Origin of the sequence: Cupriavidus necator A5-1 (genome assembly GCF_000744095.1) — a bacterium.
Classification (GTDB): domain Bacteria; phylum Pseudomonadota; class Gammaproteobacteria; order Burkholderiales; family Burkholderiaceae; genus Cupriavidus; species Cupriavidus necator_A.
On record NZ_JQLI01000001.1, the window covers coordinates 3716699 to 4639444 of the forward strand.

The window sequence follows — 922746 nt, forward strand, 5'->3', positions numbered from 1 at the left end:
CCAGCAGCGGGGCCAGGAGGTGGCGAGCCGACTGGACAAGTTCGAGCAGCAGTACGAAACCTCGATCCTGCGCGACGAGGACCGCGCCGCCTTCAAGACCTATCGCGACCTGCGCGCGCAATACGAACAGGCCGCGCAGGTCCTGGTCCGCCCCGGGGCATGGGACGCGGCCACCGCCCTGGCGGCAATGCGCGGCGACATCCACACACGCTGGAACGCCGCGCGCAATGCCGCGCAACACCTGGTGGACGACAACAGCGCCATCAGTACGCGCGCGGCGCATGGCATCGAGAAGGCCGTCGAAGCCGCCAAGATCGGCATCGAAGCCGCGTTGATCGCAGCCGTAATCGTCGCCGTGATCGCCGGCTACCTGCTGCTGCGCGCGATCACGGTGCCGATGCGGTCCATCGTCGACCTGCTGGCCGGCCTCCGAGGCGGCGACCTGCGCCTGCGCATGGCCTTGCGCCGCAAGGACGAGTTCCTCGAGGTCGAGGAAGGCTTCAACCAGATGAGCAGCGAGCTGACCTCGCTGGTGGGCCAGGCGCAGCGCACCGCGATCCAGGTCACCACCTCGGTCAACGAGATCGCCGCCACCGCGCGCGACCTGGTGCGCACCATCCACGAGGTCTCCAGCGCCGCCGAACAGACCGCGGGCCTGGCCGGCACCGGGCAGGTCGGCCTGTCGCGCATGGAAGGCACCATGCAGCATGTGATGGACGCCGCCGGCTCGGTCAACGCCAAGCTCGCCACGCTCAATGAAAGGGCCGGCAATATCAACCAGGTGGTGACCACCATCGCCAAGGTCGCCGACCAGACCAACCTGCTGTCGCTGAACGCCGCGATCGAGGCCGAGAAGGCCGGCGAGTACGGCCGCGGCTTCTCGGTGGTGGCCACTGAGATCCGCCGCCTGGCCGACCAGACCGCGGTCGCCACCTACGACATCGAGCAGATGGTGCGCGAGATCCAGTCGGCGGTGTCGGCCGGCGTGATGGGCATGGACAAGTTCTCTGAGGAAGTGCGCCGCGGCATGTCCGATGTCACCCAGGTTGGTGATCAGCTGTCGCAGATCATCGCGCAGGTGCAGTCGCTGGCGCCGCGCGTGCAGATGGTCAGCGAAGGCATGCAGGCGCAGGCGGGCGGTGCCGAGCAGATCAACCAGGCGCTGATGCAGCTGTCCGAGGCCGCGCAGCAGACCGTGGATTCGCTGCGGCAGTCGAGCCAGGCGATCGACGAACTGACGCTGGTGGCCAACGACCTGCGCAGCGGCGTGTCGCGCTTCAAGGTCTAGGCTGCCCCGCCACCGCGCCCCTGCGCGCCGCCGCCATGAAACTGTTCCTGCTGTTCCGCCTCGGCAATGACCACTATGCGCTCGATGCCGCCGAGATCGCCGAGGTGCTGCCGCTCACGCGCGTGAAGCAGATCCCCGGCGCGCCGGCGTGGGTGGCGGGCATGATGGAACGCCGCGGCCAGCCGGTACCCGTGATCGACCTGCCGGCGCTGGCCACCGGCGTGCCGGCGGCGCTGCGCACCAGCACGCGCACGGTGCTGGTCCACTACCGCCGCCACCAGGACGAGGCGCGGCGGCTGCTGGGCCTGCGGCTGGAATCCGCCACGCAGACGCTGCGCTGCCCGCCGGAATCGTTTGTCGATGGCGGCCTGGCCGGCGCCAGCCCGCGCTACCTCGGGCCGGTGCGCCAGGACGCGCGCGGCCTGGTGCAGTGGGTGCGCGTCGGGGCCCTGCTGCCAGACGAAATCCATGCCATGCTGTTCGCCGACACGTCACCGGAGGCCGCATCATGAGCACTGCCACGCACGTCGAGGCCCTGCTCAAGGCACGCATCGGCCTGGATGCCGGTTCCATCGGCATCGGCGCGGTGGAGCGCGCCGTGCGCGAGCGCAGCCAGGCGCTGCAGGCCGCCGACACCCAGGCCTACTGGAACCTGCTGCACGGCACCGCCGACGAAATGCAGGCGCTGATCGAGGCCGTGGTGGTGCCTGAGACCTGGTTCTTCCGGCATCGCGAAGCCCTGCTGGCGCTGGGCCGCTTTGCCGCCGAGCGCGCCTTCGCCGACACCGCGCACACGCTGCGGGTGCTGAGCCTGCCCTGCTCCACCGGCGAGGAACCCTACTCGATCGCCATGGCCATGCTCGATGCCGGCGTGCCGCCGGCGCGCTTTCGCATCGACGCGGTGGACATCAGCGCCCGCGCGCTGGCCCGCGCGCGCGCGGGCGAATACGGGCCCAACGCCTTCCGCGGCGCGCCGCTGGATTTCCGCGCGCGCTATTTCACCGCCACCGCGACCGGCTACATGCTGGACCCGCGCGTGCGGGCGCAGGTGCGACTGCTGCAGGGCAACCTGGTCGATCCCGGCCTGCTGGCGGGCGAGCCGCCCTATGATTTCGTCTTCTGCCGCAACCTGCTGATCTACTTCGATGCGCCGGGGCAGCGGCGCGCGGTGCAAACGCTGGCGCGCCTGACCATGGCCGACGGGATGCTGTTCGTGGGGCCGGCCGAGGCCAGCCTGCTGAGCGCGCAGGGGCTGGAGTCGGTGGGCGTGCCGCTCACTTTTGCGTTCCGCAAGCCGGACCCAGCGCGCGCCGCGGCAGCGCCAGTCTCCGCACCCGTCCACGCCAAGCCGCCGCCACGGATGGCCGCGCCGCCCAGGCTGCCGCGCGCGCCGGTCCCGATGCGGCCAGCCCCCGTGCGTCCCGCGCCGGCTCCGTCGGCGACGGCGGCGGCCAGCGACCGCTCCGCCGCGCTGGCCCGCATTGCCGGCATAGCCGACCGCGGCGAACTCGAAGCCGCCACCTCGGCGTGCCTGGCCCTGCTCGACGGCCCGGGGCCGGATGCCGATGCCGACGCCTATTGCATGCTGGGCGTGCTGCACGACGCCGCCGGCCGCACCGCGCAGGCGCACGCCGCCTACCGCAAGGCGCTCTACCTGGACCCCGCGCACCAGGAAAGCCTGTGCCACCTGGCCGCGCTGCTCGACACCCTGGGCGACCACGACGGCGCCATGCGCCTGCGCCAGCGCGCGCAGCGCCACACCCGCAAGCACCATGGCTGAGCCACAAGGCATTCTCCTGCGCACCGACGCCGTCGACGACTGCTGGCGGCGCATCGGCGTAAGCGGCGACGGTTCCTGCCCCGCGCTGGCCGAACACGGACACTGCCGCAACTGCCCCACCTACGCCCAGGCCGCGGCGACGCTGCTGGACGCGCAACGGCTGGATGCGCTGCCGGACGAACTGCCCGATGCCGCCACCCTCGCCGAGGACCATCCGGACACGTCCACCGGGCGCGGCGCCACGCAGTCCTGCCTGGTGTTCCGCATCGGCGATGAATGGCTGGCCCTGCCGACCGCGGCGCTGGGCGAGGTCACGGCCCCCGCCCCGGTCCATTCGCTGCCGCACCGGCGCGATGCCGCGATGCTGGGGCTGGCCGCGGTGCGCGGCAACCTCCTGGCCTGCCTGTCGCTGGCGCGGCTGTTCGACGCGGGCGCCGCGCCGGCCGACAGCCACGGTAACGGCACCCGCTTCCTGATCCTCGGCCAGGGCCGCGGCGCCATCGCGCTGCCGGTGGCCGAGGTGTCCGGCATCGCCCGCGTACCGCAGCACGCGCTGCAGCCGTTGCCCGCCACGCTCGCGCGTGCGTCGGCGCGCTATACGCAGGCGCTGTTCGCCGACCAGGGCCGCACCGTCGGGCTGCTCGACGCGGCCCTGGTGCGCCAGGCGCTGGCACGGAGCCTGGCATGAATCCCGAGCAATTGCGCGACGCCTCGCTGCTGGAGCTGTTCGCGCTCGAAGCCGAATCCCAGGCCGACGTGCTCAATGCCGGGCTGCTGGCGCTGGAGCGCAACCCGGCCGCGGCCGACCAGCTCGAAGCCTGCATGCGCGCCGCGCATTCGCTCAAAGGCGCGGCACGCATTGTCGGGCTGGACGGCGGCGTGCGCGTCGCGCATGCGATGGAAGACTGCCTGGTGGCCGCGCAGGGCGGCATGCCGCTGACCGCCGCGCATATCGATGCGCTGCTGCAAGGCACCGACCTGCTGCTGCACATCGGCCATCCGCCCGGCGGCGACCTGGGCTGGGCCGACGGCGCCGGCCGCGCGCAGATCGATGCGGTGGTGCAGCGGCTGGGCACGCTGGACGGCGGCGCGGCGGCGCCGTTCGCCACGGCCCCGGCGCCGCTGCCGGAGCCATCGCAAACCGTGGCAGCCGAACCGGAACCCGCCGCTTCCGCGGCGCCTCCTGCGGATAGCGCCGAGCCGCTGGCCGCGCCACCACCGCAAACGCCGTCCCCTGCGACTGGGGCCGACGGGCACGAACGCATGCTGCGCGTCAGCGCCGACACGCTCGACCAGTTGCTGGCGTTGTCCGGCGAGGCCATGGTCGAGTCGCACTGGCTGCGCCCCTTCGGCAAGTCGCTGCAGAAGGCCAGGCGCCAGCAGGCGCGCGCGCTGCATGCCGCCGATACGCTGAAGGAGGCGCTGCAGCAAGTGCTGGACGGCAACGCCGGCGCGGCCGGCAGCGCGCGCGCGCGGCGCTGACGACATTGCGCGAGCTGCTGGATGACGGCCACAGCCAGCTCGCCGAGCGACTGGAAGAGTTCGACCAGTACGACCATCGCGCCACGCGGCTGGCGCGCCGGCTCTATGACAGCGCGCTGGCCTCGCGCATGCGGCCGCTGGCGGACGGCCTGACCGGCTACGCCCGCATGGTGCGCGACCTCGGCCGCAGCCTCGACAAGTCCGTGCACCTGGAGCTGATCGGCGCGGGCACGCAGGTGGACCGCGACATCCTGGAAGCGCTGGACGCGCCGCTGGCGCACTTGTTGCGCAACGCCGTCGACCACGGCATCGAGCCGCCCGAGGTACGCGCCGCGCAGGGCAAGCCCGCCGAGGGCCGCATCACGCTGCAGGCGCGCCACAATGCGGGCCGGCTGGTGATCGAGATCTTCGACGACGGCGCGGGCGTCGACCTGGAGGCCTTGCGTCGCGCCATCGTGCGCCGGCGCCTGGCCTCGGAAGATACCGCCACGCGGCTGTCGCAGGCCGAGCTGCTCGACTTCCTGCTGCTGCCCGGCTTCAGCATGCGCGACACCGTGTCCGAGGTCTCGGGCCGCGGCGTGGGCCTGGACGCGGTGCAGGAAATGGTGCGGCGCGTGCGCGGCAGCCTGCGCCTGACGCAGCAGCCGGGGCTCGGCCTGCATTTCCAACTGGAGTTGCCGCTGACGCTGTCGGTGGTGCGCACGCTGCTGGTGGAGGTCGCGGGCGAGGCCTATGCCTTTCCGCTGGGCCGCGTGCTGCGCGCGGCCGCGGTGGCGCGCAGCGAGATCGAGCAGACCGAAGGCCACCAGCATTTCCGCCACGAAGGCCGCGCGGTGGGCCTGGTCAGCGCCGCGCAGGTGCTGCAGCGGCCCGAGAGCGCGCAGGAACAAGACGATGTGCCGGTGGTGATCGTGGGCGAGGCGGAGCGGACCTACGGCATCGCCGTCGACCGCATGCTGGGCGAGCGGCTGCTGGTGGTGCAGCCGCTGCCGGCGGCGCTGGGCAAGGTCAAGGACATTGCCGCCGGCAGCCTGACCGACGACGGCACGCCGGTGCTGATCTTCGACGTGGAGGACGTGATCCGCTCGGTCGAGAAGCTGGTATCCGAGGGCCGCATCGCCGGCGTGCGCCAGGCGGCCGCGGCCAGCGTGCAGGTGCGCGCGCGGCGCGTGCTGGTGATCGATGACTCGCTCACCGTGCGCGAACTGCAGCGCAAGCTGCTGGCCGGGCGTGGCTACGACGTGGCGGTGGCGGTCGATGGCATGGACGGCTGGAACGTGCTGCGCGCCGAGCCCTTCGACCTGGTCATCACCGATATCGACATGCCGCGCATGGACGGCATCGAGCTGGTGCGCCGCATCCGGCAGGACGCCGCACTGCGCCAGCTGCCGGTGATGGTGGTGTCGTACAAGGACCGCGAACAGGACCGCCAGCGCGGCCTGGAGGCGGGCGCGGATTACTATCTGGCCAAGGGCAGTTTCCACGACGCCGCGCTGCTGGACGCGGTAAATGATCTGATCGGCGAGGCACGTACATGAAAATCGGCATCGTCAACGACTCGCCGCTCGCGGTGGCCGCGCTGCGCCGGGCGCTTGCGCTCGACCCGTCCTTCGAGATCGCCTGGGTCGCCGGCGACGGCGCGCAGGCCGTGCAGATGGCCGCCAGCCACACGCCGGACCTGATCCTGATGGACCTGCTGATGCCGGTGATGGACGGCGTCGAGGCCACGCGCCGCATCATGGCCGAAACGCCCTGTGCGATCGTGGTGGTCACCATGGACCTGGGCCGCAATGCCTCGCAGGTGTTCGACGCGATGGGCCATGGCGCCATCGATGCGGTCGACACCCCAACGTTGGCCGAAGCCGATGCGCAGCTCGCCGCCGGGCCGCTGTTGCGCAAGCTGCGCAATATCGGCCGGCTGCTGGCCGGCCGCGTCGCACCGCAGCACACGCTGGCGGCGCCGCCACGCGCGGTGGCCGCGCCGCGGCTGGTGGCTATCGGCGCCTCGGCCGGCGGGCCCGCCGCGCTGGCCACGCTGCTGGGCGCGCTGCCGGCCGATTTCGGCGCGGCGGTGGTCACGGTGCAGCATGTGGACGAGGCCTTTGCCGCGGGCATGGCCGACTGGCTCGACGGCCAGTGCGCGCTGCCGGTGCGCCTGGCGCGCGCCGGCGACACGCCGCGGGCGGGCACGGTGTTGCTGGCAGGCACCAACGACCACCTGCGCCTGACCAGCCCCACGCGCATGGCCTACACTGAGCAACCGTGCGACTACCTGTACCGGCCTTCCATCGACGTCTTCTTTGAAAGCGTGGTGGAGCACTGGCGCGGCGACGTGGTCGGCGTGCTGCTGACCGGCATGGGGCGCGACGGCGCGCTCGGACTGAAGGCGATGCGCGAGCGCGGCTTCCTCACCATCGCCCAGGACCGCGCCACCAGCGCCGTGTACGGCATGCCCAAGGCCGCCGCGGCCATGGGCGCCGCCGCCGAGATCCTGCCGCTGCCGCGCATCGCGCCGCGCCTGGTGCAGGTTTGCGGCAGCCGTACCGTACTACCCTGACGAGGCGCTTTCCAGGCAGATAGCGAAAAACTGTCATACGTCCCGGGCGGCACCGGGACAGCACACCCAGGACCCCGAAACAATGCAACCCGAACACCCAGCCCCTACCAGACCCGCCAGCCCAGGCGCGGCCACGCAAGAGAACGTGGCAATGGTGCTGCTGGTGGACGACCAGGCCATGGTCGGCGAGGCCGTGCGCCGCGCCCTGTCGACCGAGCCGGACATCGACTTCCACTACTGCGCCAACCCCGACGAGGCGGTCGCCGTGGCCGCGCGCACCAAGCCCACCGTGATCCTGCAGGACCTGGTGATGCCGGGCGTTGACGGCCTGACGCTGGTCAGGCGCTACCGCGACAACCCCGCCACGCGCGATATTCCGATCATCGTGCTGTCGACCAAGGAAGAAGCCGCGATGAAGAGCGCGGCGTTCGCGGCCGGGGCCAACGATTACCTGGTCAAGCTGCCCGACAGCATCGAGCTGATCGCGCGCATCCGCTACCACTCACGCTCCTACCTCAACTTGCTGCAGCGCGACGAGGCTTATCGCGCGCTGCGGCAAAGCCAGCAGCAGCTGCTCGAGACCAACCTGGAGCTGCAGCGGCTGACCAATTCAGACGGCCTGACCGGGCTGTCCAACCGCCGCTACTTCGACGAATACCTCGGCGCCGAATGGCGCCGCGCGCAGCGCGAGCAGACGCAGGTGGCGTTGCTGATGCTCGATGTCGACAGTTTCAAGGCGTACAACGACACTTACGGGCACGTTGCCGGCGACGAGGTGCTGCGCCGCGTCGCCACGGTGCTTCGCAACAACTGCACGCGCGCGGCCGACCTGCCGGCGCGCTTTGGCGGCGAAGAATTCTCGATGGTGCTGCCGGGTACCTCGCCGGGCGGCGTGCGGCTGCTGGCCGAAAAGGTGCGGCGCTCGGTCGAGGCGCTGCGCATCGTCCACAGCGGTTCGCCCACCAGCGACTGCGTCACCGTCAGCATCGGCGGTGCCGTGCTGGTGCCACAGCCTGAGGAGCCGGCAAGCCGGCTGGTGGAAGTGGCGGACGCCGGGCTCTATCAGGCCAAGCGCAATGGCCGCAACCAGGTGATGATGTCATTGCCGTGAACAGAAGCAGACTGCGGAACCGCACCACGGAACTCTCGGTCTGAGCACAAACACGGGGCGGCAACAACCGGTTACACACTCGCACCTTTTGCGCAGCCGCCCCCCTTCCGCCCGCGCGGCCATGCGCTGACTGGCTTTGCCCCCACACCGCCTCCTGTCCGAATCACTTCTTGTCGGAATCGTCCGACATGGAATTCGGAACCGCGCGCCTGCCTTGTATCAGCGCTGCTACCTATCGTTGCATCACGGCAAGCGCAATCGCCGCGCCTGCAGCAGATAGCAAACTGGCCACGCGACCGTCGCGCCCAGCGCGGATACGGGCCAGCTCGTCTCTGATTCCAACGGTAAGAGGTGACCCATGTTCCGATCCAAAACCAGTCTTATCCTCGGTCTCGCCCTGGCCGCAACGGCAGTCCTGTCGGCCTGCGGTGGCGGCGACGATGGCATCGATGACCGCGTCGGGCTGAGCAAGCCCTCGATCCGCGCGATCCACGCAGTGACCGGCGGCCCGAACGTCGACGTGCTGCAGAACGGTGTCAAGACCAGCTTCCTGAACAAGCCCTACAAGTTCGTCTCGACCTACTTCAATGTGGAGACGGGCAACCAGCTGATCTCCTTCAACGTCGCCGGCACGCAGACTGAACTGGCGCGGGCCACGCTCGTCGCGGCCACCGGCCATAAATACACCGTGGTGGCGCTGCCGGGTGCAACCGTTGCCGAAGCGCTGACTATCGACGATCCGTTCGGGAAGGGCCTGCTGTCGAACAAGGCGCGCGTGCGCAGCCTGAACGCCTCGTTCAATGCGCAGAACGTTGATATCTACGTGACCATGCCTGCGATCGACCTGAACTCGGTAGGACCGACCTTCGGCGCCGTGGCGTACAAGCAGGCCTCGCCGGCTTCGGGCCAGGACTCGATTGAGCTGGATGGCGGCACCTATCGCCTGCGCATCACGCCGGCAGGCAGCAAGACGGTGATCTTTGACTCGGGTGCGCTCACGCTGGCCAACAATGCCGACTGGCTGATCACGACCATCCCGGTCGACGGCATCGGCGCGACCGTGCCGAACAAGATCAAGGTGCTGGTGGCGCGCGGCGATGACGAGGCGCAAGCCGGCCTGGAACTGGTGACGCAGTAAGCGCCCGCAGCCCGTTTCGCGCCTGCCCGCACTCCGTGTGCGGGTCAGGCAGGCAGGAGGCCGATCCGAGAGGGTCGGCCTTTTTTCTATGGAGTGGCGCCGCCCTGATGGATGTCGTCGCCGTCGCCCGGCGCGAGGTCCGCCTTCAGCACGGCGAGATGCGCTATGTACTGCTCCAGCTCGGCGCGCCCGCGTTCGGTAATGCAGTAGACGCGGCCGCTGCCTTCGACCAGTTCGGCGGTGATGGCACGCGCCATCATCAGGCTGCGCAGCACCGGCCGCAGCGAGCGGATGTTCTTGTCGATGCCGCGCTCGCGCAGGCGGTCGACCAGGTTCATGACCGTGGACGGGCTTGACTGGACGAGCTTGAGAACGTAGACGCGGGAAAAAAACCGGTCAAGGGTAGGCGGTTTCATGGGCGCTGTCGGCGCACCCGATGGTGCGGGAATCCTGATCATCATGCGCAGCCCATGACTGCTGCCGCAGTCGGGCACTCTCTTGTCGAAAATGACGGGCCGGCACGGGGCACGGCGGTCCGCGAAAAAAAAGAGGGGTGCGCGAAGGCACCCCGAATGCTTGCATTGTGTGCGCCGCCTTTCATGAACCGTCTGGGCGGCGCAGTCCCGGGGCGCGCGCGGCGCTATTCTTCCTGGAACGCTTCTTCGCGCTTGGCCTTGATCGACGGCAGGGCCACCACCGCCACCAGCGCCGCGGCGGCGATCAGCAGGCCGACCGACAGCGGGCGCGTCACGAACACGGTGAAGTCGCCACGCGACAGCAGCAGCGACCGGCGGAAGTTCTCTTCCATCATCGGCCCCAGCACGAAGCCCAGCAGCAGCGGCGCCGGCTCGCACTTGAGCTTCAGGAACAGATAGCCGATCACGCCGAAGCCGGCCGCCATGAACACGTCGAAGGTCTGGTTGTTGACCGAGTACACGCCGATGCCGCAGAACACCAGGATCGCCGGGTAGAGGAAGCGGTAAGGCACGGTCAGCAGCTTCACCCAGATGCCGATCATCGGCAGGTTCAGGATGATGAGCATCAGGTTGCCGATCCACATCGAGGCGATCAGGCCCCAGAACAGCGCCGGGTTGCTGGTCATCACCTGCGGGCCGGGCTGGATGTTGTGGATGGTCATCGCCCCCACCATCAGCGCCATCACCGCGTTGGGCGGAATGCCCAGCGTCAGCAGCGGAATGAACGAAGTCTGCGCCGCGGCGTTGTTGGCCGATTCCGGACCTGCCACGCCTTCGATCGCGCCCTTGCCGAATTCATGCGCGAACTTGGAGGTCTTCTTCTCCAGCGAATACGCTGCAAACGAAGCCAGTGCCGCACCGCCGCCCGGCAGGATGCCCAATGCCGAACCCAGCGCGGTGCCGCGCAGCACCGCCGGGATCATGCGCCTGAAGTCTTCCTTGTTCGGGAACAGGTTAGTCACGCGGTCAGTGAAGGTCTCGCGAGCCTCCTTCTGTTCCAGGTTCGCGATGATTTCCGCGAAGCCGAACATGCCCATGGCCAATGCAACGAAGTCGATGCCGTCGGTCAGCTCGGGAACGTCGAACGAGAAGCGCGCGGCGCCCGAGTTCACGTCAGTACCGATCAGGCCCAGCAGCAGGCCCAGCACGATCATGGCAACCGCCTTGGGCAGCGAGCCCGAAGCCAGCACGACGGCGCCGATCAGGCCCAGCACCATCAGCGAGAAGTACTCGGCGGGGCCGAACTTGAACGCCAGCTCCGACAGCGGCGTGGCAAACGCAGCCAGGATCAGCGTGGCGACGCAGCCGGCAAAGAACGAGCCCAGGCCCGCCGTTGCCAGCGCCACCCCCGCTCGCCCTCGCCTGGCCATCTGGTAGCCGTCGATCGTGGTCACCACTGACGACGATTCGCCCGGCAGGTTCACCAGGATGGCGGTGGTCGAGCCACCGTACTGCGCGCCGTAGTAAATACCGGCCAGCATGATCAGCGCTGCCACCGGCGGCAGCGTGTAGGTGACCGGCAACAGCATGGCGATGGTAGCCAGCGGCCCCAGGCCCGGCAGCACCCCGATCAGCGTCCCCAGCACGCAGCCGAGGAAGGCGTAGGCCAGGTTCTGCAGCGACAGCGCCGTGGAGAAACCCAGCGCAAGGTGATCAAACAATTCCATGGTCGGCGTCTCCTTAACCGGTGATGAAGGCCGGCCACACCGGCATCTGCAGGTTGATGCCGTAGACGAAGGCGCCCAGGCTGATCAGCACCAGCACCACGGCGTTGAGCAGCGCACCCTTCCAGCTGAACTCATGGCTGGCCATCGACGACACCATGACCAGCACGAACACCGACAGCACCATGCCCAGCGGCTTGAGCAGCAGGCCGAACAGCACCACCGAGCCCAGGATCCACAACAGCGTCTTCACGTCCCAGCGCGCGAGATGGTCTTCCTCGCCCCTGGACGACAGCGAAGACAACAGCACCACCGCGCCGAGCACGGCAAGCACCAGTCCCAGCAGGAAGGGGAAATATCCGGGTCCCATCTTTGCGGCCGTTCCCATGGAATAGCCGCGAGCGACCCAGGAAAAGCCCAGACCGACCAGAACGAACATCAGGCCGGAGGCAAAGTCCTTTTGGCTGCGTATGCGCAAAATGATTCTCCTCAAAGTTCACGAAATTCCGTGCCGGGTCGTGCGCTGGCTCTGGCGCAACGAGACATGCGCAAGGCATGCTCCCCGACGGTTGAACCGAACCTTAGAGACGCGATCTTTCAGGCGCCTTTCATTTGTCTTGGCTTAGGGGTATTTACCGATGCGCCAGAAAAACAGGGCTAAAGCCTGCGAGGCGAGCGAGGATCAATACATCATGTTGTGATGTATTTTCGCTTCCAAAAATGGGGAGGAATATCGGCTGAGAAGAGCGCCGAACAAGACGGCACGCGCGCTTGCGTCAACGCAAGGCGCGGCCGGAAAGACGCGCGATCACAGCCTTGGGGACATGGCGCGCGTGCGCTGGGAGGGAGTGCCAGCGGTGACAAGATGACACGCCGATCTTTCGAATGGCTTTCAAGGCGCGAATATTTTCCGCTGGAAAACGCTGCGTCAGCTCACGCCTTCCGCCTCGGGCGTTGCGGCCTCGGCCTCGTCCGCAACGGGACCCGCGTCTTCGCACGGCGTACCCATGCTGGTATCCGGCGCCTGCCCCACCGCCTCGGCCGGATGCGGCCCCGCTGGCAGGATATGGCTGCTGCGCCAGTTGCCGAAGCGGTAGTAGCCGACCGCCAGCGCCAGCGACACCATCGAGCCCACGGGGAAGCTCCACCAGATCGCATCCGCGCCGAGGCGCGGCCCCAGCGCCCACGCGAACGGCAGCCGGATCACCCACATCGACAGGAACAGAATCACCAGCGGCGCCATCACCGCGCCGGTGGCACGCACCGTGCCGAAGATGACGATGGTGAAGCCGAACAGGATGAACGACCACAGCACCACCACGTTGATATGCTGGGCGATGCCGATGGCCACGCCGTCGGTGCCGAGGAAGAGCCCGAGCGAATGCCGGTTGAACAGGTAGATCAGACCCACCAGCGCGCCGGTCATCGCCACGTTGAACACCAGCCCGACGCGCGTAATGCGCGACACGCGCTGCCACAGCCCCGCGCCGACGTTCTGCGCCACCATCGACGACACGCTTGCGCCGACGGCCAGCGCCGGCATCTGCACGTAGGTCCAGAGCTGCGAGGCGACACCATAGGCGGCGGTGGTCTGCGAGCCATAGGCGTTGACCAGCGCCATCATCACGATGGCGGACGACGAGATCACCACCATCTGCAGCCCCATCGGCAGGCCCTTGACCACCAGCGCGCGCAGGATCGCCGGATCGGGCCGCAGCAGCCCGAGCTGTCCGCGATGCAGCAGCAGGAAATGGCGGCGCCGGTACAGCAGCACCATCATTGCCGCCAGGCTCACCAGCTGGGCGATCAGCGTAGCCAGCGCCGAGCCGCCGATGCCCAGCGGCGGGATCGGCCCCACGCCGAAGATCAGCACCGGGTTGAGCGCCACATCCAGCACCACCGACAGCAGCATGAACCAGAACGGCGTGCGCGAATCCCCCGCGCCGCGCAGCGTCATCATCACGAAGTTGTAGAAGTACATGAACGGCAGCGCCAGGAAAATGATGCGCAGGTAGGTCACCGCCAGCGGCGCGGCATCTTGCGGCGTGTTCATGGCGGCCAGGATGGCGGGCGTGTAGATAAAGCCCAGCACCGACGCCAGCACCGACATCGCGACGAAGAAGGTGGTGCTGGTGCCGACCACGCGGCGCGCCTCGTCCAGGTCGCGCGCGCCTACCGCGTGGCCGATCATGATGGTGTTGGCCATGCTGATGCCGAACACCACGCCCAGCAGGAAGAACAGGATGATGTTGGCGTTGGAGGTCGCCGTCAGCGCGGCTTCGCCGAGGAAGCGCCCGACCCAGACCGAATTGATCGAGGCGTTCAGCGACTGCAGGATATTGCTGCCGAGCACCGGCAGCGAGAACAGCAGCAGGGTGCGGCCGATCGGGCCGGTGGTCAGTCTGGCGTCTGGCTTCATGGGGCGTAGCGCTGTGCGCGGCACCGGGGGCGCGACGCATGGGCGCTTCGGGGGGATGGGGAGGGATCGGGAAACCCGCCCAGTCTATCCCTGCGCCGGAGGCGCCACAAGCGAGGCCCCCGCCCTGCCGCACGGCGCGCTTTCTACCTGAATGAGTTATTCCGCCGCGTTGGCCGCGCGCGGCATACTCGGCACGGGGCCTGCGCGCCCCAGGCGCACTGCCGGACGGGACACCCGCCGCGCAGAGGTGCCGCCCGCAAGCCCGGCAGCAAACGCCGCGTACCCGCGTACGCGAGCAACCTTCAGACGCAGTCCAAACGCGCAGTCACGACGAGGAGGTGGGGTCATGTTTGTCGGTTTCCAGCCTGTTCCCGGCGCCCTGGTGCCGTTCGCCTATGACTGGCCGATGGTGGGCCTGTCGTTCCTGATCTCTGTCTGCGGCGCCTATGTAGGCCTGCGCTGGTCGCGGCGCGTGCGCCTGCCCGACGGCCGGCTGGACGTGGACCACCTGCTGTGCGCCAGCGTGGCGCTGGGCGGCGGCGCGGTCTGGTCGATGCACTTTATCGGCATGGTGGCCTACCAGACACCGACGCACCGCGAGTTCGGCCTGTTCCTGACGCTGGCTTCGCTGCTGGTGGTGATGGTGCTCGCGGGCGCCGGGCTGGCGATCGCCTCGCGCCCGCGCGGCAGCCGCACCGACAACGTGGTCCGGGGCGGGGTGCTGACCGGGCTGGGCGTGGTGGCCATGCACTACACCGGCATGGCCGCGATCCGCTCCAATACACGCTTTGACTGGGACCTGGGCGTGATCGCGCTGTCCGCCGTGATCGCTGTCGTGGTTTCGGGGGTTGCACTGTGGCTGGCCACCACGGTCAAGACCCGCGGCAAGCAGCTCGCCGCGGCGGTGGTGATGGGCGTGGCGGTCTGCGGCATGCACTACACCGGCATGTCGGCGGGCACCATGGTCTGCACCAGCCCGACCTATGCGCCGAGCCTGTTCGCGATTGAGGGCGACAGCATCGGCTATGCCGTGTTCGGCCTGACGCTGATCACGCTGCTGGTGATCCTGGTGGTGGAAGCCACCCGCGCCGGCGCCGAGTCCGCGGCGCAGCGGCGCGATCCCGCCTGAGTACCCCGCCCTCCCGGCGGGGAGGCTGCGGCACATTCCTCCTGGCGCCAGGCCTGCCCGGGCACCTGGCCCACTGCATGATCGCCGCAGTCGGGGTAAGCTTGCGGTTTCACTGACGGCCGCGGCCAGGGTCCGCCCCTTCTGCACCCCCTTTGCCGCGGCTGCCGCCACGCACAACGCCCACCAGGAGAACACGCATGTACCAGGATCTCGCGCTCTATATCGACGGGGAATTCATCAAGGGAGGCGACAGGCGCGAACAGGACGTCATCAACCCGGCCACGCAGGAGGTGCTGGGCAAGCTGCCGCACGCCACCCGCGCCGACCTGGACCGCGCCCTGGCCGCCGCCCAGCGCGCCTTCGAAAGCTGGAAGAAGACCTCGCCGCTGGAGCGCTCCAGGATCCTGCGCCGCGTGGGCGAACTGACCCGCGAGCGCGCCAGGGAGATCGGCCGCAATATCACGCTGGACCAGGGCAAGCCGCTGGCCGAGGCCGTGGGCGAAGTCATGATCTGCGCCGAGCACGCCGACTGGCACGCCGAGGAATGCCGCCGCATCTATGGCCGCGTGATCCCGCCGCGCCAGCCTAACGTGCGCCAGATCGTGGTGCGTGAGCCGATCGGCGTGTGCGCAGCCTTCACGCCGTGGAACTTCCCGTTCAACCAGGCCATCCGCAAGATCGTGTCGGCGCTGGGCGCCGGCTGCACGCTGATCCTGAAGGGGCCGGAGGATTCGCCCAGCGCGGTGGTGGCGCTGGCGCAGCTGTTCCATGACGCGGGCCTGCCGCCGGGCGTGCTGAACATCGTCTGGGGCGTGCCGGGCGAGATCTCGACCTACCTGATCGAATCGCCGATCGTGCGCAAGATCTCGTTCACCGGCTCGGTGCCGGTGGGCAAGCAACTGGCGGCACTGGCCGGTGCGCATATGAAGCGCATGACCATGGAGCTGGGCGGCCACTCGCCGGTGCTGGTGTTCGACGATGCCGATATCGAGCCGGCGGCCGAGATGCTGGCGCGCTTCAAGCTGCGCAACGCCGGCCAGGTATGCGTGTCGCCGACGCGCTTCTACGTCCAGGAAAAGGCGTATGACAAGTTCCTGGCGCGCTTTACCGAGGTGATCGGCTCGATCAAGGTCGGCAATGGCCTGGAAGATGGCACGCAGATGGGCCCGCTGGCGCACGAGCGCCGCGTGCTGTCGATGGAGCAGTTCCTGGACGACGCCAGCCAGCGCGGCGGCAAGGTGGTGGCCGGCGGTGCGCGCCTGGGCGACAAGGGCTACTTCTTCGCGCCGACCGTGGTAACCGACCTGCCCGACGATTCGCGCCTGATGACCGACGAGCCCTTCGGCCCGGTGGCGCCGGTGACGCGCTTCAAGGACACCGCCGAGGTGCTGCGCCGCGCCAACAGCCTGCCCTATGGGCTGGCGTCGTATGTGTTCACCAACTCGCTGAAGACCGCGACGGAAGTGTCCAACGGCCTGGAAGCGGGCATGGTCAATATCAACCACTTCGGCATGGCGCTGGCCGAGACGCCGTTCGGCGGCATCAAGGACTCGGGCATCGGCAGCGAAGGCGGCCAGGAGACCTTCGACGGCTACCTGGTAACCAAGTTCATCACGCAGGTCTGAGCGCCCTGCCGCTTGCGCCGTTCACGCATGCGTGAACGGCGCTTCCCCGCCCTGACGCCTCTTACTCGCCCCTCGCCTTCCGGTAGTCCTCCACATACGCCTTCCACTGCCCAACCGACACCGCGCAGCCGTGCCGCGCCAGCCGCAGCACGCCACTGCGCCAGCGAGTGCCCGCGGCAAACGCCTGCAACTGCTCGATCCGGTCGGCGGCATGGTGCCCGCAGCCGCGCAGATGCGCCCACGCTGCGGCATGCGCCATGGTGACCAGCACCTCGCGCAGCGACGCAAACCCGTTGCAGTGGGCCAGGTCGACCCGGTCAGCGGTCGGCTGCAGGCTTTTCACCAGGTAGGAAGCCTTGCCCATGTCGACTGGGGACAGCAGCGCCGGCGACGCCGCCTGCATGATCTGCTGCGCGGCCGCCACGCGTTTGGCATCGCTGCCCCAGCGTGGCTGCGAACGGTTGGGCAGGTCTTGCCATGCACTGGGCGCTGCGCGCTTGATGTCGATCAGGCGCTGCATGCCGCCGAGCTCGTCGCGGGCAAGCACCACGTAGCGCTCCAGCCCGAGGCTGCCGATGCCCGCGATGCGTAGCGCGGCATCGTCGGCGGCAAAGCGGTGGCCGTGGTGGCTCTGCCGCGAATAGGCGGCGAGGATTGCGCGGGCGTGCTCGCGGGCAGGCTTGTCCGCCGGCAATGCGTGGCGGCCATCGCAGAGCAGGCGCCGCTTGCCCTTACGCAATGTGGTCCGCTCCGACAGCAGATCGCCCCGCTTGCGGCGCTTGACCCGGCGCAGCAGCGTGGCCACGATGCCGATCGCCGTGGCGCGCTCAACCCAGCGCGGCTTGCCCGTCTGCAGCACGGCGGCGTAGGTGGAAAGCATTTCTTCGCAGGCCCGCATGGCATTCGCCTCGGACAGTCCCAGATGGCCCGCGGCAACCAGCACGCTTGACAAAAGCCGGACCATATCCACGGTAAGCGGCGCGACCAGTGCATCGTCAAAATCGTTCAGGTCGAAATAGACCAGCCCGTTGTCGCCCTTGAAACTGCCGAAGTTCTCCAGGTGGAGATCGCCGCAGACGTAAGTGGTCGGCGCATCGAGCAGCGTCGCCTCATTGCGCAGCGACTCGACATAGAGATGATTGGTGCCGCGGAAGAACGCAAAGGGGTCGGCGGCAATGGCTGCCAGCTTGCGGGTGAGGCGCTCGGGATCGCGGTTGTGGTTGAAGGTCAGGATTGCCTGGGTGGCTGCGTGCATGAACTCTGCTTTCGTTCAGACTTGGAATGCGGCAGCCACGCTGCCGGTCTGCGCGCGCGCCGGAATCCGGGATGTGGTTCAGCGGAAAAACAGGCCGCGCGTGATGAACGTGTGGTTCGCTTCTTCCGCCATCAGCCAGACCAGCACCAGCAGGCACATCGGCGGTACCAGGATGGCGCAGATCAACGCCATGCGCTCCCATGCCATATGCATGAACACCGCCACGATCAGCCCCGCCTTCAGGGCCATGAACACCAGGATCAGCGTCCAGCGCAGGTAGCCGGTGACATGGAAATAGTCGACCAGGTAGGACAGTGTCGAAAGCACGAACAGCAGCGCCCAGATCTTCAGGTACAGCCCGATCGGATGCTGCTGGCCGTGGTGCGCCGCGGCATGGCCGGCATCGTGGCCGGTCACATCGCCGGCCTCATGCGGGGCCGGCTGTGCAGGAGTCGCGGGAGTTGCGGAAGTGGAAGCCATGGCCGCCCTCACCAGAGATAGAACAACGCAAAGATAAACACCCATACGAGGTCAACGAAGTGCCAGTACAGGCCGGCGATCTCGACGATCTGGTAATTGCCGGTGGCCTCGTACCGTCCGCGCAGCACGCGCGTGGCGACCACCAGCAGGTAGATCACGCCGCACGACACGTGCAGGCCGTGGAAGCCCGTGATCATGAAGAAGGTCGAGCCGAACTGCGCCGCGCCCATCGGGTTGGTCCACGGGCGTACGCCCTCGTCGACGATCAGCTTGGTCCATTCGAAGGCCTGCATGCCGACGAACAGCATGCCGAACAGCGCGGTCACCAGCATCAGCATCGCGCACTCCCGGCGCGCGCGCCGGTAGGCGAAATTGACCGCCATCGCCATGGTGCCGCTGCTGGAAATCAGCACGAAGGTCATGATGGCGATCAGCAGCAGCGGGATGTCGGCGCCGCCCACGTGCAGCGCGAACACCTCGCTGGGGTTCGGCCATGGCACCGTGGTCGACATCCGCACCGTCATGTAGCCGGTCAGGAAGCAGCTGAAGATAAAGGTGTCGGACAGCAGGAAGATCCACATCATGGCCTTGCCCCACGACACCTTGAAGGCTTGCTGGTCCGACGACCAGTCCGCCAGCAGGCCGCGCAGGCCGCCGACCGCGGGCGGCGGCGTAGCCGCGACAGGCGTAGCCGATGGTGAAGACAGTTGCGTTGACATGCCGGTCCCCCTTGTTGCCCGTCGTGCTGGCGTCGCCCGCTAGGCCGTGCCGCAGATGTAGCGCACCAGCTCAGGCGTGAGCCAGCCCAGCGCCGCCAGCAACACCACCCACACCCCCAGCAGGAAGTGCCAGTAGCGCGCGCACAGTGTCATGCGCAGCACCGTCGCGTCGCCACTGCCGCGCGACGATACGGCGAAGGCCCAGCCGGCCAGGCCGCCCAGCACGTGCAGGCCGTGCATCGCCGTCAGCAGGTAGAAGAAGCTGCCCGCTGGATTGCCGGCAGGCACCACCTGCATCGCCGCCAGCGCCTGCCATGCCCACAGCTGCGAGACCACGAAACCGGCCGCGCCCAGCCCGCCCAGGCGCAGCGCGAGCCGGGCAGCGGCCATGCTGCCTTTGTGCGCGGCGTGCGACGCCACCCCCATCGCAAGGCTTCCCGCCGCCAGCAGCGCGGTGGACAGCCACACCTGCCACGGCAGCGCGATGCGGTGCCAGTCCGGACTGTCCATGCGCAGCGCATAGGCCGTCAGGAACAGCGCGAACAGCGAGCTGACCACGCCCATGAATACCCACAGGCCGATACTCGCGGGCGCGCGCCCGCGCGGGCGGTGGTTGGCGGCGTTCTCGCCGGACGGGTTGCCGCCGAAGTCGTCTCGGCTGACCTTGTAGAGGGCTTCGGCATTCATGCGACGGCTCCGCGGCTGGCATGCGGTTCGGGCTCGGACCCGCCTTCTTCAGGCGGAGCGTTTTGCGCGATAAAGTCCTCGCGCGCGCCCGGCACGCTGTAGGCATAGGCCCAGCGGTACACCACCGGCAGGTGTGGGCCCCAGTTGCCGTGCACCGGCGGCGTCTGCGGCGTCTGCCATTCCAGCGAGGCGGCGCGCCACGGGTTGCCGTCGGCCTTGCGCCCGTAGCGCAGGCTCCAGACCAGGTTGAAGACAAAGAGCAGCTGCGCCGCGGCCACGACAAAGGCCGCCACCGAGATGTACATATTCATCACGTGCGCCGACTCCGGGATAAAGGCGTAGTTCTCGTAGGCGTAGTAGCGGCGCGGCATGCCCAGCACGCCGAGGTAGTGCATCGGGAAGAAGATCGCGTAGGTGCCGATGAAGGTGATCCAGAAATGCACGCGGCCCATGGTGTCGTCGAGCATGCGCCCGCTGACCTTGGGATACCAGTGGTAGATGCCGCCGAACACCACCAGGATCGGCGACACGCCCATCACCATATGGAAGTGCGCCACCACGAAATAGGTGTTGGACAGCGGGATATCCACGCTGACATTGCCCAGGAACAGCCCGGTCAGCCCGCCGATCACGAAGGTGCTGATAAAAGCGATGGCAAACAGCATCGGCACCGAGAAATGGATATCCCCGCGCCACAGCGTGATGACCCAGTTGTAGACCTTGATCGCGGTGGGAATGGCGATGATCAGCGTGGTGGTGGCAAAGAAGAAGCCGAAGTACGGGTTCATGCCGCTGACGAACATATGGTGCGCCCACACCACCACCGAGAGCACGCCGATCGCCAGGATCGCCCACACCATGGTGCGGTAGCCGAAGATGCTCTTGCGCGAATGCACGCTGACCAGGTCCGAGACGATGCCGAAGGCCGGCAGCGCCACGATATACACCTCGGGATGGCCGAAGAACCAGAACAGGTGCTGGAACAGCAGCGGGCTGCCGCCCTTGTACTGCAGCTGCTGCCCCATCGACACCATCGCCGGCATGAAGAAGCTGGTGCCGAGCGTCTTGTCCAGCAGCATCATCACCGCGGAGACGAACAGCGCCGGGAAGGCCAGCAGCGCCAGGATGGTCGCCATGAAGATGCCCCACACCGCCAGTGGCATGCGCAGCAGCGTCATGCCCTCGGTGCGCGCCTGCAGCACAGTGGTGACATAGTTCAGGCCGCCCATCGTTGCCGCGACGATAAAGATTGCCAGCGACACCAGCATCAGGATGATGCCCCACTCGTAACCCGGCGTGCCGGGCAGGATGGCCTGTGGCGGGTACAGTGTCCAGCCTGCGCCGGTGGGCCCGCCCGGCACGAAGAAGCTCGCCAGCAGCACGATCACCGACAGCAGGTAGACCCAGAAGCTGAGCATGTTGAGGAAGGGGAACACCATGTCGCGCGCCCCAACCATCAGCGGGATCAGGTAATTACCGAAGCCGCCCAGGAACAGCGCGGTCAGCAGGTAGATCACCATGATCATGCCGTGCATGGTGACGAACTGGTAGTAGTGGTTGGCGTCGATGAATGCGAAGCGCCCCGGGAAGCCCAGCTGCATCCGCATCAGGTTGGACAGCGCCACGCCCACCAGCCCGACCACGATCGCCACGATCGTGTACTGCACGGCGATCACCTTGTGGTCCTGGCTCCAGACGTACCTGGTCCAGAAGCTCTGCGGTGCGTGATGGGCGGCATCGTCGGCGTAAGCCATGCGGGTCTCCTCACTTCGTGGCGGGCGTGGCCACCGCCGAGGGCGGCACGGCCACGGCCGTCGAAGTCGTATAGGTGCCGGACGCCGCGCCTGGTGTGGGCGCTGGCGCTGCGGAGCCGGCTGCTGCGGTTGTGGCGGCGCTGGTCGCGGCGGCGGGGCCGGGGGTACGGCCTCCGGTGCCACCGGCGCAACGGTGCCTGCCGCGCCCTCACCACTGCCGGCAGACTTGATGTACGCGGTCAGCGCCGCGACCTCGTCCTCGCTCATCGGCAACTTCGGCATCACCGGGCCGAAGCCCTTCACCAGCCGCGCGTGCGGATCGGTGATCTCCTTATGCAGGAAGGCATCGTCGACCTTGGCGCTGCTGCCGTCGGCAAAGGTCTCGGTCTTGCCGTACAGGCCCTTCCAGGTCGGCCCCACGCCCGGGTTGCCGTCGATGCTGTGGCAGCCGGTGCAGCCCTTGCTCTGCGCCAGCGCGCGGCCCTTCTCGACGGTGCCAGCGTCGCCCGCGGCGCCCGGCGCGGCGGCGGCCAGCGCGGCCGGCGGCGCGGCCGCCTTGGCCAGCGTCATGGCGAAGGTCTGCTGCTTCGCCAGCCAGGCCTCATACGCGGCCGGCTCTTCCACCACCACCGTGCCGCGCATGTTGTAGTGCCCCACGCCGCAAAGCTGCGCGCACAGGATATCGAAGCGCCCCGGCTGGGTCGGCGTGAACCAGAACGACGTGACCATGCCCGGCACCATGTTCATGCGCGCGCGGAACGGCGGCACATAGAAGTCGTGCAGCACGTCCTTGGAGCGCAACAGCACCTTGACCGGCCGGTTCAGCGGCAGGTGGACTTCCGGGCCGACGATCACGATATTGTCCAGCCCGCGCGGATCGTCTGGGTCCAGCCCGAGCGGGTTGGTGCCGGTGACGAACCGCGGGTCGGACGCCCCCAGCGCGCCGCTCTTGCCGGGAAAGCGGAAGGCCCATTGCCACTGCTGCCCCACCACTTCCATCACCATCGCGTCACGCGGCGGACGCACATAGTCCGCGTAGACGAACAGCCCCGGCGCCAGCAGCGCAATCACGCCCAGCGTGGTGCCGGCGATCAGCCACAGCTCGAGTTTGCTGTTTTCAGGCTGGTACGCCGCGCGGTGCCCAATGCCGCCTTTGGGATGCGGCGCGTCGTGCCGGTAGCGCCAGACGATATAGCCGACGAACAGGTTGATGACGACGAAGAAAATCCCGGTGATGACCAGGGTAATGGTGAGCGTGTCGTCCATCTGCTTCCAGTTGGACGCCAGCGGGGTCGCCCACCACGGGCTCATGAAATGGAAGAGCACCGAAGCGACGACGATGACGACGATCGCGATGGCCAACGCCATATCCACCCTCCCTCCTCGCACGCAGCGAGGGATGCGTAAGGCACGCAGGTAGAGTAAGACTAGTGCATCCCGTCAGGTCACTGCAAGGCACACGGCAGGCGTCGCATGCGGCGCCGCACAAGCCGTTTCTGCAGCCGCGGTATTCGCGCGCGCCCAGGAAAAAGCGGCGGAAGGAACGCAAGTTCCCTCCGCCGCAGACGTCGCGCGCGGGCCCGTGTAGTGGCAACCGCGTGCGGCTAAACCGCGATGCTCCCGAATCGGTCAAGCCGTCAATGCGATACGTCCTTGCTTTCCAGCTTCCAGTAGCACGCCGCCGCGGTCATGCCGAAGATCAGATGCCCGACGAAGGTGTGCCAGCCGCGCACTTCCGTGAACCACGGGAAGGCCCGCGTCATCACAAAGAAGTTGAAGCCGTAGACCACCAGGCCGAACACCGCGCCGGCCAGCAGCGCCATGCCCAGGCTGGAATCGAGCGTGAACGGCGCGATGATGGCAGCCAGGATCATGCCCAGCACGGCTCCCAGCACGAAGTGGATCAGAAGGGCCGCGGCAACGGTGCCGACACTGAACAGCGCCGTCTGCAACACATCGGGCCCCATCACGATCGCGGCGATCATGCGCGTGGCGACCCACGGGTTGACGCCTGACACCATCGACGACCAGAACAGTTCCAGCACCAGCAGCAGGGCCCCGGCCACCAGCCCGGAAACCGCTGCCGCTTTCCAGTCCGGCTGCCGCCGCACGTAATGGTGCGATTGCATGTGTAGTTCCATAACCACCTCCGTCTCTCTCAAATGGCGGGGCATGGATTGAGTGGGAATGGGGCCCCGCGTATCTGATCAGCATAGGACACGCATTCGATACAACGGGCGGAAAACGGGCGGAAACCGCATGTAAACGTACGCGATGCGTGCGTGGCGCAACGGCTTGTGGCGCGGATGTGCCGGTGCAGATACCTGCCCTGCCGCCCCGTGCGCACTACGGGACAATCCCGATGCGCGCCGCCTTGTATCGGGCACACACTGCCTATACTGGAATCACAAAAGAGAGAGACAGGAGACCGCCATGCTGCACATCACTGCGCATGATCTTGTATTCCTGATTCCGATGGCGCTGGTAGGCGTGATCGCCATGGGTTCGATCCCGGTGACCGCCAAATACCTGCGCATCAGTTGCCGGACCATGGGTGCGCTGATCGGCGCGCTGGTCGCGGTGCTGGTGCTGGAAGCATTACCGATGCTGATCTGACTCCCGCGAGGGAGTCGTTGGCAGTTTCCGCAGAGGGAGGGCCGCCATGTCGATCGGCCTGCTTGCCGCCGTCATGGCGGCCTTGCTGTGCCTGACCATATTGCGGGCCATCTGGCGCTGCAGCCATCCGTACCGGATGCGCTACCGGCGCTGCGCCGCGCAAAAGCGCCGCATGGGCCTGGGCCGGCAGGCACCGCCCCGGCACTACGGCTAGGCTGCGAAGCCGTCCCAACCACTTCTACAGTCGCTGAATAAGCGCCTGTCGCGTTACAGCTCGATCATTGCGAACTCGGCCTTGCCGACGTCGCATTCCGGGCAACGCCAGTCTTCCGGGATATCTTCCCAGCGCGTGCCGGGCGCGATACCGTCTTCCGGCCAGCCTTGTTCCTCGTCGTAGACCCAACCGCAGATGACGCACACCCAGGTCTTGTAGGCGACGGCGGCTTCCATTTGCTCCTGCTGCAAAACACACTCCTGAATCGGCTATGAAGGGATTGTCCGGGCGGAATCATACCGGTTTTCGCGGCCGGGCTTGATCGGGTGCTGAAATCCGCTTCTCGAGGGTGGACTGGCGTTGCGCGCGCAGCAGGCAAAAGTCCGTCAAGCGACTCCAATCGTGGAGATGTCGCGAAGCCACCGCTTTTTTTCTCAGTCGTTTTGCCGCCTTGCCGGCAAATGTATGGTCGCTGTTTTGCACCGAAGCCTGTTTCTCCCCCGCCGCCGGAATCATATTGCGGCGCTTCGCCAATCAACAGGTAGCGAACCCTCCACTAATTACGCCTTATGACTTTGACTTCATACATTGATCCTCTTCCAAAGTTGTCTGTGTCGGCAACGCAACGCAAATTGCAACAACAATCATTCGCATTTATATTCCGGCTCGCCCAGGTGAAGACCGCTTTTTGACCCCTTTTCTTTGCAACACCGGCCCAGGCGCATTCGTGCATGGCGGCGTCGGACGGTTGGGCCCGGACCGGAGGGGATGACACCAAGACCGTAACCATGATTCGCCGCACCCCCATTGCCACGGCGCTGCTCGCGCTGTGCGCCACGCCCGCCGCCACCCTCGCCCAGCAAGCCCCCGCCTCTTTCGCCACCACCACGCAGGCAACGCCGGCAGCCGCCACGCTGCCGGCGGTGGTAGTCAACGGCGCGACGTCGCGCGAAGACTTCAACACCGGCAAGGCGTCGCTGAGCAAGCTGCCCGCCGAGCTGCGCGATGTGCCGCAATCGGTCACCGTGGTCAGCAAGGCGCTGATGGAATCACAGGGTGTCAGCTCGCTGGCCGACGCACTCCGGAACGTACCCGGCATCACCATCGGCGGTGCCGAAGGCGGCCAGATCGGCAACAACATCAACCTGAACGGCTTCTCGGCGCGGACCGACATCTACCTGGACGGCTTCCGCGACCGCGGCCAGTACTACCGCGACACCTTCGCGCTCGAGCAGGTCGAGGTGCTGATGGGGCCCTCGTCAATGCTGTTCGGCCGCGGCTCCACCGGGGGCGTGATCAACCAGGTCAGCAAGAAGCCGACGCTGAAGGCCGCCACCGAGGTGACCGGCTCGGTCACCACCAACGGCCTGGTGCGCGCCACCGCCGACTACAACACGCCCACGGGCGACACCTCGGCGTTCCGCATCTCGGCGATGGCGCAGGACGGCAAGCCGAGCACGCGCGACGAGATGACGGTGCGGGACTTCGGCATCGCACCGTCGTGGCGCACCGGCATCGGCACCTCGACCGAGATCACGCTGTCGGCGCTGCTGCAGCATAACCGTGACATGCCGGACTATGGCTTCTCGAACCTGAACGGCCATCCGACCAATGTCGACCGCAATACCTTCTACGGCTTCACCGACGACCGCACCATCCAGGACATCGCCGCGCTGAACGCCGGCATCACGCACAAGTTCTCGCCCAACCTGCGGCTGCGCAACCAGACGCAGTTCAACTACGTTGAGACCGATGCGCGGGAGACCGCGCCCAACTCGGTCGGCACGGTCAGCGCAAGGGGATTCACGCCGCTCACCACCAGCACGCTGCCACTGGACCAGCTCTTCGTACGCCTGCAGAGCCATGACCGCAAGATCCGCGACTATTCGATCTTCAACCAGACCGAACTGACCGCCAATTTCGACACGGGCCCGGTCAAGCACACGCTGCTGGTTGGGGCCGAAGTGGGCCACGACGGCTACAACAACCAGAACTACTACCGCAATGGCAGCTGCAACGGCGTGCCGCTGAACCCGGCTGCCACCGCGACCGCCGCGGCTGGCACCTCCGGATTCGTGGCCTGCGAGCCGCTGGTCAATCCCGGCTACACTGCCTCGCCGGCCAACGTGCCCACCAGCACCGGCAACCTGCAGGGCGGCTCGGCCAATACGCTGGCGGCCTACCTGAACGACTCAATCGAGTTCAGCAAGCAATGGAAGGCGGTGGCGGGCGTGCGCTACGACCGCTACATCGCCAGCATCACCAACTCGGTCAACTCGACCAACACCCGGGGCAACACCGCACTGGCCAATGCCGAGCAGACGGTCAACTTCACCAGCGTGCGCCTGGGTGGCATCTGGCAGCCTACCGAGGCGCAGTCCTACTACGTGTCGTATGGCACCTCGTTCAACCCGTCGCTGGAGCAGCTGACCGGCACCGTGGGCCAGCAGAGTCTGGACCCGGAAAAGAACAAGTCGTATGAAGTGGGCGGCAAGTGGGACCTGATGGGCGGCGACCTGTCGCTGACGTCGGCGCTCTTCCAGATCACCAAGGACAACGCCCGCAGCCAGATCGACGCCACCACCTATGCGCTGAGCGGCAAGATCCGCGTCAACGGCTTCCGCGCGGGCGCCACCGGGCGCATCACCAACCGCTGGCAGGTGTTTGCCGGCTACACCTACCTGGATGCCGAGATCGTCAACGGCATTGCCGCCAACACCACCGGCAAGGTGCCAACCAACACGCCCAAGCACACCGCCACCGCCTGGACCAGCTACGCCTTCCTGCCCAACTGGGAAATCGGCGGCGGTGCCTTCTATATGTCGGAACGCTTTGCCAACAACACCAACACCGTCCAGGTGGGCAGCTTCGTGCGCTGGGACGGCATGCTGGCCTACCACCAGCCGAAGTACGATGTGCGGCTGAATCTGTTCAACATCTTCGACAAGAAGTATTACGATGCGCTGATTCAGTCCGACGGCGGACGGTCCGTACCCGGTACCGGCCGCACGGCGATGCTTTCGTTCACCTACCGGATGTAACCCGCGGCTGGCGGCCAACTGGCGCCGCCGGTCGTGGCGCCAGGAGCCCCATGCTAGTCGTCATCCCCAAAGTTCTCAGCGCCGAACAGGTCGGCGCCCTGCGCCAGCGCCTTGAGCAGGCCGGCGACGCCTGGGTGGACGGCCGCGTCACCGCCGGCTACTCGGGCGCGCCGGTCAAGTTCAACCAGCAGATCGACGAACGCTCGGAAGTGGCACGGGAGTGCCAGCAGCTGATCCTGTCGGTGCTGGAGCGCAATCCGCTGTTTATCAGCGCGGCGCTACCCAACATCGTTTATCCGCCGATGTTCAACCGCTACAGCGAAGGGATGACCTTCGGCGCCCATGTGGACGGCAGCATGCGCATCCATCCGTACGACGGCCGCAAGCTACGCACCGACATCTCGGCCACGCTGTTCCTGTCGGAACTTGGTAGCTACGACGGCGGCGAGTTGCAGGTGCAGGACACCTACGGTGCCCATTCGGTCAGGCTGGAGGCTGGCGACATGGTGGTCTATCCCGCCACCAGCCTGCACCAGGTCACCCCGATCACGCGCGGCGTGCGGCTGGCCAGTTTCTTCTGGATCCAGAGCCTCGTGCGTGACGATGCCCGGCGAGCGATGCTGTTCGACATGGACAATGCGATCCAGACCCTGAACCGGACCGGCGCCGACGAGGGGGCCCGGAGGACGCTGGTGGGGTGTTATCACAATCTGCTGAGGCAATGGGGCGAAACGTGACGGCGCAGGGCGTTTGAGCCGTGTGTTCGCGGTACGGGAAGACCAGGCGCGCACACCCTGGCTTCAGACGGCCACGGGAACGGTAATGGCGGCGGCGTACCCGCTGGTTGCATCGCCCGAAAGCGTCAGCATTTCCGTCGATGTGCCGTCGCTGAAGACCTGGTCGCTTGCATTGGTGACCGATCCCCGACGCGTGGCATTGCCGGCGCTGGCATAGGCACTGGTGGCATACACCGCCGTCGACACGGCATCCGGAAACGCGAACTGCGAGGTGGCCACCTTGTTGGCGCTGGACGTAATGGCACTGGCGTTCGGATATACCTCCACATGGATATGCGGCGCGCGCGGGACGTAACAGCCCGGATAAATCGTGGTGAAGCTCACCTGGCCCGCGCTGTCCGTCACTTGCACGCCGCGCAAATAGCTCTCGCCACTGTGGCTGCCATTGTTGCTCACGCTGTAGGCTGAATATTCGCCGTTGATGTCGCAGTGCCAGATGTAGATGGCATAGCCGGCCAGGGCGGCACAGCCGTTGCGGCTGCCCACCAGGCTGATCGTCAGCGTCAGCGGCAGTCCGGACCTGGTATTGCTGCCGTCGATATTGGCCCGGATATCGGACCGCACGATACCTGTGCTTGTCAGGACATTGACGGTGCTGCCTGAATTGGTATTCGATCCGTCTGCCGGATAAGGCCCCGCGGTCTCTTCCGAGATCGTCGTACAGGTCCCTGAGGTTGTGGTGGTGGTCGTCGTGCCACTGCCCGTGCTTGTATCGCTGCCGGACGCGGTACTGGTTGCAGACGCTGCTTCCTCCTCGCCACCACCGCAGCCGAGCAGTGCGGCGGGCCCCAGGGCGCCGAGCACACCGAGCGCGCCCAGCGTAGCCCTGCGGGCGCGATCGGGGCCGGCAATCTCCCCGGCGCGATGCGTTTCAGCGTTCTCCATGTCATGCCCTCCCGGATTCAGTCATCGATCCGGGGGACACTATCATCGCCGCTTATCCGCAGTATTTCCGCCCTGATACAAAGCGGAAACACTGGCTTCGCAAGCGGATGCCTTGCTCACAGGCCCGTCCTCAGCAAGCGCATCGCTTCAGCGACTGCAAGGCACGTGAGCCTGTAGTCGCCGAAGCGCTGACGGACGGCACGACGGCAGCATGTGTGGCGTGACCCCGTCTACTGCCGGATAGCAAAATCCACCCGATTGGGCGCGCCCTTGTCCTTGATGCCTTCGGCGCTCAGCTTGGGCGCGGTCAAGAACAGCCGGCTTTCGGGCACCTTGCCCTCGCGCTCCAGCGCCTGCTTGACTACCAGCGCACGCTGCTCGGCAAGGCGCCTCAGGTCAGCCTCGGTAACGGTAGCGTTGGCCATCAGCAGTCGTTCCATTTCCTCGGGCGGCAAGGACTTGGTAAAGCCGATGAAGTTGCGCGGCTTCTTCATCGAAGCGCGCTTGTAGACCTCTTCCAGGTACTTCGGATATTCCTGCTTCGACACCTTGATCTCGGCGCCCTGCTCGCCCGCCTCGCCGTCGCCCGCTTCATCGCCGGCCTGGGCGCTGGCGCGCAGGTCGCGCCGCTTCTGCTCGGCCACGCGCGCGTCCAGCCAGGCGCGGCGCGCGCCGGTTTCGTCGGTGGCCGGATCGATGCGGCCGCTGATCTCCAGCCGCAGCGCGGGGCGGTCGTTCAGTGCCTGGCCGAGCTTGCCGATCTTCTCCCTGGCCGCGGGCGTCAGGGTCGAAGTGCCGGGTGCGAACTCGACATAGCCGAGTTCTTCACTGCCACCGCCGCCGAATGCCGACGCGATCAGCGCGAACGGCGAGGTGATCGCCTTGGTCAGCAGGTTGACGATCACGCGCGCGATCACGCCGCCGATGCTGAACTCCGGGTCCGACAGCGAACCCGACACCGGGAGGTTCACATCGATCACGCCGTTGCGGTCCTTGAGCAGCGACACCGCCAGCAGCACCGGCAGCTTGGTCGCATCCGGGCTGTCGACGCGATCGCCGAAGGTGAGCTGGTCCAGGAACAGGTGGTTGCTGGCATCGAGCTTGCCGTTCTCGATCTTGTAGGCCACGTCCACGGTCAGCTTGCCTTTGGTGATCGGGTAGCCGGCGTACTTGGCCGCGTAGGGCGTGAGCCGCGTCAGCTCCACGCCCGAGGCCTTGGCGGCGATGTCCAGGAACAACTGCTCGCCGAGCGGGTTGATCTTGCCGCTGATATTGACCGGGGCATCGTCGTCGATGCGGCCGTCCAGCAACAGGTCGGCCGGCGTGGGATCGCCCGACGACACCTTGGACACCGAACCCTTCATGCCGGTCAGGTTGGCGGTGTAGTTGGGCTTGACGAAGAAGTCCGAGAAATTGATGTTGCCCTGGCTGACCGACACCCCGCCGATGCGGACCTGCGGCTTGGGTCCGCCCGGCTTCTGCTCGACCTGGGCGGTGCGCGTGCCGCCGGCCTGCACCGGCGGCGTCGCCGGCGCGGACGCCGGGTTGGCCTGCGTCAGGCTGGTGGACGGCGCCGCCTCGCCCTTTGCCGCGCCACCGGCCATCACGTCCTGCAGGTTCAGGCGGCCGTTGGCGTTCAGGATCACCCGCGCATAGAAGTCAGACAGCGCGACATTGCCCAGGCTCACGCGCATCGGGCCCTTGCTCTCGTCCATCGCGAAGTCGATGCCCGACACCGCCAGCGAACGCCAGCGCAGGAAGTCGTCGCCGCTGATGCGGTCGACCGTGCGCACGTTGCCGGACAGCACGTTGCCGGCGAATTGCGCCGCGATGGGCTTGCCGGTGGGCGCGTCAACGTTGAGCTTGCCCTTGACCGTCAGCGTGCCGCTGCGCAGCGCGGCGTTGAAGCGGTCGGCCAAATAGGGCTGCAGCGGGCGCATTTCCACCTCGCGCAGGTCCAGCTGCAGGCGGCTGGCCGGGACGGTCGGCAGCACCGAGCCGTCCACGCCGATCACGCCGCGCCGGCCTGACTCCGCATGCAGCTTGACCGGCACCGCCGCCGGCGTCAGCGGCCAGGCGATGGCGCCGGTGGCGAGCGCGATATTGCGGAACTCGTGGATCACCGGGCGGCCGCGGTTGGCCTCGGCCGGCTGGTAGTCCGCCAGGCGCGCGCTGCCGCCGTCGACGGTGACCTTGCCGATATTGGCTTTCCAGACGCCGGCGGCCGGCGCGCCGTTGGCGGTGGCTGCGGCCGGTGCGGCCTGGCGCGGCGTGGCGCGCGCCTGCTGCGCCGATTCCGTGGCCCAGAGCCGCGCCATCTCGATCAGCTGGCCGCGGTGGTCGCGCGTGGCGGCGATCTGCGGCTGTGCCAGCGTGACCTGACTGGTGGCGAAAGTCTGCTTGGCGAGGTCGAACTGGATATCTTCCAGCACCAGCTTTTCGGCGCGCAGCAGCGGCAGGTTGGCGCCCTCGCGGTCGGCGGCGGCGCGCTCGCGCGCGCGGCGGCTGGCGCGCGGGGTGGCGTCGCCGTTGGCGGCGGGCTGCGCCTGCGTGTCGCCGCCGGTGCGCGCTGCCGCCGGGACCGGCATCGTCACCGGCTCGCGCGTGGCGACATAGAGCGGCGCCAGCTCCAGCCGCGACTTTTCCAGCACGAACTGGAATTGCGGCGTGGCCCAGGCCATGCGGTAGTGCAGCTCGGCATTGACCGCGGTCTCGCCGAACTGGCTGCGCAGCTCGCGCGGCCACCACGCGGCAAAGCCCTGCGGGCGCAGGCCGGTGGTTTCGAGCGTGCCAGCCAGCGTGCCGTCGCGCAGCAGCAGGTCGCCGGTATGGTGCAGGGTCTGGCCGTCGGCCACGGTGAGCGTGGCTTCAATGTGGGCGGGCTTGTCGCCATCGCCGGCAAAGCCCTTGACCTCGGCATCGAGCGGGCCCAGCGCCAGCTTGCCAGGGCCGGACGGCGCCAGCGCGTCTTCAAACCCCAGCTTCGCCTGCTTCACGACGATACGGTCGACCGCATAGCGCCACGGCTCGTCTTTCTTTGCCGTCGCGGCCGGTGTGCCGGGCTGCGCTTGCACGCCCGACGCCGCGGCGGGCGCTGATGCCGGGGCCGGTGCCGGCGCCACGCCATCGGTCGACTTGCTCACCGCCTGCGGCAGGAACGCGGTCGCCAGGTTCAGCGTGCCATCCGCGCGCCGCGCGGCCTCCACGCCCAGCCCTTCGATTTCCACGCTGCGCAGTTGCGCGCGGTGCGCCAGCGGCTCGAGCTTGCCGATGTCGACCGCCAGGCGGCTGGTCTTGATCAGCGGCCGGCCGGCGCGCGTGCGGATATCCGCATCGCGCAGCGCGGCCGTGCCCATCAGCAGCATTTCCTGCGTGTCCTTCTGCTGGCGGAACGTCACCGCCAGGCGCGTATCGAGCTTGCCGGCCTTGACCTCGGCATCGCGCAGCGGCGGCGCGAACGCCATGAAGCGCGTCAGGTCGAGCCCGTCCAGGTTGACGTTCAGCCGCGTCTGGCGCGAATCGGCAAAGGGCAGCACCTCGCCGTCGAGCGCCAGCGGCGTGCCGTTGACCTGCGCACTCAGCGTGGGCCGGGTGACGATCTCCACGTCGTGCGGCAGGTTGGACAGGAACGGCAGCGTCAGCGTCAGGTGGTCGACGCGCAGGCTGGTATCGAGCAGCTTGTCGTCATAGCTGAAGCTGCTGCCGGTCACGGCAATGTTGTTGACCGAGAAGCGCGCGGGCTTGGCATCGGCCGGCTTGGGCGGCTGGGCCGCGAACTTGTCCTGGACATCGGCAAAGCTCACGCGGCCGTCGGCGCCGCGCGCCACGCGCACGGCCAGGCGGTCGATATGCAGGTTGTCGACCACCGGCGCCAGGTGCCACACCGACGCCAGCGAGGTATTGGCCTCGGCCTCGCCCAACGTCAGCGCGGGGGTCTTGCCGTCGCGCTCGTAGATGGTCAGGTCTGTGAGCGTGGCCGCCAGCTCGAACGGGCGCACATGCGCCTTGCCCAGCGTGACCTTACGCCCGAGCGCCTCGGTGGCGTTCTTTTCGATCAGGTACTTGAGCAGCGGCGGCCCGCCGAAATAGCCGGCCAGCCCGAATACCGCGAGCGCGGCCACCACGCCGCTGGCGACACGGGTAGCCAGACGGCCACGGGGCGTCGCCGCCACTGCCTGGATGGATTGCTTGAAAGCCATGACGTTCCAGAAGATCTGACCCCGCTTACCGGTGCTGCACGATAGTTTGTGCCCCGGATTTCACTTTTTTGCCGACATTATCGCAACGGATTCATACAAAGCAAAGAAAGCAAAATTGTCTGTTCAACCACTCAGACAATGAGGGACGGGCCGATCTGGTATCTTTACGGGCTTTGCGAAGCGTTTCGTCGCAAGCCTGCGGCTTACCCGCCACACCGTGCCTGCCTCACCTGCGCTGTACCCTCCGGCCACACCCTCCACGTACTCCGTGTTGCGCGCTTCGCATGCGATCTCTTCCATGCGAGTCCATTCATGTCCACCACCAGCAGTAGCGCCGCAGGTGTCGGCGCGCCGGCCCATTCCAGTGCCAGCGCGCGCCCGCTGACCGGCCAGGATTACAAGACGCTTTCCCTCGCCGCCCTGGGCGGCGCGCTCGAGTTCTACGACTTCATCATCTTCGTCTTTTTTGCGACGGTCATCGGGCAATTATTCTTCCCGCCGTCGGTGCCGGACTGGCTCCGCCAGCTGCAGACCTTCGGCATTTTCGCCGCGGGCTACCTAGCCCGGCCGCTGGGCGGCATCATCATGGCCCACTTCGGCGACCTGCTCGGCCGCAAGAAGATGTTCACGCTGTCCATCCTGCTGATGTCGGTACCGACGCTGCTGATGGGCCTGATGCCGACCTATCAGTCTATCGGACTGGCCGCGCCGGTGCTGCTGCTGGTATTACGCATCCTGCAAGGCGCGGCCGTCGGCGGCGAGGTACCAGGCGCCTGGGTATTCGTGTCCGAGCACGTGCCGGCACGGCATGTCGGCTACGCCTGTGGCACGCTGACCGCCGGGCTGACCGCGGGCATCCTGCTGGGCTCGCTGGTGGCCACCGGCATCAACAGCGTGTTCACCCCGGCGGAGCTGGCCGACTACGGCTGGCGCGTGCCCTTCCTGATCGGCGGCGTGTTCGGCATTGCCTCGATGTACCTGCGCCGCTGGCTGCACGAGACGCCGGTGTTTGCCGAACTGAAGCAGCGCAAGGCGCTGGCGGCCGAGATGCCGCTGAAGTCGGTGGTGCGCGACCATGGCCGCGGCGTGGCGGTGTCGATGCTGCTGACGTGGATGCTGTCGGCTGGCATCGTGGTGGTGATCCTGATGACGCCGACCTTCCTGCAGAAGCTGTACGGCTTTGACGCGCGCACCGCGCTGGTGGCCAACAGCGTCGCCACGCTGTGCCTGACCGTCGGCTGCATCGTCTCCGGCGCGCTGGCCGACCGCATCGGCCCGCGCCGCACCCTGTTCTTCGGCGGCCTGCTGCTGGCGATCTGCGCGTACGCCTTCTACACCACGATCTTCACCCGGCCGGACCTGCTGCTGCCGCTCTATGCGCTGGCAGGCTTCCTGGTCGGCACCATCGGCGCGGTGCCGTTCGTGCTGGTCAATGCGTTCCCGGCGCAGGTGCGCTTCTCGGGGCTGTCGTTCTCGTACAACGTGTCGTACGCGATCTTCGGCGGCCTGACGCCGATGGTGGTCACGCTGATGCTCAAGCACGACCGGCTGGCGCCGGCGCACTATGTCGTGGCGCTGTGCATGCTCGGCATGGTGACGGCGCTGTTCGTCAAGGACCGCTCGCGCGACTGACGGCCGCATCGGCCTGAAAGACAAGGGAGGGCCCGGTGCCCTCCCTTTTTCATGCGCGCTGCTTGTGTGTGAGCTTGTGCGTGATCACGCCTGCGCTCAGCGCCGGTGCTGGCGGAAGAACCGCCACATCATCGCGCTGGCATCGGGGCCGATCTCGCTGTGGTAGCCATAGCTGGCATCGCCGCCGCTCCAAGCATGGCCCAGGCCTTCCACTTCCACCAGCGTCACCAGGTCGCGGCTCCAGCGGCCGAAGCGGTATTCATGCGAGCGGCCCGGGCGCTCGCCCGCGCCCTCCTGTGGCTTGGCCGGCACACCGGCGAGCCGGTCCTCCAGCCCGTTGTAGGCCAGGAACTGGCGCGCGAGCAGGCGGCCGTTGACCGGATGCACCGCGTCGTCGGCCAGGCCGTGCAGCACCAGGGCCGGCATCTCGGGGCCGCCAGGCGTCACCCCGGCGGCATCCAGCAGCCATGACGGGTCGGCGGCCGAGCCCTGCTGCATCGCCCTGAGGCCCGCGCGCGGATTATCGGCCGCGCCGATGACCACGCCGGAGTGCAGCGCCGCGGCGGCGACCTTGCCCGGATAGCGCAGCGCCACCACGGCGGCCATGGCCGCGCCGGCCGACATGCCGGCCAGGTAGATCTCGCGCTCGCGCACATCGTGGCGGGCCGCCAGCGCGTCGAGCAGCGCCGCCACTGCCTGGGCTTCGCGTCCGCCTTCGGCCGCGCCCAGGTCGAACCATTGCCAGCAGCGCTGCACCTGGCGGCGCAACGGCTGTTGCGGATAGGCAACGATAAAGCCCTCGCGCTCTGCCAGTGCATTCATGCGGGTGCCGGCGGACAGGTCGTCCGGCGTCTGGCGACAGCCGTGCAGCACCACCACCACGGGCAACGGGCCGCGATGCGCCTTGGACGGGATATAGAGGTGGTAAGCGAGCTGCGGCACCAGTTCGCCCGGCAGCGGCGCCAGGCGCAGGCGGTGCGCCTGCCAGGTGCCGGGCAGCTGGCCGGGCTCGGGCGCTGGCCTGGCAGGCCGGCGCTTGGCGGGCTTGCCAGCCGGGCGCGCCGGCGTCAGCGGATTCAGCGAATCCATGCGTTCCAGCCAGGACTTCACCTGGGCTTCCGTGCGGGCCTGCACCCGGCTCAGTCGCCGGATTCGCGCATGCCAGTCATCGGCGAGGCTTTTGGTCATGAGGACTCCTGGTCGTATGACGGAATCTCCCCCTTACTGCCTTTGTTGTTGCGTTGCAGCATACCACAGGCGCAAGGCGGTCAAGGCGCACTTCGCGCATATACGGTATGGGTCACACCGGACTGATCTATCACCGCTACGTTGCGCGGCACCCGCCTTTGTCAGAAATGGCGGAAACGTTAAGTAGCAGATATGAAAGAACGGAGATCGCAGCCAGATAGCGTGCGTTGTTGGCGTTTTGTTTCGCCTTTGTCACCGATCTCGCTGCCGGCCCCGCCCCAGGCGGCGCCACGGCGGCCCAATTTCCCTGTGCTTGCGGCATCGAACCGCCGCTGGCCCGAACCGGCCAGCCGGGGTCATTGGGCCTCAAGGGCTCATTGGTCCGCCACGCGCCCCCAGCCGTCGGGGGCAAAGCTGCGGATGGACCTGGCGCGCGCCGCGGTACCTGGCCCCAGGTCGCGCTGATAGAAAACACCGTCGCTGCCAAGCTTGAAGGTATGCACGCCGGTTTCGCCGTAGCCGGCAGGCCAGGCGATAAAACCAAACTTGGCATCGCTGCCCCGGGCTGGCGGCAGCAGGCGGTAGTGATAACCGTAGAAGGCATCCTCGACAGGCGCCTCCGGGACCATCGCCAGCGCATCGGGGCCGATCGGGCTGGCGTCCTGCTCGCTGGCAGCGGGCCAATACAGGCCGTTGGTCTTGCCCGGCGTGCTGACTAGCTGGGTGGCGTAGCGGCCCTGGCCCACCTGCTGCGCGTAGCGCTCCTGTTCATCGGCCAGCACCTGCAGGGCTTCCAGGGTGACCAGTTCATTGCGCCCCAGCCGGCGGCGGCGCACTTCCTGCTGGCCGGCGCGCAGGTCGAAGGCCCAGCCGTCCTTGTGCCGCGCCAGCGGCACAAGGAAGGTCCAGCCGCTCTCCCCGACCTCCAGATGCGCCCGGCGCTCGCCTTCTGGCTTCACCGCATGGTGGCGCGCCCAGGCGCCAAGGAACTCATAGACGTCATCCCGATCGATCCCGCTGGGCGGCAGCAGCGAGCCGTACTGCTGGCCCAGCACGCGCCGCAGCGCGTCGTCGTCGCTGCGCGCGACCGCATCGCCCAGCGCCTCGGCCGCCGCGTCGGGGCTGGGGAAGGCCTGCTGCGCCAGCGCCGGCAGGCCGGCGCAGAGGCCGGCGGACAGTGCTACGGCGGCGGCGAGCGCGCGCCATCCGGCTGCAGGAAAGGGATTGCCCGTCATGCGCGTCATGATTTACCTCCGACCATGGCCGAAATGTTCGCCGCCATCGCCGCCGTGCAGCCGGCCGCCGCCTCCCCCTTCCATCGCCCGGCCCTGGTTGAACCCGGCGGGACGCGCTTGTGGCGCCTCTCGCTGCGAAAGCGAGGTGCGCTGCGTCTGCTGGCGTACGCGCTCGCCGTTGCCGGCATCGTGCAGGGCGCTGTCACGGTTGGCATTGCGCGCGCGGTCGCGGGCCTGGGCCTGGTCCGCGCGCTGGCGCTCGGCGCCAGCCGGCCGCGGGTTCTGCACACCGCCGCCGGCCGCACCCGACTTCGAACGCTCGGCCAGCCCGCCGGCGTGGCCGGCATGGCCGGGAATTGCCTGCCCGGTGCGGCCCTCGAACGACTGTGCCGCGCGTTCGCGCGTGGTCGCGGGAGGAAGGCTCGCGATGCACGCCACCACTGCCGGTTGGCCAGCCCCGTCTGGCGCTGCTGGTCGTAGCGCCCGCGCACCGCGGCATTGTTGTACGGCACGTTGCCACGGTTGGCGGCATTGTGCTGCCAGTTCACGTTGGCACGGTTGACGTCCAGGCGCTGGTTGACGTTGATATTGTTGTACCGGTTCACGTTGATGTTGACGTCGTGATGGCCCCAGTCGAACCCGCCCCACAACGAGTTGACGGCCGCCACGCCCAGCCCGAAGCCGATGTTCGACACCACCGCGGTGGCAAACGCGGAACCCGGCGGCGGCGGATAGTAGGCCGGCGGATAGGCCGGGTGCGGCCAGGCGCCGTAGACCACCGTCGGGTTGTACAAGGGCACGTACACCACCTGCGGCTTGGCCGGTTCGATCTGCACGATCGGTAGTGCCGCCGGTGGTCTGCGTGACGACCTGCTGCTGCTCGGTCGTCTTCAGCGTGCCCGCCTTTTGCGCGTGCGTGCGCAGGCGCTGGACCGAATCCATCACATCGTTGGGCTGGGCCAGGAAGGCGTCACCGATCGACTGCACCCACTGCGGCTGCCGCCCCATCATGTCGAGCACCGAGGGGAACGCCGCCAATGACTGCACGCTCGGATCCCACGACTCGTTGCTGACCGCATTGGTCGCGGCATCGCCCGACAGGCTGGGGTTAGACTTGGATCATTGCGCCGCGGCCGCGACGTCGGCCGGATAGGTGGCCGCCATCAGCACCTGCGACAGCAGCGCATCCGGATACAGTGCGACCGGTGCGGTCAGCTGGTCGAGCTGGGCTTGCTCAGCCCGGACTGCGCCTGCGCGGTGCCCGGCGGCGCCAGCAGCATCAGCGCGAGGCACCATGCGAAGAGGTGTCTGAAACGTTGCATGTTCGCTCTCCACAATCTGCGCAGGTAGTCACGGCCTGCGGCCCGGGTTGCGCACTCAGCGACGTTGCTGCGTGCACTCGTGCCGATAGGCTTCTTCCAGGCGCTTGCGGTCGGCCTGGCGCTCCAGCGCAGGGTAGTTGCGCCCGTCGGCGGTGGTCACCGACGATTTGCCCTCGGACCACTGCGGCCCCGCGGGCAGGGCATTGATCTTGTCCAGCAATGACTGGCAGTGCTGGCGCTGCGATGCGGACAACGTGCCGTCGGTGCCTTCCACCAGGGCGTTGGCTTCATCCAGCATCCGTGGCGGGGGCGGTGCCACCATCGGCGTGCCGGCGGCAGCGGCACTACCCGCAGCGCCGGTTGCCGCACCCGATTTCGTATCACTTGCACTTGCGGCCAACACCGGAACAGCCACGATCGCGGCGCATGCCAGCATGCCCGCCTTGAACAGAAACTTCGTCAAACCAGCACTCCTGAGCCGTGCGCGGTGCGTAGAGGATGCACGGGTCGCGGCACGGTGCGTTGCGAGAAACCGTCCGCCGCTAGCGATCCTTGCTGTTGCCGTTGCGGCGGCCGGTACGGTTGCGCAGCAGCTCGAGCTTGAGCAGCGCGTCCGCAAGCATACTCTTGAGCCGGGCATTCTCTTCCTGCAGCTCGCGCAGCTTGCGCCCGTCGCGCGCATCGCCCTGGCTTGGCTGGCCGTAGCGCGCGCGCCATCCGTAGAACGAGGCATCGCTGAAGCCGTAGCGCGCGCACAACTCGCGCACCGGCACGCCGCTGGCCGCCTCGGCCAGGTAGCTGCGGATCTGTTCTTCTGAATACCGTCTGTTCACGAATTTCTCCGCTTCACACGGCGCCATGCGCGGCGCCACGCGCGCCACCAGCCGCGCCACCAACCGTGCCGACTCTGGCGGTACGTTAGCCCACGCGCGCGGCAAAAGGCAATTCAGTGTCTTCGCGATCCGAGTTAAGAAAATTTTCTCGGCCGGGGATGCCGGCATCGGTGCCAGTCAGGGATCCGGCTGATTCCCACAATGGGTTGACCTGGCGCAGGCGAGAGATTCCAGCTGGTCATTCAATCCGTCGCCAGGCCTGCAGGCCTGCGCCATTGCGCTGGCATTGCGGCATCTTTCCCGCGCATATTTTGTTATGCCAAATTGGAGCTCACTTTGTTTCACCGGTGTTACTCCCGGCAAGGCCGGCTGCGCGGCAGCGCGCGAGAGCCTATTCCATCCACTTGTTTCCGCATTTCCCGCCATGTCCGGATGTTCAGACAAAGCCGAAAAAACGAAATTAGAAGACTGTCATCAAATCAAGTTTCTATGACTTTTGCCATGCGTGTATTAAGATTCCTCGGCATCAACTAAATTTGGCACGCCAATCGCGATGCGCGCAGCGCATGCAGAGATGGCGGCCCGGCAGCCCGCACCAGGCCTTACCCCGCCCAGGTGCGCGTCCTCACGCTGCCGGCAAGCACCAGGCCTGAAGGATCGAAGAGTCACTGCGCCATTTGTCGACACGCAAGTCAGACATCTAGGAGTCGTGTCATGCTTTTGCATCGCATCCTGCCTGGACCGCGCTCACCCGGCGACATTGCCGCACCGGCACTTCATGCCAGCCGCGCACACCAGGAGCCGGACAGTCGCCCCTGCGCGTGTCCGGGCTTCGGCCGCTACTGCGCTTCTTAGTCGCGCAGCACCGTACGCATCAGACAAACTAAAAACCAAAACAAAGTCATGAATCGGGAGAAGTCGGAATGCGTCACGTCAGTACGAAGTTGTTGCACGTCTTTGTCCTTGTCATGGAGTACCGCGACCTCAACGCCGTCGCGGCCTGCACGCAGGGGCGCGTCCCCACTGTCGCCTATAGCCTCGCGCGCCTGCGCGAAATCACCGGCGATCCCTTGTTCGTCAAGCGCAACGGCATGCTCGAGCCCACCCCGCATGCGCTGCGCCTGGAGCAGACCGCGCGCCAGATCCTGGCCAAATGGAACCAGCTGGTGCGGCCCGGCGCGTCGGGCCTGAGCAGGCGGCAGGAAGGCGGCAGGCGGGTTTCCATCGGGTTTTCGTCATCGATCGGAGACCCCGTCATCACCGAGATCCTGACCGCGCTATGCGAGCAGTTCCCGCATGACAGCTTTATCACCCGCCCGGTGATTGCCGATGCTGCGCTCGCCAGCCATCTCGATGCCGGCGAACTGGACTGCGCCTTCGTCGTCGACGGCGGGCACGCCCCCGAACATGTGCGGCAACAGAACATCATGGCGACGCCGCGCCGGCTGGTCAGCGCCACGCGCGAAGGCAGCTATGACGACAGTGAAAGCGACTGGATCCTGCTGCAGGAGGATTGCGAGGCCGGCAGCCCGCTGCGCGCCTTCCTGAGCCGGCAGGCCAGCACGCCCGGGCACCGCGAGACCGTGGTGCCATCCTGGCATACGCAGATCACGCTGCTGCATGCGGCCGGCGGCATCTGCCCGGTGCTGGACTTCAACGTGCCGCTGGTCACGCGCGAGCGCAAGACGCGCCTGCTGGCGCCGCCGAGCAGCTTCCCGGAATGGGCCGCGCTGCATTTCTGGTCGCCCGAACGAGCCCGCGACAAAGGCGTGCTGCGCGACATCATGGACGTGGGCAGCGCCGTGCTGCGCGATCCGCTCAAGGCCATCGACGGCCGCCGCAAGGGCCGCCCGGCCGCGCAGACCGAGCCGGTGCTGGCCTGACATCGAGCGGCCGGACGCGCCTGCGGGCCGGCCGTTTATTGCAGTCCTGAGACATTTTTCCGAACCCCGGGCCTGCACTACACTCGCGCGAGTTTGTCCGGCGCCGCATGCCCCGCGCCCCCCGCCCTGGCGCGGTTTGCGAATCATCCTAGTTTCGCCCGCAAGCGCGGCCGGTATCCTGCCCTGGCATTGGCGCACGCCGGCCGTCTCCCGTTTGGCCCGGTCCTGCGGCAATGCACGCAGCTGTCAGGCGCCGTTTTGTCTGGCGTCGATCTTGCGCCGCACGTCTGCCGACGTGCGGCGTTTTCTTGAGGCCGGCGCGGTCGCAGGCGCCGCCGCAAACAAGAACCGAGGAGCAAGGTAAGCGCGGCCGTTGCCGACCGCTTGCGTACCCAGACCGGCTGGGAAGTCTGCGGCAGCGTGACCAGCGCGACAGCGCTGCTGAACAGTGTCGAGGTGCTGCGTCCCGATGTCGTGATCACCGACTACCACATGCCCGCGCAGGAAGAGGGCAACAGCGACGGGCTGCGCCTGCTGGCCAGCCTGCGGCGGCGCCATCCGTCGCTCGCGGTGATCGTGCTGACCATGATCACCAACCCGCTGGTGCTGCGCGCCATCCTCGACACCCATGTGCATGGCCTGCTGCTGAAGGATTCACCGCTGTCGGAACTTGGTCACCGTGGTGTACCGCATCCAGCGCGGCTTCCACTACATCGGCAAGTCGGCCATGGAGCGATCCGGGCAACCCGGTCGCGCCAGGCCAGGCAAGCGCCGACCGCCTCTCCGCGCGCGAGATGGAAGTGTTGCGGCTGTACCTGGCCGGCCGTTCGGTCAGCGAGATCGCCAACCTGCTGTGCCGCAGCGTCAAGACCATCAGCCGGCAGAAGAATTGCGCCATGCACAAGCTCGGCGTCACCAATGACCGCGAGCTGTTCGAGTTCGCGGCGCTCAAGGGCATGCTGCTGACGGCTTCCTGAATCTGCGCGGCGCCGTCGGCGAGGCTTCAGGCCGCGTCGGCCGCTTCCGCCGCGCGTGCCTGCGCGTGCGCGATGCCGGCTTCCAGTTGCGCCAGGCCGTGCGACAGCTCCTGCACGGTGGCAGGCGTGACCTCGCCCAGCACGTCTTCGAGGAAGGCCGAGCGCACGGGCATCATCTGCGACACCATCCGCTGCCCTTCCCGTGACAACGTGACATGCGTCACGCGGTTATCGCGCTCGGAGGTGGAGCGCTCCACCCAGCCGAGTTCCTGCATGGCCTTGAGCTGGCGCGTCAGTGCGCCCGGGTCCATGCCGACGCGGTCGGCCAGCGCCTTCTGCGCGATCGCATCGTCCTGCAGGTGCAGGGCATGCAAGATGCGCCAGCGCGCCAGCGGCAGGCCCATGCGCTGCTCGAACGCCGCCGCGTAGGCGCGGTAGGTGCGCCCGAACTGCTGCAGTACGGCCACGCTTTGTCGCTCCAGTTCCATCCGTTCTCCTAAGGGGGTGCGTTGCAGGCCCGTATCTTAGTCTGCCGCCATCGCCGGAGCAGGTGTGCGCATCAGTTTCACCGGCGGCACCTGGCGCGCGCGCCAGACCCCGAACGCCGCCGCGGCCGCGGCGGCAAGCAGGCCCAGGTGGATGGCGCTGACCAGCGACACGCGCGCCTGCTCCAGCAGCAGCGCGCCATTGTGCCCGGCCTGGCCGAGCTGGCCCAGCAGCACCGCCTGCGAGGCCTTGTCGATCAGCACCTGCGGGTCGGCCATGCGCGCCGCCCACTGGCTCGCGTTGGCCGCCGCCAGCACATGGTCGACGCCACCGGTGTAGCTGCGCGTGACCAGCGTGCCGACGATCGCCGTGCCCACCATGCCGCCCACCATGCGCAGGGACTGCAGCATGGCGGTGGCGATGCCGAGGTGCTCGCGCCCCGCGGTCTGCTGCGCAAACACGGTCAGGTTCGGCATGATGAAACCCAGCCCCAGCCCGCCCACCAGCATGATCACCATCAGCAGCCCGTGCGGCATGCCGCGCGTGGCCTGCGACAGCCCCAGGCACGCTACGGCCAGCATGCCAAAGCCGGCATAGAGCATGGCATTGGGGTGGCGGATACGCGTGACGATGCGGCCGTTGACGATGCTGCCGATGGTGATGCAGACCACCAGCGGCGTAATCAGCAGGCCCGCCTCCTTGGGCGAATGGCCGAAGCCACCCTGGAACAGCAACGGCGCATAGAGCAGCAGCGCGAACATGGTGAACCCGGCGAACACCGACAACTGGAACAGCGGCGCCAGCCCCGGGTTGCGGAACATCTCCACCGGCAGGATCGGGTTGGCGCAGCGCTTCTCCCAGTGCCACAGCGCCACCAGCGCGGCCGCGGCCAGTACCAGCAGGCCGCCGGTATAGGCATCGAAGCCGCGCTCCGGCAGCAGCTCCACGCTCAACTGCATGCAGCCCAGCCCCGCCGCAATCAGCAAGGCGCCCAGCCAGTCCACCCGGATCGGCCCGCTGTGCGCCTGCTGGCGCAGGTGCGGCAGGTAGCGCCACGCGAACCACAACCCCAGCACGCCCACCGGCAGGTTGACGTAGAACACCGCGCGCCAGCCGTAGCCCTCCGTCAGCACCCCGCCCAGCGAAGGACCGACGGCATTGGCAATGCCGAACGCCGCGCTCAGCATCACCTGCCAGCGCAGCCGCACATGCGAATCCGGGAACAGGTCGGCGATGCAGGCAAAGGCCGTGCCGACCAGCATGCCGCCACCGATGCCCTGCAGCGCGCGCGCCAGGACCAGGAACGGCATGCTCGGCGCCATGCCGCACAGCGCCGAGGCCACCGAGAACACCACGATCGAGGCCAGCACGAACGGCTTGCGCCCGTAGTAGTCCCCCAGCCGTCCGAAGATCGGCACGGTGATCACCGAAGTCAGCAGGTAGGCCGTGGCCACCCACGCGTAGTACTCGAAGCCCTGCAACTCGGCCACCACCGTCGGCAGCGCCGTGCCGACCACGGTCTGGTCCAGCGCCACCAGCATCACCACGAAGGCGACGCCCAGCATGGCCAGCAAAGACTCGCGGAATGGGAGGACTTGGCCGTTGGCGTGGTCGCTTTGTAGCTGCGGCGTCATTTGATTGCTCGATCAATCGTTGTGTTGTCAATGATTATAGGACAGGAAACCGGGTGGTGCCGGACGATCTGATGAGCTCTAGCGTACCACTGCGCGCCGCCTTGACAGACAGATCTGTATTCATTACAAATGAGACAGGTCTGTATCAAAATAAAGGAAGGCATGGCGAAATGAGCACGACAACCTTCGAAGCGGCAGCCGTCGCGCAGCATCCGGAGCAGAAAGGCCACACTGCACCGCCTTCGCGGTGCGGCACGCCGGCCACCGCACCGCTGGCCGCGTGGCGCCTGCGCAAGGCGACGGAATACATCGAGGCAAACCTGGCCGACGCCGTCAGGCTGGCGAACCTGGCCGAAGCCGCCGGCCTCACGCGTATGCATTTTGCCGCGCAGTTCAAGGCCGCGACCGGCCAGCGTCCGCACGACTACCTGCTGCGCCGGCGCATCGAACGCGCGCAGGACCTGCTGGCCTCAACCGACCATCCGATCGTGCACGTCGCCATGGACGTGGGCTTCCAGACGCAGGCGCATTTCGCCAGCGTGTTCAAGCGCTTCGCGGGCGATACGCCGTCGCGCTGGCGGCATCGCCACAGAAAGCGCTCGGCGGCCTGAGCCGGGCGGCGCGGAAGCGCGTGCTAGGACAGCCAGCAGCGCAGGTCGTAATACGGCAAGAGATCGTAGGCGGCGATATCCGCCTGCGGTGACACGCGGATAAAGCCACCGGCATCGCCCAGTGCGGAAACCGACGCCGCACCCTGCTGGCTGTGGACCTGCGCCCGGTCGTAGCCGACCTGGCGCGCGATCCTGGTAGCCCGCCAGAACTCATCGCGCTGGGTCTTCTCCCGCTTGCCGAGATCGACACGGACCTGGCTGACCGCAGGATAGATGTGCGCCCGCCCCTGGAGCTTGCGCAGCATCGGCGTCACCAGCAGCGCAAAGGTGGTGTAGGCCGCGGCCGGATTGCCCGGCAGGCAGACCACCGGCTTTGCGCGCAGCCGCCCCACCGAGACCGGCTTGCCCGGCTTCATGTTGACCTGGTGGAACAGCAGCTCGCCGCCCGCCGACACCAGCGCCGGCGCCGCCAGGTCCCTGACGCCGCCCGAGGCCCCACCGGTCAGCAGCACCATGTCGGCGTCGTCCACCAGTTCGAGCAGCGCCTGGTGGACCGCCCGCTCCTCGTCCCTGACGTACTTGCGCTTGACCACGATGGCGCCAAGCGACTCCACCAGCGATTCAAGCATGGGCCCGTTGATATTGTGGACCTGGTGGCGGCCCTGCGGCTCGGCATGCGCCGCGACTTCGTCGCCCGAGATCAGCAGCGCGACCTCGACCAGCCTCACCGCCGGGATGGTGGTCACGCCCTGGGACGCAAGCGCGGCAATATGCCCGGGGCCGAGCAGCGTGCCTGCGCTGAGCAACGGGCTGCCGGCCTGTGCATCCTCGCCCTGGCGGCGGATGTTGCGCCCCGCTACCGGCGCGCGAAGGAATGACACCGTGTCCTCGGACAGTACGGCATGCTCGTCGGCAATCACCGTGTCCGCGCATTGCGGAACCAGCGATCCGGTGAAGAGGCGGATGGCATGTCCGGCTGCCAGTGATTCCGGGCAGTTGCCCGCGTAGCAGACTTGCTGGACCGGGAAGCTTTGTCCCCGACGCCAGTCGGCCATGCGGATGGCATAGCCGTCCATGGCGCTCTTGTCCGCGGCGGGGACGTCGAGTCGTGCCGGCACATCGCGCGCCAGCACCCGGCCCGATGCCAGGCCCAGCCAGACCGGCTCGGTGTCGACGACAGGGTCGACGCTGTCGGCAAACAGGCTTTGCGCTGCATCGAAGCTCAGCATGCCGTGGCCCCCTGCCGGAATGCAGTGGCGAAGTTGCACGGGCGCGTGCGGCTATCCAGTTGCGGCCGGATCAGGTGTTCCCAGCCAAGGTTGCAGGAATCCTCGGATCCCGGCAGGCAGAAAATGATCCGGCCGTTGGCGAGGCCGGCCACGGCGCGGGACTGCAGGGCGGCACTGCCGATTTCCCGGTAGGAAACCATGCGGAACAGCTCGCCGAAGCCGTCGATCTCCCGATCGAGCAGCGGCACTACCGCATCGGGCACCGAATTGCCCGGCTTGAAGCCAGTGCCGCCATTGGTCAGGATCACCTGCACGTCGCCGGCCACGATCCAGTCGCTCAGGATGCGGCGAATGACGTAGACGTTGTCCACCGATATGTCGCGGCGGACGCAGCGGTGTCCCGCTGCTTCGAGGTGGCGGACGAGCAGGTCGCCGGAGGTGTCGGTCGCGGGCGTGCGATGGTCGCTTACCGTCAGTACGGCGCAGGAAAGGGAAAGCAATCGGTCGAGGGGGGCGACCTGGCCTTTTTCGGGCGTGGGCGAACGCATGGCGGTTTCCTCTGGTAGGCGCATGGGCTGCCCGGCGGTGATCGGGCCGGCCCTCGATGCAACCAGGCCAGATTAGGCGCGGCCAGAGGTAACCGAGGCGCACAAAGAGGCTGCAGATTCCGGAGTACAGTTCATCGCCGGAATGCGGCACAACCAGGCCGGCGACACGGAGGCGGCAGACTGTGTCCCGGCGCAGCCGAGAGGACTGTGCTCTGTCACCGCGGCCCGACGCGCCTATATTTCCCCTGTCGCGGCGCACCTGCCCGTGCAGGCCACCTCAGCTTGCTGCCCTACCGGGACGCTCCTCCACTACCCGGGCATTCCCACGACACCTGCGCCCAGGGACGCGTCACCGCACCCTCCGCGCATGGCGATACCACGCCGGGCGCCGGCCGGGTCCGTCTCCCCTGGCACAGCATCGGCGCGCGGGCGCCATGCGTTGCGGTCACGCCCCTGGGCGTCATTTTTTGTTGATCGAGGAACGGGGGAAAGCCGCATTGCTCATGATGTCCTGCGCCGAGGCCGGGGCGGCGACAGGAACTCGCCGCTTCAGCTGCCCCGATACGTCCCGAAGCTCCACGGCGAGCACAGCAGCGGCACGTGGTAGTGCTGCGCGGCATCCGCGACGGTAAAGCGCACGGGAACGATGTCGGCGAACACGTCCGGTGTGCTGAAATAATCCGCGACCCAGAAGCGCAGCTCGAAGTCGCCGGTACGCGCCTGCGCCGCGGGCAGCATCTGCGCGTCGGTGCGTCCGTCCTGGTTGGTGCGGGTGCGGGCGATCAGCCGCGGCGGCTGCGTGCCCAAGTCGAACAACTCGACCTGCATGCCGGCGATGGGCTTGCCCAGCGATACGTCGAGCACATGCGTGCTGATGCCTGCCATGATGCGATGCCTCCGGATAGGTGCGCGGCTTCAGCTGCCGCGATAGTAGTTGTAGCTCCACGGCCCGACCAGCACGGGCAGGTGGATGCGCTGGCTGGCATCGGTCACGCGCAGGCGCAGCGGGATCTTCGACAGGAACGGCGGTTGCGGCAGGCTGGCCTTGCGCGCGGCGAAGTATTCGTCCACGTGCAGCAGCAGCTCGTACGTGCCGGTGCGGTAGCTGTCGCCGATCAGCAGCGGCGGTTCGCTGCGGCCGTTGGCGGCGAGCGTGACGGTCTGCATCAGGCGCGGCTGGCCGTTGTCGATGCGGAACAGGTCTACGCGCATGCCGGCGGCGGGCGTGCCGTGCCAGGTGTCGAGCGCGTGCATGGTCAGGCGCGGGCTCAGGCCGCCTTGCTGCACGGGGCCGGTGGCCTGGTTGGGCACGGCCGGCGATGTCGCTTCAGGCGTCGCGCCCCAGCTCGCTCCGGCGAGCAGCGCGCCGCCGCCAAGCGTCATCGATTGCAGCGCGAAGCGCCGGCGGCTTGCGTCGACGTTGTCGTGGTTGTCCTGGCTCATGTCAGGCCTCGCGCTTGTTGCCCAGCTTGCGGATGCCGATCAGCACCAGCAGCGCGGCCAGCACTTCGATAACGGCGACGAGATACAGGCCGGTGGTGAGCTTGCCAGTGGTGTTCTTGATCAGGCCCATCACATACGGCGCGCCAAAGCCAGCCAGGTTCGCCACGGAGTTGATCAGCGCCACGCCCACCGCGGCGGCACTGCCGGCCAGGTAACGGTTGGGCAGCTGCCAGAACACCGGGATGGCGCTCATGGTGCCGACCAGCGCGGCCGTCATCGCAAACAGTGCCACCATCGGCGACATCACCTGCGCGCCGAGCAGCACGGCCAGCACCGCCATTGCACCGCCACCCACCAGCGCCGCGCCGCTGAAGTGCCAGCGCACTTCGTTGCGGCGGTCCGAATGCGCGCCGTTGGCGATCATGCCGGCCGCGCCGCACAGGTACGCCACCGCCGCGATCCAGCCCACCGCCATCGGGCCGCTGAAGCCCACGTCCTTGATCACGGTCGGGATCCAGAACGTCAGCGTCGAGTTGGCGCACAGCAGGCAGAAGTAGATCGCGATCAGCAGCCAGACCTTGCCGTTGGTGAACAGCTTGCGCCAGTCGTGGCCGCGCTCGCCCATGGCGGCGTTGTCGTGCTTCAGCGTTTCAAGGACGACGCGCTTCTCGCTGTCGCTCAGCCAGCGCGCCTGCTCCGGCTTGTCGGTCATGTAGAACCAGGCAAAGATGCCGGCCAGCACGGACGGAATGCCTTCCAGGATAAACAGCCACTGCCAGCCGTGCATGCCCTGCACGCCGCCCATCGAGGTCATGATCCAGCCGGCGAGGGGGCCGCCCAGCACGCCGGCGATGGCCGATGCCGACATGAAGGTGCCGAATGCCCTGGCACGCCGCTGGGTCGGGTACCAGTAGGTCAGGTAAAGGATCACGCCCGGATAGAAGCCCGCCTCAAAGGCGCCGAGCAGGAAGCGCAGGACGTAGAACTGCGTGGGCGTGGTGACAAAGGTCTGCAGCATGCAGATCACGCCCCAGCAGATCGTGATGCGCATGATGGTCTTCTTGGCGCCGATCTTCTGCAGCAGCATGTTCGACGGCACTTCGAAGAAGAAGTAGCCGAGGAAGAAGATGCCCGCGCCCAGCCCGTACACCGCTTCGCTGAACTGCAGCGCGTCGAGCATCTGCAGCTTGGCGAAGCCGATGTTCACGCGGTCGAGCCACGCCAGCACCCACAGCACGCCGAGAAACGGCAGCAGGCGCCACGAGACCTTGCGGTAGACGCTGTCTTCCGTGTCGTCGGCCGCGCCGGCGTAGATCGGAAGCCCTTGTTTTGTGATTGACATGGTGTCTCCTGTCTTATCGTGTCGTTACGTCTTGCTTGTCCTGGGCGGCTTGCCGCCGGGGCGCCCGGCCGGGCGCGGGGCATGGCATCCGCTTGGTTGGGTGCAAGTATAGAAACGGCCCGGCAATGGGGAACGGGGGTGCTGGTATAGGCCCTATAGCAGCCGCGATATGGGCCGCAAAGCCTTGTGTGGAGCGGCTTTCCGGGGATCTGGCAGGGTCCGGCGCAGACCTATGGATTACCCCTAGACGGGCCTTTGCACCCCCGTGGGGCGCGGATCGGGTGCTCGCCGCGCAGGCGGCGTCCCCTGTGTCCGGGTTCCACCGCGTTGCCGCGCGGTGCGCGACACGCTACAAAGTCGCCATTGGCGGCCGCGGCGTGCCAGGATTTGCGGCGTCCCGCGCACCAGCCTCCCACTTGCCACCGGATACACCATGATTCGCGCCGACGATCCGTTCGATACCTACCTGCTGCGGGTGCTGTGCATCCTGATCGCTGAGCGCAGCGTGTCGCGCACCGCGATCCGCCTGAACCAGTCGCAGCCGGCAATCAGCGCGGCGCTCAAGCGGCTGCGCGCCATCTTCAACGACCCGCTGCTCACGCGCGAGAAGAACGTGATGGTGCCCACCGAGCGCGCGCTGCAGCTGGCGCGCAACGCACAGGCGGCGCTCAGCGCGCTTGACAACCTGCTGGTGTCCGACGAGCGTTTCGACCCGGCCACCACCGAGCAAAGCTTTGTCGTGGCGATGCCCGACTACCTGGCGCCGCCCTTCTTTGCCCACGTGGTGCGCGAGTTCCGCCGTGCTGCGCCGCACGCGCGGCTGGTGGCCATGCCGCTCGGCTCCAGCTTCGACTACGAGCAGGCGCTGTCCGAAGGCTCGGCCGATATCGTGATCGGCAACTGGCCGAATCCGCCGGAGCACCTGCACCTGTCGGTCCTGCTGGAAGACGAAGTGGTGTGCGTGGTGGCGCAGGACAGCGCGCACACGCAGCCCGGCAAGTTCACCGCGCAGGCCTACCTGGGCGCGTCGCATATCGTGCCCACGCCGTACTCGCGCGACCAGCGTGGCCTGGTCGATTCCGGGCTCAGCACGATGCGCGTGCATCGCGACAACCGCGTGAGCTGCCCGTACTTCAACCTTGCGCCCAGCCTGATCCCCGGCACCGACCTGATCCTGACCACGGGGCGCCACTTTGCCAACTACCACGCGCAGCATGTGCCGCTGGCGGTGCTCGAACCGCCCATCGACTTCCCGTTCATGCGCTTCTACCAGCTGTGGCATCCGTCGCGCCACCGCTCGGCCGCGCATATCTGGCTGCGCGGCATGCTGACTGCTGCCTCGCAGGAACTGCGCGAGCTGCGCGACATGCAACGGTAGGCGGTATCGGATTCTGTTATGCGACCTATAGGACAGGGCCTCTCGCCGCGGCGATGGGCCCTTCCTATACTCGGCCCGTATTCACCGAGTCTTCGGGATCTTTACGGGAGAGCAGTCCATGTCACAGCCACTCGATCTGGCTTCGGTCAACGCGCTGGACCACGCGGGCTTTGCCAGCGCCTTTGGCAGCGTGTTCGAGCATTTTCCGCAGGCGGCGCAGGGCGCGTGGGCGCGCCGACCGTTTGCTTCGGTTTCGGCGCTGCATGAAGCCATGATGGACGTGGTGCGCAAGCTGGACGAACAGGGCCAGCGCGATTTCCTCAACCTGCACCCGCAGCTGTCGGCGCGCAATATCCGTGCGGGGACGATGACGGCGGATTCCAATGCCGAGCAGAAGAGCGCGGGGCTCGACGCGATGTCGCAACAGCAGGAAGGCGAGCTTGACCGGCTCAACGCCGACTACCTCGGGCGCCACGGCTTTCCGTTCATCATCTGCGTGCGGCACTACACGCGCGAAGGCATCTTCGCCGCGTTCGAACGCCGCATCGGCCGCAGCACGCCGCAGGAACTGGACGAAGCGCTGGCGCAGATCGCCGCGATCACGCGCGGTCGCCTCAACGCGCGCCTGCGCGGCTGAGCTTGAAATGGCGAGCGCCGCAGCGCTTGCCTAACTGGCGGCCGCTTCGCTGCGCTTGCGGAACGACGCCACCTTGTGGCGGTTGCCGCAGAGCGCCATGCTGCACCAGCGGCGCCGGTGCGAACGGGTCCGGTCGTAGAACCACAGCGAGCAATCGTCGCTCTCGCATTTGCGGATCAGCGCGAAGTCGCCGGACGCGAGCAGTTCGGCGGCCGCCTCGGCCAGTGGTGCGAGCCAGCCTGCGGCACGGGTGCGGTCATGGCACCGGTGCACCTTGACCGCGCCGTCCCGGTCCCGCCGCAATTCCAGGTGGCTTGTGCCTTGCGCCAGGATCCGATTCAGCGCCGCCAGGTCCACCGCTTCCCCATGCTTGCGCCTGAGCACCGCACCGCGCACGACCTCGCGTAGCGCCCTGGCCGCCGCCAGCAGGTCGTCGGGCAGCTTCTTCGGCCGCTCCGCCTGTGCCACCAGGCCGGTCGCGACCAGCCAGTCCATCACATCCGCATTGCCCTGCCAGCGATCCGTCGGGACGCCCTCGACCTGCTCGACCGTATTGATCAGGTCGAGGGCGACGTGGTCGGCAAGCAGCCTCGGGGCCATATGGGCATCGGGTTCGTGAGTGTGGCGGGTCATGGCGCTCATGGCAGGTATGTCCTGCGAACAATTGTAACCATCAAAAATAGCCTTGACAAGTTACAAGCGGCGATTATCCTGTAACCGTTGTTGTTAACTTTTAACGGTTTCAAAGGTTCTCAGCGAGGAGTCGCCATGCCCAACGCCACCCACACCATCCCGGGCGTCACCGTCCACACCGTGGAAGCGGACGGAGTCCAGGTCTTCTACCGCCAGGCCGGCCCCGCCGACGCGCCCGTGCTCCTGCTGCTGCACGGGTTTCCGTCGTCGTCGCATATGTTTCGCCATCTGATCCCGATCCTGGCGCAGCGCTACCGCGTGATTGCGCCCGACCTGCCGAGCTTCGGCTTCACGGTGGTGCCGCAAGCGCGCGACTACCGCTACACCTTCGACAACCTGGTCAGGACCACGCTGGCCTTTGTCGATGCGCTCGGCCTGACCCGCTATGGCATCTATGTCTTCGACTATGGCGCGCCCGTGGGCCTGCGCCTCGCGCTAGCGCACCCGGAGCGCATCTCCGCGATCATTTCGCAGAACGGCAATGCCTACCTGGAAGGGCTGGGCGATGCGTGGGACCCGATTCGACGATACTGGCAGGAGCCCACCCAGGCCAACCGGGAAGCGTTGCATGACGTGCTGACGCTGGCAGGTACGCGCTGGCAATATGAGCATGGCGTGGCCAACCCGGCGGTGATCGAGCCCGAGGCCTATGTCCTCGACGCCGCGCTGCTGGAACGCCCCGGCAACAAGGAGATCCAGCTCGACCTGTTCCTGGACTACGCCAACAACCTCAAGCTCTACCCGGCATTCCAGGCGTTCTTCCGCGAATACCAGCCGCCCACGCTGGCGATCTGGGGCAAGCACGACGCTTTCTTTATCCCCGCGGGTGCGCAGGCCTACCGGCGCGACAACCCGAATGCGCGCGTGCAGATGCTGGACACCGGACACTTCGCACTGGAAACCCATCTGGACGAGATCGCCGGCGCGATCCTGTCCCTGATGGAAACGGCGGCGTGAGCCGGGTAGGCTGATGCAGGCCGGACCGGGCGGGAAGCGCCAAGACGCTTCCCGCTTTCGCATTGGCCCGATGCAATGCCGCTGGGACCTGCTTCAGCCGACGACTTCAAGCGCGGTAGCCACGAACGCCCGTGCCGCCGCGCTACGGTAAGCGCGCTTGCGCTGGAGCAGCGCCGCCGGGGCGGCGTGCCGACCGACCAGACCATCTATCACTTCTACGAGATCGTGCAGATCTACGGCTCCACGCTGAAGGCGCTGGTGCACGAGAAGTTCGGCGACGGCATCATCAGCGCGATCAACTTCCGGCTGGACATCAAGAAGGTGGAAGACCCGGACGGCGGCCATCGCGCGGTGATCACGCTCGACGGCAAGTACCTGCCGACCAAGCCGTTCTGAGGCACGGTCCTGTGCCCAGCCCGCGACGCCGTGCCAATTGAGTGGAAACCGTGCGATCTCGATATAGCCTCCGCGAGTTTTCTTCCACACTGCATCTCACGACCTGGCCTCGCCGGGAAGTCTGGACAAAGGTGGAGCAAGGCATGCGCCAGCGCTGCAAGCCCACCAATGCGCCAGTCGGTAGATCGCCTGCCATGTCCGTCAGCAACGTGCCATCCATCTTGTTAGGAGAATGCCATGTCCACCAATGAAGTCCGCCCGCCGGTCCCCCCGTTCACCCTCGAAACCGCAATCGAAAAGGTTCGCCTTGCCGAAGACGGCTGGAACAGCCGCAACCCGGAAAAGGTTGCGCTGGCCTATACGCCGGACAGCGCGTGGCGCAACCGCGCCGAGTTCGTCAACGGCCGCGCAGCCATCATTGAGTTCCTGACCCGCAAGTGGAACAAGGAACTGGAGTACCGGCTGATCAAGGAATTGTGGGCGTTCGAAGGCAATCGCATCGCCGTGCGCTTTGCGTACGAGTGGCGCGACGACGCCAACAACTGGTACCGCTCGTTCGGCAACGAGAACTGGGAGTTCAACGAGCAAGGGGTGATGCAGCGCCGCTTTGCCTGCATCAACGACATGCCGATCAAGGAATCCGAGCGCAAGTTCTTCTGGCCGCTGGGCCGCCGTCCCGACGATCACCCGGGCCTGTCCTCGTTCGGGTTCTGAGCCGGACGCTGCGGCAACGTCAGCAAGAGGAATCTGCCGCGTTGCCACAGTCGTGTGCTGCCGGTTTGCTCCCCTCTCCCACTGCGCGGGAGAGGGGAGCGTTCACCATCGGTGGTGGCTTGCGTTCAGCGCACTGGTCCACCGACACTGCGCTACTGCGCCGACAGGCGCAAGCTTTGTCAGCAACGTGACGCCACAATCTGGAGACTGTGTCGCGCGTGCGCGAAGGCTATGCAGCCCGCGCTGTCTTCTTCGCCGGGCGCGCCGCGGCCTCGATATGGCCAAGTACCCGCTTGCCCGATTCCACGATGGCCGGGCCGTGCGTCATCTGGTACCGCACGATCATGCCCTCGACACACACCATGGCATCCGCCGCGACGGTCACAACATCTTCCAGGCCAATGCGCCGGGCCAGCGTCTCGATATAGGTCTCCAGCGATTTCTTGTGCGCCATGGCTTGCTGCAAATGCGTGGCGTCGCCCGTCGAACCGGCCTCGGCGACCATGTTGATAAACGCGCAGCCGCGGAAGTCCGCCTGCGCGAACCACACGCCCAGCGCTTCGGCGATCACCGCAAGGCCGGGCCGCTCGGCAAATCCCGCCTCCACTTCCTCGGTGAACCACTGCATCCAGAAGTCGTGCCGTCGCTCAAGGAAGGCCGTAATCAGGTCATTCTTGGAAGCGAAGTGCCGGTAGAGCGACATCTTGGCCACCCCCGACTCCGCAATGATCTTGTCGATGCCGGTCGCCCGAAATCCGTCCTGGTAGAACAGGCGCGCCGCGGTCTCAAGGATCCGGTCACGCGCAGAAGCCTGTGCCATGTCGACCACCTTTTGCTCAAGTTGATGACCGAAGTATTGCAGACAGACCTGTCTCTGTAAAGGCGGAGCCTCTGCGCTCGAATGCGTCTTACAGACAGACCTTTCAAACGAATCAGTCCGTCTCCTGCTTGCCCGCGCCAAGCTGCCGGTACCGGTTGTAATGACGAATGGCACGTTGCGTGTCCCCCAGTTCGTCATGCAGCCGCGCAGCGTTATAGTGGGCGTCGGCAAAATCCGGCGCCAGGCTGATGCTCTCGTGGTAGTTGGCGAGCGCCTCGCGATAGGCGCCCGCATCCTCCATGGCCACCGCCAGGTTGTAGTAGACCAGGGGCGCATCCGGAAAGCGCGCCAGCGCCTCCCGGTACAGCTCGATCGCCTCCGCGAAGCGCGACTGGTCGCACAGCAGGCAACCCAGGTTCAGCCAGGCGTCAAGCAGGCCGGCATCCTCGGTGAGCGCCCGGCGGTACGCCGATTCGGCCGCCGCCGGGTCGACCGGCTCCAGCTCCAGCGCCATCTCGAACAGTTCGGTACCACTGAAGCTGCCGGAGACATCATGCCCTGCCCGCCGCGCAAACTCGACCACGGTGCCGGGCCTGCCTTCCGGCTCGAAATCGATGATGCGCTGCCCGGTATCGACCTGCCAGGCACCGTACTCGTCCCTGACCGCAACCTCGCCGCCGACGGCGCGCACGCGCATGCCCGTCGCGGGGCGCCCCGCGCCCACGGCATCGAGTCGCTGCAACGCGCGCACGATGTGGCGCGTGGGGACATGCGACGCCCTCAGTGACTGCGCGGTACGCAGCAACAGCACGTCCTGGAAGGCAAACTGCAGCTGTCCGCGCGCGCCCCGGCGCGGCGCGATCACGCCCGCGGCGACCAGGGCATTGACCACCGAGCGCGGAACGCCAAGCAGGGCCTGTACGTCGCGCAGCGTATAGAACTCCATTGCCGGCTATTTCCTCGCCGCCCGCTTCGGCAGGGTCGTCACGGTTTCGGCGCGCTTTGCGCTCTTGCGCGGCGCCGGCTCGCGCGCGGTCTTGGCGGCCGCAGGCCGCTTCTTAGCGGTGCTGAGGCTGTTGCGCAGCGCTTCCATCAGGTCGATCACCTCGCCGCCGGCGGACTCCGGCGCTTCCGCCGCGACGGTAATCTTCTTGCCGGCGATCTTCTTGTCGATCTGTTCCAGGATGCGCTGCTTCTCCTCGTCGGTATAGGCCGAGGGGTCGTAGCCCTCCACCGTGTTCTGTGCGATCAGCTGCTCGGCAAGCGCCAGTTCCGCGGGCTGCACGTCGGTGTGCTCGACATGCAGGTCCGCCATCGAGCGCACCTCGTCGGCGTACAGCAATTGCTGCAGGATCAGGCCATCGTCGCCGACGCGGATCTGGACCATGTACTGCTTGCCCTTCCATACCCACTTGGCCAGCGCGCAGGTGTCGGTCTTGCGCATCGCTTCAGAGAGCAGCGTGTAAGGCTTGGCGCCCCGCTTGTCGGGCCCGAGGTAGTAGGCCTTGTCGTAGTAGATCGGATCGACGGCCTTGACCGGCATGAAGGCGATGATGTCGATGGTGTGCTGTGCCGCATCTTCCAGCGCCTTCAGCTCTTCCGCCGTGAAGGTGACGTAGCGGTCCTTCTCGAACTCATACCCTTTGACCATGTCGGCGCGGTCGACGACCACGTCCTCGCGCAGGCAGATGTACTGCTGGCGCAGGCGCGAGCCGCAGCCCTTGTGCAGCAGGTTGAAGGTGACGGACGATTTGCTTTCGGTAGCGGAGTAGACCTTGACCGGTATCGAGACCAGGCCAAAGCTGACGGACAGGGAAGCGATGGAGCGTGCGACCATGGAGGGCTCCCGCGAGACAGGTTTCCTGAAAGGCTATACCGTGAGCGCGATGTCGGCAAAGTCGCCTGCTTCCAGTGGCGCCGACGGCACGCTCTACGATCCCGTTGCCCGCAACCTCGCTGAAGGGGCGGCAGCCCCCCTGCAAGAACCCGTGGTCAGGGCGCCGTTCCACCTTCAGCCCGGCACCTCGCGGGTACCTCGCCATACAGGGCCATCAGCGCGCTGGCGATGGCATTGGTCCAGCCGAATCCGTCCTGTAGCGGATATTCGCCGCCGCCCCCGCCCTTGGCATGCGCTTCGCACTCCTCGATGCGGTACTTCTCCACCATCTTGCATTCGTGGGTGTAGAGGCTGGCCACCGTGGCCAGCCAGCGCTGCGCGATCTCGCGCGCCAGCGAGTCATGGCCGTAGCGCGCCAGTCCGCGCACGGCCAGCCATTGCAGCGGCGCCCAGCCGTTGGGATGGTCCCACTGCTGGCCGGACGTGAGTTCGGTGGTCGCGAGGCCGCCCTGGTCCAGCAGTCGCGCGAAAATCGCCTGCGCCACGGCCTGCGCCTGCGCGGGTGTTGCTAGGCCAAGGTAGAGCGGCATCACCGTCGCCGCGGTCAGGCAGCGGCGCGGCTCGCCGCGGCACCAGTCATAGTCGACGAAGGCGCCTGCGGCCTCGTCCCACATGGTCTGCATGATGGCCGCTTCGCGTTGCTGCGCGGCGGCGCGATATTCCGCCGCATCCGCGTCGCCGGCCTGCCCGGCGAGCCCGGCAAGGCGCGTCTCCAGGTGCCACAGCAAGGCGTTCAGGTCCACCGGCAACATCGCCGTGGTGCGGATGGTAGCGAGGTTCGCGGGCTGCGCGGCGGCGGGCGTGTCGAGCCAGCGCGAACTGAAGTCCCAGCCCGATTCGGCGGCGGCGCGCAGGTCGCGGAACACCGCATGGTGCGGCCGGCCGCTGCACAGCGCGGTCTGCATGTCTTCCAGGAAGGCTTCCTCGCGCGGGCAGCAACGGTCATCCCAGTAGCGGTTGAGCACCACGCCGTCGGGCAGTCGGATCGCGCGCCGGTGCGCATGGCCGGGCCGCAGCGCGTGCGCGCCATCCATCCAGAAGGCATATTCGCGCCGCAGCTGCGGCAGGAAGTCGATGACGCGGGCGACCTGCTCGTGCTCCAGCAAGTCGACCATCAGCACGAACACCGGCGGTTGCGAGCGGCTCAGGTAGTAGTTGCGCGTGCCGTTGGGCACCAGCCCGTAGTTGTCGATCAGGTAGGCAAAGTTCTGCACCATCTCCAGCAGCAGGTCGCCGCGGCCGCTGGCCGCCAGCCCCAGCATCGTGAAGTACGAATCCCAGTAGTACAGCTCGCCGAAGCGCCCGCCAGGCACCACGTAGCGATGCGGCAGCGGCAGCAGCGACGAGCGCGGCGGGTGCGCCACCGGCATCCGCGTCAGCACCGGCCACAGGCCGTCGATATGCTCGCGCAGCGTGCAGGCGGGATCGGAGACATAGTGGCTGTCCGGCACGGTGGCGCGGGTGAAATGCGCCTGCACGAAGTCGGCCAGCAGGAAGCCCGGCGTATTGCGCTGTTCGCGGTAGCGCGCCACGATCAGCTCGGGATCGCAATTGGGGATGCAGTCCGGGAAGGTCTTGCTGTCGGCAAACAGGCCGCTGTGCTGCACGTCGACAAAGAGCTCGCCATAGCGCGACGCTGGTGACTGCGCATCGGCCTGCGCGCAGCTTGGCAGCACATGCGGCGCGGGGCATTCGCGGTGCGTGACCAGCGGCGGGCTTGCCACCGCATGGACCTTGGCGGGCGCGGCCGACGGCCCCGCGACCGCGCCGGCGCCATCCGGCGTGGCCGGGTCCGTGCGCGGCACCGTGTGGCCGCCCCTGGCCGCGATTGCGCCGGGCGCGGGAGCAGGGTCACTGGTCCGCATAGTTCCACAGCAGGCCGCCATCGGCCAGCATGGTGACGCCGGTGATGTAGTCCGCTTCGCTGCTGGCCAGGAACGCCGCCAGCACGACGTCGGCGCCGTCCTGCGCCAGCCGGCGCGCGACGGCGCGGCCGATGCCGCTGGCACTGCCGGTGACGAACGCCGTCTTGCCTGTCAGCCTCATGGGGGCGTCTCCGTGCGTGAGCGCGCGGCGGGGGCGTCGCGGGCCCATGACCATTAGGAGCCGTGGCCGGCCGGGAAGTTCTCGGGCAGCCGCTATCCGCGCGGCGAAGTGCAATCCGTCTTGTGGCGAGTACAAGGCTTCAGGCGCCGCGAATGCCGGTCAGGCAGGCAAACCCTCCGTGACCGCGCCGGCAACAGCCAGCGCCCGCCGCGGCAGCCACACCCGCACCGCCAGTCCGCGCGGCGCGGCATTGCGCGCCACCACCATGCCGCCATGCGCGGCGATCGCCGCCTGCGCGATGCTCAGCCCCAGTCCCGCACCCGCGGGCTGGCCGGGGCCGCTGCGCACGCGGTAGAAGGGCTCGAACAGGCTGGCCAGCGCGTCTTCCGGCACGCCCGGGCCACCGTCGACGATATCGAGCCGGATCGATTCGTCATTGGCGCAAAGCGCCACTGTCACCGGCACGGCGGGATCGGTGTATCGCACCGCATTGCGCAGGATGTTCTCGATGGCGCTGCCCAGCGCGGCCGCGTCGGCGTCGACCAGCAGCTCGTGCGGCGGCGCCCAGCGGATCGCCACGCCGCGGGCCGCGGCCTCGAAGCGCGCGTCGGCGACGACGGCGTCGACCAGTCCGGCCAGGTCGATGGCGCTGCGCACCGGCGCGACCGCATGCAGCCGCGCGAGCTGCAGCGTGCGCTCGACCAGCGCGTCGAGCCGTTCGGTCTCGCGCTCGATGCGCTCGAACTGCAGTTCGAGCGTGGCATCGCGGCGGCGCGCCAGTTCCAGCGACAGGCGCAGGCGGCCCAGCGGCGAGCGCAGTTCGTGCGCGATATTGCGCAGCAGCTGCTCGCGCCAGTCCATCCGGTGCTGCACGCGGTCGGCCATGACATCGAAGTCCCGCGCCAGCTGGCCCAGTTCGTCGGCGCGCCGCGCCAGCGCTGGCGGCGTGCGTGCGCTCAGCTCACCGGCGGCAAGCGCCTGCGTGGCCTCGCGCAGCCGGCGCGTGGGGCCGGTCACCATCGCCCACAGCCAGCGCCGCAGCCCCGGCCGCCCCTGCGCCGACGCCACCTCGACCGCTTCCTCGGTCAGCGCGGCCGGGCCCAGGCCGTCCAGCGCATCGAAGCGGTACCAGGCCACCGCCGCGGTCAGCGCCATGCCGATGCCGACAATCGCCGCCGCGCACAGCCAGAAGGTGAGGAAGTTGCGCCAGAACAGCGGCAGCGGAAACAGCGCACGCACGCGGCGCCAAGGCGTCATGGCGCCTGCACCAGCATATAACCCTGCGCGCGCAGGTTACGGATCAGCAGCGGCGAGATCTCTCCGTCGAGGGCCAGCTTGCGCCGCAGCACGCTGATATGGGTATCGATGCTGCGGTCATAGCGTTCGGGCGCGCGGCCCAGCGCGAACCGGCCGATCTCCGCGCGCGCCACCACGCGCCCCGGCGAGCGCAGCAGGATCTCGAGCACGCGCTGTTCCGCGCCGGTCAGCACCGCCTGCGCATCGCCGTGCGAGGCCACGCCCGAAGCCAGGTCGAGCCGCAGCGCGCCGGCCTGCAGCCACTGGCATTGCGCCGGCTGCGCCGGGGCGCCGCCGGTGTGGAAGCGGCGCAGCACCGCATGCATGCGCGCCTTCAGCTCGCGCGGGCTGAAGGGCTTGCTCAGATAGTCGTCGGCGCCGAGTTCGAGCCCCAGCACGCGGTCGGTTTCATCGCCGTGCGCGGTGAACATGATCACTGGGCGCTGCGAGCGCGCGCGGTGCTGCCGGAGCAGTTCCAGCCCGTTGCCGTCGGGCAGCATCAGGTCGAGCAGGGCGACGTCGTAGTCGTTGAGCGCCAGCAGGGTCTCGCCCTGCTCGCGGGTGTGGGCCAGCGTGACCGTGCAGTGATCGGGCTCCAGGTACTCGCGCAGCATCTGCGCCAGCTCCAGGTCGTCGTCGATCAGCAGCACGCGCGCGGGCGCGGTGTTGGTGGACTGCTGCATGAAGCCTGTGCGGGGGGGCTGGCCGGCGTGGCCGGTATGCCGCGCCCCGGTTCCGTCAAGAAACGTCAAGAAAACAAAAGCTTTCCAAAGTGACCGGCAAGCAATTTGTAACCGGAATTCTAATATGAGAATGATTGTTATTTACATAAAACGAGGAAAATAATGAAGGACAGGCAAGCCGCCAACGGGTACGGGTCGGCAGCAGGGGCGGCAATACAGGCCGGGCAATGGAGCCGGATCGTGGCGGCGCTTTGCGCTGTTACCGCCGCCACCGGCGCAACGGGCGCGTGGGCCCAGGCGGCGGAGTCCGGGGCGGATTCCAAGACAGAAACCACCCTCGCCACCGTGGTGGTCACCGCCGCCGGCAGCGCGCAGGACATCCGCGACGCGCCCGCGTCGATCAGCGTGGTCCCGCGCGAAGACCTGGAGAACAAGGCATATCGGGACATCAACGACGCGCTGGCAGAAGTGCCGGGCGTGGTCCTCAGCGGCGGCGGCGACCGGCAGGACATCAGCCTGCGCGGCATGGGCGCCAAGTACACGCAGATCCTGATCGACGGCAAGCGCCAGAGCTCGCGCGAGACCCGCACCAACTCCGACTCGTCCGGCGTGGAAAGCGGCTGGACGCCACCGCTGTCGGCGATCGAGCGCATCGAGGTGGTGCGTGGGCCGATGTCCTCGCTGTATGGCTCCGACGCGATGGGCGGCGTGATCAACATCATCACGCGCAAGGTGCCGAAGCAATGGACCGGCGAGCTGCGCGGCGACGCCACGCTGCAGGAGAACCGCGACTCGGGAGATATCTACCAGGGCAATTTCTACCTGGCCGGACCGCTGAAGACCGATCTGCTGGGCCTGCAGCTGTACGGCCAGAGCACCCACCGGATCGAGGACGATATCGAAAACGGCTTCCGCGGCCGCCGCGCCGAGAACCTGACTGCCAAGCTCGCGTTGACGCCCAGCCGCCACCACGACATCGTGTTCGAGGCCACCGCCATGCGCCAGCTGCGCAGCGAGACCGTCGGCAAGACCGTGGCGCCGCTGCCGCCCGGCACCGCCTGCCCGCGCACCGGCTGCCCGGCCTCATCCGAGACCGACTATCGCAGCGAGAAATACGCGCTGTCACATACCGGCCGCTGGGGCTTCGGCGTCTCCGACAGCTACATCCAGCAGGAGGAATTCGACAACCGCAGCCGCCAGATGAAGATCAAGAACCTGGACCTGCGCACCAGCTGGGCGCTGCCGCTGGGCAACCACATGCTGTCGGTCGGCGGCGAGTACCTGGACCAGCGCCTCGCCGACCAGACCGGCAACCAGATCGCCGGCGGCCCGAGCCGGGTCGAGCGCTACCAGTGGGCGCTCTTTGCCGAGGACGAATGGCGGCTGGCGCAGAGCTTTGCCGTGACCGGCGGCGTGCGCATGGACCACGACAAGACCTTCGGCCAGCACTACAGCCCGCGGCTGTACGGCGTCTGGCACGCGGCCGAGCGCTGGACGGTCAAGGGCGGCGTGTCGACGGGCTTCCGTGCGCCGGACCTGCGCCAGACCGTGGCCGGCTGGGGCCAGACCAGCCGCGGCGGCAATATGTATGGCAACCCCGGCCTGAAGCCGGAGACCATGCTGACGCAGGAACTGGGGCTGCTGTATGACCGGGGCAATGGCCTGCAGGCCGGCGTGACGCTGTTCAACAATGACTTCAAGGACAAGATCACGCGCGTGGCCTGCCCCATCACGCAGTGCACCGACGGCCCCAACCAGTTCGGCGCCGCGCCGACCACGTACATGAACGTGGACCGCGCCTGGTCGCGCGGCGTGGAGGCGAGCCTGCGCTGGCCCATCGCCCGGGCCTGGTCGCTGACCGGCAGCTACACCTACACCAGGTCGGAACAGAAGACCGGGCAGTACCAGGGCCAGCCGCTGAACCAGTTGCCGATGCCTTCTCCATCGGCCGCCAGTTCAGCGTGGCCACCAGCAGGTGCTCGAGCGGCTGGTGCCGATGTGGCGCGCGGGCCTGATCGGCAAGGCGGCGCCTGCCCAAGCGCCCAGGCCGGGCGCGCGCGTGTCGTGGTGGGACCCGCAGCCGATCGTGGCAAGGAGAGCCAGCCGATCACCGGGCCGTCGTCCAGCACGGTAGTGGCGCCGTCGTACACCTTTGTCGACCTGGGTGCGACCTGTGCGGTGACGAAGAACGTGTCGGTGTTTGCCGGCATCTACAACCTGTTCGACAAGCAGGTCAACTACACCGACTACGGCTATGTCGAGGACGGCCGGCGCTACTGGCTCAGTATGTCGGTGAAGTTCTGAGCTGCACGCTACAACGCGCCGGCGGCGCTGAGCCGGCGGGGTGGGCCTGTGACATGAGCGGCCCGGTACCGCAGCTCACACCTCCGGCTCACACCTCCTTCTCGCCGGCCTGCACCGCCAATGCCGGCGCCGCCTCCTGCGCGCCGAGCTGCATGAAGATCCACGCCGACGCGCAGGTGATCAGCCCCATGCAGATGAAGGTGGCGTGGAATGCCGGCAGCACCGCGGCCGCCTCGCCGCCGAACCGGTGCTGGAAGGTCGCCAGCAGCGCCCCCGCGGTCGTCACCGCCAGGCTCATCGACAGCATCTGTACCATCGACAGCATGCTGTTGCCGCTGCTCGCGCCCGCGCCGCTCAGGTCCTTCAGCGTGACCGTGTTCATCGCCGTGAACTGAATCGAATTGACCATGCCGAACATCGCCAGCAACGGGATCAGCAGCCACAGCGGCAGTTGCGGCGTGATCAGCGCGAACGCCGCCATCACCACCCCGACCGCAAAGGTATTGGTCATCAGCACGCGCCGATAGCCATGGCGCTGAATCAGCCGCGTGGCGAGCCGCTTGGAGGCCATGCCGGCGGCGGTCACGGGCAGCATCATCAGCCCGGCGTTGAACGGCGAATACCCCAGGCTCACCTGCAGCGTCAGCGGGATCAGGAACGGCATCGAGCCGTTGCCGATGCGCGCGAACAGGTTGCCCAGCAGCCCCACGCTGAAGCTGTGGATGCGAAACAGCCGCAGCGCGAACAACGGCTGCTTGCGGCGGTTGGCGTGAAGACCGTACGCGGTCAGCGCGGCCATGCTGGCGATCAGCAGCATCAGCACGGTGGCGTGCTGGAAGCCGAGCCCGGCCAGCCCGTCGAGCGAGAACGACAGCGCCAGCATGGCGACCGCCAGCAGCAGGTAGCCCGCGATGTCGAAGGGCCCGATGCCGGCCAGCCGCGCATTGGGCATGTAGCGCACCGTGGCCAGCGCCCCCAGCACGCCGACCGGTACGTTGATCAGGAAAATCCAGTGCCACGACAGCGCCTGCGTCAGCCACCCGCCCAGCGTCGGCCCGATCAGCGGCCCGATCATGCCGGGGATGGCAACGAAACTCAGCGCCTGCAGGTACTGGTCGCGCGGGAAGGTGCGCAGCACCGACAACCGCCCCACCGGCAGCAGCATCGCCCCGCCCACGCCCTGCACCACGCGCGCGCCCACCAGGAAGTTCAGCGTCGGCGCATACGCGCACAGCAGCGAGCCGGCCACGAACAGCGCGATCGCGGTCTGGAAGATGGTGCGCGTGCCAAAGCGGTCGGCCAGCCAGCCCGACGCCGGGATGATCACCGCCATGGTCAGCGAGTAGGCGATCACCACCGACTGCATCCGCAGCGGGCTCTCGCCCAGGCTGCGTGCCATCGACGGCAGCGCGGTGTTGACGATGGTCGAATCCAGCGTCTGCATGAAGAAGCCGACCGCCACCACCCACAACATGATGCGGCGGGTGCGGTCGTCGGGCTGGGGCGTGGTCATGTTGCGGGCTCCGGTCCGGCCGGGCCCGGTACTCCGGTGCGCGCCGGCCAAAGCCGACACATTAAAGGCCTATCGCGGAACAGGCAAATCCATGCGTCGGCAATCGCAGCGCTGCCGGTGGCGCCATCCTAATCGAGGGGCTGGCGCTGGTCGCGGCTGAAGTAAGCAAGCCGGTGCAGCCGCCATGATGCCTGCGCACTGTCGCGGCAATAGCCATAGCGGAAGATGTCTTCTACCGCGGGCAGGTCATAGCGCAAGTCGGTGAACCAGACGCAGGCGGCCGTTTCACCGATTGGCAGGGACGGCATGGCCGTTATGCCGGACAAGGCCGGATAGACCGCAAATTGCCTGAAATCCGCAAAGTCAGGCCGCAGCCAGAGCTGCGATGCCAGGGCCCGCTCGTCCGGCGCCTCTGGCAGCCGCGACCGCGCCGTCCAGGCCATGCGCCCGGGCGGCACATAGGCCCTGGCCATGGCAGGCAGGCGCCCCAGCGCCTGCCATTGCGGTACCCACGCCGGATGCCCGGCCAGGTTGACGTGGGCGACGCGGTAATCCATGTCCACGCGGGCGATCAGTTTCCAGTTGAACGGAGAATACGGCTGGGGCAGCGCGTCCACTCCCTGCGCCTGGATGCCGGCGGCGCGCAACGATTCGTTGCCCAGTTCCAGCGCCCGTTGCTTGAGCACTGCCTGGACGCCGACATAGGCGCAGAGCAGCGCCATGCCCGCCAGTGCTGCCCGGCTGCGCCACTGCGGCGCCAGGAACAGTGCCAGGGCCAGGCCGGACACGACGATGCCGCTCAGCAGCGGATCGACTAGGAAGCTGGTGCCAAGGTTGAAGCGCCGTTCGGAGCCGGGATAGAAGATGCGGGTGCCATAAACCGTGATCAGGTCCAGCGCGATATGGCTGGCCACCCCAAGGCAACTGATGGCCAGCGCCTCTCGCCAGGCCTCGCGCCGGCGCGCCACCAGGCAGAACAGGCCGGCAAGCAACGCTCCCCAGGCAGGAAGCAGCAGCAGCGAATGGGTCGGCCCCTGGTGCCACTGCGCCAGGAAGCGCAGCGGATGGACCAGGAAGCCCAGGAAGTCGATATCCGGAAAGGCCCCGGCGACAGCGCCCAGCAGCAGGCGTTCGCGTGTGCTTAGCCGCTTGCCCGGGACCTCGGCCGTGGGGATGGCGAGCGCGGCCTGCGCCCCCATCAAGGCATGGGTGATCGTGTCCATCCGGACCGGGCCGGTGCCTTGTCGACCGGGCGGCGCAAGGCGAGGCGCTCGGCGCAGCGCAGTTGCCGTTCGAGCCAGGCTTGCGTGCGGCCGGCATCCGGCGAACCGTCGCGCAGCCAGAAGCCGAAGGTGGAGAGAAAGATGCCGGTCAGCACGACCTCTTCCATTTCACGGCGCCAGCCGGATTCGGGCAGGCGGGCGGATTCCCGGATCCACTGCACGGTGCTGCTGATATGCAGCAGGCCCTGCACCTGCAGATGCAGGTGCTCCGGCTGCAGCTTGTAGCGCAGCATCTGGGCGGTGAGCTGCCGGTGCGGGGCCAGCGCTTCGAGCCAGGCGAGGATGGCCTGCTCCAGGCGCTCGCGGCAGGACAGGGCGGCCCAGCCTTCGCGCGCGGCGATGCGCACGAGCGCACGATCGGCCCGTTCGAACCAGGCCTCGGCCAGGTCGTCCTTGGTCCGGTAGTGCCGATGGATCTCGTCCAGGCCGATTCCCATGTCGTCGGCGATGTCGTAAAGGTGCAGCGCGTCCCAGCCGCTGCGCTCGCCGAGCATCAGGGCGACCTCCAGGATCCGTCCGGCCAGGGCTGCATCGTCGTTCATGGCGTTGCCATCCTCGGGAATGCGTCTGCGCTCTCCCTTCCAGCATAGAAAGGCAGCCCGGGCGCGAGCGCCGATTTCTGCGCCAGGTGCACGATGCAGCAACTTCGGATCGGTGTGCAGTGCGGGGCTTGCCGGCCTGTGCCCGGCTCGGCACCTGCCTCGACAATTTCCGCACGCCGCCTATCTTAAGGGTGTCAGTCCAGGCGCCATCCGGACAGGCCGCCGTGCCAGCCAGCACCCGGCGGCGGCCGCCGTTTCGCGTGGACAGAGGCCATACGCGCATGAAAGAGGATTCCTCCCCGAGGCAGAACTACGAGGATGCCCTGCTCGGCATCGTGAGGGAGATGTCTTCGGCAATGCGCCCGCCATCCGAGGCCGAGGTAGCGGTTTCGCTGGACAGCACCCTCGAAGGCGAACTGGGATTCGACAGCCTGACGCGTGCCGAGCTGCTGACCCGACTCGAGCAGCGCTTCAGCGTCAGCCTGCCGGAGCAGGTGCTGGCCCAGGCCGACACCCCGCGCGCCCTGCTGCGTGCCTTGCTCGCCGCCAAGGACCTGCCGCCAGGCGCGAGCGGCGCACACCTGCGGCAAGCCCGCCCTGCCCCGGCGGCACAGGCGCCCGACGCCGCCGCCACTTTGCCGGACGTGCTGCGCTGGCACTTGCGCAGCCACCCGGACCGCACCCACATCATCCTGCAGGACGGCAACGGCGAAGACACGCAGATCAGCTTTGCGCAGCTGCACCGCGGCGCCGCGGCCATTGCCGCCGGGCTGGTCGCCCGCGGCGTGCGGGCGGGCACGACCGTGGCCATCATGCTGCCCACCAGCCCCGAGTACTTCTACAGCTTCTGCGGCATCCTGCTGGCGGGCGGGATTCCGGTGCCCCTCTACCCGCCGGCGCGGCTGGCGCAGATCGGCGACCACCTGCAACGCCACGCCGGCATCCTGGCCAACGCGCAGGCACCGATCCTGATCACGGTAGCCCAGGCCCGGCCGCTGGCCGCCCTGCTCAAGGCCGGCACGGGAACGCTGCAAAGCGTGCTGACGCCGCAGGAGCTGGAGGACAGCGCCGGCGCCCCGGTCCATCCGATGCTGCGCCCGCACGACATCGCCCTGCTGCAATACACCTCGGGCAGCACCGGCTCGCCCAAGGGGGTCGTGCTCAGCCATGCCAACCTGCTGGTCAACCTTCGCGCCATGGGCAAGACCCTGGCCGTGGGCGCGCAGGACGTCTTCGTCAGCTGGCTGCCGCTCTATCACGACATGGGCCTGATCGGCGCCTGGCTGGGCAGCCTGTACTACGCATACCCGCTGGTGGTGATGTCGCCGCTTGCCTTCCTGGCGCGGCCCGAGCGCTGGCTCTGGGCGATCCACAAGTACCGCGGCACGCTCTCGGGCGGGCCCAACTTTGCCTACGAGCTGTGCCTGCGCAAGCTGGCCAATACGGACCTGGCCGGGCTGGACCTTTCCAGCTGGCGCTTCGCCTTCAATGGCGCGGAGCCGGTGAGCCTGCAGACCATGCGCGCCTTCATGGAGCGCTTTGCCCGCTACGGCTTGCGCCCGCAGGCCGCCGCGCCGGTGTACGGCCTGGCTGAGGCTTCGCTGGGCCTGACCTTTCCGCCGCTGGGCCGCGGGCTGGCGGCCGACCGCATCGACCGCGCCGAATTCACGCGCACTGCCGTGGCCGTGCCCGCAGGCGAGCGCGAAACCCCTGGCGAGCGCGAGACCCTGGAATTCCCGTCCTGCGGCCGGCCGCTGTCCGGCCACGAAATCCGCATCGTCGACGCCACCGGGCGCGAACTGGCCGAGCGGCATGAGGGATTGCTGCAGTTCCGCGGCCCTTCGGCCACCAGCGGCTATTTCCGCAATCCCGTGCAGACCCGCCAGTTGTTCGACCGCGGCTGGCTGAACACCGGGGACTATGCCTATATCGCCGCCGATGAGGTCTTTATCACCGGGCGTGCCAAGGAAACGATCGTGCGCGGCGGCCGCAATATCTATCCGTACGAACTGGAGCAGGCCGTCGGCGCCATCCCGGGCATACGCAAGGGCTGCGTGGCCGTGTTCGGCAGTCCCGATCCGGATAGCGGCACCGAACGCATCGTGGTGATGGCAGAAACCGCCGAGAAGGATGTGCAGGCACGCCGCGCGCTGCACCGGCAGGCGCTGAAGACCGCCCTCGACGTGCTGGGCATGCCGCCCGACCATATCGCCCTGGTGCCGCCGCACAGCATCCTGAAGACGTCGAGCGGCAAGATCCGGCGCGCCGCCTGCCGCGAGCGCTTCGAGCACGGACGCCCCGGCCGCGGCATGGAAGCGCCCTGGCTGCAGATCGCGCGCTTTGGCTGGCGGGCGCTGCGGCCGGAACTGCGGCGCGGCCGGCAGACCGCCGCGGGCCTGTCATACGCCCTCTACACCTGGCTCCTGTTCGCAGCGCTGGCGCCGGCGACCTGGCTGGCATCGGTTGCGCTGCACCGGCCGACTCTGGGCTGGGCGCTCAGCCACCACGCCGCCCGGCTTTTTCTCAGGCTGGGCGCGGTACCCTGGTTCGTGCAAGGGCTTGAGCACCTGCCGCGCGACCGGCCCTGCATCCTGGTCTCGAACCACGCCAGCTACCTGGACGGCATCGTGCTGGTGGCGGCGCTGCCCACGCCGGTCTGCATGGTCGCCAAGCGCGAGCTGCAGAGCCAGCGTATTCCCGGCGCCTACCTAGCCAGCATCGGCGCCGATTTCATCGATCGCTTCGACACCGTGCGCGAGCACGAGGACGTCGAGCGCGTGGTGGCGGCGGTGCGTGCCGGGCATTCGGCGCTGTTCTTCCCCGAAGGCACCTTCGGGCGCGCACCGGGGCTGCAGGCCTTCCGCTCGGGCGCTTTCCTGGCGGCAGCGCGGGCCGGCGCGCCGGTGGTGCCCATCGCCATCCGCGGCACCCGCTCGGTGCTGCGCGACGGCCAGTGGCTGCCGCGCCGGGGGCCGATCGGCGTGGTCATCGGCAGCCCGCTCTGGCCGGACGGTGAAGACTGGCCGGCCGCCATGCGCCTGCGCAACACCGCTCGCGCCGAAATCCTGCATTACTGCGGCGAACCGGATGCGCGGCGCATGACGCACCGGGATGCGAGGCGGGCCTAGGGTCCCGCGCCGCGAGGAACTTGCCATGACATCTGCTGACGGAGCAGGACACTAGCGGCATGGATACCTTTGCCACCGCGCCGATGTGGGCCGGCTTCCTGATCCTGGTGCTGGGGACGCTGCTCGTGGACGTGTTCGTCCTGGGTGGCCGGCACGCGCACCGTGTGTCGACGCGCGAAGCGCTGGGCTGGACCCTGACCTGGTCGACCCTGGCCGTGCTCTTCGGCATCGCACTGTGGTGGCTGCTGGCCGAGAGCGCCGGACGCGAGACCGCGGACCGCAAGGTGCTGGAGTTCTATACCGGCTACCTGATCGAGCTGTCGCTGTCGGTCGACAATATGTTCGTGTTCGCGATGATCTTCGGCTATTTCGCGGTGCCGCCGGAGTTGCAGCGCAGGGTGCTGCTGTTCGGCGTGGTCGGCGCGATCGTGATGCGCGCTGTCATGATCCTGGTCGGCGTGTGGCTGATCAGCGAGTTCTCGTGGATCCTCTATGTGTTCGGCATGTTCCTGCTGTTCACGGGCATCAAGATGCTGTTCGTCTCCAGGCGTGCCCCGGATCTCTCGCGCAATCCCATCGTTCGCTTCCTGTGCGCGCATATGCGGATCACGCCGGATTATCACGGCGAGCGCTTCTTCTTGCGCATGGACGGCCTGCGCTACGCGACGCCGATGTTCCTGGTGGTGCTGCTGGTCGAGGCGACCGACCTGGTGTTCGCCGTCGACAGTATCCCGGCCATCTTCGCCGTCACCACCGACCCCTTCATCGTCTTTACCTCGAACATTTTCGCCATCATGGGGCTGCGGGCCCTGTATTTCCTGCTGGCCAATCTGGCGCAGCATTTCCACTACCTGAAGTACGGCGTGGCAATCGTGCTCGCCTTCATCGGCGCCAAGATGCTGGCTGAGCCGTGGTTCCATGTGCCGGTGCACTGGTCTCTCGGCGCCGTCGCCATGACGTTGCTCGTGTCCGTCCTGATCAGCCGGGCCAAGGCCAGGCGGACGCTTGCGCACGCCGGGGACGAGTTGGGCGGCCACTGCGCGTCGCGCGAGCGCAGGGCCGGGAACCGGCGCACATAAGGAGCGATTCCATGAACAAGATCCTGCTTGCGACCGACGGGTCGGCCTTTAGCGATGCGGCCGCCCGCTACCTGATCCAGAGTCCCCTGCTCACCCGCGATTTCGTGGTGCACGTGGTGCACTGCGAACCGGATGTGCCTGGCGACATCAAGGCCTTCATCGACCGGGCTAACCTTGAGGCCTGGCATCGCGAACAGAACGACAAGGCGATGAAGTCTGTGGCCGGCATCCTGGGCGAAGCCGGTATCGCCTTCGAGTGCCACGGCTTCACAGGCTTCGCGCCGACCCGCATCGTCGAGTATGCGGGCACCATCGGCGCCAACCTGATCGTGATGGGTTCGCACGGCCGCGGCGGTTTCCTGGATGCCATCGTCGGCTCGGTGGCCAGGCGAGTCCTTGCCCACGCGCACTGCCCGGTGCTGCTGGTCAAGAGCTAGGCGCGGCTCAGAGGGCGGCGCGCAGGCCCACAAAGAAGCGCCGCCCGGGCGCGGGCTCGAAATACCGCCCGTTGGCCTCGTTGACGATCACCGAGCCGATGTAGCGCCGGTCGGTGATGTTGTCGATGCGGCCGAAGACGTAAAGCCGCGTTGGCCCGATGCGGAGTTCATAGCCCGCGCGCAGGTTGAACACGGCGTAGCCGGGCGCGGCCTGCGTGTTGAGGTCGTCGGCATAGACACGGCTGTCGACACGCATCTCTGCGCCCAGCGTCAGCGGCGCCAGCGGCCGCCATGACAGGTCTGCGCTCAGGCTGTGGCGCGCGGTGCCGGGCAGGCGGTTGCCGGCAGCCACGGTCTGGCCCTGCGCGTTGACGAAGCTGTCGCCGAAGTAGGCGTCGAGCCAGGTATAGGCGAGACCCGCCTCGATGCGGCTGCCCCCGCCCTGCCCCGGTGTCCCCACCTGCCCGAGAAAGCCGCCGCGCCAGCCCAGTTCGAATCCGCGCCGCTGCACGCCGCTGACGTTCTGGTAGACGGTGCGGCCGGCATTGTTGGAAAGTGGCACGACTTCGTCATGGCTGCTGGCATCGAAAAACGCCGCCTCCAGCCGTTGCCCCGCCGCCTGCCACTTGATGCCGATCTCGCCCTGGCGGCTGGTGGAGGCCTGCAGGCCGAGGTTGCTGCCGACACCGCTGGGGCCATAGGCGACCTCGGTCAGCGTCGGCGTTTCGAAGCCGCGCCCGAGGTTGGCGTAGACATTGAGCGAGTCCAGCGCGTGCCACACCAGTCCGAGCACCGGGCTGACGTTGCTGTAGGTCGAACTGCCGCTGTCGTTGGGGCTGGCCGCGGTGATGAAATGGTCGTCGATGCCCAGCCGCACCCGGCTGGCGCGCACGCCGCCCACCAGTTGCCACGCCGGATGGAAGGTCCAGTCGAATTGCGCGAAGGCGCCGAGGTCGGTCGCGGTATTGGTTTCATCGCGGCGCAACGCGCCCTGCGTGCCGTCCTGGTTGACGTAGCCGTTGCGGCCGTCGCGCATGCCGTTGGCTTCCAGGCCCGCGCTCCACAGCAGCGGCAGGCCATTGGCGGTGGTGCGACGGCTCCATGACAGCGCGGCGCCGCCGTAGGTGCGGTCGAGGTCGACGATGCCGCCGGCCGAGTTCGGCGCTGCGCCGCTGAAGCCCAGCCGCTGGTACAGGTTGCGCGTGCCGCCGTAGAGGCGCGCGGACAGGCTGTCGGCCTCGGTGAGCTGGTGGTCTACCACCACGCCGGCCTGGGCCTGCTCGACGTTCTTGCCGCTGTCGAACTGGGTCGCGGCGGGCACCGCCTGGCGCGGGTTGGCATCGGCTTGCGCGCGCGTCAGGCCGAGCGGGTCCTGCGCCAGCGGCTGGTTGAAGTAGTTGAACTGGCCGGTCACGCGCGTGCCGCTGGCCGGCTGCGCCACGACCTTGGCGTTGAGTTGGTACCGGCGCGCCGCGCTGTGGTCGCGGTAGCCGTCGGTCTGGTAAGTCCAGGCATCGAGCGTGCCGCCGAGCCGCTCATTGCCGCCGGCGAGCGCCACGCCGGCCTGCCACTGGCCGTCGGAGCCAAAGCCCGTTGACGCGCGGCCGGTGAAGCCATCCTTGGGAGGATCGGGCGTGAACACATGCACCACGCCGCCCGAGGCATTGCCGTACATCTGCGCGAACGGACCGCGCAGCACCTCCACCCGGCTGGCGTTGGCGAGATCCGCCGTGGAAGCCTGGCCCTGCCCGTCGGGCATGGTGGCGGGAATGCCGTCGACATACAGCCGTACGCCACGCACCCCAAAGGTCGAGCGCGTGCCGAAGCCGCGCACCGCCAGCTGCAGGTCCTGCGAGTAGTTCTGCCGGTTGCGCACCGCCACACCTGGCACGCCGGCCAGCACCTCGGACAGGTTGACCAGCGGCGTGGCGCTGCGCAGCGGATCGACTGGCACGCTGTCGACCGCGGCCGGCGCATCGAAACGGCGTTGCTCGCTGCGGGTGGCGCTGACCACCACATCGGGCAGGGTCTCGGCGGTGGCGACGGCCGCTTCCGTACCAGGCGCATCCGCGGCATGCGCGCCCGCGCCGGCCAGCGCCAGCACGGCGAGTGCCAGCGCGTGCCGGGCAGGGATCGGAATAAGGAGACGGTGGCCCTGCCTGACCGCCAATCGCTGCGTGCCGCCTGGTCTCATGGGTGTCGGAAGCGGTTGCGGGGCATCTTTGGGGTGCCGGCCACAGGTGGATGTGTCGCAACTTTATCGTGTCCGGACTGCCATTGCCACGTGCGGCGTTGCGGGAAAACCCGCGGGCGGGGCGATGCCATCACCGGGCTCCGCGATGTTCAAAAAAATTCAATAAATGGTTGCAGGAATGTCCACGCAACAGCGCCATCCGCTCCCTACACTGCTTTCACCACCCGCTGCAACCGCACCACTCCATCACGCAGCTGCAGCATAAGCGTATTCAGATTTTCGAAACCATCAGGGACCCGACACCATGACCACCACCCAACTCACCCGCGTCGCCATCGTCTACCACAGCGGCTATGGCCATACCGCCAAACAAGCCCAGGCGGTCTCGCGCGGCGCCGGAAGCGTCGCAGGCGCCGAAAGCCTGCTGATCCCGGTGGAAGACATCGACCAGCACTGGGATACACTGGAACAGGTCGACGCCATCATCTTCGGCGCACCGACCTACATGGGCAGCGCCTCGGCGCAGTTCAAGGGATTCATGGACGCCACCTCGCGCAATGTCTTTGCCAAGGGTGGCAAGTGGGCCAACAAGGTGGCAGCGGGTTTCACCAACGCGGCCTCGCGTTCGGGCGACAAGCTGGCCACGCTGCAGCAGATGGCGATCTTCGCCGCGCAGCACGGCATGCACTGGGTCAACCTGGGCCTGCCCCCGGGCCACAACAACTCCAAGTCGACCGAAGACACGCTGAACCGCCATGGCTTCTTCCTGGGCGCCGCCGCGCAATCCAACGCGGATGAAAGCGCCGAGGTGGTGCCGCCGCTGGCCGACCTGCGTACCGCCGAGCACCTCGGCGCACGCGTGGCGGAAGTCGCGCAGCAACTGGCCGCCGGCCGCCGCGCGCTGGCGACGCTGAAGCAAGCCGCCTGAGCGCCGGCAGCGTTGTTTGAAGCGATCGGCCCCCATCGGGGGCCGATTGTCATTCCGGGGCCCGCCCCATCCAACGTTCCCCGGCTGCCGGCATGGATTTGCCCGCGCGCAAGTCCGGCCCTCGCGCAAACCCTCCCGCCACGCCCGCTTGACGGCCATCAAGCGGCAGGCAAACCCCGGACGCCGATCGCTCACCACCACTATATCTAGTGCTAACCTGCCACGCACACACTAGATAGAGGTAACCATGAGCGATCTTCAGCAGCCCGGCAAGGGCGACCAGGTAGACGTCGGCAACGCCATGGAGGAATACCTGGCCCGGCGCGACTGGCGCGTGCGCGCCAATGCCAACCAGGGCTACAGCCTGGGCGGGCTGATCCTGAACGTCGCGGGCAAGGTCACGGCCAATTACTGGCTCTCGCATATCTTCAGCCCGGAGGCGGCGTGTGCGCATCGCGACGGCGACCTGCATATCCACGACCTCGACATGCTGTCCGGCTACTGCGCCGGCTGGTCGCTGCGCCAGTTGCTGACGGAGGGCTTCAACGGCGTGCCGGGCAAGGTCGAGGCCAACCCGCCGAAGCATATGTCGGCCGCGGTCGGCCAGATTGTCAACTTCCTCGGCACGCTGCAGAACGAATGGGCGGGCGCGCAGGCCTTCTCCAGCTTCGATACCTATATGGCGCCGTTCGTGCGCCGCGACCGCATGGACTATCGCGCGGTGCGGCAGGCCATGCAGGAGCTGGTTTTCAACCTGAACGTGCCGAGCCGCTGGGGCACGCAGACGCCGTTCACCAATCTCACCTTCGACTGGACCTGCCCGCAGGACCTGGCCGGCCAGGTGCCGTATATCGCCGGCGAAGAGATGCCGTTCACCTATGGCGACCTCCAGCCCGAGATAGACATGATCAACCGCGCCTACATCGAAGTGATGATGCAAGGCGACGCGCGCGGCCGGGCCTTCACCTTCCCGATTCCGACCTACAACATCACGCCGCACTTCGACTGGGACCATCCCAACGCCGAACCGCTGTTCGAGATGACTGCGCGCTACGGGCTCCCCTACTTCCAGAACTTCATCAATTCCGACCTGGAGCCGCATATGGTCCGCTCCATGTGCTGCCGCCTGCAACTGGACCTGCGCGAGCTGCTCAAGCGCGGCAACGGCCTGTTCGGCTCGGCCGAGCAGACCGGCTCGGTGGGCGTGGTCACCGTCAATTGCGCGCGGCTGGGCTACCTGCACGCCGGCGACGAGGCCGGGCTGCTGCAAGCGCTCGACCGCCTGCTCGCACTGGGCCGCGACGTGCTCGAGGAAAAGCGCCGCGTGGTGCAGCACTACATCGACGAGGGGCTCTACCCCTACACGCGGCGCTACCTGGGCACGCTGCGCAATCACTTCAGCACGCTGGGCGTGAACGGCATCAACGAGATGATCCGCAACTTCTCCGGCGACGCGGACGACATCACCTCGCCGCGCGGCCATGCGATGGCGATCCGGCTGCTGGACCACGTGCGCGCGCGCATCACCGCCTTCCAGGAAGACACCGGCCACCTCTACAACCTGGAAGCGACACCGGCGGAAGGCACCACCTACCGCTTCGCGCGCGAGGACCGCAAGCGCTGGCCCGACATCCTGCAGGCCGGCACGCCGGAGCAGCCGTACTACACCAATTCCAGCCAGTTGCCGGTGGGCTATACGGACGACCCGTTCACCGCGCTGGCGATGCAGGAACCGCTGCAGGGCAAGTACACCGGCGGCACCGTGCTGCACCTGTACATGAACGAGGCCATCTCCAGCGCGCAGGCCTGCAAGGCACTGGTGCAGCGGTCGCTGTCGCGCTTTCGCGTGCCGTATATCACCGTCACGCCGACCTTCTCGATCTGCCCGACGCACGGTTACCTGAGCGGGCACCACGAGTTCTGTCCCAAATGCGATGCCGACCTGCTGGCACGCAATCATGCCGCGGCCGGCGCGCCGCAAACCCATCTTGAAAAGGAGCTCACATGAACACAGACCTGCACCAACCGGCTGCTACGCCCGTCCTCGATCCCGCATTGCGCACGCGCTGCGAAGTCTGGACCCGGGTGATGGGCTACCACCGGCCGGTCTCCTCCTTCAACACCGGCAAGCAGGGCGAGTTCCATGAGCGGCGCTTCTTTACCGAATCCCCGACCCATTGACGGACCGCACGCCTGCGCCGCCCCGCCTGCGGCGGCGCAGGCGCTGCGCGGCGGGCCGGCGCTGGCGGGGCTGGTACCGTTTTCCAGCGTCGACTGGCCGGGCAAGCTGGCGGCGGTGCTGTTTATCGCCGGCTGCCCGTGGCGCTGTGGCTATTGCCACAACACCCACCTGCAGCGGCGCCATGCGGCCTACGCCTGGCCGGCCGTGACCGACTGGCTTGCGACCCGCGCCGGGCTGCTGGACGGCGTGGTGTTCTCCGGCGGCGAGCCGCTCAGTGAAGCGCAACTGCCGGCGCTCGTGAACACCGTGAAAGCGCTCGGCTTCAAGGTCGCCTTGCACACCGCGGGCATCTACCCGGACCGGCTGGCGGCAGTCTTGCCTGCGCTGGACTGGGTCGGGCTCGACATCAAGGCCGACGCCGACACCCATGACGCGCTGGTGGGCCGGCCCGGCGGCTACCAAAGCGTGCAGGCAAGCCTTGCGCTGCTGCTACGCGCGTCCTGTCCGTTTGAATGCCGCACGACCTGGGATCCGGCCTGCCTCAGCGAAGCCCGCCTGATGACGCTGGCGCGCACGCTTGCGGAGCAAGGCGTGCGGCACTATGCCGTGCAGGCTTGCCGCTTGGGCACGGTGGCAGTGCCGGGCGCGAATCTCAGCGCACCAGCAAGGGACGCGCTGGCGTCGTGGTTCGAGACGTTTGACTATCGCGAAGGCTGAAGCGCGGCCAGCGCCGCCGTCCGCTCCGCGACGAAATCCCGCAGCGCGCGCAGCAGCGGCGTCAGCTGGCGCCGCCCCGGCACCACCATGTACAGCGGCGAGGCCTCGGTGCCCCAGTCCGCGCACAACGCCCGCAGCCGCCCTTCGGCCAGGTCCTCGGCCACGTCGAAGTAAGCCTTGTAGGCAATGCCCTTGCCAAGCAGCGCCCATCGGCGCACCACATCGCCGTCGTTGGAGACATTGAAGGGCCTGACGCGCACCGTCACCGGCTCGGCCCCGTCGCGCGAGAAGCGCCAGCGGTCGTGGACTTCGTCGCCGAACATGTAGCACAGGCAGTTGTGCTCCGACAGCGCCTGCGGGGTCTCGGGGATGCCGTGCTGCGCCAGATAGCTCGGGGCTACGCACAGCACGCGGCAATTGTCCGGCGCCACCGGCAGCGCCACCAGGTTGGAGTCGGGCGGCTTGCCGTAGCGGAAGGCGACGTCGACCGGCTCGCTGTAGATATTGGCCAGGCGGTCCGACAGGTGCAGCCGGATTTCCACCTGGGGGTGCAGCGCCTGGAAGGCATCGAGCCACGGCAGCAGCAGGTTGCGGCCAAAGTCCGAGGTTGCCGACAGCTTCAGCGCGCCGCGAAATTCCTGCACGCCCGTGGCCAGTTGCTGGCCGACCTGTTGCAGCGCTTCCAGCGCCGGGCGGCCCTGCGCCAGCAGCAGTTCGCCCTGCTGGGTGAGCCGCATGGTGCGCGTGGAGCGCACAAACAGCGGCACGCCCAGCTCTGCCTCCAGCCGCTTGAGCGCGGCGCTGGCGGCGGCGGGGGTCAGGTCCAGCGCGCGCGCCGCAGCCGACAGGCTGCCGCTGTCGGCGGTGCGCACGAAGATATCCAGGTCTTGCAGGGCCTTCATTGGTCGAACCTCGGGGTCGGCTTGGATTTTCAAATATTAATTGATACCGGCCGCAAACAGGGCGGGGTTTTTCAAATGGATGGCAGCTGCGACGATGGCGCATCGTCACACAACGCCTGCACGCCATGAACATCGCAACGCCTGTCGCCGAAGCCGACGCACCTGCCTGGCGCTTTGACCACGTCAATGTCTCGGCCGGCGACCGCCATGCGCTGCGCCTGCTATTCGAAGGCGTGATGGACCTGCGCCCGGGCTACCGCCTGCCCTTCCCGTTTCCCGGCCTGTGGCTGTACGCCGGCGAGCAGGCGGCGGTACATGCGGTCGATGACCCCGCCCTGTCGGCACAGGACGGCGCAGTCCGCTTCGGCCATATCGCCTTCCGCAGCGACACGCCGGCGGCGGAAGTGATCGCCCGGCTGCGCGCCAGCGGCCTGCCCTTCCGCATCGCCCGGGTGCCGGCCGACGACACCACGCAGTTCTTCGTCGGGCTGCCCGGCGGCTTCGTGGTCGAGCTGGACGTGCCCCTGGACGCGCACGCCGCTGCCAGCCATCACTACGACAGCACCCAAGCCGCGCCATCCGGCGACGACTTCTGAGTCTTTCCCGGGCAAACCATCCTCCAACCACCAGGAACCGCCACCATGACTTCACGCCTCCTGTTCAACCCCCTTACCCTCGGGCCGCTGGCCCTGCCCAACCGCATGGTGATGGCACCGATGACCCGCTGCCGCACCAGCCAGCCCGGCGACGTGCCCAACGCGCTGATGGCGGCGTACTACGCGCAGCGCGCCAGCGCCGGCCTGATCGTCAGCGAGGCCACCCAGGTCTCGCGCCAGGGCCAGGGCTACAGCTTTACGCCCGGCATCTACAGCGAGGCTCAGGTGCAGGGCTGGCGCGGCGTGACCGACGCCGTGCACCGCGCCGGCGGGCGCATCGTGCTGCAGCTCTGGCACGTGGGCCGCATGTCGCATGGCAGCTTCCACCCTGATGGACTGCCGGTGGCGCCGTCGGCGCTGTCGCCCGATGCGCAGGTCTGGGTCGCCGGCGCGGACGGCGTCGGCCGCATGGTCGATTGCCCCGTGCCGCGCGCGATGACCGAAGCCGATATCCGCGGCGTGATCGAGGACTTCCGCCGCGGCGCCGCCAACGCGATGCGGGCCGGCTTTGACGGCGTGGAAATCCACGGCGCCAATGGCTACCTGGTCGACCAGTTCCTGCGCACCACCTCCAACCACCGCACCGATGCCTACGGCGGCTCGATCGGGAATCGCATCCGCTTTGCCGAGGAAGTGGCCGCCGCGGTGGCGGGCGAAGCCGGCGCGGATCGCACCGGCATGCGCCTGGCGCCCTTTATCACCCAGCGCAACATGAACTGCCCGGAGATCATTCCGACCATCCTGCAACTCGCGCAACGGCTCGACCGGCTGGGCCTGACCTATATCCACCTGTCCGAGGCGGACTGGGATGACGCGCCCCAGATTCCGGAGGACTTCCGCCATGCGCTGCGCCGCGCCTACGGCGGCCGCGTGATCGTGGCCGGCAAGTACGACCAGGCGCGCGGCGAGCGCATCCTGGGCGAGGGCTTGGCTGACCTCGTCGCGTTCGGGCGTCCGTTTATCGCCAACCCTGACCTGCCGGCCCGCTATGCGGCCAACCTGCCGCTGGCGGCGTTCGACAGCCAGAGCCTGTTCGGCGGCAACGAGCGCGGCTACACCGACTACGCGGCGGCCGCCTGACCCGGTGGCACCCCCTCCCAAGGCAGGGTAAGCAAACCCTAAAGGCTTCGCCCGCCGCCGACGTTAAGCAAACGTTGACCAGCGAAAAATCGCGAGACAGGCAGATGGCGCGGGTTAGCGGGAAACGCCGGCGCGGGCGCGCCGGCGCCTGCACTTTAAGGGGGGACGGTAGCAACATGCAGAATTTGGGGATTCGCATACGCCTGGGCGCGGCATTTGGCGCCATGTGGTCGCTGATGGCGATTGGGATTGCGGTGGCATTGCCGCACATGCAGGGCGCCACCGACGCGCGCAACCTGCTGATCTCGCTGGGCGCCGTCGGGCTGGGCCTGGCCGTGGTCGCCACCTGGGGCCTTGCGCGCAGCATCGAGGCGCCGCTGTCCGAGGCGGTCTATATCGCCGAGACCGTGGCCGCCGGCGACCTGAGCCAGGAATTCGAGAGCGAGCGTGGCGGCGAATTCGGCCGGCTGCTGGGCGGGCTGGGCGAGATGGAAGACATGCTCACCGGCCTGGTGACGCGCATCAAGGCCGCCACCGATTCGATCGGCGCGGCCTCGCACCAGATCGCCGCCGGCAACACCGACCTGTCGCAGCGCACCGAGGAACAGGCCGCGTCGCTGCAGCAGACTGCGTCGAGCATGAGCGAGCTGACCGCGATGGTGCGCCAGAACACCGAACGCGCGCGCGCCGCCAACGGCCTGGCCGAGGCCGCATCCGGTATCGCGGCACGCGGCGGCGAGGTGGTCGGCAACGTGGTGCAGACCATGTCGGCGATCAGCGCCAGCTCGCGCAAGGTCACCGACATCATCGAGGTGATCGAGGGCATTGCCTTCCAGACCAATATCCTGGCGCTGAATGCGGCGGTGGAAGCCGCCCGCGCTGGCGAGCAGGGCCGCGGCTTCGCCGTGGTGGCGGGCGAGGTGCGCACGCTGGCGCAACGCAGCGCCGCGGCGGCCAAGGAGATCAAGCAACTGATCGACGCTTCGGTGCAGCAGGTGGACAGCGGTTCGGCGCTGGTGGGCCAGGCGGGCGAGACCATGCACGAGATCGTCCAGTCGGTGGGCCGCGTGACCACGCTGCTGGGCGAGATCACCGCGGCGTCGGAGCAGCAGAGCGCCGGCATCGCGCAGGTCAATGAAGCGGTGGCGCAGATGGACGCCGTGACGCAGCAGAACGCCGCGCTGGTCGAGCAGGCCGCCAGCGCCTCGAGCGCGCTGGCTGGACAGGCCACCGAGCTGCAGCAGGTGGTCGGCGAGTTCAAGCTGGACGCCTGAACGTCGCTGAGCTGAACGGTAAGGGCTGACAACGCCACAACTGAGAGTGTTGTCTCCCCTCTCCCGCAGGCGGGTGAGGGGAGCACACCGACGGCATGGACGCGTTCTCAGCATCCTGAGGACGACGCTTGCCGCCCCTTTGGCCCTACGCCGTAGCAGTCGCCGCCGCCGGCAGCACCGCGTGCACTGCCGCAGCAAAGCGCTCCACGATAGTGTCGATATCCTGCGGCGTGCAGATAAACGGCGGCGCGAACAGCACGTGGTCGCCGTGCACGCCATCCACCGTGCCGCCCATCGGATAGACCAGCAGCCCGTTCTGCATCGCGGCCGACTTCAGCCGCGCATGCGTCTTCAGCGCGGGATCGAGGGTGGCCTTGCTGTCGCGGTCGGCTACGAACTCCACACCGACGAACAAGCCCCGCCCGCGCATATCGCCCAGGTTGGGGTGCTCGCCCAACGCTTCGCGCAGCCGCGCACGCAGTTGTTCGCCACGTGCCTGCACATTGGCCAGCAAGTTGTCTTCAGCAATCGTGCGCTGCACCGCCAGTGCCGCGGCGCATGCCGTGGCATGGCCGATATAGGTATGGCCGTGCTGGAAAAAGCCGCTGCCGCCGACGATGGTGTCGTAGATGCGACGCGTCGACAGCATCGCGCCGATCGGCTGGTAGCCCGCGCCCAGGCCCTTGGCAATGGTGACGATGTCGGGCACCACGCCATCCTCTTCGCATGCGAACAGGTGGCCGGTGCGGCCCATGCCTGACATCACCTCGTCCAGGATCAGCAGCACGCCGTATTTTTCGCAGACGGCGCGGATGCGCTTCAGGTAGTCGCCCACCGGCGGCACCGCGCCGGCGGTCGCGCCCACCACGGTTTCGGCGACGAAGGCGGCCACGGTATCGGGGCCCAGTTCGAGGATCTTCGCTTCCAGCTCATCCGCCAGCCGCTGCGCGTATTGCGCATCGGTCTCGCCGGATTGCTGGTCGCGATAGGCGTAGCACGGCGATACGTGATGCGCCGGCACCAGCAGCGGCAGGAACGGCTCGCGCCGCCACGCATTGCCGCCGATCGCCAGCGCGCCCAGCGTATTGCCGTGATAACTCTGCCGGCGCGCGATAAAGTGGCGGCGGCTGGGCTGCCCCAGCTCGACAAAGTACTGGCGCGCCAACTTCAGCGCCGATTCCACGGCCTCGGAGCCGCCCGAGACGAAGTAGACATGGTCGAGGTCGCCCGGCGCGGCCTGCGCGAGCGTGTCGGCCAGCGTCTCCGACACTTCGGTGGTGAAGAACGAGGTATGCGCGTAGGCGATGGTGTCGAGCTGCGCCTTGATCGCCGCGATCACGCGCGGATGGGCGTGGCCCAGGCACGAGACGGCTGCGCCGCCCGAGGCGTCGAGATAGCGCCGGCCTTCGCTGTCGATCAGTTCGATTCCCTGCCCGGCGACGGCAACGGGCAGCTTCTGGCGCGGATTGCGATGGAATACGTGGGTCATGGTGGCTTGGAGGGCGGTGTCCTCGCAGTATAAGTATGAGTCCGCCAGATGCGCAACGATTGTTTCATGCCCATCTTTCCGCACGCATAGCGCAGTTCACTTAGTGCAATACCTCGCAACCCGGCTCATATTGAACTACGAGAAACGATTGTTTCATCGGCAACCGACCGGCGAGGACTCCGCTTCACACCGCCTGGCGCGACTTGTCCGCCGCCCGCCGCCGCGGCGCGCGCGTTGAGCCGGATCCCGCCTCACCCTGCGCGCCGTCGTCCAGCGCCTCCACAATCGCAATCAGGTACCCCGGCTCGCCATCCCCGGGCCGCCGGCTCAGCGACGTCGTCACCTTGGTCCACACCGTCGAGCCATCGGGCCGGATAAAGCGCTTCTTCAGCGTATAGGTCTCCACCTCGCCGTCCAGCAGGCGCTGGACCAGCACCAGGTTCTCATCCAGGTCTTCGGCGACCGTCAGTTCCTGGAACGTGCGCTGCTGCAACGCGGCGTTGTCATAGCCGAGGATCTCGCACAGCTTGCGGTTGGCGCGCAGCCAGTGGCCGTTCAGGTCGACGTGCGCAATGCCCACCGCCGCCTGCTCGAAGGTGGCGCGGAAGCGCTCCTCGCTGTCACGGTGCGCGGCCTCGACGCGCTTCTGGTCGGTGACGTCCTGCGAGGCGCCCACCATGGTCAGCGCATTGCCGTGCTCGTCCAGCGTGACCTCGCCTTCCTCGTGGATATCGCGGTGGCTGCCGTCGGGCAGCGTGATGCGGTAGTCGACGCGGTACGGCGCCTTGTCGACGATGGCCGCGCGGATGGCCGCCTGCACGCGCGCGCGGTCTGCCTCGACGATCGACGACAGGTAGCGGTCCATGGTCACCTTGAACGCCTGCGGCGCCCAGCCGAAAATGCGGTAGGCCTCGTCGGTCCAGGCGCAGTCGTCGTTCTGGATGTTCCAGTACCAGCCGCCCAGGTGCGCGATCTCCTGCGCCTTGGCCAGCAGCGCCTCGTTCTGGCGCAGCGCGGCCTCGGCACGGCGGCGCTCGGTGATGTCGAGGCTGACGCCAATCATCTTGACCGGGCGCTGCTCGAAGTCGCGCACCAGCGTGGCCCGCGACGAGATCCAGCGTGTGGTGTCCGCGTGCACCACGCGGAACTCCCACTCGTGCATCTCCTGCGCGCCCAGCGTGCGCTCGAGCACTTCGCGCAGGCGTGCGACGTCGGCCGGATGCACGCAGGCCCAGAAGTCGTCCATGTTGCGGATATGGCGGCCGAACAGCGTGACGTCGTTGGACGAGTACATGAGGCCGTCGGTCAGCACGTTCCATTCCCACGTGACGATGCCCGAGACCTCCTGCGCGAACTTCATGCGCGCCTCGCTTTCCATGATCTCGGCCAGGTGCTTCTGGCGCAGTTCCTTGATGTGCGGGTCGGATGCCGTGCTCGTCTCAAGGTCGGCGATGGCCTGCTCGCCATAGCGCAGCCACAGCCAGTTGACGCCCAGGAAGCGCGCCAGCGCCAGCAGGCGCTCGTACTCGATCTCGCCGCCGCGAGTCCACTTGTGCACCGCCGACGGCGATACCGACAGGGCCTCGGCCACCTGGACGTATTGCCGGGCACGCTGCAGCCCGCCCAGCTCCACCTCTATGAGAGCGATACCGGCACCATGCTCGACATCGCCGCGCTGATCGCCACGCAGCCGGGCGATACGCATGTCTATGTGTGCGGGCCATCGGTGCTGAACGACGCGGTGGTCAACGCTGCGCGCGCCGCCGGCTGGGATGCGGGCCGGATCCACTTCGAGCAGTTCCGCAATGAGGTGGATGCCACCGGCGGCGCATTCGAGGCCGTGCTGCAGAAGAGCGGGCTGACGCTGCAGGTCGGGGCGGATGAGTCGCTGCTGCGCGCCATCGAAAAGGCCGGCGTCAAGGTGGATTGCATGTGCCGCGAGGGCATCTGCGGGTCGTGCGAGACCGCCATCCTCGACGGCGAGGCCGACCATCGCGACCAGTACCTGTCGGATGCGGAGAAGGCGGCGCAAAAGACCATGATGCTGTGCGTGTCGCGCTGCAAGGGGCAGAGGCTGGTGCTGGATCTCTGAGCGCGCGCGTAATCCACATTTGCAACCTTTTGGTTGCGCATCGCCTTCCGGTCTCCTAACATGCAACCACGAAGTTGCACATTCACCCCTGAACAGGAGACCGGACATGCCCTCCCCGACCGACCGTATCGAACGCAGCGTATTGATAGCAGCCCCCGTGGCGCGCGTCTGGCACGCGCTGACAGATGCCGACACCTTCGGCAGCTGGTTCGGCGTCAAATTCGACGGCGTCACCTTCGAACCCGGCAAGCGCGCCGTCGGCAGCGTGACTTACCCGGGCTACGAATACCTGAAGTTCGATGCGCAGATCGAACGCATGGAGCCGCAGAAGCTGCTGTCCTGGCGCTGGCATCCGGCGCCGATGGAGCGCGATCGCGACTACTCGGCCGAGCCGACCACGTTAGTCGAGTTCGAGCTGAAGGAATTCGAAGGCGGCACGCTTCTGACCGTGGTCGAATCCGGTTTCGACCAGATCCCGCCGGAACGCCGCGAGGAGGCCTTCCGCATGAACAGCGGCGGTTGGGACGAGCAGGTGGAAAATATCCGCAAGCATGTCACCGGCGCGGCCTGACGCCCCTTCTCCCACCACGCTGGATACTGCCGGCCTGCGCGATTCGGCGGCGGTGTTCGCCGCGCTGGGCGACGAGACCCGCCTGCGGCTGGTGGCGGCGCTGTGCGCGGGCGGCGCGATGTCGATCGCGCAGCTGACCGCGGGCAGCGCCATGACGCGGCAGGCGGTCACCAAGCACCTGGAGGTGCTGTCGCAGGCCGGGCTGGTGCGCGACAGCAAGGCCGGGCGCGAACGCCTGTGGCAGTTCGAGCCGGCGCAGCTGGACGCCGCGCGGCGCTCGCTGGAGGCGATCGGGCGGCAGTGGGATCATGCGCTGATGAAGCTGAAGCTGGCGGTGGAGCAAGAGCACTAGCCCACGCTCCGCCTTGCGCGCGGGCAATGGACACTGGATCACACGCCGCTATACTGGGAGTCCGCCCATCACAGCAACTCGCAGGCAGGCGCAGTCAGGGCCGCGCCGTCCTGCCGGAGGAAGCGCGCAGTGGCTGACCAAGACCTGGCAAGGCTGAAAATCGACCGGAGCGCCACCGCTGCGCCCGGCGCACGCATCCGTCCCCGGCGAAGATGGGTGCGCTATGCAGTGATCGCGCTGGTCCTGCTTGCCGTCATCGGCATCGCCATCCGGCTGGCCGGCCCGCAGGCGGTGCAGACCACCACCGTCACCTCCGCCTACCCTACACAGAACTTCACGCTGCTCAACGCCACCGGCTACGTCGTGCCGCAGCGCAAGGCGGCGGTCGCCTCCAAGGCACAGGGCCGGCTGGAATGGCTGGGCGTACTGGAAGGCTCGCGCGTCAAGAAGGACGAGATCATCGCCCGGCTGGAGAGCAAGGACGTGGAAGCCACGTTCGCGCAGGCCCAGGCGCAGGTGAAGGTGGCGCAGGCCAACCTGGAGCTGCAGCAGGCCGAACTCCGCGACGCTGAAGTCAACCTGCGCCGCTCCGAGATCCTGATCGTGCCCAACGCGATCTCGCGCAACCAGTACGACGCCGACGTTGCGCGGTACCACAAGGCGCGCGCGTCGATCAACAGCTCGCGCGCGTCGATCGCCTCGGCACAGGCAAATGCGCGCGCCGCCGAAGTGGCGGTGGGACAGACCGTGGTCCGCGCGCCGTTCGACGGCGTGGTGCTGGTCAAGCATGCCAACGTGGGCGACAACATCACGCCGTTCTCGGCCGCCGCCGACACCAAGGGTGCGATCGTGACCATCGCCGACATGGAAACGCTGGAGGTGGAAGCCGACGTCGCCGAATCCAATATCGGCAAGATCCGCGTCGACCAGCCGTGCGAGTTGTTGCTGGATGCACTGCCCGGGCTGCGGCTGGCCGGGCAGGTATCGCGCATCGTGCCGACGGTGGATCGTTCCAAGGCCACCGTGCTGGTCAAGGTGCGCTTTGTCGACCGCGATGCACGTGTGCTGCCGGACATGAGCGCCAAGATCGCCTTCCTGTCGCGCACGGCCACGGCGCAGGACCGCCAGCCGGTGGTGGCGGTGCAGCCGGCCGCCGTGGTCATGCGGGAGGGCCGGCAGGTAGCCTATGTGGTGAAGGACGGCAAGGCCCACGAGGTGCAGGTGAAGACCGGCGACAAGCTTGGCGAGCTGGTCGCGGTGCAGGGCGTCAAGCCCGGCGACGTCCTGGTGCTGTCGCCCGGCGACAAGATCGGCGACGGCGACCGCGTGGCGCCGGCCAAGCCATGACGGTGGCGGCATGAACGCCCCCTCGCCTCCTCCTGCCGTCACGCCGCTGGTGCAGATCAGCCACGTCGCCAAGTCCTATCGCCGCGGTGTGCAGACCGTGCCGGTGCTGACCGATATCTCGCTCGAAATCGGCGAAGGCGATTTCGTCGCGCTGATGGGGCCGTCGGGCTCGGGCAAGAGCACGCTGCTGAACCTGATTGCCGGCATCGACCGGCCCGACAGCGGCACGCTGCGCGTGGCGGGGCTCGACATCACCCAGTTGCCGGAAGCCACGCTGGCCGAATGGCGCGCCGCCAACGTCGGCTTTATCTTCCAGTTCTATAACCTGATGCCGGTGCTGACCGCGTTCGAGAACGTGGAACTGCCGCTGATGCTGACCGGCCTGCCGCGTGCGGAACGGCGCGCGCGCGTGGAGCTGGTGCTAAGCATGGTGAACCTGTCCGACCGCATGAGCCACTATCCGTCGGAGCTGTCCGGCGGCCAGCAGCAGCGCGTGGCGATCGCGCGCGCGCTGATCACCGACCCGACGCTGATCGTCGCCGACGAGCCCACCGGCGACCTGGACCGCACCTCCGCCGCGGAGATCCTGGCGATGATGCAGCGGCTCAATGCGGAGGTCGGCAAGACCATCATCATGGTCACGCACGATGCGCATGCCGCAGCCGCCGCGGGCTCGCTGGTGCACCTGGAGAAGGGAGAGTTGATCCGTGGCGAGGTTGCCTGACTGCCCATGTACGCGCTCAAGCTGATCTCCCGCAACGCGCTGCGGCACAAGCTGCGCACCGCGCTGACGGTGTTCGGGCTGGTGATCGCGGTGCTGGCGTTCGGGCTGCTGCAGACCGTGATCGACGCCTGGTATGCGGGCGCCTCGGCCGCGTCCAGCGCACGGCTGGTGACGCGCAATGCGATCTCGCTGGTGTTCCCGCTGCCGCTCAGCTACGAGAACCGCATCAAGGGCGTCGAGGGCGTGACCATGGTGGCGCGCTCCAACTGGTTCGGCGGCGTCTACCGCGATCCCAAGAACTTCTTCGCGCAGTTTGCGGTTTCGGACAACTACCTCGACCTGTACCCCGAATTCATCGTGTCCGAGCAGCAGCGCGCGGACTACCGGCGCGACCGCAAGGGCGCGCTGGTCGGGCGCCAGCTGGCGGACCAGTTCGGCTTCAAGATCGGCGACGTGATCCCCATCAAGGGCACCATCTACCCCGGCACCTGGGAGTTCGTGGTGCGCGGCATCATGGACGGGCGCGACGAGAGCATCATCACACGCCAGATGGTGTTCCACTGGGAGTACCTGAACGAGACCATCCGCAAGCGCACGGCGCGCCAGGCCGACCAGGTCGGCGTCTTCGTGCTGGGCGTGGACAACCCTGACAATACGGCGTCGATCTCGCGCAACGTCGACGCCGTGTTCCGCAATTCGCTTGCCGAGACCCTGACCGAAACCGAGCAGGCCTTCCAGCTCGGCTTTGTCGCCATGTCCAACCAGATCATCGCCGCGATCCGGGTGGTCTCCTACGTGGTGATCCTGATCATCATGGCGGTGATGGCCAACGCCATGGCGATGAGCGCGCGCGAGCGCACCGTGGAGTACGCCACGCTCAAGGCGCTGGGCTTCGGGCCGGGCTTCCTGGCGGTGCTGGTGTTTGGCGAATCGCTGGCGATCTGCGTGGTCGGCGGCGCGCTCGGCATGCTGGCCACGCCGCCGATGGCGACGGCCTTCAAGCAGGCGGTGGGCGGCGTGTTCCCGGTGTTCACGGTGTCGCCGCAAACCATGCAGCTGCAGGCGGCATGCGCGCTGGCGGTGGGGGTCTTTGCCGGCATCGTGCCCGCGGTGCAGGCCGCGCGCGTGCGCATCGTCGAAGGCCTGCGGGCCATCGGCTAGCGGAGGCTGCCGTGGCGATCCCGCTGACCTATATCGCGCGCAACCTGTGGGCCCGCCGCCTGACCACGGCGCTGACCGCGGGCGGGCTGGCGCTGGTGGTCTTTGTCTTCGCCACCATGCTGATGCTGGACGCGGGGCTGAAGAAGACGCTGGTCACCACCGGCGAGCAGAACAACGTGGTGGTGATCCGCAAGGGCGCCGAGACCGAGATCCAGAGCGCGGTCAACCGCGACCAGGCCAGCATCATGGAGATGCATCCCGCGGTGGCCATGAGCGGCACCGGCCGGCCGCTGGCCTCGCGCGAGGCGGTGGTGCTGATCTCGTTGACCAAGGCCAGCACCGGGCAACCCTCCAACGTGGTGATCCGCGGCATCTCGCCGCTGGGCATGGACCTGCGCCCGCAGGTGAAGCTGGTGGTGGGGCGCATGTTCCGGCCGGGCTCGGCCGAGATCATCGTCGGCAGCAGCATTGCCGGCGGCTTCGCCGGCGTGCAGATCGGCGAACACCTGCGCTTTGCCCAGCGCGACTGGACCGTGGTCGGCCACTTCGACGCCGGCGGCAGCGGCTTCGATTCCGAGATCTGGGGCGACGTGGACCAGCTGATGCAGTCGTTCCGGCGCAACGCGTATTCGTCGATGGTGGTGCGGCTGGCCGACACCGCGAAGTTCGAGCGCTTTCGCGCCGATATCGACGTCGACCCGCGCCTGGCGGACGAGGCCAAGCGCGAGCAGACCTTCTACAGCGACCAGTCCAAGGCGCTGTCCAGCTTTATCAATATCCTGGGCTTCACGCTGTCCACCATCTTCTCGATCGCCGCGATGATCGGCGCGATGATCACCATGTACGCCTCGGTGGCCAACCGCGTGGCGGAAATCGGCACGCTGCGCGCGCTCGGCTTCAAGCGCGCCAATGTGCTGGTGGCCTTCCTGATCGAGGCCGCGCTGCTGGGGCTGGTGGGCGGCGTGGCGGGGCTGGCGTGCGCGGCGCTGATGCAGTTCGCGTCGTTCTCGACCACCAACTTCCAGACCTTCGCCGACCTGTCTTTCCGCTTTATCCTGACGCCGGGGATTGCGCTGCAGACACTGGCGTTCTCGATGACGATGGGGCTGGTGGGCGGCTTCCTTCCGGCGGTGCGGGCGGCGAGGATGAATATCGTGGATGCGTTGCGGGCGCGGTAAGAGGCTTGGTTGCTGCCGGTTTGCTCCCCTCTCCCGCTTGCGTGAGAGTGGCCAGGGGAGAGGGCGGGCGCTTCAAAGAAAGTTATGCTCGGAAAAACCGAAGGCTTCGCTTGACGTGGTTCCTTGCTAGCCCACCCTCTCCCCCTGAAGGGCCCTGAAGGGAGAGGGAGAACACCTTGCTCAGGCTAGCTCGGGCGGCTTGGGAGCACCCAAGACCGTTGGCTTGGCCTTGCATTGTGGGTCTAGTGGCCGCCCATCCTTTCCTTGCCTTCTTCCCCCCGCCCGACTACAACCCCTAGTGATGCATGCTTCCCGTCAGGCATCGCTGGCGGCCATTGCGCACCCGGCACGGCCAGCGGCGCTTCACCGCAGCACTCTCCGCCAGGACGCCCCCGATGAATCTCGACCTGCTGGCCTCATTGCTGACCGCCGTCGTGGTGCTGCTGATCGGTACGCTGGTCAACCGCAGCGTCGGCGTGCTGTCGCGCTACAACATTCCCGACCCTGTCACCGGCGGCCTGCTGTTCGCGATCGTGGCGTCTTTGGCACTGGCGACAACAGGTTTCCGCGTGGTCATCGACCCCGGCATGAAGCCGGTGCTGCTGCTGATGTTCTTCGGCGGCGTCGGGCTGGGCGCCGACCTGCGCATGCTCAAGCGCGGCGGCAAGGCGCTGGTGATCTTCCTGATCATCCTGCTGCCTTATATCCTGGTGCAGAACGTGGTGGGCGTGGCCATGGCAAAGACGCTGGACCTGCACCCGATCTTCGGGCTGGTGAGCGGCTCCATCACGCTGGTCGGCGGGCACGGCACCGGCGCCGCGTATGCCGAGCGCTTTGCCGAGGTCAACAACCTGCAGGCGGTGATGGACCTGTCGATGACCGTGGCCACCATCGGCCTGATCGTTGGCGGCATTATCGGCGGCCCGGTGGCGCAATACCTGATCTCGCGCTACAAGCTGCGCTCGACCGCACGCGAGGCCGGCGACACCGAGGAAGAAGCCGCCGCCATCTCGCCCATCACCACCGTCGGCGCACTGGCTGCGCTGGCCGGCATGCTGGCCGCGGTGATCGGCGGGCGCTGGATCGCCGCGCAGATGCCCGCCGGCCCCATCACCATCCCGGGCTTCCTGTGGTGCATGATGCTCGGCATCGCCATCCGCAACCTGCTGCCCTTTATCGGCCTGCGCTTTGACGACCGCGCCACCGACCTGATCACCAATGTCTGCCTGTCGCTGTTCCTGGTCATGACCATGATGGCGCTGGACCTGGCCGAGGTGGCGCTGTCGGCCGGGCCCTTCCTGCTGATCATCGCGATGCAGGTGGTATTCATCATCCTGTATGTGGTGCTGGTGTGCTTCCGCTTCATGGGGGCCGACTACGAGGCCGCGGTCACCTCCGCCGCCTTCATCGGCTTCAACATGGGCTCGACCGCCACCGCCATGGCCAATATGCGCGCCCTCACGTCCCGCTACGGGCCGGCGCCTACCAGCTACCTGATCACGCCGCTGGCGGGCGCGTTCTTCGTCGACCTGATGAACGCGTTCGTGCTGACCATGATGCTGGCGTTGCCGCTGATCGGAGGCTGACATGCGCCGCGCCTTCTTCGCCATCCTGTTCGCGATGCTGGCGTCGGCCTGGCTGGCCGGCTGCGGCGGCGGGCCGCCCGCCGAAGGCATCCGCACCAACCTGAACGAGCGGCTCGCACAGGCGCTGCCGCCGGGCACCGTGCAGCTGGTCGGCATCGACCGGCGCGGCTCGCAGTCCGATACCAAGGCGCCGGCCGCCGAAACGCGCCGCGTGGTGTATTTCGATGCCGAACTGAAGCTGCTGCGCGATTACGACTTCGGCGCCTGGGATTCGCCCGGCGTGGCCGGGCTGGTGTCGGCGCTGGGCGCGGGGCCGCGCGGCATCACCGGCATCACCAGCGGCGGCAACAAGGCGGGCGACATCATCCGCGCGCACGGCACCGCGCTGTACAAGCGCGAAGGCGAGCGCTGGGTCAGCGTGCTGTCGGCGGGCTACCGCCCGGCCGAAGCCCCCGCCGTCGCCACCAATGCGCCGAGCGGTCCCGCGGCCATCCTTGAGGCAATGCGCAAGGTGATCGAATCCGTGCAGAAAGACGCCTCGCCGGCACAGCGCGCGATCATCGAGCAGGAGCTGACCACCGCGCACGCCAATATCCGCGCCCGGCTGGCACGCGCCAACGAAGGCTATGCCATCGCCGCCGGCGCCGAGCACGGCCAGTACCTGCGCTTTGCGCAGGCGCTGGTGGACGGTGTCAAGGTGCGGGCGATCCCGCTGGTGACGCGCGGCGGCGAGGAAAACCTGCGGCTCCTGCGTGCCGGCAAGGTCTCGGTGGCACTGGCGCAGGCCGATGCCGCGCTGGAGGCCTACGAGGGCAAGGGCGTGTTCGCCGGCGACGGTCCCCATGCGTCGCTGCGCGCCGTGGGCAGCCTCTACCCGGAACCGGTGCATGTCATGGTGCGCGGCGCCGACCCCGCCCGCTCGGTATCCGATCTTCGCGGCAAGCGCATTGCCGTCGGCGAGCGCGGCTCGGCCTCGCGCGTGACGGTGCTGCGCGTGCTGGCCGCGCATGGCCTGACGGGCAATGACTTCAAGGCCGAGGAGGTCGGCCTGGGCCCGGCACTGGTGGCGCTGCGCCAGAACCAGGTCGACGCCGTGATGCAGGTGATCGGCGTGCCGTCCGACAGCATCCGCGAGGCCATCGGCGAAATGCCGCTGCGGCTGCTGCCGCTGGATGAGCGCGCGATCGCCGCGATGGTAGCGCAGAAGGCGGGGTATTTCCGTGCCACCATCGCGCCAGGCGCCTATCCCGGGCTGCATGAGCCGGTGCGCACGCTGGCCACGGCCGCCATCCTGGTGACCGGGCCGGACCTGTCGGACACCGAGGTGGCCGAACTCACCCGGCTGGTCTATGCGCACGGCCGCGACTTTGTCGCGCGCGGCAGTGCCCAGGGCGGGCAGATCAGCGTGGCCACCTCGCGCGAGGGGCTGGTGATCCCGCAGCATCTGGCGGCGGCAAAGGTGCTGGATGGGATGGCCCGCGGCGGTGCGGCTGCGCCCGCCACGCCGCCTGCCCCACCGCCGGCCTCGGGTGTGCGGGCGCGGTGACCCGCGGCACGCTCAGGCCGCCACCGGCAGTTCCTGCGCCAACCGGCAGCGCCGGTCCAGGAAATCGCTCGCATGCCCGTTGCTGCCGGCTGCCTTGTCGACCGGCTGGTCGACCACGACAAACCCCGCGCGGCCCTGCTGGTCCCGCACATAGGTGACAAAGATGCCGCGGTCGGGCGGCAGCGCCGCGGCGCCGTCATTGGCCCCGTGGCGCACCAGCAGGAACGGATCGACCGTCAGCACAGGCGTGCTGGCCGGTACAAACTTCGCGCGTACCGGCTTGCCGTCGTGGCGCAGCGCGGTCCAGCCCGTGCCGATCGCGCCGCTGCCGCCATTGACGAGCGCCCGCGCGGCCGCGCTGATGCAATCGAGGTGGATATGCAGCTGGTCCTGGCTGCGCGAGCTGCGGGAATTGACCGCCAGGCCCAGCATGTCGTCAGGCACCGCCTTGCCGAGCGCCTGGCCGACGATGCCGCGCGCCTCCCAGCCGAAGGCCCACGGGTTGGCGCCGGCGCCGTCCCACGCCTTGCCATCTTCCACGCCGGTCACCGGGTGTGCCGGGATCACCAGGTAGTGCGACACGCCGATGGCGTCCTTGTACAGCACCAGCCCGCGCGACTGGTCCACCTGGGCGCAGTCCGGATGCGATGCCGGGGCGCTGGCCAGGCAACGCTGCTGCACGTTGCGCCACAAGCCGTCGCGCCCGCCCGACAGCGTGCCGAGCACGCCCTCGGCGGTACAGCCCGGCAAGGCCAGGGCCGCCGCGAGCCACCACCACAACCGCATGCCGCGCAGCCTCAACGCCGGCATGTCACTCCGTAGAAGGTGCCCGCGCGCGGGTTGGATACCACATAGGCGTTGCGCTGCGCCCAGAACTGCGCGGTGCGGAAGGCCTCGGCCTCACGCTCGCTCCATGCCGTCGCCAGCAACGGTGCGGCTTCGGCGTCGGTGGTCGGGTAGACGCGCGCCTGGTAGCGGGCGGTTTGCAGCTCGCCGGTGCGGATGGTGCGGATCGTGACGTGGAGCGGCATAGGCATCGTCTCGTCGTGGAGATTCTGGAATCTTATCCACAGTCGTGTGTTGGTTTGATGACCGACTGTACAGGTTCGCGGGCGCGGGCGCGGCCGCCCGCCCATCATCCCACCATTCCCTCGGGACGAGGCTGCCCGGCAACAATGAATTGACGGACAATCTGCTGCAATCTTGAACGCCGGGAGACAGCGATGCGGGCGCCAACCTATCGAAAGGTACTGATTCTCGTGTTTTCGCACTTGGCCGCACTGGCGGCCGGCTTCGCGGCCGGCATCTACGTGCTGCCGATCCTGACGGAACAGGCCGGCGCCAGCACCGAACAAGTGCAGGCGGTGTCACAAAAGGCCAGCTATTCTGGCACGTTTCGCAAGGACCTGGCCGGCAGCGACGCCTTCCATTGGGCCAGCGGGCGCCTCCATGTCTCGCCGCAGGCCCTCGCCTTCGAAGGCGAGGTGGCACCCGGGCCGGACTACCGCATCTACCTGGTGCCGGAATTCGTCGACACCGAGGCCGCCTTCCTCAGCCTCAAGAGCCGCGCGCTGCAGGTGGCAGAACTCAAGACCTTCGGCAACTTTACCGCACCGCTCCCCGCAGGCGTGGACCCGTCGCAGTACCAGGCGGTGGTGATCTGGTGCGAGCGCTTCGGGCAATTCATCAGCGCGGCGGCGTACCGGTAAGCGGGGCGCGGCATCGCGAGACAATGCTCCCCCGCCAGGGCGGCGAGGAAAGAGAAAAAGGGGCCGATCGAGGAACCGGCCCAACGAATCCCGCAAGCAAGCCGCAGGCGTCGATATGAACATCACGCGCCCGCCCGTGCGCGTCTCTAGACAGTGCCGGGCGGGCGTCAGGCGGCTGCGATCAGAAGCGGTGGCGCAGGCCGATAGTGGCGCCAGTCTGGTTCTCGCCGGCGACCACGGTGCCAACACCGTTCAGGCCCAGCGCGGAGCCGGACTTGTTCTTGGCATAGCCTACGTTCAGGTACACGTCGGTGCGCTTGGACAGCGAGTAGTCGGCCGACAGCACGAACATCCACGGATCTGCATCGCTGTTGCGCGTGTCAGTGTAGTACGCGGCGCCGGTCAGCTGGAACGCGGGCGTGAAGCGGTACTGCGCGCCGGCCCAGTAGACGTTGCTGCGGGTGCTGGCGGCGGTGGCGCTGGAAACGCCGTTGTCGAGCAGCCAGCGGTAGCCGGCGAACACCTTGGCGTCGCCGAAGGCATAGGCGGTGCCCACCGCGGCGCGCTTGGCGGCGCGGTCCTGCAGCGCCACGGTGGCGCCCTGGAACTGGTCGTAGGCGGCGCCGACCGAGAAGCCGCCGGCGGCGTACGACAGCCCGCCGCCGTAGCTCTTCGCGACCTTGAATTCGCCCGGCACTTCGCCGTTGTTGTCGCGGCCGAAGCTGTAGAAGGCGGTGGCGGTCAGGCCGCCGAACTTGCCGGTGTACTTGACGGCGTTGTCGACGCGGCCGTTGAAGGCCGAGTCGACGCTGTTGAGCGAGTAGCGCGGGCCCACGCCCATCGGGTCGAAGGCGCCGAACAGGTCGTACAGCGCGTTCTGCTGGCGGCCCAGCGTAACGGCGCCGAAGCCGTTCTGCAGGCCGACGTAGGCCTGGCGGCCGAACAGGCGGTTGCCCTGGCCGGAGGTGCCGGTGTCGATATCGAAGCCGCTCTCCAGCACGAAGATACCCTTCAGGCCGCCGCCCAGGTCTTCGGTGCCACGCAGGCCCCAGCGCGAACCGGACAGGTTGCCCGAGTTCAGGCGCGCCACCGTGCCCTCGGCGCCATTGCTGCCCGGCATGTTGTTGATCACTTCGACGCCGGCGTCAACGATGCCGTAGAGCGTCACGTTGGAGGCGGTCTGGGCCGACGCCACCCCGGATGCCGCCGAAGCGGCCACTGCTGCCGTCATTGCAAGGAGAGCTTTCTTCACTGTGTTTCTCCGTATTCTGTTTGATTCATGACACTGCGCCGGACCCGTTCGGAGCCAGACCCGGCCAACCTGCTTAATCCGCTTATTCCGCTTATTCCGCTTACTCTGCTCAACTTGCTTAAAGCGACTAACCCGATCAACCCGGCAACGGCGCATCGTCCGCACGAGTGGCGGCCTGCGCATTGTGCAGGTGCAATATGAAAGCCTTGTGACGCATGCTTGGCAGCAAGATGTGCCGCATAGCTATCGGATGGGGGTTTTCCCTGTGAGCAATGGGAACGATTTGGTAGGATGCAGGCTTTTCCGACGACGGTAATGCCAGTGCCCCGTGCCGCCATGTGCCTTTGCCTCGACAGCTTCGCGTCATGAGGCTGGCCGAGATCAAGACCCGGCTTGCCCCGCTGCTCGCTTCAACGCAGGCCAAGTTGCAGGCTTCGCTGCCTGACTCCCTGAAGGAACGCATGTCGGCCCTGCCGGCGCGCACCGCGCGCCTGGGACTGACGCGGCCCGGCTCGCTGCGCCCCACGCGCCGCGGCTTGCTGGTGGGGCTGGCCGCCTTGCCCACCGCCTTCCTGCTTTACGTGCTGGTCCTGGTGCCGTTCACGCCCGGCATCAGCGACATCCGCAAGGCCAAGTCCGAGCAGCCCGCGCAGGTCCTGTCCGCCGACGGCAAGGAGCTGGCCGTCTTCAAGTGGGCCAACCGCGACTGGGTGCCGCTGGCGCAGATCTCGCCCAATGTGGTGGCCGCGCTGATCTCCACCGAAGACCATCGTTTCTACCAGCACCACGGGCTCGACTGGCGCCGCATGGCCTCGGCCGCGGTACATACCTTTACCGGCGACCGCCAGGGCGGCTCGACCATCACGCAGCAGCTCGCGCGCAACCTCTATCCCGATGAGATCGGGCGCGCCCCCACGCTGACGCGCAAGCTCAAGGAAGCGATCACCGCGCTGAAGATCGAGGCGCTCTATACCAAGGACGAGATCCTCGAGACCTATCTGAATACGGTACCGTTCCTGTACAACGCGTTCGGCATCGAGATGGCCGCGCGCACGTACTTCGACAAGCCGGCCCGGTCGCTCGACGTGCTGCAGAGCGCCACCCTGATCGGCATGCTCAAGGGCAACAGCTACTACAACCCGGTGCTCAACCCCGAGCGCGCGCTGGACCGGCGCAATACCGTGCTGGGCCAGATGGTCAAGCGCGGCAAGCTCGATGCGGCCCGCTATGAACAGTTGAAGAAGCGCCCGCTGCGCATCGACTTCGAACGCCAGACCGAGCCGCCCGGCCCCGCGCCGCATTTCGCGCAGCAGCTGCGCAAGTGGCTGATCGGCTGGGCCGACCGCAACGGCTACGACATCTACGCCGACGGGCTGGTGGTGCGCACCACCATCGACGCACGGCTGCAGGCCATGGCCACCCAGGCCGTGGTGCAGCAGGGCAACCGGCTGCAGGCGGTCGCCAACGCGGCGTGGGCCCCGCGCGCGGGCTGGGCCGCCGACAAGGCGCTGGTGCAGGCCTTCGTGCGCGAGACGCCGGAATACCGCGCCGCCACCGCCGCCGGCACCCCGCCTGACGAGGCGCTCAAACACCTGCTGGCCGATGGCGCCTTCATGCGCGCACTGCACCAGCAGAAGACGCGCATCCAGGCCGGCTTTATCGCCATCGACCCGCGCAACGGCGAGATTCGCGCCTGGGTCGGCAGCCGCGACTACACCCAGGACGCGTTCGACCACGTGCAGCAGGCGCGCCGCCAGCCGGGCTCGACCTTCAAGCCCTTTGTCTACGGCGCGGCCTTCGAGGACGGCAAGTCGCCCGACGACACGCTGATGGACCAGGCGGTCGAGATCGAGCTGGCCGGCGGCGAGATCTGGCGCCCCACCGACGAGGGCCGCCCCACCGGCCGCGCCATGTCGCTGCGCGATGGCCTGGTCTATTCGCGCAACACCATCACCGCGCAGCTGATGCAACAGGTCGGGCCGGACCGCGTGGCACGGCTCGCGCGCGAGATGGGCGTGCGCGAAAGCCGGCTCGACGTGGTGCCGTCGCTGGCGCTGGGCACCAGCCCGGTCACGCTCAAGGAGATGGTGGCGGCCTACGGCACCATCGCCAACGCCGGCGACTACATCGCACCGACCATGGTGACGCGCATCGAAGACCGTAACGGCAACGTGCTGCAGACCTTCCGCCAGGCGCGCGCCGAACACGCGCTGCCCGCGGCCACCACGCAGACCCTGCTCGACGTGATGCGCGACGTGATCGACCGCGGCACCGGCGCCAGCATCCGCTCGCGCTTCGGCATCCGCGCCGACGTCGCCGGCAAGACCGGCACCACGCAGGACAACGCCGACGGCTGGTTCATCCTGATGCATCCGGAGCTGGTGGCAGGCGCCTGGGTCGGCTTCAACGACAGCCGCGTCACGCTGCGCAGCGACTACTGGGGCCAGGGCGCGCACAGCGCGCTGCCGATGGTGGGCGACTTCTACCAGCGCGCGCTGCGCGCCCGCATCGTCGACGGCCGCGCGCGCTTTGCCGAGCACGAGGAAACCAGCCTGTTCGCATCGCTGGGCACGCAGGTGCGCGGCTGGTTCAGCCAGCTGTTCAGCCGCGACAAGCCGGCCGAAGCGCCGGCACCGCGCCCCGCGCCACGCCGGCAGGCGCTGCCGGCGCCGGAGGCTGAGGTTGCGCCGCCGGCGAGCGCGCCGGCGACTGCTGCGGCCCCAGGCGTGGAGATGAGCCAGGATGAGTCCAGCCTGGCGCTGGACCGGGGGGAATCGGTGATTGCGGTGCCGCCGGGCATGAGCGCGGGCAGTGCGCCGGCTGCGCCGATGCCGGCGGAACAACCGGCTCCTTCCGCGCCCGCCTATCCGGCTGCTCCGGTCAATGCGCCCGCTCCGGCCGCGCCGCCTGCGCCCGCCCCGCAGCCATCGGCACCCTCATCTGCCGCGCCCGTCTACCCTGTCGCGCCGGCAACCATCACCTCCGGGAACGGCAGCTACTGAGCGCCGCGCAAGGCCAACCGCGCTGGCCGCTGCGCCAGCACGCTACACCAGCCCGATATCCCGTGCCCGCACGCCGGGAAACACCTGCGCCAGCCTCGCGTCATCCAGCCCGTAGAGCCTGCGGAAGACGCCGCCCAGCAAGGCGCGATATTCATTGCGCACCGGCCAGTCCCGGTTCTGGTTCAGCGTAGCCTGCTCCACCGCCACCTGCTCGCCCGCAATACGCCCGCCGCGCACGGCACCGCCCGCCACCCAATACACCGTTCCGTGGCCATGATCCGTGCCGCGCGTGCCGTTCTCGCGGAAGGTGCGGCCGAACTCGGACAGCACGACCACGGTAGTCTGGTTCCACGCCGGCCCCATCTCCGCCGCAAAGGCCGACAAGCCGCGGCCAAGGTTGTCGAGCAGGCTGGCAAGCTGCCCCTGCGCGCCGCCCTGGTTGACATGGGTATCCCAACCGCCCACGTCGATAAAGCCCAGGTTGAAGCGCTCGCGCATCAGCCCGGCCATGCGGCGCGCTTCGACCTCGAAGCCGCGCGCGCTGAGCGAACGGCGGTTGGCGGCCTGCATTTCCTGCTGGCGCGACGCCATCGTGCCGGTGTCGCCGCCTGACATGGCGGGTTGCGCAGACTGCGCCTGGCGCGCGACCGTCTCGCGCAGCTCGAACCCCTCATCGATCAGCGACTCGAAACGCGTGCCGCGGTACATCTGTGCCAGCAGCTTCGACTGGCGCGCGTCGAACGGCGTGCGGCCGCTGCCCTTGAGCGAGACATTGGGCACATCGCGCGGGCCGGACAGCACCACCGGCAGGCCATCGGTAAACGCCACCGGTGCGGCCTGGCCGCCCATCGCCTGTGTCAGCCGGTTGAGGAAGCCGCTGCCGCGCAGGGACGCCACGTCCTTGCGATCCTCGCCCTCGCCCGGCAGTCCTGCCTCGATGCCGTCCTGGGTCTCGAAGTGGCTGCGCGACAGGTCGTGCGTCCCGGCGAACGGCACGAAGGCGAGCTGGCCGCGCTGCCACAGCGGCAGCATGGTCGGGGCCAGCGCCGGGTGCAGCGCCCAGTCGCCGATGCCGCGCGCGGTGCTGTCGGCGGCAAAGGCTGGCGCCAGCGCCACCGCCGCATTGGGGTCCGCGTCGGCACCGGCCATGGGTGGGCGCCGGATGGCGATGTTGGGCCGGGAGGCGTAGTAGAACTCGCTACCGGCGGGCACCAGCACGCTGGCGGCATCATAGCCGCCGCGCAGGAATACCAGCAGGAAGCGCGCATCGGCCTGCGCCGGCAGCGCATAGACGCGCGAGGCGATGGCGGGCAGCGCCAGCCCGAGCGTGGCGCCGCCCATCGTCTTCAGCCATTGTCGGCGATGCATGGTTCGCTCCTTTGTCCGTCAGCGCTGCATCCACTCCGGCGAGGCGAGCAGCACGGTGTTCCACTCGGCCTGCGATTCGGCCTGCGCCAGCGCGGCGCGCGTGGCGGGGCCGAGCGTGGCCTCGATGGTGTCGTAGTACAGCTTGTTGCCGATCATCGGGAAGCGCGCGCCGCGCGGCTTGCCCGCATCGCCGGCGAAGAGACCAGCCGGCCCCGAGCCGATCGCGCGCGCGATCTCGAAGCGCCGCACCATCTGCCCCGAACTGGCCCACGCGCTCTCCGCCGACGGATAGCCGTCGGGCGTGACGTGGCCGTACAGCGGCTCGCCGAGCTGGTTCAGCCAGTTCAGCACCGGGCGCAGGTTGGTCACGGGGCGGCCGTCATAGGCGAGGCGCATCGATGACACCACGTAGACCATCGGGTCCTTGAACTTGCGTGCGGGCGAGGCCAGCAGCCGGTCCAGCTCGGGCGCCAGGAACAGCGTGCGCAGCACCTGCGCGATATCGCCGTCGGTACGCGTGAAGGTCTGCGCCATGCGCTCGACCAGCGCCGGCGGCGGGTTGTCGGCGACAAAGTACGCGGCCAGCCTGGCGCTGATAAAGCGCGCAGTGGCCGGCTCGCGCGCCAGGATCGACACGGCGCGCTCCACCTCGGCGAAGCCGGCCGGCTCGATGCGCTGGCCCAGCAGCGTCTTCACGCCGAAGTCATGCCGGCCGGGATGGAATTCGAACACGCCTTCGCTGCGATACAGCGCCGCGCGCGCCGGGGGCAGTCGCGGCGGCGGCGTGCCGCGCAGGTTGACGCCCACGCCGGTCAGCACGCGCGCCAGCTCCTGCACGTCCTGCTGGGTGTAGCGCGAGCCGCTGGGGCCGCCCGATACGCCCAGCGTATGCAGCTCCATCAGCTCGCGCGCGTAGTTCTCGTTGATGCGGTTGGCGCTGCTCTGGGCGTTGTCCAGGTAGAGCAGCATCGCCGGCGCGGTGACGGTGGCCATCAGGAGGTCGCGAAAGCGGCCAAGCGCATGCGGGCGGATCGCGCGTTCCTCGTAGTCAGGCAGCAGCAGCCGCACCTGGCCCTTGCCCGAGTAGACGTTGAAATGGTTCATCCAGAACCACGTCATCTGCTCGCGCAGCTGCGCCGGCGAATACAGCGCGCGCAGCAGGTGACGCCGCGCGGTTTCGGCCACCAGCTCGCGGCCCTGCGCGTTCAGTGCCTGGCGGGCTTGTTGTTTGCTGTCGTCATCGGGCAGCATGTCGATCCGCTCGCGGGCCTCGCGCGCGGCCTTGAGTTGGGCGGCGGCATCGGCCTGCAGGCCGGGTAGTGCGGCAATGGCCGTTGCCAGTTCCGGCGGATCGACCAGCGGCATTGCCAGTTGCCGGTCGAGATAAGCCTTGCGGCCGAGTTGGCGCAGTTCGGCCAGGCTGGCCTGGTCGGCGCCGTAGGTGACGGTGTTGAGCCAGTGCAGGTCGGCGGTGCTGTCGTTGGCACCGGCCGGGAACTGCGCGCAGGCGCCCAGGCACGCAGCCAGGGCCAGCGCCGCGGCGGCGCGCCAGGCGGCGTACCTCGCATCCAGCCAACGCGCCGTGCCGGGTTGTTTCGCATGCTGCACCGCATCCATGCCCGCTCCTTCGCTGGATCCTTTATGACGATGTTACGTGGCATGCGCGTTTCCGTTGACCCGTAAGTGTGGGGGGAGTGTTACCAATGCTTTCAGCGAGCGATTGCCGGAATTGCCAAGACAGCGGCGGCGCGGCTGGCTAGCCTTGCGCTTTGCCATCCCGATCCCGCCCCCCTTGGGCGGAAATGCCTGCCGTCATGTCGCGCTCCCTCCCCGCCACCGCCTGGCTGCCCAGCCTCGCCTTCGTGCTGGTCTGGTCCACCGGCTTTATCGTCGGCAAGGCCATCGTGCCGCTGGCCGATACCAGCCTGTTCCTGCTGGCGCGCTTTGCCGTGGCGGGGCTGATGTTCGTCGGCTGGTCGCTGGCCGCGGGCACGGCGTGGCCGCCGCTGCGCGAGGCGCCGCGCCACCTGCTGGCTGGTGCGTTGATGCAGGGTATCTACCTGTGCGCCGGCTACGGCGCCGTGGCGCAGGGGCTGCCGCCGGCGATCATGGCGCTACTGGGCGCGCTGCAGCCACTGCTGACCGCGCTACTTGCCATCCCCCTGCTCAAGGAGCTACCTTCCAGGCGGACGTGGCAAGGCCTGGCGCTCGGTGCGCTGGGCGTCGCGCTGGTGGTCGCTCCGGCGATGCAGGTCGGTTCTCAGCCGGTCTCGCCGTGGATCGTGCTGCTGGGCGTGCTGGCCATCGTCTCGATCACCATGGGAACCCTCTTGCAGAAATCCGCCATCGCCGCCTGTGACTTGCGCGCCAGTTCGGCGTGGCAGAACCTTGGCGCCATGCTGGTCGCCGGCATCATGGTGGCGATCCAGGCCGCCGATGCGCCGCTGCACTGGCATGGCGGGCCGACGCTGTGGGCCACGCTCGCGTGGGCCGCCGTCGGCCTCTCAGGCGCCGGCACCTGGCTGCTGGTCAGCCTGGTGCGGCGCGGCCAGGCCGCCAACGCCGCCGCGCTGATGTTCCTGGCGCCGCCGCTGGCCGCGCTGCAGGCGTGGCTGCTGTTCGGCGAGCGGCTCGACGCGGTGCAGGGGCTCGGCATGGTGGTGGCCGGGGCAGGCGTCTGGCTGTGCCAGACCCGGGGCAGGTTGCGGCATGCCGAAGCGCGCTGAAACCGCCTCCCCGCTGGTCGAACACCGGCGCTATCGCCGCCAACCGGACGGCCACCAGCACGGCTACCATCAGTTGCTGTTCGGGCTGGCCGGCGCCACCGAGCTGGAGATCGACGGCCACGTCGACCGCGTGGACGACCGCACCGGCCTGATCGTGCCCGCCGGCAGCCATCATGAGTTCCTGGGCTTCGACGGCAACCTGCAGCTGGTGGCGGACTTCCCCGCGCGCTCGGTGGCGCTGCCGGCGCGGCTGATGGCGCGCCCGCGCACGTTCTCGCTGGACGGCGCCTTCGGCAGCCGGGTGCGCGCGCTGGCGGCATGGCGCGCCGCGGCCGCTGCGCGCGGCCCGCAGGCCGACTGGCAACTCGCCGCCACGCTTGCGGCGGCGCTGGCCGATTGCCTGGGCATGCCGGGCGACCAGGACGTGTTCCCGCTGATGGCGGTGGATGCCTACCTGCGCGCCAACCCGACCTCCACACTGCGCGTGGCGGAAGTGGCCGGGCATTTCGGCTGGAGTGTGCGGCGCTTCCACACGCTCTTTGCCGAGGCCTTCGGCGATACGCCGCATCGCTACCAGACCCGACTGCGGCTGGACCGCGCGGTGCAACTGTTGTCGCAGACCACGCTGCCGCTGGCGGAGATCGCGCTGGCCTCGGGCTATCCGGACCAGACCACCTTCACGCGCAGCTTTACGCGGCGCTTCGGGCAACCGCCCGGCGCATGGCGCGAGGCAGCGTCACGGGATCGGCGGGGCATCCGCGATGCCTTCTACACGGATACGGACGCGTGGAAGCAGTCGACCGTGGCACAAGGCATGGACGCCGCCTACATGGCCGTCGACGGGCTGGGCGGGACCGTCCGTTGACGGCGGACCGGTGCGGCCGGGCAGGCGCCCGGCTCGACCCACGCAGCAATATTTCCTGTAATTTTGGACCAATTCAGCAACAAATTCCCCCGGAATCTTATTAATCTGCCCGCTATTTTCCGTTTGCGGCACTCGGTCTATCAGCAATGTCCGATCAGGCGAAGCTATGCCTGTGCCTGTCGATTGCGCAATGTGACGGTTATCAGGCTCGCGGCAGCTGCCCCCGCAAACGCGAAAATGACCTGCTCCCGCCGACCCCACAAGGGCCGGCGCGGCCATTCTGATCACACGGAGACAACGAGACATGAGTGCAAGCGCAGACAATCTGCAACGCGGCCTGGGCGAACGGCATATCCGGCTGATGGCGCTGGGTTCGGCCATCGGCGTGGGCCTGTTCCTTGGCGCGGGCAACGCCATCAAGATGGCCGGCCCCGCCATCATGCTGGGCTACCTGATCGGCGGCGCGGTGATCTTCCTGATCATGCGCGCGCTGGGCGAGATGGCCGTGCAGAACCCGGTGGCCGGCTCCTTCTGCCGCTACGCGCAGGACCACATGGGCCCGCTGGCGGGCTACCTGACCGGCTGGAACTACTGGTTCCTGTGGCTGGTGACCTGCGTGGCGGAAATCACCGCCGTGGCCATCTACATGGGCATGTGGTTCCCCGACGTGCCGCGCTGGATCTGGGCGCTGGCCGCGCTGGCCGCGATGGGCTCGGTCAACCTGATGGCGGTCAAGGCCTACGGCGAGTTCGAGTTCTGGTTCGCCATGATCAAGATCGTCACCATCGTGCTGATGCTGATCGGCGGCGGCGCGATGATCGTGTTCGGCTTCGGCAACGGCGGTGTCGCCACCGGCATCGCCAACCTGTGGCAGCACGGCGGCTTCATGCCCAACGGCGCCTCGGGCGTGCTGATGTCGCTGCAGATGGTGATGTTCGCCTACCTCGGCGTGGAGATGATCGGCCTGACCGCCGGCGAGGCGCGCAACCCGAAGAAATCGATCCCGGACGCGATCAACTCGGTGTTCTGGCGCATCCTGATCTTCTACGTGGGCGCGCTGTTCGTGATCCTGTCGCTGTACCCGTGGAACGAGATCGGCGCCCAGGGCAGCCCCTTCGTGCTGACCTTCGAGCGGCTGGGCATCAAGACCGCCGCCGGCATCATCAACTTCGTGGTGCTGACCGCGGCGCTGTCGTCGTGCAACGGCGGCATCTTCAGCACCGGGCGCATGCTGTACAACCTGGCGCAGCAGGGCCAGGCGCCGAAGGCCTTTGCCAAGGTCGACCGCAATGGCGTGCCGCGCTTGGCGCTGCTGGTGTCGATCGCCGCGCTGCTGTGCGGCGTGCTGCTCAACTACCTGGTGCCGGAGAAGGTCTTTGTCTGGGTGACGGCGATCTCCACCTTCGGCGCGGTCTGGACCTGGGCCATCATCCTGGTCACGCAGATCAACTTCCGCCGCAGCCTGTCGGCAGCCGAGCGCAAGGCGCTGGCCTTCCGCATGCCGTTCTGGCCGTATGGCTCTTACATCGCACTGGCCTTCCTGGCGCTGGTGGTGGCGCTGATGGCCTACTTTCCGGACACCCGCGTGGCGCTGTACGTGGGCCCGGGCTGGCTGGTCCTGCTGACGGTGTGCTACTACGCGCTGGACATGCGTTCGCGCGGTCCGGTCAGCTACCGCGCCTGACCTGGCTCTAGCCTGCGGGGTGCGCCGGCTGGCGCGCCTCGCTACAATGGCCCCCGGGCAATCCAACGCCAGGGGGGCCGAATGGCCGAGACTACCGAGATTGCGAGCAGCGCGGCCACCGCGCCGCTGTGCAACAGCGCCGCCGATGCTGAGGCCCGCGCCATCGCGGTTGCCGATACGGTCGCGCGCACTGCCGTCGAGCAGGCCGACCATGCCATGCGCCACTGGACCGACCCCACCCCGGGGCCGGTGCGCATCGGCTCCGCGCAGCACCTGCAGATGTTCTGCAATATGCTGCTGCAGACCCACAACCCCTACAAGCCCGCCGTGATCGACTGGCCGAAGCTGGCGCCGGAGGCCCTGCATCGCGTCACCTCGCTGCCGATCTGGGACATCGCCGTGCAGACCGAGGGCCGCGCCTCGATCCGCGTCAAGACCTTTGCCCAGACCGTCAGCGACCCGCTGCTGCGCTGCGCGCTGGAGATGGACGGCGGCGAGGAGGCGCGCGACAAGGTGGTGCTGTCGAAGCTGGTCGAGGCCTACGGCATCGCGCTCGCACCCGAGCCTGACTACCCGCCCCCGGACGACCCCGAATGGGGCTGGCTGGTCACCGGCTACAGCGAGTGCATCGACAGCTTCTTTGCCTTCGGCCTCTTTGCCGCGGCCAGGCGGTCCGGCTTTTTCCCTCTCGAGCTGGTCGAGACCTTCGAGCCGGTGATCCAGGAGGAAGGCCGCCATATTCTGTTCTTCGTCAACTGGGCCACCTGGTACCGGCGCAACCTGCCGTGGTGGCGCCGCCCGCTGTTCGCGCTGAAGGTGGCGCGGGTGTGGGCCTTCCTGATCTGGGAGCGCATCGGCATCGCGCGCGGCATCGATGCCGACGGTGCGGCGCAGGACGCCAATTTCACCATGAACGGCTCGGCGGCGCTGGGCGAGGCGCTGACGCCGGGCGCGATGATCGACCTGTGCCTGGCGGAGAATAAGCGGCGCATGGCCGGCTACGACGCGCGCCTGCTGCGGCCGGAAACCGTGCCACGGCTGGCCCGCCTGGCGCGGCGCTTCGTCAAGTAAGCGCGAACCATGCGCATGGCCTTTGCGTTGTCGCTGCTGTCGCTGGCGGTCTGGCTGGGATTGCTCTGTGCCCGCGCGGGCTTCTGGCGGGTGCGCAAGCCGCCTGCCGCGCCGGACCCGCCACACTGGCCTGAAGTCGTCGCCATCATTCCCGCGCGCAACGAGGCCGAGGTGATCGGCCGCGCCGTGGCCGGCGTGCTGGGCCAGCGCTACCCGGGCCGGATCTCGCTGGTAGTGGTGGACGACCACAGCCACGACGGCACCGCCGCTATGGCGCGAGCCGTCGCCGCGTCCACGGCTCGCCCGCAGGCCCTGGCAGTCATCGGCGCGAGCGAGCTGCCGGCCGGCTGGAGCGGCAAGGTGTGGGCCCAGTCCGAGGGGCTGGCCCAGGCCGACCGCATCGCGCCGCAGGCGCGCTACGTCTGGCTCACCGATGCCGATATCTGGCACGGCCCCGGCGTGCTGGCCGCGCTGGTCGCGCGCGCGGAACACGAGCGGCGCGACCTGGTTTCGCTGATGGTGCGGCTGCGCTGCGAATCGGCCTGGGAACGGCTGATCGTGCCGGCCTTCGTGTTCTTCTTTGCCAAGCTCTACCCGTTTGCCCGCGTGCGCGACCCACGCAGCCGCGTGGCCGCCGCGGCCGGCGGCTGCATGCTGGCCAGCCGCGCGGCGCTGGCACGCATCGGCGGCTTTGCCGCGATCCGCGGCGAACTGATCGATGACTGCAGCCTCGCCGCGCGCATCAAGCCCGGCGGCGCGATCCGGCTGGATCTGGCGAACGACAGCGTGTCGCTGCGGCCCTACGACGACTGGCGCAGCTTGTGGGACATGATCGCGCGCAGTGCCTATACACAGTTGCGCTACTCGCCGCTACTTCTGGCGGGGGCTGTGGCGGGGATGGTGATTACCTACTTGCTGCCGCCCGTGCTGGCGCTGGCCGGGGGCTGGCGGTTGTGGCCGGCATGGCTGGCGTGGGGTGCGATGGCGTGCGCCTACCTGCCGATGCTGCGCGAATACCGGCAGCCGGCGTGGCTGGCACCGCTGCTGCCGGTGACGGCGCTGTTCTATCTCGGGGCGACGATCGACTCGGCGCGGCGCTACTGGTTGCGGCGGGGCGGGCAGTGGAAAGGGCGGGCGCAGGCGCCGGTGCGGCCCTGAGGTTTGTCGTCAGGCTCGCCCCGTTACTTGCCAAGATACCCCTGCGCCCGGAACCACTCCAACGCATCCCGCAACCCATCCCGATACGGCCGCGGCGCATACCCCAACTCCCGCCGCGCCTTGTCCGACGTAAAAAACATCCGGTACTTCGACATATTCAGCCCGTCCACCGTGATAAACGGCTCCTTGCCGGTAAGCCGCGCCGCCGCCTCCGCCGCGTGTGCCAGCGGATACAGCGGCCAGCGCGGCAGCTGCATGGTCGGCGCCCGGCGCCCGCACAACCCCGCGATATCGCGCAGCATCTGCTGCAGCATCACGTCCTCGCCGCCCAGGATGTAGCGTTCGCCGGTGCGCCCGCGCTCCAGCGCCAGGAAATGGCCCTCGGCCACGTCGTCCACATGCGCCAGGTTCAGCCCGGTATCGACAAAGGCCGGGATCTTGCCGCTGGCCGCCTCGACGATGATGCGTCCGGTCGGCGTGGGCCGCACGTCGCGCGGGCCGATGGGGGTGGACGGGTTGACGATCACCGCCGGCAGGCCACGCTCGGCCACGAGCTTCTCCACCACGCGCTCGGCCAGCACCTTGCTGCGCTTGTACGCGCCGATGGCCTCGTGCGGGGTCAGCGGCGCGGTTTCGTCCACGGGCCCCTGGGCGCCGGCCACCCGCAAGGTGGCCACGCTGCTGGTGTAGACCACGCGCTCCACGCCGGCCTGCTGCGCAGCCTCCATCACGGCCAGCGTGCCGTCGACGTTGGTGCGCACGATGGCCTCGGGGTCCGGGGCCCATAGCCGATAATCGGCCGCCACATGGAACAGGTAGCGCACGCCACGCAGCGCGGCGGCCACCGCGGCCGGGTCGCGCATGTCGCCTTCCGCCACCTCTACCGGCAACCCAGCCAGGTTGGTGCGCGGGCTTTGCGGGCGCACCAGCACCCGCACCCGAAACCCGCGCGCCAGCGCCTGGCGCATCACAGCCGAGCCAAGAAAACCCGAGGCTCCTGTCACCAGCACGTCATCGTTTATCGCCATTAAGCCGTTTTCCCGGTGAGATGGACGCGCCGCAATCCTGCCCGGGGATCATCATCGAATCGCCCGGAAGCCGCCCGCAGGGCCGCAGCGCTGCCAGACAAAGCCGGCGTGTCGGGTATATAGTAACCACCGTGCGATGGAAATGTGATCTGCGATGGATCTACGTGCATCTCCATCCCGCCATTCCATACATGAAACTCGTTGCAAAGAGTTGGGGGTCTTCTCTATGCAGGTGATTCTTGCTCAGCCCCGGGGCTTTTGTGCCGGCGTGGTGCGCGCAATCGAAATCGTCGACCGCGCCCTCGTCAAGCACGGCGCCCCAGTGTTCGTGCGGCATGAGATTGTGCACAACAAGCATGTGGTAGAGGGGTTGAAGGAAAAAGGCGCGCGCTTTGTCGAAGAACTGGACGAGGTGCCCGCCGGCGCGGTGACGATCTTCAGCGCGCACGGCGTGTCGCGCCAGGTGGTCGCCGAAGCCAGCCAGCGCGAGTTGCATGCGATCGACGCGACCTGCCCGCTGGTGATCAAGGTCCACACCCAGGGCCGCCAGTACGCCGCCAGTGGCCGCACGGTGATCCTGATCGGCCATGCCGGCCACCCGGAGGTGGAAGGCACCATGGGCCAGATCCCCGGTAAGGTGATCCTGGTGCAGAACGAGGCCGAGGTCGAGCAGCTCGACCTGCCCGCCGACGCGCCGGTGGCCTACGTCACCCAGACCACGCTGAGCGTGGACGACACCCGCAATATCATCGCCGCGCTCGGGCGCCGCTTCAGCGACCTGGTCGGCCCGGACACACGCGATATCTGCTACGCCACGCAGAACCGGCAGAGCGCGGTGCGCGACCTGTGCAAGCTGGCCGACGTGATCCTGGTGATCGGCGCGACCAACAGCTCCAACTCCAACCGCCTGCGCGAGATCGGCACCGAAAGCGGCGTGCCCAGCTACCTGATCGCCGACGGCAGCGAACTCGATCCCGCCTGGGTGCGCGACGCCAACGTGGTCGGCATCACCGCTGGTGCCTCCGCGCCCGAAGAGATGGTCGAGGACGTGATTGCCGCGCTGCGCCGGCTGGGCCCGGTGGACGTCACCACCATGGCCGGGCGCGAAGAACACGCCGAATTCCGGCTGCCGGCCGAGCTGGTCGACGTCAAGCCGTCATCGGCCCCGCGCAAACCCGGCAAGGGCGCTGCCACGGCAGAGACCGCCGCCACGCCCGCGCCCGCCAACGAGAACATCGCCGGCTGAACCCAAACTGAGGAAGCTGCCTTGGCCATCCCGCTCCTGCAGGTCGCCCGCGTGGGCGCCTACATCGTCAGCAAGCATCTGTCGCGGCAGAAACGCTACCCGCTCGCGCTGATGCTCGAACCGCTGTTCCGCTGCAACCTGGCGTGCTCGGGCTGCGGCAAGATCGACTATCCCGACCCCATCCTGAACCAGCGCCTGTCGGTGCAGGAATGCCTGGACGCGGTCGACGAATGCGGCGCGCCGGTGGTGTCGATCGCCGGCGGCGAACCGCTGCTGCACAAGGACATGCCGGAGATCGTGCGGGGCATCATGGCGCGGCGCAAGTTCGTCTACCTGTGCACCAATGCCCTGCTGATGGAAAAGAAGCTGGACCAGTACGAGCCCAGCCCCTATTTCGTCTGGTCGGTACACCTGGACGGCGACCGCGAGATGCATGACCGCTCGGTCTGCCAGGAAGGCGTGTACGACCGCTGCGTCGAAGCGATCCGGCTGGCCAAGGAACGGGGTTTCCGCGTCAATATCAACTGCACGCTGTTCAACGATGCCCAGCCCGAGCGCGTGGCGAAGTTCTTCGACTCGGTCAAGGCGCTGGGCGTGGACGGCATCACGGTGTCGCCGGGCTATGCCTATGAGCGCGCGCCGGACCAGCAGCACTTCCTGAACCGCGGCAAGACCCGCCAGCTGTTCCGCGACATCCTCAGCCGCGGCCGCAGCGGCAAGAACTGGGCCTTCAGCCAGTCCACGCTGTTCCTGGACTTCCTGGCCGGCAACCAGACCTACCACTGCACGCCGTGGGGCAACCCGGCGCGCACGGTGTTCGGCTGGCAGCGCCCCTGCTACCTGGTGGGCGAAGGCTATGCCGCCACCTTCCGCGAACTGATGGAAGACACCGACTGGGACGCCTACGGCACCGGCAACTACGAGAAGTGCGCCGACTGCATGGTGCACAGCGGCTACGAGGCCACCGCCGTCGCCGACACCTTCGCCCATCCGCTCAAGGCGCTGGGCGTGAGCCTGCGCGGCGTGCGCACCAGCGGGCCGATGGCGCCGGATATTGCGCTGGACAAGCAGCGGCCGGCGGAATACGTGTTCTCGCGCCACGTCGAGATCAAGCTGGAGCAGATCCAGCGCGCGAAGCCGCCCGCGAGCCAGGCCCGGGGGGCCAAGGCCGCCGTCACCCACTGAAGGCAACTGCCGATGGCCGCGGAACCGGCAATCCTCGCCGCCACCCTGACGGGTGCTGCGCTGACCTGCGTGTCGGCGGGGTATGCGCTGGGCGCAGCGTGGGTATCGCTGCGCGCGCCCATGGCAAGCGCCGGCACGGCCGCGGCACCGGTCAGCGTGCTCAAGCCGCTGTGCGGGACGGAACCCCGGCTGTACGAGAACCTGGCAACGCTGTGCCGGCAGCGGCATCCGGCATTCCAGCTGGTGTTCGGCGTACGCGCGGCGGACGATCCCGCGATTGCCGTAGTGGAGCGGCTGCGCCGCGACTATCCCGGCTGCGATATCGCGCTGGTGGTCAATCCGCGCATCCATGGCAGCAACCGCAAGGTCAGCAACCTGATCAACCTCGGCGCGCAAGCGAAGCACGACTGGCTGGTCATTGCCGACAGCGACATCGCCGTGCCGCCCGACTACCTCGCGCGCGTGACCGCGCCGCTGGCCGATGCCGGCGTGGGCGTGGTCACCTGCCTCTATCGCGGCAACCCGACCGGCGGGCTGTGGTCGCGGCTCGGCGCGCAGTTTATCGATGACTGGTTTGCGCCGTCGGTGCGCATCGCGCATGCGGGCGGCTCGCGCCGCTTTGCCTTTGGCGCGACCATTGCGCTGCGGCGCGATATGCTGGCGGCCATTGGCGGATTCGAGGCCTTGTCGGACCGGCTCGCTGATGACTACTGGCTGGGCGAGCTGACGCGGCAGCAAGGGTTGCGCACGGTGCTGTCTGACGTCGTGGTCACCACCGATGTCACCGAGGAGCGCTTTGCCGACCTGTGGCGGCATGAGTTGCGCTGGCTGCGCACGATCCGGTCGCTCAATCCGCTGGGCTTTGCCTTTACGTTTATCACCTTCACCTGGCCGATGCTGGCACTGGGCGTGTGGCTGGCGCCGCTGCCGGCGGTTCTTGCGGTGGCGTTTGCCGGCGTGATGGCGCGCAGCGTGCTGGCAGGCAACATCGCCTCAGCCTTGCGTGCGCCTTTGCGCGATGCGCTGCTGCTGGCCGGCTGGGCTCTCGCGCTGACGGGCAAGCGTGTGCAGTGGCGCGAGCAAATGCTTTCGGTTCGTGACGGGCAGCACTCCGGACAAGCGCCTGCCCTCTCCCCCGCCCCTCTCCCGCAAGCGGGAGAGGGGCGAAAACCGGCGGACGTTGAGCCGCCATCGATGCATTCCGCAGGCCGCAATGCTGCAACGTTCGTCGATGTGACGACGTTCGACGCACAAGCGGTTCGCTCCCCTCTCCCGCTCGCGGGAGAGGGGCCGGGGGAGAGGGCCGGCGTATCCACGAAGTCCCTCCCCCAACCCCGACCCTTCACCGGCATCCATACCAAGAGGCCGCTATGAAAAAAACCCTGTTCCTCCAGGCACCTTCCTTCGACGGCTTCGACGGCGGCGCCGGTTCGCGCTACCAGGCCAAGCGCGAGATCAAGTCGTTCTGGTACCCGACCTGGCTGGCCCAGCCCGCCGCGCTGGTGCCCGACAGCCGCGTACTCGACGCCCCCGCTGACGGCCTGACCGTGCAGCAGACGCTGGATATCGCGGCGGAATATGAGCTCGTCATCATCCACACCAGCACACCCTCCTTCCCGACCGACGCAAAGTTTGCCGAGGAACTGAAGAAGCGCAAGCCCGAGGTGATGATCGGCATGGTCGGCGCCAAGCCGGCAGTCGATCCCGGCGGCACGCTGGGCGCCAGCGACGCCATCGACTTCGTCTGCCGCGAGGAGTTCGACTACACCTGCCAGGACGTCGCCGCGGGCAAGCCGCTCAACGACATCCTGGGCCTGAGCTACCGCCAGCCGGACGGCTCGCTCGAACACAACGGCCAGCGGCCGATGATCGAGAACATGGACGAGCTGCCCTTCGTGGCGCCCGTCTACAAGCGCGACCTGAAGATCGAGAACTACTTCATCGGCTACCTGAAGCACCCGTACGTATCGATCTACACCGGCCGCGGCTGCCGCTCGCGCTGCACCTTCTGCCTGTGGCCGCAGACCGTGGGCGGCCACCGCTACCGCACGCGCTCGGCCGAAAGCGTGCTGGCCGAGGTCAAATGGATCAAGGAGAACATGCCCGAGGTCAAGGAGATCATGTTCGACGACGACACCTTCACCGACTTCAAGCCGCGCGTGGAAGAGATCGCGCGCGGTCTGGGCAAGCTGGGCGTCACCTGGTCCTGCAATGCCAAGGCCAACGTGCCATACAGCACGCTGAAGATCATGAAGGAAAACGGCCTGCGCCTGCTGCTGGTGGGCTACGAGTCGGGCGACGACCAGATCCTGCTGAATATCAAGAAGGGCCTGCGCACCGACATCGCGCGCCGCTTCACCGAAGACTGCCGCAAGCTGGGCATCACCATCCACGGCACGTTCATCCTGGGCCTGCCTGGCGAGACCCGCGAGACCATCGAGAAGACCATCGCTTACGCCAAGGAAATCAACCCGCACACCATCCAGGTGTCGCTGGCCGCGCCCTACCCCGGCACCACGCTGTACCGGCAGGCGGTGGACAACGGCTGGCTGGAAGAGAACAAGGTGATCAACCTGGTCAACGACCAGGGCGTGCAGCTGGCCGCGATCAGCTACCCGCACCTGTCCAAGGAAGACATCTACCACGGCGTCGAGACCTTCTATAAGCGCTTCTATTTCCGCCCGAGCAAGATCTGGGAAATCGTGCGGGAAATGCTGGGAAGCTGGGACATGATGAAGCGGCGCCTGCGCGAAGGCGTGGAGTTCTTCCGCTTCCTGCGCTCGCACGAGGCCTGATCTGCCCCCAGCCGACCACCGCGCCCGCGCCCGCGCCGATCGTGCGCTGATCATCACCGCCGACGACTTCGGCCTGCATCCGGCCGTCAACGAGGCGGTCGAGCTGGCCCACCGCGACGGCGTGCTCAATGCCGCCAGCCTGATGGTGGGCGCGCCCGCTGCCGCCGATGCGGTGGCGCGCGCGCGGCGCCTGCCTTCGCTGCGCGTCGGCCTGCATGTGGTGCTGGCGGACGGCCCCGCGGTCTTGCCGCCTGCGCAGATTCCCGACCTGGTCGATGCGCAGGGCCGCTTCGGCTCGGCCATGGCGCGCGACGGCTGCCGCTTCTTCTTCCTGCCGCACGTGCGGCGCCAGCTTGCGGCCGAGATCCGCGCACAGTTCGCAGCCTTCGCCGCCACCGGGCTGCCGCTCGATCACGTCAACACGCACAAGCACTTCCACCTGCACCCGACCGTGCTTTCGCTGATCCTGTCGATCGGCCGCGAGTACGGCCTGCGCGCGATGCGCCTGCCGCGCGAAGCCGGTGCGCCGCTGTTGCTGCGCCCCTGGCTGGCGCTGCTGCGCCGCCGGCTGCAACGCGCCGGCATCGCCCACAACGACTACGTGGTCGGCATCGCGCACAGCGGCGGCATGGACGAATCCGTGCTGCTGGCAACGCTGGCGCGGCTGCCGGCCGGCGTCGGCGAAATCTACCTGCATCCCGCGGTGGTCTCGGGCGCGCGCATTGCGCCCAGCATGGATGGCTACCGCCATGCCGACGAACTGGCTGCGCTGCTGTCGCCGCGCGTGCGCGCCGCGCTCGACCATGTGACTGCGCGCCGCGGCGGCTTTGCCGATGTGCTGGCGGCCACCTGACTCCCTACGATGAAACGCATTGCTTACCTGACCGGCCTGATCGGGCTATTGGCGCTGACTGCGCTGGTGATCCATCAGGGCATCGGCGATATCGCCGCCATCATGGCGCAGGGCGGCTGGCTGCTGCTGTTGCTGGTGCCCCTTCACGCGCTGCCGCTGCTGCTCGACGCGCAAGGCTGGCGCGTACTGCTGACCTCGGCCGATCCCGAGGAGAAGGCGGGGCTGGGCTTCCTGTGGTGGGTCGCCACCGTGCGGGAGGCGGTGAACCGCTTGCTGCCGACCGTTGGCGTCGGCGGCGAACTGGTCGGCATCCGCCTGACACGGCTGCGCCTTCACGACACCACCGCGGTCACCGCCAGCATCGTGGTCGAAGTGATGACCACGCTGTTCGCGCAATACCTGTTTTCGGCCATGGGCGTGCTGATCCTGGTGGCCGCGCTGCAAGACAGCGGCGGGGCCTGGGTCATCCTGTCCGGGCTGCTGCTGTCATTGCCGGTGCCGGTGCTATTCGCGCTGTCGCTGCGGCACACCGCCGTGTTCGAAAAACTCGAGGGCGCGGCGCGCAAGCTGTTCGGGGAGGATCACCGCCTCGTCGCGATGATCGACGGCGCCCGGCTCGATGCCCAGATCCGCGCGCTCAACCGGCGCCGGCGCGAGCTGCTGGCGGCACTGGGCTGGCAGCTCGCGGGGCTCCTCAGCGGCACGCTGGAAATCTGGCTGGCGCTAATGCTGCTGGGCCATCCGGTGCCGATCTGGCAGGCGCTGGCGATCGAATCGCTGACGCAGGCCGCGCGCCACGTGGCCTTCTTCGTGCCAGCCGGGCTGGGCGTCCAGGAAGCCGTGGTGATGCTGCTGGGGCAGGTGCTGGGGATAGACGCGCAGGTCTCGCTGGCGCTGGCGCTGGTCAAGCGCGCGCGGGAAATCCTGTTCGGCGTGCCCGCGCTGCTGTCCTGGCAATGGGTGGAGCTGCGCCACTGGCGGCGCAGCCGTGACCGGGCACGCGGCGCCATGAGGTGATACCAGCAGCGCCCCCGCGCTCAGGCGTCAGGCGGCTGAACGCGCATTGTGGGTGGTCAGGTACTTGACCAGGCCGTCCACCCCGCTACGCGCGACGATATCCGCAAACTGCTTCCGGTACACCTCGATCAGCCACGCCCCCATCATATTGATGTCATAGATCTTCCAGCCGTTGGCGGTGCGCTGCAGCCGGTAGTCGATCTGCATCTCGTCAACGTTGTTGATCACGCGCGTCTGTACCACCACGTCGGTCGCGCCGCTGCCGGCCTTGACCGGCTGGTAGCGGAACTTGACGTTCTGCTCGCGCAGTTGCGCCAGCGACACCGCGTAGCTGCGCACCAGCAGCACCTCGAACTGCTCGTAGAGCTGCTTCTGCTGTTCCGGCGTGGCCGTGCGCCAGGCGCTGCCCACCGCCAGCCGCGTGGTGCGCTGGAAATCCGTATAGGGCAGGAACTGCTTCTGCACGACGGCGGTGATCTTGCCGAGATCGCCGGCGCGGGTGTCGGGGTTGGTCTGGATGGTGCCGATCACGCCCTCCACCGCGGCCTGGACCAACCGTTCGGGGCTGGCGCGCAGGTCGCCGGGCTGGACTGCCTGGGCGTGCACCGTGCAAACCATGGCCACCGCCGCGAGCGGTGCCAGGGGAAACAATGCGTGAATCTTCATGGACGTGAGTGCCGGGAAAGACAGTGGGGCAGCGTCGTCGCTGCATGACGGCGCATGCCTGACAGTTTATAGCGGATCGGCGCGGTTCTGACCCGGCATGCCGCATGCGCCACGCCGCCCTCCCGGGCGCCAGCCGATATACTCCGGGTTCGTGCTCCTTCCGGATCCGTCCATGCTGACTTCGCTGCTGACACGCATCGTCCGGCTTGCCACTGCCTGGCCGTGGCGGGTCATCATCCTGTCGGCATTGCTCACCGCTGTCAGCGGCGTCTACGTGGCCCGCAATTTTGCGATCAACACCGATATCGGCCGCCTGCTGGACTCGGATGCGCCGTGGGCCGTCCGCGACGCCGCCATCGGCGACGCCTTCCCGCAGCGCAACCAGCTGATCCTGGCGGTGGTGCAGGCGCCGGCGACGGAGCTGGCCGATGCCGCCGCCAACGCGCTGGCCGAGGCGCTGCGCCGGCAGCCGGCACGTTTCAACGCCGTCAGCCAGCCCGGCAGCGGGCCGTTCTTCGAACGCAACGGACTGCTGTTCGCCAGCACGGACGAGGTCCGCCAGCTCACGCAGCAGCTCGCGCAGGCGCGCTCGCTGGTCGGTGCGCTGGCGCACGACCCCACCCTGCGCGGCCTGGCCGATACGCTCACCACTACGCTGACGCTGCCGCTGCAGATGGGCCAGGTCAGGCTGGGCGACATGGCAAAACTGCTCGGCAGCAGCGCCGATACGCTCGACCAGGTGCTGACCGGCAAGCCCGCGGCGCTGTCGTGGGCCGGCATGCTCGACGACAGCCTCAAGCCCGGGCCCGATGGACAGGTCTTCAGCTTTGTCGCGGCCAGCCCGGTACTGGACTACAGCGACCTGCAGGCCGGCGCCGCGGCCTCGCGCGCGATCCGGCAGGCCGCCGCGGACCTGCAACTGGCGCAGCGCTACCAGGCCACGGTACGGCTGACCGGCCCGCAGGCGCTGGCTGACGATGAGTTCGCCTCGGTCAGCGAGGGCACGCTGCTCAACGGCGCGCTGACGGTGCTGGTGGTCGTGCTGATCCTGTGGATGGCGCTGCGCTCGGTGCGGCTGATCGTGGCAGTGCTGGCGAGCCTGTTCGCGGGGTTGCTGATCACCGCCGCGCTGGGGCTGGCGATGGTCGGAGCGCTGAACATGATCTCGGTAGCATTCGCGGTGCTGTTTGTCGGGCTGGGGGTGGACTTCGGCATCCAGTTCGGGGTGCGCTACCGCGCCGAGCGCCATGACCTCGACCACGTGATCGAGGCGCTCGGGCTGGCCGCACGCGCGGTGGGTACGCCACTGGCGCTGGCCGCGGCGGCCACGGCGGCGGCGTTCTTCTGTTTCCTGCCGACCGACTATCGCGGGGTGGCCGAGCTGGGCCTGATCGCCGGCGTCGGCATGATGGTGGCCTTTGCCACCACCTTTACGCTGCTGCCGGCGCTGATCACCCTGCTGCACCCCGGCGGCGAGGCCGAGGCACCGGGCTTTGCCTGGCTGGCGCCGTTGGACCTGTTTTTCGACCGCTACCGCAAGCCAGTGCTGCTGGTCACGCTGCTGGCGATCCTGGCGGGCGCGCCGCTGCTGCCGCACCTGCGCTTCGACTTCGACCCGCTGCACCTGAAGGACCCGAAATCGGAGTCGATGGCGACGCTGCTGGCGCTGAAGGACGCGCCGCAAGCCGGCACCGACGATGTCAGCGTGCTGGCGCCGTCGCTGGCGGCCGCGAGCGGGATAGCCGGCAAACTGGCCGCGCTGCCCGAGGTGGCCCGCGTGGTCACGCTGCAGACCTTTATTCCCGATGACCAGCCCCTCAAGCTGCAGGCCATCGGCCAGGCATCGGCGGCGCTGATGCCGGCCCTCACGCAACCCACCGCCACGCCGGCAAGCGATCTGGTGCGCGTGAACGCGCTGCGCAATGCTTCGCGCCAGCTGGCCATCGCCGCCGAGGAGCATCCCGGCCCCGGCGCCGCCGAGGCCGCGCACCTGTCCGCCACACTCAAGACGCTCGCCGCCGCCGACGCGGCCATGCGCGACCGCGCCGAACAGGCCATCGCGCTGCCGCTGCAGCTGGCGCTGGCCAAGCTGAAGCTGGCGCTGAGCCCGCAGCCGGTCAGCCAGCAGACGCTGCCGCCCGAGCTGGTGCGCGACTGGCTCACGCCGGATGGCCGCGCACTGGTCAGCATCAGCCCCAGGGTGCCGCCGGCCGGCAGCGCGCAGCGCGAAGCCGCGCTGGACCGCTTTATCGCCGCCGTGCAGCGCGTGGAACCCACCGCCACCGGCGGGCCCATCGCCATTCGCGGCTCGGCCGACACCATCATGACTGCCTTCGCACAGGCCGGTGCCTGGGCGGTGGTGTCGATCACCATCCTGCTGTGGATCACGCTGCGCCGCTTTGCTGATGTGCTGCGCACGCTGGTGCCGCTGCTGGTATCGGCCATCGTCACGCTGGAGCTGTGCGTGTTGTTCGGCATTGCGCTGAACTTTGCCAACGTGATCGCGCTGCCGCTGCTGCTGGGCATCGGCGTGGCGTTCAAGATCTACTACGTGATCGCCTGGCGGCACGGCAAGACCAAGCTGCTGCAGTCGAGCCTGACGCATGCGGTGCTCTACAGCGCCGCCACCACCGCCACCGCGTTTGGCAGCCTGTGGCTGTCGCAGCATCCCGGCACCGCCAGCATGGGCAAGCTGCTGGCACTGGCGCTGGCCTGCACGCTGATCGGCGCGGTGTTCTTCCAGCCGATCCTGATGGGCCGGCCGCGCGAAGATGCGCACCTCGGCCATGACAAACCCGTCCGGCCATAACGGCCATCCGTCACAACAACAGTAATCATCCCGCTGCGCCGCCCGATGCCTTCCGCTACACGCCTTCCGCGCGCGCATGCCGCGCGCCTCGCCCTCGCCGCCGTCGCCGTCGCCACCGCCATGCTTGCCGGCTGCGCGACCGGCCCGAATGCCAATCCGGACGATCCGCTTGAGCCGATGAACCGCGCGGTGTACACCGTCAACGACAAGCTCGACGAGTATGTGGCTACCCCCGTCGCCAAGGGCTACAAGGCGGTCACGCCGGAGCCGGCGCGCACCGCCGTCACAAACTTCTTCTCGAACCTCGCGGACGTGGGCAACTTTGCCAACAACCTGCTGCAGGGCAAGGGCGTGGACGCGGCGGAGACTTTTATGCGGGTGGCGATGAATTCGGTGCTTGGCATTGGCGGGCTGATCGATATCGCCACACCGGCCGGGCTGCAGAAGCATTCGCAGGACTTCGGCCTGACGCTGGGCACGTGGGGCGTGCCATCGGGACCCTACTTGGTGCTGCCGCTGTTCGGTCCCAGCTCGTTCCGTGACGGCGTGGGCCTGTACGTGAATTTCCAGTTCGATCCGATCACGTATGCCGAGCCGGCAGTGCGCAATTCCCTGTTCGCGATGAACGTGGTGGATGTGCGCACCAACCTGCTGGGCGCGACCGACCTGCTCAAGCTGGCAGCGCTGGACAGGTACGCCTTCGTGCGCGACGGCTACCTGCAGCGGCGCCGCAACCTGCTGGGAGAGAGCACGGCGCTGCCGGACTACGGCGACGACGAGGACAGCGGCGAAGCTGCTGCCCCGGCCGCCGCGCCAGCCACGCCAGCCGCACCAGCCGCACCGGCCGCACCAGCGGGCACGCCGGCGCCGGCGCAGCCAGCGGCGCCGAACTGACGCAGCCTTAGCTGCCGATCCCCAGCAGCACCACCTCGAACGTCAGCGTGGCATTCGGCGGGATCGTGCCCGGCACGCCGCGCGCGCCGTAGGCGGTGGATGCCGGGCAGGTCAGCTTGGCCTTTCCGCCCACCTGCATCGCCTGCACGCCTTCGGTCCAGCACGGGATCACCCGGTTGAGCGGGAACGAGATCGGCTGGCCGCGCTTGTACGAGCTGTCAAACTCCGTGCCGTCGGCCAGCGTGCCGCGGTAATGGACCTGCACCGTGTCGGTGGCCTTGGGCGAGGCGCCGTTGCCCTTGACCAGGTGCTGGATGGTCATGCCCGACGCCAGCGTCTGCGGTGCCGCGGCCGGGGTCGCGGGGGCCGGGGTCGCGGGCGCCGATGCTGCCGGGGCAGCCGCGGAAGCGGCGCAGGCGAAGGTCAGGGAGCCGAGGAAAAGCGCGAGTTTTTTCATGAGGAGCCCGTTGTGATGTCGTGATGGGGATGTGGCAGTTTAACCGAGGCCGGAAGCCGGCCCCGGCGGGAAGAGCAGCGACCGCCCCTTGGCTGCGGCGGCACATAGCGCACAACATGCGTGCGCCAGTCCCATTGGGCCGGTTTAGACGCCCCCGCCCGTTGCACATACCGTTTTGCGGTCTACGATGGTTGTTGACAGCCCGGCACCTGTCGGGCACACGGAGGGTGCCATGGCACAGACGGATTCCAGGGACCTCGCGGTCTCGACACAGAGCCCCCGGTCGGTCGAGCGGTTCGAGACGGCCCTGCGCTTGCTGAACGGCTATTATGGCGACCCGCTCGCCATCATCGATGCGGCCCTGGCGGAGAACCCGGACTTCGTCATGGGCCACGCGCTGCGCGCGGCGCTGATGGTGACCTCGGGCGACGGCACGGCAGAACCCATGCTGCGCCAGAGCGTGGAAGCCGGCGAAGCCCTGCACCACCTTGCCAACGAGCGCGAGCGCCGCCATATTGGCGCCGCGCGCGCCTGGCTCGACGGCAATTTCAGCCGCTCCAACCAGCTGTACGGCGAAATCGTGATCGACTATCCACGCGACCTGCTGGCGCTCCAGGTCGCCCACCTCGGCGACTTCCTGCTCGGGCAGTCGACGATGCTGCGCGACCGCGTCGCCCAGGCGCTGCCGCACTGGGATGCCGGCATGCCCGGCTATGGCTTCCTGCTCGGCATGCACGCCTTCGGGCTGGAAGAAACCCAGCTCTACGAGCGTGCCGAGGAACGCGGGCGCCGCGCACTGGAACTGAATCCGCGCGACCCGTGGGCCGTGCATGCCGTCGCGCACGTGATGGAGATGCAGGGCCGGCTGGCGGACGGCATCGCCTGGCTGGACGCGCGCCGCGACGACTGGGCCGACGACAACATGCTGGCGGTGCACAACTGGTGGCACCTGGCGCTGTTCCAGCTGGAGGACGGCCGGATCGAAGACGTGCTGGCGCTCTACGACCGCTATATCAGCCGCCCGGCGCCCGCCATCGCGCTGGACCTGGTGGACGCCACCGCGCTGCTGTGGCGCCTGCGCCTGCGCGGTGTCGACACTGGCAAGCGCTGGCAGCCCGTGGCGGACGACTGGCTGGGCCGCGGCGCGGCCGGCTACTACGCCTTCAACGACGTCCATGCCGTGATGGCCAGCCTTGGCGCGGGCCGGCGCGAGGCCGCTGCCGCGGTGCGTGCCGCATTGCAGCGCGCGGAACTCGGCGACGGCACCAATGCGATGATGGCGCATGACGTGGGCCTGCCGGTGGCCGACGCCCTGATCGCGTTCGAGCAGGGCGACTACGAGACCGCCATCGAGCTGCTGGCGCCGGTGCGCCTGGTCGCGCACCGCTTCGGCGGCAGCCATGCGCAGCGCGACGTCATCAGCCTGACCCTGATCGAGGCCGCCTTGCGAGCCGGCCGCTCGAACCTGGCCAATGCGCTCACCGCCGAACGCGCCGCGCTCAAGCCGATGAGCCCCAGCCTGTACCGGCTGGTGCAGCGCGCCGATGCGTGCCGCGTGTAGCGCGACCCGGTGCCCCGGCCAACGCATCGCCGCTTATACTGCACAAGCCCTGAACGGAGCCCTGCCCCATGCCCAAGCTAGTCCGCAACCTGCTGCGCCCCGCCCTGGTTACCGCAGCGCTGGCGCTGGCCGCCCTGCCCGCCGTGGCGCACCACGGCTGGTCCACCTACGACGAAACCAAGCCGCTGACGCTGACCGGCAAGATCGTCGAAAGCCACTACGAGAACCCCCACGCGCATATCCGCATCGAGGCCGGCGGCAAGCGCTGGCTGGCCATCCTGGCCCCGGTCTCGCGGATGGAGGCGCGCGGCGCCACCGCCGACAAGATCGCCGTGGGCCGCGAGGTCACGCTGGTCGGCTACGCCAGCAAGGAAAAGGCGGACGAATTGCGGGCCGAGCGCATCACCGTGGACGGCAAGACCGTCGAGCTGCGCTGACCCGCCACGCGCGGCATGCAGGCATTGCTGGCGCAATGGACTGAGTGGGGCGCCGAGCTGGCGCGCCTGCCGTTCTCGGCCGCACTGCGTGGCTCGGCCTGGGCCTACCCCGCGGTGGAGATCGTCCACCTGGCGGGCATGGCGCTGCTGTTCGGTTCCATCGTGGTGGTGGACATGCGCCTGGCGGGGCTCGGCCGGCAGTTGCCGGTGACCTTGCTGCTGCGCCACGCGCTGCCGTTTTCCGTCGCGGCCTTTGTCGCGGTGGTGGGCAGCGGTGCGCTGCTGTTCCTGGCCCATGCGGATGAGCTGGCCGGCAATCGCGCCTTTCTCGTCAAGCTGTGCCTGATCGCGCTGGCACTGGCGAACGTGGTGTGGTTCCACACCGGGCCTTATCGCAGCCTGCGCGACGCGCAACGGGGATGGGACGTGGGCACCGCGCCGCCGGCGGGCGCGCGCATCAGCGCGATCGTGTCGTTGGTGGTGTGGTCGCTGGTGATCTGTGCGGGACGCCTGATTGCCTATGTCTGAGACGCGAGGCACACTGGCGTGCCTTGCCGTCCCTTGCCTGCGCCGCAGGACCCTGGCACTGCCAGACAACGCTCATGGAAAATTCGACAAGAACACGCTGGCTCGTGGGCGGCCTGCTCGCGCTGGGCGCGGTCGCGGCCACGGCCATTGCGCTGAAGACAAAATCCTATCTCGATTCGTCGGCGCCAGGCGCCGGCGGCTTGCGCATCGACGCATCGGACATCGCGCGCGTGAGCCGCGGCAAACTGATCTACGCACAGCAATGCGCCGCGTGCCACGGCGCCAAACTGGAAGGCCAGCCGAACTGGCGCGAACGCCTGCCCAGCGGCCGCATGCCGGCTCCGCCGCATGACGCGTCCGGCCACACCTGGCACCACCCGGATGCCGTGCTGTTTGGGATCACGAAGAACGGCCTGGTGCCCGGCATCACGGCGCCACAGGGCTATATAAGCGATATGCCGGCGTTCGGTGCGATCCTATCTGACGACGAGATCATTGCCGTGCTCGCCTATATCAAGAGCACCTGGCCGGCGAAGATGGCGGCAGCGCAGCGCGACATGACGGAGCAGTCCAGGGCGGGGCACTAGCGTCCTCACGCCGCGCAACTTGCCTGGCGCGCTAAACGGGCGCCGGCGACAGCATGCCCAGCACGGCCACCAGCGCCAGGACCAGCGTGGCGGCGCCTGACTCCAGCATCAGGCTGCGCCGCAGCGCGCGAATCGCCACGCCCTGATCCCCGGCCTGCAGCGCCTGTGCCAAGCGGGGACTCAGCCGGTAGCGGTTGGCCGCGGCCAGGCCCAGCATCGCCACGAACAGCGCCAGCTTGCCGGCCAGCAGTCCGCCGTAGGACATCGGCGCCAGGTCTGGCAGGACCGGGCCCACGATGAACCAGTAGTTGACGGCGCCAGTCAGCACCAGCGTCGCGACAATGATGGTGCCGATGCGGGCAAACCCGTTCGACGTGCGACTCAGCAATTTCATGGCCTGCGGGCCCGATGCCGGCTGTGCCAGCGACAGCAGCACAAAGGCCGCCAGCGCGCCGGCCCAGGCCCCCGCGGCCAGCAGGTGCGCCGCGTCGGCACCAAGGTGCAGGTAGCGCCCGACCCCGTCATTCATCGCGCCGTGCCCGCCCCACGCCAGCGTGGCAAGCGCGATCCCGGCAAACGCTGCCAGCGCCGCCAGCCGCGTACCGGGCCGCGCGCGCCCCGACAGGGCGGCAAGCAGGCAGAGCACCAGGGCAACCAGGCGCACCGACCAGGCCACGCCGAAATCGGTCCCGGTGACGATCGTCCCGAAGACATGGCTTTGCAAGACCGCATACTCGTCAGCCCCGCTCATCGCCTTGGCCATCACCGCGATGCTGCCCAGCGAAAGCAGGATGCCGGCTATCGCACCTGTCCGTGCCATGACCTGGCATCGGGCCGCGATCCACGAAGCGCGTTCATGGCCGTGCAGCGCGTACAGGCAGAACAGCGGCAGCCCGAACAGCAAGGCCAGGTCGACATACAGCGCGAAGCGCAGCCCGACAGCCACCCAGTCCATCGGCGTTCACTTGACGGTGAAAGCGATATTCCCGGTGATGGGATGGGTATCCGGCGACACGGCGCGCCAGTCCACGCGATAGCTGCCGGGCGACAGCGCACGCGCGGGCGTGATCACCATCGCCTTCGGGTCGTCGCTGCCGGAGACCTTCGCGGCGACCTTCATTGGCGCATGGTCGGCCATGCCCGGCATGCCGGTCATCACCAGGTTGGCGCCGGAGAACTGCGTGAGGAGGTTCTCCGAGAACAGCAGTTCGATCTTCTGCGGGGCGGCCACCTCGGCTTTGTCCGCCGGTGCGGAAGACACCAGCTTCGGATGTGCGAAGGCAACACTGCTGGCCAGCGCGAGGGTCGCAGCGAGCATCGATCGGATCAGGGGGCGCTTGGCATGCATTGTTTTTCTCCGGGAATGGATGATGAGGGGTTCGGGTCAGAACCAGAGCCGGACACCGGCGACGAAGCGGGTTTCGCCCGCGCGGCCGCCGGATGCCCGGATCATGTCGGCCGTGTTGCCGAAGGCCTGGTAGCGCTCGACGCCGATATAAGGCGCGAACTGGCGGCTGAACTCATAGCGCAGGCGCAGGCCCACGGTGCCGCTGGACAAGCCGCTGCCGATGCCGACCTCCGGGTCGTTCTTGCCATAGAGGTTGGCCTCGATGCGCGGCTGCAGGATCAGGCGCTGCGTCAGCAGCAGTTCGTACTCCGCGGAAAACCGCATCGCCGTGCGGCCGCTGGTGCCGACATAGGCGGTGGCATCGACCTCGAACCAGTACGGCGCCAGCCCCTGCACGCCGAACGCCAGCCAGTTGCGCGCCGGGCGCCGGCTGCCGGCGTCGTTGCGGATACCCAGCTGGGTATCCCAGTAGCTGGCGATGGCGTGTCCCCACAGCAGTTCGGTGCGGGCCTCGTGCAGCTTGCCCTTCGATGCCTCGCCCTCGGCCTTGAGCACCAGCTTGTTGTACGAGGTGCCGAACCACGCCTGCGCCTCGTAGGCGGCGGCGTTGCTGCCGCTGGCGTGGGCCCATTCCAGCCGGTCGACCAGCACCGAGGCGAACAGGTGCTCGTCGGCCATCACCAGCTGGCGCTTTTCGCCCAGTGCGTACTTGCCGACGCCCAGCTGGTAGCCGCCGGAATAGGCATGCGGATCGCGGGCATCGGGCGGCGCGCTGCCGCCCTGCATCTTCATATCGCCGTGGTCCATGGCCGGGGCGGACGCGCCGCTGCCCTGCTCCATGGTGTCCATGCCTCGCATGTCCGTCATCGGTGCGCTGGCTGCCTCCATCCCTTGCATCTGGCTGTGATCCATTTCCGGCATCGGGACCACAGCGTTGGCGGCGGGCGCGGCGTGGTGGTGGGCGTGGCCGGCGTGCGGGTCCTGCGCCGAGGCGGCACCCGTGGCGGCCATTGCCAGCACCGCGGCAAGGATCCTGGTGGCTTGCAACATGGGGATTGCGGATTGAAGTGCAGACATCAGGCCACCACCACTTCGCGGAACATGCCCGCATCCATATGCAGCATCAGGTGGCAATGCCAGGCCCAGCGACCCAGCGCATCGGCGGTGACCAGGAAGCTGATGCGCTGCGCCGGCTGCACGGGGATGGTGTGGCGCCGCGCCAGGAAGCTGCCGTCGGGCGCTTCCAGTTCGCTCCACATGCCGTGCAGATGCATGGGGTGCGTCATCATGGTGTCGTTGTGCAGGATCACGCGCAGCCGCTCGCCGTACTTGAAATACACCGGCGTCGAATTGCCGAACTCCACGCCGTCAAACGACCACGTGTAGCGTTCCATATTGCCGGTCAGGTGCAGCTCGACCTCGCGCCCGGGGCCGCGCGGGTCCATCGCGCCGCCGATGGTGTGCTGGTCGGCCAGCGTCAGCACCCGCCTGCCGTTGTTACGCAGGCCGATGCCGGGGTCATCCAGGTTGGTGCGGGCCATGTCGACGCGCATGTCGGTGCTGGCACCGTATTCGGTGCGGGCATGGCGGGCGGTCTTGCTGGGGACTTTGAGCGGATTGCCGGCCATGCTCGCCATGGCATGCTGGCTGTGGTCCATCGCCATCGCACCATGATCCATGCCCTGCATGGCGCCGTGGCTCATGCCGGGCATCGCCATACCGCCGTGATCCATGCCCTCCATGCCACCCATCTCGCCCATCATGTCGGTCATGGTCAGCCAATCCGCCTTGTCCAACGCGGGCACCGGCGCGCTCAGCCCTTGCGTCACGGCCAGCGTGCCGCGCGCATAGCCGGTGCGGTCCATCGCCTGCGAGAAGATGGTGTAGGCGTCGTCGCGCGGCTCGACGATGACGTCGCAGGTCTCGCCGGGGCCGAAGCGGAATTCATCCACCGTGACCGGTTCGATGTCCTGCCCGTCGACCTCCACCACCCGCAGCTTCAGCCCGGGGATGCGCACGTCGTAGAAGGTGTTGCCCGAGCCGTTGATAAAGCGCAGCCGCACTTTCTCGCCGCGGCGGAACAGCCCGGTCCAGTTGCCGGCCGGCGGGACGCCGTTGGTCAGGTAGGTCAACGTGGCGCCGGACAGGTCCGCCAGGTCGGTCGGGCTCATCCGCATCTGGTTCCACATGCGGCGCTTGTCCAGCGCCTGCTTCAGCCCATCGCGCGAAGCATCGCGAAAGAAATCGACCACGGTCGGCTGGTTGTAGTTGTAGTAATCGCCCTGCACCTTGAGCTTGGTCAGCACCCGCATCGGGTCTTCATCGGTCCAGTCGGACAGCAGCACGGTGTGGTCGCGGTCGGCCTGCATGCCTGCCTGACCCGCGGGCGGATCGATGACGATGCCGCCGTACACGCCGGTCATCTCCTGGAAGCCCGAGTGCGAGTGGTACCAGTAGCTGCCGCGCTGCGCGACCTTGAAGCGATAGGTGAAGGTTTCGCCGGGAGGGATGCCGGCAAAGCTGATGCCCGGCACGCCGTCCATCTCGAACGGCAGGATGATGCCGTGCCAGTGGATCGAAGTGGCCTCGCGCAGGCGGTTGGTGACGCGGATGGTGACGGTGTCGCCTTCACGCCAGCGCAGCGTGGGGCCGGGCAGCATGCCGTTGATGGTGGTGGCGACCCTCGGCTTGCCGGTGAAGTTGACCAGCGACTCGCCCACCACCAGGTCGAATTCCGTGCCGCGCAGCACCGGCGCCGTCCCCGCGGCGGCCTGCGCCGGCCGCCCCGCCGGTTGCGCCCAGGCACCGCCGCCAAGGCCGGACAGGCCGGCCACCACGCCGCCGGCAACCAGCCCCTGAACGAAGCGGCGGCGGGGAAGATCGGGCAGGAGAATGCCGGTGGCTGGGTGGCGTTGCATGAATCGGATCCGTTGTCTGAGGCAGACCAAGCGTAGCCGGGGCCACCCTACCCGCGCCTGACCTGGACATGACAATCCGGTAATCTTGGCGTCATGTTGACGCTCGCGCCGCTGGCGTAGAGTTGCCGGACCCTGCCAGCGCGGCGGGCCGGATCGATCGGAAGGAAGGGCGCTGATGAAACTGCTTGTGGTGGAAGACGAGTCCAAGACCGGCGAATACCTGCGCCAGGGCCTGACCGAGGCGGGCTTTGTCGTCGACCTGGTGGCAAACGGACTGGACGGCCAGCATCTGGCGATGACCGAGCCGTATGACCTGGTGATCCTCGACGTGATGCTGCCGGACGTCGACGGGTGGCGCATCGTGCAGGCGTTGCGCGCGGCGCAGAACGCCGTGCCGGTGCTGTTCCTGACCGCGCGCGACAGTGTGGCCGACCGCGTCAAGGGCCTGGAGCTGGGCGCGGACGACTACCTGGTCAAGCCGTTCGCGTTCTCCGAGCTGCTGGCGCGCGTGCGCACGCTGCTGCGCCGCGGCACGGCGCAGGTGGCGCTGGACCGCATCCAGGTCGCCGACCTGGTGCTGGACCTGGCCCGCCGCCGCGCCACGCGCGGGGGCCGGCGCATCACGCTGACCAGCAAGGAGTTCGCCCTGCTCGAACTGCTGGCACGCCGCCGCGGCGAAGTGCTGCCGCGCTCGCTGATCGCCTCGCAGGTGTGGGACATGAACTTCGACAGCGACAGCAATGTGATCGACGTCGCCATCCGCCGCCTGCGCGCCAAGATCGACGACGACTTCGAGCCCAAGCTGATCCAGACCGTGCGCGGCATGGGGTATGTGCTGGAGGAGCCGGAACAGGCGGAGCCGGCGGGGGATGGCGAATGAACGCCCGCCTGTCGCTGACGGCGCGGCTGACCATCCTGTTCTCGCTGTCGTCGGCGTCGGTGCTGCTGGGGCTGGGTGTGCTGATCTGGCTGGCGATGGACCGGCATTTTGCCGACGAGGACTACGCCGTGCTGGGCGACAACGTCCGGCTGATCCAGAAGATCGCGACCGAAGGCCCGGCGAGCGCCGTGCCGCAGCGCCTGGCGCAGACGCTGGAGCACCATCCGGGATTCGTCGCCGAGGTGCGCACCGCCGACGGCAACAGCGTGTATGCCACGCAGGCGTTCGACTTCGGCATCGCGCGGTCCGCCGCTGCGAAGCTGCCGGCGGACCGCGATATCTTCGCCTGGGAGCAGCAGGGACAGACTTACCGCGGCATGCGCGCGGTGGCACCGGTGCCGGGCGCCCAGCCGGAACGGCTGCAGATCGTGGTCGGCATGGACACCGCGCTGCACGCCCATTTCATGCATGCGTTCCGGCAATCGCTGGCCTTCTACACGGCGCTGGCCGCGCTGGCCAGCGGCCTGCTCGGCTGGTGGGCGGCCCGGCGCGGGCTGGCGCCGCTGCGCACCATGGCCTCGCGCGCGCGCACGGTCACCGCGCACAAGCTCGATGAGCGCATGCCGGTCGAGGCCGTGCCGGTGGAAATGGCGGACCTGGCCGCGACGCTTAATGCCATGCTCGAACGCCTGCAGAGCGATTTCAACCGGCTCTCGGAGTTCTCGTCGGACCTGGCGCATGAACTGCGCACGCCGCTGACCAACCTGATGACGCAGACCCACGTGGTGCTGTCGCAGCCGCGCAATGCGGCCAGGTACCGCGACGTGCTGACGTCGAACGCAGAGGAGCTGCAACGGCTGGCGCGCATGGTGTCGGACATGCTCTACCTGGCCAAGATGGAGCACGGCATCACGTTGCCGAACGCGGAGCGCATCGAGGTCGCGGAGGAAGTCGCCGCGTTGTTCGAGTTCTACGATGCGCTGGCGGAGGACAAGGGCGTGCGACTGCAGCAGCGTGGCAGCGCGCGCATCACCGGCGACCGGCTGATGCTGCGGCGCGCGCTCAGCAATCTGCTTTCGAATGCGCTGCGGCATACGCCCGCGGGCAAAGGCATCGTGGTGGAGATCGCGCCGCGCGCCGATGCGGTGGCGGTGGTTGTCGAGAATGAAGGCGAGACCATTCGGGCTGAGCTGCTGCCGTCGCTGTTCGATCGCTTTTTCCGCGCGGACAAGTCGCGGGCGCGGCCGGATTCGGATGGGGCGGGGTTGGGGTTGGCGATTACGCAGGCGATTATGGCTGCGCATGGCGGGAGTGTTGCGGTGGAGTCGGTGGGCGGGAGGACGCGGTTTGTGTTGATGTTTCGGGTGTAGGGTCACCGTCGCAACCTGTGGACGGTCCTGCTTTCCTTCTCTGCGAGCCCGGCCTGCCATCAGGCAGGCCTGACCGGGACGTAGTCGCGGTCATAAGCCCGGTCATGCGCCAGGAGGGCCCAGACCGTGCGTGCCATCTTGTTGGCCATGGCGACGGCCACGACGTTGATGGGGCGTCGCTGCGCGAGCGTCAGAGGCCAGCCGGGCTGATTCTTTCTGCGCAGATGGCTCAGCACGACCCGAGCGCCGTGAATGAGCAAGGTGCGCAGGTAGGGGTCGCCGCGTTTGCTGATGCCACCGAGCCAGACCTTGCCGCCGGTGCCGGTTTGTTTAGGCACCAGGCCAAGATAGGTCGCCAGTTGCCGTCCGGACTTGAAGGTGTGGACGTCGCCAATTGTGGCAACCATGGCCGTGGCGGTGTGCATGCCGATACCCGGGATGGCGAGAATGGTCTGGCAAGCCCGGTTCTGCCGGCCCCAGGCGTTGATACGCTGGTCGAGGCGGGCAATCTCCTCATCGAGCCGTTCGATGCTTTGCAATTGTTCGTGCACGAACTCGAACAGCATGGGCGGCACGCTCTGCTCGATGTCGGCCATGTGTTGCACGATTTCCTGCAGGCCGGTACGCAGTCCGCGGGGGAAGTGGACGCCGAATTCGAACAACATGCCGCGCAACTGGTTGACCAGCATGGTGCGCATCTTCACGCGCAGCTGGCGCAGTGCGTGCAGGCTGAGCAGGGACTGCTGCGGCTCGGTCTTGGGGGCAACGACGGGCATGCCGGGCTGCTGCGCCGCGGTCCAGATAGCCTTGGCGTCGGTGGCCTCGGTCTTGTTGGTCTGGACAAACGGACGCACGTAGTTGGGGTGCAGCAGCACCGGTTCGTGGCCGAGGCTGCGCAGCTGGCGGGCCCACCAGTGAGCGCTGCCGCACGCTTCGAGCGCCACCCGTCCAGGCTCACGCTTGGCGAGGAACTCAATCAGTTTCTGCCGGCTGAAGCGACGATTGAAACACTTGCCGTTGGATTCGACCCAATAGAGTTGGAAAGTAGTCTTTGCAATGTCCAGACCGTAGATCGTAGTATTCATTTCGGGTCCCTCCATCCTGTGTGGACTGTGTGAACTTCCACTCTGGCACATCGATGCCGTTTCGCGATGGGGGACCCGCCCCTTCCTGTGATACATCCCCACCATGGCTTGCCGAGCTCCGCGCCGAGGCCGGGGCGCGTTCATTCCATCTTTTGTCCGAGCAACAAAAGAAACCCAAAGCGCGTCGCCTGAGCGGCTGGCTATCAAGGAGACGGCGCTGGTGGTTCGGGCGGCGGTGATTTCCGTTCTATGGGGTCAGCCGTTCGACCCTGCTACGCGCGGTGAGTCAGTGACAGTGCCTGGCGAAGGCCCACTTTTGAACGCATGCAGGGTGGTGGCCGCCTTCTAACAAGGGCATCGCGTGAACGCCTACGGCTGCGCTGCTCGCAGGCGCATCAGATTCCCGCCCTGGTAGGCCGGTACAGTTCACCGACACAGGTGACAAAACAGTTCAAGCACATAGGTAACAGGTTTCTACCTTAGCTATCCGGGCCTCAGAGTGTTACCCATGTGATTGAACTCGTTTGTCACCCATGAGGTTGCCACAGGCAGGCGCATCCCAACCATTAGGACCCGGACGCCGCGCGAAGCGCAGCCGCAGGCGTTGATGCGATACGGTGGTTAGAAGGCGGCCACCACCCTGCATGGGGATCGTTCAAAAGTCGGTCTTCGCAAGGCACCGCCACTGACTCACCTGGCGTAGCGGGCTGGAATCGCGACCTCGCCAAAACGGAAATCACCGCCGCCCGCCCCCATGCCGCCTCCTTGATAAAGGCCAGCCGCAGGCGACGCGTTTTTTTGGTTACTTTTTGTCGCTCGGACAAAAAGTAACCCGCCCAGGAGGGCGGAACCAAGCGGTTCAAACAACGACAACATGTCACCAGCGGCGAGAGCCATCGAGCAGCTACCAGATGCAACCCGCAGGCAAAGCCCCCGCTATCCAGCGAAGAGCCCCAAAAAAAACCACCCACGCCAGGTACTGCCATTGGGGGAGCTGGCGTGGGCGTGAACACCACCGGATGCGGCTCCAGCAGCGATTCGATCCTACGCAAATCCGCCATTAGCGAATGGCAACAATTGTGTCTGCGGGCGCTATTGAGGCTAAGCGCAGCCACTCAGGCCAAGGGCAGCACGACCCGGAACACGGCCCCCGCGCCAGCCGCGCTCTGCACCTCAACCTTGCCCCCATGCCGCTCGGCCACAGCGCGCACCAGCACCAGCCCCAGGCCAGCGCCATTGGGCGCCTCCTGCTGACCTTCGTGCAGCCGCGCAAAAGGCTCGAACAACCGCGCCTGCTCGGCCGGCGCGATGCCGGGGCCATGGTCCCGCACGGCGATGACGAAATGCCGCGGCTCACACGCCAGCGATACCGTCACGGGCCGGCCTCGCGGACTGAACTTGATAGCGTTGCTGACCAGGTTGGCGATAGCGCGCACCAGCAGCGCAGGCTCGCCCTGCATCACCGCGGGCTCATCCGGCAGGTCGATCTGCAGCAGCACATCGCGCGCGTTGGCCAGCGCCCATAGCTGATCGGTGGCATCGAGCACCAGGCTGCCCAGCTCCACCTCCATAAACGCCAGCGACTTCGATTCGGCACGCGCCACGCTGATGAAATCATCGGCCAGCATCATGGTGCGGCGCGCGTGGGCGGCGATGCGGGACAGCACGCTGGCGTCAGCGGCCGTGGCAGCGCCATCATCGCGGTTGCGCCGCCCGTGCAATTCGATCAGCGCCAGAATCGAGGCCTGCGGCGAGCGCATGTCGTGCGACAGGAAGCGCAGCATCTGCTCGCGCTGGCGCTCGGCGACTCGGATCGCCGTGATGTCGGTGACGCTGACGATCAGGCCGGCCACGGCGCCCGAATCACCGTGCAGCGGCGCACCATGGAGCAGGTAACGGCGGTCGCCGCGGCCGGCGACCTCGATGCCGCCTTCGGGGACCTGTGCGGGGGCCGTGCTGGCGCGCGCGTGGCGCTCGTGCAGCGCCTGCCAGTACGCCAGCGCCGGCGCCGGTGCGGGGAACAGCGCCTCGATCACGGCGCGGATGGCGGGGCGCGGCGGGCCGGCATCGCCTGCGGCGGGTCCAGGCTCGCCGCCCAGCGCCGTGGGCGCCAGCGCCACGCAGCGGCGGTTGGCCAGCATCACGCCACCGTCCAGGTCGCAGATCGCGGTGGCATCAGGCAGGCTTTCCAGGCCGTCGGAGAGGAAGCGGCGCACGCCGCGCAGCCGTGCGCTGATGCCGTAGACCGCGCGCATGCGGCTGTCGAGCGTGGCGCCGGTGTGGCGCGGCACGGGCATCAGGCCGGGTTCGCGCTCCAGCCGCGCCAGTTCGTCGGACAGGAAGCGCAGCGCCGCTTCCTGCCGGCGCCAGCTCCACAGCGGGTAGAACAGCAGGCAGCCCAGCACCGCCGCCGCCGGCGCGAACCACAGCCGCGCCAGCGCCAGCAGCACCAGCGAGCCGCCCAGCAGGCCCGCCAGCAGCAGCCCGGTGGCCACCAGCGCGCCGTGCGGGGGCAGCCGCAGTGCCGCCAGCGCCGCCAGCAGCACCGCCAGCAAGCTGCCGGCGAGCTGCCAGCCGCGCGGCACGGCCACGATGGCGTCGCCATCGGTCAGCGCCTGCAGCGTGTTGGCCAGGATCTCGACGCCGCTCATGCCGCGGCCGTCGCGCGAGACCGGCGTGGGCAGCACGTCGCCCATGCCGGTGGCCATGGCGCCGATCAGCACGGCCTTGCCGGCAAAGCGTGCCGGATCGGCGCGGCCTTCCAGCACGTCGCGCGCGGACACGCGCGCAAAGGTGCCTGGCGGGCCCGCATAAGGGATGCGCAAGCGGCCGCGGCGTTCCCAGCCGTTGCCTTCGGTGGTCTGCGCGCGCTCCTGGCGGTAGCTGTCGAGCGGGCGCGGCGCGCGCCCGAACTCCGCCATCACCGCGGCCAGGTGCGGCACGCCAGCGGCCTGCACCGGGTGCGGCCCTTCGCGCAGGTAGACCTGGCGCGCCACGCCGTCGGTATCGACCACCATGTTGATATGGCCCACCGTCGCGCCCAGGCCCGCCAGCGGGTAGCGCACCAGCATGCCGGCGCCGGCATGCTCGGCCACCACCGGCAGCACCACGTTGCCGGCCTGCGCCAGCCTGCGCGCCAGCACCGCGTCGTCCTGCGGGTAGCGGCTGTCGCGCTCGGACAGGATCACGTCGACGCCGATCACGCGCGGGCCGCCGGCGGCAATGCGCTCGACCAGTTGCGCCAGCACCGCGCGGCGCCACGGCCAGCGGCCGATGGCCGTGATGCTGGCGTCGTCGATGGCAACGATGACGATATCGTCGCGGGCGGGATGGTGCTGTGCGCCGATGGCGATGTCGTAGGCGGCCAGGTCGGCGCGCTCGGTCCAGCCCTCGCGCGCGGCCAGCGCCACCAGTGCCAGCACGGCCGCGGCCAGCAGGCACCATTCGATCAGCGTGCGGCGCCCAAAGGCGCGGCCCGGCGCGGGCGCACCCGTGCCCGCGGCGTCAGCGGAGCCGGATGCGGTCACCGCCGTCGACCCGGTCGCCCGCGCCCATGCCACCGATCGCAGCGCCCTGGCCATCGCGCAGGTAGGCGAAGATTTCGATGCGCTGCGGCGCGGAGAATGCCGCGGGGTCCGGGGCCGTGCCCGGTGCCGCGCGCGCGATCCGCACGTAGTAGACGCCCGCCTCCGGGCGTGGCAGGTCGATAGCGTTGGCGGCGGTGTGCTCGTCGGCCAGCAGCTTGGCGAAGCCGGCGTCCGCCGACACCTGCACGCGGTAACCGGTGCTGCTATCCCCGCGCCAGCCGATATGCAGCGTGCTGCCGTCGTCCTGCAGGGTCGGCACCGGCGGCGCCGGCTCAACGGTGAAGGCGACCGGCGCCGACCACGGACCCGGGCGGCCAGCGCCGTCCACGCTGCGCACGCGCCACCACCAGCGGCCCGACGCCAGCGGCAGCGCGGCGGCGGGTTGTGCGGCCGGGTGCAGCGCGGCCTGCCGCGTGAAGCCGGCATCGGCGGCAAGCGCCAGTTCGTAGCGCGCCACGCCCGGCACCGCGGCCCATTCGAAGGCCACCGCCTCGGCATACCGCACCGCATCGGCGGCGGGCTGCAGCGTGAACGGGGCCGGCGGATTCAGGCGCACGGACACCGGCGCCTGCGCGCCGTGGCCGGTCAGCTGGTGCGCATCCACGGCGCTGACGCTGAGGTAGAGGGTGCCTTCGGGCAGGCCCTCGACCCGGGCGGTGGTAGCGGTGGAGATGCCGGTCCAGACCAGTTCGCTCAGCGCCGCGTCGCGCGCCACCGCCACGCGGTAGGCCGTGGCGCCCGCCACCGGCTGCCAGCTTGCGTCGAAGGCGGGGCCGAGCACGGTATCGTCCGGCGGCAGCAAGGCCGGCGCCGGCAGCAGCGCCACCGGATGCGACAGCCGGCCATTGACCGTCACGCCAATGCCGTAGCCGGCGCCGACCGATGCTGCCGCCGTCATGGCGCGATCCGCCGCCGCGCGGGCGCCGCGCGCCGCGCTGGCGCCGACACGGCCTTCCAGCACCTCGCTGCGGCTGCCTTCGGCGTCGGCCGAGACACGATAGCGGGTGCCGCGCACGCCGGTCACCATCATCGGCGTATGCAGCTCGAAGCGGCCGACACCGCCGCCTTCGGGCGCTACGCGCGTATCGGCGGCACCCTTCTCGATGCGGATCACGGTATCGGTCAGCCCGCTGCGCGCGAACGTGCGCAGGCGCCGCACCACCACCGCGGTGGCCGGCGGCAGCGTGACGCGGGTGCGGTCCGGCAGCTCGAGCGTGACCGAGCCACCCGCGGGCGTCTCGATGCGCGCCGCCTCGTCCAGCGTCATGCCCACCTGCACCGGCCGGCCGTTGGCCCGGACCTCGCCCTGCACATAGACCACGCGTGCCGAGGCCGCCTGTTCCGGAATCTGGCTCAGCGGGATGCGCAGCCGCGAGCCGGGCACCAGCCGGTATGGGTCGGCCACGCCGTTCAGGCGCTGCAGCGTGCGCCAGCCGTCGGCCGAGGCCATATAGCGCTCGGCCAGCGCGATCAGCGTATCGCCCGGCTCCACCAGGTAGAGAAAATCGGCACCTTCCGCGCCCGCCGGGCCGGCCTGGGCCTGCTGGACCGAAATCCCCGCGCCGAACAGCCAGGCCAGCACAGCCACCTTCATCCGCCTACCCATCCACTCACCCATCCACTTACGCATCCGCCCCGGCCTCAGCGTCGGCCGCGGAGATTTCTTCAAACCGGTAGCCGTGCGAATACACGGATGTCAGCCGCACGCCGTTGTCGGCGCGCAGCGCCAACTTCAGGCGCAGCCGCGAGATATGCGTGTCGAGCGTGCGCGAGCCCGCGCCCATGGCGCGGCCCCAGACGGCCTGCTCCACCACCTCGCGCGCCAGCAGGCGGCCGGTATTGCGGAACAGGAACAGCGCCAGCTCGTACTCGCGCGGTGACAGCAGGGCCGGCTGGCCGCCGATGGAGATGGTGCGCGTGCGTGGATCGACGGTGTAGTTGCCGCGCCGGATCAGCTCGACTTCCTGTGCAGCCTCGGGATAGGCGCGGCGCAGCAGCGAGCGCACGCGGGCGATCAGTTCGCCGGCGCGGATGGGCTTGAGCATGTAGTCGTCGGCGCCGACGGTGAGGCCCGCGACGATGTCGGCCTCGTCGGTACGGCTGGTGACGAACAGGATCGGCGGCATGTTGCCGGACTTCTGCCGCACCCAGCTGACCAGTTCGTAGCCGCTGGTGCCGGGCAGCTGCCAGTCGACCATGAGCAGGTCGTAGGCGCGCTCGCGCAGCGCGCGCAGCAGGTCGGCGCCGTTGGCGAAGGACTCGCACTCGAAGCCGGCCTCGCCCAATATCTCCCGGATCAGTTCGGCCTGATCCGGATCATCCTCCACGGAGGCAATACGCATACCTCTACATCCTTCTGCCAGCTTCCGACTGCAACTGCGGTCTCTGCCACGGCATGTCGACGGCTCGGCCGGCAAGTCCATTCCTTGTTTCATCCCCGCGAGGGGGCGCGGCCGTCGATCTGATCCGACGGGCCAGGCCGAAGCCCGCCGGCTGCCGCAATGTTACCCAATCGCAGCCCCCGCCGTCGAGACTTCCGTTGGGGTAGGCGCGCCAACTGCGCCGATCCGCCAGCGATCGCCCCGGGATCTGCGCGGTCCATGCTGCGATCGCGCTTCGGCATGGCTGCTACTGCAGCATGTAGGTTTCGTACTCCAGACGGTCCAGCTTGCGGTCCAGCAGGTACAGCGCCAGCGCCACCACGACCAGCAGCGATACCGCAAACCCGTAGCCATACCAGGCCGGCCCCAGCCGCAGCGTCAGCGCCGACAGCGCGCAGTTCAGCACCACGAAGCTGGCCGTCAGCAGCAGCACCTCGCGGCGCCGGTCCAGGTAGAAATAGATGTTGAGCACCCCCAGCAGCACCACCTGCAGGCTGGCGCCGATCACGTCCACGTACAGCAGCGGCATGTACAGCTCGGAAATGCCCAGCAGCCGCAGCACCCACGCGCCCACCACGAACAGCAGCAGCGCGGCGATGGCCTGCACCTTGACGATCTCGTACAGCCCCAGCCGGATGGTCTGGACCATGGTGTTGCGCATGTCCTCGATATGCTCGAGCGAGCTGCCGCCGCGCACCGCGTTGTAGAACGCATCGTAGTACTCGACGAAATCGGTCTCGATGCGCACCAGGAACACCGCCATGCCCGGGATGATCGCCAGGTAGGCCAGGAACACCGGGATGTCGTAGATGATCGACGCATGCAGCGGCCCGATCACCTGTTGCCCGGTGGACGGCGCGTACCAGAACATGAACTTGTCGATCCAGATGCCGAGGTTGTACAGCAGGCCGATCGCCACCAGGCTGGGGTAGGCGTAGCGACGCTCGAACACCTCGAACGTCATGAACTGGCGGCTGGTGTAGTTGCGGTAGATCAGCGTCACCATGCCGGTCAGCAGGCACAGCTGCCCGGCGACGAAGCCGCCCAGCAGCCCCTCCAGCCCGCGGCCGCGCAGCGCCAGCGCGGCGCCCACCGAGATCGCGTAGCCGAGCAGGAAGGTCCAGACGATGGCCTTGTACTGCTTCATGCCGGACAGGAAGATCGCGGCGATCCAGATATTGCTCAGCACCACGAAGCCGGCCACCATCAGCAGCCGGTACAGCACCGACTGCTCGCCGAAGCTGAGCACCGCGCAGGCCAGGCCGATGCCGCCCGACAGCACCGTCACCAGCAGCGCCACCGCGTGGTAGTTGCTCAACACCAGGTGGTCGCGCTTCTCGAACAGCCGGTCCGAGGTAAAGCGCGTGAACGACAGCTGCATCGGCCCGGTCAGGATCAGGCTGCCCGCGATCAGGTAGGTCACCGACACCTGGAACTGCGTGATCAGCGTGCCCGGCACCACGAAGGGCAGGCTCAGCATGCCGATCAGCAGGATGCCGACGATCGACAGGATCCACGGCCCGGAGCTGATGATGCCCGCGTACGCATAGGCGCCCAGCATGCCGTAGAGGTTGTCCCGGCGCAGCATCTTGCGCAGCTCGAATCCAATGCCCGCCATGCTCAGGCTCCTCCGTGGACCGGGCAGCGCGCGGGCTTGCCGCCGCCGTGCCGGTCATGCCCGGCGCCGTCGGGTTGCGCCATCAGCCGTTGATACAGGTCGCGGTAGCTGCCCACCATGCGTTGCTGGGTGTAGTAGCGCTCCACGCGGGCAACGCCCGCCGCCTGCGCCGCCTGCCAGCGCGCCGGGTCTTTCAGCAGCGCCAGGGCCTCGCCGGCCAGCGCCGCGGGGTCGGCAATGCGGACCACGCCACCGGCGGCGCCCAGCGCGGCATCCTCGCCGGGCAGGCCGAACAGCAGCTCGCGGCAGGAGCCCACGTCGGTGGTCACGCACGGCACGCCGGCGGCAAAGCCTTCGAGCACCACCAGCGGCAGCGCCTCGCTGATCGAGCTGAGCACCAGCACGCCCACCTGCGGCAGCAGCGCGTCGATGCGCTGGAAGCCCAGGAACCTGACCTTGTCGCCCAGTCCCAGGCTCTGCGCCAGGCTGCGGCATTCGCGCGCGTATTCCGGATCCTCGTCCTCCGGGCCGGCGATCCAGCCTTCGGCCTCCGGGTACTCGCGCACCACGGTCAACATCGCGCGGATGAAGGTCTTGACGTCCTTGATCGGCACCACCCGGCCGATCAGGCACAGCACCGGCGGCACGCCCGGCTTGCGCAGGTCGCGCAGTTTGGACAAGCGCGGCAGGTCGATGCCGTTGGGGATGCTGCGCGTGCGCGCCTCGGGCGCGCCGTCGAGCACCTGGCGGCGCCGGTTGCCTTCGTACAGCGCGACGATATCGTCGCCGGCGTCATAGCAAACCCGCCCCAGCGTCTCGAAAAAGCGCACCCACAGCTCGCGGAAGTAGCTGATCTGGGAGATGTCGCGCTCGAACACATTGCGGTTGTCGCGGATCCACTGGCTCTGGAACAGGTCGATCTTGCGTTCCTTGGTGTAGATGCCGTGCTCCGACACCAGCAGCGGGCGCTGGTTGCGGTGGCGCAGCAGCGCGCCGAGAAAGCCCGCGTAGCCGGTGGAAACGGTGTGGTAGACCCGCGCCGGGATCAGGCCGTCGGCAATGCGCATCAGCTGCCACAGCGGCTTGTGCATGATGCGCACGGTCCAGAAATAGTCCGTGAACGACGGGTCGGTGCAGAAGCGCCGGTACTGGTCGGTGATGGTCTGCCAGGCGCGGCGGCTGTACAGGAAGGCGTCTTCGCCCAGCGCCCCGCCCTCCCGCAGCGCCGGCATCAGCGCGCGGATCATGGCGCCGGCCTCGGCTTCGTGGCCGGGCTGGCGCAGCAGGTCGTGCAGCCGGTCCGAGGCGTCGAACGCGGCGGGATCGCCGGAACTGCCGTGGATCATCGGCGGCGGCGGGAAGTCGTACAGGAAATGGGTTTCCAGGTGGACCACGTTGGGCGGCAGCTGGTAGGCCATGTCGCGATAGTCCTGGCGCCGGCTGCCAATAAAGACGATGCCGAAGCGCACGTCAGGGAACGCGCGGATCATCTGGTTGACCCAGCTCGACACGCCGCCGCTCACATAAGGGAAGGTGCCTTCGAGCAGCAGCATGACGTCGGCCAACGTCCCTCTCAGCAGGATCTCGCTCATGATTGCCAGTAACGCAGCAGGGGCCGCACCAGCGGGAGCGGCGAGGGACTGTCGAACGATGCCATCAGCTGGCGCACCGCGGCGTAGTCGCGTTCCAGGTAGGCGGCTTCGGCCAGCAGCGGCAGCACGCGTTCGCGCGCAAAGCCGAGGGATTCGGCGCGCTGCAGCCATTCGCGCGCCTCGCGCGGGGCGTTGCGCGCCAGCGCCAACCGGCCGCGCATGTACCACAGCGAGGCGTTGCTGTCGTCGTGCTCCAGCGCCGCGCCGGCATAGCGCTCGACCTGGCTGGCCGTGTAGCGGTACACGTCGCCCTGCACCAGGTTCTGGTAGATCAGCTCCCAGTAGAGATCGGCCAGGCGCTTGTTGATCTCGGCGCGCTCGGCGGCACTGGCGGCGCTTTCCAGCCGCGGCAGCTCGGCCAGGATCTGCTGGGTCAGCTGCTTCTCGGCGCCGTCCAGCATGCCGTAGGCGAGCAGGCGGATATCGTCGGCGCTGTCGGCCAGCAGCTCGCGCAGCACGGGGCTGGCGGTGCGCGCCGGCATCGACTGCATCGCCACCAGCGCGGTCAGGCGTTCAGGCAGCGGCGCGCGCGCGTTGCCCAGCTGCGCGCGCAGCCGCGCGCCGCCGCCGTGCGTGACGCGCGCCATCAGGTGCGTGACGAACTCGGGCAGGCCCACGGTGCCGATGCCGCTGGCGTCCGTGCGTCGTGGGAACAATTTCGAGAACAGATAGCTGCCAAACCACACCAGCACGCCGCCCAGCGGCACGAAAAAGCAGAACAGCGCGAGAAAGCCGTAGCTCCACGCGAATGGCACGCGCATGCGCCGCGGCAGCAGGCGCCACAGCACCAGCGCGGTCAGCGCGGCCGCCACCGCCTGCATGCCGACAAAGGCCAGCAGCAGCGCGGTACTGGTGCCGGCGCGGGCCAGCAAGGCCAGCGCGGCGAGTTGGGCGGCCAGGCCGCCGGCGCCGAGCTTAAACATGGGGGACTTCCCCGGCCGGCAGCTTCGTCTGTGCCATCTCGCCGTCCACTTGGGCGCGGTGCAGCAGCTTGAGCAGCGCATCTTCCGAGCCGCTGCCAGGCACGGCCAGCGTATAGACGCCGATGCCCGCGCTGGTGAAATCGGTGCCGAACTGCGCGCGCAGCATGTCTTCGATACGCACCAGATACGCGGAAACCGCCTGCGCATCGGACAGCGGCATCAGCGTCAGCATGGCGCGGTGATGGCTGTTGACCACCGGCCACGCCACATCCAGCGCGCGCCGGCTGCGCACTACCTGATCGAACAGCGCATCGCGCTCGGGGTCCAGGTCGAACACCAGCGCCACCACCGAGCTGTCGATGCCGGTCTCGCGCCGCAGCCGCGACAGCCGCGCGTAATCGAGCGCGAACGCGTACGGGCAGCCCGGCGCCGCTGCCTGGATCGCGCGGGTGGCGCCGGCATGCTCGACGCCATCGGCGTAGAAGCCCAGCAGCACCATCAGCATCTGCAGGTTTTCATAGGTCAGCGACAGGAACGGCATGCGCTCGACCACCAGCACGCCGATCAGGTGGTCGGAGCCCGCCAGCACCGGCGCCACCGCCACGTAGCGGGTCTGTGCATCATGCTGCAGGCCTTCGGCGCGCAGGTGCGCGAGCTGGCGCGTCTCCAGGCAGTGGCGCACCAGCGGGTCGGCGGTGTCGAGCGCGAAGAGCGGGCCGACGCTCGCCGCGGGCGCGGGGTCGATCTTGTCGCCATCGCACGCGTAGAGCGCGGCGGCTTCGAGCTGGCACGCCTGCGCCACCACCTGCAGCATCGGCTGCGCGCCGGCCAGGGGCTGGCCGGTGCGCACCGCCTCGTCCTGCGCCACGCCGCGCAGCTGCGACAGCGTGTCGCGCAGCGTGGTCGGCCGCGCCAGCAGGTCGTTCTCCAGCCGCGCGTGCGAGATGCGCAGCAGGTAGTGGTTCTTGGTCAGCGCCGCCAGGCGCTCGTCCAGGTAGCGGTTGACCGCGCGGGCGCGCGCCAGGCGCGTGCCCCAGATATCGCCGAACTGCCCGGCCACCAGCACCAGCAGCAGCCCGCCCAGGAAGAACATGCGCGGGAACGGGTCGCTGATCGCGCCGGCCTGCTGGAAGAAGAACCACCCGCCCAGCAGCATCAGCACGCTGCCCACGCCGATCAGCGTGCCATAGCGCAGCGCCAGGATCACCGGCAGCAGCCAGGCCCATGGAAAGCCCAGGCCCAGCAGCAGCGGGTTCTGCGGCAGCACCAGCCAGGCCAGCCCCATCGCCAGCAGCATCGCCACCACCAGTTCGACCACGGCCGCGCGCCCGTTGACCGCGGGCGCCAGCAGGCGCGCATAGCGCCCGCCCATGCCGATGCCCTGCCCTTGCCGCGCGCGATATGTGTTGTCAGCCGTGTTGGCCACGCTTATCCCCTTGCTTCAACCGGATTGCCGCGTGCCCGCGGCATTGTCGTGCTTCGCGCTGGCACCTCAGCCTTGCATCAGCGGCGCCAGCAGGCGGCGCAGCAGCTTCTGCGCGGTGCCCGACAGCGAGGCGCGGCTCCAGCCGCTGTCGCTGCCGGTGGCCGACCAGACCACCTCGCCGCTGGCCACGTCCAGCAGCTGCAGCGAGATGCCCACCGCCGGCTCGCCGTCGACGCCGACCTTGTAGCGCCATTCCTGCACCGCCCCGGTCAGCGCATAGCGCGCCTTCTCGGCACGCGCCCATTCCAGCGCCTTGCCCACGGCCTCGCGCTCGGCAGGCTCGAACAGCGTTTCCGGGTTGAGGCTGGCCGGATAGCGCTTGAGGCTGGCCACGCCGCCGGTCTTGAGCAGGCTCTCGGCAATCGCCTCGGCACGCAGGCCGGCCTGCGGCGTCTCGGTGTAGTTGACGATCGGCAGCACGGCGATGGTTTCGCCACGCGCGAGCTGCGGCGCGCGGCCCACGTCCGTCACCGCGCAGCCCGCCAGCCACAGCGCCGCGCCTAGCGCGCCGCACCATGCGGCCAGCCGCCTCATTGCCTTGCCCGCCGATTCCCTGGTCTCGTTGCTCATCGTTTTCCCCTTTTTCCCTTGATCCATATCCTGTTGTCAGCCGATCCCCGCATGCCCGCGCCAGCTCAGTACAGCCAGCGGTAGCGCATTCCCAGTTCCGTCAGCGGCACGCCGCCGTTGCGCGCCGCGGTCTCGTGCGAGACGAACAGCGACAGGTGGTCGTTGCCGAACACCGAGCCGGCCAGCCCCAGCTGCACGCGGAAGTTCTGGCGTGCGCGCGTGTCGCGCAGCAACCCGACTTCGCCGAACGGGCGCCACTTGCGCGTGTAGTCGTCCAGCAGTTCGGTGCCGAAGCCGAACAGCACGCCCGCCTGGGTGAAGCCCTGCGGCATGTAGAAGCCGGGCGTGGCCGCGTCCCCGGCCGGCACCAGCGAGGCCATGCGCGGCGTCAGGCTGCCGCCGTTGGCGCTGTAGCTGGCATGCGTGCCAACCACGCGCACGGTGTAGTCAGGATACGCGGTGCGGATCTTGTAGCCGGCCTCGACGTCATAGACGATGCCATGCCCCAGCGCGCTGCGGTCCTGCCCGCGGAAGCTGCTGTACTCGATGCGGCCGCCGACAAACTCGCGCAGCCCGGTGCGGTAAATCGCGCCCAGTGCGGCCACGTCCTTGGCCCCGCCCACGCGCAGCGCGGCGGATTCGTCCGCGGGCTGGTTCAGCCCTGCCAGCGTGCTGAACTGCAGGCGGCCCTGCCGGTTCCACTCGCCGAAGAAGCGCGCGGTGGCCATGGTGTCCAGGCCTTCGCGGTAGCCCGCCGTGGCACGCCAGCGCTTGCCGTTGTCTTGATAGCCCAGCGACAGGTCAGCGCGCCGGTCGGACGACGGCACGTTCACCAGCTGCGTGGGGTCCGTGCTGCGCTGGTCGCGCCAACTGCCGCGCAGGTTCAGGTCATAGCCATCCCACAGGCGCACGCCGCCGGCCAAGCTGCCTTCGGTGTATTCCAGCGGCTTCTGGTGCGTAAAGCTGACGCGCGGCTCGATCGCCTGGGCGTTGTAGAGCAGCGCGTCCTGCAGGGTTTCCTGCAGCGCGTCGTCGGTGCGCGCCACCTCCTGGGTGTCGAACGCCAGCGTCTGCGCGGCGCCGAGGCGGTCCAGGCGCAGGTTGGCCTCGATCTGGTTCGTCACCGGCACGCGGCCGGCCTGGCGTTCCAGCACGCGATCCAGCGCCTCCATGTCGTTGCTGTCGAGCGCCAGCGCGATCTCGGCATAGGCCGGGCGCGTCAGCGTGCGCGCGTAGTGCCTGGCGAGCCAGGCGCGCGCCAGCGGGTTGGCCTCGGACGACAGGGCCCAGGCCAGCGCCACGTCGCGGCCGGCGGCGGACAAGGCCGCTTCGCGCGCGGCCTCGCGTTGCACCACGGCCGCGGGCGGCGCCACGTCCAGCGGCGGCAGGCCGGCGATATCGCCCAGCTTCGACTTCGCACCGGCGGGTCGCGGCGCGTTGCGCGCCTGCGCCGTGGCAGCCCGGTCATCGCGCAGCATCTGGATCACCAGCGCACGCGACACGTCGCCCGAGGCGAACACCTGCCCCAGCGCCACGGTCTGGCGGCGCAGTTCGGCGCGCGAGGGCAGGCCCGGCTCGTCGCCCTCGGCCACGGCATCGTCTTCGTCATCGGCGCGCAGCCGCGCATGCATGCGGCCGCCTTCGGCCCAGCCATGATGCAACGCCACCCACGCCTGGCGGCGGATGCGCCAGGCGGTGTCGGTTTGTCCGATGGCCTCGTACGCATCCGCGGTCAGGCCCAGCCAGAGCGGATCGGCCTGCTTGCCGTCGTTGAGCTTGCGCAGGTAGTGCAGCGCCGACCGGCCGTCCTGGAAGCGCATATGGCCGGCGGCGAACGCGCCCCACAGGTCGGGGCTGTCTTCGGCCTCGCTTTTCAGGCGGCGCATCAGTGCGCGCACTTCGCTATCGGTACCGATGTCGACCTGCGCCCACAGCAGCGCGCCCAGCGCCTGGCTGCTGGCTTCCGGCAGGTTGGCGGCACGGCGCAGGTCGGCCATCGAGCGCTCGCGCTGGCCGATGGCGCGCAGGTATTCGGCGCGGTAGGTCAGGAAGCGGCCCGATTGCTCGGACGCCTGCAACTGCGCCGGCGTCAGGCTGGCCAGCAAGCGCTCGACACGCGGCCAGGCGCGCGCCTGGGTGTAGTAGTACACCGTCAGCTCCAGCGCCTCCTGGCTGCCGTGCTTGCGCCAGTAGGCTTCCGCGATGCGGCCGGCATCGATCGGGCTGCGGTCGTAGTACGCCAGCAGGTTGGCCAGGTCGCGTTCCTGCACGTTGGTTTGCGCGTCCTCGCAGTCGCTGCGCAGGCCGCCTTCGGGCAGGCGCCGGCACTGGTCCTCCTGCGGGCCGGAGATCGATGCCGTCAGCTTGCGATAGCCCTCGTCGAGCAGGTCGTCGCGCTGGTTCAGCCTGGCCAGTTCGGTGAAGGTGCGCCAGTAGAGCGCGTCGCCCTGGGCTGTGCCGGCGGCAGCGCGTGCAACCAGCATGGCATCCAGCGCCTGCCTCAGGCGCCCATGCACATAGTTGAAATTGGCGAGCTTGAGCGCATACGCGGGGCGCTGGCCGAAGCGCTCCTGCAGCTCGGTGTAAAGCGCAAAGGCACGCCCGTCCTTGCCGGCGCGCTCGGCCAGTGCCGCGTTGCGTTCCATGATCTCGCGCGCATTGGGGCCGCGGCTGAGGCCGTCCAGAAAGGCCATGGCCTGTTCCGGCTCGCCCAGGCGCTCGTAGGCGGCGACCACCGCATCCACGGTGCGTGGGTCGCCGGCACGCGCGCGGTGGCGCAGCGCGAGCAGGTGAGCGGCGTCGTCCGACAGGCCCGGCGCCAGGCGCAGCACATGGTCCCAGGCCCGCTCGTCGTTGCTGGCCTGCGCGTACGCCAGCCAGTGTTGCAGTGCCACGGCGGGGTGGCGGTTCCATTCGGCCACCTGCGCCAGGCGCTCGCGCCAGAGCAGGTCGCCGGGCAGCCTGCGCACGGCGGTCTCGGCCACGCGCTGGGCCTGGTCGAGCTTGCCGGCGGCGAGGAAGACACGATAGGCGAGGTCATGGTCTTCGGCGTTGAAGGGCTTCTCCGCAGCGGCGCCTTCGGCCTTGTCCGTGGCACTGGCGGCCGCCTTGCGGGTGTCCAGCATGCCGGCGGCCTGCAGCGCATCGCGCAGCGCCAGCCCGCGCGGGCCGTCGAGGAAGACCACGCCTTGCGCGGCCCAGGGCTGCGCCGCGGCGAGCGCACGCGCCGCCTGCGCGGCAGGACTGTGCGGCAATGAAGACATCTTCAGCAACCGCTCCACGTAGCGCGCGGCCTGCTCCGGACGGTTGGCCGCCAGCGCCAGCTTCGTTAGGTAGCGCAGCACCTCGGGATCGTCGAGCAGGCGCCCGGCATGGCGCTCGGCTTCGGCCAGCGCCTCGTCCAGCAGGTTGCCGGACTGCAGCGTCTGCACGGCTTTCAGGAACAGCGCGCGCTGCTCGGCCAGCGTGCCGGCGCGGGCCTGGGCCGCGAACAGCGCGCGCGCGGCGTCGCGGTAGTTGCCGCCGGAGACCGCGATCTCGGCGAGCTGCCGGTTCCAGAAATCGGCATTGGCGCGGTCGGTGCGCGCCAGTTCGCGGTAGAAGCGCGCCTGCGCATCGGTCGCGCCGAGCTCGCGTGCCTGCGTGGCCAGCCGCTGCAGCTCCGCATTGGTCCAGCGCCGCGTCGTCGCTTCCTTGAGCAAGGCCTGCGCCTGTGCCAGGTACTGCGCGCGCTCAGCCGTATCGGGCTGCGCCGCCCAGGTACGCTGCTGCGCGATGTCGATGCGCGTGCGCAGGATCGTGCCGGACAGGTCGGCGCGCTGCAGCGACTGCATTCGCGCCAGCATGGCCTCGGCCTCGTCCAGCCGGCCGCTGCGCGCGTATTGCTCGGCCAGCACCGCCATGAACCCCGGATCGTCGGGCGCGGCCTTGGACCACGCTTCCAGGTACGCCACGGTCAGGCCGTCCATGCTGCGCCCCTGCCCCAGCAAGCGCTCACGCAGCGTCTCACGCGGGAACATCAGTGCCAGGCCGACCCCCACCATCGCGGTGAAGGTCAGTACCAGCGCCGGCGGCAGCAGCCGCTCGCGCTCAGCCGGCGCAGCGGACTTCGACGGCTTGGCTGGCATGGTTCAGGTCGGTAAGGGGCGCGGTATCGATGCGCAGGGTATCGCGCTCGCGCACACCCTGGACGGTCTTGCCGTCGACGCTCACGCGGCAATTGGCTGCGCCGGCGAGCCGGAAGAAAGGCTTGTAGTAGCCGCCGAAGGCAAAGCGCGTGACGCTGCCATCGCGCTGCCAGTTGCGCACGATGCCGTTGGCTTCGGCCAGCTGCGGAGCGCTCGCCACGGCAGGCGCGTCGCGCGTGACGAAGCGAACGTCGCCGCCGTCCAGGTGCAGGTAGACGCCGCCGCCCGGCGCCGCCGAGGTACCGGTGACCCCGCGCGCCGAGGCCAGCTCCGGCACGCCGGGGCCGGTCCAGCGCAGGTTGCGCAGGTTGCCGTCGCCGCGCACGATCCAGGCGCCCGGCTGCATACCGTCGCCCGGATCGCCCAGCTCGCGCGCCACCGCCATGTCCTGCCAGTCCAGCACCTTGCGCACGTAGTCGGTCGAATGCAGCGGCAGCAGCGGCTGCGCCAGCACGTAATCGTAGACCTTGCGCAGCGCCTTGAGCGATGCCACCTTGGTGCCGGAATAGCTGTGGTAGTAGATATTGACCGGCTTGAAGCGGTACGGCTTGTCGGTCAGCTCGAAGGTCTCGATCACGCGCTCGAAGCCGTAGTACGGGCCGTGCCACAGGTTGGTGTAGACGTTCTCGTTCTGGTTCGGCGCGAATACCTGGAAGGTGCCGTCGGGCTTGTTGATGCCCAGCGGCGCGATCGCGGTCCAGCTCGGGTTGCTGCGCGTGATCACGGTGTCGCCGCCGTTCATGTTGAGCACGCGCGCCTGCGCCGCGAGCTTGAGCGCCTGCGCGGGCGGCTGGCAGTCGCCCGACCACAGCAGCAGCGTGACCGGCTTGCTGGCGGGTGCGAGCTTGCGGTTGATGTACTCGATGGAGCCGCCGATCTCGCGGTTCAGGTCCATCGTGTAGCCGGGCACCGGCAGGTGGTAGGCCTCTTCTGCCGGTTTGGCGTCCTTGCCCGCGCCGTGGTCGTGGCCGGGGCTGCTGGCAGCCTGCACCGATTGCCGGCCTTCGGGCACGGTCAGCGCCCAGGTGAACGGGTGCGAGAAGGTATGGCTGGCCACCTCCACGTACGGCTGTGCGAAGATCTTGCGCGCGATCGGCTCGAGCTCGGCGCTGAGCTTCGGGTACATGCCGTCGGCGCTGAGTTCGGCCTGGATCACCGACATGGTCATCGGCAGCCGGTAGCGGTCGAAGACCTCGCGGAACAGCACCTCGCCCGAGAAGCCGCCGCCCGGCATCTCCGCGCGCGAGGCAAAGCCGTCACCGTCGATATGGATGGTCAGCAGGCGGCGGCCGTTCTCGGCAGTGACGTCGGGCACCGGCATCGCCGGCAGCCGCAGCGCCTCGCGCAGGAACTGCAGCGGCTGCACCACCCAGCGGTCCTGGTCGGTGTTCTGGATATCGGGCAGCACCGCGTACGGGCCCATTGCATAGCCGCCCCACGGCGTGATCGCGGCGGCGTCATAGGTGAGCGTGCCCGAGCGCAGCCGCAGCAGCGAGCGCGAATCCGCGCCGACCTGCACCGGCACCGCGCGCGAGCGGTCTGGCGATACCGGCACCTCGAAACCCATCATCGGGTCTTTCGAGACCACCTGCACCGGCCCGCCCACGCGCCCCTTGGCCAGGCTCAGCCCGAGGCTGTGCGCCATCGTCCCAGTCATGCGCAGCCCGAAGTCGTTGAGGAAGACCACCGGGATGCCCTTCTCCACCTGCTTCCCGAGCCACTGCCGCAGGCGCCCCGCGGCTGCGTCATCGACTGGCCCTTCCAGCCAGGTCACCACGCCGGCGTAGCGGTCGGGGCCGAGGTCCGGCAGCGGATCGCCGACCTCGGCGAACTCCACGCGATAGCCAAGGTAGTTCAGCGGCATCGAAACAAAGCGCACGCCCTTGGAAGCGTCGATCGACACGCCGGGGCGGCGCTCCTGCACCACCAGCACCCGGCGCGGCAGCACTTCCACGCTGCCCACGCCAACGGTCTGCAAGGCCGGATCGGCAACGTACGGCGTGATCCCCAGCGCCCGGATGCGCTGCGCCGTCTCGCGCGCGCAGCGGCGGTCCGCCGGCGGACAATAGTCGATGGAGATCACCGGCAGCCGGTATTGCTCGCGGATGGTGCGGGCCTGCGCCAGCAGCCAGTCGCGGTCCGCCTGCGGCACCTCGACATAGCGGCCCTTGCCCTGGTCCCAGCCACGGAACAGCGATTCGAAGGCCACGGCATAGGCCAGCCCATGGACCTGCGGCAGGATCTCGAAGCCGCGGTTGAAGACCAGGCGCGCCTCGGGATAGCGCGCCTTGATGGCCTGGATCACGCGCACCATGCCCGCTTCCTGGCGCGCGCGCTCGGCGTCGGTCTTTGCCACCAGCTGGTAGGAGTCGAGCGTATCGAGGAAGAAGCCGCGGAAGCCGCGCTGCCACAGCGGCGCGATCACCTTGTCGACGTAGAAAGCGGGCCAGCCTTCGGCGGCCTGGTCGACCACGTGCGCACTCCAGGCGTCGTTGCGCCCGGCGAGCCAGGCCTGCGGGATGTCCTTGTAGTAGCGGCGGCTTTCCAGCACCTCGCCCACGCTGACGTAGGCGAACCAGGCGGTGGCGGGCGTGCCGGCCTGGCGCGGATCGAAGCCGCTGTCGGGTTCGACCACGGCGATATCGAAGGCCTGCAGCGCATCGACCGGCGGCTTCGCGCCATAGTGGAAGGCGATCGACGGCATCGGCGCCCCCCGCGCCGGTGTGGCCGCCGTCGCCGCGTTAACCGATACCAGCGAAAGCAGCACCGCCGTGCCTTGCACCAACCGTCGCATCGCCACCGCCATCACCCCGTGCAAGCGGGACCGCCTTCGCGCGCTCCGGCTCCCTGCTTCCTCCGACTGCTCCACAGCTAGCTTCCTCTTTGTCTGCGCGCCGCGCTTTATGTGCGCCCGGCGCAACATTTTTGGACGGTCGCCGCCGCCTTTGCCCGACTTTGGCGGTCGAGCTCGAAAAATTCCGATGTTATTTGACCTGCGGATGCTATGACAGACGCCCGAGTCGCACTGTCAACAATTGTTCCGAAATTGAGACATTGTCCCTGCCGACGCGTTAGCGCCCCACCCACGGCTGGCTTGAGCCCCTGTACAGAGGGAGCATGTCCATGGGCGCACAGCGGCCTCGCGGCAACCACCAAGCACCGTGGGCACAAACGAATCAATGGTGAACCGACCAGGTCCCGTGCGCGACGTGTCGCGACACTGTCCGCAATGACAATTCCGAACAGCTAGGTTTGAAACGCCAACATGTTTTTCCCGTTCCTGTCTTATATGTATGGCCTCGCATACAGTCGGCGCGCTCATGTATGTTCATGCATAGGCGATGACAACACCGGCCCGTTTTGGCTTTATTTTCATAATGATATATCCGGAGCCACGGGCTTCCCCCGATTGCGGTAAGTTGCCGCCGTCGTAAGAATTTGTAAAAAAGATGGCCCCATCATGCACCGGACGGCAGCCATTATGCACGAGGTCACGGCATGGTGCCCGCTGGCGGTGCATCTGCCCAAGTTAAGCGCGTAAAAGAATCAGGGAATTCACTGAATCGAATGCGAAGTAGAAAACGCTAATATCTCCTATCGGAACCTCTCATCATGATTAGGCGGTTCGCCTGATTGACACATCGGGAAAATTCGGCAGAATGATTCCCACTGTGCAGTGTGTCGTTCCGTGACGTTTCGGCCATGCCGTTTTCGGTTGTCACGACAGCGACATATCGAGGTCATATGGATGCAGTGGCGCGTAACCAATTGAGACACGCTACATGCGTTGCACACGGTGTATAACGAGCGTTTTCGCTCATTTTGAAATTCAAGGTTGAGATAGATATGGAAACCGGTACCGTTAAGTGGTTCAACGACGCCAAGGGCTTCGGCTTCATCACGCCGGACGCAGGCGGCAATGACCTGTTCGCGCACTTCTCCGCAATCGAAGGCTCGGGCTTCAAGTCGTTGAAGGAAGGCCAGAAGGTGCGCTACGTCAAGGCCATGGGCCAGAAGGGCGAGCAGGCCACCAAGATCCAGGCCCTCTGATACCGGTTTGAGTACCGGGCCGGTCCCCAGGGACCGGCCGGAGCAGGCAAGGCCCCGCAGCTTCGGCGCGGGGCTTTTTCATTTGTCTTTGCCTTTTGTCCCGGGGCGCATGTCCCATTGCATGGCCCCGCGCTTCATTGGCCCCGCCACCGAGGAGTCCTGCGATGCCTGCCCACCGCCTGCCGCCACTGGCGCTGCTGGTCGCCGGCGCCCTGGCGCTGGCTGCCATGCCCGCGCCCGCCGCCGACGCCGGGGCCGGGGCCGATGCCCTGCTCAACCGCGGCAACGATCCCTTCCTGCAGGTGTCCGCGCGCATCCCGGCATGCCCCGAGCCGGCTGGCCCGCGCGTCACCGAGGCGCAATGGCGGCGCGAGGCGCACCACCGCATCGAACAGGGCAACCATTGCTGGACCGAGGGGCGCTGCCGCCTGTCCAACGCCTTCCAGTACGACCGCGAGATTGCCGACAGCCTGCGGCGCCGCCTCGATACGCTATCGGCCACGCTGCCGGGCTGGCACGACAGCTCGCTGTGGATCACCGTCAGCGGGCGCTGGCTGGTGGTGCAGGGCTGCGTCCGGCCGGGATTCTCCGTCGCGCCCTTCCTCGCCGCGCTGGGCGAGGTGGCCGACGTGGAGCGCGTGGTCGACCAGACCACCGCCACGCCGGCGCGGGGCGTGCCGTATGCGCGCTTTGCCGCGACGGCGGGCGGAACGCCGGATGCGCCCCGGCCTGCGCCTCAGAAAACGCCTGGGAACACGCCCCAGAAGGGGTCCTGACGGCCGAAATGTTACGGCGACGTTTCGGACGATGTTGCTATAATCGGCCGACCCACAACCACCCTCCCGCCAGTGGCCGCGCATGGCGCCATACGGTTCGCCGTAGCGCGTTCAGTACAGCTGCCAATACAGTTGGCAATACAGCCATCAGCGGGACGGTTTGCAGCGTGTCGAGGAGTTACGTGGCCGGTACTCAAATCGCAACGCCATACGCCCCTGCCGCCGCGGCAGCCATGCACGGCACCCATGCCGGAGCCGCGGCCTCGGCGGGCAGCTCCTTCCATGCCGCGCTGCGCATCCTGCCGGCAGCGCAGCGCCAGGCCATGTTCGAGATCTATGCGTTCTGCCGCGCCGTCGACGATATCGCCGACGGCGACGCGCCGCATGCCCAACGCCTGGCCGCGCTGGAGGCCTGGCGGGACGACATCGCCGCCTGCTACGCCGGCACCCCGCCGCCAGCCCTGCAGCCGCTGTGCGCGCAGATCCGCGCCTTCCACCTGCAGCAGCAGGACTTCCTCGCCGTGATCGATGGCATGACCATGGACGTCGTCGAGCAGGACATCCGCGCCCCCGATGCCGCCACCCTGGACCTGTATTGCGACCGCGTCGCCAGTGCCGTGGGCCGGCTTGCGGTGCGCGTGTTCGGGCTGGAAGAAACCTGCGGCATCGCGCTGGCACACCACCTGGGGCGCGCGCTGCAGCTGACCAATATCCTGCGCGATATCGACGAGGACGCCGCCATCGGCCGGCTCTACCTGCCGGCGCAGGCACTGGCCGCCGCCGGCATCCCCGTCGGGCTCGCGGCAGACGGGCCACAGGCGGTGGCGGCGCATCCCGCGCTCGGGCAGGCCTGCGCCTTGCTTGCGCATGAAGCGCAGGGGCACTACGACCAGGCCTACGCGATCATGGCGCGCTGCCCTGCCCGGCAGGTACGCTCGCCGCGGATCATGGCCGAGGTCTACCACCGCATCCTGGCGCGCCTGCGCACGCAGGGCTGGCGCGCACCGCGCCAGCGCGTGCGCCTGCCGCGCGCGCAACTGCTCTGGATCGTGCTGCGCCACGCCATTGGCTGAGCGCGGCCACCCGATGCATGCCGTGCACGGCGCCGCCGTGCGCCGGCACAAGGAGTCTGCATGTCGTTGAATGAGACCGCCTTCGCCACGGCCGCGCCGCGTGCGGAGCCAGCTGCCGATCCGGTGACAGCCGCGCCGCGCCACGCCGCGCCGGCGCTCAAACAGGGCATCGGCCGCGCCATCGACGCGCTGCTGCACCAGCAGCGTCCCGACGGCCACTGGGTCTACGAACTGGAGGCCGACGCCACCATCCCCGCCGAATACGTGCTGATGGTGCACTACCTCGGCGAGACCCCGGACCTGGCGCTCGAGGCCCGCATCGCGCGCTACCTGCGCCGCATCCAGAACGCCGACGGCGGCTGGCCGCTGTTCCATGAAGGCCGCTCTGACGTGAGCGCCAGCGTGAAGGCGTATTTCGCGCTGAAGATGGCCGGCGATGATCCGCAGGCCGCGCATATGCAGCGCGCGCGCCAGGCCATCCATGCGCTGGGCGGGGCCGAGGCCAGCAACGTCTTCACGCGTACGCTGCTGGCGCTGTACGGCGCGATGCCGTGGTCGGCGGTGCCGATGATGCCGGTGGAAATCATGCTGCTGCCGCAGTGGTTCCCGTTCCACCTGTCCAAGGTCTCGTACTGGGCGCGCACGGTGATCGTGCCCCTGCTGGTGCTCAACAGCCTGCGCCCGCTGGCGCGCAACCCGCGCGCGGTCGGCATCAACGAACTGTTCGTGGGCCCGTGCCACAACGTGCGGCTGCCGCGCCGCGCGGCGCACCAGCACGCCGGCTGGTACACGGTGTTCCGCGGCCTGGATGCGCTGATGCGCGTGGCCGAGCCGATCTTTCCGCGCCCGCTGCGCCGGCGCGCCATCGACGCCGCGCAGACCTTCGTGCGCGAGCGGCTCAACGGCGAGGACGGCCTGGGCGCGATCTTCCCGGCGATGGCCAACAGCGTGATGATGTTCGACGTGCTGGGCGTGCCGCCCGACGATCCCGCGCGCGCGGTGGCGCGGCGTTCGGTCGAGCGGCTGCTGGTCGAGCACGGCGACGAAGCCTACTGCCAGCCTTGCCTGTCACCGGTGTGGGACACCGCGCTGGCCGCGCACGCGCTGCTCGAAACCGGCGAGGCACGCGCGGCCGCGGCGGTCGGGCGTGGCCTCGACTGGCTCAAGCCGCTGCAGGTGCTGGACGTGCGCGGCGACTGGATGGTGCGCCGCCCGCTGGTACGCCCCGGCGGCTGGGCCTTCCAGTACGCCAACGACTATTACCCGGACGTGGACGACACCGCCGTGGTCGCGGCCGCGATGGACCGCTACATGCGCGCGCATGGCGCGCCGGGGCGCTACGACGAAGCGGTGGCGCGGGCCAGCGAGTGGATCGTCGGCATGCAGAGCGGCAACGGCGGCTGGGGTGCGTTCGAGCCGGAGAACACCCACCTCTACCTGAACAACATCCCCTTCGCCGACCACGGCGCGCTGCTCGACCCGCCCACCGCCGATGTGTCGGCGCGCTGCCTGTCGATGCTGTGCCAGACCGGCGCCACGCCCGACAAGAGCGAGCCCGCCGCACGCGCGCTGCACTACCTGCTGCGCGAACAGATGCCCGACGGCAGCTGGTTCGGCCGCTGGGGCACGAACTATATCTACGGCACCTGGAGCGCGCTGTGCGCGCTGAATGCCGCCGGCCTGCCGCCGGAGGCGCCGGAGATGCGCCGCGCGGTGGCGTGGCTTGTGCAGATCCAGAACGCGGACGGCGGCTGGGGCGAGGACGGCAGCAGCTACCGGCTCGACTACCGCGGCTATGAACCCGCGCCCAGCGTGGCCTCGCAGACCGCATGGGCGCTGCTGGCGCTGATGGCGGCCGGCGCCGCCCAGCACCCCGCGGTGGCGCGCGGCATCGACTACTTGCTGCGCACGCAGCAGCCCGGCGGGCTGTGGCATGAACCGCGCTTTACCGCGGTGGGCTTTCCGCGGGTGTTCTACCTGCGCTACCACGGTTATGCGCGCTACTTTCCGTTGTGGGCGCTGGCGCGCTACCGCAACCTGCAGCGCGGCGGCGCCGAGCACGAGTCGTGGGGCCTGTGACAGCGCCATTCGTGCTGGTCGTTACCGGCATGGAATTCGAGGCGCGCATCGCTGCCGGGCCGCATTGCCGCGTGGTGCACGGGTTGCGCGGCATTGCGCTGGAACAGGGCGTGTCGGCGCTGGCCAGCCGCGACTGCGCGGGCATCGTCAGCTTCGGCGTGGCCGGCGGGCTCGATCCGGCGCTGGCGCCGGGGGATATCGTGATTGCCGAGCGGGTCTGCGCCGATGGCGAGCGCTACGACGCTGATGTGTCATGGACGCGGGCGATGCATGCGGTGATGGCACATGCCAGGGTCGGCACGATCGCGGGGGCTGACCAGCCGGTGCTGACGGTTGCCGGCAAGCAGTTGCTGCGGCAGGCGTGCGGGGCGCTCTGCGTCGATATGGAATCGCATATCGCCGCGCGCATGGCGGCGGCATGCCAGCTGCCGTTCGCGGCTTGCCGCGTGGTGATCGATCCGGCCGGGCGGGCGGTGCCCGCGGCGGCCGCTGCCGGCATGGGCGAAGGTGGCAAGACCGATGTGGGGGCGGTGCTGGGCGGGCTGCTGCGGGCGCCATGGGAACTGCCGGGGCTGTTCAGGCTGGCCGGCGATGCGGCGGCGGCGCGCGGGGCGCTGCGGGCGGCGAGGTTGGCGCTGGGGGATGAATTCGGGTTGCGGGAAGTGCTGGCGCATTGAGACTGGCGCCGGCATTCAGCGCAAGCCATTGGGAATCGCCCGCCCGCTAACCAAACTTCCGCACCGCATCCAGCGCCAGCCCGCTGCCGATGCTCCCGAACCTGTCCCCTTCCACGCAACGCGCCTCCGGCAACAACGCCGCCAGCCGCTGCCGCAGCAACGGCACGCTGCTGGACCCGCCGGTAAAGAAGACGGTGTCGACCGCCGCCCCATCCACGCCAGCATCCGCCAGCATCTGCAGCACCGTCTTTTCGGTCTTCGCCACCAGCTTGTCGATCGACTCGTCGAACTCCTCGCGCGTGATCGCCAGCGTCAGCCCCTGCTCCAGCCGATGCAGGTCCACCTCGGTGCTGCCGGCATCCGACAGCGCGATCTTGGCCGCCTCCATCTGGATCGCCAGCCAGTGCCCGGCGCGCTCGCGGATCAGCCGGACCAGGCGGTCGAGCTTGATGGTATCGGCCGCGTCGCGGTAGTTGTCCATCACCAGCGACCACGCCTTGCGCGTATAGACCAGGTTGATGGTGTGCCAGCTGGCCAGGTCGAAATATTGGCTCGACGGCATGGCCTTGCCGTTGCGCAGCTGGCTGCCCAGCCCCAGCAGCGGCATCGCGCGCGCCAAGCTGAGCGCGCGGTCGAAGTCGGTGCCGCCGATATGCACGCCGCCGTTGGCCAGGATGTCTTCGCGCCGGTCGCTGCGGCGGGCGCGCTCGGGCGACAGCCGCACCAGCGAGAAGTCCGAGGTGCCGCCGCCGATATCGACCACCAGCACCAGCTCCTCGCGCGAAATCCCGGCCTCGTAGTCAAACGCCGCGGCGATCGGCTCGTACTGGAAGGCGATCTCGCGAAAGCCCGCATCGCGTGCGATCCCGGCCAGCGTATCTTCCGCCAGCTGGTCGGCGGCGGGATCCTCGTCGATAAAGAACACCGGCCGGCCCAGCACCGCGCGCGAGAACTCGGTGCCGGCGGCCTGCTCGGCACGGGTCTTCAGTTCGCCGATGAAATGCGCCAGCAGCTTGCGGAACGGCATCGCCTGGCCCATCACCTCGGTGCTGTCGTCCATCATCGAGGTGCCGAGCAGGCTCTTGAGCGAGCGCATCAGCCGCCCTTCATAGCCGGCCAGGTAGTCGCCCAGCGCGGCGCGGCCGTAGCTGACCAGCGGGTCTTCGGCGTGGAAGAAGATCACCGAGGGCAGCGTCGCCTTGCCGTCTTCCAGCGGCAGCAGCGCCGCCGGCCGGTCGGGGCGGCTCCAGCCCACCGTTGAGTTGGACGTGCCGAAGTCCAGGCCGCATGCGTTTGACATCATCGAATTCCGTTTTCCTGCAAGACACCGCTGAAAGTGGCCCGTGCGGCGCAAGGCCGGCGCGGGCGGGGGCGTCATTGTAGGGCAGTCGCGGGGGAAGCGCGATCAGCCGGCCAGATCAGGCGTCGGCTCGAGCAGGGGCGGGGCCAGCGCGCGCGCGGTCGCCGGGGCCGCCATCGACGACGCCAGCACATAGCGGTCGCGCCCGTGCTCCTTGGCGTGGTAGAGCGCGCGGTCCGCGTCGGTGAACAGCGTGCGCCACAGCCCTTCCTTGCTGCCGGGGCCGCCGCGCAGCTGCGCCACGCCGATGCTGACGCTGGCATGGCCCTGTCCGGCCGGCAGCGCGATCGCGCGCACCTTGCGCAGGATCCGGTTGGCCAGCGCCGAGGCCTGTTGCTCGTCGGTATGCGGGCACAGGATGCAGAACTCCTCGCCGCCGTAGCGCCCGGCCACGTCTGAGGCGCGGCGCGAGTTGTCGAGCGCGTGCGCCACCTCGCGCAGCACCGCGTCGCCGGCATGGTGGCCGAAGGTGTCGTTGACCTGCTTGAAGTAGTCGATGTCGATAACCAGGCAGGCCAGCGGTGCGCCGTCACGCTGCCAGCGCGCCACCAGCCCGAGTGCCGACATCTCCAGCGCGCCGCGGTTGAGCAACCCGGTCAGCGCATCAACGCGCGCGCCGCTTTCGTTGTGCGCGACGATCTGCTCCATCGCCATCACGGTAAAGCCGAACAGGCCCAGCAGCGTGGCGATCAGCGGCGCCAGCACCCAGCCCGAGCCGGCCGGGTTGGCGAAGAACAGCGTCACGGAGGCGGCGCCCAGCGCAGGCAGGCTCATGGCATGGCTGAAGCCGGCCAGCTGCACCAGGCTCGCCACCAGCACCAGCGGCGCGCCGATGCTGCGACGCCCGCGCCCGGCACGCGCCAGCGTGGCGAAGGTCGCCAGCGACACCAGCGCCAGCACGCCGTAGACGACGCGCAGCGCGATCTGCGGCCCGTCGGGCAGGCCGGTGGTGCCCACCATCAGCCCCATCACGATCACGCCCGCGCCCGCCAGCGCGGCGGGGTGTGCCAGCACGCCGTAGTACACCCGCACGCCGCGGTAGATCACCAGCCAGCCGGCGACGAACGCTGCCGCGCCGACCGTGCCCAGATGGCCCGAGCCGCCGGCGGCGCCGGCCGCGCTGAGCGCCAGCGCCAGCCCCGCGGCAGACACCAGCACATGCCCGAAGGCCCACAGCCGCCCCGCCTCGCTCGCGCGCAGCGCGAACACCAGCCCCGCCGCAATGACCAGCGTGCTGCAGAAAAACACCATCATGACGACCGCAATGGTCTGCTGGTCCAGATGCACGGGGATTCCTCAAGGAGGCCGTCCGCCCTGCCGTCAATATCGATCGGCGGGCATCGGGTCACAGGGGCTGTCGTAAAGCGCGGGTTGCGCGCGACAACGCGCATGATAGCCCGCGGGCATAGCCCGGTGGCACCCCCGACAAGCCGGGTCGGGTATACGCCTCATGGCTTGCCGTGCTCTGTGAAAGCCGTGGAGGACGCCGCCCCATATCGCATATGTCACATGCATCACATCACCGCGAGTCGTTTCGTCGCAGCGCGCCTCACAGGCGATCTGCACGTAGATTGCACGTTGGCGTTTTTCTGCAACACCTTGGCGGGCTGCGATGCGGCAGCAAGCGCCTTCGCCTTCCCACGCTGGAACCGATGCGCCACATTGCGCGCGCGTATTCGCCACTCTGCCGCGTGTTGGCCGAACTGGCGCGGAATTAGAGGGTAAGTACCCCGCTTTTGGTTAAGCAGCCACTGCACGGCGTGGATAGAATCATGCGTTGCCTATCATCGCAATGTTTTGAAGCCGTGCTATCCCAACCTGGTATGACCGTTCCCCTTCTCTCGCTTGGCGCCATCCTGGATGACTTGCGCAGCGCTCCGCGCCCGCTGACTTCCGCCGAGTATGCGTACCTTGCCCACCTGCGGCAACGTATCGTCACGGGCGACGCCGACCTGTGGACCACGCTCGAGACCGCGGGCGTGCCCTGCAGCGAGCGCCGCCTGTCACCCGAGGTGGTGCAGGCGCTGACGGCCATCGGACAGCTGCCGATGCACTGACCGCATCGGCGCCCGGCAACGGCGCGCCTGAATGCGGACAATTCACCAGACCAACTCAGAAACAGACCGCTACAAGACACCTGGTGTCACCGCTACGATCGCTTCACTTCGATCCGCCGGGTGACGTTCCAGCGTGGCCAGCGCGCATGCGCATGGTGCCGCCGCCCGCCCGGCAACGGCAAAGGCATGGCTTTCCATCTCAACAACAGGCGCGTCAGCTTCCTGTCGTTGCGCGCATTCATCGCACTGATGCAGCACCGTGACACCACCCGCGCCGCGCGCGCGCTGGGCATCCAATCACAAAGGCTCCTTTACCAGATCCGTAGCCTGGAGGCCGCGCTCGGCACGCCGCTGTTCCGCGTGGGCAGCCCGGCCTGGCTGCCCACGCCCATCGGCGTGAACGCGCTGCCCAAGGTGATCGCCATGCTCGCCATCTGGGAGCAGCTGGAACCGGGGACATGCGCCCGCCAGCACGACACCGGGGCGGCGCCGGCGGTGGACGACAGCGGGCGCGACGGCCTGGCGTTCTGGGTGCGCCAGTCGACCATGTAGCGGCTCAGGCCAGCCGTTCGCAGCTGTACGCTTCAGTCCGGTAGGGAAAGGCAATCTCCGCGCGGCCGGCCAGCGCCGCATGGTCGTCGATGACCGCCTGCAGCCGTGCCCGCACCCGTGCCTGTTCTGCCGCCGGCAGCGAGGCGATGAAGCTGACCGACATCACCCGGTCCACGATGACCTGCCGCGGCGGGCCTGCATGGGCATAGGGCAGGCTCGCCAACGCCAGCGGCCCGAAGCCCGCGGCAGGAAAGACGCGCTTCCAGTCGCCCTTGTAGAAGCGCGGCGCGTCCCCCTCATACGGCGTCATGATCGCCGTCAGCTGCGCGACCCAGTCCACGCTTTCATCGCGCACGTTCCACACCAGCCCGAGCCGGCCGCCGGGGCGCAGCACGCGGCGGATCTCGGCCATCGCGCCGGCATTGGCAAACCAGTGGAAGGCCTGCGCGCAGGCCACGGCATCGACGCTGGCGTCGGGCAGCGGGATCGATTCGGCGCCGCCTTCCAGCGCCTGCACTGCAGGCAGCGCGCTGGCAAGTTGTGCGCGCATCTGCGCGACCGGTTCCACCGCGATCACGGTGGCGCCGGTCCCGGCCAGCCGGCGCGTGAACTTGCCAGTGCCCGCGCCCAGGTCGAGCACGGTGCGGCCGGCGCGCAGGCCGAGCATGTCGCGCAGCCAGGTATCGATTTCAGCGGGATAGTCGGGGCGTCCCCGCGCGTAGGTATCGGCCTGGCTGGCGAATCCCTGTGCGGCGGCTTGGTGGATGGCGGTCATGCGGGGCTCCGGTTGCGTACCGGTGCGGTAGCCTACTCCGCATGACCGCGCGGGGCAAGGCTACTGCTGCATGCCCCAGCGGCGCACCGTCAGCCGTTCGAGCGTGCTGAACACCAGCCCCTCGACCAGCAGCCCGATCAGGATCACCGCGGCCAGGCCGGCGAAGACGCGGTCGGTATAGAGCTCGTTGCGGTTCTGGAAGATAAACCAGCCCAGCCCGCCCTGCCCCGACGACGCGCCGAACACCAGCTCGGCCGCGATCAGCGTGCGCCAGGCGAAGGCCCAGCCGATCTTGAGCCCGGACAGGATCGCCGGCAATGCCGCCGGCACCAGCACCAACGCGACATAGCGCAGCCCGCGCAGGCCGTAGTTGCGCCCGGCCATGCGCAGCGTCTGCGGCACCCCCCGGAAGCCCGCGTACATGTTCAGCGCCAGCGGCCACAGCACCGAATGGACCAGCACGAACACCAGGCTCCTGGTGCCGAGCCCGAACCACAGCAGCGCCAGCGGCAGCAGCGCGATCGCGGGCAGCGGGTTGAACATGGCGGTGAGCGTGTCCAGCACATCGCGGCCGAAGCGCGTGGACACCGCCAGCGAAGTCAGCGCGAACGCCAGCACGATGCCCAGCGCATAGCCGCGCAGCAGCACGGAGATCGACAGCGCCGCCTTGCCGGGCAGCTCGCCACTGGCCACCGCGTCGGCAAAGGCGCGCAGCGTGGCCAGGCACGAAGGCAGCAGCAGGTCGTTGTCCTGCACGCGCGCCACCACTTCCCACACCAGCGCGAGCGCCAGCAGGATCACCGCCTTGCGCAGCCAGCCATGCTGCCACAGCTGTTGGTGCCATGGCAGCGCGCGTGCCAGCGGCGCTTCGGTAAAGGGTTCGGGCTCGCGTTCGTATTCGGGGCGAAGCACGTCGGCGAGCGCCACGGTCGGTTGCGTCATGATGCGATTCCTTCAGGGTAATCGGCCAAATTCAGCGGCCCGCGACGCTGCGTGCGCGCTGTGGCTGCGCCTCGGCGGCGGGGGCGCCGAACAGCAAGGTGTGGATGCGTTGCGCGGCGGCCTGGAACTCGGCGCCGCCCTGGCTGGCCAGGGTGAACTGCTGGCTGTTGAGCTCGGCGCGCACGCGGCCCGGATGCGGCGACAACAGCAGTATGCGGCTGCCCACCACCAGCGCCTCTTGGATCGAATGCGTGACGAACAGCAGCGTAAAGCCCGCGTCGTCCCACAGCGCCAGCAGCTCTTCCTGCATGCGCCGGCGCGTCAGTGCGTCGAGCGCGGCGAAGGGCTCGTCCATCAGCAGCACCTTGGGGCGCATCGCCAGCGCGCGCGCAATCGCCACGCGCTGCTTCATGCCGCCCGACAGCGTGTGCGGATAGGCATCGGCAAAGTCGGCCAGCCTCACCTTCTCCAGGCTGTCCATGGCACGCTCGCGCGCCTCGGCCCGCGACAGCCCGCGCGCCTGCCGCAGCGGGAACATCACGTTCTGCACCACGGTCTTCCACGGCGGCAGCTGGTCGAACTCCTGGAACACCACGATGCGGTCCGGGCCGGGCTGCTGCACCCCCCTGCCTTCCAGACGGATCTCGCCTTCGCAGGGTGGCACGAAGCCCGCCACCGCTTTAAGCAGCGTGGACTTGCCGCAGCCGGACGGGCCCAGCAGCACGAAGCGGTCGCCCGCCTGCACGTCGAAGCTGACGCGATGGGTGGCGCGCACGATGCGGTCGGGGGTGCGGTACTCCAGCGACACCCCATCGACCTGCAGCAGCGGGGCGGCGCGGTCGGACACCACGCGCAGGTTGTGCATCGCCATGATCAGCTCCCCTGCGCGGTGACGGGGTCCTGGAAGAAGTAGTCCTGCCAGGACTTGGGCTGGTTGCGGATCGCGCCCACGCGGTGCATGAACGCGGCCAGCGCAAAGGTGTTCTGCGGCGCCACGCGGAACTGCACCTGCGGGTTCTTCAGCACGCGCAGCAGCAGTGCGCGGTCGGTCTTCGCCTTGCTCTGGCGCAGGTAGATGTCCGCCGCCGCTTCAGGATTGGCGGTGGTAAAGGCCGCGGCTTCGGCCAGCGCATCGACGAAGGCGCGATAGGTCTTGGGGTTGTCGTTGCGGAACTTCTCGGTCGCGTACAGCACAGTGGATGAGCTGGGGCCACCCAGCACGTCATATGAATTCAGCACGATGCGCGCGTTCGGGTTGCCGGCCAGCTCCTGCTCCTGGAACGGCGGGTTGCCGAAGTGGCCGGTGATCTCGGTGCCGCCGGCGATGATCGCGGCCGCCGCATCGGGATGCGGTACCGCGACGGTCCACTTGTCGAGGCGGTTGTATTCCTTGTCGCCCCATTGCTTCGCGGCGGCGAGCTGCAGCACGCGCGACTGCACCGACACACCCACTGCCGGCAGCGCGATGCGGTCCTTCTCGGTGAAGTCGGCAATCGACTTGACCTTGGGGTTGTTGCTGACCAGGTAGTACGGGAAGTTGCCCAGCGATGCCACGCCACGCACGTTCTGCTTGCCGTGGGTACGGTCCCACAGCGTCAGCAGCGGGCCGACGCCGGCGCCGGCGATATCGATGGCGCCCGACAGCAGCGCGTCATTGACCGCGGCGCCGCCGGACAGCTGCGTCCATTCGACCTTGATGTCGACGCCCTGCTGCTTGCCGTGCTTTTCGATCAGCTGCTGGTCGCGTGCCACGTTGAGCAGCAGGTAGACCACGCCGAACTGCTCGGCGATGCGCAGCTTGCCTTCGGCATGTGCCGCGCCGGAAGCAGCCAGCCCTGCGCTCAGTACGAGCAGGCCGATCTTGCGGGAAAAACGAGAGAACATTGTCAAAACTCCGGGGAATACGTTGGACCGGCGCTCGCCGATGCAGGCGCCTTGTGGATGGCTTGCATGACTTGCGATAGCGTTGCCGCTTCAGCGCGGCACGTCACCTTCGATGGTGGTGCGGTACATCACGCGCCGCAGCCCGGGCGGACAACCCGCAGCCAGGTGCAGCAGTGAACGGTTGTCCCAGAACACCAGGTCGTGCGCTTGCCACTGGTGGCGATAGATATGCGCAGGCCTAGTGCTGTGCGCGAACAACTGGTCGAGCAGATCGCGGCTTTCATCCTCGGGCAGGCCGACGATGCGGGTGGTGAAGTGCTCGCTGACGAAGATCGCCTTGCGGCCCGTTTCCGGATGGGTGCGGACCACCGGTTGCAGCACCGGCTTGACCTGCGCGATCTGTTCGGGTGTCAGGTTCGGCCGCCACGGGCTGCGCTGCTGCAGCTCCGCATAACGCGCCAGGTAGGTGTGCTCAGCCCGCAGGCCGTCCACCGCATTCTGCAGCGCTGGTGGCAGCGTGTCCCATGCGAGGTGCATGTTGGCGAACAACGTATCGCCGCCTTTGGCGGGCAGTTCGCGCGCATGCAGCAGCGAACCGAGGCTCGGTTTCTCTTTGTACGACAGGTCCGAATGCCAGAAGTGGCCGGCATCGCCCAGCCCGATCGGCTTGCCGTTCTCGACCACGTTGGACACCACCAGCACTTCCGGGTGGCCGGGCAACTGGAACTGGTGCAGCACGTGGATCTGCAGCGGCCCGAAGCGGCGGCTGAAGGCGATCTGCTGCGCGGGCGTGATCTGCTGGTCGCGGAACACCACCACGTGATAGTCCAGGTGCGCGCGATGGATACGGGCGAAGTCCGCATTGGACAGCGATTGCGACAGGTCCAGCCCGATCACCTCGGCGCCCAGCGGGGCATCGAGCGGGCGGATTTCGAAAGTCTCGGCGAAGGTCGTGGAAAGCGGTGCGCTCTGGTGGCGCGAAACAATGGCGTTGGCAGTTGCGGTCGTCATGGCAAGCTCTGGCATACGGGGGAGGCCGGTGCGGCATTCCTTGACAACTGTCCCGGATTGCCGCGTACAAGCTTGCACTGTAGGGAGGGGGCCATTGCAGGGTCAACGAATCAAATCGCTGGCCCTTATCCGCTTATCGCATATCCATGTCTCGACATTGCCCCAGGTGCGCTCACGGCTTGCCCTTGCAGCCGCTGCGGCACGGCACGTTGGCCGTGTCCGGGCGCGCATCAGCGACGAAGCCGTCGCGGTTCGGCATCTTCACCAGCGGCAGCGTGCGCGCGTCCAGCACCGTGTCGGCAGGCACGATGCCGTTCTTGTGCAGCAGCCAGGCGGTGACCGCGTAGACCTCGTCCGGCGCCAGGCTCTGCGGCGCGTTATAGGGCATGGCGCGGTTGATGAAGTCGAACACCGTCGTCGCATGGGGCCAGAAGCTGCCAATGGTCTTCACCGGATCGCTGCCCTTGAGCGTGCCCTGCCCGCCCACCAGCGCATCGGCGGGCTTGCCTTCGCCATTGGCGCCGTGACAGGCGGCACAGTGCTGCGCATAGACCTGCTGGCCCCGCGCGACCGAGCCGCTGCCGGGCGGCAGGCCGGTGCCGTCCGGCGTCACGTCGATATTCCACGGCGCCAGGTCGCGCTCGCTGGCCGCGCGGCCCAGGCCATAGGTCTGTGCCACGGCCGGCATTGCAGCGGCCAGGCATGTCAGCGCGAGCATGCCTGCACCGAATCTCTTAAGCGCGCGCATTGGCAATGCTCCCGTCCGCGGCCACGCGCCAGCGCTGGATCGCGTTGTAGTGATAGGTCGAGGCGACGCCGCGCGCCGCCACCAGCTGGTCGGGCGTGGGTTGCACATTGCCCGCTTCGTCGATGGCGCGACTTTCCATCGACGCCGGCCCGCCGTCCCAGCGCCATGGCAGCCGGAAGCGCACCAAGGCGCGGTCCAGCACCGGCTCCTGCAACTGCGCCTCGCGCCAGCTGCGACCGCCGTCGACCGACACGTCGACACGACGTATCCGTCCGTGCCCCGACCACGCCAGCCCCGAGATTTCGTAGAAGCCGCGCTCGCGCAGCTTGTGGTCCGGTGCCGGGAAGGTGATGACGGACTTCACGTCCATCAGGAAGGTGAACTGCCGCGCGCTGCCATCGGGCAGGGAGTCGGTGTACTTGGCAGTCTCTTCGCGCGACATGAACGGTTCGCGTCCGAGCTTCAGACGCCGCAGCCATTTAATGCTCATGTTGCCCTCATAGCCGGGCAAGAACAGCCGCAGCGGATAGCCATGCTCGGGCCGCAGCATTTCGCCGTTTTGCGCATAGACCAGCAACGCATCTTCCATCGCCTTGGCCAGCGGCACGCTGCGCGACATGGCCGCGCCGTCGGCGCCTTCAGCCAGCACCCACGCCGCATCGGGCGCGACGCCGGCCTCGTCCAGCACGACCGACAACGGCACCCCGGTCCACTCGCAACACGACAGCAGGCCATGGCTGATCTGCACGGACTTCGCGCCCGGCGCTTTCCATTCACGTCCGGTGTTGCCCGAGCATTCCAGGAAGTGGATGCGCGAGACCGCGGGCAGACGCACGAGATCGCACATCGTGAAGATGCGCGGACGCGCTACCAGCCCATGTATCGCGAGCCGGTGCTGCATCGGGTCGATCTGCGGAATGCCCGCGTGGTGGCGCTCGAATACCAGCCCGGTCGGCGTGATGATGCCGTGCAGGTCCTGCAGCGGCGTCATCGATGAGTTGGCACCCGGCAGCGGCGCTGCGCTGCGGCTGCGGCGGACCACGTCTTTCTCGAACGGAGATGGCTGGCCATACGGATGCCACAGCACGGGCTCGCCCGGCATGCGCGTCCACGGCGGTACGGTCAGCGGTTCGGCACGCGCCACGGTGGCGGCGCCGGCCGCGGCGGCGCCCAGTACCGCACCACGCTGCAGGAAGCGCCGGCGGTTGGAAGGAAGGTCCTTGCTCATCGTCGAGGGCGGTGTGACCCGGAGGGAATCAAAATGCGCAGACTGTAGGTCAGCCCGTGCCCGCGTCCAACGAAGAAGATCGCATGCTGTTATGCCGGTGCTGCATCGTGCGCCATATGCGTAAAGCCGATAACCAATGCCGCAATCATTCGTTCAGGTACGGCTGCAGCGCCGCTTATCGTGGAGCCGTCCTCCACTCCGACAAGGCCTGCACGATGAAGCCCCGGCGCCCCGCTGCCCCTGCCCCGCACACGCTGAACCGCCGCGACATGCTGCGCTGCGTGGCCTGGTCCGGGCTCGGCCTGGCCGCGTCGCTGTCGCCGCTGTCGGTGTTCAGCGCCGGTGCCTCGGCCCGCCCTGACGTGATCCGCATCGGCGTGGCGCAGCCGGCCACCGGTACGCCGCCGAGCTTCGCCGGCAGCTCGCTGGCGATCACCCATGCGCGCGGCTGGCTGGAGGAATCGTTCAAGCCCAGCGGTACGCGCGTCGAGTGGTTCTTCTTCAAGGGCGCAGGTCCGGCCGTCAACGAGGCGCTGGCCAACCGCCAGCTCGACTTCGCGTTGCAGGGCGACCTGCCTTCCATCGTGGCGCGTGCCGCGGGCCTGAAGACGTGGCTGGTGCTGGCCACCGGCGTGCGCGCCAATATCTACGTGGGCGTGCCGCCCGACTCGCCGCTGAAGACGGTTGCGGACCTGCGCGGCAAGCGCGCGTCGCTGTTCAAAGGCACCAACATGCATCTGCCCGCGCTGCGCCTGCTTGAAGCCAACGGGCTGGCCGACAAGGATCTGCGCCTGCTGAACCTGGATACGGCCGGCTACCTCGCGGCATTGTCCACGCGCGATATCGACGCAGCCATCGGCGCGATGGACATCCTGCGCCTGCGCGACAAGGGCGCGGTGCGCATCCTGTATTCGAGCAAGAACCAGTCGCCGATCTACACGCGGCAAAGCCATGTGCTGGTGACCGATGACTTCGCCACGCGCTATCCGGAAGCCACGCAGCAGCTGGTCAAGGCCGCGGTCGAGGCCGCGCGCTGGGCCTCCGACGAAAGCCATCGCGAAGACGTGCTGCGCACCTGGGCGCGCGCCGGCACGCCCTACGACCACTGGAAGGAAGACTTCGACGGCGAGCCGCTGCGCGTGCGCCTGAACCCGAACTTCGATCCCTTCCTGGTCAGCCGCTACAAGGATGCGGCAGAGCAGGCCTATCGCTTCCGGCTGAGCCGTGCGCGCTTCGACGTCGACCAGTGGATCGACCAGCGCTTCCTGAAGGCTGCGCTCAGCGAGCTGAGCCTGCAAAGCTACTGGCCGATCTACCAGCCCAACGGCAAGATTCTCGGAGCCTGACACCATGTCCGCCGCCGACTCGCTCTCACTCCCCGCCGCCGCAGCACCGCGCACGGCGTCTCCCCGCAAGACACCAGGCTGGCAACACGCCACCCGCTGGCTGCTGGCCTGGCCGGTACCCCTCACGCTGCTGCTGGTCTGGTACGTCGCGGCCCGCAACGCGTGGATCCCGCCGCAGGTGCTCCCCGCGCCCGAAGACGTGGCCCGCACGCTGGCCGACCTGTGGCAAAGCGGCGAGCTGCAGGCCAACCTCGCGATCAGCGCGCTGCGCGTGGCCGGCGGTTTTGCCGTCGGCCTGGCCGGCGGGCTGGCGCTGGGCGCGGCGATGGGACTGTCGCCGACCCTGCGCGACTACGTCTACCCGACCTTCAAGGTCTTCAGCCAGGTACCGGTGCTGGGCTGGCTGCCGCTGCTGATGCTGCTGGTCGGCATCGATGAAGCGCTCAAGGTGATCCTGATCGCCAAGGCCGCCTTCGTTCCCATTGCGCTGAACACGTACAAGGGCATCGGCAGCGTTCCCGTGCGCTACCTCGAAGTGGCGCGCGTGCTGCGGCTCACGCGCTGGCAAACGCTGTCGCGCGTGGTGCTGCCCGCGGCGGCCGCGCCAGTGTGGAACGGCGTGCGCTACGGGCTCACGCATGCGTGGCTGGCGCTGGTGGTGGTGGAACTGCTGGCCTCGTCCGAGGGGCTGGGCTACATGATCGTCTACGGCCGTCAGCTGTTCCAGCTCGATATGGTGATCGCCGCGGTGGTGGTGGTGGGCGTGGTCGGCTTTACGCTCGACAAGGCGCTCGCGCTGGCCGAAGGCGCGGTGTTGCGCTGGCGCAAGCCGGGCTTCTGAGGCGAGGCAGCGATGACGACATCCGCAAACTCCGTGCGCCGACTCTCTGTGCCCCGCGCCTTGCGCGGCTGGATCCTGCCCCTCGCGCTGCTCGCGTTGTGGTGGGCCGCCGTGCGCTTCAACTGGACCAGCTCGCCGCTGCTGGTGCCGGTCTCCAGCGTCTGGGACACCGCCGTGCGCCAGGTGCAGAGCGGCGCGCTGTTGGTATCGCTGTCCGCCAGCCTGTGGCGCGACTTGGCCGGCTTTGCCATCGGCGCCACCATGGGGCTGGTGTTCGGCGCGGCGCTGGGGCTGTCGCGGCTGTTCGAACGGCTGGTGGGCCCGAGCTTCCATACCGTCAAGCAGATCTCGCTGTTCGCATGGATTCCGCTGATCTCGGTCTGGTTCGGGCTGGGCGATGCCGCCAAGGTGGTGTTCCTGTCGCTGGCGGCATTCTTCCCGGTGGTGCTCAACACCTTCGAAGGCATGCGCGCGGTGCCCACCGACCTGCTGGAAGTGGCGCGCGTGCTGCGCTTCACCCGAGCACAAATGCTGTGGCGCGTGGTGCTGCCATCGGCGGCGCCGTCGATCTTCGCCGGCATCCACCTGGGGCTGATCTATGCATGGCTGGCGACGCTGGGCGCGGAGTACCTACTGGTCTCGGGCAAGGGCATCGGCAACACCATGGTCGACGGGCGCGAGAACTTCTGGATGGACCTGGTGATCTTCGGCGTGATCGTGGTCGGCCTGGTCGGCTTCACGCTGAACTGGATCGCGAGCCGTATCGAACGACGGTTGCTGGCCTGGCGCGGACGCTCGGTGGCGGCCGGCTGACCTAACCTGACCGACGGAGAACCCCATGCCACATGCCGGCACGCTCAGCATCGCGCACCTGCACAAGCAATACGAAGTCAAGGGCCGGGCCCTGCCCGTGCTCGAGGACATCACGCTGACCATCGCTCCCGGCGAGTTCGTCAGCATCGTCGGCGCTAGCGGCTGCGGCAAGTCGACCTTGCTGCGGCTGGTGGTGGGGCTGGAGGAAGACTACCGCGGCGAGATCCTGCTCGACGGCAAGCGCGTGGCCGGCACCAGCCTGCAGCGCGGCATCGTGTTCCAGGAGCACCGGCTGTTCCCATGGCTGACAGTCGAGCAGAACATCCGGCTGGCGCTGCTCAACCTGCCGGGCAGCACCGCCGAAAAGGAGCGCAGCGTCGCCGAGCATATCGCGCTGGTCGGCCTGCGCGGCTTCGAGCAGGCGTATCCGCACCAGCTCTCCGGCGGCATGTCGCAGCGCGTGGCGATTGCACGCGCGCTGGTGACGCGCCCGGAGATCCTGCTGCTCGACGAGCCCTTCGGCGCGCTCGATGCGATGACCCGCGCCTACCTGCAGCAGGAGCTGCACCGCATCTGGCAGGCCGAAGGCATCACCATGATTTTGGTCACGCACGACGTGGAGGAAGCCGTCTTCCTCGGTGACCGCGTGGTCGTGATGGAGCCGCGCCCCGGCCGCATCCGCCGCGTCGTGCCGGTCGACCTGGCGCATCCGCGCGAGCGCGCGGGGCTGCCCTTCGCGGGCGTGCGCGATGCCGTGCTGCGCGAGTTCGCCGGGCAGGTGCCGACGGCGCAGCCCGAGCTCGCACCCGCCTGACCCAACCCTCTTCCCTCCCCGGAGCCTCGTGATGACCCAAGCCAATATCCCGCAAGTCCAGCCGGCCCAGCTCGACATCCACCCGGTCGCCGGCCGCATCGGCGCCGAAGTGCGCGGCGTCGCGCTGCACGGCGACCTGCACCCCGCCACCTTCGCGGCGATCCGCGCCGCGCTGCTCAGGCACAAGGTGCTGTTCTTCCGCTACCAGGTGCACCTGGACGACGCGGCGCAGCAGCGCTTTGCCAGCCTGTTCGGCGACACCGTACCGCACCCGACCGTGCCGTCGCGCGACGGTACGCAGCTGCTCGAACTCGATTCCGAGCACGGCGGGCGCGCCAACTCCTGGCATACGGACGTGACCTTCGACCTGGCCTATCCGGCCGTGTCGGTGCTGCGCGCGGTGACCATCCCCGCCGCCGGCGGCGACACGGTGTGGGCCAACACCGCGGCGGCCTACCAGGACCTGCCCGAGCCGCTGCGCGAACTCGCGGACAAGCTGTGGGCGCTGCATACCAACGACTACGACTACGCCGCCAGCCACGTCAATGCCAACAGCGCCAGCCTCAAGCGCTACCGTGAACTGTTCACCTCGGCGCTCTACGAGACCGAGCACCCGGTGGTGCGCGTGCATCCCGAAACCGGCGAACGCACGCTGGTGCTGGGGCATTTCGTCAGGAAGCTGCTGGGCTACTCCGCGACGGATTCCGCGCACCTGGTCTCGGTACTGCAAGGCCATGTGCACCGGCTCGAGAACACCGTGCGCTGGCGCTGGCGCTCCGGCGACGTTACCATCTGGGACAACCGCGCCACCCAGCACTACGCCATCAACGACTACGGCAATGCGCACCGCGTGGTGCGCCGTGCGACGGTTGCCGGTGACGTGCCGGTCAGCGTGGACGGCCGCCGCAGCGTGGCGGTCAAGGCGGGCGTGCGCCGCGACGGCACCGCGCCGGCCAACCAGTCCGCCGACGCCGCGCAGCAGCGCGCCGCCTGACCCGGCCAGCCACGGAGGGCGATCCATGTCACAGCACAAGCCGCCGCGCCAGCTGCATCTCGGCGCCTTCGTCCAGGCCACCGGGCATCACGTAGCCGGCTGGCGCCATCCCGGCGCGCAGGCCGACGCGGGCCGGAACCTGGCGCACTACGTGGCGCTGGCGCAGCGCGCCGAGGCCGCGGGCTTCGACGCACTGTTCCTCGCCGACGGCGTCGCGATCCGCGGCATGGACGAGGCCACGCTGCCGCGCATGGCGCGCGCCGCCACCTTCGAGCCGCTGACGTTGCTGTCGGCGTTGGCGGCGGTGACGCATCGCATCGGCCTGGTGGCGACCGTCTCCACCACCTACAACGAGCCCTATCACGTGGCGCGCAAGTTCGCCTCGCTCGACCACCTCAGCGGCGGCCGCGCGGGCTGGAACGTGGTGACGTCATGGTCCGACGCCGAGGCGCGCAATTTCAGCCTGGAGCGCCATCCCCCGCACGCGGACCGCTATGCGCGCGCCGAAGAATTCGTCGATGTGGTCACCGGGCTATGGGACACCTGGGAGGACGACGCCTTTCTCTACGACAAGGACAGCGGCCTGCATTTCGATGCGGACAAGCTGCACGCGCTCGGCCATCGCGGCGCGCACTTCCAGGTGCGCGGACCGCTCAACGTCGCACGCCCGCCGCAGGGCCATCCCGTGATCGTGCAGGCGGGTTCGTCCGAGGCCGGCCAGGAACTGGCCGCGCGCACCGCCGAAGTCATCTTTACCGCGCAGCAGTCGCTGGCCGAGGCGCAGGCCTTCTACCGCGGCCTGAAGGGCCGGCTGGCGCGCTACGGGCGCTCGCCGCACCAGCTCAAGATCTTTCCGGGCGTGTTCCCGGTGGTCGGACGCAGCGAGACCGAGGCGCAGGAGAAATTCGAAGCGCTGCAAAGCCTGATCCATCCGAGCGTGGGACTGGCGCTGCTGTCGCAGCATCTGGGCGGGATCGACCTGAGCGGTTATCCGCTGGACGGCCCGCTGCCTGCCAACCTGGTGGAACCCAACGGTGCCAAGAGCCGCTTCCAGCTGGTCACCGGACTGGCGCGGCGCGAAGGGCTGACCATCCGCCAGCTATGCCTGCGCGTGGCCACCGCGCGCGGCCACTGGTCGATCCACGGCACGCCAAAGTCCATCGCCGATCAGCTGCAGGCGTGGTTCGAAGGCGAAGCGGCCGATGGCTTCAACGTGATGCCGCCATGGCTGCCGGGCGGGCTCGATGACTTTATCGAGCTGGTGGTGCCGGAGCTGCAACGGCGCGGCCTGTTCCGTGAGCGCTATACGGGCGCCACGCTGCGCGAACACCTTGGCCTGCGCCGCCCGGAAAACCTGCGCTGGCGCCAGCCGGTGGCGGTCGGGGCCTGATAGCATGGGCAGGCGAGTCAGCGCGAACCGCTTGTTTGCTCCCCTCTCCCGCCTGCGGGAGAGGGGCCGGGGGAGAGGGCAGGAGGCTCAAAGGCTGAGGGCGGTGGGTTAAAACCGTTGGCCCCGCTTGAAGTGGTTCCTTGCTAGCCCACCCCTCTCCCCAACCCTCTCCCCTGAGGCCCCTGAGGGGAGAGGGGGGAACACCTTGCTTAGGCTAGTTCGGGCGGCTTTGGAGCACCCAAAACCATTGGCTTCGTTCAGTGTGTTTCCTCGTTGGCACCCTCCCGCTTCCCCCGCGCCTCCAGCAAGAAATACCCCACCGTCCCCACCGCCAGCGGCATCAGGTAATACAACGCCCGGTACGCAATCAGCGCCGCCACCAACAGCGCATGCGGCACCTGGTCCCCCAGCATCGCAAAGAACACCGTCTCGATCACGCCAAGCCCGCCCGGCACGCGGACCACTACGCCCGCGAGGCCTGATGCCAGCAGCACCCCGAGCACCGTGAAGTAGTCGGCATGCGTATGCAGCAGCGCATGCATGATCCCGGCCACGGCCATCCAGTTGCCGGCCGACACCAGGATCTGCAGCGCGGCAAAGCCGACCGACGGCACATAGATGTCATGGTCGCGCACGGTGCGATGCCGGCCGTGCCATACCGCACAGGCGGCCAGGTAGCCCGCGGGCGCGGCCAGCATCAGCGCACCCAGCAGGCGCGTCGCCACTGGCGGAATGCCCCACTCCGGCGGCAGCACCACCAGCTGCCCGGCCAGTATGGTCCCCGCCAGCAGCGCATAGCCCAGCCAGTTGCTGGTCACCGCCACCGCGAACACGCTCCAGACCTGCGGCGCGCTCAGACCCGCGCGCGAATACAGGCGATAGCGCACGCCCGCGCCCCCGAGCGTCGCCCCAAGGTTCAGGCTGAGCGTGTAGCTGACATAGGCGATCGCCATCGTGCGCCGCACAGGCAACGGATGCCCGGCATAATGCACGCCGAGCACGTCGAACTGGCTGTACAGCAGCCCGGTCAGCACAACGCAGCCGAAGGCCGGCAGCAGCGTACGGCGATCGAAGCCGCGCAGCGCGGTGATCACCGCATCCCAGTCGATAGTGCCGAGCTTGCGCGCGATCAGCGCCACCACCGCGGCAATGAACAGGATGCCGATGGCGCGCCGCCACATCGGCCAGCGTGCATGCTGCCGGATTGCGGAGATGGTTTGCGCGACCACTATTCGGCCTCCCCTTCCAGCACGATCACGCGGCCACGGCGGCGCGGATCGCCCGCGCGCGGTGCCACCAGCCGCGGCGTATGCGCGGGCAGCCAGCCGGCCCATGCCGGGAAGCGGCGCAGGAAGTGGAACATCAGCGTGGATCCGGCTGCGTCGAGCAGGGTGCGGTCGTGCTTGCGCGCCGGGACTTCCCGGCAGCGCTCGGCGATCAGGGCCTGCAGCCGTGCGCGCAGCATGCGCGAAAAGCCGGGCTCGCGGATTACCAGGTTGGCCTCCAGGTTCAGCGACAGGCTGAGCGGGTCGAGATTGCTCGAGCCCACGGTGGCCCAGGCGTCGTCGACCACGGCCACCTTGCCGTGGAAGGGACGCTCCACGTATTCCAGGATCTGCACGCCGGCGTCCTGCAGGTGGCTGTACAGCAGGCCGCCCGCGCGCGCCACCCACGGCATGTCGGGCTTGCCCTGCAGCAGCAGGCGCACCTGCACGCCGCGCTCCGCGGCTTCGCACAGGGCGTGCAGCAGCCGGTAGCCCGGCAGGAAGTAGGCATTGGCGATCACCACCTCGCGCCGCGCGGCGCGGATTGCGTCGAGGTAGGCGAGCTCGATATCGTTGCGGTGGTGGTGGTTATCGCGCGTGACCAGGCGTACCGTGGTCGGCGCGCCCGGGGCAGCGCGGTTGTGTACGCGCGGCGGCGGGCCGGGGCAGGCTTCGGGCATCGCGCGCAGCAGGAAGTCCTGCACCTGCCGGGCCGCGGGGCCGCGGATCTCCACCGCATAGTCCTGCTTGGCCCGCGGCCCGTAGTCATACAGGTGCTGGGCCGAGAAGTTGATGCCGCCGACGAAGGCCACCTCGCCGTCGATGGCGACCAGCTTGCGGTGCATGCGCCGGAAGATATGCGTACGCACGCCGAACAACCGCCGCCGCGGCGAGAAAGTGCAGAAATGCACGCCCGCCTTGACCAGCTCGGCGACGAAGCCGGGCGGCAGGTCGTGCGAGCCGAAGCCGTCCACCGTGACCGCGACGGGCACGCCGCGGCGTGCGGCATCGAGCAGCGCCGCTTGCAATTTCTTTCCTACCTCGTCGTCGAAGAGGATAAAAGTTTCCAATAGCACGCTTTCATGCGCGTGCGAAATCGCGTCGAATACGCGCGGAAAGTACTCTTCGCCGTTCTCTAGCAGGCGAATGCTGGCGAAGGCGGACGGCAGCAGTGTCATGGCCGGAGTGGATCCGCAAATACCGTGCCAGCGCCGGCGTGACGCCGGGGGCTCCCCCGGCAAGCGCGGCTATTGACGCCACCGGCCGTGGCGCCAGCGCGCCAGCAATGCCGCCAGCAGCACCCCGGCCAGCAGTCCGGCCACTGCCGCCGCCACCACCGCCATTGACGGCGCATCGGCCTGCCGTGCTCCTGCCAGCGGGCCCAGCGCCTGCCAGTCCGCGTGCGTGATCTGCGTCATCGCGGCGGCGCTGTCGAGGCCGTAGACGCAGATCTCGCCGCCGGGCAGCTGGCAGAAGCGCTCGCGCGGGCAGGTCTTCAGGATCTGCTGGGGCGCGCCCTCGCCACAGCGGGCGCCGGCGCTGCGCAAGACCTGGATCGTGACTTCCGGATGCCGGGTGAGTTGCTCGGGCATGTCGGCCTCGCATCGGGGTGGCGATGAGATCCAGCGTAGTGCAACGGTACCGCGCGCGGCAGGGCGCCCGGCCGGCGCCCGCAGGCGCTTGTGCGTAGCACGACAATCGCCGCCGCCAACCCGCGGCAAATGCCCTACACTCGACTACACACCCGGGCAAGCCCACAAGGCACGCCCGGGACCACAACACGACACGCGCATCGAGAGACCTGCCATGTCCACGGTTGCGAGCTTCGAGATCGGCTACACCCGTTATCTCGCCCCGCCAGGCGACACCTCTTCCCCCACTTCCCCTCCCCCACCCCTTGCCCGCGATCCTGACGCGCTGGTGACGCTGTACCAGGCGATGGTGCTGACGCGCCAGTTCGACCTGAAGGCGGTCGCGCTGCAGCGCACCGGCAAGATCGGCACCTTTGCCTCGGCGCTTGGCCAGGAAGCCATCGGCGTGGGCGTGGCCTATGCGATGCGGCCAGAGGACGTGCTGGTGCCGTCGTACCGCGACCACGCCGCGCAGTTTGTGCGGGGCGTCACAATGACGGAGAGCCTGCTGTATTGGGGCGGCGATGAGCGCGGCAGCGGCTTTGCGGCGGCGCCGCATGACTTTGCCAACTGCGTGCCGATCGGCACCCAGGTATGCCACGCGGCCGGCGCCGCGTACGCGTTCCAGCTACGCGGCGAACCGCGCGTGGCGGTCTGCCTGCTGGGCGACGGCGGCACCTCCAAGGGTGACTTCTATGAAGGCATGAACATGGCCGGCGCGTGGCACGCGCCGCTGGTGATCGTGGTGAACAACAACCAGTGGGCGATCTCGATGCCGCGCAGCAAGCAGACCGCGGCGCAGACGCTGGCGCAGAAGGCCATCGCGGCGGGCATCCCGGGCGAGCAGATCGACGGCAACGACATCGTCGCGGTGCGCCACCGCGTCGGCGAGGCGATCGAACGCGCCCGCGCAGGCGGCGGGCCCGCACTGATCGAGGCCATCACCTACCGGCTCGGCGACCACACCACGGCCGACGATGCCTCGCGCTACCGCGACGAGGCCACCGTCAAGGCGCACTGGGAGGAAGAACCGCTGCTGCGGTTGCGCACCCACCTGCTGGCGCTGCACGCGTGGGACGCCGCACGCGAAGAGGCGCTGGTCAAGGCGTGCTCGCTGAAGGTCGCGCAGGCGGTGGAAGCCTACCTGGCGCTGCCGCCGCCGGACCCTGCCGCGATGTTCGACTGCCTGTACGCCGCCATGCCGGCCGAACTGCAGGCGCAGCTGGAGACGGCACGGCGCTTCGCGGCGCCGCACGGATAGCGAGGCACTGCAGCGTACGGCCCGAACGATCCTCACCCGACATAGCGAGCGAACCATGGCGGAAGTCAATCTGGTCGAAGCGGTCAACCTGGCGCTGGCCCACGCGCTGGCCAACGATCCCGACGTGCTGCTGCTGGGCGAGGACATCGGCGTCAACGGCGGCGTGTTCCGCGCCACCGTGGGCCTGCAGGCGCGCTTCGGCGCGGCGCGGGTCATGGACACGCCGCTGGCTGAAGGCGGCATCGTCGGCGCAGCCATCGGCATGGCGGCGATGGGGCTGAAGCCCGTGGCCGAGATCCAGTTCACCGGCTTTATCTATCCGGCGATCGACCACATCATCAATCATGCCGGGCGCATGCGGCACCGCACGCGCGGGCGGCTGTCCTGTCCGATGGTGGTGCGCTCGCCGTTCGGCGCCGGCATCCATGCGCCCGAGCATCATTCGGAGAGCCCGGAGGCGATGTTCGCGCATATGCCCGGCGTGCGCGTCGTGGTGCCGTCGTCCCCGGCGCGCGCTTACGGCCTGCTGCTGGCCTCCATCTCCGATCCCGACCCCGTCATCTTCCTGGAGCCCACGCGGCTGTACCGGCTGTTCCGCCAGGAAGTGGCCGACGACGGCGCGGCGCTGCCGCTGGACACCTGCTTCACGCTGCGCGAAGGCAGTGACATCACGCTGGTGAGCTGGGGCGCGATGATGCAGGAAACGCTGGCCGCGGCGGACGAGCTCGCCGCCGAAGGCGTGACCGCCACGGTGATCGACGTGGCCACGCTCAAGCCGCTCGACATGCAGACCATCCTGGATTCGGTGGCCAGCACCGGCCGCTGCGTGATCGTGCACGAGGCCCCGCGCACCGCGGGCTTCGGCGCCGAAATCGCGGCGGGGCTGGCCGACGCGGGGCTCTATTCGCTGGCCGCGCCGGTGCAGCGCGTGGCAGGCTTCGATACCGTGGTGCCGCTGGCGCGGCTGGAATATACCTACCTTCCCAGCGTCGCGCGCATCCTCGACGCGGCGCGCAAGGCCATGGCGGCATGAGCTGAATGAATGACAAGGGTGGGCAAGGAGTGACGATGAGAGTCTTCAAGCTGCCCGACCTGGGCGAAGGCCTGCAAGAGGCCGAGATCGTGACCTGGCATGTCAAGGCAGGCGATACCGTGGCCGCCGACCAGCCGCTGCTGTCGGTGGAGACGGCCAAGGCCATCGTCGAGATCCCGTCGCCCTATGCGGGCACCATCGCCAAATTGCATGCGCAGCCGGGCGATATCGTGCACCTGGGCGCGCCGCTGGTGGCCTTCGAGGGCGCGGGCGAGGATGCCGATGCGGGCACGGTGGTGGGTTCGGTCCAGGTGGGCACGCGCGTGGTCAATGAAGCCGCGCCGCCGGGCGCTGCGCCTGCGGCTGGCATGGCGTCGCGCGTCAAGGCCACGCCGGCGGTGCGCGCGCTGGCACGGCGCCTCGGCGTGGATCTGGCGATGGCGACCGCCTCCGGTCCCGATGGCGTGATCACCGCCGACGACGTGGAGCGCGTGGCAGCCACGCTGGCGGAACTCGGCGCACCGGAAGTATTGCGCGGCGTGCGCCGCGCAATGGCGCAGAACATGGCGCGCGCGCAGAATGAGGTGGCCGCGGCCACGGTGATGGACGATGCCGATATCCACGCCTGGCAGGCCGGCGCCGATGTCACCATCCGGCTAGTGCGCGCGCTGGTGGCCGGCTGCCGCGCGGAGCCCGGACTCAATGCCTGGTACGAAGGCCAGACCGGGCGCCGCCATGTGCTGAAGAAGATCGACGTCGGCATCGCCGCCGACCTGCCCGAAGGCCTGTTCGTGCCGGTGCTGCGCGACGTGGGCAACCGCGACCCGGCCGACCTGCGCAAGGGCCTGGACCGCATGCGCACCGATATCCGCGCGCGCACCATCGCGCCGGAGGAGATGCGCGGCAATACCATCACGCTGTCCAACTTCGGCATGATCGCGGGCCGCTATGCCGCGCCGATCGTGGTGCCGCCCACAGTGGCGATCCTGGGGGCGGGACGCGTGCGCGATGAAGTGGTGGCGGCGGGCGGCGTGCCGGCCGTGCATCGGGTGATGCCGCTGAGCCTGACCTTTGACCATCGGGTGGTGACCGGTGGCGAGGCGGCGCGGTTCCTGGCGGCAGTGATTGCGGATCTGGAGTTGGCGGCGTAGCAAGGCTCACGTTCCGGTAGCGTCTGGAAACGCTTCCGCCCGTCGCGGACGCACCCCTCTCCCGCGCGCGGGAGAGGGGTGCAAACCGTCGCCTGCGGTCCTCGTTGGCGCTTGCTTGCCCTGTATATAATGCGGTTCGACTCCCCCGCCGTCCTCACACGCTGGACCGCCGCACACCCCTCATGGAATCCAAAACCGCCCGCCTCACCATCCTGATCGATCCGGTCAAGAAGAAGGCCTTCGGAACCCTGTGCGCCTCGCAGGACCTGACGCCCTCGCAGGTGGTGCGCCAGCTGATCCGCGACTACCTCGCGCAGCATGGCGTGGAATACGCCACCAAGGCGCGGCCGGCGGGCAATACCCGGCCGAAGAAGTAAGCCAGCGCAAGGCCTCGCCCACTAGATTCCTGCATCCCCCGCCAGCACGCTGCAGCGCCTTGCCGCATCCGCCAGCGAATCCGCGTAGTTCTCCTCCCCCAGCACCGCCAGCACGCCCGCGCGCGCCAGTTTCGGCCTGACGCGCCCGTTGGCTTCGGCCAGCACCACCGCCACCCCACGCTTGCGCAGCGTGCCGATCACCGCTTCCAGCGTCTGCATGCCGGTCATGTCCATAAAGGGCACGCGCCCCAGCCGGATCAGCAGCACGCGTGGATCGGTATGCGTCTGCACCAGCGCGCGCTCGCAGGTCTCCACTGCGCCAAAGAAGAACGGTCCCTCGATCGAGTAGACCATCACGCCCGGCGGCATGCGCATGGGCAGGCCGCCCTGGTCGCCACCGGCCGTGCCCAGTTCGCGCTCGATCTCCAGCGCATCCTGGTGCGCCACTTCCACCGAGGCCGACATGCGCCGCAGGAACTGCAGCATGGCGAGTATCACGCCGATATTGACCGCCACCACCAGGTCGGTCAGCACGGTCAGCGTGACGGTGATCAGCAGGATCGCCACGTCGGCGCGCGGCGCACGGCGCACCATGCGCGCGAAGTGGCGCACCTCGCTCATGTTGTACGCCACCACGAACAGGATCGCCGCGAGCGTGGCCAGCGGCACGCTCGCCGCCAGCGGCGCCAGGAACAGCAGCACCATCACCAGTGTCAGCGCATGGACCACGCCAGCCAGCGGGCCGTTGCCGCCGTTGCGCACATTGGTGGCCGTGCGCGCGATCGCGCCGGTGGCGGCAAACCCGCCAAAGAGCGGCGCCAGGATATTGGCGATGCCCTGGCCCACCAGCTCCTGGTTGGAATCGTGCCGCGTGCCGGCCATGCCGTCGGCCACCACCGCCGACAGCAGCGATTCGATCGCGCCCAGCATGGCGATGGTGAACGCGGGCCCGGCCAGCTCGATCACGCGCGCCAGCGTGACCTCCGGCAGGGTTGGCGCCGGCAGCCCGCGCGGCAGCCCGCCAAAGGCACTGCCGATGGTGGCCACGCCGTCGAAGCCGCACAGCGCCTGCACCGTGGTCGCCACCACCAGCGCCACCAGCGGGCCGGGGATGCGGTGCAGCCAGCGCACCCGCGGCGCGCCCACCACCACGAGCAGGCTGCCGAGCGCCAGCGCGGTGGTGGCCGGATGCCATTGCGGCAGGGCCTGCAGCAGGTGCCAGAATTTTTCGTGGAAATGCTCGAGGCCGAAGAAATCCCGCCACTGCCCGACGAAGATGATGACGCCGATGCCCGCGGTAAAGCCGACGATCACCGGCGCCGGGATAAACCGGATCACACTGCCCAGCCGCGTCAGGCCCATCGCCAGCAGGATCAGCCCGGCCATCAGCGTGGCGATCTGCAGGCCGTCGATGCCGTAGCGCGCGGTGATCGCGGACAGACCCACGATGAAGGCGCCCGTGGGGCCTGCAATCTGCAGCCGGCTGCCGCCGAACAGGGACACCGCCAGCCCGGCGACGATGGCCGTGTACAGCCCCTGCTCCGGCTTGGCCCCGGAGGCAATCGCGAACGCCATCGCCAGCGGCAGCGCCACCACCCCGACGATCACGCCCGACACGAGGTTCGGCAGCCAGTTGCCGCGCCGGAACAGCCCGGCCAGCCATGCTTCGCGCAGCGCGATCATGCGTAGATCCCTTTCAGTCGTGGGGTGGGCGTGAAGGAGTGCAGGTGCATCGGATGATAACAGTATGTTAATACTCATAACATGCCCGCCCGGCACTTGCGGCTTGCGCCGCGGGGCGCAAGGACCTGGCATGAAGGCTTGCAAAAAGCGCGCCGGCACGCCCGCGTCACCCTGTCGTTATCACCGCCCAATTCCTATACTGGATGGGCTCGCCCGGCAGTCCGGGGGACGGGCCAGGCGGAGGCGGTAAATTTTTTCGCAATCGGAGGCCCACCATGTTCAAGCACCTCCTTGTCCCGACCGACGGTTCGCCGCGCGCCGAAGCCATGGCGGCCCGCGCCATGACGTTCGCCAGCCGCATCGGGGCCCGCGTGACCGGCCTGCATGTGATTCCCGAGTACCACATCCTGACCTACCGGCTGACCAGCCTGCAGGACACCAAGGACACCTTCGCCGCCGAAGCCGCGCGCCACGCGGACACCTTTCTCGCCGCGCTCAGCCGCGCCGCGGGACAGGCCGGCGTGCCCTGTGAAACCGTCACCGCCACCGACGACCATCCCTGGCAGGCCATCATCCAGTGCGCGGAGCAGCGCGGCTGCGACCTGATCGTGATGTCCTCGCACGGCCGGCGCGGGCTGCAGGCGCTGCTGATCGGCAGCGAGACGCAAAAGGTTCTGACACACAGCGCAATACCGGTGCTGGTATTCCGCTAGGCGCCAAGGCAACAGCGAGCGTCGCCGGTCGGCGACGCGCTTTTCCACCCCAATGCCAACTTGCAAGGAGCGCAACCATGGCGATTCGACTGGGCGAACAAGCCCCCGACTTCACCGCCGACACCACCGAGGGAAAGATCAAGTTCCATGAGTGGATCGGCGACAGCTGGGCCATCCTGTTCTCGCATCCCAAGGACTTCACGCCGGTATGCACCACCGAACTGGGCTATATGGCCGGGCTCAAGCCCGAGTTCGACAAGCGCAATACCAAGATCATCGGCCTGAGCGTCGACCCGGTCAGCGACCACCAGCGCTGGGCCAAGGACATCGAGGAAACGCAGGGCCATGCCGTCAACTACCCGATGATCGGCGACGCCGACCTGACCGTGGCCAAGCTCTACGACATGATCCACCCCGAGGCCAGCGGCAGCGGCCCGCGCACGGCGGTCGACAACGCGACCATCCGCTCGGTGTTCATCATCGGTCCGGACAAGAAGGTCAAGGCCATGCTGGTGTACCCGATGAGCGCCGGGCGCAATTTCGATGAAGTGCTGCGGCTGCTGGATTCGCTGCAGGTCAACGCCAAGCACACCGTGGCCACGCCGGTGAACTGGAAACCGGGCGAGGACGTCATCATTCCGACATCGGTTTCGGACGAAGATGCGAAGAAGAAATACCCGCAAGGCTTCAAGACCCTGAAGCCCTACCTGCGCACGGTGGAACAGCCCAAGTAGCGGGGGAGCAAGCGGGGAGCCAGGACAGGGAGAGGAGGCGAGCGACAGGGAGCGCAGCAAGAGCGTGCAGGTCACGCAAGCCGCAGGCAGGGGGTCCCGGCGCAGTACCGGCCGGGACCCCCTGACTTGTCCACAGGAACTATCCACAGGTTCGGTGGATATCCCCCCTCTTGACAACCGCAAAGGGCGCGCCGGCGCTGGAACGCACTGGAGTGCCCGTTTTATAGGCAGCCCGTATACGTACGGGAATGCTTGCGGCCGTCTGGATTTTGTGCCTGTTGCTGCCTGCCGTCTCGGCAGCAAAGGCAGCAATAAAAATGGCGGCACGATGGCCGCCGTTCGATGATTTTGTGACGATTCCAAGACAGGGCCGCAATGGCCCTCGGGAAACCGTCACCAAGTACTCAACGCGTCAGCACATCGCGGATGGTATCGGCCAGTTCCTTGGCAACGAACTTCGCCACATAGGCGTCCGCCCCCACTTTGCGCACCTGCTCCTCGCTGGCCTCGCCCGATAGTGACGAGTGAATCACCACCGGCAACTGCTTCAGCCGGCTGTCCGCCTTGATCTTGCGCGTCAGCGTAAAGCCGTCCATCTCCGGCATTTCCAGGTCAGTCAGCACCAGCGCCACCTCGTCGTGCACCGACTTGCCATGGCTGGCGGCCTCGGCGGCAATCTTGTCGAGCAGGTCCCAGGCCTCCTTGCCGGACTTGGTCATCACCACCGGCGCGCCCAGCGCCTTCAGCCCCTGCTCGATCAGCCCGCGCGCCAGCGCCGAATCGTCGGCGGCAATCACCCTGGCCCCGGGGCGCAGGTTCAGCTGCGGCCCGAGCGCGCCCGGGTCGACGTCCGGCTGGCGCGCCGGCAGCACGTCGCGCAGGATCTGCTCCACGTCCAGCACCTGCACCAGCCGCGCGTTGTCCGTGCCCGCATCCAGCTTGGCGATGCTGGTCACATGGCCGGTGCGCACGCTCGCCTCGGCCGAATGCACCTGGTTCCATTCCAGCCGCACGATTTCCTCGACCGCCTCCACCGCAAAGCCCTGCGTCGAGCGCGCGTACTCCGTCACCAGCAGGATGCCCAGCCCGCTGCGCGGCTTGCAGCCCACCAGCCTGGGCAGGTCGATCACCGGGATCACCTGGCCGCGGATATCGGACATGCCAAGGATCGACGGATCGGCACCGACCACCGTCGTCACCGGCGGCATCACCAGGATCTCGCGCACCTTGAACACGTTGATGCCGAACAGCTCCGACTGCCCGGTGTGCTCCGCGTCGCCGAGCCGGAACAGCAGCAGCTCGAACTGGTTGTTGTTGGTGAGGTTAGTCCGTTCGTCGATGTCCCTCATGGAACTGCTCATGCGTCGCTCCCGTGCCTGCGTTTGGATGGTGTTTGCCGCCGTCGTTGTCCTGTGCCTGCGGCCGCGGCGGATGGCGGGCGGCAGGGGTCATGACTGGATATCGGCCTGGGGAGCTGGTGGATTTAGCGCGAGACCCGGGACGTGGCGGCTTTATCTGCGCAAGCAACAACAAACAACGCCACGCTGGTGCGCAGCGTGGCGTTGTGGTTGAAACAGCAGTGAGACGCGATGCGGGGCGTGCTTATCCGCCGGCCAATGCCTGCAATATATGCACCTCGTCCGTCTCCTTCAGCGCCGCATCCAGCCGCATCAGCTGCGTACGGTTCACGAACACGCGGATATACGGCCGCAGCTTGCCCTGCTCGTCGACGATGCGAAAGCGCATGCCCGGAAACTGCCGGTCAAGGTCTTCGAGCAGTTCGCCGATGCAGGCACCATGGGCTTCGACGTACTCCCGCTGCCCGGTGTAGGAGAAGAGCGGCGTCGCGATGCGGACCTGCATGGATGTTCTCCGGATCGACTGTTGCGTCGTTACGCGGGCCGCGCCACGGTGACGGCGTAAACCTGCGGCAGATGGCTGGCGAGGCATTGCCATGAATCGCCCTCGTCGCCGCTGGCCCAGATCTCGCCGCCCGTGGTACCGAAGTACACGCCTACCGGCGCGTGGCCGTCGGCGGCCAGGGCCTGCCGCTTGACGGTAAACCAGCCCTGCTCCGGCGGCAGGCCGCGGTCCTGGCGCTGCCAGCTTTCGCCGCCGTCGCGCGTGACGTAGGCCGCCGGGCGGCCGCCGGGGCTGACGCGGGGCCAGACCTCGCTGCCGTCCATCGGGAAGACCCAGACGGTGCGGGCATCGCGCGGGTGGGCGACGATGGGGAAGCCGATGTCGCCGACCTCGGCCGGCATGGCTTCGCCGATGCGTTTCCATACGCCTTCGCTGCGGTTCATGCGGTAGATGCCGCAGTGGTTCTGCTGGTACAGGATGTCGGGCGCGGCGGGGTGTTGCAGCACGCAGTGCGGATCCTGGCCGTACTCCGGGTTGGGATCGGGCAGGAAGGTGGCGAGGCTGCCGCGGTTCAGCGGCTGCCAGTCGGCGCCGCCGTCGGTGCTCTCGAACACGCCACCGCTGGACATGCCGATATAGAGATGCCGCGCATCGCGCGGATCGACCAGCACGGAATGCATCTTGGGGCCGTCGGGCGTGCCGTCCTGCTCGCCGCCGGTCCATTCGCGCCGTTTCGGGTGGTCGTTGAAGCCGGACACCGGTTCCCAGGTCGCGCCGTGGTCGGTGCTGCGGAACAGGCCTTGCGGCGAGGTGCCGGCGTACCAGGTGCCGGGCTCGCTGGCGTGGCCGGGCGTAAGCCAGAACACGTGGTCGACGACGCGGCCGGTTTCGCCTTCCGGCACTTTGTCGAAGGCGGGAGGGCGCGTGGCTTCGGTCCAGTTGCGGCCGCCGTCGGTGGAGCGGAACACGGTCGGGCCAAGGTGGCCGGTGCGCGCGGCCATCAGCATGCGCGACGGTTCGCGCGGGTCCTGCACGATGTGGTGGATGGTGTGGCCGAGGAACGTCGGGCCCTGGATCTGCCAGTTGCGCCGCGCGGCGTCGCTGGTCAGGAACCAGGCGCCCTTGGTCGTGGCGACCAGCAACATCACGGGGCCGGTGTCGGGGGCAGTGGAAGTCGTCATCTTGGCTCCTGCAAGAAGGCCGTCGAATGATGCTTCCGAGTCTAGTACATGTAGACAGTGTTCACAATTGACGCTTGAGCCAATCTGCGCGAACGGCCGCAAGCTCCGGCGAATCGGCCGCGAAATAGCACGGAGTTAAAAGAGGATATCCGCAGGTTGGCTAGACATTGCCGCGTATGTATGGCATAAGCAATGTTCCTCCGACATCGCCGCCCCGACGCCCATGCTCCGCCCCGTTCGCTTCGCCGCACTGCACCGCCCGGCCCTGCCGGCGGCAGGCGTGCGCGCGGGCGCCGCACAGCGTCCGGGCGTTGCCATTGACCAGGCCGGTATCGGCCAGGTCCGCCGCGCCGTGCTTTTCCTGGCCGTGCGGGCAGCTCGGGGCACCACCCTCCAACCCTGAGCTTTCCCGCACGGCCCATGTCGCGGATGCCATCCGGTATCCGCCCGAACATGCAGCCAGGAGAAAGCCAGTCATGCCACCCCTCTACCGCCATACCGTTTGCGCCATGGTGGCGCTTGCCGCCCTCTACCTGATCCTCAATCCCTGAGCCGGGTGGAGTGCCGCCATGCCCTGCGCCTGCCGGCGCAGGCCCTCATGCCGCACATGCCGCTCATGCCGCTCGCGCGCTCGAACTGCGCATCGACGTAGACCTCGCGCCAGCTGACATCGAGCGCGAGCTCGGCGCCCTGCACGACCGCATCGGCCGGCCCGGCGACCGGCTTCACGCGATGCCGTCCTTGCCGGCGGGCGCGCCAGGCCTGCGCCTGCTCTACCGCGAGGCGGACGGCGAGTATTACGTGTATGTGGAAGACGTGATGCAGCGCCGGCTGGCGGGATATACCGTCTTCAACCGGCTGATCGAGGTCGGCCGCCGGGCCGATCCCTGGGTGCGCGCGCCGCATACGAAGTTTGCACCCGCTTACCAGCGCCGCGGCCTGGCCACGGCGCTGTACCGCTGGGCGCTGGATGGCGGGCTGTCCCTGCTGAGCGGCGCGCGGCAGTCCGCCGGCGCCAATGCGCTATGGCAGGCGCTGGGCAGCGACTATGCCGCCGGCTATGTGGACTTGCGCCACAAGACGCTGACGTGGCTTGGCGAGACAGTCAGCGCCGGGGTCCGGGATGGGCTGCACACGCGGATGCTGCTGCTCGGGCAGGGCTGGACGCTGCAGGCGTTCATGGACCGCACCGGCATGTACTGACGGTGACAGGACAGCGTTCAGAGATGCGTGATGGGCGCGGCGTCGCGGGCATTGCCCAGGTACAGCGTCCAGCCGCGGGCGAACCAGTCGCGCACGCGCGCCGAGAGCGAGCGGCCGGAACCCATGCGGGCGTAGCAAGCGACGTCGCGGGACGGCTCGACCGCCTGCCGGGACTTGGACTGGGTGGGCTGGCGATAGCGCGTGTCGGCGAGTACTTGCATGGCGGTTTTCCTTTCCGGATGGGAGGGAGATAGGCGAGATAGGCAGACGCCTCATGCTGCACATAAAACCATCGTGTGGTCGGCCAAATGAGGCGATTCAGGGTTATCCCTAGTATAGAGAAGTTACGCCCGAATCATCCGGGTCTGTCCCTATAGGCCCTATATCAGTCGCGTGATAACGCCAGGCCATCCCAAGCGCACTTGGGAGCGATCTCCCGTCCTAAGAGGCTGATTGCTCACATTCGATATTTCCCCCTGCACATGCCGCGCATTTTCCGGCCGTTATGACGGAATCCACGCGGTCACCTAGCCTTCAGCCTTGCCCAGATCACGCCCGCACAGAAGGCACCGACAAGCCGGCACACCGATAAAAGAGGGTCGGCCAGGTTCCGGCCCGATACCCAGAACCAAGTGAGACAAAGCCTGACGACGGTCCGTACGACGGACGTTGCAGCGCCCGCAAGGAGACAGATCATCATGATCGAACAGCCCTATCCGTCGTCGGTGACGGAAGCCGATGCCGCACGCCCCCAAGTCCCCCAAGTCCCAGAAGTCAGGAACCGGCTCGATGCCTATTTCCAGATCACCGCGCGCGGCAGCACCCAGCGGCGCGAAGTGGTGGCCGGCGTCACCACCTTCATGGCGATGGTCTACGCGGTGTTCGTCGTACCCGGCATGCTGGGCAAGGCGGGCTTTGACACCAGCGCGGTGTTCGTCGCCGTGTGCCTGACCACCGCGTTCGGTTCGCTGCTGATGGGCCTGTGGGCCAAGTTGCCGATTGCGATCGGCTGCGCGATTTCGCTGACCGCGTTCATGGCCTTCGGGCTGGTGCTGGGGCAGGGCCTGTCGCCGGCCGTCGCGCTGGGTGCGGTATTCCTGATGGGCGTGATCTTCACCGCGATCTCGGTCACCGGCGTGCGCTCCTGGATCCTGCGCAACCTGCCGGCCGGCGTAGCGCACGGCACCGGCATCGGCATCGGCCTGTTCCTGCTGCTGATCGCCTCGAACGAGGTCGGCCTGGTGGTCAAGAACGCCCACGCCGGCCTGCCGGTGTCACTGGGCAAGATCACCTCGTTCCCGGTGGTGATGTCGGTGCTGGGCCTGGCCGCAATCTTTGGCCTGGAGCGCCGCAAGGTGCCGGGCGGCATCCTGCTGGTGATCATCGCGATCTCGGCGCTGGGCCTGGCCTTCGATCCGGCGGTGAAGTTCGCCGGCGTGTTCGCGCTGCCGTCGTTGAGCGCGCCGGGCCATCAGTCGCTGATCGGCGCCATGGACGTGCGCGGCGCGCTGTCGGCGGCGGTGCTGCCGAGCGTGCTGGCGCTGGTGATGACCGCGGTGTTTGACGCTACCGGCACCATCCGTGCCGTCGCCGGACAAGCCGGGCAGCTCAACGCCGCCGGCCATATCCACAACGGCGGGCGCGCACTGACCGCGGACTCGGTCAGCTCGATCTTCTCGGCGATGTTCGGCGGCGCCCCGGCCGCGGCCTATATCGAATCGACCGTGGGCGTGGCCGCCGGTGCCAAGACCGGCCTGACCGCGGTGGTGGTGGGCCTGCTGTTCGTGACGGTGATGTTCTGCTCGCCGCTGGCCGCGCTGGTGCCGTCGTACGCTACCGCGCCGGCGCTGATGTACGTGGGCCTGCTGATGCTGTCCAGCGTCAGCCGCCTGCATATGGACGACCTGGTCGATGCGCTCGCGGGCCTGGTTTGCGCCGTCTTTATCGTGCTCACCTGCAATATTGTCACCGGCATCATGCTGGGCTTCTGCACCCTGGTGGTGGGCCGCGTGGTCGCCGGCGAATGGCGCAAGCTCAATCTGGGCACGGTTGCCATCGCCGTCGTGCTGGCCGCGTTCTATGCCAGTGGCTGGGCCATCTGACCGATGCCTGCCGCGTCCCGGGCGCCGTGCCCGGGACGCTGACAACGAGTTGTCTCCTCCACCGTGATCCAGGTGGATTTCAAGCCCGGGCTTCCTGCTTTCCCGGGCTTTTTTTTGGCCTGTCGGTTTATTCAGCCACTGCCGAAATAACGTTTCGCCAAATCCCGCCTCACTGCGCCGGGCTCACTGCGCGTCCGCGCTCGCGCTCTGCATCGCGGCCATATCCATGTACACCAGTTCCCAGACGTGCCCATCCAGGTCCTGGAAGCCGTGGCCGTACATGAATCCCAAATCCATCGGCGGCTTGTAAGTATTGCCGCCCGCCGCGACCGCATCGCTCACCATTTGGTCGACGCGCGCACGGGTTTCCATCGACAGGCAAACCAGCACCTCGGTGAATTTGCGCGCATCGCAGATGTCGTTGGGCGAGAAGCTGCGGAACTTCGCTTCGGTCAGCAGCATGACGAAAATGTTCTCGCCCACGATCATGCAGGTGGCGGTCTCATCGGTGAATTGCGGATTGAACGAAAAGCCGAGCCGGGTAAAGAAGGCGATCGACTTTTGCAGGTCGCGGACGGGCAAATTGACAAAGATCTGCTGGCTCATCGGGGGCTCCGGTAGTCGTGTCGGGCGCTGCGCGGGGCGCAGACAAACAGTCTAGGCGCTAAACCCCCGGTTGCGCGATTATGATTGCCCTTAAAGCGAGGGGAAACCCGGGCATTGAACTACGCAATTCGGACCGCATTGTGTGGTGTGAAACGGTCGATTCGGCCGGCAATCAATCTGTCCGTGCATTCTCCGTTATTTTTTGTAAAATTTTTTATGTCAACCGCCAACGCAATTTCTAGTACCATGCACCGGCCTATTTGCAGAAAGGGGATATAAATGGCGACATACAAGCAACTCCTGGCTGAGAAGGAAGCGCTGGAAGCCAAGCTGAATGAAGTGCGCGCATCGGAAGTGGCTGGCGTGATCGACAAAATCCGCGAGCTGATGACCGAATATGGCCTGACCGCCGAAGACATCCTGCCCCGGCGCAAGCGTGGCCGCCCGGCCGGCACGGCCAGCAAGAAGGCGGCCTCGGGCCTGCCTCCCAAGTACATGGATCCCAAGACCGGCAAGACCTGGTCTGGGCGCGGCCGTGCCCCGGCCTGGCTGGGCAAGCGCCCGGAACGCTTCCTGATCGAGCAATAAGCCAGGCGCTGGCGATTAAGCGGACGTGCGCTGAAACGCCCGTATTAATCGCCGTGCCCCGATCGCCAGCGCGCTGTCACAGCGCCTGGCAGACATACTCCTTGCGCAGCGCCCTGAAGCCCTGCTGGGTCGGCTCGGTGGTGAGGCGCGCGCCCCCCTCCGCGAGCGGCTGCATGCGCAATACCTGCGCCGAGCACTGGCTCGCCGTCTCGTCCCGCCGATAGCGGATCTCATACTGGGCACCGGCCTGCGGCACGAACGACACGCCCGCGGCACAGCGCATCTCCGGCAACGGGAGCGCCGCGGCCGACGTCACCGCCAGGTAGATGCGCCGCCCGGCCTCGACCAGCCGCTCACGCGTGCGCGCGGGCGGCTCAGGCGGGCGCCCTGGCATGTCCAGGCCACGGTCCCGTCCCATCGCCGACAACTGCTTGCCCATCCCCGCCAGCACCAGCGGCCGGGCCGGCACCGGGCATTTGGCCGGATCGACCACGGTGAACGAGGTGTTGTCGTCGGTGCTGGTCAGCAGACGCACGCTCGCGGTGGGGGCGCCGGACGGCACGCGGTACTGAGCCACGCAGCCGGGCAGTGCCACGGCGGCGGCGAGCAGCGGCAACAGGACAAGGCGGGGCGGGACTGCGGACGACCGGTCATGGCGCATGGCGGCAGGCAGGTGGAGTCGCGGTTAGGCCAACCAGGTTGGCCGCAGTATGGCGGCAGAAGCCGCCCGGATGACGCACGATGGCGGCACGGCGTCGGCCCATCGCAGGTACGGGCGACGCCGGCATGCACCAGAGCCCGCCAAGCTTAACGGTTTACGCCGCGTCGCGGCAGCCGCACAAACCCATGTTGAAAACCCCGACGTGATATCCACAGAATCTGTGGATATCCTCCCCCATGCCTCCCCGGAAAGCCCAGTCTGTGCGCCACCGCACCGGACCGCCCAAATTTTAGGCAACGAGTTGCATCCCCCTTCCCGGCCCGGTTCTGCGCGGCCTCGCACTTATTCACGCCTTTGCTTAGCCGGCTAGGCCACACTCCGGCACGTCCTGTGCCCTTGAAGGCGCGCCTGGCACCGCGTAATCTTTTTGTTACCGGGGGCTGCACTGGCGCTTGCGCCGACCAGCCAGACAATGACAATGACAATACAAGAGCCCTACCAAGCCGGGCCGTTGCCTCGTGACCTGCTGCACGCGCTGCGTGAAGGCGGTTACGACGTATCGGCACTCGCGCCCGCCCCGGAATCCGATACCGACCTCCCGTCCGCCGCGCCGGTGGCCGGGCCGCAGCAGGCCAGCCATCTGCTGTGCGCCGTCTACCAGGCCACCGGCGACCCGGCCATCGGCCTGTGGCTGGGCAGCCGGATGCAGCCCGACCTGCTCGGCCTGGCCGGCTTGCCCGCCATGGCCGGCCCATCGCTGGGCACCGCGTTGCGGCGCATCGCGCGCTACCAGCGACTGATGTCGGGCGACCGCATCGAGCTGCGCCGCCAGGGCGACGAGGCCTGGGTCTGCATCTGCCCGAGCGAGCCCGAAGCGCCCGACGCCCGCCCGCGCATCGACATGGAACTGTGTTCGCTGCTGGCCTTCGGACGCCAGTTCACGAGCAAGCCGCTGCATCCGCTGCGCGTGTCGCTGCGCATCGGCCAGCCGGACTGGCACCGGCGTTATACCGAGGCGTTCGATTGCCCGGTGCGCTTCGGCGAGCCGGAAGACGCGATCGTGTTCGGCCGCCGCGACTTGGCGCTGCGGCTGATGGCGCGCGCCCGCTCGGGCCCGTCGACACCGTCGGCCACGCACGAGCCGCGGCCGTCGGCGGCGTCGCTGGACGACGTCCGCGCCGCCCTGCAACAGCTCGCGGGCGAACGCGCGCTGAGCCTGGCCGCGGTGGCGCGCCACCTCGACGTCAGCGAGCGCACGCTGCAGCGCCGGCTGATGGCCGCGGGCACGGGCTTCCGGGCGCTGTGCGAGGAGGCGCGCCGCGACCTGGCCGGCCGCTACCTGACGGAGGGCGCGATGTCGCTGGGAGAGATCGCGTTCCGGCTCGGCTTTGACGATGCCAACTCTTTCTTCCGCGCCTTCCGCCGCTGGACCGGCATGACGCCGGGCGACTACCGGCGCGCAGCAGCGCACCCGCCCGCCTAGCGCAGGGAGCGGGGCCGGCGCCTTACGCGCCGGCCGCCTGCCCCCACGGCGGGTTGTCGCCGAAGCGCTCGGCCAGGAAATCGACAAAGGCGCGCACCCGCGGCGGCACCAGCCGGCGCTGCGGCATCACCGCGTGGATGCCGGTGTCTGCCACCGGGTAGTCCTCCAGCACCTGTACCAGCCGGCCGGCGCGCAGGTCGGCGCAGACATGCCAGGTGGAATGCAGCGCGATGCCGAAGCCGGCCAGCGCCGCATCGGGCGTGAGGTTGGAAAACGGCAGCCGCGCCACCGTGCCCGTGGCGCAAGCCTGCCCATGATCCCGCACTTCAGCCCGGCTTGCCGTCCACCCGCGGGCGCGCAAGCCGCGGCGCATAGGTCAGCGCGTAGAGAGCGAACCCCGCCACCCAGCACGCGCCCGCACCCCAGATCCAATGCAAATACCCGGCCGGCCACAGCATCGGCCCGAACACCCGCAGCACCGCGGCGGCAGCCACCAGCCAGTAGGCCACGGTTTCCGCGCGGCCCGCCGCCAGCATGCGTCCGGTGTGGCCCAACGCCGTGCGCGTGATCATGGCGATGATCGCCACGCCGAGCACGCCGACGGTGAAGGCATGCGTCGCCAGCCCGGCCATCACCAGCCCGAGCGCGCCCAGCGCCTGCAATGCCAGCGCCACCGGCAGCCACGCATAGGCCAGGTGCAGCACCCACAGCAGCGGCCGGTTGCCCACCGCGTAGCCGCGCCATCCGGCTACGCGCACGGCAAGCACCGCGGCGGCCAGCAACGACAGCGCCGCCGCCAGCCAGCCCGGCAACGGCAGCAGCCCTGACGCCAGCCCCAGCACCGCCGCAGGCACCACCATGCGATCCACCTGCCGGAATTGCCGCAGGCGGAATCCCGGGATCGCATTGGTCGTGAACATCGGGATGACGCGACCGCCGATCACCACCACGAACAGCGTCACCAGCGCCACGCCGGCGCGACACGCCTGCATCGCGGCACCATCCTGGCCGCGCGCCTGCAGCCACAGGCTGGCGATGTCGGCCACGGCAAGCAGCCACAGCGCCAGCGCGAGCGGATAGTTGCGGCGGTTGCCGGCCTTTGCCAGCGTGCGCGTGAAGGCCAGCGCCGCCAGCGGCAGGAACGCGCCCTCGATCACGAAGGCCGCGGTGCCCGGCGCCACCCACATGCCCACGCGCCCCGCCAGCCACAGCAGGAACAGCACCGCCAGGGCGGCGCCAGTCGGTGTGGGCTGCCCCGTCCATGCGCGCCCCGCGGTGAACAGGAAGCCGACCACGATGGCAGCGGCAAATCCAAACACCATCTCGTGCGCATGCCAGAACATCGCCGGGATCGCGGCTGCCGGACCGACCGCAGTCACACCCGCCAGCATCGCCGACCACGCCCCGATCGCCAGCGCGGCGAACACCGCCCCGCCCAGGTAGAACGGCCGGAACCCCAGCGCAAACAGGGCAAAGCCGCGCGGCGGCGGCCCGGCGGGCGTCTTGCCGGATGGCGACGGGCGCCGGGCGGGAAGGATCGGGATGGTTTCCATGGCGGAGTAAAGAAGTCAGGTAGACCGGCAGCGCCGGTGCGGTATGCGCCGGATTCTTGATCCAGCGCAGGATTGCCGCATGCACGCGAACGGATGCGTCGGTGCTGCAAGCACGATAGCACCGCCGCCGTGCCGATGGCCTCCGTCGGTAGAACTACCTCCAAAGGCAGATCGCTCCCTCGCCTGCGCTGTGCTGCCGGCGAATAGGCAGCGCAAGTGGCCGCCCCTACTCTGGCATCACCCCCGCCAAAGTTGACACAGGAGCATGGCCATGGCCACCCAACCACGCGCGCCGGAGCCCGTACCGCCCGGTGCCGCAATCACGCTGGCGTCGAGCACTTTCGCCTTTACCATCTGCTTTGCCGTCTGGATGCTGTTCGCCGTCCTCGGCATTCCGCTCAAGCAGGAACTCGGTCTCAACGACACGGAATTCGGGCTGCTGGCGGCCACGCCCGTGCTGAGCGGCTCACTGATTCGCGTGCCGCTGGGCATCTGGACCGACCGCTTCGGCGGCCGCAAGGTCTTCTTCGCGCTAATGCTGGCCACAGTGATCCCGATCTGGCTGATCTCGTACGCGCACACGCTGTGGCAGCTGCTGGTGCTGGGCCTGTTCGTCGGGCTGGCCGGCGGTTCGTTCTCGGTCGGCACGCCGTACGTGGCGCGCTGGTTCCCGCGCTCGCGCCAGGGCCTGGCGATGGGCATCTTCGGCGCCGGCAACTCGGGCGCGGCGCTGACCAAGTTCGTTGCGCCGGCGATGATCCTGGCCGCCGGCACCTGGACCGTAGTACCGCGCGTGTATTCGGTGGCGATGCTCATCACCGCCGTGCTGTTCTGGGTGTTCTCGCGCAGCAACCCGGCGCACCTGGTGAAGTCCAGCGTCGGCTGGCGCGAGCAGCTCGCCGTGATGCGCGACCCGCGCGTGTGGCGCTACTCGCAGTACTACTCGGTGGTGTTCGGCGGCTATGTCGGCCTGTCGCTGTGGATGACGAAGTACTACATCGGCGAATACGGCTTCGATATCAAGACCGCCGCCTTCCTGGCCGCGTGCTTCTCGCTGCCCGGCGGCGTGCTGCGCGCCATCGGCGGCTGGATCTCCGACCGCTACGGTGCGCACCGCACCACCTGGTGGGTGATGTGGGTGTGCTGGGTCGGCTTCTTCCTGCTGAGCTATCCGCAGACGGACTTCATCATCCAGACCACCAGCGGCCCGCAGGGCTTCCGCATCGCGCTGACGCCCACCGTCTTCACCTTCCTGCTGTTCGTGGTGGGCATCGCCTTTGCCATCGGCAAGGCCTCGGTCTTCAAGTTCATCTCCAACGACTTCACGCACAACATTGGCGCGGTCTCGGGCGTGGTCGGCCTGGCCGGCGGGCTGGGCGGCTTCGTGCTGCCGATCCTGTTCGGCATGCTGGCCGACCTGACCGGCGTACGCAGCAGCTGCTTCATGCTGATGTACGGCACCGTGTGCGTGAGCCTGGTGTGGATGCACTACAGCCAGCGCGGCGAGCGCCGGCGCAAGGAACAGGCCGTCGGCCTCACGCAGGCCGCCTGACGGCTCCACTGAACGCTCACCCTTCAAGCGCGCCTCCGCGCTCTCAACCAAGGCACACCTATCATGACCTCATCCGTACTCACCCGCTGGGAGCCCGAGAACGCGGCGTTCTGGCAAAGCGAAGGCGAGCGCATTGCCTACCGCAACCTGTGGATCTCGATCCCGGCGCTGATGCTGGCCTTCGTGGTCTGGATGCTGTGGAGCGTGGTCGCGGTCAACCTCGACCGCGCCGGCTTCCAGTTCACCAAGAACCAGCTGTTCTGGCTCACCGCGCTGCCGGCGCTGTCCGGGGCCACGCTGCGCATCTTCTATTCCTTCCTGGTGCCGGTCTTTGGCGGACGCCGCTTTACCGCGATCTCCACCGCGCTGCTGCTGATCCCGGCGCTGGGCATGGGCGTCGCGCTGCGCGACCCGTCCACCGGCTATCCGACGCTGCTGGTGCTGGCGCTGCTGTGCGGGCTGGGCGGCGCCAACTTCAGTTCATCGATGGCCAATATCAGCTTCTTCTTCCCGAAGGCGAAGAAGGGGCTGGCCACCGGCCTGAACGCCGGCATCGGCAATCTCGGCGTGTCGGTGGTGCAGTTCGTCACGCCGCTTGTCGTGTCGGTAGCGGTGTTCGGCGCGCTCGGCGGCGAGCCGCAGCAGTACCAGGCCAACGGCGCCACGCACGACCTGTGGCTGCAGAACGCCGGCTTCATCTGGGTACCGTTCATCATCGTCTCGGCGCTGGCGGCGTGGTTCGGCATGCATGACATCGCGGATGCCAAGGCATCGTTTGCCGAGCAGGCCGTGATCTTCAAGCGTAAGCACAACTGGCTGATGTGCTGGCTGTACGTGGGCACCTTCGGCTCGTTCATCGGCTTCTCGGCGGGGCTGGCGCTGCTGACCAAGTCACAGTTCCCCGGTGTGAACCCGACCGCCTACGCGTTCCTGGGGCCGCTGGTAGGCGCGCTGACGCGGCCGGTAGGTGGCTGGATCTCCGACAAGCTCGGCGGCGCGCGCGTCACGCTGTGGACCTTCGTCGGCATGATCGCGGCAGTGTTCGCGGTACTGGCGACGCTGCCACATGACGGCGCCGGCGGCAACTTCACATTCTTCCTGGCCGCCTTCATCGCGTTGTTCGCGCTTACCGGCATCGGCAATGGCTCGACCTTCCGCATGATCCCCGTGATCTTCCTGACCGAGCGCCAGCGCGCCGCCAGGGGCAAGGGCGATGCCGCGCAGCGGCAGGCGCTGCAGGAAGCCGGCAAGGAATCCGCAGCGGTGCTGGGCTTCTCCGGCGCAATCGGCGCGTACGGGGGCTTCTTCATTCCCAAGAGCTTCGGCACCTCGCTGGAGCTGACCGGCGCACCCGATGCCGCGCTGTACTGCTTTATCGCCTTCTACGTCAGCTGCGTGCTGGTGACGTGGTGGTGCTACGCGCGCCGCAACGCCCCCATGCCCTGCTGACCGTCTTGCCGGCCGGACTAGTTCTGTCGAACTAGTCCCGCGCGCGGCACCTAGCCCGATCGCCACGCGGCGGCTGTTCCACCAGCGAATTGGCTGCCGCCCGCCTCCCCCATAAGCTGAGGGTGTCCCTGCAAGCGCTCCCGCAACAGCCGGAGCACCCGCAGAAAAGCCCTCGCGGAGAACAAAGCAATGAGTCATTTCCTGGATCGACTGAAGTTCATGTCGCGCGTCAAGTCCACCTATGCGGATGGCCACGGCGCGGTGGTGAACGAAGACCGCAAGTGGGAAGACGGCTATCGCAGCCGCTGGCAGCACGACAAGATCGTGCGCTCGACCCACGGCGTGAACTGCACCGGCTCCTGCTCCTGGAAGGTCTACGTGAAGAACGGCCTGATCACGTGGGAAACCCAGCAGACCGACTACCCGCGCACGCGCCCGGACCTGCCCAACCATGAGCCGCGCGGCTGCCCGCGCGGCGCCTCGTACAGCTGGTACGTCTACTCCGCGCAGCGCGTCAAGTACCCGATGATCCGCGGCCGCCTGATGGAGATGTGGCGCGAGGCCCGCAAGACCATGGACCCGGTCGCCGCGTGGGAATCGATCAGCCAGGACCCGGTCAAGGCCGCGCGCTACAAGAGCGTGCGCGGCCAGGGCGGCTTCGTGCGTGCCGACTGGAACACCGCCACCGAGATCATCGCCGCGGCCAATGCCTTTACCGTGAAGAAGTTCGGCCCGGACCGCGTGATCGGCTTCTCGCCGATCCCGGCCATGTCGATGGTGTCGTATGCCGCCGGCGCGCGCTACCTGAGCCTGCTCGGTGGCGCCTGCCTGTCGTTCTACGACTGGTACTGCGACCTGCCGCCGGCCAGCCCGCAGGTCTGGGGCGAACAGACCGACGTGCCGGAATCGGCCGACTGGTACAACTCCACCTACCTGATGGTGTGGGGCTCCAACGTGCCGCAGACCCGCACGCCCGACGCGCACTTCTACACCGAGGTCCGTTACAAGGGCACCAAGACCGTGGCGGTGTCGTCCGACTTCGGCGAGATGGTCAAGTTCGGCGACATCTGGCTCGCGCCGAAGCAAGGCACCGACGCCGCGCTGGCGATGGCCATGGGCCACGTGGTGCTGAAGGAATTCCACGCCAGCGGCAAGTCCGCCTACTTCCGCGACTACGTGAAGCAGTACACCGACATGCCGATGCTTGTGCTGCTGCGTGACAACCAGGGCACGCTGGTGCCCGACCACTTCCTGCGCGCCTCGCACCTGGCCGATAACCTCGGCGAAGCCAACCATCCCGAGTGGAAGACCCTATTGGTCGACGACGCCACCGGCGAGATCGTCGCGCCCAATGGCTCGATCGGCTTCCGCTGGGGCGAAGGCGCTCACAACGGCGGCGAGAAGGTCGGGCGCTGGAACCTGGAGATGAAGGACGGCGGCAGCGGCCGCGCGGTCGAGCCGCGTCTGTCGCTGCTCGGCAAGGAAGACGAGGTGGTGGAAGTGGGCTTCCCCTACTTCGGCGGCGAACACGACGAACTGCTGCGCCGCCGCGTGCCGGCGCGCCGGCTGACGCTGCCTGACGGCAGCACCGCGCTGGTGGCCACCGTGTACGACCTGCAGATGGCCAACTACGGCGTGGATCAGGGACTCGGCGGCCCGAACGTTGCCGCTTCGTACGACGATGACGTGCCCTACACCCCCGCCTGGCAGGAAAAGCACACCTCCGTCCCGGCCCGGCTGGTGACGCAGGTAGCGCGCGAGTTCGCCGACAATGCCGACCGCACCCAGGGCAAGAGCATGGTGATCGTCGGTGCCGCGCTCAATCACTGGTACCACAACGACATGATCTACCGCGGCATCATCAACCTGCTGATGATGTGCGGCTGCATCGGCAAGAGCGGCGGCGGCTGGGCCCACTACGTCGGGCAGGAAAAGCTGCGGCCGCAGTTCGGCTGGGCGCCGCTGGCCTTCGGCCTGGACTGGTCGCGCCCGCCGCGCCAGATGAACGGCACCTCGTTCTTCTACAACCACACCAGCCAGTGGCGCCACGAGAAGCTGGGCGTCGACGAGATCCTGTCGCCGACCGCCGACCGCAAGCGCTATGACGGACTGTCGCTGCTGGACCTGAACGCACGCTCGGAACGCATGGGCTGGCTGCCGTCGGCACCGCAGCTCGGCACCAATCCGCTCGACGTGGTCGATGCGGCCGAGCGCGCCGGCAAGGACCCGGTGGCCTACACCGTCGAACAGCTGAAGTCCGGCGAGCTGCAGTTCGCCTGCGACGATCCCGACAACCCGGCCAACTTCCCGCGCAATATGTTCGTGTGGCGCTCCAACATCCTGGGCAGCTCGGGCAAGGGGCACGAGTACTTCCTGAAGTACCTGCTGGGCACGCAGAACGCCGTGTTCGGCGACGAGGATGACGCGATCAAGCCGAGCGAAGTCAACGTGCGCCCGGCCGCCGAAGGCAAGCTGGACCTGCTGACCGTGCTGGATTTCCGCATGAGCACCACCTGCCTGTACGGCGACATCGTGCTGCCCACCGCCACCTGGTACGAGAAGGACGACCTCAACACGTCCGACATGCACCCCTTTATCCACCCGCTGTCCGAAGCCGTGCAACCGCTGTGGGAAAGCAAGACCGACTGGGAGATCTACAAGGCCATCGCGAAGAAGTTCAGCGAGATCGCCGGGCCCTATCTTGGCACGCGCAAGGACCTGGTGTGCACGCCGCTTCTGCACGACACCCCGGGCGAACTGGGCCAGCCGTTCGAGCCGAAGGACTGGAAGGCCGGCGAGTGCGACCTGATCCCCGGCAAGACCGCGCCGTCGATGACCGTGGTGGAGCGCAACTACGCGGACATCTACAAGAAGTTCACCTCGATCGGGCCGCTGCTGGACAAGCTTGGCAATGGCGGCAAGGGCATCAACTGGAACACCCAGCATGAAGTGAAGGAGATCGGCCAGCTCAGCCACACTGTGAAGGAACCCGGCGTCAGCCAGGGCCGCCCGCGGCTGGAGAGCGCGATCGACGCCGCAGAGATGATCCTGACCTTCGCGCCCGAGACCAACGGCCATGTCGCCGTCAAGGCGTGGGAAGCGCTGTCGAAGATCACCGGCCGCGACCACACCCACCTGGCCGAAGGCCGCGAGCACGACAAGATCCGCTTCCGCGACGTGCAGGCGCAGCCGCGCAAGATCATCTCCGCGCCGACCTGGTCGGGCCTGGAATCGGAAGAGGTCAGCTACAACGCCGGCTACACCAACGTGCATGAGCTGATCCCCTGGCGCACGCTGACCGGCCGCCAGCAGTTCTGGCAGGACCACCGCTGGATGCTGGACTTCGGCGAAGGCGCGTGTGTGTACAAGCCGGCCATCGACACCAAGACCGTGGCGCCGATGCTGGGCAAGAAGCCCAACGGCAACCCGGAGCTGGTGCTGAACTGGATCACGCCACACCAGAAGTGGGGCATCCACTCCACCTACTCGGACAACCTGCGCATGCTGACGCTGTCGCGCGGCGGCCCGCACGTGTGGATCTCCGAGACCGAGGCCAAGGCCAACGGCATCCGCGACAACGACTGGGTCGAGGTGTTCAACGTCAACGGCACGCTGACCGCCCGCGTAGTGGTGTCGCAGCGTGTGCCCAAGGGCATGTGTTTGATGTACCACGCCCAGGAAAAGATCGTGAACGTGCCCGGCGCCGAGACCAGCGGCATGCGCGGCGGCATCCATAACTCGGTCACGCGCGCTGTGACCAAGCCCACCCACATGATCGGCGGCTATGCGCAGCTGGCTTACGGCTTCAACTACTACGGGACCGTGGGCAGCAACCGCGATGAGTTCGTGATCCTGCGCAAGATGAAGAAGGTCGACTGGCTGGAAGGGCCGCTCGTGGAAAAGACAGTGAAGGAAGGAGCCTCGCAATGAAGATCCGTGCCCAGGTGGCCATGGTGCTGAACCTCGACAAGTGCATCGGCTGCCATACCTGCTCCGTGACCTGCAAGAACGTCTGGACCAGCCGCGACGGCGTCGAGTACGCCTGGTTCAACAACGTCGAGACCAAGCCCGGCATCGGCTACCCGAAGGAATGGGAGAACCAGGACAAGTGGCAGGGCGGCTGGAAGCGCAACGCCGACGGCACGCTGGAGCCGCGCCAGGGCGGCAAGCTGAAGATCCTGGCGAACCTGTTCGCCAACCCCAACCTGCCGCAGATCGACGAGTACTACGAGCCCTTCACCTACGACTACGAGCACCTGCAGAAGGCGCCGCTGGTGCAGACGCCGCCCACCGCGCGCCCGGTGTCGGTGCTGACCGGCCGCAAGATGGAAAAGATCGAGTGGGGCCCGAACTGGGAAGACGACCTCGGCGGCGAGTTCAGCTCGCGCGGCCGCGACAAGCTTTTCGACGACGTGCAGAAGGAGATGTACTCGACCTTCGAGAACACCTTCATGATGTACCTGCCGCGCCTGTGCGAGCACTGCCTGAACCCGGCCTGCGTCGCTTCGTGCCCGTCCGGCTCGATCTACAAGCGCGAGGACGACGGCATCGTGCTGGTCGACCAGGACAAGTGCCGCGGCTGGCGCATGTGCATCTCGGGCTGCCCGTACAAGAAGATCTACTTCAACTGGCAGAGCGGCAAGGCCGAGAAGTGCCTGTTCTGCTATCCGCGCATCGAGGCCGGCCAGCCCACGGTCTGCTCCGAGACCTGCGTCGGCCGCATCCGCTACCTCGGCGTGATGCTGTACGACGCCGATCGCATCGAGCAGGCGGCATCGGTGGCCGATGAGCGCGACCTGTACCAGTCGCAGCTCGACGTCTTCCTCGATCCGCACGACCCGGCGGTGCAGGCCGAGGCGCTGCGCCAGGGCATCCCCCAAACCTGGCTGGACGCCGCGCGCAAGTCGCCGGTCTACAAGATGGCGTGCGAGTGGAAGATCGCCTTCCCGCTGCACCCGGAGTACCGCACCCTGCCGATGGTCTGGTACGTCCCGCCGCTGTCGCCGATCCAGTCGGCGGCCGAGGCCGGCCACATGGGCATGAACGGCGTGATCCCGGACGTCAAGAGCCTGCGCATCCCGGTGAAGTACTTGGCGAACCTGCTGACGGCGGGCGACGTGATGCCGGTACTGTCCGCGCTGGACCGCATGCTGGCAATGCGCGCCTACAAGCGCTCGCAGGTGGTGGACGGCGTGCAGGACCTGAATGTGCTGGAGCAGGTGGGCCTGACGCCCGCGCAGGTCGAGGACATGTACCAGACCATGGCCATCGCCAACTATGAGGACCGTTTCGTGATCCCGTCCTCGCACAAGGAGATGGTCGAGGACAGCTTCAACGACAAGGCCAGCTGCGGCTTCACCTTCGGCAACGGCTGCTCGGGCGGCACCTCGGACGGCTCGCTGTTCGGCAAGAAGCCGCAAGGCAGCGTCCACTTTGTCGACATGCCCAAGTCGCGCAAGAAAGCCGTGATGAGCTGAGCGCGCATCCACGAATCGCCCGGAGAACATCATGCCCCTCTATCCCATCCTCAGCGCCCTGCTCGGCTACCCCGAGCAGGATCTGCTGGACGCTCTGTCCGAGATCGATGCCGCGCTGGCCGAATGGCCGCAGGCGCGCGAGCTGCTGGCGCCCATCACCGGCCTGCTGCGCAGCGCGTCGCTGATCGCACTGCAGGAGAACTACGTCGCCACCTTCGACCGCAACCCGGCGCACTCGCTGCACCTGTTCGAGCACGTACATGGCGAAAGCCGCGACCGCGGCCAGGCCATGGTCGACCTGATCGACGAGTACCGACGCGACGGCTTTGAACCCGCCGCGTCGGAACTGCCCGACTACGTGCCGCTGTTCCTGGAGTTCCTCGGCGCGCTGGTGGCCGACGATAAGGAAGCGCGCGCCGAGCAATTGCTGGGCGACGCGATCCATGTGCTGGCCGCAATCGGCGACCGGCTGGCGCGCAACGAAAGCCCGTACGCGGGCGTGTTCGCGGTGCTGCCCACGCTGACCGACGTGCAGCCGCAACCGCAGCAGGAGCCGCCGGTGCGGGATATGGACGAGGCGCTGGAGACCTTCGGGCCGGGGGCCGACGGCGTGGAACCGCTGCTGGCGCCGCAAATGGGGCCGCAGGCGGTGAAGTTCTATCCGCGCGGCACGGCGCCAGTGCCGGTGCCAGCGGCTTGCTGAAATGCTTGCACGAACCGACTGTTTGCTCCCCTCTCCCGCTTGCGGGAGAGGGGCGGGGGTGAGGCCGGGAGCTTCGACGAGCGCCGGTGCTTAAACCACCCCTCACCCTACCCTCTCCCCTGAGGGGAGAGGGAACACAATCGGCAATGGCAAAGACACAGGCAAGCCAACCACTCAATCAACCCTGCCCCAGCAACGGCAGCTACTGAGCTAATACCATGGCAACGCTCCACCAATTCCTCTACGGCATCTACCCGTACATCGCTGCCGCCATCTTCCTGTTCGGCAGCCTGGCCCGCTTCGAGCGCGAGCAATACACCTGGAAGACCGACAGCTCGCAGGTGCTGTACCGCGGCAATCTGCGCACGGGCAACATCCTGTTCCACGTGGGCATCCTCGGCCTGTTCTTCGGCCACCTGGTCGGCCTGCTGACACCGGTGGCGGTATGGGACGCGCTCGGCGTCTCGCACGGCTTCAAGCAAGGTGTGGCAATGGCCGCCGGCGGCGTGATGGGCACCATGTGCCTGGCCGGCCTGCTGATCCTGCTGCACCGCCGCCTGAGCAACGCCCGCGTGTCCGCTGTGACCCGCACCGGCGACAAGGTGCTGCTGCTGTGGCTGCTGGTGACACTGCTGCTCGGCCTGTCCACCATCTTCGAATCCGCCGGTCATATGGACGGCCACATGATGGTGCAGCTGATGACCTGGGCGCAGCACATCGTCACGCTGCGCGGCGACGCGGCCAGCTATATCGCCGATGCGCCGCTGCTGTTCAAGGCGCACCTGTTCATGGGCATCACGCTGTTCGCGATCTTCCCGTTCACGCGGCTGGTGCACGTGTGGAGCGGCTTTGCCTCGGTCGGCTACCTCGGCCGTGCCTGGCAGCTCGTGCGTAGCCGCTGAGCGCCGCAACCCGACAAGGAGAACAGCATGCCTGTCACCGTCAACGGCGTGGAACTGCGCGACGCCGATATCGAACGCGAACTGGACCACCATCACGATGCGGCCAACCCGGCGCGGCTGGCCACCATCTCGGCCATCCTGCGCCAGCTGGTGCGCACCGAAGCCGACCGCATCGGCCTCGCCACCGAAGGCCTGGACGACGACGCCCTGGCGCTGGCGCTGCTGGAACGCGAGGCCGGCATCCCCGAGCCCGACGAAGCCAGCTGCCGCCGTCACTACGACAGCCGCCCGGAGCGCTTTCGCGACGGCGGATGGGTCGAGGCCGACCATATCCTGTTCCAGGTCACGCCGCGCGTGCCGTTGGACGCGCTGCGCGAGATCGCCGCGCAGACGCTGGCGCTGGTGCGCGGCGACCCCTCGACCTTTCCCGAGCATGCCCGGGCGCTGTCAAACTGCCCCAGCGGCGTCAACGGCGGCCGCCTCGGCCGCGTATTCCGCGGCGAGACCGCACCGGAGTTCGAGCGCGCGCTGTTCGCGGCGCAGCAGGACGGCGTCCTGCCGCAACTGGTCGAGTCGCGTTTTGGCCTGCATATCGTGCGCATCCTCGAGCGCTGCCCCGGCACGCGCCTGCCCTTCGACGCGGTGCGCGGCGATATCGCCCGCGCCCTCGCAGCCGCCGCGCGCGACCGCGCCTGGAAGCAGTACGCGAGCTTGCTGATCGGCCGCGCGCGGATCGAAGGCATCGAACTGGAAGGTGCCGAGAGCCCGCTGGTGCAGTAGCCACCGTTCTCTTACCAACGCCACCGGAAACCGCCATGCATCAGATCGAACATCTGCTCAAAGGCTTCGAGCGGTTCCAGCAACGCTACTTCGACGACGAGCCGCGGCTGTTCGACACGCTACGCACCGGCCAGCAGCCGCCGACGCTGCTGATCGGCTGCTGCGATTCGCGGGTCGACCCGGCCCTGCTGCTCGGCTGCGACCCTGGCGAGCTCTTCACCGTGCGCAATATCGGCAACCTGGTGCCGCCCTGCACCGGTCGCCATGAAGGCAGCCTGCACGGCGTCTCCGCCGCGATCCAGTTCGCCGTGCAGCAATTGCGGGTTGCCCGCATCATCGTGATGGGCCACGGCGGCTGCGGCGGCATCCGCGCCTTGCTGGCGCAGCCGTGCGACGCGGGCGATCATCCGCCCGACGAAGATGAAGAAGCCGACTACCTCGGCGCCTGGGTGCGCATCGCCGCGCCGGCGCGCCGGCAGGTAGAACAGACGCTCGCGCACGCCAGCCCGGCGCAGCGCCAGCGCGCCTGCGAGCAGGCGGCGATCCTGGTATCGCTGCGCAACCTGCAGACCTTCCCGTTCGTGCGGCGCGCGCTCACTGCAGGCGACCTGACGCTGCACGGCTGGTACTTCGACTTGCAGGCCGGTGCGCTGCTGGCCTACTCACAGCGCGCCGACGCGTTCCTGCCGCTGGTATGCCCGCTGCCAGCCCAATCAGAATCCTGACATCATGAGTCCTTTTATCCTTGGCATCACCGGCACGTCCGGCAGCGGCAAGACCACATTGATTACTGCCCTGCTGCCCTGGTTTCGTGCCCGCGGCCTGACCGTCAACGTGGTCAAGCACAGTCATCACCCGCTGGAACTTGAGCCGCCCGGCAAGGACAGCGCACGCTTTCGCGCCGCCGGCGCGGCGGAGGTGATGGTGGCCTCGCCCTATCGCTATGCCATCGTGCGCGAGCTGGTGGATGAAGCCGAGCCGACGCTGGCCGAGCAGGTGGCGCGACTGCGGGGTGCGGATATCACATTGGTAGAGGGCTTTCGGCGCGAGGCCATTCCTCGGATTGAGGTCTATCGGCCGGCGCATGGGCGTGCACCCTACTATCCTAGTGATTCTTCCATTGTTGCGTTGGCTACTGATGCGTGGATGGATACGACGTTGCCATGTCTGCGGCTGGATGATGTGGCGCAGGTGGGGGCGTTCATTCTCGCGATGAAGGATCAAGGGGCCGATGCTCGACCGCCCGCGTTGCTGGTGACATGGTGTCGCTGTTGAACCGCTCGGTTCCGCCCTCCTGGGCGGGTCACTTTTTGTCCGAGCGACAAAAAGATGGAATGAACGCGCCCCGGCCTCGGCGCGGAGCTCGGCAAGCCATGGTGGGGATGTATCACAGGAAGGGGCGGGTCCCCCATCGCGAAACGGCATCGATGTGCCAGAGTGGAAGTTCACACAGTCCACACAGGATGGAGGGACCCGAAATGAATACTACGATCTACGGTCTGGACATTGCAAAGACTACTTTCCAACTCTATTGGGTCGAATCCAACGGCAAGTGTTTCAATCGTCGCTTCAGCCGGCAGAAACTGATTGAGTTCCTCGCCAAGCGTGAGCCTGGACGGGTGGCGCTCGAAGCGTGCGGCAGCGCTCACTGGTGGGCCCGCCAGCTGCGCAGCCTCGGCCACGAACCGGTGCTGCTGCACCCCAACTACGTGCGTCCGTTTGTCCAGACCAACAAGACCGAGGCCACCGACGCCAAGGCTATCTGGACCGCGGCGCAGCAGCCCGGCATGCCCGTCGTTGCCCCCAAGACCGAGCCGCAGCAGTCCCTGCTCAGCCTGCACGCACTGCGCCAGCTGCGCGTGAAGATGCGCACCATGCTGGTCAACCAGTTGCGCGGCATGTTGTTCGAATTCGGCGTCCACTTCCCCCGCGGACTGCGTACCGGCCTGCAGGAAATCGTGCAACACATGGCCGACATCGAGCAGAGCGTGCCGCCCATGCTGTTCGAGTTCGTGCACGAACAATTGCAAAGCATCGAACGGCTCGATGAGGAGATTGCCCGCCTCGACCAGCGTATCAACGCCTGGGGCCGGCAGAACCGGGCTTGCCAGACCATTCTCGCCATCCCGGGTATCGGCATGCACACCGCCACGGCCGGCCCGCAGGCTCGCCTGCACCACAAGGCCGGATATAAGTCTGCAACCAGTCCTGCTCGAGCCAGCATGTTCGTCTTACCTTGCAAACCGGGGCGCGTTCATATAAGTGACCCGCCCAGGAGGGCGGAACCAAGCGGTTCAAACAACGACAACATGTCACCGGCAGCGGGAGCCGTCGAGCATCGACCAGATGCCTGCAACAGGCACACCCCATAACCACCCCTGCCCACGATCAACACTCTCAAACACAGCCCTCCAACCCGGCTCGCAGTTTGACCCCAGTCAATCCCACACCGCCAGTGTTTCACCATGATGGCCCCAGACGCCAGGTGCCCAACAAACAACCTAAGCACCGCGAGACCGAGCTTTCCTCAACCCGCTGACCCACAGCACCATGAAAGCAAAAAACCGGCTGTACCCCGCAATCGCGGCAATACCGCTCTCACTCTGTCTGGGACTACCACAGGCAGCCACCACCGCGGCAAAGGCCACACCCAAGGCCGAACAGAAAACAGCAATCCCCACCCTCACCGCCGCCGAATTCGACCACGCCAGGCAGATCTACTTCGAGCGCTGCGCCGGCTGCCACGGCGTGCTGCGCAAAGGCGCCACCGGCAAGCCGCTGATCCCTGACATCACCCGCGCACGCGGCACCGAATACCTCAAGACCTTCATCAAGTATGGCAGCCCCGCCGGCATGCCGAACTGGGGCACCTCCGGCGACCTCTCCGACAAGGAAGTCGACCTGATGGCCCGCTACATCCAGCTCGACCCGCCGACACCGCCCGAGTTCTCGCTGGCCGACATGGAGAAAAGCCGCAAGGACATCATGCCAGTGGCCCAGCGCCCGACGAAGAAGTTAAACCAGTACAACCTGGACAACCTCTTCTCGGTCACGCTGCGCGATGCCGGCGAGGTGGCGCTGATTGACGGCGACAGCAAGCAGATCATCAATATCGTCAAGACCGGCTATGCCGTGCATATCTCGCGCATGTCCGCATCCGGGCGCTACCTGTACGTGATCGGCCGCGACGCGCGGCTGGATCTGATCGACCTGTGGCTGCCCAAGCCTGACATCGTCGCCGAGGTCAAGATCGGCATGGAGGCGCGTTCGGTCGAGACCTCCAAGTACAAGGGCTATGAAGACAAGTACGCGGTGGCAGGCTCGTACTGGCCACCGCAATACGTGATCATGGAAGGCGACACTCTCAAGCCGCTCAAGGTCGTCTCCACCCGCGGCATGACAGTTGACAACGAGTATCACCCCGAACCACGCGTGGCCTCGATCGTGGCCAGCCATTTCCATCCGGAGTTCGTGATCAACGCCAAGGAGACCGGCAAGATCCTGATGGTCAACTACTCGGACCTGTCCAACCTGAAGACCACCACCATCGATTCCGCCAAGTTCCTGCATGACGGCGGCTTCGATTCCACCGGCCGCTACTTCCTGGTCGCGGCCAATGCGTCGGACAAGATCGCCGTGGTCGATACCAAGGAAGACAAGCTGGCAGCGCTGATCGAGGTAGGCAAGACCCCGCACCCGGGGCGCGGCGCCAACTTCTCGCACCCGACGTTCGGCCCGGTCTGGGCCACCAGCCACCTCGGCGACGAGACCATCAGCCTGATCGGCACCGACCCCGCCGGCCATCCGGCGCAGGCGTGGAAGGTGGTGCAGACGCTCAAGGGCCAGGGCGGTGGCTCGCTCTTCATCAAGACGCACCCAAAGTCGTCCAACCTCTGGGTGGATACGCCGCTGAACCCGGACGCCAAGCTCAACCAGTCGGTGGCGGTGTTCGATACGCGTAACCTGGAAGGCGGCTTCAAGGTGCTGCCGATCGCCGACTGGGCCGAGCTGAAGGGCGCGGGTGCCAAGCGCGTGGTGCAGGCCGAGTACAACAAGGCCGGCGATGAAGTCTGGTTCTCCGTCTGGGGCACCAAGGACGGCGAATCCGCGCTGGTGGTGGTCGATGACAAGACCCGCACGCTCAAGACTGTGATCAAGGACAAGCGCCTGGTCACGCCGACCGGCAAGTTCAACGCCTACAACACACAGCACGACGTCTATTAAGCCAGCGGGCTCGCACCGCCTCCGCGGTGCGAGCCCGAACGCCATTCCTACAACGGAAAACACCATGCGAAAACAACAAGTCTTGCCTTCCCTGCTGGCGGCCGTCGGCTGCGCCCTGTCGCTCGGCGTCGCCATCCCCGACGTTGCCCACGCCAGCCAGCAACTCGCGTCCGGCAAGGCCTGCCTGTCGTGCCACGGCATCGACAAGAAAATGATCGGACCCGCCTTCAAGGACATCAAGGGCAAGTACTCCGCCAGGAAGGACGGCGAGGCACGTATGGTCCAGTCCATCATGAAGGGGAGCAGCGGCCAGTGGGGCCCGGTGCCGATGCCGGCCAACGCAGTCAGCGACGCCGAGGCCAATACGCTGGCCAAATGGATCCTTTCGCTCTGAGCCGGCATACCGTGCTGGCGACGCTGGCCGCGGCCATGCTGGGCGCCGCGCCCGCTGCCTTCGGCCAGCCCACGCCCGCGCGGCAGGCGCAGCTCGCGCACTGGGTGCGCGATGACTGCGGCGCCTGCCACGGCATGACGCTGCGCGGCGGGCTGGGTCCGCCGCTGACGCGCGAGGCGCTGGCCGGCAAGCCGCGCGAGAGCCTCGTCGCCACCGTGCTTTATGGCCGGCCCGGCACCGCGATGCCGCCCTGGCAACCCTTCATGACGCAGGATGAAGCCCAATGGCTGATCGATCGACTCCAGGCCGGCAAGCCGCCGACCGTGGCGCCACCGGCAAACTGATCCGAGGCATTGCGGCAGCCCTCGGCGTAATGCTCGCTGCCACGCTGCTGGCCGCCTGCGCCACCGCCGTGCGCGGCACCGGCGATCTCGGCGTGGTGGTGGAGCGCGCTGCCGGCCGCCTGCAGATCGTCGAAACCACCGGCATGACGCGGCTGGCCACGGTGGATGGTCTGGGCGACCTGTCGCACGCCAGCGTGGTGTTCTCGCGCGATGCGCGCTATGCCTATGTGTTCGGCCGCGATGGGGGGCTCACGCGCGTGGACCTGCTCGGCGCGCGCATCACCCACCGCGTGCTGCAGGCCGGCAACAGCATCGGCGGCGCGATCTCGCAGGACGGTCGCGTGGTGGCCGCGCAGAACTACGCGCCGGGCGGCATCCGCCTGTTCGACGCACAGACGCTTGAGCCGCTGGCGGACCTGCCGGCCATCGGCAACGACGGGCGCCGCGCCAAGGTGGTGGGCCTGGCCGACCTGCCCGGCCGCCGCTTTGCCGCGAGCCTGTTCGAGTCCGGCGAGATCTGGATCATCGACGCTGCCGACCCGCGCCATCCGCAGGTGACGCGCCTGCCCGCCGGCCGCGAGCCATACGACGGGCTGGTCACGCCCGACGGCCGCTGGTACCTGGCGGGCCTGTTCGGCGAAGACGGGGTGGGGCTGGTCGACCTGTGGCAGACGCCGCCGCAGGCACGCCGCATCCTGTCCGGCTATGGCCGCGGCAGCGCGCCGCTGCCGGTCTACAAGATGCCGCACTTGCGCGGCTGGGCCATGGCGCAGGGCCTGGCATGGCTGCCGGCGATCGGCCGGCATGAAGTGCTGGTCGCCGATCCCGCGCGCGGCTGGCAGCAGAGCGCCCGCGTGGCGCTGGCCGGCCAGCCGGTGTTCGTGATGGCGCGGCCCGACGGGCGCCAGGTCTGGGTCAACTTTGCCTTCCCGCACAACGATACCGTTCAGGTGATCGACACCGCCACGCGCGAGGTGGTGCGCACGCTGCGCCCGTGCCGCGGCGTGCTGCACATGGAATTCACGCCCAAGGGCGAGGCGCTGTGGCTGTCCTGCCGCGACGACAACCGCGTCGAGGTCTACGACACCGCCAGCCTCGCGCGCATCGCCACGCTGCCGGCGGACAACCCCAGCGGGATCTTCTTCACCGCGCGGGCGCAACGGCTCGGCATGTGAGACGCCATCATGTACGACGAGCGAAATCTCTATGACTGCCTGCAGCGCGACTTCCCGCTGCAGCCCCGCCCCTACCAGGCGCTGGCCGAACGGCTCGGCCTGTGCGAGCACACGCTGCTGACGCTGCTGGCGCGCGACTTCGGCGCCGGGCGCATCAGCCGCGTGGGCGCAGTGTTCGCGCCCAATGTGATCGGCGTCAGCACGCTGGCCGCGCTGTCGGTGCCGCCGGCGCAACTGGACCGCGTGGCGGCGCGCGTCAACGCCTGCGCCGCGGTCAGCCACAACTACGCGCGCGGCGGGCACCCGTACAACCTGTGGTTCGTCGCGGGCGCGCGCGACCGGCGCTTGCTCGATGGCGCGCTGGCGAGCATCGCCAGCGCTACCGGACAGGCACCGCTGGACCTGCCGATGGCGCGCGAGTACCACATCGACCTCGGCTTCACCCTCACGCACCGCCCTGCCGGCGGTAACGCGCCGGCACACCGGCGCACGCGCGGTGCCGCGCCATCAACGCCACCCGTGACGCTGGACGACGACGACTGGCGCCTGGTGGCCGCGCTGGAAGCCGGCCTGCCGCTGACGCCACGCCCGTTCCATGACCTGGCGCTGCGCACGCGCATGCCGCTGCCGCGCATCCTGGAGCGGCTGGCGCAGTGGTCCGCGCAAGGCGTGATCCGGCGCCTGGGCGTGGTGCTGCACCACGGCCGCTTCGGCTATCGCCACAACGCCATGTGCGTGTGGGATGTGCCGGACGCCCGCGTCGACGCCGTCGGCCTGCGGCTGGCCCGGCTGCCGCGCGTGACGCTGTGCTACCGCCGCGCGCGCCGGCTGCCCGACTGGCCCTACAACCTGTTCGCGATGATCCATGCTCGCGACCCGCACGACCTGAAGCCCGCGCTGGAACATATCCGCGCGACCGCGGGCCTGGACCAGACCCCGGGCGCGGTGCTGGTGGGCACGCGCTGCTACCGGCAGCGCGGCATGCGCTACGCCACGCAGGTGGCGGCATGACTGCCCTCTGCGATCTGCTCGATCCGCCCGACCCGCTCGATGCGCTGGACCGCCGCATCGTCAACGCGCTGCAGCGCGGCCTGCCGCTGGTGCCGCGCCCGTATGCCGAAGCCGCCGCCGCGCTCGGCATTGCCGAGGCTGAGCTGCTGGTGCGGCTGCGCGCGCTGCTCGAGCGGGGCGTGCTGACCCGCTTCGGCCCGCTGTACCAGATCGAGCGCGCGGGCGGCCGCTTCGTGCTGTGCGCCTGCCATGCACCGGCCGACCGGCTCGAAGCGGTGATCGCGGCCATCAATGCCCATCCTGAAGTCGCGCATCACTATGCCCGCACGCATCACCTGAACCTGTGGTTCGTGCTGGCCGTGGCACGGCTCGACGACGTGGCGCCCGCGCTGGCGCGTATTGCCGCCGCGGCCGGCGTCGAGATCCTGCCGTTCCCCAAGGAACGCGAGTTCTTCGTCAACCTCTACCTGCCCGCCTGATGCCCGATCCCGATGCCCCCGCCGGCCCGCCCGATGCGATCGACCTTGCCCTGATCCACGCCACCCAGGCCGGCCTGCCGCTGGTGCCGGCCCCCTATGCCGCGATCGCCACTGCTCTTGGCCTGAGCGAACGGGAAGTCATCGCAAGGCTTGCCGCTATGCAGGCACGCGGCATGCTGCGGCGTATCGGCGCGGTGCCCAACCACTACCGGCTGGGCTGGCGCGCCAACGGCATGACCGTGTGGGACGTCGACGATGCCTGCGTCGACGCGCTGGGCGAGCGCATCGGCGCCTTGCCCTTTGTCAGCCACTGCTACCGGCGTCCGCGCCACCTGCCGCACTGGCCCTACAACCTGTTTGCGATGGTCCATGCGCGCACGCATGCAGACGCCGCGCCGCAGATCACCCGCATCGCCACGCTGCTGGGCGACGCCTGCCGGGCGCACGACGTGCTGTGGTCCACCCGCATCCTGAAGAAAACCGGCCTGCGCCTGCCGCCCGCCGGGCAAGCCAACCAGGAGACCCGCTGATGTTTCGCCTGTCCCGCTTCATGGAAGCCCTGCGCGATGCCGGGCCCGTACCGCCGCCGCGCAAGCCGGCCGGCCCGGTAGTGATCTGGAACCTGATCCGCCGCTGCAACCTGAACTGCCGACATTGCTATGCCACCTCCGCCGACACCAATTTCAAGGGCGAGCTCGATACCCCCGAGGCACTGCGTGTGCTGGGCCAGCTGCGTGACGCACGCGTGCCCGCGCTGATCCTCTCCGGCGGCGAGCCGCTGCTGCGCCCGGACCTGTACGAGATTGCCGCGCGTGCGCGCGAACTGGGCTTCCACCTGTCCTTGTCCTCCAACGGCACGCTGCTCGATGCAGGCCATGCCGCGCGGCTGGCCGCGGCCGGGTTCGATTACGTCGGCGTCAGCCTGGACGGCCTGCCCGCCACGCACGACCGCTTCCGGCGCAGCGACGGCGCTTTCGGGCAGGCCCTCGCCGGGCTGCGCGCTGCGCGTGCGGCCGGCCTGCGCGTGGGCGTGCGCATGACGCTGACCGAAGCCAACGCCGCGCAGTTGCCGGAACTGGTGGCGCTGACCGAGCGCGAAGGCATCGACAAGTTCTACCTGTCGCACTTCAACTACGCCGGCCGCGCACGCAGCCACCGCGCCGAAGACGCGCGCCATGCCCGCACCCGCACCGCGCTCGACTGGCTGTTCGAGCACGTCTGGCAGCGCGCGGGGCAAGGCCACGCCGGCGACTTCGTCACCGGCAACAACGACGCAGACGGGGTCTACCTGCTCTACTGGATCGCGCGTCGCTTCCCACAGCGCGTGGCCGACATGCGGCAGCGGCTGGAGCATTGGGGCGGAAATGCCACCGGTGTCGGCGTGGCCAATATCGACAATCTCGGCAATGTGCATCCCGATACGATGTGGTGGCACGTGACGCTCGGCAACGTGCGAGAACGGCCCTTCGGCGAGATCTGGGCCAGCCGCGCCGATCCACTGATGGCGGGCCTGGCCAGCGCGCCTCGCCCGCTGCAAGGGCGCTGCGCCACCTGCGCGCATCGCGCGATCTGCAACGGCAATACGCGCGTGCGTGCGTTTGCGCTCACCGGCAACGCGTGGGCCGAGGACCCGGGCTGCTACCTCAGCGACGCGGAAATCGGCTTGGAGGTCACGGCATGAAGACCGTGCTTCGATGGCTGGCTGCGGTGGCACTGGCCTGTGCTGTCCAAGCCGTGCATGCCGCCGACCCCGCCACGCTCTACAGCCAGCACTGCGCCGCCTGCCACGGCGCCGACCGGCTCGGCGGCATGGGCCCGGCGCTGCTGCCGGAAAGCGTGGAGCGGCTGCGCGCCAGCGAACTCGACAGCGTGCTGCGCGATGGCCGCGCCGCCACGCAGATGGCCGGCTTCAGCGGCACGCTGGCCGAGCCAGCGTTGCAGGCCCTGGCGCGCTGGCTGCGCACGGCGCCCTCGGCGGCCCCGCAGTGGAACGAGGCGGCCATCCGCGCCAGCCACATCGTCCACCATTCGCCCGGCAGCCTGCCGGCGCGGCCCGTATTCAGCGCCGATCCGCAGAACCTGTTCGTGGTGGTCGAGGCCGGCAGCCACCATATGACGGTGCTCGACGGCGACCGGCTCGCGCCGGTCCATCGCTTTGCCACCCGCTTCGCGCTGCACGGCGGCCCCAAGTTCAGCCGCGACGGCCGCTATGTCTACATGGCCAGCCGCGACGGCTGGCTCAGCAAGTACGACCTGTGGAACCTGGCCTATGTGGCGGAAATCCGCGTCGGCCTGAACACGCGCAACGTTGCCGTCAGCGACGACGGGCGCTGGGTGCTGGCCGGCAACACGCTGCCGCGCACGCTGGTGCTGCTTAATGCGGACGACCTGTCGCTGGTGCGGGTCATCGACGTGAAGGGCCAGGGCGGCGAGAAGTCGCGTGTCTCCGCCGTCTATGACGCGGCGCCGCGCCACAGCTTTATCGCCGCGCTCAAGGACATCGCCGAGGTCTGGGAGATTCCCTATGCCGATCCGGCGGGCAAACCGCTGCCCGTACTCACGCCGCGCATGCTTGCGCTGGACGACGTGCTCGACGACTTCTTCTTCGACCAGCCCTACCGTCATATCCTGGGCGCATCGCGCGGCGGCACTGGGCAGGTGATCGACCTGGATGCGGGGCGCAAGGTGGCGACGCTGGCGCTCGGCGGCATGCCGCACCTGGGCAGCGGCATCACGTGGCAGCGCAACGGGCGCGAGGTGATGGCATCGCCCGACCTCGGGCAGGGGCGCCTCAGCGTGATCGACATGCAGGACTGGCACACCATCGCCACGGTGCCGACCAACGGCCCGGGCTTCTTCCTGCGCAGCCATGAGAACACGCCATACGCCTGGGCCGACGCGATGATGAGTCCGAGGCGCGACACGCTGCAGGTGATCGACAAGCAGACCCTGCAGGTGGTGGGCATCGTCACGCCCGCGCCGGGACGCACCGCGGCGCATGTGGAATTCACGCGCGACGGGCGCTATGCGCTGGTTAGCCTGATGGAGCGCGACGGCGCCATCGTGGTCTATGACGCCGCCACGCTGCAGGAAGTGAAGCGCATCCCGATGGACAAGCCCATCGGCAAGTACAACGTGTTCAACAAGACCACGCGCTCAGCCGGCACCAGCCACTGAAGCAGTGTGCCCCACGATCGCAGGAGTCCGAAGATGAACCCTCCCCTGAAGCGCGGCAAGGTCTGGCTGGTCGGCGTCGGGCCCCGCAGCCCGGACCTGGTCACGGTACGCGCAATGCGCGCGCTGGCCGCCGCCGAAGTGTGGCTGGTCGATGACCTGGTGTCGCCGGAGATGTCGTGCTACGCCAGCCCCGGCACCCATGTCGAATGGGTCGGCAAGCGCGGCGGGTGCTGCTCGGTCAGCCAGGCGCGTATCCAGCAGCTGACGCTCGAACACGCACTGGCCGGCCGCACCGTCGCGCGCGTCAAGGGCGGCGATCCGCTGCTGTTCGGCCGCGGCGGCGAAGAGGCGGCCTTCCTGAGCGCGCATGGCGTGCCGGTAGAGGTCGTCAACGGCATCAGCAGCGGCATGGCCGCGGCGCAGGCGCTGGGCATTGCGCTGACGCACCGCGCGCACTGCCATGGCGTAAGCTTCGTCACCGGCCATACCAGCGAGCACGGCTCGCCCGACTGGCAGGCACTGGTGCGCGGCGGCACCACGCTGGTCATCTACATGGGCATGAGCCGGCTGGCGGCAATCCGCGACGGCTTGCTGGCGGCAGGCATGCGGGCGGACATGCCCGCGGCGGTGGTAATGCACGCCGGCAGCAGCCAGGCGCGTAGCTGGACCGGCACGATCGCTAAGCTGGCCAGTGCGGTGGTCGCCGGACTGTCCAGTCCGGCGGTGGTGCTGGTTGGCGAGGTTGTGGGGGACGCGGCACAGGCAGTGCAGGCGACGGGTCCCGAGCCCGGCTCGCTGGCCGCGTAGCCTGCCACGCGGGCCGCGCGCCGGCAGGTCCCACTTCAGATCGCCGCCGCGGCGGTCAGCCAGCCCTCTTCGGTGCTCGCCGCCGCGACCTGGCTCGCGATCGTGTCGCCCAGGCGCGTGGCATCGGCATAGACTGAGTCATGCTTCACTTCCGAGACGCCGTGCACGCCCGCGCCGCCTGCAGCGGCCATCGCCAGGTGGCCGGCGGCCGCGCCGATGCCGGCGGTTTCCGCCACGCCCGGGATATGGCCGCTGTCGGCATCGGCGACGAAGCTCTGCAGCGGCACCGCGACGCCGTTGGCCGGCTTGTACGAGATCCGCACTTCGGCGCCGACTTCGCTCTTGCCCGCACCCAGCCCGATCAGCAGGCGGCGGCGGCCGCTGCCTTCATCGATCTGGCGGAAGTCGCCCGCGACGATCAGCGCATTGGCGCCGGCCGGCACCGGCGCGTCCGAGTGCACCGCATGCAGTCCCCTGGCCTGCAGCTGGCGCACGATCTCGTCGGCGACCTGCTCGCGCGCTTCCGCCGCGGCCTGCGACTGCGCGCCGGCGGACGAGCCGCCCGTCGCCATCATCTTCACCTTCTGCGCGAGGCCGCCGTCCAGCTGCACGTGGCCGGCGTCGGCGTCGAACGCGCGGACCACGATGACGTCCGCGTGCACTGGCTGCAGCAGGCCCGTCTGGCTGATGCCGGTGACACCGGCGCTGGCGCAGCCCGCGCTCAGCAGAGCGGTGGCGGCAAGCGCGGCGATGGTCAGGCGTTTGGTCTGGGTGGCGATGGTCTGGATGGGGTTGCGCATGGCGGATCCTTCATTGGCACGTCGGTGCCGTCGGTGATGGGGGAAAGCTGTCACCGACAATCGTTCGACCACAAGATCGCAAACCATCGGAGAGCCTGTCATCGCGCTGCGCGCTTCGGTTTTTCCGGGCGCCGCATCGCGGTGACCGAAGTATCGGAAAAACCAGGGGGATGTGCCATGTGGGAATTATTTCGCGCGATGTCACGGCGCGATGCCTGGCGCGCGATCCACCGCGCTAGGCTGAGGAGGCCTGCAACGGCAGCGCCACCACGGCCTCGAGGCCGCCGCCGTCGCGCGCGCGGAACTGCAGCGAGCCGCCATGCAGGCGCGCGATGCGCTCGACGATGGCCAGCCCCAAGCCGGTGCCGCCGGCGTGGCCGCGCGCGTTCGCGCCGCGGCTGAACGGCGCCTTGAGCTGCTCCAGCTCCTGCGCGGCGATACCGGTGCCGCGGTCGCCCACGGCCACGTAGGCGCAAGCGGCGTCGCGCCAGGTGCGCACGCTGAAGCCGGACTTGCCGTACACGACAGCGTTCTGCATCAGGTTCATCAGCAGCCGCATCAGGCTGACCGGCCGGAACGAAACCGGCGGCAGCTCGCCCAGCGACAGCTCGAACGCGTGGCCGAGGCCAGCGAAGTCTGAAGCGAGTTGCCCGACCAGCGCATTGAGGTCGCCCGGCTGCGGCAGTTCCTTCTCGCCACTGCCGGCGTAGTCCATGAACTGCTGCAGGATGGTCTCGATATGGTCGAGATAGCCTTCTGCCGACGCCACGAAGGCGTCGTCGGCGCCGCGCGGGATTGCCATGGCCATCGCCAGCCGCAGCTTGGTCAGTGGCGTGCGGATATCGTGCGACACCCCGGCCAGCATCAGCGCGCGCGTCTGCTCGGCCTGACGCAACGCCTGCGTCATCTGGTTGAAGGCGCTGCCGACCTGCGCGATCTCGGTGGGGCCGTCGGTGGGCAGCGGTGGCGGCGTTTCGCCCGCGCAGATCTGGCGCGCCGCGTGTGCGAGGTCCTGCAGCGGGCGGTTCAGGTGCCGCTGGATCAGGTAGCCGGTAAGTGCCGCCAGCAGTGCCAGCGCCACGGATAAAACCATCGCGGTGACGATGCCGCCGGCGCGTGCATCCTCGGTCATCGGCAGTGCGATCCAGCGCGGCGCACCGGCCACATGCAAGCGGATCCACAGGCGTTCGCCGTCGCCGCTCTGCCAGCGCACCGGCATGTCGGGTGGCAGCTGGCGGCGCAAGGCCTCGAGGAAGACATCGCGCTGCCAGGTGCGCATCAGGTGCACCAGGTCCGGCGCGGGCGCCGGCGCGGCGTGGGCGGGGTCCTGCAGCTGCGCGCCCAGCCGCGCGGCAGCGGCGCTGCCGGCCTCGGGCGGCAGCGTGGCCAGCACGCCGTCGAGCGTCTTCACGTAGTCGGCAAAGATGATGGCGGCGCGCTCGATGCGCGGGCGCTGCACGAAATGCAGCAGCACGGTGAGCGAACACGCCTGGGTGATCGCCACCAGCGCCACCAGCAGCGCGATATTGCGCGCCAGCAGCGAGCGCGGAAGCAGGCGCATCACGATTCGATGCCGGCCACCAGCATGTAGCCGACGCCCCACACGGTCTTGATAAAGCGCGGCTTGGACGGATCCGCCTCCACGATCTGGCGCAGCCGCAGGATCTGCACGTCGATGCTGCGGTCAAGCGCATCGTGGTCACGCCCGCGCGCGCGGGCGAGCAGGTTCTCGCGGCTGACGGCCCGGTTCGGCGACGACCCCAGCGCGTGCAGCAACAGCATCTGCGCGGAATGCACCTCGACCAGCTCGCCGGCGCGCATCAGCGTCTGCTTGCCGACATCGAAGGTGAACTCGCCGAAGCGCAGCGTCTGCGCGGTGACGGTCGGATCGCCGGCCGCCATCTTCTGCCGGCGCAGCAGCGCGCGGATGCGCGCCACCAGCTCGTCGGGCACGAAGGGCTTGGCCAGGTAGTCGTCGGCGCCGGTCTCCAGCCCCGCGACGCGGTCGACCGGATCGCCCTTGGCGGTCAGCATCAGGATGGGCAGCGTGTGGCCCTCGGCACGCAGGCGCTGGCAGATGGTGAGGCCATCTTCCGGCTCCATCATCAGGTCCAGCACCAGCAGGTCGTAGGGCTCGCGCTGCAGGTACCTGTCGAGCTGCTTGCCGTCGGCCACCGCGCGCACGCGGAAGCCGTGCCCGGTCAGGAACCGTTGCAGCATGTTGCGCAGCTCGGCTTCATCGTCGAGCACGACAATCCTGTTCACCTGTTCCATGGCGGGTCTCCGGCGATGCCGGCCTCCGGTGCCAGCCTTCAGCGCGACATCATCTTCTGCCTCATGAACGCTTCGATCTGCGGCAGCGTCACGTAACCGGCGCGCTGCGTGTCGATCTGGTCGAAGTGGCTGGCGACCATCGGCATGCCTGCCGCGGCCTGCTCGCGGGTCAGCTTGCCGTCGCGCTTGGTATTGGCACTGGCAAAGCGCGCCTGCAATTGCTGCAGCGCACGCTCCACGCGCGGGCCGCCGGCTGCCGGCATCTCGACACTTTGCGCGGATGCGCCTGCTGAAACAATACACAACATAAGCACTGCAATCATCTTCTTCACGATGGACTCCGTGGGGTAGGCGGCCGTGCCGGCGGGTGGATGGAAACCTGATGGCCCTCAGGCCAGGTGGGCGGGCACCCAGACGGCGCCGGCCCAGTGGCCGGGCACCAGCACCGCCGCCCTGGCAGGACGGGCGACGTAGATGGTGCGCGGCGCGACATAGCCGGCACGCGGCAGCGGCGCAGCCCGCACCACCACGGTCGGCAGCGGCGCGGTGGCGACCACGACCTTCGGCGGCGGGGGCGGCGCCACGACGACCCCGGCCGGCGGCGCGGCGACCACCACCTTGGCGAGCGGCGGCGCGTAAACCGTGGCCAGCGCGGGCGGCGGCACATACACCGTCGCCGGCGGCGGGGGCGGTGGCGTCACCACCACAGGCGGCGTGCTGACGGCCACCGTCGCGCCGGCTGCGGTCACGCTGGCGCCGGTGGTCACCGTGGTGCCGTGGACCACGGTGGCACCGCTGCCGGTGGTGACGACGCCCGGCGCGACCTGGGTAGCACTGCCCGAATGGGTGACGGTGCGGCCTTGCGCACCGGTCACGGTGCCGTAGCGGTTGCAGGTCGACCCGGGGCAGCTCGTCGAGGCGGCGTGGCTTGCGATATTGCCATTTGCGCCAGTGACGGTGCCCGACGACGAGTACTGGCCGACGCCTTCACGCGTCACGCTGCCCGCGGTGGTGGCGGTCTGGCCGTTGGACCCGGTCAGGTCGCCGCTGTGCGAGCAGGTGCCGCCGGCGCAACTGGTGCTGCCGTCGTGCTGCACCGAGCGGCCGTTCGGACCGGTCGCGGTGCCGGCGTTGCTGAACTGGCCCGGCGCGGTGCGGGTCACGGTGCCGGTGTTGGTGGCCAGGCCGCCATAGGGACCGACGACGCCGCCGGTATGCGAGCAGCTGCCGCCACCGCAGGCACCAACGTGCGCGCCGTTGTAGACGCCACGTGAGGTGTAGGCCGTGCCGTGGCCGGACCAGGCGGCGAATGCCGGGGTGCTGGCAAGAATCACCAGCGCACCGGACGCGATACCGAGCAGGCGCGGCACTCGGTGGAAGCGGGAGGATTTGGAGGAGCGGAATGTCATCGCAGGTCCTTCAGGTTCGGTTCATGCCGCGCACCGTGGCGCGGCGACGGGACGAACTATAGGAAAGGGAACTGCGTTTTTCGCGGTCGAAAAAATGTCGCGGTGTTACACCGCGCGGCTCGGCCTGAAATCGCCGGAAACCGCCACCCGGCATGGCTTTTCATGGCCTCCCCCCACGCCGCCGGCCATGACATACGGCGAAATATTTCCTGCATGGCGCAGCCCGGGCCCACCCACTACATTTGCCTCACCGACGCGGCGACGGCCCCCTCCGCCAAGCAAGCGTCCCACCTCACTGCACAGGACCCATCATGCACAACCTCGGAAAACTCACCCTCTACGTCACGGCGTTCGTCGTGGCGGTCTCGCTGCTCGAAGCCTTCGTGCTGGCACGCAAGGCCCGCCAGCAAGGCAAGGCCTACCCCTGGCATGAACTCGGGATGTCGCTGGCCGACCTCGTCGGGCGCAAGCTGTTCGCGCTGCTGCCGCTGTCGCTGGCCACGCCGATCTTCTCGTTCGCCTGGGAACACCGCATCTTCACGGTCGAGATCAACAGCGCGCTGGCCGTGCTGCTGCTCTTCCTCGGACAAGAGTTCTGCTACTACTGGTACCACCGCGCCTCGCACCGCATCCGCTTCTTCTGGGCGACGCACGCCGTCCATCACTCGCCGAACGAGCTGACGCTGGGTACGGCCTATCGCCTGGGCTGGACCGGCAAGATCACCGGCACCGCGATGTTCTTCGCCCCGCTGGTCTGGCTCGGCGTGCGTCCTGAAGTCGTTCTGGCCGCCCTGAGCCTGAACCTGCTGTACCAGTTCTGGCTGCACACCACCTGCATCCCCAAGCTGGGCTGGTTCGAATACGTCTTCAACACCCCGTCGGCGCACCGCGTGCACCATGCCTCGAATGTCGATTACCTGGATGCCAACTACGGCGGCGTGCTGATCCTCTTCGACCGCCTGTTCGGCACCTATATGGAAGAGCGCGCCGAGGAGCCTTGCCGCTACGGCCTGGTCAAGCCGACCACCACGCACAACCCGCTGGTCAACCAGTTCGAGCACTGGGTCAGCCTGTTCCGCGACATGGCCAATGCAGGCAGCGTGACCAAGGCAGTCGGTTACCTGGTCATGCCTCCGGGCTGGGCGCCCGACGGTGGCGGCGAGACCACGGAGAGCCTGCGGCGTCAGGCGCAGGCAGAGCGGGTGGGGGTGTAAGAAGCACCCCTTTCCAGGTGACGAAGAATAGGGCACGCTCCGTGTTCTCGAACCGAAAACGAAGTCAGTGGCGTGGTACTGGACGCAGTGGTGGAACGCTTTATCGAACACAGCCCGATCAGCGTGATGGCGCGCCTGGGGTTGCAACGCGCCCTCGATCCGGCCTGGATCGACGAGTTGTTCGATCAGGAGCGTGAAAGTCAGTACACGCGGGAGCTATTGTTCTCGACGACGGTGGAAATCATGTCGCTGGTCGCCGTGGGGCTGCGCCCGTCAGTGCACGCGGCGGCCAAGGCCAGTCCGGCGCTGCCGGTTTCCATCACCGCGCTGTACGACAAGATCAGCCGGACCGAGCCGGGACTGGTTCGTGCCCTGGTGCAAGGCAGCGCGCGGCGGCTGGGGCCGGTCGTGCAACCGATGTTGCGCAAGCAGCCGCCCTCGGTGGACGGCTATCGCCTGCGCATCGTGGATGGTAGCCACTTGCCGGCGAGCGAAAAGCGCCTGAAACCATTGCGTGGGTTTCGGGGCGCGGCCTTGCCAGGGCAGTCATTGGTGGTTTATGACCCGGATACGGCGATGATCGTCGATCTGGTGCCCTGTGAAGATGCGCATGCGCAGGAGCGGGCCATCATGGAAACCCTGCTCGAGTCGAGCCGAGCCGGCCCAGTTGTGGATCGCCGATCGCAACTTCAGCACCCGGGCGATCCTTGCCGGCTGGCAGCATCGCGGCAGCGCCTTCATCGTGCGCGAGCACGGCCGCAATCCGTGCCCCAGCGAGCTGGAGCCGGTACGCGAAATGGGCCGGGTCGAAACCGGTATCGTGTACGAGCAGGCGGTCAGCATCCCGGATGAATCGAACGCGCCGCTGGTGCTGCGGCGCATCGAGCTGCATCTGGATGGCGCCACCGAGGATGGTGACACCGTCATCCGCCTGTTGACCAATGTCCCTGCCACACACCTGACGGCCGAGGCAGTCGCCCGGTTATATCGGCGACGCTGGAGCATAGAGAATCTGTTTCAGCGACTCGAATCGGTGCTCAACAGCGAGATTCGTTCGTTGAGTCAGCCGCGTGCGGCGCTGCTGGCCTTTGGTGTGGCGGCGCTGGCGTATAACGTGCTAAGCGTGATTGCGACTGCGGTGAGAATCCGCCATGAACTGGATACCAGTGATATCGAGCTCTCACCGTATTACCTCGCCAGCGAAATCCGGGCGACATATGCCGGCATGATGATCGCAGTGCCGCCCGAGGTGTGGCAGGCCTATGACCTCCTCACCTCAGCTCAGCTCGGTCACAAATTGATCAAGATCGCGACGCACGTTGATCCCCGCGCGATGCGCAAACATACGCGGGGACCGAAAGCGCCGAAGAAGAAAGGCTATGCGGCCGGATGCGTAGCACGGCGGCATGTTTCTACCGCCCGTGTCATCAAGGCTGGACGTGTCGTTTAATCACCTTGAAAGGGGTGGGTGTAAGAAGTCAAAAGCGCGGCGATGCCGCGCTTTTTTATCGCCAGGCGGCCATGGTGCCGCCTCCTGGCATTTCTACGTTCCCGTGGCCGCGCCCCGGCGTCAGTTTCCAGGGCTGGCATCCACCTCCGCAAACACTTCCGCGGCCAGATGGAAAGCGGAGTTCGCTGCGGGCACGCCGCAATAGATCGCGGTTTGCAGCAGCACTTCCTTGATCTCGTCACGCGTCACGCCATTGTTGGCGGCGGCGCGCAGGTGCAACGCCAGTTCTTCCGAGCGGTTCAGCGCCACCATCATGGCGATGGTCAGCAGGCTGCGCGTATGCCGCGGCAGGCCTTCGCGCGTCCAGATCTCGCCCCAGGCGTAGCGTGTGATCAGGTTCTGGAACTCCTCGTTGAGCGGCGTCAGCCGCGCGAGCGAGCGATCGACATGCGCATTGCCGAGCACGTCGCGCCGCACCGAGAGGCCGGCGTCGTAGCGCGCGTGGTCGTCGGCCACGGGCTGGCGGCCGTGCACGAAATCGATCAGCGCGGCGGTGAAGCGCCCGGGCTGCTCGAAGCTGGAGATATGCGCGGCAGGCAGTTCGACGAAGCGCGCGCCGGGAATCGCATCGGCCAGCGCGCGGCCCTCCTGGGCACTCGTCGACGGATCCTGGCTGCCGGCGATGACCAGCACGGGCACCGGGATCGACGACACCGTCTGGCGGAAGTCGGCGTCCCGCACGGCCGCGCAACTGGCCGCATAGCCGCGCGGATCGAGCCCCGCGAGCACGCTGCGCAGGCCATCCAGCGCGCGGTCCGCCGTGGCGGCAAACCCCGGCGTGAACCAGCGCTCGACGGAAGGCGCGACCATCACGGCCATGCCATCGCGCAGCACGGTGTCGATGCGCGTATTCCATCCGTCCGCATTGCCGATCTTCGCGGCGGTATTGGCCAGCACGATGCGGGAGAAGCGCTCAGGCGCATGGATGCCGAGCCACATCCCCGTGAGACCGCCCATCGACAGGCCGCAGAACACCGCCTGCCCGATTCCCAATGCGTCCAGGAGGGCGATCACATCGTGCCCGAGTAGCTCGACGGTGAAGGCATCGCCGGGCGCGGTCGAGCGGCCGTGGCCGCGCGTGTCGTAGCGCACGACACGGAAGCGCCCGGCCAACGCGGCCGCCTGCGGGTCCCACATGGTGTGGTCGGTGCCGAGCGAGTTGGAGAAGAGGATGGCCGGGGCAGACTCGGGGCCGTCGACGGTGTAGAAAAGCCGGGCGCCGGCGTGATCGAGATAGGGCAAGGGAATCTCCTTGGATGTTGGTGTGTTGTGTTCAGTCGGCGGTCATTGGTGGATGTGGAAGAGTGGGCCGGTTTATGTGCATGCGTCGGAACTGGCTGCTACCCGCCGTGGACGCAATCCTCTCCCGCGCAGTGGGAGAGGGGTGGGGGTGAGGGCCCGGCGGTGGCATGCTCCTGCGCCCGACTTCGTCGACATGCCTGCCCTCACCCCGGCCCTCTCCCGCAAGCGGGAGTGGGAGTACACCGACCTGGCGCCGATGCAGCAGCCATCGCAAACGTCGCCACATTCCAGCAGTCCGGGCCGCGGATTCAAACCCCGGCACCCGCCACCGCCTCCCGCCACGCCGCCACCGCTGCATCCGCAAAACGCGCCGATTGCCCGGCATAGTTGCCCGGATCCGCCAGCCGGTCCAGCGCCGCGTCATCCAGCAGCCCGGCATGCGCCGGATCCTCGCGCAGCATCGCCGCCAGCGCGTCGCGCAGGCTGGTGCCCTGCACCACCGCGCGTCGCGAGGCGTGCTCCACCAGTGTGTGCGCCTGCAAGCGGCCGATGCGATCGCCCAGCGCCAGCATCGCTGCCTCGCCCAGGATCAGGCCGTGCGTCAGGTCGAGGTTGGCGCGCATGCGCGCCGCGTCCACCTGCAACCCGCCGATCACCTCGCCGGCCTGCCGCAACGACCCCGCGGCGAGCGCCACGATCTGCGGCAGCGTGTCCCATTCGGCCTGCCAGCCGCCTAACGCGCGTTCGTGTTCCTGCACCATGCCCGCCAGCATCGTCGCCACCAGCGGCGGCACGCGCACCGACGCGGTCAGCATGGCGGCGCAGCCGACCGGGTTACGCTTGTGCGGCATGGTGCTGGAACCTCCCCGACCCGGCCCGGCGGGCTCGGCCACCTCGGCGATTTCAGTCTGCATCATCAGCGAGATATCGCGCGCGATCTTGCCCAGCGTGCCCGTCAGCATGCCCAGCGCAGCGGCCACCGCCACCAGCCGGTCGCGATGGCTGTGCCAGGGCAGCAAGGGCAAGTCCAGCGACAACTCGCGCGCCAGTTCGCGCGCCACCACGGGCGCCTGGTCGCCCAGGCTCGCCAGCGTGCCGGCGGCGCCGCCAAACTGTAGTGTGCGGGCCTGCGCGCGCACCTCGGCCAGCCGTGGCAGGTCGCGCCGCAGCGCGTCGATCCAGCCGGCGACCTTGCAGCCAAAGGTGGTCGGCAGCGCATGCTGCAGCCAGGTGCGCGCGACCATGGGCGTGTCGCGATGGCGCTGCGCCAGCGTGGCGCAGGCATCGCCGAGCGCAACCAGCTCGCGCTCGATGGCGGGCAGCGCGTCACCTAGCTGGAGCACCAGCGCGGTATCGATGATGTCCTGGCTGGTGGCGCCCCAGTGGACGTAGCGCGCCGCTTCGGCATCGCGCGCGGCCACGGCGGCGGTCAGTTGCCTGACGAAGGGAATGGCGAGATTGCCGGCGGCGACCGCTGCCTGTGCGAGGGCGTCCAGATCGATGACACTGACGTCGCCGCAGACTTCAGAGATGACCGCCGCGGCAGCGGCCGGAATCACGCCGCATTCCGCTTCCGCTCGCGCGAGCGCGGCCTCCACGGCGAGCATGCGTTGCACGGTGCCGGCATCGGAGAAGATGTCCAGCACAGGCGGGCTGCCGAACATGGGGTCGGTGAGACGCGTAACTGTTGGCATGGGGGCGGGAGATAGGTGGCGTGCGTGGCCGTGACGTTGACGACCACCTGATTATGCGTCTGTCGCCGGTGCCGGGGCAGATCCCCCGGCTGCCGGCGTGGCCGGGTGCGCGGCCCTCAGATATCGAAGAACACCGTCTCGTCCGGCCCTTGCAGCACGATATTCCAGCGCAGCGTGCCGTTGCCGGCATCGCTGGCAACCAGCGTGCCGCGCCGCTCGGCCGGCACCAGCGCCAGGACCGCGTCGGCCGCATTGGCCGCGGCCTCGTCCGGGAAGTACATGCGCGTGGCGACATGCTTGACCAGCCCGCGCATGAACACCGACACCATGATGTGCGGCGCCTGCGGCATGCCATCCGGACCGGGCACGGTGCCCGGCTTGACGGTGACAAAGCGGAACGAGCCGTCGGCCTCGGTCGGCACGCGGCCGAAGCCGGTAAAGCCGGGCACCAGCGGCAGCTCGCGCGCATCGTCCGGGTGGCGGTAGCGGCCTGCGGGGTTGGCCTGCCAGATCTCGACCATGCCGTCCGGCACGGGCTCGCCGTTGCCGTCGGTCACGCGGCCTTCGATCACGATGCGCTGGCCGGCCAGTTCCGGTGCGCTGACGGTCAGGTCGGCGCAGTTCAGGCCGCTCAGGCCGATATGGAGATAAGGACCGACGGTCTGGGATGCGGTGGCGTAAAGCATGGTCTTACTCCATCGGCGTGGCATCGCGGCCACGCAGCACGATATCGAAACGGTAGCCGAGCGCGTATTCGGGCTGGGTCGTCTCCCAGTCGAGGGCGGCCACAAGCCGGTCGCGCGCCTTTTCGTCCGGCACGCAGTTGAAGATTGGATCGAACGGCAACAGCGGATCGCCGGGGAAATACATCTGCGTCACTAGCCGCGTGGCGTAGGCGTTGCCGAACAGCGAGAAGTGGATATGCTGCGGCCGCCAGGCATTGTGGTGGTTGCGCCAGGGATAGGCGCCCGGCTTGATGGTCTTAAACTGGTAGCGCCCGCTGGCATCGGTGACGGTGCGGCCCTCGCCCGAGAAATGCGGGTCGAGCGGCGCGTCATGCTGGTCGCGCTTGTGCACGTAGCGGCCGGCCGCATTGGCCTGCCAGACCTCGATCAGCGCGTTCCGCACCGGCCTGCCATTCTCGTCCAGCACGCGGCCGGTCACGAGGATGCGCTCGCCGATGGGCTCGCCGCCGTTGCCGACAGTGAGGTCGTTATCGCCCTCACGGACGAACTCGGCGCCGAAGGTGGCCCCGGTCACTTCAGACAACGACTGCGGCAGCGCAATCAGCGGCTGGCCCGGCGAACGCTTCTGCGTCGAGGCATAGGGATCGAAGCGGTACTCGGGCTGGGTGTCCCAGTAGGGACGGCGGTACTGGGCAAGACGGGTCATCGCGCAGTCTCCTTGTCATTGGAATGGTTTGACTTTAAACAATACATAAAGTCATGTAAATTAAGATTCATGCGAAATACGATAACTTTTAGGCATGAAACCCCGAGCCCCTCCGGCACTCGAAATTTTCCGCAATCGCGTGCGGCTGCGGCACCTCTATTGTTTCGTGGCGGTGTCCCAGACCCAGCACCTGGGCCGCGCCGCCGAACGCCTGGGGCTGACGCAGCCAGCCGTCTCCAAGACACTGAGCGAGCTGGAGGAACTGGCCGGCACCCGCCTGCTGGTCCGGCAGCGGGCCGGCACCGAACTGACCACTGCCGGCACGCGCTTCCTGCGCCACGCCCTGCGCATCCTCGCGGATATCGATGCGGCGGCGGACAGCATGGCCGGCGCGGATGCGCTGCCGCAGGAGCGCATCAGGCTGGGTGCGCTGCCGAGCGTGGTGCCGGCGGTGCTGACTGACGCCCTGCTGCGTTTCCGCGCCGCGCATCCCGAGGTCGGCCTGGCCGTGCAGACCGGCATGAATCGCAACCTCATCGACCAGCTCAAGGCGGATGTGCTCGACCTCGTCATTGGCCGGATGGATGACCCGGTGGCCATGGAAAGCCTGTGGTTCGAGTCCCTGGGCCCGGACTCGCTGGCACTGGCGGTTCGTCCCGGGCATCCCCTCACCGCCGTCTCGCGGCCAACGCTGGTTGACGCGCTGGCGTGGCCGCTGGTGATTCCTGCCGCGGGCTCGATTCCCCGCCACAACACGGAAAGCCTGCTCGCCCGGCACGGCCTGCCCCTGCCGGGCGGCTGCGTGGAAACCTCGGATGCCTATCTCGGACGGCTGCTGGCCCGGCAGAGCGACAGCGTGTGGGCAGCGCCGCTCTCTGCAACCAGGCGCGCGGTATCCGAGGGGGATCTGGTACTGCTGCCGATCGATACGCAGGGCACCGAGGAACCGATCGGCCTGCTGCGGCACGGTGACCGCACGCTCACGCCGATGGCCGAGGCGCTGGCGAACTGCATTCGCGCCGCGGCCCAGCCTGCTTCCGCTCAGTGACTTGCGATGCTTGCGCCGCCCTTGACCGGGTCGCCGGCAACCGCCGTGGGGCGGCTGCCGAAATGCTTCACCAGCAGTGCACCGGCGGCAAGGAATGCCGGCACGGTGAGCAGCGTAAAGATCGTGTCGAAGCCCAGGTGCAGGCGCAGCAGTTCAGCACCGAGCAGCGCGCCGGTGATGCCGCCGAAGCGACCGATGCCAAGCATCCACGCGACGCCGGTGGCGCGGCCCTGCGTCGGGTAAAAGGCCGCGGCCAGGGAAGGCATCGAAGACTGGGCGCCGTTCATGGCCGTACCGGCGACGAAGATCAGCACGCCCAGCAGCACCTGGCTGCCGGTGCCGTGGCCCACGGCGTAGATCAGCACGCCGGTTGCGGCGTACGTGATGGCGATGACCTTGTTCGGATTGAAGCGGTCCATGAACCAGCCGGCCGCGATGGTGCCGATGCCGCCGCCGAGCGGAAAGAGCGCCGTCAGGAATGACGCGTGCTGGATCGAGAAGCCGGCGTCCTTCATCAGCGTCGGCATCCAGCTCGTCAGCAGGTAAAAGATGACGAGGCCCATGAAGTAAGTGGACCACAGCATCGCCGAGCCCAGGCGATAGCCGGGAGCCAGCACGGTGCCGATGGCGGATCGGGTCGCAGGAGCCTGCTCGCTGATGATGAAGGTGTTGGCCTCGGGCAGGTCAGCGCCGGTCACGCGCCGCAGCACCTTGCGGATCTGGTCGGCCGGATACTTGCGCAGGACCATGTAGCGCACGGACTCCGGCAGCAGCACCACCAGCAACAGCGCGAGCGCAAGCGGTACGATGCCGCCAAGCAGCAGCACGCTGTGCCAGCCGAGGTGCGGAATCATCGCGGCGGCGACAAAGCCGCCGGCCGCGGAACCCAGCGGAAAACCGCAGAACATGGTGTTCACCAGCACGGCACGGCGGCGTTGCGGCGCGAACTCCGATGTCAGCGTCACGGCATTGGGCATGGCGGCGCCCAGGCCCAGGCCGGTCAGGAAGCGCCAGACCGTGAGCCAGCCCAGCGTGGGCGCAAACGCGGTGGCGAGGCTGCAGGCGCCAAAGAAGAAGACGGACAGCACCAGCACCTTCTTGCGGCCGACCCGATCGGCCAGCGGACCGGCGAAGATCGCACCGAAGGCAAGACCGAACAGGGCTGCACTCATGACGGGGCCGAGGGCTGCTTTCTCGATCCCCCAGTCCTGCACCAGCGCCGGCGCGATATAGCCCATTGCCGCGGTATCGAAGCCGTCAACGGCCACGATCAGGAAGCACAGGCCAAGAATGAGCCACTGGTAACCTGTGAATCGCTGGCCATCGATCAGGGCCTGGACGTCTGCGACGCCCCCTTTTGTTCGGGTGGGATGTTGCACTGCTGTCTCCGTTTGCCTGGAAATCGCACTGGCCGCCCTCTAGGCTGGACCGCGATTTTGTTCTAATAGCGAACTAATGTTCCCTAATTGAACGAATATTAGGCAACGGGCATTGGGACTCAGAATTGGCGTAAACCCGGTAGGAAATGGGCCGTCCAGCGTGTGGATTTCACCAGAATGCGCCACCTTTGTGGAACCAGGCTGACTATTTCGCCTCAGCGAGCGATGCTTTTTATCAAGAAAGAGGCTGGTCGTGAAATTTACTATCAGTCAGCCCTTGCGGCAATTCGATCGAATAACAAAATTTCATGTAAAGAGCGCTAACTCTCAATTTACATTCCGAAACCCGCAACCTATAGTCCCTGGCCCCCGGTGTGCCAAGCCGATGCAATCCTGCGGCGACGTGCCTGTCCAACGTGTCAGGACACCGGGGCGCCACAAGCGCTGCCGGCCGAACCGAATCCATCCGATCATGCAACGCCTGCTTCTCATCCTTGGCTGCCTGCTGATCGCAGCCGCCGCTGCCTGGCCCTGGCTGTCGAAGCTGCCGCTCGGGCGGCTGCCCGGCGATATCCATATCGTCCGGGACGGGTTCAGCTTCTACTTTCCGATCACGACCTGCATCCTGGTGTCGGTGCTGGTGTCGGTCGTGATCTGGATCTTCCGGCGCTGAGCACTGCGAGGCGGACTAGGCTTCCGTCTCCATGCGGAACACCGCCATCGCCCGCTGCATATGCAGCGCCTGCTCCTGCAGCGACTGCGCCGCGGCCGCTGCCTCTTCCACCAGTGCGGCGTTCTGCTGCGTGACCTGGTCCATCTGCGCGATCGCCTGGTTGACCTGGACGATGCCGGTGCTCTGCTCGCGCGAAGCGTGGCTGATCTCGTCCATCATCGCGGTGACGCGCGCGATCGCGCTGACGGTGTTCTCCATGGTCGCGGCCGCATCCAGTGCCAGCGTGTTGCCGGCTGCCACGCGCTCGGCCGACTGCGAGATCAGCGCGCGGATCTCCTTGGCCGAGCTGCCCGCGCGCTGCGCCAGCCCGCGCACCTCGGTCGCCACCACGGCAAAGCCGCGCCCGGCCTCGCCGGCGCGCGCCGCTTCCACCGCGGCGTTCAGCGCCAGGATATTGGTCTGGAACGCAATGCTGTCGATCACCGCGATGATGTCGACGATGCGGCGCGAATCAGCCTCAATCTGCTGCATGGTCTGCTGCATCCGTCCCACCGCTTCGCCACCGGCCAGCGCAATGCCCGAGGCCTCGCGCGCCAGTTCGCTGGCCTGCCCGGCGCTGCCGGCGTTCTGCTGCACGGTGGCGGTGAGCTGCTCCATGCTGGCCGCGGTCTGCTCCAGCGACGAGGCCTGCTCCTCGGTGCGCTGCGACAGGTCGATATTGCCCTGCGCGATATCGACCGCCGCCGCCAGCACGTTGTGGGCACCGGCCTTGGTATCGCCGATCAGCGCGCGCCAGCTGTCCACCAGCGACAGCAGGTGCCGCTTGACGTCGCTGAACTCGTCGCGCCCGTGCACCGCCATGCGCAGGCCAAGGTCGCCGGCATTGATGCGCTCGACTATCCCGGCCACCTCGCGCACGTCGCTGCGCATGCCACGGCTGAAGCCGATAAACAGGTAGAACGCGATCGACACCGTGACCAGCGCAACGCCTGCCAGCAGCGCGAATTGCCGCTCTTGCGCAGCGATGCGCTCTGCCAGCATCGCGCCGGCGATGGCGGAGAACGCCTTGTTGGCCGCCAGCACGCCGTTGATCGCCGCACTCGCCTCATCGAAATACGCCTTGGCCTCGATGTCGATGCCGCTCGCGCCCAGCATGCGCACCTTGAGCGTGCGATAGAAGTTGTCCATCGCCGCCAGTTTTGCCAGGGCCGCATCCACCTGCGCCTGGTGGTCGGGCGCGCTGTGGCGCACGCGTGCAATATCGCGCCGCACCGCTTCCAGCCCTTCGTGGATCTGCTCGGCCAGCGCACCAAGATCGGCCTGTTGCGCCGCATCAGCATAACCGCCGCGCGCAATGATGCCGGCGCCGCGGCCGCGCGCCAGCGCGCTCTGCTCGGCCAGGCGGGGCATGGGGCCCACCAGCAGGCTGATCAGGTAGTACGAGGCGGCTTTGCCGTCCAGCGCCAGCTCGGAGCGGTCGGCTACGTCGCCGATAAACAGCTGCGTCTGCCTGACCACCGCGCTGTGCCGCGCGAACAGCGGCCCGGCTGCGGTGTTCAGGCCCAGGCCGCGCATCTGCTGCCAGTCCTGCTCCAGCTTGCGCGCGCCGGCATCGAGGCCGAAGGCGGGATTCTCCGCGGTCGTGCGGATCAGCTGGGCGAGATTGGCGGCGGCGTTGTTGTCCGCGCCATCGAAGGTCGGGCGGAAACTCGCATTGCCCGACAGCACCGCATTGGCGGCGCCGCGACGCACCTGGGTCTCGCGCATGAAATCGAGCGCGTGCCCGACGATGGCAAGCCCGCGCATCTTGCTATCGGTGGCGCGGATCGCATGCGCGGAAGCGCTCAGCACGACATACATCGCGCCGCAAAGTGGCACCAGAAAGAGCACCGCGATCAGCGTGAGCTTCTGGTTGATATTGAGGCGCGCCATCAGGCGCTCGGCGGGGCGTAGGAAGGGGGTCATGGGGCTCGATGGAACGGGGTAGTTACCGTCCTATCGGCCGTGTTTCCGGGGGCTAAAGGGCGTTTGGCAAAGACTTTGATGACGCTCAAAGGGGGTGCAGAAAATGCCCCAGGGTGGGGCGAAACGCACGGCATGGGGGCGGAAACCCAGCGTGTTTCTTCCGCCCCGTGCACGCCTCAGTCTGCGCGCGGATGCGCCAGGAAAAACCGCAGCATCTCCGCGCTGGCATCGGGCCCCTTCGGATCGGTGTAGCTGCCGCGACTGCTGCCGCCCGACCACGCGTGTCCGGCGCCGTGGATCACCCAGTACTCGGCGTCGACGCCGGCGGGCGTCGTGATCTTGCGCAGCGTGTAGTCGTGACCCGAGCGCGCGGTCTGGTGTTGCTGGCCCTTGCGCGCCTCGCCTTGCTCGAATGGCGCCACCAGCCGGCTGCCATTGGACGGGTGTACGGTCTTGTCGGCATCGCCATGGAACACGATCATCGGCCTGGTGGGCGGCAGCGGCCGCGTGTTGTCGCCCTTTCTTGCGCCAATGCCCTTGCCTCCCCGCATGGCGCCCAGCGCGGACGGCAGGTCGTGCGCGCTGCCCGCGGGCAAGCCCGAGTGAATGCCCGCCGCCGCGAACAGGCCGGGATAGCGCTGGATCAGCACGGCCGCCATCGCGCCGCCGGCGGACAGTCCCGCTACATAGACGCGCCTGGCATCGATGCCGTGGGCGGCGATGACCTCGCGGGTCATGCCGGCAATCAACGAGGGCTCGCCGCGGTCGGCTTGCTGGTCGCCCGGCCGGAACCAGTTCCAGCATTTCGATGGATTGGCGTCGGTGGGCTGGATCGGGTACAGCACGGCGAAGCCGAGCCGCTCGGCAAGTTCGTTCATGCGGGTGCCGGCGGCAAAGTCGTCGGCGTCCTGCGTGCATCCGTGCAGCATCACGACCAGCGGCATCGGCTCGGCATGTCTGCCGCCCGGGATGTAGAGCTTGTACGCGCGGGTGCCGGCCGGGTTGGCGTAGGTGCGCTGGGTGAAGTGCCCGGGTTCGGCGCGGGCAGCGGTGTGCGCGGGCTGAGAAGCCGGCGCAGCAGGCGCGCGCGCCGCGGTGCGCTCCGGGCCCACGCCATCGGTGCCGCGGGTCCGAACCGCAGCCCCGTCATGGGTCAGCAGGCGTTCGACCACTTGTGCCGGCATCGGCGCCGCCGGAGCGGGCTGCACAACCGCGGAAGCGTGCTGGCGCAGTGCCCGCTGGATGACCTCGGTGGCCTCCATCGGGCCAGCCGTCTGCAGCAGCTGCATGGCCTCGTACATCGAAGCGAGGAACGCGTCATTCATTTTCATCATTGTTTCCAGGCAACCTGGCGAACCAGGGGCGGCGAAATTGCCGCGAACTACCGTATGCGCCCGGCCAGCGCAGCCTTGACTGCGGCCGGCGCGTGGAAGGCGCCCAGCACCACGATGGATTCGATGGTCGCCAGCGCAAGCTCCGGACTGACATCCGAGGCAATGCTGGCCAGGCCCAGCACATGGATATCGAGTCTTTCATTGGCCGCGCGCACGGCTTCCAGGTCCTTCTTCGTAAAGTGCTGCAGCCCGAGTACCAGCGCCCGACGGCTCACCGTTTCCTGGATGACCACCGCATGCACGGCCAGCTGGTTCCGGATGGCGGTCCGGATCAGGTCCGAGCGGTTCGAGTAAAAGCCCTCTTCGACCAGCAGGTCGATCTGCCCCAGGTCTACCGGTCCGAGGTTGATGGTGATTTTTTCCGTATCACCGACCTTCGGTTTGTTCGTCAGTGGTGCGATTTCGGTTTTCTGAGGGGTCATCTCTTTTATTTGGGATTGGGGCAGACGGTGCAGGAAAGCGCACAATCATCCGTAATCCATCCTCGCGCCATCCATATACCATCCATATACCATCCATATACCATCCATATGGATGGTCAATTTATAGGGGACGGACAATACCAGGTCAAGTTAAGAATCATGATGTACCCTATAGGACGCTTTAAGAAGCGCGTGAAGTGCACAACCCGCCGGTTATCCGGCATGGCCGGCCAGCGAGGCATGCGAGCGCATCGGGAGACGCAAGGGGGAGTGCCGGCCGATGTCGGCCCGGACTCAACGGGCGGAGTGCGGGCGGGGACGGGCACCGGATCGCGGCGCGACCCGGCATGTGCCGTCAGAGTTGTGCGCCGATCAGCGAAGCCATCCGGTCGCGCAGCTTTTCGGTCCAGGGGCGGTTGGCCCACTGTGTGTACGTCATCGGGCGCGACAGCTTCAGATCTTCCTCGAAGATCCGGGTCTGTTCGGCGGCAAAGGCGGCATCCAGGATATTGAGCGTGGCTTCGTCGTTGAGGCGGAAGGACCGGTTGTCGAAATTGGTCGACCCGACCGACACCAGCACGCCATCGACGATCAGCACCTTGCAGTGATACATCGTCGGCGCGTACTCGGCGATCAGCGCACCCGCCTTGAGCAGCGCGCCCCAGCGTCCACGCGAGGCCGAGCGTACGGTCTCTGAATCGATATGGTCGCCCGGCACGATCACCCGCAGCCTGATGCCTCTTGCCAAAGCCGCCAGCAAGGCTTTTTCTGTCAGTTCATCCGGCACGAAGTAGGCCGCGGACAGGTCGATGGTCCGGGCCGCTGCCGTGATGGCGAGGTGGTACATCAGCGCCATGCTCTCGCTGCCGCCGGTGGGGGAACTGCTGAACATCTGGGCGCGGCCATTGCCGACCGGCGGCAGTTCAGGGAAGTAGTCCGGGCCATGCGGCACCGCGCCGCTGACCTTGATCCAGTTGTCCAGGAACACGGACTGCATCTGGCCCACCACGGGGCCTTCCACCTGGAAATGCGTGTCGCGCCAGTGGTCGGGATCCTGGGCGTTGCCGGTCCATTCCGGCGCGATGCCGACGCCGCCGGTAAAGCCGACCGTGCCGTCGACCACCAGCACCTTGCGGTGCGTGCGGTTGTTGAGCTTGCCGACGGTGTACCAGCGCACCGGGTGATAGCGGCGCACGTCCACGCCGGCACGGGTCATGATGTCCAGCGCGGACTCGTCGATCTTGGAACTGCCGACCGCGTCCAGCAGCACCTGCACCCTGACGCCTGCCTGCGCGCGCTCGGCAAGGGCCTGCGCGAACTCCTTGCCGATATCGCCCGACCAGTAGATGTAGGACTCGAAATTGATGGTCTTCTTCGCGCCGCGGATCGCGCCCAGCATCGCCGGGAAGATCTCGTCGCCGTTCCTGAGCACGCGGTAGCGGTTGCCATCGACGACCGGCGGCCCCAGCAGCACGCCCAGCTCGCGGACGAACTGGGGGTCGTCCAGGCCGTAGAGCCGGTCGAGGCGGCGCTCGATGCGTTTTTCGCCGCCGATCAGGTTGTACGCAACGATGCCGCCGAGGGCAAGCACGAGAACGACGGCAACCAATGCGAGCATTCGGCCCCTTCTACGCAAGCTTGGAAAGACGCGGCGGCGGATCACGCAAGCACCATGATGTCTGGCCCCAGGGGTTCACCGGCAAACTGGCGACCGCTACAGGATACGTCATTACCGGATTTCCGCTCGCCTCCGCGGCGTTTCAACGACGCTTCGATACAGTCGACGCGCGCTTCATCCGGCCGCGCCTGGCGTCTGGCAACTCCACCACCCCCAGTCCCGGTATCGCCTGCCGCACCGCGTCGATAAAGAACCTGAGCTTGGCCGGGTAGAAGCGCGCGTAGGGATAGACCAGGTACATTGGCAACGGATCCGCCTGCCAGTCCGGCAACAGGTGCAGCAGTTCGCCACGGGCGATGTCGTCGCCAAAGATCCAGGCCGAGCCCACGCCGACACCCAGCCCCAGCCGGGTGGCGGCGCGCAGCGCGTACAGGCTGTCAGTGCTGACGCGCGGGCGGAAGCCGATACGGCGGCGGTCGCCGCTCACCTGGTGCGACAGCACGATCTCGTTACGATAGAAGGTGCGCAGCGCGAGCCAGGGAAGGTCTTCCAGGTCCTCGGGCCGGCTCGGCAGCGGCCTGCCCTCGAACAGCGACGGCGCGGCGATGACCAGGCGCGGCACCTCGGCCAGCCGCACCGCGACCACGCCCGGCTCATGCACCTCGCCCACATGGATGGCGCAATCGATGGCCTCGGCAATGAAGTCCGGGGTGCGGTCGTGCAGCAGCCATTCCACCGAGACCTTGCGATACTGCTGCAGGTAGCCGGCCAGCGGGCCGACCAGCAACTCCTGGCCGAAGGCATGGGGCACCAGCACGCGCAGCGTGCCCTCGGGCTCGTAGCCGACGCCGCGCAGGTCGGCCTCCAGCGTGGCCCAGTCGGTGACCAGCTCCTTGGCCCGCTCGTAGCAGCGCTCGCCGTCCTCGGTCAGGTTCATCGCATGCGTGGAGCGCTGCAGCAGCCGCACGCCCAGCAGCCGCTCCAGCGTCTGCAGGCGGCGGCTGATGGTCGGCTGCGTGGTGTGCATCTGCGCCGCGGCCATCGACAGGCTGCCTGACTCGACGATGCGCACGAAGGTCTGCATCAGTTCGATGCGGTCGGCCGTGGTAGCGCCGGGGCCGGAGGCCTGCTTGCGCGGCGCCTGCCGCGGCGTCGATGGCGTGGGGACCGCCTGGCGCTTCATACGTGCCTCGTATAGCCATTGTTCACGGCACACGTCTACCAGAACGCGGCGGGCTGGACAACACTTCCGTCCATTCCAGACACGCAAGTCCCAGGGAAACACACCATGTCCTCGCTCGAAGCCATCCCCGCAGCCGCCGCCGTTGCAAGACCGGCCCTGCCCGGCAGCCTGGTGCTGCTGCTCGCCGTCGGCGCCGGCGCGTCGGTCGCCTCGCTGTACTACAGCCAGCCCATGCTCGGCATCATGACGCCGGACCTGCGCACATCCGATACGGTGGTCGGCGCCATCCCGACCCTGACGCAGCTCGGCTATGCGCTGGGCATCCTGCTGCTGGCCCCGCTCGGCGACCGCTTCGACCGCCGGCGCATCATCCTGGCCAAGTCCGTGGTGCTGGTGGCCGCCTTGCTGCTGGCGGGCTTCGCGCCCGGCATCGGCATGCTGCTGGCCGCCAGCCTGGCGATCGGCCTGTCTGCCACGCTGGCCCAGGACATCGTGCCCGCGGCCGCGACGCTGGCGCCCGACGCCGAACGCGGCAAGGTGGTGGGCACGGTGATGACCGGCCTGCTGCTGGGCATCCTGCTGTCGCGCGTGGTCAGCGGCTTTGTCGGCGAGCATTTCGGCTGGCGCGCGATGTTCCTGGCGGCGGCGGCGAGCATCGCCGCGATCGCGCTGGTGGCACGGCGCCACCTGCCGCGCTTCACGCCGAGCGCGGTGCTGCCGTACCGGGCGCTGCTCGGCTCGCTGGCAACGCTGTGGCGCGCGCATCCGGCCCTGCGCCGCGCCGCGCTGGCGCAGGCCCTGCTGTCGGTGGGCTTCAGCGCGTTCTGGTCGACGCTGGCGGTGATGCTGCATGGCGCGCCCTTTCATCTCGGCAGCGACGCCGCGGGAGCGTTCGGCCTGGCCGGCGCGGCCGGCGCGCTCGGCGCCCCCATCGCCGGCCGCATTGCCGACCGCCGCGGGCCTGAGATGGTGACCCGGCTTGGGGCCGCGCTGACGGCGCTGTCGTTCGCCGCCATGCTGCTGTCGCCGCTGCTGTCGCCCCAGGGCCAGCTGTGGCTGATCGGCGCCAGCGCGATTGGCTTCGACCTGGGCGTGCAGGTCACGCTGGTGGCGCACCAAACCGTCGTCTACGGCATCGACCGCGGCGCCCGCAGCCGCCTGAACGCGGTGCTGTTCGTCTGCATGTTCACCGGCATGGCCGCGGGCGCCGCGCTCGGCAGCGTGGCCCTGGCGCACTACGGTTGGGCCGGCGTGACTGCACTAGCGAGCGCTGCGGCGCTGGCGGCGCTCGCCGTGCGGATGCTGCCGCAGGCGCGCCTGCCTTGACCGTCGTCGGCCGACGGGGCTGACTGTCGAAGATCGAGCTGGCGTCGAACACCGCGGTGCCGGTCAATGGCTCGGCCACTGCCACCAAGTCCGCCACGACGAGCAAGTCGACCAACACCAGCAAGAAGAAGTAAGCGCGAAAGGACCATGCTGTGCTGCAGAACGCTGGCAGCAAGGCAAGTGGCACGGCATCCCGGCTTGTGGATGCCGCGCCATTTTTCTTGAAGGAACAAGCCTGCAACCCTTACAAGCTCTGCAAGGGTTGCACGCATCAACCGGCCGAAGCGCCCCGCCAGGCGGCCCCGCCGCACGGTACGAATCTTGCCGTTTCCTGATTACCCGCCCGCGGGCCGCACGTACTAGTCGCGTCGGCATCCGCACATGGCGCCAAACTTACATTTCAGGAAATCAGCATGAGCTACTACTACGACGAACGCCAACGCGACGAACGCCAGCGCCGCCATGCGTGGGACGACGACGACTGGCAGCCTGAATCCGAGCGCGACCGCTGGCAGGCACAGCGGCGGCGCCAGCAGATGGCACCGGGGCAGACCAGCTACGGCGGCCCGGCGCGCCCGGCGGGCGACTACAGCGAGCAGTACGGCGCAGGCCGATATCCGGATCGACCCGGCGGCCGGGAATATGAAAGCCGCTACGGAAGTGGAAGCGGCTACGGCAGCCGCGACGAACGCTATGGCGGCCGGGACGAACGCTATGGCAGCCGCGCTGATGAACGGTACGGCCGCCGCGCCGAAGGCCGCTACAGCAGCGGCAGCAACCTGCGCTACGGCCTGAACGGCGGCTACGGCTGGGAACGTGCCGGCGAATGGCGCGATCCGCAAGCCTGGCAGCGCGATGACGACTACGCCGAACGCCAGTGGCGCGAAAGCGCCGAGCGCGCGCGCGAACCCCGCGAATCGGCGCGCAGCGGCGAGCACGATCCGTCCTACAGCGAGCTGCGCAGCGACACCCGCTACTGGACCGAACCCGGCGGCGACTGGGACGAGGACCAACGCTACGGCCGCCACTACAGCCGTGAAGGCGCACGCCGCCGCGGCTGGGAAGTCGACGATCGCGACGACCGCGATGACGAACGCGGAGACCATGGCGTGCTCTACAACCTCGGCCGTCGTATCGGCGAGGCTGTCGGCGACCTGTTCGGCACCTCCGATGACGAGCGCGAGCTCGAACGGGCGCGCGAACGCGAACGCGGCTACGGGCACTACCATGAGCCCTACCATGAACGCGAACGCCACGCCGGTCCGCGCGGCTACCAGCGCAGCGACGACCGCATCCGCGACCAGATCTGCGAGCGCCTCAGCTATGCGCGCGGCGTGGACGTCAGCGACGTGAGCGTCGAGGTCAGCAGCGGCGTGGTGACGCTGGCGGGCACAGTGCCTAGCCGCAGCCAGAAGTACTACATCGAAGACCTGGCCGACAGCACCTACGGCGTCACGGAGGTCAACAACGACATTCGCGTGCGCCGCGAGGGCACGGGCATGACCGGCGGCACCGCCGCCACAGGCTCCCCGGGCAGCACCGACGTGTCGGGCAGTACATGGCGCGCCTGATGCTGACGCGCTGACGCAGCAAACCGGCCGGCACACGCCGGCCGGCCTTGTTCGCCAACTCGAAAGGCGGCATGCCCACGCTCAAGATCGCCACCTTCAATATCAACGGCATCCGCAGCCGGCTGCCGGCGCTGCTCCACTGGCTGGAGCATGAGGCGCCGGACATCGCCTGCCTGCAGGAACTGAAGACCGCCGACGAGAGCTTCCCCGCGCGCGAGATCCGGGAAGCGGGCTATGGCGTGATCTGGCACGGCCAGAAGTCATGGAACGGGGTCGCGATCCTGGCGCGCGGCACCGAGCCGGTGGAAGTGCGCCGCGGCCTGCCCGGCGACCCGGACGACAGCCACAGCCGCTACCTGGAAGCCGCAGTGCAGGGCATGGTGGTCGGCTGCCTCTACCTGCCCAACGGCAACCCGCAACCGGGACCCAAGTTCGACTACAAGCTGGCCTGGTTCGAGCGCCTGATCGAACACGCGCAGACGCTGTTCGACAGCGGCCATCCGGTGGTGCTGGCGGGCGACTACAACGTTGTGCCCACCGACGAAGACATCTACAACCCGCGCTCGTGGCTCAAGGACGCGCTGCTGCAGCCGGAAAGCCGCGACGCCTACGCGCGCCTGCTGGCACAGGGCTGGACCGACGCGCTGCGGGCGCGCTATCCCGACGAACGCATCTACACCTTCTGGGACTACTTCCGCCAGCACTGGCAGACCGACTCCGGCCTGCGTATCGACCACTTGTTGCTGAGCGCCGACTTGGCGCCGCGCCTGCGCGATGCCGGCGTGGACCGCTGGGTGCGCGCCGAGGACCATCCGAGCGACCATGCGCCGGCGTGGGTGGTGCTGGAGCGCCCGGCTGCCACGCGACGCAAGCGGACGACTTAGGCCAGGGGTGGCGCTTATGCCACGCTCCCCTCCGCCGCCAGCCTTTCCCGGCTAAACCCCAGGAACGCGCGCACGCCCTCCGGCAGCGTGCGTCCCGCCAGCGTCTGCAACTCGATCGCGCGACTTTTCATGCCGCGCTCGCGGATCGCCGCGGCGTGCAGCTCGCCGCGGCGCAGCCGGTCGCCCACGGTCACCGCACCGGAAATCGACAGGCCGCCGCCATGCAGCACGAAGTTGGTCAGCGTCTCGAAATGGTTGGTCACCAGCACCGGCTCGAACACCACGCCGCGCTCGCCGCAGGCGATGTCGAACAGCTGGCGCACGGTGTTGTCGCCCTCGGGCAGGGCCAGCGGATACGGCTGCATCTGCACCAGCGTGACGCTGCGAAAACGCGCCAGCGGATGGTCCGGGCGCATGATCGCGATCACCGGCGCCGGCTGCCGGTGCTCCACGCGGATGCCCTGCTCCGCGGCACGGCTGTAGGTGATGCCGATATCCGCGTCGCCATGCAGCACGATGCCGGTGACCTCGGCCGGCGGCGCCACGCGCACGTGGAAGTGCAGCCCCGGGTAGCGCTCGCGGAACTCAGCAATGATGCGCGGCAGGAACTCGATGGCAAACCCGGCCGAACTGGCCACGCGCACCCGGCCCCGGCGCAGGCCCTGCAGCGCCGCGATCTCCGACACCACGCGATCGGCCTCGAGTGCGCCGCGCAACGCATAGGCGGCCAGCAGCTCGCCCGCGGCGCTGGCGACCATGCCGCGTGGGCGGCGGTCGAATAGCGGCACGCCCAGCAGCGCCTCGAGCGCACCCACTTGGCGGCTGACCGCCGAGACCGTGACGTTCAGCCGCTGCGCCGCCTCGGTCAGCGAGCCGCTGCGCACCACTTCCAGGAAATAGCGCAGCGAGGTGTCTTGCAGGCGATGCGACAGCATGGGGCGGGCTCCGGCTCGGTGGGTGTGGCGGTTTGCGTTTTACGCAAGGATATTTGAAAAATTCATCGATTGTGGGAAACCCCGCGGCACCCGTATGCTTTCTCACAAACCACAGGAGACGCCGCCAGCCATGTCGCCCGAACCACTCCCCACCGATCCCATCGTCGAACTCGACGCCGTCGCGCTGTCGCGCGCCATCCATGCGCGCGAGCTCTCATGCGTGGAAGTGCTCGATGCCTTCCTCGGCCAGATCGACCGCCACAATCCGCGCGTCAACGCCATCGTCGCCCCGATGGACCGCGACACGCTGCGCAAGCAGGCCGCCGGGCTTGACGCCGAACTCGCGCGCGGCGCCAGCCGCGGCCCGCTGCACGGCTTTCCGCAAGCGCCCAAGGACATCAGCCCGGCCGCGGGCATGGTCACCACCAAGGGCTCGCCGATCTTCGCCGGCCAGGTCAGCCAGGCCGACGCCGCGGTGTTCGAGCGCATGCGCGCCGGTGGCGCGCTCTTTGTCGGGCGCACTAATTCGCCGGAGTTCGGCCTCGGAGGCCATACCTACAACCCGGTCTACGGCACCACGCGCAATGCCTTCGACCCGGCGCGCTCGGCCGGCGGCAGCAGCGGCGGCGCGGGCGTGGCCGTGGCGCTGCGCATGCTGCCGGTGGCCGACGGCTCGGACATGATGGGCTCGCTGCGCACGCCGGCCGCATTCAACCATGTGTATGGCCTGCGCACTTCGTTCGGCTGCGTGCCGCACGGGCCGGCCGACGAGGTCTTCTTCCAACAGTTCAGCGTGGCCGGCCCGATGGCGCGCAACGTGCCGGACCTGGCACTGCTGCTGTCGGTGCAGGCCGGCTTCGACGCGCGGCTGCCGCTGACGCGCCGCGCCGAGGCGCCGGGCACGTTCGTGCTGCCGCCCGAGCGCGACTGGACCGGCGTTCGCATCGGCTGGCTTGGCGACCTTGGCGGCCGCCTGCCGACCGAACCCGGACTGCTCGACACCTGCGAGCAGGCGCTCACGCACCTGCGCACGCTCGGCTGCAGCATCGATGCCGCACTGCCGGCGTTCGACCTGGAGCGCCTGTGGCGGGCGTGGATCGACCTGCGCAGCTTCTCGGTGGCGGGCGCCAATGCCGCGCTCTACCACGACCCGGCCACGCGCATGCTGCTCAAGCCCGAGGCGGTATGGGAGATCGAGCACGGGCTCGCCCTGTCCGGCAACCGCGTCTATGAAGCGATGTGCGAGCGCAGCGCGTGGTACCAGGCGCTGCGCGCCTTGTTCGAGCGCTTCGACTACCTCGTGCTGCCGGCCGCCCAGGTGTTTCCGTTCGATGCGAACTGGGACTGGCCGCATGCGGTCGACGGCCGCGACATGGACACCTATCACCGCTGGATGCAGGCGGTGGTGCCGGCGACGATGGCGGGGCTGCCGGCGCTGGCCGCGCCCGCGGGCTTCGGCCCGCAGGGCCTGCCCGCGGGCCTGCAGATCATCGGCCCGGCGCAGGCCGACGCCGCGGTGCTCCAGCTTGGCCATGCCTATGACCAGGTCGGCGGCTTCTCGCGCGTGCGCAGCCCCTGGCTGGGCTGAGCGCCCACGCCACCGGGCGGCCATCCATGGCGGCCGCCCCTCGTGGCCATCGCTTGCTTCGAATTCCCCCAACTGCCGGCAGGAGTAGTTCCGATGACCGCAACGCCCCCGAAGCTCTTACTCGCATGCGCCAGCCTGATGGCGCTGGCCGCGGCCCCGGCCGCGGCACAGACCTGGCCCGACCGTCCGCTGCGGCTGGTGGTGCCGTTCGCCGCCGGCGGCGCCACCGATGTGCTGGGCCGCCTGCTGGCGGTCGGCCTCGGCGAAAAGCTGGGCCAGTCCGTGGTGGTCGAGAACAAGCCGGGCGCCAGCACGGTGATCGGCGCGACCCAGGTGGCCAAGGCCGCGCCCGACGGCTACACGCTGCTGCTCGGCGCCAGCACCACGCTGACGCTGAACCCGGCGATCCGCCCCAACCTGGCCTACGACCCCATCAAGAGCTTTACGCCGCTGGGGCTGGTCGCCGACATGAGCCTGGTGCTGGTGGCCAATCCGGACACCGCCATCCACTCGCTCAAGGACCTGGTGACGCAGGCCAAGGCCAGTCCCGACAAGTTCTCCTACGGCTCCTTCGGCACCGGTTCGTCGGTGCATTTTGGCGGCGAGATGCTCAAGTCGGCCACCGGCATCCGCATGGTCCACGTGCCCTTCAACGGCAGCGCGCCCAGCCTGACGGCACTGGCCGGCGGCCAGGTGCAGGTGGCCGTCGATACCATCGTGGCCACCCAGCCGCTGATCAAGGGCGGCAGGATCCGGCCGGTTGCAGTGCTGTCGCCGCAGCGCCTGCCCGCGCTGCCGCAGGTGCCCACGGTGGCCGAGAGCGGCTATCCGGGCTTCCAGATGGGCACGTGGTTCGCGCTGCTGGCACCCGCCGGCCTGCCGGCGCCAGTGCAGCAGAAGCTGGAGAAGGCGCTGGCCGAGGTCGCCAACGCACCGGCGACCAGGGCCCGCATGGTCGAACTCGGGCTGACGCCGGCGTGGGGCAATGGCGCGGCGGTCAGGGCGCGGGTCGAGAAGGAACTGCCGGAGATGCGGGCGGTGGCGGCGCGGGCGGATATCCGCGGCGAGTGAGCCAGCGGGGGAGCGCAATGGCGGCGGCTGGCCGCACTCCCCCGGCCCTACGCCACCATATGCGCGGCGAAACCCGCCTGGCCCGCCGCGATCTCCTCGCGCAAGGTCAGTTGCGGGATGTGATAGTCCCCCGCGTTCTGCGGCCTGAAGGGAATCGGCGCCGTCGTCCCGAGTGTGTCCAGCCGCTGGCCGAGCTCGTCGCGGATGGCGGCAAAGCGCGCGTCATCCACCCTGCTGGTCCGGTACACCACGTACGGCGGCAGCACCTCGAAGCCGGGGTAGTACAGGATGCCGTGATGGATCGGGAACAGGATGTCGTCGATCGGGCCGTTGATGCCGCGCGGGCTGTAGTGCGACTCCCAGCCGCCGGTGGTGACGACCAGCATGGCGCGCTTGCCGGCGAGCATGCCTTCGCCATAGCGGTCGCCCCAGCGTTCGTCGGAGTGCTCGCCCACACCGTAGGCGAAGCCGTAGGCATAGACGCGCTCGACCCAGCCCTTCAGGATCGCCGGCATCGAGAACCACCACAGCGGGAACTGCAGGATCACCGCATCGGCCCAGCGCAGCTTGTCCTGCTCACGAGCGATATCGTCGCTCTGCAGGCCGTTCTCGAAGGCGTGCTTGGAATCCAGCGAAGGATGAAATGGCGCGGTCCCGGGCCGCGCCTTGCTGTCGGCCGCGTCAAGCTGGGCTTTCCATTGCATCGCGTAGAGGTCGGAGACCTGCACGGTGTGGCCGGCATCGCGCAGGCGCTGCACGGCGAAGTCGCGGATGGCGCCGTTCAGCGAGGTGGGTTCCGGATGGGCGTAGACGAGAAGTACGTTCATGATGGCTGCTTCCAGGGATTGCGAAAGTGAGGCCAGCATAGGGCGCGCTCCGGTATATTGGAAATGAATATCCAATATCACAGCTATTGCCATGACTAATCTCAGGCGCCTGGACCTGAACCTGCTGGTCACGCTGGACGTGCTGCTGTCCGAGCAGAATGTGACCCGCGCCGCGCAGCGGTTGAACTACTCGCAACCCTCGGTCAGCGTCCACCTTGCCCGGCTGCGCGACTACTTCGGCGACCCGTTGCTGCTGCCAGGCCCGCGTGGCATGCGCCCCACGGCCCGGGCCGAGGCGCTGCGCGAACCGCTGCGCGAGGCGCTGGCCGCGCTCGAGCAGACCGTGTCGCCTGACACGCCCTTCGACCCCGCCGCCGCCATGCAGACCTGGCGCGTCGCCGCGACCGACTATGGGGAATCGACCATCGTGCTGCCCGCGCTGCAGGCGCTGCGCGCCGCCGCGCCGGGTGCGCGGCTGGCCGTGGTGGAAATGGTCCCCTCGCGCATTGCCAGGCAGGCAGAGCAGGCCGGGCTCGATCTCGCCTTCCACACCAGTGATGGCGCACCGCCGGCGATGCACCGGCGCGCGCTCTTTACCGAGCGTTATGTGCTGGTGGGCCGCGCCGGCCATCCACGGCTCAGGCGCCGGCCTACGCTGGCGCAGTTCTGCGCGCTGGACCATGTGATCGTTTCGCCGGACGGTGGCGGCTTTTACGGGGTCACTGACGAGGCGCTGGCCAGCGTCGGCATGCAACGGCGCGTGGTGTTGTCCGTGCCGCACTTTCTATTCGTCACGTCCGCAGTGGCCAGCACCGACCTGGTGGCGATGCTGCCGGCCCGGCTGGTGCGCGGTGCGCCGGCGCTGCAGGTGGTGGAACCGCCGGTGGAGGTGCCTGGCTATGAGATGTCGATGCTGTGGCACGAGCGCGTGCATCGCGACCCGGCACACCAGTGGTTGCGCGAGCTGATCGCTGCGTCGGTTTGAGCCACCGCGTATCCGTCGTGTTTTTGCATACAAAACTAGAATACAATCAGGACTTTCAACGCTGCGGCAGGCACCTGCGCACTGCCGCTTCCAGTTTTGGAGGAGACCCATGACGTTCAGTGAAACCGGCCTGACTTCCCGCCATGTAGCAGCACTCGCGCCGATCGAGGACTACCTGCAAGGTCATATCACCGGCAAGGCGGAGTACATGTACAAGGCCTTTGCCCCCGACGCCCGCATCGTCTCGTTCCGCGACGGCGCACTGCACTCGCTGTCCGTCGAGGAATTCGTCTCGGCGCGCTGCCCCGGCCACCCCGCGCCGGACGAAGCGCAGCGCACGCGCTTCATCACGCAGTTCGACGTGGTGGGTAATGCCGGCGTCGCCAAGGTCGTGCTGGACTATCCGGAGGTCGTCTTCACCGACTACATGACGCTGCTGCAGATCGACGGCGCCTGGAAGATCGTCAACAAGACCTTCAGCGCGGCGCCGCGCGGGCAAGGCAAGTAAGCATCGGGGCCGGCCGGCGGACCCAAGCCGGCTCACCCCGGCAGGACGGCCGTCGCTTCGATCTCGAACAGCATATTGTCCAGCGCCAGCCGCGGCACCGGGATCAGCGTGCAGGCGGGCACCGGCTTGCCGGCCCACATCTCGCGCAGTGCGGCACCGAAGGTGCGCAGGCGGTCGTGCGAGTGATCGACCACCAGCACCGTGAGCTTGGCCACATCGCCCACATCGGCACCCGCGGCCTGCAGCGCGATGCGCAGGTTCTGCATGGCGCGCGCAACCTGGCGCGGGAAGTCCGGCGCCAGGCCGCCGGCGGCATCCTCGCCGCCCTGCCCGGCCACATACACGATGCGGGCAGGCCCGCGCACCACGGCCACGTGCGAATAGCCATTGGGCCGCGGGTCATACAAGTCGGCAGGATTGAGAAAGCTCAGCGAATCATTGGGGCGGGCATGCGGCGACATGGTCATCAACTCTGTATCGAGGAATGGCGAACAATGGAGCCGTAGTATCAAACCTCAACTTAGCTTGAGGTCAAGCAGAGCCATGGTGGTAGCATGGGCATTCCTCCAGCCCAACTTCTGGCCCGACTTCTGCTCCCTAGCCATGCCACCCGCGAACAAGCCCGCCACACCGCGCCGGCGCCGCCCGGCGCCCTCAGAAGAACTGCTCTCCGTCGGCGAAGTCGCCGCGCGCACCGGCATCGCGGTGTCCACCCTGCATTTCTATGAATCGCGCGGCCTGATCGCCAGCACCCGCAGCGGCGGCAACCAGCGCCGCTATGCGCGCGCCGTGCTGCGCCGCCTGGCCGTGATCCGCGTGGCGCAGCGCATGGGCCTGCCACTGACGGTGATCGCCGCGGCCATGCAGAAGCTGCCCGATGGACGCGCGCCCACCGTGGCCGACTGGCGCCGGCTGTCCGCCAGCTGGCGCGACGACCTCGATGAACGCATCCGCACGCTGACGCAGCTGCGCGACCAGCTCGACGGCTGCATCGGCTGCGGTTGCCTGTCGCTCAAGGCGTGCCCGCTGCGCAATCCGCAGGACACGCTGGCGGGCGAAGGCCCGGGGCCGCATTTCCCGGGCGCGGCGCCGTGATAGCCGCAGTGGCGCTTATTTGAAAGTCTGCAGGTAGGCCAGCAGATCTTCGATCTGCTTGTCGTTGCCGATGCCCCAGAAGCGCATCTTGGTGCCGGGCACGACCTTGCCCGGCGAACGGATAAAGGCGTCCAGCGTGTCGCGCGACCAGACCAGCTTCGATGCGCGCATGGCGTCCGAGTACTGGAAGTCGCTGGTGCCGCCCGCCTGGCGGCCGAAGATGCCATTCAGGTGCGGGCCAAACGCGGCACGCGCGTTGCGGCCGACGTAGTGGCACGAGGCGCAGCGCGCGGCGAACAGGGCTTTGCCTGCCTGGATGTCCGGCTCGGCCCGGGCGGGGGCTACGGTGAGGCCGGTCAGGGCAAGGGCGAGAAATACGGTACGGCGCATGAGGCGAGAGCTGCAGGTAAGGCTTTGGCGCGGGACTGAATGATACAGGGCATGGCCCCGACGAGCGGCGGCGACCACGGCGCAGCGCAGCTTACACCCCGTCACATTTGCAACAATTCGCGCGGCCTATATTACGAGCCCGCCCTCTACAGTGAGCCCATGTCCAACGCCCCCTGGGAGGCAACCATGAAACGAATCGTCGCCATGGCAGTAGTCGGTGGTGCAATGCTTGCGGCCAGCGCCGGCGCCTATGCCGGTGTGAATATCGACATCGGCATCGGCGTGCCGGGCGTGGTGGTGGCCGAGCCAGCGCCGGTCTATCACCCCGCCCCGGTCTATCGGGCGGCTCCGGTCTATGCACCGGCACCGGTGTACGCACCGGCGCCGGTGGCCTATGCGCCGCGCCCAGTGGTGGTGGCGCCCGTCCCGGTGGGCTATGACCGCTACGACGGCCGCGACTATCATCGCGCCTATCATCGGGAATACCGCCGCGAATGGCGCGAGCGCGAATGGGCCCGCCACCACGGCTATGACGGCCCGGGCCGCCGCTGGGACTGACGGGACCGGGCATGCCTGGCTTGCCTTCCTGCACGGATTCGCGAGTCAGGCTAACCTGTCGGCACTGTCACAACGTGCCGGGGGCTGCGACGCAGCAGCCCCCCCAGGAAAAGCCAATGACCCAACCCCTGAGAATCGACTTCGTCTCCGACATCGCCTGCCCCTGGTGTGCCGTCGGCCTGTCCTCGCTGCGGCAGGCGCTCCAGCGCCTGGGCGATGCCGTGGACGCCGAGATCGTCCTGCATCCCTTTGAACTGAACCCGGACATGCGGCCCGAAGGCGAGGCCATCGTCGACTACATCGGCAGGAAATACGGACGCACGCCGGCACAGATCGCTGAGTCCCAGGCCATGATCCGCGAGCGCGGCGCCGGCGTGGGCTTTACCTTCGGCGAACGTACGCGTGTCTACAACACCTTCGATGCGCATCGGCTGCTGCATTGGGCAGGCATCGTAGGCAAGCAGCTGCCGCTCAAGCTGGCGCTGCTGCGCGCCTACCATACGGATGGCAAGGATCCGAGCAATCGCGACGTGCTGGTCGAGGCCGCGCAATCAGTTGGCCTTGATGCGGCGCAGGCACGCACGGTGCTGGAGAGCGGCGCCTATGCCGACGAGGTTCGTGCCGAGGAACGCGAGTACCAGGGCATGGGCATCCAGTCGGTGCCGTCGATCATCTTCAACAACCGCTACCTGGTGACTGGCGGGCAGCCGGTGGAGGCTTTAGAGCAGGCGATCCGGCAGATCGTGGCCGAGGCGCAGCAGCCTGTGCAGGGCTGAGCAGGCCTGGCCACAATCGGCATAGGGGGCAGCCATCCGGGCTGCGCCCCTGCCACATACATGGACGCCCCCGTTTTGTCAGGCCTTCATTGGCGATGGGGTCGATGATTGAGATTGCGGCCATACATCCGGACTGTTGAGAAGGCGACTATGGCGCCTTTGTCCCTGATGGAATCTGCTGATCGGGCTCTAATCACCACCTCGCGCTCGAAGCGCCTGTGACAGGGCAGAGTATTCCGATCCCGGTCCAACCTATCTTGCCATCACGTCGTGAGTGCCCGAGCAACCTCCTGGGGGGAACGTTCTTTTACTAGACCGATCGGATTACGCGACCTCCTCTAACAGGCCGCTGAAATACCTCCGGCAGACGTCAGCGCGGCGACTGGCTGAAGCGTTGATCTGAGGACTCCATCCAACCCAACATTTCATGCGCGGCGCTGACACCTTCACCGAGAGTTTGTTCACCATGCGGCGGCTGGATGAATTCGTGCCGAAGGCCCATCCGCTGCGCTCGATCCGCACCATGGCCAATCAGGCGCTGGCAAAGATGGACCGGTTGTTCGCGCAGATGTATGAGGCCGATATCAACGGCGGTCGGCCCAGCATCGCGCCGGAGAAGTTGCTGCGGGCCATGCTGCTGCAGGTGCTTCACAGCATTCGTTCGGAGCGTCAGCTCATGGAGCAGACGCAGTACAACCTGCTGTTTCGCTGGTTCATTGGCTTGGCCATGGATGATGTGGTCTGGGTGCCCACCGTGTTCAGCAAGAACCGCGAACGGCTTATCAAGCACGATGCGGTGATCGAGTTCTTCAACGAGGTGCTGGCCATCGCGCAGAAGAAGAACTGGCTGTCGGGCGAGCACTTCAGCGTCGACGGCACGCTGATTCAGGCGTGGGCAGGCCACAAGAGCTTCGTGCGCAAGGACGGCGACGACGAGGACGACAGCGGCGGCGCCAACTTCAAGGGCCGCAAGCGCAGCAACGAGACGCATGCGTCCAAGACCGATCCCGATGCCAAGCTGTACCGCAAGGGCAAAACCGCCAGTGAGCTGCGCTACATGGGCCATACCCTGAGCGACAACCGACACGGACTGGTGGTGAGCGCCATGGTGACTAATGCGGACGGACACGCCGAGCGCGAAGCCGCGAAGGTCATGCTCAACGATGCCAGGCAGGTAACTGAAGACCTAAATGTGGAAGTCACCGTTGGTGCGGACAAAGGCTACGATGCGCAGGAATTCATTCAAGCCTGCCTGGAAATGAAGGTAACGCCCCACGTGGCACAGAACACCTCGGGGCGGCGCTCGGCCGTTCCTGATGCCATTGCTTGCAGCGCCGGTTATGCCGTCTCGCAGCAGAAGCGCAAGCTGATCGAACAAGGCTTTGGCTGGGCCAAGACTGTGGGGCGCATGCGCCAGGTAATGGTGCGCGGACTAAAGAAGGTTGACCAGATGTTTGTGCTGAGCATGGCCGCCTATAACCTCGTGCGCATGCGCTCGCTGGGACAAATCCGTCCGCAGTGGCAGTAATCGCATTAATGAGGCCGGCAATGGGCGCCAAATCGCCGAAAACGTCGATGCAGTGACGCCCAGCTCCCGGATTGTGAAAAAAGCGAACCCATCAGCGCCTCTTTGGGGAAGCTCTGGCTCTTGCGCGATGAGTACTTCAGCAGCCTGCTAAGACGATGCGTAATCCGATCGGAACGTACGGTCTTGTGTGAGCAGTGCCCAGGCGATTCGCGCATTCCTGTTGGCCACCGCCACCACGGCGATGTTCTTGTGGCGTCTTACCAACAGCCGACGGAGCCAGCCAGAGAACGCGTCGTTTTTGTTTGTGGCGTAACGAACGACGGCTCGTGCTCCGTGGACCATTAGCGTGCGCAAGTACGTGTCACCGCGCTTGGTAATGCCGAGCAGCAGCGGCTTACCTCCGCTCGAATGCTGCCTCGGCACCAAGCCTAGCCACGCAGCCAATTGCCGAGCGTTGCTGAAGCACTTGCCATCCCCGATCGAAGCAACAAGTGCACTGGCCGTGATCGGGCCGATCCCGGGAATCTCTGCCAGCCTCCGGCTGGCGTCATTGGCGCGATGCCAAGCTTTGATCTGGGTCTCGAGCTCTTCTACCTGTCGATCGAGTTCCTTTAGATGATCGATCAAGCGCTGGACCAACAAGCGGAACGAGCCCGGCAGTTCGTTGCTGGCATCTTCGATGAGCGCCGGCACGTGCTGGGCGATGTTTGTGATCCCCCGCGGGATTACGAGACCGAATTCCCCGAGCAGCCCGCGGATCTGGTTGGCCTGCGCAGTACGAGCGCGGACGAACCCTTGACGGGCACGATGTAGTGCAAGAACCGCCTGTTGGTCGATGTTTTTGACGGGCACAAATCGCATGTTCGGCCGTGCCACCGCCTCACAAATAGCCTCCGCATCGGCAACGTCGTTCTTGTTCGTCTTCACATAGGGCTTGACGAATTGAGGTGCCATGAGCCGTACCGTATGTCCGAACCCCTGCAGCTTGCGTGCCCAGAAGTGGGCGCTGGCGCAGGCTTCCATGCCGATCACGCAGGGCGGAAGTTTTGCAAAGAATGTGGGCATCTGGTGACGTCTTAGTTGCTTCGTCAATACTGGCTTGCCATGCTCGTTCACACCGTGGACCTGGTCGGGTAGCAGCGACGCATTACTGCGCCGCCGCCCCCTCAGAACCGGACGTGCAGGTCGCCCCGCATCCGGCTCAAGCCATTCCTTCAGCGCCACTGGGTGGCACCGGACAGCCCGGCGGAACGTTTCGCGGTTCGACGGCGGGCAAGGTAGATGTCCCATGCCGGATCAAACGGATTAGCCAGTCCCCGGATTTTGATGTGGCGCTGGATGGCGGCCGTCGCTGCGCGGAAGAGTTGCAGGCCGCAGGTGTCATCCTCGGTCGAACCCTTCGTTGCAAAATCCCAGGACCGATGTCCGTCACACCGGAAGTAACGTTTCCTGACCCACCGGGCTCCTTTCGTGGGGTGCCTACGTCTTGCCCACTTCCAGAGCAGGTGCCAGATGTGCGAGTCGATCGTTGAGAAGGTCGCTTTTGCCACGACGTGGCGATGATACATAGTCCAACCCCGAATGATCGGGTTCAGCCTACGGATCAACGCCTCTTGGGTGACACTCGCGTTGCCCTTGATGACTTCCCTGACCTTGTCGAGCAGCGATTTGATACTTTTCTTCGCTGGCTTGATCAGCAGTTTGCCGCCGTACTTGCGCACGTTTTGGCCAAGGAAATCGAAACCCTCCGCTATGTTGGTGATCCTGGTCTTCTCTTCCGAGAGTTCCAGACCTCGGGCGGCCATAAACTGCCTGACCGCGGGAAGCACCCGGGATTCCAGCACATCTCTCGACACGCCAGTCACCACAAAGTCATCGGCATAACGGACGACGTTGAGCTGAGCCTTGCTGCGAGCAAGTTTGGATGTTCCCACACTTGCATGGACTGCCGCTTCAAGCCCATCCAGCGCCATATTCGCGATTACGGGCGAGATAACTCCCCCTTGGGGTGTACCCGCCCGCGACTCGAACAGAGTTCCCTCATCGATATATCCGGCCTGAAGCCACTTTCGCAGAACCCCCTTATCCATCGGTACGTTCTCCAGGAACCAGGAATGACTGAAGTTGTCGAAACAGCCTCGAATGTCACCCTCCAGAACCCATTCTGGCGAGGCACGCTTAGCCAGAACGTTGAAGCACTGCTCGATGGCATCGGCGGTCGAGCGTCCGGACCGAAAGCCGTAGGAATTGGCATCCGCCAGAGTCTCCGCGACGGGTTCCAGAGCGAGCTTCCATAAAGCCTGCATCGCCCGGCACCGCATACAAGGAATTCCTAACGGACGCTTCTTGCCGTTACTCTTGGGAATGTAAACCCGCCGCAGCGGCATCGCCCGATAGCCGCGATGACGTAGCGACACCATTCCGTTCCATCTGGCCGCCGGGGACGACCATATCCTGCCATCCACCCCCGGCGTCCTCTTACCGCGATTTTCCGTCACACGCTTCACGGCCAACATCTTGCCGCTATGCGAGCGGGTCAGCAGACGTTGCAAGGCTTTCACCTTGCTCCATCGGCCTTCCCGGACCACCTTGGCGATACGCACCTGAAGCCGTTTCACCTCTGCCTCAATGTGCGGCCAGTTCGCCTGATCCCACATCTGTGCAGCGTGCGAGGACGCACCAGCTCCCGACACTTTCGCATCGTACGCCGTCATCTGCTTTCCCTCGTATAACGGTTGGTCAAAGTTCTCTCGCCATGAATGACCCTGCGGAAGTCTGCCCACTTTCGTGTCGGGCAATGTTGCAGCCCGTATCCCGGCCATTACAGCCGGGCGTTCGCTTTCTCCGCATTCCTTTACCCACCGTGCCAACAGCGTTCCTTACGGTTCGCCTGCCGTCACCGGCAGCATGATGGGCTTACCCTGTTCCGCATGAATCTCCGAGCGGGGCGGACCCTTCCTCTTCGCCGGCGGCTGGTTGTCCATGGTGGTCCAGTCTTCGAAGACCACTCCTCACCGCATACCGTTTTGGTTCAAGCCTGTCAGCACGTTTGGCTTGTCAAAGATCACGACGTTTATCAGAAGTTCACATATGTTGGTCGTACCCACTCATCCCTTGCTCCTCTCCGCCTTCGTGCTGGCAGATTCCGCTTCGCCTCGCGGCTGGGCGTACCGGTTATCCGGCGGCTACGTTGTCCCCAGAGCTTCACACCGAGCTGTTACCGGCTCCGCATGTCTGGGTAGGGAACGGTTGATGGAACAACCGGTTTCGTCAGGCCATACGTTCTCCTGTGAAACAGAAATTCAGGCGACTTGCAGGTCGCACGAAGATGTTCTTGGCCAAGTCAATGCCGACTGTAGTAACGTTCATGATGACGCCTCCTTCGATGAAGGTTGAGCTTCGAAGCACTTACCACTTTGGCACATCGATGCCGTTTCGGACGGGGGCGTCCATACCATTACCACCCGGCATGCGGGTCCGCACCGGGCGGTTCGAGAGGTTGAGGTTAAGCAAGGCGAGGCATCCCCAGTAGGTCGAAGAAGGCGATAGTCAGCACGCGGTTTAGCTCGCCATCGCTATTGCGCCACCAGCGGCGGCTGTTGGCCGCCACCCGCTGGGCTGTCGCATGCGCGGCCCCCAGCGCCCGCAATTCCCGGTAGATCGTAGTGCCGTGGCGCCAATGCTTGATTTGGATCGCTCGCAACCGGTGACGCATCCACTCGTCCAGCTTTCGCCAGACCTGGGGTGTTTGCGCCAGCCGGAAGTAGGCCGTCCAACCCTGTACATATGGCTTCAGCCGCTCCACGACCGCCCGTAGACTCCGGCCGCCTGAGCGACCGGTCAGTTCGCGGATGCGTTGCTTGAACGTCAGCAGCGGCTTGACTGCCACTTTGCGCTTGACCACACCACCTGCGGCCACCCAGAAGCTGTAGCCGAGGAACTTGCGGCCAAACACGCTCGCCACCGCGCTCTTTGCCTCGTTGACCTTCAGACGCAGTCTGCCGTACAGCCGCCGCAACAGGGCCATCACCCGCTCGCCCGCCCGCTGACTGCGCACATACACGTTCGCGTCATCGGCGTAACGCACGAAGCAATGGCCTCGGCACTCCAACTCCTTGTCCACCTCATCGAGCAGCACATTAGCCAGCAACGGCGACAGAACCCCGGCAACAACATGGCAAACTCGCGGGTAAGATGTGGCCTTCGCATATCAAGGGAGTGCCTGGCGCCATGGTCCAGAGAATGTCTTGCCGTTGATGCGGTTCTCGTGCTTGAGGCCGTTGCTCCCACTGACTGGGAGTCGCATCGATGACACGGGGACGACGCAAGCACTGGCGAGTGCGTCTCGCTTTTGAGCCGAACCGATATTCCGGCGAACAATTGCAGAAGGCCTACGAACGGCTCAGTCCAGTGGACGCGCGCAGCACTGCGCGGCCATCGGATGCCGAGCCCGAAGTGGCGGCACAACGGGCTATGAAGCGAGGGAAGCGATGAGCAACGCTGCCATGGTCGCGCTTTACGCGCGCGTGTCGTCTGAGCAACAAAGCAAACGCGGAACGTGATACCGAGCTCGCGCTCGCCTCCTCCGACCGGCTTCGGGATCGTTACCCGCCGTACCGGACTGGGCCGGTACGTCCCCTTGAGCAGTTGCTCGCGAATCACCGGCCACGTCGTCACCAGATGGCGAGCGGTCTGATCAATATCCAGACCATCCACGCCAGCGGCACCCTTGTTGCGTCTGACCCGCCTGAACGCCTGCTTCAGGTTCTCTCGCGTCAGCGCCGCTGCCAGCAGCGCCGACCCTGTGTTCTCCGGTTCGCGTCGCGGGCCGCAGGCTTCGTCGCAAACGAGTTCCCGGGCGGCTTCACCGTCCGTTTCCCTCGCTCGCCCCGCTCGCGCGGGCTTCTGACGCAATGCCTGTTGCATCGACACGGCTTCGAACACTCCCTCTCGTTCGGTCCTTCGTCGGCGGTCTTGAGCCTTCCCGGCGCTACCCCCGACTACTATGACGTCTGCTGAGACCCCGCTCCGGCTCGACGCCGTCGCCCTTTCAGGCGCAAGGCGGGGCGTCCCCAGGTAAGAACGCACTCCTTCGCTGCACAACCGCCGGATTTACGCCGCCTCCCCTTGATCACAAGAACTTCGCGGTTTCCTGCCCGCTCGTCCTGGTCGGCACCGCCTTCTATCCGGTTCGTATCCCTCGGCTCGCAGCTTCGCTCCACGCTTCCTCCCCACGATCGGTCACCCTCTCGCAGTTGCGCTTCGCTTCGTTCGCTGTGATCAACTTACGGTGGGACTTGCACCCACAAGAGTGCGCCCATGCTGGGCGCACAGAAAAAAGGCCCGCCCCGGACATGGGGCGGGCCAGCACTGCCGCTACTTCCTTTCCGTCGTTCAGCGCACCGCCGTCTTCATCCGCGCCGGCACCGCATCCGCCGCCATCGGCGTGCGGTTCGCCAGCCCCAGCACCACCTGCCAGGCAAACGACACCGCACCGACGATAAACACCACGTCGCCAAAGGTGCGCACCCAGCGCAGCGTCTGCAGGATCGGCTGCTGCATGAATTCCTCACTGCGCGCATACCAGGTGCCATGCTCGACGCTGGCCAGGAACTGGATGATGCCGACCGGCAGCAGGCTCGTGCCGATCATCAGCACCAGGCCGGCGTTCAGGCCCCAGAACGCGGTCTTCATCAGAGCGGGGCTCAACCGGTAAGCCGGCCGCACGTAGCGCAGCACCAGCAGCGTGAAGCCCAGTGCCAGGAAACCATACACCCCGAACAGCGCCGCATGCGCGTGGACCGGAGTGGTGTTCTGCCCCTGGATGTAGTACAGCGCGATCGGCGGGTTGATCATGAAGCCGAACACCCCGGCGCCCAGCATGTTCCAGAACGCCACCGCGACAAAGCACATCAGCGGCCACTTCAGGTCTGCCATCCACGGCGCGCGCTGCTTCAGGCTCCAGTTCTCCCAGGCCTCATGGCCCAGCACGATCAGCGGCACGACTTCCAGCGCGCTGAAGGCGGCGCCCACTGCCATCACCGGCGTGGTGGTGCCGGCAAAGTAGAGGTGGTGGAACGTACCGGGGATGCCGCCGAGCATGAACAGCGAGGCCGATGCCAGGCTGGCCGCGGTCGCCATCGGGCGCGACACCAGGCCGAGCGTGGAGAAGATGAAGGCCAGCGCCGTGGTGGCGAAGACCTCGAAGAAGCCTTCCACCCACAGGTGCACCACCCACCAGCGCCAGTACTCCATCACTGTCAGGCTGGTGCGCTCGCCGTAGGCCAGGCCCGCGCCGTAGAACAGGCCGATCGCCACCACCGACGAGGTCAGCAGCGCCAGCAGGTTGCGGTCGGTGCCGCGCGCGCGCAGCGCCGGCAGGATGCCGCGCATCATCAGCACCAGCCAGATCAGGATGCCGGCGAACTTGCCGATCTGCCACAGGCGGCCCAGGTCGACATACTCATAGCCCTGGTGGCCCAACCAGAAGTTCAGGTGCGCGGGCAGCTTCTGCGCGATCGCCAGGTAGTTGCCGGTGAACGAGCCCACCACCACGACCACCAGTGCCCAGAACAGGATGTCTACGCCCAGGCGCTGGTACTTCGGGTCCTTGCCGCCGTTGATCAGCGGCGCGAGGAACAGGCCCGCGGCCAGGAAGCCGGTGGCGATCCAGAACAGCGCGCTCTGGATATGCCAGGTGCGCACCAGTGCGTACGGAAACCACTGCGATACATCGATGCCGTAGAACTTCTGGCCTTCGACGGTGTAGTGCGCGGTAAAGCCGCCCAGCAACACCTGGAACACGAACAGCGCGACCACCAGGAACAGGTACTTGCCGAGTGCACGCTGCGACGGCGTCAGCGCCACGGACAGCAGCGGATCGCGCGCCGGTGCCTGCGGCGGCGCTTCTTCCTTGCCGCGCAGGAAGGCCCACGCCCACACCAGGAAGCCGACACCAGCCAGCAGCACCACCACGCTGATCACCGACCACACCACGTTCTCGCTGGTGGGCTGGTTGCCGATCAGCGGCTCGTGCGGCCAGTTGTTGGTGTAGGTGGCCTCATGCCCCGGGCGCGCGGTCGATGCCGCCCACGCCGTCCAGAAGAAGAACTGCGTCAGTTGCTCGCGCCGTTCGGCGCTGGGCAGCGTGTTCTCCTTCATCGCATAGTGCTCGCGCGTGGTGTGCAGCGCCGGCGCGTCGGAGAACAGCTTGTCGTAGTAGGCCGCGGTATTGGCGATGGCCTGCGCGCGGCGCTTCGACACGGTCAGCACGTTGGTGTCCGGATCGGTGGCATTGCCGCGGTATTCGGTGCGCAGCTGTTCGCGCAGCGCACCTTGTTCGGGCGCGATGAGCTTCGCGTAAGGACGGCCGTAGGCGTCCTGTGCGGCCAGGTCCAGCCACGCGGTCAGCTCGCGGTGCAGCCAGTCGGCGGTCCAGTCCGGCGCCTGGTAGGCGCCATGGCCCCAGATCGAGCCGAGCTGCATGCCGCCCACGGACTGCCATGCGGTCTGGCCGTCGAGGATGTCGTCGCCGGTAAAGAGCGTGCGCCCGTCGGCCACGACAACCTTGGCCGGAATTGGCGGGGCCTGCCGGTACACCTCGACGCCGTAGTAGCCGAGCAGGGAGAACGTGACCGCCAGCACGGCGATCAACAGGAACCAGAGTCTGCGGTAAGAGCCCATGATGCTAAGTCGTTGGTTGTGGTTGCGTGCGGGCCGGCTCAGGCGTGTGTCGAGCAGGAGCAGCCGGGGGCCGCGGCGGCCTCGGCGGACGTTATGGCAGTCTCGAACAGCACGTTGTTTTCCAGGTGGATGTGTTCCATCAGGTCTTCGCGCAGCGTGCGCAGCCCGAGGTAGAGCGCGCGCCAGGTATTGCAGGCCGCGCGCGGCAGCGTGATGTCGTTGGTCAGTGCCGCCAGCCGCTGCAGCGCCTGGCCGTGGTCGTCATGCTCCAGCCGCATCACGGCGATGGGGCGACCCGCGGCGGCATGCATGCCGCGCGACAGCATCGGGAACAGCACCTGCTCTTCCTTCTGCATATGGGTTTCCAGCTCGCCGAGCATCCCGGTCAGGTGATCCGCCAGACCGAGCGGACAATCGGGCCGGTCGCCATGGACCTGCTCGACGCGTCGCGCCAGGCGGATCAGCTCGGGCAGTTGCTCGCGGTGGCGCGCGTGGAAGCGCGTGAGGATATGCCCGATCAGCGCGGCGGGCGCCGCGGCACTCCAGTCGTGGGCCGCGGGCTCGCCTTCGTCCTGCAGCACGCGCAGCTGCGCTTCGATGGCGGCGGCGTTGAGGCCCTTTTCCTGCGCGGCAGCGCGCAGCGTCTGCTTGCCTCCGCAGCAGAAGTCCAGCGCGTAGTCATGGAAGATCCGCGTGGCACCCGGAATGCGACGGGCGAGCTGGCCGAGGGATTGGTCCTGCAAAGTCATGATGTTCTCCGGTGGGAAAGTTACGCCTGCATGACTTACGCGAGGAGCGTGCCTGAAACAAAACCTTCCGGATCAATGACTTGAAACACAGAAGGTCATAAATACCCTATACTTCGAGCGGTACTTATGACCCGACGGGTATTTTTCACCATGCTACCGAGCGCGATGTATCCCGACCTGCTGGCCGACCTCGTCACCGACCTGCCGCAAGCGGTTCGCCTGCAGCGCCTGGTCAGCGTCCTGCGCACGCATTTCCGTTGCGGCGCGGTGGCGCTGCTGCGGCTCGAGGAAGACCATCTGCGCCCCGTTGCCGTCGACGGCCTGGTGCGCGATGCGCTGGGCCGGCGCTTTGCCGTGGGCCTGCATCCGCGCCTGGCGGCGATCCTGGCGCGGCGCGGCGTGACCTGCTTCCACCACGACAGCATGCTGCCCGACCCGTACGACGGCCTGATCGACGAACACGTGGGCGAGCCGCTGCCGGTGCACGACTGCATGGGCACCAGCCTGGAAGTGGACGGCCAGCCGTGGGGCGCGCTGACGCTGGATGCGCTGACGGTCGGCACCTTCGATACCGCCGCGCAGGCCGAGCTGCAGCGGCTGACGGTGATCGTCGAAGCTGCGATCCGCACCACGCGACTGGAGGCCGAGATCCGCGCGCTGCAACTCGCGCGCGGCACCCAGGCCACCGATGAGGTCGCCGGCGGCAATGGCGAAGTCACCGGCGAGATCGTCGGCCAGAGCGAAGCCATCGCCAACCTGCTGCATGAGCTCGAAGTGGTGGCCGATACCGAACTGCCGGTGCTGCTGCTGGGCGAGACCGGCGTCGGCAAGGAGCTGTTCGCGCACCGGCTGCACCGTCAGTCGCGCCGGCGCGCGCAGCCGCTGGTGCATGTCAACTGCGCGGCACTGCCCGAGTCCCTGGCCGAAAGCGAGCTCTTCGGCCACGCCCGCGGCGCGTTCTCCGGCGCCACCGGCGAACGCCCCGGCCGCTTCGAAGCTGCCGACGGCGGCACCCTGTTCCTCGATGAAGTGGGCGAGCTGCCGCTGGCGATCCAGGCCAAGCTGCTGCGCACGCTGCAGAACGGCGAAATCCAGCGCCTGGGCTCCGACCGCCCGCGCCGCGTCAACGTGCGCGTGATCGCCGCCACCAACCGCAACCTGCGCGAACACGTGCGCGACGGCTCCTTCCGTGCCGACCTCTATCACCGCCTGTCGGTCTACCCGATCCCCATCCCGCCGCTGCGCGAGCGCGGCAACGACGTGCTGCTGCTGGCCGGGCGCTTCCTCGAGCTGAACCGCGCGCGCCTGGGCCTGCGCAGCCTGCGGCTCTCAGCCGCCGCGCAGGATGCGCTGCGGCGCTACCGCTGGCCCGGCAACGTGCGCGAGCTGGAGCACGTGATCAGCCGCGCCGCGCTGCGCGCGGTCAGCCGTGGCGCGGACCGCAATGACATCGTGACGCTGGAGGCGGAATTGCTGGACCTGGACGGACTGGAATCGCCCGCGCCGGCGCTCCAGCCCGGTGCGAGCATGTCGCGCGCCTTTGCTCCACCGACATTGGGCACGACGCTGCGCGACGCGGTGGAGCAAACCCAGCGAGCCTGTATCGAGCAAGCGCTGCAGGTCCATCATGGGAACTGGGCGCAGGCGGCGCGGCAATTGGGCGTGGATGCCAGCAATCTGCACAAGCTGGCGAAACGGTTGGGGTGTAAGTGAAGGCACGGATCATGCGTGCCTGCGCCATTTGTGTGTCACCAGCATGTCGTCGCGCGGATTTCCGTCCGGCGCGTCACCTGAAAGCCGCTGGCACCCATCCGTCATGGCGACAGGCCGGCTTACCGCTTAAGCTAGTCAGCATGCCGTCCGCGCGGGCGGCGCGCAGGTGTGCCGCCGCCATGGCCACCGCCATCGGACGACTCCGCCCTGCCCCCTGCCGGCATTGCGGACCCACTGGAGAGTTCCGTGATGATGACCGCAACCCACGTCTTCTGGCCCCAGCCCTTCTGGCCGTTCCCTTACTTTGCCGGCATGCACCAGTTTGAGTCCATGCAGTCCGACCTGGCGGACAACCTGCGCCGGATGGCCGAGCTGAACCTGGAGTTCGCCCGTTCCATGTTCGACGAGCTGCGGCTCGATGCCCTGGGCCTGATCATCGTGCAGGACCCGGAAGAGCTGTACGCGCGCGAGATCGCCAGCGAGCTGCCCCTGCTCGGCGGGCCCCTGCACTACGCCTCCGCCATGCTGGAGTTGATGGCGCGCGCGCACCAGCGGTGGATCGATGCCTGGGGCCACCTGCTCATGCGCGGCGTCTTGCCCGACTGGCCGGCCGGTCGGGAAGGCGTGACCGATGTACCGTCCTGGGCGATCCGCGAAATGCCGCGGCCGCAGCGCGCCGCGGAGTGAACCCGGCGCAGGCCGATCACACCGTCACGACAAGCTTCCCGAACTGCGCATTCGATTCCAGGTACCGGTGCGCCTCGACGATCTGGTCGAAGGCGAAGGTCCTGTCGATGACCGGCCGCAGCGCCCCTGACGCGAGTCCGTCCAGGATAAAGGCCTTGGCCGCTGCCAGCTTCCCGGGGTCGCCCAGGATCTCGTGAACGAGATAGCCGCGCAGCGTCAGCGACTTGCCCAGCGCGGCAAACAGCGGGAACGGGGTCGGCTCCGGGCTCAGGCCGCCATATTCGAGCAGGATGCCGCCGCGGGACATCGCCGCCGCCAGCGGTTCGAAGATCGGGCCGCCGATCGGGTCCAGCACCACCCTGACCCCTTGCGGCCCGGCGATCTCCTGTAGCCGCACGGCCAAGTCTTCCTGCGCCGATGCCACCACGTGCGCCGCGCCGTGCGCCAGCAAGGCCTGCGCTTGGTGTCCGTGCGCGTGACCGCGATCGGGACGGCGCCGGCCAGGTTGGCGATCTGGATCGCGGCCAGGCCGACGCTGCTGGATGCCGCCGTCACCACCACGAATTCGCCCTTTCTAAGCCTGGCGATGTCGATCAGCGCCCCATAGGCGGTCAGGTACGGCATCCACAGCGCCGCGGCAGCTTCCCAGCTCAGCGACGGCGGGTGCCTGACGACCAGCGCTGCGGGGAACGTGACCAGCTCGCCGTAGGCGGGCCAGCGCACCATCGACACCGGCGGCACCACGCTCACCGCATCGCCCGGCGCAAACCCGTCGACGCCCGCGCCGACCGCGTCCACGATGCCGGCGGCCTCCAGCCCAAGGCCGGACGGCAGCGCCGGGGGCTCGATATAGGTTCCGGCGCGCAGCAGCGCATCGGCCCGGTTCAGGCCCAGCGCGCGGAGGCGGATGCGGACCTCTCCCGGTGCCGGCGGCGGCACCTCAACCTCCTCGATGCGCAATACCTCCGGCCCCCCATGCTGGTGAATGCGAACGACGCGTGCCATGGCCCGACTCCAAATTGACTGAACGGAATACACTATGCCAACGCACTGCAAGCGGATAAATTGCCGCTCGGCAAGAACACTTAAAACCAACAGTTTCCAATACGGACCGTCTGACCAGCATGGCGGTGTTCGTCAAAGCCGTCGACCTGGGCTCCTTCTCCGCTGCCGCGGATGCCCTCGCCTTGTCCGGGCCCATGGTCGGCAAGCACGTGCGCTTCGTGGAGGAGCGGCTGGGCGTGCGCCTTATCACCCGCACCACGCGCCGGCAGAGCCTGACGGAGTTCGGGCGCGCCTACTACGAGCGCTGCCGCGTCACCCTGGCCGAGACCGACGCGGCCGACGCGCTCGCCGCCGACCAGCTGGCCGAGCCGCGCGGCAGGCTGCGGGTCACCATGCCAGTGCATTTCGGGCGGCGCTGCGTGGCGCCCGTGCTGCTGGCGCTGGCGCGGCAACATCCGGCGCTGGAACTTGACCTGTCCTTCAGCGACCGCTTCTCCGACCTGGTCGAGGATGGCTACGACCTGGCCATCCGCACCGGCGAGCCGGCGGACAAGGCCGGCGTGGTGGCGCGCCGCGTTGCGCGCCAGCGCATGGTGGTCTGCGCCGCACCCGACTACCTGGCGCGGCACGGGCAACCGGCGCACCCGGACCAGCTGGCTGGCCACCATGGGATCCTCTACCGCAGGTCGGGACAGCTCCGCCCATGGCTGTTCCCCCGCCCCGACCAGCCGCCGCTGGCGCTCACGCCGCCGAACCGGCTGCGGCTGGACGACCTCGACGCGATCGCCGACGCCGCGGCCATGGGCATGGGGCTGGCCTGGCTGCCCTACTGGCTGGTGCGCGAACGGGTGCAGGCCGGCGCGCTGGTGCCGCTGTTCCCGGACCAGCCGGGCTTTCTCTACGACGCCTATGCGTTTTGGCTGCAGACTCCGCATCTGCCGCGCAAGGTCCGCCTTGCCGTCGATGCGCTGGCCGAGGCATTGCCCGGCTACATGTCATAAGCCGCCGTTCTCGTGGCGCAATTGGCCAGCGCAGCCCGGTATCATTCATGTCGATGAGAACGCGAACCCCCTATGCCGGCGCCCGAGCCAGGCGCCGAACCGGAACGGCACCCCACCATGCGGGCCGCAACGTCCCCGCCGGGATGCTCCCCGGCGCCAACGCATAGGCCAATCGCTCCAAGACGCGCCCCGCCTCCATGTCTTCCTACCCCCTGGTCCTCCTCCTCACCATCGCTGTGATATGCAGCATCGGCATGACCATTGCCACCTGGACGCGGCGCGACGATCCCACCATCCGGGCCTTCCTGGTGCTGGCCGGCGGCGTGGTGATCTGGAGCGGCGGCCGCCTGCTGGAAATCAGCTCGACCGACCTGCCAGGCCGGATCCTGTGGGCCAAGGCGCAGTACCTGGGGATCGTGGCGGTGCCGATCGGCTGGCTGGTGGCGATGGTGCACCTGAGCCGCCCGCGCTACGTGGTGCCGTGGTCCAGGCTGTGGCTGCCGGTGCTGGCCGCCGTGGTGACGGTGGTGCTGGTGTTCACCAACGAACGCCACCACCTGATCTGGCAGCGCATCACGCTGATGCCGCCCGGGGTTGCGCCCGGCGCCGTGTTCGAGCATGGCCCGGGCTATGTGGTGGTGGCGGCGTGGTCGTATGCGCTGCTCGGGCTGAGCCTGTATTTCCTGGTCACGGCGGAAGTGCCCAACGACGCCCTGTCGCGCCGGGGCCGCGCCATCCTGGCCGCGGGCCTGGCGTTGCCGCTGCTCACGCATGTCGCTTACCTGAAGCGCTGGACCGGCCCGCTCGGCGGTGACCTGACGCCGGCGACGTTTTCGCTGATGGCGGTGCTGGTGTGGTTCTGTGCGCTGCGCACCCACCTCGACGATATCGGCCACTATGCGCGGCTGCGCGTGTTCGATGCGCTGCGCGAAGGCTGCGTGATCGTCGACAGCCGGGGCGCGGTGGTCGAATTCAACCCGGCCGCCGCGCAGTTGTGGCCCGCGCTGCATCGCGGCAGCTCCGTGCCGGCCGGCTGGCAAGGCGCGCTGGAGCGCTCGCTTGCCGCCGCGGATAACACCGCCGCCCAGCCCTTCGTGCCCCCGGGCGCGCCCTTCGAACTGACGGTGGAAAGCGTTGCCAGGCTGGACGGCCGGCAGATCGGCAGCCTGGTGTTCATGCGCGATATCAGCCGGTTCCAGTCGCGCGAGCTGGCCCTGACCGCGCGGCTCGGGCAGACCGAGGAACAGTTGTCGCAGGTGCAGGCCGACCTCGATATCGACGCGCTCACCGGCATCCCCAACCGGCGCTACTTCCAGCGCGAGTCGCTCGCCGCGGTGACGCGCGCGTTCGAGCGCAACCAGGCGCTGGGCTTGCTGATTCTCGACGTGGACCTGTTCAAGCAGTACAACGACCTGCACGGCCATCTGGCCGGCGACGACTGCCTGCGCCAGATCGCCACGGCCCTGACCCAGACGCTGACGCGCCCGCAGTTCTGCGCCCGGCTCGGCGGCGAGGAATTCGCGGTGGCGCTGCCCGACGTCTCGCGCGAGGAAACCCGGGCCGTCGCCCGCCGCATGGTGGCGGCGGTGCGCGGCCTCGGCATCGCGCACAACGGCACGCCGGTCCAGCCGGTGGTCACCATCAGCGTCGGCGCGGTGTGCGCGGTGCCCGAAGCGCCGCGCCTGGAGCCGCTGCTGCACCGCGCCGACAGCGCGATGTATCAGGCCAAGCGCGCGGGCCGCAACCGCTTCATGCTGGACGGCGACGCATAGCGCGCCGCTACGCGCCGCCTGCCGCCAGCGCCCCCTGCAACGCCACCAGGCGCGCCGCCGCCCGGCTCACCCACGCCGGCCGCGGCGCGGCATCGAGCCAGTACTTGACCTCCAGTCCCAGCGCCGTATCGCCGCTGATCACCAGCTTGCGCTGGAAAAACAGAGTATCGGTATCCGCCTCGCCGCCCAGCAGCCGCAGGTAGTCCACCGCACAGGCACGCAGTGTCAGCGCGGGCGCCGGTCCGTCGGCCGCGGCCGTATGGAAGCGTCCGCCCTCGCAACGGAACGGCACCTCCAGGCCAAGGTCCTGCACCGTCAGCAGGAAGGCATGCCCGTCCAGCGCCGCGGGCGGCTCCAGCCAGCCGGCGCGGCGCGTCAGTTCCAGCGCCGCCACCAGCGGCAGCGCGCGCGCCCGCGACGGCATGCGCCGATGCACGCGGGCCATCACCTTGTGCAATGCGTTCATGCCCGCGCCTCCCAGGCGATGCCGGCGCTGCCATGCCAGTAACCATTGCAGGGCTGCGCGCCGGCCGGGACGATACCGCTGGGGGCAGGCGCCTGCACGCCGGCGCGGATCGCGGCAAGCTGCCGCACCACCTCCAGCGTGCCGGTCGAATGCGGACTGACGCGCAGCATCTGCACGCCCATCGCGGCCATGGCCAGTGCCTCGCCGCACAGGTCCAGGCAGGTGGCGCTCTGCGTCTGCACGCCGTTGAGCGTAAAGAATGCCTGCCCTTCGCCGGTGGCGGCCACCAGGCCGTCGGGGTAGTCCATGCAGCGGAATTCGCAGCTGTCCTTGCGCAGCCGATGGTGGCGCGCGGTGAAACAGCGCGCCGAGAAGGCCAGCGGCATGCGGCCCCAGACCAGGGCCTCTATATGCATGCCCGCGGGCCGGGCCGCGGCCAGCGCGCCGAGCGTCCGGCCGTCCATCTCCACCGGCGCGACGCAGCCCACCGCGCCCAGGCTTGCCAGCCACGCCAGCGTATCGGCGTGATAGGCGTTCAGGTGCGGGCCGCCGACAAAGGGCCGCCCGCCCATGCAGCGCACCGCGCCCAGGTCGTTGGCCTCGACCAGGTAGTCGTGCTGCGCGCAGGCGCGGCGCATCCAGGCGATATCGGTATCGGACTCCACCAGCACCGGGGTGGACAGCACCACCTCCTTGCCGGCATCGCGCAGCATCTGCGCGAGCTCCAGCCAGTCGGCATGGCGCAGTTCGTGGCGGCGGCTGCAGACCGTTTCGCCGAGATAGACGCGCTCTACCGGCGCATCGGCGACGGCGACGTAGAACTGCATCACTTTCTCGCGCGGCCAGTAGTACAGCAGCGGACCCAGGGCGATGCCGAAGCTCGGCAACGCGGTGTCCGTGTCGGTGTCGGGCATGGGAAACTCCATCGTGGCCGGCATGGCCATATCAAGGCAAATCGATTCCATCGGCATCACCGCCACGGCCGGTCGTAGGCGCCCTGCGTCACCTGGTCGCCCTCGGCATGGCGGCCGAGCGTGCTCTGCCATTCCTGGCGCGGCGCAAAGCGCGCCGGGTCGGCGCAGGCGGCATCGATGGCCGCGCGCAGCACGCCGACCACGTCGCCCACATAGCGCGGGCTGCGCTGGCGGCCTTCGATCTTGATCGCGGCAATGCCCATGTCGACCAGCGACGGCAGCAGCGACAGCGCGTTGAGGCTGGTCGGCTCTTCCAGCACGTAGCCGCGCTCGCCCTCGACGTCGAAGCGCCCCTTGCACAGCGTCGGATAGCCGGCGGGCTCGCCCGGCGCGTAGCTGTCGATCAGGATGCCCGACAGCCGCGCGTGCATGGTACCGTCCTGCTCGGTCCAGCGCACCGCGTGCGGGGGCGAGCAGACGCCCTTGTTGTTGGGCGAATCGCCGGTGGCGTAGGACGACAGCAGGCAGCGCCCCTCCGCCATCACGCACAGGCTGCCAAAGCCGAATACCTCCAGCTCCACGCTGGTCTGGCGCGCCAGCTTGCCGATTTGCGCCAGCGACAGCACCCGCGGCAGCACCACGCGGCGGATATTGAAGCGCTCGCGCATCAGCTCGATGGCATCGGCGTGCGTGGCCGAACCCTGCACCGACAGGTGCAGGCGCAGCCCGGGATGGCGCTCGCAGGCATAACCCATCAGGCCGGCGTCGGCCATGATGACCGCGTCGGCGCCAAGATCCGCGGCCGCGTCCACGGCGCGATGCCACTGCGGCACCGCGCCCATCTGCGCAAAGGTGTTGATGGCGAACAGCACTTCGGCGCCGTGCGCATGGGCTTCGGCAACGCCGGTGCGGATGTCGGCCTCGGTGAAGTTCAGGCCGCCGAAATTGCGCGCATTGGTGGCGTCGCGCAGGCCCAGGTAGACCGCGTCGGCGCCGTGCTGCAGCGCCATGCGCAGCGCAGCGAGCGAACCGGCGGGCGCGACCAGCTGGGGACGGCGTGGCGCGGTGGCGCCGTCGGGCAAGGCTGGGGAAGCAGGTGTCATGGGTGATGGCGCCGACGATGGCGCAGGAGGCAGGACAGCGGCCGATGCTAGCCAAGCGTTCGCGGCAGGGGCTTGATCGCGCGCAAACCGGCACCAACGCGCACATGGCGCACGCGGACCTATGCCGGTTGGCGTAGGCCGATGGCAGGGCACGCCCGCGCGCTTGACCTGCGGCAAACGCGGACCCCCGGCGCTGTGCCACGCTTCGGCAATCACCCCCCTCGCGCCAGGCCGCATGCCGGCCCCGCGCGCACCACCTTTCCGGAGAGCGTAATGAATGAACACTGGCTCAAGCTGGCCGGCCGCCGCCTGTTGCCCATCGTGCAGGGCGGCATGGGCATCGGCATCTCGGCGCACCGGCTGGCCGGCACGGTCGCGCGCGAAAACGGCGTTGGCACCATTGCCAGCATCGACCTGCGCCACCACCACCCCGACCTGGTCGAACGCACCAGCGGCCCGCGCTGCACCCGCGACAAGGCCAGCATCGAGGCTGCCAACCTGGAGGCGCTCGACCGCGAGATCCGCGCCGCGCGCAGGCTGTCCGAAGGCCGTGGCCTGATCGCGGTCAACGTGATGAAGGCGGTGGGCTCGCATGCCGCACTGGTGCGCCAGTCGTGCGAAAGCGGCGCCAATGCCATCGTCATGGGCGCCGGCCTGCCGCTGGACCTGCCCGAGCTGACCGCCGACCACCCCAAGGTGGCGCTGATCCCGATCCTGTCGGAGTCGCGCGGCATCGGCCTGGTGCTGCGCCGCTGGATGAAGAAGGGCCGCCTGCCCGATGCCATCGTGGTCGAACACCCGGCGCATGCCGGTGGCCACCTCGGTGCCGCCACCATCCAGGACCTGTCCGAGCCACGCTTCTCGTTCTCGCGCGTGCTGGCCGAGTGCCGCGAGTTGTTCCAGACGCTCGGGCTGGCGTGGGACAGCATTCCGCTGATCCTGGCCGGCGGCATCGACAGCCACGCCAAGGTGCGCCACTGGCTGAACGAAGGCGCGGCCGCGGTCCAGCTTGGCACCGCCTTTGCCGTCACCGAGGAATGCGATGCGCATCCGGCCTTCAAGCAGGTGCTGGCCACCGCGCGGCCGGAGACGCTGCGCGAGTTCACCAGCGTGGCCGGCCTGCCCGCGCGCGCAGTGCTGACGCCGTGGCTGTCGCGCTACCTGTCGAGCGAGGCACGGCTGCAGCGCCGCGCCAAGGTACGCGAATGCCTGGAGGGCTTCGACTGCCTGCAGAGCTGCGGGCTGCGCGACGGCATCGCCCGCATCGGCCAGTTCTGCATCGACCTGAAGCTGGCGCAGGCAGTGCGGGGCGATGTGGAACGGGGGCTGTTCTTCCGCGGGCGCGGTGCGCTGCCATTTGGGGAGGCGATCCGGCCGGTTGCCGAGCTTATGCATTACCTGCTGACCGGGGAAAAGCCGGCGGCGCTGGCGCCGGGCGCGCAGGCCTGACGCACGCTACCCCGCGTGCCTCGCCTTGCGGCGTGGCACGCATCACCGGTTCTTCCTCGTGCTTTTCTGCGCTCAGGCCGCGGCCAGTTCCGGCCCGCCCGCCTGCCGCGCCAGCCCCTCCGGATCGAGCAGGTAGATCTTGCCGCGCTCGATGCGCACCAGCCGCTCGGCGCAGAAGCGATGCATCACGCGCGACAGCGTTTCCGGCGTGATGCCGAGCTTTGAGGCGATCACGCGTTGCGTGCACGCCAGCCAGGTGCGGCGCGTGGCAAAGGCCTGCTCGCGCAGGAAACCCGCCACGCGCGGCAGCGCGCTCTGCAGGCTGACGGCTTCGATATCGCGCATCAGTCCGTGCAGCCGCCCGGACAGGTTGCGCAGCAGCTGTGCGGCAAGCAGCGGCTCATCCATCAGCGCGTGCCACAGCGCCGCCTTGCCGATATGCAGCACCACCGTGCGCGCCTGCGCCTGGCAGGCCATGCGGCGCGGCACCTCGAGAAACAACAGGTCCTCGCCGAACACCGAGCCGGGACCGAAGACTTCGATGGCCCGCTCGCCGGTCGGCTCTTCGCCGGAGGGCGGCAGCAGGGCCAGCTTGACCAGTCCCTCCATCACGACAAACAGGCCTTCGCACGGTTCGCCGCAGCGGAACAGGTATTCGCCCTTGCGCAGGCAGCGCAGCGTGGCGGCGGTGCGCAGCTGCGCCAGCACCGCTTCATCGACGCCGCGGAACAGCGGCAACACGTCCAGGCTCACGGCTTCAACCATGGTGATGACCTCCTTCGGCATCCACGCCCGCATGGCGCGGCGGCAGGCCGCCGCGCTTGCGCATCTGGCGCATGCAGCGCAACGCGCCCAGCAGCTGCCAGCCCAGCCACGCATTGGCGGCCGCCAGCAACACGCCGCCGGCGCGCGCCAGCCATGCCGGCGCCAGCGGCACCGCCAGCAGCAACAAGTAAGCCGCCAGCAACAGCCAGGCCTGGCGCTGTTGCCGCGCCGGCGCAATGATGGCTTGCATGGCCGGCACGCGCGCGCGCGGCGGCAGCAGCCGGCGCAGGTGCAGCCAGGCCAGGAACGGCACGATCTTGCCGAGCATGGCCGTGACCGGCAGCACGCCCGCGCCGACCAGCGCCATGGTGCCGGACCACCATGCCAGTGGCAGGTCGACGCCGGGCATGGCGACGGCGACCCCCGCCAGCAGAGCCGCGCCCAGCATGCTCGCGCATGCCAACGGCCACAGCAGCCAGAGCGGATCGTGGCGCCGCCGCGCGCGCAGCGTACCGGCCAGCCCGCAGGCGGCCAGCGCGGCGACAAAGGCCAGCCACAACAACAGCACGCCGTGCGCCAGCGCAGATACCTCAGTCCATACCAGCGCCGCGGCGCTGAACACCGCCAGCGGCAGCCAATGTCCCAGCGGCAGCCACCGCTCCAGCGCGGCGGGCAGGCGCCGCGTCTGCCAGAACATCGGCACGACGGTGGTGGCCACGCCCGTCACCAGCGCCGCCAGCCAGCCACCCAGCGCCCAGGCCACGTGCAGGTCCAGCACCTGTGCCACCGGCACGCGCCACCAGCCGCCCAGCGTGCCCGCCAGCGCCATGCCACACAGCACCGCGAGCGCCAGCGGCGCGCCGATGCCGGCAAGCGTACGGGTGGTGGCATCGACCGCGACCACGAGCCGCCCCGCCGCCAGCAACAGCACGGCGGCCAGCAGCGGCACCGCGGCGGCAATCGCCGCCGCGCGCAGGAGCATGGGCTCGCCGCCCAGCAGGCCGACTCCGAGCCCGGCGGCCATGCCCGCGCCCGCAGCCGCCACGAACGGCGCCAGCGCGCGCATGCCCGGCACGGACACGCCGGCCACCACCGGCATCATCTGGAACAGCGCGCCCACCATCACCGGCAGCAGCATGCCCAGCGCCAGCATGTGCACGGCCGCCAGCGCCAGCGGAGCGAAGCGGTCCGGCAGGCCATCGGCCGGGCCCGCCGCGAGCAGCACGCCGGCCGCCGCGCCCAGCCACGGCGCCGGCATCAGGCAGCCGAACACCACCGCCGGGCGCGGGGCGCGTTCGTAGTCCAGGTTTGCGGTTTTCATGCGGCGCGTGTCGTGCATTGAGGATCCATCGGCCAGCCCTACGCGAGGCCGGCGAGCACGGCGTCCAGGTCGGACACCTGCGCGCGGCACATCGGGAACAGCACGTTCTCTTCCTTGACGTTGTGCTGCTGCAGCAGCACCACCAGCGTGTCGAGCTCGGCCGCCAGCGCATTGCCATCATGCAGCGCCAGCCATTCGCGCGCGTTGTCCACCAGCGCGCGCACCGCGTCGTGCTCGCGGTGCATCACGGCGGTGGGGCCGCCGGCCATGCCGGTGGCCTGCTCGAAGGCCGGGAACAGGCGCGCTTCCTCGGCGTTGAAATTGGCCTCCAGCGCGGCTTCCAGCACCGCGAACGCGCCGGCGGCCCTGGCCCAGTTGGCTTCGCGCGCAGCGGCTTCGAGCCGTGCCAGCGCGTCATCGCAGTCGCGGTGCTGGCGCACCAGCAAGTCGGTTTCCGTGGACATGGTTTGCGGTCTCCCGGATCGGTATTGACCGGATGCTAGGGCGCGCCTTGCCCGCGGGATTTGATCCGGGATAAGTCCGCCGGTAAAAGCCCGTGCCATGTGCATGGGTGCGACGAAATATCACACCGTGATATATCCGGTGTGATGTGGGCCTCACAGTCCTGGTTGCAATCGACGCGCCAGGCCCCTGGCCCCGATGCGCCGCCGCGCGCACATCCTCGTACCGAACCGGGGTTTAGTTGATCTGGCGCAGGAAGCCGCCCTGGCCAGCCGCCGACAATGGCTAACGAAACGCGCGCCCGAGCGGCGCATCCCCCAGGTAGCCCCCGATACCGAACATGCCCCAAACCGCCCCCCCTGCCGCTTCCGGCCTGCCGGCGCTGCGCCACCGCCTGTCCACGCGCATCATCTCGCTGTCGCTGGCGGTGCTGCTGGTCGTGTTGGGCATGATCGCCGGCACGCTGTGGCTGTCCTGGAAGCTCGAAGGCGCCGGCGCCGCCATCAACGACGCTGGCAGCCTGCGCATGCGCGCCAACCGCGTGGCGATCGAGCTGACGCTGGCGCAGGCGCGCCAGTCCGACGCGCTCGCGATGCAGGTGCAGGCGCTGGACGCCACGCTGGCCCAGCTGAAGAAGGGCAACCCGGCGCGACCGCTGTTCCTCCCCGACGAGCCCGCCATCCACGCGCAGATGGCGCGCGTCACGCAGGACTGGCAGCAGCAGCTGCGGCCGCTGGCGCTGCCGGGCGCGGGCCGCGCTGCCGCGCCGGACCAGTACATTGCCGCGCTGCCCGGCTTTGTCGCGCAGGCCGACCGCCTGGTCGGCATGATCGAGCACGACAGCGCGCGCAAGACCGACCTGCTGCGGCTGTCGCAGGCAGCGCTGGCCGCGATGGCGTGCGTGGGCACGGTGGCGGTGATCTACCTGCTCTACCTGTGGATCATCCTGCCGGTGCTGCGCCTGCAGGACGGCCTGCAGCGAATGGCCGCGCGCGAGTTCTCGCTGCGCCTGCCGGTGGAGAGCCGCGACGAGTTCGGCACGCTCAGCGAGGGCTTCAACCGCATGGCGGGCGAGCTGCAGGGCCTCTACCAGGACCTGGAGGCGCGCGTGGCGCAAAAGACCGCGGAGCTGGAGCGCCAGAACCGCGACCTGGAAACCCTGTACGACATGGCCGCCTTCCTGAACCAGGCCAGCGACGCCGAAGCCATGGCGCGCGGCTTCCTGGAACGCGTGATGCGCCAGTTCGACGCCGAGGGCGGCAGCGTGCGCGTGCTCGACAGCCGCCACGGCAGGATGCATCTGCTGGCGGCCACCGGGCTGCCGGCGTCGCTGGCCGATGCCGAAGCCTGCGCCGCGGCCGACGCCTGCCATTGCGGCGACGCCACGCGCGCGGCGGTGGTGGCCATCGCCGACCTGCGCACGGCGCTGCGCGGCGGCATCGCCGCCGGGGATGCAACGCCCTGCGCGCGCAGCGGCTTCCAGGCGCTGGCGGCGTTCCGCATCGAAAGCCAGCGCGGCGCCACCGGCGTGTTCGCGCTGCATTTCCGCGCGCCGCGCACGCTGCCGCCGTCAGACCGCCAGCTGCTGGAAACGCTGGGCCAGCACCTGGGCACCGCGCTGGAGCACCTGCGGCTGTCGGCCACAGCGCGCCAGCTCGCGGTGGTGGAAGAGCGCAACCTGGTCGCGCAGGGGCTGCACGACAGCATCGCGCAGGGCCTCAACTATCTGAACCTGCAGGTGCAGCTGCTCGACGCCGCGGTCACGCGCAACGACCTGGCCGAGACCCGCGAGATCGTGCCGATGCTGCGCCACGGCGTGGAAGAGAGCTACCAGGACGTGCGCGAGCTGCTGAACAACTTCCGCTCGCGCCTGGGCACCGGCGAACTGCGCCCGGCGGTGGAGGACACCGTGGGGCGGTTCCGCCGCCAGTGCCGCACCGAAGCCGCGCTCAGCATCGACGACGATGGCGCGGGCCGCCCGCTCTCGCCCGAGCAGCAGCTGCAGGTGCTGTTTATCCTGCAGGAGGCGCTGTCGAATGTACGCAAGCACGCCATGGCCGCGCACGTGACGGTGGCGCTCAGCCACGGTCGCGAGTTCCGCCTGGTGGTGCAGGACGACGGCGAAGGCTTCGATCCCGACGAGCTGGCCACGCGCGCCGATGCGCATATCGGCCTGAACATCATGCGCGAGCGCGCCGCGCGCCTTGGCGCGCAGCTGCACGTGCAGGCCGGCCCGGGGCGCGGCGTGCGCATTGAACTGATCCTGCCTGCCACGGCGCAAGCCGGCACCCGCCTCGATACCAAGACTCCCCAGACCACCGGAATCCAGCCATGACCATCCGCATCCTGCTGATCGACGACCACACGCTGTTCCGCTCCGGCATCCGCGCGCTGCTGCAACGGCAGACCGATTTCGAGATCGTCGACGAAGCCGCCGACGGCGTGGAAGGCATCAAGCGCGCCAAGCAGCACCGCCCCGACGTGATCCTGCTGGACCTGAACATGCCGGGACTGTCGGGACTGGAAGCGCTGCAGCTGCTGGTGGAAGACCTGCCGCAGACCGCGGTGATCGTGCTGACCGTGTCCGAGGAAGCCGAGGAACTGGCCGCGGCGCTGCGCAGCGGCGCACGCGGCTACCTCATTAAGAACATCGAGACTGAGGCGCTGATCGCAGGCATCCGCCGCGCCGCCGCCGGCGAACCGGTGATCTCCGACAGCATGACCGCCAAGCTGGTGGCGCAGTTCCGCGCGCCGGCACCGCTGGCCGTGCCGCGCCAGGACGAAGCCCCGCGCCTGACCGCGCGCGAGCGCGAGATCGTGCAGGGCCTGGCGCGCGGCGAAAGCAACAAAGAGATCGCGCGCGATCTCGGCGTGGCCGAAAGCACGGTAAAGATCCACGTGCAGAACATCCTGAAGAAGCTGAACCTGGCCAGCCGCGTGCAGGTGGCGGTCTATGCGGTCGAGCACGGGCTCACCGAAGCCGGCTGAGGCGCATTGCGCACTGCGCCGCCGTTGCGCCGCCATGTGCGGGACCTGCGAGCGCCACACCCGTTGTGCGCCGCGCCACGCGCCAGCCGTGGGGCCCCGGCGTCGTCCGATTCCTACACCGATTTCAGCCCTTGTCCGGAGGGACGTCCGCGTGCCTTGATCTACGCTGGATTCTGAGTAGTGGCCTTTTGTGCAAATCCCTGCGGGTCACTTCGGAACGGAAGCCGCGGCTTCCCCGATCCACGAACAAGGAGCACGCCATGGGCATCGGCACCATCCTTCTGATCATTCTTATCCTGCTGCTGGTCGGCGCGCTGCCGGCATGGCCGTACAGTTCCGGCTGGGGCTACTGGCCAAGCGGCGGCCTGGGCCTGATCGTCCTGATCGTGGTGCTGCTCGTGGTGCTCGGCAGGATATAGCGTCCTGGCTGGCCAGCGGGCGATGGGCCGGCACACACCCGCGCGTATGGCTGCGCAGCGGTGCCTGCTTGCAGGCTCCGCCCGCGCGGCCTATAACGAAGCGCGGGCATGTGCCGGCGCATCGCCTTCTTCTTCTCCACCGGTTTTTTCCACCCTTCGCAAGGAGACTGACATGCCAGCAAAATCCAAGGCGCAACAGCAGGCCGCGGGAGCGGCGCTCTCCGCAAAGCGCGGCGAAAAGAAGGCCGGATCGCTCAAAGGGCCTTCACGCTCGATGGTCAAGTCGATGAGCGAGAAGGAACTCGAGAAGTTGGCATCGACCAAGACCAAGGGCATGCCGAAGCACAAGTCGGAAAGCTGATCCGCGCAGGCCCGTTGCGTGGGCCGGCACGACAGGGGGCAGGCCATCGCGCCTGTCCCTTTGCATTTGTGGTGTGTCGCTCCGCGCAGGTTTTTCCCGCTTTTCTCCTCGTTATTATCCCTTCCGGCCGTCCGCGCGCCCCGCCTTTCCGTTGCCCGCGTCCTTCTCCTTGCCGGCGGCCGTGCCGTTGCGGCGTTTGCCCGCAGCCGCGCCGCAGTATCCCGGCAAGCGCCGGGCCTTGGCGCTACGCGCCAGCCGGATCGCCTCGGCCAGCGCCAGGCCGAAGCCGGCAATGCTGTGCATGTCCTGTTCCACCCGCTCGCGCAGGAAGCCGGCCCAGCAGAAGTCGCCGTAGGCATTGCCCGGCTTGCGGTAGGCCCCCGCCTCGCGTGTAAAGGCGGCGAGGCTGCGATAGGGGTCGTCGCGCATGCCCATCACGGTTGGCGGCAGCGCTTTCGGGCCCAGCAGCTTGCCGTGCTCGTCATAGGGGTGGACATGACCGAGCCGGCGCATGCGCTTCCAGAACGCCGACGCGCTCATGTGGCTGAGATCGCGCAGGATCTGCACCGGCGCCCACTCATACCCCAGTTCCACCCAGGCGCGCGCCCAGTGGTGGTGATCGACGATATAGAGGTCGCCGCCCGGCCCGGCGATGGTCTTCAGGCGATGGCGGCGCAGGAAGCGCCGCAGCGCGTCCAGGTCCTCGGGATCGGCGTGGCGCCGGGTCACCTCGATCTTGTGGTTGACATGGACGTAGCCCAGCGTCAGCTGGGTCGGGCGCAGGCGCGCCAGTTCGGCAATGGCCTTGCCGCGCAGCCGGCGCGGCGCCGCGGCGCGCTCCGTGCCGCTGCGCCTGGCTTCGCCGTCGTCTGCCGCGCCCGCGCGGCGCTCAGTCGTGCTCGACACGCTTGCGTTCGACGTAGTGCTCCAGCTCGCTGCCGGGGTCCTCGTTGCCGGTGCTCTGCTCGGCGACCGCTTCCCGGGCGAGCGGACGCGGCCAGAACTCGCCCTCGCCGTCCTGCACGGGCTCACCGTGCGTGGCAGGGTCGAAATCGGTCCACTGGCCGCATTCCCAGCTGCCCTGGGCACGCTCCACGTCGCTGGCGCCGGCTTCGCGCAGAACGTCGACCACGACCGAATCCAGGCCGTTGCTGACGCACGCGGCCAGCATGACGCCAGCCGCCGGCGCGGCGCCGTTGGCGCCCTGCCGCATCGACATGATCGATACGTCCCACACGGAGAACCCGCGCGTGAACAACGTGCGCGCCGCGTCTTCCGCGCTGGCGAGCGATTCAAAACGTCCGGCTACGATCGGTGACATGATGGCTCCCTGATATCGGCGAAGGTCGTGACTGGCCCCAGTCGCATTGCAAGAGCCACGCCCGCGCCGTGATGCAGCAACCCTGGCAACGCTTGCGGCGCGGTGCGGAGCATGGCGCACGCCGCCCGTGCAATATTTGCAAGCTCGGCCCCCGAACTACATGGGCGGGGCGCGGCGCCCGCGCGCCGGCCTCAACCGTTGACGACTTCCCCGCCGTTGATGTGCAGGATCTGCCCGGTGATGTAGCTGGCGGCGTCCGACGCCAGGAACACATAACCTCCCGCCACTTCGAACGGCTGCCCCGGGCGGCCCATCGGCGTCTTCTTGCCGAACTCGGCGACTTCCTCGGGGGTGAAGGTCGAGGGGATCAGCGGCGTCCAGATCGGGCCGGGCGCCACGCCGTTGACGCGGATGCCGCGCTCCACCACCTGCAGCGCCAGCGAACGCGTGAACGACACAATCGCGCCCTTGGTTGCAGAGTAGTCCAGCAAATGCTTGCTGCCACGATACGCGGTCACCGAAGTCGTGTTCAGGATCGACGAGCCGGACTTCATGTGCGGCAGCAACGCGCGGGTCAGATGGAATATCGCGAACACGTTGGTGCGGAAGGTCGCCTCGACCTGGTCGGCATCGACGTCTTCCAGCGATTCCTTGGGGTGCTGCTCGGCGGCGTTGTTGACCAAGATGTCGAGCTTGCCGTACTGCTGCAGCGTCTGCCGGGCTACGGCCTCGGCATGCGCAGGGTCGGCCAGGTCCCCGGCGATCGCCAGGCACTTGCGGCCGGCGGCCTCGACCAGTTCGACGGTCGCGCGCGCGTCGGTATGTTCATTGAGGTAGGCGATGGCGACGTCGGCGCCTTCGCGCGCGAACGCCACCGCGATGGCGCGGCCGATGCCGCTGTCGCCGCCGGTGACCAGTGCCACGCGGTCTTTCAGCCGGCCGCTGCCGACATAGTCATCCGCGCCGCTGTCCGGCTGCGGGCGCATGGGGGCTTCCAGCCCCGGCTGGCGGTCCTGGTGCTGGGGTGGAACGCGCTTGGGTGTGGAGGGTGTGGACATGGTTCTCTCCTGTCTGCGGGGGCATGCGCGGATACGCCAGCGCTACCCGCGAGGGCCTTTGCACGTGCTGCGCAAGTTCCATGCCGCGAACGGCAAGCCGCGGCCGTTCTGCCCGGCGGCGCGCACGCGCCAGCGCCGCCGCGCCTCGGCTGCGGCGGCGCCCGTAACCGTTACATGGCCCGGCAATCCTTACAGCGCGCCGCCGCCGCGCGCGGCCCGCGGCCAGCGGCGCAGCGGGGCACGGATTTTGCGGCCATTGCAGGCATGAACGTTCAGGCCCGCTTGCCGCAGCGCCGCACCTGCGATGCGGCGGCCGGCACGGGCCGCCACAGCCAGGAGGCACATATGTTCAACTTCCGCAATGACCGCGGCGGCCGCAGCCGCGGCAGCCACGAAGCGCAGCGCCGCGAAGGCGGCCAGCCGGAACGCCGGCGCGACGAGCGCCTGGGCAGCGGCTCGGAAGACTGGGGCCAGGAATGGGGCGAGGACTGGCGCGGCGAAGACATCGGTCAGGGCGCCCAGGGCAGCGCGGGGCGCGGCAGCCAGGCGTCGCAACGCGGCGGCGCGTGGTACCAGCAGGACACGCCGGCGGGCCAGCGCCGCGGCGGCTGGGGCGAACAGGGCTACGGCGCCGCGGATACCGGCGGCACCGGCCACCCGTACAGCAGCGGCTATGGCGGCTATCGCCCGAACCCGCAGGACAGCGGCTATCGCAGCCAGGAGCGCGAATCCGGCTATGGCTACCGCGACGAGGACCGCTTCGGTCCGCGCGGCCGCAGCAGCGACCTGGGCCCGCGCGATGAAGGCTATGGACGCGCACGCCAGGGCGCCGGCGAAGGCCGCGGCTGGCGCGGCGAGGACGAGCGGCGCGAACGCAGCGATTGGGGCGAACGCGGCGGCCGCGCGATGCACTGGCGTGAAGGTATGGAGCGCGATCGCGAGCAGCGCGCCGGCCAGCCCAGCTATGGCGGCGGCTACTTCGGCGATGCCGGCCGCGGCGGCCAGTCGTACAGCGGCGGCCAGCGCGTATATCCGGACGATCCCGGCTACCACCGGCGCACGCCCTATGCCGAGCAGGCCGGACAGGGCGGCCGCCACGCCGGGCGCCGCGCGGTCGGTCCCAAGGGCTACCACCGCCCGGACGAGCGCGTGCGCGAAGACGTCTGCGAACGCCTGGCGATGAACCCGTATATCGATGTCGGCGAGGTCACGGTGGAGGTCGCCAACGGCGTGGTGACGCTCGGCGGCACGGTGCGCGAGCGCCGCGAGAAATACGTGATCGAGGAGATCGCCGATGCGGTGTTCGGCGTCACCGAAGTGGATAACCGCCTGCGCGTGCAGCGCCAGTCCGGCAGCGCGTGGGCAGCGGGATCCGAAGTCGGCGGCGATGAAACCATGGGCGGCCGCAGCGGCAGCCTGGGGACATCAGGCACCGGCGGCACCGGTGGCAGCCCGAGCGGCACCGCCTCAGGCACCAGTCCCGCCGGTACCTCGCCGGACCGCACGCTGAACAAGAGCTGACCGTCAACCATGACGACGGGCGCGGCCCTGCCGCGCCCCCGCCCCCATGCCTCGCTCTCCACGCAAGCTCAGGCCCGGCAGCAAGCTGATGGTGCCGCTGGACGCCCTGCATCCCACCCAGATCACGGTCGGCGGCTACCACGTCGCGCAGAAGGTCCACACCACCCGGCGCGTGCCGCCGGAGGATCGCGCCGCCTTCCTGGACCGGCACCGGGTACACCTGGTGATCGGCCCGGAGCAGGCGCTGTACGTAGTCGATCACCACCACTGGGTGCGCGCCTGGCACGACCTGGGGCTGACCCACGTGCCCGGCCTCGTGCGCACCGATCTGAGCGACATGGACGTGCGCGCATTCTGGCGCCATATGGTGGCCAACCACATGGTCCACCCGTATGACGAGCACGGCCGGCGCCGGCCGCTCACAGAGCTGCCGGACGCGATCCACGACATGCGCGACGATCCGTACCGCAGCCTGGAGGCATTCGTGCAGCTGGCCGACGGCTACCGCAAGGTGAAGACGGCCTACCCGGATTTTCGCTGGGCGGACTACTTCCGGCGCACCTTGCCGGGGCCGTTCGACACGCAGCACCATTTCGCCATTGCCCTGGCGCAGGCGTTCCGGCTCGCGCATGCGGCGGCCGCGCGCGAACTGCCGGGCTATATCGGCCCGCTGCGCTGCTGAATCCGCATGCTGCGGGCGCTCACTTGCTGGCCCCGGAGGTTGTTTTCGCCAGCAGCTGCAGCAGCCGCGCCTCGTCCGCGCGCAGCCGCGTCGCCGACGGCGCCTTGCCGCGCGCCTGCAGCGCGCCGGCAAGGTAGGCGTCGATCACGTTCGGATGCACATAGCACTTGCGGCACACCGCCATGGTGTTGCGCAGCTGGTGCGCCACCTGGCGGATCGCATCCGCGACGGCCTTCTTGCGGGCCGTATCGCCGGCCGCTTCGGGCAGCTTGCGCAGGATCGCGAGCGCATGCACGCTGCCGGCCCAGGTGCGGAAATCCTTCGCCGTAAAGTCGCCACCCGTGACTTCCTGCAGGTAGGCGTTGACGTCGGCCGAGCCGATCTCGCGGATCTCGCCGTCGCTGTCGCGGTACTTGAACAGGCACTGGCCAGGCAGGTCGGCACAATTGCGCACGATGCGCGCCAGGCGCGGGTCATTGACCGAGACGTCGTGCGTGATGCCGCTTTTGCCGTTGAACTGGAAGCGCAGCCGGCTGCCGCGCACGGTCACATGGCGGCGCCGCAGCGTGGTCAGCCCATACGTGCGGTTCTGCCGTGCGTAGCGCGGCGAGCCGACCCGCACCAGCGTGGCGTCGAGCAGGACCACCACCGCGGCCACCACCTTCTCGCGTGGCATGCCGTTGCGCCTGAGGTCGCGCGCCGTGCGCGCCCGCAGCCGCGGCAGCGCGGCGCCGAAGGCCAGCAGCCTGCCGTACTTGTCGCTATCGCGCAGTGCCGCCCATCCGGCGTGGTAGACGTACTGCTTGCGCCCGCGCGCATCGCGCCCGGTGGCCTGCAGGTGCCCGCGCGGGTCCGGGCAGATCCACACCGATTCATAGGCCGGCGGGATCGCCATTGCGGCGATGCGCGCCAGCGTAGCGGCATCGCGCACGCGCTCGCCATCGGAGCCGATATAGCTGAAGCCGCTGCCCTGGCGGCGGCGCGTGATACCCGGCGCGCTGTCGTCAACATAGCGCAGCCCTGCATCGCGCAGCACGGTTTCGAGCGTGGCGGCAGCCTCGGTGGCCGGCAGCGTGCTGTCCATGCCCGTCTGCGCCTGGGCCCTGTGCTATTCCGCGCCGGCCGGCGGGGCACTCGCGCCCTCGATGGCGCCCGCCATGCCCAGCTCCTCGTCGGACTCCGGCGGCGCGGGCCGCGGCGTGGGTGGCACCGCGCGCTCGGCGCTGACCGGGCCGGCGCGCGCGCCGGTGATCATCTCGCGAAGCCAGTTGACCAGCAGGCTGGTGTAGGCGCGCTGGCTTTCCTCGTCAGTCAGGCCGTGGTCGGCGCCCTTGATCATGCGGTAGGTCATCGAATTGGCATGCAGGCAGGCGTCGACATAGCTCATTACCGCGGCGTGCGGCACCACCTGATCGCTCTCGGATTCGATCACCAGCACGTCGCCGGCGAAGGCGCAGCAGGCACGCAGCGCGCGGTTGCTTTGCGGGGGCACCACGCTGCGGCGATAGCTGACCAGGTCCTGTTCGCGATGCAGTTGGCGCTTGGGCAGGTCCCAGCCGGAATCCATGTACAGCGCCGGCGCGCGGAAGCCCATCCAGCGCACCGGGCGCAGGGTGGTCAGCAGTGCGGCCAGGTAGCCGCCGTAGCTGCTGCCCACCACCGCGATCGCGTTGCGGTCCACTTCGGGCTGGCGCACCAGCACATCGTAGGCCGCCACCACGTCGGCCAGGTTGCGCATGCGGGTGACGGTTTCGTATTCCGCGCGCGTACCGGCATGGCCGGTCAGGTCGAACGTCAGGCAGACACAACCCAGCCCCGCCACCTTGCGCGCGCGCGCCAGGTACTGCTGCTGGCTGCCGCCCCAGCCATGGACGAACAGCACCCCGGGCAGCTTGGTTTCAGGACTGATCAGGGTGCCGGCAATGGTGCCGCCCTCGGACTGTATCTGCAGGAGTTCTTCATGCGTTGCCATCGGATTCAGGCTCCAGTCGTGCGTATTTGGTCAGCGGACCGACATGGCGGTCCTCTCCCTGGAAATAGATCTCGGCATCGTCGGGCACCTGCACGCCGTTGCCGTACATCTCGCGCGTGGAGGCCACCACGCGCGTGCGCCGCGGGTCGTCGCGCAGCGCCGCCAGCGCCGCCAGTTCAGCGCCGGTCGCGCCGCCCACGCGCCAGGACTGCTCCAGCACGCCGCCCAGCACGCGCTCGCGGTCGGCGCTGCCGGCCGCAGGGCCGAAGGCCACGTCATAGTTGCAGCGCGACAGCACCATGTCGTCATAGCAGGCCAGCGCGGCGTCGTGGTACACCATCGCCGCGCGTACCGCGGCCTGCGTACGCGCATCGAACGGTTGCTGCAGCAGCGCGTCAAAGCCGCCGCGCACCACCGTCAGGGTCGAGCCGCCGTAGACCTGCTGGCCACGGTTGTTGGCCGTCAGCCCCTGCGTGCCGCAGTAGGCGGCGCGCAGGCCGGCCAGTTCCACCTGCCCCACGCTGTAAGTCTGGGGTGCGTCCAGGTCGCGCTCCAGCACCAGCCCGTGGGTTTCGACGATATCGGCCTGCATCGCGTCCAGCGCCTCGTCCAGCGCGCGCTCGCTGTCGACCACCCGCTGGCCCAGCCCACCGATGCCGCAGGGCTCCTTGAGCCGCACCGGTCCCAGCGCCAGCAGGCGCTTGCCGGCCAAGCGCGCATCGGCCACGGTGAACACGGTAAAGCCCGGCAGGGTCGCGCCAACCACGCGCTGCACGAAGCCCTCGCACCAGCCCTGTGGTGCCGCCGCGCCCGGTTCCACCAGGCCGTGCGTGATCGCCTTGGTAGCCACGAACGCATACGGCACCACGCCGCCAAAGAGGTCGCTCTCGCCCTGCACGCCGAGGCTGGCGGCGAGATCGGCGCCCACCAGCGTCTGCGCGGGCACCAGGTAGGGCGGGGGTTGCCCCGCGCCCGGCGCTGCGTAGGCGCCGGCGAAGGCGTAGCCCGCGATATCGGCCACCTTGCGCGCTATATTGGCAAGGGTCGTGCCAAGGTGGCTGTCGGCATCGCCCAGCGGCTCGCAGCCGTAGACCATGACGGTGCGGCCCGACGGCGATGCCGCGGCGGCCGTGCCCGAGCGTTTGCGCTTCGTTGCCTGGTTGGGATCGGACACGGCTGGCTCCTTGCTGGGTTGTGCGCAACGGCACGGGGTCGACGGCATGGCGAGCCCGGCGCGGGCCCGGCTAGGGACTGGCCACGGCGGTAGAACCGGCATCCGCCTGTACTGGCTCATCCTGCGCAGGCCTGCGGCGCGACGCGCGCGCCTGCAGCTTGGCGGCGTGGTTCTCGCGCGCTTCGTCCAGCGAATGGCTGCACTTTATGCCGTCCTCCTTGTCGGCCAGCTCGGCCAGGTGGCGGTAGAAATTGACCAGCTGGCGCAGTTCCTCTTCGTCCAGGTCTTCGATCGACACCAGCATGTTGCTGGCTTCGCGATGCGAGGCCAGCAGTTCGTTGAGCTTCAGATGAACCGCGACCGCGTCCTTGTTCTGGCTCTGCTGGATCAGGAACACCATCAGGAAGGTGACGATGGTGGTGCCGGTATTGATGACGAGTTGCCAGGTTTCGGAATAGCCGAAAATCGGCCCGGTAATGCCCCAGGCCACCACCACGCCGACAGCCAGCACGAACGCGGTGGGCGAGCCCGCCTGGCGCGTGGCGGCGCCGGCGAAGCGGTCGAACACATGCAGCAAGCGGGCATGTTTTCCGGACCCGGGCTGATGGCTGACGCCCGGCAGGTTTGGACTGTTCTTGCTCATCGTTGCGCTCCCGACATTGGACCGCCACGCGGCGGCATGCTGATTTCATTGTATGGAGCGCGGTGCCAAAGTGCAGCGGGCGCAGTCCTACAACGCGCGCTGCACTTGTACCGCCTTTGGCTTTCTCGGGGCTGCGGCACGGCTTTCCTTTCTACATCGGGTGATAAATCTTGCCGACGCCACCGGTGTACGGCGTGCAGCGCTCGCGTGCGCGGCGGCGCGTTGGCGTGAACTTGGCGGGAATGCTTCTTGCGCCGGTCACAGGCTACGCAGCGAAGGCGAGGTACGCCTCCCGTGTCCGATTCCAGCAAAGGAGCCCTGATGAACCGCAACGCCTCCTCAGCCGCCGATGACGAAGCCCTGCGCGTGGCGGTACGCGCCGAGATTGCCGCGGCCTTCGATGGCCGCTTTCCTGAAGGCGTCACGCTCGACGTGGTGGATCGCCGCGTGACCGTGCGCGGCTGCGTGGACGACATCGAGGTCTCGCAGCGCATCGAGAAGGCCGCTGCCGTCAGCGCGGGCCTGCTCGGCGTGCATAACGAACTGTCGCTGCGCTGGCAGCCCGCGCCTGAACCGCAGGGGCAGCCGCAGGACAGCGGCATGCATGCGGATCCCGCGCGCAAGCCTGCAGGACAGGTCAACCATAAGGTCTGAATGGAAGGGCTGAACGAAAAGGCCAGGCGCCGGATCCATGCCCGGCGCCTGGCCTCCCCCGGATGACCGCATCACCTACTTGCGGTCTTCCCACGGATCGTAGCGATCCGCTTCCCAATATGGCGAAATCCCGTAGTACTGGTGGATGCTGGTGGCCCACTGCGAGTCGGCCATGCTCGGCCAGTGGTCCTTGTCGAACCCCGGCGCGGCCTTGAGCCGGTCCTTCTCGACGCCAAGCACGAAACACTTGCGCCGCGTGTCGAGCGTCAGAGCCGACCACGGCAGGGCGAACAGCTTCTCGCCGATGCCCAGGAAGCCGCCCATGGCCATCACTGCGTAGGCCACGCGTCCGCCCAGCACGTCGATCATGATGTGGTCGATGGTGCCGATATCGTCGCCCGCGGGGTCAACCACCTTGTTGCCCTCGAGCGTATCGGCGGCCATCACGAATGGGCCGGGGCCCGGGGAATTGCGGTCGATGCCGCCGACGATCGATGCGCCGCGCGGCTGTTCGCCCGGGGATTCAGGTTGGACTGGATTCATGGACACCTCCGTTTTTGCCTTGGGATGGAAGGACGCCGGCGCTGGCATTGCCCGCGCCCGCACTGCGCTAGCTGTACTCGCGCGTTCTCGGGTTTTCCGCCGGCACCGGCGGCACGGTCGGATCGAAGTCGGCCCAGCGGCCGTCGACCCAGCGGCCATCGGCGCGCTCCACATCCTTGGCGCCGCCCTGGCGCAGCAGATCCGCCACCGCCGCCGGGCTCCCGCTGGCCACATGCGCGGCCAGCACCACGCCGGCGTTGCGCACCGGCGGCTGCCCGGTCAGCGGGTCGCGCCGCACGTTGCGCGCTAGCGCCAGTGCGCCGGCCAGCGACCCCAGATAGGCACCCAGGCCGACGGCAAACACCATCACCAGGATGGACAGCGGCGGCGCGGCCGACACCGCGGAAATCAACGCTGCGCCCACGGCCGCGCCCACCGCGGCGCCGATCAGCACCCCGGCCATGGCACCGATGCCGGACTTGCGCGCGCCGGCATCGGCAGCGTGGTCGCCGCCCAGCGGGTAGGCGGCGTGTTGTCCGGGCGGGTTGACGTAGAACAGGTTGAGGTCCTTGTCCGCAAATCCCTGCGCCTTCAGCCGGCTGGCCATGGTTTCTGCGGTGGAAAAGCTGTCGAAGCGGCCTGCAATGATGGCGGACATGCTGGCTCCTTTTCGTTCATCCGATGGATTCGGGCAACAGCGCGGCGCCGTGGCGCCGCGCTGCCGCGCATGGACTAAAGGTGGCTGACGTGCGCGCCTTCAGCGGCGGCCGGTCGAGCCCTTGCGCTGGCCGGCGGGCTTGGCCCCTGCGGGCTGCTGTTCGCTGCCGCGCTTGAGCTTCCAGTCGACGTCGTCGCGCGCGGTCTGCGTCCTCTTCTCGGCATGCATGGCCGCGCTTGGCGAGATCGGGTCGCTGGCGGGGAAAGTCATCTCCAGGGAGTCGTCGACCGCAGCCTGGTAGGTCTTCTTGCCTTCCTTGCGCTGCTTGTCCCCGGCCTTGGCGGTCATGCCGGTTTCGGCACGGCCGGCGCCTGCGCCAGGACTGGCCATGGCGGACTTGCCGGTCTTCGCGGCCGGCTTGGCAGCAGGCTTCGCGGATGGCTTGGCACTTGCCTTCGCGGCTGGCTTGGCGGCTGGCTTGGCGGCTGACTTCGCCGCGGGTTTCGCGGCCGGCTTTGCCACGGCCTTTGTAGCGGCCTTGGCAGCGGGCTTTGCGGCAGGCTTTGCGGCCTTCATCGCCGCGCCGCTCTTGCCGGCCTTGCCTGCGGAAGCAGCCGAAGCGCGCGAGCTGCGGGCGGCCTGCGCCTTGTCGGATTTCATGTCGGACTTCGCGCCGGACGACTTGCGGGCAACCTGCGCGGCCTTGTCGGATGGGCGGCTGGCTTTGGGCATGGTTGGGCCCTCCTTGGTTGAGTAACTTACCCATGCAAGGCGCGGGCCAGATGCCAGGCGGATGGCACATGCAGGCGGGAGCGGGTGCAGCGCCTGCCGTGGGGGCCGCCATGCTGCCGTGGGGCTGCGGTCAGGCTGCGGGGGGCGCGCCGCGCGCTGGCAAGCGGTACGCGTAGCGCGCACCGCACGCCTGTAAAAACTACATCGACATGGAAGCGTTATGAACGCACATTGAGCCCGTCATCGCGCCACGCGCAATCGCTCACCCGCCGCGCACTTGCCGCGGGAACCGGACCGCGATGCAGACGCTGATCCTGTCGCTCTCGCAGTTATCGCTTTCCGCGCTCAGCACGGCACCGTGCAGTTCCACCATGCGGCGGGTCAGCAGCAGCGCGGTGCTTTGCCGCGCCGGTGGGGCGCCATCCGCCGCCGGGGGCCGGCGGCCGAAGAAGTCGGTCAGTGCGGTCAGGCGGCTGGTGCTGCGCTGCTGGTCCAGCGGCGGGCTTTCGGTGATGCGCAGCTTGACGTGGTCGGGCTCGCCGGCAATCTTTACGGCGACCGTGCCGCCGGCCGGGGCGCGCCAGATGCAGTGCACCAGCAGGTGCCGCAGCAGCGGCGCCAGGCGCGCCGCGTCGGCGTCGACGACATAGGCCGAATTACCGGCGCCGTCGGTGGTCACCGGCGACAGCAGCACCCCGCGCGCCTCCGCCGCCGGGCGGCGATCGGCAATGGCCTGGGCCACGGCATCGAGCAGGTCGACCTGCTGCCAGCGCGGCACCGCCTCGTCGGCGAGCAGCCGCACCCCTTCTTCCATTTCCTCTATCAGCGCGAGCTGCTGCTGCATGCCGGCGCGAATGCCGTCCAGTGCGCGCTGGGCCGGCGCGGGTGCGGTATCGAAGGCGCGGTCCAGCACGTAGGCCCAGCTCTGGATGGCATTCAGGGAAGAACGCAGGTCGTGTGCTGACTGCTCGATCAGCGCGCTCACTTCCTGCACGCTTTGCACAGCCTGCCCGTCCAGCGAGGCGATAGCATCGCTGCCCGCGCCTGCAGGGCCAACGCCACGCAGGGAAGGATGGTCAGGGGCGTCCGGCATGCCGGATTGCAGCGGTTGCTCAGGCATCATCGTGTCGGCCAGGTTGGCTGCATTGGCTGAAGCAAGAAGCGTGCGGCACGGGGGCACCGTAGGCCACCGCGGCACGCGAACCGCCGCCACCGTTTGCCGGCACGCACGCCGTCACCCGGTGGCGGACGAACCGGTGTCGTTGCGCGAGGCACGCAACCACTCCGGCAATTCGCCACGGGCGGCATAATCTTCCAGCCGGTTGTACAAAGTCTTCAGGCTGATGCCCAGGATCTCGGCCGCATGCTTCTTCACGCCGGCGCACTGCTCCAGCGTGGCGAAGATCAGCTGCCGGTCGGCGTCGGCCAGCGACATGCCCACCGGCACCGATACCACCGCCGCGCCCGGCGCCTGCGTGGCCGCGACCTGCAGCGGCACCTGCACTTCGGTGATCAGGTCTTCGTCGGCCATGATGAAGGCGCGCTGCACAAAGTTGCGCAGCTCGCGCACGTTGCCCGGCCAGGCGTGCAGGCGCAGGCTCTCCAGCACATTGGGCGCGAAGCGGCGTTGCGTGCCCTGCTCGGCATTGAGCTGGTCCAGCATCAGGTTGGCGATCTGGATCACGTCGTCGCCGCGCGCGCGCAGCGGCGGCAGCTCCACCGGGAACACGTTCAGGCGGTGGAACAGGTCGGCGCGCAGCTTGCCGTCGGCCACCGCTTCTTCGGGGTTGCGGTTGGTGGCGGCCAGCACGCGCACGTCGGCATGGCATTCGCGGTTGGTGCCCACGCGCATGAAGGTGCCGGTTTCCAGCACACGCAGCAGCTTGACCTGCAGCTCGGCCGGCATTTCGGTGATTTCATCGAGGAACAGCGTGCCGCCGTCGGCGCGCTCGAAATAGCCCTTGTGCTGGCGATCCGCGCCGGTAAAGCTGCCGCGCTCGTGGCCGAACATCTCGCTTTCGATCAGCGTGGGCGAGATCGCGCCGCAGTTGACCGCCAGGAACGGCTGGCGCCGGCGCGACGAGAGCTCGTGCACGGTCTGTGCGGCCAGCTCCTTGCCGGTACCGCTTTCGCCGATCAGCAGCACGGTGGCCTCGGTGGGCGCCACGCGCGCGAGCTGATCATAGACCACCTGCATCACTTCGGAGCTGCCCATCAGCCGGCCGAAGCGGCCGTAGCGGCGCAGTTCGCCGCGCAGCGAATGGATCTCGGCGCGCAACTCGCCGGTGGTGGCCAGGCGCTTGAGCACGGTCTGCAATCGCGCCACGTTGATGGGCTTGACGAGGTAGTCGGTGGCGCCGGCGCGCAGCGCTTCCACGGCGCTTTCCACGCTGGCGTAGCCGGTGGTGAGGATCACCTCGACGCCGGAAGCGCCGACCTCGTCGAACAGTTCCATGCCGTTGCCGTCCGGCAGGCGCAGGTCCGCGACGATCGCGTCGGGCATGCGCCAGCCGATCTGCAGCCGGGCTTCACGCAGGGTGCCTGCGGTGGCGGAACTGAAGCCTTCCATGGCCACGATCTCGGCCAGCGCGGCGCAGGCGTTTTCATCGTCATCGACAATCAGGATGTGGGGCATACGATCCGTCAGTGAGACCTAATAGAGTCCTGAGCGCAACCCTGCGCGCGCCTGGCTCTCCGTGCACTGCGGTGGGAGTCTGGGGGCGGCTCCGGCCGGAGACAACGGGAACAAACCGCCGGCACGCTCCATGCGAGGCGTGGCTCGGCGGCAGGTACAGGCGACGGCACTGGCGCTGCACCGGGGGTTCTGCACTGCGTACTGCAAGTCTAAGCGCGGGCAGGCAGGGTCGTTGCCGGTGTCCGTCTGACACGGCTGTCGGAGCTTTCCGCGCCTGCCAACGCACGTCTGGCAAGGCCCCTTGGCAAAGGCTAGCATAGGAACTTCTCACCTTCCCGATGACTTCACTCGCCTCGCTGCGAGGCCTCCGAGGTGCCAGTGACCGTGACAGTGACTGCCAGCACACCGCGGCGCAGCAACGCCGCCCCCCATTCCAGCCACCCGGCCAGCGCGTCCGGGGGCGAGCCCGCGCCGCGTCGGGCGGTGCCGTCGCAGGTGACGCTGCTGTGGGAGAGCACCGCGCCCGCGATGCGGCGCCTGATTGCGCAAATCGAGCGCGTGGCGCCCACCGACGTCACCATGCTGGCGGTAGGGGAAAGCGGCTCGGGCAAGGAAGTGGTGGCGCGGGCCGTGCACGAGCGCAGCGCGCGCCGCAAGGGTCCCTTTATCGCCGTCAATTGCGGCGCGATCCAGCCCACGCTGATTGAATCTGAACTGTTCGGACATGAAAAAGGCGGCTTCACCGGCGCGATCGAACAGAAGGCCGGCTACTTCGAGCAGGCCCAGGGCGGCACGCTGTTTCTCGATGAAGTCACCGAGATGCCGCTGGAGATGCAGATCAAGCTGCTCCGGGTGCTCGAGGGCCGCACCTTTCACCGCGTCGGCGGCGACACGCTGATCGTCACCGATGTGCGCATCCTGGCGGCCACCAACCGCGATCCGGTCGAGGCCGTGCGCTCAGGCCACCTGCGCGAGGACCTGCTGTACCGGCTGGCAGTGTTCCCCTTGCATATTCCGCCGCTGCGCGAGCGCCCGGACGATATCGTGCCGCTGGCGCGCCATTTCCTGGCCGAATACAACGCCATGGAGCGCACCGACAAGGCGTTCTCGGCCGCGTCGCTGGACCGGCTGGTGCGCTACGACTGGCCGGGCAATGTGCGCGAGCTGAAGAACTCGGTCTACCGCGCCTTTATCCTGGCCGACAAGGTGGTGGAGATCGGCAACCCCAACCTGGCCACGCAGCCGCCGCGCCCGACCACCGTCGACGGCGTGGTCAATGTGCGCGTGGGCACCACGCTGGCGGACACCCAGCGCGAGATCATCATGGCCACGCTGGCGCGCTTTGGCGGCGACAAGCGCCAGGCCGCGCGCGCGCTCGGCATCAGCCTGAAGACGCTGTACAACCGGCTGGACGCTTACCGGTCGCTCTAGGACTGCTCGGGCGGCTGGCCCTTGCCCGCTGGCTGCGCCAGTGCCCGCGACAACGCATCGATCGCCAGCGGCTTGGTCAGGTGCGCATGAAAGCCCGCCAGCTGGCTGCGCCGCTGGTCCTCGGCGGTGCCGCGCCCGGTCAGCGCCAGGAACTGAACGCCGCGGTCCGCGCCCGCCTGGCGCATCGCCTGCAGGACTTCATAGCCCGACATGTCGGGCATCTCCAGGTCGAGCAGCACGCAGTCGGGGCGGAATTCGCCTGCCACCGCCAGCGCCTGCTGGCCGCCATGGGCCGCGCGGGCCTCGTGGCCGAGCAGGGATAGCAACTCCGCCATGCTGTCGGCCGAATCCGCGTTGTCGTCCACCACCAGCACGCGCCTGCGCGGCACCGTTCCCGGCGGCCGCGCGTCCGCCTGGGGCACGCGGCCGGTGACGCGCGGCAGGATCACGGTAAAGGTGCTGCCCTTGCCGGCGCCGGCGCTGTCGGCCTGGATCGCGCCGCCATGCGCTTCCACCACCGCCTTGGCCAAGGCCAGCCCGATGCCCAGCCCGCTGCCGCTGCCGGCCTCGGCTTCCTGCGCGAACAGGTTGAAGATGCGGTCCATTGCCGCGAGCGGCAGGCCCCGCCCGGTGTCCGACACGGCCGTGACCACGCGCGCCGGCTCCACGCTCACGCGCACGCTGACGGTGCCGCCGCGCGGCGTGTACTTGGTGGCGTTGCTGAGCAGGTTGAGCAGCACCTGTCCCAGCCGCGCCGCGTCGGCGCGCACATAGGGCGAGGTGACCGGCAGATCCACGACCAGTTGCTGGCCGGCGGCGTCCAGCATGGGCCGGATCGCGTCGATGCTGGCGGTCACAACATCGTTGTACGAAGTCGGCGTCAGCTCCATCCTCATCTTGCCCGCGGTCACGCGGCCGACGTCGAGCAGGTCGTTGACCAACCGCTCGAGCTGGTGCAGCTGCCGGTCGATGATCTCGGCGCAGTGGCGGATGCGGGTATCGGCGGTGGGCGTCAACGCAATCACCTCCACCGCGTTGCGCACCGGCGCGAGCGGGTTGCGCAGTTCATGCGCGAGGATGGCCAGGAACGCCTGCAGCCGGCGGTTGCCGGTTTCGAGCACCTCCAGCCGCAGCGTGTCGCTGAGGTCGCGCGCGGTCCACAGCAGGCCGTTGGGACAGCCACCGGCGTCGCGCACCAGCACCATGCGCGTCTGGCAGCGCACGATGGTGCTGTCCTTGCGTGCCACGCGCTCGTCGCCCGCCCACTGCCCGCAAGCGCGGGCAGCCTCCAGTGCCACCCGGTGGCACCCCGCGGCAGCGTCCTGGCTGGTGTAGAGCAGCGCCAGCGGCTGGCCCACGGCGTCGGCCTCGGCATAGCCAGAGAGTGCCTGCGCACCGACATTCCAGCTGCGGATAGTGCCGTCGAGGTCCAGTTCGCAGATCGCGGTGCCGGGCAGGCTATCGGCCAGCAGGCGCACGCGCGACTCGGCCAGCGCCGCGTGCTCGGCGGCCGCCTGCTGCACGGTGATGTCGCGGCAGGACATCACGAAACCGGTGGGCGCGCCCGTGGTCGCATCGCCGTTCGGCGACAGCGTGCCCGGCAGCTCCGCCGCGCCGATCGCCTGCATGACGCAGTCCGCCTGCAACAGGCTGCCGTCGCGGCGCACGCGCCAGCCCTGGTCGCGCGCACTGCCGGTTTGCGCGGCTGTGCGCTGCCATTGCTGCGGCAGGCCGGCGGCAATGTCATCGGGGCGGTGCAGGCAGGAAAAGTGGCGGCCGAGGATCTCGTCGGCGCTGTAGCCGAACACCTTGCGCGCGGTCTCGGGCCACAGCGCGATGCGGCCATCCGCATCGGTCTCGAACACGGCGCAGTCTTGCACGGCATCGAGCAGGCGCCGGTATTGGATGGCCTGCTGCGGAGCGGGATGGTCCGCCATGGTGTCCCCCGGTTCGCCAACGGGTGACGTGCGGACGACTTTTGCCGTTTGCGGCTCGGCCATGAGCGCACCTTCTGCGTATGTGGAGGTGGAAATCGGCAAGTCCCGGCCGGAACCGCGCGGCGCAGGGCCAAATGCCCGCCATTTGGCGGGCATCCGAGTCAATGATAGGCGCTCGCGGCCCATGCGCCACCCGTTCTGTGTCACAAGGCCACACCGCACCCGCGTTCAGGGGAGGGGCAGGAATCAAAAGAGGGAAAGCCCCGCGCGGGGAGGCTCCGCACGCGGGGCAGCGCGGCACCTAGCGCGAGCGCCGCAACTGGACCAGCGCGGCCACCGCGGCCGAGGCGCCGACCACCAGCGCGGTCGTGAGCATCGGGTAGCGCGCCGTGGTGGTGTACGGGCACGACTGCAGCGCGCCTTGCGTGCCGCCGCGCTCCTGCAGCCCGGTGCCGCTGCCGTAGAGCGCGTTGTCCTCGAGCGGCCCGGCCGGGTGGCGGGTCTGCTGCGCGCGGCCGATAAAGCGGCGCATAAAGCGGTCGAAGGTGTGCGGCGCGTGGTAAGCCGCCGCCGAGAAGGCCTTGGCGGCGGCGCCGACGAACAAATCGCGGCGCGGGTTCTCGGCCGCGAACAGGATCGCCTCGGCCGCCAGCGCCGGGTCATACAGCGGCGGCGGCAGGCGTGGCTCGACATCGAGGAAATTCTTGGCATGCCGCGCGAGCGGCGTTTCCAGGCCGGCGGGCTTGATCAGCGTCACGCTGACCGGTGCCTGCTCCTGTTCCAGTTCCACCCGCAGCGAATCGGTAAAGCCCTTGATCGCATGCTGCGAGGCCGCGTAGGCGCTTTGCAGCGGCAACGGGCCGTCCGACGCCTCGCTGCCCATGTTGATGATGGCGCCGCCGCACTCGCGCAGATGCGCCGCCGCGGCCAGCGAGCCGTGCACGGTGCCCCAGTAGTTGGTGTCGAACAGCCGGCGCTGGTCTTCCAGCGGCACGTCGCAGTGGCGCCCGAAGATGGTCACGCCGGCGTTGTTGATCCAGGTATCGAAGCCGCCGAACCGCTCGATGGCCGTCTGCGCCACCCGCGCGACATCTTCATGCTTGCCCACGTCGGCCGCCACGGTAATGACTTCGGTGCCATGCTCGCGCAGTTCTTCCGCGAGCTGGTGCAGCGAATCCTCGCTGCGCGCCACCAGCACCAGGCGCGCGCCCTGCTGCGCTGCCTTGCGCGCGGTGACCAGGCCCACGCCGCTGCTGGCGCCGGTCAGCACGATGACCTGTGAGCCGATCTTTTTCAGGGTTGGTTTCATCTGCCGCTTCCTCCTCGGATGGCCCCGGCACGACGCCGGGCATGCCTCTCGCTAGTCGCAAGGAGTGTTCCCGTCCAGTGCGCCACGGCGCACCGGTACAGGCGCAGCGAACGTCGCGCGACCGGCGCCGCAGAATTACAACGCCCGGTAAGAACCACATACCGCATCCCCGGCGCTCTGCACCTGTAGGACGGGCGCCGATTTCGGCCAAGCCATGTGCTGCCTAAGCTGGATGCATTCCCATGCAACCGGCAACAGCGATGGCCAAGACAACGCGGCAGGATCCGGGCGAAGGCCGCACCCCGGCAAAGCGCACCGGCAAGCGCGCCGGCACTGCCGCCGCCAAGGCGCCGCGTGCGGCTGCGCGCAAGGCGGCAGCCAAGTCCCCAACCAAGACCCCAATAAAAACCCCGACCAAGTCCGCCACCAAGGCAGCGGCCCCCGCGCGCAAGCGCACTGCCGGTGCGGCGCCCGCCGCGCTCGACAAATACCGCCGCATGCGCGACTTCGGCGCCACGCCCGAGCCCAGCGGCGCCGCGGCGCGCGCCCGGCCCGCGCCCCGCAAGCGCGCCGGCGAGCTGTCCTTCGTGATCCAGAAGCACGCCGCGCGGCGGCTGCACTATGACTTCCGCCTTGAGCTGGGTGGCACGCTGAAGAGCTGGGCGGTGCCCAAGGGCCCCAGCCTGGACCCGGCCGACAAGCGCATGGCCGTCCATGTCGAAGACCATCCGATGGACTACGCCGGCTTCGAGGGCGTGATCCCCGCCGGCCACTATGGCGCCGGCACGGTGATCGTCTGGGACCGCGGCACCTGGGTGCCGGTGGGCGACGCCGAAGCCGGGTATCGCGCCGGCAAGCTGAAGTTCGAGCTGCGCGGCGAGAAGCTGCATGGGCACTGGACGCTGGTGCGCATGCACGGCAGCCGGCAGAAGGCGCAGGGCGAACAGGATGCGTGGCTGCTGATCAAGGAACGCGACGAGGCCGCGGTGCCGGCGTCGGAGTTCGATGTGGTCGAGGCCATGCCTGACAGCGTGCTGGGTGGCACCGAACGCAAGGCCGCGGCAAAGCGCTCCACCACCGGCAAGGCAAAGCGCGCGCGGGAACCTGACGACGCGGAAGCCGCACCGACAGGCACCGCCTTGAAGGCCCTGAAGCCTCCGCACGGCGCCACACGCGCGGCGCTGCCGCTGGCGCTGGCGCCGCAGCTCGCCACGCTGGTGGAAAAACCGCCGTCCGATTCCCAGGCCTGGCACTACGAGATCAAGTTCGATGGCTACCGGCTGCTGGCGCTCATCGACGGCAAGGATGTGCGCCTGTTCACGCGCCAAGGCCATGACTGGACCACTAAGTTGCGCGCGCTGGCGCGCGACGTCGGCGCGCTTGGGCTGCCCGACGGCTGGCTCGATGGCGAGATCGTGGTGATCGGCAAGCATGGCGAGACCGACTTCCAGGCGCTGCAGAACGCCTTCGACACCTCGCGGGTGGAAGCGATCCAGTACTTCGTGTTCGACCTGCCGTACTTTGCCGGCCATGACCTGCGCAAGGTGCCGCTGGTGGAGCGGCGCGCGCTGCTGCGGCGGATCTTCGAGCACAACACCTCGGCGCGGCTGCAGTTCAGCGAGGACTTTGAAGCGGGCCCCGACGAGATGCTCGAGGCCGCCTGCCGCATGAAGCTGGAAGGTGTGATCGGCAAGCGCGCGGATTCGACTTATGTCAGCGCGCGCAGCAATACGTGGATCAAGCTCAAATGCACGCTGCGCCAGGAGTTCGTGGTGGCGGGCTTCACCGACCCCAGGGGCAGCCGCGAAGGCATCGGCTCGCTGCTGCTCGGCGTCCACGACAGCGGCGGGCGGCTGCGCTACGCCGGCAACGTCGGCACCGGCTTCGACACGCGCATGCTGGGCGAGCTGCGCAAGCAGCTCGACGCGCTGCGCGCCGATGACCCCCCGTTCGAAACGGTACCCGCCGGCGTCAAGGGCCACTGGGTGCGGCCAAAACTGGTGGCCGAGGTGTCGTTCGGCAACTGGACGCGTGAAGGCCGTGTGCGCCATGCCGTCTTCCATGGCCTGCGCAGCGACAAACCCGCGAGCGCGGTGTCGGTGGAACGCCCCGCCGAGCCTGCCGCGAAGGGCAAGGCCGCGGCAAAGATCACCAAGGAGACTGCCAAAGCCGTCAGCGAGAAGCCAGGGACCGGGGCAAAGACGAAAGCGGGCGCCGCGGGCAAGCGCCCCACCGCCGCCGGCGGCAAGGTCGCCATCAGCAATGCCGGGCGCGTGATCGACACCGACTCGGGCCTGACCAAAGGCGACCTGGTGCGCTACTACGAGCGCGCCGCGGCGCTGATGCTGCCGCACCTGCGCGGGCGCCCGATCGCGATGGTGCGCGCGCCCTCGGGCGTGGCCGGCGAGCAGTTCTTCCAGCGGCATGGCGACACGCTGCGCGTGGACGGCATCAACGTGCTCGATCCCGGGCTGTGGCCGGGGCATCCCGCGCTGCTGGAGATCGTCTCGGAACAGGCGCTGGTCGCGGCCGCGCAACTCAACGTGGTGGAGTTCCATACCTGGAACGCCAGCAAGCGCAGCATCGACCGGCCCAACCGCATCATCTTCGACCTGGACCCGGGTGAAGGCGTGCCGTGGTCGCAAATGCAGGAGGCCGCGGCGCTGATGAAGGCGCTGCTCGACGAAGTGGGCCTGGCCAGCTTCCTGAAGACGAGCGGCGGCAAGGGCCTGCACGTGGTGGTGCCGGTCACGCCGCGCGCGGGCTGGGACGAGCTCAAGGACTTTGCGCAGGACGTGGTGCGCCACGTCGCCGCCACCATCCCGCAGCGCTTCGTTGCCAAGAGCGGCGCGCGTAACCGCGTAGGCAAGATTTTCATCGATTACCTGCGCAATGGCCTCGGCGCCACGACGGTGGCGGCGTTTTCCGCACGCGCGCGGCCCGGGCTGGGAGTGTCGATCCCGGTCTCGTGGGAAGAACTCGACATGCTGGAAAGCGCGGCGCAATGGACCGTGGCCAACGTCGAGCCAAGACTGGAAGCGCTGGAGAAGGACGACCCCTGGGCGGACTACGCGGGCACACGCCAGGCGATCACGCGGGCAGCGGCAAGGCTCGGCCAGGCGCGTTAGCGATGCCGGGCAAGCCCCGGCTCGTGGCGCAACAGGTGGCTTCAACATCGAGCGGCACATTTCTTGCCATCTTCCGCTCCGTGAACACACCCGAAACGGGTGCATCCCGCGGCACTGCCAGTAGTGCCGACGACACGGAATACAGGAGGACGCTGCCATGGGCCGACTTGCCATTCCCCGGACGATACGTGCCGCCCGCGCGGCGGATGCCTCCCCGCCGCGTAGCAGCCGCGCACTGCGCCGGTTGCTGGTGTCCTGCGCGATGCTGTCATTCGCGGCCTGCCCGGTGCAGGCGCGCCTGCCCGCGCCTACGCCTGAGCAGCAAGCCGCTGCGGAGAGCAAGAAGACCAAGGAGGCCGAAGCGGCCAAGCTGCAGGCCGACGCGCTCGCGCGCGTCCAGGACCAGCTGGCCGCTCGCTTCGGCAAGGGCAGCAGCGGGGGCGGCACCACCGAAGCCGGCAAGATGCCGCAGAAGGCGGCCGAGGCGCCGGGCACCGCTGGCCCGCATGGCGGCACCGCGCCAAGCGCGGAAGCCCATAGCGGCGAAGCCGCGCGCAAGTGAGCAAGCCAGGCACCGGAGGGCTTCGTGACAAGGAATGATGACCGCAAGCGGCCCACGCGCCGCCTGCCGGCACGCCTCTTGCCAGTGCCACGCAATGACGGCCTCAGTGAAGACCGCGGCCATGCGGACGCCAAAGGGGGAATGAAGATGGATCACTTCTGTACGTATGTAATTGCTACAACCAGCAGGCGCGCCAGCGGTGCAACAATTACAAATGACCAGACCCGGCCGGTGCGGTTTTACACGTCAACCTGGTGTGGGGCGTCCCCGGCGCCCACGTTGGGTTATCGACCGGCGCGCCAGCGCGCGGTTGCGTGACGCCATGAATGCGCACACCCCTACCCCCGCACCCCTTATCCTCAACGTCGACGACCGCGAGGGGCCGCGCTACGTCAAGAGCCGCATCCTGCATCGCGGCGAGTTCTCCGTGATCGAAGCCTCCACCGGTCATTCGGCGCTGTCGCTGGTGCGCCAGCACGCGCCGGCGCTGGTGTTGCTGTCGGCGCGCCTGCCCGATATCAGCGGGCTGGAAGTATGCCGGCTGCTCAAGGACGATCCGCAGACCGCGCGCACGCTGGTGCTGCTGACCTCGCCCGGCCTGGCGCAGTCGCGCCAGCGGGTCGAGGCGCTGAACTGCGGCGCCGACGGCTACCTGGTCGAACCCGCCGAGCCCGAGGAAGTGCTGTCGAGCATCCATGCGCTGCTGCGGCTGCGCGGCGCCGAGGACGCCTACCACCGCACCTCGCAGGCGCTGCACGAGAATGAAGACATGTTCCGCCAGCTGGCCGAATCGATGGCGGACGTGGTCTGGATCCTGGATCCCGCGGCAAAGCGCCTGCTGTTCGTCAGCAGTTCGTTCGCGGTGCTGTGGGGCCATTCCGCCGAACAGTTGATGGAAGATCCGCGCCGCTGCCTCGACCGCCTGGTGCCCGCCGACCGCGCGCGCGTCGAAGCCGCGTTCGAACGCATGTTGAGCGACGGCCGCATGGATATCGAGTTCCAGATGACACGCCCGAACGGCGAACTGCGCGAAATCCGCGCGCGTGCTTTCCCCGTGCGCGGCGCGAGCAAGGACGCGGAACCCGCAGGCGCCGAAAACAGCCCGCCGCTGCGCATCGCCGGCACTTGCCAGGACGTGACGCAGCACAACCGTGCCGAGCGCGCGCTGCGCGACGAGGAACGGCGCAAGGACCGCTTCCTGGCGATGCTCGCGCATGAGCTGCGCAACCCGCTGGCGCCGCTGCGCAGCGCCGCGGACCTGCTGCAGCAGCTGTCGCCGTCGCGCGAGGACATGTTCCGCGCGCGCGACGTCATCGGCCGCCAGCTGCACCACCTGACGCGGCTGGTGGACGAACTGCTCGATATCTCGCGCTTCAACCAAGGCCGCATCACTCTGCGCCAGGACCTGGTGGAACTACGCACGGCGCTCAATACGGCGGTGGAGGCGGTGCGCCCGGTGCTGGACGCCTACCGCCACACGCTGCGCCTGTCGCTGCCCGAGCAGCCGCTGCCGGTGCGCGGCGACCTGGTGCGGCTTACGCAGATCTTCAGCAACCTGCTGCACAATGCCGCGGCCTACACGCCCGCGGGCGGACAGATCACGGTGGATGCCACGCTCGACGACGCGGGCCACGTGATCGTCAATGTGCGCGACAACGGCACCGGCCTGTCCGAGGCGCTGCAGCGGCAGCTGTTCGATCCGCTGGCGCCGCCTGAAGACGGCGCGCCTCCCGAGCCTGCGCACGGCGCCTTCCCCCATGAGGGGCCCGGCATCGGGCTGACGCTGGTGCAGAAACTGGTGCGCCTGCATGGCGGCGTGATCCGCGCCCATAGCCCCGGCCCCGGACAGGGCAGCACCTTCACGGTGACGCTGCCGGTGGAGCCCTGGCAGAAGTGGCATCCCGGCACCGGCAAGGCCGCGCCGCGCAGCGGCGTGCCGCGCCGGATCATGGTGGTCGACGACAACGTCGATGCGCTCGAGGCCATGACCATGACGCTGCAGACCCTCGGCCATACCGTGGTGACCGCCCCCGACGGGCCCAGCGCACTGGCGCGCGCGCCCGCTGCACGGCCGGAGGTGGTGCTGCTCGATCTGGGCATGCCCGCCATGGACGGCTTCGAGACCGCGCGCCGGCTGCGCGCGCTGCCCGAAATGCGCGGCGCCACGCTGGTCGCGCTGACCGGCTTCGGGCAGCCCGAAGACCGCCGCCGCGCGCTGGAAGCGGGCTTCGACCAGCACCTGGTCAAGCCGGCCGACCTCGACGCGCTGATGCGGCTGCTGGATGCGCTTGACACCGAACGCGCGTAGCAGCCGCAACCGAACCACCCTGCAACAAGGAGCCTCCGTGCATACCACGCCTGAACCCGACATCCCGACGCGCAAGCCTGAAAGCCCGCCGCCGGAGCAGCCTCCGGGCACGCCCGAACCCGAACCCGTGTCCGACCCGCCTCCCGGCGATACGCCGCCTGCGCCGCCGCAACGTGCAAGCCGTGCCAGCGCGCGCCCGCGCGCTTAGCGCAAAGGAGCCGTGAAGTGTCCCGCATCATCTGGAAAGGCGCCATCACCTTTGGCCTCGTCAACATTCCTGTCGTGCTGCGGCCCGCGTCGCGCAACCAGACGCTCGACCTGGACCTGCTGGACGTGCGCGACATGGCGCCGGTGGGTTACCAGCGCATCAACAAGAGCACCGGCAAGCCGGTCGACAAGGAACATATCGTCAAGGGCTACCAGTACGCCAAGGACGAGTACGTGCTGCTCAACGACGAGGATTTCCGCCAGGCCAATGTCGAGGCGACGCAGACGGTGGATATCGTTAGCTTTGTCGAGGCGGGAAACATTCCGCCCTACTACTTCGACACACCGTACTACCTTGAGCCCGACAAGCGCGGCGAGCGCGGCTACGCACTGCTGCACGAAACCATGCGCCGCACCGGCCGCGCCGCGCTGGCGCTGGTGGTATTGCGTGCGCGCCAGCACCTCGCCGCGGTGCTGGTGCACGACGATGCGCTGGTGCTCAACACCATGCGCTTCGCCGACGAAGTGCTGCCGATCTCCGAACTGCGCCTGCCCAAGGCGGCCAGGAGCAAGGCCACCGGCGCGCACGCGCGCGAGGTCGAGATGGCGACCAAGCTGGTCAAGGACATGAGCGAAGACTGGGAGCCCGAGCAATACCGCGACACTTACCGCGACGACCTGATGGCGCGCATCGAGGCAAAGATCGAATCCGGCAAGACCCACCAGCTGACACAGCCCGCAGCAGAGGAAGAGACCCCGCGCCAGGGGGCCAAGGTCATCGACATGGTGGCGCTGCTGCGCAAGAGCCTGGATCACCGCGGCAAGGGCGGCAAGGCGGAGGAAGAGCCGGCGCGCGGCAAGGGACGGGCAAAGGCCGAAGCCGAGGACGCCGAAGAGGAGATCGAGAGCGAAGGCCGCACGCGCCGCAAGGCGCCTGCGCGCCATGCGGCGGCCAAGAAACAAACGACGGCCAAACGGGCTGCGGCGCCGGCAAAGCGTGCCGGCACGGCCACCAAGCATGCGCCGGCGAAACGCGCGCCGGCGGCGCGCAAGAGCACCGGCACTGCGCGGAGGAAGCAGGCGGCGTAGCGCCAACGAACTCCGACGCGGAAGAGGAGATCGGTTTTGAGTGCGCCAACGCCGCCCGAGCTTGCCTAAGCAAGGTGTTCTCCCTCTCCCCTCATGGCCTCAGGGGGAGAGGGACCGGGGTGGTCTAGCTAGGAACCACATCAAGCGGGGCGTTCGGTTTTATCCAGCTCGACGCGCTTGAAGCGCCCCCTGCCCTCTCCCCCTGCCCCCCCTCACCGCGCCGACACCTTCAAGTTGTCATTCACCGACGACACGCCCTCCACACCACGGATCGCATCCAGCGCCATGTCGTGCTGCTGCTTGCTGGGCACCGTGCCGGTCACATCGACCTTGCCATTGGTTGTCTTCACATGGATGTCGGTGGACTTCAGATCCTTGGTCGCCAGCAGCTTGGTCTTAATCTTGGTGGTGATGGCACCGTCCTCGACCGCCTGCTTGGCCTTGTCGACGCTCTCGTCCTGACCGGCACCGCGATCGGGGTCGGCGCGTCCGGGCATGCCCGGTGCGGAATTGACAGGCGCCGCGGGCGCATTGTCCGCCGCAACGAAGATCAGGCCGCTCTTGTCGAGTGCCAGCGCGCTGCCGGCAGCCGCCGCCAGCGCTGCGGATACACAGGCCATCCGCCAAGTGCGCGCGGAGGTTCGGGGAATTCGCATGGCTTTCTCCTGTACGGGTTCCCAGTGCGTTTGCCGCTACGCCTGACTCGCACGCCGCGCGAACCACTGGTAAGGCATTTTTGTGCAAGCTCCGTACCCGCGTGACCTTGGGCCGTCACGCATGCCTTACGACGCTCCGCGTGTGTAAATCGGGCCACCTGTTGTAAAACCGGACTACCTGCCGCAGTGCCTTATCCGATCCATGCGACCCGGGACGGGCGGCGCGCGGGTGCTGTCGTGCTTGGCATGGCGATTGCGAAACAGGCTATGCGGCAGTTCGCCGCGCCAAGGAGACTAGCAATGGGACAGCAGCAACAGCCGGGTCAATCGCAGTCGGGCCAGAAGCAACAGGAACAGTCGCAGACGGGCCAACGCGGCAGCCAACAACAGCCAGATAAACAACAAGGCGGCGGTCAGATGGGTAACCAGGATCGCAAGCAGGATCAACAGCAACAGCAGGATCGCGGCAGCTCGCAACCGGGCCAGCAAGGCGGTCAACGCAGCGGTCAGCAAAGCGGCCAGGGTGGCCAGCAAGGTGGCCAGCAAGGTGGCCAGCAAAGCGGTCAGGGCGGACAACGCCAGCCGTAAGCCAGTCAACCAACCCCAGTAGCTGACGACAACAGCAGCTATCCGGGTATGTGCGGCAGCAACATGCGGTGTTGCCGCAGGGGCATACGCCGGAAATTGACAGGCCGGAACTCCCGCAAGGGGGCCCCGGCCCTTTTTGTGTAGCCGCGACGGCGGCACGGCCTGGGCACGCCGGTCGCATCCCGTGTATGCTGGCCGTGACATCCTCCTTGCAGCGCCACCGCTCTTGTCCAGCTTTACCGACCCCGCCGCCGGCCGCCCTCCGCAGCGCAAGCGCGGTCCGCTAGACCATCTCTCCAGAAAGCTGCGCGAGCGTGCCGGCGCGCACGTGCGCGCGCTCACGCGCAGCAACTCCGGCCTGAGCCTCGACTACGACAACCCGCCCGGCGACCCCGGCCTGTTCGGCCCGGACGCGGTCTGCTGGCGCGTGCACGCGGACTTCCCTTCGATGCTCGCCGGCGGCGTCAGCGCGCTGCTGCTGCAGACGCTGCATCCGCTGGCGCTGGCCGGCGTGTGGGACCACTCGAGCTTTCGCACCGACATGCAGGGGCGCCTGGGGCGCACCGCGCAGTTCATTGCCGGCACCACCTACGGCAGCCGTGCCGATGCCATGGCGTTGATCCAGCGCGTGCGGCGCATCCATGCCGGCGTGGTGGGCGTGGCGCCGGACGGGCGGCACTATGCAGCCTCGGACCCGGCGCTGCTGACATGGGTGCACGTGGCCGAGGTGTCGAGCTTTATGGCGGGTTACCTGCGCTATGTCGGACCGCTCGGCGAGGCCGAACAGGACCGCTACTACGACGAGGTCGCGCGCATCGCGCTGATGCTGGGCGCCACCGGTGTGCCGCGCTCGCGTGCCGCCGTGCAGGCCTACCTGGAAGCGATGCGGCAACAGCTGCAGGCCAGCGAGCGCACCCGCGAGGTAGTGCGGCTGGTGCGCAGGATGCCGGTCGCCAACCCGCTGCTGCAGCCGGCGGTGCGCATCATGGCCGATGCGGGCATTGCACTGCTGCCGCAGTGGGCGCAGCACGAGCTCGACCTGGACGGGCCGTCGGTACGGCGCCCCGCCGCGCTGGCCGGCATGCGCGTGCTGGCGCCGGCGCTGCGCTGGGTGCTGGGAGCCGGCCTGGCGGCACGCGCGCGGCGACGCGTGGCCCGCGGCGAAGGGGCCCCTGCCGGCTGAGCGCGCGACTGCGCTGCGCTATTCCGCGGCAGCCGCTGCGCTGGCGGTGCTGCCAGGGCTGCCCCGCAGCACCTTCTCCGGCAGCCGCGCCACCAGGAAGGGCGCCAGCAGCGATACCCCCGCACTCATCAGGAACAACAGCCGGAAGGCGTGCTCCGCGGCCTGGCGCACCGCGGCGGTATCGCCATCGGCCTGGCCGCCCGCCATCACGCGGTGGAACATCTGCATCAGGATGTCCTCGCCGCCGCCCAGGTCCGTCATCGCCACGCCGCCGTGCCGCAGCAGCGCGATTAGCACCGTGGTCAGCACCGCCACGCCGACCGCGCCGCCCAGCATGCGCGAGAATCCGGTCAGCGCGGTGGCCACGCCCACGTGTTGCAGCGGCACGGCGTTCTGCGTTGCCACCAGGCCGCTGGGCAGCTGCAGGCCGATCGCGAAGCCCAGCGCCACCATCACCAGCGCGCTCAGCCATACCGAGCGCGGGTCGACAAAGGCGAGCGCCACGATCGCCAGCGGTGCCACCAGCGAACCCGCCATCTGCAGCGGCTTGTAGCGCCCGCTCCAGGACATCAGCCGCCCGGCCGCGAACGCGCCGAACGGGATCGCCAGCGTCAGCGGCACCAGCCGCAGCGCCGCGGCATCGGCCTGCGCGCCGCCCACCACCTGGAAGCGCAGCGGCAGCAGCACCGACATGGCGATCAGCTGGAAGAAGCACAGGAACAGCGTGATGCAGCAGATCGCCACGGTCGGCACGCGCAGCATGGCCAGCGGGATCACCGGGTCGGCCGCGCGGCGCTCCTGCCAGACGAAGAGCACCAGCGCGGCAAGCCCCGCGACCAGCATCGCCAGCGTGTCGGGCCGCCACGGCGACTGCCCCTGCCCGAGCCGCGTCAGGAACACCAGCACGCCGCTCAGGCCCGCGCCGAACAGCAGCGCGCCGATATAGTCGATGCGGTGCCGGCGCCCGCCCGCGGGCAGGTGGCGCAGCGCACGACGCACGGTCACGAGCGCGAGCAGCGCCAGCGGCAGGTTGATCCAGAAAATCCAGCGCCACGACAGGAAGTGCGCAAGATAGCCGCCGATCACCGGCCCCGCCATGCTGGCCACGGCCCACACGCCGCTGACATAGCCCTGGTAGCGCCCGCGCTCGCGCAGCGGCACCACGTCGGCAATGGTCGCCTGCGATACGGACAGCAGGCCGCCGCCGCCCAGGCCCTGCAGGATGCGCGCGAGGATCAGCTGCGGCATGGTCTGCGCCAGCGCGCACGCGACCGAAGCCAGCAGGAACAGCACAATGGCAAAGGACAGGACCGAGCGCCGGCCCAGCACGTCGGAGAGCTTGCCGTAGATCGGCGTGGTCACCGTGGACGCCACCAGGTAGGCGGAGATCACCCACGCCATGTTGTCGAATCCGTTGAGCTGCAATGCGATATCGGGCAGCACCACGGCGACGATGGACTGCTCCAGCGCCCCCAGCAGGATCGCCAGCATCAGCCCGAAGATCACCTGCATGACCGGTACCGGCGGAAGCGAGGCGGTAGTGGAAGCGGAAGCGGAAGCGCTGGCGGCCGCAGGCTGCGGCGGCTGGGGGGAGACGGCGGTCATGGGCACCTGCGGACGGCGGGATCGCGGCCGGGCGCAACGGTACCTGGGGTACGGGGGCGCTGCGTGGTGGCCGGGCCTGCTCTTGTTGCGTAGTCAAGGAGAGCGCCTATTGTAGGCGCTTCGGGCAGCCGTTGCTGGCGGGGGTGCCGGTGCCGATGCTGCTACCCAGTCAGAAGGTTTCCCATTCGCCCGCGTCGGCCATGGCGGGCTGTCCCGCGTGCCGGCGCGGCGCCGCTTGCAGCACCGGCTCCTGGCGGCGGTGGGTGACGGGCGGGCGCTGGCGGGTCGGGGTGGCCGGCGCCCGCGCAGGCAGCACGGATTTTTGCGGCTTGCGTTCGACCGGCGGACGGGTCGCGGCGGGGACTGCCGGCGCGCGCCCGGCGGCTGGCCTGGATTGCGGTGCGGGCGGTCTGGATTGCGCAGCGGCCGGTGCAGGCCGGCGTGCGGGCGCGGCGGCGGTTGTTGCCCGGGCGGCGGGCTGCGCCCGTACCGGCGCGGGCCGCGCGGTGCGCGGGGCAACCGGTGCCGGCTCGGCCGGCATGGCCGGGGCCGCGGCCCTGGCCGGCGGGGCGGTGCGGGGGTTCATGCGCGGCGGGGGACGCGGGGTGGGACGCGGGGCGGCCACGGGAACGGCTGCAGCCATCGCGGCAGCCGCCTCGTGCGGCGCCTGCGACGCCTCCGCTTCCACCTCGAAACGCCCGACCTCGGTCACCAGCCCGTCGGCCTGGTGCAGCAGGCTGTGCGCGGCCGCGGCGGCCTGCTCCACCAGCGCGGCGTTCTGCTGGGTCACGCCTTCCATCTGCGTGACCGCCAGGCTGACCTGTTCGATGCCGGCGGTCTGCTCGGTGCTGGCCGCCGAGATTTCGCCGATGATATGCGTCACGCGCCCGACGGCGCCGACGATGTCGTCCATGGTGCGGCCGGCCTGCTCGGCCTGGCGCGCGCCTTCCTGCACCTGGCGCACCGAGCCGCCAATCAGCTCGGCAATCTCCTTGGCCGCCGCCGAGGAACGTTGCGCCAGGCTGCGCACCTCGGTCGCCACCACGGCAAAGCCGCGCCCCTGCTCGCCTGCGCGCGCGGCTTCCACCGCGGCGTTGAGCGCCAGGATATTGGTCTGGAAGGCGATGCTCTCGATCACGCCGGTGATTTCCGCCACCTGCGACGAAGACTTCGAGATGCTGTCCATGGTCTGCACCATCTCGCGCACGGCGCGGCCGCCTTCGGAAGCGACCTCCGAGGCGTTGACCGCCAGCTGGCTGGCCTGGCGCGCGTTGTCGGCGTTCTGGCGCACGGTCGAGGTGAGCTGCTCCATCGACGCCGCGGTCTGCTGCAGCGACGCGGCCTGCTGCTCGGTACGCTGCGACAGGTCGGCATTGCCGCGCGAGATCTCGCGCGTGGCGCCCTCGATCGAGCCCGAGGCGCGCTGTATCCCCTGCACCAGCCCCGACAGGTGGCCGAAGGCACGCTCCAGCGCGGCGAGCATGCGCCCGGTCTCGTCGCGGCTGCGCACCGCGACGCGGTAGCGCAGGTTGCCGGTGGCGAGCGCCTCGGCCGCTCTCAGCGCCTGGCGCACGGGCCGCGTGACCGAGCGGGTGATGGCGATGCCCAGCACCACGGCCAGTGCCACCGCGGCCGCCGCCATGCCCAGCAGCAGGTTGCGGGTCCAGGCATAGCTGGCGCCGGATTCCTTCACCGCCTCGACCGCGCCGGCACGGCCCATCGCCGCGATGCCGTCGAGCTGCTCAAAATATGGCCCCTGCGCGGCCGGCATCGTCACCACCAGCGCGGCGCGCGCGCCGGCGAACGCACCGGCGCCCAGCTGGCGCAACACCATGTCGAGCTGGCCGTCGTAGGCCTGGCGCGCCGCGTCCAGGTCGGCAAAGCGCTTCTGCAGGTCGGCGCGGCCGGTCGCGGCCATCGCCTTGACCATCGCCTCCAGCGCCTGGTGCATGTCCTTGCGCAGCGCCTGGATGCGCGCTGCGTTCTGCGCGGCCATGGCGGGATCTTCGGTCAGGGTGGCGTCGCGCACCATGATGCCGATCTCCTGCGCGTCTTCCTTGACCCGGTTCAGGTCGAGCACCTTCAGCAGGCGCCCCTCCACGGTCATGCGCATCGCGTCGTTCATGCCGCCCAGGGCAGCCACGCCCGCCACGGCGATGCCCACCAGCAGCACCACCACCAGGAAAAAGGCCAGGGACATGCGAACCCCTACGCCAAGGTTTCGGAACCATGCCATCACAACGCTCCCTCCTGAACTGGATATGTTTTGTCCGTATGAGCGCGGTCCTGCCAGCCAAGCGGCAGCGCTGGCGGTCTATCGGCGTCCAGCGGACACTTCTTGAAGGGAAATGAGAATTGATGGCAAAAACCCCCGCTATTCGGACCCGCTATTCGGAGGTTTGCGCAAAGCCGCGGCGGCTTCTAATCTCGGTGGGCATTCCGAACGGTCGGTTAATTCTGACCGCAGCGCCATAGAGCGCGGCCCGAACGACGTGGCCCCCCCCCAAAAAAAAAGCCCACGCGCGGGGTGCTCGTGGGCTTTCCAGGACTGCTTGAGCCAAATGGCTCTGGTGATGAATATAAACGCGCTTACATGAGGTGTAAATCCTGTTTCTTTCAGGGGATTCCCTTATGACAGTAAGGGCCTGTTTGCGCACTTTTAGTATTTTGCACCCCGATGCCACATCGGGCATATAGCAGGGGTTGGCGATTTTCCTCAGATTCCATGGCACGACTGGGCTCGCGCCCGCTCGCCCACCGCAAGATTGTGCGGACGCGAAGTCTGTTACAATACCCCGCACGAGATAGCAAGGTTTTTTGTAGAGCGGCGCCTCTAGTTGCACAACGATGCTCCGCCCGTCAAGGTTTGTAAAACTTTGTTACCCTCGAACCTGAAGTACTCCCCTTCTCTTCTGGCAGCGCCAACCGCCGGCACCTGCGTGACGTCCCGGGGTCCGAGCGCCGGGCCCGGCGACACCGTGGCCCCGACGGCCAGCCCCACAGCCGGTACCGAGAGCGGATGTTTCTCCTGCCGCCTTGGCCGTGCCGCTCCCCATGCCGCCGGCCAACGGACCGTTATCAGCCGCCAGAACCCTTGTGGGCTCTTCCGGAGTCGTTGTGAAGAAGAAGGAAAGCGGGCCCAAGCGAACTCGCCGCAAACAGACGCAGTTCCAGCAACTCGCGGCACATTCCAACAGCCGCGCCCCGGTGGTCGTGCACCTGTCCAATGGCACGCGGCTGCAGGGCATCGTCCTGGCCACGGACGACTACATGCTGCTGCTCGGCCGGCAACTGGACGACAGCCAGCCCACCCTGGTCTACAAGCAAGCCATTGCGCTGATCACGCCGGCCGCCGCTCCCGGCACCCCGGGCGCCGACGTGCCCGAACTGCCCGCGCCGGTGACCCGGCCGGACTTCGTGCCTATCTATATACCGCGCACCCGCAAGCGGCGCTGAGGCTGGCGCCGCCGGCGCGCCTGCCACGCCCCTGCCACGCCCCTGCCACGCCCCTGCCACGCCCCTGCCACGCCCCTGCAACGCCCCTGCCACGCACTTCCACCCGTCCCGCGCCACCCGGCGGGACCCCTTCGTTCGCCCGTCGACACCCCTCGAACTATCGCAGAGATCACTCTAAACCTTTGCCGAGCCCGGTCGATAACCCAAGCAACGGAGGCACTCTACGCCCTGCAAAGCAGGCAGCCAACGTTACGGCACTAGCCGGAATGCCCAAAACTTTGCATATAGGAGTCGTACCATGGCGCAAGTCATTAACACCAACTCGTTGTCTCTGATGACTCAGAACAACATGAACGCTTCGCAATCGTCGCTGAACACGGCGATCCAGCGCCTGTCGTCGGGCCTGCGCATCAACAGCGCCAAGGACGACGCCGCCGGCCAGGCCATTGCGAACCGCTTCACCTCGAACATCAACGGCCTGACGCAAGCCCAGCGCAACGCCAACGACGGTATCTCGCTGGCTCAGACGACCGAAGGCGCGCTGACCGAAGTCACCAACAACCTGCAGCGTATCCGTCAACTGTCGGTTCAGGCTGCCACCGGCTCGAACTCGGCTTCCGACCTGAAGTCGATCCAGGATGAAATCGGCCAGCGCATGTCGGAAATCGACCGCCTGTCGGCACAAACCGACTTCAACGGCGTGAAGGTGCTGTCGTCGACCGCCAAGGCCATCAACGTCCAGGTCGGCGCTCAAGACGGCCAGACCATCGCGATCAACCTGCAGGAAATCAGCACCAAGACCCTGGGCCTGCAGAGCTTCAACGTGAACGGCCCGCAAGCCAAGACCGGCGCCACGTTCAGCGGCACGGCAACGATGGTCGGCACCACGGCCGACGCCGCCGTCGCCGACTTCCAGAAGGCCTACGGCTCGACCACCAACGTCTCGACCAGCACGGTTTCGGAAAAGACCGCTGGCACGCTGGCCACCACGCTGGGCATCGCAGCCGGCAGCATCTCGATCGGCGCCAACGCCCTGGTCGACAAGAACGGCAACTGGTTCGCTGAAGTCCAGATCACCCCGGCATCGGCTGCCGAAGCCCAGGCCCTGAAGAACCAAGGCATGTCGGGCGCCGTCAGCGGCACCACGATGTTCACCTACGTGGCTCTGGACCCGGCAGCCGCCGACACCTCCACCACCGCGGGCACCGCCGCCTTCAGCCTCGACACCAGCAAGCTGACCGCCGCCAACCTGACGGCCGGCGCTTCGGCAACCCCGATGGCCACGCTGGATGCCGCCCTGCAAAAGGTGGACGACCTGCGCAGCTCGCTGGGTGCAGTCCAGAACCGCCTGGATTCGACCATCTCGAACCTGGGCACGACGGTTACCAACCTGTCGTCGTCGCGTTCGCGCATCCAGGATGCTGACTACGCAACGGAAGTGTCGAACATGACCCGCGCCAACATCCTGCAACAAGCTGGTACCTCGGTCCTGGCCCAGGCCAACCAGACCACGCAAGGCGTGCTGTCGCTGCTGCGTTAATCGACACGTTAGTCGACTGAAGCACAGCGCCGGAGCCGGGCCTCGCGCCCGGCTCCGGCATGGAATGTTTCCCCAGGGCTCCGGCCCTGGGAAAGCATTCCAAGAACCTGACGAGTCCAGACGATCATGGCTACTGCCGCTACCCCTTCGTCCGTACTGCCGCCCGCGCTGGCCAACCAGCCTGCCGGGCGCCAGGACCGCCGCGTCCCCGGCATGCCTGCCGGCGAGGCCGCGCAGGCCGCGCCGGAAACTTCGGCCGCGAACGGCAAGCCGCCGTTGCCATCGCTGGACGCCGCGCTGGAACGTCTCACTGAAGCCTTGCGCACCGCGTCGGTCAGCGTCCAGTTCGAGATCGAGAGCAGCAGCCACCGCGTCATCACCAAGGTGATGGACAAGGCCAGCGGCGAAGTGATCCGCCAGATCCCGACCGAAGAGCTGCTGCGCATCTCCGATGCCATGACGCAGCTGCAAGGCCTGTTCGTGAACCAGACTGCCTGAGCCCTGGTAGCAGAACATCGGCCTCAGAATTGAAGTAGCACCCTGGAGCAAGAAGACATGACAACAATCTCTAACCTTGGCGTCGGTTCCGGCCTTGACCTCAGCACCCTGCTCGACAATCTCACCGCCGCCGAACAGGCACCGCTGACGGCGCTCAAGCAGAAGCAGACCAGCTACCAGACCAAGCTGTCGGCGTACGGCCAGCTGCAAAGCATGCTGGCAGCGTTCCAGGGCACGGCCAACCAGCTCAGCAAGCCGAGCTTCTTCAATGCGTCCACCGCGACCTCCAGCAATACCGCCGTCCTGACCGCCACCGGCAGCAATACCGCCGCGGCCGGCAACTATGCGATCAATGTCACCGCGCTGGCGCAGGCCCAGTCGCTGGTGAGCGGCGGCCAGGCCAAGCAGGACGTCGCCATCGGCACCGGCACCATCCATATTGACTTCGGCGCCATCAGCGGCGGCACGCTGGACATCGATCCGGCCAGCCCTACCTATGGCAAGTACAGCGGCGCCAGCTTTACCGCCAACGCGGGCTCGACCGGCTTCGACATCAAGATCGACAGCAGCAACAACACGCTGCAAGGCGTGCGCGACGCCATCAACAAGGCCAACGCGGGCGTGACCGCCAGCATCATCAATGACGGCTCGGGCACGCCCTACCGCCTGGTGCTGACCTCGAACGCCACCGGCGCGACCAACAGCATGAAGATCTCGGTGACGTCGAGCGACGGCACCAACGCGCTCTCCAACCTGGTCGCCAACGATCCGGCGGCCGCGCAGAACATGCAGCAGACGGTGGCCGCGCAGAACGCCAAGCTGACCGTCAACAACATCGCCATACAGAGCGCGAGCAACCAGGTCAGCGGCGCCGTGCAGGGCGTGACGTTGTCGCTGGTGCAGACCGGCACCAGCAACGTCGGGGTCCAGCGCGACAACACGGCGATCCAGAACGGCGTGCAGGCCTTCGTCACCGCCTACAACAACCTGCAGAAGGCAGCCGCCAGCCTGTCGGCCTACGATCCAAGCTCGCAGACCGGTTCGGCGCTGACGGGCGACACCGTGCTGCGCGTGGTCCAGTCGCAGCTGCGCGGCGTGCTCAACACGCCCCAGCCGGGCAGCGGCAGCAGCGCCATTACCACGCTCGGGCAGGTTGGCGTGACCTTCCAGCTCGACGGCACGCTGTCGCTGGACACGGCCAAGCTGACCAAGACCATGAACGAGAACCCCAGCGGGGTCGCGGCGCTGTTCGGCAATGAAGACGGCAAGAGCGGCTACGGCAATCAGCTCAGCACCACCATCACCGCGCTGACCAGCAGCAAGGGCGCGCTCACGGCAGCCACGGACGGCATCAACCGCAGCCTCAAGGACCTGAGCGACCAGTACGCCGCGACCGAGATCCGCGTCAACGCCACCATCGAGAACTACCGCAAGCAGTTCACGCAGCTGGACATGGTCATGGCCCAGATGAAGAACACCAGCAGCTACCTGACGCAGCAGTTCAATGCCCTGAACAACTCGTCGAGCAGCAAGTAAGTCTTAACCGGAGCCGATCGTCATGTACGCGCGCAACGCCATCAACGCCTATTCCCAGGTCGGGGTCCAGACCGGGGCCATGAGCGCCAGCCCGCACCGGCTGATTGTCATGCTGTTCGACGGAGCGCGCGCGGCCATCGCCAGCGCCCGTTTCCACATGGATGGCGGCGATATCCCGGCCAAGGGCAATGCCATTTCCAAGGCCATCGACATCATCGTCAACGGCCTCAATGCGGTACTGGACCATGAGGCCGGAGGCGACATCGCCGCCGATCTCGCCGCCCTGTACGACTATATGTCGCGCCGGCTGATGCAGGCCAACCTGCGCAACGATCCCGCACTGCTGACCGAGGTCGACGGCCTGCTCGCCAACCTCGCTTCGGCGTGGGCGCAGATCGGCGACCAGCCTCCGGCGCAGACACAAGCCCCGACGCCCCTGCTGCTGATGGAGAACTGAGATGCCGTTCAAACTGGAAGCGTCGAGCCCGGTCACCCGCGGCTACGAAGAGCTGCTGCTGCTCTCCGAGCAGATGCTGGAGGCGGCGCGCGCCGGCAACTGGGACGCGATGAGCGAGCTGCAGCAGGTCTACGTGGCGGAGGTCAACCAGCTGCGCGCCCTCGGCCCCCATCCCGTGCCCTCCGCGCAGGAGCGCACCCGCCGCTATCAACTGCTCGAACGCATCCTTGCGCACGACGCGGCCATTCGCCAGATCGTGATGCCGCAGATGTCGCGGCTGGAAGCCCTGCTGGGCAGCTCGCGCCGCAAGCAGGAGCTCGGCCAGGCCTACGGCGTGGCCATCTGAGCCGCATCGCGGGAGCCAATCCCAGCCCCCCGGGGTGCTGACTGCCGGCCACGCGATCGCGACTTCTCGTCTTACTGGCATACATCATGACCGGCCTGCTCCTGCCTCCCGACGCCGCACTGACTCCGCGTCCCGATACGCAGACACTACGGCCACCCCTGTCGGTCAACAAGCTTGCCGCGCTGCTGCCCACGCCGGATGTCACCGAGGCCAATACGCGCAACGCCGGGCAAGCCGGCAATGCCGCCATCCAGGGCCGGCAGGCGCAGACAGCCGGCAGTGCCGTCCCTGGCAGCGGTCCGCTCGGCACCACCTCGACACGTGAAACCCTGAGCTTTGCCGCCCGTACCATCCTGGACCTGTTCGGCAGGGTTGAGGAAGGCGCGCCGCGTGCCAATGCGACGCTGATGCCGGCGCCGCCTACCGCTGCAAGGGCCGCCGCGTTGCCCACGGCCCTCGCGGCGCTGGTGGGCAACAGTGGCCTCTTCTATGAATCGCACCTGGCCGAGTGGGTCAACGGCGCGCGCACGCTGACGGCAGTCAGGCAGGAGCCGCAGGCGTCGCTGGCGAAGCAGGATGCCGCGCCGGATCAATCACCGGGACGGCCGGTCGCGCTGCTGCCGGCTCCGGCGGCCAGGCCGGACGCTGCGATCAGTCCTGGTTCTGGTGCGGACCCGGGTGCGGCCGCGAGCGGGACCACCGGCAGCCCCGCCGATACGCTCGCCCGTGCGCTCGCCATGCGCGCGGCACTGCCGGAGACGCAGGCAGAGGCAATACGTGGCCGTCCGGCGGAAGCCCACACAACCTCATCACTACGGGATGCGAGCCCGGCCGACCAGGGCGCGCTGGCCCCGCGCAGCCTGGCCCATGGCCCGCAAACCGGCATCGGGCCTTCGGCCACGCCGCAACAGGGTGCGCAGTTCTACCAGGCCATGGCCCGCGCCGGCGAAACACCGCCGGCTCCGGTTCGCACGGCAGAACACCAGGACAACGTCCTGAACAGCGCTCCGCCCGGCACCGCGCCCGCCGGTCCCGCTGTGCATCCGGGCGCCGAGGGACTGGTACGCCAGCAACTCGAACTGCTCGCCTCGCAGCAGTTTCGCTGGATCGGTGAAGCCTGGCCGGGCACGCATATGGCGTGGGCGATCACCCGCGAGTCGGTCGAAGACGAAGACGCGCGCGCAGGCCAAGCGATCCAGACCTGGTCGACGCGCCTGCTGCTGGAACTGCCCGAACTGGGCACGGTGGAAGCGCGGCTCAGTCTGACGCCTGGTGGCCTCGGGGCGCGCCTGGTTGCAGGCGCCTCCGGCGTTGCCGCGCGCTTTGACGATGCCCGCGGCAAGCTGCAGGAACGCCTTGCCGCCAATGGCATCGAGCTCGTTCAGTTCGTCGCAGGCACCGGCGCGCCGAAGGCATCGCCATGAGCAACGCCGAACTCCCGCGCGGCGCGGCGGTCGCGCTCAAGTATGACCATGTCGACAGCGCACCGCGCGTGGTCGCCAAAGGCTACGGCGTCGCCGCCGAATCCATCGTTGCGCGGGCAAAGGAGGCCGGCGTCTACGTGCATGACTCGCCGGCGCTGGTGAACCTGCTGATGCAGGTGGATATGGACTCCCACATCCCGCCGCAGCTCTATGTCGCGGTGGCCGAGCTGCTGGCCTGGCTGTACCAGCTCGAGCAGGACAAGGCGGCAGACCCCGCTTTCCGGCCCGCAGGCTGAGCAGGACCGGCGTGCCGGCGCCGCCCTCGTGGCGTCAGGCCGCGTCCTGCATGGCCGGGGCGGCAAGCAGGCCCCGCACTGCCGCGGCGACGCGCGCCACGTCCTCACGCCCAAGATTGAGCCCCGACGGCAGGTTCACGCCATGCTCTGACAAGGCATAAGCCACCCTGTTGCGCGCACGCGCCGCCTGCGCCATCGGCGTGGCGGCATAGGCCTCGAGGCTGCTGAGCGGGCTGAATAACGGCCGGCAGTCGATCCCCTGCTCACCCAGACGGCGGATCACCGCGGCCTTGCCGCCCAGCCGGGCTGGCAGGATCGCAGTCACCATCCAGTAGGTATTGCGCACGTCCTGCGCTTCGCTGTTGAGCACCAGCTCGCCGCAGTCCGCCAGCGCCTCGCGGTACCAGCCGAAGATCTCGCGCTTGCGCGCCACCAGCTCCTCGGCGCGCTCTATCTGCGCCAGGCCCAGCGCCGCCTGCATGCTGCTCATCTTGTACTTGTAGCCGACCTCATGGTTCTCGAACATGGTGTCGCCGGGGCGGCGGCCGTGATCGCGCAGCACCAGCACACGCCGGTAGACCGCTTCGTCATCGGTGATCAGCATGCCGCCCTCGCCGGTGGTCAGCGTCTTCGAGCCGTGGAAGCTGAAGGTGCCGGTCACTCCGAACGTGCCGGCGGCGCGCCCGCGAAAGCGCGTGCCTGCGGCCTCCGCTGCATCCTCGATGATGGCAATGCCGTGCCGCTGCGCCACTTCACCCAGGGCCGCGTAATCGGGCACGTTGCCATACAGGTCGACCGGGATCACCGCCCGGGTACGCGGCGTGATGCAGGCGGCGAAGGAATTGGCGGACAGGCACCAGCTTGCCGGATCGATGTCGGCGAACACAGGCGTCGCGCCCACGTAGCTGACCGGCGCCGCGCTGGCGATCCAGGTGCAGTCCGGCACGATCACCTCGTCGCCCGGCCCGATCCCCAACGCCAGCAGGGACAGGTGCAATGCCGAGGTGCACGACGGCAGCGACACCGCGTAGCGCACGCCGTGATACTCGGCAAAGGCGCGCTCGAATCGCTCGTTGTACACGTTGGCGTTGGCGTACCAGGCGTTGGTCACCGCATCGGTGACGTAGGCGATCTCTTTCTCAGTGATCGACGGGCCGGAGACAGGGATGCGCTTCATGTTAATCAGAGATAGAAGATTTCCAGCTGGCGATCCTGCCACTCGGAAATCGATCCGATGGCATCGCGAGAAATACGCGGATTCAGCCCGACGTAAACGTGCCCGACATGTGCCGGAAGCGCGGCCGGTGCCACCACCTCGCGTTCCAGGCACTGGCGGCCCTGCAGGTGGGCGTTGCGGTCGATAAAGCATTTGACGTGGGACATCGACGTCAGCGTGGCGGCGATGAAGTTGCCGAAGAAGCCGGCGCCATAGATCGCGCTGGCCGCCGTGGCGGGCTGGCTGCGCTCGAAGGCCTGGATGCGCGCGGCCACCCCGGACCAGTATTCCGACATCTCGCTGGCCGCGCGCTCCAGCTGCGCGATCGCGCCGGGCGCCGGCATGACAGGCTTGCCGGCACCGGCAGCGCCAAGGCGAGCGGTGACGACGTAGGCGGCGTCGTGCGCGCGGGCATCGACTTCCACCCGGTCGAAGCCTTGTGCGCCCAGCAGGTAGCGCAGCGACTCTTCCGTGAAGTGGTTGACATGATCCGCCACCACGAAGTCGGACAGGCTCTGCTGCACGTTCGGCACGATGAAGTAAAAGATGCCACCGGGCTTGAGCAGCGCCTTGATGTTGGCGACGGCATCCTGCAGCGAGGAAATATGCTCGAGCGCGTAGAACGACAGCACCACGTCCATCGTGCCGGCCCAGGCCGGATCGGTCTGGTGCGAGGCCCAGCCGGCCAATCCGGGGAATTTCTGCCAGAACGCCTGGTACTTGTCGGTGACGTCGAACAAGAACGGGCGGATCTGCGGGGCGCGCCCCACCACCTTCTTCAGCGTGGGCGCCTTGGCGCAGCCGTAGTCGAGAATGCGGCAGCCGTCGAAGAGATCGAGCTTGGACAGCAGCACTTCGGCCTGCTGGTCCGCGCGGTACACCGGCCGGCCGTCGACGATCTTGTAGAGCTGGTCTTCATCGTCGGAGGTCAGGTTGATGGCGTAGACGTTGGCATAGTAGTCGGCGGCGTCCTGCAGTTCGGCCGTCTGCAGGTGACCGCAATGCCCGCACAGGAACACGCGCGTACGGCCCGGCACCAGGATGTTCATGGTGGTGATCGAACTATCTTCCGCCGATTCGTAGATCGGCGTCTCAAGCGCGTTCCCGCAGACGTTGCAAGAACAGGTCATGGTGACTCCTCGGAGAAATATTCTGGAAACAGCGCCTGCACCTCCGTGCCCGCGGTGATCGAGGCCTTCCATCCCAGCCGCATGCCATAGGCATCGCGGAAATTGAACAGGCGCGATTGCATGGACCAGCGCGGCCGGTCCGAGACGTTGTAGCCGGACTGGTGGATGGTCAGGTAGTCCATCAGGATCAGGTCGCCGGGTTGCGTGAGCGGCGCGATCTGCCGGTAGCCCGCTGCCACTACCTCGTCGTCGACAATGCCGATCTTGTAGGCGCCGGACTTGGCGGCGCCGGTGCCGGTGCGGTTGACCTTGCGGATGCCGTCGCGATGCGAGCCGACGCAGGCCACCACCGGCCCCAACTCCGGCGTGACCACCGCCAACGGGCTCCAGAACACGATGCCGTCCACGCTTTGCGGCTGGAAGATGAATTCCTGGTGCCAATGGCTGCGGAAGCGCTCCTCATGCGGGCGGTCGATGCGGATGCCATAGCTGGCGGTGCCGATCCCGGCGAAATCCGTGCCGCGCATGGCGCGGAACAGTGCCTCGGATTTCTCGGCACAGACCAGCCGAACGAAGGCGGGGATCTGCTTGACGAGATCATAGACCTCGCCGCCGAAGGCGCGGTCCACAGAAGTCAGCTGGTTGTATCCGGCATCGAAATGCGTGGGCGAGAAGGCCTTGCGCTGCAGCACCACGCCGTGCCGGTCCGCCACCAACCCGATGATTTCGTAGACCGCGCGCTGGATCGGCAGGATCTCGCGCTCGGCATCGTAGAAGCCCTGCAGCACCAGCACCCCGTCGCGCGCAAACTGCTCGCGCATGGCATCGGTCACGATCGCGCTCATTGGCCCACCTCCGCGTCGCTGCTGCGTTCAATCGTCACCTTGTCGATGCGCCCGCCGATCTGGGCGCCGAGGTACAGGCACTCCGCATAATGCGGCGGGAATCCCGCGGCCCGCATGGCAGCGGCCGTGGCGTCGATGTCGTAGGCCACGCGGTGCAGCGTCACCGCGTCGTCGGCAAGCACGGCAAACGCCGCGCGCGGATCGCCGTCGCGCGGTTGCCCGACCGAGCCCGGATTGCAGTACTGGCGCCCGCCGAAGTCCGCCAGCACCTGCACGTGCGTATGGCCGGAGAAGAGGCGGCGCGCCTGCGCGGGGATGGTTGCCTCGCAGACGCGGTAGAGGTACTGGTCCAGCGGATCCTCGCAGCCGCCGTGCACGAAGTGGTTACCGTCCTCCTCCAGCATCGGCAACGAACCCGCCAGCCATTCGACCTGCTCCGGCGTCACCACGCAGCGCTGGTACGTCATGATCTCCGACACCACGCGCGAGCGCGGACAGCCCAGGCCCTCAACCATGTAGTGATCGTGGTTGCCCATCAGGTTGACCACGCCGTGTTCGCGCAGCAGGTCGATGCATTCGCCGGGCTGGGCGTAGTAGCCGACCACGTCGCCCAGCGAAATCAAGCGGCGGCAGCCCAGTTCGGTCGCCGCCGCCAGCACGGCCTTGAGCGCCGGCAGGTTGCCATGTACGTCAGAGAGGATGCCGATCATGACTGACAAAGTCCTCGGAATAGCGCCAGGCCCGCCCCGGTGCCAGCACGGCGTCGGCGGGACGCCGGCCATGCAGGTAGAACGCCAGGCTCATGGCGGCTTCGTTGTAGCCGAAAGCGGTGCGCAGGGAGGTGCTGCTGGAGAAGCGTGGATTGATCTCCAGCAGGAAGAGCCTGTCGCCCTCTTTGCGAAACTGGTAGTTGGTGGGCCCAAGCGGCTTGAAGTGCGCGCACAGGGCGCGCGTGGCGCGGTCGATGGCGGCATCGCTGGCGACCTCGGCATAGCCCGTGTTGCCCGCCGGCGACAGGCGCCGGCGCAGCACCACGGGCGCCGGCATGTCCCCGTCACCCAGGCCGAACGCGCCAACGGTGTACTCCTCGTCGTCGCTGCCGACGATGCGCTGGATCATGAAGCCCGGCCCCGCCTTGTGTCGCCAGTAGCGGAGATCCACGTCGTCGTGCAGGCGGACGATGCCGCGGCCGGCATTGCCGTGCCGGGGTTTCAACAGCAGCGGCGGCGGGCCGAGCCGCGCGGTGCACGAGGCCCAGTCGCTGTCGAGCATGCCAGGGATCGCCAGCGCTGCCAGCTCGCCGCCGGCGCGCTCCAGTGCCTGTGCCAGCGCCCATTTGTCCTGGCCCAGTGCGATCAGCGCATCCGTGTTCAGGCACAACGTGACGCCCATCGCCGCGAATCCGGCGCGATGGCCGGCCAGGTACTCGACATCGATCTCGATGCCCGGGATCACCAACTGTGCGCCTTCCGTCGCCACCAGGTCGCGCCAGTAGGCGAGATAGCTTTCGTCCTGCTCGTTACAAGCCGGCTTCGGGTAAAACGCATCGCACAGGAACGCGCCCATCGATTCGGCATTGCGGTCCACGCCGATCACGCGCACCGGCATGCCGCACGCACGCAGACTGCGGACGATGCCTTGCCCGATGATCGCGCCGACACCGGTGACCACCACCGTGACCGGCGCCGCGGCAAATGCTGTGGTCATGCCGGCTTTACCTCCATCAGCAAGCCCACGCACAGGTCCGGAAAGTCGATCCCGACCTTCAACATGGCCTGCAGGTTGGCTTCCATGTCCGGCAGTGTCTTCAGCACCGCCAGCGGCAGTGGCTTAAGGTAGATGCCCTCCTCGTGCACCACGGCGTAGCCGTGCTCCTGCAGCAGCGCGCGCAGCGTGTCGCGGCAGAACTGGCGCTGGTGTCCCAGCACGATATCGTTTGCGTTCAGGCTGTAGATATCGTCGATCAGGCCAAGCTCCAGGCCCAGCCTGCGATTCATCGACTTGGCATTGGGCACCGCCACGAACATGCGCGCGCCCGGCTTGAGGAAGCGGCGGAAGCGCGCCAGCAGCAGCCCCGGATCGTCAACGTGCTCGAGGATAAAGCCCATCACGATCACGTCGAAGCGCTCGTCGGTGTCGAACTCCTCGAAATACCCTTCGACCACCTCGGCCGGGCTGTCGGAATGGTTGCGGCGGAACTGCTCGATCACCGCGGGAGAGCCCTCGACGATCACATGGCGGTCGGTATGGGCGCCGAAGGTTTCGGTGGTGAAGCCGTGGCCAATGCCCAGTTCAAGCAGGCTCTGGCAATGGCCGAAGCGCGCGGTGATGCGCTTGGGGTACCAGTGGAGGACCAGGTCGTTCTCGACCGAGGTGGCCCCGTTGGGGAAGTACTCCGAAGAAACGGCGTCAAGCCTGTTCATGTTCGATTCCGGTGGGAACGCTGGCCGGCACGCGGCCGGCACACACGGTGCGCCAGGGCTCGGTGCCGGAGCAGATATGGCGCACGCCCTCGCGGCCGCGGTTGGCGACGAGGTCGAGCCCGGTGACGTAGGGCGTGAAATCGCCGTGGCGCTGGGGATACGGGCTGAGCCGGTAGGCCATGTAATCGACGTCGACGCCGGCCTGCTCGAACAGGCTGTGATCCAGATAGTCCCTTGCGCCGTGCCCGGTCAGGTAGCGCGTCGCGCCCAGTTGCCTGCACAGCGCGAAGACACGTTCGCTGCTATGCCCGGGCACGCCCAGTGCAGACGAGTCCAGGAAAGTCCGGCCGGCTTCCAGTCCGAAGTAGCGCACCAGCGCCATGGTGGAGGCGCGGGACAGCTCGGACAGGTAGCGCACGGGCGCCGAGAACACTTCGTCGACCAGCGCCAGCATGTCGCGCAGGTATGGTGCGCCACGGTAGGACTGGCGCAGCAGGTCGCGATGGCTGCTGCGCCAGTCGGTGCGGTCGTCCAGCTCCAGTTCGCCGATCAGGCTGCCCAGGTGCCTGCCGCGCAGGGGCACCGTCATCCAGCGCATGCCGTTGGCGGTCTTGACCTGCACGCGGCTGACCCGATTGGCCGGGCCGCTCGAGAACTGCACGTCGTCGTAGAAGACATAGGTGTCGCTCAGCCGGATCTGCTCCAGCATGCCGACCCATGGGAAATACATCGGCTGCGAGATCACCAGGCTATGGCCGGCCTGCGCCATGTCAGGCCCCGCCATGGTCGAGGAGCCGGACCGCCGGCACGGCCACCGCAAAGCGCCCGCCCCACTCGCGCACATAGCCGTGCTGGGCCTGGACCTCGGTGGCGATATTCCACGGCAGGATCAGTATGACGTCCGGGCGCGACTCGCGCAGACGCGCAGGGCTGACCACGGGGATGCGGCTGCCAGGCAGGTAGCGTCCTTGCTTGGACGGCGCGGCATCGCAGACGAATGGCAGCAGGTCGGGCCGGATGCCGGCATAGTTGAGCAAGGTATTGCCCTTGGCCGCGGCGCCATAGGCCGCGACCTTGTGGCCGGCGCGCTTCTGTTCGATCAGGAACGTGACCAGTCCGTCCTTGACAGCATCGGCGCGCGCCTGGAAGTCCAGGTAAGTCGCCAGCTTGCGCAGCCCGAACGCCGCTTCGTCATCGAGCAGCGCCGTGACCACCGCGGTGGAGGCACGCGCATCATCGGCATGGCAGCCATAGACGCGCAGGCTGCCACCATGCGTCGGCATTTCTTCGACATCCAGCACCCGCAGCCCCGCGCCGGCGAAGATCCGCTGCACGGTGTACAACGACAGGTACGAGAAATGCTCGTGGTAGGCGGTATCGAACTGTGTCTGCTCGATCAGCCGCATCAGGTGCGGGAACTCCAGCGTGATGGTCCCGCCCGGCTTCAGCACGGCCTTCATGCCGCGCGTGAAGTCATTGATGTCGGGCACATGGGCGAAGACGTTGTTGCCGGCGATCAGGTCCGCCTGGCGGCCTTCGGCCGCCAGGCGCTCGCCCAGTGCCTGTCCGAAGAACTCTCGCAGCGTGGGCACGCCGATGGCTTGCGCCGCCTGCGCCGTGCTGGCCGTCGGCTCGATGCCCAGGCAGGGAATGCCGGCGGCAACGAAGTTCTTCAGCAGGTAGCCGTCGTTGGACGCCACTTCGATGACATAGCTCTGCGGCCCGAGTTCAAGGCGGCGCGAAATGCTGCCGGCGTAGGCGGCCGCATGCGCCAGCCACGTCTGCGAGGTCGACGAGAAGTACGCGTAATCGCGGCTGAAAAGTTCGTCGGCGCGCGCATAGTCTTCGGTCTGGACCAGCCAGCAGCTGGTGCATACATGCAGCCTGAGCGGGAAGGTGGCTTCCGGCGCGCGCAGGTCGGCGGCGCCCAGGTAGGCATTGGAAGGCGGCGCCGACCCGAGGTCGAGGAAGACGTGGTCGAGCGGCGCGTGGCAGTGGCGGCAGTTCATGCGTGGAGACCGGCAAAGCCGGCACTGAGAAGCGGATGGGAGCGGTCGCGTGCCGAGAGGTCGGCCACCGGCAGCGGCCAGCGGATCTCAAGCGCGGGATCGTCGTGGCGCACGCCGCTTTCGGACTGCGGCATGTAGGGCGCGGTGTGCAGGTACAACAGTTCGCTATCGGCCTCCAGCGCCTGGAAGCCGTGGGCGCAGCCTTCCGGGATCACCATCATGCGGGCGTTGCCGGGGCTGAGTTCTTCGGCATGCCATTGCAGCAAGGTCGGCGACCCGGCGCGCAGGTCCACCACCACATCCCAGACCCGGCCGCGCAGGCAGCGCACCAGCTTCATCTCGGCATGCGGGGCGTGCTGAAAATGCAGGCCGCGCAGCGCCCCTGCCGCGCTCGTGCGCGAATGGTTGATCTGGACGAGGCGGCGTTGGCCAAAGACTTCGGCCAGCGTCTCGGTACAGAAGAGCCGGGCGAATGCGCCACGACGGTCGGCAAAGGGCTCCGACTGAACCAGCGCGGCGCCGTGGATTGCGAGCGACGTCAGCTTCATGCGGCCACCCAGTTCATGCGGGCCGCGGCAGCCGCAGCGACGAAAGCATCGATCTGGCGACGCGTGGGCGCAGCACCGGCGGCCTGTTCGCGATACCAGTCGGCCGTGGCTTCCAGCGCCTGGGCGAGGTTCCAGACCGGTTGCCAGCCGAGCCTTGCCCTGGCGAGCGAGCTGTCCAGGTAGAGCAGGCTGGCTTCGTGCGGCTGCACTGCGTCGGACACATGCCAGGCCATTTGCGGCCAGTGCGCCTGCATCAGCCGTAGCACGGATTCGACGGTGCGGTTGTCCTCGGCCGCAGGCCCGAAGTTCCAGGCTGTAGCGCATGCCTCGTCGCCTTGCAGCAAGCACTGGCCAAGCAACAGGTAGCCGGACAGGCAGTCGAGCACGTGCTGCCACGGCCGCGTGGCGCGGGGCGAGCGGATTTCCAGCGATTCGCCGCGGGTAGTGGCGCGCACCAGGTCGGGAATCAGGCGGTCTTCGGACCAGTCGCCGCCGCCTATCACGTTGCCCGCGCGGGCGGTCGCCAGCAGCGGTGCGCCATCGTGGCCGAAGAAACCCTGCCGGTAGCTTGCCGCGACCAGTTCGGCGGCCGCCTTGGAGGCGCTGTAGGGGTCATGGCCGCCCAGGCGGTCGTTCTCCCGATAGCCCCGGGCCCATTCCTGGTTGGCATAGACCTTGTCGGTGGTGACCACCACCACGGCCCGCACGCAGCGGTGACGGCGGCAGGCTTCCAGCACGTTGGCGGTGCCCATGACATTGGTCGACCAGCTTTCCAGCGGATCGCGATAAGAGCGGCGCACCAGCGGCTGCGCCGCCAGGTGGAAGACGATCTCCGGCTGGGCCTGCGCCAGTGCCGCATCCAGCGCCGACAGGTCGCGCACGTCGCCGCGCACGTCACCAGCGGGCACGTCCAGTATTTGCCAGTGGCTGGGCGTGGTCGCGGGCGGCAGCGCAAAGCCGGTCAGCGTGGCGCCAAGCTGAGTGAGCCACTGGGCCAGCCAGCTGCCCTTGAAGCCGGTGTGGCCAGTCAGCAGCACACGCCGGCCGGCGTAGACATCGTCGAACAGCTTCACGCCCAGACCTTCCAGGGCGGCGTGCCGCCGGCCCACAGGTTTTCCAGATGGTTCTTGTCGCGCAGGGTATCCATGGCCTGCCAGAAGCCGTGGTGCAGATAGGCCTGCAGCTGCCCCTGCGCGGCCAGCCGCGTCATCGGGTCGCCTTCCCAGATGGTAGTGTCGTCGCCAACCAGGTCGATCACCGAAGGATCGAGCACGAAGAAGCCGCCGTTGATCCAGGCGCCGTCGCCTGCCGGCTTCTCCTGGAAGCTGTCGACCGACGTGCCTTCGACATTCAGCGCCCCATAGCGTCCAGGTGGCTGGATGGCCGTGACAGTCGCCGGCTTGCCGTGCGCAAGATGGAAATCCAGCAGCGCACGGATATTGATGTCCGAGACCCCGTCGCCGTAGGTGAAGCAGAACGGCTCGTTGTCCAGGTAGTCGCGCACGCGCCGCATGCGGCCGCCGGTCATGGTGTGTTCGCCGGTCTCGACCAGCGTGACGCGCCACGGCTCGACGTGGCGCTGGTGCACCTCCATGCGGTTGTGCTTCATGTCGAAGGTCACGTCCGACATGTGCAGGAAATAGTTGGCGAAGTATTCCTTGATGACGTAGCCCTTGTAGCCCAGGCAGATCACGAAGTCGCTGATCCCATAGTGGGAATACGTCTTCATGATGTGCCACAGGATCGGCTTGCCGCCGATCTCGATCATGGGCTTGGGCCGCAGGTGCGACTCCTCCGAGATGCGCGTGCCGAGTCCGCCGGCAAGAATCACCGCTTTCATGCCGCCGCTGCCTCTGGCTGTGCCGGGATGCCGGCAATCTCGTGCATCGACGGCAGCGGCTGCGCTTCCAGGAAGGCGAGGTCCAGCCCGAAAGCTTGCTGCAGGAAGTCGGCCAGGACAGTCTTGTCCTGCCCGCATTCGTCCAGGCGCGCCAGCAGCAGGCGATACAGCGGCAGGGAATACTTGCGCAGCGTGGCGCTTTCGATCAGCAGCTCCAGCGCCGTGCCCGCGTCGCCCTGGCGGTACGCGCCCTCGGACAGCGCGTAGGCGACCAGCCAGTGCTTGCTCCACTTGGCGGAGATGTTCTCCAGCACGTTGGCCAGCCCGTCGGTATCGCCCGCTTGCAGGGTGGCGATCACTGCGACGATGATCTCCTCGACCCGGTGCCAGCGGCCGCCAAAGAACACGCCGTCGCCTGCCGGGCGCTCAACTTGTCCGGGTTGACGGTAGCTGCCGGCCCAATCCGCGATTTCGCCTTCGAACCAGCGGCAGAAGGTAGCCGCATCGAACAGCGGGCTCGCCTCGAACATCTGGCGCACGGACAGGCGCAGCGCGTTGAGCTGCGCCACGTCGGCGGCCAGGCTGACGGCCGTGTCCACGTACTGCGCTTCGGTCGTGCAGCCCAGACCGGCCAGGCCGACCGACGCGACGATCGAGGCCGCGATGCGCTCATGGCTCGCCTGCCCGGCAAAGGTCACCACCGGCACGCCCATCCACAGCGCGTCGCAGGCATTGGTGCCGCCGGTCACCGGCGAGGTATCGAGCACGATATCGATGCTGTGGTAGATCAGGTACTGGTTTTCGCCGCGCCGCGGAATGCAGATCACGCGCTCGCTGTCGATGCCGGCCTGCGCCATGCGTGCGAGCAGCGGCTCGCGCACCGGGTCCCTGTCGAGCCCGGCGCATTCCAGCAACAGCTTGCTGCCCGGACAGCGCGCCAGCACCTGGTTCCACATGCGCAGCGTGCGCCCGCTGATCTTGGCAAGATTCACGCTGCAGCCGAAGGTGATATGGCCGTTCTCCAGGGCCGGCGTCGGACGCGGGCGGTAGGCCATGGCGTAGGCATCCAGTGGACGGCCGACCAGTGGGAAGTAAGCCGCGGACACCACCGGGGCGCGCAGCAGCTTTTCGGTGTGATAGGCCTCGTGCCCGTCGGGATCGGTCACGTTGTCGACCAGGCGGTAGTCGATCCCGTCCAAGCCGGTCGAACCGGGGTAGCCGATCCACGTCAGCTGCCGCGGTGCCAGCCGGTGCGCCATGTACTGCAGCGGCGAGTTGCGCGAGTAGCCGCCCATGTCGATCAGCACATCCAGCTGCGCCTCACGGATCAGGTCCGGAATCCGGTCGGCAGGCGTGGCGGAGATGTCGATAAAGTGCTCGGCGTAGCCCTGGATCTTCTGCGTGATATTGTCCTTGCGCCCGTTCAGCGCATAGACGAACACCTCGACCCGCGTGTGGTCGAGGTTGGCTAGGAACGGGATGATGAAATACGCGCACGCGTGCGCATAGAGATCATTCGAGAGCATGCCCAGGCGGATGCGGCCGGTATCGGCCGGCGCCTGCAACGGTCTGGCGCGGCTGCCGGGAGGCAGCATCAGCGCCGCGCAGGCCTGCGCTTCGCGCAGCAGGTCCTGGGGCGTGGTGGCCTCGTCGAACATCATCGTGTAGAGCAGATTGCTGCGGACCGGCAGTTCGGTGGGCGCGGCCGCGACGGCCTGGCGCTGTACCGCCAGCGACTCGGCGATGGCACCGGTCTCCTTCAGCGTGTTGGCGTAGTTCGACAGCAGCCCGGGGTCGGCGGGCTCGATCTCTAGCGCCCGGCGGATCGCATCCTTGGCGCCTTGGTAGTCCTGCAGCGTGTACAGCACCGTGGAGTAGTTGGCCCACGCCATCCAGATCGACGGATCCAGCGTGAGCGCGGCCTCCAGCACGGCCCTGGCGGCTTCATAGTGGCCCAGGTCCATCAGCACCTTGCCCGCCAGCACCCGCACGCGCGCGTTGTCCGGGAACAGCGCCTGCGCCTGCGCCAGGATCTGGTGCGCTTCGGCCGGCGAGCCGAGGGACATATGCGACAGGGCGCGCCAGCAGAAGGTATTGGGGTTCCGTTTCTCGAACCGCTCGGCCTGCTCGGCCTGCCGGATGCAGTCGCGATACCGCTGGGCGGCGAAGCTCGCCTCGGCCTGGCGCAGGTAGCGGGAGATCCGGGGAGCGTAGTAGCTGTTTTGCATGGGTTGACAACCAGGAATCAGGAATGTGCCAGCGGACCGGTTCCGGCCGGTCCGGCCCGCACGGGCGCCGCTGCGCCGGGGCTTGCCTCTTGCTGCAGGCCTTACACCGCCATGTTCATCATTTCCTGATACGCCGCCACCAGCCGGTTCCTCACCTGCACGCCGGTCTGGAACGACACATTGGCCTTCTGCAGGTCGATCATCACATCATTCAGCGCCACCCCCGGCTTGCCCAGCTCGAACGCCTCGGCCTGGCCATAGGCGCGTTCCTGGGCGGCGTTGATGCGGCCCAGCGAGCGCTGCAGCTCGCCGGCGAAGCCGCCGCCGGCGACGGGCGCGGCCGACTGGCTGGCATTGTTGCCCGAGGCAACCTGGGACAGGCCGCGCAGTTGCTGCAGCATGGCCTCGATGGAAGAGATAGTGGTCATTGGCGTCGTCATGTGCCGGCCGCCGGCGCGGGCGCCGGGTCCGGACTGGCTCGGTTCAGTCAATGGCGCGGCCCTTTGATCACATGCCTGCAGGAAAGGGACAGGCGGTCCGCACCGAGTTTCAGCCCGAGCAGAGTACCCGCCGCCCCGTTCCCGCCATGGACCGAAATCGGACAGAAAACCCGGTCTATTCGCCCGATTGTCGGCCTCAAGTCTGGCCGATCATTGCCACCGTGCCGGAGAAGCGCGGGCTGTCGCCTTGCGCCGGGTTCCGGGACATCGCCAGACAACCATCCATTCGGGAGTACGCGTGTTTTCTCTGCAGCGTAATGTGAGCCGTGCCGACGACCATGGCGGTCATCATCGCCCCCGCCGTGGCGACCATCGCGGCACCGGAGCACGCGCATGACCGCGGCAGTGGCGCTGCCCGGGCGCTCGGCCGAGGTGATCGAGCGCCTGAAGGCCAACCCGAAGCTGCCCCTGATGCTGGGCGGCGCCGCGCTGGCCGCGGCCATCGCCGTGGGCGTGCTGTGGTCGCGCAGCCCGGACTACAAGGTGCTGTACAGCAACCTGTCCGAGCGCGACGGCGGCGCGGTGCTGCAGTCGCTGCAGCAGATGAACGTGCCGTACAAGTTCGCCGAAGGCGGCGGGGCGGTGATGGTGCCGGCCGAGAAAGTGCACGAGACGCGCCTGCGGCTGGCGTCGCAGGGCCTGCCCAAGAGCGGCACGGCTGGCATGGAGCTGATGGACAACCAGAAGTTCGGCATCAGCCAGTTTGCCGAACAGGTCAACTACCAGCGCGGGCTCGAAGGCGAGCTGGCGCGCTCGATCGAATCCATCGCCGCGGTGCAGTCTGCCCGCGTGCACCTGGCCATCCCCAAGCCGACGCTGTTCGTGCGCGAGCGCCAGAAGCCGACCGCGTCGATCGTGCTGCAGCTGCACCCGGGCCGCGCCATCGATGAAGGCCAGGTCGCGGCGATCAGCCACCTGGTGTCGTCGAGCGTGCCGGAACTCACGCCCAAGTCGATCTCGATCGTCGACCAGCACGGCAACCTGCTGTCGAATACCGGCAACGAGCGCATGCTCGACGCCACCCAGCTCAAGTACGTCAACGCGCTGGAACAGAACTACCTGAAGCGCATCGAAGCGATCCTGACGCCGATCGTCGGCAAGGACAATGTGCGCGCGCAGGTGACCGCCGACGTGGACTTCTCCATCGTCGAGCACACCGACGAAAGCTACAAGCCCAACCAGGACCCGACCCGCACGGCGATCCGCAGCCAGCAGACCAGCGAGTCGACCCAGCAGGGCGCCACGCCGCCGGGTGGCGTGCCCGGCGCGCTGTCGAACCAGCCGCCCGCTGCCGCCGTCGCGCCGGTGACCACGCCGCAGACGCCACGTGCGGGCCAGGCGCCCGGACAGGCGGGCGCGCCGGCCGCCGGCCAGCTGGGCCAGCCAGGGCAAGGCCAGGCCGCGCAAGGTGCGACCGCGACCGCATCGAGCGGCCCGAGCAGCAACCGCCGCGACTCCACCGTCAACTACGAGCTGGACCGCAGCGTGCGCCACGTGCAGCAGGCACCGGGCGGCGTGCGCCGCCTGTCGGTGGCGGTAGTGGTGAACTACCGCCAGGCGGCCGACGCCAAGGGCAAGCTCGTGTCCCAGCCGCTGCCGCCGGCACTGCTGGCGCAGATTCAGGACCTGACGAAGGAAGCGATGGGGTTCTCGGGGGACCGCGGCGACTCCATCAACGTGGTCAACAGCCCGTTCACCGTGGACCGCGAGGTCACGCCGGAAGTGCCGCTGTGGAAGCAACCTGAAATGATCGACCTGGCCAAGACCGGCGCGGGCTACGTGCTGCTGGCACTGCTGGCGCTGTTCGCGTGGTTCAAGGTGGCGCGCCCGATCCTGCGCCGCTACACCGCGCCGCCGCTGCCGGCACCGGAAGCCAGGGACGAAACCGAGGCGGTGCTGCTGCCGCCGGAAGAGCCGGCCAATCCGGAAGTCCTGCGACTCGCCGCCAAGTACGAAAGCGACCTCGCGCTGGTGCGCGACGCCGCGCAGCGCGACCCGCGCCTGGTCGCCAGCGTGATCAAGAACTGGATTTCCAATGACAACCGCTAAAGCCATCTCCGAATCGGGCCTGCAGAAGAGCGCCATCCTGATGATGGCGATCGGCGAGGACGCCGCGGCCGAGGTGTTCAAGCACCTGTCGCAACGCGAGGTGCAGGAGCTGGGCTCGGCCATGGCCACGCTCAGCTCGGTCACCCGCGAGGAAATGGCCGAGGTGCTGGGCGAGTTCCGCTCGGAGACCGAGCAGTACCTGGCGCTGAACGTCGATTCCAGCGCCTTTATCCGCAGCGTGCTGAACAAGGCGCTGGGCGAGGAACGTGCGCAGTCGGTGATCGAAGACATCCTGGAATCGCGCGATCCGGGCGGCGGCATCGATTCGCTGAACTGGATGGACTCGACCGCGATCGCCGAGCTGATCCGCGACGAACACCCGCAGATCATCGCCACCATCCTGATCCACCTGGACCGCCAGAAGTCGTCCGAGGTGCTGGCGCTGTTCACCGACCGCCTGCGCAACGACGTGATCCTGCGTATCGCCACCTTCGGCGGCGTGCAGCCAGGCGCGCTGCAGGAACTGACCGACGTGCTGACCAAGCTGCTGGCAGGCCAGAGCCTGAAGCGCAGCCGCATGGGCGGCGTGCGCACCGCGGCCGAGATCATCAACCTGATGAGCACCGCGCACGAAGAAGCCGTGATCGACGGCGTGCGCCTGCACGACGGCGACCTGGCGCAGAAGATCATCGATGAGATGTTCCTGTTCGAGAACCTGCTGGAAGTCGACGACCGCGGCATCCAGCGCGTGCTCAAGGAAATCGCCACCGAGTCGCTGATCGTTGCGCTCAAGGGCGCGCCGCAGGAGCTGCGCGACAAGTTCATCCGCAATATGTCGACCCGTGCCGGCGAGATGCTGCGCGAGGACCTGGAAGCGCTGGGTCCGGTGCGCGTGTCGCAGGTCGAGGCCGAGCAGAAGGCCATCCTGCAGGTGGTAAGACGCCTGGCGGATGCGGGCGAAGTGCAGATCGGCGGAGGCGACGATGCCTATGTCTGAGCGCGGCCTGGCCGCACGCCGCGCGCTGCGCGGCGATGCCCTTGCCGGCGGGGCCGGCGGGGCCGGTGCCGCCGATCCCGGCGGCTTTGCGCCGTTCGAGCCCCCGCGCCACGCGCGTGGTGGCGCGGCCGGCTGGCAGCGCTGGCAGATGGGCTCGCTCGATCCGCGCGAGGCCGAGCCGCCCGAGCTGATGCCGCTGGTACCGGCCGAGCCCGCACCGCCGCCGATCGACTTCGAGGCCCTCGATGCGATGCGCGAAGGCGCGCGCAAGGAAGGCTATGCCCAGGGCTACACGCAGGGCCAGACGCAAGGGTATGGCGACGGCCACCGCGAGGGCTATGCCCGCGGGCTGGAAGCCGCCCGCAACGAGGCGGCGCAGCTGCAGGCGCTGGCCGCGAACTTCCGCGGCGCGCTCAACGGCGTGGACGAGCAGGTCTCGCGCGCGCTGGTGTCGCTGGCGCTGGACGTGGCGCGCCAGCTGGTGCGCAGCGCCGTGGCGGAGAACCCTGACCTGCTGCTGCCGGCGGTGCGCGAGCTGCTGACCAGCGAGCCGGCGCTGTGCGGCTCGCCCAGCCTGCTGCTCAATCCCGACGACGTGGCGCTGGTGGACACCCACCTGCGCGGCGAACTGCAAGCCGCCGGCTGGACCGTGCGCGCCGATCCGACGGTGGCGCGTGGCGGCTGCATCGCCAGCGCCGCCAGCGGCGAGCGCGACGCCACGCTGCCGACGCGCTGGACGCGCGTGGTCAAGGCGCTGGGCCGCGACGACCCGTGGGAGCCGCCGCATGCCTGACGCCGCCGCGCACGACACCGCCGCGCCGGATAGCGCCGCCATCCCGCATACGCAACGCTGGATCGGCGCCCTGAACACGGCATCCGCCGGCATCGCCGGGCTCGACAGCAAGCGCAGCTGCGGCCGCCTGACCCGCGCCGCGGGCCTGGTGCTCGAAGCCGTGGGCCTGCGCATGCCAGTGGGCAGCGACTGCCTGATCGAACTGCCTGCAGGGCAATTCACTACTGACAGCAACGCCCCGCGTACCGCGGAAGCGGAAGTGGTCGGCTTTGGCGCGGATCGTCTCTACCTGATGCCGCAATCCGATGTGGTCGGTTTGCTGCCGGGCGCGCGCGTCTATCCGCTGGAACCGTCGCCGCAACCGGCCGGCGCTGCCACGCCGCGCGAACCGGGCTCCAAGCGCCTGCCGGTCGGCAAGGGGCTGTTGGGCCGCGTGCTCGATGCGGCGGGCCGCCCGCTCGACGGCCTCGGCCCGATCACCGCGGCGATGGAAGTGCCGCTGGCCGGCGAACAGATCAACCCGCTGATGCGTGCCCCGATCGAGACCGTGCTCGATACCGGCGTGCGTGCCATCAACGGCATGCTGACGGTAGGGCGCGGCCAGCGCATGGGGCTGTTTGCGGGCTCCGGCGTGGGCAAGAGCGTGCTGCTGGGCATGATGGCGCGCTACACCAGCGCCGACGTGATCGTGGTCGGCCTGATCGGCGAGCGCGGCCGCGAAGTGAAGGAATTCATCGAGAACATCCTCGGCCCCGAGGGCCGCGCGCGTTCGGTGGTGGTGGCCGCGCCGGCGGATACCTCGCCGCTGCTGCGCATGCAGGGCGCTGCCTACGCCACGCGCCTGGCCGAGTATTTCCGCGACCAGGGCCAGCATGTGCTGCTGATCATGGATTCGCTCACGCGCTACGCCATGGCGCAGCGCGAGATCGCGCTGGCCATCGGCGAGCCGCCGGCGACCAAGGGCTATCCGCCCTCGGTCTTTGCCAAGCTGCCGACGCTGGTCGAGCGCACCGGCAACGGCCCCGAAGGCGGTGGCTCGATCACCGCGTTCTACACCGTGCTGACCGAAGGCGACGACCAGCAGGATCCGATCGCCGATTCCGCGCGTGCCATCCTGGATGGCCACATTGTGCTGTCGCGCAGCCTGGCCGAGGCCGGCCATTACCCGGCCATCGACGTGGAAGCGTCGATCAGCCGCGCCATGACCGCGCTGATCCCGAACGAGCAGTTCGGCTGGGTGCGCCGCTTCAAGCAGCTGATGTCGCGCTACCAACGCAACCGCGACCTGATCAGCGTGGGTGCCTACGTGCCGGGCAACGACCCGGAGCTGGACCTGGCGATCCGCCTGCACCCGCGCATGGAAGCCTTCCTGCAGCAGGACATCCACGAACGCGCCGGCTACGGCGACGCCATTGCCCACCTGCACAGCCTCTTCGACAGGAGTGAACATGGTCAAGCATTCACCGCTTAATACCCTGGCGGACCTCGCCCAGAACGACACCGACGTCGCGGCGCGGGAACTGGGCCGGCTGCAGGGCCTGCGCACGCAAGCCGAGCAACAGCTCAACCAGCTCACGCAATACCGGCAGGAATACCGCGCGCGCATGCAGGTGGTGGCCGCCGAAGGCATGACCTCCAGCCGCTGGCAGGATTTCTCGCGCTTTCTGGATTCGCTCGACCACGCCATCCGCCAGCAGACCGCGGCGCTGGCCAAGGCCGAGGCCGACCTGCTGGCCGGGCGCAACCACTGGCAGCACCAGAAGCGCCGCCTGAACTCCTTCGACACGCTGATCGCGCGCGCCGAAGCCAAGGAAGAACAGGTCGCCGCGCGCCGCGAGCAGCGCGCCACCGACGAATACGCCGCCCGCCTGGCCCGCACCGCAGCCAGCCGGCTCAGCTAAGCCCGGACCGCTTTACAGACCATATGATCGATATCAGCCAGATTGTCAACAGCGCCGCCAATGCCGCCGATGCGAACAGACGCGCCGCGGCAGATACCGCCGCCGGCGGTTTCGGCGACGCGCTCACGCGCGCACGCGAGACCAGCAAGCCGCAAGCGCCGGCGCCGGCGCCGGCGGCAAAGGACAACGCTGCGGAGGACAAGGCCGCCGCCAGCGACAGCAAGCCGGCCGCCGCCCAGCCGGCGCCTGCCGACACCGGCAAGTCCCAGCAGGCGGCCTCGACCGCCAAACACCACACGCCCGGGCGCGAGGACAAGGACGAAGACGACACCACCGCCGCAGCGCCCACCGACGCAGCCGCTGCCGCCGCACTGGCTTTACTGCTGCCGGCCACGCCGGCTCCGTCGACCGCAGGCGCCGCGGCGGGCGCCGTCGGCGGTGTTGGCGACGCGGGCAGCAGCGCCGCGCTGCAGGCGGCACTGGCTGGCGCCGCGCAGCCGAGTGCCGCGGCAACCCCGGACACGCAATCCGACGCCTTGCAGCCTGCCGTCACGAAGCTGCCGGACACGCTGCAGGTGGTCACCGCCGAAGCCAGGCCCGCCCAGCCGTCCGTCGCCGACACGCTGGCCACTATCGCCTCGCAGCGCACGGCGATGCAGGGCAGCGCACCGGCAGGCACCGACGGCAAGACGCCGGCCGCAGCGCCGCAGGCCGTGCCGGGCGCCGGCCTGGCCGCGCAGCAAGACACTGGCGGGCAGTCTGCCGGCCAGCGCCCGGACAGCGGTATCGGCCAGCACCGCGCCGATCCGCTCGCCGCCACGCAGGACACAAAGCCCGCCGCGGCACCGTTTGCCGCCGCGCAGGCCGCCACCCGCACCGGCGAGACCACGGCTACTACGGCCAGCGCCGACAACACGTCCGCGCTGGCGGCCACGCTGGCCGGCCAGCAGACCCCGTCGGCTTCCGCCGCCGCGGTCGCAGCCGCCAGCCGCCCCGTGGTCGCCCCGCCGCTGTACGACAGCCAGTGGCCCCAGGCCCTCGGCCAGCAGATGATCCGGTTGAGCACGCAAGGCCAGCAAAGCGCCGAGCTGCAACTGAACCCGCCCGACTTCGGGCCGCTGAAGGTGGTGCTCAACGTGGTCAACGACCAGGCGCAGGCGCAGTTCGTCTCGCCGCACCAGGCCGTGCGTGCCGCGGTGGAAGCGGCGCTGCCGCATCTGCGCACCGCGCTGTCTGAGAACGGGATCCAGCTTGGCCAGACCTCGGTGGGGTCCGACGGCTTTGCCAGCCAGGCGGGGAATGGGCAGCAACAGCAGTCGCCGGGGAATGGGCGGGGGCAAGCGGGCTTTGGTGCCGGGGTGTTGGCCGCCGCCGAGCCGGCGGCGGCTCCGGCTACCGCACCCGTGCGGCCGGCACGGACGCTTGGGCGTGGGGAGATTGATACGTTCGCCTGAGGACACCTCCCGGTACGGCGCATGGTTTTGCCGTACAGGAGATGCAACAAGGCCGCCATGCAGGCGGCCTTTTCTTATGGCGTTTCCGATCGATCAGGGACGCAGCAGGTCAAACCCTCCCAGGGCGACCACGCCGCTCAGCGCAATCATGGCCGGCGAATCGCCACCAAGGATCAGGACGGCGGCAGCAAGCCAGGTGACGAGGCAGTAGGCGAGGAGGCGTTTCATGATGCAGGGGACCGGGCGGCTGGGCCGCAGCCGGCGAAATTCGACAATTCAGGCACATAAGTATAAACCCTGATAACCCTGTTCGCAGCGCCGGGCTTCGTCTGCGCCGGACGGCCAACCAATCAGACCAGCGTCACAAATGGCGACGATTTCGGCAGCAGGGAACGTGGCGGCGGTAAGCCTTTGTGTTCACCATAACCGCGCCCCAACCCTGTCCGAGCACTATGGAGCCCGCCATGTTGCGTTTCCCCGCAGATATTTCCCCTGACGGACGCGGCTTTGCCGTTTCGTTCCCGGATATTCCTGAAGCCCTGACTTGCGGCTACACCCTGGAGTCGGCTTGCGAAATGGCTGCCGATGCACTTGCCACGGCGATGTCGTTCTCTGGGCAAGCGGCTGGAAATAACCGTCAGCTGACATGCCTGCAGCTTGGGCAGGCAAGGAGGACAATGCAAGGCATTGCCGCTGCCAGCGCCTCCGGCCCCTGCCTCATGACCTTCGACCTCTTCGACAACCTCGACGACGCCACCCCCGCCACACCGCCCTCCGAGCCCCTCGCCGACGGCGCCGTCGTCCTGCGCGGCATTGCCCGTCCCGACGCCGAAGCACTGCTCGCGGACGTGCATGCCATCACCATCGCCGCCCCCTGGCGCCACATGATCACGCCCGGCGGCCTGAAAATGTCTGTAGCCATGACCAACTGCGGCCACGCGGGCTGGGTCACGGACGCCGGCGGCTATCGCTATGACCCGATCGACCCGCTCAGCGGACAGCTGTGGCCGGCGATGCCGGCAAGCTTCCGCCATCTGGCCACCACCGCAGCCGCGCAGGCCGGCTTTGCCGGCTTCGAACCAGACGCCTGCCTGATCAACCGCTACGAGCCCGGCACCCGCCTGTCGCTGCACCAGGACCGCGACGAGCGCGATTTCAACGCGCCCATCGTCTCGGTCTCGCTGGGGCTGCCTGCCATCTTCCTGTTCGGCGGCATGCGCCGCGCCGACCCTCCACAACGCGTGCGGCTGGCGCATGGTGACGTGGTGGTGTGGGGCGGGCCGTCGCGGCTGGCGTTTCACGGCGTGGCGCCGCTGGCCGATGGCGACCATCCGCTGCTGGGACGGCTGCGCATCAACCTGACGTTTCGCAAGGCGTTGTAGCGGTCGTCTCCATCGCTTTGCACTTTGCGCACGGTTTTCTACAGTCAAGGGACTGTCCAGACCGCCACCGCGCAAAGGCCCACACCATGCATCTCGACGGCTCCTGCCATTGCGGCGCCATCCACTTCTCGCTTGAATCCGATTCCCCCTACCCGTACATGCATTGCTATTGCTCGATCTGCCGCAAGACGGCCGGGGGTGGCGGCTATGCGATCAACCTCGGCGGCGACGCAGCCACGCTGCGCGTGCGCGGCCGCAAGCATCTGGGCGTCTACCAGGCGGTGATGCGCGAGCCGGGCAAGCGCGCGCGGCGTTCGCCGGCGCAGCGGCATTTCTGCGTGAAGTGCGGCAGCGCGCTGTGGCTGTGGGACCCGCGCTGGCCGGACCTCGTGTATCCGCACGCGTCGGCCATCGACACGCCGCTGCCGCGCCCGCCGGAGGTGATGGAGGCGGGGCTGGATTCCGCGGCGCCGTGGGTCGATGTGCCCAAGGGCAAGGGGCACGTGCATTGCGCGACCTGGCCCGATGAATCGCTGGTCGACTGGCACAAGCGGCACAAATTGCTGTCGCGCTGAATCGAGGGCCAGGCGCTCGCGCGCTTACGCCGGCAGGAAGCCCTCCACCGTCAGGTAGCGCTCGCCGGTATCGTAGTTGAAGCCCAGCACGCGGGCATTGGCCGGCAGCTCGGGCAGCTTCTGCGCGATCGCAGCCAGCGTGGCGCCGGAGGAGATGCCGACCAGGATGCCTTCTTCGCGGGCGCAGCGGCGCGCCATCTCGCGCGCGGGCTCGGCATCGACCTGGATCACGCCGTCGAGCAGCGAAGTATCGAGGTTCTTCGGGATAAAGCCCGCACCGATGCCCTGGATCGGATGCGGCGCCGGCGCGCCGCCGGAGATCACGGGCGAGGCCACCGGCTCGACGCCATAGACCTTGAGCTGTGGCCACTTGTCCTTCAGCACCCTGGCGCAGCCGGTCAGGTGGCCGCCGGTGCCGACCCCCGTGATCAGCACATCGAGCCCCTCCGGGAAGTCGTTCAGGATTTCCTGCGCAGTGGTGCGCGCGTGCACGTCGACGTTGGCCGGGTTTTCGAACTGCTGCGGCATCCATGCGCCCGGCGTGGCGGCGACCAGTTCTTCGGCGCGCGCGATCGAGCCCTTCATGCCCTTCTCGCGCGGCGTCAGGTCGAAGGTGGCGCCGTAGGCCAGCATCAGGCGGCGGCGCTCCACCGACATGCTGTCCGGCATCACCAGCACCAGCTTGTAGCCCTTGACGGCCGCGACCATCGCCAGGCCGATGCCGGTGTTGCCCGAGGTCGGCTCGATGATGGTCCCGCCCGGTTTCAGCACGCCGCGGCGCTCCGCGTCTTCGACCATCGACAGCGCGATGCGGTCCTTGATCGAAGCGCCCGGATTGCTGCGCTCGGACTTGATCCAGACCTCATGGCTGTTGCCGAACAGGCGGTTGATACGGATATGCGGCGTATTGCCGATGGTCTGCAGGATGTTCTCTACCTTCATCGTCTTCTTCTCCGTGAGAGGTGCGGCGGCACGGCTGTGTCACTGCGTGGCTCGAATGATCGGACGATTCTAGTGCAATACGCCGTGTGGCCTGCTCGCGTATGATTGAGCCCGCCCGCGCGTCCTCGCCCCGCGTTCGCTTCTCCCCTCTTCCCCTCGCATCACCGCCGTCCCCCCCCCAATGTCTGCACATTTCCTGCTGTCTTCCCTGCTGATCTTCGGACTTGGTGGTTTGCTGGGCGCGGTGGGCGGGCTGTTCGGCATCGGCGGTGGCCTGATCGCGATTCCCGCGCTGGGGCTGCTCTACGGCATGGACCAGCAGCTGGCGCAGGGGACCGCGCTGGTGATGATCGCGCCCAATGTGGTGATCGGCTTCTGCCAATACCGCAAGCGCGCGGACATCGCCTTGCGTACCGCGGTGGTGCTGGGGTTGTCGGCGGTGCTGGCGACCTGGCTGTCGGCGCGTGCCGCCACCGCGATGGATGCGCAGCTGCTGCGGCGCGTCTTTGCCGTGTTCATGATCGGGCTGGCGCTGTACTTCCTGTGGCGCCTGCTGCCGGGGCGCGCCATCACGGCGCAGCAGGCGCGCGTATCGCCGCGCTGGATCCCGCTGGTGGGCGTGGTCGGCGGCGCGTTCTCGGGGTTCTTCAGCGTGGGCGGCGGCGTGGTGGCCGCGCCGGCGCTGGTGGGCCTGTTCGGGCTGCGCCAGGCGGCGGCGCAAGGGCTGGCGCTGGCACTGGTGACGCCGGGGGCAGTGGTGGCGCTGGCCACCTATGCGTACGCCGGCCACGTCGACTGGGCCAGCGGCATCCCGCTGTCGCTGGGCGGCATGCTGACGATCTCGTGGGGCGTGGCGCTGGCGCACCGGTTGCCGGAGCGGCGCCTGCGCGCCGCGTTCGCCGTGTGCCTGATCGCGACGGCGATCGTGATGCTGGTGCGCGGCTGATGCCTGCGCGGCTTGGCTTATTTGCGGAACACCGGGCTGAGGGCGCTAGCGCTGCGCTGCTGGCGCGGTCTTCCTCCGTTACCGGCCGGGCGGCGGTATCGTAGATTCATCACTTTTGCTGGCCGTATGTTGCACGGCAGGTGGTCATCCGGCTTGCCCTATCACATCAACCATCTGGTGTATGGCCTGCGCTACGACTATTGGGGTACGCCTTGCTCCAGATATCAGATGCGCGCTGCTGCCGGCGAGGGAGTCTGCCTCGATCGCCTCCGCTCAATTGTCCCCAGTCCGGAAGTTCATCGCGCGTATCAAACGCACCAGCCCGAAGTGGACAAGGGTTACACGCTGGCCCTGCATGACCCACCGCGTCGAGTTCCGTCTGGCGGCGGTTCATAGGACTCATTCTTCTGGCGGATATGAAGGCAAGAGTTCACGGGCCTACCCTTTGCGGAGCAACGACGGGGAGGGAGCCATGAAAAGATCAATTTTGGCGATCGGCATTTGTCTGATTGCTGCGCAAGGCTGCGCGACGAAGCATTATGGGCGTCAGGGGACGGTGACGGATTTCGAACGACAGACTCTGAGCTGCCGCGAGATCGCGCTCGAGCAAGCCAAGGTCAACGGCTTCATACAGCATGTGGACAGGGAAAGCCAGTTCGACGGCCGGTCGGTCCTCGCCTTCCTGGGCGACTTTGGGATCGGCAATGTGATGGAACACAGCGCGGCCACAGAGAGCGCCACGGCGCGTATGCACGACCTGCAGGCATTAAGTGTGCAGCGCGGCTGCGGCGTGGAAACGCGAGCCGCTGCCGCTCAAGCACCAGCCCTGCCGAATCCCGTACTCCCTACGCCCCGCCCCGGCCCGCACTCACGCAGTGTGGAGGCTCTTGCCAATCGGGACATGTGCATGCCGGTCGGTGCCGCGCTGCTGGTCGCAAGCAGTGAAGCCGGCGACATGTATCGCGTGAACTGCATGGGAGGCATGATTCGCGAATATGCTTGCGCTGGTGCGAGTTGCAGCCCGGCTCGGTAAGTTCCCACGTCACGCAGGACTCGAACCGCCACTGCAAGAAATACGGTACCTATCTGATTCTATTGACGTAGAACACCAGGCTGAAGTTGTTGGCCGGCATCGGCACCGGCTCGTCGCAGCGCATGCCCTGCGCCGCGCCCAGCGCGATCACGTCCTCCATGTCGCGCACGCCCCAGTCGGGATCGGTGGCGCGCAGCTGCGCGTCGAACGCCGCGTTGCTCGGCGCGGTATGCGCGCCGCCACGGCGGTAGGGGCCATACAGGTACAGCACGCCGCCCGGTCCCAGCAGCTTGCCGGCGCCGGCAAAGAGCGCCTCGGCTGCCGCCCATGGCGAGATATGGATCATGTTGATGCAGACCACCGCGGCGGCGGCGTCGATGCCCCACGGCTGCCGGCACACGTCCAGCGCCAGCGGCGCGCGCACGTTGGCCAGGCCCGCATGCGCGGTCCACGCGGCGATCGACGCGCGCGCGGCGGCGTCGGGGTCGCTCGGCTGCCAGGTCAGGCCGGGGAACGCCGCCGCGAAGTGAATCGCGTGCTGGCCGGTGCCGCTGGCGATTTCCAGTACGGTGCCGCTGGCGGGCAGCACCTTGCGCAGCACCGCGAGGATAGGCTCGCGGTTGCGCTCGGTGGCGGGCGCCATGCGGCGGGCATCGGGGTCGTGGGTCTGGTCGGTCATGGGCGACGAAGGCAATGCGGGGGAATGACTAGCGTAGCAGAGTCGGGCCACAAAAACGCCAACCGCTGCGGCGCGCCGCTACCGCATCAATGACGTGCCGGGATGCGGTAGATCACGCGTTCGTACTTGGGCGACGAAGAGCTGCCCACCACCTCGCCGCCGAGCGCTTCGGCAATCCGGCGGCTGGCCCAGTTCTGCTCGGCTACGGGATAGACCAGGTGTGAGAGCGTGAGGTTGGCCCAGGCCCATTCCACGATCGCGATCACGGCCTCCAGGCCATATCCGTGGCCGTGGCAGTCCTCGCGGATCCAGATGCCGGGTTCAGGCGCCGGCGTGTCGGCGTGATGCAGTCCGGCAAGGCCGATGAAGAGGCCGTCATCCGCACGCCGGATGGTGAAGACGAAGTCCGAGCCGCGCTCCATGGCCGGCAGCCAGCCGCGCCAGACGGCTGCAAAGGCGGCGGGCGACGGTGACGGCTCCCATTCCATGAAACGGGCAAGCGTGGGTGTGATGCAGGGGAACACTTCGGCCGCATCGTCGCCGCGAAACGGCGACAACACGAGGCGCGCGGAGCGGATAGCATCGCAATGGCGGCTGATGGCCTGCTGAGGATCGGAAAAACCGCTCTTCCAAATCTAAGCAAGCCTACGCATCGCTGATGGCGACGTCTTTGCAGATTTGGACGCGCGGTCACCAACCCGAGCGCGCGGTAACGCGCGCATTCGCTGCCGGTACTCCGGCAGGCGCATTGAATTCACATTGGCGCCCCCTCTCGGGACTCCCGTCCATCCTTGCGGATGGAATCGCCAATCACACCGCCCGATAATCTGAACGGGGCCCGAGCAGGGCAGATGGGAGCAGTCCACAGCCTCGCCGACTTGCGTCAGCAGCCGCCGCAGACCGTTTTGACAGGCATTCTCGTCGCGCAGGTGGCAGGTGCCGCAGCCCGGGCAATCCCACTCCCGAATTGCGGGCGCTATCCCGCCCTCGACAACGTGACCACACGCATGGCATGTTCGCGTGGTGCCGGTTTCATCCAGCACCAGCGCATGCTTTCTGGAGCGCGTCGCGACCCACGAGAGAATGTCCTTGAATGCACCGTGCATCGTTCTGTTTCTTACCGCGCGGTTGTATTTGCGGCCCTTGCCGTGGTTGGTGTTCTCCGGCACGTAGTTGCCGATCCCAATCACGTCGTAGTGCCTGCAGAGCTGGTTCGCCAGCGAATACATGAAGTGCTTTTTCTGTTCTCGCACTTTGGTTTGCATTCGCTCCACAGCGTCGTCCAAACCCTTCCAGCGGCGACTGGGACGCCAATGCGTCGACACCGTGCCATCGCCGTGGACGGTATCTACCCACAGCGACTTTGCTATGCACCGGTCACGCAGACTCGTTAGCCGATCGAGAATGCGCTCCGACTCCTTCAACTTCTCAAGATTGGACAATTCGAAGGCGCGCCCCTCAGTATCCAGAGCGTAGCCAAAGTTCTTCAGGTTCGGATCGATGTAGACCACGCGCGTGCCGCGTTGCCTGGCCTTCTTCTGCCCCTTGAACGTGAACACAGCGAAATAGCGGTCGCGGCCCTCGCGGACGATCCGGCAAGTGCGAGCGCTCGCGAGCTCCTTGGGTGTCTTCTCCATCTTCAGGCGCAGCGACAGCCGCTGTCCTTGCGCGTTCGCGCCGAACGACAGGTTGAGCCAACCGAACTGGGAAACATTCCAGCCTTTGCCTGGCTCGTCGTATTCCAGGCTCATCCAGTGCTTGGCCCATGCCTTGTACTTGACCCAGCCCACGTCTGGGCCGCAGCGCTGTCCATTCTTCGACTTTCGATGCGAGGCAATGGCCTTGGCCATGCGCAGCGCGACATTCTTCAGCGGTGAAGAAAACACGCAGCGCAAGAACGGATGACGCTCCTTGAGCGGCGGCACGAGGTTGCGAAGCCCGATCTCGGAATAGACCTCCGACAGGAGCTTCTTGGTTCGCGCCTCATCAAGATAGCCATAGCCGCCGACGATGGACAACTCCGCCATGCGCGTCTCGACTTCGTCCTTGAGTCGATTCCATAGCCAGTTGCAGATTTTGGATTGCCCGTCGAGCTTGCCCGCAGCATCAGCGTCCACCACCAGACGGACCTTCCTCGCGAACTGGATAGTGGTGGGATCAGCCCTCTTGAATGGCATCTGCAGCCTCTTTCAGGGCTTTCATGGCGTGACGATTCTCGTGGGAACGGCTGCCATAGAGGCGCGCCGAAAAGACGCTAATGATCTCAAGCACGTCGCAGGCAAGATCCTCCTCATACGTCGAATCGCCTTTGGCATTGATGATGACGACTTCCGTTCCGAATTGCTCGCACAGAGCAAAAACGAGCTCTGCACCAAATCGCAAGAGCCGGTCCTTGTGTGTGATGACAAGCCGATCAACGCCTCCGGCACAGATACGTTTGAGCAGTTGCTTGAGGCCCTTCATCTCATAGTTCATGCCGGAGCCGAGATCCCGGATGAGTTCGAAGGGCCATCCCTTCGCAGCGCAGAACGACTCCAGCACCTGGCACTGACGCTCCAGATCGGCCTTCTGGTCGTGGCTGGAAACGCGCGCATAGGCGAGCGTAGTACGCCCGCGCTCTGCTTCCTCGACCTTCTTGCCGGCCAACTCCATTAGAGCGGTCAAATTATAGCGACGATGACCACCCGGAGTCCGATCGGCGGAGATCTTCCCGTCGAACTCCCATCGGCGAAGCGTGCCAGGGTGGATGCCCAGCATCGCGCACGCCTCCTTCATCGTAACTTTAGCAAGTATGCTCATGGGTGATAATAATTGCACACCTATAAGCAGTTTACAAGGGGCTGCTCACTTGCCCCAGCGGGCGGCATAGCGCTGGTTGATCCAGACCACGCGCGCGTCGGCGTCGACGATGACCGTGCCTTCGCTGAGCGCGTCGAATTCACTGAACAGGGATTGCATCGCCCGGCGCAGTACGCCCTGGTGGTCGGCAAGGGGCGGGGGCGGCGGGGTGGCGAAGGCTGGTGGCATCGGGTGGGCAAGGCAAGGGCGCGGCCATGCAGCGCAGGCGCCGGGATCAAGACCGGCAAGGAACTGCTGGCCCACGCCATCCATGGCGCCTCGGCGCGCGCCAGCCAGCCGCTGGTGTCGGTCAACGTCGCGGCCATCCCCGAGACGCTGCTGGAAGTGGAATTCTTCGGCGCCGCCCCGGGCGCCTATACCGGCGTGGACCGCAAGGGCCGTGTCGGCAAGTTCCAGCTCGCCGATGGCGGCACGCTCTTCCTCGACGAGATCGGCGACATGCCGCTGCCGCTGCAGAGCAAGCTGCTGCGCGTGCTGCAGGACCAGGAGATCGAGCCGCTCGGCTCCAACCAGCTGGTGCGCACGGATGTGCGCATCATCGCGGCGACCTCGACGGACCTGCCGGCGCTGGTGGCGGCAGGGCGCTTTCGCGCGGACCTGAGGTACCGGCTCAACGTGCTGGCGATCCATGTGCCGCCCTTGCGCGCACGGCTGGACGACCTGGGTGCGCTGGCGCACGCGATCATCGACGAGATCGCCGGCGAGCACGCGGGGCGGCCGCTGGAGCTGACCGAGGACGCGGTGCGCTTGCTGCACCACTATCACTGGCCGGGCAATGTGCGCGAGTTGCGCAATGTACTGGAGCGTGCGGTGATGCTGTCGGGGACGTGCCGGCTGGATGCCGCGGCGTTGCGGAGCTTTCTGCCGTTCGATGTCGATGAAGACTTGCCGGCGATGAACGCGGCGCCGGCGCCTGCGGCCGCTGCAAGCGGTCCGGCCCGCTATGACGAGGCGCTCGCTGCGTTCGAGCGGCAGTTCTTCGCGCAGGCGCTGGAAGTCGCCGGCGGGCAAGTGGCGCAGGCAGCGAAGCGGATCGGCATGAGCCGGGCGACGCTGTACCGCAAGCTCGCCGCATTGGGCATGCGGATCGATGCGACGGAAGCGGGCTGACCGCCTCCGAATAAGAAGCGGCAGGCAAATGCCCGCCGCTTTCACCTCCGAACTACGTTCCGCCCTCAGGCCTTCGCCAGCTTCACCCCGGTCGGATCCCCTGTCAGGTACCCCACCGCCGAGCCGAACCTATCCTTGTAGTTGGCCCGCACCAGCGGATCCAGCGTCGGCTTGACGATGTCATGCAGCGGCGACTCCCAGTCGCCGACGTGCTGGAAGTTGCTCATGATGTAGGTCCAGCCGTTGATCTCGTCGACCGCATGCAGGCCGGTGGACTCGGCGCCGGCCGGGCACGACAGCACGCGGCTGAGCGTCCTGGTATCGACGTTGTAGGCCCACAGGAAGTTGTTGACGTGCGTGTTGCTGTCCTCGCCGACAAACAGCGTGCGCAGCTTTTCCGAGAACTTCAGGTTGTCGGGCGTGGCAACCTTGTCCGGATTGGCGAAGTTGCCGAGCGCATCCTGCTGCTTCATCTTGCCGCCGCCGAGGTCTTCGGAGACCAGCGCGGGCACGGCGGCCATGTCGACCGGCACCCATTCGCTGTTGATCGCCGCGCCGTTCTTGTCGGCCTGGCCGCCCTTCAGGTTCAGCTCATAGACGGCGCCCGAGTACGGGCCTTGGACCTGGATATCGCCGGCGTTGGCGGCATTGCCCATGAGCATGCTCGCCTCGATGCGCGACATCGCCGAGTAGGCCTTCTTGTCCTTGATGTTGACCGTGGTGCCTTCCATCTTGGTAAAGCCCAGGCTGCCGCCGACCAGCGCGGCGTAGCGGTGGGTTTCCAGGTAGGCCGCGGCCTTTTCCATGCCCGGCACGAGCTTCACCCAGTTGGGCTTGCCGTTGTACAGGATGCGGGTGTAGCTGGTATCGGACGGATCGGCGGTCTTGACGTCCATGATGTCGGCCAGCTTGATGCCGCCGTCGACCAGCGCGCGGATCTCGGCGCTGGTGGCGCTGCCCAGCTTGATCCACGACAGCGTGGCGCTGCCCGGACCCACGCCCGAGGTCTGGTGCCACTTGGCCACGTACAGCGAGCCGCTGGACAGGTCGCGCGCCTTGTCGGCGATAAACAGGAACAGGCCGCCGTTGGTGGCGTCGTCGCCCATCAGCACGGTGCGCTCGTCGGGCATCACCTGTACCAGTTCGTGCGAGATCCGGCCCAGGCAATAGTGCTTCTTGATGGTGCCGGTGCCGTCCGGGTTGACCGTGACTTCCGGCAGGTGGCCGTAGTTGTAGGCGTTGGCGCGGGCCGGGTCGCCGTACAGGTTCTGGCTGTAGCCCTGCAGCTGCTTGACGGCGTTGGCGTCCATCAGGTCGGTCTCGTACTCCTCGCTCGACAGATGGGTGTTCCACGGCGACAGGCTGGCGCCGCAGGTAATCCACAGGCCGTTGACGCCCGAGGTGTCGACGTTGTGGTACTTCACCGGGGTCAGTTTGCCGGTGGCGGGGTCCTGGTCCAGCGTCACGATGGCGATCGGCGACGGCAGCAGGCCGTACATGCTGACGTTGTTCTGGTTGCGCGTGGTGTACTCGAACTGCACAACGGCGAACACGGTGTTGCCCTTGACCCCGGCCACGGTCGGGTTGGCCACGGTCAGAAGCGAGCTGCCGTCCGGCGCGTCGGAGAAGAACTGGCGTTCCTTGCCGGCCACGGAGGTGTCCATGATCGGCTTGTTGTTGATGTCGTAGTAGCCGCCGGCGACGATGGTGCTGCCCTTGCCGTCGGACAGCGTGTCGCCCGTGACGAAGAACGGCTGGTAGGCGAGCTTGTAGGTCTGGCTGCTGCCGTCGCTGAACGACACCTTCAGGCTCGAACCCACGGTGGTGGTCGCCATGGCTGCCGGGTTGGCCAGCGTGGGGGCGCTCATCGGGACGAACTCTGCCGTGGTGAAGGTGGCGGACGACGCCGGGGCGGGAGCGGGTGCCGCAATGGCGTCGTTGCCACCACCGCAGCCTGCCAGCAGCCCGGCCGAAACGAAGCCAAGCGGCAGCATCGGCGCGCCGGCCAGGAGTTTCAGCGCCTTGCGGCGGCCAACATCAGGTTGTTCATGCATGTTCTTGATCCGGGGAAAGAATGGATTTGGTTTTGACTGCGTGATCGCTCCGGCCAGACGCGAAGGCGGCCGGGCACCTGTTGGCACAGGCGGGCGGCGGGCGGCATTGCGCTCGTCCGCTGCGGATCGTATGGCGCGCATGTGACAACAAGTTGACGATGCAACACAAAATCGCCGGGCGCCTGCGATAGCCTGGCGGCCGCTGCGGTACACTCCGAGTTTGCCTTCCGCGGCCCCACAGGCGCGGAAACCGAACGCCGGCCGCCGCCGTTTCTCCTGCCTTCCATTCCCTCCGCTTGCCAACCTACACGCTAGCCAACCCCGTCCAGGCCGAGATCGAAATCCGCAAGAGCCGCTTCCTGGCGCTGGCACTGCCGGTGGCCGACAGGGAGGCCGCGATGGCCGCGCTGCAGGCACTGCGCGCCGAGCATCCGACCGCCACGCACGTGTGCTGGGCGCTGCTTGCCGGCGGGGCGTCAGGCATGTCCGATGACGGCGAACCCTCCGGCACTGCGGGACGGCCGATCCTGGAGGTGCTGCGCCACCATGATCTCGACGGCGTGCTGGCTGCGGTGGTGCGCTACTACGGCGGCGTCAAGCTGGGGGCTGGCGGGTTGGTGCGCGCTTACACCGATGCCATCGCGGCGGCGCTGAAGTCGGCCGAACGTGTCGAGCGCATCGCTTATGGCACGCTGGCGGTGGCGGTGGACTATGCCGACGAGCCGCGCGTGCGGCGCTGGATCGAGCAGGAAGCGCAGCACGGCTGTACGCTGGCCGATACCGCATATGGCGCAATGGCCACCCTGGTCATTCGGCTACCTGCCACCCAGGTCGACGCGGCGCGCGACGCGCTGCGCGACGCGACGCACGGGCGTGCCCAGTTTCCGCAAGCGGAGGACGGGGCGCATGGCTGAGCGAGAGCCGGTAGCGTGGGACGAGGGCGCGGAATTCACAGCACGGCTTCTGCCGGGTGACGTGAGCTTCACGGCGCCCGCGGCGCTCAGCTTGCTGGAAGCCGCACTGCTCGAAGGCGTGGCCTTGCCCAACTCCTGCCGCAACGGGACCTGTCGTGCCTGTGCCAGCCGGTTGCATGCGGGGAAGATCCGCTACCGGATCGAATGGCCGGGCTTAAGCCTGGATGAGAAGGAGGAGGGCTTGATCCTGCCGTGCGTGGCCTGTGCGGAGAGTGATGTGGTGATTGAGCCGGTGACGTTGGGTTAGCGCGAAACGTCAGCCCGGCGTGCGCCAGATTTCGTACCCCATCTGATCGAAGTCGTCGGGCACCTGGCCGAGGCCGGCCATGAATCCGAGGCGTTTCCTTTGCCGGCCCTCATTCGCATTCAACGCAACCACCTTCACAAGCGGCTTGCCGGCTTTTGTAATGATGAACGGCTCGCCTTAAGCGGCGGCATCGCTCAGGTGGAAAAGATGCCTTTGGGCCTCATCAATATCGATGTTCTGCATGGTTTGGATGCACTGGGCAAAGTGCCGTTGGTTAGACGCAAGTGAGATGACAATGCGATACCACTAAGGCGTCAAGTCAGCCACGGGCGGCTGCAACACGCAAACCACACCCCTCACCCCCCAGCCGCCAGAAAAAACCGCAACGCCATCTTCAACCCATCCGGCCCCGCCGGATCCGAAAACGCATGCCCGCCAGCCCCGCCGCTCCAGGCGTGCCCCAGCCCCTCGATCCGCACTAGGCGCACGTAAGGCCACTTGCTTGCCGTCCAGTCGAACACATCCACCGCGCGCCGCATGCCGCGCTGGATGCGCCGCACCGGCACGCCCGTCAGCGGGTGCGCGCCTTCCGGCTGCAGGTGCATCCACATTGCCGCGGTGGCGGTGGCGTTGCTGAAATCGACCACGCCATCGGCATCGCCGTGCAGCAGCAAAAGCGGCGGCGGGCGGCGCCCGGCCAGCCCCACGCGCATGGCCTGCATGGCCTGCGCATCGGGCCCGCGCTGTCCGCGCATTGCGCGCGTCGCCTGCGCGGCATTGGCTGCGCTCCAGGGCACCGCGCCGGAATGCGAACCCACCGCGGCAAAGCGCTCCGGGTAGCGCAGCCCGAGCATCAGGGCCATCGCACCGCCCGCGGACAGGCCCAGCACGCTGATGCGGTCGGGCGCGACCGGATGCCGGCGGCAGGCGTTGTCGATCAATCCCATCAGCAGCCCCGCCTCGGCAGCGCCCTGCACCGACGGGCGGAACCAGTTCCAGCAACGCTGCGCGTTGGCCTGCGAGCTTTGTTCCGGCAGCAGCACCACCCAGCCGGATTCGCGCGCCACCGCGGCGGCACGCGTGACCGCGGCAAAGCTCGCAGCGTCCTGGCCGCAGCCGTGCAGCAGCACAAGCATGGGGGCGCGGTGCGAGGCGGTGGCGCCGGCCGGCACGAAGATGCGGTAGCGCCGCGGCGCCAGCGGCCCGGCGCCCCATGCGCCCTCCTCCCAGCGCCCGCTGCCGCGGCTCTCCGGGGCCTCCACGGGCGAGACCACGCCGGTCAGCGCGCGCTGGGTGGCAGCCGTGACCACAGCGGATTGCTTCACCGCGTTGCGCACGATGGCCTCGGTCATCGGCTTGGTGAAGTTCTTGTTGACCGCACGCTGCATGCGGCGGGCGTTGCGGGTAGCGGTCTTGTTCAGCGTGGACCAGAGTCTCGTGCCGGAAGAGCGGGGCATGCGGCGTCCTGTCGGCATGGATAACCCGTGCATCATATGCCGAGTCCCGAAGGGTGCGAGTCAAACGAGGCGTTTGAGGCGGGAATGCGGAAAAGTCTCCGGGTTGCATGCAACGCGCGCCGGATGACTGCCTACAATGCAATGGCCGTGTCACCCCGAGGCACGGACAGGAGGCAAGCATGATCGATGCAACGAGCCAGTTCAGGCCTTTGGATCCGGGCCGCGTCAACCTGATGGATCCGCTTGAAGTGCAGTACTGGTGCCACGAGCTGGGCTGCAGCCAGGACGATCTGGAACACGCCGTCGATGCCGCCGGCGACCATATCGCCGCGGTGCGTGCGCAGCTGGAAGAAAACCCGGCCTACCAGGCCAGAATGCGGCCCCATTAAGTCCCCCTCAACCCCTGCCAATCCCCCAACCCTGCTATCCGTCGTTCCCGCGCGAGCGGGAACGACGGCGAAGGTCTTTGTCCGACGCCAGGGCCGCAACCCTCAGCGCGCGAGGTTGAGTGCCTTCGGCAAGCGGATCTGGACAAACTCGCTGTCGTCCGGCGCCTTGCTGCCCACATGGCGGCCGACGCTGAACGGGAAGTTGTTGTCGTCGATCACCAGCAGCGTGGTGGCGTCCAGCACCAGCACGTCCTCGATGGTGTTGAAGGGCATGCCGAACGGATCGCCCAACGCCACGTCGCCGGCCGCGCCGCCCGCGCTGATGCCGGACGGATCGCGCAGCTTCATCAGGTTGGCCAGCTCGGTCTTGGCCACGTACTCGCCGGCCTTGCCCAGCGTCACCTGGAACAGCTTCTTGAAGCCGTTCAGGTCGCCCTGCGAGCCATCGCGCTCGATGATAATGCCTTCGGTCGCGTTGAAGAGGATGAAGTCGCCGATATTGGTGCCCTTGTCGTCAAGCCGGTACTTGAATTGCACGCCGGTGTACTTGCGGCTGGCGATATCGAACTCTGAGATCAGCAGCGTCTTGCCGTCGTGACCCGTCAGCGGCAGTTCCAGCAGCGGGTACAGCTTCTTGCCATCCGGGCTGATCGCCATGCCCTCGAAGCCGCCCGAACGCTTTGCCCGGAACGGATTGGAGGTGATCGTGGCGCGGTACGGCCAGTACAGCCCCGCCATCCACGGCGTGTTGGCGCCGGCCTCGTCCTGCATATTGGTGCCGTCGTCGCTGTTGGCGGGATCGCCGTAGATCGGGAAGTCGCCGAACAGGTAGACCGTGCGGATCGCCGGGAATTTCTCCTGCACGCGCAGCAGCGTGCGGAAGTCGAAGCTCTGGATATCGGCGCGCTGGGCCATGCCGGCGGCGGTGATCACGCCGGCCAGCGTGTCGGCCATCTGCCCGGCGCCGACGGTGCGGTCCTTGTAGGCGTTGCCCTTGGCGTCCTTGTCGCTGCGCGGGTTGATCTTGGTCTCGATGTTGAAGCGCACGGCCTGTGCGTTCTTCACGCGCTTTGCCGCCTGCGGATGGCTGCTGCCAGCGCCGGTGCTGTAGTAGGCGATATAGGCGTTGACCAGGTCGAAGATATCCTGCGCGCGCGGCACCACGTACGGGCTGACGTAGCCCTTGCCGGTAGCAAGCGCCACCGATACCGGCGACAGCGCCGTATCGTTGGTCTGGCTCGGGCCGCGGAACAGCTTGTCGCAGATATAGGTGGACTGGATCTGCGCCACCGTGAGGTTCTTGATCAACACTTCGTCGGCGGTGCCATACGGTGCGCCGTCGGCGCGGCGGCACTTGACCGACTCGATATACGGGTCGTGCTTGAGCACGGCCACGCCATCGGACGTGATACCGGCGTCGGTCTCCAGCGTCGTCATCAGGTTGTCGAGCGCGGCCTCCATCGCCGGCAGGGTGTTCTCCGGGCGCAGGTCGCGCCCGCCGCGGTGGCCCTGCGCGTCGAACTTCGCTGCATCGATCAGGCCGTCCGCGGTCAGGTAGTCGCCCGCCTTGCCGTCACCGTTGGCGTCATAGGCGGCTACGGCAGCGTAAAGCAGGTCCGGGCGGTCGGAGATGATGCCGTTGACACCAGCCTTCAGCAGCTGCGTCATCGACGCGCTGTCATTGACGGTCCAGGTAACCACGCTGTAGCCGGCCGACTTCAGCGAAGCCACATCGAGCGTATCGGATGCCGCCGGCGTCAGCCCCGGCTGCGGGTTGCTGCCGCGCGCGTAGTGGGCGTCGGGGCTCGACTTGACGCCATTGGTGTCGTACTTGAGCTGCACGTAGTACGGCGAAAACACCGGCGTACGCGTGCCGCCATGCGCGAACGCATGCGCGCGCACCGCGTTCATGATGCGCACCGGCGTGGCTTCCTCGTTGAACGGATTCTGCGGCGAGCGGATTTCCTTGCCCGCGTTCTCGAAGTCAGGCAGCGGGATCGGCGGCTCCAGCAGCACGCCGTTGGCATCCGTATGCAGCAGGAACGGGCCGAACTCGTCGCCGAACCACAGCGTGCCGTCGCTGCTGCGTTGCATGCTCTCGATATCGAAGTCGGCGCCGGTCAGCACGCGGTCGGTGGTGAACTGGTTGGCGATCGCGAACTTCACGTGCTTGTTCGGATCCTTCAGCTCGATAAAGCTGCGCACCGCCACGGTGCCCGCGCCGCCCGCCACAGTCTTGAATGTCGGTGCGACGGTGTAGACGCGCAGGTTGAAGTCGGCGGAGTTCTCCAGCGAACCATAGCCATTGTCGGCCATCACCATGAAGCTGCCATCCGGGTTGCGCAGCACTGCCGAGAATCCCTGCACCGGCTGCGACGCAAACGGCGCGACCTGGCCATTCAGTTCGCCGGTCACGTAGCGGCCCGACTGCGGACCGCTAGCGAAGGTGGCGGCGGGCAGTACGGCGCGGCCCACCAGCGTGGGCTCGGTGACCAGCGCGGGGGTGTCGTCATCGTCGCCGCCGCATGCCACGAGCAACGATGCGGCCACCACGGCGCTGGCCAACGCTGCACGGATGCGGCGCGAGGGGATGGAGCTTGGGCGCATTGCAAGGTTCCTGGAGTTGGGCAAAACGCCATGTTGGTGTGGCGATATGTCGGCTCCGTGTCGGATCGATGACAGCATGAGCACCACGCATCAATCGCCGGCACCCAGTCGGCATGTACCAGAGATAAGCGCAATGCAGACCGGAATTCAGCAATGTCATGTTCGCCTGGCGCTGGTTTTGCTGCATGATTTCGGGCCCGGGTGACGACGCGGCATGAAGACCGGACCGCCGGGGCATCGGAAATCATGGGGTCACCTACACGAGGACGCATCGACATGACCATCAAGCTGCCGACCATCACCATTTGTGCAGCCCTGCTCGCCCCTGCCGCGTGGGCAGGCAACGAACCACACTGGAGCTACACCGGGCCCACCGGCGCACCGCACTGGGCCGAACTCGACGCGGGCTACAAGACCTGCGCGCTGGGCAAGCACCAGTCCCCGATCGATATCCGCACCGACAAGGCCAAACGCGTGGACCTGAAGCCGATCGCCTTTGCCTATGCCGCGGCGCCTGCCACCGTGGTCAACAACGGCCATACCATCCAGGTCAACCTGCCCGCCGCGGGACAGATCGAATTCGACGGCGTGCCCTACAAGCTGCTGCAGTTCCACTTCCACACGCCCAGCGAAGAGAAGATCAACGGCAAGGCCTACCCGCTGGTGGCGCACCTGGTGCACCAGAACGCCGAAGGCAAGCTCGCAGTGGTGGCAGTGCTGTTCAAGTCCGGCCGCGAGAACGCCGCGCTCAAGCCGGTCTTTGCCAGCCTGCCGGGCAAGGCCGGCGAGTCGCGCGAGCTGGCCGCGCCGCTGGATGTGGCGGCGCTGCTGCCGGCGCAGCAGTCTTACTGGGCCTTCACCGGCTCGCTGACCACGCCGCCGTGCAGCGAGGATGTGCGCTGGCAGGTGCTGAAGACGCCGGTGGAAATCTCGCCGGCGCAGCTGGCGGCATTCCACCAGCTATACCGGATGAATGCGCGGCCGGTGCAGCCGCTGAACGGGCGCGTGGTGCAGGCGGGGCAGTAAGTGGCCGCCTGATACTGACCCGATGGGTTAAATCACCACCTGGGTGCTCCCTCTCCCACTCGGGGAGAGGGCCGGAGCGTCCAGTGCTGATACGCCTCGTCGCGAGGCACAGGCCTGCCCTCTCCCCCTGCCCCTCTCCCGCAAGCGGGAGAGGGGAGTGTAGTGGTCAAGCCTTAACGGCCGCCTGATGCGCCGGTCGAACAGCCGCGCTTACGACAGCCCGCGCATCGCCAGCTCGCCGCCCAGCACCAGCAAGCCGCAGAAGAACAGCTTGCGGAAGCGCTCCGCGCTGATCCGGTGGCGCAGCCACTGGCCCAGGAACATGCCGCCCAGCGCGGGCGCCAGCGCCAGCACCGAGGCGCCCAGCACCGGCATATGCAGCAGCGAACCGCCCAGCGCCAGGCTGACCGCCAGCGCGATGGTCGACACGGTGAACGACAGACCCAGCGCCTGCACCAGGCTTTCCTTGTCGAGCCCGAGGCCCTGCAGGTAAGGCACGGCCGGGATCACGAACACGCTCGTCACCGCCGTGATCGCGCCGGTGACCAGCCCGACCAGCGGGCCCATCCAGCGTTCCGCGTGCGCCGGCACCACCAGCTTCACTGCGGCGAGCCCCACCACCGCATACAGCACCAGTGCCACGCCGAGCGCCGGGGTCGCATGGGTCATCATGCCGGCCGGCACCAGCGCCGCGCACAGCCAGGTACCAGCACAGATCGCCACCAGCATCGGCCACAGCCGCAGCACCAGCAGGCCAAAGCGCGGGCCGCTGAACAGCTGCACCACGTTGGTCACCATCGATGGCGCCACCAGCAGCGCGGCGGCCTGCGCGGGCGGCATCACCAGGCCCAGCATGCCGACTGCGACGGTCGGCAAACCCAGGCCCACCACCCCTTTGACAAAGCCGGCCAGCAGGAAGGTCAGGCCGATAAAGGCGGCTTGCGTGCCGATTGCTTCGATCGTCATCGCCGGCCCCTTCAGCCTGCCTTGCGGTCATGCACGGCGCGGCTGTCGGCGGGCGCCTCGTCGCGCTCGGTCATGCCGTAGTCGCGCAGCACCTGCGCCACGCGCAGCCGGTAGCCGGCGAACACGCCGCCGCGCCCGGCGGCCTGCGCCTGGCGGTGCGCCAGCGTATTGCGCCAGGCAATCACCGCGGCCTCGTCGCGGAAGAACGACAACGACAGCATCTTGCCGGGGTTGGTCAGGCTCTGGAAGCGCTCGACCGAGATAAAGCCGTCGATGGCCTCGAGTTCGGGGCGCAGGTGCGCGGCGATGTCCAGGTAGGTGTCCTTGCGGCCCGGGGCGGGCTCGACTTCGAAGATGATGGCGATCATGGGGTCTCCTGTGTGTTAAGGCTCTGGGGCTCAGAGGAAATGCGGAATGCGCGCGTTCAGCGACGGACGATAGCGGAAGGCGCGCGCCAGCGCAGCGGGATCTGCGCCGCGCGCCAGCAGCGCCGCGACCGTGGCGGCCGCCAGCGCCTGCGCCAGCCGCTCGCCGGGGCAGGCGTGGCGCCCATGGCCGAAGGTCCAGGTGCGTTCGCCGTCGGCCAGACCTGCGCACGATGCCGCGGCCAGCAGCACTAGCACGGCATCGCCCGCCTTGACGGCGTGGCCGCATAGCTGCGCATCGGCGGCGAGGAAGCGGCGCGTATTCTGCACCGGCGGATCGTCTTGCGCGACCCGGGTGACCACGGCTTGCAGCGCGACGTCCGGCGTGCCGCGGCCCAGCCGCAGCAGGGTATTGCCGGCCAGCGCGGCGGTGGCTTCGCAGGCCTGCACCAGCAGGCCGATGGTATTGGCGGCGACAGCTTGCGCATCGATGCCGACGGCGTGCGCGGCTTGATGTAGCGCCGGCAGCGGGCCGTCTGTCGGCGTGGCGCCGGCGAGCCATGTGCCCAGCCATTGCGCGGCCTCTGCGCCTGCGCGCACGGTGTGCGCATCGGCCAGAGGCGACTGCGCGGCGGCAAAGGCCGCAACGCGCTGCGCAATTTCCGCCGCCTTGTCGCCTTCGGCAACGGGCATGCCGAGCAGGTCAGCCACGGTCACCACAGGCAAGGTGAAGAGCCAGCGGTTGGCGCGCTCGCCCGGCGTGCCGGAGGCAGCGCCGGCATCGATCACGGTTGCCATTGCCCCTGCGCGCCCGGCTGCGGCGGCTGGATCGATGGCTGCCAGCATCGGCATCAGGATCTGCTTCAGCGGCGCATGGGCAGCGCCATCATTCATCCGGATCAGGCGGCCGAACAGGTCGCCGGCAGCGGTGCCGGCCAGCGCGGGCGGCACCGGCTGCGCGGGCGGGCGTACGCGGCAGTCGGGATGGGCCAGCACTGCCGCCACTTCACGCGGGCCGGCGGCGACCCACAGGCCGAGGCGCTCGTCGCGGAAGAACGGCCGGCGGGTGGCCAACTCCCGGTAATACGGGTAGGGGTCGGGATGGATGACGGCGCTGAGCGGGTCGAGCTCGGTTTCGGGCAGGGTAGCTGTCAGCATGGCGGCACATTGGGGGCTGAATGTGCTGCCAGTTTGCCGCGTGCGCGGGGCAAACGCTTCACGGTGTCGTGAAAGATCGATTGCGCCGCCAAAAGTCGCTGGGTACCCGGGTGCGCGGGGTACGACGTGTCATGGATGCGGCTTCACGCGCCGCCTACGTCTCCACCCGCACGAACTCCCCCTCCCCTTGCGCCGCCTCCGCCGCCGCCTCGTCGTTCCTGTGCGCCAGCCGATACAACACCGGCAACACCAGTAACGTCAGCGCCGTCGACGACAAAATCCCGCCGATCACCACGGTGGCCAGCGGCCGCTGCACTTCGGCCCCCGTGCCGGTCGCCAGCGCCATCGGCACAAAGCCAAGCGAAGCCACCAGCGCCGTCATCAGCACCGGCCGCAGCCGCGTCAGCGCGCCCTCGCGGATGGCATCATCGAGCCCCTGGCCGCCCTCGCGCAGCGAGCGGATAAACGACAGCATCACCAGCCCGTTGAGCACCGCCACGCCGCACAGCGCGATAAACCCCACCGCCGCCGAGATCGACAGCGGGATGCCGCGCAGCCACAGCGCCAGGATGCCGCCGGTCAGCGCGAACGGGATGCCGGTGAATACCAGCAGGCCGTCCTTCACATTGCCGAACATGGCGAACAGCAGCACGAACACCAACCCCAGCGCCAGCGGCACCACCACGCGCAGGCGCTCGGTGGCGGACTGCAGCTGCTCGAAGGTGCCGCCCCAGCTGGTCCAGTAGCCCGCCGGGATCTGCACGCGCTCGCGGATGGCGGCCTCGGCCTCGGGCACGAAGCTGCCGATATCGCGCCCGCGCACATTGGCGCTGACGACGATGCGGCGCTTGCCATTCTCGCGCGAGACCTGGTTGGGGCCGGGGGCGAGTTCCACCGTGGCCACCTCGCTGAGGGGGATATAGCTGGTGCGCGCGGCACTGTCCTTTGGCAGCGCCATCGGCAGGCGCCGCAGCGCATCCACGTCCTCGCGCACCGCATCAGGCAGGCGTACCACGATATCGAAGCGCCGGTCGCCGCTGAAGAACGTGCCCGACGTCTTGCCGCCGATCCCGATCGCCACCGCGTCCTGGATATCGCTCATGTTCAGGCCATAGCGCGCCGCCTTGTTGCGGTCGATATTGACGGTCAGCATCGGCAGGCCGGTAGTCTGCTCGACCTTGACTTCGGCAGCGCCCGGGATGCCTTGCAGCACAGCGGCGATGCGTTTGGCGGTCTGTTCCAGCACCGCGTTGTCGTCGCCGAACACCTTGACCGCCACGTCCGAGCGCACGCCCGAGATCAGCTCGTTGAAGCGCAGCTGGATCGGCTGCGAGAACTCATAGTTGTTGCCCGGCAGCTTGCCGACCTCCTCGCGGATCGCGGCGATCAGCTCGTCGCGGGTGCGCCGTGGCTCGGGCCATTGCGACATCGGCTTGAGCATGATGTAGCCGTCGGAGATATTCGGCGGCATCGGGTCTGAGGCGATCTCCGCGGTGCCGGTGCGTGCGAAGATGCGTTCGATCTCCGGGAACTTCGCCTTCAGCGTGGTCTCCACTTGCTGCTGCATCGCCACCGATTGCGTCAGGCTGGTGCCGGGGATGCGCAGCGCCTGGATGGCAAGGTCGCCCTCGTTGAGGCTGGGCACGAACTCGCTGCCCAGCCGCGTGGCGATCGCCAGGCACAGCGCCACCGCGACGCCGGCAAGGGTCAGCACCACCGGCGTGGCCGCCAGCGAGCGCTCCAGCAGCACCGCATAGCGCTGGCGCGCCCACGCCATCAGCCGGTTCTCACGCTCGGCCACGCGGTTGCCGATGGCCAGCGCCACCGCCGCCGGCACGAAGGTCACCGACAGCACCATCGCACCCAGCAGCGCCAGCACCACGGTGATCGCCATCGGGTGGAACATCTTGCCCTCGACCCCGGTCAGCGCGAAGATCGGCAGGTACACCACCATGATGATCAGCTGCCCATACAGCAGCGGCCGGCGCGCCTCGCGCGCGGCGGCAAAGACTTCGTGCAGGCGTTCCGTGCGTGTCAGCGCGCGGCCGTGGCGTTCCTGCGCATGCGCCAGCCGGCGCACGCAGTTCTCGACAATCACCACCGCGCCGTCGACGATGATGCCGAAATCCAGCGCGCCCAGGCTCATCAGGTTGGCGCTGACGCGGTAGTGCACCATGCCCGTGAAGGTGAACAGCATCGACAGCGGGATCACCAGCGCGGTGATCAGCGCCGCGCGCAGGTTGCCGAGGAACAGGAACAGGATGGCAATCACCAGCACCGCGCCTTCGAGCAGATTCTTCTTGACCGTGGCGATGGCCTTGTCGACCAGCGTGGTGCGGTCGTAGACCGTGATCGCCTTCACGCCGGCGGGCAAGGTGCGGTTGATTTCCGCCATCTTGCGGTCCACCGCCTGCGACACCGTGCGGCTGTTCTCGCCGATCAGCATGAACACCGTGCCGAGCGCCACCTCGCGGCCGTTCTCGGTGGCGGCACCGGTGCGAAGCTCGCCGCCGGTCTGCACGGTGGCCACGTCGCGCACGCGGATCGGCTGGCCCTGTGCGGTGCCGACGATCACCTCGCGGATATCGTCGAGCGAGCGCACCTGGCCCGGCACGCGCACCAGGTATTGCTCGCCGCGCCGCTCGATATAGCCGGCGCCGACGTTGTCGTTGTTCTTCTCCAGCGCGGCCACCACGTCGGCCAGCGACAGCCCGTACGACGCCATGCGCTCCAGGCTGGGTGCGACCACGTAGGCCCGAGTGTGCCCGCCGATCGCGTTGACTTCGGTCACGCCCGGCACGTTGCGCAATTGCGGGCGGATCACCCAGTCCTGGATCTCGCGCAAGTCCGACAACGTGTAGGGCGTGTCGTCGGGCTTGCGCGCGCCGGGGTCAGCCTCGACCGTCCACAGGTAGATCTCGCCCAGCCCGGTCGAGATCGGGCCCATCGCGGGCGTGATGCCGGCGGGCAGCTTGTCGCGTGCTTCCTGGATGCGCTGGTTGACGAGCTGGCGCGCGAAATGGATATCGGTGCCGTCGCGGAAGATCACCGTCACCTGCGACAACCCGTAGCGCGACAGCGAGCGCGTCTGCTCCAGCCCCGGCAGACCCGCCATCACGGTCTCGACCGGATACGTGATGCGCTGCTCGGTCTCCAGCGGCGAATAGCCCGGCGCGGCGGTGTTGATCTGCACCTGGACGTTGGTGATATCCGGCACCGCGTCGATCGGCAGCCGGGTGTAGCTGTACAGGCCGAGCGCGGCCATGCCCAGCACGGCCAGCAGCACCAGCCAGCGCTGCTCGATGGCAAAGCGGATCAGGCGTTCGAACATGGCTGCCTCCCGCTCAGTGCGCGTGCCCGGCGCTGGACTTGCCCAGCTCGGACTTGAGGATGAAGCTGTTGGCCGCGGCATGACGCGCGCCGGGCTGCAGGCCTTCGGTAATCTCCACCAGCTTGCCGCCGGTGCGGCCCGTCTTGACCGGCTGCACCGCAAACCCGCCCGGCACCGCGACGAACACCACGCTCTGGCCATCGACTTGCTGCACGGCGTCCGCGGCCACGGTCACCGGCACCTGCGCCGGCGCGCCCAGCACGCTGACAGTGACGAACAACCCCGGGCGCCACGCCATGCCCGGGTTGGCCAGCGTCACGCGCGCCTTGGCGGTTCGCGTCTGTTCGCCCAGAAGCGCGCCGACGTAGGACACCTTGCCTTCGGCCTGAGTGTCGGAGGCGCTCGAGCGCACCGTCACCGACCCGCCCACGCGCACCTGGTCCAGGTCGCGCGCGGACACCACGAACTCGGCCCATACCGAGCTGAGGTCGGAGATGGTGAAAACGCTGGCGTCTTCCTTTACCGCCTCGCCCAGCGACAGGTGCTTTTCCACCACGATGCCGTCGAACGGGGCGCGCAGCGCGAACTGGTTCAGGCTGCCGCCCTTGCCGGCGGGGGCCTCGGTGGCGCCGATCGCAGTCAGCTTCTGGCGCGCGTTCTGCACCGCGATCTGTGCTTCTTCCAGTGCCGTGCGCGCCTGCTGGTAGTCCTGTTCGGCGGAGATCTTCTCCTGCCACAAGGTCTTCTCGCGCGCGTAGGTGGCGCGCGCCAGCGCCTCGCGCCGCTGCGCCGCCAGCAGTTCGCTGCGCTGCTCGGCGAGCGCGGTGCTGGCGATCACCGCCAGCACCTGGCCCCTGGCGACCTGCTCGCCCAGGTTGGCGGGCACCGCCTGCGCCACGCCGGCCACACGCGGCACCACGTGCGCGGTGCGGTCGTCGTTGAAGCGGATCTCGCCGGGGAAATCGACGCTGCTGCGCAAGGGCGCGGGCCCGGCGGTGGCGAGGCCGATACCGGCCTGCTCGATCTGCGCGGGCGTCAGCGCGACCAGGTGCGGCTTGCTCTCGGCTTGCGGCGGCGCGGCAGGCGCGCTGGCGCTGCCGTGGCCGGCCGCTTTCTCGTCGGCCTTGCCGTGCGCCTGCTCATCGCCATGTTCGGCGTGTCCATGTCCGGCCTCCTCCCCGCCGCCGCCCTTGCCGGTAAAGAGGATCGCCGCGCCGCCCAGCAGCCCGGCGACCAGGATGGCCACCACCGCAGCCCGTTGTTGCTTGCTCATTGCCATGCTTGAGGCCTTCCGTATCAGTGTCCGAGGATGCGGTCGATGCTGGCCGCGGCGTCATAGGTGCGGGCCAGCACGTCCAGGTAGCGGATGCGCGCCTGGAACAGCGTGCGCTGGGCGTCCAGCACGTCGAGGAAATTGAACTTGCCGGCCTCGAAGCCGCGCGTGGCCGCGGCGTAGGCCTGCTCGGCCGCGGGCAGCACCGAGGACTGCAGCGTCTGCGCCGCGGCGCGCGCTACCGAGAGCTCGGTCGAGGCCTGCTGCAGTTCGTTCGCCAGCCGGATGCGATTGGCGGCGTGCACGTCCTGCGCCTTGTCGGCGCGGCGCAGCGCCGCGTACAGGTTGCCCTGGTTGCGGTCAAAGATCGGCAGCGGGATGGCCACGCCCAGCACGGCCATATTGCGGTTGGCCTCGTTGTCGCGCTTGGCGCCGAGGCTCACGGTGACGTCCGGGTACTGGCGACTGCGCGCCACCGCCACTTCGGCGCGGCTGCGCTCGGCCGACAGGCGGCTCGCCGCCAGCAGCGGCGCGTCTTCCAGCGCGGCCTGCAGGGCGGCGGGCGCGGGCCGCGACGGCAGCGCATCGAGATCGCCGCGCGCCTGCGCAAAGCGGGGCGCGGTATTGCCCCACAGCGCGGCCAGCGACTGCCGCGCCGATTGCAGGGCGCCGGTGGCTTCGGCCAACTCCAGTTCGGCATTGGCCTGCTCGACCCGGGCGCGCGTTTCCTCCAGCGGCGCCACCTTGCCCGCAGCGACGCGCCGTCCTGCGGCAGCGGCGGCCTTGCTGGCGATGCCGACCGAGCCCTCGGCCAGCGTCACGCGCTCCTGCGCCACCAGCACGCCGAAGAATCGCGCGATCACCGCCGCGCGCAGCTCGGCACGCACTCTGCCCAGCTCGGCCTGCGCCAGTTCGCGCCCGCGCTCGGCCACGCCGATGCGCGCGGCGCGCTTGCCGCCCAGCTCGATCGGCAGGTTGAACTGGCCGGTGGTGTTGCGCGTGGCGCGGCGCGTGTCTTCCATCGACACTGCCAGCTCCGGATTGGGCAGCACGCGCGCCTGCGTGACGTCGCCCTCGGTGGCGTCGAGTTCCTTGCCGGCGGCCGACAGCGCGAAGCTGCCGGCTTCGGCCAGCGCCAGCGCGGCGTCAAGCGTCAGCATGCCGGACGGCTCCTGCACGGCGGGGGATGCCAATGGCTTGCCATCCTCGGGCGCCATGGCCGGAGGCGGCGTCTGGGCGACGCCGGAGAACGGGCTGAATAGGGCGGCCGCCAGCCCAAGCGGCAGCAAAAGTCTTCGCATCGAATTGCACCAGGAAAGAAACCGGGGAATTCGGCGAGACGCCTGACGTCAGGGCATCAGGGAGAGCGGGGGAAGCGCGTCGTCTCGCCGGCTAGGCGAGACGCAGCCACTGCGGACGGTCGGGCGCCCGCGCGCTGTGGGAAGAGAAGCCTGACTGTGGTGCCGGGGGCGCCAGTTCGACGCGGCGCATGGCCGGCACCTCAGGCGCATCGGCGCGCGCGAACGGCAGCGAGGCGATATGGCAGACGCTGCAATCGGGATCGGCCAGGCCGAGCTTGTCGGCGTCAGCGGCCTTGTCGGCGGCTTTGCTGTGCGCACCACTGTCGGCATTGTGCTGATGCTCGTGGTGGCCCAGATGGGCCTTGGCCGATGCCGCCGCCTCATGCCGGCAGTACGCCGCCGCTCCCGCCCAGGCGAACTGGAGCGGCAGGATGAGCGCAAGGAGGATGAGAAGGAGGCGTTGCATGGTCGGGAAGCTTGCGCTGGCATCCGACGTGGCGGAGACAGCGAGCCGCAAGTTTAACCGAGTGGTGCCGGCCATTATTGCGACGGGGTCATTACATTTGCGTCATCGCTTCGATACCTGGCGGTCTGCTCCCCTCTCCCGCAAGCGGGCGAGGGGAGCGTCCACGAGGGCCGGTGGTCGCATCTAACGCGCTCACATACACGAGCGCGGACACGCAGTCGTTATTCATTTTTTTTGAATAACTTATCCAGCACAAGCCCGCTTTCCAGGCCGCTACCCCTCCTATAGTTCATTACATGAACGCGACGCACACCACGCAAACGTTCTGAAAAATTCAACGAACAAGACCTGGAGAAATCTCATGACCAAGACCACCCGCCTCGTTTCAGCCCTGCTCCTGTCGCTGGCCGCCCTCGGCGCCGCGCAAGCCGCCACCGCCGCCGAACAACTGCCCGGCGACAAGTACGGCTACAACTTCCGCGCGCAAGACGTCTTCACTGACGGTGCCCGCGCCAGCAAGGCCGACCCGTATGTGGACGGCGCCCGCACGGTGGCCGGACTGGACCGCGGCAGCGTGTCGACATCGCCCGCACGCAGCTTCGACACCTTCACCGAAGGCAGCCGTACCGGCAGCCTCGACCCGTATTCGGAAGGCGCCCGCACGGTAGCGGGCCTGGGCCGCAGCAGCGTCTCCACCGCGCCGGCGCGCAGCTTCGACCCGTACGCGGACGGCGCGCATGCCTGATTCCCCGGTGGCAGCCTGGCAGCCCCGCCTGCCAGGCGCCCCGTCAGCGCGCATCACCCGATGCCGCGAAACTGCGCGCACAGCCTGAACACCTCCTCCGACGGCGCAATCTCCTTCGCCTTGCAATAGCGCGTGGCGAGCTTCAGCAACTCCTTGATATCGCGCCCGCTTGCCTTCGGGTAGGCCCGCGTCAGCGCCTCGATCAGCCCCTCCCCCAGTTCCGCTCCGAACTGCGCGGCCTGCAGCCGCCACAGGCGCCGTGCATCGTCCTTGCCGGGCGTCTCATAGTGGATGGTGGCGATGCAGCGCGACAGGATGGCATCGTCGACATCGCCGATGCGGTTGGTGGTCATGAACAGCAGGCCATCGAAATATTCCAGCGTGCGCAGGAATTCCGCGACGATGGCGTTATGTTCCAGGTCGTTGTCGCGGCAGCGGATATAGACGTCCGCTTCATCGAGCAGCAGGATCGCGTTCCAGCGCATCGCACGGCGCAGGATCCCGGTCAGCGTGGCGCCGACCGACGCAGCGGTGGTGCCGAGCTGCCCGGAATGCACCCGATACAGCGGCTTGCCGACGACTTCCGCATAGACCTCCGCGGTCAGCGTCTTGCCCAGCCCCGGCGCGCCCTGGCACAGGATGGTGGTGCCGCCGGACTTGCCCGGCACGAAATCCGGCACCAGCACGTCCATGTGCGAGGTCAGGATATCGATCAGGTCGCGGTGATGGGCGGGCAGCACCAGCTTGTCGCGCAGTTCGGGCCGGTAGCGGTATTCGGACAGGTGCTGCACATGGACCCAGATATTGCGGTGCCATTCCAGGTGGAACAGGTGCACATAGCAGTGCAGCGGCACCTGCTCGAAGCCCTCGGCCACGCCGGCATCGCGCCAGAACGCCGGGTCGCAGCTCATTTCAAAGCGGCGCTCCAGCCGTTCTTCGTCGTTCACGCAGCGAGCCGCCGCGCCCTCGGCGATGCGCGTCAGCTCGACAGTGCCCTTGGCATCGATGGTCAGGGCCGCGCGCACGGCAACGAACTGCGCGCCGAAACGGCGCTGGTAGCGCACGAAGCGCCGCGCGTGCTGCTCGTATTCCTGCCGGAACTCCGCGCATTCCTTGTAGAAACCGAACTCCGCCAGCAACTCCGGGATGGTGCGGTTGGCGATATCGTCGCGCGTGATCACCATCGAGGTGGTCATGCCGGCTCGGCGCCTGGCGTAATCGGTCAGCTCCGAGTTGGCGGACTGCATGGTATTGGCCAGCATGTCGACCACCACGTAAGGCATGCCCTGGTCGGGCGCGACATGGCGCATCCGGCGCACCAGCCAGGGCAGCAGCACGCCGTCGCGGTTGCGCTGGTAGAGCCAGCCATCGATGGCATCGCGCGCCAGGTAGGCCACCAGGCCCGGGATCAGCTGGTCGAGCCCCGGGATCGTGCGCGCCTGAGGAGCGTTGTGGATGTTGTCCAGCGCCAGCATCTGGAACATCAGCGCACGCTGGTTCCGCGACTTGCTCAGCGTGTACAGCGAGTTCAGCGCCTGCGCATCGAGCAGCTTGCTCGACACCAGCATATCGCCGTGGCACACGCCATGCTCCTGCAGCTGCTTCGCCAGCGGCGATCCGGTTTCGATCAGCGCCAGCAGGGGATCGACCAGCGCCTGCGGAATTTCAAAGTCCATGGACCACACTCCAGTTGATTGGCTTGCCGCGCCCTTTCACTGCAGGAAGAACTCGATCGCCTCCTCGACGACCGGCGGATGGATGACGTGCAGGCCATCGAACTCGACGTAGCGCACGTCGTAGCCGGCGGCCTTCAGCTTGGCCGCGTTGGCGCGGCCGCTGGTGGCGATTGGCAGTTGCTCGTCGGCCAGCCCGTGCGCCACGAACACCCGGGGCGTGCCCTCCTGCATGAACACCGACATGAAGCCGCCGGAGAACGCCATCACATGGCTGGCGATATCGCCGTTGGTGATGCCAAGCGAGAGCGCGTAGCTCGCGCCGTCGGAGAAGCCGGCAAAGCCCAGCCGCCGCGGGTCGATCCGGTAGCGCGAGGTCACCTCCGTCAGCGCCTGGTGCAGCCGCTCCAGGTCGGGGCCGCAGCCGCCGATCACGATGTCCCAGGTCGGGAACAGCGAATGCGGCGCCAGCACCAGGAAGCCGTGGCGCTGCGCATGTGGCTCCAGGTGGGGCAGGACCTTTTCCGGGAAGCCGCCGGCGCCATGGAACATCACCAGCAGCGGCACTGGCGCGGCGGGGTCGAGGCCATCCGGGACGAACAGCACGGCATCGCGCGCGCCGGCCACGCCCAGGGGGTGGCGCCCGGGTGGCAGCGGCGCTTGGCGCGGTTCGGCAGGGGTAAAGGACAGGCGACCAAACAGCGAGGGATCGAGCATGGCTGGTGTCAGTGCATTTTGATATTTTGTATATTACATACAAAACCACGCCACAGCCACATCATGTCGTGATAGACCCTCTCAGGCGCCGATTGCGTAACACGTAGGAAGCTTTTGCAATCGGCCGGCCAGTTCCGTAGGGCCAGGCCCTGGCCATTGGATAGCCGCGCAGGCGGGGACTTACATGGCGGTCTTGCCACCGTTGACGCCGAGAATCTGACCCGAGATATACCTGGACCGATCAGACGCCAGGAAGACAATGGCGTCGGCGACCTCTTCCGCGGTGCCGATGCGACCGGCGGGGATGGTCGCGGCAACAGCCGCGATCCGCTCGGCGCCTCCCGCAATGCGCTCCAGCATGCCCGTGTCGATGGGGCCGGGTGCGACAGCATTCACTCGTACGTTGGACTTGCTTGCCTCAAGGGCCGCCGCCTTGGTCAGGCCCTCGATCGCGTGCTTGCTCGCGACATACATCGGATTCTGCGCATTGCCGCGGCTTCCCATGGTGGAGGAAAGGTTCACGACAACACCCTGCTCCTGCGCCAGCATCACGCGCAACTCGTGCTTCATGCTGAGGAACGTCCCCAGGACGTTGGCGTCGAAGGTCGCCGAATAGGATTCAACAGTCTGGTCGACAATCGACCCGCCCGTTCCTTCCGTGCCGGCACTGTTCACTGCAACATCGAGCCGTCCAAAGCGCGAAACGGTACGCTCGACGAGTTCGCGGACTTGCTCCTCGTTACTTACGTCGGCTGCCACAAACTCGGCCTCGGCGCCCATTTCGCGGAGTTCCGCAACGAGCGCGGCGCCGGCAGTAACATTACGGCCGGAGCAGACCATCTGGGCGCCCTCGCGACCGAATGCGAGCGCGGTTGCGCGGCCAATCCCGGAGGTAGCTCCGGTAACAAGAACGACGGTGCGAGTCATCATGTATTCCTCATTTATCTCAAGACAGAACTAGGGGATCGGATTGATTCAACCTGGGGTCCGTCAAGGGTGAGTCCCTGGCTCCCCGCTTGCGCCAGTCCGTGACACTGCAACCAAACGCGGCGTGGAACCAATGGCAGAAACTGCTCTGCGCCGAAAAACCCAGCAGCCCGGCGACCTCGCCCACCGGCAGGTCGCTCTCTTGCAGGTGACGCATCGCCAGTTCCGAGCGCACCTGGTTGAGCAGGGCTGAGAATGTCAGCCCTTCGGCGCTGAGGTAGCGGTGCAGCGTGCGGCGATCGACGCGCAGGAGATGCGCCACCTGCTGGGTCGTGCAGCGCCCGCCTGGGAGCAAGGCCAGGATCAGTTCCCGGCACGATTCGCGCACGCCTTCGTCACGGTGCCGCAGCGCAGCCTCCAGGTAGTCCCTCGCAAAGCGCGCCGCGCCCGGATTGTCGGGCGTACGCGCAATCTGCAGGTCCGCCGCCGCGCAGACCAGGCCGTTGAATGGCTGGTTGAACGTCGGGCTGCGGCCGAAGAAGGCGCGATGCGCCGACGCGTCGCCCGGCGGGCGGTGCGAAAAGCAAACCTGCTGCGGCCGCCACTGGGGACCGATCAGTTCGCGCAGGATGCGGAACTTCACACCGACCGCCAGTTCCATTGCCTGCCGCATGGCCACGCCGGGACTGGGTAGAAGCTCTTCGCGGATGATCACGGCCGGCCCGGTGTCCTCGATGCGAGTAATCAGCGTGGCGCTAAGCAGTTTCAGGTAGCGGCACAAGGTATCCAGCGCCTGCCGTGGGGTAGGCTCTTCCTTCAGCACCAGGCTGATGGGACCCAGGTCAGAGAAGCTGCGCCGCGCAGCCAGCCGCAGGGCAAGATCTTCCACGCCGGTGGCGCGCGCGGTGACTTCAAGCAGTTCACGCACCGCATGGCTTGGAATGAGTGTTTCAGGGTTTTCGAGCAGCCGCGCCGAAAGCCCCACGCCTCGCAGGAAGGCGTAGGGATCGCGCCCAAGCGACTCCACCAGTTCGATGTAGCCGTTCAGGCTGGCGCTACGGATAAGCTTACCGACGTGCTGCATAGCTTCCGCGCCTGCCTCGGAGCCCCATGACGACTGGCCGCGAATGCGAGGAACGGTGCGCGGTCACGCACACCAGCAGGTCAGAACGCGACCGCATGCTTTCCTTTCAGTTGCAGCATGTCGCGCGTTTCGTCGGGCGTTGCCACTTCCAGGTTCAGCGATCTCAGGATCGAGACAATGCGCTGCACTTGCCCGGCGTTGCTCGTTGCGAGCCGGCCCGGCCCATCCCAGAGGGAATCCTCGAGCCCCACCCGGACATTTCCGCCCATCGACGCGGCCATGGTGGCAAGCGGAAACTGGCTGCGGCCGGCGCCGAGCACGGACCAGTAGTAGTCCTTGCCGAAGAGCCGTTCCGCCGTCCTGCGCATATGCATGACGTCGTCGGGGTGGGAGCCGATTCCGCCCAGCAGGCCAAAGACCGACTGAATGAAGAATGGTGGCTTGAGGATGCCGCGGTCGACGAAATGCGCCGCCGTGTAGAGATGGCTGGTGTCATAGCACTCGATTTCGAACCGGGTGCCATTGTCTGCGCAGGATTCAAGGATGTAGCGGATTTCCTTGAAGGTATTGCGGAACACCCGGTCTTCCGAACCTTCCAGGTAAGGGCGCTCCCAGTCGTACTTGAATTCCTTGTGCCGGCCAAGCATCGGATACAGGCCGAAGTTCATCGAACCCATATTCAGCGAAGCCACTTCTGGCTTGAGCTGCAACGCGGGCTGCAGCCGCTCTTCCACCAGCATGTTTGGCGCGCCGCCGGTGGTGAGATTGATCACCACATCGGAGCGCTCGGCAATGGTCGGAAGAAAGGCCCGGAACAGTGCCGGGTCCTGCGACGGCTGGCCGTTCTCAGGCTTGCGCGCATGCAGATGGACGATCGAGGCGCCTGCTTCGGCGGCCGCGATCGCCTCCCGGGCGATCTCATCCGCGGTAATCGGGAGGTAAGGCGACATGGTCGGCGTGTGAATGCCGCCGGTCACGGCGCAGGTCACGATGACCTTGCTTTGGGGTGCTGCCATGACTGATGTCTCCGTTTCATTCAGGCTTGAAGTTGATCGAGCGCAGTAGCTTGCCCTGGCGTTCGTGGGATTCACGCACGTCCGCGGCAAGCTCTTCGCTGGTAGCCGGCGAACCGACCTCCATACCCAGCTCTTCGACCTTCTTCCGCACCTCGGGCGATTGCGTCGCCTTGAGCGCGGCGTCGCGCATCTTCGCCACCACGGCTGGCGGCACGCCTTGCGCTGACCAGAGCCCCATCCAGCTGACTTCCTTCAGGTCGGGGAATCCCAGTTCGGCGAAGGTCGGCACATCAGGGAGCGCGGGGACCCGCTTGGGGTAGGCAATGGCAAAGGCCCGGAGCTTCCCCGACTTGATGAACGGAAGCGAAGTTGCCGGGCCGTCGAACATCAGCGGAACGTGCCCGCCCATGACGTCTTGCAACGCAGGCGGCGACCCCTTGTAGCTCACGTTCCCCGCCGTCAGTCCGGCAAGGCGATTGAACTGCACGGCGATGGTCTGGCTACGCATGCCAGGACCGAAATTCGCATAGTCGACCTTGCCAGGGTTCGCCTTGACATAGGTGATCAGTTCGCCGAGGTTCTTCGCGGGCAGGCCGGGATTGCCGACCAGTACCAGGCCCTGCCGGCTAAGCTGTGCAATCGGAACGATTTCCTTGAACGGGTCGTAGGACACCTGCATGGTGTGGGGCACTTCCGCGGCAATGCCCTTTTGAATCAGCAGGAATGTGTAGCCGTCCCGCGGCGCGGACAGCAGGCCATGAACGCCAATCGTTCCCGCTGCGCCGGCCTTGTTCTCCACGATCACAGGCTGTCCGAGCGGGCGTTGCAGCTCATGCGCAAAGAGGCGCGCCAGGATATCGGCCGTTCCACCCGGCGGGGCGCCAACGATGATCCGCACGGGCTTGGTCGGCCACTCGGCGGCATTCGCCGCTGGCGTGGCCGACAGCAGTGGAGCAAAGGCAATCGTGAGCGCCAGGGTCTGGCGCGCAATCGAGGGGGCGCGTTTCATCGAAATTCCTTTCGTGGTGCCAACTGCGTGGCGACTGAGTACCGATTCTGTGGGGTCGCTCCGCCAGGCGCTTTGCATTGCACGACAGAGTCTTTGCAGATCGCGCCACCGAACGCGCCGCCCGGCAGCTGTCCCAAATAAGCAAATTAATGTCCCCGATAAGCAAGCGGGGGTTGAGGGTGCCCGGGATACTCGGGGGACCGGATCGAAGCCGGATGACTCCTGCTGAACCGACCTCAACCTCTCTCCCGGAGACCCAACATGAACTTTCTCGACGGCCACCTCTTCCCCGAAAACCAGCCGCCCCTGATCATCACGGCCGCGCCCTATGCGCCTGGCTGGTTGCCTGGCGACTTTCCCGATGACATCCCGGTCACGATGGAAGACCAGATCCAGAAGGCGGTGGACTGCTACAACGCCGGTGCCACGGTGCTGCACCTGCATGTGCGCGAACTCGATGGCCGGGGCAGCAAGCGCCTGTCCAAGTTCAATGAACTGGTTGCCGGCGTGCGCAAGGCGGTGCCTGAGATGATCATCCAGGTCGGCGGTTCGATCTCCTTCGCCCCTGAGAACGAAGGCCAGGCCGCCAAGTGGCTGTCTGACGATACCCGCCACATGCTGGCCGATCTCGAACCCACGCCGGACCAGGTCACGGTGACCGTCAACACCTCGCAGATGAACGTCACCGATCAGGCCGAAGATGCGGATTTCAGGGGCACGTCGCGCGCCAACCCAGCGATCTTCGACGCCTACAAGGAAATGACGGTGCCTGCACAGCCGGGCTGGGTGGAGGAGCACGTCCGCCGCCTGACTGCCAAGGGCATCCAGAGTGCATTCCAGTGCTACAACCTCAACAGCTTCGAGTCGGTGGAGCGGCTGATGCGCCGCGGCTTCTACAAGGGCCCGCTGGTGATGAACTGGGTGGCCATCGCCGGCGGCATGGATACCCCCAGTGTCTACAGCCTCGCCAACTTCATTCGCGCCGTGCCTGACGGCGCCGTGGTCACGGTGGAAAGCAACGTACGCAACGTGCTGCCGGTCAACATGATGGGCATTGCCGCGGGCCTGCACGTGCGCTGCGGCATCGAGGACTGCCTGTGGAACCAGTCGCGCACCGAGAAGATGAGCACGGTGAAACAGATCGAACAACTGGTGCGGATCTCGCACGAGTTCGGCCGCGAGATCGCCACCGCGAAACAGGCGCGCGAGATCTCGAAGATCGGCGTGTTCTATGACACGGTGGAGGAATCCCTGCAGGCGAACGGTTTCGCCCCCAATCGCAACGGGGGCAACCAAGGCTTCCTGCACAAGACGTTCTGAGCGCGGATCAGCGGCAACTGACGTCGTCGGCTTGCCGGGGGAGAGGCCGGACGGTGGCGCATGTGTGCAGTGGGCGGCGGGCGGCGGGCGGCGGGCGGCGGGCGGCGGGCGGCGGGCGGCGGGCGGCGGGCGGCGGCGGCGGGCTGAGTGTGGGCGCCTCCGGCCGCACCTTGCGATAGGTGTTTACTCCAACTTCTATATAGGAGTCTTGACACAGCGTGGTGCTGAAAATACCTTCATCGTCAGCAACGCCGCGTCGCCGACCGGCGACGATTCGCCTGAGATCCCATGAGCACCCTGATTCGCAGCGCCCTCCTGGTCAAGTTCTCCGAGATTGCCCGGACCCTGGGTGTCGACCCGGAGCGCATGATCCACCACGTCGGGGCCGACCGGTCCTGTATACGTTCGCCGGACTTGCATGTCCCGGAAGCCTGGCTGGCCAAGGTGCTGGATTCCACCGAGCAGGCCTCCAGTTGCGCTTCAGTGGGCCTGCTGATGGCAGAAGCGTGGCGGCTGTCTGACTTCGGCCCCGTCAGCCTGCTGCTACAGCACCAGCCGACGCTGCGTCATGCGCTGGGGCAGGTGGAGACCTATCGTCACCTGCTGAGCGAGTCCGTTTCCATCCACGTCGAGGAAGCCGACGATATCGCCATCGTCCATCAGCAGTTGATTACGGAGAGACCCGAGCCGGGAAGGCAGCCTGTTGAGCTTTCGGTCGGCGCGCTGCTGTGCCTGATGAAATCGATGCTTGGAGGACGGTGGAAGCCGCGCAGCGTACATTTCTCGCATGCCGCGCCCGCAAGCCTTCATATCCATCATCGGCTGTTCGGCACCAGGGTCGACTTTGGCTGCGACTTTGACGGCATCATATTGGACCGGCAGGACCTTGATCGGCCCAATCCGCTGGGCGACGTGAACCTGTCCCGCTACGCCAAGGAGTTCCTTGACCAGAATTCGCGTGGCAGGCAGGCTTCCGTGGCGTCCAACGTCCGTCGCGCGGTCCACATGCTGTTGCCGCGCGGCCGAAGCGGCATCGACCAGGTGGGCGACAAGCTCGGCATGAGCGCCCGCACGCTGCAACGACGGCTCGAGCAGGAAGGCGAAGAGTTTTCCTCCCTGGTGAATGAGGTCCGACGCGGCCTGGCCAGCCGCTACCTTGGCGACCGTCGATATCCCGTGTCCCAGGTCGCGATACTGGTCGGGTTCTCCGAGGTAAGCACCTTCTCTCGCTGGTTCAGCGCGCAATTCGGCAAGTCGCCGACGCGCTGGCGCGGCGAACTGCTTATGTGAGCAGGCTGGCCATGCCACTACCGTGGACCGCCTGACAACCGGTCCGCATCGATACCCTCGGCCCGACATCACTCCTGATTACGCGTGCCTGGCGCAATTGGCCAAGTCATCATGGCCGCCACAGACAAGCGTGGTGTCGACGTCATCATGGACACCATCGGCGGCACGGCATTCGAGGACCACATCAAGAGCCTCGCGGTAAAGGGGCGCCTGGTCAATCTCGCGCGACTGGGCGGGGCAAGCACCGCGCTGGTCGATATCAACCTGTTGTGGCTGAATCGCCTGAAGCTGATCGGGGCGAGGTTCCGCACGCGCCGCGAGCAGGAACGCCTCGATTGCATCCAGGCGTGCGCACGCGACCTGCTTCCATTCTTCCGCGAAGGCAAGCTTCGGCTCCCGATCGACCGCACCTTCCCGATGGATGCGATCGCCGACGCCTACGCGTACATCGCGAGCAGCCAGCACATGGGCAAGATCGTGCTCGTTGCCGACTAAGTGCTGGGCTCGCTCAGCTGAAGCGTTGCCATTTTCAGTGGTCTTGGCGCGACTCGCCAAATTGTGGCGCGATGGGTCAAGCGCGCGGTGACGCGAGTGCCGACAATCGAATCCAGGCTATCTGCTACCGGCCGGCGGGCCTGTCAACCTCACACGCCAAAGGAAGAGTCGTTATGCAAGTCAATCCCCTTACATGCTCGATTGGTGCCGAACTGTCGGGCGTGAATCTCGCCGACGTGGCGCGGGACGATACGCTGTATGCGGAAATCAAGGCACTGCTGTTGAAGCACCGGGTGCTGTTCTTCCGCGACCAGGACATCACGCGCGCCGACCATGTTGCATTCGCCAGGCGCTTCGGTGAGTTGGAAGACCACCCTGTCAACAATACGGTGCCGGGGTACCCGGGACTGATCGAGATCTACAAGAGCGACAAGCGGGATCACTTCGAGAATACCTACCACACCGATGCGTCGTGGCGCGCGAGCCCGCCCAAGGGCGCGGTGCTGCGCTGCATTTCGTGCCCGGACGTGGGTGGCGACACCATCTGGGTGAACATGGTCGAGGCATACAAGAACCTGCCGGAAGAGATCAAGCAGAAGATTGCAGGCCTGCGTGCCAAGCATGGGATCGAGCATTCGTTCGGCGCGATCATGACCACGGAGGAGCGTGAGGAACTGGTGCGCAAGAATCCCCTGGTCGACCACCCGGTGGTCAGGATGCACCCGGAGACAGGAGAAAAGATCCTGTATGTGGGACCGTTCTCGACGCACTTCATCAACTACCACACCCCGGAGAACGTGCGCGTCGGCCAGGACAAGACGCCGGGCGCGAGCCTGCTGCTGAACTACCTGATCAGCCAAGCGGCGATTCCGGAGTACCAGGTGCGCTTCCGCTGGAAGCCGAACAGCGTGGCGATCTGGGACAACGTGGCGACACAGCACTACGCGGTGAGCGACTACTGGCCGGCGCCGCGCAGGATGGAGCGCGCCACGATCAAGGGCGATCGCCCGTTCTGAGGACGGTGCGCGCCCGGCATTGCATGGGCGCGACCGCATGACCACGAGACGCTGGCAACGTTATGCATCCCGCCGTCGCGCGGGGACGTCCACGTCTAACCTATGAGAGTTCGAACACCATGACCTCCAACAAGCTGCCGACGGTTGTGATCGTCCCGGGCCTGCGCGATCACATGCCCGATCACTGGCAAACGCTGCTGGCCGAGCATTTGCAGAAGCAAGGCAGGGCCGTACACATCGTGCCCCAGATCGACCAGGACCCGAGGCTGCGCAGCGCGCGGGTGGCCAACCTGGATCGCGTCGTTAGCAGCATCGAAGGCCCGGTCATCCTGGTGGCCCACAGCGTCGGCGTTCTGATCACCGTGCACTGGGCGCAACAAGCCAGCCGCGAAATCAAGGGTGCGCTGCTGGCCGCACCTCCTGATTACGAGACGCCCTTGCCCGCCGGCTACTCCGACCCACAGACGCTGACGAGGAATGGCTGGACGCCGGTGCCGCGCGAGCGCCTGCCGTTTCCCAGCATCGTCGTCGCCAGCCGCAATGACCCGATCGGCAAATTCGAGCGAATCCGCGATCTTGCAGAGAACTGGGGCAGCCGCTTCGTCGACGCCGGCCACGTCGGTCATCTTTCGCCGGCCGATGGATATGGCACGTGGCCGATGGCGGAGGAACTGATTCAGGAGTTGTAAGCAGCAGCAAGGGCTTCAGCTGTCAGGTGAAGCCCGCGTGGGACCGTTCCATGGCGGCAACGGCAAGGCAAGGCCCGGCCTGCCCGCGGTAACCCGGCAGCCAGGTCATTGCGAATCAACCAAAATCACAGACGGGGGAGGCAAGGTTGCAGATGAGGAAGGACAAGAACAAGCATTGGGTCATGCAACGGGAAGCGCTGAAGTCAGACGGACGGGCTCGATGGGCAGGGTCGCTCATCGCCCTGGCGGCACTGGGCACGTTCGCCGGCGTGGCCTCGGCACAATCGAGCGTCACCCTCTACGGCGTGGCTGACGTGGCCATCGAGTACGTCAATCATGTCGGCGTGGTGCCGTCCGCCGCCAACGGATTCAATCCGGGGCCGGGCAACCGGGTCTACCGCATGGACTCCGGCGGCCTGGCAGGTTCCCGCTGGGGTCTGCGCGGCGTGGAGGACCTGGGCAGCGGCACCAAGGCAATCTTCGTGCTGGAATCGGGCTTCAACCTGGATACCGGCACGCTGCAGCAAGGTGGCCGCATCTTCGGCCGTAATGCGTATGTTGGGCTGCAGAGCGATCGCTACGGGCAGATCACCTTTGGTCGCCAGTACACGTCGCTGTTCGATGTGATGGCAAATTTCGTCCCGGCTGCCTACGGAACGCTGTATGAGCCGTCGGCAGTGCTGCTCGGCCCGAACTTCCGCGAAGACAACACCGCGAAGTACAAGGGTGTCTTTGGTCCGCTGAGCGCCTCGGCGCACTGGTCTTTCGGTGCCGGACTGTCCTTGCCGCAAACGGCACCCGGGGGCGTTGCATCGGGTGGAAGTGGCGAGGTACCCGGGCAGTTCCGTCGGGACACCGCCTACGGCGCAGGACTGAGCTACAACGGCGGGCCGTTCGGTGTGGCCGCTGGCTACGATCAGCTGAATCCGACCATTGGCACCGGCACCGGCACCTTCAAGAGTGCTGCCGTGGCGGCCAGCTACACGTTCGGCACCACCGCCAAGATCATGGCCGGCTACCGCTGGAACATGAACAAGGATCAGAGAGATGTCCTGATCAAGCGGGATGACTTCTACTGGATCGGCGCCAGCTACAAGGTCATTCCCGCGTTGGACCTCACGGTCGAGTACAACTACGACAACATCAAGAACCTGTTCGGCAGTACGTCCGTTGCCAACCCCTGGCAGGTTGCGTTCATTGCCACCTACGGCTTCTCGAAGCGCACTGACGTTTACCTGACCACGGCGTTTTCCAAGAACGCTGGCCTGACGCTCGATTCGGCGGCGAATGGCTATGCCAGCAGCCTCGCGCTTGGCAACAGCTATGCCCTGGGCAGGGGCGAGAGCACCATGCTGGGTGCCGCGATTGGCGTTCGGCACAAGTTCTGATGGGCAGATGGTCTGCAAGACGCGCATGTCGCTGAGTCAGCCGTGCGCGGTCTAGCCAACCGCTCATGCTGACCTGGCGTTGCGCTTCATTAGCAGAGGTTGTCTCCGCCTGAATGCCGACCATCCGCTAAGCGACATTTTCCACGGCATTCCGGGCTTCAGAGGATCCACGGGCATAGGCCTGTGGATCCTCTTTTTGATTTGGTGCAGGCGTAGTCCATTCCAAATTCGGACCCGCGCATCCGGCCATGGCATGCGTGCAGGCCGACCGTCTGGTCTTCGACAACGCGCCATGAACCACGCCCTGCCGCGCTCCGAGGCCTCGGTCGCCATCTCGGTCTGGCTCTGGATCGCATCGCCGCGCAAGTCCCTGCGCATATCGATATGGCCTTTCCTTCGTTCCCCCGCCGGCCCCCGTTCCCTATCCTGAGCCCCTACGCATCCGTCAGAGAGGGAATCACTCATGAACGCACCGTTGGACTTCGATGCCCGGCACGCGCTGCGTGCCGCGCTGGAACAGGTGCCGGCGCTGGCGCAGAAGATCGGCGTCGACGCCGCCGCGCGCGAGGCGCGGCGTGTGCTGCCCCATGAGGGCTTCACGCTGTTCCGCAAGTCCGGCCTCGGGCTGCTTCGGCTGCCGGTGGAATGGGGCGGACTGAGCGCATCGCTGGTCGACCTGTTCGAGGTCATCGCCACCATCGCGGCCGAGGAATCGAATGTCGCGCATGCGCTGCGCATCCACTTCGACCAGACCGAATCGCTGCGCCTGGCGCCGCGCTCGGCGTTCAACGACCTGCAGGTACGGCGCATCGTCGAGGGCGCGGTCTTCGGTGGTGCATCGACCGAGCGCGGCACGTCGCGCCCAGGGGAAATCACCACCGCGCTGCGCCGCGACGGCGACCACTATCGCCTGAGCGGCAAGAAGTACTACGCCACCGGCACCGCCTTTGCCGACTACGCGCGCATCAACGTGCGCGACGCCGATGGCGCCGACGTCTTCATCATCATCCCGACCGACCGTCCCGGCTTCAGCGTGGTCGACGACTGGGACGGCATGGGGCAACGGATGACGGCCAGCGGCAGCCTGGTGTTCGATGACGTGCAGGTGTTCGCCGACGAAGTGGCGCGGCGCGGCAACAGCACGCTGGTCGGGCGCCATTGCGGCGCGCTGCGCCAGCTGCACCTGGTCGCAGTGGCCGCGGGCATCGTGCGCAATGCCTCGGCCGATGCCCGGCGCTATGTGCTCGAACATGGCCGCCCCGTGCTGCACAGCCCGGCGCCTACTGCGCGCGAGGACCATTTCATCCAGCAGGTGATCGGCGACCTGTCCGCGCACAGCCATGCCATCGACGCGCTGGTGCGCGAGAACGCGCGCGTGCTGGACCGTTCGGCCGATGCGCTGCTGGCGCGCGCGGACGACGCCGAGGCACTGGTGCTGCAAGGCGCGCTGGCCACGGCGCAGACGCAACTGGTGGTCAGCAAGCTGGCGTTGCACGTGGCGGAGCGCTTGTTCGAAGCCGGCGGCGCATCGGCGACTGCACGGCGGCACAACTTCGACCGTCACTGGCGGAACCTGCGCACGATCTTCAGCCACAACCCGCTGCTGCACAAGGCGCGGGTGGTGGGCGCGTACCACCTCAACGGCGACACCACGCACCTGGCCGAAGGCCGCGTGTTCTGAGGGCGGCGCCCCGGAGAGTCCCAATGACAGCAAGCAACCCGCGGCGACAGCTGCACCTCAATATCAACGCGCTCCATGCCGGCTTCGTGCCGTCGGCGTGGCGGCTGCCCGCCAGCGATCCGCGCGCGTTCTTCGACGTCGGCCACTACGTGCGCGTGGCGCGCATCGCCGAAGCGGGCAAGTTCGACGCGATCTTCCTGGCGGACAATGCCTCGATCGCCGACCAGATCCACTTCCGGCCGATCACGGCGCTGGAACCGACCCTGCTGCTGGCCACCGTCGCGGCGGCCACCACGCATATCGGCCTGGTGGCGACGGCATCGACCAGCTACAACGAGCCCTACAACATCGCCCGCCGGTTCGCTACGCTCGACCATGTCAGCGGCGGCCGTGCCGGCTGGAACGTGGTGACCACGGCCGATGCCGGCTCGGCGCGCAACTTCGGCCGCGCCGCGCCGCCCGAGCACGGCCAGCGCTATGCGCGCGCCGACGAGTTCACCCGCATCGTCAAGGCGCTGTGGGACAGCTGGGAAGACGACGCCTTTGTCGGCGACAAGAACAGCGGCCGCTTTGTCGATACCGGCAAGCTGCAGCCGATTGCCCACCACGGCACCTTCTTCGACGTGCAGGGTCCGCTGAACCTGCCACGTTCGCCGCAAGGCCGTCCTGTCGTGTTCCAGGCCGGCGGCTCCGCCGATGGCCGCGAGCTGGCAGCGCTGCATGCCGAAGCGGTGTTCTCCGCCTCGCAGTCGCTCGAAGAGTCGCTCGCCTACAAGCGGGAGATCAACGCGCGCGCCGAAGCCCTCGGGCGCGGACCCGACGCGGTGAAGGTGCTGCCGGGCCTGACCACGATCATCGGCGCCACCGAGGCGCAGGCGCGGCAACGCCGCGACGAGCTGGTCGACCTGATTCCGTGGGACTACAGCCTCACGCGCGTGGCGGGAACGCTTGGCATCCCGGCGGAGCGTCTCAGCCTGGACGCGCCGCTGCCGGACAACCTGCCGCTGCCCGCCAACGGCAACCATACGTTCTTTCGCGCCACCGTGGCGCTGGCGCAGCGCCAGAACCTGACGGTGCGTGCGCTGATCCGCGAGCTCGCCGGCGGCGGCGGGCATCGCGTGATCGTCGGGACGCCGGAGCAGATCGCCGACGACATCGAACACTGGTTCCGCCACGGCGCCGCCGACGGCTTCAACCTGATGCCCGATGTGCTGCCGGATGGCCTGCAGGACTTTGTCGACGGCGTGGTGCCGATCCTGCAGCGGCGCGGCATCTTCCGTACGGAGTACGAGAGCACCACGCTGCGCGCGCATCTGGGCCTGGAAAGACCGGCAGGACGCGTGCTGGCCCAAGCTGCGGCGTAAGCGGAAGTCCGCATTTGCTATCGCGGATTCCTTCGTGGACCGGGCGCGGCGCGCTTCGTAGACTGGTGCTTCATTAACTCGTCCCAGCCTGCCATGAAACGACGCCACGTCCTTGCTTCGATTGCCCTCGCGCTCACCGCCCTTTCCATGGGCAATGCCCACGCGCAACGCAGCGACCGCCCGCTCAAGGTCGGGGTGCGCGGCGGCGTCGACGAAGAGATCTGGGAGGTCGTCACGCGCGTCGCCGACAAGCAGGGCCTGAGGGTCCAGACCATTGTCATCACCGGCACCGCCAGCCCGAACGAGGCACTCAACAACGGCGACCTCGACGCCAATTCGTTTCAGCACATCCCCTTCCTGCGCGACCAGATCCGGCAGCGGGGATACAAGATCGTTAACGTCGGCGACACGCTGATCTCGCCGATCGCGTTCTACTCGCGCAAAGTCAAGTCGCTGGAAGCGCTGCCCAACGGCGCGAAGATCGGCATCCCCAATGACCCGAGCAACCAGACCCGCGCCCTCGTGATCCTGCGCGACCATGGGCTGGTCAAGCTCAGAGACGGCTTCGACCCCTTTACCGGCACCGCCTCGCTGTCGGATATCACGGCCAACCCGAAGAAGCTCGAGTTTGTCGAAAGCGCCTCGGTGGTGCTGCCGCGCGCGCTGCCCGATGTCGACGCGGCCGCGATCGTCAATACCTTTGCCTACCAGGCCGGCCTGATCGCCACACGCGACGGCATCGCCGTGGAGAAGAAGGAACACAACCCCTATGTGAACGTGATTGCCGTGCGCGAGAAGGACAGGAACGCAGCGTGGGTGGCGCCGCTGGTCAAGGCCTACCAGTCCGACGAAGTGCGCAAGTTCATCCAGACCCGGTACCAGGGATCGGTGATCCCTGCCTTCTGACGAGCCAGGCATGCACACCGGCCTGCCCTTGCGGGAACCCGACCCGCATATCGTCTTCACCGGGATCGGCAAGACCTACGACGGCGCGAGCGCGCCCGCGCTGGCCGAGATCTCCTTCACCATCGGACGCGGCGAGCGCTTCGGCATCATCGGCCGCAGCGGTGCCGGCAAGTCGACGCTGCTGCGCACGATCAATATGCTGGAGCGGCCCGACACCGGCGAGGTCCGCATCGACGGCGCCGATATCGGCAAGCTCGACGAAGCCGGCCTGGTCGCGCTGCGCCGCCGCATCGGCATGATCTTCCAGCATTTCAACCTGCTGTCGGCCAAGACCGTGTTCGAGAACGTGGCGCTGCCGCTGCGCGTCGCCGGTGTGCCGCGGCAGGAGATCACCACGCGCGTCACCGGGCTGCTCGACCTGGTCGGCCTGGCCGCCAAGGCGCAGGCGTACCCGGCGATGCTGTCGGGCGGCCAGAAGCAGCGCGTCGGCATCGCCCGCGCGCTGGTGCACCGGCCCGAGATCCTGCTATGTGACGAAGCGACCTCTGCCCTTGACCCCGAGACCACCGAACAGATCCTGGCGCTGCTGCGCGATATCAACCGGCAGCTCGGGCTGACCGTGGTGCTGATCACGCACGACATGGCGGTGATCCGCGAGGCGTGCGAGCGCGTGCTGGTACTCGATCACGGCCGCGTCATCGAGCATGGCCCGGTCTGGCAAGTCTTTGCCCGTCCGCAAGCCGAAGCGACCATCGCACTGCTGCGGCCGCTGCGGCAGCGCCTGCCGGACGCACCGGAGAACCCCGCACAGGAGATTCCAAACCGTGTTGCTGCCATTGGCTGACAAGTACCTCAAGGCACTCGGCGAAACGCTGCTGATGACGGCCAGCGCCTGCGCCGTGGTGTTCGTCGCCGGCATGGCGCTGGCCATCGTACTGACGGTGACCGCGCCCGGCGGCCTGGCGCCGCGTCCGCGCCTGCATCGCACGCTGTCGGTGCTGGTGAACATGTTCCGCTCGATCCCGTTCATCATCCTGCTGGTGGCGATGCTGCCGGTCACGCGCATGATCGTCGGCACCACTATGGGCACCTGGGCGGCGGTCGTGCCGCTGAGCGCCCACCTGATCCCGTTCTTCGCGCGCATCTCGCAGGTGGCGCTCAACGAGATCGACGCCGGGCTGATCGAAGCGGCGCGGGCGATGGGGTGCCGGCGCTGGCATATCGTGCGCCATGTGCAGCTGCCGGAAGCCATGCCGGCGCTCATCGGCGGCGCCACGGTGACAGTGATCGCAATGATCGGCTCGTCGGCGATGGCCGGCGCGGTCGGTGCCGGCGGCCTGGGCGACCTGGCGATCCGCTACGGCTACGAGCGCTACGAAACGGCGGTGATGTTCAACGTGATCGTCATCCTGGTGGCGCTGGTCACGCTGGTGCAGTTTGCCGGCGAGCGGCTGGCGCGCCGCTTCGACCACCGGCACTGACTGCTCAGGACGCGCCCGCCAGCGACGGCAGTCCCTCGCACACCGGCAGGCGGAACATAAACTCGCTGCCGCCGCCGCGCCGGGCCCGGACCTGCAGCGTGCCGCCATGCGCCTCGATAATGGAACGGCAGATGGCGAGGCCCATACCCATGCCGTCTTCCTTGGTCGTGAAGAACGGCTCGAACACCTGGCCCAGCACCTCGTCCGGAATGCCCGCGCCCCGGTCCTGCACGCTGACGACGACGGAGTCCTGCTCCCGGTACGAGGTCACGACCAGTTCGCGCTGCTCGGCCGGCGTTTGCGCCATCGCATCGAGCGCATTGGTGACCAGGTTCAGCACCACCTGCTGCAGCTGGACGCGATCGGCTTCCACCATGGCCGATCCCGCCGCCAGGCGCGTGACGACCTTGACGTTGTGCTCGTCGGTATCCACGCGCACCATGCCCAGCACTTCGCGCAGCACATCGTCGGGCTGCAGCGGCGTGAGCACCGCGGGGGCCTGCTTGGCCAGCGCGCGCAGCGCGCGGATGATCCCGGCGGCGCGCATGGCGTCCTGCTTGATATCGGTGAACCCCTCCAGCGCCTCGGCGATCTCTGGCCTGGGCCGGTTCAGCCAGCGCAGGCTGGCGTCCACGCTGGCCACGATGGCCGTCAACGGCTGGTTCACTTCATGGGCGATCGACGCCGCCAGGCTGCCCATCACGGTCAGATGCGAGGTGCGGGCCAGTTCCGAGCGCGCCGTGCGCAGGTTCATCTCTGCGGCGACGCGGCGGTTGTTCTCGTCGATCAGTTGCTCGTACAGGCGTGCCGTCTCCAGCGAGATCGCGACCTGCGGTGCCAGCACTTCCAGCTCAGCGATCCGGGTGGCATCGAAGACGCCCGGGGCCAGGTTGTTCTCCAGGTAGAACACGCCGATCAGGCTGCCGCCCCGCAGCAGCGGCAGGCACAGCACCGAGCGCAAGCCGTTGGGGATGGCGCCCTTGGTGCGGATCGACGGCGCGTCGACCATGGCGTCGTCCAGCGCCAGCGTCTGCCGGGTTCGCAGCACGCTGTTGAGCACCGCCAGCGGCAAGGCCTGCTCGGTCGGCACCGCCGCGCCGAGCGCAACCGCCACGTTGCCATCGACCACGCGGCCGGAGGCTTCGATCATCGGCTGCTCGCCGCGCATCAGCAGCAACAGGCCGTACTGCGCGCCGGCATGGATCACGACATGGGTCATCAGGGTTTCGATCAGCCGGTCCATGACGATCTCCGTGGACATCGCCCTGGCAGCCTTCATGCCCAGTTCCCAGCGCGCCGCGGTGCGCTTGCTGTCGGCGACATCGGCGGCGGTCTCGCCGGGCCCTGCCTCGTCCAGTTGCGGATAGCCCATGGTCAGCAGCATGGCCTTGTGATCCGCGCCCCAGCGGCGATAGCCGGCGCGGGCCGCGCGCAGATGCTGCGCCGCCGCCGTCGGCAGGCCGCTGGCTTCGCACAGCATGCCGGCAAGCTCGTGCGCCAGCGCCTGCTCGTGGACGAATCCCGCGGCGGCGGCGGCGATGGCCGACTGCTCATAGCATGCCAGCGCCTGCAGCGCATCGCCGCGCAGGCGCGCTATCTCCGCGTCGACCAGCAGCAGCTTGCCGTGGAAGGTCAGCGGGTTCAGTGCAGCCCATCGCGCGAAGCAATCACGATGCGCTGCCAGGGCATCCATGACCTGATCGCGATCGGATGAAGCCGCGGCCGAGCGCGCCAGCCCGATGGCAAGGTACAGCCGGCAATCGGACACGTTGAAATGGGCCGGCGCCGACCAGATCAGTGCCTTGGCTTGCGTCAGGCTGCGCACTGCGTTGTCCCATTCCTGCCGGAACACCGACGCCATGCCGTCATAGAGCCAGATCCAGAACCTGGTCGGCAGCGAGATGCTGCGCGCGACCCGCTGTGCCATGGTCATCTGGCGACTGGCCTCGCCATGTAGCGCGGCCTCGTCGCCAACGCGCAGCCGATGCAGGAAATGATGCTGCGAATACAGGATCAGCTCGATATCCCGGTACTGGACCAGCCGCGTCAGCACCAGGCCGCGGCCGATCTCTTCCTCCACCAGCCGCAGGTGCTCGCCCATGGCGAGCAGGTCGGAGGCGATATGGTTGCAGGCATAGCAGGCCATGCCGATATCGCCCGAGGCCCGGCCCAGCGTGACCGCGCGCTGCGCATGGCCCAGCGCGTAGGACAGCGGCCGGGTCCAGGCGCTCACCTGGTCGACCGCCACCAGCGTGGCGATGCGCTCGGCCTCGTAGCCATGGCGGTCGATCAGGTCCATCGCCGCCTGTCCCCAGGCGAGCCCGTCCTCGTATTCCTCGTACAGGCTGGCGATGAAGACGCCGAACCAGGACAGGCCATACGGCGATTCAGGCGTGGCGCCGTGCTCCAGCGTCAGCTCCACCATCTTGGCCACGTGCAGGAAGCTGATGCCGTCACGCACGAACAGCGAGGAGATCAGCGTGGACAGCAGGCCCATGACGGTCTGGGTGCGACTGTCGTCTGTCGCCGGCAACATGCCCAGGCTGTCGATCGTCCGTGTGCCCAGCGCCGTCCGGACCGCGTCATAGGCCTCGCGCATGCGCGCCGGCGTTGGGCCCCGCTCCAGGTGGATACCGAGCAGCGCCAGGCCGGACAGCGCGGCGTTGATCGCGCCCTCGTAGTCCGAGCGCACGGTCTGCAGGCTGGCCTTCAGGCGATGCACGGCGGCCTTGTCCGGCGCCGGCATGTCGCGCGTGAGCAGCGCATCGATCTGGCGCGATGCATGCTCAAGCTTGGCCTGTGCCAGCAGGCATTCGCAGTGCAGCAGGCTGGCGGCGTAGGCGAGCGCGTAGTGTGTCGACCACCACGACGGCTGCATCAGCGCGAAGGCCGTGTCCGTGTAGCGCGTGGCCTGCGCGAACGCCGCGCTGCGCTTGGCGCGCTTGCCGGCCAGCAGCAGCACCGGCACGAAGGTGACGCGCTCCGCTTCCGACAAGGCGTGGCCGGCCGCGCGCTCGATCTGGTTGCAGATCTCGAAGGCATACCCGGCGAGCTGGTCCTGCCAGTGCTCGATCATGATGCCGGCGATGCGGGCATGCGCGGCCGGGCGGTCCTGTGGATCGGTCATGGCATACGCGGATTCCAGCACACGGTCATGCTGGAAGGCGTAGCCGTCCGCCACGCGCACCACCAGCCCCGCGTCCATGAACGGGCGCAGCCGCTCGCTGACCTGCAGCGGGCTGAGCTGCGCCACGCACGCCAGCAGGCCTTCCTCGCAACGCATGCCCACGCACGCCAGTTGCTGCAGCAGCGCCGTGCCCGCGCCGGGCAGCCTGGCGAAGCGCCGCGTCATCAGGTCGACCACGCTGTCGGTATACCGGTGCTGCGCCGCGTCGGCCTCGCTCCATTCCCAGCCGGCGCCATCATCGCCGCGGTCGCCGCGGTCGCCGCGGTCGGTGCGGTCGGTGCGGTCGGTGCGGTCGGTGCGGTAAGTCAGCACGCCATCGTCGACCAGTGCGCGCAACAGCTGGTACGAGAAGAACGGGTTGCCCGCGGTCTTGGCATGCACGGCGTGCGCCAGCGCCTCCACGCGCGCTGGCAGCTCGTTGAGGGCCGCCGCCACCAGTTCGGTCAGGTCCGGCTCGGCCAGCGGCCTGACGGCGATGCGCGTGACCGGCAGCGCGCCGGAGCGGTTGGCATGCAGCAGCCAGGAGAAGCGCTGCTCGACGTCATGGCCGTGATCGCGATAGGCGGCGATCAGCAGCAAATTGGCCGGCCGTTGCGCGGTGAAGGCCTCGAGCAGGGCGATGGTCGACGCATCCGCCCATTGCAGGTCGTCGGCGAACAGCACCAGCGGCGCGCCCTTGTCGGCGAAGGCAGAGAACGTGGCCAGGATGGCGGTCTCCGCGCGGGCCTGCGCCTGCTGCGCCGGCACGTCAGACAGCGGCGCGGTGCGGCCCAGTACGTGCCCGGCCTCGGGCACCAGTTCGGCGATGGCGCTGCCCTGCCCCGCCAGCGCGCCGAGCCAGCGCTCCCTCAGCGACGCCAGCGCGGCGTCCGGCGCACCCAGCAGGGACAGCATCAGCGCGCGGATCATCTGCACGACCGGCGCGTAGGGAATATCGAGCTGCAGCTGGTCGCTCTTGCCGTTGGCGAAGCGCACGCCCTGCTGTCCCGCCTGGCACGACAGCCAGGCCGCCAGCGCGGACTTGCCGGTGCCGGCGGCGCCGGCGATCAGCACAAGTTCCGACTTGCCGCTCTGGCTGACGCGCGCCAGCGCATCGGCGAGCAGCGCGGTTTCGCGCTCGCGGCCGAAGAGCTCGCCTGACACGTTCAGCGTGGAGGTCGCCCCCGCCATATCGAGTGCGAACGGCGTGATCTCGCCGTGTTCGCGCCAGTCCGCCTGGCAACGCAGCAGGTCGGCCAGCAGCAAGGTGGCGCCGGCGTAGCGGTCCGCCGGGTCCTTGGCCATCAGCCTGAGCACGAGCGCACCCAGCACGGGCGGAATATCTGGCTGGCGTGCCTGCGGCGGCACCGGCTCGATGGCGAGATGGGCGTGCTGCCAGGCCGTGGGCGAGTCGGCCAGGAACGGCAGCGCGCCGGTCAGCATCTGGTAGAAAGTGACGCCGAGCGAATAGAGGTCCGACCTCGCGCTGGTGCGCGCCTGGTCGTGGCGGGCGACTTCGGGCGAGAGATACGGCAGTGCAGCCGGACCGGGATGCGGGACGACGGGCGGCATCACGTCCAGCGCCGTGGCATGGTCAAAGCCGGTCAGGCGCACGCCGGCGCTGCCGTCGACCAGCAGGTTGTGCGGCCGGATGTCACCGTGCAGCAGGCCGTGCGCGTGCGCGGCCGCCACGGCACGCGCGCTGCCGATGGCAAGTTCGAGAAAGCGCGCGAAGGGCATGGGTTGCCCGGTCAATGCAGCGCCCAGGGTCGAAGACGCCCCGGCCCCGTACACCACCACCATGCGGTCAGCCGTACGCAGTGTCGCCACCGGCACGGCCGCCCATTCCGGCCGCAGGCGCCCGGCCCAGCGCGCTTCGTCCTGCAACGGCTCGCACGCCGGCAGCGGCGCGCTGCGGGCGAACCAGCGGGCCTGCGTGTGTGGGTCGGGGTGCGGGTCGGACAGTTCGAGAGAGCTGATGCCGTCCGACACATGGAGCACGGTCTGCGCCACCCGCATCAGCCAGGCGTGGTCGAAGGTCAGCTCGGATGCCCGCTGCGGGCTGTTGCCAGACGTCATGTATGCAAGGATGGTCGGAAGGCCCGCGGGCAAGCTCACGCAGATCCCGGCAGGAAACCCGCATCGCCCTGCCGTGCCATTCTAACCGCCGCACCCGGCAACATTCCCCGCTCCCGCGGCCGCCTCATGCCCGCCTGTAAAGCTCAGCCGCCGACCTTGCAAAGGCCGAGCTGCTGCGCCATCAGCACCAGTTCCGCAAAGGTGCGCGCCTTCATCTTGCGCATGGCCTGGCCACGGTGGATCTTCACCGTCACCTCGCTGATGCCGATCTCGGCGGCGATCTGCTTGTTCAGCAGGCCCGCCACCGCCAGGCCCATGACCTCGGCTTCGCGTGGCGTCAGTGCCTGGTAGCAGGCGCGCAGCGCTTCAACCTGGCGCAGGCCCTCGCGGCGCAGGCGGTCTTTCTCCAGCGCCGCCGCCACCGCATCGAGCAGGTCCTGGTCGCGGAACGGCTTGGGCATGAAGTCTTCGGCACCCGCCTTCATTGCCGCGACGGTCATGGCGATATCGCCGTAGCCCGTCATGAAGATGATCGGGACGGGGATGCCCATCCGGCCGAGGCGGGATTGCAGGTCGAGCCCGCTCGGGCCGCGCAGCCTGACGTCGAGCACCAGGCAGCAGGGCGCGTCAGGCAAGGGGAACGCCAGCAGCTCGGCGGCCGAGGCGAACAATGCGACGTTCAGGCCGACCGAGCGAAACAGGTTGCCCAGCGCGCGGCGCAGCGCGGCATCGTCATCCACCACCAGCACCGTCGCGTCATCGCTCGCACTGGCGTCGGCTGGCTCCAGGCTTTGGGATGTCACGGTCAGTTCTCCAGTGCGCTCGAAAGGGAGACGCCGATTATATACGGCAAGTAAGGCACCGCAACGACCGCGAGTTGGGCGCGCAGTGGCGCACTAGCCACTCATACCAACGTGTTAGTCGGATGCTCGCCAGCCACCCGCATTCCCCGCTGCGCTGCGGCCGCCGCGCACCAGGCCGGCACATCCGAGGCGGCGCCGACTAATACGAACATACAACTGGCCGCGGGCGCGCGCGCCGACTAGTCTTCCATTCGGGCTGCGCTGCGGTCCTCCGCGGATCCAGCGATGCCGCTAATGCGCCCCTGCACTCAACCCTGTCCCAAGGAACGACACCATGTCCAATCCGAAGCTCGAAGTCCTCACCCCGCAAAACAGCCAGCTGATCATCATCGACCACCAGCCGCAGATGGCGTTCGGCGTGCAGTCGATGGACCGCCAGGCGATGAAGAACAATGTCGTCGGCCTGGCCAAGGCGGCAAAGATCTTCAATATCCCGACGACCATCACCACCGTCGAGAGCGAGTCGTTCTCGGGCTTCACCTACCCGGAACTGCTCGACGTGTTCCCGGACCAGAAGACGCTGGAGCGCACCTCGATGAACTCGTGGGACGACCAGAAGGTGCGCGACGCGCTCAAGGCCAATGGCCGCAACAAGGTCATCGTCGCCGGCCTGTGGACCGAGGTGTGCAACACCACCTTCGCGCTGTGCGCGATGCTCGAAGGCAACTACGAGATCTACATGGTGGCCGATGCCTCCGGCGGCACCAGCAAGGAAGCGCACGACTACGCGATGCAGCGCATGGTGCAGGCCGGCGCGGTGCCCGTGACCTGGCAGCAGGTGCTGCTCGAATGGCAGCGCGACTGGGCCCACCGCGACACCTATGACGCCGTGATGAAGCTGGTCAAGGAGCATTCCGGCGCCTATGGCATGGGCGTCGACTATGCCTACACCATGGTCCACAAGGCCCCGCAACGCACCGCGACGCCGCACGAGTCGGTCGCGCCGGTGCCGGCCCGCTGATCTCGCTGAGCTTGCCAAGCGAGCGTTCGACATAAGCGAGCGTTCGACAGCGTCGTCCCACTCTCCCTGGAAAGGATATCCCATGAGCTTCGTCACCACCAAAGACGGCACCCGCATCTTCTACAAGGACTGGGGCTCGGGCCGCCCGGTCGTGTTCTCGCACGGCTGGCCGCTCAATGCCGATGCCTGGGATGCGCAGATGCTGTTCCTCGCGCAGCAGGGTTTCCGCGTGATCGCCCATGACCGGCGCGGCCACGGCCGCTCGGACCAGCCCGCGCAGGGCAACGACATGGACACCTACGCCGACGACCTGGCGGCGCTGCTCGATGCGCTCGACCTGAAGGACGCAACACTGGTCGGCCACTCCACCGGCGGCGGCGAAGTCGCGCACTACATCGGCCGCCATGGCACGAAGCGTGTGGCCAAGGCCGTGCTGATCGGCGCCGTGCCGCCGATCATGCTCAAGACCGACGCCAACCCCGGCGGGCTGCCGCGCGATGTGTTCGACGGCATCCGCAAGGGCGTGGCCGACAACCGCTCGCAGTTCTACCAGGATCTGGCGGTGCCGTTCTTCGGCTTCAACCGTCCGGACGCCAAGCTCTCGCAGGGCACCATCGACGCGTTCTGGGCGCAGGGCATGGCCGGCGGCATCGTTGGCCAGTACGCCTGCATCCGGGAGTTCTCGGAGGTGGACTACGCCGAGGACCTGAAGAAGATCGACGTGCCCACGCTGATCCTGCATGGCGATGACGACCAGATCGTGCCGATCGACAACTCGGCGCGTCTGTCCGCCAAGATCGTCAGGCAGGCCACGCTCAAGGTCTACCCGGGCGCCTCGCACGGCATGTGCGTCGTCAATGCCGAACAGGTCAATGCCGACTTGCTGGCCTTCCTGAACGCATAAGCCTTATGTCAGTCACCCGCCGGCAATTCATCGCCTCCGCCGCCGCCATGGGCGCGGCGGCTTCTTCGGAGATCTTCGCCATGCAGGCAAGCACCCCACCCGACCTCATCCTCGTCAACGGCAAGTTCGCCACGCTCGACAAGTCCAATCCGCAGGCGGATGCCGTCGCCATCCGCGACGGACGCTTTGTCGGCGTCGGCACGCGCCAGGACATCATGAAGCTGGCCGGGGCGCAGACGAAGGTCGTCGACCTGAAGGGCCGGCGGGCCATTCCCGGGCTGATCGACAGCCATATGCATATCATCCGTGGCGGCCTGAACTACAACATGGAGCTGCGCTGGGACGGGGTGCGCTCGCTGGCCGATGCGATGCGCATGCTGAAGGACCAGGTCGCGCGTACCCCCGCGCCGCAGTGGGTGCGCGTGGTGGGGGGCTTCACCGAGCACCAGTTCGCCGAGAAGCGCCTGCCTACCGTGGAGGAGCTGAATGCCGTCGCGCCGGACACGCCCGTGTTCATCCTCCACCTGTACGACCGCGCGATCCTCAACGGCGCCGCGTTGCGCGCGGTGGGCTACACCAAGGACACCCCCAACCCGCCCGGCGGCGAGATCCTGCGCGATGCGCGCGGCAACCCGACCGGCCTGCTGCTGGCCAAGCCCAACGCCACCATCCTCTACGCGACGCTGGCGAAGGGCCCGAAGCTGCCGCCCGAATACCAGAAGAACTCCACGCGCCATTTCATGCGCGAGGTCAACCGGCTGGGCGTCACCGGCGTGATCGACGCCGGCGGCGGCTACCAGAACTATCCCGAGGACTACAGCATCATCGAGGAGCTGCACAAGGAAGGGCAGCTCACGGTGCGGCTCGCGTACAACCTCTTTACGCAGAAGCCCAAGGAAGAACTCAGCGACTTCAAGACCTGGACGTCGAAGGTAAAGCCCGGCCAGGGCGATGACCTCTACCGCCACAACGGCGCCGGCGAGATGCTGGTCTACACCGCGGCGGACTTCGAGGACTTCCGCGTCGAGCGTCCCGACATGCCGCCGTCGATGGAGACGGACCTCGAACCCGTGATCCGCCTGCTCGCCGAGAAGCGCTGGCCGTGGCGCCTGCATGCGACTTACGACCAGACCATCACGCGCGCGCTCGACGTCTACGAGAAGGTCGCCAAGGACATTCCGTTCGACGGGCTGAACTGGTTCTTCGACCACGCCGAGACCATCTCCGACCGCAATATCGACCGCATCGCCGCGCTTGGCGGCGGCATCGCGGTGCAGCACCGCATGGCCTACCAGGGCGAGTATTTCGTCGAACGCTATGGCGCGCGCGCCGCCGAAGCGACCCCGCCAGTAAAGAAGATGCTGGAGAAGGGCGTCAAGGTCGGCGCCGGCACCGACGCCACGCGCGTGGCCTCGTACAACCCGTGGGTATCGCTGTACTGGCTGACCACCGGCAAGACCGTGGGCGGCATGCCGATGTACCCGCAGGCCAACCTGCTCGATCGCGAGACCGCGCTGCGGCTGTGGACCGAGGCCAATACCTGGTTCTCGTCGGAAGTCGGCAAGAAGGGCCAGATCAAGGTCGGCCAGCTTGCCGACCTGGCGGTGCTGTCCGCCGACTACTTCAGCGTGCCGGGCGACGAGATCCAGGACATCACCTCGGTGATGACCATTCTCGGCGGCAAGGTGGTCTATGGCGATGGCGACTTCGGCAAGCTGTCTCCCGAGATCACGCCGGCGATGCCGGACTGGTCACCGGTGCGGCACGTCGGCGGCTACCAGCCGCGGCCGCAGGCGCACAAGCTGGCGCTGAACACCGCTTGCGGTTGCGCCAGCTCGTGCGGCGTACACGGCCATGCGCATGCCAAAGCCTGGACCTCCGGCGTGCCGACCTCTGACGAGAGTTCGTTCTGGGGCGCGCTTGGCTGCTCCTGCTGGGCGTTCTGAGCCTCAACCTGATGCGGAGAACCGGCCATGCCTGAACCGACTACCTCGCTGACGCCGGCCTCCGCCGGTGGCGCCGCCCATCTGCTGCCTGGCTGGTTGTGCTGGCTCGCGCTGCTGCTGCTCTGTGCGGCCTACCTGCAGGGCGGGCTGGTCAAGCTGGCCGACTTCCCCGGCGCGATCGCGGAGATGCAGCACTTCGGCCTGTCACCGGCCGTGCCGATGGCGATAGCGACCATCGCGCTGGAGCTCGGCGCCTGCGCCATGATCCTGCTCGGCTGGCGCCGCTGGCTCGGTGCACTGGCGCTGGCAGCCTTCACGCTGGCGGCCACGTTCGTCGCCAACCGCTTCTGGCAGGCGCCGCCCGATGCGCGGTTCATGATGGCCAACGCCTTCTTCGAGCATCTTGGACTGGTCGGCGGCTTCCTGCTGGTGGCGTGGCATGACCTGCGCGAACGCGCCGAGCGCAAGGGACGCACCGAAAAGGACAGGTGACCGGCATGGCAGAGCAAGCAATCCGCCCTTCGCCCGCGCCCGCCGGCGGCGGCACCTTCGCGCCGCTGGCGCAGGCCACCTTCGCGGTGCTGTGGGCCGCCACGATCCTCGGCAATATCGGCAGCTTCATGCGCGACGTGGCCAGCGCCTGGCTGGCCACCGACCTTTCCACTTCACCGGCCGCAGTCGCCACGATCCAGGCCGCTGCGACACTGCCGGTCTTCCTGCTTGCAATTCCCGCCGGCGTGCTGTCCGACATCCTGGACCGGCGCCGCTTCCTGATCGCGGTGCAGGTCGGGCTGGCCATGGTCAGCGGCACGCTGATGGTGCTGGCCTGGCGCCAGGCGCTGACCATCGAGATCCTGATCGGCATGGCCTTCCTCGGCGGCATCGGCGCGGCGATGATGGGCCCGACCTGGCAATCGATCGTGCCGGAACTGGTGCCGCAGCAGGAGCTCAAGCGCGCCGTCGCGCTCAATGCGCTCGGCGTCAATATCGCCCGTGCCATCGGCCCGGCCGCCGGCGGCCTGCTGCTGGCGGCGTTCGGCGCGGCCACCACGTATGGCGTGGATCTTGTCAGCTATGTCTTCGTGATCGCCGCGCTGCTGTGGTGGAAGCGTCCGGCGCGTGAGGCGGACCCGCTGCGCGAACACTTCTTCGGCGCGTTCCGCGCCGGGGTGCGCTTTACCCGCGCGCACAGCAAGCTGCATGTCGTGCTGGCGCGCGCGGCCGTGCACTTTGCCTTCGGCAGCAGCATCTGGGCGCTGTTGCCGCTGGTGGCTAAACAACTGCTGCATGGCGGCGCCAGCCTCTACGGCGTGCTGCTGGGCGCGGTTGGCCTCGGCGCGATCCTCGGCGCGCTGGTGATGCCGCGGCTGCAGCGCAAGCTCGATGCCGACGGACTGGTGCTGCTCTCGGCCATCGTCACCGCGGTGGTGATGGCCGTGCTCTGCATCGCGCCGCCGGTGTGGGTCGCGCTGCCGCTGCTGCTGTTCCTCGGCGCAGCCTGGATCACCGCGCTGACCACGCTCGGCGGCGTGGCGCAGGCGATCCTGCCCAACTGGGTGCGCGGGCGTGCGCTGGCGGTCTACCAGATGGTGTTCAACGGCGCGATGGCGGCGGGCAGCCTGGTGTGGGGCTTTGTCGCCCAGGCGCTGGGCATTTCCGGTGGCCTGCTGGTGGCCGCGGGCGGCCTGGTTGTTGCGGCGCTGCTGCTGCATCGCCTGCGGCTGCCGCGCGGCGAAGAAGACCTTGGGCCCGCGCAGCACTGGCCCGAGCCGCTAGGCGCTGACGAGATCGCCCATGACCGCGGCCCGGTAATGATCCTGATTGAGTATTGCGTTCGTGCGGATGACCGCGACGCCTTCCTGCGCGCGGTGCACCAGCTCTCGGAAGAACGCCTGCGCGACGGCGCGTTCAACTGGGGCGTGATGGAAGACCCGGCCGATCCGGAACTGCTGACCGAGTGGTTCCTGGTCGAATCGTGGGCCGAACACCTGCGCCAGCACCGCCGCGTGCCGCATGCCGATGCCGACCTGCAGCGCGAGGTCACGCGCTTCCATACCGGCGCGACGCCACCGCGCGTGCGCCACCTGCTCGGCGTCGGCCTGCCTGCGGCGCCGTCCCGCCACTGACTTTTTCCAGGAGCCCCTTCCGATGAAGCTCTACCTCGTCTCCCTGGCCGCCGGCATCCTGGTTGGCATCATCTACGCCCTGATGCAGGTCCGCTCGCCGGCGCCGCCGGTGGTGGCGCTGATCGGCCTGCTCGGCATGCTGATCGGCGAACAGGTGGTGCCGCCGATCAAGCGCATGCTGGCGGGCGAACCGGTCACGGCCGCGTGGTTCCATGCGGAGTGCATGCCGAAGATCACCGGTACGCCCGGCCCCACGCTGAGCGCTGCCAGCAAGAAGCCCGCCGCAGACGATGCCGCACACTAACGCGGCTTCGCTCGCGCTGCTCGGCGCCGGCCTGGCGCTGCTGTGCGCACCGGCACTCGCGGCGAGCAGCGTGACGGTCTATGGCCGCCTGAACACCGCCATCGAATACAGCCGCGCCAGCACCGCCACCGACGGCACCGACCTCGGCAGCGTCGTGCGCCAGACCAACAACCGCTCGGTATTCGGCCTGCGCGGCGAAGAGGAACTGGGCGGTTCGCTGAAGGCCGTCTGGCAGATCGAAAGCAACCTGTCGCTCGATACCGGCGAGGGCCAGATCGCCAGCCGCAACTCGCGCATCGGGCTGCAGGGCAGCTACGGCCTGCTGTTCATGGGGCACTGGCACACGCCTTACACGGAAGCGACGATGGGGTACGACCCGTACTACCCCACCACGGCCGGCTACATGGCGCTGATCGGCAATGGCTCGGCGTCGAGCACCGACAACGTCGAGAACACCAGCTCGTTCGACCGGCGGCAGAAGAACATCCTGCAATACCGCACGCCCCAATGGCGCGGCGTGAGCCTGTGGCTGGGCGAGGGGCTGCCCGAGGAGAAGGCCACCGTCCCGCGCAATCCCGCGCTGTACTCGGTCGCCGCGGTCTATGAGCGCGGACCGCTCAACGCGACGCTGGCCTGGGAGCGCCACCAGCACTACCAGGCCGCCGGCCGCAACGACGATGCGCTCAAGGCCGGCATGGCGTGGCAGGTGCTTGCCGGCACGCGCATCGCCGCGGTGGTCGAGCACCTGCACTACCGCACCGATAGCGGCGACCTGCAACGCAACGCGTACTACGTCTCGCTGGTGCAGCAGGCGGGAACCGGCAGCGTTCGCGTCGGGCTGGCCTATGCGGCCAACGGCACGGGCTCGTCCACGGATACCATCGGCTTCTTCCGCAGCGGCGCGCAGACCCACGCCACGCAGTTCACCGTGGGCTATGACTATCCGCTGTCGCGGCGCACCGCGCTGTATGCGTACTACAGCCGCATCGACAATGCGCGCAACGCGATCTACGACTTCGCCATCAATGACCTCGGCATCCGCGCGGGCGCCGACCCGCAGACCTTTGCGCTGGGGTTGCGGCACAATTTTTAATGCAGTGCACTACGACGATGGCGCCGCACCGCCTGCCGGTATGCTGTTGACCAAACATCGGAGCCTGCGTGACGTCAGACATCGCGCGCTGCCAAAGGACATCATGTGACCGCCACCCCCGTGATCGCCATCGTCGACGACGACGCACCCGTCCGACACGCCATGGGCAGGCTGGTGCGATCCTTCGACCTGGCGGTGGAGCTCTACCCGGGCGGGCAGGAACTGCTGCAGTCGCCGTCGCTCGGCGGCATCGCCTGTGTGATCGCGGATGTGCAGATGGCGGGCATGAGCGGCTTTGCCCTGTGCGAAGCGCTGCGGGCGCGGGGCTTGCGAATGCCGGTCATTTTCATGACGGCGTTCGCGAGGGAGGGGTATGAGGCGCGCGCCCGCGCGGCAGGCGCGGCATGCTTTATCAGCAAGCCGTTCGAGGACACGGAGATCATCCGGTGTATCGAGCAGGCGCTGGGTGCGCCGCGGCAGGAACCATAGAACCTGTGACGAGGATGCCGGGAGTGCGCCGCAGTCTTCGGCGGCTCAAGGCATGCCGCGAGGCTCCTGTTCCAGGGCATCCAGCAAAGCCTTGGCCTGCTGCCAGTCGTCCGAGTCGAAACCTTCCGTGAAGGCCTCATGAACGCCCGCCAGTATCTGCCGTGCCGCTTCGGTCTTGCCCTGCTGCTGCCATAGCCTGGCCAGGCTCAGCGCCGCGCGCAGCTCCAGGGACTTCGCGCCTTGCCGGCGGGCGATCTCGATGGCCTGGTGAAAGCAGGCTTGCGCCGCTTCCTGTTCCGTGCCCGAGGTCGCGCATTGCAGCAGGAGCTCGCCCTTGAGCCGATGCACCTCCGCTTCATAGTAGCGCTCGCCTGTTTTCGCGACAGCGGCCAGGGCGTCGGCAAGCACATCCAGTCCCAATCGTGCCTGTCCCGCGGACCCATACGCCGTAGCCAGCAGGGCGAGAAAATGCGGCCGTGCCAATTCGGCGCCCAGAGCCTGGTATGCGGCCAGGCCCTCGCGAATCTGGGCGATTCCCGCCTCATCGCGCCCCTGCTCTGCCAGCGCCCAGCCTCTGATGACGGTTGCCCACGCCAGCCAGTACGGGAACCCTTGTTCGGTCGAGAGCGCGATGGCGGCATCGGCGCATTCCTGCACCAGCTGCACCTCATGCCGGCACTGATACGCTTCGGCAGCATGGACCAGGGCGAGCGCCAGGTTGAACGGGTGAGGGAGATGACGGGCCAACGCCAGCGCCTCCTGGCTCTTGTCGCGGGCCTGGTCCGGATACCCCAGATGCCACAGCACCTGTGCCAGGAAGCTGAGGCCACGGACCCCGGCATCCTGCCCGTAAAGACCGACGAGAGGGTGCTGCTGTTCGGGCTGATAGTGGGCAAGCCCCTGCTCCAGGTGAGTCCGGGCGGTGCGGAATTCGCCCTGAAGGTAAGAGGTGATTCCCAGCGCGACCTCGGCGTGCCCCATCAACAACGGATCCTGTGCGTTCTCAGCCAGGCTGAGCATCGCCTCTCCGAGTTCATGCGCCGTTTGATGCTGCGCACGAATGGAATAGAACGTGCGCAAGCCAAACTTCACCTGGAACAGCTGCGAGGTCTCGCCTTCCATCTCGCACAAGCTCAGCGCCCGCTTGTAGTTGGCCTCCACCTCGTTCGAGGAAAAGCTCCTCGCGGCGATCAGCGCCGGGCCAAGTGCAAGGCGCAATGCAATTTCCTGGCGGTTGCGTTCGGGCGTCTGGGGCAGCCGTGCCACCAGTTCCAGCGCAGTGCCCAGATGCCGGATGGTATCGAGATGTGCCGAACGCTCAAGCGCCTGCCGCCCGGCGCAGAGCAGGTACTCGACCGCCTTCGGCGTATTTCCGCTGAGGCTGTAATGGTGGGCCAGTTCGCTGCAGTGGTCTTTCAGCTGATGACGGAAGAGCGATTCGATGGCCCGCCCCGTGCGTTCATGCAGCGTGCCGCGCTGTTCCGACAGCAGCGAGTTGCCTGCGACTTCCTGGGTGAGCGCATGCTTGAACGCGTACTCGACCTCGGGAAAGCCAGGCCGCCCGTAGATGAACTCTCCGGCCTGCAGGCTGGCCAGCAGTGAGTACAGCGGGTCTTCCTCCAGTCCGGTGACCTTGCGGATCAGGCTCAGCGGGAACTCCTTGCCGATCACGGCCAGGGTCTGCAGCAGTTCCTTCTCCGCGAGGGGCAGCCGATCCATGCGCGCTGCGAGCACGCCCTGTACGGTGGTCGGAATATGCAGCGCGGCAGGCGTCTTTTCGATGCGGTAATGGCAAGGTTCGCCGAGCAGCGCATTCTCCTCGGCAAGGGTCTGGACCACCTCCTCCATGAAGAAGGGATTGCCCTCGGTCTTCTCCAGGATCAGCTGCCTGAGCGGCCCGAGGCCGGGGTCATCGCCGAGCAAGGCGCTGAGCAAGCTTTGCGCCTCGTCCGGCCCCAGCGGAGCGAGCCGCAATTCGGTGTAATTGCCCTTGCCACCCCAGGCGCACCGGTACTCGTGCCGGTAGTTCACCAGCAAGAGAATGCGCGCATCCGTCGCGCGCTCGATGATGTAGGCGAGGAATGCTTCGGTTTCGCTGTCCAGCCATTGCAGGTCCTCGAACACCAGCTGGACGGGCTGGTTCTGGCTCTCGCGCACCAGCAGGCGAGTGATGGCCTCGAAGGCGCACTCGCGCCGGAGATTGGCGCCCATGTCAGCCACCGCCGAGCCAGGCTCGCCCAGGCCCAGCAGGTAGAGCAGATAGGGCATCTGGCCCTCCAGGCTTCGCTCCAGCGTCAGCACCTTGCCCGTGAGCTTCTCGCGGCAGCGCCGGTCATCGTCCTGCGCGGTGATCTGGAAATAGTTCCTCATCAGTTCGATCAGCGGCAAATAGGCAAAGGCCTTGCCGTGCGACACCGAGAAGGTCTCCAGCACCAGGCACCCGCGCTGCGAGCGCGCCTTGAACTCGTGGAACAGCCGCGACTTGCCGACCCCGGCCTCGCCCACCACGGCAACGATCTGCCCGTTGCCGGCCGTGGACTGTTCCAGCGCCCGGTGCAGCGCCGCCAGTTCCGCCTCGCGGCCCACGAAGCGCGCCAGCCCGCGATGCGCCGCCACTTGCAGGCGCGTGCGCAGCGCGCCCAGGCCAAGCACCTCGTAAACCTCCAGCGGCTTGGGCACGCCTTTGACCTGGGCTGCGCCCAGGGCCTTGAAGTCGAAATACCCCTCCGCGAGCTTATGGGTGGAGTCGCTCACCAGGATCGAGGACAGCGCCGCCATCGTCTCCATCCGCGAGGCGATGTGGATGGTGGGCCCCACCGGCTCATAGTCGGTCCGCAGGTCGTCCTTGCGGATCGAGCGCACCACCACCTCGCCCGTGTGGATGCCCACGCGGATCTGCAGCGAGATGCCTTGCTCCAGCCGGATCCGGTCGCTGTGCCGGCGCATCGCCTCCTGCATGCGCAGCGCGGCATACAGCGCGCGCTGTGGGTGGTCCTCGTGCGCAATCGGCGCGCCGAACAGCGCCAGGATGCCGTCGCCCAGGGACTTGGCCACATAGCCTTCGTAGTAGTGCACGGCCTCCATCATCAGTTCGACGACGGGGGTGATCAGGCGCAGGGCCGCTTCCGGGTCGCGGTCGTGGATCAGGGCGGTCGAACCCGCCATGTCGGCGAACAGGACGGTGATAGTCTTGCGTTCGCCGCTGGTCATGCCGCGGGCCTCCAGCGCGGCTTGCTCGGCACGGATGCGCTCGGCCAGGTGGGGCGGGGTGTAGTGAACGGGAGCAGCGGAAGACGCTTGCGGCAGGTCGCCGACCGGCGCGCCGCACGCGTTGCAGAAACGCGCGGTCGGATTCAGTTCGTGGCCGCAGCTTGGGCACAGCCGTGCCAGCCTCGCGCCGCACTGCTCGCAAAAATTGGCGCCCTCGGCATTGTCAAATCCGCAGATTGTGCAGCGCGCCATGGAGCCTCCGACTTCCGCTCAGCCAATTAAACGCCCCATTTCCCCGACCAGCAAGCCTACGCCCGATCCTATGCTGACACCGTCACTTGCGGGGTTGGGGTTCAGAGGCAGGCGTGAAGTTCATCTGAGCGGATGGAATGCCATCGAATTCAGTCTGGCCACTGCGGGCGACGCTTTTCCACAAACGCTGCAATCCCTTCTCGCGCACCGCTGGTCGCGGCCACCTGACAAAACGTCTCGACCGCATAAGACACACCGCGCCGATAGTCGCTGTCCACGGCCCGGTGAAACGCCGCCCGCCCAATGGTCATTGCACTACGGGACTTGGGGCTGCCAACGCCTGCGCCAGCGCCCGGGCCTCCGTCAGCACCTGAGGCTCGCGTATCACGCGGTTGACGAGGTGCAACGTCATGGCTTCCGCGGCACCGAAGGCACGTCCTGTGAACAGCAGGTCGAATGCGACGTGCCGGCCAACGATGCGCGGCAGATGCGTGAAGTGAATGGCCGACAGCATGCCAACATCGATCTCAGGGTAGCCAAACGTGGCATTCTCCGCTGCAACGACGAGATCGCACGAAATGGCCAGCGTCATGCCGCCTCCACGGGCCGCCCCGGTAACGGCCGCGATCGACGGTTTGCCAAGCTGGAATTGCGCGTCGCACAGGCGGACGTAAAGTTTTTCCAGCAGCGCGTGGATGTTCTCCGGCGACGCGCCTTGCAGCGCCGCGATGTCGAGACCGGCGCAAAAGCGGCCCGGCACGGCGCTGGCAATGATGACCGCGCGCGCCGAATCGTCGTCGGCAGCCCGGTTCAGCGCCTGAATGAGCGCATCTACCATCGGGATGGTCAGCGCATTGACCGGTGCGTTGTCGAGCAGGATTTCCGCGACGTGATCGCGGACAGTATAGGTAACGAGTGACATCAGTAAGTGCGAAGGAAAAGGTTCAGGGCGCCTCGACGCGTGGCGCGCCATTGGCAACGATGCCGTCCCGGGCCAGCCGGGCAATCTGGGCGGCCGGGAATCCCGCCTCTTGCAGGATCTCCTCGGTGTGCTCCCCGAGCAGCGGGGCGGGCCGCTGCGCCGCACGCGCGCCCTGGCGGAACCGCACGGGCAGACCGATGTTATTGACCGTGCCAAGCACCGGATGCTCGGACTCGACGATCAGCTGCCGCGCCTGCACCTGCGGGTGGGCCAGCGCCTGATCAAGCGTCTGGATCGGAGAACACGGCACGGCGGCCTTGCGCAGGCCTTCCAGGCTGGACGGCCCCATCGGGCCGCACCGTACCGAGCAAAAGCAGGCCAAGCCGCATTTCAACCCGTTCGACCTGTCCGGCAACTTCGTCATCGTCCCGGACAAGGGGCTCGACCGCACCTTCTCGTTCCGCTTCGACAACGGCAAGCTGACACCTGCGTCGCCTGCCTTTGTCGAGTCACGGGAGTCGGCGGGGCCGCGCCACGTTGCCTTCCATCCCAACGGCCGCCATGCCTACGTCGTCAACGAGCTGGACTCGACGGTCACGACGTATGCGTACAACCGCGCGAGCGCGCAGCTCACGCCCTTGCAGATCCTGCCAACCTTGCCTGAAACCTTCACCGGCAACAGCCGCGCGGCCGAGATCGAGGTGGATCGCAGCGGCCGCTTCGTCTTTGCGTCCAACCGCGGCCACGACAGTATCGCGGTGTTTGCCGTCGACCCCGGAACGGGCCTGCTGCGCTTTGCCGGCGCGGACCTGTCGCAAGGGCGCACGCCGCGCTTCTTCGCGACCCACCCCAACGGGCGCCTGCTCTACGCGCTCAATGAAGACAGCGACACCATCGTCGCCTTTCATATCCATCCGTCGTCGGGCCGGCTGTCGCCCACAGGGTTCAGCGCGCAGACCGGCAGCCCGGTGTGCATGGTGTTTTCGCCGGGCCAGGCCTGAATCGCATTCCCTCGATTCGCGTGCGTCAGCGCTGGCCCGCTTCAGAGAACCAGCGCAGCAGCATCGGATTGACTTCCTGCCAGCGCTCGAACTGGACCCAGTGTCCGGCCGCCGGAATCACGCACCAGTCGCGGTGGCTCGCGCCGCATGCCAGCTGTTGCGCCACGTCGACTGGCACTGCGGTGACGTCGTGCTCGCCCCACATCAGCAAGGCCGGACCCCCGTATGCCGCGAGCGCGTCGCCGAGGCTTGCCTGGCGCGAGATCGCGCGGCTGCGGAAGCGGGTTGCCTTGCATGCCTGCTCATGGACAGCCATGGCGAGCCCGTCGGCGAGTCCCTCGTCGTGCAGCATCAGTGCCAGCAGGTTGTGGCGCAACCTGCGGCGCATTTCGTCCTCGTCGTCGACGCGCCAGTCCTGCATGGGCTGGCCCTGGCGCCGCGCGCCACCATGGCCGGCCGGGCCCAGCAGCGCGAGGCGCGTGATCCGCGGCCGCCGGGCCGCAACGTGAGCGGCGACCAGCGCACCAAAGGAGAAGCCGGCGATGGCCACCTCGCTGTCTTCGCCCACGAGCTGGTCGAGCGTTGCCATCAGCGCCTGCACGAGTCGGTCGAGCCGGTCGGGGGCATGGTCGTCGCCGCCCAGCGTATCGGAGTCGCCGAAGCCTGGCATGTCCGGAATCCACAGCGCATGCCGCGTGGCCAGTGCCTCGATATTGCGCAGCCAGTGCATCCAGTTGCCGTGGCCGCCGTGGAGCAGCACCAGCGGCGTGCCTTCGCCAAACCGGCGCCAGACCACGGTGCGCCCCAGGTGCGCCACGTCGTGGCGAATGGCCATGCGCTCCAGCCGGGCCAGCAAACCCGCATCGCCTGTCGCACGGAGGTCGGCTGCACGCGTGGTCATGATCTCAGCACCAGCGCATCGACGGCGAGCACACCCTGCCCTTCCGGCAGGACCATCATGGGATTCACCTCCGCCTCGGCAATGCGCAGCTGCGGCTTGCATGCGAGCTGCGACAGCGCGCTGACGGCATGCGCGAGCGCATCGAGGTCGCCGCGCTGCCTGCCGCGCAGGCCCGATACGGTTTGCAGCGCCTTCACCTCGGCGATCATCCCGCGCGCGACCTCGACGCTGACGGGGGCGAGCCGGATGCCGCGGTCACGCGCGACTTCGGCCCAGATGCCGCCGGCGGCGAGCATGATGACGGGACCGGCTTCGGGGTCGACGCGATAGCCCACCAGGACTTCGGCGAGCCCGCGGGTCATGGGCTGCACCAGCACTTCGTCGCACGGCGTGCCGGGCGCGCGCTCGGCCAGGTTCTGCCGCAGCGTGGCCAGCGCGGCGTCGAGGCCGGCCTGGTCCTGGATGCCCAGCATCACGCCGCCGACTTCGGTCTTGTGCGGGATCTGCGCGGAGCACACCTTCGCCACCACCGGGAAGCCAAAGGGCAGCTTGCCTGCGGGGCCTGCGAGCAGCATGGTGACGGCGGGGGCGTGCGGCACGCCCAGTTCGTCGAGGATCGCATACGCCTGCGCTTCGCTCAGCGACGCGGCGGTCGCAGCGCTCGCGCCCTGCACCGTCGGCTGCACGCCGGGCGTCCTGCGCGCAAGCAGCGCGGCGATGGCGTCCGCGCAGGCCTCGGGCGAGCGGAAGCAAGGCAAGTCTGCCGCGGTCAGCGCGGCGAGTGCTTCCGGCGCGTCGGGCACCAGCATCGCCGCCAGCGGCTTGGCCCTGGCCGCGCTGTCGATGATCGGCTTGACCGCAAGCTGGGGCTGGAAGCGTGCGGACGAGCCGACCACCGCCAGCACGATGTCGAATTCCGGCGCATCGAACATGATGTCGAGCGCGCCCTTCATCACGTTGTAGTTGGTGCCGGCCAGGGTCAGGTCGAGCACGCGGCCCGCCGACACGGCGATGCCCGCTGCCGCGAACTTCTCCAGCGTGGCCGGGGAGGCCGGCTCGACCACCACGTCGCGGATACCGAGCTGGTCCACCACCATCGCCGCGCCGCCGCCCGTGGTAGTCACCACGCCAACACGGCGCAGCGGCGCGCCGGCGCCGTGCAGCGGGATACGCCTGGCCAGCGGGAAGGCCTCGAGCAGCGCTTCCAGCACGCCGACGCGGGCGATGCCGAGGTCCTTGAGGAAGGCATCGGCGATGTCATCCTCACCGGCCAGCGCCCCGGTGTGGGTGGCCGCCATCTCGGCCGCGGCGGCCGAACGCCCGAGCTTGTAGGCGATCACGGGCTTGCCGCGCCTTGCCGCCTCCAGCGCGAAGGCGCGCAGCTTGTCGCCGTGGCGCAGGCTCTCCAGGAACAGCAGGTAGCCGTCGATGGCGGGATCGTCCAGCGTGGCCATGCAGATCTCGCCAACGCACAGGTCCGATTCGCTGCCCACCGACACCAGCCCGGCAAAGCCGACGCCGCGGGCCTTGCCGCGCGAGACCAGTGCGCCGAGCATGCTGCCGCTGTGCGAGGCCACGAACACCCGCCCCTGCGGCAATTCCGGCTCCGCGAAGGCCGCGTTGGCGGTCATCACCAGGCCCGCGCGGGGATTGACGACGCCAAGGCTGCTGGGGCCGAGCACGCGGGTCTCGCTTTGCTCGCACAGCGCGCGCAGCGCGGCTTCGCGCGCCACGCCTTCGGCGCCGGATTCCGAGAAGCCGCTCGCCAGGATGGTGACCACCTTCACGCCGAGCCGTGCACATTCGCGCACCGCATCCGGCACCGTGTCGGTCGGCGTCAGGATGAACACATGCTCGGGGACTTCGGGCAATGCGGCCAGGCTCGCATAGGCCGCTTCACCCTGCACCGTGCTGCGGTTGGGGTTGATCGGGTAGATGTTGCCCTCATACCCTGCCGCACGCAGGAACTTCAGTGGCCGCCCGGCAGTCTTGCCCGCGTCGTCCGAGGCGCCGAACAGCGCCACGCTGCGCGGGGCCAGCAGCGCCTGGGCCAGTGCGGGGTCCGTGTGGAAGGGAGCGGTGGTTGTGGTGTTCATCCTGGGATACCTGCCTTTAATGCCTGCCTGTCTTGTCTTTGTATATCCGCTAGCCGCCTGGGGCGACAGCGCCGGGTCAGCCCGCCTTCGGCGCGCGCTGCGGGAACGTGCGCTCGAAGACGCCTTCCGCGATGCGGTTCTTCAGGATCTCGATGGAGCCCCCCGCGATCATCCAGCCACGTATCCGACGCAGGCAGTATTCCACGATCGATTCCTGGCTGTAGCCCATGCCGCCCATGACCTGCAGCGCCTCGTTGGCAACATCCCAGCCAGCCTGGTTGCAGGCCAGCTTGGCCATGGCGGTGCTGTGGGCCGAGGGCAGGCCGTGCTCGCCTTCCATCGCGGCACGATACAGCAGCAGCTGCGCCGATTCGAGCTTGAGCGCCATCTCCGCGAATTTCCACTGCACGCCCTGGAATTCGCACAGTTCGCGCCCGAACTGCTTGCGGATGCGCGCATGCTCGCGCGCCACGTTGAAGCAATGGCGGCCGAGCGCCAGCGAGCGCGACGAATTGCCCAGCCGCTCGACGTTGAAACCGGAAATCTGGCGCTTGAAGCCACCCTCGCCGAGCAGCAGGTTGGCGGCGGGAATGCGGCAGTCCTCGAAGTAAAGCTGGCACCATTCCTCGCCGCTCATGAACTTCGACGGCTCGCCGACCTGGAAGCCCGGGGTGCCGCGCTCCACCAGCACCGAGCCGATGCCGCCCACGCCCGGGCCGAAGCGCACATAGACCAGGAACAGCTCGGCCTCCGGGCTATGGGTCGAGAAGATTTTGCTGCCGTTGATCACATAGTGGTCGCCGTCGCGGCGCGCGGAAGTCTTCAGCTCGGTCACGGCCGAGCCGGCATCCGGCTCCGTCATGCCCAGCGCGATCAGCTTCCTGCCGGCCAGCAGGTCCGGCAGGAAGCGCGCTTTCTGTTCGGCGCTGGCGTATTCGACGAAAGTGCGGATGGGGCCGAAGTTGCCCGCCTGCACGATGTCGGCGCTCTTCGGGCAGACCAGTGCGATCTCCTGGATCGCAATCACCGCATGCATCAGCGTGCCGCCCTGGCCGCCGTCGTCTTCGGCAAAAGCGATGCCGAGCAGGCCTTGCTCGGCCAGCATGCGGGCCACGTCCCATGGGTACTGGGCGGAATGGGCGCGCTCCAGCGCCCCGGCGGCGAGCCGGTCCTGCGCGAACCGGCGCACCGATTCGGCAAATGCCTGATGTTCTTCGCTGAGTTCAAAGTTCATGTGTGTTCTCTTGGATTCGGATCGGTGACAGGGTCAGGATCGGTGAAATCGAGAACGTTGTGAACTTCGCGTTTGGCGGCCAGCCAGAACAAAAACTCATGCCAGCGGCGCCATGCGGCCCTTGGGGCCGATCTGGACTTATGTTTCGGTGGCGCCAGCCTGCTCGCGGGCCACGGTCTCCAGCAACCAGTCGCGGAACATCGCTACCTTGCGCGATTCGCGCTGCACGGCGGGGCGCACCAGGTAATGGCCCTTGTCGCGCGTCAGGGGCAGCGCGAACGGCCGCACCAGCCGGCCGTCGTCGAACTCGGCTTTCAGCATCGCGGTCTGCCCGATGGCAATGCCGAGTCCGTCCAGCGCGGCCTGCCACGTCAGAACTGAACTGCCGAAACTCATGCGCTCGGTGCCCTGCGCGATGCTGGTCAGGCCGGCAAAGGCGAGCCAGTCGTCCCAGTCGGTGCGCCGGTAGTGCGACACCAGCAGGCGGTGGCGCAGCAGCGGCTCCAGCTTGCCCCGCGGCGCACGGTGCGCGCGCAGGTAAGCCGGCGTGCAGACGGGCTCGATCTCGTCATGGAACAGCAGTTCGGCACTGACCCGCGGCCAGCGTCCGTCACCGTACTGGATCGCGACATCGGCGGGGTCGCGGTCGAAATCCACGTCCGGGATGGCGTTGTCGATGCGGACCTCGATGCTCGGATACTGGGCCTGGAAATCGGGCAGCCGCGGAATCAGCCACTTGGCGGCGAAGGTGGTGTAGGTGCGGACCCGCAACGCGCCCTGCGACGTGCTGCGCAGCAGGCGCGCGGTGGCATTGGCGATCGCGTCGAAGGCGGGCACGACCTCTTCGGCGTAGGCCTGGCCCGCCCGTGTCAGCGTGACGCCATGCCGTTCGCGGCGGAACAGTTCCACGCCGAGATAACCTTCAATGACCGCAATCTGCCGGCTGACGGCCGATTGCGAGACATGCAGCTCCTGCGCAGCCAGCGTGAGGTTCTGGGTGCGGGCAACGACTTCGAAAACCCGCAACGGGTTCATGGGAGGAATACGCCGCGCCATCCGTTTTTGCATGCCTGAAAGTGGGTGTTCATTATATCGGCCAGGCAGCGCGGGGCCCGGCGGCACTACCCGCCGCCCCCTGTCACGGCAGCGACGGTGCGGATTCGAGCTGCCACAGGCGCTGCAGCAAATCCGTTGCTGCCGGCGTGCCCAGCACCGGTCCGGCAAGTTCGAGGAACTTGTCGTTGAGGTCCGCGTCGCTGAGCGGCTCCTCCGGATCGCCCTTGCGGTTCGGCTGCAGATACTCGAACGCCCTGCCATCGCGGGTGCGCACCGTGACGCGCGCGGCGCGCTGGCCGGGGAATGCCGCATCGAGCCGGGGCTCGACCTGCAGCTCGATGCGGCCCATCAAGGCGCGGATGGCGGGATCGGCAAGATGTTGCGGGGTAAAGGCCGCGAGCCGCACGCTGCCATGGATCAGCGCGCTTGCCACGACATAGGGCAGGCTGAAGCGAGCCTCGGCGGCCGTACGCGGATTGCGGTTGCCGGCCACCTCCAGCGCCGGCCCGTAGGTGGCCACGCGCACGTTCTCGATCTCGTCCACGGTGAACCGGTGCTCGCGCTGCAGCGCCTGCGCGCCGTCGATGGCGGCAAAGGTGTGGCCACAGCAGGCGTGGTTCTTGAAGGTCATCTGCGTGATGTTGTACTCGCGGCCCAGCGTCGCGGCAGCGGCCGGCCAGTCCGGGCCATCGCTCATGGCAACCCCAAGGCCGGCTTCGCCATCGATCACGTCGAGGGAGCCAGTCACACCGGCCTCGGCCGCCAGTGCTGCCAGCAGCCCGCCTTCGGCGGCGCGGCCGGAATGCAGCGGCTTGGACATGGAGTCCATGCGGAACGCCTGCTGCAGGCCGGCGGCAAAGGTCGCGCACGTTGCCAGCGCATGCGCAGTCCGGGTGGCGTCCAGCTTCAGGATGGCGGCGGCCGCTGCCGCCGCACCAAAGGTCCCGACTGTGCCGGTGTTATGCCAGTAGCGGTAGTGGGTGCGGCCCATGGCGGCGCCGATGCGGGTCGACACCTCGTAGCCTGTGACCACGGCACGCAGGAAGGCCATGCCGCTGGCCTGGCGTTGCTGCCCCGCGGCGAGGGCGGCGGCAATGGTCGGCGCGCCGGGATGATAGATGGCGTGCTTGTAGATATCGTCGACCTCGACCGTGTGCGCGGCGGTGCCGTTGATCAGCGCGGCCGTCCGGGCGGTGGCGCTGCGTCCCAGCGCCAGCCGTGCGGTGCCCCGGTGGAGATCGTCCGCGAGCGCCTGTTCCAGCAGCGTCGCCGGCGCCTCAACCGCGCCCGGGATCAGCGCGGCGTACCAGTCGACCACCGCACGCTTGGCGTGATGGATCACTTCAGGGGTGTCGGCGCCTGCGCCGGGATCGGCGGCGTAGGCCGCAAAGGTCTCGATGATCGTCATGGTGTTCATCTTCGCGCGCACGGGCGCAGCGTGGCTGGACCCTGATCGTCGCCGACCCGGGGCCGGATGAGAACTTCCAATTGCGGGGCCAGCCATGACTTTTTGGAAGAGCACGGCGTGCGCGCACAGTCTTCCTTTCAGGGTTGAGTTTTTATCATTCCACACAGCGGAATCGGAATTTCTCCCGCGCGGAGGATTCGCCCACTATTGCGCAGGAACGGACCGTCCGCGCCAGTGCTGCAACGCGGCACAACGCGAGCGGTAGAAGCGCCCGGTTTTCACCGAAGGCGCCCGCATCCCCGATCACACATGGAGACAACCACATGCAACAACCTCGCGCGTCCAGAGGCGCGGTGGCCGGCATCCTGCTGGCGCTCGGCACCGCCCTCGCCCCGACCGCAGCCATGGCTGCCGGCGCTTACCCATCCGAGCCGATCCGCATCATCGTCGGCTACCAGGCAGGTGGCCCGACCGACGTCACGGCCCGGCTGCTGGCCAGCAAGCTGCAGGCGTCATTGGGCCAGCCCGTGGTCGTGGAGAACAAGGTCGGCGCCGGCTCGAACATTGCCTCGGAGTATGTCGCGTCGGCGGCGCCGGACGGCTATACGCTGTTGCTGGCCGCAGCGCCCATCACCATGACCAAGTACCTCTACAAGGGACTGAAGTTCGACGTGCAGAAGAGCTTCGAGCCGGTCGCCAATGTCATGAACGCGCCGGCCGTGCTGGCGGTATCGACCAAGCTGCCGGTACGCGACCTGCGCTCGCTGATCGCTCTCGCCAGGCAGCGACCGGGAAGCCTGACGTTCGGCTCCAGCGGCGCGGGCGGGTCGCAGCACCTGGCCGGCGAACTGCTCAAGCAGAAGGCGGGCATCGACATGCTCCATATCCCTTACAAGGGTGCCTCCGGCGCCCTGACCGACCTGATGGCCGGGACCGTGGACATGGTCTTCATGACGTCGATGTCGGCATTGCCGGCGCTGAAGTCCGGCAACCCGCGCGCGCTGGCGGTGGCGTCGAAAAAGCGGCTGCCGCAGATGCCGCAGCTTCCCACCATGGATGAATCGGGGCTGCCCGGCTTCGAAGCCGACTCCTGGAACGGGCTGCTGGCCCCGGCCGGGACACCCAAGCCGATCCTCGACCGCCTCAATGCGGAAGTGAACAAGGCGCTGGCGTCGCCGGACCTGCGCGAGAAGCTGGAGTCGCAGGGCGCGATCGTGGTCGGCGGCTCGCGCGAAGAGTTCAGGCAGTACTTGAAGCAGGAAGTTGACCGCTGGGGAACGGTGTTCAAGACCGTGAAGATCGCGCTGTAGGGGGGGACGCGCCGGCAACCGCCGCGTCACCGGCTGCCACATCGGTTGCCACGACCCGGTTGCGGCCCATCGCCTTGGCCTGATACAGCCGCCGGTCGGCCACCCCGACGAGCTGCTCGAGCTCCTCGACGCGGTCCGCACCCGTCTCTGCCACCCCAAATGAAGCGGTGAACGAGATGAACCGGTGGGCATCGTCGCCTGGCCACGTCTTGTCCTCGCCGACGGCGGGCACCGCCAGCGCGGCTACCGTTGCGCGAAGGCGCTCGGCCACGCGGCGGGCCTCTTCAAGGCTGGTAGCGGGGAGCAGGATGACAAATTCCTCCCCGCCGAAGCGCGCCGGCAAATCGACGGTACGCAAGCCGTCCCTGCAGGCGTCGGCCAGCGCGACCAGCGCGCGATCGCCGTTGGCGTGGCCCCAGGTGTCGTTGATACGCTTGAAATAGTCGACGTCCACCAGCACCAGCGACAGTGGCTCAGGGTTGCGTTGCCGGCGATCGCGTTCGAGCCGGAAGCGGTGCTCGAACGCGCGCCGATTGGCCAACCCTGTCAGCGCATCGTGTTCGGCCAGCGCGCGCAACGCTTCGCCACGCTCGATAAAGCGAGCGAACAGCCGCGAAATCACCACCAGCGACACCCACAGCAAGAGGCCTATGGCCAGCACCACGCCCACCAGCGGCCAGCGCAAGCCCTGGAAAAAGGCGGCGGCAAGCTGTGTGTCTGAGACTTCCTCCACCAACAACAGGTCGGTGCTGCCGACCCGGCGAAACAGCAGATGCTGACCCGCCCCCCGCAGCGTACCCTCCCCGCGCGCCCACAAATCAGCGGCAGATTCATTGCGCCACGGCCCCTCAAAATCCCTCGGCCATTGCTGGCCCGGCGCCATGCCTGGCTCGCTGATGGCGATGACCTCGCCGTTGCGCGCCGCCAGTATCCGCTTGCCCGGCCCCGGCACGGCCTCGCCCAGCGCGCGCCTGAGCATGCGCTGGCTGATTTCCAGCACGACGGCGCCGCGAAAGTCATTGCCGAGGTAGACCGGCGCGCTGATCGCGAAGCGCAGCTCCGGCCTGGACAGTGCAACGTAGACAGGCGTGCGCACCACGCGCCGCTGCGGGTTGCGGTCTGGCATGGTGTCGCGATAGAGGGGCATGCTGGAAAAACGCTCCAGCCCGCGATGGGGCGCGATGGTGTCTTGCGGCACCCCGATATAGAAGCCGTTGCGGGACACGAAGCGACCGGCTGCCTCGAACTCGAGATTGCCGACCGTGATCTGCAGCAAGCGTCCTACCGTACGCCCCACGGCCAGGTCCGCGAGCAGGGTCTCGTCATTGCGGACATACCCGGGCAGCCGCGCAAGTTCAGCGGGTCCGAAGCCAAAAGCGGTAGGGCCGCCGGCGGATAGCGGCAGCTGCCAGGTCGGCTGGTTGCGGGCGGCATAGGCGGCTTGCAACTGGGAATCCGGCGCCGTCGCATCGCTGCCCTGCCGGGATTGCAACGACTCCTCGGCGACCTGGCGCAGCGTCTGCACCCGGCGCAGCTCCTGCTCCATGAATACCGCGACGGCGATCCTGGTATGGTCCAGCTCATGCTGGACTTGTGCCAGGTGGCGCTCATTGAGGATGCCAGCCGCGCGCCAGCACAGGATCGCAATCAGGGCGAGCGAAAGCATCGCACAAAACAAGACGACGTGGTGCGGTCGATTCTCCACATATCTCCAGAGCTTTGCCCTCGGCCCTAGCACTCGCATAGACGCCTTATTCTCAGCATCAAACCGCTCGCTCGCGGAAATCCTGCCTTGCAGCGAACACCGCCATCAGCACTCCCACTGCGCTGCGAGGGGCGCGGCAAGGTGGACGATTTGATCGGCCTCGCCCCGTACTGAGCCAGGTCCGGGAAAGCAAGGGGTACTGGCCGACCCGCCCACTCTACGCTCAGCCCGGTGGGGCGGGCAAGCAACGCACAATGCCATGACCGGCCGCTCCGGTGCGCGCATGTCCTGTTCCGGTAGCCCACGCGCAGCCGTGGCAGGCCTTCCCAGGAGTTGGCGTCCAACCAGGTTGGGCACGTCGAAGCAATGCTTGATCCGCTCGACATGTCTGACCTAAGACCTGGTGTCGAACAAAAGACAACTTACGGAGCCGTACGTAGGACATTGAATCGCTTTCCCACCATGTGGAAAAAGCGATGCTCGACGGATTTGCTTTGGAGGGTTGGTAGCCGAGCCACACCAGCGCCCGCAATGGCCCGACAGCGTCCATCGAGCCGATTGGCCGATGGCTGCTATGGTCGAGGAGCGTGGATCGATGCGCTCTCCTCAGCCGGAGGTAACCGGCCATTTGTGGCCATTCGCGGGTGTCAACGTCAACCACCGAAATTCAGCCGGTAACGGCCATCGCCGCCACGTGCAGCTATTCGAGTACGACCGGACTTCCTTCTGTCACTCAGCCCTGCACGCGACCGCTAATGCGCCGCGATGGGTAGCAACTGCCCCCAATCAAGTACCGTGCCGCGGCACCTCGCTCTGCGCTTCTTGCAGTTCGCGCCACTGGATCTTTCCGGTGGCCGACTTTGGCAGCGCCTCGACGAACTCGATCACGCGGGGGACCTTGTAGGCGGCCAAGCGCTCGCGGCACCACTGGATGATCTGTTCGGTGCTGGCCTCCTCGCTCGCGTGCATGCCCGGCTTGAGGACGATGACAGCTTTCACGGTCTCGCCGCGCCGCGCGTCGCGCGCGGCGATCACGCAGGCCTCATGGATGGCCGGATGGCCGTAGAGCAGGTTCTCCACCTCGGCCGGCCAGATTTTGAAGCCGGACGCGTTGATCATGCGCTTGAGGCGGTCGCGCATGAAGAAATAGCCGTCCTTGTCGACGAAGCCAAGGTCGCCTGTGCGCAGGAAGCGCTTGCCGTCGATATCGATAAAGCTCTCGGCATCGGCCTCGGGATTGCGCCAGTAACCGCGCACCACCTGGGCGCCGCTGACGATGATCTCTCCTAGTTCGCCCTGCGGCATCTCCACGCTGCTCTGCGGGTCAATCACGCGCGCGTCGACCCCGAATGTAGCAATGCCGAGACACTCGCGCTTGGGCCGGTGACGCGGGTTGGACAACAGGAAGGCGGCGGTCTCAGTCATGCCATAAGCCTCGATATAGCCCAGGCCAAAGCGCTGCTGCAGCATATTGGCCACGGCATCGGGCATGGCCGCGCCACCGCCGCCCAGGAAGGCCAGGCAGGAGAGGTCGCGCTCAAGGATGCCCGGCTGGAAAAAGAAATCCACCAGCATGGCCGGCGCCGCGCCCCAGTTCGAGACCCGGTAGCGCTCGATCAGGTCGGCCGCCAGCACGCGGTCCCATCTGGGCAGCAATACGATGGTCGCGCCCAGATAGAGCGGTGCATGGATGCCGTTCTGCATGCCCAGCAAGTGGAACATCGGCGCTACCGACAGGAACACCGCATCGGGCGTGTTGGCGCGCCAGATCTGCGAGCCTACGGCGGCGCTCATCAGCGTGCCGTGGGTATGCATGCAGCCCTTGGGATGGCCCGTCGTGCCGGAGGTGTAGGCCAGCATGCACAGCGTGTCGGAACCGGCTGCGTGGGGCAGCGGCATCAAGCCGGCCGCATCCGCGTCCTGCCAGCGCACCAGGGTACCGCCCGCCGGTGCCTGCCCCGCGAGGGGGGTGCGCGCGCGCAGCCAGGCCGGCACGGCCGGGCCGCCATTGGATTCCGCCTCGCCGGGCAGCATGTCGGCGTAGTCGTGGACGACCACGTGCGGCAGCGCGTCGCCACGCAGCGGCGCCAGTCGCTCGTAGAGCTCGGCCGCCGCGAAGGCCACGTGCGCGCCGCTGTCGGCCGCCACATGCTCCAGCTCGGCGGTCAGCCACATCGGGTTAGCCGGCACCACCACGGCCTCTGCCCGCAAGATGGCGTAGTAGGCGATGATGAACTGCGGGCAATTCTGGCTGTACAGCAGCACGCGGTCGCCGGGCGCAACACCGCACTCGCGCTGCAGGTAGCCGGCCATGCGCTCGATCTGCCCGAGCAGCGCGGCATAGGAGATCGCGCTGCCGAAGTACTGGATCGCGGTCTTGTCCGGGTAGCGGTGCGCGGCGACCTCGACGTTATAGACCAGGCTGGTGCGGGGTATGCTGGCCTCGGCAGGCAGGCCCGGCGGCCAGAACGGGGAGCGACGGATGGGGGCGGGCGCACGCGATGGCGATGCGCCAGAGGTTGGAGACTGCGTCATGTTGTCGTTCTGCAAGTCCTTCTCTTATTGCGATCGCTTCAGCGAAACCGTTCGGGGCACCGTATATTCCAGCAGCCCCTCGACGCCGTTCTCGATGCCGACGCCCGATTGCTTGTGGCCGGCCATGGGCTTGTGGGGCCCAAGGGTGTGAATCTGGTTGACCCAGACGGTACCGGTGTTGAGCCGCAACGCGACTTGCATGGCGGCCTCCGCGTCGCGGCCCCAGACCGAACCTCCCAGTCCGTATTCGCTGTCATTCGCGCGCGCGATGGCGTCGTCCACGTCGCGGAACTTGAGCAAGGGAAGGATCGGGCCGAATGGTTCTTCGCGGACCACGCGTGCGCTGTCCGGCGGGTTGTCCACCAGCGTGACAGGAAAGAAATAGCCGCTTCCCTCCGCCACTTCGCCGCCGGCAAGGATGCGATACCCGGCGCTGCGTGTATCCTCCAGCAGCGCCTTCAGCCGCTCGAACTGGCGGCGGTTCTGCACCGGGCCAAGCTGGACGCCTCCCATGTCACCCGGGCCAACGCGCGTCTCCTGCGCCAGCCTGACCAGCGCCCGCGCCAGCCGGTCGTAGATGTCTTCGTGGATATACAGCCGCTTGATCGCCAGGCAGTACTGCGCGTTGTTGGCAAACGCGCCCCAGAAGATCGCAGGCGCGATGGCCTCGACATCGGCATCGGGCAGGACAATGGCGGCGTCATTGCCACCCAGCTCCAGCGTCAGCCGTTTCAGGTTGACCGCCGCTGAGGCCATCACTGCGCGGCCGGTCTGGGTAGAGCCGGTAAAGCTCAGCTTGTCGATGCCCGGGTGGGCCGACATCAACGGCCCAAGGGCATCGCCGCCACTGATGACATTGAGCACGCCAGCCGGCAGGACATCGCGCAGCAGTTCGCCCAGCTTAAGCGTCGTCAGCGGCGTGAATGGCGATGGCTTGAGCACCATCGTATTGCCGGTAAGCAGGGCCGGCGCCACCTTCCACATGGCGAGTGCCAGCGGGAAGTTCCAGGGCACGATGCCGCCCACGACGCCTAGCGGCACGCGCAGGACACGAACCTGCTCGGTGGCAGACTCGCTGACCGTCTCCACCGGGAGTTCGAGCCTGGCCATCTCGGTGCACCAGAGCGCCGCTTTTTGCACCTCCTGCCGCGCCTGGGCAAGGGGCTTGCCCTGCTCACGCGTCAACAGTTGCGCCAGTTCCTCCAGGTTGGCGGTGATGGTCTCACCGATCCTGACGACATATTGCTGGCGCGCCTGCAGCGGCAAGCCGGCCCAGGCCGGCGCGGCGCGCCGCGCGCTGGCAACGACCTCATCCAACTGCGCCGGGGTCGCATCGGGTGCTGCGGCAATGACGCGTTCCGTTGCGGGGTTGAGTACATCAAAGCCGGCCAGCGTGGGCGCGGCTTTGCCATCGATGGTCATGCTGAATCCAGCGGTGTCACCCATGATGATTGGGACCTCTTTTTAACCAAAAGGATTTCGACAGGCCACACCGACGACACGCGGCTGTCCGAAGCCGGGCCTGCCTCGCCGGGTAGCGGATTGGCGCTTCAAAGATCGAGGACAAGCAACGAAGATTTCGCGCGCGAGCAACAGGGCGTGAACTGGTTGCCGCAAGCGTGTTCTTCATCAGTCAGGAACACGTCCCGATGATCGGCCTCGCCCTCCAGCAGGCGCGTCACGCACGTCCCGCACGTGCCCTCCTCGCACGAGGTGTAGATGTCGACGCCGGCTTCGAGGAGCACCGAAGTGATCGAGCGGTCCGCGGGAATATGGAAGACCTGGCCGGTGCTGGCGATCCTGACGTCGAAGGTGCTGTCATGCGAGGTATCGACGGGCTTGGCACTGAAGTACTCGTATCGCACCCGCTGCTTCGGGATTCCCGCTTGCTCGGCCGCGCGGCAAACCCATTCGATAAAACCGGAGGGTCCGCAGACGTAGATCTCGTCATCGCTTCCCGCCTGGGCGAACAGCATGACGGGATCCAGCTTCTGCACATCGCCCTGATCGTCGTAGTGGAAGGCGACTTGCTGCCTGTAGGCGGATTGCTCGATACGGCTGCGGAACGCTGCCTTGTCCTGGCTGCGCGCGCAGTAATGCAGGGCGAAGCCGGTTGCCGACGCATGCAAGGCCTCGGCCATGCATAGCATCGGCGTGACACCGATCCCGCCTGCGATCAGGATGCTGCGGGTGCCCGCCTTCAGCGGAAAATGGTTCCGGGGCGCGCTGATCTCGATGACAGCGCCCGCCTCCAGCCGCTCGTGGATGGCGACCGAACCGCCGCACGAGGCGGGATCCCGAAGCACGCCAATCAGGTAACGGTAGCGTTCGGACGGCGCATTGCAAAGCGAATACTGCCGCACGACTCCGGGTGCGACGTGGACATCGATATGGGCGCCGGCCTCGAACGGTGGCAGCTCGCCCCCCTTCGGGTCGCGCAGCTCCAGGCTGATGATGTCGTCAGTTTCGCGGTTGCGTTGCGCAATGCGTACGAAGAGTGTGTCTTGGGAATTCATGGCGCGATGCCTTGCTGCAGACTGCGATGGGATGGCTACTGCATGACGCAGCGAACGGGAAGATGCTTGGGTCCGCCGACGAAGCAGGAGGCGATCATCTCCATCTCGCCCGCCGCTTCCACGCATCGCAGGCGCGGAATAATTTCCTCGAACAGGACTCGCATTTCCATCTTCGCCAGGTGCTGGCCCAGGCAGACATGGGCACCGAAGCCGAATGCCAGGTGGCGGTTGGGCTTGCGATCGATGTTGAAGTCAAAGGGCTGGTCGAAGACCTCTTCATCCCGATTGGCCGAGCCGTAGCACAGCATCAGCCAGTCGCCCTTGCAAATCGTGCGTCCGCGGATCTCGGTGTCTGCCGTCGCGGTCCGCATGAAATGCCGGACCGGCGAGGCGATGCGCACCGCTTCGTCAATGAACTGCGGAATCAGCGAAGGGTCGGCCTGGAGCCGGGGCAGCAGTTCCGGATACTGGCTCAGCGCCCACATCGCGACCGCGGACGAGGACGATGTGGTGTCGTGGCCTGCCGTGGCAATGATGACGTAATACCCCAGCCGGCTGACCTCGCTGATCGGCTCGCCGTTGACGACGGCGTTGGCGAGCAGCGTTGCCACATCATTGCGCGGATTGACCCGCCGCTCGGCGGTGACTTTCTCGAAGTAGTCCCTGAAGTCCGCCACTACCGCCATCAGGCTCTTTGCCAGGGCGCCGTCATTCGCGCTTTTCTCCTGCTTGGCGCGCTTGAGTTCAGGATCCTCGCTACCAAAAAGCTCCTGGGTCAGCAGCAGCATCCGGGGCTCATCCTCAGGCGGCACGCCGAGGATGTCCATGATGACGTGCAGCGGATAATGCAAGGCAATGTCCTTGGCGAAATCGATGGTGTTGCCATCGCTTTGCTGCAGCTTGTCAACGATCTGCCGTGCCAGCCCGCGGATGCGCTCATCCAGCTTCAGGATGCTGTTAGGCATGAACCACGACTGTGTCAGCGCACGCAGGCCCTTGTGCTCGTCGCCATCCACGTGGACCAGCGCCTTGACGATGTTCGGGCGGCCGGTGGTCGCGATCACATGGTCGATCGAAGCCTTGGGCCGGCAGACGACGGAGTAGTCCCCGTTGTGGAAGAGATTGTGGTCGCGCGAGATGGCGGTCACGTCGGCGTGCTTGGTCACGACCCAGAACGGATCGAAACCGTCATTGACGGCGCGCCCCAGCGGATTGTTCTCGCGCGCCCACGTATAGGCTGCGTGCAGCCGGGCGGGATCGGCATAGGCGCTGGGATCGACCAGGACTTGCGCCACGTCGCCGGGAAGATCGAAATCGGTGTGGTTCATGGTATCGAACTTGATGGTGGGGTTGGGGCTCAGGGCAGCAGCACGGGCTTGACACACAGCCCCTGCTTTTGCTCCGCGACGGCACGGTTGATGTCGGCAAGGGGATAGGTCTTGACCAGCCTGTCGAAGGGGAAGCGTCCCTCGAGGTACAGGGCCATCAACTGCGGGATGAACACATCGGGATCGCTGTCGCCTTCGATGATCCCGCGATAGGTGAAGCCGCCGCGCATGACCTCGCGCAGCGTGCCCGGCAGGCCCAGGCTCGTCGCATGCGCGGGCGGCACGCCGACGAAGCCGAAGGTGCCGCGCGGCGCCAGTAGCTTCGGCACCGCTGCGATGACCGCGGGGATGCCGCTGGTATCCAGCGCAAAGTCGACCCCATGGGGCGCAATGGCGCGCACCGCGGCAGCCAGGTCGGGGCTCTGGCCCGGATCGATTGCATGCGTGGCGCCAAGCGACAAGGCCAGGTCGCGCCGGTTGGCGTCGGGCTCGACCACGATGACCGTCCCGCATTGCTGCAGCACGGCCCCCATCACGGCACTGAGCCCGACCGCGCCTGCGCCCAGCACCACCAGCGATGCGCCTTCATGACACGCCATCGAGCGCATGACCGCGCCCGCGCCGGTCTGGATGCCGCAGCCAAGGGTGCCGGCGATCTCGAGCGGAACGCCGTCCGGCACCTTGACCACGTTGCGTTCGGTCGTCACTGCATGCGTCGCGAATGAGGACTGGCCGAAGAAGTTGCCGGAGATCTCGCCACTGCCGTCACGCATCGATTTGGAGCCATCGGCGCGCTGGCCGACGAAATTCAGTGCTGCCATCGCATGGCAATAGGCCGGCGCATGGCGATCGCACTGCGGACAATGGCCACAGGAGGAGAACGTGATGGCGACGTTGTCCCCGGGCTTCACCTTGGTTACGCCGGCGCCGACCATCTCGACAACGCCGGCGCCTTCGTGCCCGAACACGGCCGGCATGGCGACGGGGAGCAAGCCTTCGGCAGCGACAAGATCGGTATGGCAAAGCCCGGCGCCGACAATCCTGACCAGGATTTCCCCTGCCTCCGGAGGGTCTAGTTCGACCTCTTCGAGGACGAACGGCGCGCACGGCGCCCGTGTCACTGCAGCAGTGATTTTCATGGTGTCTCCGCTTGGTTTTATTGGCTGGGCGGCACGGCGCGCCCGCTTTTTTTCAGAATCAGAACTCTGATTCTATTATTGGAAGGCAACGAACCCGCTTCAATGCGGGCTTTCCCCTACGGCAGAAATCGAGGTGGGCGCGACCAGCCGTGAAGCGCCAGCGGATACGGCTCCCGGGCGAGGTGGGGCCGGTGCTGCATAATGCTTACCTGTTCCAGAATCAGGATTGCCGTCTCCATGGCCGCCACCCTCAAGCGCCAAGAAGAGCACAAGAGGCGCCCTACCCGCGCCGTGCACACCGCCAGCCAGGCTGCAGAAGCGGCGCCGGCGCTGCGCCCTCCTCGCCAGCTACGCAGTGAGGAAACCCTTGCCAAAATGATCCTGGCCGGACGGGACCTGATCCAGCAGCACGCGAATTTCGATCTGGTCCTGATCAGCGATGTCATCCGCACCGCAGGCACCTCTACCGGAGCGTTCTATGGCCGCTTCAAGGACAAGGACGCCTTCATTGCGTCGGTCCTCGAGGCCGCCTTTGTGGAAATGGAGGCCGAGGCGGACAAGACCATCCGGGACGACGAGGCCTGGGCGCAAGGCACGGCATCGGAGTTCGCCGCCCTCATCGTCCGGTACTACGTCGACATGTGCCGACGGAACCAGGGCATGTTCAAGGCCGTGCTGCGCCACTTCGGCGCGCTCGACCCGGACGCCAACCCGATGCGCCGGCTGAATCGCAACATCCAGAGCGTGGTCGCGCCGGCCCTCGCGCAGAAGATGAAGTCCCAGGGCCAGGACGCTTCCGAGACAGAAGTCCGGATCGCCATGCAGATGGTGGTGGGCACGCTTACCCTGACCCTGCTGACCGACCCGGGGCCTTTACGTTTTGACGGGGATCTGATCGAGGCCAAGCTCACGGCGATGATGCAGCGGTTTTTGCTGTTGCCTTGATTTCCGCTCGGGACGCGTCGACAAAGCGAAAACGTCGCGTATTTCCTTAGCTACCGGCGTGGATCATCGGCGACCACTTTGTTTCTTCAACCATGCCACTGCCACCTCGACCATTGGGTGGTAACGGTTGGCATTCCACGCCAGCGCTGCTGCCACCACCATGATGCGCTCTTTCAACGGGCGAACGACGACGCTCTCCGGAGCCAACTTGCGCATTGACGAGGGCACTAAGGCCACGCCTTGGCCACATCCGACATAAGCGATTTGAGAAGTGATTGTGCGGACCTCATGCAAGACTCGTGGAATGAACCCGTGGGAACGGCAGACTGACGTCAACAGATCGAAGTAGACAGGGCTCCGCTCTCGGGACGACATCACTAGCGATTCGGTCGCCAGCGACCGAAGACTCACCCTGGGAAGCGCAGCAAGTGCGTGATCTTTAGGTAGTGCCACGGCGAGCCGGTCTTCCGCCAGCGGCATCGTGGCGATGCCATTCCCTACCTCGCCATCGAGGCGAACGAAAGCCAGGTCAAGCTCCCCTGCCTCCAGGGCCGGAATTGCTTCCACGCTGTCGATTTCTTTGACGAACACGGTCAGGTGCGGGTGCGCTTGCTTGAGCGCTTCAAGCAAAGGGGGCAGCGTTTCGAGCATAGCCGAGGTCACGGCTCCGATATGCAGGACGCCGGACTGGCCGGAGGCGACCTCGCGGACGACGCGCTCCAATCGCTCGACCTGACCGGCGAACTGACGCACGGCCGGCAGGATCGCCGCCCCCGCAGGACTAAGCTGGGTGCCGCGCCGGGATCGCTCGAACAATTGCAGCTTGAGCGCCTGCTCCAGCACCTTGATTTGCTCGGTGAGTGGGGGCTGCGACATGTTTAGTCGCTGAGCTGCGCGCCCGAAGTGCTGCTCTTCGGCAACTGCCAGGAACATCCACAGTTGCCGTATCAGCCGAAAGTCGATCGTATTGTTCATTTGTGTTACGCAACAGTCTTGCGCAGGCTCCAGGCTCGGTATCTGAAAGAGGCGATGCCTCCGGCGCGCGCCAACCTCATCTGTCCTGTTCCGAAAATCGTATCACAGAGATATTTAGTTCAGAATTTACATATTAGCAAGTCGATCCGATTATGCCTGGGTACCTTCATGAGACCCAGTGCAATGACCCAGCTCTCGCTACTCGACCGCCTTGCATCGCTCGACACGAACACCGTCTCCGATGCGCTTGATTTTCTTGGAATCTCTGGCGCGACTTATGGGCTTCGTCCTCTTTGGGACTGCCCAAAGATCGTCGGACGCGCCAGCACTATCCAGCTCGGCCCGAAGGCCGATGCGAATCCCACGGTACATCTCATCTCGCCGGTTATCGACGCGGTAACCACGGATGACCGCGTGCTGGTGATCGCCGGAGGCGTGGATGGCATCTCCTGTTGGGGCGACATCCTGGCCAACGCAGCGCGGGTCAAGCAGGTGCGCGGCTCCGTCATTGACGGCTTGAGCCGGGACATCGAGGGCAGCGAGACCATTGGCTACCCGGTCTATGGGCGCGGCGTGACCATGATCAGCGCACGCAACCGGGTGATTCAGATTGACTCGGGCAAGCCTGTTCAGATGGCTGGTGTGACCGTCCATGAAGACGATTACGTGATCGCGGACCGCTGCGGCACGGTGTTCGTTCCCGCTTCGCGCATCGAAGAAGTGCTTGACCTGAGCGAGCGCATCGCCAAGCGACAAGACGGCATGGTGGCTGCTGTCTGCGCTGGCCGCTCGGTGGCTGAGGTCATGCACGACAAGGAATTCGAGGCCATCCGCGCCGAGTAACCATTTTTTCCTGGAACTCCCATGACGAATCCCCTCAAAGCCGGTGCCGAAGACCGGGAACTGGTCGCGCTCTTCGCCAGCCTGGACACGCCTGGCGTCTCGGACGCCATGGACAAGCTGGGCCTGCACGGTCAAGCCCTCGGCATCATGCCGCTGGCCGACTACACCAAGGTTGTCGTAGGCCCGGCGTTCACCGTCAAGTACGTGCCGGCCAGCGTGCCGCCAGGCACCGTCGGAGACTTTATCGACGACGTAGCGGAAGGCGATGTAGTCGTGATCGACAACGACGGCCGCACAGATTGCACCGTCTGGGGCGACATCATGACCCAGTACGCAGGGCTGCGCGGCATTGCGGGCACGGTAATCGACGGCGTCTGCCGTGATGTGAGCAAGGCGCTGGGCGACAACTACCCGCTGTTCACGGCAGGCCGCTTCATGCGTACCGGCAAGGACCGCGTGCAGGTCGAATCGGTAAACACCACGGTGGGAATTGGCACCGTGCGTGTGGCTTCGCGCGACATCGTAGTGGCGGACGCCAATGGCGTCGTCATCGTGCCGCGCGGCCGTGCACGCGACGTAGCCGAGACGGCCCGCAAGATTGAAGACACCGAATCACGCATTCGTGAACAACTGGCACAGGGCAAGACGTTGGGCGAGGCCCGAGCGGCGCTGGGCTACCACACACTGCAAAGGAAAGCCTGATGTCTACGATCAAGAGCTATGAAGCAGCAACGCTGGAGCAGGCACGCCAGTTAGGCACCTCCACGCTGTACGAGGCCTCTGGCCTGACCACCAGTTCGGTCGATCCGGCCATCCGCACGGTATGGCCAGGCGCTTCGATCGCCGGCCCTGCCTATCCGCTGGAGTGCTCTCCCGGCGACAACCTGTCCATCCACATCGCCATGGAAAAGGTGCCGCGCGGCAGCGTGCTCGTTGTCTCGACCGGCGGCTTCGTTTCGGGCTACTGGGGCGAGGTGCTGACCGTGGCCGCCGAAGCGGCCGGAGTGATCGGTCTGGTCATCGACGGCGGCGTGCGGGACATTGCAGCCCTTACGGCGCGACACTTTCCCGTGTTCACCCGCGGCATCTCCATGCGCGGCACAATCAAGGCCAACTCGCCCTCGGTCGGGCAGCCGATCAGCTTTACGGGTACACCCGTGGCGGCCGGCGATCTCGTGGTGGCAGATGATGATGGCGTGCTGGTAATTCCAGCGGCCCATGTCGAACACACGCTGACTCAAGGGCAGTCCCGCGCCGATAAGGAAGCAAAGATGATGGACGCCTTGCGCGAAGGCCGCAGCACGCTGGAGCTGATGGGTCTTGCGAGCTGGAGGGACGGGCAATGACCGCACCGGCCTGCGGGTTGAACCGTTTCCTGTCAGCGACCCGCCCCTCGGCTACCTGCAAGATCATGGACCGCGTGGTATCGGCCTCGCAATTGACGAGGCGGATATGAGTGAGTTCAACATCAACTCCATCAGGCAAGCCGCGTCTCGCTTGCAGGGGCGAGTGGTGCGCACGCCCCTGCTGGAGTCCCCAATGCTCAGCGAGCGCGCAAGCTGCCGTCTGTTCGTCAAGGCGGAAGCGCTGCAACTGACGGGCTCCTTCAAGATCCGCGGCGCGCTCAACATGATCCTGTCGATGGACCAGACCGCGAGACGCGCAGGCATCGTTGCATTCTCGGCGGGCAACCACGGCCAGGGTGTTGCCGCCGCTGCTCGCGCAGTCAACTGTCCGGCTGTGATTGTGATGCCCAACACAGCCCCGCGCATCAAAGTGGACAACTGCCGTTGGTGGGGTGCGGAAGTGGTCGCCTACGACCCCCAAACGGAAGACCGTGTCGAAGTCGCGCAGCGTGTCGCCCGGTTACGTGGAATGACCGTTGTTCCTCCATTCGATGACTACGACATCATGGCCGGGCAGGGCACGTGTGGGCTGGAGATCGTCGAACAATTGAACGATCTGCATGTCACGCCCGACGCGATCGTTATCAACTGCAGCGGCGGCGGGCTGGCCTCCGGCGTTTCCGAAGCCGTCAAGGATACTTTCCCTGACGCCAGAATCTTGATCGCGGAAGTGCTCGGCTACGAGAAGGTCGCGCGCTCGCTGGCCACTGGCACACCGCAGAGCAATCCTTCGGTTCCGAAGACGATTCTCGATGGCATCGCCGGTCCGGCGGCCGGGGCGAAAACTGTCGCGGTGCTGCGTCGACATGAGGCCAAGGGATTGGGCGTTAGCGATGACGACGGACTGGCTGGCGTTGCCGCCGCATTCAGGATGCTCAAGCTCGTAGTCGAACCGGGCGGTGCCGCTGCACTAGGCGCCGTACTAGCCGGGAAGGCCGATGTCGCGGGAAAGGACGTGGTGGTCATCGCCTCCGGCGGAAATGTCGATCCCTCGGTCTTCTCGCTGGCACTGGAACGGTGCTGAAACACCCAGTCGCAACGTTCGATGCAGACATTCTCAAACTACTCACACCATCATGAATCCTGAACAACGACTCCAGGTCGCCGGCCTGTCGCTGCCTGCTGCGTATTCACCGTCAGGCAACTACCTTCCCTTCCGGCGCGCCGGGCAGCTTCTCTTCGTTTCCGGGCATGGGCCGCGGCTCGATGACGGCAGCTACGTAGCCGGGCAGCTCACCACGCCTGACGATGTCCAGGCTGGCTACGCCGCTGCCCGACTCGCGACGCTCAACATGCTGGCCGCCGTCAAGCTGGCGGTGGGCGACCTTGCCAAGGTGGACGCCGTGTTGAAAGTCCTTGGTCTTGTCAACTCCAACGCGGATTTCAAGCAGCATCCGAAGGTGATCGATGGCTGTTCGGACACGCTCGTCGCGGCATTTGGAGACGCCGGTCAACACGCCCGCTCCGCCGTGGGGATGGCCTCCCTCCCACACGGAATGATGGTGGAGGTTGAGGCGGTATTTCTCGTACGGGATTAAAAGGAGGAACGCCTGAACCACCACGAGCCTGCTCACCCACTGCAGGGGGTGTCTGAGGAGGACACCTCCACCGAATCGAGGCGCGACCGATCTCTCCGTCGCAGCCGGATAGATGCATTCAACGGATACATTTTCTCGGAGACATTCGGAAATGACGAAACATATCCTTGCTCTCTCGGTGGCTTTGCTGGCCACGGGAGTCGCCTGCGCGCAGAGCAACGACACGCTTGCCAGGATCAAGGCAGCGGGCAGCATTACCCAAGGCGTGCGTGAGGCTTCGGGTGCCCTGGCCTATACCCTGGGTAACGGTGTCTATACCGGCTTTCACTACGACGTCTGCACCAACATCATCCGCGATATCCAGAAGCAGCTTGGTCTGGCGCGCCTGGAAACCAATTACGTTCCCGTGACTTCGGCCAACCGGATACCTCTTGTGAAGAACGGTACCGTCGACATCGAGTGCGGTTCCACCTCCAACACCCAGGCCCGTCAGAAAGAAGTGGCTTTCGCCAATACCCTCTATGTCGAGGAGGTGCGTATGGCCGTCAAAGCCGACTCTGGTATCAACTCACTGGCTGACCTGAACGGCAAGACCGTCACCACCACCACCGGTACAACGGCGCTGCAGGTGGTGCGCCAGAACAAGCGCGCGAAGAACATCGACTTTCGTGAAATCAGCGGCAAGGATCACTCCGATAGCTTCCTGCTGCTCGAAACCGGCCGCGCCGATGCCTTTGTATTGGACAGTCAGGTTCTGGCCGGCAGTATTGCCATGGCGAGAAGCCCCAAGAGCTTCAAGATCGTCGGCGAGCCCCTGTCGGTGGAACCGATTGCCATCATGATCCGCAAGGACGATCCCGCCTTCAGGAAGGCGGTCAACGACAGCATCGCCCGCCAGGTCAAGGACGGCACGGTGGCCAAGCTCTATGACAGGTGGTTCATGCGGGCCATCCCTCCGTCCAACACCGCGCTCAATCTACCGGCCTCCGCCGCCACCCGGGCCGCCTGGGAAAACCTCAACGACAAGCCCGCCGAGGCCTACAAGGCCGACTGACCAGGCTCGCGGTGCCAATGCGCATCCGGCTGGCCTGAATTCTTGTACGAAGGAAGCCCCGCACACCCGCTTGTCCAGGCTGGTGTGGTTGTGCACGCGTTGCCGCGACACCGTGCCCCCTCGCGGGCACGCCACATACACAAAGAGATTAGGAGCGTCCTATGGGAATCGATTGGGACTGGCAAGTCTTTCTTCAGGATCCCGGCACCTTTCCCTCGTACTGGCAATGGATGATGTCAGCCTGGGGATGGTCGGCGTCCGTCGCTGTGCTGGCGTTGATCATCGCCTTCATCCTGGGGTCGGTCATCGGCATCTTGCGCACACTGCCCGACAGCCCCGTGCTGTCAACCTTCGGTGCCGGCTGGGTGGAACTTTTTCGCAACATTCCTCTGCTGGTGCAGGTCTTCCTCTGGTACCACGTCATTCCGGTAATCGTGCCCGCGATGAAGGGTTTCGACAACTTCGTGCTGGTGGTCATCGCCCTGGGCGTGTACACCTCGGTGCGGATCGCCGAGCAGGTGCGCTCAGGCATCCAGTCGCTGCCGCGCGGCCAGCGCTACGCGGGCATGGCACTGGGCTTCACCACGCTGCAGTACTACCGCTACGTGCTGCTGCCGATGGCCTACCGCATCGTCATTCCACCGCTGACCAGCGAAGCCATGAACGTATTCAAGAACTCGTCGGTGGCTTTCGCTGTGTCGGTAACGGAGTTGACCTGGTTTGCCATGCAGGCGGGCGAGGAAACATCGCGCCCCATCGAAATCTATGCGGCGGTGACGGTGCTCTACATCATCTCCGCCTTGACCATCAACCGGATCATGGCCTTTATCGAAAAGCGTTCGCGCGTTCCAGGCCTTATTGCCCTGGCAGGCAGTGGGGGGCATTAAGCGATGGAACTCGATCTTTCCTTCTACAACTGGGGGATCATCAGCAACTACATCCTCAAGGGGTTGTTCTTCAGTGTGATCCTGACGGTAGTCGCCACGGCCGGCGGCATTCTGTTCGGCACCGTGCTGGCCCTCATGCGCCTGTCGGGTTGGAACGTCATGACGATCCCAGCGACCTTCTATGTCAACGGCATGCGTAGTATCCCGCTGGTCATGGTGCTGCTCTGGTTCTTCCTGCTGGTGCCCCTGCTGATTGGCCGGCCCATTGGCGCAGAAGTGGCGGCGGTCATCACCTTCGTCGCCTTCGAGGCCGCGTACTTCAGCGAGATCATGCGCGCGGGCATTCAATCCATCCCGCGCGGCCAGGTATCCGCCGGGCACGCGCTAGGCATGACCTACGCCCAAAACATGCGCCTGGTAATCCTGCCGCAGGCCGTCCGCAACATGCTGCCGGTGCTGCTCACCCAGACCATCATCCTGTTTCAGGACACCTCGCTTGTCTACGCCATCGGTGCCAACGACCTGCTCAAGGGCTTTGTGGTCGCAGGCACCAACAAGGGCCGTCCGGTGGAAAGCTACCTGCTGGCGACCGTTACCTATTTCGTCGTTTGCTTTGCGCTCTCCTATCTGGTCAAGCGCCTGCATCGGAAAATTGCCATTATCCGCTGAGCGGACATTGAGGACACAGCCATGTCTCAATCCATGATCGAAATCAAGAGCGTCTCCAAGTGGTACGGCTCCGCGCAGGTCTTGCATGATTGCTCAGTGAGCGTCAGCAAGGGCGATGTGGTGGTGGTCTGCGGCCCTTCTGGCTCGGGCAAGTCCACCCTCATCAAGACAGTCAACGCACTCGAGCCCTTCCAGAAGGGCGAAATTACCGTCAACGGCATCGCGCTGCACGATCCCAAGACCAACCTGCCGAAGCTCCGTAGCAAGGTCGGCATGGTGTTCCAGCACTTCGAACTTTTTCCGCACCTGTCGGTCACAGAGAACTTGACGATTGCGCAGGTCAAGGTGCTGGGACGCAGCCCGGAAGAGGCCAAGGCACGTGGCCTGAAGATGCTCGACCGCGTAGGCCTGATGGCACACAAGGACAAGTTTCCCGGCCAACTCTCGGGGGGCCAACAGCAGCGTGTGGCCATCGCGCGCGCGTTGTCCATGGACCCGGTGGTCATGCTGTTCGACGAGCCGACCTCGGCGCTCGATCCGGAGATGGTGGGCGAGGTGCTTGACGCGATGGTGAAACTGGCCAACGAGGGCATGACCATGATGGTCGTCACCCACGAGATGGGCTTCGCCCGCAAGGTTAGCAACCGCGTGGTTTTCATCGACGTTGGCGGCCACATCCTGGAGGACTGCAGCAAAGAAGAGTTCTTCGGCGACCCCGGGTCGCGCAAGCCGAGGACCAAGGATTTCCTGGACAAGATCCTGCAGCACTAATACACGTGTCGGTTGGGGCAGAGTCTCAACTATGACTGGACTGGCCTTGGTGCTTCTCGTCAGCATTTCCTCCATGCGTCCGGTCGCGTGCCAGCGTCCCAAAACACTCCCGCGCGCACGCCCGGCGGGTTCAGAGGGCAGCCGCCTATTTGGCCGAGATGGGTCGACTACCGCCGGACCAGGCGTTAACCGAATAGCAAACGAACAAGCGCACAGGGCTGGCGAACGGGCAGTCTGCGTTGGTACGGAACCGTTGCCGGCGCACGCATCGGTAATCGATCCCCCTGCCGACGTTCGTTCCCATCGAGACACGTGCAGGCAGTAATATGAGCGTTCCCTCCCTCAATTGGAAGTACCGCGATGCAAGTACTGGTTGACGCAGACGCCTGCCCGGTTGTCGTCAAGGAAATGTTGTATCGGGCCGCACAACGTGTCGAAGTGTGCGTCACGCTGGTTGCCAACCAGTATATGCGCACGCCGCCTTCCCGCTTTATCAAGGCACTGCAAGTGCCTGCGGGCTTCGACGTCGCCGATGACCGTATCGTCGAGCTGGTCAGCAGCGGGGACCTCGTAATTACGGCGGACATAGTTCTTGCCGCCGCTGCCCTCGACAAGGGCGCCTATGTGCTCGACCCACGGGGAAGCTGGCTTAGCCGTGAGAATATCCAGGAGCGCCTAACGATGCGCGAGGTGATGGACCAACTCCGCGGCTCGGGCGTCGATACCGGCGGACCGGCACCGTACGCCCCACAGGATAGCAAGGCGTTCGCTGGCCAATTGGACCGTTTCCTGGCACGCCATGCGCCGCCAGGTGCCGCCGCCTGAGGCGTGCTAGCCACAGCAACGCAATAGTGGGCCAGCCTTGGGGTTCAAGGTGGCAACATTGGGCTACGGCTGGCTGTGGCTGCTCTATATATGGCCAGTGTTTGCAGCTCTTCTAGTCGCCAATTCGGCGCACCCCCCTGGCATAGCGCTCGAGCAGTTCGCAGGTAACTCTGGCGAGGCTGCGGCCGTCTCGTTGCTCTCTGCAAGCCGCCATCGACGTCGGCATTCTGCAATGGATCGGTCAGAGCCGACCGCAGTTTCGCGGCGGGCATCCGACCGGGATCGGCCATCGGTCAGTCGACCAATGGTAGACCAATGACCGAATTGGCCGAACAGCGGCGGTCCAACTCGCAAATCCGGATTTCCGTTCCCGAACAGAAGAGCGGTCCTTTAGCCTTGCGCCGCGAAGGACTGCTATGCAGCGCATTCAGCCCGCGCTGCCGACCCGTTGGAGTCCTTCGCGGTTGAGCGAAGCAGACGGTTGAGTCACTGCCCCTGCACTTGACGCAAGGCTTCAACAATGAGGGCCACTGCAGGAGACGAATTGCGGCTGGCGTAGTACAGGTGGTATCCGGGGAAGGTCTGCGACCAATCATCAAGAACCGCGACGAGGTGCCCTGCGGCGATGTGCTCGCCGACGGCATCGTCGGGAACCCACGCCAACCCGTGCCCGGCCAACGCCGCCGCGACGACCATGTCTCTCGAATTGAACACCAGCCGCCCCGTGACGTGCGCATGGATGCTCTTGCCGCGCCGCTTGAACTCCCACGGCAGCAGCCCGCCGTGGGAAGGCAGGCGCAGGCCGAGGCAATCGTGCTCGGTGAGATCCTGCGGAGTAAGGGGTCGAGGATGGCGCACGAAGTAGTCGGGGCTTCCGACCACAACCATGCGCATGTCCGGCGCAATGCGCATCGCGATCATGTCTTTGGCCACATCGCCGCCCAGACGCACACCGATGTCGAAGCGCTCCGCCACGATGTCGATGAAGCGGTTGTCGCTGCTGATCTCGACCTTGATGTCGGGGTACTGCGGCAGCCACGGCTGCAGCCTGGGCCAGAGCAGCGTCCGCACCGCATGCTCGGTCGCAGTGATGCGGACGGTGCCGGCCGGCTTCCCGCGCAGCTCGCCCAGCGCAGCCAGCTCGGCTTCGATGTCCGCGAAGCGCGGCCCGACAGTCAAGTAGAGCCGCTCCCCCGCCTCGGTGGGCGACACGCTGCGCGTGGTTCGGTTGAGCAACTTCAGGTCAAGCCTGCGCTCCAGCGCGCGAACGGTCTGACTCAGTGCGGACTGCGTCACGCCCATCTGCGCAGCAGCGCGCGTGAAGCTGCCAACGCGCACGACGGCTGCGAACGCCGCCAAGTCGTCGTATCGTGCCATTGATTAGCAGGCCTTATGACTTAATGTCTTTCCAGCAGTATAGTTATTCAATGCCCCTCTGCCTAGAGTTGAACCGGTCGTGACCGTGCTCGCACTGATCATTCCGCAACCTCTGCCCGGCAGCCCGCGCCGGTCGCGTCGTCCTGACAACTCTCGAAGGAAATTGACATGAAGCAACGCACACTCGGCCGCACCGGCCTGTTTGTCTCCGAACTCTGCCTGGGCACCATGACCTTCGGTGGCAGCGGCGTCATCGGGAGCCAGATCGGTGACCTGCAGCAGTCCGACGCCGAACGCCTTGTGGGCCAGGCGATCGACGCCGGCATCAACTTCATCGACACCGCCGACGTCTACGCGGGCGGTGTGTCGGAGCAAATCACCGGCCAGGCGCTGAAGAACCTGAAGGTGCCACGCGAGAACGTGGTCGTCGCGACCAAGGTCTTCAACGAAACCGGGCCCGGACCGAACTCACGCGGCGCGTCGCGCGGCCACATCCTCGACGGCGTCAAGGCCAGCCTGAAGCGGCTGCAGCTCGACCACATCGACCTGTACCAGATCCACGGCTTCGACCCGGCTACGCCGATCGACGAAACCGTGCGCGCGCTCGACCAGTTGGTGCGCCACGGCCATGTGCGCTACGTCGGCGTGTCGAACTGGGCGGCCTGGCAGATCGCCAAGGCGCTGGGCATCGCCGAACGGCTGGGCCTGTCGCGCTTCGACTCGCTGCAGGCGTACTACACCGTTGCCGGGCGCGACCTCGAACGCGAACTGATCCCGATGCTGAAGAGCGAAGGTGTCGGCCTGATGGTGTGGAGCCCGCTGGCCGGCGGCCTGCTCAGCGGCAAGTACGGGCGCGAGCAGCGAGGCGAGGAAGGCAGCCGCCGCACCACGTTCGATTTCCCGCCGGTGAACCGCGATCGGGCCTACAACTGCATCGACGCGATGCGGCCGATCGCGCAGGCGCATAGCGTCTCGGTGGCCCAAGTGGCGCTGGCCTGGCTGCTGCACCAACCGCAGGTCACCAGCGTGATCGTCGGTGCCAGGCGGCCCGAACAGCTCGCCGACAACCTGGCGGCCACAAACGTAACGCTGAGCGCCGACGAGCTTGCGGCCCTGGACGAAGTGAGCCGCCTGCCGGCCGAGTACCCCGGCTGGATGTTCGAGCGTCAAGGCGAGGTTCGGCGCAAGCAGTTGCTGGAGGCGCGCGTGCACCCGCGACGCTCGACGCCGCCGCAGCAAGCACGCTGTCCGGCGCGGGCTTGACTGCGTGGTTTGCGCTCGTTGAACTCGCAAGGGCATGGCGGAAATATTCGTCAATCTGGTGAAGTCCGGCAACCTGCCTCAGCGGCTCATCATGGGCGCCGACAGTTGGACTGCCATCATGGCGAAGCTGGATGCGCTGCGGACAGAGTATGAGAAGTGGAGGGACGTGGCCTACAGCACGTACTTCTCGTGACGGAGAGAGGGCGTTGGAACGCAGACGTGGCGTGGCCTTTGTCGTCGACGTGACCGAGCAGAAGCGCGCAGAGGAGGCGCGCGAGGAACACCTATGGTTCCTCGAGTGCATGGACCGCATCAACCGCGCCATGCGGCGAACGAACGAGGTCGAGGGCATAACGCGCGGCGTGGTCGAGGAGGCGCTGGCGATCTTCAATTGCGATAGGGCCTGGCTGGTATATCCCTGTGATCGCGATGCGCCGGCGTGTCGCGCGGTGATGGAGCACACGCATCCTGACTATCCGGGCGCCTTCGCACTCGACGAGGAGGTGCCGGTGGACGCCCGAGGAGCCGAAATCCTGCGTGACATCTTGCGTGCCCCACGGGCGGTCGTGGATCCAGACATGCCACCGGAGATTTGCGACCGATTCAACATCCTGTCGACGATCGCGATCGCGGTTCGGCCCAAGGGCGACCGGCCGTACCTGTTCGGGTTGCACCAGTGCTCGCGCCTGCGCGCCTGGACCACCGTGGAACGGCAGCTGTTCGAGGAGATTGCCGGACGCCTGGAAGATGCGTTGACGAGCGCGCTCGCGCACCGCAACCTGCTCGTGAGCGAGGATGCGCTGCGCACAAGCGAAGAACGCTTCCAAACCCTGGTCGACCACGCGACGGATGCCATTTTCCTGTACGACGAGGACGGCATCGTGCTCGACGTGAACCGGCGGGCGGGCGACACGCTGGGTTATACACGCGACGAGCTTATCGGCATGCACGCCTGCCATTTCGACCGCGACATCACGCCGGAAAGGATCCAGTGGGCCAAGCAGCGGCTGCGGGAAGATGGAAGTGTGACCCTCATCGGCCGCCGCCAGCGAAAAGACGGAAGTCTCTTTCCCGTCGAGGTGCGTGCAAGTGCGTTCAACCGCAGTGGCCGCCTTTTCGCCATCGCGCACGCCAGTGACATCACCGATCGCAGGCGCCGCGAACAGCGCCTGCTCGCGGAATTCAGCGTCGCGAGCACGCTGTCGGAAGTCGGCACGCTCGATGAGGCGGTACCCCGTATTCTGCGCGACACATGCAAGGCGTTCGAGTGGGATTGTGGCGCGTTCTGGCGCGTCGATCCGGAAGCGGACGTGCTGGTGTGCGTGCAGGCATGGCCTTCGGCCGCCTTCGCGCGGGCCGGTTCCGAGCTATCGGGGACGGCCGGCCTCGGCATGGGGCTCCCCGGGCGAGCATGGTCGAGCGGCGCACCAGTCTGCATACCCGACATGGTGCTCAATCCTGAGTTCCAGTGGCCGGAATCTGCCGCGAACGCAGGGTTCCACGCCGCCTTCGCCTTCCCGGTCACGCTCAAGAGCGGCGTAGTGGGCGTGTTCGAATTTTTCAGCCGCGAGGTCCGCGACGCCGATCCCGAGCTCTTGCAGATGATGACCACCGTCGGCTACCAGGTCGGGCAATTCATCGAGCGCACGCGAGCGGAAGACGCGCTGCGACATGCGCGGGAAGAGCTTGCGCAGGCATCACGGATTGCCACAGTAGCCGAATTGTCCGCGTCCATCGCGCACGAAATCAATCAGCCGCTACAGGCCGTGTTGGCCAATGGCGGGGCGTGCCGGCGCTGGCTCGCTGCCACGCCGCCCGACATCGATAAAGCCCGACTCAGCGCAGAGGCCGTCGTCCGTGACGGTAAAGCCACGGCGGACGTGGTATGCCGCATTCGCGCGCTGTTCAAGCGCACGGCTCCCGCAGATGTCCAACTTGACATGAACAAGCTGATTGTTCAGGTCTGCACGCTGATGGCTGACGACATTCACGGGAACGTGATCTCGCTGGAAACGCAGCTAGCCCGGGACGTACCGATGATCAGAGCCGACGCGGCGCAGATTCAGCAGGTGATCGTCAACCTTGTGCGCAACGCCATCGAGGCATTGGCAGCGACGGCGGTACTACCGAAGTCGCTATTGATCCGCTCTCGGTGCGACGGGGACAACGTGGTGGTCGACGTTCAGGATGAAGGTATGGGGCTAGCGAATCTGGAGCCGGTCTTCGAGCCATTTGTCACCACAAAGGAAACGGGCATGGGCATGGGGCTGGCGATCTGTCGCTCGATCGTCGAAGCACACGCCGGGCGTATTTGGGTCGTGCGCAATGAGGTCCGTGGCGTGACCTTCAGCTTCAGCCTTCCGATTAAGACTTCGGATGCAAAATGAAGCCATGGGGTCCGACTACCGCCGGCCGAGGATGAGGCAGCGGAGGTCCTTTCCCGGCCAGGAGCTGCCACTGCCCACCTTCAAGACCGGACGCTCAACGTTTGACATGAGGGGCGGCCGCAAGTGGGCGAAGCCCGCTTGTGGACGTCCCCTCGATGGAAGGGTTAGGATCCTCGCGCAGGCCCACACTCTTCAGGAGAACTCATGTTTGACCACGTCAAATTCGGAGTCAGCGACTATGCAGCGAGCAAAGCGTTCTTCCTCAAGGCACTCGAACCGCTCGGCGTAGGTGTTGTCTCGGAGGGGCCGCCGACGTACGGTGTCGAGCTTAGCCCAAAGGGTAAGGCTTCATTGTGCCTGTTCCAAACCGAGGAGAAGCCGGCGCATCTTCACTTGGCGTTCACGGCCGAGAATCGCCAGCAGGTCGAAGCTTTCTATCGCGCGGCTCTGGAGGCGGGTGGCAAAGACAATGGTGCGCCTGGTCTGCGCCCGCACTACCACGCGAACTACTATGCAGCTTTCGTCATTGGTCCGGACGGGCACAACATCGAAGTGGTTTGCCACGAACCCGAGGCCCTAACGTAATGTATCCCGCAGAAACTGCGGGATAAGTTGGACTGCGATGGGGCAGAAGCACCCCAATGTTGGCAGCCCATGGGGGTGGTTCTGGTTGTTTCCATCGCTCACTTTCTCCATAGACCCGCACTCGGGAACCGAGCGCCGCCACCACTTGTTTGAGGAAAGACTGCAACGGGCTGTCAAGAAAGCGGTGGCCCAGGCGGCATTTGCAAGCAGGTTTCTGGCACACCCTGCGCCACAGCTTTGCCACGTACTTGCTGCAATCGGGCTCCGATATTCGCACGGTGTAGGAGCTTCTGGGCCACAGTGATGTGTCGACTACCATGATCTACACCCATGTGCTGAAGGTGGCAGCGGGCGGAGCCGTTTCCGTAGAGCGTCATTTTCTCCCGACGAGCTACTTCCGCCATTCCGGGCCATATCGCTTTGAGTGCCGGAAATTTGGAGCCACCGCGCGAGTCCATTATCGCCGCCCGCGCCGATCCAGGCGCCCCTGGAATGCCGAGGCACTCGGCTTCCGGTACGACGGATCGGTGGATGAACTAGTCGAACGTGTCGTCAACGAAAGCTAGTTGCCCAAAACAGAAGGTGTCGTGCTTGCGACGCCCTTGACGTGCCCGACTGCTAACGCTGCGCTAACCAGCAGTTCATCCTTGCATTGGCACTGATATTGGCGCCATCACGCGGGCCGACGACCGAAGGGTAGCCGGCTCTCGTGTTTGTCGCGTCAGGATAGCGCCTCGCTGCGCACGTAGTCCGCTTCGTTCTTCCGCGATGCCGCGCCCATGGCCAAAATCGAGACCGCTGCAATCATGGCAGGGATAGCCAGCATGCCAAGAATCGTGGGCAGCGACAGCCCAAACTGAAATAGGGTCCCGCCGAGGAAAGCACCCAAAATTCCGCCGAAGCGTCCGATACCCAGCATCCATGCGACACCAGACGCGCGCCCGGCCGTGGGATAGTGTGAAGCGGCGAGAACCGGCATCGAGACCTGTCCCCCACCCATGAAAAGACCAGCCGTGAACGTCAGGGCGATAAGTAGCCCCGTATCTCCGAGAGATTGGCCAACCGCCCATACGAAAACGCCTGTCGACAGATATGCGAACCCTACTATCCGGAAGGGGTTAAGACGGTCCATCAGCCAACCGCAGATGATTGCACCAACGGTGCTGCCAAGAGGAAACAGTGCGGTAACTAGCGAGGCGTCCCTAATGGACATGCCCGCTTCCCGAATGAGGGTGGGCATCCAGCTACTCAAGAGGTAGTAGACCAGCAGGCCCATAAAATACGTCACCCACAGCATGAACGTGCCGAACCGAAGCCGAGGCGATAGAACGATGGAGAGGGGTGAGGCCTCTTGATTGCTATCGTGTTCAGGCAGGACAAACCGGGTAGCCATGGCTGAGCCTTTGCCGCCTATACGCTCCAGGACTGCGCGGATTTCAGCGGGTGATTTCCCGCTGACCACCATATAGCGTACGGAATCGGGAAGCCAGAGCAGCGCAACGGCAAGAATCAGCGGAATGATCCCACCAACTATAAAGACGCTTCGCCAGCCGAACTCTGGAATGAGCGTCGCCGCTGCAAATCCACCGCCGGCTGCGCCCAGCGTGAAACCACAGAACATGACGTTGACAAGGAAGCCCCGGCGATTAGCAGGTGCGTACTCGGAGAGAAGAGTCGTCGCGTTGGGCATGGCCGCGCCCAACCCCACGCCAGTAAGGAAGCGTAGCGCCAGAAGCTGATTCAAGGACGACGCATACGCGGACAACAAGCTGAGAACGCCGAAGATGATCACGGACGCGAGCAGCACCCGCTTGCGGCCATAGCGGTCCGCCGCAGGTCCCGCGACGAGGGCGCCGACTGCGAGGCCAAGCAGCGCAGCACTCAGGACGGGCCCCAAGTCGACCTTGGACACCGACCACTCCTTGATGAGCGCAGGAGCGACAAAGCCAATTGCGGCAGTGTCGAAGCCGTCGGCGGCGACGATAAGAAAGCAAAGAATGAGAATGCCCCATTGAAATGGGGAAAAGCGTCTTGAGTCGATGAACTCCTGGACATCAATGACGCCGTGTCGGTCTGCTGCCATATCGTGCTCCTGCCCAGAATTAGGACGAGTTAGGATTGCGGCCAGGAATGCTGGCCGGGAAGTTGAACGAAGCACGGGCCACACAAGTCCGCGAGGTGCGCCTATGCGTCGTTCCGGAGTTGGCGATGAATTCGGAATCGCTGCGCGGTTTGAGCTGCGCGCCACCATCCTCTTGGGACGGAGATGTCGACCCTGCGAGCTAGCGAGGTGGTCGGTGAAGGCTTGGGGGCATGTTCGTCTCCTGTATTGACTCCCCGGTCAGGCCCGCGGCCATTGATCTGTGCCAGTGGTCTCGCAGGACGGGAGTTGAAGCGAAGTGTCCTCAAGGTTCGATGATCCGGCAAGCTAATGGAGCTTATAACCCTTATCGAATCCCTTTATATGCAACCGTTACGTCGCCCGTTCTCCGAAGAGTTCCAACACGATCCCCCTTAGCCAGCGGTTGCCCGGATCATCATGTTGAGATCGGTGCCAGTGTTGTTTGAGATCAAACGTCGGCATCCTGTAAGGTGGCTCGAGCACCGCAACATCAGCGATTTGAGCGAATACCTCTCCCACTGCGGCGGGAACGGTCACTACCAAGTCGGTGGCAGCGATGACCATGGGGATGCTTAAAAAGTGCGGTGAATGAAGCAGTTCCCGCCGTTGCACACCTTGCTCTTTCAGGTACTGCTCGACTATCTCCTGGCTTCTACCTTCAGCCTGCACCACGGCGTGCGGAAGCTCAGTGAAAGACTTCTTAGTCATTTTTCCTTGCACGGCCGGATGACCTCGTCTTACGAGGCATACAAAACTGTGCCGGAACAAGCGCTGCTGAAAAACGTCTACGCCGTCCAGATCAGGGAAGTAACCAACAGCAAGATCTACCTCGCTGCGCTGCAGCGCAGACATTAGCGCCTTCGGGTGAGTTGACACCGTCGTGATGTTTAAACCTGGCGCAAGCGTTGCCAGCCGATGCAGCAATCGCGGCAAGAAGACCATTTCGCCGACATCGGACATCGCAATGGTGAACGTCCGTTGGACTTGAGCTGGGTCGAAGCCAGGCGACCTCAACACGCTTTCCCGGATCTGGGCGAGTACCGACTGGATCACCGGCGCAAGTTGGGTGGCCCGCGGAGTCGGCTCCATCCCTTGCCGCGTTTTGACAAAGAGCGCATCCCCCAGCTCCTCCCTCAGGCGACGGAGCGAATAGGAGATCGCCGGTTGGCTCAATCCAAGTTCTTGGGCTGCCCTGCCAACGTGGCCGTGCCGGTGCAGTGCGTCGAAGATTCTGAGCAGGTTCAGGTCGAAGTTATCCATCTCGCTTATGAATGTTATCAGGACGATCTACTTGATAAATCGTATGCGAATGACGAGACTTCATCCAGCAGCACGTTGCACCTTTCGCAACGTGTGACGATCAGCATCAGAAACCAGGAGACATTCCATGTTCCCCAAGAACACTTGGTACGTCGCGGCGTGGGCCGACGAAATCACCACTACTCCCATTGCACGAACCCTTTTGAATGAGCCGGTGGTCTTCTACCGTGGCGTCAGCGGAAAGGTCTCTGCTCTTGAAGACCGGTGCTGTCACCGAGCACTGCCTCTACACCACGGCGACGTTGTCGGTGATTGCTTACGCTGCGCATACCATGGCCTCGAGTACAACGCTGAGGGCCAATGTGTGCGGGTTCCAGGGCAGGGCAAGATCCCGACTAAAGCGAAGGTGAGGCGCTACCCGGTGGTCGAGAAGGACGACCTGATCTGGATCTGGATGGGAGACGAATCCCAGACGAAAGAGGCCGCTGTTCCCTCATACCCTTGGCACGGTGATAAGGGGTGGAGGTATCGGAAGAACACGTACCTCATCAAGTCGAATCACCTGCTCATCTACGATAACCTGCTCGACCTGACCCATCTTGGCTACGTACACAAGCGCACCATTGGCGGCGACGCAGAGACCCACTTCGCAGCCAAAACCACCACCGGCCGGACCGAAAAAGGCGTGCGAGTCGAGCGATGGATGTTGGACAGCTTGCCGCCGCCTACCTACACAGCGGCCTATACCTTTGGGACGGAACGCGTCGACCGGTGGCAGGAGATCGAATTCGAGCCCGGACTCGTCCGAATTTTCACCGGCGCGAAGGAAGTCGGCGGCGGTGCGCCAGAAGGAAACCGTGATGACGCCTACGGCTTCCGCGGCCTGAACGCGATGACCCCGGAAACCGAACACACGACGCATTACTTTTGGTCTGCCGCCCACAATTTCCGCATCGACGAACCTGCTGTGACCGATGCCATTTACGACAACATCGTGATCACGTTCAATGAAGATAAGGAGATCATCGAATCTCAATATCAAAACATGCAACGCGATCCCGGCCGCGCAATGGTTGACATTTCCTTCGACATTGCGCCGGTGCAGGCCCGCAGGTACTGGGATGCCCTGAACAAGGCAGAGGCCGCTGATGCAGGTATCGAGCCGACCGCCAAGGCTGCGTAAGCAAAGATGTGGGGTGTTTCAGCATGTTAAATGTACGCGTTGAATGTAAGCGTCAGGTGGCTGATGGCATCAGTGCCTTTCACCTGGTTTCGACCACCGGCGAGCCGTTGCCAGCTTTCTCAGCGGGCGCACATGTGGATGTGCACTTACCTGGTGGACTGGTCCGCCAGTATTCTCTCTGTGGTGACCCCAGTAATTCCCGTAGCTATGTCCTTGGCGTCCTGAAGGACCCCGCTTCTCGCGGCGGCTCCGTTGCGATGCATGCCATCGGTGAAGGAAGCGAGATCCAGATCAGTGCCCCTCGAAATCACTTCTCTCTGGAGGTTGACGCGAGTCATACGGTGCTTCTCGCCGGTGGAATCGGGGTTACCCCAATCATGGCCATGGCTCAGTCGCTGCAGGCACAAGGTCAGTCGTTCGAAATGCACTATTGCACACGAGCATTGGCGAAAACCGCTTTCAGAGAGGAGCTCCTGCAAGGGCCCATTAGCGAGCACGTGCATCTGCACCTTGATGACGGTTCGACAGATCGCTTCGATGCAAAGGATGCCCTGCAAAGCGCCTACCGTCCAGATACCCATATCTATGTGTGTGGTCCAGCGGGGTTCATCGACGCCATGCTCGAAGCCGCGCGGCAAGTTGGGTATGCCGATTCCCAATTGCACCGGGAGTACTTTGCAGCTCCGGCGACGACCTCCCCGGAGCAAGCCGACATCGCTTTCGCGGTGAAGATCGGCAGCACGGGGCAAGTCCTGCAAGTAACCGCCGACAAGTCCGTTGTAGAAGTCCTTGCACAGCACGGGATTGAAATCGAAACATCTTGCGAGCAAGGGGTCTGCGGGACATGTGTGACCCGCATTCTTGATGGGATTCCGCTCCATCGAGATGTCTACCTGACGGACGCGGAGCGTGCTGAGAACAAGGTCTTCACCCCCTGCTGTTCTCGCTCTTATTCGTCGATGCTTGTCCTCGACATTTAAATGGCCGGGCAGCGCCAGAATTCATATCTTTAGCGAAAGACTCCTGCGTCAGAATTACGCAGGGTGGAGAACTATTGTGCGTACACAAGTTGGAATCATTGGAGCGGGCCCTGCCGGATTGATGCTGTCGCATCTGCTGCACATGCAGGGTATCGATTCGGTAGTAATCGAATCGCGTACTCGTGAGCAGATCGAGTCCACCATCCGGGCAGGCGTCCTGGAGCAGGGAACAATGGACCTGTTGCATGAAGTTGGACTCGGCCAGAGAATGGCCGCAGAAGGCGCCTTGCACACCGGGTTCGACCTTTCGTTCAATGGTGGCCGCCATCGCATCGATCTGAAGGCGCTAACCGGCCACTCCATCACCGTCTACGCGCAGCACGAGGTAATTAAGGACCTTGTCGGCGCCCGGGTTTCGGCCAACGCTCAACTTGAGTTTGGCGTGTCCGACACGTCGCTCCACGGCCTTGACACCGAATCGCCTTCTATCCGCTACGTCAAAAATGGAGAGGTGCGCGAGATCGTTTGCGATTTCGTGGTAGGGTGCGATGGCTCGCAAGGAATCTCACGCTCGGCAATCCCCGAGTCCGTCCGCATGGACTATCAAAGACTCTACCCTTTCGGATGGTTCGGCATCCTTGTGGAGGCACCTCCCTCCAGCGATGAACTCATCTACGCTCGCCACGAACGGGGATTTGCCCTCATCAGCACCCGTTCACCGAACGTGCAGCGGATGTACTTTCAGTGCGACCCCAAGGATTCCGTAGAGAACTGGTCGGACGATCGAATCTGGAGCGAACTGCACGCCCGCGTTGACCAAGCCGATGGCTGGAAGGTGACGGAAGGAAAGATCTTCCAGAAGAACATCGTCGGCATGCGCAGCTTCGTGTCCAGTGTCATGCAGCACGGAAGACTTTACCTCGCTGGCGACGCCGCTCACATCGTGCCGCCTACTGGCGCAAAGGGCATAAATCTCGCGATTAACGATGTGCTAATCCTGGCGGAAGGCTTCAAGCAGTTCTATCGGGAAGGTAAGAACGAGTCTTTGGATCGTTACTCCGAGACGGCCCTGAAACGGATCTGGCGTGCCGAACACTTCTCGTGGTGGATGACGAGCATGCTTCACCAGTTCGACGATGCCAGTCCGTTCCAGCAGCAGATGCAACTGTCGGAACTGGCCTATGTGACAGCCTCTCGCGCGGCAGCCACCGCACTGGCCGAGAACTACGTCGGGAAGGCTGCGGTTCACTAATGTAGTGACGCGATGCCGGAGAAAGTTGCCCGGCATCGTTAAGTACAGGCGGTCTCAATATCGGACCGCCCTGTCGAACTTCCGCCAGATCACCCGCGGATCCGCAACAGATCAGCGTAAGAGACCAGCTTGCGTTTCTCATTAGCAAGCGTCTTACGTTTGGACGCCGAGCGGGTTGGTTGGCCGCGCTCGAACTTGGCGGCGGCGCGTGCGTCCTCCCGCGTGTAGGTCCGCGCAGCCTTGGCTTCCGCCTTCAGGCGTTCAGCTTCTAGCCGCGCAGCAGTGCGTTCCTCTCGGGCAACATCTTGCACGGCCGACATGATTTCGGCTCTTAGTAGATCGCGCCTTTGCTTGGCAGCGGCACGGGCAGCCTGCAATTGCTCTTTCCTCTGCCGCAGCCAGTCTTTCCCGTTGACCGGCGCAGGCCTGGCCTCTGGCGGCACGCTCAGGCGCAAAGCCCTGCTGATTGAAACTCTCTCAGTCCGCAGCGTGCGCCGCGTTTCCTGCTTCGCATCACTCACGCTGCATCGCTCTCCCAGCACCACATCGGTACGGCCCATGCATCACCAGTTTGAAGTCCATGAACTCATCCCACCAACCTTACCATAGGACTCCATCTCGGGCTTCGCTTGAACAGCAGCCCTCAATTCAACGAAGCGTATTTTTCACCCGATTCGATTCGTGGCTCCGGGCATTGACTCTGATGTCGGGCGATTATGTTCATATCGACCAGACATTTTGGTCGATATGGACCGGCTTGTGTCTGATTGGAAAGGAATCATAGTGGATGACGCAACAGCGACCAGGGAGCAGCGGAAGCTACACCCGTCGCTCCAGCGCTCTCGCCTCTGACCGGGGAATACATTTGGGAAGGACTTTATTTCCCGAGGTTAGGACACTCATCTCGGCTTTATACTCCGCATTACACATTTCACCCGGAGCCAAACCATGGATTACGCACCCGGCATCAGCCAGCTGGCGGGCTTGCTCGCCGATCCCGGCCGCGCGGCCATGCTGTGGGCGCTGATGGACGGCAGCGCGCGCCCCGCGGGAGAGCTGGCGCTGATCGCAGGGCTGTCGGCGTCGTCGACCAGCGGCCACCTCGCGCGGTTGTCCGAAGGCGGCCTGCTGGTGGTGGAAACGCGCGGGCGCAACCGCTACTACCGGCTGGCCGCGCCGGAGATCGGCGTGGCGATCGAGGCGCTGGCGTCGGCCTCGCTGGCCAGCAAGCCGCCGCGGCTGCGCGACGTGCCGGTTTCGCGCACGGCGCCGCCGGCGCTGCGCCAGGCGCGCACCTGCTATGACCACCTGGCGGGCGAGCTGGCGGTGGGCCTGTTCGAGCGAATGACCCATTCCGGCTGGCTGGTGCTGGAAGCGCAGCGCGTGGAACTGAGCGGCGACGGTGCGCAGGCGCTGGCCGGGCTGGGCATCGACGTGGAAGCGGCGCGGCGCAAGCGGCGGCAGTTCGCCTGCGCCTGCCCGGACTGGAGCGAGCGCAAGCCGCACCTGGGCGGCGCGCTGGGCGAGGCGCTGCTGGGCAGCCTGATCACGCGCGGTTGGGTCGAAACCACGCGCACCTCGCGTGCGCTGCGCGTGACACCGGCCGGCCAACGCGAGATCATGCGCATCGCGGCATAGCAGACCGCGCAGCCTCAGGAGACGATCATGGCCACATCACTGGACGACGACACGCAGGACGCCATCGCGCGTTTCTTCGCCCTTATCAATCTTGGCGACAGCGCCCAGACCTCGGCGCAGCTGGCGATGTTCGAGGATGCATTGCTCGACGCCGAGGACGATGACACCGACGGCCAGGAACTGCTCTGGGTGATCCGCGAGGTCATCGACTGGCAATCGGGCTTCTTTGTCGACTGGAAGGACTGCCAGTCCTTTATCGGCTGCCTCAACCAGCTGTGCGAGCGGATGGACCTGGAGCTCGACTGGGGCACTGACGATCCCGAGGACGAGGCCTTCCTGGAGAGCACCAGCGTGCCGGAGCTGATGGAGCTGGCGCACAACCAGCTGCGCGTGGCCGGCTATACGCTGTGGCAATGGGACACCGACGGCGACGCCTACGGCGGGTGGATCACGCGCAGCGAGGATGATGAGGAGATGCTGGATATCGCGGAGACGCTGCGCTTCGAGGTCCGGCCGGCGGACCAGCCTTACTGACGCGCGCTGGCAAGCCTGTCAGCCGCCGAACTCCGCCAGCAACCGCTCCCGATCCTGGTCCAGCGCAGGCGGGTTCCGTACCCCTGAAAGCGCCTCGACCGTCCCGATCTTGACCGGGTTGCCGGCCACCCTTAGCCCCTTGCCGTCGCCAATACCGATATCGAGGATCATCCCGCGCGCCTGGACATGCGGATTCCTGACCAGTTGCGGAACGCTGTTCATCGGGCCATGCGGCACCCCGGCGGCCTCTAGAATCGCCTCCCACTCGGCAGTGGTTGCGTCGGCGAGCCGCGCCTCCAGGCAGGCCTTGAGCGTGACATGGTGCTCGTTGCGCGCCGGCACGGTAGCGAAGCGTTCCTCCAGAGCCCATTCGCCGCGCCCGAGCGCGTCGCACAGCTTGGCGAACAAGGCATCGTTGCCGACCGCGATGACGATAAAGCCATCGCTGGTGGCGAACATGTCGAACGGGGTAATCGACGGGTGGCGGGTGCCGAGCGGCTTCGGCACGCCGCCGGTAGCGGAATAGCGGGCGATCGGGTTCTCCAGCAGCGCGACCTGACAGTCCAGCATGGAGATGTCGACGCGCTCGCCCAGGCCGGTATGCACCCGCTTGAGCAACGCCGACTGGATGCCGATGGTCGCGTACAGCCCCGCCCCGATGTCGCCAATGGAAACGCCCACCCGCGCGGGATTGCCGCCCGCCTCGCCGGTGACGCTCATCAGCCCGCCCATGGCCTGCACCACCATGTCGTAGGCCGGGCGGGCGCGATACGGGCCGGTCTGCCCGAAGCCGGAGATCGAGGCATAGACCAGCCGCGGGAAGCGGGCGTGCAGGTCTTCCCACGTGTAGCCCAGCTTCTCCATGACGCCGGCGCGGAAGTTCTCCACCAGCACGTCCGCCGTGGCGAGCATGCGGTCGAGCACCTTGCGGTCCTCGGGGTTCTTGAGGTCGAGCGCGATCGATTCCTTGTTCCGGTTGATCGACGCGAAGTAGGCCGACTCGCCGTCGACGAACGGGCCGACCTGCCGCGAATCGTCGCCGCCGTCCGGGTTCTCGATCTTGATCACGCGCGCGCCCAGGTCGGCAAGCATCATCGTGCAGTAAGGGCCGGCGAGCACCCGTGTCAGGTCCACCACGGTCAGTCCCGCCAGGGGGAGTTGGCCACTTGCTGTTGTCATTACGCTCTCCGCATGGTTCAGTCGATCTTTGCGCCGCTCGAGACCGCCAGGTCGACACCGAGCTTGCCTTCGCGCGCTGCATACTCGCGGAACTCCGCCACCGAGCCCGACACCGAGACCTCATCGCCTTGCGCCAGGAACCTCTTTTTCAGTTCGGGATCGGCCATGACCTTCGTGGTCGCCGCGAACAGCTTGTCGATAATCTCCGGCGGCGTCTTTGCCGGGGCAAACAGTCCGTACCAGGCGGACAGGTCGTAGCCCTTGACCCCGCCTTCGGCGATGGTCGGCAACTGCGGGTTGGCCGGCGAGCGCTGGCCGGAGGTCACCGCGATGGCGACGACCTTGCCCGTGTCGATCATCGGCTTGACCGACGGCGCGGTGCCAAAGGTCAGCTGCACGTCGCCGGCAGCGACCGCCTGCGCCGACGGCGCCCCGCCCTTGAAGGGCACGTGCGTCATCTGCACGCCGGCCAGCCTGGTGAACTGGACGCCGGCCAGGTGGGTGATCACGCCGTTGCCGGACGAGGAGTAGTTAAGCGCCCCCGGTTGCGCCTTGGCCCGCGCCACCAACTCGGCCACATTCCTGATGCCGGTGTCCTTGTTGACCGCGAGGATCATCGGCGCCGCCACCAGCCGGGTGATCGGGATGAAGTCCGAGGGCTGGTACCTGATGTTCTTGTAGAGGACCTTGTCGCCGCCCATCAGGCTTGCGGTCGCGATATAGAGCGTATAGCCGTCCGGCGGCGCCTTGGCCACGAACTCCGCGGCAATGGTGGTGCCGGCGCCGGGCTTGTTGTCCACGATCACCGGCTGGCCCAGTTCGCGGCTGAGCGCATCGCCGTACAGGCGGGCGGTGTTGTCGGCGCCGCCACCAGCCGGGAAGCCGATCACCAGGCGGATGGGCTTGGTCGGGTAGTCGACTGGCTGGGCGGCGTGCGCCGAGACTGCCAGTACCGATGCGGCCAGCGCCGCCAGTGGGATTGCGGTCTTTTTCATGGGGTGTCTCCTCCGTAGCTGTATCGCTACCTTCCGTTGAATACCGGCCTGCGCTTTTCCTTGAACGCCGCCGCGCCCTCCCGGAGATCCGCGGAACTCTCCGAGCGATGCATGTCCCGCCGCAGCGCCTCGGCATCGAGCGCGCCGCGGGCGATGGCGTTCAGGTGTGTCTTCATCCCCAGCAACGCAATCGGCGCCATGCCAGCAAGCTGCTCCGAGAGCGCGTCCACGCGCGCCTGCAGCAGCGGGCCATCGACGATCTCGGTCAGGAAGCCGATGCGCAGCATCTGCTGCGCGTCGATCTTGTCCGCCGTCAGGAACAGGCGCTTGGCGGCGTTCAGGCCCAGTCGGGAGACATAGCGCTCCATGCCGCCGCGATAGAAGTGCAGGCCCAGCCGGACTGCCGGCATGAACATGTCGCACTCCGGCACGCCGATGCGGAAGTCGCAGGCCAGGCAGAGATCGGTGGCGCCCCCGTACACGCCGCCGTTGACGGCGGCGATGGTGACGGGCCGGGCCGCCTCGATGGCATCCATCACTTCGCCGAAGTTCAGCGCGCCCTCGTCCGACTTGCCCGCAAGCGAGCCGATGTCATAGCCGCTGCAGAAATACTTGCCCGAGCCGGTAAAGCGCAGCACCAGCACCCGTTCCATCTCGTTGACGGCGTCGATGTGGTTGCGCAGCGCCACCAGGTCGCCGGGACTGAGGCGGTTGGCGACTTCCGGGCGGCGCAGGCGGATGGTTGCGACGGGTCCGTCCAGCGTGAGCATTGGTGCGTTATCATCCATCCCGCAATATCTCCTTAGGCCTTCTGATATATTCGTTGAGCCTACAGATATTTTTGTACCGGGACAAACAGGGGTATACCCGTGCAATCACTACAAGATCAGATCAGAGAAAGCGTCGTTTCCGCCATCCAGGCCGGCACCTTGCGCCCTGGTGCGCAGATCGACGAAAAGGCGCTGGCCGACAAATTCGACAGCTCGCGCACGCCGGTCCGCGAAGCGCTGCTGATGCTGGCCGCCCAGGGCCTCATCACCATCGTTCCGCGCGCCGGCATGTTCGTGCACAAGCCCACGGCGGCCGAGCTGGTAGCCATGTTCGAAACCCTCGCGGAAATGGAGGGGGTGGTCGCCCGGCTGGCGACGCAGCGGATTTCGCCGGCGGGCAAGAAGGTCCTGGTGCAGGCGCACGAGGCCGCCGGCGTGCATGTCGAGAACGGCGATACCGCGGGCTACATCGAGGCCAACCGCAAGTTCCACGACGTGCTGTACCAGGCCGCGGCCAACCCGTTCCTGTCGGAACAGATCGTGCTGCTGCGCCGGCGACTGGCGATCTACTGGCAGCAGAAGGGGCTGATCAACGACGCGCGCGTGCCGAGCTCATATCGGGAGCACGGTTATGTGGTCGAGGCGGTGGTCGCCGGCAATCCGGATGCCGCGGCTGAGGCCATGCGTACCCATATCTCGGCCGGGGGCAAGGCGATCGCGGACCTGGTGCTGCTTGCAGGCGTTGAAGCGGCCTAGGCAGAACCACTAAGGCGCCGCCGTCTCCCGCTTGCGCGCCGGTGGCCGGCGCGTCTCCGGCACTCCCAGGGTCTGCTCCAGCACATCCAGGAACACCCGCACGCTCGCAGGCATCAGCTTGCGCGCCGGCATCAGCACATAGACCTTGAGTGGCGACGAGGTATAGGCCGGCAGCACCCGCACCAGCTGCCCCTCCCCGACCTCGTCCTGCACCAGGCGCGGCGACAGCCGCACCACGCCCAGGCCGTCGATGGCCGACTTCATCCGCAACTCGGCGTTGTGCGTGCAGAGGCGGGGTTCGACATCCACGCGCGCGATCTCCACGCCGTCGCGCAGGAATTCCCAATACTTGTCCTCGGGATGGCCCAGCGAGGGCCAGCCTTGCAGGTCCTGCGGCGTACGTGGCAGCCCGCGCGCGCGGATCAGCGCCGGCGCGGCAAAGAAGCCGCGGTCGATGAGCACCACGCGCTTGCTGGCGAACGAGGTGTCGTGCAGGCCGGTGTTGGTCATCACGAACGCAAGGTCATAGCCATGGCGGATCAGGTCGGGCTGGTCCCAGCTGACGTCGACCTGCACGCGCAGGCCGGGGTGGGCGCGCAGCACGCGCGTCAGGCTTTCCGACAGGTGCTGCGAGCCGACTTCATACGGGGTGGAGATGCGCAACAGGCCGCTGACTTCGGCGCTGACCGAGGCGGCCTCGGCGCTGATATCGTGCAGTTCGGCAAACAGCGGCGCGACGCGCTCGTACAGGCGCTGGCCGCGCTCGGTCACGCGCACGCGGCGCGTGGTGCGTTCGAACAGGCGGATGCCGAGTTGGCTTTCCAGCCGCGCCACCGCGGCGCTGGCGGACGACTTGGGAACCTCAGCCAGTTCGGCGCCCTGGGTGAAGCCACCGCCCTCTACCACGCGGCAGAAAATTTCCCAGTCCTTCCATTCGATTGTCTTCATGCGGCGCCTCGTCGTTGCGGCGCGCCGGTCCCGCGCCGGCGTGGGCGTCAGGATGGGGGCGCTTGCGTCGCGATTGTCCCACAGGGTGAACAATGGCGCAGGCGGCCGGCAGCGTGTCACAGGCTGATTTCCAGGAATTCCCTCCTGAAGACCTACATCGGACCGGCGCCTACCGACTAATCTTCGACAAGTGTCGCCGGAGACCCGCCCCATGACCCAGCCCTTCCCGCCCCTCGCCTGCCTGTCCGGCAATTTTGCGCCGATCCTGATGGAGTGCGACGCACACGACCTGCCCGTCAGCGGCGAACTGCCGCGCGCGCTGCGCGGCACGCTCTACCGCAACGGCCCGAACCCGCAGCATGCGCCGCGGGACGACCAGTATCACTGGTTTATCGGCGACGGCATGGTCCATGCCTTCCATCTCGGAGACGGGCGCGTGCGCTACAACAACCGCTGGGTGCGCACCAACAAGTTCGAGCGCGAACGCGCCGCCGGGCACGCGCTGTTCGGCAGCTGGGGCAACCCGGCCACCACCGATCCATCGATGCAGGGGCAGGAAGACGGCGTCGCCAACACCCATATCGTCTGGCACGCGGGCAAGCTGCTGGCGCTGGAAGAAGCCGACCTGCCGGTCGAGATGGATCCGCACACGCTGGCCACGCGTGGCAACTGCAGCTACGGCGGCAAGCTGCCCGGCGCCATGACCGCGCACCCCAAGATCGACCCGGTCACCGGCGAGATGGTGTTCTTCGCCTATGCCGCCACCGGGCCGTTCACGAAAACCATGCGCTACGGCGTGGTCGACGGCGACGGGCGGCTGGCGCGGCTGGAACACTTCGAGGCCCCGTACGCCAGCATGGTCCACGACTTCATGGTCACGCAGCGCCATGTGCTGTTCCCGGTCATGCCACTGACCGGCAGCATGGAACGAGCCGTGCGCGGCGAGCCCGCCTATGCGTGGGAGCCGCACCTGGGCACGCATATCGGCATCATGCCGCGCGGCGGCAGCCCGGCGCAGCTGCGCTGGTTCCGCGGCGAGCCCTGCTATGTGTTCCACGTAATGAATGCGTGGGAGGAAGGCGAGCGCATCGTTGCCGACGTGATGCAGTACGAGAGCGCGCCGCTGTTCAACGCCGGCACGGAGGGCGCCGACAACCGCGCGCGCCTGTGCCGCTGGACCTTCGACCTGGCCGGCAACACCGACAGCTTCACGCGCGCATGGATCGACGACATGCCCGGCGAATTCCCCCGCATCGACGAGCGCTTTTCAACCCTGTCCTACCGCCATGGCTATTTCGCATCGCGCCAGCACGAAGGCACCGGGCGCGGCACCTATGACACGCTGGTACACCTGGACCTGCGCACCAACACGCGCCGCACGCACCAGCTGCCGGCGGGCGATGCGGTGTCTGAACCCGTGTTCGTGCCGCGCGCGCCGGACAGCGCGGAAGGCGACGGCTGGCTGCTGGCCACGGTGTACCGCGGCGCCGAGCATCGCAGCGACCTCGCCGTCTACGACGCCAGTGCCATCGAGGCCGGTCCGGTCGCGCTGGCCCACCTGTCGCACCGCGTGCCGTTCGGCTTCCACGGCGGCTGGCGTCCGGCCACCTGAGCCGCCCCCGGCTTACCCGAACATGATGACCGAGCGCGCCAGCTCGCCGCGGCGCAGTTCGTCGAAGGCTTCGTTGATGCGTTCCAGCGGCAGGCGCTGCGCGATCAGCTCGTCCAGGTGCAGCTTGCCGGCCATGTAGAAGTCCACCATGCGCGGCATGTCCACCGGGAAGCGGTTGGAGCCCATCAGCGAGCCCTGGATGCGCTTCTCGCCAAGGAAGTCGCTGCCCTTCAGTTCGATCTTGACGCCCGGCGCGATCATGCCGATCACCGTGGCCGTGCCGCCGCGCCGCAGCATGGCAAAGGCTTGCTCGGTGGTCTGCTTCAGGCCGATGGCCTCGAAGGCGTGGTGCACGCCGCCGCCGGTGAGCGTGCGCACGGCGTCAAGTACATCGGCGTTGCCGGCATCGATCACGTCGGTGGCGCCGAACTTGCGCGCCAGCTCCAGCTTGGCCGGCACGCGGTCGATGGCGATGATGCGCCCGGCACCGGCAATCGCGGCGCTGTTGACGGTGGCCAGCCCAATGCCGCCGCAGCCGATCACGGCCACGGTCTCGCCCGGCTGCACCTTGGCGGTATGGATCACCGCGCCCATGCCGGTGGTCACCGCGCAGCCGATCAGCGCGGCGCGGTCCAGCGGCATGTCGCGGCGGATCGCCACCAGCGCGTGTTCGTGGATCAGCATCTGCTCGGCGAACGCTGACAGGTTCACGAACTGGTTGATCGGTCCGCCCTGGCGCGCCATCAGACGCGGCTCCTCGCCCTCGCGCCGGCGCGTATCGGGCTCGGTGCACAGCGACAGGTGGCCGGTCAGGCAATGCTCGCAATGGCCGCAGTAGGCCGACAGGCAGGTGATGACGTGATCGCCGGGCCTGACCGTGCGCACTTCCGAGCCAACCTGCTCGACCACACCCGCGGCCTCGTGGCCGAGGATGGCCGGCATCGCGTACGGGTAGGCGCCATCGAGGAAATGCAGGTCCGAATGGCACACGCCCACGGCGGCGGTGCGCACCAGCACTTCGCGAGGGCCCGGCTTGCCGATGGCAACGTCTTCGATCACCAGCGGGGTCTTGGGTTGATGCAGGACAGCGGCTCTCATCAGACTTGCTCCGAAAAACCCCGACTTTCCGGGCGGGGAGTGAAAGGGGTGCTGCCGGCAGCAAGCAATCCCAAATTAGAATGACCGGCATGCTTCTCGTCTATCGCTACCGGGTGAAGTCGCTGAACGGCCTGCTCAATCAGCAGAGCCGCGTAGTGAACTACGTCTGGAACTTCTGCAATGACACGCAGAAGCACGCGCTCAAATGGGGCAAGAAGTGGCCCACGGGTTTCGATCTGAACGTGTTGACGACCGGCGGCAGCAAGGAGCTCCGTATCCATTCCGGCATCGTCAACGCGATTTGCGAGCAGTACGCCAAGTCGCGTAGCCAGCATCGCCGGCCGTACCTGCGCTATCGCGGCCGCAGATCCCTCGGCTGGGTGCCGCTCAAGGGGCGAGATCTCGAGCGCTCGGGCGACGCATTCCGCTTTGCCGGCAACACGTTTCGCGTGTTCAACTCCAGGCCCCTTCCCGAAGGCAAGATCAAGGACGGCACGAATTTCTCGCGCGACGCCCGGGGCAACTGGTTCCTGAACATCGTGATTGAAGTTGCCGACACTCAGGCCCGCGCCCCGCAACACGGCGTCGGCATCGATTGGCGAGAAGATCACGAATCCGCGCCACCTTGGCCAACTCGAGCAAGCCCTTGCCAGAGCACAGCGTGCGCGCAAGAAACGACTGGCAATGAACATCCACGCGCGCATCGCCAATGCGAGACGTGACTTCCTGCACAAGCTCTCGCATCGCATCGTGCAGGACTTCGACTACATTGCGGTGGGGAATGTGAATGCCGCCGGCCTCGCCAGAACCAGCATGGCGAAGTCCGTCCTCGATGCAGGCTGGTCGTCCTTCCGAACAATGCTCGCGTACAAGGCGATTGCGCATGGCGCGTGGTACGAGGAAGTCGACGAACGTTTCACCACCCAGGTCTGCTCTTCGTGCGGCACGATGCCGCCGGAGAGGCCGAAAGGTATCGCAGACCTCGGAATAAGGCAGTGGGTATGCAGTCGATGCGGTGCTGTACATGATCGCGATGTGAACGCTGCGCTAAATATCCTTGCCCGATCGGGACATCGATCGCCTGCAGAGGGAATCCCCTCCCTTTAGGGAGGGCAGGATGTCAAACCCCCAAACCCCGGTTCAGGAAAGGCGCCGGGCAGCGCCACAGGCCGGCTTATAACTCTTCCTTGATCGGGAGCACACGCAGCACGCCGATGCCCAGATGCTGCAGCGGACCCATGTCGGGTTCGCTGTCGTAGACGGTGGGCTGGCCTTTCTCGCGCGTGGTCCAGGTCAGGCGCGGGTTGCCGCCGTCGCCATCGGTCTGCAGCCCGACGCGGTAGGCCATGTCGAGCAGCCCGTCGTCGGTGGACTTGATCATGCGCTCGGCCAGCGCCGGGCTGTCCAGCACGATGCCCATCTCGGTATTGAGCTTGGCCGAGCGCGGGTCCATGTTGAGCGAGCCGATAAATACCAGGCGCCGGTCGACGATGTAGTTCTTGGCGTGCAGGCTGGCGCGGCTGGAAGACAGCCACGACCGCGAGCGCGAACCGCGCGCGGACTTGCCGCTAGCCGCAAGCTCCGCGTAGGCACTCGGCTTGAGTTCGTACAGTTCGACGCCGGCGGCCACCAGCGCCTGGCGGTGCGGCGCATAGCCCGCGTGCACCGCGCTCACGTCGGTGGCGGCAAACGAGTTGGTCAGGATGCGCACGCGGATCCCGCTTTTGGCCAGCGCGATCAGCCACGCCTCGCCGTCGTAGTCGGGCACGAAGTACGGCGAGATCAGCAATACCTCCTTCTGCGCGCTGCTGATCATTTTCTCGAGCCGGGCGGTGGCATGGCCCGGTTCGTCGTCGGTCTGGTGCGTGATCTTAGCGGCCTTGTCGGAGACCACGGTGGCCTTGCCGGTGTAGCCGGGCATATGGCCGCTCTCGATGCCCTTGGCCAGGCCCGAATCCAGCAGTTCCTGCACATAGGGGCTGGTTTTCGCAAGGTCGCCGCGCGCCTCCAGCCGCTTGCGCAGGTTGCGCATCTCGACCGGTGCCTCCTTGCCGGCGGGGATCAGCGCCACGACCGGGTACGAGGACTCATCATTCCAGTACTCGTCGAACACGGCCGACACCTGCGGCACCGCGGGCCCGGCGATCAGCACGTCCAGGTCGCTGAAGTCCATGTCGGGGCGGGCGGAGAAGTAGGCGTCGCCGATATTGCGCCCGCCCACCAGCGACATCTGGTTGTCCACCGTCATCGACTTGTTGTGCATGCGGCGGTCCAGCCGCTTGAAGCCAACCAGCATTTCCAGCCAGCGCACGCTGCGGTTGGCGAACGGGTTGAACAAGCGCACTTCGATATTGGGGTGAGAATCGATCGCCGACAGGATCTCGTCCAGTCCGCCGGTTTGCAGGTCGTCCAGCAGCAGCCGCACGCGCACGCCGCGGTCGGCGGCGTTGATGACGTCGCCCAGTACCGCGGCGCCGGTGCCGGTGGGCTCGAAGATATAGGTCTGCAGGTCCAGGCTGCGCTCGGCCGCGCGGGCCATCGCCAGCCGCGCGGCCAGCGCATCGGGGCCGGAGGAGAGGGGATAGAACAGCGACTCGCCGGGATGCTGCGCCAGGCGCCGCGTGAGCGCCTTGCCCAGCGACGTGTCGGCCGTGTTGGCGGGCGCGCTCGAGGGGGTGCGCTGTGCCGAGGCCGGCAGGCTGGCGCAGCCACCAATCGCCGCGGCCGCAAGCGTGAAGGCCAGCGCGAGGGCAGCGAACCGGCGCAGGCGCGTGGGCCAGCCCGCGGTGCCTGGCCGCCTGGCATCGAACGGGAAATGGCAGAGCGTCTGGAACATCCGTAAAGGTCTCCCTGCGCCGGGGATGGGCGGGCTGCACACGCCGGCCGGCGTGCAGCGCCCGCTACCTCCCAACATATACCGCGGTCCGTGGCCGCGGCAGCAGTGCCATTCCTTTCCGCGCCGGGTGTTTGTCCTACACCGCACGCTTCCGCACACGGGGAGCGGCGCCGGGCGCACATCACCAGCTGGGCCTGGGACACAGGCCAGCCATCATGGGCAACTGTTCACAATGTGCACAGTCCACGCCCGTGCTCTTGCCGCGGCCCGGTGCAATCGGCTTGAATCGGCTCACCTTCCGGTACGGGAAGGATGGAGACAACGAATGAGCCTTTCCCCTTCCGCCGCGGCCAGGTACACCAGCCGCACCGCGCTATCCCTGTTGCTCGAGCCCGCTTCGATCGCCATCGTGGGCGCCTCGCGCGACACCAGCCGCATCGGCGGCGTGGCGCTGGACCACCTGCAGCGCCTTGGCTACCGCGGCACGGTCTACCCGGTCAACCCGCGCTATGCCGAAATCGCCGGGCTGGCCTGCTATCCCGACATCGAAGCGCTGCCGCACACGCCCGACTTGGCGGTGCTGGCGCTGGGCGCCGACGAGGTGCTGCCGCAGTTGCGGCGCTGCCATGCGCGCGGCATCCGCGCCGCCATCCTGTACGCGTCTGGCTTTGCCGAGGCGGGCGAAGCCGGCGCCGCGCGCCAGGCCGAACTGACCGCCTTCGCACGCGAGACCGGCATGGCCATCGCCGGCCCCAACTGCATGGGCTTGGCCAACCTGACCACGCGCGCCATCACTGCCTTTGCCACCACCTTCCGCGCCTTTCCGCCGCAGGAGGGCCCCGGCCATGTCAGCCTGCTGACGCAGAGCGGCAATGTCTGCGCCATCGTCTACGCCAGCGGGCGCCAGATGGACGTGGGCTTCCACCAGTTCATCAACACCGGCAACGAAGCCTGCCTGGACTACGCCGACTACCTCGACTACCTGGCAGCCGATGCGCACACCGGCGCGGTGGTCGGCTACCTGGAAGGGCTGCGCAACGGGCCGCGCTTTGTCGATGCCGCCGCCCGGCTGCGCGCCGCGGACAAGCCGCTGATCGTGCTCAAGGCGGGCGAGAGCGAGGCCGGTTCGTCCGCCACGCAGTCGCACACCGCGGTGCTGGCGGGTAACCAGGCGATCTATCGCGCCGCGTTTGCGCAGCTGGGCGCGATGCAGGCGAGCGATCCGACGCACCTGACCGACCTCGCCTATCTAGCGGGCTTCCACCAGCGCCGCGCCGGGCGCCGCGTGGTGGTGGCATCGGTCTCCGGCGCGATGGGCGCGCTCTCCGCCGACCTGCTCAGCGCCGCCGGGCTGGACGTGCCGCGCCTGGATGAAGGGGTGCAACAGCGCCTGCAGGCGGCGGTGCCGGAGATCGGCGCCACCGCCAACCCGGTCGACATGACGGGGCAACTGTTCAACCGCGAGGGCCTGGCCCATGCGGTGCTGAACGAGCTGGCCGCCGCAGACGGCATCGACGCGATCTTCCTCTACGCCACTGCCTACCTGCTCGACCGCGTGGCCGACGAGCTGGTCGCCGTGGCTGGCCAGACCAACCGCCTGATCGTGGTCGCCACCACCGGCGAGCCCGCCAGCCGCGCAAAGCTGGCCGCTGCCGGCGTTGCGCTGTTCCCCGACTGCGCACGTGCGGCGAAGGCGCTGGGCACCTATGTCCGCTGGCTCGGCACGGCGGCGCCGACCGCGCGCTGGATGGCGCTGCGCCAGCAGGCCGCCACCGGCGCGGCCGGCTATCTGCCCGCCGAAACGCTGGACGAGCACCAGGCCAAGCAGTGGCTGTCAGGTTTCGGCGTACCGGTTGGCGCCGAAGCCGCTGCCGCCACGCCGCAGGAAGCCGCGGCTGCCGCGGATGCCATCGGTTACCCGGTGGCGGTCAAGGTGCTGAGCCCGGACATCGCCCACAAGACCGAGGTAGGCGGCGTGCGGCTGGGCCTGGCCGATGCCGCACAGGTACAGGCCGCCGCGACCGAGGTGGTGGCCGCCGCCGCGCGCGCGCTGCCGCAGGCGCGCCAGCGCGGCGTGCTGGTGCAGAAGATGGCCGGCGGCGTGTGCGAGCTGATCGTCGGCGTGACGCGCGACCCGGTGTTCGGGCCGGCGATGACGGTAGGCCTGGGCGGCATCTTCACCGAGATCTTCCACGACGTGGCGCACCGCCTGCTGCCGGTGGACCGCGACATGGCGCGCGAGATGCTGGCCAGCCTGCGCGGCTACCGCCTGATGACAGGCTTCCGCGGCAAGCCGCCGGCCGATATCGACGCCGCGGCCGCGGCCATTGCCGCGCTGTCCGACGCCGCCATGGCGCTGGGTGCCGGGCTGGCCGAGATGGAAGTGAATCCCCTGCTGGTGCGCGAGGCCGGGCAAGGTGCCGTGGCGCTCGACGCGCTGGTGCTGATGGCCGCATCCCAGCACGACGGAGGTGTCCAGTGACAACGACAGACAAAACCATCATCGACCGCCGCCGCCGCGGCACGCTCGCCCTCCTTGGCCTCGGCGCCCTCGGGCCGCTGCCGCACTGGCACCGCGCCGCGCGCACGCCAGCGGCTTCCCGGCGCAGCCGGTCACCAGGCGGCGCCCGGCACGGCAGCCAGGGCGCCGCGCCGGCCCGCAACGAAAGCCCCGGCCAGGGCCGCAAGCAAGGCCAACACCAATGCCGCACCGGACGAAGTCGCGGGCACCGAGCCCAGCGAAGCCTCCGCCACCGAGGCCATCTACCTCGGCCTGCTGACCGCCATCATGGAGCACCGCCTGCTGGCCGGCCCCAAGCTGGTGGAAGAACGCCTGTGCGAAGTCACCGGCGCCAGCCGCGCCCGCATCCGCCAGGTGTTCGCGCGCCTGGCGCATGAGAAGCTGGTGACGCTGGTACCCAACCGCGGCGCCTTTGTCTCCAGCCCTACTGTCGACGAAGCGCGCGAGGTGTTCCAGGCACGCCGCGTGGTCGAGCCCGGGTTGGCCGCCGAGCTTGCACAACGCGCCACGCCGGCCAAGGCGCGCAGCCTGCGCCGCCATGCCATGGAAGAGGACAACGCACGCGGCCGCGGCGACCGTGCCGCGATGATCCGCCTGTCCGGCGAATTCCATATCCTGCTGGCCGAGATGGCCGGCAATGCGATCCTGGAAAAGCTGATCCGCGAGATGGTCTCGCTGACCTGCCTGATCATCACGCTGTACGACCGCCCCGGCGCCCCCGCCTGTGCCGAGCATGAGCACCGCCAGCTGATCGACGCCATCGAGCAGCGAGATGCCGCCCGCGCCAGCGCGCTGATGGCCGAGCACCTGGAACACATCGAAGCCTCGCTCGACCTGAGCATGCCCGACAGCGGCGCGCCGGATTTCTACAGCATCTTCAGCAAGGGCTGACGATCGGCCACGACGGCGCGCCGTTGCACTCCTCGCGCAGGCGCCTAGACTGCATACACCATGCGCCGAAGGGAGGTGTGCCATGGCCGCCATTGCAGATCCCGCCGCAACCCAGCGCCCGCCGCTGGCCTTCGAACGGCTCTATGCCGACGCAGCCGGCGAGTCCCACTTCGGCCCGGTCGCGATAGGCATCACAGAGCGGCTGTTCGCGCCGCCCGCACGCCCATTCTGGGTGTCACCGCTGGCAGAAGCGGCGCGACAGGGCTTCCTGCTGGTTCCCGCCGGCTGGGTAGGCGAGTTGCACCCGTCGCCGCTGCGCATGTGGATCTTCCTGCTGGGCGGTGCGATGGAATTCGCAGCCAGCGACGGAGAGCGCCGCCACTTGTCGGCGGGCAGTGCGCTGCTGCTGGAAGACACCACCGGGAAAGGCCACTGCAGCAAAGTCGTCGGCGCAGGCAACGCCACGCTGGCGGTGGTGCAGCTGCCGGATATTTCCGCCTGAGCCACAACATCATCAGCAAGGGCTGGTCCGGACTAGCCTGCAACCCAGGCGACCGCCAACCGGAGACGAGCCATGGATCCTGCCGACCCTGTCGCCCCGCTCGCCACCCCGGCGCCGCAGGTGGTGCCCAGCGGCTATCGCCAGGGCATCATCACGGCCATCACCGTGCTGCTGGGTTTCTCGCTGGCGTTCTGGCGCTTCTGGGGCTTCGAGAGCCCCGGCCACTGGAACCTGCGCGCGCTGTTCGCCGCGGTCTCGCTGCTGGCAGCGGTGTCGCTGCAGATCGTCGCGCTGTTCCGCGCACTGCGCATCGAGGACGATGCCGTCGACGAATACCGCAAGACGGTGCGATGGTTTATCGCTTCGGCCGTGGCGCTGCTGGTCGGGCTGGGCGTGGCGATGATCGATGCGGCGCTCGGCCCGTAGCGCATTCAGGCGATGTGTCCGGGGAAAGTCCTCATGCCAGCCTCCGGCTGCCGTTGCAGGTAGCGGACCTGCAACACGGCGCCCACCAGGAACAGCACGAACAGCACGCCGACGATCGCCTTGAGTTCGGGTGCGTCGGCATTGGCGAACACCGGGTTGCCCACCGGCAGCCGCGTGCCGGTCTCGGTCAGCGCCGGGATGAAGTGGAAGAACACCGTCAGCGACAGCGCCACCACTTCGATATAGCGGCCCGGGCGCCCGAACGAGCCGCGCGCCGCATACGCCGCAACGTCCAGCATAAACAGCGTGATGACACCGAGCACATGCAGCTTGCCGACACCGTCATGCTGGAAGATGCCGAAGGCGGTCAGGCAACTGACCGTGGTGCCGATCACGTAGCTGAAGCCCAGCGCGCTGCCCACGCGGATCACCCCGGTGCGCCACAAGGACACCAGGCCACACGCCAGTGCGGCGATGCTGATCAGGGTATGGACGATGCCAAGCTGCGTGAGTCCGAGCATGATGGTGCCTCCCGGGCGGTTGGCGCTGCGATGCAGGACAGGTGTGGCGGCTCGCGGCGTGAACGGTATGCGCCGGGGGATGGCGCGCCGCTGCGGGAAAGCTTCATGTAAGGCCATGCCTCGCGGAAATGCAAGAATGGCAACGGCGTGCATGCTGCGTGTGCTTCAACGGTGCCAATACGTGCTTGCACATGACGCCCGGGGTCCGCTGCGGGTCCCAATATCTGCATCCGCCCACCGCGGCTTGCAGGATGCACCAACGCGTCGCGTGCACCGGATGCGGCCGCGGAGACGATAGCGGTGCACTGTGCGACTCAGGGAACGAATGGTAGCGCAGATGGATATGCCGTCCTGCGTGGCGGCACCCCGCGTGTTAGCGCTGCAGGATCTCGATGCTGTCGACCCGGTCCGGATAGAAGGCCAGGTGCGATGCGATCGCGGCCACCGCGTCGTAAGGGGCTTCGTAGCTCCACACCGCATTGCGCGAGCGTTCGCCGCCGGCGGGGATCGAGAAATAGCTGCAGTCGCCCTTGTATGGGCAGTAGGTCGCGTGCGTGGTGCGTTCCAGCTGCGCCATGTCGACATGCTCGCGCGGGAGGTACTGCACCGGCGCATAGTCGGCCTCGCGCAGCGTCAGCGCGGCGTCGCTGTCGACCACGGTAATGCCGCCGACCTTGACCACGACCCGGCCGGAGGTGGGCGTGACAGTGATGGGATGGTCGGGGCCTGGGATCCTGACTGGCTTGTCTGGCATCGTCGCTCTCCTGTGTGGCGTCGCAGTGATCCGGCGGATGCCGCGACGGGTGGATGCAGAACGATTCTAGGCGCCGCGCGCGTTGGCTGCGCGGCAGCGCCCCGCTGCGTCAAAAGATATGCCGGATGCCCATCAGCCGATCTTCTCGAGCGACACCCGGTACTGCGCGGCACGGCGGACATAGTCCTCGGCATTTGCGCGCAGGTTCTTCACTTCGTCGTTGGTCAGTTCGCGCACGGCCTTGGCGGGCGAGCCCAGGATCAGCGAGCGCGGCGGGAACTGCTTGCCCTCGGTCACCAGTGCGCCGGCGGCCACCAGGGACTCGGCGCCAATCGACGCATTGTTCAGGATCACCGCCTGGATGCCGATCAGCGCGCCGTCACCGACGGTGCAGCCGTGCAGCATGGCCTGGTGCCCCACGGTCACGCCGGCGCCGAGCGCCAGCGGGCAACCGGGGTCGGTATGCAGCACCGCGCCTTCCTGCACGTTGCTGCCGGCGCCGATGGTCACCGGCTCGTTGTCGGCGCGGATCACGACGCCGGGCCAGACCGAGACGTTATCGGCCAGTTCGACGCGGCCGATGATGGTGGCTTCGGCAGCGACAAAAGCGCTGCCGGCGACGGCGGGCGCGAGCTCGCCAAGCTTGTAGAGAGTCATATCGTGGATGGTGTGGATGAATGTGCGGTGCGCTATTCGACCTTGACGTTGGCCTTCTTCACCAATGCGGCGTAGCGCGTGGCCTCGCTGCGGAAGAAGCTTGCCGCGGCTTCCGGCGTGCCGGGTTCGATGACGGTACCTTGCTTCTTCATCGCCTCGAGCACTTCAGGCGAGGTGAAGGCCTTGGCAAAGGCATCGTGCACGCGCTTCACTTCCGCGGGCGGCATGCCGGCCGGGCCGACCACGGCGAACCAGCCCGCGACGTTGTATTTCGGCAGCCCTTGCTCGGCGATGGTCGCGATCTCGGGCGCGGCCGCGGTGCGCTTGTCACCGCACAGGCCGATGGCGCGCAGCGTGCCCGCCTTTAGGTGCGGCGCCACGGCATTAAGCGCAACCACGCCCATCTCCACCTGCCCGGCGATCAGGTCGTTCAGCATCGGCCCGGTGCCCTTGTACGGCACGTGGCGCGCGCTCACGCCCGCCTCATCGAGGAACATCTCGCCGGCCAGGTGGATGATGGTGCCGTTGCCCGACGAGCCGTAGTTGTAGCCGTCGGGCTTGGCCTTGAGCAGCGCCACCAGTTCCTTCACGTTCTTTGCCGGCACTTTCGGATTGACCACCAGCACCAGCGGCGTGGCGCCGATCACGCTGATTGGCGTGATGTCGCGGATCGCATCGAAGGGCATCGAGCGGAACACGCTGGGATTGATCACGTGGTTATTCGAAACCAGCCCGAGCGTGCTGCCGTCCGGCTGCGCTTTGACCACCGCCGCGGCGCCGGTGATGCCGCCGGCGCCGGGCAGGTTCTCGATCACCACCGGCTGGCCAAAGGCCTTGCCCAGTGCCGGGCCGGCCGCACGGGCGATGGTGTCGACGCCGGAGCCAGCGCTGATCGGCAGGATCAGGCGCACCGGCTTGCCGGCGCCGCCCTGGGCCAGGGCGGCGAAGCCAGGCACGACCAGCGCAGTGGCGAGCACGGCGGCCAGCGCCACTCCAGACTTGAGAAGGGTACGGCGTTGCATGATGTTGTCTCCGTATCGTTATCGTGATGTCGTTTTGCGGGATGCCGCTGTGGCGCGGCATGCCCGCCGTCGTGCCATTCAGCCAGCGCGGCCCTTGCCGAGCTGCGACAGGATCTCTTCGTTGTGCTCGCCGGCCCTGGGCAGCGGCCGGCGCACGCCGGGGCGGCGCCCGCCCATCAGCAGCGGCAGCAGCACCGTGGGCGTGGTCGAACCATCGTCGGCCTGCATCGGCACCAGTCCGCCGCTGGCGAGCAGGTGCGGGTCGTCGAGCAACTGGTCCGGGCGCACGATCGGCGCGTAGGGGATGCCGGCGGCTTCGAGCTTCGGTGCCAGTTCGTCGGAGCGATGGTGGCGCAGGATCGCGCCCAGTTCGTCGAGCAGTTGCGGGCGCACGGCTACGCGCGAGGTATTGGTGGCGTACTCGGGCTTGTCGAGCAGCTCTGGGTGTTCGAGCACCTGGCACAGCGTGACGAACTGCTTGTCGCTGACCGCGCCGATAAACAGCTGCTCGTCCCCGGCCAGCGTGAACACGTCATACACGCTCCACGCCGAGACGCGCGACGGCATCGGCGGCGGCGCCTCGCCGGTCATCGCGAACTGCTGCATATGCTGAGAGGCGAGGAACACGCAGTTCTCGAACAGCGCGCTCTGGATCTCCTGGCCGCGGCCGGTGCGGTCGCGTTCGCGCAGCGCGGCCAGCACGCCGATGGCGCCGAACATGCCGCCCATGATGTCGTTGACCGAGGTGCCGGCGCGCAGCGGCCGGCCGCTGGGGCCGGTCATGTAGGACAGGCCGCCCATCATCTGCACGACTTCGTCCAGCGCCAGCCGGTTCTCGTACGGGCCGGGCAGGAAGCCCTTGTGTGACACATAGATCAGGTGCGGGTAGTCGCGCGACAGCGTGGCGTAGTCGAGCCCCAGCTTCTGCATCAGGCCGGGACGGAAGTTCTCCAGCAGCACGTCGCTCTGGCCGGCCAGCTCGGCGGCGGCGGCGCGCCCCTCCTCGGTCGTGATATCGAGCACCACGCTCTTCTTGTTGCGGTTGAAGGCGCGGAAGAACCCGATGCCCAGGCCTGGCAGGTTGCGGGTCTTGTCGCCGCCGGGCGGCTCGACCTTGATCACCTCGGCACCCAGGTCGGCCAGGATCATGCCGCAAGTGGGGCCCATCACCATATGCGTGAATTCGACCACGCGGATGCCGGCGAGCGGCAGGGAGTTGCTGTTGCTGTCTTGGGTCATCTTGCGTCTCAGGCAGCGGCGCCAGCAGGCTGGGCCGGGAAAGTCTTGGGCAGGCCGGCACGCCACAGCGTGCCGTGCAGGGTTTCATCCTTGAGCCAGGCGGCGACGTCTTCGCGCAACGCCAGCAGGCGGCCGATATCGACACCGGTGTCGATGCCCATGCTGCCAAGCATGTAGGCCAGGTCTTCGGTGGCGACATTGCCGCTCGCGCCAGGCGCATGCGGGCAGCCGCCGATGCCGGCCAGGCAGGCATCGAAGCGGGTCACGCCCGCGTCCAGCGCGGCATTGACATTGGCCAGCCCGAGCCCGCGCGTGTCGTGGAAATGGCCGCACCAGAAGCGCTCGCCGGCGATCTCGACGGCGCGCGCGAACAGCTCGCGCACCATGCGCGGATCGGCATAGCCGACGGTATCGGCCAGGCTGACGCGGTCGGCGCCGGCGTCGAGCAGCGCCTGCATCAGCCGCAGCACCTCGTCGGGATCGACGTGGCCTTGCAGCGTGCAGCCGAAAGCGGTGCCGACACCGCCTTCGATCAGCGTCTTCGCGCCGCTGGCATCGCGCGCCGCGCGGATGCGCGCCACTTCGGCCACCACCTCGTCGGGCGTCTTGCGCAGGTTGGCCAGGCTGTGCGCATGGCTGGCCGACAGCGGCACGATCATCAGGTCGGCGCCGCTGGCGAGCGCATCCTGCGCGCCGCGCAGGTTGGGCACCAGCACCGAGACGAACAGGCCGGGCAGCGTGCGCGCGAAGGCCACCAGCTCGGCGGTATCGGCCAGTTGCGGCAGCAGGCGCGCGGGCACGAACGAGCCCACTTCCAACTCGCGCAGGCCGGCGGCGTGGGCGCCGCGGATCCATGCCTGCTTGCTTGCGGTAGGCAGGATGGTGCAGATGCTTTGCAGGCCGTCGCGCAAGCCGACTTCGCGGATCACGGCATGGCGGGGGATAGGGGCGGTCATGTCTTGAGGCGTCAGGTAAGCGCCCCGCGGTGGAGGCGACGGGACAACTCTATGAGTTTCTGGCGGCAAGCTGAAGCGGTGATTTGCGCACGCTAACGTTCCGGATCGGAAAGTCTTGGAAGCGCCACTGGCAGAACTGCGGGAATTCCCGAATGAACAGGTAGAGCTCGTATATCGCGGCTACCATTCCATTCTGGAAACACCGACGCCCCTAATGCGCCCCTAATGCGAGACCTCGACCTCACCACGCTACGCCTGTTCGTCGCCGTCTGCGAAACCCGCAATATGGCACGCGCGGGCGAGCAGGAACATATTGTCGCTTCCGCCATCAGCAAGCGCCTGGCGCAGCTGGAAGAGACCGTCGGCGCCACGCTGGTGGAACGCCGCCGCCGCGGCGTGATCCCCACGCCCGCCGGCGAGTTGGTGCTGGCGCATGCGCGCGCGATGCTCGCGGCTGCGGATCGCGTGGCGCGGGACATGGCGGACTACGGCGCCGGCATCCGCGGGCAGGTGCGGCTGCTGGCGACGGTGTCGTCGATGGCGGAATCGCTGCCCGACGACATCGCCGCCTTCCTGCAGCAGCCGGAACACCGCGACGTGCGCGTCACCGTGGAAGAAAGCCTGAGCAGCGACCTGGTGCGCGCCTTGCGCGAGGGCTCGGCGCCGCTGGGCATTTGCTGGGATGCGGCGGACCTGGAGGGCTTCGAGACCCGGCCGTACCGCGCCGACCGCCTCGCGGCGGTGGTGCACGCCGTGCATCCGCTGGCCGGGGCCGACGATTGCCTGTTCGAAGACACGCTCGGCTACGACCATATCGGCATGCCCGCCCAGACCGCGGTGCAGACCATGCTGACGCGCTATGCCGCGATCCTCGGCCGGCGCATCGCCTACCGCGCGGTGGTATCGACCTTCGACGCGGCGCTGCGCTGCGTGCGCGCGGAACTCGGCATCACCATCATCCCGGCCGAGATCGCCGCGCCGATCGCCGCCGCCTTCGGCTTGCGCGTGATCCCGCTGCGCAATGACTGGGCACGGCGGCGCTTTGCGATCTGCTTTCGCGACCTTGAACTGCTCTCGCCGGCGGCGCGGCTGCTGGTGGCGTTTCTCGAACGGACGGCGGCGGCGCCGGTGGCCGCGGGCGCTGCGCCGGAAGCACCGCGGCGCAAGCCGCCACGGCGGCGCAAGCCATAATCACGCAACTTCCTCGCGCGCAACTTCCTGCGCGTTTCGAGGGTTAGCCCGGGGCAATTTCGCAAGCATATGTTGGGCGCCGTTGCGTAGACTGGCTTGCGTCTTTTCTGATCCGACCATGCGCGCCGCCACGGCGCAGGAGCCCCCAAATGAACTTCAACGGCAAGAACGTATTGATCACCGGTGCGCGCGGCAACCTTGGCCGCGCGGTGGCCCAGGCTTTCGCCCAGGCGGGCGCCCGGGTGGTGCTGCTGGACCGGCATGCGGCGCCGCTGCCCGAGGCCGGCAACGGCCACCTGGCGTTGCAGGCGGACCTGCTTGATGCGGCGCAACTCGCGCAAGCTGTACAGCAGGCGATCCAGGCATGCGGGCGCATCGACGTGGTCTGCAACCTGGCCGGCGGCTTCGCCATGGGCCCGGCGGTGCATGAAACCGACGCCGCTGCCTGGGACCACCTGTTCGACATGAACGTGCGCACCGTGCTGAACCTGGCGCGCGTGGTGGTGCCGCATCTGCTCGAAGCCGGCGGCGGCAGCATCGTCAACGTCGGCGCCAACTCCGCCGCGCGCGGGCTCGCGCAGATGGGCGCCTACTGCGCCTCCAAGGACGCGCTGGTGCGCGTGACCGAATCGATGTCGGCCGAGTTGCGCGACCGCAGCATCCGCGTCAACGCCGTGCTGCCCAGCATCCTTGACACGCCGGAGAACCGCCAGGCCATGCCGGATGCCGAGCACACGCGCTGGGTCGGCCTGGATGCGCTGGCCGACGTGATCCTGTTCCTTGCCTCCGATGCCGCGCGTGCGGTGCAAGGCGCGCTGGTGCCGGTGGTCAACCGCGCCTGACGCGCGGTTTGCGCGCAGCGGCGGGCAGCGCGTCCGGCGGCTGCGCGCTGGCCACTTCCTGGATCTGCTGGCGCAGCCAGCGCCGGAATAGAAGTTTTCGAAACATAGCCTGCTGCCTAACATGGTGCCAGTGCCGCGGCGTTTCGCGCCCGGCTGCCTGTGAACCGTATGGAGCAGAACTATGAAAATCCTGATGGTGCTGACCTCGCACGACCAGCTGGGCAATACCGGCCAGAAGACCGGCTTCTGGCTGGAAGAATTCGCCGCGCCCTACTACGTCTTCAAGGACGCCGGCGCCGACATCACGCTGGCCTCGCCCAAGGGCGGCCAGCCGCCGATCGACCCCAAGAGCGACGATCCGGACGCACAGACCGACGCCACCTGGCGCTTCCAGGGTGACGCCACCGCCAAGGCCGTGCTGGCCAGCACGCTGACGCTGGACCAGGTAAAGGCGGACGACTTCGACGCGATCTTCTATCCGGGCGGCCACGGCCCGCTGTGGGACCTGGCCGAGGACAAGCGCTCGGTGGCGCTGATCGAGCAGTTCGACCGGGCCGGCAAGCCGGTGGCCGCGGTGTGCCACGCGCCGGCGGTGTTCCGCCATGCCAGGGGCGCGGACGGGCAGCCGCTGGTCAAGGGCAAGGAAGTGACCGGCTTTACCAACAGCGAGGAAGAGGCGGTGCAGTTGACCAAGGTGGTGCCCTTCCTGGTGGAGGACATGCTCAAGGCCAATGGCGGGCGCTTCACGCGTGGCGATGACTGGGCCAGCCATGTGGTGGTGGCGGGGCGGCTGGTGACGGGGCAGAATCCGGCGTCGTCGGAGGCGGCGGCGGAGGCGTTGATGAAGTTGTTGAAGTGAAGGTGGCGGGCGTCGCCCGCTGCCGGTTTGCTCCCCTCTTCCGCCTGCGGGAGAGGGGCCGGGGGAGAGGGCAGGCGGTGGCATACCGCAGCGGCCCGACTTCGTGGACGCTCCGGCCCTCTCCCCCACCCCTCGCGCGCGCGGGAGAGGGGAGCGTATGCCTGGCGTAGTGGCTCTACTTGAATCGCGTGAGCCTGCGATACACCAGCATATAGAGACTCACTGCGGCACCAACTCCAACCTCTCCCGACTAACCTTCTCCACCGCCTTGCGCGTATAAACCAGCGGGAAATACTCCCCCTTGGCCCACAACGGCGCCAGGTCGCGGTAATGCGGGCTGGCCGGATTCCCCGACTGCCCCGGAGTATTCACCACGCGCGACGCATCCCAGTTGCCCACATCCAGCACCATGCGGAACGACGCCCCGGCGGTCAGCCGGAAATCGGTATTGCGATAGCTGGTGTTCATCGGCGTGAACGCCGAGCCGCCGATCGGTCCCGCATTCACGTTGTACTGCTGGCGCTCGGCATCCGTCAGGATTGGGTCCATCGGATGCGAGAACACCGCCGTGTGCAGCTTGCCCCATTGCCACGCGCGCGGATCCGGACCGAGCTTGCCTTCGACCTCGGCCATCGCCGCCTTGAGCGATTCGAGCATCACCGCATTGCGCCGCTCCACCGGCATCCACGGCCCCGGCTGCTCCAGCACCGCGAGCACGCGCGCGGCATCGCCCGCGCCAACCAGCCGGGCGGCTTCGGGCGACAGCGACGCGCGCACCACCGCGGACCGCAGGTGCTTGCTGAACCAGACCTCGAACAGCGCGGCCGCGGCGCTGTCGGCGCGCTCGTTGCCGTCCCAGCCGCGCAGCAGGCCGAGGCCGCGCGCCAGTTGCGCATCGTCGCTGCGCAGCTCCTTCACCAGCGCCACCACCCGCTGCGCCGGTATCGACACGGTGTCGTTCTGCCACGCCATCGAGTCCTGCACCGAGCTGCGCGGATTGGCGCCCACTACCGCCTTGAGCCGGCGCGCGCGCGAGCTGTCGCTCCACTCGTAGCCCACGCCCAGCCTGGCGGCCGGGTGCTCGGGCGGGATGTTGTTCTCGTTGGCGGTGACGATATAGCCCGGCGTGGGGTTATAGGCCCACGGCAGCTCGTCCATATTGCGATAGCCGGCCCATTCGTAGCGGCCGTCGCCCGGCACCGGCGTCAGGCCGTCCCAGTTGGGCCGGTTCACGGTCAGCCCGCCCGGGATCCAGCCGATATTGCCGCCGATGTCGGCATAGACCTGGTTCTCGCCCGGCGCGCCCCAGCGGTTCATGGCGCCGCGGAACTGGTCCCAGTTGCGCGCGCGCATATAGTCCATCGAGCCGAAATATGGCGCCATGCCGTAGTCGAGCCACGCGGCGCGCAGCGCCCACGCCCGCGCCGCATCGGCGTGGAGTACCGGGCCGTGGCGCGTGAAGTCGATGGCGACCTTGCGCGGCGCGGACTCGCCCTTGACCGCGATCTCTTGGGTGATGGTCTCCATCGGTTCCCAGCGGCCCTTGTACTTGTATTCGTGCGGGTTGGCCGGATTGAGCTCGTAGCCGTAGAGGTCTTCCTGGTCCATATAGAAGCGCGTCAGGCCGAAGGCGATGGTGCCGTTGTGCCCGATCGAGATGCCCGGCAGGAAGGGCTCGCCCGCGCCGATCACCGACATCCCCGGCGCATTCAAGTGGCTGATATAGCGCAGGCTGGGCGCGCCGTGCGAGCGGTGCGGGTCGTTGGCCAGGATCGGGCGGCCGCTGGTCGTGCGCTTGCCGCCGATGACCCAGTTGTTGGAGCCGAGGCTGCGGCCGGTGTCGCTGTTGGGATCGACCAGCGCGTAGAGCTGGTCGAGCGGGATGGCGCCGGCCTGTTCGGTGGTCCACGCCTCTTTCGGGAAGCGCGCGGCGGCGGTGGCCAGTTCATAGGCGTGGCGCAGTTCGGCCGCGGGCACCGTGCAGGGGTCCAGGCCCGGGCTCGGTTTTGGCTCGATCGGCGGATCGAGTTCGCGGCGCAGCCAGTCGGCGCGCGCGGCCTCGTTCTTTGCCCGGCAATAGAGCTGCGCGCGCTCGACTTCGCCGGTGAAGTTCAGCGTCAGGCCGTGGTGGCGGATGCGCACGATATCTTCAGCGCGCCAGCGCGCGGGCTTGTAGTTGAGCTTGCGGAATTCCGGCGGCAGCAGTTCGGGCTTCTGCTCAGTCAGCGCCACATAGGCATTGACGCCGGCGACGAAGGCCTCGGCCACGCGCTTGGCGTCGGAGCCGTAGGCCAGCCATTCGCGATACATGTCGCCGCGGAACAGCACCGCGCGCGACATGCGGTCGCCGTCGGCATAGGCCGGACCGAAGTCTTTTGCCATTTCGCCGAGGCCGCGTTTGCGCCACAGGTCGATCTGCCACAGGCGGTCGCGCGCGGCCATGAAGCCTTGCACGTAGAAGGCGTCGTAGAGCGTGCCGGCATAGATATGCGGCACGCCCCAGCGGTCGACCAGCACGCTGGCGGGTTTTTCCAGGCCGGGTACGGCCAGGCGTTCGGTGCGGGGTGCCTGGGCCATGGCGGCCGATGTGGTGACGAGCAGGGCCAGGGCGGCCGCGACGCGGCGGGGGGGGCTTAACATCAATCAGGTCTCCTCGGTATTGTTGTTGGCTGCAGATGCTTTGCAGACCACACCGAAGATAGTGCATGCCCGGCCCGGGCGCGAGCCGCGCGGCCGATCTCCGCACGGCAGTTGCTTGCAGCTACGAGGTTTAATAGACGTCGCGCCGGTAGCGGCCGCAGTCGGCGAGTTGGCGCAGTGCGTCCTCGCCGAGGATCTCCGCCAGCGCGTCGTTGACGCCGCCGGCCATGCCCTGCAGGCTGCCGCAGACATAGATCGCCGCGCCGTCGGCGACCCACTGGCGCACCGCGCCGGCATGCGCGCGCAGCGCGTCCTGGACGTGGCGCAGCGCGCCGCCGTCGCGCGACCACACCAGGTCCGCGCGCTGCAGCGTGCTGTCGGCCTGCCACGCGGCCAGCTCATCGGCAAAGAAACCATCGTGCTGCGCCGAACGCTCGCCGAACAACAGCCAGTTGCGCCGCCGTCCCGCCGCAGCGCGAGCCTTGAGATGCGCGCGCAGCCCGGCCAGGCCCGTGCCGTTGCCGACCAGGATCAGCGGCCGGTCGTCGGCCGGCGGATGGAAGCTGCGGTTGGTGCGAATGCGCAATGCGATGCGCGCATCCGCTTGCGCATGCGCCGTCAGCCAGGCGGAGGCCAGCCCCAGGCGGCCATCGTCATGGCGGGTCTGCCGCACCAGCAGTTCGAGCGTGCCGTCCTGCGGCAGCGATGCAATCGAATACTCGCGGTGCGGCAGCGGCGACAGCACGTCCACCAGCTGCTGCGGCGGCAGGCCCTGCATCGCGGCGAAGTGCGGCTCGGGCAGCGGCATGCGCGTGGCGAGCCCCTCGGCCAGCGTCATGTCGTGGCCATCGCAGCGCACCGGTGTGGCGCCGTCCAGCGCCAGGCGCGCCAGCAGGCGCTCGACTTCGGCCGGTGCATGGCAGGGGCCAATCTCGGCGATGTCGCCGGGCTGCCAGTCCAATGCGGCGCCGTCCTGCGGCGCCAGCACAATATGGAAAGCCGGCGCGCCCTGGCTGCCCGGGTTCAGGTGCTGGCGCTGCGCCAGCCGCCAGCTGCCATAGCGCGGGCGTTCCCAGTCGGCGATCTCGGCGCCGCCGCCCAGCGCCGACAGGTGGTTCTGCCAGTGGCGCAGCGCACCGGCATCGCCGTTGTCGACTTCGATCAGGTCGAACAGCGGCTGCGCGCGATGGCGCTGCAGCCACCCGTCGAGCGCGTGGCCGAAGGCGCAGAAGCGTGCGTAGCTGCTATCGCCCAGCGCCAGGATGCCGTAGCGCAGTTCGCGCAGGCCCTCCGCGCTGGCCAGCAAGCGGCGGGCAAAGCCGGAAGCGCTGTCGGGCGCATCGCCCTCGCCCGTGGTGCTGACCACGAACAGCGCCTGCCGGCATGCGGCCAGGCGTTTTGCATCGACCTCGGCCAGCGACAGCAGCTGCACCGGCATGCCGGCGCCCTGCAGCGCGGTGGCGGTCTGCAGCGCCAGTTGCTCGGCAAACCCGGTCTGGCTGGCATAGGCGACCAACGTGGCGTCGTCCACGGTACTTGCCAACGCCGCCACGCTGGCACGGCGCCGGCGATGGTGGGCGATCACGGCGCTGCAAAAGCCCGCATAGGCCACCACCACGCCGGCTGCCGAGACGGCGCGCGACGGGCCCAGCAGGGACAGCGCCACGCCGCCGGCCGCGGCGAGCCAGCTCGCGCCGGCGAAGGCGGAAGGCCGGCTCATGCCAGCATCGCGGCGAACGCCGGGGAAAGGTGTTCCTCGAAACTGTCCGGCGTGCGCACCAGGAAGCGCGCGGCGATACCGTGGCGGCGCGCGTGCACCATGCCGGCCTCGGGGCCGAGCACGGTCAGCGCGGTAGAGAGCGCATCGGCCAGCATGCACCGCGCATGCAGCACCGTGACCGAAGCCAGCGCGTGGCTGGCCGGATAGCCGCTGCGCGGATCGATGGTATGGGCGTAGCGCTGGCCGTCGCTGTCGAGGTAGCGGCGATAGTCGCCGGAGGTGGCGACCGACAAGCCGTGCAGCGCGATCAACGTCTGCCCTTCTGCGTCGCTGGCGAGCCCCGGCGGCGTTTCCAGCGCGACCCACCACGGCATGCCGTCGGGCTTGACGCCGTGGCCACGCAGTTCACCGCCGATCTCGGTCAGGTGGTGGTCCAGGCCTTGCTTGCACAGGTAGCGCGCCACCGCGTCGACGGCAAAGCCCTTGGCGATGGCGCAGAAATCCAGCGAGACACCGCCGGGCTGCAGCGCGCGCTTGCCTGCCCCATCGACTTCGATACGCCCCCAGCCGCAGCGGCCGCGTGCCGCCTGCACCGCGTCGGGCGACGGCGGCGCGCTGCGCTTCGGCGCCGGGCCGAAGCCCCACAGGTCGACCAGCGGGCCGGCGCTCGGGTCATAGGCGCCGCCGCTGTCGCGTGCCACCTGCAGCGCGCATTGCAGCACCGCGAAGCAGTCGTCCGGCAGCGTGTGCCAGCTGCCTGGCGCGGCGCGATTGAAGCGGCTCAGGTCCGAATCCGCTTCCCAGTTGCTCATCTGCGCGACCACGCCATCGAGCACGGCCTGGATCCCTGTGGCGATGCCATCGGCATCAACCGCGGGCAGCAGCAACGCCTCCACCGACCAGGTCGTGCCCATGCTCTCACCGCACCAGCGGTGCAGCCGCGCCTGCGCAGCGGGCGGCGCCGGTGGCGCGGACAGCGCAACGGGAACGAGGACGCGGTTCAAACCGTCAGCCTCTTATTGCGGCAGCACTTCCATCGTCACCGCATAAACGGCGCGGCGCAACCTGGCCTGCTTGAAGGTGGCCTTGTCGTCGCGCACCTCGGCTTCCATCCAGTACATGCCAGGCGCAGGCCACTTGACGCTGAACTTGCCGTCGGCGTCGGTGGTGGCGCTGAACTCCTGCAGCTGGTCGCGGTAGCGGATGCCGCCCGGCACCACCGACACCTTCAGGTTGGCGGCGGGCTTGCCGTCGAGCAGCAGGCGGAAGCTGGCGGTTTCGCCCGCGACCAGGTCGTTCGGGTGCGTGATCGGCGCCAGCTCCAGGCCGCGGCCGGCGATGCGCAGGCCCTTGTCGCTGGGCTTGCCGGCGGTGACGAAGGACTCGATGCGACCCTCGGCCTGCGTAACCTGCAGCTCCTGCGCGTTGGCCGGCACTTCCCTGGCGAAGTTCTCGGCCGAGCCGCGCCAGCGTTTGGTCTGGCCGTCGAGCTTGTAGCTGGCGAAGAGGCCGTTGTTGACCACCGCCACGCGGTACGTGCCCGGCTGGGTCAGGTGCAGGTCGAAGGTGCTGCGGTACTTGCCGGTGGCCGCGTTCTCGGCCTTGACGGCGCTGCCGTCGGGGGCGGTCACCTGCAGGTTGTCGAGCCGCATCGGCACGTGCTCGAAATAGAACAGGTCGTTGGAGACGGCGGCGTCCACCGTCACCCACGGATCGCTGCCGGACAGCACGGTGGCCGATGGCAGCAGCCACTGGCGGTGCGCGTGTGCGGACAGCGGCGCCAGCGCGGCGAGGGCGAGTACGGCCACGCGGGTGGCCAGGCGGGAAGGAACGGCGGACAGGATCGCGGAAGGTTTCATCGTCGGGCTCCGGAAGATTTACGGCTTCAGCTCGACGGTCACGCCACCGAGTTCGTGTTCGCCCTTGGCGCGGGCGGTCTGCGCGGATTGCGGCGGCCAGGGGAACGGCACGCGCAACAGCTCGCGCCCGCCCACTTCACGCGCGGCCTCCACCACCAGCTGGTAGTTGCCCGCCGGCACCTTGCCCAGCGGCGTCTTGCCGTCGCTGAAGCTGGCCGCGTGCTCGCCCGGCGCGCGCGTGGCGCCGGAGATGCCGTCGGCCGGCATATGCAGGTCACGGCCGGCCTTGCGCCACCACTGGCGCATGTCCTTGAGCCACTTGGTGCCTTCGCCGTCCTTGAGCTTGCCGTCGTACCAGACCGCCAGCGTCTGCACCGGGCTCTGGTCGGCGCGCTCGACCCACATCGACACATAGGGGCGGTGGTATTCGGCCACATTCAGGCGCGGGATTTCCACCTTGACGTTGAGGTCGGCGGCCAGCGCGGTCCCCGCCAGGGGAACCGCGGCCATGCCGGTCAGGGTGACGGTGAGCAGTCGGCGCATATCGAAGGAACCTCGTCAGTGAAATGCAGGAAGAAGAATGAGTCGATCAGTGGATGAACAGGATGGCGAGCAGCAACGGCACCACCAGCCCCAGCCCCACCAGCGGCCACGTCGCCACGCGTCCGCCCGCATGCAGCTTGAGCAGGAACAGGCCGGTCACGCTGAAGATCACGCACGCCAGCGCGAACACATCCAGGAACAGGCTCCACGCGGCCCCGGTATTGCGGCCCTTGTGCAGGTCGTTCAGGTAGGAGATTGCGCCGCGCGTGGTTTTTTCATACTGGGCCTCGCCGCTGTCGAGCTCGACGCTGACCCAGGCATCCCCGCCCGGGCGCGGCAGGGCCACGTAGATCTCGTCGGTCGACCATTCGGCCTCGCGCCCGCTGGCGTCGACGTCCAGCGCCTGCGCCAGCCAGTCGGCCAGCACCGTGGGTACCAGTGTCTTGTGCTCGCGCGCCTGGGCGTCAGCGACGGGCGCTTCGGCGCGCACCTTGTCGAGCAAGCGCGTAGGCATGGTGGCGTGCCGCGTCTCGACCCCAGGCCTTGCCTCGATCTGCGCCGCGTGGTTGAGCGTGAAGCCGGTGACAGCGAACAGCAGCATCCCGATCAGGCAGATCGCGGAGCTGATCCAGTGCCACTGGTGGAGATGCTTGAGCCAGAAGGCGCGGCGCTGCTGGCCGGAAGCCGGCTGGGATTCGGTCATTGCGGTGGGTCGGCGGGCACGGTGCTGGCGCGGCCTGCGGCCAGTTACTGCCTTGATGTCCTGGAAGCTTGGGCGCCGCCTTGCACGCCTGTGGCAGCAAGGGCTGTGTCATTGCCATCACAATGACCGACGCAGGAGAGAAGGATAATCGTTCGCATTTGAACGCGCAAACGAATGGCGACTGCTCAACATTACAGCGCGTTACAGGCCTTGCCGCGCCGCCGCCGCCGCAAACCCAGCGGTCGACGTCACAGCCACGCTCCAGCCGCCCACCCCACCACGCCACTCGCTACCACCACCAGCCACGGCGGCAGCTTCCACACCATCAGCGCAAGCAGTGCCAGCGCGACCAGAACGATATCGAGCGGCCCCCGCACCGCGCTGGTCCACACCGGATCCCACAGCGCCGCCAGCAACAGGCCGACCACGCCCGCATTGACGCCCGCCAGTGCCGCCTGCGCACGCCGGTTGCGGCGCAGGCTTTCCCAGAACGGCAGCGCCCCTACCACCAGCAACGCGCCGGGCAGGAAAATCGCCAGCGTGCACAGCAGCCCGCCGGCAAAGCCGGTCGGTGGCATCTGCATGGACGCGCCGAGGAAGGCGGCAAAGCTGAACAGCGGCCCCGGCATGGCCTGTGCCGCGCCATAGCCGGCCAGGAAGGTTTCCTTGCCGACCCACCCCGGTGCCACTACCGCGGCATCGAGCAGCGGCAGCACCACGTGCCCGCCGCCGAAGACCAGCGCGCCGGCGCGGTAGAAGGCATCGAACATGCGCATGGCGGGGTCGGCGACGACTTGCGCCAGCAACGGGAGCCCGGCCAGCAGCACGGCAAAAAGCGCCAGCGCCACCGCGCCGGCGCGGTGGGTGACCGGCAGGCCCAGCGGCTCATGAGCGCCGGCCAGCGTCAGCCGTACCAGCGCAACACCGGCAATTGCCGCTGCGGCCATCACGGCGAACTGGGTCCATGGGCCAGACAGCGCCAGCACGATGCCCGCGGCCACGATCATGATGACGATGCGCACAGGCCCGGTACACAGGCTGCGCGCCATGCCCCACACCGCCTGCGCGACCACCGCCACCGCCACCAGCTTCAGTCCGTGCAGCACGCCAGGCACTGCGGTCATGCCGTAGTGCGACACGGCCTGCGCAAACAGGATCATGACGAGCGCCGACGGCAGCGTGAAGCCGATCCACGCGGCGAGCGCGCCCGCATAACCGGCGCGCGCCAGCCCCAGCGCGATACCGGTCTGGCTGCTGGCCGGGCCCGGCAGGCACTGGCACAGCGCGATCACGTCGGCGTAGGCGGCTTCGCTGATCCAGCGCCGCCGGCGCACCAGTTCCTCGCGGAAGTACGCCAGGTGCGCCACCGGCCCGCCGAACGAGGTCAGCCCCAGCCGCAGGAAGACCAGGAACACGGCAAGCGGTCCGTCCTGTTGGCGGGTGTGATCGGAGGGGCTGGGCAGCGTAGCCATATCGCCTTTTGGAAGGATGCTCAGTCAATGGGAACAACGCCCGATTCTGACCGATCGCGGCACGGGCGCGAAGCGCACATCACCCGAGCGGCGCATGAAGTGATGCATACAGCACTTTGATGGCAAATGTATTAAAGGCAATCAACCACACCACGCCATGGGCGGTTTTACCCCATTTAAGTTAGTTTGCGCCCCCGCCGTTATGCCGCAGACGCACACCCATATGCCCGCTGGCCCCCGCCATACCAGCCAGTGTCGCCGACAGCTGTCACCAATGAGTGACGGCGCGATGCGTGTCGCCGTGGTCACCGATAAGCAATGCGCAGAGCGCGGAAGAAGGAGGAGTAAACACAAATGCTGGACAACCTGAGCCTGAGAAAGAAACTGCTGTTGCCGCTGGTGCTGAGCTGGATATGCCTGCTCGGCATCACGCTGTGGAACGCCTGGCATATACGCGAGCTGCGCATGGAAGAACGGCGCCTGGACCTGGCCCACGTGACCGACACCGCGTACTCCGTAGTGGCCGAGTACGAGGCGCTGGCCAAGGCCGGCAAGCTGTCGCAGGACGAGGCCAGGCAGCAGGCCATCGAGCGCGTGCGCGCGATGCGCTTCGGCGCAGACGGTTATTTCACGTTGATGCGCTCCGACACCGTGGTGGTGATGCACCCGTTCAAGACCGAGATGAACGGCAAGAACATGTCGGACATGAAAGATCCCAACGGCGTCTACCTGTTCCGCGATATCGCCGAGATCGGCAAGGGCGCCGGCAAGGGCTTCGTCCATTACCTGTGGCCCAAGCCGGGCGCCGAGGCGCCGCAGCCCAAGCTCAGCTACGTGGCCAACTTCCGCCCGTGGGACTGGAACTTTATCGCCGGACTGTACCTGGATGACATCGACGCGGCGTTCCACGCCGAGCTATTGAAGGCCCTCGGCCTGCTGCTCGCGGTCGGCGCACTGATGACGCTGGTAATGATGCGCGTCTCCGCCAGCCTGCAGAAGCAGCTCGGCGGCGAGCCGGCCACCACCGCGCATATCGCCGGGCGCATTGCCGAGGGGGACCTCGCCAGCCAGGTGGAGGTGCGCCCCGGCGACCAGCACAGCATCCTCTTTGCGATGCAGCGCATGCAGTCGCGCCTGACCGGTGCGATCGGCAGCATCCACGGCTCGGCCGATTCGATCGCGGGCGCGGCCAAGCAGATTGCCGCGGGCAACGCCGACCTGTCGCGCCGCAGCGAGGAGCAGGCCGCCTCGCTGCAGGAAACCGCCGCCAGCATGGAGCAGCTGACCAGCACCGTGCGCCAGAGCGCCGAGAACGCGCGCCAGGCCAGCCGGCTTGCAGAAGGCGCCTCCGACATCGCCGTGCGCGGCGGCACCATCGTCAGCCAGGTGGTGGATACCATGGGCGAGATCAAGGACGCCTCGGGCAAGGTGGTCGACATCATCGCCGTGATCGAAGGCATCGCCTTCCAGACCAATATCCTGGCGCTAAACGCCGCAGTGGAAGCCGCCCGCGCCGGCGAGCAAGGGCGCGGCTTTGCCGTGGTGGCCGGCGAGGTGCGCACGCTGGCGCAGCGCAGCGCCACCGCCGCCAAGGAGATCAAGGCGCTGATCGGCAACTCGGCGCAGCGCGTGGAAGACGGCGCGGTGCTGGTGGAAAGCGCCGGCAAGGCGATGGACGAGATTGTCGAGGCGGTCAAGCGCGTGACCGACCTGATGGGCGAGATGCGCGCCGCCACCGAGGAGCAGACCGGCGGCATCGAGCAGGTCAACCAGGCAGTGTCGCAGATGGACCAGATGGCGCAGCAGAACGCCGCACTGGTGGAAGAGGCCGCGGCCGCGGCGGCATCGCTGGAAGACCAGGCCGATGCGCTGCACCGCGCGGTCGGACAGTTCCGGCTGGCGGGGGCCTGAGCGCCGCCAGCGCGGCCCTATGGACTTTGTTACATGCCCGTCATACGCGCCGCGCCGCGGCGTGTATCATGAAGCGCAACCGGCCGCGTCATGTGCGGCGGGCACCGATCCAGACCACCACCGGGAGCGCACCATGATGGCATTCATTGGCACCGTGTTCGTTGGCCTCATCGTCGGACTGATCGCGCGCGCGATCAAACCCGGCGACGACAAGATGGGCTGGATCATGACCATCATCCTCGGCGTGCTGGGCTCGGTGGTAGCCGGCTATGTCGGCCGCGCCATGGGCTGGTACCAGCCGGGCGAACCCGCTGGCTGGATCGCATCGGTGATCGGTGCGATCGTGTTGCTGGTGATCTACGGCATGGTGCGCCGCAGGGGCTGACTGGCCTTGCGCACCACGGCGTCGTTGGCGTCGGCCAGGCTGGGCGTGTCGGGCTTGGAAGGCGCCGGAGGTGGCGGCGCAGGTTCGGCCGCCGATGGCCGCGCCTCCGGCCCTTGCGCCAGCGGAGAACCGGGCACGGCTTCGCCAGGCGCGGCCATGGTCGGCTGACGCGGCATGCGCAGCCCCGGCGCGGCATCGCGGCAACGCAGCAGTGCGCGGTCGCCGCCCGGCGCCATCGCCGATACCTGCGGCGCGATCGCGCGCAGCACCCTGACCGCCAGCGCGCTGGTAAAGCTGTAGCGCGCCGCGTAAGGTTCCCTGACGGTGACCACCACGGTCCCGAAGAAGCGCTCGCCCAGCGTGAACACGAACGTCGCCGAGCGGGTCACCGAACGCGACGAGATCAGGCGCCCGCCCGGCCCGTACACCTGGAAGCGCTGGTCGCCGGTGCCGGTCTTGCCCGCCACCTCCAGCGTGGTGCCATTCTGGCCCGGCACCGTGAACGCACCGCGGATCGACTTGGCGGTACCGCGTTCCACCACATCCAGCATCGAGCGCCGCGCCAGTTCGGCCACTTCGGCAGGCAGCAACCGCTTGCCCGCACCCGGCTGCAGCACGAAGCGCGTGGCGTACGGCGTCCCGTCCGCAAAGGCCAGGCTGTGCACCGCGGCGCTCTGCGTGACCACGCCGCCGGCCAGCAGGATGCCGGCGAGCTCGGCCAGCGCAGCCGGGCGGTCGCCGGCGGCGCCGATGGCACTGGCATACGACGGCGTCAGCGAATCGAACGGATAGCCCAGCCGCTGCCAGCGCCGCGCGATATGGGTGAAGGCGTCCTGCTCGAGCAGTGTGCGGATGCGGTTGTCCTGGCCGGCCTTGCTGCGCGTCTTGAACAGCCACTTGTAGACTTCCTGGCGCTCGGCGGTGCTGGCGCGCAGGATTTCCGCGAGCGTAGCGTCGGGGTGCTGGTCCAGGTACTCTACCATCCACAGTTCCAACGGGTGCACGCGTGACAGGTAGCCGCGGTCGTTCAGGTTGAACTTGTCCTTGCCGTACTTGCGGTACAGCGCCGGCAGGTCTTCCTTGGCCAGTTGCTTGTCGCCCAGGCGCGCGCGCATGATGTGGATATAGCTGGCCTCGTCCAAGTACGGCCGTGCGCTCAGCAGCGTCACCGTCATACGCACCGCGTTCAGGTGCGGAATGGTCATGCGCACCCGGCCCAGCAGCGTGTCCAGGCGCTGCGCCGAATCCTTGCCACGGTAGCGCTGGTAGAAGCTGGTCATGTAGGCGCTGCCTTCCTGGTCGGCAAAGCGCTCCAGGTATTCGCGCCGGCCGGGGGCGTAGCGGTCCTCGAACAGGTCGCCCATGTCCGGCTTGGCATGGAACATCTCGTAGCGCACGATGTCGCGCATCATGCGGATGAACACCAGGTTGACCGAGTGCTGGAAGCCGACGCGCACGGTCATGATGCGCTCGCCTTCCCAGCGCTCGAAGTTGGTGAAGCTCTGCAGGCCGCCGCCGGTGTAGAAGCCTTCACCGGCGCTGCCGGAATACTTGCGCTCCATGGCGGCCTCGAGCATCGCCATCAGCTCGCGCTCGGCGGGCTTTTGCGCCTTGGACAGGTAGTCCACCGCCCAGCGGCTGAGCGCGTCCTGGCGCGCCAGGTGCACGGCGGCCAGCTCGGCGCGGCTCATGCCGCCATAGCGGGAGTGCAGCTCGCTGATGATTTCCAGGTAGGTCACCAGCGTGCGCAGCTTGGCGGTCGAACCCAGGTTCAGGCGCGCGCCGCTGTTGATGTCGAAGGGCTGGTCGATATTGTCGGCCTGCACCCGCAACACGCTGGCGTTGCCCACGCGCTCGAACAGCGTGAAGCTCGTCGTCAGCTTCGACGGGTCGTCGTTGTCGCGCAGCAGGTTGTGGCCATACAGGCCCATGGCGCGCGCATCGGCCTTGTTGTTCACGCGCTGCAGCGTCTCGGTGACGATGCGCTGCGCCTCGCGGTTGATCGTGCTGTCCACGGTCAGGTCGAGCCGGTCCATGTCGTAGCGGCTCCCCACGCCGGTCAGCCGGGTGATATCCGCGCGCACGCGGTTGACGGCCTTGCGCGTGACGAAGGGTTCGCCCGGCAGCGCCTGGGGCGGCGCGGCCTTGGCCAGCGGTTGCGCCAGTGCCGCGTCACGCAGCTCGGCGGTAATGACGTTGTTGGCCGCCAGCAGACGCAGGTAGCTGCCGGTTAGCGCATCGAGGTTGGTATCGTCGCGGCGCAGATGGTAGGACGGGCGGCGCTGCGAGATGATCAGCGACAGCGCGCGCTTGAAGGCCTGCGCCTGGCGCGGCTCGGGCGCGCGCTGGTCCATCTCTTTCAGCAGCCGGTTGATCTGGCTGAAGTCCTCGCCGTACCAGACCCACAGCGCGTCGCCGATGCCGTTGATCTCGCCGAAGCCTTCGCGCGCCGACAGCGGCACGGTGTTCAGGTAGTCGACCACGATGCGCTCGCGCGCGCGCTGCGTGTCGGGCCCATCCAGGTAGGCGCGCAATGACGCCGACGCCATCTGGCGAAATTTTTCGGGGATCGACGCGGTGCGGCCTTCGGGCGAATGCCGGTATTTCTCGATCTGCGTGGCCAGCGTGCTGCCGCCGGGCGCGTCATGCGACTTGTCGGCCAGCCGGATCACCTGGTCGAGCACCGCGCGCGAGAGCCGGCGAAAGTCCAGCGCCGGGTTCATATTGGGATATTCCGGGTTGAGCAGGCCCTGGTTCTCGACGTACAGCAGCGAACTCACCAGCAGCGGCGGGATCGCGTTGAAATCCGCATACTGCCGCTGCGGATAGCGCTCGAACGCCAGCGTCAGTCCGTTGCAGTCGCGCAGCAAAAGGCCCGCCTGGTTCTTCTCGCGGTAGGGCGCGAACAGCCCCTGGTCCATCAGCCGCACCATGTCTGGCGACATGCGCGCCTGTTCGGCCGGCACGTAGCCGCGCTGCTCCAGCCGCTGCGCGAAACGCGGCAACAGGCCGTAGCCCATGCGCGCGTCATAGGGTCCGGAATGCGGAAAACGGATGCTGTCGCTGGCGCCCGGCTGGATCTCGAACGTCAGCTTTTGGCCGAGGCTGCCGATCAGCCGCGCCTGCCAGTGCGAATTACGCACTTCGCTTGCGACAAAGCTATACACAACATAGGCGCCTCCCGTTAGGGCGACCGCCAAGCCAGCGAAGATCCAGCCACGACGCGACACGTTTGGGCTTCCCTGTTGGGCCGGTGCAGCGCGAAGAGGTGTCTTCGCACCGGCTCGAAGCGCGATTTTCTCGCGACGCACGCACCGCGCGCGCCGCCTGTATTGATATTAGTAGGAGTAAAGCCAGCATGCAGCAACCGCGCGCAAGGTCATCGCGCCGTTGCGAACATGCCGCAACCGAGGCAGCGCTTGCGCCACATCCCAGCCCCCATGCAGCGCTGCCACCTTGCGCGATCGGGGACTATCTGGCGATCTGCGCGCGTGCCACCGGGCGCCCGCCGAACGGGTAGCCCGGGTCATTGTAGCCGTGGGTCGAGGCATGTCCCGGCGACACCAGCGCGTCGACCATCGCCTCTTCCTCGGGCGTGATGGCAACGTTCAGCGCGCCGAAATAATCCTCGAACTGCGCCAGCGTGCGCGGCCCCGCGATCACCGACGAAATGATCGGGTTGGCCAGCACCCATGCGGTGGCGAACTGCCCCGGCGTGAGCCCGCGGCCGTCGGCATGGGTCTTGAGTTGCTGCGCGATCACCAGCGATTCCTCGCGGAACTCGGTCTCCATCATGCGGCGGTCGGCGCGCCCCGCGCGCGTGCCCTGTCCCGGTGTCTGGCCGGGCGCGTACTTGCCGGTCAGCACGCCGCGCGCCACCGGGCTGTAGGGCACCACGCCCAGCCCGTAGTATTCGCACGCGGGCAGGATCTCCACCTCCGGCATCCGGTTCAGCAGGTTGTAGTACGGCTGGCATGCCACCGGCCGCGGCACGCCCAGCTCGCCGCACAGCCGTGCGATTTCCGCGATGCGCCAGCCGCGGAAGTTCGACACCGCCCAGTAGCGGATCTTGCCGCTGCGCACCAGGTCGCCCATCGCGCGCACCGCCTCTTCCAGGTTCTCGCCGGGGTAGTCGCGGTGCAGGTAGAGGATGTCGATATAGTCGGTCGCCAGCCGGTGCAGGCTGTCCTCCACCGCGCGCGCGATCCACACCCGCGAATAGTGCGAGTGGTTGGGCGCGGACTGCATCGGGTTGCCCAGCTTGGTCGCCAGCACCCAGTCGTGGCGGTTGGCGGTCAGCAGCCGCCCGACCATCTGCTCCGACGCGCCCTTGCTGTACACGTCGGCGGTATCGATGAAGTTCACGCCGTGGTCGCGCGCGCTGGCGACGATGCGGGCGGCCTCGGCCTCGTCGGTCTGGTCGGCAAACATCATGGTGCCCAGGCACAGCGGCGAAACGCGCAGGTTGCTGGCGCCGAGGCGGCGGTAGGGCATGGTGGTATCTGGCATGGCGGTTCCTTCGGTGGGCGCGGCAAGGCGCGCCGGACTATGACAAAGCGATGAAAAACCGTGGCGGGGTCGGCTGTGACCACGATCCGACATTTTGCCGGGACTTGGCCAGGCGTGCCGGCGCCGGCGCCGAACAGCGGGGCAAAATCACCGGTACTCGGGGTTTTATTACCGGCCATTCGGCGAAAGAATCCACAGAACTGGCAGGATTATGTTGCTCTCAGGGCAATTGCCAGCCCGCATGCGCGCTTCGCGCCGGTGTCAATCAGACAATGTAGCCAATTTGCTCGGAATATTCCGATTACGCCAGGCGGGACGCCCCTCGATAGTAGGGTGAAGCCAATGCTGGCAAGGCCGTGCGGGTTGCAGGCCTTGAGATAAATCTCCGCTGTCCGATAAGCATTTTCGCCACAGCAGCGATATTTTTGACATTCGGCCGGGGTCGATTTGAGTAAAATGACGCCCGCCAAAATCCCACCCCTCCGCCGTCCATTTTTCCCGCCAGCATCATGAATCGCCATGCCCTCCCTTTCGCTTCCGGCAGCCAGTGCGGCGCGCCGTTGGCCCGCGGGTGTCCGGCGTGCGCGGAAGGCGGGTGGGCATGAGCGGCAGCAACGGCGCAACGGCGCAAGGCGTGGCGGTGACCTTCGGCATCCGGGCCTGGTCGGCCTGGGCGGGCGGCCTGCACGCCGCCGACGACTGGCGCGCGTGGAGCGCCGCCCCGCACCTGCCAGCGCCGCCGTCGCAGCCCCCGGCCCTGCCGGAGATCGCGGCGATGCTGCGCCGGCGCCTGCCCGTGCTGGGGCGCGTGGCGCTGGCAGCGGCCTATGGCTGCGCGCCGGGCGATAGCGCGGCCGCAGTGCCGGCGGTGTTTGCCTCGCGCCACGGCGATACCGGGCGGCTGGTGACGATGCTCAGCGAACTGGCGGCCGGCGAACCACTGTCGCCGGCCGCGTTCGGGCTGTCGGTGCACAACGCCATCGGCGCGCTGCGCTCGATCGACCTGGCCGATACCGGCAACCTGCTGGCCGTGTCCGCCGGGCGCGATACCGTGGAGACGGCGCTGCTCGAAGCCTGCAGCCTGCTCGCGGACGGCGCGCCCGAAGTGATGCTGGTCCACTATGACGAACCCGTGGCCGCGCCCTACGCCGCATTCGCGGACGAACCTGCCTGCCTGTACGGCTGGTGCTGGCGCCTCGGCGCGCCGCGCGCGGGCGAACCCTGCTACACGCTGACGCTCGCGGATGCACCCGCGGCGGCAGTGCCGGCGCCGCAACTGCCGCACGGGTTGGACGTACTGCGCTTCATGCTGGCCGGCGACGCGCAGTTGTGGCATCGGGGCGAGCATGCCGGCTGGCAGTGGCAGCGCCATGGTTGAGCGCGATGGTTGAGAGAATGGAACGCGCCTGGCGCGTCTGCGCCACCGGGCTGTGCTTTTCCGGCTTCGGGCTGGGCGGGCTGGTGCTGCGAGTGCTGGTGTTCCCGGCGCTCGCGCTGGCGCCATGGAGCGCGGCGCGGCGCCAGCGCATCTGCAAGAACGTGATCCACCACGCGTTCCGGCTGTTCCTGTGGCTGATGTGCACGGTGGGCGTGATCCGCTATGAGGTGCGCAATGCGCAGCGCCTGCAGCGCGAAGGGCTGCTGATCGTGGCCAACCACCCGTCGCTGATCGACGTGGTGTTCCTGATCGCGCTGACGCGCCGTGCCGACTGCGTGGTCAAGGCGGGGCTGGCGCGCAACCCGTTCACGCGCGGGCCGGTGCTGGCCACCGGCTATGTGCAGAACGATTCGGGCGCGCAGATGGTGCAGGACTGCATTGCCTCGCTGCGCGCGGGCAACAACCTCGTGATCTTTCCGGAGGGCACGCGCACCCCGGCCGACGGCAGCCTGCGGCTGCAGCGCGGCGCCGCCAATATCGCGGTGCGCGGCGGCTTTGCGCTGACGCCGGTGGTGATCCGCTGCGAGCCGCCCACGCTGCGCAAGGGCGAGAAGTGGTACCGCGTGCCGGTACGCAGGCCGCGCTACGTCATCGACGTGCGCGAAGACATAGACACCCGGCAGCTGGCGAAAGCCGGCGCCGACGACGCCATGGCCGTACGCGAGGTCACGCTGGCGCTGACCGATTATTTTTCCAGGGAGATTTGCCGTGCAGGCGCTTGAACAAGAAATCAAAGAACTGATCGTCTCGTCGCTGTCGCTGGAGGAAGTGGCACCCGCAGACATCGACACCGATGCGCCGCTGTTCGTCGAAGGACTGGGCCTGGATTCGATCGATGCGCTCGAACTCGGCCTGGCGCTGCAGAAGCGCTTTGGCGTCTCGATGAGCGGCGACAAGGAAGCGGTGCGCGCCCGTTTTGCCAGCGTTGCCACGCTGGCGGCGTTCGTCACCGCGCATCGCGCCGAACAGGCTTCGGCCTGAGTACGCCCCTGGTATCCGATTCTTTCAAGCTGGTAGGCATGGCCATGACCCACGACGAAATCTTTGCGCGCGTTTCGGCAGTCCTGCAGGACTCCTTTGAAATCGACGCCGACCGCATCCGGCCGGAAGCCCGGCTCTATGAAGACCTGGACATCGACAGCATCGACGCCGTCGACCTGCTGGTCAAGCTCAAGCCGATGCTGGACAAGCCGCTCAAGCCCGAGCAATTCAAATCCGTGCGCACCATCCAGGACGTGGTGCAGGCGCTGGCGCTGCTGATCGACTCCGATTCCGCTGCGACGGCCTGATGTCGTGGCGCAACTGGGCTCTGGGTGCGCTGACGCTGTGCTACCCGGTGGCGGTCTATGTCGGGCTGCAATACTGGCCGCCGCGCATGGTGGCATTGCTGCTGGTCGCGCTGATGCTGCTGCGCCTGGCCGCGGTGCGGCACGCCGGCTGGCGCCCGCTGGCGCTGGTCGCGGGTGCGATCGCGCTGGCGGTGCTCGCCTCCGGCGAGGCGATGCCGCTCAAGCTCTACCCGGCGCTGGTCAATGCGGTGCTGCTGGCCGTGTTCGGCTGGAGCCTGTGGCGCCCGCCCAGCGTGGTGGAGCGCCTGGCCCGGCTGCGCGAGCCTGACCTGCCGCAGACGGGCGTGGCCTACACGCGCAAGGTCACCGCGGCGTGGTGCCTGTTCTTCTGCTGGAACGGGGCGATCGCGCTGGCGACCGCGTGGTTTGCCAGCGATCGCGTGTGGGCGCTCTATAACGGCGTCATCGCCTATGTGCTGATCGGCACGATGTTCGCTGGCGAGTGGCTGGTGCGTCGGCAGGTCATGGCAGGGAGCCGTCATGACTGAGTGGACGGGTATCCGCGGCGCGATGGCCGCCCTTGCCCGCCGCGTCGCGCAGCCCGGCGCGGATGCCGACGCCGCCCGCCTGCTGGCGCGCGCGGGTGCGTGGCGCGCGGCCTTTGCCGCGGCGCCGGGCGAGCGCTGGGCCATCCATATCGACTCCACGCAGGAATTCGCCGCCGCCCTGTTCGGTGCCTGGCACGCGGGCAAGCACGTGGTGCTGCCCGGCGACATGCGCCCGGACACGCTGCTGGCGCTGCGCGTGCACACCGACGGCTGGGCCGGCGAACTGCCCCAGGGGTTGCAGCCGCGGGACCTCGACGGCGATGCCGGCGCTTGGCCGCCGCTGTTGCCCGACGATACCAGCGTCACGCTGTTCACGTCCGGCTCCACCGGGGCACCCGAAGCCATCCATAAGCGGCTGGCGCAGCTCGATGCGGAAACCGCCGCGCTGCAAGCCGCCTTCGGCGCACAACTGCCGCGTGACGTCCGCCTGCTGGCCACGGTTTCGCACCAGCATATCTACGGCCTGCTGTTCTGCGTGCTGTGGCCGCTGGCGGCCGGCCGCGCGCTGCCGCAGGTGCGCCTCGCCTTCCATGAAGAAGTCGTCGCCGCGTGCGGCGACGCGCCGGTAGTGCTGGTCAGCAGCCCCGCGCACCTGCGCCGCATGCCTGAATCGTTGGACTGGTCGGCGGCCCGCGCGGCGGTGTGCGCCGTGTTCTCCTCGGGTGGGCCGTTGCCGCCCACGGCGGCGGACGACGCGCTGCGCCACCTCGGCCAGTCACCCATCGAAGTCTTCGGCAGTTCCGAAACCGGCGGCATCGCCTGGCGCCAGCGCGCACGCCAGCAGGACCGCTGGACAGCCCTGCCCGGCGTGGCATGGCGCCTGCAGGACGGCTTCCTGGCGGTGCGCTCGGCACACCTGCCCAATGACGACTGGCATGTTTGCGCGGACCGTGCGCTGGCCGACGGCGAACAGGGCTTCGTGCTGGCCGGGCGCGCCGACCGCGTCGCCAAAATCGAAGAGAAGCGCGTGTCGCTGACCCGCATCGAGCAGGCGCTGGCGGCCTCGCCGCTGGTGCAGGACGCGCGCGCGGTATTGGTGGACCTCGATGTCGGCACGCGCGTGGCCGCGGCCGTGGTGCTGGCAGAAGCCGGCGCCGCCATGCTCGCTGATGCCGGCCGGCCCGCGGTAATCGCCGCGCTGAAAGCGGCATTGGCCGACGGCGTCGATCCGCTCGCGCTGCCGCGGCGCTGGCACCTGGCCATCGAGGCGCTGCCCTGCAACGCGCAGGGCAAGACCACCGAGGCGATGCTGCGCGACCTGTTCCACCAGACCCTGCCGCGCGCGGTCTGGATCGAGGGCAGCGACAACACCGCCGTGGCCACGCTGGACGTCGGCGAACACCTGGCGATCTTCGACGGGCATTTCCCCGGCACCCCGATCGTGCCCGGCGTGGCGCAGATCGACTGGGTCATGACGCTGGCGCCGCAGCGCCTGCCGGTGCCGGCGCGCGAGCGTTTCCTGCGGCTGGACGTGCTCAAGTTCCAGGGTGTGATCCGCCCCGGCAGCCAGGTGCGGCTGGACCTGGAATGGCTGCCGGCCAAGGCCGCGCTGGCGTTCCGGCTGACCTCCGCGGCAGGCCCGCACGCCAGCGGCCGCATCATCTTCAGGAGCGAGCATGGCTGACGCCGACTTCCGTCCGGTGGTACTGGTGCCGGTCTACAACCACGAGCGCGCCATCGGCGCCATGGTGGATGCGATCCTGGCGCACCCGGTGCCCTGCCTGCTGGTCGACGATGGCAGCAATGCCGAATGCGCCGCCGTGCTGCGCGAGCTCGCCGCGCGCCCGGACGGCCGCGTCACGCTGGTCAGGCTCGGACAGAACCAGGGCAAGGGCGGGGCCGTGATGGCCGGCTTCGAGGCCGCCTGGCGCGCGGGCTACACCCACGCGCTGCAGATCGACGCGGACGGCCAGCACGATGCCGGCTGCATCCCCGCCTTTCTCGATATGGCGCAGCGCAATCCGGCGGCAATGGTGTGCGGCAACCCCATCTACGACGCCTCGGTGCCGCGCGCGCGGCTGATCGGGCGCTACCTGACGCACGTGTGGGTCTGGGTCCATACGCTGTCGTTCACGGTGCGCGATTCGATGTGCGGGCTGCGCGTCTATCCGCTCGCCGACGTGGTGCCGCTGACGCGCGCCGCGCGCATCGGGCCGCGCATGGAGTTCGATATCGAGATCCTGGTACGGCTGGTCTGGCGCGGCGTGCGCATCATCAATATCCCGACGCCAGTGACCTATCCCAGCGACGGCGTCTCGCACTTCCGCGTCTGGCGCGACAACCTGCGTATTTCGTGGATGCATACGCGACTGTTCTTCGGCATGCTGTGGCGCCTCCCCGTACTGATGGGACGCAAGCTGGCATGAGCACGACCGCACCCGGCGCGGCTTCGCCCGCAAGCACTCCCGCGCGCCACTGGAGCCGCATCGGCGAGGCCACCTGCGTGTGGGGCGTGTGGTGCCTGTACACCATCCACCGGCTGTTCGGGCGGCTGGCGTTCCGCGCGGTGCTGTACCCGGTGGTCACCTACTACTGGCTCGCGCATGGCGCGGCGCGCCGCGCCTCGCTCGACTACCTGCGGCGCATGCATCGCGCCACCGGCGCGCAAGGCCCGCTGCCAGGTGCGCGCCATACGCTGCGCCACCTGTACGCGTTCGCCGACACGCTGCTCGACAAGCTGCTGGCAATCGGCGGCCGCTATGCCTTCGGCAACGTCACGCGCGAAGGCGCCGAGGTGATGCTGCGCCAGATCGAGAGCGGCCAGGGCGGCATCATCGTCACCGCGCATATGGGCTGCCTGGAGCTGTGCCGCGTGCTGGCCCGCCATCGCGCCGGCCTGCGCCTGACGGTGCTGGTGCATACCGCGCATGCGCAGCGTTTCAACCGTATCCTGGCCCGGCTCGATCCGGGCTCGACGCTGCAGCTGTACCAGGTCGACGAGATCTCGCCGGCCACCGCGCAGGAACTGGCCGACAAGGTCCGCGCCGGCGAATTCGTCGCCATTGCCGGCGACCGCGCGCCGGCCCACGGCGGGCGCGCCGTCAGCGTCCCGTTCCTGGGTGCGCCGGCGCGCTTCCCGGTGGGCCCCTATGTGCTGGCCGCGCTGATGGACTGCCCGCTGTTCGCGATGGGCTGCATCCGCCACGGCGACGGCCACCTGCTGCGTTTTACCGAACTGGCACGCGCAGTGCGCCTGCCGCGCGCCGGCCGCGCCGAAGCGCTGACCGGCTATGCCACCGCCTATGCCGACTGGCTCGCGCAACTGCTGGTGCTGTCGCCGTACGACTGGTTCAACTTCTACGATTTCTGGGCCGCCCCGGACAACACGCCCGGGCGCACGCGCTGAGCCCGCGATCGACCCTCACAGTGCCATGACCCCAGACCTCAGCCACGAGATCACCCTCAGCCCGGCCTTCCACGACCTCGACCCGATGGACGTGGTGTGGCACGGCAACTATGTGCGCTACCTGGAGCAAGCGCGCTGCGCGCTGCTGGCGCGGTTCCAGTACGACTACCCCGCGATGCGCGATTCCGGCTATGCGTGGCCGTTGGTGGATCTGCGCCTGCGCTATGTGCGCCCGCTGGTCTACGGCCAGGCCGTGATCGTGCGCGCCACCATTGTCGAGTGGGAGAACCGGCTCAAGATCGACTACGTGCTGCGCGATGCCGCCACCGGCGAGCGCCTGACCAAGGGCTATTCGGTGCAGGTGGCAGTGGACATGCGCACCGGCGAGATGTGCTACGAGTGCCCGCCGGTGCTGTGGGAGCGCCTGGGGGTCAAGCCATGAAGCGCCGCACCTTGCTGGCCGCCCTCGCGGCGCTTGCCTGCCTGCCGGCGTTGCCGGTACAGGCTGCCGATACGCTCGGCGCCATCGCCGCGCGGCTGGCCGATGCGCCGGTGATCCGCGGCCGCTTCGAGCAGAAGCGTCAGCTTGCGGGCTTTACCAATCCGCTGGTCTCGCGCGGCGACTTCGTGCTGGCACGCGAACGCGGGCTGGCCTGGACCACGCGCGAGCCGATCGTGTCGAGCCTGCTGGTGACACCAAAGGAACTGGTGGTGCGCGGCGCCGACGGCCAGGTGCAGCAGCGGCTGGCCGCCGACGAGCAGCCGGCGATGCGTCTGGTCGGCGAATCGATGATCGCGGTGCTGCGCGGCGACCTGTCGGCGTTGTCGAAGCGCTTTGCACTGGATGCGAAGCTCGCTGGCAAGGACGGCTGGGCGCTGACGCTGACACCGACCGACAGCGGCATCCGGCGCGCCTTTGCCCGCATCGAGCTGAGCGGCGACCGCTTCGTGCGCAGCATCCGACTGGAGGAAGCGGGCGGCGATGCCACCCAGATCCGTTTGATCGAGCCGGTGGCGGCGCCAAAGCTCTCCGCCGCGGAGGCCCAGCGCTTTGAGTGATTCCGCCAACCGCGTTCCCGTCCGTGCCCGCGCCGGCCTGGCGGGCATGGCGCCGCTGGCCCGTGTGCTGGCGTTCGCCTGGCTGCTGGCCGTGCTGGCGCTGGCCTTGCACCAGGCCAGCTTCTGGCGCAGCGCGCGCATCGATACCGACGTGATGGTGCTGCTGCCCGGCAGCGAGCGCGCCGCCACCGCCGACCGCGTGCTGCGCCAGCTGGCCGACGGCGTCTCGCGCGAGATCATCGTGCTGGTCGGCGCGCCCGACTGGCAGCAGGCAAAGACGGCCGCGCAGCGCTTCGGCCAGGCCACCGGCGCGCATCCCGAGCTGCTGCGCCCGGTCGACAAGATCGCCGCCTTTGACTTCGACGCTGCGCTGTCCTTCTACCGCCCCTGGCGCGACCACCTGCTGACCGACGCGCAGCGCACCATGCTCGGCCGCACCGATGCCGACACGCTGGCGCAGCAGGCGCTGGCGCGGCTGTACCAGTTCTCGGCCGGCACCAGCCTGTCGGGCTGGTCGGCCGATCCGCTGGGGCTGTGGCAGGGCTGGTGGCTGTCGCGCGCGGACCTGACCCGCGTGCGCGAGCACGACGGGCTGGCGGCATTCTCCGCCGAAGGCATGCACTGGGTGCTGCTGACCTATCGCATCAGCAAACCCGCGTTCTCGGTCAGCGGCGATACCGACTACGGCGACCTGCTGGCAAGCGCCAATGCCAGCGCGCGCCAGGGACAAGACGCGGTGCGCGTGGTGATGGCCGGCATCCCGCTGCACGCCGAGGCGGCGGCGGCGCAGGCCAGCTTCGAGATGAACGTGATCGGCCTGGGCTCGCTGGCGGCGGTGCTGCTGCTGGTGTGGCTGGCCTTTCGCTCGCTGCGCCCGATCGTGCTGGTGGCGCTGTCACTGTTGATCGGCACCGCGGCGGCGATCTCCATGACCGCCGCCGTGTTCGACCGCGTCCACCTGATCACGCTGGTGTTCGGGGCCAGCCTGGTCGGCGTGGCCGAGGACTACGGCATCCATTACTTCGTGACGCGGCAGGCTGATGGCCGGCGCGCGCCGGCGGGCGTGATGCGCCGGTTGCTGCCGGGCATGACGTTGGCGCTGTCGACCAGCGTGGTCGCCTACCTTGCGCTGGGCATCGCACCGTTCCCGGGGCTGCGGCAGATGGCGCTGTTCTCCGCCGTGGGCCTGGTCGCGGCGTTCCTGACGGTGGTGCTGTGGTTCCCGCTGCTCGATCGTGGCAGCCTGCGACCGACGCGGCTGTCGGCGTGGCTGGCCGACAGCCTGGCGCGCTGGCCGCGCGCACTTGCGGATCGCCGCACGCTAATTCTGGCTGCGGGGCTCGCCGCCTTTATCATTCCGGGCCTGCTGCAAGTGAAGGTGGTGGACGACGTGCGCCAGCTGCAAAGCTCGCCCCCAGCGCTGATCGAAGCCCAGCGCACCGCCGGCCGCCTGCTCGGCAGCCCCAGCCCGGCGCAGTTCCTGCTGGTGCGCGGCGCTTCCGCCGATGAGGTGCTGCAGCGCGAGGAGGCCGCCAAGGCGGCGCTGGCTGGCATCATGGCGGACGGCGGCATCGACGGCTTTGTCGCGCTGTCCGACTGGGTGCCCTCGGCGGCACGCCAGCGCGCGGACGCGGCACTGGTGTCGACGCTGGAGGCGCAGGTGCGCGAGCGCGTCGCACACGTCACCGGCACTTCGCCCGGCCTGGTCGCCGGCGCGGAGATGGCCGGCCCCGATGAAGTGCTGACCTTGCCCACGTGGCAGGCCCAGCCGGTCTCGGAGGCCCTGCGCCACCTGTGGGTGGGCCGCGAAGGCAAGGACGGCAATTACGCCAGCGTGATGTTGCTGCGCGGCCTGGACGACCCGAAGACCATGCCCAGGGTGCAGGCCGCCGTGGCCGGCGTGGCGGGAGTCGAATGGGTTGACCGGGTGGCGGACCTGTCCGGCTTGCTGCACCATTACCGCGTGCTGATGACCTGGCTGCTGCTGGCCGGCGCCGCCGCGGTCTCGGTGCTGCTGGCGTGGCGTTACGGCCGCGCCGCCTGGCGCGCGCTGGTGCCGACCCTGCTGGCGGCGCTGTTCAGCGTGGCGCTGCTAGGCTGGCTGCACGTGCCGCTGCAGCTGTTCCCGGTGCTGGCGCTGGCACTGCTGCTGGGCGTCGGCGTCGACTACGGCATCTTCCTGCTGGAGCACCCCGGTGATGGCGTATCGTGGACGGCGATCGTGCTGGGCGCGGCGAGTACGCTGCTCGCTTTCGGCCTGCTGGCGCTGTCGTCCACGCCGGCGCTGCATGCCTTCGGCGTCACCATGCTGGCCGGCGTCGGCGCGGTCTGGGTGCTATCGCCCTGGTTCCGGCCGCTGGCGCAGGAAGGAAATTCGCATGGCGGGCACTGAGCCACGAGCCTGGCGCCGTCATCTCGCAGTCCCTGAGTATTGAGAGTCGAAGCTTATGAAAACGGAAACCACGGATGTCGTCATCATCGGCGCGGGCCCTGCGGGCTCGGTCGCGGCCGGCTTGCTGCGCAAGCACGGGATCCCGGTGCTGGTGATCGAGAAGGAGACGTTCCCACGCTTTTCGATCGGCGAAAGCCTGCTGCCGCAGAGCATGGCCTATATCGAAGAGGCCGGCATGCTGCGCGCGGTGGTGGAAGCGGGCTTCCAGTACAAGAACGGCGCCGCCTTCTCGCGCGGCGCGCAGCAGACCGCGTTCGACTTCCGCGAGAAGTTCTCGCCCGGCTGGGGCACCACCTACCAGGTGCAGCGCGCGCGCTTTGACGACGTGCTGATCCGCGAGGCCGCGCACCAGGGCGCCGAGGTGCGCTTCTCCCACCTGGTCGAGGACGTCGACGTCAGTGGCGCGCAGCCCGAGGTCACCGTGCGCGCGCCGGATGGCAGCCAGTACACGGTGCGCGCCAAGTTCCTGCTCGATGCCTCCGGCTTCGGCCGCATCCTGCCGCGCCTGCTGAAGCTGGAATCGCCGTCGGGCTTCCCGGTGCGCAGCGCGATCTTCACCCACGTGGAAGACCGGATCGCGCCGGGCGAGTTCGATCGCAACAAGATCCTGATCAGCGTGCATCCGGAGCACCAGGACGTCTGGTACTGGACCATCCCGTTCTCCGACGGCCGCTGCTCGCAGGGTGTGGTCGCCGAGAAGGCCTTCCTGGACCGCTACACCGGCACCGAGACCGAGCGCCTGCAAGCGCTGGTGAACGAGGAGCCGGGCCTGGCCAAGTTGCTCGCCAACGCGCAGTGGGACACTCCCGCGCGCCAGATCGCGGGCTACTCGGCCAATGTGAAATCGCTGTGGGGCAACGGCTATGCGCTGCTCGGCAACGCCGGCGAGTTTCTCGACCCGGTGTTCTCCTCCGGCGTCACCATCGCCTTCAAGTCGGCCAGCCTCGCCGCGCAATGCTTGGTGCGCCAGCTCGCTGGCGAGACCGTGGACTGGGAGAAGGAGTTCGCGCAGCCGCTCAAGGCCGGTGTGGACTGCTTCCGCGTCTTTGTCGAAGCCTGGTACGAAGGCCGCTTCCAGAAGCTGATCTTCCATCCCAATGCCACCCCGGAAATCCGCGGCATGATTTCCGCGATCCTGGCGGGCTACGCATGGGACCGCAGCAACCCCTTCGTGGCCGAGCCGCGCCGCCGGCTGGCGGTGCTGGAAGAGTTCTGCAAAGTCTGATGCGCCGCCTTACCTTGTCCGCGCTGGCGTTGGCCGCTGCCCTGGCAGCGGGCTGCGCCGCGCCGGGTGCCGCCCCCGGGCACGCTGCGCCGCAAGCCAGTGCCACGGTGCTGCTGCGCCTGCCGCCGGCATCGCTGCAGCGCGAACTGACGCTGCAGCAGCACATCACCGTCGAATTCCAGATGCAGGGCCGCACCGAGCGCCGCGAGCTGATGGCCCTGCTGGAAGCCGATGCCGCGCACACGCGGCTCGCTGCCGTGGCCGGCGGGCAGGTATTGGCGCGGCTGAGCTGGGACGGGACCAACCTGCAGGTCTCGCGCTCGCCATGGGCGCCCGCGGAACTGCAGCCGGAGCTCATCCTGAGCGACCTGCAGCTGTCGCTGTGGCCGGCTGACGCGATCCGGGCCGCGTTGCCAGCCGGATGGAGCTTCGACGCGACACCCGCCTTGCGCCAGCTGCGCCAGGGCACCGAAACCGTTGCCGAGATCCGCTTTCCGGATGCGGCCACCACGCTGTTCGTGCAATACCGCGACGGCTATCGGCTGACGATCCGCAATCTGCCAGCGCAAGGCGGTGCAGCATGACGGCGTTCCTGAACACCGTCGGCATCCGCTGTGCGCTCGGCCGCGGGCAGGATGCCGTGCGCGAGGCCATGTGGCAGGCGGATGCCCCCATGGCCGGTGAAGTCACCGACCGCTACAGCCCCGGCCGCCAGCTGCTGCTCGGCACGGTGAACGACCTTGCCGACGATGCTGCGCCGGCGCACACCGACCCGCGCCATCGCAGCCGCAACAACGCCATGTTGCTCGACGCGCTGGCGCAAGTGCGGCCGGCGGTGGACGACGCGATCGCCCGCGTCGGTCCCGCGCGCGTGGCGGTGGTGATGGGCACCAGCACCTCCGGTATCCGCGAAGGCGAGCTGGCGGTGCAGGCGCTGGTGCGCAGCGATGCCTTTCCGCAGCGCTATCACTACGGCCAGCAGGAACTGGGTTCGCCAGCGAGCTTCCTCGCGGGAATGCTGGGAACGAAGGGACCGGCGTACACCATTTCGACCGCATGCTCGTCGAGCGCCAAGGCGCTTGCCGCCGGCGCACGGCTGCTGCGCCACGGGCTGGCTGACGTGGTCATTGCCGGTGGTGTCGATACACTGTGCGCCTTTACCGTAGCCGGCTTTTCCGCGCTCGAATCGGTCAGCGCGGCGCGCTGCAATCCGCTATCGGCCAACCGCAATGGCATCAACCTTGGCGAAGGCGCGGCGCTGTTCCTGATGTCGCGCGAGCCGGGCCCGGTGCGCCTGGCCGGCTGGGGTGAATCGTCGGATGCGTACCACGTCTCCGCCCCCGATCCGCAAGGCAAGGGCGCGCGCCTGGCGATGCAGCAGGCGCTGGCGCGCGCGGGCATCGGCGCGGATGCCATCGACTACGTGAACCTGCACGGCACCGCCACGCCCGCCAACGACGTGATGGAAGCGCATGCCGTCGCCGACGTGCTCGGCCGCGAGGTGCCGGTCAGTTCCACCAAGCCATTGACCGGCCATACGCTCGGCGCCGCCGGCGCCATCGAAGCGGCCCTGATGTGGCTCACGCTGATCGGCAATCCGCACGGCCGGCTGCCGCCGCACTGGTGGGACGGCGCGGCCGATGCCGCGCTGCCGGCGCTGCATGTCGCCGGTCCGGGCGGCACGCTCGGGCGCGCGCCGCGCAATGTGATGAGCCATTCGTTCGCCTTTGGTGGCAGCAACTGCGTGCTGGTGCTGGGGGAGGGATAACGCATGCAAGATTTACCAACCCTGCCGCCCGTCGCCGAAGTGGTGCCCCACGGCGGCGCCATGCTGCTGCTCGATGCGCTGGTGCAGGCCGACGACAACGGCTGCACCGCACGTGCGACGGTGCAGCCCGGACAGCTCTTCGTCGATCCGGCCGGCATGCCCGGCTGGGTCGGCATCGAATACATGGCGCAGGCCATCGCCGCGTGGGCGGGCGTGCGCGACCGGCGCGCGGGACGCCCGCCGGGCATCGGCTTCCTGCTGGGTTCGCGCCGCTATGAATGCGATGTGCCAGCATTCCCGGTTGGCAGCGAACTCACCATCAGCGTGCAGGCGGCGCTGACCGGCGACAACGGCCTGGGCCAGTTCGCCTGCCGGCTGGCGCTGGATGGCCGCGAGGTCGCCCGCGCCAACGTCTCCGTCTTCCAGCCTGCGGATGCGCAGGCCTTTCTGCAAGGACAACACGTATGACCAATCCGACCGTGCTGGTCACGGGCTCGTCCCGCGGCATCGGCCGCGCCATCGCCCTGCGGCTGGCCCGCGACGGCTATGACGTGGTGGTGCACTGCCGCGCCAGCCGCGACGAGGCCGACTCCGTCGCCGACTCGGTGCGCGCCTGCGGCCGCAAGTCCCGTGTGCTGTGCTTCGACGTGGCCCGGCGCGATGAAGCCGCCGCCGTGCTGCTGGCCGATATTGCCGCGCATGGCTGCTACTACGGCGTGGTGTGCAACGCGGGCCTGGCCCGCGACGCGGCCTTCCCGGCGATGAGCGGCGCCGAGTGGGACGAGGTGATCCACACCAACCTCGACGCCTTCTACAACGTGCTGAATCCGGTGGTGATGCCGATGGTGCAGCGGCGCCAGCCGGGCCGCATCGTCACGCTGTCGTCGGTGTCGGGGCTGGTGGGCAACCGCGGCCAGGCCAACTACAGCGCGGCCAAGGCCGGCATCATCGGCGCCACCAAGGCGCTGGCGATCGAGCTGGCCAAACGCGCGATCACCGTCAACTGCGTTGCGCCGGGGCTGATCGATACCGACATGGTCGAGCAGCACGTGCGCGACGAAGCGCTGCGCATGATCCCGGCGCGCCGCCTGGGCACGCCCGATGAGGTTGCCGCGACCGTGGCCTTCCTGATGTCGCCCGACGCGGGCTATATCACGCGCCAGGTGATCTCGGTCAATGGGGGGATGTTCGGGTGAAGCGCGTCGTCGTTACGGGAGCCGGTGCGATCTGCGCGCTGGGCAATGACTGGGCCACGGTGCGCAGCTTCCTGTCGTCGGGACGCAACGCGGTCGTGCGCATGCCAGACTGGGAGGGCATCAAGGGCCTGAACACGCTGCTGGGTGCGCCCGTGCCGCCGCTGGCGCTGCCGGCGCACTACACGCGCAAGCTGACGCGCTCGATGGGCAAGGTGGCGTTGATGTCGGTGCTGGCAAGCGAAGCGGCGCTGAAGGACGCAGGCCTCGCGGGCGACCCGCTGCTGGCCAGCGGCAAGCTCGGCATCGCCTACGGCTCGTCCACCGGCACGCCCGAGGCGGTCGCCGACTTCGGCCGCATGCGCAGCGAGCGCACCACCGAGGACATCAGCGCGACCACCTATATCCGCATGATGCCGCACACCACGGCGGTCAATATCGGCGTGTTCTTCGGCATCACCGGCCGCATCGTGACCACGTCCAGCGCCTGCACCTCAGGCAGCCAGGGCATCGGCTACGCCTACGAGGCGATCCGCTCCGGCCGCCAGATGGCGATGCTCGCGGGCGGCGCGGAAGAACTCGACGCCACCGAGGCGGCGGTGTTCGACACGCTCTTTGCCACCAGCACCTGCAACGACACCCCGCAGGCCACGCCGCGCCCGTTCGACAGTGCGCGCGACGGCCTCGTGCTGGGCGAAGGCGCGGGCACGCTGGTACTTGAAGAACTCGAGCACGCGCAGGCGCGCGGCGCGCGCATCGTGGCGGAGATCGTCGGCTTCGGCACCAACAGCGACGGCGCGCACGTGACCCAGCCCAAGGCCGAGACCATGGGCGTGGCAATGCGCCTGGCGCTGGAAGATGCCGGGCTCGAACCGTCCCGCATCGGCTATGTCAATGCGCATGGCACCGCCACCGACCACGGCGACATCGCCGAATCGCATGCCACGCACGCCGTGTTCGGCCCCGGCATGCCGATCAGCTCGCTCAAGAGCTACATGGGCCATACACTGGGTGCCTGCGGCGCGCTGGAAGCGTGGATGACCATTGAGATGATGCGCGACGGCTGGTTCGCGCCCACGCTGAACCTGAGCGCGCCCGACCCGCGCTGCGCAGCCCTCGACTACATCATGGAAGCGCCGCGCCAGCTGCACACGGACTACGTGATGAGCAACAACTTCGCTTTTGGCGGGATCAACACCTCGCTGGTGTTCCGCCGTTGGGAAGACTGAAGTCCTTTCTAGATTGCCAACCAAGAACAAGGAAGATCTATGAAATCCGCTCTCTCTGTCGTTGCCATGACCCTGTGCGCCAGCGCCCTGCTGTCCGCACCCGCGCACGCGCGCGACACCAAGTACATGCTGCCGCTGCAGCAAGTGCTCGACATGCCCGAAGCCAAGGAGAAGCTCGACGATTCCTTCCGCTTCTACCTCTCCGGCCAGAAGACCCCCAAGGTGCTGCAGCGCATGGATTCGGGCGTCTCCAACCGCAAGACCAACGGCGTGGGCAAGAGCGATGAAGACGGCTGCCGCTGGGCCGCGCTGTCGGCGCTGATCGCGCTGCAGGACACGGCCAAGTCGCAGGGCGCCAATGCGGTGATCGACATCGTCAGCTACTACAAGAAGAACGAGGTCGCCAGCCCGACCGAGTATGAATGCCACGCCGGCGCCGTCGTGGTGGGCGTTGCGCTCAAGGGCACCTACGCCAGGATCGCGCAGTAATGACCACCTGGCTGCGCCTTGGGGGCGTGACGGAACTTGCCGCGCAGGCGCCCGATGCGCAGTCATGGATGTCGGAAGGAGAACTGGCACGCCTGGCTGCGATGCAGTCGGCGCGGCGGCGCAGCCAGTTCGTCGCCGGCCGCTGGCTGGCGCGTGCGCTGCTGGCCGAAGCGTTCGGCGGCGCGTGGCAGGACTGGATGCTGACGGGCGGCGCCGAGTCGCCGCCCGTGGTATCCGGCGGCGTGCCCGCGAAACTGTCGATTTCCCATAGCGGCGACCTGGTTGCCTGCGCAGTGAGTGGCGCTGCGCTCGGACTCGATCTAGAACCGTGCCGGTTGCGCAAGGGACTGGATGCGCTGTATGGCGCAATCACCACGGACGTCGAGCGGGCCACGCTCGCCGACCACACCGTCGCGCCGGCGGATACCGTGCACCGGTTTGCGCATGCGTGGACGCTGAAGGAAGCGGGACTCAAGCGCCACGGCGGTGGCTTGTTTGCCACCATGCTGGGCCATGGGCTCACGATCGAGGCGGCGTCGGGCGCGCGGGACGCCAATGCCTGTACGTGGCTGCACGAGAACCACGTGCTTGCACTCTGCTCTGACGACCTGCGTGCAATGACCGCGCCGGGAATGCCCGTTCCCCGCTACTGGCGGCTCGTGCTATCCGGCACCGCTCCGCTGCAATGATGAATGCCTGAACCGATGTCTGAACACTTTGCCTACGATGCCGCCCATATCGCCACGCCGGTGGTCTTTGACGGCACGCCCCTGACTATCGAAGCGGTGACCACTCTGGCGCACCGCCGCGCTGGCGCCCTACTGTCCGATGCGCCGGCCTTCCGCGCCCGCATCACGCGCGGCATGGCTTTCCTGGACCGGCTGCTGCAGGAGGACGGCCGCGTCTACGGCGTCACCACCGGCTACGGCGATTCGTGCGAGACCACGGTCCCGGTCGCACGCGCCTACGAGCTGCCGGTGCACCTGTACACCTTCCACGGCTGTGGGCTGGGCCGGCTGCTCGATGCCGACGAGACCCGCGCCGTGCTCGCCGCCCGGCTGGCGTCGCTGTGCCAGGGCTATTCGGCGGTGAGCCCCGCGCTGCTGGAGCAGCTCGCCGCATTTCTCGCCCATGACGTGCTTCCGTGCATTCCCGCCGAGGGATCGGTAGGCGCCAGTGGCGACCTGACGCCGCTGTCGTATGTCGCCGCGGCGCTGTGCGGCGAGCGCGAGGTGGTGTACCAGGGCCGGCGCCAGCCCGCCGCCGAAGCGCTGGCCGCGATCGGACGCGAGCCGCTGCGGCTGCGCCCCAAGGAAGCGCTGGCGATCATGAACGGCACCGCGGTGATGACCGGCCTGGCCTGCCTCGCGTGGCAGCGCGCCGCCAACCTGGCGAAGCTGGCCGCCACGCTGACTGCCGCCGCGGTGGCGGCGGTGGACGGCAACCCCTACCACTACGACGCGGCATTGTTCGACGCCAAGCCGCATCCCGGCCAAAAGCGCGCCGCGCAGCGCATCCGCCAACTGCTGGGCGACACGCGCGCGCCACGGCACGCCAACCGCTTGCAGGACCGCTACTCGCTGCGCTGCGCGCCGCACGTGATCGGCGTGCTGGAAGACGCGCTCGACTGGTCGCGGCGCTGGATCGAGACCGAGCTGAACAGCGCCAACGACAACCCGCTGGTCGAGCCCGACGAAGAGCGCCTGCTGCACGGCGGCCACTTCTACGGCGGGCATATCGCCTTCGCCATGGACGCGCTCAAGACCGCCGTCGCCAGCGTCGCCGACCTGACGGACCGCCAGCTCGCCACGCTGGTCGATCCGCGCTACAACAACGGGCTGCCGGCCAACCTGTCCGGTGCCACCGGTGCCGACGCGCCGCTGAACCACGGCCTGAAGGCGGTGCAGATCGGCGCCTCGGCATGGACCGCCGAGGCACTCAAGCACACCATGCCGGCCACCGCGTTCTCGCGCTCGACCGAATGCCACAACCAGGACAAGGTCAGCATGGGCACCATCGCCAGCCGCGATTGCCTGCGCGTGCTGGACCTCAGCGAACAAGTGGCGGCCGCGATGCTGGTCGCCGTGCGCCAGGGCATCGCGCTGCGGCTGCGCACGGGCTACACGCTGCCGCAACGGCTACGACCGCTGGCCGAGCGGCTGGAAGCGGAGATCCCGCTGATCGTGCAGGACCGCGCGCTCGAACCCGAACTGCGCCGGCTGCTGCAGGAAGTGCGGGAAGCCAAGTGGTAAGCATCAGGAGAATCGCGCAATGAACGCCGTCAGCATCTTCTTCCTGCAGGCGATGCTGGTGGTCGCACTGCCCTACCTGCTGTGGCGCGGCGCCGGCCTGCAGTCGGTGTTCCCGCTGGTCGGCGTGCAGGTGCTGGCCGGCATCCTGCTCGGCCCGTCGGTGTTCGGGCAGCTCGCGCCACAGGGCTGGACCGCGCTGTTCGGGCCCGATCACCTGCCGATGCTGTCCGGCCTGCAGTGGCTGGCGGTGACGCTGTTCTGCTTCCTGACCGGCCTGCATCTGCGCGAGGGCAGCGTGCCCGCGCACTGGCGCGCGACCGTGCAGATCTCGCTCGGCAGCATCGCCGTGCCGTTCGCGCTCGGCGCCGCGGCGGGGTGGTGGATGATCGGGGCCGGCTGGCCCGTGGGCGGCGAGCGCACCGATCCTTACTGGTTCGCCTGCGCCATGGGCATCTGTACTGCCGTCACGGCACTGCCGGTGCTGGGGGCGGTGCTGCGCGAGATGCGGCTGACGGGGACGCCGCTAGGCCAGTTGGCCTTACGCTGCGCGGCGGTCAACGATGCCTGGGTGTGGCTGTTCCTGACGGTGGTGCTGCTGCAGCACGGCGGCAATGACGGCGCCGCCGCCGTGGCTACTCGAGCCGGGGCCTACCTGGCGTTCATGTTTCTCGCGGTGCGGCCAACGCTGGCATGGCTGCTGCGCCGGCGCCCGCCGGAAACGGAGATGCTGCTGGCGATGGCACTGTTCCTGGTGCTGGCCTCGGCCTTCCTCGGCGAACTCGCCGGACTGCATCACGTGATGGGCGGCTTCGTCGCCGGGCTGGTCTGGCCCGCGCGCGAAGCGCAGCGCGTGCGCCAGCAGCTGGAGCCGACCACGGTGGTCATGCTGCTGCCCTTCTTCTTCCTCGCCGCCGGGCTGCGCACCGAGATCTCGTTGGATAACTGGATGACGTTGCTGATCGCCGCGGTGTCGCTGGCGATCGCCATCGCCGGCAAGATGGCCGGCGTAGCGCTCCCTGCGCGCCGCGCGGGCCTGGGCTGGGGCGACGCGCTTGCGCTGGGTGCGCTGCTGCAGACCAAGGGACTGGTCGAGGTAGTGGTGCTGACCGTGCTGCTGGACGCGCGCATCATCAGCACCACGGCGTTTTCCGGATTGCTGCTGATGGCGCTGGCCAGCACGCTGCTGGCGCGACCATTGACGGTGCTGGTGGCGCGCGGAAGGCTGCGCTAAGGGCGCTGCAGCTTACACCGGCGTGAAGCCAGGCAGTCGCGCGATCTCCGCCCCCAGGTAGTCGAGCAACACCCACACCCGCGCCGGCTGGTAGCGCCGCGACGGATACACCAGGAAGGCCTCCTGCGCGGGGCCGCTCCAGCGCGGCAGCACGCGCTGCAGCGCGCCGCGGTGGAGCAGGTCCTGCACCAGCCAGGCCGGCGTCAGGCCGAAGCCGGCGCCTGCCAGGAAGCTCTCGCGCATTGCCAGCGAGTGGTTGATGCGATAGCGGCATGGCGCACTGACCAGCGCCTGACCGCCAGGACCGTCGAGCACGATGTCATCGCCTGCGGCCAACCAGCTGAAGCGCAGGATCTGGTGGCGGGCCAGATCCGCTGGCTGGCGGATGCGCGGATGACGTGCCAGGTAGTTGGGCGAGGCCACCAGCATCCGCTGCGACACCGCGACCCGGCGGGCGATCACATTGGGCGGCAGCGTCGCGCCGAGCCGCACCGCGACGTCGACGCCCTCCTCCACCAGGTCGACGAAGCGGTCGTCGAACAGCAACTCCACTCCACGTTGGGGTAGCGCTGCTGGAATGCCAGCACCAGCGCATTGAGCCGCAGCACGCCGAGGCTGGCCGGCGCGCTGATGCGCACGCGGCCGGCGGCTCGCTCGGACAGGCCGCGTGCGTCGCTGACCGCTTCACCGTATTCGTCCAGCACGCGGCGCGCGCGTTCGTAGAAGCGACGGCCGGCTTCGGTCGGCGACAGGCTGGTGGTGCTGCGCTCCAGCAGCCTGACGCCCATCTCCTTCTCCAGTGCGGCCACGATCTTGCTGATGGTCGGCTGCGTCGAGTGCTGCTCGCGCGCCACCGCTGACAGGCTGCCCAGCTCGACGGCGCGCACGAAGGCCTGCCACGCCCGACACCAACCGCCGCTGGCCCGACGTGCTGGCGCAGCGCCTGGCCGGCGACGGCGTCGCCGTGCTCAACGCCGGCATCTCCGGCGGTCGGCTGCTGCGCGACGGCATGGGCGTATCCGCGCTGGCACGGCTCGATCGCGATGTGCTGAGCCAACCGCATGTGCGGGCGGTAATCGCCGCAATCGGCATCAACGATATCGCCTGGCCGGGCTCGACCTTTGCGCCGGGTGATGCCGTCCCGCAAGCTGCCGAGCTGATCGACGGCTACCGCCGCCTGATCGCCCGCGCCCATGCGCGCGGCGTGCGCGTGATCGGCGCCACCATCACACCGTTTGCCGGCGCGCTACGGGATACGCCGATCCGCGGGTATGACAGCCCCGGCAAGGACGCGGTGCGGCTGGCGGTCAACGACTGGGTCCGCCATGGCGGCGAGTTCGATGCGGTGGTGGCCTTCGATGCAGCGGTGCGCGATCCCGCGCGGCCCGAGGCCATGCTGCTTGTGTTCGACAGCGGCGATCACCTGCATCCGGGCGATGCCGGCTACCGCGCCATGGCCTCGCGGATGGATGCGGCGCTGCTAAGCAAGCTGGTGCGCAGCGCGGCCCTGGCGCATTGAATCACGGCGCCTGGCGCGCCTGCAGGATGCGGTCGGCCTAAGCGCGCCAGCCGTCGGCTTCCGACAGTCCGCCGAAGATCGCGTCCTTCGCCATATCCGCCATCCACTGGTGCTTGGCAGCAATGGCCGATGCCATCAGCGGCGCGATGCCAGCCTCGGCGACCGTGCGCGCCGCTTCAGCCATTTCCTCCGCGCGCCGCTTGCCGTGCTGCGCGACGCGGCAGAACAGGTAGCCGCCCAGCGCCTGCCAGTCGATGCCGGGGAAGGTCTCGGCCAGCGTCGGCAGCATATGGTCCTCGACGCCGTAGTGGCGGGCATTGGTGTACCTCTCCACCACCAGCGCTTCCAGCCCATTGATGATGATGCTGCGGCTCATCTTGATTGCCGACGCCGTGCCAACACGGTCCGACACCGCCTTTGCATCCATGCCGAGCGCGCACAGCAGCGGCGCCGATTGCGCGGCATCGGGGCCGCTCAGCGGCATCGCAGTCGCCATGTACGAGAACGAGGCCTGTACCGATCCGCAGCGGCAGGCCGCACGTGCGGCGCGCCAGCGCGAGCATATCGGGCACCAGTTGCGCGGCATCGAGGCACTCGAAGGCACCTACCCGTTCACGCTGGAAACCAGCGTGCGCGCGTATCGCATCAACCGCTACCAGCACCAGCTGGTGCTGCCGGAGTTCCGCGAGCGCTTCCTGGCCGATCCGCAGGCCACCTACGATGAAGCCGGCCTGACCGCGCAGGAACAGGACCTGATCACGCGGCGCGACTGGCGCGGCATGATCCACTACGGCGTGATCTTCTTCCTGCTGGAGAAGCTCGGCGCGGTCAGCGGCGTGTCGAACCTGCATATCTATGCCGCGATGCGCGGGCAGTCACTCGAAGACTTCCAGAAGACGCGCAATGCGCCCGGCGCGCTGTATTCGGTGGCCGGCAGCGCGGGCAGCGGCACGACGTGGAACAGCACGTCCGGCAAGCCTGGCTAAAGCCCGACCACACGAATCCCCTAACTAATCGCTCCCGCCGTGCGCCCGCGTACGGCGTGGGCCTCTGCGCGCCGAAAATCCCGATCCTGGAGAATCCCATGAAACGCATCATCACGCTGGCCGCACTGGTCGCGGCTTCCCTGACCTTCAGCAGCCCTGCGCTGCATGCCGAGACCTATCCCGCGCGCCCGGTGCGCATGGTGGTGCCGTATGCCGCGGGCGGCGGCGTCGATATCGTCGCGCGCGCCGTGGGGCAGAAGATGGCAACGGTGCTGGGCCAGCCGGTGATCGTCGACAACAAGCCCGGTGCCAGCACCAATATCGGCATGGAAGCCGTGGCGCACGCGCAGCCGGACGGCTACACCATCATGATGGCGTCCAACAGCCTGGCCACCAACGCCAGCCTGTTCCCCAAGCTCGGCTTCAACCCGGCGAAGGATTTCGCGCCGCTGGCGCGCGTAGGTTAGGCGCCGCTGGTGCTGGTGGTGCCGGCCAGGCGCGGCCCGGCTTCGCTGCGCGCGCTGATGAGCCAGGCCAAGAGCGCACCGGGCACGCTGTCGTATGGCTCGGCCGGCAATGGCAGCTCCGGCCATCTTGCCTCCGAACTGTTCAAGGACGCCGCCGCCATCAACGTGCTGCACGTGCCGTATAAGGGCGGCGCGCCGGCCATCACCGACCTGCTCGGCGAACGCCTGTCGTTCATGAACATCAATCCGCTGGAGGTGTTGTCGCACCTGCGCGCCGGCACGCTCAAGGCGCTGGCGGTGGCCAGCGAGCATCGCACGCCGCTGCTGCCTGACGTACCCACCATGCGCGAGCAGGGCCTGCCCGGCTTTACCGCTACAGTCTGGTGGGGCCTGGTAGCGCCGGCGGGCACGCCGCCGGCGGTGGTCGAGCGCCTGAACCAGGCGGCCAACAAGGCGCTTGCCGATCCGGCGGTGCGCCAGCAACTGTCGCAGGTCGGCGTGACGATCTCGGCAGGTACCCCGGCGGCGTTTGGCGACTTTATCCGCTCGGAGACGGCCACCTGGGCCGCGGTGATCCGCAAGGCGAACGTGCGCGCCGACTGAAGGCGCCGGCACGCTGACGTGATGGGCCCATGCCCGGCAGGAATGGCAGCTATGCCGGCCGGCCGTCTACCGGGCAGGCCGGGGTTTTCCGATCATTGGGTCATGGCAAGCCAAGCAGGGCACGCCACGCGGCAGAGGCAGATGCCAGCCGCCCACCCCAGATCGAACACCGGAGAACCACCATGTCGCTGCAAGACAAGCTCGATGCCTTCAAGGCGGACTTCAAGGCCGGCAAGCCGCCCTACAACGCGCCGCCGGAAATCCACCCGATCATGGAGCGCGCCACCGCCGAGCTGATCGCTTCCGGCCAGGCAGGCCGTGCGATCAAGGCCGGCGAGCGCGCGCCCGCCTTCGTGCTGCGCGACCAGGACAACAACGAAGTCTCTTCCGCCGCGCTGCTGCAGCAAGGACCGCTGGTAGTGACGTTCTATCGCGGCGTCTGGTGCCCGTACTGCAACCTGGAACTGCAGGCGCTGAACGAGGCGTTGCCACAGATCGAAGCGCTGGGCGCGCGCGTAGTCGCGATCTCGCCGCAGACCGCGGTCAACAGCCGCAAGTCTGTGCGCACGGGGCAGCTGGGCTTTCCGGTGCTGAGCGATGTGGGCAATGAAACCGCTGCCGCGTTCGGGTTGCGCTTCGCGCTGCCGGATTACCTGGTGGACCTGTACAAGGCGCTGAAGAACGACCTGCCCGCTTTCAACGGCGATCCGAGCTGGACCCTGCCGATGCCGGCGCGCTATGTAATCGGCACCGACGGCATCGTGCTGTATTCGGAAGTCAATCCCGACTACACGCAACGGCCCGATCCGTCGGAGATGCTGCCGGTGCTGCAGCGGGCAGCGGCGACTGCCTGAGCGGCATGTGGGGCCGTGTCAGGGCTGCGCGGCCCCGGCATGGCCCGCATCGGCAAGGATTTCCTCGACGAAGGCCACGAACGCGCGCGCCTTCGATGTGGCCAACCGGCCGGACGGAAACACTGCCCACAGGTCGACCGGCGGCAGCGTCCAGTCGGTCAGTACCGCGCGCACGCGACCGCCGGCCAGCTCCGGGGCGAACATCCAGGCGGAGGCCACGGCCAGGCCCATGTCGCTCAGCACTGCGGCGCGCATGCCCTCGGCGGCGCTGACGCGCAGGCGGCCTGACACCATCACCGCCACTTCCGCCCCGTCGCGCGTGAACGACCAGGATTCGCCGCCGCCACGCACGGTGTAGACGATGGCTTCGTGCCGGCTCAGCTCGGCAGGCGTGGCAGGCTCGCCGGCTTCGGCAAGGTAGGCGGCCGTGGCGACCACCAGCCGCGGGCTGCGGCCGATGCGTCGCGCGGTCATGGTGGAGTCGTCGAGCACCCCCATGCGCAGCGCGACGTCGGTGCCGTCTTCAAGCAGGTCGATATTGCGGTCGTCGAGCGCGATATCGATCTCCAGCTGCGGGTGGCGCGCCATGAAGGTCTTCAGCGCAGGCAATACATGGAGCCGGGCAAAGGTCACCGCCGCCGATACCCGCAGGCGCCCGGACAGGGCTTGCGACGCGGTGCGCACCGCATCCTCGGCCTCGTCCACCTGCTCGATGGCGCGCCGCGCGTACTCGTAATAGCGCTGCCCCGCATCGGTCGGCGTCAGCCCGCGCGTGGAGCGCAGCAGCAGGCGCGTGCCCAGTCGCGCTTCAAGCTGCGCGATGGTCTTCGAGATCGCGGGCTGGCCGAGATTGAGCCGGCGCGCCGCGCCCGAGAACGAGCCGGCCTCGACCACGCTGACATAGGTTTCCATCGCGGCAAGGCGGTCCATCGGCTCGAATCTCCGGGTGCCTGCGCTCAGTCCCGATCCGGTGCGCCGGGCGGGAAGAACCCGCGGTACGGACGCGCGTCCTCCACTGCACGCGCAAACGACGGCCGCGCCAGCAGCCGGCTGCGGTAGGCGCGCAAGTTGGCGCAGTCCGCGGGGATCGGATGTACCCAGTCCGCATAGAACAGCGAGGGCGCCGCCGCGCAATCGGCCAGCGTGAAGTCACTGCCCGCGGCCCATTCGCGGCCGGGCAGCGTTTGCTCCAGCCATGCGTAGGCCGTCTCGAGCTGTTTGTGCGCTTCGGCCACGCCAAAGGCATCGCGATGCGCCTCCGCGCGGATGAAATCGAACACGATGCGCTGCATCGGCGTCATCACGTACTGGTCGAAGAAACGGTCGAGCAGGCGGACATCGAGCGCCGCATCGGGCGATTCAGGCAGCCATCGCACCGTGCCGGGGTAATGGATGTCCAGGTACTCGATGATGATGCTGGATTCGAGCACCGTGCGATCGCCATCGACCAGCACCGGCATGCGCTTGAGCGGCCACAGTTCGGCGTGCTCAACCATGTTCTGCTCATGGTCGGGCGACAGCATGCGGAACTCGAACGGGATCGCGTTCTCGTACAGCGCGATCAGGACTTTCTGGCAGTAGGAAGAGAACGGGTGGGCGAACAGTTGCATGCGTTGTCTCCTGGTCTTGTGGTTGTACGCGGCCAGTCGGTCATCCCGCTGCCGCAAAACGGTCGGTCGCGGCGATCAGCTGGTCGAGAATGCCTGGCTCCGTCCATGCATGGCCGGCGCCTTCGATCAGATGGAAATCGGCCTTGGGCCACGCCTGGTGCAGCGCATAGGCATAGCGCACCGGGCACGGCATATCGTAGCGGCCGTGCACGATCACACCGGGGATCTCGGCCAGCCTTTTTGCATCGCGCAGCAGTTGCCCGTCTTCCAGCCAGCAGCGGTGGGTGAAGTAATGATTCTCCAGCCGCGCAAAGGCCAGCGCGAAATGGCCGTCGGCGTGCTTGGCGCTGTTGTCGGCATCTGGAAGCAGTGTGATCGTCCCCCCTTCCCAGACGCTCCACGCGCGCGCGGCTTCCACTTGCTTGTCCTGATCGTCGCCGGTTAGCAGCTTGCGGTAGGCGGCCATCATGTTGCCGCGCTCGGCCTCGGGCACCGGCGCCTGGAAGCGCTCCCACTTCTCGGGGAACATCTCCGACACGCCGTACTGGTAGTACCAGTCCAGCTCCGCCTGCGACACCGTGTAGATGCCGCGCAGTACCAGCTCGCTGACACGCTCGGGATGCTTCTGCGCATATGCCAGCGCCAGCGTCGAGCCCCATGAGCCCCCGAACACCAGCCAGCGCTCCACGTCCACCAGCGCGCGCAGGCGCTCGATATCGTCCACCAGATGCCAGGTGGTGTTGGCCTCCAGCCCGGCATGCGGCGTCGAGTTTCCGCAGCCGCGCTGGTCGAACAGCAGCACGTCATAGCGCGCCGGATCGAACAGCCGCCGATGGTCCGCCGAAATCCCGCCACCCGGGCCGCCGTGCAGGAACACCGCCGGCTTGGCGCCCGGCGTGCCAACGCGCTCGTAGTAGATGACATGCCCGTCACCGACGTCCAGCGTGCCGTTCTGATAGGGCTCGATTTCGGGATAGAGGGTGCGCAGGGCGGACATGGGTGCGGGTCTCCGGAAGTCGGGATGCAACAGTGTACGCCGGTGGGGATGGCCTTGCGGTGGCCCTCGTCAGACGCGCTCCAGGACGCGATGTGGCGGCGGCGGCAGCCTGACGGCGATTGCATCGCCAGCACGCACCACGCCGCCCGCGATTACAATGCCCATGACGCCGGCCTTGCGAATCAGTGTGCCGTCGTCAGCCCGCCCGAGTACCTGTGCGAGCAAACCCGGCTGGAAGGCTTCGATCTGTGCGCAGGGATTGCGCAGGCCGGTCAGTTCGATAATGGCGCTTTCGCCCAGCGTTAGCTGCGTGCCAACTGGCAGCGCGTACAGGTCGAGGCCTTGCGTGGTGATGTTCTCGCCGAGATCGGCAGGCCCGACGTCGAAGCCGGCACGTGCCAGTTCGGCGTGAAGCTCGGTGCCGATCAGGTGGACCTGGCGCAGGTTGGGTTGCGTCGGGTCGACGCGTACACGCGAGCGGTGCTTGACGGTCTGGCCGGCGTGGGCGTCGCCTTCTACGCCGAGGCCTGCCAGCAACTGGATTTCGTCGCGCAGTTGCTTGGAGAAGTCATGCGTCGCGGCGCTGGCAACGGCGAGGATGGTGGCAGGAAGGATTAGACCGGGCGACATGAATACAAGCCTTGCTCAGTGTTCCGTAACTCTACACAGCAACAAGCGAGGCCGTCCGTCCACAGTCCGAAGCACGGAGCTGGGTGCACAAAAAAACCGGCACCCAAAGGTGCCGGTCCTCTTACTGCCAGCGTTGCGCCCTTCAGCGCCCCGCTCAGTCTTCCAGCTTCGGCAACGAAGCACTCACCTTCGTCGACAGCAGCCCGGACTTGGCATACGTCTGCAGCTTCTCGCGCGTATCGACGATATCCAGCGTACGCATCGTCAGCTGGCCGATCCGGTCCAGCGGCGTGAACATCGACTCGCCCTTCTCCATGGTCAGGCGTTCCGGCTTGTAGGTCAGGTTCGGCGAGGTGGTGTTCAGGATCGAGTAGTCATTGCCGCGGCGCAGTTCGATGGTGACTTCGCCGGTGATGGCGCCGGCCACCCAGCGCTGGGCGGTTTCGCGCAGCATGATGGCTTGCGGGTCGAACCAGCGGCCCTGGTACAGCAGGCGGCCCAGGCGGCGGCCGTTGTCGCGGTACTGCTCGATGGTGTCTTCGTTGTGGATGCCGGTGATCAGGCGCTCGTAGGCGATGAACAGCAGCGCCAGTCCCGGGGCTTCGTAGATGCCGCGGCTCTTGGCTTCGATGATGCGGTTCTCGATCTGGTCGCTCATGCCCAGGCCATGGCGGCCGCCGATGCGGTTGGCTTCCATGAACAGGTCGACGCTGTTGGCGAAGGTCTGGCCGTTCAGCGCGACCGGCTGGCCTTCCTCGAAGCGCACGGTCACTTCTTCGCGCTTCACTTCGATGTCATCGCGCCAGAACTGCACACCCATGATCGGCTGGACGATGCGGATGCCCGAATCCAGGTGCTCCAGGTCCTTGGCCTCGTGGGTGGCGCCCAGCATGTTGGAGTCGGTCGAGTACGCCTTTTCGGCCGACATCTTGTAGTCGAAGCCGTTCTGGCGCATGAACTCGGACATCTCGGCGCGGCCGCCCAGTTCGTCGATGAACTGCTGGTCCAGCCACGGCTTGTAGATCTGCAGGCCGGGGTTGGTCAGGAGGCCATAGCGGTAGAAGCGCTCGATGTCATTGCCCTTGAACGTGCTGCCATCGCCCCAGATATTGACGCCATCTTCCTTCATCGCGGCGACCAGCATGGTGCCGGTGACGGCGCGGCCGATCGGGGTGGTGTTGAAGTAGGTGATGCCGGCGGTGGAGATGTGGAACGCACCGCACTGCATGGCGGCGATGCCTTCGGCCACCAGTTGCGTGCGGCAGTCGACCAGGCGGGCTTCCTCGGCGCCGTAGGCCTTGGCGCGGCGCGGGATGTCGTCGTAGTCGGGCTCGTCCGGCTGGCCCAGGTTGGCGGTGTAGGCGTAGGGGACGGCGCCCTTCTGGCGCATCCAGAGGAGTGCCGCGCTGGTGTCAAGGCCGCCGGAGAAGGCGATTCCGACGCGCTGGCCGGAAGGAATGTGCTGAAGGATGGTAGTCATCGCCAGAAAATCTAAGTGAATTTGTCGGCTCTTGGGCGGGCTTCCACTGCACGCGCCAGGGCGGCGGGAAGCACGGCGACGCGGCCGGCCGAGTCACGTGCCGAGTCAGTGCCAAACGCGAATTGTGACACGGCAGCGCCCACGCGCCAAACGGCGGGGCAGGCCGGGGCGGCGGCGCCACCCGTACTGCAGCGTCCCTGAGCGTTGAAATCCCGCGAACGCGCCTTTCAAAACTCTCGACTGGTTCGCCTGGAAGCCCCTCCCTATACTCCGCCGCATAGTCGTTCGAAAGCGGAGTCATCATGCTGCATCGCGCCCTGGCAGGGGTCCGTGTCCTGGACCTGTCGCGCATCCTGGCCGGTCCCTGGTGTACCCAGAACCTGGCCGACCTGGGCGCCGAGGTGACCAAGGTCGAGCACCCGCAGCGGGGCGACGATACCCGTGGTTGGGGTCCGCCCTACCTGGAGTCGCCCGGCACCGAGGGCGATGCCCGCCTGTCCGGCTACTTCATCTGCTGCAACCGCGGCAAGCGCTCGGTCGCGATCGACTACGGCACGCCCGAGGGTGCGGCGCAGGTACGCGAACTGGCGCGCGAGGCTGACGTGCTGGTGGAGAACTACAAGGTCGGCACGCTGCGCCGCTACGGGCTGGACTACGACACGCTCAAGGCGATCAATCCGCGGCTGATCTACCTGTCGATCACCGGCTTCGGCCAGAGCGGGCCGATGGCCGACAAGCCCGGCTATGACTACGTGTTCCAGGGCATGGGCGGGCTGATGAGCTATACCGGCCAGCCTGACGGCGCGCCGGGCGCCGGGCCGCTGCGCACCGGCGTGGCGGTGGTGGACCTGAGCACCGGCATGTATGCGACCTCGGCCGTGCTGGCCGCGCTGTACCAGCGCCAGGCCACCGGCATGGGCACGCAACTCGATATCGCGCTGCTGGACGTGGCGGTGGCGATGAACGCCAACCAGGCCGCCAACTACCTGGTGTCCGGCCAGAACCCGCAGCGCAGCGGCAACGCGCATCCGAACTGCGCGCCGTATGAAGTGTTCCGCTGCGCCGACGGCCACCTGATTCTGGCGATCGGCAATGACGGCCAGTTCGCCCGCTTCTGCATCGTGGCTGGCCTGGCTGAACTGGCGCAGGACCCGCGCTATGCCACCAACTCGGCGCGCATCGAACACCTGCCGGCGCTGCGCGCGCTGCTGACGGAAGTCTTCGCCACGCGCACCCGTGCTGCATGGACCGAGGCCTTCGATGCCAACGGCGTGCCCTGGGGGCCGATCCACACCATGGATGAGGTCTTCGCCCATCCGCAGGTGCAGCACCGCGGCCTGATGCAGGTGGCCGAGCACCCCGTAATGGGCCGCGTGCCGATGGTGCGCAACCCGATGCTGGCGGGGCACGACGGCCCGCTGCCACCGCCGCCGCTGCTCGGCGAGCACAGTCCGGCGAGCTGACCAACACCACAAGACCGATAACCCTGACACGGAGACCACCTAATGAAGCCAACTCTTATCGCCATTGCCCTGCTCGGCATAGCAGGTACCGCGCAGGCCGCCGTCTACCCAGACCGGCCGATCAAGCTGATCGTGCCCTACGCCGCCGGCGGCACCACCGACATCATTGCCCGCATCGTCGGCACGCGCCTGGGGCCGGTGCTGGGGCAGCCGGTGGTGGTCGAGAACCGACCCGGCGCCGGCGGCGCGGTCGGCAGCGCCTATGCGGCCAAGCAGCCGGCTGACGGCTACACGCTGGTGATGGAGGTGGAGAGCTCGCACGCGGTCAATCCCAACGTCTACCTGATGACCGCTTACGACCCGGTCAAGGACTTCGCACCGATCAGCAACCTGGCCGACGTGCCCAACGTGCTGGTGGTCAACCCGTCGTTCCCGGCCACGGACCTGCCGGCGTTCATCAAGCTGCTGAAGGCTAATCCGGGCAAGTACTCGTTTGGCTCGTCCGGCAACGGTGGGCTGAGCCATATGAATGGCGAGCTGTTCATGAACGCCACCGGCACGCGACTGCTGCACGTGCCGTACAAGGGCCTGGGCCCGGCGCTCAATGATGCGGTCGCGGGCCAGATCCAGGTGGTGTTCGACAATATCCCGTCGTCGTCGGGCCTGATCCAGGGCGGTCGGCTGAAGCCGCTGGCGGTGGCGGCAAAGCAGCGCCTGAAGGTGCTGCCCAATGTGCCGACCTACGCCGAAGCCGGGCTGCCGGCGATGAACAACCCCTCGTGGTTCGGCCTTGGCGCTCCCGCCGGCACGCCCGCGCCGATCCTCGACAAGCTCAACGAAGCCGTGCGCAAGGTGCTCGCCGAGCCGGAAGTGGTCGCCGCCATCGAGACACAGGGCGCGATCCCGGCGCCGACCTCGCGCCAGGCCTTCTCCGAGCTGGTGCGCGGCCAGAACGCGCACTGGAAGAAGGTGGTCGAGGACATCCACTTCACCAAGCTGCAGTAAGCAAGGACCGACATGAGCGAACAACAGCACGAACAACACGCCGGCGTCGAGATCGACGCGCGCGGCATTGCCACCGTCACCATCCGCGACGCGGGTTCCCTCAACATCTTGAGCACGCCGGTGATCGCCTCGCTGACGCGCGCCGTCGAAGCACTGGCCGCCAATGACGCCGTGCGCGTACTGGTGCTGCGCGGCGCGGGCGAGAAGGGATTTGTGGGCGGCGCCGATATCAAGGAGATGGCGGCGCTGGACCGCGAGAGCGCCGAAGCGTTTATCAGCGGCCTGCGCCTCTTGTGCGACGCGGTGCGCCACTTGCCGGTGCCGGTGATCGCGCGCATGCCGGGCTGGTGCCTCGGCGGCGGGCTGGAGCTGGCGCTGGCGTGCGATATCCGCATCGCCGCCGACAATGCGCAGCTCGGCATGCCGGAAGTGAAGGTCGGCATCCCCTCGGTGATCCACGCCGCGCTGATGCCGCGCCTGATCGGCAATGCGCGCACGGCGTGGATGCTGCTGACCGGCGAGATCACTGACGCCGCCGAGGCGCTGCAGTGGGGCCTGGTCAGCCGGGTGGTGCCGCTGGCGGAACTGGACCTGGAAGTCGAGCGCGTGGCCGCGCTGCTGGCCGGCTTCGGCCCCGTGGCATTGCGTCAGCAGAAGCGCCTGCTGCGCGAGTGGGAAGATGCGCCGCTGGATGTGTCGATCAACAACAGTGTGGCCGAGTTCGGCAGCGCCTTCGACACCGGCGAGCCGCAGCAGCACATGGCGACCTTCCTGAATCGCAAGCGCTGAGGCGTTGCTACGGCGCCGTGCTGGCCACGGCGCCGCCTTCGCGCGTGGCGACCACGCGTGGATCGTTCAGCAGGAACTGCGCGAACGCCTCGGCAAATGCCGGCAGCTTGCCGTCGGCGCGCACGATCAGGTTCAGTTCGCGCAGCGCCCACGGCTCGGCCAGCCGCACGCCGACCACGCGTGCCTCGCGCAGCGCCTGGGCCGCCACGCTGCGCGGCACCAGCGCCACCCCGACCCCGGCTTCCGCCAGCGACAGCACCGCATCGAAGCTGTGCGCATGCAGCCGCACGTTGGGGCTCTTGCCCGCGCGCTGCGCCATGTCGCGCAGGAACAGGAAGTTGCTGCTGGTGCGGCTCATGCAGACAAAGTCGAACGCCAGCGCCGCGCCGAAGCGCACCTCCGGCTCGCGTGCGAGCGGGTGGTCCGCGGCCACCGCCAGGATCAGCTCGTCGCGCGCATAGCGCACGGAACGCACGCCGCTGGTCTCGAAATCGCCGGCAAGGATGCCGACGTCCGCTTCGTGCGCCGCGACCGCCGTCAGGATCGCCTGGCTGGCGCGTTCCTCCAGATCGATGTTCACGTCGGGATTGGCCAGCAGGAAACGGCTCACGCTCGGGATGATGAAGCCGTTGAGCGAACTGCTGTTGGCCAGCAACCGGATATTGCCCTTCAACCCCGCCGAGAAGCGTCCGACTTCGCCATGCATGCGCTCGACGCCAAGCAGCAGTTCGCGCACGTGGACCAGCAGCGTCTCGCCAGCCGGTGTCAACTCCATGCCGCGCGCATTGCGCACGAACAGTGACGTGCCCATCGCATGCTCCAGGTTCTTCAGGCGATAGCTCGCCGCTGAGGCAGTGATATGCGTGGCCAATGCGCCGCCGGAGAGACTTTGTGCGTCGGCAATGGCCTGGAACAGGCGCAGGTCGGTCAGTTCGTAACGCAAGGCAACTCCGTTTGTCCCGGCAAGGTCGAAGGATTGGCGATGTGGCGGCCATTCTAGTGCAGCGCCGCATGGTGCCCGCCTCGGGCACCAGAAATGCTGACGCCAATTGATGTGGACGCCTTCCATTTTGTTTGCTAAGGTGTTGTGGACGGCGTACACAAATGCGTGCGCCAGTTGCCAGCGCGCCGGTTCTCACGCGCCATGCCGATATCCAGGGCGCCTTTCGCGGCGGCCTACCTACAGGAGTTGTCATGCAAGTCCAGCCCTATCTGTTTTTCGAAGGCCGTTGCGATGAAGCCGTCGAGTTCTACAAGCAGACCCTCGGCGCCAAGGTCAACATGCGGATGACGTTCAAGGAAAACCCGGATGCCGACAAGGCCAGCCCGGGCTGCCAGCCCGCGGCCGGCACGGAAGACAAGGTCATGCACATGGAGTTCCAGATCGGCGACAGCGTGATCATGGCCTCCGATGGCCGCTGCTCGAACCAGCCAAACTTCCAGGGCTTCGGCCTGTCGATCAACTACCCTGACAAGGCCGCGGTCGAGAAGGCCTTCAATGGCCTGAAGGAAGGCGGCCAGGTGGTGATGCCGCTGGACAAGACCTTCTTTGCCGATCAGTTCGGCATGGTCACCGACCGTTTCGGCATCATGTGGCTGCTGCTGACCGCGCCGAAGTAGGCGGCGAGTGGTGAGGTTTCGTGCGGGTTTCCCGGCAGGGACGCGCCCCGGGCTTACAATGCGCCGCCTGCCGGAGAAACCCACGAGACCACGCCATGGACGACCGCATCACCGAACTCGAAATCAAGCTCGCCTTCCAGGAAGACCTGCTTGAAACCCTGAACGCCACCGTGGCCCGCCAGCAGCAGCAGATGGACCTGCTGCAGGAGCAGTTCCGCGCGCTGTACCAGCAGGTGCGCAGCGCCGCCACCACGGCCGCCGAGGCCGATCCCCAGCAGGAAATTCCGCCGCACTACTGATCTCCGCGGCCCGCTCCGGCACGGACCCATTGGCCATGTGACGGAACGCCATCCCGCGCGCGCGGTCTGACTGGCTGACTCCATCCCTCGACGCGCCTGCCAGGCGCGCACCATTCGCCACATGCGCCTGCGCCCTTCCCTGTTCCTCGCCGCGGCCACCATCGCCACCGCCACCTCCGCACTGGCCGGCTACAACGTCTGGACCGGCGAATACACGCTGAGCCGCCAGGAACTGCAGACCGCCCTCGAAAAGCGCTTTCCGGCCACGCTGCGCTATGCCGAAGTGGTCAGCGTGCAGCTGAGCCATCCGCGCCTGGTGCTCGATGAGGCCAACAACCGCGTGACCACCCAGGTCGACGCGCGCCTGACCAACGCCCTGCTGCCTTCGCCGCCGGTGGACGGCAAGCTCTCGCTGAACAGCGGCGTGCGCTACGACCCGGCCAAACGCGCGGTGCTGCTCGACAACCCGACCGTGCAGCAGGTGGAAGTGGCCGGCATGGCCCAGTATCGCGAGCAGCTCAATGCGATCGGTGCGGTGGTTGCGCAGCAGTTGCTGAAGGACTATCCGGTGTACACCTTCAAGCCCGAGGAGTTGCGCTTCGGCGGCCAGGAGGTGGAGCCGGGCGCGATCACGGTGGGCAAGGACGAGGTGCGGGTGGAGGTGAAGCAGCGGTAGGCTACACCGGCGTGCGGCCAGCGTCCGTCCTCGCATGCTCACCCCGGCCTCACCCCCGCCCACCGCGGAACCCCAGCGCCAGTCCAGCCAGCACCGCGAACATTCCCGCAATCGCCAGCGGCGCCATCCGGTTGCCGAGCAGCAGGTAGTCCAGCAACGCCGTGCCCGCGGGCACCAGGTAGAACAGGCTGGTCACATTGACCAGGTTGCCCGCGCGGATCAGCCGATAGAACAGCAGCGTCGCGCCGATCGAGATCCCAAGCGTCAGCCACAGCAGCGGCAGCGCAAACGCCAGCGCTGGTTCGAACGCAAAAGGCTGGAACGGCAGGCACAGCAGGCATGCCGCAAGGCTCGCGCCGTACTGCAGCGGCAGCACTTCGGCAGGCGCGCGCGTGATGCGCTTCTGCAGGATCGCGCCCACCGTCATGCTGGCGAGCGAGGCCAGCGCGCACAGCACGCCCCCCAGCGACAGCCGCGCCAGCAACAAGCTTTCGGCCACCACCAGCGCCAGCCCTGCAAGCGCCAGCGCCAGTCCGGCCAGGCGTAGCGCGGAGAAGCGCCGCTCGGTCAGCAGCAGCGTCAGCATCGGCTGCGCGCCGAGCACGGTGGCCAGCACGCCAGGCGTCATGCCGTGGTCGAGGGCGAGGAAGTAGAACACGGAATAGCCGCCGATCAGCAGCAGCCCGGTCAGCGCCGCGTGCAGCCGTTCTCCGCGTGGCGGCAGCATCTGGTGCCGCGCCAGGCCGATGGCGCCAAGCACGGCAAGCACCAGCGCAAAGCGCAGCGTCAGCAGGGCGAACGGCGTGGCGTGGTCGAGCGCCAGCCGGGCGGCAATCGCGCCGCTGCTCCACAGCAGCACGAACAGCGGCGTGGCCCAGTCGGAGGCCTGGTTACGTGTGTCGGTCGCGGCGCCCAATTGCGCCGCGCAGTCTTTTTCGATCGTCATGGAGGTCATCTGTCGTCAGCATGGCAGGCTCCGGCGCAGGCGTGCGCACGGGCGAACGACAGGCGCGCACAGGCGTGCGGCTGCCGTGCGCGCAGGCACACGGATGCGGAATTACCGGAGACGAGGGAGGCTGCGGTGCGTGCCCGTCAGCCGCGCGGCGGCGGGGGCGGGTGCGCGCCGCCGGAGAACGGCGGCGGCGGTGCGACAGAAGCGAACGCAGGCTGGCGACGCGCGCACGGCAACGCGTCGCACGGGGGCGCGGCGTTGACGGGGCGTTGGCGGTCTGCGGTCATGGCGGGATTAGAGAAAAAACTTCGAACAGAAGGTCTGCCGATGCTATGCCTGTGCGGGGGCCGCGTCAATGGCACCTAAACGCACCTAAACGGCGTGTTTCGACGTGGATGAGCGTTGCGGCCAGTACTCAGCCCGCCGCGCCCTGCTCCAGTTGCTTCACCAGCGCCTGCAGCGCCGGCGCGCAACCCGCCTCGACCTTCAGCGCGAGCATCGCATCCGCGCGCGTGGTGCCGAGATTGAGCGCCGCCACCGGCTTGCCCATCTGGCCGGCCCACACGCAGAAGCGGTAGCCGGAATAGACCATCAGCGACGAGCCCACCACCAGCATCGCGTCCGCGGCTTCCAGCGCCGCCCGCGCGGCATCGACGCGTGCTCGCGGCACGGACTCGCCAAAGAAGACCACGTCGGGCTTGAGCACGCCACCGCAGCGCCCGCACTCGGGCACGCAGAACTGCGCGAACAGCGGCGATTCGAAATGCACGTCGCCATCGGCGGCAGGCTCGGCGATCACGTCGCGCAGCGCGGCGTTTTGCGCAAGCAGCCAGTCCTGCAGCCCGGCGCGGTCATGGCGCGCGCCGCAGTCCAGGCAGATGGCGCTGGCCAGGCTGCCGTGCAGCTCGATCACGCCCTGGCTGCCGGCGCGCTGGTGCAGGCCGTCGACATTCTGCGTGACCAGTGCGGTCAGCCGCCCTTGCTCGCCGAGCCGCGACAACGCATGGTGCGCATCATTGGGCCGCGCCTGCCACGCCACCGGCCAGCCCAGCATGCTGCGCGCCCAGTAACGCTGGCGTCCGGCGTGCGAGCCGAGGAAGGCCTGCAGCGTAATCGGCGGCGAGCGCTGCCACTGGCCGCGCGCATCGCGGTAGCCGGGGATGCCGGAGTCGGTGCTGATGCCGGCGCCGGTCAGCACGAAGAGGCGCGGATGGCGCTGCACGAAGTCGAGCAGCGCGGACTCGGCGGCTTCAGCGGTCTGGGGGAAATGCAGCGGAGCGTTCAACTGGCCGGGTCCTCGGCATGGCGCGCGGCCTGGCGCGCCTCCCAGGCGCGCAGTTCCTCGCGGTAGCGGTCCAGCTCCTGGTAGTAGTAATCGAAGATGCAGGGATCGCAGCCGGAGCCGCAGCAATCGTCATCGCCCGGGCGCTCTGGCGGCACCGGGCGGGGGTCGTCGGGGGGCACTTGGGACACGTACAGCTCGCGAATACAGGCCAATGGCGGAATCAGCCGCCAGTATATTCCCGCCGGCCACACCCCGCCCGCGCCCCTCACCGCGCCGCTCAGTGGCCGAGCAACACCTCGCCCACCGGGATCACCAGCGCCGTGCCGGCCAGGCAGGCGATGTCGTCATCGGCAAGCCAGCGCGACACCAGCCGCGCCAGCCTGGCGCCGATGCGGTCGAGTTCGATGGGGTCGGCCAGGTAGACGGCGTCGATCACGCTCTGGTCGAACTGCAGCGCGGCACTCATGCGGCAACGTCCGGGCGAGCCCGCCGGCTCGGCCTGCCAGCTGACCTGCACCTGGCTGCCGCCGCCGGGGCTGTATTCGGCCGACATCGGAAAGAGCCGGCAGGTATGCTCGCGGGTCCACTCGACAAGGGCAGTCATGGCGATTCCCCTCTGGCAGGCCAGCATGCCCGCCGGTGCGCCGCCTCAGCGGCTCAGTACGTGGTAGAACCAGTCGTGCGCCCGCGCCGGCACGCCCAGCGCGCTGGCATCGATGCGCCGGCCCTGCACTTGCAGTGCGCCGCCGTGCAGGGCATCCACCGCTGCCTGGGCATCCGGGAACCTCCCCATCACGCCATTGCCCAGCATCAGCATCCAGTCCTTCTCGCGTGGGATCAGCGTGAGCTGGCCCGCGGCGGTCTGGCAAAAGAAGTAACCGTACACACACCCCCCAGTAGCCTTGCCTGCGTCCATCTTAGTCGCTGCGCGGGCCATGCGCGACGCACGGCTGGCGTGGCGGCGATCTGCACGCTTCCGAGCGGGGTGATGAATTGTTTTTGCACAGTGTGCCGAACACGGCCCCGAATGGGGCGTTTTGCCCGAAGATAGTCCAAGGCCCGACCCGGCCGCGGACAGGCAGGGAAACTGGCGCCGCACGCGAGCGCCGACTGCGGACATGACAACGCCATGAAGGCAGCCACACTCCAATGGTTGCGCACCCTGCTGCCCGCGGCCATCGCCCTGGCGGCCGGCGCAGCCATGGCCGCCGGCGCGCCTTCTGCGGCCGCCGTGCCGGAGAACAGTGTCGCCGACCCTTCCGCGACGCTCGCCACGCCACTGCCCGCCGGTCGCACGCGCCCGCGCATCTGCCTGGTGCTTTCCGGCGGCGGCGCGCGCGGCGCCGCGCATATCGGCGTGCTGAAGGTGCTGGAAGAACTGCGCGTCCCGGTCGACTGCATCGCCGGCACCAGCATGGGTTCGCTGGTGGGCGGCGCCTATGCCACCGGCATGTCGCCCGCCGAGATGGAACGGCTGGTCGGCGGCCTGAGCACCGACAAGATCTTCAAGGAACGCCCGCCGCGCAAGGACCTGACCATCCGCCGCAAGCAGGATGACTTCACCAACCTGGTCACGCCTGAGATCGGCGTGCAGGCCAGGGGCCTGCTGCTGCCCAAGGGCGCGGTCTCGGGCGTGCAGCTGGAAACCGTGCTGCGCCAGCTGGCGCGCGCGCCCGGCTACCGCGATTTCGACAAGCTGGCCATTCCCTACCGCGCCGTCGCCACCGACCTGGTGGCGGGCACGCCGGTGGTATTCAGCCAGGGCGAACTGGCCAACGTGATGCGTGCCAGCATGTCGGTGCCGGGCGCGGTGGCGCCGGCCGAGTATGAGGGCCGGCTGCTGGTTGACGGCGGGCTCACTGACAACCTCCCGGTCGGCGTCGCGCGCAGCATGGGCGCCGATATCGTGATCGCCGTGAACCTGGGCACGCCGCTGATGAAGCGCGAGGAACTGAACTCGATCATCGGCGTGACCGGCCAGATGCTCAATATCCTGACCGAGCAGAACGTGCGCGCGTCGCTGGCATCGCTGCGCCCGACAGACGTGCTGATCGAGCCCGCGCTGGGCGAGTTCTCCGCGACTGACTTCGACCACCTGCTCGAGCCCGTGCCCATCGGCGAGGCCGCCGCGCGCAAGGTGGCCGACCGGCTGGCCCCACTGGCACTGCCGCCGCCGCAGTACGCGCAGCTGCGCGCGATGCAGCAGGCGGTGCCAGCGCCCGACACCCGGCCGGTGGACGAGATCCGCATGGCGCCGCTGCATCGGGTCAACCCAGAGTACGCCACCGCGGTGATGGAGACCAAGCCCGGCGAGCCGGTCGACCAGGCCACGCTCGACCAGGACATGCGCCGCCTGTTCGGCACCGGCGACTTCGAGCACGTCAACTACGGCATCCTGGAAGAGCCCGGCAAGCGCGTGCTGGTGGTCAACGCAGTGGAGAAGTCGTACGGCCCCGACTACCTGCGCTTCGGGCTCGGGCTCAGCTCGGATTTCCGCGGCGATGCGTTCTTCAACCTGGTGGGAAGCTACCGCCGCACCTGGCTGAACTCGCTAGGCGCGGAATGGCGCACCGACCTGCAGGCGGGCCAGACCTCGGCGCTGATCAGCGAGTTCTACCAGCCGCTGAACACGCGCCAGTACTTCTTTATCGCACCGCGCATCGAGCTGGAGCGGCGCCCGGTCAATATCTTCCAGGGCAGCACGCGCATCGCCACCTACGACCTGCGCCGCTTCGACGTGGCGCTCGACGTGGGCAGCCAGTTCACCAAGTACGGCGAGCTGCGCGTGGGCGTGCAGACCGGTACCCTGGACGCCACGCTGAGCACCGGGCCGGCGGTGCTATCTCCCGGGCCGGGCGATATACGGCGCGGCGCCATCACCGGGCGGCTGTTCTTCGACCAGCTCGACAGCGTGGACTTCCCGCGTTTCGGCTATGCGGCCTCGGTCCGGGTGTATGCCTCGCAGCCGGGGCTCGGCGCCGACGACACCTATGTCAAGGCGCAGGCCGATGGCGTCTATGCGCACTCATGGGGCAACCATACGGTTTCGCTCGGCTTCAAGGTCGGCAGCAATATCGGCGGCAATCCGCTGCCACGCTATGACTTGTTCCAGTGGGGCGGCTTCCTGCAGCAGTCGGGGTACGCCACCGGGCAACTGCTGGGCGGCAACCTGCAGTTCGCGAGGCTGATGTACTACAACAAGCTGGCACAGCAGACCCTGCTGCAAGGGGTCTATGCCGGCTTTTCACTGGAAGCCGGCCGCATGGGCGCGCCGCTGGTGCCGGGCAGCCCGACGGGGCTGCTCAAGTCCGGCTCGGTCTTCCTGGCGCTGGACAGCCCGCTCGGGCCGCTCTACCTGGCCTACGGCCGCGCAGCGGCGCGCACGTACAGTTTTTACCTGTACCTGGGCAAGCCGTACTGAAGCGGCGACCGGCTGTCTGTACGCCAGCCAACCCCCACCAAAGTTGTATGTAATGTCTTAATCCATATGTCTATACTTTTCCTGTCACCAAGACCCCCTCTTGAATGACGACCCTTCCCCGGTCGCCGCTCCCCAGCGGCGACTTTTTTTTGGGCGCTCGCCACGCATGCGGCGCAGACTGCCCTTGGAAGACGGGCCCTGCGCGCGACCCCGCGACGCCTATAATCCCCGCCTCGGGCCGCGCTGGCGGCCGTTCCGGCTGACATCTTCCATGCAGATCGATTTCACCCATTTCACGCCCTGGCTGTCGCTGGCCGGCGGGCTGGTCATCGGACTGGCCGCGGCGCTGATGATCCTGGGCCTGGGCCGTATTGCCGGCATCAGCGGCATCGTCGGCGGGCTGCTGACGCTGCCGCACGGCGACACCCGCTGGCGCGTCGCCTTCGTGGCGGGGCTCCTGCTCGCACCGTGGCTGGCCTACGCACTTGGCGCGATGCCGCAGGCGCATATCGATGCGAGCTGGGGCCAGGTGCTGGCGGCGGGCCTGCTGGTCGGCATCGGTACCCGCTACGCGGGCGGCTGCACCAGCGGGCACGGCGTGTGCGGCCTGTCGCGCGGCTCGGTGCGCTCGCTGGTGGCCACGCTGACCTTCATGGCGGCGGGCTTCCTGACGGTGCTGGTGCAGCGCCACCTGCTGGGAGGCTGACATGGGCGCGCTCCTCCCGACACTGTTTGCACTGCTGGCCGGCCTGGTGTTCGGCATCGGCCTGATTGTGTCCGGCATGGCCAACCCCGCCAAGGTGCTGGGCTTCCTGGACCTGGCGGGCCCCTGGGACCCGTCGCTGGCCTTTGTGATGGCCGGCGCGGTGCTGATCGGCGTGGTGGCGTTCGCGCTCGCGCGCCGGCGCGCTCGCTCCTGGCTGGGCCAGCCGATGCACTGGCCGGCCGCCTCCGCGGTGACGCTGCGGCTGGTGCTGGGCAGTGCCGCGTTCGGCGTGGGCTGGGGGCTGGCCGGGTTTTGCCCGGGCCCGGCGCTGGTGGCGCTCGGGGCGGGCTATGCCAAGGCGTGGGGCTTTGTCGGGGCGATGCTGACGGGCATGGCGGTCTACGAGATCGCCGAGCGCTGGCGCGGCTGAGACACCACAGCGGGACGAAGCGGGCAGCGGGCGGCGCACAAACCCAGTCGGGAACGCATGCGGGGCTGGCCCCCGCCGCCAAGCCGGTTTAAGATTGCGCGATTATCGAACAACTATCCGAGACGCCACCCCGCCCATGGAAGTCCTCCGCCCCATCGGTCTTGGCCATGCCCAGGCCGACACCGTCCGCGTTGCCCGCCCCCAGGCCGACCTGCTGAGCAGCTTTGCCGGCGATCCCAACTTCATGCTGTCGCTGGCGCGCGGGCTGACCGTGCTGGAAGCCTTCTCGGAGCGCAAGCGCCCGCTGACGATCTCGCAGGTGGCGCAGCGCACGCAGCTCTCGCGCGCCTCGGTGCGGCGCTGCCTTTATACGCTGGAGCAGCTGGGCTACGTCAGCCAGCAGGACGGCCAGTTCGCGCTGCGCCCGCGCGTGCTGCACCTGGGGCATGCGTATTTCTCGTCGACCTCGCTGGTCTCGCTGGCGCAGCCGATCCTGGACAACCTGAGCGCGCGCATCCATGAAACCTGCACGCTGGCGATCCTGGACGGCACAGACATCCTGTACCTGGTGCGCTCCGAAGTGCAGCGGGTCCTCAACTACTCACTCGGCATGGGCAGCCGCCTGCCCGCCTACTGCACCTCAAACGGCCGGCTGCTGCTGGCGCACCAGCCCGCCACGGTGCTGGACGGCTTCTTCGAGCATGCCGAACTGCGCCCGCGCACGCTGCAGACCAAGGTCTCGCGCCAGGAACTGGAAGCGTGCTTCGAGCGCGCGCGCGAGGTGGACTATGTGATCGTCGACGAAGAGCTGGAGCCGGGCCTGCGTGCGATGGCCGTGCCGGTGCGCTCGGCCTCGGGCATCGTGCTGGCAGGGCTGAGCGTGAGCGTGCGCGCCGCACGCGTGTCGGAGGCGGAGATGATCACGCGGCTGCTGCCGCCGATGCGTGAAGCCGCCGCGGCGATCGGCCGGATGGTCGGCTCCTGATCCCTTTCCTGCCTTTCTTGCCTTTCTTACGATTGCGAGCTGCGGCTCGAGCGTCGGCCCGCGCAAGCGGTCCGCTTCAGCCGGCTCAGCCGCGATGCGCGAGTTCCAGCGAGAACACCAGCCGCTGCAGGAAGTTTTCCATGCGCCCGTCCGGATTGACGAAGGCGCAGCCGAAATGGTGGATGGCGTTGTCGTCGTGGCCCACCAGCCAGTGGCCGACCACTTGCAGGTCCAGCTCGAGCTTGCCCAGTTCGCGGAAATCCAGTCGGCATTTGCCGATGGTGGTGCCCACCGGCAACTGCTCATCCGTTACCGTCTTCGAGCGCAGGCCCACGCCTGACAGCGACAGGTCGGCGATATCGAGGCGGAGCACCGTGTTGTCCGGCTTGCGGATCTCGCAGTGATAGCCCTTGGTCACCAGCGTGCGCGCGCGGAAATGCCGCCGGCGCTGGAAGTGGTAGAGCTTCTCCGGGAATCTGGCGACAAAGGCCGGGCCCTGCTCGAAGCGCGTGGCGGCTGGCTGGCCCACCACGAAGTTGACCGGCACGCCACGCAGCAGCCCCGAGAACGCGTTCTCTTCCGAGGTCATCAGCGACTGCCGCTCGGCATCCGCATTGCACCAGTCGAAGACGAAGGTCCGGTCGACCGGATCGACGTGCAGGATCGACGTGACGAACTGGTGCCCGGTACGCGTGCGCACGCTCAGCATGCACTTCTGCCACGACAGGTCGCGCAGCACGGTGCCGATCTGCGAGTTGTGCGTCAGGCGGTAGCGGTCATCGGGCGGCGCGCCGGCCTCAATGTCGGATTCGGCGCCAGCTTCATCGCCGGATTCGGCGTCGGAGCGCCCGGAGGCATCGTGCAGGTTCATGGATTCACGCAACGTCTGGAATGGCGGGAAGATGCCGCCGGGTGGCGCGGCAGCAAGGTCTGCCTGCCGGCCGCGCGCCGCATGTTAAGCGCGTGCCCCCGCGTCCGGCAAGACTCATGGCGACACCTTCGGCAAATCTGTGGCAGAACTTGAGCACAGACTTACGGGGGGTAGCGCCCCCGCCGCTTTCAGGCCTTCGCCAGCCCTGGTGGCGGGGCGCCAAGTGTTGCCTGCGCCTCTTCGCGCAGCCAGCCCAGCAGCGCCAGCCGGCGCGTGTCGTGCTCGAACGGCGCGGGCGATAACAAATGGTAGGTCGATCCGTCGGCAACGAAGCCGAATGGCGCTGCCAGCCGGCCATCGGCGATCTCGTCGGCGGCCATCAGCTGCGAGGCCACGGCCCAGCCCAGTCCTGCCGCGGCGGCCTGCAGGCTCAGGTAGAAATGCTCGTACCAGGCGTCGCCATCCAGCATCAGCGCGGCCGCCGCATCGCTGCTGGCGGCCTGCCAGCGCTGCCACGCATCGGGCCGCGTGCGCGTATGCAACCGCACGGGAACCGCCAGGGGGGCATCCGGGCCGGCTACCGGCCTGCATACCGGCCCCACCCGCTCCTGCGCCACCTCGCGCGCATGCCAGCGCGTATCGAAAGCAAAGTCATTGCGCCGCAACGCCAGGTCGGCGCCGCTGCGGCCGAAGTCGATCGGCCCGCCGGCGGCCATCAGGTGCAGCGGGATATCGGGGTGGCGCGTGGCAAAGCGCGGCAGCCGCGGGATCAGCCAGCGCATGGCGACGGTGGGCTCGCACGACAGCACCAGCGCGCGCCCCGGCGGCTGCGTGCGGATGCGCGCGGCGGCGCCGGCCAGCACCTCCATTGACTGCGTGGCGGCGGCAAACAGCGTGCTCCCGGCCTCGGTCAGGAAAACGCCGCGGTTGCGCCGCTCGAACAGCGCCACGCCCAGCGTCTCTTCCAGCTGCCGGATCTGCCGGCTGACCGCGCCATGGGTCAGGTGCAACTCCTGCGCGGCGCGGACAAAGCTCTCGTGGCGCGCCGCCGCCTCGAAGAATCGGATCCAGCCCAGCCAATGCATCGTTCAGTTTTTCTCACGAATTTGCGCGAGTATATATCGGTTGTGGTGGCATGGATCGATTACGCAGAATTGGGTACGCTTGGATCGGCCGATGTGCCGATCTGCGGATAACTGCAACGAAACCTGACAGAAAATGATCCCAATCGCTGAATTGCTGGCGGTCGCTGCCGTGACCGTGCTCGCTGTCGTCAGTCCCGGACCGGACTTCGCCATGGTCACCCGCAACAGCTATCTGTACGGCCGGCGCGCGGGCCTGCTTAGCGCCTTGGGCATCGCACTCGGGGTACAAGTGCATGTGCTCTATACGATGTTCGGGGTGGCGGTACTGATGGCGCACGCGCACAGCATGCTGACGGTGGTGAAGTCGCTGGGTGCGGCCTACCTGGTGTGGATCGGGATCCAGACGCTGCGTAACCGCCAGGCATTGGCGGTGGACCTGCAGAGCGCGCGCACGCGGGCGCCGCTGGCAGCGCTGCGCATGGGCTTCCTGACCAATGCGCTGAATCCGAAATGCACGCTGTTCGTGGTCAGCACCTATACGCAGGTGGTCGATGTGCACACGCCGGTGCCGGTGCAGTTTGGCTATGGCGCGTCGGTGGCGCACTGGGCCTGGTTCAGCCTGGTGGCGTGCGTCTTCACCGCGCCGGCGCTGCGCGCAGCGATGCGGCGGCAGCAGCGGCTGCTGGACCGCACCATCGGCTCGGCGCTGTGTGGGCTGGGAGTGGCGCTGGGATTCAGTAACCTGGCGTAGGCGTTGCCGGCATCAGCGGCCACGCTGCCAGCACCAGGTGCTGGGGGCCCTGCGGGCTGAGCCGGCTTTCGAACAGCACCACGCGCTGCACCGCCCACGGCTCGCTCGCCAGCACGCGCTGCGCATCGAGCCAGCCGCGCAGCACGCTTTCCGGCACCGTTGGCCGGCAGCGGGCCAGCGTCAGGTGCGGATGGAAGCGCCGGCGCTCCGGCACGATGCCCGTGCCATCGGCCAGCGCTTGCCCGACCGATGCGTGGAGCGCGCGCAGTGCGTCCAGGCCTGGCCCGGGCGCGAGGCCGGCCCAGAGCACGGCACCCTGTCCGCTGCGAAAGCGCCCCGTACCGAATGCCTGCAGGGAGAACTCGGGCGCGCGGATCCGCTCGAGTGCAGCTTCGACAGGCCCGGCAAGCGTTTCGGACTCGCCCAGGAAGTGCAAGGTCAGGTGGACCTGCGCCGCCGGTACCGGCCGTATGCCGTTGGCCGCCGGCAGGGTCGACAGCAGCCGTGCCGCCCGGGCGGGCGGGACGTCCACGGCGATGAACAGACGCGGCATGGCAAGCGCTCGACGGATGGCTGGGCGCTCAGTCCGGGACCAGCGCGAAGTCAGGCGGCACGAGCGCCGCCGCCGCGCGTATCACCGGCAGCTGCTGCGCGGCGCCGATGCCTTCGCCTTGCAGCAAGGCGCGCTTGCGCTCGACGCCGCCGGCATAGCCGGTCAGCGCGCCGGCGCTGCCCAGCACCCGGTGGCAGGGCACGATCACCGACAGCGGATTGCGCCCCACCGCGCCGCCGACGGCGCGCGCATGCGTCGGCGGCAGCCCCAGCGTGCGCGCGAGCTCGCCATACGATGCGGTCGCGCCGCACGGGATCGCCTGCAGTGCCTGCCATACGCGTTGCTGGAAGGCGCTGCCGGCAAAGCGTACCGGCACGGTAAAGCGGTCGCGGCGGCCGGCGAAGTACTCCGCCAGCTCAAGCGCCGCGCGGTCGAGTATCGCGGCTTCGGCGGGCGGCGCGGCGCGGCTGTCGGCGATGCCCTTGGGGTGGTATTTCTGCCCGGCAAAGAAGACACCGGTCAGGTAAGTGCCCTCGGCGCGAAGCAACATGGTGCCTAGCGGGCTGTCGATATGGCGATAGCTGGTCATGGGATGGTCTCCGGTTCGTTCGCGGCGGTCTCTGCCGGCGGCGCGGCCGCAGCGGCCGCGTTGTCCTTCATCGCCTCATAGCGATGCCACAGGTGAATGGCCGCGTACGCGCGCCACGGCGCCCATTGCGCGGTGCGTTCGTGCATCGCGCGCACGGTGCTGACGCCCAGCACCTTGCGCAGCGCATAGTCGGTGCCAGGGAACGCATCCGGCCAGCCCAGCGCGCGCATCGCGACATACTGCGCGGTCCAGTCGCCGATGCCGTCGATGGCGCGCAGCGCGGCCACGGTCTGCTCCGGCGGCGCGTGGGCATCGAGCGCCAGGGTGCCATCGGCCACGCGCTGCGCCAGCGCCTGCAGCGTGCGTGCCTTGCCGGCCGGCACGCCGGCGTCGCGCAGCGTCTGCGGCGCCATCGCGGCAAGGGCCGCGGCGCTGGGAAATGCAAAGCGCAGTCCGGCCGGTGCGGTGTCCGGCAGCGCCTGCCCCGCGCGTTCGGAAAGCGCGGCAAGAATGCGCCGCGCATGGACCACCGAGATCACCTGCCCCACCACCGCGCGCACCGCGATCTCGAAACCGTCGACGCTGCCCGGCAGCCGCATGCCCGGCACCGCCTGCGCCAGCTCGCCCAGGTGGCGGTCGACCACATCGGGGCGGCAGCCCAGGTCGCACAGCCGGCGCACCTTGCCCAGCGCCTGCGGAATCACGCGCGCCAGCGACGCCGACAGCGTCACGCGCAGCACCAGCCGGCGCGGCACATGGTCGATGCGCACCCAGCCGACATGTGTGCCGCCGCCGGCTTCTACCTGCAGCGTACGCGCGTAGGCGCCGTCACGGACCTGTTCGATGCCGTCGACCGCACGCGTGGCCAGGAAGCCCAGCCAGGCGTCCCACGCCAGTGGCGGCCGGTAGCCCAGCTCGAACACCAGCCGATCGGCCACGCCTTCGGCGGCGCGGCGGCGCAGCGCCACCGGGGTCAGCCCATAGCGGGTCTTCAGCACATCGTTGAAACGGCGCACGCTGCCGAAGCCCGCCGCCAGCGCCACCTCCGTCACCGGCAGTGCGGTATCGGCCAGCAGCCGCTTGGCCAGCAGCAGGCGCTGCGTCTGCGCGTACTCCAGCACCGACACGCCGAACTGCGCATCGAACAGGCGCCGCAGGTGACGCTCGGTGACGCCGATGCGCGCGGCCAGCGCAGCCACGCTGCCTTCAGCCATGAAGCCTTCGTCGATCAGCGTGGCCGCGGCCTGCGCCAGCCGGCCCGAGATATCGGCCAGCCCGTGCCCGGGCGCCAGCTCCGGACGGCAGCGCAGGCAGGGGCGGAAGCCGTGCTTCTCGGCCGCCGCGGCGCTTTCATAGAAGCTGCAGTTCTCGCGCTTGGGGGTACGTACGGCGCACACCGGCCGGCAGTACACGCCGGTCGACGACACGCCCACGAAGAAGCGCCCGTCGAAGCGGCGGTCATGCGACGCCACGGCCTTGTAGCAGGTATCGGGATCGAGGTTCATGATGGCATGCTACCGCTTCAGGCGGGCACATACCCGCTGGATTCGGACATTTCCCTCTGGCGTGCGGGCGTGGGCTGCGGCACAGTTGGAGACATGGGCGGCGGCTAGAATTGCACTTCACGCCAACGCCCGCGCCGGCCCGCTGACTTCCCTTGCGGCCCGGCCTGCGGCCTCACCGGAGACACCATGCGCCGTTTTGCCCTGCACTTGTCCGTGATCGCCTCGCTGGCCAGCGTGCCCGCGCTGGCGCAGCCTGTGCAGACGTCGGCCGCCACCGTGCCGGCGCGGGCGCAGCAGGTCGCATCGGTCGAAGGCATCACCGAATACCGCCTGCCCAACGGGCTGCGCATCCTGCTGGCGCCGGACGCGGCCAAGGCCACCACCACGGTCAACACCACCTACCTGGTCGGCAGCCGCCACGAGAACTACGGCGAGACCGGCATGGCCCACCTGCTCGAGCACCTGCTGTTCAAGGGCACGCCGTCGCTACCAGGCAAGACCATCCCCACCGAGTTCGCGCGCCGCGGCATGAGCGTGAACGGCACCACCGCGCAGGACCGTACCAACTACTTCGGCACCTTCAGTGCCAACGACGAGAACCTCGACTGGGCGCTGCGCATGGAGGCCGACCGCATGGTCAACAGCGTGATCTCGCGCGCCGACCTGGACAGCGAGATGACCGTGGTGCGCAATGAGATGGAAATGGGCGAGAACAGCCCGGGGCGTATGCTGATGCAGCAGACCATGGCCGCCGCCTATCGCTGGCACAACTACGGCAAGGCCCCGATCGGCGCGCGCAGCGATGTCGAGCAGGTCAGCATCGACAGCCTGCGTGCCTTCTACCGCCGCTACTACCAGCCCGACAACGCGGTGCTGGTGGTGGCCGGCAAGTTCGATCCCGCGGCCACGCTGACACGCATCGAGCGCTACTTCGGGCCGATCCCGCGCCCGACGCGCGTGCTGCCGCCCGAGCATACGGTCGAGCCCGCGCAGGAAGGCGCGCGCGAGCTGGTAGTGATGCGCCCCGGCGACAACAGCCTGGTCACCGCGCAATACCACGTCAGCCCGGGTGCGCATCCGGACAGCACGGCGCTCTCGCTGCTGACCATCATCCTCGGCGACACCCCGGGCGGGCGGCTGTACAAGGCGCTGGTCGAGCGTGGCCAGGCCGTGTCGGTCGGCACCGCGCTCTATGCGATGAAGGACCCCGGCGCGCTGCTGCTCATGGTCGAGACGTCCAAAGACCAGCCGCTCGCGGCCGCGCGCGCCGGGCTGATCACGCAGGCCGAGGGCTTTGCCGAGGCGCCCGTGACCGAGGCCGAACTGGAACGCGCGCGCGTGCGCATGCGCAATGCGTACGAGTACTACCTCAACGATCCCGGCGCGCTCGGCGTGGCGCTGTCCGAGGCCATCGCCAAGGGCGACTGGCGCCTGTTCTTCGTGGCACGCGACCGCATCGAGACCACCACGCTGGCTGACGTGCAGCGCGTGGCGCTGAACTACCTGCAGGCCTCGAACCGCACCGTGGGCCTGTTCGTGCCCGCCGAGCAGCCCAAGCGCGCGCAGGTGCCGGCCGCGCCCGACGTCGCGGCGATGGTCAGCAACTACCAGGGCAAGCCGGCAATGGCCGCGGTGGCACCGTTCGACCCCAGCCCCGCCAATATCGAGGCCCTCACCACGCGCCAGACGCTCGCCAACGGCATGCAGCTGGCGCTGCTGCCCAAGCCCGCCCGCGGCGACGTGGTGCACGGCGTGCTGGTGCTGCACATGGGCGACGTGCAGAGCCTGCAGGGGCTGACCACGGTCGGTGCGCTGACGGCATCGATGCTCCGGCGCGGCGCGGCCGGCATGGACCGCCAGCAGATCTCGGACCGCATCGAGGCACTGCGAGCGCGCGCGGGCATCTTCGGCGGTTCGGAACGCGTGACTGTCAGCTTCGAGACGCGCCGCGCGCAACTGCCGGAAGTGCTGGCGCTGCTGCGCGACATCCTGCGCGCACCGACCTTCCCCGAAGCCGAATTCGAAACGCTGCGCAAGACCAGCATCGCCGAGATCGAAAGCACCCAGCGCCAGCCGGGCGTGCTGGCGTCCAACGCGCTGGGCCGCCACGGCGATCCCTATCCCGCGGGCGACCCGCGCCACACACGCACCTTTGCCGAGAGCATCGCCGACCTGCAGGCCGCCACGCTGGCGCAGGTGCGCGACTTCCACGGCCGCTTCTACGGGGCCGGCAACGCCCAGCTGAGCCTGGTGGGCGACTTCGATGCTCAGGCCGCCGCGACGCAGGCCGCGCAGCTGTTCGGCGACTGGAACGCACCGCAGCCCTATGCGCGCGTGGACCGCCCCTTCGTGCCGATCACGCCGGCCGAGTTCACGCTGTCCACGCCGGGCAAGCCCAACGCCGTGTACCTCGCCTCCACGCCGGTCGACCTGACCAACGACTCGCCGGACTATGCGCTGATGATGATCGCCAACCGCGTGCTCGGCGGCGCCAGCCTGCGCGGCCGGCTGGCCGACCGGCTGCGCCAGCAGGAAGGGCTGAGCTATGGCGCGAGCAGTTGGGTGCAGGTGGGCGCGCTCGACCGTGCTGGGCGCTTCGGCCTGCAGGCGCAGTACGCGCCGCAAAACCTGCCGCGCGTGCAGCGCGCGGTGACGGAAGAGCTGGAGCGCTTCGTGCGCGACGGCATCACTGCGCAGGAACTGGCCGAAGCCGTCAGCGGCCTGCTACAGCAAGGCATGGTCAGCCGCAGCAGCGATGCGGCGCTGGCCGGCACGCTGGCCAACCAGCTCTACCTGGGCCGCACCATGGCCTTCACTGCCGAACTTGAAGAACGGTTGCGCAACGCCACGCCGGAAGCGGTCAACGCCGCCATCCGCCGCTATATGCAGCCCGGCGGGCTGTCACGCGTATATGCAGGCGACTTCAGCGGCGGGGCGGCGCAGGTCGGCGCCAGCGGCGACGCCGCGGGCGGGAATGCAAGCACCGCAACAGGGGCAAACCCGGGCAACGAAGCCACGGGTGCCACACCAGCTGCGCGCCCGTGACATACGTTGGAAACAATATTCGGCTGCACTGTCAGGTGTCGCGAGCGTGGTAAGCGCGATAAGCGCAAGGCCGACCGGGCGCGGCGCGAAACAATGTGCGATTGCCAGCGCCGCTGCGGCGCAAGGCCCTTGCCGCGACCCCGGGTTGACTGTATATTCGTACAGTATAAGTCGATATAAGAGGTGTGGATGTCAATCGTGCGAGCTGGCAGCAAGGCAGAAGCGCTCAGGCTTCTGTCCTCGGAAGACGTGCTGGCGCTTGAGCTGGACTACGAGACCGGATGGCAGGACGCCGTCGAACTCGGCAGGCTCGGAGAAAAGCGCGGTATCAAAGTGCAGTATCGCGGACAAGAAAGCATCGCCGTTCGTTCCCGCGAAGCCCTGATCGAAGGGCTGGCCAAACCCAAGACCACGTTCCGTCAACGCAACCTGTATTGCCAGTTCGATCTAGGCACGCTGGCGGACCATGAACTGCTCGACCTCGAAGCCAAGGCTACGCGGCTCGGGGACTATATCCTCGCCGGCCACCTGCTGCGCGATGTCGATGGCGTGTGGCCGCAATAGGCTAGGCGGCATTCGTACACGCCTGCTTTCCGCAAAAAGAAAAGCCGCCAATGCAGGCGGCTTCGCTTCGTCTTACCCGTAACATCTTAGCTCGCGCTGATCACCGGCGCGGCTCGCATTGCCCTGACGGCACGATCAGTGCCACACGCGCGTGGCATTGGCCCAGCGCGCCGCACAGGACTGCGCCACCGCGGGCTCAAGCGTCTCGCTGCTCACGTCCGCCACCGGCGTGGCCGCGGCGTAGTCCAGCGCGCTGCGCCACAGCACCGCTGACACCAGCGTCTTGCATTGGCGCCGCTCGCCATGCGCGAGTGCCAGCAGGCGCTCGTAGCCTTCCATCACAATCAACTGGTCACCGTGCCGCGGATGCAGTTCGAGCGTGTACAGGTGGTCGCACTCGCACTGCAGGCGCCCGCCGCTGACCGCAACCACGATGGCACCGGGCAGCGCGATGCCGCTGGCCTGCACCTCGCCGCGCAGGCGCGCCAGGTGCGCATGCGCGCGCGGGTCACGTGCCGCCGCAAGCTCCGCCGGCATGGCGCTGAGTGTCATCAGCGCGGCGGGCGACACCGCCAGCGTGTAGGCCTGCAGCGTCGGGCGATAGGTCGCCACCACGGCGCGCAGCCGGTGCGGCGCGTCGCCGTCATGCCCTGCCAGCAGCGGGCCGGCCGGCTCGCGGATCTGCAAATCGTTCATGTCGACTCCTGCGGCAGCGGGCCGCTGCATACTCAGTCGCGCAGCAGTTGCTTGGCGATTATCACTTGCTGGATCTGCGTGGTGCCTTCGTACAGGCGCAGCAGGCGCACATCGCGGTAGAAGCGTTCGGCCTTGTACTCGGCGATATAGCCGGCGCCGCCGTGGATCTGCACCGCGCGGTCGGCCACGCGGCCGACCATCTCGGTACAGAACATCTTGGTGCACGAGGCCAGCATGCTCACTTCGGGGTCGCTCTTGCCGGCGGGCTTGGTGTCATAGCGCTGGGCGCAGTCGCGCACCATCGACAGGCCGGCGTAGAGCTCGGCCTGGCTGTCAGCCAGCATCGCCTGGATCAGCTGGAAGTCGCCGATGGGCTTGCCGAACTGCTTGCGCTCCTTGGCATAGGCCACCGCATCGGTGATCAGGCGATGGGCCATGCCGCAGGCCAGCGCGGAGATGTGCAGGCGGCCGCGGTCGAGCACCTTCATCGCGGTCTTGAAGCCCACGCCCGGCACGCCGCCGATGATGTTGGCCGCCGGCACGCGCACGTTCTCGAGCACCACGTCGCAGGTCTTGGTGCCGCGCTGGCCCATCTTCTTGTCCGGCTTGCCCAGCGAAATTCCCGGGGTGTCGGCCGGCACGATAAAGGCCGAGATGCCCGAGGCGCCCGGGCCGCCGGTGCGCGCCATCAGTGTGAAGGCGCCGGCGCGCGGCGCGTTGGTGATAAAGCGCTTGGTGCCGTTGATGACGTAGTGGTCGCCGTCCAGCTCGGCCTTGGTCTGCAGCGAGGCCGCATCCGAGCCGGCATTGGGTTCGGTCAGCGCGAACGAGATGATCAGGTCACCACTGGCAATGCGCGGCAGGTAGTCCTGCTTCTGCGCTTCGGTGCCGTCCATCAGGATGCCCTGCGAGCCGATGCCGACATTGGTGCCGAACACCGAGCGGAAGGCAAAGGCGGTATGGCCCAGGTCATAGGCCACATCGCATTCCTGCGCCATCGACAGGCCGATGCCGCCGTAGTTCTCGGGGATGGAGATGCCGAACAGCCCCATCTCCTTCATGTCCGCGACGATCTCGGCGGGCACGTCGTCGGTTTCTTCCAGCGTGTCCTCGGCGGGCTTCAGGCGTTCGTCGATGAAGCGCTGCACCGAGGCGCGCAGCAGGGCAAAGGATTCTTGGTCAAGGGCCATGGTGATTCTCCGGGTCAAGCCAGTACGTCAGTCTGGCCGTCAATGGTACGCCTGCCCCGGGATTTGACAATCCACGCCAGCTTGGACAGAAGCGTCAATATAATTTGACAATCCTGCTAGTTCAGCCCCATGTGACCGATAGCAGACCGGCCATGCCGATCGCCAGAGCCGCCAACGCGTCGCCAGCGATCAGGCCGCCGCCGACCAGCGACGTGGTGCTCATATCCGGCGGCAACCCTTGGCCCTGTCTTGCCGGTCTTGCCACTGCAGCGGCCACACTTGCCACCACGCCGCCCGCGGCCATCCAGCCGGCCGCCGCCAGGTTGACGAAACCGCCGAACGAAGACGCATAGGGCGACGGCAGGATCACCGCATCGAGCAGGAAATCCGCCGCCCGCCCCCCGCGGCCGGACTGCGCGAAGCGCTGCCATGCCGGGCGCCCCAGGATGGCCTTGCGCAACACCGCGGTGACAAGCCCGATGGCCAGCCCGATCGCCACCGCAAGATGCTGGTCGGTGCGGGACTGCGCCAGCCCGTGCAGCACGCCCACGATCTTGTAGGTCATCGCCGAGGTCCAGCGCGCCGGCTGCTGGTCGGCCGGCAGGCTGGTCTGGTCCAGCGCCAGCACCGGGTACGCGTGCATGAACAGCCGCGCCATCGCCACCGCCACCAGGGCGCCCACGACAATGCCCGCCACCTGGTAGCCAAACTGCACCATGCGGTCGCTGCCCAGGCGCCAGCCGGTGGAGCGGTCCTGCTGCATGTCGCTGGCCTCGGCGGTAGCCACCAGCAGCACGGTCGCCGCGATCAGCCCGACATGCGGCGCGCGCAGCCCGGCGGCGGCCATCAGGATCACGGTCAGCACGAAGGCGGACGAGATCGGGTTCTGGTCGACCATGCCGACCGAGATCCCGTTGACCAGCGCGAATACCAGTACCAGCAGCACCGCCATCAGCTGGAATCCCAGCGGCTGCCCGAACCAGGCGACGCCCGCCGCCACGGTCGCCCCACCCCAGAGCAGCGCCCACGCCGCCACCCAGCCCATGTCCGGCCCGCGCCGCGCCGCCTGACGCTGCCCGGCACGTCCCACCCGCGCCAGGCGCCATTGCCGGCTCGCCTGCGCCAGCAGCAGCGATACATCCAGCATGGCCGCGCCCATGATCATGCCGAGCGCCACCAGGAAAGTAGCCTTGCGGTATGGCTCGCCCGGCGCCAGCCAGCCCGCGGCGATGAACCAGGGTGTCATGGCCCAGCCCACCAGCCCGCCCACCAGTGCGGCAATGCCGATGCGCGCCCCCACGATCATGCCCGCGCCAAAGGTCGCCGCCGACAGGTCCAGCGCCGCCAGCCACGGCACGCGTCCGCCGCCAAGCCCGCCGAGCAGGCCCAGCGCCATGCCGCCCGCCAGCCGCGCCACCGAGCGCCGCAGCAGCACCGGGTCGGTCAGCGCGCGCAGGATATTGGCCACTGCCAGGCCGGACGGAAAGGTCAGCTGCATCCTGTCCACCAGCAGCGGCGTATACAGCATGCCCACGCCCACGCCGTACATGCCGATGCACAGCATGTACAGCACCAGCTGCCACAGCGGCGGCTGCGCCATGCCCAGCCACGCCATCGCCTGCAGAACCACCGCCATGCCACCCATGCCCGCCACGGACGCCGCCGCGGTCTGGATGTAGTTGGCGCCGTGGCGCCCGGGTGCGCCATAGCCCGCCGTCACCACCGAGCCGAGGATGCCGGCCAGAACCTGCCCGCCCACAAAGAAGCCGAGCGAGAAATTCATGTACGCCGCCGCCACGCCGCCCAGCGGCCCCAGCACCAGCATGCCAGCCGCGCCAAGCAGCGCGTGGTACTGCCAGCTGCCGGGACGGGGCAGCCAGGCAGCGCGGGGCGCAGCTTCGGTCGGAAGCGTAGGCATGGAAAAAAGGCGTGTTGTGCTCCTTGCGAAGCATAGGCGAAGGCCAACCCTCCCCGATGTGGGACTAGTCTCGTATTGCGCCCGCCCCGGCCGCATCGATCCCGGCCCGACCGGGTAAACACTAGTTTCGTGCGCAACTATCTCGCCGATATAGTTGCGTACACAACCACATTGCAGAGACCAACCGGATCCCGCCATGCCAGATTCCAACGCACCCCACGCGTCCGTGCCATCGGCACCGCCCCCAACGCCATCGCGCCCCTGGCCCGCGCGCGTGCCGGTGCTGATCGCCGGCGGCGGCCCGGTCGGCCTGACGCTCGCCGCGCTGCTGGCGCGCCAGGGCATCGCATCGCTGGTGGTGGAAGCCGACGAAGGCTACTGTGCCGGCAGCCGCGCCATCTGCATGTCGCGCCGTTCGCTGGAAATCCTCGGCTGGGTCGGCGCGGACCAGCGCACCGTCGATACCGGCCTGCCCTGGGTAGGCGGGCGCAGCTACTACCGCGATGCCGAGGTGCTGCACTTCCGCATGCCAAGCGAACCGGGCGAGCGCTTCACGCCGATGGTCAATATCCAGCAGTACTACCTGGAAGCCTTCGCCCATGAGGCCGCGCTGAACAGCGCCGAACCGGCCGACGTGCGTTTTGGCGCTCGGGTGCAGGCGGTGCGCCAGCACGCCGATGGCGTGGTGGCCGAAGTCGAGACCGGCAACGGCGTGGTGCAGGTCGACGCGCAATGGCTTGTCGCCTGCGACGGCGGCCGCAGCACCGTGCGCGAGCAACTCGGCCTGCGCATGGAAGGCACCCAGTACGAAGGCCGCTACGTCATCGTCGATATCGTGCAGAAGACAAAGCGCGAGGTGGAGCGGCTGGCCTGGTTCGATCCGCCCTCCAACCCCGGCTCGACCATCCTGATGCACCGCCAACCTGACGACGTCTGGCGCATCGACTACCAGATCCGCGACGACGAAGACCCGGACGAAGCGGTCAAACCCGAGAACGTGCTGCCGCGGGTGCAGAGCCACCTCGACATGATCGGCGAGACCGAGCCGTGGCACCCGCTGTGGATCTCGATCTACAACGCCAAGTGCCTGACGCTGCAGGACTACCGCCACGGCCGCGTACTGTTCGCCGGCGACGCCGCGCACCTGGTGCCGATCTTCGGCGTGCGCGGGCTCAATTCGGGGCTGGACGACGCCGGCAACCTGGCCTGGAAGCTGGCGTGGGTGCTGCGCGGCGAGGCGCCGGACAGCCTGCTCGATTCCTATTCCGCCGAACGCGTGCATGCCACCCGGCAGAACATCGCCTACGGTGCCAAGAGCACGGAATTCATGGCCCCGCCCGACTTTGCCTTCCGGCTGATGCGAGAGGCCACGCTGCGGCTGGCGCCGCAGGAGAGCGCGGTGCGTTCGCTGATCAACCCGCGGCAGTCGGCGCCGATCGCCTATGACGGTTCGCCGCTGAACGGGCCGTCCGACTTCGGTGACGACTGTCCCGCTGCGGCGCCCGGCATGCCCGCGCCGGAGGCGCGCGTCGCCGGCGCAAACGGCATCGGCCACCTGACGCAATGCTTCGGCCAGGCGTTCACGCTGCTGTATTTCGGCGAGGGGCCGACGCTGCCCGAACCGCTGGCCGCGCTGGTGCAGGCGCATCCCGATACGCTGCAAGCGCGTGTGATTGTCGCAAGCACCAGCGTGCCGGGCGATGCTGCGCTAACCGACATCTCGGGCCAGGCCTGCACCCGCTACGGCGCGCAGCCCGGCACGCTCTACGCGATCCGCCCCGACGGTTATGTACTGGCGCGCTGGCGCGAACCCGCATGGGACGCCGTGTGCGCCACCCTCGCCCCCCTGATGCAAACCGGAGCCCGCCATGCAAGCTGAAGACCTCGATCTCGCCTACACCCGCCTGTGCGAAGCCATGGGCCGCACCGGCGAAGCGCGCGCCCCGCTGCTGCTGGCGATGGTGTGCCTGGGCCTGATGAGCCGGCAGGACACGCTGGCGCCGGTGCTCGCGCTGATCGACGAGGCCGAGGTGCGCAGCAGGGCGTAGGGCTCTACAATGCCGACGCCTGACACGACAACGCCATGAAGCCACTGCCACGCCTCGACCAGTTCCTGACCTACCGCCTGCACCAGGTCAACAAGCTCAGCGACAAGGACAGCGCCGCCGCCTACCTGGCGCAATGTGGCCTGTTGCTGAGCGAAGGCCGCTGCCTGGCGGCGATCGGCGCGTTTGCGCCGCTCTCGGTCAACGAGCTGGCGCACCGCGCCAACCTCACCAAGGGGCAGGCCAGCCGCTCCGCGCAGGCGCTGGTGGAGCGCGGCCTGGTCAGCAAGGAGGCCAGCGAAGCCGATGGCCGCGGCGTGGTGTTGTCACTGACCGCGCAGGGCAAGCCGCTGTACCGGCAGGCGATCGCGATGATCGCCAAACGCAATGAAGAGATCTTCGGCTGGCTGACCGAAGCGGAACAGGCACTGCTGGGCAGCCTGCTCGACCGGCTGGTGGCGCACGCCGGCCGGCAGGAAGAGGAAGATACCGGGGACGGCGCCGCCTAGCGGCGCAGGTTGTCCACCTGGGTGCGCGCGCCATCGCGGCGCGCGGCTTCGGCCACCTCGTTGCTGACCACGGTCTGGCCGATCGGCGCCAGCGCGATGCCGGCGAGCTTCAGGTGCTGGATCGCGAACGGGATGCCGATGATGGTGACGAAGTTGGCGATCGCCGACATCACGTGCCCGATCGCCAGCCACACGCCAGCAAACACGAACCACAGCACATTGCCCACCAGCCCCATCGCGCCGGTGCCGAGATCGTCCCGGCCGGTCAGCTCGCGCCGGCTGATGGCCTGCTTGCCGAACGGGAAGAAGGTGAAGGTGCCGATCACGAAGCAGGCCTTGCCCCAGGGAATCCCGATGATCGAGAGAAAGCAGAGCAGCCCGGCCAGCCACCAGGCCAGGCCCATCACCACGCCGCCAAGGATGAACCAGAGGAAGTTGCCGATTGCGCGCATGCCAGTCTTTCGGGAGTGAGGAAGGGAACACGCATGATACGCAATGGTGGTGCGGGGGCGGCTCCGCACGGCGGTTGCGGAGCGAAAGCGTACCCGTTTCTGCGTGCCTTGCCGCGACCTGCTGGACGGCGCCGAAAGTACCAAATGCGCCGTCAGGGATCCGCCCCATTCGCCTAGTCGGCCTCGGTAATCACGTCGCAAACCCGATCCCCAGCGCCGCCGAAAACCAGTTCGCGAAGGCAAAGCGTACCCGTTTCTGCGTGAGACGTAACGGCATGCGGCATCGCATAGCGCAAGTAGCAAGCGATGCAGCCGAGGCTTTTGCCGAAGCTGTCGACCTACCGCATCGGCCGCTGACGCCTCCGGCAAGCCCGGCTCGGCGGCGCTAGAATGTGACGCCCGCCAGCCATCGTCATGCGGACCGCCGCGCCGGCGCCACGCCGTCACCCTACGCAGACTCCACCGCCACACACACCGCTGTTCCCGCCATGAAGCCCACGCTGCTGATCCTGACCCAGGTCGCTCCCCACCACCTTGATGCCATCGCCGAACGCTTTGAGATCCACTACGCCCCCGACGCCGAAGGCCGCGCCGCGCAGATCGCCACGCAAGGCGGGCGCGTCCGCGCGGTGCTGACCATCGGCTCGACCGGCCTCACCGCCGCGGAGATCGACGCCATGCCGGAACTGGAACTGGTCTGCGCGCTCGGCGCGGGCTTCGAGAACATCGCCGTGGCCCATGCCCGCGCGCGCGGCATCGCGGTGGCCAACGGCGCCGGCACCAACGACAGCTGCGTGGCCGACCACGCCTTCGCGCTGCTGCTGGCCACGGTACGCGCCGTACCGCAACTGGACGCGGCCACCCGCGCCGGCACCTGGCGCACCGCGCTGCCGCTAAGGCCAAACGTGTCAGGCAAGCGGCTGGGCATCGTGGGTTTGGGCACCATCGGCCGGCGCATCGCGCGGCGTGGCGAAGGCTTCGACCTGGAGATCGGCTACCACAACCGCAAGCCACGCGAGGACGTGGACTACCGCTATTTCGACAGCGTGGGCGCGCTGGTCACGTGGGCGGACTACCTGGTGATCGCCACGCCGGGCGGGGCCGATACCCGCCACCTGGTCGATGCGGGTGTGCTGGCGGCGTTGGGGCCGGCGGGCTTCCTGGTCAATATCGCGCGCGGCAGCGTGGTGGATACGGAGGCGCTGGCGCACGCGCTGCGCGCCGGCAAGCTGGGTGGTGCGGGGCTGGACGTTTACGAGAGTGAGCCGGCGCCGCCGGCGGTGTTGTTCGGCTGCCCTAACGTCGTGCTGACGCCGCATGTAGCCGGCTGGTCGCCGGAGGCCATTACGGCGTCGGTGATGCAGTTCCTGGAGAACGCGCGGCGGCATTTTGCTGGTGAGGTGCTGCTGACGCCGGTGGGATGAGGGGATTGGGCCGGGGGCGTTCTTGGCAGGCGTGGGTTGTATCGTTGTTCTTGAAGGTTGGCCTGCGGAATTTGCATCTGGTAGGTGCTCGACGGCTGCTGGTCGCTGCTGGTGACATGTTGCCGTTGTTGAACCGCTCTGTTCCGCCCTCCCAAAAAAGCGCGTCGCCTGCGGCTGGCCTTTATCAAGGGGGCGGCGTGGGTGGTTCGGGCGGTGGTGATTTCCGTTTTAGCGTGGTCGCGGTTCGAGCCTGCTACGCCAGGTGAGTGAGTGACAGTGCCTTGCGAAGGGCCACTTTTGAACGATCCCCATGCAGGGCGTGGGCCCCTGCTAACAAGGGCATCGCGTCAACGCCTTCGGCTGCGCTGCGCGCAGGCGCATCAGATTCCCGCCCTCGTAGGCCGGTACAGTTCACCGACGCAGGTGACAAAACAGTTCAAGCACATAGGTAACAGGTTTCTACCTTGGCTATCCGGGCCTCACGGTGTTACCCATGTGCTTGAACCCGTTTGTCACCCATGAGGTTGCCACAAGCGGGCGCATCCCAACCATTAGGACCCGGAGCGCCGCGCGCAGCGCAGCCGAAGGCGTTGATGCGATACGGTGATTAGAAGGCGGCCTGCACCCTGCATGGGGATCGTTCAAAAGCGGGTCCACGCCAGGCACCGCCCCACACTCACCTGGCGTAGCAGGCTCGAACCGCGACCAGGCCAAAAACGGAAATCACCGTCACCCGAACCACCCACGCCGCCTCCTTGATAAAGGCCAGCCGCAGGCGACGCGTTTTTTGGTTACTTTTTGTCGCTCGCGGACGAAAAGTGACCCGCCCAGCAGGGCGGAACCAAGCGGTTCAAACAACGACAACATGTCACCAGCAGCAAAGCCCGCCGAGCATCGACCAGATGCCAACCCCAGGGCAGGACGTAGAGCAGCTACCAGTACAAACCGTAGGGCCAGACGCACACCAACAACGAACCACCCCTCACCCCCCTTCAAACAAAACCCTGACCCTCAACCCCGGCCCCGCATCCTCCAGCGCCAGCCACGCCCCGTGCGATTGCACGATCTCAGCCACGATAGCCAGCCCCAGCCCGCTGCCGCCGGTCGGCGCATCCGCCAGCCGATAGAAACGATCAAACACACGCCCCCGTTCCTCGGCAGGAATACCCGGTCCATTATCGCTGACCACCAGTTCAACTGAGCGCCCATCGGCACTACGCCCCACCTGCACATCGATACGGCTGCCGGAAGGGATATAAGCCAACGCGTTATCGAGCAAGTTGGTCAGCAGGATCCGCAACGCATCCGCATCGCCCCGCACGATCGCCGGCGATAGATCCTCGCCACCATTAATCCCAAGGTCGATATTGCGATCCAGCGCGGCCTGCGTCATCTCCCCGACCACGTCGGCGGCAAGCTCGCGCAGGTCCACCGGAGCGCGCGGCGTGGTGGCCGCGCCGGGTTCCTGCCGCGCCAGCGTCAGCAACTGCGTCACCAGGTGGGTCAGCCGTTCCAGCCCCTGGCGCAGCTTGCCGATGGCCTCGTCGCGCGCCGGGCCGCTGTCGGCGCGCTCGACCAGTTGCGCCTGCAGTTGCAGCGCGGCCAGCGGCGTGCGCAGCGCGTGCGCGGCGTCGGCGACAAAGGCGCGCTGCGTGTCGATGGCGTGCGACAGGCGCTCGAGCAGCTGGTTCAGCGCGGCGCTCAGCGGAGCGATCTCGTCCGGCATCTGGCGCACCGTCAGCGGCGCCAGCGTGGTGGCGTCGCGCGAGCGCACCTCGTCTGCGATTTCGCGCAGCGGGCGCAGGCCGCGCCCCACCGCCATCCACACCAGCCAGCCCAGCAGTGGCAGCAGCAGGAAGAGCGGCGCCACGGTGCGCAGCGCCATGCGCGCGGCCAGTGTGCGGCGCGCGCTCATCGGCTGCGCAATCTGCACCACGGCAGGCCCGAGCTGCACGCTGTAGAGGCGCCATTCGCCCTGCTCGGTGGTGACGTTGGTAAAGCCCAGCTCGGCGCGCGGCGGCAGGGCCGCGTGCGAATGCGACAGGTACAGGCTGCGGCCCGAACCGTCCCAGATATGGATGACGACGTCCTCGTCGGCATGTGCGAGGTCGCCGGGCGCGCCGAGGAATGGCGGCGCCACCGGGTTGGCGAACTGGCTGGGCAGCGCCGCGGCCATCTGCTTCATCTGGTAGTCGAACAGCGCGTTGGCTTCCTGCCGTGCCTGCCCATAGATCAATGCGGTTGCGATGGCGATGCCCGCGAGCAGCCCGGCGGCCAGCCACCACAGCAGGGTTCGCTGGATGGAGCGCATCAGCGGCTGTCTCCTTCGCCGGCCGGCTTGTCCGCCGCTGCATCGCCGTCAAGGCGCGGCACCACATAGCCCACGCCGCGGATATTGCGGATCAGTGCGGCACCGAACTTCTTGCGCAGCGCATGGATATAGACCTCGACGGTATTGCTGCCCACTTCATCGTCCCAGCCATACAAACGCTCCTGCAGCTGCGGCACCGACCACACCTTGCCGGGCCGGGCCATCAGCGCGGACAGCAGCGCAAACTCGCGCGCCGACAGCCGCACCGGCTCGCCGCGGTGGGTGGCTTCGCGCGTGGCGGGGTTGAGCACGACATCGCCGTAGGCGATCAGCGGCTCGGCCCGGCCGGCTGCGCGGCGCGCCAGCGCGTGCATGCGCGCGGCCAGTTCCTGCAGGTCGAAGGGCTTGACCAGGTAGTCGTCGGCGCCGGCGTTCAGGCCGGCCACGCGGTCGGCCACCGCATCGCGCGCGGTCAGGATCAGCACCGGCGTGGGCACGCCGCGTGCACGCAGCGTGCGCAGCACGTCGAGGCCGGAGCGGCGCGGCAGGCCGAGGTCGAGCAGCACCAGGTCGTAGCAGCCTTCGCCGTCGTGAGCGGTGGTCGCCGCGGCCAGTCCCGCGTCGCCGTCGCGCACCCAGTCGACGGTAAAGCCTTCCTGGCGCAGCGCCACCCTGACGCTGTCGCCGATCATGGCGTCGTCTTCCACCAGCAATACGCGCATGGCTAGCTTGTCCCGGCGCTGAGCCGCTCGTCCAGCGCGCGCGAAAGGCCGGCCAGCGCAGGATGGCGCGCGGTGATGACGTGGACCGGCACGGCTTCCAGCCACCCGCGCATGCGCCCCTTGGCGACAAAGCGCTCGGCAAACGAGGAGGCCTGCAGCGCCGGCACGAAGCGCGGCAGGATGCCGCCGCCGAGGTAGACGCCGCCGCGCGCGCCCAGCACCAGCGCAATATCGGCCGCGACCGAGCCGAGCAGCCCGAAGAACACGGCCATGGTGCGCTGGCACAGCGGGTCATTGCGCTCGAAAGCGCCGGCGGTGACCTGGTCCGGCTGCAGCGGTGCAAGCAAAAGCGTACCCGTTTCTGCGGCCAGTGCGGCATGGATATGCGACAGTCCGCTGCCCGATAAAAGCCGCTCCGCCGAGACGCGGCCCACGCTGCGGTGGACCGCGCGCCAGGCCACCCATTCGTCGTCGGTGTCCGGCATCAGTTCGATGTGGCCACCCTCGCCAGCCAGCGCCACCGCCTGCCCGCCCGGCGCGGGCACGAGTCCCGACACGCCCAGCCCGGTGCCCGGCCCCAGCAACGCCAGCGGCGTGGTGGGCGCCGCCGTGCCGGCGCGCACCTGCGCCAGCCCGTCGGCGGGAAGATGCGGCAGGGCCAGCGCCAGCGCGGTGAAGTCGTTGATCGCCACCAGCGTCTGCAGCCCCAGCGCGCGCCGCATGCCGTCGATCGAGAAGGCCCAGTTGTGGTTGGTCAGCCGGACCTGGTCGCCGGTCACCGGATTGGCCAGGCCGATCGCCGCGTGCTGCGGCACCGGCTGGCCGGTCGCGGCGAGCCCGTCGAGATACTGGCGCAGTGCCGCTTGCAGCGAAGTGAAGTCGGCCACCTTCAGCGCGGTGACGGGGCCGATCTGCATCGACGCCGTTTCCAGCGCGAAGCGCACGTTGGTACCGCCAATATCGCCAAGCAGGCGCGGGAAGGTAGCGGAAGACGGGGTGGAAGCAGTAGCGGCCATTGGCGTCACCTCGGATCAGGCCTTGAACACGTCAAACCCGTGCCGGTGCCGCGACACCACCAGGCTGACCGGCAACTCGGGTGTCGGACCCTGCAGCGCGCGTTCGAGCACCTCGGCCTTGGTGGCGCCGCTGACCGCCAGGAACGCGCGCTCCGCCGCCAGCAGCGCGGCCAGGTTCAGCGTGATGCGCGCGTGCGGCGCGGCCGCCGGATGGGTGATCACATAGCCCGGCGTGGGATCGCTCAACGCGCTCTCCAGTTCGGGCGCATCCGGGAACAGCGAGGCGGTGTGGCCGTCCTCGCCCATGCCCAACACGACCACGTCGGGCTGGCGGAAGGCGCGGTTGGCGCGCGCGACTGCCTGCCCGGGCTCGGCGGCATCCTGCGCATCGGCAATCAGCGGCACGAAGGCGGCGCTGGCGGCGGCTTCGCGCAGCAGGTGCGCGCGCACCAGCGCGGCGTTGCTGTCGGGATGGTCCGGCGGCACCACGCGCTCGTCGACCAGCGTGACCGTCACCGCTTCCCAGCGCACCGGCCGGTAGCGCAGGCGCTCGAACATCGCCACCGGCGAGCGTCCGCCCGAGACCGCCAGCACCGCCCACCCGTTCACGCGGATGGCAAGTTCCAGCGCATTGCTGATTGAGATGGCCAGCGCCTCGGCCTGGTCCATTGGCGTGGGATGTTCAAACAGGCGCATGATGGTTTCCTTTGCAAATCTGGCGGGCGCTACGGCGTGGCATCGCTCACGCCTCCTCGTGCCACAGCCCGCCGTCGCGCGACATCAGCGCCGACGACGCCGCCGGGCCCCAGGTGCCGGCCGTATAGGGCTTAGGCGGGACGGTGCTCGCTTCCCAGGTGTCGATGATGGGCTCGACCCAGCGCCATGCCTGCACCTGCTCGTCGCGGCGCACGAACAGACCCAGCCGGCCGCGGATCACGTCCAGCAGCAGGCGTTCGTAGGCGCCGGCGCGCCGCACCTTGAACGAGTTGGCAAAGTCCAGGTCGAGCGAGGTCGGCGTCAGCTCCAGCGTGTCCCCGGGCTGCTTGACCAGACAGTACAGGCGGATGCTTTCCTCGGGCTGCAGCTGGATCACCAGCCGGTTCTGCGGCGACAGCGTCAGTGGCCGCGGAAATATCGCGTGCGGCACGTCGCGGAAATGGATCACGATCTCGGCCACGCGCGCCTGCATGCGCTTGCCGGTGCGCAGGTAGAACGGCACGCCTTCCCAGCGCCAGTTGGCGATCTCGGCCTTGATCGCGACAAAGGTCTCGGTGCGGCTGTCGGGCGCGATGCCCTCTTCTTCCACGTAGCCCGGCACCGGCTTGCCGCCGATGGCGCCCGCGCGGTACTGGCCACGCACGGTCTTCTCGGCCACGTCTTGCGGCGTGATCGGCCTGAGCGCCTTCAGGATCTTGATCTTCTCGTCGCGGATGGCATCTTCTGAGAGGCTCGCGGGCGGCTCCATCGCCACCATGCACAGCAGCTGCAGCAGGTGGTTCTGCACCATGTCGCGCAGCGCGCCGGTGCGGTCATAGAAATCGCCGCGCGTTTCCACGCCGAGTTCTTCGGCGATGGTGATCTGCACGTCCTGCACCCACTCGCGCCGCCACAGCGGCTCGAACAGCGCATTGCCGAAGCGAATCGCCATCAGGTTCTGCACCGATTCCTTGCCGAGGTAGTGGTCGATGCGGTAGATCTGCTCTTCGGCGAAGAACTTCGCCACCGCCGAGTTGATCGCCTCGTTCGATTCGAGGTCGTGGCCCAGCGGCTTTTCCAGCACGATGCGTACGTTGGGCGCTTGCAGGGTATTGAGGCCGGTGCGCGCCAGCTGCTCGCAGATCGGCACGAACAGGTGCGGCGCGGTGGCGAGATAGCACACCACCACTTCGGGCTTGCGCGACAGCACCTGCTCCGCCAGCGCCTCGAAATGCCCGGGCACGCGTGCGTCGGCCTGCACGTAGACGATGCGCGCGCAGAACTTGTCCCATGACTCAGGCGGCGCATGCGCCAGCGCGGGCCGCACGGTCTCTTCCAGCGAGGCGAGGTAGTCCGCGGTCGACTGCGGCTGGCTGCCGGTGGCGAGGATGCGCGCGGCCGGATGCAGCAGGCCCGCGTGGTGCGCATCGAACAGGGAAGGCAGCAGCTTGCGCCGCGCCAGGTCGCCGGTGCCGCCGAACAGCACCATGTCGAAGTCAGGCATGCTCACGCTGAGCTCCTTGATTCATTGTTACAGCCATTGAGGCCATGGCAGGCCCATCGAGGCCATGCAAGGCCGTGTTGCGGCCAGTTTACGTGAGTCGCCCCGGCTTGGCGAGGAAGCGTACCCATTTCTGCGTGCCCCGTGCAGTGCGCGGCAAAGTGAGCTAGGCTGAAGGCTCCCCCGCAGGAGAACCCCATGCCACGTCATCCAGTGCTCGAGCGGGTCACCGCCCGCATCGTCTCCCGCAGCGCCGCCTCGCGCCAGGCTTATCTCGACCGCACCCGCGCCATGGCCGGGCAGAAGGTCGAACGCGCGCAGCTCTCTTGTACCAACCTTGCCCATGCGGTGGCCGCGATGCCGGACGCCGCCAAGATCCGCCTGAAGGCCGACGAGCGGCCCAACCTGGCGATCGTCTCGGCCTATAACGACATGCTGTCGGCGCACCAGCCGCTGGCGGCCTACCCGCAATGGATCAAGGAAGCCGCGCTCGAAGCCGGCGGCACCGCGCAGTTCGCGGGCGGCACGCCGGCGATGTGCGACGGCGTCACGCAGGGCCAGGACGGCATGGACCTGTCGCTGTTCTCGCGCGATGTGATCGCGCTGGCGGCGGCGGTGGCGTTGTCGCACCAGATGTTCGATGCCGCGCTGTACCTGGGCGTCTGCGACAAGATCGTGCCCGGGCTGGTGATGGGCGCGCTGTCGTTCGGCCACCTGCCGGCGGTGTTCGTGCCGGGCGGGCCGATGACCACCGGCATCGGCAACGACGAGAAAGCGCGCATCCGCCAGCTCTACGCGGAAGGCAAGATCGGCCGCCAGGAACTGCTCGAGGCCGAGACCCGCTCCTATCACGGCCCCGGCACCTGCACCTTCTACGGCACCGCCAATTCCAACCAGATGCTGATGGAAATGATGGGGCTGCACCTGCCGGGCACGGCCTTCGTCAATCCCAACACGCCGCTGCGCGAGGCGCTCACGCGCGAGGCCGCGCGCCAGGCGCTGAAGCTGGTGCATGGCGGCGAGCGCTACACGCCGGTGGCTGACGTGCTGGACGAGCGCGCCTTCGTCAACGGCATTGTCGGGCTGCTGGCGACCGGTGGCTCGACCAACCACACGCTGCACCTGATCGCGATGGCGCGCGTGGCTGGCATCGTGCTGAGCTGGGACGACTTCGACGAGCTTTCCGCCGTGGTCCCATTGCTGGCGCGCGTGTACCCGAACGGCAAGGCCGACGTGAACCAGTTCCAGGCCGCGGGCGGGTTGCCGGTGGTGATCCGCGGGCTGCTGTCGCTGGGCCTGCTGCACGATGACGTGACCACCATCTTCGGCCACGGGCTGCAGGACTACACGCGCGAGCCGGTGCTGCGCGACGGCACGCTCACGTGGATCGACGGCCCGGCGGCGCCGCTCGACGACAGCATCGTATCCACCGCCGACAAGCCCTTTGCGCCGGACGGCGGCATCAAGGTGCTGGACGGCAAGCTGGGCCGCGCGGTGATCAAGACCTCGGCGGTCAAGCCAGAACACCAGGTGGTGCAGGCGCCGGCGATCGTGTTCGAGCACCAGGACGACGTGCTGCACGCGTTCAAGCGCGGCGAGCTTGAGCGCGACTTCGTTGCGGTGCTGCCGTGGCAGGGCCCGGCCTCGTGCGGCATGCCGGAGCTGCACAAGCTCACCCCGACGCTGACGGTGCTGCAGGACCGCGGCTTCCATGTGGCGCTGGTCACCGACGGGCGCATGTCGGGCGCGTCGGGCAAGGTACCGGCGGCGATCCACGTCTGCCCCGAGGCGTTGCGCGGCGGCGCCATCGGGCGCGTGCGCACCGGCGACGTGGTGCGCGTGGATGCGCCTGCGGGCGTGCTCGAGGTGCTGGTGCCCGCCGACGAATGGCAGGCACGCGAAGCGGCCCGTCCCGATCTCAGCGCCAACCGGCACGGTGTGGGGCGCGACCTGTTCGCGACCTTCCGCTGCCATGTCAGCACCGCGGAGAGCGGGGCCTGCACGCTGTTTTCGGATGAAGGGGGGGAAAGCCACGAGGGCGACCAGACCCGGCATGGCCATGCGGGCGCGCGCGGCCGCGCAACGCACGCGGCCTGAACGCCCGCGCTCAACCCAGGTTGTGCGCCGGCTGCCGCTGGCCACCGGCCGGCCGCGGCGCGGCGGGGGCGGGCGCGCCCTCGCTCACCTTCACCGCGCCGGGCACGGCTGACGCGCCCGGCACGTGCAGTTCCTGGATCGGCACGGCCAGCTTGCAGCCGGCGCCTTCCAGCACTTGCTTGATGCGCTCGTAGAAGGCGAAGCGCACGTCCCAGTAATCATCGTTCGAAGTCCAGTAGCGCACGTTCAGCGTAATGCCCTGCTGCGTGTAGTTGACCACCATGGTCTCCGGCACGGGCTCGTCCAGCAGGCGCGCCTCACGCGCCAGCATCTCGCGCAAGGCTTCCAGGCCGCGCTGCACGTCGCTGTCGAAGTTCACGGTGGCCTCGATGTCGGCGCGGCGCGTGGCGTTCTCGCTGTAGTTGGTGATCGCGCTACCCCACAGCTTGCCGTTGGGCACGCGCAGGCAGACGCCGTCGAAGGTGGTCAGCTCGGTCATGAAGAGGCCGGTCTCGCGCACGGTGCCGGCCACGCCCTGCGCATCGATGTACTGCCCCACGCGAAACGGCCGCAGCAGCACCAGCATGATGCCCGCGGCGATGTTTTGCAGCGTGCCCTGCAGCGCCAGCCCGATGGCAAGGCCCGCGGCGCCCAGCATGGCGATGATGCTGGCGGTCTGCACGCCGAACTGCGACAGCACCAGCACGATGGTCAGCACGCGCACCATCCACTGCAGCGCATTGGCCAGCAGCGGGCGCATCGTCGCATCCACGTGGGTGCCGCTGAGGGCGCGCCGCGTGGCCCCCGCCACGCGGCCTGACAACCACCAGCCGGCGATCAGGATCAGGAGGGCTGCCAGGCAGTTCATGCCCTGGTTGATGGCGAAGTGGACAAAGTAGGTCCAGCCCGCCTCCAGCTTGTCGGCGTCGATGAAGTTGAGGTCCATGGGAGCGGCTCCGTTGTAGTCCAGGTTGTGATCGGATCTGGTGGCGTTGCCGCAGTCTGCGCGGCGTACCCGTTTCTGCGTGCTGCGACGGGATTCGGTGTCGCGTCCGGCCAAATAGCGATCGGCGTCTGATTTGACAAATTGATGTACGTTGAATACATGTTGTCAGACGATCATCGACAAAGACGGGGCGCGCACCACAGAGTAGGTGACAAGCAAAGCGGGTATTGGTTTCCGGCCGAAGCGAGGCCGCGCCAATGCCGGACCCGCCAGGCCTTACTGGGTAAGGGCTGGGCCGGATCAGCGAGTTGCGTCAAACGTTGCGAGGAAGCACTGGGTACGGTGTGTCCGGTCGCTGTGATGGCGATGGACCGCCAGGATGTGTGGGGGACAGCGTGCTGCTGGCCAGCCAGCGGGCGACGCGAGCAACTTTCAGCGACGAAAGTTGGCGGGCGGACCTCGGATTACCGGGCCGGCGGCACCTCGGACCCGCACGCAGAAACGGGTACGCTTGGCGTCCGCCGCGCTCGACAACGGGCTTCAGGCCGGATGGTCGTGCAGCTTGTCGCGCGAGGCCAGCGCCGGGAACAGCCGCATCCACGCCGCCACCACCAGCAGCGTGCCGACACCGCCCAGGATCACCGCGCCCACCGGGCCGAACAGTGCCGCGGTGACGCCGGACTCGAACTCGCCCAGCTGGTTTGACGCGCCGATGAACACCGAATTGACGGCGCCGACGCGTCCGCGCATGTCGTCCGGGGTATCGAGCTGGACCAGCGTGGAGCGCACCACCACGCTGATCATGTCGGAGGCACCCAGCACCACCAGCGCCGCCATCGACAACGGCAGCCAGGTCGACACACCGAACACCACGGTGGCCACGCCAAACACCGCCACCGCGCCAAACATGGTGCGTCCGGCGCGCCGGTTCAGCGGATGTCGCGCCAGCCACAACGCCATCGCCAGCGCGCCGATCGCGGGTGAGGAGCGCAGCAGGCCCAGGCCCCACGGGCCGGTGTGCAGGATGTCGCGCGCATAGATCGGCAGCAGCGCCGCGGCGCCGCCCAGCAGCACGGCGAACAGGTCCAGCGAGATCGCGCCGAGCAGCACCGGCCGGCTGCGGATATAGGCAAAACCGGCAAAGACCGTGCGCACGCTGACCGGTGCGGTCAGGCGCTGCGCCGCCTGGCGCAGCCGGATACCGCTGACCAGCACGGCGGCGATGGTGAACAGCGTCGCGCTCAGCGCGTAGACCACGCCCGGCCCCGCCACATAGGCAAAGCCGCCGATGGCCGGGCCGATGATGATGGCGGTCTGTCCGGCCGAACTCGCCAGCGCCACCGCGCGCGGCAACTGGCGCGGCGTCACCACGCTGGGCAGCAGCGCCTGCAGCGTTGGGTTCTCGAACGCGCGCGTGGCGCCGATCAGCGCGACAAAGAGAAAGATATGGTGGCTGTCGATCCAGCCGGTCAGGCTCGCCACCGCCATGCCCGCGGCCAGCAGCGCCTCGATCGACTGGCAGGTACGCACGATGCGGCGCCGGTCGAAGCGGTCGGCCACGTGGCCCGACATCAGGATCAGCACCACCGAGGGCAGGAACTGCACTAGGCCAACCATGCCGAGCATCAGCGGGTCGCGCGTCAGGTCATACATCTGCCAGCCCACCGCCACCGTAAAGATCTGGTAGCCGATGGTGGTACACAGGCGTGCGAACCAGTAGCGGCGAAAAACGGCGTCGCCGAAGACGCTGTCCGGCTCGGCGGCCGGGACGGTGGCAGGGGAAGACATGGAGGCAGGAGCGAGGTGCGGGGAGATTGCTGTGCGTCACGATCCGCCGGGACACCGGCCGGGCCGTCGGGGCCAGCGGCTGGGTGCGTGCGGCGCACAAAGGCAAGATTCTAAAGCGCCTGCTGAATTGCTGCATACAGATGCCGACAATCGCACACCTTGATTGGGCAAATGCCGACCGTAGATGTCGGCATTACGCCTCTCCTCTGGCAAAACGGCCCGCAATTGCGAGCCGTTTTGCCTTTCAGATGCTGTGCGCGATTACACGATCTCGCGCGTCTCCAAGAACTGCAGGTTCGGGAAACGCTCCTGCGTCAGCCGCAGGTTGACCATGCTGGGCGCCAGGTAGACGTGGTCGCCCGCGCCATCCAGCGCAACGTTGTGCCCGGCCTTGGCAATCAGCTTCTCGATCTCCGCCGCATCGCCCTTGAGCCAGCGCGCGGTGGCGCATTCATGCGATTCGAAGATGGCATCGACGCCGTACTCATGCTCCAGCCGGTGCGCCACCACATCGAACTGCAGGATGCCGACCGCGCCCAGCACCAGGTCGTTCGAGGCGAGCGGGCGGAACATCTGCGTGGCGCCTTCTTCCGCCAGCTGCTGCAAACCCTTCTGCAGCTGCTTGACCTTGAGCGGGTTGTTCAGGCGCGCGCGGCGGAAGAATTCGGGTGCGAACGAGGGGATGCCGGTGAACTTGAGCGGCTCGCCCTCGCTGAAGACATCGCCCAGGCGGATGGTGCCGTGGTTGGGCACGCCGATGATGTCGCCGGCGTACGCTTCCTCGGTGGTGTTGCGGTCCTGCGCCATGAAGGTGATGGCGTTGTTGATCGCCACGGTCTTGCCGGCCGACACGTGCAGCAGCTTCATGCCGCGCTCGAAGCGGCCCGAGCATACCCGCACGAAGGCGATGCGGTCGCGGTGGCGCGGGTCCATGTTGGCCTGGATCTTGAAGACGAAGCCGGTGAACTTGTTTTCCTGCGGCTCGACCACGCGCGATTCAGTGTCGCGTGCCAGCGGCGGCGGCGACAGCTCGCACAGCGCGTCAAGCAGCGACTGCACGCCGAAGTTGTTGATCGCCGAGCCGAAGTACACCGGCGTCTGCCTGCCGTTGAGGAACGCTTCCTTGTCGAACGTGTGCGAGGCGCCGCGCACCAGCTCGATCTCGATGCGCAGCTCTTCGGCCTGGCTGCCCAGGATGCGGTCGAGCTCGGGATTGTCCAGGCCGTCCAGGATCGCCGCAGTGCCCTTGTCGCCGTGCGGGTCGAACAGCTGTACCTTGTCGTCGATCAGGTGGTACACGCCGCGGAAGGCCTTGCCCATGCCGATCGGCCAGGTCATCGGCGCGCACTGGATCTGCAGCACGTCCTCGATTTCATCGAGCAGCTCGATCGGCGAGCGGCCCTCGCGGTCGAGCTTGTTGATAAAGGTGAGGATGGGCGTGTCACGCAGGCGGCAGACGTTGAGCAGCTTGATGGTCTGCGCTTCCACGCCGTTGACCGAGTCGATCACCATCACCGCGGAGTCGACCGCGGTCAGCGTGCGGTAGGTGTCTTCGGAGAAGTCCTCGTGGCCCGGGGTGTCGAGCAGGTTGACGATGTTCTCCTGCGCGTTGCCCGCCTTGGTCTCGCGACGGTACGGAAACTGCATCACCGACGACGTGACCGAGATGCCGCGCTGCTTTTCCAGTTCCATCCAGTCGGAGGTGGCGTGGCGGTCGGCCTTGCGCGCGCGCACTTCGCCCGCGACCTGGATGGCGCCGCCGAACCACAGCAGCTTTTCGGTCAGGGTCGTCTTGCCCGCGTCGGGGTGGGAGATGATGGCAAAGGTGCGACGACGCGCAATTTCAGAAACGAGCGAGCTCACGGCAGCGGAGTTTGACTGGGAAATATTGGATGGGGCCCGGCGGGTGGCCGGAACCAGGTCCGGCAGCGCCAACGGGGGGCGGTGGGCCGGGCCCTGCGGGCACGCGAGGGAATGAATGGGGCGCTATTTTACCGGTTCGCGCGGTGGCGCGGGCTGAATCGGCCGGCGATGCTTCTGATTCAGCCGCTTACTTCTCCGCTTACCTCTCCGATCACTCCGCCAGCTTTTCCGCCGGCTTGCCGCGCAGGCTGCCGAACTGCAGCGCGTACTGGCGCGTCAGCTCGGCGCCAAAGAAGAAGATCTGCGCCGAGTAATACACCCACAGCATCAGCGCCACCAACGAGCCCGCGGCCCCGTAGGAAGAGGCCACGGCGCTGTTGCCCAGGTAGATGCCGATCAGACGCTTGCCCATCGAGAACAGCAGCGCGGTGATGACCGCGCCCATGGTGACGTCGCGCCAGGCGATGCGCGCGTTGGGCAGCATCTTGAAAATCACCGCGAACAGCGTCGTCACCACGGCAAAGGAAAAGGCGGTCGAGATCACGTCCGCGACCGGCGCGAACCACGACTGGGTCCATAGCTGGCCCCAGATGCGCTCGACCACGGCCAGCGCCGCATTGACGATCAGCGACACCAACAGCATGAAGGCCAGCACCAGCACCAGGCTGAACGACAGCAGCCGCGCGCGCAGCAGTTGGCGCCAGCCGGCGGTCTTGGGCACCGGTACATGCCAGATGTCGTCCAGGCTGCTCTTGAGCTCCACAAAGGCGCTGGTGGCGCCAACGATCAGGATGCCCATCGCGATCAGCGCGGCCGCGCCGCTGCCGCCGGCGCGGTGCGTGGCCGCCAGGATCTCCTGGATCGCGGCGGCGCCCTGCTCGCCCACCAGGCCCTGGATCTGCGAAAAGATCTCGCCGCGCGCGGCTTCCGCGCCGAAGAACAGGCCAGCGATGGAAATCACCAGCACCAGGATGGGCGCCAGCGAGAACAGCATGTAGAACGAGAGCGCCGCGCCCTTGCTGGCCGCGCGATGGTCGAACCATGAGCTGACGGCCGCGATGACCACGCGCAGGGTGCGCGCGCCGGTATGGCGGTCCGGCAGCCAGAGCGGGCGGTTGGGCCGGGGCTGCGGGGTCCCGCTGCCGGCGGAAGGAGGGGACGGGTGCTCGGTCTTGTCGGTCACGGCCTGTGCGCTTGCCCGCGGCCGCATGCCAGGGGCGTCTGCCGCCGCATGTCGGGGGGCGTCTGCGTTCATGATACTGCGCATTGCGGGCTTTGCCCAACCGGCGCGCCGGGGGCGACCTGCTACAGTAAGACCAGGCACACCTGCCGGCGCATCCGTTGCCCGCGCGCCGGCGCATGGAGGCACACGTGACCCCGATTCTCTCCGCCCGCCCGGTGGCCGCACTCCTGATCATCGGCGTGCTGGGCTGCGCCGGCTGCGAACGCAGCCAGCCGGGCCCCAAGCCCATTTCCGGGACGGCGTCCGACCGCCCTGCCGCGGGCACAGCCGCCACGCCCGCCAACCCGAACTCGTCCAGCTTGCCCCCGGCATCGGGTCCGGCCCGCTGAACGCGCCCGCGCGGGCGTACCCGTTTCTGCGTGGCTCGCGGGCCGGCACGCACGCGCTGATCCGGGCTCACTGAAGCCCGTGAGTTGGAGGAAAGCCTTGCCGTTGCCGACGCCGTCATGCGGGCGCGCGGGGGCGGGCGCCGTTGCCGACGTGTGGCCAGCGCCTTTGCCCGCGCCCGCCGTTGTCCACGCCGTTACGCAAGTGCAAGGCTGATGTAACGCAAGTTTCAAACGTGCAACGGGGTGCAATGTCGCCCCGGCGCGGATGCCGGGGCGCGCTATCCCGCACCCGGCGCGCGCCACGGGCAGCATGCGCTGCACGGTTGCGGCCACCGCGCGCTGGGGCGCTTTGCGCACGCGTTACAGCGGCGAAACCGATTGGTCCGCCAGCGGGCGAGCGTGCCCCGCAGCGATTCGGCCAGCTCCCGCAAAGCCGCGTGGCACAAGGCTCTGCGGCCATTGGCACACTTGTCGCTCAGTATCCGCAAGGGACGCGGTAACGCGTCAGTGACCATCGTCCGGACTTTGTACGCAGGAGACAAACCAGCCATGCGTCATCCGCCATCACGCATGACGGCGCGCCGGCGCTCATACCGGCTGGCGGGCCCGCCGCCATCGGTGACGGACCTGCTTTCGCCGCCGCTGCTGCCCTATCCGCGCGTGCACGCGCCGCCAGCCACGCCCGCCGTGCCGTGCGCGGCGCTCAGCGTTGGCAAGGGCATCGGCACGGCGAAGCGCGCGGGGTTCGCACGCGCCGCCTGCCGGCGCCATGCGGGCAAGCGGCGCGCCTGACGGCACCCGCGCAACCGCGTGTTCGGGCGCCACAGGGCGCGGGCGTATGGCGGTGCGTCACGGCCTCAGTGCCCCGGTGCCGCAAACAGGATCATTGCAGGCTCGCGAGCCAGCGTACCTGCACGGATTTGTGCTCCGTCCCCCGGCGGGCACTTTTTTTCCACAGGGAGGCGCAGTCCATGAAAGCCGGAATCCTTGCCGCCGCGCTGGCCGTCTGCTCGGGCAGCGCAGTCGCCGCGAGCTACGCCTGGTTCGATCGACCCGACGAAGCCAGCGCCAACAGCCATGCCGCGGTCAGCAACGATATCTATGTGCGCGGCTGGGGCTGGGCATGGGGCGAGTTGCTCATGCGTCCCGATGCCCCGGCCGCGCCGGCGCCGCAGGACGGCCGCCAGGCGCGCGACATCCTGGACCGCCGCGACGCGGTGCCGTGGCGCCAGCAAGACGAAAACGAAGCGCCGCGCCATCCGCGCGGCAAGATCAGCATGAACCTCGCTGCCGCCCCCGCGGATGCGGACGGCGCCGCCGGGGCCGGGCGGCCCCACAAGACTGTGCGCTGACAGGCTGTGCGCTGACGTGCCAGCGGGCACGGGGAAAGGTGGAACTGGCGAGCGGACGTCGCCCGTTCCCCTTTCCTCTGGCGCCTGAAGCTGGCGCGCCGCTTTTGCCGCCGCTTTTGCCGCTGCTGTTACCCCTATTCACCTGCCGGGGCCTGGCTCTCCACGCGGATATTGTGCTTGTGCATGAGCCGGTACAGCGTCACGCGCGACACGTTGAGCTCGCGCGCGGCCGGCACCACGTGAAAGCCGTGGCTGGCCATCACGGTACGAATCGCCTCGCGCTCGGCCTCTTCGCGAATCGCGTCGAGGGTCTTGCGCGGCAGGTCCGTGCCACCATGCAGCTGCAGGTCCTCGGCGGTGATCTTGCGGTTGTCGGTCATCACGATGGCGCGCCGCACGCGGTTGATCAGCTCGCGCACGTTTCCCGGCCAGGCGTACTGCATCATTGCCTGCGTCGCGCACGCCGAGAAACCGCGGATGCGCCGGTGCGCCTCGTGGCCGTGCTCGGTCAGCACCGCGTTGGCCAGCAGCAGGATGTCCTCGCCGCGCTCGCGCAGAGGGGGGATGCCCAGCGTCAGCACGCACAACCGGTGGAACAGATCGGAGCGGAAGCGCCCGTCGCCTTGCGCCGCCACCAGGTCCACGTGCGTGGCCGAGATAATGCGCAGGTTCAGCGGGATCGACTGGTGCCCGCCCAGCCGCGTGATGGTGCCTTGCTGCAGGAAGCGCAGCAGCGCCACCTGGCTTTCCAGCGGCAGGTCGCCGATCTCGTCCAGGAACAGCGTGCCGCCCTGCGCCTGCTCGATCCAGCCGACCTTGCGCTGGTTCGCGCCGGTAAACGCGCCCTTCTCGTAGCCGAACAGCTCGGACTGCACCAGGTGCGAGGGAATGGCGCCGCAGTTGATGGCGATAAACGGTCCCTTGCGCCGGCTCGACGCATCGTGGATCGCCTGCGCGGCCAGTTCCTTGCCGGTGCCGGACTCGCCGGAGATGAAGACCGGCGCCTCGTTGTGCGCCACCTTGGCCAGCGAGCGGAACATCGCCCGTATGGCCGCGCAGTCGCCGATCATCGTGCCGCGCGAGGCGGGCTCCTGCACGCGCGCGCCGTGCAACGAAGCCATGCCGTGCGCATGCTTGAGCGTGTAGAGCAGTTCCTCCACCGAAAACGGCACGCGCACGTAGTCGATGCAATAGTCGCGGATCAGCCGGCGCACGCGCTCCTCGGCGAGCATGGCATCGGAGGTGATGGCGACCCACGCGACATGCAGGTACTGCAACGCCTGCTCGAGCTGCACGAGTTCGGCATCGCTGTAGTCGGACTGCAGGTCGATCACGCCGGCCATGGGCGGACTGGCGCGCACCACGCGTTCGAGGTCGCGGACCTGCTGCACGCGGCGGACTTCCCATCCCGCGCCGAAGCTGGACGGGTCAAAACCAAAATCTTCATGACGCGACACGACCACGATCTGTGCAGTGCGTGACGCCTTGCACAGTCGGTCCATCACGATCTCCCGGACGTTAGGCTTGTTCTTGGTTCCGGCACCCGTGGCCACCGCCGCGGCCTGCGGCCGTGGCGGGCGGTGGGGCTGAACTGGCTGCGGGCCTGCGCCCGCGCGCGACGTCGGTATCACGAGCTGGACAGACTGCGGGACTGCTCGTCAGGCGCGGCAAGGTAATCCGCGCCCCCCTGGAGCTGCTCGCGGATGCGCCGTCGCACCGCCTCCTTCTCACGCATCAGCTCCAGGCTCGGCGCCTGGGGCGATTGGCCGGAGTACTGATAGTAGAGCGTCTTGTAGGTCAGCTGGCTCAGGATCCATTCCTGCAGCAGCACGCGCTGGCGCGCCAGCTCGCCTTCGAGCAGGCGATGGCGGCGCAGCAGGTTCTGCACGGCGGCGCGCGCGGTGTCGCTGAGTTCGCTGTCTTCGGCAAGCAGGGCCGCGACGTCGGCGGTAGCGCCGTCATGAGGTGCCTTGCTGAGGTGTGCTTCGCCTGCAGCTTCCCCCCGTGCAGCCCAGGCGCGATGATGAATGGATCGATTGACGGACTCCCTGACGGGCCCGATGGCGGGTCGCCGGATCTCTCCTGCGGTCATGATTATCCCCGTTGAACAACATCCCCCGGCACTACACGTCTGCGGTTACCACTTGTCAGTCTTGGAATATTTGTCCGCGTGGCGCGCGTGTTCCCCGCACGCTCCCGGCTGGTGGCTTTGCCGTCTTCTTGTCTGACGGTCTGTCCGGCGCTGTCCCCACACTGGCGGACGGCGCCGAAGGCTCTCGGTAATCTCCGGCATCCTGCCGCATGCACCGGAGTCAAGAAGGGGCGCCTTGCCGCGCCCCTCTTTGCCACGCCTATAGTTCAGTGCATTTGGGGCGGTTTGTCCAGCCCTGAGTGGGTGACTTACGCCCAATCTCATACTTTGGTATGAGCCCACGCGCACACGCCCGCAAGCCCATCCGAGCCGTCTTCGCCACCGTGCCATGGGACCGGTAAATGTCTGCTTACATGGTACGCAGAAACGGGTACGCTTTCGCACCCCGAACGGGTGATCGCGGCAGTCTCGCCAAGGAATTTCGGACGGTCGTGCGGAGCTTCCCGGGCGCTGCCTGTCGCATTCAGTGAGCGCGACTTCGGCGCGCTGGGAGCAGGCAAGCGGCACGCAGAAACGGGTACGCACCGCGTGCCGTGCGCGGGGGGATGACGGGTACGCAGAAACGGGTACGGAATGAGGTTTCGGACAGCCCCCTGCAATGCGCGGCCAAGCGCTATCCATCGGTACTGCATTGGGATGACGTCATCAAGACATAGAAAAAGAGACGGGTTTCGCCGTCCCTTCTTTGTCCTGCACTACCTATAATGCCCCGGCCTTTGTCTCATCCGTCTGGGGCCGTATTTAGTGACCCGGCAGGTAATAGAACTTGAAGACAAAGACCGCCGCGATGACCCACACCATCACGGGCACACCGCGCGCGCGGCCGGTCAGCAGCTTGAGCGCCGCGTAGCTGATGAAGCCGAACGCGACACCGTTGGCGACCGAGTACGTGAACGGCATGCCGAGCGCGGTCATCACCGCGGGCACGACTTCGGTCACGTCGTTCCAGTCGATCTCGAGCAGCTCGCGCAGCATCAGGCACGACACATAGAGCAGCGCCGGTGCGGTGGCATAGGCAGGCACGGTGCCCGCCAGCGGTGCGATGAACAGCGCCGCCAGGAACAGCACCGCCACGGTCACCGCGGTCAGGCCGGTACGCCCGCCCGCCTGCACGCCCGAGGCGCTTTCGATATACGCGGTGGTGGACGACGTGCCGAGGAACGAGCCCGCCATGATCGCCGTGCTGTCAGCCATCAGTGCCTTGTTCAGCCGGCCCATGCGCCCGGCCTTGAGCAGGCCCGCGCGGTTGGCCACGCCCATCAGCGTCCCGGTGGCGTCGAACAGCTCCACCAGGAAAAACACCAGTACCACGTTGATGATGCCGATCGACAAGGCCGCGCTGATATCGAGCTTGAACAGCGTGGGACTGAGCGACGGCGGCGCGGAGAACACGCCGTGGAAGGTGTTGCCGGCAAAGACGAAGCTCAGCAGCGTGGTGAGCAGGATGCCGATCAGGATCGCGCCCTTCACGCGCAGGTGGTCCAGCGCCACGATCACGAAGAAGCCGACGATGGCAAGCACCGCCGGGGGCTGGTGCAGGTCGCCGATGGTCACCAGCGTTGCCGGGCTCGCGGTGACGATGCCGGCATTCTTCAGCGCGACGATCGCCAGGAACAGGCCGATGCCCGCGGTGATCGCCACGCGGATCGAATGCGGGATGCCGTTGACGATCATCTCGCGCACGCGGAACAGCGTCACCAGCAGGAACAGGCAGCCGGAGATAAAGACCGCGCCGAGCGCGGCCTCCCACGCAAAGCCCATGCCCTTGACCACGGTGTAGGCGAAGTAGGCGTTCAGGCCCATCCCGGGCGCCAGCGCGATCGGGTAGTTGGCGTAGAAGCCCATGATCAGCGTGCCGATCGCCGCGGCCACGCAGGTGGCGACGAACACCGCGTCCTTGGGCATGCCCGCGTCGCCCAGGATCGACGGGTTGACGAAGATGATGTACGCCATCGTCAGGAACGTGGTGATGCCGGCGAGGATCTCGGTGCGGACATTGGTCTGGTGCTCGCGCAGCTTGAACACACGCTCGACCAGCGAAGGCGCGGCGTGCGGCTGGGGCGGATTGGCGGAAGACGTGCCCGGCTTGGAGGCGGGTTCCGGCATCGACATGAAGGTCTCCTGATATCGTTATCGTGTCCGCGACGCCTGGTGCGGAGGCCGCACCGCTTGCTGGCGACGCATGACCGGCCCCCCCTACGCGGCAAGCGTACTCTGGTCCAGGCCGACCCCGCTGCGCGCTGGCGCGGCGAATAAGCGATATGCAAAAGGCGTGATGATCCCACAGCGCGCGCGGGTGCTGCCGGCGCCAGCCTGGTGCGCCCGTTCATGGGCGGCCCCGTGCGCCCTTGGGGCCGCCCCCAGCTTGACGCTGGCGGCAATCCCCCGTATAAACCCGGCTAGATTCAAGTGACGAGGCAACAGTTCATTCGTTAGCCACCGTCTGGTACTTCGGTTGTCCATGGTGTCCTTTCCTTGAGTTCCCCGTGTCGGATGACGTGTTCGTCATGCGATCTTTTATGTCCTTTTTCTGGAAAGCAAATCATGCAAACCGGTATCGTCAAGTGGTTCAACGACGCCAAGGGCTTCGGCTTCATCAAGCCGGACGCGGGTGGTGACGACCTCTTCGCCCATTTCTCCGAAATCCGCGCCGACGGCTTCAAGTCGCTGCAGGAAAACCAGCGCGTGCAGTTCGAAGTCAAGAACGGCCCGAAGGGCCTGCAGGCCGCGAACATCACCCCGCTGTAAGCGTTGACCGCCGGCGCGCTCCGTGCGCGCCGCACAGCGTGAAAACCCCGCCCCCGTGGCTAATGCCGTTCAGTTAAGTCTGAACGGCATTTTTCATTGCAGGGGTTGTAAACAAGGTGTCGAGCTGTTAACTTGCCGTTTCGATGCTATCGGAACAAGTCCACGCCACCCTTGAGCTTAGTGAACCGGCCAGTTTTGCCCGGCTCAGCGAGCATCTGCCGATAGCTTGGATTGAGCAGGCGTTGGCAGCCTCGGGGACCGCGTCCATTCGTCGGCGTCGACTGCCCGCAGAACAGGTGGTCTGGCTGGTCATTGCACTGGCGCTCTATCGGCACCAATCGATTCCCGATGTGCTGGAGACGCTGGACCTGGCACTGCCCAACGATGCCAACGCCTGTGTCAGCAAGAGCGGGATCGCCCAAGCCCGCGAGCGGCTTGGAGACAAGCCTCTGTTGTGGCTGTTCGAGCAGACCGCACGCGCGTGGGTGGCTCAGGATGCTGCGCACTACAAATGGAAGGGCTTGGCGCTTTACGCCATGGATGGGACCACCTTCCGCACCGCGGATAGTCCTGAGAATCGCCTGCACTTTGGCGCCCAGAGCTATGCCAGCGGCAAGGTCGCCAGCTATCCACAAGTCCGCGGTGTCTCGCTCACGGCCGTGCCCACCCATCTTGTTGCCGATATCGCCTTTGGCCGTTATGGGTGCAATGAGATGCTCTATGCCAAGACGCTCATTGAGCGGGTCCCGGATGATTCGCTGACGATCTTTGACAAGGGCTTTCTGGCCGCAGAGATCCTGTGGGGCTTGCGCATGGGCGGCAGCGAGCGCCACTTCCTGATCCCAGCGAAAAAGAATCTGCAGTGGGAGCTGCTCTCAGGCAGTGCGGATGATGGCATCGTTCAGATGAAGGTCTCACCTCAGGCTCGCCGCAAGAATCCAGCCTTGCCAGAGACCTGGACCGCGCGCGCGATCCGGAACAAGGACTCAGATCGCATCCTGTTGACCTCGTTGACGGACCGTCGGCGCTTCAAGGCAGCCGACATCATTGCGTGCTACCAGCGCCGTTGGGAAATCGAAACCAGCTATCGGGAACTGAAGCAGACGATGCTCGGGGCCGAACTGACCTTGCGCAGCCGCCAGCCTGAGGGCGTGCATCAGGAAATCTGGGGGGCACTGATTGCGTACAACCTGGTACGTCTGGAGATGGCCAAGGCTGCGCTCGAGGCCCGCGTCGAGCCCACCGACCTGAGCTTTGTGCTGGCCTTGCGCCTGATACAGGGCGAACTGACCTGGGCAGCCGGCATGGCCCCAGGCAAGCTGCCGGCCCATCTGCAGCGCATGCGGGCCAAACTTCAGTTGGCGATCGTCCAAAAACGACGGGGGCGTAAGTGCCCCCGTGTGGTCAAAGCCCTGCCTAAGCGCTACACCGTCCGGTTCCTCAGAAAGGACCTTAACTGAACGGCATTACGCCCCCGTGGCGGGGTTTTTTGTTTTTGGCGTCCGTTTTTGCGTGCGGCTGTGGGCGTTCGTCCTGTGTCGCGCTTCCCCCCTTTCCTTTCCACCGGCACCTGTTCTTGGGTGCTTCGAGGTGGCCTTTCCGTACCACGCATCGTTGCCCCGATGAGGGGCGCCCGCATCGAGCTTGCCAATGCACGCTGCTGCGCCCTGTCACGCCACGCCTGGCGCCGCATCTCCCATCGACTTGGGTCTCCAGACCCTAAGCCCCGTCCCCTTCTGCTGACGCAGAAACGGGTACGCATTGTTGCAGCGCAGGGGTCATGCCCTGGTCTCGTCTGCTCGCAGAAACAGGTACGCCCTCTCCGCGTTGGCCGCTCTGGCTTCCGCCCTCTGCACGCAGAAACGGGTACGCAAGGCTACCGCGCTAGCGCCCCCGCCGCTTTTTGTCCCGCAGAAACGGGTACGCACCGCAAGGGCTGGGCGAATGCACCAACGCCGAAGAGACCCTCCACGCTGCCCGGCCAGTAGCGACATATCCACACCTGGACTGCCGCAGAAACGGGTACAGCTGCCGCTGGACCCACGCAGCGCACGGCGCCAAGGGCAGATATCGAAAGGCTTCGCAGAAACGGGTACGCACGCAAAGGGACTTGGCCGGACCGCGAGACGCAGAAATGAGTACGGTCGCCCGTCGCGGCATGCGTCGAACCGGTGCAGGTCCGACGCGCAGCTTCCTGGTACACGCAGAAACGGGTACGCCCGGAGCTTTGGCCTGTCGATCACGTATACGCTGAGTGTGAGCGCTAGCTTTTTATGCAAGCTCTATGTATCATAGAAACTTGGGCGACCTTCCTGCTCTACTCGCCGAGATTCCCCCGCAGAAACGGGTACGGTTGGGTGAGACGAACGTCTCGACAGATACGCAGAAACGGGTACGCTGTAGCTGCCAACGCTGCACCGCACCGATTTCGCAGAAATGGGTACGCCGCAGAAACAGGTACGCGAGTGCGATTCGAGGGGCTGATTCAGAGGCCGCGCAGAAACGGGTACGGTTTCGGGGCCGGGTCCGCAGAAACAGGTACGCTTGGGCGGCAAAGGCGCCGGCCGCGGGCAGGAAGACGAACCAATTTCTGCGGGGATAACCGGGTTCTGGCGCAGATATCCACTGGAATCGGCCGGGCAATCGCAGGTAAACCGCGTATACCGGGCCAGGGCACGCAGAAACGGGTACGCTTTCACCCCTCGCCACTGTGGACAAGCCTGTGGGACGGCCCGGTTATCCCCGCAGAAACCAGTACGCGCCAGGCGCAGATACGGGTTCGGCCTGCCGCAGATACAGGTTCGCCCCTTCGCAGAATCGAGTACGTTCGTCCGCAGATTCGGGTTCGCGGGGGTTGTTTTTTCCCTTACGAATCAAGGCGCTGAACTTCACGTATACGGTTTACAAGTAGTTAACCCGTATCGGTATCGTTTACTGGTAGTGGATGGCTGGCGAACCGTGGACAACCCTGCCGGGTTGCCCACCGTCCGCCACCATGCGACCAGCCATTGGATCCTCCGGCTTGCAAAAACAGGGCGAACGACGCCAAGGCCTTGCGTACCTGTTTCTGCGTGACAAGCCTTGCGGCTTCGAGTACAAAGGCGGGTAATCCGAAGCACGCAAATATGCCCATCAAACGCTCCCCGGCCGCCACGGGAGACCGAAGCGTCCTCGACCTGGACGCCGAGCCCTCCCGCATCATTGTTCCCGGCAACGAGAACAGCCTGATTCCGTCCGAGAAATTCCAGCGTCTGTTCGACGAGGCCCAGGCCATGGAGCGTGAAGACGCCTGGCAAAGTGGCGAGGTGGGCTTCCTGAGCCGCGCCAGTGTCCAGGTCACGCTGCCGTACCGCGCGCCAAAGGGCGCGCCGCCGGTGTGGACGCGCACCAGCGGCAATATCTCGCTGATGATCCAGCCGGGCTATTTCACGCAACAGCGCTCGGAGCGCGCCGCCAACGGCCGCCAGAAGCTGGTGTCGGAAACTGTTTCGCTCGGGTATCCCTACGGCTCCTATCCGCGGCTGATGCTGGCCTGGATCGGCAAGGAGATCATGGCGAAGAAAAAACGCGGCGAATTCACCGGCACGGTGGAGGACCGGCGCATTTCGCTGGGCAATTCGCTGTCCGAGTTCATGTACAACCTCGGCATCCCGATGGCCACCGGCGGCAAGCGCGGCACCATGACCCTGGTGCGCCAGCAGATGATCCGGCTGTTCTCGGCGACCATTGCCATCGTGCAGAACAAGTCGACGCCGAGCCAGAACCAGAATCCCAACCATGAGCCGCTGTCGATCGACCGCGTGGGCTACCTGCTCGCAGACCAGCTGTCGACCTGGTGGGACCCGATGCAGCCCGGTCAGGGCTCGATGTTCGAAAGCTTCGTGGTGCTGTCCGAGCCGTTCTTCAACGAGCTGGTCAACCGGCCGGTGCCGGTCGACATGCGCGCGCTGAAGGCGCTCAAGCAGTCGCCGTTTGCGCTGGACGTGTACTCGTGGCTGACGTATCGCTTCTTCACCATCCAGCGCCGCACCGAAATCCCCTGGGAAGCGCTGCAGATGCAGTTCGGCACCGAAACTGAAAGCGAGCGCAAGTTCCGCGCACTGTTCCGCAAGGCACTGAAAGACGTGCTGGTGGTGTACCCGGGCGCGAAGGTGGATGCGGACTCGTCCAAGGCGCTGATCCTGCAGCCGTCGCGTACCAGCGTACGCAAGCTGGGCTGAGCAGCCGGGCGACCGCTCGCGCGGTTGCTGCAAGGCGAAAGGGTCCGGCTGATATCGGCCGGACCTGTGTGGCAATCCTGCCCGAGCTGGCGATCACCCCGTGATCGGCCAATGTGAATAGCGGCCGCGCATAGCAAAAAAGGCAAGCGATGAACGCTTGCCTTTTTTGATTGCCCCCCGCGGACAAGTCCACGACGGGCGGGGGTCAGCCGAGGCTGGATCAGGCCGGCTTGATTGCCGAAGCCTGCAGGCCCTTAGGACCTTGCTTGACTTCAAACGTCACGCGCTGCCCATCCTTCAGGGTCTTGAAGCCCGCGCCCTGGATTTCCGAGAAGTGCGCGAACAGGTCTGCACCACCGTCGTCCGGGGTAATGAAGCCAAAGCCCTTGGTCTCGTTGAACCACTTGACCGTACCGGTTGCCATAGGAATTTCCTTTCGAAGCAAGTTCTTGTACACAACGCAAACAACCGTTCAAGCACGTTGAATTCTCGTAGATACCGAACGGAAGCCGACGAGGTTGACACGACTTGACTCGACTGTAGCGCGCATCATAACCACTTTGCATTGCGGTGTCATGTGCGGCGTAATGCGCACTATAGATACTTTAGGCACATTCACGCCGGCATTTCAAGCATTTTTATGGGGCTTCGCCTGACGCGATACATTGCCGCACAGATTCGCCGATTTTCGATATAGCAACATTTATTTTGTTGATTTGGAAAACGGTTGAAGCGTCACTTGGTTTTGGCTAAAGTTGCGCCTTAGGTCAAAACCGCGCTTTCAGCGCTGAAAGAGAGGTCGCAGTGGCAGCCAAAATCATCACGGTCTTCAACCAGAAAGGCGGTTGCGGCAAGACCACGGTCAGCATGCACCTGGCCGGCACCCTTGGGCTGCGCGGCGCACGCTCGATGCTGGTGGACATGGACGAACAAGGTACGGCCACGCGCTGGGCAGCCCAGGCCAGCGATGAACGGCCATTCCCTGCGTCGGTAATCGGGCTGGCCCCCTCGGGCGGCGCCATGCACCGCGAGGTTCGCAAATTCGTCCAGGATTACGACTACATCGTGGTGGATTGCCCGCCGGCGGTGCATTCGGCCGCGCCGTCCAGTGCGCTGTTGATTTCGGACCTGGCAATCATTCCCGTCGTGCCTTCACCGCCGGATCTGTGGGCAGCGGTGGCAGCCAAGACGCTGGCGCAGCATGCGCAGGTACAAAATGAATCGCTGCTTATTCGCGTGATGGCCAATATGGTCCAGCGCCGCGTTTCGATCGCGCGGCAGGCCCTTGAGATCCTTGGCGACGATGGCGAAGTTCCCTTGATGAACTCGATGATCGGATCGCGCTCGGCATTCCGCGAATGCCAGGCGATCGGCTGCACCGTGCACGGCGTCGTCGGCGCGCGCGAGTCGGTGCAGGAGGTCGACATGATGGTCGACGAAGTGTTGTCTTTGATAGAGCAATAGGCATGGCTACAAAACTGAAAAGCCTCAAGGCCGGCATGCTCGCCGGCATGGCGGCCGAAAAGAGCCGCAGTGATACGCTTGACCGCTTCGCGCGCGCCGAAGCGGCTATTTCCCAGCACCCGAATGGTTTGCTGCAGGGTAGGGCGGCCGACGGCTCGTCCGCTTTCAGCGCTGAAAGTTTCAGCGATGCCGCCGCCCCGGGCCGCCAGCTCATCCGGATTCCGCTGGCCCAGCTGCATGACAACCCGCTCAATGCGCGGCGCATCTACGACCCCGCCGTGGTACAGGAGCGCGCGGCATCGATCGCCACGCACGGCCAGAAGACCCCGGGCCTGGCCGCGCCCGACCCGGCGCATCCCGGCCACTACATCCTGATCGACGGCCATTACCGCAAGCGAGCCCTGGCATCCGCCGGCAAGCTCGAGATGGAATGTTTTGTCGAAGATGATCTGAGCGACCTGGATTTCTACCGGCTGTCGTTCATGCTCAACGAGCAGCGCTCGGACCAGTCGGCACTCGACAATGCAATCGCGTGGCGCCAGTTGCTGGACGAAGGCAAGGTCCAGAAGGAAGAGGAAATCTGTGAGCTGACCGGCATGTCGGCCGGCACTGTGAACAAGACGCTGGCCCTGTTGCGCCTGCCGGACTCCGTGCTGGGCGTGATGCGCGAACGCCCGAGCGCCATCGGCATTGCGGCCGGCTATGAGCTGACGCTGTACTGCAAGCTGGTCGGCGAGGAACGTACACGCGACCTGGCGGCGCGGATCATCAATGACGGCCTCTCGAGCCGCGAAGTCGAAGCAATTCGCAAGCACGCGCAGGAAGGCAAGGCGCGCAAGGTCAAGGAAATCAGCCGGCAATACAAGATCCGGACTGACAGCGGGCAGTTGCTCGGGACCATCAAGGAATGGGACTCGGGCCGCGTGATGCTCGACGTGCAGCTGTCCGACCGCAGCGCGCGAGAGGCGCTGGTGGAGGCATTGAAAGCCCGCTTCGGGCTGGATAAGACCTTGCTTTGAATCGTCGGGGATGACCCGTGTGTGTGGCCGGCAGCGGCGCACCGCACCCGAATGAAAAACGCCGGCCTCCATAGCCGGCGTTTTTCATTCGGGGCGATGCCGCGGATTTACCGCGAGCCTGACAACAACCTACCGGCCGGGCCGAGTGCCAGCCCTGAGCGCCGCGCCTCACCTACAGCGCCCAACGGCGGAAGTCACCCGTAGTCTTCAGCGGCAACCCTCACCGGCAGCCCTATCATCGGTGGCCCCACCGGCGACCGCCCACTGCAGCCAGATCACCGGCATCAACCAATCAGATCCCGCGGCGAACGCACGGGAAAGGCCCCGTCCTGTTGCTCGCGGTAATGCGCAATCGCGGCCGCCAGCAGGGCGTGCATGCCGCGCACCGAATACGGCGGTTGCTTGTCCGATTCGCGCTTGCGCTGGGCGCGCCGGGTAGGGGGCGTGCGGGGTGGGCCCAGCAGCGGCACGTCCCCCAGCCCGGAGTCCGGGGCAAGCGCCGCATCCAGATCCAGATGCCGGTCGTGCCAGTGCCGGCGCAGCGTAGCAAGGGCGCCATCGCTGACGCGTAAGGCGGCGTTGTGCGGCGGGGAGGAAAGCGGGCCGGGATCGTGCAGCAATTGCATCGCACGCAGGCCAACCAGTTCCGCCAGTCTTGGCCGCAGTTCACGCATCAGCGCCAGCGCCGCAGCGGCTGCCCGGTAGCGCATGCCGTCCGGATGCAGAGATTGCGCGTCGAGCCATGCGACGAACCGGCCAAGCGCGGCATCGTCAGCGCGGCGGTAGCCCGGGACGGCGTTGGGTTCGAGCAGACCGGCGGGCACGGTCGGAGCAGCGGGATCCAGCTCCGCCGCGGCATCGACCGGTCCAGCCGAACCAACCAACCCCGCAGCATCGAGGCGCGGCGGGGCGCCTTCTCCCGGTTCACCGGAACCGGCGATCCTTGGCAAGGTGCCCCCATCCCCGACGACAACCGCGCGCGCCGCCGGTGGCTGCCACCGCGCTGCCACGTCATAGCCACTGCGCTCCATCCAACTCCACAACGCGGCCAGGACCCGCAGGCTGTGCCGGATACTGGCCTCGCCAAGCGGACCCGTAAAGGGCCGCCAGGCCGCGAGCTGACGCGACGCACGCGGGCCGCACCAGCGCGACGCCGGCTCAGGCGAGGCCAGGAACGCCTGGTACGCCAGGCGATCGTCCCCATCCAATGCGACCAGGCCTTTGCGGCGCTCGATCGCGGCCCATAGCAGCAGGCGTTCCGCTTCCTTGCGATACGCGGCATAAGTGGCGCTGCCGGCCTCGCCGGTGGCTTGCAGCCAGTGCCGTACCATGCCGACGCCCGACGCAAACGGGCAGTCCGGCGCCGCGTCGCTTGCAGCCGCCATCAGTTCGAGCGGCAGCAACCGGGCCATGGCCGGGGAGAGCGGGCCGCGCGCAAGGGGCTCGCGGTTGCCCACATGCTGCGCCAGCAAAGGCTGCCCGTTGTCGTCCCGGATGGCCTGCCGATGCTCGGCCAGCCAGCGATTGATGGCGTGGCCGGCCAGGGCCCCAATCCGCGGCACACTGCGCCACCAGGCGGTGCCGCGCCGGTTCACCAGCCCAATAAGTGATTCAAGAGTAACAATCAGGCCATCGCGCAGACGGCGCGCCAGCGCCGGGCCAAACCACAGTTCCACGCCATGCGCCGGGCGCGGCGCCGCGGTGCCCAGCCGCTCGAGTTCGGCCAGTGCGTCCACGCGCCGGTCCATGCCGCGGTTGGAACGGCCGGGGCCGGCCACGAGCAGTTCAGCCAGATCCTGGCGCCCATGCAGGTGAGCGAGCTGCACCATGCGGTCGCGCAGGCCGAGCAGAACCCGCAGCGCGGATTCGCCGCCATCGTCGTCGTCGCCGTCGTCGGACAGGTAGCGGCCCACCACCATCGGCGCGGGCATGCCCTGGACGTAGGCACGCACGGCCGCAAACTCGGAACGGGTCAGGCTGATCGGCTCGATGCGAGGCAACATGGGCGTTGGAATGAAGTGGTAGGGCAGTGAATCGGGCAAATCTGGCTGAGTTCGGGATGGCAGGTGCTGGGCGCGGTACCCGCGGTAACTTATTGATTTATAAGGCACCTGAAATTGCCGCAAATCCGTCCGACCCGAAATGCACAGCAAAGCGCAATGCCGATAATTTTATGCGACTTTACGTGCAGTCGGGGCACTCGCAGCAGCACCAAACGCCTCTTTGCCTGCGTATGCTCAGTCCAATGGGCCGGCTCATGGGTCGACCGGCCCCGGGTCGGGGAAAACCCGTTGCGATGCAACAGCGCCTTGCTTTTGCAGGGCCTGTTTCATAAGCTGAACACCAGAATTAGATTTACTTAAATCTGACTTGAATAGTTTCTAAAGCGTCAGTCAACGATAAGCGCCAGGGTGAATCGTCGCCCAGGCGGGGACGTCCGAACGGGCGCAAACGGGGCGATCCGGCACCTCCATGGGAAGGGGCTGCAGCGGCAACCGACGGGAAGCTGCGACCGGCCAGGAGCCAGGCGGGATCGTATGGAAAGGCCAATCGCAGGATAGCGGCAGCCGTTCCAACAGCAAGCGCAGGTCTTCGCAGAGCCTGTGCTTGCCGCAAATTAATAAGAAGGAGAGCGGCCATGGCCAGCATCCTCTTGATCGAACACCATCCCTTACTGCGCCTGGGGCTTCGTCACCTCCTCGCGCAAGCACACCTGCCAGGCGACCTCATCGATGTCGATCCGCTCGCGCCGATCGAACCCGACCTGTGGCTACTCGAAGCGGATCTGCTCGTCTACGGACTGCCAGCCGACACGGCCGCCGGCTGGGCGGAGCTCGATTCGTTGTGCCAGCAGCTGCGGCCGCGGCGCGTGCTACTGCTGACCGACCAGCCCAACGCGGCGCTGTCCGGCCCGGCGCTGCCCGAGGCGGTACGCGGCTGCGTGCACAAGAGCGCCAGTGCCGAGGCGCTCGATGCCGCGGTACGGCTGGTGCTGGCCGGCGGCGAGTGCTTTCCGTCCCACCTGCAGTGCGAGACCGCCCCCGGCCGTGCCAGCGGCGATGGCGCACCCCCGACGCTGATGGCTGATGCCACGGCCCAGGCGCCGGTGGTGATCCCGCTGCATGCTGTCCGCGGCGAGGGCAGGCCAGCGGCACCCCCCGCGCCGGCGCTGCACGCGAGCGAGACGCCTTCGGCAGGCGCGCACCTGCTCAATATCACCGAGCGCCAGTACGAAGTGCTGGCACTGCTGGCGCGCGGCTATCCGATCAAGACCGTCAGCCGGATGCTCAATATCTCGATAGCCACGGCCAAGACGCACGCCTGCACGCTCTACCAGCGGCTGCATGTGCGCAACAAGGGCGAAGCCGTCTACGTGGCGCTGCAGCGCGGTGCCACGCTCGACTGGGCCGGCCCGCCGGCCGCCGCCAGGCCCGCCGGGACCTGCCAGGCTGCCTGAAGGGTCGGATGCGGCGAAGGAGCGGCGGCGCGGCGGCACGGGAAGCATCGGGGCGCCCCACCGCCGGCCTTCGGGCCGGCCGTCCTCATCCCCCGACGCCGCAGCGCTGCGCACGGATGGGGGGCACCAGCCTGTCTGGCCGCCGCGGTGTCATCCGTTTGATGAGCACGCCTCATCCAAAAGCATGAGGCGCTGCCCGTCCCCTCTTGCTACGTTGACAGGGAGACACTCGTTGCGCCTGGCCATGCCCGGTGCCGCGGATGTCGCCGGGTCCCCGTCGGGGCCCGGATCGACCTGGCCGCCGTCTGAACCTCCGTTCTTCCGACCATCCGACCTCTCGACCATCCGGCGCCCACGCTCGCCCTGCGCGCAACGGCAGCCGGATGCCACGCCGAATCGATGCCGACCTACCTCATCGCCAGCAATGAAATGATGTGCCGCACCCTGGTGCGGCGCCTGGAAGCGCTCGGCCTGCCGCGGCCGATCCGGTGGCGCGCACCGCAATGGCTGCACGAGTCCGCGCCGTTGACAGCCGCGGCCCGTCCGACCCCGCTGCACGGGGGCGAAGACACCGACCCCGCCGACGTCGCGCTGATCGATTGCAGCGGGCTGGAGGACGATCCGCGCAAGCTGCTCGACCAACTACAGGCACGCTTGGCGCCACGCCGCTGGCTGGTGCTGTCAGACCGCCTCGATGCCTCGCTGATCTTGCATGCCGCGCTGCTGGGCGCGAGCGGCTGCCTGGCCGTGCCCGCCCCCGCGGAACTGGTCTGCGCCGCGACCGCGCTGGTATGGGCCGGCGGACAGTGCTTCCCGCGCATGGCGCTGTCGCTGCTGCCGGCCTCGCCATCGGGCAGCATCGCCGCGACCAGCACCTAGCGTCCTGTTGCGCAATGCCATGACATGGCCGGGATGCCTGCCATGCGTCCCGGTTCGTCGTTGCCATCGCTTCGACGATGACGCCGCCACGCGCGTGCCCTGAGTTCGACAGCCTCTTGCAGAGGCGGGCACTGGTTGTCTGCACCAACAGGATTACGGCCAGCGGATGAGGGCGCCCACGCCGCGCGCGAGCTATGCTGGAAACCGCCAGGCACGCAAGCGGCCCCATCGTAAGAGGCCCACCGTGCCGGGATGCAAGGGGGTCGTATGAAAGGCGGTATGGAATGCCTGGTCGTGCATGGCTTCGCCGTGCGCGAGGGCCGTGGCAAGTGGGCCTGCTGCTTCGAGATCCGGCTGGCGGGCGTGGGCGACCAGCCGCTGCTGTATCGGGGCGAGCTGCATGGACGGCGATTCGATTGCGAGGATGCCGCCACCGAAGCCGCGCGCGAGGCGGGCGAACGTGAAGCCGAGCTGCGCGTGGAAAGCCTGCGGGCACTGATCATTGCGCAGCATCGCCTGCGCTTGCCGGGCGCGGCCCTTCCCTGATTGTCCTGAGCATTGCGAACGCCGCGTACATGGCGTACGCGGCCTGCGTGCTCTCCTGAGGGGGCTACGCAACGCGACACGCGCAAGGCGTGCCGCGGCGCTTGCGCTGGTGGTGGCTTGCGCGAGCCCACGGCGCGTGCGTACCTGGACGCTGCTCACCCTGGCCAGCCGCGCGATGAAGACCGGCAAGGGAGCAGCAACCACAGCGGCAGGCGCAACGCCCGCACGACGCTCGCGCACCCCACGCCCCACAGATCGCGAAGCCCCAAAAAAGAAGCCCGCCGACCGGGGGACCATGCGGGCTTTGAAGACGTGCGGGCGATACTGCCGGCCTACACGTCCCCTTGACGATATCCAATCGGCACGCGCGCCTCCATCAACCAGAAGCACCATGCGTCCCACGCATGCGGCTGAGTGCATCTGAACCGGCTGAACCATCTGAACTTCGCGCGGCGATGCATGGCATCCCGCTGCACGTCTGCATGGCCACTGCATGCGCCGCGGCTGCCCCGCAACGCTGCGATGCCTGACTCGCGGGGTTTTCATGAGTGTGTGCGCCGTCTAACAGACTGCGCTGAACCGTGCGCGCCAAGATCGCCAACACGACCGATGGCGCAAGTATCTGGCTCGGTGTTTGGGGGAGTGGCGGGCATGACAGCAGTCAGTGCACGGGCTGCCGTATCGCAAGCGCAAGGGCAGCAGCCCGGCGCCTGTTGTGCGCACCCGCAAATGGAACGGCAGGGCAGGCGCGGAGGTCACTAGTGTACGGCGACACCAAGATGCGTGGACGTGGCGGACCCGGTTTGCGCGGCGGCAACCCGGTGTGGGCACACGTCAACTGCCATGTCGACTTGTGGATCGAGTTGCTGCACGGACTCGACATGCCACCGGTCGCCGCACTGCCTTGCGCGGTGCGCCAGGATTTCGAGGCCGACCACTTCACGCAGTGCCGCTTTCCGGCGGCTGACCTGGAGCGGCTGTATGGCCTGACCATGCATGCACTCACGCTATACGACTCGCTCGAGTCGCACGTGGCGGCGCAGACCGCGCGCGGCCATATTGTCGTGCTGGAGCTCGACAGCAGCCAGCTGCCGCCGCCGGCCGGCGCGGGCTATCAGCGCCATCGCACGCCGACCTGCATCGCCGTCGATGTGCTGATTCCCGAAGCCGGCGCGGTCGGCTACTACCATACCGACGGCTATCACACTGCCAGCGGCGAAGATTACGCCGCGATCTTTCGCCTTGCCCCCGGGGCGCGCAGCGGCGAGACGCTGCCCTTCACGCATGCCGAGATGGTCCGCCGCAGCGTGCGCGCGCGCCCCGACGAGACCGTGCTCGAGGCGTCGCTGGCGCTGCTGCGCCTGCACCTGTGCAACCGTCCGCTGGACAACCCCCTGACCCTGTTCCGCGCGGCCTTTCCCGAACAGCTAGAGCGGCTGATGGCGCGTGGCGAACCGGGCTTCCACCATTACGCATCCGGCGTGCTGCGCCAGCTCGGCGCCAACTTCGAGCTGCTGGCGCGCTACCTGCGCTGGCTGATGATGCAGGGGCAGGAGGTGCCCGACAAGGCGGCCGAAGCCTGCTACACGATGGCCTCGGAAGCGATGGTGATGCAGTTTCGGCTGATGCGCGCGGTGATCAGCCGCAAGCCCGACCGCTGCGAAGACTGCCTGGACCAGCTCGAAGCCTCATACTTGGCCAGCGTGCCGGTGCTGGCCGCGCATTTCGGCGAGCAAGCACGGTGAACCAGCCGGGCGCGGCCGCTCCCTTTCCGGTGCCGCGCGCCGCGCCCGCGTTGCCTCAGCCAGCGGGCGAGCCGGCGCCGCTGTGCGGCCCGTGGCGCTGGCTGCAGACGTTGCCGGGCGCCGCCGACTCCCCCGCCGTGCTGGACGACACGGCCGGCTGGCTGCCTGCGCCGGTGCCCGGCAGCGTGGCCACGGCGATGCGCGCCGCGGGCCGCTGGGACGAGGGCGCGCCCAGTCCGCTGCACCGGCACGACTACTGGTACCGCCTGCGCTTTGCGGGCCACGGCCGGCGCCTGTTGCGCCTGCGCGGGCTGGATGGCGCTGCCGAGGCCTGGATCAACGGCCGGCTGGTGATCGGTGCGGGCCACGCCCCGGACATCTGCGACGCGGAGATCGAACTGTGCGGCGCCAATACGCTCGACCTGTGCTTTCGCGCGCCGCGTCCGCGGATGCATGCCGGGCGCGCCGCGCTGGTCTGGCGCGGCGGCACGCCGGCGCCATCGATGCCGTCGACACAGGTCATCGGCTACGTCGCGCGCGCGTTGCCGCTGTATGCGGTGGGACCGCGCCAGCCGGTCGAGCTGCTGGCACTCGCGCCGCCCGGCGATGCCCTGTGCGCCGGCACGGCCATCGCCGCCGTGGCGACATCGAACACCATCGCGATCACCACATCGATTGCCACCACTCTGGACGGCGATACCGGTTCGCTCACGCTGACCGTGCGCGTGTCCGCTGACGTCGTCGCGCAGGGACGCTTTGAAGTCATTGGCGGCGCGCGCCCCGTGTCCGGGCAGCTCACGCCAGCGGGCCCCGGCGCGCTGGCCGGCACCGTGCGCGTGAGTAACCCGCAGCCATGGTGGCCGCATACGCATGGTGAAGCGTTCCTGTACCGGGTACGCGCCCATGTGGCAGGACAAACCGTCGAGTGCGGGCTTGCCGGCTTTCGCGCGGTGACCTTTCCCAAGGTCGCGCCGCGGCACGCGGGTTGGTGCGACCACGTCGCTCCCTCACGCGCAAGGCCCGCGCAGGGCGTGCGCGTCAACGGCGTGCCGGTGTTCTGCCGTGGCGTGCTGCTCGATGTGCAGGACCTGCCGCAGGTGGCGGACATGCAGGCCGCCGGGCGCTGGCTCGCGCACGCGCGCGATGCGGGCCTGAACCTGGTGGTGGTCGATGACGATCCGGCCTGCCGTCCGGGCGAGGGCTTCTACCGCGCCTGCGACGCGCTCGGCATGCTGGTCTGGCGCGCGCCCGCGGCGCTGGCCGACGTTGCTTCGACGGTCGCGTCGGCCGCCGCGTCGACTGCCTCGCCAACCGTCGCGTCGACCCTCGCACCGATCGCCGCGGTGCCATGCCCGCGCACACTTGCCGAGGCGGGTCCGGCGACCTCGCCGCGCGACCCGCGCTGGAAGGCCGGCATCCCGCGCCAGGCAGGCCATGCCTGGGATGCGGAAGACCTGCGCGACCGTTACCTGCGCGCGCGCTATGGCGTCGATCCACCGCAGCTGCGCCGCGAGGCGCCGCAACGCTACCTGATGCTGTCGCGCGCACTCGCCGCCGACATGCTCGCCGATGCCGCTGCGGCCGCCGTCCGGTCCGCTGCCCGACTGCTGTTGCTGCCGCGCCTGCGCGATCCGCTGCCGGGCTGCGGCACCGGGCTGGTGGATGCCTGCGGGCGCCCCAAGTCTGGCTGGCATGCGGTGCGCCAGCATTGCGGACCGGTGCAGGCCGTGTTCGTGACCGATGCAGCCGGCATGCCCGTGCTGGCATTGCGCAATGAAACCGGCTCGGCCCTCGCCGTGGTGCTTGACCTGTGCAGCGTGGGCAACGGCCAGGCCGTGACGGCACGCCGCGCGCTGCGCCTGTCGCTGCGGGGGCGCAGCGTGCGACGCGTGGCGATGGTGGCGCTGGCATTGCCTGCGGCGGCCGGCACGATCCTGCTCGCCACACTTGCCGATGCCGCGAGCGGCGAGCGCCTGGCCGAGGCCACGTGGTTGCCGCCCGGCAGCGTGCCCACGCTGCCCGCGGCAGGCCTGCACGCAGTATTGCGCGGCGGTCCGCAGGCGTGGTCGCTGGAAGTCTCCGCCACCTGCTTCGCGCACCGCGTGCATATCGATGACCGCGCCTGGCGCGCAGCGCATGACTGGTTCGACCTCGCGCCGGGCGCCACACGCCATATCCGCCTTATGCATGATGGCCCGGCCCGCGCCGGCGCCGGGCTCATGCCGATAGGGGAGGTTCAGGCCATGAATCAACCCTCGCCGGTGCGCTACGGCTGAGCGCTCGCCGCCCGCTCTTGTCCGCTGCAGCCATGCCCGCGCTGTTGCCGGCCCATGGCCACTGCGTGCACGCGCGCGGTGCTCGCCTTCCGGCCAACCTCCCGATGGATGAGCGCTTCCCAACCGTTCGCCTACTGTCGAACTGCTTTGCCATGGCGCTAAATAGAGTCACTGGCTTGCACTCAGCGCCGCACCCAGGGTCGGCGGCGCCGCAGGCGGTAGTAGTCGGACAGGAGACATGCCGGCCCATGCCGGCGCTGTGCGGCAAGACAGCGAGGCCCCGGCGCCATCCGTGGCGGTGCGCCGTGCCGGCAGTAGGTTGTTTCCGAACACGGGGCTTGGACAGGGGGTACGAAAATGATTACGCATCGATCGGATCTGCATGTCAATTACCTGCTCAGCGCATTGCCGCGCGGCGAGTGGGAAACGCTGGCACAACACTTCGAGCTGGTCCGACTGCGCGCCGGCGAGTTGCTCACCGACTCCGGCCAGCGCATCGTCCACGTCTACTTCCCGACCACGGCGGTGGTCTCGCTGCTGTCGCTGCTGGAAGACGGCGCGACGGTAGAGATCGCCGCAGTCGGCAACGAGGGCCTGGTCGGCATCCCGGTGGTCACCGGCGGCGACACCATGCCCAGCCGCGTGGAAGTGCGCAGCCCGGGCCTGGCCTACCGCATCCCGGCGCGCATGCTGCGCAACGAGCTGCCGCGCCTGCCCACGCTGCAGCGCGTGACGCTGCTGTACGTGCAGGCCATGCTCACGCAGATCGCGCAGACCGCGGCCTGCAACCGCCACCATTCGCTCAACAAGCAGCTGTGCCGCTGGCTGCTGCTGGCCATCGACCGGCTCTCCTCCAACGAGCTGGTGATCACCCAGCAGGTCATTGCCAACATGCTGGGCGTGCGCCGCGAAGGCGTGACCGAAGCTGCCGGCAAGCTTGAAGACCTGGGCCTGATCCACCACAGCCGCGGCCATATCACCGTGCTGGACCGTTGCGGGCTGGAGAAGCACTCATGCGAGTGCTACAAGCTGGTCAAGCGCGAATATGACCGCCTGCTGCCGGCACTGGCCACCGCCTGAGCGGCACCTGCCGGACCAGCCGGCCCGGCCGGCGAGGGCCGGCAAGGCACGGCTGATGACGCGCGGCGCGATAAACGCCGCGCTGATCCCATTTGAGGAGCAGTACCCGTGAGCAGACTGTCATATGCCGGTGCACCGGCCGAAGGTGCCGCCCCCCGCCGCGAAGCCCAGCAGGCCGGGACGCGCCAGGCGCGCGTACTGATGGACCACATGGGCTGGATCGCTGCCGTGGGCGTGGCCGGCGCGGCCGTGGGCGCGCTGGTGGCGCTGTCGGCGCCGCCGCAGTACCGCGCGCAAGCGCTGGTGCAGGTGGAGAGCCGTGACGGCGGCGCGCGCAGCGTCGCGCAGACACAGGGCGCCGCCGGCTTCGATGCGGGCCTGCTCAAGAGCCGCGCCGTGGTCGGGCCGGTGGTGGAGCGGCTGCGGCTGGACATCACCGCGCAGCCGCTGCGCCCGCCGCTGGTGGGCGCGCTGCTCGACCGTTTTTCCACGCCCGGGCATCTGGGCGGCACCTGGCCCGCGAGCCTGGGCTACGCCTGGGGCGGCGAGCGCCTTGTCATCGAGAGCATGACCGTGCCCGAGCCGCTGGTGGACCAGCCGCTCACGTTCGAAGTGCGCCGTGAGGGCCGCTATCGCGTCTTCCAGCAGGACGCGCTGCTGCTCGAAGGCAGCGTAGGTGAGACCGCCAGCGGCAATGGCATTACGCTGCGCGTGGACAAGATCGAGGCCGGCCCCGGCACGCGCTTCACGCTCACGCGGCATGACCTGGCGCAAACCGCCGAAGCCGTGCGCCGCGGGCTCACGGTGGAGAGCGAAGCTGCAGAGATCCCGGCCAGCCTCGGCGGCGCTGCCGCGGCAACCGGACTGCCCAGCGGCACCGTGCGCGTAAGCTGGACGTATCCCGACCGGCAGCTCGCCGCCCACCTCGTCAACGGCGTCACGCGCGCCTATATCGACGGCCAGACCACCAAGCGGCGCGAGGACGCGGCCGGCACGCTGGCGTTCCTGTCGAGCGAACTGCCGCGCGTGCAGACCGAACTCACCCGCGCCGAGGAAGCGCTCGCGCGCTACCGCGCCCGCACCGGCTCGCTGCAGCCCAGCCGCGACGCGCAGTCCTTCCTGAACAACAGCATGGAGTACCAGCGCCAGATCGCCGCGCTGCGCATCGAGCGCACGCGCCTGCTGCAGCGCTTCATGCCCGAGGCCAACGAGGTGCGCACCATCGACAGCCAGATCCAGCAGATGATCCGCGAACGTGCCGAGATCGATGCGCGCATGCAGAGCCTGTCGGCTTCCGAGCGCGAATCGGTGGCGCTCACGCGCGACGTCAAGGTGGCCGAGGACATGTACATGGCCCTGCGCAACAAGGTCGAGCAGCTCTCGCTGATGCTCTCGGACAGCTCCAGCCAGTTGCGCGTGGTCGATGCCGCGATTGCACCGGTCGCCCCTAGCGGGATTGGCACCTGGCCGTTCGCGACCGCGGGCGCGTTGCTCGGCCTGTGCCTGGGCGTGGCCGGCATCAACCTGCGCCAGCGCCTGCGCCCCTCGGTGGCCAGCGCCGCCGACGCGGAGGAGCGCCTGGGCATGGCCATGCTGGGCGATATCGCCTTCAGCAACGAGCAGACCGACCTGGAACGCCAGATCGAGGGCAAGCGCCGCCTGGGCATCGCCGCGGGCTTCGCCTTGCCGCCGAACGCGCGACTGGGCTGGCCCGAGCCCACCACCAGCGTGATCGACGCGGCCACCGCCGCGGAGCCGGAAAGCGAGCGCGCGCGCGCCGAACGGTTGCTGCGCCACGGCCTGCACGACCATTACCTGTTGGCGCGCCGCGCGCCGCATTCGCTGGCGGTGGAGGGGCTGCGCACGTTGCGCGCGGCACTGCATTTCACGCTGCGCGATGCGCCCAACTGCGTGGTGGCGGTCACCAGTCCTGCTGCCGGAGCCGGCAAGACCTTTGCCGCGGTCAACCTGGCGGTGCTGTTTGCCGAAGCCGGCCAGCGCGTGCTGCTGGTCGACGCCGACCTGCGGCGCGGGCGCGTGGCCGACTGGTTCGACCAGCCTGTCGAACCGGGACTGGCAGAGGTGCTGGCGGGGCGCACGGCGATCGCCGACGCGGTCAAGCCCAGCGTGGTCAACGGGCTGTTCCTGCTGAATCGCGGCGTGGTGCCTGCCAATCCGTCCGAACTGCTGATGCTGCCGACGCTGGCGGAAACGCTGCGGTTGTGCGCGGGGCGGTTTGACCTGGTGCTGGTCGATACGCCGCCGGTGATGGCGGTGGCCGATGCCACGCTGGTGGCCAACCTGGCGGGATCCACGCTGGTGGTGGTGCGGGCGGATGTCACGGCTACGGCGCAGGTTGATGAGACGCTCAAGCGGCTGGCGCATGCCAATGCGCGGCTCGCGGGCGGCATTCTCAATGGGGTCATGCCACGGCGCAGCAACCGGACGGATTTCAATACGATCAATCCTTACCTGGGGATGCCGTTGCCGCGGCCGCAGGACAAGCACCTGGCGCTGGAAAAGGCAGAAGCGCCCCGCCAATCCTGAATCTCGCTACGCGTCGCGTACCCATTTCTGCGTGCCGTCCGTCGGTATCGCCGCAGGAATGGGTCGCGCCCCTTCTCCTGCGTCATTCCCCCATACAGGCATCGGACGTCGCGACGGCATTCGCGAAGGATTGGTCAAACGCGACTGCGGTCTGACCTGTGTGAGCATCTTGCTGCGTGCGAAGCAGTCCGCTTTGAACCGTACCCTAAGCAGGCTTGCAGTTCGGAAAGGGGCCCGGAAAGGGAACGAAAAGGGGCCGCGCTGGTCGCTATTGCGCGAACAGTATGTGTGCGCCAACGTCGTTGTTCGCAGCATCGGCGCCTACGCCTACCTTGATCGTGTAGTTGCCACCGGTAAGGTCTGTCGTAATCGAGTTGTTCTTGAACGTGGATGCCTTGATGATGCCGACGATCGATTTGGTGCCGAAGTTTTGCTGTGGATAGGAGATCTTGTTGCCGGAGAAGCTGGCAACCCCGGCTCTGATATTGGGAAAATCGTCACGGTAGTCCGGCCCGTGCGTGCTGATGAGCACGTTGTTCTCGATAACGACTCTTGCCCCCGCATCGAGCGCCTGAAGTCCGACGCCACTGCTCTTGATGGTGTTGCCCCTGACGATCGTGTTCACTGTCTTCATGTCGCCGACTCCCTCTGAAAACGCGGGGTAAACACCGCCATCGATCGTATCGATCACGTTGTTTTCAATGACCGATCCGGGCGCTGAGAGGATGATCACGTATGGATGCTTGTTCCCGGCGCGGCCCACGATTTCCGAATTTCTGATGGTGACGTTCTCGGTGTTCCTGCCATTGTCGCCACCGACGAACTGTGAGCCCTTGTTGTTCACGAAACGGCAGGCGTCGAAGACGATATCGCCTGTTCTCGCTGTAACGCCCTCGGCCGGCGTTCCGTCGGGCTCGATATCCACCCCCGCGGCGGGAGCGTGGGTGGGGTAGGACCCGCCGGTTATACCCGTGTTACGGAAGGAGGACCTGGTGATCCGGAAGGTCCTTGCCTGCATGATGCTCATTCCCTGACGGGCATTGTTGTATGAATCGACATCGTGGATGGTGCCATTGCGATCGGCGTTGAACTCCCCGCCGATGAACAGGCCATCGCAGGCAAAGTGATGGATCTTCAGGTGGCTGAGTTCATAGTTGGAACTCGCGTGCGTCTGGATGCCGTGTGAAGACGTTTCACTCAGCGGCTTGCCATCCGGCGAAGGCGGCCGCGACATCTTGTCGACGTTGCCGTAGAGCTCCAGGCCCGAGATCCTGAAGTTGGTGGAATGCCTGAGCTCGAACCCGAGCTGGTGCCTGTAGGAATACCAGGATTGACCACTGCTCTTATCGTTGGTGATGGTGAAGTCCCCTTTAAAGGAAACAACGGAGCCGGTGCAGCCGATCAGGCTGAAGTTGCTGGCTTTCGCGAGCCGGATATTCTGGTTCCCGTTCGCCCCGGGCCCGCCGGCGCTGGCGTAGCGATTGATGTGGTAAGTGCCTCTGGGGAAATATACGATCTTGCGCTTGATATACCTGTAATTGGAAATCTCTGCCGCCATCCTCTGGAAGGCATCATAGTCATCCGTAACGCCATCACCCCTGGCCCCGTAGGCAGTGATGGCCTTCACGATGGCGCCGGGATAAGCCCGTTTCTCGGCGCTCAGGAGCGGGCAAGGATCCGAAGCGCCGGGGGCGCTCCTGGTGCTCGCTGTCGGGCGAGGGGCGGAGTCTGCCGGGCCGGGACCGGCTTCATTCAGGCTCCTGGCGGCAGCCTGGAATCCTGTCTGCGGATAGCTCGAAAGAGGCAGAAATGCACAACAGACGGCTGCAGCGACGGAAGTCCGGAACAGTTTCGGCTTCGTTCGCGTCTTCGAAGCAGACATAGCGTCCCCCTGAATGATGCTGGCTATGGTTGGAAAAGCTTCGGCCCGAAGCCAGCATCGCTGTTGCGGATCAGGCTACGCACGCGGTCTCCCTGACCCGGCTGCCGTTGTCGCTGGCTGCCGCGAGTTCGAATGGCAAGCCCTCCGGTCCGGCAGCGGACGGAGGGCAGCCATGCCAGCAATGATCGGGAGACCGGCGACAGTTCTGCTTATCCTTCGGGCGCGGTCGATGTTGTCGTCCCTCAGGCGCGCTTGGCGGGCTTCGCGCCGTATTCGCCGAGGTAACGGTACTTGCCGAAGTAGTAATGCGCCCGGTACCAGCGGCCCTCGATGCGCAGGCCATTGAGCAGTACGCCCTTGACGTCTGCCCCGCTCTGCTGGAGCACCCGCTGGGATGCCTGCAGCTCGCTCACGGTGGTCTTATCGGCGAGCGCCACGAGGAAGACAGCGGCTGCCTTGCTGGCCAGGATGCCGGCGTCGGTTGCTGCCAGGATGGGCGGGGTGTCGATCATGACCAGGTCGTAGCGCATCGTGAGCGTGTTGATCAGGCTCTCCATCGCCGGGCTGAGCAGGACGTCCGCCGCATGCGGCGGCTCGCTGCCGGTCGAAATGAAGTCCAGGCCGGGCGCAACTTCCCTTTGCACGACCTGCTCGAACGGCGCCCCCAGCAGCAGTTCGGTGAGCCCAGGCGTGCGCCGGGCGTCAAAGCGGCGATGCAGTGATCCGCGCCGCAGGTCGGCGTCGATCAGCACCACACGCTTGCCGCTGGCGGCGATCGCCGAGAAGTTCGCGCAGATAAAGGACTTGCCGACGCCGGGCGCAGGCCCTGTGATGACCACGGTCCGGTTCTTGTTGCCGGCCAGTGCGAATTGCAGGGCGGTGCGGAAGCTGCGCAGCGTTTCCACGGCGGGATCGTCCGGCTGCTGGCGTACCAGCAGCCCGCCCCCGTTGGCCGCCTCCTGCGTTTGTGCCTCCTGCGGGGTGAAGGGGATCGTGGTGTAGACCACCATGCCCGTGCGTCGCTCGATCTCATCGGCGTCCGCCACGCCGCCGTTGAAGGCATGGCGCAAGATGACCGCCGCCAGGCCGGCGAACAGACCGAGCACGACCGCCAGCGTGGCAATCACCTCGCGGTTCGGGCGGACCGGGCTGATCGGTACTTCCGCCGCGTCGACCAGGCGCGAGGTGCCTACCTTGCTGGCCTTCATCAGCTTGAGTTGCTGCGTGTCGTTCAGCAGCGACTGCAGCATCTCGGTGCTGACCTTCACGTCGCGCATCAGGCGCAGTACGTTCTGCTCGACGTCAGGCAGCTTCTGGATGCGGCCCGCCAGGCTATTGATCTGGGCGTTGACGCTGGCGATCTGGCCGTCGATCAGCGAGATGATCGGATGGTTGGGCGTGAAGCGTGCGTCCAGCTCCTGCCGCTTCTGGCGAAGCTCCTGCAGCTTGGTCTGGAGCTGCACCGACTGGTTCAGCATCAGCTTGGATTCCTCGGGCAGGTCGACGGTGCCGCGCTGGTTGCGCATGGCGTTGTAACGGTTCTCCGAGGTTTCGACCTGCTGCTTGAGCTGCGGCAGCTGTTGCTCCAGGAAGGCCAGCGACTTCTCCGCTTCGGCGGCCTTGCGCAGCACGTTCTGCTCGACATAGGCGTTGCCGATTTCGTTGAGCGTGGCAGCCACCATCGGCGGGTCGTTGCCTTCCAGCGAGATGCCGATCACGCCGCTTTGCCTGCCGCGCTCGCTGATCACCAGCCTGCTCTGCAAGCTCGCAATTGCCGTGCTGCGCGGCACCCGGCGCAGGTCGAACCTGGCGCCGCCGCGCGCGTCGAGTTCTTTGACCAGCAGGCGCACGGGACCAGCCGGCGTGGCGATAGAGAGGGGCTCGCCGACCTTGCCGTTGCCCTTGACGTCGTCGCCATTGAACGCCACCGAGTAGCCTCCGTTGCCGGTTGCCGTCAGCACGATCCTGCGGTCTTCCATCGACGCCGGCACGTCCAGCTCCTGCACGGCAATCGATTCGCGCCCCCAGGCGTAGCCACCCCATCCGAACAGGCCCGGCTTGGACAATTCCCGGTTGAAGTGCGCGATGCTCGATCCGATCAGCGGAAAGTAGCGCGGCTGTGCCTCGATATCGAGATGCAGGGTTGCGATGGCCTTGCCGACCACCATCCGCGAGCGCAGCAGCTCTATTTCCGCCGAAGCCGCCGGCTTGATGTCCAGCCCCGGCGATATCGACGTGGACAGCTTGCTTGCACTGCCGCCGAGCGGGCTATTGCTCTCTTCCACCTGGACCACGATGTCGGTGCGGTAGACCGGCGAGGCGACCACCGCGTAGAGCAAGCCCAGCGCGACAATGACGACGGCGGTGCTCAGGAACGTCCAGCGGTAGCGGACCAGAATGTCCAGATACGAGGTCAGGTCGACGGACTTTTCGCGCTCGACGGCTTCCTCGATCGCGTCATCTCGCTTGCTTATCGTTCTCATGTCGCCTCCCTGTAGCTGTCTGTCGCGGCAACCGCGTACTCCTGTTCCAGTTGCAACGACCACGACGAGATTCCCTGCTTGATCAATTCCAGGACGATGCTGAACATCTGCTGCGAGCAGCCGTACGGGTCGGGTACGTCGAGATCCATGCCTTCGCAAAGCCTGAACGTCTTGCCGCGCGACTGTGGGAAGCGCTGCTCCAGCGTTTCGCGCTGGAGGCTTTCCATGACCAATACCAGGTCGGCGGATTCCACCAGGGCATTGTCCACGGCGCGGGCGCGGTGTCCGGCCAGGTTGCAGCCCTCGTGGGCCAGCAAGCGCACCACGCGCGGATCGGCCGCGGCGCCGACCGGTGGCGCGAGCCCGGCCGATGTCACCCGGCAATCGGGCAGGGCGCGGTTGAGCAGCACGGCCGCCATCGGGCTGCGGCAAACATTGCCGAGGCAGACGACGAGGATGGTTCTGGGCATACCGGTATCACTCACTTATTTGATCCCTGTCGCCGTGCCGATCAGCGACGTGGACGGCAGCAGCAGGTTCATCACGCGACTCCAGCGAACCAGGTCGCGGGCGTCGACATAGACCACGTCCTTCGGCTCCAGCTCAAAGCCTTCGGCAATGGCCAGCGCGGCCGGCGAAGTGCCATCCAGATGGAACACCTTGGGTTCGCCGTTCGGCTCCTTGCGGATGACGAAGATCTGCTCCGCGTTGGCCGTGCCCGGGTTGACGCCGCCAGCGTCACCCAGCGCCTCGTTCAGTGTCATGCGGCCGTTGCGCATCAGCAGCGACGACGGCTTTGCCACTTCGCCAGTCACGAATATCTTGTTGTCCTCGCGCTGCTCCACGCGCACGATGTCGCCGGAGCGCAGCATGATGCGCGCCGGATCGACGCCCTTGGCCAGCAGGGCCGGGATATTGACGTACCAGCTGCGTTCGCCGCGAGTCACCCGTATGCGGCTGTTGTCGCCGGTCAGGTTCAGCACGCCGCCGGCACGGTTGAGCGCTTCAACCAGCGTCATCGGCGCATCGTCGATGGCGAGCATGCCGGGCGTGCGCACTTCGCCGTCGACGTAGACGCGCTGGCTGCGGAAGCCCAGCACGCGCACGGTCATCTGCGGGTCACGCACCACCCGGGAGAGGATGCGGGCCATCTCGTTGCGTACCTGGTTGGCGGTCCTGCCGGCAACCTTCATGACGCCGGCATAGGGAAACTGGATGTCTCCCTGCGGGCTCACCACGTAGCCGGGCAGGTTGGAGCCGCCACTTGACTGCGGGATTTCGAGGCTGGCGGCGGGGCTGTAGGTCTGGGTCGGGAAGACGAGTTCCGGGTGGTCCCAGACCACCACGGAAATAATGTCGCCCGGGCCGATCCGGTACGGCTCGGCCTTGGCAAACAGCTCTTCGACGCGCTCGTTAGCGGGCTTGCTCTTGTTGCGCAGCGCGCGCACGAGATCGAGCGTGATCGGCGTCACGCTGGGCATCGCGTCGGGCCCGACCGCCTTGACCGGTGACTTGCTGTCGAAAACCATGCCGGGAGAGGCGGCGCATGCCGACAGCAGCGCGGCGCTCAAGAGAGACAGTACCAAGGCCGCAGGGCCGCGGCGCTTGGCCTGGTTGGGACGCTGGATGTTACAACTGCAGATTGATCTCACGGCGATCTCCTCGCGAAGCGGGCAGGCACCCAAGCCGATACTGCACCCACGATGCACTGATCGTAGGAACGCCGGCTGAAAAGCTCGGTGCGCTGACACACATTGCTTTCGAGCGGAGATGCTCCAACACTGCCGGAGCGAGGCAGTACGGCGCGGACCGCGGCCCATCTCCTCCATCAGAAGGAGATGGGCCATCTGGACGATGCCGCTGCCAGGGCAAGGCTGTAATCTGCGGAAACACACCGCCGGCACGGCAACATGTCTGGTCAGCGAGTCGAGCATAGGCAATGGCTCGGGAGACCGAAATGGCAGGATGCCCGGCAGTGTGCGGGGGACAACAGTGAGCGCGGCGGTGGCGCTGCCAGAATGCTTAGAATCGGGGCAGGCAATCGGGCGATGGCGCAATGCGCAACCGGGGGGCTGGGCTTTCAGAACCAGGGGCGCTATCAAGGCGCCTCCTGCAAGGCAGGTGGCCAAGGACAACGAGATTTGTACTGCAGGGCCGCGCAACGACGCCTGATTGATTACTTATATAAGGGGTTCCAACGAAGACCGGCAGGACCGGCAGGCCGGACGTTACACCCAGGCCATGCCGGCGACGACTTTACCGATCTTCTTTTCGGAGAAACCTGGCATGCGTATGCAGATCGCCCGCAATGTGCTCTGGCTGGTCCTGGAGCGAGGCCTTCAGGTGGTGTTCGGCATCGTGAGCGTGGCCCTGATCGCACGCGCTGTCGGCCCCGAAGGCTTCGCGGAGTTCCAGTACGCACAGTCACTGGTGCTGATTGCATCAGCGTTCGCACTTATCTGCGGCAACGAAGTGGTCATCCCGCGCCTTGTCGCCGACCAGGCGCCGGCCGCGCAGCACAGGCTGCTGGCCCATGTGTTCGGCTTGCGCGAGCTTGCCGCGGTGCTGGGCTATGTGCTGCTCGTGATGGTCGTGGCGATGACGGAAGACGACCAGGTCATTGTCGTGATCGTCATCATCGTGGGCATCCCCATGCTGTTCCGCGAACCGTTCGGCGCGGTCCGCTCATGGCTGCAGGCGCGTACTGACAGCCGCCCAGGCGTGATTTTCAGCATGGTCGGCCTTGCCTTCCGGATGGTTGCGGTTGGGGCGCTTTACCTGGCAGGCACGGACTCCGCCCCGGACTATGCCTGGGTGGTCGCCGTGGAGTCCCTGCTGTTTGCCGTGCTGCTTGCCCGCTACTACCGCAAGCGCAGCCCCCGCGTTGCGGTGCAGTTTGACTGGTCGCTCGCCCGGACACTGCTGCGTGATGGCACGGTGTTCTGGATGAGCATGATGCTCATGCTCTGCGCGAAGCGCATCGATCAACTGCTGCTCAAGCCGCACATTTCCCTCTTCGAGCTGGGCGGCTATGCAGCCTGCATGCAGGTTCTGGACAACTTCATGATGCTCAGCGCGATCGTCGCGAGCTCGCTGGCACCGCTGATGATCTACGCGCAACCGAGCCTGGCACTGGTACGGCGCAACGTGATGTACGTTGCCGCCGGCATGGTCGCGATGGGGGTGTTGGGAGGCGCGCTGCTGGCCTACTGCGCGCCGTGGATCATCGCCCTGATTTACGGCGATCACTATGACGCTGCGGCAAGCCTGCTGCGGCTTTCCGCGATGGCATCCGGGCTGGTGTTCGCCGATGCGGCACTGTCGCTGCTGGTGATCTATCTGCGCAAGCCGAACTGGCTGGTGGAGAAATGGCTCCTGGTGCTTCTCACCATGGTCGTGGTGGACCTCATCGCGATTCCGAACTACGGTGCCCGGGGCGCGGTTTATGGCTATATCGCTGGCAATGCGGTGGCCGTGATTGCCGGCATCGGGTTCTTCCTCCGGTCCCGCGAGCCGGACGCGGTGGAGCAGGCGGCGTGACCGCGGCGCGCCTGCAGTGGCCAACTCTTGCTTAGGGCTTTGACCATGGAATACGCATCTTCCGCGTGGCATGTACTCAGCGCGACACTCGTGCTGCTGATCGGCGCGCAAGTGACGGTGAGCATGGGCCGCAAGTTCGGCACCCGGCCGAAATGGGGGCTCTTGCTCTATGCCTGGCACACTATCTTCTGCATCTTCTACGCGAAGCTGGTGATGGAGACCGGGGGAGACGCAGCGGACTACTTCGAGGCTTCGCTGTTGCCGTCACCGGAGTTCTCCATCGGCACGCGCGCCGTGAGCTACTTCACGCATATCTTCTCGAGCTACCTCGGCTTCTCATACCTGGGCGTGTTTTTTGTCTTCAACATCTTCGGGACGATCGGCCTGCTGGCATTCGACGCGGTGCTGCGGACGGTGACCCGCGGCAGGAGCCGGTTTCTGCGGGGCCTGGCCATGGTGATGGTGTTGTTGCCCTCGATCAGCTTCTGGAGCGCCGCCATCGGCAAGGATTCGGTTGCCTTCATGGCGACCAGCCTTGCGCTGTGGGCAAGCTTGTCCATGCCGCGCCGCAGCTGGCTCATGATCATCGCCATCACCTGCATGTTCCTGGTGCGGCCGCACATCGCGGCGGTGATGATCCTGTCGCTCGCGGCCGCGATGGTGATCTCGGCAAAGATGCCCTGGAAGTGGCGGGTCGCGCTGGTCAGCGTGGCAATGGCCGCAACCGCGGCCATCGTGCCGTTCACCATGCAGTACGCAGGCTTGGGCGAGGCGCAGGACGCTGCCACCATCGAGGCCTACGTCGAAACGCGCCAGGGCTACAACCAGCAGGGCGGGGGCGGAATCGACATCGCCAGCATGTCGCTGCCGATGCAGCTCTTCACTTATGTCTTCCGGCCTTTGCCGCACGAGGCGAACGGCATCTTCGGCTTGGCGGCGTCGCTGGACAACGTGCTGCTGTTGCTGCTCGCCGTGCGTGGTGTCTGGGGCATGATCCACCGGCGGGGCAGCCGCGTGGTGCTGAAGAGCGCGGCGTTTCTCTGGATCTACTGTCTCGGCACCTGGCTGATCCTGGCGCCGATGACGGCGAACCTGGGCATCTCCGTGCGGCAGAAGTGGATGTTCGTGCCGATGCTGGTCTGCCTGCTGATCTGCAGCATCAGGGAGAGGCAGGTCAGGCGCCGCGCTCCGGCGGCAGAGTACCGGCCGCGGAGTTCCAGCTGCTGAATACCAGCCGCTGAATACCAGCCGCTGAATACCAGCCGCTGAATACCAGCCGCTGAATACCAGCCGCCAGGTCCGCCGGCGGCGACACCAGCGGGCCCTCCCTGACCAGCGCCGCCGTCCACGGCCCTGCGCCGCAATTCTCGCCGATTGGCGGGACCCGTTTTCCCACGCCTGGTTCCGTGCCCGTGGAGCGTTCCCGCTTCTGCGCGTAGCCGCCTGCGTACCGCCTGGCCCGCGAGTATCGCTCCAGGCCTGGCCGCACGTGGCGAACGGATGTTCGTGCCGATGTTGGACTGTCTGCTGATCTGCCTGGGCCTGCGTACCCGCCGCCAGTCACCGGATCGGCGCTGCGCCCGGCGACTGGCATGCTCCCTTTGCTCGTCCCGCTCCGGACTGGAGGCGGCTGCGCACGCTCCGTCCCGCAAGTCAGGTGCTGGCCAACTTCTTGGCGCGCAGCGCCTTCCCACCAATCCGGCGATTGATATAGGCGCGCATCGGCTTCTCGATGGCGAGATGAAGCAGGATGGCGATGCTGACAGTCAGCGCCAACAGCAACGCTGCCTGCACTACCCCTGGCAGGGTGGCCACGATCGCCAACCGGCCCCGCGCGAATTCGAACAGGTATTGGGGAATGCGCTGCACGATGTAGATGCAGTAGGAGACTTCACCGAGGAACACCAGGCTGCGCAGCGAAAACAAGCGGGTCAGTACATCCTTCTCGTAGGAGAGGAAGAACACCAGCCCGGCCGCGCCGGCCACGAACAGGACATCCAGGCCCAATCCGACGCCGAGCACGCAGACGCATAGCGCCAGTATGCCGCCGGCGGCGAAACCCTCATGGCCCGGCATCGCTTCCCGGAGCCGGCAGAGCAGGACCCCCAACAGGAATTCGGGGACCAGCCGCGCCACGCCGCCGCTCAGCGACAGGTGATCGGGCGAGGTGGCTTCCACTACCGCCAGCGCCGCCAGGGCCATGCCGCCGGCCAGCAGGATGCGGGTCCTGTTCAGCCGCGGCGCTACCAGAAGGAAGAGAGGGAAGAATACATAGGCGAACCACTCGGCGCTGACTGACCAGCCGACGTCATTCCATCCGCTCGCGCCCGCGTAGCGCCACGCGCTCAGCATCAGCATTTCCCGCAGGAAGCTGACCGCGGTATAGCCGCCAGTGCCTACGTTGTGCGTGTGCAGGAGCAGATCGCGTGCGATCACGGCGAGCCCGAAGGCGAGCAGGCAGACGAGGTAGACCGGGTAGATGCGGGCGATTCGAGCCACGATGAACCTCTGCCACCGTATCTCCTTGCCCGGTGCCGGATCGTAGTTGTAGGCGAGGATGAAGCCGCTGAGGATAAAGAAGCCGTCGACGCCCAGGTAGCCGTGGTCGAACAAGGTGCTGGTGAAGCCGATGTTGAAGAACGCGCCTTCCGGTCCGTAGACATGGAACCAGTGCCTGCACAGCACCCATAAGGCCAGGAACAGCCGCAGGCTCGTAAGAGGTTTGAATTGTCTCATTGCAGGGCTCCTGTGCTCTCGATGCCAAGACCGCGAGTACCCGGTCGAGGGTGCCATGGAACGGGCCATGGCAGGGTTGTGCGGGACCAGCCTGTCCTATTCGGCCGGGAGTTTCGCTTCCTGGAAAGCCGCCGGCGGGTGCGTCAACGCGCCGGGGCTGCCTTCGGCACGGGTCTGTGGCACGCCAAGCGGCTCGACGAGGCGGCTGCCATCCTCCCCGGCATGGCAACGGCTGACATGTTGCGCAATGCGCGGCGCGGCATACTTGGCTCCGTAGACGAAGCGCAGTACCGGGCCGAAGCTCATCGCAGCCGCGGGTCCGGTGACGTAGAGGCCCGGCACATGGGATTCGAAGTTGCGCGACACGTCGGGCCAGCCATCGACGAGCGAGAGCCCGGCGACGATCTCCGGCGACAGGAAGGGATGCCTTGCCAAATCGACCCTGAAGCCGGTGGCGACGACAACGTGGTCGCCGGTGACGGTTGGCGGGCCGCTCTCACCGCTCACCTCCAGCACCACCTCGCCGTTGCGGACCGTGCCATGCCGGACGGAGGTCTGCATCCGGATGTCGACCTTGCCGACCACGCGGTCGCGCAGCCACCACGCGCCTGAGGGGCCGAACGAAGTCTCGGCGATACGTTTGCGCAGCCGCTGCCCGACCGCCCGGAACAGATACGGGAATTCCGACAGGACGTATGGATACCAGCCCTGGGCCAGCCCGCCCTCGGGACTGAGCACCCGCGAGATCAGGCTGCGGTCGATCTCCGGATCCTTGTTCCAGGAAATGATGTTGTCGCGGACCAGCACACGGACATGTGCGCCCAGCTCGTTGAACAGCGCCGCCAGGCCGAGGGCCGACTGCCCCCCGCCGATGATCACGACGCGCTTGCCTCGCGCCCACATCAGGTTGCCGATCTCCCCGGAGTGCAGGACATGCGGCCTGGGCAGCCCTTGCAGGGAGGGCGGCATGTGCTCGAACCCCTTGAGCCCGAGGGCAATTACCGCACGCCGCGCGAGCAGCGCGCCCCCGTCGCTCAGGGACAGGCGGAAGCCGCCGTCCTGGCGGCGCAGCTCCGTGACTCCCACCGGGCGCACGTGGCTGACCAGCTGCGACTGGAACCAGAGCCCGTACTCGACAAACCTTTCCAGCGGCAAGCGCATGCCGATCGGGGCATACGGCAGGTGCATGCGGCGGCTGTAATCCTCCAGCCTGTAGCCGGCGTGGGGCGCATACAGGTCCGAGGCGAAGGCCTCGGAGCGCATCAGCATCCCGGGCGGCATGAAATTGCGCCAGGCAAGCATCGGCTCGCCGAGCACCTGGTGGGGCACGCCAAGATGGCTGAGGTGGGCCGAGATCGACAGTCCATACGGGCCGGCCCCGATAATCGCGGTATCCGTGGTCGAGATCATTGCTGTTCCTGTTGGACCTGCTCGCGACGATTGGAGGAAAACCAGCCGTTCCACCGCTGACGCAAGCGTGTGAGGGGCGGGTTCAGGCAGTACTGATGGATGGCCGGAAGCGGGTCATCCCAGCGGAAATAGCCGTCGAAGGTTCGTGCGCCGGGCGCCATCAGCCCGGCCGGCGCCCCGCGGATGAACGTGGCGCGCCAGACTGCGCCAGGATTGGCGGGGGCCCCCGGCAAGTCGGGCAGCTCAAGTTCATGGCGATACGCCGCCAGCGGGATGTTGACCCCGCACAGTGTGGCGATTTCTTCCTGCCAGTCGATCCGCCCGACGGTCGGCTCGATCATCACGAAGCGCTGGTGGTTGTCGTCCCACTTGTACTCCATGCTGCCCATGCCGTCGAAGCCGGCACACCTGGCGAAGTCGAGCGTGATCCGCCCGAGTTCCGAGTGGGCTTCCGGCGCGCCGACGCAGACGGCGGTGCTGCCGATGTCAGGCGGCCAGCAGGCCAGCTTCCTGCCCGTAAACACCGCTGCCGCCTTGCCATCCTTGCCGCGGTAGAAGAGGGTGAAATAGATATTGCTCTGCGGGCCATTGATCCACTCCTGCGCCACGATGCCGCCGGGGGTGCGCAGCATGGCGCGGGCGTGGTCCTGCCCCTCGGCCAGCGATTCCACGCGGATGGCGCGCTCCTTGTCCCCGCTCAGGGCCTGGCGCTTGTCGTCAGGTTTGATCACGCAGGGGAAGTGCAGGGAAGACAGCTGGGGCACGTCGAACTGGCCGTTCAGGATGACCGTGCGGGGTACCGGGAAGTCATGGTCCTGCGCAAAGCGGTGGAAGGCGGCCTTGCTGCTGAGCATCCGCACGCCCTGCGCGGACGGCAGGCGGAACCGGTACCACAACGACAATTCCTCCCGCGCTTCCGAGACACTGTGGACGGCATCCTCGTCAGTGAGGTACAACACTGGCCGGTGCCCCAGCTGGCGCGCCAGCGCAACCATGTCGTCGATGAAGTTGCGCCCCACGAAGCTGCGAATGCCATGCCGGCGGGCATGGCGAGACCAAAGCGCTGGCGCGGCGTGCTTCGTTTCTGCCACGATGACGGGAATCCCCTGTCCTGACAGTGACCGCACCAGTCCAAGCCCGCCGAGTTCACCGCCGACGACTACCGCCGCGGGCATCTCTGCCGCATCGAGCCTGCTTTTCATCATGATCTCCAGGAGGGGATAAGCGCTGTACCGTACAGCGGGTGCGGAGAGGTTTAGCGGATTTTGGTCCGCGCGCTCATCGGCCAGCACACGCAAGGCGTTGGGCACCGGGTCGACAGTGCAAATCTAGTTCGACGCAAACGGGGCATCCGTACGGGGGCACACACACGCCGGCTTCGCCACTGCATCGCGCCGCGATTTGCCTGCCGGCGGCCTCCTGCCTACTACCTACCGAAGCATGAAGGCAGCTACACCCTAAGGCTACTGTCGGCGCCGTGCATGATGGTGCTAAATACAGGGCAGAGGCGTTGCGCCCAATCGCCAAGGGGGAGACATGTCCTGTCAGTTTCCAGAGGCCGCTGCGCCGCAGAGCCTGGTCATCGTGATCGTGGTGACTTCGCAAGAGCCCGCGGGATGGGAGGAATCCGTGGTACAGCGCCTGCAGGCCTCGGGCGCCAGTCGGATCATCGTGCGTGCGCCGGATGCAATGCGTATGCCTGGCAATTTCCGCGGTGCCTCCGACGGCGCGCATGCGCAGCAGGTGCCCGGGCCGGTGACGGCGATCGTCGACCTCACCGGCGAGCTCGATACGGGCTGGCGCGGCCACGCCGTCGAGGGCGTGTGGCGCCTGTGTGACGGGCGCGGGCTGCCACTGGGAGATCCGCACCACGGCCTGGAGACGCGCGCCAACGGCGCCGGCATCGTGCTGGAACTCGTGGCCTTGAAGGACTCGGCTGTGTTCCTGGTCGACACGGCCCGCGGCTATGCCGAGCCCTGCGAGAAAGTTCCGGTCGAACGCCTTGCCATCATGGGCGCATCGCTGCTAGACGGCGCGCTGCGCGAGATCCGTGCCCTTGGCGGCCTGGCAGGGCGCGCGGCATGGCAGGGTCGCCGCGTGCGCCCCACCGCAGGGCAGCGCCTGCTCTGGCGCACGCGTGCGCTCGCCAGTCATGCTGCAATCCAGCTCAAGGGGTTCCTGCTGGTCGAGCAATGGATGGTCGGGCTCGTCGATATGACGTTCACCGAGGCCGTGCGTGCGCAGCGGCTGCCGGTGCGCTGGCTCGGCACGCGCATGTCTTCGCATTGCTGGGCCGATCCCTTTGGCGTGCCGGGCAGGCCAGACGAGATCTATTGCGAGGAACTCGACCTGCGGCAGGGCCTCGGCCGCATCGTCAGGCTGAAGCTGGACGCGCACGACGTGCCGTCCTGCGCCGGGCCGGTCGATCTGGGTCTGCCCGGGCATCTGTCGTTTCCGTACCTGTTCCGCCACGACGGCGCGCTGTATTGCGTGGCCGAGTCTTCGCAGAGCCGGCGCTGCGTGCTGAACCGCCAGGACGAGGCTGGAGGCTGGCAGCAGGTCGCCGTGCTGCTGGAAGACGTCGCGGCGGTCGACCCGACCATCTTCGAGCATGACGGCCGCTTCTGGCTGCTCTACACGGATGTCGCGATGGGGCAGTTCGACAACGTCTGCCTGTGCTATGCCGACAACCTGCTCGGGCCATGGCAGCCGCACGCGCAGAACCCGGTCAGGTTCGACAACGGATCGGCGCGCGCAGCCGGCTCGGTCGTGCGCGATGCCGGCCAGCTGCTGCGGGTGGCGCAGGTATGCAAGAGCGGCTACGGGCAGGCCATCGCGGTCAACCGCATCGTGCATTGCACGCCGGAGTTCTATCGGGAAGAGACGGTGGGGGGCGTCAGCCCGACGGGCGATCGCCTCAACCCCGATGGCCTGCATACCATGTCAGACTGGGGCGACCGCATCGTGGTCGATGGCAAGCGCCACCTGTTCCACGCAGGGTTGCTCTGGCACAGGATCGTGACGCGTGCCGCCCGTGCCTTGCGCCTGCCGGCGCCTACTCGAACCCCATCTCGCGCAGCATCACGGCGTTGACCTTGTGCACGTCATACTTGGCCTCGGCGATCTGGCGGGAGCGCCGGCCCATGCGCACGACCCGTTCCCAGTCCTCGATCAGCTGCATCATCGCCTGCTCCAGCGCGCCGACGGACTTGACCGGCACCAGCACGCCGTTGTCGCCGTTGACCACGGTCTCGCGGCAGCCGGGGGCATCCGTGGTAATGACCGGGCGGCCCATTGCCATGGCTTCGAGCACGGAGCGCGGCGTGCCCTCGCCATACGAGGGCAGCACATAGACGTTGCAGCCTGCTATGGCGGGGCGGACGTCCGAAAGGCGCCCGAGGTAGTCGACAGTTCCGTCCGCGATCCACGCGTCCAGCTCATGCTGGGCGATGGCGTCGGGACTGGTGTCGATGAAGCCTGCCAGGCTGAAGCGGGCGCTGGCGCGACGCGTCCGGACCCGCCGCGCGGCCTCGGCATACTCGCGCACGCCCTTGTCCCCAAGCAGGCGGGCGATCAGCAGGAAGCGCGGACCGTCGTCGGGCAGGGGCGCGACCTGGAAGCTCGCGACGTCCACGCCAGAGCCATTGACGATGCACGAACGCTTGCCGGCCGGCAGGATCTCCAGCCGGCGGAACAGCGCCTCGTCGTCGGGGTTCTGGAAAAAGGTCGTATGCGCGCGGGTGAGCGCCAGCGCATAGAGCCGCTGTACCACTGCACGCAGCCTGCTTCTGCCGCTGTCCTCGCGGAACGCGTAGCCAAGCCCGGTGATCAGCGCGAAGCGGCGCGGCACGCGCGCCAGCCAGGCGGCCAGCAAGCCATAGATCACCGGCTTGATGGTGTAGCACATCACGCTGTCGGGACGGATCCGCCGCATCAGGCGATGCAGCGCGAGCAGCGAGCGCGCATCGGCCAGCGGGTTCATGCCGGTACGTTCGAGGGGGACGTCATGCACGATCACGCCGCGCGACTCCAGCGCGGTGCGCACGGGGGCTCCCGCGGGCAGGCCTGGCGCCGCCACATGCATTTCCACCCCCTTTTCCTGCAAGGCGGCGATGAGCGGGCCGCGAAACGTGAGCAGCGACTCGCCGAAGCTGGCGATCATCAGGAAGCGCATGCCGGTCTCCTGCTAAGCAACGGCCTCGCAGGCCTGTCTGGGGGAGGTTTGCTGCGGTGCGCGCTCGTGCGCCAGCCAGGCCTGGAACATGAGCACGCACCACAGCGGATGCTGCCAGTTGCGGCGCCCGGAAAGATGCTCGGCCCAACGGCTGCGGATCGGCTCCGGATTCAGGTAGCCCTCCTGGCGCAGACGCCGCTCGTCAAGGAGATCCTCGGCCCAGTCGCGCAACGGACCGCGCAGCCACGCGTCGATCGGGATGCCGAAGCCCATTTTCGGACGCTCGATCAGCGCTCTGGGCACATGGCGGTCGAGTACCTTGCGCAGCACCCATTTGGTTGTGTATCCGCTGGCTTCCTTGCGCAGCTTGTAGGCCAGCGGCAGGCGCCAGGCGAATTCGACCACGCGGTGATCCAGGAACGGTATGCGCGTCTCCAGGCTGTGACGCATCGCCGCGCGGTCTACCTTGGTCAGGATGTCGTCGGGCAGGTAGCCCAGCATGTCCAGCGCCATCATGCGCTCCACGTCGGTCAGTGCGCCGAGGGGCTGCGCGGCGCTGTCCAGCACCGTGGCCGGCTCCGTGCCGCCGATGACAAGCGCCTCGGGGTGGGGCCAGTGGGACACCATGCCGCGATACAGCTCGGCTGACGAGCGCGCGGCCATGACGCCCGCTCCTTTGTGGATCTTCTCGCCCAGATTGTTCCAGCGTGAAACGATGGGGAATGTGGCTGCGAGCCGGTTGATGCTGTGCGGGGAGAAGCGCGTCAGTCCCCATGCCGCGGCGGCGCGCATCGGGCAGGGGATGCGCGACAGCCGTTGCCACAGCTCGGCAGTGATCTGGTAACGGTTGTAGCCGCCGAACAGCTCATCGCCGGCGTCGCCCGACAGCGACACGGTGACGTGCCGCCGCGCCAGCTGGCTGACCAGCAGCGTCGGGATCTGCGAGGAGTCGGAGAACGGCTCGTCGTAGATCCTGGGCAATTCGGGGATGACCGCCATCGCATGTTCCGGCGTGACGTATAGCTCCGTATGGCTGGTGCCGAGATGCTGCGCGACTGCCTTGGCGTACGCGGCCTCGCTGTAGTCCGAGTTGTGGAAGCCGATGGAGAATGTGCGGATCGGCTGCGACGACTGGGCCTGCATCAGCGCCACCACCGTCGAGGAATCGACGCCACCTGACAGGAAGGCACCCAGCGGCACGTCCGCCATCATCTGGCGGCCCACCGCCTCGCGCAGTATCGTCTCCAGGCTGTCCACGGCCTCCTCGGGGGTGCCGGTGAACGGATGGCGCACACCATCGAGCGCCGCTGCGGCGCCCGACCAATAGGGGCGCAGCACGGGTTCAGGTGCCCCCAGCGAGACCGTCAGCAGATGCGCCGGCGGCAGCTTGGCGACGTTCTGGTAGATCGAATGGCTGCCGGCCACATTGTTGTGGCGCATATACAGGCACAGCGCGTCGCGGTTGATGCGGCCCTCGAACGCCGGGTGTGGCCGCAGCGCCTTGAGTTCCGACCCGAACAGGAAGGTACGGGCCTGGCCTGTCGCCTGCCAGCCGTAGTAGAGTGGCTTCTCCCCGAGCCGGTCCCGCGCCAGTGTCAGCGTGCCCGTCTGCCGGTCCCACAACGCGAACGCGAACATGCCCTGCGCACTCCGGACCGTGGCATCGGCGCCCCAGGCGTCGATGCCGGCAAGCAGCGTTTCGGTGTCGGAGTGGCCCCGCCATCGCGGCGCGGCCCCCGCACGCTCCAGCTCGGCGCGGATATCAAGGTGGTTGTAGATCTCGCCGTTGAACGCAATGACGTAGCGGCCGCTGGCTGCCGTCATCGGCTGATGCCCGGCCGCAGAAAGATCGACGATCGCCAGGCGGCGGTGGGCCAGGCCGAACGGCTGGTCCGGATCGCACCAGGTGTCGCCGTGGTCCGGTCCGCGATGGCGTATCTGGCTGGCCATCCTGGACAGCATGGCCGCCCGGTCCGCCAAAGGGGCGGGTAAGCCGCCGAGAAATCCTGCGAGTCCGCACATTGTCGTTTCCGGTTGCGCTCAGGCCTGCAGCGCCTGTTGCATCTGTACGTACCAACGTATCGCCTCGGCCAGCCCCTCGCGGATGCGGTGCGTGGGCTGGTATCCCAGCAGGCGCTGCGCCTTGCTGATGTCGGCCTGGCTGTGGCGCACGTCGCCCGCCCGGAAGGCGCGATAGACCGGCTCGGTATCGGCGGCAACGCCGTAGGTCAGCAGCCCGTCCCGAAGCAGCTCGAACAGCGTTGTCAGCGTGGTGCGGTCGCCGACCGCGACGTTGTAGACCTGCTTGTCCGCCTCGCGGTTTTCGCTGGTTGCGGCGAGCAGGTTGACCTGTACGGCGTTCGCGACGTAGCAGAAGTCGCGGCTGGTCTCACCGTCGCCGTTGATGCAGACGGCATCGCCCCGCAGCAGGGCAGCGATCCATTTCGGAATCACAGCCGCGTAGGCACCGTTCGGATCCTGGCGCGGCCCGAACACGTTGAAATAACGCAGCCCGACGGCATGCAAACCGTAGCACCGGTGGAAGACGTCGGCATACAGCTCGTTAGCGTACTTGGTGACCGCATAGGGGCTCAACGGCTTGCCGATCAGGTCTTCCACCTTCGGCAGGCCCGGATGGTCGCCGTAGGTGCTGCTGCTGGCCGCATAGACGAAAGTCTTGACCTGTGCGTCGCGGGCGGCCACCAGCATGTTCAGGAATCCGCTGATATTCACGCTGTGGGTCGAGACGGGATCCTCCAGGCTGCGAGGCACGGAACCGAGCGCAGCCTGGTGCAGCACGAGGTCCACCGGATGCAGGCCGGCGGCTGTGCCCTCGCGCGCGGGAGCACGAAACAGCATGGCGTCGCGGCATTGCTCGGGGTTGCGGATGTCCCCCTCGATGAACTGGAAGTTGGCCCACTGCCTGGGCGGCACCAGCGCCTCGACCTCGCAGAGATTGCGGCGGTGCCCGGTGGAGAAATTGTCCAGGCCGACCACGCGCTGGTCGAGCCGCAACAAGGTTTCAAGCAGGTTGCTGCCGATGAATCCGGCGACGCCGGTGATGAGCCACGTGCGCGGCGTGGCGGCCAGTCGGGCCTTGAGGTGCGCGTAGGCGTTGTCGTGCATGGGCTGTTGTTCCGTGGCGCGGGTTCGGGTGGGTTTCCGTGCATGACTACAGGCGTCCGTCAACCTCGCTCCTCGGCAGGATGCCCTTCACGTCGAACAGCACCGCGTGCGCCTTGCCAAAGGCCTTGATCGCCCGCACGCCCATGGTGACGAACTGATGGTGCGCGACGGCCAGCACGATGGCATCGTAGTGGTCGTGCCGCGGGAGCTCGCGCAGGCATGCCAGCCCGTACTCCTCCTCCGCGTCCTCGACATTGATCCAGGGATCGTAGACGTCGATCTCGACGTTGTAGCCGCGCAGCGTCGTCACGATGTCCACGGCCTTGGTGTTGCGCACGTCCGGGCAGTTCTCCTTGAACGTCAGGCCAAGCACCAGGACGCGGCTGCGGAGCACCGGAATGCCCCGGCGCAGCATCAGCTTCACCACTTCGTCGGCGACATGGATCGCCATGCGGTCGTTGATGCGCCGCCCGGCGAGAATGACCTGCGGATGGTAGCCGACCTCCTGCGCCTTGTGCGTGAGATAGTAGGGGTCGACCCCGATGCAGTGCCCGCCGACCAGGCCCGGACGGAACGGCAGGAAGTTCCACTTGGTGCCGGCGGCCTTGAGCACTTCGAGCGTGTCGATTTCCAGCTTGTGGAACAGCAGGCTGAGTTCGTTCATCAGCGCGATGTTCACGTCGCGCTGGGTGTTCTCGATGACTTTCGCGGCTTCCGCCACGCGGATGCTGCTCGCCCGGTGCGTGCCGGCAACGATGATCTTGCGATAGAGCGCGTCGATGGCCTCGCTGACCTCGGGTGTGCTGCCGCTGGTGATCTTGCGGATATCCGGCAGCCGGTGCTCCTTGTCGCCGGGGTTGATGCGTTCCGGGCTGTATCCGCAGAAGAAGTCGACATTGAATTTCAGGCCGCTGTGCCGTTCCAGGACCGGCACGCAGATTTCCTCGGTAGCGCCCGGGTACACGGTCGATTCGTAGATCACCACGGCGCCCGGCGCCATCGCCTTGGCCACGGTCTCGCTCGCCAGGATCAGCGGTGTCAGGTCGGGGCGCTTGGCCCGGTCCACCGGCGTGGGCACGGTCACGATAAAGACCTGGCAATCCTTCAGCGCGTCGGGATCGCTGCTGTAGCGCAGGTGGCGTGCGCTGCGCAACTCGTCCGCGCGGACCTCCAGCGTCGCGTCATGGCCGGAGCGCAGTTCTTCGATGCGCGCGGCATTGATATCGAAGCCCACGACCGGCTGCTGCTTGCCGAACTCCACCGCGAGCGGCAGGCCGACATAGCCCAGCCCAATGATGGCGACTTGTGCGTGACTGAAGTCCATGACAGTGATCTTCCGAGTTTTACGAGCCTGTCGGAGGGGGCATGGAAGGCCAGGCTCGTGAAAATTATCATGCGCAGGCAGCACGCCGTGCGTGGGGGTTCGTGTCTTGGCGTACACAAGCCCACACGCGTGCGGCAGTTGCAGCCCGCGTCATGCCACGCCGATTTCGTTTGTGCCGGTTTCCTTTGATATGCGGGACAGCAGGCGTTCCCAGCGCATGGCGATCTCGCCCGGCGCGAACTTGTGTACGTTCCGGCGGCCGGCGTCGGCCAGGCGGGCGGCAAGCTCGGGGCTGGCGATGACCGCCGCGATCTCGCGCGCCAGCGCGGCGGGATCGTCGACCGGACTGAGCCGGGCGTTTTCGCCGTGGGTGAGCAAGGCCCTCACGCCCGTCTCGCAGTTGGTGGCGACGATCGGCAGGCCATACGCCATTGCCTCCACCAGTACCAGCGAGAAGCCTTCATACCGGGAGCTGAGGCACAACATGGCAGCGTCCCGGTACACCGATTCGATATCGCTGCGCGCCGGTTCGAGGCGCACGCATTCCTGCAGGCCAAGCCGATCGCGCAACTGTGTCAGCGAGGCAAGCAATTCGCCGTTGCCCACGATCCGCAGCCGCCAGTCAGGAAAGGCATTGGCGATGGGCACCCACGCCTGCAGCAGCACATCGAAACCCTTGACGTCGGTCAGGCGCCCCACGGCGACGGCCGTACGGGACGTGCGTGCAGCGGGCTCGGGGGGGAGGGGGAACGTCAGCGAATTGGGGATGACTTCGACATTGCTGCAGCGCAGGTTGCGTACCCATTTCTCGCGGTCCAGCTCGGTCAGGACCACGATCCGCTGGCAAGTGCGTGCGCTCAGGCGGCGCGCAAGGCGGCGCACCGGCAGGCCCAGGTCCTGGTCGAGGTTGCAGTGCTCCCAGGCAATGCGGCGCACGCCGAGCCCCAAGCATGCCGGCAGCGTGAACAGCGTCAGCAGCGGGTCGACTTCCACCAGCAAGGTAATCCCATGCTGCCTGAGGTAGCGGCGAATGCCGGCGACGGTGTGCAGGAAGTGCGTGCGGAAGGAGGGGCGCTGGTCGAACAGCGCCGCATGCCGGACGGCGGGGTCGAGCGGGAAGCAGCTGCGTGAATCGCACAAGCTGAGGATGTGGATGCGGTGCCCGCGCATGGCCAGTTCGTTCGCCACCGTGGCGGTCATGCGCTCGGCGCCGCCGAATACGTTCAGCGTTCCGGTGAGAAAGCAGATCGCCGGCCCTTGCGCGGTGCCGGTTTCCCGCTGCCCGCCCGCATTAGTGGCAGCGCGCGGGCGCATCGGTGGCCTCCACTAGTGCCGGCGCGCTGGCGCTTGCGTACCTGCCATACAGACGCAGCCATTCGCGCGCGATGACCTCGATGTTGAACGCAGTCGCGATGTGCTGGTGCCGCGCTGCCTCGTCGGCAGCCTCTCCTCGCCCTTGCGAGACAGCGTCGCGAATTGCACGTGCCAGCGCCGGCGTATCTCCCCGCCGGACCAGCGTGCCGACACCGCGGATCATGGCGGGGACACCCGAGGCATCCGTGGCGACGACCGGGCAGCCGCTCGCCAGCGCCTCTCCCACGACCAGCGGCATCCCTTCGATCACCGATGACAGCACGAACAGGTCCGCCGCATTCAGCAGCGCTGGCACGTCCATTCGTTTGCCCAGCAGGAGCACGCGTCCGGTCAGCCCGTGCTGCTCGATGCGCCGCGCCAGTGCATCGCGCTGTGGGCCTTCGCCGGCGATCATCAGTAGGGTGTCGTCCCCGAGGGATGCCTGCGCGAAGGCATCGATCAGGTCGGTCTGCGCCTTGTCAGGTACCAGCCGGCCCACGTTGAGGATGAACCGGTCGTCCGGGCGCAGGCCGAGCTCGGCACGGGTGGTGGCGCGCCGATCGGCGCTGGGCCGGTAGCGCTTCATATCGAAGCCGTTGGGCACGTAGATGATGCGCGACGCGGGGGCCGCGCGCACGTCGATCATGCGCTGCCGGCCTTCGTCGCTGACCTGGGTGGTGAGATCGGCCCAGCGGTCGGTGATGCGATACGCCAGCATGCGCAACGCGCCACCCTCGAAGTAGTTGTGTGCCGTGCAGATCGTGGCGGGGACCGGGCACACGCGCGTCAGCAAGCGTGCAACCAGGTTGGCGTGAATCATGTGGGAATGGACGATGTCCGGGCGCCAGCGCAGCACGAACCGCCGGATTTGCATGAGCGCGGCCAGCAACGCCACCGGCGTCTTGCGTATATTCAGCATCAGGGTTTCGACGCCTTCCGGGAGCGGCAGCTCACAGCCCGGCATCAGGCTCACCACAGAGACCGCGTGTCCTCGCGACCGGTACTGCCGCGCGAGCGCGGCCACCTGCTGCTCCGCGCCGCCCAGTTGCAGGCAGGTGATGAGCAGCATGATTCGCATCGGTCGGATGTGTTTTCCGTGTTGGCTCTGATCCATCTTGGCTCCGGTGCCTGGTTCGTGCGGTCCCAGGTACGCTATCGCACCCGCAGGGCGGTATCCGTTCGGCGTCGAACGCAAGCCCGGAGCCGGCGCCAGGACGTCCGGCGAGGTTCTGTGGGAACAGGCACGTTTCGTAAGCATCAGGCGCTTGCGCCAGAGGATCTGGGTGCGGAGCGGTGCCTGGCCAGTCCGTTTGCCATGGTGGCGGTGGTGCAGCCAGCCGCGGCGGACAGGTTCAGCGTGGCGGCCAGGATGCAGGCCGCCGCCCGCTGTGCAGGCCCGCCGAACCTGCCGGATCACCGCCAGTGCGCGGTGGCATCGGGGACGCCAGGTTGGGTGCTGCGCCGGTGCGGGTGCAGGTCGCATACAGTTGCAACCAGGTGTTGGCGATGGCCTCGATGCTGAAAACGGAATCGATGTGCCGATGTCGTGCCGCTTCGTCCGCGGAGGCGCCACGTCCGCGCGAGAGCGCGTCGCGCATGGCCCGGGCCAGTGCGGCCGGATCCCCGCGCGGCACGACGGTGCCGGCGCCGCCCACCATCGCCGCTACGCCAGAGGCGTCCGTGGCCACGAGCGGGCAGCCGCACGCCAGCGCTTCGCCCACCACCAGCGGCATCCCTTCGATCCGTGACGACAGCACGAACAGATCCGCTGCGTTCAGCAGGGCCGGCACGTCCTGCCGCCTGCCCAGCAACCGCACCCGGCCGCCCAGGCCATGTCCGGCAATGCACTGCGCCAGCGTGTCGCGCAGCGGGCCGTCGCCGGCGATCATCAGCACCGTGCCGGGCGCGGGGGACAATTGCGCAAAAGCATCGATCAGGTCCATCTGCGCCTTTTCCCATACGAGCCGGCCCACGTTGAGGACGAGTTGCTCGTCGCCGCGCAGGCCGAGCGCGGCCCGCGCGACGGACCGCGCCTGCGCGTCCGGGCGGTAGCGGGCCGTATCGATGCCGTTGGGGACGACGATGATCCGCTGTTCGGGCGCCGCGCGGGACTCGATCATGACGTGGCGGCCTTCGGCGCTGACGTGGGTGGTGAGATCGGTCCAGCGATCGGTGAGGCGGTAGGCCAGCATGCGCAGCGCACCGCCCTCGAAGAAGCTGTGCGCCGTGCAGATCGTGGCCGGGACCGGGCACAGGCGCGTCAGCATGCGGGCGAACAGGTTGGCGTGAATCATGTGGGCGTGGACGACGTCCGGGCGCCACTGCAGCACGAACCGGCGCACCCGGGTGAGCGCGGCCAGTAGTGACACTGGCGTCTTGCGCATCGCCAGCATCACGGTTTGGACGCCTTCCGGCAGCGCCACGTCGCTGCCAGGCAGCAGGCTGACCACCGATACCTGGTGTCCCAGCGCCACGTACTGGCGCGCGAGCGCAGCCACTTGCTGTTCCGCGCCGCCCAGCTGCAGGCAGGTGACGAGCAGCAGGATCCGCATCGGCCCGCTGTGCTTCCCGTGTTGGCGCTGATCCATCTTGTCTCCGGTGGCATGACGTGGCGCCACGCACCCTATCGCACCGGCAGGCCGGCATCTGTTCGGTGCCGAACGCAGGCGGATGACCGGCGGAGCATTGTGGTGCAAGCCACGTTCCGACGGTCCTGGGTGCTTCACAGGGGCGGACGAATCCGATTAGATAACTCCTCGAAACAGTTCAGAAGGTGGGAAAGGATCATGAAGCGTGTTCTTGATGTCGTCCTCGCGTCTCTGGCGCTGTTGGTGCTGGCGCTCCCTCTTCTGATCGTGATGGGCCTGGTTCGCTGGAAGCTTGGCAGCCCCGTCTTCTTCCGGCAGACGCGGGCCGGTCTCGATGGCAAGCCCTTCGAAGTCATCAAGTTCCGCACCATGACGGACGAGCGCGGAGCCGATGGCGAGCTGCTGCCTGACGCGGAACGCATCACGCCGTTCGGCTGGGTGATCCGGCGCACCAGCATCGACGAGCTGCCTGAGCTCTGGTGCGTGCTGAAGGGAGAGATGAGCCTGGTCGGGCCGCGCCCGCTGCCTACGTTCTACCTGCCGCTCTACTCGGCGGAACAGGCGCGGCGGCTGGCTGTCAAGCCGGGCATCACGGGTTGGGCCCAGGTCAACGGGCGCAATTCACTGAGTTGGGAGGAGAAGTTCCGTCTGGACGTCTGGTACGTGGATCACCAGTCGTTCTGGCTGGATCTCAGAATCCTGTGGCACACGATCGGCACGGTGCTTGCCAAGGAGGACATCAGCGCTGAAGGCGAAGTCTCGGCGACCCGCTTCTGCGGGAGCGAGAAGACGCCATAGGCACCGTGGCCCGCACCGCAAACCTTGGAAACTGGCAATGCTCAATACCGGATTCTCACCCTGGCCGAGCTTCAGCCAGGAAGAGGCGCATGCAGTGCAGCGCGTGCTGCTCTCGAACCGTGTCAACTACTGGACCGGCACCGAGTGCCGCGACTTCGAAAAGGAGTTCGCGGCCTGGTGCGGCGCCGGGCACGCCATCACCCTGGCAAATGGCACGCTGGCGCTTGATGTGGCGCTGCGCGCGCTGGATATCGGGCCGGGCGACGAGGTGGTTGTCGCGCCCCGGACCTTCCTGGCCAGCGTTTCCTGCGTGGTCAACGCGGGGGCGACGCCGGTGTTCGCGGACGTCGATGCTTACAGCGGCAACCTCAGCGCCCGAACCATTGCCGCCGTGCTGACCCCGCGCACGCGCGCCGTCATCTGCGTGCACCTGGCGGGCTTGCCATGTGACATGGATCCCATCATGGCGCTGGCACGCGAGCACGGGCTCAAGGTGATAGAAGATTGCGCACAGGCGCACGGGGCCGTCTACAAGGGACGCATGGTTGGCACCATCGGCCATGTCGGGGCCTGGTCCTTCTGCCAGGACAAGATCATGACCACGGGGGGCGAGGGAGGCATGGTCACCACCAACGATCCCGTGCTGTGGTCGCGCATGTGGTCGTACAAGGATCACGGCAAGAGCTGGGAGGCCATGTATGACCGCGTGCATCCGCCGGGCTTCCGCTGGGTGCACGACTCCTTCGGCACGAACTGGCGCATGACCGAGATGCAGGCCGCGATCGGGCGGATCCAGCTGCGGCGCATGGCGGACTGGCACGCCCGGCGTACCGCCAACGCGATGGCACTGGCAGACACGCTCGGAGGCTGCGACGCCCTGCACGTGCCGTTGCCGCCTGCCGGCGTGCAGCATGCCTGGTACAAGCTCCATGCATTCGTGCAGCCGAAGCGCCTCGCCGAGGGCTGGAGCCGCGACAGCATCATGGCTGCCATCAACGCAGCAGGGGTGCCCTGCTATACGGGCGGCTGTGCCGAGGTTTACCTGGAAAAGGCCTTCGACGGAACCGGATTGCGCCCGGCCGCACGCTTGCCGGTTGCGCGGGCGCTGGGCGAGACCAGCCTGATGTTCCTCGTGCATCCCACGCTGACGCACGAGGAGGTGCACAAGACCGGGGAGGTGGTGCTTGGCGTGATGGAGCAGGCGACGCGCGCGGCGGCTTGATGACGAATTTCCTGTGGAACCACTACCTCTATTTTGGCGAGAGCCGTGTGGCATTGCCGCTGGCGGTCTGGATCGCAGTCTGCTTGATCGTGGCCGGCCAGGGGTGGCGCGCGTTGCGCTGGACGGTATCGTTCGGCCTCGGCGCCGCGCTGCTGATGGCGGCCAAGTCCGCGTTCAGCTACACCGGCTGGTCCCTCCCGTCGATCGGCGTCTACAGCCTCAGCGGGCATGCGATGCTGACAGCCGCGGTGTATCCCGTGCTGCTGATTTTGCTGGGCTCCGTGCTGGGCAGGTACACGGCATGGCTCGGGCTGGCGACGGGGGTGGGGCTGGCGCTGTTCATGCCGGTGGTGCTGGTGACGGATTTCCACCATACGGTCGGCGAGTCGCTGATCGGGCTGTGTGTCGGCTTTGCGGTGGCCGGCATGACGCTGTGGCGCTGGCAGCCGGTCGGGCTCGTCCACGTTGGCGCGACCGTGGCAATGCTGCTGCCCCTGGCGCTGCTGTTCGATCCGCGCGACGCCGTCGAAGACATGCAGGACGCGTTGCACAGCCGCGCCATGAAGTGGACCGGTGCGACCGGCGAATACTGGCGCAGTATCGACCCGGATCCTGCAACGGGGAGGCGGGTCGTTTCCGTGGGGTTTTTCAGGGGGGAGGCGTATGAGGCCGGCTCTGCCATGGGCGTCGGCCCTCCCGGTACCGTCCGCGACAGGCGGGATAGCCATGTCCTCAGACCGGGATCGCGCGGGCCCGCGTCACTGCGCATGCGGCACGTAACCAGGTCATGCGCTGCGTGCTGAGGGGCACATCGGGTAGCCACATGGCCTTCGCACGGAATTCTCATCGAGCACGCGGGATGACACCCATGAAACCTGCCTCGGAATTCGGCTCATTCTTTCATCTCGATCCTGCGGCCCCCTTGGGCGGAGAGCCCTGGTTGCGCCCGGGCGACCTTTTGACCGGCACCGGGCGCGATGCGCTGCGCGCGATTGTGGCGCAGGGGCGCTCACGCGGCTGGCGGCGGCTCTGCGCGCCCAGCTACTACTGTCATGCGGTACTGGACGACCTCGCCAGCGACATCGACGTCCGCCTGTATCCGCACGCTCCGTTCGGCGGCCCCACGCCGCTGTTCCTGGCGCCGGACGAAGCGGCCATCGTTCCCGAATACTTCGGCCTGCGGGCCGAAGTTGAAGTGCAGGGCGGCAGCGTCCTGCTCGACCGCTCGCACGATCTGCTCGCCGACTGGTCATATGCCCGAGCGCCGGATTATGTGTTCGCGTCGCTGCGCAAGACATTGCCCGTGCCCGACGGGGGACTGGTGCGGCCGCCGGCCGGGCAGCCGTTCACCCACGCCCTTGCGCCTACCCCGGGGCATGTGCGCGCCGCCGCCAGCGTGGCCGCCGCCATGTCGATGAAGGCAGCCTACCTGGCAGGCGCGCAAGTCGCCAAGGCGGCCTTCCTGGCACTTGCCGGCGAAGGAGAGGCCAACCTGCGCAGCGATGCCGAGATCTCCGGGCCATCGGCGCTCACGCGCGTGCTGGCACCGGCGCTTGATCTCGGCCGGATGCGGCAGCGGCGACGCGATAACCTGGCGCTGCTGGGCGGCTGCATGGCCGGCCTGCCCGCCGGCATGCAATGGCAGGAAACGCCGGCCTACGGCATCCTGCTGTGCGCCGACGCGCCACAGCGCGACCGCATCCGGCAGCGGCTGATCGGGACCAATGTCTACCCGGCGGTCCTGTGGCCCATGACCTGGCCCGGCGCCCCCGATGACAACCGCCGGCTGTCCGAGCGCATCCTGGCCGTGCATGCCGACTATCGCTATGGCCCGCGCGACATCGAGCGCCTTGGCGAGATCATCCTGCGCATTGCCGCCAATCCCGATACTTCTGACGAGGATCGATGATGATGAAGACCAATCTGCTGGAGACTTCCAGCGCCGAATGGCTCGCGGTGCTCCAGCGTTGCCAGCATGACAGCCATCACATGCCGGGATGGCTGCGTGCGGCGCAGCATGAAGGCGGCGGCAAGCCGTTTGCCGTTCACGTCACGGACGGTAGCCACGAGCTGTTCGTGCCGCTGTTGAACCGGGACATCAACGGCAAGGACTGGGATGCGAGCTCACCCTATGGGTTTGCCGGCCCGCTCGTCAGCGACGACGCTCCGGGGTCGTTCGTTGACGACGCAATGACGGCGGCCATGGAGCTGCTGCGCGGGCAGGGCTGTGTCTCGTGCTTCATCCGGCTGAATCCGATCGTCAATGCGCAATGGAGCAGTTCCATCGGCACGCTGATCGAGCATGGCCTGACGATCTCGATCGACCTGTCCAAGAGCGAGGCCGAGCACTGGCGGGACACCTCGCACGGGCACAGGCTGGAGATTTCCAAGGCAATGCGGGCTGGGGTCACGGTCCGGATGGACGAGACGTTGGAAACGCTGCCGCATTTCATCCGTCTGTACAATGCGTCGATGGACAGGCTGCGTGCCTCCGATTACTACTTTTTCGACGACGCCTACCACTACAGCCTGGCTCGGGAACTCGGCGACCGGCTGCGGCTGTTTGTGGCAGAGGAGGAGGGAGTGATCATCGGCGGCGCGACGGTCACGGTGTCCGGGGCCGGCGGCATCCTGCAGGGCCACCTGATGGGCATTGACGCTCGATACCGGCACCGGCAGCCAAGCAAGATCATGCTGCACGCCATCCGGCAGTGGGGACGGGAGCAGGGGCACCGGTACTACCACCTCGGTGGAGGCCTCGGCGGATCGGCAGAGGATTCGCTGTTCCGCTTCAAGCGCGGGTTTTCGCCGGACACCCATGTATTCTGCACGCAGCGCGTGGTGGTGGATCCCGACAGGTACCAGGCACTGTGCGGCGGCACCCCCTCGGTGCTGGAGGACTTGAGCGGGTTCTTCCCGGCTTATCGCCGGTAAGCGTGCAGGTGTGAGAAGCGAAGGCCGCCCTTTGACGCGGCCTTTTTCTTGTGGTGCGCCCGGCAGGGCGCACTCACTTGGGGGTAAAGTCGCGCAGAACCCGGTGGCCTGATTGCGAGCTTGCCCGAGCCCAGGAGCCGCGCCGGTTCTACTTCGCTGCTGGTTCGGGCTGGCTGCCCGCCGGATACGCGACCCGGCGCAGCGCGACCGGCCGCGGCCCGAGCTGCCGCGGCGCCCTGGTGTCGTCCTGCACATCGTGGCTCCCCTGGCTCCCCTGGCTGCCCTGACTGCTGTCCGAAGGCGCGGCCTGTTCCGGCTTGTGGGAGGATTCGCCAAGCGAGGTGTACGGAGCGTATTCCGGCACGATCGACTGCACCATCGTCTGGATCCTCAGCTCGTCGCGGGAGTCGCAGGCCGCGTAGAGATGGGTCAGCTTTTCCCGCAGTTCCGCTTCCTCCAGGCGCGGCTCCTGCGAGCACATGATGCGTTCATGCTCGCTCGGCGTGACATTCCCGCCGATCAGCAGCTCTTCGTAAAGCTTTTCTCCCGGGCGCAGGCCGACGAACGAGATCTCGATGTCCCCGTTCGGGTTCTTGCGGCTGCGTTCCACCAGCCCCGCCATCTCGATCATCGTCCGGGCCAGGTCCACGATTCGCACCGGCTGCCCCATGTCCAGAACAAACACCTCGCCGCCGCGCGCCATTGCGCCGGCCTGGATCACCAGTTGCGAGGCCTCGGGAATCAGCATGAAGAAGCGGATGACATCCGGGTGGGTGATCGTGATCGGCCCGCCCGCTTCGATCTGGCTGCGGAACAGCGGAACCACCGAGCCGGAAGACCCGAGCACGTTGCCGAAGCGGACCATCGAGTAGACCGTGCGGGTACCGGGCCTGGCCGCGGCGGCCTGGAAGATCAGCTCCGCGATGCGCTTGCTCGCGCCCATCACGTTGGTGGGCCGAACGGCCTTGTCGGTCGAGATCAGGACGCAGGTCTGCACGCCGAAGCGATCGGCCATGTTGGCGATGGTGAGCGAGCCCAGCACGTTGTTGCGAATGCCTTCGGGCATGTTGTCCTCGACCAGCGGAACGTGCTTGTACGCCGCGGCGTGGTAGATCGTATCGACCTGCTGGCCCTGCATCGCTGCGGCCACCGCGTTGGCGTCGCACACCGAGCCGATGCGGGCCATCAGCGGCACCCCGGGGAAGGTCCGGCGCAGGTCCTGCTCGATCATGTACAGCGCCCACTCGGAATGGTCGAGCAGGATGAGCTTGCGCGGCTGCTGCGAGGCGACCTGGCGGCACAGCTCACTGCCGATGGAACCGCCTGCGCCAGTCACCATGACGACCTTGCACTGCGTGCACTTGGCGAACAGCGCCTCACGCGGCGGCACGGGAGGCCGCCCGAGCAGGTCCTCGAGCTTGACTTCACGGATCGACTGCATGGTGATCTTGCGGTCTACCAGTTCCAGCAGCGTAGGCAGGGTGCGCACGCTCACCGCGCACCGGTGCAGCTTGTCCAGGATCCGCTTGCGCTGATCTGGCGACAGGGATGGCACCGCCAGCACGACTTCGTCGATGCCCAGCCGCTGCAGCTCCGTCCTCAGGCGCGAGGTATGGAGCACCGGCAAATCGGCGAACGTGTGGTTGTCGAGCGAGCGGTCGTCGTCGAAGAAGCAGACGGCCTCGTGGTCGACGCTGGCGCGCATGGCATTGGCAAGCTGGAAACCGGCCTCGCCTGCGCCGTAGATGCCCACGCGCCGGGTTGGTCGGCTGCGCGCGTTGCGCCACAACGCAGTGCGCCGCAGCATGGCACGGATCAGGAAGCGCGAGATCACAACGTAGGCGAACGCGATGAACCAGTAGATCAGAAGGCCGGCGCGCGGCAGCCGGCTGTCGTTCATCAGCCAGGACACGCCGTAGGTCAGCCCGACCAGGGCGGCCATGCTGAGGCCGGCGACCCACAGCACCTTCAGGTCGATGTACCGGAGCACGGTCCGGTACAGGCCGCTGAACGAGAACACGGGGATCGTGCACGCCGCGATGAACAACGGCGGCAGCACGCCATACTGCACGATCAGCTCCTGGTTGCCGGAGCGCAGCAGCAGGGCCAGCATGAAGCACAGCGGCAGGGCCAGCAGATCGACTGTCATCATCATCAGGATCTTCTGCCGACGCGACAGGGATACCGGGCTCAGGGAGCGCAGGCTTGTCATGTGCGGGCTCCCTGCATCGTCGTCCTGGCCTGTCCGGCCCGCGGGGACGGCTTCGCTGCCGCCATCGTCATTGCTGCCCGCACGCCCCACAGCCTGCAGGGGGCGGGAACCTCTTGATGCTTCCATATCGGTGTGTCCATGGCACGGCTCATCTGCTGTCCGGCAGGCGTGGCGGCAACGGGCGACGCCCAACCATGCCGCGGGTTGCCGCCGCGGCATGCGGCACTTTGTGCCGGTGTGATTTCCTTTCCTCGAAAGCTATCGTGTCTGCACGGGGTGCCGCAATTAGGCTACGTGCGCTGCCGAACGTGGTTTAGGCGAAGGCCAGATGGCGAGGCCGGTTGCGCAGAAACGGGTACGCACGCCGGGCTCCGGGGCGCCGGTTTCGTGGCGCTGCAGGCAAGGCAATGCGGGAACATCGGGCGCCAGGAGGGCGCAGATGGCGGGTCGGGTACGGGCGCTTGAGGCCCGCAGAAACGGGTACGCCCGGGGGCGCCCCCGGGCGCGCGGATCTCAGTCGCGCGGCAGCGGCGCGCCGAGACCGGAGGCGCCCGCTGCGCCCTCGCGCACGTCGGCGCGCGAGCCACGCAACAGCTGCCACAAGCAACCTGCGGTGGCATAGAAGGCGCCGGCGCCGCGCGGGCCGGCCGCACGCAGATCGCGCCCGAGCGCATGCGGGAGCGCCAGCATGAGGAACAACGCCTTCTTCACCGGCCGCCGGTGGCCACGGTCGTAGCGCCGGCACGCCACATACAGGCGAGCGGCTTCGCTGGCCGGGCAGGGCCGTTCGGCGCGCGCGGACGGCGAGCGCTGGTTGACGGCGCTCGGGACCAACTCGATGCGGTAGCCGAGTTCCTGCACGGCCTGGCCGGCCAGCTCCAGCTCGTCGTAGCCGCCGGCAAGCTGCTCATCGAATGCCACGTGCGCGAACAGCTCGCGCGGGAATACCGCGCTGTGCAGCAGCACCGAACGCAGGCGCTCGCCGCGGCGGTAGTCCAGTGTCGGGTGCCCCAGGAACGCCGGCTTGCGCGGCTGGCCGCGCTGGCCCTGGCAGACCTCGGTGCCGGTCAGGATCAGCGGCGTCGCGCAGCCGGCGGTGGCGCGGCGGATATGGTCGTCGGCGATGCACTCGGCCATCTGCTGCAGGAACGTTGCCCCCAGCAGGGTCTGGTCATCCAGGAACAGCACGTGCGAACCGGTAGCCGCGCGCAAGGCACGGTTGCGGTTGGCCGCGCGGCAGCGGCGCGGGCCTTCCAGGTACGTGATGTCCGGATAGTCACGGCGCATCATCTCGCGCGTGGCGTAGCCGCTGCTGTCGTCCGTGACAATCAGCTGGTGCGGCGGCATGGTGGATTCGGCGACCGCCTGCAGCGCGCGCTGCAGGCCCTCGGGATGGTCGCACGTGAGGATGCACACCGAAAAGGTGGGCAGGAAAGTGCTTGCCGGCATGGTTGACCCCCTCGGCAGAAACCTGGCACGCACGCCGGCCCGTCTGGCGCGGGCACGGCGCTGTGCCAAGGGACTACAGCGTCTGGCCAGTGGCCCGATAGGCGGCCTCGGTGCACGGCGAGCCGACCAGAGTGCGCGCATTGCTGTCGCGCGTGAACGGTTCGTCGCCGCTGACCCATTCCAGCGTGGCGCCGCGTTGCAGGGCCGCGTAGACCGCTTCACCCTTGTTGCGCACCTTCAGGCGCTGGTACAGCGTGCATGCATGGCTCTTCACCGTCGCCACGGAGATATTCAGCATGCGGCTGACGGTCTTGATCGGGTAGCCGCGCGCCAGCAGCACCAGCACCTCATACTGGCGCGGCGTAATCTTCAGCATCTCGGCTTCGTCGTAGCTGGGCTCCTCCTCGACCAGCGGCGCGGCGTTGGCAGCGGGTGCTGGCGCTGCGGCCGGTGCCGACAGTGGCTGGCCCGGGCGCAGGCCGGTCAGGTCGCGCACCGCGACCGCAGCGCGGGCCGCGCCGCGCGGCGTGCCGGCGCAGGCCACCAGCGACAGCTGCTCGGCCTGCAGGGCCGTGGGGAGCGATGCGCTGAGCGGCAGCGGCGCGGCCGACGCCAGCGACTGCACCGCCGGCATGGCCGAGCGCGAGGCCGAGGGCATGGCGCCGGTCTCGGCTGAGAACAGCAGTCCCTGCACGCCCGACACCGCCAGCCGGATGGCGGCTTCGATCACCGCCAGCGAGGCGGACTTGGGCAGGCAACCGCAGACGCCGCGCGCGCTGTCAGGATTGGGCACGTGCAAGGGCAGCACGTCAGCCAGGATCAGGATGCGCTGCGGCGACAGCGCTGCACGGGCGCGTTCCAGCTGCTCCCAGCCGGGCGCCGTGTCGGCGGGCATGCCGAACACAAGCAGGTCTGCATTGTGGTGCCGGGCCTCCAGCCTGGCGATGTCCGCGGGCGCAATTGCCGCAACCTGGGCGGATTCCTGGATGTTCTCGAGCATCTGCAACAGCCCGAGCCGGAGCAATGGATGCTCTTCGATCAGCAACGCGTTCATGTGACTTCACTCCCCGTTTACTCGGGGGCGGACGCGGGGTGCTTTTTGCGTATGGAGAGCAGTACCGGACAGCAGCCACCAGTGGTGTCTGCGTGTGATGACCCCCATGCTTCCATGCTCCGGCAGTCCCGTTCTTCTGGATGGAACTTGTCGGCGGCTGGAAGGTTGACCCGAACCCGAACCCGAAAGATTCTCGCTCCCAAATCGGCTTAAATTCATCTTATGGGTTGGTTGAATGGAATGCAAGCGAGCGGATTTGGGACGAGACAGGGTTGAAATGACAGGACGGTCATAATCCTTTAAGAAATCACCCGAATGTGCCATCCAAAGTTCCGCAAACGACGCCCTGAGGCGGTGTTGCGGTGGTTTCACTGATGTGACACATTGATTTTGAATGGTTGCAGCATTGAAACAGATCGCATTATCCGACCCCCACGGTTAGCAGGGTTTCTAACCCCATCGTGGGGTGTACGTAATATATCTGGCATGCGGGGTGCTGCAATTATGAAACTCGGCCCCTATACAAGGTTTCGAAATGAATCTGCCTGATTTTGCGGCAGCTCGGGCGCATGGCCTAGTGCTTCTGGATGAGAGGCCTCTCCAACCTCGGGATGAGCCTTGCGGCGCCGACCGCACTGGCCGGCGCGGGCTTGCCACCAACTGCCGGCGGGCAGGGATGGCAAGCCCGGCCCTGTCCCTGTGGCGCTTCCGGCGCGCGAGCGGGCAAGCCTGGCTGGGCCGCTTCAGCGGGCCCAGTAGCCCGGGCGCATGACCCATCCACGCGGGCCGCGCACCCAGTGCTCGGGCACATAGCGGTAGCCGGGGCGCTGCGCCTGCCAGTAGCCGCGGCGCCAGTCATAGCGGCCGCCGCTGCCAACCCAGTGGCCGGGCACCCAGGCCTGGCCGCGGCGCGCGGCCGGGTGCGGCTCGTAGCGCGGCGGCGGGGGCGGCGGGCCGTAGCCGTGCGCGACCATCACCGGTTGCGCATCGGCGGGGGCGATCAGTCCGAAGGCGCCGCCCGTGGCGAGGACGGCTGCGGCAAGCAGGAGCTGGCGTTTCATTTGGGTTCTCCTTGGGGGGCGTGGTTCGGGTCTGCGCTCGGCAGGATCCAATCCGTAGTGGTTCAGTAGCGGTCGTAGTGGTGGTAGCGGGGCGGCGGGCCGCCGCGCGGCGGCACCACGATGCAGGCGGAAAGCAGTGCGGCCGTGGTGGACAGCAGCACTACCAGGGAGAGGGTTCGTTTCATTCGGACTCCTGGCGGGTTGGCGTTGGACACGGCTTCAATGTAGCGAGCGGGCCCGACACCGGGGGCTTGCACTTGTAAGGCTGTCTCACATGGCCCCAGCGTGCCCGCGAGCGCGGGCGCGGCTTGCCGCATCGGCCGGAAACCCTTGTGCGGCAAGGCTTGGCGGGCAGGGCGGTGGCGCCGTGGCGCGGCCGCCGCGCGCCGGGCGGGAGGTAATGTGACGTTACATCGGAAATAGTTCTCGCAAGGCAGCGCCACCTCGGCGGACCGCCTGCGCCGCGTTGCACCCTTCGTTGCACCCTTTGCGGGCGCCTCCAAATGGCACGCAGAAACGGGTACGCTATGACGGTGCGGCTTGCATCAGCATGGCCCGCGCCGCCCTGGCAACGGTGCCATTGCGGTGCGCTTGCGGTGCGGTTGCGAGCGCTGGAACACCCGCGTCAATGGCATGAAGCTTGCGCTGTCGGCTGTGCCAATCGGGAAGTTGCCACGTGTGCTTGAAGGAGGCGCCATGCCGGTCATGCTCATCGTGCTTGCCTTGCAGTTTTTGCAGGGCCTGTCGCCGCCAGCCGCGGCATTGTTCGCGCTGCCGCAGGAGATGCCGCCCGCGGACGCCGCGGCCATCGTCGAGACAGCGCTGACACGCTGAAAGGTTCGCGCCGCGCGCCGCCGCGGCTATCCGAGTGGCTCCACCCAACCACCCATTGTCATGGAGGCAGCATGAACCGCAGCGACGTCACCGACCTCATCATCGAAGCCAAGGTCACACGCGGTATTACCTGGACCCAGGTGGCCGAACGCGTCGGCCGCAGCAAGGAATGGACGACGGCCGCGTGCCTGGGCCAGATGGCATTCGATGAAGCGGGGGCACGCGCGGTGATGGAAGTGTTCGGGCTGCCGCCCGAGGCCGAGCCATGGCTGCGCGAGGTCCCGTATAAGGGCTCGCTGCCAACGCAGGTGCCCACGGACCCGCTGATCTACCGTTTCTACGAACTCATCAGCGTCTACGGCACCACCTTCAAGGCGCTGATCCACGAGGAGTTCGGCGACGGCATCATGAGCGCGATCGACTTCCGCATGGACCTGCAGCGCGAGGCCGATCCCAACGGGGACCGGGTGCGCATCGAGATGTCGGGCAAGTTCCTGCCCTACAAGACCTACTGAAGCCGGGGCGGGCGCGGCTTATCCGGCGGCCCGCGGCATCGCGTAGGCGGTGCCGTAGCGCGCCGGATCCAGACGCAGCGTCAGCACGCCCACCAGCGCGGCGCAGCCCAGGTGATACCACCAGCCGGCGGCAAAGCCGCCGGTGCGTGCCTGCAGCATGGCGGTGATCCACGGCGCCAGCGAAGCGAGCAGGAAGCCGCCGCCCTGCATCAGCGCGCTCAGCGCGCCGGCGCTGTCCGGATCCGGCAAATGGTCCAGCGCCACCACCAGGTACAGCGCAAAGCAGCCGCCCAGGCCCGCGCCGCCGATCACGGCCCAGGCGTGCGGCGCGGCATCGGGCCACAGCGCCAGCCCGCCGAAGCCGGCCACCTGCATCGCCAGCGCCAGCGCCATCCATGCGCGGCGGTCGGTGCGGCGCGCCGCCAGCGCCGGCAGCAGCAACGCCGCGGCGGCCTGCGCCAGCGCCATCAGCGCCACCAGCGCGCCGCTGGCCGGTGCACTCCAGCCGTGGCCCTGGTAAAAGGGCGCCAGCCACGCCACCAGCGAGGCATAGCCGCCGTTCATCACGCCGAAGCACAGCATCAGCAGCCAGGTGCGCGGACGGCGCAGCAACGCGCGCGCCGCGCCTGCCGGGCGCAATGCAGTCCGGGCCGGCAGCGCGCGCGGCAGTGCCACCCACGCCAGCGCCAGCGCCGCGAGCACCGGAACGGCCCACAAGGCCAGCGCCTCGCGCCAGCTCCCGGCCTGCGCGCTCACCCAGGGCGAGAGCTGCGCGCCCAGCGCGCCGCCGCCCATCAGCGCCGCCGAGTACAGCCCCATCACCGGCGCCACGCGCCCCGGGAATTCCTGCTTGACCAGCCCCGGGCACGCCGCCTGCACCACCGCCACGCCCAGCCCGCACAGCGCCGCCGAGGCGATCAGCAGCGTGCCGTCGGCCACGCCCAGGCGCAGCGCGCAGCCCGCGCCCAGCAGCGCCAGCGCGCCGAGTACCGCAGCACGCGCACCCAGCCGTGCACGGATCGCGGGCCCGAAGAACGCGCCCACCCCCATCAGCAGCATCGGCAGCAGCGTCAGCCAGGCCATGCCCTGGTAACTGAGCCCGGTACCGGCGCGGATCGCGGGCGCAAGCGGGCCCACGGCGGTCAGGAACGGCCGCAGGTTCAGGCCGATGCCGGCCACCGCGGCCAGCACCAGCCAGCGCGGCGTGGCCCGGGCCGCCGCCGCGTCTGCCATGGCATCAGCCACGGTGGGTGCGCGTGCCGTAGAGCTGCGCGGCGGAAAGATCGACCGGCACGCGCGTGAGCGGCAGCGGGGGCGGGTCGAGCGGCAGCCGCAGCGCCTGGTAGGCGGCCTCGCTGGACATGCCATAGGGCGCGGCGTCGTCGTTGTCGAAGGCGTAGTAGACCGCCTGCACACCGGCCATGGTCATCGCCGCCAGGCACATCGGGCACGGATGGCCGCTCGCATAGACCACGCTGCCGCGCAGGTCCGGGCGGCCGAGCTTGCGCGCGGCGGCGCGCACGGCTTCCAGCTCGGCATGGGTGGTCGGGTCGTGGCTGTGGACGATGTCATTGACGCCGGTGGCGACGGCATCGCCGTCGAGCGCCAGCACGGCGCCGAAGGGGCGGCCGCCACGGTCACGGTTGGCTTCGGCAAGGCGGACCGCCTCGCACATGAATTCCTGGTGAGTGCTCATGATCCGGGCAAAAGTGAGTGCATGCTCGCAGCGCGTGGCGCGGCATGGCTTTGGCAGGTAGGTCCAGCGGGGGGCGAACGCCGCGCCCGAGGGCTGCCCACTGTACGCCGGGGCTTGGTAATTGGGAAATTAAATGATGAAATCGCCGGCAGTGGAAAACCCAATGGACCGCCGATGCAGGACCCTCTTCTCGATCCCGTGCTGCTGCAGAGCTTTGCCGCCGTGGCGGAAAGCGGCAGCTTCACCCGCGCCGCGCAGCGCGTGCACCTGACGCAGTCGACCGTCAGCCAGCAGGTGCGCCGGCTGGAAGAGCAGCTCGGCTGCGTGCTGCTGGACCGCGGGGGGCGCTATGTCACGACCACGCCGGAGGGCGAGCGCCTGCTTGGTTACGCGCGCCGCCTGCAGCAGCTGATGGCCGAGGCGGTCGGGCAGCTGCGCCAGAGCGCGGGCCAGGGCGAGATCCGCATCGGCGTGCCTGAGGACTTTGCCGCGCGGCCGCTGACGCCGGTGCTGGCAGGGTTTGCCGACGACTGGCCGGGGGTGCGGCTGGGGGTGACCAGCGGCATGAGCCACGAGCTGTGGCAGCGCTTCCAGGACCGCGAGCTGGACCTGGTGCTGGTCAAGCAGCGCGTCGGGCATGCCACCGGCCTGGCCAGCTGGCCGGAGCCGCTGTGCTGGATCGACAGCCGCCAGCGCCCGGCGGTGGCGCGCGACCCGGTGCCGCTGGTGGCGTTTCCGGTGGGCGGGCTCTACCGCGGCGAGATGACGCACGCGCTCGACGCCGGCGGGCGGCGCTGGCGCGTGGCCTTCGTCAGTGCGAGCCTGGCCAGCATCCTGGCGGCGGTGGCCGACGGGCTCGGTATCACGCTGCTGCCACGGCGCCTGGCCAGCGCCCATCACCGGGTGCTGGAGGACGGCGGTTGGCCGGCCGCGGTGCCGGATATCGAGCTGAGCCTGCACGCGCAACCGGACCTGCCGGCCCCGGCGCGCGACATGGCGGCGCGGCTGGCCGCGCTATGCGAGCGCGTGATGGCGCCCGCGGGCGAATCAGCGCATGAGATCCCGCACCGGGTCCGGCGCGAGGATCAGCCGAAGAACTCGTTGTAGTAGCGGGTGCAGGTGCCGGCCGGGCGGAAGGTATACGGCAGCTCGGCCATCGCGGCGGCCTCGAGCGAGCCGAACGGGATGTCGGGCGTGGCCAGGGCGCCGGGGTTGCCTTCCGTGGCGGTGTCGTGATCGGGGTGCGCCAGTTGCGCGCGTGCGTAGGCTTGCGAAGTCATGTCGGGCTCATTCAGGAGCCGGGCGTCATGCCCGGCGAACAGCGGATGGGCGGCGTTCCCGGGGGAATCGCCTGGGACAATCTTAATGCTGCAGCGCAGGAAGATCAGCCGGCCCCGGCAAAACACACTGTTGCGAAATCGCGTTCAATCGAAGTGACTTGCGCGCTATTGCACGCGGATACGGCACGGCGCCGGGTTGCTCCTACGCCTTCCCCGGCAAGGTCTATATTGGCAAAGGGCCGCCTGCGCCGCGCCGCCGCCGTGGCGGTGCGGGCCTCGACAGCCACTTTCCGGCGTCACGACGCCGGACTTCTGGGAGCGCGCCATGTTGACATTGCCACCGTGCTTTGCCGATCGCCGCGAGGCTGGCCGCTACCTGGGCCGCCGGCTGGCCGAACTGGGCTTCGGCGCCGCGCAGCTCGGGCAGCCCGCGCTGGTGCTGGCGCTGCCGCGCGGCGGCGTGCCGGTGGCCTTTGAAGTCACGCGTGCGATCGATGCCCAGCTGGACGTGCTGCTGGTGCGCAAGATCGGCGCGGCGGGCTACCCGGAACTGGCACTCGGCGCGGTGGTGGAGGGCGATGCCGCGGGCGGCGGCCCGCATACCGTGGTCAACGACGACCCCTGGGCGCGCCGCGCGTTGGAAAGCGGCAGCTTCGATGCCGAACGCGGCCGCCAGCTCGATGAGATCGCGCGGCGCCAGCAGCGCTACCGCGGCGGGGCACCGGTGCCGGCGCGCGCCGGGCGTACCGTGATCGTGGTCGATGATGGCGTGGCCACCGGCGCCACCATGCGCGCCGCTCTCGAGGGCGTGCGCATGGCGGGGGCCGCGCGCGTGGTAGCGGCCACGCCGGTGGGTTCGCTGGACGGGCTGGCCAGCCTGCAGCCGGCCGCCGACGAGATCATCTGCCTGAATACGCCGCCGAACTTCGGCGCGGTCGGCGCCTTCTACCTGGATTTCTCCCAGACCAGCGACGACGAGGCGCTCAGCCTGTTGCGCCAGGCCGCCATGCCGCGCACCGGCTGAGGCGCGCGCCTGCGGGCGAGGTGCTCAGGCATGCGCTCAGGCCTTGCCCAGGCGCCGCTTGAGGTGCGGCACCAGCCCGCCCGCGGCCAGGATCTCGCGCAGGAAGGCGGGGATGGGCTCGCAGGCAACTTCGGTGCCGTCGTCCAGGCGCAGCCGGGCCGCGTCCAGGTCCAGCACGACGTGCGCGCCGTCGGCCAGCCGGCCGGTGTCGGCGCACACCAGCACCGGCAGGCCCAGGTTGATGGCATTGCGATAGAACAGCCCGCCGAAGGACTGCGCCACCACCGCGCCCACACCCAGTTCGCGCAGCGCCTGCGGCGCCTGCTCGCGCGACGAGCCGATGCCGAAGTTGGCGCCCGCTACCAGCACATCCCCGGCGCGCACGTCCCCTGGGAATTCCGGGCGCAGCGAGGCCAGGCAATGCCGGGCCAGCACGGCCAGCGGCGATTTCATCAGCACGGCGGGGGCCATGGCATCGGTGTCGACATTGTTGCCGAAACGCCAGATGCGGCCGGCTGCGATGGGGGCGGGGGCGATGGGGGAGGTCATGCAAAAAAGGTCTGGCCCGCGCATGGCGGGCACGAATTCAGGCCCGTGGCGTTACTCCAGCAGGGTGCGCGGGTCGGTGATGCGGCCGGTGATGGCGCTGGCGGCCACCGTCATCGGCGAGCCCAGCCAGACGGCGCTGCCCGCGTCGCCCATGCGGCCGGAGAAGTTGCGCGCCGTTGAGGCGATGGCGCGGCTGCCCGCGGGAAAGCGCGACGCGCCATAGCCGGCGCAGGCGCCGCAGGCGTTGGGCAGCAGCATGGCGCCGGCCTGGGTGAGGATGCCGAGCGTGCCTTCGTGCTCGGCCTGTAACTGGTCGCGGCGCGACGCCGGTGCCACCTGCAGCGTCACGCCTGGCGCCACGCGGCGCCCGCGCAGCACGCGCGCGGCCATGCGCAGGTCTTCCAGCTTGGCGCCGGTGCAGGCGCCCAGGTAGGCGATCTGCACGGGCTCGCCAGCGGCCTCATCCACCGGCGCGCTGTTGGCGGGCGAGTGGGGCGCGGCGACCTGCGGCGCCAGCGCGCCGGCGTCGAAACGGTGGGTGGCGAGCACCGGCGCATCCATGTCGCTGCGCCAGTGCGCGAGATCGATGTCCGCCAGCGTCTGCGCCGGCACGCCGGCCTGCGCCAGCCAGTCGAGCGTCACGGCGTCGGGCGCTATCAGCCCGGTCTGCGCGCCCAGCTCGGCGCTCATGTTGGTGAGCGTCATGCGCTCCTGCATCGGCATTGCGGCCACGGCGCTGCCGGTGTATTCGAGCGCTTCGTAGCGCCCGCCGCCCAGGCCCAGCCTGGCGCACAGGAACAGCATGATGTCCTTGGCGCAGACGCCGGGCGCGAGCTGGCCGTCCCACTGAAGCCGGATGGTATCCGGCACGCGCAGCCAGATCTCGCCGGTGGCCAACACGCCCGCCATCTCCGTCGCGCCCACGCCGAACATGTAGGCGCCGAAGGCGCCGCCGGTCGGGCTGTGGCTGTCGCCGCCGACGATCAGGCGGCCCGGCAGCACATGCCCGCGCTCGGGCAGCACCACATGGCAGATGCCTTCGGCGTCGATAAAGTGCGCGCCCGACTGGCGCGTCCAGTCGCGCGTGAAGCGCAGGATCGATTCGGCCTGGGCATCGCCGCCGGGCACGAAGTGGTCGGTCACCACCACGTAGCGCGACGGGTCCCAGACGCCGACATCCAGCTCCTGCAGCAGCGGCGCCACGCGGCGCGGGCCGCTGGAGTCGTGCGACATCGCCAGGTCGACGCGGCAGATCACCACGGTGCCGACCTGCGCGTAAGGCAGGCCGGCGGCGCGCGCCACCAGTTTCTGCGCGAGCGTGGCCGGCGCCGTGGCCTCGGGTGTGGCCGCAAGGGTACGACTCATTCCGGCGACGCCCCCGAGTACTTGACCACGGCCGCCCAGCGCTTGACGTCCTGCTTCACGAACGCGCCGAAGGCCTCGGGCGGCATGCCGATCGGCTGCGCGCCGTCATTCTCCAGGCGCTTGCGCACCGCGGGCGTTTCCAGCCCCTTGCGCGCGGCCTGGTACAGCGCCTGCGTGACCTCGGCCGGCATGCCGGCGGGCCCGAACAGGCCGAACCACGCGCTCGACTCGAAGCCCTTGACGGTGGCGCCGATCGGCGCCGCGCCCGGGAACTGCGGCAGCGGCGCGGGGCTGGTCACGCCCAGCACCTTGAGCTTGCCGGCGCGCACATGCGGCAGCACGTTGATGGTGCTGGCGAACATCAGGTCGCACTGGCCGGCCAGCACGTCGGTGAGTGCGGGCGACGTGCCCTTGTATGGGATGTTGACGATATAGGTGCCGGTCATCATCTTGAACATGTCGCCGGCCATGTGCAGCGACGAGCCGACCGAGCCGATGGCGAAGTTCAGCTTGCCCGGCTGCGAGCGCGCCAGGCGGATCAGCTCGGGCACGTTGCTGGCGGCCAGCCGCGGCGTGGCCACCAGCACGCTGGGCACGGTGGCCACCAGCGTGACCGGGGTGAAGTCCTGCACCGGGTCGAACGGCAGCTTCTTGTACAGCGTGGCGTTGATGGTATGGCTGGTGAAGCTCATCAGCAGCGTGCTGCCATCCGGCGCGCTCTTGGCGACCAGGTCGGCGGCGATATTGCCGCCGGCGCCGGGACGGTTCTCCACCACCACCGGTTGGCCGAGTTCCTGGGTCATTTCCTGGGCGATGGTGCGCGCCAGCGTGTCGGTGGTGCCGCCGGCCGGCGCGCCCACCAGGATCCGGATCGGCTTGCCGCCGGCAATCTGCGTGCCTTGTGCCCCGGCCGACAAGGGCAGCGCCAGCGCGCACAGGGCAGCGCCGGCCATGCCGGCAAGGCGGCGCACCGCGGCGCGGCGGCGGCTCGATGACAACCCGGTCGGGTCGGGGGTCGAGTTGGACAGGACCAGGCGGAACACTGGCATGACGGCGGCTCCTCGCTTGATGTGATCAGGAATGCGCAGTATCGCCGGGATCAGCGAGGTGTGGCGCACATCCGGCGCGGCACTGCCCGGGGCGGGCATGTCAGTCGCGCAGGCCGGGGCGGGTTTCGCTCTCCACCCAGACGTTGGCGCTGTCCACGCCGGCTGGCGACAGTTCCATGCGGTACTCGTAGCGGTCGGGGCGGTACTGGCCCAGCAGCAACTGCACCGGGCGGCCGGCCTGGTCCTTGACCACGCGGCGCACCGCCAGCAGCGCGCCGCCGACCGGCACGTCCAGCAGCGGCGCCACCACCACGTCGGCCAGGCGCGCCGACAGCACCTGGCTGGCGCGGCCCAGCTTGACGCCGCCGGCTTCCAGCAGGCGCAGCACCGGCGTCTCTTCCAGCGCCTTGCGCGTGATCGGGCGGCCCAGCTCAGCCGGCAGGTAGACCGTGATATGCGAGAGCGGCCGGTTGCGGTAGTGCCGCACGCGCACGATCTTGACCACCGGGTCGCCAGCTTCGATCTGCAGCGACTCGGCGACGTCCGGCGTGGCATGGACTTCGTCGATCGAGATCACCTTCACCGACGTCTTCTGGCCCATGTCGATGATGTTGTCGAGCAGGCTGGTGCCGCGTTCCTCGCTCGCTGCCGCGGGCCGCACCGGGTGCGGGTTGACGAAGGTTCCAAGCCCGCGATGGCGGCGCACCAGGCCCTCCTGCACCAGGCGGTCGAACACGCGCCGCATGGTCACGCGCGACGCGTGGAACTGCTTGGCCAGGTCGATCTCGCCCGGCAAGGGACCCTGGCCGAAGCGGCCCTCTACGATCTGCTGGCGCAGTACCACGTAAATCTGGTGATACAGGGGAACGACGGCTTCACTCATGGTTTCCCTTGTGGAGAGATGACAAGTCTGTAATGCCTCTAATGTACTTTAAATCAGACATAGAGCCTAGCATGGATAGACGCTGAGGCCCTTCCGGCACAACGCGAGGGTCGCTGTGTTGCAGCGGCGCATCCCTGCGTACGTGGGTTAACGGACAGACAGCCCGGGCACGGGCCAGGTAAGGCTTTAGCTACCGCGCCGCCCCCGGAGGTGGGTTTGGCGGGGCGCCACAAGGGCTGGGTGTCGGGCGGCGCAAAACGGACATGCCGGCAATGTGGGGCGGCTCACATGGGCGGCGGTGACGGCACCCGGCGGCGATGTTTCAGCGTCGATACGTGGCCGCGGGGCTCGGGCAAGTCCCGAGTAATGCTGTAAGGCACTGAAATCTAAGGCCTTTTTCAGGTGATCCGGGCGTACCCCCGATGGGGCGGGGGAGGCCGTGTCACAGCGGTGTGACATGTCGTCTGCCGTGCACAGCAGCGCGGGCGGGAGAGATCGTGCAAAGCGCCCGAAAGTTCCCGGCGGGTCGCCGGGGAGGCCTTGTAATACAAGGGATTGCCACTCCAGGTGGCGAAGCTGGCACTGATTATGCGCAAGGGCAGGCTGGTTTGGCAGGGTGCCGGACCTAACCTCCAGCCGTCGTTCGGCACGAGCGCCGGCCGGAGGCTGAGCCGCTGTGTGACATCTTCCTGGGAGCTTCGTATGAATAAGACCTTACTGGCATCGGCGATTGCGCTGGCGTTTGGCACTGGCCAAGCCTTGGCGAACCCGACCAACAACGCCGACGATAGCGGGACCACCAATACCCAAACCGCGACCGCGACTTCCACGCAGACCGGCGGTGGTGCGGCAGCGAACGAAGGCTCGTGGGCTGTCCAGCGGAACAACAGCAGCACGAACACAAGAACCAGTACCTCGACCAAGACCACCACCAATACCAACTCCAAGAACCGCACGGATCAGGATATGCGCGGTTATGGCAATGCGGCCGCGGCCAATGGCAGCTCGGCCACCGCCAACTTCTCCAACGCGTTCAATTCGAGCAAGGCGCTGGCGATCAGCAAGCTGGAGGGCTATGTATCCGGTAACACCATCGGAACGATGGGCAACTATGCCAGCAATACGGGTCGCGCCAACGGCGGCGCCGGAGGCACCGGCGGCAACGGCACTGGTGGCGTCGGCAACGGCGGCCGCGGCGGCGATGGCGGCAATGGCGGCAATGGCGGTAACGGCGGCAGCGCCACCAACGGCAGCGCCACCAACGGTGCAGCCACCAACTATGGCGCGCAGGCGGGTGACGGCGGCAAGGGCGGCAAGGCGATTGGCTGGGCCGGCGATGGCGGCAACGCCAAGTCCGCTGGTGGCAGCGCGCTCAGCGCGGCGGCCACCCGGGGCGGCAGCGGCGGCGACGCTTATGGCACGGGCGGACGCGCTCTGAGCGCTTCGCTTGGCGCCGGCGGTCGCGGCGGCAGTGCACTCGGTGCCAGCCTTGGCCTGGGCGGCGCTGCGGGCTCGGCAGGCGGGTCCAGCGGCAACGGTGGCGCCGGTAACGACACGGTCGGCGCGGGCGGGGCAGCCGGTGCGGCGACTGCCGCCGGTTCTGCTGGCGCGGGCACGGGGACTGGCGGTGCGGGCGGCGCCGGAACGTCGTCGGCTAGCGCAACCGGCGGTGCCGGCAGCGGTACCGGCGGTGCGGGTGGCGCAGGCGGCACGGCGACCTCGGCGGCCACGGCTGGCGCGTCCACCAGCACGGGCGGCGCTGGCGGCACGCAAGCGAGCATTGGGGGTGCGGGCGGCGCAGGTGGTGCGGCCACAAACGGCAGCGCTTCAAGCTCGGCGACCAACGGTAGCGCCACGGCTGGCAATGGTGCGACGGGTGCTGTCGGTGCTACCGGTGGCGCTGGCGGCGTTGGCAACGGCGGCACTGGCAACGGTGCAGTCGGCGGCGCTGGCGGCGCAGGCGGAACCGTCGCAGTTTCTGCCGGCTCGTTCAGCCTGTCCAACGTGATGACCAGCGTCGGCCAGACCGCCGCGGGCATCATGGTCGCCAACCAGAACCTTGGCGCAGCTTCGCTGGTTCAGCAAAGCGTCAACGTGCAGGCCAACCTGAGCGTCGGCCGCTAAGACGTGAACCGGGCCGGTCGGCCAGCCATCGCCAGCTTCTGGCGGATGGCGGGCCGGCCGGTGCCGGGGCAGAGTCTTCAAGCCGACGGGGGCATCCCGGCGAGCGATTCGCGCAGGAATGCCTGCCTGGCACAACCTGTAAGTTCCGCCGCGGCTGGCCGGATGGGGCCGGGCGCGGCGGGCGTGGAGGAGACGCATCATGCAACCGATTCACACTGCTGTCACAGCGCTGACGGCAGCATTTCTAGCCTGGCCGTTCATGCAGGCTCAGGCGGGACCGCTGGCGGGCGATGTCGCCGTGGCAGCGCCTGCCGCTGCGGTGACCCCGGCGGCGAGCAATCCTTTTGGCTCGGCCGCGGTAGCTGTCGCGAGCGACAAGCTTGATGGCGTGCGCGGTGGTGCGGAAGTGGTGGTCAACGACATGCGGCTGCATGGCACGGTGGCGGACAACGCCGCGGTCCATACGCTGTCCGGCACCAACATGATCACGGAAGGCGCCTTCGCGAATTCGGCGGGCATACCGACGGCCATCCAGAACTCGGGCAACAACGTGTTGATCCAGAACGCCACCATCGTCAACGTCCAGTTCAAGTGATGAAGATGCTTCGAGGACTGCTGCGGGCGCTGCCCTTTGTCCTGGCCCTGGGCGGTACCCAGCCCGCACTGGCTGACCGGGTCAGCATCTACGGGCCTGTCGGCGAGTACTACAGCGTGCCGGTGACCAGCCTGCGCGAAGCACGCTTCAAGACCACGATCCGTCAGCAATACGATTTCAGCTGCGGCTCGGCCGCGGTGGCTACCCTGCTGACCTACCAGTACGGGCAACCGGTCAGCGAGGAACTGGTCTTTGCCAACATGTTCGTCAATGGCGACCAGGCCAAGATCCGGCAGGAGGGTTTCTCCCTGCTGGATATGAAGCGCTATCTGGCGTCGCAGGGGTTCCTGGCGGACGGGTATGAACTGCCGCTGTCGAAGCTCGAGGAAACAAAGATACCCGCGATCGTGCTGATCGTCGAGAACGGCTACCACCATTTCGTGGTGGTGAAAGGAGTCCGCGGCGATCGCGTGCTGATCGGCGATCCGGCGCGCGGCACGCGCTCCATCTCGCGCGAACACTTCGAGAGCATCTGGGAAAGCCAGTTGCTGTTCGTGATCCATAACCGGACCGAGCAGGCCCGGTTCAACCTGGCGGCCGACTGGCGCGTAGCGCCATCGGGCCCTTACTGGATGGGAGTCAACCGGGACAGCCTGTTCTTCACCGTCATGCCAAAGCATGGCGCCAGCGATTTCTGAGGAACACATCATGTTCGAGACATCCGCCCCGAATTCCACCGCCTGCCGCAGCAGGGGAGCCGGTACGGCGACTGCAGCGGTCCTGTTCGGCGCCGGCATGGCATGTGTCACCGCCGCGCAGGCGAGCGAGCAGCCGCTGCCGGACGCCCTTGACGCGGCCGCGGTTCCTGCACAGACTGTATTGGACACGCAAGAGAACAAGCAAGACCAAGCACTGGCTGCCGCTACCCAGGGCAGCATGGCCGGCTGGAAACCGGTCTCCGAAGACAAGCTGGATGAAATGCGCGGCGGCTTCGACGCCGGCGGACTGCAGGTTTCGTTCGGAATCGAACGCGCGGTGTACGTCAATGGCGCCTTGGTGGTGGCCACCAGCATTAACATACCGGACATTGCGCGCATCACCAGCGACCAGGCCGCGAAGCTGGCTTCTGCGCTCGGACCGGCCATTGTGAGCAATACGTATGCTGACGTGAACAGCGCGATGGCGGGCAACCCGGCCACGGCGGGCGTTCAGCTAGGCAGCAATGGCGGCAGCAGCGCAGGTGCCGCGGGAACGGCCACGGGGGTGGCATCGAACGGAGCATCGGCAAGCAGCGCCGGTGCGGCCGGCCTGCCGTCAACCGCGGTGACAACGCCAACCGGCCAGGTCGTTACCAACGGGCTGCTGGCGGTAATCCAGAACGGCGCGGGCAATTCCGCGGCGGTGGCCAATGGGGCGTCGCCGATGACCGTAATCCAGAACACCTTGAACAACCAGAGTATCCGGAGCCTGATGACAATCGACGCGAGTGTGAATACGCTCCAGGCATTCCGGTCACAGGTCGCCAACGCAACGCTGAACAACGTGCTGCTGCGAGCCGCCAGCATGAGGTAGGAGTAGCCGTAACCGTAGCTTTGATGCGCAGGAGGTAGCGCGCGCCTGCAAGATCCAGTCTGCCGTCCCGGGGGAGGAAGACGTCATGAAGAAGCGGTCGATGCAGGGCATCCGCAGCGCCGGGTGCTCGACGTTGCTGTTGCTTGGAGGCCTGGCGCACGCCCAGACCACACTCGACGCGGGGCCACCCGCCGCCGGGCTGGAATCCTTGCAGAACCAGTTGGCAGAGCAGGCCAGCCAGCTCGACGCCATGAAGCGCGCGCTCGCTGAGCAGGAAGCGTTGATCCGTGAGCTGCGCAGCGTGATCGGGCCGGAGGTGCTGTCCCGCAAGCGCGGCGGCGCCGGCCCCGGCGTCACGCCGATGGATAACGCCACCAACGCCGCGGCCGCCGCGGCCGGCTCCAGCGCAACGCAGGGCGTGCCCAACGCGGTCACGTCGCCGCAGGCGACCCAGGGCGACCAGCCGCCGCAGGTGGTGGTGCAGCCGGGGCAGCCGCAGCAGGGCGAGTCGACGTACCAGCAGGTGGTCGCGGACGAGCCCGTGGGCAAGCCGCCCGAGCGCGATACGCGCCCGCCCGAAATCGCGCCGATCACGGAACAGCCGGGCGTGCTGACGGCTCAGGGCAAGCTTGTGATCGAACCCGGCTTCCAGTACGGCTATTCGTCGAACAACCGCGTGGCGCTGGTCGGCTATTCGATCATCCCGGCCATCATCATTGGCCTGATCGACGTGCGCGAGGTGAAGACCTCGACCTACATCCCATCGGTTGCATTCCGCTACGGCATCACCAAGCGGCTGGAGATCGAAGCCAAAGTACCCTATGTGCATAGCTCCGGTTCCACCGTCAGCCGCGAAGTATTCACCGGTACCGCAGTTGACCGCGTGTTCAATGCCAGCGGCAGCGGCATTGGCGATGTCGAGGCGACGGTGCGCTACCAGCTCAACTATGGCAGCGAGAAGCTCCCGTACTTCATCGGCTGGCTGCGCTACAAGTCGAATACCGGCAAGGACCCGTTCGAAGTCGTCACCGACTGCGTGACGCGCTGCGTGGGCAATGCCACCGGCACCGGGTTGCCGCTCGGGCTGCCGACAGGCACCGGCTTCCAGGCCATCCAGCCTGGCATCACCTGGCTGCTGCCGACCGATCCAGCGGTGTTCTTTGGCACCTTCAGCTACCTGCACAACTTTGCGCGCGACAACGTGAGCCGCACCGTGCTCAACGGCGAAAAGGAACCGCTGGGCAAGATCGCGCCGGGAGACATCTTCGAGTTCAGCTTCGGCATGGGCCTGGCGCTTAATGAAAAGGCGTCGTTCAGTATCGGCTACGACCAGAGCATCATCTGGCCGACCAAGCAGAACGGACAAACCGTGCCGGGTTCGGTGCGGGTGACGCAGGGCACGCTGCTGGTGGGTTATTCGTACCGCTTCAACAACCGCTACACGCTGAACCTGTCGGTGGGCGCGGGCCTCACCCGCGATACGCCCGACCTGCAGGTCAATGTTCGCCTGCCGATCACTTTCTGAGGCGCTGGCGCCGCAATTCTCTTCCCTGGCTGGACGACGTGACGTGTGCCGCGCACGCGCGGGGCATACGCGCACATCACATCCGCGCGCGGCGTGCGCGTACGCCAAGAGTCGCCTTGCGCTTGCCCCATGAACGGCGTACAACGAAATAACCCCGCGCCGCCAGCGGTACATTCCGGACCCAGGTTCACCCACACCAGCGACGCGGCCTGAAAAAGGAGAGAGACATGCGCAAACGCATCTTCTGGTTGTTGCCCGACCTGGCGAGCGCCCGCCGCACCATGGACGACCTGTTGCTTGCCCGCATCGAAAACCGCCGCATACACTTCGTGGCGCGTGACGGTGCCGACATGACGGGCCTGCACGAAGCCAACCTGTTCCAGACCTCCGACATCGTGCATGCCGCCGAGATGGGTTTGGTGGTGGGTGGGGGCGTCGGCGTCGTGGCAGGGGCCGTGGTAGCGATGTTCCCGATCGTCAGCGACACCCCGCAGTGGGGCCTGGTCGGCGTGCTGGCGGTGCTCGGCGCGGTGTTCGGCGCATGGGCCGCGAGCATGATCGGCAGCTCGGCGCCCAACAGCCGGCTGCGCGCGTTCGAGAAGGACATCGAGGAAGGCAAGATCCTGCTGATGGTGGACGTGCCGCGCAGCCGTGTCGAGGAGGTCGAGACGCTGCTGCAGAACGCCCATCCGGAAGCACGCTTTGCCGGGCTGGATCCGGCAGTGCCGGCCTTCCCCTGATCCGCGCTGGTATGGCTTGTCTTTGCTGTCCTGCATGTCCTTTCGCGCGCCCGTGCGGCGCGTTCTGACGCGCATCCTATAGCGCGCCCGTGCTCACGCCGGAACCGTCACGCGGTTCCGGTGTGATGCTGCTGCAACAGTCCCCCTTGCTCCGGTTTGCCCCAGCGTTGCGCATGCGGTAATTTGCGTGACGGCGCATGCTTGCATGCGCCATGCGCCGCGACAGAACTATGAGATCAGCCCACAAGGGCGGAGGGGTCGAGACAATGAAGGCGAAATGGATCGCGTGCGGCATCGCCGCCACGCTGGGATGGGCTGCGCAGACGGCCCAGGCAGAACCGGGCGTGACACGCTCCACCATCCGCATCGGACAGTCCGCGGGCGTCACCGGTCCGGTGGCCGGTTCGGTCAAGGAGCAGATCGCCGGCGCGCAGGTTTACCTGCGCACCGTCAACGCCAGCGGCGGCGTGGCGGGCCGGCGCATCGAACTGGTGACCTACGACGACGGCTTCGATGCCAAGCGCACCCCCGACAACGTGCGCAAGCTGATCGACGAGGACAAAGTGTTCGCCCTCTTCATGGTGCGCGGCACGCCGCAGAACGAAAGCATCCTGCCCATCATCGCCGAGCACAAGGTGCCGCTGGTGGCGCCGCTCACCGGCGCCATCACGCTGCACCGGCCGGTGAACCGCTACGTCTTCAATGTGCGCGCCAAGTACCAGGACGAGGTCGCGCGCGCGATCAACCACCTGGCCACGTCGGGCATGAGCCGCATCGGCATCTTCTACGCCAGCGACGGCTTCGGCAAGGACGTGCTCGAAGGCTTCAACGGCGCGCTGCAGGCGCGCGGCGTGCAGCCGGCGGCCACCGCAAACTTCGCGCGGCCGATGGGCGACATCAGCCAGAGCGTGGCCGCCATGCACAAGGCCAACCCGCAGGCGGTGCTGGTGATCGGCTCGGGCTCCGAGGCGGCGCGCATCATCCGCGAGCTGCGCGCTGCCGGCAGCGAGGCGCAGTTCGTCACGCTGTCCAACAATGCCGCCGATGCGTTTATCCGCGAACTGGGCGCGGATGCGCGCGGGCTGATCATCACGCAGGTGGTGCCGGGCACCAACTCCAGCCAGATGACGCTGGCCAGCGAATACCGCAGCCTGGCCAAGCAGCAGGGCGTGGAGCCGTCCAACGCCGGCATGGAGGGCTTCATGTCGGCCAAGGTGCTGGTCGAAGGGCTGCGCCGCGCCGGTCCCGACCTGACGCGCGAGCGGCTGGTCAATGCGCTCGAAGGCATGCGCGACTACGACCTCGGCGGCATTCTGATCAGCTACAGCCCGATGCGGCACACCGGTTCGTCGTTTGTCGAGATGTCGATCGTCTCGTCCACCGGGAAGCTGATCCGCTGAACCTGCGGGGCAATGGCAGGCAGGCAGTCCGGGCGGCGCTGCGCTGCCCGGACTGCTGCGGTATATTCGCCGCATGGCTACTCCTACCCCATCTCCCGATGCAGGCGTGCCCGACCGCGCCGGGCGTACCCAATTCTCGCTGCATGGGCGCGTCGCGCTGGTGACCGGCGGCGCGCAGGGCCTCGGCCTGGCGATTGCCGCCGGGCTGGCCGATGCCGGCGCGCATGTGCTGGTCGTGGCGCGCAATGCTGAGCGCGTGCAGGATGCCGTCGCCATGCTGGCCGCGCGCGGCGGCAGCGCCGAGGCGCTGGTGCTTGACATTAACGACGAGGCCGCGGTCGCGGCCGCGTTCGAGCGCATCGACACCACCCACGGCCGGCTCGACATCCTGGTCAACAACGCCGGCGCGCGCAACCGCAGCACCATGGCCGACCTGGATGCCGGCGACCTGCGCGCGATGCTCGAGACCAACCTGGTCGCACCCTATACGCTGTGCCGCCTGGCCGCGCAGCGCATGCGCCGCGGGCAGTACGGCCGCATCGTCAACGTCAGCTCGATCGCGGGCCAGGTCGCGCGCGCCGGCGATGTGCTCTATCCCGCCACCAAGGGCGGCCTGGACGCACTGACACGCGCGATGGCCGCCGACCTCGGCCGCTACGGCGTGACCGTCAACGCGATCGCGCCGGGCTACTTCGCCACCGAGCCCAACCAGCCGATGGTCGAGGACGAGAGCGTGGCCGAATGGCTGCGCCAGCGCACTTCGCTGGGCCGCTGGGGCCAGCCCGATGAAGTGGCGGGTGCGGCGGTGTTCCTGGCTTCGCCGGCGGCGTCCTACATCACCGGCCATGTGCTGGCCGTCGATGGCGGCTACCTCGGGCACTTCTGAAGGCAAAGCGTACCCAATTCTGCGTGCCGTTCGTGCTGTGTTTCAGCGCCGCGCCGATGCCTTGCCGCCGCTGTAGAACGCCTGCAGGCACTCGATCATCGCAGCCGCGGCGGCAGAGTCGCCGCGGTCCTTCATCCGCACCAGGCAGATATCGCGCACCAGCGACGGCAGCTGCAGCGGCCGGATCGCCAGGCCTTCGCGCCGGAACTGGAACAGCGCCAGCGAGGGCACGGCGCTGACGCCCAGGCCGGCCTGCACCAGCGCCGCCACGGTCGCCAGGTGCTCCACCTCCATCACGCTGTTCAACCGCAACGGATGCAGCGCCGCGTCCAGGTGCTGGCGCACGCTGGTTGTGCGCGACAGCTGGATAAACGGCACGCCCGCCAGCGCCTGGAGCTCGATGCGCCGCTTGCGCGCCAGCGGATGGTCAGCCGGGCATACCAGGTGGAAGGTGTCGCGCACCAGCGGTTCCACGCGCAGGTCATCGTCCTGTGCCGGCGCGGGGGTCAGCGCAAAGTCGGCGCGGCCCTGTCGGACCAGCTCGATGCAGTCGTCGGCCAGCTGGTCGAACAGCTCCAGCACGATGCCCGGATACTGCGCGTGGAACTGCGCCAGCAGCGGCGGCAGGTCGCCGCCCGCCAGCGACGGCAGTGCCGCGATCGACACGCGGCCCTTGCGGCGCTCGGCGTGCGCACGCAAGTCTTCAAACGCGGTCTCGAAGTCGGCCAGCAACCGGCGCGCTGTTTGCTCGAAGCGCACCCCGTCGCTGCTCAGCTCCACGTGCCGCGTGGTGCGCTCGAACAGCCGGCTGCCGGCCTGCTCCTCCAGGGTCTGCACCAGCGCGCTGAACGCCGACTGCGACAGGTGGCACGCGCGTGCCGCACGGGTGAAGTTGCGGTAGGTAGCCAGCGCTACAAAGGCGCGCAGGTGCTTGACCGACAGGTTCATGGCGAAAATGCACTTATCTAGCAAGTCGATAGATTAATCCAAATAATCCGTTTTTTGGTTGGACGTCGCCGCCCTAGAATGACTTCTACCCCCGCCACCAACCTGCCATCCGACCATGACTGCTCCCTTGCTGATCGGCTCCGGCGCCGGCTTCTCCGGCGACCGCACCGACGCCGCGCTGCCGGTGGTGCGCACGCTGATCGCCGCCGGCCAGCCCGCTGCGCTGATCTTCGAGACGCTGGCCGAACGCACGCTGGCGCTGGCGCAGCTGGCGCGGCGCAACGACCCCGCGCAGGGCTACGAGCCGCTGCTCGACGCGCTGCTGACGCCGGTGCTGGCTTTGTGCGTGCAACACGGCATTCCCATCATCGGCAATTTCGGCGCGGCCAATCCGCGCGCGGCGGCGCGGCGCGTGCTGCAGCTGGCCGGCGAACTGGGCCTGCCGGCGCCGCGCGTGGCGGTGGTGGAGGGCGATGATCTCTCGCACGAGGCCGGGCGCACGCTGCTGCAAGGCATCCTTGGCGCGGCCTTCGACGCCGACCGCTTCGTCTGCGCCAACGCCTATATCGGCGCACAAGGCATCGCCGCGGCACTGGCGGACGGCGCGCAGGTGGTGGTGTGCGGCCGCGTGGCCGACCCGGCGCTGGCCGTGGGGCCGGCGATGGAGCACTTCGGCTGGTCCTGGGACGACTGGGACCGGCTGGCCGCCGCGACCATGGCCGGCCACCTGCTCGAATGCGGGGCGCAGGTCAGCGGCGGCTACTTTGCCGATCCCGGCATGAAGGACGTACCCGATGTGCATGCGGTGGGCTTCCCGATTGCGCAGCTGGCCGACGACGGCGGCATCGAGATCTTCAAGGCCGCCGGCACCGGCGGCTGCGTCGACCTGCGCACGGTCAAGGAGCAGCTGCTGTACGAGGTCCACGATCCGGCCGCGTACCTGACGCCCGACGTGGTCGCAGATATTGGTACGGTCACGGTCACGCAACTGGCCCCCGACCGCGTGGCGGTGCGCAATGTGCGCGGCCACCCGCGCCCGGCGCAGCTCAAGGCCAATGTGTTCAGCCACGGCGGCTGGCTCGCCGAGGGCGAGATCTCCTACGCCGGCCCCAACGCCGCCGCCCGCGCGCGCCTGGCCGCCGACATCCTGCGCAAGCGCATGCGCCTGCTAGGCCATGACGTGCCGATCCGCTTCGACCTGATCGGGGTCGTCAGCGTGCTGGCCGACGACGCCGGTACGATGGTGGCGCAGCCCCAGCCGCACGAGGCCGAAGCGCAGGACGTGCGCCTGCGCGCGGCGCTGGCGCATGACGAGCTTGCGGTGGCGCAGGCGCTGCTGCGCGAGGTCAATGCGCTCTACACCTGCGGACCGGCCGGCGGCGGCGGCGTGCGCACCGCGCAGCGCGCACGCCTGAATGCCGTGTCTTGCCTGGTACCGCGCGAGGCCGTGGCCGCCGCACACAGCTTCATCGCATAAGGAGGACGACGAGATGACCGCTACCGCCGCGCTCTATCAGTTCGCCCACGGCCGCACCGGCGACAAGGGCGACCGTTCCAACATCAGCGTGATCGCCTACGACGCGCGCGACTTTGACCACCTGGTCGCCCATGTCACCGAAGATGCCGTGCGCGCGCTGTTCCGTGAACGTCAGCCCACTGCCGTCACACGCTACCTGGTGCCGTCGCTGCAGGCGATGAACTTCGTCCTCGACGGCGTGCTCGATGGCGGCGTCAACGACGCGCTAAACCTCGACACGCACGGGAAGGCGCTGTCGTTCCGCCTGCTGCAATTGCAGATACCGCTGCCGCCGCGGCTCGCCGGCGGCGCCTGACATACCGTTCGTACCGACAACGATTTCAACAGGAGACAACGATGTACCGATTCCTCAAGCCACTGGCCGCCGCCGCGCTGTGCGCGCTGATCCTGCCCGCGGGGCAGGCCTGGGCCGAGTACCCGGACAAGCCCATCCGCTTCGTGGTGCCGTTCGCCGCGGGCAGCGCCACCGACCAGCTTGCGCGCGCTATCGGCCAGGCCATCACCGTGGATAGCAAGGCCACCGTGGTGGTCGACAACAAGCCCGGCGCCAACGGCTTTATCGCCGCGTCCGACGTGGCCAAGGCCGCGCCCGATGGCTACACCGTGCTGATCAGCACCAACACCACCCACGCCGCCAACGAGCACCTGTTCAAGAAGCTGCCGTACGATCCGGTCAAGGACTTCACGCCGGTCACCGCGCTCGGCCGCGGTGGCCAGATCATGGTGGTGAACCCGCAGGTGCCAGCCAAGACCGTGGGCGAGTTCATCGCGCTGGCCAAGAAGCAGCCAGGCAAGCTCAGCTTCGGCAGCGGCAGCTCGTCGTCGCGCATCGCTGGCGAGCTGTTCCAGCAGATGGCGCACGTGGAGTTGCTGCACGTGCCGTACAAGAGCAATCCGCTGGCGATCACCGACCTGCTCGGCAACCAGATCCAGATGATGATCACCGACACCGCCACCGGCCTGCCGCAGGTCAAGAGCGGCAAGCTGCGCGCGCTGGGCGTGTCGGGCAAGTCGCGCTCGCCGCTGGCACCGGACGTGCCGACCATCGACGAAGCCGGGGTCAAGGGCTACGAGATGAGCTACTGGTTCGCGGCGTACGCGCCGGCCGGCACGCCGCAGCCGGTCGTGGCCAAGCTCAACGCGATGATGGTCAAGGCCGCGCGCAGCGATACCGCGGCCAATTTCTACCAGTCGACGGGTACCGAGGTGTTTACCAGCACGCCTACCGAGCTGGCGAAATTCCAGCAGCAGGAGTCGGGCAAGTGGGGCCGCATCATCAAGGCGGCGAATATCCAGCCGGAGTGAACGCGGGCCAACGCAAGCTCGCATGCATGGGAAACGGGGCCGCGTGGCCCCGTTTTTTACGCAGAAGTAGGTACGCTTTGGCTCTCCGACCCTGTTCGCGCGGCCCGGATAAGATACGTCCTGGCCGTGCGCATGGCATCGCAGCACCGCGCGCCTTGTGGCATCGGCCGTCTCCTCGACAACACCAACCAGAACAGGAACAGGATATGAAGCTGCAGTCTGTCGTGCGCCACGCAACCTCCCGGGCGGCGAAGCGCCGGCTGCCGGCGGTGGCCGTACTGGGCGCCGCAATCGCTGCTGCAGTGGGTGCCACCGTGCTGCCTGCCGGCGCGGCCAGGGCCCAGGCGACGCCTCCCGCGCAGCAGAAGACCCAGGTGCCCGGCTACTACCGCATGATGGTCGGCCAGCTCGAAGTCACCGCGCTCTACGACGGCTACATCGACCTGGACCCGAAGATCCTCAAGTACACCAGCGCGCGCGAGGTACAGAGCCTGCTGGCGCGGATGTTCGTGGAATCGACGCCGGGCATGCAGACCGCGGTCAATGCGTACCTGATCAACACCGGCCGCAACCTGGTGCTGGTCGACACCGGCGCGGCCGGCTGCTTCGGGCCGACACTGGGCCGCATCGGCGAGAACCTGCGCGCTGCAGGCTACGCGCCGGAGCAGGTCGACACCGTGCTGCTGACCCACCTGCACGGCGACCACGCCTGCGGCCTGGCCGCCAACGGCCAGCCGGCGTTCCCCAATGCCACGGTCTATGTCGACAAGGCCGATGCCGATTACTGGCTGAACGAGACCACCGCGGCGGCCGCGCCGAAAGACGCGCAGGGCCTGTTTGCAATGGCGCGTGCGGCGGTCGCCCCGTACCAGGCGGCGAACCGTTTCCGCACCTTCAACGGCGGTGCGGGCGCCGAGCCGATCCCGGGCGTGCGCGCGGTGCCGGCCTACGGCCATACGCCCGGCCACAGCGGCTACGTGTTCACCTCGGGCAAGGACAGCCTGCTGCTGTGGGGCGACATCATCCACAGCCATGCGGTGCAGTTCCGGCGCCCGCAGGTGGCCATCGAGTTCGACACAGACAGCCACGCGGCGGTGATCACCCGCAAGCGCATCCTCGCCGATGCGGCCAAGGGCCAGCTATGGGTGGGTGGCGCGCACCTACCGTTCCCGGGGCTGGGCCATGTACGTCGCGACACGGCCGGCTATAGCTGGGTGCCTGCCGAGTACGGGCCGATCCGCACTGACCGCTAGCCACTGGCTACAGCGCTCGCGTGCCAGCAGCCGCCCTCCGGGGCGGTTTTTTGCTTGCGGTCGGGTCGCGCGCAGGCCAGGCGCTTTTCGCCTAGAGTCATCCCAGCGGCCCCGTATGACGCACGCGTCCGGGTTCCCTTGTCACTGCCGGAGGAGGCTTCTGATGAACGCCAACGCATCCCGCTTCGATCCCCGGCGCCGCCGCTGGCTCGGTGCCGCGCTCCTGGTCCTGGCCGTGCCCCTGCCGCGCGCCGTGCGCGCCCAGGGCCGCCAGGCTGCCGCGGCGCAGCGCATTGGCGTGATCGGTTCGGGCCGCATCGGCGGCACCATCGGGGGGCTGTGGGTCAAGGCCGGGCACCCGGTGTTGTTCTCGTCGCGGCACCCGGAGGCGCTCAAGCCGCTGGTGGAAGAACTGGGTCCGCTCGCGCGCGCGGGCACCGTGGCCGAGGCCATCGCGTTTTCCGACGTGCTGTTCCTGGCCACGCCCTACGGCGCGCTGCCGCAGCTCAGCCGCGACCATGCCGATGCCTGGAAAGGCAAGATCGTGCTCGATGCCACCAACGCCTACGAGCACCGCGATGGCCCGATCACCGAGGAGGCGAAGCGCGACGGCATCGGTCTCACCACCGCGCGCTACCTGCGCGGCGCGCGCGTGGTGCGGGCCTTCAATTTTATGGGGGCGGCGCAGTTCGCCAGCGAGCACCACCGCCCCGGCGGGCTGGTGGCAGTGCCGATTGCCGGCGACGACAAGGCCGCGCTCGACGTGGCCGCGCAATTGGTGCGCGATGCGGGATTCGAGCCGGTGGTGGTGGGGCCGCTGTCGAGCGCGGATCGTTTCGCGCCGGGCGGGCCGCTGTTCCGGCAGGTTGGGACGGCCGAGGAATTCCGGCGCAAGATGGGCGGACGTTGACGGTCCGCCGGGGGCCGCTCAGGGGCGATTCAGGGCCGGCGCCGCTCCATCGCGACCATCGATGGCGTGAAGCCGAGCTGGCCGAAGAACGCGGCTTCGGAGGAGCGAGCGGCGCGCAGCATCCAGGTGATGTCGGGGTCGTTGCCCATGATGTGCCGCACGAGGGCGCGGCCGATGCCGCGCCGGCGATGGCTGGGCGCCACCGCGACCATCGACAGGAAGCCGTCGGAGACCTCGTCGCACAGTGCGCGGGCGAAGCCGACGACCTCGCCGTCCTCCACCGCAACGGCTACGCGCTGGGAATTGGCGACCAGCCGCGCGAATTTTTCCGGGCCGCCCACCCGTTGAGCCCAGCCGTTGGCGATCAGTAGTTGTCTGGCTGCCTCGATGTCCTCGGGCAACAGGTTACGGATTTCCATTGGCGGCTCTCCCAGTCAAGCATGTACGGCCCCTCGCCGCCCCTTGCCACCAGGGGCGCCGCGAGTCGAGAACGGCACGGGAACCCGCGCCGCACAATTGGCGGAGTGTAGCGAGCGGGCGCGGGCGCGTCAATTTGGCCTGTGGCGGGGTGGGACGCTCCTCCCTCCCGCGCTGCGGCGCGGTATCATGGTCTCCATGAACGCCCCCGTCTTTTCCTCCGCCCATCCGGCCGATCAGTTGGCCGAGTTCGCTGACGCCGACGCCGCGCTGGCGCGCATCCGCGAGATCTACGAGGCCTCGGTCGGGGCCGTACGCGCGCGCTTCGACGCGTTCGCCAGCGGCAAGCCGCTGCCCTCGGCCGCGCACGCGTGCTATCCGTACCTCGGCATCTCGGTCAATATCGAAACCATGGTCACCGACAGCCGCCCGTCATGGGGCACGGTGGCCTACCCCGGGGTATACGGCACCACGGTCACGCGCCCCGACCTGCTGGCGGACTACTACCGCGACCAGATCGAGCGGCTGATGCGCTACCACCGCGTGCCGGTGGTGGTGGGGCTGAGCCGGCGGCCGATCCCGCTGCCGTTCGTGATCGAGGCCTCGACCACCGACATCAGCTACACCCAGGCGCGCGAGCTGGAGGCGTCGTTCGTTCTGCCCGAGCTGAGCCGCATCGACGATGCCATCGCCAACGGCACCTATGAGCCGATCCCGGGCGAGGCCTGGCCGCTGTCGCTGTTTCCCGCCGAGCGCGTGGACCTGGCGCTGCAGCGGCTGTACCACTACACCGGCACGGCGCCGCAGCATTTCCAGCGCTTCGTGCTGTTCACCAACTACCAGCGCTATGTCGACGAGTTCGTCGCGCTCGGGCGCGGGCTGATGGCCAGCAGCGACGGCGGCGGCTACACCCGCTTTGTCGAGCCCGGCGACGTGGTGCAGGAGCTGGGCGGCGTGGAGCCTGAGGACGCCACGCGCCCGCGCGCGCTGCCGCAGATGCCGGCCTACCACCTGGTGCGCGAGGACAAGCTGGGCGTGACGCTGGTCAATATCGGCGTGGGTCCGTCCAACGCCAAGACCATGACCGACCACCTGGCGGTGCTGCGCCCGCATTGCTGGCTGATGGTGGGCCACTGCGGCGGCCTGCGCCGCTCACAGCAGCTGGGCGACTACGTGCTGGCGCACGCCTATGTGCGCGACGACCACGTGCTCGACCACGATCTGCCGCCATGGGTGCCGGTGCCGCCGATCGCCGAGATCCAGGTGGCGCTGCAGGAAGCGGTGGCGCGCGTGACCGGGCTGTCAGGCAACGAGATGAAGACCCGCATGCGCACCGGCACCGTGGTCTCCACCGACGACCGCAACTGGGAACTCAAGTCCAAGTCGCTGTACGCGCGCTTCAACCAGTCGCGCGCGATCGCCATCGACATGGAAAGCGCGGCGGTGGCCGCCAACGGCTTCCGGCTGCGCGTGCCCTACGGCACGCTGCTGTGCGTCTCGGACAAGCCCCTGCACGGCGAGCTGAAGCTGCGCGGCATGGCCAATGCCTTCTACCGCCAGCGCGTCAGCCAGCATATGACCATCGGCCTGGAAGCGATCCGCATCCTGCGCGAGAACGGTGTCGAGCAGCTGCACTCTCGCAAGCTGCGCAGCTTTGACGAGCCGGCGTTCCGTTAGGCCCGTGCAGTTCTGCGTCCCGGCAAAAAGCAAAAGGCCGGCGCCCGATTTGGCGCCGGCCTTTTGCATGGGACTTCAGGATCAGAAGCGGTAGCCCACGCCCATGCTGAACAGCCACGGGTCCAGGTTCACCTTGGACACCTTGACGTCGCCAGCCTTGACGTCGCTCGACAGCCAGATCTTCTTGATGTCGGCGTTCAGGAACCAGTTCTTGGTCAGCTTGTAGTCCATGCCGATCTGCAGCGCCGGGCCCACGCTCCAGCTGTCCAGCTGCAGCGCGTTGTTGGCGATGTTCTCGCCCCAGATGCGGGTGAAGTTCAGGCCGGCGCCGATGTACGGCCGGAAGGTGCCGTTGGGGATGAAGTGGTACTGCACCAGCAGCGTCGGCGGCAGGTGCTTGAAGGTGCCGACCTTGTTCCCGTCGAGGTAGACGTTCTGCTTCTGCGGCACGGTCAGCACCAGCTCGGCGGCGATGTTGGGGGTGAAGAAGTAGGTGACGTCGAACTCGGGAATCCACTTGTTGTTAACCGTGATGCGGTCCGACGCGCCCACGCCGCCCACGGGATCGGAGCTGTTGGCCATGTCGAGGTAGGTGCCGCGCAGACGCACCATCCAATTGCCCTGGGCTTCGTCGCCGGCGGCGCTGGCCGGCGTGGCGAAGGCGCCCAGCAAGGCGCAGGCGGCGATGGCGGAACAGGTGACCCGGGTGCGGAGAGAGAGGTTCTTCATGATGTTTCTGACTTGGGCTGGTAAGGAATCCGGGCCCAGTTTGGCCGAGGGGCCTTGGGCCGGTCTTGATGCAGAACAAGTCGCACGGAAGGGGCTGCGTGGCGTCCCGATGACGCCACGGTGGGCGCGCAGCGCATGGCAGCGCTGCCGTGGCGCTTCTAAACACATGCGGATTTATTCGTGGCGCGGCGCGGCGCGGGCCCTTACGCTGTGCAGGAGATCGGCGCCCGCGTGCACGCAGCAAGCGGCGGGCGCCCTGGCACCGGGCATGTCGTGGGCGTCCGCAAGGGCGTCTTTCCGGGTGTGCCCCGTGGGGGCGGGGCACACCGGCTTTCTTGCGTCGTCCTTGCGCTCTTCCTTGCGGCGCTTCGGTGCGTCAGGCCTCGATCGCGTGCGCGGACTGCCGTGCCGGCGCGACGCCGAAGCCAGCCTGCAGATGGCGGTTCAAGCCTGAGAGCACCGCGCGCAGCGACGCCGTGACCAGGTTGGCATCGATGCCCGCGCCGAAGCCTGTCGGCGACTCGCCCACACGTACCTCCACATAGCAGGCCGCGCGCGCATCGGCGCCCGCGGTCATCGCGTGCTCGTGGTAGTCCATCACGCGTACCCGCAGGTCCAGTGCGCCCTTGCCGCGCACGCTGCATGGCTTGCCCTCGCGCAGCATCTGCACTTCGATCTCGACCGCGCCGCTGTCCGACACCAGCTGGTGCGACACATAGCGCAGCGGAGATTCACGTTCCAGGTATTCGCGCCGGAACAACGCATGCAGATCGTCCGCGCTCGCTTCCAGCCCGGTATTGTCGGTCATCGCCTGGACCGCGCGGCTGAACGGCAACGGCGAGCGCACCGGCAATGTCGACCTGGTGACGCTGGCGCTGAACCTGTACACGCAGGGTGTCGCGCCGGGCCTGGATTTCTCCGATATCGACAAGGTGCGACAGTGCGTGGAGCACTGCAACCAGCTGCCGGTGCGGGGAGCTGCGGTGAATGCGGTAGGCGCGCCTGCGCCAAACGATGGTGACGCGCCTCCAGTGCGGCCGCGCCGGGGGCGGGAGTCTCGCCCGTATGGCGGTGGCCCCTGCGCTGAAAGGATGAGAGCGCCACACCGTCCGTGCGCCGCCGCTCAGTCGTCTGGCCGGTACAGCGCTGGCGCCATTGCGCCTAGGCTGGTAGCGCGGGAAAAACACATGACTGGGGGGAACATCATGAGACTGAGAACGTGGGCATCCTGGCTGGCAGGCACAGCCATGACATTCCTGTTAGCGGCATGCGGCGGTGGCGGCGGTGGGTCGAGCGCGCCCACCACGCCTAACGCAGGCGGTACCACGCCGCTGACCTATACCATGAAGATGAGCGTGACCTCCGGCGAGGTTGGCGTCGGCCGCACGCTCACCATCAGCGCGCTCGCTGTCGACAGCAATGGCGTCGACGTGACCGGCAACACCACCTTCACCTGGACCAGCACCGACAACGCGGTTGCCACCGTCGAGACAAGCGCCGCCACGCCGGGCAGCGCCGTGATCCGGGGCGTTACCATCGGCACGACCAGCGTGCAGGTGGCAGCAACCGTCAGGAACGCAGACAACACCACCGTGCAGGTGCCCGCGCAATCGGCCACCATCACCGTGGTGCCGGCGTCGGCGCTGAGCTACAGCCTGTCGATCCCGAATACGAACCTGTCGATGAGCGACGGGCAGGTGTTGCCGGTCAAGGTATCGCTGATCGACAGCAACGGTGCCGACGTGTCGGCCAGTGTCAACAGCTGGGCATGGACCAGCAGCAGCACCGCGGTCCAGGTGTCGGCCAGCCAGAACAGCGCCACGCTGCGCGCGAGCAACAGCTCGACCACCGCCGCGGCCACGGCCAACGTCACGGTGTCGGTCACGGCGCCCGACGGCCGCGCGCTCGGCGGGCTGATCGCGGTGACGGTGCAGAAGAACGGTGCAGCCACCTATCGCGTGGTGACCACGCAGTATGGCCAGCCCGTGGATGCGCTGCAGGTATTCAACGACCGCCCGGCGACCTTTACCTCGCGCGTGCTGCGCAACGATGGCCAGGACGTGACGGCGGACTTCGACGGCACCTGGACCTACACCGCCACGTCGCCCACGCTGTCGGCTACGGAAACGGCCGGCACGCATGACGCCACCGTTCGCACCAGCCTGTCCAAGGACACCGGCCCGGTGCAGAGCACGCTGACGGTGACCGCGGTGAGCACCAAGCTGGACGCCCGCCCGAGCGCCGGCCTGTCGGTGACCGAGCATCCCAAGTGGGCGCTGGTCGGTGACAACCAGCAACCGATGACGCTGCTGCTGATGCCGCCGATGAGCATCCCGGTGACGGCACGCATGAAGAACCTGGGCAACGACGTGCAGTACGCCGCGTGCGCCAACTGGGCGTGGGCCAGCACCGGTCCCGTGCAGCTGACGCCGGGCTTTACGCCGAACCAGAACTACGTCTCTGGCACGGCGCCCGGCGATTTCACCATCACCGTGACCTGTAACGCGGTGGCGGACAATACGGCGCTGAAGCTGGTTTATTTCGGCACCGTCAAGTAAGCATCAGGTCTCCCGCACCATGGCAAACGCCCTCCGGATGGAGGGCGTTTGCGTTTGGGGCCGGGCTCTCACTGCGCGGCGTTGCTCCCGCTTCTCTCGCTTGCGGGAGAGGAATGAGCGCAAAGCGTACCCATTTCTGCGTGACGCTACGAAGCGCATTTCCGATGCGGGCGCAGCCCGATACAAGCCGACAAGACAGCCATGCGCCGACCTTTGCCGGCCACTGCCATCCCACGACTCCACACGCCCGACATGCCATGCGTACCCATTTCTGCGTGCATCGGCACAAGCCTTCGCAAGCGTATCCGGGCGACGCCAGACAGCCACCATCGCTTGGACAAGCGAGCGCAAACGGCCGCTTCCGCGCCGGGCGGAAGCAGCGGGCGTACCCGTTTCTGCGTGAATGCGTGAGGGAAGAAAAGCGCGCGAATCAGCGCTTGCGCACGAAGCGCACCACCTGCTCGGCAGGCTTGCCCTGCTGCCTGTCGGTGGTGTTGGTGGTGTTCGCGGTATTGGAGCCGCAGGTATTGCAGCCGCCATCATCGCAGCCGCTGGCGCAGCCCGCGGCCGCCTGCGGCGCCAGCCTGCGCACCAGCCGGCCACGCAGGCCGGTGGCGGCAGCCCCGCCCAGGCGCGCCGCCAGTGCCGCCTTGACCCGCTCGCGCGTGCGCGGCGCGTAGCGCGCGAGCACCGACAGCGCGCACGCCAGCACGATCAGCGGGACCAGCAGCGTTTCGATGGCGTGGTAGAGGGTCATGGCAGCAGATGCAGACGTAGCAGCTTCAGCTGAATAGCAGCGCGATGCGGTAGGTCAGGAACGACGCCAGGTAGGCCAGCCCGGTCAGGTAGGCGGCCGACGCCGCCATCACCTTCCACGAGTTTGTCTCGCGCCGGATCACCGCCAGCGTGGAGATGCATTGCGGCGCGAACACGTACCACGCCAGCAGCGACAGCGCGGTGGCCAGCGACCACTGCGCCGTGATCATCGGCGCCAGCTGCGTGGCCACGGTGTCCTCGCTGCCCGACAGCGCATAGACGGTCGCCAGCGCACCCACCGCCACCTCGCGCGCGGCCAGGCCCGGCACCAGCGCAATGCAGATCTGCCAGTTGAAGCCAACCGGCGCGAACACCTTTTGCAGCGCATGGCCGATCATGCCGGCAAAGCTGTAGTCAATCGCGGGGCCGGTCGCGCCTGCGGGCGGCGCCGGGAAGGTCGACAGGAACCACAGCAGCACCGTCAGCGCCAGGATCACCTTGCCCACGCGCGACAGGAAGATGCGGGCACGCTCCCACAGGCCGATCGCCACATCGCGCGGATTGGGGATCCGGTACGACGGCAGCTCCATCAGCAGCGGATGGTCGGTGCGGTCGCGGCGGAAGAACTTGAGCGCGTACGCCACCACCAGCGCGCTGACGATGCCCGCCACGTACAGCGCGAACAGCACCAGCCCCTGCAGGTTGAACAGGCCCAGCACGGTGCGCTGGGGGATGAAGGCGCCGATCAGCAGCGCATAGACCGGCAGCCGCGCCGAGCACGTCATCAGCGGCGCCACCAGGATGGTGGTGAGCCGGTCGCGCGGATCCTGGATCGTGCGCGTGGCCATGATGCCGGGGATGGCGCAGGCAAAGCTCGACAGCAGCGGGATGAACGAGCGCCCCGACAGCCCCGCGCCCATCATCAGCCGGTCCAGCAGGAAGGCCGCGCGCGGCAGGTAGCCGGATTCTTCCAGCGTCAGGATGAACAGGAACAGGATCAGGATCTGCGGCAGGAACACCACCACGCTGCCCAGCCCCGCCACCAGGCCGTCGACCAGCAGGCTCTTGAGCATGCCGTCGGGCAGGTAGGTGCCCAGCAGTTCGCCGGCCCAGTGCACGCCGCCTTCGATGCCGTCCATCAGCGGCTGGGCCCAGGAGAACACTGCCTGGAACATCAGGAACAGCAGCACGGCCAGCAACAGCAGGCCGAACACCGGGTGCAGCACGATGCGGTCGAGCCGGTCATCCAGCGCGGCGGTGCGCGCCGGCATGCTGACCGCGGCGGCGAGCAGGCGGTTGACCTCGGCGTGCACGTCGATGTCGCTGGCCGGCTCCGGTCCGGCCGACGGGGCCGGCGGCAGCGTGTCGTCGAGCAACTGGATCAGCGCCGCGGCGCCGTCGCGCTTGACAGCCACGGTACTCACCACTGGTACGCCCAGCGCCGCCGACAGCTTGTCGCGGTCGATCTGGATGCCGCGCCGTGCGGCCGCGTCGCTCATATTGAGCACCACCACCATCGGCAGGCCCAGGCGGCGCAACTCCAGCACGAAGCGCAGGTGCAGGCGCAGGTTGGTCGCATCGACCACCGAGACCAGCAGGTCGGGGCGCTGCTCGCCCGCGCGCACGCCCAGGCAGACGTCGCGCGTGATGGCTTCATCGAGGCTGGCCGCGTGCAGGCTGTAGGCGCCGGGCAGGTCCAGGATGCGTACCTGGCGCCCGGCCGGCGACACGAAATAGCCTTCCTTGCGCTCGACGGTCACGCCGGCGTAGTTGGCCACCTTCTGGCGGCTGCCGGTCAGGCGGTTGAACAGCGCGGTCTTGCCGCAATTGGGATTGCCGACCAGCGCGATGCGCAGGGCAGAAGTGGAGGGAGCTGCTGCAGACATATTCCGGGGAGGGTCAGGCGGTCCGTTTGGCCGTCGTGGTGCCGGGCTGGTCGTCCGCCTGCGTGGCAGGGGCAATGCTGGTGACCGAGGCGCTGGCGATCTCGACGCCGATGCGCGCCGCTTCCGAGCGGCGCAGCGCAAAGCGCGTGAAGCCCACCTGCGCCACCAGCGGATCCATGCCAAAGGGGCCGTAGGCGATGATCTGCACCGCTTCACCGGGCACGAAGCCCAGCTCCCGCAGGCGGCGCGCGACCGGATCCCCCGGCGTTGCGTCGTCCACCGATTGCACAACGGCGGGCGTGCGCCGTGGAAGTTCAGACAACCGCATCATGCTTCCAGTCCGTTGGCGCGGCCTGCCGCCAGGGAGTCGCCATGCGGCCGGCAGGACCCCGCCGGGGTACGTAAATGAAAATCGTTTTCATTGTATCGTAAATGAGGCGCGGCGATGCCCACAGGTGGCGGGCACGCCGGGAGGCGAATAATAACCGCTCCGGATGGAGGCGTTAGTACGGTGCAGCACGGAAGCAGGCACCGCTGACTTCAGAAACTGGCAGCGAATTTCGGCCGTAGCGGAATGCAACCAGCATCATGTAAATACGTTCAATTACTACATTTGCGTTATTGGATCCCATAAGCCTGCGGCGTTAAGCTGCACGCACGCTGAACACCCCGTTCCACGCGTACTTCACAAGCCATCGGCCGTTGAGCCGGTGGCTTTTTCTTGTGCGCCCAGCATGGGCGCACTCTTGTGGGTGCAAGTCCCACCGTAAGTTGATCACAGCGAACGAAGCGAAGCGCAACTGCGAGAGGGTGACCGATCGTGGGGAGGAAGCGTGGAGCGAAGCTGCGAGCCGAGGGATACGAACCGGATAGAAGGCGGTGCCGACCAGGACGAGCGGGCAGGAAACCGCGAAGTTCTTGTGATCAAGGGGAGGCGGCGTAAATCCGGCGGTTGTGCAGCGAAGGAGTGCGTTCTTACCTGGGGACGCCCCGCCTTGCGCCTGAAAGGGCGACGGCGTCGAGCCGGAGCGGGGTCTCAGCAGACGTCATAGTAGTCGGGGGTAGCGCCGGGAAGGCTCAAGACCGCCGACGAAGGACCGAACGAGAGGGAGTGTTCGAAGCCGTGTCGATGCAACAGGCATTGCGTCAGAAGCCCGCGCGAGCGGGGCGAGCGAGGGAAACGGACGGTGAAGCCGCCCGGGAACTCGTTTGCGACGAAGCCTGCGGCCCGCGACGCGAACCGGAGAACACAGGGTCGGCGCTGCTGGCAGCGGCGCTGACGCGAGAGAACCTGAAGCAGGCGTTCAGGCGGGTCAGACGCAACAAGGGTGCCGCTGGCGTGGATGGTCTGGATATTGATCAGACCGCTCGCCATCTGGTGACGACGTGGCCGGTGATTCGCGCTTCTGGGTGGCCGCAGGTGGTGTGGTCAAGCGCAAAGTGGCAGTCAAGCCGCTGCTGACGTTCAAGCAACGCATCCGCGAACTGACCGGTCGCTCAGGCGGCCGGAGTCTACGGGCGGTCGTGGAGCGGCTGAAGCCATATGTACAGGGTTGGACGGCCTACTTCCGGCTGGCGCAAACACCCCAGGTCTGGCGAAAGCTGGACGAGTGGATGCGTCACCGGTTGCGAGCGATCCAAATCAAGCATTGGCGCCACGGCACTACGATCTACCGGGAATTGCGGGCGCTGGGGGCCGCGCATGCGACAGCCCAGCGGGTGGCGGCCAACAGCCGCCGCTGGTGGCGCAATAGCGATGGCGAGCTAAACCGCGTGCTGACTATCGCCTTCTTCGACCTACTGGGGATGCCTCGCCTTGCTTAACCTCAACCTCTCGAACCGCCCGGTGCGGACCCGCATGCCGGGTGGTAATGGTATGGACGCCCCCGTCCGAAACGGCATCGATGTGCCAAAGTGGTAAGTGCTTCGAAGCTCAACCTTCATCGAAGGAGGCGTCATCATGAACGTTACTACAGTCGGCATTGACTTGGCCAAGAACATCTTCGTGCGACCTGCAAGTCGCCTGAATTTCTGTTTCACAGGAGAACGTATGGCCTGACGAAACCGGTTGTTCCATCAACCGTTCCCTACCCAGACATGCGGAGCCGGTAACAGCTCGGTGTGAAGCTCTGGGGACAACGTAGCCGCCGGATAACCGGTACGCCCAGCCGCGAGGCGAAGCGGAATCTGCCAGCACGAAGGCGGAGAGGAGCAAGGGATGAGTGGGTACGACCAACATATGTGAACTTCTGATAAACGTCGTGATCTTTGACAAGCCAAACGTGCTGACAGGCTTGAACCAAAACGGTATGCGGTGAGGAGTGGTCTTCGAAGACTGGACCACCATGGACAACCAGCCGCCGGCGAAGAGGAAGGGTCCGCCCCGCTCGGAGATTCATGCGGAACAGGGTAAGCCCATCATGCTGCCGGTGACGGCAGGCGAACCGTAAGGAACGCTGTTGGCACGGTGGGTAAAGGAATGCGGAGAAAGCGAACGCCCGGCTGTAATGGCCGGGATACGGGCTGCAACATTGCCCGACACGAAAGTGGGCAGACTTCCGCAGGGTCATTCATGGCGAGAGAACTTTGACCAACCGTTATACGAGGGAAAGCAGATGACGGCGTACGATGCGAAAGTGTCGGGAGCTGGTGCGTCCTCGCACGCTGCACAGATGTGGGATCAGGCGAACTGGCCGCACATTGAGGCAGAGGTGAAACGGCTTCAGGTGCGTATCGCCAAGGTGGTCCGGGAAGGCCGATGGAGCAAGGTGAAAGCCTTGCAACGTCTGCTGACCCGCTCGCATAGCGGCAAGATGTTGGCCGTGAAGCGTGTGACGGAAAATCGCGGTAAGAGGACGCCGGGGGTGGATGGCAGGATATGGTCGTCCCCGGCGGCCAGATGGAACGGAATGGTGTCGCTACGTCATCGCGGCTATCGGGCGATGCCGCTGCGGCGGGTTTACATTCCCAAGAGTAACGGCAAGAAGCGTCCGTTAGGAATTCCTTGTATGCGGTGCCGGGCGATGCAGGCTTTATGGAAGCTCGCTCTGGAACCCGTCGCGGAGACTCTGGCGGATGCCAATTCCTACGGCTTTCGGTCCGGACGCTCGACCGCCGATGCCATCGAGCAGTGCTTCAACGTTCTGGCTAAGCGTGCCTCGCCAGAATGGGTTCTGGAGGGTGACATTCGAGGCTGTTTCGACAACTTCAGTCATTCCTGGTTCCTGGAGAACGTACCGATGGATAAGGGGGTTCTGCGAAAGTGGCTTCAGGCCGGATATATCGATGAGGGAACTCTGTTCGAGTCGCGGGCGGGTACACCCCAAGGGGGAGTTATCTCGCCCGTAATCGCGAATATGGCGCTGGATGGGCTTGAAGCGGCAGTCCATGCAAGTGTGGGAACATCCAAACTTGCTCGCAGCAAGGCTCAGCTCAACGTCGTCCGTTATGCCGATGACTTTGTGGTGACTGGCGTGTCGAGAGATGTGCTGGAATCCCGGGTGCTTCCCGCGGTCAGGCAGTTTATGGCCGCCCGAGGTCTGGAACTCTCGGAAGAGAAGACCAGGATCACCAACATAGCGGAGGGTTTCGATTTCCTTGGCCAAAACGTGCGCAAGTACGGCGGCAAACTGCTGATCAAGCCAGCGAAGAAAAGTATCAAATCGCTGCTCGACAAGGTCAGGGAAGTCATCAAGGGCAACGCGAGTGTCACCCAAGAGGCGTTGATCCGTAGGCTGAACCCGATCATTCGGGGTTGGACTATGTATCATCGCCACGTCGTGGCAAAAGCGACCTTCTCAACGATCGACTCGCACATCTGGCACCTGCTCTGGAAGTGGGCAAGACGTAGGCACCCCACGAAAGGAGCCCGGTGGGTCAGGAAACGTTACTTCCGGTGTGACGGACATCGGTCCTGGGATTTTGCAACGAAGGGTTCGACCGAGGATGACACCTGCGGCCTGCAACTCTTCCGCGCAGCGACGGCCGCCATCCAGCGCCACATCAAAATCCGGGGACTGGCTAATCCGTTTGATCCGGCATGGGACATCTACCTTGCCCGCCGTCGAACCGCGAAACGTTCCGCCGGGCTGTCCGGTGCCACCCAGTGGCGCTGAAGGAATGGCTTGAGCCGGATGCGGGGCGACCTGCACGTCCGGTTCTGAGGGGGCGGCGGCGCAGTAATGCGTCGCTGCTACCCGACCAGGTCCACGGTGTGAACGAGCATGGCAAGCCAGTATTGACGAAGCAACTAAGACGTCACCAGATGCCCACATTCTTTGCAAAACTTCCGCCCTGCGTGATCGGCATGGAAGCCTGCGCCAGCGCCCACTTCTGGGCACGCAAGCTGCAGGGGTTCGGACATACGGTACGGCTCATGGCACCTCAATTCGTCAAGCCCTATGTGAAGACGAACAAGAACGACGTTGCCGATGCGGAGGCTATTTGTGAGGCGGTGGCACGGCCGAACATGCGATTTGTGCCCGTCAAAAACATCGACCAACAGGCGGTTCTTGCACTACATCGTGCCCGTCAAGGGTTCGTCCGCGCTCGTACTGCGCAGGCCAACCAGATCCGCGGGCTGCTCGGGGAATTCGGTCTCGTAATCCCGCGGGGGATCACAAACATCGCCCAGCACGTGCCGGCGCTCATCGAAGATGCCAGCAACGAACTGCCGGGCTCGTTCCGCTTGTTGGTCCAGCGCTTGATCGATCATCTAAAGGAACTCGATCGACAGGTAGAAGAGCTCGAGACCCAGATCAAAGCTTGGCATCGCGCCAATGACGCCAGCCGGAGGCTGGCAGAGATTCCCGGGATCGGCCCGATCACGGCCAGTGCACTTGTTGCTTCGATCGGGGATGGCAAGTGCTTCAGCAACGCTCGGCAATTGGCTGCGTGGCTAGGCTTGGTGCCGAGGCAGCATTCGAGCGGAGGTAAGCCGCTGCTGCTCGGCATTACCAAGCGCGGTGACACGTACTTGCGCACGCTAATGGTCCACGGAGCACGAGCCGTCGTTCGTTACGCCACAAACAAAAACGACGCGTTCTCTGGCTGGCTCCGTCGGCTGTTGGTAAGACGCCACAAGAACATCGCCGTGGTGGCGGTGGCCAACAGGAATGCGCGAATCGCCTGGGCACTGCTCACACAAGACCGTACGTTCCGATCGGATTACGCATCGTCTTAGAGGAGGTCGCGTAATCCGATCGGTCTAGTAAAAGAACGTTCCCCCCAGGAGGTTGCTCGGGCACTCACGACGTGATGGCAAGATAGGTTGGACCGGGATCGGAATACTCTGCCCTGTCACAGGCCGCTTCGAGCGCGAGGTGGTGATTAGAGCCCGATCAGCAGATTCCATCAGGGACAAAGGCGCCATAGTCGCCTTCTCAACAGTCCGGATGTATGGCCGCAATCTCAATCATCGACCCCATCGCCAATGAAGGCCTGACAAAACGGGGGCGTCCATGTATGTGGCAGGGGCGCAGCCCGGATGGCTGCCCCCTATGCCGATTAGGTCTGCCCCTGGCTGCCGGCCTGGATTGCATGGCCTGCCAAAGCACGGACCATGGCGACGAAGTTATCGCGCGCAGGATGGTCCGGGGCCGCCTTCCACACGCAATAGACCTCGGAGCGCACCCCCGTGCCCGCCAGCGGCCGGAATGCCGCGCCGGCCATGCCTGAGCGCGCCAGCGCCGCCGGCACCACCGCCACCCCCATCCCCTGCGACACCAGCGATACCACCGATAGCCAGTGGCGCACCTCATGCCGGATCTGCGGATAAAAGCCTTGCGAGGCGCACATGTCGAAGATGCGGCTGTAGTAATCCGGCGACGCCTTGCGCGAGAACAGCACGAACGCCTCGCCGCGCAACACCGCCAGCGGCAGCTCGGTGCGCACGGCCAGCGCATGGTCGGCCGGCAGGCAGCAGACGAAGGGTTCGCTGTGAACCAGCGTCGCCTGCAGCGGGTCCGGCACGCGTCCGGTGTGAATAAAGGCGGCGTCAAGCTCGTCGTGCAGCAGGGCGTCGATCTGTTCCTGCGAGTTGAGCTCGGTCAGCGCCACCTGGATGCCCGGATAGGCCGCCTCGAAGTCGCGCAGGTACTGTGGCAGCCCCCGGTAAAGCATCGACCCGACAAAGCCCACCCGCAGCCGCCCGACGGCGCCGGCTTCGATCTCCCGCGCCAGTACACGCGCGGCTTCGGCCTGTGCCAGCAGTGCCGTGGCCGACTCGCGGAACGCCCGTCCGGCCGCGGTCAGCCGCACGCCGCGGCTGTCGCGGTCGAACAGCCGCGCCCCGACCGATGCCTCCAGCTGCTGGATATTGAGCGACAGCGGCGGCTGTGAAATGGCCAGCCGGCGCGCGGCCCGGCCGAAATGCAGTTCCTCGGCCAGCACGAGGAAGTAGCGCAGGTGGCGGAATTCCATGGTAGCGATACAAAAATTATATGGATCAAGCCAATTTTAGAATTAGACGCAAATCCTTGGGGTTCCAATAATGGAGGCCAAAGGGTCGGCCGCAGCGACCCGCCCCCTCAAGGAGCCCCAGCCAATGCCAACCAGCGCCGTGCGCGATACCGCACCCCAAGCTCATGCCGGAACCCCGGCCGTCGCCCATCCGGTACCCGATCGCCACGGCGGCAGCCTGTTCAGCGCCGATCCCGAGCTGCCCGCGCTGCTACCGCTGTACCTGCCGGCAGACCTGTTCAACCACCTGCTGCCGCACCTGGAGCGCATGGGCGCGCTGGCCGGCGGCGTGCTCGACGAGCTGGCCGGCGTGGCCGACCACAACGCGCCCACGCTGAGCTACCGCACCCGCGCGGGCGTCGATGCGCAGCACATCGACAAGCATCCGGCCTATGTCGAGCTGGAGCGCGTGGCCTTTGCCGAGTTCGGGCTGGCAGCGGCCTCGCATCGCGGCGGCGTGCTTGGCTGGGACAAGCCCATGCCGCCAGCGGCGAAGTATGCACTCACCTATCTGTTCGTGCAGGCCGAGTTCGGCCTGTGCTGCCCGCTGTCGATGACCGATTCGCTGACGCGCACGCTGCGCAAGTTCGGCGACCCGGCGCTGGTCGAACGCTTCCTGCCCAACCTGACCACGCAGGTGTTCGAAGACCTGCACCAGGGCGCGATGTTCATGACCGAGCAGGGCGCCGGCTCCGACGTGGCCGCCACCGCCACCCGCGCGGTGCGCGACGTGGGTGCCGAGGGTGGCTGGCGCCTGTCCGGCGACAAGTGGTTCTGCTCCAACCCCGACGCCGCGCTGGCGATGGTGCTGGCGCGCGTCGAGGATGAAGCCGGCAACGCCATGCCCGGCATCAAGGGCGTGTCGCTGTTCCTGCTGCCGCGCAAGCTGGCCGACGGCAGCGACAACCACTACCGCATCATTCGCCTCAAGGACAAGCTCGGCACGCGTTCGATGGCCAGCGGCGAGATCCGGCTCGAAGGCGCGCATGCGCACCTGGTCGGCGAGCTTGGCCGTGGCTTCGTGCAGATGGCCGACATGATCAACAACTCGCGCCTGTCCAACGGCGTGCGCGCCGCCGGCCTGATGCGCCGCGCGCTGACCGAGGGGCTGTTTATCGCGCACGAGCGCCAGGCCTTCGGCAAGCGGCTGCAGGACATGCCGCTGATGCGCCGCCAGTTGCTCAAGCTGACGCTGCCCACCGAGCAGGCGCGCACCATGGTGTTCCAGACCGCCGAGGCACTGCGCCGCGCCGACGCCGGCGAGGCCGATGCCTACCCGCTGATGCGCATCCTGACCCCGCTGGTCAAGTTCCGCGCCTGCCGCGACGCGCGCAAGGTCACCGGAGATGCCATGGAGATCCGCGGCGGCTGCGGCTATATCGAGGAGTGGAGCGATCCGCGCCTGGTGCGCGACGCCCACCTCGGCTCGATCTGGGAAGGCACCAGCAATATCGTGGCGCTGGACGTACTGCGGGCGATTCGCCGTGAAGGCGCGTTGCCGGTGCTGCAGGCGCACTTGGCACGGCTGCTGGCGGATACGCCGATGCATGCGCAGGCGCGCGCGGTGTTCGAAGGCGCCATCGCCGCCGCCGCGAAGCTCGCCGCGCAAGCCGCCGAGGCCGGTGCCGACGGCGACCTGCTGGCACGCCAGGCGGCCTCCGCGCTGTACCACGTGACCAGCGCCGTGGCGATGGCGTGGGAAGCCGGCCGCATCGGCTCGGTGCGCCGCATGCGGCTGGCGCAGCTGGTGCTGCGGCATCGCGTGTTGCCGCAAGACCCGCTCGCCGCGCAGGCGGAGCCCGAATGGCTGGCCGACACCGTGGCACCGCCCGCCGATGGCGTGGTGCGCGCCGCCGGCGCGGTCGACGAGGTCAACGTGTTCTGACAACAAATCCTCCACCGCTTGTTTGCTCCCCTCTCCCGCCTGCTGGAGAGGGGCCGGGGAGAGGGCAGGCGCCTCCAGTTGCGTGGCCCTTTGCTAAACCATCCCTCTCTCCAGATCCCCCGCACCACCATCCCGCCCCGCGGGAGACGTCCAACACCAGGAGACAACGCTATGAAACTCTGGCACCGCGTAGCGGGCCTCGCCGCCTGCGCCCTCTGCATCGCCCCCGCCTTCGCGCAGAAGGACTTCCCGACCAAGCCGATCATGATGGTCGTCACCTACCCACCCGGCGGCCCCACGGACGCCATGGCGCGCACGCTCGCCGCCGCGCTCAAGACCAGCCTGGGCCAGCCCGTGGTGGTGGAGAACCGCGCCGGCGCCGGCGGCAATATCGGCGCCGAAGTGGTCGCGCGCGCCGAGCCGGATGGCTACACGCTGATGTTCGGCACCTCCGCGCCGCTGGCGATCAACGTCAGCCTCTACCGCAAGATCAACTACGACCCGGTCAAGAGCTTCGCCCCGGTGATCCAGATCGGCCAGCTGCCCAACGTGCTCGTGGTCAACCCGTCCGTGCCGGCGAAGAACGTCACCGAACTGATCGCCTACGGCAAGGCGCATCCGGGCAAGCTGACCTACGCCTCGTCCGGCAACGGCGCCTCGTCGCACCTCGCGGGCGTGCTGTTCAACAACGTCACCGGCACCGACTTCCAGCACATCCCGTACAAGGGCACCGGCCCCGCGCTGAACGACCTGCTGGGCGGCCAGGTCAGCATGACCTTCACCGACGTGCTGACCGCGATGCCCTTTATCAAGAGCGGCAAGGTGCGTGCGCTGGGCGTTACCACCAAGGCGCGCTCGCAGGCGCTGCCGGATGTGCCGACCGTTGCGGAGCAGGGCGTGCCCGGGTTTGATGTGTCGGTGTTCTTCGGCGTGGTCGCGCCCGCGGGCACGCCGCCGGAAGTGATCGGCAAGCTCAACCGCGCCTTTGCCGATGCGCTCAAGCAGCCCGAGGTGCGCAAGACCCTGCAGGCGCAGGGCCTGGAGTTTGCACCTTCGACCACGCCGGAACAGCTCGGCGGCTTCGTCAAGGCCGAGGTCGGCAAGTGGCGCGCCGTGGTGCAGAAGTCGGGCGCGCAGCTCGACTAAGTCAAGAGGAATCCGCCATGACCCAATCCAGCCCCGGCGCGCTCGCCGGCATCCGCGTGGTCGACCTGTCGCGCATCCTGGGCGGCCCGTATTGCGGCCAGATCCTCGGCGACCACGGCGCCGACGTGCTCAAGATCGAACCGCCGCAGGGCGACGACACCCGCACCTGGGGTCCTCCGTTCAAGGACGGCGTGGCCTCGTACTACTTCGGCCTGAACCGCAACAAGCGCGTGATGCGGCTCGACCTGGCCACGGAGTCGGATCGCGAGGTGCTGCTGGCCTTGCTCGCCGACGCCGACGTGCTGGTCGAGAACTTCAAGACCGGCACCATGGAGAAGTGGGGGCTCGGCTACGACACGCTGTCGGCGCGCTTTCCGCGGCTGGTGCATTGCCGCGTCTCCGGCTTCGGGGCCGACGGCCCGCTCGGCGGCCTGCCCGGCTACGACGCCGCGATCCAGGCCATGTCCGGCATCATGAGCATCAACGGTGAAGCCGATGGAGATCCGCTGCGCGTGGGTTTGCCGGTGGTCGACATGGTGACGGGCCTCAACGCGGCGATCGGCGTGTTGCTCGCGCTGCAGGAACGCACGCGCAGCGGCCGCGGCCAGTTCGTCGAAGCGGCGCTCTATGACTCCGGCCTGTCGCTGCTGCATCCGCATGCGGCCAACTGGTTCATGAGCGGCAAGACGCCGCAGCGCACCGGCAATGCGCACCCGAACATCTATCCCTACGACACCGTTGCCACGGCCACGGACCCGATCTTCCTCGCGGTCGGCAATGACCGGCAGTTCCGCATTCTGTGCGAGCACCTGCAGCTACCCGAGCTGGCCGATGACGAGCGCTATGCCACCGCCGGCGCGCGCTCGGTGAATCGCGTGGCGCTGAAGGCGGAGCTGGAAGCGCGCATGCGTACGCTCGACGGCAAGGCACTCGCCGACACGCTGGTGGGAATGGGCGTGCCATGTGCGCCGGTATTGTCGGTTGCCGACGCGCTCCAGCATGCGCATACGATGCACCGCGAGATGGTGGTGGAGATGGAAGGTGGCTACAAGGGGCTGGGTGCACCGGTCAAGCTGAGCCGGACGCCGGCGACGTACCGTTATGCGCCGCTGAGCGAGGGGGAGGGATTCCTCGATTAACAAGGCGGCCACCAAGGCGCCCAAGGATTTGAATCACGATCTGGGTGCTCCCTCTCCCGCTTGCGGGAGAGGGGAGCAAACCGGCAGCGTGCGAAGTCTTGCAGCGCGCTACGCCATCACCCCGGAATCATCCCCGGCAGCAGGTACGCCTGCACCATCGTGATAATGCCGATGATCACCGCGAACAGCAGGCTGTGCTTCACGGTAAAGCGGAACAGCTCCGACTCCTTGCCCACCAGTCCGGTCGCAGCACAGGCCACCGCGATCGACTGCGGCGAGATCATCTTCGCGGTCACGCCGCCGGTGGTGTTGGCCGCCACCATCAGCGTATCGGACACGCCGATCTGGTGCGCTGTGGTGTTCTGCAGCGAGCAGAACAACGCATTGGACGACGTATCCGAACCGGTCAGGAACACGCCCAGCCAGCCCAGGAACGGCGAGAAGAACGGGAACGCCGCACCCGTGCCGGCGAGCAGCAGCGCCAGCGTCGACGACATCCCCGAGTAGTTGGCGACAAAGGCAAAGCCCAGCACCAGGCCGATCGACAGCACCGGGCGCGCCAGTTCCACCAGCGTCTCGCCAAACGTCGCCACTAGCTCGCGCGGCTTCATCCGCAGCAGCACCGCGGAAATCAGCGCGGTCAGCAGGATCGCAGTGCCCACGGCGGACAGCAGGTCGAGCTTCAGCACCGCGTCATAGGCCTTGGGCGTGGCGACGATCGGCGCGGCCTTGATCACCATCTGGTCCAGGCCCGGAACCTTGAACTTCAGCACAGTGCCGGCCAGCGCACCGTTGGCGGCAAACAGCGCCTTGAACGGCTGCAGGCTCCACACCGTGACGATCGCGGTCAGGATCCCGAACGGCGCCCACGCACGCAGCGTTTGCGCCATGGTGTAGGGCGAGGGCTTGCGGCTCACCGGCGCACCGCCAAAGCCACCGCCGAAGCCCGACAGCGCCATGGTGCCGCCACCGACGGCGCCGCCCGCGCGTTGCGACGCGCTGCGCGGCTGCCACACCTTCAGGAACGCCGCCAGCGACACCAGGCTGACCAGCGCCGAGGTGATGTCCGGCAGCTCAGGCCCGATATGGTTCGAGGTGAAGTACTGCGTCACGGCAAAGCTGCCGCCGCAGACCAGCGCCGCCGGCCACGTTTCGCGCACGCCCTTGGCGCCGTCCATCATGAATACCAGCCAGAACGGCACCATCAGCGACAGCAGCGGCAGCTGGCGGCCGGCCATGGCACCGATATGGAAGGGGTCCAGCCCCGTGACCTGTCCGGCCACGATGATGGGGATGCCCATCGCGCCGAAGGCAACCGGCGCGGTATTGGCGATCAGGCACAGGCCCGCGGCATACAGCGGGTTGAAGCCCAGCCCGACCAGTAGCGCCGCGGTGATCGCCACCGGCGCGCCGAAGCCCGCCGCGCCTTCCAGGAAGGCGCCGAAGGCAAAGCCGATCAGCAGCATCTGCAGCCGCTGGTCGTCGGTGATCGACAGTACCGAGGCGCGGATGATGTCGAACTGGCCGGTCTTGACCACGATCTTGTAGAGGAACACCGCGGTCACGATGATCCAGGCGATCGGCCACAGCCCATAGGCAAAGCCGAAGCCTGCCGCCGCAAACGCCTGCTGCGCGGGCATGCCGTAGGCGAAGATCGCCACGCCAAGCGCCAGCAGCAGCGTCAGCGCCGCGGCCACATGGCCTTTCATGCGCCAGAACGCCAGCGCCATGAAGAAGAACAGGATGGGGATGGCCGCCGCCAGCGCCGACAGCCACAGGCTGCCCAGCGGCGTATAGAGTTGGGTCCAGGGTTGCACTGCTCAGTCTCCTACTTCAGTGGTGTTTCAGAAAATCTTGTAGTTATGGCCAGGGCAGCGGGCGTCGGAACGCCAACTCGACTACTCCGGCTGTCCTCGTTCCTTCAGCAAATCCGCCAGGCTCCGCGCCGCCGGCTGCAGCGGCGTACGGTGCTGCGTCCACCCCATCTGCCTGGTCGGTGCCAGCGCACGCAGCCGCGTAGCCGCCCAGCGGAACAGACGGTAGGTGGTGGGATGCGAATAAGCCCCACTCCAGAAGCGCCACACCAGGTGCTCGCCGCGGCTGTACTTGGCACCCTGGCCGCGCAACGGATTGGCAACCTGCTCTTCCGGGTCGCGATTGGATTCGGTGCGCAGTCGCACCAGCAATTGCGGAATAGGGATGCGCACCGGGCACACCTCGCCGCAGGCACCGCACAGGCTCGACGCCGTCGCCAGGTCGGCGGTGGCCTCCAGCCCCAGCAGGTGCGGCGAGATGATCTTGCCGATCGGGCCCGGATAAGTCGTGCCGTAGGCGTGCCCGCCGATGCGGGTATAGACCGGGCAGTGGTTCATGCACGCGCCGCAGCGGATGCATTGCAGCGTCGCGCGCAGCTGCGCGTCGGCATAGGCCTGGGTGCGGCCATTGTCGAGCAGCACCAGGTGCACCTCGCGCGGGCCGTCGCGCTCGCCCTCGCGGCGCGGGCCGGAGATCAGGTTGAAATACGTGGTGATGGCCTGCCCGGTTGCTGAGCGCGTCAGCAGGCTGGACAGCGGCACGATGTGCTCGAGCTTCGCCACCACCTTTTCCATGCCCATGATGGCGATATGCACGTCAGGCACGGTGGTGGAGAGCCGGCCATTGCCTTCGTTTTCCACCAGCCACAGCGTGCCGGTATCCGCCGCGGCGAAGTTCACGCCAGACAGGCCGATGTCGGCTTCGACAAATGCCTGCCGCAACGCGCGCCGGCCGGTCTGGATCAGCGTGTCGACGTCCTCGGTATAGGGCGTGTCGGGGATGTGCTGCTCGAACAAGGTCGCGATATCGCCCTTGGTCTTGTGGATCGCCGGCATCACGATATGCGAAGGCTTCTCGCCCGCGAGCTGCACGATGTACTCGCCCATATCGGATTCGATGCAGTCCACGCCGCGCTCGGCCAGGTAATGGTTCAGCTCGATCTCCTCGCTGGCCATCGACTTGCCCTTGATCACGCGCTTCGCGTGCTTCGCGGCTGCGATGCCGTGGATGATCCGGTTCGCTTCGTCGGCGGTCTCGGCCCAGTGCACCTGCACGCCGGCGGCGGTGAGCCTGGCCTCGAGTTCCGTCAGCAGGTCGGGCAGGTTGGCCAGCGCGTGCTGGCGCACGGCTTCGCCAAGGTCGCGCAGGCGTTCCAGTTCGTCGGCATCGGGGAATTGCGCCAGGCGCTTGCCCTGCAGGAAATCCATCGCCCCGCGAAAGCTCTGGCGCAGCTTGGGATCGTCCAGCGCCTCGCGCGCGCGCGCCTTGAAGTCCTGCGCGGGAATGAAATGCAGCGTGCTCTGACTCATGCCCGGCCCTCCGTCGCTTCGGTGTCCATCACGATGACGACCCACAGGCGGCGCGGCCCGTGGGCGCCGTAGGCCAGCGTTTGCTGGATGTCGGAGGTCTTGGACGGGCCTGAGATCATCACCAGGTTGGTCGGCATGCCGTCGCGCCAGCGTTCGGCGCGCGAGGCCATGTGCAGGCCTTGATGCAGCGTGGAAGCCCGCACCAGTGCGATATGCAGCGGCGGCACCAGCGACACCGTGCGCGGCGAGCCCGCATCGGGCGCGACGATCAGCGTGCCGGTCGCGGCGATGCCGGAACGGGCCACGGTAAAGCCGGCGTCGACGGTGTCGAATAGCTCGGCTTTCCACTGCTCGATGGGACGGTCGTAGCCGATGGCCTCGATCTGCGCGGGTAACGCGCCTGCGAGCGCCGCGCCGGCAGGGCTGGATGGATCCAGCAGTACGCGGCGGACGCCGGCGTTGGAAAGCCCGGCAGCCAGCAGCGCCGGCCACGCATCGTCCCCGGCGCACCAGACTTCTGCGTGCGAGGCTTCGAGCGCCAGGCGCATCGCGCTCACCCGGGCATCGATGTCCGCGGGGCCCCGGCGGCGCGCCTCGAAATGGCTGTCGATGCGGCGGTCGAGTTCCGCGGTGGAGGGCGACGGGGCGGGCGCAGCGGCGCGCAGCCGGCCGAGCATGCGCTCGCGGGCGCTGAGCGGGTTCATGCTTCACCTCCGGTACGGCGCCACAGGAAGCTCGCCAGGTGTTCCACCTGCAGCGGCGCGCCGTCATGCGTGGCGGTGTGGCCGATATTGAGCAGGCAGCCGCAGTCCGCCGATACCAGTCGGTCGCAGCCGGTGGCGCAGGCGGAGGCGACCTTGTCGCGCACCATCGCGCCGGAGATATCGGGATGCTTGAGGGAGAAGGTGCCACCAAAGCCGCAGCACTCCGACTCGCGTTCATGCTCCACGCGCGTCACGCCGGGCAGCGCATCGACCAGCGCCACGCCATGGCCGCGCGTACCCATTTCTCGACGGGCGCCGCACGAGGTATGCAGCACGATGCGCTCCTGCGCCTGGCCCGCGGGCAGTGCGTCGCCGAAGTCCACCTTCAGCACGTTCAGCAGGAACTCGCCCAGTTCGTAGATACGCTCGGCCAGCGCGCGCGCCTTGGGCCCGGCCACCGGATCATCGGCGAACAGTTGCGGCCAGTGGTGGCGCATCATCCCCGCGCACGAACCGGACGGCACGATCACCGGCCACGGCTGGCTGAACAGGTCGAGCTGCGCGCGCGCCACGGCACGGGCCGCGTCGGGATTACCGCTGCTGTAGGCCGGCTGGCCGCAGCAGCTCTGCGCGCGTGGAAAGTGTACGGTGAGGCCTTCGCGCTCGAGCAGCCGCACGGCGTCGAGCCCGGCCTGGGGGACGAACAGGTCGACCAGGCAAGTGGCAAACAGGTAGCACTGCGTGGGCGCAGGGCCGGTGGGGTACTGACGATCCTTCATGTCTCGCTCCGGACGTGCTGGGGTCGCACGTTTCGGCGCATAATTCCCGCTTCCGGGCGGCAGTTCAAATTGGTTGGACCAGTCCGCGGGGAGGCACAGGAGCGAGGGCGACGGCATGACGGCAGCGGCACAGAGGCACGGCGCAACGCGCGGGCGCGTGGAGTCGGTCATGCGCCGGATGGAAACCGCGCTGCTCGACGGCACCTGGCCGCCCGGCACGCGGCTGCCGGCGGAGCGCGTGCTCGCCGAGCAATATGACGTCGCCCGCAATACCGTGCGCGAGGCCATCCAGCGCCTGGCCGCGCGCGGCCTGCTGCAGAGCCGGCGCGGCGCCGGCGTCTATGCCACCGACCAGCTGCGTGCCGGGATCGCCTCGCCCTGGGGGCAACTGGTGGCCGACCACCCTGCGCTGCGCGATGACATCCTGGAATTCCGCCGGGTGCTGGAAGGTGCCACCGCCTACTTCGCCGCGCTGCGCGCCGACGCCGCCGACGTCAAGCGCATCCGCGCGCTGATGGAGGAACTCGAACGCGCGCGCGCCGAGGACGACAAGGAAGCCGAGGCCGATGCCGACGCGCGCCTGCACGACGCCATCGCGCTGGCCTCGCACAACACCATGTTCCTGCACCTGCATACCAGCGTCATCGGCATGCTGCGCGAACACATCACCATCAACGGCACCGGCCTGCGCGAACAGGACGACAGCGCGTCGGACCTGCTGCTATTGCAGCACCGCACCCTGTGCGATGCCATCTGCGCGCGGCGGCCGGAAGAGGCGCGCACGGCGATGCAGACCCATATCGATTTCGTACGCAGCCGGGTTGAGCAGGACGGCTGAACCGGCGCTATTGGTCCAACCAGCGCAGCACTCAGGGCGCCGGGATCGAAAACGTCTCGATACCGAGCAGCGGCTGCAACGCGTACCCCCATTCCTGCTCGATATAGCCGCGCAGCTTGCCGCCGGTCAGGTAGTTCGCCAGCGCACCCAGTGATAATCCCTGATCCAGCAGCAGCATGCAGCGGCTGACCGTACCCGCCTGGACATCGACGCTGTCCATGAAACCGTACTGCGGATGCTGCAGGGTTGGAAAACGCCTGACCAGCCGCTTGATGTTGTCGATGACCGCTTGCGGCTCATATTCGATCATCAGGAACGCAGAGTAAGGCGAGACCACCGGGCCGGCGCGCCGGGCCACGTCTTCGCCGAGCGGTGAATAACCGGTTGCCACGGCCATGGGTGGGGCGCCGTACTCGGTATAGCCGCCATCGGCGGGAATGCTGGCCGGCGAGAAGCCCCAGTAGCCACCCCAGTTGGCCAGGCCATACTGGATCTGTGCCTTGGCCTGGTTCGGATGCGAGCGCGCCCAGCTGCCCGTGCCCCATTTCGCTTCGGGAATCAGCACGGGGACAGAAAAGGCTTCGAACACCGAACCACCCCCGGTCGGCACGAAGACATAGTTGGCGTACTTGCGGATGCCTTCGTAGACCGGGACGCCCTCGTAGGTGCGATAGAGCGAGCCATCGATTGCCGGCTCGGACCACTCTGGCACACGCGTGAGATGGAAATACTGGGTGCGCGGGACCTGGCCCAGCCCGATCGCGACATAGGAAATCAGCCGCGACTCGCTCATCACGCCATACGTGCCGGCGGAGAACGTGGCCGTGCCCAGATCGAAGGTGTTGCGGAACTGCTGGCTGACGGGATCGAGCATGCTGTCGAAACGCATCGCCGCAAGGATGCCGCCGGCCCGCGCAGCCAGGGGCGGGTAAGCCTGCTTCGCCAACGCCAGGGCGGCAGCGAGCCATGCATTGTCGACCGAGGACACGGTGTTGCCGTCCGGTGCCCCGTCGAGCTTTGCCGCCCAGGTCAGCATGCCGCCCGGCGCGCCGCGAAGCCGGGCCTGCTCTTGTGCCGACGCGATGGCATCAAGCAGCCGGCCGATCTTTGCCTGTGCCTGATCGGGCGCAACGAAGCCGAGATCGCGCGCGGCGGTGATGCTCCAGATGTAGGCGGCGACATTGGCGATAAACGTGTAGGAGGTGGTCTGGAGCACGCCGTTGCCGTCGATGCAGGCCTTGTCCGCCGGAAACGCGCTGCCGCGATCGAACAGCATGATCGAATCCCACATGACTTTGGCGTACTGGCGTGCCGCCGTCATCGCCGGGTCGGAGCGCGGACCCACTGGCTTGCCCGCAGGCAAGTAGGCCGGACTGCCCGGCGCAGCCGTCCCGGCCGGCCCCTGCTCGGTGCTCCCGCACGCCGCCAGCACCAGCGCGCTCGCCGCCACGCAGAGCATCGCGCGCACGGCCGGCCACGACGCCGGCTGGCCCTGCCGGCGCGCACGCACGCGGGCAGGGCGATTGGAATCCATGGACATCAACAATCCCTCAAATGTTGCCCGCGTGGCCGGATGAAATCGGATGGCTTCATGCGGGACCGGCGGTAAGCCGCGTATCGATACGTGTATGGCACGCCCTGCATCCAAGGGCGACAGGGCAACTCGTGCCAGTCAAAAATGCGCGGCCAATCCTATAGAAGAAGCGGGCAATGAAGGAGAGGGAATAACCGGAGGTGTGGTGCTTTTGCTGTCCCGTTGATTTGTCCTGTCGGCAAATGCTAGGCGGCGGGAGAGACAGCCCGGATCGCTGGCGCTGGCGCGCATGAGCGGTGGCCCGCAGTGCTTGCGGGCAGGTGTGGCGCCAACGTCAGCGTCGGAGAGCGCTAGCGCCGTGGCAGGACGGCGGGTATGCCGACATTGCCCGCCCGCCGGCATTTGCGCTCACACCAGCCCGGCACCTGCCAGCTCCCGCTTCAGGTAGGCATAGAAGATCGGCCCCGCAATCACGCCCGGGATGCCGAACAGCGTCTCCATCAGCAGCATCACCATCAGCAGCTCCCACGCCGCCGCCTGGATGCGTGCGCCGATGATGCGCGCGTTGAGGAAGTACTCCAGCTTGTGGATCACCACCAGGAACACCAGCGACGCCACCGCGATCGGCAGCGACACCGACAGCGACGCCACCACGATGGCGGTATTCGAGATCAGGTTCCCCAGCACCGGCAGCAGGCCGGCAATAAAGGTGATCACCACCAGCGTCTTCGACAGCGGCAGGTGCACGTCAAACAGCGGCAGCACCAGCAGCAGGTAGATCGCGGTCAGCACCGTATTGATCGTCGAGATCTGGATCTGCGCAAAAATAAACTGCGAGAACGCCACCTGCAGCGTACGCGCCCGCGCCACCAGCGCCGTCGCCAGCGGCCTGCGGTTGGGACGCGCCACCGCGCGGTACAACGCGACCATCGCGCCGATCACGAGCCCGATCAGGATATGCACCAGGGTGCGCAGCACCTCGGCCCCGAGCTTCTGGGCCATGGCGGCATGCGCACGCAGCGTCTCGATCAGCGTGTTGGCCAGCTCGTCCACCCCATTGGGCAACGCATCGCTCACCCAGGGCGGCAAGCGGCCGCGCGACTGGTCGATGATATCGGCCACATGGTTCAGCAGCCCGTCCAGCGTATTGCCTTCGCCGCTGACAAAGCGCACCAGCAGCCAGCCCGCCAACGACAGCCCCAGCAGGATCAGCGCCGACAATATCGCCACCGCGAGCGCGTCGTGCCGCTGGTGCAACCGCATCAGCCGCGGCGCCAGCACGTCGACCAGCGAATACAGCAGCAGGCCGGAAAGCAGGGCGGCCACCAGGTTGGCTTGGAGCACGGTCCAGAGCGCCAGGGCGGTCAGCAGGTAGGCGACGGCGCCGACGCTGTACCACGCGGCCGGGAGCAGGCGCGGGACGTTGGTCGGGTCGGGGTCTTTCATTTAGCGTCTCCGGCTGGGTGTTTAAGTTGCGTCGCTGCGTGTAGCGGTTATGGCTGGCGGGCTATGGTTGAGCCCGACGCTTATTATGAGGGCTGTCAGGCGCTCCATTGCCGGTGGGAAGCTTATCGCTGGAAGTGGCCATCATTGAAGTGCTTCGAACAGAAGCAACATCAGCGATGCCCGCTGCACGACATAGCATAGAAATGCGACCGCAGTTCGCTCGACGCCGTCTGACTTGCGCCACAGCCGGTACAGGATTTGCTGTGTTTTAAGCGTCGCTCCTGGCGCTCCGCCGCCCCCAAACGGGCCACGTGCGCAAAGAGTGACTATATTGGGAAGACCGGCACCCGCAAGGCCCGGCTCCACCAAGCCCCCTCCAGTCGCAGTCCCAGCACGGAACCCGACGCATGGCCTATACCCACACCATCGGCACGCATCGCCATGTCTTTGCCGACCTGCGCACGCTGCTGGCCAAGGCCAGCCCGGCCCGTTCCGGCGACGCGCTGGCCGGTATCGCCGCGGCGAACGAACAGGAGCGCATGGCCGCCCGGCTGGCGCTGGCCGAGGTGCCGCTGGCGCAGTTCCTCAATGAGGCGCTGGTGCCGTATGAGCAAGACGAGATCACGCGGCTGATCATGGACCGCCACGATGCCACGGCCTTTACGGCGATTGGCGCCAGCACCGTGGGCGACCTGCGCAACTGGCTGCTGCTGCACGAGACCGACAGCGCCACGCTGGCGCGCGTGGCGCCGGGCATCACCCCGGAGATGGCCGCGGCGGTCAGCAAGCTGATGCGCAACCAGGACCTGGTGGCGGTGGCGCGCAAGTGTCAGGTGGTGACGCGCTTTCGCAGTACCGTCGGCTTGCCTGGCCGATTGTCGGTGCGGCTGCAGCCCAACCACCCGACCGACGATCCCAAGGGCATCGCCGCGTCGATCATCGACGGGCTGCTGTATGGCTGCGGCGATGCCACCATCGGCGTCAATCCGGCCTCGGACAACCTGGGCGCCATCGTCTCGCTGTTGCGCATGATCGACGAACTGCGCAGCCGCTATGACATCCCCACGCAGTCCTGCGTGCTGACCCACGTCACCAACACGCTGCGCGCGATGGACCAGGGCGCGCCGGTGGACCTGGTGTTCCAGTCGGTGGCCGGCAGCGAGCGCGCCAATGCGGCCTTCGGCATCAGCCTGTCGCTGCTGGCGCAGGCGCACGATGCTGCGCAGGCGCTGGCGCGCGGCACCGTGGGCGACAACCTGATGTATTTCGAGACCGGGCAGGGCAGTGCGCTGTCGGCCAACGCGCACCATGGCGTCGACCAGCAGACCATGGAGGCGCGCGCCTACGCGGTGGCGCGCGCGTTCTCGCCGCTGCTGGTCAACACCGTGGTGGGCTTCATCGGCCCCGAGTACCTGTACGACGGCAAGCAGATCATCCGCGCCGGACTGGAGGACCACTTTTGCGGCAAGCTGATGGGCGTGCCGATGGGCTGCGACGTCTGCTACACCAACCATGCCGAGGCCGACCAGGACGACATGGATACGCTGCTGACGCTGTTCGGCGTGGCCGGCATCAACTTCATCATGGGGGTACCAGGTGCGGACGACATTATGCTGAACTACCAGAGCACCTCGTTCCACGATGCGCTGTACCTGCGCGAGGTGTTGGGGCTGCGCCCCGCGCCGGAGTTCGAGGCGTGGCTGCAGCGCATGGGCATTGCCGATGCCACCGGCCGGCTGCTCGAGCCCGCCGCGCGCCAGCCGCTGCTGCAGATGGCGCACAGTCTCTGAATATCCGCGCCATGCCGGCCAAACGCCATCCTCCTTCCCGCGACGCCATGTCCGGGCACACGCCCGCCACCACCGCCACCTCGGATACCGATCCATGGCAACGCCTGCGCCAGTTCACGCGCGCGCGCGTCGCGCTGGGCCGCACCGGCCACAGCCAGACCACCGATGCGGTGCTGGCCTTCGGCCTGGCGCATGCGCAGGCGCGCGATGCGGTGCACCTGCCGCTGGACGTGGGCGCGGTCACCGCGGCGCTTGACACCGCAGGGCTGCAGCATGTCGCCGTGCACAGCGCGGCGCCGGACCGCACGCACTACCTGCGGCGGCCGGACCTGGGCCGGCGCCTTGACGATGCCAGCCGGGACCGGCTGAAAGCGATGCAGCCCACAGAGGCCCCTGACGTAGTGTTCGTCATCGCCGACGGCCTCTCCGCGCTTGCCACGCAGACGCACGCGCTGCCGCTGCTCGACGCCACGCGCCAGCGCCTGCCGCCGTCGTGGCGCATCGGACCGGTGGTGGTGGCCGAGCAGTCGCGCGTGGCACTGGGCGACGAGATCGGCGAGTTGCTCGGCGCGCGCCAGATGGTGATGCTGATCGGCGAACGGCCGGGGCTAAGTTCGCCGGACAGCCTCGGCATCTACCTGACCTATGCGCCGCGCGTGGGCCGCACCGATGCCGAGCGCAACTGCATTTCCAATGTGCGGCCGGAAGGCCTTGCGTACGCGCAGGCGGCCGAACGGCTCGCCTTCCTGCTGCGCGGCGCGGCGGCGCTGGGGCGTTCGGGCGTGGACCTGAAGGACGACAGCGCGCCGGCGCTGCCGGACCGCTGACGAGGCAAGGGAGCAACCATGCAAGCCGACATGAACCTGCAGGTATGGCTGGATATCCAGTCGGCCAACGGCACGGCGCTGGTCGTGCCTTATGTCGCTTCCGCGCAGGAAGCGGACCTGCAGTTCGAGCTGAAGCTGCGCGCGCGCAGCGGCAATGCGGCGTCATCGCTGGCGCAGGCCGGCACGCTGCACGTGGTGCCCGGGCATCCCACGCGCGTGTCGTCGCTGACGGTCTCGCAGCCGCCCGGCGGCGAGTGTGAAGTCGGGCTGGTGCTGCGGCAGGGCATGGCCGTGCTGGGCCGGTACAAGCTGGATTGCAGCGGCCGCAAATAGCAAGTCCCCCGACACAACGTAAAACGGCCACCACGCGGGCGCCGAGCCCGCCATGGTGGCCGTGTGTCGCACGCGGAGGTCCGCGGCGACAGTGCGCCGCTATCGCTACATCATGCGGCGCGAGAACTGCCCGTGACTGGCATCCGACATCAGCTGCGAGAACTGTTCCCCGCTCATGTGGACCAGTTCCTGGTGGTCGCCGCCCTCGAAATAGACTTCGGGCTGCTTCATCAGGCTGTCGTCCACATAGGTCTGCATGCCGTAGGCCATCGCCACCGGCGGGATTGCGCCGAGGTCGCAGTCCTTGAAGATCTCGCGGATCTCGTCCTCGTGTGCCAGTACCAGGTTGCGTCCGGTCTGTTCGCAGATGGCGGCCATCTGCAGGTGGTGGCTCGAAGGGATCACGGCGGCAACATAGCCGCGGTCGTCCTCGAGCAACAGTGTCTTGGCCAGTCGGTCTCCGGGAACGTGCGCAGCCTCGGCAGTGGCCATGCTGCTGAGGGTGTAGGGATGGCGGATGATGTCGTACTGGGTATTCTTGCTGCTCAGGCAGTTTGCGAGCGTGCTAGCCAGGGCCATGGTAGCTCCTCAGATTCAGTCGGATGCGCCTACGATTATCCTTGTGCTCTTAATATAGTGCCTGTCAGCGCGCTCAACGTGGCGACACGGCAACGCCCTGGCTACCGGTGCAGCCGCGGCCACACTGCCTGCAACTCGGTCTTCAGGAAGTTGAGCAGGTAACGCGTGGCCAGCGTCTGGTATCGGTTGGGCATGGTCAGCATATAGAGCCGGCTGCCGAACACGCTGATGCGGTAGTCGGACAGCAGCGGCACCAGTGCGCCGCTTTCCAGTTCGGCGCCGATCGCATAGATCGGGAGAATGCCGATCCCCAGGCCTGCCAGCACCGATTCCTTCAGGAAGGCAAAGTTTTCCGAGGTGAGCGTCGGTTCGAGCACCACCTGCTCGCGGGTTTCTTTCGCGTCATGGCCTTCATCGCCATCCAGCCGCGTGCCCGATGCCTTGAGCTTCTGGCCCACCGGTGACGCGCAGACCATCGCATGTCCTTGCAGCCCGGTGAGGGCCTTCGGCGCGGGATGCGCGGCGAGATACCCCGGCGACGCGCACACGATCCAGTCGACTTCGCCAATCTCCGTGGCCACCACCGAATCGGGCGGGGTGGAGATAATGCGCAGCGCCACGTCCACGTCCTCGGACACCAGGTTGTGCACGCGGTTGTCGAACATGACGTCAAGCGTGATGTCGGGATAGCGCTGCTTGAACAGCACCAGCAGCGGCGACAGCAGCGTATGCCCCAGCCCTGTGGGCACCGAGAGCCGCACATGGCCCTGCAGACTCTTGCCCATATTGCTGATCAGCGCATTGGCCGCCGCCACTTCACCCAGGATATTGCGGCCGTGCTCGTACAGCCCGGCGCCGACCGGGGTCGGCTCGACATGGCGGGTGGTCCGCCGCAGCAGCTGCACGCCAAGCTCTTCTTCGAGCGCCTTCAGCCGGTAGCTGACATTGGCGCGCGTCATCTTGAGCTTGCGTGCGGCCGCGCTCAGGTTGCCCGCGTCAACGATGTCGACGAACAGGCGCAGGGCGTTGAGGTCCATGGCTTGGGTGTTTGTATACGGTGGGGGCGGGCGGCGCCGGTGCGGCTGCCGCCCCGTATATTGCCATGCCGGCGCAGGGTGTCCCGCGCGGCGTTGCACGGCATTGCGCCGCGCCTGGCTCAGTGCTCGTGGTGCAGGTACTTCGCCTGGCGCGGCAGGCGCAGGCTGACGAAGAAGGCGATTACCATCATCGCGGTCACGTACCAGTAGAACGCGGTCTCGTGGCCGAGCGTCTTCATGCCCAGCGCCACATACTCGGCCGAGCCGCCGAAGATCGCGTTGGCGATCGCGTAGGCCAGGCCCACGCCCAGCGCGCGTACCTCGGGCGGGAACATCTCGGCCTTCACGATGCCGCTGATCGAGGTGTAGAAGCTGACGATGGCCAGCGCCACGGCGATCAGCACGAAGGCGAGTTCAGGGCTGCCGACCTGGCCCAGCGCGGTCAGGATCGGCACCGTGAACAGCGCGCCCAGCGCGCCGAACATCAGCATGTTGTTGCGCCGGCCGATACGGTCGGACAGCGCGCCGAACACCGGCTGCATGCACATGTACAGGAACAGGCACCCCGTCATCACATAGCTGGCGGTCTTGATCGACATGCCGGCGGTGTTGACCAGGTACTTCTGCATGTACGTGGTGAAGGTGTAGAAGATCAGCGAACCCCCCGCGGTATAGCCCAGCACCGTGAAGAAGGCCGCCTTGTGGTTGCGGAACAGCTCGGCCACGCTGCCGGCCTCCTTGCTGCTGCGGCTGGCAGCCGACGAGGTCTCGTGCAGTGTGCGGCGCAGGAACAGCGCCACCACCGCGGTGATCGCGCCGACCACAAACGGGATGCGCCAGCCCCACGCCTTGAGTTCGGACTCGTCCAGCAGCTGCTGCAGGATCACCACCACCAGCACCGCCAGCAACTGGCCACCGATCAGCGTCACATACTGGAACGACGAGAAGAAGCCGCACCGGCCGCGCAGCGCCACCTCGCTCATATAGGTGGCGGTGGTGCCGTATTCACCCCCGACCGAGAGGCCCTGGATCAGGCGCGCGAGCAGCAGTAGCGCCGGCGCCCAGTTGCCGATGCTGTCATAGGTGGGCAGGCACGCGATCAGCAGCGAACCCGCGCACATCATGACCACCGAGATCAGCATCGAGTTTTTGCGCCCGTGGCGGTCGGCGATGGTGCCGAACAGCCAGCCGCCGATGGGCCGCATCAGGAAGCCGGCGGCAAACACGCCCGCGGTGTTCAGCAGTTGCGCGGTGGGATCGGACTTGGGGAAGAACGACGGCGCGAAATAGATCGCGCAGAAGGCATAGACGTAGAAGTCGAACCATTCGACCAGGTTGCCCGAGGAGGCGGCGACGATGGCGTAGATGCGCTTGCGCACTTCATCGCGGCTCGGGCCGGCCGTCTGGGCGGGGTTAGCGGTGAGATCGGTCATGTTGTTGTCTTGCAGTCAGGGCGGTGCGGGGCAACCGCGGGTCAGGTCCCGCTTCGCAGTGCTGGCGGCGCACGCCGGAAGGATAGCCATTGGACAGGCCGCCGCATGGCCACCTGAGCGGTGGGGCGGCAAGGGGAACACGGGGAAGGCCGGGCGGGAGCCCGTCGGTCTGGGGCGTGAACTGGCGCGCACTGCGGCGCATTTGCCGGCAAAGCGTAGCCTGATCGGAGAGGCCTGCCCACCCCTTGGATGTGCTGCGATGCAGCAAGGCCGGACCCGTGCCACGGTGGCATCAGGGCTGGCGGGCGATTGTCCATCTGGCTGGAAACTGTATCCGGCCTGCGGCCCGCGCGCCGGGCCGAGCCGAGGCCGCAACGGGGGATGCAACGAGTGATGCAACTGGTTATTGCACGCACTGTGGCTTGCACTGTGCGCGGGTCTGGGCAATGATGCGATCCGTACCCTCAACTGGCCTACCGCGCCCCCCGTTTGCCATGCACCGCTTGTTGCGCCGATGGCTGTGCCTGCCATTGCTCTTTGCCGGCGCCAGCGCCCTTGCCCAGGACCTGGTCGAATGCAAGCGGATCGAACACGACCAACTGGTCGCCGCCACGCAGGAAACGCTGCTGTTCCTGCGCTGCCGCGCGCGCCAGATTGCCTACGAGGCGCCGCGCCTGAAGGGCGTTTCGCAGCGTGTGAAGGACGATCTGGTGTTCGCCTGCCTGGACCAGGCCGATGCTGTGGAACACCAGCTGCGCGTGCGCCATGGCTATTCGCGGGAGTCGCTTGCGCGCCAGCGCTGCGAATTCTTCGCGCCGCCCCGCTGAACCGCCGCTGTGGCGAACCCTGTCTTCAGGCAAAGCCGCCATTGGCGCGCAGCACCTGTGCATTGACCCACGCGCCGTCCGGCCCGGCCAGGAACGACACCGCTGCGGCAATATCATCGGGCGTGCCCAGGCGTTCCAGCGGCGCCACTTTCGACAGCTGCGCAATCTGCTCCCCGGACTTGCCATCGAGGAACAGTTCCGTTGCCACCGGCCCCGGCGCCACCGCGTTGACGGTGATGCCGCGCCCGCGCAGTTCATTGGCCAGCACCCGCACCAGCCCCTCCACGCCGGCCTTGGCGGCGATGTACGGCCCGTAGCCGGGGAACGAGCGCGCGATCACGCTGGTCGACAGCGCGACAATGCGCCCGCCCTGACCCAGCCGCACGGCCGCCTCGCCCAGCACCAGGAAGGTGCCGCGCAGGTTGGTGGCGATGGTCTGGTCGAAGGCGTCAAGGCTGGCGGGCGCGACCGGCGCCATCGGCATGATGCCGGCGCTGTTGACCACCACGTCGAGCCGGCCGAAGGCCTGCTGCGCGGCGTCGAACAGGCGTGCCACGTCGGGCGCCTGCGATACGTCGCCCTGGACGGCGATGGCATTGACGCCGGCCTCGCGCGCCGCGGCCACGGTCTCTTCGGCCCGGGCGGCGCTGCCGGCATAGCCGATGGCGACGTCGAAGCCGTCGGCGGCCAGCCTCAGCGCGATGGCGCGGCCGATGCCGCGCGAGGCGCCGGTCACCAGGGCGGCGCGGCGTTGGGTGGAAGCTTGTGCTTGGGATTGGGTGGCGGCCATGTCAGGCTCCTTGTCAGTAGGTATGGCCTTATCATGGACGTTGGTTGTCCCTGGATAAATGGGTGGAGATTGAACGGATTAGCCAGAATCCTTTAACAATAGCCACCCATGCATGCCGCAATCTACACTTCTCGCGTCATCCCCTTCAGGTCGATCCACTGCTCGAACTGCTCCTCGGTCACATGCCCTGAGGCGATCGCGGCCTCGCGCAGCGACAGGTTGCGCTTGACCGCCAGCTTGGCGATCTCTGCGGCCTTGTCGTAGCCGATATGCGGATTGAGCGCGGTCACCGGCATCAGCGAGCGTTCCAGCAGTTCGGCGATGCGCTCGCGGTCGGCCTCCACGCCTCCCACCATATGCTCGGCAAAGCTTGAGGCCGCGCCGGCCAGCAGCGACACCGACTGCAGCAGGCTGTAGATGATCACCGGCTTGTAGGCATTCAGTTCCAGCGTGCCCAGCCCGTTGGCCAGCGTCACCGTGGTGTGGTTGCCGATCACGCGGCAGCACACCATCGCCAGCGCTTCGGCCTGGGTCGGGTTGACCTTGCCCGGCATGATCGACGAGCCCGGCTCGTTGGCGGGCAGCACCAGCTCGGCAAAGCCCGCGCGCGGACCCGAGCCCAGCAGCATGAAGTCGCGTGCGATCTTCAGGAACGACGAGGCCGTGGTGTTGAGCGCGCCCGACAGGTCGGCGAGCGCGTCATGCGAAGCCTGCAGGGCATAGCGGTTGGGCGCGGGCTCGAACGGCAGGCCGGTGTAGTCGGCCAGCGCGCGCGCGAACCCTGCGGCAAAGCCGTGCGGCGCGTTCAGGCCGGTGCCGACCGCGGTGCCACCCTGTGCCACCGGCATCGCGCGCAGCATGGCCTGCTGCAGGCGCGACTGCGCATCGGCCACCTGTGTCATGTAACCGGAGAATTCCTGCCCCAGCGTCAGCGGCACCGCGTCCTGCAGGTGGGTGCGGCCGACCTTGACGATATCGGCAAAGGCTTCCACCTTGCGCGCGAAGGTCTGCTGCAGCTGCTCCAGCGCCGGCAGCAGCAGCTGCTGGATCGCGCGCGTGGCGGCGATGTGCATCGCGGTCGGGAAGCTGTCGTTGGAGGACTGGCTGGCGTTGACGTGGTCATTGGGGTGCACCGGCTTCTTGCTGCCGACCTCGCCGCCCAGCAATTGAATGGCGCGATTCGCGATGACCTCGTTCAGGTTCATGTTGGTCTGCGTGCCGGAGCCCGTCTGCCAGACCGACAGCGGGAACTCCTGCGGCCAGCGGCCTTCGATGACCTCGGCGGCGGCCTGTTCGATCGCCTGCGCCAGCTCGGGCTTGAGCACGCCCAGCTCGCGGTTGGCGCGCGCCGCGCACAGCTTGAGGATGGCAAAGGCCTCGATCAGCGCCGGCGGCATCTTTTCATCGCCGATGCGGAAGTTCTGGCGCGAGCGCTCGGTCTGCGCGCCCCACAGGTGGTCAGCGGGCACCGGCACATCGCCGAGGCTGTCTTTCTCGATGCGGGTGTTGGAGGTGGACGGGTCGGACATGGACAGACTCCTTGGCAAGCAAGCGCGGCGGCTTGTGCGACGTCGATGCAGGAACCGGCGCCAGGGCCGGCCCGTGCGGGCAGTCCATTAGCATACTGCTTCACCGCGGCCGGCGCGCGGGCACCGGCCGGATCCTCCGCCTTGCCTTCGAACCACAGGCCCCGGCCTGAGCCGCGGCGCTACGCGGTCGCCTTCAGGCACTGCTCCATGCAGACCGCGCAGGCGCGCGCGCATTCCTGGCAATGCTCGGCGTCATGGCGCTCGCATTCCTCCTTGCACCACTTGCAGACCTCTGCGCAATCCTCGCAGACCAGCGGCGCGAATTCGCTGTTGCGCAGCATGTAGGACGCGGCCAGCTGGGCGATGCCGGCGCAATCCATGTCCAGCGCGATGCAGCGCGCCATCTTGCGCATGTCCTGTTCTTCCAGGCAGGCAGCCGCGCACTTGAGCGCGGCGGCGGCGGCGGCATTGCAGGCGGCGATGCAGTCGCCGTAGCGGGCGGCGTTTTCCTGCACGGTGGGTCGGATCATGAAGCGTCCTCCTTGGGGGTAGGTGGCTGGAACCGTGAAAACCGGCACCGGCGGCGGCATGCCCGCGCCGGGACGGCGCAGGCACGGGCGGTGCGGCATGGCATGCCCGCGGTGCCGGGCGCGGCGCTTCCGCGCCCGCTCGGGGCATCGTTATCCACAATAGCAGGCGAGAAAGGATCCTGTCGGCCCGGTAATTGCAGCGCCGCGCTGGTTACAATGCGGCCAGCGCGAAGCGTTCGGGAAGGCGGGCCGCGTGCCTCGCGGACGTCACCCGACGCGATGGCCGGGCACCACCCCCACGCCATCGCATCTAACAAGCATCCGCACGGCGCGGCCACGCAGGCCGGGCCGATGCATACACAAACACCGGCAGCAACGGGGAAGGAAGGCAATCATGGGCGAGGCGAAACGACGGGGTACTCCCGAGGAGCGTGCGGCACAGGCACGCGCAAAGATCGAGGCCTTGCGCCCCGCCCAGCTGGTCTGCGGGCACTGCAAGACCGCGTTCGGCACCTTCGACGCGCTCGACGTGCCGGGCTTGCCCGGCATCGATGCCGTGTTCGGCGGCGAATGCCCCAACTGCGGCAATGACGTGGTGGTGTTCAAGGGCGCGCCCGACGCGGTGGCCCAGGCCATGATCGCGTGGGAGAAGATGCTGGGCGCGGATGCGCAGCTCGGCTACCAGTCCAGCGACGGACGCCACGTGCCATTCGAGCCGGAGGGGGCGGGCGAGGCAAGTTCAGGCCCGGAGCCGGGAAAGCCGGGCGGCACCATCCACTGAGGGCTGACTGGGCCTGCTTAGTGCAGCTGCCTAGTGCAGGTTGAGCTCGCCGGCCAGTTCCGGCGGGCCGATCTCGTAGCGGCCCCGGCCCGCGCCCTTGGCGCGGTACAGCAGCACGTCCGCCAGGCGCATCAGTTCGCGGTCCTGCACCGGCCCGCCGTTGTAGAAGGCTACGCCGATGCTCACGTCGACGTCGGCTGTCGCACCGTCGAAGCGGAACGGCTCGTCCATCGTCTGCAGGATCGCTTCGGCCACGCGGCGGGCGACGGCAGGCTGCCCGATCCCTTCCAGGACCACCGCGAACTCGTCGCCCCCCAGCCGGGCGACGGTGTCGGCCTCGCGCACGCAGGCGCGCACGCGCTGCGCAAACGCCTGCAGCAGCAGGTCGCCCGCGGCATGCCCGTGGATGTCGTTGACCGCCTTGAAGCGGTCCATGTCCAGGTACAGCAGCGCCATCAGCGATCCGTGCTCGCGGCTGCGCGTCATGGCCGCCTGCAGCTGGCCTTCGAACGCGCTGCGGTTCATCAGCTGCGTCAGGTGATCGGTGCGGGACATGCGCGCCAGCCGTTGCGTCTCCAGCTTGCGCTGGGTGATGTCCTGCACATGGATATGCACGCCCACCACCTCGCTGCCGTCGGCGCTCCATTCCGGCCGGAAGCTGGTTTCCATGCAGTGGTATTCGGGATCGTTGTCCTCGGACTCGAAGGTCACCGCCGCGCCCGCCAGCGCACGCTGCAGGAACGGCTGCGCGCGCGCGTAGCGGGCCTCGCCCAGCACCTCGCGCATCGGCTTGCCGCGCAGCTCCTCGAGCTTCAGGCCGAAGACATGCTCGTAGGCCACGTTGTTGAAGATATAGCGCTCCTCGGTATCGATAAAGGCCAGCAGCGACGGCAGCGTGTCGGTCACCGCGCGCAGGCGTCTCTCGCTGCGGTCCAGCGCCTGGCGGCGGTCGCGTACGTCGCGCATCAGCTTGATGAAGGCGCGCGACAGGTCGCCGATCTCGTCGCGCTGCTGGCGCGTGGGCAGCCGCTCGAACGCGGACAGGTCGTTGGCGCTGGCCAGCACCACCTTGTGCAGCCGCGTGAGCGGCGCCAGTTGGCGGCGTACCGCCAGCCAGATCAGCACGGCCACCGCGGCCATGGCCAGCCCGGCCAGGCCCAGGAAGCGCTGCTGCATCTGGTGCAGCGGCGCGTAGGCTTCGCGCGCGGGCAGCAGCGCCACCAGTTCCCAGCCCGTGGTCGACATCAGGTAGCGCGCGATCACCGGCCGCGCCGGCGTGAGGAATTCCAGCGGCGCGGGGCTGTCGTCCTCGCCGCAGGTGTCGTTCACGGGCAGCGCCGGCTGGCGCGCCTGCGCCGGGTCGGGGTGGCGGATATAGACCGGCTCGCGCCCCGCCGACACCAGGCAGTAGTAGCCGGTGGTGCCCAGGCGGTTGTGCAGGATCTCGACCAGGAAATTGCTGCTGGACATGTCCAGCCACCCGCCCACCAGGCCGGCGAAGGTCTTCTGCGGCGACAGCACCGGCACGGTCACAATCACGCCGAGCCGGCCGGTGGTGCGCGAGCGGATCGGCGCGGAGACCACCGGCGCCAGCGTGCGCGCGGCCTCGCGGAAGTAGCCGCGGTCGCTCACCTCGGCGGGCGGGCCAGTGGTGCTGACGATGTTGCCTTGCGTGTCGGCGACCAGCAGCGCGTTGAACGCGGCCGGCACCGGGATCGCCGCCGCCAGCGTATCCAGGGCGCGCTGCCGTACCGCGGCGGCCTGGGCCCCGTGCGCCTGCGCAAGGATGCGGCCGAGCTGGTCGGCCTGGTGCGACAGCAGCATGATGCGGTCGTCCATGGCGGTGTCGAGCTGGTCGGCGGTCAGCTTGACGACGGAATCCTGCTGCGCCTGCAGTGCAGCATGCAGGTCGCGGTGCGCATCGTACAGGGAGGCCAGGATGATGCCGGTGCCGAACACCGCGGCCAGCACAGTGGTAATGATCGCAATGCGCGCTTTCAGCGTGGGCGTGTAGACGGGCATGTGGGCGCGAGGGTGGGCGCAGGTTGGGCACAAACCGGTGTGGCGTGGCCCGGGCGGGGGCGGTGGGGCCGGTGCGGTGCAGCGGCCAGCCGGTGACTGCAGACGCGCATCTCGGGGGGGCGCCTCCGATGCAACCCTACCATACCGTGCCGCGACGGGGCAGGCGGGCAACCGGGGTTTTGACAAGGCGGGTTTGACAGTAGCCCCTGTGCTGCGTTCCCCTGAGCGGTGTCAAGGGCGTGCAAGGCCGGTGTCCAGCTAGGCGGGCGGGGGGTGTGCTGGCAAGGCGCCGCACGGTATAGTGCCGCGTGAATACGGGGCATGCGGCGCAGGCACGTGGCGATGCGCGGCTCAGGCATGCGCGCGGCGGCGCGCGCTACCCGGCCCGCACCATCGAGCCCCAGGCCCGCGTGCAAACTCGCGGCAGGCGCGACCTCCGCACACGCCGTAACCAATCGACCATGAGACTGACTGCGCTTTCCCCTGCCTTGCTGTCGCTGCTGGTCGCGGCCGGCGGCGCGTTGCTGACGGCGGGGGCGTGGCGCCAGGCGCAGCGGCTCGAGCACCAGCTGGCGCAGCAGCATTTCGACGTGCTGCTGGGACAGGCCAGCAGCGCGCTGCGCGAGCGCATGCTGGAGAACGAACGCCTGCTGCGCGGCGCTGCCGGCCTGATCACGGCCAACCCCGCCACCTCGCGCACCCAGTGGCGCAACTACCTCTACACCGCCCAGCTCGACGAACTGCCCGCCGGTACCCAGGCAATCGGCTACGCTCCGCTGACGACGCCGCAGCATGCCGCGCGGCTGGTGCAGGGCGCGCGCGCCGACGGGCTGGTCAGCTACGAGATCTATCCCCCCGGTCCGCGCGACCTGTATGCGCCGATCCTCTATATCGAACCGCTGGCAGGCAGGAACGCCCGAGCCGTGGGCTTCGACATGCTGTCCGAGCCGATCCGGCGCGCCGCGCTGGAGGCGGCCCGAGACAGCGGCGAACCGCGACTCACGCGCCGGCTCGAACTGATCCGCGAATCCGAAGCCTCGGTACCGCAGCATGGCGCGCTGGTAATCCTGCCCGTCTATGGCGGCGGGGTGGCGGTCAGCACGGTGGCGCAGCGGCGCCAGGCGGTGGTGGGCTATGCCTACGTGTCGCTGCGCCTGGGCGACCTGATGCGCGCGGTCAGTGGGCCGGCAGCGGCCGAGCTGGAGCTGTCGCTGCATGAAGGCAGCCCCGGCGTGCCCGGTGCGCTGCTGTCCGGCGAGCCGACCGAGGGCGAGCGGCGCGACGACGGCAGCGCCCCGTGGCTGCGCGGCGAACGCTTGATCCAGTACGGCGGCGGCACCTGGACGCTGCGCGGCGCCACCCGCCCCGCCTTCGAAGCCGCGTACGGCCCGCAGCAGGCCCGCCTGGCGCTTGCCGCAGGCTCGCTGGTCACCGTGCTGCTGGCCTGGCTCACCTACGCGCTGGCCCGCCAGCGCCGCACCGCACGGCAACGCGAAGCGCAGGCCGTGCATGCCTGGGAAGACGACAGCGCGATGCTGCGGGCCTGCATGGCGCAAGCCGCGGACGGTTTTATCGTGACCGATGCGCAGGGCGTGGTGGTGAGCGCCAGCGAGCGCGCCGGGCAGCTGTTTGGCGCCGCTCCCGGTGCGCTTGCCGGGCGCAGCCTGGACACCCTCGTACCCGGCGCGACCGGCGTGGTTCCCGGCGGCGCGGCGGCACTGCCCGCGGCACACCGCGAGCTGACCGGGGTGCGCGACGACGGCAGCCGCTTCGCGCTGAGCGCCGGCGCGGCCCGCTTGCCCGGCGTCGACGGCGGCTCCGCGCACTGGCAGTGGGCGATCACCGACCTGCAGCCCGTGCGGGAGGCGCAGCAAGACCGCGCGTTGCAGGCAGCGCGCTACGCGGGGCTGCTCGAGCATGCCGCGTTCTGCGTGATCACCTTCGATGACGACGGCCGCATCACCGGCATCAACCCCGCAGGCGAGCGCATGCTCTGGTACACCGCGGCCGAACTGGTTGGCCGCATGCGCATGACGGGGCTGCATGTCGCCGACGAACTGGCGTCCCATGCGCGGGCCCTCTCGCAAGAGCTGGGCGAGCCGGTCCCCGGTGGCCTGCCCGCGTTGGTGGCCAAGGCGCGGCTGGGCCTGAGCGATGAACGCGAATGGACCTGGGTGCGCAAGGGCGGCTCGCGCATGCCGGTGCAGATGGCGGTGGCCGCGTTGCCGGCGCCTGCGGATCCGGCCGCGTTGCCCGCGGACGCGACCGTGCCGCCCGCGCCGTCGGCGGGCTACCAGGCCATCGCCTACGACCTGACCGAACGCCGCCGCGTGGACGAGTATATCCGCCACCTCGCGCTGCACGACCCGCTCACCGGCCTGCCCAACCGCGCCGAACTGAACGAGCGCGCACAGCCGCTGCTGCTGCACGCGCGCCGCCACGGCGAGCGCGTGGCGCTGCTGCTGCTCGACCTGGACCACTTCAAGCACATCAACGATTCGCTGGGGCACCCGGTCGGCGACGACGTGCTGCGCACCATGGCCGACCGCCTCAAGGGCGCGGTGCGCCAGGGCGACCTGGTGGCGCGCATGGGCGGCGATGAATTCGGCGTGGTGCTGGGCGGCCTGCGCCATGACAGCGAAGCCGAGCTGATCGCCGCCAAGATCCAGGCGCGCATCAATGAAGAACTGCAGGTCGGCGGCCAGCGCCTGCGCGTGACGGCGTCGATCGGCATGGCAGTGTTCCCGCACGACGGCGATACCCTGACCGAGCTGCTCAAGTGCGCCGACGCGGCCGTCTACGCCGCCAAGCAGGGCGGGCGCGCGCAGCTGCGCCGCTTTGCCAGCGAAATGGCCGAGGCCTCGCTGGCGCGTTTCACCATCGAAGGGCTGCTGCGCCGCGCGCTGGCCGGCAACGAGTTCCGCCTGCGCTACCAGCCCATCGTCGATACCGCCACGCTTGCGATCACCGGCGTGGAAGCACTGATCGCCTGGGACACCCCGGAACGCGGCCCGATGCAGCCGTCAGAGTTCATCCCCATCGCCGAGCAGAGCGGCCTGGTCGCGCCACTTGGTGAATGGACCCTGGCCACCGCCTGCCGCGAGATCCAGGGCCTGCGCCAGGCGCTCGGCCGCGAGATCGAGGTGGCGGTCAATATCTCGCCGCTGCAGCTGCGCCAGGCCAACTTCCCCGACACCGTGGCGCGCTGCCTGCGGGAGGCCGGCCTGCCGCCGCAGGGGCTGGTGATCGAGGTCACCGAAGGCATCCTGGTCGACGGCGGCGAGACCACCATCGAGACCTTCCGCCGCCTGCGCGAGCTGGGCGTGGGGCTGTCGATCGACGACTTCGGCACCGGCTACTCCGGGCTGAACTACCTGACGCGGTTGCCGATCAGCCGGCTGAAGATCGACAAGTCCTTTGTCGACGACGTCGACGCGCCCGGCCACGACCAGGCGGTGGCCGCGGCGATCATCGCGCTGGGCCACCAGCTGCACCTCAAGGTGATCGCCGAAGGTGTGGAAACGGCGGCGCAGTTTGCCTTCCTGCGGGAGCAGGGGTGCGATGGGGCGCAGGGGTTCCTGTTCTGCCAGGCGGTGCCACCGGAGGCGCTGAGGGAACTGCTGGAAGCCCGGTTTGAGGAGCGGATCCCTGCGCCGGTGAACGGCGACGACTTGCGCGAGCCGTAAGCCCCCGGGCGATATCAGCAACTTGCCGACGACGAGAAGCGCCTGATCAGGAACGACTTCGGCTGGGCCAACGCCATCCGCGACCGCCTTCTGGCCGAATCGAGCATGCGCTGCGAAGGGCAGGCGGAGACGAAGCAAGCGGGGCGAATCCGCGCAACGGATGGCGCGGGCGGGCTCCGCAGAAACGGGTACGGTTGCGCGTTGTCATTGCCGTCATTGTCTTTGCCGCCTGGGCGGGTTCAGGCCTCACGTGGCGCTTCGCCGGTCTCCGGCGCGCCAGCGTGCAGGCGTCGGTACAGGTCGTCGATGCGCTGGCGGCTGGCCTGCAGTTCTTCGCGGCCGCGCTCGGTCAGCAGGTAGACCCGGCCGATGCCGTCTCGCAGCACGCTTTCCAGGTAACCTTCCATCTGCAGCGCGCGCAGCAACGGGCGCACTGTGCCGATATCGACCTGGAAGCCGTACTCCAGCAGCATGTCGGCTAGCATCGCCACCGTGGCCGGGACTTCGAGGGCGAATTGGAGGACGTAGACGCGGGCAAGCAGGCCAAGGAACTGTCGTTTCATGTGGCTGGGAACGCAGCAGCTGCGGCAGCGGTTGACGCGGGTGGCGTTCGGATGTTCGGGATTGCAGACGTTGTGCTACTGGGAGCACCTGGGGGCGCGAGGATCGCCACGGCCGAGCGGTGACAGACCGGCGCCTGGAAGCTGCGCATTTTACCGTCGGCACAAAAAAAGAAGCCGCCAGAATCCTGGCGGCTTGTCGGGAATGCGTCGGAGGGGTCAATTAACTCTGGCGCAGACCAGAGTTTAATTTAATCGAATGCGGATTGTCACGTATCCGTTTCGGCCTCCCCTCCTGCGGGGGGTATGAGAGCAAGCACTTCGCAAAAATCGAGTTGTTTTTGTGTGACATTGTGCTGAAAACGTCGCCTAACAGCGTTGTAGATCAGTCAATGGCCCATTAAAAACCTGCTTGGCTGGCGGTGGCGGTGCAATGACCGACCGAGGCATAGGTCCGAAACCAGCTTGCGGCACGCCCCGGACAGGCGTCAAATCGCGCCAACCCCTTCACCGCCCTGGCCTGCCCAGCGCTTCTTCCCCGCCATGAAACCCGCCGACCTCGCCCGACTGCTTGCCCTGGCTGCCATCTGGGGCGCCAGTTTCCTGTTTATCCGCATCGGCGCGCCGGTGCTGGGACCGATGCCGACGGCCTTCATACGGGTCCTGATCGGCGCCGTCACGCTGGCCGCCTGCCTGCCGCTGCCGCGCCTGCGTTGGGACATGCGCGGCAAATGGCGCGCGGTGCTGGTGCTGGGGGTGGTCAATTCCGGCATCCCGTTCGTGATGTACGCGATCGCGGCGCTGTGGCTGCCAGCGGGCTATTCGGCGGTGTTCAACGCCATGACACCGCTGATGGGCGTGTTGATCGGCGCGGTCGCCTTCTCCGAACGGCTCACGCGCGCCAAGGCGCTGGGCGTCCTGCTGGGCGTGGGCGGGGTTGCGGTGCTGACGCGCACCGGGCCGGTGGCATTCTCGACGGACGTTATGCTGGGCGCCCTGGCGTGCCTGGTGGCCACCGCCTGCTACGGCCTGGCCGGCTTCCTGGCGCGGCGCTGGATCACCGAGCGCGGCGGGCTCGACAGCCGCCTGGTGGCCGCCGGCAGCATGGTGGGTGCGACGCTGTTCCTGCTGCCGTTCTGCGTTGCGGCGCTGTGGCGCCATAACACGCTCCCCGCTGCCGGCGCCGGCGTATGGGGGGCCATGCTCGGGCTGGGCGTCGTGTGCACGGCGCTTGCCTACATCCTCTACTTTCGGCTGATTGCCGACCTCGGTCCGGTGCGCTCGCTGACCGTCACCTTCCTGATTCCGCCGTTCGGCATCGTCTGGGGCGCGCTGTTCCTGGGCGAGGCGCTGTCATGGGCGCATGCGGTGGGCGGTGTGCTGATCGGGGTGGCCGTGTGGCTGGTGTTGCGGCCGGTGGCGGGGGCTAAGGCCGCGGCGCAAGGACAGGCGGTGCCTGGTCGTTGACGTCGTAACGAACCGAAATCATGGCTTGGCGTTCACGTCCCTGGCGTCTGAGGATCCGGGTGGCGATATAGTCGGGTCATGAAGATCCAGACCATCATCGGCCACGACGGCAAGCCTGCGTTCGTAGTGATTCCTTACGCCAACTATGTCGAGCAATACGCGCGCGCAGGCGACCTGATTCCGCATGGAGTGGTGCGTCGTGTGCTCGCTGACGATGTGCCGCCCGTGCGCGCCTGGCGCGAGCATCTCGGGCTCACGCAGGCGGACGTCGCGGCGCGGCTCGATATCTCGCAGCCGGCCTATGCGCAGCAGGAGAACAGTATCCGCCTGTGCAAGTCTTCGCGTGAGCGCATCGCCGCCGCACTCGGCATCGCTGTGGCACAGCTCGACATCTGACCGGGAACTCCGCGACCGTCGCGGCGCGTAGGGCTTTCAGCCGTGCGCCGCCCGCGACCCCATGGCCGTCCCGGCGGCCACGTTGTACTGCTCGCGCACCATCATCACCACGCGCCGCGCCTGGCGCAGGTGACGCACGGCATCGGCCTCCGTGCGCTCGGGGAAATCGACTTCGGCGCTCCAGTTGCAGCCGGTATGGTCCGGCCGGTGCACGCATACGGCGCGCAGCTGGCAGTCGTGGCAGCCGGGTTCCTGCCGCAGGCACAGGCTGAGCAGGCGTTTGAGTTCGGACAGCGGCTTGGTCAGGCGCTCCATGGATGGCTCCTCAGGTGCGCGGCATGCGGTGGCGAGGGCGGTCTCGCCGGATCGCTGGCGCAGGGCGATCAGGCCCCGGCAGGCAAGGCCGGCATGCGTTCGCCGTCGGTGGCGCTGGCACGGCATGCAGGGCAAATGCCGTACAGTACCAGCATGTGCTCGCGCAAGACAAAGGCGTTGTCGGCGGCCACCTGGCGCTGGCGCTGCTCGATGCTTTCGTCGCGGAATTCTTCCACGCGGCCGCAGGCAACGCAGATCAGGTGGTCATGGTGGCCGCCTTCATTGAGTTCGAACACGGCGTGGTCGGACTCGAAGCTGTGGCGCAGCAGGATGTCGGCCTGTACCAGCTGGTTGAGCACGCGGTACACCGTGGACAGCCCCGCGTCCTCGTCCTGCGTCAGCAGGATGCGATAGACGTCTTCCGCGCTCAGGTGGCGTCGGGCGCTGGTACGGAACACTTCAAGGATCCGCATCCGCGGCGAGGTGGCCTTCAGGCCGGCGCGCTTGAGGTGGATCGGGTCGGGCCTCTCGAATGACATGGCGGATGACATGGGCTTGCTGCGGCTGGTGCCCCGCCGGGGCAGGGCGGCGCCCGGCCTGGCGCCGCGCGCGGGCGGCGTCGATGGCTTGGCGGGATTTCAGGCTGGAAGCGCCGGGGCCGGCCAAGCGCCTGCGCTTGTCGTCCCCGGCGGCGCGCCGTGCCTGCACGGCGCGCGGAATAAAAAGGCGGCTTGGCTTGCCTGCGGAAGACGCGATCGGGAAAGCGGGGTCTGGGTGCTTTCCCGATCTTCCGAAGACTGGCTACTGCCAAACGCTCCGCGTGACGGAGCGGTCCCCACAAAAGTCGGTGTCGAACGCCGCGCTGCGGCCTCCGGAAATTCTCTTGTCCCTGCCAGCGCCCGGGCGGTGCCGCGTACCGCGGCGGCCCTGGATCTGGCCGGACTGCCTGGCTGGTGAAGCACCGTGCGGCAGTGGTCGAATAGTAAATGGGAATCGATCTCATTACAAGCGAAATTTTCTACCAGAACCGTCATGCCGATTGTCGAGCCGAGGCGAACATCGACATGCGCCGCGAGATATGTTCAAGCACCTCCAGCGCCGCGGCAGGCAACGGCCGTCCCGCCTTCACCAGCAAGCGCGCCTGCGTGCCCCGGAACAGCGGATGCCGGATCGGCACGGCCGCCAGGCTGCCGGCGCTGATTTCGCGATACGCCGCGAATTCGCCGACCAGCGTGATGAAGTTTTCGTAAGCGACCAGCTGCTTCAGCGCCGACAGCGAGTTAGTGACCAGCGTGGGCCGGATCGTGATGTTCTCGGCGAACTCCAGCATCTTGGCCGCATGGCCGATGCCATACGACTCCGGCATCAGCGCGAGCGGATAGGCGAGCAGGTCCTCGATGCCGGCCTCGCCGCCGCGCAACGCGAGCGGATGATCGTGCCGCGCTAGCAGCACGATTGGCTGCGGGGAGCTGGCCCGGTATTCGATGCGCGGGTGCAGCGGCGGGTTGAACGCCAGGCCGATATGGGCGCGGCTTTCGGCCACTTCATTCAACACGTCGTCAACCGGCAGGATTTCAAGGCGGATATCGACCAGCGGGAACTGCGTGCAGAACGGTGCGATGACCTCGTTGACCAGCGCATCGACATATCCCTCGCTCAGGACCAGCCGGACGTTGCCTTGCTGCAATCCCTTGAGCGCGTGCAACTGGTCTTCGAGCTTTTCCTGGTGTGACCGGTAGCCACGCCAGAACTCCAGCAGATGGCCGGCCGCTTCGGTCGGCCTGACGCCGCGCGCCTGGCGTTCGAACAGCGTTGTGCCCAGCTCTTCCTCCAGCAGCCGGACCTGCCGGGTGATCACCGAGGGTGAGGTATTGAGGCTTTCCGCCGCCCCGCGGATGGTCCCGTGCGCCATCACCTCACGGAAGTAGCGCAACCGCTGCTGATTGATCTCACGCATGCCTGGAATCTGCCTGAAACGCTGTGTCGAATAGAGCACAACCGTACCCGACCCGCATGGCCGCGGCTGTGTTGCTCACAGAGCAACGAAGTGTGAGCTTAGTTGCTGTTGGTTGCAAGCTCACGCACTGCCAATATCCCTGCAGCTCGCTGAAAAAAGATCACAGAACGCTTTTGGAGACAGGCATGTTAGTCATTTCGAATGCAGGCGCCGTCGACGACACTTCGGCCCTTTACAACAAGATCAACCTGCGGCTGCTGCCGTTCCTCCTGGTCTGCTATCTCTTTGCCTACCTGGACCGGGTCAACATCGGCTTTGCCAAGCTGCAGATGCAAAGCGACCTCGGCTTCTCCGACGCGGCCTACGGCGTCGGCGCGGGGATCTTCTTTATCGGCTATGTGCTGTTCGAGATACCGAGCAACCTGATGCTCCCGCGCGTCGGCGCGCGCAAGACCTTCAGCCGCATCATGGTGCTGTGGGGCATCACCTCGGCCTGCATGCTGTTCGTGCGCGATGTGCCGACCTTTTACGCCATGCGCTTCCTGCTCGGCGTCTTCGAGGCGGGCTTCGCGCCGGGGATGATCTACTACCTGTCGTGCTGGTACGGGCCACAGCGCATGGCGCGCGCCATTGCCATCGTCTTCCTGGCGGGCCCGATCGGCGGCATCGTCGGCGCTCCCGCCTCGGCGTGGCTGATGACGCAACTGGCCGGCACCGCCGGCATGGCGGGCTGGCGATGGATGTTCCTGGTCGAAGGGCTGCCCTGCATACTGCTCGGCCTCCTCGCGCTGTCGCTGGTGCCGGACCGCCCGGCCGATGCGAAGTGGCTGACCGACCAGGAGCGGCGCATGCTCGAAGCCGAACTCGGCGTCGGCGCGGCGCACAAGCACTCGTTCAAGGCCGTGGCAAAGGATACCAAGGTCTATGGGCTGGCGCTGGCCTACTTCTGCGTCATCGCCGCCATCTACGCCATGAGCTTCTGGCTGCCGAGCCTGATCAAGGCGCAAGGTGTCACCGATACCGTGCAGCTCGGCTGGTACGCCGCCGTGCCCTATATCGGCGCCGCCTTCGGCATGTACTACATGGGCCGCCGCTCGGACCGCAAGGGCGAACGCCGCTACCACGCCTCGGTCCCAGCGCTGTGCGGCGCCCTGTTGCTGGCCGGCTCGACCCTTGCCGATGGCCATCTGGGCCTGACGCTGGTGCTGCTCACGCTCGGCACGACGTCGCTGTGGATGACTTACACGGTGTTCTGGGCCATGCCCGCCGAGTACATCAAGGGCCCGGCCGCCGCCGGCGGCATTGCGCTGATCAACACCATCGGCCTGTCCGGTGGCTTCTGGGGACCCGCCATCATCGGCTGGGCCAAGACGGCCACGGGCACCCTGCATGCCGGCGTGCTGGTCCTGGCCGCGTTGCCGCTGATCGCCGCGCTGATCATTCTCACCAACAAGCTGCCTGCGCGCCGCTAGTTGCGCCGCGAGATCCAAGCAAGACCTAAGGAGTCCCTCATGCATTTACACCTGTCCACCTGGGCTGAAGTCGAACAGTTCCTGCAACGCAGCCGCGTCATCGTCGTGCCGATCGGCTCCAACGAGCAGCACGGGCCCACGGGCCTGCTCGGCACCGACTGGCTGTGTCCGGAGATCATCGCCCGCGAGGCGGAGAAGCGCGCGGAGATCCTGGTGGCGCCGACCTTCAATATCGGCATGGCCCAGCATCACCTGGCCTTTGCCGGCACCATCTCACTGCGCCCGTCGACCTTTATCGCCGCCATCTCCGACTGGGTCCGTTCGCTGGCCGGGCACGGCTTCGAGAAGATCCTGTTCCTCAATGGCCATGGCGGCAATGTCGCGTCGATCGAGGCGGCGTTCTCCGAGATCTACGCCGAATCGAGCTTCGCCGCGCGCCGGGCCGGCGTTGCGCTGAAGCTCTGCAACTGGTGGGACCTGGAAGGCGTGGGCGAACTGGCGCGCGACCTGTTCCCCACCGGCCATGGCGCGCACGCCACGCCGTCCGAAATCGCGATCACGCAGTGGGCGTTTCCTGATGCCATCAAGTTGGCCGACTATGCGCCCCTGATCGCACCGAGTGGCCCGATCCGCGAGGCGCTCGACTTCCGTGCGCGCTATCCGGACGGACGCATCGGCTCGAATCCGGGCCTGGCCACGCCAGAGAAAGGTCGCGCGCTGGTCGAACTTGCCGCGCAAAGCCTGGTGCGAGAGCTGGAGGCATTTGGCAGCGAGACGCAGCCCGACTGAGTTCACCACTGTCGCGCCGCATGGCCGTGCGACGGCGTCGTCGCACGGCCATGCGGCGCTTTTACCTTGATGTAATAACTCTTGTTCCAGCCGCACACGGCGGCTGCTGCGGTACACACTGACTTGTTCCCCGCGCGTACAAGAGTTTGTGCGCGACCCATATTTTTCTGGCCACGCGCATGCCCTAGATTTGGATCCATCGGTCCCGTCGATCCGATTGGCCAACAAGCCAGATCCAACTACATAGAGGTGTGAAATGAGTGCTTCCCAGAAAGTCGCCGTGATTACCGGCGCATCCCAAGGCATCGGTGCAGAACTGGTCAAGGCCTATCGCGAACGCGGCTACCGCGTCGTGGCAACGGCCCGCAACGTCAAGCCGTCCGATGATCGCGATATCGTGACGGTGCAGGGCGACATCGCCGAGCCGGAGACCGCGCAGCGCGTGATCAGCGCGGCGCTGGAAAACTTCGGCCGCATCGACACGCTGGTCAACAACGCCGGCATTTTCGTGGCCAAGCCCTTTACCACCTATACCGCCGCCGACTACGCCGCGGTCACCGGTGTGAACCTGTCGGGCTTCTACTTCATCACGCAGCTCGCCATCGCCGAGATGGAAAAGCAGCGCAGCGGCCATGTGGTCAGCATCACCACCAGCCTGGTCGACCATGCGATCAGCGGCGTGCCGTCGGTGCTGGCGTCGCTGACCAAGGGCGGCTTGAACGCCGCGACCAAGTCGCTGGCGATCGAGTACGCCAAGACAGGTATCCGCGTGAACGCGGTCTCGCCCGGCGTGATCAAGTCGCCGATGCATCCGCCCGAAACCCATGCAGCACTCGGCGCCCTGCATCCGGTGGGCCATATGGGTGAAATGCGCGACATCGCCGACGCGGTGCTGTACCTCGAATCGGCATCGTTCGTGACCGGGGAAATCCTGCACGTGGACGGCGGCCAGAGCGCCGGCCACTAGGCAGGGGAAAGGGGGCGGCGTACTCCGTGCGCTGCCTCAGGCTGCCTCCATCAGCGCGCCGAAGCGGGCCCGCGCCGCGGTCACGAACGCCAGCACGGCGCTCGACACGTAAGCGTCGCGGCGCCTGATGAACAGCGTCTCGACATGCGCCTGCTCCGGCGCGATCTCATGGATCGAAACCATGCCCTGCTGTGCCGCGGCAGCCACCACGCTGCGCGGCAGCAGCGTAATGCCGATACCGCCGGCCACGCACGCGACGATGGTGTCGAGCGAGCCGAACTCAAGCGGTGTGGCAGTCCGAATGCCCATCTCGCCCAGCAGCGTCTCCAGGCGCTGCCGGTACGAGCAGCCCAGGCGGAACACGATGGTCTTCAGGTACTCGGCAGAGTTCAACGCTTCAAGCGAGCGCATGGTCCGCGGCGTCACCAGCACCAGTTCTTCATGGAAAATCGCTTCGGCATCGAGATCTGGGTGATCGAGCGGACCGGCCACGAACGCCGCATCGAGCCGCCCTTCGACCACATCGGCGGTCAGGCTGCAGCTGGTTCCCGTGACCAGCGACAACCGGACCTGCGGATACTGGCGGGCAAAGCCGCTGAGCAGCGGTGCCAGGCGCATGGCAGCCGTGGTTTCCAGCGTGCCCAGCACCACCGGGCCGCTCGGCGGGCCGTCATCGAGCGCGGCCTGGCGCGCGTCCGACACCAGCTTGGCGATGCGCGCGGCGTAGGGCAGCATGCGCTCCCCGGCCGGGGTCAGGCTGACCCCGCGCGCATGGCGCTGGAACAGCGGCACGCCGATCTCCTGCTCGAGCGCCCGGATGCGCGCCGTCACATTGGACTGCACCGTATGCAGTGACGTCGCCGCCTTGTTCATGCTGCCCAGGCGCGCCACGGCTTCAAAGAACTTCAGGTCCGCTACATCCATGTCCGGCTCCTTGACTGCCGATCTCTTTGCCTGCACGGAGTGTACGCCACGGCCACATGTCCTGCACACGCCCCGGCACACGCGAAAACAGGCAGCAATCTGCTGCGCTGATACCGCTATCTCGATAAACCGCGTATGCTCCGTCGCCTGCGTTGCTAGCATTCCGATCACCCGTCTGTTGTCCCCGAGTGGTATGCCATGAGCAAGTGCCCAACCGTTCTCCCGATGCCGTCGACGCCCGCTACGGACGACAGTTATGCGGTCCGCAATGCCTCGTACTGGCGTCGCAATCTCGTCATCTGCGTGTTCGGTTCGTTCACCACGCTGGTAAGCCTGAGCATGTTGCTGCCGTTCCTGCCGCTCTACGTCGAGCAGCTTGGCGTCACGTCCTCTGCCGAGATCGTGCAATGGTCCGGCGTGGCCTTTGGCGTGACCTTCCTCGGCACCGCATTGACCGCACCGCTGTGGGGCCGCATGGCCGACCGCTTCGGCCGCAAGCCAATGCTGATCCGCGCCGCCATCGGCATGGCCGTGGTGATGTCGATGATCGGCATGGCCCACAACGTGTACGAGCTGGTGGCACTGCGTTTCGCCGCCGGGCTGATCGGCGGCTATGCGTCGGCCTCGATGGTGATGATCGGCACGCAGGCACCGCCCGAGCGATCGGGATGGGCGCTCGGCGTGCTCTCCACCGGCGCCCTGGCCGGCAACCTGATCGGCCCGCTTGTCGGCGGCCTGCTGCCCAACCTGATCGGCATCCGCGGCGCCTTCGCGGCAGCGGCCGGGATGATTGCCATAGCGGCCATCCTGACCATCGCCTTCGTCCGGGAAGACTTCTCCGACCTGGCCAGGCAACCGCTGTCGCGCCCGCAGCCCGGCGCGGCCGGCACCCACCGCAAGATGCCGCGCGTGGCCATCGCGGCCCTGCTGGTGACGGCCACCATGGTGCTACTGGCCAATATGTCGATCGAACCGATCATCACCGTGTACATCGCGCAGCTCGGCGTGCCGCACGAGCGCCTGGCGACGGTCGCCGGCATCGTCATGGCCGGTTCGGCCTTCGGCAGCATGCTGACGGCGGCGCGCCTGGGCGCGCTGGCCGACCGGATCGGCGCATGGCAAGTCATCATCGGCTGCCTGGTTGCCACCGCGCTGGTGATGATTCCGCAGGCCTTCGTCACCAACTGGTGGACGCTGGCCATCCTGCGCGGCCTGATGGGCATGACGCTCGCCGGCTTGCTACCCGCCATCGCCAAGCTTGTACGCCAGGCCGTGGCCGAGCATGAGTCGGGCAAGATGCTGGGCTACCTGCAGTCCGCGCAGTACGCTGGGCAGGTGGTCGGGCCGCTGATCGGCGCGCAGATCGGCGTGCATGTCGGTATGCGTTCGGTGTTCTTTGTGACCAGCGCCCTGTTGCTGGGGTGTGCCGCGCTGGACCGCTGGGCCAAGGGACGCTGAAGGTCCAAACCGTGTCAACAGTCCCCGTGCGACGGACGTTCGCGTCGCGGCTCCACCCGGCAAGATGATGACGGAACCCAGCGGCACACGGTGGCGGCGCGGAGTTCTCCGGCAATGCCGGCAATGAGCATGCCGGCAACAATCAGGATGCGTGTCATGGAACAACCTCAATAGTGGGGGGCGCGGTGCATGCGGGTCTCGCGCGCCAGGTACCGCCACACCTGGCCCGTGACGTGTGGGCTTAACCGAGCGTGACGCAGGCCACCAGCCCGCCGCCGTGGCGATTGCGCAGTTTCAGCGAGCCGCCGATGGCCATCGCCAGCTGGTTGGCAATCGCCAGGCCCAGGCCCGTACCGCCGGTCTCGCGGCTGCGGGAGTGTTCCAGGCGCACGAACGGCTCCAGCACGGCATCGAGCATCGCGTCGGGAATGCCACTACCGCGATCGAGGACCTCGATCAGCACGGCGCCACGCTCGCGGCGCAGTTTCAGTTCCGCCGCGCCGCCGAACTTGATGGCGTTGTCGATCAGGTTGGTCAGGATCCGGCGCAGCGCATGCGGGCGCGTCTCGATGGCCCCGCCGGCGTTCTCGAGGATGCTGACTGTCCTGCCGGTGTCCTGGTAGTCGTAGACGAGGCTTTCGACGAACGAGCCGAGATCGATCCGCGACGCCTTCTCGCCGCCGCCATGCGCGCTGCGCGCATACGCCAGGCCTTCGTGCACCAGCCGTTCGATCTCGCCGAGGTCATGCGCCAGCTTGCGCTTTTCCTCTGAGTCCTCGGCCATCTCGGCGCGCAGCTTCATGCGCGTGATCGGCGTCTGCAAGTCGTGCGAGATGGCCGCCAGGATCTGCACGCGTTCTTCGACGAAGCGGGCGATGCGTTGCTGCATGGCATTGAACGCGCGCGCAGCACGGGCGAGCTCGGTGGGGCCTTTCTCGTCGAGCGGCGGAGTCTTTGCGTTCGGGTCGAGCGCATCGGCCGCATCGGCCAGTGCCACCAGCGGACGGATCGACAGCCTGACCGCGAACCAGCAGCACAGGATCAGCAGCAGCAACTGGATCCCCAGCACATACGGCAACCATTGCGCGATCGGCGTCATGCGCGGATGTACGTCGATGGTCAGCGGGCTGCCGTCGGTCAGCGTCAGATGCGCCTGTAGCCGCTTGCTGTCGCCGGGAATCGACTCCACCCTGACCGGAAAGCGGCCACCGCTCGCCTCGGCGATGCGCGCGGCGATGTCCTGGCCTTGCTGAGCCATCTCTGGCACGCCAGGTGCGCCGGAACCGAGGAGGTACTGGTAGTTGCTGCGGTTCAGGCGCGACAGCCACTGCGGGCGTTCAGCAGCCGGCAGGCGGTCCAGGATGGCAATCGACGTGGCCACGTCGGTTTCCAGCGTTCCTAGCATCACCCGGTTCGCGCTCTCGTAGCGTTCGGAAAACAGCACGCCGAACGACAGACCATGCGCGATGGTCAGGCCGGCAAGCAGGATCAGGAACAGGCGTGCCCCCATGGTGCGGGACCAGCGCCATCCGTGCTTATTCATTCGTCGCTCTCTTTGCATTTGACGGAGCAGTACCGGCGCAAATACGCCGATGCAGTCCGCGCTGCCTGGGTAGGTGAGAGGGATTCTAGGAGGGGGTGGGAGGGGGGATGTGTCGGTGGCTGGCGGTTTTGTATCTGGAGCAGCGGGCTAGGGTGGGGTCTTGTATTGCCGTGTATCTGGATGTGCTGGGCATACATGGTGGTACAAAGATGAAGGTGAATGCGGGGGCTGCGGTGTAGCCGCTCACGCCTGCACTTCCGGAACCCCGAGCGAACGCAAGACCGGTGGGAGTGCTGTCGCGCGGAATGGAAAAAATTGCTAGGCAGAGCGCGCAAACTCTGCCGGGCCAAACTGTCTCTAAACTGTCTCCAAGGCCAGAACGCCATCCGGCCGATGCTCGACGGCTCGCGTTGCTGGTGACATGTTGTCGCTGTTGAACCGCTTGGTTCTGCCCTCCTGGGCGGGTCACTTTTTGTCCGAGCGACAAAAAGTGACCAAAAAACGCGTCGCCTGAGCGGCTGGCTATCAAGGAGGCGGTGTTGGTGGTTCGGGCGGTGGTGATTTCCGTTTTGGCCCGGTCGCGGATCCACCCTGCTACGCCAGGTGAGTGAGTGACAGTGCCTTGCGAAGGGCCACTTTTGAACGATCCCCATGCAGGGCGTGGGCCCCTGCTAACAAGGGCATCGCGTCAACGCCTTCGGCTGCGCTGCGCGCAGGCGCATCAGATTCCCGCTCTCGTAGGCCGGTACAGTTCACCGACGCAGGTGACAAAACAGTTCAAGCACATAGGTAACAGGTTTCTACCTTGGCTATCCGGGCCTCAGGGTGTTACCCATGTGCTTGAACTCGTTTGTCACCCATGAGGTTGCCACAAGCGGGCGCATCGCAACCATTAGGACCCGGAACGCCGCGCGCAGCGCGGCCGAAGGCGTTGATGCGATACGGTGGTTTAGAAGGCGGCCTACACCCTGCATGGGGATCGTTCAAAAGCGGGTTAACGCCAGGCACCGCCCCGCCTAGCGTAGCAGGCTCGAACCGCGACCTCGCCAAAACGGAAATCACCGCCGCCCGCCCCCATGCCGCCTCCTTGATAAAGGCCAGCCGCAGGCGACGCGCTTTTTGGTTACTTTTTGTCGGTCGGACAAAAAGTGACCCGCCCAGCAGGGCGGAACCGAGCGGTTCAACAACGACAACATGTCACCAACCGCGAGAGCCGTCGAACAACAACAACATGTTCATCAAGCCTGACCCCCCTTCCCATAATTCCATACAGTGGAATTGCGGGGCTGTGGGATCCCCACGCAAGCATTAATCTGTCTTCAACAATCAAACGCGCCCGGAACAGGCAGCCTGATAGCCGCAGCGCACAGAGTCGTCACTGGAGACAACAGCATGCACCTGATCCGCATGGGATTCCTTCGCCGCCTGGCGAAGGCGACAATCCCCTTCGTTCTCGCCGCCACAGCACCGCTGACCGCGCTGGCGGCCTTCCCGGAAAAACCGATCCGCCTGGTCGTGCCCTTCGCCCCCGGCGGCGGCACCGACCTCCTGTCGCGCGCCATGGGCCTCACCATGGGCGAAGACCTCGGTCAGCCGGTCATCGTCGACAACAAGCCGGGCGGCAGCACCATCATCGGCACCGATGCAGTCGCCAAGAGCGCGCCAGACGGCTACACGCTGGTGATGGCGACGATGGCCCATGCCGTCAATCCGAGCCTGCACAAGAAGCTGCCCTTCGACACGGACAAGGCTTTTGCGCCGGTGATGCTGGTCGGCCGCTCGCCCAACGTGCTGGTGGTGCGCCCCGACAGCCCCATCAAGACCGTGCAGGACCTGATCGCCACGGCCAAGGCCAAGCCGGGCAAGCTCAACTACGCCTCGCAAGGCGCCGGCACCTCGGCGCACCTGGCGGGAGAACTGTTCAAGAAGATGGCCAAGGTCGACATCAACCACATCCCCTATCGCGGCGCCGGCCCGGCAATCACCGACCTGCTCGGCGGACAGGTCGACGTGATGTTCGCGACGGCCGCCGCCGTGGCCCCGCACCTGGAAAGCGGCAAGCTGCGTGCCGTCGCGGTCACGACCGCGCAGCGCTCGCAGGCACCTGCCTTGAGCAAGGTCCCGACCATCGCCGAGAGCGGCGTGCCGAACTACGCCGCCGACAGCTGGTATGGCCTGTTCGTACCCACCGGCACACCTCCACCCGTGATCGCGCGCCTGAACGCCGCGGCAAAGAAGGCCGTGCAGACCGAAGCATTCCGCAAGCGAGCCGAGCAGGAGGGGCTGGCCATCAGCGCTGGGTCTCCCGATGAGTTTGGCCGCTACGTCAAAGGCGAAAGCCAGCGCTGGAGCAAGGTCATCAAGGAAGCCAACATCACCGCCGACTGAGCGCGGCCACCGCAACAGGCAGACTGGGTACGAACCATGAACAGCTATTCACTGATTGAACTGAACGTCGTATCGGGCATCGCACTGCTCGCTTTCAACCGCCCGGACAAGCGCAATGCGATGAGCGACGACATGCGCTCGGAGTTCATCTACGCGCTGGAACACGTGGCTGCCGACAAGGCCATTCGCGCGCTGGTGCTCACCGGCAACGGCAAGGGCTTTTGCGCCGGCGGCGACGTCGCAGGCATGCAGCGCCGCACGGAGGCGCCCCCGGGCGAAGTGGGCTTCAACGGCTGGAGCCGCCAGCAACGGGTCCACCACACCGTGAAGCTGCTCCACACCATGCCCAAGCCCACCATCGCCGCGGTCAACGGCGCTGCGGCCGGGCTCGGTGCCGATACCGCGCTGTGCTGCGACTTCGTGATCGCCTCGGAATCGGCATCGTTCTCCTGGTCCTACATCAACCGGGGCCTGATCCCTGACGGTGGCGGCATGTATTTCCTGCCGCGTCGCGTAGGCTTGTCCGCCGCGAAGGAACTCGTCTTCACCGGCCGCAAGGTGGAGGCGCAGGAAGCCAGGGCACTCGGCATCGCCGATCGCCTGAGCAAGCCCGAAGCGCTGATCGACGACGCGCTGGCCTGGGCCGCCGAACTGAGCCAGGGCTCGGCCACCGCCATCGCGCTGGGCAAGAGCATCATGAACCAGTCCTTCGAACTGCCCGCCGACCAGGTGTTCGCGCAGGGCAGCCAAGCCCAGGGCATCTGCTACACCAGCACCGAGCATCGCGAATCCGTGCTGGCTTTCCTGAACAAGACTGCCAGCAAGGCCTGAGATCATGAACGCCATCCAACGTCTAGTTACGCCGCGCAGCGTCGCCGTGATCGGTGCCTCCGCCGATCCTGCCAAGACCGCCGGCCGTCCGGTCTCGTACCTGCGCAAGCATGGCTTCAGCGGTGCGATCTATCCCGTCAACCCAAAGGTCGACTCGATCGACGGATTGCGCTGCTATCCCGACATCGCCTCGCTGCCCGAAGTGCCGGATGTCGGCATCGTGCTGCTCGGTGCCGAGCGCGCGCACCTTGCCGTGCGCGACCTTGCCGCCCGCGGCGCGGGCGCGGCCATTGTGCTGGCCAGCGGCTACACCGAGACGGGCGCAGAAGGCGCGCGGCGCCAGGCGGAGCTGATCGAGGCCGCAGGCAGCATGCGCCTGCTGGGCCCCAATACCATCGGGCTGGTGAACCTGACCGACAACATCCCGCTGTCGGCCAGCGGCGCGCTGGAGATGGACGAGTTCCCGGCCGGCAATATCGGGGTCGTGTCGCAGAGCGGCGGCATCCTCGGCGCCTTGCTGTCGCGTGCCGCGGCGCGTGGCATCGGCCTGTCCAAGCTGATCTCCACCAGCAATGAAGTCGACCTGGACCTGGCCGACTTTATCGACTACCTGGCCGACGACGAGGCCACCCGCGTGATCGCACTCTACGTCGAAAGCGTGCGCAACCCCGAGACCTTCCGCCGCGCGGCGCTGAAGGCCGCGCGGGCGGGCAAGCCTGTCATCGCCTTCAAGATCGGCCGCTCGGAGAGCGGGGCGCGTGCCGCGGTCTCGCATACCGGCGCACTCGCCGGTGCCGACCGCATGTATGACGCCCTGTTCGAGCAGGTCGGTGTGATCCGCGCCCAGAGCTTCTCGGACTTGCTCGACATGCCGGCGGCACTGGCCACCGGGCGCACGCTGCGCGGCAACCGCATCGCGATCCTGACCTCGACCGGCGGCGCTGGCACGCTCGTCTCCGACAGCCTCGGCATGTCTGGCTTCGAAACGCCCGCGCCGGACGACGCGACCGCAGAAAAACTGCGCGCGCTCCAGAAGGGCGACCATGCGGCGCTGGACCGCAACCCGATCGACGTCACCCTCGCCGGGCTGCAACCCGACCTGCTGCGCTCTGCGATCCGCATCCTGCTCGACAGCCCCAGCTATGACGCCGTGGCGGTGATCGTCGGTTCGTCGGGCCTGGCCATGCCCGACCTGATGGCCAATGCGATCCGTGACTGCCTGCCTGGCAGCGACAAGCCGGTGGTCGCCTATGTCAGCCCGCATGCGCCGGAGGTGGCATCGCTGCTCAATCGCCGCGGCGTGCCGGCCTTCTCCGCGCCGGAGGCTTGCACGGTGGCCTTTGACGCGATGCTGCGCGCGGCCAGGGCCGGCATTGGCGATGGCGCAGGCACACCGCCGCTGCCCGTGCCCGACCTCAGCGGGTTTGGCACCGGCTCGCTGGACGAAGCCGCGGCCAAGACGCTATTTGGCGGCTTCGGCATACCGGTTGCGCGGGAAATCGTGGTCGGCAATGCCGGGGAGGCGACGGCCGCAGCGCAGCAGTTCGGCAGCAACGTGGTACTGAAGATCCTGTCCGCCGAGATCACGCACAAGAGCGATGTCGGTGGCGTCGCGGTCAACATCGCGCCGTCGGAGGTTGCAGCCAGGCTGGCGAAGATGGTGTCGGACGTCCAGTCCGCCACGGGCATCGCGCCGGGCCGCTACCTCGTGCAGGAGATGGTCAAGGGCGGGGTTGAAGTGATTCTCGGCATGCACCGCGACGCGCTGGGCACGGCGATCCTGCTTGGCATGGGCGGCGTTACGGCTGAATTGTTCGAAGACACGACGCTGCGCTTGCTGCCCCCTGACGGCGGCCTGACACGCGAGGCCGCGCTGCAGATGATCGGTGCGCTGAAGACGGCCCCGCTGCTGACCGGCTTCCGTGGCCGCCCCAAAGCCGATGTGGATGCGCTGGCCGACACCATTGTGGCGTTCTCGCGCATGGTCGCCGCGCTGGACGGCACGATGGTGGAGGCCGAGATCAATCCTGTCTTCGTGTTGCCCGCAGGGCAGGGTGTGGTCGCGGCCGACGGCGTGGCGATCCTCGCGGCGCACGGCTGAGGAGAACATCGTGTAGGCAACCGAGCCCTACGGATCTGGCAATTCGAGCGCGATCCGGGTGTCGACTTCTCTGCCTTAACAGAGGCAATGGAGCGAGGAAGGACAAGGACATTCGCATCGAGTAGCATTGCCTGCGATGGCATCAAGCCTCTCTGTCATGCCCAACAGCATTCCCAAGACCGACCGGATCAAGCCAGGACAAGGCAAGGCAACGCCCAACCGCTCGCTGGAGCGCGGCATCGCCGTGCTGCGCGCGTTCCGTGCCGGTTCCGCGATGCTTGGCAACAGCGAGATCGCCGAGCGCACCGGCCTGTCCCGATCGACGGTCAGCCGCCTGACGCAGTCGCTGATCGAGACCGGCATGCTCGAGTACATCCTCCAGTTCCGCGCCTACCGGCTGGGCGTGCCGGTGCTGAGCATGGCACACGCCATGCGCGACAGCTCGCAGGTGCTGAAGGTCGCGACGCCGCTGATGGTCGAGCTGGCGATGCGGCACAAGATCAATGTCGGGCTGGCGGTGGCCGACGGTGACGAGATGGTCTACCTGGAGTCGTTCCGCTACAACCGGCGCCAGTCGCTGCGTACGGTGGTGAGCGGACAGCGTATTCCGATGGCATTGACGTCGCTGGGACGCGCCTATCTCGCCACGCTGACACCCGAGGAACTCGGCCGGATGCTGGCCGCCCTTGCCGGCAAGAGCAAGGGGAGCGGCTGGCGCGACCTGCGCAAGGAAATCGAGACTGCCGTCCTGTCAGTGCACGACAAAGGGTATTGCGTCGCCTGCTGGCAACCGCAGGTCGTGGCGATGGCGACGCCGATGCGGTTCGACGGCTACGGCGTCCATGTGCTGAACGTCAGCGTGTCGACCCAGCAAGACCCGCAGACGGTGGAGGCTGCGCTGGCCAGGCCGCTGATGGCGCTGGCCGAGGCGATCCGGGCGGGGGTGCGGAGTCTGGAGTGAAGGGCATCGATACCTTGCGGCCGCCGATGTGATCGACTACAGCATCGCGGAATGCAAGTGATGCGGGTTGTCGAGCGTTTCCGCGATGATCCGCAGCGACTCCTCGATCTCATCACGCTCGCCCGGGCCGCCCAGGCAGACACGAATCGCATCGGGCGGGTTGCCGTCGGTCGAGAAGGCGGCGGCCGACACCGCGCCGATGCCGCGCGAGCGCAGGTGCAGCGCCAGTTCCGACGGGCTCCACGCTGAAGCTGCCGGGATTGGCAGCCACAGGTGAAAGCCTTCCGGGTCCGCGTCATAGGCCAGGCCCTCGAGCACATGGCGCGCGATCAACTGCCGTGCCGCGCTTTCGGCGCGGATGGCCTTGAGCATGTCGTCTACCGTTCCGTCCTTGATCCACGATGTAGCGAGCAGTGTGTTGATGGGGCTCGCCATCACCGTCGTTGCCCGCAGGGTTCCCGCCAAGCGCTGCGCCTGCCGGGCGGTGGGGGCGTGCAGGAATGCGATCCGCAGTCCGGCACCCAGGCATTTGGACAAGCCGGTGACGTAATACGTGAGTTCCGGAGCGAGCGCGGCAAACGTCTGCGGTGCCCGCAGCGGCAGCATGCCATAGGCATCGTCCTCAATGATCGGCACGCTGTAGCGTAGCGCGACTTCGGCGAGCTGCTCGCGGCGTGCCTGCGGCATGGTGCGCGTGCTCGGGTTCTGGATGGTCGGGTTGCAATAGAGCGCCGCTGGCTTCTGTGCCTTGCACATGGCTTCGAAGGCGTGGGCGAACGGGCCATCCTCGTCGCCGGGCAGCGCCTGTAGCTGGATGTTGAGCTGCGCGGCGATGGCCTTGATGCCGGGGTAGGCCAGCGCGTCGGCACAGATCGTCTGGGCCGGGCGCGCGAGCTGCGACAGCAGTGCGACCAGCGCGCTGTGGATGCCGGGCGTGACCAGCACGGTGTCCGCGCTGCATGCCGGCACCCAGCGGCGCAGCCATTTCGCGGCGACGGAGCGATCGGCCGGGGTTCCGCCGAAGTCCTGGTAGCGCAGCAGCGTGTAGGGATCGGCAGCCTCCAGCAGCTGCGCCATGGCGGAACGAAGCCGGGCTGTCATCGCGGGCGGCTCCGGCGGCATGTTCATGGTCATCTCCGCACCCGTGCCGCCACGCAGCGGCAACGCCGGCGCGCGCCCGCGCACGTAGGTGCCGCTGCCTGCCCTGGTGTCGATCAATCCCCGCTTCCTCGCTTCACTGTAGCCGCGCGCCACGGTGGTGTAGTTCAGTTGCAGCGCTTCGGCCAGGTCGCGCAGCGGCGGCAGCCGGTCGCGCGCGCGCAGCTGGCCGTCGGCCAGTGCCTCCTCGATCAGGTCCGGAATCAGCAGATAGGCAGGCTTGGCACTGCCGGCGATACGTTTTACCCAATGGCTGGTCAGGTTGGACACCGTGGTCTCCCGCTGCGCGATGCGATGGAATTCAGTGCCTGAGGGTAGCACCCGAATGATCGCTCACCAAGCCGCGCAGGTGATTGCATCCGAAGTTCTCAATGATGGTGCGATATCAGCGTTCGTGCACCATGCGCGCGCAGCCGCCCGGCTGGTTCCTGCCCAACAACGTGCATTGTGATGAAGTCGGCATGACGGCCACTGTGCGCCTAAGGTGGCATGCAACGGCGAAGTCGTTGCGATCATTGGGACGATCATTTTGTCGCCTTCAACTTGATTGGAGCTTGATCGCATGACTGCAGGCATTGAGTGGCACATCGGTTGCTGATATTGGCGCGTCGGCCTGGCGCCGACGGTCGATCGGCATGGGATCGATCGACCGCACTGCCCCATCAACGCAACGGAGAGAAACATGCCTGCTGTCAGCAAACCAGCCCACAAGAAGGGCGATTTCCTGGTCGACTATGAAGAGAAGGTATTCGAGGACGTAAAGGCCGAAGCCGGCGAGAAGGCGCTGGTGACGTTCCACACCGTCGCCTTCGAAGGCTCGATCGGCTTCGTCAACATGCTGCAGGCCACGCGGCTGCTGCGCAAGGGCTTCGAGACTTCGATCCTGCTGTACGGCCCCGGCGTCAACCTTGGCGTTCAGCGCGGCTTCCCGACGCTCGGCGACGAGGCGTTTCCGGGCCACATGAACTTCAACAAGCAGCTCACCAAGTTCATGGAAGAGGGCGGCAAGGTCTACGCCTGCCGCTTCGCTCTGCAGGCCCTGTACGGCCACGGCGAGGCCTCGCTGATCGAGGGCATCCGCCCGATCAATCCGCTCGACGTGCTCGACCTCAAGCTGCTGCATCGCAAGGAGAACGCGCTGATCATCGACACCTGGACGGTCTGAGCAAAAGGGCAGGTGCCACCATGTCACAGAAACGCATTGTGCGCGCGGCCGCGGTCCAGATCGCGCCCGACCTCGAGAGCGGCGAAGGCACGCTGGCCAAGGTCTGCGAGGCGATCGACGAGGCCGCCGGGAAAGGCGTGCAGCTGATCGTCTTCCCGGAGACCTTCGTGCCGTACTACCCGTACTTCTCCTTCGTACGGCCGCCGGTGCACTCCGGCAGCGACCACATGCGGCTGTACGAGCAAGCCGTGGTGGTGCCCGGCCCGGTCACCGATGCCGTCGCCGGGCGCGCACGCCGGCACGGCATGGTCGTGGTGCTCGGCGTGAACGAGCGCGACCACGGCAGCCTGTACAACACGCAGCTTATCTTCGACACCGAGGGCAACCTCGCGGTCAAGCGCCGGAAGATCACGCCCACCTTCCACGAACGGATGATCTGGGGGCAGGGCGATGCGGCCGGCCTGAAGGTCGCGGACACCGCGATCGGCCGCGTCGGCGCGCTGGCGTGCTGGGAGCACTACAACCCGCTCGCCCGCTATGCGCTGATGACGCAGCACGAGGAAATCCACTGCAGCCAGTTCCCGGGCTCGCTGGTCGGGCCGATCTTTGCCGAGCAGATCGAAGTCACGATCCGGCATCACGCGCTGGAATCCGGCTGCTTCGTCGTCAACGCCACCGGCTGGCTGACCGAAGCGCAGATCGCCTCCGTGACGACCGATCCCGCGCTGCAGAAGGCGCTGCGCGGCGGCTGCAACACCGCAATCATCTCGCCGGAGGGCCAGCACCTGGTGCCGCCGTTGCGCGAGGGCGAGGGCATGGTCATCGCCGACCTCGACATGTCGCTCATCACCAAGCGCAAGCGAATGATGGATTCGGTGGGCCACTACGCGCGCCCGGAACTGCTAAGCCTGGCCATCAATGAGCGGCCGGCGGTGACGGCAGTGCCGATGGCAGGCGCCTTCTCCAACTTCCATGGGAGTATCCGCGATGACATCCAGCGCGACCGTGCCGGCTTCGAGCCGCCAATTGATGACTGAGCTGCAGTCCGTCGGGCTGCGCCTGCAAGACCCGACTGCCGGCGCGGCCAGCCGGCGCGGCGGGGCGGGTCCGTCCGACCACAAGGCGGTCACCATCGACGGCGTGACCATCATGGTGCCGGTGCATACCAGCACCGCGTGGCACTCGCCGTTCGTGGCGCAGGCGCCCGACGGAACGGGGCGCAGCGCGCTGATGCGCGGCACCATCCCGATCGCGAGCATCAGCTTTCCGAAGGCGCCGCGCTTCTATGCGCTGCAGACCCTGGAGGGCATCCCGTACTCGCATATCGCCACGCTGCATGGCGCCGACGTGCTGGCCACGACCGTCCTGCAGACCTGCATCCGGTACGAGAGCCGCAAGAAGACCTGCAAGTTCTGCTCGATCGGCCAGTCGCTGGCGGCAGGCCGTACGGTGGCGCGCAAGACGCCCGAGCAACTGGCCGAAGTGGCGCGCGCCGCGGTGCTGCTTGATGGCGTCAGGCACATGGTGCTGACCACCGGTACGCCGCCCACGCCAGATCGAGGTGCCGCCATCCTTTGCGAGAGCGCCTTCGCCATCCGGGCCGCGGTCGACCTGCCGATCCAGGCGCAATGCGAGCCGCCTGACGACGACCGCTGGTTCGAACGCATGAAGGCCGCCGGCATCGACACGCTCGGCATGCACCTCGAGGTCGTCACGCCGGCGGTGCGCGAGCGCATCATGCCGGGCAAGGCGTCAGTGCCGCTGAGCCGTTACATGGAGTCCTTCAAGGCCGCTGTCGCAGTGTTCGGCAGGGGGCAGGTCAGCACTTACATCCTCGCGGGACTCGGCGACACCGCAGAAGCCATCCTGTCGATCTCGCGCGAGCTGATCGAACTCGGGGTGTATCCGTTCGTGGTGCCTTTCGTGCCGATCTCCGGCACGCCGCTGGAGGATCACCCGGCTCCCTCGCCGGCCTTCATGCAGTCGATCCTGCAGCCGCTCGGCGCCATGTTGAACGCCGCCGGCATGCGCTCGTCCGACATCAAGGCAGGTTGCGGCAAGTGCGGCGCGTGCTCGTCACTGGCCACCTACGAGCGCGAGGCGGCACTGGCGGCCGACGGAGCGACATCATGAAAAGCGATCTCTGCGTCGAGGTGCCGGGCATCCCGATGTTCCGCATCCGCTGGGCGGAGCACGCCTGGGAGGCGGAGCAGGCCTATCGCCTGCGCCAGGCCGTGTTCTGCCAGGAGCAGGGCATCTTCGCGGGCGACGACCGGGACGCGGTGGACGACGTGGCACAACTGCTGGTGGCGGTGCGGTTCGAGCCGGAGTTGCCGGGCCGTCCCGGCACCGTGGTCGGCACCGTTCGCATCCATGAAAGCGAGCCGGGCGTGTGGTTCGGCTCGCGCCTGGCGGTGGATGCGGCATACCGCAGCCAGGGCAAGATCGGCGCGACGCTGATCCGCCTGGCGGTGAGCAGCGCCCACGCGATCGGCTGCCGGCGCTTCCTCGCGCACGTGCAGAGCCAGAACGTGCCCCTGTTCAGGCGCTTGCATTGGAACGTCCTGGCAGAGGAGACGCTGCTCGGGCGGCCTCACCACCTGATGCAGGCAGACCTGAACCATTACCCGCCTTGCCATACCCCGCACGCGGGCCTGATTACCGAAGGCAGGGCCATGCGATGAGCCTCGACGATCTCGTACGTAGCCTGCGCAGCAGCCGCGGTTTTGCGCATAAGACCGACATCCCGGCCATGCTGTCGCCGCTCGGCGCCGCGGCCGCCGGACGCAACGCGGCCATGGCCGTCGATGTCGGCGACGACTGCGCGGCATGGCGGGATGGCGACGGCTACCTGCTGTTCGCCATCGAAGGACTGGTTAGCGATTTCATCCGCACGATGCCGTGGTTCGCCGGCTACAGCGCGGTCATGGTGAATGTCAGCGATATCTATGCGATGGGCGGCAGGCCGACGGCCGTGGTCGATGCGCTATGGAGCCATGGCGCCGCCGATGCCGCCGAGGTGCTCAAGGGGCTGGCCGCGGCGTCTGGCGCCTATGGCGTGCCGATCGTCGGCGGTCACAGCAACGCACGCAGCGAGCAAAGCCAGCTTGCCGTGGCGATCGTTGGCCGGGCGCGCAAGCTGCTGTCGAGTTTCGCGGCGCGTCCCGGCCAGCGCCTGTTGATGGCGGTGGACCTGCGCGGCGCGTTCGCGGAGCCGTACCCGTTCTGGAACGCCTCGACGGGCGCACCGGGGGAACGACTGCGCGCGGATCTCGAACTCTTGCCTGTGCTGGCCGAAGACGGCCTTTGCGCCGCTGCCAAGGACATCAGCATGGCGGGTGCGCTCGGCACCGCGCTGATGCTGCTCGAATGCTCCGGGGTGGGCGCCCGCATCGCGCTGGAGCGCATTCCCCGGCCCGATGGCGTGCCCCTGGAGCGATGGCTGACGGCATTCCCCAGCTATGGCTTCCTGCTGGCCGTCGATGGCAGCGATGCGCCGGCGGTCGAACGCCGCTTCCTCGATCGCGGCATTGCCTGCGCCCGGATCGGCACCATCGACGATTCCCGTGTCGCCACGCTCACGCACGCCGGCGAACGGGCCACGTTGTGGGACTTCCGCGAGGCGGGATTCATCCTGCCGACGCGCCTGGCCACGCCGATCGATTCCCCAACCTGAGACCTGCCATGCCGGTTACCCATTTCCGCATCCGCTGGCCTGACCAGACCGAGATGGCCTGCTATTCCCCATCCTCCATCGTCACGGAGCACTTTGCCGCCGGGACGGCGTATCCGCTGGACGAGTTCGTCGAGCGCGCGCGTACCGCGCTGGGCGTCGCATCCGAGCGGGTACGGGCCAGGTATGGCTACGCCTGCTCCGCCGCGATGGACCAGCTCCGCATCCTGGAAATCGCCGCGCAGCGGTTCCGGGGCCAGGACGACGCCACCGTCCAGTTTCTCGGCTTTGGCAGCTAGCCGATCTCCAAATTCCTCGCCTCAAAGGATCCAACATGTCCCACGTCATCAACACCAATCCGGGCCAGGCCGCAGAGCCCAGGCACTACGGCGTCATCATTGTCGGCGGCGGCCAGGCCGGACTATCGATGAGCTACTTCCTGAAGCAGGCCGGCATCGACCATCTGCTCATCGAGAAGCACACCGTCACGCACACCTGGCGCACGCAACGCTGGGATGCGTTCTGCCTGGTGACGCCGAACTGGCAATGCGCGCTGCCGGGCTATGCCTACCAGGGTGACGATCCGCACGGCTTCATGAAGAAGGATGAGATCACGGCCTATCTCGATGGCTTTATCCGGACGGTCGGCGCGCCGGTGCTCGAGCATACCGAGGTGCGGCAAGTGAAGGCGCGCGCGCAGGGGGGATTTTCCGTGGTGACGAGCCAGGGCGCTTTCACCGCAGGCCAGGTGGTGGTGGCCTCGGGCGGTTATCACACGCCGATCGTGCCGCGCATGGCCGAGCGCCTGCCGGCGTCGATCCGGCAACTGCAATCGTCCGAGTACCGGAATCCCGAGTCGCTGCCCGAGGGTGCGGTGCTCGTGGTCGGCTCGGGCCAGTCGGGCGCGCAGATTGCCGAAGACCTGCACCTGGCCGGGCGCAAGGTGTATCTGGCCGTCGGCGAGGCGCCGCGTTGCGCGCGCTTCTATCGCGGGCGGGACGTCGTGGACTGGCTCGCGGACATGAAGTACTACGACCTGCCGGTCACCCAGCATCCGCTGCGCGAGGGCGTTCGCGACAACACCAATCACTATGTCACCGGCCGCGACGGCGGGCGCGATATCGACCTGCGCAGGTTTGCCACTGAGGGCATGGAGCTCTACGGCGTGCTCGACGACTACCTCGACGGCCAACTGCGTTTTGCGCCGGACCTGCGTCGCAACCTGAACGATGCCGATGCGACTTACAACCGCATTAACGCGAGCATCGACAAGTTCATCGCGGAGCGAGGCATCGAGGCGCCGCCGCCGAGCGTCTATGCGCCCGTGTGGACGCCGCCGGCCGAGCGCACCGAACTCGATCCCCAGGCAGTCGCCATTGGTTCGATCATCTGGTGCATCGGCTTCCGACCGGATTTCAGCTGGCTCGAAGTGCCGGTATTCAACGGCCGCGGTTATCCTGGCCATGAACGTGGCGTGACCGCGCACGCCGGTTTGTATTTCCTCGGGCTGCCGTGGCTGCACACGTGGGGATCGGGGCGATTCTCCGGCATCGCGCGCGACGCCGAATACCTCGCCGGTTTGATTGCCGCGGGCGAGAGCGACACCGCGCTGGCCGCCTGACATGGAAGCCGTCGTCTCGCGCCATGTCGCCGGCATGCCCCAGTTGGCATACACCGGCCTGTCAGAGAACTGGCTGCTGAAGACCTGCGGCGACCTGCACTGGCGCCTGCTGGCCGCCGGCGCCGGACTGGGGGTGCCGGACTTCCGGGATACAGAGGGCAATCCGGTGTATGCGGCGTTCACCGCGATCCGCGTGCGCGATGCCGCGCCGCAAACGATCGGCGAGCACGCCGAGTTCAGCGTCGGCTCGCGCATCGTGCCAGCGGGCGGCGTGAAGCACCTCAGCGAACATGTGGTCGACATGCAGGGAAACCGCCGCGCCAGCGTGACGATGCTGTCCACCTTCATCCGGCGCACGCGTGAGCGGGACAACCGCTCGGTCGTGCGCACCATGCCGACCGTGGCCGCGCAGTGGGCCGGCGCCGGCCCGTCGGCACAGGCGGCGGAACTGTCGCTGCAGGCACGGCGTTTTCGCTGCGGGGATTGGGGCACGCATCTCGGGCTCGACCAGGCCCGGCATCGCGTCTGCCACGCCGCCGAATACCTGCCGTGCCCCTGCAACGACTTCAATGGCGCCGACCTGCTGTACTTCGCCAGCTTCCAGGCCATGGTCGATCGCGCGGAATGGCAATGGCGTCGCGACGCGGATCCGCCCACGGTGTTCGCGCGGGATCTGTTCTTCCATGGCAACGTCAATGTCGGCGAGTCGCTGGAGCTGACCTTTTCCGCGCTGCGCGAGGACGAGGAGGGATTGACGCACTGGTGTGAGATCCGGCGCAGCCGCGACGGCGAGAAGATCGCCGATGTGGTCACGCAGAAACGCTGGAGGCAACGATGAACGCGAAAGGGGACGACCCGGCAGGCGCCCTGGAGCTGAAGGCGGTCTACGGGCCCGACGATCTGACTGGCCTTGGCCACCTGGGCGGCATGCCCGGCGAGGCCCCGTTCGTTCGTGGCCCCTATCCCTCCATGTACCGCGGCAGGCCATGGACCATCCGCCAGTACGGGGGATACGGCGACGCCGCGACCTCGAACCTCGCCTATCGTGAGGCCTTGAAGCAGGGCGCGCAGGGCTTGTCGGTGGCCTTCGACCTGCCGACCCATCGCGGCTACGATTCCGACGAGCCACAGGCGCAGGCCGATGTCGGCATGGCCGGCGTGGCCATCGACTCGGTCGACGATATGCGGCGCTTGTTCGAAGGCATCGCGCTCGACCGGGTCTCAGTATCGATGACCATGAGCGGTGCGGTGCTGCCCGTGCTGGCGGCCTTCCTGGTGGCGGCCGAGGAGTCGGGCGTGCCGTTCGCTCAGCTGCGCGGCACGATCCAGAACGACATCCTCAAGGAGTTCATGGTCCGGAACACCTGGATCCATGCGCCCCAGCCGTCGCTGCGCATCGCCACCGACGTGGTCGAATGGCTGGCCGCGCATGCGCCGAAGTTCAACGGCATGTCGATCTCGGGCTATCACTTCCAGGAAGCGGGCGCCGATCCGGTGCTGGAACTGGCGCTGACACTGGCCAATGCGAGGACCTATGTCGGCCTGCTGCGCGAGCGCGGCCTTGATGTCGACGCGTTCTGCGGCGGACTGAGCTTCTTTTTCGGCGTCGGCAAGCAATTCTTCATCGAGATCGCCAAGCTGCGCGCCGCGCGGCTCCTGTGGCACGACATCGTGTGCGAAATGGGTGGCACCAGTGCGCGCGCCACGGCCATGCGCATGCATTGCCAGACTTCGGGCTGGACCCTCGCCGCGCAGCAGCCGCTCAACAATATCGCGCGCACCACGATCGAGGCGATGGCCGCGATCTTCGGCGGTACGCAGTCGCTTCATACCAACGGCTTTGACGAGGCGCTGGCATTGCCGGGCGCGCAGGCCTCGCGGCTGGCTCGCGATACGCAACTGATCCTCCAGCATGAATTTGGCCTGTGCGAGGTGGCGGACCCGTGGGCGGGCTCTTACCTGATCGAGTCGCTGACCGGCCGCATGGTGACGGAGGTGCGCGCGGTGCTGGCGCACATCGATGCCCAGGGTGGCATCCTGGCAGCCCTCGAATCCGGCTGGGTGCAGCGGCGCATCCACCAGAATGCGCTGCGGACGCAGGCTCTGCTCGATGCGCAGGAAGAGGTCGTGGTGGGTGTCAACCGCTTCCAGGAGCCCGACGACAATGGCCAGGAATGCCTGGAGATCGACGGTACCCAGGTGCGCGTGCAACAGGCACGCCGCCTCGTCGCGCTGCGCGGCCGCCGCGATGACGCGGCGGTCCGGCATGCGCTGGCGGCGTTGACCGAGGCGGCCAGGCGGGGCGAGCGCAACCTGGTCGCCTGTGCGATAGACGCCATGCGTTGCCGCGCCACGGTCGGGGAATGTACCCGGGCGCTGCTCCAGGTCTGGCCGCGCCATACTGTCCGGGCGTCCTACGACGCAGCGCTGTATGGCACGGCTCGCGCCGGCAACACCGAATGGCTGGCGGCCTGCGATTGCGTCAGTGCGCTGCACGAGCGGCTCGGCCGCGCGCCCCGGATCCTCGTGGCCAAGCTCGGCCAGGACGGCCACGACCGTGGTGCGAAAGCGGTGGCGGCCGGGCTTGCCGATGCCGGGTTCGTCGTCGAACTGACGCCGCTGTTCCAGTCGGCCGAGGCGGTTGTGTCTGCCGCCTGCGATGGCGACTTCGATGCCATCGGCATCTCCACGCTGGGCGGCGCGCATCTGGATTTGCTGCCGGCGCTGCTACACGCCTTGCGGCAGCGCGCGCTCGATGTGCCGGTCTTCGTCGGCGGCATTGTTCCGGCAGACCACAGGCGCTTGCTGCGCCAGTGCGGCGTGCAGGAGATCTTCGGACCGGGCACGTCGATGGAGAGCATTGTCGGCGCCATCGTGGCTGCGTTGCGGGCACGGAGAATCGTCGCCGAGTCCCCTGTCGCGCGATGACGCTGTTCGGGCGTGGGCGCCCGTTCAGATGCGGGCTCCCGTTGGCCGACTGCGGCGACATGAGCGAGCGCTCGGGCCAGTTGCGCATTGGACAGGCTGCCACGTGCGTTCAGGACCGACATGGCCGTGAACAGCGGCACCGTCAGGCCGTGCGGCGCCAGGGCCTCGCTCAGGCGGCGGCTGACCACCCGGTCGGTACGTCCGATCAGGTAAGGAATCCGCACCGGCGCCGACGGGGCGCCGGCTTTCTCTGCGCCGCCGGCCACCGTCGCTGAAGGACTGGCCGTGGCTTTTTGCCGTCTTGTCTGGGTTGCCATTGTGGTGCCCGGTTCTCGCCCGCGCTGATCGGTTTAGGGGTTTACGCGCAGCAATGATATTCACCTGCGCGCTGGACCGAAGCTGCCATCGCTGGTGATCGCTCCCCTCTCCCACGCAGTGGGAGAGGGGAGAGGGCCGGAGCTTCCACGAAGTACAGCACGTCGGTATGCCAGCGCCTGCCCTCTCCCCCTGCCCCTCTCCCGCACGCGGGAGAGGGGAGCAAACCGGCAGCAGGCAGGCTTTGCCATCAGTACGGCAAGCCCACGTAGTTCTCCGCCAGCGACTTGCACGCCGCCTCGGAGCCGATCAGGTAGTCCAGTTCCGCCCGCTGCATACGGCGGGCGAAATCGTCCGCGTCCGGGAAACGGTGCATCAGCGACGTCATCCACCAGGAAAACCGCTCCGCCTTCCAGATCCGGCGCAGGCAACGCTCGGAATAGGCGTCCAGTTCGCGCTTGTCATCGTGCCGGTAGACGGCGGTCAGGCCGTCGGCCAGGGTCAGCACATCGCTGGCGGCCAGGTTCAGTCCCTTGGCGCCGGTGGGCGGCACGATATGCGCGGCATCGCCGGCCAGGAACAGGTTGCCGAAGCGCATCGGCTCGCAGACAAAGCTGCGCAGCGGCGCGATGCTCTTCTCGATGCTCGGGCCCGTCACTAGCGACTGCGCGGACTGCGGGTCGAGCCGGCGGCGCAGTTCATCCCAGAAGCGGTCGTCGGACCAGTCTTCCACACGCTCGCTGGACGGCACCTGAATGTAGTAGCGGCTGCGCGTGCGCGAGCGCATGCTGCACAGCGCAAAGCCGCGCTCGTGGCTGGCGTAGATCAGTTCGTCGGCGACCGGCGGGGTATCCGAGAGGATGCCAAGCCAGCCGAACGGATAGACGCGTTCGAAGATCTGCGTGGCAGTCTGTGGCACGCTCTGGCGGCTGATGCCGTGAAAGCCGTCGCAACCGGCAATGTAGTCGCAATGGATCTCATGGGCCATGCCATCCTTGCGATAGCGGACCACCGGCCGGGCGCTGCCGAAATCCTGCAGGCTGACATCCTGCGCCTCGTAGATCGTGGTAATGCCCGCAGCCTGCCGCGCCGCCATCAGGTCGCGCGTGACCTCGGTCTGGCCGTAGACGGTGACGCTGCGACCGACCAGCGCGTGCAGGTCGATGCGATGCCGGCGGCCGTCGAAGGCGAGCTCGATGCCATTATGCACCAGCCCTTCGTCGTGCAGGCGCGCGGCCACGCCGGCGCGCTCCAGTGCGTCGACGGTCACGCTTTCGAGGATGCCGGCGCGGATGCGCCCCAGTACATAGTCGGGGCTACGCTGCTCGACGATGACGTTGTCGATCCCCGCCGTGGCGAGCAACTGGCCGAGCAGCAGGCCGGCGGGGCCGGCGCCGATGATGGCAACCTGGGTGCGCATGTCTTGTCTCCTTGTGCATATCGATCTTCTGAGCGCTAAAGATAGTCGCTGAGGGCGCGCGCAGGAATGGACAGAGCGAACCAAGGACAGGACAATCGGAACATTGCTGGTAAACACTGAAGCCGCCGTGAGACCCGTTCCGACCTACTCGCTGTATGGCGTGAATTCCACAGAACCGCTGTCCGACCAGCTGCATTTCGAGTCCATCGCCGCGCGCAGCCGCTTGTACGGGTGGGAGATCAAGCCTCACCGGCATGAGCGCTTCCTGCAAATTCTGTACATCCATGCGGGCGGCGGCGAAGCCCTGCTGGAAGAACGCCGCGAGGCGCTGCGCAGCGGCTCGCTTGTGACGATGCCGCCACGGCATATCCACGGCTTCGTCTTTACGCCGGACACCGACGGCATGGTGGTGACCATGACCGACAGCCATCTGCGCACGCTGCTGGCGGGGGTGCCGGATGCGCTGCCGCTGTTCGAGCGCCCACGCCACGACCGCGTGCGGCGCGGCCATGCGCTGGCGGATGCACTGGGGCTCTTTCGCGGGGAGATGGAGGCGGTATCGGCCTGGCGTGGGGCGTCGCTGTCGTCATTGCTGACGCTGGTGCTGATCGGCATTGCACGGCTGGCGAACGCCGCGGCACCGGCAGCGGCACGCAGCAGCAGCCGGCCCGCGCGGCATTTCCAGCATTTCCAGCAGTTGCTCGAGTCGGACTATCGCGAGCAGAAGGAGATTGGCTACTACGCCGGTGCCCTCGGCGTCACGCCCACGCAACTGAACCGCGTGTGTCGCCAGACTTGCGGCCAGTCCGCGCTGCAGATGATTCACGCCCGCTTGCTTGCCGAAGCGCAGCGCGACCTGCTCTTCAGCGACCTGGAAATCAAGCACATCGCGCTGTCGCTCGGCTTCTCCGATGCCGCTTACTTCTCGCGCTTCTTCGCGCGGCTGGTGGGGCAGGCGCCGACGGAGTTCCGGCAATCGGGGCGGGCGCGGCTGCCTGCGTTTGCGATGCGGCAGATGTAAGCGCTTTGACGCCGCGGGCGGGACCGGTGCGCTACAGCTTCAAGGCGGCGCAGCAGCGCTACACGCTGCGCGCCGCGGTGGAGAACGTCGCCAACAAGGCGTATTGGGCATCGGCCTACGGCGGCTACCTGGTGCAAGGCGCGCCGCGCACGTTCAAGCTGTCGATGACGGTGGGCTTCTGAGGCTGCGCGCGGGGCTGTCGACGGGAATGGCGGTGCCGTGCAGTGCCTCGAGCAGCGCCTGCGGTGCGTAGGGCTTGCGCAGCACCGCCGCGTCGCCGAGCGCCTCGCGCTGCGCCGGCGTCAGCGCCAGCGCATGGCCGGTGGCGAACACCACGCGCAGGCCCGGATGGCGCTCGCGCGCGGTGAGCGCCAGGTCTACGCCGGAACCGCCGGAGCCGCCGTGCAGCGACACATCGGTCAGCAGCACGTCGATCCCGCCGCGGGAGAGCAGCGCCAGCGCCTCGAAATCGCTTTCCGCCTCCTGCACCTCGGCACCGCAGCTGCGCAGCAGCTCGGCGGTGCCGGCGCGCACCAGCGCATCGTCGTCGACAAACAGCACGCGCATGCCGGTGGCCCGCGGCTCCGGGCCGCCCGGCGCCGGCACCTTATCGATGCGCGCGGCGCGCTGCCCCCGGTTGGCCAGCACATGCCGTACCTTGCGCGCCAACGCCTCACGCGTATAGGGCTTGCTGAGCAGTTCGATGCCGGCGTCGAGCCGGCCGTCATGGACGATCACGCTGTCGGTATAGCCCGAGGTGAACAGCACGCCGACGCCCGGCAGGCGCTCGCGCACCTTGCGCGCCAGCTCGGTGCTGCGCAGCGGGCCGGGCATGACCACGTCGCTGAACAGCATGTCTAGCGGCTCGCCGCGCTCGACGATGGCGAGCGCCTCCTGCGCGTCGCGTGCGCGCAGCACCTGGTAGCCGAGGCCGGCCAGCATGTCGACCACGGTGGCGCGCACCGCCTCGTCGTCCTCGACCACCAGCACGGTTTCGGCGCCGCCGCGCGCGGAGCCGGTGTCGAGTTCCATGTCGGGGTCCTCGGCCTGCTCGACGCGCGGCAGATACAGCCTGACCGTGGTGCCGCGACCGGGCTCGCTGAGGATCTTCACGTGCCCGCCCGACTGGCGGGTAAAGCCATACACCATGCTCAGCCCGAGGCCCGTACCCTGGCCTTCGGGCTTGGTGGTGAAGAACGGCTCGAACACATGTTCCTGCACCTCCGGCGGCATGCCCACGCCGGTATCGGTGACGGCAAGCATCACGTACTGTGCCGTGCCGGAGCCCGGGCGCGACTGTCGTGCGGGCGCGTCGTCCAACGCCTGGTCCGGATCCACGTCCAGCGTCGCGTTGCGCGCTTCGATGGTCAGGCGCCCGTGTCCGTGCATGGCGTCGCGCGCGTTGATCGCCAGGTTCAGCAGCGCGTTCTCGACCTGGAATGGGTCGACCAGCGTATTCCACAGGCCGTCGGCGACCAGGGTGTCGATCTCGATGCCGTCGCCCAGCGCGCGGCGCAGCATGTCGTCCAGCGTGCGCACCAGCCGACCCAGGTTCACCACCTTGGGCGCCAGCGGCTGGCGCCGGCCGAAGGCCAGCAGCTGCGACGCCAGCTTGGCGCCGCGCCCCACGCCGGCCAGCGCATTGCGCAGGCGCAGCCCGGCGCCCGCATCGTTGGCCAGGTCGCGCGCCAGCAACTGCAGGTTGCCGCCGATCACCTGCAGCAGGTTGTTGAAGTCATGCGCGACGCCGCCGGTGAGCTTGCCGATGGCTTCCATCTTCTGCGCCGTGCGCAGGGCCGCGTCGGCGTGGCGCAGCGCGGCCTGCGCTTCACGGTCGCCGGTGACGTCGCGGCCCACGCCGTGGATATGGCCGTTGGCGGGGTCCATCGTCAGCGTCCAGGCCAGCCAGCGCAGCGTGCCGTCGGCGCGCGGCTGGCGGCATTCGAAGCGCACCGGGTTGCCGTCGTGGCGCAGCGCGGCCAGTTGCGCGGTCACGGGCACCAGGTCGTCCGGATAGATGAACGACAGGTAGGGCCGCCCCAGCGCGTCGTGCGGCGGATGGCCGAGCGTGCGGGACCAGGCCGGGCTCACGCGCTGCAGGCTGCCGTCGAAGCCCGCCACCAGCAGCAGGTCTTCGCTCAGCTCCCACAGCCGGTCGTGGTCGGCCACGGCCTGCGCCACGCGCCGCTCCAGCGTGGCGTTGAGTTCCTGCAGGCGGCGCTCGGTGGCGCGGCGCAGCGCGGACAGGCGCAGGTTGCTGGCCACGCGCGCCAGCAGTTCGCGCGCGGAGAAGGGTTTGACCAGGTAGTCGTCGGCACCCGAGCCGAGCCCGCTGAGGCTCGCTTCTTCGCCCGCGCGCGCGGACAGCAGCAGCACCGGCGTGTCGCGCAACGCGGCATCGGCGCGCAGCGCGCGCACCAGGCCCAGGCCGTCCAGGCGCGGCATCATCACGTCTGACACGATCAGCGACGGCGGTTGCGCGCGCGCCAGCGCGAGTGCCGCCACGCCGTCGGCGGCCACCGCGACCCGATGGCCGGCCGCGCTCAGCAGGCGCCGCATGTAGTCGCGCAGGTCTTCGTTGTCGTCCACCACCAGCACCGTGGCGCCGTTGGCCACGGCGCCGGACTGTGCCGCCTGGGCCTGGATGGCGACGTCCTCGGCTGCCATCGCCATGACCGGCGCTTCTGCCTGCGGCCAGCGCAGCGTTGCGTCGACATAGGCCCGCGCCTGCGCGCTGCTGGCCGCGGGCGCGACGGCGGCGATGGTGTCTGCCTGCGTTGCCGCCGCGGTATCCGTTGCCCCCATTGCGGTGGCAGGCAGCGTGACGGTGAAGCAGGTGCCCTTGCCCTGCACGCTCTCGGCCTCGATCGCGCCGCCGTGCAGCCGCACCAGTTCCTGCACCAGCGCCAGGCCGATGCCGCTGCCTTCGATCGAGCGGCCCTGGGCGCCCTCGACCCGATGGAAGCGCTCGAAGATGCGCGGCAGTTCGGCGGGCGGGATGCCGATGCCGGTGTCGCGCACGCTGAACACCACCGCACCGTCAGCGTCGGCACCGCCGCGCGCGCCTACGCTGACGGTGATGCTGCCGGCAAAGGTGAACTTGAAGGCGTTGGAGACCAGGTTCAGCACGATGGTCTCCCACATGTCGCGATCCACCGCCATGGCGCGCGCTAGCGGCGGGCACTCGACCCGCAGGGCCATGCCGGCGCCTTCCACGCTGGCGCGGAACAGCGAGGCGAGGTCCGCGGTGAAGGCCGCGAGCTCGGTGGGCTGGCGGCGCATCTTCACCCGCCCCGATTCGATGCGCGAGAAGTCCAGCAGCGCGTTGACCAGCTTCAGCAGGCGCACGCCGCTGCGCTGGGCCATCTCCAGCAGCGCGCGGTCGCCATTGTTCTCCCTGACGTCCGCCCGCCGCAGCAGTTCTTCCAGTGGGCCCATCATCAGCGTCAGCGGGGTGCGGAACTCATGGCTGATATTGGAGAAGAAGGTGGTCTTGGCGCGGTCGAGCTCGGCCAGCGCCTCGGCGCGCTTGCGCGCTTCCTCATACGCCTGCGCCGAGTTCATGGCGGCGCCGATCTGGCCCGCGACCAGGTTCAGGAAGCTGCGGTAGCGGTCATCGAAGAGCCGGAACGGATTGAGCCCGACCACCAGCACGCCGCGATGCGACGCGCTGCCCGAAGGCGCCACCGCTATTACCGCGGCCGACCCGGGTGGCATGCTCCAGGCGCCCGTCGGCAGCGGCGTGGCAAAGTGCGTGCCCAGGCCGTTGACCAGGCCGGGACGCTGGTGCTGCAGCACATCGGCCACCGGCCAGGGCGTGAGCGCTTCCAGCGCCAGCGTGGGCGGTGCGGCCGGGTGGCCCGGGCCGATGCCGGTGACGGCCACGCGCTGCAGCGCGTGGGCGCCGGGCTCGGCGATGTACAGCAGCGCGAACACGATGTCGCGCGGGTCCGACGACAGCGCGCGCATGGTGCGCTCGCAGGCCTCGCGCCACGCGCGCGCATCGGTGGCGGAGGCGGCCACGTCGCGCAACACATTCAGCTGCCGCTCGGCCAGCACGCGCTCAGTGTCGTCGCTGTTGGCGCAGATGATGCCGCCGGTACCGCCGTGGTCGTTCGGCACCGGACTGTAGGAGAAGGTGTAGTAGGTCTCCTCCTGGTAGCCGTTGCGCTCCATGATCAGCAGCTTCTGCTCGACGAAGGTGCCTTCGGTGCCGGTCATCGCGGTGGCCAGCAGCGGCGCGATCTCGGGCCAGATTTCGCGCCAGACCTGAGAGGTCGGCTGGCCCAGCGCGGCGGGATGCTTGCCGCCGATGATCGACTTGTAGGCGTCGTTGTAGAAGAAGTGCAGCGCGTCGCCCCATCCGATCCAGATCGGCTGGCGCGAAGTAAGCATGATGCGGATGGCGGTCTTCAGGCTGTGCGGCCAGCCTTGCGGCGGACCCAGCGGCGTCGCGGCCCAGTCGTGGGCGCGGATCAGGGCGCCCATTTCGCCACCGCCGGCGAGAAAGCCCTGCGTCGCGGCCGATGCGCTGCCACTGGTCGGGTATGGCGAAGGCGTCACGCTGCCGTCGGGTGTTCTCATGGTTGTCTCCCGAGCCGCGCCGGCATGGCGCCGGCCAGTGCGTCTCGCCAGACTTTGCCTAGCCTTGCCGGGCAATGCAAGCACGCCGCGCCCGGCAGGGCAAGGCGCCGCCCGCGAGCGGGCGGCGGGCGACAGCAATTTGCTGTCTTACAGCGGCGGGCTGATCCAGTACGGATCGCGGCCGTAGTACTCGTGCACGGTAGTGCCCCACTGCGGGTCGGCCATGCTCGGCCAGCTGTCCTTGTTGAAACCGGGCGCCGACTTGATCCGGTCTGCCGTCACGGCGATCCGGAAGCACTTTTCGTCGGTGTCCATGACCAGCGCGCCCCACGGGATGGCGTGTAGCGTATCGCCGATGCCGAGGAAGCCGCCGGTGGTCAGCACCGCGTAGGCGATGCGCCCGTGCGGCACGTCAAGCATGATCTCGGAGATCTTGCCCACATGTTCGCCGTCGGACGAGTACGCCTTGGTACCGTCCAGGCTGGATGCCGCCATCACTTCCGGGCCGGGACCTTCGCCCACGCCGGAACCGACGATGGCCGCGCCTTGACTGCTGGGAGACTGGGTTTGCATGCTGAGCTCCTTTTCGGAAAGCGGATCGGAATGCGTGGCACGCGCAATGACCATGCCTGCGCCGCGCGCGGCGCAGGGGCGCGCCGCGGCGTCGTTGCCGGGTGCGGCCTCGGTAATTCTTTCGCGCGGCTTGAAAAAAAGGCGGTAGGAGGACGCGTGCGGAATGCGCGCGTGCTTCAGCGCAGCAGGGTGGCCAGCCGTCCGGATCGCGGCATCGACACGCTCGGCGCGGATCATGCCGAAGCCCAGCGCATCGGCGCCGCGCCCCGGCGTGAGCGCCAGTTCGCCCAGCGGCAGCACGCGGATGCCGGCGGCCGCAGCGGCTTGCGCCAGCGCGCGGGCATCGCCCGCCTGGGGGTGCAACCGTGTCGCGAGGTGCAGGCCGGCGTCGGCGGCAGGGGGGCGAGGCGCCCGGCGCAGTGGCGCGCCAGCGCGGCCAGCAGCGGTCGCGCCGGCCGGTGTAGGCCGCGCGCATCTTGCGAATGTGCCGGGCAAGGTGCCCCTCGGCCATGAAAGCTGCGAGCGTGTCCTGCGCCAGCAGCGCGCTGTGCCAGTCGGTGTATTGCCCGGCGGCCACCACGGCATCGCGCGCCCACGGCGGCACCACCGCGTAGCCCAGCCGCAGGCCGGGGAACAGGCTCCTGGAAAACGTGCCGACGTACCAGACCAGCTGGTCCTGGTCCAGCGTCTGCAAGGCGTCGAGCGGACGGCCGCCGTGGCGGAATTCGCCATCGTAGTCGTCCTCGACCACCACCGCGCCATGGCGGCGCGCAAAGGCCAGCAGCGCGCGGCGCCGCGCCAGCGACAGGGTCGCGCCCAGCGGAAACTGGTGCGAGGGCGTGACGCAGATCACACGCGCGCCGGCGGGCAGCTGGTCTACCTGCATGCCCTCGTCGTCCACCGGCACTGGCACCAGCCGGGCCCCGGCCGCGGCAAAGGCATGGCGCAGCGGCGGATAGCCGGGGTCTTCCACAGCCACTACGGTCTTGCCCGGCGTGACCAGCACGCGCGCGATCAGGTCGAAGGCCTGCTGCGCGCCGGAGGTCACGACCACGTCGTCGGCGCCGCAGGCTACCGCGCGCGCGAACGAGACGTGGCTGGCAATCGCTTCGCGCAGCTGGACGCGCCGCACGACATCGGCGTCGCGCTGCGCGCCTTCCTGCTCGGACTGTCCGTGGAGGGGCGGTGCGGCGCTCAGAACTGATGCCGCATGCCCAGCATGACACCCACGCGCGTGGTGTTGTCCACGCCCGCCGCGGGCGTGCCGGCCCAGTACTCGGTCTCGCGGCCCACGGCGCCACCGCGCGCGTGCACGGCGTCGGCTTCCAGGTACAGGCTGGTGCGTTTGGACAGCGCATAGTCCGCCACCACGGCAATGCTGTCGGCGTTGCCGCTGCCCAGCAGCGCCGGCACGTCCTGGAACTGCGTGGTCACGTTGCCGCCTTGCCAGTAGCGGTAGTAGGCGCCCGACAGGTGCAGCGCCGGCGTGAGCTGGTAGCCCAGGCCGGCGAAGGCGATGTTGAAGCGCGCATCGCCCGCGGATTCGCGCCGGCCCATATGGCCGAGGTAGGCGGTGGCCTTGCCGAACGCGTACGAGCCGCCCACCGAATAGTTGCGCACGGTGTTTCCGCCATCGGCGCTCTTGCGCTGGTCATAGGCCGCGCCCAGCGCCAGCGCGCCCTGCTGGTACATCAGGCCGCCGCCCAGCGTGGTGCCGCGTGCCAGGCTGCCGCGCTGCTCGCCGGCGCCGTAGTCCAGTTGCAGGGTCAGCGGGCCGAAGCTGCGCTTGTAGACCACGCTGTTGTTGATGCGGTAGTCCTGGAAAAAGATGTCGCCGCCCAGATAGATCGGATCGGACCAGAAATTGCCCCAGCCCTGGGCGAGCGGGTTGAAGGCCCAGCCGATATTGTTCAGCGCGTTGTACTGGCGCCCGAAGGTCAGGCTGCCCCAGTCACCGGAGAGGCCCGCATAGGCCTGGCGCCCGAACAGCGCGTTGTAGCTGGTGCGGCCGTCGTCGCTGCCGATGCCGGCCTCGAGCTGGACGATGGCGTGGTTGCCGCCGCCAAGGTCCTCATCGCCCTTCAGGCCGAAGCGGCTGCCGACCAGTCCGCCGGACACCAGCGCGGCCTGGTCGTTGTGATGGCCGTCCAGGTTGGAGGTGTAGCGCACGGCGGAGCTGACGATGCCGTACAGGGTCACGCCGGGCGCGGCGTGGGCGTTGTGGGCGGCGACGGGCAAAAGCCCGGCCGCCAGCAGCCAGTGGCTGGCTGTCTTCTTCATGGATTTCCTCCGGAAGTCGGACTCGTCGGGCGCCTGGTTCGCGCGCCGGGGCGAATCCTTCAGGCCGATGGCCTGCTGGTTCCAGTCCCGCGCAGGGGCACGCGGGTCGTCATCGGGCGGGCGCAACGATGCGCGCGGCCCGGGCGAGGGTCGAAGTGGGCGAGGTGCCTTGGTGGCGGCGAATGCCGGCAATGTTGCCGGGCAAGCCTTGTGCGGCGCCGGCTTGCGGCGCCACGGGGAGCGGCCCGAAGGCCTGGAGTGGGTTCGCCGGCGCCCACTTCGCGGGTCGTTCCGGCTATTGCCGGTGTGACGTAAAAGGCGTGACCGGGGTGGTCCCCGGCGCGGCGAACAGGCGGTAGTTTACCCGCATTGCGCGCGCACCCCTTGAAAGTGACGGATGGGGCGCGGCAAGCCTATGCCTTGCCGCGCGCCAAAACGCTGCCAGCTTCGCCTGGATATGGGCGCGTCAGACGCCCGCGCTGGCGACCTGCGCATCGCGCGACAGCCCGAGGATCCAGCCGCGGAATGCCGCCAGCGCTTCGGACGCCGGGCGTCCGTCCGGATAGGCGAAATAGTAGCCCTGGTGCTCGTCCAGCATGCCCGCTAGCGGGATCATCAGCTGGCCGGTTTGCAACTCGCGCTCGATCAGCAGGCGCGGCGCCAGGCCGATGCCGAGCCCCGCGCTGGCGGCGGCCGTCATCATCGTGAACAGCTCATAGCGCGGCCCGCGCGAAGCGGCCAGCGCGTACTCCCACCCCTGCGCCGCATACCAGTCGCGCCAGGCGTTGGCGCGGGTGCTCAGGTGCAGGTGGCGGCAGCGCGCCAGGCTGGCGGCGTCTGTGATGGCGTGTTCGGCCAGGAAGGCCGGGCTGCAGACTGGCACCATGCCGCCTTCGCGGAAGATCACGCCGCCGCGCGTGCCAGGCCAGAACTGGTCGCCGAAATAGATCGCCGCGTCGTACGCGCATTCCTGGAATGAGAATGGCTGCGAGCGCGCAGAAAGGTTGACGGTGACGTTGGGATGGCGCCGCGCAAAGTCAGGCAGGCGCGGGATCAGCCATTGCGTGGCGAAGGTCGGCACCACCGCCAGCTCGAGCGTGTAGCCCATGGCGCGGCCGGTGGTGATCTCCAGCGTGTCGCGCTGCAGGTGGTCCAGGTGGCGCCGGATGCGGGCGGCGTATTCGCGCCCGGTATCGGTCAGCACCAGGCGCCGGCGCACCCGCGTGAACAGCGCCACGCCCAGGCGCTGCTCCAGCTGCGCCACCTGCCGCCCCACCGCGCTGTGCGTCAGCGCCAGCTCGGCGGCGGCGCGCGTAAAACTGCCCAGCCGCGCCGAGGCTTCGAAGGCCTGCAGCGCGCCCAGGTTGGGGATGTCGTTTCTCATGGGGCGGCCGGGAGTGAAGGCCGACAGTATAAACAGCAGCGCCGCGCGGATCGTGCGCCGCACGCACAACGTTGTGCGCAATGCGCGCTTGTGCGGGCGATGCGCCCAACCCTATCCTGCCCTGCGGATCGGCGCCGACCGCTTGCGATGCGAATCCGGCGGCGCGATCCCACTGCTCACCTATCCGCGCCCATGACTGCCAATATCTCCACGCTCCTTACCGCCACCGTCGGCGCCGCCCGCGCCGCGCAACTGCTCGCGCTGGTCACGCTGCCCGCCGCGCTGCCGCACGACCCGCAGGGCCGCGCCACCCGCGCCGAAATCGCCCAGGCGCTGAACATGGTGCTGTTCGGCGGCATCCTCGAGCGGGTACCGACCGGCCGCGCCTACACCGGCGACGTCGCTGCCGCCGGCGGCAAGGTCACCTTCGACCACGGCGCGCTGCGCACGGTCAAGTGGCGCGACAACGGCGCGCTGCCCGAAGGCGAGGCCGCCTTCACGCGCATCCTGCGCCCGCTCGGCTACGTCCTCAACGGCACCTATCCTCTGGAGCGCATCGGCATGACCGGCCGCTCGTACGCGCATGCCGATGCGCCGGAAGAGATCGCCCAGTTCTTCCTCAGCGAATTCCATCCGGAACGCTTCAGCGACGACTTCCGCGCCGCCGTCAGCCGCGTCACCGGCACCTCCGCCGATCCGCTCACGCCGCGCGCGCAGACCCTGCTGTGGCAGCTTGAGCGCGACGGTGCGCTGGATGTGGCCGACGCCGCCGAACTGGTGGGCCTGCTGGTGCCATGCTTCGAACGCCAGCACGCCGCGCCGAGCCTGGCGGACTATGAAACGCTGCTGCGCGAATCCGCCGAGATGGCGTGGATCGCCACCGAGGGCAACGCCTTCAACCACGCCACCGACCGTGTCGAGGACGTGTTCGCGCTGGCCGAGCAGCAGAAGCAGCTGGGCCGGCCGATGAAGGACAAGGTCGAGGTGTCGCGCAGCGGCCGCGTCAAACAAACGGCGTTTCGTGCCGATACGGTGCGCCGCACCTTTGTCGGCGCGCGGGGCGAGGCGGTGGAGCGGGAAGTGCCGGGGTCGTTCTATGAGTTCATTACGCGCGATCGCTTTGCTGAGCAGGCAGCGGCGCCGCAGCGTTATGACCTGGGGTTTGATGCGGGGAATGCGCAGGGGATTTTCAAGATGACGGCGCCGGTGTGTTGAGGTGATAAAGGGGGGAGGGCTTTGATGCGCCTGCCCTCTCCCCCGACCCCTCTCCCGCAGGCGGGAGAGGGGAGAAAGCCAGCGGCGGACGCGGGTCTTTATCCAGCCTTTTTCGCCGAAATCACCGCCTCCGCCACATTGGCCGGCGCCTCGGCATAGTGCTTGAACTCCATCGTGAAGGTCGCGCGCCCCTGCGTCAGGGAGCGCAGCGTGGTGGAGTAGCCGAACATCGTCGCCAGCGGCACTTCGGCGCGCACGATCTTGCCGCCGCCGCCCGCGATGTCTTCCATGCCGTGGACCATGCCGCGGCGCGAGGACAGGTCGCCCATCACGTTGCCGGTGAATTCCTCGGGCGTTTCCACCTCGACCGACATCATCGGCTCGAGCAGCGCGGGCTTGGCCCGGCGCATGCCTTCCTTGAAGGCGATCGAGCCGGCCATGCGGAAGGCGTTTTCATTGGAATCGACGTCGTGATACGAGCCGAACACCAGCGTTGCCTTGATGTCGACCACCGGGTAGCCGGCCAGCACGCCTGACTGCATGGTCTCCTTGATGCCCTTGTCGACCGCCGGGATGAATTCGCGCGGCACCACACCGCCCTTGATCGCGTCGACGAATTCATAGCCGCCGCCATGCGGCAGCGGGTCGAGGTTGAGTACCACGTGGCCGTACTGGCCGCGCCCGCCGGACTGCTTGATGAACTTGCCTTCCACATCCTTGACCGGGTGGCGGATGGTCTCGCGGTAAGCCACCTGCGGCTTGCCGACCGACGCTTCCACGCCGAACTCGCGCCGCATGCGGTCCACCAGGATTTCCAGGTGCAGCTCGCCCATGCCCGAGATGATGGTCTGGCCGGATTCCTCGTCGGTGGCCACGCGGAAGGACGGGTCCTCCTGCGCCAGGCGGTTCAGCGCGATGCCCATCTTTTCCTGGTCGGCCTTGGTCCTGGGCTCCACCGCCTGCGAGATCACCGGCTCGGGGAAACTCATCCGTTCCAGGATGATGACCTTGTCGGGGTCGCACAAGGTGTCGCCGGTGGTGGCTTCCTTCAGTCCGACCGCCGCGGCGATATCGCCGGCGCGCACTTCCTTGATCTCGTGGCGCACGTTGGCGTGCATCTGCAGGATGCGGCCCAGGCGTTCGCGCTTGCCCTTGAGCGGGTTGTAGACGCTGTCGCCGGAATTGACCACGCCGGAATACACGCGGAAGAAGATCAGCTGGCCGACAAACGGGTCGGTCATGATCTTGAACGCGAGCGCGGAGAACGGCTCGTCGTCGGTCGGGTGGCGCTCGGCGTGGCGGTCGTCCTCGGTATGGCCCATGATGGCGGGCACGTCGGCGGGCGAGGGCAGGTAGTCGATCACGGCGTCGAGCATGCTTTGCACGCCCTTGTTCTTGAAGGCGCTGCCGCACAGCATCGGCACGATCTCGTTGGCGATGGTGCGCTTGCGCAGGCCACGCTTGATCTGCTCTTCGGTCAGCGGTTCGCCCGACAGGTATTGGTTGAGCAGCGCCTCGTCGGCCTCGGCGGCAGCCTCGACCATCTTGTCGCGCCATTCCAGCGCGGTGGCGAGCAGCTCGGCCGGGACGTCCCGGTATTCGAAGCGCACGCCCTGGCTGGCATCGTCCCAGACGATGGCCTTCATCTTGACCAGGTCGATCACGCCCAGGAAGTGGTCCTCGGCGCCGAGCGGGATCTGGATCGGCACGGCGCGGCCCTTGAGGCGGTCGGCGATCTGCGTCTGCACGCGGAAGAAGTCGGCGCCGACGCGGTCCATCTTGTTGACGAAGGCGATCCGCGGTACCGCGTACTTGTTGGCCTGGCGCCAGACGGTTTCCGATTGCGGCTGCACGCCGCCGACTGCGTCGTAGACCATGCAGGCGCCATCGAGCACGCGCATGGAGCGCTCGACTTCGATGGTGAAGTCGACGTGTCCCGGCGTATCGATGATGTTGATACGGTGTTCGGGGTAGTTGCCGGCCATCCCTTTCCAGAAGGCCGTGGTGGCAGCCGAGGTGATGGTGATGCCGCGCTCCTGCTCCTGCTCCATCCAGTCCATGGTGGCAGCGCCATCGTGCACTTCGCCCAGCTTGTGGTTGACGCCCGTATAGAACAGGATGCGTTCCGTCGTCGTCGTTTTGCCGGCGTCGATATGCGCGCTGATGCCGATGTTGCGGTAGCGCTCGATGGGGGTCTTGCGGGGCACGTGATCTCTCCAGGATGAATCACCGGCTTAGAGAGTAGCACCACTGGCCATTTGCCGTTGCCCCTGCCGTGGGCAGGGACACGCACCCTGGATCATCGGAAAGCGTGCCCTTGCTTCTGAGGCCGCCATAGGGCGCGGGCTGCAATACGATGCAGAATTCGCCCAACCTCCGCGCCTCCGTGGCTCCCTATACTGGCCGCTCATCGCAGCGGCCTGCCTGCACGCCGCCGAGCCATCCCACCCCCTTCCAGGGATGCGCCGGTTGTTCCTTCAGCCGATGCCTTCCAGGACTACAGACCCACGCATGACAACCATCCTGATCGTTGACGACCATCCGGCGATGCGGCTGGTGCTCAAGAACCACCTGCTGCAATTGCTCGGCGTGGACGAAGTGATCGAGGCTGATAACGGACAGTGCGCGATCGAGCTGGTGCGCCTGCGCACGCCCGAGCTTGTGCTGCTGGACCTCGATATCCCGCGCTCGAGCGGGCTGGACGTCGCCCCGCGCCTGCGCGCGATCCATCCCCAGATACGCATCCTGGTGGTGACGGCGCTGGACCCGGCGGTGTTCGTCAGCCGCTCATGGCAGTCGGGCGCGCAGGGCTTCGTCAGCAAGACCCAGGACCTGAAGGAAATCCTGCGCGCGGTCGAGGCGGTGCTGGCCGGCTACACCGTGTTCCCGGCGATGGGCCGCGACGGCGCGCCGCGCCAGGCCATGTCGGCGGACGAGGAGACGCTGCGGCGGCTGTCCGACAAGGAACTGGTGGTGCTGCAGATGCTGGCGCGCGGCATGTCGTACAAGGCCATCAGTGCCAGCCTCTTTATCAGCAGCAAGACCGTCAGCAGCTACAAGGCCCGGATCATGGCCAAGCTGCAGGTGTCGTCGCTGGTGGAACTTGTGGACTTTGCGCGCCGCCGGCTGACGCCGTAAGGGATGGGTCAGTCTTTCTTATTAGACATCGTATGACGCAACCCACTGGCCGCGCGTGGCGCGCGGGCAGTTCGCTCAGGCCGGGCCGGAGGCCTTGCGCAGCCGTTCCCGGCTGTTGGTCAGGTGCATGCGCATGGCTGCCTTGGCCGCGTCGGGGTCGCGCCGCTCGATCGCGTCGTAGATGTTCTCGTGCTCGATATTGACGCGCTCCAGGTACTGCTCGCGCTCGGGCGTGCTGACCTGCAGGCGGCTGCGCGGGATCAGCATGGTGCCCAGGTGGCCCATGATGTCGGTGAAATAGCGGTTGCCGGTGGCGCGTGCAATCGCCAGGTGGAAGGCGAAATCGCTGTCCACGGCATCGTTGCCGGCGCCGGTGTTGCGCTTGAGTTCGTCCAGCGCCTGGCGCATCGCCGCCAGCTGCGCGTCGGTGCGACGCGTCGCGGCCAGGCCCGCCGCCTCGGCCTCCAGGCTGACGCGGAACTCAAGCATGGCCATCACGTCCATGGCGGTGCCCAGCGCATCCGGCCCGATGCGGAAAGGCGAGGGCGCCTCCGCCGCGCGCGCCAGCACGAACGTGCCGATGCCGTGGCGCGTCTCCACCAGCGCGCTGGCCTGCAGGCGCGACAGCGCTTCGCGCACGACCGTGCGGCTCACCCCCATCGACGCCATGATCTCCGACTCGGTCGGCAGCTTGTCGCCAGGCTTGAGCTTGCCCTGGCTGATGTCTTCGCCGAGGGTTTGCACCACTTCTTCGGCAAGCGTGCGGCCGCGGCGGCGCAGCGGCGCAGGAGTGACGGGCGGGACGGACTGGGTGGAAGTAGAGTTAGGCATGGCGGATACGGGCGGGGTTTCCCGGACTTGACCGGTTCGAGATGGCCTCATTATACTGGGTTATCAGTCATACGATGACAGATAACATACGCAACACGATGTGCCGGGTGAACGATACTGCGCCCGCATGGAAATGCCGGAGACACCCCAGAAATGACCCAATCCGCCGCCGCCCCCACCCATACCCCGGTCGTCACCGAACTCACCGTGGTCCCCGTGGCCGGGCACGACAGCATGCTGATGAACCTGTCCGGCGCCCATGGCCCGTACTTCACGCGCAATATCGTGATCCTGCGCGACAGCGCCGGCCATACCGGGGTGGGCGAGGTGCCGGGCGGCGAGGGCATCCGCCAGACGCTGGAAGATGCGCGTCCGCTGCTGGTCGGCCAGCCCATCGGCCAGTACCAGGCCCTGCTGAACCGCGTGCGCGCCACCTTTGCCACCCGCGACGCCGGCGGCCGCGGCCTGCAGACCTTCGACCTGCGCATCACCATCCACGCCGTCACCGCGCTGGAGTCGGCGCTGCTCGACCTGCTCGGCCAGCACCTGGAGGTGCCGGTGGCGGCACTGCTCGGCGAAGGCCAGCAGCGCGACGCGGTGGAGATGCTCGGCTACCTGTTCTATATCGGCGACCGCCAGCGCACCACGCTGGACTACCGCACCGAGCCCGATGCCGACAACGACTGGTTCCGCGTGCGCAATGAAGTGGCAATGACGCCCGAGGCGGTGGTGCGCCTGGCCGAGGCCGCCTACGAGCGCTACGGCTTCAACGACTTCAAGCTCAAGGGCGGCGTGCTGCGCGGCGAAGAAGAGATGGAAGCGATCCTCGCGCTGGCCGAGCGCTTCCCCAAGGCGCGCATCACGCTGGACCCGAACGGCGCCTGGTCGCTGGCCGAGGCCGTGCGCCTGTGCCGCGACAAGCGCGGCGTGCTGGCCTACGCCGAAGACCCGTGCGGCGCCGAGGACGGCTATTCCGGCCGCGAGATCATGGCCGAGTTCCGCACCGCCACCGGGCTGCCGACCGCCACCAACATGATTGCCACCGACTGGCGCCAGATGGGCCATGCGGTGCGCCTGCAGTCGGTCGATATCCCGCTGGCTGACCCGCACTTCTGGACCATGCAGGGTTCGGTGCGCGTGGCGCAGATGTGCGCCGAATGGGGCCTGACCTGGGGCTCGCACTCGAACAACCACTTCGACATCTCGCTGGCGATGTTCACCCACGTGGCCGCGGCCGCGCCGGGACGCGTCACCGCGATCGACACGCACTGGATCTGGCAGGACGGCGAACAGCTGACCAAGGCGCCGCTGAAGATCGAAGGCGGGCTGGTGCAGGTGCCCAAGACGCCGGGCCTGGGCGTGGAACTCGACATGGATGCGCTGGGCCGTGCCCACGCGCTGTACCAGAGCAAGGGCCTAGGCGCGCGCGACGATGCCATCGCCATGCAGTTCCTGATCCCGAACTGGAAGTTCAACAACAAGGCGCCCTGCATGGTGCGCTGAGAGTGCGCTGAGTTTGCGAGTGCGCTGGGTTTGCGCTTATACAGCCCGGCAATCCCATCCAGCAATATCCACGGCCGCCGTCGACACGACGGCGGGCCAGTTCCAGAACTAGACATAGCAGGAGACAGACGATGTATCCCTTCCAACGCACTGGCGCGCTGCGCCTGCAAGACTGGCTGCGCGCCATGGCTTTCGGTTCGGTCCTCGCGGTGGCGGCGCTGAGCGCCGGCACGGCCGAGGCGGCGCAGGAATGGCCGCAACGCCCCGTGTCGGTGGTGGTGCCGTTCCCCGCGGGCGGCTCCAGCGACACCATCGCACGCATGCTGACGCAGCCGCTCAATGACAAGCTCGGCCAGCCGTTCGTGGTCGACAACAAGCCGGGCGCGACGGGCGCGATCGGTGCGACCTTCGTCAAGCGCGCGCCCGCGGACGGCTACACCATGTTGGTGGCCTCGATCGGCGTCTTTGCCGTCAACCCGTTCCTGCAGAAGAACCTGGGCTATGACCCGGCCAAGGATTTCGACCTGCTGACGGTGGCGGTGCGCGCGCCCAACGTGCTCGTGGCCAACCCGAAGTTCCCGGCCAGCAACCTGCAGGAGCTGGTGGCCCATATGAAGAAAAACCCGGGCAAGGTGAGCTTTGCCTCGTCCGGCGCCGGCTCTTCCGACCACCTGACCGCCGCGCTGTTCTGGCAGAAGACCGGCACCGATGGCCTGCACGTGCCCTACAAGGGCGGCGCGCCGGCGATCTCGGACCTGCTCGCCGGCCAGGTCGATGTGTCGTTCCAGAACGTCAACGCGGTGCTGCAGCATATCCGCACCGGCAAGCTCAAGGCGCTGGCGGTGACTTCCGACAAGCGCTCGGCAGTGCTGCCCAACGTGCCCACCATGGCTGAAGCGGGCGTGAAGGACGTCGAGGTCTACTCGTGGCAAGGCGTGGCCGCGCCGCACGGCCTGCCCGCCGACGTGAAGACGCGCCTGCACGGCGCGCTGGTGGGCGCGCTGAATGATCCCAAGATGCGCCAGAAGCTGGCCGAGAGCGGCTTCGAGGTGGTCGCCAATACGCCGGAGCAGTTCAACCAGTTCGAGGCCCAGGAGCTGCAGCGCTGGAAGACCGTGATCGAGAAGGGCCGCATCGTGCTGGATTGAGCGCACGGATCCCGACAATACCCCACTGAAGACCAGTCCACGCCGGCCGCCGCACGTCAACCGTGCCGCGCCGGCGCACTTGTAACGACAACGGAGACACAACATGACCCAGGGACGTCGCATCTTCCTCAAGCAGACTTCCGCGCTGGCCGCGGGCATCGCCGCCGGCCCGCTCGTCGGCCTGGCCACCGGCGCGCACGCCGCGCAGCAGGCCTGGCCGACCCGGCCGATCCGCCTGGTGGTGCCGTACACCGCTGGTGGCTCGTCCGACATCATTGCGCGCCTGATCAGCAAGCAACTGGGCGAGGCGCTGGGCCAGTCCGTGGTGGTGGACAACAAGCCGGGCGCCAACGGCAACGTCGGCGCGGCGATGGTCGCGCAGGCCACCGACAACCACACGCTGATGCTGTGCGATATCGGCGCGCTGGCGATCAGCCCGTCGGTGTACACCAAGCTGAGCTTCAATATCGCCAAGGACCTCAAGCCGGTGACGATGCTGGCCTACTCGCCGCACCTGCTGGTGGTGCATCCGTCGGTGCAGGTCAGCAACCTGAAGGAACTGGTCGAGCTGTCCAAGCGCAGCCAGCTGAACTTCGCCGTGACCGCGATCGGCAGCGCGCCGCACCTGGCGGGTGTGGCGGTGGAACAGGCCACCGGCGCCAAGTGGCAGTACGTGCCGTACAAGGGCGGCTCGCAGGCCATCGCCGATACCGTCGGTGGCAGCGCGCAGGTGCTGATGAACGGCATGCTGGCCACGCTGCCGCATGTGCAGTCCGGCAAGCTCAAGGTGATCGCCCAGTCCAAGCGCACGCGCATGCCGCTGCTGCAGAACGTGCCGACCATCGCCGAGCAGGGCGTGCCGAATTTCGAGTCGGGCACGTGGCAGGGCGTGATGGCGCCGGCGAGCATGCCGGATGCGCTGGTGGCGCGCCTCAGCGCCGAGCTGATCAAGATCATCCGTGCGCCGGAGCTGCGCTCGCAACTGGTGGCGCAGGGGGCTGAGGTGGTGACGATGACGCCGGCTGAAACCGGCAAGTTCTTCTCCACCGAGCAGGCGCGCTGGGCCGGTGTCGTCAAGCAGGCCGGCATCAAGCTGGACGCCTGAAGCGCGAGCTTGCGGCCGGCAATGCCGGCCGTGCCAGGCAGCAATCAAAAGCAGCCCAACAAAAAACGCCCATCGCGGGCGTTTTTTTGTTGGACGCTCCTACTTAAGGCCCCGCGCGCGGCGGGGCCTGGGCGATTAACCCTTCACCGCTTCCGGCAGCAATGCCTGCGGCAGGTTCTGGTAGCAGACCGGACGCAGGAAGCGGTCGATCGCGGTGGCGCCGACAGACGTCGAGCGCACGTCCGAAGTCGCCGGGAACGGCCCGCCATGCACCATCGCATAGGCCACTTCCACCCCGGTGGGGTAGCCGTTGCACAGCACGCGGCCGGCCTTGCGCTCCAGCACCGGCAGCAGGCGGCGCGCCGCGTCGTGGTCGGCGTCGTCGAGCTGCATGGTGGCGGTGAGCTGGCCTTCGAGCTGGCGTGCCAGGGCGAGCATTTCCTCCAGGTCGCGGCAGACCACCAGCACCGTCGACGGGCCGAATACCTCGGCCTGCATGCGATGGTCGGCCATGAACTGCGCCGCAGTGGTTTCGAACATCACCGGGCGGGCCTGGTTGGTGCCGGTGGCGGCCACGCCATCACCGATGCGCTGCAGCCCGTCGAGCGACGACAGCTGCGCCACGCCTTTTTCGTAGGCCGCATGGATGCCCGGCGTCAGCATGGTTGCCGCCGGCTTGCCCGCCAGCGCGTCCAGCGCCGCGGCGCGGAACTGGTCGAGCGTCGGGCCTTCGATGCCGATCACCAGGCCAGGGTTGGTACAGAACTGGCCGACGCCCAGTACCAGCGAGTCCACCAGCTGGCGGCCGATTTCGGCGCCGCGCGCTTGCAGCGCGGCGGGCATCAGAAATACCGGGTTGATGCTGCTCATCTCGGCGTAGACGGGGATTGGCTGCGGGCGCGCGTTGGCCGCCTGCATCAGCGCCATGCCGCCCGAGCGCGAGCCGGTGAAGCCAACCGCCTGGATCGCCGGATGCGACACCAGCGCCGTGCCGACGACATTGCCCGCGCCCACCAGCAGCGAGAACACGCCTTCCGGCAGGCCGGCTTCATGCACCGCCTTCTGGATCACGCGGCCGACCAGTTCGGACGTGCCCAGGTGCGCCGAGTGCGCCTTGACCACGACCGGGCAGCCGGCGGCCAGTGCCGAAGCGGTGTCGCCGCCGGCCACGGAAAACGCCAGCGGGAAGTTGCTGGCGCCGAACACCGCCACCGGGCCGATGGCGATGCGTTGCATGCGCAGGTCGGGGCGCGGCGGGGTGCGCTCGGGCAGCGCGGCGTCGAAGGTGGCCTGTTGCCAGCGGCCTTCGCGCAGCACGGTGGCGAACAGGCGCAGCTGGCCGGCGGTGCGGCCGCGCTCGCCCTGCAGGCGTGCGATGGGCAGGCCGCTTTCCAGGTGGGCACGCTCGATCAGCGTGTCGCCCAGCGCCTCGATGCCCGCGGCGATGGCCTCGAGTAAGGCCGCGCGCTGCTCGGGCGTGGTGTTGCGATAGGTGTCGAAGGCAGCTTCGGCCAGTGCGCAGGCGCGCTCGACGTCGGCCTGGCCGCCACCGTGGAAGTCAGGGCCCAGGGCTTCGCCCGTGGCCGGGTTGATGGCCTGCAGCAGGGATTCGGAGCCGCGCACGGCTTGCGCGCCGATCAGCATGTCGCCGGTGATGGGCATGGAAGGATTCCTTGTCAGCGTAATTTGTGTGAGAACAAGCGGAGCAAGCCGGCCGGAGGGCGATGTGCCCCGCGGCCGGCCTGTCGCGATGCAATGGCAGGACGGATTACTGCGGGCCGAGCTTGTTGATCAGCGTGCCCAGCATTTCCATCTCTTCGTCGGTCAGGTCGGTCAGCGGCGCGCGCACCGGGCCGGCGTCGCGGCCGACCAGGCGGGCGCCTGCCTTGACGATGCTGACCGCATAGCCGGCCTTGCGGTTGCGGATGGCCAGGTACGGCAGGAAGAAGTTGTCGATCAGGCGGCCCACGGTGTCGTGGTCATCCGCGGCGATGGCGCGGTAGAAGTCCATCGCGGTCTTGGGGATGAAGTTGAACACCGCCGACGAATACACCGGCACGCCCAGCGCCTTGTAGGCCGCGGCATAGACCTCGGCGGTGGGCAGGCCGCCCAGGTAGGAGAAGCGGTCGCCCAGCTTGCGGCGGATGCTGACCATCGCCTCGATATCGCCCACGCCGTCCTTGAAGCCGATCAGGTTGGGGCAACGGTCGGCCAGGCGGGCCAGTTGCGTGGCATCCAGCCTGGAGTTGGCGCGGTTGTAGACGATCACGCCGATGTCCACCGACTTGCACACCTCTTCCACGTGGGCGGCGATGCCGTCCTGGCTGGCTTCGGTCAGGTAGTGCGGCAGCAGCAGCACGCCGGCCGCGCCCAGGCGCTGGGCTTCCTGCGCGTAGGCGATGGCGGTGCGGGTCGGGCCGCCGGCGCCGGCCAGGATGGGCACCTTGCCGGCGCAGGTGCGGACGGCGGTGTCGACCACGGCGGTGTAGTCGGCCGGGGTCAGCGAGAAGAACTCGCCGGTGCCGCCGGCGGCGAACAGTGCGGTGGCGCCGTACGGGGCCAGCCATTCCAGGCGCTCGGCGTAGGTCTTGGGCGCAAAGTTGCCTGCGCGGTCGAAGTCGGTGACGGGGAAGGACAGCAGGCCTTCCGAGACGATTTTCTTGAGTTCGTTGGGTGCGAGCATTGGCGAATTCCTGATCGGGCCGGGGGCCCAGGGTGGCGGTTGTCGGTCAACCCGGTCCTGCGGGACATTCGAGTTATCAGTCATCGTACGACAATGACCAGGTAAAGGCAATAGGGTGAAGGGACCGTCGGGGTTTACAGGGATGAGGGCGCTATTTCGGCGCGAAGGTATGCCGGCAGTAGGGCGGACGGGGCGGGCAAGCGTGCGTTGAGGCGCTTTCCCGACGCCCCGCCGAGGGCTTGCCGCTTATGGCATTGTTGTAGGACAACATAATTCAATGTAGTGCCTCAGCCGACACGTCAAGCCGCCTCGCGCGCTCAGTAAATTTGAAACACCAATGCAAACGCGCCCGGTGCATTGGGCCTTCGCGACTGGCACACTGGCATCCTGGACTGACGGGGAGAGAGCGGTGGGAGAGTTACAGGCCTTGCTGGAAAACCACGGGCTGATGCTGGTGTTCCTGAACGTGCTGGTCGAGCAGGCGGGCCTGCCGGTTCCGGCCTATCCGATGTTGTTCGTGGCCGGCGCGCTGGGCATGCAGGAGACCGGGCCGTCGATCGGCGCGGTGCTGGCCGCCGTGATCGTCGCCTGCCTGATCGCCGATACCGGCTGGTACTTTGCCGGGCGCCGGCTCGGGCAGCCGATGCTGCGCACCATCTGCAAGGTCTCGATCTCGCCGGATTCCTGCATCCGCCAGACCCAGTCGCTGTACCTGCGCGTGGGCCCGCGTTCCCTCGTATTCGCCAAGCTGCTGCCGGGCGCCGGTGCGCTGTCCACCGCGATGGCCGGCATGACCGGCACGCCGCTGTCGGTGTTCCTGTTCTACGACGCGATCGGCTCGATGGTGTGGGCCGGCAGCGGCTTGCTGGTGGGCGTGGTGTTCAGCGATTTTATCGATGCCATCCTGGAGGGCTTCAGCACCTACGGTCACATGGCGGTGGTGGCGGTGGTGGCGGCGTTCGGGCTGTTCCTGGCGTGGCGCTGGTGGCGCCGCTTCCGCCTGCTGCGCCGCACCCGGCGCGTGCCGCGTATGTCGGTGGATGAACTGGAAGCGCGCCGGCAGGCCGGCAGCCTGCCCGTGGTGATCGATGTGCGCGCGCATGGCGATGTGCCGATGGAGCGCATCCCAGGCTCGGTGGTGCTGGACCTGCAAGGCGCGCTGGACAGCCTCGACGCGCTCGGCGTGCCGCCCGAGAAGGCCGACATCGTGGTCTATTGCGCCTGCCCCCATGAGCTGTCCGCGGCGCTGCTGGCCGAGCACCTGCGCACCGCCGGCTACGCCAGGACCTGGGCGCTCGCTGGTGGCTTCGACGAATGGAAGCGGCGCCACGGCGACGCCGCGCCGGCCGCGACCCACACCGATCCGGGCCACGCCCCGGCGGGCTGACGGCTGACACTTGGCGCCAGGACGCCTGCTGGCGCCTGGCGGATATCACCGCGCCAGGCCAGCCGCTTTGCCATGCGCCGCCGCCTATACTTGGCGCAGACCGACTGCAAGCGGGAGGCCCGCATGACCGCGGAAGACCACGGATCCGGCGGAACTGGCGGAACTGGTGATGAGGCGACCCGCATCGCGCACCGCCGCCGCCAGCTCGGCATCGCGCCGCGCGTGAGCGAAGGCCAGCGCAACTGGGCGCTGGCGCTGTCGGGCGGTGGCATCCGCAGCGCCACCTTCTGCCTTGGCGTGATGCAGGCGCTGTCGGGCACCGAGATGCCCGCCGAGGCCGTGCAGCCGGCGCCCGCCCCGGAAGCCCCGGCGCAGCATCCGGTCACGCCGGCGGCTGCGACCGCGGCAGCGGCGCAGACCGTACCAGGCCTGGCCTCGCTGCTGGCGCAGTTTGACTACTTGTCCACCGTCAGCGGCGGCGGCTATCTTGGCGCCTTCTTCGTCAGCCTGTTCGTGCCCGGACGCCTGCGCCGCGGCACCGGCGCGGCCCAGGCCGCGGCCGACGCCTACCACACGCTGCAATGCGAGCCGCCGGGGCGCATCCACACCTCGGTGTCGTACGCCGCCGATCCCGGGCGCGGCGCGGTGGCGTGGCTGCGCGAGAACGGCCGGTACCTGTCGCCCACCGGCGCCGGCGACAACCTCTATGCCGCCGCGCTGGTAGTGCGCAACTGGCTCGCCATGCAATACGTGATCGGCAGCGCGCTGCTGGTGTTGCTGGCCCTGCTGGCGCTCGGCCAACATATCGCGGTCGGTGTGTCCTATGGGCTTGGCCGCTACGAAATGGACCTGCTGCACGACGCCCGGCAGGCCTTCAACGAAGGGCGCTGCGCGATCTGGTGGAGCGCGCTGCTGTGGTTGCCGCTGGTCACGGCGGTGATCGGCGCAGTGCCGCCGGGACTGGCGTACTGGCTGGTCTATCCGCGCGCCAACGATCCGCAGGCGGTGGCGCGCTTTTTCGCCCCGGCGCCGCTGGTAACCACGCTGCTCGCGCTCATGTTGCTGAGCGCGGCGCGCTGGTCGGAATGGCTCGGTCACGGGCTGGTCATTGGCGGGCTGTTCGCCACGCTCGGCGTGCTGACGCTGCTGGGCGTGCTGTGTTGCCTGCTGCTGCTGCGGGGCGAGCCGCCCTCCGTGGCCACCTACCGCGTGCGCGCCACGCGGGCGCTGCGCGGCGCCTTTACGCTGACGCTGTGGCTGGCGGCGCTGGGCCTCGCCGATACCGCCGCGCGCACCGCCTACCTCTATGCCCACGCCGTGCGCCATCCGTGGGGCGCGGCGCTGCCGGCGGGAGTGCTCGGCGTGCTGGTCTGGCTGGTGCGCTACGGATCGCGCTGGCTCGACGAAGGGCGCAAGGGCAGCGCCGATACGCCGTGGCGCGCGCTGGGTGCCAGGCTGCCGGTGTCGCTGCTGGCCGGCGCGGCGGCGGCGGTGCTGGCGCTGCTGCTGTTCGTGCTGTGGTCGTGGCTGGTGCTGTGGGTGCGCTGGGACGGGCGCGAGCCGGTCGACTGGCTGGTGTACGGCACCGCCTATACCGGTCCGGCACTGTTGACGCTGACCGTGGTGGCGCTGGTGCTCGCGCTGGTGGCCGGGCGCTTTACCGGCTTTCTGAATTTGTCCACGCTGCAGCCGTTCTACGCGGCGCGGCTCACGCGCGCGTTCCTGGGCGCGTCCAACGGCGAACGCTTTGCCGCGCCCGATCCGGACGCGGATCCGGACGGCCGCCAGCGCGAACGCTTCAGCGTGGCCGAGCCGGTGGCGGGCGACCAGCTCAGCCTGAACACCTATTACGATCCGCGCGTGCTGGCGCCGCTGCACCTGATCAACGTCACGCTGAACCTGACCGTCGACCCGGCCGAACAGCTGGTGCAGCGCGACCGCAAGGGCAAGCCGCTGTGCCTGGCGCCCGGCGCCTGCGTGGCGCAGCCGGGCGCGGCGGCCACCATCGCGCCGGATGCGTACGCGCGCTTCACCATCGACGGCTGGGCCTGCTGCCCCGATGTGTCATGGCCGTCGTCGGGCAAGCTCGCCGAATCGCGCACCGTGGGCGACTGGATCGCGATCTCGGGCGCGACGGTATCGACCGGGCTGGGGCGCGCGACCAAGCTCGGCACCTCGCTGCTGCTGGGCCTGGCCAACCTGCGGCTGGGCACGTGGTGGCCGTCTTACCCGGCCAGCCATGCGCGCGAGGGCGGCCGCCGGGGCCGGGCGCGGCGCCATCCCGAACGCGCCACGCATCCTTGGCTCGCCGCCGGCATGGCGCTGTTTCGCACGCAGTATTACCTGGGCTGCGAGCTGGCCGCGCGCTTCCATGGCACGCGGCGCGGCTGGCAATACCTGTCCGACGGCGGGCACTTCGACAACACCGGCGTCTATGAACTGCTGCGTCCCGGGCGCGATGTCTCGCTGATCGTGCTGTGCGATTGCGGCGGCGATCCCGACTACCGCTTCGGCGACCTCGCCAACCTGATCCGGCTGGCGCGCATCGATTACGGGCTCGAGATCGTGATCGATACCGAGGCGGCTACCACGCATCCGGTGCTGAGCCGCGTCTTCGGCGTGCCGGAGGACTTCCTGCCGGACGCGGAGGGGGACGACAAGCGGCCAGACAAATGCGCGGTGCTCCTCAACGTCTATCGCACCGAGCCGGGATGCGCGGCGCCTCGCGCGCGGGTCTGCCGCATCGTGCTGCTCAAGCCGCGGCTGGTGTCATGGGCGCCGGCGGACGTGCGCCAGTACGGCGCGACCCATCCCACCTTTCCGCAGGAAGCCACCGCCGACCAGTTCTTCGATGAGGCGCAATGGGAAAGCTATCGCGCGCTGGGCCTTGCGATCGGCCGGCGCGTGCTGGGTGGCGTCGTGGGGCGCGCGCTGCTGGCCTGAAGCAACAAGAGGCACAACAAGAGGCACAACAAGAGGCACAACAAGAGGCACAACAAGAGGCACAACAAGAGGAAACTGCGCGCCGGGCCGTAGCGGATACCCACGCCGCCCGAAGGGCCGCGATCCGGCCGCCAGCACGATTGGCCCGGTCTCTCTAAGATAGCGATCCATCCGCATTGCCGCGGCGGCGCAACGTGTTGCGTACGCCGCCTGCCATCGACCATCATGCATCGCGAACAAATCCCCACCGGAGCAGGCGTCGCTTGGTCCGTGCTAGACCTCGCCCCCATCCCTGAAGGCAGCGACGCTGGCCAGGCCATGCGCAATTCGCTGGACCTCGCCCGCCACGCCGAGCAACTGGGCTATCACCGCTTCTGGCTGGCCGAGCACCACAACATGCCCGGCATCGCCAGCGCCGCCACCGCGGTGCTGATCGGCTATGTCGCCAATGGCACGCGGAGGATCCGCGTGGGCTCGGGCGGCGTGATGCTACCCAACCATTCGCCGCTGGTGATCGCCGAGCAGTTCGGCACGCTGGCCTCGCTGTACCCGGGCCGCATCGACCTGGGCCTGGGCCGCGCGCCCGGCACCGACCAGGCCACCGCGCGCGCGTTACGCCGGCACCTGTCGGCCGACAGCGCCGATACCTTCCCGCAGGATGTGGAGGAATTGCAGGCCTATTTCGATGACGTGCGTCCTGGCCAGCGCCTGCGCGCCGTACCTGGTGCGGGGCTGAAGGTGCCGATCTGGCTGCTGGGATCGAGCCTGTTCAGCGCGCAACTGGCTGCGGCGATGGGGTTGCCGTTCGCCTTTGCCTCGCACTTTGCGCCGGGCTTCATGCGCCAGGCGGTGGACCTGTACCGCCGCACGTTCCGGCCGTCGGAAGCGCTGGACCGACCCTATGTGATGCTCGGCCTCAATGTGTTCGCGGCCGAGAGTGGCGATGAGGCGCGCCGCCTGTTCAGCTCGCTGCAGCAGCAGTTCCTGGCGCTGGTGCGCGGCACGCCCGGCCAACTGCGCCCGCCGGTGGACGATATCGAGGCGCTGTGGACCGAGAGCGAGGCCGACCATATCCGCCGCTCGCTGGCCTGCTCTGTGGTCGGCGACCCGGAAACGGTGCGCGCCGGCATGCAGCGCTTTGTCGATGACCTGCGCCCGGACGAGCTGATGCTGACCGGCCAGATCTATGACCACCAGGCGCGGCTGCGCTCGTTCGCCATCGCGGCCGAGGCAGCGCGCAGCCTGAAGACCGCGGCAGGCGTCTGAACGCCGTCAGGCCGCCTGCCGGAACGCCGACACCGCGCGCATGATCGACTGCGCCTGCTTGGCGGCCGCCCCTTCTTCGCTCCTTGAGCGGCCGCTGGTCTTTCTGCGCCGTATGCCGTGGGCGCCACCTGCAAGGCCGCCAGCGCGGGGCGCGGCGATTCTCGTTTGCGTGCGGCCGACGCGCTCGGATACATTAGAAGGCCCGGAGATACCAGAGAGGCGCAGCCACGCAGTCCGCGCCCCGACAGTCCGCCCGCTTGACGGCAGCGACGACCAGGAGACAACGATGGACCTGCGGCAACGCGAGCACATCGAAGCAGTGGTCCAGGCCACCACATACCTAGCCCCGCCCGCCGTGCTGGCGGACCGGATCGCGCACGACGCCATCATCCAGAATTCATGGCGACGCTGCGTGCACCAGTACGGGCTCGATCCCTCGCGCATGCAGGAGGCGCGCATCCTGCCGCAGCCGCGGCTGCGCGAGCACCAGGAACGCATCGACGACTTCGCGCGTATCGCGCGCCACGGGCTGCAGAGCCTGTACGGCCAGGTGGGCGGGCTTGGCTACGTGGTGCTGCTGACCGATGCGCAGGGCGTGACCGTCGACTATATCGGCGACGCCCGCAGCGACGCCGCGCTGCGTCATGCAGGCCTCTACCTGGGCGCGGAATGGAGCGAGAGCGGCGCCGGCACCTGCGCGGTCGGCACCGCGCTGGTCACGGGCCAGGCGCTTACCGTGCACCAGGCCGACCATTTCGACGCCACGCATATCCCGCTGACCTGCACCGCCGCGCCGCTGTTCGACACGCACGGCAACCTGCACGCCATCCTCGACATCTCCGCGCTGACCTCGCCGCAGGCCAAGGACAGCCAGGGGCTGGCGCTGCAACTGGTGCGCATCTACGCCGCGCATATCGAGAACGCTAACTTCCTGCGCGCGCACCGGCGCGACTGGATCCTGAAGCTGAACGTGGCGCCCGAGTTCGTCGACGTCAATCCCGAATACCTGCTGGCGCTGGACGATGCCGGGCGCATCGTCGGCCATAACCATCGGGCCCGGCTGATGCTGGAGGGTGAGCTGGACGGCGCCACGGTACTGGGCCAGCCGTTCGAGAAGCTGTTCGACGCCCGCCTGGAAGAGCTGGGCCGCTATGTCTATTCGCGCCCGAGCGAACAGCGGCTGGTGGCGCTCAACCGCAGCGGCGGCCTGCTTTACCTGAGCGTGATGCCGCCCGCGCTGCGCTGGCAGGCACCGGCAGCCGAGACACCGGTGGCGATGCCGGCCGCGCTGGCTGCGCTGACCGGCGGCGATGCCGCGCTGCAACAGCAACTGCAGCGCGCCGCGCGCCTGGTCGATTCGCCGATCAACCTGCTGATCCACGGCGAAACCGGCAGCGGCAAGGAGTTCTTCGCCAAGGCGCTGCACCAGGCCAGCGCGCGCCGCGACGGGCCCTTCGTCGCGGTGAACTGCGCGGCGATCCCGGAATCGCTGATCGAAAGCGAGCTGTTCGGCCACCTGCCCAACAGCTTCTCCGGCGCGGGCCCGCGCGGCAAGCGCGGCCTGATCCAGGAGGCCGACGGCGGCACGCTGTTCCTCGACGAGATCGGCGACATGCCGCGCGAGCTGCAGTCGCGGCTGCTGCGCGTGCTGGCCGAGGGCGAAGTGCTGCCGGTCGGCGCCGCGCGGCCGGTGCCGGTGCGCTTGCGGGTCATCTCGGCCACGCACCACGGCCTGGAGCAGCTGGTGGGCGAAGGGCGCTTCCGTGAAGACCTCTATTACCGGCTCAACGGCGCGCGCTTCGAGCTGCCGCCGCTGCGCGCGCGTACCGACCTCGACTGGCTGATGCGCAAGCTGCTGCAGGAGGGCACGGGCGATGCCGTCACGCTGTCGCCGGCGGCGCGCGAGCGGCTGCACCGCCATCGCTGGCCGGGCAACCTGCGTGAACTGCGCAACGTGCTGGAGTACGCGCGCGCGGTCTGCACCGGCGGCTATATCGAGGTGCACGATCTCCCGGACGGTCTGTCGGCCCCTGCCGTTTCTGCCGCGCTGCCGGAGCCGGCGCAAGTACAGCCGCCCGCTGACGCCCCCTTCGATCCGCATCAACTGCCGCCGGAAGGCATGCTGCTGATGCAGTACCTGCGCGCATCGGGGTGGAACCTGAGCGCGGTCGCGCGCCAGATCGGCATCAGCCGCATGACGCTGTACCGGCGCATGGAGCGCTACGGCATCCAGTCGCCGAACCGGCGCGATGGCGCTGCTGAGCCGTCCGACAAGTAGGCCGCACGGCCGCGATACGGTTGTCCATACCCTGTACACCTGCGCTGTGACAGCTGTCACAGCGCAGCGTCGCTGCTTGCCCTTTTCCTGCGGGTAATCCCTCGGATTTTAGTGTCTGCCGGCCCCGCACGCGCTGGCACATCCATTGCAAATATGCCTGTCAAGACAACGACAACAGGAGACAGGCAATGGAGCACGCAACGGGCGCCGCGGCGCCGGTGGTCGGCATCATCGCCAATCCGATCTCCGCGCGCGATATCCGCCGCGTGATCGCCAACGCCAACAGCCTGCAACTGGCCGATCGCGTCAATATCGTGCTGCGGCTGCTGGCCGCGCTGGCGTCGTGCGGCGTCGGGCGCGTGCTGATGATGCCGGATCGCGAAGGGCTGCGCGTCATGCTGGCGCGGCACCTGGCGCGGCGGCAAGGGCCGGATTCGAACCTGCCCGCCGTCGAATACCTCGACATGCCGGTGACCGCGCGTGTAGACGATACGCTGCGCGCCGCGCGCTGCATGGCCGATGCGGGTGTTGCCGCGATCATCGTGCTGGGCGGCGATGGCACCCACCGCGCGGTGGTGCGCGAATGCGGCGCGGTGCCGATCGCCGGGCTGTCGACCGGCACCAACAACGCCTACCCGGAGATGCGCGAGCCCACCATCACCGGCCTTGCCGCCGGGCTCTACGCCACCGGCCGCGTGCCGGCCAGGGATGCGCTGGCATCGAACAAGCGACTCGACATCGTCATCCGCGACGGCGACGGCGGCTTTCGCCGCGATATCGCGCTGGTCGACGCGGTGATCTCGCACGAGCATTTCATCGGCGCGCGCGCGCTGTGGAAGACCGACACGCTCGCCGCCGTCTACGTGTCCTTTGCAGATCCGCAGGCCATCGGCCTGTCGGCCATCGCCGGACTGCTGGAGCCGGTGGGCCGGCGCGAGCCCGGCGGGCTGGCAATCGAACTGGCCGCACCTGGTGAAGGCGAATTCGACCTGCGCGCGCCGATCGCGCCGGGCCTGCTGTGCACGGTGCCGGTGGCCGGCTGGGAGCGGCTCGAACATGGCCGCCCGCACCGCGTGCGTCAGCGCAGCGGCATCGTCGCGCTCGACGGCGAGCGCGAGCTGGCCTTCGGCCCAGGCGACGAAGTCACGGTCACCCTGCATGAACACGCTTTTCGCAGCATCGACGTGGCGGCCTGCATGCGCTATGCCGCGCGCCACCACCTGATGCGCTGCCTGCCGCAGCACGCGGCCATTTGATGACGCGCGGGCGCCCCGCCCGCTTCCTCTCCCTTTCTTGTAGTGCAACACCTGAAAAACGAAGGAGACAGACATGACAGCCAGAGCTTCGCACGATTCAACCGCGCTGCCGCTCGACAAGGAGACGCTGCTGACGGTGTACCGGAAGATGCGCACCATCCGCGATTTCGAGGAACGCCTGCATGTGGATTTCGGGCGCGGCGATATCCCGGGCTTCGTCCACCTGTATGCGGGTGAGGAAGCCGCGGGCGTCGGCATCCTGCACCACCTGAACGACGGCGACCGCATTGCCAGCACGCATCGCGGCCATGGCCACTGCATTGCCAAGGGCGTGGATCCGGTGGCGATGATGAAGGAGATCTACGGCAAGAAGGGTGGCTCGTGCAACGGCAAGGGCGGCTCGATGCATATCGCCGACCTGTCCAAGGGCATGATGGGCGCCAACGGCATCCTCGGCGCGGGCGCCCCGCTGATCTGCGGCGCTGCGCTGGCGGCCAAGTTCCGCGGCAAGGGCGAGGTCGGCATCACCTTCTGCGGCGACGGCGCCTCCAACCAGGGCACCTTCCTGGAAAGCCTGAACCTGGCGGCGGTGTGGAACCTGCCAGTGATCTTCGTGATCGAGAACAACGGCTACGCCGAATCGACTTCGCGCGACTACGGCACCGCGGTCGACAGCTACGTCGACCGCGCCGCCGGCTTCGGCATCCCGGGCGTGACCGTGGATGGCACCGATTTCTTCGCGGTTTATGAAGCGGCCGGGGAAGTCATCCGCCGCGCGCGCGAAGGCGGCGGCCCCTCGCTGCTCGAATGCAAGATGGTCCGCTTCTATGGCCACTTCGAGGGCGATGCGCAGACCTACCGCGCCGAGGGCGAGCTCGACGATATCCGCGCCAACAAGGATTGCCTGAAGCTGTTCGCCCGCACGGTGACGCAGGCCGGCGTCGTGGCGCGCGAGGAGCTCGACACCATCGACCGCGAGGTCGCCACGCTGATCGAGCACGCCGTACAGGAAGCCAAGGCCGCGCCGCTGCCCGGGCCGGAAGACCTGCTCACCGACGTCTACGTCAGCTACTGATCCGCCCCACGCCAAACCAACTATCAGGAGACAAACCATGGCTCGCAAACTGAGCATCAAGCTGGCGATCAACGAGGCGATCGACCAGGAAATGACCCGCGACCCCAGCGTCATCATGCTGGGCGAAGATATCGTCGGCGGTGCCGGCGCGGACGGCGAGAAGGACGCCTGGGGCGGCGTGCTGGGCGTGACCAAGGGCTTGTACGCAAAGCATGGCGACCGCCTGCTGGATACGCCGCTGTCGGAGTCGGCCTATGTCGGCGCGGCCATCGGCGCCGCGGCCTGCGGCATGCGTCCGATCGCCGAGCTGATGTTTATCGACTTCATGGGCGTGTGCTTCGACCAGATCTTCAACCAGGCTGCCAAGTTCCGCTACATGTTCGGCGGCAAGGCCGAGACGCCGGTGGTGATCCGCGCGATGGTCGGCGCGGGTTTTCGCGCAGCCGCGCAGCACAGCCAGATGCTGACGCCGCTGTTCACGCATATCCCCGGGCTGAAGGTGGTGTGCCCGTCAACCCCGTACGACACCAAGGGCCTGCTGATCCAGGCGATCCGCGACAACGACCCGGTGATCTTCTGCGAGCACAAGAACCTGTACGGGCTGGAGGGCGAGGTGCCCGAAGGCGCCTACGCGATCCCGTTCGGCGAGGCCAATATCGTGCGCGACGGCAAGGACGTGTCGATCGTCACCTATGGGCTGATGGTGCATCGCTCGCTGGAAGCGGCCGCCGCGCTGGCGAAGGAGGGCATCGAGGCGGAAGTGATCGACCTGCGCACGCTCTCGCCGCTGGACATGGACACCGTGCTGGAATCGGTCGAGAACACCGGCCGTCTGGTGGTCGTGGACGAAGCCAGCCCGCGCTGCAATATCGCCACCGATATCTCCGCGCAGGTCGCGCAGCAGGCCTTCGGCGCGCTCAAGGCCGGTATCGAGATGGTGTGCCCGCCGCATACGCCGGTGCCGTTCTCGCCCACGCTGGAAGACCTGTACATCCCCAGCGCCGCGCAGATCGCTGATGCCGCGCGCAAGACCATGAAGGGAGGCAAGCACTGATGGCAACCACTTTTACCCCCACGATTACCCCGATCGTGATGCCCAAGTGGGGCCTGTCGATGAAGGAAGGCACGGTCAATGCCTGGCTCGTCGACGAGGGCACCGAGATTGCCGTGGGCATGCCGATCCTCGACGTGGAAACCGACAAGATCGCCAATGCGGTGGAGGCGCCGGATGCCGGCACGCTGCGCCGCAAGGTGGCGCAGGCCGGCGACGTGCTGCCGGTCAAGGCGCTGCTGGGCGTGCTTGCGCCTGCGGAGGTGAGCGATGCGGATATCGATGCGTATGTCGCGGCTTATGAAACGCCGGCGGACGACGGCGGCGAGGAAGACGCCGCCTCTGCCTACCAGTTTGCCGAGGTGGACGGCATCCGCGTCCGCTATGCCCGCAAGGGCAGCGGCGCCGAGACCGTGCTCTTCATTCATGGCTTTGGCGGTGACCTGGACAACTGGCTGTTCAACCTCGACCCGCTCGCCGACGCGTACACCGTCGTGGCACTGGACCTGCCCGGACATGGGCAGTCGTCGCCGCGGCTCGCGGGCACGACGCTGGCGCAGATGGCCGGCTTTGTAGCGCGCTTCATGGATGAGACCGGCATCGACGCGGCGCACGTGGTCGGCCATTCGATGGGCGGCGGCGTTGCCGCGCAGCTGGCGGTGGATGCGCCGCAGCGGGTGCTGTCGGTGGCGCTGGTCTCGCCAGTGGGCTTTGGCGATACCGTCAACAGCGGCTATACCGAGGGCTTCGTCAATGCGCAGTCGCGCCGCGACCTCAAGCCCGTGGTCGAACTGCTGTTTGCCGATGCCGGGCTGGTCAGCCGCCAGATGCTGGACGACCTGCTGCGCTACAAGCGGCTGGACGGCGTCAGCGAGGCATTGACGGCGCTGGGGCAGGGCTTGTTCGGCGGCGGCCGCCAGACCGAGCAGCCCGCCCAGCGGCTGGCCGGCAGCGGCAAGCGCGTGCTGGTGGTGTGGGGCGGGCAGGACCGGATCATCCCGGCCGAGCACGCCGAGAGCGCGCCGCCGGATGCGACTGTCAAGGTCTTTGCCGACGCGGGCCATATGAGCCAGATGGAAAAGGCGAACGAGTTCAACGCGCTGCTCAGGCAGCACCTGGCGGGCTGATGCCCGCGCGCGGACGGCGCGCAGCGATGCTGCCGTCCGCGCGATCACGAAAGGAATTCCAATGACGACAGAACTGAAGACGCGACTGACGCAGATAAACCAGCAGTTCGCCGCGCTTGGCAAGGCCCAGCCCGGCGCGATGAGCGCCTTCCAGGGGCTGATGAAGTCTGCCACCCAGGATGGCAGTTTGTCCGCTGCCATCAAGGAGTTGATCGCCGTCGCGCTGGCCGTGCAGAAGGGCTGCGACGACTGCGTGCTGTTCCACACCAGCCAGGCGCTGCGCCATGGCGCCACGCGCGAGCAGCTCGCCGAAGTGCTGGCCATCAATATCGAGATGGGCGGCGGGCCCGGCGCCATGTACGGTTCGAAGGCGCTGGCCTATTTCGATGCGCTCAACGGCTAGCCTTGTTAGACTCCGCGCATTGCAGCCACCGGGCACGAGCCATGCCATTTGAATTTGTCGATGCCGCCGGTATTGCGCAGCCGGATGGCGATCCGCTGCAGGACGAACTGGCATTGCTCGAACTCGCGGCACAGGGCCGGCAGGTGGCGAAACTGTGGGAAGCCCCGCTGTCGCTGGTGGTGCCGCGCACCTACCAGCGTCACACGGCGCTGGAGACAGCGCGCGCCGACTTTGCGCGGCAGGGCTGCCCCGTGTTCCTGCGCATGTCGGGCGGCGGGCTGGTACCGCAAGGGCCCGGCATCCTGAACCTGAGCCTGGCCTACGCCGTGGGGCGGCCGCCGGGCGCGCTCAGCGACGCCGTCTACCTGCACCTGTGCGAGGTCATCGGCAAGGCGCTGCAGTCGCTGGCGGTGGATACCCATTGGCAGGCGGTGGCCGGTTCGTTCTGCGACGGGCGCTACAACCTGGCATGGGGGCCGCCCGACGCGGCGCGCAAGATTGCCGGCACGGCGCAGTACTGGCGGCGCGCACCGGCCGCAATGCAATCGCCCGACGGGCAGCGCCACCTGGTGCTCGCCCACGCGGTGTTGCTGGTGACCGCCGATCCCGAGTCCATCAACGCGCGCGCCAATGCGTTCGAAGCGGCCATCGACAGCGGGCGGCACTACGATGCAGGCAAGGTCGTCAGCGTGCGCGAAGCGCGCTCGGCGCAGGGGTTGAATGCCGATGATGACGCTGCGCTGATGGCGCAGGTATCGGGGGCCTTGCGGCAAACCGTCGCGCGGACACCGCCACCGGCCTGACCGCCCTAACCGCCCGGCAGGAAGCGGATGTCGCCGTACCAGGCACGCGCGGTGGTGTTGGTGTTGTCGGTATCGGTCATGACGCCGTACGCCTTGAGCGGGCCCGGCGGTTCGTGGAACACCCTTTCATAGTCCTGCACCACGTTGCGGCGCAGGCTCTGCCATTTGCCCGCGTCGCCCGCCTCGCCCGACACCACGATCATCTGCACCCGTCCAGTATGCGGATTGGGGATGACGCTGCCGGGCGCGGCGCTCGGCGACCAGACATACATCAGCGTGGCATAGGGCAGTTCTTCGCCGCCCAGGCTCTTGGCGAGCTGCATGGTGGTGCGGTCGCCGAGCGAGAGCTTGCTCTTGTCGCCTTCGAAGAAGAACACCAGGCGCGCCGGCGCGTCCTCATGCGCGCCATCGCTGTTGTCTGCGCCGGGAATCGGGGCTTCGACTTTCCAGCGCCATGCAACGACCGGCGTGCGGGCCAGGTCGATATCGCCTTCATGCATCAGTGCCGAAGCGGAATGGCTGGCGTCGGCCTGCAGTACCGTGGTGCGGCCGTCGGCCACCAATTGATAGCTGGTGATGGCCTTGCCTTCGGCCACTGGTAAATTTTTCCAGTCGGATGGCAGGGCACTGCCCGGCTTGCGCGCGGAAACGGAGAGCCCCGGCTTGTCGCTCTGCGCAAGGGAAGGCAGCGCAGCCAGCATCAGCGTGGCACACAGGGCAATGTGCAGGGCGGGCGTGGTCGTCATGATGGTCGGTACGGAGGCTTTTGGCATTGGCGTGATGCAAGGCTTGTGCCCGTGGTGTTTTCGGATAGCCTTGCGCCATCGATCGTACCGGAGACTTGCTTGGAAACGCTTGCAGTGTGGTGGGGTGGGTGCTGCGCGCCTGCATGGCCGAGGCCTTCTTCTATGCGATCGGCTGGGCGGTGCTCAGGGTTGTCACGCTGGGCCGCTATCCGCAACGGGCGCGCGACATGAACGAGTGGCTGTCGGACGCGGACCTGATCGCCCTGGTCGGGGTGGTGACGGTGGTTGCGGTGGTGGTCGCACTCCTATGGTGGAGCCGCTGAGGCAGACACCAAAAAAATCGCGGCCCGCACGGGGCCGCAAATCGGGAATGCGAGGAGGTCAGTTTCCTCAGGAGACGTTATCGGCGCAAAGGGCGGGGCCAGGACCCCACTTCGGTGGGGCGCATCGATCACAACGAGGTGGGGCGAGCGCCCGCTTACGCTATCAGGTAGGTGGAATGCGGGTCGGGCTGTGCCGCGGCGCGCAGCTTGCGCACGTTGCCTTCCAGCTCCGCATGGGCGGCGTCCAGCCAGGCGACGCGATGGCGCACCGGGTCCTTGGCCGACAGGTCGCTGGCGGCGATCTCGCGCAGGAAATAGCGCACCATGCTGCCGGCGCGGGCCGGCACCGGCATCATCCCCAGCAACTGTGGCCGCGCCAGCAGGCGGTGGCTCACTGCATGCCGCAGTCCCGCCCAGGCAGTACGGCCCAGCGCGATGTAGAGCGCATCGGTGCGCATCTGCCGGATGGCGCCCAGGAACCGCGCTTCGAAAACTTCGTGCAGCATCGGCACCTCCAGCAATTCTTCCAGCGGCCCGTCGAACGCCAGGCCGCGCCGCGTGGTGGCATGCGGCAGCAAGGCCAGCGGCTGCAGGCGCTCGAAGCCCTCGTTCCAAAGTGCCGCCGCATGCGGCAGGCCGGCCAGCTCCGGCACGCGGAAATGGTCGAGCATGCGGATCAGGTTGGGCCGCACCAGCTTGCCGCCCAGTTCCACGCGCCGCTTGTTCTCGCGCTGGATCACGCGGCCAGGCGCATGGGCGTGCAGCAACTCCTCGGTGACGGCGGCGGCCAGCCGCACATGGGCATGGCCGGGGGTGGTGCTGACCAGCACCAGTGGTGCTTCGATATTCAGGTATTCGCAGGGCACGTAGTGCATGGCGTACGTGCTGTCCTGCGCCACCACGACCGGTTTGGCGATCACGCCGGCCGCGCCCGCAAGACGTACCTGCGAGCAATATGCTTCGATGAAGTTGGTCAAGGAGTCCCCCGCTCACTACGATGTATATGCGCTTTTTTTATTGTTCTGCTGTCGTCCATGGTAAGCCTGCGATGCATGGCACACAAAGCGCGCGGCGTCGGTTAGGCCGCAAAGCGACGAAACCTTGGTGGGCCAGCCAACACTCCGAACGGGCTTGTCCCCCGAACGGGTCCACCTGTGCTGGTTGCATCGATGCGGATACGGTAGCGCGGCGCTCGCGTCAGGACGATGACAGCGCGCGGGGGACGCCGGCGTCATGGAGACGCTTGAGGGAGCAGCGCTGTCGGCAAGAAAAAACCGGACACGAGACGTGTCCGGCGAACCAACTCAGGTCGTGCCTGATCCCGAGTCATTAAATGATAACGATTATCATTTGCAAAAGCAATGGCTGGGATCAGGCAATGGAGGTCTGGATCGAGAACTGTCCGGACAGGGTCTTGTGAACCGGGCAACGGTTGGCCACGCGCAGCAGGTCGTCCAGGACTTCGGGCGCCAGTTCGCCAGTTACCTTTACCTCACGCTTTATCGTATAGGTGCCGTTCGCCTCTTCATGGCCGATAGAGACGTGGATGCCGCTGACGGCGTAGCCCTTGCGTTTGGCATAGAGCTGCAGGGTAAGCGTGGTGCAGGCCGCCAGCGCCGAATCCAGTAGGTCATGCGGGTTCGGATACTGGGTGTCCCCGCCTGCGGAGGCGTCCAGGTCGGCCTGCCATTTGGCGGTGCCATTGGTCAGGTGGCAGATGGTATTGCCCTGGCTCGGCTGCCATGTCGCTTGGATAGTCATCGAACTTCCCCATCTATAATTAAGAGGCGGCCCGGTGGGCCGGAGCAGTCATTCTATACAGGCCCATGTCGATCGCAAGAAGCGTCGCGTGCACCACTTGGAAAGGACTTTGGCTGCTTTGCGAAAAAGTGCTTGCCAAGCCCGCATGGCTCCCTTAATATTCGCCCCCTCGCAACACAACGCAGCGCTGCAAAGCAGACGCAGCAAGGGTTGCGGGGTTGACCGGGAGGTCAGCGCAGCGAGGTTTGCAGCGCTGACCGGAGCAAAAAAAGATTGCTGAAACGGTTGACGAAGCGAAGAAAGCGCTGCATAATCTCTTTCTCTGCTGCTGACGCAGCGACGCAAACGGCAAAGCCGGAGGCGCGGTCGAAAGACCGGGTTCTTTAACAACCAAACAACCGATAAGTGTGGGCGCTGGGTAGCGGACGCCGCTGTCTTCGGACAGTGATGCTTCAAAAGTTATCAGTGCTCGCACAGCAAAACGTGACTGGGTCTTCGGATCTGGTCAGTCAGTTTTCTGAGAGTGAGCGACCGCTCGAAAGAGCGAGGACCCGCGAGGGTCCACACAGAGATTGAACTGAAGAGTTTGATCCTGGCTCAGATTGAACGCTGGCGGCATGCCTTACACATGCAAGTCGAACGGCAGCACGGGCTTCGGCCTGGTGGCGAGTGGCGAACGGGTGAGTAATACATCGGAACGTGCCCTGTAGTGGGGGATAACTAGTCGAAAGATTAGCTAATACCGCATACGACCTGAGGGTGAAAGCGGGGGACCGTAAGGCCTCGCGCTACAGGAGCGGCCGATGTCTGATTAGCTAGTTGGTGGGGTAAGAGCCTACCAAGGCGACGATCAGTAGCTGGTCTGAGAGGACGATCAGCCACACTGGGACTGAGACACGGCCCAGACTCCTACGGGAGGCAGCAGTGGGGAATTTTGGACAATGGGGGCAACCCTGATCCAGCAATGCCGCGTGTGTGAAGAAGGCCTTCGGGTTGTAAAGCACTTTTGTCCGGAAAGAAATGGCCTGGGTGAATACCCCGGGTCGATGACGGTACCGGAAGAATAAGCACCGGCTAACTACGTGCCAGCAGCCGCGGTAATACGTAGGGTGCGAGCGTTAATCGGAATTACTGGGCGTAAAGCGTGCGCAGGCGGTTTTGTAAGACAGGCGTGAAATCCCCGAGCTTAACTTGGGAATGGCGCTTGTGACTGCAAGGCTAGAGTATGTCAGAGGGGGGTAGAATTCCACGTGTAGCAGTGAAATGCGTAGAGATGTGGAGGAATACCGATGGCGAAGGCAGCCCCCTGGGACGTCACTGACGCTCATGCACGAAAGCGTGGGGAGCAAACAGGATTAGATACCCTGGTAGTCCACGCCCTAAACGATGTCAACTAGTTGTTGGGGATTCATTTCTTCAGTAACGTAGCTAACGCGTGAAGTTGACCGCCTGGGGAGTACGGTCGCAAGATTAAAACTCAAAGGAATTGACGGGGACCCGCACAAGCGGTGGATGATGTGGATTAATTCGATGCAACGCGAAAAACCTTACCTACCCTTGACATGCCACTAACGAAGCAGAGATGCATCAGGTGCCCGAAAGGGAAAGTGGACACAGGTGCTGCATGGCTGTCGTCAGCTCGTGTCGTGAGATGTTGGGTTAAGTCCCGCAACGAGCGCAACCCTTGTCTCTAGTTGCTACGCAAGAGCACTCTAGAGAGACTGCCGGTGACAAACCGGAGGAAGGTGGGGATGACGTCAAGTCCTCATGGCCCTTATGGGTAGGGCTTCACACGTCATACAATGGTGCGTACAGAGGGTTGCCAACCCGCGAGGGGGAGCTAATCCCAGAAAACGCATCGTAGTCCGGATCGTAGTCTGCAACTCGACTACGTGAAGCTGGAATCGCTAGTAATCGCGGATCAGCATGCCGCGGTGAATACGTTCCCGGGTCTTGTACACACCGCCCGTCACACCATGGGAGTGGGTTTTGCCAGAAGTAGTTAGCCTAACCGCAAGGAGGGCGATTACCACGGCAGGGTTCATGACTGGGGTGAAGTCGTAACAAGGTAGCCGTATCGGAAGGTGCGGCTGGATCACCTCCTTTCTAGAGGCTTGTGTCTCAAGCCTAGCGTTCACACTTATCGGTTTGTTTGCTGTTACAGCCAAGGGTCTGTAGCTCAGGTGGTTAGAGCACCGTCTTGATAAGGCGGGGGTCGTAGGTTCAAGTCCTACCAGACCCACCAAGTTATCCGTACGGGGGATTAGCTCAGCTGGGAGAGCACCTGCTTTGCAAGCAGGGGGTCGTCGGTTCGATCCCGTCATCCTCCACCATCACCTGGTACCTTGGATTGGTTGTCAAATGAAAGCGCATCGCGACGATGAGGTTGCGAGTGTTTTCATTTGGCATTGCCAAGCGATCGCAAGATCGGCTGTTCTTTAAAAATATGGGATGTAGTAAAGGTGTCGTGAAGCCTTGATGAGAGGCTGCAGTACAAAACACGATACCGGGTTGTGATTGTATCAACCAAAATGTATTTAAGTGATCGAAAGATGACTTGGAATACGGCACAAATGCGAGAACTCATCCTGTAGCGACGGTTTCGAGCGATCGAGACACACTCGTTATAGGGTCAAGCGAACAAGTGCATGTGGTGGATGCCTTGGCGATCACAGGCGATGAAGGACGCGGTAGCCTGCGAAAAGCTTCGGGGAGCTGGCAAACAAGCTTTGATCCGGAGATGTCCGAATGGGGAAACCCGGCCCGTATGGGTCATCCCACACTGAATTCATAGGTGTGGGAAGCGAACGCGGCGAACTGAAACATCTAAGTAGCTGCAGGAACAGAAATCAACCGAGATTCCCAAAGTAGTGGCGAACGAAATGGGAAGAGCCTTGTACTCTTTAGCAGTGGTGTTAGCAGAACGGGATGGAAAGCCCGGCCATAGCAGGTGATAGCCCTGTATGCGAAAACACGATTGTGGAACTAGGTGTACGACAAGTAGGGCGGGACACGTGAAATCCTGTCTGAAGATGGGGGGACCATCCTCCAAGGCTAAATACTCGTGATCGACCGATAGTGAACCAGTACCGTGAGGGAAAGGCGAAAAGAACCCCGGGAGGGGAGTGAAATAGATCCTGAAACCGCATGCATACAAACAGTCGGAGCCTGGCAACGGGTGACGGCGTACCTTTTGTATAATGGGTCAGCGACTTACATTCAGTGGCAAGCTTAACCGATTAGGGAAGGCGTAGCGAAAGCGAGTCCGAACAGGGCGTTGAGTCGCTGGGTGTAGACCCGAAACCAGATGATCTATCCATGGCCAGGTTGAAGGTGCGGTAACACGTACTGGAGGACCGAACCCACTAACGTTGAAAAGTTAGGGGATGAGCTGTGGATAGGGGTGAAAGGCTAAACAAATCTGGAAATAGCTGGTTCTCTCCGAAAACTATTTAGGTAGTGCCTCGTGTCTCACCTTCGGGGGTAGAGCACTGTCATGGTTGGGGGGTCTATTGCTGATTACCCCGCCATAGCAAACTCCGAATACCGAAGAGTGCAATCACGGGAGACAGACATCGGGTGCTAACGTCCGGTGTCAAGAGGGAAACAACCCAGACCGCCAGCTAAGGTCCCCAAATATGGCTAAGTGGGAAACGAAGTGGGAAGGCTAAAACAGTCAGGAGGTTGGCTTAGAAGCAGCCACCCTTTAAAGAAAGCGTAATAGCTCACTGATCGAGTCGTCCTGCGCGGAAGATGTAACGGGGCTAAGCCATATACCGAAGCTGCGGACGCGCGCAAGCGCGTGGTAGGAGAGCGTTCTGTAAGCCTGTGAAGGTGTCTTGTAAAGGATGCTGGAGGTATCAGAAGTGCGAATGCTGACATGAGTAGCGATAAAGGGGGTGAAAGGCCCCCTCGCCGTAAGCCCAAGGTTTCCTACGCAACGTTCATCGGCGTAGGGTGAGTCGGCCCCTAAGGCGAGGCAGAGATGCGTAGCTGATGGGAAGCAGGTTAATATTCCTGCACCGTCGTATGATGCGATGGGGGGACGGATCGCGGAAGGTTGTCCGGGTGTTGGAAGTCCCGGTCCCTGCATTGGAGAAGGCGCTTAGGCAAATCCGGGCGCGGAATTCAAGGATGTGGGGCGAGCGGCCTAGTGCTGCGAAGCAATTGGAAGTGGTTCCAAGAAAAGCCTCTAAGCTTCAGTCATACGAGACCGTACCGCAAACCGACACAGGTGGGCGAGATGAGTATTCTAAGGCGCTTGAGAGAACTCGGGAGAAGGAACTCGGCAAATTGGTACCGTAACTTCGGGATAAGGTACGCCCTGGTAGCTTGACTGGCCTGCGCCAGAAGGGTGACGGGGTTGCAATAAAATGGTGGCTGCGACTGTTTAATAAAAACACAGCACTCTGCAAACACGAAAGTGGACGTATAGGGTGTGACGCCTGCCCGGTGCCGGAAGATTAAATGATGGGGTGCAAGCTCTTGATTGAAGTCCCGGTAAACGGCGGCCGTAACTATAACGGTCCTAAGGTAGCGAAATTCCTTGTCGGGTAAGTTCCGACCTGCACGAATGGCGTAACGATGGCCACACTGTCTCCTCCCGAGACTCAGCGAAGTTGAAGTGTTTGTGATGATGCAATCTCCCCGCGGCTAGACGGAAAGACCCCATGAACCTTTACTGTAGCTTTGCATTGGACTTTGAACCGATCTGTGTAGGATAGGTGGGAGGCTTTGAAGCGTGGACGCTAGTTCACGTGGAGCCGTCCTTGAAATACCACCCTGGTTTGTTTGAGGTTCTAACCTTGACCCGTGAATCCGGGTCGGGGACAGTGCATGGTAGGCAGTTTGACTGGGGCGGTCTCCTCCCAAAGTGTAACGGAGGAGTTCGAAGGTACGCTTGGTACGGTCGGACATCGTACCTAAAGTGCAATGGCAAAAGCGTGCTTAACTGCGAGACCGACAAGTCGAGCAGGTGCGAAAGCAGGACATAGTGATCCGGTGGTTCTGAATGGAAGGGCCATCGCTCAACGGATAAAAGGTACTCTGGGGATAACAGGCTGATACCGCCCAAGAGTTCATATCGACGGCGGTGTTTGGCACCTCGATGTCGGCTCATCTCATCCTGGGGCTGTAGCCGGTCCCAAGGGTATGGCTGTTCGCCATTTAAAGAGGTACGTGAGCTGGGTTTAAAACGTCGTGAGACAGTTTGGTCCCTATCTGCCGTGGGCGTTGGAATCTTGACGGGGGCTGCTCCTAGTACGAGAGGACCGGAGTGGACGTACCGCTGGTGTACCTGTTGTCTCGCCAGAGGCATCGCAGGGTAGCTATGTACGGAAGAGATAACCGCTGAAAGCATCTAAGCGGGAAACTCGCCTGAAGATGAGGATTCCCTGGAGGCTTGACCTCCTTGAAGGGTCGTTCGAGACCAGGACGTTGATAGGCTGGGTGTGGAAGCGCAGTAATGCGTTAAGCTAACCAGTACTAATTGCCCGTAAGGCTTGATCCTATAACCAGTGTGTTTTACCTGGTGTGTGTGATCGTGTCTGTGCCAGATACGCACAACCCCCAACTACATCCCTATTCGTGACGTTGGCTTCAACCCCAGCGCCACAACCCCTTATGCCTGGTGACCATAGCGAGTTGGAACCACCCCTTCCCATCCCGAACAGGTCCGTGAAACGACTCCGCGCCGATGATAGTGCGGATTACCCGTGTGAAAGTAGGTCATCGCCAGGCTCTTATCCCGCAGAACCCCAGCCCTAACAGGCTGGGGTTTTTGCTTTGGGGCGACGGAAAACCCCTCGCCCGAGAAACCTCACCGCACCACCACGCTCGCCGCTGGCGGCGCAGGCGTAATACCATCACGGCTGATTTCCCCACTACGCCCACCCATGCCGGACGACAGCGCCTGGTATCTCTATCTTCTCGAATGCACCGGCGATTCCATCTACACCGGAATCACCACCGATGTCGCCCGGCGCTTTGCCGAGCATGTGTCGGGAAAAGGCGCGAAATATACGCGTTCACGCAAGCCGCTGCGCATCATGGCACAGCTGCGCTTTGAGACGAAATCCGAGGCGTTGAAGGCTGAAATCAAGATTAAGCGAATGAGTTCGGCGCAGAAGCGCGCATTTTGTGCTCAGCTGGTGGCGGCCGCGGCAGGACCATAGCCGGACGTCATCCAAGAAAAAACGGCCAATACCGCTAAGCGATACTGGCCGTTTGCATGAGCGGACGGGGCGTCAGGCCACGATCAGCTTCACGTCGATGTTGCCGCGGGTGGCGTTCGAGTACGGGCACACCTTGTGGGCTTCCTCGACCAGCTTCTCCGCGGCCGCGCGCTCGAAGCCCGGCAGCGAGATTTTCATTTCCACCTGGATGCCGAAGCCTTGCGGAATCGGGCCGATGCCCACCGCGCTTTCGATCGAGGCATCGGCGGGGACCGTGATCTTCTGCTGGCCGGCAACAAAGCGCATGGCGCCAATAAAGCAGGCCGCATAGCCGGCAGCAAACAGTTGCTCAGGATTCAGGCCGTCACCGGCGCCGCCCATTTCCTTGGGCACCGCCAACTTGGCGTCGAGTCGGCCGTCCGAGGTAACGGCACGGCCGTCGCGCCCGCCGGTGGCAGTGGCATGAGCGGTATAAAGGACTTTTTCGAGTGGCATTTAAGGCTCCGGTTTGGTTTGCCCGAGGGGCGTCAACGCCTGTCGTCACGCCGGCAGGCGGGTATCGGTTCGCGCTTGCTCCAGCGCCGAACGCAGTGCATGCAGGCGCTGGGTCAGGGCCTGGATCTCTTCGACCGGGCACTGCGTGGCGCACAACATCTGCTCAGGAATACGCGTCGCGGCTTGCCGCAAGGCCTGGCCGGCAGCGGTGAGGCTGACCAGCACGCGCCGTTCGTCGTCCGCGTCGCGTGTCCGGGTGACCAGCCCCGCCGATTCCAGCCGCTTGAGCAGTGGTGTCAGGGTCCCGGAATCCAACGCCAGGCGGGCGCCGAGTTCCGATACCGTCAGCGTTTGCGCTTCCCACAATACAAGCATCACCAGATACTGGGGATAAGTAAGCCCAAGCTCACTTAGCAATGGCTTATACAGCTTGGTCATTGCCAGCGAGGTGGAATACAGTGCGAAGCACAGTTGCCGGTCAAGCAACAGCCAATCAGCGGCGGAGTCGTTGTCGCGTTCCATGCTGGATATATTAGACACAATTAAATTGTGCGCAAGGTAAATTTGCACTTTTCTGAAAAGTGCTCCCTCCGCCGATCCCCAACCTTAAGTCTGTTTTAAGTCTCGGTCGCTAGCATGGTCCCGTCGCGTCGCACAGTGCCGACGCCTGATGCTCAAGGAAAGGACCCCTACATGATTCGCCAGACCATTGCTCGCACGGCCGCCGGTGTTGCGGCCCTGGCCGCCCTTGGCGGCGGGTATGCCTATCTGCAGAAGGAAGTCATCACGCCGGGATACGCGGCACCCACGCAGGCTGCGGTCGCCGCGGAGCCTGCAGCTGCCGTAGCCGCGCCGACGGACTTCTCCGGCATCGTGGCGCAGTACGGGCCCGCCGTGGTCAATATCAGCGTGACCGCACGCGCGCAGCGCACCGCGGCGCAGATGCCGCCGGGAGTCGACCCGGACGATCCGCTGTTCCAGTTCTTCAAGCGCTTCGGCCCGCAATTCCAGGGCCCGCAAGGCGGCCAGCAGCAACTGGTGCGCGGGCAGGGCTCGGGCTTTATCGTCAGCCCCGATGGCCTGATCATGACCAACGCCCACGTCGTCGACGGCGCGCAGGAGGTCACCGTCAAGCTGACCGACCGCCGCGAGTTCAAGGCCAAGGTGCTGGGCTCCGATCCGCAGACCGACGTTGCCGTGATCCGCATCGACGCCAGGGACCTGCCGACCGTGCGCCTGGGCGATCCGTCGCGCGTCCGGGTCGGTGAGCCGGTGCTGGCGATCGGCTCGCCCTACGGCTTCGAGAACACCGTGACCGCAGGCATCGTCAGCGCCAAGTCGCGCTCGCTGCCGGACGATACCTACGTGCCGTTCATCCAGACCGACGTCGCAGTCAACCCTGGCAACTCGGGCGGCCCGCTATTCAACCAGCGCGGCGAGGTGGTCGGTATCAACTCGCAGATCTACAGCCAGACCGGCGGCTACCAGGGGCTGTCGTTCGCGATCCCGATCGACGTCGCCACCAAGGTGCAGCAGCAGCTGGTGGCGCACGGCAAGGTCACGCGCGGGCGCCTCGGCATTAGCGTGCAGGAGGTAAACCAGGCGCTTGCGCAGTCGTTCGGATTGCCCAAGCCGACCGGTGCGCTGGTCAACTCGGTCGAGCCTGACAGCCCCGCCGCACGGGCGGGGGTAAAGCCCGGCGACGTGATCGTGCAGCTGGACAATGACGTGATCGACCATTCGGGCGACCTGCCCGAGCACGTGGCCGATATCAAGCCGGGCACGCAGACCACGCTGAAGATCATCCGCAAGGGTGAGCCGATGACGTTGTCGGTGAAGGTCGGCACGGCCAGGGACCAGGCGGTCACGCAGAAGGGCGGCGCCAACGAGGCGAGCGGCCGGCTCGGCCTGGCGGTGCGTCCGCTCACGCCGGCCGAGAAGCGCGGCAGCGGCATCGACGGCGGCCTGGTGGTCGAGGACGTGACCGGACCGGCCGCGCGCGTCGGCATCCAGCCGGGCGACGTGATCCTGTCGCTCAATGGCACGCCGATCAGTTCGGCCGAGCAGCTCAAGTCGCTGGTGTCGAAATCGGGCAAGCAGGTGGCACTGCTGGTGCAGCGCGACGATGCCCGCATCTTCATTCCGCTCGATCTGGGCTGATCGGCGCGGGCACGCGCAACTGCCCGCAAGCCCGCCTGCAATCCGTTTACTGGCAAGGCTTCGACGACATCGCGGGCCGTATACCTGGAGGGGTATACGGCCCGCTAAGCCTTGCGGGAGGCGGCATTGCGCGCAACGAACTACTTACAGAAGCCGCGCCAACAGGTATCATCTCGACTGCGATGCACGAAGCATGCGGCGGTAGCCCCCGCCGACCCTGGTTCTGCTGAATCGACAAAGAGGAAGTCTATGCAGTTGGATTTCACCCGTGCCACGACGCCGGGTACCGAGAGAGCGCGGCGACTGACGTCCACCGCTGGCTCCGCGCCGAAGCCCCGACGGCGCAAGAAAGTCGTCGCCCCGCACTGGGAGCGAGGCTACCGCTCGCACTTTTACCGCAACGAACGCGGCGACAAGCTTGGCGAAGTGCGCCTGTCCGAGCGCGGCGAGATCCCCGTGGTCTACCACTGGGCCGCCGGCAATTACTCTGGCGCAGAAGGTTCGCTGGCCCACGCGCGTGCGCGCGTCGAAGAGACCATTGGTTTCGGCATGCGCCAGCTGTCGCTGTTCTGAGCAGGTACTTCGCCGGTGCCGCGTCCGCCGGCACTGCAACCCGTCCGCGCCATCGCAATATGCGCGGCGACTCCGCATCTCCCCGATTTCCGCAGTTGTCCCTCGGTTGCCTGCCAGTCGTCCCTCAATAGTCCGGTAGTCTCGCGCAACGCCTGCGCAGCGCCTGCGCCAGCGATCAGGCCAGCCGCCGCTGCAACAGCATGTACGCCGCCGCGCCCAGCGCCAGCACGGCAATCAGCCGATAGATATCCTCGCAGGCGATCAGCCTGGCTTGCTGTTCGATCAGCCCGCTGAGCTGGACCAGCGCGCCCTGGTGCGCCTGCGCGGCATCGAAGCCGCGCGCGGCCAGCGCCGCCTGCACTGCCGCCATCCACTGCCCGGTCTCGGCGGGCCGCTGGCCCACCGCATGCAGCAGGCTGCCATGCACGGCGAACTGGCGGTTCTGCAGCAGCACCGCGCCCAGCGCCGAGGCGAACGAACTGGCGATCTGCCGCATCAGGTTCTTGCTGCGGTAGCCGTGCGCAAAGGCATCGGCGCTCAGCGCGCGGAAGGTCGGCCCGGCGATGGGGATGATCACCAGCACCCCGAACAGGCCCTTGCCGACCAGCCCCCATGCCAGCGCCGGCGGGCCGGCGTCGGGCGGCATGCGCGAGAACCACCACGCCGCAGCGGCCATCAGCAGCAATCCGGCCACCATCAGCGGCTTCTTCCGCGGCAGCCGTGGCGCCACGCGCAGGTACACGAAGATGCCGCCCAGGCTGACCAGCGCGGCAAAGGTGTTGAGCCAGCCCGTGGTTGCCAGCGGGATCCTGAGCGCCTGCTCGGCATAGACCGGGAACAGATAGCTGCTCAGGTTGCTGATCAGGTAGTAGACGAAGTACATCGCCAGGCCGGTGAGATACACCGGCTGGCGCAGCGCGCGCAGATGCAGCACCGGTTCGCTGTGATGCCACTGGTGCCACAGGAACGCCGCCAGCAGCGCGAGGCCGGCCGCGGCCACCAGCGTGAGCCGCAGCGGATGCGAGAAGACGTCGAAGCGCGCCTCGGTCAGCGCCGCCTGCAGCGTCACGATCGCGGCGCCGAACAGCAGTAGCGGCCCGAGCGCGGGGCCGCCGGCATCGGCACGCTGGCCCGGCTGGGCGTCCGGCAGCAGCATCCAGGCGCCCAGCGTGGCCAGCGCGGCGAACGGCAGCACGCCATAGAACACGTCCTGCCACACGCCGTGGTCGATCAGCGCGGCGGCGAAGGCTGGCCCCAGCGCCGACGCCGCGAAGATGCCAATCATGAAGATGCGGGTCGCGCGCGGGCGCTCGGTCGGCCCGAACAGCACGTTGACCAGGATGCGGCAGCTGGTAAACAGCGCGCCGCCGCCCACGCCCTGGATAAAGCGCGCTGCCACCATCTGCGCCAGCGAATGGCTGGTGGCCGCCGCCACCGTGCCCGCCATGAACAGCAGCAGCGCGCCGGTCAGGTAGCAGCGGTAGCCGAAGCGGCGCGACAGCCATTGCTGCTTGAGGATCATCAGCATGCTGCCCACCGCGTAGGCGGCCTGCACCAGCGCAAAGCTGCGCGGGTCGGCGTCGATGCCGCCGACGATATGGCTCGACGCAAACACGAACATGATGTTCTCGAGGAACTCCACGCCGGTGGCCAGCGCGAGCAGCGTCATCAGCAGCGTCTGCCGTTGCCGGTGGCTGAGCCAGCGCAGCCAGCGCATGCCGACGCGAAGGGGCGACAGCGGCTGCCAGGGTGTCCCCGCTTTCATGGCTGCAGCGCCTGCAACGTCTGGTGGAGCTGCGTCAGTGCGCGCGTGGCGCCGGCCAGGCCGCTCGCGCCCAGCGGCGCCCACGCCTGTCCGTACGCTGCATGCACCGCGGGGGCGGCGCGCTCCAGCAAACGCCGGCCAGCCGGGGTCAGGGTCAGCTCCAGACTGCGCCGGTCGTGCGCGGACACCTGCCGGCGCAGCAGGCCGCGCGTCTCCAGCCCGTCGAGCAGCCGCGTCATTTGCGTACGGGTCGCGTCCAGCGTCGCGCCGAGTTCGGATGGCATGCTGGGCTGGTGTTCGTCGGCGGCCAGCATGCTGAGGACGAGGTACTGGCTCATGTCGAGGTCGAACGGCGCCAGCGCCTGGTCGATATGGCTGCGTAGCAGGCGCGCGGTGCGCATGAGCAGCCGCGAGGCGAGGATCAGGTCGCGCGGGGCTTCGGGATGGCTGGCGCAGAAGCGGTCGATGCGTTGTTCGAAGGACATGGGAGCGCTGGCGTGTAATCCACCAGAGCGGTGGATCGGTTACATTCGATATAATTACAAACGTAATTATATCAAGCGAAGCAAATTACGCCAGCCAGCACTTTGCGAAGATGGAAGCGGGAACAGGGGCGCTGCTTTCAGGCCTTGCGCGTGCGCAGCGCCGCGGCAACCTGCCGGATGCCGGCCCGCATCGCAGCCACCGACTCGGCGCGCCGCGAGGTCGCGACATTGCCATAGCGTAGCCCGATATAAATCGCCGTGACCGCGCCGATGGCGTCCGCCGCGTGCGGCAGCCGCGCGCTGGCGCGGGCCGCGAAGTCCTGCGGGCCCTCGGCCGGTGCGCGATCGCACCCGTGCCGGGCGAGCAGCCTGCACAGGCTGACATACGCCGCCTCGAGCGGATCCACCGGCCCGCGGCGCCGCCACAGCGGCACCAGCGCCAGCAGGCACAGCACGCCGAGCGCGCCGGCCAGCAGCTGGCCGGGTCTCGCGCCGGCGCCCAGCGTGTCGAGCAGCTGTGCCTGCTGCGCGTGGTCATACTGCAGCACCCAGCGCTGCCAGGTGTAGACCACGCCTTCATAGGCCCAGCGCAGGTCCTGCAGCCAGCCCGGCTGCTGCGACGGCCGCCAGGCCGCCGCCTCATCGCCCACGGCGGCATCCAGGCCCTGCTCGATCCGGCTCGGCGCCACCGCGCTGGTCGGGTCGACGCGGACCCAGCCGCGGCCGTCGAGCCAGACCTCGGCCCAGGCATGCGCGTCGGACTGGCGCACCACGTAGTGCCGGCCGATGGGGTTGTACTCGCCGCCCTGGTAGCCCGTGACCACGCGCGCCGGAACGCCGGCGGCGCGCATCAGGAACACGAAGCTGCCAGCATAGTGCTCGCAGAAGCCGCGCCGGGTGTCGAACACAAAACTGTCGACCTGCTCGCGGCCCAGCGGCGGCGGGCGCAGCGTGTAGGCAAACGGCGCGGCGGCAAACAGCCGCAGCGCCGCCTGCACGCGTGCGGCGGGATCGGCATGGGTCTCGGCCCACTGGGCCGCCAGCGCGCGGGCGCGCGGATTGCCGGCGGGCAGGCTCAGTGCGAGCCGGCGCGTGCCGGGCGGCAGCCAACCAGGAGCGGGCGTCAGCGTCGACTGTGCGCGGTAGCGGATGCGCTGCTCCACCGGCCGGCGCGCGATGAATTCGCCGTCGGGCGTGGCCGCCGCCTCCACGCCGGCGGACAGCGCCTGGCCGCGGTCAAGCACGAACAGCCACCGTTGCTGGCTGGGCTCGAGCGTGATGCTGTAGTCGATGCCCGGCACAGTGCCGGCCGCGGGCACCGGCGCCAGCTGCTGCTGGCGCTGCCGCGACGGGTACCACGTGGTGCCGTCGTAGTCCCACAACACCAGCGCGCGCCAGTACAGCGCCGAGGCCAGCAACTGCGCGCCGTCGACTTCGGCGCGCAGCGCCACCTCCGGCGAGCGGATCAGTTGCCCCACGCTGCCGGGCCGCATGGTGTCGCTGAGGCCGGTAGTGCCGCGCGGCGCGGACTGCGGCAGCTGCCACAGCGGATGCTCCAGCCGCGGGAACAGCACGAACAGCGCCAGCGCCCAGGGCAGCCCCAGCAGCGCCATGCGCCCCAGCAGCGGCCAGATCGCCAGCTTGCTGCGCGCCTCGGGGTGATGCAGCAACAGCCAGTTGCGCAGCACCCAGGCGCCGATCGCCAGGCTGTACAGCGCCAGCCAGAACGGCTGGTCCGACAGGTACAGCGTCAGCAGCAGGTAGAACGACAGCTGCGTGACCAGCGTTGCATCCGCCAGTGCGCGGCATTCCAGCAGTTTCAGGATGACGAAGGCGCCCAGCAGTGCCACCGCCAGCTCGCGCCCAACGCCGCCGCCGGCCTGCCACGCCAGCGCGCTTGCCACCAGCAGCACCAGCATCGCGGTCACGCCCAGCATCCAGCGCGACGGCAGCGGTGCGCGGCGCCGCCACAGCAGCCAGCGCCAGCCCAGCAGCAAGACCAGCAACAGGCTCACCGCCACCGGCAGTGTGCGTGCCTGCGGCGCCAGCACCAGCGCGAGCTGGCCGAGCAGCAGGCCATGGTCTTCATGGCGCAACGGCCGGGCGGCGGCTTTCATGCCGTGCCTCCCGCGCGCACTGGCGCGGGACGCTGCGGCCACAGCGCCAGCGCTTCCAGGCAGGCACGCCGGTGGCCAGCGCCGCGCGCCGGAGGCAGCTCGAAGCCGGGCAAACGCAGGCCGATTTCGGCATCGTCGTCAGCGGCCAGCAGCCACGCGCACAGCCGCGACAGCCGCGCCTCGGCCTCCATGCCGGCGGGCAGCGCATGCCAGTCCAGCCAGCGGGCTGGCCGTTGCGGCGGATCGCCGGCGCGGCTCAGCCACCGTCCGGTGCGCGCGCTGTGCTTCCAGGCGATGCGGTGCAGCGGGTCGCCGCTGCGGTAGCGGCGCAACTGGTCGATGCCGTCGTCGGCGCGGACGTCTCCTGCTGCAGCGTGCAGGGCATCGCCATCGCCGGGCTGGTACACGGCAGGCGCGGGCGGCGCGTCGCGCTCGGGGGCGGGATAGACCAGCGTGGACATCTCCAGGTCGGCATAGCTCCAGACCCGGAACAGCCCGAACGGGAAGCGGCTGGCGATCACCACGCGCGGCAGTGTCAGCCGGCCCCTGCGCACCGTTGGCACATGCAGCGCCAGCGTGCCGCTGGCATTGCCGTCGAGCGTCAGCACGGCCGGCGCCACGCCGGGCAATGCCGGCACGCGGGCCTCGATGCCGATACGCGCGCCGGCGTCGCGATTATCGACGCGCAGGTGGAACACCGCAGGCTGGCCGGCATGCGCCGGCGCCACCGTGCCCACGGCCACCGCCAGCTCGAGCAGGTTGCGGTAGGCCAGCCACATGCACGACATGCCGATGCCGGCCAGCAGGAAGGTCAGCGCAAAGCCCAGGCTGATGTTGTAGTTGAGCGAGGTCAGCAGCATCGCGGCCAGCAGCACGGCGAAGCCGATGCCGCCACGCGCGGGCAGGATGTAGAGGTGGCGCCGGTCGAGCCGCAGCGTGCCGCCGACCGGACGCCGCGCACGCGTGCGGCGTGGGGCAATGCGAGTGTCCGCAACGAACGGCCCGGGATCGAGCCCGCGGTTGAGCACCCGATCGAGCCCGCCCTTGCGCGCGGCCGCCAGCGGATCGCGCGCCATGGCCGTCAGGGAATGGCCACGCCGGCCAGCAGCGCGGCCACTTCGCCGGCGACGGCAGCGGGCCCGGCCGCGCCGGCAGGTAGCAGCCGGTGCGCGGCCACGGCGGTGAAGACGGCCTGCACATCTTCCGGCAGCACCATCTCGCGCTGCGCCAGCAACGCCCACGCGCGTGCGCAGGCCAGCAGGCTCAGTCCCGCGCGCGGCGAGAGCCCCGCGGCAAAGCCGCCATGGCTGCGCGTGGCCTGCACCAGCGCCAGCACGTAGTCGACCAGCGCGGGGCTGGCATACACCTGCTCCGCGGCCTGCTGCAGTGCCAGCACCTGGCTGCTGTCCATCACCGGGGGCGCGTCCGGCGCGGTGGCGCCGCCCAGGTACAGCACGCGCTCGAAGGCCGGGTCGGGGTAGCCCAGCGACACCCGCATGGTAAAGCGGTCCAGCTGCGACTCGGGCAGCGCGTGCGTGCCCAACTGCTCCAGCGGATTCTGCGTGGCGATCACGAAAAACGGCGACGGCAGTGCATGCGTGGTGCCGTCATGCGTCACCTGCCGCTCGGCCATGGCCTCGAGCAGTGCGCTCTGGGTCTTGGGCGGGGCCCGGTTGATCTCGTCGGCCAGCACCACCTGCGCGAACACCGGGCCGCGATGGAAGCGGAACTCGCCGGCATCGCGGACAAAGACGGAAACGCCGATCAGGTCCGCAGGCAGCAGGTCGCTGGTGAACTGCACGCGCTGGTATTGCAGCCCCAGCGTGCGCGCCAGCGCATGCGCCAGCGTGGTCTTGCCCACGCCCGGCACGTCTTCCAGCAGCAAATGGCCGCGCGCCAGCATGCAGGCCAGCGCCAGCCGCACCTGCTGCGGCTTGCCGAGAACGATGCGGCCCAGCTGGGCCTGGGCCTCGGCCAGCGAAGCGACGATGCGTGGGCGAGCAGTCACGTTGGACCTCGGCGCGAAAGCGCAAATGGGGTGGAAGAAAGAGGACGCAGGCGATACCGGGGCGAAGATCAGCGCATTGTAGCGGCGCGGGCAGCACGTGGCACCGTCTGTTTCCGTACGGAGACAGTGCGCGACCGGTGCCGGAGGTCGCATCCCGGCTGCATGCCGCCTGCGCCAGATCGCGCCAGTTCTGGCATCATGGGGCCGTTGGGCCACCAGTGCCCTAGCCATCGCTTTCCGCTGTCCGTTCTTTCTGCCGCCTTTCGTGCCGCCTGCTGCAATGACCGCCTCGCTGGACTGTCCCGCCGACCTCCCTGCTTCCGCTATCCTGTCTGCCGATTCCGGCGCGATGCTGCGCCTGGCGCAGGCCTTCCGGGCCAATGGCTTCGTCATTCTGCGCGGCTTTGCCGGCGAGCCGACGTGCGAGGCGCTGGAGACGGCGGCGCGCAAGCACCTGGACGCGGCCGTGCCCCCGGTGGAGTTCGAGGCCGACCTCGGCTATCCCGGCGCCCCGGTCGCGCGCGATGCCGCCGGCGGCGGCACCGTCAGGCGGTTGCGCCAGGCCTATGGGCGTGATGAAGTGTTCCGCCGCTGGGCCACCGACCCGAAGCTGGTGTCGGTGGTGCAGGCGCTGCTGGGCGAGCCCGCGTGCATCACGCTGGCGCACCACAACTGCGTCATGACCAAGCACCCGCACTACGGCAGCCAGACCGGCTGGCACCGCGATACGCGCTACTGGTCGTTTGCCAAGCCGGAACTGGTGACGGTATGGCTGGCGCTGGGCGACGAGGACGAGCGCAACGGCGTGCTGCGCGTCATCCCCGGCTCGCACCAGGCGCAGCTGGAGCCGGGCCAGCTCGATCCCGCCGAATTCCTGATCGAGGCCCACCCGGCCAGCCAGCCCTTGCTGCAAACCGCCCAACCGCTGGCCTTGCACCGCGGCGACGTGCTGTTCTTCGACAGCCGGTTGTTCCATGCCGCTGGCCGCAATGCGTCCAACGCGGTCAAGCTGTCGGTGGCGTTCGCTTACTTTGGCGCGAGCAACCGGCCGCTGGACGGCACGCGCTCGGCCGAGTTCGGCAGCGTCGAACTGCCTACCGCGGGCTGATCCGGGGCGCTGCGCTCAGGTGCGCAGCCCGACCAGCCCGGAAATCTTCTCCGACGCTTCCAGCAGTGGCGGCAGGAAGCGCTCCAGCATCTCCTGCGCGCTGGTACGGTTGGCCTGGCCGCTGATATTGATCGCGGCGATGGTGTGGCCGGCGCGGTTGCGGATCGGTGCGGCCAATGACACCAGTCCTTCCTCCAGCTCCTGGTCGTTCAGTGCCCAGCCGCGCTTGCGGATATCGGCAATGATGGTCTTGAGCGCGTCGATATCGGTCACGGTGCGGCCCGTGCGCGCGCGCAGCTCGGTGGCCCGCAGCACGCTGTCCAACTCCGGCTCGGACAGGCCCGCCAGCAGCACCCGCCCCATCGACGAACAATACGCCGGCAGGCGGCTGCCGATCGACAGGTTGATGGTCATGATCTTGCGCGCCGGCACGCGCAGCACGTAGACGATCTCGGTACCGTCGAGCACGGAGATCGAGCAGCTTTCATGCACCTGCTGCGACAGCGTCTCCATGATCGGCTCGGCCAGGTTCCAGAACGGCATCGAGGTCAGGTAGGCAAAGCCCAGGTCCAGGATCTTGGGGGTCAGGCGGAACAGCCGGCCGTCGGCCTGTACATAGCCCAGCCCCACCAGCGTCAGCAGGATGCGGCGCGCGCCGGCGCGCGTGAGGCCGCTGGCCTGCGCGATTTCCGTCAGTGTCTGCGCCGGGTGCTGCGCATTGAAGGCGCGGATCACCGACAGCCCGCGTGCAAAGGACTGCACATAGCTGTCGCTCGGCTTCTCGGGCGTGGCGGCGCTGTCTGCGGTCTGGGCTGCGGGCGGACGGGGATCGGCGGGACTGGCCATCGGCGGAGCTCCGGCGCGGATCGCCGGATTGGCACGGAAAGGCCGAAAGGGTAGAGGAAATGCCGTGTTTGCGCCAGTGCCGGCCCTTTGCCATGGCTGGCATGGCCCCGCGGCGCCCCGCCGGAGCGCCGCCACCCTGCTGTCTCCCACACCGTGATCCGGCGCCGGCAGTCGCGGCGCTAGCGGAAGCTGCGCTGCACCAGCACGAACACCGCGGCCAGCACGCACACCGCGGCAAAGCCGTGCAGCATGTCCATGCCGGCGAGCAGCGTGGCCTGCCGGTCGATTTCGAGCGAGAGCTTCGCCAGCCCCGACGCAGACAGCCCTTCAGGGCTTTGCAGCACCGGGTTGAAGCGCGTGACGTGCTCAACCAGGTGCGTGCGGTGCTGCGCCAGCCCGTCCTGCATGAACACGCTGGCCAGGCCCGTGCCCATCGCCGAGGCGATCTGCTTGCAGACGTTCTTGAACTGGTAGGCGTGCGAGAAGTCCTCGACCGGCACCTCCAGGTAGGTCATCGATGCCACCTGCACCATCAGCAGCACCGGCGTCAGCCCTTCGAGCAGCACCACCGGCACCAGCGCATAGTCCGGCGCGCCCGGCATCAGCTGGTGCGAGAACAGCATCGCCGCGCAGGCGTAGACGATAAAGCCGATCGCGATCACGCGCCGCTTGCGGAACACCAGCGCCATGCCCAGCGTGATGACGATGGCGCCGATGGTGGCCACCGTGCCGCTGGTGGCCAGCAGCATGCAGGTAGTGCGGAAGGTCAGCCCGAGACCGGTCTGGGTCAGCGACGGCAGCAGGAAGGCCCATGCCGACGACATCAGGTAATACAGCGTGTAGAAGCCCAGCCCGTACAGGTACTGGCGCCCGGCCAGCCGCGAGAAATCGATCCACGGGTCCGGGTGGCGGTACAGCCGCCAGCCCGCGAAGGCGAACAGCGCGAGGCCGCACAGCGCGGCCAGCGGCATTTCCGGGGAGCTGAAAAAGCGCGTGTAGCGCATCTCCTGCAGCGTGTGCAGGAACACCAGCGCGCCCAGCGCCGCGGCGATGGCGGCCGGCCAGTCCAGCGTCGATACCGGCGGATGCGGGTCGCGCGCCGCGCGCGTGGGATAGGACAGCGCCACCGACAGCAGCACCGGCAACGCAATGCCGGCTTGGAACAGGAACACCGCACGCCAGCCGATATCGTCCAGGAAGATGCTGGTCAGCCACGGCGTGATGGCGAGCATCGAGAACGCGCCGCCGGCGAAGCGCAGCATCAGCGGGCCGCGCTCGGCCGGCGTCGACACCAGTTGCACCAGGATGCGCGAGGCTGCGAACAAGCCGCCCGCGCCCAGCCCCTGCATCGCCTTGCCGCCGATCAGCCCGGCCGGGCTGGCGAACTCGGCACAGATCAGCGAGCCGAGGATAAACACCAGCAGCGAGCCTATGGTGAAGCGCTTGTAGGTGGTGCGGCGCGCGACCTGGTCGAGCACCATGTTCATCAGCACCGCGGTGGCCGCGTAGGCGGAGATCGCGTACAGGTAGTCCTCCGGCGCGGCACCGACGCCGCCCTGGATATGCTGGCTGGCCACGCCCATCATCAGCGTGGAGGAGAAGTCGATGCCGGTCACCAGGCCGAGCGTCAGGCCGAACAATGAAAGTCGCCAGTGACCCATTTCCGGGTGACTGGCGAGTTGCATGCGGGGGCGTGGGGGCGTTGTGGCCGGGCGAGATGCGGGGGCGTCCGGACCGGCTGGGACAGGCGTTTGTTGCATCGCTCAAGCATAATGGCGCCTGCTGTCGGGAACTACAGGTTGTCAGGGAAACATTGTCCGGTGAACGAAACAATCCAATGGAATGATTGGGAGGCGTTCTGCTGTGTGGTCGAGCAGGGAACGTTCACGGCCGCGGCGGAGCAGCTGGACTGCCCCAAGTCGCGTGTCTCGGCCGCGGTGGCGCGGTTGGAAACCGCCATCGGCGCCAAGCTGCTGGAGCGCACCACGCGCCGCATGCGCCTGACCGATGCAGGCAAGGCGGTCTACCGCGACGTCGCCCCGCTGTTCGCGCGGCTGCGCGAAATCCGCCAGGAAACGCTGGCGCGCGAGGAGCGCGTGCAAGGTGTGCTGCGCATCGCCACACCTTATGAATTTGGCGCGCAGCAACTCGGCGGCGTGATCTGCCGCACGCTGGCGGCGCACCCGGCGCTCGACGTCGCCGTGGAAATCACGCAGGGCCTGGTCGACCCGATCCGCGACGGGTTTGACGTGGCCTTCGTCATCGTCGATGCCGATCTGCCTGACTCGGGCACGGTGGCGCGGCGCATCTATCACGTCGAGCGCGGCCTCTTTGCCGCGCCGGCGCTGGCAGCCAGCCTGCCGGCGCAACTGCGCCCGGAAGACCTGGCCAACATGCCCACGCTGACCACGCCCGGCGACACCGTGTGGGAATTCTCCCGCGACGGCCAGACCGTTTCGGTGCCGATCCGTCCGCGCATGCAGACCTACAACGCCGAACTGCGCCTGCAGGGCGCGCTCGCCGGACTGGGCATTGCCCGGCTCTCGGTGAACTACTGCGAGGCCGAGATCGCGCAAGGGCGCCTCGTGCGCGTACTGCCCGACTACCCGTTGCCGCCGCTGCGCGTGTTCGCGCTGCTGCCGGACCGGCGCCTGCAGCCGCGCAAGGTGCGGGCTTTCATGGAAGCGATCGAGTCGATGATGGTGTCCGAGCTGGAGCCGGACGTCGGGACGGAAGCCGCCGAGACCGGGCTTGCCGAGGGAGAGGGAGCGCTGGAGGGAGAGGCCCGCCCGGCGGGTTGAGAACGCCGGTCGGGCCGCCACGGCCGGGGCCGTGGCCAAGGGAAGCGGTGAGGCTGGCCGCGGCGCTCAGGCGCCGTCGGTAAATGCGTCGCGGCGGTCCGTGATGCTGGCGCCGTCGGTGAACGGGTCGAACTTGCCAATCTTGGCGCCGTCCGTGAACGGATCCGCCTTGCCGACGCGGGCGCCGTCCAGGAACGGATCGGCCTTGCCCACGTGGCCGATGCTGCCGTCCAGGCGGGCGATATCGGAAACGGGTTCGGAGGCGTGGGCCGTGGCCGCGGCGAACGAGAGGCCGGCGGCGCACAGCAGGGAGAGCAGCAGGCTGCGGCGTTGTGCGAGGGTCTTCATGGTGGAGTGCTCCTTCTTGGCAGGGTTCGTGGCTGCAGCGCCACGGTGCCTGTAATGTAGGACTTCACACTGGGCAGAAAAAGGGCCTATTGTCGACAGACTGTCCAGCCGCGCGGACAATCGCCAGCCGTCAATCCGGCCCGCCCTCAGAAATGCATGTTGAACACGCTGGCCCCCAGCCGCGCGATCACCATCAGCAGGATCTGCGCGATCACGAACAGCACCAGCGGCGACACATCGAAGCCGCCCAGGCGCGGCACCACGCGCTGGATCGGGCGCAGCACGGGCGCGGTCAGGTGATCGATGGCCGGGGTGACCGGCGAATGCGGGTTGACCCACGACAGGATCGCCATCAGCAGCGTCACCCACATCACGAGGCTGATGGTCCACTTCAGCACATAGAGCAGGGCGGTGAGCAGCACCGCCGGCAGGAAGGCGAGCAGGTCCGCGCCACTGATCGCGGCGACCAGCAGCAGGAACACCACCGCGGTCAGCAAGGCGGCCACGACCGTGGCCCAGTCGATGCCCCCCACGCCGGGAATGACCCGGCGCAGCGGACGGACCAGCCAGTCGGTGATCTGGAACACGCCCTGCGAGACCGGGTTGCGCGTGGGCAGGCGCGTGAGCTGCATCCAGACGCGCAGCAACAGCGCCATGCCGAACAGGGTAAAGACGGTATCCAGCAGGAAGAGGGCGATTTCCGAGAACATCGGTGCGTTTTCCGGTGACGGGTGAAGGTGTCTGCAACCGCACAGATTCTGCCATAGCCGGGCGGCGGCACGGCGCAACAGGCGGCCGCGGCGTGGCCTGCCGGACATCTTTGCGCCAGCAGCGCGGTGCGCGGACTCTATAATTGCGTGCGCTTGCGGGATCGGCCGGGCCACTCGGGCGGCTCCGCGCGTTGTACCGGCGCGTTCTGGTTGATTCGCGCTTTTTTTCGCCACTCCGCTTTTTCGCCACTCATGCCCAGCAAGTCCGCCCCGTCACGGAACAACACCCCGCTTAACAAGGCCGACTTCGAGGCGCTGTCCGATTTCCGCTACCAGTTGCGGCGCTTCCTGCGATTCTCCGAAGACGCCGCACGCGAGGAAGGGGTGACCGTGCAGCAATACCTGTTGTTGCTGCATATCCGCGGCAGCGCGGACAAGGACTGGGCCTCGATCGGCGAACTGGCCGAGCGCCTGCAGGCCAAGCAGCACGGCGTGGTCGCGCTGGTCAACCGCTGCGAGGCCGCCGGGCTGGTCAAGCGCCGCCTCAACCCCGAAGACCGGCGCGTGGTACAGGTCCACCTGCTGGCCAAAGGAGAGCGCTGCCTGAACCGGCTGGCGATGCTGCACCGGACCGAGCTGGAATCGCTGCGCGGCACCTTCCGCGTGGCGCGCATCACGCAGTTCAACGACGACGGCGCCGAGCGCGGCTGAGCGATTTTCGGGCAGGCGTCGCCAGCGGTTACAGGCGGTTACCAATCACAAGCTCCGGTGACACCCGCTGCCCGCCGGCGGCCCTAGACTCGCGCGCATTCCCACAAACACGCGCAGCGCGCAGGAGTCCAGACATGTCCATCCCCCTTCGTTCGGTTGTGCTTGCGGTGCTCGGCGCCGGTGCGCTGGCCGGGTGTGCCACGCCGTATGGCTATGACGCCGGTTATGGCGCTGGGTATGGGGGCAGCGGTGGCTACAACACCGGCTATAGCGGCGGCTATAACCCGGGCTACAACACCGGCTACGGCACCACGGTCAGCGGCTATCCAGCGCAACAGGGCTACCCGCAGGGTTATCCGCAACAAGGCTATCCGCAGCAGGGCTATCCCCAACAACAGGGCTACCCGCAGCAAGGCTATCCCCAACAGGGCTACCCCCAGCAGTCGTACCCCGCTGACGGCAGCTATGGCAACCAATACGGCAACGAGGCCTACGGCGTGCGCTACGGCTGGGTCGAAGCGATTGAAGTGATGCCCGGCCAGCCGCCCTCGACCAGCGGCGCTGGCGCCGTGGTCGGCGGCATCGTCGGCGGGCTGCTCGGCCATCAGGTCGGCGGCGGCCGCGGCAATACCGTCGCCACCATCGGCGGCGCCGTGGCCGGCGCGGTGGCCGGCAACGAGGTGGAGAAGCGCACCGGTTCCAGCGCCCCGGCCTACCGCGTGCGCGTGCGCACCAGCGACAACGCCTACCTGACGCTGACGCAGTCCAACGCCTACCAGATGCGCATCGGCGACCGGGTCAAGGTCGAAAACGGCGTCGCGGTGCCGTACTGAGGCGAGTCCGCAAGGGGCGTCTGTGGCAGACGCCCCGAGGGTTACGCATCAGCGCCGAACAACCGCGCATAGTCCTCGCGCAGCTGCCGCTTGAGCAGCTTGCCGGCCGTATTGCGCGGCAGGTCCGCGACGAACACGATGCGCTTGGGCACCTTGAACGGCGCCAGCGCCTCGCGCGCATGCGCGATCAGTTCTTCCTCGCTGGCTTCGTGGCCGCGCTTGCGCACTACGCAGGCCGTCACCGCTTCCACCCACTTCGGATGCGGCAGCGCGAACACCGCCGCCTCGGCCACCGCGCCGTGGGTGTACAGGCACTCTTCCACCTCGCGGCTCGACACCAGCACGCCGCCTGAATTGATCACGTCCTTGATCCGGTCGACCACGTACAGGTAGCCCTCGGCATCCATGTAGCCGAGGTCGCCCGAGTGGAACCAGCCGCCGGCAAAGGCTTCGGCGGTCTGCTCCGGCTTGTTCCAGTATTCGGTCAGCAGTTGCGGCGAGCGGTGCGCGATCTCGCCCAACTCGCCGGGCGGCACATCCCGCATGGTTTCGTCGACGATGCGGGTTTCGACGTTGAGCACCGGGCGGCCGGCGGACGCGGGGCGCGCCGCATGTTCGTCGGGCCCCAGCACCGTGGCCAGCGGCCCGATCTCGCTTTGCCCGTAGCAGTTGTAGAAGCGCAGCGCAGGCAGCTTCTGCTGCAACTCCAGCAGCACCGGCACCGGCATGATCGATGCGCCGTAGTAGGCCTTGACCAGCGAGCCAAGCCTGGCCGGTTCGAAGTCCGCATGGCGCAGCAGCGCGATCCACACCGTCGGCGGGGCAAAGAAACTGGTGATGCCTTCGCCGTAGATGGTGCGCAGGCAATAGCCGGCTTCCGGGCTTTCGGCGATCAGCGTGGTGCCGCCGCACAGCAGCAGCGGCATCAGGAACACATGCATCTGCGCCGAGTGGTACAGCGGCAGCGCGGCCAGCGAATAGTCCGACTCGCGGATATCGCAGGCGGCAATGGTGCTGACGTATTCGGCGAGCAGCGCGCGGTGCGTCAGCACGGCGCCCTTGGGCGCGGAGGTAGTGCCCGAGGTGTAGAGGATCTGCGCGGGCGTGGCGTCGGTGAGCGCATCGGAAATCGGTGCCGCGGGTCCGTTGGCCGCGGCGGCCAGGATATCGCGCGCGTTGCCGCCATGCAGCGTGCCCGTGACCTTGCACGGCAGACCATCGACGCGCTCGGCCAGCGCGGGATCGGCAAAGATCGCACTGGCGCCCGATTGGGTGACGATATACTCGGCCTCGGCGCGCGTCATCGAGAAATTGACCGGCACATGGATCAGCCCGCTGCGCAGGCAGGCCAGCCACAGCAGCACATAGGCGTCGGAGTTCTTGCCGAAGGCAGCGACGCGATCGCCCGGCCGCAGGCCCCATTGCGCCAGCGCGCCGGCCACGCGGGCCGCGGCATTGTCGAGCTGCCGGTAGGTCCAGGCCCGTTCGCCGAAGCGGATCGCGGTCTTGTCCGGGCTGCGCCGCACGGCGCGGGCAATGGCGTCGGGGATGGTGTTGCGCAGGGCGCGCTGCTGCTCTGACTGCATGGTGGTCTCCGTCGTTATGGTTTGGGGTCCAGCAAGTCTTGAAGCTCAGCGCCCGAGCATAAGGGCTGCCGCCCGGCCGTGGCAAGGCGGCGGTGGGACGCGCGCCGTTGGCTTACAGCGATTGCGCCAGGAACGCCAGCGCGCGCCCGTGCGCCAGCGCAGCGCTGGGCTGGTGGTAGGAAGCGCGCGCCCAGCAATTGAAGCCGTGGTCGGCGTTGGGGTAGACGTGGATCTCGGTGCCGGGTTTGCCCGCCGTCGCCTCGCGCACGCCCTGCACGGCCTCGGGCGGGATATGCGCGTCGAGCGCGCCGTAGTGGAACTGCACCGGCACGCGGATGTTCGCGGCTTCCTGCAGCTGGTTCTGGATGCCGCCGCCGTAGTACGACACGGCCGCGTCGACCAGCCCGCGCGCCGCGCTCAGGTACGCCAGCAGGCCGCCAAAACAGTAGCCCACCGCCGCGACCTTGCCGGCGCCGGTGCGCTGGCGCAGCGCCTGCACGGTGGCGGCGATATCGTCCAGCGCGGCCGGCACGTCCACCGCCTTGCGCAGCGTCATCGCGTGCGCCATGTCGTCGCCGTCATAACCCAGCTCCACGCGCGGCGCCTGGCGCCAGAACACGTCGGGCGCCAGCACCGCATAGCCGTCGGCGGCGTACTGGTCGGCCACGGCGCGGATATGCTCGTTCACGCCGAAGATCTCCTGCAGCAGCACGATGCCTGGGGCACCGGGCTTGACGCCGGCGGGCGGCAGGCTCAGGTAGGCGTCGAAGCTGCCCGCGGCGCTGTCGACGCGGATCCATTGGCTGTCGGGAATGGCTGTCATGGGGAGGCTCTCCGGAATGGCTCTTAACAGGTAGGCAGGATGCGCGGCGCTCGCCGCACGCCAGCCGCAAGTGTGCCACCGGGCGCCGCTTCATGCAGGCGCTGGCCCCTCAGTACGCGTCAGTACGCCTTCGACTGCCGATAGCGCGTGTTCCAGTTGTCGGTGTAGGCCTTGACCACCGCCGCGTCGCCGCGGATCAGCATGCCATTTTCGGCGTTGCGCTCCTGTGCCGACTTGGTGAAGTTGAACGACCCGGTAAAGACCGCCTGGTCGTCGAACACCATCACCTTGTTGTGCGCGATCGCGGGCTTGCTGTCGATCACCACCGGCACGCCGGCGTGCTTCAGGAATGTGGCGCTGGTATAGCGTTCCGATTGCTGGCTCTTGTCCAGGATCACGCGCACGTCCACGCCGCGCTTGTGCGCCTGCGCCACCGCCTCGGCGATCGGCGCGCTGGTGAACGAGTAGGCCTGGATCAGCAGCTGCCGGCGCGTGCTGCGGATGGCGTTGACCAGCAGCGCCTGGCAGCTCGCGCCATCGGGCACGAAGCACAGCGTGTAGCCGCTGCCTTGGGCAAAGGCCTTGCTCGGCACCGGCTTCGCGTCCGGCGGCTGTGCGGGAGTGCCGCTGCGCGCCGGGAAGTGTTTGGTAACGGCTTCGTTGAAGGTATCGCTGATACTGCCGGCGATGGTCTCGGTGACCTGGTCGAACGTGGAGGTCGAACGGGCGTGCGCCTGCGCGATCAGGTGGCTGAACGGGCTGAGCGAGCTGAAGAACGAACTCGGCGAGCCGAACGAGCCGAAAGAAGTAAAGACGGATACGGCTGCGGCAAGGCCCAGGCCCAGCACGGCCCGGCGAATGAATCTGACAGTCACGGCGGATCTTTGCTTCAGTGGATGACAGCGTGCGCGCGCCGCGCGCCGCATGCGGTCAGGACGGGTCCGCAGCGTAGCAGCCGCATACGCCACTGGCAAAGGGGGATTGTGTAACAGGATCTGTGCGCGCTGCGTGGCGTGGCGCGGGCCTTGGGACTATCCGCGCGCGGCGCCTATGATGGATGGAACCCCCGCGGGCACGCCCGCCAAGGAGAGGGACATGACCAACCATACCTACAAGCTGGTCGAGATCGTCGGCTCCTCGCCCGATGGCTGCGACCAGGCCATCCAGAGCGCCATTACCAAGGCTGGCGAAACCATCAAGAACATCGACTGGTTCGAAGTGGTGGAAACGCGCGGCCATATCCAGAATGGCAAGATCGCGCACTACCAGGTCACGCTGAAGGTGGGTTTCCGCGTGACCTGAAGGCGGGCGCTGCGCTTACCGCGCCGCCCGCCCCCATTACACCGCCGCACCACCGCGCGGCGCGCACGCGGATTGCGCCGCGCGAGGGGGTTCGTCGCCTCAGGGCAGGCGGATCTCCCTCACGTCGAAGTGCGATTCGCCGATCAGCTCCTTGTCGTACTCGCCGACCAGCTCGACCGTGGTCTGCGCGTCGACGGGCTTCTGCGCCGGCCACAGCTTCTGCTTGATCTTGACCTTCATCTGGCCGGTGCCGTCCGAGAACAGGTAGCGCTCGTCGCCGACGCTGCTGACGACCTTGCCGCGCAGCACGGCGTTCTGGTCGTCCTTGCCGTCGGCCTGCAGGGCCTTGACGGTCATCACGGGGATCGCCGAGGGGCCGGTGTACTGGGCGCTGGCGCCGGCGGCGGCGAGGCCAAGTGCAAGGGTCAGGGCGGTGGCGGTCAGGATGTGTTTCATGTGCGTTCTCCGTTGAGGTTGGGACCACGGGGGCGATGGCACGCATGATGCGCCGGCACGCCTGAACCGTTGCTGAACGGGCTCGCGCAGCGCGACGCTTTATGATGCTGCCTTCGTGCCTTCACTTCTCCGGGTCCCAGATTGCGTTTCCTCCACACCGCCGACTGGCATCTCGGCCGCCTCTTCCATGCCCGCAGCCTGCTGGAAGACCAGGCCCATCTCCTCGATCAGTTTGTCGAACTGGTCCGCACCGAACGCCCCGACGCCGTGCTGATCGCCGGCGACGTCTATGACCGCGCCGTGCCGCCGCCCGAGGCGGTGGCGCTGCTCGATGACGTGCTGGGCCGCATCGTCGTCGACGCCGGCGTGCCGGTGGTGATGATCGCCGGCAACCACGACAGCGCCCAGCGGCTCGAGTTCGGCGCGCGCCTGATGCGTGCGCAGGGCCTGCATGTGGCCGGCCGCACGCTGGCCGAGGCCGCCTGCGTGACGCTGCACGACGCCCACGGCGAAGTGCGCCTCTACGCGCTGCCTTATGCGGAGCCAGCCGTGGTGCGCGATGCGATGGGGACCGAACTGCCTTCGCATGAAGCCGCGCTGCGCGCGCAGCTGGACGCCATCCGCGCCGTGCATCCGCCCGGCGTGCGCGCCGTGGTGGTGGGCCATGCCTTCGTGGTGGGCGGTGCGGCCAGCGAATCCGAGCGGCCGCTGTCGGTCGGCGGCAGCGGCGCCGTGGCCGCGGACCTGTTCGCGGGCTTCGACCTGGTGGCACTGGGCCACCTGCACCGGCCGCAGACGCTGGGCGGCGGGCGCATCCACTATGCAGGCTCGCTGCTGAAATACTCCCTGTCCGAGTGCGCGCATGACAAATCCGTGTCGCGCATCGAACTGGGCGCGGATGGCGCGGTGACCATCACGCCCGTGCCGCTGCAGCCGCTGCGCGATGTGCGCGTCGTCGAAGGCGAACTGGCCGCGCTGCTTGCAGCGGGCGCCACCGATCCGCAGCGCGATGACTACATCCACGCGCGGCTGACCGATACCGGTGCGCTGCTGGACCCGATGGCGAAGCTGCGCCAGGTCTATCCCAACGCGCTGGCCATCGAGCGCACGGTGCTGGCGCGCAGCGGCACGGCCTCGGAAGCCGGGCGCAAGCTGCGGCAGCTCGGCACCGGCGAACTGTTCGCCAGCTTCTTCCGCGAGGTGGCCGATGCCGAGCTGGAGCCGGGCCAGCGCGAGGTGCTGGACCAGGTGCTGGCCGGCATGGCCGCCGCGGAACGGGAGTCGGCATGAGACCGCTGCATCTGACCCTGCAGGCGTTCGGGCCGTTTGCCGCGACCGAGCAGGTTGACTTCACCCGGCTGGGCGACCAGGCCTTCTTCCTGATCCACGGCCCCACCGGCGCCGGCAAGACCACACTGCTCGACGCGATCTGCTTTGCGCTGTACGGCGATACCTCCGGCGGCGAACGCAGCGCGCAGGCGATGCGCAGCGCCAACGCGGCGCCAGGGCTGCGCACCGAGGTCACGCTCGAGTTCAGCCTGGGCGCACAGCGCTGGCGCGTGGTCCGTTCGCCCGCGCAGGAGCGGCCCAAGCAGCGCGGCGAAGGCTGGGTGACCGAGGCCGCCAAGGCGCAACTGGACCTGCATGACGGCAACGGCTGGGTCAGCAAGGCCGGCCAGCCGGGCAAGGTCAGCGACGCCATCCGTGATCTGCTCGGCTTTGACAGCGCGCAGTTCCGCCAGGTGATCGTGCTGCCGCAGGGACGTTTCCGCGAACTGCTGACCGCCAGTTCGCAGGCGCGGCAGGCGATCCTGGAGCGCTTGTTCCGCACCGAGCTGTATCGCCGCGTAGAAGAGTTGCTGAAGGCGCAAGCCGCCGAGATCCGCCGCGATGCTGAGCGCATCGGCATCCAGCGCGAGGAAGCGCTGCGGCAGGCCTGCGCGGAGTCCGCGCAGGCGCTGACGGATGGCATTGCCGCACTGCAGGCGGAACTGCTGGCGCTGCATGAGCAGGAGCAGGGCGCGCGCACTGCGCTTGCCACCGCGCAGACGACGCTGGGCGCCGCTGAGCAGGTGGCGGCACGCCTGCAGGAGCGCCAGCAGGCGCAGGCCGCGCATGCGGCGCTGCTGGCACGCCAGCCGTCGATCGAAGACGAGCGCGCACGCCTGCATGCCGCCCAACGTGCCGCGCGCGTCAGCCCGGCGCTGCAGCAATGGCAGACGGCGCAGCGTGACCATGTGGCGGCCGGCGCCGCGCTGGCGCGGGCCGGCGAACAGGCGGCCCGTACCGCGCAACAGGCGGAACAGGCCGCAGCCGCGCTGCAAGTGGAGACGGCGCGTGCCAATGAGCGCCATGCCGCGCAGCGGCGCGTCTCGCAACTGGAAGCCATGCTGCCGCGCGCGCAGCAGCTCGGCGCCTTGCGGGCCGCCTTGCAGGCCGCCGAAGGCAAACAGGCCGCCACGGCCACCGCGCGCGAACGCGCTACGGCACAGCTTGCCGCACGCCAGGCCGACGCGGTTGCGGCCGAATCCGCGCTCGCCCAGGCGCAGCTTGCCGCCGCGCAGTCGCAGGCGACACAGTTCCAGCTCGTCGCCCAGCAGGAGCGCGCGCGGCAGTTCAGCCGCCACGCGCAGGCCGCGGCGGTGCTCACCTCCGCCATGAACCAGGCGGCCGACACCGAAGCGGCGGCGCAGCAGGCGCTGCGCGCCCGCGACCGCAGCCGCGCCACGCTGGCGGAAGCGGAATCCCTCTGGCGCGCCGGACAGGCCGCGCGCCTTGCCGCGAGCCTGGCATCGGGCGATGCGTGCCCGGTATGCGGCAGCACCGCGCATCCGACGCCGGCGCAGCACGTGGCCGCGCCGTTGTCGGATGAGGCGCTGGAGCAGGCCCGCGAGGCCGTGCTGGAAGCCGAGTCGCAGGCGGTACGCCGCGCCGGCCAGCACCAGGCCGCGCAGGCCGCGATCGCGCAGGCGCGCGAGCGGCTGGAAGAGATCGCGCAGGCATTGGGCGATGCGTCCGAAGAGGCAGCGCGCCAGCTGAAGACGGAGATCTCCACCCTGGACGGCGCGCTGGCCGAAGGCAAGCAGGCCGCGGCAAGCGTGGCGCAACGCGAAACCGCCATCGTCGCCACCCGCAGCGCACGCGATGCCGCGGAGGCCGCCAGCTGCGATGCCGCCACGGCAGCCGATGCTGCCGCACAGGCGCTGGCCCACTGCCAGGGCGAATGGCAGGCCGCCAGCGCGCAAGTCCCGGAAGATTCGCGCGACCCTGCGGCGCTCGCCGAAGCCTTGCGCCAGGCCCAGACCATGCTCGCCACACTGGAACGCGCGCAGGCCGCCGCGCAGGCGGCCGAGCGCCAGGCCGCCACCGATGCCGCGGGTGCGCAGGCGGCGCTGGCGTCGGCCCGTCAGGCACAGTCGCAGGCCGCCGCTCGGCTCGCCGATGCCGACAGCGCGCTGGCGCAAGCGCTGGCACAGGAAGGCTTCGCCGACGTGCAGGCGCATGCCGCCAACAGCTTGCCCGACGATGCGATGCAGGCGATCGATGCCACGCTGCGCACCTTCGACGCCCAGCTTGCCGCCGCCGCGGACCGGCGCGAGCGCGCCGACGCCGCGGCGCAATCGCTCGAAGCGCCGGACCTTGATGGTCTGCGCGAGGCGAGGGAAGCGTCCGCAGCCGCAGTGGAAGCACTGGTCCGCCAGCAAGCCGAGCGCGGCCGTTCGCGCGACGCCTTGCAGCAGTGCCACCAGCGCCTGCAGCAGCTGGACGCGCAGGGCCGCGACATCGAGGCCCGCTATGCGGTCCTGGGCCGGCTGGCCGAAGTCGCCAACGGCAACAATCCGCGCCGCATGACGTTCCAGCGCTTCGTGCTGGCCACGCTGCTCGACGAGGTGCTTGAAGCCGCTTCGGCGCGGCTGCTGGCGATGAGCCGCGGCCGCTATGTGCTGCAGCGCGTGCGCGAGCAGGGCGACCAGCGCAGCGCGGGCGGGCTCGATATCGAAGTGTTCGACTATGACACCGGCGCGGCGCGCCCGGCCAACACGTTGTCGGGCGGCGAAGGTTTTCTGGCTTCGCTGTCGCTGGCGCTGGGACTGGCCGACGTGGTGCAGTCGCGCGCGGGTGGGATCCAGCTCGATACGTTGTTTGTGGATGAGGGCTTTGGCACGCTCGATCCGGAGAGCCTGGACTTTGCGATCCGCACGTTGCTGGACTTGCAGCAGGCGGGGCGGCTGGTGGGGATCATTTCGCACGTCACGGAGTTGCGGGAGCGCATTGACGTGCGACTGGAAGTGCGGCCGGGTGTGGGTGGAAGCCGGACGGTGTTGACGGGCGCAACTGCCGCAGCGTTATAAAGCTGACGCTGGCAGAAACGCGATGCGCTCGGTTTGCTCTCCTCTCCCGCGTGCGGGAGAGGGGCCGGGGGAGGGCCGGGGGAGAGGGCAGGCGCCTCCTCCCCGCGACAACGCCCATCACACCACAAACACCTGCCGGCAACGAATCGCCATCACCTGCGCTTCAAACGCCCGCGCTGCCGCGCGAGCCAGCCGCGCACGGCGCGACAGGGGCGGCATCAGTTGCCGCGTGTCCTGTGCAGCGTTCGCGTTCGGTTGATCCTTGTGCTGACCCAGTCCCCACGCCTGCTGCGTAACATGCAGGATTCGCGCAAGCGCTGCGGCATGGTGCGTGGATGAATACGGGACGTTGGCGGTTGCCATGGCGGGCTCCTCGTTCTTGTCTTGTGCTCTCGTCTTGCCGGCAGCGTGCACAGCCGGTGGTCCGGTGGCTGCTGCCCTTTTCTGATTCCACAATAGGCCTCGCGGCGTCGCGTCCCTATCGAGTGCGAACCGATTGTCCTGTCGGCCCTGTCCTACACGGGGCGCCTGCATCACCCTGCGCGTTTATCGCCCACCGCGTTATCTTCGCCCTTAGCCCTCGCTTGACCCCTTTCATCGCGCAGGTGTAACCTGTTCATTCTGCGAATTCAAGTTCTAATAGCGAACATCTCGCGAATATCGAGCGAGCGGCGCGCACAGTCGCAACAACACCACGCAGCTGCTGGACCGTTCAACGGGCGGCAAACGCGGCGCAAAAGCCGCGGGGCCGAGACGAACATCCTTTCCGGCAGGACTACCGGAGACAGTCCTTCATGCGCCGCGCCTTGCGGCCCGCTCCGGTGGCCTGGCGGATTTCCGACCTGGAACGCAAGTGATCAATAAGCTATACGACTCGGTGGAAGCGGCGGTCGCCGGCATCCACGACGGCGCCACCATCCTGATTGGCGGCTTCGGTCTCGCGGGCATGCCCGCGGAACTGATTGACGCGCTGATCGAGCAAGGCGCGCGCGACCTGACCATCGTCAACAACAACGCCGGCAACGGCGACACCGGGCTGGCGGCGCTGCTCAAGACCAAGCGCGTACGCAAGATCGTGTGCTCGTTCCCGCGCCAGGCAGACTCGTACGTGTTCGATTCGCTCTACCACGCGGGCGAGATCGAGCTGGAACTGGTGCCGCAGGGCAACCTGGCCGAGCGCATCCGCGCCGCCGGCGCCGGCATCGGCGGCTTCTTCACCCGCACCGCCTACGGCACGCCGCTGGCAGAAGGCAAGGAAACGCGCATCATCGACGGCCAGGGCTATGTCTTTGAAACGCCGATCCACGCCGACTTTGCGCTGATCAAGGCCGATACGGCGGACCGCTGGGGCAACCTCACCTACCGCAAGACCGCGCGCAACTTCGGCCCGATCATGGCGATGGCTGCCAAGTGCGCCATCGTGCAGGTCAGCCGCGTGGTCGAGCTGGGCGAGATGGACCCCGAACACATCGTGACGCCGGGCCTGTTCGTCAAGCGCGTCGTCAAGGTCGCCTGAGCGCGACAGGCAATAGGAGAACTGAGATGCAACGCCTGACCCGCGATCAGATGGCCGCCCGCGTGGCCAAAGACATTCCCGAAGGTGCCGTGGTCAACCTCGGCATCGGACTGCCGACGCTCGTCGGCAACCACCTGCCCGCAGACAAGGAAATCCTGCTGCACAGCGAGAACGGCCTGCTGGGCATGGGCCCCGCGCCTGCACCGGGCGAGGAAGACGGCGACCTGATCAACGCCGGCAAGCAGCCGGTGACGATCAAGGCCGGCGGCTCCTACTTCCACCATGCCGACTCGTTCGCAATGATGCGCGGCGGCCACCTGGACTTCTGCGTGCTGGGCGCGTTCCAGGTGTCGGAGAAGGGCGACCTGGCCAACTGGCACACCGGCGCACCCGGCTCCATCCCCGCCGTGGGTGGCGCGATGGACCTGGCGATCGGCGCCAAGCAGGTGTTCGTGATGATGGAGCACCAGACCAAGCAGGGCGAGAGCAAGATCGTGCCGCAGTGCACCTATCCGCTCACCGGCATCGGCTGCGTGACCCGCATCTACACTGATCTTGCTACGATCGATGTGACCGCCGACGGGCTGGTCGCACGCGACCTGGTCGAGGGGCTGAGCTTTGATGAACTGCAGCGCCTGACGGGCGTTCCGCTGAAGCAGGCCGCATAAGTACGCATTAGTGCCCGCACCGATACACACACCAAGACGAGAGAGACACACCATGACCGAAGCCTTTATCTGCGACGCCATCCGCACGCCCATCGGCCGCTACGGCGGCAGCTTGTCCGCGGTGCGCCCGGACGACCTCGGCGCGGTGCCGCTGAAGGCGCTGATGGCCCGCAACCCGAACCTGGACTGGTCGGCCGTCGAGGACGTGATCTACGGCAACGCCAACCAGGCCGGCGAAGACAACCGCAACGTGGCGCGCATGTCGCTGCTGCTGGCGGGCCTGCCGCAAAGCGTGCCGGGCGCCACCATCAACCGCCTGTGCGGTTCGGGCATGGACGCCACCGGCACCGCCGCGCGCGCCATCAAGTCGGGCGAAGCGCAACTGATGATCGCCGGCGGCGTGGAAAGCATGAGCCGCGCCCCGTTCGTGATGGGCAAGGCCACCAGCGCCTTCTCGCGCGATGCGCAGATCTTCGACACCACCATCGGCTGGCGCTTTATCAACCCGGCGATGCGCGCGGCCTACGGCGTGGACTCGATGCCCGAGACCGCCGAGAACGTCGCCACCGACTACAAGATCAGCCGCGAAGACCAGGACCTGATGGCGCTGCGCAGCCAGGAAAAGGCTTCGCGCGCGCAGGCCGACGGCACGCTGGCCCAGGAAATCACCCCGGTCACCATCGCCCAGAAGAAGGGCGACCCGATCGTGGTCGAGCGCGACGAGCACCCGCGCGCGACCAGCATGGAAGCACTGGCCAAGCTGCGCGGCGTGGTCCGTCCTGACGGCACCGTGACCGCCGGCAACGCCTCGGGCGTGAACGACGGCGCCTGCGCGCTGCTGCTGGCCAGCGAAGCCGGCATCAAGCAACACGGCCTGACCCCGCGCGCCCGCATCGTCGGCATGGCGACCGCCGGCGTGGCGCCGCGCGTGATGGGCATCGGCCCGGCACCGGCATCGCAGAAGCTGCTCAAGCAGCTCGGCATGACCATGGACCAGATTGACGTGATCGAGCTGAACGAAGCGTTCGCCGCGCAAGGGCTGGCCGTGCTGCGTGAACTGGGCGTGGCCGACGACGACAAGCGCGTCAACCCGAACGGCGGCGCGATCGCGCTGGGCCACCCGCTGGGCATGAGCGGTGCGCGCCTCGTGACCACTGCGATGTACCAGCTGCATCGCACCGGTGGGCGCTTTGCGCTGTGCACGATGTGCATTGGCGTGGGGCAGGGTATTGCGATGGTGATCGAGCGCGTTTGAACGTAGACCCGTTTAAAGGCTGAGGTAATGGCCGCTTGCGGGTTTGCTCCCCTCTCCCGCTTGCGGGAGAGGGGCAGGGGGTGAGGGCAGGCGCGTGCAATAGCGAGGCGCCGCAAAACTGCGCCGACGGACGTCAGCAGCTCCTTGTCGCGAGTCGTTCCTGCAAACGCCCGCCCTCACCCCAACCCTCTCCCGCAAGCGCGAGAGGGAGCCGGTTAGCAGTAATTGGATGGCCACGCCCTGATTCGAGCGCCCATCCAGTCATCGTCTTAGCGTTTGCATGTCCCGGCCCGCATAGCGCGCCGGTGTTGGAGTTGAAAGATGTCCCTTCCCGTAGCCACGCTCGTGACCGGCGCCAGTTCCGGTATCGGCCGCGCCATCTGTGAAATGCTGCTGGCCGACGGCGTGACCCAGGTCGTCAATGTCGACTACGCCGAACCGGCCTGGTCGCATCCCAACATGACCTTCTTCCAGGCCGACCTGACCGACGCCGACGCGACCCGCGCCGTGGCGGAACAGGTGACCTCGCGCTTCGCGGTCACGCGCCTGGTGAACAATGCCGGCGCCACCCGCCCCGGCACTGCCGGCACCGCCACCGTCGCCGACCTGGACTACGTGACCGGCCTGCACCTGCAGGCCCCGCTGCTGCTCACGCAAGCCTGCCTGCCCGCGATGCGCGCGGCCGGCTTCGGCCGCATCGTCAACATGGCCTCGCGCGCCGCGCTGGGCAAGCCCGAGCGCGTGGTGTACTCGGCCACCAAGGCCGGGCTGATTGGCATGACCCGCACGCTGGCGATGGAACTGGGCGGCGACGGCGTGACTGTGAATGCCGTGGCCCCGGGCCCGATCGCCACCGAGCTGTTCCGCAAGAGCAATCCGGAGGGCGCCGAACAGACCAAGCGCATCCTCGCCAGCATCACCGTCAAGCGCATGGGCACCCCGGAAGACGTCGCGCGCGCCGCGCTGTTCTTCCTGTCGCCCGACAACGGCTTTGTCACCGGCCAGGTGCTGTACGTGTGCGGCGGCACCACGCTGGGCGTTGCGCCGGTCTAAGCGCGCGCCAGGATCCGGGTATTCAAGCATTCAACAAGAAGAGACGTTAACCAAGCGTCACGCATGGCGGCCCGTGGCCGGGCTGCCCACCGGATGCGCGCGTGTGCGCAGCATCCGTTCGGGAACGGCAATCACGCCATTTCAGCACAACGTCCCGTGCGGCCCCAATCGTCGCCGGGACAGCCATACACCGGAGTAATACCGATGAGACTCGATTCCCAGACCTCCACCACTCGCCGCCGCCTGCTCGCCGCAGGCGTGGCGCTGGCCACCACCATCATCGGCTTTGCCGGCGCTGCCCACGCACAGGGCGGCTACCCGACCAAGCCGATCACCATGATCGTGCCGTTCTCGGCCGGTGGCACCACCGACATCCTGGCCCGCATCGTCGGCCTGCAGCTGGGCAAGGCGCTCGGCCAGCCGGTCGTGATCGACAACCGTCCGGGCGCGGGCGGCAATATCGGCGCCTCGCTGGCAGCCAAGGCGCCTGGCGACGGCTACACGCTGTTCATGGGCACCATCGGCACGCACGCGATCAACCAGTCGCTGTACTCCAAGCTGCCATACGACCCGGTCAAGGACTTCGCGCCGATCACCCGCGTGGCGATGGTGCCGAACCTGGTGGTCGTGAACCCCAAGGTGCCGGTCAACAACGTCAAGGAACTGATCGCCTACGTCAAGGCCAATCCGGACAAGCTGTCGTACGGTTCGTCGGGCAGCGGCTCGTCGATGCACCTGTCGGGTGAGCTGTTCAACTCGATGACCGGCCTGCATATCCAGCACATCCCGTACAAGGGCAGCGCGCCTGCCGTGAACGACCTGCTGGGCAACCAGATCGGCCTGATGTTCGACAACATGCCGTCGTCGTACCCGCACGTGAAGGCGGGCAAGCTGCGCGCCATCGCCGTGACCTCGGCCAAGCGCTCGCCGGCGCTGCCTAACGTGCCGACCGTGGCCGAGTCGGGCGTGACCGGTTATGAAGCCACCTCGTGGTTCGCGCTGTACGCCACCGCCGGCACGCCGCAACCGATCATCGACCGCCTGAACGCCGAAGTGGTGAAGATCCTCGCCATGCCGGAAGTGAAGAAGCAGATGGCCGACCAGGGCGCCGAGCCCAACCCCGAAAAGCCGGCGCAGCTGGCTGCGTTCATGAAGTCGGAAACGGCCAAGTGGGCGAAGGTGGTGAAGGCCTCGGGCGCTACGGTGGACTGAGTTTCGCGGTTGCGTGATGGCAAAAGGCCGGCCCTATGTGGCCGGCTTTTTGCTGGACCAACTTCACACGCTGCCGGGTTGCTCCCTCTCCCACTTGCGGGAGAGGGAGCAACCAAGTCAGCAGACTGGCCGGCGCACCATCGAAAGAATGGCCAATAGGGCTTCAGCTTTCATGAACGCCGCCCCCACTACCGCGGCCGCAGCGTCGCGCCCGGCCAGCGGCCGTCGCGCACCAGCGTGGCGGCCACGTCGGCAAGCACCACGCGCGCGGCCAGCGCCGCGGGCGAGAGTTCATCGTCGGACAGGCTCACCAGCAGGTTCGGCCGGGTCGCGCCGGGGTCGGTGAGCAGCACGCTGCGGTAGGGCGCGCCCTGGCTGCGCGCCAGTGCGGCGCCGGGCTGGATGGTGGCGCCCAGGCCGCCCTGCACCGCGTCCATCAGCACGGCCAGGCCATCGATCTCCGCGACCACGCGGGGCTCGCGCCCGGCGTGCTGGAAGCAGGCCGACACCAGCGCGCGCAGCCCGTGCGAGCCGCTGGGCAGGATCAGCGGCAGCTTGCCGAGTGCGGCCACCGAGGTGCGGTTGCCACGCGGCATGCCGGCCAGCCCGCTGGCGCCGATCACGAACAGCCGTTCATCCAGCAGCGGCAGCACGGTCCGGCGCTGCACCGGTTCCTCGCTGAACAGCACCGCCAGGTCGATCTGGCGCGCACCCAGCATGGCGCCGAGGTAGCCCGAGAGGCTTTCGACCATGCGCAGGCGCACATCCGGATAGCGCTCGCGCATGGCCTGCATGAACGGCAGCGCCAGCACCGCGGCAGTGCTCGGCGGCAGGCCCACGCTGACGTGGCCGGATAGCCGCGCCTGGCGCGCGGCGAGCGCGGCGTCGTCGATATGGCGCAGCGCGAGCTGGGCCTGGCGCCAGAAGGCCAGCCCCGCGTCGGTGGCGACCACGCCGGTGGAGGTGCGCTGCAGCAGCCGCGTGGACAGCTCGCTCTCCAGCCGGCTGATCTGCTGGCTCAGCGCCGACGTGACCACGCCCAGCTCCAGCGCGGCCTTGCCCATGCTGCCGTGCTCGATGACGCTGACGAAGTAGCGCAGTTGCCTCAGTTCCATCTCTTGTCTCCGCGGTTGCCGCCTGGCCGACTGGCCGGAATTGCCCGCATCGTAGCGGAAATCCGCCAGACGGTTCACAGATCCTGAAGACCCGTTAACGGATGCCGACTGGCGGGCTTGCCATGCGCTACGTAGAGTCGCGGCCACAACAAGCGGGCAGGCGCCCGCTGTCCCAGAACTACGCGACTTATCCTCACAGGAGACTGCATGAAGCCCGTATCGCGCATCGTTGGCGCGCTTGCCGCCTGCTTTACCGGCGCCGCCCTGCTGGCCACCGGCACCGCCATCGCCGCCGACAACTGGCCCACCAAACCGATCACGCTGGTGGTGCCGTTCGCCAGCGGCGGCACCACCGACATCCTCGCCCGCACCATCGGCCAGAAGCTCGGCGAGGCGCTGCACCAGCCGGTGGTGGTCGACAACCGCCCCGGCGCCGGCGGCACCATCGGCGCGGCCAACGTGGCGCGCGCGCAGGCCGACGGCTACACCTTCCTACTGGCCACCGTGGCGCACACCATGGCGCCGGCCATCTACAAGAGCCTGCCGTACGAGTTCACGCGCGACCTCGATCCCGTGGGCCTGGTCGCGCTGACCCCCAACGTGCTGCTGGTCAATCCCGCGATCCCGGTGAAATCGGTGCCCGAACTGATCGCCTACATCAAGGCGCATCCGGGCAAGGTCAACTATGGCTCGGCCGGCATCGGCAGCACCGAGCACCTGTCTGGCGAACTGTTCCGCGCCATGACCGGCACCGATATCTCCCACGTGCCGTACAAGGGCGGCGCGCCGATGATGACGGACCTGATCGCCGGCCAGATCCAGATGGCGATCGAGACCAGCCCGTCGGCGGCACCGCACGTGCGCAGCGGCAAGGTCAAGGCGCTGGCTGTGACCACGGCGAAGCGCTCGGGCGCCTATCCCGGCGTGCCGACGCTGGCCGAGAGCGGCATCAAGGGCTACGAGGTCACCACCTGGTTCGCGCTGATGGCACCGCGCGGCACGCCTGCCGCAATCGAGCAGCGCGTGGCGGCGGAGTTGGGCAAGCTGCTGAAGGCGCCGGATGTGCAGAAGCGGTTCGACGAGCAGGGCGTGACCGCCGGCGACCTGACGCCGACGCAGCTTGCCGCCTTTATCCGCGCCGAGACCGACAAGTGGGGCAAGGTGGCCAGGGATTCGGGGGCGAAGGCGGAATAGCGGTCTGCTCACCAGCCGCGCTCACGGGAAGCGGCGCTGGCGTTACACGAGGAAATCGTGCAGAAGCGCCAGCGCCAGCTAACCGGCCGCCGAAACGGCTCCTGAACACCCCTTGCCGGCCAGGGTCCAATGGATGTCGTCAGCCTGAATCCGGAGGAACCATCATGCATGACCTTGCCTTCGTTCACGCTGACGCGGCCCACGTCGAGTGGCAGGTCGCGCTGGCCGACTGCCAGCGCCAGCTGGACACGCAGGATTTCCTGCGCCAGGCGAAGTCGGACAGCCCGCCGCCGCTCACGCTCGGCTGGTGCTACCTGAGCGACTACTACGCGCTGGCCGCCGAGGCGATCCTTGCCGCGCTGCAGCAGAACTGGCCCGGCGTGTCCTGGGTAGGCACGGTCGGCCTGGGGGTATCCGCCAGCGGCGTGGAGTACTTCGACGAGCCGGCCATGGTGCTGATGGCGGCGCCGTTCCCGCGCGATAGCTTCCAGCTGTTTTCGGGGCGCCAGCCCTTGCCGGCCGCGTCTTCCGGGTTCGTGCCCCATACCGCGCTGGTGCATGCCGAGGGCAGTACGCCGGATGTCCAGGACCTGCTGCACGAGCTGAGCGCGCGCACGGCCACCGGCTACCTGTTCGGCGGCTTGTCCTCGGCCCGCAACCGTACCTTGCACATTGCCGATGGCGTCTTCTCCGGCGGGCTGTCGGGCGTGCTGTTCGGCCCCGAAATCGGCCTGGTCTCCCGCGTCACGCAGGGCTGCCAGCCGATCGGGCCGGTGCGCGCCGTGACGCGCAGCGATCACAACCTGCTGTTCGCGCTGGACGGCAAGCCGGCGCTGGACTGCGTCCTGGAGGACCTGGGCGTCGAACGCGACGCACCGCTGGAGACCATGGCGGAGGCACTTTCCGGAACGCTCGCCGGCCTGAACTCGGCCACCGACGATGCCCCGGTCCTGCCCGGCAGGTTCGGCTCGGATACCGTGGTGCGCCACCTGCTCGGCCTGGACGTGCAGCATCGCGTGCTGGCGCTTGCCGACATGGTCGAGCCCGGCATGCGGCTGGCCTTCTGCACGCGCAACGCGGCTGCGGCGCGCGCAGACCTGGTGCGCGTCGCCACCGAGATCCGCACCGAGATCGAGGACGGCGGCCACGGCCGCGCACGGGGCGCGCTCTACATCAGCTGCTCAGGCAGGGGCGGGCCACATTTCGGCGCGCCGCATGCCGAACTGCAGACCGTGCGCCGCGCGCTCGGCGACCTGCCGCTGGCCGGCTTCTTTGCCGGCGGCGAGATCGCAAGGGATCACCTCTACGGCTACACGGGGGTGCTGACCGTCTTCACCAGCCACTGAATCAGCGGATGACGGCATCGATATTGCGCATCTGGCGTGCAAACCAGATGCGCAACAGCCCGTTCGACAGCACCATCGGCAGCGAATACGCAAGGATCCGATACACCTTGCCGCGCTGCAGCCTGGACGCCTTTGCCGGGTCCAGCCAGTCGTCGTTGCGCACCAGCAGCAGCAGGGTCTCCATGCCGATGAGGACGGGCCACAGGCAAGCCAGCCGCAGCCGGATGAAGCGTGGAGGAATGGCAAGCGTGTACGCCATGGCCTCGCGGAAGTGGTCCAGCGTCTTGCGCACGAGCTCGCGCATCATGGCCCGCGCGCGCAGCGAGGCGTCGGGGAGCAGCAGCTCCTGCGGGCTCAGGCCGTGCCGGTGCAGCATCGTGGCCGGCAGGTAGCAGCGGCCGATGCGCAGGTCCTTGCCGCAATCCCGCAGGACATTGGTCATCTGCAGCGCCTTGCCGAAGCGGACGCCGCGGCGCAGCATGGTGCCGGGCTCGCCGCCGATCGCGCCGGGCATGTGCGCGGCAGTCATGCTGGTCCAGAATTCGCCCACGCAGCCGGCGACCAGGTACGTGTAACGGTCAAGTTCTTCCGGTTCGCGCAGCGCGACGAGGCGGCCCGCGCGTTCATCGGGGAACGTATGCAGGTCGAATTCCATGCCTTCGGTCAGGGTCGACACGATCTGCCGTACCGCCTCCCGGTCGTCCGGGGCCAGCTGCGCCAGCACCGCCAGCGCAGGTCCGAGCGACTCAAGCAGGATGCGTTCATCCGACTGTTCTTGCTGGCCAGCGACCTCCCCGGCGATGCTCCGGACCAGCTCGCCGCCATCAGTCGCGCTGTTGACCTGGTCGCGCAACGACAAGAGCAACGCCAGCCGCCTGTCGGGCGGGATCAGCGAGGTATCGGCAATCGTGTCCGCGGCACGCGCCAGCAGATAGGCCAGGCCGACCGGATCGCGCATTCGGACCGGCAGCACGCGCAGCGTGAGGTAGAACGAACGCGAGACGCCTTTGAGCAGCGGACCGAGGAGGAACGCCCGGCTGGGGTCGCGCATGGATGGTGTCCTGTTCCCTGAGAGGTTTGCGAAAGTGCCAGTGCCCGGTTGGCCGTCAGGCCGGGTCCGGGCATTGTACCGTCGACGCGAGGGGCAGATTGGCGCCCGTGGTCAGGGCGAGGCTTTGCAGAGATATCGCTCGAACCACTGCGCCGCCAGGCGGGCAACTGACTCCAGTGCGCCGGGCTCCTCGAACAAATGGGAGGCGCCGGGCACGATCACCAGTTTCTTCGTGCATGTCATCTGGGCAAAGGCCGACTCATTGCGTTCCAGGACGCTCACATCCAGCCCGCCGATGATCAGCATGGTAGGCGCAGGCAGTTTCGCAAGGGCGTCGGGGCCCGCCAGGTCGACCCTGCCCCCGCGCGAAACGATGGCGTGTATCGGGATTGGCGACTGGCACGCGGCACGGATCGACGCGGCGCCACCAACGCTGGCGCCGAAGTAGCCGAACCGCCGTGGCACGCCTTGTTGCTGCGCCACCCAGTTTGTCGCGTGTGCGAGACGTGCAGCGAGGAGCTCGACGTCGAAGCGGATGGCCTGCACCTGGTCTTCCTCCGGCAGGAGCAGGTCCATCAGCAGCGTTCCCATGCCGCAGCGATTAAGTTCGGCGGCCACGTAGCGATTGCGCGGGCTATGCCGGGAACTCCCCGTGCCGTGCGCAAACAATACCAATGCGCTGGCGCCCGGGGGCAAGGTGAGGATGCCTTGCAGGTCCACGCCGCCGGCGCGGATCACAACCTCGATGGCATCTGAATGGCTCCGCATGGCGCTGCCCTCCGAGAGATGGGCGCTTTGCCGTTCATCGCGTTGCAATTGGCCCCACCCAAGTCCACTATAGGGCGGACGTAGCGGCGCGGCCAGCCGCAGTCTGCCGGTCTGCCGATGCGCGAAATCGACAACAATCCCGATGGATCAGGAGGGACTATGAAGACTTTGTTTCTCGTCCGGCATGCCAAGTCAAGTAAAGACGATCCCTCCTTGCCCGACCGTGAGCGCCCCCTGAATGACCGGGGCCGGCACGACGCCCCGGAAATGGGCAAGCGCCTGGCCGAGCGCAAGCTGAAGCCCGACCTGCTCCTGTCGAGTCCGGCCCTCCGTGCGCTGACGACAGCGCAACTGATCGCCGACGAGCTCGGCTATGCACGCAAGGACATCGTGCTCGATGACCGGCTGTACGCCACCAGCGCGGAGGAGCTGCTGGCCGTCGTTCGTGCGCTCGACAAGAAGCTCGATTGCGTGATGCTGTTCGGTCACAACCCCGAGTTCACTGACTTCGCGCATCGCTTGTCGGACGAAATCACCGACATGCCTACCTGCGCCGTCGCCCAATTCCGTTTCGACACGAAGGCTTGGGAGGATGTCGGGGACATCACCCCATCGAAAGTCTCGCTGGACTCGCCCAAGCAGTAATCCGATGCCGGCCGCCGTCGGCATGGCAGTGATATCTCCGCCTTGACCATCCGGGGCGAAGCGATAAGAATTTGTGATCGCAGGCAACAGCCTGCCCTCACTATGCTTCGTCCCGCCCATGATTCCACCCGTCAGTACCCTCCACGGCCGCCTGAAGATGCAGCACCTGCGCCTGCTGCTGGCGGTCGAGGAGCGCGGCTCGCTGCGCCAGGCCGCCGAGGCGCTGACGCTGACGCAGCCCGCCGTCAGCAAGATGCTGCAGGACATGGAGGAGCTGCTCGGCGTGCCGCTGTTCGAGCGCCACGCGCGCGGGCTGCGGGCCACGCGTTTCGGGCTGGCAGCCACGCGTTACGCGCGGCTGGTATTTGCCGACATGGGCGGGCTGCGCGACGAGCTGGTGGCGCTGGAGTCCGGCAAGATCGGCCGGGTGCGAGTCGGGGCGGTGATGGCGCCGGCGCCGGGGCTACTGGCCGATGTGATCCGCCAGCTCAATCGCGATCATCCGCGGCTGGAGGTGGCGGTACAGGTGGAGACCAGCGACCTGCTGGTGCCGCTGCTGGAGCGCGACCAGCTCGATATCGTGCTGGGCCGCGTGCCGGATGGCTGGGACAGCAGCGGGCTGGAGTTCGAGCAGCTCGGCGACGAGGGCCTGGCCATCGTGGTGGGACCACAGCATCCGCTGGCGCGGCGCCGCAAGCTGTCGTTCGAGGAACTGACCGGCTACCCGTGGATCATGCAGCCGCGCCCGAGCCCGATGCGCGCGCTGATCGACCGCTCGTTCGAGGATGCGGGCGTGCCCGCGCCGCCGTCGACCATCGAGACCGCGGCGGTGCTGATGACCACCTCGCTGCTGGCCGACAGCGAACTGATTGCGGTGCTGCCGGAATCGGTCGCCGCGTTCTACGGCCGCCTTGGCGCACTGGCCGTGCTGCCGCTGCCCCTCCCGCGCAAGCTCGGGCCCTACGGCATCGTCACGCGGCGCGGGCGCCCGCCGACCGCATCGATGAGCCTGCTGATCGATACGCTGCGGGCGCTGTCGAAGTAAGCCTCAGTCCGCTTGGGATTGCAGCTTGCCGTCCAGGCGCCAGGTGTGGCGCTGGCGGCTGTCGGGGCGCAGCGAGGGCGGCAGCAGGTCCGCCGGCATGTCCTGGTAGCTGACCGGGCGCACGAAGCGCGCGATCGCCAGGCTGCCCACCGAGGTGGTGCGGCCGTCAGACGTGGCTGGCCACGGGCCGCCGTGCACCATCGCATGTCCCACTTCCACGCCAGTGCCGAAGCCATTGACCAGGATGCGGCCGGCCAGGCGTTCCAGCGACGGCAGCAGCGTGCGCGCCGCGTCATGGTCGCCGGCATCGAGATGCAGCGCCGCGGTGAGCTGGCCGTCCAGCGACTCGACCACGCGTCGCATCTCCGCCAGGTCGCGACAGCGCACCACCAGCGACGATGCCCCGAAGACCTCGTGGCGCAGCGCTGCGTCTGCCAGGAAGGCGTCGGCATCGGTGCAGAACAAGGCCGCCTGGCCCTGCATGTCGTTGCCGGCTTGTCCGCGCGCCACGGCCTGCACGCGCGGGTGCTGCGCCAGCGTGCCGACGCCGTTGCAGTAGGCGCGCAGGATGCCGGGGGTGAGCATGCATTGCGCGCCGATGCGAGCCAGGCTTGCCGCCGCGGACTCGAGGAAGCGGTCCAGGCCTTCGCCGGCCACGGCAAGGACCAGGCCGGGGTTGGTGCAGAACTGCCCGGCGCCCAGCGTCAGCGAGCCGGCAAAGGCCTCGCCGATGGCGGCGGCGCGATGCGCCAGCGCGTGCGGGAACAGCAGCACCGGGTTGATGCTGCTCATCTCGGCAAAGACCGGGATCGGCTCGGGGCGTGCGGCGGCGATCGCCATCAGCGCCATGCCGCCGGCGCGCGAGCCGGTAAAGCCGACCGCCTTGATGCGCCGGTCCGCCACCAGCCCTTGCCCGACGGCGAGCCCGGCATCGAACAGCAGCGAGAATGTGCCCTCGGGCAAGTCCAGCTCACGCACGGCCTGCTTGATGGCGCGGCCGACCAGTCCCGAGGTGCCGGGGTGCGCCGGATGCGCCTTGACGATGACGGGACAGCCCGCGGCCAGTGCCGATGCGGTGTCGCCGCCGGCGACCGAGAACGCCAGCGGGAAGTTGCTGGCACCGAACACCGCCACCGGGCCCAGTGGGATATGGCGCAGGCGCAGGTCGGGGCGCGGCAATGGCTTGCGTTCGGGCTGGGCCGGGTCCACGCGCAGTTCGAGGAAATCGCCCTGGCGCAGCATGCCGGCAAACAGGCGCAGCTGGCCCACGGTGCGGCCGCGCTCGCCTTCGATGCGCGCGCGCAGCAGGCCGCTTTCACTGACGCAGCGCTCGATCAGCACATCGCCCAGCGCCAGGATATTGGCGGCGATTGCTTCGAGGAAATCGGCGCGCCGCTCGGGTGCGGTTTCGCGGTAGGTGTCGAACGCTTGCCAGGCCAGTGCGCAGGCCTGGTCGAGTTGTTCCGGTGTGGCGCCGCCAAAGGCCGGTTCGAGTGTCGCGCCGGTGGCTGCGTCGATGGCGTGGATGGTGCCTGCGCCGCCGCGTACTGCCTGGCGGCCGATCAGCAGTTCCCCTGAGATATTCATGCCTTGTCCTTAAGATGAGAGATGCTTGGCCGCTCAGCGCGCCCAGCGCAGCACCAGCGGATCGAGCCGGCGCGCAATCTTCAGCAGCCCTTCGCGCGTGGCCGGGTGCATCGGCTGCAGCGGATGGCGCACCGCGTCCGACGCAATCACGCCGCCTTCCTTCATCAGCACCTTGCTGGTGGCGAGCCACCCTTGCCGGTTCTCGTAGTTGATCAGCGGCAGCCATTGCTGGTAGTGCTGCGCGGCCAGCTCGGCATCGCCGGCTTGCCAGGCATCGACGATCTTGCGGATGCCGTCCGGGAAGCCGGCGCCGGTCATCGCGCCGGTGGCGCCCGCTTCCAGGTCCGCCATCAGCGTGATGGCCTCTTCGCCGTCCCACGGGCCGACGATGGCATCGCCGCCCAGCTCGATCAGCTCGCGCAGCTTGGCCGCGGCCTGCGGCACTTCGATCTTGAAGTACGACACATTGGCCAGCTCGCGCGCCATGCGCGCCAGGAACGGCGCGGAGAGCGTGGTGCCGCTGACCGGCGCGTCCTGGATCATGATCGGGATGTCGATCGCGGCGGAGACGGTGGCGAAGAAATCGTAGATGCCGCGCTCGGGCACGCGGATGGTGGCGCCGTGATACGGCGGCATCACCATCACCATGGCGGCGCCGGCGTCCTGTGCCGCGCGGCTGCGCTCGGCGCAGATGCGCGAGCTGAAATGCGTGGTGGTGACGATCACCGGAACGCGGCCGTCCACGTGCTCCAGCACCGTCTTCATCAGCACGTTGCGTTCGTCGTCGGTCAGTACGAACTGCTCGGAGAAGTTGGCGAGGATGCAGATGCCGTGAGAGCCGGCGTCGATCATGAAATCGATGCAGCGGCGCTGGCCGTCGAGGTCGAGGCCGCCTTGTTCGTCGAAGATGGTCGGTGCCACCGGGAATACGCCGCGATATACCGGGCGGGACGTGGATTGGGTCATGGTCTCCTCCTTGCGTGCCGGCGGCCTGGCCGCGGCGCTGTGTTGGGTCAGAATGCGCCGGGCCAATATACGGGCCGCGTCGGAGGGCTGTATATTGAAACCTTTCCATCTGGTGATCGCTTTTGCGAATCACACCTCCGCCATGAAATCCACCCTCGACACCCTGACCGGTCGCCTGCGCATGAAGCAGCTGCAATTGCTGCTCACGCTGGACGAACACCAGTCGCTGCACCAGGCGGCCGCGGCGATGGCGATGACCCAGTCGGCGGCGAGCAAGTCACTGCAGGAGCTCGAAGGCATGCTGGAAGCGCCGTTGTTCGAGCGCTCCAAGCGAGGCATGCGCCCCAATGCCTTCGGCCATTGCGTGATCCGGCATGCCAGGCAGCTGGTGGCCGACCTGGGCGCGATGTGCGAGGAGGTGGCCGGCATCCGCGCCGGCAGCGGCGGGCGGGTGGCTGTCGGCGTGATCATGGGCGCGGTGCCGGATGTGCTGGTGCCGGCGCTCGAACAACTGCGGCAGGCACAGCCGGACCTGTCGCTGGAGATCATCGAGGACACCAGCCTGCGCCTGCTCGGGCTGCTCGATGACGGGCACGTGGACCTGGTGATCGGCCGCTCGCTGGTCAGCGACGAACCGGCCAAGTATCACTACCACCCGCTCGGCGATGAGCAGGTCGCGGTCGTGGTGGGCCATTCGCATCCCGCGCCGCGCGCGCGATCGATGGGGTTTGCGGACCTGGCGGGTTATCGCTGGATCACCTATGCCGGCCATATGCCGATGCATGCGCTGCTGCAGCGCGAACTCGACCTGGCCGGCGTCAGTTTCCCCGCCAATGCGATCGCGACCTCATCGGCCTTCGTGACGGTGACCATGCTGCAGCGGGATCCGGGGCTGGTGTCGCTGCTTCCAACCGGTGTGGCCGCATTGTTCGTGCGCCAGAAAATGCTGCGCATCCTGCCGGTGCGGCTGCAGTCGCGGCAGGAGACCTTCGGCATCGTCACGCGGCGCGGCGGCGCCTTGTCCGCATCGGCGCGGCAACTGGTGGCTATCCTGAAGTCAGTGCCGGGCAACGGAGGCAGCACCGAGGTATAACGCCAGGTGATCGCCAGTTCAAAAATGCTCAGTAGTAGCGAATCGCTGATGCTCCTATAGTCTGCCCATCCGCGCCGCAAGAGCCGGACAGCAAATCGGAGACAGCAATGAAGACATGGATCGCCGGCGCACTCGCCGGCATGGCAACGGTGGCCGCGGCAGTAACGACCACTGCCTGGGCGCAGGACACCCGGCCGGTGCGGCTGCTGGTGGGCGCGGCACCCGGCGGCGGCACTGACGTCATGGCACGCATCGTCTCCGACAAACTCGCAGCACAGTTGAAGCAGCCCGTCGTCGTTGACAACCGCCCCGGCGCCTCCAACACCATCGCCGCCGACATCACCGCCAAGGCCGCGCCAGACGGCAACACGCTGCTGATGGGCGTGGTGACCTCGCAGGCGATCGCGCCGCACCTGCTCAAGCTGCAGTTCGATCCGCTCAAGGACCTGGCGCCGGTGGCGCTGGTGTCGACGGTGCCCAATGTGCTGGTGGTCAACAACCAGGTGTCGGCGCGCGACGTCAAGGCGCTGGTGGCGCAGATCCAGGCCAACCCGGACAGGTTCCGCTACAGCTCGTCGGGCGTCGGCAGCACCCAGCACCTGGCCGGTGCCGCGTTTGCGCGCCAGATCAATGGCAAGCTGATGCACGTGCCGTACAAGAGCAGCAGCAGCGCGCTGGTCGACCTGATGGGCGGCCAGGTGGACATGAGCTTCGAGACCATGCCGTCGGTGATCAGCCATATCAAGGCCGGCAAGCTGCGCGCGCTCGCGGTGACCGCGGACAAGCGCTCGGCGCAACTGCCCAATGTGCCCACGCTGGCCGAAGCCGGCGTGCCCGGCATCCAGATGAGCGCCTGGTATGGCGTCTATGCGCCGGCCGGCACGCCGCCCGCCACGCTGCAGAAGCTGGGCACGGCGCTGACCAATGTCATCAAGGATCCTGACACGGTGCGCCGCCTGGCCGATGTCGGCGCCGTGCCCGGCGCGCTCACTGCGGGGCAGTTCGATGCGTTCTCGCGCGCCGAGTACGCGCGCTATGGCAAGCTGATTGCCGAACTGGGCGTCAAGCTCGATTAATGTTTATTTCCCGGAAGGCTCATGAATCTCCGTCCACGAATTGCCATGGTGCTGGGCGACCCCGCCGGCATCGGCCCCGAACTGATCGCCAGGCTGCTGGCCGATCCCGCCACCTGCGAGCAGGCCGACATCCTGCTGATCGCCGACCGCGACGAATGGCGGCGCGGCATGCAGGTGGCCGGCGTCGAACTCTCCCTTGAGGAGACCGATGTGGCTGCGTTTGCCGAAGGCGCGCCGCGCCTGTACCACTGGCAACTGCCGGAGAAGCCCGGGTTCCAGCGCGGCGTGGCCACCGCCGAAGGCGGGCGCTACAGCCTGGGCACGCTGGCACTGGCACTGGAACTGGCGCAGGCGGGCCAGGCCGATGCGATCCTGTTCGGCCCGCTCAACAAGAGCTCGCTGCACGCCGCCGGCATGGCGCATAACGACGAGCTGCACTGGTTTGCCGAGCAACTGGACTACCACGGCAACTTCTGCGAATTCAACGTGCTCGACGGCCTGTGGACCTCGCGCGTTACCTCGCACGTCGCGCTCAAGGATGTGCCGGCGATGATCACGCAGCCAAGCGTAGGCGCCGCCATCGACCTGATCGACCAGGCACTGCGCCGCGCCGGCATGGCGCGTCCGCGCATCGCCGTATGCGGCCTGAACCCGCACAACGGCGACAACGGCGCGTTTGGCCGCGAGGAGATCGACGTGATCGCCCCGGCCGTGGCCGCCGCCCGCGAGCGCGGTGTGAACGCGGAAGGGCCATTCCCGGCCGACACCATCTTCCTTAAGGTGCAGGGCGGGCCGGAGCAGCGGCAGTTCGACGCCATCGTCACCATGTACCACGACCAGGGCCAGATCGGCATCAAGCTGATGGGCTTCTCGCAGGGCGTGACGGTGCAGGGCGGCCTGCCGGTGCCGATCACCACGCCCGCGCATGGCACCGCGTTCGACATCACGCAGCAGGGCCGCGCCGATCCGGGCGCCACGCAGCAGGCCTTCCAGATTGCCTGCCGCATGGGTGCGCAACGACGCGCCGCCGCGAAAGACTGACGATCCCGCTCGCGCCGGTTCGCACCGGCGCGGCCTACCCAACACCGAAACCAGCATGACCGCCCCCGGCGCGGCCGGGGAGCGTTCGCGCCAAAGCATAGCCATCAGGAGCTCAACATGAAGATCACCAACGTCCGTGCCCGCGTCTTCGAATGGAAGGGCAAGACCGTGCCGCCGCAGGCGCATTTCTGCACCAATGCCACCGACATCCTGTTCGAGCGCGGCGACGCCATGGGCTCGTTCCGCTTCCACGGCTGGATGGTGGTCGAGATCGAGACCGACACCGGCCTGGTCGGCATCGGCAACTGCGCGCTGGCTCCGCGCGTGGCCAAGGAGATCGTCGACCAGTACCTGGCGCCGGTGGTGATCGGCCAGGACCCCTTCGACAACGAATACCTGTGGCAGAAGATGTACCGCCGCACCCATGCCTGGGGCCGCAAGGGCATCGGCATGGCGGCGATCTCGGCGGTGGATATCGCGCTGTGGGACCTGATGGGCAAGGCCGTCGGCAAGCCGGTGTTCAAGCTGCTGGGCGGGCGCACCAAGGAGAAGATCTGGTGCTACGCCTCCAAGCTCTACAACAACGATGACCGCGACGCCTTCCTGGCCGAAGCGCAGCGCTACCTCGACCAGGGCTTCACCGCGATGAAGATGCGCTTCGGCTATGGCCCCAAGGATGGCCCCGCCGGCATGCAGAAGAACATCGAGCAGGTGCGCCTGCTGCGCGAGCTGGTCGGCGACGGCGTCGACATCATGCTGGAGTGCTACATGGGCTGGACGCTGGAATACGCGCGCCGCATGCTGCCGCGCCTGGCCGAGTTCAACCCGCGCTGGCTGGAAGAGCCGGTGATCGCCGACGATATCGAAGGCTATGTCGAACTGAAGAAGGCAAGCCCGTTCCCGATCTCCGGCGGCGAGCACGAGTTCACCTCGTATGGCTTCAAGGACCTGCTGGAGCGCCGTGCGGTGGACGTGATCCAGTATGACACCAACCGCGTCGGCGGCATCACCGCGGCGCAGAAGATCAACGCCATGGCCGAGGCGTGGTCGGTGCCGGTGATCCCGCACGCCGGGCAGATGCACAACTACCACCTGACCATGGCGTCGACCGCGTCGCCGATGTCGGAGTACTTCCCGGTGCACGACGTCGAGGTGGGGAACGAGTTGTTCTACTACATCTTCAAGGGCGATCCCGCGCCGGACAACGGCTACCTGCAGCTCGACGACAACCTGCCGGGGCTGGGCCTGGAACTGAACGAGGAATACTTCAGCCAGTTCAACATCATCGACTAAACGCACCAGCCCACGCGGCAGCGCGGAAGATAGCGGCTGTCGCTGCGCCTGAAGATGGAGAAGACACCCAAGGAGCTCGCGAGCGCTCGCACTTGCCGGATCGTCCGCGAGGGCCGCGACCGCTATTTCGCTGTGTTCACGTTCAAGGGGCAGAAGAAGGCCAGGCAACGCGGCACGCGCGTGGTCTACATCGATCCGAACCTGAAGAACTTTGGCTACGCTCTGGATACTGAGGGGCGCGCCTTCGAATTGTCCAATCTTGAGAAGTTGAAGGAGTCGGAGCGCATTCTCGATCGGCTAACGAGTCTGCGTGACCGGTGCATAGCAAAGTCGCTGTGGGTAGATACCGTCCACGGCGATGGCACGGTGTCGACGCATTGGCGTCCCAGTCGCCGCTGGAAGGGTTTGGACGACGCTGTGGAGCGAATGCAAACCAAAGTGCGAGAACAGAAAAAGCACTTCATGTATTCGCTGGCGAACCAGCTCTGCAGGCACTACGACGTGATTGGGATCGGCAACTACGTGCCGGAGAACACCAACCACGGCAAGGGCCGCAAATACAACCGCGCGGTAAGAAACAGAACGATGCACGGTGCATTCAAGGACATTGTCTCGTGGGTCGCGACGCGCTCCAGAAAGCATGCGCTGGTGCTGGATGAAACCGGCACCACGCGAACGTGCCATGCGTGTGGTCACGTTGTCGAGGGCGGGATAGCGCCCGCAATTCGGGAGTGGGATTGCCCGGGCTGCGGCACCTGCCACCTGCGCGACGAGAATGCCTGTCAAAACGGTCTGCGGCGGCTGCTGACGCAAGTCGGCGACGCTGTGGACTGCTCCCATCTGCCCTGCTCGGGCCCCGTTCAGACTATCGGGCGGTGTGATTGGCGATTCCATCCGCAAGGATGGACGGGAGTCCCGAGAGGGGGCGCCAATGTGAATTCAATGCGCCTGCCGGAGTACCGGCAGCGAATGCGCGCGTTACCGCGCGCTCGGGTTGGTGACCGCGCGTCCAAATCTGCAAAGACGTCGCCATTAGCGATGCGTAGGCTTGCTTAGATTTGGAAGAGCGGTAGCGCGCCTTGATGTGTGCGATCGCCGGCGGCAGCAGACGCACGCCGGGCGAGGTGATTGCGCCGATGCGCGCGCCTGACGCGCAACCGCTGGTTCACGGCCGGGCTCAAGGCCGCCTTTTCCTCCACTCATAATCCGGCGGTGGGTCAGCCACGCCGGGCCGACCCACCGAGTTGGGATTCTCCGAGCACAGCGTGACAAAGCTCACCGGCTCGCCCGCGTGCTGGCGCTGGCGCAGCGCTTCCGTAAAGTGCAGCGCCTCGCGCATCGCGTCGCTGGGGAATGACTGCGCGTGGGGACTGAGCCCGGCGCCGTGGGCTTCGGACCAGTAGACCATGTACATAGAACGTCCTCTTGCTTGCGCTGGGTTGTGGCTTGCAGCAGCGCTGCAACCTTCGTTCCCGGCTCAGGGTGGCTTGGATCGTTTTCTGATTGCAATCCCTTCCGCTGCGGGTTGCAAGGATTTGCATGGCTTTTGTCCATATTTTTTAGATATGGATAAGCCATGAAGCATATATTTTACGCGCGCAGACCCCGGTGATACCGTCTCGCTCCAGCATTCCCGGCCACATGGCACGACGCGAATGCATACGGAGGAGACAAGCATGGCTACACAAGATTCGCGCCGCGCCCGCACCGGGCCGCGGCTGTTCGCTGCCGTCCTGGTCGCGGCGATGCTGGCCGTGGGCTGCGGCGGGAGCGATGACGCGCCGGTGGCGCAAGACCCCGGCGCGTCCACCGGTACACCGGGTGGCGACGATGCCGGCGGCAGTAGTGGTGGTAATCCACCGGCACTGTCGGCGCTGGACGCGTGCAACGCGCTGAACGGCATGGCCATCCCGGCCGCGCAACTCGCGCTGGCCTCGGGCGGCGCCACCGTGACCGGCGCCACGCTGATCGCCGCGGCGGCGCCCGGCAATACGCTGGGCGAGTATTGCCAGGTGCGCGGTGCGATCGCGCCGGTTGACGCGGCAGCGCCGTCGATCCTGTTCGCGGTGAACCTGCCGACGCAGTGGAACAATAAGGGCATCCAGTTTGGCGGCGGCGGCTTTGACGGCAAGCTGATCGATGGCACCGAGACCGTGCGCTTTGCCATGCCCGACGATCCCGCGCCGCTGGCGCGCGGCTATGCCACCTGGGGCGACGATTCCGGCCACCAGAGCAGCAGCATCACCGACGGGCGCTTCGCCACCAACGATGAAGCGCTGCGCAACTACGGCGGCGACACGCTGAAGAAAACCCATGACGTGGCGCTGGCGCTGATCCAGGCGCGCTACGGCAAGGCACCGCAGCGCGCGTATTTCCTCGGCACGTCTACCGGCGGGCGCGATGCGCTGACCTACATCCAGCGCTGGCCGGCGGACTACGACGGCGTGATCGCCAACGAGCCGGCGCTCAACTACACCGGCACGCGGCTCTCCAACGTGGCGGTGGGGCGCGCGCTCTACCTGAACAACGGCGCGGGGTGGCTCAACCTGAACAAGACGCTGCTGGTGCAGGATGCCGCGATGGCGGCGTGCGACCGGCTCGACGGCGTGGCCGACAAGATCGTCAGCAATGTGGAAGGCTGCCGGGCCGGCGCGCAGCAGGTGCTGGCCAGCCTGCGCTGTGCGGGCGGCGCGGACGCCGGCGACACCTGCCTGTCGGATGCGCAGATCGCCACGGTCAAGACCATCGAAGCACCGCTACAGCTTAGCTTTTCGCTGGCCAATGGCGTGACGGTGGCGGGCGGCTACAACCTGCTGGAAGGCGCGCTGGTGGCCGGCCCGTTCACCTCGCGCGATCTCGGCACGCGGCCGCTGCCGGGCAATCCCGCGACCACCGCCGACGCCAACATGTACGTCACCGGCGACCAGTGGGTGAAGTACTTCGTCACGCTCGATGCGGGCTTCGACGCGCTGAGCTTCGATCCTGCCAGCCCCGGCAGCTGGGCCGCGCGCGTGCATGCGGTGTCCGCGCTGACCGATGCAACCAATCCGGATATCTCGGCCTTCCTCGCGCACGGCGGGCGGCTGATCCTGCTGCACGGGCTGGCCGACGAGGTCATCAGCCCTAATTCCACCATCGCGTGGTTCCAGGCGGTGAAGGCCACGGTGGGGCAGGGGGTGGTGGACCAGGGCATCCGTTTTTACACGGTGCCCGGCATGGGCCACGGCACCGGCAGCTTCCTGCCGGCGTGGAATTCGCTGACGGCGCTGGAGAACTGGGTCGAGCTCGGCGCGGCGCCGGCCACGCGCACGGTGATGGATACCAATGCGCAGACCTATGGCCGCACGCGCCCGCTGTGCCAGTACCCGTCGTGGCCCAAGTACAAGGGCAGCGGCAGCGCGGATGCGGCGATCAACTACACCTGCGAAGGCGGGGCCGGAACCGTGCAAGCATGCCTGAACCTGCCCGCCGTCGTGACGGCGTTCAAGGGTGGCAACACGCTGGGCGAAGAACTGACCCTGACGGTGGACCCCGCCACGCTGCAATACACGGTGACGATCGATGCCAGCCTGCAGCGTCCAGTCAGCTCGAAACGAACCGGGCGGCTGGTGGCGCAGGGCGGCTGCACCTATGCCAGCGACGAGAACGGCGTGCGCTTTACCTTCGGCGGTGGCGGCGCGGTGACGGGTGGCGTGGTACCGGCATCGGGCACGGGCTTTGCACCGCTGCTGGCGTTCCAGAACGTCTCGTCCGACTACAAGGCGGTCGCGGACATCTACAACGTCAACGGCATCCAGTACGCGGTGGCGGGCAACACCGCCACGGTGCGCAACGGCGTGGCACGGCTGCGCTCGTCGGCGGCCACGTGGCAGACCTGCCAGGACCCGTCCACCGGCGGCTTTTTCGTCTATGACGCCGCTTGTACGTCGACCACCAAGGGCTACCTGAGCTGGAACGGCGCGCGCAACGCCTTCGACTACATGGTCGGTGGCACCATTGCCGCGAATGACGGCACGCTGTCGGGTTCGCTGATCAGCGGCATGGTCAACGGCAAGCCGGTGCCGCTGGTGCTGACGCGTTCGGCGACCGCCTATGGCATGAGCGTCTATACGCCGCAACCAGCGACGCTGCCGGCGGGTTCGGCCGACGGCACTTATCGCTTGCAGGGCACGGATGGCGTGCTGGCCGATGCGGACCTGGCGGGCATCACCATCACGCGCGCCGGCGCCGGCGGCACGCTCGCCTACAACCAGCCGGTGGCGGGCGTGATCGCGGCAAGCGGTGGCGTGAGCGGGTTCTATACGGCCAACGGCGGCGTGCTGGCCGGTACCGCGGGCACGCGTTTCGAACTGGGCCTGATGTATTGACCGCGCCGGCGGCTCAGGCGTCGGCCAGCGTCTTCGCCGGCCGGCGCCGGTGGCGAGCCGCCAGCCGGTGGGTCAGTGCCACCAGCGCGGCCAGTGCGGGGTCGCCGCCTTGCGCAGCATCCTCCCGATAACCCAACGTCAGTGGCGCGCGCAGCCGGTCGGCCTCCTGCATGCGGCAGTAGGCCACGCCGTGTCGGTTCAGGCTCGCCATCGATGCCGGCACCACGCTGACGCCGGCCCCGGCGGCCACCAGGTTCAGGTTGGTCAGCATGCGTTCGACTTCCGCGCCCACGCGCGGCGTGAAGCCGAGCGCCTCGCATTCGCGCAGCAGGTCGTGGTACATGCCTGGCGCGCCCGGGCGGCGCACCAGGATGAAGGGATCGCCGGCCAGCTCGCGCAGCGACACTGGCGCCGCCGGTGCCACGCATGCGGCCTGGCGCTTGCGCAGCAGCGGATGGTCCAGCGGCAGCGCGATCACCATGTCCTCTTCCAGCAGCAGGTCGAAGCGCACGCCGTCCGGATGCTGGACGGGCGCGCGCAGCAGTGCGGCGCTGAGCGTGCCGTCGGCCAGGCGCTCGATCGCCTCGGCGGCATTGCATTCGGTCAGCGACAGCGCCACGCGCGGAAAGCGGCGCCGGCACTCGCGCAGCACTTCCGGCGTGAGGCGGTGCGCCGCGGCGGAACTGGTGAAGCCGATCGCCAGCGAACCCTCGTCGCCGCGCGCCAGGCGCTGCATGCGCGCGCGCATCTGGTGGATGCGGTCAAACAGGTCCTCGGCATCGTCGCGCAGCGCGGTGCCGGCCGGCGTCAGTGCCACGCCGCGTGGCTGGCGCTCGAACAGGGACACGCCCAGTTCGGTCTCGAGCGCCTTGAGCTGCTGCGACAGCGGCGGCTGCTGGATGCCGAGCTGCTCGGCGGCGCGGGTGACCGAGCCATGCTCGGCGACGGCCAGGAAGTAACGCAGGTGCCGGAGTTCCACGCTGGTATATGCAATAGATATGAGTATGCGAGTAAGTATATATTTTTCAAGGCGCTGCAACTGGCCTACCATCGGCAGAATTCCAACAGGAGGCGCTATCCCATGCCTGATGCCATCGCTCTCGTCGTGCAACGCCAGCCAGCCCGGCGCCTGGTCTGCGCCGCTATCGCTGTGGCCGCGCTGGCCGGTTGCGCCGGTGTGCCCGAGGCGCCGCCCGCCGCCGGCAAACCGGCAGTGGCGGCTTCCGCAAAGCCGCACTGGCAGCGGGTCCACCTTGGCGCCGGTGCCGGCTATGACTTCCCGGTGTATGCCAACCACCCGCTCGATGGCGACCTGTCGCGCATCCGCGAGGTCGTCTTCGTGCAGCACGGCCTGCAGCGCAACGGCGACGACTACTACGCCGCCGGCGCCGCGCTGCTGACGGCAAGCGGGCGCAATCCGGAAGAAGTGCTGCTGGTCGCGCCCAACTTCCCCGGCACGCCCGACCAGCGCAAGGGCTTCGATGGCATGCCGCAATGGTCGGTGCAGGGCTGGATGAGCGGCGAGAACGCGGTGAACGCGCCGTTCACGGTCAGTTCGCTGCAGGTGCTGGACGACCTGGTTGCCTTCGTCACCGACAAGTCGCGCCTGCCGCAGGTCGCGAAGGTGACGGTAGCGGGGCACTCCGGCGGCGCGCAGATCGTGCATCGCTACGCGGTGCTGAACAATGTCGACGAGCGCATCCGCGCACGCGGCATCGACCTGCGCTACGTGGTGGCGAACCCCTCGTCCTATCTCTACTTCACGCCGGTGCGCCCGGCCGGCCCGGATGGCAAGTCGTTCGCGCCGTATAACAAGGCCGTCTGCCCCGACTACGACAAGTACCGCTACGGCATGCAGGACATCGTGCCGTATGCGCAGGGCGCCAATGGCCTGTCGCTGTACAAGCGCTACGCTGCACGGCAGGTAACGTACCTGGCCGGCACGGAAGACAACGACCCCAACCACAGCGTGCTCGACAAAGTCTGCGGCGCCGAGGCCGAAGGCCCCACGCGGCTGCAGCGCGCGCGCGGCTACCTGCGCTATGAGCGCTACCTGGCCAGCCGGGGCCTAGTGATTCGCCACCAGGCCTTTGAAGTGGTGGGCGTCGGCCATGACCAGTCGCACATGTTCGGTTCGCAGTGCGGGGCAAAGGCCGTGTTCGGCTTGCCGGAATCGGCCAACAAGGACGGCGCGGCCTGCCGGACGCCTCAGCTCTGAGGCGCGCAGCGCGGGGTTTGCCCGGGCGCCCAGCGCCGCAATGCGGTGCTACCATCCAGCGGTCCGCCGCTCTGGCGGACGCCCGCGGCGATGTGCCCGGGGGCCGTTCCAACGCCAATTGCGCCTTGGCCCTTCGATTGCTCCAGCCCAAGATCCAGCGCGACGCCTGGCGCGCTGCGGCGCGGCAGGGTCGCGATCCCGACAACGCCCTCGGCCATGGTCCATTGCGTCGGCGGCAATGCCTGCGCCTGGCCGCGGCTGGCATGCTGGCGGCAACCGCCGGACTGGTATTGCCGCGGCTCGCGTCGGCAGCTGACCTGCCACACCTGATGGTCGGCTACGGCGCCGGCGGCGGCGCCGACCATGTCGCGCGGCTTGTCGCCGACAGCCTGGCCGCCGACGGCTTTCCCGTGCTGGTCGAGAACCGTCCCGGTGCTGCCGGCCTGGTCGCCCTGCAAGCGGTGCTGCGCGCGCAGGCCGGGCGCCCCATGCTGTTGCTGGGTACGGTGGGCTCGGTCAGCATCGCGCCGCTGCTGTCGCAGCACGCCGCCGACGCCGAGCGCCTGCATCCGGTCGCGGTGATCGCCAGTACGCCGCACGTGCTGCTCACCAGTGGTGCCGCACCTGCGGGTGTTGCGCCCGTCGCCGAGCTGCATGCGTGGCTCGAACATGCGCGGCAACAGCCGGGGCAACTTGCCTTTGCCTCGCTCGGCATCCATTCCAGCGCTCACCTGGTCGGCGAGCTGATGTGCCGGCAGGCGGGCGCCGACATGGCGCATATCCCGTATTCCGGCAGCGCCCGCGCGCTGACCGACCTGCAGGGCGGCCATATCGCCATGCTGATCAGCACGCTGCAGGCGGCGTTGCCGCTCTTGCGACAGGGCAGGGCGCGGGCGCTGGCGGTGACCGGCGAGCGGCGCAGCCCGCTGGCACCGTCAATTCCTACATTTGCCGAGGCCGGCATCGGCGGCATGGTCCAGTCGGCGTGGTACGGCCTGCTTGCTGCGCCGGGCATGCCGCGTTCGCACTACGACGGCCTGGCCGAACGCCTGCAACGGCTGCTGCAAGGCCGGCCCGCGTTGCGCCAGCGCCTGCGGCAGGACGGTGCGGAGCCGCTGGCGCTGAGCGGCGCCGCGGCGGCGGCCTACCTCGCCGCGCAACGGGAGATGTGGCGCGCCGTGATCGGGCAGGTGCGGTCACGGCTGGAATAGCCACGGGTTCCCGCCGGACTTTTCAGCCCAAAGAAAAAAACCCGCGAACTTCGCGGGTTCAAGTCCTGCCCGCAGGATCGGGCCCGGAGGAGACAACCACAGGAAAAAGGGTCGCGCGGCGTTATCCCAGGTTGTACTTGACGACCTGTTCCTCGACGCCGACAAAACGCACCAGCTGGCGCAGGCCGCTGGCGTATTCCTTGATATGGTGGCCGTCCGGCGTATCGGGCAGCCGGTAATAAATGGGCGCCTTGTCGCGCATGGGCGGCAGGAAGCCGAGCGGACGCTGGGCGGTGTCGGCTTCCCAGGCGACGTCGCGGTCTTCAGCAAGCAAGGGTCTTCCGGTCATGGTCATAGTCCGCGGTTGGCACATGGTGCGGCCGGGGGCGTTTTTTTAGCTCGCACTGGATTCAATGTATCGAATGTATGGCAGGTAGCGGAAAAATGCCATTCAGCGTTTTTTAATTCTGTCTGCCGGGAAACTTCGAAACTGACAAAATCAACTTCACCGCCGAAATCGGGCGAGCCAGCCGAGACGCCTGCCAGTGCGATACCATTACGCCAGTCTTGCGGAGTGCGGGCCGCCGACGCGTGTGTCTTGCGGCCGCAATCCGCATTCCAAAAATCATAAACCGTCCCCAACGAGCCACTGCCAAGCTGCATGTCGACCCAGCACGCCTTGTTGATTTCCCTGATCGAGAAGCCGTCGTCCGGCTATGACCTGGCGCGGCGCTTTGACCGTTCCATCGGCTATTTCTGGCATGCCACCCACCAGCAGATCTATCGCGAGCTGGGACGGATGGCGGACAGCGGCTGGATCGTTGCCGACGAGAGCGACGCAGCGGATGGCGACGGGCCCGCCGCCGATCGGAAGAACCGCAAGAAGGTCTACCGGGTATTGCCCGCCGGACGCGACGAGCTGGTGCGCTGGGTGCTGGCCCCCGGCGCCGGGCTGGACCAGCGCGAGGAAATTCTGGTCAAGCTGCGTGCTGATGCCGTGATCGGGCCGCTTGGCCTGGGCGACGAGATGCGCCGGCTGCTTGCGCTGCACCAGGCGCGGCTGGAGACCTACCTGGCGATCGAGCGGCGCGATTTTTCCGCGCCGGACATGGATCGCGCGCAGCAGTTGCGCTATGCGTTGCTGCGGCGGGGTATCCGCTTCGAGCAGGACTGGGTGGCCTGGGGCGAGGAACTGCTGCCTTTGCTGGAGAAGTCCCTGGGGCGATCCGCCGCGGCAAGGTAAAACGCCGGCTCATGAGCCGGCGCTTGCTGCAAATGCCGCGACGCCTCAGGCGACGTCCACCGCGCGCGCACCCGCCGCGCTGGCCTCGCCCAGGCCCAGCCGGCGCCGGGCCAGCGCATACTCTTCGGCAAAGCGGCGCACCAGTTCGGCCGCCGGCACCACGCGCTTGATCGCGCCCACGCCCTGGCCGGCGCCCCAGATATCCTTCCACGCCTTCGCGCTGGCCGAGCCGAAATTCATCTTCGACGGATCGGATTGCGGCAGCGCGGCCGGATCCAGTCCCGCGCGCTCGATGCTGCCGCGCAGGTAGTTGCCATGCACGCCGGTGAACAGGTTCGAGTAGACGATGTCGTTGGCGCTGCTGTCGACGATCATCTGCTTGTAGCCGTCCTGCGCATTGGCTTCCTGCGTGGCAATAAAGGCCGAGCCGATATAGGCCAGGTCGGCGCCCGCGGCCTGCGCGGCCAGGATGGCGTCGCCGCTGGAAATCGCGCCCGACAGCAGCAGCGGGCCGTCGAACCATTCGCGGATCTCGTGCAGCAGCGCAAACGGCGACAGCGTGCCGGCATGGCCGCCCGCGCCGGCAGCCACGGCCACCAGCCCGTCGGCGCCTTTCTCGATGGCCTTGCGCGCGAACGTGTTGTTGATCACGTCGTGCAGCACGATGCCGCCGTACGAATGCACCGCTTCATTGACTTCGGTGCGCGCACCCAGCGAGGTGATCACGATCGGCACCTTGTAGCGCACGCACAGCTCCAGGTCATGCTCGAGCCGGTCGTTGGACTTGTGCACGATCTGGTTGACAGCGAACGGCGCCGACGGGCGGTCCGGATGCCTGGCATCGTGCTCGGCCAGCTCGGTGGTGATGCGGTCCAGCCATTCCTCCAGCTTGGGCGCCGGACGCGCATTCAGCGCCGGGAACGAACCCACCACGCCGGCCTTGCACTGGGCGATCACCAGGTCGGGGTTGGAAATGATGAACAGCGGCGAGCAGACCACTGGCAGCGACAGCCGGTTCTGCAGCAGGGCGGGAAGGGCCATTTGAGATGTCTCCTGGGTAGTACGGTGATACGGAAATTGAGCGGGAATCTGTGCGGGTTTGGGCCGATGTGGCGACAGCTCAGGCCGCGCCGGTCAGCACGTCCTTCTGGCTGCCCAGCCGCGCGCCCATGGCGGCGGCGAGCGCGTCCAGGCCCGAGCGCGGCCGGACCATGACCTCGAATTCGACGATGCGCCCGGCGTCGTCGAAGCGGATCATGTCGATGCCCTTGAGCGCCTTGCCTTCCACCGCGGCGCTGAATTCGAGCACGACGCTATGGCCGTCCTCGCTGACAAAGCTGCGGTGGTAGCGGAAGTCCTGGAACACCTGATTCACCGTGGTCAGCACCAGCGCGATCGCGGCGCGGCCGGGATACGGCGTGTGCGCGACCGGCGAGCGGAACACGACTTCATCGGCGACGATGGCGTCCAGCCCGGCCATCGAGTTGGTGGCAATCATCTGGTGCCAGGCGTCGAGCGAAGCCTGCGCGGCGGGAATCAGGTTGGCGGTGGTCACGGCGGTCTCCTTGGCTGGCGTCGGTACGCGGCGTCTCTTCGGATCTACGGGTCTGGGGTTTATGCAACCAGTTGCATAGTGATGGGAAAAATAGCACGCGCCGCGGAACGGTGCAAGCCGCGGGCGGAAAGCGGCGTCGGCTGCCTCCCGCCCAGTGACGGGTTGTCTACAATAGGCGGAAACACAATCCCGGCCCGCCGCCCCTGAGCAGGAGAGTCAGTGACCACTAAGCCTAGCGCCGCCCACCCTGAACAGGCGGCCTTGTTCGATGCCGACCTGGCCGCCTGGCGCGAGCATCCGGAGCGTGCCTTCGACGGCTGGCTGGCGCGCCACGGCTTCCGGCACGGCACCAGCGTGGTGTACCGCGCCATGTGGGGCAAGCTGCTGCGCTGGTCGGCCGAGCGCGGCCTGCCGCCGCTGAGCTGGTCTGCGGAGCAGATCGGCGAATTCCTGGACGCGCAGCAGCTGCACAAGTCGCACCGCTACCGGTACACGCGACTGATCGAGCGGGTCTTCCACCACCTGGCGCGGCTGCGCGAAGGCATGCACAACCCCGGCAGCCAGGCGGTGCGCGCGCACCTGGCCGATGGCGAGAACGATCCCACCGCCTTCCTGCTGCCCGGCGAGCGCGACCTGCTGGTCGCGCGCATCCTCGGCCCGGCCAGCCTGCCTCCGCCCGGTGACGAGCGCGGGGCGGCCTCGCCTACCCAATGGAAGCGCGCCCGCGACACGGCGTTGCTGGCCGTGCTGCTCGGCGGCGGGCTGAAGGTGGCAGAAGCCCGCGCGCTGCGGGTGGATGCGGTGGACGATGGCGCGCCGGGCCGGATGGCGCTGCGCATGGTCCGCGCGGACAACGGCCGCGCCTATACGGTGCCGCTGTTTAGCCTGGCCCATGCGCCGCTGCGGGCCTGGCTGGCGCTGCGCGAGGCCTCGGGCACGCTGGGCGGCTTGGTGTTTCCGGCGATGCCGGCCGGGCGGCCGATGCATGCCGCCTCGGTCTACCGGCGCGTGGAGATCCTGCTGGACGAGGCCGGCGTGCTGGCGGGCCGCAGCGAACGGGCCTCGCCGCAGACGCTGCGCAATACCTGCGCCGCGATGCATTTCGAGGCGGGCACCGCGCCTGCCGAGGTGGCGCAGTGCCTGGGCATGCGCGACCTGGAATCGGGCTGGCGCCTGCGCGCCGCCTATGAAGCCTGGCAGGCGCGTGCCGGGCTGGTGTCCGCGCCTGCCGAAGCGCAACCCTAGCGCCCTGCCTGCCGCCGGCATGTGTGCGCCACCGGATCGGGCGACCGCGGCGCATCGTGGATAATATGTGACGTCGTCCGGCCCCCGCCGTGGCGGCAAGCGGCGCCTGCGCCATTTTCTGAACCGGCCGGCCGGCGACTTCCGGCCCTGAATCGACTCCCACGCCCATTTCCATGTCCGAAACATTGCTTCTCACCGGCGCCACCGGCTATATCGCCTCGCATACCTGGGTCGCGCTGCTCAATGCCGGCTACAACGTGATCGGCCTGGATAATCTGTGCAACAGCAGCCCGGTGGTGGTCGAGCGCCTGGCCACCATTACCGGACAGGCCCCGCATTTTGTGCAGGGCGACGTGCGCGACCGCGCGCTGCTGGACCGGCTATTTGCCGAACACCGCATCAGCGCGGTGATTCATTTTGCCGCGCTCAAGGCCGTGGGCGAATCGGTAAGCCAGCCGCTAGAGTATTACAGCAACAACCTGGACGGACTGCTGGCGGTATGCACGGCGATGCGCGCGGCCGGCGTGAAACAGCTGGTGTTCAGTTCCTCGGCCACGGTTTATGGCAATCCGCACGCGGTGCCGATCCTGGAGGAATTCCCGCTGTCGGCAACCAATCCGTACGGCCAGACCAAGCTGATGGGCGAGCAAATCCTGCGCGACCTGGAAAAATCGGATCCGTCGTGGCGCATTGCCTACTTGCGCTATTTCAATCCGGTCGGCGCGCATGAAAGCGGCCTGATCGGCGAGGATCCGCGCGGTATTCCGAATAACCTGATGCCTTATGTGGCGCAGGTCGCCGGCGGGCGCCGCGAGAAACTGATGGTATTCGGCGGCGACTATCCGACGCCGGACGGCACCGGCGTGCGCGACTATATCCACGTGTGCGACCTGGCCGACGGCCACTTGGCGGCGCTGGGCTACCTGCGCGACCAGGGCAAAGGCATGACCGTGAACCTGGGCACGGGCCGCGGCTACAGCGTGCTGGAGGTGGTCAATGCCTACCAGCGCGCCAGCGGCAAGCCGGTGCCATATGAGATCGTGGCCCGGCGCCCGGGCGATATCGCCTCGTGCTACGCCGATCCGGCGCTGGCCAACCAGATGCTGGGCTGGCGCGCGCAGCACGATATCGACCGGATGTGCCAGGACTCCTGGCGCTGGCAGTCGATGAACCCGCAGGGGTTCGACGCCTGATGACCGGCGCCCGCCAACCGGCGGGCGTACCCGTTTCTGCGGCGCCCCCGGCGGGGGCTGGCACCCTTCGAAACCTGGATTGCGGCCGCCCAAACAAAAACGCCACGGATTAATTCCGTGGCGTTTTGCCATCTGCCGGAGCGTGCGCTCAGCGGATCAGGAAGTCTTCTACCGTTTTGCCCTGGGCCAGGGCCTGGGTCAGCCAGCCCGGGCGCTTGCCACGGCCGGTCCAGGTATTGCCCGCGCTGTCGCGGTAGCGCACCGGCACCTTGCGGTTGACGGCCTTCTTGCCGGCCGGCGCCTTGGTGCCAAAACCGAGGTCTTCCGCGGTCAGGCCATATTGCTCGATTTTCTCGCGAATATCGGCGATCACCGCGGATTGCTCGCGCGCCTTGATTTCTTCGGCTTGCTTCTGCAGTTCACTGATTTTCTGAACGATTTCCTGATAAGTCGCCATTGCGTCCTCGGTTTCCGGTAGGGTGGAATGCGGTGATGATGCTGCTGTGGTGCAGCGGTACTGCGATGGGTATGCGGTCGGTGAAATGCCGAAAACAATTATAACGGGGTGAGAGCGCCATGCAAATCCCGCTCCGCTTATCCGACGCCGTTTTTGCGAAAAATCTTGGTGCCGATATTGGTGTGAACTTTCGGTGTCAATGTGTGTCGCCTTTTTTTGTCGCGCTGCCATGTCTTCGGTGCGGGAACGAAACCCCTGCACATAAAGGGTGCCTGGTGCGCGAGCCATGCCGGAGACGGGCACGGAGCACCGCGCTCAATTCAAATCGCCATAATCGACAGCACCGCGCCAGAAAACGCGTTTCCGCCCGCACTGCAGCAAAACCACGTGCCGAATAACCGACATGGCGGTAATTCCCACGGATTTTGCCGGGTGGCCGGTGCGTTTGCTTAAGGATGAGAAGGGCTTCGCCGTTATCCGGGCAGGGCGGATCGTCGGGGTGTCGGTCCTGCCGTACCGGGGCCAGGGGTCGGCCCTGCGGATTGCTCACAGTCTCCTTTCATCATGTCTTTCCAAAACAATATCCAGATCAAGACCCTGCTACGGGGCGCCATGGGAATGCTGTCGTTGCTGCTGCTGCTGGTCGGGGGGGTCGGCCTGCACGGGATTTCGGAAAGCAACAACTCGCTCAAGGAGACCTATTCCAACCAGCTCGCATCGACCGCCGCGCTGAGCGACGCCATGCTTGCCACCACGCGCATGCGGCTGGCGCTGGACCGCAACGTCATGCTGGGCGAGCAGGATGACCCCAAGGTCAACGTGGACCGCTCCAAGGTGTTCGTGGAAGCTTCCGAGGCGGCCTGGAAGCGCTACACCAGCCTGTCGCAGAACGACCAGGAGAAAGCGCTGGCCGCCGAACTGGGCAAGCAGCGCCAGGCCTTCATGGAGCAGGGCGTGCTGCCGCTGCAGGCGGCCGCGCTGGCGGGCAACCAGGAAGAGGCGGTGCGGCTGGCCAAGAAGGTGCTGCCTGACCTTACGCGCAGCATGTCGGCCGTGCACGAGAAGCTGCAGAAGTTCCAGATGGAAGCCGGCCAGGCCAATTTCGACGCCGCGCAGGCCAGCTACCAGCGCATCCGCGTGCTCGCGGTCGCGCTGATCGTGCTGGGGCTGGTGGTGGCAGCGCTGTGCACCTTCACGCTCAACCGCGCCATCGTCACGCCGGTGCAGGAGGCACTCGCCGTATTCGAGCGCATTGCCCGCGGCGACCTGACCTCGCGCATCACCAGCATCTCGAAGAACGAGATCGGCCGCATGATGCACGCGCTGGCCGCGATGCAGGCGAGCCTGTCGGACATCGTCGCCGAGGTGCGCACCGGCGCCGATTCGATTGCGTCGGCCACGCAGCAGATTTCCACCGGCAACCTGGACCTGTCGCAGCGTACCGAGGAACAGGCCTCGTCGCTGGAGCAGACCGCCGCCAGCATGGAAGAGCTGACCACGGTGGTGCGCCAGAACGCCGACAACGCGCGCCAGGCCGGCGTGCTGGCCAACGAGGCTTCGCAGATCGCGCTCAAGGGCGGCGACGTGGTGGGCCGCGTGGTCGATACCATGAACGAGATCAACGGCGCCTCGCGCAAGGTGGTCGAGATCATCAGCGTGATCGAGGGCATTGCCTTCCAGACCAATATCCTGGCGCTGAACGCGGCGGTGGAAGCTGCCCGCGCCGGCGAACAGGGCCGCGGCTTTGCCGTGGTGGCGGGCGAGGTGCGCAGCCTGGCGCAGCGCTCGGCGTCGGCCGCCAAGGAGATCGAGGCGCTGATCGGCGAGTCGGGCCAGCGCGTGGAGAGCGGCACCAGACTGGTGGCCGAGGCCGGCCAGACCATGGGCGAGATCGTCCAGGCGGTGCGCCGCGTGACTGACATCATGAACGAGATCGGTGCTGCTTCACTGGAACAGACCACCGGCATCGAGCAGGTCAACCAGGCGGTGAACCAGATGGACGAGGTCACGCAGCAGAACGCCGCGCTGGTGGAAGAGGCCGCCGCGGCGGCCGGGGCGCTGGAAGAGCAGGCCCAGAAGCTGAAGAACGTGGTATCGGTGTTCACGCTGGGTGCGGGGGCTGGCACGGGTGGCGGCCCGGTTGCCGCCGCTAGCCGGACCTCGGCCGCGGCAGCGCGCACCGCGCCGGCGCTCAGCCCGGCGGCCGCCATGGTGGCCGCTCCCGCGGCCGCCGCAGCGCGCCCCGCCAGTTCCCGCCAGGCGCCAATTGCCCGGCCCGCAGCCCGCCCGGCAGCCGCCACGGCAGGCGGCGACGACGACTGGAGCGCGTTCTGATCGGGCCGTCCTGAGTATTGTCTTGTTCACACGACGACTGCAAGATGCCATGATGCGGGGTTTGCCCCGCGTCCGGTTCGTCTTCGCGCATACTTTTCTCCACCGCGCAGCCCAATGATTGCCCTGAGTTCCGTCCTGTTGCTGCTTGCCGCCCTGCTGGGCGTGGCCGCCGCCCTCGGTGTCCGCGCCGGGCGGGCGGACCAGGGAGCCGGAAGCCGGTCGCTGCGCGCGCTGAGCTGGTCGGCGGCGCTTCTGTCGCAGCTGACCATCAGCCTGCCCGTGGTGGTGGTGGTGTTTTCCGGCAGCCTGCCGGTCGCCAACGACACCGCGCAGCTGGCCGCCAGCTTTGCCGCCGCCGCCGCGGCCACCAGCGGCGTCAAGCTGCTGGTGCAGTGGCTGCGCCATGGCGCCCGGCTGTGGCGCGGCGCCGCGGTCATGGCGGTAGTGGCCGGCGCCGGGCTGGTGGCGGCGGCCGGCACGCACCTGGGCCGCACCTGCGGCGCCGGCACGGTCACGGCGCGCAACTGCATCGACGCAGCCGGCCTGCCGCACCCGGCCTGGCTGGCCGGCGCACTGACCGCGCTGTGCGCGCTGATGTTCGTCATCCACCGGGCCCAGTCGCGCGGGTGGTGGCCGGCACCCGTGCGCAGTGAAACCGACCTGGCCGCGGAGGCCCACGACGAGCTCCCCGTGCACCGGCTGGCCGAGCCGCGCCAGGTGCGGCGCGGCGCGCGCATCCCGGGCCGGCTCACGGTGCGGGCCGCCGCGCGTGGGCAGGGCACGGTGGGCGAGTACAGCGTCGCCACGGTGATGCCTGACCGGGTCGCCTTCGGCCGCTGGCTGGACCAGGCCATCGCGCAGGCGCGGCTGGCCGAGACCGGTTGCGCCGTGCTGCTGATCCATATTGCCGACTACCGCGAGGTCGACGAGGTCTTCGAGATCCGCGCCGACGATATCCTGGCCCAGGACGCCGGCGCGCTGGCGCAGGCCGTGCTGGAGCCGCATGACTTCCTGGCCCGGCTGGCGCGCGACGAGTTTGCCGTGGGCGTGCCCGAGCTGGTCCACCAGGGCCGCGCGCAGGAGCTGGGCTCGCGCATGCTGGGTTCGCTGGCCGAGTTCATCGCCGCGCGCGGGCTGCAGATGCAGATCGGCGTCAATATCGGCATCGCCATCTACCCGCGCGACGCGCAGACCTCCGAGGCGCTGATGCAGGCCGCCCGCGTGAGCCTGGCCGAGGCGCGTGAAAGCGGCTCGAACCAGGTGCGCCTGTTCAACAGCGCCGCCGGCGAGCGCGCGCGCCGCACCCGCGTGATCCGGCGCGACCTGTGGCTGGCGATCCAGGACGATGCGCTGTCGCTGCAGTTCCAGCCCAAGTACGACGCCCGCCGCGGCACGCTGACGGGTGCCGAGGCGCTGTGCCGCTGGCGCCATCCGGCACTCGGCCAGGTCAGCCCGGCCGAGTTCATTACCGTGGCCGAGCAGTCCGGCCAGATCGACAAGCTCGACGACTGGGTGCTGACCAGCGTCTGCCGCCAGGTGCGCCTGTGGCAGGACGCGGGCCTGCCCACGGTGCCGGTGGCGATCAACGTCTCGGGCCTGCGTTTTGCCAGCCGCAATTTCCCGCAGTACCTGCTCGAGCAGATCCACCAGCACGACATCCCGCCCTCGGCGATCACGCTGGAGATCACCGAGACCGCGGCGATGAAGGACATCGGCAAGTCGCTGGAGACCCTGGCCGAGCTGCAGTCGCTGGGCATCCAGGTGGCGCTGGACGACTTCGGCAGCGGCTATTCGAGCCTGGGCTACCTGAAGCGGCTGCGCGTGGGCACGCTCAAGATCGACCGCACGCTGATCGGCGGGCTCGATACCGATGCGCAGGGCCGCGCCATCGTCGGCTCGATGGTGGCGCTGGCGCACGAGCTGCGCATGAAGGTGGTGGCCGAGGGCGTCGAGTCGGCCTCGCAGCTCGAGATCCTCAACGAGATGGGTTGCGACGAGGTGCAGGGCTACCTGCTGTCGCTGCCGCTGGATACCGCCGGGTTTGCCGATGCGCTGGGCGCGCTGCAGGCGGAGTGAGGCGGGCGGCGCCGGCTAAAGAACGCGGCCCGCGCTGCCGATAACGACGCTGGCAGCGGCTCAGCCCTGAGGACTGGTTCTCGGGCCGGCCCGCCCGCGCCGCCCGCGCCGTCCCGCTGCCCAACTTCCAGGCGGATCAACCGAGCCCTGCACACCGGAGGCGTCCCATGTCATCGCCCAGCATTCTCGTCGTCGACGATTCCCCTTCGCTTCGCCGCATGATCGGCGCATGCCTGCGCGCCGGCGGATTCGACGTCACCGAGGCCGCCGACGGCGACCAGGCGCATGCGCTCGCCGCCGGCGCCAGCTTCGGCATGCTGGTCACGGACCAGGTCATGCCCGGCATGGACGGCCTGACGCTGATCCGCACGCTGCGCGCCACCGAACGCTACGCGCGCATCCCGATCCTGATGCTGACCACCGAGCACGACAGCGGCATCCGCGCACAGGCCCGCGCCGCCGGGGCCTCGGGCTTCCTGCCCAAGCCCTTCGATCCGGATGAACTGTTGCAGGCCGTGGCCGCGCTGCTGGCGCCCCCGCACCCCACCACGGAAGGGTAAGGAAGGGCCGGCGTCGCCCTTCAGCCACCCCGCCCGGCTGCCGTAAACACTGGTGGGCGAAGTCACGCCCGGTGCCTGCCAGCGGCCACTGCCGCCGCAGCGCCAGAAAACCAGCATCAGCCAAATTTGGGGGCTAGACGATGAAGCACATCGACAAGGCAGACGGCGCGGTGGAAGAATTCCTGGCCTTTACGCTCGGCCGGGAGGAATACGGCATCGACATCCTGAAGGTCCAGGAGATCCGCGGCTACGAGTCCGTCACCCAGATTGCCAATGCACCGGACTACATCAAGGGCGTGATCAACCTGCGCGGCATCATCGTGCCGATCATCGACCTGCGCATCAAGTTCCGCCAGCAGAAGGTCAGCTACGACCAGTACACCGTGGTCATCATCGTCGACCTGAACGAGCGCACCACCGGCATCGTGGTGGACGGCGTCTCCGACGTGCTGACGCTCACAGCCGCGCAGATCAAGCCCACGCCGCACTTCTCCGGCGAACTGGCCACCGATTACATCCGCGGGCTCGGCTCGGTCGAGCAACGCATGCTGATCCTGGTCGATATCGAAAAGCTGCTCAATACCCAAGAACTGGCGGCGCTCGAAGCCGTGTCCTGATTCCTCTCTTACCGCTTTTTCCGCCCCCCCGTCCGGCCGCCGTACCACGCCAGCCGGATCGAAACCGCCCGGGGCCTGGCGCGCCATCCCACCGTGCATGGCCGCTCCCGGGCAAGCTGTACTGTCATCGATGCGAAACAACCAACCCGTCACGCAGCGCGAATACCAGCTCTCCCCGTCGGACTACCTGATCTCGCGCACGGACCTCAAGGGCCGTATCACCTTTGCCAACCGCACCTTTGTCGAGGCCAGCGGCTATCCGGCCGAGGAACTGCTGGGCGCGCCGCACAACCTGGTGCGCCACCCCGACATGCCGCCGGAAGCGTTCGCCGACCTGTGGCAGAACCTGGAAGCCGGCCGCAGCTGGATGGGCGTGGTCAAGAACCGCCGCAAGAACGGCGACTTCTACTGGGTCAGCGCGACCGTCACGCCCACGCGCGTGGATGGCCGTGTGGTGGGCTACACCTCGGTGCGCTCGATGGCCTCGCGCGAGCAGGTCGAGGCCGCTGGCGCCGCGTATGCGCACTTTCGCGCGGGCCGCGCGGCGGGGCTGGCAATTCGCGACGGCGCCGTGGTGCGCACCGGCGTGGCCGGGCTGGTACAGCGCCTGCTGCGCATGAACCTGAAGCGCCGCATCCTGTGGGCGCAGGCCGGCGGGCTGGTGTGGTTCCTGGCGGCACTGGCAGCGGTGGAGATCCTCGCCAAGGAAAGCGCGGCAGTCCTGCGCCCGTGGGTGTGGGGTGCCTTTGCGCTAGCGCTGGCGAGCTCGTTCGCGGCCGGCACCATGCTGCTGGCGCGCGTGAACCGGCCGGTGCGCGAGATGCTGGACTTCGCGCTGCGCATGGGCGCGGGCGACCTGACCACACGCTTCGAACACCGTAGCGCCGACGAGATCGGCGCACTGGCGCAGGCCATGCAGACCATGCAGCGCAGCCTGCTGTCGGTGGTGCACGAGATCCAGGAAGGCATGGCGAGCATTTCCACGGCGACGCGCCAGGTGGCCGCGGGCAATAGCGATTTGTCGCAACGCACCGAGCAGCAGGCGGCGTCGCTGGAGCAGACCGCTTCGAGCATGGAAGAGCTGACCAGCACGGTGCGCCAGAACGCGGACAACGCACGCCAGGCCAGCGGCCTCGCGGCCAACGCTTCGGAAACCGCGCTGCGCGGCGGCGAAGTGGTGGGCCGCGTGGTGCAGACCATGGACGAGATCAACGATGCCTCGAAGAAGATCGTCGACATCATCGGCGTGATCGAAGGCATCGCCTTCCAGACCAACATCCTGGCGCTGAATGCGGCGGTGGAAGCCGCGCGTGCCGGTGAGCAGGGCCGCGGCTTTGCCGTGGTCGCGGGCGAAGTGCGCAGCCTGGCGCAGCGCAGCGCCAACGCGGCCAAGGAGATCAAGGGCCTGATCGGCGATACGGTCGCGCGCGTCGACAACGGCTCGGCACTGGTGGGCCAGGCCGGCAAGACCATGGACGAGATCGTGCAGGCCGTGAACTCGGTGACCGACATCATGGGCGAGATCAGCGCGGCCTCGGCCGAGCAGAGTTCGGGCATCGAGCAGGTCAACCAGGCCGTGGCGCAGATGGACGAGGGTACGCAGCAGAACGCGGCGCTGGTGGAAGAGGCTGCCGCCGCCGCAGGTTCGCTCGAAGAGCAGTCGCTGCGCCTGCGCGATGCCATCGCCACGTTCCGCGTCAGCATGCAGGCCGAGGTGAGACCGCAGCGCAAGAAGAACATCGAGCGCGCCGACGCCGCTCAGTCACTGGCACGGGCCTAGTGCATTGCACCAGGCCAGTCCGATCCGCAGGTGCGGGCAATGACCCGCATGCGCATAAAGCGGGCGCGGCATGCCGCGCCCGGGGCTTTCAGTAATAAAGGGGAGTTGCTATGCATTGGTTCAATCAATTGCGCGTCACGACCAGGCTGGTTGCCGGATTCCTGGTCGTTGCCGTGATCGGCGCCGTGATGGGGCTGCTGGGCGTCGTCAACATGGGGCGCATGGCCGACTGGACCGGCAAGATCTACCACGGCGACCTGCAGGCGCTCAAAGCGGTGCAGGACGCCAACATCAACCTGGTCTATGCCAGCCGCTCGCAGATCGGCCTGTTGTCCGCATCGACCATGGGCGAGCGCGCGGCCGAGAAGGAACAGATCGCCAAGTCGCTCGCGCTGATGGACGAGCGCATCCGCCAGGTCGCGGGCGTGTTCGAGCAGCCTGAGGGCAAGGCTCTGGTCAAGCAGTACCAGCAGCTGTCGCCGGCGTTCAGCGAGCGCATGAACAAGTACGTCGAGCTGGTCAGCAAGCAGCCGCTGGACACCTCGCAGTTCGAGAGCCAGGTGTTCTCCGAGAGCGCCGACCTGCTCAAGGACAGCCACGCGCTGGAAGCGGTGATGTTCAAGATGGTCAAGCGTCGCGACGACCGCGCCCGCAGCAACATGGAAGAAGCGCGGAGCGTCTATGACGCAACGCGCATCTGGATGCTGGGGCTGGTGCTCGGTGGCCTGGCACTGTCGGTGTTGCTGGGCGTGTTCCTGGCGCGCGCGCTGTCGCGCCAGCTGGGCGGCGAGCCGGGCTATGCGGCCGAAATCGCCTCGCGTATCGCTGAGGGTGACTTCTCCTCGCCGGTGGCCACGCGCGCTGGCGACAAGAGCAGCCTGGTCTATGCGATGCAGCAGATGCAGCAGCAGCTTTCGCACATGGTGCGCGATTTCAAGGAGTCGGCTGAATCGATCGGCACGGCCTCGCGTGAAATCGCCGCGGGCAACAACGACCTGTCGCAACGCACCGAGCAGCAGGCGGCGTCGCTGGAGCAGACCGCTTCGAGCATGGAAGAGCTGACCAGCACGGTGCGCCAGAACGCGGACAACGCACGCCAGGCCAGCGGCCTCGCGGCCAACGCTTCGGAAACCGCGCTGCGCGGCGGCGAAGTGGTGGGCCGCGTGGTGCAGACCATGGACGAGATCAACGATGCCTCGAAGAAGATCGTCGACATCATCGGCGTGATCGAAGGCATCGCCTTCCAGACCAACATCCTGGCGCTGAATGCGGCGGTGGAAGCCGCGCGTGCCGGTGAGCAGGGCCGCGGCTTTGCCGTGGTCGCGGGCGAAGTGCGCAGCCTGGCGCAGCGCAGCGCCAACGCGGCCAAGGAGATCAAGGGCCTGATCGGCGATACGGTCGAGCGCGTCGACAACGGCTCGGCACTGGTGGGCCAGGCCGGCAAGACCATGGACGAGATCGTGCAGGCGGTGAAGCGCGTGACCGACATCATGGGCGAGATTAGCGCGGCCTCCGCCGAGCAGAGTTCGGGCATCGAGCAGGTCAACCAGGCCGTGGCGCAGATGGACGAAGTCACGCAGCAGAACGCCGCACTGGTGGAAGAAGCCGCCGCCGCGGCCGGCGCGCTGGAAGAGCAGGCCAGCCGCCTGCAGGGCGCGGTGTCGAGGTTCCGCCTGGCGGCCGAGGATGCGCAGGCGTCGTTCTCGCTGTCGTCTTCGTCCTCCTCCTCGTTGTCGTCGTCCTCGTCGCAGGGCAAGGCCGGCGCCATGCGTGCGATTGCCTCGCGCAAGCGCGCCGCCGCCGTGCCGGCCGTGGCGACGGCCGCGGCCGCCGAGGGCGAAGCCAACGAGGCGGTCGATGCCGCTGCCGAGCCCGTGCGTCCCGCTGCCGCACGCACGCCCCGTCCCGCGCTGGCCGGTGCCGACAACGGCGACTGGAGCGCGTTCTGATCCACACAGGAAACTGGCAGCTGCGCGGCAACAGCGGCGCGGCAACAGCGGCCGCACGGCGGCCCGGGATGGCAATGCAATGACGACCGAGATCACCCTGGCCCTGCCGCATGACGATGCCACCAGGCTACGCAAGGAATTCGACCAGTTCATCGGAGTTTCCACGGGCCTGGACCGGGAGTTCCTGCCGCCCGAGTTCAACGACTTCCTGCGCGCCCGGCTGCTGCAGCATGACGGCCCGCTGACCGAGCGCGCGGTGACGCGGCTGTTGGCCGGCGGCGAATATGGCTGGGCGCGGCGCGTGTTCGACAAGCAGCTGCCCAATGCCCTGGCCGCGGTGATGCGCGATGCGCAGCGCTTCGGTTTCGGCCTGGCGGTGCAGCCTGAATGGACGCCGGAGCAGCGCCTGGCGCATGCGCGCGAATGGGCCGCGCAGGTGCTGACCGAATGCGGGGCCGACGCGGCCTTTACCGAAGCGCTGGCGACCCAGGTGGCGGCCTCGGCCGAAGACGTGCGCGTGCTCGAGGAGCGCATGCGCACGCCGGCGTGGCGGCTGGCCGAGAGCCTGCGCCAGCGCGCCTATGACCTGATGTACGCGCTGCAGACCGAAGCGAACGAGGCCACCGGGCGTGCCCGCGTGGGTGAGCTGCGCGGCATGCTGGGGCTGGCGCTGGAGTACGGCTCGGTGCAGCCCGAAGAAGCGTCGCGCGTGCTGGAGCAGGTGGAGCGCACGCGCCCGGCGTTGTTCCGCGAGGCGCCCGACGATGTGTTTGCCCGGCTGGCGGCGTGGCTGCGCCGGCTGTTCGGATCGTGAAGTGCGAATGCGCGATGCGGGTGCGGAGAAGGGCGATGCTGAATTTCGGACGGTGATTTTTGGACGGCGATTTTCGGGCACGCGCGCCGTGAGCATCACGCGCGCCACTCGTCAATAGAGGAATCCAGCAGTCACCCGAGACCGGTGTGATGCGTTGCCTGATATGACGTTTGCGGAACAGCATTGAGCGCAATCAAGCGACAAGCGTGTGACTTGTTACAAAATGCACGGTGCCCATGTCTGTTTCGTACGACATTTGCTCGCCCCCCGCGTAAGTAGGGATTGGCATTGCGGGCAAATTGCCGATATAAACGTAACAGTCTCACTTACACTCTGTAACAGTTGTAACGGAGTCGATAACAGTTAGACACGGGCGAAGTTCCTTTTGTCGTACGTTGTACCCGCCCAGCCGCATACAAACGATCTGGTCGCCGGCGCCTTCGGGCTCCGGTAAGCGCTGGACAAGCGGCCATGGTGGGTTTTTGGTAGCGGGGAAAAATTGGAAAGCAGTGAAGTTCTCCAGGAGATCAGGGAGGTCAATCTCGCCTATCTGCTGCTCGCGCAACGCCTGGTGCGCGAAAACCAAGTCGAAGCCATGTTCCGGCTCGGGGTCAGCAAGGAAATCGCCGATATCCTCGGCAAACTGACTTCCGCGCAACTCGTCAAGCTGGCGGCATCCAACATGGTGCTGTGCAGGTTCCGCTTCGACGACCATGCGCTTCTGTCCACTCTCACCCACACGGCCAAGAGCCATGACATGCAGCAGATCCACGCCGCGATCCTGCTGGCACGTCAGCCTGTGGAGTCCCTCAATTGACCGCGCTGCTGAAGGCCGAACCCACTCGGAGCTTCACGGCCACCTCCGCAGCCGCCCCCCGCAAGAGCGTTCTCCAGGATGCCAACCAGACCCAGCTCGCCATCGAGCTGATCGGCCTGGGTGCGCGCCTGCAGGTGCTTGAAGCCGAGACCACGCTGTCGCGCGACCGGCTCATCCGCCTGTACAAGGAACTGCGCGGCGTCTCGCCCCCCAAGGGCATGCTTCCCTTCTCGACGGACTGGTTCACCACCTGGCTGCCGAATATCCACTCGTCGCTGTTCTTCTCTGCCTACCAGTTCATGGTGCAGGAAGGCGAGACCGTGGGCATCCGTGCGGTGGTGGCGGCATACCGCCTGTACCTTGAGCATGTTTCGCTGCTGGGCGGCGAAATTGTCTTAAGTTTCACGCGTGCCTGGACGTTAGTACGGTTCTTCGAGAGCAACATGCTGCAGCTTTCCGGCTGCACGTGTTGCGGCGGACAGTTCGTCACGCACGCGTATGAGCCGCACGCGAACTTTGTGTGCAGCCTGTGCCGTCCGCCCTCACGCGCAGGGAAAGTGAAGAAGCTCTCGAAAGACGCCGCCGCCGAGCAGACCAACGCCTGATCCTGGTCAAGGTCCGCCGGCTGGCAAGCTTGCAGCGCTGGCGGACGGAGGCCTCTCCGTGCGCCCGTGCGACGGGCAACTGTGCGTGGTTGACGCGCGTTTTTTGACGGGGATCCGATCGTGCTAGTAGTTCTTGGCTATGTCGTCGTGGTAGCGGCGGTCCTTGGCGGTTACGCCATGACCGGCGGCCATATGGGCGCGCTTTATCAACCGGCTGAAGTGGTGATCATCGCGGGCGCCGCCATCGGCGCCTTTATCGCCACCAATACAGGCAAGGCCATCAAGGCCACCGCCAAGGCCCTGCCGGGCCTGTTCAAGAGCTCCAAGTACAAGAAAGAGCTGTACCTGGACGTCATGTCGCTGCTGTATGTGCTGCTGTCCAAGGCACGGCGCGAGGGCATCCTGTTCCTGGAAAAGGAAATCGCGGACCCCGCCGCCAGCAGCGTCTTCAGCCAGTACCCGCGCATCCTGTCGGATCCGGTGGTGATGGAATTCCTCACCGACTACCTGCGAATGATGGTCAACGGCAACATGAACGCCTTCGAGATCGAGGCCCTGATGGACCACGAGATCGAGACCTTCCGCCACGAAGCCGAGATCCCCGCCCATGCGCTGTCGCGCGTCGGCGACGCGCTGCCCGCCTTCGGCATCGTCGCCGCGGTGATGGGCGTGGTGCATGCGCTGGGTTCGGCCGACCTGCCGCCGGCGGAGCTGGGTGCGCTGATCGCCCACGCCATGGTCGGTACCTTCCTGGGCATCCTGCTGGCCTACGGCTTTGTCTCGCCGCTGGCCGCGCGCATCGAGCTGCAGGTCTCCGAGAACGTCAAGGTCTACGAGTGCATCAAGGTCGTGCTGCTCGCCTCGCTCAACGGCTACGCGCCGCTGGTGGCGGTGGAATTCGGCCGCAAGGTGCTGTATTCCACGGTGCGGCCGTCGTTCCTCGAGCTCGACGACCACGTGCGTGAAGTCAAGAGCCTGAACTAAGTCGCGCAAGCAGCAGGGAGCACCGCCATGAGCAGCGCACATGACATGCGTCCGATCATCGTCCGCCGGGCGAAAACGCACGCCAGGCCGCACGGCAACCATAGCTGGAAGATCGCCTACGCCGACTTCATGACGGCGATGATGGCGCTGTTCCTGGTGCTGTGGCTGCTCTCCAGCGCCAACAAGAAAACGCTGGAAGGCATTGCCGAGTATTTCCGCATGCCGCTCAAGGTGGCCATCGTCGGCGGCGAGAAGAGCAGCCAGTCGCCCAGCGTGATACCGGGCGGCGGCATGGACGCGATGCGCAAGGACGGCGAGATCATGCGCGCCCGCGACAATGAACCCAGCGACGAGCAGCGCCGCAACGAGCAGCAGGAAGCGCAGCGCCTGCGCGCGCTCAAGCAGCGCCTGGAGCAGATCATCGAGAACAACCCGATGCTGCGCCAGTTCCGTCCGCAACTGCTGCTGGACATCACCAGCGAAGGGCTGCGGATCCAGATCCTCGATACGCAGAACCGCCCGATGTTCCGCACCGGCAGCGCCACCGTCGAAAGCTACATGCGCACCATCCTGCGCGAGATCGGCCCGGTGCTGAACGAGCTGCCCAACAAGGTCAGCCTGTCGGGCCATACCGACGCGGCCAACTATTCCAACGGCGAGCGTACCTACAGCAACTGGGAGCTGTCCGGCGACCGCGCCAATGCCTCGCGCCGCGAGCTGATCGCCGGCGGCATGCAGGAAGGCAAGGTGCTGCGCGTGCTGGGTCTGGCCGCGACCATGCCGCTGGACAAGGAAGACCTGCTGGCGCCGGTCAATCGCCGCATCAGCATCGTCGTGCTCAACCAGAAGGCGCAGGCGCGCTTCGAGGCCGAGAACGCCAGCGCCGCCGAAGTTTCGGTAGCGGCGCAGGCCGGCAAGGCGGCGCAGGAAATGCAGGCCGGCCTGGCGGCCGCGTCCGCACCCGCGGCCACGCCCGCGGCAAAGAGCAGCAAGCCATGACCCGGCAACCGATGCAGCAAACCATGCAGCAACCCATGACGCGCGGCCGCCCGGCAGCGCCCGCGCCTAGCGCAGCAATTTAGTGAGTCAGGACGCCATGTCTGTCGATATCGATATCACACAGTTTTACCAGACCTTCTTCGAGGAAGCGGAAGAACTGCTCGTGGAAATGGAGCAGCTGCTGCTCGGCCTGGACATCGAGTCGCCCGATCCCGAACATCTGAACGCGATCTTCCGGGCGGCGCACTCCATCAAGGGCGGGGCCGCCACCTTCGGGTTCGCGGCGCTGACCGAGACCACCCACATCTTCGAGAACCTGCTGGACCGCACGCGCCGGCAGGAACTGGCGTTGACCAGGACCATCATCGACACCTTTCTGGAAACCAAGGACGTGTTGCAAGATCAGCTCAACGCCTACCGCAACGGCACCGAACCCGATCCGGAAACGCTGGTGCGCATCTGCGCCGTGCTGCAGCAGCTGGCGCAGGAAGCCGCAGGGCACGCCGGCGCTGCCGTTGCCGCATCCGTTGCCGCGCCCGCACCGGCGCCTGTCGCTGCCGCCGCTGCCCCGGCAGGCGGCGGACTGAAGATACGCCTGATCAAGGTCTCCGCCACCGACCAGGCGCTGCTGCGCGAGGAACTCGCCAACCTGGGCGAGATCACCGGCCAGCAGGAGGTCAACGGCGAGCTGGTGGTATGGCTCGACACGCAATGCAGCGCCGACGACATCATCGCGGTGTGCTGCTTCGTGATCGACATGGACCAGATCTTGATCGAAGCCGCCGCCGAGGCACCTGTTGCCGCACCGGCTCCGGTCGCGTCCCCGGCTCCTGCACCCGCTCCGGCAGCGGCTGCACCGGCGCCTGCCGCTCCCGCCGCCGCGCGCGAGAAGGCCAAGCCGGCCCCGGCCGCCGCGCACGGCGAAGGCTCGATCCGCGTGCCGACCGAGAAGGTCGACCAGATCATCAACCTGGTGGGCGAACTGGTCATCACCCAGTCGATGCTGGCGCAGACCGCCTCGTCGCTGGACCCGGTGCTGTTCGACCGCCTGTTCTCCGGCATGGGCCAGCTCGAGCGCAACGCGCGCGACCTGCAGGAAGCGGTGATGTCGATCCGCATGATGCCGATGGACTACGTGTTCTCGCGCTTCCCGCGCCTGGTGCGCGACCTCGCCAGCAAGCTCGGCAAGCAGATCGACCTGATCACCTTCGGCAAGGCCACCGAGCTCGACAAGAGCCTGATCGAACGCATCATCGACCCGCTCACGCACCTGGTGCGCAACAGCCTGGACCACGGCATCGAGACCCCGGACAAGCGCATCGCCGCCGGCAAGGATGCGACCGGCCAGCTGATCCTGTCCGCGCAGCACCACGGCGGCAATATCGTGATCGAAGTGAGCGACGACGGCGGTGGCCTGAACCGCGAGCGCATCCTGGCCAAGGCCATCCAGAACGGCCTGCCGGTGTCGGAGAACATCAGCGACGAGGAAGTCTGGCAGCTGATCTTCGCGCCTGGCTTCTCCACGGCTGAAGTCGTCACCGACGTGTCCGGCCGCGGCGTGGGCATGGACGTGGTCAAGCGCAACATCCAGGAGATGGGCGGCCATGTCGAGATCAGCTCGCGCCCGGGCCTGGGCACCACCATCCGCATCGTGCTGCCGCTGACGCTGGCGATCCTGGACGGGATGTCGGTCAAGGTCGGCGAAGAGACCTTCATCCTGCCGCTGAACTGCGTGATGGAATCGCTGCAGCCCAAGGCCGAGGACGTCCACACCGCCGCCAACTCTGACCGCGTGATGCACGTACGCGGCGAATACCTGCCGCTGCTGGAGATGCACCGCGTCTTCAACGTCGCCGACGCGCTGCAGGAACCCACGCAGGGCATCGCCGTGATCCTGCAGGCCGAGGGCAAGCGCTTTGCATTGCTGGTGGACCAGCTGATCGGCCAGCACCAGGTTGTGCTGAAGAACCTCGAGACCAACTACCGCAAGGTGCCGTGCATTTCCGCGGCCACCATCCTTGGCGACGGCAGCGTGGCGCTGATCGTCGATGTCGGCGCGCTGCAGCGCACCGGCGTGCGCCGGCAGGAACCGGCGCTGGCGCAATAAGCGGCCAACACCCATCGTCCAATCACAGGAGAACTAGACATCATGGCCGGCATCGGACACATCGATACCCCCGGAAGCGACGCTTCGGGCCAGGAGTTCCTGGTCTTCACGCTGGGGTCGGAGGAATACGGCATCGACATCCTCAAGGTGCAGGAGATCCGCAGCTACGAGACCGTCACGCGCATCGCGAGTGCGCCGGATTTCATCAAGGGCGTGACCAACCTGCGCGGCGTGATCGTGCCGATCGTCGACCTGCGCCTGAAGTTCCGCCTGGGCAACGTGCGCTATGACCACCAGACCGTGGTCATCATCCTGAACGTGGCCGGCCGCGTGGTCGGCATCGTGGTGGATGGCGTGTCGGACGTGCTGACGCTGACCGGCGATGCGATCAAGCCGGCGCCGGAATTCGGCGTGTCGGTCTCGACCGAGCACCTGACCGGCCTGGGCACCGTCGACGGCCGCATGCTGGTGCTGATCGATATCGAGAAGCTGATGACCAGCGCCGAGATGGAGCTGGTCGAGGCCGAGCTGGCCTGATTCCGGCCGCGCCCCCAACGCCCCCGCCGTAACCTGCAATACCAAGCGAAGCCATGACGCCGTCCCGCAATGCCGCCAGCGCCCCCGGCAGCCTTACCGGCTTCCCGGGCGCAGTCTCCGCGCCGGCCGCTACCCTGCGGCGCGACGAGATGCGCGACTTCCTGCTGACCGAGTGCGACTTCGAGCAGATCCGCGCGCTGATCCACCGGCGCGCCGGCATCTCGCTGGGCAGCCACAAGCGCGAGATGGTCTACAGCCGGCTGGCGCGGCGCCTGCGCACGCTGCAGCTGTCTGACTTCGCCTCCTACCTGGCGCTGCTGGACGCGGACGACCGCTCGCCCGAGTGGGAGTTCTTCACCAACGCGCTGACGACCAACCTGACCTCGTTCTTTCGCGAGGTGCACCACTTCCCGCTGCTGGCCGAGCACGCCAAGAAGATCGGCCGCCCGTACAGCGTCTGGTGTTCCGCGGCTTCGACCGGCGAGGAACCGTATTCGATCGCCATCACGCTGGCCGAGGCGCTGGGCGAGCGCGCCGCCACCGTGCTGGCTACGGATATCGACACGCAGGTGCTGGCCAAGGCCCATAGCGCCGTGTATTCGGCCGACCAGGTCGCGCGGCTGTCGCCCGAGCGCCTGAAGCGGTTTTTCCTGAAGGGCACCGGCCCGCGCGCGGGCTCGGTCAAAGTGAAGCCGGAACTGGCGTCCACCATCACGTTCGAGCCGCTCAACCTGCTCGCGCCCGACTGGGGCATCCGCGAGCAGTTCGACGCGATCTTCTGCCGCAACGTGATGATCTACTTCGACAAGCCGACCCAGGGACGCATCCTGGAGCGCTTCGTGCCGCTGCTCAAGCCGCACGGGCTGCTGTTTGCCGGCCACTCGGAGAACTTCTCCTACGTCACGCGCGCCTTCCAGCTGCGTGGGCAGACGGTGTATGAACTGGCGCCCGACGCCGTCCGCGCGGGAAGGCCGTGATGCGCACGCCCCAACTTCCAGAAGCGCTGGCCACGCGCACGTACTTCGACCGCGAGTTCGGCAGGCAGGCGGTCAAGCTGCTGCCCAACGAGTACTACGTGACCCGCGAGGACATGGTGCTGACCACGGTGCTGGGTTCGTGCGTGGCCGCATGCATTCGCGACGAGACCGCGGGCGTGGGCGGCATGAACCACTTCATGCTGCCCGACGATGATTTCGGCGGCGGCGGCGGCGGCGGCGGCGGCGGCAGCGGCGGCGCCGACCGCATGCTGTCGGCGTCGATGCGCTATGGCAGCTACGCGCTGGAAGTGTTGATCAACGAACTGCTCAAGATGGGCGCGCGGCGCGAGCGGCTGGAGGCCAAGGTCTTCGGCGGCGGCGCGGTGCTGGCCAACATGACCACGCTGAATATCGGCGACCGCAACGCGGACTTCGTGCTGCGCTACCTGAAGGCCGAGGAGATCCGCGTCGCGGCGCAGGACCTGCGCGGCCCGCACGCGCGCCGCGTCAGCTATTTCCCGACCGGCGGGCTGGCGCTGGTGCGCCGCCTGACGCGGCAGGACGACCAGGTCTCGGTGGCGCGTGAGGAAAGCGCGCTGGCGCGCGCCATCACCACCTCGGCCAAGGCGCCGCCGCGCACGCCGGAACTGTTTGCGCGGCAGTTTTCCACGCGCCAGCTTCCCTGAACCCAACAAGCACGACCTTATATGACTGCCGCCAAGATCAAGGTGCTCTGCGTGGACGACTCCGCGCTGATCCGCAGCCTGATGACGGAGATCATCAACAGCCAGCCCGACATGGAAGTGGTCGGCACCGCGCCCGACCCGCTGGTGGCGCGCGACCTGATCAAGCGCCTGAACCCGGACGTGCTGACGCTGGACGTCGAAATGCCGCGCATGGACGGCCTGGACTTCCTCGAGCGGCTGATGCGGCTGCGCCCCATGTCCGTGCTGATGGTGTCCTCACTGACCGAGCGCGGCTCCGAGATCACCATGCGCGCGCTGGAGCTGGGCGCGGTGGACTTCGTCACCAAGCCAAAGCTGGGCATCCGCGACGGGCTGCTTGAATACACCGACACCATTGCCGACAAGCTGCGCGCGGCCTCGCGCGCACGCGTGCGCGCCGCAACGCAGCCGACTGACAGCGTCGCGCCTCCACCGATACTGCGCAGCCCGCTGCTGTCGACCGAGAAGCTGATCATCCTCGGCGCCTCCACCGGCGGCACCGAGGCGATCAAGGAATTCCTGATGCCGCTGCCGCCGGACAGCCCGGCGGTGATGATCGTCCAGCATATGCCGGCCGGTTTCACGCGCTCGTTCGCGCAGCGCCTGGACGGGCTGTGCCGCATCACTGTCAAGGAGGCGGTGCACGGCGAGCGCGTGCTGCCGGGCCATGCGTATATCGCACCCGGCGACTCGCACCTGCGCCTGGCGCGCAGCGGCGCCAACTACGTCGCGCACCTGTCGCAGGAAGCGCCGGTGAATCGCCACCGGCCGTCGGTCGACGTGTTGTTCGACTCGGCCGCCGAGCATGGCGGCAAGAACGTGATCGGCGTGATCCTGACCGGGATGGGCAAGGACGGCGCGCGCGGCATGCTGCGCATGCGCGAGGCCGGCGCCTACAACCTGGCCCAGGACGAGCACACATGCATTGTGTTTGGCATGCCGAAGGAGGCGATCGCCGCCGGCGGCGTGCATGAAGTCGTGCCCTTGCCGGCGATGACCCAGCGCGTGATGGCGCGCCTGGCCACGTACGGCACGCGCGCGCAGCGGGTGTAAACGAATCGGGGAGGGCGCGCATGCATGCCGGCATGCGGCGCCCGCCCTGGCAACAAGCCATAACTGTATTTACTTGGAGCCGTCAAAGTGGACAAGAGCATCAAGATCCTGGTCGTGGATGACTTCCCGACCATGCGCCGGATCATCCGCAACCTGCTCAAGGAGCTGGGTTTCGTCAACGTCGAGGAAGCCGAGGACGGCGCCGCCGGCCTGGAGAAGGCCAGGGACGGCAGCTTCCAGTTCGTGATCTCGGACTGGAACATGCCCAACATGGACGGCCTCTCCATGCTGCAGGCGATCCGTGCCGACGCCAATATCGGCAAGACCCCGGTGCTGATGGTGACTGCCGAGGCCAAGAAGGAGAACATCATTGCAGCGGCCCAGGCGGGCGCCAACGGCTACGTGGTCAAGCCGTTCACGGCGGCCACGCTGGACGAGAAGATCACCAAGATCTTCGAAAAGCTCGGCGGCTGAGCCAGAGGAGCGTTTCCATGACTCCGACCCTGAGCAACGATTCCGCCGAGCAACTGATCCTGCGCATCGGCAGCCTGACGCGGATGCTGCGCGACAACATGCGTGAGCTCGGCCTGGACAAGGAGATCGAGCGCGCCGCGCAGGCCATCCCCGATGCGCGCGACCGGCTGAACTACATCGCCGCCATGACCGAGCAGGCGGCCGAGCGCACGCTCAACGCGGTCGAACTGGCGCAGCCGATCCAGTCCGACATCGAGCAGCAGGCCGAAACGCTGGACAAGCGCTGGGAGGCCTGGTTCGAGAAGCCGGTGGAGCTGGCCGACGCCCGCACGCTGGTGCTCGACACCCGCGCTTTCCTGTCCGAGGTGCCGGGCCAGGCGCGGGCCACCAACAGCCACCTGCTCGACATCATGATGGCGCAGGACTTCCAGGACCTGACGGGGCAGGTCATCAAGAAGATGATGGACATGATCCGCGCGCTGGAGCAGGAGCTGCTGCAGGTGCTGATCGACAATGTGCCGTCCGAGCGGCGGGTGGAGACGCAGGCTGCCGCTACGCTGATGAACGGGCCGCAGATCAATCCGGAGGGTAAGGCGGATGTGGTGTCGGACCAGTCGCAGGTGGATGACCTGTTGGCTAGTCTGGGGTTCTGACGCGTCAATTCCCAGACGCGGTCAATTCTCGTTGGCGGTTTGCTCCCCTCTCCCGCGTGCGGGAGAGGGGACAGGCCGGCGGTGATTGGTGTCATATCGCAGCTTGCCCGCACATCCCCCTAAAGTCCCACGCCCCACGCGCCGTTAACTCCACCGCCGCCCCCCATTTCCCAAACAACACCCAATTCCCCCGCCTTTTCCCGTGAATGGGAAGCCCCCCACGCTTCGATAATCCCTGCTGACGAATAGCGGCTTGCCGCTTCGCACGGAGCGTGGATGTCCGAAGAAAGCGATCTCGAGAAAACCGAACCCGCCTCACCCCGGCGCCTGGAAAAGGCGCGCGAGGAGGGGCAGGTGGTGCGTTCGCGCGAGCTCGCCACGTTCATCATGCTGATTGCCGGCGTCACCGGCCTGTGGACGCTGGGCGGCCAAATGGGGCGCAGCCTGAACCAGGTCATGCAGGGCGCGCTGCGCTTCGAGCGCGACACCGCGTTCGACACCTCGCGCATGCTGTCGCGCTTTGCCGTGATGGTCTGGGACAGCCTGCTCGCCTTCCTGCCCCTGCTGCTGCTGTTCGGCGTAGCCGCCGTGGCAGCGCCGCTGCTGCTGGGTGGCTGGGTGTTCTCGGCCAAGTCGTTCGCGCCGCAGTTCTCGCGCATGTCGCCGATGGCAGGGCTGGGCCGGATGTTCTCCGCGCACTCGCTGGTGGAGTTGCTCAAGGCCGTGGCCAAGTCGCTGCTGGTCGGCAGCGTCGGCGCCTGGGCGGTGTGGCACCGGCTCCCGGAGGCCATCGCGCTGATGAACGCCCCCGTGCAGGAAGCGCTGCTGCACATGGTCGACCTGGTGATGTACTGCTGCCTGGTGGTGTCGCTGTCGCTGCTGGTGGTGGCCGCCATCGACGTGCCCTGGCAGTACTGGGAGTTCTTCAAGAAGCTGCGCATGACCAAGGAAGAGGTCAAGCAGGAATTCAAGGAGAGCGAGGGCGACCCGCATATCAAGGGAAAAATCCGCCAGCAGCAGCGCGCCATGGCGCGCCGCCGCATGATGACCGAGGTGCCCAAGGCCGACGTGGTGGTGACCAACCCCACGCACTTTGCCGTGGCGCTGCGCTATGAGGAAGGCCGCATGAGCGCGCCGCGCGTGGTGGCCAAGGGCACCGGCGAGGTCGCCGCGCGCATCCGCGCGCTGGCCGCCGAGCACCGCGTGCCGCTGATGTCGGCGCCGCCGCTGGCGCGCGCGCTGCACCGCCATGTCGAACTCGGCCAGGAAATCCCGGCCGGACTCTATACCGCCGTGGCCGAAGTGCTGGCCTGGGTCTATCAACTGAAGCACTGGCACCACTCGCAGGGCCCGCAGCCGCAGGCGCCGGCGGACCTGCCGGTGCCCGATGAACTCGCCGTACCGGAAAGTCGCGCATGAACGCTCTGAACTCCTTGTTCAACCTGCCAGGCCTGCGCTCGGCCGGCCAGCTCAAGGCCATGACCGGGCCGCTGCTGATCATCATGATTCTCGGGATGATGATCCTGCCGCTGCCGGCCTTCGTGCTGGACCTGCTGTTCACCTTCAATATCGCGCTGGCGATCATGGTGCTGCTGGTCAGCATGTACACGCAGAAGCCGCTGGACTTTGCCGCCTTCCCGGCGGTGCTGCTGTTCACTACGCTGCTGCGCCTGTCGCTGAACGTGGCCTCCACGCGCGTGGTGCTGCTCGAAGGCCATACCGGCCCGGACGCCGCCGGCAAGGTGGTGGAGGCCTTCGGCCACTTCCTGGTGGGCGGCAACTTTGCGGTCGGTATCGTGGTATTCGCGATCCTGGTGGTGATCAACTTCATGGTGATCACCAAGGGTGCGGGCCGTATCGCCGAAGTCGGCGCGCGCTTCATGCTGGACTCGATGCCCGGCAAGCAGATGTCGATCGATGCCGACCTGAACGCCGGGCTGATCAACGAAGAAGCCGCCAAGAAGCGCCGCGCGGAAGTAGCGCAGGAATCGGACTTCTACGGCGCCATGGACGGTGCCAGCAAGTTCGTGCGCGGCGACGCCGTGGCGGGCCTCCTGATCATGTTCATCAACGTCGCCGCCGGCATGGTGGTGGGCATGGTGCAGCACGACCTGGACTTCGGCACCGCCGTGCACAACTACACGCTGCTGACCATCGGCGACGGCCTGGTGGCGCAGATCCCGGCGCTGGTGATCTCCACCGCCGCCGGCGTGATCGTCTCGCGCGTCTCGAACGAGCAGGACGTGGGCGAGCAGCTCACCGGCCAGCTCTTCGCCAACCCGCGCGTGCTGTACCTGACCGCGGGCATCATCGGCCTGATGGGCATCATCCCCGGCATGCCGCACTTCGCCTTCCTGCTGCTGGCGGGCGTGCTGGTGTGGATGGGCCGCTATATGTCGCGCCGCGCGGCCACGCAGGAACAGGTCAAGCAGCGCGAGGAACGCGCGCCGGCACTGGCGCACGAATCGACCGAGGCAAGCTGGGACGACGTCACGCTGGTCGATCCGCTCGGCATGGAAGTGGGCTACCGCCTGATCACGCTGGTGGACCGCGCGCAGGATGGCGAGCTGCTGGGCCGCATCAAGAGCATCCGCAAGAAGGTGGCGCAGGAAATCGGCTTCCTGGTGCCGGTGGTGCATATCCGCGACAACCTGGAACTGAAGCCCAACGCCTACCGCATCACGCTCAAGGGCGTGGAGATCGGCCGCGGCGAAGCCATGCCGGGCCAGTGGATGGCGATCAACCCCGGCCAGGTCAGCGGCACGCTGCCGGGCGCGGCCACGCGCGACCCGGCCTTCGGCCTGCCGGCGGTGTGGATCGACGCGGGCATCAAGGAACAGGCGCAGTCGTACGGCTACACCGTGGTCGATGCCAGCACGGTGGTGGCCACGCACCTGAACCACCTGATCCACATGCATGCGGCCGAACTGCTGGGCCGCCAGGAAGTGCAGGCGCTGCTGGACCGCATCGCCAAGGACTCGCCCAAGCTCACCGAAGACCTGGTGCCAAAGACCATCACGCTGACGGCGCTGCAGAAGATCCTGCAGAACCTGCTGGACGAAGGGGTGCCCATACGCGACATGCGCACCATTCTCGACGTGGTGGCCGAGCACGCGCCCAAGGTCAGCGATCCCAACGAGCTGACCGCGATGGTGCGCGTGGCGCTGGGCCGCGCGATCACGCAGCAGCTGTTCCCGAACAACGCCGACCTGCAGGTGATCGGCCTGGATGCCGGCCTGGAGCGCGTGCTGTCGCACGCGCTGACCAACGGCGGTGGCATCGAGCCGGGCCTGGCCGACGCGCTGCTGCAGCAGACCCAGGGCGCGGTCACGCGCCAGGAGCAGATGGGGCTGGACCCGGTGCTGCTGGTGCCGTCGCAGCTGCGTCCGCTGATGGCGCGCTTCCTGCGCCGCACCATGCCGCAGCTGAGGGTGTTGTCGCATTCCGAAGTGCCGGACAACCGCAATATCCGGATCACCGCAATGATCGGTGCCTGAGGAACAATTGATGAGCGTAGCCAAGTTCGTCGCGGCCAACGGCCGTGAAGCCATGCGCCAGGTGCGCGAAGCCATGGGGCCGGATGCCGTGGTGCTGTCCAACCGCACGGTGGAGGGCGGCGTCGAGATCGTCGCCATGCGCGATACCGATCTCGGCAGCGTGTCCGCCACGGCGCAGGTCTATGTGCCGCCCGCACCGGCGGTCGAGCCCGCTGCCATCGGCGACCTGCGCGGCGAACTGCGGTCGATGCGCGCGATGATCGAGCGACAGTTGGCCGGCATCAGCCCCGCCGCGGGCGCGGCCGCCCACGGCGTTGCCGCCAGCGATCCGCTGCGTGAATCGCTGTTCGAGTGGATGGTCGGCGCCGGCTTCTCCGGGCAACTGGCGCGCACGCTGCTGGCACGGCTGCCGCTCGGCTACGACCGTCCGGCCGCGATGACGTGGATCCGCACTGAACTGGCCAGCAAGGTGCCGGTGCTGGGCGACGAAGACAGCCTCTTTGCGCAAGGCGGCGTGCTGGCACTGATCGGACCCACCGGCGTGGGCAAGACCACCACCACCGCCAAGCTGGCGGCACGCTTCGTGCTCCGCCACGGCGCGGATAAGCTGGCACTGCTGACCACCGACAGCTTCCGTATCGGCGCGCATGAACAGCTGCGCATCTACGGCGACATCCTGGGCGTGCCGGTGCATGCGGTGAAGGACGCCGCCGGCCTGCGCTTTGCGCTGGCGGCGATGAAGGACAAGCACCTGGTCATCATCGACACCGTCGGCATGAGCCAGCGCGACCGCAGCCTGTCCGAACAGATCGCCATGCTGGCCGGCGTGCCCGCGCCGGTGCAGCGCGTGCTGCTGCTCAACGGCGCCAGCCACGGCGATACCCTCAATGAAGTGGTGCACGCCTACCGTCATGACGCCGCGCCCGAAAGCGGCGGCATCGACGGCTGCATCATCAGCAAGCTGGATGAAGCCACGCACCTGGGCTCGGTGCTGGACGTGGTGATCCGCCACCGGCTGCCGGTGTTCTATGCGTCCACCGGCCAGCGCGTGCCCGAGCACCTGGAACTTGCCAACAGCACCGCACTGGTGGAGCGCGCCTTCCTCACGCCGCGCCGCGGCTCGGTCTTTGCCGATGCCGATGCGGCGCGCCGCCGCCAGGCCGCCAGCGATGATGCCGTTCAGTCAAAGGGCGGCGCCGACGACGTGCTGCGCTCGCTCACCGACAGTGCCGACGCGCTCGGCAATTGCGTGGCGGAACTCAACAGCGCGGGCCTCGGCTTCGACCTGGCCCGCGCGCTGTGGCAACAGCGCGGCGCCGGCGCACCGGCGCTGCGCGCGATGGGGCAGCAGGTGCGCGAAGCGGTGTGCCGCGACGTCAACCGCCTGTGCGACCGGTACGTGCTGGCGCTCGCCACCACGCTGCAAGTGAATGTTCCGGGCCGCCGCACGCCCCAGCCGATGCAGCACACGCTGTGGCTGGCCGACCGCGACGGCACGCCGCTGGCCGCCACGGTGACGGCCACGGGCCGCGCCGGCCAGCCGATCGGCGAGGCCGACGCCGACGCCGATGCCGCCAACCTGCGCGCCGCCATGAGTGCCGCGCGCAAGGTCGTCAACCTGCTTGAAGCGGTACCGTCCGCCGCCATGCTGGCGCGCTGGCAGCAGGCTGGCGAGCGCTGGGTCGCCAATGCGCGCAAGACCGCGCGCGTGGTCAGCGCCGGCGCCGCGTGGAAGCTCGATGCACTGGCCGATACGCTGACCTTCCACGCTGTGGGCGATGCCACCGTGCGCGAGCGTGATGTCGTGCGCTGGCTGGCCAGCGCCGACGTGCGCGTGCCGGAAAGCCCGGTGCGTGGCAAGGGCGCGCCCGAAGGCGGCATCAATGCCTGCCTGGTGGTAGCGCGCGTGGTCGACCGCGCCACCGGCGAGCTGCTCGACACCCGCTACCTGCTGTGCGATCCGGCGCTGGCGCACGACGCTGCACAGGTCGCGCGCTGGGCGCCGTGGACCGATACCGCCGACGCACGCCTGCGCACGCTGCGCCATGCTGCCGACCACTTTGCGCAGGATGCCGAGGCCGGCCACGCCGCCGGCGCCGCGCTGGCTGCGCTGCAACTGGGCCTGTCGGTGCTGCGCCTGGAACACGCGCCGACCGCCAGCGCACCCGCCTTCCTCGCGCGCCTGGCCGGCCGCACCGCGCGCCAGGGTGCGCCGGTGGCCGGCACGGTGCTCAACGAAGGCATGGGCCGCATGCTGGCGCTGCTCGACGTGCTGGAGAACTACCCGGGCCGCGGCGCTGCCACGCCGGCCGCCGGTATCAACACGAACGCCGACGCGATGGGGGTCCTGCAGTGAGCGCACTCGCCATGGACCAGGCCGAAAGCCTGCGGCGCATGCTGGCCCCGCGCACGACCCGCCGTATCGCCGTGGTCGCCAGCGAGCGCGGCGCCGGTGCCACCACGGTGGCGCTGGGCCTGTCGCATGCCCTGGCGATGCAGGGCGAACGCGTGCTGCTGCTCGACGAAGACCCCGCCACGGCGCGCGCGACGCGCCTGGCCGGCGCCGCGCCGGCAGGGACCCTCGCCGACGTGCAGGACGGGCGCATGCCGCTGGAAGCCGCCGCGGGCGCGGGCACCAGCGGTGCGGTATCGGTGCTGCCGGCGGGCCGGCAGCGGGCCGGCCTGGACTTGCCGGCGTCGGCGCTGGCCGCCTTTCGCAGCGTGCTGGTCGATGCGGCAGCCGACGCCGACGGCGCGCTGTCGCCATTCGCGGGCGGTGCGCACAACGTCCTGATCGTGATGCGCCCGGAGCTGGCGTCGATCACCGCCGCCTACGCCTGCATCAAGCGCCTGCATCACTTGTACGCATGGCGGCGCTTCCACCTGATCGTCAACATGGCGACGACCGAGCCCGCCGTGCAGGCGATCATGCGCAACCTGGAGCGCACCGCCAGCCAGTACCTCGGCGTCGAGGCGATCTTTGCGGGCTGGCTGCCGGCCGATCCGCTGGTGGCGCGCGGCGTGCAACTGGGGCGCTGCGTGGTCGAAGCCTTCCCGGCCGCGCCCGCCACCACCGCGCTGCGCCGCACCGCCGGCAGTATCGGCGGCTGGCCGCTGCGTGCGGATACGCCGGCACCTGCCGCGGCGCCCGCGATGGCCTGAGCCGCCCATGCCAACCAACCGAACCAGACCCTGAGCCAGCCGGCCGCCACATGGCGCGTCGGTCCAGCAATCCAGCATTCACGAGAATTGCACCATGTACACGATCCAGGGAAAGCTCGAACAGGCCGATGTGGTCAAGGCGCACGCACAGCTGGTGCGGCGCATCGCCCTGCAACTGGCCGCCAAGCTGCCCGCCAGCGTGCAGATCGACGACCTGATCCAGGCCGGCATGATCGGCCTGCTCGACGCCGCCAAGCGCTATGAAGACACGCACGGCGCGCGCTTCGAGACCTATGCGAGCCAGCGTATCCGCGGCGCCATGCTCGACGAGGTGCGCGCCAACGACTGGCAGTCACGCAGCATGCGCCAGTTCACGCGCCGCATCGAACGCACCCAGCGCGGGCTGGAGCAGAAGCTCGGGCGCACGCCGCTGGACTCCGAAGTGGCCGAGGCCATGGAGATGGGGCTGGAGGAATACCAGCAGTTGCTCAATGAAGTCTATGGCTGCCAGTTGTTGCATTACGAGGATTTCGAACGCTCCGGCGAAGAAGATTTCCTCGATCGCCATCTCGGCGGCAGCGATGACGGCAACCCGCTGACCGTGCTGATGGAAAGCGGCATGCGCGAAGCGCTGATTCGCGCCATCGATCGCTTGCCTGAGCGCGAGAAGCTGGTGCTGTCCCTGTGCTATGACCAGGAGCTCAACCTGCGCGAAATCGGGGCGGTGCTCGATGTGACCGAGTCGCGCGTGTGCCAGATCCGGGGCCAGGCGATTACGCGGTTGCGGAACCAGTTGCGCGGGATGTTGTGATGCCGGTGTTGGTCGGCGCCGTGCGCGGCGCTTGCTTGATGCTTGCCGCAGTGTCGTCTTGCGCATGGGCTACGCAGGATGGCGGAACGCGTCATGCGTGGACCGCTTCGGTCAATGGCCCCGCGCTATACGGCCGCGGGCAGCGTGTAGTGTCGCCGCCGATCCAGCCCACCGGGGTGCTGCCCCAGTCCGAAGGCGTCATTACTTCCGTGCGCTGGCGCTACAGCTTTGCCAAGACGCCACCTGTGGAACTGCAGGCCTATCTATGCAATGCGCAGCGCTGTGTGTTGCTGCCGCAGGCCGAAGGGAAGACGGATGCATTCTGCGGGGATGACGCGACCATGGGCTTTGTGTTTGCGTTCCGGGTGCCGGGGCAGGGGAGCCTGGTGCCGGTGTTGCAGGGGCGCAGCAATGAGGTCGTGGTGGGGTTTCGATAGACTTTGATACCGAAGTGCGGCGTTAATTATGCCGTTGCGGGACACCCCTCTCCCGCTTGCGGGAGAGGGGTGGGGGAGATGGCAGGAGTGTCAAAGGCTGAGGCCCGTGAATTAAAACCGTTGGCTTCGCTTTGCGTGGTTCCTAGCTAGCCCACCCCTCTCCCCAACCCTCTCCCCCTGAGGGGAGAGGGAGAACACCTTGCGTAGGCTAGCTCGGGCGCTGCTGGAGCACTCAAAACCACAACCTGCTAACGACGCCTAGCCTGCCGCCAGACTGACCCCACCAGCACCCGCCGCCGCCTTCCCATCCTTCCCATACAACCCCGCATCACCACCACCATGCTGGCGCAGTGCCTGGATCGCTTCGCGCGTGAAGTCGAGATGCGCACTGATAACGGCGCCGTTCAGGGTATTGCCGTCGCGTGTGGCGCGGGCGGCGAAGATGAGCTTGCGCCAGGCGTCGGCGACTGCCGGGTCGATCTGGCGGCCGAGCAACTGACCTTCCGGGCCGGCGCGCAGGCCGTGCGCGCCCATCTGGGCTTCGCGGGCGCTGAGCTGGCGGGAGAGGGCCTGGCCCAGTTCTACCTTGCGCGTCAGCAGTTCGCTGAGGGACTGGAAGTCGCCCCGCTTGAGGGCGTCGCGCTCATCGGCGAGGAGTTGGCCGAAGACCTGGATGGCTTCGGTTTCGCGCTGCAGGGACTGGATCAGGCTCTGGCTCATGATGGGCTAGGTCGGGTCGGCCTGGCCGAGCTCGCGCAGGGTGGCGAGCAGGCCGTCGGCAATCTTGCCCGGGTCGATCTTGATCCGGCCTTCGGCGATGGCCTGGCGGATCTCTTCGACCTTGGCGGTATCGATATCGTCTTCGGTTTCCTGCGTCAGGCGGGCACTGATGTCGCGCACCTGGGCGGCCAGCGGGCTGACGCTCAGGCCGGCGGACGGCGCGGCGGCGCTGGCCGGCGCGGCCTGGGGCCGGGCGGCGGCGTCGCCCGCGGGAGCGTCGGCGGGCCGGGACGAGGTGGAATGGTTGATCTTCACGGGCGTTCCTTGCTGGTTTCCTATGGCATTACGGCCGCGGCGGCAAAATCTTTAGGGGCTGGCGCCCCGGATTCGCGCTGCGGCAGGGCCGACGGCATTTTCGCACGCCGGGCGCCACCTGGTTCCAGCCTGTTGGCCACGATCAAGGCACTTTCCGCGGGGGCTACTGCAGCACGACCGTGTCGCCGCTGCGCACCAGCCCGTTGACCACCTGCCCGCTGCGCAGGCGCACCTGCACGGTGTTGCCGGTGGCGGCGTCGGCCAGCACCTTGCCTTCGCTGGTGATCTGGAAGGCGTCGCCCTCCACGGCCACGGTAACGGTCTGGCCCTGACGCACGGCGATGGCCTTGCGCAGCAGGTCGGTGCGCATTGGCGAGCCGGCGGCGATGCGGTTGGCGGTGATCGCGCCGGCGAGCTGCGCCGGGTCGGTGATCACCGCGCGCGGCAGCGTGGCCAGGTCGCCCTGGCGCACTTCGATATCGGCCTGGCTGACCGGCTCGCCCGGGCCCAGCGCGCGCGCGGCGACGTAATAGTCGGTCAGCACCGAGACGCGCGCCTGCATGTAGCGTACCCACGGCCGCTCGCCGCCACAGCGCACGCCCACCGAGACCCGGCCCCAGAGCGATGCGCCGGCGGGCAGGAAGGGATCGGGCGCGACGCAATCCGGCGCGCGCCCGCCCGAGGGCGGCGCCACCTGCACGCTGACCTTGCCCGGCAGGCCGGCGGTCTGCTGCAGCAGGAAGCGTTCGACGGCCACGCGCGCCGGGTCCTCTGTGAAGGGGCTGGCGGCAGCATTGGCCTGGCCGTGCGCGGCCGGGGTCTGCAAGGCGACGGGTGTGACCTGCGCCGGCGCGGCGCTGGCGGCGCCCGCGGTGCAGAGCAGGCAGGCGGCCAGCAGGGCTTGCGCCAGGGTGCCGGCGTTGCGGCGGTAATGGTTCATACGGACTTCCCGGCAAGGACGGCACGGCATGCGCTGGCATGCCTGGCGCTCAGCCCCGTGACTGGCCGCGCGCCCCGTTTACTACTGTCATCGGGGTCCCATTGTAGGCAGCGCCTCGCGCGAGGGCGGGCCGAAATGCACGGATTTCCCGTCCTTATTCATCCGATTGGCGTGACAAGGCCCCGCCTAAGATGGCAACCCTGAAGAAGGTCGTCCCTTCGCTATTCGCTAGTTTGGTGTTCGCTTACGTTCAGTGAGCAGGGAGATGCCAGGATGATTGACAGACTCGACGCGGCCCTACGCTTCCAGCAGGAAGCGCTGAGCCTGCGCAACCAGCGGCAGTCGGTGATTGCCTCCAACATCGCGCACGCGGACACGCCCGGCTACAAGGCGCGCGACTTCGATTTCTCGAGCACTTTGGCGCAGAGCGTGGAGCGCGGCCATCGCAATGAAGGCATGTCGCTGTCGACCACCCAGGTGCGCCACCTGCCCGCGCAGGCACCGGGCCGCGAAGAATTCGACCTGGCCTACCGCATCCCGCTCCAATCGAGCGTCGACGGCAACACCGTGGAAATGGATACCGAGCGCGTGGCCTTCGCCGACAACGCCGTGCACTTCGAGGCCGGCCTGACGGTGATGAATTCCAGGATCAAGACCATGCTGGCCGCGATCCAGCAGTAAGGAGAGAGCGATGCCGGCAATGAACATCTTCGACGTCGCGGGCTCGGCCATGGCCGCGCAATCACAGCGCATGAACGTGACCGCGTCCAACCTGGCCAATGCCGACAGCGTGGTCAGCCCCGACGGGCAGGCCTACCGCGCCAAGCAGGTCGTGTTCGGCATGGCGCCGACACCTGGCCAGACCGACGTGGGCGGCGTGCAGGTAGCCGGCCTCACCGAAGACCCGTCGCCGCCGCGCATGGTGCACAACCCCACGCACCCGATGGCCAATGCCCAGGGCTATGTGGTGATGCCCAATGTCAACCCGGTGGAAGAGATGGTCAACATGATCTCAGCCTCGCGCTCCTACCAGGCCAACGTCGAGGTGCTCAACACCGCCAAGAACATGATGCTCAAGACGCTGACGATCGGTCAGTGACGAGCCTCGTCATCCGATTGCTTTCAACAGATCGTACAGAACGCAAGGGCCGGAACGCCACATGACAACCACCTCCTCGGTCAGCAGCAACACCCAGGGCATCAATGACGCCCTCAAGAGCGGGAGCGCCAGCGCTTCCGAGCTGCAGGAAAACTTCCTGAAGATGCTCGTCACGCAGATGAACAACCAGGATCCGCTCAACCCGATGGACAACTCGCAGCTGACCTCGCAGCTGGCGCAGATCAGCACGGTGAGCAGCATGCAGACCATGAACGCCACGCTGTCGCAGCTGCTGGCACAGGTCAGCGCCAGCCGCGCGATGGACTCCGCCGCGCTGATCGGCCACACCGTGATGGTGCCGGGCAAGCAGGTGTCGGTGGAAGGCGGCGTGCCGGGCAAGATCGGCGTCGACCTGCCATCGACCGCCGAATCGGTCACCGTCGACGTGCTGGACAAGGACGGCAACGTGGTGCGCACCATCGACATGAAGGGCCAGACCGCGGGCGTGCACGACATCCCCTGGGACGGCAAGAACAACGCGGGCGCGGCCGTGGCCGACGGCGACTATACCTTCAAGGTCACCGCCACCGCCAACGGCGCCTCGGTGCAGGCGGTGGCACTGGTCTACGGCAAGGTGCAGAGCATCAGCGGCGACTCGACCGGCGTGCTGGTCAACCTCGGCGACGGCCAGACCGCCAACGTCGACGACGTGCGACGCATCCTCTAATCGCAGGCGCCGGCCGCGCGCGAGCGCGGGGCCGGCTTCAACGACAGCTAAGTCAAAGGAAGGTATCCATGGGTTTCGGTCAAGGGGTAAGCGGCCTGAACGCCGCCGCGTCCAATCTGGATGTGATTGGCAACAACATCGCCAACGCCAACACGGTTGGCTACAAGCAGTCCACCGCGCAGTTCGCCGACGTCTACGCCGGCAGCAAGATCGGCCTGGGCGTGCGCGTGAACTCGGTGGTGCAGTCGTTCAACCAGGGCAATATCGAGGCCTCCGGCCGCTCGCTGGACGTCGCCATCACCAACGGCAATGGCTTCTTCCGCATGACCAGCCCGGACGGCGCGATCTATTACTCGCGCAACGGCCAGTTCCAGCGCCAGGACGATGGCCGCATCACCAATATGCAGGGCCTGCAGGTCACGGGCTACCCGGCGGGCGTGACCGCCGGCGCTGGCGTGCAGCCGCAGCCGCTGGTGATCAGCAACGCGCAGATGCCGCCGCAGGCCACCAGCACCATCACCGCCAAGTTCCAGCTGGATTCGCGCAGCACGGTGCCGGCCACGCCCTTTGCCAGCGCGCCGGGCACGCCGCCGACCAGCAGCATGTTCAACTACAGCACGGCGATCAACGTCTATGACTCGCTGGGCAACAAGCAGCAGCTGACGGCGTACTTCGCCAAGGTCGCGGACGCGCCCCCGCCCGCGGTCCCGCCGCACCCGACCGTCCCCGGCGGCACTGACTGGAACATGTACGTGACCGATGCCAACGGAAATATGGTCGGTGGCGCGCCGTTCTCGATGGCGTTCGACAACGCCGGCGCACTGCAAGCGCCCGCGGCCGGCGCCATCACGCTGACGCAGCCAGCCGCCGGTGGCGCGCAGCCGATGGCGATGAAGCTGGACCTGACTGGCACCACGCAGTTCGGCGCCGACAACGACGTCAAGCAGCTGGTTCAGAACGGCTACACCTCGGGCAGCCTGCTGGGCTACTCCGTGGATTCGGACGGCACCATCATCGGCAGCTACTCCAACGAGCAGACCCAGAAGCTGGGCCAGATCGTGATGGCCGCGTTCGGCAACGTCGAAGGCCTGAAGCCGGAAGGCGACAACGTCTGGTCCGCCACCGGCTCCTCGGGCCAGGCCCTGCTGGGCGTGGCCGGCGGCAGCATGGGCACGCTGCGCTCGAACGCGGTGGAAGCCTCCAACGTGGACCTGTCCGGCCAGCTGGTCAACCTGATCGTGGCGCAGCGCAACTACCAGGCCAACGCGCAGACCATCAAGGCGCAGGACACGGTCATGCAGACCCTGGTCAACCTGTGATCGCCACGCTGAGCTGAACCGTCGCCATGGACCGCATGATCTACACCGCCCTGTCGGGCGCCAAGCAGATACTCGACCAGCAAGCGGCGGTATCGAACAACCTGGCCAACGTCTCGACCCCAGCCTTCCGCGCGCAGATCAACCTGTACCGCGCGGTGCCGGTGGTCGGGCCGGAGACCGGCACGCGCGCCTTCACGCTGGCGTCCACGCCGGGCGCCGACATGCGTGCCGGCCCGCTGACCTACACCGGCCGCGCGCTCGATGTGGGGCTGCAGGGCAATGGCTGGCTGGTGGTGCAGACGCCCGACGGCGGCGAGGCCTACACCCGCGCCGGCGCGCTGCAGGTGTCGCAGGACGGGCAGGTGCAGACCATCACCGGGCTGCCGGTGATGGGCGATGGCGGTCCGCTGGCGGTGCCGCCGGGCTCGCAGGTGAGCATCGGTACCGACGGCACCATCACCGCGCGCGGCCCCGGCGAAGCCTCGGCAGGTCTCGCCCAAGTGGGCAGGCTGCGCGTGGTCAATCCGCCCAACGACGCCATCGCGCGCGGCGATGACGGCCTGTTCCGCCTGCGCGCCGGCGCGCAGCCGCTGGAAGCCGATCCCACCGTGCGCGTGATCTCGGGCGCGCTGGAAGGCAGCAACGTCAACCCGACCGAAGCCATGGTCGAGATGATCGCCAATGCCCGCCGCTTCGAGATGCAGATGAAGATGATCCAGGGCGCGGACAGCAACGACCAGCGCGCCAACCAGCTGCTGTCGACCAACTGATGCCCTGACGCAGCGGCCCGGACAAGCGGGCCAGAACAAGCTCTTACAAGACCCCAGCAAGGACCAACATGATCCGCTCTCTCTGGATTGCCAAGACCGGCCTCGATGCGCAGCAGACGCAGATGGACGTGATCTCGAACAACCTGGCCAACGTCTCGACCAACGGCTTCAAGCGCGGCCGCGCGGTGTTCGAGGAACTGATGTACCAGACCATCCGCCAGCCCGGCGCGCTGTCGTCGGACCAGACCACGCTGCCCTCGGGCATGCAGCTGGGCACCGGCGTGCGCCCGGTCGCGACCGAGCGCATCCATACGCAAGGCAACCCGCAGCAGACCGGCAATTCCAAGGACGTGGCCATCATCGGCCAGGGCTTCTTCCAGGTGGCGCTGCCCGACGGCACCACCGCCTACACCCGCGACGGCTCGTTCCAGGTCGACCAGAACGGCCAGCTGGTGACCTCGAGCGGCTTCGTGATCCAGCCCGCCATCACCCTCCCGGCCAACACGCAGACGGTGACCGTCGCGCGCGACGGCACGGTGTCGGTGACCCAGCCGGGCTCGAGCGCCAACGTCCAGGTCGGGCAGCTGCAGCTGGCCACCTTCATGAACCCGGCCGGCCTGGAAAGCATGGGCGAGAACCTGTACGTGCAGACCGACGCCTCGGGCGCGCCCAATACCACCGTCCCCGGCCTGAACGGCGCCGGCACGGTCCAGCAGAACTACGTCGAAGGCTCCAACGTCAACGTCGTGGAAGAACTGGTCAGCATGATCCAGACGCAGCGCGCGTACGAGATCAACAGCAAGGCCGTGCAGTCGTCCGACCAGATGCTGCAGCGCCTGGCGCAGCTCGGTTGATTGGAGTGAACATGGCCACCTTGCTTTCCCGCCTGGGCGCGCGTGCGCTGTATTGCCTGGCCGGCGTGGCATTGCTGGCCAGCGGCGGCTGCGCGCTGGTGCCGCGCGAGCCGCTGGTGCAACTGCCCACCAGCGCGCGCGCCGAGCCGCGCCCGATGGGGCCGGCTTCCGGCTCGATCTACCAGTCCTCGTACGCCGGCAATCCGCTGTTCGAGGACCGCCGTCCGCGCAACGTGGGCGACATCCTGACGATCTTGATTACCGAGAACGTCAACGCCAGCAAGAATTCCGGCACCAACACCAGCCGCACCGGCAGCGGCGCGCTGGCGTTCGACGCGGTGCCGCGCGCGCTCGGGGGGCTGTTCGGCGCAAGCCAGAACGCCAACATGAACGGCGCCAATACGCTGAAGGCCAGCGGCGGCGCCAGCGCGGCCAATACCTTCAACGGCACCATCACCGTGACAGTGCTGGAAGTGCTGACCAACGGCAACCTGGTGGTCTCGGGCGAGAAGCAGCTCGCCATCAACCAGGGCGCCGAATTCATCCGCTTCTCGGGCGTGGTCAACCCGCGCACGATCACCGGCGACAACGCCGTGCTGTCCACGCAGGTGGCCGATGCGCGCATCGAATACACCGCCAGGGGCGTGATCGACGAAGCGCAGAACATGGGCTGGCTGCAGCGCTTCTTCCTCAATGTTTCTCCGTTCTGACCGCGCCATGTCCGCTTCGATGCTCGCGTATTTCCTGTCCCGCCTGCTGCGCGTGAGCGTGGTCAGCCTGGCGCTCGGCGTGGCCTTCAGCGCCTTTGCCACCGGCGCCAAGGCCGAGCGCCTGAAGAACCTGGCCACGTTCCAGGGCGTACGCGAGAACCCGCTGGTGGGCTACGGCCTGGTGGTCGGCCTGGACAACACCGGCGACCAGACCATGCAGACGCCGTTCACCACGCAGAGCCTGACCAACATGCTCTCGCAGCTGGGGATCACGCTGCCGGCCGGCAAGAACATGCAGCTCAAGAACGTGGCCGCGGTGATGGTCACGGCTTCGCTGCCGGCCTTTGCGCAGCCGGGCAGCCAGCTTGACGTGGTGGTGTCGTCAATGGGCAATGCCAAGAGCCTGCGCGGCGGCACGCTGCTGATGACGCCGCTCAAGGGCGCCGACGGCCAGGTCTATGCGATCGCGCAGGGCAATATGCTGGTGGGCGGCGCGGGTGCGTCGGCCAATGGCAGCAAGGTGCAGGTCAACCAGCTGGCGGTGGGACGCATCGCCAACGGCGCCATCGTCGAGCGCGCGGTCGCGGCCTTCCAGCCGGACGGCGGCGTGCTCAACCTCGAACTGAAGGACACCGACTTCGGCACCGCCGAGCGCGTGGTCGAAGCCATCAACCGCTCGATGGGCGGCGGCGTCGCCGCGGCGCTGGACGGCCGCGTGGTGCAGGTGCGCGCGCCGGCGTCGGCAGCGGCACGCGTGGGCTTCCTGGCCCGCATTGAGAACCTCGACGTGACCCCCGCCAAGGCGGCCGCCAAGGTCATCCTGAACGCCCGCACCGGTTCGATCGTGATGAACCAGGCGGTGACGGTGGAAGACTGCGCGGTGGCGCACGGCAACCTGTCGGTGGTGATCAACACGCAGCCGGTGATCAGCCAGCCCGCGCCGTTCAGCGGCGGGCAGACGGTGGTGGCGCCGGTGTCGCAGATCGACATGCGGCAGCAGGGTGGCTCGCTGCAGGTGGTCAAGGCGGGTGCGTCGCTGGCCGCCGTGGTCAAGGGCCTGAACGCGCTGGGCGCGACCCCGGCCGACCTGCAGACCATCCTGGAAGCCATGCGCGCTGCCGGTGCGCTGCGCGCCGAGCTGGAAGTGATCTGATCATGAGCACGCCACTCCCCCCGCAGGCGGAGCTGACGCAGCGCTTCGCGCTGGATACGCAGGGCTTCGAGGCGCTCAAGCACAGCGCCCGCAATGGCGCGGATGCCAGCACGCTGCGGGCCGCTGCCAGGCAGTTCGAGGCGGTGTTCACGCAGATGGTGCTCAAGAGCATGCGCGATGCCACGCCGCAGGAAGGCATCTTCGACAACGAGCAGAGCAAGCTCTACATGTCCATGATGGACCAGCAGCTCGCGCAGCAGATGTCATCGCGCGGGATCGGGCTGGCCGAGGTGATGGTGCGCCAGCTGGCGCGCGCGGCAGGCACGCCGATGCCGGCCGGCATGAATGCGATGAGCGCGGCCGAGTCGGGCAAGGCCGCGGATGCCGAGATGGCGCGCCTGCTGGACAGCCGTGGCGCCGGTGCCATGCCTTCCGACAACGGAGAGCTCGCCGACCTGCCGGCCATCGGCACCATCGTGCCGGGGCAGAACTGGAATCCCACGGCGGGCCTGCGCCAGTATCAGCCGCAGTCCTATGCCGACCGCGGCCAGGGTGAAGATTCGCTTGGCCGGCTCCCGGACGACGCGCCGGCGCATGTCAGCGCCTTCGTGGCCCGCATGGCCGCACCGGCGGAAGCAGCCGCGCGCGCCAGCGGCGTGCCGGCACGGCTGATCGTCGGCCAGGCCGCGCTGGAATCCGGCTGGGGCCAGCGCGAGATCATGCACGCGGACGGCTCCACCACGTTCAACGTCTTCGGCATCAAGGCCGGCGCGAACTGGAAGGGTCGCGTGGCGGAGATCACCACCACGGAATATGTCGACGGCGAGCCGCAGAAGGTGAAGGCGAAGTTCCGGGCCTATGGCTCGTATGACGAAGCCTGTGCTGACTACGCGCGGCTGCTGACGACCAATCCGCGCTATGCGGGGGTGGTGAGCGCGGCATCGGCGGAGGAAGCGGCGCATGGCCTGCAACGCGCGGGGTATGCCACGGATCCGGCGTATGGGCACAAGCTGGTGAAGATCATGAAGAAGGTGGCGGTTTGAGGCTGGGGTATAGCTCCGGCGTCAGCCGTAGCTGACACCGCCTGAACAAGGCTCCCCTCTCCCGCCCGGCGGGAGAGGGGAGCAAACCGTCCGCATTCTTCCGCTTCTGCGCCTAAAGTCTGCCCCAAACAAAGCCGATATCCCCCACATCCACCACCGCCGGCCCACGCCGCGGCAGTCCAACAAAACCAGGGTCATTGCACAATGTCTCTCTTCAGTATTGGTCTTTCCGGCCTGAACACCGCGCAGAACGCGCTGACGACGACTGGCCACAACTTCGCCAATTCGGCGACCGAGGGCTATTCGCGCCAGAACACGATCGTGGCCTCGGCGGGCGGCCAGTACACCAGCCAGGGCTTCTACGGCTACGGCTCCAACACCACCACGGTGATCCGCGTCTATGACGAGTTCCTGACCGGCCAGCTGCGCGGCGCCACCTCGGCCAGCGCGTCGCTGGCGACGTACTCGGACCAGATCTCGCAGATCGACAATTTGCTGGCCGACCAGAAGGGCGGCCTGGCACCGCTGATGCAGAAGTTCTTCGCGGCGGTGCAGGCCGTCGCCGACACGCCGGCCGATCCGGCCGCGCGCCAGGGCATGCTGTCCGCCGGCCAGGCGCTGGTGGGGCAGGTCCGTTCGGCCAGCAACTACTTCAAGCAGCTGCAGTCCGGTGTCAACGACCAGGTAGGCACTGCGGTCACGCAGGTCAATGCCTACACCAAGCAGATCGCCAACCTGAACCAGGAGATCACGCGCCTGAAGGCCGCTTCCGGCGGCCAGCCGCCCAACGACCTGCTCGACCAGCGCGACCAGGCCGTGGCCGAGCTGACCAAGCTGGTCGGCGCCAAGGTGGTGGTGCAGGACGGCGGCACCTACAACGTGTTCGTCGGCAACGGCCAGCCGCTGGTGATGGGCAATGACTCGTACGACCTCAAGGCCGTGCCCTCGGCAGCCGATCCCAACCGCACCGTGGTCGCCTACACCCTGCCCAGCGGCAGCGTGTATGAAAGCGAACCCGGCGCGATAAAGGGCGGCTCGCTGGGCGGCCTGCTGCAGTTCCGCACCGAGTCGCTGGATGCCGCGCAGAGCGCCATCGGCCGCCTGTCGCTGGCGATCGGCCAGAGCTTCAATGCGCAGCACAAGCTGGGCATGGACCTGAACGGCGCCATCGGCACCGACATGTTCACGCTGGGCACCGCCACCGTGCTGCCCAACGCCAACAACACCGCCATCACCACGGTCGCGACGGCCACGATCAACAACGCCTCGGCACTGACCACCAGCGACTACTCGCTGCACTTCGACGGCACCAACTACACGCTGACGCGCCTGTCGGACAACAAGCAGGTGGTCACGCCGGTACCGGGGGGCGGGGCGACCTATCCGCTGGCGTTCACCGCCGACGGCTTCACCGTGCAGATCAACGCGGCGATGGGCACCAACGATTCGTTCACGATCCAGCCCACGCGCAACGCCGCCACCGGCTTCGACATGGCGATCTCCGACCCGGCCAGGATCGCCGCGGCCTCGCCGGCACGTGCCGATGCGGCGGCCACCAACAAGGGCAGCGGCACCGCCAGCCTGAGCAATGTCGCTCCAGGCTTTACGCTTCCGGCCGGCAAGATCACCGCCACCTTCGACGGCACCAACTACGTCTTCACCGACGCCGGCGGTGCGCCGCTGGTGCCGGCGCCGGTGGGCGTGCCCAACGGCAGCAATACCGACTACACCATCAATGGCCTGACGTTCAGCTTCGGCGGCACGCCCAAGGCGGGCGACTCGTTCACGCTGGGCAGCAATGCCGGCGGGGTGAAGGACAACGGCAACATGCTGACGCTGGCCAAGCTGCAGAACGCCAAGACCATCGGCGGCGTGTCCAGCTTCAGCGAAGCCTATGCGCAGCTGGTCAACGACGTCGGCACGCGTGCCAAGTCGGTCAAGATCGCCTCGACCTCCCAGGACAGCATCACCACCCAGATCAAGACCGCGCAGCAGTCGGTGTCCGGCGTCAACATGGACGAGGAAACCGTGTCGATGCTGCGCTTCCAGCAGCTGTACCAGGCCAACGCGCGGGTCATCCAGACCGCCAGCACGCTGTTCGACACCATCATCGGCATCGGTGCTTAAGCAATACAGCCGGCACCCACACGGATTCGAGAGGTAAATCACCATGCGCGTTGCAAGCTCCACCCTGTACCAGCAAGGCCTGGCGTCGATGAACTACCAGCAGGGCTCCCTGCTGCATATCCAGCAGCAGCTCGGCACCGGCCGCCGCATCCTCACGCCCTCCGACGACCCGGTCGGCGCCACGCGCGCGCTGGGCGTGAGCCAGGCGCAGGCCGTCAACGGCCAGTACGCCACCTCGCGCAAGCAGGCCAATATCGCGCTGAGCGCAGAGGAAAACGCGCTGCAGTCGGTCACCACCATCACGCAGAACATCCAGACGCTGCTGGTGCAGGCCGGCAACGGCACCATGAGCGACAGCGACCGCGCCTCGGTGGCAACCTCGCTGGAAGGCCTGTACAACCAGCTGCTCGGCCTGGCCAACTCCGATGACGGCAACGGCCAGTATCTGTTCGGCGGCACCCGCTCGGGCAGCGCGCCATTCACGCAGAGCACCGGCGCCGGCAACTACATCGGCGACACCGGTCAGCAGCTGCTGCAGGTCGACGTGGCCCGCCAGATGCCGTCCGGCAACAACGGCCGCGAGGTCTTCATGAGCGTGACCGGCGGCGCCGGCTACGTGGTCAAGGGCAACAGCGCCAATACCGGCAGCGCCAGCTTCAACACGGTATCCACCACGGATCCGAGCAATGCGCTATACGGGCATTCGCTGCAGGTCACCTTCCAGGCCAATGGCGCCGGCCAGATGGAATACAGCGTCACCGACCTGTCGGTGCCGGCACCCGCGCCGGTGGTGGCGGGCCCGCTCGCCTACAACTCGTCGGCACATATCGAAGTGGGCGGGGTCAGCTTCAACGTCACCGGCGATCCCAAGAACGGCGACACCCTGACCATGCAGCCCGCCAGCGAGGCCGGCACCGACATGTTCGCCAACCTGCAGACCGTGATTGACACGCTGCGCCAGCCCAACCCTACCCCCAGCAGCCAGGCCAACCTCAACAACGTGCTGGCCACCGCCACGCGCCAGTTCTCCAACTCGCTCGACAACGTGCTGACGGTGCGTTCGTCGGTGGGCTCGCGCATGCAGGAGCTGGATGCGCTGGATGATGTGGGGACCAACCGCGACCTGACGTATTCGGAGACGCTGTCTGGTATCCAGGACCTGGATTATGCGGCGGCGATTACTGAGTACTACCAGCGGCAGACCGCGCTGCAGGGGGCGCAGCAGTCGTTTATGCAGATTCAGGGGATGAATTTGTTTAAGTATTTGTAAAGGGGCTGCAGGGCTTCGCGGTGCGATGTTGCTGTGCCGGAGTATTAAAGGCAGCACAGAAAGATCCATAAACCCATCACAACGGACGTCCTTCGCCCGGAAAGCCTTGTGCCATACGGCATGTGACGGGTTTACGTATTTTTTTCGCCTTGCTCACGCCGCCGTGCCTTCGTGATGTTGTGGTCGTACGTCTCGTTTAGACGGAAATTCGATAGTCGGCACTGCTCCCAATATAGACCCAGAACGCGCGGGATGAGAACCCCTATTATTCGATCCTAATTCACCTGTGCAGGCAGGTGGAATGTCGCGCGACGTAGGGACATGCTGAGCCGGATTTCAATAGATCTGACGGTCAGCGAAGTTAGTCAAGACTCTTCGTCTTTGTCGGTCCAACAGAGCTTTGACACTACGTGCTCAATCTGATCGAACACGGCTTTCTTTTCCTTAGGTCCCCTGCCAAGCGATCACTCCTACCGGGCAGGAAATGCAAGATCAGTTTGCCCTGCATGCTGGCAATGTAGTCCTTGACGATGGCTTTTTTATGCGCTGGCAATCCGTCGACGATCAGATGCACCGCCTTCATTCGATTGAACATCAGCTTCTTGAGCAGCGTGACGAACAACTCGCCGCTGAGCCCGCCTTCGTACGTGGCAAACCAGAATGCTCCCTTCGCATTGACAGCGGACGCCGCACTCATGCTTTGCCGCTGGCCCGGCCGCTCGACAACGGGCGCCGTCGAGCGTTCATTCAACCAAGGCGTATGGCGGAGTGAGTGGGCAGCTAACGGGACGGAATTAACTGGCGGTCAATTCCGTGATGGCCTCCCGGCTTCGCGCCAGCTCGCGCAGGCGGAACTTTTGAATTTTGCCGGTTCCCGTCTTGGGTAACGCCCCATATACGACCCTGACGGGGCACTTGTAATGGGCCAGACGGCTGCGGCAGAATGAAATGACCTCCGCTTCGGTGGGCGCTACTACGCCGCTCTTGAGTTCGATGAACGCACATGGCGACTCTCCCCATTTAGCATGGGGTTGTGCCACTACTGCGGCAATCAGTACGGCAGGATGCTGGTGGAGGACGTCCTCGACCTCCACCGAGGAGATATTCTCTCCACCGGAAATGATGACGTCTTTCGACCGATCAGTGATCTGGACGTACCCATCTGGATGCACGACCGCGAGGTCACCGGTGTGGAACCATCCGCCACCGAACGCTCTCTCGGTAGCTTCGGGGTTTTTCAGGTAGCCCTTCATCACGATGTTGCCGCGCAGAAGCAACTCACCCTGCGTCTTTCCGTCCCAGGGAACGAACTCCATCGTGTCCGGGTCGGCCACACAGAGGCCTTCGAGGCCAGCGGCGCGATTGCCCTGACGGGACATGAGCCGGGCTTTCTCGTCTCCGGATTTTTCGTTCCATGCTGGATTGGCGTACGAACTCACCGGTGTGCCGGACGCTTCTGTAATGCCATAGACGTGCTCGACGTCAAAGCCCTGCTCCAGCACCGCTTTGAGTACGCTTGCGGGCGGAGGCGAGCCAGCGGTCCGAATGCGTACAACGTGCGAGAAGGGTCGGCGTTCATTCTGCGTCGCGGAGGCAAGCGACGCGAGCACGATCGGCGCGGCGCAGAAATGATCCACCCCGTATGCCTCAACAGCACTGAAGATGTTCGCCGCAGTCACCTTGCGCAAGCAAACATGCGTACCGGCGGCCGCCGTGATCGCCCATGCGAAGCACCAGCCGTTCGCATGGAACATGGGAAGCGTCCAAAGGTACTTCGGCGCTCGCGGCATTCCCCAGTCGGTCAACTGCAGCATGCTCATGAGGTAAGCCCCACGATGACTGGGCACCACGCCCTTGGGGTCAGACGTCGTGCCGGAGGTGTAGTTCAGGGCGATCGCATCCCACTCGTCCTCAGGCCAGACCCCACGGAAGTCGGCGTCTCCTTCGCGCAGAAACTGTTCGTACTCAAGGGCGCCGATCTGTTCCCCTTCTGGGGCCAGCGCGTCTGCAATGTCGATGAGCAGCGGCGCGTTCGGCAGGCCTTGCAAGGCCTCGGCGGCCAGGGTCGAGAACTCCCGATCCACAAACAAGACCTTGCATTCCCCGTGCTTGACGATAAACCGGACGCCGTCGGCATCCAACCGGCAGTTGATCGCGTTCAGCACAGCACCGCTAAGCGGAATGCCATGATGGGCCTCCACCATCGCAGGCGTATTGGGGGCCAGGATCGACACAGTGTCCCCGCGGCCGATGCCGCGCCTGACAAGCGCGCTTGCCAGTCGCCTGCATCGCTCCCTTGTCACATTCCATGATTGTCGCAGTGACCCATGAACGATGGCCGTGCGGTCCGGATATTGATCGGCGCATCGATCAAGAAAATGGAGTGGGGTGAGCGGCACGTGATTCGCGGCACTACGTTCCAGTCCTACCTGATAGATGTTCGTGTTCATGCGTTGTCTCCTGCTGGTTTTTGCGGCTAGCGGACTACTTTCGTCAGCGAATGATATTGAGGCGTGACGATACCGCCCAAGGCTTGCGAACAATGTCTCGCACAAGACAATGCGGCGCGAAGAACAGCCGCAGCCATCGGATCCGATTGTCGCCTACATGACAGTGAGCAACGACAGCCGGCACTACGCTCCTTCCCACAAGCTCGTGTGAGTTGTTGAGAAGAGGTAGCGAAAGTGAAAGAAAACAGATTGGCGCCTCCGCCTGACGAATTGGTGGCGATACGGAGGGCCGTGGAGTGGGCCATCGTAACGCGCCGCAGCGCCAGGGCATTCCTGGAGAAAGAAGTGCCGAGGGAGACTGTCGAGGCAATCCTGGATGTAGCGCGCTACGCCGCAACGGGCGTGAACATTCAGCCGTGGAAAGTGCACGTGGTAGTCGGAGATGCAAAGGATCGGCTCTGCGCTGCAATCAAGCGCATCGACGATGATCCATCCCATTCCACGACCCATTCCGACGAATGGGACTATTACCCGGAGCAGTGGGTTTCACCATACGTGGACCGCCGCCGGGCATTGGGATGGCAGCTCTACGGGTTGCTTGGAATCGAGCGGGGCAACAAATCGCGAATGCAGCAGCAGCACGGCCGCAACTACCTGTTCTTCGATGCTCCGGTCGGATTGCTCTTCACCGTGGATCGAGTGATGTGCGAGGGCAGCCTGCTCGACTACGGGATGTTCCTCCAGAACATCATGGTGGTTGCCCGCGCGTCCGGGCTCAGCACGTGCCCGCAGGCTGCGTTCATGAAGTACCACACGATCATCGAGCAAGAGCTCTCCCTGCAGCCAGACGAGAAGTTCCTGGTCGGGATGAGTCTTGGCTACGCGGACGAAAGCCGTCTGGAGAACACGTTGGTTTCCGAGCGAGAGCCGGTATCGAGTTTCACCTCTTTCCATGGCCTGGAACGCCCCTAAGAGAGCTTTCGCAACAATGACTTAATCCATCACGAATGGAGGAGACGATGAAGAAAGATATTGATGTGCAGAAGGTTGCCGAGAACGCCAGGTTCTCGGGTTTTCACCGAGTGATCCTGTTCTGGTGCGTGCTGATTCTAGTCCTCGATGGCTATGACCTTGCGGTCGTCGGCGCTGCGCTTCCGTCGATCATGAAGGAAATGGGCGTAGACGCCACCAAGGCCGGCTTCATGGCCAGTTCCGCATTGTTTGGCATGATGCTTGGCGCGATCTATCTGGGGACGCTTGCTGACAAGATCGGTCGCAAACTGTCGATTTGCGTCTGCGTGGGATTGTTCAGCGTCTTCACTGCTGCTGCGGGCCTGACCAACGATCCGGTTAGCTTCAGCGCCACTCGGTTCCTCGCCGGGCTGGGGATCGGCGGGGTCCTGCCGGTTGTCACTGCCCAGATGGGTGAATTTGCCCCAGGAAAGATGCGAGCGAGACTCGTAACGATCGTTTTTGCCGGCTACTCCATTGGCGGTATCCTGGTTGCTCTGACCGGCAAGCATCTTATCGGCGCCTACGGGTGGCAGGCTGTATTTTTTGTAGCGGGGCTGCCGGTGTTCTTCATTCCGTTCATCCTCTGGACGATGCCGGAATCGATAGCCTTCCTCGCGAAGAGGAATCGGCAGGAAGCATTGCGGCGCGTTGTACAGAAGATTGCACCGGATCTACGCATCGCTGATGGCGACCGTCTCGTGGTACCGCAAGAAGCCATGGCATCCAATGCTCCCGTCAAGGAATTGTTCGCCAATGGCCGTGCACTCAGCACCGTCATGTTGTGGATGGCGTTCTTCACTGGCCTGTTCATGGTCTATTCGCTCAGCTCCTGGCTGACCAAGCTGATGGCGATGTCTGGGTATAGCCTCGGCTCGGCACTGAACTTCGTCCTCGTCTTCAACATCGGGGCAGTATGCGGGGCGATTGGCGGTGGCTGGCTTGGCGACAAACTCGACATCAAGCACGTATTGGTGGCGTTCTACGCGACCGGTGCGCTGTCGCTCACTCTCATGGGCTACACGAAGGCCACCGAGCTCCTCTTCGTGCTCGTCTTCGTCGTCGGCGCATCGACGCTGGGCACGCAATTGCTCGCCTACGCTTACGCTGGCGAATTCTATCCCGGCTCCATTCGCTCCACCGGTGTCGGGTTCGCCTCGGGAATTGGCCGGCTTGGCGCCATCGCGGCACCCGTGCTCATTGGCATGCTGGTCGCGATGAAGCTACCTCTTGAACAGAACTTCCTCGCGATTGGACTTGCCGGTCTGATTGGAACGATGGCCGTCATGCTGGTCGACCACCGCCGCAGTGCAGCCGTCCAGGCTACGCAAACCAGTTCGCTGGCCTCGCTGGATGTGCAGGCATCCACGCATCACTAACCACTCTTACCGAAGATATGCAGATTCAGGACAATGTTTTTGTAGTGACCGGCGGCGGCTCCGGGTTGGGAGCTGCCACGGTACGCGCTCTTGCCGCACGCGGCGCCAAAGTTGTGATCGTGGATCGCGACGCGGACGCCGGCCAGGCTGTCGCCAAAGAGTCGGGCGGTGCGTTTGTTCGGGCCGATGTGACGGATGAAGACAGCGTACAGGGAATGTACGCGTTTGCAGCGCGATTGGGCGGGCTTCGCGGGGTAATCAACTGTGCTGGGGTCGCGCCTGCCGAGAAGGTCATTGGGAAGAGCGGCGTGCATGCCATGGCATCCTTTAGCCGCACCTTGCAGATCAACGTCGCGGGTACTTTCAACGTATTGCGATTCGCGGCCGAGATAATGGCTGGGCAGGAAGTGTTCGAGGATGGCGAACGGGGCGTGATCATCAATACTGCTTCCATCGCTGCATTCGATGGCCAGGTAGGTCAAGCAGCCTATGCCGCCTCAAAAGGGGCCATCGTGGCCATGACACTGCCCCTGGCTCGCGAGCTGTCGCGCTTTGGGATTCGGGTGATGACCATCGCTCCGGGAATCATGGAAACCCCGATGTTGCTGGCTATGCCGGAGGAAGTGCAGAAGGCACTCGGGGACTCCGTCCCATTTCCACGACGTATGGGACGGCCTGCGGAGTTCGCGGACCTTGTGAAACACATTATCGGTAATCCGTATCTGAACGGCGAAGTGATTCGTCTCGATGGCGCGATCCGCATGGCGGCAAAATGAGGAGCATGTGATGACGAACACAAGCGATCCAGTGGTGATCGTATCCGCGGCACGCACACCGATAGGCGGCTTCCAGGGCGAGCTTGCGTCGTTGGCTGCGCCCGAGTTGGGCGGCGTTGCAATCCAGGCCGCCGTGGAACGAGCAGAGATCGATCCCGCGTCGGTTCAGGAACTGCTGATGGGATGTGTCCTTCCCGCCGGACTTGGACAAGCCCCGGCGCGGCAGGCGTCCATCAACGCGGGCCTTCCGCTTGGGGTGCCATGCACAACCATCAGCAAAGTCTGCGGTTCGGGGATGAAGTCTGTGATGCTTGCCCACGACCTCCTTCTAGCGGGATCGAACGAACTAATGGTGGCGGGCGGCATGGAGTCCATGTCGAACGCTCCGTTTCTCCTGCCGAAGGCGCGTGCAGGATACAGGCTAGGCCACGGAAAGCTCATCGATCACATGTTCCTTGACGGCCTTGAGGACCACTACAGCGATGACACGCGGGGCCGGTTGATGGGAACGTTCGCCGAGGATTGCGCGGACGCATATCGCTTCACCCGGGATGCGCAAGACGAATGGGCGGTTCTCTCGACGCTGCGCGCGCAAGCCGCCATTCAAGCGGGGTATTTCGCCTGGGAGACGGTGCCGTTGACCGTGACTGGCCGCAAAGGCAGTGTCATGGTGCGGGAAGATGAACAACCGCTAAAAGCTGACCTTAGCCGGATTCCAAACCTGAAGCCTGCGTTCAGGAAGGATGGCTCTGTGACGCCAGCAAACTCCAGTTCGATTTCGGACGGCGCTGCGGCACTTGTCCTGACCCGGCTTTCCATCGCTGAACGCATGGGTGCGCGCCCGCTTGCAAGGATCGTCGGGCATTCGACCCATGCCCAGACGCCTGCCACGTTTGCGACGGCTCCGATTGGTGCGATTCGAAAGTTGCTCGATCGCGCCAGATGGACAACCTCCGACGTCGACCTGTGGGAGATCAATGAGGCCTTCGCGGTAGTTGCGATGGCGGCCGTTCACGATCTGAGGCTTGATCGCGCTCAAGTGAACGTTCACGGCGGTGCGTGCGCACTGGGGCACCCTATCGGAGCGTCAGGCGCGCGGATTCTCGTCACGCTGCTTGGTGCGCTTCGAAAGGTTGGCGGTAAGCGAGGTATTGCAAGCCTCTGTATCGGGGGCGGCGAAGCTACAGCGGTGGCTGTCGAACTGTTCTGAATGCCTGAGCTGCAATCGTGGCGCGCCGCCATATGTTGGTGGGCGTCACGGCCGCTCTGCCGCGATCCTCAGTCACCGATATGGGCGAATTGCCGCAGCCCCTCGAGATCCAGGATCTGTATGGCGCCATATTCCATTGCTAGCATGCCAGCGTCTGCCAACTCGCGAAGCGCACGATTAGTATTCTGCCTCGACAGGCCAGACAGCCGTCCGACTTCCTCCTGAGACAAGCCCAGGGTCCGGTCGGTGGATGGATAGAGCTGACGATGGAAGAGTTCGGCCAGGCAGAATGCGACGCGAGCTGCGGCTTCGTGCAAGCGGAAGTTGTGGACGAGGCCAACATAGTAGCCGCACCGGGCATTGAGCTGGTCGATGACGTAGCGGCTGAAGGAAGGATTGCGTGCAAGGAGCCAAAGGAAGGTATCCCGGGGCACAAAGGCCACGCGGCTTTCCTTGAGCGCTACGACGGAATACTGGCGCGGCTCGGTCTTCAGGACCGCGCCCTCGCCAAACCATGATCCCGCCGGCACGCCAGCGAATGTGATGGCCCTTCCGCAGGCCGAGGCGGTGTCGACCTTCACCATGCCTTCAATTGCACCCAGCCAGTGATCAGCGGGATCGCCCCGATGACAGGCCATGGCGCCTGCAGGGTATGGGCGTTCGTAGGTGTCGGCTTGCACTCTTGCTTGTTCCTCGGCCGTCAAGCCAGCAAACCAGCTCGAGCTTTCGAGGAAGGATTCCAGGGAGGCGGATCGGCGGCGTTGCGCAGGCTGAAGCAACTCAGGTGCAATCGATCGTTGCCGATGATGGGTCGGCTGCATTTGCATGACAGCTCCTTTCGTAGAGCGGACGAGCGTGGGGTTCCTACAGGCTGTGGAACGTCGTGAAGTCATGAACGTCGGCACGCTCCGTTCTCAGTTTGTTCTCATCGGCCGACGTGTCCTCGTAGCCGATGGCCATGCCAGAGAGCAGGATCTGCTCATCGGGAATGCCGAGCACTTCATGCACGAGTCTTCCGTACTCACACCATGCTTGCTGAGGGCACGAAGACAGACCCAGCGCCTGTGCTGCGATCATGACGTTTTGCATGAACATGCCACTGTCCAGCCATGAGCCTGCGAGCAAGTACTTGTCCATCGTAAAGAACAATCCCACGGGAGCGCCAAAGAAGTGGAAGTTTCGCAGCATGGCTTCCTTGCGCGAGGGCAAGTCATGGCGCTGGATTCCGTAGAGATCGTAAAGGTCATGGCCTACCTTGCGCCGCCGCGCAAGATGCAGATCCTTGAGCCGCGCCGGCATGTAAGCGTACTCGTCGCAGCGCAACCCCTTCCGGGCTGCATCGACAACGGCGTTGCTCAGTCGATCACGAGCGTCACCAGTGACAATATGCACGTGCCAAGGCTGGATATTTGTGCCAGAAGGGGCGCGCGCCGCGATGCGCAGAACGTCGCGGATAACGTCGTTCGATACGGGTCGGTCCAAGAATCGGCGAATCGAGCGGCGATTCAGGATCGCCTGAACCGCCTCGTGAGACGCTGGGTGGTTCATGGGTACTCCAGTTTCGATCACGGCAGCGAAGCGGGCGAGTCGGCCGACGCTGAATTCTTCCGGGCCTCGCGGAGGACGAATCGCTGGATCTTTCCGCTCGGCGTCTTCGGCAACTCAGTGGTGAAATGGACTTGGCGCGGATACGCGTGGGCTGCGTACCGGTTCTTGACCCACTGCTGAATCTCCGCGGCCATCTCGGGCCCTGGCGTTGCTGAGGAACGTAGTACGACGTATGCTTCTATGACCTCGCCCCGAATCTTGTCGGCGACGGCAATGACCGCGCACTCGGCAACAGCGGGATGAGCGGCGATGACCGATTCCACTTCGAATGGACCGATGCGATAGCCAGCCATGATGATGACGTCATCCTCCCGTGAGGAAAAGAAGAAGGCGCCCGCATTGTCCATGCGACCCAGGTCGCCGGACAGGTAGTACTTGCGACCGGCTGCAAACTTCTCGGCGCTTTTCTCGGGGGCGCCTTCGTAATCGGCAAACCAAGCGAAGGGACTCTCCGCGATGTCGAATGCCACGCGGCCGACTTCACCGGCCGGCACTTCGACATCTTCCCCGCGGTCTAGAACAACTGCTTTCCATCCGGGCATGGCGATACCCATCGAGCCCGGTTGTATCGGTCTCGCTAGACGGGGATCGTGATGATTGTTGATCAGCATACCGGCTTCGGTTTGGCCATAGTGGTCATGGACCTGAACGCCCAGTGCGGCAGCGGCCCACTCGTTCACGTCCGGCGTCAGAGGCTCCCCGGCACTGGAGGCGCATCGCAGCTTCAGGCCGCGCGGCGCGGGAGCATCCGAGCACATGAGTGAACGGTAGACGGTCGGTGCAGCAGCGAAGCTGGTGGCACCGTGCTCGTCGAGCACGCGATACGTCGCCGCGGCATCGAATCCGCCTTTGAGCATCAGACTGTGGACGCCTGTACTGAGCGAGCCGATCACGCCAAAGTAGAGACCATAAGCCCAGCCCGGGTCAGCGGCGCACCAGTAGACGTCGTTGTCGCGCAGTCCGATTCCGAATTCAACATAGGCGCGGAAGGCCGCAATCGCCCGAATTGGCACGACGACGCCTTTAGGCTTCCCGGTCGTGCCGGAGGTGTAGATGTGAATGAATGGCGCGTCGCCGCCGAGCGCGGCCGGCACGATCTTGGACCCGTCATGTGCCAACACGTCATGAAAGGTGTGCGCACAAACGCTTTCCGGCAACGCTTCGCTTTCGCCGATGATGACTACGTGGCTTACCACTGTTTCCGGCAGGTCGGCGTCCGTCGCGATGAGCTTGGATGCCTGCGCGCTATCGCAGATCACGACCTTTGCGGCGCTACCCGCCAGGCGCAGCGCAATGGCAGGTGGGGCGAATGCAGTGAATAGCGGTACGTGTACGGCGCCCAGGCGCCAGATGGCCATCAGCGCGATCAGGTATTCCGCGCTCTTGCCCGCGAGCGTGGCCACTCTGACCCCGGGGCCGACCCCCATGGACGCCAGGCCAGCGGCGAAAGATGCTGAGCGCCGCGTCAACTCGCCATATGTCAGGCGCTCAGATCGCCCTTGGCTATCGACGACGTCATATGCAACCCGGGTCGGGTCATGCCGATCACACAACAACCACGCAAGGCTGGCGCTACGGCCGGAGTACTCAGCCACCAATTCTGCAACCCGGCGATCGAGCGCGGGGTTGTGCGGTTGCCTGTCCATGCGTGTCTCCTTGCCTTGGGAGCCGGCTAAGCTGCTGGCCTTAAGTGAATCTAGATTTCACTTAAGGCTACGGCGCGTGATGGGGCCTGTCAAGGCCTGATCAGGCAGGGAAACTACGGAGAAAGGTCGAAGACAACCGTGCGTGCGGCTCAAAAGACACAAGCTGTCGTATTGGCTACGCACCTTAAGTGAAATCTAGGTTCTTCTTTCGGCGACAGGGTGTGGCGGAGTTGCCGCATCAGGCGGCTGAGGAACCCTCGTTCTGCGGGAATGTCAGCGCACGGCCGGAAACACCGCGAAGGCAGAACGTAATGATGGACGTTGCCTGAGTGCTCAACTGTGCGGTCTGTGCCGCGGCCTCGTTGCTTAGCGGCGCGACGAGGCCTTCGAACAGGCAGCCGACTATGCAATCAGCCGACGCCGCGGCATCCTGGGCCGGAAACTCGCCGTGGGCGACGCCTTGCTCGATGATGGTCTTGAACACTCTGGACAGCGCCCGGTGATAGGTCAGTCTTGCGGCTTCGACGTCGGGCTCAACGGGCTCCGCAACCAAGGCGTGTGCGAGCCGGCGTCCTTGTAAGGCGCGGCTAGCAAATGTCCAGGCCGCTGCGCCGAGCCTCTCGCACGCTGTCCCATCGCGCATGGCAATGCCTGCCACCGCGTCGACTTCTCGCTGCGCCGTTGTCTTGACGACTTCGACCATGAGATCAGTCTTGGAGGGGAAATAGCGGTACAGTGTGCCAATGGCAATGCCAGCGGCATCGGCGATAGCCGTCATCTGTGCCTCGCGAAACCCCGATTGCGAGACCAGTTCGCGCGCAGCTTTGAGAATAAGCGGATGCTTGTCGGCGCCGCGGCGTCGAATGCGCACACGCTGGGGATTCTGGAGATCTTGCATGTCAGCCCACTGCCGTTGCCACGTTCGCGCCAGGTAAGTGCGATGTCATCTGTAACGGTGGACCGATTATGCCATGCGGCGTGGCCAGCGGCTTCTTTGAGCCATCGCCGCGGCCTACCGCCCACCTGCGAGCGGCAACGAAAGAATCCACAGACCCACCGTCGTGAACAGCACCATGAGCGCGAGGACTGGCAACTGCCAGGTAATGCCGCCGCGCGAGGCGCAAGGATAAGGAAATGGTGCTGGGGGTCGCGCTTGCACGATGCCAGATCCTGCGCAAGCTGCCTATGTGGGCTCCCGATACGACCGCCATCAGATCCCTTGGGCCGACATAGAACTGTCTTGCCCAGGGGGCGGTCTCAGGAAGGGCGGCGAATGCGATGTGCGAACATGCTATGACGCTGCACAGATGAAACTTGCGGCCGCCTTGGGATCCCCGCCGATGTACTTCGGGTACTGCGGATACCTGCACAGCGGGCGTTGCGCAGGTGTGCCGCCATCTGCCGGGGTTCGCTGCTCCGCAACGATGACGGAGCTCGACGGCTTGATGCCCTTCTCCAGCCACTCGAACATCGGACCGACCAGATCGACCTTATCTGCGCCGGTGCCGCCATTGCAGTGGTCCACACCTGGCGCGGTGTAGTACTCAACGAACTGATCTGCGGACGACTGGCCCCCATTCTGCTGCACCACGCGCTGATAGTAGTCGGTGGCGTTGTTGGCCGTGATCAACCAGTCTGTCTGCCCGGTCCATAGAATCAGTTTGCCATTGCGGGCCCTGAATCGACTTAGATCGGGATCGACGGCGTCAATCATCGAACTGAGTTGCTCCAGGCGAGGGACGTATTGCTCGGGGTCTAGGGAAAGGGGGTCGACCGATCCGTCTTGCGCAACCATGTATCGCATGAAGTCACGCCCCAGCTCGCCTCCGCCTGCCCAGTTTGTGGGGCTCTCCCCCCCTGGGAGAAACGCGGGCCATGCGAACCGGCCGTTGGCGATGCTGGTGGGTGCATAAAATAGCTTGGCCGATTCCAATTGCGATGGTGTCAGGCACGAGTCGGTTTCCGCGCCTGTGCAGGCCATCTCTGCTGGGTCGAAGCCACATGCTTCCGGTCTTCCGACGATTTTGTCGGCTAAACCATCGAGGCTGTCACATTTTGCGTAGACCGCTGCGCCGATGGCCTTTATCTTCGCTTCGCTGAGTGCAGCTCCCGGCTTCGCGAGCTGCTTTTGGATTTTCTGGTACCAGAGGAACTGTGACGTATACGCATTGGCGGGCGCTCGAGAGATGATGCCGTCAAAGAGGTCGGGATTCCGTTGAGCCTGCATCAGTGCCTGACGCCCTCCACCTGAGCACCCCTCGTAGATCATCTTCGTGGAACGGAACGCATCGCCATAGCGCTCGCGAAGAATAGCCTTAGCCGGCCCCAATACCCGGGCCACGGATGCGTAGGCATAGTCGGTGAGCATGTCTTGATCCAATGCGAACGACGCCCCGGGTGATGTCAGCATGTCATGACCGTGATTGGTGGCAATCGTGGCATAGCCCCGCTTCGGAAGATCCGGGCTTCCCACCGGGCTGACAGCCGGATCGCTGATGTAGCCCACGTCAAGAAAACCATCGAAGCCGCCGCCGCCCCGGAAGACGGTGCGCTGATTCCACTCCGTCGGCATGCGCACGTCGAAGTCAAGGTTCTTGGGCATTTCGCCGCGTACGATGCAGTGTTCCGGAACATCGCTAGTCGCAGCCACCAACTTGGCCCTGGTTACGGTAGCACCATCGAAACTTCGGCCCAGAAAGGCCTCGCACAGGCTTTGCGCGGTAGCAGCTTGTGGGGACGTGACGACGGCTTCTCCGTCGCCGCTACCGGCACAACCAGCCAGACCGGCAGTGGCCAACAGTGCAATGCCGGATTTCAATAACGAGACTGCGGACCTGGCGGGTGGTTCGGCGGTTCGCGACGCCGTTGGAGTGGTTCCTTCTTGCGATGTGGTTTGAAGCGTTTGCATTCGTCTGTCTCCTCTCTAGGTGCCAGTTTGCGGGCACGAAGGGAGGGTATGAAAGCGAAGCGCCGTTGAATGTCGGCTGCGCGACAATTGCCAAGTTCGTGTGGCATGGTGCACTGGAAGGAGTCCGGCGGAACGCTAAGCTGCACCGCGGCTCCATGTTTCCTTGCATGAAAGAAGGGCGAGCAGGTTTACTGCTCGCCCCTGATATCGCCGACGCGGAACCGGCAAGGGAAACACGGCACGAATCAAGCTGCCCCTGGTACGCCACCGCGACGACGGCTTCGGTGCCGATCTTCGACGGTGGAGGGCAGGGGAGAGACTCCGGCACCGACAATCTATAGGTCGTGTGCCGAGTTGATTTTTGGGGGAATAGCGACTGAGCAGTCGCAGCACAACCATTGACATGCGCCGCTCTCATAGCTGTCTGTGGCGGCATTTTGCACCATACCCGGCCATTGACTCCAGGCGGGCAACTGACTGAACTGGCAGCCGACAACCGCCAATTGGGCTCAGCCGACGCACGTCGCTATTGGCAACAAGAGATGGGGTTCTCAGGCTGGACGGCACACTTCCGACAACTACCGCCGCGCGATAAGCATCCTATGGCTTTACACGAAAATGTTCGATCGACTGGCCCGCGTTCACGGCGCGCTGCAGCCAGTCCGGCGGATCACCGTTACCGTCCCACGCGTGGCCATAAGCGTCCCGGAAGCAAATCGGACGGGCGGCAGCATTGGCGAGGGACGTTCCTTCAGAAAAGCAGCCTGCGTTCTGCAGGTCGGCCAGATGCAGCCCATATCTGGCCATTTGCGTCTTGATCCATAGGATCGTCTCGGCGCGCTCGCGCAATAGTTGGGTGTCGGAATCCTGGAGAAGAGCAGGGGGCATGGAGGCGGAAGATCTGGATCGAAGCAGCAAGGAATAGGACGTGCCTCGGTGCGGCGACCTGCCGGACCGGGGCAGGACATCGACGCAAGACGCCAGACGCCAGAGCGATTCTAGGGTGTACCACGCCCCAGGTCTATACCTAACCCTCGGGAGTACCCGCGCATTCCCGCCAGGCATTGCGATAAGTATTCTTGAACTAAACCGCTGACGCGGTAATGATGGTCGGCCGGTGCCGGCAGCTCCGATATCGCGTTGGTGATCGGTTTCCCCTCGAGTGGGAGGATGGAAGGGCAGTTTCTGCTGCTTTCGTCACTTCGAGAGGAGACCATCATGACGACACTACGTCGGCGCATGACCGAGGACATGCGCGTACGCAACCTCGCAGCCAATACCCAGCGCGCCTACCTCCAGTATGTTCATGCGTTTGCCCAGCATTTCGGGCGTTCGCCTGAGTTCCTAGGCCCGAAGGAGGTGCACGCCTGGCAGTTGCATTTGGTGGAAGCTCAGCGGTCCCGCAGCACGCTCGTGGTGGCGACCGCCGCACTGCGCTTTCTCTACCATGTCACGCTCAAGCGCGACTGGGCTGTCGAGGAGATTGCCACATCGAAGAAGCCTCGCATGCTGCCGGTTATTCTCAGTCCGGGTGAGGTGATGCGGTTTCTCGAGTCCATCCGCAGCGTCAAGCACCGCGCCATTCTGATGACGGCATACGCAGCGGGCCTCCGGATCTCGGAAGTGATCAGTCTGCGCGTCAGAGACATCGACAGTCAGTGCTCCGCGTCGCGCAAGGCAAGGGACAGGTCGACCGCTACGTCATGCTTTCTCCGCGCCTGCTAGAGATCTTGCGCACTTACTGGCGAGTTGGTCGTCCGCAACATTGGCTGTTCCCCGGCAGCGTCGCGGGCCGGCACATCGCGGCCGAAACCGTGCGGCTCGCATGCCGCGATGCCCGCAGCCGTGCCTGCATCAACAAGCCCGTTACGCCGCACGCGCTGCGTCATGCGTTTGCGACGCATCTGCTCGAGTCCGGCACCGACGTTCGTACCATCCAACTGCTGCTCGGCCACCGTAGCCTGGCCACTACCTCGCGCTACTTGAAGGTCGCCACCAGCACCGTGTGCGCGACCACCAGCCCGTTCGATCGCCTCCCTCAATCACCGGCCCCGCCCATTTTTCCGGAACCATCCCCCGCACAAGACTGAGCGCGGGCATGCCGGCCCCGCTGGAATTGGCGGACATCCTGCGCCGCCACGGTTCGCCGTACCGACAACTGCATGCCGACTCGCTAAATCGCGAGGCGCAGCGCGTCATGCGCGCCATCGAGCAATGCCGTACCGCGGCACTGGGCGGTCATGTCGAGCAGTGTGATACCTGCGGCCATCAACGTATTGCCTACAACTCATGTCTTATGGTGTCCACTCCGTTGCGGGGAGCTGGGATGTGCTTGCGGAGGCAATCCCGGGATCCTCCGTAGCGGGAGGGCGAGTAACCTTCCCCATTAGAACGGGCTCTGGGTACTGTGAGTTGGGCCGCTCATGGCTCAACTCACCAGGAGACCTCGATGCTCGAGAACTTCTTTTGCGCACCCAAGACCCTTCGCCGCCTTCGAACCGGCCCCAGCGGCCCGTACATCGACGGCTTCGCGGCGGAACTCAGTCGTGCCGGATATTCGGGTTTGACGGCGGTTCGTTATCTGCGGGAAGCAGCCTACCTCGGTCACTTCGTTCACCGCGCACGTACTGATCTCGCGGCTGTCGGCGCAAGCACCGTGGAGGCGTTGCTCACCACTTCCCCCGTTGCCGTTGTCCCATATCGAACGGCGACTCAGCGGGCTACCACGACTACTTCGGAGCGAAGCTCTTTCAAAGGTATCTATCTCAGCTCGGCATCTGTCGCGACAGCGAAGTCACCGTTGACTGTGTCGACGAGCCATCCCTCGTGACGGCGTTTCGCGACTGGCTCCAAGCGCATCGTGGCGCCAGCACGCCCACTGTTCGCCTATACGAGCGCGATGCCACAGATTTGGTCAAGGAACTCGGTGAGGATGTCAGCTCCTGGACCGTGCGTGCTGTTCGTGACTTCGTCACCGACCGCGCCGCTCGATCCGGCGTTAGGATCACTCAGAAGCGAATCACATCGTTGCGTTCGTTCCTGCGGTTCCTGAACGCTTCGGGACAGTCCCGCACCGGCCTCGCGGATGTCGTTCCCGCCGTCGCCAGTTGGCGCCTTGCCCGGCTGCCACGCAGTTTGTCCGAAGACGAGGTGGCTCGCCTGATCGCCACATGCGACGGCACAGCCCCCGGCCACATACGCGACCGCGCAATCCTGCTCCTGCTGGTGCGACTGGGGCTGCGTGCCGGTGACGTAGCCCAGCTTCGCCTTGGTGACATCGACTGGAGAGGCGGCACGCTACTCGTGGCGGGCAAGGGGCGCTACCAAGTACGCCTGCCGCTGCCTCAGGACGTCGGCGATGCGCTGCTTGCGTACCTGGATCACCGAGCGAAGACCCAGAGTTCGGATCGGATGTTCCTGCGCAGCATTGCTCCAACCGGGCCTTTCAAGTCGGGCGACGGGGTGTCATCCGTTGTCGAGCGCGCGTTGCAGCGCGCGGGCATCAGGTCGCCCGCTAAGGGAGCACATCTGCTGCGCCACACCGCGGCGACGCAGATGCTGCGCAACGGCGTCCCGCTCGATCAGATCGGCCTGGTCCTGCGGCATCGAAGCCTGGACATGACAGCCTACTACGCCAAGGTCGATACCTCGCTGCTTCGGGGTATCGCACAGCCGTGGCCGGAGGCGCAGTCATGATGGCCGCTGTCGAAGCCTATCTCGCCCTGCGTCGCTCGGCCGGATTTGCGATGAGCAATGCGGAGTACCTGCTTCGCAGTTTCGCCCGATTCGCTGCGGCTCGCGGAGAACGACATGTGCGAGCGACAACGCTCGCCGACTGGGCCAGCCAAGGCCCGTCGGTCGCACAACGGCACGCCCGCTACCAAGCTGTCTGCAGCTTTGTCCGCCAACTGCGCCTGGAGGACCCTGGCCATGAATTGCCGCCGCCGAACTACTTTGGCTATAAGAAGACTCGTCGCATCCCGCACATCTACACACCCGCCGAGGTCAGCCGGCTTACTCCACAGGGCACGTTGCGGCCGTGGACGTACGCCACGCTGATCGGCTTGCTGGCCGCCACTGGCATGCGGGTCTCCGAGGCTTTGGGCCTGCGCTTGGGCGACGTCACTGCGGAGGGGCTGCTGATTCGCAAGACAAAGTTCCAGAAGACGCGCTTGGTCCCGCTGCACGACACCACCTTGGCGGCCCTGCGAAGTTACCTGGAGCAGCGTCTGAGGATGCATCCTGAAGGAGACCATGTCTTCGTCGGAAGCAACGGGCTGCCGCTGACGTACTGCGCGGTGTATCCGGTCTTTGGAACAGTGCTGAAGGCTGCGGGTGTGCGGGGGGCGCAGGGGCACCGACCGAGGCTGCACGAGCTGAGGCATACGTTCGCCGTCAGAGCGTTGGAGTCAGCGCCGGCGGGTCGTCAACGCATCGGACAGAACATGGTGGCACTGGCGACCTATCTAGGGCACGTGAACATCGATGCGACGTACTGGTACTTGCAGACCACTGCCGAGTTGCTCGCGGATACCGCCGCCGCCGGCGAGAGATTCTTTACGGGGGAGCAGCTATGACCTCGATCGCACCTCATATCGAAGCCTTCCTGCGTGATCACCTTAGTCAACAGCGCGGTGCGAGTGGCCACACCTGTGACTCATACGCCTACAGCTTCCAGGCGTTGTTCGAGTTTGCTGCGTCCAGACTTAAAGTCGCGCCGTCGGCCCTTCGGTTGGACCAACTCGACGCGCCGTTGATTGCCGCCTTTCTGCGTCACCTTGAGGTCGACCGGGGCAACTCGGCGCAGACACGGAACGTCCGCTTGGCTGCCATTCGATCATTCTTTCGCTTCCTGCAACATCGCGAACCGGCGGCGCTCGAACAGATCCGCCGCATCCTTGCGATCCCGTTCAAACGGACCGATACACGGCTGGTCGCGCATTTCGACAGAGACGAAGTTCAGGCCTTGCTCGATGCACCTGACCCGACTACCCGAGACGGAGTCCGGGATCGGGCGATGCTGCATTTGGCGGTATGCGCTGGCCTGCGGGTGTCGGAGTTGACGGGCCTGCGTATCGCCGATGTGGGCGCGCAGTCGGCGAGCGTCCGTGTGCTTGGCAAGGGCCGGCGAGAACGAGCATTGCCCTTGTGGAAGCCAGCCTCAGCCGCGCTACGGGCATGGATGGCGGTGCGAGGTGACCTCTCGACGCCGGAGGTGTTCGTCAATACCCGCGGTGATCCCTTGAGTCGATGGGGCGTGGCCTACATTCTCCGGCGCCATGTCCTCACCGCGAGTCAGCGATGCGCGTCGTTGGCCAGCAAGCAGGTGTCTCCCCACGTGTTGAGGCACACCCGTGCAATGATGGTTCTGCAGGCCACGCAAGACGTCCGCAAGGTTTCACTCTGGCTTGGACACGCCAACTTGGCCACGACGGTAGTGTACATTCGCGCCGACCCCGACCAGAAGTTGGAGGCGATCGAGACGATGGTGCCGCCCAACCTTCGCAAGGGCAAATTCCGACCGCCAGATCGGCTGATCGCGCTACTGAAGACCAAGATGTAATTGGGAGGTTTATGAGCGCTGGGGCTGGCTTTCACGCCGCTTCAGCGCCCGTGCTCCCCGCAACGGAGTGGTCACCATAAGGCAGGTAATGGGTTGCACTCCATTACCTGCCGCAACCGGCACTGTCCAAAGTGCCAATCGCTCGCGCGGGCGCAGTGGCTCGACGACCGCCAGGCCGACCTCTTGCCCGTGCCGTACTTCCACGTTGTCTTCACCGTGCCCGAGCCGATCGCGGCCATCGCCTTCCAGAACAAGCGCGTGGTCTACGACATCCTGTTTCAGGCCACCGCCGACACACTTCGCACCATCGCCGCCGATTCCCGCCATCTGGGCGCCACGCTCGGCTTCATCGCCATCCTGCATACCTGGGGACAGACGCTGGTACATCATCCGCACCTGCACTGCGTCGTTCCCGGCGGTGGTCTACCGCTGGACGGCAAGCGCTGGGTTGCCTGCCGACCCGGATTCTTCCTGCCCGTGCAGATACTCTCGCGCCTGTTCCGGCGGCTGTTTCTCGCGCGCTTAAAGGACACCTTCGACGCCGGCGCATTGCGCTTCTTCTCGTCGCTGGCGCATCTGGCCGAGCCGGATGCCTTTCTCCGCTATCTTGCCGACTCTCGCTGCACCGAATGGGTGGTCTACGCCAAGGAGCCGTTTGGCGGTCCCCGGCAGGTGCTCGACTATCTCGGCCGCTACACGCACCGCGTGGCGATCTCCAACAACCGGCTGCTTGAGCTTACCGATGAGCAAGTGACGTTCCGCTGGAAGGACTATCGCCACCCAGCCAAGCCGCGTGCAATGTCCTTGCCCGCCCACGAGTTCATTCGGCGCTTCCTGCTGCACGTGCTGCCCCGAGGATTCCAGCGGATCCGCCACTACGGCCTGCTCAGCAACCGCCTGCGCGAGCGTGGGCTGGCCGACTGTCGCCGGTTGCTCGAAGCCCCGCCGCACCCGCGCGAGGTTCGCCATTCTCCCGAGGTTGACTACCGCGACCGCTATGAAAAGCTGACCGGCCGGTCGTTGCTTGCCTGTCCCGTCTGCTCGCGGGGACGCATGCTTTGCATCGAGCGCCTGTTGCCGGGCGCTTCACCATGGGCACCACCCGGGAGAATCGCATGACACCCGGCCCGCGCGTCCTCAATCTCCGTCCGCCCCTTCGGGGTCGACACGGCCGAGACGTTCGTGCCGCAGGCCTCCACGCGTCGCCGGCTTCCCCTGAGCTCAGTTGCCATTCCATGCAACGACATTCCTCGCGCACTGGGGCGCGATGCGAAATTCCCATTCCGCCCGCTTCGAAGATCCTCTCTGGCAACCTGGCTCGCAAGTGCAATGAATCAAATGCCCATAGACTCCACTGCCCGTGGAGCGGTTTAGCTCAAAGACTTTTTTGCGCAGCGAAGACGGGCCGTGCACCGCGCTCTTGCCGACCATTACGCCGTCTCCGCTACGCAAAAAATCCTCTGCCTTATCACAATGGCATTGCCGTGGCGCCAAACTGGCCGACTCGGAATCGTACCCCCTGGCACATCCGTCATATTGATGCCCGGTTGAAACGGCCAAGCTCTACACCGGGCTGTCTGACATGAACGGCAGTAACCGACGTAGGTCGCGGGAGGAGGGGGCGTTCGGCAGTTATCCGGACTAGTGCAACATCCCGTAAATAGGTTGAATAAGTAATCACCTCCGATATCATGTCGGGATGAGCCGAGGTCGACATGCAACGCCAGTGAAGCTGGCGAAGAAGGAACAACAGGAACTGCTATCGCTGATCGAACGCAAGACGGCTGCGCAGCGAGATGTGATGCGGGCGCGAATCGCGTTGTGGGCCCACGAGGGCCACTCCAATACATTCATTGCGCGGGGACTGGGTGTGTCGGTGCAAACTGTCTGCCTGTGGCGCAAGCGGATCGCCCAGCAAGGTGCCCAAGGCATTCGCGAGGGCGAGCGCAGTGGCCGTCCGGCACGTATCACCCACGAGGAGCGGCTACAGATAATCGCACTGGCGTGTGAAACGCAGGAACCTGAGGGACGGGTCACGCCCACGCTCGACGAGATTGTGGCGCGCGCCGTGGAGCGCGGCGTCGTCGGGCAGATCAGCCGCAGCCAGGTGCAGCGCATTCTGCAGGCCGGCGACGTGCGTCCGCACCGGGTCCAGCAATGGCTACACAGCCCAGATCCGGCCTTTCGCGAGAAGGTCAACGGAATTTGCAAGCTGTACCGCAAGGCGCCTCGAAACGCGGTGGTGCTCAGTATCGACGAGAAGACTGGCATTCAGGCCATCGAGCGCAAGTACCCGGGACGCGCGCCCGCGCCGGGGCGGCTGCGTCGTCGTGAGTTTGAATATATTCGTCACGGCACCCAGGCGTTGATTGCCGCCTTAGACGTGCATCCCGGACAGGTGCTGGCAGAATGCCGCGAGCGGCGCACCCAGGACGATCTGGTGGCCTTCATGGAGCGCGTGGCAAGCGCGTACCCAGACAAACAGGTGCACGTCGTGTGGGATAACCTCAACACGCATCGCGCCCACGCGGTGTGGCAGGCGTTCAACGCGCGGCACGATGGGCTGTTTCACTTCCACTTCACGCCATTGCACGCGAGTTGGGTCAATCAGATCGAACTCTGGTTTGCCCGCTACACGCGCCGAGTGCTGCGCCATGCGAGTCACACCAGCACCGCGCACCTGCGCGAGCGCACCGAGCAGTTTGTCCGCGCGCACAATCAGGTGGCCCGCCCGTTCAAATGGACTTTCCGGGGCTATCCGCTGCAAACCGGCGCATCGTAATCGAGGATCGACATGCCAGCCTTACTCGCCAAACATTACGCTGCTGAATTGCAGCGGCAACTGCGCAGCCTGCTCGGCCACGAGCAGCTCGTCACGCAAGCCTATGGGCGTCACCTGCTGATCAAACGTCTGGACGACGAGGAGCCGACCGTGGTGGCTCGGCTGACCGAACTCGGCCGCAATCGTTATGGCGCCGCCTTTCGCAGCCATAGCGGACGTTGGGAACCGTTGCCCGGCGCAGGCTCGCTCGATGAGATGGCCCAGGTGGTCGTCGCGCTCCTGGAGCCATATTTGCAGCCCGATAATTATTAAATCTATTTACGGGATGTTGTACTAGTTGGGGTCATACTCCACCACGCGTCCAGAGGCTCATAGCCAGCACGGTTACCTGATGCTTCTTGGCCTCATGCAACCGCGGAGATGAGGCGTGGACGTGCACGAGCCGGGCAGGAGGTTTGTCTTGCTTCGCATCACAATTGAGCTACTTCCTGACGGCAGTGAAATTGGCCACAGGACGATAGCCTCCGCTGATATCGGTCGGATTAGTGGTGGGCGACTGGGAACGTATGCTGTGACGCTTAGCGAGGAGCCAATTGGCCTCGTGGGCGAAGGTCGGCTTACGGACTATCCGAGATACGCCACCAGCATCTGGGACCTTGTAGCTAGGTGCATCGCTGTAGCAATGACTGGGAAGGAAGAGTTGCCAAGCCGTCCCACAGGGCTAACCGTCCCTATCCGTCATTTGGACTCCCTTGCATATGTCCGCCTAACTGAAATTCCTGAGCCTGCCCGTTCACTCTTTGAGCGCAACATCGAGCAATCTAGTCGCCCTCTGGTTTCCGGCGAAGCCGAGCCGCGAGGTTGCGCCTACCTGTGGGATTGGGAGGACTTCCTCGACGGCAGACGATGAATAGCGCTAGTAGAGGCAGGAGATTGTCTTGCCTAGCCGAAAAATCAATGTAATCGTAGGAATGTTCGCGCAATGGCGGAAAGGTCAATGATGAGCGGCGTTGCTGGCATCGATGTGGGTGGGGACAAGAAGGGATGCCATCTCGTTGTCCTGAAGGGGACGTCGATTCTGTGCAGCGTCAACAGCAAGGCGCCAGAGGATTTGGTCCAGGTTTGTGCAGAGCATGACGTCGTGGCAGTCGGTATCGATTCGCCTTGTCAGTGGCGGTCGGCGGACGGTGCGCGGCAGGCCGAAAGAGAACTCGCGCGGAAAGGAATCACCTCATTCTCGACCCCTACCCGGCAGCTCGCTCTCTCCAATGCCAAGAATTTCTACGGCTGGATGTTCAGCGGAGAGCGGGTGTACCAGGCACTCGCCCCAATCTACCCGCTTCTGGCGGAAAAGGCCTATTCGAGCGGGCGCGTGAGCTTCGAGACTTTCCCCTATGCCATAACCTGTGCCATGCTCGGCAGAGACGTTGCCTCCGCGAAGCGGAAACGCACCCAGCGTAGGGAACTCCTGGAACGCGAGGGGATAGACACCAGCTTGCTGAAGTCAATAGACGCGGTCGATGCCGCCCTATGCGCGCTGACGGCCAGATTTCTCCTGGAGGGCAAGACCTATCCGTACGGCGATGCCACGGGAGGGTACATTTGGATTCCTGCCACTACATCCCGCCATAGCTGATGGCGGAGTCTGCGTTCCATACAGTGGACTGCCCAGTGCTAATGAGGCAGACTGCGCCGGCTTACTCTGCCCACTCCGCATCCACCTCCCTAATGAGGTGCCCAGCCAGGATGTAATCGCCAAGACTGGCCGCCTTTGCCTCCAGGCTCTCCAACTCACCTGCCGACAGTTCACTTAGCTCGAACTGACAGTACAAGTTGCGCTGCCTGAACGTCGCCTTTGGCCGCGACAGGCCTGCTACCAGCACCGCCGGCGAGCTGACAGCAATATTGTCGTGCCCGCGATACTCAACTTTTATTCCGCGCTTGTCGCCAAGCCGGCCGAGCTCGATTGCATCTTGCCAGGCAGACTCGTAGTCCAACTCCAGCGCGGTTATCCCCCGGGTGTCAAGAAGGCGCAGCGCTTCAGTCTTGCTCCTGGCGCATGCTGTCGTCACGGTGCTTCCTCCTTCACTTCATGTTGCGCGCGCCCGCCTTGTTGCGGTGCGGCGATGCACATACCCTAACCGCTGCCGCACGCTTGCGCAATCGCGATTTCGTGCACGGGAACATGCTTGGGGAAGCTACTTAAGCGGGCCAGAGGGCCCGCCGGTGTCAGCTGTGCAAAGCTTGACGATGACGATGAAACATCGGCATGCCTGGGTTGGGCCTTATTCCGCTATGGGGACACCGGGAAGAAAGTCCACGCCAGTTCGTTTGACAAGCTCACGATACGTAATGGGTTGTCCAGCGCGCGCTGAATCTGAATTCTCAATCCAATGCGCCCAGGCGCGATGGGTTGTAGAGTCGTACACAAGCTTGAACAGGTATTGTGGCACCCACACTTGGTCCGGTCCGATGGTGTTCGGAGCGGCGGACCCGAACACTGGCCCGGTGATGACGTACACATCGCCCTTGGCACGCCGGACGTATTTTCGCGTTGCTTTCTCGATGCCCGCCCAGCTCCTTCTATTATTCTGTGGGGCTTGGGGCACCATGTTGGCCAGCGAGAAGCTCTGCGCCATGGCCGTTGCATTGGGCATATCTCCTGCGGGCGCCATGTGCCCTCGGTCATAGCCGGAGCTCTTATAGTCATCGAGCTCAGCGCGTTCTGCCCGGGGTAGTCGAGCATCAGCGAAGAAGCGGTTTGTCCGTTCTTCGTCCTGCGCGTCAGCGACTTGCTCTGCATTCAGTCGCTCGGCTACGTAAACTGGCGTCTTCGTCGTGCCGGAATGCAGCACGGCAAACGCATCAAAACACAGGGCGCGCGGCTTAAGGTTTTGGCTTCGGACCTGCGGGACAGCGCCTTGTGCAAAGAACTGTGGGCAACGCTCAAAGTCCGTTGCTGCTTGAACCGGAGCGGTGACACTAAGACAAATGACGGCGGCTGCGACCAGCCGTGAAACACGATGCATTGATTCCTTCCTGTTGGCTGTTTATCCCTTCCTGATTGCAGGGAAGGGCCGGAAGGATAGCACTCACATAGGGATAATTCAGCAGGTACCTAATCTCTCACGGAGAGGTTCACTCGCAAAGTCAGTCAAAACTCAGAAGGGTGCTGTACGATATGAGTCACCAACAAAGAAAAGGATATTTTAAATGGCAACTTACAAGCAACTCATGGCGGAAAAGCAAGCGCTCGAGGCCCAGCTCGCAGAAGTCCGCGCGTCCGAAATCGCTGGTGTCATCGAGAAAATCCAAGGGCTGATGGCGGAGTATGAGTTGACGGTTGACGACATTGCCACCAAGCGTCGCAGTGGACGACCGGCTGGTGTCGGCAAGGCCAAAGCTGCGACGAAAGCAAAGTCCGAACTGCCGGCAAAATACATGGACCCGAAGACCGGTGCCACCTGGTCCGGACGGGGGCGCGCACCGGCGTGGCTGGGCAGGAATCGAGCGAAGTTCTTGATTGCAGAGGCCTGACAGGGAGCGCGCAGCTGCGTGCGGGGGACACTTTGGCACTATTCGACGGGATGCTTCGATCTTCGACTAGTACCAAACCTCCGCACGAAATCGGCTGACAGCGTTACCTCTTCAGGCAATTCCAGCTCAGGGGGTGAAAAATCATCATCCCCGGCAGCGATAAGCACGGCCTTTGTACAGCCTTCCGCTCGGGCTCGTGTTAGAACGTTGCCAACAAGGTGGGTGGTGATGCGTAGGCCATGACGCTCAGGGGTCACGGCCACAGACCGCACAACAACGGTTTCATCGTATTGTTCTGTACAAGCACATCCCACCACCTGCTCTCCCAATACCGCGACTTGAAAGAAGTGTGATGAATCGCCGACAAAATCAGTTGGCAAGCCACAGCTTTCCAAAATGTCAACGATGGAAGGCCAATCCGTCGCCTTTGCTGCCCGAACCTGCACGCTCTTTACCATTGCCGCAACTCCCCCGTTGAAATCTTGACTGCTCCCTCCTGTTGTTTTTTTAGTCGCGTGTCGTTCGTTAGTTATTGATTGAGAACAGGTACTTAGGCCTACCTGAGGTCGCAGTGCATGCACAGCGCCGAGGTTTGTACAGCATTGCGAAACTCCGCGGAGCCTTGCACCTCGGCGGGTGCCTCATCGACGGGAATGTGGGAGAAACCCCAGCGGGCGAAGTACGCGGGTGCAGATGCGGAAAGAAGAAGCGCGTGCCGCACTTCAGTGCCGCGAGCGTGCATCAACAGCGCTTCCACCAGGCGGCTGGCGACACCTCTATCGCGATAGGCAGGGTCCACCGCAACCGAACGGATGACGATTGATGTTCCATGCCGTTCCGCCGCCGCGCATCCAACGATACGGACATCGCACAGAGCAACATGAAAGCTCTCGACGCTCGGGAGCGGGTCGTCGGAGTGCAGGCTGCACTGGTCCAGTAATGCGGCGATTTGGGGCCAATCTGAGGGAGAGGCCGAACGTAGGCGAACGTCCGTCTGCACGAGGTATCTCCAGACCATGTCTGCCTAGGTCTTCCAAGACCTCTGGCATGTTGTTCTATTGTGGGCACTTGTTCGCCTTCTTATGCAATCAAATGGTTTGGCCTGTCACCGCAGGCGTATCACCTCGGTAAGGCTATCACCGAGTGCGGGCGCCTTTTGTAAGCGATTGTTAAGCGCTGCCCTGCCGGCACTCGAAATAAAAAAGCCCTTCGCAATCTGGAAGGGCTTCTATATTTGCGCCACTTGGGTGCGCGAGCGGCTATAGAGCGCGAATTTTTGATGCTTGTGGGCCTTTCTTGCCTTGCGTGACCTCGAATTCTACTTTCGCGCCTTCCTTGAGGGATTTGAACCCCGCACCTTGGATTTCGCTGTGATGCGCAAACAAGTCCTTGCCGCCATCATCCGGTGTGATGAACCCAAAGCCCTTCTCATCATTGAACCACTTTACAGTGCCAGTCGCCATCGCCATCTCGTCTTGGAAATTTGGTGCACACAGGTTGCGTGCTGAGAAACCTCGCCCCAGAATCGCAGCGCCGCCAAAATTCGCTCGAATGCAGTACGCGCACTCGCCGCCAGCATAGCTGAAGACGAGCGCTGGCTGCATCTCAGGGTTTACCTCTGGGCTAGAGAGGTGAGGATGGCGTGGCGCCGGTTGCGAAACTGACTGGACGCGCACGCTGCGGAGCGCCGAGTTCGAGGAACTGCACAAGCCGAAGCTACTCAGTCCAAACGGTATCGACGTCCCGCAGTAGATGGCCGGCCAGAATATTGTCTCCGGCCTTCATGGCCTTTGTCTCCAGGGCCGTCAATTCGTTGGCGGTCAGTTCGTCCAATGCAAACAAGCAATAAAGGTGCCGTTGCGGAAGGACACCTTCGGGCGACTAAGGCCTGCAATGAGTGCAGCGTGTGACTTCACGGCGATGTTCTCATGCCCACGAAACGTCACGCGGACCGGTCTTCTGGCCCAAGCGCCCGAGTTCAATAGCATCTTGCCAAGCCGACCCATAGTCGAGTTCGACTAGTGCTACCTCGTGAGCATCCAAGAGTTTAATGGCTTCCCCTTTGGTTCCAGCTCGAGCCGACGTCATTCCTACCTCCACTCTCATCATCGTCCGGCGCCGCCCGCATCGCCGGTCTGAGCCGTCTTCAACTCATGTTTCCCTGCTCACCTTGACCAACGTTCTTGACGTGGGTCAAGGTTACTTACTCATAAGTCAGAAATATAGCGGATAGATGGATGCCTGAAGAACGAGCGCACGAGCTTCGGGTTGCGTCCAATCTGTGCAAGCTGCTCGTGAATTCGCGGGCCCAGTTTTTCGCCTTTTTGCAAAGGGCGTCGCGCGACGCCGTTGCGCTTGACGTGACTCCACACCAACTCATCCGGATTGAGGTCCGGGGCGTAACCGGGCAGGAAATGCAAGATCAGTTTGTGCAAGATCAGTTTGCCCTGCATGCTGGCAACGTAGTCTTTGACGATGGCTTTCTTATGCGCTGGCAATCCGTCGACGATCAGATGCACCGCCTTCTTTCGATTGAACATCAGCTTCTTGAGCAGCGTGACGAACGACTCGCCGCTGAGCCCGCCTTCGTACGTGGCAAACCAGAATGCCCCCTTCGAATTGACAGCGGACGCCGCACTCATGCTTTGCCGCTGGCCCGGCCGCTCGACAACGGGCGTTTCGCCGCGCGGCGCCCAGGTCTTGCCATGCACCGAGTCGGCTCGAAAGCCCGATTCGTCCCAGAAGAAGATATCCGCCTTCTGCTCACGGGCCTGCCTGGCAATGGCCGGATACGTGTCGTGCCGCCAGCGATCGATTGCCTCCGGATCGCGCTGGTAAGCGCGCTGCAACGGCTTTTGCGGCGTGAGGTTCAGACGTGCCAGCATCGCGCCGATCGAGGCCAGACTCAGCGTCACACCGAACTTTTTCTGCACCAGTTCGCGAACCAGGTTGCGCGTCCACAGCCCGAAATCGAAGCCGTACTGCGTCGGATTCTTGCCGTTGATCCATCGCAGCACCCGCTGCTCCTGCGCAGACGTGAGCGTGCGCGGGCGACCCGTGCCTTTGGTCGAGCGCAGCGCCCGTACACCACGACCGCGCGCCTGGGCGCGAATCTTGTACGCCCACGACCGATTCATCCCTAACGATGCCGCGACATCATCCGGATGCTCCCCCTCGGCCATGCGTTGCACCGCCAGGATGCGCATTTCTTCAAGCGTGTTGTGAGCCAGGCTGCGGCCGTCCCGTTTCATGAGCGCTCCCCTCAATGACTATCGCTCATGCATAGACTATTTGTCCGCCAAATTCCTGACTTATGAGTAATTCTGACCTGAGAAAATTCAATACAGAACTGCCATGCCTTCCCTGAGAAACCTCATCTCATTAGCAGACCTCAGCGGTAGCGCTAATGCAAGCCGTCCGGTCGGTCGGAGAATAGCTGCTTGCGTGTAGTACATATCATGTCACGACATATCGTGGGGACCACTCCAGAAAGCGCCCTGCGCACGAGGGGCGAACGTGAGTACTAGGGATTATCACGAATATGTCTGCTAATTGTATTGAACAGTCGGTGGCGAGTAGCTAAGATGTCTTTTCGGAGCGCCAAAACAAGCGCTCCCCAGCCAGACCTCGCATCCGAGGGTAGCGGTCTGCATGAGCCAGGCCAACTGTCACGGATGGTAGTGAAGTCCCGTAGCAAAAATAGACCTATAGCTTTGGAGACGACCGACTGTGCTGAGTCATCATGAATTCGCCACGCTGGTGCTGGTAAGCGACAGCTCTGACCCAACGGAGCTGGATTGCGCGGATGTGAACGCGCTGCTCGCGCATCAATTGATTACGCTCGAGCATCTTGGGCCCAATCACAGCCGACCTCGGGTCACCACCCAAGGCTATGCTGCTTTTCTCCAAGCCTTCGGGCGTGTTCGAGCAACGGATTGTCGCGCACGCCAGGCCTCTCAATGAGCGCATTGCGCTGCGCTAACCCGTAGAGACTGCCGGAATTCGCTTCCTCGGACTTTCATATCGGCGCCGCTTAGCAACGGTCGCGGCGACGCATTCGTGATTCACCCCATTCCCGCCCCATCAGAGCTCTCATCGGATAGCTCAGGTGGCGGGTCGCACTTAGGAGACGCAAGATGACTCAGTGGTCCCCCGAGCAATTCAGTAAGGTGCAAATGGCAGGCATTGAAACCTTGACCGGGCTAATCGGCAAGGCCTTTGAGTGCTTCGAAAAACTGGTGGAGTTGAATCTGCAAACGATGAAAACGACTCTGACGGAGGCTCAGGAAGGCGCAAAGAAGGCCTTGTCGGTCAAGAGCCCGCAAGAATTCGTTGAATTGCAGATGGAATCATTTCAACCCACAGCCGACAGCGCACTGGCGTATCGGCGTCAACTGCTCGAAATTCTGGCTGCTACGCGGGCGGAGTTCGAGAAGGTCGCCGAGGTCCAATACGCGGCAGGCAAGCAGGGTCTGAACGACTTCCTTGAAAGCGTGGTGAACAAAACGCAAGCCGGTCCGGCGGCGCCATTGGCTGCCTGGCAGGAGGCCATCAACGCGACTACTACGCTCTATGAGTCGATGCAAACGACGGCAAAGCAGGCCGTGCAAGTGGCTGAGAGCAGTTTCAGTACTGCGGCGGGGGCGGCCTCGAAAGGTATGCAGCGTCGTGCAGCACAGGCCTCACAGGCAGCTGCAAAGTAGTTAGGCTTTGGCTCCTCGTTGTGCGGCTTCACGGTGCCGAGGCGCAACCAAATTCTAGGAGATGCCGGGGTCTCGATGAGCTGGGACGGACCCCCGCGTCATCCAGTTCTATGATTGCTTAGAGGATTGGAGACATGACCAAAAAAGTTGCCGTAGTCACGGGCGGGATGGGCGGTATCGGTGAGACTATCAGCGTCCGGCTGCATGACGCTGGTTATATGGTCGCGGTCACGCATTCACCCGGTAATAGCGGCGTCGCGAGCTGGCTCGGGAGGATGGAGGAGAGCGGGCGCAAGTTTCACGCGTATCCCGTTGACGTCGCCGACTACGAGTCGTGCCAGCTTTGTGTGGCAGCAATTCGGGAGGAACTGGGCTCAGTCGACATTCTGATTAACAACGCCGGGATTACGCGTGACGCGAGCTTCAAGAAGTTGGACAAGGTCAATTGGGATGCGGTCATGCGAACCAATCTCGACTCAGTGTTCAATATGACGAAGCCGGTGTGCGACGACATGGTTAAGCGCGGCTGGGGACGCATTGTCAATGTGTCATCCATCATTGGTTCCAAGGGTGGCTTCGGGCAGACGAACTACGCAGCAGCGAAGGCCGGCATGCACGGCTTCACTAAATCACTGGCGCTCGAAGTGGCCAAGAGCGGCGTGACGGTCAACACTGTCTCGCCCGGCTTCCTTGCCACCAAGATGGTGACGGCCGTGCCACAGGAGATACTCGATACCAAAATCATCCCCCAAATTCCTGTGGGCCGCCTTGGGAAGCCAGAAGAGGTGGCGGCATTGATTGCGTACCTATGCTCGGACGAGGCCGCCTTCGTGACGGGCGCGAACATCGCCATCAACGGCGGGCAGCATATGCAGTGAGGTCTGATGCTCCGTCCAGTCAGTGCTCCTCTGCGCGGAGCACTGGACACTATCTGCATTGACTGGTAGGCACGCGCTGGCGATGCCAGCGCCCGCTACAAACTTCTGTGTGGGACCCGAGCCGGGAATGACTGCTCATAAGCCCAGACAGTCAGTGCTCATTTTTGGCCTATCGACTGAGGGCGGAAACACGCGCCAGCAGCCGTCATCGTGCCGAAAGAAGAACAACGCGCGCAAACCGGCCGGTTGCGCGGTCTCGACGCATACGTAGCGTCGCCGGCCCGATAGGGTACGACTGAATTCGACTACGTGGACCGACGTCGTGGGGCCAGGCGCGAGCCATTTATCGACCTGAAAACGCAGCGACTGCTCATTTGTGCTTTTCACGTCCCCCTCCATCACCCCGGTTCTTGTTTGCCGCAGCGCTCCAGAAGCCCAAGGCAGTTGTCAGAATTGCCTTGGAGGCACTGCTGCGCTGCGATGCGTTTCATGGTGCATCTGGCATCGCTGCCGAATCTTGAGAAAGCGCTTTAAGTCTCGGCCATAAGCTAACTCCACTACGTATCGTTTTGCGAAATGGCAACAGCAGGAACGCAGGCTATGAGGTGCCGACATGCGCATCCAGCGTGCCAGGGCTGATGCATCGCAGTATGCGCGACCCAGCACAAAGTCGCGTTGGTAACAATCGAGAAACGGCCGAGATTTGCTGGAGGTTGACCCCGCGCGCTTAGCGGCCGAGGAACTTCCTACGCCGATTCTTCGATTCTTCGCTGCACTTTGGGTCATCCTTTTGTTGGAGCGTCGATGCACGCGAGGTACAGTCAACAGCACTTCCTACGCTTGCAAGAGGGCGCCATTGCTCGTCACAGGCTTGGTGGCTGCTGTCCAGCCTCCGCTGCTCGGTTTGTCGATGGACACGGCGGGGATGCAGGCATTGGTGCGGCGGTCTTGAGGCCATGGCAGGATGACTGCTTGCGCGAGTGTGGCCATTCCTTGCCGCTCGGTAGCCAAGCACTGACAGTCGGCGCCTGGTTGCGCGCACGGCGTATGCTGGCGATGTACAAACAAGTGGGCACGGTTGACGCCGTGGTCTGCGTAGGAGGCGGCGCTGCAGTGAGCACCGTGAACGCCGGCATCGAGGCCCCCCGCGGCAGAATAGATGTCGCCCCGATAGAATTTGAACCCTGGGGGCGATAAGAGATAGAAGTGGCTCGTTACGGACAAGAATTCAAGGACCGGGCGGTAGCACGGTTGTTACCGCCGGAGAGTGCGGCGGTGGAAGTGGTTTCAAGGGAATTGGGTGTGGCAGTGGCCACGCTGGAGCGCTGGCGTGCGGACGCTATGTCCATGCCCGCTCGCGAGCGGGCATGGACAGCGGCGGCCAGGTTTGAGGCGGTGCTGGCGACGGCTGCGTTGGACGAGGCCAGCAAGAACGCCTGGTGCCGTGAGAACGGTGTGTATCCGCAGGAGTTGGAGCAGTGGCGCACTGCCGCCACGCAGGCGCTGGCTGAGCCCGAGGATGCGCGCGCCACCCATAGTGAGACAAAGGCCGATCGGCGCCGTATCAAGGAACTCGAGCGCGAGCTGCGCCGCAAGGAGAAGGCCCTGGCCGAAGCTGCCGCCCTGTTGATACTCTCAAAAAAGCTCGAGGGGATCTTCCCGAAGGACAAGGACGAGGACGCATGATCGGCCTGGAAGATCGCCAAACGATGGTCCGCCATATCGAAACCGCTCACGCAGGCGGTGCTCGCCTGCGCCTGGCCTGCGAGGTAGCTGGCATAACCGTGCGCACGCTGCAACGCTGGAAGGCCCACGATGGCTTGGTGGTCGGCGACCGCCGCCCCGGGGCCGAGCGGCCCACGCCCGCGCATGCGCTGAGCATCGAGGAGCGCGAACGCATTCTGGCCGTTGCCAACGAGCCGCGCTTCGCCGACATGCCGCCGGCGCGCATCGTGCCCATGCTGGCCGATGAGGGTGTCTACCTGGCCAGCGAATCGAGCTTCGGTCGGGTGCTGCGCGCCCATGGGCAGACCCGGCATCGGGGGCGTGCCAAGGCGCCGCGCCAAAGCCGTCCGCCCACCACGCACGTGGCAACGGGGCCGCGCCAACTGTGGTGCTGGGACATGACCTACCTGCCGGCCGAGGTCGCTGGGCGCTGGTTTTATCTGTACCTCATCCTGGACGTATATAGCCGCAAGATCGTGGGCTTCGAGGTCCACGATCGGGACGACGCCAACCACGCGGCGCATCTGGTCAAGCGCACGGCGCTGGCCGAGGGTATTCACGCCATGGCGACCAAGCCGGTGCTGCACGGGGACAATGGTGCTACGCTCAAGGCCACCACGGTGCTGGCGATGTTGCACTGGCTGGGCGTCAAGCCCTCGTATTCGCGCCCACGCGTGAGCGACGATAACGCCTTTGTGGAGAGCCTGTTCCGCACGGCCAAGTACAGACCCGAGTTCCCGTCCACGGGCTTTGCCGATCTGGCCGCGGCGCGCACCTGGGCGGCGCACTTCGTCCACTGGTACAACCATGAGCATCGGCACAGCGGCATCCGCTACGTGAGCCCGGCACAGCGCCACGCCGGACAAGACGACAAGATTCTGGCCGCGCGCCACGCGCTGTATGTTCAGGCCCGTGAGCGCAACCCGCGTCGCTGGACATGCGACACGCGAGACTGGTCGCCAATCGACACGGTCACGCTCAATCCGGAGCGCGAGATTGCCGTGCCCACCGGTATCAAGCCAGGCGCCGAAAAACAGCGTTTGGCTGCATGAATGAGGCGACATCTACCTTGACGCGCGCCGGAGGCGTTCGAGCGCGCAGCGGCGCTCGAATTGCACGGCAAGATTCTGGAAGACATTTCCGGGCAGGTGGTGTCGGCACCCACTGAATCGCATCGCCAACGCGCAGCTCCAAGCTGCATGGCAACGTGCGTTTGTTACGACTGGCGGTAAGCCATCCGGCAACATTCGTCGTCGCATCCGTTCTCGCCGACCTTCATTCGCGCGTTGGCTTTGAAACGAGGCCGCAGTACGGACCCGGTGCGTAGGTCCCCTGTACACGCGTGCGCAGACGGAGGAGGGCCATGACCATGCCAAAGTTCTCGATAGCACCGCTGGAGCGACGACTCGCCACTGGCCAGGATTCCGTTCTGCTCAGGGTCACGCTTGCACTCGCGTACCAGCAACAAGGAAACCTGGCCGCCGCCATTCCCCACCTACTCAAAGCTACCGAGTTGGACCCACGCTATTCGGCTGCCTGGCGATCCCTCGGTATTCTTTATGTGGAACTCGGCGAGGATGCGAAGGCGCGTCTTGCGTTTCAGAAAGGCATCGAAGTCGCAAGGGGGCACGGCGACAAACAAGTCGAGAAGGAAATGATTGTGCGTCTTCGGCGTTTGGACCGGCAATCGGGCTAGGCGCGAGCACCTATAGCTTACGAATCTTTGATGCTTGTGGGCCTTTCTGGCCGTCCCTGACTTCGAACTCTACCTTGGCAACTTCTTCCAAAGACTTGAATCCGGTCCCCTGGATTTCGCTGTGATGAGCGAACAAGTCCTTGCCGCCATCATCTGGCGTAATGAACCCGAAGCCCTTTTCGTTATTGAACCTCTTCACGACACCCGTTGCCATCTCACCCTCGAACCTAGACGCGATGCAGCCTGCCGCCAAATCAGAACCGGGACGCAATACCCTCGAGCAGAACACCGGCCACTCGATGGTTGCTGGTGTCAGCATAGCTGAACGAAAACCTCGGTGCCAACATGGTTGACGGTGACTCAGCTGTCCACGTGCCGGGCCAATGAAGATGCAAGTGAACAGCATAATAGTTAGCCCTGATATTAAAATTTTCTAATTCGCAGTTAAATTTGACGTCTTTGGGGGTCATCGTGATAAAGAAATTTTGTGCTGTAGCCGTTGCAGCGTTGCTGACGGTAGGTATTGCTCACGCGCAACCGGCTGCGCCGGCGGCCGCCGCCAAGCCTGCAGCGCCCGCTGCCGCAACCCCGCCTGCTGCCTCGAGTTGCGAAGCGCAAGCGGTTGGTAAAAATGGCAAACCGCTAACGGGGGCTGCTAAGGCCTCCTTCATCAAGAAATGCGAAGGTAGTGGCAAAAGTAACGAGTCGGCCGCGTGCGAAGCGAAAGCAGTTGGGAAGGACGGAAAGCCGCTTGCGGGTGCTGCGAAAACCTCGTTTATGAAGAAGTGTGAAGCTGCTGCCGGCAAGTAATCCCACGCGCCACTAAAAAGCCGGCAATGCCGGCTCTTTTCGCACTTCGACCTCTACTTCTATGACGAGGTGACGCCATCCTACGGCTCCCGCGCGGTCAGGCGGCTGGTGGCAAAGGTTTCTGCCATCCTTTGGATGGACGTTGCGTCCGGCCCGTCAGAGTCAGGACGCGCCCCCCTTGGTGCCAGCCATTCTAATTATTGTAATAGTCGTGCCAACGATGCCATTCGCGATGACGCTCGCGCCATTGGCGTTCCCGCCAGCGTCGTTCGCGCCACTGCTGCTCCCGCCAAGCACGAGCCTGCCAGTCATCGTAGTAATACCCATAGCCGGGTGTCACCACAACCGGCCGAGGTTCGACGATTACAGGAGCCGGGTCATAATAGACCGGTGGTGGAGGCTCGTAGTAGACCGGTGGAGGAACGACTACGGCTGGCCCGGGGATGCCGATGCCAATCCCTACATCTACGCGCGCCTCGGCAACGCTGGAAGTGAGTCCCACAACTCCGGCCAGAAGCCACAGTGCTGCGACCTTCCGCATGGCTTTCTCCTTGTCCCCTTACAAGTACTCTAGGCCTGCTTGGTTCGATGGTGTATTAGCGGATTCGCACGGCGGTTACTTTCTGTAACGCGATATGGAAGCACACGTTGTCCCGCCGAACGGAGAGCTCGGCCGATAATATTCACTGAGCATCTTTCTCGCGGGACTGGATTCCTCGGCGAGCGCTGGCTGGCACCCTATCACCCCATCAGCCAAGGCGGCCGAGAGATTCGCTGGCCGCCAAGCATGCTTGCCACGTCGGTGAGCGAGAGCATTTATGAAGGTTTTGTGGCAGGGCCTAAAGAATGTGCAAGTCTTGGCGTTAAAGGCCGGAATGCCATCCTCGCCGTAGTATGTTATAGGGGCTGTAGTCAGCGGGACCTCAGGCTAGTAACGTTGAATTGGCATCCAACGAGACACTCTCGCTATCGCAGCTCACATCGCATGCAAAGCGCAGACGTTAGGGCCGCACGCTGGACAGCTGGCGAGGACATGACCTCCAGTGGCACGTCCTCAGTCACGACGAGCGAGAATCCCCAGCGAGCGAAGTAAGCGGGAGCCACTGTGGAGAAGATATAGGCTTCGTGTGCTTCCGTGCCGCGAGCCCGCATCAATAGTGCTTCAACCAGGCACCCTGCGATGCCTCTGTCTCGGTACGCTGGCTCAACCGCTACTGAGCTTCCCGAGCCCATGCCCATGCCTGTGCCCGGCGTTCGCGAAGAAACGACTATAAAGGGGAACGGCAGCGCCGAGATGACCGATAACCCATTGGTGCGAGCTCGCAGCGATTGGCCTCGCTGCTGGGTGAGCCCGTTATTGAGCCTGGTCCGGGAATCGTCGGCGACAGTGGTGAGCGCAGCGATGCGCATCCCGTTTGAGAGATCGAGTCGAAATCGACGCTTCCCATGGCGCTGCCGTTCACTGACGATCTTGGAGCAAGGAAGTGAAGGTGGCTGTGTTCATCATGCGGCCACCTCTATCGGATTGACCTGAAACCCGAGGGCCGCGGCACGGCGTTTGAGGGCGGCAATACTGCGCTGGCGCTGCTGCTCCTCATAGTGCTGCTGGCCCTGGTCGACGAAGGCTTCGCCACGCGTGAGCATGAAGTACACCTAGAGCGGATAAGAACGCTCGAGCCGTGATGTTCTGCTGACGCACATCCAATAATGCGGTTCTCATATAGCGCAACTTGGAATTCTTCGATTATTTCGGAAGGTATCCGAGGCGGGGAGGCCGCATCGCTCGAGCAATGCAGCGACTTGATGCCAATCTGAACGAAAGGCCGAACGTAGAACAACATCGGTCAGCATGATGATGTGACTCCTGCGTGCGGCCTCTTCGGCCAGTAAGGCCTACGGCGCGCATCTAATAATGTTGAAGGCATTCATGTTGCCTTTCTCGCATGTCATTCCGGCGGTCATGCCACCGCCGATAGACCATTCGCAAATGGCTATCATCGAACAGAGCGCCGGTCTGTAAGCGATTGTGATTGTCGCGCTCTGCGCCAAGTAGACTCCGATACCAACATGAGATTGCTGACATGTCCGTTCGTTCTGGGCTCCCGCGCTAGCTGCGGTGCTCCTGTTCGGCGCGAGCACACCGCTGGCAAAGACCCTCACTGGCACAGTCTCGCCGCTGTTGCTGGCTGGGTTGTTATACCTTGGCAGCGGACTTGGCCTGGGTGGAGTGCTGGTGCTACGGCGGCTCACCGGGAAGGGCAATGGCCAACCTTCGCAGCAGCCAGCCATCCCTCGTCGCGAGATTCCTTGGCTTCTTGGTGCCATCCTAGCAGGCGGAGTGGCTGGCTCGGCACTTCTGATGGTGGGGTTAGGTACGACGAGCGCGGCCTCCGCCTCCTTGCTGCTCAACGTCGAAGGCGTGTTCACGGCGCTCATTGCTTGGATTGTCTTCAAGGAGAATGCGGGCAGGCAAATCGTCCTTGGCATGGTCGCTATTGTCGCCGGGTGCGCTGCTGATTGTTGCCGCCTGCGCTTGCTGGGCCATCGACAACAACTTGACCCGCAAGGTGTCATCCAATGACGCCGTCCTGATTGCATGCCTGAAGGGGCTGGTAGCTGGTGTTTGCAATACCGCCCTTGCGCTGATTACTGGCGCTGAGTTGCCGGGCGGCGTACCTATTCTGTCGGCCATGGTGGTGGGCTTTGTCGGCTATGGCGTCAGCCTCGCGCTCTTCGTGGTAGCGCTACGCCATTTGGGTACGGCAAGAACCGGGGCGTATTTCTCGGTTGCGCCGCTGTTCGGCGTTATTGTTTCTTTTGCGTTGTGGCCGGAGTTGCCCGGTGTTCTATTCTCGGTGGCGGCCGCGTTAATGGCGCTGGGCGTGTGGTTGCATCTGAGTGAACGGCATAAGCACGAACACACGCACGACGCGATGGAGCATACCCACGCCCATCGGCATGATGAACACCACCAGCATGAGCACGATTTCCCGTGGGATGGCAGTGAGCCTCATGTTCATCACCACCATGCTGCGATGACCCACAAGCATCCGCACTACCCGGACATTCACCATAGGCACCGTCATTGATGCCCGGCCTGGTGCTCGAGATGTTCCTATCCCGCTGATTCGTGACACGAGCGCTCGCCAGTTTCCGCCTACTATCGGATGTCGATTCTTGGTTGGATTATCACTGGACCAGGTACGACGTACGTCGGTTGGGGAGCAGCAGGAACGGCTACGTGCGCGCAGTCCCCATGCCGTTTTAGCTTTTGCTTGCCATCCTTATAGTTGTACTCGTACTTGTATTCACACAACGGGTCTTTGTATTCGTATTTGTAGTGGTCACCATTGTCTTCGACCTTCGACTCGAACTCCCGAGCGTTGGCCGCAAAGGCAGTTGCTCCAAGCACAAGAGCACACACGACCATTCCCTTGCTCAACATTGCATCCTCGCTTCCAATATCAGTGGATGCAATATATCGAGAAATAGCATTACATCGCTGTAAGCGAGTGTAACTAGGCTGCCGTCCCGATTCCGGTGCTGCCTGGGCTTCCCTTTCATTTAGGTCAGCCGGTTCGCAGGGGGCTGGCATCAGAGAGAGTCAGTAAGGAACCGGAATGGCGCAATCGCCGACCAAATTGCTATTTGTCGCGCCATGCCTTCGCCATTACGCTGTGAGCGAATGCTCGAATGCTCGAAGGCACGAAGGCACGAAGGCACGAAGGCACGAACCACATCGGGCAGGTCTGCCCCCGGTTGCAGGATGGCGTCGCAGGGGTACTGCCTGGAAATCTAGGATGAAGGTGTTTTGATGATGCTGTGGCGACCCTGCTAGCCGACTGACAATGCGGGCCCATTGACCTTCGCACGGAATACGTGGCTGGTATAGCTGTCTAGCGTATTCGCCGCGATTGCCAGAATGATGTCCAGGATGTTTTCTTCAGGATAGCCAGCATGCAAAAAGGTCTTGACCTCATGCTCGCTAGGGCGACCGCGATGGATGAACATGGTCCGTGTAAAGCTAACGAGGGCACGAAGCCGGGCATCAGCGAGAGGCCTGCCGGCACGGATTGCCGCCATTATCTTTCTGAACGTCTCACTGGCGGTGCAGGCGCCCTCGTCAGACGCCTCGTAGTTGCAGCCGCTGGCAACCGCGAGTACGAGAAAGACCACCCGCTGTTCGAGCGGCGTCAGGGTCAAGTCCTGACTCAACGCGCGGCAGCAATTCTGGTACGGGGCAAACAGTGCTGGCGCACCGGCCATGGCGGCATTCACGGACGGGACGGCATCCGTCTCATCGATTGCTTCGCAACGGGTGTCACTATCATTTGCGGGCACGGTTTCCCGGCCGGCAAGGCAGAGCGAAAGGCCGGTACCAGCAAGCATGTTCTTCATGGCTCAAGTCTTAGTTGGGTGATTGCTGCTTGGCATCTGCTTGCGACAAGTCGACAATGAGCCGCTCACAAGGCAAGACGGTCGGCACTCATCCTCGAGACTGCAGGCGGAAACACGCGCCAGTAGCCATCATCGTGCCGAAAGAAGAACAACGCGCGCAACCCCGCCGGTTGCGCGCTCTCGACGCATACGTAGCGTCTCTGGCCCGCATGGGTGCGGCTGAATTCAGCTACGCGGACCGATGTCGTGGGACCAGGCGCGAGCCATTTCTCGACCTGGAAACGCAGCGACTGCTCATTCGTGTCTTTCATGACCCCCTCCAACATCCCGGTTCTTTTTTGCCGCGTCTATAGGGCCAACCCATGTCATGGCCTAGGGCGAAGGTAGCCGTGCGAACCGATGCACGGCAATGCGCTTCATGACACCTGCACTTCGCGGTCGAATCTTGAGAAAGAACTCTATGCCATAAACTGCCGCCCTGCGTATTGTTTTGTGAAATAGCAACAGCCGAAGGGCAGGGCGATGCTTGCGCCTCTCGGGACTGAGCAGAAGCCAGTCTCGTTTGCCTGGACTCAGAGCTTGGCAAGTGCCCGGAGGGGAATTAAAACCCCCTTATATCAGGATTAAAGTACTCGATATTAGCGGTGCGGTGCGGTGCGGTGCGGTGCGGGGCGCGAGGCGTGCAAATAGCGCGGGTGGACGTTATGTTCGAGATGTCGCCACTAACACTCGTCCGGTTAGCCAAACTCGGCGGGATTGGGTAGCGGGCGTCGGCAGGTGTCGAGGCCAGTAGAAGGCGCCTAGGTTACCTGCAAGGAACGCCTTGCGTCGCTAAGCGCTGGCGCTCCGACTAGATGACCATATTCAATTCGAAATGCGTGACGTCGCGAGGATGGCACGACAGATGATGTTTCCGAGGCGGTCGACTAGCCCCGGCTGTGCGCGCAAAGCTAAGCCGAGAGCGTGGTCAGTATTGAGGATGTCTACAATCTCCGCGTGCTCCGCGCGTCTGGCGCTCGCAATGAGCAGCTCACCGATGGTGGCCGGAATGACAGTGTCCTCGGTAGCGCGGACCACCGTTAGACGGCCAGGAAATAACGCTATCTGTTCGAAGACAACCGAGCGCCGCCAGCTTTGCGGCGTGCGGAGTATCTTGCTGAAGGCCGGCCCGAAGGGAACGTCGAAAGCGGCTGAATCGTAGGCGGCGCCGACCAATGTGACCAATCGCCCGATGCGATTGCTAGGGGCAGCGGCAAGGCGCACTGCGATTTCGCCGCTCATGCTGATGCCGATGACCGCGCGAGGCCCGTCTTCATCAAGGTACTGCAACGCTGCAATGGCCTCATCGTAGCGCTTACTCAGGGAGTTGGGTGTTCGCGCCGAGCTCTCGCCGTGCCCTGAGAAATCCACGGCAATCGTCCCAATCCCATGGCTCGCGAGATTCTGCCGGAGCACAAGCCAGTGCGACCGTTCGCTCGTGGCTGCGCCGCCATGCAGCACGAGGCAACTGGCGCGGCCCTCCACCTCAAGCCGGTCGGCGGCCAACACTTCGGCACCGGTGTCAATTGCGAAAGGTTTCGGGGCGTACATGGTCGTCATACCCACCAGCTACCATCAACAGCTAGGTCTGTAGGATATTGGCTCGCCTTCCTTTGACCTTGCAAGGATGTCGCGCCGGACGTGGACAGTATGCTACCGCTGGGTCATGGAAGCAAAGAAGGGGAAAGCTTCATGAGGCTTCCGTTCACCTTCTACTCGCATCTCTTGCACCGACGCGTCGGCAGGAAATTTTGATTCTGGATGCGGCGAGTCCCGGCTTTTTTGGCGGAGCGAGCAAGACTCAGCCCGGTTTGTGTGTGCCTTTCCAGGGGGGAAGCTACGCGCTGGCTTCCAACTGTACGGCACCAAGCACCTTCTCATGGGTGACAAGACTCACAAACCATTTCCAAGCACCGGGGTTCTTCGAGACGAATTCGAGCCCGGCACCGGCCTGCGCGTTGACGAATCGACGGCGGGTTTCGCGGTCTTGTATGCCGACAGCGTGATGGAAAGCGTGCGTTAGTTCGTGCCAAAAAATGACTGCGAAGTGCTCGCCTCGGAGGTGTTCGTGCAGGTGTACTCCGTGGTTGGCATACAAGTAGTAGCCCCAAACACCGGCTCGGTCAGCTGTTTTGGCAGGCAACACACTAAGCCGCACCACCCGGTGCCAAATGGTCATGCGTACGGGCAACGGGAGTGAAGACGCGGGCGGGTGTAAGCAGATTCGGTCGAACCGCTGCCCCCTCGAAAAGTGTTGCGAAAGCATGGCGTTCAGCCAGTGCCAGGCTTGCGGATCTCGTCGCACGAACTCCATAAGACCGGTGGCAAAGCTGTGTGTATAGTTCTCCTCCACCGAAGCGTCATCAAGCCCGTGGGAGTAGTGAATGACGCCAAGGAGGCGCTTCACAAACGCTATCGCCAGGTCGCGTCCCTGTACATGCGAGGCGATGCGTATCACGCCAGCATTGAAGTCGACTTCGCTATTCACATTCTTCCGAACCAACTCCGCCTTGGTACACAGCACGACTTGCAGCGTGTACGGCCCAAGGCTAACGGGGAACGGCAGTACAGCTGCTTGACTCGGCATACAGACTCTCTGGAATTGCGGCGTGGGAACAAGTTGCACGTAGCCTACGAACATCCCTTCTATGTGCTTAATCAAACACGTGACGTCCCCTTACCTTGGCATCCCTTTGCCGGAGGGCCTTCCGCGTGTCTGGCGGCCATTATGGCGGAGTTAGCCTTTGAGCCCTGAAGGAGAGCCCCACCTGTCGGCAACGAGCCTACTATTGGATGCGATTGCAGATAAATCGCGTTGGCATTGCGCTGGAGTCTCTCGTTGTCATTACGGACATGGCTGATGGCCCTGGCGTCTCGGTTGTGTGGCACTGCCCGAGAGTCAACCATCAACCCACGATGAACGACATTTCGACTTTGGGCTGGCTGGGTGCGATTGTGCTTTCAGCGCGCTGCTCGCCTCACCGCAGGAAGCCCATTTGCTCAAACAGAAATCGGATTGGCAGTGAAAAAAACTCTAGTCGCAGTGGCGGCCGCTGCTTGCGCCATGTCCGGCGCGGCCTTTGCCCAATCGCCATCCAACGTGACGCTCTATGGCATCGCTGATGCCGGCGTCAGTTTCCAAAATCACGTCAACGGTGGTGCGAACTGAAGTGGCTCGGTGTACGCCGTAGCTTCGGCCGCGAGTGACCAATGGTCTTGGCGGCGAAGTGCCGGGCCTACTATACGGACGCCCGCACTGACAGCAGGGATTCGTGGATGTTTGTGCTGAACGCCGACTACGCCTTTTCCAAGCGCACCGACGCGAACCTGCTTCTCGGCGACGTGAACAACAAGGGCAATGCGACCTTCGGTGTGACCAGCACCGCCAATACGCTGCCGGGTCAGAACCAGACCGGCGCCATGCTTGGCATGTGTCATCGCTTCTAAGCTCCTCCCGTAGAAGGAAGCGACGCGCTTCCTGAGCGTGCCAGCAACAACTCTTATCGACCTTAGCTTCTCACCGGGTTAAGGCCGTTTGGCCGGCAGCGATGTCGGCCATTTTTTCTGTAGCAGTGATTGTGTTCGATGCGCTAATCCTCGTGCTTTAGTTCCATTCAATTCTCTGGCATCGAGTAGCGTGCGTGTGCAGCTGTCATGAAGAGATGGCTCAATCGGGGTGACAGAGCCCCCAAAAATCTTGCCGCCCTGTAGGGGCTTGCTCGCACTGTGTTTTTTTCGGCCAGGTCGACGTCGCCAGGAAAGACGCGTGTCAGTCTGGACATCGCGAGGCATCGCTGACCGTCAGGCAGTCAGGCTCATCGCGCACCGTCGTTGGAGAAATCATGATGAGAGGCATTTCAATACGTGCAACTGCGACTGGGGAGTGGGAACTCGTGGTCGGCCTCCTGGAGCAGACCGGGTTGGACGCCTCCGACGTTGACCTAGTCAGGACAACGCTCCACATTGCCGTAGCGGCGAAAGTGATTACAGGATGCGCGGGCGCCGAACGTCACGGCGACACAGCTGTCGTAGCGCCGGTTGCAGTGCTCCCCGAATACCGGGAGCAGGGTATTGCATCACATCTGGTTCAGGCCGCTTTTATGAGAGCACGAGCCGACGGGTGTCGGCTGGCGGTGGTTCTATCGACGTTTTGCGCCAGCTTCTTTTGCCGGCACGGATTTTCGTTGACGCCGCGTAGTGCACTACCAAATGAGGTGCGAGGTTCAGCTTATCAGAAACACGATAGGCAGGCGCCCGTCTGCATGACTTGTGATTTAACTAAGAGCTCGCACACTTGGGTGCCTCCAAGTTCGCACTAACCCGAATAGCCTGACAGGTGTTCATCTGTCACAGTTCAAGAGTACGTACGTCCTTCTCAAGGACTTCCCGTTGCAGCTGGGCCTTACCCTCAGACTCATTTGGAGTGGTCGTCATAGTAAAGTCATCCGGATGCCAACATAATCGGTTGGCGAGCATCCTTGCTGATTCGATGAAATGCGTGTAACGATTCGTACCATTACTATCCCTGGAACTCGGAGCCGGGCGCCAGTGCACCAAGCAGCCGTGTATCTTACGACGGAACAGGATGCCGAGCCCCTGATGAAGAGTGATTGGGGGCAGCGGGAGCCGGAGGTGTTTAAGGCAGCCCAGAATTGGGCACAACGGAATAATTTCACCGTCTTGAATCCTCGGTCAGGCTCGTTTAATGGAATCGTTGCTGGCCGAGTCCCATTCCCGTGACTGATACGCGTAGTTTGAGCTCAGAGGGTCGTCACTGATAATTGTCTGACTTACGCCGGGCAGGCCGTTTGCTACCTCTGCGCTATCGCAACTCGAATCCCATACGGAGCGCCTCAGATTCCGCGCAGAATTGTGTGTACGCGCCGCGTTTGCCGCGTGGTCTGCTTGCCACGGGAAGGCGGATATGACCGCTCACGCGGCAAGACGGTTGGAGGTCATGTTCGGCCTGTCGGCTGCAGGTGGAAACACGTACCAGCAGCCGTCATCGTGCCGAAAGAAGAACAACGCCCTCAAGCCGGCCGGTTGCTCGGTCTCGACGCATACGTAGCGTCTCCGGCCGAAATGGGTACGGCTGAACTCAACTACACGGACCGGCGTTGTGGGGCCAGGCGCGAGCCATTTTTCGACCTGGAAACGCAGCGACTGCCCGTTCGTGCTCTTCATTTCTCGCTCCATCCCCCCTGTTCTTGTTTGCTGCAGCGGGGTCCAACAATTGTCATGACCGGTACGAAGGCCGTCGTGCGGCTGACGGATACCCTTCGCGGCATCCAGGCAATCCTGCGCCGATTTTTCTACCGAGGTTCGGTCATGGCTCGTAGGCGAAAGTGGCGCTGACCCGCCAGGACCGCTACCAGAAGGTTCGGCTCTTTCGGACGGTGGCGTCCGAGAACTCCCGATTGGTCCTTGGCACACTGGTGCTCGGATTTTGGGAAGCTGGCCCCGTGACCGGTTGCAGACTCGACTCGCTCGGGTCAATCGGGCGGAAGTAAGGGGAGGCCAGTCGCGCCGTGAGGGCGGACATCCGGCCGGCTGGGGCGTGAATTCTGTGCATGCTCGGCTCCTCGCTGCCCTGTTCTTGCAGGGCAGCCCAATGCCAGCGAGTTCTGGCAGGACACAACAAGGAGCGGGGCTGGCCGAGTGGCCGGACGGCACTGCTGCCTTACGTTCCAGGCAAGACAGCGGCCGAGGAACGACTGATGACTTGACTAGATGCGATACAAAGGTCGACTAGAACAACTGTCCACGTGACTTCCCTCCTTTGGGTTCCGAAGCCAAGCCAAGGCAGGACTAGCCGGACCACCGAAGATGAAACCGTCAATACTATATATACTGTATGAACGAAAAGCCATGGGGATGGAGGACTTGATGCCAAGCGAAACACGGAAGAAGGTGGCCGCGACGTTAGCGCCGGACGCAAAGGGCGAGGAAGGGACCAACAGCAAGCTGCGCGCCGGCAAGGCAGCGAAGAAGGCGGCTTCTACCACGAAGGTCTCGGCTGACGCGGCGGCAGCCGCTGATGGCGGGGCTTCCAGCTCGAAGAAGGCAAAGAAGCAGAGCAATGGCGCGGCACTACAGGCAGACAAACCGGCCAAGAAGCCAAAGGTCATCCGGGACAGCTTCACTATGCCGGAGTACGACTATGGAAAGTTGGCTGAGCTGAAGCGAAAATGCTTGGCTGGCGGCGTCCAGGTGAAGAAGAGTGAACTGCTAAGGGCGGGACTCCTGGCTCTCGAAGCCCTCTCGGAAAAGAGGCTACTCAGCGTTGTTGCGCAAGTCGAGGAAGTCAAGACGGGTCGCCCTGCAAAATCCTAAGACAGACCGCAACAAAAGGAGCCAAAGTCGAAACTGGTGTACGCACGGGGAATTTGAGGCGCGGAGTAGAGGGCGGTGGAGCTTTCCGCTGAGAATCTGATTGTCGAGATCGGAAACCAGCACAAGAAAGGTCCACCATGAGCAAGGATAAAGGGAAAGAAGCAGTCGGTCTATCGGAAATCGGGCTTGGGCTCGAGGAGCTGATCAGGCGCGGGGCCCGGCGGGTCATCCAGGAGGCGATTGAAGTGGAGCTGGCAGAGCTGCTTGAGCAGTTCAGTAACGTCAAGACGTTGAGCGGGCAGCGCGCCGTGGTTCGCAATGGCTACCTCCCGGAGCGCGAGGTGCTGACGGGCGCTGGACCGATTGCCGTGAAGGTGCCCAAGGTGCGCGACCGGTCCGGTTCCGGCGTGAAGTTCAACTCGGCGATCGTGCCGCCGTATGTGAGGAAGTCGCCGCGGGTGAGTGCGGCGCTGCCCTGGCTGTACCTGAAGGGAGTCTCGACAGGCGACATGAGCGAGGCGCTGTCGGTGCTGCTGGGCGAGGATGCCAAAGGGCTATCGGCCAACGTGGTGAGCCGATTGAAGGCGCAGTGGGCAGACGAGCATGCGAGCTGGAATCAGCGTGATCTGTCGGCGGCGCGCTATGTGTATTGGTGGGTGGACGGCATTGGCGGCAACAACTTGGGAACATGGCAAACCGAGTTGGGGCTGCCTTACTGGCGCCGCTACGTGGACGTCCCTCAAAGATACGTGAGGTACATCACCGAATTCCGTGTCTCGAGTAGTCGCCCTGGGGACTAGACTACAAATTCGGTTCGGCGCTGACCTTGCGCCTTAGTTGAGCCCTCTTCGGGGAAACGGATGGTTAGCCGCCCAGCATCATCTGAGCTGCAAGCCAAAGCCCATGCGCTCACCGTTCTACCACGTCTCGTATCTTCGGATGTAGCGACATTAGAACATTGTTCGGCAGACTATCTGCACGGAACTGGGATGTCATCATTAACGACTTACTGCGCGCCGCAGTTCCGTCGAGCCATCCGTCTGCCCTGATATTCCTTGAAGCCTTGGAGAGTATCGGCCACCGCACTCGCGAGGAGAGCCGTATGGCCATCGGCTCACCGACGCACGGTCAGCTGATTTCTGCCTTCAGGGCTGCTATCGACCAAGTTGCAAGTGCCCAGCTCAAGGAGCCCAAATCCGTCGAGGAACTCGCTCGAACCCGTGTCGAAACGGCATCCCGCCGCCTAGATAAGGTGCTGGCTCGAGCCAGGGGCGGTAGCCTGGCGGATGGCGGAACTCCACCAGACCCGCATCCAGATTAAGCGGTTGCGTTACCTGCTTGAGCATTTCTCGCCGGTGCTCGCGAAGGCGGACCGCAAGCGCATTGCGCGCCTCGCGCAGCTCCAGGGAGCGCTTGGCGCGTTGAACGACGTCGTGGTCGCAACAACTTATATTTCCGAACTGCCCGTAGACTCGGAGTATGCGCCAGCACATGAGCTGTTCATGCAATGGCTGCAAAAAGTAAAGAAGGTCAGACGCCGAAAAGCAGTACGTGCATTGAAGGAATTGTCGCGACAACGCTGAGATGAGCCTCAGACGCCAACACTTCCTCGCATACTCAAGGGAAGGTCAATTCCCCTTTCAAGAACAGCGAAGACACAAGAGGCGCCATGAGGCAGCAGGGACATGACGAGCGTATCGCAAGACTCGCTGAAGAATTGGGCCTGCCCGTGGAAACAGTCAAGGAGGCGTATCTTGATGCGTTGCGCGATTTGGCCGCCGGCGCTCGTATCCATGACTACCTGCATCTGTTTGTTGTGAGGCGCGTCGTCGACTGGCTGCAAAGGGCTGTGAACGCAGGGCAAAGCGTTGAGCATTTCCGCGTTGAGTGACTGACGCGTACGTCCGGCAGTCACTTTGGCAGTCCTAGGACGCACCGCATGGCATTCCCGTGGTGAGGTGACGTCCTGAGGTGCTCTGCGTTAATCTTTGCGCGTGATGCTTCTGCGGGTTAGCGTGGTGGCGTAACGCGCCCTTGACTCGCTTCGCGACAAGCAGTGGCAGATAGTCTTGAATGCGCGCCTCTGAAATGAAGTCCTGCAATGTTTCACCGTAGATTTTCGCATATCGGCTCCCCTCGGCGAAAAAAAGCGAACCGAAGTTCGCACAAGAAAATTCCGGGGCTGCGCGTGCGCGCTAGGAAATGCTATAGGGCAGGGCCAGCACCTTTGTCGTGGGCCAATTGCTTTGTGGTTTTCTTGGCCGTTTCGTCGGACGCGCCGGCGGGCGTCGAAAAGGCTGATTGCCATGCTGCTAGGACAGATTCGCTTCCTGTGGGCGCGTTCTTCGCGAGGTTTTCGAATAACTCCTGCGCATCGCGTTGACATTGCTGGAGGTGCGCTTGGGCGGCCGTCGAGAATTCGCCTTGAATGCTCGACAGGATTTCGGAGACCTGCCGGCTGTACGACGCCGCCTTTTCTGCTATGGGCTGCGTCAGGTGCACAGGCAGGGCAACCCATTCTTGCTGGTTGTTCGCGGAAAGCGTCTTGCTCAGGATTTGCTGATTTTCGGCGAAGGTTGATTTGACTGCTTGCAGATTTAGCTCAGCCAGCTTTTCGATGCCTTCGAAGGCTATGGTCGCCAGACCAAGGAGCCTTTCCACGCCTGCTTTCTGCGCGGAGATGGATTGTTCGGGGATAGGAGTGCTCATCACTGCTCCATAGGGTAAGGCTGCGAGTGTTCGAGGGGAACTCTGAATCAGGACACGAATAGTGCGCCGCCAGGGTGAAAGTCTTTGTTGCGTTGCGGCAAAAGTCATTCTAGGGGCGATTGCTCGGAAGTCAACTGTTTCTCGCGTGGGCACGCTTGCGCGCTCGTAATGATGTCGAGTTTCCGGTTGCCCGGAGAGGGCGTAGCAGAAACCGCCCACGAATTGAACGCAATCCACACATGTCGATATGGTGTCAAACAAGTGCACCAAACGGCTGATATCGAAGGAATTGCGGGTTAACCTTGATGCTGCTCAGCGTTAGTATGTCGGCCGCTTGGGCCTGAAGTGAAAAGGCGCGCGCCGACGGCGTCAGAACAGCGTCTGCACTATCGCAACTCGCATCGCATACGGAGTGCTGATGCTCAGGTCCCGCGCAGAATTGTGTGTAGGCGTCGCGTTTGCTTCGTGGTCTGTTTGGCACGAGCCGGCAATGACCGCTCACAAGGCCAGACGGTCAGCGCTCGTCTTCGGCCTATCGACTGCAGGCGGAAACACGCGCCAGCAGCCGTCATCGTGCCGAAAGAAGAACAACGCGCGCAAACCGGCCAGTTGCTTGGTCTCGACGCATACGTAGCGTCGCCGGCCCGAGTGGGTGCGACTGAATTCAACTACGTGGACCGACGTCGCGGGGCCAGGCGCGAGCCATTTTTCGACCTGGAAACGCAGCGACCGCTCATTCGTGTCTTTCATGACCTCCTCCAACATCCCGGTTCTTTTTTGCCGCGTCTATAGGGCCAACCAATGACATGGCCTAGGCGAAGTAGCCGTGCGAACCGATGCACGGCAATGCGCTTCATGACACCTGCGCTTCGCGGTCGAATCTTGAGAAAGCGCTTTAACTCTAGGCCACAAGTTGGCGCCCCTGCGTACCGTTTTGCGAAATAGCAACAGGGGAAAGCCGGCTATGAGGTGCCTGCATGCACCTCCAGGTGTTAGTGCTGATGCATCGCAGTATGTGCGGCCGACCACAAAGTCGCGTTAGTAGCAACCGAGAAACGGGCGAGATTTGCAGGAGGTTGACCCCGCGCGCTTAGCGGCCGGTTCTTCCAATGCCCATTCTTTCCAAGGCAGCACTGCTACTTTTGCGAGCCATGAGAAGAGGGCCGAAAGAGACTGCGGGGGACAAAATCTCCGGGGCCAGCGCCTGACTCAAAGCTCCGCTCTGCGCAACGCTTCGCAATGGCACGCGCGGAGGCCGTCATGTGTGATGTGAGGCGGATATACGTAGTCGTGAAGCGAGAGTGGGAGCGGTATCAATCGTCATCATCGTGTCAACGACGCCACGCGCATTGGCGCTCCCGCCACCCCCACTGGTATCGCAGTCCTAGCCTCGACACGAATGCTCATCCCCGTGGCGGTGAATCGTCCGACCGCTGTTGGGCGCAATGGTGTCGAAAACACAACGAAGCGAACAAGGCGCTCGACTGCAAATCATGTCGCGCTCAATCTAGCGACTAGAATCTCCAGCAAGACAGGCTTTCGACTCTGCTGTGCCGGCGGGGGCAGTTTCGGTCATGGACATCTACCAGTTGCGTCTCGTCTCAACGGCCCGAGCGGGATGGCTAACTGACAAACACTGTGGGCGCGTAGCTGTCGAAAACAATCAGGTAACGCTGGATGGGGAGCGGCTGGAGATAACCAGCTTGCAGCGGTCAAGCCGTGCGGAGGCAGTCACACCTGCCTCCGGTACTTTGCTCGAAGTTTGGCAGCATTCCAATGGGGTGTTCGTTGGTGCCAGGGCAGAGGATGTCGATGGTGCTCGAGCAGCGAAGACAGCGAGGGAACAGGCAGCCCGAGTCGCTCTTCACGAAAGTGAGAAGCGTCTTCGTACTCAAGCACTTACATTCAATGCGAGTCTGGCGATTCCAGTTCGGTGGGTGCCTGGTATCGTTGCAGAGGACTCGAGAAATACTTCGGAAGTGCCTGCGCACGACGTGCGCGACCGCGATGTTCACGTCCTGTTAAAGCAGGCCATTCGTGATGGACGGATGATACGTGCGGCGGGCGATTTGCTGTGCAAACGCTTGCGCCGAACTGGTGGTGAGCTCCGGTTCGCACAAGGGCTGGACGAGTACGCTCGGGTTTCTTGCACTGCGTGTCTAACATTGGCGAAGCGGTGGCAGAGCGATTAGAACTAACGTCCCGCATCAAATGCCCCGCAAGAAAGTAGTCCACGAGCTTGGTCGCTATAGAAGGTGTCGTCTAGCAGCCGTCGTGGCGCTGATGCCGGTACACATATCGCGCGGGGTCTTGCTTAAAAACCGTGCGCGAAGCTTCAGATTCGAAGAAGTATGTCCGACCTTCAAAATTTGCCGTGATGGCGTGAGCAACGTCGACCTTCTTCCCTGTGACGGGGTCGCGGGCAGTAGGGCTGTACTCCTGCGTTGTATGGCGGCGCTGCACGCTCTCTTGATTGGTTCGGCGACTTATGAATCGCTGCCACGCTATCAGGGCGATGACGGCCAGTCCGCCAAGCAGGAGCCATGAGAGATTCTGTGAGAGCCAGTCCATGGTTAGGCCTCCTCGTCAGGGAAGTAGGCAGCTGCCATGCGGTCAGGTAAGGGATGTCGTGTAGGACGTTGACAGTATGCTACCGCCAGGTCGCGGGCGCCATAAGGGAAAGGTTCGTGAGGTTGCCGTTCACTATGTACTAGCACCTCGCGCCCTGTCGCGCCCTGGCGGGGAATTTTGATTTTCAATGCGTCGAACTTTAGGGCGGAAAGCACATCAAGCACCCCGGTTCGTGCGTGCCTTCCCAGGGGGCAAGCTACGCGCTGGCTTCCAATTGCACGGCTTCAAGCACCTTCTCGTGGGTGGCCAGGCTCACAAACCATTTCCAAGCGCCGGGGTTCTTCGAGACGAATTCGAGCCAGGCACTCGCCTGGGCGTTGACGAACCGGCGGCGCGTTTCGCGGTCCTGCATGCCGGCAGCGTGATGGAAAGCGTGCGTCAGTTCGTGCCAAAAGATGACAGCAAAGTGCTCGCCTCGAAGTTGCTCATGCAGGTGTACCCATTGGTCAGCGTATAGGTAGTAGCCCCAGACGCCGGCTCGGTCAGCAGCTTTGGCAGGCAATACACTGAGTCGTATCACTCGGTGCCAAATGGTCATGCGCACCGGCAATGAAAGCGGAGATGTCGGCGCCTGCTGGCAGATTCGCTCGAACCGCTGTCCCTTCGAAAAGTGTTGAGAAAGCATGGCGTTCAGCCAGTGCCAGGCCTGCGGGTTTCGTCGAACGAACTCCATAAGACCGGTGGCAAAGCTGTGTGTGTAGTGCTCCTCCACTGAAGCGTCATCAAGCCCGTGGGAGTAGTGAATGACGCCAATGAGGCGCTTGATGAACGCAATCACCAAGTTGCGTCCCTGCAAATGCGATGCGATGCGCATCACGCCTGCATTAAAGTCGACTTCGCTATTCACATTCTTCCGGCCGAACTCCACCTTAGAACACAGCTCGACCCGCAGCGTGTACGGCCCTAGGCTAACGGGGAACAGTAGTACAGCTCCTTGGCTCGGCATACAGACTCTCTGGAATTGCGGCGTGGGAACAAGTTGCACGTAGTCTACGAGCATCCCTTGTATGTGCTTAATCAAACACGTGACGTCCCGTTACCTTGGCATCCCTTTGCCGGAGGGCCTTCCGCGTGTCTGGCGGCCATTATGGCGGAGTTAGCCTTTGAGCCCTGAAGGAGCCCCACCTGTCGGCAACGAGCCTACTATTGGATGCGATTGCAGATAAATCGCGTTGGCATCGCGCTGGAGTCTCTCGTTGTCATCACGGACATGGCTGATGGGGCTGATGGCCCTGGCGTCTCGATTGTGTGGCACTGCCCGAGAGTCAACCATCAACCCACGATGAACGACATTTCGACTTTGGGCTAGCTGGGTGCGATTGTGCTTTCAGCGCGCTGCTCCGAATAGTGGTCAGTTCGATGCAGCCAAAGGTCGGCCGCTCGTCGGCGCAACGCGTCGTCAGATTCCAATTGCGACAGAAGGGTCGTGACACGCTTGAGATTACGCCGGCGAAGCTGTTGCAGCTCATTGCGGAAGTACTCTCATGCAAGCGGATATAAACGAAGGGAAGCTCGAGACGCGGCTGGTCCGCGTCCGGGGTCGTGTACCGGGTATCGGCTATCGGGAGGCATGCGTACATCGTGCCCAGGAGTTGGGTGTCACCGGGTGGGTCCGCAACCGCATGGACGACTCCGTAGAGGCGATGCTGCAGGGTTCACCCGAGCAACTTGCTAGCATGTGCGCTTGGTTAAGCGAAGGCATGTCAGCAGCGCTTGTAGAGCGGCTCGAAGTGACCGAGGTGCAGCCACCGTTTGCCCGCTTTGGCAGTTTCGAGCGCCTGCCTACCCTGTAAGGGCAGTTGCCCAAATCTGCTGGCGCTGTCATCAAAAATTCACGATGCATGAATCGGCCTCTTGTAGTGACCCCGATGGGAGTTCGGCTGTGTCGCCCATCCGAGGTCGTCCTCGACATCTTGCCGTCGCCGCAAAAGGGGGCCTTCGCAAAGGAAGACGGTGAGGTAGTCATCGACGAACAAGGCCGTCGCGTGAAGTAGGCAGGAAAGCTCAAGTCGAAATGAAGAAGGGGCATCCACGAAGCCCCCCATCTGCTATCTCAGAGAAAATGTCTTTCCTTGAAACTCACTCTCTGCAATCGTCCATCGAGCTTACGCGTTGGATGTCGGCACGCGCGGTCATTGTTTCTGCGCCTCCTGCTCAAGGGCATCCTGTGTGATGTGTCGGACATCAGTGCCCTTGACGATATAGATGGTGAACTCGGCGATGTTTGTTGCATGGTCACCGATGCGCTCAATAGCCTTGGCGATGAAGAGGTAGTCCAGCGATACGGATATCAGCTTCGGGTCTTCCATCATGTAGCTCATGAGCTTGCGGACGAAGCCTCGGAATTCCTCATCCAGGGCTCGGTCCTCTCGTCCTATCATTGCTGCCTCAGTCGTATCAAGCCTTGCAAAGGCGTCCAGAGCTTTGTGCAGCATCTCGACAGCCAGTGCGGCCGAGACGCGGACCTCTGAAAAGTCGATGGTTGAACGCGAGACTTGGCCAATGATGCGCTTTGCGCGCTTTGCAATCTTGTAGGCCTCGTCACCGACACGCTCCAAGTTCGTAATAATCTTGGATACCCCCATTAGTAGTCGCAAGTCGCGTGCGGTCGGCTGGCGGCGGGCAATGATATAGCTGCAATGGGCATCTATCTCAATCTCTTGCCGATTGACACGTTGTTCCGCTGCAATGACGTCATCAGCAATGGCTACGTCGAAGGTCTCCAACGCGCGGATAGCCGCTTGAACCTGGGCCTCCACCAGTCCACCCATCAGCAAGACTTCGGTGGAAATATCGGTGAGGTCGGACTCAAACTGGCTGGATAAGTGCTTCTCGGTCATATTGCGCCCCCGATTCAGCCGAAACGGCCGGTGATGTAGTCCTCCGTTGCTTGCTTACTTGGCTTCAAGAAGATTTGATTGGTCTCGCCATACTCGACAAGTTCGCCCAGATACATATAGGCCGTGTAGTCGGAAACACGGGCGGCTTGCTGCATGTTATGGGTCACGATAAGAATCGTGACGCGCGGCCGCAGCTGACTGATGAGTTCCTCGATGCTACCCGTTGCAATCGGGTCCAAGGCGGAAGTTGGCTCATCAAACAATAGAATCTCGGGGTCGGTCGCCAGGCACCGCGCGATGCACAGACGCTGCTGCTGTCCCCCGGAAAGCGCGGTACCTTGTGACTGCAACCGGTCCTTCACTTCGTCCCATAAGGCCGCTGCGCGTAGCGCCTCCTCAACGCCCTGATCAAGCTTCGAGCGGCTCTTTTCACCCCGAAGCCGCAAACCGTAAGCGACATTCTCGTAGACGGACTTGGGGAAGGGGTTCGGCTTCTGAAACACCATGCCAATGCGCATCCGTACTTCAATGGGGTCGACTCTGGGGTCGAGGATGTTGGTGTTGTCCGGATATAGCCGGATGCTGCCCTCGTACCGGTTGCCGGGATACAGGTCGTGCATGCGGTTGAAAGAGCGTAGAAGTGTCGATTTGCCACACCCAGACGGTCCAATCAAAGCGGTCACACGCTTCTCCTGGATAGGAAGATTGACTCCCTTCAAAGCCTGGAACGCGCGATAGTAGAAGCCGAAGTCGATGGCAGCCGCCTTGACTGTAGACGGCTCCAGGGCATGAGGTTCAAGCCCTTGCACAAAGTTATTGCGTGGAGGAGTGGCGGGTTCCCGCTGGCCTTCCGCGGGCATGGTGTTGCTTACCATTTGATGGCCTTCCTCAGACGATAGCGAACCCAGATGGCGAGTGCATTCATCGAAAGTGTCATCAGAACCAGGATGAAGCCGGCGGCCGCGGCGTTCTGTTGAAAGGCCTCTTCGGGCCGAGATGTCCAATTGAACATCTGAATCGGCATGACGGTGAATCCCGACCAGAGCCATTCGAAATTGAGCCAAGGGAAATCTGATGAAACGGGGGACTGCGGCAGGAATGCGATGAAGGTCAGCGCCCCGATGGTGATGATGGGCGCAGTCTCACCGATGGCCCGCGACATGCCAATGATGACACCGGTCATGATGCCGGGCATGGAATACGGCACGATGTGGTCACGGGTCACCTGCCAGCGAGTGGCTCCCAGTGCATACGCACCCTCACGGATATGCTCCGGGATGGCTCGAATCGACTCGCGCGTAGCGACAATGACGATGGGGAGGATAAGAAGAGCGAGCGTCAAGCCGGCAGACAGGATGCTCTGACCGAACCCGAAGGAATAGACGAAGATGCCCAGGGCAAGCAGTCCATAGACAATGGACGGAACACCAGCGAGGTTGGTGACATTGATTTCGATGATGTCTGTAACCAGGTTCCTGGGCGCGTACTCCTCCAAGTATGTGCCGGCAGCAACGCCCAGCGGGACGGCAGTGACTGCGGTGACAAGCATCACCAGCAGGGAGCCAACCCAGGCGGAAAGGATGCCGGCCTGTGAGGCTCGTCTCGAAGGAAAATTCGTGAAGAACTCGGGAGTGAGGCGCGCCCAGCCCGAATAGGCCATCTGGAGGAAGAGCGCGACGAAGGTCAGCACGCCCACAAGCAGCGCGAGAAACCCTGCGATGGCGAAGAAGAGGTCCCATCGCTTGTTGGTCCTGATGATGCTGCGAATGGCGTCGAGCGGCGGCAGTGGCATGGCGTCCCTTCAATAGGCTTCGCGATAGCGACGCCGGAGGACGTGGCCGAGGATGTTGAAGAGCAACGTCATCAGCATCAGCGTCAGACCGGCGGCGAAGATGGACTGATAGCCGATGGAACCGTGAGGCAGGTCACCTAACGCTACCTGCACAATGTAGGCGGAGATTGTTGCAGCAGGCTGCAGCGGATTCATCGTGAAATTGGGCTGCATGCCGGCGGCCACCGCAACAATCATGGTTTCACCGACCGCGCGAGAGATACCCAGGATGTAGGCCGAGAGAACGCCGGACAAGGCTGACGGTACGACGACCCGCATAGCGGTCTGGAACCGTGTGGCGCCCATCGCGTACGAGCCCTCTCGCAAACTCATCGGTACGGCGCGCATGGCATCCTCGGCAAGCGAACTGACGTAGGGGATGATGGCGATGCCCATCACGAGCCCGGCGGATAGCATATTGAAGCCGGGTAAGGAAGGCATCAACGCTTGTAGCAGCGGAGTAACCACCGTGAGAGCAAAGTAACCGTAGACGATAGTCGGAATACCGCCGAGCAATTCCAGGAACGGCTTAATGACTTCCCGAAGTGAGGGATTCGCGAACTCCGAGAGGTAGATTGCGATGGTGGTGCCAAGTGGAATTGCTACGGCCAGGGCTACCAGAGATGTGGTCAATGTGCCGAGCAGCAACGGAAGAATGCCGTAGCGAGGCTCGGCGAAAAGCGGTGTCCACATCGTATCGGTGAAGAAGTCCCCGACCGGGATATTGGCGAAAAAGTGGGCTGATTCGCTAACCAGTACCCACACGATTCCCAGCGTGGTAATAACCGAGACTGAGGCAGCAAGAAACAGAATGAATTCAATCAGGCGCTCAGTGGTGTTACGGAAGGCTTTCTTGGCGAGTCGCTCACTGACCACATGCGAGGTCACGTCATCCGCTGAAGTGGTAACGGTTGAGGAGTCCGGCATAGCAGCCTTCACGCGAGCGTCATGACTGGGCGCGGACTGATGCCGCGCCCAACTACGGTTACAGCTTGGCTTCGCGGGCCAGTACAGACTCGATAGTTGCACCGACGTCCGCTTCGCCGCCGAAGACCGTGCCGAGCTTCTTCTTGGCCAGGTGTTCAGCGGCTGTCGTGTAGGCCTTTGCCGGCAGAGGCACGTACTTCACCTCTGCAGCCAACCGTGCACCGTTCTGCAAATAGTAGGTCACAAACTCCTTGACCTCAGTCTTGTCGAGAGACTTCTCGTTGACGTAGATGAAGATTGGTCGCGAGAGGGGGTTGTACGAGCCATCAATGACGCTCTTCTCGCCCGGAAGAACAGGCTTGCCAGCCTTGTTCACAATCGGCACAGCCTTGAGTTTGCTCTTGTTTTCTTCGTAATAGGCGTAGCCAAAGTAGCCGATGCTATTCGCATCGCGCGAGACGCCCTGGACCAGAACGTTGTCGTCTTCCGAGGCGGTGTAGTCACCGCGCGAAGCCTTGGCTTTGCCAACAACGGCTTCAGTGAAGTAATCGAAAGTGCCGGAATCGGAACCTGCGCCGAACAGCTTCAAGGGCGCGTCGGGGAAGGATGCGTCAACTTGCTTCCAGGTGGTGACCTTGCCCTGCGCTGCTGGCTCCCACATCTTTTTGAGCTGCTCGACGGACAGTTGTTTGACGAACGTGTTCTTCGGATTGACCACCACCGTTAGCGCATCGAATGCAATGGGCAACTCGTAGTACTTGATACCAGCCTTGGCGCAGGCCTCCATCTCCTGTTTGAGGATGGGTCGGGAGGCATCTGAAATATCAGTTTCGCCTCGGCAGAACTTCTTGAAGCCACCCCCGGTCCCCGAAATTCCGACGGTGACCTTGATGGCATTCTTCTTCGCCTTTTGGAAGTCTTCTGCAACGGCTTCCGTGATGGGATAGACGGTGCTCGAGCCATCGATTTTCACGATAGCCTGGCCATGCGCGGCATGCGAACCTACGGTTAGCGCTACTGCCGCTAGGGCGGCGTGAGAGGAGAGGCGCATCAGAAACTCCCTGAGCAATGAGTGGACAAGCCCAGATTAGGAAGTACATTTCCATAAATCTAGGCGTATAGAATCATGGGCTCGAGGTATGGCGACGAGATGACCATTCATGACACCAAAATGACGTGCCTGCGCTCAGACTTGCGCTATCGGTCTCTCAGAGCCTCTACATTTCAACAAATGATGAAGAACGAAACTGCCGTTGCGGCTCTGGCTGCACTTGCTCAGACCTCCCGACTTTCGATATTCCGTCTCCTGGTCCAGGCGGGCCTTGACGGCGTGAATGCCGGCCGCATTGGCCAAGAGCTGGGCGTGCCGCCGGCGACACTATCCTTCCATTTGAAGGAGCTTGTGCACGCTGGCCTGATTGCGAGTACGCAGGAAGGGAAGTTTGTTATCTACCGCGCCCAGTTCGACCGTATGAACGAGTTGATTGGGTTCCTCATGGAGCACTGCTGCGAGGGGCGTCCCGAAGACTGCGGCGTTGCTGCCGTCCAATGCAAGCCAAAGGGTGCCAAGCGGACGAAGTCAGCTGTCGAGGCTGCGTGATAGACCGGGACCAGCGCTAGCTGCATGACGGTTGCGGATGCAGGGCAAGCGTCTTGGAGTTCCCGGGATGCGAGCAGGCACTCAGGAACTTGTGACCGGTCAACGAACGATTAGAAAGCCAAAGCGAAAGAAGTATGTCGACGCGGTCGAGGTCAAGAGCACGACTGACTTGACCCCACGAATCCTGGCCTCTTGGAGCAGCGCCCTGACCAGGCTTGTCGCAAAGCCCTTAGAGCGATAGTCCTGCGTTACCGCAACGGACCATAACAGCGCGGCCACGCCATAGAGTTCCGATCCGGCACCACACCCCGCTGACCTCGTTAGTAACGACGCGGAAGTTCGAGAGATGCTCCGACACGCCCGCGAGGGGCAGCGAGTTGCTGGACAGCAACGCTTCTATGTGGGGCAGGTCATGAGCCGTGGCGGCACGAATCGTCATAGGCGAGTCCCAGGCGTTCAATTCAGGGTAGCTGCGGCATTGATTCTACGCTTCCAGTAGAATCGAATTAAAGGAGCGACCCATGCCACACACTTTACCGAACATCGACCGGGCGCAGCTTGAGCAAGTTTCGACGGGAGAACTGTCCAAGCCGCTTTCAGCCCATCCCCCACGAATTCTGCTTCTGTATGGTTCCCTGCGAGAGCGCTCGTACAGCCGGCTCCTGATTGAGGAAGCCGCACGCATCTTGCGTGCCCTTGGCGCCGAAATCCGGATATTTGACCCGCGTGGACTCCCGATGCCGGACGCGACGGCCGCGGACCATCCCAAAGTAGTCGAGCTTCGCAAGTTGTCGGAGTGGTCGGAGGGCCAAGTCTGGTGCAGTCCGGAACGGCATGGCGCCATCACCGGCGTTATCAAGACGCAAATCGCTGGCTGCCGCTGGAAAGCGCTGGCATCCGCCCGACTCAAGGACGTACGCTGGCGGTGATGCAGGTATCTGGCGGTTCTCAGTCGTTCAATTCCGTCAATACGCTTCGCGTGCTTGGCCGCTGGATGCGGATGTTCACCATCCCGAACCAGTCATCTGTGGCAAAGGCATTCGAGGAGTTCGACGAGGCGGGCCGGATGAGGCCGTCTTCGTATTACGACCGGGTTGTTGATGTCATGGAGGAACTGGTTAAGTTCACGCTCCTCTTGAGAGACAAATCGGAGTACCTGACCGACAGGTACAGCGAACGCAAGGAAGCTGCCGCGAGAGCAGCAAAAGCGGACCTCGCGACCGCAGGTCAAACCGCATAAGTGAGAGTAGCGCGCACCCCTCAATTAACTTGAGGAGCGTGCTTTCGCTGCACACTGGCCGGCAGCGCGGCGCCCAGCCACGCTCATCCCCCACGAGGCCGACGTGACTCCGCTAGCCATCGCCCTTGGTGAGTTGCGCGATGCTGTTGCCAACGGCTTGGCCGACTGCACCGTAGGTCGTCCTACTGCTCGCTTAAAACCGCACACGGTCGGTCCATGTTCGCCAAGGTAATGGGCGACATCGTGACGGAATATCGAAAAGGACACTTGGAGCAGGAGGCGCTGCGGGCCGAGGCGGTTGTCGCCAACTTCCTAAGCGATATTGCTGGCTGTCGCGACGAGCATTACCGCGCTGAGTCAGCGGTGAATGCTGCCGGGCCGGCTCGTCGAGCTCCCTTTGGCGCTGCGGTCTAGCGAATCTGCTTGGCCGTTGCCGGCTCCAGTAAAGCTTCTGGCATTCGCCGCGTGGCAGCCATCAGGAGCAGGAGCGATAGCAGCGCCAAGGCCGACATCCCGAGCACCCTCGTCTCAAAGGGTAATCCACTGGACGAGACGAAGGAGAAGCACAGAGAGGCGATTGCCATTGCCAACAACGCTGGCCTCGCCAAATAGCCTAGCAAGGTACCAACGGGAATCGCGGGAAACAGGTCCGCGGGAAGCGTGCCTCTGACGATGGTCAGCAGCCCGTTGCTGAGGCCATATGTTGCGGCGAAAACGAAGCACATTGTGAGGCCGCCAGACGAACAGGCCAGTAGAATGAGCGCCAAAATTAGTAGTCCGAGGGATAGTAGATAGACCGACCGTCGCTGGCGGCAGCCTCTTGGCGAAGAACAACTCCAGAGCTCTACCCGTAACCTGCATCGGTCCAATGACACTGGCGACCATGACTGCCTGCGCAGTGGTCAGTCCTCCGACCTGAAGTAAATTCAACAGATGGACGGAAATTGCTCCAAAGACGAACAGCGCTGCGGCGAACGCGCCGCCAAGAAGGTATAGGCGCCGCCCGGTTGCCTGTCGAGCGGACTCGTTAGTTGTTGGAGTGACTCGGGATTGAACAGGCCCACGCCCGGATAGCGTAGGAAGAACGAGCGCATGCAGCGGCAAGCAAATAGCGACCTGAATCGCAGCAAATATCAACAGAGTCACGCGCCAACCCCTTAGCGTTTAAATATGATGTGAGCGGCCAAAACGCTGTGCTGGCGAATCCGCCGAACAGTGTCAATGCCGAGACACTCCTCCGATACCGGTTGGCGTCAATCTGATGCAGAGTGGCAAAGGCTGGTAACCGCTAAATCCAGCACACCTTGTTGAGTCGAACTGTTACCCGGTAACGTATGCAATACGGAACGTTACCGGGTAACCATGACGAAGGAGTGCGGGATGGCGCAGACGACAGCCCAGCGGCAGGCGGCCTATCGGGCAAGGCGCGCGACAGCGGGCAAGGATGGCAACGGAGAACGTCGGCTGGACATGTGGGTAAGTAGCGAAGTGGATCTCGCACTCGCGCGCCTGGCACGCCGTTACGCGGTAACGAAGCGTCAGATGCTGGAGCGGCTGATAGTTCGAGCCGACGACGCAATCGTGCGCCGGCTCGATCCGGATTCGGAGCAATGGGACCTCTATTTCAAAGCGAGCCGGTAATGCTCGCTCGTTACCGTGTAACGGGCGAGTGCCCCATATGGCCGATCGGCGCCTTGGTTGCAGCCGGTTCGTCGTTCAGGCGGCAGGCGCAGCAGCGCTATTGGCGTTTGGCGAAGTTGAACGGCAGCAGGTCGGTGACGTCCGCGTCCGGGGCACGCTGCGGCAACTCGGTTAGCACGTGCAGCAGATAGGCATACGGCTCAACGCCGCAGGCCCGGCACGTGAGCACCAGGCTATAGACCATCGCGCTGGCCTTCGCGCCGGCGACAGTGTCGCTGAACAGCCACGACCTTCTCGCGGTTGCAAACGGCCTGATATCTCGTTCTTATCCACGTGACAGAATTATGCAGGGTCCTCACGAGTTCATGGTCGCGTAGCAGGCTGGGCTGGCTCTGTTGCAGCGCACCGGGACACGCTCTTGCTGAACATAATAAATGGTGCTTTGCTGAGGGACTCGATTGCCTCAGAGGAGAGCTACCATGGACGAGGATCGGCTCGGAGTTCGATCGTGGCGTGAGCTCGAAGAGAGTGTTCTTGCAGCGAGCCGCCAGGCGTATGTCGGCTACCTTCAAAGTCACGGCTATGCGCTTCACACCATCGGACATTATCTTGCCAGCGTCGCGCACTTCTCACGCTGGCTTACCAGAAAGCGCATCAGGCTCGATCAGATCGACGAGAATCTGGTACGTCAATTCATCTCCGTGCACCTGCCTGACTGCGACTGTCCTGGGAGAAGTAAGTGTGCATTGAATTTCACGAGGGCGGCACTCAAGCATTTGCTTAAGGTGCTTCGCGCGGAAGGTCGCATCCCACTACGGTCGTCCTTATTGCCAAGTGCTATCGTCGAGGAACTAGGCCGTCTGGATAGTTATCTTGACGAGATCCGTGGTCTCGCCGCGAGCACCCGCTGCAACCATCTGGACCACGTGCGTGACTTCCTGGTCGATCAATATGGTAATCGCCGCATTGATCCCAGTCGCATTAAGCCGAGCCATGTGCTGCATTTCGTCGTCGAGCGAAGTAAGGGGTGCAATCCGTCGACCGCCGGCGCTATCGCCAGCAGCGTACGCGTCTATCTGCGCTTCCGCCAGTTCGGTGGTGACCCTACCGAGGCATTGATCGCCGCTGTACCCAAGGTGGCGGTTTGGTCAATGGCTCGCGTGCCCAGATTGCTGACGCAAGGCCAACTCGCACAATTCTTGAATGCCTTCGACACGAAGACCGCATCAGGCCGACGAGATTACGCCATGGCACGTTTGCTAGTCGATCTTGGTTTGCGGGTAGGGGAAGTGGCCAGAATCCAACTCGATGACGTGGACTGGCATGAGGGAACGTTACGTATTAGAGCCGCTAAAGGCAGGCGTGTGGATCTTTTGCCGCTGCCCGTGCAAACCGGGCGCGCGCTGGTCAACTACGTGCGCTTTGGTCGCCCGCAGACCGTTAGTCGCGCGCTGTTCGTGCGGCATCGAGCCCCGCTTGATCGGCCGGTCAGCTCAGCCGTTGTACGCAGCGCGGTCAGGCTGGCCTACGCCAGATGCGGTTGGCCCAGTGCGTCGATGGGCACTCATTTGCTGCGCCACACGGTTGCAAGTCGAATGCTGGCCAACGGGGCGTCTCTCAAGGACATCGCAGATGTGTTGCGCCACCGTAGCCTTGATACAACCATGATTTACTCCAAAGTCGATTTCAGCAGCCTCGCGGCCGTGGTCGCACCTTGGCCGGGGAGGAGATCATGAATCAATTCCACTCGATGACTGCCCGGGTAGAGGACTATCTCACTGCCAGGCGGAAGCTTGGTTTCGGACTGAAGGCACAGGGAACACAGCTGTTCGCATTTGCCCGCTTTGCTGAGCGAGTTGGCCACCGCGGCCCAGTAACTCTGGAACTCGCGTTGCGCTGGGCCAGAGATTCTCACTCCACCAGACCAATTACCGCGGCGAAGCGGATCGGAGTACTGCGCCCGTTCGTCAGGTACCTTCAGCAGTTTGAACCTGCCACTGAGGTCCCACCATTCAAGCTACTGGGGCCCACGCATCGTCGCCCGGTGCCTCACATTTTCAGTAACGCGGAGGTCGAGGAACTCTTGGCCGCGGCTGGACGGTTGCCCCCGGCAGGGGGGCTGCAGCCAGCAACTTACGAGACGCTCTTTGGCCTGCTTGCTGCTACCGGTATGCGTATTTCGGAGGCGCTCCGGCTTGAACGTGCGGATGTAATGCTTGAGGCCGGCATGCTGAACGTTAGCAAAAGCAAATGCCGCAGATCCCGTCTAGTCCCCTTGCATGAGACGACCATCGCCGCTCTTCAGCGTTACGCTCAGTTTCGTGACCAGTTGCTCCCACTCGCAGCTGACGACAACTTCTTCCTGTCTCCGTGGGGACGAGCGCTGAAGCTCGGTACAGTGGAGGATACCTTCTGCAGACTACGCCGGCGGCTTGGCTGGGTCGCCCGAGGCGATTATCCGGCGCCGCGCATCTTCGATCTCAGGCATGCGTTTATCACGAACTGCCTGCTCCGATGGTATCAGAACCAGATCAATGTCGATAACGCGATCGCCGCCTTGTCCACTTATGTGGGGCATGTTCGCGTCAGCGACACGTATTGGTACGTTAGCGCCATCCCGGAACTGATGGCGCTGGCCGCTCGACGCTTCGAGCGATACGCCCAGGAGACTCCAAATGACTAGCTCAGATCCGGCAGCGCGCTTCTCGGCCTTGATTCAGCGGTTCTTTATGGAACGTTTAATCGAGCAGCGCAACGTTAGCCCTCGCACGGTGGCCAGCTATCGCGACACCTTTCGCTTACTGTTCAGCTTCGCTGAAGCGCATCTGCACAAGCCGCCGCATAAGCTGCGGTTGGCCGATTTTAGCGCAGACCTGATTCTCGCCTTTCTCAAGTATCTGGAGATCGCGCGTCACAACACCATCCGCAGCCGCAACGCGCGACTAGCAGCAATCCGCTCTTTTGCCCACTATGCGACGTTGCTTGAGCCTGCCGCGCTGCCCATTCTTCAGCGCGTGTTGGCCATCCCCATGAAGCGATTCGACAGGCCTATGGTTAGCTTCCTCAGCCGTGAGGAAGTGCAGGCCATCCTTGATTCTCCATCTGTCAACACCTGGTGTGGTCACCGCGATCAGGTCATGCTGGCTACGCTCTACAATACAGGCGCGCGCGTGTCCGAGCTCACGGCTATGCGAGTCAGGGACGTCGTATTGGACCGCAGTGCCTGCGTACACCTTCACGGCAAGGGGCGAAAAGAGCGCGCCGTGCCACTATGGCGTGCTACCGCGAAACAAATTCGCCGTTGGCTACGCCGGATCAATCCGG

General features: G+C 67.1%; 805 protein-coding genes, 2 tRNA genes, 3 rRNA genes and 38 pseudogenes (2 of these 848 only partly in view). 463 read left to right on the plus strand and 385 right to left on the minus strand.

The window, feature by feature from the left end; translation table 11 throughout:
- The 8 genes and pseudogenes from K307_RS16530 to K307_RS16565 all read left to right on the plus strand — a co-directional run.
- Positions 1-1288: the 3' portion of a methyl-accepting chemotaxis protein gene (locus tag K307_RS16530; protein WP_042879692.1), read on the plus strand. The gene continues 293 nt to the left of window position 1, outside the view; only the last 1288 of its 1581 coding nucleotides appear in the window; its start codon lies beyond the left edge, outside the window; it ends in the stop codon at positions 1286-1288.
- Positions 1289-1323: 35 nt separating this feature from the next.
- A complete protein-coding gene (locus tag K307_RS16535; RefSeq protein WP_042879694.1) occupies positions 1324-1800 on the plus strand; it encodes a chemotaxis protein CheW in 477 nt (158 codons plus the stop codon).
- Positions 1797-3068: a CheR family methyltransferase gene (locus tag K307_RS16540; protein WP_042879695.1), complete on the plus strand. Its 1272-nt coding sequence runs from the start codon at positions 1797-1799 to the stop codon at positions 3066-3068. The genes K307_RS16535 and K307_RS16540 overlap by 4 nt, the downstream gene beginning before the upstream one ends.
- Complete coding sequence (locus K307_RS16545; RefSeq protein WP_042879698.1) at positions 3061-3756, plus strand: chemotaxis protein CheW; 696 nt, start codon at positions 3061-3063, stop codon at positions 3754-3756. Before K307_RS16540 ends, K307_RS16545 begins: the two co-directional genes overlap by 8 nt.
- Positions 3753-6088, plus strand: a pseudogene (locus K307_RS16550) (hybrid sensor histidine kinase/response regulator). The gene K307_RS16545 and the pseudogene K307_RS16550 overlap by 4 nt, the downstream one beginning before the upstream one ends.
- Positions 6085-7107, plus strand: a complete 1023-nt coding sequence (locus K307_RS16555; protein WP_042879700.1) for a chemotaxis response regulator protein-glutamate methylesterase — start codon at positions 6085-6087, stop codon at positions 7105-7107. The pseudogene K307_RS16550 and the gene K307_RS16555 overlap by 4 nt, the downstream one beginning before the upstream one ends.
- A gap of 82 nt (positions 7108-7189) precedes the next feature.
- A complete protein-coding gene (locus K307_RS16560) occupies positions 7190-8218 on the plus strand; it encodes a diguanylate cyclase (protein ID WP_042879701.1) in 1029 nt (342 codons plus the stop codon).
- 358 nt (positions 8219-8576) lie between these two features.
- Complete coding sequence (locus K307_RS16565; protein ID WP_042879702.1) at positions 8577-9356, plus strand: DUF4397 domain-containing protein; 780 nt, start codon at positions 8577-8579, stop codon at positions 9354-9356.
- Between the two features lie 86 nt (positions 9357-9442).
- Here the strand turns inward: K307_RS16565 and K307_RS16570 are convergent, their stop codons facing one another.
- The 4 genes from K307_RS16570 to K307_RS16585 all read right to left on the minus strand — a co-directional run bounded on the left by K307_RS16570 (position 9443) and on the right by K307_RS16585 (position 13915).
- Entirely contained in the window at positions 9443-9772 is a 330-nt protein-coding gene (locus K307_RS16570; protein WP_042879704.1) for a helix-turn-helix transcriptional regulator, read from the minus strand.
- Positions 9773-9996: 224 nt separating this feature from the next.
- Complete coding sequence (locus K307_RS16575; protein ID WP_042879705.1) at positions 9997-11499, minus strand: tripartite tricarboxylate transporter permease; 1503 nt, start codon at positions 11497-11499, stop codon at positions 9997-9999.
- A 13-nt stretch (positions 11500-11512) separates the two neighbouring features.
- Positions 11513-11974 carry a tripartite tricarboxylate transporter TctB family protein gene (locus K307_RS16580; protein WP_042879707.1) on the minus strand — a complete coding sequence of 154 codons (462 nt, stop codon included), beginning with the start codon at positions 11972-11974 and terminating at the stop codon, positions 11513-11515.
- Positions 11975-12424: 450 nt separating this feature from the next.
- A complete protein-coding gene (locus K307_RS16585) occupies positions 12425-13915 on the minus strand; it encodes an MATE family efflux transporter (protein ID WP_042879708.1) in 1491 nt (496 codons plus the stop codon).
- A gap of 346 nt (positions 13916-14261) precedes the next feature.
- Here K307_RS16585 and K307_RS16590 point away from each other — a divergent pair, with 346 nt between their 5' ends.
- Both K307_RS16590 and K307_RS16595 read left to right on the plus strand, forming a co-directional pair.
- Positions 14262-15044, plus strand: a complete 783-nt coding sequence (locus K307_RS16590) for an MHYT domain-containing protein (protein ID WP_042879710.1) — start codon at positions 14262-14264, stop codon at positions 15042-15044.
- Between the two features lie 197 nt (positions 15045-15241).
- Positions 15242-16669 carry an NAD-dependent succinate-semialdehyde dehydrogenase gene (locus K307_RS16595; RefSeq protein WP_042879711.1) on the plus strand — a complete coding sequence of 476 codons (1428 nt, stop codon included), beginning with the start codon at positions 15242-15244 and terminating at the stop codon, positions 16667-16669.
- A gap of 61 nt (positions 16670-16730) precedes the next feature.
- Here K307_RS16595 and K307_RS16600 read toward each other — a convergent pair whose 3' ends face one another.
- The 7 genes and pseudogenes from K307_RS16600 to K307_RS16625 all read right to left on the minus strand — a co-directional run bounded on the left by K307_RS16600 (position 16731) and on the right by K307_RS16625 (position 23705).
- Positions 16731-17924, minus strand: coding sequence for a DUF2252 family protein (locus K307_RS16600; protein ID WP_042879712.1), 1194 nt, complete (start codon positions 17922-17924; stop codon positions 16731-16733).
- 78 nt (positions 17925-18002) lie between these two features.
- Positions 18003-18404 (minus strand): cytochrome C oxidase subunit IV family protein, encoded by a 402-nt coding sequence (locus K307_RS16605; RefSeq protein WP_042879713.1) that lies wholly within the window; start codon positions 18402-18404, stop codon positions 18003-18005.
- Between the two features lie 8 nt (positions 18405-18412).
- Positions 18413-19123, minus strand: coding sequence for a heme-copper oxidase subunit III family protein (locus K307_RS16610; protein ID WP_042879714.1), 711 nt, complete (start codon positions 19121-19123; stop codon positions 18413-18415).
- 39 nt (positions 19124-19162) lie between these two features.
- On the minus strand, positions 19163-19810 hold the full coding sequence (locus K307_RS16615; RefSeq protein WP_042879716.1) for a bb3-type cytochrome oxidase subunit III: 648 nt from the start codon (positions 19808-19810) through the stop codon (positions 19163-19165).
- Positions 19807-21564, minus strand: coding sequence for a cytochrome c oxidase subunit I (ctaD, locus tag K307_RS49510; protein ID WP_042882168.1), 1758 nt, complete (start codon positions 21562-21564; stop codon positions 19807-19809). The genes K307_RS16615 and ctaD overlap by 4 nt, the downstream gene beginning before the upstream one ends.
- 183 nt (positions 21565-21747) lie before the next feature.
- Positions 21748-22932: pseudogene (locus K307_RS49515) on the minus strand (c-type cytochrome); the annotation flags it as partial.
- Positions 22933-23201: 269 nt separating this feature from the next.
- The gene (locus K307_RS16625) at positions 23202-23705 is read right to left on the minus strand and encodes a hypothetical protein (RefSeq protein ID WP_042879718.1); all 504 of its coding nucleotides are present in this window, start codon (positions 23703-23705) and stop codon (positions 23202-23204) included.
- 292 nt (positions 23706-23997) lie between these two features.
- Between K307_RS16625 and K307_RS16630 the strand changes: the two genes are divergently transcribed.
- Both K307_RS16630 and K307_RS48560 read left to right on the plus strand, forming a co-directional pair.
- Positions 23998-24180: a hypothetical protein gene (locus tag K307_RS16630; RefSeq protein WP_042879719.1), complete on the plus strand. Its 183-nt coding sequence runs from the start codon at positions 23998-24000 to the stop codon at positions 24178-24180.
- Positions 24181-24226: 46 nt separating this feature from the next.
- Positions 24227-24394, plus strand: coding sequence for a hypothetical protein (locus K307_RS48560; protein ID WP_196251556.1), 168 nt, complete (start codon positions 24227-24229; stop codon positions 24392-24394).
- Between the two features lie 53 nt (positions 24395-24447).
- Here the strand turns inward: K307_RS48560 and K307_RS16635 are convergent, their stop codons facing one another.
- Positions 24448-24630, minus strand: a complete 183-nt coding sequence (locus K307_RS16635; protein ID WP_010811065.1) for a rubredoxin — start codon at positions 24628-24630, stop codon at positions 24448-24450.
- A 552-nt stretch (positions 24631-25182) separates the two neighbouring features.
- Between K307_RS16635 and K307_RS16640 the strand changes: the two genes are divergently transcribed.
- Together K307_RS16640 and K307_RS16645 are read left to right on the plus strand one after the other, a co-directional pair.
- Complete coding sequence (locus K307_RS16640; RefSeq protein WP_042879723.1) at positions 25183-27435, plus strand: TonB-dependent receptor; 2253 nt, start codon at positions 25183-25185, stop codon at positions 27433-27435.
- 50 nt (positions 27436-27485) lie between these two features.
- Entirely contained in the window at positions 27486-28172 is a 687-nt protein-coding gene (locus tag K307_RS16645; protein ID WP_042879725.1) for a Fe2+-dependent dioxygenase, read from the plus strand.
- A 63-nt stretch (positions 28173-28235) separates the two neighbouring features.
- On the opposite strand, the gene K307_RS16650 is transcribed toward K307_RS16645, so the two are convergent.
- Both K307_RS16650 and K307_RS16655 read right to left on the minus strand, forming a co-directional pair.
- Complete coding sequence (locus tag K307_RS16650; protein ID WP_042879727.1) at positions 28236-29117, minus strand: intradiol ring-cleavage dioxygenase; 882 nt, start codon at positions 29115-29117, stop codon at positions 28236-28238.
- Between the two features lie 230 nt (positions 29118-29347).
- A complete protein-coding gene (locus K307_RS16655) occupies positions 29348-33316 on the minus strand; it encodes a DUF748 domain-containing protein (RefSeq protein WP_042879729.1) in 3969 nt (1322 codons plus the stop codon).
- Positions 33317-33628: 312 nt separating this feature from the next.
- Here K307_RS16655 and K307_RS16660 point away from each other — a divergent pair, with 312 nt between their 5' ends.
- Entirely contained in the window at positions 33629-34948 is a 1320-nt protein-coding gene (locus tag K307_RS16660) for an MFS transporter (RefSeq protein WP_042879731.1), read from the plus strand.
- A 96-nt stretch (positions 34949-35044) separates the two neighbouring features.
- Here the strand turns inward: K307_RS16660 and K307_RS16665 are convergent, their stop codons facing one another.
- From K307_RS16665 to K307_RS48565, 5 genes and pseudogenes are all read right to left on the minus strand, one after another.
- Complete coding sequence (locus tag K307_RS16665; protein WP_042879734.1) at positions 35045-36136, minus strand: alpha/beta hydrolase family esterase; 1092 nt, start codon at positions 36134-36136, stop codon at positions 35045-35047.
- A gap of 374 nt (positions 36137-36510) precedes the next feature.
- Entirely contained in the window at positions 36511-37380 is an 870-nt protein-coding gene (locus tag K307_RS16670) for a DUF2950 family protein (protein ID WP_042879735.1), read from the minus strand.
- A 3-nt stretch (positions 37381-37383) separates the two neighbouring features.
- Positions 37384-38693: pseudogene (locus K307_RS16675) on the minus strand (DUF3300 domain-containing protein).
- Between the two features lie 55 nt (positions 38694-38748).
- Positions 38749-39156 carry a hypothetical protein gene (locus K307_RS16680; RefSeq protein ID WP_042879738.1) on the minus strand — a complete coding sequence of 136 codons (408 nt, stop codon included), beginning with the start codon at positions 39154-39156 and terminating at the stop codon, positions 38749-38751.
- Between the two features lie 79 nt (positions 39157-39235).
- A complete protein-coding gene (locus K307_RS48565) occupies positions 39236-39526 on the minus strand; it encodes an IS3 family transposase (RefSeq protein ID WP_022539404.1) in 291 nt (96 codons plus the stop codon).
- 923 nt (positions 39527-40449) lie between these two features.
- Here K307_RS48565 and K307_RS16690 point away from each other — a divergent pair.
- Together K307_RS16690 and K307_RS51055 are read left to right on the plus strand one after the other, a co-directional pair.
- On the plus strand, positions 40450-41409 hold the full coding sequence (locus K307_RS16690; protein WP_042879740.1) for a LysR family transcriptional regulator: 960 nt from the start codon (positions 40450-40452) through the stop codon (positions 41407-41409).
- 384 nt (positions 41410-41793) lie between these two features.
- Positions 41794-42386 (plus strand): annotated as a pseudogene (locus K307_RS51055) (response regulator).
- Between the two features lie 26 nt (positions 42387-42412).
- Here the strand turns inward: K307_RS51055 and K307_RS16700 are convergent.
- Together K307_RS16700 and K307_RS16705 are read right to left on the minus strand one after the other, a co-directional pair.
- Positions 42413-42874, minus strand: a complete 462-nt coding sequence (locus K307_RS16700) for a MarR family winged helix-turn-helix transcriptional regulator (protein WP_042879742.1) — start codon at positions 42872-42874, stop codon at positions 42413-42415.
- A gap of 36 nt (positions 42875-42910) precedes the next feature.
- Positions 42911-44506 (minus strand): MDR family MFS transporter, encoded by a 1596-nt coding sequence (locus tag K307_RS16705; RefSeq protein WP_042879743.1) that lies wholly within the window; start codon positions 44504-44506, stop codon positions 42911-42913.
- A 56-nt stretch (positions 44507-44562) separates the two neighbouring features.
- Between K307_RS16705 and K307_RS46220 the strand changes: the two genes are divergently transcribed.
- Positions 44563-45117 (plus strand): helix-turn-helix domain-containing protein, encoded by a 555-nt coding sequence (locus K307_RS46220; protein WP_230625725.1) that lies wholly within the window; start codon positions 44563-44565, stop codon positions 45115-45117.
- Positions 45118-45140: 23 nt separating this feature from the next.
- Here K307_RS46220 and K307_RS16715 read toward each other — a convergent pair whose 3' ends face one another.
- The 5 genes from K307_RS16715 to K307_RS16735 all read right to left on the minus strand — a co-directional run bounded on the left by K307_RS16715 (position 45141) and on the right by K307_RS16735 (position 49679).
- A complete protein-coding gene (locus tag K307_RS16715; protein WP_042879745.1) occupies positions 45141-46346 on the minus strand; it encodes a molybdopterin molybdotransferase MoeA in 1206 nt (401 codons plus the stop codon).
- Positions 46340-46894, minus strand: a complete 555-nt coding sequence (gene moaB / locus K307_RS16720) for a molybdenum cofactor biosynthesis protein B (RefSeq protein ID WP_051974934.1) — start codon at positions 46892-46894, stop codon at positions 46340-46342. The genes K307_RS16715 and moaB overlap by 7 nt, the downstream gene beginning before the upstream one ends.
- 549 nt (positions 46895-47443) lie before the next feature.
- Positions 47444-47779 carry a hydroxyisourate hydrolase gene (uraH, locus tag K307_RS16725; RefSeq protein WP_042879747.1) on the minus strand — a complete coding sequence of 112 codons (336 nt, stop codon included), beginning with the start codon at positions 47777-47779 and terminating at the stop codon, positions 47444-47446.
- A gap of 30 nt (positions 47780-47809) precedes the next feature.
- Complete coding sequence (gene uraH, locus K307_RS16730) at positions 47810-48337, minus strand: hydroxyisourate hydrolase (protein ID WP_042879749.1); 528 nt, start codon at positions 48335-48337, stop codon at positions 47810-47812.
- 1 nt (position 48338) lies between these two features.
- Complete coding sequence (locus K307_RS16735) at positions 48339-49679, minus strand: MFS transporter (protein ID WP_042879751.1); 1341 nt, start codon at positions 49677-49679, stop codon at positions 48339-48341.
- 433 nt (positions 49680-50112) lie between these two features.
- On the opposite strand from K307_RS16735, the gene K307_RS16740 reads away from it, so the two are divergent.
- Together K307_RS16740 and uraD are read left to right on the plus strand one after the other, a co-directional pair.
- Positions 50113-51057: a LysR family transcriptional regulator gene (locus K307_RS16740; RefSeq protein ID WP_042879753.1), complete on the plus strand. Its 945-nt coding sequence runs from the start codon at positions 50113-50115 to the stop codon at positions 51055-51057.
- 118 nt (positions 51058-51175) lie between these two features.
- On the plus strand, positions 51176-51694 hold the full coding sequence (gene uraD / locus K307_RS16745) for a 2-oxo-4-hydroxy-4-carboxy-5-ureidoimidazoline decarboxylase (RefSeq protein ID WP_042879754.1): 519 nt from the start codon (positions 51176-51178) through the stop codon (positions 51692-51694).
- Positions 51695-51724: 30 nt separating this feature from the next.
- On the opposite strand, the gene K307_RS16750 is transcribed toward uraD, so the two are convergent.
- Positions 51725-52336 (minus strand): CGNR zinc finger domain-containing protein, encoded by a 612-nt coding sequence (locus K307_RS16750; protein WP_329955887.1) that lies wholly within the window; start codon positions 52334-52336, stop codon positions 51725-51727.
- Between the two features lie 126 nt (positions 52337-52462).
- Here K307_RS16750 and K307_RS16755 point away from each other — a divergent pair, with 126 nt between their 5' ends.
- From K307_RS16755 to K307_RS16765, 3 genes and pseudogenes are all read left to right on the plus strand, one after another.
- Positions 52463-53344 (plus strand): alpha/beta fold hydrolase, encoded by an 882-nt coding sequence (locus K307_RS16755; protein WP_042879755.1) that lies wholly within the window; start codon positions 52463-52465, stop codon positions 53342-53344.
- A gap of 180 nt (positions 53345-53524) precedes the next feature.
- Positions 53525-53740: pseudogene (gene cynS / locus K307_RS16760) on the plus strand (cyanase); the annotation flags it as partial.
- 237 nt (positions 53741-53977) lie between these two features.
- On the plus strand, positions 53978-54454 hold the full coding sequence (locus K307_RS16765) for a DUF1348 family protein (protein ID WP_042879756.1): 477 nt from the start codon (positions 53978-53980) through the stop codon (positions 54452-54454).
- Positions 54455-54683: 229 nt separating this feature from the next.
- On the opposite strand, the gene K307_RS16770 is transcribed toward K307_RS16765, so the two are convergent.
- The 7 genes from K307_RS16770 to K307_RS16800 all read right to left on the minus strand — a co-directional run bounded on the left by K307_RS16770 (position 54684) and on the right by K307_RS16800 (position 61196).
- Positions 54684-55274: a TetR/AcrR family transcriptional regulator gene (locus K307_RS16770; protein ID WP_042879758.1), complete on the minus strand. Its 591-nt coding sequence runs from the start codon at positions 55272-55274 to the stop codon at positions 54684-54686.
- A gap of 112 nt (positions 55275-55386) precedes the next feature.
- Positions 55387-56220: a tetratricopeptide repeat protein gene (locus K307_RS16775; protein WP_042879760.1), complete on the minus strand. Its 834-nt coding sequence runs from the start codon at positions 56218-56220 to the stop codon at positions 55387-55389.
- Between the two features lie 6 nt (positions 56221-56226).
- Positions 56227-57111 (minus strand): Ku protein, encoded by an 885-nt coding sequence (locus K307_RS16780; RefSeq protein WP_042879762.1) that lies wholly within the window; start codon positions 57109-57111, stop codon positions 56227-56229.
- 155 nt (positions 57112-57266) lie between these two features.
- Positions 57267-59036 carry an alpha,alpha-trehalase TreF gene (gene treF / locus K307_RS16785; RefSeq protein ID WP_042879764.1) on the minus strand — a complete coding sequence of 590 codons (1770 nt, stop codon included), beginning with the start codon at positions 59034-59036 and terminating at the stop codon, positions 57267-57269.
- Positions 59023-59217, minus strand: coding sequence for an SDR family NAD(P)-dependent oxidoreductase (locus K307_RS51060; protein WP_042879766.1), 195 nt, complete (start codon positions 59215-59217; stop codon positions 59023-59025). The genes treF and K307_RS51060 overlap by 14 nt, the downstream gene beginning before the upstream one ends.
- A 159-nt stretch (positions 59218-59376) precedes the next feature.
- Positions 59377-60474: a HAMP domain-containing sensor histidine kinase gene (locus K307_RS16795; protein WP_042879767.1), complete on the minus strand. Its 1098-nt coding sequence runs from the start codon at positions 60472-60474 to the stop codon at positions 59377-59379.
- Positions 60471-61196: a response regulator transcription factor gene (locus tag K307_RS16800; RefSeq protein WP_042879770.1), complete on the minus strand. Its 726-nt coding sequence runs from the start codon at positions 61194-61196 to the stop codon at positions 60471-60473. Before K307_RS16800 ends, K307_RS16795 begins: the two co-directional genes overlap by 4 nt.
- A 162-nt stretch (positions 61197-61358) precedes the next feature.
- On the opposite strand from K307_RS16800, the gene K307_RS16805 reads away from it, so the two are divergent.
- Complete coding sequence (locus tag K307_RS16805; protein ID WP_080745048.1) at positions 61359-63500, plus strand: ligand-gated channel protein; 2142 nt, start codon at positions 61359-61361, stop codon at positions 63498-63500.
- Positions 63501-63588: 88 nt separating this feature from the next.
- Here the strand turns inward: K307_RS16805 and mdtD are convergent, their stop codons facing one another.
- The 3 genes from mdtD to K307_RS16820 all read right to left on the minus strand — a co-directional run bounded on the left by mdtD (position 63589) and on the right by K307_RS16820 (position 66838).
- A complete protein-coding gene (gene mdtD / locus K307_RS16810; protein WP_042879771.1) occupies positions 63589-65013 on the minus strand; it encodes a multidrug transporter subunit MdtD in 1425 nt (474 codons plus the stop codon).
- Between the two features lie 128 nt (positions 65014-65141).
- Positions 65142-66236, minus strand: a complete 1095-nt coding sequence (locus K307_RS16815) for a metal-dependent hydrolase (protein WP_042879772.1) — start codon at positions 66234-66236, stop codon at positions 65142-65144.
- Entirely contained in the window at positions 66212-66838 is a 627-nt protein-coding gene (locus tag K307_RS16820) for a TetR/AcrR family transcriptional regulator (protein ID WP_042879774.1), read from the minus strand. The genes K307_RS16815 and K307_RS16820 overlap by 25 nt, the downstream gene beginning before the upstream one ends.
- A 281-nt stretch (positions 66839-67119) precedes the next feature.
- Here K307_RS16820 and K307_RS16825 point away from each other — a divergent pair, with 281 nt between their 5' ends.
- Genes K307_RS16825 through K307_RS16835 form a run of 3 tightly spaced genes read left to right on the plus strand, consistent with a single transcriptional unit; the run spans position 67120 to position 71482 of the window.
- Positions 67120-69966, plus strand: a complete 2847-nt coding sequence (locus tag K307_RS16825) for an AMP-binding protein (RefSeq protein ID WP_042879776.1) — start codon at positions 67120-67122, stop codon at positions 69964-69966.
- Between the two features lie 59 nt (positions 69967-70025).
- The gene (locus K307_RS16830; RefSeq protein ID WP_042879778.1) at positions 70026-71045 is read left to right on the plus strand and encodes a TerC family protein; all 1020 of its coding nucleotides are present in this window, start codon (positions 70026-70028) and stop codon (positions 71043-71045) included.
- An 11-nt stretch (positions 71046-71056) separates the two neighbouring features.
- Entirely contained in the window at positions 71057-71482 is a 426-nt protein-coding gene (locus K307_RS16835; protein WP_042879781.1) for a universal stress protein, read from the plus strand.
- 7 nt (positions 71483-71489) lie between these two features.
- Here K307_RS16835 and K307_RS16840 read toward each other — a convergent pair whose 3' ends face one another.
- Positions 71490-73676, minus strand: coding sequence for a TonB-dependent receptor family protein (locus tag K307_RS16840; RefSeq protein ID WP_042879783.1), 2187 nt, complete (start codon positions 73674-73676; stop codon positions 71490-71492).
- A 304-nt stretch (positions 73677-73980) separates the two neighbouring features.
- Here K307_RS16840 and K307_RS16845 point away from each other — a divergent pair, with 304 nt between their 5' ends.
- From K307_RS16845 to K307_RS16855, 4 genes and pseudogenes are all read left to right on the plus strand, one after another.
- The gene (locus tag K307_RS16845; RefSeq protein WP_042879785.1) at positions 73981-74604 is read left to right on the plus strand and encodes a flavodoxin family protein; all 624 of its coding nucleotides are present in this window, start codon (positions 73981-73983) and stop codon (positions 74602-74604) included.
- A gap of 283 nt (positions 74605-74887) precedes the next feature.
- A pseudogene (locus tag K307_RS16850) lies at positions 74888-76612 on the plus strand (ribonucleoside triphosphate reductase); the annotation flags it as partial.
- Positions 76609-76785: an anaerobic ribonucleoside-triphosphate reductase gene (nrdD, locus tag K307_RS50375; protein WP_155301168.1), complete on the plus strand. Its 177-nt coding sequence runs from the start codon at positions 76609-76611 to the stop codon at positions 76783-76785. The pseudogene K307_RS16850 and the gene nrdD, both read left to right, overlap by 4 nt.
- A complete protein-coding gene (locus K307_RS16855) occupies positions 76748-77503 on the plus strand; it encodes an anaerobic ribonucleoside-triphosphate reductase activating protein (RefSeq protein ID WP_042879787.1) in 756 nt (251 codons plus the stop codon). Before nrdD ends, K307_RS16855 begins: the two co-directional genes overlap by 38 nt.
- Here the strand turns inward: K307_RS16855 and K307_RS16860 are convergent.
- Entirely contained in the window at positions 77488-78405 is a 918-nt protein-coding gene (locus K307_RS16860) for a LysR family transcriptional regulator (protein ID WP_042879789.1), read from the minus strand. The two genes, K307_RS16855 and K307_RS16860, sit on opposite strands and share 16 nt — an antisense overlap.
- Positions 78406-78530: 125 nt before the next feature.
- Here K307_RS16860 and K307_RS16865 point away from each other — a divergent pair, with 125 nt between their 5' ends.
- The 3 genes from K307_RS16865 to K307_RS16875 all read left to right on the plus strand — a co-directional run bounded on the left by K307_RS16865 (position 78531) and on the right by K307_RS16875 (position 81415).
- The gene (locus K307_RS16865) at positions 78531-79001 is read left to right on the plus strand and encodes a hypothetical protein (protein WP_042879790.1); all 471 of its coding nucleotides are present in this window, start codon (positions 78531-78533) and stop codon (positions 78999-79001) included.
- A 45-nt stretch (positions 79002-79046) separates the two neighbouring features.
- Positions 79047-80141 (plus strand): alkene reductase, encoded by a 1095-nt coding sequence (locus tag K307_RS16870; protein WP_042879792.1) that lies wholly within the window; start codon positions 79047-79049, stop codon positions 80139-80141.
- Positions 80142-80317: 176 nt separating this feature from the next.
- On the plus strand, positions 80318-81415 hold the full coding sequence (locus tag K307_RS16875; RefSeq protein WP_042879794.1) for a methyl-accepting chemotaxis protein: 1098 nt from the start codon (positions 80318-80320) through the stop codon (positions 81413-81415).
- Between the two features lie 145 nt (positions 81416-81560).
- On the opposite strand, the gene K307_RS16880 is transcribed toward K307_RS16875, so the two are convergent.
- Complete coding sequence (locus tag K307_RS16880) at positions 81561-82904, minus strand: aspartate aminotransferase family protein (protein WP_042879796.1); 1344 nt, start codon at positions 82902-82904, stop codon at positions 81561-81563.
- Positions 82905-83088: 184 nt separating this feature from the next.
- Entirely contained in the window at positions 83089-84609 is a 1521-nt protein-coding gene (locus K307_RS46225) for a helix-turn-helix domain-containing protein (RefSeq protein ID WP_230625727.1), read from the minus strand.
- On the opposite strand from K307_RS46225, the gene K307_RS47860 reads away from it, so the two are divergent.
- From K307_RS47860 to K307_RS16930, 9 genes are all read left to right on the plus strand, one after another.
- Positions 84562-84996 (plus strand): flavin reductase family protein, encoded by a 435-nt coding sequence (locus tag K307_RS47860; RefSeq protein WP_042882182.1) that lies wholly within the window; start codon positions 84562-84564, stop codon positions 84994-84996. The genes K307_RS46225 and K307_RS47860 overlap by 48 nt on opposite strands.
- A 106-nt stretch (positions 84997-85102) precedes the next feature.
- A complete protein-coding gene (locus K307_RS16895) occupies positions 85103-85567 on the plus strand; it encodes an SRPBCC family protein (RefSeq protein ID WP_042879797.1) in 465 nt (154 codons plus the stop codon).
- Positions 85548-85919 carry an ArsR/SmtB family transcription factor gene (locus tag K307_RS16900; RefSeq protein WP_042879799.1) on the plus strand — a complete coding sequence of 124 codons (372 nt, stop codon included), beginning with the start codon at positions 85548-85550 and terminating at the stop codon, positions 85917-85919. The genes K307_RS16895 and K307_RS16900 overlap by 20 nt, the downstream gene beginning before the upstream one ends.
- 129 nt (positions 85920-86048) lie before the next feature.
- On the plus strand, positions 86049-87266 hold the full coding sequence (locus tag K307_RS16905; protein ID WP_042879801.1) for an efflux RND transporter periplasmic adaptor subunit: 1218 nt from the start codon (positions 86049-86051) through the stop codon (positions 87264-87266).
- A 10-nt stretch (positions 87267-87276) separates the two neighbouring features.
- Positions 87277-87990 (plus strand): ABC transporter ATP-binding protein, encoded by a 714-nt coding sequence (locus K307_RS16910; protein WP_042879804.1) that lies wholly within the window; start codon positions 87277-87279, stop codon positions 87988-87990.
- A 6-nt stretch (positions 87991-87996) separates the two neighbouring features.
- Positions 87997-89151 (plus strand): ABC transporter permease, encoded by a 1155-nt coding sequence (locus K307_RS16915; protein WP_042879807.1) that lies wholly within the window; start codon positions 87997-87999, stop codon positions 89149-89151.
- An 11-nt stretch (positions 89152-89162) separates the two neighbouring features.
- Entirely contained in the window at positions 89163-90329 is a 1167-nt protein-coding gene (locus K307_RS16920) for an ABC transporter permease (RefSeq protein ID WP_042879809.1), read from the plus strand.
- 395 nt (positions 90330-90724) lie between these two features.
- Positions 90725-91915, plus strand: coding sequence for a sodium/glutamate symporter (gene gltS, locus K307_RS16925; protein ID WP_042879810.1), 1191 nt, complete (start codon positions 90725-90727; stop codon positions 91913-91915).
- A 1-nt stretch (position 91916) separates the two neighbouring features.
- Positions 91917-93461, plus strand: coding sequence for a TAXI family TRAP transporter solute-binding subunit (locus K307_RS16930; RefSeq protein WP_042879812.1), 1545 nt, complete (start codon positions 91917-91919; stop codon positions 93459-93461).
- A 12-nt stretch (positions 93462-93473) separates the two neighbouring features.
- Here K307_RS16930 and K307_RS16935 read toward each other — a convergent pair whose 3' ends face one another.
- Both K307_RS16935 and K307_RS16940 read right to left on the minus strand, forming a co-directional pair.
- Positions 93474-94271, minus strand: coding sequence for a CDP-diacylglycerol diphosphatase (locus K307_RS16935; protein WP_042879813.1), 798 nt, complete (start codon positions 94269-94271; stop codon positions 93474-93476).
- Positions 94259-94492: a hypothetical protein gene (locus tag K307_RS16940; RefSeq protein WP_022539457.1), complete on the minus strand. Its 234-nt coding sequence runs from the start codon at positions 94490-94492 to the stop codon at positions 94259-94261. The genes K307_RS16935 and K307_RS16940 overlap by 13 nt, the downstream gene beginning before the upstream one ends.
- Positions 94493-94684: 192 nt before the next feature.
- Between K307_RS16940 and K307_RS16945 the strand changes: the two genes are divergently transcribed.
- Positions 94685-95170 carry a DM13 domain-containing protein gene (locus K307_RS16945; RefSeq protein ID WP_042879814.1) on the plus strand — a complete coding sequence of 162 codons (486 nt, stop codon included), beginning with the start codon at positions 94685-94687 and terminating at the stop codon, positions 95168-95170.
- A gap of 181 nt (positions 95171-95351) precedes the next feature.
- On the opposite strand, the gene K307_RS16950 is transcribed toward K307_RS16945, so the two are convergent.
- A complete protein-coding gene (locus K307_RS16950) occupies positions 95352-96422 on the minus strand; it encodes a porin (protein WP_042879815.1) in 1071 nt (356 codons plus the stop codon).
- A gap of 365 nt (positions 96423-96787) precedes the next feature.
- Between K307_RS16950 and K307_RS16955 the strand changes: the two genes are divergently transcribed.
- Positions 96788-99424 (plus strand): penicillin-binding protein 1A, encoded by a 2637-nt coding sequence (locus tag K307_RS16955; protein WP_042879817.1) that lies wholly within the window; start codon positions 96788-96790, stop codon positions 99422-99424.
- A 42-nt stretch (positions 99425-99466) separates the two neighbouring features.
- Here K307_RS16955 and K307_RS16960 read toward each other — a convergent pair whose 3' ends face one another.
- Entirely contained in the window at positions 99467-100792 is a 1326-nt protein-coding gene (locus K307_RS16960) for a DUF1501 domain-containing protein (protein ID WP_042879819.1), read from the minus strand.
- A gap of 18 nt (positions 100793-100810) precedes the next feature.
- The gene (locus tag K307_RS16965; RefSeq protein WP_042879821.1) at positions 100811-102409 is read right to left on the minus strand and encodes a DUF1800 domain-containing protein; all 1599 of its coding nucleotides are present in this window, start codon (positions 102407-102409) and stop codon (positions 100811-100813) included.
- A 197-nt stretch (positions 102410-102606) separates the two neighbouring features.
- Between K307_RS16965 and K307_RS16970 the strand changes: the two genes are divergently transcribed.
- From K307_RS16970 to K307_RS16990, 5 genes and pseudogenes are all read left to right on the plus strand, one after another.
- Positions 102607-103518 (plus strand): DMT family transporter, encoded by a 912-nt coding sequence (locus K307_RS16970; RefSeq protein ID WP_042879822.1) that lies wholly within the window; start codon positions 102607-102609, stop codon positions 103516-103518.
- A pseudogene (locus tag K307_RS16975) lies at positions 103502-104254 on the plus strand (AraC family transcriptional regulator); the annotation flags it as partial. The gene K307_RS16970 and the pseudogene K307_RS16975, both read left to right, overlap by 17 nt.
- A gap of 433 nt (positions 104255-104687) precedes the next feature.
- On the plus strand, positions 104688-106067 hold the full coding sequence (locus K307_RS16980; protein WP_042879823.1) for an amino acid permease: 1380 nt from the start codon (positions 104688-104690) through the stop codon (positions 106065-106067).
- A gap of 81 nt (positions 106068-106148) precedes the next feature.
- A complete protein-coding gene (locus tag K307_RS16985; RefSeq protein ID WP_042879825.1) occupies positions 106149-107138 on the plus strand; it encodes a hypothetical protein in 990 nt (329 codons plus the stop codon).
- A 9-nt stretch (positions 107139-107147) separates the two neighbouring features.
- A complete protein-coding gene (locus K307_RS16990; RefSeq protein ID WP_080745050.1) occupies positions 107148-108296 on the plus strand; it encodes a glycosyltransferase in 1149 nt (382 codons plus the stop codon).
- Positions 108297-108319: 23 nt separating this feature from the next.
- Here K307_RS16990 and hpnA read toward each other — a convergent pair whose 3' ends face one another.
- Complete coding sequence (gene hpnA, locus K307_RS16995; RefSeq protein ID WP_042879828.1) at positions 108320-109324, minus strand: hopanoid-associated sugar epimerase; 1005 nt, start codon at positions 109322-109324, stop codon at positions 108320-108322.
- Positions 109325-109550: 226 nt separating this feature from the next.
- On the opposite strand from hpnA, the gene ispH reads away from it, so the two are divergent.
- The 6 genes and pseudogenes from ispH to K307_RS17025 all read left to right on the plus strand — a co-directional run bounded on the left by ispH (position 109551) and on the right by K307_RS17025 (position 116420).
- Positions 109551-110570, plus strand: coding sequence for a 4-hydroxy-3-methylbut-2-enyl diphosphate reductase (gene ispH / locus K307_RS17000; protein WP_042879831.1), 1020 nt, complete (start codon positions 109551-109553; stop codon positions 110568-110570).
- Between the two features lie 21 nt (positions 110571-110591).
- On the plus strand, positions 110592-111755 hold the full coding sequence (gene hpnH / locus K307_RS17005; RefSeq protein WP_042879833.1) for an adenosyl-hopene transferase HpnH: 1164 nt from the start codon (positions 110592-110594) through the stop codon (positions 111753-111755).
- Between the two features lie 12 nt (positions 111756-111767).
- Positions 111768-112922: pseudogene (gene hpnI, locus K307_RS17010) on the plus strand (bacteriohopanetetrol glucosamine biosynthesis glycosyltransferase HpnI); the annotation flags it as partial.
- Positions 112923-113125: 203 nt separating this feature from the next.
- Positions 113126-114550 carry a hopanoid biosynthesis associated radical SAM protein HpnJ gene (gene hpnJ, locus K307_RS17015; protein ID WP_042879835.1) on the plus strand — a complete coding sequence of 475 codons (1425 nt, stop codon included), beginning with the start codon at positions 113126-113128 and terminating at the stop codon, positions 114548-114550.
- 46 nt (positions 114551-114596) lie between these two features.
- On the plus strand, positions 114597-115403 hold the full coding sequence (gene hpnK / locus K307_RS17020; RefSeq protein WP_042879837.1) for a hopanoid biosynthesis-associated protein HpnK: 807 nt from the start codon (positions 114597-114599) through the stop codon (positions 115401-115403).
- A gap of 9 nt (positions 115404-115412) precedes the next feature.
- Positions 115413-116420: a lysylphosphatidylglycerol synthase domain-containing protein gene (locus K307_RS17025; RefSeq protein ID WP_042879839.1), complete on the plus strand. Its 1008-nt coding sequence runs from the start codon at positions 115413-115415 to the stop codon at positions 116418-116420.
- A gap of 27 nt (positions 116421-116447) precedes the next feature.
- Here the strand turns inward: K307_RS17025 and K307_RS17030 are convergent, their stop codons facing one another.
- Entirely contained in the window at positions 116448-117086 is a 639-nt protein-coding gene (locus K307_RS17030) for an MlaC/ttg2D family ABC transporter substrate-binding protein (protein ID WP_042879841.1), read from the minus strand.
- A gap of 172 nt (positions 117087-117258) precedes the next feature.
- Between K307_RS17030 and K307_RS17035 the strand changes: the two genes are divergently transcribed.
- Positions 117259-119895 (plus strand): MMPL family transporter, encoded by a 2637-nt coding sequence (locus K307_RS17035; RefSeq protein WP_042879843.1) that lies wholly within the window; start codon positions 117259-117261, stop codon positions 119893-119895.
- A gap of 120 nt (positions 119896-120015) precedes the next feature.
- Positions 120016-120789: a VacJ family lipoprotein gene (locus K307_RS17040; protein WP_419187154.1), complete on the plus strand. Its 774-nt coding sequence runs from the start codon at positions 120016-120018 to the stop codon at positions 120787-120789.
- Positions 120790-120796: 7 nt separating this feature from the next.
- Here K307_RS17040 and K307_RS17045 read toward each other — a convergent pair whose 3' ends face one another.
- Positions 120797-121246: an FKBP-type peptidyl-prolyl cis-trans isomerase gene (locus K307_RS17045; RefSeq protein ID WP_042879846.1), complete on the minus strand. Its 450-nt coding sequence runs from the start codon at positions 121244-121246 to the stop codon at positions 120797-120799.
- Between the two features lie 232 nt (positions 121247-121478).
- Here K307_RS17045 and K307_RS17050 point away from each other — a divergent pair, with 232 nt between their 5' ends.
- The 4 genes from K307_RS17050 (at position 121479) to K307_RS17065 (ending at position 124359) form a co-directional block, all read left to right on the plus strand.
- Positions 121479-122807, plus strand: a complete 1329-nt coding sequence (locus tag K307_RS17050; protein WP_042879848.1) for a tetratricopeptide repeat protein — start codon at positions 121479-121481, stop codon at positions 122805-122807.
- Between the two features lie 68 nt (positions 122808-122875).
- Positions 122876-123244, plus strand: a complete 369-nt coding sequence (locus K307_RS17055) for a DUF6152 family protein (protein WP_042879849.1) — start codon at positions 122876-122878, stop codon at positions 123242-123244.
- A 15-nt stretch (positions 123245-123259) separates the two neighbouring features.
- A complete protein-coding gene (locus K307_RS17060) occupies positions 123260-123772 on the plus strand; it encodes a DUF6644 family protein (protein ID WP_042879850.1) in 513 nt (170 codons plus the stop codon).
- Positions 123773-123846: 74 nt separating this feature from the next.
- Positions 123847-124359: a c-type cytochrome gene (locus K307_RS17065; protein WP_042879852.1), complete on the plus strand. Its 513-nt coding sequence runs from the start codon at positions 123847-123849 to the stop codon at positions 124357-124359.
- Between the two features lie 31 nt (positions 124360-124390).
- Here the strand turns inward: K307_RS17065 and copD are convergent, their stop codons facing one another.
- The 4 genes from copD to K307_RS17085 are packed head-to-tail and all read right to left on the minus strand — an operon-like array spanning position 124391 to position 128625.
- The gene (gene copD / locus K307_RS17070; protein ID WP_042879854.1) at positions 124391-125314 is read right to left on the minus strand and encodes a copper homeostasis membrane protein CopD; all 924 of its coding nucleotides are present in this window, start codon (positions 125312-125314) and stop codon (positions 124391-124393) included.
- A gap of 6 nt (positions 125315-125320) precedes the next feature.
- Positions 125321-125707, minus strand: coding sequence for a copper homeostasis periplasmic binding protein CopC (gene copC / locus K307_RS17075; RefSeq protein WP_042879856.1), 387 nt, complete (start codon positions 125705-125707; stop codon positions 125321-125323).
- A 36-nt stretch (positions 125708-125743) separates the two neighbouring features.
- Positions 125744-126757, minus strand: coding sequence for a copper resistance protein B (locus K307_RS17080; RefSeq protein ID WP_042879858.1), 1014 nt, complete (start codon positions 126755-126757; stop codon positions 125744-125746).
- A gap of 26 nt (positions 126758-126783) precedes the next feature.
- Positions 126784-128625: a copper resistance system multicopper oxidase gene (locus K307_RS17085; RefSeq protein ID WP_042879859.1), complete on the minus strand. Its 1842-nt coding sequence runs from the start codon at positions 128623-128625 to the stop codon at positions 126784-126786.
- Positions 128626-128800: 175 nt separating this feature from the next.
- Between K307_RS17085 and K307_RS17090 the strand changes: the two genes are divergently transcribed.
- Together K307_RS17090 and K307_RS17095 are read left to right on the plus strand one after the other, a co-directional pair.
- Positions 128801-129505 (plus strand): heavy metal response regulator transcription factor, encoded by a 705-nt coding sequence (locus K307_RS17090; protein WP_042879861.1) that lies wholly within the window; start codon positions 128801-128803, stop codon positions 129503-129505.
- Positions 129502-130875 (plus strand): heavy metal sensor histidine kinase, encoded by a 1374-nt coding sequence (locus K307_RS17095; protein ID WP_042879863.1) that lies wholly within the window; start codon positions 129502-129504, stop codon positions 130873-130875. Before K307_RS17090 ends, K307_RS17095 begins: the two co-directional genes overlap by 4 nt.
- A gap of 59 nt (positions 130876-130934) precedes the next feature.
- Here the strand turns inward: K307_RS17095 and K307_RS17100 are convergent, their stop codons facing one another.
- The 11 genes from K307_RS17100 to K307_RS17150 form a co-directional block, all read right to left on the minus strand.
- Positions 130935-131960 carry an IS110 family transposase gene (locus tag K307_RS17100; RefSeq protein ID WP_042879865.1) on the minus strand — a complete coding sequence of 342 codons (1026 nt, stop codon included), beginning with the start codon at positions 131958-131960 and terminating at the stop codon, positions 130935-130937.
- A 1115-nt stretch (positions 131961-133075) separates the two neighbouring features.
- On the minus strand, positions 133076-135541 hold the full coding sequence (locus K307_RS17105) for a CHASE2 domain-containing protein (RefSeq protein ID WP_051974938.1): 2466 nt from the start codon (positions 135539-135541) through the stop codon (positions 133076-133078).
- The gene (locus tag K307_RS17110) at positions 135465-137141 is read right to left on the minus strand and encodes a FecR domain-containing protein (RefSeq protein WP_230625729.1); all 1677 of its coding nucleotides are present in this window, start codon (positions 137139-137141) and stop codon (positions 135465-135467) included. The genes K307_RS17105 and K307_RS17110 overlap by 77 nt, the downstream gene beginning before the upstream one ends.
- A gap of 28 nt (positions 137142-137169) precedes the next feature.
- Positions 137170-137889 (minus strand): response regulator transcription factor, encoded by a 720-nt coding sequence (locus K307_RS17115; protein ID WP_042879868.1) that lies wholly within the window; start codon positions 137887-137889, stop codon positions 137170-137172.
- Between the two features lie 286 nt (positions 137890-138175).
- Positions 138176-139546 (minus strand): exopolysaccharide Pel transporter PelG, encoded by a 1371-nt coding sequence (gene pelG / locus K307_RS17120; RefSeq protein WP_042879870.1) that lies wholly within the window; start codon positions 139544-139546, stop codon positions 138176-138178.
- Positions 139547-139548: 2 nt separating this feature from the next.
- Positions 139549-141138, minus strand: a complete 1590-nt coding sequence (pelF, locus tag K307_RS17125) for a GT4 family glycosyltransferase PelF (RefSeq protein WP_042879872.1) — start codon at positions 141136-141138, stop codon at positions 139549-139551.
- Positions 141135-142121 (minus strand): tetratricopeptide repeat protein, encoded by a 987-nt coding sequence (locus K307_RS17130; protein ID WP_042879874.1) that lies wholly within the window; start codon positions 142119-142121, stop codon positions 141135-141137. Before K307_RS17130 ends, pelF begins: the two co-directional genes overlap by 4 nt.
- On the minus strand, positions 142114-143553 hold the full coding sequence (locus K307_RS17135) for a PelD GGDEF domain-containing protein (protein WP_042879876.1): 1440 nt from the start codon (positions 143551-143553) through the stop codon (positions 142114-142116). Before K307_RS17135 ends, K307_RS17130 begins: the two co-directional genes overlap by 8 nt.
- Before the next feature lie 60 nt (positions 143554-143613).
- Entirely contained in the window at positions 143614-144177 is a 564-nt protein-coding gene (locus K307_RS17140) for a transporter (RefSeq protein ID WP_051974939.1), read from the minus strand.
- 65 nt (positions 144178-144242) lie between these two features.
- Positions 144243-148304, minus strand: coding sequence for a tetratricopeptide repeat protein (locus K307_RS17145; protein WP_042879878.1), 4062 nt, complete (start codon positions 148302-148304; stop codon positions 144243-144245).
- Entirely contained in the window at positions 148267-151158 is a 2892-nt protein-coding gene (locus K307_RS17150; protein ID WP_230625731.1) for a bifunctional glycoside hydrolase 114/ polysaccharide deacetylase family protein, read from the minus strand. The genes K307_RS17145 and K307_RS17150 overlap by 38 nt, the downstream gene beginning before the upstream one ends.
- A gap of 1052 nt (positions 151159-152210) precedes the next feature.
- On the opposite strand from K307_RS17150, the gene K307_RS17155 reads away from it, so the two are divergent.
- The 5 genes from K307_RS17155 to K307_RS17175 all read left to right on the plus strand — a co-directional run bounded on the left by K307_RS17155 (position 152211) and on the right by K307_RS17175 (position 157019).
- The gene (locus tag K307_RS17155; RefSeq protein ID WP_022539497.1) at positions 152211-152414 is read left to right on the plus strand and encodes a cold-shock protein; all 204 of its coding nucleotides are present in this window, start codon (positions 152211-152213) and stop codon (positions 152412-152414) included.
- A gap of 164 nt (positions 152415-152578) precedes the next feature.
- Positions 152579-153190: a BON domain-containing protein gene (locus tag K307_RS17160; RefSeq protein ID WP_419187124.1), complete on the plus strand. Its 612-nt coding sequence runs from the start codon at positions 152579-152581 to the stop codon at positions 153188-153190.
- Positions 153191-153372: 182 nt separating this feature from the next.
- Positions 153373-154263 carry a presqualene diphosphate synthase HpnD gene (gene hpnD, locus K307_RS17165; protein ID WP_042879882.1) on the plus strand — a complete coding sequence of 297 codons (891 nt, stop codon included), beginning with the start codon at positions 153373-153375 and terminating at the stop codon, positions 154261-154263.
- A gap of 60 nt (positions 154264-154323) precedes the next feature.
- Positions 154324-156342, plus strand: a complete 2019-nt coding sequence (gene shc, locus K307_RS17170; RefSeq protein WP_042879884.1) for a squalene--hopene cyclase — start codon at positions 154324-154326, stop codon at positions 156340-156342.
- On the plus strand, positions 156339-157019 hold the full coding sequence (locus K307_RS17175) for a phosphorylase (protein ID WP_042879886.1): 681 nt from the start codon (positions 156339-156341) through the stop codon (positions 157017-157019). The genes shc and K307_RS17175 overlap by 4 nt, the downstream gene beginning before the upstream one ends.
- 46 nt (positions 157020-157065) lie before the next feature.
- On the opposite strand, the gene K307_RS17180 is transcribed toward K307_RS17175, so the two are convergent.
- On the minus strand, positions 157066-158322 hold the full coding sequence (locus K307_RS17180; RefSeq protein ID WP_042879888.1) for an Hsp70 family protein: 1257 nt from the start codon (positions 158320-158322) through the stop codon (positions 157066-157068).
- 102 nt (positions 158323-158424) lie between these two features.
- Positions 158425-159666: a sensor domain-containing diguanylate cyclase gene (locus tag K307_RS17185; RefSeq protein WP_042879890.1), complete on the minus strand. Its 1242-nt coding sequence runs from the start codon at positions 159664-159666 to the stop codon at positions 158425-158427.
- A gap of 536 nt (positions 159667-160202) precedes the next feature.
- On the opposite strand from K307_RS17185, the gene K307_RS17190 reads away from it, so the two are divergent.
- Positions 160203-160436 carry a hypothetical protein gene (locus K307_RS17190; RefSeq protein ID WP_022539504.1) on the plus strand — a complete coding sequence of 78 codons (234 nt, stop codon included), beginning with the start codon at positions 160203-160205 and terminating at the stop codon, positions 160434-160436.
- 186 nt (positions 160437-160622) lie between these two features.
- On the plus strand, positions 160623-160988 hold the full coding sequence (locus K307_RS17195; RefSeq protein ID WP_042879891.1) for a helix-turn-helix domain-containing protein: 366 nt from the start codon (positions 160623-160625) through the stop codon (positions 160986-160988).
- 4 nt (positions 160989-160992) lie between these two features.
- Here K307_RS17195 and K307_RS17200 read toward each other — a convergent pair whose 3' ends face one another.
- The 7 genes from K307_RS17200 to soxC all read right to left on the minus strand — a co-directional run bounded on the left by K307_RS17200 (position 160993) and on the right by soxC (position 167576).
- Complete coding sequence (locus K307_RS17200) at positions 160993-161763, minus strand: class I SAM-dependent methyltransferase (protein ID WP_042879893.1); 771 nt, start codon at positions 161761-161763, stop codon at positions 160993-160995.
- 60 nt (positions 161764-161823) lie between these two features.
- Positions 161824-162705: an ABC transporter permease gene (locus K307_RS17205; RefSeq protein ID WP_063771681.1), complete on the minus strand. Its 882-nt coding sequence runs from the start codon at positions 162703-162705 to the stop codon at positions 161824-161826.
- A gap of 31 nt (positions 162706-162736) precedes the next feature.
- Positions 162737-163576 carry an ABC transporter ATP-binding protein gene (locus tag K307_RS17210; RefSeq protein ID WP_042879895.1) on the minus strand — a complete coding sequence of 280 codons (840 nt, stop codon included), beginning with the start codon at positions 163574-163576 and terminating at the stop codon, positions 162737-162739.
- A gap of 2 nt (positions 163577-163578) precedes the next feature.
- Positions 163579-164589 (minus strand): ABC transporter substrate-binding protein, encoded by a 1011-nt coding sequence (locus K307_RS17215; protein ID WP_042879897.1) that lies wholly within the window; start codon positions 164587-164589, stop codon positions 163579-163581.
- A 90-nt stretch (positions 164590-164679) separates the two neighbouring features.
- The gene (locus tag K307_RS17220) at positions 164680-165600 is read right to left on the minus strand and encodes a TauD/TfdA dioxygenase family protein (protein ID WP_042882197.1); all 921 of its coding nucleotides are present in this window, start codon (positions 165598-165600) and stop codon (positions 164680-164682) included.
- Between the two features lie 172 nt (positions 165601-165772).
- A complete protein-coding gene (locus K307_RS17225; protein ID WP_042879900.1) occupies positions 165773-166348 on the minus strand; it encodes a c-type cytochrome in 576 nt (191 codons plus the stop codon).
- Positions 166335-167576 (minus strand): sulfite dehydrogenase, encoded by a 1242-nt coding sequence (soxC, locus tag K307_RS17230; protein WP_042879903.1) that lies wholly within the window; start codon positions 167574-167576, stop codon positions 166335-166337. The genes K307_RS17225 and soxC overlap by 14 nt, the downstream gene beginning before the upstream one ends.
- Before the next feature lie 215 nt (positions 167577-167791).
- Between soxC and K307_RS17235 the strand changes: the two genes are divergently transcribed.
- The 6 genes from K307_RS17235 to K307_RS17260 are packed head-to-tail and all read left to right on the plus strand — an operon-like array spanning position 167792 to position 173774.
- Complete coding sequence (locus tag K307_RS17235; protein ID WP_051974940.1) at positions 167792-168922, plus strand: ABC transporter substrate-binding protein; 1131 nt, start codon at positions 167792-167794, stop codon at positions 168920-168922.
- A gap of 4 nt (positions 168923-168926) precedes the next feature.
- Positions 168927-169763, plus strand: a complete 837-nt coding sequence (locus K307_RS17240; RefSeq protein ID WP_042879905.1) for an ABC transporter permease — start codon at positions 168927-168929, stop codon at positions 169761-169763.
- A gap of 12 nt (positions 169764-169775) precedes the next feature.
- Entirely contained in the window at positions 169776-170576 is an 801-nt protein-coding gene (locus K307_RS17245) for an ABC transporter permease (RefSeq protein ID WP_042879907.1), read from the plus strand.
- A gap of 25 nt (positions 170577-170601) precedes the next feature.
- Positions 170602-171390: an ABC transporter ATP-binding protein gene (locus tag K307_RS17250; protein ID WP_042879908.1), complete on the plus strand. Its 789-nt coding sequence runs from the start codon at positions 170602-170604 to the stop codon at positions 171388-171390.
- A 31-nt stretch (positions 171391-171421) separates the two neighbouring features.
- On the plus strand, positions 171422-172384 hold the full coding sequence (locus K307_RS17255) for a TauD/TfdA dioxygenase family protein (protein WP_042879909.1): 963 nt from the start codon (positions 171422-171424) through the stop codon (positions 172382-172384).
- 25 nt (positions 172385-172409) lie between these two features.
- Positions 172410-173774: an LLM class flavin-dependent oxidoreductase gene (locus K307_RS17260; protein WP_042879911.1), complete on the plus strand. Its 1365-nt coding sequence runs from the start codon at positions 172410-172412 to the stop codon at positions 173772-173774.
- A 257-nt stretch (positions 173775-174031) separates the two neighbouring features.
- Here K307_RS17260 and K307_RS17265 read toward each other — a convergent pair whose 3' ends face one another.
- The 3 genes from K307_RS17265 to K307_RS17275 form a co-directional block, all read right to left on the minus strand.
- Positions 174032-175003 (minus strand): lysylphosphatidylglycerol synthase domain-containing protein, encoded by a 972-nt coding sequence (locus tag K307_RS17265; protein WP_419187125.1) that lies wholly within the window; start codon positions 175001-175003, stop codon positions 174032-174034.
- On the minus strand, positions 175003-176217 hold the full coding sequence (clsB, locus tag K307_RS17270) for a cardiolipin synthase ClsB (protein ID WP_042879912.1): 1215 nt from the start codon (positions 176215-176217) through the stop codon (positions 175003-175005). Before clsB ends, K307_RS17265 begins: the two co-directional genes overlap by 1 nt.
- 69 nt (positions 176218-176286) lie before the next feature.
- On the minus strand, positions 176287-176631 hold the full coding sequence (locus K307_RS17275; RefSeq protein ID WP_042879913.1) for a hypothetical protein: 345 nt from the start codon (positions 176629-176631) through the stop codon (positions 176287-176289).
- Between the two features lie 214 nt (positions 176632-176845).
- Here K307_RS17275 and pdhA point away from each other — a divergent pair, with 214 nt between their 5' ends.
- The 4 genes from pdhA (at position 176846) to K307_RS17295 (ending at position 180492) form a co-directional block, all read left to right on the plus strand.
- The gene (gene pdhA, locus K307_RS17280) at positions 176846-177931 is read left to right on the plus strand and encodes a pyruvate dehydrogenase (acetyl-transferring) E1 component subunit alpha (RefSeq protein WP_042879915.1); all 1086 of its coding nucleotides are present in this window, start codon (positions 176846-176848) and stop codon (positions 177929-177931) included.
- 55 nt (positions 177932-177986) lie between these two features.
- The gene (locus tag K307_RS17285) at positions 177987-178964 is read left to right on the plus strand and encodes an alpha-ketoacid dehydrogenase subunit beta (protein ID WP_042879917.1); all 978 of its coding nucleotides are present in this window, start codon (positions 177987-177989) and stop codon (positions 178962-178964) included.
- A 35-nt stretch (positions 178965-178999) separates the two neighbouring features.
- Complete coding sequence (locus K307_RS17290; RefSeq protein WP_042879918.1) at positions 179000-180115, plus strand: dihydrolipoamide acetyltransferase family protein; 1116 nt, start codon at positions 179000-179002, stop codon at positions 180113-180115.
- Positions 180116-180297: 182 nt separating this feature from the next.
- Positions 180298-180492 (plus strand): hypothetical protein, encoded by a 195-nt coding sequence (locus K307_RS17295; protein WP_042879919.1) that lies wholly within the window; start codon positions 180298-180300, stop codon positions 180490-180492.
- Between the two features lie 21 nt (positions 180493-180513).
- Here K307_RS17295 and K307_RS17300 read toward each other — a convergent pair whose 3' ends face one another.
- Positions 180514-182175 (minus strand): SulP family inorganic anion transporter, encoded by a 1662-nt coding sequence (locus tag K307_RS17300; RefSeq protein WP_042879922.1) that lies wholly within the window; start codon positions 182173-182175, stop codon positions 180514-180516.
- Positions 182176-182450: 275 nt separating this feature from the next.
- Between K307_RS17300 and K307_RS17305 the strand changes: the two genes are divergently transcribed.
- Together K307_RS17305 and K307_RS17310 are read left to right on the plus strand one after the other, a co-directional pair.
- Complete coding sequence (locus K307_RS17305; protein WP_042879925.1) at positions 182451-182888, plus strand: universal stress protein; 438 nt, start codon at positions 182451-182453, stop codon at positions 182886-182888.
- Positions 182889-182965: 77 nt separating this feature from the next.
- A complete protein-coding gene (locus K307_RS17310; protein WP_042879926.1) occupies positions 182966-183622 on the plus strand; it encodes a peroxiredoxin in 657 nt (218 codons plus the stop codon).
- 404 nt (positions 183623-184026) lie between these two features.
- On the opposite strand, the gene K307_RS17315 is transcribed toward K307_RS17310, so the two are convergent.
- The 3 genes from K307_RS17315 to K307_RS17325 all read right to left on the minus strand — a co-directional run bounded on the left by K307_RS17315 (position 184027) and on the right by K307_RS17325 (position 186666).
- Positions 184027-184983 carry a chemotaxis protein gene (locus K307_RS17315; protein WP_042879927.1) on the minus strand — a complete coding sequence of 319 codons (957 nt, stop codon included), beginning with the start codon at positions 184981-184983 and terminating at the stop codon, positions 184027-184029.
- A gap of 241 nt (positions 184984-185224) precedes the next feature.
- Positions 185225-185485: a MoaD/ThiS family protein gene (locus K307_RS17320; RefSeq protein ID WP_042879929.1), complete on the minus strand. Its 261-nt coding sequence runs from the start codon at positions 185483-185485 to the stop codon at positions 185225-185227.
- Between the two features lie 29 nt (positions 185486-185514).
- Positions 185515-186666 (minus strand): sialidase family protein, encoded by a 1152-nt coding sequence (locus tag K307_RS17325; protein ID WP_042879931.1) that lies wholly within the window; start codon positions 186664-186666, stop codon positions 185515-185517.
- A 223-nt stretch (positions 186667-186889) separates the two neighbouring features.
- On the opposite strand from K307_RS17325, the gene K307_RS17330 reads away from it, so the two are divergent.
- A complete protein-coding gene (locus K307_RS17330; protein WP_042879933.1) occupies positions 186890-187069 on the plus strand; it encodes a hypothetical protein in 180 nt (59 codons plus the stop codon).
- A 137-nt stretch (positions 187070-187206) separates the two neighbouring features.
- Here the strand turns inward: K307_RS17330 and K307_RS48570 are convergent, their stop codons facing one another.
- Positions 187207-187395, minus strand: coding sequence for a hypothetical protein (locus K307_RS48570; RefSeq protein WP_196251602.1), 189 nt, complete (start codon positions 187393-187395; stop codon positions 187207-187209).
- A gap of 3 nt (positions 187396-187398) precedes the next feature.
- On the opposite strand from K307_RS48570, the gene K307_RS17335 reads away from it, so the two are divergent.
- Positions 187399-187869: an N-acetyltransferase gene (locus tag K307_RS17335; protein ID WP_419187126.1), complete on the plus strand. Its 471-nt coding sequence runs from the start codon at positions 187399-187401 to the stop codon at positions 187867-187869.
- Positions 187870-187886: 17 nt separating this feature from the next.
- Here K307_RS17335 and K307_RS17340 read toward each other — a convergent pair whose 3' ends face one another.
- On the minus strand, positions 187887-188090 hold the full coding sequence (locus K307_RS17340) for a hypothetical protein (protein ID WP_042879935.1): 204 nt from the start codon (positions 188088-188090) through the stop codon (positions 187887-187889).
- A 477-nt stretch (positions 188091-188567) separates the two neighbouring features.
- Here K307_RS17340 and K307_RS17345 point away from each other — a divergent pair, with 477 nt between their 5' ends.
- A complete protein-coding gene (locus K307_RS17345) occupies positions 188568-189971 on the plus strand; it encodes an NCS2 family permease (RefSeq protein WP_042879937.1) in 1404 nt (467 codons plus the stop codon).
- 183 nt (positions 189972-190154) lie between these two features.
- Here K307_RS17345 and K307_RS17350 read toward each other — a convergent pair whose 3' ends face one another.
- Positions 190155-190577 (minus strand): VOC family protein, encoded by a 423-nt coding sequence (locus K307_RS17350; protein WP_042879939.1) that lies wholly within the window; start codon positions 190575-190577, stop codon positions 190155-190157.
- Positions 190578-190856: 279 nt separating this feature from the next.
- Between K307_RS17350 and K307_RS17355 the strand changes: the two genes are divergently transcribed.
- Positions 190857-191165, plus strand: a complete 309-nt coding sequence (locus K307_RS17355; RefSeq protein ID WP_042879940.1) for an H-NS histone family protein — start codon at positions 190857-190859, stop codon at positions 191163-191165.
- A gap of 76 nt (positions 191166-191241) precedes the next feature.
- Here K307_RS17355 and K307_RS17360 read toward each other — a convergent pair whose 3' ends face one another.
- A complete protein-coding gene (locus K307_RS17360; RefSeq protein WP_230625733.1) occupies positions 191242-191742 on the minus strand; it encodes a hypothetical protein in 501 nt (166 codons plus the stop codon).
- 562 nt (positions 191743-192304) lie between these two features.
- Between K307_RS17360 and K307_RS17365 the strand changes: the two genes are divergently transcribed.
- A complete protein-coding gene (locus K307_RS17365) occupies positions 192305-193309 on the plus strand; it encodes an AraC family transcriptional regulator (RefSeq protein WP_230625735.1) in 1005 nt (334 codons plus the stop codon).
- Between the two features lie 22 nt (positions 193310-193331).
- Here the strand turns inward: K307_RS17365 and K307_RS17370 are convergent.
- Positions 193332-193574 (minus strand): annotated as a pseudogene (locus K307_RS17370) (LysR substrate-binding domain-containing protein); the annotation flags it as partial.
- 61 nt (positions 193575-193635) lie between these two features.
- Positions 193636-194862, minus strand: coding sequence for an NnrS family protein (locus K307_RS17375; protein WP_042879947.1), 1227 nt, complete (start codon positions 194860-194862; stop codon positions 193636-193638).
- A gap of 271 nt (positions 194863-195133) precedes the next feature.
- Here K307_RS17375 and K307_RS17380 point away from each other — a divergent pair, with 271 nt between their 5' ends.
- The 20 genes and pseudogenes from K307_RS17380 (at position 195134) to cobA (ending at position 217336) form a co-directional block, all read left to right on the plus strand.
- Entirely contained in the window at positions 195134-196414 is a 1281-nt protein-coding gene (locus tag K307_RS17380; protein ID WP_042879948.1) for an MFS transporter, read from the plus strand.
- Positions 196415-196477: 63 nt separating this feature from the next.
- A complete protein-coding gene (locus tag K307_RS17385; protein ID WP_042879950.1) occupies positions 196478-197863 on the plus strand; it encodes a NarK family nitrate/nitrite MFS transporter in 1386 nt (461 codons plus the stop codon).
- A gap of 189 nt (positions 197864-198052) precedes the next feature.
- Complete coding sequence (locus K307_RS17390; protein ID WP_042879952.1) at positions 198053-201793, plus strand: nitrate reductase subunit alpha; 3741 nt, start codon at positions 198053-198055, stop codon at positions 201791-201793.
- Complete coding sequence (gene narH, locus K307_RS17395) at positions 201790-203340, plus strand: nitrate reductase subunit beta (RefSeq protein ID WP_042879953.1); 1551 nt, start codon at positions 201790-201792, stop codon at positions 203338-203340. Before K307_RS17390 ends, narH begins: the two co-directional genes overlap by 4 nt.
- 31 nt (positions 203341-203371) lie before the next feature.
- Positions 203372-204043, plus strand: a complete 672-nt coding sequence (gene narJ, locus K307_RS17400; RefSeq protein ID WP_042879954.1) for a nitrate reductase molybdenum cofactor assembly chaperone — start codon at positions 203372-203374, stop codon at positions 204041-204043.
- 218 nt (positions 204044-204261) lie between these two features.
- A complete protein-coding gene (narI, locus tag K307_RS17405) occupies positions 204262-204945 on the plus strand; it encodes a respiratory nitrate reductase subunit gamma (protein WP_042879955.1) in 684 nt (227 codons plus the stop codon).
- Positions 204946-204972: 27 nt separating this feature from the next.
- On the plus strand, positions 204973-205725 hold the full coding sequence (locus K307_RS17410; protein ID WP_042879956.1) for a peptidylprolyl isomerase: 753 nt from the start codon (positions 204973-204975) through the stop codon (positions 205723-205725).
- Positions 205726-205760: 35 nt separating this feature from the next.
- The gene (locus K307_RS17415; protein ID WP_042879957.1) at positions 205761-206450 is read left to right on the plus strand and encodes a carbonic anhydrase; all 690 of its coding nucleotides are present in this window, start codon (positions 205761-205763) and stop codon (positions 206448-206450) included.
- 4 nt (positions 206451-206454) lie between these two features.
- Positions 206455-207000, plus strand: a complete 546-nt coding sequence (gene mobB / locus K307_RS17420; RefSeq protein ID WP_042879959.1) for a molybdopterin-guanine dinucleotide biosynthesis protein B — start codon at positions 206455-206457, stop codon at positions 206998-207000.
- A 203-nt stretch (positions 207001-207203) separates the two neighbouring features.
- Positions 207204-207881, plus strand: a pseudogene (locus tag K307_RS17425) (IS110 family transposase); the annotation flags it as partial.
- A 394-nt stretch (positions 207882-208275) separates the two neighbouring features.
- On the plus strand, positions 208276-209949 hold the full coding sequence (locus K307_RS17430) for a nitrite reductase (RefSeq protein ID WP_042879961.1): 1674 nt from the start codon (positions 208276-208278) through the stop codon (positions 209947-209949).
- A 64-nt stretch (positions 209950-210013) separates the two neighbouring features.
- Positions 210014-210343, plus strand: a complete 330-nt coding sequence (locus tag K307_RS17435; RefSeq protein WP_042879962.1) for a c-type cytochrome — start codon at positions 210014-210016, stop codon at positions 210341-210343.
- Between the two features lie 35 nt (positions 210344-210378).
- Complete coding sequence (locus tag K307_RS17440) at positions 210379-210687, plus strand: c-type cytochrome (RefSeq protein WP_230625940.1); 309 nt, start codon at positions 210379-210381, stop codon at positions 210685-210687.
- Positions 210627-211862, plus strand: a complete 1236-nt coding sequence (locus K307_RS17445; protein WP_080745056.1) for a cytochrome D1 domain-containing protein — start codon at positions 210627-210629, stop codon at positions 211860-211862. Before K307_RS17440 ends, K307_RS17445 begins: the two co-directional genes overlap by 61 nt.
- 9 nt (positions 211863-211871) lie before the next feature.
- Positions 211872-212873, plus strand: coding sequence for an Lrp/AsnC family transcriptional regulator (locus K307_RS17450; RefSeq protein WP_042879966.1), 1002 nt, complete (start codon positions 211872-211874; stop codon positions 212871-212873).
- Positions 212870-213352 (plus strand): Lrp/AsnC family transcriptional regulator, encoded by a 483-nt coding sequence (locus K307_RS17455; RefSeq protein WP_051974943.1) that lies wholly within the window; start codon positions 212870-212872, stop codon positions 213350-213352. Before K307_RS17450 ends, K307_RS17455 begins: the two co-directional genes overlap by 4 nt.
- A complete protein-coding gene (locus K307_RS17460; RefSeq protein WP_042879967.1) occupies positions 213352-213882 on the plus strand; it encodes an AsnC family transcriptional regulator in 531 nt (176 codons plus the stop codon). Before K307_RS17455 ends, K307_RS17460 begins: the two co-directional genes overlap by 1 nt.
- On the plus strand, positions 213882-215033 hold the full coding sequence (gene nirJ, locus K307_RS17465) for a heme d1 biosynthesis radical SAM protein NirJ (protein ID WP_042879969.1): 1152 nt from the start codon (positions 213882-213884) through the stop codon (positions 215031-215033). The genes K307_RS17460 and nirJ overlap by 1 nt, the downstream gene beginning before the upstream one ends.
- The gene (locus K307_RS17470) at positions 215030-216529 is read left to right on the plus strand and encodes a nitrite reductase (RefSeq protein ID WP_042879971.1); all 1500 of its coding nucleotides are present in this window, start codon (positions 215030-215032) and stop codon (positions 216527-216529) included. The genes nirJ and K307_RS17470 overlap by 4 nt, the downstream gene beginning before the upstream one ends.
- Positions 216530-216562: 33 nt before the next feature.
- The gene (gene cobA / locus K307_RS17475) at positions 216563-217336 is read left to right on the plus strand and encodes a uroporphyrinogen-III C-methyltransferase (RefSeq protein WP_042879973.1); all 774 of its coding nucleotides are present in this window, start codon (positions 216563-216565) and stop codon (positions 217334-217336) included.
- A 35-nt stretch (positions 217337-217371) separates the two neighbouring features.
- On the opposite strand, the gene K307_RS17480 is transcribed toward cobA, so the two are convergent.
- The 5 genes from K307_RS17480 to K307_RS17500 form a co-directional block, all read right to left on the minus strand.
- Positions 217372-218136 (minus strand): DUF4410 domain-containing protein, encoded by a 765-nt coding sequence (locus K307_RS17480; protein ID WP_042879975.1) that lies wholly within the window; start codon positions 218134-218136, stop codon positions 217372-217374.
- Positions 218137-218371: 235 nt separating this feature from the next.
- Positions 218372-219697, minus strand: coding sequence for an ATP-binding protein (locus K307_RS17485; protein WP_042879976.1), 1326 nt, complete (start codon positions 219695-219697; stop codon positions 218372-218374).
- Positions 219697-220410, minus strand: a complete 714-nt coding sequence (locus K307_RS17490; RefSeq protein WP_042879978.1) for a response regulator — start codon at positions 220408-220410, stop codon at positions 219697-219699. The genes K307_RS17485 and K307_RS17490 overlap by 1 nt, the downstream gene beginning before the upstream one ends.
- Positions 220411-220448: 38 nt before the next feature.
- Positions 220449-220742: a hypothetical protein gene (locus tag K307_RS17495; RefSeq protein ID WP_042879979.1), complete on the minus strand. Its 294-nt coding sequence runs from the start codon at positions 220740-220742 to the stop codon at positions 220449-220451.
- Between the two features lie 57 nt (positions 220743-220799).
- Complete coding sequence (locus K307_RS17500) at positions 220800-221819, minus strand: hypothetical protein (protein ID WP_051974944.1); 1020 nt, start codon at positions 221817-221819, stop codon at positions 220800-220802.
- A 311-nt stretch (positions 221820-222130) separates the two neighbouring features.
- Between K307_RS17500 and K307_RS17505 the strand changes: the two genes are divergently transcribed.
- Together K307_RS17505 and K307_RS17510 are read left to right on the plus strand one after the other, a co-directional pair.
- Positions 222131-223033, plus strand: coding sequence for a sterol desaturase family protein (locus K307_RS17505; RefSeq protein WP_042879982.1), 903 nt, complete (start codon positions 222131-222133; stop codon positions 223031-223033).
- A gap of 126 nt (positions 223034-223159) precedes the next feature.
- Positions 223160-224483 (plus strand): annotated as a pseudogene (locus tag K307_RS17510) (IS4 family transposase).
- A 120-nt stretch (positions 224484-224603) separates the two neighbouring features.
- Here the strand turns inward: K307_RS17510 and pcaD are convergent.
- From pcaD to pcaH, 4 genes are all read right to left on the minus strand, one after another.
- Positions 224604-225785, minus strand: coding sequence for a 3-oxoadipate enol-lactonase (gene pcaD, locus K307_RS17515; protein ID WP_042879984.1), 1182 nt, complete (start codon positions 225783-225785; stop codon positions 224604-224606).
- Between the two features lie 308 nt (positions 225786-226093).
- Positions 226094-227479 carry a 3-carboxy-cis,cis-muconate cycloisomerase gene (locus K307_RS17520; protein ID WP_080745057.1) on the minus strand — a complete coding sequence of 462 codons (1386 nt, stop codon included), beginning with the start codon at positions 227477-227479 and terminating at the stop codon, positions 226094-226096.
- 116 nt (positions 227480-227595) lie between these two features.
- Entirely contained in the window at positions 227596-228165 is a 570-nt protein-coding gene (gene pcaG / locus K307_RS17525; protein ID WP_042879987.1) for a protocatechuate 3,4-dioxygenase subunit alpha, read from the minus strand.
- Positions 228166-228169: 4 nt separating this feature from the next.
- Positions 228170-228871 carry a protocatechuate 3,4-dioxygenase subunit beta gene (gene pcaH / locus K307_RS17530; RefSeq protein WP_042879989.1) on the minus strand — a complete coding sequence of 234 codons (702 nt, stop codon included), beginning with the start codon at positions 228869-228871 and terminating at the stop codon, positions 228170-228172.
- Between the two features lie 94 nt (positions 228872-228965).
- Between pcaH and K307_RS17535 the strand changes: the two genes are divergently transcribed.
- Positions 228966-229919, plus strand: a complete 954-nt coding sequence (locus K307_RS17535) for a LysR substrate-binding domain-containing protein (protein ID WP_042879990.1) — start codon at positions 228966-228968, stop codon at positions 229917-229919.
- Here K307_RS17535 and K307_RS17540 read toward each other — a convergent pair.
- A complete protein-coding gene (locus tag K307_RS17540; RefSeq protein ID WP_042879992.1) occupies positions 229913-231298 on the minus strand; it encodes an MFS transporter in 1386 nt (461 codons plus the stop codon). The genes K307_RS17535 and K307_RS17540 overlap by 7 nt on opposite strands.
- Positions 231299-231770: 472 nt before the next feature.
- Here K307_RS17540 and K307_RS17545 point away from each other — a divergent pair, with 472 nt between their 5' ends.
- Positions 231771-231971 (plus strand): DUF2905 domain-containing protein, encoded by a 201-nt coding sequence (locus K307_RS17545; RefSeq protein ID WP_010810842.1) that lies wholly within the window; start codon positions 231771-231773, stop codon positions 231969-231971.
- A 15-nt stretch (positions 231972-231986) separates the two neighbouring features.
- On the opposite strand, the gene K307_RS17550 is transcribed toward K307_RS17545, so the two are convergent.
- From K307_RS17550 to K307_RS17570, 5 genes are all read right to left on the minus strand, one after another.
- Positions 231987-233936, minus strand: a complete 1950-nt coding sequence (locus tag K307_RS17550; RefSeq protein WP_042879995.1) for a methyl-accepting chemotaxis protein — start codon at positions 233934-233936, stop codon at positions 231987-231989.
- Positions 233937-234112: 176 nt separating this feature from the next.
- Positions 234113-235267: an alpha/beta hydrolase family esterase gene (locus K307_RS17555; RefSeq protein ID WP_042879997.1), complete on the minus strand. Its 1155-nt coding sequence runs from the start codon at positions 235265-235267 to the stop codon at positions 234113-234115.
- Between the two features lie 50 nt (positions 235268-235317).
- Positions 235318-235752 (minus strand): CopG family transcriptional regulator, encoded by a 435-nt coding sequence (locus tag K307_RS17560; RefSeq protein ID WP_042879999.1) that lies wholly within the window; start codon positions 235750-235752, stop codon positions 235318-235320.
- A 355-nt stretch (positions 235753-236107) separates the two neighbouring features.
- Positions 236108-237370, minus strand: a complete 1263-nt coding sequence (locus K307_RS17565) for a phospholipase D-like domain-containing protein (RefSeq protein ID WP_042880000.1) — start codon at positions 237368-237370, stop codon at positions 236108-236110.
- Between the two features lie 142 nt (positions 237371-237512).
- Positions 237513-238553 (minus strand): LysR family transcriptional regulator, encoded by a 1041-nt coding sequence (locus K307_RS17570; RefSeq protein WP_042880002.1) that lies wholly within the window; start codon positions 238551-238553, stop codon positions 237513-237515.
- A 105-nt stretch (positions 238554-238658) separates the two neighbouring features.
- On the opposite strand from K307_RS17570, the gene K307_RS17575 reads away from it, so the two are divergent.
- From K307_RS17575 to xth, 3 genes are all read left to right on the plus strand, one after another.
- A complete protein-coding gene (locus tag K307_RS17575) occupies positions 238659-239879 on the plus strand; it encodes an MFS transporter (protein ID WP_042880004.1) in 1221 nt (406 codons plus the stop codon).
- A gap of 413 nt (positions 239880-240292) precedes the next feature.
- Positions 240293-241450 carry a BON domain-containing protein gene (locus K307_RS17580; RefSeq protein ID WP_042880005.1) on the plus strand — a complete coding sequence of 386 codons (1158 nt, stop codon included), beginning with the start codon at positions 240293-240295 and terminating at the stop codon, positions 241448-241450.
- A gap of 71 nt (positions 241451-241521) precedes the next feature.
- Positions 241522-242334, plus strand: a complete 813-nt coding sequence (gene xth / locus K307_RS17585) for an exodeoxyribonuclease III (protein ID WP_042882208.1) — start codon at positions 241522-241524, stop codon at positions 242332-242334.
- A gap of 14 nt (positions 242335-242348) precedes the next feature.
- Here xth and K307_RS17590 read toward each other — a convergent pair whose 3' ends face one another.
- Positions 242349-243269 carry a LysR substrate-binding domain-containing protein gene (locus tag K307_RS17590; protein WP_042880006.1) on the minus strand — a complete coding sequence of 307 codons (921 nt, stop codon included), beginning with the start codon at positions 243267-243269 and terminating at the stop codon, positions 242349-242351.
- 130 nt (positions 243270-243399) lie between these two features.
- Here K307_RS17590 and K307_RS17595 point away from each other — a divergent pair, with 130 nt between their 5' ends.
- Both K307_RS17595 and K307_RS17600 read left to right on the plus strand, forming a co-directional pair.
- Entirely contained in the window at positions 243400-244857 is a 1458-nt protein-coding gene (locus K307_RS17595) for an amidase (protein WP_042880007.1), read from the plus strand.
- A 93-nt stretch (positions 244858-244950) separates the two neighbouring features.
- Positions 244951-245928, plus strand: coding sequence for a Bug family tripartite tricarboxylate transporter substrate binding protein (locus tag K307_RS17600; protein ID WP_042880009.1), 978 nt, complete (start codon positions 244951-244953; stop codon positions 245926-245928).
- A 47-nt stretch (positions 245929-245975) separates the two neighbouring features.
- Here K307_RS17600 and K307_RS17605 read toward each other — a convergent pair whose 3' ends face one another.
- On the minus strand, positions 245976-246755 hold the full coding sequence (locus K307_RS17605; protein ID WP_042882211.1) for an NAD(P)H-dependent oxidoreductase: 780 nt from the start codon (positions 246753-246755) through the stop codon (positions 245976-245978).
- 91 nt (positions 246756-246846) lie between these two features.
- Here K307_RS17605 and K307_RS17610 point away from each other — a divergent pair, with 91 nt between their 5' ends.
- Positions 246847-247740 (plus strand): LysR family transcriptional regulator, encoded by an 894-nt coding sequence (locus K307_RS17610; protein WP_042880011.1) that lies wholly within the window; start codon positions 246847-246849, stop codon positions 247738-247740.
- A gap of 109 nt (positions 247741-247849) precedes the next feature.
- The gene (locus K307_RS17615; RefSeq protein ID WP_042880012.1) at positions 247850-248248 is read left to right on the plus strand and encodes a nuclear transport factor 2 family protein; all 399 of its coding nucleotides are present in this window, start codon (positions 247850-247852) and stop codon (positions 248246-248248) included.
- Between the two features lie 32 nt (positions 248249-248280).
- Here K307_RS17615 and K307_RS17620 read toward each other — a convergent pair whose 3' ends face one another.
- Positions 248281-248715: a RidA family protein gene (locus K307_RS17620; RefSeq protein WP_042880013.1), complete on the minus strand. Its 435-nt coding sequence runs from the start codon at positions 248713-248715 to the stop codon at positions 248281-248283.
- Between the two features lie 136 nt (positions 248716-248851).
- Here K307_RS17620 and soxR point away from each other — a divergent pair, with 136 nt between their 5' ends.
- A complete protein-coding gene (soxR, locus tag K307_RS17625; RefSeq protein ID WP_042882212.1) occupies positions 248852-249343 on the plus strand; it encodes a redox-sensitive transcriptional activator SoxR in 492 nt (163 codons plus the stop codon).
- Between the two features lie 15 nt (positions 249344-249358).
- Here the strand turns inward: soxR and K307_RS17630 are convergent, their stop codons facing one another.
- Positions 249359-249733, minus strand: a complete 375-nt coding sequence (locus K307_RS17630; RefSeq protein WP_042880016.1) for a c-type cytochrome — start codon at positions 249731-249733, stop codon at positions 249359-249361.
- A 186-nt stretch (positions 249734-249919) separates the two neighbouring features.
- Here K307_RS17630 and K307_RS17635 point away from each other — a divergent pair, with 186 nt between their 5' ends.
- The 3 genes from K307_RS17635 to K307_RS17645 all read left to right on the plus strand — a co-directional run bounded on the left by K307_RS17635 (position 249920) and on the right by K307_RS17645 (position 252595).
- Positions 249920-250291 carry a hypothetical protein gene (locus K307_RS17635; protein ID WP_042880018.1) on the plus strand — a complete coding sequence of 124 codons (372 nt, stop codon included), beginning with the start codon at positions 249920-249922 and terminating at the stop codon, positions 250289-250291.
- Between the two features lie 116 nt (positions 250292-250407).
- Positions 250408-251067 carry a DsbA family oxidoreductase gene (locus K307_RS17640; protein WP_042880020.1) on the plus strand — a complete coding sequence of 220 codons (660 nt, stop codon included), beginning with the start codon at positions 250408-250410 and terminating at the stop codon, positions 251065-251067.
- Positions 251068-251494: 427 nt separating this feature from the next.
- Positions 251495-252595: an IS5 family transposase gene (locus tag K307_RS17645; RefSeq protein ID WP_042876485.1), complete on the plus strand. Its 1101-nt coding sequence runs from the start codon at positions 251495-251497 to the stop codon at positions 252593-252595.
- 147 nt (positions 252596-252742) lie between these two features.
- Here K307_RS17645 and K307_RS17650 read toward each other — a convergent pair whose 3' ends face one another.
- From K307_RS17650 to ytfE, 6 genes and pseudogenes are all read right to left on the minus strand, one after another.
- Positions 252743-253765: an IS110 family transposase gene (locus K307_RS17650; protein WP_051975070.1), complete on the minus strand. Its 1023-nt coding sequence runs from the start codon at positions 253763-253765 to the stop codon at positions 252743-252745.
- A gap of 44 nt (positions 253766-253809) precedes the next feature.
- Positions 253810-255309, minus strand: a complete 1500-nt coding sequence (ltrA, locus tag K307_RS17655) for a group II intron reverse transcriptase/maturase (protein WP_042876565.1) — start codon at positions 255307-255309, stop codon at positions 253810-253812.
- Between the two features lie 791 nt (positions 255310-256100).
- Positions 256101-256760, minus strand: a pseudogene (locus tag K307_RS17660) (group II intron maturase-specific domain-containing protein); the annotation flags it as partial.
- A 391-nt stretch (positions 256761-257151) separates the two neighbouring features.
- Positions 257152-257527, minus strand: a pseudogene (locus K307_RS49535) (group II intron reverse transcriptase/maturase); the annotation flags it as partial.
- A gap of 462 nt (positions 257528-257989) precedes the next feature.
- On the minus strand, positions 257990-260278 hold the full coding sequence (locus K307_RS17670) for a nitric-oxide reductase large subunit (protein ID WP_042880024.1): 2289 nt from the start codon (positions 260276-260278) through the stop codon (positions 257990-257992).
- A 38-nt stretch (positions 260279-260316) separates the two neighbouring features.
- The gene (gene ytfE / locus K307_RS17675; RefSeq protein WP_042880025.1) at positions 260317-261027 is read right to left on the minus strand and encodes an iron-sulfur cluster repair protein YtfE; all 711 of its coding nucleotides are present in this window, start codon (positions 261025-261027) and stop codon (positions 260317-260319) included.
- A 150-nt stretch (positions 261028-261177) separates the two neighbouring features.
- On the opposite strand from ytfE, the gene norR reads away from it, so the two are divergent.
- Positions 261178-262740 carry a nitric oxide reductase transcriptional regulator NorR gene (gene norR, locus K307_RS17680; RefSeq protein WP_419187155.1) on the plus strand — a complete coding sequence of 521 codons (1563 nt, stop codon included), beginning with the start codon at positions 261178-261180 and terminating at the stop codon, positions 262738-262740.
- A 249-nt stretch (positions 262741-262989) separates the two neighbouring features.
- Positions 262990-263427, plus strand: coding sequence for a phasin family protein (locus K307_RS17685; protein ID WP_042880027.1), 438 nt, complete (start codon positions 262990-262992; stop codon positions 263425-263427).
- Between the two features lie 16 nt (positions 263428-263443).
- On the opposite strand, the pseudogene K307_RS17690 reads toward K307_RS17685, so the two are convergent.
- A pseudogene (locus K307_RS17690) lies at positions 263444-264432 on the minus strand (zinc-dependent alcohol dehydrogenase family protein).
- Positions 264433-264551: 119 nt separating this feature from the next.
- Here K307_RS17690 and K307_RS17695 point away from each other — a divergent pair.
- Both K307_RS17695 and K307_RS17700 read left to right on the plus strand, forming a co-directional pair.
- Entirely contained in the window at positions 264552-265433 is an 882-nt protein-coding gene (locus K307_RS17695) for a LysR family transcriptional regulator (RefSeq protein ID WP_042880029.1), read from the plus strand.
- Between the two features lie 197 nt (positions 265434-265630).
- Entirely contained in the window at positions 265631-267205 is a 1575-nt protein-coding gene (locus tag K307_RS17700) for a histidine kinase N-terminal 7TM domain-containing protein (RefSeq protein ID WP_042880031.1), read from the plus strand.
- A 7-nt stretch (positions 267206-267212) separates the two neighbouring features.
- Here the strand turns inward: K307_RS17700 and ubiT are convergent, their stop codons facing one another.
- The 3 genes from ubiT to ubiU are packed head-to-tail and all read right to left on the minus strand — an operon-like array spanning position 267213 to position 269688.
- A complete protein-coding gene (ubiT, locus tag K307_RS17705; RefSeq protein WP_042880033.1) occupies positions 267213-267671 on the minus strand; it encodes a ubiquinone anaerobic biosynthesis accessory factor UbiT in 459 nt (152 codons plus the stop codon).
- Positions 267668-268585: a U32 family peptidase gene (locus K307_RS17710; protein WP_042882220.1), complete on the minus strand. Its 918-nt coding sequence runs from the start codon at positions 268583-268585 to the stop codon at positions 267668-267670. The genes ubiT and K307_RS17710 overlap by 4 nt, the downstream gene beginning before the upstream one ends.
- A 56-nt stretch (positions 268586-268641) precedes the next feature.
- Positions 268642-269688, minus strand: coding sequence for a ubiquinone anaerobic biosynthesis protein UbiU (ubiU, locus tag K307_RS17715; protein WP_196251557.1), 1047 nt, complete (start codon positions 269686-269688; stop codon positions 268642-268644).
- 273 nt (positions 269689-269961) lie between these two features.
- Between ubiU and K307_RS17720 the strand changes: the two genes are divergently transcribed.
- Complete coding sequence (locus tag K307_RS17720) at positions 269962-271137, plus strand: NAD(P)H-dependent flavin oxidoreductase (protein ID WP_042880035.1); 1176 nt, start codon at positions 269962-269964, stop codon at positions 271135-271137.
- Between the two features lie 72 nt (positions 271138-271209).
- Here the strand turns inward: K307_RS17720 and K307_RS17725 are convergent, their stop codons facing one another.
- Genes K307_RS17725 through K307_RS17735 form a run of 3 tightly spaced genes read right to left on the minus strand, consistent with a single transcriptional unit; the run spans position 271210 to position 273687 of the window.
- The gene (locus K307_RS17725; protein ID WP_080745141.1) at positions 271210-271902 is read right to left on the minus strand and encodes a Crp/Fnr family transcriptional regulator; all 693 of its coding nucleotides are present in this window, start codon (positions 271900-271902) and stop codon (positions 271210-271212) included.
- On the minus strand, positions 271895-273223 hold the full coding sequence (locus K307_RS17730; protein ID WP_042882227.1) for a hypothetical protein: 1329 nt from the start codon (positions 273221-273223) through the stop codon (positions 271895-271897). The genes K307_RS17725 and K307_RS17730 overlap by 8 nt, the downstream gene beginning before the upstream one ends.
- Before the next feature lie 38 nt (positions 273224-273261).
- Positions 273262-273687, minus strand: a complete 426-nt coding sequence (locus tag K307_RS17735; protein WP_042880037.1) for a hemerythrin domain-containing protein — start codon at positions 273685-273687, stop codon at positions 273262-273264.
- A 338-nt stretch (positions 273688-274025) separates the two neighbouring features.
- Here K307_RS17735 and K307_RS17740 point away from each other — a divergent pair, with 338 nt between their 5' ends.
- From K307_RS17740 to K307_RS17750, 4 genes are all read left to right on the plus strand, one after another.
- Positions 274026-276020, plus strand: a complete 1995-nt coding sequence (locus K307_RS17740; protein WP_042880039.1) for a type IV pili methyl-accepting chemotaxis transducer N-terminal domain-containing protein — start codon at positions 274026-274028, stop codon at positions 276018-276020.
- Positions 276017-276673 carry a response regulator gene (locus K307_RS17745; RefSeq protein ID WP_042880041.1) on the plus strand — a complete coding sequence of 219 codons (657 nt, stop codon included), beginning with the start codon at positions 276017-276019 and terminating at the stop codon, positions 276671-276673. The genes K307_RS17740 and K307_RS17745 overlap by 4 nt, the downstream gene beginning before the upstream one ends.
- Positions 276674-276933: 260 nt before the next feature.
- Positions 276934-277092, plus strand: a complete 159-nt coding sequence (locus K307_RS46240; RefSeq protein WP_022539625.1) for a DUF3309 family protein — start codon at positions 276934-276936, stop codon at positions 277090-277092.
- Positions 277093-277264: 172 nt separating this feature from the next.
- On the plus strand, positions 277265-277453 hold the full coding sequence (locus K307_RS17750) for a DUF3008 family protein (protein ID WP_042880043.1): 189 nt from the start codon (positions 277265-277267) through the stop codon (positions 277451-277453).
- Between the two features lie 114 nt (positions 277454-277567).
- Here the strand turns inward: K307_RS17750 and K307_RS17755 are convergent, their stop codons facing one another.
- The 3 genes from K307_RS17755 to K307_RS17765 form a co-directional block, all read right to left on the minus strand.
- On the minus strand, positions 277568-278359 hold the full coding sequence (locus tag K307_RS17755; RefSeq protein ID WP_080745058.1) for a ParB/Srx family N-terminal domain-containing protein: 792 nt from the start codon (positions 278357-278359) through the stop codon (positions 277568-277570).
- Complete coding sequence (locus K307_RS17760; protein ID WP_042880044.1) at positions 278343-278774, minus strand: hypothetical protein; 432 nt, start codon at positions 278772-278774, stop codon at positions 278343-278345. The genes K307_RS17755 and K307_RS17760 overlap by 17 nt, the downstream gene beginning before the upstream one ends.
- Before the next feature lie 191 nt (positions 278775-278965).
- Positions 278966-279832, minus strand: coding sequence for an SDR family oxidoreductase (locus K307_RS17765; RefSeq protein ID WP_042880045.1), 867 nt, complete (start codon positions 279830-279832; stop codon positions 278966-278968).
- Between the two features lie 264 nt (positions 279833-280096).
- Here K307_RS17765 and K307_RS17770 point away from each other — a divergent pair, with 264 nt between their 5' ends.
- Both K307_RS17770 and K307_RS17775 read left to right on the plus strand, forming a co-directional pair.
- On the plus strand, positions 280097-281353 hold the full coding sequence (locus tag K307_RS17770) for a BON domain-containing protein (RefSeq protein ID WP_230625736.1): 1257 nt from the start codon (positions 280097-280099) through the stop codon (positions 281351-281353).
- A gap of 46 nt (positions 281354-281399) precedes the next feature.
- Positions 281400-282035 carry a ParB-like protein gene (locus K307_RS17775; protein WP_042880048.1) on the plus strand — a complete coding sequence of 212 codons (636 nt, stop codon included), beginning with the start codon at positions 281400-281402 and terminating at the stop codon, positions 282033-282035.
- A gap of 19 nt (positions 282036-282054) precedes the next feature.
- Here the strand turns inward: K307_RS17775 and K307_RS17780 are convergent, their stop codons facing one another.
- The 4 genes from K307_RS17780 to K307_RS17795 form a co-directional block, all read right to left on the minus strand.
- Positions 282055-283119: a DNA topoisomerase IB gene (locus K307_RS17780; protein WP_042880049.1), complete on the minus strand. Its 1065-nt coding sequence runs from the start codon at positions 283117-283119 to the stop codon at positions 282055-282057.
- 24 nt (positions 283120-283143) lie between these two features.
- Entirely contained in the window at positions 283144-284007 is an 864-nt protein-coding gene (locus tag K307_RS17785; RefSeq protein WP_042880050.1) for an alpha/beta hydrolase family protein, read from the minus strand.
- Entirely contained in the window at positions 283994-285181 is a 1188-nt protein-coding gene (locus tag K307_RS17790) for a DUF3182 family protein (protein WP_042880052.1), read from the minus strand. Before K307_RS17790 ends, K307_RS17785 begins: the two co-directional genes overlap by 14 nt.
- A 70-nt stretch (positions 285182-285251) precedes the next feature.
- Positions 285252-285824, minus strand: a complete 573-nt coding sequence (locus K307_RS17795; RefSeq protein WP_051974948.1) for a low affinity iron permease family protein — start codon at positions 285822-285824, stop codon at positions 285252-285254.
- A gap of 321 nt (positions 285825-286145) precedes the next feature.
- Here K307_RS17795 and K307_RS17800 point away from each other — a divergent pair, with 321 nt between their 5' ends.
- Positions 286146-286478, plus strand: coding sequence for a BON domain-containing protein (locus K307_RS17800; protein ID WP_042880054.1), 333 nt, complete (start codon positions 286146-286148; stop codon positions 286476-286478).
- 75 nt (positions 286479-286553) lie between these two features.
- On the opposite strand, the gene K307_RS17805 is transcribed toward K307_RS17800, so the two are convergent.
- The 5 genes from K307_RS17805 to K307_RS17825 all read right to left on the minus strand — a co-directional run bounded on the left by K307_RS17805 (position 286554) and on the right by K307_RS17825 (position 291046).
- Positions 286554-287021 (minus strand): PRC-barrel domain-containing protein, encoded by a 468-nt coding sequence (locus K307_RS17805; protein WP_022539638.1) that lies wholly within the window; start codon positions 287019-287021, stop codon positions 286554-286556.
- 67 nt (positions 287022-287088) lie between these two features.
- Complete coding sequence (locus K307_RS17810; RefSeq protein ID WP_042880058.1) at positions 287089-287679, minus strand: hypothetical protein; 591 nt, start codon at positions 287677-287679, stop codon at positions 287089-287091.
- A gap of 99 nt (positions 287680-287778) precedes the next feature.
- Positions 287779-288411: a hypothetical protein gene (locus K307_RS49540; RefSeq protein ID WP_230625738.1), complete on the minus strand. Its 633-nt coding sequence runs from the start codon at positions 288409-288411 to the stop codon at positions 287779-287781.
- 262 nt (positions 288412-288673) lie between these two features.
- Complete coding sequence (locus K307_RS17820; protein WP_042882234.1) at positions 288674-289504, minus strand: sensor histidine kinase; 831 nt, start codon at positions 289502-289504, stop codon at positions 288674-288676.
- 141 nt (positions 289505-289645) lie between these two features.
- Positions 289646-291046 carry a sigma-54-dependent transcriptional regulator gene (locus K307_RS17825; RefSeq protein WP_042880060.1) on the minus strand — a complete coding sequence of 467 codons (1401 nt, stop codon included), beginning with the start codon at positions 291044-291046 and terminating at the stop codon, positions 289646-289648.
- A gap of 384 nt (positions 291047-291430) precedes the next feature.
- On the opposite strand from K307_RS17825, the gene K307_RS17830 reads away from it, so the two are divergent.
- Entirely contained in the window at positions 291431-292477 is a 1047-nt protein-coding gene (locus K307_RS17830; RefSeq protein WP_042882235.1) for a sigma-54 interaction domain-containing protein, read from the plus strand.
- Here the strand turns inward: K307_RS17830 and K307_RS17835 are convergent.
- Entirely contained in the window at positions 292474-294477 is a 2004-nt protein-coding gene (locus tag K307_RS17835) for a PAS domain-containing hybrid sensor histidine kinase/response regulator (protein WP_042880062.1), read from the minus strand. The genes K307_RS17830 and K307_RS17835 overlap by 4 nt on opposite strands.
- A 238-nt stretch (positions 294478-294715) precedes the next feature.
- Entirely contained in the window at positions 294716-295723 is a 1008-nt protein-coding gene (locus K307_RS17840) for an SDR family oxidoreductase (protein ID WP_042880064.1), read from the minus strand.
- 260 nt (positions 295724-295983) lie between these two features.
- On the opposite strand from K307_RS17840, the gene ligD reads away from it, so the two are divergent.
- The 4 genes from ligD (at position 295984) to K307_RS17860 (ending at position 303017) form a co-directional block, all read left to right on the plus strand.
- A complete protein-coding gene (gene ligD / locus K307_RS17845) occupies positions 295984-298851 on the plus strand; it encodes a DNA ligase D (RefSeq protein ID WP_042880066.1) in 2868 nt (955 codons plus the stop codon).
- 157 nt (positions 298852-299008) lie between these two features.
- Positions 299009-299413 (plus strand): hypothetical protein, encoded by a 405-nt coding sequence (locus K307_RS17850; RefSeq protein ID WP_042880067.1) that lies wholly within the window; start codon positions 299009-299011, stop codon positions 299411-299413.
- Between the two features lie 322 nt (positions 299414-299735).
- Positions 299736-301721 carry a hybrid sensor histidine kinase/response regulator gene (locus K307_RS17855; protein ID WP_042880069.1) on the plus strand — a complete coding sequence of 662 codons (1986 nt, stop codon included), beginning with the start codon at positions 299736-299738 and terminating at the stop codon, positions 301719-301721.
- 225 nt (positions 301722-301946) lie between these two features.
- The gene (locus K307_RS17860; protein ID WP_042880070.1) at positions 301947-303017 is read left to right on the plus strand and encodes a Ku protein; all 1071 of its coding nucleotides are present in this window, start codon (positions 301947-301949) and stop codon (positions 303015-303017) included.
- A gap of 212 nt (positions 303018-303229) precedes the next feature.
- Here the strand turns inward: K307_RS17860 and K307_RS17865 are convergent, their stop codons facing one another.
- On the minus strand, positions 303230-303673 hold the full coding sequence (locus K307_RS17865) for a BON domain-containing protein (protein WP_042880071.1): 444 nt from the start codon (positions 303671-303673) through the stop codon (positions 303230-303232).
- A gap of 294 nt (positions 303674-303967) precedes the next feature.
- On the minus strand, positions 303968-304249 hold the full coding sequence (locus tag K307_RS17870) for a hypothetical protein (RefSeq protein WP_196251558.1): 282 nt from the start codon (positions 304247-304249) through the stop codon (positions 303968-303970).
- 238 nt (positions 304250-304487) lie between these two features.
- On the opposite strand from K307_RS17870, the gene K307_RS17875 reads away from it, so the two are divergent.
- Positions 304488-305444 (plus strand): oxygenase MpaB family protein, encoded by a 957-nt coding sequence (locus K307_RS17875; protein ID WP_042880072.1) that lies wholly within the window; start codon positions 304488-304490, stop codon positions 305442-305444.
- Between the two features lie 18 nt (positions 305445-305462).
- Here K307_RS17875 and K307_RS17880 read toward each other — a convergent pair whose 3' ends face one another.
- Together K307_RS17880 and K307_RS17885 are read right to left on the minus strand one after the other, a co-directional pair.
- Positions 305463-307049, minus strand: coding sequence for an MDR family MFS transporter (locus tag K307_RS17880; protein ID WP_042880074.1), 1587 nt, complete (start codon positions 307047-307049; stop codon positions 305463-305465).
- A gap of 169 nt (positions 307050-307218) precedes the next feature.
- On the minus strand, positions 307219-309285 hold the full coding sequence (locus K307_RS17885; RefSeq protein WP_042880076.1) for a methyl-accepting chemotaxis protein: 2067 nt from the start codon (positions 309283-309285) through the stop codon (positions 307219-307221).
- Positions 309286-310166: 881 nt separating this feature from the next.
- On the opposite strand from K307_RS17885, the gene K307_RS17890 reads away from it, so the two are divergent.
- From K307_RS17890 to K307_RS17925, 8 genes are all read left to right on the plus strand, one after another.
- On the plus strand, positions 310167-310505 hold the full coding sequence (locus K307_RS17890) for an RNA chaperone Hfq (RefSeq protein ID WP_042880078.1): 339 nt from the start codon (positions 310167-310169) through the stop codon (positions 310503-310505).
- A 298-nt stretch (positions 310506-310803) separates the two neighbouring features.
- Positions 310804-312045: a flagellin FliC gene (locus K307_RS17895; protein ID WP_042880080.1), complete on the plus strand. Its 1242-nt coding sequence runs from the start codon at positions 310804-310806 to the stop codon at positions 312043-312045.
- A 126-nt stretch (positions 312046-312171) separates the two neighbouring features.
- Complete coding sequence (locus K307_RS17900) at positions 312172-312543, plus strand: flagellar protein FlaG (protein ID WP_042880081.1); 372 nt, start codon at positions 312172-312174, stop codon at positions 312541-312543.
- A 57-nt stretch (positions 312544-312600) separates the two neighbouring features.
- On the plus strand, positions 312601-314079 hold the full coding sequence (gene fliD, locus K307_RS17905) for a flagellar filament capping protein FliD (protein WP_042880082.1): 1479 nt from the start codon (positions 312601-312603) through the stop codon (positions 314077-314079).
- 22 nt (positions 314080-314101) lie between these two features.
- Complete coding sequence (fliS, locus tag K307_RS17910; protein WP_042880083.1) at positions 314102-314536, plus strand: flagellar export chaperone FliS; 435 nt, start codon at positions 314102-314104, stop codon at positions 314534-314536.
- 1 nt (position 314537) lies between these two features.
- Positions 314538-314882, plus strand: a complete 345-nt coding sequence (locus K307_RS17915; protein WP_042880085.1) for a flagellar protein FliT — start codon at positions 314538-314540, stop codon at positions 314880-314882.
- Positions 314883-314968: 86 nt separating this feature from the next.
- The gene (locus tag K307_RS17920; RefSeq protein WP_051974949.1) at positions 314969-316306 is read left to right on the plus strand and encodes a flagellar hook-length control protein FliK; all 1338 of its coding nucleotides are present in this window, start codon (positions 314969-314971) and stop codon (positions 316304-316306) included.
- Positions 316303-316602, plus strand: a complete 300-nt coding sequence (locus tag K307_RS17925) for an EscU/YscU/HrcU family type III secretion system export apparatus switch protein (RefSeq protein ID WP_042880088.1) — start codon at positions 316303-316305, stop codon at positions 316600-316602. The genes K307_RS17920 and K307_RS17925 overlap by 4 nt, the downstream gene beginning before the upstream one ends.
- Positions 316603-316636: 34 nt before the next feature.
- Here K307_RS17925 and K307_RS17930 read toward each other — a convergent pair whose 3' ends face one another.
- From K307_RS17930 to K307_RS47865, 14 genes are all read right to left on the minus strand, one after another.
- The gene (locus K307_RS17930; protein WP_042880090.1) at positions 316637-317779 is read right to left on the minus strand and encodes a DegT/DnrJ/EryC1/StrS family aminotransferase; all 1143 of its coding nucleotides are present in this window, start codon (positions 317777-317779) and stop codon (positions 316637-316639) included.
- Between the two features lie 5 nt (positions 317780-317784).
- Positions 317785-318948, minus strand: coding sequence for a class I SAM-dependent methyltransferase (locus K307_RS17935; RefSeq protein WP_051974950.1), 1164 nt, complete (start codon positions 318946-318948; stop codon positions 317785-317787).
- The gene (locus K307_RS17940) at positions 318945-319793 is read right to left on the minus strand and encodes a phytanoyl-CoA dioxygenase family protein (RefSeq protein WP_042880092.1); all 849 of its coding nucleotides are present in this window, start codon (positions 319791-319793) and stop codon (positions 318945-318947) included. The genes K307_RS17935 and K307_RS17940 overlap by 4 nt, the downstream gene beginning before the upstream one ends.
- Positions 319790-320503 (minus strand): metallophosphoesterase family protein, encoded by a 714-nt coding sequence (locus K307_RS17945; RefSeq protein WP_042880094.1) that lies wholly within the window; start codon positions 320501-320503, stop codon positions 319790-319792. The genes K307_RS17940 and K307_RS17945 overlap by 4 nt, the downstream gene beginning before the upstream one ends.
- Positions 320484-321500, minus strand: coding sequence for an ATP-grasp domain-containing protein (locus K307_RS17950; protein ID WP_042880096.1), 1017 nt, complete (start codon positions 321498-321500; stop codon positions 320484-320486). The genes K307_RS17945 and K307_RS17950 overlap by 20 nt, the downstream gene beginning before the upstream one ends.
- Positions 321497-322216: a class I SAM-dependent methyltransferase gene (locus tag K307_RS17955; protein WP_042880097.1), complete on the minus strand. Its 720-nt coding sequence runs from the start codon at positions 322214-322216 to the stop codon at positions 321497-321499. The genes K307_RS17950 and K307_RS17955 overlap by 4 nt, the downstream gene beginning before the upstream one ends.
- Positions 322203-323000 carry a WbqC family protein gene (locus K307_RS17960; protein WP_155301170.1) on the minus strand — a complete coding sequence of 266 codons (798 nt, stop codon included), beginning with the start codon at positions 322998-323000 and terminating at the stop codon, positions 322203-322205. The genes K307_RS17955 and K307_RS17960 overlap by 14 nt, the downstream gene beginning before the upstream one ends.
- The gene (locus K307_RS17965) at positions 322987-324225 is read right to left on the minus strand and encodes a class I SAM-dependent methyltransferase (protein WP_042880099.1); all 1239 of its coding nucleotides are present in this window, start codon (positions 324223-324225) and stop codon (positions 322987-322989) included. The genes K307_RS17960 and K307_RS17965 overlap by 14 nt, the downstream gene beginning before the upstream one ends.
- Positions 324222-324773, minus strand: coding sequence for a dTDP-4-dehydrorhamnose 3,5-epimerase family protein (locus K307_RS17970; RefSeq protein WP_042880101.1), 552 nt, complete (start codon positions 324771-324773; stop codon positions 324222-324224). The genes K307_RS17965 and K307_RS17970 overlap by 4 nt, the downstream gene beginning before the upstream one ends.
- Positions 324770-325852 carry a CDP-glucose 4,6-dehydratase gene (rfbG, locus tag K307_RS17975; RefSeq protein ID WP_230625946.1) on the minus strand — a complete coding sequence of 361 codons (1083 nt, stop codon included), beginning with the start codon at positions 325850-325852 and terminating at the stop codon, positions 324770-324772. Before rfbG ends, K307_RS17970 begins: the two co-directional genes overlap by 4 nt.
- Positions 325843-326613 carry a glucose-1-phosphate cytidylyltransferase gene (gene rfbF / locus K307_RS17980; RefSeq protein WP_042880102.1) on the minus strand — a complete coding sequence of 257 codons (771 nt, stop codon included), beginning with the start codon at positions 326611-326613 and terminating at the stop codon, positions 325843-325845. Before rfbF ends, rfbG begins: the two co-directional genes overlap by 10 nt.
- Positions 326610-328841 (minus strand): tetratricopeptide repeat protein, encoded by a 2232-nt coding sequence (locus K307_RS17985; protein ID WP_042880104.1) that lies wholly within the window; start codon positions 328839-328841, stop codon positions 326610-326612. The genes rfbF and K307_RS17985 overlap by 4 nt, the downstream gene beginning before the upstream one ends.
- A gap of 101 nt (positions 328842-328942) precedes the next feature.
- A complete protein-coding gene (gene fliE / locus K307_RS17990) occupies positions 328943-329269 on the minus strand; it encodes a flagellar hook-basal body complex protein FliE (RefSeq protein WP_042880106.1) in 327 nt (108 codons plus the stop codon).
- A gap of 208 nt (positions 329270-329477) precedes the next feature.
- On the minus strand, positions 329478-329633 hold the full coding sequence (locus K307_RS47865) for a hypothetical protein (protein WP_155301171.1): 156 nt from the start codon (positions 329631-329633) through the stop codon (positions 329478-329480).
- A gap of 41 nt (positions 329634-329674) precedes the next feature.
- Here K307_RS47865 and fliF point away from each other — a divergent pair, with 41 nt between their 5' ends.
- From fliF to K307_RS18020, 6 genes are read left to right on the plus strand one after another with little or no spacing between them, the layout of a single operon-like run.
- Positions 329675-331390 (plus strand): flagellar basal-body MS-ring/collar protein FliF, encoded by a 1716-nt coding sequence (gene fliF / locus K307_RS17995; RefSeq protein WP_042880107.1) that lies wholly within the window; start codon positions 329675-329677, stop codon positions 331388-331390.
- Complete coding sequence (fliG, locus tag K307_RS18000) at positions 331377-332387, plus strand: flagellar motor switch protein FliG (protein ID WP_042880109.1); 1011 nt, start codon at positions 331377-331379, stop codon at positions 332385-332387. Before fliF ends, fliG begins: the two co-directional genes overlap by 14 nt.
- Positions 332374-333180 (plus strand): flagellar assembly protein FliH, encoded by an 807-nt coding sequence (gene fliH / locus K307_RS18005; protein ID WP_042880111.1) that lies wholly within the window; start codon positions 332374-332376, stop codon positions 333178-333180. The genes fliG and fliH overlap by 14 nt, the downstream gene beginning before the upstream one ends.
- The gene (gene fliI / locus K307_RS18010; protein ID WP_042880113.1) at positions 333173-334651 is read left to right on the plus strand and encodes a flagellar protein export ATPase FliI; all 1479 of its coding nucleotides are present in this window, start codon (positions 333173-333175) and stop codon (positions 334649-334651) included. The genes fliH and fliI overlap by 8 nt, the downstream gene beginning before the upstream one ends.
- Positions 334629-335081 (plus strand): flagellar export protein FliJ, encoded by a 453-nt coding sequence (gene fliJ / locus K307_RS18015; RefSeq protein WP_042880115.1) that lies wholly within the window; start codon positions 334629-334631, stop codon positions 335079-335081. Before fliI ends, fliJ begins: the two co-directional genes overlap by 23 nt.
- Before the next feature lie 23 nt (positions 335082-335104).
- Positions 335105-336535, plus strand: a complete 1431-nt coding sequence (locus K307_RS18020; protein WP_042880118.1) for a flagellar hook-length control protein FliK — start codon at positions 335105-335107, stop codon at positions 336533-336535.
- A 93-nt stretch (positions 336536-336628) separates the two neighbouring features.
- On the opposite strand, the gene K307_RS50380 is transcribed toward K307_RS18020, so the two are convergent.
- A complete protein-coding gene (locus K307_RS50380; RefSeq protein ID WP_042880120.1) occupies positions 336629-336763 on the minus strand; it encodes a hypothetical protein in 135 nt (44 codons plus the stop codon).
- 491 nt (positions 336764-337254) lie between these two features.
- On the opposite strand from K307_RS50380, the gene alkB reads away from it, so the two are divergent.
- The gene (gene alkB, locus K307_RS18030) at positions 337255-337917 is read left to right on the plus strand and encodes a DNA oxidative demethylase AlkB (protein WP_042882249.1); all 663 of its coding nucleotides are present in this window, start codon (positions 337255-337257) and stop codon (positions 337915-337917) included.
- 86 nt (positions 337918-338003) lie between these two features.
- The gene (locus tag K307_RS18035) at positions 338004-338492 is read left to right on the plus strand and encodes a GFA family protein (protein WP_042880123.1); all 489 of its coding nucleotides are present in this window, start codon (positions 338004-338006) and stop codon (positions 338490-338492) included.
- A gap of 24 nt (positions 338493-338516) precedes the next feature.
- Here the strand turns inward: K307_RS18035 and cysK are convergent, their stop codons facing one another.
- Positions 338517-339434: a cysteine synthase A gene (gene cysK, locus K307_RS18040; protein WP_042880125.1), complete on the minus strand. Its 918-nt coding sequence runs from the start codon at positions 339432-339434 to the stop codon at positions 338517-338519.
- A gap of 181 nt (positions 339435-339615) precedes the next feature.
- On the opposite strand from cysK, the gene K307_RS18045 reads away from it, so the two are divergent.
- Positions 339616-340380 (plus strand): sulfite exporter TauE/SafE family protein, encoded by a 765-nt coding sequence (locus K307_RS18045; RefSeq protein ID WP_042880127.1) that lies wholly within the window; start codon positions 339616-339618, stop codon positions 340378-340380.
- Between the two features lie 472 nt (positions 340381-340852).
- Positions 340853-341413: a hypothetical protein gene (locus tag K307_RS49545; protein ID WP_230625740.1), complete on the plus strand. Its 561-nt coding sequence runs from the start codon at positions 340853-340855 to the stop codon at positions 341411-341413.
- 49 nt (positions 341414-341462) lie between these two features.
- Here the strand turns inward: K307_RS49545 and K307_RS18055 are convergent, their stop codons facing one another.
- The 4 genes from K307_RS18055 to K307_RS18070 form a co-directional block, all read right to left on the minus strand.
- A complete protein-coding gene (locus K307_RS18055; protein ID WP_042880128.1) occupies positions 341463-342092 on the minus strand; it encodes a DUF938 domain-containing protein in 630 nt (209 codons plus the stop codon).
- 86 nt (positions 342093-342178) lie between these two features.
- The gene (locus tag K307_RS18060; protein ID WP_230625741.1) at positions 342179-342652 is read right to left on the minus strand and encodes a GNAT family N-acetyltransferase; all 474 of its coding nucleotides are present in this window, start codon (positions 342650-342652) and stop codon (positions 342179-342181) included.
- Between the two features lie 75 nt (positions 342653-342727).
- A complete protein-coding gene (locus K307_RS18065; protein WP_051974952.1) occupies positions 342728-344269 on the minus strand; it encodes an RNA-guided endonuclease InsQ/TnpB family protein in 1542 nt (513 codons plus the stop codon).
- On the minus strand, positions 344250-344891 hold the full coding sequence (locus tag K307_RS18070) for an IS607 family transposase (RefSeq protein WP_042880132.1): 642 nt from the start codon (positions 344889-344891) through the stop codon (positions 344250-344252). Before K307_RS18070 ends, K307_RS18065 begins: the two co-directional genes overlap by 20 nt.
- Before the next feature lie 279 nt (positions 344892-345170).
- On the opposite strand from K307_RS18070, the pseudogene K307_RS18075 reads away from it, so the two are divergent.
- Positions 345171-346061: pseudogene (locus K307_RS18075) on the plus strand (sigma-54 interaction domain-containing protein); the annotation flags it as partial.
- Between the two features lie 65 nt (positions 346062-346126).
- On the opposite strand, the gene K307_RS18080 reads toward K307_RS18075, so the two are convergent.
- Entirely contained in the window at positions 346127-348115 is a 1989-nt protein-coding gene (locus K307_RS18080; protein WP_042880134.1) for a PhoX family protein, read from the minus strand.
- A 296-nt stretch (positions 348116-348411) separates the two neighbouring features.
- On the opposite strand from K307_RS18080, the gene K307_RS18085 reads away from it, so the two are divergent.
- The 3 genes from K307_RS18085 (at position 348412) to K307_RS47870 (ending at position 349624) form a co-directional block, all read left to right on the plus strand.
- Positions 348412-349029, plus strand: coding sequence for an IMPACT family protein (locus tag K307_RS18085; protein WP_042880135.1), 618 nt, complete (start codon positions 348412-348414; stop codon positions 349027-349029).
- Entirely contained in the window at positions 349022-349336 is a 315-nt protein-coding gene (locus K307_RS18090) for a 2Fe-2S iron-sulfur cluster-binding protein (RefSeq protein WP_042880138.1), read from the plus strand. The genes K307_RS18085 and K307_RS18090 overlap by 8 nt, the downstream gene beginning before the upstream one ends.
- 99 nt (positions 349337-349435) lie before the next feature.
- Positions 349436-349624: a hypothetical protein gene (locus K307_RS47870; RefSeq protein ID WP_155301172.1), complete on the plus strand. Its 189-nt coding sequence runs from the start codon at positions 349436-349438 to the stop codon at positions 349622-349624.
- A 68-nt stretch (positions 349625-349692) separates the two neighbouring features.
- Here K307_RS47870 and K307_RS18100 read toward each other — a convergent pair whose 3' ends face one another.
- Positions 349693-350793 carry an alpha/beta hydrolase family esterase gene (locus K307_RS18100; protein WP_042880139.1) on the minus strand — a complete coding sequence of 367 codons (1101 nt, stop codon included), beginning with the start codon at positions 350791-350793 and terminating at the stop codon, positions 349693-349695.
- Between the two features lie 179 nt (positions 350794-350972).
- On the opposite strand from K307_RS18100, the gene K307_RS18105 reads away from it, so the two are divergent.
- On the plus strand, positions 350973-351182 hold the full coding sequence (locus tag K307_RS18105) for a DUF3606 domain-containing protein (RefSeq protein ID WP_042880140.1): 210 nt from the start codon (positions 350973-350975) through the stop codon (positions 351180-351182).
- Between the two features lie 102 nt (positions 351183-351284).
- Here the strand turns inward: K307_RS18105 and K307_RS44460 are convergent, their stop codons facing one another.
- A complete protein-coding gene (locus tag K307_RS44460; RefSeq protein WP_051974954.1) occupies positions 351285-353789 on the minus strand; it encodes an esterase-like activity of phytase family protein in 2505 nt (834 codons plus the stop codon).
- A 276-nt stretch (positions 353790-354065) separates the two neighbouring features.
- Here K307_RS44460 and K307_RS18120 point away from each other — a divergent pair, with 276 nt between their 5' ends.
- A complete protein-coding gene (locus K307_RS18120) occupies positions 354066-354815 on the plus strand; it encodes a carbonic anhydrase (protein WP_042880142.1) in 750 nt (249 codons plus the stop codon).
- Positions 354816-355025: 210 nt separating this feature from the next.
- Here the strand turns inward: K307_RS18120 and K307_RS18125 are convergent, their stop codons facing one another.
- The 7 genes from K307_RS18125 to czcI all read right to left on the minus strand — a co-directional run bounded on the left by K307_RS18125 (position 355026) and on the right by czcI (position 363675).
- Positions 355026-355781 (minus strand): sulfite exporter TauE/SafE family protein, encoded by a 756-nt coding sequence (locus K307_RS18125; protein ID WP_042880144.1) that lies wholly within the window; start codon positions 355779-355781, stop codon positions 355026-355028.
- Between the two features lie 11 nt (positions 355782-355792).
- On the minus strand, positions 355793-356149 hold the full coding sequence (locus K307_RS18130; protein WP_042880145.1) for an antibiotic biosynthesis monooxygenase family protein: 357 nt from the start codon (positions 356147-356149) through the stop codon (positions 355793-355795).
- Between the two features lie 30 nt (positions 356150-356179).
- Entirely contained in the window at positions 356180-357304 is a 1125-nt protein-coding gene (locus K307_RS18135; RefSeq protein ID WP_042880146.1) for a cytochrome P450, read from the minus strand.
- A gap of 154 nt (positions 357305-357458) precedes the next feature.
- Positions 357459-360635, minus strand: a complete 3177-nt coding sequence (locus K307_RS18140) for a CusA/CzcA family heavy metal efflux RND transporter (RefSeq protein WP_042880148.1) — start codon at positions 360633-360635, stop codon at positions 357459-357461.
- Positions 360636-360648: 13 nt separating this feature from the next.
- Positions 360649-361914, minus strand: a complete 1266-nt coding sequence (locus K307_RS18145) for an efflux RND transporter periplasmic adaptor subunit (protein WP_042880149.1) — start codon at positions 361912-361914, stop codon at positions 360649-360651.
- A gap of 17 nt (positions 361915-361931) precedes the next feature.
- The gene (locus tag K307_RS18150; protein WP_042880151.1) at positions 361932-363209 is read right to left on the minus strand and encodes a TolC family protein; all 1278 of its coding nucleotides are present in this window, start codon (positions 363207-363209) and stop codon (positions 361932-361934) included.
- Between the two features lie 91 nt (positions 363210-363300).
- Positions 363301-363675, minus strand: coding sequence for a cation efflux protein, CzcI family (czcI, locus tag K307_RS18155; protein ID WP_042880154.1), 375 nt, complete (start codon positions 363673-363675; stop codon positions 363301-363303).
- Positions 363676-364036: 361 nt separating this feature from the next.
- On the opposite strand from czcI, the gene K307_RS18160 reads away from it, so the two are divergent.
- Positions 364037-364420, plus strand: a complete 384-nt coding sequence (locus K307_RS18160; protein ID WP_042880156.1) for a hypothetical protein — start codon at positions 364037-364039, stop codon at positions 364418-364420.
- A 53-nt stretch (positions 364421-364473) separates the two neighbouring features.
- Here K307_RS18160 and K307_RS18165 read toward each other — a convergent pair whose 3' ends face one another.
- The 6 genes from K307_RS18165 to K307_RS18190 all read right to left on the minus strand — a co-directional run bounded on the left by K307_RS18165 (position 364474) and on the right by K307_RS18190 (position 370846).
- The gene (locus K307_RS18165; protein WP_042880158.1) at positions 364474-366096 is read right to left on the minus strand and encodes an AAA family ATPase; all 1623 of its coding nucleotides are present in this window, start codon (positions 366094-366096) and stop codon (positions 364474-364476) included.
- 36 nt (positions 366097-366132) lie between these two features.
- A complete protein-coding gene (locus K307_RS18170; protein WP_042880160.1) occupies positions 366133-366810 on the minus strand; it encodes an alpha/beta hydrolase in 678 nt (225 codons plus the stop codon).
- Positions 366811-366990: 180 nt separating this feature from the next.
- Positions 366991-367737, minus strand: a complete 747-nt coding sequence (locus tag K307_RS18175; protein WP_042880161.1) for an SDR family NAD(P)-dependent oxidoreductase — start codon at positions 367735-367737, stop codon at positions 366991-366993.
- A 19-nt stretch (positions 367738-367756) separates the two neighbouring features.
- Positions 367757-368821, minus strand: a complete 1065-nt coding sequence (locus K307_RS18180; protein ID WP_051974955.1) for an AraC family transcriptional regulator — start codon at positions 368819-368821, stop codon at positions 367757-367759.
- 80 nt (positions 368822-368901) lie between these two features.
- On the minus strand, positions 368902-369837 hold the full coding sequence (locus K307_RS18185) for a 3-keto-5-aminohexanoate cleavage protein (protein ID WP_042880162.1): 936 nt from the start codon (positions 369835-369837) through the stop codon (positions 368902-368904).
- A 16-nt stretch (positions 369838-369853) separates the two neighbouring features.
- Positions 369854-370846, minus strand: coding sequence for a Bug family tripartite tricarboxylate transporter substrate binding protein (locus tag K307_RS18190; protein ID WP_042880163.1), 993 nt, complete (start codon positions 370844-370846; stop codon positions 369854-369856).
- Positions 370847-371107: 261 nt separating this feature from the next.
- On the opposite strand from K307_RS18190, the gene K307_RS18195 reads away from it, so the two are divergent.
- From K307_RS18195 to K307_RS18245, 11 genes and pseudogenes are all read left to right on the plus strand, one after another.
- On the plus strand, positions 371108-372166 hold the full coding sequence (locus K307_RS18195) for a 3-keto-5-aminohexanoate cleavage protein (RefSeq protein WP_042880164.1): 1059 nt from the start codon (positions 371108-371110) through the stop codon (positions 372164-372166).
- A gap of 288 nt (positions 372167-372454) precedes the next feature.
- Positions 372455-373456, plus strand: a complete 1002-nt coding sequence (locus tag K307_RS18200) for an AraC family transcriptional regulator (RefSeq protein ID WP_042880166.1) — start codon at positions 372455-372457, stop codon at positions 373454-373456.
- A 108-nt stretch (positions 373457-373564) separates the two neighbouring features.
- A pseudogene (locus K307_RS18205) lies at positions 373565-373951 on the plus strand (zinc-binding dehydrogenase); the annotation flags it as partial.
- A gap of 173 nt (positions 373952-374124) precedes the next feature.
- Positions 374125-374967 carry a TauD/TfdA dioxygenase family protein gene (locus K307_RS18210; protein ID WP_042880168.1) on the plus strand — a complete coding sequence of 281 codons (843 nt, stop codon included), beginning with the start codon at positions 374125-374127 and terminating at the stop codon, positions 374965-374967.
- 119 nt (positions 374968-375086) lie between these two features.
- Positions 375087-375656: an RBBP9/YdeN family alpha/beta hydrolase gene (locus tag K307_RS18215; protein WP_042880170.1), complete on the plus strand. Its 570-nt coding sequence runs from the start codon at positions 375087-375089 to the stop codon at positions 375654-375656.
- Positions 375657-375838: 182 nt separating this feature from the next.
- Positions 375839-377044, plus strand: a complete 1206-nt coding sequence (locus tag K307_RS18220; protein WP_051975073.1) for a porin — start codon at positions 375839-375841, stop codon at positions 377042-377044.
- A 463-nt stretch (positions 377045-377507) separates the two neighbouring features.
- Complete coding sequence (locus tag K307_RS18225; RefSeq protein WP_042880172.1) at positions 377508-378725, plus strand: acyl-CoA dehydrogenase family protein; 1218 nt, start codon at positions 377508-377510, stop codon at positions 378723-378725.
- A gap of 23 nt (positions 378726-378748) precedes the next feature.
- Complete coding sequence (locus K307_RS18230; protein WP_042880175.1) at positions 378749-380089, plus strand: LLM class flavin-dependent oxidoreductase; 1341 nt, start codon at positions 378749-378751, stop codon at positions 380087-380089.
- 147 nt (positions 380090-380236) lie between these two features.
- Complete coding sequence (locus K307_RS18235) at positions 380237-380995, plus strand: MetQ/NlpA family ABC transporter substrate-binding protein (RefSeq protein ID WP_419187156.1); 759 nt, start codon at positions 380237-380239, stop codon at positions 380993-380995.
- 10 nt (positions 380996-381005) lie between these two features.
- A pseudogene (locus K307_RS18240) lies at positions 381006-381782 on the plus strand (methionine ABC transporter ATP-binding protein); the annotation flags it as partial.
- 37 nt (positions 381783-381819) lie between these two features.
- A complete protein-coding gene (locus K307_RS18245; protein ID WP_042880181.1) occupies positions 381820-382476 on the plus strand; it encodes a methionine ABC transporter permease in 657 nt (218 codons plus the stop codon).
- A gap of 4 nt (positions 382477-382480) precedes the next feature.
- Here K307_RS18245 and K307_RS18250 read toward each other — a convergent pair whose 3' ends face one another.
- Positions 382481-387721, minus strand: a complete 5241-nt coding sequence (locus K307_RS18250) for a trifunctional serine/threonine-protein kinase/ATP-binding protein/sensor histidine kinase (RefSeq protein WP_042880183.1) — start codon at positions 387719-387721, stop codon at positions 382481-382483.
- A gap of 143 nt (positions 387722-387864) precedes the next feature.
- Complete coding sequence (locus tag K307_RS18255) at positions 387865-388524, minus strand: response regulator transcription factor (protein ID WP_042880185.1); 660 nt, start codon at positions 388522-388524, stop codon at positions 387865-387867.
- 334 nt (positions 388525-388858) lie between these two features.
- Between K307_RS18255 and K307_RS18260 the strand changes: the two genes are divergently transcribed.
- The 8 genes from K307_RS18260 to K307_RS18295 all read left to right on the plus strand — a co-directional run bounded on the left by K307_RS18260 (position 388859) and on the right by K307_RS18295 (position 396407).
- Positions 388859-389545, plus strand: coding sequence for a hydrolase (locus tag K307_RS18260; RefSeq protein ID WP_042880187.1), 687 nt, complete (start codon positions 388859-388861; stop codon positions 389543-389545).
- An 82-nt stretch (positions 389546-389627) separates the two neighbouring features.
- Positions 389628-390449: an alpha/beta fold hydrolase gene (locus tag K307_RS18265; RefSeq protein WP_042880189.1), complete on the plus strand. Its 822-nt coding sequence runs from the start codon at positions 389628-389630 to the stop codon at positions 390447-390449.
- A 5-nt stretch (positions 390450-390454) separates the two neighbouring features.
- Positions 390455-392395 (plus strand): amidohydrolase, encoded by a 1941-nt coding sequence (locus K307_RS18270; RefSeq protein WP_042880190.1) that lies wholly within the window; start codon positions 390455-390457, stop codon positions 392393-392395.
- A 27-nt stretch (positions 392396-392422) separates the two neighbouring features.
- On the plus strand, positions 392423-392887 hold the full coding sequence (locus K307_RS18275) for a DoxX family protein (protein WP_042880192.1): 465 nt from the start codon (positions 392423-392425) through the stop codon (positions 392885-392887).
- A gap of 5 nt (positions 392888-392892) precedes the next feature.
- Positions 392893-394521, plus strand: coding sequence for an MFS transporter (locus K307_RS18280; protein WP_042882266.1), 1629 nt, complete (start codon positions 392893-392895; stop codon positions 394519-394521).
- 22 nt (positions 394522-394543) lie between these two features.
- Positions 394544-394825, plus strand: coding sequence for a XapX domain-containing protein (locus K307_RS18285; protein WP_042880194.1), 282 nt, complete (start codon positions 394544-394546; stop codon positions 394823-394825).
- Positions 394812-395918, plus strand: coding sequence for a porin (locus K307_RS18290; RefSeq protein WP_042880196.1), 1107 nt, complete (start codon positions 394812-394814; stop codon positions 395916-395918). The genes K307_RS18285 and K307_RS18290 overlap by 14 nt, the downstream gene beginning before the upstream one ends.
- A 105-nt stretch (positions 395919-396023) precedes the next feature.
- Positions 396024-396407: a response regulator transcription factor gene (locus tag K307_RS18295; RefSeq protein ID WP_042880198.1), complete on the plus strand. Its 384-nt coding sequence runs from the start codon at positions 396024-396026 to the stop codon at positions 396405-396407.
- A 45-nt stretch (positions 396408-396452) separates the two neighbouring features.
- On the opposite strand, the gene K307_RS18300 is transcribed toward K307_RS18295, so the two are convergent.
- From K307_RS18300 to K307_RS18310, 3 genes and pseudogenes are all read right to left on the minus strand, one after another.
- Complete coding sequence (locus K307_RS18300; RefSeq protein ID WP_042880199.1) at positions 396453-399869, minus strand: adenylate/guanylate cyclase domain-containing protein; 3417 nt, start codon at positions 399867-399869, stop codon at positions 396453-396455.
- Positions 399870-400018: 149 nt separating this feature from the next.
- Positions 400019-400791 (minus strand): annotated as a pseudogene (locus K307_RS18305) (enoyl-CoA hydratase/isomerase family protein).
- Positions 400792-400813: 22 nt separating this feature from the next.
- Positions 400814-401215, minus strand: a complete 402-nt coding sequence (locus K307_RS18310; protein ID WP_080745142.1) for a CoA transferase — start codon at positions 401213-401215, stop codon at positions 400814-400816.
- On the opposite strand from K307_RS18310, the pseudogene K307_RS18315 reads away from it, so the two are divergent.
- Positions 401124-401792: pseudogene (locus tag K307_RS18315) on the plus strand (lactonase family protein); the annotation flags it as partial. The gene K307_RS18310 and the pseudogene K307_RS18315 overlap by 92 nt on opposite strands.
- 25 nt (positions 401793-401817) lie before the next feature.
- Here K307_RS18315 and K307_RS18320 read toward each other — a convergent pair.
- The 5 genes from K307_RS18320 to K307_RS18340 form a co-directional block, all read right to left on the minus strand.
- A complete protein-coding gene (locus K307_RS18320; protein WP_042880204.1) occupies positions 401818-402693 on the minus strand; it encodes an alpha/beta fold hydrolase in 876 nt (291 codons plus the stop codon).
- Entirely contained in the window at positions 402690-404789 is a 2100-nt protein-coding gene (locus K307_RS18325) for an acetate--CoA ligase family protein (protein WP_042880206.1), read from the minus strand. The genes K307_RS18320 and K307_RS18325 overlap by 4 nt, the downstream gene beginning before the upstream one ends.
- A gap of 76 nt (positions 404790-404865) precedes the next feature.
- Positions 404866-406023, minus strand: a complete 1158-nt coding sequence (locus K307_RS18330; RefSeq protein ID WP_042880208.1) for an acyl-CoA dehydrogenase family protein — start codon at positions 406021-406023, stop codon at positions 404866-404868.
- A gap of 138 nt (positions 406024-406161) precedes the next feature.
- The gene (gcvA, locus tag K307_RS18335) at positions 406162-407079 is read right to left on the minus strand and encodes a transcriptional regulator GcvA (RefSeq protein ID WP_042880211.1); all 918 of its coding nucleotides are present in this window, start codon (positions 407077-407079) and stop codon (positions 406162-406164) included.
- An 82-nt stretch (positions 407080-407161) separates the two neighbouring features.
- On the minus strand, positions 407162-408487 hold the full coding sequence (locus K307_RS18340; protein ID WP_042882268.1) for an MmgE/PrpD family protein: 1326 nt from the start codon (positions 408485-408487) through the stop codon (positions 407162-407164).
- A gap of 323 nt (positions 408488-408810) precedes the next feature.
- Here K307_RS18340 and K307_RS18345 point away from each other — a divergent pair, with 323 nt between their 5' ends.
- Positions 408811-409797 carry a tripartite tricarboxylate transporter substrate binding protein gene (locus tag K307_RS18345; RefSeq protein WP_042880214.1) on the plus strand — a complete coding sequence of 329 codons (987 nt, stop codon included), beginning with the start codon at positions 408811-408813 and terminating at the stop codon, positions 409795-409797.
- On the opposite strand, the gene K307_RS18350 is transcribed toward K307_RS18345, so the two are convergent.
- From K307_RS18350 to K307_RS18375, 6 genes are all read right to left on the minus strand, one after another.
- On the minus strand, positions 409772-411541 hold the full coding sequence (locus tag K307_RS18350) for a diguanylate cyclase (RefSeq protein WP_080745063.1): 1770 nt from the start codon (positions 411539-411541) through the stop codon (positions 409772-409774). The two genes, K307_RS18345 and K307_RS18350, sit on opposite strands and share 26 nt — an antisense overlap.
- Positions 411542-412288: 747 nt before the next feature.
- Entirely contained in the window at positions 412289-414037 is a 1749-nt protein-coding gene (locus tag K307_RS18355; protein ID WP_051974956.1) for a long-chain fatty acid--CoA ligase, read from the minus strand.
- A 24-nt stretch (positions 414038-414061) separates the two neighbouring features.
- Positions 414062-415483: an aldehyde dehydrogenase family protein gene (locus K307_RS18360; RefSeq protein ID WP_042880219.1), complete on the minus strand. Its 1422-nt coding sequence runs from the start codon at positions 415481-415483 to the stop codon at positions 414062-414064.
- 104 nt (positions 415484-415587) lie between these two features.
- Complete coding sequence (locus K307_RS18365; protein ID WP_042880221.1) at positions 415588-416553, minus strand: PDR/VanB family oxidoreductase; 966 nt, start codon at positions 416551-416553, stop codon at positions 415588-415590.
- A gap of 35 nt (positions 416554-416588) precedes the next feature.
- A complete protein-coding gene (locus K307_RS18370) occupies positions 416589-417881 on the minus strand; it encodes a cytochrome P450 (RefSeq protein WP_042882271.1) in 1293 nt (430 codons plus the stop codon).
- Positions 417882-417910: 29 nt separating this feature from the next.
- Positions 417911-419020, minus strand: a complete 1110-nt coding sequence (locus K307_RS18375; RefSeq protein WP_042880224.1) for an NAD(P)-dependent alcohol dehydrogenase — start codon at positions 419018-419020, stop codon at positions 417911-417913.
- A gap of 237 nt (positions 419021-419257) precedes the next feature.
- On the opposite strand from K307_RS18375, the gene K307_RS18380 reads away from it, so the two are divergent.
- Positions 419258-419965, plus strand: coding sequence for a TetR/AcrR family transcriptional regulator (locus K307_RS18380; protein ID WP_042880226.1), 708 nt, complete (start codon positions 419258-419260; stop codon positions 419963-419965).
- Positions 419966-420028: 63 nt separating this feature from the next.
- Here K307_RS18380 and K307_RS18385 read toward each other — a convergent pair whose 3' ends face one another.
- Entirely contained in the window at positions 420029-420940 is a 912-nt protein-coding gene (locus tag K307_RS18385) for a LysR substrate-binding domain-containing protein (RefSeq protein ID WP_042880228.1), read from the minus strand.
- 183 nt (positions 420941-421123) lie between these two features.
- On the opposite strand from K307_RS18385, the gene K307_RS18390 reads away from it, so the two are divergent.
- From K307_RS18390 to K307_RS18435, 10 genes are all read left to right on the plus strand, one after another.
- Positions 421124-421783, plus strand: coding sequence for an RraA family protein (locus tag K307_RS18390; RefSeq protein ID WP_042880229.1), 660 nt, complete (start codon positions 421124-421126; stop codon positions 421781-421783).
- Between the two features lie 21 nt (positions 421784-421804).
- Positions 421805-422485 carry an RraA family protein gene (locus K307_RS18395; protein ID WP_042880230.1) on the plus strand — a complete coding sequence of 227 codons (681 nt, stop codon included), beginning with the start codon at positions 421805-421807 and terminating at the stop codon, positions 422483-422485.
- Positions 422485-423129 (plus strand): RraA family protein, encoded by a 645-nt coding sequence (locus tag K307_RS18400; protein ID WP_042880232.1) that lies wholly within the window; start codon positions 422485-422487, stop codon positions 423127-423129. Before K307_RS18395 ends, K307_RS18400 begins: the two co-directional genes overlap by 1 nt.
- 106 nt (positions 423130-423235) lie before the next feature.
- Positions 423236-424213 carry a threonine ammonia-lyase gene (locus K307_RS18405; protein ID WP_042880233.1) on the plus strand — a complete coding sequence of 326 codons (978 nt, stop codon included), beginning with the start codon at positions 423236-423238 and terminating at the stop codon, positions 424211-424213.
- Between the two features lie 52 nt (positions 424214-424265).
- Complete coding sequence (locus K307_RS18410) at positions 424266-424727, plus strand: RidA family protein (RefSeq protein ID WP_042880235.1); 462 nt, start codon at positions 424266-424268, stop codon at positions 424725-424727.
- Positions 424728-424878: 151 nt separating this feature from the next.
- Positions 424879-425781 carry an amino acid ABC transporter substrate-binding protein gene (locus tag K307_RS18415; protein WP_042880236.1) on the plus strand — a complete coding sequence of 301 codons (903 nt, stop codon included), beginning with the start codon at positions 424879-424881 and terminating at the stop codon, positions 425779-425781.
- A 167-nt stretch (positions 425782-425948) separates the two neighbouring features.
- Positions 425949-426668, plus strand: coding sequence for an amino acid ABC transporter permease (locus K307_RS18420; RefSeq protein WP_419187157.1), 720 nt, complete (start codon positions 425949-425951; stop codon positions 426666-426668).
- A 3-nt stretch (positions 426669-426671) separates the two neighbouring features.
- Positions 426672-427337 (plus strand): amino acid ABC transporter permease, encoded by a 666-nt coding sequence (locus tag K307_RS18425; protein ID WP_042880239.1) that lies wholly within the window; start codon positions 426672-426674, stop codon positions 427335-427337.
- Positions 427338-427370: 33 nt separating this feature from the next.
- On the plus strand, positions 427371-428108 hold the full coding sequence (locus K307_RS18430; protein WP_042880242.1) for an amino acid ABC transporter ATP-binding protein: 738 nt from the start codon (positions 427371-427373) through the stop codon (positions 428106-428108).
- Between the two features lie 360 nt (positions 428109-428468).
- Complete coding sequence (locus tag K307_RS18435; RefSeq protein WP_042880244.1) at positions 428469-428933, plus strand: YaiI/YqxD family protein; 465 nt, start codon at positions 428469-428471, stop codon at positions 428931-428933.
- Between the two features lie 486 nt (positions 428934-429419).
- On the opposite strand, the gene K307_RS18440 is transcribed toward K307_RS18435, so the two are convergent.
- Positions 429420-430310 carry a LysR family transcriptional regulator gene (locus K307_RS18440; RefSeq protein ID WP_042880245.1) on the minus strand — a complete coding sequence of 297 codons (891 nt, stop codon included), beginning with the start codon at positions 430308-430310 and terminating at the stop codon, positions 429420-429422.
- 168 nt (positions 430311-430478) lie between these two features.
- Between K307_RS18440 and K307_RS18445 the strand changes: the two genes are divergently transcribed.
- The 4 genes from K307_RS18445 to K307_RS18455 all read left to right on the plus strand — a co-directional run bounded on the left by K307_RS18445 (position 430479) and on the right by K307_RS18455 (position 434545).
- Entirely contained in the window at positions 430479-431573 is a 1095-nt protein-coding gene (locus K307_RS18445) for an aldo/keto reductase (RefSeq protein WP_051974957.1), read from the plus strand.
- A gap of 34 nt (positions 431574-431607) precedes the next feature.
- Positions 431608-431766: a hypothetical protein gene (locus K307_RS47875; RefSeq protein WP_155301173.1), complete on the plus strand. Its 159-nt coding sequence runs from the start codon at positions 431608-431610 to the stop codon at positions 431764-431766.
- A gap of 31 nt (positions 431767-431797) precedes the next feature.
- Positions 431798-433960: a PAS domain S-box protein gene (locus K307_RS46255; RefSeq protein ID WP_196251561.1), complete on the plus strand. Its 2163-nt coding sequence runs from the start codon at positions 431798-431800 to the stop codon at positions 433958-433960.
- A gap of 204 nt (positions 433961-434164) precedes the next feature.
- Entirely contained in the window at positions 434165-434545 is a 381-nt protein-coding gene (locus tag K307_RS18455; protein ID WP_042880247.1) for a VOC family protein, read from the plus strand.
- Positions 434546-435266: 721 nt separating this feature from the next.
- On the opposite strand, the gene K307_RS18460 is transcribed toward K307_RS18455, so the two are convergent.
- Complete coding sequence (locus K307_RS18460) at positions 435267-436628, minus strand: MFS transporter (RefSeq protein WP_042880249.1); 1362 nt, start codon at positions 436626-436628, stop codon at positions 435267-435269.
- 390 nt (positions 436629-437018) lie between these two features.
- The gene (locus K307_RS18465; RefSeq protein WP_042880251.1) at positions 437019-437927 is read right to left on the minus strand and encodes a LysR family transcriptional regulator; all 909 of its coding nucleotides are present in this window, start codon (positions 437925-437927) and stop codon (positions 437019-437021) included.
- 127 nt (positions 437928-438054) lie between these two features.
- Here K307_RS18465 and K307_RS18470 point away from each other — a divergent pair, with 127 nt between their 5' ends.
- The 3 genes from K307_RS18470 to K307_RS18480 all read left to right on the plus strand — a co-directional run bounded on the left by K307_RS18470 (position 438055) and on the right by K307_RS18480 (position 441342).
- Positions 438055-439110 carry an aromatic ring-hydroxylating dioxygenase subunit alpha gene (locus K307_RS18470; protein WP_051974958.1) on the plus strand — a complete coding sequence of 352 codons (1056 nt, stop codon included), beginning with the start codon at positions 438055-438057 and terminating at the stop codon, positions 439108-439110.
- A gap of 23 nt (positions 439111-439133) precedes the next feature.
- Positions 439134-440090, plus strand: a complete 957-nt coding sequence (locus K307_RS18475) for a PDR/VanB family oxidoreductase (RefSeq protein ID WP_042880253.1) — start codon at positions 439134-439136, stop codon at positions 440088-440090.
- Positions 440091-440166: 76 nt separating this feature from the next.
- Positions 440167-441342, plus strand: coding sequence for a 4-hydroxybenzoate 3-monooxygenase (locus K307_RS18480; RefSeq protein WP_042880255.1), 1176 nt, complete (start codon positions 440167-440169; stop codon positions 441340-441342).
- A gap of 89 nt (positions 441343-441431) precedes the next feature.
- Here the strand turns inward: K307_RS18480 and K307_RS18485 are convergent, their stop codons facing one another.
- Positions 441432-441863, minus strand: coding sequence for a hypothetical protein (locus tag K307_RS18485; RefSeq protein ID WP_042882276.1), 432 nt, complete (start codon positions 441861-441863; stop codon positions 441432-441434).
- A gap of 427 nt (positions 441864-442290) precedes the next feature.
- Between K307_RS18485 and K307_RS18490 the strand changes: the two genes are divergently transcribed.
- The gene (locus tag K307_RS18490; protein ID WP_042880257.1) at positions 442291-442980 is read left to right on the plus strand and encodes an ArsR/SmtB family transcription factor; all 690 of its coding nucleotides are present in this window, start codon (positions 442291-442293) and stop codon (positions 442978-442980) included.
- Between the two features lie 27 nt (positions 442981-443007).
- On the plus strand, positions 443008-443514 hold the full coding sequence (locus K307_RS18495; protein WP_042880260.1) for a DUF6630 family protein: 507 nt from the start codon (positions 443008-443010) through the stop codon (positions 443512-443514).
- An 18-nt stretch (positions 443515-443532) separates the two neighbouring features.
- Here K307_RS18495 and K307_RS18500 read toward each other — a convergent pair whose 3' ends face one another.
- The 3 genes from K307_RS18500 to K307_RS18510 are packed head-to-tail and all read right to left on the minus strand — an operon-like array spanning position 443533 to position 446476.
- Positions 443533-444693, minus strand: coding sequence for a CaiB/BaiF CoA transferase family protein (locus tag K307_RS18500; protein WP_042880262.1), 1161 nt, complete (start codon positions 444691-444693; stop codon positions 443533-443535).
- A 17-nt stretch (positions 444694-444710) separates the two neighbouring features.
- On the minus strand, positions 444711-445688 hold the full coding sequence (locus K307_RS18505) for a tripartite tricarboxylate transporter substrate binding protein (RefSeq protein WP_042880264.1): 978 nt from the start codon (positions 445686-445688) through the stop codon (positions 444711-444713).
- Positions 445689-445714: 26 nt separating this feature from the next.
- Positions 445715-446476: an enoyl-CoA hydratase/isomerase family protein gene (locus K307_RS18510; protein WP_042880266.1), complete on the minus strand. Its 762-nt coding sequence runs from the start codon at positions 446474-446476 to the stop codon at positions 445715-445717.
- Between the two features lie 81 nt (positions 446477-446557).
- Between K307_RS18510 and K307_RS18515 the strand changes: the two genes are divergently transcribed.
- Complete coding sequence (locus K307_RS18515; protein ID WP_051974959.1) at positions 446558-447214, plus strand: GntR family transcriptional regulator; 657 nt, start codon at positions 446558-446560, stop codon at positions 447212-447214.
- Positions 447215-447223: 9 nt separating this feature from the next.
- On the opposite strand, the gene K307_RS18520 is transcribed toward K307_RS18515, so the two are convergent.
- Positions 447224-448162 (minus strand): LysR family transcriptional regulator, encoded by a 939-nt coding sequence (locus tag K307_RS18520; protein ID WP_042882278.1) that lies wholly within the window; start codon positions 448160-448162, stop codon positions 447224-447226.
- A 211-nt stretch (positions 448163-448373) separates the two neighbouring features.
- Between K307_RS18520 and K307_RS18525 the strand changes: the two genes are divergently transcribed.
- Positions 448374-449774 (plus strand): carotenoid oxygenase family protein, encoded by a 1401-nt coding sequence (locus tag K307_RS18525; RefSeq protein ID WP_042880271.1) that lies wholly within the window; start codon positions 448374-448376, stop codon positions 449772-449774.
- A 12-nt stretch (positions 449775-449786) separates the two neighbouring features.
- On the opposite strand, the gene K307_RS18530 is transcribed toward K307_RS18525, so the two are convergent.
- Complete coding sequence (locus tag K307_RS18530; protein ID WP_042880273.1) at positions 449787-450872, minus strand: Zn-dependent alcohol dehydrogenase; 1086 nt, start codon at positions 450870-450872, stop codon at positions 449787-449789.
- An 89-nt stretch (positions 450873-450961) separates the two neighbouring features.
- Between K307_RS18530 and K307_RS18535 the strand changes: the two are divergent.
- Positions 450962-451979, plus strand: a pseudogene (locus tag K307_RS18535) (RNA-guided endonuclease InsQ/TnpB family protein).
- A 67-nt stretch (positions 451980-452046) separates the two neighbouring features.
- On the opposite strand, the gene K307_RS18540 reads toward K307_RS18535, so the two are convergent.
- Positions 452047-453708 (minus strand): phospholipase D family protein, encoded by a 1662-nt coding sequence (locus K307_RS18540; RefSeq protein ID WP_042880275.1) that lies wholly within the window; start codon positions 453706-453708, stop codon positions 452047-452049.
- 325 nt (positions 453709-454033) lie between these two features.
- Between K307_RS18540 and K307_RS18545 the strand changes: the two genes are divergently transcribed.
- From K307_RS18545 to K307_RS18560, 4 genes are all read left to right on the plus strand, one after another.
- Positions 454034-456190: an acetate--CoA ligase family protein gene (locus K307_RS18545; RefSeq protein WP_051974960.1), complete on the plus strand. Its 2157-nt coding sequence runs from the start codon at positions 454034-454036 to the stop codon at positions 456188-456190.
- A gap of 54 nt (positions 456191-456244) precedes the next feature.
- Positions 456245-457120, plus strand: a complete 876-nt coding sequence (locus K307_RS18550) for a GntR family transcriptional regulator (protein ID WP_051974961.1) — start codon at positions 456245-456247, stop codon at positions 457118-457120.
- A gap of 82 nt (positions 457121-457202) precedes the next feature.
- Positions 457203-457622: a hypothetical protein gene (locus tag K307_RS18555; RefSeq protein ID WP_051974962.1), complete on the plus strand. Its 420-nt coding sequence runs from the start codon at positions 457203-457205 to the stop codon at positions 457620-457622.
- Between the two features lie 72 nt (positions 457623-457694).
- The gene (locus K307_RS18560) at positions 457695-458048 is read left to right on the plus strand and encodes a hypothetical protein (protein WP_042880277.1); all 354 of its coding nucleotides are present in this window, start codon (positions 457695-457697) and stop codon (positions 458046-458048) included.
- A gap of 5 nt (positions 458049-458053) precedes the next feature.
- Here K307_RS18560 and K307_RS18565 read toward each other — a convergent pair whose 3' ends face one another.
- The 6 genes from K307_RS18565 to K307_RS18590 all read right to left on the minus strand — a co-directional run bounded on the left by K307_RS18565 (position 458054) and on the right by K307_RS18590 (position 463197).
- Positions 458054-458569, minus strand: coding sequence for a hypothetical protein (locus K307_RS18565; protein WP_042880278.1), 516 nt, complete (start codon positions 458567-458569; stop codon positions 458054-458056).
- 373 nt (positions 458570-458942) lie between these two features.
- Positions 458943-459323, minus strand: a complete 381-nt coding sequence (locus K307_RS18570) for a DUF427 domain-containing protein (protein WP_042880279.1) — start codon at positions 459321-459323, stop codon at positions 458943-458945.
- 132 nt (positions 459324-459455) lie between these two features.
- Entirely contained in the window at positions 459456-459980 is a 525-nt protein-coding gene (locus tag K307_RS18575; protein WP_042880280.1) for a gamma carbonic anhydrase family protein, read from the minus strand.
- Between the two features lie 32 nt (positions 459981-460012).
- Positions 460013-461002, minus strand: coding sequence for a tripartite tricarboxylate transporter substrate binding protein (locus tag K307_RS18580; protein ID WP_042880281.1), 990 nt, complete (start codon positions 461000-461002; stop codon positions 460013-460015).
- A gap of 78 nt (positions 461003-461080) precedes the next feature.
- Positions 461081-462241, minus strand: a complete 1161-nt coding sequence (locus K307_RS18585; RefSeq protein ID WP_042880283.1) for a CaiB/BaiF CoA transferase family protein — start codon at positions 462239-462241, stop codon at positions 461081-461083.
- Between the two features lie 8 nt (positions 462242-462249).
- A complete protein-coding gene (locus tag K307_RS18590; RefSeq protein WP_042880285.1) occupies positions 462250-463197 on the minus strand; it encodes a hydroxymethylglutaryl-CoA lyase in 948 nt (315 codons plus the stop codon).
- Between the two features lie 225 nt (positions 463198-463422).
- On the opposite strand from K307_RS18590, the gene K307_RS18595 reads away from it, so the two are divergent.
- The 3 genes from K307_RS18595 (at position 463423) to K307_RS18605 (ending at position 466089) form a co-directional block, all read left to right on the plus strand.
- The gene (locus K307_RS18595) at positions 463423-464388 is read left to right on the plus strand and encodes a LysR family transcriptional regulator (RefSeq protein ID WP_042880287.1); all 966 of its coding nucleotides are present in this window, start codon (positions 463423-463425) and stop codon (positions 464386-464388) included.
- A 149-nt stretch (positions 464389-464537) separates the two neighbouring features.
- On the plus strand, positions 464538-465230 hold the full coding sequence (locus K307_RS18600) for an SDR family NAD(P)-dependent oxidoreductase (RefSeq protein ID WP_042880288.1): 693 nt from the start codon (positions 464538-464540) through the stop codon (positions 465228-465230).
- A 181-nt stretch (positions 465231-465411) separates the two neighbouring features.
- On the plus strand, positions 465412-466089 hold the full coding sequence (locus tag K307_RS18605) for a type 1 glutamine amidotransferase domain-containing protein (RefSeq protein WP_042880290.1): 678 nt from the start codon (positions 465412-465414) through the stop codon (positions 466087-466089).
- Between the two features lie 219 nt (positions 466090-466308).
- Here K307_RS18605 and K307_RS18610 read toward each other — a convergent pair whose 3' ends face one another.
- The 7 genes from K307_RS18610 to chrA form a co-directional block, all read right to left on the minus strand.
- A complete protein-coding gene (locus K307_RS18610) occupies positions 466309-468729 on the minus strand; it encodes a penicillin acylase family protein (RefSeq protein WP_042880293.1) in 2421 nt (806 codons plus the stop codon).
- 130 nt (positions 468730-468859) lie between these two features.
- Positions 468860-470449: a sulfite reductase subunit alpha gene (locus K307_RS18615; RefSeq protein ID WP_042880295.1), complete on the minus strand. Its 1590-nt coding sequence runs from the start codon at positions 470447-470449 to the stop codon at positions 468860-468862.
- The gene (locus K307_RS18620; protein WP_042880297.1) at positions 470446-471453 is read right to left on the minus strand and encodes an FAD:protein FMN transferase; all 1008 of its coding nucleotides are present in this window, start codon (positions 471451-471453) and stop codon (positions 470446-470448) included. Before K307_RS18620 ends, K307_RS18615 begins: the two co-directional genes overlap by 4 nt.
- Before the next feature lie 12 nt (positions 471454-471465).
- Positions 471466-472308 carry a DUF4198 domain-containing protein gene (locus K307_RS18625; RefSeq protein ID WP_042880299.1) on the minus strand — a complete coding sequence of 281 codons (843 nt, stop codon included), beginning with the start codon at positions 472306-472308 and terminating at the stop codon, positions 471466-471468.
- Positions 472309-472326: 18 nt separating this feature from the next.
- Positions 472327-472851, minus strand: a complete 525-nt coding sequence (locus K307_RS18630) for a DUF2271 domain-containing protein (RefSeq protein WP_042880302.1) — start codon at positions 472849-472851, stop codon at positions 472327-472329.
- 46 nt (positions 472852-472897) lie between these two features.
- Positions 472898-473554, minus strand: a complete 657-nt coding sequence (locus K307_RS18635; RefSeq protein ID WP_042880303.1) for a PepSY-associated TM helix domain-containing protein — start codon at positions 473552-473554, stop codon at positions 472898-472900.
- Positions 473555-473802: 248 nt separating this feature from the next.
- Positions 473803-475026 (minus strand): chromate efflux transporter, encoded by a 1224-nt coding sequence (gene chrA, locus K307_RS18640; RefSeq protein ID WP_042880305.1) that lies wholly within the window; start codon positions 475024-475026, stop codon positions 473803-473805.
- Between the two features lie 354 nt (positions 475027-475380).
- Here chrA and K307_RS18645 point away from each other — a divergent pair, with 354 nt between their 5' ends.
- Together K307_RS18645 and K307_RS18650 are read left to right on the plus strand one after the other, a co-directional pair.
- Entirely contained in the window at positions 475381-476937 is a 1557-nt protein-coding gene (locus K307_RS18645; RefSeq protein WP_042880308.1) for a methyl-accepting chemotaxis protein, read from the plus strand.
- Between the two features lie 133 nt (positions 476938-477070).
- A complete protein-coding gene (locus K307_RS18650; protein WP_042882284.1) occupies positions 477071-477322 on the plus strand; it encodes a GlsB/YeaQ/YmgE family stress response membrane protein in 252 nt (83 codons plus the stop codon).
- On the opposite strand, the gene K307_RS18655 is transcribed toward K307_RS18650, so the two are convergent.
- Together K307_RS18655 and K307_RS18660 are read right to left on the minus strand one after the other, a co-directional pair.
- Positions 477295-480552, minus strand: coding sequence for a transglycosylase domain-containing protein (locus K307_RS18655; RefSeq protein WP_042880310.1), 3258 nt, complete (start codon positions 480550-480552; stop codon positions 477295-477297). The two genes, K307_RS18650 and K307_RS18655, sit on opposite strands and share 28 nt — an antisense overlap.
- A 241-nt stretch (positions 480553-480793) precedes the next feature.
- Positions 480794-481831 carry an aldo/keto reductase gene (locus K307_RS18660; protein ID WP_042880311.1) on the minus strand — a complete coding sequence of 346 codons (1038 nt, stop codon included), beginning with the start codon at positions 481829-481831 and terminating at the stop codon, positions 480794-480796.
- Between the two features lie 601 nt (positions 481832-482432).
- On the opposite strand from K307_RS18660, the gene K307_RS18665 reads away from it, so the two are divergent.
- From K307_RS18665 to K307_RS18765, 21 genes are read left to right on the plus strand one after another with little or no spacing between them, the layout of a single operon-like run.
- Positions 482433-483209 carry a beta-ketoacyl synthase chain length factor gene (locus tag K307_RS18665; protein WP_051974963.1) on the plus strand — a complete coding sequence of 259 codons (777 nt, stop codon included), beginning with the start codon at positions 482433-482435 and terminating at the stop codon, positions 483207-483209.
- Between the two features lie 5 nt (positions 483210-483214).
- The gene (locus K307_RS18670; protein ID WP_042880313.1) at positions 483215-483991 is read left to right on the plus strand and encodes a lysophospholipid acyltransferase family protein; all 777 of its coding nucleotides are present in this window, start codon (positions 483215-483217) and stop codon (positions 483989-483991) included.
- On the plus strand, positions 483978-484250 hold the full coding sequence (locus tag K307_RS18675) for a phosphopantetheine-binding protein (RefSeq protein WP_042880315.1): 273 nt from the start codon (positions 483978-483980) through the stop codon (positions 484248-484250). The genes K307_RS18670 and K307_RS18675 overlap by 14 nt, the downstream gene beginning before the upstream one ends.
- Before the next feature lie 44 nt (positions 484251-484294).
- Positions 484295-484558, plus strand: a complete 264-nt coding sequence (locus tag K307_RS18680; RefSeq protein ID WP_042880317.1) for an acyl carrier protein — start codon at positions 484295-484297, stop codon at positions 484556-484558.
- Positions 484558-485106: a membrane protein gene (locus K307_RS18685; protein ID WP_042880319.1), complete on the plus strand. Its 549-nt coding sequence runs from the start codon at positions 484558-484560 to the stop codon at positions 485104-485106. Before K307_RS18680 ends, K307_RS18685 begins: the two co-directional genes overlap by 1 nt.
- Positions 485099-486790: an AMP-binding protein gene (locus K307_RS18690; RefSeq protein ID WP_042880321.1), complete on the plus strand. Its 1692-nt coding sequence runs from the start codon at positions 485099-485101 to the stop codon at positions 486788-486790. Before K307_RS18685 ends, K307_RS18690 begins: the two co-directional genes overlap by 8 nt.
- Positions 486783-487532, plus strand: coding sequence for a glycosyltransferase family 2 protein (locus tag K307_RS18695; protein ID WP_042880323.1), 750 nt, complete (start codon positions 486783-486785; stop codon positions 487530-487532). The genes K307_RS18690 and K307_RS18695 overlap by 8 nt, the downstream gene beginning before the upstream one ends.
- Positions 487529-488512 (plus strand): acyltransferase, encoded by a 984-nt coding sequence (locus K307_RS18700; RefSeq protein WP_042880326.1) that lies wholly within the window; start codon positions 487529-487531, stop codon positions 488510-488512. The genes K307_RS18695 and K307_RS18700 overlap by 4 nt, the downstream gene beginning before the upstream one ends.
- A gap of 25 nt (positions 488513-488537) precedes the next feature.
- Positions 488538-488954 (plus strand): acyl-CoA thioesterase, encoded by a 417-nt coding sequence (locus tag K307_RS18705; protein ID WP_042880327.1) that lies wholly within the window; start codon positions 488538-488540, stop codon positions 488952-488954.
- Entirely contained in the window at positions 488951-489571 is a 621-nt protein-coding gene (locus tag K307_RS18710) for an outer membrane lipoprotein carrier protein LolA (protein ID WP_042880328.1), read from the plus strand. The genes K307_RS18705 and K307_RS18710 overlap by 4 nt, the downstream gene beginning before the upstream one ends.
- Positions 489564-491963 carry an MMPL family transporter gene (locus K307_RS18715; RefSeq protein WP_230625747.1) on the plus strand — a complete coding sequence of 800 codons (2400 nt, stop codon included), beginning with the start codon at positions 489564-489566 and terminating at the stop codon, positions 491961-491963. The genes K307_RS18710 and K307_RS18715 overlap by 8 nt, the downstream gene beginning before the upstream one ends.
- Positions 491964-492018: 55 nt before the next feature.
- Positions 492019-493248, plus strand: a complete 1230-nt coding sequence (locus K307_RS18720; protein WP_042880330.1) for an NAD(P)/FAD-dependent oxidoreductase — start codon at positions 492019-492021, stop codon at positions 493246-493248.
- On the plus strand, positions 493248-493832 hold the full coding sequence (locus tag K307_RS18725) for a DUF3261 domain-containing protein (protein WP_042880331.1): 585 nt from the start codon (positions 493248-493250) through the stop codon (positions 493830-493832). Before K307_RS18720 ends, K307_RS18725 begins: the two co-directional genes overlap by 1 nt.
- Positions 493829-495016 (plus strand): beta-ketoacyl-ACP synthase, encoded by a 1188-nt coding sequence (locus K307_RS18730; RefSeq protein ID WP_042880332.1) that lies wholly within the window; start codon positions 493829-493831, stop codon positions 495014-495016. The genes K307_RS18725 and K307_RS18730 overlap by 4 nt, the downstream gene beginning before the upstream one ends.
- 3 nt (positions 495017-495019) lie before the next feature.
- The gene (locus K307_RS18735) at positions 495020-495484 is read left to right on the plus strand and encodes a hotdog family protein (protein WP_042880334.1); all 465 of its coding nucleotides are present in this window, start codon (positions 495020-495022) and stop codon (positions 495482-495484) included.
- A complete protein-coding gene (gene fabG, locus K307_RS18740; protein ID WP_042880336.1) occupies positions 495481-496212 on the plus strand; it encodes a 3-oxoacyl-ACP reductase FabG in 732 nt (243 codons plus the stop codon). The genes K307_RS18735 and fabG overlap by 4 nt, the downstream gene beginning before the upstream one ends.
- Positions 496209-497438 carry a beta-ketoacyl-ACP synthase gene (locus K307_RS18745; RefSeq protein WP_042880338.1) on the plus strand — a complete coding sequence of 410 codons (1230 nt, stop codon included), beginning with the start codon at positions 496209-496211 and terminating at the stop codon, positions 497436-497438. Before fabG ends, K307_RS18745 begins: the two co-directional genes overlap by 4 nt.
- A 39-nt stretch (positions 497439-497477) precedes the next feature.
- A complete protein-coding gene (locus K307_RS18750) occupies positions 497478-497927 on the plus strand; it encodes a hypothetical protein (protein ID WP_042880340.1) in 450 nt (149 codons plus the stop codon).
- A complete protein-coding gene (locus K307_RS18755; RefSeq protein ID WP_051974964.1) occupies positions 497927-498616 on the plus strand; it encodes a 4'-phosphopantetheinyl transferase family protein in 690 nt (229 codons plus the stop codon). Before K307_RS18750 ends, K307_RS18755 begins: the two co-directional genes overlap by 1 nt.
- 3 nt (positions 498617-498619) lie before the next feature.
- Positions 498620-500179: an HAL/PAL/TAL family ammonia-lyase gene (locus K307_RS18760; RefSeq protein WP_230625749.1), complete on the plus strand. Its 1560-nt coding sequence runs from the start codon at positions 498620-498622 to the stop codon at positions 500177-500179.
- A gap of 19 nt (positions 500180-500198) precedes the next feature.
- On the plus strand, positions 500199-501410 hold the full coding sequence (locus tag K307_RS18765; protein ID WP_042880342.1) for a cation:proton antiporter: 1212 nt from the start codon (positions 500199-500201) through the stop codon (positions 501408-501410).
- Between the two features lie 12 nt (positions 501411-501422).
- Here K307_RS18765 and K307_RS18770 read toward each other — a convergent pair.
- A pseudogene (locus K307_RS18770) lies at positions 501423-502297 on the minus strand (LysR substrate-binding domain-containing protein).
- A gap of 8 nt (positions 502298-502305) precedes the next feature.
- Here K307_RS18770 and K307_RS18775 point away from each other — a divergent pair.
- Positions 502306-502929 (plus strand): annotated as a pseudogene (locus K307_RS18775) (SGNH/GDSL hydrolase family protein); the annotation flags it as partial.
- 37 nt (positions 502930-502966) lie between these two features.
- Here K307_RS18775 and K307_RS18780 read toward each other — a convergent pair.
- Positions 502967-503515, minus strand: a complete 549-nt coding sequence (locus K307_RS18780; protein WP_080745143.1) for a DUF1932 domain-containing protein — start codon at positions 503513-503515, stop codon at positions 502967-502969.
- Here K307_RS18780 and K307_RS18785 point away from each other — a divergent pair.
- The 3 genes and pseudogenes from K307_RS18785 to K307_RS18795 all read left to right on the plus strand — a co-directional run.
- Positions 503403-503915: pseudogene (locus K307_RS18785) on the plus strand (gallate dioxygenase); the annotation flags it as partial. The gene K307_RS18780 and the pseudogene K307_RS18785 overlap by 113 nt on opposite strands.
- A gap of 98 nt (positions 503916-504013) precedes the next feature.
- Positions 504014-504985: pseudogene (locus K307_RS18790) on the plus strand (Bug family tripartite tricarboxylate transporter substrate binding protein).
- 182 nt (positions 504986-505167) lie between these two features.
- Positions 505168-505839: a peroxiredoxin-like family protein gene (locus K307_RS18795; protein WP_042880344.1), complete on the plus strand. Its 672-nt coding sequence runs from the start codon at positions 505168-505170 to the stop codon at positions 505837-505839.
- Positions 505840-505857: 18 nt separating this feature from the next.
- Here the strand turns inward: K307_RS18795 and K307_RS18800 are convergent, their stop codons facing one another.
- From K307_RS18800 to argG, 5 genes are all read right to left on the minus strand, one after another.
- On the minus strand, positions 505858-506769 hold the full coding sequence (locus K307_RS18800; RefSeq protein ID WP_042880346.1) for a LysR family transcriptional regulator: 912 nt from the start codon (positions 506767-506769) through the stop codon (positions 505858-505860).
- Between the two features lie 26 nt (positions 506770-506795).
- Complete coding sequence (locus K307_RS18805) at positions 506796-507449, minus strand: glutathione S-transferase family protein (RefSeq protein WP_042880348.1); 654 nt, start codon at positions 507447-507449, stop codon at positions 506796-506798.
- 40 nt (positions 507450-507489) lie between these two features.
- A complete protein-coding gene (pip, locus tag K307_RS18810; RefSeq protein WP_042880351.1) occupies positions 507490-508446 on the minus strand; it encodes a prolyl aminopeptidase in 957 nt (318 codons plus the stop codon).
- 69 nt (positions 508447-508515) lie between these two features.
- Positions 508516-509076, minus strand: coding sequence for an MOSC domain-containing protein (locus K307_RS18815; RefSeq protein ID WP_042880353.1), 561 nt, complete (start codon positions 509074-509076; stop codon positions 508516-508518).
- Positions 509077-509230: 154 nt separating this feature from the next.
- On the minus strand, positions 509231-510556 hold the full coding sequence (gene argG / locus K307_RS18820; RefSeq protein WP_042880355.1) for an argininosuccinate synthase: 1326 nt from the start codon (positions 510554-510556) through the stop codon (positions 509231-509233).
- A gap of 302 nt (positions 510557-510858) precedes the next feature.
- On the opposite strand from argG, the gene K307_RS18825 reads away from it, so the two are divergent.
- From K307_RS18825 to K307_RS18835, 3 genes are read left to right on the plus strand one after another with little or no spacing between them, the layout of a single operon-like run.
- Positions 510859-512019 (plus strand): CaiB/BaiF CoA transferase family protein, encoded by a 1161-nt coding sequence (locus tag K307_RS18825; RefSeq protein WP_042880357.1) that lies wholly within the window; start codon positions 510859-510861, stop codon positions 512017-512019.
- A 42-nt stretch (positions 512020-512061) separates the two neighbouring features.
- A complete protein-coding gene (locus K307_RS18830) occupies positions 512062-513024 on the plus strand; it encodes a Bug family tripartite tricarboxylate transporter substrate binding protein (RefSeq protein WP_042880359.1) in 963 nt (320 codons plus the stop codon).
- Positions 513025-513036: 12 nt separating this feature from the next.
- Positions 513037-513813: an enoyl-CoA hydratase gene (locus K307_RS18835; protein ID WP_042880361.1), complete on the plus strand. Its 777-nt coding sequence runs from the start codon at positions 513037-513039 to the stop codon at positions 513811-513813.
- Positions 513814-513820: 7 nt separating this feature from the next.
- Here the strand turns inward: K307_RS18835 and K307_RS18840 are convergent, their stop codons facing one another.
- Positions 513821-514756 carry a LysR family transcriptional regulator gene (locus K307_RS18840; protein ID WP_042880362.1) on the minus strand — a complete coding sequence of 312 codons (936 nt, stop codon included), beginning with the start codon at positions 514754-514756 and terminating at the stop codon, positions 513821-513823.
- Positions 514757-515007: 251 nt separating this feature from the next.
- Between K307_RS18840 and K307_RS18845 the strand changes: the two genes are divergently transcribed.
- The 3 genes from K307_RS18845 (at position 515008) to K307_RS18855 (ending at position 516408) form a co-directional block, all read left to right on the plus strand.
- A complete protein-coding gene (locus K307_RS18845) occupies positions 515008-515433 on the plus strand; it encodes a VOC family protein (RefSeq protein WP_042880363.1) in 426 nt (141 codons plus the stop codon).
- A 95-nt stretch (positions 515434-515528) separates the two neighbouring features.
- Positions 515529-515732: a SlyX family protein gene (locus K307_RS18850; RefSeq protein WP_022539824.1), complete on the plus strand. Its 204-nt coding sequence runs from the start codon at positions 515529-515531 to the stop codon at positions 515730-515732.
- Between the two features lie 121 nt (positions 515733-515853).
- Positions 515854-516408: a DUF1439 domain-containing protein gene (locus tag K307_RS18855; protein WP_042880366.1), complete on the plus strand. Its 555-nt coding sequence runs from the start codon at positions 515854-515856 to the stop codon at positions 516406-516408.
- A gap of 49 nt (positions 516409-516457) precedes the next feature.
- Here the strand turns inward: K307_RS18855 and K307_RS18860 are convergent, their stop codons facing one another.
- The 5 genes from K307_RS18860 to K307_RS18880 all read right to left on the minus strand — a co-directional run bounded on the left by K307_RS18860 (position 516458) and on the right by K307_RS18880 (position 519561).
- Positions 516458-517354 carry a DMT family transporter gene (locus tag K307_RS18860; protein WP_042882300.1) on the minus strand — a complete coding sequence of 299 codons (897 nt, stop codon included), beginning with the start codon at positions 517352-517354 and terminating at the stop codon, positions 516458-516460.
- Between the two features lie 421 nt (positions 517355-517775).
- Entirely contained in the window at positions 517776-518645 is an 870-nt protein-coding gene (locus K307_RS18865) for an NAD-dependent protein deacetylase (RefSeq protein ID WP_230625751.1), read from the minus strand.
- Entirely contained in the window at positions 518642-518833 is a 192-nt protein-coding gene (locus K307_RS18870) for an oxidoreductase-like domain-containing protein (protein ID WP_230625753.1), read from the minus strand. Before K307_RS18870 ends, K307_RS18865 begins: the two co-directional genes overlap by 4 nt.
- Positions 518834-518922: 89 nt before the next feature.
- On the minus strand, positions 518923-519249 hold the full coding sequence (locus K307_RS18875; protein ID WP_042880368.1) for a hypothetical protein: 327 nt from the start codon (positions 519247-519249) through the stop codon (positions 518923-518925).
- 45 nt (positions 519250-519294) lie between these two features.
- Positions 519295-519561 (minus strand): hypothetical protein, encoded by a 267-nt coding sequence (locus K307_RS18880; protein ID WP_230625754.1) that lies wholly within the window; start codon positions 519559-519561, stop codon positions 519295-519297.
- A 213-nt stretch (positions 519562-519774) separates the two neighbouring features.
- Between K307_RS18880 and K307_RS18885 the strand changes: the two genes are divergently transcribed.
- From K307_RS18885 to K307_RS18900, 4 genes are all read left to right on the plus strand, one after another.
- On the plus strand, positions 519775-522066 hold the full coding sequence (locus K307_RS18885) for a patatin-like phospholipase family protein (RefSeq protein WP_042880372.1): 2292 nt from the start codon (positions 519775-519777) through the stop codon (positions 522064-522066).
- A 271-nt stretch (positions 522067-522337) separates the two neighbouring features.
- Positions 522338-522772 carry a YeeE/YedE family protein gene (locus K307_RS18890; RefSeq protein WP_042880374.1) on the plus strand — a complete coding sequence of 145 codons (435 nt, stop codon included), beginning with the start codon at positions 522338-522340 and terminating at the stop codon, positions 522770-522772.
- Between the two features lies 1 nt (position 522773).
- Positions 522774-523202, plus strand: a complete 429-nt coding sequence (locus K307_RS18895; protein WP_042880376.1) for a DUF6691 family protein — start codon at positions 522774-522776, stop codon at positions 523200-523202.
- Between the two features lie 136 nt (positions 523203-523338).
- Positions 523339-524187, plus strand: coding sequence for an IclR family transcriptional regulator domain-containing protein (locus tag K307_RS18900; protein ID WP_042880378.1), 849 nt, complete (start codon positions 523339-523341; stop codon positions 524185-524187).
- Between the two features lie 85 nt (positions 524188-524272).
- Here K307_RS18900 and K307_RS18905 read toward each other — a convergent pair whose 3' ends face one another.
- A complete protein-coding gene (locus tag K307_RS18905) occupies positions 524273-525058 on the minus strand; it encodes a flagellar brake protein (RefSeq protein ID WP_042880380.1) in 786 nt (261 codons plus the stop codon).
- Between the two features lie 188 nt (positions 525059-525246).
- Complete coding sequence (locus K307_RS18910) at positions 525247-526143, minus strand: LysR family transcriptional regulator (protein ID WP_042880382.1); 897 nt, start codon at positions 526141-526143, stop codon at positions 525247-525249.
- 133 nt (positions 526144-526276) lie between these two features.
- Between K307_RS18910 and K307_RS18915 the strand changes: the two genes are divergently transcribed.
- Entirely contained in the window at positions 526277-526894 is a 618-nt protein-coding gene (locus K307_RS18915; RefSeq protein ID WP_042880384.1) for a LysE family transporter, read from the plus strand.
- Here the strand turns inward: K307_RS18915 and thpR are convergent.
- The 3 genes from thpR to K307_RS18930 are packed head-to-tail and all read right to left on the minus strand — an operon-like array spanning position 526878 to position 529541.
- Positions 526878-527447: an RNA 2',3'-cyclic phosphodiesterase gene (gene thpR / locus K307_RS18920; protein ID WP_042880386.1), complete on the minus strand. Its 570-nt coding sequence runs from the start codon at positions 527445-527447 to the stop codon at positions 526878-526880. The two genes, K307_RS18915 and thpR, sit on opposite strands and share 17 nt — an antisense overlap.
- Before the next feature lie 28 nt (positions 527448-527475).
- The gene (locus K307_RS18925; RefSeq protein ID WP_042880387.1) at positions 527476-528036 is read right to left on the minus strand and encodes a methylated-DNA--[protein]-cysteine S-methyltransferase; all 561 of its coding nucleotides are present in this window, start codon (positions 528034-528036) and stop codon (positions 527476-527478) included.
- On the minus strand, positions 528033-529541 hold the full coding sequence (locus K307_RS18930; protein WP_042880388.1) for an AlkA N-terminal domain-containing protein: 1509 nt from the start codon (positions 529539-529541) through the stop codon (positions 528033-528035). The genes K307_RS18925 and K307_RS18930 overlap by 4 nt, the downstream gene beginning before the upstream one ends.
- A gap of 186 nt (positions 529542-529727) precedes the next feature.
- Between K307_RS18930 and K307_RS18935 the strand changes: the two genes are divergently transcribed.
- A complete protein-coding gene (locus K307_RS18935; RefSeq protein ID WP_042880389.1) occupies positions 529728-532586 on the plus strand; it encodes a M16 family metallopeptidase in 2859 nt (952 codons plus the stop codon).
- A 189-nt stretch (positions 532587-532775) separates the two neighbouring features.
- Positions 532776-533150 carry a hypothetical protein gene (locus K307_RS18940; RefSeq protein WP_042880390.1) on the plus strand — a complete coding sequence of 125 codons (375 nt, stop codon included), beginning with the start codon at positions 532776-532778 and terminating at the stop codon, positions 533148-533150.
- A 135-nt stretch (positions 533151-533285) separates the two neighbouring features.
- Here the strand turns inward: K307_RS18940 and K307_RS18945 are convergent, their stop codons facing one another.
- The 3 genes from K307_RS18945 to K307_RS18955 form a co-directional block, all read right to left on the minus strand.
- Entirely contained in the window at positions 533286-533846 is a 561-nt protein-coding gene (locus K307_RS18945; RefSeq protein ID WP_042880393.1) for a hypothetical protein, read from the minus strand.
- A 32-nt stretch (positions 533847-533878) separates the two neighbouring features.
- Complete coding sequence (locus K307_RS18950) at positions 533879-535036, minus strand: acyl-CoA dehydrogenase family protein (RefSeq protein ID WP_042880394.1); 1158 nt, start codon at positions 535034-535036, stop codon at positions 533879-533881.
- Between the two features lie 121 nt (positions 535037-535157).
- A complete protein-coding gene (locus tag K307_RS18955; protein ID WP_042880396.1) occupies positions 535158-536954 on the minus strand; it encodes an OPT/YSL family transporter in 1797 nt (598 codons plus the stop codon).
- Positions 536955-537150: 196 nt separating this feature from the next.
- On the opposite strand from K307_RS18955, the gene K307_RS18960 reads away from it, so the two are divergent.
- The 3 genes from K307_RS18960 to K307_RS18970 are packed head-to-tail and all read left to right on the plus strand — an operon-like array spanning position 537151 to position 539508.
- Complete coding sequence (locus K307_RS18960) at positions 537151-538833, plus strand: FAD-dependent oxidoreductase (RefSeq protein ID WP_042880398.1); 1683 nt, start codon at positions 537151-537153, stop codon at positions 538831-538833.
- On the plus strand, positions 538823-539002 hold the full coding sequence (locus tag K307_RS18965) for a hypothetical protein (protein WP_042880399.1): 180 nt from the start codon (positions 538823-538825) through the stop codon (positions 539000-539002). Before K307_RS18960 ends, K307_RS18965 begins: the two co-directional genes overlap by 11 nt.
- A 35-nt stretch (positions 539003-539037) precedes the next feature.
- A complete protein-coding gene (locus tag K307_RS18970) occupies positions 539038-539508 on the plus strand; it encodes a MarR family winged helix-turn-helix transcriptional regulator (protein ID WP_042880400.1) in 471 nt (156 codons plus the stop codon).
- On the opposite strand, the gene K307_RS18975 is transcribed toward K307_RS18970, so the two are convergent.
- Positions 539505-539960, minus strand: a complete 456-nt coding sequence (locus K307_RS18975; RefSeq protein ID WP_042880401.1) for a YccF domain-containing protein — start codon at positions 539958-539960, stop codon at positions 539505-539507. The two genes, K307_RS18970 and K307_RS18975, sit on opposite strands and share 4 nt — an antisense overlap.
- 488 nt (positions 539961-540448) lie before the next feature.
- On the opposite strand from K307_RS18975, the gene K307_RS18980 reads away from it, so the two are divergent.
- A complete protein-coding gene (locus tag K307_RS18980; RefSeq protein ID WP_042880403.1) occupies positions 540449-541384 on the plus strand; it encodes a 2-hydroxyacid dehydrogenase in 936 nt (311 codons plus the stop codon).
- 982 nt (positions 541385-542366) lie between these two features.
- Here the strand turns inward: K307_RS18980 and K307_RS18985 are convergent.
- Genes K307_RS18985 through zwf form a run of 5 tightly spaced genes read right to left on the minus strand, consistent with a single transcriptional unit; the run spans position 542367 to position 547633 of the window.
- Positions 542367-543695 carry a sensor histidine kinase gene (locus tag K307_RS18985; protein WP_042880405.1) on the minus strand — a complete coding sequence of 443 codons (1329 nt, stop codon included), beginning with the start codon at positions 543693-543695 and terminating at the stop codon, positions 542367-542369.
- Positions 543695-544417 carry a response regulator transcription factor gene (locus K307_RS18990; RefSeq protein ID WP_042880407.1) on the minus strand — a complete coding sequence of 241 codons (723 nt, stop codon included), beginning with the start codon at positions 544415-544417 and terminating at the stop codon, positions 543695-543697. The genes K307_RS18985 and K307_RS18990 overlap by 1 nt, the downstream gene beginning before the upstream one ends.
- A 2-nt stretch (positions 544418-544419) precedes the next feature.
- Positions 544420-545433 carry a glucokinase gene (gene glk / locus K307_RS18995; protein ID WP_042880409.1) on the minus strand — a complete coding sequence of 338 codons (1014 nt, stop codon included), beginning with the start codon at positions 545431-545433 and terminating at the stop codon, positions 544420-544422.
- Between the two features lie 15 nt (positions 545434-545448).
- Complete coding sequence (pgl, locus tag K307_RS19000; protein ID WP_042880412.1) at positions 545449-546129, minus strand: 6-phosphogluconolactonase; 681 nt, start codon at positions 546127-546129, stop codon at positions 545449-545451.
- Positions 546130-546175: 46 nt separating this feature from the next.
- The gene (zwf, locus tag K307_RS19005) at positions 546176-547633 is read right to left on the minus strand and encodes a glucose-6-phosphate dehydrogenase (RefSeq protein WP_042880414.1); all 1458 of its coding nucleotides are present in this window, start codon (positions 547631-547633) and stop codon (positions 546176-546178) included.
- Between the two features lie 195 nt (positions 547634-547828).
- On the opposite strand from zwf, the gene edd reads away from it, so the two are divergent.
- Positions 547829-549727 carry a phosphogluconate dehydratase gene (gene edd, locus K307_RS19010; protein WP_051974966.1) on the plus strand — a complete coding sequence of 633 codons (1899 nt, stop codon included), beginning with the start codon at positions 547829-547831 and terminating at the stop codon, positions 549725-549727.
- Between the two features lie 10 nt (positions 549728-549737).
- Here edd and K307_RS19015 read toward each other — a convergent pair whose 3' ends face one another.
- The 4 genes from K307_RS19015 to K307_RS19030 form a co-directional block, all read right to left on the minus strand.
- Positions 549738-550673, minus strand: a complete 936-nt coding sequence (locus K307_RS19015; RefSeq protein ID WP_042880416.1) for a mechanosensitive ion channel family protein — start codon at positions 550671-550673, stop codon at positions 549738-549740.
- A gap of 540 nt (positions 550674-551213) precedes the next feature.
- Positions 551214-552461: an MFS transporter gene (locus K307_RS19020; RefSeq protein WP_042880418.1), complete on the minus strand. Its 1248-nt coding sequence runs from the start codon at positions 552459-552461 to the stop codon at positions 551214-551216.
- A gap of 261 nt (positions 552462-552722) precedes the next feature.
- Positions 552723-554324, minus strand: a complete 1602-nt coding sequence (locus K307_RS19025; protein ID WP_042880420.1) for a peptide chain release factor 3 — start codon at positions 554322-554324, stop codon at positions 552723-552725.
- A 211-nt stretch (positions 554325-554535) separates the two neighbouring features.
- Complete coding sequence (locus K307_RS19030) at positions 554536-555591, minus strand: YihY/virulence factor BrkB family protein (RefSeq protein WP_042880422.1); 1056 nt, start codon at positions 555589-555591, stop codon at positions 554536-554538.
- Positions 555592-555695: 104 nt separating this feature from the next.
- Here K307_RS19030 and K307_RS19035 point away from each other — a divergent pair, with 104 nt between their 5' ends.
- The 3 genes from K307_RS19035 to K307_RS19045 all read left to right on the plus strand — a co-directional run bounded on the left by K307_RS19035 (position 555696) and on the right by K307_RS19045 (position 557248).
- Positions 555696-555896, plus strand: coding sequence for a hypothetical protein (locus tag K307_RS19035; protein WP_230625757.1), 201 nt, complete (start codon positions 555696-555698; stop codon positions 555894-555896).
- A 549-nt stretch (positions 555897-556445) separates the two neighbouring features.
- A complete protein-coding gene (locus K307_RS19040; RefSeq protein WP_155301175.1) occupies positions 556446-556688 on the plus strand; it encodes a hypothetical protein in 243 nt (80 codons plus the stop codon).
- A 179-nt stretch (positions 556689-556867) separates the two neighbouring features.
- Positions 556868-557248 carry a hypothetical protein gene (locus K307_RS19045; protein WP_042880427.1) on the plus strand — a complete coding sequence of 127 codons (381 nt, stop codon included), beginning with the start codon at positions 556868-556870 and terminating at the stop codon, positions 557246-557248.
- Positions 557249-557382: 134 nt separating this feature from the next.
- Here the strand turns inward: K307_RS19045 and K307_RS19050 are convergent, their stop codons facing one another.
- The 3 genes from K307_RS19050 to K307_RS19060 form a co-directional block, all read right to left on the minus strand.
- Complete coding sequence (locus K307_RS19050; protein WP_042880429.1) at positions 557383-558750, minus strand: sigma-54-dependent transcriptional regulator; 1368 nt, start codon at positions 558748-558750, stop codon at positions 557383-557385.
- A 125-nt stretch (positions 558751-558875) separates the two neighbouring features.
- On the minus strand, positions 558876-559340 hold the full coding sequence (locus tag K307_RS19055) for a hypothetical protein (RefSeq protein WP_042880430.1): 465 nt from the start codon (positions 559338-559340) through the stop codon (positions 558876-558878).
- An 801-nt stretch (positions 559341-560141) separates the two neighbouring features.
- Positions 560142-561512: an NCS2 family permease gene (locus tag K307_RS19060; RefSeq protein WP_042880431.1), complete on the minus strand. Its 1371-nt coding sequence runs from the start codon at positions 561510-561512 to the stop codon at positions 560142-560144.
- A 432-nt stretch (positions 561513-561944) separates the two neighbouring features.
- Between K307_RS19060 and K307_RS19070 the strand changes: the two genes are divergently transcribed.
- From K307_RS19070 to K307_RS19080, 3 genes are all read left to right on the plus strand, one after another.
- The gene (locus K307_RS19070) at positions 561945-562148 is read left to right on the plus strand and encodes a cold-shock protein (RefSeq protein ID WP_010811149.1); all 204 of its coding nucleotides are present in this window, start codon (positions 561945-561947) and stop codon (positions 562146-562148) included.
- A 143-nt stretch (positions 562149-562291) separates the two neighbouring features.
- Positions 562292-563608, plus strand: coding sequence for an IS4 family transposase (locus K307_RS19075; protein WP_042880438.1), 1317 nt, complete (start codon positions 562292-562294; stop codon positions 563606-563608).
- Positions 563609-565273: 1665 nt separating this feature from the next.
- Positions 565274-566368 carry a replication protein RepA gene (locus K307_RS19080; protein ID WP_042880440.1) on the plus strand — a complete coding sequence of 365 codons (1095 nt, stop codon included), beginning with the start codon at positions 565274-565276 and terminating at the stop codon, positions 566366-566368.
- Positions 566369-566588: 220 nt separating this feature from the next.
- Here K307_RS19080 and K307_RS19085 read toward each other — a convergent pair whose 3' ends face one another.
- On the minus strand, positions 566589-566792 hold the full coding sequence (locus tag K307_RS19085) for a cold-shock protein (RefSeq protein WP_042880443.1): 204 nt from the start codon (positions 566790-566792) through the stop codon (positions 566589-566591).
- 380 nt (positions 566793-567172) lie between these two features.
- Between K307_RS19085 and K307_RS19090 the strand changes: the two genes are divergently transcribed.
- Together K307_RS19090 and K307_RS19095 are read left to right on the plus strand one after the other, a co-directional pair.
- Entirely contained in the window at positions 567173-567832 is a 660-nt protein-coding gene (locus K307_RS19090; RefSeq protein ID WP_022537245.1) for an AAA family ATPase, read from the plus strand.
- Between the two features lie 2 nt (positions 567833-567834).
- A complete protein-coding gene (locus K307_RS19095) occupies positions 567835-568851 on the plus strand; it encodes a ParB/RepB/Spo0J family partition protein (protein WP_042880447.1) in 1017 nt (338 codons plus the stop codon).
- Positions 568852-569135: 284 nt separating this feature from the next.
- Here K307_RS19095 and K307_RS49555 read toward each other — a convergent pair whose 3' ends face one another.
- Complete coding sequence (locus K307_RS49555; protein ID WP_042880449.1) at positions 569136-570854, minus strand: phage integrase family protein; 1719 nt, start codon at positions 570852-570854, stop codon at positions 569136-569138.
- A gap of 635 nt (positions 570855-571489) precedes the next feature.
- Here K307_RS49555 and K307_RS19105 point away from each other — a divergent pair.
- The 7 genes from K307_RS19105 (at position 571490) to K307_RS19135 (ending at position 581381) form a co-directional block, all read left to right on the plus strand.
- Complete coding sequence (locus K307_RS19105; protein ID WP_042880450.1) at positions 571490-572308, plus strand: helix-turn-helix transcriptional regulator; 819 nt, start codon at positions 571490-571492, stop codon at positions 572306-572308.
- Between the two features lie 399 nt (positions 572309-572707).
- Entirely contained in the window at positions 572708-573187 is a 480-nt protein-coding gene (locus tag K307_RS19110) for a response regulator transcription factor (protein WP_042880452.1), read from the plus strand.
- 267 nt (positions 573188-573454) lie between these two features.
- A complete protein-coding gene (locus K307_RS19115; RefSeq protein WP_042880454.1) occupies positions 573455-573733 on the plus strand; it encodes a hypothetical protein in 279 nt (92 codons plus the stop codon).
- Positions 573734-574494: 761 nt separating this feature from the next.
- Entirely contained in the window at positions 574495-575478 is a 984-nt protein-coding gene (locus K307_RS19120) for a DUF1839 family protein (protein WP_042880455.1), read from the plus strand.
- Positions 575475-577754 (plus strand): hypothetical protein, encoded by a 2280-nt coding sequence (locus tag K307_RS19125; RefSeq protein ID WP_042880456.1) that lies wholly within the window; start codon positions 575475-575477, stop codon positions 577752-577754. The genes K307_RS19120 and K307_RS19125 overlap by 4 nt, the downstream gene beginning before the upstream one ends.
- Positions 577755-578111: 357 nt before the next feature.
- Entirely contained in the window at positions 578112-578834 is a 723-nt protein-coding gene (locus tag K307_RS19130) for a Crp/Fnr family transcriptional regulator (protein ID WP_042880458.1), read from the plus strand.
- Between the two features lie 108 nt (positions 578835-578942).
- The gene (locus K307_RS19135; protein WP_042880460.1) at positions 578943-581381 is read left to right on the plus strand and encodes a polysaccharide biosynthesis tyrosine autokinase; all 2439 of its coding nucleotides are present in this window, start codon (positions 578943-578945) and stop codon (positions 581379-581381) included.
- Positions 581382-581649: 268 nt separating this feature from the next.
- On the opposite strand, the gene K307_RS19140 is transcribed toward K307_RS19135, so the two are convergent.
- The 4 genes from K307_RS19140 to K307_RS19155 form a co-directional block, all read right to left on the minus strand.
- Complete coding sequence (locus K307_RS19140; protein WP_230625759.1) at positions 581650-583008, minus strand: glycosyl hydrolase family 28-related protein; 1359 nt, start codon at positions 583006-583008, stop codon at positions 581650-581652.
- 497 nt (positions 583009-583505) lie between these two features.
- Entirely contained in the window at positions 583506-585746 is a 2241-nt protein-coding gene (locus K307_RS19145) for a polysaccharide biosynthesis tyrosine autokinase (RefSeq protein WP_042880463.1), read from the minus strand.
- Positions 585743-586216, minus strand: a complete 474-nt coding sequence (locus K307_RS19150) for a low molecular weight protein-tyrosine-phosphatase (protein WP_042880465.1) — start codon at positions 586214-586216, stop codon at positions 585743-585745. The genes K307_RS19145 and K307_RS19150 overlap by 4 nt, the downstream gene beginning before the upstream one ends.
- Before the next feature lie 15 nt (positions 586217-586231).
- A complete protein-coding gene (locus K307_RS19155) occupies positions 586232-587398 on the minus strand; it encodes a polysaccharide biosynthesis/export family protein (RefSeq protein ID WP_042882309.1) in 1167 nt (388 codons plus the stop codon).
- A 640-nt stretch (positions 587399-588038) separates the two neighbouring features.
- On the opposite strand from K307_RS19155, the gene K307_RS19160 reads away from it, so the two are divergent.
- Together K307_RS19160 and K307_RS19165 are read left to right on the plus strand one after the other, a co-directional pair.
- Entirely contained in the window at positions 588039-589286 is a 1248-nt protein-coding gene (locus K307_RS19160) for an oligosaccharide flippase family protein (RefSeq protein ID WP_230625761.1), read from the plus strand.
- 45 nt (positions 589287-589331) lie between these two features.
- Complete coding sequence (locus K307_RS19165) at positions 589332-590513, plus strand: hypothetical protein (RefSeq protein WP_042880469.1); 1182 nt, start codon at positions 589332-589334, stop codon at positions 590511-590513.
- Positions 590514-590939: 426 nt separating this feature from the next.
- On the opposite strand, the gene K307_RS19170 is transcribed toward K307_RS19165, so the two are convergent.
- The 3 genes from K307_RS19170 to K307_RS19180 all read right to left on the minus strand — a co-directional run bounded on the left by K307_RS19170 (position 590940) and on the right by K307_RS19180 (position 594637).
- Positions 590940-592022 carry an acyltransferase family protein gene (locus tag K307_RS19170; RefSeq protein ID WP_155301176.1) on the minus strand — a complete coding sequence of 361 codons (1083 nt, stop codon included), beginning with the start codon at positions 592020-592022 and terminating at the stop codon, positions 590940-590942.
- A 96-nt stretch (positions 592023-592118) separates the two neighbouring features.
- A complete protein-coding gene (locus K307_RS19175) occupies positions 592119-593432 on the minus strand; it encodes an NAD(P)-binding domain-containing protein (protein WP_051974967.1) in 1314 nt (437 codons plus the stop codon).
- Complete coding sequence (locus K307_RS19180; protein ID WP_230625763.1) at positions 593429-594637, minus strand: carboxylate--amine ligase; 1209 nt, start codon at positions 594635-594637, stop codon at positions 593429-593431. The genes K307_RS19175 and K307_RS19180 overlap by 4 nt, the downstream gene beginning before the upstream one ends.
- Positions 594638-594968: 331 nt before the next feature.
- Here K307_RS19180 and K307_RS19185 point away from each other — a divergent pair, with 331 nt between their 5' ends.
- On the plus strand, positions 594969-596525 hold the full coding sequence (locus K307_RS19185) for a hypothetical protein (protein WP_230625764.1): 1557 nt from the start codon (positions 594969-594971) through the stop codon (positions 596523-596525).
- Here K307_RS19185 and K307_RS19190 read toward each other — a convergent pair.
- The 7 genes from K307_RS19190 to K307_RS19220 form a co-directional block, all read right to left on the minus strand.
- Entirely contained in the window at positions 596488-597606 is a 1119-nt protein-coding gene (locus K307_RS19190; RefSeq protein ID WP_042880473.1) for a glycosyltransferase family 4 protein, read from the minus strand. The two genes, K307_RS19185 and K307_RS19190, sit on opposite strands and share 38 nt — an antisense overlap.
- A 12-nt stretch (positions 597607-597618) precedes the next feature.
- Positions 597619-599628 (minus strand): asparagine synthase (glutamine-hydrolyzing), encoded by a 2010-nt coding sequence (gene asnB / locus K307_RS19195; RefSeq protein WP_042880475.1) that lies wholly within the window; start codon positions 599626-599628, stop codon positions 597619-597621.
- A gap of 18 nt (positions 599629-599646) precedes the next feature.
- Positions 599647-600732 carry an SDR family oxidoreductase gene (locus K307_RS19200; RefSeq protein ID WP_042880477.1) on the minus strand — a complete coding sequence of 362 codons (1086 nt, stop codon included), beginning with the start codon at positions 600730-600732 and terminating at the stop codon, positions 599647-599649.
- A gap of 46 nt (positions 600733-600778) precedes the next feature.
- On the minus strand, positions 600779-602056 hold the full coding sequence (tviB, locus tag K307_RS19205; protein ID WP_042880478.1) for a Vi polysaccharide biosynthesis UDP-N-acetylglucosamine C-6 dehydrogenase TviB: 1278 nt from the start codon (positions 602054-602056) through the stop codon (positions 600779-600781).
- 150 nt (positions 602057-602206) lie between these two features.
- Positions 602207-603370, minus strand: coding sequence for a glycosyltransferase family 4 protein (locus tag K307_RS19210; protein ID WP_080745066.1), 1164 nt, complete (start codon positions 603368-603370; stop codon positions 602207-602209).
- Positions 603348-604487: a glycosyltransferase gene (locus K307_RS19215; protein WP_042880481.1), complete on the minus strand. Its 1140-nt coding sequence runs from the start codon at positions 604485-604487 to the stop codon at positions 603348-603350. Before K307_RS19215 ends, K307_RS19210 begins: the two co-directional genes overlap by 23 nt.
- A 274-nt stretch (positions 604488-604761) precedes the next feature.
- The gene (locus K307_RS19220) at positions 604762-605997 is read right to left on the minus strand and encodes a glycosyltransferase (protein WP_230625766.1); all 1236 of its coding nucleotides are present in this window, start codon (positions 605995-605997) and stop codon (positions 604762-604764) included.
- Positions 605998-606195: 198 nt separating this feature from the next.
- Between K307_RS19220 and K307_RS19225 the strand changes: the two genes are divergently transcribed.
- The 5 genes from K307_RS19225 (at position 606196) to K307_RS19245 (ending at position 610951) form a co-directional block, all read left to right on the plus strand.
- Positions 606196-606795, plus strand: a complete 600-nt coding sequence (locus K307_RS19225; protein ID WP_042880482.1) for a sugar transferase — start codon at positions 606196-606198, stop codon at positions 606793-606795.
- A gap of 37 nt (positions 606796-606832) precedes the next feature.
- Positions 606833-608017, plus strand: coding sequence for a DegT/DnrJ/EryC1/StrS family aminotransferase (locus tag K307_RS19230; protein WP_042880483.1), 1185 nt, complete (start codon positions 606833-606835; stop codon positions 608015-608017).
- Positions 608017-608820, plus strand: a complete 804-nt coding sequence (locus K307_RS19235) for a phosphatase (RefSeq protein WP_230625767.1) — start codon at positions 608017-608019, stop codon at positions 608818-608820. The genes K307_RS19230 and K307_RS19235 overlap by 1 nt, the downstream gene beginning before the upstream one ends.
- A gap of 65 nt (positions 608821-608885) precedes the next feature.
- The gene (locus K307_RS19240) at positions 608886-609926 is read left to right on the plus strand and encodes a hypothetical protein (protein ID WP_042880485.1); all 1041 of its coding nucleotides are present in this window, start codon (positions 608886-608888) and stop codon (positions 609924-609926) included.
- Positions 609923-610951, plus strand: coding sequence for a GNAT family N-acetyltransferase (locus tag K307_RS19245; protein WP_230625769.1), 1029 nt, complete (start codon positions 609923-609925; stop codon positions 610949-610951). The genes K307_RS19240 and K307_RS19245 overlap by 4 nt, the downstream gene beginning before the upstream one ends.
- A 148-nt stretch (positions 610952-611099) precedes the next feature.
- Here the strand turns inward: K307_RS19245 and K307_RS19250 are convergent, their stop codons facing one another.
- The 6 genes from K307_RS19250 to K307_RS51065 form a co-directional block, all read right to left on the minus strand.
- A complete protein-coding gene (locus K307_RS19250; protein ID WP_230625771.1) occupies positions 611100-613163 on the minus strand; it encodes a polysaccharide biosynthesis protein in 2064 nt (687 codons plus the stop codon).
- A gap of 513 nt (positions 613164-613676) precedes the next feature.
- Positions 613677-614612, minus strand: coding sequence for a glycosyltransferase family 2 protein (locus K307_RS19255; RefSeq protein WP_042880487.1), 936 nt, complete (start codon positions 614610-614612; stop codon positions 613677-613679).
- A 73-nt stretch (positions 614613-614685) separates the two neighbouring features.
- Positions 614686-615666 carry a response regulator transcription factor gene (locus tag K307_RS19260; protein ID WP_042880489.1) on the minus strand — a complete coding sequence of 327 codons (981 nt, stop codon included), beginning with the start codon at positions 615664-615666 and terminating at the stop codon, positions 614686-614688.
- 743 nt (positions 615667-616409) lie between these two features.
- Positions 616410-616727, minus strand: coding sequence for a YXWGXW repeat-containing protein (locus tag K307_RS19265; protein WP_042880491.1), 318 nt, complete (start codon positions 616725-616727; stop codon positions 616410-616412).
- 62 nt (positions 616728-616789) lie between these two features.
- Positions 616790-616912 (minus strand): hypothetical protein, encoded by a 123-nt coding sequence (locus K307_RS50385; protein WP_042880493.1) that lies wholly within the window; start codon positions 616910-616912, stop codon positions 616790-616792.
- A gap of 360 nt (positions 616913-617272) precedes the next feature.
- Positions 617273-617536 (minus strand): hypothetical protein, encoded by a 264-nt coding sequence (locus K307_RS51065; protein ID WP_419187127.1) that lies wholly within the window; start codon positions 617534-617536, stop codon positions 617273-617275.
- Between the two features lie 96 nt (positions 617537-617632).
- Here K307_RS51065 and cynS (K307_RS19280) point away from each other — a divergent pair, with 96 nt between their 5' ends.
- Positions 617633-618076: a cyanase gene (gene cynS, locus K307_RS19280; protein WP_042880498.1), complete on the plus strand. Its 444-nt coding sequence runs from the start codon at positions 617633-617635 to the stop codon at positions 618074-618076.
- Positions 618077-618094: 18 nt separating this feature from the next.
- Here the strand turns inward: cynS (K307_RS19280) and K307_RS19285 are convergent, their stop codons facing one another.
- Both K307_RS19285 and K307_RS19290 read right to left on the minus strand, forming a co-directional pair.
- Positions 618095-619309, minus strand: a complete 1215-nt coding sequence (locus K307_RS19285) for a cyanate transporter (RefSeq protein ID WP_042880500.1) — start codon at positions 619307-619309, stop codon at positions 618095-618097.
- Between the two features lie 4 nt (positions 619310-619313).
- Positions 619314-619772: a nucleoside deaminase gene (locus K307_RS19290; RefSeq protein WP_080745067.1), complete on the minus strand. Its 459-nt coding sequence runs from the start codon at positions 619770-619772 to the stop codon at positions 619314-619316.
- A gap of 174 nt (positions 619773-619946) precedes the next feature.
- Between K307_RS19290 and K307_RS19295 the strand changes: the two genes are divergently transcribed.
- Positions 619947-620879 carry a LysR family transcriptional regulator gene (locus K307_RS19295; protein ID WP_230625773.1) on the plus strand — a complete coding sequence of 311 codons (933 nt, stop codon included), beginning with the start codon at positions 619947-619949 and terminating at the stop codon, positions 620877-620879.
- Here K307_RS19295 and K307_RS47880 read toward each other — a convergent pair.
- The gene (locus K307_RS47880) at positions 620858-621052 is read right to left on the minus strand and encodes a hypothetical protein (protein WP_042882322.1); all 195 of its coding nucleotides are present in this window, start codon (positions 621050-621052) and stop codon (positions 620858-620860) included. The two genes, K307_RS19295 and K307_RS47880, sit on opposite strands and share 22 nt — an antisense overlap.
- Positions 621053-621380: 328 nt before the next feature.
- Here K307_RS47880 and K307_RS19305 point away from each other — a divergent pair, with 328 nt between their 5' ends.
- Positions 621381-622076 carry a phosphoribosyltransferase gene (locus K307_RS19305; RefSeq protein ID WP_042882324.1) on the plus strand — a complete coding sequence of 232 codons (696 nt, stop codon included), beginning with the start codon at positions 621381-621383 and terminating at the stop codon, positions 622074-622076.
- 36 nt (positions 622077-622112) lie between these two features.
- Here K307_RS19305 and K307_RS19310 read toward each other — a convergent pair whose 3' ends face one another.
- The 4 genes from K307_RS19310 to K307_RS19325 all read right to left on the minus strand — a co-directional run bounded on the left by K307_RS19310 (position 622113) and on the right by K307_RS19325 (position 625922).
- Positions 622113-622625 (minus strand): 3-isopropylmalate dehydratase, encoded by a 513-nt coding sequence (locus K307_RS19310; RefSeq protein ID WP_042880504.1) that lies wholly within the window; start codon positions 622623-622625, stop codon positions 622113-622115.
- 51 nt (positions 622626-622676) lie between these two features.
- Positions 622677-623990: a 3-isopropylmalate dehydratase large subunit gene (locus tag K307_RS19315; protein ID WP_051974969.1), complete on the minus strand. Its 1314-nt coding sequence runs from the start codon at positions 623988-623990 to the stop codon at positions 622677-622679.
- The gene (locus K307_RS19320; RefSeq protein ID WP_042882328.1) at positions 623987-625039 is read right to left on the minus strand and encodes a tripartite tricarboxylate transporter substrate binding protein; all 1053 of its coding nucleotides are present in this window, start codon (positions 625037-625039) and stop codon (positions 623987-623989) included. The genes K307_RS19315 and K307_RS19320 overlap by 4 nt, the downstream gene beginning before the upstream one ends.
- 100 nt (positions 625040-625139) lie before the next feature.
- A complete protein-coding gene (locus K307_RS19325; protein ID WP_042880505.1) occupies positions 625140-625922 on the minus strand; it encodes a GntR family transcriptional regulator in 783 nt (260 codons plus the stop codon).
- Positions 625923-626624: 702 nt separating this feature from the next.
- On the opposite strand from K307_RS19325, the gene K307_RS19330 reads away from it, so the two are divergent.
- From K307_RS19330 to K307_RS19365, 8 genes are all read left to right on the plus strand, one after another.
- Positions 626625-628046: a hypothetical protein gene (locus K307_RS19330; protein WP_042880506.1), complete on the plus strand. Its 1422-nt coding sequence runs from the start codon at positions 626625-626627 to the stop codon at positions 628044-628046.
- Between the two features lie 199 nt (positions 628047-628245).
- Positions 628246-628641, plus strand: coding sequence for a hypothetical protein (locus K307_RS19335; protein ID WP_042880508.1), 396 nt, complete (start codon positions 628246-628248; stop codon positions 628639-628641).
- Complete coding sequence (locus tag K307_RS19340) at positions 628641-629339, plus strand: C39 family peptidase (RefSeq protein WP_042880509.1); 699 nt, start codon at positions 628641-628643, stop codon at positions 629337-629339. Before K307_RS19335 ends, K307_RS19340 begins: the two co-directional genes overlap by 1 nt.
- A 10-nt stretch (positions 629340-629349) precedes the next feature.
- Positions 629350-630213, plus strand: coding sequence for a hypothetical protein (locus tag K307_RS19345; RefSeq protein ID WP_042880512.1), 864 nt, complete (start codon positions 629350-629352; stop codon positions 630211-630213).
- An 85-nt stretch (positions 630214-630298) separates the two neighbouring features.
- Positions 630299-631738 carry an acetate kinase gene (locus K307_RS19350; RefSeq protein ID WP_042880513.1) on the plus strand — a complete coding sequence of 480 codons (1440 nt, stop codon included), beginning with the start codon at positions 630299-630301 and terminating at the stop codon, positions 631736-631738.
- A gap of 227 nt (positions 631739-631965) precedes the next feature.
- Positions 631966-632478, plus strand: a complete 513-nt coding sequence (locus K307_RS19355) for a hypothetical protein (protein WP_042880516.1) — start codon at positions 631966-631968, stop codon at positions 632476-632478.
- A 266-nt stretch (positions 632479-632744) separates the two neighbouring features.
- Complete coding sequence (locus K307_RS19360) at positions 632745-633878, plus strand: ABC transporter substrate-binding protein (RefSeq protein WP_042880518.1); 1134 nt, start codon at positions 632745-632747, stop codon at positions 633876-633878.
- Between the two features lie 73 nt (positions 633879-633951).
- Positions 633952-634764, plus strand: coding sequence for an SDR family oxidoreductase (locus tag K307_RS19365; RefSeq protein ID WP_051974970.1), 813 nt, complete (start codon positions 633952-633954; stop codon positions 634762-634764).
- 42 nt (positions 634765-634806) lie between these two features.
- On the opposite strand, the gene K307_RS19370 is transcribed toward K307_RS19365, so the two are convergent.
- A complete protein-coding gene (locus K307_RS19370) occupies positions 634807-635712 on the minus strand; it encodes a LysR family transcriptional regulator (RefSeq protein ID WP_042880521.1) in 906 nt (301 codons plus the stop codon).
- Positions 635713-635827: 115 nt separating this feature from the next.
- On the opposite strand from K307_RS19370, the gene K307_RS19375 reads away from it, so the two are divergent.
- The 5 genes from K307_RS19375 (at position 635828) to K307_RS19395 (ending at position 640717) form a co-directional block, all read left to right on the plus strand.
- On the plus strand, positions 635828-637189 hold the full coding sequence (locus K307_RS19375; protein WP_042880523.1) for an acyclic terpene utilization AtuA family protein: 1362 nt from the start codon (positions 635828-635830) through the stop codon (positions 637187-637189).
- A 13-nt stretch (positions 637190-637202) separates the two neighbouring features.
- A complete protein-coding gene (locus K307_RS19380) occupies positions 637203-637544 on the plus strand; it encodes a hypothetical protein (RefSeq protein WP_022537298.1) in 342 nt (113 codons plus the stop codon).
- 41 nt (positions 637545-637585) lie between these two features.
- A complete protein-coding gene (locus K307_RS19385; RefSeq protein ID WP_042880525.1) occupies positions 637586-638554 on the plus strand; it encodes a Bug family tripartite tricarboxylate transporter substrate binding protein in 969 nt (322 codons plus the stop codon).
- A 206-nt stretch (positions 638555-638760) separates the two neighbouring features.
- A complete protein-coding gene (locus K307_RS19390; protein ID WP_080745068.1) occupies positions 638761-639807 on the plus strand; it encodes an MBL fold metallo-hydrolase in 1047 nt (348 codons plus the stop codon).
- 163 nt (positions 639808-639970) lie between these two features.
- Complete coding sequence (locus K307_RS19395; RefSeq protein ID WP_042880526.1) at positions 639971-640717, plus strand: NADPH-dependent F420 reductase; 747 nt, start codon at positions 639971-639973, stop codon at positions 640715-640717.
- A 29-nt stretch (positions 640718-640746) separates the two neighbouring features.
- Here the strand turns inward: K307_RS19395 and K307_RS19400 are convergent, their stop codons facing one another.
- Positions 640747-641136 carry a GNAT family N-acetyltransferase gene (locus K307_RS19400; RefSeq protein WP_042880527.1) on the minus strand — a complete coding sequence of 130 codons (390 nt, stop codon included), beginning with the start codon at positions 641134-641136 and terminating at the stop codon, positions 640747-640749.
- Between the two features lie 187 nt (positions 641137-641323).
- Between K307_RS19400 and K307_RS19405 the strand changes: the two genes are divergently transcribed.
- Entirely contained in the window at positions 641324-642811 is a 1488-nt protein-coding gene (locus tag K307_RS19405; RefSeq protein WP_042880529.1) for an AMP nucleosidase, read from the plus strand.
- 81 nt (positions 642812-642892) lie between these two features.
- Here K307_RS19405 and K307_RS19410 read toward each other — a convergent pair whose 3' ends face one another.
- Together K307_RS19410 and K307_RS19415 are read right to left on the minus strand one after the other, a co-directional pair.
- Positions 642893-643540 carry an OmpW/AlkL family protein gene (locus K307_RS19410; protein ID WP_042880531.1) on the minus strand — a complete coding sequence of 216 codons (648 nt, stop codon included), beginning with the start codon at positions 643538-643540 and terminating at the stop codon, positions 642893-642895.
- Positions 643541-643916: 376 nt separating this feature from the next.
- Positions 643917-644393 (minus strand): annotated as a pseudogene (locus K307_RS19415) (alpha-isopropylmalate synthase regulatory domain-containing protein); the annotation flags it as partial.
- Between K307_RS19415 and K307_RS46265 the strand changes: the two are divergent.
- Both K307_RS46265 and K307_RS19420 read left to right on the plus strand, forming a co-directional pair.
- Positions 644308-644511 (plus strand): annotated as a pseudogene (locus K307_RS46265) (2-isopropylmalate synthase); the annotation flags it as partial. The pseudogenes K307_RS19415 and K307_RS46265 overlap by 86 nt on opposite strands.
- Before the next feature lie 276 nt (positions 644512-644787).
- Positions 644788-646098, plus strand: coding sequence for a hypothetical protein (locus tag K307_RS19420; RefSeq protein WP_042880535.1), 1311 nt, complete (start codon positions 644788-644790; stop codon positions 646096-646098).
- A 430-nt stretch (positions 646099-646528) separates the two neighbouring features.
- Here the strand turns inward: K307_RS19420 and K307_RS19425 are convergent, their stop codons facing one another.
- From K307_RS19425 to K307_RS19435, 3 genes are read right to left on the minus strand one after another with little or no spacing between them, the layout of a single operon-like run.
- On the minus strand, positions 646529-646855 hold the full coding sequence (locus K307_RS19425; RefSeq protein WP_042880537.1) for a DUF6587 family protein: 327 nt from the start codon (positions 646853-646855) through the stop codon (positions 646529-646531).
- Between the two features lie 25 nt (positions 646856-646880).
- Entirely contained in the window at positions 646881-648740 is a 1860-nt protein-coding gene (gene feoB / locus K307_RS19430) for a ferrous iron transport protein B (protein WP_042880539.1), read from the minus strand.
- Between the two features lie 13 nt (positions 648741-648753).
- Entirely contained in the window at positions 648754-649068 is a 315-nt protein-coding gene (locus K307_RS19435; RefSeq protein WP_042880540.1) for a FeoA family protein, read from the minus strand.
- 795 nt (positions 649069-649863) lie between these two features.
- Here K307_RS19435 and K307_RS46275 point away from each other — a divergent pair.
- The 3 genes and pseudogenes from K307_RS46275 (at position 649864) to K307_RS19450 (ending at position 653922) form a co-directional block, all read left to right on the plus strand.
- Positions 649864-650564 (plus strand): annotated as a pseudogene (locus K307_RS46275) (group II intron maturase-specific domain-containing protein).
- Between the two features lie 791 nt (positions 650565-651355).
- Entirely contained in the window at positions 651356-652855 is a 1500-nt protein-coding gene (gene ltrA, locus K307_RS19445; RefSeq protein WP_042876565.1) for a group II intron reverse transcriptase/maturase, read from the plus strand.
- Positions 652856-652899: 44 nt separating this feature from the next.
- Positions 652900-653922: an IS110 family transposase gene (locus tag K307_RS19450; RefSeq protein WP_051975070.1), complete on the plus strand. Its 1023-nt coding sequence runs from the start codon at positions 652900-652902 to the stop codon at positions 653920-653922.
- Positions 653923-654245: 323 nt separating this feature from the next.
- On the opposite strand, the gene K307_RS19455 is transcribed toward K307_RS19450, so the two are convergent.
- The gene (locus K307_RS19455) at positions 654246-655160 is read right to left on the minus strand and encodes a LysR substrate-binding domain-containing protein (RefSeq protein WP_051974971.1); all 915 of its coding nucleotides are present in this window, start codon (positions 655158-655160) and stop codon (positions 654246-654248) included.
- A gap of 124 nt (positions 655161-655284) precedes the next feature.
- On the opposite strand from K307_RS19455, the gene K307_RS19460 reads away from it, so the two are divergent.
- The 3 genes from K307_RS19460 to K307_RS19470 all read left to right on the plus strand — a co-directional run bounded on the left by K307_RS19460 (position 655285) and on the right by K307_RS19470 (position 659369).
- On the plus strand, positions 655285-657084 hold the full coding sequence (locus K307_RS19460) for an acyl-CoA dehydrogenase family protein (protein WP_042880542.1): 1800 nt from the start codon (positions 655285-655287) through the stop codon (positions 657082-657084).
- Between the two features lie 171 nt (positions 657085-657255).
- Positions 657256-658230 carry a Bug family tripartite tricarboxylate transporter substrate binding protein gene (locus K307_RS19465; RefSeq protein ID WP_042880543.1) on the plus strand — a complete coding sequence of 325 codons (975 nt, stop codon included), beginning with the start codon at positions 657256-657258 and terminating at the stop codon, positions 658228-658230.
- A gap of 17 nt (positions 658231-658247) precedes the next feature.
- Positions 658248-659369 (plus strand): CaiB/BaiF CoA transferase family protein, encoded by a 1122-nt coding sequence (locus tag K307_RS19470; protein ID WP_042880544.1) that lies wholly within the window; start codon positions 658248-658250, stop codon positions 659367-659369.
- Positions 659370-659485: 116 nt separating this feature from the next.
- Here the strand turns inward: K307_RS19470 and K307_RS19475 are convergent, their stop codons facing one another.
- The 4 genes from K307_RS19475 to K307_RS19490 all read right to left on the minus strand — a co-directional run bounded on the left by K307_RS19475 (position 659486) and on the right by K307_RS19490 (position 664196).
- Positions 659486-661186, minus strand: coding sequence for a lactate permease LctP family transporter (locus tag K307_RS19475; RefSeq protein ID WP_042880546.1), 1701 nt, complete (start codon positions 661184-661186; stop codon positions 659486-659488).
- Positions 661187-661267: 81 nt separating this feature from the next.
- Positions 661268-662713, minus strand: a complete 1446-nt coding sequence (locus K307_RS19480) for a LutB/LldF family L-lactate oxidation iron-sulfur protein (RefSeq protein WP_042880548.1) — start codon at positions 662711-662713, stop codon at positions 661268-661270.
- A complete protein-coding gene (locus K307_RS19485) occupies positions 662710-663417 on the minus strand; it encodes a LutC/YkgG family protein (RefSeq protein ID WP_042880550.1) in 708 nt (235 codons plus the stop codon). The genes K307_RS19480 and K307_RS19485 overlap by 4 nt, the downstream gene beginning before the upstream one ends.
- Positions 663414-664196, minus strand: coding sequence for a (Fe-S)-binding protein (locus tag K307_RS19490; protein WP_042880551.1), 783 nt, complete (start codon positions 664194-664196; stop codon positions 663414-663416). The genes K307_RS19485 and K307_RS19490 overlap by 4 nt, the downstream gene beginning before the upstream one ends.
- A 115-nt stretch (positions 664197-664311) precedes the next feature.
- Between K307_RS19490 and K307_RS19495 the strand changes: the two genes are divergently transcribed.
- The gene (locus tag K307_RS19495) at positions 664312-665034 is read left to right on the plus strand and encodes an FCD domain-containing protein (protein WP_042880553.1); all 723 of its coding nucleotides are present in this window, start codon (positions 664312-664314) and stop codon (positions 665032-665034) included.
- A 31-nt stretch (positions 665035-665065) separates the two neighbouring features.
- Here K307_RS19495 and K307_RS19500 read toward each other — a convergent pair whose 3' ends face one another.
- Together K307_RS19500 and K307_RS19505 are read right to left on the minus strand one after the other, a co-directional pair.
- Positions 665066-666568 carry a glucoamylase family protein gene (locus K307_RS19500; protein WP_196251563.1) on the minus strand — a complete coding sequence of 501 codons (1503 nt, stop codon included), beginning with the start codon at positions 666566-666568 and terminating at the stop codon, positions 665066-665068.
- A 408-nt stretch (positions 666569-666976) separates the two neighbouring features.
- Positions 666977-668014 carry an AI-2E family transporter gene (locus K307_RS19505; protein ID WP_042880555.1) on the minus strand — a complete coding sequence of 346 codons (1038 nt, stop codon included), beginning with the start codon at positions 668012-668014 and terminating at the stop codon, positions 666977-666979.
- 407 nt (positions 668015-668421) lie between these two features.
- Here K307_RS19505 and K307_RS19510 point away from each other — a divergent pair, with 407 nt between their 5' ends.
- The 3 genes from K307_RS19510 to csgH are packed head-to-tail and all read left to right on the plus strand — an operon-like array spanning position 668422 to position 670964.
- Complete coding sequence (locus tag K307_RS19510; RefSeq protein ID WP_042880558.1) at positions 668422-669804, plus strand: ethanolamine ammonia-lyase subunit EutB; 1383 nt, start codon at positions 668422-668424, stop codon at positions 669802-669804.
- Positions 669805-669815: 11 nt separating this feature from the next.
- Positions 669816-670631 carry an ethanolamine ammonia-lyase subunit EutC gene (eutC, locus tag K307_RS19515; protein ID WP_419187128.1) on the plus strand — a complete coding sequence of 272 codons (816 nt, stop codon included), beginning with the start codon at positions 669816-669818 and terminating at the stop codon, positions 670629-670631.
- 18 nt (positions 670632-670649) lie between these two features.
- Positions 670650-670964: a curli-like amyloid fiber formation chaperone CsgH gene (gene csgH / locus K307_RS19520; RefSeq protein ID WP_042880560.1), complete on the plus strand. Its 315-nt coding sequence runs from the start codon at positions 670650-670652 to the stop codon at positions 670962-670964.
- 105 nt (positions 670965-671069) lie between these two features.
- On the opposite strand, the gene K307_RS19525 is transcribed toward csgH, so the two are convergent.
- The 3 genes from K307_RS19525 to K307_RS19535 form a co-directional block, all read right to left on the minus strand.
- Positions 671070-671543 (minus strand): aminoacyl-tRNA deacylase, encoded by a 474-nt coding sequence (locus K307_RS19525; RefSeq protein WP_022537324.1) that lies wholly within the window; start codon positions 671541-671543, stop codon positions 671070-671072.
- Between the two features lie 101 nt (positions 671544-671644).
- Positions 671645-672580 carry a LysR family transcriptional regulator gene (locus K307_RS19530; RefSeq protein ID WP_042880562.1) on the minus strand — a complete coding sequence of 312 codons (936 nt, stop codon included), beginning with the start codon at positions 672578-672580 and terminating at the stop codon, positions 671645-671647.
- Between the two features lie 119 nt (positions 672581-672699).
- Positions 672700-674013 (minus strand): MFS family transporter, encoded by a 1314-nt coding sequence (locus tag K307_RS19535; protein ID WP_042880564.1) that lies wholly within the window; start codon positions 674011-674013, stop codon positions 672700-672702.
- 494 nt (positions 674014-674507) lie between these two features.
- On the opposite strand from K307_RS19535, the gene K307_RS19540 reads away from it, so the two are divergent.
- Entirely contained in the window at positions 674508-674840 is a 333-nt protein-coding gene (locus tag K307_RS19540) for a hypothetical protein (protein WP_230625775.1), read from the plus strand.
- A 25-nt stretch (positions 674841-674865) separates the two neighbouring features.
- Here the strand turns inward: K307_RS19540 and K307_RS19545 are convergent, their stop codons facing one another.
- From K307_RS19545 to K307_RS19555, 3 genes are all read right to left on the minus strand, one after another.
- On the minus strand, positions 674866-675630 hold the full coding sequence (locus K307_RS19545; RefSeq protein ID WP_051974974.1) for an SDR family oxidoreductase: 765 nt from the start codon (positions 675628-675630) through the stop codon (positions 674866-674868).
- A 122-nt stretch (positions 675631-675752) separates the two neighbouring features.
- The gene (gene fumC, locus K307_RS19550) at positions 675753-677159 is read right to left on the minus strand and encodes a class II fumarate hydratase (RefSeq protein WP_042880567.1); all 1407 of its coding nucleotides are present in this window, start codon (positions 677157-677159) and stop codon (positions 675753-675755) included.
- 179 nt (positions 677160-677338) lie between these two features.
- Positions 677339-677689 carry a four-helix bundle copper-binding protein gene (locus tag K307_RS19555; RefSeq protein WP_042880569.1) on the minus strand — a complete coding sequence of 117 codons (351 nt, stop codon included), beginning with the start codon at positions 677687-677689 and terminating at the stop codon, positions 677339-677341.
- A 394-nt stretch (positions 677690-678083) separates the two neighbouring features.
- On the opposite strand from K307_RS19555, the gene K307_RS19560 reads away from it, so the two are divergent.
- The gene (locus K307_RS19560) at positions 678084-678470 is read left to right on the plus strand and encodes a hypothetical protein (protein WP_042880571.1); all 387 of its coding nucleotides are present in this window, start codon (positions 678084-678086) and stop codon (positions 678468-678470) included.
- Between the two features lie 30 nt (positions 678471-678500).
- Here the strand turns inward: K307_RS19560 and K307_RS19565 are convergent, their stop codons facing one another.
- Positions 678501-680492 (minus strand): diguanylate cyclase domain-containing protein, encoded by a 1992-nt coding sequence (locus tag K307_RS19565; protein WP_042880574.1) that lies wholly within the window; start codon positions 680490-680492, stop codon positions 678501-678503.
- Between the two features lie 461 nt (positions 680493-680953).
- Here K307_RS19565 and K307_RS19570 point away from each other — a divergent pair, with 461 nt between their 5' ends.
- A complete protein-coding gene (locus K307_RS19570) occupies positions 680954-684178 on the plus strand; it encodes an EAL domain-containing protein (protein ID WP_042882338.1) in 3225 nt (1074 codons plus the stop codon).
- 239 nt (positions 684179-684417) lie between these two features.
- Here K307_RS19570 and K307_RS19575 read toward each other — a convergent pair whose 3' ends face one another.
- Positions 684418-684741: a PadR family transcriptional regulator gene (locus K307_RS19575; protein ID WP_042880576.1), complete on the minus strand. Its 324-nt coding sequence runs from the start codon at positions 684739-684741 to the stop codon at positions 684418-684420.
- 540 nt (positions 684742-685281) lie between these two features.
- Between K307_RS19575 and K307_RS19580 the strand changes: the two genes are divergently transcribed.
- Entirely contained in the window at positions 685282-686205 is a 924-nt protein-coding gene (locus K307_RS19580; RefSeq protein ID WP_042880578.1) for a DMT family transporter, read from the plus strand.
- A 78-nt stretch (positions 686206-686283) separates the two neighbouring features.
- Positions 686284-686601 (plus strand): helix-turn-helix domain-containing protein, encoded by a 318-nt coding sequence (locus K307_RS19585; protein ID WP_042880580.1) that lies wholly within the window; start codon positions 686284-686286, stop codon positions 686599-686601.
- 36 nt (positions 686602-686637) lie between these two features.
- Here K307_RS19585 and K307_RS19590 read toward each other — a convergent pair whose 3' ends face one another.
- From K307_RS19590 to K307_RS19600, 3 genes are all read right to left on the minus strand, one after another.
- Complete coding sequence (locus K307_RS19590) at positions 686638-686916, minus strand: hypothetical protein (RefSeq protein WP_042880582.1); 279 nt, start codon at positions 686914-686916, stop codon at positions 686638-686640.
- Positions 686917-686984: 68 nt separating this feature from the next.
- Positions 686985-687455, minus strand: coding sequence for a ferric iron uptake transcriptional regulator (gene fur, locus K307_RS19595; protein WP_230625777.1), 471 nt, complete (start codon positions 687453-687455; stop codon positions 686985-686987).
- A 491-nt stretch (positions 687456-687946) separates the two neighbouring features.
- On the minus strand, positions 687947-688873 hold the full coding sequence (locus tag K307_RS19600) for a LysR family transcriptional regulator (protein ID WP_042880587.1): 927 nt from the start codon (positions 688871-688873) through the stop codon (positions 687947-687949).
- Positions 688874-689058: 185 nt separating this feature from the next.
- Here K307_RS19600 and K307_RS19605 point away from each other — a divergent pair, with 185 nt between their 5' ends.
- The 3 genes from K307_RS19605 to K307_RS19615 all read left to right on the plus strand — a co-directional run bounded on the left by K307_RS19605 (position 689059) and on the right by K307_RS19615 (position 692101).
- Positions 689059-690345: an MFS transporter gene (locus K307_RS19605; protein ID WP_042880588.1), complete on the plus strand. Its 1287-nt coding sequence runs from the start codon at positions 689059-689061 to the stop codon at positions 690343-690345.
- Positions 690346-690384: 39 nt separating this feature from the next.
- Complete coding sequence (locus K307_RS19610) at positions 690385-691134, plus strand: creatininase family protein (protein WP_042880591.1); 750 nt, start codon at positions 690385-690387, stop codon at positions 691132-691134.
- A gap of 256 nt (positions 691135-691390) precedes the next feature.
- Entirely contained in the window at positions 691391-692101 is a 711-nt protein-coding gene (locus tag K307_RS19615) for an SDR family NAD(P)-dependent oxidoreductase (protein WP_022537341.1), read from the plus strand.
- 36 nt (positions 692102-692137) lie between these two features.
- Here K307_RS19615 and K307_RS19620 read toward each other — a convergent pair whose 3' ends face one another.
- Positions 692138-693025 carry a LysR family transcriptional regulator gene (locus K307_RS19620; RefSeq protein ID WP_042880593.1) on the minus strand — a complete coding sequence of 296 codons (888 nt, stop codon included), beginning with the start codon at positions 693023-693025 and terminating at the stop codon, positions 692138-692140.
- A 198-nt stretch (positions 693026-693223) separates the two neighbouring features.
- Between K307_RS19620 and K307_RS19625 the strand changes: the two genes are divergently transcribed.
- The gene (locus K307_RS19625) at positions 693224-694483 is read left to right on the plus strand and encodes an MFS transporter (protein WP_042880595.1); all 1260 of its coding nucleotides are present in this window, start codon (positions 693224-693226) and stop codon (positions 694481-694483) included.
- 241 nt (positions 694484-694724) lie between these two features.
- Here the strand turns inward: K307_RS19625 and K307_RS19630 are convergent, their stop codons facing one another.
- Complete coding sequence (locus K307_RS19630; protein WP_042880597.1) at positions 694725-696026, minus strand: sensor histidine kinase; 1302 nt, start codon at positions 696024-696026, stop codon at positions 694725-694727.
- A gap of 1392 nt (positions 696027-697418) precedes the next feature.
- On the opposite strand from K307_RS19630, the gene K307_RS19635 reads away from it, so the two are divergent.
- The 4 genes from K307_RS19635 to K307_RS19650 all read left to right on the plus strand — a co-directional run bounded on the left by K307_RS19635 (position 697419) and on the right by K307_RS19650 (position 702307).
- Entirely contained in the window at positions 697419-698414 is a 996-nt protein-coding gene (locus K307_RS19635; RefSeq protein WP_042880599.1) for a tripartite tricarboxylate transporter substrate binding protein, read from the plus strand.
- A 36-nt stretch (positions 698415-698450) separates the two neighbouring features.
- Complete coding sequence (locus K307_RS19640; RefSeq protein ID WP_042880601.1) at positions 698451-699245, plus strand: enoyl-CoA hydratase/isomerase family protein; 795 nt, start codon at positions 698451-698453, stop codon at positions 699243-699245.
- 4 nt (positions 699246-699249) lie between these two features.
- A complete protein-coding gene (locus K307_RS19645) occupies positions 699250-701346 on the plus strand; it encodes an acetate--CoA ligase family protein (RefSeq protein ID WP_042880603.1) in 2097 nt (698 codons plus the stop codon).
- 157 nt (positions 701347-701503) lie between these two features.
- Positions 701504-702307 (plus strand): IclR family transcriptional regulator, encoded by an 804-nt coding sequence (locus K307_RS19650; RefSeq protein ID WP_042880605.1) that lies wholly within the window; start codon positions 701504-701506, stop codon positions 702305-702307.
- 36 nt (positions 702308-702343) lie between these two features.
- On the opposite strand, the gene K307_RS19655 is transcribed toward K307_RS19650, so the two are convergent.
- Positions 702344-703735: a PLP-dependent aminotransferase family protein gene (locus tag K307_RS19655; protein WP_042880606.1), complete on the minus strand. Its 1392-nt coding sequence runs from the start codon at positions 703733-703735 to the stop codon at positions 702344-702346.
- A 412-nt stretch (positions 703736-704147) separates the two neighbouring features.
- Between K307_RS19655 and K307_RS19660 the strand changes: the two genes are divergently transcribed.
- From K307_RS19660 to scpA, 9 genes are read left to right on the plus strand one after another with little or no spacing between them, the layout of a single operon-like run.
- Positions 704148-704630, plus strand: coding sequence for an MSMEG_0572/Sll0783 family nitrogen starvation response protein (locus K307_RS19660; protein ID WP_022537350.1), 483 nt, complete (start codon positions 704148-704150; stop codon positions 704628-704630).
- A gap of 20 nt (positions 704631-704650) precedes the next feature.
- A complete protein-coding gene (locus tag K307_RS19665) occupies positions 704651-705667 on the plus strand; it encodes a Nit6803 family nitrilase (protein ID WP_042880607.1) in 1017 nt (338 codons plus the stop codon).
- A complete protein-coding gene (locus K307_RS19670) occupies positions 705660-706763 on the plus strand; it encodes an MSMEG_0568 family radical SAM protein (protein WP_155301177.1) in 1104 nt (367 codons plus the stop codon). The genes K307_RS19665 and K307_RS19670 overlap by 8 nt, the downstream gene beginning before the upstream one ends.
- The gene (locus K307_RS19675) at positions 706760-707314 is read left to right on the plus strand and encodes an MSMEG_0567/Sll0786 family nitrogen starvation N-acetyltransferase (RefSeq protein ID WP_042880609.1); all 555 of its coding nucleotides are present in this window, start codon (positions 706760-706762) and stop codon (positions 707312-707314) included. The genes K307_RS19670 and K307_RS19675 overlap by 4 nt, the downstream gene beginning before the upstream one ends.
- Positions 707311-708306: a sll0787 family AIR synthase-like protein gene (locus K307_RS19680; protein ID WP_042880610.1), complete on the plus strand. Its 996-nt coding sequence runs from the start codon at positions 707311-707313 to the stop codon at positions 708304-708306. Before K307_RS19675 ends, K307_RS19680 begins: the two co-directional genes overlap by 4 nt.
- 8 nt (positions 708307-708314) lie before the next feature.
- A complete protein-coding gene (locus K307_RS19685) occupies positions 708315-708602 on the plus strand; it encodes an MSMEG_0570 family nitrogen starvation response protein (protein ID WP_042880613.1) in 288 nt (95 codons plus the stop codon).
- Positions 708603-708637: 35 nt separating this feature from the next.
- Entirely contained in the window at positions 708638-709924 is a 1287-nt protein-coding gene (locus tag K307_RS19690) for an MSMEG_0569 family flavin-dependent oxidoreductase (RefSeq protein WP_042880615.1), read from the plus strand.
- Position 709925: 1 nt separating this feature from the next.
- Positions 709926-710762, plus strand: coding sequence for a Pnap_2097 family protein (locus tag K307_RS19695; protein ID WP_042880617.1), 837 nt, complete (start codon positions 709926-709928; stop codon positions 710760-710762).
- Positions 710759-712852 carry a methylmalonyl-CoA mutase gene (scpA, locus tag K307_RS19700; protein ID WP_042880619.1) on the plus strand — a complete coding sequence of 698 codons (2094 nt, stop codon included), beginning with the start codon at positions 710759-710761 and terminating at the stop codon, positions 712850-712852. The genes K307_RS19695 and scpA overlap by 4 nt, the downstream gene beginning before the upstream one ends.
- A 565-nt stretch (positions 712853-713417) precedes the next feature.
- Here scpA and pobA read toward each other — a convergent pair.
- Positions 713418-714587 carry a 4-hydroxybenzoate 3-monooxygenase gene (gene pobA / locus K307_RS19710; RefSeq protein WP_042880622.1) on the minus strand — a complete coding sequence of 390 codons (1170 nt, stop codon included), beginning with the start codon at positions 714585-714587 and terminating at the stop codon, positions 713418-713420.
- 127 nt (positions 714588-714714) lie between these two features.
- Between pobA and K307_RS19715 the strand changes: the two genes are divergently transcribed.
- On the plus strand, positions 714715-715608 hold the full coding sequence (locus K307_RS19715) for a helix-turn-helix domain-containing protein (protein WP_042882342.1): 894 nt from the start codon (positions 714715-714717) through the stop codon (positions 715606-715608).
- A 26-nt stretch (positions 715609-715634) separates the two neighbouring features.
- Complete coding sequence (locus K307_RS47885; RefSeq protein ID WP_230625962.1) at positions 715635-715790, plus strand: TonB-dependent receptor; 156 nt, start codon at positions 715635-715637, stop codon at positions 715788-715790.
- On the opposite strand, the gene K307_RS19720 is transcribed toward K307_RS47885, so the two are convergent.
- The 5 genes from K307_RS19720 to K307_RS19740 all read right to left on the minus strand — a co-directional run bounded on the left by K307_RS19720 (position 715762) and on the right by K307_RS19740 (position 724429).
- Positions 715762-720192, minus strand: coding sequence for a response regulator (locus tag K307_RS19720; RefSeq protein ID WP_080745069.1), 4431 nt, complete (start codon positions 720190-720192; stop codon positions 715762-715764). The two genes, K307_RS47885 and K307_RS19720, sit on opposite strands and share 29 nt — an antisense overlap.
- Positions 720193-720339: 147 nt before the next feature.
- The gene (locus tag K307_RS19725) at positions 720340-720714 is read right to left on the minus strand and encodes a PRC-barrel domain-containing protein (protein ID WP_329955904.1); all 375 of its coding nucleotides are present in this window, start codon (positions 720712-720714) and stop codon (positions 720340-720342) included.
- The gene (locus tag K307_RS50660) at positions 720605-721897 is read right to left on the minus strand and encodes a PLP-dependent aminotransferase family protein (protein ID WP_329955905.1); all 1293 of its coding nucleotides are present in this window, start codon (positions 721895-721897) and stop codon (positions 720605-720607) included. Before K307_RS50660 ends, K307_RS19725 begins: the two co-directional genes overlap by 110 nt.
- A 62-nt stretch (positions 721898-721959) precedes the next feature.
- Positions 721960-723045 carry a porin gene (locus K307_RS19735; RefSeq protein ID WP_042880626.1) on the minus strand — a complete coding sequence of 362 codons (1086 nt, stop codon included), beginning with the start codon at positions 723043-723045 and terminating at the stop codon, positions 721960-721962.
- Between the two features lie 466 nt (positions 723046-723511).
- Positions 723512-724429 (minus strand): LysR substrate-binding domain-containing protein, encoded by a 918-nt coding sequence (locus tag K307_RS19740; RefSeq protein WP_042882349.1) that lies wholly within the window; start codon positions 724427-724429, stop codon positions 723512-723514.
- Between the two features lie 192 nt (positions 724430-724621).
- On the opposite strand from K307_RS19740, the gene K307_RS19745 reads away from it, so the two are divergent.
- Positions 724622-725644 (plus strand): DUF1338 domain-containing protein, encoded by a 1023-nt coding sequence (locus K307_RS19745; RefSeq protein ID WP_042880628.1) that lies wholly within the window; start codon positions 724622-724624, stop codon positions 725642-725644.
- Between the two features lie 98 nt (positions 725645-725742).
- Here the strand turns inward: K307_RS19745 and fusA are convergent, their stop codons facing one another.
- The gene (fusA, locus tag K307_RS19750) at positions 725743-727851 is read right to left on the minus strand and encodes an elongation factor G (RefSeq protein ID WP_042880630.1); all 2109 of its coding nucleotides are present in this window, start codon (positions 727849-727851) and stop codon (positions 725743-725745) included.
- 304 nt (positions 727852-728155) lie between these two features.
- Between fusA and K307_RS19755 the strand changes: the two genes are divergently transcribed.
- Positions 728156-728782 (plus strand): response regulator transcription factor, encoded by a 627-nt coding sequence (locus K307_RS19755; protein ID WP_042880632.1) that lies wholly within the window; start codon positions 728156-728158, stop codon positions 728780-728782.
- Between the two features lie 75 nt (positions 728783-728857).
- Here K307_RS19755 and K307_RS19760 read toward each other — a convergent pair whose 3' ends face one another.
- A complete protein-coding gene (locus K307_RS19760) occupies positions 728858-729613 on the minus strand; it encodes a FadR/GntR family transcriptional regulator (RefSeq protein WP_042880635.1) in 756 nt (251 codons plus the stop codon).
- 153 nt (positions 729614-729766) lie between these two features.
- Between K307_RS19760 and gudD the strand changes: the two genes are divergently transcribed.
- The 3 genes from gudD to K307_RS19775 all read left to right on the plus strand — a co-directional run bounded on the left by gudD (position 729767) and on the right by K307_RS19775 (position 733369).
- Positions 729767-731116, plus strand: coding sequence for a glucarate dehydratase (gudD, locus tag K307_RS19765; RefSeq protein ID WP_042880637.1), 1350 nt, complete (start codon positions 729767-729769; stop codon positions 731114-731116).
- A 131-nt stretch (positions 731117-731247) separates the two neighbouring features.
- Entirely contained in the window at positions 731248-732264 is a 1017-nt protein-coding gene (locus K307_RS19770; RefSeq protein ID WP_042880639.1) for a Bug family tripartite tricarboxylate transporter substrate binding protein, read from the plus strand.
- Positions 732265-732367: 103 nt separating this feature from the next.
- On the plus strand, positions 732368-733369 hold the full coding sequence (locus K307_RS19775; RefSeq protein WP_042880640.1) for a Bug family tripartite tricarboxylate transporter substrate binding protein: 1002 nt from the start codon (positions 732368-732370) through the stop codon (positions 733367-733369).
- A gap of 135 nt (positions 733370-733504) precedes the next feature.
- Here K307_RS19775 and K307_RS19780 read toward each other — a convergent pair whose 3' ends face one another.
- Both K307_RS19780 and kdgD read right to left on the minus strand, forming a co-directional pair.
- Entirely contained in the window at positions 733505-735031 is a 1527-nt protein-coding gene (locus tag K307_RS19780) for an aldehyde dehydrogenase (NADP(+)) (RefSeq protein WP_042880641.1), read from the minus strand.
- A gap of 106 nt (positions 735032-735137) precedes the next feature.
- Positions 735138-736052, minus strand: a complete 915-nt coding sequence (gene kdgD, locus K307_RS19785; RefSeq protein ID WP_042880642.1) for a 5-dehydro-4-deoxyglucarate dehydratase — start codon at positions 736050-736052, stop codon at positions 735138-735140.
- Positions 736053-736461: 409 nt separating this feature from the next.
- Between kdgD and K307_RS19790 the strand changes: the two genes are divergently transcribed.
- The 10 genes from K307_RS19790 to K307_RS19835 all read left to right on the plus strand — a co-directional run bounded on the left by K307_RS19790 (position 736462) and on the right by K307_RS19835 (position 749641).
- Positions 736462-737439 (plus strand): DedA family protein/thiosulfate sulfurtransferase GlpE, encoded by a 978-nt coding sequence (locus K307_RS19790; RefSeq protein ID WP_042880644.1) that lies wholly within the window; start codon positions 736462-736464, stop codon positions 737437-737439.
- A 123-nt stretch (positions 737440-737562) separates the two neighbouring features.
- A complete protein-coding gene (locus K307_RS19795) occupies positions 737563-740382 on the plus strand; it encodes a hypothetical protein (RefSeq protein ID WP_051975080.1) in 2820 nt (939 codons plus the stop codon).
- A gap of 225 nt (positions 740383-740607) precedes the next feature.
- A complete protein-coding gene (locus K307_RS19800; protein WP_042880646.1) occupies positions 740608-741648 on the plus strand; it encodes an LLM class flavin-dependent oxidoreductase in 1041 nt (346 codons plus the stop codon).
- A gap of 286 nt (positions 741649-741934) precedes the next feature.
- A complete protein-coding gene (locus tag K307_RS19805; protein WP_042880648.1) occupies positions 741935-743926 on the plus strand; it encodes a sigma-54-dependent Fis family transcriptional regulator in 1992 nt (663 codons plus the stop codon).
- A 188-nt stretch (positions 743927-744114) separates the two neighbouring features.
- Positions 744115-745182: an ATP-NAD kinase family protein gene (locus K307_RS19810; protein WP_042880650.1), complete on the plus strand. Its 1068-nt coding sequence runs from the start codon at positions 744115-744117 to the stop codon at positions 745180-745182.
- Positions 745183-745255: 73 nt separating this feature from the next.
- Positions 745256-746257, plus strand: coding sequence for a thiamine pyrophosphate-dependent dehydrogenase E1 component subunit alpha (locus K307_RS19815; RefSeq protein WP_042880653.1), 1002 nt, complete (start codon positions 745256-745258; stop codon positions 746255-746257).
- A gap of 37 nt (positions 746258-746294) precedes the next feature.
- Positions 746295-747311: an alpha-ketoacid dehydrogenase subunit beta gene (locus tag K307_RS19820; protein WP_042880654.1), complete on the plus strand. Its 1017-nt coding sequence runs from the start codon at positions 746295-746297 to the stop codon at positions 747309-747311.
- The gene (locus K307_RS19825; protein ID WP_042880655.1) at positions 747311-748435 is read left to right on the plus strand and encodes an acetoin dehydrogenase dihydrolipoyllysine-residue acetyltransferase subunit; all 1125 of its coding nucleotides are present in this window, start codon (positions 747311-747313) and stop codon (positions 748433-748435) included. Before K307_RS19820 ends, K307_RS19825 begins: the two co-directional genes overlap by 1 nt.
- Before the next feature lie 61 nt (positions 748436-748496).
- Complete coding sequence (locus K307_RS19830; protein ID WP_042880657.1) at positions 748497-748838, plus strand: carboxymuconolactone decarboxylase family protein; 342 nt, start codon at positions 748497-748499, stop codon at positions 748836-748838.
- A 41-nt stretch (positions 748839-748879) separates the two neighbouring features.
- Positions 748880-749641, plus strand: a complete 762-nt coding sequence (locus K307_RS19835; RefSeq protein ID WP_042880658.1) for a lipoyl protein ligase domain-containing protein — start codon at positions 748880-748882, stop codon at positions 749639-749641.
- A 5-nt stretch (positions 749642-749646) separates the two neighbouring features.
- Here K307_RS19835 and K307_RS19840 read toward each other — a convergent pair whose 3' ends face one another.
- Positions 749647-750414, minus strand: a complete 768-nt coding sequence (locus tag K307_RS19840; RefSeq protein WP_051974976.1) for a DUF3047 domain-containing protein — start codon at positions 750412-750414, stop codon at positions 749647-749649.
- A 68-nt stretch (positions 750415-750482) separates the two neighbouring features.
- On the opposite strand from K307_RS19840, the gene K307_RS19845 reads away from it, so the two are divergent.
- Entirely contained in the window at positions 750483-750710 is a 228-nt protein-coding gene (locus K307_RS19845) for a hypothetical protein (protein ID WP_155301178.1), read from the plus strand.
- Positions 750711-750865: 155 nt separating this feature from the next.
- Here the strand turns inward: K307_RS19845 and K307_RS19850 are convergent, their stop codons facing one another.
- Both K307_RS19850 and K307_RS19855 read right to left on the minus strand, forming a co-directional pair.
- On the minus strand, positions 750866-751687 hold the full coding sequence (locus K307_RS19850) for a hypothetical protein (RefSeq protein ID WP_042880662.1): 822 nt from the start codon (positions 751685-751687) through the stop codon (positions 750866-750868).
- Positions 751688-752081: 394 nt separating this feature from the next.
- A complete protein-coding gene (locus K307_RS19855) occupies positions 752082-752471 on the minus strand; it encodes an OsmC family protein (protein WP_042880663.1) in 390 nt (129 codons plus the stop codon).
- Between the two features lie 574 nt (positions 752472-753045).
- On the opposite strand from K307_RS19855, the gene K307_RS19860 reads away from it, so the two are divergent.
- The 6 genes from K307_RS19860 to K307_RS19885 all read left to right on the plus strand — a co-directional run bounded on the left by K307_RS19860 (position 753046) and on the right by K307_RS19885 (position 758644).
- Positions 753046-754577: ribosomal RNA gene (locus K307_RS19860) — 16S ribosomal RNA — on the plus strand.
- A 62-nt stretch (positions 754578-754639) separates the two neighbouring features.
- Positions 754640-754716 (plus strand) — tRNA-Ile (locus tag K307_RS19865).
- 12 nt (positions 754717-754728) lie between these two features.
- A tRNA-Ala gene (locus K307_RS19870) sits at positions 754729-754804 on the plus strand.
- A 297-nt stretch (positions 754805-755101) separates the two neighbouring features.
- Positions 755102-757980, plus strand: a 23S ribosomal RNA gene (locus K307_RS19875).
- Positions 757981-758096: 116 nt separating this feature from the next.
- Positions 758097-758210, plus strand: a 5S ribosomal RNA gene (gene rrf / locus K307_RS19880).
- Together the 16S, 23S and 5S rRNA genes with 2 tRNA genes alongside form the textbook arrangement of a ribosomal RNA operon.
- Positions 758211-758365: 155 nt before the next feature.
- A complete protein-coding gene (locus K307_RS19885) occupies positions 758366-758644 on the plus strand; it encodes a GIY-YIG nuclease family protein (RefSeq protein WP_080745070.1) in 279 nt (92 codons plus the stop codon).
- Positions 758645-758716: 72 nt separating this feature from the next.
- On the opposite strand, the gene K307_RS19890 is transcribed toward K307_RS19885, so the two are convergent.
- A complete protein-coding gene (locus K307_RS19890) occupies positions 758717-759139 on the minus strand; it encodes an organic hydroperoxide resistance protein (protein ID WP_042880665.1) in 423 nt (140 codons plus the stop codon).
- 45 nt (positions 759140-759184) lie between these two features.
- Positions 759185-759661, minus strand: a complete 477-nt coding sequence (locus K307_RS19895) for a MarR family winged helix-turn-helix transcriptional regulator (RefSeq protein WP_042880666.1) — start codon at positions 759659-759661, stop codon at positions 759185-759187.
- 171 nt (positions 759662-759832) lie between these two features.
- Here K307_RS19895 and K307_RS19900 point away from each other — a divergent pair, with 171 nt between their 5' ends.
- Both K307_RS19900 and K307_RS19905 read left to right on the plus strand, forming a co-directional pair.
- Complete coding sequence (locus K307_RS19900; RefSeq protein WP_042880668.1) at positions 759833-761299, plus strand: DegQ family serine endoprotease; 1467 nt, start codon at positions 759833-759835, stop codon at positions 761297-761299.
- Between the two features lie 249 nt (positions 761300-761548).
- Entirely contained in the window at positions 761549-761872 is a 324-nt protein-coding gene (locus tag K307_RS19905) for a hypothetical protein (protein ID WP_022537394.1), read from the plus strand.
- A gap of 175 nt (positions 761873-762047) precedes the next feature.
- Here the strand turns inward: K307_RS19905 and K307_RS19910 are convergent, their stop codons facing one another.
- The 5 genes from K307_RS19910 to K307_RS19930 all read right to left on the minus strand — a co-directional run bounded on the left by K307_RS19910 (position 762048) and on the right by K307_RS19930 (position 768247).
- Positions 762048-763637: an MFS transporter gene (locus K307_RS19910; protein WP_042880670.1), complete on the minus strand. Its 1590-nt coding sequence runs from the start codon at positions 763635-763637 to the stop codon at positions 762048-762050.
- A complete protein-coding gene (locus K307_RS19915; RefSeq protein ID WP_042880672.1) occupies positions 763634-764122 on the minus strand; it encodes a MarR family winged helix-turn-helix transcriptional regulator in 489 nt (162 codons plus the stop codon). Before K307_RS19915 ends, K307_RS19910 begins: the two co-directional genes overlap by 4 nt.
- Before the next feature lie 137 nt (positions 764123-764259).
- A complete protein-coding gene (locus tag K307_RS19920; protein WP_042880673.1) occupies positions 764260-766239 on the minus strand; it encodes a transglutaminase TgpA family protein in 1980 nt (659 codons plus the stop codon).
- Entirely contained in the window at positions 766236-767315 is a 1080-nt protein-coding gene (locus K307_RS19925; protein WP_080745071.1) for a DUF58 domain-containing protein, read from the minus strand. Before K307_RS19925 ends, K307_RS19920 begins: the two co-directional genes overlap by 4 nt.
- A 5-nt stretch (positions 767316-767320) precedes the next feature.
- The gene (locus K307_RS19930) at positions 767321-768247 is read right to left on the minus strand and encodes an AAA family ATPase (protein ID WP_042880674.1); all 927 of its coding nucleotides are present in this window, start codon (positions 768245-768247) and stop codon (positions 767321-767323) included.
- A 280-nt stretch (positions 768248-768527) separates the two neighbouring features.
- Here K307_RS19930 and K307_RS19935 point away from each other — a divergent pair, with 280 nt between their 5' ends.
- On the plus strand, positions 768528-769355 hold the full coding sequence (locus K307_RS19935) for a phytanoyl-CoA dioxygenase family protein (RefSeq protein WP_051974977.1): 828 nt from the start codon (positions 768528-768530) through the stop codon (positions 769353-769355).
- 15 nt (positions 769356-769370) lie between these two features.
- Here the strand turns inward: K307_RS19935 and K307_RS19940 are convergent, their stop codons facing one another.
- Together K307_RS19940 and K307_RS19945 are read right to left on the minus strand one after the other, a co-directional pair.
- Positions 769371-770201, minus strand: a complete 831-nt coding sequence (locus K307_RS19940) for an IclR family transcriptional regulator (protein WP_042880676.1) — start codon at positions 770199-770201, stop codon at positions 769371-769373.
- Positions 770202-770380: 179 nt separating this feature from the next.
- Positions 770381-771961, minus strand: a complete 1581-nt coding sequence (locus K307_RS19945) for an MFS transporter (RefSeq protein ID WP_042880678.1) — start codon at positions 771959-771961, stop codon at positions 770381-770383.
- 60 nt (positions 771962-772021) lie between these two features.
- Here K307_RS19945 and K307_RS19950 point away from each other — a divergent pair, with 60 nt between their 5' ends.
- Positions 772022-773002 carry a LysR family transcriptional regulator gene (locus K307_RS19950; RefSeq protein ID WP_042880681.1) on the plus strand — a complete coding sequence of 327 codons (981 nt, stop codon included), beginning with the start codon at positions 772022-772024 and terminating at the stop codon, positions 773000-773002.
- 66 nt (positions 773003-773068) lie between these two features.
- Here the strand turns inward: K307_RS19950 and K307_RS19955 are convergent, their stop codons facing one another.
- Together K307_RS19955 and K307_RS19960 are read right to left on the minus strand one after the other, a co-directional pair.
- Positions 773069-773350: a hypothetical protein gene (locus tag K307_RS19955; protein WP_042880682.1), complete on the minus strand. Its 282-nt coding sequence runs from the start codon at positions 773348-773350 to the stop codon at positions 773069-773071.
- 146 nt (positions 773351-773496) lie between these two features.
- On the minus strand, positions 773497-774060 hold the full coding sequence (locus K307_RS19960; RefSeq protein WP_042880684.1) for a YggT family protein: 564 nt from the start codon (positions 774058-774060) through the stop codon (positions 773497-773499).
- A gap of 252 nt (positions 774061-774312) precedes the next feature.
- Here K307_RS19960 and K307_RS19965 point away from each other — a divergent pair, with 252 nt between their 5' ends.
- Positions 774313-774771, plus strand: a complete 459-nt coding sequence (locus K307_RS19965) for a MarR family winged helix-turn-helix transcriptional regulator (protein ID WP_022537406.1) — start codon at positions 774313-774315, stop codon at positions 774769-774771.
- 134 nt (positions 774772-774905) lie between these two features.
- A complete protein-coding gene (locus K307_RS19970) occupies positions 774906-775604 on the plus strand; it encodes a glycine zipper 2TM domain-containing protein (protein ID WP_042880687.1) in 699 nt (232 codons plus the stop codon).
- A gap of 41 nt (positions 775605-775645) precedes the next feature.
- Here K307_RS19970 and K307_RS19975 read toward each other — a convergent pair whose 3' ends face one another.
- The 3 genes from K307_RS19975 to K307_RS19985 form a co-directional block, all read right to left on the minus strand.
- Positions 775646-777190 (minus strand): acyl-CoA synthetase, encoded by a 1545-nt coding sequence (locus K307_RS19975; RefSeq protein WP_042880690.1) that lies wholly within the window; start codon positions 777188-777190, stop codon positions 775646-775648.
- A gap of 112 nt (positions 777191-777302) precedes the next feature.
- Positions 777303-778013 (minus strand): dienelactone hydrolase family protein, encoded by a 711-nt coding sequence (locus K307_RS19980; protein ID WP_042880692.1) that lies wholly within the window; start codon positions 778011-778013, stop codon positions 777303-777305.
- A gap of 119 nt (positions 778014-778132) precedes the next feature.
- Positions 778133-778888, minus strand: a complete 756-nt coding sequence (locus K307_RS19985; protein ID WP_230625779.1) for a phospholipase D family protein — start codon at positions 778886-778888, stop codon at positions 778133-778135.
- Positions 778889-779108: 220 nt separating this feature from the next.
- Here K307_RS19985 and K307_RS19990 point away from each other — a divergent pair, with 220 nt between their 5' ends.
- Positions 779109-779315 (plus strand): dodecin, encoded by a 207-nt coding sequence (locus K307_RS19990; protein ID WP_022537411.1) that lies wholly within the window; start codon positions 779109-779111, stop codon positions 779313-779315.
- A 99-nt stretch (positions 779316-779414) separates the two neighbouring features.
- On the opposite strand, the gene K307_RS19995 is transcribed toward K307_RS19990, so the two are convergent.
- Complete coding sequence (locus tag K307_RS19995) at positions 779415-779771, minus strand: YgiW/YdeI family stress tolerance OB fold protein (RefSeq protein ID WP_042880696.1); 357 nt, start codon at positions 779769-779771, stop codon at positions 779415-779417.
- Positions 779772-779912: 141 nt separating this feature from the next.
- On the opposite strand from K307_RS19995, the gene K307_RS20000 reads away from it, so the two are divergent.
- Entirely contained in the window at positions 779913-781061 is a 1149-nt protein-coding gene (locus tag K307_RS20000) for an exonuclease SbcCD subunit D (RefSeq protein ID WP_042880698.1), read from the plus strand.
- Positions 781058-784123: an AAA family ATPase gene (locus K307_RS20005; RefSeq protein ID WP_042880700.1), complete on the plus strand. Its 3066-nt coding sequence runs from the start codon at positions 781058-781060 to the stop codon at positions 784121-784123. The genes K307_RS20000 and K307_RS20005 overlap by 4 nt, the downstream gene beginning before the upstream one ends.
- A 117-nt stretch (positions 784124-784240) precedes the next feature.
- Here the strand turns inward: K307_RS20005 and K307_RS20010 are convergent, their stop codons facing one another.
- Positions 784241-784486: a hypothetical protein gene (locus tag K307_RS20010; protein WP_042880702.1), complete on the minus strand. Its 246-nt coding sequence runs from the start codon at positions 784484-784486 to the stop codon at positions 784241-784243.
- A 490-nt stretch (positions 784487-784976) separates the two neighbouring features.
- On the opposite strand from K307_RS20010, the gene K307_RS20015 reads away from it, so the two are divergent.
- From K307_RS20015 to K307_RS20035, 5 genes are all read left to right on the plus strand, one after another.
- Positions 784977-785639 (plus strand): 3-oxoacid CoA-transferase subunit A, encoded by a 663-nt coding sequence (locus tag K307_RS20015; protein WP_042880704.1) that lies wholly within the window; start codon positions 784977-784979, stop codon positions 785637-785639.
- Positions 785640-785665: 26 nt separating this feature from the next.
- Positions 785666-786307, plus strand: coding sequence for a 3-oxoacid CoA-transferase subunit B (locus K307_RS20020; protein WP_042880706.1), 642 nt, complete (start codon positions 785666-785668; stop codon positions 786305-786307).
- A 52-nt stretch (positions 786308-786359) separates the two neighbouring features.
- Positions 786360-787562, plus strand: a complete 1203-nt coding sequence (gene pcaF, locus K307_RS20025) for a 3-oxoadipyl-CoA thiolase (RefSeq protein WP_042880709.1) — start codon at positions 786360-786362, stop codon at positions 787560-787562.
- A 321-nt stretch (positions 787563-787883) separates the two neighbouring features.
- Complete coding sequence (locus K307_RS20030; RefSeq protein ID WP_042880711.1) at positions 787884-788615, plus strand: SDR family NAD(P)-dependent oxidoreductase; 732 nt, start codon at positions 787884-787886, stop codon at positions 788613-788615.
- A 204-nt stretch (positions 788616-788819) separates the two neighbouring features.
- Complete coding sequence (locus K307_RS20035) at positions 788820-789827, plus strand: Bug family tripartite tricarboxylate transporter substrate binding protein (protein ID WP_042880713.1); 1008 nt, start codon at positions 788820-788822, stop codon at positions 789825-789827.
- A gap of 188 nt (positions 789828-790015) precedes the next feature.
- On the opposite strand, the gene K307_RS20040 is transcribed toward K307_RS20035, so the two are convergent.
- Positions 790016-790942, minus strand: a complete 927-nt coding sequence (locus tag K307_RS20040; RefSeq protein WP_042880715.1) for a LysR family transcriptional regulator — start codon at positions 790940-790942, stop codon at positions 790016-790018.
- Between the two features lie 207 nt (positions 790943-791149).
- Between K307_RS20040 and K307_RS20045 the strand changes: the two genes are divergently transcribed.
- Both K307_RS20045 and K307_RS20050 read left to right on the plus strand, forming a co-directional pair.
- Positions 791150-792136, plus strand: coding sequence for a Bug family tripartite tricarboxylate transporter substrate binding protein (locus tag K307_RS20045; RefSeq protein WP_042880717.1), 987 nt, complete (start codon positions 791150-791152; stop codon positions 792134-792136).
- 164 nt (positions 792137-792300) lie between these two features.
- Positions 792301-793482 carry an FIST signal transduction protein gene (locus tag K307_RS20050; RefSeq protein ID WP_042880719.1) on the plus strand — a complete coding sequence of 394 codons (1182 nt, stop codon included), beginning with the start codon at positions 792301-792303 and terminating at the stop codon, positions 793480-793482.
- Position 793483: 1 nt separating this feature from the next.
- On the opposite strand, the gene K307_RS20055 is transcribed toward K307_RS20050, so the two are convergent.
- Both K307_RS20055 and K307_RS20060 read right to left on the minus strand, forming a co-directional pair.
- Positions 793484-794533, minus strand: a complete 1050-nt coding sequence (locus K307_RS20055; protein WP_042880721.1) for a phytoene/squalene synthase family protein — start codon at positions 794531-794533, stop codon at positions 793484-793486.
- A gap of 111 nt (positions 794534-794644) precedes the next feature.
- On the minus strand, positions 794645-795301 hold the full coding sequence (locus K307_RS20060; RefSeq protein ID WP_042880724.1) for a dienelactone hydrolase family protein: 657 nt from the start codon (positions 795299-795301) through the stop codon (positions 794645-794647).
- Positions 795302-795460: 159 nt separating this feature from the next.
- Here K307_RS20060 and K307_RS20065 point away from each other — a divergent pair, with 159 nt between their 5' ends.
- Together K307_RS20065 and K307_RS20070 are read left to right on the plus strand one after the other, a co-directional pair.
- Positions 795461-795946, plus strand: coding sequence for a SixA phosphatase family protein (locus K307_RS20065; RefSeq protein ID WP_042880726.1), 486 nt, complete (start codon positions 795461-795463; stop codon positions 795944-795946).
- Between the two features lie 118 nt (positions 795947-796064).
- Positions 796065-796991, plus strand: a complete 927-nt coding sequence (locus K307_RS20070) for a LysR family transcriptional regulator (protein WP_042880728.1) — start codon at positions 796065-796067, stop codon at positions 796989-796991.
- Positions 796992-796994: 3 nt separating this feature from the next.
- Here the strand turns inward: K307_RS20070 and K307_RS20075 are convergent, their stop codons facing one another.
- Positions 796995-798578, minus strand: a complete 1584-nt coding sequence (locus K307_RS20075; RefSeq protein WP_042880729.1) for an aldehyde dehydrogenase (NADP(+)) — start codon at positions 798576-798578, stop codon at positions 796995-796997.
- A 33-nt stretch (positions 798579-798611) separates the two neighbouring features.
- On the minus strand, positions 798612-799544 hold the full coding sequence (locus K307_RS20080; protein ID WP_042880731.1) for a dihydrodipicolinate synthase family protein: 933 nt from the start codon (positions 799542-799544) through the stop codon (positions 798612-798614).
- Between the two features lie 142 nt (positions 799545-799686).
- On the opposite strand from K307_RS20080, the gene K307_RS20085 reads away from it, so the two are divergent.
- The 5 genes from K307_RS20085 to K307_RS20105 all read left to right on the plus strand — a co-directional run bounded on the left by K307_RS20085 (position 799687) and on the right by K307_RS20105 (position 805103).
- Entirely contained in the window at positions 799687-800637 is a 951-nt protein-coding gene (locus K307_RS20085; protein WP_042882357.1) for a LysR substrate-binding domain-containing protein, read from the plus strand.
- A 107-nt stretch (positions 800638-800744) separates the two neighbouring features.
- Complete coding sequence (locus tag K307_RS20090) at positions 800745-801713, plus strand: Bug family tripartite tricarboxylate transporter substrate binding protein (RefSeq protein ID WP_042880733.1); 969 nt, start codon at positions 800745-800747, stop codon at positions 801711-801713.
- A 21-nt stretch (positions 801714-801734) separates the two neighbouring features.
- A complete protein-coding gene (locus K307_RS20095) occupies positions 801735-802754 on the plus strand; it encodes a 4-hydroxythreonine-4-phosphate dehydrogenase PdxA (RefSeq protein WP_042880734.1) in 1020 nt (339 codons plus the stop codon).
- Between the two features lie 117 nt (positions 802755-802871).
- Entirely contained in the window at positions 802872-804047 is a 1176-nt protein-coding gene (locus K307_RS20100) for an L-rhamnonate dehydratase (RefSeq protein ID WP_042880735.1), read from the plus strand.
- A 54-nt stretch (positions 804048-804101) separates the two neighbouring features.
- Entirely contained in the window at positions 804102-805103 is a 1002-nt protein-coding gene (locus K307_RS20105; RefSeq protein WP_051974978.1) for an RNA-guided endonuclease InsQ/TnpB family protein, read from the plus strand.
- 121 nt (positions 805104-805224) lie between these two features.
- Here K307_RS20105 and K307_RS20110 read toward each other — a convergent pair whose 3' ends face one another.
- Positions 805225-805461: a hypothetical protein gene (locus tag K307_RS20110; protein ID WP_042880736.1), complete on the minus strand. Its 237-nt coding sequence runs from the start codon at positions 805459-805461 to the stop codon at positions 805225-805227.
- A 262-nt stretch (positions 805462-805723) separates the two neighbouring features.
- Here K307_RS20110 and K307_RS20115 point away from each other — a divergent pair, with 262 nt between their 5' ends.
- Positions 805724-808414 carry a tannase/feruloyl esterase family alpha/beta hydrolase gene (locus tag K307_RS20115; protein WP_051974979.1) on the plus strand — a complete coding sequence of 897 codons (2691 nt, stop codon included), beginning with the start codon at positions 805724-805726 and terminating at the stop codon, positions 808412-808414.
- Positions 808415-808427: 13 nt separating this feature from the next.
- On the opposite strand, the gene K307_RS20120 is transcribed toward K307_RS20115, so the two are convergent.
- A complete protein-coding gene (locus tag K307_RS20120; protein WP_042880737.1) occupies positions 808428-809393 on the minus strand; it encodes a LysR family transcriptional regulator in 966 nt (321 codons plus the stop codon).
- Between the two features lie 102 nt (positions 809394-809495).
- Here K307_RS20120 and K307_RS20125 point away from each other — a divergent pair, with 102 nt between their 5' ends.
- Positions 809496-810632: an alpha/beta fold hydrolase gene (locus K307_RS20125; protein WP_042880739.1), complete on the plus strand. Its 1137-nt coding sequence runs from the start codon at positions 809496-809498 to the stop codon at positions 810630-810632.
- Positions 810633-810769: 137 nt separating this feature from the next.
- Positions 810770-811843: a tripartite tricarboxylate transporter substrate binding protein gene (locus tag K307_RS20130; protein ID WP_080745072.1), complete on the plus strand. Its 1074-nt coding sequence runs from the start codon at positions 810770-810772 to the stop codon at positions 811841-811843.
- Positions 811844-811964: 121 nt separating this feature from the next.
- Here K307_RS20130 and K307_RS20135 read toward each other — a convergent pair whose 3' ends face one another.
- On the minus strand, positions 811965-812192 hold the full coding sequence (locus K307_RS20135) for a hypothetical protein (protein ID WP_042882365.1): 228 nt from the start codon (positions 812190-812192) through the stop codon (positions 811965-811967).
- A 2-nt stretch (positions 812193-812194) separates the two neighbouring features.
- Positions 812195-812506, minus strand: a complete 312-nt coding sequence (locus tag K307_RS47890; RefSeq protein WP_155301179.1) for a hypothetical protein — start codon at positions 812504-812506, stop codon at positions 812195-812197.
- Between K307_RS47890 and K307_RS20140 the strand changes: the two genes are divergently transcribed.
- Positions 812505-813086 (plus strand): PadR family transcriptional regulator, encoded by a 582-nt coding sequence (locus K307_RS20140; RefSeq protein ID WP_042880741.1) that lies wholly within the window; start codon positions 812505-812507, stop codon positions 813084-813086. The genes K307_RS47890 and K307_RS20140 overlap by 2 nt on opposite strands.
- Positions 813087-813131: 45 nt before the next feature.
- On the opposite strand, the gene K307_RS20145 is transcribed toward K307_RS20140, so the two are convergent.
- Positions 813132-814127, minus strand: coding sequence for an NAD(P)H-dependent flavin oxidoreductase (locus K307_RS20145; RefSeq protein WP_042880742.1), 996 nt, complete (start codon positions 814125-814127; stop codon positions 813132-813134).
- Between the two features lie 79 nt (positions 814128-814206).
- Complete coding sequence (locus K307_RS20150) at positions 814207-814641, minus strand: nuclear transport factor 2 family protein (protein WP_042880744.1); 435 nt, start codon at positions 814639-814641, stop codon at positions 814207-814209.
- Between the two features lie 219 nt (positions 814642-814860).
- Here K307_RS20150 and K307_RS20155 point away from each other — a divergent pair, with 219 nt between their 5' ends.
- Together K307_RS20155 and galE are read left to right on the plus strand one after the other, a co-directional pair.
- Positions 814861-815886, plus strand: coding sequence for a tyrosine-type recombinase/integrase (locus K307_RS20155; RefSeq protein WP_042880745.1), 1026 nt, complete (start codon positions 814861-814863; stop codon positions 815884-815886).
- Positions 815887-816059: 173 nt separating this feature from the next.
- Positions 816060-817079 carry a UDP-glucose 4-epimerase GalE gene (galE, locus tag K307_RS20160; RefSeq protein ID WP_042880747.1) on the plus strand — a complete coding sequence of 340 codons (1020 nt, stop codon included), beginning with the start codon at positions 816060-816062 and terminating at the stop codon, positions 817077-817079.
- A 148-nt stretch (positions 817080-817227) separates the two neighbouring features.
- On the opposite strand, the gene K307_RS20165 is transcribed toward galE, so the two are convergent.
- Complete coding sequence (locus K307_RS20165; RefSeq protein WP_042880750.1) at positions 817228-817536, minus strand: H-NS family nucleoid-associated regulatory protein; 309 nt, start codon at positions 817534-817536, stop codon at positions 817228-817230.
- A 564-nt stretch (positions 817537-818100) separates the two neighbouring features.
- Between K307_RS20165 and K307_RS20170 the strand changes: the two genes are divergently transcribed.
- The 24 genes from K307_RS20170 to K307_RS20285 all read left to right on the plus strand — a co-directional run bounded on the left by K307_RS20170 (position 818101) and on the right by K307_RS20285 (position 845504).
- Positions 818101-819870, plus strand: a complete 1770-nt coding sequence (locus K307_RS20170) for a methyl-accepting chemotaxis protein (RefSeq protein ID WP_042880752.1) — start codon at positions 818101-818103, stop codon at positions 819868-819870.
- Between the two features lie 114 nt (positions 819871-819984).
- Positions 819985-821946, plus strand: coding sequence for a putative bifunctional diguanylate cyclase/phosphodiesterase (locus tag K307_RS20175; protein ID WP_042880755.1), 1962 nt, complete (start codon positions 819985-819987; stop codon positions 821944-821946).
- A 167-nt stretch (positions 821947-822113) separates the two neighbouring features.
- Complete coding sequence (locus K307_RS20180; RefSeq protein ID WP_042880757.1) at positions 822114-822506, plus strand: response regulator; 393 nt, start codon at positions 822114-822116, stop codon at positions 822504-822506.
- Positions 822507-822646: 140 nt separating this feature from the next.
- Positions 822647-823123: a chemotaxis protein CheW gene (locus K307_RS20185; protein WP_042880758.1), complete on the plus strand. Its 477-nt coding sequence runs from the start codon at positions 822647-822649 to the stop codon at positions 823121-823123.
- Positions 823124-823253: 130 nt separating this feature from the next.
- Complete coding sequence (locus tag K307_RS20190) at positions 823254-824903, plus strand: PAS domain-containing methyl-accepting chemotaxis protein (RefSeq protein ID WP_042880760.1); 1650 nt, start codon at positions 823254-823256, stop codon at positions 824901-824903.
- 110 nt (positions 824904-825013) lie between these two features.
- On the plus strand, positions 825014-826852 hold the full coding sequence (locus K307_RS20195) for a methyl-accepting chemotaxis protein (protein WP_042880762.1): 1839 nt from the start codon (positions 825014-825016) through the stop codon (positions 826850-826852).
- A 79-nt stretch (positions 826853-826931) separates the two neighbouring features.
- On the plus strand, positions 826932-827666 hold the full coding sequence (locus K307_RS20200) for a DUF4088 family protein (protein WP_042880764.1): 735 nt from the start codon (positions 826932-826934) through the stop codon (positions 827664-827666).
- 499 nt (positions 827667-828165) lie between these two features.
- On the plus strand, positions 828166-828483 hold the full coding sequence (gene flhD / locus K307_RS20205; RefSeq protein ID WP_022537455.1) for a flagellar transcriptional regulator FlhD: 318 nt from the start codon (positions 828166-828168) through the stop codon (positions 828481-828483).
- Entirely contained in the window at positions 828480-829088 is a 609-nt protein-coding gene (gene flhC, locus K307_RS20210; protein WP_042880768.1) for a flagellar transcriptional regulator FlhC, read from the plus strand. Before flhD ends, flhC begins: the two co-directional genes overlap by 4 nt.
- Before the next feature lie 120 nt (positions 829089-829208).
- A complete protein-coding gene (motA, locus tag K307_RS20215; RefSeq protein WP_042880770.1) occupies positions 829209-830072 on the plus strand; it encodes a flagellar motor stator protein MotA in 864 nt (287 codons plus the stop codon).
- Between the two features lie 27 nt (positions 830073-830099).
- Entirely contained in the window at positions 830100-831071 is a 972-nt protein-coding gene (gene motB / locus K307_RS20220) for a flagellar motor protein MotB (protein ID WP_042880772.1), read from the plus strand.
- 97 nt (positions 831072-831168) lie between these two features.
- Positions 831169-833178 carry a chemotaxis protein CheA gene (gene cheA, locus K307_RS20225; protein WP_042880774.1) on the plus strand — a complete coding sequence of 670 codons (2010 nt, stop codon included), beginning with the start codon at positions 831169-831171 and terminating at the stop codon, positions 833176-833178.
- A gap of 42 nt (positions 833179-833220) precedes the next feature.
- Positions 833221-833715 (plus strand): chemotaxis protein CheW, encoded by a 495-nt coding sequence (locus K307_RS20230; protein ID WP_022537460.1) that lies wholly within the window; start codon positions 833221-833223, stop codon positions 833713-833715.
- A 53-nt stretch (positions 833716-833768) separates the two neighbouring features.
- A complete protein-coding gene (locus K307_RS20235) occupies positions 833769-834692 on the plus strand; it encodes a CheR family methyltransferase (RefSeq protein WP_042880776.1) in 924 nt (307 codons plus the stop codon).
- On the plus strand, positions 834692-835378 hold the full coding sequence (gene cheD / locus K307_RS20240; RefSeq protein WP_042880777.1) for a chemoreceptor glutamine deamidase CheD: 687 nt from the start codon (positions 834692-834694) through the stop codon (positions 835376-835378). Before K307_RS20235 ends, cheD begins: the two co-directional genes overlap by 1 nt.
- Positions 835379-835399: 21 nt before the next feature.
- Positions 835400-836470, plus strand: a complete 1071-nt coding sequence (locus tag K307_RS20245) for a protein-glutamate methylesterase/protein-glutamine glutaminase (RefSeq protein WP_042880778.1) — start codon at positions 835400-835402, stop codon at positions 836468-836470.
- A gap of 87 nt (positions 836471-836557) precedes the next feature.
- Entirely contained in the window at positions 836558-836944 is a 387-nt protein-coding gene (gene cheY, locus K307_RS20250; protein ID WP_022537464.1) for a chemotaxis response regulator CheY, read from the plus strand.
- Between the two features lie 17 nt (positions 836945-836961).
- A complete protein-coding gene (cheZ, locus tag K307_RS20255) occupies positions 836962-837597 on the plus strand; it encodes a protein phosphatase CheZ (protein WP_042880780.1) in 636 nt (211 codons plus the stop codon).
- A 276-nt stretch (positions 837598-837873) separates the two neighbouring features.
- Entirely contained in the window at positions 837874-839016 is a 1143-nt protein-coding gene (gene flhB, locus K307_RS20260) for a flagellar biosynthesis protein FlhB (protein ID WP_042880781.1), read from the plus strand.
- Complete coding sequence (gene flhA / locus K307_RS20265) at positions 839013-841094, plus strand: flagellar biosynthesis protein FlhA (RefSeq protein WP_042880783.1); 2082 nt, start codon at positions 839013-839015, stop codon at positions 841092-841094. The genes flhB and flhA overlap by 4 nt, the downstream gene beginning before the upstream one ends.
- Positions 841095-841104: 10 nt before the next feature.
- Complete coding sequence (gene flhF / locus K307_RS20270) at positions 841105-843450, plus strand: flagellar biosynthesis protein FlhF (protein WP_042880786.1); 2346 nt, start codon at positions 841105-841107, stop codon at positions 843448-843450.
- 11 nt (positions 843451-843461) lie between these two features.
- Positions 843462-844256, plus strand: coding sequence for a MinD/ParA family ATP-binding protein (locus tag K307_RS20275; protein ID WP_042880788.1), 795 nt, complete (start codon positions 843462-843464; stop codon positions 844254-844256).
- 94 nt (positions 844257-844350) lie between these two features.
- Entirely contained in the window at positions 844351-845067 is a 717-nt protein-coding gene (locus tag K307_RS20280; RefSeq protein WP_042880790.1) for an RNA polymerase sigma factor FliA, read from the plus strand.
- Positions 845068-845105: 38 nt separating this feature from the next.
- Entirely contained in the window at positions 845106-845504 is a 399-nt protein-coding gene (locus K307_RS20285) for a flagellar protein FlhE (protein ID WP_230625950.1), read from the plus strand.
- Positions 845505-845762: 258 nt separating this feature from the next.
- Here the strand turns inward: K307_RS20285 and K307_RS20290 are convergent, their stop codons facing one another.
- The 3 genes from K307_RS20290 to flgA form a co-directional block, all read right to left on the minus strand.
- Complete coding sequence (locus tag K307_RS20290; RefSeq protein ID WP_042880793.1) at positions 845763-846224, minus strand: flagellar protein FlgN; 462 nt, start codon at positions 846222-846224, stop codon at positions 845763-845765.
- Positions 846225-846230: 6 nt separating this feature from the next.
- Positions 846231-846539, minus strand: a complete 309-nt coding sequence (gene flgM, locus K307_RS20295; protein ID WP_042880796.1) for a flagellar biosynthesis anti-sigma factor FlgM — start codon at positions 846537-846539, stop codon at positions 846231-846233.
- Positions 846540-846702: 163 nt separating this feature from the next.
- Positions 846703-847479 (minus strand): flagellar basal body P-ring formation chaperone FlgA, encoded by a 777-nt coding sequence (flgA, locus tag K307_RS20300; RefSeq protein ID WP_042880797.1) that lies wholly within the window; start codon positions 847477-847479, stop codon positions 846703-846705.
- Positions 847480-847752: 273 nt separating this feature from the next.
- On the opposite strand from flgA, the gene flgB reads away from it, so the two are divergent.
- The 11 genes from flgB (at position 847753) to flgL (ending at position 858551) form a co-directional block, all read left to right on the plus strand.
- Entirely contained in the window at positions 847753-848160 is a 408-nt protein-coding gene (gene flgB / locus K307_RS20305; protein ID WP_042880799.1) for a flagellar basal body rod protein FlgB, read from the plus strand.
- Between the two features lie 10 nt (positions 848161-848170).
- Positions 848171-848578, plus strand: coding sequence for a flagellar basal body rod protein FlgC (flgC, locus tag K307_RS20310; RefSeq protein WP_042880801.1), 408 nt, complete (start codon positions 848171-848173; stop codon positions 848576-848578).
- A gap of 61 nt (positions 848579-848639) precedes the next feature.
- A complete protein-coding gene (gene flgD, locus K307_RS20315) occupies positions 848640-849305 on the plus strand; it encodes a flagellar hook assembly protein FlgD (protein ID WP_042880803.1) in 666 nt (221 codons plus the stop codon).
- A gap of 68 nt (positions 849306-849373) precedes the next feature.
- Positions 849374-850624 carry a flagellar hook protein FlgE gene (gene flgE / locus K307_RS20320; RefSeq protein WP_042880805.1) on the plus strand — a complete coding sequence of 417 codons (1251 nt, stop codon included), beginning with the start codon at positions 849374-849376 and terminating at the stop codon, positions 850622-850624.
- A gap of 26 nt (positions 850625-850650) precedes the next feature.
- Positions 850651-851394 carry a flagellar basal body rod protein FlgF gene (locus tag K307_RS20325; RefSeq protein ID WP_042880808.1) on the plus strand — a complete coding sequence of 248 codons (744 nt, stop codon included), beginning with the start codon at positions 850651-850653 and terminating at the stop codon, positions 851392-851394.
- Between the two features lie 68 nt (positions 851395-851462).
- Complete coding sequence (flgG, locus tag K307_RS20330) at positions 851463-852248, plus strand: flagellar basal-body rod protein FlgG (protein WP_042880810.1); 786 nt, start codon at positions 851463-851465, stop codon at positions 852246-852248.
- Between the two features lie 11 nt (positions 852249-852259).
- Positions 852260-852958, plus strand: coding sequence for a flagellar basal body L-ring protein FlgH (gene flgH / locus K307_RS20335; RefSeq protein ID WP_042880812.1), 699 nt, complete (start codon positions 852260-852262; stop codon positions 852956-852958).
- Entirely contained in the window at positions 852942-854111 is a 1170-nt protein-coding gene (locus K307_RS20340; RefSeq protein WP_042880814.1) for a flagellar basal body P-ring protein FlgI, read from the plus strand. The genes flgH and K307_RS20340 overlap by 17 nt, the downstream gene beginning before the upstream one ends.
- Before the next feature lie 2 nt (positions 854112-854113).
- Entirely contained in the window at positions 854114-855154 is a 1041-nt protein-coding gene (gene flgJ / locus K307_RS20345; protein ID WP_042880816.1) for a flagellar assembly peptidoglycan hydrolase FlgJ, read from the plus strand.
- Between the two features lie 204 nt (positions 855155-855358).
- On the plus strand, positions 855359-857281 hold the full coding sequence (gene flgK / locus K307_RS20350; protein ID WP_042880818.1) for a flagellar hook-associated protein FlgK: 1923 nt from the start codon (positions 855359-855361) through the stop codon (positions 857279-857281).
- Between the two features lie 43 nt (positions 857282-857324).
- Positions 857325-858551: a flagellar hook-associated protein FlgL gene (gene flgL / locus K307_RS20355; RefSeq protein ID WP_042880820.1), complete on the plus strand. Its 1227-nt coding sequence runs from the start codon at positions 857325-857327 to the stop codon at positions 858549-858551.
- A gap of 448 nt (positions 858552-858999) precedes the next feature.
- On the opposite strand, the pseudogene K307_RS20360 reads toward flgL, so the two are convergent.
- Positions 859000-859293, minus strand: a pseudogene (locus tag K307_RS20360) (transposase); the annotation flags it as partial.
- Positions 859294-859345: 52 nt separating this feature from the next.
- Entirely contained in the window at positions 859346-861001 is a 1656-nt protein-coding gene (locus K307_RS20365; RefSeq protein ID WP_042880822.1) for an AMP-binding protein, read from the minus strand.
- Between the two features lie 249 nt (positions 861002-861250).
- Here K307_RS20365 and K307_RS20370 point away from each other — a divergent pair, with 249 nt between their 5' ends.
- From K307_RS20370 to K307_RS20385, 4 genes are read left to right on the plus strand one after another with little or no spacing between them, the layout of a single operon-like run.
- A complete protein-coding gene (locus K307_RS20370) occupies positions 861251-861973 on the plus strand; it encodes a nitroreductase (protein ID WP_080745074.1) in 723 nt (240 codons plus the stop codon).
- Positions 861974-862020: 47 nt separating this feature from the next.
- Complete coding sequence (locus tag K307_RS20375; protein WP_042882368.1) at positions 862021-863391, plus strand: MFS transporter; 1371 nt, start codon at positions 862021-862023, stop codon at positions 863389-863391.
- Positions 863392-863408: 17 nt separating this feature from the next.
- A complete protein-coding gene (locus K307_RS20380; protein WP_042880826.1) occupies positions 863409-864167 on the plus strand; it encodes an SDR family NAD(P)-dependent oxidoreductase in 759 nt (252 codons plus the stop codon).
- A 10-nt stretch (positions 864168-864177) separates the two neighbouring features.
- Positions 864178-865377, plus strand: coding sequence for an acetyl-CoA C-acyltransferase (locus tag K307_RS20385; protein ID WP_042880827.1), 1200 nt, complete (start codon positions 864178-864180; stop codon positions 865375-865377).
- 68 nt (positions 865378-865445) lie between these two features.
- Here K307_RS20385 and K307_RS20390 read toward each other — a convergent pair whose 3' ends face one another.
- The 6 genes from K307_RS20390 to K307_RS20415 form a co-directional block, all read right to left on the minus strand.
- A complete protein-coding gene (locus tag K307_RS20390; protein ID WP_230625780.1) occupies positions 865446-866204 on the minus strand; it encodes a Crp/Fnr family transcriptional regulator in 759 nt (252 codons plus the stop codon).
- 37 nt (positions 866205-866241) lie between these two features.
- Entirely contained in the window at positions 866242-866925 is a 684-nt protein-coding gene (locus K307_RS20395; protein WP_042880828.1) for a nitroreductase, read from the minus strand.
- A gap of 17 nt (positions 866926-866942) precedes the next feature.
- Positions 866943-868631, minus strand: coding sequence for an AMP-binding protein (locus tag K307_RS20400; RefSeq protein WP_042880831.1), 1689 nt, complete (start codon positions 868629-868631; stop codon positions 866943-866945).
- Positions 868632-868869: 238 nt separating this feature from the next.
- Positions 868870-869529 carry a TetR/AcrR family transcriptional regulator gene (locus K307_RS20405; protein WP_042880833.1) on the minus strand — a complete coding sequence of 220 codons (660 nt, stop codon included), beginning with the start codon at positions 869527-869529 and terminating at the stop codon, positions 868870-868872.
- 393 nt (positions 869530-869922) lie between these two features.
- On the minus strand, positions 869923-871539 hold the full coding sequence (locus K307_RS20410) for a tannase/feruloyl esterase family alpha/beta hydrolase (protein ID WP_051974983.1): 1617 nt from the start codon (positions 871537-871539) through the stop codon (positions 869923-869925).
- A 600-nt stretch (positions 871540-872139) separates the two neighbouring features.
- Positions 872140-872427, minus strand: coding sequence for an H-NS family nucleoid-associated regulatory protein (locus tag K307_RS20415; RefSeq protein WP_042880835.1), 288 nt, complete (start codon positions 872425-872427; stop codon positions 872140-872142).
- Between the two features lie 330 nt (positions 872428-872757).
- On the opposite strand from K307_RS20415, the gene K307_RS51070 reads away from it, so the two are divergent.
- From K307_RS51070 to K307_RS20455, 11 genes and pseudogenes are all read left to right on the plus strand, one after another.
- A complete protein-coding gene (locus tag K307_RS51070; protein WP_196251564.1) occupies positions 872758-873264 on the plus strand; it encodes a phage integrase N-terminal SAM-like domain-containing protein in 507 nt (168 codons plus the stop codon).
- Positions 873243-873629 carry a tyrosine-type recombinase/integrase gene (locus tag K307_RS51075; RefSeq protein WP_155301181.1) on the plus strand — a complete coding sequence of 129 codons (387 nt, stop codon included), beginning with the start codon at positions 873243-873245 and terminating at the stop codon, positions 873627-873629. The genes K307_RS51070 and K307_RS51075 overlap by 22 nt, the downstream gene beginning before the upstream one ends.
- 8 nt (positions 873630-873637) lie before the next feature.
- Positions 873638-873832, plus strand: a pseudogene (locus tag K307_RS46290) (transposase zinc-binding domain-containing protein); the annotation flags it as partial.
- A gap of 156 nt (positions 873833-873988) precedes the next feature.
- Positions 873989-874369, plus strand: coding sequence for a hypothetical protein (locus K307_RS47905; RefSeq protein WP_155301182.1), 381 nt, complete (start codon positions 873989-873991; stop codon positions 874367-874369).
- The gene (locus K307_RS20425) at positions 874366-875235 is read left to right on the plus strand and encodes a tyrosine-type recombinase/integrase (protein WP_042880838.1); all 870 of its coding nucleotides are present in this window, start codon (positions 874366-874368) and stop codon (positions 875233-875235) included. Before K307_RS47905 ends, K307_RS20425 begins: the two co-directional genes overlap by 4 nt.
- Entirely contained in the window at positions 875232-876116 is an 885-nt protein-coding gene (locus K307_RS20430; RefSeq protein ID WP_042880839.1) for a tyrosine-type recombinase/integrase, read from the plus strand. The genes K307_RS20425 and K307_RS20430 overlap by 4 nt, the downstream gene beginning before the upstream one ends.
- Positions 876113-877102 carry a tyrosine-type recombinase/integrase gene (locus tag K307_RS20435; protein WP_042880840.1) on the plus strand — a complete coding sequence of 330 codons (990 nt, stop codon included), beginning with the start codon at positions 876113-876115 and terminating at the stop codon, positions 877100-877102. The genes K307_RS20430 and K307_RS20435 overlap by 4 nt, the downstream gene beginning before the upstream one ends.
- Before the next feature lie 105 nt (positions 877103-877207).
- Positions 877208-878221, plus strand: a pseudogene (locus K307_RS20440) (IS91 family transposase); the annotation flags it as partial.
- A gap of 580 nt (positions 878222-878801) precedes the next feature.
- Positions 878802-879884: an IS630 family transposase gene (locus tag K307_RS20445; protein WP_042880842.1), complete on the plus strand. Its 1083-nt coding sequence runs from the start codon at positions 878802-878804 to the stop codon at positions 879882-879884.
- Between the two features lie 12 nt (positions 879885-879896).
- Positions 879897-880196 carry a hypothetical protein gene (locus tag K307_RS20450; RefSeq protein ID WP_042880844.1) on the plus strand — a complete coding sequence of 100 codons (300 nt, stop codon included), beginning with the start codon at positions 879897-879899 and terminating at the stop codon, positions 880194-880196.
- 685 nt (positions 880197-880881) lie between these two features.
- On the plus strand, positions 880882-881520 hold the full coding sequence (locus tag K307_RS20455) for a DUF429 domain-containing protein (RefSeq protein ID WP_230625782.1): 639 nt from the start codon (positions 880882-880884) through the stop codon (positions 881518-881520).
- Between the two features lie 61 nt (positions 881521-881581).
- On the opposite strand, the gene K307_RS20460 is transcribed toward K307_RS20455, so the two are convergent.
- Positions 881582-881956, minus strand: coding sequence for a hypothetical protein (locus K307_RS20460; protein ID WP_042880847.1), 375 nt, complete (start codon positions 881954-881956; stop codon positions 881582-881584).
- A gap of 213 nt (positions 881957-882169) precedes the next feature.
- A complete protein-coding gene (locus K307_RS20465) occupies positions 882170-882913 on the minus strand; it encodes a DNA/RNA non-specific endonuclease (protein ID WP_042880848.1) in 744 nt (247 codons plus the stop codon).
- Positions 882914-883097: 184 nt separating this feature from the next.
- Between K307_RS20465 and K307_RS20470 the strand changes: the two genes are divergently transcribed.
- The gene (locus K307_RS20470; protein WP_042880850.1) at positions 883098-883421 is read left to right on the plus strand and encodes an H-NS histone family protein; all 324 of its coding nucleotides are present in this window, start codon (positions 883098-883100) and stop codon (positions 883419-883421) included.
- 38 nt (positions 883422-883459) lie between these two features.
- Here K307_RS20470 and K307_RS46300 read toward each other — a convergent pair whose 3' ends face one another.
- From K307_RS46300 to K307_RS20490, 5 genes and pseudogenes are all read right to left on the minus strand, one after another.
- Complete coding sequence (locus tag K307_RS46300; protein WP_080745077.1) at positions 883460-883879, minus strand: GNAT family N-acetyltransferase; 420 nt, start codon at positions 883877-883879, stop codon at positions 883460-883462.
- A 98-nt stretch (positions 883880-883977) separates the two neighbouring features.
- Positions 883978-884421 carry a GNAT family N-acetyltransferase gene (locus tag K307_RS20475; protein ID WP_155301183.1) on the minus strand — a complete coding sequence of 148 codons (444 nt, stop codon included), beginning with the start codon at positions 884419-884421 and terminating at the stop codon, positions 883978-883980.
- A gap of 259 nt (positions 884422-884680) precedes the next feature.
- The gene (locus K307_RS20480) at positions 884681-884884 is read right to left on the minus strand and encodes a cold-shock protein (protein ID WP_042882377.1); all 204 of its coding nucleotides are present in this window, start codon (positions 884882-884884) and stop codon (positions 884681-884683) included.
- Positions 884885-885137: 253 nt separating this feature from the next.
- Positions 885138-885509: pseudogene (locus tag K307_RS49580) on the minus strand (PHA-granule associated protein 4).
- Between the two features lie 119 nt (positions 885510-885628).
- The gene (locus K307_RS20490; protein ID WP_042880853.1) at positions 885629-886672 is read right to left on the minus strand and encodes an IS630 family transposase; all 1044 of its coding nucleotides are present in this window, start codon (positions 886670-886672) and stop codon (positions 885629-885631) included.
- An 885-nt stretch (positions 886673-887557) separates the two neighbouring features.
- On the opposite strand from K307_RS20490, the gene phaP (K307_RS20495) reads away from it, so the two are divergent.
- Entirely contained in the window at positions 887558-888124 is a 567-nt protein-coding gene (gene phaP / locus K307_RS20495) for a phasin family protein (protein WP_042880855.1), read from the plus strand.
- 134 nt (positions 888125-888258) lie between these two features.
- On the plus strand, positions 888259-889002 hold the full coding sequence (phbB, locus tag K307_RS20500) for an acetoacetyl-CoA reductase (protein ID WP_042880858.1): 744 nt from the start codon (positions 888259-888261) through the stop codon (positions 889000-889002).
- Positions 889003-889137: 135 nt separating this feature from the next.
- Here phbB and K307_RS49585 read toward each other — a convergent pair whose 3' ends face one another.
- Entirely contained in the window at positions 889138-889401 is a 264-nt protein-coding gene (locus K307_RS49585; RefSeq protein ID WP_419187129.1) for a hypothetical protein, read from the minus strand.
- Positions 889402-890208: 807 nt separating this feature from the next.
- Between K307_RS49585 and K307_RS20510 the strand changes: the two genes are divergently transcribed.
- Together K307_RS20510 and K307_RS20515 are read left to right on the plus strand one after the other, a co-directional pair.
- Positions 890209-891779, plus strand: a protein-coding gene (locus tag K307_RS20510) for an IS3 family transposase (RefSeq protein ID WP_155301184.1) whose coding sequence is annotated in 2 segments (ribosomal slippage) — positions 890209-890638 and positions 890638-891779 — 1572 coding nt in all. Because the reading frame shifts where the segments join, the coding sequence is not laid out codon by codon here.
- 311 nt (positions 891780-892090) lie between these two features.
- Complete coding sequence (locus tag K307_RS20515; RefSeq protein WP_230625783.1) at positions 892091-892423, plus strand: tetratricopeptide repeat protein; 333 nt, start codon at positions 892091-892093, stop codon at positions 892421-892423.
- Between the two features lie 10 nt (positions 892424-892433).
- On the opposite strand, the gene K307_RS20520 is transcribed toward K307_RS20515, so the two are convergent.
- Complete coding sequence (locus K307_RS20520; protein ID WP_042882379.1) at positions 892434-892637, minus strand: cold-shock protein; 204 nt, start codon at positions 892635-892637, stop codon at positions 892434-892436.
- A 260-nt stretch (positions 892638-892897) separates the two neighbouring features.
- On the opposite strand from K307_RS20520, the gene K307_RS46315 reads away from it, so the two are divergent.
- Positions 892898-893233 (plus strand): hypothetical protein, encoded by a 336-nt coding sequence (locus K307_RS46315; RefSeq protein WP_080745148.1) that lies wholly within the window; start codon positions 892898-892900, stop codon positions 893231-893233.
- 193 nt (positions 893234-893426) lie between these two features.
- On the opposite strand, the gene K307_RS46320 is transcribed toward K307_RS46315, so the two are convergent.
- Positions 893427-893774 (minus strand): hypothetical protein, encoded by a 348-nt coding sequence (locus K307_RS46320; protein ID WP_080745079.1) that lies wholly within the window; start codon positions 893772-893774, stop codon positions 893427-893429.
- Between the two features lie 962 nt (positions 893775-894736).
- Positions 894737-894886: pseudogene (locus tag K307_RS47910) on the minus strand (IS110 family transposase); the annotation flags it as partial.
- 428 nt (positions 894887-895314) lie between these two features.
- Here K307_RS47910 and K307_RS20525 point away from each other — a divergent pair.
- Positions 895315-896322: pseudogene (locus K307_RS20525) on the plus strand (DMT family transporter).
- A 745-nt stretch (positions 896323-897067) separates the two neighbouring features.
- On the opposite strand, the gene K307_RS20535 reads toward K307_RS20525, so the two are convergent.
- The 4 genes from K307_RS20535 to K307_RS20550 all read right to left on the minus strand — a co-directional run bounded on the left by K307_RS20535 (position 897068) and on the right by K307_RS20550 (position 900257).
- Positions 897068-897631: a carboxymuconolactone decarboxylase family protein gene (locus K307_RS20535; RefSeq protein ID WP_051974984.1), complete on the minus strand. Its 564-nt coding sequence runs from the start codon at positions 897629-897631 to the stop codon at positions 897068-897070.
- Between the two features lie 65 nt (positions 897632-897696).
- Positions 897697-897942, minus strand: coding sequence for a hypothetical protein (locus K307_RS20540; RefSeq protein WP_042882382.1), 246 nt, complete (start codon positions 897940-897942; stop codon positions 897697-897699).
- 553 nt (positions 897943-898495) lie between these two features.
- Complete coding sequence (locus K307_RS20545; RefSeq protein ID WP_051975083.1) at positions 898496-899230, minus strand: alpha/beta fold hydrolase; 735 nt, start codon at positions 899228-899230, stop codon at positions 898496-898498.
- A 277-nt stretch (positions 899231-899507) separates the two neighbouring features.
- On the minus strand, positions 899508-900257 hold the full coding sequence (locus tag K307_RS20550) for a hypothetical protein (protein WP_155301185.1): 750 nt from the start codon (positions 900255-900257) through the stop codon (positions 899508-899510).
- A gap of 435 nt (positions 900258-900692) precedes the next feature.
- Between K307_RS20550 and K307_RS49590 the strand changes: the two genes are divergently transcribed.
- From K307_RS49590 to K307_RS51080, 3 genes and pseudogenes are all read left to right on the plus strand, one after another.
- A complete protein-coding gene (locus K307_RS49590; RefSeq protein ID WP_230625952.1) occupies positions 900693-900839 on the plus strand; it encodes a porin in 147 nt (48 codons plus the stop codon).
- Positions 900840-900904: 65 nt separating this feature from the next.
- Positions 900905-901117: pseudogene (locus tag K307_RS49595) on the plus strand (porin); the annotation flags it as partial.
- A gap of 398 nt (positions 901118-901515) precedes the next feature.
- The gene (locus tag K307_RS51080) at positions 901516-901989 is read left to right on the plus strand and encodes a GNAT family N-acetyltransferase (protein WP_419187158.1); all 474 of its coding nucleotides are present in this window, start codon (positions 901516-901518) and stop codon (positions 901987-901989) included.
- Between the two features lie 613 nt (positions 901990-902602).
- Here the strand turns inward: K307_RS51080 and K307_RS20555 are convergent.
- The gene (locus tag K307_RS20555; RefSeq protein ID WP_042882385.1) at positions 902603-902854 is read right to left on the minus strand and encodes a hypothetical protein; all 252 of its coding nucleotides are present in this window, start codon (positions 902852-902854) and stop codon (positions 902603-902605) included.
- 642 nt (positions 902855-903496) lie between these two features.
- On the opposite strand from K307_RS20555, the gene K307_RS49600 reads away from it, so the two are divergent.
- The 5 genes and pseudogenes from K307_RS49600 (at position 903497) to K307_RS20575 (ending at position 905894) form a co-directional block, all read left to right on the plus strand.
- Positions 903497-904003, plus strand: coding sequence for a hypothetical protein (locus K307_RS49600; RefSeq protein ID WP_230625786.1), 507 nt, complete (start codon positions 903497-903499; stop codon positions 904001-904003).
- Between the two features lie 137 nt (positions 904004-904140).
- Positions 904141-904671 (plus strand): annotated as a pseudogene (locus tag K307_RS20565) (IS256 family transposase); the annotation flags it as partial.
- Positions 904672-904961: 290 nt separating this feature from the next.
- Positions 904962-905324, plus strand: a complete 363-nt coding sequence (locus K307_RS50665) for a CHAD domain-containing protein (RefSeq protein ID WP_329955906.1) — start codon at positions 904962-904964, stop codon at positions 905322-905324.
- Complete coding sequence (locus K307_RS49605) at positions 905290-905586, plus strand: CHAD domain-containing protein (RefSeq protein ID WP_051974985.1); 297 nt, start codon at positions 905290-905292, stop codon at positions 905584-905586. The genes K307_RS50665 and K307_RS49605 overlap by 35 nt, the downstream gene beginning before the upstream one ends.
- Before the next feature lie 86 nt (positions 905587-905672).
- Positions 905673-905894 carry a DUF3562 domain-containing protein gene (locus K307_RS20575; protein ID WP_042880871.1) on the plus strand — a complete coding sequence of 74 codons (222 nt, stop codon included), beginning with the start codon at positions 905673-905675 and terminating at the stop codon, positions 905892-905894.
- A gap of 34 nt (positions 905895-905928) precedes the next feature.
- On the opposite strand, the gene K307_RS51085 is transcribed toward K307_RS20575, so the two are convergent.
- The 5 genes from K307_RS51085 to K307_RS20595 all read right to left on the minus strand — a co-directional run bounded on the left by K307_RS51085 (position 905929) and on the right by K307_RS20595 (position 910190).
- Entirely contained in the window at positions 905929-906120 is a 192-nt protein-coding gene (locus K307_RS51085; RefSeq protein WP_080745082.1) for a DUF3562 domain-containing protein, read from the minus strand.
- A gap of 88 nt (positions 906121-906208) precedes the next feature.
- Entirely contained in the window at positions 906209-906712 is a 504-nt protein-coding gene (gene phaP / locus K307_RS20580) for a TIGR01841 family phasin (RefSeq protein ID WP_051974986.1), read from the minus strand.
- A 498-nt stretch (positions 906713-907210) separates the two neighbouring features.
- Positions 907211-907462, minus strand: coding sequence for a hypothetical protein (locus tag K307_RS20585; protein WP_042882392.1), 252 nt, complete (start codon positions 907460-907462; stop codon positions 907211-907213).
- A gap of 1512 nt (positions 907463-908974) precedes the next feature.
- On the minus strand, positions 908975-909283 hold the full coding sequence (locus tag K307_RS20590; protein WP_042880873.1) for a YHS domain-containing protein: 309 nt from the start codon (positions 909281-909283) through the stop codon (positions 908975-908977).
- A 256-nt stretch (positions 909284-909539) separates the two neighbouring features.
- Positions 909540-910190, minus strand: coding sequence for a hypothetical protein (locus tag K307_RS20595; RefSeq protein ID WP_155301186.1), 651 nt, complete (start codon positions 910188-910190; stop codon positions 909540-909542).
- A 637-nt stretch (positions 910191-910827) separates the two neighbouring features.
- On the opposite strand from K307_RS20595, the gene K307_RS20600 reads away from it, so the two are divergent.
- Together K307_RS20600 and K307_RS49610 are read left to right on the plus strand one after the other, a co-directional pair.
- Entirely contained in the window at positions 910828-911136 is a 309-nt protein-coding gene (locus tag K307_RS20600; RefSeq protein WP_042880877.1) for an acylphosphatase, read from the plus strand.
- Between the two features lie 48 nt (positions 911137-911184).
- Positions 911185-911337: pseudogene (locus tag K307_RS49610) on the plus strand (arsenate reductase (glutaredoxin)); the annotation flags it as partial.
- Between the two features lie 138 nt (positions 911338-911475).
- On the opposite strand, the gene phoU reads toward K307_RS49610, so the two are convergent.
- The 5 genes from phoU to K307_RS20625 are packed head-to-tail and all read right to left on the minus strand — an operon-like array spanning position 911476 to position 915992.
- On the minus strand, positions 911476-912183 hold the full coding sequence (gene phoU, locus K307_RS20605) for a phosphate signaling complex protein PhoU (protein ID WP_042880879.1): 708 nt from the start codon (positions 912181-912183) through the stop codon (positions 911476-911478).
- A 14-nt stretch (positions 912184-912197) separates the two neighbouring features.
- Entirely contained in the window at positions 912198-913058 is an 861-nt protein-coding gene (gene pstB, locus K307_RS20610) for a phosphate ABC transporter ATP-binding protein PstB (RefSeq protein ID WP_080745083.1), read from the minus strand.
- A complete protein-coding gene (gene pstA / locus K307_RS20615; protein ID WP_042880881.1) occupies positions 913052-913975 on the minus strand; it encodes a phosphate ABC transporter permease PstA in 924 nt (307 codons plus the stop codon). The genes pstB and pstA overlap by 7 nt, the downstream gene beginning before the upstream one ends.
- 9 nt (positions 913976-913984) lie before the next feature.
- Positions 913985-914953 carry a phosphate ABC transporter permease subunit PstC gene (gene pstC, locus K307_RS20620; RefSeq protein WP_230625787.1) on the minus strand — a complete coding sequence of 323 codons (969 nt, stop codon included), beginning with the start codon at positions 914951-914953 and terminating at the stop codon, positions 913985-913987.
- A 46-nt stretch (positions 914954-914999) separates the two neighbouring features.
- Positions 915000-915992 (minus strand): PstS family phosphate ABC transporter substrate-binding protein, encoded by a 993-nt coding sequence (locus K307_RS20625; protein ID WP_042880885.1) that lies wholly within the window; start codon positions 915990-915992, stop codon positions 915000-915002.
- 183 nt (positions 915993-916175) lie between these two features.
- Here K307_RS20625 and K307_RS20630 point away from each other — a divergent pair, with 183 nt between their 5' ends.
- A complete protein-coding gene (locus tag K307_RS20630; RefSeq protein WP_042882395.1) occupies positions 916176-916541 on the plus strand; it encodes an ArsR/SmtB family transcription factor in 366 nt (121 codons plus the stop codon).
- 99 nt (positions 916542-916640) lie between these two features.
- On the opposite strand, the gene K307_RS51090 is transcribed toward K307_RS20630, so the two are convergent.
- Positions 916641-916889 (minus strand): GNAT family N-acetyltransferase, encoded by a 249-nt coding sequence (locus K307_RS51090; RefSeq protein ID WP_080745084.1) that lies wholly within the window; start codon positions 916887-916889, stop codon positions 916641-916643.
- 173 nt (positions 916890-917062) lie between these two features.
- Here K307_RS51090 and arsH point away from each other — a divergent pair.
- The 3 genes and pseudogenes from arsH to K307_RS20655 all read left to right on the plus strand — a co-directional run bounded on the left by arsH (position 917063) and on the right by K307_RS20655 (position 919422).
- Positions 917063-917781, plus strand: a pseudogene (gene arsH, locus K307_RS20640) (arsenical resistance protein ArsH).
- Between the two features lie 216 nt (positions 917782-917997).
- On the plus strand, positions 917998-918195 hold the full coding sequence (locus K307_RS20645) for a hypothetical protein (RefSeq protein WP_042880887.1): 198 nt from the start codon (positions 917998-918000) through the stop codon (positions 918193-918195).
- Positions 918196-919161: 966 nt separating this feature from the next.
- Positions 919162-919422: a hypothetical protein gene (locus tag K307_RS20655; protein ID WP_042880889.1), complete on the plus strand. Its 261-nt coding sequence runs from the start codon at positions 919162-919164 to the stop codon at positions 919420-919422.
- 97 nt (positions 919423-919519) lie between these two features.
- On the opposite strand, the pseudogene K307_RS46350 reads toward K307_RS20655, so the two are convergent.
- Positions 919520-919747 (minus strand): annotated as a pseudogene (locus tag K307_RS46350) (transposase domain-containing protein); the annotation flags it as partial.
- A 154-nt stretch (positions 919748-919901) separates the two neighbouring features.
- On the opposite strand from K307_RS46350, the gene K307_RS20660 reads away from it, so the two are divergent.
- The 3 genes in view from K307_RS20660 to K307_RS20670 are tightly spaced (each overlapping or abutting the next) and all read left to right on the plus strand, a layout consistent with a single transcriptional unit that may run on beyond the window.
- Positions 919902-921158, plus strand: a complete 1257-nt coding sequence (locus tag K307_RS20660; protein ID WP_042875949.1) for a site-specific integrase — start codon at positions 919902-919904, stop codon at positions 921156-921158.
- Positions 921155-922105 carry a tyrosine-type recombinase/integrase gene (locus K307_RS20665; RefSeq protein WP_042875951.1) on the plus strand — a complete coding sequence of 317 codons (951 nt, stop codon included), beginning with the start codon at positions 921155-921157 and terminating at the stop codon, positions 922103-922105. Before K307_RS20660 ends, K307_RS20665 begins: the two co-directional genes overlap by 4 nt.
- Positions 922098-922746 carry the 5' portion of a tyrosine-type recombinase/integrase gene (locus tag K307_RS20670; RefSeq protein WP_042875952.1) on the plus strand. It continues 359 nt past the right edge of the window, so only the first 649 of its 1008 coding nucleotides appear in the window; it begins with the start codon at positions 922098-922100; its stop codon lies off the right edge, out of view. The genes K307_RS20665 and K307_RS20670 overlap by 8 nt, the downstream gene beginning before the upstream one ends.

Coding starts and splice junctions, on each gene's coding strand:
- K307_RS17385 (WP_042879950.1), top strand. CDS start 196,478: ATGACCTCATCCGTACTCACCCGCTGGGAGCCCGAGAACGCGGCGTTC.
- K307_RS18130 (WP_042880145.1), bottom strand. CDS start 356,149: ATGATCGCCATCATCTTCGAAGTCGAGCCCGCCCCGGGCCGCAAGGAC.
- K307_RS16555 (WP_042879700.1), top strand. CDS start 6,085: ATGAAAATCGGCATCGTCAACGACTCGCCGCTCGCGGTGGCCGCGCTG.
- K307_RS19500 (WP_196251563.1), bottom strand. CDS start 666,568: ATGGATTCCAATCGCCCTGCCCGCGTGCGTGCGCGCCGGCAGGGCCAG.
- K307_RS19645 (WP_042880603.1), top strand. CDS start 699,250: ATGAACGCCATCCAACGTCTAGTTACGCCGCGCAGCGTCGCCGTGATC.
- K307_RS20625 (WP_042880885.1), bottom strand. CDS start 915,992: ATGCGCCTCTCCTCTCACGCCGCCCTAGCGGCAGTAGCGCTAACCGTA.
- K307_RS17290 (WP_042879918.1), top strand. CDS start 179,000: ATGAGAGTCTTCAAGCTGCCCGACCTGGGCGAAGGCCTGCAAGAGGCC.
- K307_RS19200 (WP_042880477.1), bottom strand. CDS start 600,732: ATGCACGACAACGCCTACGCGCACCTCAAGGCCCGACTGGCCGCCACG.
- K307_RS19580 (WP_042880578.1), top strand. CDS start 685,282: ATGAAACCCGCCGACCTCGCCCGACTGCTTGCCCTGGCTGCCATCTGG.
- K307_RS18230 (WP_042880175.1), top strand. CDS start 378,749: ATGACAGCAAGCAACCCGCGGCGACAGCTGCACCTCAATATCAACGCG.
- K307_RS47860 (WP_042882182.1), top strand. CDS start 84,562: ATGCTCGACATCGCCGCGCTGATCGCCACGCAGCCGGGCGATACGCAT.
- argG (WP_042880355.1), bottom strand. CDS start 510,556: ATGACTACCATCCTTCAGCACATTCCTTCCGGCCAGCGCGTCGGAATC.
- K307_RS16590 (WP_042879710.1), top strand. CDS start 14,262: ATGTTTGTCGGTTTCCAGCCTGTTCCCGGCGCCCTGGTGCCGTTCGCC.
- K307_RS17130 (WP_042879874.1), bottom strand. CDS start 142,121: ATGTTTAAGCTCGGCGCCGGCGGCCTGGCCGCCCAACTCGCCGCGCTG.
- fabG (WP_042880336.1), top strand. CDS start 495,481: ATGACCAATCCGACCGTGCTGGTCACGGGCTCGTCCCGCGGCATCGGC.
- K307_RS19935 (WP_051974977.1), top strand. CDS start 768,528: ATGACCGCCTCGCTGGACTGTCCCGCCGACCTCCCTGCTTCCGCTATC.
- K307_RS16825 (WP_042879776.1), top strand. CDS start 67,120: ATGAAAGAGGATTCCTCCCCGAGGCAGAACTACGAGGATGCCCTGCTC.
- K307_RS18415 (WP_042880236.1), top strand. CDS start 424,879: ATGACGAAACATATCCTTGCTCTCTCGGTGGCTTTGCTGGCCACGGGA.
- K307_RS17445 (WP_080745056.1), top strand. CDS start 210,627: ATGGCTGATCGATCGACTCCAGGCCGGCAAGCCGCCGACCGTGGCGCC.
- K307_RS20010 (WP_042880702.1), bottom strand. CDS start 784,486: ATGGCAACCGCCAACGTCCCGTATTCATCCACGCACCATGCCGCAGCG.
- motB (WP_042880772.1), top strand. CDS start 830,100: ATGAGCAGCGCACATGACATGCGTCCGATCATCGTCCGCCGGGCGAAA.
- K307_RS16715 (WP_042879745.1), bottom strand. CDS start 46,346: ATGCTGAGCTTCGATGCAGCGCAAAGCCTGTTTGCCGACAGCGTCGAC.
- K307_RS20280 (WP_042880790.1), top strand. CDS start 844,351: ATGTACACGATCCAGGGAAAGCTCGAACAGGCCGATGTGGTCAAGGCG.
- K307_RS16940 (WP_022539457.1), bottom strand. CDS start 94,492: ATGCCGCTCCACGTCACGATCCGCACCATCCGCACCGGCGAGCTGCAA.
- K307_RS16690 (WP_042879740.1), top strand. CDS start 40,450: ATGCGTCACGTCAGTACGAAGTTGTTGCACGTCTTTGTCCTTGTCATG.
- K307_RS17940 (WP_042880092.1), bottom strand. CDS start 319,793: ATGAGCGCGATCGTGACCGATGCCATGCGCGAGCAGTTTGCGCGCGAC.
- K307_RS17150 (WP_230625731.1), bottom strand. CDS start 151,158: ATGCGACGGTTGGTGCAAGGCACGGCGGTGCTGCTTTCGCTGGTATCG.
- K307_RS17325 (WP_042879931.1), bottom strand. CDS start 186,666: ATGACGACTTCCACTGCCCCCGACACCGGCCCCGTGATGTTGCTGGTC.
- K307_RS18290 (WP_042880196.1), top strand. CDS start 394,812: ATGCCGCACACTAACGCGGCTTCGCTCGCGCTGCTCGGCGCCGGCCTG.
- K307_RS17030 (WP_042879841.1), bottom strand. CDS start 117,086: ATGAAGATTCACGCATTGTTTCCCCTGGCACCGCTCGCGGCGGTGGCC.
- K307_RS19315 (WP_051974969.1), bottom strand. CDS start 623,990: ATGAGTCGTACCCTTGCGGCCACACCCGAGGCCACGGCGCCGGCCACG.
- K307_RS19485 (WP_042880550.1), bottom strand. CDS start 663,417: ATGAACCCGCTCAGCGCCCGCGAGCGCATGCTCGGCCGGCTGCGCGCC.
- K307_RS19615 (WP_022537341.1), top strand. CDS start 691,391: ATGAGTGCTTCCCAGAAAGTCGCCGTGATTACCGGCGCATCCCAAGGC.
- K307_RS17080 (WP_042879858.1), bottom strand. CDS start 126,757: ATGTTGCAAGCCACCAGGATCCTTGCCGCGGTGCTGGCAATGGCCGCC.
- K307_RS19185 (WP_230625764.1), top strand. CDS start 594,969: ATGTCCTGTCAGTTTCCAGAGGCCGCTGCGCCGCAGAGCCTGGTCATC.
- K307_RS16660 (WP_042879731.1), top strand. CDS start 33,629: ATGTCCACCACCAGCAGTAGCGCCGCAGGTGTCGGCGCGCCGGCCCAT.
- xth (WP_042882208.1), top strand. CDS start 241,522: ATGCCCACGCTCAAGATCGCCACCTTCAATATCAACGGCATCCGCAGC.
- K307_RS16955 (WP_042879817.1), top strand. CDS start 96,788: ATGAGGCTGGCCGAGATCAAGACCCGGCTTGCCCCGCTGCTCGCTTCA.
- K307_RS16545 (WP_042879698.1), top strand. CDS start 3,061: ATGGCTGAGCCACAAGGCATTCTCCTGCGCACCGACGCCGTCGACGAC.
- K307_RS16875 (WP_042879794.1), top strand. CDS start 80,318: ATGCAGAATTTGGGGATTCGCATACGCCTGGGCGCGGCATTTGGCGCC.
- K307_RS17500 (WP_051974944.1), bottom strand. CDS start 221,819: ATGACATTCCGCTCCTCCAAATCCTCCCGCTTCCACCGAGTGCCGCGC.
- K307_RS19210 (WP_080745066.1), bottom strand. CDS start 603,370: ATGCGCCCGCGCGCTGCCACTAATGCGGGCGGGCAGCGGGAAACCGGC.
- K307_RS17045 (WP_042879846.1), bottom strand. CDS start 121,246: ATGAAAAAACTCGCGCTTTTCCTCGGCTCCCTGACCTTCGCCTGCGCC.
- K307_RS16650 (WP_042879727.1), bottom strand. CDS start 29,117: ATGGAGAACGCTGAAACGCATCGCGCCGGGGAGATTGCCGGCCCCGAT.
- K307_RS19740 (WP_042882349.1), bottom strand. CDS start 724,429: ATGAGAAACGACATCCCCAACCTGGGCGCGCTGCAGGCCTTCGAAGCC.
- K307_RS16705 (WP_042879743.1), bottom strand. CDS start 44,506: ATGACGCCGCAGCTACAAAGCGACCACGCCAACGGCCAAGTCCTCCCA.
- K307_RS18345 (WP_042880214.1), top strand. CDS start 408,811: ATGCAACAACCTCGCGCGTCCAGAGGCGCGGTGGCCGGCATCCTGCTG.
- K307_RS17550 (WP_042879995.1), bottom strand. CDS start 233,936: ATGACCCCCTTCCTACGCCCCGCCGAGCGCCTGATGGCGCGCCTCAAT.
- K307_RS18965 (WP_042880399.1), top strand. CDS start 538,823: ATGCAAGCTGAAGACCTCGATCTCGCCTACACCCGCCTGTGCGAAGCC.
- K307_RS18190 (WP_042880163.1), bottom strand. CDS start 370,846: ATGAAACGCGCCCCCTCGATTGCGCGCCAGACCCTGGCGCTCACGATT.
- K307_RS19425 (WP_042880537.1), bottom strand. CDS start 646,855: ATGACCCTCTACCACGCCATCGAAACGCTGCTGGTCCCGCTGATCGTG.
- K307_RS16560 (WP_042879701.1), top strand. CDS start 7,190: ATGCAACCCGAACACCCAGCCCCTACCAGACCCGCCAGCCCAGGCGCG.
- K307_RS20325 (WP_042880808.1), top strand. CDS start 850,651: ATGGACCGCATGATCTACACCGCCCTGTCGGGCGCCAAGCAGATACTC.
- K307_RS20365 (WP_042880822.1), bottom strand. CDS start 861,001: ATGAACACGAACATCTATCAGGTAGGACTGGAACGTAGTGCCGCGAAT.
- K307_RS19320 (WP_042882328.1), bottom strand. CDS start 625,039: ATGCCAGTGTTCCGCCTGGTCCTGTCCAACTCGACCCCCGACCCGACC.
- pobA (WP_042880622.1), bottom strand. CDS start 714,587: ATGCGCACCCAGGTTGCCATCATCGGCGCCGGCCCCGCCGGCCTGCTG.
- K307_RS18860 (WP_042882300.1), bottom strand. CDS start 517,354: ATGACGATCGAAAAAGACTGCGCGGCGCAATTGGGCGCCGCGACCGAC.
- K307_RS16945 (WP_042879814.1), top strand. CDS start 94,685: ATGCGGGCGCCAACCTATCGAAAGGTACTGATTCTCGTGTTTTCGCAC.
- K307_RS20075 (WP_042880729.1), bottom strand. CDS start 798,578: ATGAATATCTCAGGGGAACTGCTGATCGGCCGCCAGGCAGTACGCGGC.
- K307_RS50385 (WP_042880493.1), bottom strand. CDS start 616,912: ATGAAACGAACCCTCTCCCTGGTAGTGCTGCTGTCCACCACGGCCGCA.
- K307_RS20535 (WP_051974984.1), bottom strand. CDS start 897,631: ATGAAGAACATGCTTGCTGGTACCGGCCTTTCGCTCTGCCTTGCCGGC.
- K307_RS17810 (WP_042880058.1), bottom strand. CDS start 287,679: ATGTCCGCCATCATTGCAGGCCGCTTCGACAGCTTTTCCACCGCAGAA.
- K307_RS19375 (WP_042880523.1), top strand. CDS start 635,828: ATGACTGCTCCCTTGCTGATCGGCTCCGGCGCCGGCTTCTCCGGCGAC.
- K307_RS17220 (WP_042882197.1), bottom strand. CDS start 165,600: ATGACGACCGCAACTGCCAACGCCATTGTTTCGCGCCACCAGAGCGCA.
- K307_RS18175 (WP_042880161.1), bottom strand. CDS start 367,737: ATGACTCGCACCGTCGTTCTTGTTACCGGAGCTACCTCCGGGATTGGC.
- K307_RS18835 (WP_042880361.1), top strand. CDS start 513,037: ATGAGCGAACAACAGCACGAACAACACGCCGGCGTCGAGATCGACGCG.
- K307_RS18645 (WP_042880308.1), top strand. CDS start 475,381: ATGCTGGACAACCTGAGCCTGAGAAAGAAACTGCTGTTGCCGCTGGTG.
- K307_RS17195 (WP_042879891.1), top strand. CDS start 160,623: ATGGCTTTCCATCTCAACAACAGGCGCGTCAGCTTCCTGTCGTTGCGC.
- K307_RS19755 (WP_042880632.1), top strand. CDS start 728,156: ATGACAACCATCCTGATCGTTGACGACCATCCGGCGATGCGGCTGGTG.
- K307_RS19660 (WP_022537350.1), top strand. CDS start 704,148: ATGCCTGCTGTCAGCAAACCAGCCCACAAGAAGGGCGATTTCCTGGTC.
- K307_RS19965 (WP_022537406.1), top strand. CDS start 774,313: ATGCCCAGCAAGTCCGCCCCGTCACGGAACAACACCCCGCTTAACAAG.
- K307_RS17115 (WP_042879868.1), bottom strand. CDS start 137,889: ATGCGTATTGCCTCCGTGGAGGATGATCCGGATCAGGCCGAACTGATC.
- K307_RS17065 (WP_042879852.1), top strand. CDS start 123,847: ATGGAAAATTCGACAAGAACACGCTGGCTCGTGGGCGGCCTGCTCGCG.
- K307_RS19330 (WP_042880506.1), top strand. CDS start 626,625: ATGAATAAGACCTTACTGGCATCGGCGATTGCGCTGGCGTTTGGCACT.
- K307_RS18540 (WP_042880275.1), bottom strand. CDS start 453,708: ATGTTCCAGACGCTCTGCCATTTCCCGTTCGATGCCAGGCGGCCAGGC.
- K307_RS17730 (WP_042882227.1), bottom strand. CDS start 273,223: ATGAAAACCGCAAACCTGGACTACGAACGCGCCCCGCGCCCGGCGGTG.
- K307_RS18950 (WP_042880394.1), bottom strand. CDS start 535,036: ATGGCCCTTGACCAAGAATCCTTTGCCCTGCTGCGCGCCTCGGTGCAG.
- K307_RS17610 (WP_042880011.1), top strand. CDS start 246,847: ATGACTAATCTCAGGCGCCTGGACCTGAACCTGCTGGTCACGCTGGAC.
- K307_RS17780 (WP_042880049.1), bottom strand. CDS start 283,119: ATGGACAGCACGCTGCCGGCCACCGAGGCTGCCGCCACGCTCGAAACC.
- K307_RS46320 (WP_080745079.1), bottom strand. CDS start 893,774: ATGCGGAAGGTCGCAGCACTGTGGCTTCTGGCCGGAGTTGTGGGACTC.
- K307_RS20045 (WP_042880717.1), top strand. CDS start 791,150: ATGAAGCCCGTATCGCGCATCGTTGGCGCGCTTGCCGCCTGCTTTACC.
- K307_RS18370 (WP_042882271.1), bottom strand. CDS start 417,881: ATGAACCACACCGATTTCGATCTTCCCGGCGACGTGGCGCAAGTCCTG.
- fliG (WP_042880109.1), top strand. CDS start 331,377: ATGACAACCGCTAAAGCCATCTCCGAATCGGGCCTGCAGAAGAGCGCC.
- K307_RS16735 (WP_042879751.1), bottom strand. CDS start 49,679: ATGTCAATCACAAAACAAGGGCTTCCGATCTACGCCGGCGCGGCCGAC.
- K307_RS19345 (WP_042880512.1), top strand. CDS start 629,350: ATGTTCGAGACATCCGCCCCGAATTCCACCGCCTGCCGCAGCAGGGGA.
- K307_RS18725 (WP_042880331.1), top strand. CDS start 493,248: ATGCGCCGCCTTACCTTGTCCGCGCTGGCGTTGGCCGCTGCCCTGGCA.
- K307_RS19465 (WP_042880543.1), top strand. CDS start 657,256: ATGAAACTCTGGCACCGCGTAGCGGGCCTCGCCGCCTGCGCCCTCTGC.
- K307_RS19310 (WP_042880504.1), bottom strand. CDS start 622,625: ATGACCTCCCCCATCGCCCCCGCCCCCATCGCAGCCGGCCGCATCTGG.
- K307_RS18755 (WP_051974964.1), top strand. CDS start 497,927: ATGACCACCTGGCTGCGCCTTGGGGGCGTGACGGAACTTGCCGCGCAG.
- K307_RS19735 (WP_042880626.1), bottom strand. CDS start 723,045: ATGAAGAAGACAGCCAGCCACTGGCTGCTGGCGGCCGGGCTTTTGCCC.
- K307_RS18940 (WP_042880390.1), top strand. CDS start 532,776: ATGTCAATCGTGCGAGCTGGCAGCAAGGCAGAAGCGCTCAGGCTTCTG.
- K307_RS47905 (WP_155301182.1), top strand. CDS start 873,989: ATGCTCGAGAACTTCTTTTGCGCACCCAAGACCCTTCGCCGCCTTCGA.
- K307_RS18795 (WP_042880344.1), top strand. CDS start 505,168: ATGTCGCTGCAAGACAAGCTCGATGCCTTCAAGGCGGACTTCAAGGCC.
- K307_RS19495 (WP_042880553.1), top strand. CDS start 664,312: ATGACGGCAGCGGCACAGAGGCACGGCGCAACGCGCGGGCGCGTGGAG.
- K307_RS19540 (WP_230625775.1), top strand. CDS start 674,508: ATGCACCGCTTGTTGCGCCGATGGCTGTGCCTGCCATTGCTCTTTGCC.
- K307_RS18120 (WP_042880142.1), top strand. CDS start 354,066: ATGACCATCAAGCTGCCGACCATCACCATTTGTGCAGCCCTGCTCGCC.
- K307_RS18705 (WP_042880327.1), top strand. CDS start 488,538: ATGACCCCAGACCTCAGCCACGAGATCACCCTCAGCCCGGCCTTCCAC.
- galE (WP_042880747.1), top strand. CDS start 816,060: ATGTCCGAAACATTGCTTCTCACCGGCGCCACCGGCTATATCGCCTCG.
- K307_RS19335 (WP_042880508.1), top strand. CDS start 628,246: ATGCAACCGATTCACACTGCTGTCACAGCGCTGACGGCAGCATTTCTA.
- K307_RS16835 (WP_042879781.1), top strand. CDS start 71,057: ATGAACAAGATCCTGCTTGCGACCGACGGGTCGGCCTTTAGCGATGCG.
- K307_RS18125 (WP_042880144.1), bottom strand. CDS start 355,781: ATGACGATCGAAGCAATCGGCACGCAAGCCGCCTTTATCGGCCTGACC.
- K307_RS16600 (WP_042879712.1), bottom strand. CDS start 17,924: ATGCACGCAGCCACCCAGGCAATCCTGACCTTCAACCACAACCGCGAT.
- K307_RS18780 (WP_080745143.1), bottom strand. CDS start 503,515: ATGCCGCGCAACTGGTGCCCGATATGCTCGCGCTGGCGCGCCGCACGT.
- K307_RS17895 (WP_042880080.1), top strand. CDS start 310,804: ATGGCGCAAGTCATTAACACCAACTCGTTGTCTCTGATGACTCAGAAC.
- K307_RS16750 (WP_329955887.1), bottom strand. CDS start 52,336: ATGAGCGCCATGACCCGCCACACTCACGAACCCGATGCCCATATGGCC.
- K307_RS17775 (WP_042880048.1), top strand. CDS start 281,400: ATGCCTCGCTCTCCACGCAAGCTCAGGCCCGGCAGCAAGCTGATGGTG.
- K307_RS17275 (WP_042879913.1), bottom strand. CDS start 176,631: ATGCCCGAGCAACTCACCCGGCATCCGGAAGTCACGATCCAGGTCTTG.
- K307_RS17440 (WP_230625940.1), top strand. CDS start 210,379: ATGCTGGGCGCCGCGCCCGCTGCCTTCGGCCAGCCCACGCCCGCGCGG.
- K307_RS19795 (WP_051975080.1), top strand. CDS start 737,563: ATGACCGCGGAAGACCACGGATCCGGCGGAACTGGCGGAACTGGTGAT.
- K307_RS17595 (WP_042880007.1), top strand. CDS start 243,400: ATGTCGCCCGAACCACTCCCCACCGATCCCATCGTCGAACTCGACGCC.
- ligD (WP_042880066.1), top strand. CDS start 295,984: ATGGCCAAGACAACGCGGCAGGATCCGGGCGAAGGCCGCACCCCGGCA.
- cobA (WP_042879973.1), top strand. CDS start 216,563: ATGAACCCTCCCCTGAAGCGCGGCAAGGTCTGGCTGGTCGGCGTCGGG.
- K307_RS20080 (WP_042880731.1), bottom strand. CDS start 799,544: ATGACCCAATCCACGTCCCGCCCGGTATATCGCGGCGTATTCCCGGTG.
- K307_RS18875 (WP_042880368.1), bottom strand. CDS start 519,249: ATGACTGCCCTTGTCGAGTGGACCCGCGAGCATACCTGCCGGCTCTTT.
- K307_RS18510 (WP_042880266.1), bottom strand. CDS start 446,476: ATGGATGATAACGCACCAATGCTCACGCTGGACGGACCCGTCGCAACC.
- K307_RS18210 (WP_042880168.1), top strand. CDS start 374,125: ATGCAAGTCAATCCCCTTACATGCTCGATTGGTGCCGAACTGTCGGGC.
- K307_RS19665 (WP_042880607.1), top strand. CDS start 704,651: ATGTCACAGAAACGCATTGTGCGCGCGGCCGCGGTCCAGATCGCGCCC.
- K307_RS18895 (WP_042880376.1), top strand. CDS start 522,774: ATGGGCGCGCTCCTCCCGACACTGTTTGCACTGCTGGCCGGCCTGGTG.
- K307_RS17490 (WP_042879978.1), bottom strand. CDS start 220,410: ATGGAACAGGTGAACAGGATTGTCGTGCTCGACGATGAAGCCGAGCTG.
- K307_RS18405 (WP_042880233.1), top strand. CDS start 423,236: ATGAGTGAGTTCAACATCAACTCCATCAGGCAAGCCGCGTCTCGCTTG.
- K307_RS19900 (WP_042880668.1), top strand. CDS start 759,833: ATGATTCGCCAGACCATTGCTCGCACGGCCGCCGGTGTTGCGGCCCTG.
- K307_RS47875 (WP_155301173.1), top strand. CDS start 431,608: ATGGCGGAAATATTCGTCAATCTGGTGAAGTCCGGCAACCTGCCTCAG.
- K307_RS18270 (WP_042880190.1), top strand. CDS start 390,455: ATGTCAGTCACCCGCCGGCAATTCATCGCCTCCGCCGCCGCCATGGGC.
- K307_RS17340 (WP_042879935.1), bottom strand. CDS start 188,090: ATGCAAGTACTCGCCGACACGCGCTATCGCCAGCCCACCCAGTCCAAG.
- K307_RS17750 (WP_042880043.1), top strand. CDS start 277,265: ATGCCAGCAAAATCCAAGGCGCAACAGCAGGCCGCGGGAGCGGCGCTC.
- K307_RS17380 (WP_042879948.1), top strand. CDS start 195,134: ATGGCCACCCAACCACGCGCGCCGGAGCCCGTACCGCCCGGTGCCGCA.
- K307_RS17455 (WP_051974943.1), top strand. CDS start 212,870: ATGACTGCCCTCTGCGATCTGCTCGATCCGCCCGACCCGCTCGATGCG.
- K307_RS18710 (WP_042880328.1), top strand. CDS start 488,951: ATGAAGCGCCGCACCTTGCTGGCCGCCCTCGCGGCGCTTGCCTGCCTG.
- K307_RS19045 (WP_042880427.1), top strand. CDS start 556,868: ATGAAAGCCGGAATCCTTGCCGCCGCGCTGGCCGTCTGCTCGGGCAGC.
- ctaD (WP_042882168.1), bottom strand. CDS start 21,564: ATGGCTTACGCCGACGATGCCGCCCATCACGCACCGCAGAGCTTCTGG.
- K307_RS17435 (WP_042879962.1), top strand. CDS start 210,014: ATGCGAAAACAACAAGTCTTGCCTTCCCTGCTGGCGGCCGTCGGCTGC.
- K307_RS20115 (WP_051974979.1), top strand. CDS start 805,724: ATGGCTACACAAGATTCGCGCCGCGCCCGCACCGGGCCGCGGCTGTTC.
- K307_RS19255 (WP_042880487.1), bottom strand. CDS start 614,612: ATGCCGGCAAGCACTTTCCTGCCCACCTTTTCGGTGTGCATCCTCACG.
- cysK (WP_042880125.1), bottom strand. CDS start 339,434: ATGAAGGTAGAGAACATCCTGCAGACCATCGGCAATACGCCGCATATC.
- K307_RS18595 (WP_042880287.1), top strand. CDS start 463,423: ATGCGAGACCTCGACCTCACCACGCTACGCCTGTTCGTCGCCGTCTGC.
- K307_RS19455 (WP_051974971.1), bottom strand. CDS start 655,160: ATGGAATTCCGCCACCTGCGCTACTTCCTCGTGCTGGCCGAGGAACTG.
- K307_RS20665 (WP_042875951.1), top strand. CDS start 921,155: ATGAATCAATTCCACTCGATGACTGCCCGGGTAGAGGACTATCTCACT.
- K307_RS18690 (WP_042880321.1), top strand. CDS start 485,099: ATGACTGAGTGGACGGGTATCCGCGGCGCGATGGCCGCCCTTGCCCGC.
- K307_RS18070 (WP_042880132.1), bottom strand. CDS start 344,891: ATGAGCATACTTGCTAAAGTTACGATGAAGGAGGCGTGCGCGATGCTG.
- K307_RS20285 (WP_230625950.1), top strand. CDS start 845,106: ATGCTTGCCGCAGTGTCGTCTTGCGCATGGGCTACGCAGGATGGCGGA.
- K307_RS18750 (WP_042880340.1), top strand. CDS start 497,478: ATGAAATCCGCTCTCTCTGTCGTTGCCATGACCCTGTGCGCCAGCGCC.
- K307_RS20070 (WP_042880728.1), top strand. CDS start 796,065: ATGATTCCACCCGTCAGTACCCTCCACGGCCGCCTGAAGATGCAGCAC.
- K307_RS16540 (WP_042879695.1), top strand. CDS start 1,797: ATGAGCACTGCCACGCACGTCGAGGCCCTGCTCAAGGCACGCATCGGC.
- K307_RS18610 (WP_042880293.1), bottom strand. CDS start 468,729: ATGTTAAGCCCCCCCCGCCGCGTCGCGGCCGCCCTGGCCCTGCTCGTC.
- flgJ (WP_042880816.1), top strand. CDS start 854,114: ATGAGCACGCCACTCCCCCCGCAGGCGGAGCTGACGCAGCGCTTCGCG.
- K307_RS19070 (WP_010811149.1), top strand. CDS start 561,945: ATGCAAACCGGTATCGTCAAGTGGTTCAACGACGCCAAGGGCTTCGGC.
- K307_RS19535 (WP_042880564.1), bottom strand. CDS start 674,013: ATGACCGATCTCACCGCTAACCCCGCCCAGACGGCCGGCCCGAGCCGC.
- K307_RS18360 (WP_042880219.1), bottom strand. CDS start 415,483: ATGGGTGACACCGCTGGATTCAGCATGACCATCGATGGCAAAGCCGCG.
- K307_RS18185 (WP_042880162.1), bottom strand. CDS start 369,837: ATGGCAGCACCCCAAAGCAAGGTCATCGTGACCTGCGCCGTGACCGGC.
- K307_RS17735 (WP_042880037.1), bottom strand. CDS start 273,687: ATGTCCACGGAAACCGACTTGCTGGTGCGCCAGCACCGCGACTGCGAT.
- K307_RS20465 (WP_042880848.1), bottom strand. CDS start 882,913: ATGCATCGTGTTTCACGGCTGGTCGCAGCCGCCGTCATTTGTCTTAGT.
- K307_RS17160 (WP_419187124.1), top strand. CDS start 152,579: ATGCCTGCCCACCGCCTGCCGCCACTGGCGCTGCTGGTCGCCGGCGCC.
- K307_RS17055 (WP_042879849.1), top strand. CDS start 122,876: ATGCCCAAGCTAGTCCGCAACCTGCTGCGCCCCGCCCTGGTTACCGCA.
- K307_RS18180 (WP_051974955.1), bottom strand. CDS start 368,821: ATGCAGCACGTCGGTAAGCTTATCCGTAGCGCCAGCCTGAACGGCTAC.
- K307_RS16700 (WP_042879742.1), bottom strand. CDS start 42,874: ATGGAACTGGAGCGACAAAGCGTGGCCGTACTGCAGCAGTTCGGGCGC.
- K307_RS18830 (WP_042880359.1), top strand. CDS start 512,062: ATGAAGCCAACTCTTATCGCCATTGCCCTGCTCGGCATAGCAGGTACC.
- K307_RS19835 (WP_042880658.1), top strand. CDS start 748,880: ATGCCATTTGAATTTGTCGATGCCGCCGGTATTGCGCAGCCGGATGGC.
- K307_RS19055 (WP_042880430.1), bottom strand. CDS start 559,340: ATGACCGCAGGAGAGATCCGGCGACCCGCCATCGGGCCCGTCAGGGAG.
- K307_RS47890 (WP_155301179.1), bottom strand. CDS start 812,506: ATGCAGCTTGGCAGTGGCTCGTTGGGGACGGTTTATGATTTTTGGAAT.
- K307_RS18960 (WP_042880398.1), top strand. CDS start 537,151: ATGCCAGATTCCAACGCACCCCACGCGTCCGTGCCATCGGCACCGCCC.
- K307_RS18885 (WP_042880372.1), top strand. CDS start 519,775: ATGAAGGCAGCCACACTCCAATGGTTGCGCACCCTGCTGCCCGCGGCC.
- edd (WP_051974966.1), top strand. CDS start 547,829: ATGCCACGTCATCCAGTGCTCGAGCGGGTCACCGCCCGCATCGTCTCC.
- cheZ (WP_042880780.1), top strand. CDS start 836,962: ATGACTCCGACCCTGAGCAACGATTCCGCCGAGCAACTGATCCTGCGC.
- K307_RS20110 (WP_042880736.1), bottom strand. CDS start 805,461: ATGTACATGGTCTACTGGTCCGAAGCCCACGGCGCCGGGCTCAGTCCC.
- K307_RS19620 (WP_042880593.1), bottom strand. CDS start 693,025: ATGGATGTAGCGGACCTGAAGTTCTTTGAAGCCGTGGCGCGCCTGGGC.
- K307_RS17950 (WP_042880096.1), bottom strand. CDS start 321,500: ATGACCACAGCATTTGCCGCGGCGCCGGTCACGGTGGTGGTCACCGGT.
- K307_RS18760 (WP_230625749.1), top strand. CDS start 498,620: ATGCCTGAACCGATGTCTGAACACTTTGCCTACGATGCCGCCCATATC.
- K307_RS19525 (WP_022537324.1), bottom strand. CDS start 671,543: ATGGCCCTGGCTAGCACGCTCGCAAACTGCCTGAGCAGCAAGAATACC.
- K307_RS20375 (WP_042882368.1), top strand. CDS start 862,021: ATGAAGAAAGATATTGATGTGCAGAAGGTTGCCGAGAACGCCAGGTTC.
- K307_RS19955 (WP_042880682.1), bottom strand. CDS start 773,350: ATGAAGACCCTCGCACAACGCCGCAGCCTGCTGCTCTCCCTGCTGTGC.
- K307_RS17505 (WP_042879982.1), top strand. CDS start 222,131: ATGCACAACCTCGGAAAACTCACCCTCTACGTCACGGCGTTCGTCGTG.
- K307_RS17450 (WP_042879966.1), top strand. CDS start 211,872: ATGTACGACGAGCGAAATCTCTATGACTGCCTGCAGCGCGACTTCCCG.
- K307_RS17310 (WP_042879926.1), top strand. CDS start 182,966: ATGGCGATTCGACTGGGCGAACAAGCCCCCGACTTCACCGCCGACACC.
- fliH (WP_042880111.1), top strand. CDS start 332,374: ATGCCTATGTCTGAGCGCGGCCTGGCCGCACGCCGCGCGCTGCGCGGC.
- K307_RS16915 (WP_042879807.1), top strand. CDS start 87,997: ATGTACGCGCTCAAGCTGATCTCCCGCAACGCGCTGCGGCACAAGCTG.
- K307_RS17580 (WP_042880005.1), top strand. CDS start 240,293: ATGAGCTACTACTACGACGAACGCCAACGCGACGAACGCCAGCGCCGC.
- flgK (WP_042880818.1), top strand. CDS start 855,359: ATGTCTCTCTTCAGTATTGGTCTTTCCGGCCTGAACACCGCGCAGAAC.
- K307_RS18350 (WP_080745063.1), bottom strand. CDS start 411,541: ATGCGAGTGCTAGGGCCGAGGGCAAAGCTCTGGAGATATGTGGAGAAT.
- K307_RS19630 (WP_042880597.1), bottom strand. CDS start 696,026: ATGAATAAGCACGGATGGCGCTGGTCCCGCACCATGGGGGCACGCCTG.
- K307_RS20190 (WP_042880760.1), top strand. CDS start 823,254: ATGCGAAACAACCAACCCGTCACGCAGCGCGAATACCAGCTCTCCCCG.
- K307_RS17480 (WP_042879975.1), bottom strand. CDS start 218,136: ATGCGCAACCCCATCCAGACCATCGCCACCCAGACCAAACGCCTGACC.
- kdgD (WP_042880642.1), bottom strand. CDS start 736,052: ATGCTCGCACCCAACGAACTCAAGAAAATCGTCTCGGAAGGCCTGCTG.
- K307_RS17345 (WP_042879937.1), top strand. CDS start 188,568: ATGATCGAACAGCCCTATCCGTCGTCGGTGACGGAAGCCGATGCCGCA.
- gltS (WP_042879810.1), top strand. CDS start 90,725: ATGAATCTCGACCTGCTGGCCTCATTGCTGACCGCCGTCGTGGTGCTG.
- K307_RS17355 (WP_042879940.1), top strand. CDS start 190,857: ATGGCGACATACAAGCAACTCCTGGCTGAGAAGGAAGCGCTGGAAGCC.
- K307_RS19555 (WP_042880569.1), bottom strand. CDS start 677,689: ATGATCCGACCCACCGTGCAGGAAAACGCCGCCCGCTACGGCGACTGC.
- K307_RS19405 (WP_042880529.1), top strand. CDS start 641,324: ATGGTCTCCATGAACGCCCCCGTCTTTTCCTCCGCCCATCCGGCCGAT.
- K307_RS20600 (WP_042880877.1), top strand. CDS start 910,828: ATGCAAGCGGATATAAACGAAGGGAAGCTCGAGACGCGGCTGGTCCGC.
- K307_RS20230 (WP_022537460.1), top strand. CDS start 833,221: ATGGCCGGCATCGGACACATCGATACCCCCGGAAGCGACGCTTCGGGC.
- K307_RS18385 (WP_042880228.1), bottom strand. CDS start 420,940: ATGAACAATACGATCGACTTTCGGCTGATACGGCAACTGTGGATGTTC.
- K307_RS19295 (WP_230625773.1), top strand. CDS start 619,947: ATGCAGGACCCTCTTCTCGATCCCGTGCTGCTGCAGAGCTTTGCCGCC.
- K307_RS19920 (WP_042880673.1), bottom strand. CDS start 766,239: ATGAAAGCCGCCGCCCGGCCGTTGCGCCATGAAGACCATGGCCTGCTG.
- K307_RS19165 (WP_042880469.1), top strand. CDS start 589,332: ATGGAATACGCATCTTCCGCGTGGCATGTACTCAGCGCGACACTCGTG.
- K307_RS18080 (WP_042880134.1), bottom strand. CDS start 348,115: ATGCATGAACAACCTGATGTTGGCCGCCGCAAGGCGCTGAAACTCCTG.
- K307_RS16665 (WP_042879734.1), bottom strand. CDS start 36,136: ATGACCAAAAGCCTCGCCGATGACTGGCATGCGCGAATCCGGCGACTG.
- K307_RS18650 (WP_042882284.1), top strand. CDS start 477,071: ATGATGGCATTCATTGGCACCGTGTTCGTTGGCCTCATCGTCGGACTG.
- K307_RS17350 (WP_042879939.1), bottom strand. CDS start 190,577: ATGAGCCAGCAGATCTTTGTCAATTTGCCCGTCCGCGACCTGCAAAAG.
- K307_RS17430 (WP_042879961.1), top strand. CDS start 208,276: ATGAAAGCAAAAAACCGGCTGTACCCCGCAATCGCGGCAATACCGCTC.
- K307_RS18680 (WP_042880317.1), top strand. CDS start 484,295: ATGACCCACGACGAAATCTTTGCGCGCGTTTCGGCAGTCCTGCAGGAC.
- K307_RS17935 (WP_051974950.1), bottom strand. CDS start 318,948: ATGACCTGTTCTTGCAACGTCTGCGGGAACGCGCTTGAGACGCCGATC.
- K307_RS17545 (WP_010810842.1), top strand. CDS start 231,771: ATGCAACGCCTGCTTCTCATCCTTGGCTGCCTGCTGATCGCAGCCGCC.
- K307_RS18195 (WP_042880164.1), top strand. CDS start 371,108: ATGAACTTTCTCGACGGCCACCTCTTCCCCGAAAACCAGCCGCCCCTG.
- K307_RS19060 (WP_042880431.1), bottom strand. CDS start 561,512: ATGTCGATGCCGGAACCCGCCTCCAAGCCGGGCACGTCTTCCGCCAAT.
- K307_RS18975 (WP_042880401.1), bottom strand. CDS start 539,960: ATGCGCGCAATCGGCAACTTCCTCTGGTTCATCCTTGGCGGCGTGGTG.
- K307_RS18170 (WP_042880160.1), bottom strand. CDS start 366,810: ATGCTCGATCCCTCGCTGTTTGGTCGCCTGTCCTTTACCCCTGCCGAA.
- K307_RS18105 (WP_042880140.1), top strand. CDS start 350,973: ATGATCGATGCAACGAGCCAGTTCAGGCCTTTGGATCCGGGCCGCGTC.
- K307_RS20020 (WP_042880706.1), top strand. CDS start 785,666: ATGCAACGCCTGACCCGCGATCAGATGGCCGCCCGCGTGGCCAAAGAC.
- K307_RS19545 (WP_051974974.1), bottom strand. CDS start 675,630: ATGGCCGCCACCCAATCCCAAGCACAAGCTTCCACCCAACGCCGCGCC.
- K307_RS18585 (WP_042880283.1), bottom strand. CDS start 462,241: ATGACCCAAGACAGCAACAGCAACTCCCTGCCGCTCGCCGGCATCCGC.
- K307_RS17805 (WP_022539638.1), bottom strand. CDS start 287,021: ATGAATCCAGTCCAACCTGAATCCCCGGGCGAACAGCCGCGCGGCGCA.
- moaB (WP_051974934.1), bottom strand. CDS start 46,894: ATGCGTTCGCCCACGCCCGAAAAAGGCCAGGTCGCCCCCCTCGACCGA.
- K307_RS19690 (WP_042880615.1), top strand. CDS start 708,638: ATGTCCCACGTCATCAACACCAATCCGGGCCAGGCCGCAGAGCCCAGG.
- K307_RS51060 (WP_042879766.1), bottom strand. CDS start 59,217: ATGAGGCTGACAGGCAAGACGGCGTTCGTCACCGGCAGTGCCAGCGGC.
- K307_RS20145 (WP_042880742.1), bottom strand. CDS start 814,127: ATGGCCCTTCCCGCCCTGCTGCAGAACCGGCTGTCGCTGCCAGTGGTC.
- K307_RS19575 (WP_042880576.1), bottom strand. CDS start 684,741: ATGAAACGACAGTTCCTTGGCCTGCTTGCCCGCGTCTACGTCCTCCAA.
- K307_RS17565 (WP_042880000.1), bottom strand. CDS start 237,370: ATGCTCGCATTGGTTGCCGTCGTTCTCGTGCTTGCCCTCGGCGGCATC.
- K307_RS18465 (WP_042880251.1), bottom strand. CDS start 437,927: ATGGATAACTTCGACCTGAACCTGCTCAGAATCTTCGACGCACTGCAC.
- K307_RS17260 (WP_042879911.1), top strand. CDS start 172,410: ATGTCACAGCACAAGCCGCCGCGCCAGCTGCATCTCGGCGCCTTCGTC.
- K307_RS19115 (WP_042880454.1), top strand. CDS start 573,455: ATGAAAGGCGGTATGGAATGCCTGGTCGTGCATGGCTTCGCCGTGCGC.
- K307_RS19770 (WP_042880639.1), top strand. CDS start 731,248: ATGTATCCCTTCCAACGCACTGGCGCGCTGCGCCTGCAAGACTGGCTG.
- K307_RS16535 (WP_042879694.1), top strand. CDS start 1,324: ATGAAACTGTTCCTGCTGTTCCGCCTCGGCAATGACCACTATGCGCTC.
- K307_RS16575 (WP_042879705.1), bottom strand. CDS start 11,499: ATGGAATTGTTTGATCACCTTGCGCTGGGTTTCTCCACGGCGCTGTCG.
- K307_RS19890 (WP_042880665.1), bottom strand. CDS start 759,139: ATGCCACTCGAAAAAGTCCTTTATACCGCTCATGCCACTGCCACCGGC.
- K307_RS18495 (WP_042880260.1), top strand. CDS start 443,008: ATGGCCACATCACTGGACGACGACACGCAGGACGCCATCGCGCGTTTC.
- K307_RS20405 (WP_042880833.1), bottom strand. CDS start 869,529: ATGCAAGATCTCCAGAATCCCCAGCGTGTGCGCATTCGACGCCGCGGC.
- K307_RS19805 (WP_042880648.1), top strand. CDS start 741,935: ATGGACCTGCGGCAACGCGAGCACATCGAAGCAGTGGTCCAGGCCACC.
- gudD (WP_042880637.1), top strand. CDS start 729,767: ATGACCCAATCCGCCGCCGCCCCCACCCATACCCCGGTCGTCACCGAA.
- K307_RS16645 (WP_042879725.1), top strand. CDS start 27,486: ATGCTAGTCGTCATCCCCAAAGTTCTCAGCGCCGAACAGGTCGGCGCC.
- K307_RS18435 (WP_042880244.1), top strand. CDS start 428,469: ATGCAAGTACTGGTTGACGCAGACGCCTGCCCGGTTGTCGTCAAGGAA.
- K307_RS18890 (WP_042880374.1), top strand. CDS start 522,338: ATGCAGATCGATTTCACCCATTTCACGCCCTGGCTGTCGCTGGCCGGC.
- K307_RS16845 (WP_042879785.1), top strand. CDS start 73,981: ATGACCACCACCCAACTCACCCGCGTCGCCATCGTCTACCACAGCGGC.
- K307_RS18250 (WP_042880183.1), bottom strand. CDS start 387,721: ATGACGTCTGGCAACAGCCCGCAGCGGGCATCCGAGCTGACCTTCGAC.
- K307_RS17960 (WP_155301170.1), bottom strand. CDS start 323,000: ATGGCGGGGCCTGACATGGCGCAGGCCGGCCATAGCCTGGTGATCTCG.
- asnB (WP_042880475.1), bottom strand. CDS start 599,628: ATGTGCGGACTCGCAGGATTTCTCGGCGGCTTACCCGCCCCTTTGGCG.
- fliS (WP_042880083.1), top strand. CDS start 314,102: ATGTACGCGCGCAACGCCATCAACGCCTATTCCCAGGTCGGGGTCCAG.
- K307_RS18905 (WP_042880380.1), bottom strand. CDS start 525,058: ATGAACCTGCACGATGCCTCCGGGCGCTCCGACGCCGAATCCGGCGAT.
- K307_RS18805 (WP_042880348.1), bottom strand. CDS start 507,449: ATGCAACTGTTCGCCCACCCGTTCTCTTCCTACTGCCAGAAAGTCCTG.
- K307_RS20100 (WP_042880735.1), top strand. CDS start 802,872: ATGAAGATCACCAACGTCCGTGCCCGCGTCTTCGAATGGAAGGGCAAG.
- K307_RS16780 (WP_042879762.1), bottom strand. CDS start 57,111: ATGGTCGCACGCTCCATCGCTTCCCTGTCCGTCAGCTTTGGCCTGGTC.
- K307_RS16740 (WP_042879753.1), top strand. CDS start 50,113: ATGATTCGCGCCGACGATCCGTTCGATACCTACCTGCTGCGGGTGCTG.
- K307_RS19810 (WP_042880650.1), top strand. CDS start 744,115: ATGGAGCACGCAACGGGCGCCGCGGCGCCGGTGGTCGGCATCATCGCC.
- K307_RS49540 (WP_230625738.1), bottom strand. CDS start 288,411: ATGCCCAAAGCCAGCCGCCCATCCGACAAGGCCGCGCAGGTTGCCCGC.
- K307_RS18670 (WP_042880313.1), top strand. CDS start 483,215: ATGGTTGAGAGAATGGAACGCGCCTGGCGCGTCTGCGCCACCGGGCTG.
- K307_RS17865 (WP_042880071.1), bottom strand. CDS start 303,673: ATGCGAATTCCCCGAACCTCCGCGCGCACTTGGCGGATGGCCTGTGTA.
- K307_RS17335 (WP_419187126.1), top strand. CDS start 187,399: ATGCCGTCCTTGCCGGCGGGCGCGCCAGGCCTGCGCCTGCTCTACCGC.
- K307_RS20195 (WP_042880762.1), top strand. CDS start 825,014: ATGCATTGGTTCAATCAATTGCGCGTCACGACCAGGCTGGTTGCCGGA.
- K307_RS19470 (WP_042880544.1), top strand. CDS start 658,248: ATGACCCAATCCAGCCCCGGCGCGCTCGCCGGCATCCGCGTGGTCGAC.
- K307_RS20245 (WP_042880778.1), top strand. CDS start 835,400: ATGACTGCCGCCAAGATCAAGGTGCTCTGCGTGGACGACTCCGCGCTG.
- K307_RS17605 (WP_042882211.1), bottom strand. CDS start 246,755: ATGAACGTACTTCTCGTCTACGCCCATCCGGAACCCACCTCGCTGAAC.
- K307_RS16655 (WP_042879729.1), bottom strand. CDS start 33,316: ATGGCTTTCAAGCAATCCATCCAGGCAGTGGCGGCGACGCCCCGTGGC.
- K307_RS49585 (WP_419187129.1), bottom strand. CDS start 889,401: ATGGAGGGGGACGTGAAAAGCACAAATGAGCAGTCGCTGCGTTTTCAG.
- K307_RS18380 (WP_042880226.1), top strand. CDS start 419,258: ATGGCCGCCACCCTCAAGCGCCAAGAAGAGCACAAGAGGCGCCCTACC.
- K307_RS20515 (WP_230625783.1), top strand. CDS start 892,091: ATGACCATGCCAAAGTTCTCGATAGCACCGCTGGAGCGACGACTCGCC.
- ltrA (WP_042876565.1), top strand. CDS start 651,356: ATGACGGCGTACGATGCGAAAGTGTCGGGAGCTGGTGCGTCCTCGCAC.
- K307_RS51065 (WP_419187127.1), bottom strand. CDS start 617,536: ATGGCCGCGGCGTCCGCGGGCGGCATCTCCTGCGGCAGCGCGAACAAT.
- K307_RS19910 (WP_042880670.1), bottom strand. CDS start 763,637: ATGAAAGCGGGGACACCCTGGCAGCCGCTGTCGCCCCTTCGCGTCGGC.
- K307_RS46225 (WP_230625727.1), bottom strand. CDS start 84,609: ATGCGTATCGCCCGGCTGCGTGGCGATCAGCGCGGCGATGTCGAGCAT.
- K307_RS20490 (WP_042880853.1), bottom strand. CDS start 886,672: ATGAAACGGGACGGCCGCAGCCTGGCTCACAACACGCTTGAAGAAATG.
- K307_RS17695 (WP_042880029.1), top strand. CDS start 264,552: ATGGCGGTGTTCGTCAAAGCCGTCGACCTGGGCTCCTTCTCCGCTGCC.
- K307_RS19840 (WP_051974976.1), bottom strand. CDS start 750,414: ATGCCAAAAGCCTCCGTACCGACCATCATGACGACCACGCCCGCCCTG.
- K307_RS17725 (WP_080745141.1), bottom strand. CDS start 271,902: ATGGTTGAAGCCGTGAGCCTGGACGTGTTGCCGCTGTTCCGCGGCGTC.
- K307_RS16830 (WP_042879778.1), top strand. CDS start 70,026: ATGGATACCTTTGCCACCGCGCCGATGTGGGCCGGCTTCCTGATCCTG.
- K307_RS17305 (WP_042879925.1), top strand. CDS start 182,451: ATGTTCAAGCACCTCCTTGTCCCGACCGACGGTTCGCCGCGCGCCGAA.
- K307_RS19505 (WP_042880555.1), bottom strand. CDS start 668,014: ATGAAAGACCCCGACCCGACCAACGTCCCGCGCCTGCTCCCGGCCGCG.
- K307_RS17570 (WP_042880002.1), bottom strand. CDS start 238,553: ATGAAGCGCCAGGCGGTCCCCACGCCATCGACGCCGCGGCAGGCGCCG.
- K307_RS19780 (WP_042880641.1), bottom strand. CDS start 735,031: ATGCCCATCACCGGCGACATGCTGATCGGCGCGCAAGCCGTGCGCGGC.
- K307_RS18320 (WP_042880204.1), bottom strand. CDS start 402,693: ATGACCACGCGTGCAGCCGACCTCCGTGCGACAGGCGATGCGGGTTTG.
- K307_RS17760 (WP_042880044.1), bottom strand. CDS start 278,774: ATGTCACCGATCGTAGCCGGACGTTTTGAATCGCTCGCCAGCGCGGAA.
- K307_RS20170 (WP_042880752.1), top strand. CDS start 818,101: ATGTCTTTCCAAAACAATATCCAGATCAAGACCCTGCTACGGGGCGCC.
- K307_RS18990 (WP_042880407.1), bottom strand. CDS start 544,417: ATGCGCGTATTGCTGGTGGAAGACGACGCCATGATCGGCGACAGCGTC.
- K307_RS18900 (WP_042880378.1), top strand. CDS start 523,339: ATGGAAGTCCTCCGCCCCATCGGTCTTGGCCATGCCCAGGCCGACACC.
- K307_RS16570 (WP_042879704.1), bottom strand. CDS start 9,772: ATGAAACCGCCTACCCTTGACCGGTTTTTTTCCCGCGTCTACGTTCTC.
- pcaF (WP_042880709.1), top strand. CDS start 786,360: ATGACCGAAGCCTTTATCTGCGACGCCATCCGCACGCCCATCGGCCGC.
- K307_RS18570 (WP_042880279.1), bottom strand. CDS start 459,323: ATGCCAGACAAGCCAGTCAGGATCCCAGGCCCCGACCATCCCATCACT.
- K307_RS16930 (WP_042879812.1), top strand. CDS start 91,917: ATGCGCCGCGCCTTCTTCGCCATCCTGTTCGCGATGCTGGCGTCGGCC.
- K307_RS18525 (WP_042880271.1), top strand. CDS start 448,374: ATGACCCAGCCCTTCCCGCCCCTCGCCTGCCTGTCCGGCAATTTTGCG.
- K307_RS17375 (WP_042879947.1), bottom strand. CDS start 194,862: ATGGAAACCATCCCGATCCTTCCCGCCCGGCGCCCGTCGCCATCCGGC.
- K307_RS17970 (WP_042880101.1), bottom strand. CDS start 324,773: ATGAAGCTGACGTCGCTCGCAATCCACGGCGCCGCGCTGGTTCAGTCG.
- K307_RS17040 (WP_419187154.1), top strand. CDS start 120,016: ATGCTTGCCGGCTGCGCGACCGGCCCGAATGCCAATCCGGACGATCCG.
- copD (WP_042879854.1), bottom strand. CDS start 125,314: ATGGACTGGGTGGCTGTCGGGCTGCGCTTCGCGCTGTATGTCGACCTG.
- scpA (WP_042880619.1), top strand. CDS start 710,759: ATGAACGCGAAAGGGGACGACCCGGCAGGCGCCCTGGAGCTGAAGGCG.
- K307_RS50380 (WP_042880120.1), bottom strand. CDS start 336,763: ATGAAACGCCTCCTCGCCTACTGCCTCGTCACCTGGCTTGCTGCCGCC.
- K307_RS19685 (WP_042880613.1), top strand. CDS start 708,315: ATGCCGGTTACCCATTTCCGCATCCGCTGGCCTGACCAGACCGAGATG.
- K307_RS19285 (WP_042880500.1), bottom strand. CDS start 619,309: ATGGCAGACGCGGCGGCGGCCCGGGCCACGCCGCGCTGGCTGGTGCTG.
- K307_RS18300 (WP_042880199.1), bottom strand. CDS start 399,869: ATGGCGCGCTGCACAATCTGCGGATTTGACAATGCCGAGGGCGCCAAT.
- K307_RS19420 (WP_042880535.1), top strand. CDS start 644,788: ATGACATTCCTGTTAGCGGCATGCGGCGGTGGCGGCGGTGGGTCGAGC.
- K307_RS17485 (WP_042879976.1), bottom strand. CDS start 219,697: ATGCGCCTGCTTCCGCGCTCGCTGCTGGCGCGCAATATCGCGCTGCTG.
- K307_RS19095 (WP_042880447.1), top strand. CDS start 567,835: ATGGCTACAAAACTGAAAAGCCTCAAGGCCGGCATGCTCGCCGGCATG.
- K307_RS18730 (WP_042880332.1), top strand. CDS start 493,829: ATGACGGCGTTCCTGAACACCGTCGGCATCCGCTGTGCGCTCGGCCGC.
- glk (WP_042880409.1), bottom strand. CDS start 545,433: ATGGCCGCTACTGCTTCCACCCCGTCTTCCGCTACCTTCCCGCGCCTG.
- K307_RS20480 (WP_042882377.1), bottom strand. CDS start 884,884: ATGGCGACTGGCACTGTAAAGTGGTTCAATGATGAGAAGGGCTTTGGG.
- fliI (WP_042880113.1), top strand. CDS start 333,173: ATGCCTGACGCCGCCGCGCACGACACCGCCGCGCCGGATAGCGCCGCC.
- K307_RS17155 (WP_022539497.1), top strand. CDS start 152,211: ATGGAAACCGGTACCGTTAAGTGGTTCAACGACGCCAAGGGCTTCGGC.
- K307_RS18100 (WP_042880139.1), bottom strand. CDS start 350,793: ATGCCCCGCTCTTCCGGCACGAGACTCTGGTCCACGCTGAACAAGACC.
- K307_RS17535 (WP_042879990.1), top strand. CDS start 228,966: ATGAAACCCCGAGCCCCTCCGGCACTCGAAATTTTCCGCAATCGCGTG.
- K307_RS19265 (WP_042880491.1), bottom strand. CDS start 616,727: ATGAAACGCCAGCTCCTGCTTGCCGCAGCCGTCCTCGCCACGGGCGGC.
- ytfE (WP_042880025.1), bottom strand. CDS start 261,027: ATGACTTTGCAGGACCAATCCCTCGGCCAGCTCGCCCGTCGCATTCCG.
- K307_RS17110 (WP_230625729.1), bottom strand. CDS start 137,141: ATGAAGGTGGCTGTGCTGGCCTGGCTGTTCGGCGCGGGGATTTCGGTC.
- K307_RS20340 (WP_042880814.1), top strand. CDS start 852,942: ATGTTTCTCCGTTCTGACCGCGCCATGTCCGCTTCGATGCTCGCGTAT.
- K307_RS17840 (WP_042880064.1), bottom strand. CDS start 295,723: ATGAAACCAACCCTGAAAAAGATCGGCTCACAGGTCATCGTGCTGACC.
- K307_RS51070 (WP_196251564.1), top strand. CDS start 872,758: ATGACGACACTACGTCGGCGCATGACCGAGGACATGCGCGTACGCAAC.
- K307_RS20235 (WP_042880776.1), top strand. CDS start 833,769: ATGACGCCGTCCCGCAATGCCGCCAGCGCCCCCGGCAGCCTTACCGGC.
- K307_RS20575 (WP_042880871.1), top strand. CDS start 905,673: ATGAGGCAGCAGGGACATGACGAGCGTATCGCAAGACTCGCTGAAGAA.
- flgE (WP_042880805.1), top strand. CDS start 849,374: ATGGGTTTCGGTCAAGGGGTAAGCGGCCTGAACGCCGCCGCGTCCAAT.
- K307_RS18165 (WP_042880158.1), bottom strand. CDS start 366,096: ATGGACTTTGAAATTCCGCAGGCGCTGGTCGATCCCCTGCTGGCGCTG.
- K307_RS18700 (WP_042880326.1), top strand. CDS start 487,529: ATGAGCACGACCGCACCCGGCGCGGCTTCGCCCGCAAGCACTCCCGCG.
- ltrA (WP_042876565.1), bottom strand. CDS start 255,309: ATGACGGCGTACGATGCGAAAGTGTCGGGAGCTGGTGCGTCCTCGCAC.
- K307_RS17245 (WP_042879907.1), top strand. CDS start 169,776: ATGACGACATCCGCAAACTCCGTGCGCCGACTCTCTGTGCCCCGCGCC.
- gcvA (WP_042880211.1), bottom strand. CDS start 407,079: ATGGCGCGGCGTATTCCTCCCATGAACCCGTTGCGGGTTTTCGAAGTC.
- K307_RS17640 (WP_042880020.1), top strand. CDS start 250,408: ATGACCCAACCCCTGAGAATCGACTTCGTCTCCGACATCGCCTGCCCC.
- K307_RS47865 (WP_155301171.1), bottom strand. CDS start 329,633: ATGATGACCGCCATGGTCGTCGGCACGGCTCACATTACGCTGCAGAGA.
- K307_RS17555 (WP_042879997.1), bottom strand. CDS start 235,267: ATGAAAATGAATGACGCGTTCCTCGCTTCGATGTACGAGGCCATGCAG.
- K307_RS18430 (WP_042880242.1), top strand. CDS start 427,371: ATGATCGAAATCAAGAGCGTCTCCAAGTGGTACGGCTCCGCGCAGGTC.
- flgH (WP_042880812.1), top strand. CDS start 852,260: ATGGCCACCTTGCTTTCCCGCCTGGGCGCGCGTGCGCTGTATTGCCTG.
- K307_RS18200 (WP_042880166.1), top strand. CDS start 372,455: ATGAGCACCCTGATTCGCAGCGCCCTCCTGGTCAAGTTCTCCGAGATT.
- K307_RS16805 (WP_080745048.1), top strand. CDS start 61,359: ATGAAGGACAGGCAAGCCGCCAACGGGTACGGGTCGGCAGCAGGGGCG.
- K307_RS19675 (WP_042880609.1), top strand. CDS start 706,760: ATGAAAAGCGATCTCTGCGTCGAGGTGCCGGGCATCCCGATGTTCCGC.
- K307_RS19235 (WP_230625767.1), top strand. CDS start 608,017: ATGACGAATTTCCTGTGGAACCACTACCTCTATTTTGGCGAGAGCCGT.
- K307_RS18260 (WP_042880187.1), top strand. CDS start 388,859: ATGTCCAATCCGAAGCTCGAAGTCCTCACCCCGCAAAACAGCCAGCTG.
- K307_RS20140 (WP_042880741.1), top strand. CDS start 812,505: ATGTCGACCCAGCACGCCTTGTTGATTTCCCTGATCGAGAAGCCGTCG.
- K307_RS19480 (WP_042880548.1), bottom strand. CDS start 662,713: ATGAGTCAGAGCACGCTGCATTTCATTCCCGCGCAGGACTTCAAGGCG.
- K307_RS18945 (WP_042880393.1), bottom strand. CDS start 533,846: ATGAACGATTTGCAGATCCGCGAGCCGGCCGGCCCGCTGCTGGCAGGG.
- K307_RS16820 (WP_042879774.1), bottom strand. CDS start 66,838: ATGAACGACGATGCAGCCCTGGCCGGACGGATCCTGGAGGTCGCCCTG.
- K307_RS19490 (WP_042880551.1), bottom strand. CDS start 664,196: ATGAAGGATCGTCAGTACCCCACCGGCCCTGCGCCCACGCAGTGCTAC.
- K307_RS16605 (WP_042879713.1), bottom strand. CDS start 18,404: ATGGCTTCCACTTCCGCAACTCCCGCGACTCCTGCACAGCCGGCCCCG.
- K307_RS18055 (WP_042880128.1), bottom strand. CDS start 342,092: ATGACCGACCAGACCCACGACCCCGATGCCCGCCGCATGGCGCCCGCC.
- K307_RS17670 (WP_042880024.1), bottom strand. CDS start 260,278: ATGGGCTCTTACCGCAGACTCTGGTTCCTGTTGATCGCCGTGCTGGCG.
- nirJ (WP_042879969.1), top strand. CDS start 213,882: ATGTTTCGCCTGTCCCGCTTCATGGAAGCCCTGCGCGATGCCGGGCCC.
- K307_RS18280 (WP_042882266.1), top strand. CDS start 392,893: ATGGCAGAGCAAGCAATCCGCCCTTCGCCCGCGCCCGCCGGCGGCGGC.
- K307_RS19825 (WP_042880655.1), top strand. CDS start 747,311: ATGGCAACCACTTTTACCCCCACGATTACCCCGATCGTGATGCCCAAG.
- K307_RS16610 (WP_042879714.1), bottom strand. CDS start 19,123: ATGTCAACGCAACTGTCTTCACCATCGGCTACGCCTGTCGCGGCTACG.
- K307_RS19365 (WP_051974970.1), top strand. CDS start 633,952: ATGGCTACTCCTACCCCATCTCCCGATGCAGGCGTGCCCGACCGCGCC.
- K307_RS19510 (WP_042880558.1), top strand. CDS start 668,422: ATGGCCTATACCCACACCATCGGCACGCATCGCCATGTCTTTGCCGAC.
- uraH (WP_042879747.1), bottom strand. CDS start 47,779: ATGGCAGGCATCAGCACGCATGTGCTCGACGTATCGCTGGGCAAGCCC.
- K307_RS19745 (WP_042880628.1), top strand. CDS start 724,622: ATGACTGCCAATATCTCCACGCTCCTTACCGCCACCGTCGGCGCCGCC.
- K307_RS19395 (WP_042880526.1), top strand. CDS start 639,971: ATGAACGCCAACGCATCCCGCTTCGATCCCCGGCGCCGCCGCTGGCTC.
- K307_RS17225 (WP_042879900.1), bottom strand. CDS start 166,348: ATGCGCGCGCTTAAGAGATTCGGTGCAGGCATGCTCGCGCTGACATGC.
- mdtD (WP_042879771.1), bottom strand. CDS start 65,013: ATGACCACGCCCCAGCCCGACGACCGCACCCGCCGCATCATGTTGTGG.
- K307_RS19970 (WP_042880687.1), top strand. CDS start 774,906: ATGTCCATCCCCCTTCGTTCGGTTGTGCTTGCGGTGCTCGGCGCCGGT.
- K307_RS16625 (WP_042879718.1), bottom strand. CDS start 23,705: ATGGAACTACACATGCAATCGCACCATTACGTGCGGCGGCAGCCGGAC.
- K307_RS16970 (WP_042879822.1), top strand. CDS start 102,607: ATGTCGCGCTCCCTCCCCGCCACCGCCTGGCTGCCCAGCCTCGCCTTC.
- narJ (WP_042879954.1), top strand. CDS start 203,372: ATGCCCCTCTATCCCATCCTCAGCGCCCTGCTCGGCTACCCCGAGCAG.
- K307_RS16800 (WP_042879770.1), bottom strand. CDS start 61,196: ATGCAGCAGTCCACCAACACCGCGCCCGCGCGCGTGCTGCTGATCGAC.
- K307_RS20090 (WP_042880733.1), top strand. CDS start 800,745: ATGAAGACATGGATCGCCGGCGCACTCGCCGGCATGGCAACGGTGGCC.
- K307_RS20175 (WP_042880755.1), top strand. CDS start 819,985: ATGATTGCCCTGAGTTCCGTCCTGTTGCTGCTTGCCGCCCTGCTGGGC.
- alkB (WP_042882249.1), top strand. CDS start 337,255: ATGACCTTCGACCTCTTCGACAACCTCGACGACGCCACCCCCGCCACA.
- csgH (WP_042880560.1), top strand. CDS start 670,650: ATGCAAGCCGACATGAACCTGCAGGTATGGCTGGATATCCAGTCGGCC.
- K307_RS20275 (WP_042880788.1), top strand. CDS start 843,462: ATGGACCAGGCCGAAAGCCTGCGGCGCATGCTGGCCCCGCGCACGACC.
- K307_RS17095 (WP_042879863.1), top strand. CDS start 129,502: ATGAACGCCCGCCTGTCGCTGACGGCGCGGCTGACCATCCTGTTCTCG.
- K307_RS19400 (WP_042880527.1), bottom strand. CDS start 641,136: ATGGAAATCCGTAACCTGTTGCCCGAGGACATCGAGGCAGCCAGACAA.
- K307_RS19410 (WP_042880531.1), bottom strand. CDS start 643,540: ATGAAGAACCTCTCTCTCCGCACCCGGGTCACCTGTTCCGCCATCGCC.
- czcI (WP_042880154.1), bottom strand. CDS start 363,675: ATGCAACGCCTCCTTCTCATCCTCCTTGCGCTCATCCTGCCGCTCCAG.
- narI (WP_042879955.1), top strand. CDS start 204,262: ATGGCAACGCTCCACCAATTCCTCTACGGCATCTACCCGTACATCGCT.
- K307_RS18880 (WP_230625754.1), bottom strand. CDS start 519,561: ATGGACGCAGGCAAGGCTACTGGGGGGTGTGTGTACGGTTACTTCTTT.
- K307_RS18330 (WP_042880208.1), bottom strand. CDS start 406,023: ATGAACTTTGAACTCAGCGAAGAACATCAGGCATTTGCCGAATCGGTG.
- K307_RS19855 (WP_042880663.1), bottom strand. CDS start 752,471: ATGACTATCCAAGCGACATGGCAGCCGAGCCAGGGCAATACCATCTGC.
- K307_RS18310 (WP_080745142.1), bottom strand. CDS start 401,215: ATGACGAAGTTGCCGGACAGGTCGAACGGGTTGAAATGCGGCTTGGCC.
- K307_RS19945 (WP_042880678.1), bottom strand. CDS start 771,961: ATGCAACAAACGCCTGTCCCAGCCGGTCCGGACGCCCCCGCATCTCGC.
- K307_RS17745 (WP_042880041.1), top strand. CDS start 276,017: ATGACCATCCGCATCCTGCTGATCGACGACCACACGCTGTTCCGCTCC.
- K307_RS17620 (WP_042880013.1), bottom strand. CDS start 248,715: ATGACCATGTCGCCGCATGCCCGCCCCAATGATTCGCTGAGCTTTCTC.
- pip (WP_042880351.1), bottom strand. CDS start 508,446: ATGTCCGCCCTGCGCACCCTCTATCCCGAAATCGAGCCCTATCAGAAC.
- phaP (WP_042880855.1), top strand. CDS start 887,558: ATGACTCAGTGGTCCCCCGAGCAATTCAGTAAGGTGCAAATGGCAGGC.
- K307_RS20060 (WP_042880724.1), bottom strand. CDS start 795,301: ATGCGGAGCCATTCAGATGCCATCGAGGTTGTGATCCGCGCCGGCGGC.
- K307_RS19610 (WP_042880591.1), top strand. CDS start 690,385: ATGCATTTACACCTGTCCACCTGGGCTGAAGTCGAACAGTTCCTGCAA.
- K307_RS19775 (WP_042880640.1), top strand. CDS start 732,368: ATGACCCAGGGACGTCGCATCTTCCTCAAGCAGACTTCCGCGCTGGCC.
- K307_RS18045 (WP_042880127.1), top strand. CDS start 339,616: ATGTCTGCACATTTCCTGCTGTCTTCCCTGCTGATCTTCGGACTTGGT.
- K307_RS16670 (WP_042879735.1), bottom strand. CDS start 37,380: ATGACGCGCATGACGGGCAATCCCTTTCCTGCAGCCGGATGGCGCGCG.
- K307_RS18815 (WP_042880353.1), bottom strand. CDS start 509,076: ATGTCGCCCGGTCTAATCCTTCCTGCCACCATCCTCGCCGTTGCCAGC.
- K307_RS17060 (WP_042879850.1), top strand. CDS start 123,260: ATGCAGGCATTGCTGGCGCAATGGACTGAGTGGGGCGCCGAGCTGGCG.
- K307_RS19995 (WP_042880696.1), bottom strand. CDS start 779,771: ATGAAACACATCCTGACCGCCACCGCCCTGACCCTTGCACTTGGCCTC.
- K307_RS49555 (WP_042880449.1), bottom strand. CDS start 570,854: ATGTTGCCTCGCATCGAGCCGATCAGCCTGACCCGTTCCGAGTTTGCG.
- K307_RS17740 (WP_042880039.1), top strand. CDS start 274,026: ATGCCCCAAACCGCCCCCCCTGCCGCTTCCGGCCTGCCGGCGCTGCGC.
- pelG (WP_042879870.1), bottom strand. CDS start 139,546: ATGGCGGGCATTGGATTCGAGCTGCGCAAGATGCTGCGCCGGGACAAC.
- K307_RS18615 (WP_042880295.1), bottom strand. CDS start 470,449: ATGAGCCGGCCTTCCGCCTTCGCCGGCGCGAGCTGGCTCGCCGCGGCC.
- K307_RS17770 (WP_230625736.1), top strand. CDS start 280,097: ATGAACGTTCAGGCCCGCTTGCCGCAGCGCCGCACCTGCGATGCGGCG.
- K307_RS19940 (WP_042880676.1), bottom strand. CDS start 770,201: ATGGCCAGTCCCGCCGATCCCCGTCCGCCCGCAGCCCAGACCGCAGAC.
- K307_RS19370 (WP_042880521.1), bottom strand. CDS start 635,712: ATGAACCTGTCGGTCAAGCACCTGCGCGCCTTTGTAGCGCTGGCTACC.
- K307_RS20455 (WP_230625782.1), top strand. CDS start 880,882: ATGATGAGCGGCGTTGCTGGCATCGATGTGGGTGGGGACAAGAAGGGA.
- K307_RS17320 (WP_042879929.1), bottom strand. CDS start 185,485: ATGCAGGTCCGCATCGCGACGCCGCTCTTCTCCTACACCGGGCAGCGG.
- K307_RS19175 (WP_051974967.1), bottom strand. CDS start 593,432: ATGATCTCGACCACGGATACCGCGATTATCGGGGCCGGCCCGTATGGA.
- K307_RS19050 (WP_042880429.1), bottom strand. CDS start 558,750: ATGGACCGACTGTGCAAGGCGTCACGCACTGCACAGATCGTGGTCGTG.
- fur (WP_230625777.1), bottom strand. CDS start 687,455: ATGTCATTCGAGAGGCCCGACCCGATCCACCTCAAGCGCGCCGGCCTG.
- K307_RS20135 (WP_042882365.1), bottom strand. CDS start 812,192: ATGACCGGAAGACCCTTGCTTGCTGAAGACCGCGACGTCGCCTGGGAA.
- K307_RS18020 (WP_042880118.1), top strand. CDS start 335,105: ATGATCGATATCAGCCAGATTGTCAACAGCGCCGCCAATGCCGCCGAT.
- K307_RS17720 (WP_042880035.1), top strand. CDS start 269,962: ATGAATGAACACTGGCTCAAGCTGGCCGGCCGCCGCCTGTTGCCCATC.
- K307_RS19820 (WP_042880654.1), top strand. CDS start 746,295: ATGGCTCGCAAACTGAGCATCAAGCTGGCGATCAACGAGGCGATCGAC.
- K307_RS17025 (WP_042879839.1), top strand. CDS start 115,413: ATGAAACGCATTGCTTACCTGACCGGCCTGATCGGGCTATTGGCGCTG.
- K307_RS19290 (WP_080745067.1), bottom strand. CDS start 619,772: ATGAGCACTCACCAGGAATTCATGTGCGAGGCGGTCCGCCTTGCCGAA.
- K307_RS16980 (WP_042879823.1), top strand. CDS start 104,688: ATGAGTGCAAGCGCAGACAATCTGCAACGCGGCCTGGGCGAACGGCAT.
- K307_RS16755 (WP_042879755.1), top strand. CDS start 52,463: ATGCCCAACGCCACCCACACCATCCCGGGCGTCACCGTCCACACCGTG.
- K307_RS19040 (WP_155301175.1), top strand. CDS start 556,446: ATGCGTCATCCGCCATCACGCATGACGGCGCGCCGGCGCTCATACCGG.
- K307_RS17850 (WP_042880067.1), top strand. CDS start 299,009: ATGGGCCGACTTGCCATTCCCCGGACGATACGTGCCGCCCGCGCGGCG.
- K307_RS19360 (WP_042880518.1), top strand. CDS start 632,745: ATGAAGGCGAAATGGATCGCGTGCGGCATCGCCGCCACGCTGGGATGG.
- K307_RS18460 (WP_042880249.1), bottom strand. CDS start 436,628: ATGGCAGCAGACCGACACGGCGTCATTGATGTCCAGGAGTTCATCGAC.
- cheD (WP_042880777.1), top strand. CDS start 834,692: ATGCGCACGCCCCAACTTCCAGAAGCGCTGGCCACGCGCACGTACTTC.
- soxR (WP_042882212.1), top strand. CDS start 248,852: ATGCCACCCGCGAACAAGCCCGCCACACCGCGCCGGCGCCGCCCGGCG.
- K307_RS17920 (WP_051974949.1), top strand. CDS start 314,969: ATGACCGGCCTGCTCCTGCCTCCCGACGCCGCACTGACTCCGCGTCCC.
- pcaH (WP_042879989.1), bottom strand. CDS start 228,871: ATGACCCGTCTTGCCCAGTACCGCCGTCCCTACTGGGACACCCAGCCC.
- K307_RS20630 (WP_042882395.1), top strand. CDS start 916,176: ATGAAGAACGAAACTGCCGTTGCGGCTCTGGCTGCACTTGCTCAGACC.
- flgL (WP_042880820.1), top strand. CDS start 857,325: ATGCGCGTTGCAAGCTCCACCCTGTACCAGCAAGGCCTGGCGTCGATG.
- K307_RS19565 (WP_042880574.1), bottom strand. CDS start 680,492: ATGCCCGTCTACACGCCCACGCTGAAAGCGCGCATTGCGATCATTACC.
- flhA (WP_042880783.1), top strand. CDS start 839,013: ATGAACGCTCTGAACTCCTTGTTCAACCTGCCAGGCCTGCGCTCGGCC.
- K307_RS16815 (WP_042879772.1), bottom strand. CDS start 66,236: ATGGACACGATCACCCATGCCTTGATGGGGGCGCAGGCCGCGCTCGCC.
- K307_RS19240 (WP_042880485.1), top strand. CDS start 608,886: ATGAAACCTGCCTCGGAATTCGGCTCATTCTTTCATCTCGATCCTGCG.
- K307_RS20585 (WP_042882392.1), bottom strand. CDS start 907,462: ATGAAAGACACGAATGAGCGGTCGCTGCGTTTCCAGGTCGAAAAATGG.
- hpnA (WP_042879828.1), bottom strand. CDS start 109,324: ATGGCGATAAACGATGACGTGCTGGTGACAGGAGCCTCGGGTTTTCTT.
- K307_RS46300 (WP_080745077.1), bottom strand. CDS start 883,879: ATGGTAAAGAGCGTGCAGGTTCGGGCAGCAAAGGCGACGGATTGGCCT.
- K307_RS19960 (WP_042880684.1), bottom strand. CDS start 774,060: ATGTTCTCGGAAATCGCCCTCTTCCTGCTGGATACCGTCTTTACCCTG.
- K307_RS19190 (WP_042880473.1), bottom strand. CDS start 597,606: ATGCGCTTCCTGATGATCGCCAGCTTCGGCGAGTCGCTGCTCACGTTT.
- K307_RS16985 (WP_042879825.1), top strand. CDS start 106,149: ATGGCCGAGACTACCGAGATTGCGAGCAGCGCGGCCACCGCGCCGCTG.
- K307_RS16595 (WP_042879711.1), top strand. CDS start 15,242: ATGTACCAGGATCTCGCGCTCTATATCGACGGGGAATTCATCAAGGGA.
- fliJ (WP_042880115.1), top strand. CDS start 334,629: ATGGTCAAGCATTCACCGCTTAATACCCTGGCGGACCTCGCCCAGAAC.
- K307_RS19380 (WP_022537298.1), top strand. CDS start 637,203: ATGACCGCTACCGCCGCGCTCTATCAGTTCGCCCACGGCCGCACCGGC.
- K307_RS17215 (WP_042879897.1), bottom strand. CDS start 164,589: ATGTTCTCTCGTTTTTCCCGCAAGATCGGCCTGCTCGTACTGAGCGCA.
- K307_RS19570 (WP_042882338.1), top strand. CDS start 680,954: ATGAGACTGACTGCGCTTTCCCCTGCCTTGCTGTCGCTGCTGGTCGCG.
- K307_RS48560 (WP_196251556.1), top strand. CDS start 24,227: ATGTCGATCGGCCTGCTTGCCGCCGTCATGGCGGCCTTGCTGTGCCTG.
- K307_RS18765 (WP_042880342.1), top strand. CDS start 500,199: ATGAACGCCGTCAGCATCTTCTTCCTGCAGGCGATGCTGGTGGTCGCA.
- K307_RS20645 (WP_042880887.1), top strand. CDS start 917,998: ATGTTCGCCAAGGTAATGGGCGACATCGTGACGGAATATCGAAAAGGA.
- K307_RS16795 (WP_042879767.1), bottom strand. CDS start 60,474: ATGACGCCTTGGCGCCGCGTGCGTGCGCTGTTTCCGCTGCCGCTGTTC.
- pdhA (WP_042879915.1), top strand. CDS start 176,846: ATGTCCACGGTTGCGAGCTTCGAGATCGGCTACACCCGTTATCTCGCC.
- K307_RS17765 (WP_042880045.1), bottom strand. CDS start 279,832: ATGTCCACACCCTCCACACCCAAGCGCGTTCCACCCCAGCACCAGGAC.
- K307_RS47880 (WP_042882322.1), bottom strand. CDS start 621,052: ATGACTTCGCAAGCCTACGCACGCGCGCAACTGGCGCACCCCGATCAC.
- K307_RS20435 (WP_042880840.1), top strand. CDS start 876,113: ATGACCTCGATCGCACCTCATATCGAAGCCTTCCTGCGTGATCACCTT.
- ubiT (WP_042880033.1), bottom strand. CDS start 267,671: ATGAACGCATTGCACAAGGTGATGGCCCGCGTGCATCGGCGCATGCCG.
- K307_RS16965 (WP_042879821.1), bottom strand. CDS start 102,409: ATGGATGCGGTGCAGCATGCGAAACAACCCGGCACGGCGCGTTGGCTG.
- K307_RS20380 (WP_042880826.1), top strand. CDS start 863,409: ATGCAGATTCAGGACAATGTTTTTGTAGTGACCGGCGGCGGCTCCGGG.
- K307_RS18365 (WP_042880221.1), bottom strand. CDS start 416,553: ATGAATTCCCAAGACACACTCTTCGTACGCATTGCGCAACGCAACCGC.
- K307_RS18980 (WP_042880403.1), top strand. CDS start 540,449: ATGAAGCCCACGCTGCTGATCCTGACCCAGGTCGCTCCCCACCACCTT.
- K307_RS16775 (WP_042879760.1), bottom strand. CDS start 56,220: ATGGAGTTCTATACGCTGCGCGACGTACAGGCCCTGCTTGGCGTTCCG.
- K307_RS19325 (WP_042880505.1), bottom strand. CDS start 625,922: ATGAGTGAAGCCGTCGTTCCCCTGTATCACCAGATTTACGTGGTACTG.
- thpR (WP_042880386.1), bottom strand. CDS start 527,447: ATGCCGCGTCTGTTCATCGCCGTGGACGTCCCGCCCGCCCGGGCGGCA.
- K307_RS17825 (WP_042880060.1), bottom strand. CDS start 291,046: ATGCCCCACATCCTGATTGTCGATGACGATGAAAACGCCTGCGCCGCG.
- K307_RS20165 (WP_042880750.1), bottom strand. CDS start 817,536: ATGGCGACTTATCAGGAAATCGTTCAGAAAATCAGTGAACTGCAGAAG.
- K307_RS18825 (WP_042880357.1), top strand. CDS start 510,859: ATGCTGCATCGCGCCCTGGCAGGGGTCCGTGTCCTGGACCTGTCGCGC.
- K307_RS19895 (WP_042880666.1), bottom strand. CDS start 759,661: ATGGAACGCGACAACGACTCCGCCGCTGATTGGCTGTTGCTTGACCGG.
- K307_RS18530 (WP_042880273.1), bottom strand. CDS start 450,872: ATGAGAGCCGCTGTCCTGCATCAACCCAAGACCCCGCTGGTGATCGAA.
- K307_RS20520 (WP_042882379.1), bottom strand. CDS start 892,637: ATGGCAACGGGTGTCGTGAAGAGGTTCAATAACGAAAAGGGCTTCGGG.
- K307_RS44460 (WP_051974954.1), bottom strand. CDS start 353,789: ATGCGCCCAAGCTCCATCCCCTCGCGCCGCATCCGTGCAGCGTTGGCC.
- K307_RS19105 (WP_042880450.1), top strand. CDS start 571,490: ATGGCCAGCATCCTCTTGATCGAACACCATCCCTTACTGCGCCTGGGG.
- K307_RS51075 (WP_155301181.1), top strand. CDS start 873,243: ATGCTTTCTCCGCGCCTGCTAGAGATCTTGCGCACTTACTGGCGAGTT.
- pelF (WP_042879872.1), bottom strand. CDS start 141,138: ATGAGCGAGATCCTGCTGAGAGGGACGTTGGCCGACGTCATGCTGCTG.
- uraH (WP_042879749.1), bottom strand. CDS start 48,337: ATGAGCCAGGACAACCACGACAACGTCGACGCAAGCCGCCGGCGCTTC.
- K307_RS16990 (WP_080745050.1), top strand. CDS start 107,148: ATGCGCATGGCCTTTGCGTTGTCGCTGCTGTCGCTGGCGGTCTGGCTG.
- K307_RS17410 (WP_042879956.1), top strand. CDS start 204,973: ATGCCTGTCACCGTCAACGGCGTGGAACTGCGCGACGCCGATATCGAA.
- K307_RS19760 (WP_042880635.1), bottom strand. CDS start 729,613: ATGCCTAACTCTACTTCCACCCAGTCCGTCCCGCCCGTCACTCCTGCG.
- K307_RS16565 (WP_042879702.1), top strand. CDS start 8,577: ATGTTCCGATCCAAAACCAGTCTTATCCTCGGTCTCGCCCTGGCCGCA.
- K307_RS19130 (WP_042880458.1), top strand. CDS start 578,112: ATGATTACGCATCGATCGGATCTGCATGTCAATTACCTGCTCAGCGCA.
- K307_RS18215 (WP_042880170.1), top strand. CDS start 375,087: ATGACCTCCAACAAGCTGCCGACGGTTGTGATCGTCCCGGGCCTGCGC.
- copC (WP_042879856.1), bottom strand. CDS start 125,707: ATGCATGCCAAGCGCCCCCTGATCCGATCGATGCTCGCTGCGACCCTC.
- K307_RS20105 (WP_051974978.1), top strand. CDS start 804,102: ATGGAGAAGACACCCAAGGAGCTCGCGAGCGCTCGCACTTGCCGGATC.
- K307_RS20125 (WP_042880739.1), top strand. CDS start 809,496: ATGCCTGATGCCATCGCTCTCGTCGTGCAACGCCAGCCAGCCCGGCGC.
- K307_RS19605 (WP_042880588.1), top strand. CDS start 689,059: ATGTTAGTCATTTCGAATGCAGGCGCCGTCGACGACACTTCGGCCCTT.
- treF (WP_042879764.1), bottom strand. CDS start 59,036: ATGCGGACCAGTGACCCTGCTCCCGCGCCCGGCGCAATCGCGGCCAGG.
- mobB (WP_042879959.1), top strand. CDS start 206,455: ATGAGTCCTTTTATCCTTGGCATCACCGGCACGTCCGGCAGCGGCAAG.
- K307_RS17820 (WP_042882234.1), bottom strand. CDS start 289,504: ATGCCGGACGCCCCTGACCATCCTTCCCTGCGTGGCGTTGGCCCTGCA.
- K307_RS17250 (WP_042879908.1), top strand. CDS start 170,602: ATGCCACATGCCGGCACGCTCAGCATCGCGCACCTGCACAAGCAATAC.
- K307_RS18145 (WP_042880149.1), bottom strand. CDS start 361,914: ATGGCAATGAGCAAGCAACAACGGGCTGCGGTGGTGGCCATCCTGGTC.
- K307_RS18500 (WP_042880262.1), bottom strand. CDS start 444,693: ATGACAACAGCAAGTGGCCAACTCCCCCTGGCGGGACTGACCGTGGTG.
- K307_RS18490 (WP_042880257.1), top strand. CDS start 442,291: ATGGATTACGCACCCGGCATCAGCCAGCTGGCGGGCTTGCTCGCCGAT.
- K307_RS20095 (WP_042880734.1), top strand. CDS start 801,735: ATGAATCTCCGTCCACGAATTGCCATGGTGCTGGGCGACCCCGCCGGC.
- K307_RS18035 (WP_042880123.1), top strand. CDS start 338,004: ATGCATCTCGACGGCTCCTGCCATTGCGGCGCCATCCACTTCTCGCTT.
- K307_RS17965 (WP_042880099.1), bottom strand. CDS start 324,225: ATGAACTGCCGCCACTGCCACGCGCCGCTCGACCACGTCTTCCTCGAC.
- K307_RS17205 (WP_063771681.1), bottom strand. CDS start 162,705: ATGACGCAACCGACCGTGGCGCTCGCCGACGTGCTTCGCCCCGAATAC.
- K307_RS16865 (WP_042879790.1), top strand. CDS start 78,531: ATGAACATCGCAACGCCTGTCGCCGAAGCCGACGCACCTGCCTGGCGC.
- K307_RS17785 (WP_042880050.1), bottom strand. CDS start 284,007: ATGGCAACGCATGAAGAACTCCTGCAGATACAGTCCGAGGGCGGCACC.
- K307_RS17930 (WP_042880090.1), bottom strand. CDS start 317,779: ATGAAGCGCATCCCTGTCTCCGGCCCGTCGATCACTGAGAAAGAGATC.
- K307_RS17700 (WP_042880031.1), top strand. CDS start 265,631: ATGTCTTCCTACCCCCTGGTCCTCCTCCTCACCATCGCTGTGATATGC.
- K307_RS16635 (WP_010811065.1), bottom strand. CDS start 24,630: ATGGAAGCCGCCGTCGCCTACAAGACCTGGGTGTGCGTCATCTGCGGT.
- K307_RS19260 (WP_042880489.1), bottom strand. CDS start 615,666: ATGAACGCGTTGCTGATCGAAGAGCATCCATTGCTCCGGCTCGGGCTG.
- K307_RS19220 (WP_230625766.1), bottom strand. CDS start 605,997: ATGGATCAGCGCCAACACGGGAAGCACAGCGGGCCGATGCGGATCCTG.
- K307_RS20445 (WP_042880842.1), top strand. CDS start 878,802: ATGAGCCGAGGTCGACATGCAACGCCAGTGAAGCTGGCGAAGAAGGAA.
- K307_RS20470 (WP_042880850.1), top strand. CDS start 883,098: ATGGCAACTTACAAGCAACTCATGGCGGAAAAGCAAGCGCTCGAGGCC.
- flgC (WP_042880801.1), top strand. CDS start 848,171: ATGCCGGCAATGAACATCTTCGACGTCGCGGGCTCGGCCATGGCCGCG.
- K307_RS16910 (WP_042879804.1), top strand. CDS start 87,277: ATGAACGCCCCCTCGCCTCCTCCTGCCGTCACGCCGCTGGTGCAGATC.
- K307_RS18340 (WP_042882268.1), bottom strand. CDS start 408,487: ATGACGATCATCGAGACCTTTGCGGCCTACGCCGCCGATCCCGGCGCA.
- K307_RS19150 (WP_042880465.1), bottom strand. CDS start 586,216: ATGCCCAGAACCATCCTCGTCGTCTGCCTCGGCAATGTTTGCCGCAGC.
- K307_RS17285 (WP_042879917.1), top strand. CDS start 177,987: ATGGCGGAAGTCAATCTGGTCGAAGCGGTCAACCTGGCGCTGGCCCAC.
- K307_RS17635 (WP_042880018.1), top strand. CDS start 249,920: ATGAAACGAATCGTCGCCATGGCAGTAGTCGGTGGTGCAATGCTTGCG.
- K307_RS19170 (WP_155301176.1), bottom strand. CDS start 592,022: ATGAGACAATTCAAACCTCTTACGAGCCTGCGGCTGTTCCTGGCCTTA.
- flhB (WP_042880781.1), top strand. CDS start 837,874: ATGTCCGAAGAAAGCGATCTCGAGAAAACCGAACCCGCCTCACCCCGG.
- K307_RS20660 (WP_042875949.1), top strand. CDS start 919,902: ATGGACGAGGATCGGCTCGGAGTTCGATCGTGGCGTGAGCTCGAAGAG.
- K307_RS20395 (WP_042880828.1), bottom strand. CDS start 866,925: ATGAACCACCCAGCGTCTCACGAGGCGGTTCAGGCGATCCTGAATCGC.
- K307_RS20040 (WP_042880715.1), bottom strand. CDS start 790,942: ATGGAACTGAGGCAACTGCGCTACTTCGTCAGCGTCATCGAGCACGGC.
- K307_RS17915 (WP_042880085.1), top strand. CDS start 314,538: ATGCCGTTCAAACTGGAAGCGTCGAGCCCGGTCACCCGCGGCTACGAA.
- cheA (WP_042880774.1), top strand. CDS start 831,169: ATGTCTGTCGATATCGATATCACACAGTTTTACCAGACCTTCTTCGAG.
- K307_RS18695 (WP_042880323.1), top strand. CDS start 486,783: ATGGCTGACGCCGACTTCCGTCCGGTGGTACTGGTGCCGGTCTACAAC.
- K307_RS18605 (WP_042880290.1), top strand. CDS start 465,412: ATGAAAATCCTGATGGTGCTGACCTCGCACGACCAGCTGGGCAATACC.
- K307_RS17145 (WP_042879878.1), bottom strand. CDS start 148,304: ATGCCAGCCAAGCCGTCGAAGTCCGCTGCGCCGGCTGAGCGCGAGCGG.
- K307_RS16855 (WP_042879787.1), top strand. CDS start 76,748: ATGAGCGGCGCTTCTTTACCGAATCCCCGACCCATTGACGGACCGCAC.
- K307_RS18660 (WP_042880311.1), bottom strand. CDS start 481,831: ATGCCAGATACCACCATGCCCTACCGCCGCCTCGGCGCCAGCAACCTG.
- K307_RS20410 (WP_051974983.1), bottom strand. CDS start 871,539: ATGCAAACGCTTCAAACCACATCGCAAGAAGGAACCACTCCAACGGCG.
- fumC (WP_042880567.1), bottom strand. CDS start 677,159: ATGTCCGACCCGTCCACCTCCAACACCCGCATCGAGAAAGACAGCCTC.
- pcaG (WP_042879987.1), bottom strand. CDS start 228,165: ATGCTTTACGCCACCGCATCCCAGACCGTCGGTCCTTATCTCCATATC.
- K307_RS19830 (WP_042880657.1), top strand. CDS start 748,497: ATGACGACAGAACTGAAGACGCGACTGACGCAGATAAACCAGCAGTTC.
- K307_RS17985 (WP_042880104.1), bottom strand. CDS start 328,841: ATGCAAAACAGCTACTACGCTCCCCGGATCTCCCGCTACCTGCGCCAG.
- K307_RS18600 (WP_042880288.1), top strand. CDS start 464,538: ATGAACTTCAACGGCAAGAACGTATTGATCACCGGTGCGCGCGGCAAC.
- K307_RS19385 (WP_042880525.1), top strand. CDS start 637,586: ATGTACCGATTCCTCAAGCCACTGGCCGCCGCCGCGCTGTGCGCGCTG.
- K307_RS17800 (WP_042880054.1), top strand. CDS start 286,146: ATGAACCGCAACGCCTCCTCAGCCGCCGATGACGAAGCCCTGCGCGTG.
- K307_RS18505 (WP_042880264.1), bottom strand. CDS start 445,688: ATGAAAAAGACCGCAATCCCACTGGCGGCGCTGGCCGCATCGGTACTG.
- zwf (WP_042880414.1), bottom strand. CDS start 547,633: ATGCCTGACTTCGACATGGTGCTGTTCGGCGGCACCGGCGACCTGGCG.
- K307_RS17105 (WP_051974938.1), bottom strand. CDS start 135,541: ATGGCCAGGGCGCTGCGATCGGTGGCATGGGCGCGGGCGACCGGGTCG.
- K307_RS18845 (WP_042880363.1), top strand. CDS start 515,008: ATGCAAGTCCAGCCCTATCTGTTTTTCGAAGGCCGTTGCGATGAAGCC.
- K307_RS18355 (WP_051974956.1), bottom strand. CDS start 414,037: ATGACGCAGTCTCCAACCTCTGGCGCATCGCCATCGCGTGCGCCCGCC.
- K307_RS19225 (WP_042880482.1), top strand. CDS start 606,196: ATGAAGCGTGTTCTTGATGTCGTCCTCGCGTCTCTGGCGCTGTTGGTG.
- K307_RS20030 (WP_042880711.1), top strand. CDS start 787,884: ATGTCCCTTCCCGTAGCCACGCTCGTGACCGGCGCCAGTTCCGGTATC.
- pstA (WP_042880881.1), bottom strand. CDS start 913,975: ATGCCACTGCCGCCGCTCGACGCCATTCGCAGCATCATCAGGACCAAC.
- K307_RS46240 (WP_022539625.1), top strand. CDS start 276,934: ATGGGCATCGGCACCATCCTTCTGATCATTCTTATCCTGCTGCTGGTC.
- K307_RS18160 (WP_042880156.1), top strand. CDS start 364,037: ATGACCAAGACCACCCGCCTCGTTTCAGCCCTGCTCCTGTCGCTGGCC.
- K307_RS18400 (WP_042880232.1), top strand. CDS start 422,485: ATGTCTACGATCAAGAGCTATGAAGCAGCAACGCTGGAGCAGGCACGC.
- shc (WP_042879884.1), top strand. CDS start 154,324: ATGTCGTTGAATGAGACCGCCTTCGCCACGGCCGCGCCGCGTGCGGAG.
- K307_RS18545 (WP_051974960.1), top strand. CDS start 454,034: ATGAGCCTTTCCCCTTCCGCCGCGGCCAGGTACACCAGCCGCACCGCG.
- K307_RS17180 (WP_042879888.1), bottom strand. CDS start 158,322: ATGATGTCAAACGCATGCGGCCTGGACTTCGGCACGTCCAACTCAACG.
- K307_RS20185 (WP_042880758.1), top strand. CDS start 822,647: ATGAAGCACATCGACAAGGCAGACGGCGCGGTGGAAGAATTCCTGGCC.
- K307_RS17710 (WP_042882220.1), bottom strand. CDS start 268,585: ATGCCCGACACCGACACGGACACCGCGTTGCCGAGCTTCGGCATCGCC.
- K307_RS16895 (WP_042879797.1), top strand. CDS start 85,103: ATGCCCTCCCCGACCGACCGTATCGAACGCAGCGTATTGATAGCAGCC.
- K307_RS19800 (WP_042880646.1), top strand. CDS start 740,608: ATGCATCGCGAACAAATCCCCACCGGAGCAGGCGTCGCTTGGTCCGTG.
- K307_RS19975 (WP_042880690.1), bottom strand. CDS start 777,190: ATGCAGTCAGAGCAGCAGCGCGCCCTGCGCAACACCATCCCCGACGCC.
- K307_RS18735 (WP_042880334.1), top strand. CDS start 495,020: ATGCAAGATTTACCAACCCTGCCGCCCGTCGCCGAAGTGGTGCCCCAC.
- K307_RS18685 (WP_042880319.1), top strand. CDS start 484,558: ATGTCGTGGCGCAACTGGGCTCTGGGTGCGCTGACGCTGTGCTACCCG.
- pstB (WP_080745083.1), bottom strand. CDS start 913,058: ATGGTAAGCAACACCATGCCCGCGGAAGGCCAGCGGGAACCCGCCACT.
- K307_RS18455 (WP_042880247.1), top strand. CDS start 434,165: ATGTTTGACCACGTCAAATTCGGAGTCAGCGACTATGCAGCGAGCAAA.
- K307_RS18930 (WP_042880388.1), bottom strand. CDS start 529,541: ATGAACCTCGATCCCGATACCTGCTACAAGGCCGTGGCGTCGCATGAC.
- K307_RS18390 (WP_042880229.1), top strand. CDS start 421,124: ATGACCCAGCTCTCGCTACTCGACCGCCTTGCATCGCTCGACACGAAC.
- K307_RS18150 (WP_042880151.1), bottom strand. CDS start 363,209: ATGCGAAGACTTTTGCTGCCGCTTGGGCTGGCGGCCGCCCTATTCAGC.
- K307_RS17100 (WP_042879865.1), bottom strand. CDS start 131,960: ATGAATACTACGATCTACGGTCTGGACATTGCAAAGACTACTTTCCAA.
- K307_RS19230 (WP_042880483.1), top strand. CDS start 606,833: ATGCTCAATACCGGATTCTCACCCTGGCCGAGCTTCAGCCAGGAAGAG.
- K307_RS19530 (WP_042880562.1), bottom strand. CDS start 672,580: ATGGACCTCAACGCCCTGCGCCTGTTCGTCGACATCGTTGACGCGGGC.
- K307_RS19720 (WP_080745069.1), bottom strand. CDS start 720,192: ATGAGAACACCCGACGGCAGCGTGACGCCTTCGCCATACCCGACCAGT.
- K307_RS17885 (WP_042880076.1), bottom strand. CDS start 309,285: ATGGCATGGTTCCGAAACCTTGGCGTAGGGGTTCGCATGTCCCTGGCC.
- K307_RS20035 (WP_042880713.1), top strand. CDS start 788,820: ATGAGACTCGATTCCCAGACCTCCACCACTCGCCGCCGCCTGCTCGCC.
- K307_RS18555 (WP_051974962.1), top strand. CDS start 457,203: ATGGCCGCCATTGCAGATCCCGCCGCAACCCAGCGCCCGCCGCTGGCC.
- K307_RS16870 (WP_042879792.1), top strand. CDS start 79,047: ATGACTTCACGCCTCCTGTTCAACCCCCTTACCCTCGGGCCGCTGGCC.
- K307_RS49545 (WP_230625740.1), top strand. CDS start 340,853: ATGAAAAGATCAATTTTGGCGATCGGCATTTGTCTGATTGCTGCGCAA.
- K307_RS17200 (WP_042879893.1), bottom strand. CDS start 161,763: ATGACCGCCATCCACCAAGCCGCCGCACAGGGATTCGCCAGCCAGGCC.
- K307_RS19640 (WP_042880601.1), top strand. CDS start 698,451: ATGAACAGCTATTCACTGATTGAACTGAACGTCGTATCGGGCATCGCA.
- K307_RS19435 (WP_042880540.1), bottom strand. CDS start 649,068: ATGCGGTTGTCTGAACTTCCACGGCGCACGCCCGCCGTTGTGCAATCG.
- K307_RS17365 (WP_230625735.1), top strand. CDS start 192,305: ATGACAATACAAGAGCCCTACCAAGCCGGGCCGTTGCCTCGTGACCTG.
- K307_RS18140 (WP_042880148.1), bottom strand. CDS start 360,635: ATGTTCGAACGCCTGATCCGCTTTGCCATCGAGCAGCGCTGGCTGGTG.
- K307_RS17630 (WP_042880016.1), bottom strand. CDS start 249,733: ATGCGCCGTACCGTATTTCTCGCCCTTGCCCTGACCGGCCTCACCGTA.
- K307_RS20085 (WP_042882357.1), top strand. CDS start 799,687: ATGAAATCCACCCTCGACACCCTGACCGGTCGCCTGCGCATGAAGCAG.
- K307_RS18235 (WP_419187156.1), top strand. CDS start 380,237: ATGGGCAATGCCCACGCGCAACGCAGCGACCGCCCGCTCAAGGTCGGG.
- K307_RS17415 (WP_042879957.1), top strand. CDS start 205,761: ATGCATCAGATCGAACATCTGCTCAAAGGCTTCGAGCGGTTCCAGCAA.
- soxC (WP_042879903.1), bottom strand. CDS start 167,576: ATGAGCAAGGACCTTCCTTCCAACCGCCGGCGCTTCCTGCAGCGTGGT.
- K307_RS17235 (WP_051974940.1), top strand. CDS start 167,792: ATGAAGCCCCGGCGCCCCGCTGCCCCTGCCCCGCACACGCTGAACCGC.
- K307_RS18135 (WP_042880146.1), bottom strand. CDS start 357,304: ATGCTGACAGCTACCCTGCCCGAAACCGAGCTCGACCCGCTCAGCGCC.
- K307_RS16860 (WP_042879789.1), bottom strand. CDS start 78,405: ATGAAGGCCCTGCAAGACCTGGATATCTTCGTGCGCACCGCCGACAGC.
- K307_RS17520 (WP_080745057.1), bottom strand. CDS start 227,479: ATGCCAACAGTTACGCGTCTCACCGACCCCATGTTCGGCAGCCCGCCT.
- K307_RS17295 (WP_042879919.1), top strand. CDS start 180,298: ATGGAATCCAAAACCGCCCGCCTCACCATCCTGATCGATCCGGTCAAG.
- flgG (WP_042880810.1), top strand. CDS start 851,463: ATGATCCGCTCTCTCTGGATTGCCAAGACCGGCCTCGATGCGCAGCAG.
- K307_RS20065 (WP_042880726.1), top strand. CDS start 795,461: ATGAAGACTTTGTTTCTCGTCCGGCATGCCAAGTCAAGTAAAGACGAT.
- K307_RS20555 (WP_042882385.1), bottom strand. CDS start 902,854: ATGAAGAGCACGAACGGGCAGTCGCTGCGTTTCCAGGTCGAAAAATGG.
- K307_RS19600 (WP_042880587.1), bottom strand. CDS start 688,873: ATGCGTGAGATCAATCAGCAGCGGTTGCGCTACTTCCGTGAGGTGATG.
- K307_RS17645 (WP_042876485.1), top strand. CDS start 251,495: ATGCGCGGCGCTGACACCTTCACCGAGAGTTTGTTCACCATGCGGCGG.
- K307_RS19990 (WP_022537411.1), top strand. CDS start 779,109: ATGACCAACCATACCTACAAGCTGGTCGAGATCGTCGGCTCCTCGCCC.
- K307_RS19650 (WP_042880605.1), top strand. CDS start 701,504: ATGCCCAACAGCATTCCCAAGACCGACCGGATCAAGCCAGGACAAGGC.
- K307_RS19460 (WP_042880542.1), top strand. CDS start 655,285: ATGCCAACCAGCGCCGTGCGCGATACCGCACCCCAAGCTCATGCCGGA.
- feoB (WP_042880539.1), bottom strand. CDS start 648,740: ATGTCTGCAGCAGCTCCCTCCACTTCTGCCCTGCGCATCGCGCTGGTC.
- K307_RS17315 (WP_042879927.1), bottom strand. CDS start 184,983: ATGAGCAGTTCCATGAGGGACATCGACGAACGGACTAACCTCACCAAC.
- K307_RS17035 (WP_042879843.1), top strand. CDS start 117,259: ATGCTGACTTCGCTGCTGACACGCATCGTCCGGCTTGCCACTGCCTGG.
- fliD (WP_042880082.1), top strand. CDS start 312,601: ATGACAACAATCTCTAACCTTGGCGTCGGTTCCGGCCTTGACCTCAGC.
- uraD (WP_042879754.1), top strand. CDS start 51,176: ATGTCACAGCCACTCGATCTGGCTTCGGTCAACGCGCTGGACCACGCG.
- K307_RS17615 (WP_042880012.1), top strand. CDS start 247,850: ATGACGTTCAGTGAAACCGGCCTGACTTCCCGCCATGTAGCAGCACTC.
- K307_RS18560 (WP_042880277.1), top strand. CDS start 457,695: ATGGATCCTGCCGACCCTGTCGCCCCGCTCGCCACCCCGGCGCCGCAG.
- K307_RS19110 (WP_042880452.1), top strand. CDS start 572,708: ATGCCGACCTACCTCATCGCCAGCAATGAAATGATGTGCCGCACCCTG.
- K307_RS19080 (WP_042880440.1), top strand. CDS start 565,274: ATGCCCATCAAACGCTCCCCGGCCGCCACGGGAGACCGAAGCGTCCTC.
- K307_RS19390 (WP_080745068.1), top strand. CDS start 638,761: ATGAAGCTGCAGTCTGTCGTGCGCCACGCAACCTCCCGGGCGGCGAAG.
- K307_RS19905 (WP_022537394.1), top strand. CDS start 761,549: ATGCAGTTGGATTTCACCCGTGCCACGACGCCGGGTACCGAGAGAGCG.
- phoU (WP_042880879.1), bottom strand. CDS start 912,183: ATGACCGAGAAGCACTTATCCAGCCAGTTTGAGTCCGACCTCACCGAT.
- K307_RS17460 (WP_042879967.1), top strand. CDS start 213,352: ATGCCCGATCCCGATGCCCCCGCCGGCCCGCCCGATGCGATCGACCTT.
- K307_RS20415 (WP_042880835.1), bottom strand. CDS start 872,427: ATGCCCCCTGCTCTTCTCCAGGATTCCGACACCCAACTATTGCGCGAG.
- K307_RS19015 (WP_042880416.1), bottom strand. CDS start 550,673: ATGGACCTCAACTTCATCGACGCCGACAAGCTGGAGGCGGGCTGGACC.
- K307_RS18395 (WP_042880230.1), top strand. CDS start 421,805: ATGACGAATCCCCTCAAAGCCGGTGCCGAAGACCGGGAACTGGTCGCG.
- K307_RS49600 (WP_230625786.1), top strand. CDS start 903,497: ATGAAACCGTCAATACTATATATACTGTATGAACGAAAAGCCATGGGG.
- fliF (WP_042880107.1), top strand. CDS start 329,675: ATGACCGCGGCAGTGGCGCTGCCCGGGCGCTCGGCCGAGGTGATCGAG.
- K307_RS19215 (WP_042880481.1), bottom strand. CDS start 604,487: ATGCGAATCATGCTGCTCATCACCTGCCTGCAACTGGGCGGCGCGGAG.
- eutC (WP_419187128.1), top strand. CDS start 669,816: ATGCCGGCCAAACGCCATCCTCCTTCCCGCGACGCCATGTCCGGGCAC.
- K307_RS16880 (WP_042879796.1), bottom strand. CDS start 82,904: ATGACCCACGTATTCCATCGCAATCCGCGCCAGAAGCTGCCCGTTGCC.
- K307_RS17090 (WP_042879861.1), top strand. CDS start 128,801: ATGAAACTGCTTGTGGTGGAAGACGAGTCCAAGACCGGCGAATACCTG.
- K307_RS19145 (WP_042880463.1), bottom strand. CDS start 585,746: ATGAGAACGATAAGCAAGCGAGATGACGCGATCGAGGAAGCCGTCGAG.
- K307_RS18090 (WP_042880138.1), top strand. CDS start 349,022: ATGGCTGAGCGAGAGCCGGTAGCGTGGGACGAGGGCGCGGAATTCACA.
- K307_RS17880 (WP_042880074.1), bottom strand. CDS start 307,049: ATGACCGCCGTCTCCCCCCAGCCGCCGCAGCCTGCGGCCGCCAGCGCT.
- K307_RS18565 (WP_042880278.1), bottom strand. CDS start 458,569: ATGCTCGGACTCACGCAGCTTGGCATCGTCCATACCCTGATCAGCATC.
- flgD (WP_042880803.1), top strand. CDS start 848,640: ATGACAACCACCTCCTCGGTCAGCAGCAACACCCAGGGCATCAATGAC.
- K307_RS16765 (WP_042879756.1), top strand. CDS start 53,978: ATGTCCACCAATGAAGTCCGCCCGCCGGTCCCCCCGTTCACCCTCGAA.
- K307_RS20430 (WP_042880839.1), top strand. CDS start 875,232: ATGATGGCCGCTGTCGAAGCCTATCTCGCCCTGCGTCGCTCGGCCGGA.
- K307_RS19350 (WP_042880513.1), top strand. CDS start 630,299: ATGAAGAAGCGGTCGATGCAGGGCATCCGCAGCGCCGGGTGCTCGACG.
- K307_RS18225 (WP_042880172.1), top strand. CDS start 377,508: ATGAACGCACCGTTGGACTTCGATGCCCGGCACGCGCTGCGTGCCGCG.
- K307_RS17240 (WP_042879905.1), top strand. CDS start 168,927: ATGTCCGCCGCCGACTCGCTCTCACTCCCCGCCGCCGCAGCACCGCGC.
- flgB (WP_042880799.1), top strand. CDS start 847,753: ATGATTGACAGACTCGACGCGGCCCTACGCTTCCAGCAGGAAGCGCTG.
- K307_RS20540 (WP_042882382.1), bottom strand. CDS start 897,942: ATGAAAGACACGAATGAGCAGTCGCTGCGTTTCCAGGTCGAGAAATGG.
- flhF (WP_042880786.1), top strand. CDS start 841,105: ATGAGCGTAGCCAAGTTCGTCGCGGCCAACGGCCGTGAAGCCATGCGC.
- K307_RS18285 (WP_042880194.1), top strand. CDS start 394,544: ATGAAGCTCTACCTCGTCTCCCTGGCCGCCGGCATCCTGGTTGGCATC.
- K307_RS18520 (WP_042882278.1), bottom strand. CDS start 448,162: ATGAAGACAATCGAATGGAAGGACTGGGAAATTTTCTGCCGCGTGGTA.
- K307_RS19915 (WP_042880672.1), bottom strand. CDS start 764,122: ATGTCCTTCGAACAACGCATCGACCGCTTCTGCGCCAGCCATCCCGAA.
- K307_RS18910 (WP_042880382.1), bottom strand. CDS start 526,143: ATGCATTGGCTGGGCTGGATCCGATTCTTCGAGGCGGCGGCGCGCCAC.
- K307_RS19590 (WP_042880582.1), bottom strand. CDS start 686,916: ATGGAGCGCCTGACCAAGCCGCTGTCCGAACTCAAACGCCTGCTCAGC.
- K307_RS20180 (WP_042880757.1), top strand. CDS start 822,114: ATGTCATCGCCCAGCATTCTCGTCGTCGACGATTCCCCTTCGCTTCGC.
- hpnJ (WP_042879835.1), top strand. CDS start 113,126: ATGAAAAAAACCCTGTTCCTCCAGGCACCTTCCTTCGACGGCTTCGAC.
- K307_RS20390 (WP_230625780.1), bottom strand. CDS start 866,204: ATGCAAATGCAGCCGACCCATCATCGGCAACGATCGATTGCACCTGAG.
- K307_RS16935 (WP_042879813.1), bottom strand. CDS start 94,271: ATGCCGGCGTTGAGGCTGCGCGGCATGCGGTTGTGGTGGTGGCTCGCG.
- K307_RS17575 (WP_042880004.1), top strand. CDS start 238,659: ATGTCCTCGCTCGAAGCCATCCCCGCAGCCGCCGCCGTTGCAAGACCG.
- K307_RS16585 (WP_042879708.1), bottom strand. CDS start 13,915: ATGAAGCCAGACGCCAGACTGACCACCGGCCCGATCGGCCGCACCCTG.
- K307_RS18440 (WP_042880245.1), bottom strand. CDS start 430,310: ATGGCACGATACGACGACTTGGCGGCGTTCGCAGCCGTCGTGCGCGTT.
- K307_RS19160 (WP_230625761.1), top strand. CDS start 588,039: ATGCAGATCGCCCGCAATGTGCTCTGGCTGGTCCTGGAGCGAGGCCTT.
- fliE (WP_042880106.1), bottom strand. CDS start 329,269: ATGACCACTATCTCTTCCATCGAGGCCATGCTGCAGCAACTGCGCGGC.
- tviB (WP_042880478.1), bottom strand. CDS start 602,056: ATGGACTTCAGTCACGCACAAGTCGCCATCATTGGGCTGGGCTATGTC.
- K307_RS19250 (WP_230625771.1), bottom strand. CDS start 613,163: ATGACAAGCCTGCGCTCCCTGAGCCCGGTATCCCTGTCGCGTCGGCAG.
- K307_RS20050 (WP_042880719.1), top strand. CDS start 792,301: ATGCATGACCTTGCCTTCGTTCACGCTGACGCGGCCCACGTCGAGTGG.
- K307_RS17945 (WP_042880094.1), bottom strand. CDS start 320,503: ATGATCGGCATCCTCTCTGACGTACATGGCAACCTGCCGGCGCTCAAG.
- K307_RS18425 (WP_042880239.1), top strand. CDS start 426,672: ATGGAACTCGATCTTTCCTTCTACAACTGGGGGATCATCAGCAACTAC.
- K307_RS19885 (WP_080745070.1), top strand. CDS start 758,366: ATGCCGGACGACAGCGCCTGGTATCTCTATCTTCTCGAATGCACCGGC.
- K307_RS19680 (WP_042880610.1), top strand. CDS start 707,311: ATGAGCCTCGACGATCTCGTACGTAGCCTGCGCAGCAGCCGCGGTTTT.
- K307_RS17925 (WP_042880088.1), top strand. CDS start 316,303: ATGAGCAACGCCGAACTCCCGCGCGGCGCGGCGGTCGCGCTCAAGTAT.
- K307_RS20200 (WP_042880764.1), top strand. CDS start 826,932: ATGACGACCGAGATCACCCTGGCCCTGCCGCATGACGATGCCACCAGG.
- K307_RS17795 (WP_051974948.1), bottom strand. CDS start 285,824: ATGAGCAAGAACAGTCCAAACCTGCCGGGCGTCAGCCATCAGCCCGGG.
- K307_RS19695 (WP_042880617.1), top strand. CDS start 709,926: ATGGAAGCCGTCGTCTCGCGCCATGTCGCCGGCATGCCCCAGTTGGCA.
- K307_RS20290 (WP_042880793.1), bottom strand. CDS start 846,224: ATGAGCCAGAGCCTGATCCAGTCCCTGCAGCGCGAAACCGAAGCCATC.
- ispH (WP_042879831.1), top strand. CDS start 109,551: ATGCAGGTGATTCTTGCTCAGCCCCGGGGCTTTTGTGCCGGCGTGGTG.
- K307_RS17835 (WP_042880062.1), bottom strand. CDS start 294,477: ATGGCCGAGCCGCAAACGGCAAAAGTCGTCCGCACGTCACCCGTTGGC.
- K307_RS18935 (WP_042880389.1), top strand. CDS start 529,728: ATGCGCCGTTTTGCCCTGCACTTGTCCGTGATCGCCTCGCTGGCCAGC.
- K307_RS16840 (WP_042879783.1), bottom strand. CDS start 73,676: ATGAGACCAGGCGGCACGCAGCGATTGGCGGTCAGGCAGGGCCACCGT.
- K307_RS16960 (WP_042879819.1), bottom strand. CDS start 100,792: ATGCATCGCCGACAATGGCTGAAGACGATGGGCGGCGCCACGCTCGGG.
- K307_RS18325 (WP_042880206.1), bottom strand. CDS start 404,789: ATGAACACCACAACCACCGCTCCCTTCCACACGGACCCCGCACTGGCC.
- K307_RS51080 (WP_419187158.1), top strand. CDS start 901,516: ATGAGAGGCATTTCAATACGTGCAACTGCGACTGGGGAGTGGGAACTC.
- K307_RS17855 (WP_042880069.1), top strand. CDS start 299,736: ATGAATGCGCACACCCCTACCCCCGCACCCCTTATCCTCAACGTCGAC.
- K307_RS18850 (WP_022539824.1), top strand. CDS start 515,529: ATGGACGACCGCATCACCGAACTCGAAATCAAGCTCGCCTTCCAGGAA.
- K307_RS18220 (WP_051975073.1), top strand. CDS start 375,839: ATGCAACGGGAAGCGCTGAAGTCAGACGGACGGGCTCGATGGGCAGGG.
- K307_RS20545 (WP_051975083.1), bottom strand. CDS start 899,230: ATGACGACCATGTACGCCCCGAAACCTTTCGCAATTGACACCGGTGCC.
- K307_RS18970 (WP_042880400.1), top strand. CDS start 539,038: ATGAAGCCACTGCCACGCCTCGACCAGTTCCTGACCTACCGCCTGCAC.
- ubiU (WP_196251557.1), bottom strand. CDS start 269,688: ATGACACCTGCTTCCCCAGCCTTGCCCGACGGCGCCACCGCGCCACGC.
- cynS (WP_042880498.1), top strand. CDS start 617,633: ATGAACCGCAGCGACGTCACCGACCTCATCATCGAAGCCAAGGTCACA.
- K307_RS19670 (WP_155301177.1), top strand. CDS start 705,660: ATGACTGAGCTGCAGTCCGTCGGGCTGCGCCTGCAAGACCCGACTGCC.
- K307_RS17085 (WP_042879859.1), bottom strand. CDS start 128,625: ATGCAACGCCACCCAGCCACCGGCATTCTCCTGCCCGATCTTCCCCGC.
- pgl (WP_042880412.1), bottom strand. CDS start 546,129: ATGCGCCTGTTTGAACATCCCACGCCAATGGACCAGGCCGAGGCGCTG.
- K307_RS20400 (WP_042880831.1), bottom strand. CDS start 868,631: ATGGACAGGCAACCGCACAACCCCGCGCTCGATCGCCGGGTTGCAGAA.
- K307_RS17390 (WP_042879952.1), top strand. CDS start 198,053: ATGAGTCATTTCCTGGATCGACTGAAGTTCATGTCGCGCGTCAAGTCC.
- K307_RS18575 (WP_042880280.1), bottom strand. CDS start 459,980: ATGACTCTCTACAAGCTTGGCGAGCTCGCGCCCGCCGTCGCCGGCAGC.
- K307_RS17140 (WP_051974939.1), bottom strand. CDS start 144,177: ATGAGCAACGAGACCAGGGAATCGGCGGGCAAGGCAATGAGGCGGCTG.
- K307_RS18630 (WP_042880302.1), bottom strand. CDS start 472,851: ATGCGCCGACTGCTCACCGTCACCCTGACCGGCATGGCCGCGGTTCCC.
- K307_RS20005 (WP_042880700.1), top strand. CDS start 781,058: ATGAGACCGCTGCATCTGACCCTGCAGGCGTTCGGGCCGTTTGCCGCG.
- norR (WP_419187155.1), top strand. CDS start 261,178: ATGCTACCGAGCGCGATGTATCCCGACCTGCTGGCCGACCTCGTCACC.
- K307_RS17050 (WP_042879848.1), top strand. CDS start 121,479: ATGGCACAGACGGATTCCAGGGACCTCGCGGTCTCGACACAGAGCCCC.
- K307_RS19585 (WP_042880580.1), top strand. CDS start 686,284: ATGAAGATCCAGACCATCATCGGCCACGACGGCAAGCCTGCGTTCGTA.
- K307_RS18475 (WP_042880253.1), top strand. CDS start 439,134: ATGTTAAATGTACGCGTTGAATGTAAGCGTCAGGTGGCTGATGGCATC.
- flgA (WP_042880797.1), bottom strand. CDS start 847,479: ATGAACCATTACCGCCGCAACGCCGGCACCCTGGCGCAAGCCCTGCTG.
- K307_RS19085 (WP_042880443.1), bottom strand. CDS start 566,792: ATGGCAACCGGTACGGTCAAGTGGTTCAACGAGACCAAGGGCTTTGGC.
- K307_RS20550 (WP_155301185.1), bottom strand. CDS start 900,257: ATGCCGAGTCAAGCAGCTGTACTGCCGTTCCCCGTTAGCCTTGGGCCG.
- K307_RS18590 (WP_042880285.1), bottom strand. CDS start 463,197: ATGACCGCCCCTATCCCCCGCCATGCCGTGATCCGCGAAGTCGGCTTG.
- K307_RS18955 (WP_042880396.1), bottom strand. CDS start 536,954: ATGCCTACGCTTCCGACCGAAGCTGCGCCCCGCGCTGCCTGGCTGCCC.
- K307_RS19815 (WP_042880653.1), top strand. CDS start 745,256: ATGACAGCCAGAGCTTCGCACGATTCAACCGCGCTGCCGCTCGACAAG.
- K307_RS17330 (WP_042879933.1), top strand. CDS start 186,890: ATGCTCCGCCCCGTTCGCTTCGCCGCACTGCACCGCCCGGCCCTGCCG.
- K307_RS49605 (WP_051974985.1), top strand. CDS start 905,290: ATGGCGGAACTCCACCAGACCCGCATCCAGATTAAGCGGTTGCGTTAC.
- K307_RS19075 (WP_042880438.1), top strand. CDS start 562,292: ATGCTATCGGAACAAGTCCACGCCACCCTTGAGCTTAGTGAACCGGCC.
- K307_RS17470 (WP_042879971.1), top strand. CDS start 215,030: ATGAAGACCGTGCTTCGATGGCTGGCTGCGGTGGCACTGGCCTGTGCT.
- K307_RS18665 (WP_051974963.1), top strand. CDS start 482,433: ATGAGCGGCAGCAACGGCGCAACGGCGCAAGGCGTGGCGGTGACCTTC.
- K307_RS19925 (WP_080745071.1), bottom strand. CDS start 767,315: ATGGCGCGCGATCCGCTGGCGGCCGCGCGCAAGGGCGGGCTCGATCGG.
- phaP (WP_051974986.1), bottom strand. CDS start 906,712: ATGAGCACTCCTATCCCCGAACAATCCATCTCCGCGCAGAAAGCAGGC.
- K307_RS18855 (WP_042880366.1), top strand. CDS start 515,854: ATGCGCCTGCGCCCTTCCCTGTTCCTCGCCGCGGCCACCATCGCCACC.
- phbB (WP_042880858.1), top strand. CDS start 888,259: ATGACCAAAAAAGTTGCCGTAGTCACGGGCGGGATGGGCGGTATCGGT.
- K307_RS17210 (WP_042879895.1), bottom strand. CDS start 163,576: ATGGCGATGCACAACCTGCGCGTGGTGTCCGACCGCGCCGCCCCGCTG.
- K307_RS18625 (WP_042880299.1), bottom strand. CDS start 472,308: ATGAAACCTTCCGCGATCCTGTCCGCCGTTCCTTCCCGCCTGGCCACC.
- K307_RS16770 (WP_042879758.1), bottom strand. CDS start 55,274: ATGGCACAGGCTTCTGCGCGTGACCGGATCCTTGAGACCGCGGCGCGC.
- K307_RS19625 (WP_042880595.1), top strand. CDS start 693,224: ATGAGCAAGTGCCCAACCGTTCTCCCGATGCCGTCGACGCCCGCTACG.
- K307_RS18800 (WP_042880346.1), bottom strand. CDS start 506,769: ATGGACCGCCTTGCCGCGATGGAAACCTATGTCAGCGTGGTCGAGGCC.
- K307_RS19245 (WP_230625769.1), top strand. CDS start 609,923: ATGATGATGAAGACCAATCTGCTGGAGACTTCCAGCGCCGAATGGCTC.
- chrA (WP_042880305.1), bottom strand. CDS start 475,026: ATGGCTACGCTGCCCAGCCCCTCCGATCACACCCGCCAACAGGACGGA.
- K307_RS17300 (WP_042879922.1), bottom strand. CDS start 182,175: ATGATCGCGCTGCGCGAAGCATGGCTGGCCGGGCTGTTCCGGCGCGGC.
- K307_RS18635 (WP_042880303.1), bottom strand. CDS start 473,554: ATGACCGAATCCCAGCCGGCTTCCGGCCAGCAGCGCCGCGCCTTCTGG.
- K307_RS20055 (WP_042880721.1), bottom strand. CDS start 794,533: ATGCGCGACCCCAGCCGGGCGTTCCTCCTCGGTCCGCTGCTCAAAGGC.
- K307_RS18410 (WP_042880235.1), top strand. CDS start 424,266: ATGAATCCTGAACAACGACTCCAGGTCGCCGGCCTGTCGCTGCCTGCT.
- K307_RS16615 (WP_042879716.1), bottom strand. CDS start 19,810: ATGAATGCCGAAGCCCTCTACAAGGTCAGCCGAGACGACTTCGGCGGC.
- K307_RS18580 (WP_042880281.1), bottom strand. CDS start 461,002: ATGCAACGCCGTACCCTTCTCAAGTCTGGAGTGGCGCTGGCCGCCGTG.
- K307_RS17955 (WP_042880097.1), bottom strand. CDS start 322,216: ATGAACAGGCTTGACGCCGTTTCTTCGGAGTACTTCCCCAACGGGGCC.
- K307_RS20450 (WP_042880844.1), top strand. CDS start 879,897: ATGCCAGCCTTACTCGCCAAACATTACGCTGCTGAATTGCAGCGGCAA.
- clsB (WP_042879912.1), bottom strand. CDS start 176,217: ATGACACTGCTGCCGTCCGCCTTCGCCAGCATTCGCCTGCTAGAGAAC.
- K307_RS16640 (WP_042879723.1), top strand. CDS start 25,183: ATGATTCGCCGCACCCCCATTGCCACGGCGCTGCTCGCGCTGTGCGCC.
- K307_RS18720 (WP_042880330.1), top strand. CDS start 492,019: ATGAAAACGGAAACCACGGATGTCGTCATCATCGGCGCGGGCCCTGCG.
- K307_RS20385 (WP_042880827.1), top strand. CDS start 864,178: ATGACGAACACAAGCGATCCAGTGGTGATCGTATCCGCGGCACGCACA.
- K307_RS18445 (WP_051974957.1), top strand. CDS start 430,479: ATGAAGCAACGCACACTCGGCCGCACCGGCCTGTTTGTCTCCGAACTC.
- K307_RS18265 (WP_042880189.1), top strand. CDS start 389,628: ATGAGCTTCGTCACCACCAAAGACGGCACCCGCATCTTCTACAAGGAC.
- K307_RS17255 (WP_042879909.1), top strand. CDS start 171,422: ATGACCCAAGCCAATATCCCGCAAGTCCAGCCGGCCCAGCTCGACATC.
- K307_RS19030 (WP_042880422.1), bottom strand. CDS start 555,591: ATGCGCAGTATCATGAACGCAGACGCCCCCCGACATGCGGCGGCAGAC.
- K307_RS18925 (WP_042880387.1), bottom strand. CDS start 528,036: ATGACCAGCTATCGCCATATCGACAGCCCGCTAGGCACCATGTTGCTT.
- K307_RS19635 (WP_042880599.1), top strand. CDS start 697,419: ATGCACCTGATCCGCATGGGATTCCTTCGCCGCCTGGCGAAGGCGACA.
- nrdD (WP_155301168.1), top strand. CDS start 76,609: ATGAACACAGACCTGCACCAACCGGCTGCTACGCCCGTCCTCGATCCC.
- K307_RS19980 (WP_042880692.1), bottom strand. CDS start 778,013: ATGACAGCCATTCCCGACAGCCAATGGATCCGCGTCGACAGCGCCGCG.
- K307_RS16900 (WP_042879799.1), top strand. CDS start 85,548: ATGTCACCGGCGCGGCCTGACGCCCCTTCTCCCACCACGCTGGATACT.
- K307_RS17560 (WP_042879999.1), bottom strand. CDS start 235,752: ATGACCCCTCAGAAAACCGAAATCGCACCACTGACGAACAAACCGAAG.
- K307_RS19560 (WP_042880571.1), top strand. CDS start 678,084: ATGGGCGAGGCGAAACGACGGGGTACTCCCGAGGAGCGTGCGGCACAG.
- K307_RS18275 (WP_042880192.1), top strand. CDS start 392,423: ATGCCTGAACCGACTACCTCGCTGACGCCGGCCTCCGCCGGTGGCGCC.
- K307_RS19355 (WP_042880516.1), top strand. CDS start 631,966: ATGCGCAAACGCATCTTCTGGTTGTTGCCCGACCTGGCGAGCGCCCGC.
- K307_RS16630 (WP_042879719.1), top strand. CDS start 23,998: ATGCTGCACATCACTGCGCATGATCTTGTATTCCTGATTCCGATGGCG.
- narH (WP_042879953.1), top strand. CDS start 201,790: ATGAAGATCCGTGCCCAGGTGGCCATGGTGCTGAACCTCGACAAGTGC.
- K307_RS18375 (WP_042880224.1), bottom strand. CDS start 419,020: ATGAAAATCACTGCTGCAGTGACACGGGCGCCGTGCGCGCCGTTCGTC.
- K307_RS18470 (WP_051974958.1), top strand. CDS start 438,055: ATGTTCCCCAAGAACACTTGGTACGTCGCGGCGTGGGCCGACGAAATC.
- K307_RS20655 (WP_042880889.1), top strand. CDS start 919,162: ATGGCGCAGACGACAGCCCAGCGGCAGGCGGCCTATCGGGCAAGGCGC.
- K307_RS17900 (WP_042880081.1), top strand. CDS start 312,172: ATGGCTACTGCCGCTACCCCTTCGTCCGTACTGCCGCCCGCGCTGGCC.
- K307_RS19020 (WP_042880418.1), bottom strand. CDS start 552,461: ATGTCTTCCCCTGCCACCGTCCCGGCCGCCGAGCCGGACAGCGTCTTC.
- K307_RS17600 (WP_042880009.1), top strand. CDS start 244,951: ATGACCGCAACGCCCCCGAAGCTCTTACTCGCATGCGCCAGCCTGATG.
- K307_RS19180 (WP_230625763.1), bottom strand. CDS start 594,637: ATGATGAAAAGCAGGCTCGATGCGGCAGAGATGCCCGCGGCGGTAGTC.
- K307_RS18985 (WP_042880405.1), bottom strand. CDS start 543,695: ATGCGCTCCATCCAGCGAACCCTGCTGTGGTGGCTGGCCGCCGGGCTG.
- K307_RS17685 (WP_042880027.1), top strand. CDS start 262,990: ATGATGACCGCAACCCACGTCTTCTGGCCCCAGCCCTTCTGGCCGTTC.
- K307_RS17190 (WP_022539504.1), top strand. CDS start 160,203: ATGACCGTTCCCCTTCTCTCGCTTGGCGCCATCCTGGATGACTTGCGC.
- K307_RS19340 (WP_042880509.1), top strand. CDS start 628,641: ATGAAGATGCTTCGAGGACTGCTGCGGGCGCTGCCCTTTGTCCTGGCC.
- K307_RS18065 (WP_051974952.1), bottom strand. CDS start 344,269: ATGCCATTCAAGAGGGCTGATCCCACCACTATCCAGTTCGCGAGGAAG.
- K307_RS20590 (WP_042880873.1), bottom strand. CDS start 909,283: ATGGACTGGCTCTCACAGAATCTCTCATGGCTCCTGCTTGGCGGACTG.
- K307_RS18915 (WP_042880384.1), top strand. CDS start 526,277: ATGATCCCAATCGCTGAATTGCTGGCGGTCGCTGCCGTGACCGTGCTC.
- K307_RS17590 (WP_042880006.1), bottom strand. CDS start 243,269: ATGCTGTCGCATCGCCTGCAAGACACCTCGCTGCGCTATTTCCTGGAA.
- rfbF (WP_042880102.1), bottom strand. CDS start 326,613: ATGAAAGCGGTGATTCTTGCCGGCGGACTCGGCACGCGCATCTCGGAG.